This window comes from Pantoea sp. X-Soil-ISGK-275, assembly GCF_059730795.1.
Window position 1 is genome coordinate 1664681 of record NZ_AP035976.1, and the last position, 917726, is coordinate 2582406.

Sequence of the window (917726 nt, forward strand, 5' to 3'; positions counted from 1 at the left end):
CCTTTTTCATATAATCCTCATCCTGATCGAAACGGCAAAACAACGATAGCCTGCCTTAATCAGCGGCACCTGTCACCAGGAGAGGGATGAGAAGCGCCGTGGCGCTTCTCATGGATGAGGATTATGCAGCGATGGAGGAGAGCAGATTGACCTGAGTTTGTTTCGCCATATTATCGCGATAATCGGCAACGCGGCTTGGCCACTCAATACCATTGACCAGCGTTAAGGAGCGCAGCAGCGGGAACAGATGAATATCATCTTCTGAAAGTTCGCCATTGACCGCATTGGGCTTGACGATCAGTTTGTCGAGCTGGCGCAGATCATCGCTGATGTTTTTGATCAAGCCCGGCGCGTGTTTACGCAACTCGCCGAAATCCCCGACGCTGGCCTGCTTCTTCTCGCTAAAGTAGCTGCGCGCTTCCGGCGTAGCGAATTCGGCAAAGGAGGCATCGGCGATGCGCGGCAACAGCAACTTGTTGACGTAGCCATTCACATGGCGCAGCCAGTCGCTAATCGCCGGATTGCTTTTGCCATTCAGCAGCGGTTCGTGATCGTATTTATCCACCAGCCGCACAATATCCATACTTTCCGGCACCGCGCTGCCATCAGCCTTTTGCAGAATCGGCGCCATTTTCTGGCCGATCAGTTTTTTCGGCGTTTGCTCGTCGTCATTCAACATAACGATGAGTTCTAACGGCAGATTTTTTAAGCCGAAAATCATGCGTGCTTTGACGCAGAAAGGGCAGTGATCGTAGATGTAGAGTTTCATCCCGTTTCTCCTGTGGTTCTAAGGGTGACGGAGGTCACCCTTTTTTCGGACGTGCGGGAAGTATGGAAGAGATCTGTGGCAGGGGCAAACTAGCTGCTGAAAATTGCTGGCGCCACCGAACGCGGCTGGAACTGCCACCACAGCGCCAAAAGGGTGATCATCCCGACGCTGCTCAGCAGCATCCACGGCAGTTCCGGCAGCGCCCATTGCTGGCCCATATCGAACATCCAGCCACCACCGGAGTAGCCGATCAAACCGCCAATCGCGAGGCCGAGACGGCTGAAGCCCATGTAGCTACCGCGTGCGCGGGAGCTGGCGAGCGAAGCGCTGAGCGTTTCACGCGCCGGTTCAGCAATGATCGAGCCGAGATAAAAGATGGCGATCAGTATAAACAGCGACGGCAGCGAGTCGGTCATGCCAACCGGCAACAGACTGAACGTCATCAGGAACAAACCGGCCATTAGACGCGTTTCCAGGCGGAAGCGTTTTTCGCTCCAGCGTGCCAGTGGATAAAGCAGGCTTAATGACAGTAGCGCTTCAATGGCGTACATCCACTTCACCGCAGCAGGCGCACCGGCCACCTGATTCACCATCACCGGTAACATCAACATCACCTGCACGGCGAGAATGTAGTAACCGGTTAATGTCAGCACATACAGTCGAAAACGCTTATCCTGCCAGACGCGTTGCATCCCTTCACGCATCGCAATGCGTTCTGTTGAGATACGCCACGCCGGTAACCAAATGGCGTTGAACAGCGCAGCAGCGACGAACACCGCCGCGCCAACCCAGCACACCAGGCGGAAATCCCACGCCAGCAGCCAGCTACCAATCAGCGCCCCCAGCACCGCACCGGCGCTGTCCTGCATCATCAGCAGGGAGAAGAAGCGGCCGCGATCGCGTGCGCGCACCAGTTTCATCACCAGTGCGCTGCGTGGCGGGTCAAACAGCGTGCCGCCAAGACCGGATAGCAAGCAGGCGAACCACAGCAGCCAGGGTTGATGCGCCAGCGCCATGCAGGCAAAACCCGCCGCACGCATCAGCATGCCGGTGACGATCAGCGGACGCGCACCAAAACGGTCGGCAATCGCACCGCCGAAGATGCCGAATCCCTGCTGGACGAATTGCCGCAAGCCAAGCGCAATGCCGACCATCAACGCGGCCCAGCCCAGCTGTTCGACAAAATGGATAGAGATGAGAGGAAATACCACAAAAAATCCCATCACAACCAGCATGTTATCCACTAAAAGAAATGTTTTACCGAGGCGTCGTGCCCGCGCAACCCGAGACATGCTAATTCCTGAGCAAGTGAGAGGAGATAAGAGACCAATTGGTCTATTTTCCGCCTGCTCAAAGGCGAAAAACAGCTTTCTCAGGATGATATTTTTTCATCGAATCCGCAGAAATATTAATCCTCAATCAGGATGAATCCGGAGGAACGCGTTCAAGGGTTTTACCGCAAGCGGGGTGACGGTTATAGTGAGCAGTATCGCCGCTGGCGTACATCTTTCTTAAGTTATGGATTTCAGGAGTCATGATGTTTGGCTATCGTTCTGCTGGCCCACGCGTGCGCCTCACAACCGATCGCTTAGTGGTGCGTTTAGTACATGAACGCGATGCCTGGCGATTAGCGGATTATTACGCTGAAAATCGTGCGTTTCTTAAGCCGTGGGAACCGGTGCGCGACGAGAGCCACTGTTATCCTTCAGGTTGGCAAGCACGCCTCGGGCTGATCGCTGACATGCATAAACAGGGCTCAGCCTACTATTTTGTGTTGATGGACCCGGAAGAGACCGAAGTGCGGGGTGTAGCCAACTACAGCAACGTGCTGCGCGGCTCGTTTCACGCCTGCTATCTCGGCTATTCGCTGGGCGAGAAGTGGCAAGGTCAGGGATTGATGTTTGAAGCGCTCACCACCACCCTTCGCTATATGCAACGTCAGCAACGCATTCACCGCATCATGGCAAACTACATGCCGCACAATCAGCGCAGTGGCGATCTGCTGGCGCGCCTCGGATTTGAAAAAGAGGGCTACGCCAAAGATTATTTATTGATTGATGGACGCTGGCAGGACCATGTCCTGACTGCGCTGACCTACCGGGAGTGGACCCCGGATCGCCGTGGACAATAAAAAAGGATTATCCCCAATGAAAATGGCCTTATCCGCGCAGGCGCTGCGCGTAATTGGATGCCTGCTGGAGAAGCAGGTCACCACGCCAGATCAATATCCGCTCTCCCTTAATGGCGTTGTCACAGCCTGTAATCAGAAATCCAACCGCGAACCGGTGCTGAATCTCAGCGAGATGGAGGTGCAAACGCAGCTCGATGAGCTGGTGAAAAAGCATCTGGTGACCTCCAATAACGGCTTCGGCCAGCGCGTCAGCAAGTATGAACAGCGTTTCTGTAATTCCGCGTTCGGCAACTTGCAACTGAACAGCGCTGAAGTCGCGGTGTTGACACTGTTGTTCCTGCGCGGCGCTCAGACGCCTGGCGAGCTGCGTACCCGTAGCGGTCGTCTGCACGAATTCAGTGATATGAATGAAGTCGAGCAGACGCTTAACGGCTTGACCACGCGCGATGATGGTCCAATGGTGGTGCGTCTGGCGCGCGAACCGGGTAAACGTGAAAGCCGCTATATGCATCTGTTTGGCGGCGAAGTGGCGGAAGACGCGGCCAGCACAGAAACCACGAGCGACAATGACGATTTAATCGCGCGTGTTGCGCAACTTGAAGAAACGGTTGCTCAGTTGCAGTCGCAACTGCAACAGCTGCTGCAAAAGGATCTCTGATATGACGCTGCGTATTGGCATTGTCGGTTTAGGCGGTATCGCGCAGAAAGCGTGGCTGCCGGTGTTATCGCAGGCCAGCGGCTGGCAATTGGCTGGCGCGTTCTCGCCCAATCAGGCCAAGGCGCAACCGATTTGCGATAGCTATCGCATCCCCTATTTTGGTCAGCTGGATGCGCTGGCCGCAGCCAGCGATGCGGTGTTTGTTCACAGCAGCACCGCCAGCCATTACGAAGTGGTCAAAGCGCTGTTGCTGGCGGGCAAAGATGTGTGCGTCGATAAACCGTTAGCCGAAACGCTGCAACAGGCTGAAGCACTGGTTACGCTGGCTGACAAGCATAAGCGCAAGCTGATGGTGGCATTTAATCGCCGTTTTGCGCCGCGCTATCAGCAGCTAAAAAATGACATGCCTCGCGCGGCCTCGCTGCGCATTGAGAAGCATCGCGCGGATAGCGTTGGCCCGCACGATCTGCGATTTACCCTGCTGGATGATTATCTGCACGTAGTGGATACCGCGCTGTGGCTGGCGGGCGGCAGCCTGACGCGCGAGCTGGGGCATATTGAGACCAATGACGATGGCGCGATGCTGTACGCCGAACACCATTTCACCGCCGGTTCGCTGCAAATCACCACCAGCATGCATCGCCGCGCCGGCACGCAACGCGAAGTGGTCAGCGCCATCTGCAACGGTGATTACATCGAAATTAACGAGATGCGCGACTGGCAGCAGGAAAACCGCAGCGGCATCGTGCGTGATGTGCCGCCCGCGTGGCAAAGCCATCTTACCCAGCGCGGTTTCAGCGGCGCAACGCACCATTTCATTCAGTGTGTTGAAAATCAGACGATGCCTGAAACCAGTGGCGAACAGGCGCTGGCGGCGCAGCGTCTGGTGGAAAAGTTGTGGCGCGATGCCGAACGTGAATAATCCCTTGTAACACTCAATGCTGGTCATTTCCCGCCGTGTCAGTAGACTATCGCCGGACATCACGGGATGTCCGCGCTAAGTCGCTCATTTCTCCGACACTTTTCAGGATGCGCCACTCAAAATGAATTTGTTGAAATCGCTGGCTGCGGTCAGTTCGATGACCTTGTTTTCCCGCGTGCTGGGCTTTGCCCGCGATGCCATTGTGGCGCGCGTTTTCGGTGCGGGGATGGCAACCGATGCCTTCTTTGTTGCCTTCAAACTGCCTAACCTGCTGCGCCGCATTTTTGCCGAAGGCGCGTTTTCTCAGGCGTTCGTGCCGATCCTGGCGGAATATAAAAGTAAGCAGGGCGAAGATGCCACGCGCGTGTTTGTGGCCTACGTTTCCGGTTTATTGACGCTGGTGCTGGCGGTGGTGACCGTATTGGGGATGATCGCTGCGCCCTGGGTAATTGTGGTGACGGCGCCAGGTTTTGCCGATACCGCCGATAAATTCGCCTTAACCAGCGCGCTGCTACGCGTCACCTTTCCTTATATTCTGCTGATTTCGCTGGCGTCGCTGGCGGGAGCCATCCTCAATACCTGGAACCGTTTTTCCGTGCCGGCGTTTGCGCCAACGCTGCTGAACATCAGCATGATTGGTTTTGCCGTCTTCGCTGCGCCGCATTTTAATCCTCCGGTGATGGCGCTGGCGTGGGCCGTGGTGGTGGGCGGCGTGTTGCAGCTGTGCTATCAGCTGCCGCATCTGAAGAAAATTGGCATGCTGGTTCTGCCACGCCTGAATCTGCGCGATGCGGGCGTGTGGCGCGTAATGCGTCAAATGGGACCGGCGATTCTTGGCGTGTCGGTCAGTCAAATTTCACTGATCATCAACACCATCTTCGCCTCCTTTTTAGTTTCCGGTTCTGTTTCATGGATGTACTACGCCGATCGTCTGATGGAGTTTCCATCCGGCGTACTGGGCGTGGCGCTGGGCACCATTTTGCTGCCCTCGCTGGCGAAGAGTTTTGCCAGTGGTAATCAGGAAGAGTATTCACGGTTGATGGATTGGGGCCTGCGTCTCTGCTTCCTGCTGGCGTTGCCGAGCGCGGTAGCGCTGGGGATCTTGTCCGGACCGCTGACGGTCGCGCTGTTCCAGTACGGGAAATTCACCGCCTTTGATGCCTTGATGACGCAACGCGCGCTGATTGCCTATTCAGTGGGTTTGATGGGGCTGATTGTGGTGAAAGTGCTGGCACCCGGCTTCTATTCTCGTCAGGACATCAAAACGCCGGTGAAAATTGCCATCGTGACGCTAATGGTGACGCAATTGATGAACCTGGCATTTATTGGCCCGCTCAAACACGCCGGTTTGTCGCTGTCGATCGGTTTAGCCGCTTGCCTGAATGCCGCGCTGTTGTACTGGCAACTGCGTAAGCAGGATATCTTCCAGCCGCAGCCTGGCTGGTTCAGTTTCCTGTCTCGTTTGCTGATTGCGGTATGTGTGATGGCCGCAGCATTGCTGGGCATTCTGCAGGTCATGCCAGCATGGGAAGAGGGGCAGATGTGGTGGCGCCTGATTCGCCTGGCGGCAGTCTGCGCCATCGGCGGCGGCGCATACTTTGTAATGCTCGGTTTGCTCGGCTTCCGCCCGCGCGACTTCGCACGCCGCACTCTGGCGTAAAAAAACAGCGCTCACGCAGACGGAAGTTTGTTTTGGTCCGGCGGTCCTCGCGCCGCTTCGCGGTTCCTTCACTTCTTACGTCAGCCTGACGGACCGGCTCAGACGGGACTTCCTTGTCCCGGCTGAGCCTTTCGCCCGCGTCCTGCGGGCAAATCCTGGCTTCCTTTCTTCGTTCAGCGCTGCGGATGCCTGCCCAAAAAAAGCTCCCATCTGCTGTTTTATCTCTTGTGCGCTATGCTTAAAACCAAAGAAAAAAGGCCGCCATCCCGAAAGATAGCAGCCTCTTCAAACCCACTTTTTACCCTTTACGGCTCAGCGTCGCCTGACCTTTACCCAAACCATCCGGACCGTAAAATGCCTGCGTTTGATGCGGTCGCAATACCGCCAATGCTTCATTGGTGAAGCCAATCTGATGCTGCAACAAAATCCCGTTATGCGTATTGGCATCGCGCAAGCGGCGCGTGTGCTGTTGAATACGCGCCCAGCGGTTTTCGCGATCGCTGTGATCACCATAGGGCGCCTGCGTACCAAGGGATTTCTCGGTGGTGCGGCGCATCTCGTCCAGATAATTCAACGTGGTCAGCAGCGCGCTTTTATCTTCAGAAATACGCTGCAGCATGTTGCCATTAACCTGGCCGGCAGAAAGTTGCTGTTGTTCTTCATCCATTACCACCGCAAGGGATGTCAGCACGTCCTGCATTTTGTCTAAGGTGATCAGCAGATTGTCCATTGGGATTAGTTACCCTCTAAATACGCCTTGGTATCGGCGATCAGCGCGTCGGCGATCTTACCGGTATCCATTTTCAATTCGCCATTACGAATGGCCGTCTTCAGCTGCTCAACGCGCGCTGTGTTAATGTCTTTGCTGCCAGGCTGCATCAGTTGCGCCTGCGCGCTACTCAACTTCACTTCTGCACCGCTTTCGCTGGTGGTGCTGGCTGCTGGCGTGGCGCTCTGACGCACTTTGCTGCTGTTATCGTTGGTATCGCGTGTTTGAACAGTGCTAACCGGATTCGTAGGCTGCGTTCTGTCGATGCTCATGGTAAGGCTCCTGTAAGGTCAGTTGGGGGTCAGCCAACTGAGTCAGCATAGGGTAATGTCTTTGTTGATATCTCTATCGGCAGAAAAACAGGGTTCTTTAACGCTTTATAGCGATATCAGAATATTCCCATCCGCGTCGACGCGACCACTGACAACCTGACCATTTCCCATCCTCACGCGCACCATTTGTGCCGCGCTGGCGTTGTTCAGCGCACGTCCTTCGCTGCTGGCATTAAACCCGTTTCCACTGGCGACTACCATCACATTTTGACCGGCTTTCACGCGCCACGGCTGGCGCACCATGGTGGCAGTCACCGGCTGTCCTGGCGGGATATCGCGCAGCGCGACGGCATCAATGACGCCGCTGCTATCCATCAAGGCGCGTGCCGGCAATTCATCCAGCCGCCCGGTTTCAAGACGCACATCAGATGGGCTGAGATTGCTGCCGCGTGCCACCTGGTGACTCGCCACCAGATATTGTCCGGTGACCTGTACCTGCACCTGCAGGAAACGACGGTTTTGATCGCAGTTAGCGGCGATGCTGATGTTGCCCCACTGACGGCTATTACCCGGCAGCTGCAGTTCAGGGGTTTCGCAGTTTGGCCACTGCGCCTGCGGTGTACGCACCACCACCGTCATGCCTGCGGCATGTTGTGGGTCGCGTGCCTTAAAAAATTGGGTCAACTGCGCGGTAAGGTCCGCGGCAGAACTGGGGAGCGCCAGTGCCAGCAACAGTGTGACTAGCAAGGTGGAATATCTGCGCATAACGCCTCCTGACGAGAAGATGGCAGTGAGTCTACGCCTCGCGCAAAAAAACCAATGTCAAAAATAGCCGTCATTTTTGCTGCTATTCAGACGATCACCCTTGCATTTGTCCCCTTAAGCTGTCAGCTCGAAATTCTCATTCGCGGAGGAAGCATGCTCGACAAACTCGATGCCGCGCTGCGATTTGGTACTGAAGCGTTAAACCTGCGAGCTCAGCGTCAGGAAATTCTGGCGTCAAACATTGCCAACGCCGATACCCCGGGCTACCAGGCGCGGGATATCGACTTTGCCAGCCAACTGAGCAAGGTGATGCAAAACGGTCGCGCCGAAGGCAGCAGTCTGGCGCTGAATGTGACGTCCTCACGCCACATTGAAGCGCAAACTAACTCTCAGCCGTCACTGGATCTGCTGTACCGCATTCCCGATCAACCCGCCGCGGATGGCAACACCGTGGATATGGATCGCGAACGTACACAGTTTGCTGATAACAGCCTGAAATACCAAACCGATCTCACCCTCATCAGTAGCCAGATTAAAGGCATGATGAGCGTTCTGCAGGGGCAATAAGCATGGCATTGCTGAATATCTTTGATATCGCAGGTTCTGCGATGACAGCGCAATCACAGCGCCTCAACGTCAGCGCCAGTAACCTGGCCAACGCCGACAGCGTTACTGGCCCAGATGGCCAGCCTTACGTGGCAAAGCAGGTGATTTTCCAGACCGACGCCGCACAAGGTGCAGCCACCGGCGGCGTTAAGGTCGCAGGCGTGGTGAACGATCCTACTCCGGCAAAACTGGTGTACGACCCGGGTAATCCGCTGGCGGATCAGAAGGGCTACGTCAAGATGCCGAACGTTGATGTTGTGTCCGAAACCGTTAACACCATGTCCGCGTCGCGCAGCTACCAGGCCAACGTTGAAGTGCTGAACACGGTGAAGTCAATGATGATGAAAACTCTCACCATCGGTCAGTAACGGAGAACGAATATGAGCGTAGCAGTAGGCATTAAAGACAGTCTGGACCCAACGGTACTGACCTCCAGCAGCGCCTCGAGCGGTAACTCTTCCGCCGACCTGCAGAATCAGTTCCTTAACATGCTAGTGGCGCAGCTGAAAAACCAGGATCCCACCAATCCTATGGATAACAGCCAGCTCACCACCCAGTTGGCACAGATAAACACCCTTAGCGGTATCGAAAAGCTGAATACCACACTGGGATCCATCTCCGGCCAGATCACGACCAGCCAGTCGCTGCAGAGTTCAACGCTGATTGGTCACGGTGTCATGGTCAAGGGATCTCAGGTACTGGTGGGCAGCGGAACCACGACGCCATTTGGTGTTGAGCTGGCGACCGCGTCGACTGCCACCAGTGTCACCATTAAAGACAGTAATGGCGCCACGGTCCGCACCATCGATCTCGGCAAACTGAGCTCTGGCGTTCACACCTTCTCGTGGGACGGCAAACTGGATGACGGTTCTACTGCCGCGGATGGCAAATATTCTGTCTCACTGGCCGCCAGCAATGGCAGCACGCAACTGGTGGCGCAGCCGCTGAATTATGCCTATGTCAATGGCGTCAGCACCACTGATGGCACCACAAAACTGGATCTCGGCACCATGGGCTCCGCGACCCTCGATGAAATTCGTCAGATTCTCTGATTAACCTTTTTGCAGGAGAGATTACATGTCTTTTTCACAAGCGGTGAGCGGCCTGAATGCTGCTTCCAGCAACCTGGATGTGATTGGTAACAACATCGCCAACTCCGCCACAGCCGGTTTTAAATCCAGCACCATTGCCTTTGCCGATATGTTTGCCGGTTCTAACGTCGGTCTGGGGACTAAAGTTGCCGCCGTTATCCAGAACTTTGGTGATGGCAGTACTACATCAACCAGTCGTGGATTGGACGTCGCGCTGAGCGGCAACGGCTTCTTCCGTATGACCGACGCTAGCGGCGGTGTGTTCTATTCCCGTAACGGCCAGTTCACGCTGGATGCAAACCGTAACCTGGTGAACACCCAAGGACTGAACGTCTCTGGTTATCCGGCCAGTGGCACACCACCCACCATTCAGACCGGTGCGAATCCGGTGGCGCTGAGCATTCCAACCACGCAGATGGGCGCTCGCGCAACGACTACCGCGACTCAGGTTGCGAACCTGAACTCCACCAGCACCACGCCGAGTGTCACCACCTTTGATAAGTCCAATGTAGATAGCTACAACGCAAAAACCACCATGACGGTGTATGACACTCAGGGTAACGATCACCAGTTAGATATGTATTACATCAAAACGGCAGATAACACCTGGACCGTGCATATGGTTGACTCCACCACCGGTAATGAAGTCGGTAACACTGCGGGCGGTGACAGTCTGGGCTACCAGATGCAATTTGATGCTAACGGTAAGCTGACGCAGGTAGGGAAAATCACTGCAACGGGTGTTGCAGATACCAGCGCCTCACTGGCAAACCTGGTTGTAGGTGGCACCAACGGTGCGGATGGCATGAATATCAGCCTGAGCATGTTGGGCAGCCTGCAGCAAAACACCGGTGCGACCACCTTTGGTAACCCAACACAGGACGGTTATCAGCCGGGTGATTTGACCAGCTACACAATTAATGATGACGGCACCATTACCGGCACTTACTCGAACCAGAAAACCCAGTTGTTGGGTCAGATCGTGTTGGCGAGCTTCTCTAACCCGGAAGGTTTGAAATCTGAAGGCGATAACGTCTGGTCAGCAACCAGCTCATCAGGTCAGGCCGCGGTCGGTCTGGCAGGCACCGGTACTTACGGCAACCTGACTTCAGGTGCGCTGGAAGCATCCAACGTCGATATGAGTAAAGAGCTGGTGAATATGATCGTTGCGCAGCGTAACTATCAGGCCAACAGCCAGACCATCAAAACTCAGGACCAGATTCTTAACACCCTGGTTAACTTACGTTAATTCGCTAACGGGATTGCCTTATGGATCACGCAATATATACCGCCATGGGCGCGGCCAGTCAGACGTTGGAGCAGCAGTCGGTAACGGCCAGCAACCTTGCCAACGCCTCAACGCCGGGCTTTCGTGCTCAGCTCAACGCGTTGCGCGCGGTGCCGGTCAGCGGCTGGTCGCTGCCAACACGTACGCTGGTTGCCGCTTCCACGCCGGGCGCCGATATGTCACCGGGCTCGATGGATAACACCGGCCGCACGCTGGATGTAGGTGTCGCGCAGGACGGCTGGTTGGCAGTGCGTGCCGCTGACGGTACCGAAGCTTATACCCGCAACGGCAACATGCAGATCAGCTCGACCGGTATTTTGACCATTCAGGGCAATCCCGTGATGGGCGATGGCGGTCCGATCGCCATCCCGCAAGGTGCTGAATTGACCATCGCGGCGGACGGTACCATCACCTCGCGTAACGCCGGTGATGCGCCGAACGCCACGGTGCAGATTGGTCGCCTGAAGCTGGTGCGCGCCACCGGTAAAGAGATGCAACGCGGTGATGACGGCATGTTTCGCCCTAACCAGCAAACCCAGGCGACGCGCGGCGCGGCGCTGGCGAACGATGCCACCATGACGGTGATGCCTGGCGTGCTGGAGGGCAGTAACGTGAAGCCGGTGGAAACCATGGTCGATATGATTGCCAACGCCCGACGTTTTGAGATGCAGATGAAAGTGATCTCCAACGTCGATGAAAACGAACAGAAAGCTAACAGTTTGCTCAACATGAGCAGCTAAGGCGTAAGGAAAACACCATGATTCGTTCTTTATGGATCGCCAAAACCGGTCTTGACGCTCAGCAAACCAACATGGACGTCATCTCCAACAACCTCGCGAACGTAAGCACCAACGGCTTTAAACGTTCGCGCGCGGTATTCGAAGATTTGATGTACCAAACCCTGCGTCAGCCGGGCACCCAGTCGTCGGAGCAAACCACGCTGCCGTCTGGTTTGCAGATCGGTACCGGTGTGCGTCCTGTCACCACCGAACGTCTGCATCAGCAGGGTAACCTGTCGCAGACCAGCAACTCGAAAGACGTGGCGATTAACGGCCAGGGTTATTTCGAAGTGCAGATGCCGGACGGCACCTCGGCGTATACCCGTGATGGTTCATTCCAGGTTGACCAGAACGGTCAGCTGGTGACCAACGCCGGTTATCCGGTGCAGCCAGGCATCACCATTCCGGCCAACGCCACCAGCATCACTATCTCGCGCGATGGCGTAGTGAGCGTAACGCAGCAGGGCCAGACCAACCCAGCACAGGTCGGTCAGCTGACGCTGAGCACCTTCATGAACGATGCGGGCCTGAATAGCCAGGGTGAAAACCTCTATCAGGAGACGCAGGCATCCGGTGCGGCAACGCAGAGCACGCCAGGCCAGAACGGCGCGGGTCTGCTGTATCAGGGTTATGTCGAAACCTCGAACGTCAACGTGGCGGAAGAGCTGGTGACCATGATTCAGACGCAGCGCGCCTACGAGATCAACAGTAAAGCGATCAGCACCTCCGATCAGATGCTGGCGAAGTTAACCCAGCTGTAATGCTGGTGTCGTTGGGCCAGCCTGGCTGGCCTGATTAAGCAACATGAATAAGGTTAGAACTCCGTGGCGAAGCAAGTGATTCTCAAGCCTGGTCATTGGTTGGTAGCCACGCTGCTACTCACTCTTAACGGTTGTGCGCTGGTTCCGCGCACGCCATTGGTGCAAGGGGCGACAACGGCAGAGCCGACGCCATCCGCACCACCAGTGGTGAACGGTTCCATTTTTCAGGGCGTCGCACCGCTGAACTACGGCTATCAGCCGCTGTTTGAGGATCGCCGTCCACGCAACATTGGCGACACATTGACGATCACCTTGCAGGAAAACGTCAGCGCCAGCAAAAGTTCTTCCGCCAACGCCAGCCGCGATGGCAGCAACAGTTTTGGTGTGACAGGTGTACCAACCGGCCTCAGTGGTCTGGTGGGTGCCGGTGGCGAAAAAGCCACGCTGGATGCCAATGGCAAAAATGACTTCGCCGGCAAAGGTGGCGCGACGGCGAATAACACCTTTACGGGCACCATCACCGTCACCGTCAATCAGGTGTTGTCGAACGGCAACCTGCGCGTGGTGGGTGAGAAACAGATCGAAATTAACCAGGGCACCGAATTCATCCGCTTCTCGGGCGTGGTTAACCCGCGCACCATCAGTGCCAGCAATGCGGTGCTGTCAACGCAGGTGGCCGATGCACGTATTGAGTACGTCGGAAATGGTTATATCAATGAAGCGCAGACGATGGGCTGGTTCCAGCGTTTCTTCCTGAACGTCTCGCCGATGTAAGAGGTAGTAACAATGAATATGACGACTCTGCTCCGCCTGAGCCTCTGCTTACTGCTTGGTTTCAGCGTTCTGGCGCATGCTGATCGCATCCGCGATCTGACCTCCGTACAGGGCGTGCGCGATAACCAGCTGATCGGTTACGGCTTGGTGGTGGGCCTTGACGGTACCGGTGACCAGACCACGCAAACGCCGTTTACCACGCAAACCGTGAGCAACATGCTCTCCCAGCTCGGTATTACCGTGCCAGCGGGCACCAATATGCAGCTGAAAAACGTGGCGGCCGTTATGGTCACCGCCAAGCTGCCGACCTTTGCGCGTCAGGGACAAACCGTTGATGTGGTGGTCTCCTCGCTGGGTAACGCCAAAAGTCTGCGCGGCGGTACGCTACTGATGACACCGATGAAAGGCGTCGATAACCAGGTTTATGCGCTGGCGCAAGGTAACATTCTGGTTGGCGGTGCCGGCGCTTCAGCCGGTGGCAGCAGCGTGCAGGTTAACCAGCTGAACGGTGGCCGCATTACCGGCGGCGCCACGGTAGAGCGTGAACTGCAGAGTAACTTTGGTAGCCAGAACACCATCAACTTGCAGCTGAATAATGAAGACTTCAGCATGGCACAGCGCATCGCCGACGCCATCAACAGCCGTGGTATTGGCTCCGCGCAGCCGCTGGATGCGCGTACCGTGCAGATCCGTGTTTCGCCGAATAACAGTTCTCAGGTGCGCCTGCTGGCCGAAATCCAGAACCTCGACGTTTCAGTGCCGCTGGAAGATGCCAAGGTGATCATCAACTCACGTACCGGTTCGGTGGTGATGAACCGCGAAGTGACGCTGAATACCTGTGCGGTGGCGCAGGGCAACCTGTCGGTTACCGTCAATCAGCAGCAGAACGTCAGTCAGCCTGATACGCCGTTGGCGGGCGGTCAGACCGTGACCACCAACAATACCCAGATCGATCTGCGTCAGAGTGGCGGCGCGCTGCAACGGGTTAACGCCAGCGCCAACCTCAACAACGTGGTACGTGCGCTGAATGCGCTGGGTGCGTCACCGATTGAGCTGATGTCGATTTTGCAATCGATGGAAAGCGCAGGCTGCTTGCGCGCCAAACTGGAAATTATCTGATGAACGATACGCAATCGCTGGTGAATGCGGCGTACGACAGCCGCTCGCTGAACGACCTGAAACGCGAAGCCGCCGCCGACCCAAAAGGGAAGGCGATGCAGGTGGCCAAGCAGGTGGAAGGGATGTTCGTGCAGATGATGATGAAAAGCATGCGCGCTGCGCTGCCGCAGGATGGCTTGCTGAGCAACGATCAGACGCGGCTTTTCACCTCGATGTACGATCAGCAGATTGCGCAGGACATCGGCAAACGGGGTCTCGGCATGGCCGATATCATCGTTAAACAGATGCAGCCCGCTCAGGAGCCGGACGAAACCGCCGGTACGGTGCCGATGAAGCTGGATAACAGCTTCATTTATAGCAATCTGCCGTCGAATCAGCTGGAGCAGATGGTGCGTAAAGCGGTGCCGCGTTTGCCAGTCTCGCCGAGCAGTTTGCCCAGCGACAGTAACGACTTTATCGCCCAGCTGGCGCAACCGGCGCAGGTCGCCAGCCAGCAGAGCGGCATTCCGCATCACCTGATTCTGGCGCAGGCCGCGCTGGAATCCGGCTGGGGCCAGCGACAGATCCTGACGCGCGACGGCAAGCCGAGTTACAACGTGTTTGGTATTAAGGCGAGCGGCGACTGGAAGGGCGCAACTACCGATATCATGACCACCGAATATGAAGGTGGCGTGGCGAAAAAAGTGCGCGCCAGTTTCCGTGTGTATGGCTCCTATATGGAAGCGCTCAGCGACTACGTCAAACTGCTGTCCAATAATCCTCGTTATGCCGCCGTTGCCAACGCACCGAGTGCCGAGCAGGGCGCGCGTGCCTTGCAGGCCGCCGGTTATGCGACCGATCCAAAGTATGCGCAGAAACTGGTGGGAATGATCCAGCAATTCAAAAACATGGGCGAAAAAGTGGTGAAGGCTTACAGCAACGACATCACCGATTTGTTCTGATTTTTGCTCTCAAGTTTCACTTAAGCACGCCGATAACAATCACATGCCACGGGCGTTCACCGCCCGCGCAATCGCACTGATGACTGCCAGCCCGGTTAACGGGAAATTAAGGAACCGAGATGTCCAGCATAATTAACTCAGCGATGAGTGGGCTGAGCGCCGCACAGGCTGCATTAAGCACCACCAGTAATAACATCAGCAATTACACGGTAGCGGGCTATTCGCGTCAGACGGCGATTCTGTCGCAGTCGAACAGCACCCTGCAGGGCAACAGCTATTACGGCAACGGTGTGACGCTCTCCGGCGTGCAGCGTGAGTATGACGAGTTCATCACTGCCCAGCTACGTGGCTCCAGCGCCAACTACAGCGCCGTGAATACGCAGTACAACCAAATTTCTAACATTGATGATCTGCTGTCGACGTCGACCACCAGCTTGTCGACCTCAATCCAAAGCTTCTTCACCAACGTGCAGAACGTGGTGAGTAACGCCAACGATCCGTCGGCGCGTCAGTCAATGCTGAGCTATGCACAAGGTCTGGTGAATCAGTTCCAGACCACGGCGCAATATCTCAATAATATGCAGAACAGCGTTAACACCGATATCGCCTCGAACGTCGACCAAATCAATACCTTCACCAGCCAGATTGCCGACCTGAACAGCCAGATCGCCAAGCTGACCACCGGCGGTGGCGCGGCGCCGAACAATTTGCTGGATCAGCGCGATCAGTTGGTGAATAGCCTGAACAATGTGGTGGGCGTTAACGTATCCCAGCAAGATGGTAGCTATATCGTCTCAATGGGCAGCGTGACCTTGGTGAACGGTAAAAACTCGACCAGTTTGGTGGCGATGCCGTCCAGCAGCGATTCAACACGTACCACTGTCGGCTATGTCGATAAGCAGGCGGGTAACGTTGAGATCCCTGAGAAGACGTTAACCACCGGTTCCCTTGGTGGTTTGCTGGCGTTCCGCACGCAGGATCTGGATACCGCGCAAAATCAGCTCGGCCAGTTAGCTGCGGCGTTCACTACAAGTTTCAATACCGTGCACAGCGAAGGCTATGACAGCAACGGCGATCAGGGCGGTAACTTCTTTAATATCGGTTCGCCAACCGTGGTCAGCAACAGCAAGAATACTTCGGCCGCCACCGTGACGGCGGAGTGGACCGACACCAAAGCGTTGAAAGCCACTAATTACACCGTAAGTTACGATGGCAGTGACTGGTCAGTGACGCGCATGTCTGACAACGTGAAGTTTAACGTCACGCCGGATGCGACCAATGGCACGCTGAGTTTTGATGGCCTGAAGTTGACAGTCAGTACCTCACCTGCGCCCAATGCAAAAGACAGTTTCCTGGTGAAACCGGTACAAAATGTGATTGGTGGCATGTCGGTGGCGATTACTGATGAGTCGCAGATTGCAGCAGCGTCTAGCGCGAACAGTGGTGAAAGTGATAATACAAACGCGCAAAAACTGCTGGCTTTGCAAGATGAAAAGTTAGTGAACGGTAATGCGACGATCTCGCAAGTTTACGCCAGCTTGGTCAGTACAGTGGGTAATAAAACCAGCACCCTTGAAACCGCCAGTACTACGCAGAAGAATGTGGTAACTCAGCTTAGTGACCGTCAGCAGTCAGTGTCCGGCGTGAACCTTGATGAAGAGTATGCCAACCTTACCAAGTACCAGCAGTTTTATATGGCGAATGCGCAGGTTCTGCAAACAGCAAATACTATTTTTAATGCCTTGATGGGCATTCGTGGCTAATTGGAGAAATCATAACCATGAGACTCAGCACGAGTATGATCTTCGACCAGCAGGTGCGCGGCATTAGCGATGCGCAATCTTCTTGGTTAAAAGTTGGGGCACAGCTTTCTACTGGACGTCGTGTTAGCAACCCGTCTGACGATCCGATTGCAGCATCGCGTTCCATCGTGTTGTCACAGTCGCAGACTAAAAGCAGCCAATATGCGACGGCGCGTAGCTTCGCAAATCAAAGTTTGTCGCTGGAAGAGAATTCACTGTCCAGCGTGACGTCAAGCATTACCAAAGCGCAGGAAATTATTGTTGCCGCATCCACCGGCACACTCAGCGATGATGATCGTGCGTCGTATGCCACTCAGTTGCAGGGAATTCGTGACGAGATCCTGAACCAGGCTAACAGTAAAGACGGCTCCGGGCGTTACATTTTTGCTGGTTACAAGACCGATGTTGCGCCGTTCTCTGATACTGCTGGTGGCGTTACGTATGTCGGTGGTACGGAAGCGATTACTCAGAAAGTTGATGAAAGCCGCACTATGTCTGTGAGCGATACGGGAAGCTCGGTGTTTATGGCTATCACCAGCAATGCTAAACCTGAACCGGATGGAAGGCCGAGTGAAAAAAGTCTTTTTGCGATGCTTGATGGTGCGATTGCCGCGCTGAAAGTACCACAAGAGAATGCTGATGCTGCTACTACACAGTCTTTTACCGACGCGATGAATAAAACGAACCGTGGTTTAAGTAACTCGTTAAATAATGTGCTTACGGTGCGTTCTGCAATTGGGACTCAAATGGCTGAGTTGGATACGCTTGATGGTCAAGGCGACGATCGAGATTTGATTCTTAGTTCGCAAATGAGCGACCTGGTTGATGTCGATTACACCGCGGCTATTTCCAGCTACACCATGCAACAGACGGCGCTGCAAGCTTCGTATAAGACCTTTACCGATATGTCGCAGATGTCGCTGTTCCAACTCAATTCTTAATTAGCCTGAACCTTTGAGCGTACTTTAACCGGGTGCGCTTAGTTTCTCCCACCGCCTTTCGGGGCCGTGGGATTTTTTTTGCCTGTTATTCCTGGCGCCATTTATGGCGGTCGCAGGCAATAAAAAACCCCGGACTGGCCGGGGTTTGATGTCGACTGACTTGCTAGAGGTTACGCGCTTTCCGGACGGGTTGCCGGAGCGGTGGCCTGATGCGTCGCGCTGTGACCGCCAGCAGAGCCGCGACCTTCGAAACCAAACGCTGGACGGACCCAGTCGCTATTGCGAACCGGTTCAGGTTCCCACGCCGGTGCCGGTGCTTTGGTCATCGGTGCAGTTGCGTGATGTTTAAAGCGCGTCTCAACCGTGGTCACTGCGGTATCACGTGCCGCAACCGGCGCATGAGGTTCCGTGACCGGTGTGACTTCGGCTTCAGCCGCAACTGGCGCAGCCAGCACGTCTTCAACCTGAGCTTCCACTGCTGGCGAAACATCAGCTGGCGCCTGTTCAACAACCGCAGCCACTTCGCTAACTGCTTCTTCAGGTTTCGCTTCTTCAACAACAACAGCCGGTTCCGCTTCAGCTGCGGTTTCCTGAGCAACCTGTTCATCAGCAGCGGGAATTACGGCTGGCTCTTCGTTAACAGGCGCGGCAATTGGCGAGACGTCATCAGTATTCACCACTGGCACATCGGTATGTGCTTGTGGTTCAGCCTGATGCACCACTTCTTCAGTAGCAACCTGCTCAACGGCCGGTTCAACAGCAGCCGGCTGAGTTTCTGCATCAGCGGCTTGCTGGTAGCCGTAATCCGTCACTTCATGCATCGCATCTTGCGTGCTGTACTCTTCCTGCGCTTGCGCAACCGGGTAAGAGATCCACACTTTGCCTGACGCCATTTCTGGAGAGGCAGCAGCCGATTCCAGCGGCATTGCTGACTGCGTTGGGTAACGCTCGTCACGATAACGACGACGACGCTGGCCACTCACGCGCAGGTGACGCGGTGAACGACGTGAACGGCGCGGCATATTGGCGCTATCACGGTTATCGCTATCATCTTGCTCGTCATTGCTGGCTTCAGGATGTTCCTGGTACTGAGCGCGCGGCGCAGTTTCAATGGCGGCTTCGTGCACCACTGGCGCTTCGGCAGCAATTTCAGTGGTGTCGCTCACACGCACGCGCTGTGACAGCTGACGCTGCTTACGACGCGGCATGACCTGAACGCGTTCTTCTTCCTGCTCGACGTTTTCGTCAGCGACATGCGCCTGAACAACCGGCTCAGCGGCTTTCTGATCCTGCTGCTGAGTGCGCTTCTCTTCCTGACGACGACGCTGGCGATCGGCACGTTGTTCGCGGCGCTGTTGCTGCTGCTCATCACGTTGCTCAAGCGCTTCATCGCTCAGGACCGGACGCGCTTCACGCGGCTCGTTCTGACGCTTGTTGCGACGATTGTCCTGATTATCACGCGGTTCACGGGCTTCACGTGGCTCACGTGCTTCACGCGGTTCGCGCGGTTCACGACCTTCGCGCACCTGACCATTCTCGCCATTACGCGGAGTACGTTCGCGACGGTTGTTGCGGCGATTGTTATTGTTGCGACGTTCGCCACGCTGCTGGGTATTTTCAGATTCAGCAGCAACAACGGCTGGGGATTCTTGTTTAGTTTCAGCAGGAGCCGCAGCTGGTGCATCACCGGCAAACAGTTTCTTCAATCCGCTCAGCAGGCGTGCCACGAAGCCGGTGTTAGTCACCGCTGGTGCTGCAACTGCAGGCTTAGTTTTCACTTCTGCTGCTGGCTGGGACTCTTTCACCACTTCAACCGGCGCAGGCGGCGCATCAGGCATCGCGAAGGCGGCCAGTGCTGGCTGCTCCGGACGACGACGCTCAGCATGCTCTTCTTCAGAAGGCAGCGCCATTTCCGCTTCGTGCAGTTTCGGCAAGTGATAGCTCAGCGTTTGCGTCTCTTCGCCGGTGCGAACACGCAGTACCGAGTAGTGTGGCGTTTCCATCTGATCGTTTGGCACGATGATGGCACGCACGCCGCCCTGGCGTTTTTCGATGGCGCTAACGGCGTCACGCTTTTCGTTCAGCAGGTAAGAGGCGACCTGTACCGGAACAATCGCATGCACTTCTTTGGTGTTGTCTTTCAGCGCTTCTTCTTCAATCAGACGCAGAATAGACAGCGACAGTGATTCGTTATCACGGATGGTGCCGGTACCGCTACAGCGTGGGCAGACGTGATGGCTGGATTCACCCAGTGACGGGCTCAGACGCTGACGCGACATCTCCAGCAAACCGAAGCGTGAAATGTGGCTGATCTGAATACGCGCACGATCCTGGCGCACCGCTTCACGCAGACGGTTTTCCACCGCGCGCTGGTGGCGCACTGGCGTCATGTCGATGAAGTCGATAACGATCAGGCCGCCGAGATCGCGCAGACGCAATTGGCGAGCAATCTCATCGGCCGCTTCCAGGTTGGTGTTATAGGCAGTTTCTTCGATATCACCGCCGCGAGTAGCGCGTGCGGAGTTGATATCAATCGCCGTCAGGGCTTCGGTGCTATCGATAACAATCGATCCGCCTGATGGCAGACGCACTTCACGCTGGAAGGCTGATTCAATCTGCGATTCGATTTGGTAGTGGCTGAACAGCGGAATTTCGCCAGTGTAAAGTTTGATTTTGCTGCTGAAGTCTGGACGACCCAGTGCAGCAATGTGCTGACGAGCCAGTTCCAGGACTTTTGGATTATCGATAAGGATTTCACCGATATCCTGACGCAGATAGTCGCGGAAGGCGCGCACGATAACGTTGCTTTCCTGATGGATCAGGAAAGGCGCCGGGCGGCTGTCTGCGGCTTTCTTAATGGCTTCCCAGTGCTTCATACGGAAGCTGAGATCCCACTGCAGTGATTCGGCAGATTTGCCTACGCCCGCTGTACGGACGATTAATCCCATGCCGTCAGGAAGTTCCAGTGCGGAAAGTGCTTCTTTTAATTCGGTACGATCGTCGCCCTCAATGCGGCGTGAAATACCACCGGCACGTGGGTTGTTCGGCATCAATACCAGATAGCTACCGGCCAGAGAAATAAAGGTAGTGAGTGCTGCACCTTTATTACCGCGTTCCTCTTTATCAATTTGAACGATAACTTCCTGACCTTCACGCAGCACATCTTTGATATTCGGACGACCATGTGCGTTGTAATTGGCGGGGAAGTATTCGCGGGAAATTTCTTTCAGAGGGAGGAAACCGTGACGTTCTGCACCGTAATCAACAAATGCAGCTTCAAGGCTGGGTTCAACGCGGGTGATTTTACCTTTGTATATGTTGGCTTTTTTCTGTTCGTGTCCAGGACTTTCAATATCCAGATCGTACAGACGTTGTCCATCAACCAGGGCAACGCGCAACTCCTCCTGCTGAGTTGCGTTAATTAACATTCTTTTCATCGTGACTTACTCGTTATTCTCACATGAGTGATCTAGCTGCGGGCATCGTTACCCTGGACGAGAATCAACCGATGGCCCCGTGTCTTAATGCACTGACGTCAACCTCACGGTTGTCGGCGGCTAAAGGGGCGCAAATCTTGTCGGTGGCCTGTTTTTCATAAGGAAATCCAGCGCCTGAAGGTGGAAATGTTACAGAGTATTCAAAAATCCACACATCCTGGTCTGTCGTCCAGGCCGCAACCCGCAGCCCGCTAAGTGCCTGATTTAACATTACGTCTTACGCCATTGCTGCGTGTCCGTTCAATCCGGCAAAATGACTTATTTCGCTCTTTATCCTGCCTGAATCTCTCCAGGGCAGAAACCCCTGCATTATTCCATTGCTAACCAACATTAAGCAAGGCGACTTTTGCCAAGCTGAGAAGTTTATTCGTCCATAACCTGTTCATTTGCAGGGCTAATCATCGCATCGCTGAAAATGTCGCCATTTTCACCGTTTCATCACGCGACAAAGAGAGAGTTAAGCACAGAAAAAGGGGTGGCGCTATCCAGGGACACTAATTAGAATCGCCGCCATGAAAACAGAGAATCCCGGCGTACAGTATGTCGCCATCACGGCTGAAAATGCCGGACAACGAATTGATAACTTTTTGCGCACCCAGCTCAAGGGCGTGCCGAAAAGCATGATTTATCGCATTTTGCGTAAAGGTGAAGTGCGGGTGAATAAAAAGCGCGTTAAACCGGAATATAAGCTGGAGGATGGCGACGAGCTGCGTATTCCGCCGGTGCGGGTTGCCGAGCGCGAAGAGAATACGGTTTCACCGAAGCTGGATAAAGTCGCGGCGCTCACCAATGCCATTCTCTATGAAGATGATTACCTGATGGTGCTGAATAAGCCGTCGGGCACGGCGGTGCACGGCGGCAGCGGATTAAGTTTCGGCGTGATTGAAGGGCTGCGTGCGTTGCGTCCGGAAGCGCGATTCCTTGAGTTAGTCCATCGCCTCGATCGTGATACTTCCGGCATCCTGCTGGTGGCGAAGAAGCGTTCTGCGTTGCGCTCTCTGCATGAGCAGCTGCGCGAAAAAGGCATGCAGAAGGATTATCTGGCGCTAGTGCGCGGTGACTGGCCGTCGCATCTGAAAGTCGTGCAGGCACCGCTGCTGAAAAACATTTTGCAGAGCGGCGAGCGTGTGGTGCGCGTGAGTGCGGAAGGCAAGCCTTCTGAGACACGCTTTAAAGTCGAAGAGCGCTTCGGTTTCGCGACCTTGGTGAAAGCCAGTCCGGTGACCGGCCGTACGCATCAGATTCGTGTGCATACGCTGCACGGCGGCCATCCAATCGCCTTTGACGATCGTTACGGTGACCGCGACTTTGATGCGCAATTGGGTTCGACGGGCTTATCGCGTCTGTTCCTGCATGCTGCAGCGTTGACCTTTACCCATCCCAACACCGGAGAAGTGCTGCGGATGGAAGCGCCACTGGATGGCGCACTCAAGAATTGCCTCGCCAAACTGCGTCAGAAAAAAACCTGATTATCCGGGCATCAACACAATGCGTTGATGCCCACCTTTCTTAGCATTTCATCCAGCGCAATCAGCGGTAAGCCAATCAAGGTATTGGGATCGCGACCTTCCAGCCTGTCAAATAAACAAATCCCCAAACCTTCGCTTTTGAAACTGCCAGCGCACTGCAGCGGCTTTTCTTTATCAACGTAGCCCCGAATCTCTTCAGCACTCAATTCGCGGAAATGTACGATAAAGGGTTCGCAAATGACCGATTGTTTGCCGCTCTGCGGTTGCAATAGCGCCAGACCGGTATAAAAGGTGATGGTGTTGCCGCTGGCGGCTGCGAGTTGCTGGCAGGCTTTCTCCACCGTATGCGGTTTACCGGTTATCTCGCCATTCAGCACGCAAACCTGATCGGACCCGATTATCCAGCTGTCTTGGTAACGTGCTGCCAGCGCCTCCGCTTTGGCTAATGCCAGACGCTGCACCAGCTCAGGGGCCGTTTCATTCGGCAGCGGGGATTCGTCGCAATCCGGGGCGGCGGTAATAAAAGGCAGGCCCAGCTTGCTCAGCAACGCCTGACGAAAAGGGGAGGTAGAGGCTAAAACCAAAGGTGTCGTCATTTTTTTTCAGAATAGATAGCGTAAAGATGACAGTCATTTTAAACTATGCGCCGCACTGGATGCGACTAACGGGTGAAAGATGCCGTAAACCGGCCTTTTTCTTTGACTCTATGACGTTACAAAGTTAATATGCGCGCCCTATGCAAAAGGTAAAATTACCCCTGACGCTCGATCCGGTCCGCGCCGCGCAAAAACGCCTTGATTATCATGGTGTTTATGCACCTGAATTGGTGGCGCGCTTGGCCGAAACGGTCGTGAGTGTGGACAGTGAAGTTGAATGCGATATGTCGTTTGCGGTTGATAACCAGCGCCTCGCCGTTCTGCAAGGAACAGCCGAAGTGCAGGTGACTCTGTCATGTCAACGCTGCAACCAGTCGTTTCCACGTCATGTTCACGTAAGCTATTGCTTCAGTCCTGTCTCTTCTGATGAGCAGGCCGAGGCACTGCCGGAAGCCTACGAGCCAGTTGATGTCAATGATTTTGGTGAGATCGACTTGCTGGCAGTGATCGAAGATGAGCTCATCCTCGCGCTGCCCGTGGTTCCGGTGCATGATTCTGAACACTGTGAAGTGTCCGACGCGGACATGGTGTTTGGTCAACTGCCTCCAGAGGCAGAAAAACCAAATCCCTTTGCCGTATTAGCCAGTTTAAAGCGTAAGTAATAGGAGTAAGGTCCATGGCCGTACAACAGAATAAACCAACCCGTTCTAAGCGTGGTATGCGTCGTTCACACGATGCTCTGACCACTGCTGCTCTGTCAGTAGATAAAGTTTCTGGCGAAACTCATCTGCGTCACCATATCACTGCGGATGGTTACTACCGCGGTCGCAAGGTTATCACCAAGTAATCCTCGCGATTACACAAGGCGATACCTTGACACGTTTGACCCTGGCAGTTGATGCCATGGGCGGGGACTTCGGTCCTTGCGTGACAGTGCCTGCAGCCTTGCAGGCACTGGCCTCTCATTCGGAGCTGGTTCTTCTTCTGGTCGGCGATCCCGACATCATCTCGTCATTTCTTGCCAAAGCGGATTCCTCGTTACAGAGGCGTGTGCAGGTTATTCCTGCCGAATCGGTTATTGCAAGTGATGCCAAACCTTCTCAGGCGATTCGTAATAGTCGCGGCAGTTCAATGCGTGTGGCGTTAGAGTTGGTGAAAGAGGGGAAAGCACAAGGCTGTGTCAGTGCGGGAAATACCGGTGCGCTGATGGGGCTGGCGAAAATGTTATTAAAACCGCTGGATGGCATTGAGCGTCCGGCGTTGATGACGGTATTGCCGCATCAGCAGCATGGCAAAACGGTGGTGCTGGATCTCGGCGCTAACGTTGAATCTGACAGCGCTATGCTGGTGCAGTTTGCGATCATGGGCGCTGTAATGGCCGAAGAAGTGCTGGAGATCGCCCAGCCGCGTGTGGCGCTGCTGAATATTGGTCAGGAAGAGACCAAAGGATTAGAAACAATCCGCGCCGCATCTGCAGTGCTGCGAGCGTCACCGCAAATCAACTATATTGGATACCTTGAGGGGAACGATCTCCTCACCGGCAAGACGGATGTGCTGGTTTGTGATGGCTTCGTCGGTAACGTCACGTTGAAGACCATGGAAGGCGTGGTAAGAATGTTCCTCTCTCTGATCAAATCGTCAGAGGAAGGAAAAAAACGGGCCTGGTGGCTAACATTGCTGGGGCGCTGGATTCAAAAGCGTCTGGCAAAGCGTTTCGGCCATCTCAACCCCGACCAGTACAATGGCGCTTGTCTGTTAGGATTGCGCGGGACAGTGATCAAAAGCCACGGTGCGGCGAATCAACGTGCATTTGCCGTGGCGATAGAGCAGGCAGAGCAGACGGTGCGAAAGCAAGTCCCAGAGAGGATTGCGGCGCGCCTTGACACTGTATTAGCCAGGAGTGACAAAGCGTAGATGTTTACCAAAATTATCGGTACGGGCAGCTATTTGCCTGAGCAGATTCGCTCCAATGCGGATCTGGAAAAAATGGTCGAGACGACGGACGAGTGGATTGTCACTCGTACCGGCATCCGTGAGCGCCGTATTGCCGCTCCGGATGAAACCGTTGCTACTATGGGCTTCACCGCAGCACAGCGCGCGCTGGAAATGGCGGGTGTGAATGCGAGCGAAGTTGGCCTGATCATTGTGGCAACCACCTCTTCAAGCCATGCCTTCCCTAGTTCAGCGTGCATGATCCAGCAGATGCTGGAGATCAGCGATTGCGCTGCCTTCGATCTGGCCGCTGCCTGTGCGGGATTCACCTATGCACTGAGCGTTGCCGATCAATACATCAAAAATGGTGTGGTAAAACATGCGCTGGTGATCGGTGCAGACGTGCTAGCACGTACGCTCGATCCTAACGATCGTGGCACTATCATTCTGTTTGGTGATGGCGCGGGCGCGGTGGTACTAAGCCAGAGTGAAGAGCCAGGCATCCTTTCTACCCATCTGCACGCCGACGGCCGTTACAGCAAACTGCTGACGCTGCCGTATCAGGATCGTGCCCATCAGGATGAGCCTGCTTATCTGACGATGGCGGGCAACGAAGTCTTCAAAGTGGCCGTGACTGAACTGGCGCACATTGTTGATGAAACTCTGCAAGCCAACAATCTTGATCGTGAAATGCTCGACTGGCTGGTGCCGCATCAGGCGAACCTGCGCATTATTAGCGCAACCGCCAAAAAGCTCGGCATGGGCATGGATAAAGTTGTCGTCACGCTGGATCGTCACGGTAATACCTCGGCCGCGTCAGTGCCAAGTGCACTTGACGAAGCGGTGCGCGATGGCCGTATCAAACCGGGACAACTAATTTTGCTGGAAGCCTTTGGTGGTGGTTTCACCTGGGGTTCTGCGCTGGTTCGCTTTTGATTGACAGGAACGAAAGATGACGCAATTTGCTTATGTTTTCCCAGGACAGGGTTCGCAGACCGTCGGCATGTTAGCCGAGCTGGCTGCCGAAAACCCGCAGGTTGAAGCCACTTTCCGTGAAGCTTCTGATGCGCTGGGTTATGACTTATGGCAGTTGGTCCAGCAAGGACCTGCTGAAGAATTGAATAAAACCTGGCAGACGCAGCCTGCGTTACTGGCGGCTTCTGTTGCTATCTATCGCGTATTGCAGAGCAAAAATGTGGTGCAGCCAACCATGATGGCCGGCCACAGCCTCGGTGAATACTCGGCGTTGGTTTGTGCCGGTGTGCTGAATTTCGCAGACGCCATTAAACTGGTTGAACTGCGTGGCAAACTGATGCAGGAAGCGGTACCAGAAGGTACTGGCGCCATGCAGGCGATTATCGGTCTGGATGATGCATCCATCCGCAAAGCTTGTGAAGAAAGTGCACAAGGTCAGGTGGTTTCACCGGTTAACTTTAACTCGCCGGGCCAGGTGGTTATCGCTGGCAACAAAGAAGCGGTTGAGCGTGCGGGTGCAGCTTGTAAAGCTGCCGGTGCCAAACGTGCACTGCCGCTGCCAGTCAGCGTGCCATCACACTGTGCGTTGATGAAGCCTGCTGCCGATAAATTGGCGGTGGCGCTCGAAACGATCACCTTCAATGCCCCTGCGGTGCCGGTGGTGAACAACGTCGACGTGAAGTGTGAAACTGAAGCTGCTGCGATTCGAAGCGCATTGGTTCGTCAGCTGTATAGCCCGGTGCGCTGGACCGAATCGGTCGAGTTTATTGCTGCGCAGGGCGTTGAACAGCTGCTGGAAGTCGGTCCAGGTAAAGTCCTGACCGGTCTGACCAAACGTATTGTGGATAGCCTGAGTGCTGCTGCGGTGAACGATTCTGCTTCACTGAGTGCTGCACTTTCACAGGAATAAGAGGAAAAACATGAGCTTTGAAGGTAAAGTAGCGCTGGTTACCGGTGCAAGCCGTGGAATTGGTCGCGCCATTGCGGAAACGCTGGCTGCGCGCGGTGCCAAAGTGGTGGGAACCGCCACCAGTGCAAGCGGTGCGGAAGCAATCAGTGCGTACCTCGGCGACAAGGGCAAAGGCCTGCTGCTGAACGTCACTGATGCCGCCTCAATTGAGAGCGTCCTCGAACAAGTTCGCGCCGAATTTGGCGAAGTGGACATTTTAGTCAATAATGCAGGCATTACGCGTGACAATCTGTTGATGCGCATGAAAGACGATGAGTGGGCGGATATCCTTGATACCAACCTGACATCTGTCTTCCGTCTTTCTAAGGCGGTTATGCGTGCCATGATGAAAAAACGCGTGGGCCGTATCATTACCATCGGTTCTGTAGTTGGGACCATGGGTAACGCGGGTCAGGCAAACTATGCGGCAGCAAAAGCAGGTTTGATTGGCTTTAGCAAATCACTGGCGCGAGAAATTGCGTCACGTGGCATTACTGTAAACGTCGTGGCTCCGGGCTTTATTGAGACGGACATGACGCGTGCACTGAACGAAGATCAACGTTCGGGTATTTTGGCAGAAGTTCCAGCAGGTCGTTTAGGTGACCCGCAGGAGATTGCCAATGCTGTTGCATTCTTAGCCTCTGACGAAGCAGCCTACATCACGGGTGAGACGCTTCATGTCAATGGCGGCATGTACATGGTCTGATAATCACGAAAACATTTGCTTTATCTGCGGTAAACACCGCAGAATAACGCAAAATCGTGGTTCGACCAGCCGGGATTTTGTTGCATCTTTTTCAACATTTTATACACTACGAAAACCATCGCGAAAGCGAGTTTTGATAGGAAATTAAATAGTATGAGCGATATCGAACAACGCGTTAAGAAAATCGTAGCTGAGCAGCTGGGTGTTAAAGAAGACGAAGTGATTAACACTGCTTCTTTCGTTGAAGACCTTGGTGCAGATTCTCTTGACACCGTTGAGCTGGTAATGGCTCTGGAAGAAGAGTTTGATACTGAAATTCCAGACGAAGAAGCTGAGAAAATCACTACCGTTCAGGCAGCGATCGACTACATCAATAGCCACAACGGCTAATGAATATCTTCAGGCGGTCACCTCGACCGCCTGAGTTTTATGTTTGCCCCACATAGCGTTATTTTTTCCCTCCCTGGAGGACGTGCGTGTCTAAGCGTCGTGTAGTTGTGACTGGTCTTGGCATGTTGTCTCCTGTCGGCAATACCGTAGAGTCTACCTGGAGTGCTCTCCTTGCCGGTCAGAGCGGCATTAGCCTGATCGACCATTTTGATACTAGTGCCTATGCAACGCGTTTTGCGGGCTTAGTAAGAGATTTTAATTGCGATGATTTCATCTCGCGCAAAGATCAGCGCAAGATGGATGACTTCATCCAATACGGCATCGTTGCAGGCATTCAGGCTATGGCAGACTCCGGTCTGGTCGTAACCGATGAGAATGCTGGTCGCATTGGTGCGGCAATCGGTTCTGGTATTGGCGGACTGGGTTTAATCGAAGATAACCACAGCTCGCTGGTCAACGGTGGACCGCGCAAAATCAGCCCATTCTTTGTGCCTTCTACCATCGTCAACATGGTTGCAGGTCACCTCACCATCATGTACGGCCTGAAAGGTCCAAGCATCTCGATCGCAACTGCCTGTACGTCTGGTGTGCACAACATTGGTCATGCGGCGCGTATCATTGCGTATAACGATGCTGATGTGATGCTGGCCGGTGGTGCGGAGAAAGCCAGTACGCCATTAGGCGTTGGTGGTTTTGGTGCTGCTCGAGCGCTCTCCACGCGTAATGACAATCCTCAGGCGGCAAGCCGTCCGTGGGATAAAGATCGTGACGGTTTCGTGTTGGGTGACGGTGCTGGCATTATCGTACTGGAAGAGTACGAACACGCGAAGAAACGTGGTGCGAAGATTTATGCTGAGATCATTGGTTTCGGCATGAGCAGCGATGCTTACCACATGACGTCACCTCCGGAAGACGGTTCAGGTGCAGCAGCAGCGATGGTTAACGCGTTGCGTGACGCGCAGCTGAACGCTGAGCAGATTGGTTATGTCAACGCGCACGGCACTTCGACGCCCGCCGGTGACAAAGCGGAAGCGCAGGCGGTGAAATCGGTGTTTGGTGCGGCGGCTCACAGTGTGATGGTCAGCTCAACTAAGTCGATGACTGGCCACCTGTTGGGCGCTGCGGGCGCGGTAGAAGCGATTTATTCGATTCTGGCGCTGCGCGACCAGGCGATTCCACCAACCATCAACCTCGACAATCCTGACGAAGGTTGCGATCTGGACTTCGTGCCGCATACGGCGCGCCAGGTCAGCGGACTGGAGTACGCTTTGTGTAACTCCTTTGGATTTGGCGGCACTAACGGCTCGCTGATCTTCCGCAAAGTTTAATCGCTCCTCAGCCATACAGAGGCCCGCAATGCGGGCCTTTTTTATATATTCTACCGGGGTAATCAAGGCGGCTAACATGTGGATAAACGGCATACCGCAAACCGCGCTTTCAGCACGCGATCGCGCAGTGCAATTTGGTGATGGCTGCTTTACCACTGCTGCAGTGATCAACGGCCATATTGTTATGCTGGATGCGCATCTGCAGCGGCTGAAAGAGGGTTGCGCACGGTTATTGATGGATGCGCCTGATTTAGCTCAACTCGCCGCAGAAATGCATCACGCCGCTGCGCAACAAACGCAGGCAGTGCTCAAGGTGATTTTGACACCGGGCGCAGGTGGACGTGGTTATAGCCGCGCAGGCTGCCAAACACCGACGCGCATTATTTCGCTCTCGCCGTGGCCACAGCATTACGCTACGTTGCAACAGCAGGGCGCCTTGCTGCACACCAGCCCAATACGCCTGGGACGCAATCCATTGCTGGCCGGCGTAAAGCACCTGAATCGCCTTGAGCAGGTGCTGATTCGCCAGCATCTTGACCAGACGGGCGGCGACGAGGCGCTGGTGCTTGACACTAACGGGACGGTGGTGGAATGCTGTGCGGCCAATTTATTCTGGCGCAAAGGCAATATCGTCTTTACGCCGCGGCTTGAGCAGGCTGGCGTGGATGGCATTATGCGTCGTTATCTGATGGCGCAGATGGCCGCGAATGGCCAGACTTGTCAGCTGATTGATGGCAGCAGGGACGATGTGTTGAACGCCGATGAAGTGGTGATGTGCAACGCCCTGATGCCCGTTTTACCCGTGCGACAAATTGACGACGTTTCGTTTAGCGCACGCTCGCTGTATCAGCAACTGCGCGCCAGTTGCCCGACGATGGAAGCATCATGACTCGAATGAAAAAAATTCTCGCAGGCGTTGTGGTAGTCGCAGGACTCGCCGCCGCCTTTAGCTATTGGCAGATTGAACGTTTAGCCGATACGCCCTTAACACTGCAGCAGGAAACCATTTACACCTTGCCCGCTGGCAGCGGTCGCGTGGTACTGGAAGCGCAACTGGAAAGTCAGCACATCATTCCGCAAAGCATCTGGTTTGGCCCGTTACTGAAGCTTGAACCGGAACTGGCGCGTTTCAAAGCCGGTACCTATCGCCTGGAAACCGGCATGACGGTGCGACAGTTGCTGCAATTGCTGGCAAGCGGTAAAGAAGCGCAGTTCCCGGTGCGTTTTATTGAAGGTTCGCGTCTTACCGAGTGGTTAGCCGAGCTACGTAAAGCGCCATACCTGAAACACACGCTGACCGACGATCAATTTGCCACCGTTGCCGCTGCGCTCAAACTCGATGTCAGCCAACTGGAAGGCAGCTTCTACCCTGATACGTATCTCTACACCGCCAATACCAGCGATGTGGCGCTACTGGAACGTGCCCATGCGCGCATGAACAAGCTGGTTGATGAGATTTGGCAGGGACGCATGGAGAATCTGCCTTACAAGAAAGAGCAGGATATGGTCACCATGGCGTCGATCATTGAGAAAGAGACTGGCGTGAGCGAAGAGCGCGCGCGCGTGGCGTCGGTGTTTATCAATCGCCTGCGTACCGGGATGAAACTGCAAACCGATCCCACGGTGATTTACGGTATGGGCGACAGCTACACCGGCACGCTAACCCGTAAAAATCTGGAAACGCCAACCGACTACAACACCTACACCATTAGCGGTTTGCCGCCGGGACCGATCGCGATGCCGGGCCGTGCTTCACTGGAAGCGGCTGCACATCCGGAAAAAACCAATTACCTCTATTTTGTCGCGGATGGCAAAGGTGGACACACCTTTACCACCAATCTGGCCAGCCACAACAAAGCGGTACAGGTTTACCGGCTGGCAATGAAGGAAAAAAATGAAAAGTAAGTTTATCGTCATTGAAGGCCTGGAAGGTGCAGGCAAAACCACTGCGCGTGATGCGCTGGTTGCTGTGCTGCATGAGCACGGCATTCATGATGTCGTCTTCACGCGCGAGCCGGGCGGTACGCCGCTGGCAGAACAATTGCGCGTGCTGGTCAAGCAGGGCATTGATGGCGAGCAGGTGACCGATAAAGCTGAGCTGCTAATGCTGTACGCGGCACGCGTGCAGCTGGTAGAGAACGTGATCAAACCGGCGCTGGCACGCGGTGCCTGGGTAATCGGCGATCGTCACGATCTCTCTTCGCAAGCCTATCAGGGCGGTGGACGCGGTCTGGATGCGCAGCTGATGACCACGCTGCGCGATGCGGTGCTGGGCGATTTCCGTCCCGATCTCACACTCTATCTCGACGTTACGCCAGAAATTGGCCTGCAACGCGCCCGCGCTCGCGGTGAGTTGGATCGTATCGAGCAAGAGTCGTTGCGATTCTTCAAGCGCACGCGTGAACGCTATCTGGCTTTGGCCGCTCAGGATCCCTCCATCCTGACCATTGATGCGACGCAAAATATTGCAGGCGTGACATTGTCACTTCAAGGCGCCTTGCGTAGCTGGTTGGCAGGCCAATCCGCATGAACTGGTATCCGTGGCTGAACCAGCCTTATCGACAAATCATCGCCCGTCATCAAAGCGGCCAGGCGCATCACGCCTTGCTGGTGCAGGCCATTGAGGGCATGGGTGACGATGCGTTGATCTGGGGCGTAAGTCGTTGGTTGATGTGCTTGCAGCCGGAAGGATTAAAAAGCTGCGGCCACTGCCATGGCTGCCAGTTGATGCAGGCGCACACGCACCCGGATTGGTATCGCCTTGAAGCCGAAAAGGGGAAATCCTCACTCGGTATTGATGCGGTGCGCGACGTCACTGAAAAACTGTATCACTTCGCCCAGCAGGGCGGCGCAAAAATCGTTTGGTTGCCCGATGCGGCGCAGCTCACGGAAGCTGCCGCCAACGCCTTACTGAAAACGCTGGAAGAGCCGCCGGCGAATTGCTGGTTTTTCCTCAGCGTGCGCGAACCTTCGCGCCTGCTGGCGACGCTGCGCAGTCGCTGCATGACGTGGCATCTCTCGCCGCCAGAAGAAGCACATAGTCTGCAATGGCTGCAGAAGCAGCAACCGCAGCCGCAAGAGAAGCTGCGCGCCGCCTTACGTTTGAGTAATGGCGCTCCCGCCGCCGCCTTGGCGCTGCTGCAGCCCGAGCGCTGGCAGGCGCGTGAAACGCTGTGCGAAACGCTGATCAAAGCGCTTAACGGCGATGTGCTGCAGCTGTTACCCGCGCTGAACAGCGAAGATGTGGCCGTACGTCTCAGCTGGCTGATTTCGCTGCTGGTGGATGCGATGAAAGTGCAACAGGGCGCCAGTCAGTGGCTGAGCAACGGCGATCGTCCGGATGTGGTCACGCAGTTGGCGCAAAGAATGAATAGCAGTGCGCTCAACAGCAGCGCGCAGCAATGGATGCAGTGCCGCGAACAGCTGTTACATGTCGCCGCACTCAACCGAGAATTAATGTTGACCGATCGTTTACTCGCCTGGGGACGTTTACTGACTCCGGCAACGGTCGGCTAAGCGAAAAGAGAGCTCTATGTTTATTGTCGATTCCCACTGCCATCTTGATGGCCTCGATTATGAAAAACACCATCGCGATCTGGATGATGTCATCGCCAAAGCGGCGGCGCGCGATGTGAAGTTTATGCTGGCGATTGCCACCACCTTGCCGGATTACTACAAAATCAAACAGCTAGTAGGCGATCGTGAAAACGTCGCGCTGGCCTGTGGCGTGCATCCGCTCAATCAGGAAGCGCCTTACGACGTCGAAGAGTTCCGCCGTCTGGCTGCCGAAGATCGCGTAGTGGCGCTGGGCGAAACCGGGTTGGATTACTTCTATCAGCAGGAAACCAAAGCGCAGCAGCAAGCCTCGTTTCGTGAGCACATTCGCACTGGTATCGCACTGAATAAACCGATCATTGTGCACACGCGTGATGCGCGTGAAGACACGTTGGCGATTCTGCGCGAAGAGCAGGTGGAGAAGTGCGGCGGCGTGCTGCACTGTTTTACCGAAGATAAAGAAACCGCAGCGAAACTGCTGGATCTCGGTTTTTATATCTCTTTCTCAGGCATTTTAACCTTCCGCAACGCCGAACAAATTCGCGATGCGGCGCGCTACGTACCACTTGATCGCATGCTGTTAGAAACCGATTCGCCGTATCTGGCGCCGGTACCGCACCGTGGCAAAGAGAATCAGCCAGCGTTTACGCGTGATGTGGCAGATTATATGGCGGTATTAAAAGGCGTGGATATCGAAACCCTCGCCTCTGCCACCACCGAAAACTTCTCCCGCCTGTTCCACATTCCGATGGGTCGTCTCGGCGGCTAACCGCTTTATTTCAAACGCTGTAATTAATCAAAAATCACCCAACTGCACTGCGTCTGACTGGACGCAGGCAGTGATTTATTGCGGTTTATTAGAGCAAGTCAGTAAGAAATGACTGAAAGGAAAGTGTCACACTTAGCGAAATGTGATGGCCGTCAATTTAACAATTAGCGATTTATTTTACTCTTCGTAATAAATCAAAAGACGCTCAGCGTCACCCCGGCGAAGGATCCTCCCCCCAAGCCATGCGCACTGCGCAAAAAATTGCACTCATACTCAGGAGTTTCTATGTTCAAGAACGCATTTGCGAACCTGCAGAAAGTAGGTAAATCGCTGATGTTGCCGGTATCGGTTCTGCCGATTGCCGGTATTTTGTTAGGTGTTGGTTCAGCAAACTTCAGCTGGCTGCCGGAAGTGGTTTCCCACGTCATGGCCGAAGCGGGGGGTTCGGTGTTTGCCAATATGCCGCTGATCTTTGCAATCGGTGTGGCGCTTGGCTTTACCAATAACGATGGCGTGTCTGCGCTGGCGGCTGTGGTTGCTTACGGCATCATGGTGAAAACCATGGCGGTGGTTGCGCCATTGGTACTGCATATGCCTGCCGGAGAAATCGAGGCCAAGCATCTTGCCGATACCGGCGTGCTCGGCGGGATCATCGCCGGTTCTATCGCGGCGTATATGTTTAACCGCTTCTACCGCATCAAACTGCCTGAGTATCTCGGCTTCTTTGCCGGCAAGCGCTTTGTGCCAATCATCTCTGGTCTGGCCGCGATTTTCACCGGTGTGGTGCTGTCATTCATTTGGCCGCCAATCGGTACCGCAATTCAGGACTTCTCACAGTGGGCTGCGTACCAAAACCCCGTCGTCGCCTTTGGCCTTTACGGTCTGATTGAGCGTTCACTGGTGCCGTTTGGTCTGCACCATATCTGGAACGTACCTTTCCAGATGCAGATTGGTGAGTTCACCAATGCCGCAGGTCAGGTTTTCCACGGTGATATTCCACGTTACATGGCGGGCGACCCAACGGCAGGCAAACTGTCAGGCGGCTTCCTGTTCAAAATGTACGGTCTGCCAGCAGCAGCGATTGCGATTTGGCATACCGCCAAACCAGAAAACCGCGCCAAAGTGGGCGGTATTATGATCTCCGCCGCGCTGACCTCGTTCCTGACCGGTATTACCGAGCCAATCGAGTTCGCTTTCATGTTCGTGGCGCCGATTCTGTATGTGATCCACGCGATTTTGGCGGGCCTTGCCTTCCCAATCTGTATCTTGCTGGGTATGCGTGATGGCACCAGCTTCTCACACGGTCTGATCGACTTTATCGTGCTGAGCGGCAACAGCAGCAAAATCTGGCTGTTCCCGATTGTAGGTATCATCTACGGCCTGATTTACTACACCGTATTCCGTTTCCTGATTGTAAAACTGAATCTGAAAACCCCTGGCCGTGAGGACACCGCAATGGAGCAGAGCAGCGCAACCGGCAGCGAAATGGCGGGCAAACTGGTTACCGCGTTTGGTGGTAAAGAGAACATCACTAACCTTGATGCCTGTATCACGCGTCTGCGTGTGAGCGTGGCGGATGTCGGCAAGGTTGATCAGGCTGAACTGAAAAGCCTTGGCGCACGTGGTGTGGTAGTAGCAGGTTCAGGCGTTCAGGCGATCTTCGGCACCAAGTCCGATAACCTGAAAACTGAAATGGATGATTATATCCGCAGCATGTAATGGTGTGTTCTAACAGCACGCACATGCGTTGATAGCAGGAAGAGGCGGCAGAGGAGTAAAGCGTCCCGCGACAAGGATGTCGCGGGCCGAGCCCCAGGGACGGTTTATGGCGACTTTACGATCTGACGCCTCTTCCAGCGTAAGCTCTTAAACCCTCAGACGAGGGTTTTTTGCTATAAATAAACCCGCAAATACTCCGTCAAGCACAGCAGCGCCATCGCCTGACCATACGGCATCGAGGTGAGCGGTATCTGACGGTAATACTCCAGATCGCTGCCCATCGCCGTTCCGAACGACACCTGCTTCAGTTCCCCATCCTCATCGATATTACCGATCACGCCACGCAATGCTTTCTCCGCCAGCGGCAAATACGCGGGCGAGAGGTAGTGTTTGCGCACCGCTTTAAGAATGCCATAGGCGAAACCGGCGGTGGCGGAGGCTTCAGGATAGCTGTTGGGATCGTCGAGCAAGGTGTGCCACAAACCGCTGCTGTGCTGACAGGTGCTCAGCGCCTTCACCTGGCTCTCCAGCACCTGCTGCAGGAAACGCCGCGTGGCATGCTGTTCCGGCCAGTTCATCATCTCGAGGAAATCAGGAATAACGATAGTCAGCCAGCTGTTGCCGCGCGCCCAACGTGCGTTGGCGAAGTTGTGCCGCCCATCAAACGTCCAGCCGTGGAACCACAAACCGGTTTGGCGATCCATTAAATATTGGGTATGAATCAGGAACTGATAGCTGGCTTCTTCGACAAACTCGGGACGATTCAGCAGCTGACCAATCTTCGCCAGCGCCATCACGCTCATCATCAAGGTGTCATCCCACAGCTGCTGGGTGTTTTCGTTGTTGTAGACGATGTGCTGCAGGCCGCCTTGCTCGGTGCGCGGCATCTCATACATCACCCATTCAGCCCAACGCTCCAGCACCGGCCGCCATGCGGCATTTTGCGTCTCTTCATAGCGATACGCCAGCGTCAGGAACGGACAAACAGTATTGACGTTCTTGGTTGGCGTGCCTTCTGCCAGCCGCGTGCTGAACCAGTCATCGATGATCTTCAGCGTCTCTTGATCGCCGGTTTGCTGATAGTAGTGCAGCATGCCGTACAGGCCGATGCCGTGTGTCCATTCCCAACCGGCCCAGCCTTTGGTATCGATCACGCGGCCATCATCGAGGCGCAGCAAAAACTCACCGCTGTGATCGGTAATATTCACCAGATTATGGGTTAGCCGCTGAATCAACTGCACAAGCTCAGTACGTGGCAACAGATATTCAGGCTGGCGCAGTAACGCGCTGTGCTTCACAGGAAATACAGTCATGGTTCATTCCTATCGTTAATCAGGGTAGAGAGAGAAGGTAAAGATCGTGGCTGAGTCGGCAGCGGCGGTGCGGCCGCCTTGTGACGGTTGAGATACCCGACGTTGTTATTGCCCCACAGATTTTCATACGGCATACCCGCCAGCATTTCGACCACTTCACGCGCTTGCGGCGTAATGCGTTCCGGCACCACGCGTCCGGCTTCGCGCATTTTCAATGTCTCTTCGCGCAACACGGTGTGGGTTTGCAGGTTGAGCTTGAAGCGCAGTGAAATAATGAAGCCGCAGGCCAGCACGCAAAGTGTGCCCACGCTGAGGATCGCCAGAATGGTGTGGCCGACGGCAGGGACTTGTGTGGCCTTGCCGGAGGAGAAGCCCGCCAGCTGCAACACGATACCGACGAACATCACCGCACCGGCTTGCGAGGCTTTGCGCGTCAGCGTCATGATGCCGGCAAAAATGCCTTCGCGACGTTGACCGGTAATCACTTCATCAACGTCAGCGATATAGGTGTAAGTATTCCACGGCACATAGTTGATGCCACCGCGACCAAGACCCGCAAGGCCAGAAATCAGTACCAGCAGAGCGAAGTTGTCGTTCATGCCGGTGTACCACAATCCGGCGTAGGAGAGGGCGCTCAGACCAAACAGCACCACCACCATACGATAAGCGGGCGCAGGTCCTAGTCGGATACACAGCGGAATCATCGCCATCACCGCAATAAACTGCATCACCGCCATGGTGCCCATCAGGTTGGAGGCGATCTGCGCGCTTTGCATCAGCACAAACACCACATACCAGGTAAACACCGCGTTAAACACGTCCTGCGCGATATAGCCGCCGAGATACATGCCAAGATGCTGGCGGAAAATACGAATGCGCAGCGTTGAGGCCAGCTCGGTGTAGAGGCGTTTCAGGCTCTGCAGCAAAGTTAACTGTGATTTTTCCTGCTCTGCGCGGCGTGATTCGGCAGAGAAATCGTTGGGATCGCGCTCCCAGGTAAATAGCCACACCAGCGTTAACACCAGCGCACAAATCACCGAGAACACCAGGCTGGCGTAGAAGAAGGAGATCGGATTATCTTTGCCAAACCAGCCAATCAGCACGCCCGGCAGGAACGCCGCCAGAATGGCCGACAGCTGCGCCAACCCAATACGCGCGCCAGAGAAACGGGTTTTCTGTTTGAAATCATCGGTCATCTCCGGCACCAGCGTTTCATAGGGCACCAGAATCATGGTGTAGACCATATCGAACAGCAGATAAGTCAGCAGATACCACCAGAAACTCATGTCGCCAACCCACATCAGGCTGTAGCTGAACACGCAGGGGATGCCGAGCAGAATGAAGAATTTGCGGCGGCCAAAGCGCTTGCCGAGCCAGGTCGAACCAAAGTTGTCGGTCAGGAAACCCATTAGCGGGCTCACCACCGCATCCAGCACGCGGGCGGCAGCAAAAATAAAGGTCGCCTGAATCGGCGAAAGCCCACAAAAGGTGGTGTAAAAGTAGAGCAGCCAGGCGGCGGTTAACGCCGTGGTGCCTGCACCGAGGAAATCCCCGGACCCATAGGCCAGATAATGGCCCAGGCCAATCTTAAGAGAGCGCATGGCAGGTTCTCCTTGAATTAGTCGGTAAACACATCCCTCATCACTCCGTACAACTTGCTCGGATTGGATTGAAAGTAGAGCGGCTTGAGCGTGCAAACCTTCGTGATTTCGCAATGACTTGCAGGCGGATGGCAAAATCACAAAGAAAATGGTGTGATATCTCTAATTTATAAAACAGCGTTTCATTTTTGTAGTTAATGAGATGTTAGAAATGCGAGTTGCAGCACAATGCGTGGCGAAGGGAGAAAACGGCTTAAAGGCAGTCATTTAATACAGGAAATGTGGTCCTGAGGTTGAAAGAAATGGAATTCCTCACGCATACTGCCTGACTGAACTCAGGCTTAAGGAAATGCACCATGGCTGAAGAAACCATTTTCAGTAAAATCATCCGTCGCGAGATCCCCGCCGACGTGGTTTATCAGGACGAACTGGTCACCGCCTTCCGTGATATCGCGCCCAAAGCGCCCACCCATATTCTGATCATCCCCAACGTATTGATTCCCACCGCCAACGATGTGCAGGCCGCACACGAGCAGGCGCTGGGCCGGATGATCACCGTGGCCGCCAAAATTGCCCGTGATGAAGGCATTGCCGAAGATGGCTACCGTCTGATCATGAACTGCAACAGTCATGGCGGTCAGGAGGTTTATCACATCCATATGCATTTGGTCGGCGGTCAGCCGCTGGGCCCAATGTTGGCCATCTAACTCAGGCGGACAAATTGATGCGTCAATGGCTGAGTGGCTTGCTGTTGCTGACCCTTGCAGGTTGCAGCAGCGATAAGCCAATGATTAACACCTCGCAGTCGCTGGTGATGGAATCGTCAGTATTATCCGCGGGCATTATTACCGATGATCCGAAGTTGACTGAACAAGATGGTCAGCAGCGTGCCATGAGCGTGTTGTACAACCAGCGGGAAACGCCGGTGAAAGTGCACTATCGTTTCTATTGGTACGACGACAAAGGATTGGAAATCACGCCGGAAGAGCCGGCGCAGAGCCAAATTGTCCCGGCGCACGGCAGTGTAGAAGTGGCCTCACAAATGGGCAATCCGACCGCCAGTAAGGTGCGTCTCTATCTTTATCTTTGAGGAGTAAGCTGTGATTCGCAGTGTAAAACGTTCGGGCGCGTTGTTATTTGCGCTAATGCTCACCGGTTGTGTGGTGAAACAACAGACGCCAGCGCCGGTAGAACCCACGCAGCCAACTACGCCAACGCAGCCGGTTGAACCGACGCCGCAGCCGGTGCCGCCGCCAGAAACCGTGCCGCAGCCACCGAAGCTGAAAACCATTAACTGGGATGCCAGCGTCCAGCCGTTAGTCGGCAAGATGGTGCAATCTTCAGGCGTGAATCCTGGCAGCGTATTGCTGGTGGACCGCATCAAGAACAGCACCAACGGCGCGTTGCAAACCGATAAAGCTACCGATGCGATTCAGAATGCGCTGGCCAACAACGGCAAGTTCACGCTGATCACCCCAGAACAGCTGGCGCAGGCCAAGCAGACGCTGGGCTTATCGCCGGATGACAGCCTCAACTCGCGCAGTAAAGCGATTGGCCTGGCGCGCAACGTTAACGCGCAGTATGTGCTGTACAGCAATGCGCAGGGCGATGTGAAAGCACCAACGCTGCAAATGCAGCTGATGCTGGTACAAACCGGTGAAATCATCTGGTCAGGAAACGGTGTTGCTCAACCCTGATCCTCAGCTGCAAAACCTGATTCAGCAACAATGGCCGACGGCGCAAGCTGCCGGTCATTTTTTCGCGCTGCCGGGACTGAGCGGGCAAAGCGTGCGCGTGCAGATGCCGCAGGGCGCGTTGCTGGCGCGACGTGCGCCGCCGCAGCCGATCCCGTTTGTCGATCGCCAGCGCGAATACCGCATCCTGCAGCAGTTCAGGCATGCAGAGCTTGGGCCGCAGCCGCTGGCATGGCGCGATCCCTGGCTGCTGCAAAGCTGGTTGCCGGGAGAAGTACTCAGCTCCGCGCAGTTTAACGCGCAGCGGGAGGCGATTGTGGTGCTGCTGCAGCGCCTGCATCAACAGCCGCTCACCGGCTATCGTTTAGGATTAGCGCCGCTGCTGCAGCGCTATTGGCAACTTTGCCAGCAGCGTCACTGGCGCTGGCAGCGTCGTCTGCAACGCTTATTACAGCAGGGCGAACCGCAGCCGCTGCGCCTGGCACCGCTGCATATGGATGTCCACGCCGGTAACCTGATTGCTACGCCTGCCGGTTTGCGCCTGATCGACTGGGAATATGCCGCCGATGGCGACGTGGCGCTGGAGCTGGCGGCGGTGTGTGCGGTTGATGGCGATACGCGTCCAGCGTGGATTGCCGAGTACGCCGCGCGCGCGAAGTTGGATGAGCACGAACTGGCGCGCCAGATACAGCGCTGGCAGCCGTGGCTGCAATTGCTGATGGCCAGCTGGTATCAGCTGCGCGCTGAGCAGAGCCAGGATGACACCTTACAACAGCTGGCGCAGGCCAGTTGGCACGACCTTTAACGTAGGATTTTAATCATGACCATGAACACGCCTGGACCGCTGATGCTCGACGTCGAAAGCTATGAGCTGGACGCCGAAGAACGCGAGATTCTGCAGCATCCGCTGGTAGGCGGACTGATTCTGTTTGCCCGCAACTTCCACGATGTCGACCAACTGGCAGAGCTGGTGCGCCAGATTCGCGCCGCGTCGCGCCATCGTCTGGTGGTCGCGGTGGATCAGGAAGGCGGGCGCGTGCAGCGTTTCCGCGACGGCTTCACGCAGTTGCCGGCCATGCAATCCTTCGCCGCGCTGCACGATCTCAATAGTGCCGGTGAACTGGCGCAGCAGGCGGGCTGGCAGATGGCGTCGGAAATGATCGCCATGGATATCGACATCAGTTTCGCGCCGGTGCTCGACATTGGTCACATCAGCGCGGCAATTGGCGATCGTTCGTTCCATGAAGATCCGGCTATCGCCCTGCAGGTTGCGCGACGTTTTATTAACGGCATGCATGAAGCGGGTATGAAAACCACCGGCAAACACTTCCCCGGTCACGGTGCGGTCAGTGCGGATTCGCATAAAGAGACGCCGCGCGACAACCGCGATGCCGCCACGCTGCGTCAGCATGACATGGCGATCTTTAAGCAGTTGATCGATGAGCAACTGCTCGATGCGGTGATGCCGGCGCACGTTATCTATACTGAGGTGGATCCGTTGCCCGCCAGCGGTTCACCATATTGGCTGCAAACCGTGTTGCGCAAAGAGCTCAGCTTCCACGGCGTAATTTTCTCCGACGATTTGTCGATGGAAGGTGCCGCTGTGATGGGCAGCTACGCCGAACGCGCACAGCAGTCGCTGAATGCCGGTTGCGATATGATCCTGGTGTGCAATCAGCGCGCCGGCGCGGTGAGCGTGCTGGATAACTTGACGCCGATCGGGGCAGAGCGCGTGACGCAGTTATACCATCAAGGGCGTTTTACCCGTCAAAGCCTGCTGGCAAGCGAGCGCTGGCGGCAAAATCAGCGTCAGCTCAGCGCATTGCAAGAGCGCTGGCTGGCGCACAAAGCCTCGGGCAGATAAGCCGCGCTGCCCGGATTTATTCCACGCTGAGGAAAATCATGATCATCTATCTGCACGGTTTTGATTCCAACAGTCCGGGCAACCATGAAAAGGTGCTGCAGCTGCAGTTTATTGACCCGGACGTCAGATTAGTCAGCTACAGCACTCGCCATCCCAAACACGACATGCAATTTCTGCTGAAAGAGTGCGACAAGCTGCTGCAACAGGGCGACGATGCGCATCCGCTGATTTGCGGAGTTGGGCTGGGTGGCTACTGGGCCGAACGCATTGGCTTCCTGTGTGGCATGCGTCAGGTGATCTTTAATCCCAATCTGTTCCCGTTTGAGAACATGGAAGGCAAAATCGATCGCCCGGAAGAGTATCTCGATATTGCTACCAAGTGCGTGAACGATTTCCGCGAGAAGAACCGCGAAAAGTGTCTGGCGATTTTGTCTCGTCAGGATGAAGCGCTGGATAATCAGCGCAGCGCGGCGTATCTGCAGCCGTTCTATGAAATCATCTGGGATGACGCAGCCAGCCACAAATTCAAGAACATCGCGCCACATCTACAACGCATCAAAGCCTTCAAACTCCTCGCCTGACCATTGTTGCGCCGTGTGACGCGGCGCATAAAATGTGTAACATTCTGATAATGCTGCTGAAAGATTGATGTACATCAATTTTCTTATGTGATGTCTTTGACGCCGTGATATTCTGCCCTCAGCTCGCGATTTAACGTCGCCAACCCTATGTTTATTAAGGTTTTTATTAACCATTAATTAACTATTGGTTTACAACTTTGAGGGGGTCTTTGTTGACTACATCTATGGAAAAAATCGTTATCATCGGCGGTGGTGCTGGCGGCTTAGAGCTGGCAACGCAGCTCGGTCACAAGCTGGGACGCAAGAAAAAGGCCGAGATCATTCTGGTCGATCGTAATCACAGCCATCTGTGGAAACCGCTGCTGCATGAAGTGGCAACCGGTTCGATGGACGAAGGGATTGATGCGCTGAGCTATCTGGCGCACGCGCGCAATCACGGCTTCCAGTTCCAGCTGGGATCGTTGACGCAAATCAACCGTGAAAACAAAACCCTTGAGCTGGCCGAAATCCGCGATGCGGAAGGCGCAATGTTAGTGCCGCAGCGTGAGCTGGCCTACGATCGTCTGGTCATCGCACTTGGCAGCACCTCAAATGACTTCGGCACGCCGGGCGTGAAAGATCACTGCATCTTCCTTGATAACCCGCATCAGGCGCGTCGTTTCCACAACGAAATGCTCAACCTGTTCCTGCGTTTCTCGGCCAGCGAAGGCAGCCTGGAAAAAGTAAACATCGCTATTGTCGGCGGCGGTGCTACCGGCGTGGAACTCTCTGCGGAGCTGTATAACGCGGTGAAACAGCTGCACAGCTACGGCTACAAAGGTCTGGATAGCAGCTCGCTGAACGTCACGCTGGTGGAAGCCGGTGAACGCATTCTGCCTGCGCTGCCACCGCGTATCTCGGCGGCGGCGCATCAGGAGCTTACCAAACTTGGCGTGCGCGTGTTGACGCAAACCATGGTCACCAGCGCTACCGAAAACGGTTTGAATACCAAAGGCGGCGAATTCATCGAGGCCGATCTGATGGTGTGGGCGGCCGGTATCAAAGCGCCAGATTTCCTGAAAGAGATTGGCGGACTGGAAACCAACCGCATCAATCAGCTGGTGGTGAAAGAGACGCTGCAAACCACGCTGGATGACGACATCTACGCCATTGGTGATTGCGCCTCCTGCGCGCTGCCGGGTGGCGGATTTGTGCCGCCGCGCGCGCAGTCAGCGCATCAGATGGCATCGCGCGCGCTGGAGAACATCCTTGCACAGCGTAAAGATAAACCATTGAAAGCCTATGTTTATAAAGATCACGGCTCGCTGGTATCGCTGTCGCGCTTCAGCACCGTGGGCAGTTTGATGGGCAACCTGATGCGCGGCTCGATGATGGTGGAAGGGCGCATTGCGCGTTTTGTCTACATCTCTCTATATCGTATGCACCAGATTGCGCTCCACGGATACTTCAAGACCGGTCTGATGATGCTGGTCGGCAGTCTTAACCGCGTACTGCGTCCGCGCCTCAAGCTGCACTGATGATTTTCGGGCGGTGAATGCCGCCCCACGCCACGTCAGCTGCCGTAACCCGCTGAAAACTTCACGTTCAGCTTAAGGTTACGGCACTCTTTCACCCGCTCTCAGAACTCTCCTAAAAGCTGGCCCTGATGGGTTTCCGCTGCGTTTCCTCCATTAATCTGATGTTGCAATTACGGTCCATCTGTAAAACTTATTACCAACAAACACGGCGCGGCGCGCACGCCGGTTATGCCTCGGCTACATCAGGATTTCGTAGCGGCAGGAATGCGCGGTAACAACCTTCAGGAGGACATTCCTGTGAATAAATCAATGTTAGCGGGTATCGGTATCGGCGTAGCAGCAGCGTTAGGCGTTGCCGCAGTCGCCAGCATGGATGTCTTCGATCGCGGCCCGCAGTATGCACAAGTTCTGTCGGCAACGCCGATCAAAGAGAGCATCAAGCAGCCGCGACAGGAGTGTCGCAATGTGACGCTGACCCATCGTCGTGCGGTCCAGGATGAGAATCGCATTGCCGGTTCGGTGCTGGGTGCAGTAGCGGGCGGTGTGTTGGGCCATCAGTTTGGTGGTGGTCGCGGACGCGATGTGGCAACGGTAGCGGGCGCGTTGGCCGGTGGTTACGGTGGTAATCAGGTGCAGGGTGCGCTGCAGGATCGCGACACTTACACCACCAACGAGCAACGTTGCAAAACGGTATACGATAAACAGGAAAAAATGCTGGGTTATGACGTGACCTATAAAATAGGCGACCAGCAGGGCAAAATCCGCATGGAAAATGACCCTGGCACCCGCATTCCGCTGGACCGTAATGGCCAGCTGATCCTGAATTCGAATCAGGCCTAATTGGGCAAAGATGCATCACAGCAGCAGTAACAAAAAAGCGCCGCAAGGCGCTTTTTTCGTATTACATATCATCTCAGCCATAGGGTCGCCATTTATGGCGACCTTCCGAAACACAACATCAAACCCGATTTTTCGCCAGCTCGCTGACAAAATCCTGCACCCATTCCATACGGATTTTCCGGTCCGCCATGTCGCGGGTGAATTTCAGGCGCGTTGGGCCATCCAGTTTCCACTGCTTAGGATCTTTCTGCAGCAGGCCAATCAGCCAGCCCGGATCAACCTGATTCTGCGGCGCAAACTCAAAGAAACCGCCTTTGTCGCTGGCTTCAATCTTACGAATCCCCAACTGGCGCGCCACTAAACGCAGCCCGGCGATATCCAGCAGATTCCGCGCCGCATCCGGCAGTTTGCCGAAGCGGTCAATCATCTCAACCTTCAGCTCCGCCAAATCCTGCTCATCCGCCGCGCTGGCGACGCGCTTGTAGAGCGACAAGCGGGTATTCACGTCCGGGATAAAATCATCCGGCAGCAGGGCAGGCATGCGCAGTTCAATTTCGGTTTGATTGCTGGTGAGATCTTCCAGCGACGGCTCGCGGCCCGCCTTCAGCGCATCGACCGCATTCTCCAGCAGCTCCATATAGAGCGTGAAGCCGATGGTTTCCATCTGGCCGCTCTGATCTTCGCCGAGCAGTTCACCCGCGCCGCGAATCTCCAGATCGTGGGTTGCCAGCGCAAAACCGGCACCAAGATCTTCCAGCGACGCGATAGCTTCCAGACGCTTCTGCGCATCGGTGGTCATCGCTTTTGGATGCGGCGTCAGCAGCCACGCATAGGCCTGATGGTGCGAACGTCCCACACGGCCACGCAGCTGGTGCAGCTGAGCCAGACCAAAGTGGTCGGCGCGTTCAATGATAATGGTGTTGGCGCTGGGAACGTCGATACCGGTTTCGATGATGGTGGTACACACCAGCACGTTAAAGCGCTGATGGTGGAAATCATTCATCACCCGCTCGAGATCGCGTTCGCGCATCTGGCCGTGACCAATGGCAATACGCGCTTCCGGCACCAGATCGGCCAATCGCTGCGCCGCTTTCTCGATGTTTTCGACGTCATTGTAGAGATAGTAAACCTGGCCGCCGCGCAGCACTTCACGCAGGATCGCCTCGCGCACTACCAAGCTGTCGTACTCGCGCACAAAGGTTTTCACCGCCATGCGTCGTGCCGGTGGCGTGGCGATAATCGACAGATCGCGCATGCCGCTCATCGCCATATTCAGGGTACGCGGAATCGGCGTGGCAGTGAGCGTCAGGATATCAACATCGGCACGCATCGCCTTGATGCGCTCTTTGTGGCGCACGCCAAAGCGGTGCTCTTCATCGACAATCAGCAGGCCGAGATCGTGCCATTTCAGGTCGTTCGACAACAGTTTATGCGTGCCAATCAGAATATCGACTTTGCCCTCGCGCGCCTGTTCCAGCACCTGACTCTGCTCTTTGGCGGTGCGGAAGCGCGATAGCATCTCAATGCGCACCGGCCAGTTAGCGAAGCGATCGCGGAAGTTGTCGTAATGCTGCTGCGCCAGCAAGGTGGTCGGCACCAGCACCGCGACCTGTTTGGCATTCTCAACCGCGAGGAACGCGGCGCGCATCGCCACTTCGGTTTTACCAAAGCCGACGTCACCGCACACCAGACGATCCATCGCCAGCGGCTGGCACATGTCGCTCAGCACCGCGTTGATCGCCTGACCTTGATCCGGCGTGGTTTCAAACGGGAAGCCTTCGCAGAACAGCTGATACTGTTCGCGATCGTGCTTAAAGGCGAAGCCGGTTTTGGCCGCGCGCTGAGCGTAGATATCCAGCAGCTCGGCCGCTACGTCGCGCACTTTCTCGGCGGCTTTCTGCCGCGCGCGCGACCAGGCATCGCTGCCGAGTTTATGCAGCGGCGCATTCTCATCGGCGCCGCCGGCATAGCGGCTAATCAGATGCAGCGACGAAACCGGCACATACAGCTTGGCGTCGCCCGCATAGGAGAGCATCAAATATTCAGCCACGATGCCGCCGGCTTCCAGCGTGGTCAGGCCGATATAACGCCCAACGCCGTGCTCCAGATGCACTACCGGCTGGCCGGGATGCAGCTCGGCAAGGTTGCGGATCAGCACATCAGGATTGATGGTGCGGCGATTATCCTGGCGACGGCGACTGACGCGCTCGCCAAGCAGATCGCTTTCGCAGATCAACGCCAGCTGGCGTTGCGTGTCGATAAAGCCGCGCTCGCTGGCGCCAATCATCAGGCTATGCGGCTGGTTGGCGGCCTGATCAAAGTGATCGATGGCCTGTGGGCGCAGTTTGATGCGCGTCAGCAGCTCTTGCAGGCTTTCGCGGCGACCTTCACTCTCCACCGAGAAAATGACCTGACCGCTGAATTGTTCAAGGAACTGACGCAGCAGATCGAGTGGCGCTTTGGCCTGCGCCTGCACGGTTAATTCCGGCAGCGGCTGATACCCCAGATTGGTGTTTGCCGCTTTCTCCGGCAGCGTGTCGCTGCTTAGCTGCATGCGCGGCCAGGCTTTCAGTTCGCTCATTAACGTGTCGGGACGCAGCCACAGCGTAACCGGCTCCAGCAACGGACGCATCGGATCGATTCGGCGATTCTCAAAGCGCGCATTAGCGTCTAGCCAGAAACGCTCGGCGCTGGCCAGCAAATCACCGCTGTTGAGCAGCAGCGTGTTGACGGGCAGATAGCTAAACAGCGTCGGCAATTCCTGCTCAAAGAACAGCGGCTGCCAGTATTCGATACCGGCGGGTAGCGTGCCTTTGCTCACCTGCTGATAAACGTGCTCCGGCTCGCGCCGGACGTCAAAGGTTTCGCGCCAGCGGCTGCGGAACAGCTCGATGGCGGCTTTATCCGTGGGGAATTCATGCGCCGGCAGCAGGTTAATCGCGTTGACCGCTTCCAGCGTACGCTGGGTATCGACATCAAACAGGCGCAGGCTATCGATCTCATCATCAAAGAAGTCGATGCGATAAGGTTGATCGCTGCCCATCGGGAACAGATCGAGCAATGCGCCGCGCGTGGCGTATTCGCCGTGCTCCATCACCTGGTCGACATGACGATAACCGGCCTGCTCCAGCTGATCGCGTAGCGCATCGCGCGACAGCTTTTGCCCTTGCTGCATCACCAGCGCATGGCCGTGCAGGAAGCTGTGCGGACATACGCGCTGCATCAGCGTGTTGACCGGCATAATCAGCATACCGCGCGTTAGGTTGGGCAGCTGATACAGCGTGGAGAGGCGAGCAGAGATAATGTCCTGATGCGGCGAGAAACTGTCGTAGGGCAGGGTTTCCCAGTCAGCGAGGTTAGTGACCGGCAGATCGGTGAACTGGCGTATCTCCTCCTGCAGACGCAAGGCAGATTGCATATCCGGGGTAATCATCAACACCGGACCGCTATGGCGTTCGGTGATGCTGGCACACTCAAGCGCTTGCGCGGCGCCGACGAGCTGGCCGAGCTGGCGATGGTCGCCGGCTTTGACTGGCAGGGTATAACGACTCTGTTCCGACATGGGATCTCGACATTCTCTCCTTGGATTACAGGGCGTCATCATTCCATAATCCGCCCTGAGGATCATCTGTCGTTTCGGAGTTTCTGCCAGGTCTTCATAATGACGACTCTACAAAACCCCCACGAATCACTTACTCGATTGCTGTGTGTAGTGCATACACGGGCGATCGACATTGGCCCATGACAGCTCTTTCTCCAGATGGTAGCTGTGATTGCCGTCGTCCCACTTCACGTAATAGCCGGTTGGCGCATCTCCCTGTTCAAAAACGTTAACGATCTCGCCTCTGATCTCTCCCGATTTATGCTTCACGATACTGTTCTTAGGGAATTTGAACATGGTGTACTCCTCGTCGCCTACGGTAATTCACCTTTAAGTCTACGCCAGCCGATGACGAATAAACGTACAAATAACATCATTAATTTGTCGCAATTTTATGCATAAGCAGTGGCTGGTACGGTTTTTGACACAACTTTGCCGCAGACTCAGAGGGTTAGAGGTTTCATAAAGGGGACGCCTCCTTTATCATCCCACTACTTATTTTCAGGCAACTGCCAAGACGGATCTCATGTATCAACCAGTCGCGTTATTCATCGGTTTGCGCTACATGCGTGGACGTGCCTCAGACCGCTTTGGTCGCTTCGTCTCCTGGCTCTCAACTATCGGCATCACGCTCGGCGTGCTGGCGCTGGTCACCGTGTTATCGGTGATGAACGGCTTCGAGCGCGAGCTGGAAGGCAATATCCTCGGCCTGATGCCGCAGGCGCTGGTCACCAGCGACAAGGGCAGTATCAACCCAAAGGAATTGCCAGCCGAGGACCTCAAGCTGCAAGGTGTTAAGCGCATCGCTCCACTCACCACCGCCGATGTGGTGCTGCAAAGCGCGCGTAACGTTTCGGTCGGCGTGATGCTCGGCATCAATCCCGACGAACAGGATCCCCTGACGCCATTCCTCGTCAACACTCAACAAAGCGTGCTGCAAGCGGGCCAGTACAACGTCATCCTCGGTGAACAGCTGGCTGCACAGCTGGGCGTGAAGCGCGGCGATCAGCTGCGTTTGATGGTGCCGTCGGTCAGCCAGTTCACGCCAGTGGGGCGCTTGCCGAGCCAGCGTATTTTCACCGTGGCTGGCACGTATGCCGCCAACAGCGAAGTGGATGGCTATCAGATTCTGGTCAATCAGCAGGATGCCTCACGCGTGATGCGCTATCCGCTCGGTAACATCACCGGCTGGCGTTTGTGGCTGGATAAGCCATTAAGCGTTGATGCGCTCAGCCAGCAGAAACTGCCGGATGGCCTGGCGTGGAAAGACTGGCGCGAACGCAAAGGTGATCTGTTCCAGGCGGTGCGCATGGAGAAAAACATGATGGGGCTGCTGCTGAGCCTGATCATCGCGGTGGCAGCCTTCAATATCATTACCTCGCTCGGCCTGCTGATCATGGAGAAGCAGGGCGAAGTGGCGATCCTGCAAACATTGGGTTTGACCCGCCGCCAGATTGTCGCGGTATTTATGGTGCAGGGCGCCAGCGCCGGCATTATTGGCGCGCTGCTGGGCACCGTGCTTGGCGTGCTGCTGGCCAGCCAACTGAATAATTTGATGCCGGTAATTGGCCTGTTCCTCGATGGCGCGGCGCTGCCGGTCGACATCAATGTGCTGCAGGTGATCACCATCGCGCTGGTCTCAATGGCCGTTGCGCTGCTCTCTACCCTTTATCCGTCGTGGCGCGCTGCCGCCGTCCAACCCGCTGAGGCTTTACGTTATGAGTAATACTCCTTTGTTGCAGTGTCGTGACCTGTGCAAACGCTATCAGGAAGGCAGCGTGCAGACCGATGTGCTGCGCAATGTGGCTTTCAGCCTGCAGCCGGGTGAACTGACGGCGATTGTCGGCAGCTCCGGTTCGGGTAAAAGTACCTTGCTGCATCTGCTCGGCGGCCTGGATGCGCCTACCTCGGGCGATGTGATTTTTGATGGTAAATCGCTAAACGCGATGTCGTCCGCCGCGAAAGCTGAGCTGCGCAACCGCGAGCTCGGTTTTATCTATCAGTTCCACCATTTGCTGCCGGACTTTAGCGCGCTGGAGAACGTGGCGATGCCGCTGCTGATTGGCAAAATCGGCAAAGCGGAAGCGGAATCACGCGCGCGTGAAATGCTGGCGGCGGTCGGGCTGGAAAAACGTGCTGCGCATCGGCCTTCTGAGCTGTCGGGCGGTGAGCGTCAGCGTGTGGCGATTGCGCGCGCGCTGGTGAATCGTCCGCGTCTGGTGATGGCCGATGAACCCACCGGTAACCTCGATGCGCGCAACGCCGACGCGATTTTTGAACTGCTTGGCGAGTTGAACGTCAAGCAGGGCACCGCTTTTCTGGTGGTGACGCACGATCTGCAGCTGGCGAAACGCCTGAGCCGGCAGATGGAGATGCGCGACGGTGAGCTGAGCGACCAACTGACGCTGGGAGTGATCTGATGGCTTCGTCATTATCCCTGCTGCTCGGGCTGCGTTTTAGCCGCGGTCGGCGGCGTGGTGGCATGGTCTCGCTGATCTCCATCATCTCCACCATCGGCATCGCGCTGGGCGTGGCGGTGCTGATCATCGGCCTGAGCGCCATGAACGGCTTTGAGCGTGAGCTAAACAACCGCATTCTGGCGGTGGTTCCGCACGGTGAAATCGAGCCGGTGAATCAGCCGTTCCGCAACTGGCAACCGATGATCGCGCCGATTGAGCAGGTTGCTGGCATTGCCGCCGCCGCGCCCTACATCAACTTCACCGGGCTGATTGAGAGCGGCGCGAAACTGCAAGCGCTGCAGGTGAAAGGCGTCGATCCGCAGCAGGAAGCGCGTCTTAGCGCCTTGACGAGCTTTGTTGCCGGTGATGCGTGGTCACAGTTCGCGGCGGGCAAACAGCAAATCATTCTGGGTGGCGGCATCGCCAAATCGCTCAACGTGAAACAGGGCGACTGGATCACCATCATGATCCCGAATAATGATGGCGAGAATAAGCTGCTGCAGCCGAAACGCATTCGTCTGCAGGTTAGTGGCGTGCTGCAACTGAGCGGCATGCTCGATCACAGCCTGGCGCTGGTGCCGCTGGCCGATGCGCAGAAGTATCTGAATATGGGCGACAGCGTCAGCGGTATCGCGCTGAAGATGAATGACCCGTTCCAGGCGCAGAAGCTGGTACGAGACGCCGGTGAAGTGACGCACTCTTACGTCTATATCAAGAGCTGGATTGGCACTTACGGCTACATGTACCGTGACATCCAGATGATTCGCGCCATTATGTATTTAGCCATGGTGCTGGTGATTGGCGTGGCTTGCTTCAACATCGTTTCGACGCTGGTGATGGCGGTGAAAGACAAGAGCAGCGACATCGCGGTGCTGCGTACGCTGGGCGCCAAAGATGGTTTGATTCGCGCCATCTTTATTTGGTACGGCTTGCTGGCGGGCCTGCTTGGCAGCGTCAGCGGCGTGGTGGTCGGCGTGCTGGTGGCGCTGAATCTCACGCCAGTGATGCGCGTGTTTGAGCACCTTACCGGGCATCAGCTGCTGGCGGGCGATATCTACTTTATCGATTTCCTGCCGTCCGAACTGCACTGGATTGATGTAATTTCGGTGCTGGGCACCGCGATTGTCCTGAGCCTGATTGCCAGCTGGTATCCGGCCCGACGCGCCAGCCGTATCGATCCGGCCCGCGTGCTTAGCGGTCAGTAAAGATAAAACCCAGCCGCCGTGCGGCTGCTATTATCGGGCAGATTAGCCCGAAAAATACCCGACGCGCGGCGATAAACGCCGCAGATAAGGAGCTTTTATGCGCATACCGCGCCGCCGCCTACGACTCGCCCGCGACAAAAAAAACCGCCGCAAGGTGCATCAACGCTTTCGCCAGCGCATCTTCGAGCGCGATCGCAAAGCTGAACTGGCCGCGCATCCGCAACCGCGCGTGGTGGTGCTGACCGGCGCGGGTATCTCCGCCGAGTCCGGTATTCGCACGTTCCGCGCCGCCGATGGCTTGTGGGAAGAGCACCGCGTGGAAGATGTCGCCACGCCGGAAGGTTTCCAACGCAATCCGGCGCTGGTGCAGGCGTTCTACAATGCGCGCCGTCATCAGCTGCAACAGTCCGAAATTCAGCCCAACGCCGCGCACAAAGCGCTGGCGGAACTGGAGCAGGTGCTGGGCGATAACTTCCTGCTGGTGACGCAGAATATCGATAACCTGCACGAACGCGCCGGCAGCCAGCGCGTGCTGCATATGCACGGTGAACTGTTGAAAGTGCGCTGCGTCAGCAGCGGACAAGTGCTGGACTGGACCGAAGATTTAACTCCGGACGATCGCTGCACCTGCTGCCAGTTCCCGGCGATGCTGCGCCCGCACATCGTGTGGTTTGGTGAAATGCCGCTGGGGATGGAGGAGATTTATCAGGCGATTGAGCAGGCGAATCTGTTTATTGCCATCGGCACCTCGGGCCACGTTTATCCCGCCGCTGGTTTTGTCCACGAGGCAAAACTGCAGGGCGCGCATACCGTGGAGCTGAACCTGGAACCAAGCCAGGTTGGCAATGAGTTTGCTGAGCGTCATTACGGTTTAGCCAGCGAAGTGGTGCCGGAGTTTGTGCATACGTTTTTGCGTGGGTTGTATAAGTAGTTTAGTGCGCGCTTTCCCTCATCCCAACCTTCTCCCAAAGGGAGAAGGGGCGAAATAGAACCCTCTCCCGCTTGCGGGAGAGGGCAGGGTGAGGGGGAAGTCGCAGAGGACTAACGTCCCGCCTTCAGCTTCTGGAACAGCGTCTCATACTGCACGCTGGCTTCACCGACATCGTTCTGCCACTCGCCGTTTTTAATCACATCCTCAGCAGGATAAAGCGAAGGATCGTTGGCCACTTCCTGTGGTAATAGCTTCTTCGCTGCCAGGTTTGGCGTGGGATAACCAATGGTTTCCGCCACTTGCGCCGCCACATCCGGACGCAGCAGGAAGTTAATCAGCTTCAGCGCGCCTTCACGGTTTTTCGCGTTGGCGGGAATCGCCAGGTTATCCATCCAGAAAATCCCGCCTTCCTGCGGCCAGATAATCTGCAGCGGCGTGCCCGCCTGGCGCGCAACGTAGGCGGAACCGTTCCAGATCATGCCAACGTTCACTTCGCCTTCCATAAACGGGTTGCCCGGATTATCGGAGTTAAACGCCAGCACGTTCGGCATCAGCTTTTTCAACTCTTCATAAGCAGCTTCGATCTGTTTAGGATCGCGGGTGTTGCCCGAATAACCCAGCTTGCGCAGCGCCATCTGGAACACTTCACGCGCGTCGTCGGTCAGCAGCAGGCTCTGCTTATACTCCGGCTTCCACAAATCGGCCCAGCGGGTAATGCTTTTGGCATCCACCTCGTCGGTGTTGACGCCAATGGCGGTCGCGCCCCAGATATACGGGATCGAGTAATCGTTATTAGGATCGAACGGCTTGTTCAGCAAGTTAGGATCGAGATTTTTGAAGTTGCTGAGCTGGGATTTATCAATCTTTTGCAGCATGCCTTCATTACGCATCTTGGCGACGAAGTAGGTTGAAGGCACCACCAAATCGTAAGCGCCATCTTTCCAGGTCTTCAGCTTGGCATACATGCTTTCATTGGATTCGTAGGTGGAGTAAATCACCTTGATGCCGGTCTCTTTGGTGAACTGCTCCAGCAGTCCGGGCGGCACGTATTCGGTCCAGTTATAGAAGTAGAGCGTTTTGCCGGCGTCCGCCTGCGCGCTCTGCATGCCCAATGCCAGCGCCCCAGCCGCCAGCCAGTGAGACCACTTTTTCATCGATTATCCTCTATTTGGTTTTATCACGGAGCAACAGCTGACTGAGCGCCACCAACAGCAGCGACAGCAACAGCAAAATTGTCGCCAGCGCGTTCACTTCCGGTGACACGCCAACTTTCACCATCGAATAGATTTTTAACGGCAAAATTTCGAAGCTCGGGCCGGTGACGAACGACGATACCACGACATCGTCCATCGACAGCGTAAAGCTCAGCAGCCAACCCGCTGCGACCGCCGGCAGCGCCAGCGGCAGCAGAATTTTGCGCAAAATGGTGACTTCGCTGGCACCAAGATCTTTGGCGGCTTCCAGCATGCGCACATCAAACCCTTTCAGGCGCGAATAGACGGTGATCACCACAAACGGCAGGCAGAAGGTGATATGCGAGAACAGCAGCGACCAGAAGCCCAGCGAAATGCCCAGCAGCATAAACAGCACCAGCAGCGAAATCGCCATCACGATATCCGGCGACATCATCACCACAAACAGCATGCCGCTGACGAACGGTTTACCACGGAAGCGATAGCGATAGAGCGCGACGGCGGTCAGCGAGCCGATAATCGTGGCGCAGCTGGCAGAGAGCACGCCCATCAGCAATGAATGTTGTGCCGCCTGAATCAGGCTGTCGTTATTCATCAGCAGGCGATACCACTGCGTGCTGAAGCCCTGCCAGTTAATGCCGAAACGCGAGCGGTTGAAGGAGTTGACGATCAGAATGATGATCGGGATATAAAACCAGGCATAAATCACGGCCATGAAGCCGCCACGTAACCAGCGCGCCATCATTGCAGTTCCACCTTGCTGTTCAGCATACGCGCTGCGCGCCAGTAAGCCAGCAGCATCATCCCCATCAGCAGCGTCATCACTATGCTGGTGGCAGCACCGAACGGCCAGTCACGGATATTCAGGAACTGGCTCTTGATCACGTTGCCAATTAACAGGTTTTTCGCGCCGCCCAGCAAATCTGCCACAAAGAACAAGCCCATCGCCGGGATAAACACCAGCAGGCAACCGGCGACAATGCCTGGCATGGTGAGCGGCAGAATGATGCGTAAGAAGGTTTTCACTTTACTGGCGCCGAGATCGCGCGCCGCTTCGAGGCAGGATTTATCCAGCTTTTCCAGGCTGGAGTAGAGCGGCAGCACCATAAACGGCAGCAGAATGTAGATCAGTCCCAGAATCACCGCTTCGGAGGTGTACATGATGCGAAACGGTTTATCGATCACCCCGAGCCACAGCAAAAATTCATTCAGCCAACCGCGTGTGCTGAGGAAGATTTTCAGGCCATAGATGCGGATCAGCGAGTTGGTCCAGAACGGCACAATCAGCAGGAACAGCATCAGCGGGCGCAGGCGCGCCGGCAGTTTCGTCAGACACCAGGCAAACGGATAACCCAGCAGCAGGCAGCACAGCGTGGCGATAAACGCCATATTCAGCGAGTGCAGCAGCACGTCGGCGTAAAGTGGATCCAGCAGTCGCGTGTAGTTATTGAGGGTGAAGGCCATACTGACAAAATGCGCATCGTCGCGCGTCAGGAAGCTGGTGGCGAAGATCATCAGGTTGGGCAGCAGCACAAACAGCGTCAGCCAGCTGACGATCAGCGCGACAATCACTTTCTGCAGGCGGTTACGCATCAACTTCATACGGCAGCACCACCTCCCAGTTTTGCACCCAGCTGACCGCCATTTTCTGGTTCAGTGAGTGATCAAAATCGGGATCGTCTTCGTTGAAGAACTCGCTCACCGTCAGCAGCTTGCCGTTCTCCAGCTCAACGGTGGATTCCAGCGTCATGCCTTTATAGTTGCGCTCGCGCACGTAGCCGATCAGGTTGTCGCTGCGGCTGTCGTGATCGATCTCTTCAACGCGCAGATCTTCCGGGCGCAGCAGCACATGCAGCTTATCGCCCGCACTGACCGGGAAATCACATTGCAGCTCACATTCGCGGCCTTCCACGCGCGCGCGGATAGTGGGCGCATGATCGCTGTTCAATACCTCGGCATCGAACACGTTTATCTCGCCGATAAAGCGCGCCACAAACAGGTTGGCGGGCTCTTCGTAAATCTCGCGCGGCGTGCCGTCCTGTTCGATACGACCATCGCGCATCACCACGATACGATCGGACATAGTCAGCGCTTCTTCCTGATCGTGGGTGACGAAGACAAAGGTGATGCCGAGCTTACGCTGCAGCGCTTTGAGCTCGTTTTGCATCTGGCGACGCAGCTTGTAATCCAGCGCCGACAGCGACTCATCCAGCAGCAACACTTTCGGACGATTGACCACCGCGCGCGCAATCGCCACGCGCTGTTGCTGACCGCCCGAAAGCTGATGCGGACGGCGATCGGCAAAACTCTCCAGCTGCACCATCGCCAGCGCATCGTTAACGCGCGTGGTGATCTCGGCCACCGGGGTTTTCTGCATGCGCAGGCCAAAGGCGACGTTCTCAAACACCGACATGTGTGGGAACAGCGCGTAGCTTTGAAACACGGTGTTGATGTGGCGATGCTCGGCGGGCAGGTCGGTGATGTCATTATCATCAAGAATGATGTGACCGCGATCGGCCTCTTCCAGCCCGGCAATCAGCCGCAATATGGTGGTTTTTCCGCAGCCGGAAGGGCCAAGCAGCGTGATGAACTCGCCGTGACGGATGGTCAGGTCAAAGTCAGAGATGATGGTTTTGCCATCGAAAGCTTTACTGATGCCAGAAAGCGTAACCAGCGCAGGCGCGCGTGTTTGCGTCATTTTAGTCACTCAGTCTGATGGTGAATCAGGTTACAGCATAGCCGCTGGTGGCCGCTTGCTGTGATGAAGGGCGCGATGATACCGCAAAAATGTGTCAATGCCATGTTTTGCCACGGATTTACCTTGAAAACGCTGAAAAATGCCGGAGTATGCATAACGGAAAAGTCGGACAGGTGAGCGTGAGCGAATTTTCAGCGCAATTCACGTTGAGAGAGCTAACCTGAAGGATAATGATTTGACGCAACATGGTGCCATCAGGCCACCATGATAATGACGCAGGTTCTTTAGAGGTATGACAGATGGATCAATTACTTGAGCGTTTTCTCAGTTATGTCGCAGTAGAAACTCAGTCAAAACCTCAGGCACGTCAGGTGCCAAGCAGCGAAGGGCAGTGGACGCTGGCGCGTCAATTACAGGAAGAACTCATTGCGCTGGGCTTTGTTGATGTTTCGCTGAGCGATCATTGCTGTGTGATGGGTACTTTACCGGCTAACGTCGATTGGGCCACACCGGTGATCGGCTTTATTTCGCATATGGATACCTCACCGGATTTCACTGCCAAAAACGTCAATCCGCAGATTATTGAAAACTACCGCGGTGGTGATATCGCGCTGGGTAACGGTGATGAAGTTTTGTCACCGGTGATGTTCCCGATTCTGCATAAGTTGATTGGCCATACGCTGATCACCACCGACGGCAAAACCCTGCTCGGCGCAGATGATAAAGCCGGTATCGCCGAGATCATGACCGCGATGGCGCGTCTGGCAAAAAGTGATACGCCGCACGGCGCTATCCGCGTGGCCTTCACGCCGGATGAAGAGATTGGTCGCGGTGCATCGCACTTCGACGTCGAAGGCTTTGCCGCCGATTGGGCCTATACCGTGGATGGCAGCGATCTCGGCGAGTTTGAGTTCGAGAACTTCAACGCCGCCACCGCGATGGTCAAAATCACCGGCAACAACGTGCATCCGGGCAGCGCCAAAAATGTGATGGTCAATGCGCTGGATCTGGCGATGCGCTTCCACGCGGAATTGCCCGCCAAAGAGAAGCCGCAGTATACCGACGGCTACGAAGGCTTCTTCCATCTGCACACCATCAAAGGCACGGTTGAGCATGCCGAGCTGATGTATCTGATCCGTGATTTTGATGCCGACAGCTATGAACAGCGTAAACAGCTGCTGGAAGAGATTGGCCAGCGCGTCAGCAAAGGGCTGCAAAGCGAGTGTTCGGTGAAAGTTGAAATCAGCGATAGCTATCGCAACATGCGCGAGAAAGTCGAACCGCATCCGCATATTATCGAGCTGGCGCTGCAGGCGATGCGCGACTGTGGCATTGAACCGAACGTCAAACCGATTCGCGGCGGCACTGACGGCTCTGCGTTGTCGTGGAAAGGATTGCCATGCCCGAACCTGTTTACCGGTGGCTACAACTATCACGGCAAGCACGAGTTCGCCTCACTTAATGTGATGGCGCAGTCGGTAGATGTGATTGTGCGTTTGGCTGAGCTGGCGGGGCAGAAGAAGGGGTGATGGTGATTGCATAGTGCGGGTTGTCCCCCATCCCGGCCTTCCCCCATAAATGGGGGAAGGAGACGCTGCCACATGTAGCTTCAGAACGAACATATGGCAGCATCTTCCTCCCCCATTTATGGGGGAGGACCGAGGAGGGGGACAGCCAGCACCCACCGAGCACCCACCGAGCACCGTCCGAGTTTTAGAAACCCCGAGACAGACTGAAACTTACTCGCCGAAGAACCAATATCCGCTATTCACCAACGCCGCCAGCTGCGCCAGCAGTGAAGGGTCGTCCAGCGCATCGCCGAAATCTTCCAGCGTCAGCACGTGATTGTGTGCCAATGCCGCCAGCACATGCGGATGGCTGCTGGTGATCGATTCCCCGTTCACAAACACCACATCTCCGATGGTCAATACACGCAGACCGCCGAGACGCGTCAGCGCATCGCCTTGCTGCAGTGCATCGTAAATCTCATCAGGTTGATACGGCGGCTCCGGCGGCGCGACGTCCAGCTCATGACGTGACTGAGAAATAAACTCGCCAAACCACTGATTAAACTGCTCTGGCTGGTTGATCACATCCATCATCACTTTGCGGATGCCTTCCAGTTCTGATGGCAGGATCTGCGATGGGCATTCACGCGATGGCACATCAGGATCGCTGTAGCGATAGCTGCCCAATTCGTTGGCCAGCATGTGATCGGCAAAACCGCTGATCAGCTCGCGACCGTTCGGTGCGCGGAAGCCGACCGAATAGTTGATGGCGTTTTCCAGCGAATAGCCTTCATGCGGGAATCCAGGCGGAATATAGAGAATATCGCCGGGCTCCATCTCTTCATCGATGATGGCGTCGAACGGCTCAACCTGCAGCAGATCCGGATGCGGGCAGTGCTGTTTCAACGGCACTTTTTCACCCACGCGCCAGCGACGACGGCCAGTGCCCTGAATGATAAACACATCGTACTGATCGAAATGCGGACCCACGCCGCCGCCAGGCACGGCAAAAGAGATCATTAGATCGTCAACGCGCCAGTCGGGCAGGAAACGGAACGGGCGCATCAGCGCGGCAATAGGTTCATGCCAATGGTTAACCGCCTGCACCAGCAGCGACCAGTTGCTCTCACCAAGATGATCGTAGCTTTCAAACGGACCGTGGCTGACTTGCCATTTGCCCTCGTTATGGCTGACAAGGCGGCTATCCACCTCATTTTCCATTGCCAGACCGGCCAGCTCGTCAGGAGAAATAGGATCGACGAAGTTTTTAAATCCACGTTTAAGCACCACCGGGCGTTTCTGCCAGTAGCGCTGAATAAAGTCGGGCCAGTTGATATCGAGCTGATAATCCATATGAGGAGTCCGTTTGCTGCAAAGAATGATGGCAAGTATAACAGCCCGCGTCCCTTTCTACTCGCGGTGATGCTCGACTTCCTGGCGCTGGAAAATCACTTCCATGCGCGCGCCACCGAGCGGGCTGGTGGTGGCAATCACCTGACCGGCGTACTGTTCGAGGATATCGCGCACCACGGCTAAGCCCAATCCCTGGCCGGGGCGCAAGGTGTCGGCGCGCTGACCGCGCACGAAGATCAGATCGCGTTTGCTTTCCGGAATGCCGGGGCCGTCATCATCGATAAACAGATGCAAGGTGTTGTCGGTTTGGCGCGCGGTGACTTCAATAAATTCGAGGCAATATTTGCAGGCATTATCCAGTACGTTGCCCAGCACCTCCATAAAGTCATTTTTATCGCCGATAAAGGTCAGTTCCGGCGAAATATCCAGCGTGATCGCCACGCCTTTACGTTGATAGACCTTATTCAATGCCGAACACAGGCTATCGAGCAGCGCCGACACCGAATGCAAATCGCGCTGCAGAGGATTGTGATCGGCCTGCATACTGGCGCGATGGAGGTAATAACCAATCTGCTGTGAGATGCGGCTGATCTGCTCCAGCATCACCGGTTCGGCCTGCTCAATGGTTAACTCTTTACCATTGCGTAACGATCGCAGCGTACTTTGCAGCACCGCCAGCGGAGTTTTCAAGCTGTGGGTGACATCCGAAAGTGTGGTGCGATAGCGCGTGTAGCGCTGGCGTTCATTGGTCAGCAGCAGGTTAAGATTGCGTACCAGGCTGCGTAGCTCCTGCGGCGGATTGTCATCGAGATTCTCGCGCTGGCCGGTCTCCAGCTCGCGCACTTGCGAAGTGAGATCGCCAATCGGCCGCAGACTCCAGTGCGCCGCCAGCCACAGCAGCGGAATCACCAGTAGCAGATTCGCCGCCAGCACATAGCTGAACCACGACCACACCACATCGGAATGCTGCAACTCTTGCGGAATCGAATCGACCACCACAATGGTTAACGCCGGTAAGTTGGTGGTGGCATCGTAGCGATTGACGGCGACCGAATGGGTAAAGGTGTCATTGCTGTCGCTATCCAGCGCGTGTAGCCGCTCTTTCGCCTGCGAGTTATTGCCCATCGCCGCCATGCTGGTGCGATTGCTGGTGTCGATTTCATAGAAGTCGGGCTTGAGCAGCCATTCACGACGAATCTTTTTGCGGATGTCTGGCACATCGCGCTGTTGCCACAGCAGTTTGCCGTGTTCATCGTAGATAAAGACCAGCGTGGGGAAATTAAGCGTCATGCGCTCGGGCTGGCCGATGGTCAGCTGATTGTCGTGCCACTGCGCCAGCGTGAAGAACAGATTGCTCTCACCGCGCATGACGCGATAGGTATTTTTATCGAAGCTGACGACGTAGCCGACCACGGCGACCATGCCGTAGGAGAGCGACAAAAACAGTACGATCGCGGCCGTCGCCAACAGGAAACGGGCGCGAAGTGAGAAGGGGCGTAAGCGTTGTAACCACGTCATAAATCAGAGATCAAAGCGATAGCCCTGGCCGCGCACGGTGTTGATCACTTCGGTCGGATAGAGTGAGAGAATTTTTTTGCGCAGACGTCCCATCAGCACGTCGATGGTGTGGCTTTCGCGCAGTTCGGCGTCCGGATAGAGCTGCAGCATCAGTGAATCTTTGCTTACCACTTTACCGGCGTTGCGAATCAGGGTTTCGACAATGGTGTACTCGAAGGCGGTGAGTTTTACCGGCTCGTCTTGCACCGTCAGTTCGCGGCGAGAGAGATCGACCTGGAACGGCGGCATAGAGATAATTTGCGACGCGTGCCCGCTGTTGCGACGCATCAGCGCCTGCAAACGTGCAGCCACTTCTTCAATGTGGAATGGCTTGGTCACGTAGTCGTCGGCACCGGCTTCCAGGGCTTCCACTTTGGCCTGCCAGCCTTCGCGAGCGGTTAATACCAGAATCGGTTGGCGAACGGCATCGGTGCGCCAGCGGCGAATCAGCGACATGCCATCTTCGTCCGGCAAACCGAGATCGACCAGCGCGATGTCAGGGACATGTTCTTGCAGGAAATAATCCGCTTCTTTGGCATCTTCTGCGGCATCGACCTGATGGCCCATGTCACGCAGCTGCACGGCGAGGTGATGGCGCAGCAGCGCATTATCTTCCACAACCAGTACACGCATAGTATTTCCTTAGCTTCCAACGTAGTGATGATGGAAAGAGTATATGCGAAGCCAACTAAACCATAGAACAACCAGGCGCGCTAAGCGCGCCTGGTTAATGCATTACTTCAAGTCATCAACCATCTGAATCGCACGGCCGAGGTAGTTGGCTGGCGTCATCTGCTTCAGGCGCACTTTTTCCTCTTCCGGCAGCGCGAGGCTATCGATAAAGGCCTGCATGCCTGCGGCATCAACGCGTTTACCACGCGTCAGCTCTTTCAGCTTCTCGTACGGTTTTTCAATGCCGTAACGACGCATCACGGTTTGGATCGGCTCTGCCAGCACTTCCCAGTTGTGATCCAGTTCGTCCAGCAGACGATCGCGGTTCACTTCCAACTTAGAGATGCCTTTCAGTGTGGCCTGATAGGCGATCAACGCATAACCGATGCCCACGCCAAGATTACGCAGCACGGTGGAGTCGGTCAGGTCGCGCTGCCAGCGTGAAACCGGCAGTTTGCTCGCCAGATGCTGCATCATCGCGTTCGCCAGGCCGAGGTTGCCTTCGGAGTTTTCGAAGTCAATCGGGTTCACTTTGTGCGGCATAGTAGACGAACCGATTTCACCGGCGATGGTTTTCTGCTTGAAGTGATTGAGGGCGACGTAGCCCCAGATATCACGATCAAAGTCGATCAGAATGGTGTTGAAACGCGCGATGCAATCAAACAGTTCAGCGATGTAATCGTGCGGTTCGATCTGCGTGGTATACGGGTTCCAGGTGATGCCCAGCGAGGTGACGAACTGCTCGCTCAGCTGGTGCCAGTCCACTTCCGGATAAGCCGAGATGTGAGCGTTATAGTTGCCGACCGCGCCGTTGATTTTACCCAGCACTTCAATCTTGCTCAGCTGACGCAACTGGCGCTCCAGACGATACGCCACGTTCGCCATCTCTTTACCCATGGTCGACGGCGTTGCTGGCTGGCCGTGGGTGCGCGACAGCAGCGGAATGTCACGGTATTCGTGCGCCAGACCTTTAACGGCATCGATCAGTTTGTTCCAGAACGGCACGATCACATCACGACGTGCGGTTTCCAGCATCAGCGCATGCGACAGGTTGTTGATATCTTCGGAGGTACAGGCGAAGTGGATGAATTCAGACACCGCATGCAGCGCAGGGACATCGGCCACTTTTTCTTTCAGGAAATATTCCACGGCTTTGACGTCGTGGTTGGTGGTGCGCTCGATGGTTTTGATACGCGCCGCGTCTTCTTCGCTGAAATTGGCGACTATGGCATCAAGGAAAGCGTTTGCGTCGGCATCAAATGCAGGAACTTCCTTGATCTCTACAGTCGTAGCCAGTTTTTGTAACCAGCGAACCTCAACCTCAACGCGAAATTTCAGCAAACCGAACTCGCTGAAAATGGCGCGCAGTGGGCTGACTTTATCGCCGTAACGACCATCGACAGGTGAAACGGCGGTCAGAGAGGATAATTCCATCAGTGCAACTCCTGAATCGTTTAACAATTATGCCGGGGCGGCGCTTAATACGCCGGGCCCAGACGGGATAAAATGGTTTTTGCTTCGCTCAGCAAGCGCTGGCGCGAGAACATCAGCTGCAGGCGGCCACCGCCAACCTGCTGCCACAACACCGCAGAGCGAATGCCGGCCAGCAGGGCGGCGCGCACTTTACTCTGCACTTGTGAATTCTGTAATACCTGCGGTGAACCGGTCACCTGAATGCGCGGACCCAGTGGGCTAATCACATCGACATAAATGCCCGCCATCGCGCTGGTGATGGTGTCCGATTCCAGCTCGTAATGCGCCAGTTGACGGTCAAGCTGGCCGATGCGCTGTGCCAGCGTGTTCATCGCCGTTTTATTGCCGTGCAGCTTACGCTCCAGCACCATCATGCTTAAGGTGTAGCGCGTCAGTTCTGCGCTGGCGCCCTGACGATTGCTGCTGTTCAGCACCGCCATTAAAGTCTCTAATCCAACCTTCAAATTGGCTTCGTCGTTGCCAAACACCGCCAGCGTTGAACCGGGATTGAGATCGATCAGGCTGCGCAGCGACACGTTCAGTGCCGCAGTATTGCAATGTCCCTGCTGCGCGAGCTGTTGCACCACATGGGCGGCTTGACATACGCCCGCCAGCGCCAGTGTAATCTCATAATAGTTCTTAGCCACGCTTAACTCCTGTCATCGCGTCGGGCAGCGCCGACCTTAGGCTTCTGCCAGAGGCAGGCGTTGTTCGATAATGCCGCCGCCGAGGCACACTTCACCGAGATAAAACACGGCAGATTGACCTGGCGTGACGGCCGCAACCGGCTCGTCAAAACGGACTTCAATACGGTCGTCGCCGTGCGGAATGATTTCACACGGAATGTCGGTCTGGCGATAGCGGGTTTTCACCGTGCAGCGCAGCGGGGCGGTAATCGGCTGGCGATCGACCCAGTGCAGCTGTTGGGCAATCAAACCTACAGACATCAGGCGCGGATGCTCGCCGCCTTGCGCCACGATCAAGCGATTGCGCGCCACATCTTTGTCGACCACATACCAGGGATCGTCGTTGCTCTCTTTACGACCGCCAATACCGAGGCCTTTACGCTGGCCGAGCGTGTGGTACATCAAGCCCTGATGTTCACCGACGATTTCGCCGTCAACGGTTTCGATTTCACCCGGCTGGGCAGGCAGATAGCGGCCAAGGAAGTCACGGAACTTGCGCTCGCCGATAAAGCAGATACCGGTGGAATCTTTCTTCTTGGCGGTGATCAGATCCAACTGCTCAGCGATGCGGCGCACTTCCGGCTTATCCAGTTCGCCAACCGGGAACAGGCTTTGCGCAATCTGCTGGTGGCTGAGCGTGTAGAGGAAATAGCTTTGATCTTTGTTGCCGTCGAGGCCGCGCAGCAGGCGGCTTTGACCGTCCACATCCTGGCGGCGCACGTAGTGGCCGGTGGCGATGAAATCTGCGCCGAGATCGTCCGCCGCGAACTCAAGGAAGGCTTTGAACTTGATCTCTTTGTTGCACAGGATGTCGGGATTCGGCGTGCGGCCCGCTTTGTACTCTTCCAGAAAGTGCTCGAACACGTTATCCCAGTACTCAGCGGCGAAGTTGATTTTGTGCAGTCTGATGCCGAGTTTGTCACACACGGCTTGTGCGTCAGCCAGATCATCGGCGGCGGTGCAATACTCCTCGCCATCGTCTTCCTCCCAGTTCTTCATGAACAGGCCTTCAACCTGGTAGCCCTGCTGCTGCAGTAACCAGGCGGAAACGGAAGAATCGACGCCGCCGGACATTCCGACGATCACTTTTTTCTGGCTGTTGTCAGACATGACGCACTCTTAAATTACGATAAAAACAGGCGGCGCATTCTATCATGCAGAAGCGGGGCGCGCACCCTCATGAAACGGCCACTGGAACGGCGCGACCAGATGCAGCGGAAAACGTTCGCCTTGTTGCCACAGCCGCACGCTCTCTGCCACTAGCGGTGAACGCAGGCGATTTGCCGTCAGAATCTGCTCTGGCGGCAGCCACCAGCAGCAATCGATGTCGCGATCGTGCGGCGAGGTTTCAACTTTTTCGGCCAGATCGAGGCCAAACAGGAAACGCACAAAAGGTGTATCGTCCGGGGCAATCCACTGTTGCACGCCGAGGAAATATTCGGGATGGGCGTCGATGCCGGTCTCTTCAAACAATTCACGCTGCGCGGCTTCGAGCAGGGTTTCATTGGCCTCAAGATGCCCGGCGGGCTGATTCCAGGTAATACGACCGTGGACGCGCTCTTCCACCACCAGCAAATGTCCCTGTGCCTGCACAATGCAGGCGACCGTTACATGAGGTTTAAACATCCTTCCTCCGAAATTGTTAACTAAAAGTTATTAAATGGCTGCGCTGATATCGCGCCATTCACCCGGCGGCAAATCGCCTAGCTGATGTTCGCCCATCGCAAAGCGAATCAGGCGCAACGTTGGAAAACCGATGTGGGCCGTCATGCGCCGTACCTGGCGATTTCGGCCCTCAAACAGGGTGATTTTCAGCCAGCTGGTGGGAATCGCCTTACGCTCGCGAATCGGCGGCTGGCGCGGCCATAGCCACTCTGGCTCGTCCACTAACTCAATGCCTGCCGGCAACGTTGGGCCATCGTTGAGCGTCACGCCGTTGCGTAACAGGGATAAATCCGATTCCTGCGGCGCACCTTCCACCTGCACGAAATAGACCTTTCCGGTGCGCTTGTCAGGCTGTGTCAGCGCGGCTTGCAGCGCGCCATCGTTGGTCAAAACCATCAATCCTTCGCTGTCACGATCGAGGCGGCCCGCAGCATAAACATCGCCTACCGGCACAAAATCTTTCAGCGTTCGGCGTCCGGCTTCATCACTGAATTGCGGCAAAACATCGAAGGGTTTGTTAAAGAGTATGACGCGTCTTGGGCCTTTCGGACGGGTATCACGGCGCACGGGCTTACGTGCTGGGGCGTTCGCACGCTTATCCTGGTGAATTCGTTGAGAAGTTTTTCGCATGGGCTTTGCAGTCAGAAACATTCGGCGCATTATAGCGCGAAACTACGGTGATTGGCGTAGCGGAAATAATCAAGTAGTATTGACCCGCATCTTACAAATCATTAACAAAAAATCGCTCGAAGGAGAGGTTGATGGAAAGCAAAGTAGTTGTTCCGGCGGAAGGTCAAAAAATCACCCTGGCTCAGGGAAAACTTACAGTTCCGAATAACCCGATTATTCCTTACATTGAAGGTGACGGTATCGGTGTTGATGTTTCCCCGGTAATGTTGAAAGTGGTTGATGCCGCTGTGAAGAAAGCCTACAACGGCGAGCGTAAAATTTCCTGGATGGAAATTTATACTGGTGAAAAATCAGTAGAACTTTACGGCCAGGACGTCTGGCTGCCGCAGGAAACCCTCGATTTAATCAAAGAATATCGCGTTGCCATCAAAGGCCCACTGACTACGCCAGTTGGCGGCGGTATTCGTTCTCTGAACGTTGCACTGCGTCAGGAGCTGGATCTGTACGTGTGTCTGCGTCCGGTTCGCTACTACAAAGGCACCCCAAGCCCGGTTAAACGCCCTGAAGAAACCGACATGGTGATCTTCCGTGAAAACTCAGAAGATATCTATGCCGGTATCGAGTGGAAAGCGGGCACGCCAGAAGCGGATAAAGTGATCAAGTTCCTGCGCGAAGAGATGGGCGTGAAGAAAATTCGCTTCCCTGAGCAGTGCGGTATCGGCGTTAAGCCATGCTCGGAAGAGGGTACCAAACGTCTGGTACGCGCAGCAGTGGAATACACCATCACCAACGATCGTGATTCTCTGACCCTGGTTCACAAAGGCAACATCATGAAGTTCACCGAAGGTTCTTTCAAAGACTGGGGCTACCAGTTGGTGAAAGAAGAGTTCGGCGGCGAGCTGATCGATGGCGGCCCGTGGATGAAGTTCAAGAACCCGAACACCGGTAAAGAGATCATCGTTAAAGACGTGATCGCGGATGCCTTCCTGCAGCAGATCCTGTTGCGTCCAGCTGAATACGACGTGATCGCCTGTATGAACCTGAACGGTGACTACATCTCTGATGCCCTGGCGGCACAGGTTGGCGGTATCGGTATCGCACCAGGCGCAAACATCGGTGACGAATGTGCCCTGTTCGAAGCAACGCACGGTACAGCACCTAAATATGCAGGTCAGGATAAAGTGAACCCTGGTTCAGTAATCCTGTCAGCAGAAATGATGCTGCGTCACCTGGAGTGGTTCGAAGCGGCTGACCTGATCGTTAAAGGTGTTGAAGGCGCTATCGCTAACAAAACCGTGACCTACGATTTCGAACGTCTGATGGACGGCGCTAAACTGCTGAAATGTTCAGAGTTTGGTGACGCGATCATCAACAACATGTAATTTGCCACTCCGGCAGAAAGCATAACGGGAGCCAATGGCTCCCGTTTTTTTGCTCTAAAATTAGCGACTATTACAGCTAAGAATTTATTTCATTGCCAGTACGGATTGAGCATCAATAATAATGCACTTGCCTGCGCAGTTGTCGTTTCCGGTGATCACTGGCGATTCCGTAAGAGTGAAATTCATACCTGCTTCTTTCTTTACGGTGTATGCCATACCCGCAAACGTCCACGGCATGCCTAAAGATAAAGAACCAAACTCATCATATTTCGATGATTTTGCAATTTTTGGCAAATTCTCACTATTCAATCGGTAGTAAAGAGTGCCATCGAAATCTTTTGGCACCACTTTAGTGATTTCGGCCTGTAAAAGTGCATACTCTTTTTGCTGAGGCGAAGAAAACCCCTCTTTAATGTTGCTGGCTGCAAGCCATCCTGCAGCAACAGGAAGCAAAAGATAAATGAATACTGAGTATTTTATTTTATCGATAACAAAGAATAGTCCGATAAGGAAACAAGAAGTGGTAATTAGCGAGAGCGCACTGATAGTACGGTAGGCCGCCCAACTCTCTGTCACCAGCAAGTTTGGTGTCATTGCTGCAATAGCAAAGAGGAAAGATAAAAATACTTTTTCTTTGCCATTCTCACTAATGTTTTTCAATCCGATCAAGATAAAACCTAGCGATATGATGATCGAGAGTGCTTTTCTGCCGGTGTCAAAATTACAGATGGCATTTTTTAATGGTTCTACAAAGAACCATTTAATCTTTCCTATAAGATCAATGGTGATGTTACTTCTTGAAAGTGTCTCGCTGAATAACAGGAGCGGAATGGCTTTAGCTAATACTAATGCCATCAACATACCAAAGAAAATCATTGCGAAAGTACGAATGAGTTTCTTTTTCTCGATTTTTTTGGAAGTTAGGCAAGTATCCAAAAATGCAAAAAAAAGGAAACACATTGCAGTGGGCTGGTAAATAGCGAAGGAGAAGGTGATCAGTAATGCTGATAACATAACCCCTGAAACGCCGCGCAATGTTGTTAGCGCTGAGTAACTCAATCCAGCAAGAATAATCGAGGAGACAAAAGGAAAACACACTGACCACGAGTTGAATACCTGGAAAGAGGGCAGCAAACAGATCGTTAATGAGAATATCACTCTCTGCAAAGTATTTTTGAGGATGTTGCTATCAGAGATAAATTTGTAAAAGTAACAGCATAGTATGATAAGAGAAGAAACGGATAGCAGTCTTAACAGTATTAACGAGTCCACGCTGGATATAAAGAATGAGAGTAAATAGCGCAAACCGCCGTAGGCAGGCCTTCCTGAAAGAACATCCCATTTAAAAATGCTGGCTGGATCAGTCTGAGAGCTGAACAGATAGTACCAATCATCCGAAAAAGCATAGCTCGAGAGAAAAACAGGGCTATAACTGGCGAGCAAGGCCACGGCAAATAAAACATAAATTTTAAAGTTATTGCAGACTATATTAGTCATTTGATTCCTTTTTTATATATCGAGGTCTATGTTTGGTTTCAATATATATCCTGCCAATATATTCACCTAATACACCTATTCCTATCAACTGAATTCCACCTAAAAAGAGTATTGAAACCAATAGTGACGGATATCCGGCAACAGGATTTCCCCATATTATTTTATCAATAATCATCCATGCGCCATAAACGAACGACAAGAACGCGACAAAAAAACCTATATAGGTCCACACTCTGAGCGGAAATGTTGAAAAGCTGGTCAGCCCTTCAAGAGCCAGATTCCAAAGTCGCCATCCATTAAATTTTGCCTCTCCGGCAATACGCGCGGGGCGGCTATATTCAACGATGGCAGAATCACCTTCCACCCAACTTAGAAGACCTTTCATAAACAGATTGCGTTCCTGCAATTGCTTAATGTTTTCGACAGTTGCGCGAGAAAGTAAACGAAAGTCGCCAACATTTTCTTCTAATTTTGGTGAGCTAATTTTATTGTGTAACTTGTAAAACCATGCAGCGGTTTTTCGCTTAAAACGACTATCGCTACGCCTATCATTGCGCTTGGCCAACACAATCGGCCAGCCTTCTTGCCATTTATTTATCAGCAAAGGAATGACTTCAATGGGATCCTGAAGATCAACATCAACCGGAATGACTGCATCACCACTAGCATGTTCAAGTCCAGCGAGCAGCGCGGCTTCTTTACCAAAGTTACGAATAAAATTGATGACTAATACAGATTCGTCATTATTCTGAATCGATTTAATAATCTGCTCTGTGCTATCAGTACTGCCATCATTAATAAAGATGATTTCAAGATTGTAAGAAGAAAGTTTTTCTTTAACGGTCCGGTAAAAAATAGGTATTGCATCTTCTTCGTTGAAGACAGGCACCACCAGAGAAATTTTCATTTTTTCACCTTAAAAACAATAAAGTTTGAATAGATGAAGCCGAATATCAGACTTATTATGGAAAATGAGATAAGCGTAATAATCGGATTAATATGCGTATTATCGGCGAAACTGCCAATGCCTGCGGCCATCATGCCCATAAAAGCGACAAAGATGACATAGCGAAAAGTTGTCGCTTCGGCTTTAAACGTCCAGCGTGCGTTAGCAAAAAATGAAAATGTTACGGCGACAATGAAAGCCAACAGATTAGCCTGCCATTGGCGGGTATTCAGAGAATACAGGGCTGCAAACACCATCCAATGGATCAAGGTGTTAATGATGCCAACTGATAAAAACCGTGAGAATAATTTCAACATAGTGAAATGTTAGCCATGAGGACATCATTATTTTAAAAATAGTGGGGAATTTTACATGGAGGCTCACAACAAATAAAGTTGTAAAATCATCGTTCTCACCAACATGTCATTAGCGAAAGCCATTGGTTTACGAATATTAAAGAAACGGGAACCGCTGGCTCCCGTTTTTTTATTGTATTAATCGACTTGCTGCTCACTGGGTTTTACCAGCTGAGCCCGTTCCTGCGAGAGCCGCCAAAAATCGCTGCCGCCCGGCTGCTGATACATCCGCAGCGAGAAGTGACCGACAATCGCGTAGATATACTCAAAAATGGCTGATTGAGAATCCTCGTAATCCACCCACAGCACTGACGAGGTGAAGCAATAAACTTCCACCGGCAAGCCCTCTGGCGAGGGCTTCATGGCGCGCACCACGATATACATATCTTTCTTGATATCGTCGCGCTGTGACAGCCACGCCGTCAGGTACTTACGAAACACCGTCAGATTGGTGATGCCGTTTTCGGCAAACCAGCGTTCGCCCACTGCATTGCTGTCGCGACCATCCATCAGCGCCGAAAGTTGCTCACTGACACCGCGAATTTGGCTCATCTGCTGCACCATATCGTGATCGAGAAAGCGAATCGACATTTGATCAAGATGGAAACTGCGCATAATGCGTCGCGCGCCGGAGGAGAACATCGCCTGCCAGTTGGTGTAGGTTTCAGTGAGGAAATTTTTGGTTGGGATGCGCGAAAGCGTATTGTCCCAGTTGCGAATGGTGATGGTATGCAGCGCGATATCGATCACTTCGCCGCTGATACCGTTATCCGGCATCTCAATCCAGTCGCCGAGTTGCAACACATCGTTCGATGACACCTGAATATTGGCCACCAGCGACATCAGCGTGTGCTGGAACACCAACATCAACACCGCGGCTACCGCTCCCAAACTCGAGATAATAATCACTGGCGATTTATTCGACATAATCGCCAGAATCATGATCGCCGAAATAATGTGCACCAGAATCTTGCCGACCTGAATATAACCTTTGATCGAGTGATTCTTGCGTTTGGCTTTTTTCGAATAGGAGTTATTAACGATCTCCAGCACTTCGGTAAAAAACAGCGATAAATAGACGAAGAACAGAATACCGCAGATGGTCTTTATCGCGATCAACAGATGTTCTGGTAAATCTGGCATAAATTGCAGCAGATAATAAACCGTGATCACAGGGATAAAGTTAGAGAGCTTCTCCGACAGCCTGACGTCTTTATCCAGCGGCACCTGATTCTTGTGCGTGCTGAAGAACACCTTCCTCACCACCTTTACAATAAAGAATTTACAGATCAGGTGGGCGATCATGCCGGCAAACATCAGTAATACCAGACTAAAAGCGGCCGACAGCACCGTGTTGCTCTCAATAAAACCTTGAATCTTGCTTAAATAATTCATTTCAACCACATGTCGGACAGTGTTGGCGGGAATTCAAACATAAATGCACCAATGGCGATATGCCACGCGTGCGCAATAGTCTACACCATCGCTGGTTTACATTCCCTTTCGCAGAAGTTTGAATCAGTTAACATTAACGTGCTGACGGCGGTGTGCATTAAAGACTAAACCGCTATCTTCAGCGCTTACGATTGAGGAGGTGGTATGAAAGGTGTAATCAAGTTCGTTAAAGGCTGGCTACTGTTTTCCCTGTTGTGGGGCATCTTTATGTGGTTTGTTTCGTGGCAGGCGCAGGGCAAAGAGATCGGTATGGTGATCGTGATGAGCTTGTATGCGGGATTAATTTACCAGGCGCTGATGACCATGGTTGCACGATACAAAGCACGGCGCGCGCAAGTGTAGTTGTATACAACTGACGACAGAGCTTTGCGGCACATTGACGCTCATTTTCATTTACTCGGGCAATCTGAGCCGACATATCTCAGCTAGCTGGAAAAAGAACGATGGGAAAGAAAGTTGTCGCTGCGTGGTTTTTTCTGCTGCTGTCTGTGGTCGCTTGCGCACAGCCTTCAAGCTTAATAACGTTAACCCTGCAGCACGATCGTCATTTGAAGATGGAAAACAGCACCGCAGATGTGGCTGAAACGCCGGATGAACATATCAAAGAAGGATTATATGAAGTGGGTCAGCACCATTAAAATCGGGGCCTTGAGGCCCCGTTTTAACGGATTACTTACGTCCGAGCAGAAAACCGACAATCACACCAATGCTGGCTGCAACTGCCAGGCCGGTCGCGGGATTATCGCGTACCGATTTCACCACACAATCCGCTGCATCCTGAACCGCATAGCTGGCCTGAGCCGGATAACGACGCGCCGCGCCTTTGGCTTCATGACGGCGTGAACCGGTGAATTGACCAAATTTTTCCTGGACGGCACCCGCCGCTTCATTCAATTTTGCTTCCGCTTTGTCGCTCATAATGACTCCCTGATCGTGGTGAATGTCCTGTAAAGCGTAGTCAGAGAAACTGTATGCAGCAAATGACGCAGCGGTAAAGGTTGTAACAGCAGTTTGCAGTGAGCAAAAATTCTGCGCGCAGCAGAAAGGCGGGAACGCAATAGTCTGAACTTAGGGCTTTCCGCGATAAGCCGGATACCAGCTCACAAGGAAGTGACGTAGATGATCAAAACACCATTCGGCATCTTCAGCTTGCTGGCAGTAATAGCGCAAAGTCACTTTTTCATAGCGCATGTGGCGCTGCTGCAGCGGTGACCAACCCCAATCGAGTACGGCACGCGCGTAATTGATCAGTGTGCCGCTCTGCATATTGTGCTGCTTCTCTTGTCGGCTCAAATAGATCTCAAATGCCTGATCCAGACCTTGCGTCTCTTCAGCGTCGAAACCTGTCACTGTCGGGCGGAACGCCACATCAACAAACCCGCACACGCCGTCGTCACGCTGCTGCCAGTCGCAGGCCAGCGTCATAAACAAGCCCTCCTGCAGATTGACCTCTTCCAGCAGACGCCGCATATTTTCGGAATGTTTACCGGCGGTGATCTCATCAATACGATCGGTCTCCAGCGTCAGGTCGAATCCACAAGGATTCACCGAGCCATCCGCATTAGTACTGGCCGGGAAGGGGAAATCGATATAACCGTTGTTATCCAGACTCTTTTCCATCAGGCAGGTCCGCAGCGTGAGATGGTCAGACAATAAACCATCTCGCACTGCGACGCACGGCTTATGGGCACGTCCAGGTGATCATGGTGTTCTGATAGGGATTGATCAGGCGGAACTGTTTATCCGACAACCGCTGCGCGTAGAAGCCTTCAGCGGTGATGGCCGAAGGCACGTACTGAAAGCGATCGGTGGAGTGCAGCGTACCGCTTTGCACTTTTACCCCATCGCGCGAGACGGCGAAGGCGCTCACCAAATCAAAGATGCGCGCCTGCGTATTGCCCATCGATTGTCCATAAATCGTCGACACTTCGCCTGGACAGTCGACACCTTTCGGTGCGGAACTGCAGCCAGCTAAAACTAAAAGGGTGAGTACAACCGTGATTCGCCACATGAGCACCTGCTTCATTCCCTGGTTTGCAATGGCACGCCAATGCGTACTGATAAGTGGATCATAGCAGGTCTGACGCTGCTTCCCATTTGTCATTTGTATAATCGTTAAGCGGAAGGAATGTAAAGGGGTGACTTTACTAGCAGAGAAACGGTATTCTTGCCAGCGTTGCGCACCAGGTAAGCAAAGCAAGGGTAAATTAATGAAAGAAGAAGAAGCGAGTTTAATGATTCTTCAGCACGCGATCGACAAATTAGAAGCCGACAAAAAGAAGCAGGTCATGAACTGCGTAGCGGCCATTCAGGAAGTGATGCAGCGTTTTGAAGCCGAAGAGGCCGGGCTGGCATTGATGTTGGTCGCGGCGCAAGTGGCCGCTGAGTAGTACTTGCTCCTGCGAAATCTCGCCACGTTTGATGTACCAGGCTTTGCTGCTGTTAGATAACGTTCATGGAATGCAGTAGCAAAGCCCATCTCTCCACGTAATCATCATTTAACCTCAGCGGAGAACCTAATGAAGGCGATAGTCATGGCTGTTGGCGTGCTGGCTTGTCAGATTGCCCCCGCCTGGAGCGAAACCGAATACCAAATTACCTGTCCCGGCCGTCCCACCATGACGGTATCGCGTGCCGAGTATGGTTTGAGTACCTTAATGTGGCCAACGCGTCACTTCCAGATCGCTGCCGGGCAGCAGCGCACCAGCCTGAAAGGCGGTGACAAAGTTGCCATCACCCGTTTTCGTAATGGCGATCAGTTAATCGTGAATAAAAAGAACGATGAAACATTCTTCGTCTACGCCAACAGCAACAAGCTGTTGCCCTGCAGCCGTACCGATAAGCGCGATGCACAGATTCTGTCGCTTGAACGCTACGACGACAGCGCGCGCCCAAACTCGTGAGTTAATATCCTGGTTTGATCAGTTGCCGCTGGCGCAAATCCAGCGGTGACTGTTCCGCCTCATCGATGGCTGCCAGCCAGCTCTGCAAATTCACCTTGGCCCACGACAGATGTCCGCGCGTGGTGCTCATCAACACCACATCGGGACGCAATGAGCGATAAAGCTCCAGCGACTGCTGCAGTTCGGTGGGATTGCTGTCTGGCATCAGCACGCTGATCCAGCGGTTATAGTCGCGGGTCAACGTATCGCCGACAAACAGATAAGTCTGGCCGAGCGGCGAGTGATAGAGGTAGCTGCTGCTGCCAGGCGTATGTCCGGGCGTCGGCAACAGGTGAAAATCGCCGAAGTGCGTCTCTTGCTGGGTAAAGGTTTCGTCAGGTTCAATCACTAAACTTACCGGCCCCAGCGAACGACTGTGGCAATAGAGCGCGCTATTAAAGCGCTGCTGAATGGCGATCGCGCCCGGCGCGGCTTCATGCCAGTGGGTCAAATAGTGGCGAATCACGCCGCCGGCATCGTTGAGGAATTCATGATCGAGCGGATGCTCCACGCGACCAATCAATAAATTGCCGCGGGGGTGGCACAGCATAAAGCCATGCATCATTAGATCACTTGCCGTCTCTTCAGCGGGGAATTCTGGCGTGGAGATCCACAAATCGTCATACAGTGGCTTCATTGTCGGTCTCCTGCGGCAACACGTTAGCGCAATGTCGGGTGGCCGGTGAAGGCGAACTGTGCTTCTCCCTTCTCAATCTGCAACGTGGCGCTGGCACCCAGCGGCAGCGTCACGGTATCGGCATCGTGTCCAAAAGCCAGATCGGTGATCACCGGAATCTGAAACTCGTCACGGATGCGCTGCCACACGGTGGCAAAATCAAAACCGTTATCATACGCCGACAGCGAAGTGCTGGTGAAGCTGCCGGTAATAATCGCTTGCTGGCGCGATAAAATGCCACTCTGCTGCAGCTGAATCAGCATGCGCTCGATGCGGAACGGATGTTCGTTCACATCTTCAATTACCAGAATGCCACCTTCGATTTGTGGCATCCACGGCGTACCAATCAGTGAGCAGATCATCGCTAAATTGCCGCCCCATAAGGTGCCTTGCCAGCGGCCATGATCCGGGCTTGTGCTCGGCCAGCTTAGATTGACTGTAGGTGATGTTAGCGTTTGCCAAAAGTGCGACTCGGTAAAATCAGATAATGCCTCTGCACCGAAGTTACCGGCCAGCATCGGGCCGCTGAAGGTAATCAGGCCGATTTGCGCCAGCATTGCCAGCTGCAGCGCGGTGAAATCGCTGTGGCCGCACAGCGCTAACGGTTGATTGAGCAATCGACGTTGCAGACCCACGTAATCGATCTTATCCAACAAGCGTGAAGCGCCATAACCGCCACGCACCGCCAGCACGATATCAGGCAGCGCCTCCAGTGTAGCCAGCGCATTGATATCATTCAGCCGCTGTGCATCCTCACCAGCAAAGCGTTGAAAGCGGCGGGTGATGGCAGAAAGATTCTCAAGATGATGGCCTGCGGCCTGTAAACGATGCACTGCGCGTTGGGCGGCATCCTGATTGTGGCAATAGCCGGAAGGGGCGATAAGACGTAGCGTGCGGGGAGTAACCATAACTTCCATCCTGCTGTAGAGTGGCCTGCCGATGATGACGAAATGCGTTATCGAAGTCACGGTAGCATAAGGTTTTTAACCGATTTAGGATAAACGGTAATTTTGCATCGCGCTGCGCCAGGTATGATAGCTTGCGCCAACCCTATTGCGGAACCAAAAATCAGTGAAAATTCGCCTACTTATGCTTTCTGCACTGCTGCTTGCTGGCTGTTCAAGCGAGCCGGAAAAACCGGCACTGCCCGAGAAGAATACGCCTTTGACCCAGGCACCGCCGTCGAAAGTGAATGATGCATGGTCAATGTTTACCGAAGATGCCGCCAGTCATTATGGCGTTGATGAGAAGTTAATCAGCGCCATTATTAGTGTCGAATCCGGAGGCAATCCCACCGTGGTGAGCCGTTCCAATGCGGTCGGTCTGATGCAAATTAAGGCTTCGACGGCAGGCCGCGAAGTATATCGCACCCAGGGCCGCCATGGTCAGCCATCCTCTTCCGAGCTGCGCGATCCGGCGAAGAACATCGATATCGGCGCCGCCTACCTGAAAATTTTGCAGGACTCCGCATTAGCCGGGATTCGCGATCCGTTGACGCTGCGTTACGCCACCATTGTTTCCTACGCCAACGGTGCCGGTGCCTTGCTGCGTACCTTCTCGCGTGACCGCGATCGTGCGATTGCGATGATCAACGCCATGACGCCGGACGAGTTTTACCAGCACGTACAGAACAAGCATCCGGCGGCGCAGGCCCCGCGTTATTTGTGGAAAGTCACCACCGCCTACCGCACCATCGGTTGATGACGTAGGGTCGCCATTCATGGCGACCTTGCCAATAACCGCACCATCATGGCGACCCTGCCAATACCCCACCAAACTAACCCTCTACCAATAATCTCGCCGTCGGATAATCCACAATCAACACCTGCACATAACCGCCGCGCAACGCCCCGCGAATCGCCTGCGCTTTCTCTTTGCCACCCGCTAACGCCACCACCTGCGGGCAGCGTTTTACCTGCGCCAGCTCCATGCCAATTACCGGATCTTCCTCTGCGCTCAGCACCGGCTGACCATCAGCATCGAAATAGTGCAGGCAGATATCGCCCACTGCGCCGCGCTCGGCCAGCGTTTGCAGCATCTCACCGTCGTAATAGTTGCCGGAGTTGCGCAGCAGGGCGGAAGGCTCGAGATCGCCAATGCCGACAATCGCCAGATCCACCTGATCAAACTTTTCCAGTACCACCGCGACATCGGGATTCACCGACAAACGCTGGCGATCCTGCACTGAATGCTCAATCGACTGCGACGGCAGCAGCCACGCCGGGCAATCCAGCAGCGCCGCCAGATTCTGCGTCAAAATCGTGGCCTGCACGTTGCCGTTGGCGCCCACGCCGCCCAGCAGCTGAATCACCCCTTTGCATGGCGCGCTCAGCGGATGCAGCGCATCCACCATCGCGCGAATCGTGCCGCTCCAGGATGAAATGCCAATCAGCTCATCGGCGCGTACTCGTGTTTCCAGATAGTGCGCGGCGGCGGAACCAATCGCCTGTTTAATCTGCAACGCCGACGCCTGGTCCGGCACATCCACCACAATCACCTGCGGCAGTTGGTACAGCTGCTCAATGGCTTTTTCCAGCTCAGGGAACACATTGGCCGGCGGCACTACGCTGATCTTCACCACACCTTCTTTCACGCTGCGATTGAGGATGCGCGACACAAAGGATTGCGACAGCTTCAGCAGCTGCGCAATGTCGGACTGCTTCCTGCCTTCCACATAATAAAGCGTGGCGATTTTCACCATCAGCCGCTGTTCATCCTGTTTTGCCATGGTTTTTTCTCTCTCTTAACCTGCCTGGTATTGTTAATCAGCCTGTCATAAATAACAACGCAGAACATTTTGTGATCGTTTTCGCTTTTTGAGGATCGGGCAATGGACGTGCTCAGAAAGCCAGCGCATAGTCATTATGCATATAAAATCGCAATTGAATATATATTCAATCGGAGATAACAAATGAAAGCCTCTGTCCTCAAAGTCTCTCTACTTGCTTCAATCATGATGATCTCGGCGGCGTCGCTGGCGGCGGATAAGGGGTTGCTGGCCATCATTACGCCATCGCATGACAACCCGTTCTTTAAGGCGGAAGCCGATGGCGCGCAGGAAAAAGCCAAAGCGCTCGGGTACACCACGCTGGTAGCCTCACACGATGATGACGTGAATAAGCAAAACCAGCTAATCGAAACCGCCATCGCGCGCAAAGCCAAAGCCATCATCCTCGATAACGCCGGTGCGGATGCCACGGTTGGCCCGGTGCAAAAAGCCAAAGATGCCGGCATTCCTACCTTCCTGATTGACCGCGAAATCAACAAAACCGGCATTGCCGTGGCGCAAATTGTCTCCAACAACTACCAAGGCGCACAGCTCGGTGCCGAGAAGTTCGCCAAGCTGCTGAACGGTAAAGGGGATTACGTCGAGCTGCTGGGTAAAGAGTCGGATACCAATGCGGGCGTGCGTTCGCAGGGCTATCACGACGTGCTGGATGATTATCCCGATCTAAAAATGGTGGCGCAGCAGAGTGCCAACTGGAGCCAGACCGAAGCCTTCAGCCGCATGGAAACCATCCTGCAGAAGAACCCGAATATCGTTGGCGTGATCTCCGGTAACGACACCATGGCGCTTGGTGCGGAAGCCGCGCTGAAAGCGGCGGGCAAAACCAATGTGATTGTGGTCGGCTTCGACGGCAGCGATTACACCCGCGACTCCATCCTTAATAAAGGCAACATCAAAGCCACCGTGCTGCAGCCGGGCTGGGATCAGGCGCAGATGGCCGTTGAGCAGGTGGATTACTACCTGAAGAACGGCAAAGCGCAGAAAGAGGAGAAGCAGCTGATGGATTGCGTGCTGATTGACGACAGCAACGCCTCGAAGCTGAAAACCTTCAAGCTGGCGCAATAACATGGAGGTCGGCATGAAGGGGAAAGCGCTGAGCGGCATGCTGGTGGCGCTGCTGACGCTGATGTTAGCCGCCTGCACCGTGGTGGATCTGGATGCCGACGGCAAACCCATCATGCCGAAAGATCCCAACGCCAAACCGGGCTACAGCGATCAAACGCCGCAGCAGATTGCGGAATCAAGCTGGGCCAGCCGCGTGCAGCAACCGGCTGAGAAGCAGGCGCTGAGCTGGGCAGATATGGAAACCAAAAGCCATACCGTCAAAGCCGGCGGCAGCGAAAGCGTGTTTGTGCGCGCTGCGGGCACGGTGACGGCATTTGATAACAGCAACGATCGGGAACGCAGCCTCACCATGACCATCAACGGCAAACCGGTGAAAGTGTCGATTGGTCCGGTGCTGCGCGGCAACGCCATACGCGATGCGGCCGGTTTCCGCTTTGAAGAGTTCACCAATCAGGTGCAATACGCGCAACTCACCAAAGCACTGAATCGCCATGCGGTGAAACAGCTGCCAGCGGTGGATGCCAGCTGGGTGGGCAAACCGGCGCAAGCGCTGCTTGCCGTCAGCATGGGCGCGGGCACAGTGGAAGATGTGGTGGCGGTGCAGCTGCAGCAGGGGAATCCAAAATGAGCGATGAGATCATTCTGCAAGCCAATCAGATGTCGATGCTGTTCCCCGGCACCTTAGCGCTGGATCGTGTGGATTACCGCGTGTGGCGCGGCAAAGTCAACGTCATCATCGGCGAGAACGGCGCGGGGAAATCGACACTGATGAAGATTCTTGCCGGCGTGCAGCAGCCGACCAGCGGTGAGATGTTCCTCAATGGCAACAAAGTGGCGTTTCACAGCACGCGAGACGCTGCGCGCCACGGCATTGGTATGGTGCATCAGGAACTCAATCTGTTTGAGAATCTCAGCGTGGCGGAGAACATTTTCCTCGGCCGCGAAATTCAGAGTGGCATTCGGCCCATCAATGAAGCCGAGCAGAAACGCCGCACCGCCGCCTTGATGCAGCGCCTCGATCAGCCGATTTCACCGGATGAGAAGGTGGGCAGCCTGAAGGTTGGCCAGCAGCAGCTGGTGGAGATCGCCAAAGCGCTGGCGGAGGACGCCGACATTCTGATCCTCGATGAACCGACCTCGGCGCTGAGCAAAACCGAAGTGGAGATCCTGTTTCGGGTGATCCGCGAACTGACGCGTCAGGGCGTTTCTATCATCTATATCTCGCATCGGCTCGAAGAACTGATGGCGATTGGCGATGTGATCACCATTCTGCGCGACGGGCGTTTTCAGGCCGAAGCGCAGGTCAGCGATATCGACGTGCCGTGGATCGTACGCGAAATGCTGGGCAGCGAACCGGTGGGCACCTTTCTGCCGCCGGATCGCCAGTTCGGTGCGCCGGTGCTGGAAGCCGAACACATCACCTGCGTCAGTCCGAACGGCAACACGCTGGTGGATGATGTCAGCTTCCAGGTGCGTTCCGGTGAAATCGTCGGCATTTACGGGTTGATGGGCGCGGGGCGCACCGAGCTGTTTGAGTGTTTGCTCGGCACGCAGCGTAACTATCTCGGCAAGCTGTGGCTCGACAGCAAACCGTTGCCGACGCGTCTGCCGACCGCTGAACGCATTCGCATGGGCATGAGTCTGGTGCCGGAAGATCGCAAACGCTCGGGCATTTTTCCCATCTCATCGGTGGCGAGCAATCTCACCATTGCCAGCCTGTGGCGACGTCTGTCGCATCGCACGGTGATTTCAGAGCAGGCGGAACGCGAAGTGGTGACCAGCACCGTCGGCAATCTGGCGATCAAAATCTCCTCGCCGGATGTTGCCATCAGCGCGCTGAGCGGCGGCAATCAGCAAAAGGTGGTGATTGGTCGTTCGCTGCTGACCAATCCGCGCTTGCTGCTGCTGGATGAACCGAGCCGTGGCATCGATGTCGGCGCCAAAGGCGAAGTGTTCCGCATGATGGTGAAGCTGTCGGAGCAGGGCATTGCGGTGGTGTTTTCCACCTCTGATTTGAAAGAGATCATGGCCGTTGCCGATCGCATCATTGTGATGTCCGGCGGCAAATTGACTGCTGACCTGCCGCGCGCTGAAGCGGAAGAGGCGGCGCTGGTTAAAGCAAGCGCACAAGGGTTCTGATATGAAAAACAACGGCGCGCTCGCGCTCGCATCGCCAGCTAAAGCGTTCAACTCACGCGAAAGCCTGATATTGCTGCTGCTCAAACTGCGCACCTTTATTGCGCTGTTTCTGATTGTTGGCTTCTTTGCTATTACGGTGCCCGATTTCCTCGCGGTGGGCAGTATGGTGATCATGGTAAAACACATCGCCATTAACGCCTTCCTCGCGCTCGGCATCACATTTGTCATCATCACGGCGGGCATCGATCTCTCCATCGGTGCCACGCTCGGCCTGTGCGGCATGATCGCCGGTTGGCTGATCACCAAAGGCATTGTGCTGCCGATGTTTGGTATCGCCATCTTCCCCAGCGTGTGGCTGATCGTACCGATTGTGTTGCTGATTGGCGGCCTGATTGGCGCGGCAAACGGCTGGATCATCACGCGCTATAACGTGGCACCGTTCATCTGCACGCTCGGTACCATGTACATCCTGCGCGGCACGGCAATGCTCACGTCGGGCGGCGAAACCTTCCCCGGTTTGCAGGGCAATGAAATGCTCGGCAATACCGGATTCGACAAGATAGGCGCGGGCTATTTTCTCGGTTTGCCGTGGGCCATCTGGATGATGGTACTGCTGGCGCTGGTGATTGCCTATGTCGCACGCCGTCTGCCGTTCGGTCGTCAGGTCTACGCGATTGGCGATAACGAACGCGCCGCTGAACTTTCGGGCGTGAAAGTGAAGTCGGTGAAAATCTGGGTGTATGCCATCTCCGGTTTCTGCGCGGCGATTGCCGGCATCGTGGTCTCGTCTCAGCTGGTGGCTAGTCATCCGGCGAACGGAACCTCCTTTGAAATGAACGCGATTGCCGCAGTGGTGCTGGGCGGCACTTCGCTGGCCGGCGGACGCGGCACCATTCTCGGCACGCTGATTGGTGCCTTCGTGATCGGCTTTCTCGCCGACGGTTTGATCATGATGGGCGTGAGCGAGTTCTGGCAAATGGTGATCAAAGGCATCGTGATTATCGTGGCGGTGATCATCGACCAAATGCAGAGCCGCATGCAGCAGAAAGCGGCGGTGGTGGCGCAGAAAGCGCTGATTGAGGAGGGCGGTAGCCCGGCAAAAGGTTAATCGGTTGGGTGCAGGCGCTGATTGTCTGCACCTTTTTTTCTCCATCAAGAATAAATATTCATCCATGCTTTAAAATTCAGAGGTGTCTATGAATCCTTTCAAATATTCGGTAGCGGATCTGGCAGCCAAAGCGCGCGCCGTGCGTCGCCGCATCATTCAGCTCAATGCGGGCAGCCCGGCGGGCGGGCATACCGGTGCCGATCTCTCACAGGTTGAGATCCTCACCGCACTCTATTTCCGCATTCTTAACTGCGCGCCGGATCGCACCAACGATCCGCAACGCGACATCTATATCCAGTCGAAAGGCCATGCGGTGGGCGGTTATTACTGCGTGCTGGCAGAAGCCGGTTACTTCCCGACCGAATGGCTACCGACCTATCAGCATTCGGATTCACATCTGCCGGGCCATCCGGTGCGCCAAAAAACGCCAGGCGTTGAGCTGAATACCGGTGCGCTGGGCCACGGTTTACCGGTGGCGGTCGGCATTGCGCTGGCGGCGAAGAAAGATAACAGCGACCGACGTATTTTTGTCGTTACCGGCGACGGTGAGCTGGCAGAAGGCAGCAACTGGGAAGCCGCGCTGGTGGCGGCGCATTACGGTCTCGATAACCTGGTGATCATCAACGATAAGAACAAGCTGCAGCTGGCGGGCCACACGCGCGACATCATGAACACCGATCCGTTGCCGGATAAATGGCGCGCCTTTGGTCTGGCGGTGAGCGAGTGCAACGGCAATGACATGGCGGCGGTGGTGGAAGCCATCGAAAACCTGCCGCGTAACAGCGGCAAGCCACAGGTGATTGTGGCGCACACCGAAAAAGGCTTCGGCATCTCCTTTATTCAGGGCAAACCGGAGTGGCATCACCGCGTGCCGAAAGGGGAAGAGATTGAGTTGGCACTGGAGGAGTTGAAAGATGAGTAATGCAAAACACCTGGCGACGGTAATGGTCGAGGCATTTATTGATGCGGTTAATCGCGGCGTCGATTTAGTGCCGGTGGTGGCCGATTCCACCTCAACCGCCAAAATTGCGCCCTTTATCAAAGCCTTTCCCGACCGGCTGATTAACGTCGGTATCGCCGAACAAACGCTGGTGGGCACCGCCGCCGGCCTGGCGATTGGCGGTAAAGTGGCCGTAACCTGTAACGCTGCGCCGTTCCTGGTTTCCCGCGCCAATGAGCAGGTTAAAGTCGACGTCTGCTACAACAACACTAACGTCAAACTGTTTGGCCTGAATGCCGGTGCCAGCTACGGTCCACTCGCCAGCACCCATCACAGCATCGACGACATTGCGGTGATGCGCGGCTTCGGCAACATCGAAATTTATGCGCCATCCTGCCCGCTGGAGTGTCGTCAGATTATTGAGTATGCGCTGGCGCATGTTGGACCGGTGTATATCCGTCTGGATGGTAAAGATCTGCCGCAGCTGCACGATGAGAACTATCAATTCCGTCCCGGCCAAATCGACGTTTTACGTGAAGGTCATGACATTGTGCTGGTGGCGATGGGCTCGACAGTTCACGAGGTGGTTCACGCCGCCGAGCAACTGCATGAGCAAGGCATTACAGCAGGTGTGATCAGCATTCCATCGATTCGACCTTGTGATACCCAACAGCTGCGCGAGCTGTTAAATCACTATCCAGCGGTCATTACCGTGGAAGAACACAACGTCAACGGCGGCGTCGGCAGCCTGGTGGCAGAAGTGCTGGCGGAAGGCGGCTGTGGCATCCCGCTGCTGCGTTTGGGTATCCCCGATGGCGAATACGCGATTGCGGGCGATCGCGCCTCAACCCGTGCCCGACATAGCATTGATGCCGCCAGCGTAATGAAGAGTGCAGCGCGCATCTGTGCAGGAGCGTAAAGATGGCAGGTTCGGTGATACTGGCAATTGATGAAGGCACCACCAACGCAAAAGCGATTGCGGTCGATCGTGCCGGAAACGTGGTGGCGCGCGGCAGCCAGCCGCTGACGCTGGAACATCCGCAGCCAGGCCTGGCGGAGCAGGATCCACTGGCGATTTGGCAGGCGGTGAAACAAGCGGTGAGCGATTGTCTGGCGCAGTGTGCGGGTGCGCAAGTTGCGGCCGTGGCGATCAGCAACCAGCGCGAATCGGTGCTGATCTGGCAGCGCCATAACGGTCAGCCGCTGACGCCGCTGGTTAGCTGGCAGGATCGCCGCTCGGAGGCGTTTTGCCGCGATTTGCGTGTGGCGGGTAAAGCGCCGCGCATCACCGGGCTTACCGGATTGGCGGTTGATCCGATGTTTCCAGCCGGTAAGCTCACCGGCATGCTGGCCGCGCTACCGAACGGATTTTCTCGCGCGCAAGCCGGTGAACTCTGTATCGGCACCGTGGACAGCTGGCTGAGCTGGCAACTGAGCGGCGGTGAAAGCTTTGTTACCGATCATGCCAATGCGGCGCGCACCCAGCTTTACAACCTGCACAGCGGCGACTGGGATGATGAACTGCTGGCGCTGTTCCATATTCCCCGCGCGGCGCTGCCGCAGATTGTGCCCTCGGCTAGTGCGCAAGGTGTGGTGACACGTAACGATATGCCCGGTTTAGCGCCCGGCACACCGATTTTGTCGCGCATCGGCGATTCGCACGCCGCGCTGCAAGCGCAGCGCAGTGGCAGCGAAGAGGTGGTCAAAGCCACGTACGGCACCGGTTCGTCACTGATGATGTCGATGGCAACGCCGCTACTGACGGAAAATGGCCTTAGCACCACGGTGGCGTGGCACGACGGCACGTTGCGCTATGCCTTTGAAGGCAACATTACCCACACCGGTTCCGGCGCGGCGTGGCTGGGCCGCATGCTGGGCATCAAGGATCCACGAGAACTCACCGCGCTGGCGCAGCGCAGCGAACACAATCAGGGCATCTATTTTGTACCGGCGCTCTCTGGCCTCGGCGCGCCCTGGTGGGATTTAAAAGCGCGCGGCATGGTGTGTGGTTTGACCGATGCGGCAACGCCGGAAGTGCTGGCGCGCGTGGCGCTGGAATCGATCACTTTCCAGATCGCCGACGTGTTTTTCGCCATGGAGCAGGCCAGCGGTGTGCAACTTCCTGCGCTGTGCGTGGATGGCAGTGCCACGGAAAACAGCTGGTTGATGCAGATGCAGGCCGATGTGCTACAGCGGCCACTGAAACGCGTACCGACGGCAGAAGTTTCAGCGCTGGGCGCCGCGCTATTAGCGGGCCGCAGCTTAGGCTGGTGGCAGCAGGGCAGTGAGATGCAGGCGTTACAGGGCGGCAGCGTGATTACGCCGCGTGAAGATCAGGCGAAAAGCATGCAGGAGAATTATCACGGCTGGCTGGATGCGGTGGCGCGTTGCCGTTATCAGCCGCATTGATGGGTGCGGTTTTGTGCAAATCTGGGGGAGTGGTCGCCACGAATGGCGACCCTACGAATGATGGACTTACTGGAAACGGTTGGCCTTATCGCGCGCCAGACGTTCCAGCGCAAAAATCACCTGCTGCAGCTGGCGTTCCTGAATCGGCTCGATGGCGGTAAAGCGGAAGCTGAGGCGCGGAGTGGCGCGGGTTTCATTCTTGCTGGTCACCACGGTGCGTTCACCAATGTGCAGCAGCTGTGCTGTCACCTCGAAGTGACCGTATTCAGCCAAATCCACGCGCAGCTTTTTAAAGGTATCGCCGCGATTAAGGCCTTCTGGCAGCGCTTCGTCCAGCAGCACGCCCACGCCACCCAATGACAGGTCCTGCAGGCGGAAGCGCGCAGTGCTGCCATCCGGCCACTGGCTGTGGCAATAAAAAACCGGCTCCAGCGGCGCATTGACGCGGAAGAACTCACGGCGTTGAATCTGCCACACCAGTTCGGGTAGCGATGCAGCAAAAGCGGGCAAGCCTTCAAATTCGATGCGCTGTAAACCGATTAAGCTACATTCGACTTTGGCACCGTGCGTTTCGGCAAAGATATTCACTTCACCACTTTGTAGCGCTAAATCGTTATCCAGCGCATTGCTGCCAAGGTCAAAGATCACCTGATCTTCATCGGCTGACAGCATGCGGCTGATAAACTGACCGCGCGAAAAATTCACCATCAACGGGGTTTGAGAACGCAACAGATCCTTCATCACGCCCAAAACCGCTAACGTGCCTCGCTTGAGGTATTGTTCTTTATCGGCTTCTCCCACGTCCTGCTCCACTTATCCGATTGTTATTTTCACGACTGACAATGCTGTTCGTCAGTTATCGGCATGGCTGCGCTAACCTTTAGTTAGCTAACGATTATTTACTGCGGCAAGTTGCGAGGCAGATCATAAAATCCCGTCTATACTAGAGGCGGTGAACACATTGATTAATAACGTAAGGAGCAGTACATGGGTATTCTTTCATGGATTATTTTTGGTCTGATTGCCGGGATTATCGCGAAGTGGATTATGCCGGGTAAAGATGGCGGCGGCTTTATCATCACCGTGGTTCTGGGTGTGGTAGGTGCGGTTGTCGGTGGCTGGATCAGTACCCTGTTTGGTTTCGGTAAAGTTGACGGTTTCAACTTCGGTAGCTTCGTGGTGGCCGTGATCGGTGCCATTGTGGTGCTGTGGATTTACCGTAAAGTACGAAGTTAACAGCATAGCGATTTGATGAAATCCGCCATCCCGTAAAAGGATGGCGGATTTTTTTATGCCTGATTAAAAGTCGTAGCCCACCGTAGCCATGACCGTACGCTCGGCACCGCGATAGCAGTAACCGGTGCCATAACAGGCGGCCAGATACTTTTTATCGGTCAGGTTGTTGGCATTCACCTGCAGCCAGGCGCCTTTCAGCTGTGAGTTCCATGCGCCAAGATCGGCGCGAACCGACGCATCAAACAGCGTTACCGATGGCAGACGCGTGGTGTTCTCGTTATCCGCCCACTGTTTGCCGATATAGCGCACACCGGCGCCAGCGCTCAAGCCGTAGTCAAACTGATAATGTCCCCACAACGATGCCATGCTATTCGGCGTGACATATGGCGTATGGCCATCGTTACCGTCCACCGAATCTTTGAAGCGCAGATGATTCAGCGTGTAGCCGGCGATGGTGCTGAAACGTTGCGTCAGCTGATTACGCGCTTCCAACTCGATGCCCTGCGAATGCACTTTGCCCGACGGCGTGTAAGTGCCGTCCAGCACGTTACGGTTGGCGACATCGTCCTGGGTCAAATCGTACACCGCGATTGAGTACATATCGCGCGTGCCCACCGGCTGATATTTTACGCCCGCTTCATATTGCTCTGAGGTGGTCGGTTTCAGCTGATTGCCCTGCGGATCGGTTAACGAGGCTGGCGTTATCGCCTGGCTCCAACTGACGTAAGGCGAGATGCCGTTCTCGAAGGCATACAGCAGCGCGGCGCGGCCGCTGATGTGATCGTCCTGACGACGGCTGGTGCCGTTTTCCGACACAATGCGGTCATAACGTCCCGACAAATCCAGATGCCAGCGATCAAGCTGCAACTCATCCTGCAGATATAAACCGGTTTGATAGTAGCGGCGCGTCTGCGATGTCCAGTCGAAGTCCGGCATGATGCCCACTTCTTCGCCGCTCCACGCATTCAGCGCGCTGGCGGCACCGCTGGCTTTGGTGATGTCATTTTTATAGCGATGGTATTCCGCGCCCAGCGTCACGCGATGCTGCACCGCGCCGGTAGCAAAATCGGCCTGCAAGCGGTTGTCATTCGCCCATGCGCTCAGTGATGAACGCTCGCCGGAGTAGTAGCGGTTCAGCAGGTCAGGATTCGTTGCGTTCCAGCCAATCTGATAAACCTGATCGAGATCGGTATTCGAGTGGCTGTAACTGCCGGTGGAGTACACCGACCAGACTTCGTTGAAGCGATGTGAGAAGTCATAGCTGTAAATCTGCTCGCGACGTTTGAACTGATCGAGCGAACTGTCGCCTTCGTAGAAACTATCGCTCAACTTGCGGCCGTTATGGCTGTAAAGCGTGCCTTCCGCCGGTACCGAACCGTGATAGCCGCCTGAGGGATCTTTCTGCAGGTAGGCGCGCAGCACTAAGTTGGTATCTTCACTTGGCTGCCACATCAGCTGTGGCGAAATCGCATATTTCTCTTCGCGGGTGTGATCGTACTGCGTATCACTGTTGCGCGTGATGCCGGTTAAGCGAAATGCCCACTGATCGTTGATGGCGTTGGAGTAATCAAAGGCAGCGCTGTTGGTGGCGTTGGTGCCGCTCGACAGGCGGAAGTGGCCCTCTTCGGCAAACTGCGGACGCTTGCTCACCATGTTCACTAATCCGCCCGGCACCGTTTGGCCGTAAAGCGCGGAGGAGGGACCTTTGATCACATCAATGCGATCAAGGAACCAGTTGTCCACCTGCAGGATGTTGAAGCTGCCGCCGTCACTCATCACGCGCAGGCCATCGAGGAAGGTGTTGTCGACATCGCCGCCGTGGAAACCACGCAGCGCGATGGTGTCGTAACGCGTGGCGGCCCCGCCGAAGTTGGTGAACACCCCTGGCGTGTAACCCAGCGCCTGGTTGAGATCCTGCGCGCCCTGATCTTCCATCTGCTGACGTGTCACTACCGAGATTGACTGCGGCGTGGTAATCAGCGGTTGATCGCTTTTGCTGGCGCCGCTGCTGCGCGTGGCGAGATAGCCCTGCGTCGGCGAGGTGGCGCTCTCTTGCGGTTGCGCCGTGACGACAAGCGACTCTTCGGCGAAGCTTGCAGCGGGTAAAGCCAGCGCAAGCGTGCACAGAACGCGGCCACGGTTAAGGGTAAACAGCGAGGTCATGAGAGGTTCCTGATATTTAAATGGGAATAGCTATCGATATTAGATTGAGAATTATTATCTTTTGTGGCGGATGTTTCAAGATGTGAGGTTGTTGTAAATGGGGTGTGAGGAAAATACACAGGCAGGGCGGAATTCGATATGAGGCTGTAGGGTGCGCATTAATGCGCACACGGGTTAATGGTCGCCATAAATGGCGTAATGCTCGTCAGTTAAGACTTAATCATGCCGGAACGCATAGCGTTTCGGCTTCTTTTTCACCGCTCGCGGATAATGTCTCGTCCGCCGGGTTGGCAGCACGAAGCTTCCCGCCATCGCCATTATTTCATCTATTATTCTCGGAATTTTTCCCGGCGCTACCGCAGGCAGGAGTCTCAGTTGACCTGTCAGGTACAGTGCCGCCTGCTTAAACCCCAGCTGATAAGGCTCCACGTTTTTCAGGCTATAGGCCATCTGCGCCATCATAAAACGCAGCAGGTTATACGCCAGCGCAACGCCCCATAACTCCTGCTTCACCAGTTCCGGTGTTTTGCTTCTCAGCGTGAGCTCGTTGTTCAACAGATGCTGCTTCATCTCCCGGAAGCCATGTTCTATTTCCCAGCGATGTCCATAAAGATCAACGATATCCCCTCCCGGATATCGCAATGGATCGCACATTGACGTCAGGATTTTCACCACTCTCCCGTTAACCTTTTTGCTTATCAGTCGCGCCGTCAGCGTTTCCGGCACATCTTTCCATTTTTTACGCGCCTGCCACGACAGGTCCAGTTCTATCAGCTCGCTGCCTGAGCCCTGTTTTTGCAGAACACGGTATTTTGCATCGTTGCGCAGAGGTAGCATCCAGTGTCTTTCCACCCCCGAGGTCTGCCAGTAATGCAGGAAGCCGGGCGCATAGAAGCCTTTATCCAGGATCGTTAGCGAGTGATCCGGCGTCTGTCCCACCAGTTGTGCCGCAAGATCAACCTCGCTGGTTTCGGTCACGCTGCCAAAGCTCACGCCCGATAAGAGATGGCTTGTCAGCTCCATCTGGCAGACCATGCGCAGCTGAGGCCAGTCAGACTGACTGTGTGCATTTGCCGTCCGCCCAAAGGCCTTATCGTTTTCCGGCGTATCGGGGGCCCGCCACAGCGTGCCGTCGACCGCCAGCAGTGTCAGGCCGTTCCAGTGTGACAGCGGTGTTTTATCAAACCAGAGCTGGCGTGACTTTTCAAAGACCCGGCGGACCACGTCTTCTCCGAGCCGCTGACGCGCCTGCACAACCGCGCTGGTCGCGACGAATGGGCGCTTGCCCGGCAAAACGATATCCAGATGAGAAACAATCTGGTTCATGGAAAGCGAGCGGAACAGGGCCATGCCGGTAACGGCCCAGACCATCATCTCCATTGGAAGACGGCGTTTTCGCACGGTCACGATACCAGTATCAGCCAGGCATTCGTCGATGAGTTCAGGCGAGAGCAGATCGGAGAGCGCGGAGAACTCTTTGGGCGTAAAGTTAAGAACGGCATCGAGAGCCTGACTGAGTAACATAAAAAAATCCGTAATTCCTGTGAGATTACGGATTTTTGCAGAACTGGAGGATCGTTCAACCGATCATTTCGGGCTTAACTGATCGGCATTACGCCATAAATGGCGACCCTGCGACGGCTACGTATTGACCAGGAAAAACGTTACTTCGCGCTACTCAAAACCGGCATATTCGGGATATCGCCGGCGTTATTACAGGTTTTGTCTTTCGGACAGTAATTATCCAGCAGCTTCAGCGTCACGCCGTTGGTCCAGCCGAAGCCATCCTGCAGCGGATATTCGCCGCCGCCACCGCCACCCAACTGCGCGCCTTCAACCACATATTTCTCGACCAGCTTATGCTCCTTGTCGTAGGTGGCCTGCACGTTCTGCAGGAAGCGCTGACCAATCTGCTGCGCCAGTTTCGGCTGTTTGTAATGCTCAAGACCTTCCACCGCCACCCATTGCAGCGGCGCCCAGCCGTTTGGCGCATCCCATTGCTGGCCGTTATTCACCGTGGTGGTCACCAGACCGCCCGGTTTCAGTAGCTGTTTTTCAACAGCGGAAGCGGTGCGCTCAGCTTGCTTATCGCTCGCCACCTGCATATAGAGCGGGAACAGCGTGGCGGCGGTCAGCTGCGAATGAACCTGCTTCTTCTGGAAATCGTAATCGGCGTACCAGCCTTTTTTGTCATCCCAAAGATAGCGATTGATCGCCGCCTGACGTTTTTCGGCATCCGCCGCGAACTGTTTGGCTTTGTCATCCTGCTTATCCAGTTTGGACGCTTTAGACAATGTCTGTTCGAGGTGGAAAATCAGGCTGTTGAGATCGACCGGCGCCAGTTGCGTGGTACGAATCGACGCCAGATTGTGCGCATCAGTGAACCAGCGCGAACTGAAATCCCAGCCTGATGCCGCGCCTGCACGCAAATCGCGATAAACCTGCTGCTTATTACGCTCCGGCGCTTTATTCGCGGTGTTGACGTCATCAAGCCAGGATTCGGTACGCGGCGCATCACGATCGTCCCAGTAACGGTTAAGCAGCGTACCGTCGCTGAGTTTGATCACGCGTTTGCTGGCCTGGCCGGCTGCCACTTTGTCGCTGTCTGCCATCCAGTAATCGTACTCTTTCTGCAGCTGCGGCAGGTATTGGCGATAGACATCGTCACCTTTGTGCGTTGCCAGCAGGTCAACCATCAGGCTAAAGAACGGCGGCTGCGAGCGGCTAAGATAGTAGCTGCGGTTACCGTTGGGAATATGGCCATATTTATCGAGTTCGGTGGCGAAGTTATCCACCATATCCTGCACGCGATCCCAGTGACCGCTCTCCGCCAGGCCGAGCATGGTGAAGTAGCTGTCCCAGTAATAGACTTCGCGGAACCGGCCGCCCGGCACCACATAAGGTTTTGGCAGCGGCAGCAGCGAATCATACTGGCTGGCACTTTGCGCGGTACGTGTCAGCACCGGCCACAAACCGTTGATGTGCTCGCGCAGGCTTTGCCCGGCGGGCGGCACATATTTGTCTCCCTCTTTTGGCAGCGTAAAATTGCTGTCGACAAAATGCTTGAGATCGAAGTTGCGCTGGTTTTTCTGCATCTGCCAGTCGGCCAGAATCGATGAGGGATTGGATTTCGGCACCGCGTCGGCGAAGGTTTTCTGGTCCGGATAAAATTTCGCCTGCTGCACCGCATTGAAAAGCGGTCCCAGACGCACATCTGGCGGCTGCGGCTGGTTGCTGAGCATGCGGCTTTGGTCATCGGCGTGCGCGGCGCTGGCAGCGGCCAGCAACGCGGCGCTGAGTAAAAAGGTCAGACGCGCGGGCGTGAATACGGCATTTTTTATCATCGGTTTTTCTCCTTGTCCGAAAAGGTGGTGTGCTAACGCATTGACCACTCGAACAACTTTAGTCGCAATCGCACCGCTTAGCCTTGTACAGCGGTGGAAATGTGAAGCGCCCGGAATTAATCACGCGAGAAATTGCATCAAGGCTAAGGTTTTTGCTTGCCCTGTTCGGTTATTTGCCTGAGGCTGAAGCAAAAAAAGGAGAGTCGAATGGAGATTATCTGGTATCACCCGTCGCTGGCACCGCAGGGCTGGCTGGACGGTTTGCGTCAGCGTTTACCTGAGGCACGCGTGCGTTACTGGCAGCCGGGCGACAATGCACCGGCCGATTATGCGGTGGTGCGTTCGCCGCCGGTTGAGATGCTGGCGGGCCGTCAGCTGAAAGGCGTGTTTGCTATGGGCGCGGGCGTGGACGAAATCCTCAAGCAGCTGCGTGACAACCCACAAATGTTGGCTGACAATGTGCCATTATTCCGTCTGGAAGATACCGGCATGGCGCGCCAGATGCAGGAATACGCCAACTGGTGCGTGCTGGGCTGGTTCCGCCGTTTCGCGGAGTATCGTCAACTGCAGCAGCAGGCGAACTGGCAGGAGCTGGATGGTGTCGATCGCGAAAATTTCACCATTGGCGTGCTCGGCGCGGGCGTGTTAGGCCGTAGCGTGCTGGAAAGTTTGCGTCAATGGGGCTTCCCGTTACGCAGCTGGAGCCGTTCGCCGAAGCACATCGACGGCGTGCAAAGCTTCCATGGCCGCGATCAGCTCAATGCCTTCCTTGATGGCACGCAGGTGCTGATCGATCTGCTGCCTACCACGCCGGAAACCACCAACCTCATCGATAGCCAACTGCTCAGCGCGTTGCCGCGCGGTGCCAGCTTCCTTAATCTGGCGCGCGGTGCGCATGTGGTGGAAGCCGATCTGCTGGCAGCGTTGAACAGCGGTCAACTGGCCGCCGCCGCGCTGGATGTGTTCCAGACCGAGCCGCTGCCGCCGCAGCATCCGTTGTGGTCTCATCCGCATGTCACAATCACGCCACATACTGCAGCGATTACCTTGCCAGCCGAGGCGATGGATTACATTGCGGATGCCATACTTGCTCTGGAGCAAGGTCAACAGCCGGGTGGTTTGGTCGATCGCCAGCGCGGTTATTAATTCACATTGGGTCAGGAGATGAAGATGTATCCCGTTGATTTACATATGCATACCGTTGCCAGCACGCATGCTTACAGCACGCTGCATGATTATGTGGCGCAGGCGAAACAGAATGGTTTGAAGCTGTTCGCGATTACCGATCACGGCCCGGACATGGCTGATGCGCCGCACTATTGGCACTTCGTCAACATGCGCATTTGGCCGCGGGTGATTGATGGCGTTGGCGTGCTGCGCGGTATTGAAGCCAACATCAAAAATCAGCAGGGCGAGATCGATTGCAGCGGCCCGATGCTGGATGCGCTGGATCTGATCGTCGCGGGCTTCCACGAACCGGTTTATGCACCGCGTGATAAAAAGCATCACACCGAAGCGATGATTGCGGCGATGGCGGGCGGTTTGGTGCATATCATTTCGCATCCGGGCAACCCGAAATTCCCGGTGGATATCCGCGCAATAGCCGAAGCCGCCGCGCATTATGATGTGGCGCTGGAGATCAACAACTCCTCCTTTACCCATTCGCGCCTCGGCAGCGAACCGAACTGTCGCGCCATTGCCGAAGCGGTGCGCGATGCGGGGGGGAAACTGGCATTTGGCTCCGATTCGCATACGGCGTTTACGCTGGGAAATTTCGAACACTGCCTGCGCATCACCAGCGAAGTGGATTTTCCTGAAGATCGCGTGTTAAATGTCACGCCGCGTCGCCTGCTCGATTTCCTCGAACAGCGCACCGGTAAAACGATTGCCGAATTTGCTGATTTTTAACTTTTTTGCCTCAAGGAATTCTGTTGCATGAATGAGTTTTCCATTCTCTGCCGCGTCATCGGCTCGCTGTTTAATCGCCAGCCGCAGGATCCGCTGCTGGTGCCACTGTTCACTCTGCTGCGTGAAGGCAAACTGCAACAGCAGTGGCCGCTGGAGCAGGATGAACTGTTGACGCGCCTGCAGCAGAATAGCGATCCGCAGGCGCTGGCCGCCGACTACAACGCGCTGTTTGTTGGCAGCGACTGCAGCGTGCCGCCGTACGCATCCCAATGGCCGAACGGGGTTGCTGAAGCAGACGTGCGTGCGTTTCTCAGCGCGCGCGGCATGCCGCTGAGCGAAGCGCCCGCCGATCACTTTGGCGTGTTGCTGCTGGCAGCATCGTGGCTGGAAGATCAGTCAGCGGAAGATGAATCCGCCGCGCAGCTGGCGCTGTTTGACGAGTATCTGCTGCCGTGGTGCGGCGCGTTCCTCGGCAAAGTGGAAGCGCACGCGACCACCGCATTTTATCGCACGCTGGCGGCGCTGAGCCGTGAGGCGATTCAGGCGATGTACGACGAGCTGAACGAAGAGCAGGGCGACGAGGCCTAATCGTCACCAGCTGGCTGCGCTGCGGCCGAGCTTGACGCCCGGCGTCGCGCAGATCATTGGCGTGCCGGGCAAATACGCTGCGGCACGCAATCTCTCGGCAATTCCCCACTGATTAATCTCTATCGCGCTCAACGCGTCATCGTGCTGCGCGTGAATACCGTTTTGCACATTCTCCGGCGCGGCACCGAACTGCTGTAATAGCCGCGCAGTGCGTGCCAGCGAGAGGCGCGCCTGCCAGCCAACGCCATTGATCAACCGCTGACGTAAACCTTCCAGCACCGCCGCAGCCATCAGATAGCCAGTGGCGTGATCGAGCGCCTGCACCGGCAGCGGCGTTGGCTGGTTATTGCCGCTCCAGCGCATGCCTTGTTCGGCGATGCCGCAGCCCATCTGCACCAGGCTGTCGAAGCCGCGCCGGTTGCGCCACGGCCCGCTCCAGCCCCACGCATTGAGGCTGACATCCACTAAGCCCGGCGCGAGTTTGCGGCGCGTCTCAGCATCCAGCCCGAGTTTTTCCAGCGCATCAGCGCGATAACCGTGTACCAGCACATCGCTGTGCTGCAACAGCTGGCGCAGCTGTTCACGCCCCGCGCGGGATTTGATATCAAGCCGCGCACAGCGTTTGCCGCAGGTGATCTCCTCTTCGAGCGTTGGTTCGTGCCAGTCGGGCGGATCGATACGCAGCACTTGCGCGCCGAGGCTGGCGAGAAAACGCGTCGCTACCGGACCGGCGATGATGCGCGTGAGGTCCAACACGCGCACGCCGAGCAGCGGGCGCGCGGGTGATAACGACCAGGCAGGCGCGGGTGCAGCGTCGGTGGCCTGTTGGGCAATCAACGCTTCCTGCTGCACGGCGCTGCCTTGCGGATGTTGCAGCCATTGCGCTTCGCTACGCATCTGCGCGGCGCAGCCGCCAGCATCAATCACCGCCTGTTCCAGCGTCGCGGCGGGCCAGCGTGCCACCGCATCGGCCAGCGCGGCACGATTGGCATGCTGGCCGAGCACGTGCTCCATCGCCGCACGATGATGAGCCGCATTGGTGTGCAGACGAATCCAGCCGTCGGCGCTGGCGTAATCACCGGCAAATTCATCCCATAGCGCGGCAGGCGGTCGATTAAGCGGAATCAGGCTGTGCTGAAACCAGCGCGAGGCGAGACGAACATTGATGCTGACCGGCGCGGCCTGGCCGAGCAGATCGCTCAACGCCTGGCTGGCAAGACCAATGCTGGTGGCCGCCAGTTCACTGACCGCAAAGGCAGAAGAAAAGGTGTCGGGCTGGAGAAAAGTAGGCGAGGGAAGCGGGTCCGCGCCTCGCAATCCCTGCCACATTTGCTGCCACAGTGCGGCAGCACGTTGAGAATCCATGTTGAGTCTCCGGAAAACGCGCGAGACTCAAGCATAGCAGAGCGGATTAACGGCGGCGCAAGCGCGGGAAACGCGCGTGCATCCGCAGGTTGCGCAGGTTGATTACCGCAATGGCGGTGCCCAGCACCACCAATGAGGCGCCGAGAATCTTAAAGCTGTTCATGCTGTCACCTAAGACAAAAACGCCCATCAACACCGCCAGTACCGGTGTCAGCAGCGAATAAGGCATGATCAGGTTGACGTTGTACTTCTTCAGCAGCGCGTACCACAGCGTGTACGCCACAATTGACGAGGCGAGGGCGCTATACAGAATACCAAACCAGCCGCGCCAGCCCGCATGGCTCAATGCGTAAAACTGATTGGATTCGGTCAGCCACGAAGCGGCACCGACAATCGGCACCGCAAGGAAGGAGATCCAGCCGGTCAGCGTCAGCGGTTTTATCGGCGGTGATTTTTTCACAATCATATTGCTGATTGCCCAGCCAAACGCGCTGCACAGCAGAATACACAGCACCCACCAGGCCGGAATAGTCGGGCTGCCCGACAGCACCGCGACGCCGCTCAGCGAAATGGCGATGCCGATCAGTTGCACCAGGCGTAATTTCTCTTTCAAAATCACCATCGCCAGCAGCATGGCAATCGGCGTGCCGAGCTGAACCACGATGGCGCCGGTGCCGGCATCGGTGTAGCGCATGCCGACAAACAGCAGCGAGAAATGCATAAAACCGAAGGTGAATGCCAGCGTTAACAGCCACGGCAATTGTGCGCGCGTGATGCGGCAAAACGGCACCAGCACAACCGCTACCACTACAAAGCGCATCCAGGTGAGAAACAGCGGCGGAAGTTCCAGCAATCCCCACTTCACCGCCACGTTGTTGAAAGCCCAGATGGAAACCACCATCAGAACCATTAAAAAATGCCGCACTGCCACAAGGTCTTCCTTAAGCATCAACAAGGATTATCACCGGCTAATGATGGCATGAAGCCGTCGACTTCGGACATGTCTGACAAAACTTTTTTCGCATAAGCATTAGCTTATGCAGGAAAAAAATAAGACATGTCGTTGATTTACTGTCAAAGTGGATGTCCGAAAGGCGACCATAACGAGGACCGTATTCGGCATGACACACACCCGCGCTTTACCTCTTGCTCTGATTCAACTCGAAGTCCCGCCGCCGCAGGTTGTGGCACAAATTGGTGAACAACCCCGCTGGTTTATCGACGCGCTGCAATTGCAGCCCGATGACTATGTGATTGTGCGTCCGCATCTGGGTGATGATTTACCGGCCTTTGACCGCGTCAGCGGCGCGATCCTCAGTGGTTCGTGGGCGATGGTTACCGATCACGCCGACTGGAGCGAACGCACCGCCGCCTGGATTCGGGGCGCGCTGGAAGCGGATCTGCCGCTGCTTGGCGTCTGTTACGGACATCAATTGATGGCGTATGCGCTGGGTGGCAAAGTGGGCGATAACCCGCATGGCTGGGAGCGTGGACTGAAACCGCTGACGCGCAGCGCGCAGGCGCACAACGATCCGTGGCTGGCTGCGTTACCAGGCGAATTTCAGGCGTGGTTATCGCATCGGCAATCGGTGTTAACACCGCCGCAGCATGCGCAGGTGCTGGCGAGTTCGGCGCAGGATGACTGTCAGATTTTGCGTTATTCGCCGCAGGCGCTGTCTGTGCAGTTCCATCCGGAATTTACCCGCGACATTATGAGCGCCTGTTTACCGGCGGGAGTGTGTGACGATGGTACGCAATTGGTGGGGGAAGATTGGTCGCGCGAACTGTTGCGCCGCTTCTGGCTGCAAACGCAGCCGCAGCCGCGCGCAAAGGCTCAGGGCGCGTAGTTACGCGTGCAGCGATAAACCCACGCGGGTGGCATGTTTTTCAGCACCCGCTGGCGTTCCCAGGTGAAGTAGCGTGACAAATTTGGCTGAGTGAACGAGGTGTATTGAAACTGCACGAATACGCCGCGTGGACCCAGCGCATCATGCACCGCGCTGAGAATGTTGTCGCGCGTGGCGGGCGGCAATGACAGCAGCGGCAAGCCAGAGAAAATTACATCATATTCCCCCGCAAGATATTCCGCCGAGCAGGCGCGCACCTGCATACGCGCATCGGGCAATCCCCGCAGGCTTTTCACCAGTTCCGGGCTGATTTCGAATACATCAAGCTGTGCTTGCGGTGACATACGCGACAGCACGTGGCGTGTGAGCACGCCGTCACCGGCGCCGAGTTCGGCGATACGCAGGCTGTTATCCCAATTCACCGCATCGCACATGGTGCGGCACAGCGCGGCGGAAGAGGGCGTGATGCTGCCCATTTTGCGCGGGTTACGGATGAATTGCTGAACAAAGTTCGCTTTGGCGCGCATTAACGTCAGGGCTGAAGCCAACATCTGTTTCTCCTGGTTAGTATCCTGCTTCATATTGACCACATATTTCGGCCATGTTCCGCTTTTTGCGGCATAACCGGGAAAACTCGGAATTATCTGTAGCGGCTTACGCACGCCACATTTCCTTCGATGCGGTCACAGTTTCCCCTTCTGCGATCTGACAGGCTGGCGTTGATCGCTCAATGTTAATAACAGGTTCATAGTTGTTAATAGCCACTCTGTCCGCAAGGAGAAACACCATGCGTTACGCTGCCCCGGGAGAACAAGGTTCTCTCATTACTTTGCAATCGCGTTATGGCAACTTTATCAACGGCGAATTTGTTGCGCCGGTGAACGGTAATTACTTCGTCAACACCTCACCGATTAATGCTTCCACCATTGGCGAGTTCCCACGCTCGGATCGTGCCGATATCGATAACGCCGTGGCTGCCGCCCAGGCCGCTGCCGATGCGTGGGGCAAAACCTCACCGCAGGCGCGCTCGCTGGTGCTGCTGAAAATTGCCGACCGGCTGGAAGAGAATCTGGAATACATCGCGGTCAACGAAACCTGGGATAACGGCAAGCCGGTGCGTGAAACGCTGGCAGCGGATCTGCCGCTGGCGGTCGATCACTTCCGCTATTTCGCTGGTTGCGTGCGTGCGCAGGAAGGCACCGCTGCTGAAATCGATGAGTTCACCGCTGCCTATCATTTCCACGAACCGCTGGGTGTGGTCGGGCAAATTATTCCGTGGAACTTCCCGCTGCTGATGGCGGCATGGAAATTGGCACCGGCACTGGGCGCAGGCAACTGCGTGGTGCTGAAACCGGCCGAGCAAACGCCGCTGTCGATTACGCTGTTTATGGAAGTGATCAAAGATCTGTTGCCGCCGGGCGTGATTAATGTGGTGCACGGCTACGGTAAAGAGGCGGGCGAAGCGCTGGCGTCACATTCGGGCATCGCCAAAATCGCCTTTACCGGTTCCACCGCCACCGGCGGCCATATTCTGGAGCTGGCGGCGAAAAGTCTGATTCCGTCCACCGTTGAACTGGGCGGTAAATCGCCGAATATCTTCTTTGAAGACATCATGGATGCCGAAGAGAGTTTCATTGAGAAAGCGGCCGAAGGCGTGGTGCTGGGCTTCCTTAATCAGGGTGAAGTTTGTACCTGTCCGTCACGCGCGCTGGTGCAGGAATCAATCTTTGAGCCGTTTATGGCGGCGGTGATGAAGCGTATCAAATCCATCAAACGTGGCGATCCGCTTGATACCGAAACCATGATTGGCGCGCAGGCGTCGCAGCAGCAGTTCGATAAAATTCTCTCCTATCTGGAGATTGCGCAGCAAGAGGGCGCGCAGGTGCTGCACGGCGGCGGCGTCGAGAAAGTGGGCGAGGAGTTGGCCAGCGGCTACTACATCCAGCCAACGCTGTTGAAAGGCGATAACAGCATGCGCGTGTTCCAGGAAGAGATCTTTGGCCCGGTGGTTGGCGTGCTGACCTTCAAAGATGAAGCGGAAGCGCTGGCTATCGCCAATGACTCGATTTACGGGCTTGGCGCCGGCGTCTGGACGCGCGATATCAACCGCGCCTATCGCATGGGCCGCGCGATCAAAGCCGGTCGCGTGTGGACCAACTGTTATCACCTCTATCCGGCACATGCGGCGTTTGGCGGCTATAAGAAATCGGGGATTGGCCGCGAAACCCACAAAATGATGCTCGACCATTATCAGCAGACTAAAAACCTACTGGTGAGCTACAGCACGCAACCGCTTGGTTTCTTCTGACTAATAACGGCAGCGGAACAATACCGCTGCCGATTCATCTCCTCGTCATCTCGTGACTGCAGTATAAGATTACGGCACAAGAATCTTCTGATCGAAGTGGCGTGTTTAAGCCATGTCTTGTGGTGTTTAAAGGGGGCGGTTGGGCAGAATGGTCCACCTATTTTCAAGGAGAACCCATGAACACGTTGTACAACTATCTTGAACAGCAAGACGATCTGCTGGACGCTGTGGAACAAAATATTATTACCGTGAACCTGCCGGGTCGTCAGGCGATCTACGTAATTGGTCAGAACGATGCTGACTTGCTGATCGAAGTTAAAGCACGCGAAGCGGCGGCTGCGCAACGAATGGAAACGCTGCGTCAACTGGAGAGTCAGTTTCGTTTTTAACTGTGTTGCACTACCTTATTCGATGACCAATTCGCCAGAAATATCGCAATAAAAAAGCCGCTATCACACGATAACGGCTTTTTTGTGGCGCGATGCGAGGATTACTTCACGCAGGCGGCACAGTTGTTGTGAATCTGCTGGAAGAAGTCGTTACCTTTGTCATCCACCAGAATGAACGCCGGGAAGTTTTCCACTTCAATTTTCCAGATCGCTTCCATGCCGAGTTCGGCATACTCCACGCATTCCAGACTCTTAATACTCTGCTGTGCCAGCACCGCTGCCGGGCCGCCGATACTGCCCAGGTAGAAGCCGCCGTGTTTATGACACGCATCGGTAACCTGCTTGCTGCGGTTGCCCTTCGCCAGCATCACCATGCTGCCGCCGTTGGCCTGCAGCAGATCAACATAGGAATCCATACGACCTGCAGTAGTTGGGCCGAGTGAACCGGAGGCATAACCTTCTGGTGTCTTCGCCGGACCCGCGTAATAGACCGGATGATCTTTGATGTACTGCGGCAGACCTTCGCCGTTGTCGATACGCTCTTTCAGCTTGGCGTGCGCAATATCACGCGCCACGATGATGGTGCCGTTCAGCGACAAACGCGTTGAAACCGGATAAGCCGACAGCAGCGCCAGAATCTCACCCATCGGCTGGTTCAGATCGACATGCACCACTTCGCCTTCGCCCTGCTGACGCAATTCTTCCGGAATATAGCGGCCTGGATTGTCTTCCATCTTCTCAATCCAGATACCTTCACGGTTGATCTTAGCTTTGATGTTACGGTCCGCAGAGCAAGATACGCCCATACCTACCGGGCAGGATGCGCCATGACGCGGCAGGCGCACCACGCGGATATCGTGCGCAAAGTATTTACCGCCAAACTGCGCGCCGAGGCCCAGCTCCTGCGAGGCTTTCAGCAGTTCTTCTTCCAGCTGAATGTCACGGAAAGCCTGACCGTGTTCATTACCTTCGGTCGGCAGCGAATCGTAATAGTGGGTTGAGGCCAGTTTGACCGTTTTTAGCGTGGCTTCTGCTGAAGTACCGCCAATCACAAACGCGATGTGGTAGGGCGGGCAAGCGGCGGTACCCAGCGACATCATCTTATCGACCAGATAGTTCTTCAGCTTAGCTGGGGTAATCAGCGCTTTGGTTTCCTGATACAGATAGGTTTTATTGGCGGAGCCGCCACCTTTGGCAATGCACAGGAATTTGTATTCGTCGCCATCAACGCTGTACAGGTCGATCTGCGCCGGCAGGTTGGTGCCGGTATTCACCTCTTTATACATATCCAGCGCAGCATTCTGTGAATAGCGCAGGTTATCTTCAATAAAGGTGTTGTAGACGCCTTGCGACAGCGCCGCTTCATCGCCGCCGCCGGTCCAGACGCGCTGGCCTTTTTTGCCCATGATGATAGCGGTACCGGTATCCTGACAGGTTGGCAGCACACCTTTGGCGGCGATTTCAGAGTTGCGCAGGAATTGCAGGGCAACGTATTTGTCGTTCTTGCTGGCTTCGTCGTCGGCAAGAATTGACGCGACCTGCGCCTGATGCGAGGCGCGCAGCATGAAGGAAGCATCGTGGAATGCCTGCTTCGCCAGCAGCGTCAGCGCTTTGGGATCGACTTTCAGGACTTCTTCGCCATCGAAGTTGGCCACCGAGACGTAATCCGTGCTCAGCAGGTAGTATTCGGTATCATCTTTGGCGAGAGGAAAGGGATTCTGATAATAGAAGGGTTTGTTCGACATGTTGGCTCACTTAGCTTCGTGTTACCCGCCAGCATGACGGGCGACAAATTAGGCAGTCTGTTATTCGATTTTCTCTCGCCAGCCCTCCGCAGGGGCTGACTGGCGAGCATCATAACATTTTCACGGTAATGCGCGGCTCCGTTTTTAACATCGAAGCAACATCATCAGAACATCATCACCATCCATGGATAGGCGACAACCATCAGAAGAACCAGGAACAGCGCGCCGAAGATGGTGCCCAGGCGCCAGTAATCTTTGGTTGGCAGATAGCCGCTACCGTAATAAATCGGGCTTGGGCCGGTGCCGTACGGGGTGATAATGCCCATCACACCCAGAGAAACACACATCATTAAGCAGAATACCGGCATGTTGATGCCCGGGATTGAGGCGGCGATAGTCAGCATGGCTGGCAGCAGCGCGGTGGTGTGCGCGGTGGTACTGGCGAACAGGTAATGCAGCAGGTAGAAGGCGATTAACAGCACCACGGCAGAAACCTGAGGATCGTAACCGTGCAGCAGCATCGCGCCTTCTTTACCCAGCCAGGCGATGAAGCCGACGCGCGCTAAACCATCTGCCAGCGCAACCAGCGTGGCGAACCAGGCAAAGGTGTTCCATGCGGCTTTATTGCTGGTGATGTCATTCCAGTTTAGTACACCGGTCCACAGCATAAGCACGATGACTAACAGCGCGGCCATTGCCGGTTCAATCCATGCGGTGGCGAAGATCCACATCATCAGTGCCGCAACCACAAAGCCCAGCAGCAGGATTTCATTACGTTTCAATTTACCGAGTTTTGCCAGCTCAGCAGTGGCCCAGCGCGGCACTTCGTCATTCACCTTCACTTCTGGCGGATAGAGCCAGTAAGCCAGCAGCGGCATGGTGAGAATCAGCAGCACGCCCAGCGGCAGGAAGGCAAGGAACCACATGCCCCATGAGATATCAAAGCCCACCACGCTTTTTACCAGCGCCAGCGCCAGCAGGTTTGGTGCCAGCGCAGAAAGGAACATCGAACTGGTGATACAGGCGGCGGTGATGGCGACCCACATCAGGTAAGAACCAATCTTACGCGCGCTTGGGTCATTGGGTTTTGAACCGTACAGCGGCGGCAGGTTAGCAATGATTGGATAGATGGTACCGCCACTGCGCGCAGTGTTGGATGGCGTAAACGGTGCCAGCAACAGGTCTGCGAAGGTAATGGCGTAACCCAGCGTCAGGCTGCGACGGCCAAGATACTTCACCAGAATCAGCGCCAGGCGACGACCAAACTGAGTTTTATCGTAGCCGGCGGCAAACATAAAGGCACCGAAGATCAGCCAGACCGTGGAGTTGCCGAAGCCGCTTACCGCCCATTTGAACGACTGCGCAGCGGTTTTGAACTTGGGATCCGCCAGTTCTGCCGGGCTAAACAGCACCCACTGGCTGAACAGCGCAATCACCACCACGCCGGTTAAACCGATAACGGCGCCCGGCAGCGGTTCGAAAATCAGTCCCACAATAACCCCGACAAAAATGGCGAAGAAGTGCCATGCGTAAGGTTCCAATCCCGCAGGAGTCGGCACCAGCAGCAACAGCACAGCCACAATAATTGGCAGGCACAACATTATCAGGCGGTTCTTTTTCTTCCCCGGTGCCGCGGGAGGCGCAGTGAGGGATTCACTCTGGGTTGTTTGTGTGTTCATAGTTTTGTCTGCAAGTTATGGAGAATGCGTATATACGCCCCGAACCAAGCTGGTTTTTTTAGTTGCAAAACTCTTTTAACAGATTAGTCGTGACATTTAAAACTGAGTTTTAATAAATCGCTATTAGCAAAATTCGATGCGCGAATTATCTATTGGATGTGCCTATGATGCGATTAATTAAAATATCTATTTTGATCCAGATCAATAAAATTTATTCGTGGTTTTTTTGGTTTAAGCATTCATGCCTTAATAAACGAACCATTAGGTGAAAATTAACTGTGTGAGGTGAATAAAACGGCACAAATCAAGCAAAAAACAGAGAAAGGAGACGATTTATCTTTATGATAAGGCTGGATTTGTTTTAAATGTAAGGAAAAAGTTGATTTTTGTCAAGTCTTGGTTAAAACTTAGCTCAGCGCAACTTTCAGCAATGGGTATCAAATATTATTTCCATGCGTAAAACTTATATAACTAACGAATAAGGTTATGTAAGTAAATAAAATGGTATATTTACGCCATGAAATCGGACCACTCAAATAATTATAAATTTCTCCGAACCGCCAAAGAATTGAATACAAAGTTTCTTAATTCTGGAGTTGCTCATCATGAATACGCTCACCCCGATTCTTAATCCGCTTACGCTACCGAAAGGTGCGGTCCTCAAAAACCGATTGGTTATGGCGCCGATGACCACCTGTACCGGTTATTACGATGGCGGTGTTACCAGTGACCTTGTCGAATATTATCGCGTGCGTGCCGGCAGCATCGGTACCGTCATTGTAGAGTGCTGCTTTATTGATAACCGTGGACCTGCATTCCCAGGTGCGCTCGGTATCGACAGCGACAATAAAATCCCCGGTCTGGCGAAAATTGCCCACGCCATCAAATCGCAAGGCTCCAAAGCGGTTCTGCAGATCTATCACGGCGGCCGCATGGTGGAACCGGCGCTGATCGGCGGTAAAACCCCGGTCGCACCAAGCGCCATCGCCGCACCGCGTGACGGTGCTACCAAACCTCAGGCGCTGACCGCAGAAGAAGTGGATGTGATGATCACCAAGTTTGGTGATGCGGTGAACCGTGCGATCAAAGCCGGCTTTGACGGCGTGGAGATCCACGGCGCCAACACTTATCTGATCCAGCAGTTTTACTCGCCAAACTCCAACCAGCGCGACGACAAATGGGGCGGCAGCCGCGACAATCGCGCGCGTTTCCCACTGGAAGTGCTGGAAATCACCCACAAGATGGCGGACCGCTTTGCTGCGGCAGACTTCATCATCGGTTATCGCTTCTCACCGGAAGAATTGGAAGTGCCGGGCATCCGCTGGGACGACACGCTTTACCTGCTGGAGAAACTGGCGGAACGCGGTCTCGATTACGTGCACTTCTCGGTGGGACAGCTGCTGCGTCCGTCGATTGTCGATACCCAAGACCCAACGCCGCTGATCACCAAATACCTGGCGCAACGCTCTCCTAATCTGGCGAAAGTGCCGGTGATTGGCGTCGGCGGCATCGTCAATAAAGAAGATGCCGAGAACGCGCTGGAGCACGGTTTCGACTTAGTAGCAGTCGGTAAAGCCTGCATCGCTTATCCGGACTGGACCGATCGCGTCATCAAAAATCAGCACATGGAGCTGTATATCGACAGCACCAAGCGCGAAGAGTTGACCATTCCCGAACCGCTGTGGCGCTTCTCGCTGGTGGACGCGATGATCCGTGACACCAGCGATACCGGCCGTAAATACAAAGCGGGCGTCTATCAGGCGAAAGTGGAAGCCGAAGCGCTGAAGCTGAAAATCAACGTCACGCTCGACACAGACCGTATCACCGATATCTCGTTGGTGCCGGATCCAAGCCTCGACGTCGACTTCACCAGCACCTTCGAAAGCCTGCGTGAACGCATTCTGGTGGCGAACAGCCCGCACGTGGATGCCATCACTGGCGCTACTACGCAGAGTGAAGCGCTGAAAAAAGCGGTATCGCGTGCCATGACCACCTCAAGCAAAGAGTATGTGATTGAAGAGGGCGGTAACCCGAACGCACCGGTCAATTATGATGTGGTGGTGGTGGGCACCGGCGGCGCCGGTCTGGCGGCGGCGATTCAGGCGCATGACGATGGCGCACGCGTGGTGATTATCGAGAAGATGCCAACCATCGGCGGTAACACCATCAAAGCCTCGGTCGGCATGAACGCGGCAGAAACCCGTTATCAGAAGCTGAAAGGCATCGAAGACAGCAAAGAGCTGTTCTACGAAGAGACGCTGAAAGGCGGCAAATTCAAAAACAATCCGGTGTTGCTACGCGAGTTTGTTGAGCAGGCGCCCGAAGCGATTGAGTGGCTGGCAGCGAAAGAGATCGAGCTGTGCGATATCACCATCACTGGCGGCATGAGCATCGACCGTACGCACCGTCCGGAAGATCGTTCTGCAGTCGGCGGCTTCCTGATCAGCGGCCTGGTGAAAAACGTTAACCAGCGCAATATCGAAGTGCTGCTGGAAACCTCGGTAGCGGAAATTCTGGTGGAAAACGGCGCGGTCACCGGCGTGAAAGTGGTGGATGAGTACAACGACAGCCGCATTATCAATGCTAAAAGCGTGATTGTGGCGACTGGCGGCTTCAGTGCCAACCGCGAAATGGTGGTGAAATACCGCCCTGAGCTGGACGGTTTTGTTACCACCAACCACAAAGGCGCCACCGGCAGCGGCATCGCCATGCTGCAACACATCGGTGCGGATACCGTGGATATGGGCGAAATCCAGATTCACCCAACGGTTGAGCAAACCACCTCGTACCTGATTTCCGAAGCGATGCGCGGCGGCGGGGCGATTCTGGTGAGCCAGGCGGGCAAGCGTTTCTACAACGAAATGGAAACCCGCGACAAAGTGTCTGCTGAGATCATCGCACTGCCAGAGAAGAGTGCGTGGATCGTGTTTGACGAGCAGGTACGCGCCAACAACAAAGCGGCTGACGAATACATCGCCAAAGGTTTTGTCATCAGCGCGCCAACGCCACACGAGCTGGCGGTGAAACTCAACATGGATCAGGAAGCGCTGCAAACCACGCTGGGTCGTTACAACGAGTTTGTGGCGAAGCAGGATGACGAAGACTTTGGTCGTAAAACCGCGCTGCGTCACCCGCTGAATAAAGGTCCGTACTTTGCGATTCGTATCGCACCGGGCGTGCACCACACCATGGGTGGCGTGACCATCAACACCGATACTGCGGTGCTGGATGCGCAGAAAGCGGTGATTCCTGGCGCATGGGCGGCGGGTGAAGTGGTCGGCGGCATCCACGGCGCCAACCGCATCGGCGGTAACGCGGTGGCCGACATCATCATCTTCGGTATCAAAGCCGGTCATAACGCGGCTAAACTGGCGTTAGGACACTAAGCTGTAAAGATGCCCGCCTTGTGCGGGCATCGTTTTATTTAGAGGCATGCAATGACCGCTGGCGTTTTTTCTTACTCTGCCGTTCTGATGGGTTCACCCATTCTGCTCAAATTGTTCGATGACAATCCCACGCTTGCCCGCCACGTCTTTCAACTGATCAAACAGCAGGAAAATCTGTTCACCGTAAATCGCGCTGAATCCGAAGTGATGTCGATCAACCACGCCGCTGGCCGTCATCCGGTAATCGTTAGCGAGCCCGTGTTTGCCTTGATCAGCGTGGCGCACGCGGTGAGTTTGCTGCCGGAGAGCGCATTCAATTTCACCATCGGCCCGGTGGTGAAGCGCTGGAAAATCGGCTTCCAGGGGCGCGCCGTGCCGCCTGCGCTGGAAATCGCCTCACTGCTGAAACTTACCGATCCGCATCAGGTGCTGCTCAATCCCGCCGATCGCTCAGTGTTTTTGCAACAGCCGGGCATGGAGATCGATCTCGGGGCCATCGCCAAAGGCTACATCGCCGATCGTGTGCAGGCGTTTTTGCGCCAGCAGGGCGTGCAGCAGGCGCTGATCAATCTGGGTGGCAATGTGCAGACGCTGGGATCGCCGCCGCACGAGCCGCAAGGTTGGGGCATTGGCCTGAAAAAGCCCTTTGGACGCGATGATGAGCTGTTAGGCGTGCTGCAGGTGCAGGGAAAATCGGTGGTAACGTCGGGGATTTATGAGCGCTATTTCGAACTGGATGGCCGCTGCTGGCACCATATTTTTGATCCGCAAACTGGCTATCCACTGGATAACGAACTGCTGAGCGTGACGGTGATTTCCGATCGCTCAATTGATGGTGATATCTACACCACGCTGCTCTACGGCATGGGCGTGGAGCAAGGGCTGGCTTATCTCGCTGACCAGCCCGACATCGACGCGGTTTTCGTTACGCGCGATCGGCAGATCATCTGCTCCTCGCCGCATCATTTCCACTTCCAGCAGCTCGATTTCGACTGGCAGCTGCGTTACTGACAGTATTGCTGCAGCAGCGAATGGTATTCCGGCTGCAGGCGATAGCGGTACACCGGACGACCGGTCGCGCCATAGTGAATGCTGGTAAACAGAATATTAATCTGCGCCAGCCAAATCAGGTATTTACGGCAGGATACGCGCGAGATATTCACTTCAGCCGCCAGCTCATCGGTGGAGAATTCGTGCCCTGGATGCGCATCAATCCACTGACACAGTGTTCGCAGTGTTTGCGGCGTTAAGCCTTTTGGCAGGCGCTTGTTGTCGTGCTGCGTCGCCGGGCTGCCGTGAATCAGCAGATCCACATCCGCTTGCTGATAGTAATGCTGATTGTCCATCAGCGACTTCTTCTGCCGCCAGCCGGTCAGCGCCTCTTCAAAACGCGGGAACTGGAATGGTTTGATCAGGTAATCCACCACGCCGTAGTGCAGCGAGGTTTTAATATTCTCCGCATCGGCGGCAGACGAAATGATGATCACTTCTACCGCGCTCTGCGCCGTGCGCAGCTCCGGCAACAGATCGAGGCCATTCTCCTGCTGCATATAGATATCCAGCAGCACCAGATCGACCGCGGTATCGCTGTTGAACAGGATCTCTTTCGCCTGTTTCAAGGTTGAGGCGGTTCCACAACAGTGAAAGCCCTGAATTTGGCCGATATACGCGCGATTAAGCTCGGCGACCATGGCGTCATCATCGACCACTAACACATTGATCATGCGGATTGGTTTCCTCCATCCCAGGGAAGTTGGACTAAAAATTGGGTAAACACGCCGGGTTCTGACTCGACACTCACGCTGCCACCGATATTTTCGGTTTGCTGCTGCAGCAGAAACAGCCCGACACCACGGTTTTCACCTTTAGTGGAGAAGCCTTTTTCGAAAATGGTACTGAGATGATCGGCTTCAATGCCCGGACCATCATCACTCACTTCGCAGGTCAGCCAACCGTTTTGGTAGTGCAGCATCACGTGAATCTCGCCTTCTACCTGCTCGCTCATCGCATCCAGCGCATTCTCAATCAGATTGCCGATCACCGTAATCAGCGCCGCCATCTGCTGCTCATTGCCGCTGTCGGGCAGGAAGCTGGCATCGCTGATGGTCAGGCGATGGCCGCCATCCGATGCGCGATTGATTTTGCTCAGCAAGAAACCGGCAATCACCGGCGACTTAATCTTATCGAGCAGGAAACCGATCTCCGTTTGGTAATTATTGGCGGTTTTGAGAATGTAGCTTTCCACCTGCGTGTAGTTTTTCATGTGCAGCAGGCCGAGAATCACATGCAGCTTGTTCATAAACTCGTGTGAGCGCTCACGCAGCGCATCGACGTAGTTTACCATGCCCGTCAGGCGCTGCATCAGTTGACTGATTTCCGTCTTGTCCCTGAAGGTACAAACCGCGCCGATAATCCGTCCCTGGCTGCGCACCGGCACGGTATTACTCAGCAACACGCGGCCATTCACATTTAACTCTTCATCACGCCGTGCGCGCCCGCTTTGCAGCACATCCTGCAGATGATCGTTGATCACCGAGGCATCGTAGATGCGGTCGCCACTGATGGTGCCCATCGAATCATTCAGCAATGAACGCGCCGCCTGATTGACCAGCGTCATCTGCGCCTGATCGTCCATCGCCACCACGCCTTCTTTCAGCGAGTTGAGAATTGCCTGGCGCTGTTCAAACAGGGTAGAAATTTCGTAGGGTTCAAGGCCGAACAGGATGCGCTTCAGCACGCGTACCAATACAAAGGTGCCGATGGCGCCTGCAAAGGTGCCAATCAGGATAGTCCACAAGATGCTCCAGCGGCTTTGGTTTATCTGATCGGTAACGGCACTGAGTGAAATGCCCACTACCACGACACCAATCTGCTTATGCTGCGCATTATAGACCGGCGTATAGACGCGCATTGCCCGGCCCAGCACGCCTTGATTGACGGAAACATTTTCATGACCGCGTATCGCGGGCTCAATATCTGTGCCAATAAAGTGCTGGCCGATGAGTTCAGGATTCAGATGCGAATAACGGATGGTATCCATGTTGGTCACCACCACAAACAGCAGGTTATTGCTCTCCTGCACGGCTTTAGCAATGGGTTGGATGCTGGTGGCATTTGGCGGCAATATCAGCGCGCGCTGAATTTCAGGAAATTTGGCCAACGTGCGCGCCACCGCCATCGCTTTGTCCTCCAGCTGCGCGCGGGTCGCGGCGCCAATCTGGAAGAAATAGAACATATGCACGCTGAGCAGCACCAGCACAATCACCGCGCTGAGCATCAGAGTGACCAGCGTATTGAGCTTCATCGGCTGCTTGCGCGCCGCGATTCCTTGCTGTGAAGAAGACATGATCGCTCTCGGAGGAGAAGAGGGCGTGTATTATGACGGATAAACCGCAGAAGGTCGCGTATCACGTAGGGTCGCCATTCATGGCGACCCTCTGAACTCACGCGGGAATTAACTCGATTTAACCCGGTTAGCAAAACTCTTACGCAGCTTCTGCAGTTTAGGTGGGATCACCGCCATGCAGTAACCGTTGCGCTGACCTGCGCCTTCCCAATAATCCTGATGATAACCCTCTGCCGCATACCACTCTTTCAGCGGCTCAATGGTGGTCACCACCGGATCGCTCAGACTTTCCTGCGCACGCGCAATCGCGGCAATCGCTTCGGCTTCCTGCTCAGCATTCGCCGGGAAAATCGCCGAACGATATTGCGTGCCCACATCGTTGCCCTGGCGGTTCAGCGTAGTGGGATCGTGGGTGGCGAAGCTGATATCCAGCAGATCGCCATATTTCACCTGCTCCGGATCGAAACCGATGCGAATCGCTTCGGCATGGCCGGTCGCGCCGCTGCACACCTGCTCGTAGGTGGGGTTCGGACGAGCGCCGCCGGTATAACCACTCTCGACTGACTCGACGCCAATCACATCTTTAAACACTGCTTCAGTACACCAGAAACAGCCACCAGCGATCACCGCATATTCGGTTGCCATTATATCTACTCCTGTCAGGGCGAAAGGTTAAAAATGGGGGCAAGCCCATATCAATTCAAGCAGTTAAATTAACATTTCTGGCTTAAAGTCGCTGCGCTTGTCGAGCCGCAAGTTGCTCATCACGCTAAAGCGTCCTTCGCCGGTGTAGTGCAGCGTCGGTGGGAACTCCGGCGTTTCTGCCACATGCGCTTTGACGATCTCAAAGATAAAGAAGTTGTAGTTATCCATCATCGAATCGTCATACAGCTGGCACTCGAAGCTGGCAAAGCACTCGTCAATCAACGGCGCATTGACCACGCTGGCCGGTTCGGGCGTCAGGTTAAAGGCATCAAACTTGTCGAGGCGATCGCCGTGGCTGTTACCGATTGCCACCACGCTATCCACCAGATTGGCCGACGGCACGTTAATTACGCACTGACCGCTTTGGCGAATCAGTTCATGGCTGTAATTGCCGCCGGCAATCATGCAGCCAACCAGCGACGGCGAGAACTCCAAAATGGTGTGCCAGCCGAGCGTCATGATGTCGCGGTGATCCTCAAACTGTGAACTCAGCAGCACCACCGGACCCGGCTCCAGATATTTGCGCGCTTTACTCACCGGAAAGTCGATTTTATGCATCGGGATTCTCCTGTTCTAGGTACAGAGACCTTAAGTGTAGATGCCAGACTTTACCGAGCCGAAAAATCGCGGCATGTTATCGGCTACCTCTTATCAACAGGCCAGTAATATGAACAACCTCCTGTGCAAGTCGCTGAACCTCACTTATCCGATCATTCAGGCGCCGATGGCCGGCGTCTCCACGCCGGAGCTGGCGGCGGCGGTGAGTAACAGCGGCGCGCTGGGATCGATCAGCGTGGGTGCCTCAACGCCGCAGCAGGCGGAGATGATGATCCGTAAAACACTCGCACTGACCTCCGCCCCCATCAACGTCAACGTTTTTTGTCACGCGCCGGTGCAGCGCGATCCGCAGCTAGAACAGGCGTGGATCGCTCGCTTTCAGCCGGTGTTTGCTCGCTATGAAGCGACACCGCCGGATGCGCTGTCGGAGATTTACCAAACGTTTGTCGATAATGACGCGATGCTGGAGGTGTTGCTGGAGCACGCGCCCGCTGCAGTGAGTTTCCACTTTGGTTTGCCGTCCGCCGCTTTCGTGCAGCGGTTGAAAAGTCGTGGCATCATCACGCTGGCGAGCGCCACCAGTATGCGCGAAGCCCAGGCGATTGAAGCCGCTGACATCGATTTTATTGTGGCGCAGGGCATTGAGGCGGGCGGGCATCGCGGGATATTCCAGCCTGCAGGCGACGATCAGCAGCTCAGCACCTTTACGCTGCTGCAGGCGATTCGCCAGATTTCGCGACTACCGGTGATTGCTGCCGGTGGCGTGATGGATGGCGCGGGCATTGCCGCCATGCTCAAGCTGGGCGCAGCGGGTGTGCAGCTGGGCACCGCGTTTATCTTGTGCCCGGAATCCGCTGCCAATGCGGCGTATCGTCAGGCGCTGAAAAGCGAGCAGGCCAACAGCACCGAGATGATCGCCGCCATCTCTGGCCGCTCGGCAAGATGTCTCACCAACGATTTTTGCCATCTGACGCGCGAATTTGCGCAGGAATCCATTCCCCCTTATCCACTCACCTATGCGTTGGGCAAAGCCCTCGCCGCCGCAGCGGCTGCCAAAGGTGCACAGGGTTTTGGCGCGCAGTGGGCCGGACAGGGCGCGGCGCTGGCGCGGGAAATGCCTGCTAGCGAGTTAGTTAATATGCTGGTGGCGGAGTGGCAGGCGGCGTAAATTTCGCCGCCCATTAATCATCAAAGCGGTAGGCTTTCTCCATAATGCTGTTGGCCATCACGGTTTTAATCCATTCAGTGGGTTCCCGTTTACCGCTGCGTTTGTGTGAATAGATTTTCACGGTGAACCTTGGCGCGGGAAACGGCAGCCTGAATGAGGTGACATCGGCAGCGTGTTTGATTTTACTGGCGACGAAGGAGGGGATCGCCATCAGCAATTCACTTTCCGCGATAATAAAGGGCGCGCTCAGCATGGATGGCGTTCTAATGGCAATGCGGCGCTTAAGACCCAGGCGCGCAAGATGGGAATCCAGCAATCCCTGCTTTTCATTCCACGGCGTCACGACCAGATGTCCGGCGGCAAGATAGTCATCAAGATTCAGGCTGCTGCGTCGCGTATTGGCAATCACAATAAACTCATCACTGAATAAATCAGTCTCTTCCAGATCGGGATGATGCATGCCGTCCGGCTCGCTAAAACTCAGCGCCATATCGATTTCACCAGCGAGTAATTCAATCAGCGCCGGATTGTGTGGCAAATGGCAGAGTTCAAAACTCAGGTTGGGTGCCGTATTGGTCAGCGCATTCATCAGGCCCGGAAACACGCAAAAAGCGGTGTAATCCGTTACCGCAATTCGAAAACAGTCATCGCTGGTCAGGGGATCAAATGGCTGCACTGGGCTGAGATGCCGATTTAACCCGCTTAGCGTTTCGGCAATATAGGGCGCCAGTTGGCAGGCGTAGACGCTGGGACACATTTTGTGGCCTTCGCGGTAGAACAGCGGATCTTTAAAAAAATCACGTAGTCGTGACAGCGCGTGGCTAAGTGCCGAGGTACTCAAACTGAGTTCAATCGCCGCCAGCCTGACCGAACGGTGCCTGAAAACTGCGTCGAAAACGGGGAGAAGATTCAAGTCCAGTCGACGCAGCACATGATGCATGAAATTCACCTATCATTGATTTTATTGCACTTATTTCATCGAACAATACCCATTATGCTGAGCAGCATCAATCTGATTAAGAAAGAAAATAATGCATGAAGATGACTATTCGACCAGCCAATCCTGAAGACGCGGACGCTATCTACAGCATGATTGCTGAGTTGTCGGTGTATGAGCATGGATTGCAGCAGTCAGTGACGACTGCAGAAGAGATCAGAGCGATGCTTTTCAATCCCGACAGTAATAGCGAAGCGCTGATGTGCGAGATTGATGGCTCAACCGCCGGTTATGCGGTGATTACGCGTAGCTACTCGGCGTGGCTGGGACGTCGCGGGATGTATATGGAGGATTTGTACTTCTCGCCCAATTTTCGTGGCCTGGGCGCTGGCAAAGCGCTGCTGCAGTATGTCGCGCAGCACGCGGTCAATCACCAGTGTAATCGTATTGAGTGGAGTGCATTAGATTGGGATCAGTCCGCCAGAGAGTTCTATCTCAGTATTGATGCGCTGCCGTTAAATGAGTGGGTGCGTTATCGACTCGACGGGGCGGCATTAGAGAAATTTGCTGCCGCCGCGCCGCAATCGGTGTTAGGGCTGTAATTAATTTCGTAGGGTGCGCATTCATGCGCACCTGGTCACTGTAAGTTTTAAATCCGGTGCGGGCGTTGACACATCTGCTGCGTCACGGGCCGTCCTCGCGCCGCTAACGCGGTGCCTTCGGCTTCCACGTCGTGCCAACGGACCGTTCGCGGATCGGCCGTCCAGGCCGGCCCCGAACTGCTTCACGCATCCATGCGCGAGGCTCCTGGCCCAACGTAAAAGCCTCAGCGCTGCGAATGGCCCTTTTGCCGCAGCAGACGTGTCAGCGCCTCTGTAAAATGTGCCCTTTTCAATAACACGCACTCGCCGTTGGCTTCAATGACAAGCATTGGTCACCATAAATGGCGACCCTACGGAGTTATAGCGATTGCAGGAAGGTCAGCAAATCCGCGTTGAGCTGATCGGTATGCGTCACCGCAAAGCCGTGCGGTGCGTTGTCATACACTTTCAGCTGCGCACCGGCGATCATTTCGGCGGCAACTTTCCCGGTGGTTTCGAACGGAACGACCTGGTCATTGCTGCCGTGAATCACCAGCGTCGGTACGTCGATTTTCGCCATATCAGGACGGAAATCGGTCTCCGAGAAGGCGGTAACACAATCAATCGTGCCTTTCAGCGAGGCCAGCAGGGCAATATTCAACGTCTGCGTCAGCACGCCTTGTGAAACTGTTTGACCGGCATTAATGCCGTAGAACGGGGTCGCAAAATCACTGATGAACTGCGCGCGATCGTGACGTAAGCCCTGACGAATGCCTTCAAACACCGACAAATCGACGCCCGCCGGATAATCATCGGCCTTGCCGAAGATCGGTGTCACCGCGCCCAGCAGCACTAAGCTATCCACGCGGGCTGTGCCGTAATTGTTGATGTAGCGCGTCACATCGCCGCCACCCATCGAGAAACCCACCAGCGTGACGTTTTGCAGATCAAGATGGGTGATCAGGTCGTTGATGTCCGACGCGAAGGTGTCGTAGTTGTAGCCTTCCCACGGTTGGTCGGAACGACCAAAGCCACGGCGATCAAACGCGATAACGCGATAACCTTTCTCCGCCAGGAAATTCAGCTGGCTGTCCCACATATCGCCGTCGAGCGGCCAGCCGTGACTAAACAGCACCGGCTTGCCGGTACCCCAATCTTTGAAATAGATCTGCGTCCCATCCTGAGTGTTGAATGTGCTCATGTTCCAGCCTTATTGATGTCGATAGATGACAGCGCCTTATTCAGGCGCCACGAGGTAACGAACTTCCGGAAGTGCTGTGCCTTGATGGAATCTCAGCACGCGATTCTGAATCTTTTGATCGTTCATGGTGTAACGCTCGCGCTGACGCAAATGCTCCATCCATGAGCCGACGACAAAGGTTTCGACAAACATGTCGGGCTGCAGCATGTCTTCATACAGCGACCAGTTCAGCGCGCCGCCACGCCGTCTAACGCGACGCATATCCTGCATGCACACCGCAAAGGCATGTGCCTCACTGCGGTTGACCTGATAATGATAGCTGACCATCACCGGCCCGCGATCGTGACGAATCTCCAGCTCGGGCAAGGGATCGCTCACCGTACTGAGGTCGAGGTTCAGATCTGGATCCTGATCCAATCGCCAGCGCAGCACCGTCAGACTCGCCAGCAGCATGCCGACGGTGGCGACAGTCAGAGATAATGGGATGCTGAATTTTGATGCCAGCTGTCCCCAGATGGCGCTGCCTAACGTCATCGAGCCAAAAAACACCGTCAAATAGACCGCCAGCGCACGGGCTTTCACCCATTTGGCGGCGCTACGTTGCGCGCCAAGATTGAGGGTGGAAAGCACGGCGATCCATGCAAAGCCGGTAAAGAACTCGAAAGCATTCAGTAGCCAGACGTGACGAATAAACGCCAGCGCCAGCATAGTGATGGCAAATATCAGGCTCGCCAGCACCATCAGCTGATCGGGATTGAAGCGTTTGCGCATACGCGGCAACAGCAGCGCCCCGCAAATCGCACCTACGCCGATGCAACCCAGCATAATGCCGTAGCCGCCGGGTCCAAGACCCAGCTCGCGCCGTGCCACCAGCGGCAGCAATGCCCAGCCGGCGCTGCCAAACACAAAGAAGGCGACAGTGCGCACCAGCACATTACGCAGCACCGGCGCGGCGTGCACATAGCGCACGCCCGCGCGTACCGCCGGGAAGAAGTGTTCCGGCGGTAAACGCTGCACGCTGGGCTGCGCTTTCCAGAGATACAACACCAGAAACACGCCAAGTACCGAAAGCGTATTCAGCAGAAACACCATCCACGGACCGGCAAACGACAGAATCAGGCCGCCGAGCGCCGGGCCAATCGCGCGACTGATGTTGATGCCGAGTGAGTTGAGCGCGATCGCCGGGCCGAGCTCTTCCTTACTGACCAAATCGGGCACGATGGCCTGGAAGGGCGGAGAGCTCATGGCGGCGCCGGTACTCAGCAGGAAGGCGGCGATCAGCAGCACCATCGGCGTCACCAGCCCCGCCCACGACAGCAGTGTCAGGCTCGCAGCGGCAATAAATACCCAGATCTGCGAGAACAGCAGGTATTTACGCCGGTCGACGATATCCGCCATCACGCCGGACGGCAGCGCAAACAGGAACATCGGTAAGCTGCTGGCGGCCTGCACCAGCGCCACCGAGAGCGGATCGGCGCTCAGTGTCAGCATGGTCCAGTTAACGCCCACGTCGTTCATCCATGAACCGACATTGGATACCACGGTGGCGATCCACAGCATGCGGAACACGCGCTGGCGCAGCGGCTGCCACGGTGAAACCGTCTGCGGAACGGGCGGGAGATCCGCCTTCGGAATGTCATGAATGTCATTAACCTGCGCCACGTGCCACCTCCGCAACGCCGCCAAACACGCGCCAGCGACCGGGTCCGGTCAGCGCCAGCGTGGTGAAGATGATTAGCAGCAGCCAGCCAAACTGACCTTCCGCTATGCTCCAGTCGGGATGGACAAACAGCATCGCCACCAGCAGCACGCCGATAATCGGCAGACAGGCGAGACGGGTAAAGACGCCGAGCAGGATAAACAGCGGGCAGACCACTTCAGCCACGATCGCCGCCAGCAGGCTGAAGTAAGCACCAAGACCAAACGGATCCTCGATACGTGTCAGTTCTTCACTGAAGTGGAACACCTTCGGCAAGCCGTGCACATGCAGCAACAGCAGGCAGCCGGTGAGACGCAGGAAGAACAGCCCCGCATCAATGCAAGGCGGCTGTGAGAGTGAATGTTTCATGGTTAGAAAGCGAAGCAGCTACAGCCGAGCGCGCCCCAGAAGGCGTTCTCTTCTGAAACCGGCAGGTTGGCGCCGCGCGCAATCTCATGGGCATGCGTATGCACGCCGCACGGGCCGCTGCAGTGATGCGCTTGCGGCATCATGCCAACGCGCGTGGTGGCGGTCGGCGGCGCACTGCGATAGTGGCCGGGAACCTTGACCACCGGCGACCATTCCGGCAGTACCGGAATCAGCGGCGGCGCTTCCGAACTAAAGGATCCTGCGGCATAGACGATGTTTCCGTCGACCAGGGTCAGCACCGACTCAATGCCTTTGATCTCTTCCTCCGGCACGCTGAAGTAATCTTTGCTCAGCACCACCAGGTCGGCCAGCTGACCGACTTTAATCTGGCCTTTTTTACCTTGCTCGCTGGAGAACCAGGCGCTGCCCTGCGTCCACAGCATCAGCGCCGTATCGCGATCGAGGCGCGCGTTAACGTCGTACATCTGCATGCCGCCCACGGTGCGTCCCGATACCAGCCAGTAGACTGCAGTCCACGGATTGTAACTCGCCACGCGGGTGGCATCGGTTCCCAATCCCACCGGCACGCCGGTTTCCAGCATGCGCGCCACCGGCGGCGTATGACGGGTCGCCTCAATGCCATATCGCTCAGCAAAGTATTCGCCCTGGAAGGCCATGCGATGCTGAACGGCAATGCCGCCGCCCAGCTCTTTGATACGATCAAGGTTACGCTGCGTCACGGTTTCGGCGTGATCGAAGAACCAGTGCAGCCCGTTGAACGGAATGTCGCGGTTCACTTTTTCAAACACATCCAGCATGCGGCTGATCGATTCGTCATAGGTGGCGTGCAGGCGGAACGGCCAGCGGTGTTCCACCAGATGGCGCACCACGCGCTCCAGCTCATCTTCCATGCCGGGCGCCAGATCCGGACGCGGTTCGAGGAAATCTTCAAAATCGGCGGCGGAGAACACCAGCATTTCACCGGCACCATTATGGCTAAAATAGTCGCTGCCCTGGCCCGGCGTCAGCATATCGGTCCACTTTTCGAAATCTTCCAGCTCGTGGCCCGGACGTTGAGTAAACAGGTTGTAGGCGATACGCAGCGTCATCTGCTTCTTCTCGTGCAGCTCCGCAATGACTTCGTAATCTTCGGGATAGTTCTGGAAACCGCCGCCCGCATCAATGGCGCTGGTCAGGCCAAGGCGGTTCAGTTCGCGCATAAACTGGCGGGTGGAATTGACCTGCTGCTCCAGCGGCAGTTTTGGCCCTTTCGCCAGCGTGGCGTAAAGGATCATGGCGTTCGGGCGCGCAATCAGCATGCCAGTTGGGTTGCCATTGCTGTCACGTTGGATCTCGCCGCCCGGCGGATTGGGCGTGTCTTTGGTGTAGCCCACCACCTTCAACGCGGCGCGATTGAGCAGGGCGCGGTCATACAGATGCAGGATGAAAACCGGCGTATCGGGTGCGGCTTCATTGATCTCATCCAGCGTCGGCATGCGACGCTCAGCAAATTGAAACTCGGTCCAGCCGCCCACCACGCGCACCCACTGTGGCGATGGCGTGCGCAGCGCCTGTTCACGCAGCATGCGCAGTGCATCGGCGATGGAGGGCACGCCTTCCCAGCGCAATTCGAGATTGTAATTGAGGCCGCCGCGTATCAAGTGCAGGTGGGAATCATTCAGGCCGGGAATGGCAGTATGACCCTTGAGGTCAATGACTTTGGTGCCTTCGCAGTGATGCTGCATCACGTCGGCCAGACTGCCCACTTCGAGGAATTTGCCATCGCGCATCGCCACGGCCTCGGCAATCGGGTTGCCGCGATCGACGGTATGAAACCGCCCATTGGTCAAAATGATGTCTGCTTTGCCTAACGTAACCATAAAATCTCCTGAATAAGAGGTCCTGCCCATTTCGCAGGTGAAATGCGTGGAGGGATTATGTTCAGGCGGTCTGGAAAGCGTCTAGTTATACAAAAGGATAGGTATACCTTTGTATAGGTATACCAATAGATAATAGTTCGGTTGCTCAAAGGTTCCTACACTGCGTCCAGACATTCACCTCAATGGGCATACAAAAATGACAACCAGTAAATTAGAAGTACTGACGCCGCACAACTGCCAGATCATCTTCATCGACCAGCAGCCGCAGATGGCGTTTGGCGTGCAGTCCATCGACCGTCAGGTATTGAAAAATAACGTGGTGGCGCTGGCAAAAGCGGCGAAGGTCTTCAACATTCCTACTGTGCTGACCACGGTTGAGACCGAGAGCTTCTCAGGTAACACCTTCCCGGAGCTGCTGGATGTGTTCCCAGGCCAGGACATTCTCGAGCGTACCTCAATGAACTCGTGGGATGACCAGAAAGTGCGTGATGCGCTGGCGGCCAACGGTAAGAAGAAAATTGTGGTTTCCGGTCTGTGGACCGAAGTGTGTAACAACACCTTCGCGCTGTGCGCCATGCTGGAAGGCGACTATGAAATCTACATGGTGGCTGACGCATCCGGCGGCACTACCAAAGAAGCCCACGACTACGCCATGCAGCGCATGATTCAGGCGGGCGTGATCCCGGTCACCTGGCAGCAGGTGATGCTGGAGTGGCAGCGCGACTGGGCGCACAAAGAGACCTATAACGCGGTGATGGATATCGCCAAAGAACACTCCGGCGCTTACGGCATCGGCGTGGACTACGCGTACACCATGGTGCACAAAGCGCCGTCACGTCAGAAGAGCGAGCATCGCACGCTGGCGCCGGTTCCTGCCCCCGTTCGCTAAATCGTCACGCAGGCGAGCGCTATCGGGCTCGCCTTTCTTTTGCAAGGAGGACCGGTGAGTCCTTTACTGATCTCTCTGGCTGCGGGCGTGTTTATCGGCCTGATTTACGCCTTACTCAACGTGCGATCGCCGGCACCGCCCGCCGTGGCGCTGGTGGGATTGCTGGGTATGATCGTCGGCAGCTCGCTGGGCGGAAAATTGACGCATCCCATGGTCGCCGCTGCGCCAATTGATAAAACGCAGCACGCGATTGCCGCTGAGAAGCCGCTACACTCCGCCACGCTCACGCCAAAACTGGCGGGATGAACATGCTGAAAACCTATGCGATTTCGCTCTCCGTCGGCATTTTAGTCGGCATCATTTACGCCGTTATCGACGTCAATTCCCCGGCGCCGCCAGTGATTGCGCTACTTGGCCTGTTTGGTATGCTGGTCGGCGAACAGATTATCCCGCTGTGCAAGCGCCTGATTAACCGTCAACCGGTAACGCTGGCCTGGTTTCGTCATGAGTGCGTGCCTAAAATCAGCGGCACGCCGCCGCCCAGTGACAAAACCTCCTGAGGACGCGTCGCAGGCAGTGAATAATAATTAAGGAACACAGCATGCAGCTGTCGCAGCGCATTGTCGTTGTTGATGATGAACGATCTGTTCGCAGTGGTTTATGCAATCTGCTTCAGTCGGAAGGATACGCAACGCAGGCATTTGAGTCGGCTGAAGCGCTATTGGCGGACGAGACGGCGCTGTACGGCGCGGCGCTGTTCATTATTGATGTTGAGCTCAACGGCATGTCGGGCTTTGAGTTGTTCCGTGCGCTGGTAGATCGTCTCGAGAACCCACCCGGAATCATCATCTCCGGCAACGGCGATGAGAATATGCTCTGGTATGCCATCAATCTAGGCGCGATAACCTTTATGCGAAAGCCCATTGATATCGACCTGCTGTTTGAACATATACGCCTGGCGTTTTCCTCCCAGGCGGCGCGCCAATGAGCACGCTTTTCCTGTCGTTAAACATCGCGGATGACGCGGCGCTGGTGCTGGCGGATGACATGGTTTTCACCCCGCTGGCGCAGGAAGGACAGGTTGAGTGGATCGAATGCCGCCACCTGATTTCCGGTGAGTGCTTTGTGCTGGCTACGGCGGCGGCCGAAGAGGCGGTGTTTCAGGTGACGCAACTGCTGAAAAATGAGTTTGCGCTGCGCACTTTATTAGCAGAAAGCTGGGCGCTAAAACCGCTGCGCCACACCTTATATCACGGGCGTTACGCGCTGATTTATCCCGCGTTCCACTATCAAACCCTCACTGGTTATCTGCGCTTGCCCGCCGGAAAAATCCAGAAATTCATCAGCTGCGCCGTATCGCTGTGTGATGCGCTCAGCAAGCTGCATCAGCAAGGTTTAGTGCACGGCGACATCAAACCGGCCAATTTCTTCTTCACTGACCAGGGCGACGTGGTGCTGGGCGGCTTTGGCCTGGCGTTTATGGAAGCGGACTCACAGCAGCCGCTGCGCGCTGCGGTGACCGGCGGAACGCTGGCCTACATGTCGCCCGAACATACCTCGCGCACCGCGCATGCGGTTAGCCGGGTCAGCGATCTCTACAGCCTTGGCATTGTGCTCTACGAATTGCTCACCGGCAGGCTTCCCTACGGCAGCGCCGAAGGGGGGGCGGCCGAATGGGTGCACCATCACATTGCCTCCGAAGCGTTGCCGCCGCACCGGCTGCGCAAAGATGTGCCGCTGGTGCTCTCGTCCATTATTTTACGACTGCTGACCAAATCGCCGGAACAGCGTTATCAAACCGTCGAGGGCGTGCTGGCCGATCTGCGACGCTGCGAATCCAACTTAATGCCTGATGGCCTGGTCGAATCCTTTGCGCTGGGCTTACAGGATGTGCCGACCTCAACGCTATCCTCCGATGTGCTGTACAGCGACCACGCTCAGGCCAGTGAGATGCTGGCGGCGTTTGATGAGGTGAGCAGCAGCGGCAAACACTGCATGGTGGCGATTAGCGGTGCGCCCGGCTCAGGAAAATCGTCGCTAATTGCTTCGGCGCTTAAAATCCTGCGGGAAAAAAATGCGCTGCTGACGGTGACCAAAGCCGATCAGCACTCGCCGATTTTGCCCTATGCGGTCTTTACCTCAGCGTTTCGTTCGTTGACGCTGCATCTGCTCGGGTTGCCCGCCGCAGAGATGGCGCGCTGGAAAACACATATCACACGTCAGCTGGGGCATTATGTCGGGCTGGCGGTCAATCTGGTGCCCGAGCTGGGCATCTTACTCAACCACAAAGCCAGCGTGCAGGCGGATGCGCGCTCGCTGGATGCGCGCAATCGCCTGAATCTGGTGGCCTGCAGCCTGGTGAAAGCCTTTACGGTGCCGGGGCGGCCGCTAATCCTGTTGATTGATGACGTGCACTGGGCCGACCAGGCGACCTTGCAGCTGTTGCAGAATCTGCTGCGTTCCAGCGACGATATCCCCTTGTTGCTGGTGATTTCTCACCGCGATCACGCGTCGTTGCCCTGTCCGACGGTGGTCGCCAGCCTTGATCGGATTCGTGCCGCCGCCACGCGCATTGTGGATGTCACGCCCGAGCCGCTGTCAGTGAAAAATATCGCCAGCTGGCTGGCTGGCATTTTTCACACCCGCAGCGCAGAGACCGCCGAGCTGGCGCAGATTATTCATGAAAAAACAGCCGGGAATCCGCTCGCCACGCGGGAGTTTTACCGTCAGGCGGTGCGCGATCATCACATTACGCACGTCGCGTCGCACAAGTGGACCTACAATCCGCACGCGCTGAAAAACAGCCATTACACCGCGAACGTTGCAGCTGGCGTGCTGCAACAGCTGCAATTACTCGCGCTGCCGGTGCGCCAGCTGCTGGGTCGATTGGCCTGCATCGGCAGTCGCGGCGATTTGCCGGTATTGGCTGCCATTCTCAATACGGCGGTTAGCGCGATTCATGCCACGCTGCGACCCGCGGCCGAGGCGCGATTGATCTCGCTGAGCGATCACAGCTACGCCTTTATGCATGACAGCATGCATGAGGCCGCGCTGAAGTTGCTGTCGTCGGCAGCAAAAGATGATGTTCACTTTGCCGCCGTCCGCTATTACATGCAGGCCGTGCGCGAGAATAATGCGCATGCGCTGTTGTTCAGTGCCGCGCATCACACCATCACGCTGCAAAACCGCGCCCTTTTAATGCCTGAAGCCGCTACGTTCGGTCTGCTGTTACTAAACGCCACCCGACGCGCGAAGATTATGGGCGATTACGCTTCCGCGCTGCGCTTCTTACACACCGCCCGCGCGCTCATCGCAGAATCAGGTGTGGAGGAGGGCGGCGTAATTTTGTTTGAGCAAGCGGAATGTGAGTTTCTCAGCGGCAACTTATCGGGCGCGCTGGCGTTGAGCTCCGAGATTCTCGCCACGCCCGGCGCGGTCACCGATAAAGCTGAGGCCGCGACGCTGATTGCGGAAATCCATATGCGTCAGTCCGACAGTCAGTTGGCGCTGGAAACCGCGCTGGCCTGGCTGGCGGTGTTTGGCATTCATCTAAACCGCTATCCGGATAAAGCCGAATGCGATGCCGCCCGGCAACGGCTGAAAAAGGCTGTCGGCAAAAATCCCTACACGCGTTTCCGTTCCCTGCCGCGATTAACCTGCCATAAAACCGAAGCCGTGATGAACCTGATGGCCAGCGCCAGCACCTTCGCTGCTTTTATCAGCCCACGGCTGCAATTCATCATCCTGTGCAAACTTCTGCACCTGACAATGGAGAAGGGCATCAGCGGTGCTTCTACACTGGCGCTTGCGTGGTACGGCGTGGTGTGTGGCGATCAGTTCAACGAATACAGCCGTGGTTTTGCCAGCGCGCTGCTGGCCCGTGAACTGGTGTATAAACACGATTTTGTCAGCTATAAAGCGCGCACGCTGATGCCGCTGGATCAGGTGAGCGTCTGGACCATGCCGCTCAGTTACGCCATTGAGTGCGCGAAAGCGACCTTTGATGTGGCGGTCGATATCGGCGATCGCACCTCGGCGTGTCTGGCGCTGCGTCATCTCACCATGAACTGCCTGGCGCGTGGTGACCATCTTGATGGCGTGCATACCTCGATCATGCGCGGCATGGTGTATGTGCGCAAAGCGCAATATCGCGATGTGGAAGTGATTCTCGGCATGCAGCTGGACTACGTGATGTTCCTGCGTAAGCCCGCCGGTGAGATCTTGACCGGCGATGATTTTAGGGCACCCACGCTAAACGGAGTGCTCCCGGAACATGCCATTGAACCGCTGTATCTGATGCAGTTTTGGGCGCGGCTGTATAAAGGCATGGCGCATTTCTTTGCCGGTGAGTATGCCGCCGCCCATCGCCAGTTCATTGATGCCGCGCCGCTCACTGACGTGATTCCCGGCCATGTGCATATGCTGGATTTCCATCTCTACAGCGCGCTTTCACTCAGCATACCGCTGCAACCTAATGAGCTTGATGCCACGCAGCGGCAGCAACTGCAGCGCCATCTTGAAAGAATCATCACCTGGGCAACGGAGAATCCCGGCACCTTCGCCGACAAAGAGGCGCTGCTGCGCGCCGAACAGCTCAGGCTGGAGGATAACAGCGGCGCGGCGCTGGAGCAGTTTGAAAAAGCCATTGAGCTGTCGCGCAAAGGGCAGTTTCATCCGATCAACGGTCTGGCATGCGAACTGGCTGCGCGCTGCGCCAGTGCGCGCGGCATGGCGTTCGCCGCCGAGGGCTACATCAAAGGCGCGCTTGCCGCCTGGGATCGCTGGGGCGCGGGCGCCAAGGTGCGTCAGCTTGAAATGCACTATCCGCATCTGGCGGCGCACCCGTTGCAGACCGCGTTAAACACCGTGACCTTTGAGCAAAGCGCGGTGATCAGCGACCTGCAAAGCCTGGTCACGGCGATGCGCGCATTGACCGAAGAGATCAATCTTGATCGGTTGATCCATATTTTGATGATGATGCTGGTAGAACGCGCCGGGGCGCAGCACTGTATTTTGATCCGTCTTATCGACGGCAATGTGCCGGAAATTCAGGCCCGCGCGTCTTCTACGGTGGAAGGCGTCAGAGTCAAAATCGTCAATCAACTGCCGGTGGCGACCGATCTGCCGCTGTCGATTCTCTCGGCGGTGATCCGCACTGGCCAGGAAATCCGTACCGGTCGGCCGGAAGTGTTTAGCCCGTTCAGTCAGGATAACTATCTGGTCGCCTCCGGCGCGGCAGTGATGTGTGTGCCGATGTTCCGCCAGGCGCAAATGGTGGGCGTACTCTACCTGGAAAACCGGCTGATGCCGGATGTTTTCACTGCGGAGCACTCGCGCATTGTCTCGATGTTAGGCGCGCAGGCTGCGGTTTCTCTGGAAACGGCGCGGCTGTATGCCGAACTGGTGGAGGAGAACATCCAGCGGCGGAAAATTGAAAAACAGCTGCGTGCCAGCCAGACATCCCTGATGCTGGGTGAAAAAATCAGTAATACCGGTACCTGGCACTGGCATCTGGGGCCGGATATTCAGCTGATATCGGATGAATACAAACGCATCATGGGGCTGCCCGCCGGGCAGGTGAATACCTCGATGGCGGAGTTTCAGCGGCGGGTACATCCAGACGATATTCAGTGCCTGAAAGCGCTGATTGAATCCAGCGTGGCGCAGGGTGTGAGCATGCAGGCCGAATTCCGCATCATCCGTGATGACGGCGAATGCCGTTATATCAAAGGTATCGGTGAGCCGGTGGAGAACTGGCCGGAGGTCGCCGAATATTTCGGAACGCTGACGGACATCACCGCGCAGCGTCAGTCTGAGGATGCCGCCAGAATCGCCCAGGCAGAGCTGGCTCGCGTGGCGCGCGCCACCACGGTAGGACAGCTCACCTCGTCGATCGCCCATGAAATCAATCAGCCGCTGATGTCGATTGTGGCTAATGCCGGCGCCAGCCTGCGCTGGTTGAAACGCGAACCGGCTCAGCTCGACAAAGCCAGCGAAAGCATTGAGGAGATCATTAACGAAGGGCAGCGTGCCGGCGAAATTATTCGCGGCCTGCAGTCACTGACGCGCAATAATGTCGCGGAGTATGGATCAGCCAGGTTGCATCTGCTGGCGCGCGATATTTTGTCTTTGTCGCGTCTGGAACTTGAGCGCCGTTTTGTGGCGCTGGAACTGGATATCAAAGCGCAGTGGGATGAGGTGTTTTGCGAGCGCGTACAGATTCAGCAGGTGCTGTTGAATCTGGTGATTAATGCCATCGAGGCGATGGCCGATAATACCGGCGCGCGTATCTTGCGGCTCTCATCTTCTAATCCTGACGCTAATCGTATTCGTATTGAGGTTGCCGACAACGGCACCGGCTTATCGGCAGAGGTTATCGGCAAGATCTTCGACTCTTTCTATACCACCAAAGCGGAAGGGATGGGAATGGGGCTGACCATCAGTAACGAAATCATCAAACGTCATGGTGGTGTGTTGAGCGCAGAAAATCGCCCGCAAGGTGGCAGCCTATTCAGTTTTACCCTGCCGTTGAATGCGAATAAATAGTGTATCGTATCCTCCCGCACTATTACGCGGGAGGAGAAGGATGCCGTTACCGCTATAACCTGTGATGTTATTCGTCTTGCAATAAATGCAGTTTCTCTGCGGCTCTGACTAATTCTGAAACCGAACGCACCGCCATTTTCTCCATCACGCGGCGCTTATGCACTTTTGCCGTAATTTCACTGATGCCCATTTCAGCGGCAATCTGCTTATTTAATAAACCGCGAATAACTAATTGCATCAATTCCATTTCGCGGGGCGTTAAAGAGTGATAACGCGCGGTGAGTGCAATTCTTTCCTGTGAGAGTGCCGCGCTTTTTTCGGCCAGCGCCATGGCAGCGGATACCACTTGCATCAGGTCATCCGGCATCACCGGTTTAGTGAGAAACTCAAAGGCGCCCGCCTTCATCGCGCGGACTGTCAGGGGAATGGTACCAAAGCCGGTGAGGAAGATAGTGGGAAGGGTGTAGCCGCGTGCAGTGAGATGGTGCGAAACATCAAAGCCGTCGAGACCCGGCATATTCATATCGACAATTAAACAGCTCGGAGTACGGTAATACGGCTGATTCAAAAATTCAGCAGGGGAAGTAAAGGTCGAAATCAGGTAGCCTTCTGAGCTCAGAAGATTTTGCAGCGCGTTGATGACAGCGGGGTCATCGTCAACAATATAAATCGTTCTATCCATAAAAACTCATTCAGACTCTTACGAATTCTATTCACTACATGCGCGCTAATATACCCACAAAATAGTGCTGAAGGAATGGCGAAAAACGTATATGTGAATGTGATTATCTACTGCGCTGTCAGGCCTAAAAAGGGTGAGGATGAAAAGCCATGCACTCACCCGCTATTCTTAAGGTAATAAATGCGTAACCTTAAGGTTCTTCAATTCGCGATACCCTCAAGGTGGTTTGTTCGCCACGCCCATACACTTTTCCACTCACGCGAACTTTATCACTGGCTGAATAGGTTTTCTCTTTGAAGGCCGGCTTCTCAGCATTAATGATAATCGTGCCGGTATCATCGCGGAATTTGTAGCTATCACCTTTCAGCTTTTCAATAATATGGCCTTCGAGCGTGACATAGCCGCCCTGACGGAAATCACGAATACGTGAAATCGGGGTTTGTGCGGTGTCTTCCGATCCTTTATAACCGGCATCCTGATTCTTCTGCGGCGGTGCTGTTTCACCTGATTGGTATCCGCCTTCCGCTGCGCTCACGCCAACGCTGAACATCATGATTACTGAAGCTAAAACAACCTGTTTCATACGCTCTCCATAGATTTTCCTGCTGACACGGTGTTAAGTCTGGCACAAATATGCGCGACTGCACGACAAACGCAGCGGTAATTGAAAAAAGCACAACTGACTTATTTATGCCAGGGTATGTAGACGCGGTTTTTATTTCTTTGGCTAAGCGCGACGTTAAATTAGCGCCGTGCTTATCTGCTCATTCGAATTAAGAGTGCTAGCCACTCAGGAAAATAAATTATGAAAGCTATCGTCTATAACGGGCCTTTTGATGTCTCGGTTAAAAATGTTCCTGATGCAAAAATTGTGCGTCCTACCGATGCGCTTATTCGTATTACCACCACCAATATTTGCGGTTCCGATTTACATATGTACGAGGGGCGCACCAGCTTTGAACAGGGGCGCATCTTTGGTCATGAAAACCTTGGCGAAGTGGTGGAGGTGGGGAGTGGCGTCGAGCGACTTAAGGTTGGCGATTACGTATGTATGCCGTTCAACGTCGGCTGTGGTTTCTGTGAAAATTGTGAGAGAGGGTTAACCGGTTTCTGTCTGACCGCCAACCCCGGCACCGCAGGTGCGGCCTACGGCTTTGCTGAAATGGGTGAGTGGGAAGGCGGTCAGGCCGAGCTGCTGCGCGTGCCGTTTGCCGATTTTAACTGTTTACTGCTGCCACCGGATGCGGTGGAGAAAGAGGAAGATTATGTGATGCTGTCGGACATTTTCCCCACCGGCTGGCATGCGACCGAACTGGCAGGCCTGCGACCGGGCGATAGCGTCGCCATCTACGGTGCGGGCCCGGTAGGCTTGATGGCCGCGCATTCGGCGATCATCAAAGGCGCGTCGCAGGTGTTTGTGGTGGATACGCACCCCGATCGCCTGGCGCTGGCGGAGCAGATGGGCGCAACGGGCATCAATGCCGTGGGCGACGCAGCGGTGCAGCAAATCCTTGATCTGACGGATGGACGCGGCACGGATTGCGGTTGTGAATGCGTGGGTTATCAATGTTGTAATCAGCATGGACACGAAGATAACAGCGCCACCATGAACAGCCTGGTCGCCTCCACCAAAGCCACCGGCGGCATTGGCGTGGTGGGCGTGTTTATCCCGCAGGATCCCGGCGCGGCCAGCGAGTTAGCCAAAGTGGGTAAAATGCCGTTCGATTTCGGCAGCTTCTGGTTTAAAGGGCAGTCGATCCGTACCGGCCAGGCCAACGTCAAAGCCTATAACCGCCAGCTAGCGCGATTGATTGCCACCGACAAAGCGCATCCGGCGAGCATTATTTCTCATCGACTGTCGCTGGCCGAAGGACCCGAAGCGTACCGCCATTTCGACGATCGTGATGCGGGCTGGACCAAGGTGATTTTGAAACCTTAACGCATTCATAGCGCCTGTTATGACGCATGATATTTTTGGTCGCCATTAATGGCGACCCTGTGGAGGGTGCGAAAATAATTGAAATAAAGCGCAACGGTATTTATCAGGATTAATCTTATTAATAAACCATTAAAGCTACCTTTCGGTTAAAATATCCTCGCTTTACATTCTCCTCATTAATCTCTTTAAACATCATTTCTAAACCAGACGAAATATAAATGTTTTTATGCTCTACAGTTAATAGGGTCTTAACTGGAGGAGCATGTCACATGTCGAAAGATAAAAAAGAACAGAATTTAACCCATACCGCGCCGCATAAAGGGCCAGAAACCTCTGAGCCAGGATTAGGTGATTTAGCACCGCAAGGCGGTGGACATAAACCTGCCGCCGAACCGACGCCGCCGGGCAAGCAGCCTACCGCGCCCGGCAGCCTGAAAGCGCCCGCCACGCAAAACAGCAAACTTGAGCAGCTCGATGAGTACCGCAAAAATGGCGAAAACGCCGACCTGACCACTAATCAGGGCACCCGCATCGCCAACGATCAGAACTCGCTGCGTGCCGGTTCGCGCGGGCCCACGTTGCTTGAAGACTTCATCATGCGTGAAAAAATCACGCATTTTGACCACGAACGCATTCCTGAGCGTATCGTTCATGCGCGCGGTTCGGCGGCGCACGGCTATTTCCAGCCCTACCGCTCGTTGGAAAAACTGACCAAAGCAGGCTTCCTCAGCGATGCCGAAAAAATCACACCCGTCTTCGTGCGTTTCTCCACCGTACAAGGTGGCGCAGGATCGGCTGATACGGTGCGCGATATCCGAGGATTCGCCACCAAGTTCTATACCGATGAGGGCGTTTTTGATTTAGTCGGCAACAACACGCCAGTGTTTTTCATTCAGGATGCGCATAAATTCCCGGACTTCGTGCATGCGGTGAAACCCGAGCCGCACAACGAAATTCCGCAAGGGCAGAGCGCCCATGACACCTTCTGGGATTATGTCTCGCTGCAACCGGAAACGCTGCATAACGTCATCTGGGCGATGTCGGATCGCGGCATTCCGCGCAGCTATCGCACCATGGAAGGTTTCGGTATCCATACGTTCCGCCTGATTAACGCCGAAGGTAAATCCACCTTCGTGCGTTTCCACTGGAAACCGGTGGCAGGCAAAGCGTCGCTGCTGTGGGATGAAGCGCAGAAGCTGACCGGCCGCGATCCTGACTTCCATCGCCGCGATCTGTGGGAAGCGATTGAAGCGGGCGATTTCCCGGAATATGAACTGGGTTTGCAGCTGATCCCGGAAGAGGATGAGTTCAAGTTCGATTTCGACATTCTCGATGCCACCAAACTGATTCCGGAAGAGCTGGTGCCGGTTGAACTGGTCGGCAAAATGGTGCTCAACCGCAATCCGGACAACTTCTTCGCCGAAACCGAACAGGTCGCGTTCCATCCGGGCCACATTGTGCCGGGGCTGGATTTCAGCAACGATCCGCTGCTGCAGGGCCGTTTGTTCTCCTACACCGATACGCAAATCAGCCGCTTGGGTGGGCCGAACTTCCATGAGATTCCGATCAATCGTCCGGTTTGCCCGTACCACAACTTCCAGCGTCAGGGCATGCATCGCACGGAAATTGACACCAATCCAGCCAACTACGAACCGAACTCCATCAACAATAACTGGCCGCGTGAAGTGCCGCCAGCAGCGAAACAGGGCGGATTTGAGAGTTATCAGGAACGCATTGAAGGCAGCAAGGTGCGCGAGCGCAGCCCATCGTTTGGCGAATATTATTCGCAGCCACGGCTGTTTTGGCTGAGCCAGACGGCGGAAGAGCAGCAGCACATTATTGGCGCTTATTCGTTTGAGCTCAGTAAGGTGGCGCGTCCTTATATTCGCGAACGCGTGGTCGATCATCTGCTGCAGATTGATGTCTCGCTGGCGCAGGCTGTCGCCACCAATCTCGGTCTGAAGCTAAGTGATGAACAGCTCAACACCGCGCCGCCGAAGGATGTGAATGGCTTGACGAAGGATGAAAGTCTCAGTCTTTATGCGCAACCGAGCGGCGATATTAAGGGCCGTCAGGTGGCGTTACTGCTGAGTGACGGCGTGAAAGCTGCCGACGTGCTGGCGATTCTGCAGGCGCTAAAAGCGCAGGGCGTGCATGCTAAAATCCTGGCGGCGCATATGGGGCAAGTGCTGGCGGACGACGGCTCGGTGCTGCCGGTTGATGCCACCTTTACCGGTCTTCCTTCGCTGACCTTTGATGCGGTGATTGTGCCGGATGGCAATATTGATGCGTTGCTGCTGAGCGGCGATGCGCGCTATTTCCTGCTGGAAGCGTATAAGCATCTGAAAGCCATTGGTCTGAGCGGTGATGCGCGCCGATTCAAAGCGCAGTTCAACGTGCAGGATAATGAAACCGAAGAAGGGCTGGTGGAAGCGGTGAAAGCCGAAGGCAGCTTTATGGCGGATTTCCTCGCGTTGATGGCATCCCATCGCGTCTGGTCGCGCAGTAAAAAAGCGCTGACCGTCGCGGCATAAAACCCTCAGGGCGGCGCTTTCTGCTCCGTCCTGCTCTCTCTGCCTCTCAAATAAAAAAAGCCCGCATTTCGCGGGCTGGTCGATGTGACTACCGAATGATCTCGTTGTAAACGCGTGCCGTAGTGCAGCCACTGTGTGTGGTGGAGCTATACTACAGTAATATCTCGTTACTGGTCATATGAGTTATCGATGGTCCGAAATATATCCGCCTTATCACGTACTGCACCCATTACATGCTTAACTCTGTTGTAGCTTGAAAACAGAGGACAACATGCCGTTAAAAAGAAAAATGGATCCTAAGGCGACATCTGACGCGGGTTTGCAGCAAAGTATTGTGCTGTCCGGTCTCTTTTTGATTATCACCGTCGTGGGGATGAGCATCTGGACGCTGCGCGAAGACTGGCTCGGCACCGTGCGACAAACGCAGCAAACGGCGATGAACCTGGCGTTGTCGCAGTCGCGTCAGGCGGAAGATACCTTTTTGCAGACGGAGCTGTCGCTGCGGCAGATGCAGCGTGATCTCCAGCTGCAGCTGGCCACACATATTCAGGGCGCCGATCTGAGTAACACCATGCGCGAACTGCAACGTCGTCTGCCACAACTGCATGGACTCTTCTATTACGATGCCGAGGGCAAGTGGATCGCGACCTCTGCTGAACGCGTGCCCAACAATATTAATAACTCCGATCGTGAATATTTCACCTTTCAGCGCAGCAACCATCGTAACAGCGTGCATATTAGCCCGGTGATCACCAGTCGTAGCACCGGCGATTTGGTGATCCCCGTTTCCCTGCGCGTCAGTGATGCCAGTGGTGGATTTAAGGGCGTGTTGCTGGCCACAATCAAGGTGGATTTTTTCCGCCGCTTCTACAGCTACTATGAGATCGGTGCACGCGATGTGCTGGTGTTAATGCTGGCTGATAGCACCGTGCTCTATGCGCGTCCGATGCCAGACAGTTACATCGGTATGAATCTCTCAGCCAGCCCGCTGTTTCAGGAGATGCTGTCTAAGATGGATCGCGGCAGCGGGCAGTGGCGATCGGTGCTGGATGGGCAACCGCGTATCTTTGGTTTTGCCCGTTCCGATCGTTATCCGATTATTGTTGCAGCAGGTTACAACAGCGACGATCTGTTTCACGTGTGGGTCAACGGTCGGGCGCAGGATATTCTGCTCAGCATTATTCTGCTGCTGACCATCATCTTACTCGGCACCTTCCAGCTGCGTCAGGCACGTCGCGTGTTGCGCTACCAGCAGGAGCTGACGCTGCTGCGTGACGAACTGCACAACGCCAACCTGACGCTGAACAAACTCGCGCATGTCGATGGTTTAACCGGACTAGCGAATCGCCGGGAATTTGATCGTTTCCTGCGTGAAGCGTTAACCCATGCGGCGGCCAGCGGTAAACCGCTCTCGCTTATCATGATGGATATCGATTTCTTCAAACACTACAACGATACCTATGGTCACATTGCCGGGGATAAATGCCTGAAAGTGGTTGGCGAGGTGCTGTCGTCTGTCACTGGAAGACGTTCAGACATGGCCGCGCGCTATGGCGGCGAGGAGTTTGCACTGATATTACCGGATACCTCATTTGGTGAAGGGATGACCATTGCCAATCGCGTGGTTGAAGCGGTGAGGGTGATGCAGCTTCCCCATGTTGCTTCGCCCGTTGGCCATGTCACGCTCAGTGCCGGCTGCGCCACCACCGTTACGGCGGCGGCGGTGAGCGCCGTGAAACTGCTGGAATACGCCGATCATGCTTTGTATCAGGCAAAGCGTGAAGGGCGTGATGGGGCGAAAGGCATAAATATCGCCTCGCTGCCAGAAGAGCAGAAATAACCGTGGGTTTATTCCACGGCAGGCAGCTGGTATTTGATATATTGACGTAGCGCTTCGTGCATCTGGCTATTCCTTTCGTCCTCTAAGCCGCGCTCTTCATATTCTTTCGCCAGCTGAATAATCACCTCATCATATTTCCCTTTAAAGGTGATGTTATTAACCGCCACCTGCTTAATCATTAACTCGCGCAAGGCAGCGACTTCAATCTGCAGCTGGTTTACCGTTTCTTCCAGCTCGTTTACGCGTTCTTCATTCGACATAGGTTCTCCAGATGTTATTAAGCTGTGGCCGTGTCAGGGCCTGAATATCGCATTGGCATGCGTGTAATTCAAGCGTGAAGCGCTTACTTCGCCACCGGCAGATCCGCCAGCCGGGTGGTGTACGCCGGTGACAGCATCTCGCGCTTCATCGACCAGGGTTTCTGAATCCCCTGGCCAGCAAACCATAGCGCGCCGCGCTGGTGGGCATTCATCTTATCGATCAGGGCCATCAGTTGGTCACTATTATGACGCGGCTGATATTCCGCAAACAGATCAAGCTGCGCCACGCCATCGCTAAAGAAATCGCCCAACATCACGCCGCCTTTCATATAACGCTTACCGGGAACCCAGATACGATCTAAACAATTAAGCGTGGCCTGAATAATATCGCGACTGTCAGCGGTGGGCGTAATCAAGGTTTGACTGGCCGCATTGGCGTAATAAGGATGATGCGCATCGTGCGGGCTGGTGCGAATAAACGTCCCGATATGACGGCAATATTGCCGCTCGCTGCGCAGCTTCTCTGCGGCGCGCGCGGCGTAATTGGCGATGGCTTCGCGCATATCCTGATATTCGGTAATACGATCGCCAAACGAGCGCGAGCAGAGAATATTTTGTCGGTTGGGAACCACCTCCTCAAACGCCAGACAAGACTCGCCACATAATTCACGTACCGTGCGCTCCAGCACCACGCCGAAGTGTTTCCGGATCAGCGCGGTTGGGGTTTCCGCTAATTCCAGCGCGGTGTTAATCCCCATCAGGTTGAGCTTTTTCGATAAGCGCCGGCCCACGCCCCACACCTCTTCAACCTTGACGAGTTTCATCAACTCGCGCTGACGGTGGGGCAAAGAGAGATCCATCACGTTCTCGGCTTTGGTCCAGCGTTTGGCCGCCCAGTTGGCGAGTTTGGCGAGGGTTTTGGTCGGTGCAATGCCGACACCCACGCGCAGATGGGTGTCCTGATAAATGCGGTCGCGGATATCGCAGCCTAACTGTTCAAACGTCATGCAGGCATTGATGCCGGTAACATCAACGAAGGCTTCGTCGATGGAATACTCATCCACACGCGTGGATATCAGCGCCAGCGTCTCCATCACGCGGCGCGACATATCGCCATACAACGCATAGTTAGACGAGAACACCACCACGTTGTGACGCATCAGCTCTTCGCGATGTTTGAAGTAGGGCGCGCCCATCTTGATGCCCAGCGCCTTGGCTTCTCTGCTCAGGGAAATAATGCAGCCGTCGTTATTCGACAGCACCACAATCGGTTTGCCACGCAGATCCGGGCGAAACACCGTTTCACAGCTGGCGTAAAACGAATTCACATCCACCAGGGCAAACATCAGCGGCCTATGGTTTTAATCACGTGTTTAACGATGCCGAAGACTTCGAACTCATCGGCGTCAGGAATGGCGATAATCGCATGGGTTACGTTCATCGGTTTGAGATGCAGGTAAGGCTGCAGCATCAGCTGTTTCACGGTGAACTCGCCGGAAAGTGACGCCACCACAATGTCACCGTGTTTGGGTTTCAGCGAGCTGTCCACCACCAGCATGTCGCCCTCATTGATCCCGATGTCGATCATCGAGTCACCGCTGACTCTGATGAAGTAGGTTGAACTGGGGTGATCGACTAAAAAGTCGTTGAGGTCGATGCGTTGTTCAACGTAGTCCTGAGCTGGGGACGGAAAGCCGCAGGGCACGCGGCTGATGAACAAGGGTAAGGCGAGAATGGCGCGGATTTCCGCGGGCTGATAAAACTGCATGGCTACGATCTCAAATCATTACTGTATGTGTATACAGTAATGTCGATTGGGCAGTTTGATCAAGCCAGAACCGGCAATGATTTGCAAAACAGTTGGCAACAAAGGATATTTATTTTGTGCCGAATGGCGTGCCGCTGCGCTTAAATCATCATTCCCATGATCTGCAGAGTGCTCTGCTGCGAGGCGGTAACAAACGGAATGTCTTTGATGTGCTGCATGCCAAAGGCTTCATAGAACTTACGTGCACGCACATTATCGCCTAACACTTCCAGCCACAGATAGCCTTCACGCTTGTCGCGCGCTTCATTGATGATGCTCTCGAACATCCAGCGGCCGTAATTTTTGCCGGTTTCTTCCGGATTGAGGTACAGCTTATTCAGCAGCGCGCCGCTCATGCCGGAATCCGGTACCGGCGTGTTCCAGGTGACTTTGGCAAAGCCAATCGGCTTGTCGGTCTCGGCGATCAGCCAGCTCTCGTTGGGGGCCGCGAGGCTGCTATTCAGCTCCGCCAGGCCATATTCCTTGTCGATAAAGGCATCCAGCTCTTCTGCGGAAACCCACATATGTTTAAAATGCGCGCTGTAGGTCATGCGCCCCAGCAGGTGCAGCAGCTCTGCATCCTCTGCCTTGGCTTTGCGTATGGTGAACTCCATGCCAGATTTCCTTGCTTCATTCTTGTTATTAATTCACATCGTCGGTGCGAGCAGAGGCCACCGAAGGGCAGTTACCATAACGTGTTAGTAACAAAAACCCAAGATAACCAGAGCTTTCTGTTAACAAGGTATCACGCTGATGATCTATAGTGAGTAGTGAGAACTAAGCGTAAGCCCATATTCTCAGGAGGTAGAAGATGTCAGATTCGCAACCTAAAATTATCGGCGAAGCCGCCTATGCGTTACTGCTACGTCGTGAGGATGTCAGCGTCTCATCGCTGCTGACAGAGCTCGCGCGCATGGCGAGAAAAGAGCAAAACACGCAACAGCAGCAGCGCATTGCCCAGGCTCAGCAATGGTTGCTCACGCACCGTCAACCGGCGGGCAGCGACAACCGCGTCCATTCCGCGTTGCGCGGGTTGAGTCGTCAGGAAGGCAGCGTCAGAATGCCTTCGGCCGATACCGACGACAGTTGACCAGCCCAATAAGTTCACGCGTCGATGACTTTCGGCGCTGAGCGCACGGATTTGGAAATAAAAGCTTTCCAATTATCCTAATTCACCTTTATTAGCACTTTTTGCAACAAATCCCGCCTGCTAACTTGAGTAAGCTCCTTGTACAGCTTTTTGCTACCTGTACAACTTTACTTAGGTCAAATGATCTAACTTTTTTAATTATTGGGGTCAATTATGCGTCAGAACGGATACACGCCGAGTTCAGTCGAGGCCATTGCCAACTACTTCAGCAAAGCGTCGCTGCCATCGCAGCAGGAAACATTGGGTCAGATCGTGGTTGAAATCTTACGCGAAGGCCGTAATCTCAACCGCAAATCGCTCTGTACCAAGCTGCTGCGCAGACTGGAACTGGCCGCCAACGCCGAAGAAGAGCATCACTATCATCAGCTGATTGGCTTATTATTTGAACGCGAAAGCTGAGAGCCTGTCAGATTTCAAACTTGTACAAGTATTAGAATTTTACTCTGAATACGCTCCCACACTGGTTTCGCCCCGCTCCGGGGCGAAACGGCGATCAGAGATTCGTTATGAATGATTCGTTATGAATAGAAGTGAACAGCAGAAAATAATCGATGAAATTATTGGCGAAGCCGCGCTGGCGTTGCTGCAGCGCCCGGGGCCCGTTAATACTCAGGCGCTGATGGATCAGCTGACGCTGATGAAACAGCAGAGCACCGATGACGAACAGCGTGCAGCGATCACTGCCGCCATCACCGATGTGCGCAACAGCATTTCGGCGGGGAAAAAATTGCGCGAAGAGCAGCCGCAACGAGACAACGTTCTTCAGCTGTTTGGTCATAACCAGCAGTCTGGCAACAATCGTAAACATTGACCGATTGGCTCGCATTGAGGACATAGCAATGCGGGAATATACGCAATCACGGGACTGGAATCATGTCGGAAAATCACAACCTCTATGCTGCACTGCCTGACACTGAGTTGGCAGAGCATTTTCGCAATGCAGACAGTACGCTAAAAAACGAAGCTGCCGTATTGGATAGGGTTATCCGCCACGTGCTGGCCACGGAAGGACGAGTCAGTAATAAATCGATTATTCTTTGTCTGATTATGGCGCTGGAAACCGCAGAAAGTGATGCTGAAGCCGATGTGCTGCGCAAAACGCTGGAAATTGTGGTGGGCTATACGCCTGACGACGCCTGATATTCTTCTCTGTCCCCCATGCGGGGACAATCTCATTACTCCTTTCGTAAGAGAGCCAACCGGCGTTTTGCTTTACCAATGTTAATTCTGTGTAACCAAGTGCGAAACTGTTTTAACTGGATATGTGACGCAATCTCAGTAGAAAGCGTGCAAATATAAAGTTGACTCTGGGTATGGTTATTGGTGCCGGTGGCGTAAATTTCGCTTTTATTATCACGCTGTTGTAATTCAATTCCTGTGAAGTGTAAATCTCCCCACAGCTGCAGAATGGCCTCGAACTTTTTAAAGTCCATCATGATTACCTTATTATTTTGACTTATTATGGAGTATTGCTGGCTCGATACAACATAAACAATTAAGCCAGCATCTTTGATTATTAAATTATGGATAGTCGCGTTTAGGCGCAGACCTCCTCATCCATTTGCGTTTATTACCGCTTTGCTTATCCATGGCTAATGCGCTGGCGCTAGCCGGATCAAACAGCGACAAACTTTCTATTTGATGCACCATAATCACTTTGCGAAACTCAAGGGCATTTTTCGGCGACGAAGAGAAATCAATGTCGTGATTGTGGTACCACAAACTGTAATTATGCTCGATCGCCAGGTTGAGCGTGCGTGAATCGCGATAGCCACTTAGCATCGGGATCAACACAATATTGGCGGTATTCGGATACTCAAACGTTGCTGCATGAATCATACCGATATAAATACGGCGCGATTTCAGCGTAACCCACGCCAGTTCGCCTTCTTCCATGCACTGCAGCAATAACTGTTCAATGCCGTTGGAACGTGAAAGCCGCTGATACAGCTCTTTGCGCCCGCCGGCGTTAAGCCGGGCGCTCACCGCCCAATTGGAGCGATACATGCAGAAGAGGATGGCAAAGGCCAGCATCAATACCACCGGCGCCTGAATGCCTAAAAAACTCCACGTCATGAAGTCGACATTCCAGTGGACATTTTCTGCCGAAGTCAGGGCAAAGGCATTGTTCACACCGGATGCGGCCAGCAGAATCAGCCAGATAATGGCGGTCGCCAACACGCCTTGCAGTACAAATATGCAGCCATACAGTGCAATAAGAAAATAGACATCCCAGCCAAAAGAGCGCTTAATTTTCAAACGGCTCGACATGTCGCGGCTAGTATACCAATAACCGCATACCATCATTACCATAAATATCGCCGTGCCCATCTAAATATCCTTTAATGTGCTGACATGATGGGCAAAATCGCGCTGTACTTCAGGACTCAATGGATTAACCGAAGCGTTGCCGTCTTCATCAATAATAATTCTGTCACCTTCCTCAATCGATTCCTGAATGTCCTGGCGCGTCATGACTTGCACTAATGATTCGGGACTACCAAAAAGAGAGGTTAAAAAGCCAAACATAGCAGGATCCTTTATATTTCATATCAACATGAACTATGGCACATCCTGCAAAGAGAACGCCTCATATCCGAATATTAAGCAAAATTCCAGATTAATCTGCCGATAGAGTTAGCGTAATTGGCGATAAACAGGGAATAACCGATGCGGCTAATAAATGGCAATGCTGTTCATTCAGCATTGCCTGATTGACATTAATCAGAACAGTTCACGATAAAGTGATCTAATCATCTCGACGCTGCACTCACGCGGATTGCCCGGCGTACACACATCAGCGAAGGCGGCGGCGGCGAGCGCATCCACATCCTGCTCCTGCATGCCGATATCACGCAGTCTGAGCGGAATACCGATATCGTGGTTCAGGGTGATCACCGCATCAATCGCCAGCGCACGTGCGTCGGCTAATGAACAGGCATAGGCACCTTCCATGCCGAGTGCATGCGCGATAGCGCGGTATTTCTCGCCGGTATGTTCGGCATTGAACGCCATGATGTGCGGCAGCAGTACCGCATTGGCGATGCCGTGCGGCGTGCCGTAAAACGCGCCCAGCGGGTGCGCCATACCGTGCACCAGACCGAGTCCGACATTCGAGAAGCCCATCCCGGCGATGTACTGACCCAGCGCCATATCGGCAACGCCCGCAGGCACGCCTTTGACCGAGTCACGCAGCGAGCGGCCAATAATTTCAATCGCCTTGAGATGGAACATATCGGTGAGCTCCCACGCACCGCGCGTGATGTAGCCTTCAATGGCGTGCGTCAGCGCATCGACACCGGTGGCCGCTTTCAGGCTGGCGGGCATGCTGGCCATCATGTCGGGATCGATGATGGCAATCGCCGGAATATCGTGCGGGTCGTAGCAGACGAACTTGCGCTTCTTCTCTTCATCGGTGATGACGTAATTGATGGTGACTTCCGCTGCGGTGCCTGAGGTAGTCGGCACCGCAATGATCGGCACAGAAGGATTACGCGTGGCGGCACCGCCTTCCAGCATGCGCACATCGCTGAACTCGGGGTTGGCAATCATCATGCCGATGGCTTTGCAGGTATCCTGCGGCGAGCCGCCGCCCACCGCGATCAGATAATCGGCACCCGAACGGCGAAAAGCATCGACGCCCGCATGCACCACATCAACGGTGGGATTAGGAATCACGTCATCATATATTTCAAAACTGAGGTCGTGCTGCGTCAGCAGATCGGTAATGCGGGTGGCGACAGCAAACTTGATCAAATCTTTGTCGGTAACCACCAACGCTTTAGTAAAACCGCGCTTGTGAATCTCATCGACAATCGAATTAATCGCGCCCGCACCGAAATAAGCGGTCTCATTGAGGATCATTCTGTTAATCATATTAATTACCTTCACGTAGATGCCAGATTTAATTTTTTTCGATTAAATTCATCAAGATAAGAAGATTTAACCGTATCCAGATTTACGGGGTAATTAAGAGGGAGATATTGCGTTACCTCAATAAAAACGCGGTTTCCACTTAATGAAATACCCGACAGAAATTACGAGCCTAAACGCAAGGTCTCGGCACGCTTCGCGGTGTCGTAGACATATTGCAGCATCGGTTCCAGATCGGTGTCGGGCCCGGAGCTGATGATCTTGGCGCGCAGCCACTCAATCTCGCTGGTGATATCCGGCGGGAAAATGGTGTTGTTCTGCGCATTACGCAGCCATTTCAGCAGGAAGTTATTCTTGCCGCGTATACCGCCAGACTTCTTGTTTTTGGCGTTGATTTTCAGGGCGACCAGAATGCAGTAATAGAAATGAACGCGTTGGCTATAGCTCTGCGGGATCATCGTCGTTCCCCCGCCATGACATATGAAAAATGTGATGTCGATCGGTTTTCCATCATCTGGATTCCTGCCTGAATGAATCTAAAAGCCGTGATCTATGCGGTTCAGGGCTCTATTTCCGCGCTGTAGCCGCACGGTAAACGCACCATATGATAATCCGCGCGACGGATGCAAGTCGGCATAATCCGGGAATTGAGGCGGGAGAAGGGCGTAATACTGCCAGAAATAAGCGAAGCGGTTGAAAAACCCGTGAGGCGATTCTTTTGCGGCATAACCCCTAAAACTGCCACTTAACCTATAGCGAAGCCGCATGAATCTGGCAATATCGTGATCTGCGTCTACACTTAAATCTGACGATGTTCGCAGTCAGCCTGGCGAGTGAGTTCAAATGATGTTTGTTTGTGGAGAGTTATCTATCGAAATTCCGTGTTATCTGCAAAACCTCCTCGCGCACACTTCTGCGGTTGTAACCGCCTCGATCGCCCAGCCAGTCTCCGAACATCCTGTGATGGTAAATTCCACAAGACAGGAGAAGAGTCGTGACCCCCGCGGTTAATCAGAACAGCACCTTGCCGTCGTTAAGTGGCGGACTTTATGCCTTCTTTTTTGATGTCGACGGCACGCTGGCAGCGATTCAGTCGCAGCCCGAGTCGGTCTCCATTCCCGCCTCGGTACGCCAGCTCCTGCAACAAATTTCCAATCTCAGCCACGGCGCAGTCGCGTTGGTTTCCGGACGTCCAATTGCGCAACTTGATGCCTTAGTGGCGCCGCTCGAAACGCCAGCCGCTGGCGTGCACGGTGCAGAACGCCGCGATGCGGCGGGACGTGTACATCGCCACAGCTTGCCGGGCGATGTGGCGCAAACGCTGCAAACCGAACTGCAGCAGACGCTGGATCAATGGCCGAATACGCTATTAGAAGTGAAAGGCATGGCGTTTGCGCTGCACTATCGCAATGCGCCGCAGTATGAAAACGCCATCATGCAGCTGGCCGAAGACGCGGCCGCACGCTTTCCCGAGCTGACGCTGCAGCCAGGCAAATGCGTGGTGGAACTGAAGCCGCAAGGCATCGATAAAGGTGCCGCCGTGCGTGAATTTATGCAGGAAGCGCCCTTTGCCGGACGCATTCCGGTATTTGTGGGAGACGACCTGACAGACGAAAAAGGATTCCTCGCGGTCAACGCCATGCAGGGCATTTCTGTCAAAGTCGGTGAAGGGGCCAGCCATGCACGCTATCGCCTCGACAGCGTTGAGGCCGTATGGCACTGGCTTGAACAACTATTATTACAACTAGAACATGACAATGTGGGTAAGGAGTTTAGGTTATGAGTCGTTTAGTCGTCGTATCTAACCGTATCGCGATTCCCGATGGTAGCAAGGCCAGCGCAGGCGGGCTTGCTGTCGGTATTTTGGATGCTCTGCGAGATACCGGAGGATTATGGTTTGGCTGGAACGGAGAGATCAGCGAATTCTCGGGTGAAGAGGAAGATGAAGAACTTTCGCAGATCGAAAAAGACGGCATTACCTATGCCTCACTGCCGCTGAATCAAAACGATTACGATCAATATTATCTCCAGTTCTCCAATACCGTGATTTGGCCGGCTTTCCACTATCGTCTCGATCTGGTGCAGTATCAGCGCGAAGCCTGGGATGGCTATTGCCGCGTCAACACCTTGCTGGCACAGCGCCTTAAACCGCTGCTGAAACCTGACGATATTCTGTGGATCCACGATTACCATCTGTTGCCGTTTGCTGCCGAGCTGCGCAAACAGGGCATTAATAACCGCATTGGATTCTTTCTGCATATCCCGTTCCCAACGCCTGAGATCTTCAACGCGTTGCCGCCGCATCAGGAACTGCTGGAAATGCTGTGCGACTACGACCTGCTGGGTTTCCAGACAGAATCCGACCGCGTTGCCTTCCTTGATAGCCTGAGCCAGCTAACGCAGCTGCAGAATAAAGGAGAGAAGAAGCATCGCGCCTTCGGTAACACCTTTATGACCGAGGTCTATCCGATTGGTATTGAGCCGGACACCATTAAAGAGATGGCGGAAGGGCCGTTGCCACCGAAAATGGCGGCGATGAAACGTGATTTGGGCGATCTGCAGAACATCATCGCCTGCGAGCGTCTGGATTACTCTAAAGGATTGCCGGAGCGTTTCCTCGCCTTTGAAGCCTTGCTGGCGAACTTCCCACAGCATCGCGGCAATGTTCGCTACTCGCAAATTGCGCCCACCTCGCGCGGCGACGTGCAGGCTTATCAGGACATCCGTCATCAGCTGGAAACGGAAGCAGGGCGCATCAACGGTAAATACGGCACGTTAGGCTGGACGCCGCTCTATTACCTCAATCAGCACTTTGATCGCCGCCTGTTAATGAAGATCTTCCGTCTCACCAACGTCGGCTTGATTACACCGCTGCGTGACGGCATGAATCTGGTGGCGAAAGAGTATGTGGCGGCGCAGGACCCGGATAACCCTGGCGTGTTGGTATTGTCACGCTTTGCTGGTGCGGCCAATGAGCTGACCTCGGCGCTAATCGTCAATCCGTACGATCGTGATGAGGTGGCAGCAGCGCTGGACCGCGCGTTGACCATGCCGCGTACCGAACGTATTTCGCGTTATAACGACATGATGGCGGTGTTGCGCAAACAGGATATTTCGCACTGGCGCGAAAGCTTCCTGAAAGATTTAAATACGTTGCCGGTACGCAGTGACGATCACGGCACGGCAAATAAAGTCGCTACCTTTCCGAAATTAGCGTAACACGCACCCAACATGTAGGGTCGCCATTAATGGCGACCTTGTTTCCAAGAACTCCCAGCCATCAATGACAACCTCCTCGCCAAAAAACGACCCGCCATTACGCCACCGATCACAACTTCATTTCTGCTTCACTGCACAGCGTTTTCACGCGCCATTCTAACTTCACGAAATCGATTTCATTTCTTTAAGCGCTAATGCGCTGACTCATCAGCAAAAAGCGCACATGTTGGTTAAAAAGAACGCAATCGAAAGGTAAAAAAAGCTTTTTTTCGTCTCAACCCTAAAGATCTCAGGTGGTACGCCGATAGTAAACGCGTAGCAAACCGAAAAAATGCCGATTCATTCATTTCTCTAATGTAACGCTCTGTTACATCCCCTGCCGCACGCTAAACACTCCCTACAATTCATTGACGGTTCCCAGGCGCTCTACGCCCAGTCTTCACGCTTCGCTAGCGTCTCGCTTTACGCCACAGGGGCAATATTCCCTGTAAGTGATTAATTTAGAAGCGAATAGTTTCGCGATAATTCAGAGTATTATGCTGCATATAATTCTTTATATGGCGCGTTATAGCACCCTAATTGCAACGAGGCAGATATCTGATCGCGTTGTAATGACAATCTTCCGCAGAGCCTAAAATCCGCCTTACTTCAGCAAATTATTAAAGAAATAATCAGAAATCGCGCAAAAAACAGACAACAGAAAAGCGATGCTGAAGGGTTGGCGAAAAAATTTGCCTTAAAAGTGTGACGCAGATCACACTTTATCTAAAATTTCGCGCCACTCACGTTGTATGTCGAAATCAGACGATATAGATTTGCCTTGTTTTCAGATTAGTCTTAAAAAACTGTAAGCAGACGTCACGGAAGATGGTTACTACTCAAGCAAAGAATGGCCTGGAGTTTTGATTACTACTGATCAGTGTCCTGACGGGAAGTGAAACAGTTAGGTACGCGTTGGCTCAAGCCTGATTATTTTTTGCCATCTTTAGATTTACCAACCAGCAGCCCGAACCATAGAACAATTTAATTCTGTGGCCGTATATGTGTCGCGTCTATCAGGATGGAAAAAATGGGTACATCAGAATTACTAAAACATATATATGACATCAATTTGTCATATTTGCTTCTTGCTCAGCGTTTAATTAACCAGGAAAAAGCTTCAGCAATGTTTCGTTTAGGCATCGATGAATCGATGGCTGATGCATTGTCGCAATTAACCTTACCTGAAATGGTAAAATTAGCGGAAACCAATCAACTGGTTTGCCAGTTCCGTTTTACCGATCACAACCATATTAATCGTCTGACTCAAGAGTCACGCGTGGATGACTTGCAGCAAATCCACACCGGTATTTTATTATCCAGCCGCCTGCTGCGGAATGCGTCTAAAGATGACGTCTCCGCGAAGAAGAGGGCCGTTTAATGACCGAAAAAAGTATTGTTCAGGAAGCGCGCGATATTCAGCTGGCAATGGAGCTGATTACGTTGGGCGCACGACTGCAAATGCTGGAGAGTGAAACGCAGCTGAGCCGTGGTCGCCTGATTAAACTGTATAAAGAACTGCGTGGTGCTCCACCACCGAAAGGCATGCTGCCATTCTCTACTGATTGGTTCATGACCTGGGAACAAAACATCCACTCTTCTATGTTCTGTAACGCCTGGCAGTTCCTGCTGAAAACTGGGTTGAACAGCGGCGTTGAAGCGGTAATCAAAGCTTATCGCTTGTATCTTGAGCAGTGTCCGCAATCGGACGAGGGCCCGCTGTTGGCGCTAACGCGTGCATGGACCCTGGTGCGATTCGTTGAAAGCGGCATGCTGGAACTGTCTGACTGTAAGTGCTGTGGTGGAAGCTTTATTAACCACGCGCACCAGCCCGTCGGCAGCTTTGTCTGCAGCCTGTGCCAGCCGCCATCACGTGCCGTAAAAAGACGTAAACTTTCTGCAGATTCTGCCGATACCTTTCCACAACTGCTGGATGAACAGGTTAAACGCGCCGTTTAAGTTTGTTCGCATCGTGGAAAACATCCAGCAGCGGTTAATACCGCTGCTTTTTTTTTGCCTGCGATAAACGAATAACACCTGCGGCTCTCTGGCTTAACTTCCATCAACACGTTACGGACGTAAGGATTTTTTGTGCTGATAATTCTGGGTTATATCGTGGTCGTCGGCTCCGTGTTGGGCGGCTACGCGATGGTCGGCGGACATTTAGGCGCGCTCTATCAACCGGCGGAGCTGATCATTATCGGCGGTGCCGGTATTGGTGCTTTTTTAGTCGGCAATAATGGCAAATCGATTAAGAAAACATTAAAAGCGCTGCCATTGTTAATGCGCGGCTCGAAATATAACAAAGCCGTGTACATGGATTTAATGGCGCTGCTGTATCGCCTGATGGCGAAATCGCGTCAGCAAGGCATGTTGTCATTAGAACGCGACATTGAAGATCCCAGCCAGAGTGAAATTTTCGCTAACTATCCGCGTATTTTGTCCGATAAACAGTTAGTCGATTTTATTACCGATTATTTGCGTTTAATGGTCAGCGGAAATATGAACGCCTTCGAAATCGAAGCGTTGATGGATGAAGAGATCGAGACCTACGAACACGAGTGCGAAGTACCCGCGCAAAGTATATCGGCGGTGGGTGATGGCTTACCGGCTTTCGGTATTGTCGCGGCGGTAATGGGCGTGGTGCACGCACTGGCATCAGCCGACCGTCCGGCGGCCGAACTGGGTGCGTTAGTGGCCCACGCGATGGTCGGTACCTTCCTCGGCATTTTGCTGGCTTACGGCTTTATTTCTCCGCTGGCGTCGGTGCTGCGTCAGAAATGTGCCGAAACCACCAAGATGATGCAGTGCGTGAAGGTGACGTTGCTCTCCAGCCTCAATGGTTACGCGCCGCAAATCGCCGTGGAATTTGGTCGTAAAACGCTGTACTCCGCCGAGCGTCCCTCGTTCTCAGAGTTGGAAGAGCACGTGCGTAACGCCAAGAACCCGGCGAAACAAACTTCGGATGAGAATTCATGAAAGCAGGCAATCGCCCCATTGTGCTGGTTAAAAAGCGCAAACATAAAGGTCACCATGGGAGCCACGGTTCGTGGAAGATTGCCTATGCCGACTTTATGACGGCGATGATGGCGTTCTTTATGGTGATGTGGTTGCTCTCCATCTCCAGCCCCAAAGAGTTGGTCCAGATTGCGGAATACTTTAAAACGCCGTTGAAAGTGGCGTTGACCGGCGGTCAGCGCAGCAGCGACAGCGAAAGTCCGATCCCCGGCGGCGGCGACGATCCGACGCAGCAGAAGGGTGAAGTGAAGAAGATTGTCGATATGGATGCGCAGAAGAAGAAGCTGGAGGAGATCCGCCTGAATCGCCTGCGGGAAAAGCTCGACCAGCTGATTGAAGCCGATCCGCGTCTGAAAGCGCTGCGTCCGCACCTGATTATCAACATGGTGGAAGAGGGATTGCGCATTCAGATTATCGATAGCCAGAACCGCCCGATGTTTAAAACCGGCAGCGCGGACGTGGAGCCTTACATGCGCGACATCCTGCGCACCATCGCGCCGGTACTGAATGATATCCCGAACAAAATCAGCCTCGCGGGTCACACCGATGATTTCCAGTATGCCAACGGCGACCGTGGCTACAGCAACTGGGAACTGTCGGCGGATCGTGCCAATGCCTCACGGCGCGAGCTGGTGATTGGTGGCCTCGACGGCGCCAAAATGCTGCGTGTGGTCGGTATGGCCGACACCATGAAGCTGAAAAACCGTGGTGCTAATGATGCAGTCAACCGCCGCATTAGCCTGCTGGTGTTGAATCACGACACCGAAGCGGCGATTGAAAAAGAGAATGCCGAGAGCGATGCCGTTCAGGTGAGCGACCCGGCGCAAATTATTCCCGACATTACCGCACCCGCTGTACCGGCTGCGTCGACTGCCCCAACAGGTTCTACTGCGACACCGGCTGTGCCGGTTGCTGCAACGGCCCCTGCGGCAGCGGCGACGCCCACGGCGAGCGCGGTGACACCAGACCAACCCTCACAGCCGAGGTGATCCCGTGAGCATGGACATCAGCGATTTTTACCAGACGTTTTTCGATGAAGCCGATGAGCTGTTAGCGGATATGGAGCAACACCTGTTGGGACTTGATCCCCAGGAGCCCGATTCCGAGCAGTTGAATGCCATCTTCCGCGCCGCCCACTCCATCAAGGGCGGAGCCGGTACGTTTGGCTTTACGGTTTTACAGGAAACCACCCACATCCTGGAAAACATTCTGGATGGTGCGCGCCGCGGCGAGATGCAGCTCAGCACCGATATCATCAACCTGTTTTTGGAAACCAAAGATATTATGCAAGAACAGCTCGATGCCTATAAAACGGCGCAGGAGCCGAATGCAGAAAGCTTTAAATACATCTGCGAAGCGCTGCGTCAGCTGGCACTGGAAGCGAAAGGCATTGCGCCTGAAGCGCCCAAAGTCGCCGAAGTGGTTGAAATTGCTGCACCGGCAGCCGCCGCAGGTATGCGCCTGCAACTGGTTGACCTGAAAGAGAAAGAGCCGGAGCTGATGCTGGAAGAGCTCGGCAATCTGGGTACCGTCAGCAACGTGGTGAAAGGCGCCAATTCGCTGGAAGTTACCATTGATGGCGTCGGCAAAGATGACATCGTCGCGGTGCTCTGTTTTGTGCTGGATGAAGCACAGATCCACTTCCCGACAGGCGCAGCGGCCGTTACTGAAGCGCCGGTAGCGGAAGTGGCTGCCGAAGCGGTGCAAACCGCCACCGTGACCGATATTACGCCAGCGGTGAAACGTGAACCTAAGCGTGCCGCCGCACCGGCCAAAGGCAGCGAATCCAGCAGTATCCGCGTGGCCGTGGAGAAAGTGGATCAGCTGATTAACCTGGTTGGCGAGCTGGTGATCACCCAATCGATGCTGGCGCAACGCTCAGGCGCGCTGGATCCGGTGGCGCACGGCGACCTGCTGAACAGCATGGGTCAGCTGGAGCGTAATGCCCGCGATCTGCAGGAATCGGTGATGTCGATTCGTATGATGCCGATGGAGTATGTCTTCAGCCGCTTCCCGCGCCTGGTGCGCGATCTGGCCAGCAAGCTGGGCAAAGAAGTGGAACTGACGCTGCTCGGCAGCTCGACCGAACTGGATAAGAGCCTGATTGAACGCATCATCGATCCGTTAACGCATCTGGTGCGTAACAGCCTCGATCACGGCATCGAAACCCCGGAAAAACGTCTGGCCGCGAATAAAACTGCCGTCGGCAACCTGACGCTCTCTGCGGAACATCAGGGCGGCAACATCTGCATCGAAGTGATCGATGACGGTGCCGGTCTGAACCGCGAACGTATTCTGGCCAAAGCGTTGTCGTCTGGTCTGCCGGTCAGCGACAGCATGAGCGACGAAGAAGTCGGCATGCTGATTTTCGCGCCGGGCTTCTCCACCGCTGAGCAGGTCACCGACGTGTCGGGCCGTGGCGTGGGCATGGACGTGGTGAAACGTAATATTCAGGAGATGGGCGGTCACGTTGAAATCTCCTCGAAGCAGGGCAAAGGCACCACCATTCGCATCCTGCTGCCGCTGACGCTGGCGATCCTTGACGGCATGTCAGTGCGCGTGGCTAACGAAGTGTTCATTCTGCCGCTCAACGCGGTGATGGAATCGCTGCAGCCAACCGCCGAAGAGCTGAAACCGCTGGCCGGTGGCGAGCGCGTGCTGGAAGTGCGTGGCGAATATCTGCCGCTGGTAGAGCTGTGGAATGTGTTTGAGGTGCAGAACGCCAAAACCGACGCCACGCAAGGCATTGTGGTGATTCTGCAAAGCGCAGGCCGTCGCTATGCGCTGCTGGTTGATCAGCTGATTGGTCAGCATCAGGTGGTAGTGAAAAACCTTGAAAGCAACTATCGCAAAGTGCCGGGCATCTCTGCCGCCACCATTTTGGGCGATGGCAGCGTGGCGCTGATTGTGGATGTCTCAGCACTGCAATCGTTGAACCGTGAAAAGCGTGTGGCCGGTGCCGCAGCGTAATAGATAACGAAAGGGTAAAAAAATGACTGACATGGCAACCGTGACCAAAATCGCTGGCGAAACCGTGGGCCAGGAATTCTTAGTTTTCACACTGGGTGACGAAGAGTACGGCATCGACATTCTGAAAGTGCAGGAGATTCGTGGTTACGATCAGGTAACCCGCATCGCAAACACGCCGGAATTCATTAAAGGCGTGACCAACCTGCGCGGCGTGATCGTGCCGATCATCGACCTGCGCGTGAAATTCTCGCAGCCGGATGTGGTGTACAACGAGAACACCGTAGTGATCGTGCTGAATCTTGAGCATCGCGTGGTGGGCATCGTGGTCGATGGTGTTTCTGACGTGCTGTCGCTGACGCAAGAGCAGATTCGCCCTTCACCAGAGTTCGCCGTCACCATGTCTACCGAGTACCTGACCGGTCTGGGTGCGTTGGGTGAACGTATGCTGATTCTGGTCGACATCGAAAAGCTGCTGAGCAGCGAAGAGATGGCGCTGGTGGATAACCTGCGTACCGCATAATCCCCGCAACGGGCCGCGCTGCTGCGGCCCGTTATCATCACGAGCGTGAATTAATTCCTTACAAATCAATAACAAAGCCGCGAAAAACCTCTGCAATATCCCTCAATATTCTCCGCCTTTGGTCGATAACCGATCTGTACCATTTTTTCTTCATTTTCCAGGGCAAACTATGTTTACGAGAATCCGCGTGGTCACCAGCTTATTGCTGGTGTTGTTGGTGTTTGGCTTTTTACAGCTGGCATCCGGCTCACTGTTTTTCAAAGCGTTAAGCGATGACAAAAACAGTTTTAACGTTTCACAACTGGCGAGCAAAAACACTGCCGCCATCAACGATGCCTACATGAGCCTCAATCAGAGCCGTGTGGTGTTAACCCGCATTCAGCTGCGTATCGCAACCAGCAAACTCACCGGCAGCGAAGCGGATATCGCTGGTTTATATGACGACAGCAAAGCCTTCCAGAAAGAGGCCGCCGATAACTATCAGCTATTTAAAGCCACGCCGGACACGCCGGGACAGGATGCCGCGCTGAATAAACGTGTGGATGAAACCTATACCGCCTATGCCAGTGCGCTGGGCCAGTTGCAGGATGCGCTGGTAGCAAAAGATCTCGATCAGGCAGCCAAAGCGCCGGTTGCGCCGAGCCAAAACACCTTCCTGAAAGAGTATCGCCAGTGGCGTGCCGATCAGGATCGCCTGACCGCTGCGGGCGCCGAAGCGAACAGCTCTGCCTACGATCACATGATTTGGCTGTTAGGCGCGGTGCTGGCGATTGTGGTGGCGGTGATTGTGCTGTGCTGGTTCGGCATGCGCAAAATCCTCATCAAGCCGCTTAATGACAACATTCAGCATATTCAGCACATTGCGCAGGGCGATTTGACGCAGAGCATCGCGGTCGAAGGGCGTAACGAAATGAGCCAGCTGGCGGAAAGCCTGCATGAGATGCAACAGTCGCTGGTGCGCACGGTGAGTGATGTGCGTGACGGTTCGGATGCCATCTTTACCGGGGCGAGCGAAATTTCTGCGGGCAACAACGACCTCTCGGCACGTACCGAAGAGCAGGCGGCTTCACTGGAGCAGACCGCCGCCAGCATGGAACAGCTAACCGCCACCGTGAAGCAGAACGCCGAAAACGCGCGTCAGGCGTCGCAGCTGGCGCTGAGCGCCTCTGAAACCGCGCAGAAGGGCGGTGATGTGGTGCAAGGCGTGGTGCGCACCATGAGCGACATCGCCGGCAGTTCGAAGAAGATCGCCGACATCACCAGCGTTATCGATGGCATTGCCTTCCAGACCAATATTCTGGCGTTGAACGCGGCGGTAGAAGCGGCGCGCGCCGGTGAGCAAGGCCGTGGCTTTGCGGTGGTCGCGGGTGAAGTGCGTAACCTGGCGCAGCGCAGCGCGCAGGCGGCGAAAGAGATTAAAGGGTTGATTGAAGACTCCGTCAGCCGCGTGAACAGCGGATCTGAACTGGTGGGCACCGCCGGTGAGACCATGAGCGATATCGTTAATGCGGTAACGCGCGTCACCGACATCATGGGCGAAATTGCCTCGGCATCGGATGAGCAGAGCCGTGGTATCGATCAGGTTGGCCAGGCGGTGACGGAAATGGATCGCGTGACGCAGCAGAACGCCTCGCTGGTGGAAGAGTCTGCGGCGGCGGCGGCCTCGCTGGAAGAGCAGGCCAGTCGCCTGAGCCAGTCGGTGGCGGTGTTCCGCGTACCGCGCGCGGCACACGCGCAGCCGCAGGCCAGAAGCGGCGTGCGTCATCCGCAGATCGCACCACCCACGCTCGGCACACCGCGTAAAGCGCTGACCGCCGCGGCGGGGGAGAGTAACTGGGAGACGTTTTAAGTTTGGAGGGGTTGGTCCCTCACCCTAACCCTCTCCCAAACGTGGGAGAGGGAACTGTCCGAGCCAGCATGTGGCAGCGTCTCCCTCTCCCGCCTGCGGGAGAGGGCCGGGGTGAGGGACAACCCGCACAATACCCAATGCGCCCTCATCGCTCACCCGATAAAAGGCGCTTTTTTTTACTGTTAATTTCTTTAGTTATAAAACACTGCAATCATGCTCAAACGTAGAATTTTAATTCGTAAAGTAGCTTAAGCACCCTGAAATATTCAGATTACCGGTCGATAACTGGGGAAGCTGAAACGCATCCCTGGAGAACCCATGTTAAAACGAATCAATGTTGTGACCAGCCTCATCGCCGTATTGCTGGTGTTTGGCGCTTTACAATTACTGTCGGGTGGCCTGTTCTGGTCCGCCTTACAAAAAGATAAAGAGGCGTTTGCGGTAGCGCAGATCTCTTCCAACAACGTTGGCGCGATGTCAGACGCCTGGATTGAACTGAACCAAACCCGCACCGTGCTCAACCGCGCCATGTTGCGTATGCAGGGCACCATGGCCGCGCAGGCCAATGGCGGCCAACTGGCGGCGTTAATTGCGCAAACGGAAAAGCAGCTCAATGTCGCTGCCGGCCACTATCAACGCTACTACGACTTACCGGCCACGCCGGGCTTGCCGGACGCGCTGCGCGATAAGCTGGAAGCAAACTACGCCGCCTTTAACGACGGTTTGAAAGCGATGCTGGAACGCCTGAAAGCCAACGATCTGCAAGGCATGTTTGCGCAGAACATCGAAGCAAAACAGGTGGCGATGAAAGCCACTTACGAAGAGTGGCGCACTGAGCAAAGCAAATTAGCGGCAGAAGGCGTGGCGCAAAACCAGCGCGCCTTCCAGACCATGATGTGGTTGCTGGCGTCCGTAGCGCTGGTGGTGATTGCGGTGATCGTCGGCTGCTGGTTCGGCCTGCGTAGCGTGCTGATTCAGCCGCTGCATCAGCTGCTGGCGCATATTCGTCATATCGCCGCGGGCGATCTCACGCAACATATCGTGGTGGAAGGGCGCAATGAAATGAGCCAGCTGGCCGGCAGTCTGCACGAGATGCAGCAGTCGCTGGTTAGCACCGTTGGCAATGTGCGTGACGGTTCCGATGCGATTTTCACCGGCGCCAGCGAAATCGCCGCCGGGAATAACGATCTTTCGGCGCGTACCGAAGAGCAGGCCGCCTCACTGGAGCAGACTGCGGCCAGCATGGAGCAGCTCACCGCGACGGTGAAACAGAATGCCGAAAATGCGCGTCAGGCATCGCAGCTGGCACTCAGCGCGTCCGATACCGCACGCAAAGGTGGCGAGGTGGTCGATGGCGTGGTGCGTACCATGCAGGATATCGCCGGCAGTTCGAAGAAGATCGCCGACATTATCAGCGTGATCGATGGCATCGCCTTCCAGACCAATATCCTGGCGCTGAACGCGGCGGTAGAAGCAGCACGCGCCGGTGAACAGGGCCGTGGTTTTGCTGTAGTGGCTGGTGAAGTGCGCAACCTGGCGCAGCGCAGTGCGCAGGCGGCGAAAGAGATCAAAGGCTTGATCGAAGACTCGGTGAACCGCGTCAACAACGGTTCGCAGCTGGTTGGCACTGCCGGAGAGACCATGAATGATATCGTCGGCGCCGTCACGCGCGTCACCGATATTATGGGCGAAATCGCCTCGGCATCGGATGAGCAGAGCCGGGGTATCGATCAGGTAGGACAAGCGGTAACCGAGATGGACCGCGTCACCCAGCAGAATGCCTCGCTGGTGGAAGAGTCCGCCGCCGCTGCTGCGTCACTGGAAGAGCAGGCGAGCCGCCTGAGCCAGGCGGTTTCGGTGTTCCGCATTGCGCGCGCCGCCCAGGCAGTTAAAACAGCGCCTGTCCGACACACCATCAGTACACCGCGTAAAGCGGCTGCCGCGCCGGTGAGTGACGGTAATTGGGAGACGTTTTAAGTTTTGAGTCGTTTGTCCCTCACCCTAACCCTCTCCCACAAGTGGGAGAGGGAACTGTCCGAGCCTGCATATGGCTGCGTCTCCCTCTCCCGCCTGCGGGAGAGGGCCGGGGTGAGGGACAGCTAGCACTAGCCAAGCTGGTCCAACCCCTGCGAACACACATAAAGATCCCTCTTTAAGCGCCGATAACAGAGGCGTTCCGCCAACCAATGAGGTGTTTATGTTTAGTCGTATTCGTGTTGTATCCGGCCTACTGTGCGTGCTGGCGCTGTTTGCCTTACTGCAGCTGTTCTCCGGTGGAGTGTTCTACTCCACGGTCAAAGCCGATAAAGATAATTTTGCCTATAACCAGCGTCTTAGCACGCTGCAGCGGGCGATGGGCACCTCATGGGTATCGCTGGTTCAGGCGCGTAACACGCTGAACCGTGCGGGGATCCGTTACCTGCTGGACAGTCAGCAGGCTGGCTCAGGCGCAACCGTGAAAGATCTGGTGGCGCTGGCGAGTGAGGAGTTGAAGAACGCCGATCAGGGTTTTGCCGAATTTAACGCCAACCTGTCTGAAAAGGGCAAAAAGGCCGAGAACGTGCTGACGCTGCAGGCCAACTACAACGCCTATCGGGGTGCATTGGGTGAGTTGATCGATTTCCTCGGTAGCGGAAATTTCAAAGGATTTGTTGATCAGCCGACGCAGGGATTCCAGGACAAATTTGCCAAAGATTATAACGCGTGGCTGAGCTACAACATTGTGCTCGCCAATCAGGGCATTGAAGCTAATGACGCGGCGTATACCCAATCCATCATGCTGGTGGTCGGCACGCTGCTGGTGACCTTGCTGGTGATTGCGCTGGTGTGGAGCGGCATGCGTGCGGTGCTGATCCGTCCGCTGAAGCAGAGCATCGAGCACATTCGTCACATTGCGCGTGGCGATTTGACGCAGCAGGTCGACATCACGGTGCGCAACGAGATGGGCGAGTTGCTCACCTCGGTGCAAGAGATGCAGCAAGAGTTGGCGCGGACGGTGCGTACCGTGCGTGACGGTTCCGATGCCATCTACACCGGTGCCAGCGAAATCGCCATGGGCAACAACGATCTCTCCTCGCGTACCGAGCAGCAAGCGGCTTCGCTGGAAGAGACCGCTGCCAGCATGGAGCAGTTGACCGCCACTGTGAAGCAGAACGCCGAAAACGCCCGTCAGGCTTCGCAGCTGGCGCTCACCGCCTCGGAAACCGCGCAGCAGGGCGGCAAAGTGGTGGATGGCGTGGTCACTACCATGAAAGAGATTACTGGCAGTTCGAAGAAAATCGCTGACATCATCAGCGTGATCGATGGCATCGCCTTCCAGACCAATATCCTCGCACTGAACGCCGCGGTAGAAGCGGCGCGCGCCGGTGAGCAAGGACGTGGATTTGCTGTGGTAGCGGGCGAGGTGCGCAGTCTGGCACAGCGCAGCGCACAAGCGGCGAAAGAGATTAAAGGATTGATCGAAGATTCGGTTAGCCGCGTCAACACCGGTTCTGTGCTGGTGGAGAGCGCCGGGGAAACCATGACCAACATCGTGAATGCGGTTACGCGCGTCACCGACATCATGGGCGAAATCGCCTCGGCGTCGGACGAGCAGAGCCGTGGTATCGATCAGGTCGGTCTGGCGGTGAACGAGATGGATCGCGTGACGCAGCAGAACGCAGCGCTGGTCGAAGAGTCGGCAACTGCGGCAGCGGCGCTGGAAGATCAGGCCAGCAGACTGAAACAGTCGGTTGCGGTGTTCAATATCGGTAAAGAATTTGTCGTTCAGGCCGTTAACGTATCTACAGCGGCAAAAAATTTGCGTTCCGGCACGCCAAAAGCACTGGCACCGGCAGGCGCACGTAGCACTGACGATAACTGGGAAACCTTTTAATCCTTGTGGCCGCCGCAAGGCGGCCCATAAGAATGGCGCGACTGGCAGCACAGTAGCAACCGCAGTATCACAATTTAAACAGTTTGTTGCCGGGTGACCTGAAATGAAGAAATCGACGTTATTGGATCAAAGTGAAGCGACCACGCTGCTCTCGCAAATGGTGCAGCGCTTACCGCTCTCAGATACGCATTTTCGTCGCATTAGCCAGCTGATCTATCAGCGCGCGGGCATTGTGCTGGCCGACCACAAACGCGAGATGGTTTACAACCGTTTAGTGCGTCGTCTGCGCATGCTGAATATTGATGACTTTGGCCGCTATCTGGCCCTGCTGGAGCAGGACCAAAACAGTGCGGAGTGGCAGGCGTTTATTAACGCGCTGACCACCAACCTGACCTCTTTCTTCCGCGAGGCGCATCACTTCCCGATCCTCGCGGATCATGCGCGTAAGCGCACGGGTAATTACAGCGTCTGGAGCACCGCCGCCTCAACCGGCGAAGAGCCGTACTCCATCGCCATGACGCTGGCGGAAACGCTGGGCACCGGTCCGGGTAAATTCCAGGTCCATGCCAGCGATATCGACACGCAAGTATTAGAGAAAGCCGTGGCGGGCGTGTATCGCCAGGAAGAGCTACGCACGCTATCGCAGTCACAGCTGCAGCGCTTTTTCCTGCGCGGCACCGGTCCGCACGAAGGCATGGTGCGCGTGCGTTCCGACCTCGCCAACATGGTGAACTATACGCAACTGAATTTACTGGCACACGACTGGGCGTTGCCGGGTCCGTTCGACGCAATTTTCTGTCGCAACGTGATGATCTATTTCGATAAAGAGACGCAGGAACAGATTCTGCGCCGTTTCGTGCCCCTGCTGAAACCCGGCGGTCTGCTGTTTGCCGGGCATTCCGAGAACTTTAGTCAGATCAGCAAAGAGTTCTGGCTGCGTGGACAGACAGTCTATGGACTGAGCAAGGAAAGACGATGAGCAAAATCACCGTGATGTGCGTGGATGACTCTGCGCTAATGCGACAGTTGATGACCGAGATCATCAACAGCCATCCCGATATGGAGATGGTCGCGAGTGCGCCAGATCCGCTGGTGGCGCGGGATTTAATCAAACAGTACAACCCGCAGGTGTTGACGCTGGATGTGGAGATGCCGCGCATGGATGGCCTCGATTTCCTCGAAAAGCTGATGCGCCTGCGCCCGATGCCGGTGGTGATGGTCTCCTCGCTGACCGGTAAAGGTTCAGAAGTAACGCTGCGCGCGCTCGAGTTGGGTGCGGTGGATTTCGTCACCAAGCCGCAGCTCGGTATTCGCGAAGGCATGCTGGCATACAGCCAGATGATTGCCGATAAGATCCGCGCCGCCGCACGCGCCAAGCTACATGTGCGTGCCTCCACGCCGATGCCGGTGACGCTGAAAGCGGGCCCGCTGCTGAGCAGTGAAAAGCTGATCGCCATCGGCTCTTCCACCGGCGGCACCGAGGCGATTCGCCATGTGCTGCAGCCGCTGCCGGCGACCAGCCCGGCGCTGCTGATTACTCAGCATATGCCGCCGGGCTTTACCCGCTCGTTTGCCGAGCGTCTGAACAAGCTGTGCCAGATCACCGTGAAAGAAGCGGAAGACGGCGAGCGTATTTTGCCGGGCCACGCCTATATTGCGCCGGGCGCCATGCACATGGAGCTGGGCCGTAGCGGTGCCAACTATGTGGTGAAACTGAATGACGGTCCGCCAGTGAACCGACACAAGCCATCGGTAGATGTGCTGTTCCGTTCGGTGGCGGTGCACGCAGGACGAAATGCGGTGGGTGTAATTCTGACCGGGATGGGTAACGACGGCGCGGCCGGGATGCTGGAAATGCATCGCGCGGGCGCCTGGACCATCGCGCAGGATGAAGCCAGCTGCGTGGTATTTGGTATGCCGCGCGAAGCGATTGCGATGGGCGGCACCAGTGAAGTGGTCGATTTAGGCCACATCAGTCAGCACATGCTGGCGAAAATTAGCGCCGGACAGGCATTGCGAATTTAACGAGCCCGTCCTGCTGGACGAGACAACACGGGAGTAGATATGGCTGATAAAAATATGCGCTTTTTGGTGGTGGATGACTTCAATACGATGCGTCGTATCGTCCGTAACCTGCTGAAAGAGCTTGGATTCAACAACGTCGAAGAAGCAGAAGACGGCGTCGATGCCCTGACCAAACTGCGTGCCGGTGGCTTTGATTTCGTGGTTTCCGACTGGAACATGCCGAACATGGACGGTCTGGAGCTGCTGCAAACCATTCGTGCTGACGCCACGCTGAACAAACTGCCGGTGCTGATGGTGACCGCGGAAGCGAAGAAAGAGAACATCATCGCGGCCGCGCAGGCGGGCGCCAGCGGCTACGTGGTGAAGCCGTTCACGGCGGCCACGCTGGAAGAGAAGTTAGGCAAAATATTCGAAAAACTGGGTATGTAAGGAGATGTGATGAGCGACCTTCCGAAATCAACCGAAGAAGCCTCGGCACACGACATTATTACCCGCATCGGCTCACTGACGCGCATGTTGCGTGACAGTCTGCGTGAGCTGGGGTTAGACCAGGCGATTGCTGAAGCGGCGGAAGCCATTCCTGACGCGCGCGATCGTCTGGATTATGTTGTGCAAATGACGGCGCAAGCGGCAGAACGTGCGTTGAACTGCGTTGATGCAGCGCAGCCACACCAGGACCAAATGGAAGCCGGCGCCAACCAGCTGAAAGGCCGGTGGGATGCGTGGTTTGAAAATCCGATTGAACTGACTGATGCGCGCGAGTTGGTTTCGGATACGCGCCAGTTCCTGACTGACGTTCCGGGACACACGTCGTACACCAATAAGCAGTTGCTCGAAATCATGATGGCGCAGGATTTCCAGGACCTGACCGGTCAGGTGATCAAGCGCATGATGGATGTGATCCAGGAGATCGAGCGTCAGCTGTTGATGGTGCTGCTGGAAAATATGCCAGAAGCCAACGCCGCGGCGCGTAAAGAGGGCAACAGCCTGCTGAACGGTCCGCAGATCCACGCCAATGCACCCGGCGTGGTGGCGAACCAGGATCAGGTTGATGACCTGCTGGATAGCTTAGGGTTTTAAAGACGTTTGCCCTCACCCTAACCCTCTCCCACTCGTGGGAGAGGGAACCGATCGAGCCTGCATATGGCAGCGTCTCTCTCGCCCGCTTGCGGGAGAGGGCCGGGGTGAGGGACAGCGCGTACCGTACCTACACCGCGCGCTTCTGCGCCAACGCCAATTGCGCCACCAACACTTCCACGCCTAACGCCTCAAACGCCGCAACCTGCGCCGGAGAAATGCCGCTGTCGGTAATCAGATAGTGAATATGGCTCCAGTCGCACGGCAGCGCGAACATCGACACCTTATCGATCTTGCTGGAATCCGCCACCACATACACGGTGTTGGCTGAGTTGATCATCGCCATTTTCACCTTGATATCGGTCTCACTGGGAAAGCTCAAACCCAGACGCGGCGAGATACAGGCCGTGGCAAGAAACAACTTTTCCGCCAGCACGTTTTCGAAAAACGAAGCGGCTTTCTCGCCCGAAGTCGAAAGCGTCGGGAACTTGAACGTCCCGCCGGTCAGCAAAATATTAATGCCCGGCTCGCCGCCCAGCTTCAGCGCGATATTCACCGCCGTGGTAATCACCGATAACCGACGAATATGGCTAATCGCCTCGGCAATCGCCGTGGTGGTGGTACCGGAATCGAAAATCACCGTGTCGCCATTCTCTACATGCTGCGCGGCAAGTCGGCCAATCGCCTGTTTTTCTTCAAGATGCGTCTGACGCTCCAGCAGCATCGCGCCGGTATTCTGCTTGCCGGTCATCAAGGTGGCACCGCCGTGATAACGCTGCACGTGACCGTCTTGCTGCAACATGCGCAGGTCGGTGCGAATGGTGGCTTCGGTCAGGCCGAAGGTATCGGTCAACGCTTTAACCGTGACGGTGCCGTCTTCGCGGATCATCTCCAGAATCTTCTCACGGCGCTGCTGCATATCAGCCAGCTGCTCAGTTTTGCTTTTCAATCGAAATGCTCCCTCTTTCCAATCACGGTCTGGTTTCGCCAATAAGGAAACCCGAGCTGATTTTACTCTGCGTTTTGGGCATTTGCGAGGCAGCTTCCAAAATCACTGGTTTTCGAATGAAAATCATCATCTGCTATGCGATTGATTTCGCAGAAAGCCACTAGCAGCGCTCTCCATGTCATAAATTTAGTCATTTACGCAAAGATAATAAAATCATGGGGATAATTTTTCTTGCTGCGATTTGTATGAAATTTGATCTCCTCCACAAACCGTTATTAAACGATAGCTTATATTTTTGTTCGAAAATGATATTTACTAAAACGATAACCCGGCCAGCCGTAAGCAGAGCCGCCGTACACCATTATGGAGAGAGACGATGAGTGGGGAATATGACGTTAACCTGCGCTACGGCGTGAACATTGAGCAGGATTTAACCGGCAAAGTGGCAGTGGTCACCGGCGGGCTGGGCGGGATTGCGATGGCCAGTAACGCCATGCTGCTGGAGAAGGGCGCACGGCTGGCGCTGCTCTATCCGCCCTTCGAAAGCGACAAAGTGGCGGGCGTGCAGGATCAGTTTGCTGCCGATCGTGTGCTGCTGGTGTGCTGCGACGTGACCGATCCCGCCTCGGTTGAAGCGGCATTTGATGATGTCGAACAGCATTACGGCAAGATCGATATCCTGGTGAACTGCGCGGGCTACGTGATGTTGCAACCGGTGTTAGAAACCGATTTTGCCGAGTGGCAAAAGCAGATCGACGTCAATCTTACCGGACCTTTCCTCTGCTCGCAGGCAGCCGGTAAACGCATGGTGCGCGCCGGTAACGGCGGCAAAATCATCAACATCGCCTCGCAGGCCGCGTCCATTGCTATCGATAATCACGTTGCCTATACCTCGGCCAAAGCCGGTCTGCTCGGCATGACCAAAGTGATGGCTAAAGAGTTCGCTCCCTATCGCATAAACGTTAATACCTTATCGCCCACCGTGGTGCTGACGCCGATGGGTGAAAAAGCCTGGCGCGGCGAGAAGGGCGAGCAGATGAAAAAGCTGATCCCCCTCGGACGCTTTGCCTATACCGACGAAATCGCCGCCGCGGTGCTGTTCTTCGCCAGCAACGGCAGCGACATGATCACCGGCGCAGATTTAATGATCGACGGTGGCTTTACCATCTGGTAAGCCGCGCCAACACCAGAACGGCTGACCTGCGTGACCCAATATAACAATGAGAGAACCTCACCATGAAAAAACGTACCCTGCTGTTAACTGCCATTGCCAGTTGCCTGATCTCCCAAGCCAGTTTCGCTGCCGATAAAGGCACCATCATGATTCTGGTGAACTCGCTGGATAACCCGTATTACGCCTCCGAAGCCAAAGGTGCCAACCTCAAAGCGCAGCAGCTGGGCTATAAAACCAGCGTGCTGTCGCATGGCGAAGATGTGAAAAAACAAAGTGAACTGATTGATGCCGCCATCGGCAAAAAGGTGCAGGGCATTGTGCTGGATAACGCTGACTCCACCGCCAGCGTGGCCGCCATCAAAAAAGCCAAAGATGCCGGCATTCCGGTGGTGCTGATCAACCGTGAAATCCCGGTAGACGACGTGGCGCTGGCGCAAATCACCCACAACAACTTCCAGGCCGGATCTGACGTGGCCAACGTGTTTGTTGAGAAGATGGGGGAGAAGGGCAGCTACGCGGAACTCACCTGTAACCTCGCCGACAACAACTGCGTTACGCGTTCTAAATCCTTCCATCAGGTGCTCGACCAATATTCCGACATGAAAAGCGTGGCGCGTCAGGATGCCAAAGGCACGCTGATTGACGGCAAACGCATCATGGACAGCATTCTGCAGGCGCATCCGGATGTGAAAGGGGTGATCTGCGGTAACGGCCCCGTGGCGCTGGGTGCGATTGCGGCTCTGAAAGCGGCGGGCCGTAACGATGTCATCGTGGTTGGCATTGACGGCAGTAATGATGAACGTGACGCGGTGGAAAAAGGCGACCTAAAAGCCACGGTGATGCTGCAGGCGCAAGCCATCGCCGCGCAGGGCGTGACCGACCTCGACAACTTTATTCAGAAAGGCACCAAGCCTGAGAAGCAGCGCGTGATGTTCCGCGGCATTCTCATCACGCCAGACAACGCTAAAGGCGTGCAGGACTTTAACTTCAAGTCGTAATCAATGCGGTGCGCCCGTCTAACGGGCGCCCAGGAGAATGTGATGCACAGACGACTCTGGTTACTGCTTCCTGTCGTGATCCTTAGCGGTTGCCGCATTGTGTCGCAGCAGGAGCTGGCCGACCTGAAAAATCCTCCCAATGCCAAAATGGGCAATATTGCTCAAACATGGCAACAGAAGCTGGTGCCGCAGATTCAACATGATGCGAAGCCGGTGGCTGAGTTGTTGAATGCGCTGAAGTCCGCCAAAGATTTTGATAGCGCCTGCAAAACCTACGGCTATCGCAGTCAGGAAGAGAACCCGTGTGTCTTCAGTGTCAACGTGAGCGGCGAAGTCACCGCCGTCAACACCACGTCGCGCAATGGCCGGATGACGGTGAAGGATGTGTCCGGTGACAACATCACGGTGCAGGTCGGCCCAATTTTTCCCGGTACGATGTTACGCGATGCCTACAAAGGTGCCAGCTATCAGGACTTTAACGATCAGGTGCTGTTCGGCGACTACAGCCGCGCGATCAATCAGCAGGCGGCGAACATGATGAGTGCTTTCAAGCCCAAAGTGGGTGACAAAGTGCAGCTTGCTGGCGTGTTTAGCAGCTTCGATACGCCGGAGCAGGTGCCCAATGTGACACCTGCGGCGATTTCACGTCAGTAAGGAGCGGATATGCAACAGCCTCAACATGACGTGATTATTGAAACCCGCAACGTGTCGCGCATCTATCCCGGCGTCACCGCGCTGGATCAGGTCAATTACCGCGTCTATCGCAACAAAGTGAACGTGCTGATTGGCGAAAACGGCGCGGGCAAATCCACCATGATGAAAATGCTGGCTGGCGTGGAGATCCCCTCATCGGGCGAGATTCTGCTGGACGGCGCAGCCGTGTCGCTGAGTTCCACACATCAGGCGGAAAAACTGGGCATCAGCATTATCTTTCAGGAGCTGAACCTGTTTCCCAACATGAACGTGATGGACAACATCTTCATGGCCAATGAGTTTTTCCAGCGCGGTGTGATTAACGAGAAGTACCAATATTCACTGGCCAAAGCGCTGCTGGAACGGCTGGAACTGGATGTCGATCCTTACGCGCCGCTGGCTGAACTGGGTATCGGCCATCAGCAGCTGGTGGAAATCGCCCGCGCGCTGTCAAAGGACACGCGCGTGTTGATCATGGATGAACCGACCAGCGCGCTCAGCCAGTCAGAAGTGAAAGTGCTGTTCAACGTCATCGACCAGCTTAAACGGCGTGGCGTCACCATTATCTATATCTCACATCGACTGGAAGAGCTGATGGAAATTGGCGATCACATCACCATCTTCCGCGACGGACGCTTTATCAGCGAACGCGAAGTCCGCGACGCCTCGATTCCGTGGATCATCGAGCAGATGGTGGGCGACAAGAAGAAACACTTCGATTACCAACCGGCGACGCAGGGCGAAACGGTACTCAGCGTCAACGGGCTGACCGCGCTGCATCAAAACGGCGGCTACAAGCTCAATGATGTCTCTTTCACGCTGCGCAAAGGCGAAGTGATTGGTATCTACGGCCTGCTGGGCGCGGGACGCACCGAGTTGTTCAAGGGGCTGATTGGCATGATGCACTGTCAGTCGGGCAGTGTCAGTCTGAACGGCGAAGCGCTGGAGAAGCGCAGCTTCCAGCAGCGACTGAAAAAAGGTATCGCGCTGGTGCCGGAAGATCGTCAAACCGAAGGCGTGGTGCAGCTGATGTCGATCACCGCCAACATGACGCTCAGCGATCTCAGTCTGCGCGGCTTCCGCCGCTGCTGGCGCATGCTCAATCCGCACAAAGAAAAGCACCGCGTCGATGAAATGATTGGCCATCTTGCCATCAAAGTCAGCGATGCCGAATTGCCGATCACCTCCCTAAGCGGTGGCAATCAGCAAAAAGTGGTGCTGGGCAAAGCCCTGATGACCGGGCCGCAGGTGGTGCTGCTGGATGAGCCGACGCGCGGCATCGATGTGGGCGCCAAAACCGACGTCTATCACCTGATTGGCAACCTGGCGCAACAGGGATTGGCAGTGATGTTCTCCTCGTCCGAGCTGGATGAAGTGATGGCGCTGGCTGACCGCATTCTGGTGATGGCGGATGGTCGTATTACCGCCGATTTACCGCGCGCGGCGGCCACGCGCGAAGCCCTGATTGGCGCCTCAACGCCGCATGATTGAGCCTGCTGGAGAGTAAAACGATGAATCAAAAATACCTAATCTACATGTACCTGCTTAAGGCGCGCACCTTTATTGCCTTATTAATCGTAGTGAGTTTCTTCAGCTTTATGGTGCCTAACTTCCTGACCACCTCCAACCTGCTGATCATGACGCAGCATGTGGCGATCACCGGCTTGCTGGCGATCGGCATGACGCTGGTGATTTTGACCGGCGGCATCGATCTCTCCGTGGGCGCGGTGGCGGGCATATGCGGCATGGTGGCGGGTGCGCTGCTCACCAACGGCGTTCCGCTGTGGGGCGGTAACGTGCTGTTCTTCAACGTGCCCGAGGTGATTCTGGTGGTGGCGCTGTTCGGCGTGGCGCTGGGATTGATTAATGGTGCGGTGGTCACGCGACTCGGCGTCGCGCCCTTTATCTGTACGCTCGGCATGATGTATGTGGCACGCGGCGCGGCGCTGCTGTTCAACGATGGCAGCACCTACGCCAACCTCGTCGGCACGCCAGCGCTCGGCAATACCGGCTTCGCCTTGCTGGGTTCCGGTTCGGTGCTGGGCGTGTATATCCCTATATGGATGATGCTCGGCTTCCTGCTGCTGGGTTTGTATCTGACACGTAAAACGCCGCTCGGTCGATACATCTACGCCACCGGCGGCAACGAATCGGCGGCGCGCCTGGCGGGTGTGCCGATTATCAAAGTCAAAGTGTTTGTCTATGCCTTTTCCGGTTTGTGCGCCGCGCTGGTCGGTTTGATTGTGGCGTCGCAGCTGCAAACCGCGCACCCGATGACCGGCAACATGTTTGAGATGGACGCCATCGGTGCCACGGTGCTGGGTGGCACGGCGCTGGCGGGCGGCCGCGGGCGGGTCTCGGGCTCGATTATCGGTGCCTTTGTCATCGTGTTCCTTGCCGATGGCATGGTGATGATGGGCGTCAGCGATTTCTGGCAGATGGTGATTAAAGGTCTGGTAATTGTTACTGCGGTGGTGATCGACCAGTTCCAGCAAAAATTACAAAGTAAGGTGGTGCTGCTGCGCAGACATGAAAAAAAGCAGCAATCGGCCGCCCTGCCTGAAGCGACACATGGATAACAGGAGGCAATATGACACGCGATTTTAGTGGCAAAACAGTGGTGATTACCGGCGCATGCCGCGGCATTGGCGCGGGCATTGCCGCGCGCTTTGCCGGCGACGGCGCGCGATTGGTGATGGTGTCGAACTCGGAACGGGTTTTCAGCACTGCGCAGGCCATCGAGCAGCAGTTTGGTAGTGAGATTCTGGCGCTGCAGGTTGATGTTACCGATGAAGCTGAGGTTCAGCAACTCTATCAACAGGCGGCTAAACGCTTTGGCAGCATTGATGTGTCGATTCAAAATGCAGGCGTCATCACCATCGAGCGCTTCGATTCGATGCCAAAAAGCGACTTCGAGAAGATCCTTGCGGTGAACACCACCGGCGTGTGGTTGTGCTGTCGCGAAGCGGCGAAATATATGGTCAAGCAGGGCAGCGGCAGCCTGATCAACACTTCGTCCGGCCAGGGACGTCAGGGCTTCATTTATACTCCGCACTATGCGGCCAGCAAGATGGGCGTAATCGGGATTACCCAAAGCCTGGCGCTGGAGCTGGCGCCGTGGCATATCACGGTGAATGCCTTCTGTCCTGGCATTATTGAGAGCGAAATGTGGGACTACAACGATCGCGTGTGGGGCGAGATCCTCAGCAGCGATAAAAAGCAGTATGGCAAAGGCGAATTAATGGCGGAGTGGGTAGAAAATATCCCGCTTAAGCGCGCGGGACAGCCGGAAGATGTCGCCGGGTTGGTGGCTTTCCTCGCTTCTGACGATGCACGCTATATCACCGGGCAGACCATCAATGTGGATGGCGGTTTAATCTTCTCCTGATAGCTCTCCGTAGCGGCGCCATTTATGGCGACCTAACTTCCAGGCGCCCATTAATGGGCACCCTACAAAACAATTGCCGCATTCGTAGGGGCGCCATTTATGGCGACCTGGCTTCCGGGTGCCCATGAATGGGCACCCTACAAATCCGAAAGTACGCATCATTGTCTTAATCGAAACCAGACATTTCCGGCACTTGCATCAGAATATGCTAGGGTAGACTTATGCACTTTTGTGAGCCACCTCAAATTCTGAACTGGGTCGAACCCTATTTTTAGCTATGTTATCTACTTTGTTATCACTCAAAAGCGTGCGATATCTCTCTGGTTTTTCATTACTTGCTGCATCCGCGCCTGCGCTGGCGTTGATTTCTGACACTAAACTCGCCGATGCGCCGTTTAGCGATCCCACACGTTTCCAGAAAATGGCCGATCAATTGCCCGCGTTGGGCTATCAGGACGAAACCGAAGCGTTTAACAAAAAGCTGGCGACCATTGCCAAAAGCATTGGCGAAGCCAGCCAGAACAGCACCGACGACAATTCCTTAAGCCAACAGGCCGGTCTGTGGGCCTTTAATCATTTCCGCGATGAAGTGGGAAATCGACTGGTCAATGAAGGTCAATCATTGCTGTCGCCGTATGGCAACGCGCAGATCGACTTTAACGTGGACATCGATGGCAACTTTAACGGCAGCGGTGCTTCGCTGCTGACACCGTGGGCGGATAACTATCGCTACCTGACCTTCAGTCAGGTGGGTTTGCATCAAACCGATGATGGGCTGGTGGGCAATGTGGGTCTTGGTCAGCGCTGGATGGCGGGCAAATGGCAGCTGGGCTATAACGGCTTTGTTGACCGTATGTTCAGCAGCGGCCTACAGCGCGCTTCGCTGGGTACCGAAGCGTGGGGCGATTATCTGCGCTTCTCCGCCAACTACTACACGCCGCTCTCAGGCTGGCAGGATCGCAATCCCTTCCAGCAGCAGCGAATGGCACGCGGCTACGATTTCACCACCCAGGGCTATTTGCCGCAGTATCGCCAGCTCGGTGCATCGGTGAGCTGGCAGCAATATCTTGGCGATAACGTCGATCTGTTTAGCTCCGGCAATCGCTACCACAATCCGTCGGCATTGACCTTTGGTGTTACTTATACGCCAGTGCCGCTGGTGACCTTATCCGCCAGCCACAAAACCAGCGACAGCGGTGAGAGCCAGGATCAGCTCGGTTTGCGTCTCAACTACCGCTTTGGCGTGGCGCTCAGCCAGCAGCTGAGTCCGGATAATGTCGCGGCGGCGCACTCGCTGCGCGGCAGTCGTTACGATAACGTGACGCGCAGCTATACGCCGGTGCTGGAATATCGCCAGCGTAAAACGCTGTCGGTATTTCTCGCCACGCCGCCGTGGCAGCTGAATGGCGGAGAAAGTTTGCCGCTGAAACTGCAGATCCGCAGCACTAACCCAATCGCTAAAGTGATGTGGCAGGGCGATACGCAGGCGCTGAGCCTGACGCCGGGTGCCAATCCCAACGATCCGCAGGGCTGGAGCGTAATCATGCCCGCGTGGGATAGCTCGCCGGGCGCGCATAACAGTTATCGCTTGTCGGTGGTGTTAGAAGACAGCAAACAGAACCGCGTCACTTCGAACGAGATCGTCCTGCAATTGCAGCCGCCGTTCTCACTGGATCAGGGCGATGATAATCGCTTTGATTTGATGGCGCCGTAATTGCCACTCGCCAATAAAAAAGGGCAGCTTTCGCTGCCCTTTGCGCCTATTCTGCCGACACTAGCCGAATAGCAATGAGGGTATTGCAACTTAGAACTGGTAAACCAGACCTACAGCGGTGACATCGTCAGTTGGGATGTTCAGCGCATTGTTGTCTTTCAACAGGTTAATTTTGTATTCAGCATACACAGACATGTTTTTGTTGAAGTAGTAAGTACCACCCACAGCAACGTATTTGGTGAGATCGACATCACCAATATTTTCAATCTCTTTGCCTTTCGATGAAACGTAACCGATTGAAGGACGCAGGCCGTTCAGGAATTGATACTGCGCCACAGCTTCAAAGTTAATCGCTTTGTTAGCAAAGCCACCATTGATTGGGGTTGCGTTCAGCGTTTCGCCGTACATGGTTGCCAGATAAATCTGGTTCGCATCGTATTTCAGGCCAGTAGTCCAGTGCTGTGCTTTCTCGCCATCGCCACGTAAGGCCTGGTTCTGCGTATTGGTGCGATCCAGGCTGGCGTAAGCGCCAACCAGGCTCAGACCGAAATCGAAGTCATAGGAAGTGGAGAGTGCGAAGCCATCACCGTTTGAACGGCGAACCGCAATGTCTGCATTGTTACGATCGTTTTTACCTTCGTACTGAGCGGCGACGTTCCAGCCTTTCACCAGACCGAAGAAATCTTTGTTGCGCCAGGTCAGCACACCACCTGAGCGGCTGGACAGGAACCCATCAGAGTAACCTTGATCGCCACCGAAGAAGGGGAGCATATCGGTGTAACCCAGCACATCATAAATCAGACCGTAGTTACGACCGTAATCGATAGAGCCAAACTGACCAAACTTCAAACCAGCAAAGCCCAGACGGGTTCTGTTACCGTTGTTGGCATCGCTGCTGCCTTCAGAGTTGGTCAGGCTGTACTGATACTGCCATTGGCCATAGCCGGTCAGCTGGTCATTGATCTTGGTTTCGCCTTTAAAACCCAGACGGGTATAAGACGAGGTGTCGCCATTTGACGCATCGTTATCAGAGAACAGATGCGAGACGTTAATTTTGCCGGTCAGATCCAGTTTGTTGCCATCTTTGTTATAGATTTCGGCGGCCTGAGCCGAAGAAAGTCCCAGCAGTAAAGGCATCACTGCTGCCAGTAAGGAGCGCTTCATCATTTAATTTTTACCCTGTGATATTTTTTAATTTTGTCCCCTTGTTCGGGGTGAAAAGAAAATGACACAAAAGGTTCAAGATCGACAGTGCAATATATGTAACTAAATATTTCTCGTTAACTTTTTGTGTGATTTTTACTCTTAAATTCCATTATGTGGAATTTTGTATTGGTTAAACTTATCCATAAGACAAAAGGCAGGAAGATGATTTAAATATTTATTTATATGATTTTATTAGTTAATTTTAAATTTAAAGATGCGTAAATAAAGTAAGTAGCTCGTTCATGAAATAGCACAAGCCTATGCATTATTGTTCAATAGCAAATATCTGAATCCAACTAATCATTAGCAGAGTAATTATCGGTTTCATGGCTTTGTGTCCTTTTATTTCTGTTCTGATAATAACCTTGGTCACAAATGTTATTTAGCTTTTCGCTTAACAATGAACTGGCGAAATAATATTCAATCCAGCGAGGCAAATGTTAAAACCTAATTAATTACCCGGATGCTAAATTTGCACCGCGCTAACACTTTCCTGCACCAATCAGGCACATTGCGCCCCAAAAAAGTGCGTTTATCGCATTAATTTGGCGAAATATTTCCTGCCCGATCACAAAAGCAATATTTCATTTTGCCAATGCATAAATCCGCTAAATAAATTGCTGCTATTCAGCCCACATCAGACTGATATTCACTTTTTATGCAATTAATGTGAATAGCATTACTTCTTAAGTTATTGATATTTCGTAGTGGCAAGACGTTTATGCATTTTTGTGGCTGGCTGGCACGCTATCTGCAAGATACAGTAGAGCTGCCACTTAACATTTTTAACAATTTCAAAACAAAGGCTTCACCGGGTGTGGAGCAGGAGAAAGGGCTATGTCACAGCAGGTTTCGCGTCAAAATTTCGATCAATGGATGATGCCAGTTTATGCACCCGCGGCTTTTGTACCGGTTCGTGCTGAAGGTTCTACGCTGTGGGATCAGCAAGGCAAAGAGTATATCGATTTCGCCGGTGGCATTGCCGTTAACGCCCTGGGTCATGCGCATCCCGCGTTGCAGCAGGCGCTGACCGAACAGGCGAGCAAACTGTGGCATACCGGTAACGGCTACACCAATGAACCGATCCTGCGTCTCGCCAAACAATTGATTGATGCCACCTTTGCTGACCGCGTGTTCTTCTGTAACTCCGGCGCCGAAGCGAATGAAGCCGCGTTGAAGCTGGCGCGTAAAACCGCGCACGACCGTTTCGGCGCTGAGAAGAATGGCATCGTTGCCTTTAATAACGCCTTCCACGGTCGCACGCTGTTTACCGTGACAGCGGGCGGACAACCGGCTTATTCCCGTGATTTTGCGCCGCTGCCGCCAGCGGTTGAGCATGCTAATTTCAACGATTTGGCCTCGGCGGCCGCGCTGATCAATGACCAAACCTGCGCGGTGATCGTCGAGCCGATTCAGGGGGAAGGCGGCGTGCTGCCAGCCGATCCGTCTTTCCTGCGCGGACTGCGCGAACTCTGCGATAAGCATCATGCGGTGTTGATTTTTGATGAAGTACAAAGCGGCGTGGGTCGTACCGGTTCGCTGTACGCCTACATGCATTACGGCGTGACGCCGGATGTATTAACCACCGCCAAAGCGCTCGGTGGCGGCTTCCCGATTGGTGCCATGCTGACGCGTGAAGATTTAGCGCAGGTAATGGGCGTCGGCACGCACGGCACCACGTACGGCGGCAACCCGCTGGCGGGCGCCGTAGCGGGCAAAGTGATGGAGTTGATCAACCAGCCAGCCTTTATGGCGGGCGTAACCGAGCGTCATCAATGGTTTGTTACTGCGTTGCAGGAACTTAACCAGCGTCTGCCGGTGTTTAAAGAAGTGCGCGGATTGGGACTGCTGATTGGCGCGGTGCTGAACGACGATTTCGCCGGTAAAGCCAAACAGTTCAACCTCACTGCGGCCGAAGAGGGCGTGATGGTGCTGATTGCCGGTGCCAACGTGGTGCGTTTTGCGCCAGCGCTGAACATCAGCGAGCGTGAAGTAAAAGAAGGCCTGGCGCGCTTCGAACGTGCCTGTGAACGCGTGCTCAAAGGAGCCACATCATGATGGTGATTCGCCCCGTCGAACGTGACGATCTTTCGCAGTTGTTGTCGCTGGCGGGCAAAACCGGGGGCGGCTTAACCTCGCTGCCTGCGGATAGCGATACGCTCAAAGCCCGTATTGAGCGTTCGCTGCTCACCTGGCAAGGTGCGCTGCCGCCTGCCGAACAAGGCTATGTGTTTGTGCTGGCCGACAGCGAAGACAATCGCGCCGTCGGCATTTGCGCCATCGAAGCGGCGGTAGGTTTGCAGGATCCCTGGTACAACTTTCGCGTTGGCACGCAGGTGCACGCCTCGAAAGAGCTGAATGTGTATGCCAGCCTGCCGACGCTGTCGCTGAGCAACGATCACACCGGCAGCAGCGAGCTGTGCACGCTGTTCCTCGATCCCGATTACCGCGATGGCAAAAACGGCCATCTGCTGTCGAAATCGCGTTTTCTGTTTATGGCTAACTTCCGCGACCGCTTTATGAAACACGTGGTGGCGGAGATGCGTGGCGTCAGCGATGAGAATGGCCACTCGCCCTTCTGGGACAGTGTCGGCAGCCGCTTCTTCTCGATGGAGTTCAGCAAAGCCGATTTCCTCAGCGGCACAGGCCAGAAAGCCTTTATCGCCGAGCTGATGCCCAAACATCCGCTCTACATTCATTATCTGTCTGAAGCGGCGCAAAAAGTAATTGGCGAAGTCCATCCGAAAACCGCGCCGGCGCGGGCGGTGCTGGAGGCGGAAGGTTTTCGCTATCTCAACTATGTCGACATCTTCGACGGCGGCCCGACGCTGGAGTGCGAAATCGATCGCATTCGTGCCATTCGCAAGAGTCGCCAGTTAACCGCTGAGAGCGGTGTAGCCGATGAAAGCTGGCCGCTGTGTCTGGTGGCGAATGCCGATTACCAGCATTTTCGCGTGGCGCTGCTGCCGGTGGATATGGCATCCGGCACGGTAAAACTGACTGAAAGCCAGCGCGCGGCGCTGCACTGCAACATTGGCGATCAACTGCGTGTGGTCACGTTGTGTCGCGAGGAGAAAAAAGCATGACGCATTTTATTCAAGGTCAATGGGTGACCGGCGGCGCTGACGCCCTGAGCAAGCACAATCCGGTAACCGGCGAAACGCTGTGGCAGGGCAAAGCAGCATCCGCAGCACAAGTGGCTACGGCCTGCGAAGCGGCGCGCGCGGCGTTCCCGCAGTGGGCGAGAAAACCGTTTGCGGAACGTCAGGCGCTGGTGGAAGGTTTTGCCCGTCTGCTCGAGAGCCATAAAACCGCGCTGGCGGAAACCATCGCCCAGGAAACCGGCAAGCCGCGCTGGGAAACGCTGACCGAAGTGCAGGCGATGATCAACAAAATTGCCATTTCGATTAAGGCCTATCACAGCCGCACCGGCGAACAGGCCGACGGCGAGAGCTCGTTGCGCCATCGTCCGCACGGCGTGCTGGCGGTGTTTGGTCCGTATAATTTTCCCGGTCATCTGCCGAACGGCCATATCGTGCCGGCTCTGCTGGCGGGGAACTGCGTGGTGTTCAAGCCGAGCGAGCTGACGCCGCTGACGGCAGAAAAAACCGTACAGCTGTGGGAACAAGCCGGTTTACCGGCGGGCGTGATGGCGCTGCTACAGGGCGGGCGTGAAACCGGCCAGGCGCTGGCGAATGCAGCGCAAATTGATGGCCTGCTGTTTACCGGTAGCGCCGCCACCGGCTATCACCTGCATCGTCAGTTCGCCGGGCAGCCAGAAAAAATGCTGGCGCTGGAGATGGGCGGCAACAATGCGCTGATTGTCGAAGATCCCTCTGATCTCGATGGTGCGGTACATATCGCTATTCAGTCGGCCTTTATTACCGCCGGACAGCGCTGCACCTGTGCGCGTCGTCTGCTGGTGAAGCGGGGCGCGGCGGGCGATGCCTTCCTGCAGCGTTTGGTTGAGGTCAGCGCGCGCTTGCAGCCTGGCGAGTGGAATGCCGAGCCGCAGCCGTTTATGGGCAGCGTGATTTCACCCGCCGCCGCCGGACATATTTTTGCCGCCTGGCAGCAGCAGGTGGAAAAGGGCGGAAAAGTGTTGCTCGGCATGCACTGGCCGGATCGCGACAGCGCCATCATCACACCGGGCATCATTGATGTGACCGAAGTGAAAGAGTTAGCGGATGAAGAGGTGTTTGGTCCGCTGCTGCAGGTGATTCGCTACGACAGCTTCGAGCAGGCGATTGCCATCGCCAATAACACCCGTTATGGCTTGTCATGCGGCCTGATTTCGCCCCAGCGCGCGCAGTTTGATCAGCTGTTGCTGGAGGCGCGCGCCGGTATTGTTAACTGGAACAAACCGCTGACCGGCGCGGCCAGCACCGCACCTTTTGGTGGCATTGGCGCCTCGGGGAATCATCGTGCCAGCGCATGGTACGCCGCTGATTATTGCGCGTGGCCAATGGCGTCGCTGGAGAGCCCAAGCCTGGCGCTGCCGGGCAGCTTATCGCCGGGCCTCGATTTCTCCGCGCAGGGAGCGAAATAATGAAAGCGTTTGAAGCCAACTTTGATGGGCTGGTCGGCCTGACACATCACTACGCGGGATTGTCGTTTGGTAACGAAGCCTCGACGCGCAATCAGCTGCAACCTTCGAACCCGCGTCTGGCGGCGAAACAGGGCTTGCTGAAGATGAAAGCGCTGGCGGATATGGGCTACGTGCAGGGCGTGATCCCGCCGCACGAACGTCCTAATCTGCCGCTGCTGCGCCAACTTGGTTTTAACGGCAGCGATGAGCAAGTGCTGGCGCAGGCGGCGAAGCACGCGCCGCAGCTGCTGTCGGCGGCCAGCTCCGCTTCAGCCATGTGGGTGGCCAATGCCGCCACGGTGTCGCCGTCGGCGGATAGCGCCGATGGACGCGTGCATTTCACCGTCGCCAATCTGAATAACAAATTCCACCGCGCCATTGAGGCGCCGGAAACTGCCGATCTGCTGCGTGCAATTTTTCGTAACCCGCAGCACTTCAGCGTGCATGATGCGCTGCCGCAGGTGGCGCAATTTGGTGATGAGGGTGCAGCCAATCACAATCGCTTCGGCAGTGATTATGGCGATGCGGGCGTGCAGCTGTTTATTTATGGCCGCGATGGGCAGCAGCAGGGCGCAACACCGGCACGTTATCCGGCGCGCCAAACCCGTGAAGCCAGCGAAGCGGTGGCGCGTTTGCATCAGCTCGATGCGCAGCGCACGCTGTTTGCCCAGCAAAATCCGGCGGTGATCGATCAGGGCGTGTTTCATAACGATGTGATTGCGGTGAGCAATCAGCAGGTGCTGTTCTGCCATCAGAATGCCTTTGTTAATCAGCCTCAATTGCTGAACTACCTCGCCGCGCGCGTCAGCGGTTTCCAGCCGATTGAAGTGCCGCGCGATAAAGTGTCGGTAACCGATGCGGTCAATACCTATCTATTTAACAGCCAGTTATTGCAGCGCGCCGATGGCGGAATGCTGCTGGTGCTGCCCGAAGAGTCGCGCCAGCATGCGGGCGTGTGGCGTTATCTCAGCGAGCTGGTGGAGAGCGGCGGGCCAATTCGTGAACTGAAAGTGTTCGATCTGCGTGAAAGCATGTTTAACGGCGGCGGCCCGGCCTGTTTACGTCTGCGCGTAGTGTTAACCGAAACCGAGCGTCAGGCGCTGAATCCGGCGGTGCTGATGAACGATCGTCTGTTTGCCACGCTCAACGATTGGGTGGATCGCCACTACCGCGATCGCTTAACCCAGGCCGATTTAGCCGACCCGCAACTGCTGCGTGAAGGGCGCACCGCGCTGGATGAGCTGACGAAGCTGCTAGACTTAGGCAGTGTCTACGCGTTTCAGCGTTAACGCCGGGGTGAGAGGTTCGCCCCACGTCGTTATAAAGGAGTGAACATGCAGGATTTTTTACAGCAGACCTTGTCTGGTGAGCCGCCACAGCAAAGAGAGGGCAGCAACGATCATCTGAGTTGGCAATGGCATAACGAGGGACTTCTGTCCCTCACGCCGCACACGCCCACGCAGCAGGCGCTGGTGCTCTCTGCGGGCATTCACGGCAATGAAACCGCGCCGGTGGAGATTCTCAATCTGTTGCTGACGCCATTATTAAAGGGCGAGAAACCGCTGGCGGTGCGTTTGCTGGTGATTTTGGGTAACCCCGCCGCGTTGCGCAGCGGCAAACGCTACCAGCAATACGATATCAACCGCCTGTTTGGTGGCCGCTGGCAGCAGGTGGCCGATGTACCGGAAGCGCAGCGTGTGCTGCAGCTGGAGCAGGAGCTCGAGAGTTTCTGGCGTGCCTGTCTCGATCACGAAGTGCGCTGGCACCTTGATCTGCATACCGCGATTCGCGGCTCGTATCATGCGCGTTTTGGCGTGATGCCGCTGAATCCTAATCCGTGGCCCGAACAGTTTATGCACTGGCTGGCGGCGGCAGAAATGGAGGCGCTGGTGTTCCACCGGTCACCGGGCGGCACCTTCACCCATTACAGCTGTGAGCACCATAATGCGGCGAGCTGCACGCTGGAGCTCGGTAAGGCGTTGCCGTTTGGTGAGAACGATCTGAGTCAGTTTAGCGGCGTGCAGCGGGCGCTGGCGGCGTTGCTGTATGGCGAGACCTTGCCGGAGGTGCGCGAGCAGCCGCGCCATTATCGCGTGGCGCAGCAGCTGACCCGTCACGGTGATAAGTTTGTGTTGCACATGGGGCCAGAGACACTGAACTTCACCGCGTTCCCGCAGGGCACGCTGCTGGCGGAAGAGGGCGACCGGCGTTACTACGTGCAGCAGGCGCGCGAATATGTGCTGTTCCCCAATCCGAATGTTGCGCCGGGATTGCGCGCCGGGCTGATGCTGGTGGAGGAGAATGAACAGACGCAGGCGCTGGCGTTGTAATTTTCCCTCACCCTAACCCTCTCCCGCAGGCGGGAGAGGGAATTGATCGAGCTAACATGTTGCAGCGTTTCCCTCTCCCTGTGGGAGAGGGCCAGGGAGAGGGCATCAAAGTGCAGAGGCGTTAAAACCGCCGACATTTCCCTTCCTGAAAACCAACAATACCGTTACACTCCTCCTTAATTCCTGCGTTTTTTCCCTTGATTGTCATAAACTTTTGCAATTCCTCACGCATTTCTTCTCTTTCTCTCCATGATTGCCTGATCTCTGTCTTTTATGCTTTCAGGGCTTTACTCAGCCTCTGAGTAGTTGACGTTCAGCGTCGTATGCTTGTTTCCGAAGACGCGACACCGGCTGTCGTCATTAAACTGATAAGTAAGGACAATATTATGCGTAAATTAACTTCTGTGTTCCTGGCTACCGCAATGGCTCTTGGTGCTGCAAATATCGTCCATGCAGCGGCAGACAACCTGACTCCGCCGCCAGCAGGCAGCGAAAAACCGATGCACAAGCCGCCGATGCGACATCACGGTATGGAGATGATGTTTAAAGGTCTGAACCTGACCGATGCGCAGAAAGCGCAGATCAAAACTATCCTGCGTGATGGCCACAAAGAGATGAAGCGCCCGTCGCTGGAAGAGCGTCGTGCTGACCATGCCATCATCGCTTCCGATACCTTCGACCGTGCGAAAGCCGAAGCGCAGGCTGAGAAGATGACCGCGAACGCCAAAGATCGTGCGCTGCAGATGATGGAAACCCAGAACAAGATCTACAACGTGCTGACACCAGAGCAGAAGAAACAGTACAACGCGAACTTTGAGAAGCGCTTAACCGAGAAAGGCCCGCACGATGGCAAAATGACGCCACCGCCGGCTGATGCTGAATAAGTTCTTTCGCTAACTGAATAGAGACCGCCGGGGTTGTCCATCGCATCTGATGCTTTGGGCAACCTCGGCGGTTTTGTTTTTAAAGTTCGATCAGCGGGAACACGCCAGAAAGCAGCGGACGACAGAGGATTTTATAACCGTCATGATCGAAACCGTGCGAGGCGCGCTGCAGCTGGCGTGCTTCGGCTTCACTGTTTACCGATCCCAGCCAGAACCAGTGATCGATCACATGGATTTGGGTGAGGTCTGTGCCCGTTTCCACCATGCCAACCGGGCCTTGCCACGGCCAGCACTGAATGCGCATTTGCTCTAACGCCGCATGTAAGCGCTGCTGATGCTCAGCAACCGATTCGTTACCGCAGCAGGCACCGGCGCAGCGTTTCAGGGCGGAGCGAAAACAGCCGCGTCCCGGGCGCAACGATTCCAGCCCCAGCAAGCCGTGACACAAACGCTGCTCATCGGCGATGGCTTTTAGCTTCTCCAGCGCGGCAAAGCGACTGCGAAACAGGCCATAGAGATTGGGCGAGCGCGAGAAGTCGAGATCCTTTGCATATACCACCTGCGGCGCACCGTCACCCAGCTGCAGCGAACAGAGCTGGCGATTCTTACGCAGGCGCTTATTAAATAGCGGCTGTTGCGTTTTGATCATCTGCGCTTCCAGCAGCTGTGCGCCGACGTCGCCAGCGGTGGGAATCCAGGTGACGCGTCGCGCCTGACGCAGCATTTTGGCTTCATCCGGCGTGCGGAAATGCGCCATCACCCGACTGCGCAGGTTGACGCTTTTGCCGATATACAACGGCAGATTTTCGCTTTCACCGTGAAAGGTATAGACGCCCGGCTGGTTGGGTAAACCTTCCAGCCACTGACGTAAATGTTCGGGGTATTGATAGATTGCTGCCGCATCGAAATCGAGGCGGTGGCTGGCTGCACGTCTGACCAAAGCACACTCCATTTACTGGTTGTCTATCCAGTGTATCAAACTGTGCTTTTTCTCGCCACTTTAGGTTCTGATTTGCATTGGTCGCCATGAATGGCGACCCTACGGTGATTTGGCGGGGGCGCATTTATGCGCACTTGCGTAACTTACGGTTTCCAGAAATCGTCGAACACGGTGATCGGCGGGCGACGTTTGTGTTCGGTTTTCAGATACCAGCCTTCGATGGTTTTCGCTGCAGCAGCATCGATGGTTTTACCTTCCAGATAAGCATCGATTTGCTGATAAGTGACGCCAAGCGCCACTTCATCCTGCAAGCCGGGACGATCATCTTCCAAATCGGCGGTCGGATGTTTGAGATAGAGGTGCTCCGGGCAGCCCAGCGTTTTCAGCAGCTGTTTGCCCTGGCCTTTGTGCAGACGGAAGATCGGGTTGATGTCGCTGCCGCCGTCACCGTACTTGGTGAAGAAACCGGTGATCGCTTCTGCCGCATGGTCAGTACCGACCACCACGCCTTTTGTCATGCCGGCGATGCTGTACTGCGCTTTCATGCGCTCACGTGCTTTTTCATTGCCGCGTACGAAATCCGACACTGTGATACCCGCGTCTTTCAACGCACGTTCGCTGGCCAGAATCGCTTCTTTGATGTTCACCACCAGCGTGCGGTCCGGCTGGATAAACGCCAGCGCATCCTGACAATCCTGCTCATCGGCCTGCACGCCATACGGTAAACGTACGGCAATAAAGGTGTAATCGTTATCGCCGCTCTCTTCACGCAGTTCGCGAATCGCGGTTTGCGACAAAATGCCGGTTAGCGTCGAATCCTGGCCGCCGCTGATGCCGAGCACCAGCGTTTTCAAAAAGGGATGGGCTTTCAGGTAAGACTTCAGAAAATCAACGCTGACGCGGATCTCCTGCTGCGGGTCGATAACGGGCTTTACACCAAGGGCTTCAATGATTTCCTGTTGCAGTGACATGAACCTCTCCTCAAGTCAGTAGCCTGACGGCACAATGCGAATCTTCTGCTAAAGCTAACGCCTCTCCCCGCAAACAACAAGCCGCACGGCTGGTTGTTCAGGTTATTTGCTGGCAAATCAGGCGTTTTTTGCCTTCTGCACCAGCAAATTGAACGACACAATCGCCAACATAAAGCAGCCAAAAATGGTACCGGTCATGCTTGCCACCGAGGTGCCGCCCAGGCCGGTGATCGGCACGCTGATGGCACCAAAGGTGAACATGCACACGCCAATCACTGCCGAGGCGCTGCCCGCACGCTGGCCCTGGCTTTGCATCGCCAGCGAAGAAGCGGTAGTGGCGATTACGCCGTTACTGGCAATGGTGAAGAACAGCGCGACCAGTAGAATCGGCAGCGCCGCGCCGGTAAGTCCCGCCAGCAGCAAACAGCTTGAGGCGACAAAAGCCAGCGTCAGGCCGCCTTTCAGCACGCGGTATTCACCCCACAGCGGACAGAGGCGCGCACTGGTTTGTGATGCAATAATCAGGCCGAGACCGTTGGCAGCGAAGCAGAAGCTGAAGGCTTGCGGTGTCAGCCCGTACAGCTGTTGCAGTACAAATGGCGAGGCGCCGATGTAGGCAAACATGCCGGACATCATAAAACCTTGCGTCAGGCAGAAGCCCATAAACTGACGATGCGAGACAACCTGGCCGAGCGCCGCCCAGGTAGAAAAGATCGAGCCCTGACTGCGGCGCTCAGGCGGTAAAGTTTCGTGCAATTTCCAGCGGGCGAGAAAGATCAACACGATGGCGATGCAGCCGAGCACCACGAAAATGCCGCGCCAGTTGAGCACCGTCATCAAGGCTCCGCCCAGCACCGGCGCACCAATTGGCGCTAACCCGTTGACCAGCATCAGCAGGGCAAAGAAACGCGTCAGTTCATGACCGCTGTACATATCACGGGCAATCGCACGCGACAGCACCGCGCCGCCTGCGCCCGCCAATCCTTCAAATAAACGAGCCACTAACAGCGAGTTGATATCTTTTGCCAGCGCACAGCCAATCGAGGCAATAAACAGCAGCACCAGCGATAACAGCAGCGGACGCAGGCGACCAAATTTGTCGCTCATTGGGCCAAACAGCAACTGACCGGCACCCAAACCGAGCAAGCCGGCGGTGAGGCTCAGCTGCGCCGTGGCGGTTTCGGTGTGCAGATCGTGCGCCAGTTCCGGCAGCGCCGGCAGGTAAAGATCGATACAAAGTGGCCCGAGCGCCGCGAGCAGGCCCAGCGTGATGGCATAAACCAGCCGATGAGAAGGTGCAGGTGTCATTAATCCTCTTTCTTTATTCATTGCTATAGGTATTTTTTCGCGGGTGATTATACGAACCGTAGCGCATCAACACAGCATTTTTACCAAATCCTAACGCTTCTGAATTTAGCTAAATTTATCCCATAAAGTTGATAAATCTGGATTTATGTTCCAGGCTAATTTCATACGGACAAAAAACGAGGAACAACAATATGAATAAAGTGATGGGATGTATCGCTGCTGCTATGACGCTGGCAGCCCTGTCAGGTTGTACGACTTATGACAAAGCTGAAAGCTACGTAACCAAGCCTGTGGTGAAGGATGTGAAGAAAGGGATGACGCGCGATCAGGTTCGCCAGATTGCCGGTCCAGCTTCTACTGAAATCACCATGGTTCACGCCCGCGGTACTTGCCAGACCTACGTGATTGGCGAGCGCGACGGCAAACCGCAGACCTATTTCGTTAGCTATAACGATACCGGTCGCGTCATGAACTACGGTTTCCAGAGCTGTAAAGACTACGATACCGATCCGCAAGCGGCTCAGTAATCGCAGCAGAATAAGAAACGGCCCGTCATTGACGGGCCGTTTTTCCTTGTGGCGCTTATAAACCGTAAGGACGCGGCACTTCGATATACTCGCCGCCAATCTCGCGCTGGTAGTAATGACCTTCCTGCACGTAATAACGCTTGCCGTTGAAATCCAGCACGCGCATACCGCCGCCCGGCGGGGCTTCAGGCGGCTGCACCACCACATAGGTGTCGCCCTGACGCTGATAGTAGTTGCCGTTCAGCATGTAATAGGTCAGACCGCCCAGCAACACGGCGGTTGCTGCTTCGGGTAGGAAACGCAGCGGGCCGGGACCACCCCAACGTGGACCTCCACCCCAATGCGGGCCTGGGCCGGGGCCCCAACCGCCGGGATGGGCAAAACTGATGGCTGGTGTTAATAAGGTTAACGCCAGCACCGAGGCGATAACTGTTTTCATCGGTGATTCTCCTGCTGTGATTAACTGCAGAATTGGCCTTCCTGAGCGAAAACTCAAGCGAAAAGCGGCTGATTTTTCCTCTGTTTACCATGCTTAACGTTTTCCTGACGCTAGCGCCATGATTGGGGGGGATTGGGGAGGAAAGAACATAAAAAAACGGCAGACCTTGCGGTCTGCCGTTGTTGGAACGCATCACATTTAGCGGTGTGCCAGTTCGGCGTGCTCGTCGCTCTCCAGCACTTTTTTGTCGGTCAATCCGAGCCAGCGGCTGGTGAGTGAACCGGCGGTCATTGAACCATTGACGTTGAGCGCGGTACGGCCCATATCGATCAGCGGCTCGATGGAGATCAGCAGCGCGACCAACGTCACCGGCAAGCCCATCGCAGGCAGCACAATCAGTGCGGCGAAGGTAGCACCGCCGCCGACGCCGGCCACACCGGCAGAACTCAGCGTTACGATACCTACCAGCGTCGCAATCCACATTGGGTCAAACGGGTTGATACCCACGGTTGGCGCAACCATCACTGCCAGCATGGTCGGATAGAGACCCGCACAACCGTTCTGGCCGATGGTGGCACCGAACGAGGCTGAGAAGCTGGCGATCGATTCCGGCACGCCAAGGCGACGCGTCTGGGTTTCCACGTTCAGGGGAATACTGGCGGCGCTGGAGCGGCTGGTGAAGGCAAAGGTGATCACCGGCCACACTTTACGGAAGAAGCGCATTGGGTTGATGCCGTTAATCGACAGCAGCAGCGCGTGCACGGCAAACATGATTGCCAGACCGAGATAAGAGGCCACCACGAAGCCACCCAGCTTGATGATGTCTTGCAGGTTGGAACCGGCCACCACTTTGGTCATCAGCGCCAGTACGCCGTACGGCGTCAGCTTCATGATCAAACGCACCAGCTTCATCACCCAGGATTGCAGGGTATCGATCGCCACCAGTACGCGCTCGCCTTTTACCTTGTCATCTTTCAGCAGTTGCAGCGCCGCTACACCGAGGAAGGCGGCGAAAATCACTACGCTGATGATCGAGGTTGGATTGGCGCCAGCCAGATCGGCAAACGGGTTTTTCGGAATGAAGGAGAGCAGCAGCTGCGGCGTGCTGAGATCAGCCACTTTGCCTACGTAGTTGCTCTGAATCGCGGTCAGACGCGCGGTTTCCTGCGCACCCTGCACCAAACCTTCAGCGCTCAGGCCAAACAGGCCGGTCACCAGCACACCGACCAGCGCGGAGATGGCGGTGGTAAACAGCAGCACACCAATGGTCAGCACGCTGATTTTACCCAGAGATGAGGCATTGTGCAGACGTGCGACCGCACTCAGGATCGAAGCGAAAACCAGCGGCATCACAATCATCTGCAGCAGTTGCACGTAGCCGTTACCAACGATGTTGAACCAGCCAATCGACGCTTTCACCGTTGGGCTGTTTTCGCCATAGATGGTTTGCAGCGCCAGACCAAATGCCACACCGAGAACCAAACCGGTCAGCACGCGCTTTGACAGGCTCCAGCTTTGGTTGCCAATGCGATTCAGCAGAATCAGCAGCGCGACAAACGCCACGATATTAATAATGAGGGGAAAATCCATGCTCAACTCCAGAGTGTGACGTGCCATCGCCCTGGGATGGCACGTAAAACAGTAAGTCCCCGTTAGGGAATATTTAGAATGTTATCAGTTGAGCGTGGGGCGGGCTTATACCCAAAAAGAATGTTTTATAACTATATCGCTTGATTCGACTGGTTATTGACCGTTTTGACCATTAACCAACCGACCGACGCCATTTTGTAGCGTATTGAACAATTGTTCCGGCCAGCCGTTGGCACCAAAAGAGGGCATGCCAGGTGGGAACCACAACGCATAACCGACCAGCGCCAGGCAAAGTGCGCGCTCCAGCTGGTTCCCTTTCTGGCTCTTCAGGATGGGCAAACGGAAGCGCCAGCGGCAAGGCCACAGTAAAGGCACGCCAGCGGGCGTTAGCATATCGGCGAAAATATGGCTGAGATAGCCGAGCGTCATGCCTTGCAGCACATCGGCGGGAAGAAACCAGTCGGCGGGCACATTGATCTGGAATAGCCACAAGCCCACCGCTACCGCCAGCAAACTGTGGGTAAAACCGCGATGACCAAAGGCGCGGGCGATGGGATGCGATAGCCACTTTAATCGCTGGCCTAACACGGATTTAGGGTGATCGATATCGGGCAGCAGGCAGGTTAACAGCGCAGCAGGCACTAAATGCCACCAATCGGCGCTGGCCAGGACTGGCGTCAGCTCCGCGCGCTTGGCAAAAATGGCGCTGGCAATGGCAAAAATGATATGGCCTTCGGCCGTCATGATGAAACCTGGCTGCATAAAACTGTCGATGCATCCAGTATAGGGATTTATCCAGTGAATGAGAATGGTGACGCTGTAACGAAGCGTTAATATTTTTCACTTTCCCGCGTCACAATGACGCGGGAAAATAACGGGTTAGCTTAGCGCGCTAACCATCCGCCATCGACGGCCAATGTATAACCTTGCACATAATCGGAGGCGCTAGAGGCGAGGAACACAATCGGGCCCATCATGTCATCCGGGATGCCCCAGCGACCCGATGGAATGCGGCCTAAAATTTCCTCGTTGCGTAACTCATCGCTGCGCAGCTGTTCGGTGTTATTGGTGGCCATGTAGCCTGGTGCAATGGCGTTGACGTTGATGCCGTGCTTGGCCCATTCGTTGGCCATCAGACGGGTTAACCCCATCACCGCGCTTTTTGATGCGGTATAAGAAGGCACGCGAATGCCGCCCTGGAACGACAGCATCGAGGCGATATTGATGATCTTGCCACCGTTGCCTTGCGCGATAAACTGACGCGCGACCTGCTGCGACAGGAAGAACAGGCTTTTGCTGTTGATGTTCATTACATCATCCCAATCCTGTTCGCTGAAGTTGAGTGCATCCTCGCGGCGAATGATGCCGGCGTTATTAACCAGAATGTCGATGCGACCGGCCTGCGCCACCGCCTGTTCAACAATGTGCGGCACAACGGACGGTTTGGTCAGATCGGCCTGAATCGACCAAAAACGGCGGCCTAACGCCTCCACTTTGGCCTGCGTGTCATCCGGCCCGGCGCGATTGACACCAATTATGTCACATCCTGCCTGCGCCAGACCCAGCGCCATACCTTGTCCCAAACCGGTATTGCAGCCGGTGACCAGTGCGACTTTGCCTGCAAGATTAAATGCGTTGAGTATCATGATCCGCTCCTTGTTAGCGCAGCGCGCTGATGGCGACGTGGTCCATGTCATCGAATACCTGGTTTTCGCCCACCATGCCCCAGATAAAGGTATAGCGTTGCGTTCCCACGCCCGCGTGAATCGACCAGCTAGGTGAAATTACCGCCTGCTCGTTGTGAACTAAGAGATGACGCGTCTCCTGCGGCTGGCCCATCATGTGGAACACGGCGCTGTCGTCGGCCATATCGAAGTAGAAGTAGACCTCCATGCGACGCTCATGAGTGTGACACGGCATGGTGTTCCACAGGTTGCCGTCATCAAGGCGGGTTAATCCCATGGTTAACTGGCAGGTTGGCAACACGTCGGGCACGATGAATTTATTGATGGTGCGGCGATTCGAGGTGGCGGCATCGCCTAACGTGGCTTTCACTGCCTCGGCGAGGGTGATTTTTTTGTCCGGATAATGAGTGTGTGCCGGCGCGCTGTTGTAGTAAAACTTCGCCGGATGATTAGCATCGCTACTGCGGAAAATCACGCTCTGCGCGCCTTGTCCGACATATAACGCTTCCTGATTCCCAATCTCCCAGGTATTGCCATCCACTTCAATCAGTCCCGGCCCACCGATGTTGATTACGCCGAGCTCGCGGCGCTCGAGGAAGTAACTAACTCCCAGCTGTTTACCCACTTCGTGGCCGATGGTCACGGATTTCTGCACCGGCATTACGCCGCCGATGATGATGCGATCGATATGGCTATAAGTGAGGGTGTAATTGTCGGCGTCGAAAATCTTGTCGATCAGAAACTCACGGCGCAGGCCGTCAGTGTCCAGTGTTTTGGCATGTTCGCTATGAATGCTTTGACGAATGTCCATCTCAGGCCTCTTAAGAGTCAAAGGAAGTGGTCCCGATGCGGGTCTTTGGGCATCTTAAGTAGGATGGGATGTGAATTCAATAAAAATGAAACGATGTTTTATTTATTTGTGTGTGCGATCAAATTGCACAAAAAAGCCCGCGATAAGCGGGCTGCGGTTAACCGTGCAGATGCTCGGGTTTGAGCTGGGTTAAATCATCAATAATCACATTGGCTAACGCCCAACGCGCATCATCACGATGATCGGCCGCTGGCACCACAATCGAGCGCATGCGTGCGGCTTTGGTGGCAATCATGCCGTTGAAGGAATCTTCCAGCGTCACGCAGTTAAGCGGATCGATGCCCAGTTTGGCGGCAGCGTCGAGATAGACCTGCGGGTGCGGTTTGCTGTACGGCAGCGCTTCCGCAGACGCCAGCACATCAAAGTATTTGCGCAGGTCAAACATCTCCAGGACGCGCTCCAGCATATGCAGCGGCGAGGCGGAGGCGAGGCCGATTTTCAAACCTTGCTGCTGGCACAGCTGCAGCGCCTGCTCCACGCCGGGCAGCAGCGGACGCGTCTCTTCCACCAGCGCCAACGCGCGGGCGATGATGCGTTGGGTGACTTCCTGCTGAGCAGGGCCGTTCCACGGCAGCGCTTCAAACCACATGCGCACAGTTTGATCGATACGCAGACCCAGCGTATCGGGCAACTCGTGACGCCGGGTGATATCAACGCCAAGGCTGGCGAAGATATCCAATTCCGCCTGATCCCACAGCGGTTCTGAGTCGATCAACAATCCGTCCATATCAAAGATGGCGGCCAATACAGGACGACGATATGACATACAACTGCTCCCTTGGAAATTTGGCTTACCTTAGCACGAGTGCCGGAGAAAGCCGACTTGCGGCAGGCCACGCATTTTTCAGGAAAAATTGCAGTAGTGCAGGTAGACTTAGGCAAAACTAATATCGGTTCAGGGAGACACCATGACTTACCAACAGGCTGGCCGCATCGCCATCCTTAAGCGAGTGGCTGGCTGGGTGATTTTTATACCAGCACTGTTATCCACCCTTATTTCGCTGCTGGGCTTTATGTTTAAGCACAGTGAAAAGCAGCCAGGCATTGATGCCGTGATGCTCGATTTTGTCCATGTTATGGTCGACATGGTGAAGTTCAATACGCCGTTCCTTGATGTATTTTGGCAGAACTCGCCGGTGCCGGAGTTTAATGGCGGCGCGAATATCGGCTTTTGGCTGATCTACATCCTGATTTTTGTTGGGATTGCGCTGCAGGCTTCGGGTGCACGGATGTGGCGTCAGTCGCGCCATATTAAAGAGGGCATTGAAGATCAGTTGATCATGGAACAGGCTAAAGGCAGTGAAGGGCGTACGCGAGCGCAGCTGGAAGAGAAAATCCATATGCCACGTCACACCATTTTCTTGCAGATTTTTCCGCTCTACATCCTGCCGATCATTATCGCTATCGCTGGCTACTTTGTACTGAAGCTGCTCGGCATGCTGTAACGCGTCAGGCCGGTCTGGCCTGACGTTCTCCCAACACGTCTTCATCCAACAACTGGCCGATAGCGAACTGCGCTTCGCCGGTCCAGTTGCCGCCGAACACATTGGCGCGATTGAGCAGGTAATAGAGCTGATAAACCGGCTGACGCTGCGAAAATCCGTCTTCCAGTGGCCAAACCGCGTGATAGCCATCATAAATCTGGCGCGGTAAATCGGCGTAGTAGCTCAGCATCGCGAGATCGCATTCGCGGTCGCCCCAATAGCAGGCGGGATCGAACAGCCACGGACCGGTTGCGCTGCCAGCGCAGTTGGCGGGCCACAAATCGCCGTGTAATAAAGAGGGTTGCGGATGGTGGTTGGCAAGTGTGTGCTGCACGCAATCGACAATCAGCTCGGTATCGCCATAGTGCACGCCTTTTTCCGCAGCCAGTTGCAGCTGCCAGCCGATGCGCTGCTCAGCAAAGAATACCGACCAGCGGCGTAACCAACTATTCGGCTGCGGTGAAGTGGTGATGTTGTTGTCGTAATCCAGACCAAATTGCGTCTGCTCGCTCCATTGGTGCAGATGGGCTAACTGCTGGCCGAGTTGGAAGGCACTCCGATCGGTAAAAGGTTGAGGTGGAATATATTCCAGCAGCAGGAAGCTGGTATCACGATCGTTACCGACGCCATACACCTTCGGTACGCGAACGGTTTGCGTGCGCGCCAGCAGGTCGAGTTGATCGGCTTCCCAGCTAAACAAGGTGAGCATGTCGCGGGTGTTACATTTGACGAACACATCTAACTCGCCATAGCGGATACGCCAGGCGGGATGGACATCGCCACCGGGAAGTTCCTGACGGTCGGTGATTTCAGCCTCACCGGCGTGCTCGCTTAACAGACGACTAATGGCTGACCACATCGGGTAATCCTCTTTGTTCGCTGCGTGAATTCGATTGTAACGCGCAAAACCTGAGCAAACCTGGCGTCGATGCCGTTTTTTGCACTGCGTCAGGGTTGTTCTTTCAAAAATGCCTCTAGCGTGGTGACGCTGACTTCAGGTTTTTGGCCGAGCGCGACTTGCGCGTATCCCGCGGTTTGCTCCGCCACTTCATGCTCCTCTAACGCGCTGACAATGCCAAAGCTATTGGTGCCCAACTCATGCGGATGACCTTCATCATCACTTAAGGTGGTGCTATATCCGCCATTGATCATGGCGCTATTCACTGACTGCAGGTCGCCAAGTCCATTTTCCTGATACTTTAACGTGACAATGTAACGTTTGACATCATGGTCACTCATTATTCACCTCATTGTTATCGAACAGATTTCAGCGTAGACCAGCGGGCAAGATAGAGCGAATTTTAGGCGATTTATCAGAAGAAATGGCGGGTAAAGCTCTGTCAAAAAAGTTCAGAAAATTCTTCTGGTTTTTGAGCTGCTATTTAAGTAATTGCCCCCTATAATGCGCAGCGAAAATGGGAAAAGTCCCATTAAAAGAGCGGTCCAGCGGCTTTCCAGGCTTTTTTTGCGGGTACATAATTTTTTACAAAACTTACGGTAAATTGCATTGATTGACCGGAGAAACGCTTCAGACTCTTCGTTTTTTAAACTGTCGTACGGGTTACTTTTAATGAAAGCCTTTAACAAGCTGTCCGCTGTTTTATTGCTCTCTGCTGGAGCATTTTGTCACCAGGCATTTGCAGATAACGCCGTTTTCACCTCCATGGATGACCCTTCAACGGCGAAACAACCGTTTGAAGGCAGTGCGTCAGCGGGTTACCTGGCTCAAACCGGTAACACCACCAGCTCTTCGCTGAGTGCGGCTACCAATATGACGTGGTACCAAACCAATACCGCACTGAGCCTGTGGGGTAACGCTTCGAACAACTCCTCTAATGATGAGCGTTCATCTGAGACCTACAACATCGGTGGCCGTAGCCGTTATAACCTCAACAGCGCCGATTACCTGTTTGGTCAGGCGAGCTGGTTGAGCGACCGCTTCAATGGTTATGACTCACGTGATGTACTGACCGCCGGTTACGGTCGTCAGATCCTCAATGGTCCGGTTCACTCACTGCGTGCTGAATTCGGTCCGGGTGTGCGTTACGACGATTTCCATGAAGGCGGCCATGAAACCAAAGCATTGGGTTATGGCGCAGTGAGCTATCAATGGCAGCTGACAGATACCACCAAATTTATCCAGGGTGTTTCTGTGCTGAGCAGCTTCGGTGAAGACACCACGCTGAACTCAGAGACTGCACTGCAGGTGGCCATCAATGCTCACTTCGCGTTGAAACTAGGCTACAACGTGACCTGGAACAACAATCCGCCAGAATCTGCGCCGGATCGTACCGATACCAAAACCACAATCCAGCTCTCATACTCAATGTAAGCGAGACGGATGTGAATCACCGCTGCCAGGCCTGTGCCTCGCAGCGGTTTTTTTTATTTCTCTTTAGCTTAGCGAATTTCCGCACGGGTTTTGATCGGCGGCGAAAGCTGCTATTATCATCGCCGCTTTACATTCCTGGCGTCATTCCGACAACGTGGGTCTGACATCACGCCGGGTTACACACTACAAAACTCATTTTGCATGTAGGCTTTCGTGTGGCTTACCACTGCAATTAAGGATATGAAATGCCAGTAATTACTCTTCCTGATGGCAGCCAGCGCAGCTTTGACCGTCCGGTCAGCGTGATGGATATTGCGTTGGATATTGGACCGGGTTTGGCGAAAGCCTGTATCGCGGGCCGCGTGAATGGCGAGTTGGTTGATGCGGTTGATCCGATCACCGAGGACGCTCAGGTCGCGATTATTACCGCTAAAGACGACGCTGGTTTAGAAATCATTCGTCACTCTTGCGCACACCTGTTAGGGCATGCGATCAAGCAGCTGTGGCCCAACACCAAAATGGCTATCGGCCCGGTGATCGATAATGGTTTCTACTATGACGTCGACCTGGAACACACCTTAACCCAGGAAGATCTTGAGCTGCTGGAAAAGCGTATGCACCAGCTGGCTGAAAGCAACTACGATGTGGTGAAGAAAAAGGTGAGCTGGCAGGAAGCACGTGACGTGTTTGCTGAGCGTGGCGAAAGCTACAAAACCACCATTCTTGACGAGAACATCAGCCACGACGATCGTCCTGGCCTGTATCACCATGAAGAATACATCGACATGTGCCGCGGTCCGCACGTGCCGAATATGCGTTTCTGCCATCACTTCAAACTGCAGAAAATCTCCGGGGCTTACTGGCGCGGCAACAGCGACAACAAAATGCTGCAGCGTATTTACGGTACGGCCTGGGCGGATAAAAAGCAGCTGGCTGCTTATTTGCAGCGTCTGGAAGAAGCGGCGAAGCGCGATCACCGTAAGATCGGTAAGCAGCTTGATCTCTACCACATGCAGGAAGAAGCTCCGGGCATGGTGTTCTGGCACAATGACGGCTGGACCATCTTCCGCGAGCTGGAAGTGTTTGTGCGTACCAAGCTGAAAGAGTACGACTACCAGGAAGTGAAAGGTCCGTTCATGATGGACCGCGTGCTGTGGGAAAAAACCGGGCACTGGGAGAACTATAAAGAAGCAATGTTCACCACCTCTTCAGAGAACCGTGAATATTGCATCAAGCCGATGAACTGCCCAGGCCACGTTCAGATCTTTAATCAGGGTCTGAAATCCTACCGCGACCTGCCGCTGCGTATGGCGGAGTTTGGTAGCTGCCATCGTAACGAGCCATCAGGTGCCTTGCACGGTCTGATGCGCGTACGCGGCTTTACCCAGGATGATGCTCACGTCTTCTGTACCGAAGATCAGGTACGTGATGAAGTGAACAGCTGTATCCGCATGGTCTACGACATGTACAGCACCTTCGGTTTTGAAAAAATCGTGGTGAAATTGTCGACCCGTCCGGAAAAGCGTATCGGTACCGACGAAATGTGGGATCGTGCGGAAGTGGATTTGGCAGAAGCGCTGAAAGAGAATGACATTCCATTCGAATATCAGCCGGGAGAAGGTGCCTTTTACGGCCCTAAAATTGAGTTTACCCTGTACGATTGCCTCGACCGTGCCTGGCAGTGTGGTACCGTTCAGCTAGACTTCTCCCTGCCAAAACGTCTGGACGCGACTTTTGTCGGTGAAAACAACGATCGTCAGACACCGGTGATGATTCACCGCGCAATTCTCGGTTCAATGGAGCGCTTTATCGGCATCCTGACCGAAGAGTTCGCTGGATTCTTCCCGAGTTGGCTGGCACCAGTGCAAGCTGTGGTGATGAATATCACCGACAGTCAGTCAGAATACGTCAGCGAATTGACAAAGAAACTGCAGAATGCAGGTATTCGTGTCAAAGCGGACTTGAGAAACGAGAAGATAGGCTTTAAAATCCGCGAGCACACATTACGTCGCGTCCCTTATATGCTGGTTTGCGGTGACAAAGAGGTGGAAGCAGGCAAAGTTGCCGTGCGCACCCGCCGTGGTAAAGACCTTGGGAGCATGGACGTAGATGTGTTTGTTGAGAAGCTGCAACAAGAGATTCGCAGCCGACATCTTCACCAATTAGAGGAAACAGGTTATTAAAGGCGGAAAACGAGTACAACCAACACGTCCGAACCGTATCAACGGCGAAATCCGAGCTACCGAAGTGCGCTTATCTGGCGTAGACGGCGAGCAACTTGGCATTGTCACCCTGCGTGAAGCCATTGAGAAAGCTGAAGAAGCCGGCGTAGATTTAGTTGAAATCAGCCCGAACGCCGAACCGCCGGTTTGCCGTATCATGGATTACGGCAAGTTCCTTTATGAAAAAAGCAAGTCTTCTAAGGAACAGAAGAAGAAGCAGAAAGTTATCCAGGTTAAGGAAATCAAATTCCGTCCTGGTACCGATGATGGCGACTATCAGGTCAAACTACGCAACCTGATTCGCTTTCTGGAAGAGGGCGATAAAGCCAAAATCACGCTGCGTTTCCGCGGTCGTGAGATGGCGCACCAGCAGATCGGTATGGAAGTGCTTAACCGCGTCCGTAAAGATCTGTGTGAAGACATGGATCTGGCGATTGTCGAATCCTTCCCTTCGAAGATCGAAGGTCGTCAGATGATCATGGTGCTCGCTCCTAAGAAGAAACAGTAGGCCTTCAAGTAATGAAGCCGCGCATCGCTTGCGTTGTGCGGATTTTTATTCGCCTGTCTGATTCATTTTATTAACAATGCGAAGTGGATATTTGTAAAAATGCCAAAGATTAAAACTGTACGTGGCGCCGCTAAGCGCTTCAAGAAGACCGCTTCTGGCGGCTTCAAGCGTAAGCACGCGAACCTGCGTCATATTCTGACTAAAAAGTCTACTAAGCGTAAACGTCACCTGCGTCCGAAAGGCATGGTGTCTAAAGGCGATCTGGGTCTGGTTATTGCCTGCCTGCCGTACGCATAAGTAAGTTTTTTATAAATTTGCCCGAAAACTTTGCGTACTGGCCATTGGCTTGCAAGGAATAGGGCGTCACAGAATATGATATAGGAGAGCTCACATGGCTCGCGTTAAACGTGGTGTAATTGCTCGCGCACGTCACAAGAAAATCTTAAAACAAGCTAAAGGCTACTATGGTGCACGTTCACGTGTATACCGCGTTGCCTTCCAGGCTGTTATCAAAGCTGGTCAGTATGCTTACCGTGACCGTCGTCAACGTAAGCGTCAGTTCCGTCAACTGTGGATCGCGCGTATCAACGCTGCGGCTCGTCAGAACGGTATCTCTTACAGCCGTTTCATCAATGGCCTGAAAAAAGCCTCTATTGAAATCGACCGTAAGATTCTGGCTGACATCGCTGTATTCGACAAAGTGACATTTACTGCACTTGTTGAAAAAGCAAAATCAGCTCTGGCGTAAGTCAGTTGAAAAAGGGAGCTTGCTCCCTTTTTTATTACCCGCAACTCACGCAAAAGATTGACATTTTGGCCGCTGCGCATTTCAATAGTGCGGTTTCTAAATATGACAAGGTAACGCAAGCATGAATGCTGCTATTTTCCGTTTCTTTTTTTACTTTAGCGCCTGAACATCAGGGGCTTTTGCGCATAAGAAAAGAAACGAAAAATCGCGCTAAAAGCCTCCCTCGTGGAGGCTTTTTTGTTTCTGGCGACACTTAATCGGATCAGCTGATCCCAACGAGAACTGACCAGCCCGGCTGGAAGAAGAGGAAATCATGTCCCAACTCGCAGACCTGGTGGCTCGTGCCACGGCCGCCATCGACGAGGCGGCGGATATCGCTGCTCTGGACGCCGTGCGCGTCGAATTTCTGGGTAAGAAAGGGCATCTGACGCTGCAAATGACCACCCTGCGTGAACTGCCAGCAGAAGAGCGCCCGGCAGCGGGTGCGGTCATCAACGATGCTAAACAGCAAGTGCAGGATCGCCTTACCGCGCGCAAAGATACGCTGGAAAACGCCGAGCTGAATGCGCGTCTGGCTGCGGAAACCATCGACGTGTCGCTGCCTGGCCGCCGCGTTGAGAATGGCGGCTTGCATCCGGTGACCCGCACGATCGACCGTATCGAAACCTTCTTCGGCGAACTGGGTTTCGCGGTAGTGACAGGTCCGGAAATTGAAGACGATTACCACAACTTTGATGCGCTAAACATTCCGGGCCATCACCCGGCACGTGCCGATCACGACACCTTCTGGTTCGATGCCACGCGTTTGCTGCGCACCCAAACCTCAGGCGTGCAGATTCGCACCATGAAAAACCAGCAGCCGCCGATCCGCATCATCGCGCCAGGCCGTGTTTATCGTAACGACTACGATCAGACGCACACGCCGATGTTCCATCAGATGGAAGGTTTAATTGTCGATAAGGACATCAGCTTTACCAATCTGAAAGGCACGCTGCACGATTTCCTGAACAACTTCTTCGAAGAGAATCTGCAAATTCGCTTCCGTCCTTCTTACTTCCCGTTCACCGAACCGTCCGCAGAAGTGGATGTGATGGGTAAAAACGGCAAGTGGCTGGAAGTGCTGGGTTGCGGCATGGTGCACCCGAACGTGTTGCGCAATGTTGGCATCGATCCGGAAATTTATTCGGGCTTTGCGTTTGGCATGGGCATGGAGCGTCTCACCATGCTGCGCTACGGTGTGACCGATCTGCGCGCCTTCTTCGAAAATGATTTACGTTTCCTCAAACAATTTAAATAAGGGCAGGTTATCCAATGAAATTCAGTGAACTCTGGTTACGCGAATGGGTAAATCCAGCCCTTGACAGCGCTGCGCTGTCTGAGCAAATCACCATGGCCGGCCTTGAAGTGGACGGCGTAGATCCGGTTGCCGGCGCTTTCAACGGTGTTGTGGTGGGTGAAGTGGTTGAGTGCGGCCAGCATCCGAACGCCGACAAGCTGCGCGTCACCAAAATCAACGTCGGTGGCGATCGTCTGTTGGATATCGTCTGCGGCGCGCCAAACTGCCGTCAGGGCCTGAAAGTCGCAGTGGCGACCGTTGGCGCTGTGCTGCCGGGCGATTTCAAAATCAAAGCGGCAAAACTGCGTGGCGAACCCTCTGAAGGCATGCTGTGCTCCTTCTCTGAGCTGGGTATTTCCGACGATCACAGTGGCATTATCGAGCTGCCAGCCGATGCGCCCATTGGTACCAACATCCGCAGCTATCTGCAGCTGGATGACAACACCATTGAAATCAGCGTCACGCCAAACCGCGCCGATTGCCTGGGCATCATCGGGGTTGCGCGTGATGTAGCGGTACTGAACGGTTTGCCGCTGACGGCGCCTGCCATTGAGCCGGTAAAAGCCACCATCACCGACACTTTCCCGATTCGCGTCGATGCCACCGCCGCGTGCCCGCGCTATCTGGGCCGCGTGGTGAAAGGTATTAACGTCAAAGCCGCTACACCATTGTGGATGCGAGAAAAGCTGCGTCGCTGCGGTATTCGTTCAATCGATCCGGTGGTGGATATCACCAACTTTGTGCTGCTGGAGCTTGGCCAGCCGATGCACGCCTTTGATCTCGACCGTATCGACGGCGGCATCGTGGTGCGTATGGCAGAAGAGGGCGAAGCCCTGACGCTGCTGGATGGTACCGAAGCCAAACTCAGCAGCGACACGCTGGTGATTGCCGATCACCACAAAGCGCTGGCGATGGGCGGCATCTTTGGTGGCGAGCATTCAGGTGTGAATGAAGAGACGCAGAACGTGCTGTTCGAATGCGCCTACTTTGATCCGCTGGCGATTACCGGCCGCGCACGCCGTCAAGGCTTGCATACTGACGCATCACATCGTTATGAGCGTGGCGTCGATCCGGCGCTGCAGCACAAAGCGATTGAACGCGCGACGCAACTGCTGCTCGACATCTGTGGCGGCGAAGCGGGCCCGGTCATCGATCAAACTGACGCGAGCGCGCTGCCGCCACGCGCCACCATCACGCTGCGCCGTGAAAAGCTTGATCGCCTGATTGGTCACGTGATTGCTGACGATCAGGTTACTGACATCCTGACGCGTCTCGGTTGTGAAGTGACGGTCGGTGCAGGCGAGTGGCAAGCCGTGGCGCCAAGCTGGCGTTTCGATATGGCCATCGAAGAAGATCTGGTCGAAGAAGTGGCGCGCGTTTACGGCTACAACAACATTCCTGATGTGCCGGTGAAAGCCAGCCTGATCATGACGCAACATCGTGAAGCCGACCTGTCGCTGAAGCGTGCGAAAAATCTGCTGGTGGATAAGGGCTATCAGGAAGCGATTACGTACAGCTTCGTCGATCCAAAAATGCAGCAGTTGCTGCATCCGGGCGAAGAGGCGCTGATTTTGCCAAGCCCGATCTCCAGCGATATGTCGGCCATGCGCCTGTCGCTCTGGACCGGTTTACTGGGTGCTGTGGTGTACAACCAAAACCGTCAGCAGGGCCGCGTACGCCTGTTTGAGAGCGGTTTGCGCTTTGTTCCTGATACACAGGCCGATCTGGGTATCCGTCAGGATCTTATGCTGGCCGGCGTTTTAAGCGGTAATCGCTATGAAGAGCATTGGGATCTGGCGCGTCAGACGGTTGACTTCTATGATTTGAAAGGCGATTTAGAATCGCTGCTGGATTTGACCGGTAAACTTGATGAGATCTCCTTCCGTGCGGAAGCCAATCCGGCGCTGCATCCAGGACAAAGCGCCGCAATTTATTTACGCGGCGAACGAATCGGATTTATCGGGGTGGTTCATCCAGAGCTGGAACGTAAGCTGGATCTTAACGGGCGCACCTTAGTGTTTGAACTGCTTTGGAATAAGGTCGCAGACCGCGTCCTGCCTGATGCGCGCGAGATTTCCCGCTTCCCGGCAAACCGTCGTGATATCGCCGTTGTGGTGGCTGAAAACGTGCCTGCAGCAGATATCATTGCGGAGTGTAAGAAAGTTGGCGTAAATCAGGTAGTTGGCGTAAACTTGTTTGACGTGTACCGTGGTAAGGGCGTGAACGAGGGTGAAAAGAGCCTTGCGATTAGCCTGATTTTGCAGGATACCAGCCGGACACTCGAAGAAGAGGAGATTGCCGCGACCGTTGCCAAATGCGTTGCGGCATTAAAAGAGCGATTCCAGGCAACCTTGAGGGATTGAACCTATGGCGCTTACAAAAGCTGAAATGTCAGAGTACCTGTTTGAAAAACTCGGGTTGAGCAAACGCGATGCCAAAGAGTTGGTAGAACTTTTTTTTGAAGAGGTTCGCCGCGCGTTGGAAAACGGAGAACAGGTAAAACTGTCCGGATTTGGTAATTTTGATCTGCGTGACAAAAACCAGCGTCCGGGCCGTAACCCGAAGACGGGGGAAGATATTCCTATCACCGCGCGCCGAGTGGTGACATTCCGTCCGGGACAGAAGTTGAAAAGTCGCGTCGAGAACGCGACACCCAAGGATGCTGACTAATTTCAGTACGACAAAAAGGCCGCTTAGCGGCCTTTTTTTTGCCTTAAATTTGGTCGTTCTACACGATTTATCCACGCTGTAAGGATTTCGTAAGCATCCGGAAAATAAGGCGAAAATCGGTCCTCACCGATAGTGACGGCATCAACACTTTTGTTATAACAGCGCCATCACATAGCAAATGGTTTGAATAATGAAAAAGACAGCATTTTTATTAAGCATCCTGTTAGGCATGCCGCTGCTGGCTAGCGCCAATGTTTCCGTCAACATCAACACGCCGGGCGTTTCGGTGCATATCGGCGATCAGGATAAGCGTGGCTACTATTGGGATGGTTACGACTGGCGTGCGCCAACGTGGTGGAAACAGCACCATAACCAGCGCATTGGCACCAAAGGTCCGCACGGTTACTGGAACGGTAACGGCTGGCAGGCGCAGCATCCGGGCAATGGGCCGCATCGGGATGACAAACGTCAGCCACAGCGACAGCCGCAACCGCAGCATCACGACCAGCATGATAATCAGCAGAAGCGTGATAATCACGGTCAGCCGCTTCCCCCGCATCAGTAATGCTTCTCCAGCGGCGCCTCCACAGCGCCGCTTTCTTTTTGCTGTAATCCCACTACAATCAAATCTCTGTTTTCTCAGCCAATCTTATCTATGACTCTGCTGGATCAGCTTGCTTCCCAGGCAAACCGCCGCAGCCAGCGCTGGCTCATCACACTCAGTGCGCTGCTGTTGCTGCTCATTGGGCTTAGCCTGTCGGCCGGTGACAGCTGGATCTCCCCAACACAATGGTTTTCGGCGCAAGGCGATCTGTTCGTCTGGCAGCTGCGCATGCCGCGTACGCTGGCGGTGTTGCTGGTGGGTGCGGCGCTGGCAGTGTGCGGCGTGGTGATGCAGGCACTGTTCAATAATCCGCTGGCGGAACCCGGCTTATTGGGTGTGTCGAATGGGGCAGGAATTGGTCTGGTATTGGGCGTGATGCTTGGCAACGGTTCGTTATGGAGCTTAGCGCTGGCGGCAATGGCCGGTGCACTGCTGATCACCCTGATTCTGCTGCACTTCGCCCACAAACAACTGTCGGTAAGCCGCTTACTGTTGACCGGCGTGGCGCTCGGCATTATCTGTAGCGCCATCATGACGTGGGCGGTGTACTTTAGCACCAGCCTCGATCTGCGCCAGCTGATGTACTGGATGATGGGCGGTTTTAGCGGCATCGACTGGCGCTATGGCTGGATGATGCTGGCGCTGCTGCCGGTTACGCTGCTGCTGATCGCTACCGCGCGCACGCTGAATTTGCTGGCGCTGGGCGAAACCTCGGCGCGTCAGCTCGGATTACCGCTGCTGCTGTGGCGCAACCTGCTGGTGCTGGCGATGGGCTGGCTGGTGGGCGTGAGCGTGGCGATGGCGGGGGCAATCGGCTTTGTCGGTCTGGTGATCCCGCATTTGTTGCGTCTCAGCGGTTTCAGCGATCATCGTTATTTGTTGCCTGCGGCGGCTTTAGCCGGTGCCGCAGTGCTGCTGGGCGCGGATATTATTGCGCGGCTGGTATTAACCTCCGCCGAACTGCCGATTGGCGTGGTAACCGCCACGCTCGGCGCGCCGCTGTTTATCGTGTTATTAGTGAAGTCTTCGCGCTAGCTTTGGCTGGCAACGTGTTATTAACAACAGGAATCGACTATGAGCATTTATCAAACAGAACTGGTGACGCTGGACGGTGAAAAAACCTCGCTGGCCGCCTTTGAAGGCAAGGTGCTGCTGGTGGTGAACGTGGCATCAAAATGCGGCCTGACGGCGCAGTACGAGCAGTTAGAATCGCTGCAGAAAGCCTGGCAGGATAAGAACTTCAGCGTGCTGGGCTTCCCGTGCAATCAGTTCCTCGAGCAAGAGCCGGGCAGCAACGAAGAGATCAAAACCTTCTGCAGCACCACCTACGGCGTGACTTTCCCGATGTTCGATAAAACTGACGTCAACGGCGAGCATCGTCATCCGCTCTATGCGCAGCTGACGGCGGCGCAGCCAGTGGCGCAACGCCCGGAAGGCAGCGGTTTCCTTGAGCGCATGGAGAGCAAAGGCCGCGCGCCGAAAGCGCCAGGCGATATCCTGTGGAACTTCGAGAAGTTCCTCATTAATAAGCAGGGCAAAGTGATTGCGCGCTTCTCACCGGATATGACGCCGGACGATCCCATCATCCTGAAAAGTGTAGAGCAGGCGCTGGCCGAGTAAATGCTATTGCAGTGTCAGGGAGTCAGCGTCGCAGGGCGGCTGGCTCCCGTTGAACTTAGCGTTAACGCCGGTGAGTTAGTACATCTGGTGGGGCCGAACGGTGCGGGCAAAAGTACCTTGCTCAACGTGCTGTCCGGTTTGTTGCCGAGTCAGGGCCGCATTGTGCTGGATGGTGCCCCGCTGTCCACGTTAAACGGTGCGGCATTGGCTCAGTTGCGCGGCTGGCTGCCGCAGCAGCAGATGGCGCCGGGACCAATGCCGGTGTGGCATTACTTACGCATGCATATCTCCGCCCAAACGGCAGAAACGGACCGCGTTTTACTGGATGTGTTCGCGCAGTTAGCTCTGCAGGATAAGCTGACGCGCAGCCTGACGCAGCTTTCTGGCGGTGAATGGCAACGTGTGCGGCTGGCTGCCGTGTTGTTACAGGTACATCCGGCGATCAATCCTCGCGGCAAACTGCTGCTGCTGGATGAGCCGATGAGCGCTCTCGACGTGGCGCAACAGCGCGTAGTTGATAAGTTGCTGGCCGAACTGTGCCGTAGCGGCCTGGCAATTGTTGCCAGCGGGCACGACCTCAATCACAGCCTGCGTCACGCCGATCGCGTGTGGCTAATGCATCAAGGCTCGGTGGTACGTCAGGGCCGCGCCCGCGAGGTGCTGACCGCTGCGCAATTAGCGCCGCTTTACCAAACCCCGTTTGAACAAATCGATACTGCACAAGGCCCGCTACTGTTTATTCCCTGACAGAGGATTGCGTGCCGTGGCGCTTTGCCGCTAAAGTGTCAGCCGGACGAGGGAGAGAGGAAAAGGCTGATGCGGCTGACAATTTTGATTTTGGCACTGTTGCTGGCGGGCTGTAGCCACCATGCGCCGCCGCCTAATGGTCGCCTGTCTGATTCCATCACCGTGATTGCCCAACTTAACGATCAGCTGAGCCGCTGGCGCGGAACGCCGTATCGCTACGGCGGGTTAAGCCGCGGTGGCGTGGACTGTTCCGGCTTCGTCTACCTGACCTTCCGCGATAAATTTGAGATGCAATTGCCGCGCTCGACCATTGACCAAACCGACATTGGTACGCGCATCGACAAAGGCGATCTGCTGCCTGGCGATCTGGTGTTCTTCAAAACCGGCAGTGGAGAAAACGGTTTACACGTGGGTATTTACGATACCGACAACACCTTTATTCACGCCTCGACCAGCCAGGGTGTGATCCGCTCTTCGCTGGATAACGTTTACTGGCGCAAAGTATTTTGGCAGGCGCGTCGCATCTAAATAGTGCTTATATCGCTTAATAAAGACGCGGAAAAAGAAAGGTTATCTCACCCTGAATTAATTCCGAATCGTGCCGATATTTAACTATCATTTAGAATGGCACTTTACCCGCCATCGATTTAATACTATTAATAAAGCTAAATTTATTTAATTGGTATGGATATTAACCCCGGCTTATTTGGCTTAAGTATTATTTGCGGCTTAAATCGGCGTAATAAGACCTAAAACGGCACCTCTTCAAACGTTTGGTCCTATTGCCTGGTGGTATTCGTTGATATACGATGCGCCAATTGCCATTGCTTCTGGCTTGAAAAATGAAAGTCCATTTGTCTGCCGACTATCAGTCGGAAACCTGGTTTTATCCAGTTTACTCTCTGGCGAGCCAGCTGACTGCGGTCGAGCTGGTGACGCAATTTGTCCACGACAGCGCACCTATTACGCTGCCGCAGGATTTGCTATTGCCACAATTGGACGATGCGCAGCAATTACGTTTGCTGCAAAGCCAGCTTTCATTGCTGGAAAAGTACCGCGACTTTTTTGAGGTTAATCAAATTACCGCGTTGGTACGTATCGATGATTCCATGGCCAATACACTTTTGGCCAGCGAATTTCTGTTAAGGAAATTCCGACAAATTCCTTTTATTGTTTTGGATATCAGCGAAACGTTTCCGCAATTATCTTTGGGTAAATCCCATCCTTTGCTCGCCGCATTACAAAGTGAATTTCGTTTATCGCTTTCACAATTTGGTGCAGGAAAAGCACCGGCAACAGCGGTCTACGATAATCTGTTTAGCGTGTTAAAACTGGATAAAGTCTTTATTCAGAACCTGGCAAAACGTGCCTCGTTTACGCCTTTTATTCAGACGGTTATCAATAATTTTTCTGATTTTGCGGAGCAGATCATTATTTGTGGTATTGACGATAACCAAATGATGGAAAAGATGAGCACGTTGAGTGGTGCGCAGCTGCAGGGCAGCCTGTTCCCGGTGGTTAAAGCTGAACGTCTTAGCGATCTCATCTATTCCGATCTGAATTTACACACGCCTTCGCAGCAGTAATCCTTTCGCCTGTCTTCCGCGCCGCGTCGGCGTTACAATCCTGGTTATCTTAAAACTCAATGCGGGTGCCTTAGTTAAGCGCACCTTCCGGAGTGTCGATGCAATTTACCAATAGCTGGCAGCAAGAATTAGCCGGATTCTACACCGCGCTGGACCCAACGCCATTGGCAGGTGGACGGCTGTTTTATCACAATGCGCCGCTGGCACAAGAGATGGGTTTAGACGATGCACTGTTCGCCGGCAACGGGCATGGCGTGTGGTCAGGGCGCGAACTGTTGCCCGGCATGTCGCCGCTGGCGCAGGTGTATAGCGGCCACCAGTTTGGCGTCTGGGCGGGACAACTGGGCGATGGGCGCGGCATTCTGCTGGGTGAACAGCAGCTGACGAATGGGCGTAAGCTCGACTGGCACTTAAAAGGCGCCGGTTTGACCCCGTATTCGCGCATGGGCGACGGTCGCGCGGTGATCCGCTCCAGCGTACGCGAATTCCTCGCGTCCGAAGCGCTGCATCATCTTGGCATTCCCACCACGCGCGCGCTGGCGCTCGCCATCGGCGATGAACCGGTGCTGCGCGAAACCCAGGAACGCGGTGCGATGCTGATGCGCATTGCCGACAGCCATCTGCGTTTCGGCCATTTTGAGCATTTCTATTACGGCGGTGAACAAGACAAAGTGCGCCAGCTGGCGGATTACGCTATTCGCCATCACTGGCCGCAGCTAAAAGAGGAAGCGGACCGTTATCTGCTGTGGTTCACCGATATCGTCAAACGCACCGCCAGCCTGATCGCCCATTGGCAAAGCGTGGGCTTTGCGCACGGCGTGATGAACACCGATAACATGTCGATTCTGGGCTTAACGCTGGATTACGGTCCGTACGGTTTCCTCGACGACTATCAGCCGGATTACATCTGCAATCACAGTGATTATCAGGGCCGCTACGCCTTCGAAAATCAGCCGATGATTGGCCTGTGGAACCTTAATCGCCTGGCGCACGCCTTGTCGGGCTTAATGACCACCGAGCAGCTTAAACAGGCGCTCGGCCACTATGAAAACGAGCTGATGCGCGTCTGGGGCGAGAAAATGCGTGCCAAACTCGGCTTGCTGACGGCGGATGCCAATGACAACACGCTTCTGACCGGCTTGCTTGCGATGATGACGGCGGAACGCAGTGATTACACGCTGACCTTCCGCATGCTAAGCGACACGCAGCAAGATGAAAGCCGTTCGCCGTTGCGGGATGAGTTTATCGATCGTGACGCTTTTGATCGCTGGTACAGCGATTATCGCCAGCGGCTGTTGCAAGACCACGCCAGCGATGCGCAGCGTCAGGCGGTGATGAAGGCGGCCAATCCGGCGCTAGTATTGCGCAACTATCTGGCGCAGCAGGTGATTGAAGAGGTAGAAAACGGCGAGACCACGGCGTTAACTAAACTGCATAGCGCGTTACAGCAGCCGTTTAGCGATGCGGCCGTCAGCGCCGAGTTGCGCCAACGGCCACCAGAGTGGGGCAAAACGCTGGAAGTGAGTTGTTCCAGCTAAGCGTCAGTTAAAAACGGCTGTCGACAGCGGCAGCCAGTTTTGCCAGCACCTCGGCGCTGTCTTCCCAGCCGAGGCAGGGATCGGTGATCGACTGGCCGTAGGTTAGCGCTTCACCGCTCACCACTTTCTGATTCCCTTCCTGCAGGAAACTCTCAATCATCACACCCGCGACCGCGCGCGATCCGGCACGAATTTGCGCCGTCACGTCATCGGCAACATCACGCTGACGACCGTGCTGCTTCAGGCAGTTGCCGTGGCTGAAGTCGATTACCAGCTGCTCCGGCAGATTGAAGTCGCGCAGATTGGCCGCCGCTGCCGCCACATCTTCGGCGTGATAGTTGGGCTGACGACCGCCGCGCAGGATCATGTGACCATGCGGATTGCCGCTGGTTTGATAAATGGTCATCTGACCGTTTTTATCCGGTGACAGGAACATGTGGCTGGCGCGCGCGGCGCGAATCGCATCGACCGCGATCTGCACGTTGCCGTCGGTGCCGTTCTTGAAACCGACCGGGCAGGAGAGCGCCGATGCCATCTCACGGTGGATCTGGCTTTCAGTGGTTCGCGCGCCAATTGCGCCCCAGCTGATCAGGTCGGCAATAAACTGGCCGATCACCATATCGAGGAATTCGGTGGCGGTTGGCATGCCCAGCGCGTTGATATCCAGCAGCAGTTTGCGCGCGATGGCGATGCCGCGATTGACATCATAGCTACCATCCAGATCCGGATCGGAAATCAGGCCTTTCCAGCCAATCACGGTGCGCGGTTTTTCAAAATAGGCGCGCATGACAATTTCCAGACGATCTTTATGGCGCTCGCGCAGCACGTTCAGACGTTCAGCATACTCAATCGCCGCTTTAGGATCGTGCAGCGAGCAAGGGCCAATAATCACTAAAAGACGCGGATCTTCGCCGGTCAGAATGCGCGCGATGCGTTGACGGGAAGCCGTGACGTTGGCGGCAATCTCTGCCGAAATAGGGTGTTCATGCGCGAGCGCAGCCGGCGTTAACAGGCTACCGATGCGCGCGGTACGCAGTTCATCAGTCTTGTTCATTGGGATTCTCAAAAATTTGTTCTTCGCAGCGGTGAAATACCGGGAAGTGATGGTGGTCACAATAAACTAATAGCCTGCGAATTCAACCTGCTAAAAACAAAGGTCTTCAAATTAGACGGAAGCGTGGCTTTACGATTCAAATACAGGTCAGGAATGTAGTAACGAGGTCGCCATAAATGGCGACCCTACGAATGTGTTGTGCGGTTTTTGTAGGGGCGCCATTTATGGCGACCGGCAGCAATACCTAATACATGTTGCGGTTCAGGCCCATGATGTCGAGGATTTTGGTGGCGATCTCCTCCACCGAATAATTGGTGCTGTTGAGATAACGAATCTGATTGGTGCGGAACAGCGCTTCCACTTCGCCCACCTCGAGACGGCATTGGCGCAGCGAGGCGTAACGGGTATTTTCCGCGCGTTCCTGGCGAATCGCCGCCAGACGTTCAGGATCGATGGTCAACCCAAACAGCTTATGCTGATGTGCACGCAGCGCCGGCGGCAGTTTCAGGTTATCCATATCATCGGCAATAAACGGATAGTTAGCGGCGCGCACGCCAAACTGCATCGCTAAATACAAGCTGGTGGGCGTTTTCCCGCAGCGAGAAACGCCGAGCAGAATTACCTGCGCATCTTCCAAACCGCGCAAAGAAATGCCGTCATCATGCGCGAGGGTATAATCGATGGCCGCGATACGCGCGTCATATTTGCCGAGGTTGCTGGCAGTTAAACCGTGTGTGCGGTGCGCCACCGGCATTGACGCCACGCCCAGCTCGCTTTGCAGCGGTGCCACCAGCGCCTGCACGATGTCCTGACAAAAGCCTTCACTCTCGAGAATAATTTCGCGTACATCGGGCGTAACAATAGAGAAGAACACCAGCGGGCGCACGCCGCTCTGCTGATAGAGCGCGTTAATCTGCGCTTTAACCGCTTGAGCGCGTTGCACATTCTCAACAAACGGCAGCGTCACGCTGTGGGCCATCACCGGGAACTGAGATAACACCGCATGGCCCAGTACTTCGGCGGTTATGGCGGTGCCATCAGAAATGTAAAATACGCTGCGTTCAGTGTTCATCGTGCAAATATCCTCTTGCGTATCAATGTCTAAATTATTGATGACAATATTTCATTTTAATTAATAGTAAAATGAAATATCCATATTGTCCGCTATTGTGCTCACAAAGATAAATCAGCGAATAATCAATATTAGATGAAATGCTGTTTTGAAAAGCGTTATTTTCGCGCATTTTCCTTTTCGCGCATGAAATAAAGTGTGAAGCCGTTGCGCAACGAAAATCAATCGCTAACCCTCTGAAAAAGGGAAAAATATCGTTGCAGCAATCAATTGGCGTGAAATAGCCCGGTTGCGCAACTCAATTAATTCTAAGTACTAATCCGATTTTGCCTTTCTTTTCCTGCTTTAACGATTCAACACTTAGTCTTTATTTATCGGTTGTGCCAGGCTGTTTTGGCGAATAGCAAAATGTTCCATGTGTATTCACATCATTTAAAAGGATAATCTCAATGTCCAATCAAGACCAACAGTCGCTAGTGCTCTGGTACAACCAGCTTGGCATGCATGATGTTGATCGGGTGGGAGGCAAGAATGCTTCCCTGGGAGAAATGATTACGAATTTGTCGTCGCTGGGTGTTTCCGTGCCAAACGGTTATGCGACCACATCTTATGCGTTTAATCTGTTCCTCGATCAAAGCGGACTGAACCAGCGTATTTATGATTTGCTGGATAAAACGGATGTTGATGATGTTGCTGAGCTCGCGCAAGCGGGTAAACAGATTCGTCAATGGGTGGTCGATACGCCATTCCAGCCTGAGCTGGAAGCGGCGATTCGTAGCGCCTACGAACAACTCTCTGCTGATGATGCCGACGCCTCCTTTGCGGTGCGATCGTCAGCCACCGCCGAGGATATGCCCGATGCCTCGTTTGCCGGCCAGCAGGAGACTTTCCTTAACGTGCAGGGCTATGACGCGGTGATCATCGCGGTGAAGCACGTGTATGCCTCTTTATTTAACGATCGCGCTATCTCTTACCGTGTGCATCAGGGCTACGACCATCGCGGCGTAGCGCTCTCGGCCGGTATTCAGCGCATGGTGCGATCGGATCTCGCCTCCTCGGGCGTGATGTTTACCATTGATACCGAATCAGGCTTCGATCAGGTGGTGTTTATCACTTCAGCCTTTGGTTTGGGTGAAATGGTGGTGCAGGGCGCGGTTAACCCCGATGAGTTCTACGTGCACAAACCGACGCTGGCAGCCAATCGCCCGGCGATTGTGCGTCGCACCATGGGCTCGAAAAAGCTGCGCATGGTGTACGCCGATTCGCAGGAGCATGGCGAGCAGGTGCGCATTGAAGATGTCGAGCAGGAACAGCGCGATCGCTTCAGCTTAACCGATGATGAAGTGCAGGCGCTGGCGCGTCAGGCGGTGCTGATTGAGCAGCACTACAAACGCCCAATGGACATTGAGTGGGCGAAAGATGGCCACACCGGCAAACTGTTCATCGTGCAGGCGCGTCCGGAAACGGTGCGCTCCAACGGTCAGGTGATGGAACGCTATACGCTGCAGGGTAAAGGCAAAGTGGTGGTCGAGGGCCGCGCCATTGGTCATCGCATCGGTGCCGGTGAAGTTAAAGTGATTCACGACATCAGCGAGATGCACCGCATTGAAAAAGGCGATGTGCTGGTGACCGACATGACCGATCCCGATTGGGAACCGATCATGAAGAAAGCCTCGGCCATCGTCACCAATCGCGGCGGTCGCACCTGCCACGCGGCGATCATCGCGCGTGAACTGGGCATTCCGGCGGTGGTGGGCTGTGGCGATGCCACCGAACACCTGAAAGATGGCCACAAAGTCACGGTTTCCTGTGCCGAAGGCGATACCGGTTATGTCTATAACGAACTGCTGGACTTCGAAGTCACCAGCTCGCAGGTCGATACCATGCCGGAACTGCCGCTGAAGATTATGATGAATATCGGTAACCCGGATCGTGCCTTTGATTTCGCCTGCTTGCCGAATGAAGGTGTTGGCCTGGCGCGTCTGGAATTCATCATTAACCGCATGATTGGCGTGCATCCGAAAGCGCTGCTGGAGTTTGATCAGCAGACGCCAGAACTGCAGCAGCAGATTCGTCAGATGATGAAAGGCTTTGATGATCCGATTGAGTTTTACATCGGCCGTCTGACCGAAGGGATTGCGACCTTGGGTGCGGCGTTTGCGCCGAAACGCGTGATTGTTCGTCTCTCGGATTTCAAAACCAACGAATACGCCAACCTGGTCGGCGGCGAGCGTTACGAGCCGGAAGAAGAAAACCCGATGCTCGGTTTCCGTGGCGCCGGTCGTTACGTTGCTGACAACTTCCGCGATTGCTTCAAGCTGGAGTGCGAAGCGGTGAAGCGCGTGCGTAACGAAATGGGACTGACCAACGTTGAGATCATGATTCCGTTCGTGCGTACCGTCGATCAAGCTGAAGCGGTGGTCGCCGAGCTGGCGAAAAACGGTCTGAAGCGCGGCGAGAACGGCCTGAAAGTGATCATGATGTGTGAGATCCCGTCCAACGCCTTGCTGGCTGAACAGTTCCTCGAGCACTTCGATGGCTTCTCCATCGGCTCAAATGACATGACGCAGCTGGCGCTGGGCCTCGATCGCGACTCTGGCGTGGTGTCCGCGCTGTTTGATGAGCGTAACGATGCGGTGAAAGCACTGTTGTCGATGTCGATCAAAGCAGCGAAAAAGCAGGGCAAATACGTCGGGATTTGTGGTCAGGGCCCGTCGGATCATCAGGACTTTGCGGCATGGTTAATGGAGCAGGGCATTGATAGCCTGTCGCTGAATCCGGATACCGTGGTTGAAACCTGGTTAGGTTTGGCAGAGCTCAACGCTGCGAAACATTAACCAAGCGGCAATTTGATGCTTCAAATGAGAATTTGACGTGTCTTTAAGGTAATTATCAAGGCCAGCGCTGCTGGCCTTGTTGTTTTGCCTGAAAAAAAGCCAAAAAAAAGCCCATCACAGGGGATGGGCAAAGACTACACACAGCAATTCTTTACTTTACTCAGGGGAATAAGGTTGTTTAAAAATCAGTAGCTTGATTCCAAACATAGGAAACATGTTATTGATCAGGCCCGCTGGCGTCTTTAAGAATCCTCTTATTAGTTTAAAGCTGATAACCTTTCGTGGTGATTTTCTTAGTGATCGACCGCTGTTTCAGCTGCAAAAATAATCATTCCGTAAGCAAATCCCACTTAAAGCGCCTAAAACTGCGTTTTTTCTTAAAAATCGCTTATGAAAAAAAATAATTATCAGTAAGGAATGCAAGGTGACGACGTTGAGGCATTAGGCGGGTTAAAGTAAGGCCAGTGTAAAACGGAGAGTTTGCGTATCGTTGTTGGATGGGCATAAAGGTGTATCAGGTCGCCATAAATGGCGACCCTACGAATAACTTAATGTTCTTCTTCGTGATCGGCCAGTGCTTCGATGGCGGTTTGCATATCGTCATCCGGTTCAGGTGCTTCATGCATCCACACCGAAACCAGACGATAAGAGACCGCCAATACCACCGGACCGATAAACAGTCCGATCATACCGAAGGCAATCAATCCGCCAATGACGCCAGAGAGGATCAGGATCATCGGTAAATCGGCGCCCATGCGAATCAATACCGGACGCAACACGCTGTCCAACGTACCGACCACGCAGCTCCATACCAGCAGCACCGTGCCCCATGTGGTATCGCCGCTCCAGTAGAGCCAGATAATCGCTGGCACTAACACCACCAGCGGTCCGAGCTGCACCAGACAAGTGAGGATCATCAGCACGGTTAACAGCGTGGCGTAAGGAATGCCGGAAATGGCTAAACCGATGCCGCCGAGTACGCCCTGCACCAGCGCGGTGACCACCACGCCCAGCGCCACGGCGCGAATCGCCTGACCAGCCAGCAGCACTGCGGCATCACCACGGCGTCCGCTCATGCGATAAGCAAAATGACGAATCCCGTGGCCCACCTGCTCACCGCGCCAGTAGAGCAACACGCTGAACAGCAGCATCACGATGAGGTGCATCATAAAGCGGCCAAAGTGTCCGGCCTGCGCCACGAAGAAACCCGTTGTACGACCAATATAAGGCTGCACCTGATTAAGCATCGCCGCGCCGCCGCCATCCACCAATTTGTGGTAGCTGGAATAGAGTTTTCTGCCGACATAGGGAATCTGTCGCAACCAATCAAAGTCAGGCATCACCAGATGGCGCTGCGTTGCCCAGGCAATTACCGGCGCGCTGTTATCAATCAGGCTGCTGACCAGCAGGGCGATAGGAATAATAAACAGCAGTAATAGCAAAATGGTCATGGCGATGACCGCCAGCGAGCGGCGTCCCCATAACATCTGTTGCAGACGAATCATCAACGGCCAGGTGGCGATCACCACCATGCTGGCCCAGGCGAAGCCGAGAATAAAGGGCTGCACCACCCACAGACTGGCGATGATCATGATCAGAATGAACATCAGTGAAAACAGCATTTGCGGTAAATCCATACCGCGTTGCAGGTCTTTCATCACAACGGTTAACCTCGATTGAATCCTTCAGAGTGGGGCTGAACAGCCCTGATTAATGATGATCTATTTCCTGAAAATTAAACAGGAAAAGCAGCGACGGCGGCGCGCTTTCCTGAAAAAACAGCAGCCAGCAGAAAAGTATGATAAAACCAAGGGCTGAAAAAAATTACGACGCAAACGTTTACAACATCTCGGTCACTCAATAATGATCCCACAGATTTCTCAGGCACCGGGCCTCGTTCAACTGGTGCTGTCATTCCTGCAGTCCTTAAAAGAGCAAGGCTTTACCGGCGATACCGCCACCAGCTATGCCGATCGCCTCTCGCTTTCCACCGACAACAGTATTTATCAGCTGCTGCCTGATGCGGCGCTGTTTCCGCGCTCGACGGCGGATGTAGCCTTGATTGCGCGCCTCGCCGGTGAAACCCGCTTTACCAGCCTGGTGTTTACGCCACGCGGTGGCGGTACCGGCACCAACGGGCAGTCGCTCAATCAGGGCATCGTGGTGGATATGTCGCGCTACATGAACCGCATCCTGGAAATCAACACCGAGCAAGGTTGGGTGCGTGTCGAAGCGGGTGTGGTGAAAGATCAGCTCAATGCGTGGCTCAAGCCGTATGGCTTCTTCTTCTCGCCGGAGCTCTCCACCAGCAACCGCGCCACGCTTGGCGGCATGATCAACACTGATGCATCGGGCCAGGGATCGCTGGTGTATGGCAAAACCTCCGATCACGTTGAAGGACTGCGTGCGGTGCTGCTTGGCGGCGATATCCTCGATACGCGCGCCATGCCGACTGCCCTGGCGGAACAACTGGCGAACACGCCAACGGCGGAAGGGCGCATTTATCAGCAGGTGTTAAGCCGCTGTCGTGAACAGCGCGATCTGATTCTGGAGAAATTTCCCAAGCTCAATCGCTTCCTGACCGGCTACGACCTGCGTCATGTGTTCAGTGATGATTTACAGACATTCGATCTGACGCGTTTGCTGTGCGGCGCGGAAGGTACATTGGCCTTTATTACTGAAGCGCGCCTCGACATCACGCCTATCCCGAAAGTGCGTCGTTTGGTGAACATCAAATACGACTCCTTCGACTCGGCCCTGCGTAACGCCCCTTTTATGGTGGAAGCCAAAGCGCTGTCGGTAGAAACCGTTGACTCAAAAGTACTGAACCTGGCGCGTGAAGATATCGTCTGGCATTCGGTAAATGAATTAATTACCGATGTGCCAGACAAAGAGATGCTCGGCCTCAACATCGTGGAGTTTGCCGGTGATGATGGCGAACTGATTGAGCAGCAAATCAGCACGCTGTGCCAGCGCCTCAATGAGCTGATGCAGCAGCAGATGGGCGGCGTGATCGGCTATCAACTGTGCAACGATTTAGGCGGCATTGATCGCATCTATAATATGCGCAAAAAAGCGGTTGGCCTGTTGGGGAACGCCAAAGGGCGCGCCAAGCCGATTCCGTTTGTGGAAGATACCGCCGTGCCGCCAGAGCAGCTGGCGGATTACATCGTCGATTTTCGCGCATTGCTTGACAGCCACGGCCTGAGTTACGGCATGTTTGGTCACGTGGATGCCGGCGTGCTGCATGTGCGTCCGGCGCTGGATATGTGCGATCCGCAGCAGGAGCTGCTGATGAAGCAGATCTCCGATGAAGTGGTGGCGCTGACCGCACGCTACGGCGGGTTATTGTGGGGTGAACACGGCAAAGGTTTCCGCGCGCAATACAGCCCGGAATTCTTTGGTGAGACGCTGTTCAACGAATTGCGCCGTATCAAAGCCGCCTTCGATCCAGATAACCGCATGAATCCCGGCAAGATCTGTACGCCGCTGGGCAGTGATGAACCGATGATGCAGGTTGATGCGGTGAAACGCGGCACCTACGATCGACAGATTCCGGTCACGGTGCGCAACGAGTGGCGTGGCGCGATGGAGTGTAATGGTAACGGCTTGTGCTTCAACTTTGATGCGCGTAGCCCGATGTGCCCGTCGATGAAAATCACCCGCAACCGCATTCACTCACCGAAAGGGCGCGCCACACTCACGCGTGAATGGTTGCGCTTGCTCTCCGAGCAGGGCGTGGATCCCGTTCAGCTGGAGCAGGCGCTGCCCAAACAGGGCGCCAGCTTGCGTACGTTGATTCAGCGCACGCGCAATACCTGGCATGCGAATCAGGGCGAATATGACTTCTCGCACGAAGTGAAAGAGGCGATGTCGGGCTGTCTGGCGTGTAAAGCCTGTTCGACGCAGTGCCCGATCAAGATCGATGTGCCGAACTTCCGTTCACGCTTCCTGCAGCTTTATCACACGCGCTATCTGCGTCCGATGAGCGATCATCTGGTGGCTAGCGTGGAAAGTTACGCGCCGTTGATGGCTAAAGCGCCCAAGGTGTTCAACTTCTTCCTTAAGCAGCCGTGGATGCGCGAGCTGAGCAAAACGCATATCGGCATGGTGGATTTGCCACTGCTGTCATCGCCAAGCCTCAAGCAGCAGTTAGGCGGTCATCCAGCGATGAACCTGACGCTGGAGCAGTTAGAAGCACTGGATGCGGCGGAACGTGAAAACTGTGTGCTGGTGGTACAAGATCCTTTCACCAGCTATTACGAAGCGCAGCTGGTGACCGATTTCGTCAAGCTGATTGAGAAACTCGGTTATCGTCCGGTGCTGCTGCCGTTTTCACCGAACGGCAAGGCGCAGCATGTGAAAGGCTTCCTGCAACGCTTTGCACGTACCGCCAGCAAAACCGCCGATTTTCTCAACCGCGTGGCGAAACTGGGCATGCCGATGGTCGGCGTCGATCCGGCGACCGTACTTTGCTATCGCGACGAATACAACCAGGTGCTGGGCGATCAGCGCGGCGAGTTTAGCGTGCAACTGGTGCACGAGTGGCTGCAAACCGCCTTGTCTCCTCGCGCGGAACAAACCGCCAGCGGCGAAGCCTGGTATCTGTTTGCGCACTGCACCGAAGTGACCGCGCTGCCCTCCACGCCGAATCAGTGGCAGAGCATTTTTGCACGCTTTGGCGCGAAGCTGGAAAACGTCAACGTCGGTTGTTGCGGCATGGCGGGAACCTATGGCCACGAAAGCGAAAACCTGGAGAATTCACTGGGGATTTATGAGCTTTCCTGGCATCCGCAACTGCAAAAGCTGCCGCGTCAACGCTGTCTCGCAACCGGCTTTTCCTGTCGTAGTCAGGTAAAACGCGCAGAAGGCAATGGCATGCGTCATCCACTGCAAGCGTTACTGGAAATGATGTAAACAAATTGTAGGAGTCGTCACAAAGCTGGATTAGAATATCCAGCCTGCGTGGCGAACAAAATCACTCTGCAGGCGGGTAGCTTGATCCCACTCGCCGCTCAGCGCCAGTTGATGACACAAACGTGTTAATGACAGGCGCGCCAGTTGATAGGCCTGAATCCGAAACAAACGGTCACGATCGGCATTGCCCATCTCCTGCACTAAGCGGTGATGGAGCTTGCCCATGGCATGCAGAAAGCTGTGATCGTCGCCGTTGAGTTCGCAGATTTCTGCCATATCGAGGCAGGTGTCGTTGAAGCGACGCAGTTGGTCTAGAGTGCAATCGGTGCGGTTGAGCTTTGCCTGAGCCATGTAGAAGTCAACGGTGATATCGCGCACCGAAAACTTATATTCGTCGATTTTATGTTGTAACCAGGCTGAGACGGTAAGCGTCATATCGCCACCTTTTTAGGTTAATGATAATCATTATCATATTAAACCGCGTCAGGAATGCAATTCCCGCTGTGAAATTTTATTGATTTCTTCTGCCTGTTACTAAAATCGGCAATAACAATTTCTTTACATTGTAGAAAGGCGTAACCTATCAATCAGGATTAAATCGTAAAATTGATTTTAAAAAATTTGCGGCAATTTAACGGGTTACGCTGGTCAGGCACGCACAGGAATGCCGCCGTCAATCTGCTTTGAAGCGACTATGCTTAATAAAGCAGCAGTGAAAAATAGCACGAGATGATTATCCCTGCAAAACAAGAGGTTGAAGTGATATCTGATATCACTACCATAGGGGGATAGCCTGAAAAGGCCCAGACATACGAGGTAGCACAATGTCATCAGTAAATGCCGACTCCTTTTCACCCGAAGATTTCGTCTGGAAAGGGCTCACGCTGACCGAATCGGCAGCGAAACAGATTCTTAACCTGGTAGAACAAGACCCTGAAGTCAAGGGCTTGAAACTGGGTGTGAAAACGTCCGGCTGTGCCGGCTTTGGGTACGTCATGGATCTGGTAAAGGATCCTGCCGATGACGACCTGCAGTTTGAGCAATTCGGCGCAAAACTGTTTGTGCCACTTCAGGCGATGCCGTTTGTTGACGGTACCGAGCTGGATTATGTCCGCGAAGGTCTTAACCAGATTTTTAAATTCAACAACCCTAAAGCTCAACACGCCTGCGGGTGCGGTGAAAGCTTTGGCGTCGAGTAAGTAAAACATGTCACGACACACCGAAGCATCTGATGATGTACAAATGTGGGAAGGCAAGCTCAATTATAAAGAGGGCTTCTTTACCCAGTTACAAACCGAAGAATTTGCCCACGGCATCAATGAAGATGTGGTGCGTGCGATTTCGGCTAAACGTAACGAACCTGAATGGATGCTTGAATTCCGTCTCAAGGCGTTCCGCGCCTGGGAGCAAATGGAAGAGCCGCACTGGCTGAAAGCGCACTACGAAAAACTGGATTATCAGGATTACAGCTACTACTCTGCGCCGTCCTGCGGCAACTGCGATGACAGCTGTGCTTCTGAACCTGGCGCCACCCAAACCTCCGGCAGCGTCGCGTCCAGCGACTACCTGACGAAGGAAGTGGAAGACGCGTTTAACCAGTTAGGCGTTCCAGTGCGTGAAGGGCGTGAAGTGGCGGTGGATGCGATTTTCGACTCCGTCTCCGTTTCGACCACCTATCGCGGCAAGCTGGCGGAGCAGGGCATTATCTTCTGCTCGTTCGGCGAAGCGATTCACGATCACCCAGAGCTGGTGCAGAAGTATCTCGGGACTGTCGTGCCGCCAAACGATAACTTCTTTGCCGCGCTCAACTCGGCTGTGGCCTCTGATGGTACCTTCGTGTACATCCCGAAAGGCGTACGTTGCCCGATGGAGCTGTCGACCTATTTCCGCATCAACGCGGCAAAAACCGGTCAGTTTGAGCGCACCATCTTGATCGCCGATGAAGACAGCTACGTCAGCTATATCGAAGGTTGCTCTGCGCCGGTGCGTGACACCTATCAGCTGCACGCCGCAGTGGTAGAAGTGATCATCCATAAAAACGCTGAAGTGAAATACTCCACCGTGCAGAACTGGTTCCCAGGCGGTGAAGGCGAGGGCGGTATCCTCAACTTCGTCACCAAGCGTGCCCTGTGCGAAGGCGATCACAGCAAGATGTCCTGGACGCAGTCTGAGACCGGTTCAGCGATTACCTGGAAATATCCAAGTTGCATCCTGCGCGGTGATTACTCGATTGGTGAGTTCTACTCAGTCGCGCTGACTGCGGGACGCCAGCAGGCGGATACCGGTACCAAGATGATTCACATTGGTAAAAACACCAAGTCGACCATCATCTCGAAAGGTATCTCTGCCGGTAAGAGCCAGAACACCTATCGCGGCCTGGTGAAAATCATGCCAACCGCGACCAACGCGCGTAACTTCACCCAGTGTGACTCGATGCTGATTGGTGCCGAGTGCGGTGCGCACACCTTCCCGTATGTGGAAACGCGCAACAACACCGCCCATCTGGAGCACGAAGCCACTACCTCGCGCATCGGTGAAGATCAGATGTTCTACTGCCTGCAGCGTGGCATCAGCGAAGAAGATGCGATCTCAATGATCGTTAACGGCTTCTGCAAAGACGTTTTCTCCGAGCTGCCACTGGAATTCGCCGTGGAAGCGCAAAAATTGTTAGCTATCAGCCTTGAGCACAGTGTGGGCTGATGCCCGTTGCCGGAAGCAATGTGAAGGAAAGAGTATGTTAAGCATTAAAGATTTGCAGGTTAGCGTTGAAGACAAAGAGATTTTGCGCGGTCTGAACCTTGAAGTGAAACCGGGCGAAGTCCACGCCATCATGGGACCAAATGGTTCAGGTAAAAGTACCCTGTCTGCAACGCTGGCTGGTCGTGAAGATTACGAAGTCACTGGCGGTTCTGTCACCTTTAAGGGCAAAGACCTGCTGGAACTTGAGCCAGAAGAGCGTGCCGGTGAAGGCATCTTCATGGCGTTCCAGTATCCGGTAGAAATTCCGGGCGTCAGCAACCAGTTCTTCCTGCAGACCTCGGTCAACGCGGTGCGTAAATACCGTGAGCAGGAGCCGCTGGACCGTTTCGACTTCCAGGACTTTATCGAAGATAAAATCCAGCTGCTGAAGATGCCAGAAGATTTGCTGACCCGTTCAGTAAACGTCGGCTTCTCCGGCGGTGAGAAGAAGCGAAACGACATCCTGCAGATGGCGGCCCTGGAACCTGAGCTGTGCATCCTTGATGAAACCGACTCCGGTCTGGATATCGATGCGCTGAAAATCGTAGCCGAAGGCGTTAACAGCCTGCGCGACGGTAAGCGTTCATTCATCATCGTGACGCACTATCAGCGCATCCTGGATTACATCAAGCCGGATCATGTACACGTGCTGTATCAGGGCAAGATCGTTAAATCTGGCGACTTCTCGCTGGTGAAACAGTTGGAGGAGCAAGGCTATGGCTGGCTTACCGACCAAGAGTGATAACGCCCTGCAGCAGTGGCATCACCTGTTTGAATCGCGCGGTGACGTACGTTCTTTACAGGCGCAGCAGCACTGGCAGCAACTGATGCGTGTCGGCTTGCCCACGCGTAAGCATGAAAACTGGAAATACACGCCGCTTGATGGCCTGCTGGCGCAGCAATTTGTGCTGCCACAGCCGCAGGACGTGAGCGCGGAGCAAGTTGAAGCGCTGGCGCTGCCGGTTGATGCGGTGCGTCTGGTGTTTGTTGATGGTCGCTTTCAGGCCGAATTGAGCAGCCGTGATACCGGCCTGTTTGAAATTCAGCATGCGCAGGCTTCTGAGCGTCGTCCGCTGCCGGCACCGATTCAGCCGGAAGTGTTCCTGCATCTGACCGAAAGTCTGGCGGAAGAAGCGACCACTATTCGTCTGGCGCGTGGCAAATCAGCGGCTAAACCGCTCTATCTGCTGCACATCACCAGCGGTCAGGACGCGGGCACCAACACCGTGCACCATCGCCACCATCTGCAGCTGGAAGCCAGCGCAGAAGCGGAAGTGATTGAGCACTACGTTACGCTGAATGACGTGGCGCACTTTACCGGCGCGCGTTTCACGTTCGACGTGGCCGACAATGCCAAACTGCAGCACATCAAACTGTCATTTGAGAGTGAGAAGGCTTACCACTTCGCGCACAATGACGTGGTGATGGGCCGTGATGCGAATGTGGCCACCACCAGCTTCCTGCTGGGTGCGGGCTTATCGCGTCACAACACCAGCGCGCAGCTGAATGGCGAAAATACCAATCTGGCGATCAACAGCTTGTCGTTGCCGGTGAATCAGGAAGTGTGCGATACCCGCAGCTATCTGGAGCACAACAAAGGCTACTGCACCAGCCGTCAGATGCACAAAGTCATCGCGCGCGATAAAGGTCGTGCGGTGTTCAATGGCATGATCAAAGTGGCACAGCACGCGCTGAAAACCGATGGACAGATGACCAACAACAACCTGTTGCTGGGCCGTCTGGCTGAAGTGGACACCAAGCCGCAGCTGGAAATCTATGCGGATGACGTGAAGTGCAGTCACGGTGCGACCATTGGTCGTATTGATGAAGAGCAGATGTTCTATCTGCGCTCGCGCGGCATCGATGAGACTGCCGCACAGCGTATGATCATCCATGCATTTGCCGCTGAACTCACCGAAACGCTGGAGAATCCGGTACTGCGCCAGGTGGTGCTGCAGCGCATTGCCGCGCGTATTCCGGGAGTTGAGTCATGAGTTTCGATCTCGAACGCATCAGAGCGGAATTTCCGATTCTGAAACGTGAGGTCAACGGACATCCGCTGGCCTACCTTGATAGCGCGGCCAGCGCACAGCGCCCGCTCGCGGTCATCAATGCGGAAAGTTATTTCTACCAGCACGGCTATGCGGCCGTGCACCGCGGTATCCATTCGTTGAGCGCGCAGGCGACCACCGACATGGAAAACGTGCGTCATCAGGCAGCGCGTTTTCTTAATGCCGCTTCGCCTGAAGAGATCATCTTCGTCAAAGGCACCACCGAAGCCATCAATCTGGTGGCTAACAGTTGGGGCGGCAGCCAGCTGCAGCCGGGCGACAACATCATCATCACCGAGATGGAGCATCACGCTAACATCGTACCGTGGCAGATGGTGGCGCAGCGTACCGGCGCAGAAATTCGCGTACTGCCGCTGAATGCGCAGGGCGAACTGGCGCTGGAGCAGCTGAGCGGCTTGATTGATAGTCGCACCCGTTTGCTGGCGGTGACCCACGTTTCAAACGTGCTCGGCACCGTCAATCCGGTGAAAGCCATCGTGGCGCAAGCGAAAGCCGCTGGCGTGATTACGCTGGTGGATGGCGCGCAAGCGGTGATGCATCACGCGGTGGATGTACAGGATATCGACTGCGACTTCTACGCCTTCTCCGGCCATAAAATTTATGGTCCGACCGGCATTGGGGTGTTGTACGCGCGTAAAGCGTTGCAGGAGATCATGCCTCCTTGGGAAGGCGGCGGTTCGATGATTTCTGAAGTGGTGCTGCCAACTGGCACCACCTTTAACAGTACGCCATGGCGTTTCGAAGCGGGCACGCCGAATACCGGCGGCATCATTGGATTAGGTGCGGCGTTAACGTGGATCAGCGAATTGGGCCTGGATGTGATTCATCAGCGCGAATCGATGCTGATGCGTTATGCGCTGGATAAACTGGCTTCGGTGCCGGATCTGGTGATTTACGGTCCGGAAAGTCGCAGCGGCGTGGTGGCTTTTAACCTCGGCAAGCATCACGCGTTTGATGTCGGCAGTTTCCTTGATCAATACGGTATTGCGATCCGCACCGGCCATCACTGCGCAATGCCCTTGATGCGTCATTATGCGGTGCCGGCGATGTGTCGTGCCTCCTTCGCGCTGTATAACACCGAAGAAGAAGCCGATCGCCTGGCCGCAGGTTTGACCCGTATTCATCGTCTGCTGGGCGGTTGAGCAGATTTCAGGAGTGATTCATGGCGAATTTGCCAGATAAAGAGAGACTGGTTCGTAACTTTAATCGTTGCGCTAACTGGGAAGAGAAGTACCTCTACATCATTGAACTCGGTGGGAAATTACCAGAATCCTCCGAAAGCTTACAGCAGCCAGAACACGTGATTTCAGGCTGCCAGAGCCAGGTGTGGATACGCATGACCCCGCAGGCCGATGGCACCATCGCCTTCGAAGGTGACAGTGATGCCGCCATCGTTAAAGGGTTGATTGCAGTGGTATTTAGCCTGTATCAGGGGCTCAAGGCGCCAGAGATTCTCGATCTCGATGTGCGCCACTGGTTCGGCGAATTAGCGCTGACCTCACATCTCACTCCCTCGCGTTCGCAGGGGCTGGAAGCCATGATCCGCGCGATCCGGCATAACGCTCAGACCCTCAGCTAAGTTACACTCTCCAGACCCCGGCTTGACCGGGGTCTGTTCTATCCGACAAAGAGAAAATTGCATGAAACCAGCCTTACGTTTAGCCGGTGCATTGCTGTTGTCCTGTTGCGGACTCTCTGCACCTGCATTTGCTACGGAATATCCCTTACCAGCCGATAACAGCCGTTTAATTGGCGAGAATACCCTGACCACTGTGCCAGATGACAAACGGCCGCTGGAGAGCATTGCCGCGCGTTATAAGATAGGCATGCTCGGCATGCTGGAAGCCAATCCCGGCGTTGACCCCTGGCTGCCAAAGGCCGGCACACAATTAACCGTGCCGCTGCAGATGCTGCTGCCTGATGCGCCACGCGAAGGTATCGTTATTAACCTCGCGGAGCTGCGACTCTATTACTATCCGAAAGGTGAAGATCGTGTGGTGGTCTATCCGATTGGTATCGGTCAACTGGGCGCCATGACGCCAACCATGGTCACCAGCATCAGCCAGAAAATCCCTAATCCTACCTGGACGCCAACCACCAATATCCGCAAGCGCTATGCCAAAGAGGGCATCACCTTGCCGGGCGTGGTGCCCGCTGGGCCAGATAACCCGATGGGGCTGTTTGCCATGCGTCTGGCGCGCGGAACCGGTCAGTATCTGATTCACGGCACTAATGCTGACTTTGGTATTGGTATGCGTGTGAGTTCTGGCTGTATTCGCCTGCGACCGGATGATATTGAAGCGCTGTTCAACAGCGTGCCAAAAGGAACGCGCGTGCAGGTGATCAATCAGCCCATCAAATATGCGATTGAGCCCGACGGTAAGCGCTACGTTGAAGTGCATCAGCCGTTATCGCGCAACGATAAGGATGATCCACAAACCATGCCGATTGCGCAGTCTGCGCAGCTGAAAGCTTTCTCTAAGAATGAGAAGAGTGATACCGCGTTGATTAAAGAAGCGATAGCCCGACGTTCAGGCATGCCGGTGTTAGTGAGCAGTGGTGAGCCAGTAATGGATGAGAGCGCAGCACCGACGACGGAGCAGAGTGCTGAAGCAATAGCGCAGCCCTGAATTCGGACCAGAGAAACGCAGAATCAGGACAAAAAAAATGGTGCCACATGGGCACCATTTTTCAACCAGTACTCTTACTTACGGTAAGAGTGAGCCTGGTTGTCCAGACGCTGGTTAGCGCGAGCTGCGTCATCTTTAGCAGCCTGAACGTCAGAACGGATTGCGTTCACGTCGTTGCTCAGCTGATCAACTTTAGCGTTCAGAGTCTGAACGTCTGAAGACAGTTGGTCGATTTTAGCGTTGCTTGAGCAACCAGCCAGCATAGTTGAAGCCAGGATTACAGCGCCCAGTACCAGTTTAGTGCGATTCATTCTTTATACCCTCTAGATTGAGTTAATCTCCATGTAGCGTTACAAGTATTACACAAAGCTTTTTGAGTTGAGAATAAATTTTTGATGAGAACATGCTTAATTTTGATCGTTCGCTCAAAGAAACAGCATTTCACAGAAGAAGATGAAAATAATTAGCTAAAACAGAGAGATTTAATCGGACTAACCTTAATCATACGAGATTTTGAATAGTTAATTTCGATTGGAAATTTCTGGTTTTTGTATTACATCAGCAATAAAAAAAGCGCCTGTTAAAGGCGCTTTTTAATAAAAATTCAGTTGCTAATCAGATTACATGTACAGAAGCGGTGTTTGTCGTTCCGCTTGGCACTAATGCGCCTGAAACCATGACCACAACATCGCCTTTCTGCGCATATCCGCTTTCCAGCGCCATTTCTTTACCAATGCGATAGAAATCATCAGTTGAGGCAATTTCTGTCACCAGATGGGTTTCGATACCTTTGCTCAGAATCAACTGACGCGCAGTGGTTTCGTTGGTAGTGAGCGCCAGAATGGTGGCATCCGGGAAATACTTACGGATGGCTTTGGCAGATTTACCGCCTTCGGTGGCTACAACAATCAGTGGTGCTTCCAGCTTCTCTGCAGTCTCAACCGCACCGCGGCATACCGCTTCGGTGATGCGCAGCTTGCGTGAGTCTTGCAGCGAATCGATGCGGGATTTCATCACGCGATCGGTACGCTCACAGATGGTCGCCATAATGGTGACCGATTCCAGCGGATAGCGACCTTTGGCACTCTCACCAGACAGCATCACCGCATCGGTACCATCGAGGATGGCGTTAGCCACGTCGCCGGCTTCTGCGCGGGTAGGGCGCGGGTTTTTGATCATTGAATCCAGCATCTGCGTCGCGGTGATCACCACTTTGCGTGCTTTATTACATTTCTTGATCATCATCTTCTGCGCGAAGATCACTTCTTCAACCGGGATTTCAACGCCGAGGTCGCCACGCGCAACCATGATGCCGTCTGACGCTTCAAGGATCTCGTCGAAGTTGTTCAGGCCTTCCTGGTTCTCGATTTTCGAGATGATCTGAATGTGTTCGCCGCCGTGTGCTTTCAGGTGCTCACGGATTTCCAGCACGTCAGAACGCTTACGGATAAACGACGCGGCGACGAAATCAACGTTCTGCTCGCAACCAAAGATCAGGTCGCGCTTATCTTTTTCCGCCAGTGCAGGCAGCTGAATGGAGACACCTGGCAGGTTGACGCCTTTGTTTTCACCCAGATCGCCGTTGTTCAGGACATGACAGATCACTGAGTTCTCAGTGACTTCAGTCACCTGCATACCGATCAAGCCATCGTCGACCAGTACGGTGTTACCAATTTTCAGGTCTTCAGTGAAACCGGCGTAGGTCACTGCAACACGTTCGCTGTTACCAATCACCGTCTGATCGGTAGTGAAGGTGAAGGTCTGGCCCGCTTTCAACGATACATCGTTACCGCCTTCCAGTTTCATGGTACGAATTTCCGGACCTTTGGTGTCCAGCAGAATAGCGGCCTGACGACCGGTTTTTTCCATAACGGCACGCATGTTGGTGATGCGTTGGCCGTGTTCAGCATAATCCCCGTGCGAGAAGTTCAGGCGCATCACGTTCATGCCCGCTTCCAGCAAATGGGTCAGCATCTCTTCAGATTCGGTTTTTGGACCGATAGTACAAACGATTTTGGTCTTTTTCATGTCAGGTTTTCTATAAGTTGTGATGGATGATAAAGGTCGGGATTCGATGCACATGGCACCGAAGTGAGAATATTTATGGTGTTGGAACGGATTTCACAGAAATAAGAATAGGAGACGAAAGCAAAGCGTGCAGAGAAGTTATGCAGTACGCGAGGGAACTGAGTGATCAGTGTTGCGCAAATCATTGGAGTTGTTTGCATAGGCACGTTAGCGCTGAAACCTTTCAGGTGGAACAACGCGGCATAGTATAGTCGCTAAGTATGCGAAAACCAATATAAAAGCGGCGTGATAAAGACGATGCAGATCAAGAAAAAGGTGTTGCGCAAGGAGATAAAACCAGAGTGGTGCGCTCTAATGGACTCGAACCATCGACCCCCACCATGTCAAGGTGGTGCTCTAACCAACTGAGCTAAGAGCGCATGCAGAATATTCAATAATTGGTGCGTCCGAGTGGACTCGAACCACCGACCCCCACCATGTCAAGGTGGTGCTCTAACCAACTGAGCTACGGACGCACTTGGTGCGCTCTAATGGACTCGAACCATCGACCCCCACCATGTCAAGGTGGTGCTCTAACCAACTGAGCTAAGAGCGCAACACGCTGTCAGGGCGACAGCGGGGACGAATATTAACGGCAGGCTGTGATGCTGGCAAGGGGAAAAAGTGTTTTTCCCCTACGACTGACCAGCAACTGTGCTATGCGTCGTTTTTTTCGCCGTTACCAGCCACTTAGCGCGCGGCACGCGCCAAAATCACCTGCGCAGGCAGGCGCTGTAAACGACGGATGCGCCAAATCATCATCACTGCTGCGGAGGTCAGACCGATAATAAAGCCACACCAGAAACCGGCGGGGCCAAGTTTCGGCAAAACCCAATCCGTCATCGCCAATACATAACCCACCGGCAAACCCAGCACCCAATAGGCGATAAAAGTAATGAAGAAGATCGAGCGTGTGTCTTTATAACCGCGCAAGATACCGCTGCCGATCACCTGAATCGAATCTGAGAACTGATAGATCGCCGCCAGCAACATCAGCTGTGCCGCAAGGGTAATGACTTCTGGATTTGCCGTGTACAAGCCGGCGATATCGTGACGGAAAATCACGGTAAACAGCGCGGTGATGGCCGCCATGCTGATGCCGACCCCTTGCCCGGTCCACGCAGCAACGCGCGCCTGTTCGGCGGAACCTTGACCGAGTCGATAGCCAACGCGAATGGTAGTAGCGACGCCGAGCGACAGCGGCAACACGAACATCAGCGAACTGAAGTTGAGCGCAATCTGGTGCCCGGCCACTTTGACGATGCCGAGTGGTGATACTAAAAGCGCCACCACGGCAAACAGCGTCACCTCAAAGAACAGCGCCAATGCCACCGGCAAACCCAGCGTGAACAGGCGTGACAAAATCGCACGTGACGGTGCAGACCAGCGCGTTTTCATACGGATGTCGCGCATGCTTGCCATGCGTTTCACCCAGAAGCGCATCACCAGGAACATCACCCAATAGACCGATGCCGTTGCCACGCCGCAGCCGACGCCGCCTAAGGCAGGCATACCGAAATGCCCATAAATGAAGACATAGTTGAGTGGAATGTTCACCATCAGGCCGAGAAAACCGAGCAGCATCGCCGGTTTGGTTTTCGACAAACCTTCGCATTGGTTGCGCATCACCTGGAACAGCAGATAACCCGGCGCGCCCCACAGCAACGCATGCAGGTATCCTTCGGCTTTGGCGGCCAATTCAGGATCGATGTCATGCATGGTGTTAATCAGATAACCGGCATTCCACAGCACCACCATAATCAGTAGCGCAACGGCCAGTGCCATCCAGTATCCCTGGCGCACTTGTTCCGCGATACGTTCGCGTCGTCCTGAACCGTTGAGTTGCGCAACGGTAGGCGTCAAAGCCAGTAGAAGACCATGACCAAACAGAATGGCGGGAAGCCAGATAGAGGTGCCGACAGCAACGGCGGCCATATCCGTGGCGCTTACCGCACCGGCCATAACAGTATCTACAAATCCCATCGCCGTCTGGGCCACCTGAGCAAGGATGACCGGGATCGCGAGGGCCAGCAATTGACGCGCTTCTGTAAAATACTTCTGCACGTTACACCTGCTTAATTAAAGAAGAGAGCGGGGCGAAATCCCCAAAGAATGCGCGGCATAGTGTAGCGGCAGCGCTGGCTTCCGCCAAACGTTGATCGCATTTTGTTTAGCAATTTGTGTAAAGTTTGAACTCCGCCAAATTAAGCTGCCGCCGACAAGCTGTGATAAACTGACGCAAACTTTGCAGAGGCTGAGATGATGTTTACTGGAATTGTGCAAGGCACGGCAGAAATTGTCGGCATTGAAGAGAAAGATCTGTTTCGTACCCATATTGTGCGCTTACCGGAGGATCTGTTACCGGGCCTGGCGCTGGGCGCATCGGTGGCACACAATGGCTGCTGCCTGACGGTGACCGAGATTAACGGCGATTTGGTCAGCTTCGATCTGATTAAAGAAACATTGCGCATTACCAACCTGGGTGAATTAAAGGTGGGTGATGTGGTGAATATTGAGCGTGCCGCGAAGTTCAGTGATGAAATTGGCGGTCATTTAATGTCTGGCCATATTATGACCACGGCGGAAATCTGTAAAATCATCCAGTCTGAAAACAACCGCGAAATCTGGTTTAAATTACAGGACGCCACCCAGATCAAATATATTCTGCACAAAGGTTTTGTGGGTATCGATGGTATTAGTTTGACCGTTGGCGACGTAACCAAAAGCAAATTCTGTGTGCATTTGATCCCGGAAACGCTGGAGCGCACCACTTTAGGCGCGAAGAAGTTCGGTCAAAAAGTCAATATTGAGATTGATCCGCATACGCAGGCCATTGTGGAAACGGTTGAGCGCGTATTAGCGCAGCGTGAAGCCGCTGCACTGGCGCAGATTGCTAGCGCAGAATAATACCGTTGAAAAAGGCGCCATGCGGCGCCTTGATTCATTTGAAAGCTGATTAACGCGCTACGCGTAAACCGCCATCCTTGCCACGACTGAATACTACCTGCCACAGCTGAATATCACGGGCACGAAACGCACCGGCGCAGGCGTTGAGATAATAGTCGAACATCCGTTTAAAACGTTCGCCATATTTCTCAGCCAGCTGCGGCCACGCCGCCTGAAAACGTTCATACCACGCCATTAACGTCGTATCGTAATCTGCGCCAAAGTTATGCCAGTCTTCCATGACGAAATGCGGCTCACTGGCATCAGCGATTTGACGTACCGACGGCAAACAACCGTTCGGGAAGATATATTTATCAATCCACGGATCGACATTCATATCTGTAGTGAGGGCACCAATGGTGTGCAGCAAAAATATGCCGTCTGGTTTGAGGTTACGGTCAGCAACATCAAAATAAGTGGCATAGTTTTTCGGCCCGACATGTTCAAACATACCCACAGAAACGATGCGATCATATTGATTATTCAGGTCGCGATAGTCCTGCAGTAATATAGTGACATCCAGTCCTTCACAGCGTTGTTGCGCGAGTTTTTGTTGCTCAGCCGAAATAGTCACGCCATGCACCGTGACGCCATAATGGCGTGCGGCATATTCTGCTAATCCGCCCCAGCCACAACCGATATCCAGCAGCGTCATGCCCGGTTCAAGTTGCAACTTGCGGCAAATCATATCCAGTTTGGCTTGCTGCGCGTTTTCCAGGGTATCAGCATCTTTCCAGTAGCCGCAGGAATATTGCATGTAAGGATCAAGCATCAGTGAGAAGAGATCATTACCAAGGTCGTAATGCTCTTTACCCACAATCCAGGCGCGTTTTTTTGATTGCAAATTAGTGAGACGCGCGGCGGCGATGCGCAACGTATCTTTAAAATGCCGAGGTAATTGTTTATCCAGATGGTGTTTTAAAACGCGATGGAAGAACATATCGAGCTGTTCGCACTCCCACCAACCATCCATGTAACTTTCACCTAATCCGAGCGATCCTTCCTCGAGAACGCGTTTAAAAAAATCTGGATGCTTTACCTGAATATCCCAGGGACGAGTGCCATTAACTGCAATATCAGCCCGCTCTAGCAGTTCATTGACGATCCGATACCAATGGTTTTCTTCAAGGCTCACTTCTTCTATAACAGATGAACTCATAGCTTCTCCATCACCTTCAGATCTGAACCTGAGAAAAAGAATAGCCAATTTCCCAAGACCTGTGAGAGAACTCACGGAAAATCCGTGCGCCAGAAATCCGACGTTGTACGACGTAGTACAGAGGTATGAATTTGAGCAGAAAAGTGGGTCGCCGCACCGGATAATGTGCAGACGCCATCCCGCGACAGGGTCGCTAAAGGTATTACATTTATATTATTGATTTAATACAGAATTACTGACCCACTGAGTATATGCTCACGTGGGTCAATATTCAACGGGTTATCGTTAGTTTGCTAACGAAAAGCGCTGGCTTAGAGATTATCTTCGCAGGGACGGGAAGTGTGGGCAATATCACTTTGTGCGTTTACCGTTCGCTGGCAGACAAAGCCCACCCACGCCAGTACCACAGTAGCGACCATCACTAACGTGGTGTTGAACAGCGCCTGTTCAAGGCCGGCGGAGACCAGCAGGCTGGCTACAAAGCACAATCCTAACTGGAATAAGTTCTGTAATCCTGCGGCTTTACCGGTGGCATGCGGGAAGGGCGCTAATGCGCTGGCAACCACAATTGGATAGATCGCGCCATTGGCCAGCGCCATGCCGCAGAAAGGCATCAACAGCACAAACAGCGGCGCTGATGGCATCAGGGCGATGACAAACAAACTCAGGATGCTCAGGCTATACAGCACCAGCAACCACGGCAGCAGTTGCGCGCCCTGATAGCGATTTAACAGCGTGCGGCAGCCAAAGCCACCAATCAGAAACGCAATGGTCTGCGGAATATAGCTCAGGCCAATATCACCCGGCGTCAGGCCAGCAGCGGCGAGAATGAAAGGTGAGCCCGTCAGCCAGGCGAAAAAGCTCGCCGAACAGGCCGAGTAGATCAAGACGTTACCGCTGTAAACGCGAGTACCCAGCAAGGTCAACCAGCCGGGTTGTTTACCTGACGCCACTTTCTCGCGCTTAGGCGAGGTTAACTGCAGCGTACCGATCAGTAGCACCACGGCAACCAGCGTTAGTGTGATAAAGATGCTGCGCCAGTGGAAGTGGCCGATAAGCCAGGCGCCGAGCAGCGGTGCCAGCGCCGGAGACAGCGCAACCAGCGGCATAATCGTGGCAAACACTTTATTGGCTTTGGCTTTTGGATAGTGATCCACCACCAGCGCCTGCCAGCTTACGGCAGCCGCACAGACACCAATTGCCTGCACAAAACGCAGTGCCAGCATCAGGCGCACATCGGTCACCCAAAGCATCCCCAGACAACCAAGGGCGAAGATGGCTAACCCCGCTAGCAAAATCGGTTTACGCCCGTAACGATCCGACAGCGGCCCCCAAAAAACCTGGGCACAGGCGAAACCGCCGAGAAACAGACTCAGGCTGGCGCTGATGGTGCCAGGTGCGCTAGCGAAATCACGCTGCATATCGCCAAAGGCGGGTAAATACATATCCGTGGCAAGAAAGCCGAGCATGCTGAGCACGGCGAGATAAGGCATAAATGCTTTAGACGACAACATGTTGATTCTCTTTTGGGCAGGTTGAACGCCGGGGAGTGTAAAAGGATGCAACGCGCTTTGTGAAACGCTAATATTTGCATAGTGCTGTTAAATTTTTTGAAGGCAAAATTATGTGGTCAGAATATGCGCTTGAAGTGGTAGATGCGGTGGCGCGCACCGGCAGTTTTAGTGCGGCCGCGCAGGAGCTGCATCGCGTGCCTTCTGCCGTCAGCTATACCGTGCGACAGCTGGAAAGCTGGCTGGCGGTGCCGCTTTTTGAGCGTCAGCACCGCGAAGTGGTGATGACACCGGCGGGGGAGCATTTTGTACGTGAAGGACGATCTGTTATCAAAAAAATGCTGGCAACCCGTCGACAGTGTCAGCAACTGGCGAATGGCTGGCGCGGGGAGCTAAGTATCGCGGTTGACTGCATTGTTAAACCGCAGCGCACGCGGCAGTTAGTGAAGGATTTCTATCGCCATTTTCCCGATATGGAGCTGATTATCAGCTACGAAGTGTTCAACGGCGTATGGGATGCGTTGGCTGATGGCCGGGTTGATGTGGCGATTGGCGCGACCCAGGCGATCCCGGTGGGTGGACGTTTTGCCTTTCAGGATATGGGCGCGCTGAACTGGCGCTGTGTGGTGAGTCCCGACCATCCGCTGGTCAACAGCACGGAACTGGATGATGAAACATTACGGGCGTGGCCATCGCTGGTGCTGGAAGATACCTCGCGTGCGTTGCCGCGCCGTATGACGTGGACGCTGGATAATCAGCGGCGGTTGGTGGTGCCGGAGTGGGAAACCGGGATGGATTGTTTGCTGGCAGGATTGTGCGTTGGAATGGTGCCGGGCCATCTGGCGCGTCCGCTGCTGGACAGCCATAAACTGGTGGAACTGGCACTGCCGCAGGCCTTTCCGGACAGTCCGTGCTGCGTCAGCTGGTCAGAACAGCGCGCGTCACCGGCGCTGGAGTGGTTACTGGCTTATCTCGGGGATGCTGAAACGCTGAACCATGAATGGCTCAGCGAAGTGTCGGCTTAGCGACGATAGTCGCGGAATGGACCGTACGCCACCGAACGGCGTTCAATCAGCGTTGGCTGGACTTCGATGGTTTGCGGATCTTCACGCTTGCTGGTGATGCGATCCAGCAGCATTTCCAGCGCTTTTTCACCCAGTTCGGCTTTTGGCTGATGCACGGTGGTCAGCGCTGGAGTGAAATAGCGCGCGTTGCGCACGTTATCGTAGCCAATGACTGAGATATCCTGCGGCACGCGCAAACCCATCTCATCAGCAGCGCAAATCGCGCCCATCGCCATGATATCGCCGCCGCAGAACACCGCAGTTGGACGCTGTTTCTGATTTAAAATCTGCTGCATCGCCTGATAGCCCGATTCAGGTTCAAAGTCGCCCTGAACCACCCATTCCGGACGCACCGTGATGCCCGCTTCGCTCATCGCCTGCAGGAAGCCAGCGTGACGTCCGCCGCCGGTGTTGCGCTCCATCTGGCCGGGAATGGCACCGATATCGCGATGACCACGTTCAATCAGATAACGCCCGGCGAGATAGCCGCCCTGAAACGCATTGTCCTGCACGGTATCGGTGAAATCACCGCGTGACGCGCCCCAATCCATCACCACCATTGGGATATTGCGGTTCTCTTCCAGCATCTGCAGCAAATCGTCTGGATATTCCGAACACATCACCAGCAATCCATCGACGCGCTTTTGCGCCATCATCGACAGGTAAGCGCGCTGCTTTTGCAGATCGTTGTGCGCATTGCCGAGAATCAGCGTATAGCCGCGTTCGAAACACCGGTTCTCCACCGCTTCGATAATTTCAGCGAAGTAGGGCGCTTCGCTGGAGGTCGCCAGCAGACCCAAGGTTTTGGTGTGATTGACTTTGAGACTACGCGCCACGGCACTCGGCGAGTAGTGTAATTCTTTGATCGCTTCCCATACGGCGTTACGCGTCTCTTCCGCAACGAAACGCGTTTTGTTGATGACATGCGAAACCGTGGTGGTTGAGACACCCGCGCGTTTTGCGACATCTTTAATTGTTGCCATGAAAATGGTACTCCTGGGCTTATCGCAACTTACTGATAAGTATATTGTTAAACGTTTGCGTCTGCTAATGCTTTTACAGCCCAAAAAAGCGGGCAAAACGGTGTGTTTTAGCAGGCGAAATCACTTCATCACGCTGTTGATACAGCATGCGCAAAATCTGTTGCGCAACGAAAGGCGGCGATTCTAGCAAGCTGATGCGTATAACACGAGATTTTTGCCCATTGCTGTGCGAAAATCGCTTTAACCCTAATAATTGTGTGACTAAGGAGTTGTGATGAATACCGACCTGAAACTGGCGCTAATGACCACTGTTGGCGCACTTTTGATGATTATCGCCTTCAGCTTTACCGCGATCATGCATTAACAAAAAAGCCGGAGCTGAGAACAGCATCCGGCTTTTTTATGATTGTTGCGCAACAACTAGCGAATAGTTTTTGGCGTCATCATGCGACGCGCGCCCACATAGTGTTTCTGCCAGTAATCCTCACCCAATGCGCTGATCTGAATATCTTTGCCGGTACGCGGCGACTGAATGAATTTCCCGTTGCCGAGATACACGCCCACATGATCGGCAGTGCCGCGATTATTGATGCGGAAGAACACCAAATCGCCTTTCTCGAGCATTTCACGTTTAATCGGTGCCGCATCGCGCAGGTGATACATCTCATTAGCGGTGCGTGGCAGTTTGAATTTCACCAGATCTTTATAGGCGTACCACACTAAGCCGCTGCAGTCGAAACCGGTATGTGGCGAAGCACCGCCCCATTGATAGGGTTTGCCGAGTTGGCCCATCAATTTGGTCATCGCCGTTTCACGCGCCTTTTGATAACGCTGGCGGTGCGCCTTACTCATTTTGATGCCGGTCAGCGCTAACGCTTCATCATCGACGGCGATCTCAGGTGTTTTCTTCGCTAGACGTTGATGACCGTATTTCTTAGCAGAAAGTTTCAGCGGGGATTTTTTGCTGGTGGTCTTGTGCAGCGCGGTTTCTGTTTTGGTCTGTTTTTTGAGTTTGAATTTTTGAACAGCTGTCAGGCGCGATTTTTTGGTGGTGGTTTTCACCGGGCGTCGTTTGCGGCGCTCGTCTTCACGTGCGCTCTTTTTCTCTGCTTTAAGCGAACTGGCATTAACGGGCGCATGCGGAGATGCAGCAGCCACATTAAAAAACAGTTGGGCGAAAGCCAGTATGAAAAGCGTAATTAGTAGACGCATAATCCGGTTACAGGTTAAGCAGGCTGAATGAAAGCAGACTGCGGCAAAGTGAGAGAAATCTGATCAAGTGACCAGCGCCGAAGCAATTCTAATCCACTTTTTTTCCAAAAGGTAAGGCCTTTTTCCATTAATATGTTACCAGATTGATTCTGTAGCAAAAATGAGCGATTTCAGCTGGTTAACGCAGCGAAACTATTGCTAATTATTAATTTATTAATGCCAATTAATGATATGAAAATGTTATTTGTCATGCGTTAACTTAACAAACATGGCGATTCGCCAGTGCAAACGCAAAATCCCGTTTTCAGTCCGGGAGCGAAATCGCTACAATAAACAAACACGAAGTAGAAGATTAAGGAAGGCAATAATGAGTACTGTTGAAAAAATTCAGCGTCAGATCGCAGAAAACCCGATTCTGCTGTACATGAAAGGTTCTCCGAAGCTGCCAAGCTGCGGTTTCTCGGCGCAAGCCGTGCAGGCGCTTTCTGCGTGTGGCGAGCGTTTCGCATACGTGGACATTCTGCAGAACCCGGATATTCGCGCTGAAATGCCAAAATACGCTAACTGGCCAACTTTCCCGCAGCTGTGGGTCGATGGCGAACTGGTCGGCGGCTGCGACATCATCGTTGAGATGTTCCAGCGCGGCGAACTTCAGCCACTGTTGAAAGAGACCGCTGAGAAGTATAAAGAAGCGGAATAATGCAGAAGGCCGACAAATGTCGGCCTTTTCTTTGCTTACTCGGCAGACGCCTCGTCTGCAGATTCTTCACTGAAAGCCAGCGGCCAGCCGCCCAGGCGTTTCCAGCGGTTCACCAACTCACAGAACAGCGTCGCGGTTTGCTCGGTGTCATACAGGGCTGAATGCGCTTGTGTACTATCAAACTCCATTCCCGCCGCTTTACAGGCTTTCGCCAGCACGGTTTGCCCCAGCACTAAGCCGCTTAACGCTGCGGTATCAAAGGTGGCAAAAGGGTGGAACGGGTTGCGCTTCAGGCTGGCGCGCTCTGCGGCCGCCATCACGAAGTTGAGATCGAAAGTGGCATTGTGCGCCACGATAATCGCGCGATTACAGCCGCTATCTTTAGTGCCTTTGCGCACCATTTTAAAAATCGCATGCAGAGCTTCGTATTCACTAACCGCACCGCGCAGCGGATTGGTGGGATCGATGCCGGTAAACGCCAGCGCAGCAGGATTCAGAATGGCGCCTTCAAACGGTTCCACATGGAAGTGCAGCGTTTCATCGCGGTGCAACCAGCCGTCTTCATCCATTTTCAGCGTTGTGGCTGCAATTTCCAGCAGTGCATCGGTTTGTGCATTGAAACCTGCGGTTTCAACATCGATCACAACAGGATAAAAACCGCGGAAGCGTTGGTGGAGAGCGTTTAAAGCGTTCGATTCAGACATCAGGATCTCATGGCAATAAATAGGGCAGCGCGCATTATGGCAAAAATCTCAGGAGGGTGCAGCAGGAGAGGGAAGTCAGCCTGCAATTAGCAGGCTGACCAGCAACCTTAGTTGCCTAAGCCGTGACCGGCATGTTTATTTTCAATCAGTTCGATCTTGTAGCCGTCTGGATCTTCAACAAAGGCAATAATGGTAGAACCGCCTTTTACCGGGCCCGCTTCACGCGTTACGTTGCCGCCCGCGCTGCGAATGCGTTCGCAGGTGTCAGCCACGTTGTCCACGCCCAGCGCGATATGGCCGTAAGCGTTGCCGAGATCGTATTTATCCACGCCCCAGTTGTAAGTCAGCTCAATCACCGCGCCTTCGCTCTCTTCGGTGTAGCCAACGAATGCCAGCGTGTATTTGTACTCGGTGTTTTCGCTCTGACGCAGCACGCGCATGCCGAGCACGCGGGTGTAGAAATCGATAGAACGTTGCAAATCGCCAACGCGTAACATGGTGTGAAGTAAACGCATAACATCCTCTTTTTTAAAACGTCATCAGTGAATGACAAGACAACTAAGTATACACACTGATGAAACAACGCTGCCGCCTATCCGAGGCGGCAGCCATTTTCTTACAGGGTGGGATAATCGGTGTAACCTTCCGCGCCGCCGCCGTAGAAGCTTTCAGGGCGCTGCGGATTGAGTGGCGCATCTTGCTGCAAACGAGCAACCAGATCCGGGTTAGCGATAAAGTCGCGGCCAAACGCCACTGCGTCAATCAGGCCGCGCGCAATCAGATCATCCGCTTTCTCAACGGTGTAGGCACCGGCACCAATAATCACGCCTGGGAACAGCGCACGCACTTTCTCACGGAATGCATCGCTGTATGGCTGTCCGCCCGCCCAGTCTGGCTCAGAAAGGTGCAGATAGGCGATGCCGCGCTTGCCCAACTCGGCGATGTACCACAACGCTGCTTTCTCTTCTTCCGGGCCATTTTCCAGATTCTGGAAGGCACCGATTGGCGAAACGCGGATACCGATACGATCGGCAGACCAGTTAGCAATCGCCGCATCCACCACTTCCAGCGCGAAACGGCCACGTCTCTCAATCGAACCGCCGTACTCATCGCTACGCTGGTTTGAGCCGGGTGCGAGGAACTGATGCATCAGATAACCGTGTGCTGAGTGCAACTCCAGCAGGTCGAAGTCGGCTTCGCGCGCATTGGCAGCGGCCTGACCAAAATCTTTGACGATTTGCTGAATTTCAGCCACTGACAGCTCGCGCGGTGCTGAAGTGTCTTCACGATAGACCGAACCATCCGCAGCGCGCAGAGAAGTGCGCGTACCCGCCGCCAGCGCGGTCGGTGCGACCGGTGCTTTGCCTTCTGGCTGCACGCTGTTATGAGAGATGCGGCCGGTGTGCCACAGCTGCACGGCGCTGTGACCGTTAGCGGCATGAATGCCTTCGTTAATCATTTTCCACGCGGCAATTTGCTGCTGTGTGTGCAGGCCCGGCGCACCGGCATAGCCTTTCGCCTGGAAAGAGATCTGGGTGGCTTCGGTGATGATTAAACCGGCACTGGCGCGCTGCTGATAATATTCAGCCATCAGCGGCGTCGGGATATCGCCCGGCTCAATGCTGCGCAGACGCGTCAACGGGGCCATGAAAATGCGGTTCGGTACGGTAATCGCGCCCACTTTGAGTGGGGAGAATAGCTGCTTACTCGCCATATTGATTGCTCCAGGAAGACCGGTCGTCTAGTAACGACGATTTCTAAAAAAATCAGTGGCTTATCAGCCACTGTTCGATGGTGTCGAGCGCCAGACTAATCGGACCCGGCACTCGGGAAATCTTGCTCTGCAAACTGGCTCCGAGCCACAACAAGTAGCAGCGCTGCGCCAGCTGCTGCGGCGTTTGACTAAATGGCAGCGGCTGCTCAGCGGCGACCTCAGTCAAACAGCGCGTGTAGGCAGCGATGATGGCATTGGCACCCTGTTGCAGGGCATCGCGCATGGGTTCGGAGAGATCGCACACTTCGGCTGACAATTTCACGCCAAGGCAGCCAACAATATGACCTTGCTCGATAAACAGCCTTTCGCCGTAGCGGAAATGCGCTAACAGGCGTTCGCGCGGCGGTAAACCGGGCAGATTCAGCTGCTGATCAATCTGTTGCTGGAAGTGGGCAAAGTAGCGCTCAATCAGCGCCACGCCAAAGGCCTCTTTCGAACCGAAATAGTGGTAGAACGAGCCTTTAGTGACTTCCGCCAGCGCCAGCATCTCGATCAAACCCATGCCGGTAAAGCCGCGCTGTAAACAAACCTGCTCGCCAATAGCAAGCAGGTGTTCACGGGTATCGTTGCGTTGCAGAGTCTTGTTCATGGGGCTCAGGTTATTAGACCAGTCAGTCTAGCGCAACCCTCAGGCGGCGGTTTGGCACGATCTGTTCATATCCAATTGCGATTGATACTGCTGCGTCTGGATGTTGAACATGCCTAAAAGCGTATGGAAAAGATTATCTTGCGACACCTTTGCGTCGGCGGCTTGCTGGCGCAAACAGGCCTCATTGATGTGATTCGCCGCCGCGTATCCCGGTGACATCCACATCAGCAGAGGAATGTGAGTTTGCTGTGAGGGCGCAAACATATAAGGCGCACCGTGCAGATACATCCCGCGCTCGCCAAGCGATTCGCCGTGATCGGAGAGATAAACCAGCGCCACATTGAAGCGATCGCTCAGGCCTTTGAGCTTATCGATGGTGCGGCTCAGCATGGCGTCGGTATACAGCAGCGAGTTGTCGTAGGTATTCACCAATGCCTGATGATCGCAATCCTGAATCTGTTTGCTGTCGCAGGTGGGCGTAAAACGGCGGAACTCAGCCGGATAACGCTGATAATAGGCTGGACCGTGGCTGCCCATTTGATGCAGCACAATAATGCCGTCGTTATGCAGGCTATCAACATAGTTATCAATACGATGCAGCAACACATCATCCTGGCAAAACCCGTCGTGACAATATTGCGGCAGGTTCCACTGCGTCATGTCGGTGTGCGGCACGCGATCACAGGCACCTTTGCAGCCACCATCGTTTTCGCGCCACAGCACGCTCACGCCGGCATGCGCCAGGATATCGAGCACGCCTTCCTGATGATGCGCCAGATTCGCGTCGTAATGCACGCGCGGCATATTGGAGAACATGCAGGGCACCGAAATGGCGGTTTCTGTGCCACAGGAACTGGCGTTGGGATAGTAAATCACCTGCTGTTTTTTCAGTTGCGGATTTGTGTCACGCGCGTAACCACCCAGCGAAAAATTCTCGGCGCGCGCCGTTTCACCCACCACTAACACCACCAGCGTTTTCTTGGTTGCTGCGGAGATTAATGGGCCTTTGTGGGCATCCTCGCCAATTTTTACCAGTTCCTGACTACCTTGCAGATAGCGTTGATCGACATAGTGGCCAGTACCGCTAACCACGTTGGCCGGAGTAATCATCTTGATCAGATTTTTATTGTTGCGAATCAGCGAGGCGTAATCTTTGTAAAACAGCGCCGCCATCAGCAAGATGAGTAATATTGCGCCCAGTGCGCCCGTCAGGCGTTGCAGCAGATTCCACCACCAGCGCGCGCCGCTATTGATGCGCACGCCGCAAATCAGCACCACCGGTACCATTCCCATCAACAGCATCCAGAGTAGATAGCGACTGCTGATCAGCGCGCCGGCTTCCTGCGGATCGGATTCAAAAACGTTTTGAATCATATTGGTGTCGATCACCGTGCCAAAACTGTGCATGAAGTAATTGGCGGCGGCGCTGACTAATACCAGCGCAATCAGCAACGGCTTGCGCAGATAAGGCCAGGCAGCTAGCGAGAAGAGAAAATAGAAAGCCGAGGCGAGCACCAGCGGAATACTGGCGGCGAACAGATAATCGTGGAAGTGATCGTAAGGGATCATTTCCCAGGCGCGCAGCAAGAACAGGGCATTCATGAATAATGCGAAAAACAGGGCGGCAATAAGGTTAAATCCGTTGGTGCCGCACTGAAAGGTGATCGGGAATCTCATGAAAACTCAACGGTAAGAGGTAATGTGACAATCGTATGAAGACAAGATGAGGAAAACCTTAACGAAGATTAAACGTAAGCAATCCAAATCCTTTAAATGCTGGCTTTTTGGTAAACAGGCGTAACGAAATGCCGCGATGGCTTGATTATGCGCAATGCCCGTATACTCTTTGCTCAATGTCATTAAGCTGTTATCAATGTGATTTGAGATGTTAATTGCGGAGTGCATGTGGCCGAGCAACTAGAGTTCTTCCCCGTTCCCAGCCCGTGTCGCGGCATTTGCCAGAGCGACGCGCGTGGCTATTGTCGTGGCTGTTTACGCAGCCGGGAAGAGCGCTTTAACTGGATGAAATTCAGCGATGCGCAAAAGCGCGATGTGCTGCGCTTGTGCCGGCAACGCTTTTTGCGCCTGCAGCGCCAGCAAAAAGTCGATGAAGATCATGATCCACAACAACCGGAACTGTTTTAAGAAAACGACGATCTGCCTTTTCGTTATACTCCCGTTTTCGTTATCTGGAATCGTGTTTAGGGAGTTTAACCATGTTACAACCGCAGGCTATTGCACCGCAGGGACCGTCCTTTTCACCGCTGATTGCCGGTTACTGGCGTTTAATGGAGTGGGGCATGACGCCGCAGCAAGTGGTGCAGTTTATTGAGCACCATTTAGCGCTGGGCATTACCACTGTCGATCACGCCGACATCTACGGCGATTACCAATGTGAAGCCGCCTTTGGTGCAGCACTGCGCCTGGCGCCAGGTTTGCGTGAGAAGCTGCAAATCGTCACTAAATGCGGCATTGCGACGCGCGCTAAACCTGAACACCGTATTGGTCACTACATCACTGAAGCCAGCCACATTCTGCACAGCGCCGAGAATTCGCTGCGCCATTTCAATACCGATTACCTCGATTTGCTGCTGATTCATCGTCCGGATCCGTTGATGGACGCGGATGAAATTGCCGAAGCCTTTACGGCGTTGCATCAGAGCGGCAAAGTGCGCCATTTTGGCGTCTCCAACTTCACCGCGTCTCAGTTCACGCTGCTGCAATCGCGTTTGCCATTCAGTCTGGTCACTAATCAACTGGAAATCTCCCCGCTGGAGCAAACGTCGCTGCTGGATGGCTCGCTTGATCAGTGCCAGCAAAACCGCATCCGCCCAATGGCCTGGTCCTGCCTCGGCGGCGGTCGCGTGTTTAACGATCCGCACTATCAGCCGTTGCGCGATGAGCTGGAGCAGGTGAAGCAGGAGATTGGTGCCAGCAATATTGAGCAAGTGGTGTATGCATGGGTGATGAAGCTGCCAAGCCGTCCGCTGCCAATTATTGGATCAGGCAAAATTGAACGGGTGAAAGAAGCGGTTGGCGCATGCCAGTTAACCCTCGATCGCCAGCAATGGTTCCGCATCCGCAAAGCCGCCATCGGTTACGATGTGCCCTAAAGCGTAAAGCTGCGTCAAATTACGGCAGCCTGGATGAAAGCAGTCCAGGCTTACAGGGAATCTAACCGTAAGGAGACGTTATGAAGAAAATCCTCATTGTTATGCTGGCTCTGGCCTGCGCCGCAGGCGCGCAGGCGGCGTCAGAAGAAGTCACGCTGCATGAAACCACCGCGCAAGGCATCGGGGCGGCAATTGGCAAAGTCACTATCAGCGAAACGCCGTACGGTGTGCAATTTACGCCAGCGTTAAGCGGCCTTAAACCGGGCATTCATGGTTTCCACGTGCATGCTAAAGGCAGCTGTGAACCGGGCGAATCGGACGGTAAAACGGTGGCGGCCGGTGCGGCGGGCGGACATCTCGATCCGCAAAAAACCGGCAAGCATCTTGGTCCGTACGCCGATGGTCACCTTGGCGACTTACCCGCGCTGTTTGTAACCGAAGATGGCAAGGCGAATTATCCGGTGGTTGCGCCACGCATCAAATCCCTGAGTGAAATCAAAGGTAAAGCCTTGATGGTGCATGTGGGCGGCGATAATCATGCCGACCATCCGCAACCGCTCGGCGGCGGGGGGGCGCGTTTTGCCTGCGGCGTAATTTAAACTCCTGGGCGGCAGCTGCTTGTCGCCCTGATTTCCTTCCTTTGAAAAAAATTGACCCATTTTCTGGCTACTCTCAGCGGTTTTTCCGTCCTATGATATTGATTCAGGTATAAAACCTTCAGGGGTGGGAATGAAAGCGCGTGGGATGATGTTGTTATGTTTATTGCTGGTGGGATGCGATCAACCCAATGATACACAATTAAGGTTGGATGCGAGTCGGCAGCTTCAGTGGACAATTGATACCAATCCTCTACGTGCAGATTGTGAAAATATCGCCCGTGGTCGTGAATGGTTAACGCAACGCACTCTTAAGCAGCTGGAAACCAGGGGATGCCAAAATGTGCTTCGCAGTGCAAGTGAAACAAATTTCATCACTACTGCGATCTATCGTCATTCCATGACGATCGTTTGCGGGAGCATTCGCGGTAAAAGTTTTACAGGTACCGAACTAAATCGCCGCTTTGTTTACTCTTCAGAAGAGAAGGCGCTGGTGATTGAACCGATGTCCGATCAGGACAAAACCCGCTTCGAAGGACAGAAATCGCTGCAGCAGTTGCAGGATGATTTTAATCGCCAGACCACGCAATATTGTCAGTAATCAATCTGGCACCGCCTGCGCCAACTGGGCGAGTGAGCAGCGCAGGCGCCACAAAATACCCGCCAGCGTATTGGCTTCGCTCTCCGCTTGCTGCTGCAGCTGGTTAATCATAGTTTCCAGCTCATCCAGCGTGGCCTGCAACGCGGTGTGATGCACGCCGCGCAGGCTCATAATCCGTTGTAGATCCTGCAGGCTGCTGTCGCGCATTTGCCCTAGCGTAGCCGACGTTGGCTGCCATTCGCGCAGCTGCCAGACAATGTGGGAACAGTTGAGTAGCACCACGCCCCAGCGCAGCAGCCACACGCGCGCCTGCTCGTCACGACTGTTACTGAGCTGACTAATATGATGATAAATCTGCGATTCAAAGTGGCTTTCGCTCAGGCGCGGATGACGGCGTAGCTGATCAAGAAACGCATGGCGCAGGGCGCGAATATGCCGACGACTGCGGCGCGCATCGGAACTGGGACGCAGCACCTGAAACGCCAGCCACGCCAGCAGTACGCCGCACACCTTGGCGATATTGTCATTGAGGAAGCTTTGATAATCCCAGTCCGGCGGATTGGTGACGGCGATAAAGGATCCCATAAATACAATGAATTGCCCCCACATTCCCGCGCGTTTCTTCTGCTGCAGTTTGAACAACTGCAAGGTGAGTAACAGCGGGAAAAGCACCAGCAAAAACTGCCACAGCGCACTGATTTGCACCATCAAGCCAAACTGCAGCACAAAACTAAACAGCGACAGCCACAGCAAGGTTTTGAGTAACAGCGAGACGCTGCCGCTGGGCGAAGGCGCGGAAGAGTACAACACGCACGCGATGGCGGTGAGCGTCAGGGCGGCGGCACCGGAATCCCATTGCGTGGTGATCCAAAAGGCGCAGCCCAGCATGATGACACTAAAAGTACGCAGTGCGCTCCAGCCGGCTTCTGCACTGTCGCTTTCGCGCGCCAGCGATGGCGCATACGGCGGTTGAAAACGGGTATCGGCATAGGCGCGTTCAATCAGGCGAATCCAGCGATTGACGTTGAGATAGACCCAGCAAAAATAGCGCAGTCGCTGGACAAAGGCGCGTTGCCGGTAATCACCGGTTGCTGATGGCGTGATGCCGCGCAAAATCAGCGCCAGACGGTATTTGTCGCAGTGCGGCTGCGCCAATTCGTGCAGCAGTTTTGCCATGGCATCGTAAAGTTCGGGTGGCGCATCCGGCCAGTTCAGCAACATGCGGCGCAGACTGGAGAGCACGCTGGTCAGACGCAGCTGCTGGTGCAGCACATAGTTCAGCACGTTGTTCTGGCGGCGGAAGCGATAGTGGCTCCAAAACGCCTGAATGCGCAGCAGGTTCATGGTGAGAATCTGGCTAATGACATTTTCATGGGCGGTGCGCACGTTATCGGTGCTGCCTTGCTGCAGTAATAACACCGCATGATCCAGCAAACGCGCGTGCATCTGACGCAGTGAACTCATCAGCGCGTTGCCATCCGAGGTGCTGGGCAGAATCATCATCATCAATCCGGCGCAAAGAATGCCGGAGATCACTTCGCACACGCGCGCTTGGGCAATATCCCATAGCTGAGTGACATCGGTGATGTTGACGCTGCTAAAGGCAATGATGGCGGCGGTATATCCCGCCAGCGAAAACGCGTAGGCCACATTGTTTTGGTAGTGATTGGCGATCCAGGTGCAGAACGCCAGCCAACCGGCCATGAAAAAGGCAAACAGCCAGGGCTCGTTTAGCGTGTGTCCGGCAATCAGCAGCGCGGCGCTGGCACCGAGCAAACTGCCAACGATGCGGCCCAGACTTTTACTGATGGCACCGCCGACGGTGGGAAAACTCACCACCGCCGCCGATGTCATGGCCCAGTAGGGTTCGTCGAGTTGCAGCGCATAGGCGATGGTCAAGGCGAGACACATCGCAATGCCATTACGCAGCGCGTAGCGCCACTCGGCCCAGCTTGCTTTTATCCACGGCAGATTTTGCCAGGCCAGCCACTGAAAATTCATCACAGCCTCAGTGCGCGATCGAGATGGTGCAGGTGGTGCCCGCCACTAGCGGCACGCTTTCCGGCAACGCATCCAAGCGAATGCGCACAGGCACGCGCTGCGCCAGACGCACCCAGGGCACGTTAGGCTTGATATCCGGCACCAAACCGCCATCGCTGGCGACGCTTTGATCGTAAATGGCGCGTCCGATACTCTCCACTTTGCCCTGCAAACGCGCACCGTTGCTGTACAACACAATCTGCGCCGCAGCGCCGGGTTGAATATGGCGCAGCTTGGTCTCTTCGAAATAGCCCATCACGTAGTAAGAGTGGCTGTCGACCAGCGCAAACAGCGGCGTACCGGCGCTGGCATAGTTGCCGGTGCGTAGCGTCAGGTTGCTGATCCAGCCATCGGTGGGCGCGGTAAGGGTGGTTTGATCGAGGTTCCAGCGCGCCTGATCGAGGCTGGCCTGCGCCGCTTTCGCCGTTGATGCAGCGGCATTGGCGGTTAAGCGCGCGGCGTCCATATCTTCCGCTGAAATGACGTTGCGCGGCAGGCTGGCGCGGCGATTGGCTTCATGCTGCGCTTTTGCCAGGTCGGCCTGCGCTTTGGCTAGCTGCGCTTCGGCGTTGGCCTGCGCAATTTGCCACGGCACCGGATCAAGCTTGAGCAGCACGTCACCTTTATGCACGAACTGATTGTCACGCACCTCCAGAGCGATGATGCGCCCGGACACCTCCGGCGTGATATCCACCAGCTCGGCGCGCACTTTGCCATCCCGCGTCCACGGCGATTGCATGTAGTAATTCCACATCCACCATCCGGCAAGCAGGGCCAGCGCAAAGATCACTACAGTTGAAAAATACTTAAAAGGGTTGAATTTCATAGTGATTTATCCGAGGCTCAGTAACCACAATGCGCCAGCGACGCACAATACAAACAGGGAAAGGTCCATTAAGGTGGGATGCCAGACATCGCCGGAGTAGATCCAGCCGCGTATCAGCGGGTGAATCAACAACCAGAAAAAGAATCCGAGTAACACCGCTTTAAACAGCGGCGGGAAAAACAGCGACGCACCGAACACCAGGTCGGTAAGCGGGGCGCTGGGGGAAAAAGCGGTAAGGGACACGTGTCATCATCCTTTTTGACCGGGAATCATCTTAATAGAGCGTAGACGGCAAGCGTATATGCAGGCCTGGTATTTGTAATTTGCCAGGTAAACTCGCAGAATAGTGTAAAATCTGGCTTAATAGCTAGCAAGCTAATTATAAGGAGATGCAATGGATACGCCCTTGGGAACCGATCTGTCTCGCCTGGTGCGCATTTGGCGCGCGTTAATCGATCAGCGTTTAAAACCGCTTGAGTTGACACAAACACACTGGGTGACGCTACACAATATTCATCAACTCCCGCCAGAGCAGTCTCAGATTCAGCTGGCAAAAGCCATTGGCATTGAGCAGCCTTCACTGGTGCGCACGCTGGATCAGCTGGAAGAGAAGGGATTAATCACCCGCGCGACCTGCGCCAACGATCGCCGTGCCAAGCGCATCAAGCTGACCAAACAGGCTGAGCCGATCATCGAGCAGGTTGAGAATGTGATTGATGCCACGCGCGATGACATTCTTTCCGGCATCAGCCTGGAAGAGATTAATCAGATGGTGACGCTGATTGCGCGGCTGGAAAAAAATATTCTCGAGTTTCACAACCGCGAGAAATAAAAAAACCGACGCCTGGCGTCGGTTTTTTTTATCTACTCGCTTAACGTGGCGAAACGGTAACCTGGCTGCCGTTTGACGCCATCACGACGCGCTGGCCAACCGAGTAACGGGTGGCAGCTTGTTTCTGCACCACCATGATGGTGTTGCCATCATCCTTGCGGATTTCCAGCTCGACACCGTCAGATTTGTTAACCGCACCCTGCACGCCCTGACCGGCTACGCCACCGAGTACCGCACCGCCTGCGGTTGCCAGACTGCGACCGCTGCCGCCGCCAATGGTGTTACCGAGGAAACCACCCAGCACCGCACCACCAATTGCGCCAATCACGTTGTTTTCATCGCCGCCCTGGATTTTCACCGGACGAACCGAAACCAGCGTGCCGTAGGAAACACTTTGTACTTGTTTAGCTTCACTGGCGCTGTAAACGTCACCGGAAAGGGTGCTGTCGTTGGCACAACCTGCCAGAGTTAAGCCGGTCAACGCCACGGCTACAAAACGCTTAATCATCAGAACGCTCCTTAATGCAAATAAACGCCATATTTCTCATCCTGTACTGCACAGAGTATAAGACAGAAAACTGGCAAATGACTCTAAGTCCGTATAATACGCGGCTGGGGCGAAGCATAGACCGTCTCCCATCAACAAAAATTCAATTACTTGCAGAAAATATTTCTGAGCTGGAACAGACTGCGCAGTGACGCTGAAAAGCGGAATTTTATCATAGAATTAGCCCCGGTAATTTGCCAGGCTTAAGCCAGATGATGTTAAGGGAGTGAACCGCTATGAAATCAGGACGCTATATTGGCGTGATGTCCGGCACCAGCCTTGATGGCGTGGACGTGGTACTGGCGGCCATTGATGGGCAAATGGTGGCGCAGCAGGCCAGCTATTGTCATCCCATTCCGCAGGAATTACGCCAGCAGGTGTTGGCCATTTGTCAGGGACAATCCTTGACGCTATCGCAGCTCGGGCAGCTGGACACGCGGCTTGGCAAACTGTTCGCCGAGGCGGTATTGACCTTGATGCACCAGCAGTCGCTGGAAGCCAGCGACATTATGGCGATTGGCTGCCACGGTCAAACGGTGTGGCATGAGCCGCAAAGTGATGCGCCCAATACGCTGCAAATTGGCGATAACAACCAGATCGCAGCGGCCACCGGCGTGACGGTGATCGGTGATTTTCGTCGCCGCGATATGGCGCTCGGCGGGCAGGGCGCGCCCTTGGTGCCGGCCTTCCATCAGGCGCTGTTAATGGACAGCGTCGAGCGCCGCATGGTGCTAAACATCGGCGGCATCGCCAATCTGTCGCTATTAATTCCCGGCCAGCCGGTACGCGGTTTTGATACCGGTCCGGGCAATATGCTGATCGATGCGTGGATTTGGCGCAACAAAGGTTTGCCTTACGATAAAGATGCCGGCTGGGCGCGCAGCGGTCAGGTGGTTCCGGCGCTGTTGGAGTTAATGCTAGGCGATCCTTGGTTTGCGCTGCCGCCGCCAAAAAGCACCGGACGCGAATATTTCAATCTCAGCTGGATTGAGCAGCAGTTGCAGCGTTTCCCGGCGCTGGCACCACAAGATGTGCAAGCCACGTTGACTGAGCTGACGGCGTTGACCATAGCGCAGCAGGTTCAACTCAACGACGGTTGCGATCGTCTGTTGGTGTGTGGCGGAGGCAGCCGAAATCCGCTGCTGATGGCGCGCCTCGCCACGCATCTGTCGGGTACTGAAGTGGGTACCACCGACGAAGCGGGCATCAGCGGGGATGATATGGAAGCGCTGGCCTTTGCCTGGCTGGCGTTTCGTACATTAAATGGCTTACCGGGCAACCTGCCAGCGGTAACCGGTGCGCGGGAGATGAGTGTATTGGGCGCGATTTTTCCGGCCAATCCCCGACCTATTCGTTAAGAGGTGAAGATGAAAAAAACAATTATGGTGCTGAGTAGCGTGGCGATCTTGAGTGGCTGCGGCATGATGCATAAACAGCAAGAGACTCCACAACAGCTGCGCTATCAGTGCGGCACCTTGCCGCTGACGGTCACCCAGGATAATGCGAAGCAGCAGGTGAGTTTTATTCTGGATGGCAAGCCGCTAACGCTGACACAAACGGTCTCGGCCTCTGGCGCGCGCTACAGCGACGGTACTTACGTCTTCTGGTCAAAAGGCAATGGCGCTTTTGTTGAACGTAATAACAAAATCGTGATTAATGATTGTGAATTGCAGAACGCGGATACCTCCGCTCAGTAAACGTCAGAGAAAGAGAAACAGCATGAGCGACAGTGACAGCTTGCAAAATATTGCCCATCTGCGTCGTGAATACACCCGCGGCGGGCTGCGACGTAAAGATCTGCCCGATAATCCCCTGGCGCTGTTTGAGCAGTGGCTGCAGCAAGCCTGCACCGCGCAGTTGCCGGATCCAACGGCGATGACGGTGGCCACCGTTGACAGCAGCGGCCAGCCTTATCAGCGCATCGTGCTGCTCAAGCACTACGACGAGCAAGGCATGGTGTTCTATACCAACCTCGGCAGCCGCAAGGCGCTGCAGCTGGCAGAGAATCCGCGTATTTCGCTACACTTCCCGTGGCATTTCCTGGAGCGTCAGGTGATGGTGCTGGGCGAGGTGGAAAAACTGTCGCCCCTCGAGGTGCTGAAGTACTTCAGCAGTCGCCCGCGTGATAGCCAGATTGGTGCGTGGGTGTCGAAGCAGTCGAGCCGCATTTCTGCGCGCGGCGTGCTGGAAGGCAAGTTCCTCGAGCTTAAGCAGAAATTCCAGCAGGGTGACGTGCCGCTGCCGAGTTTCTGGGGCGGTTACCGCGTCAAATTCCACACCGTGGAGTTCTGGCAGGGCGGCGAACATCGCCTGCACGATCGCTTCCTCTACCAGCGTAATGACAATGGCTGGTCGATTGACCGTTTAGCCCCGTAAAACTGCGTTTTATCCCCTTTCAACGCTGGCGCAGTTGGCGTCAGCGCTTTATGCTATAGCCCTCTTTTTTTTCGTCTCCGCACGTCGGCGGAAAGCTGTGTACCAGCCTAGGTGCAGTCTGATCAATTTGGAGTCAGTGATGACCAGCAGTAACCTGATACAACAATTGCAAGAAAGGGGCTTAGTCGCCCAGGTAACGGATGAAGAAGCGTTAGCAGAGCGACTGGCGCAAGGGCCAATTGCACTCTATTGCGGCTTCGATCCTACCGCTGATAGCTTGCATTTGGGCCATCTGGTGCCGCTGCTCTGCCTGAAGCGTTTTCAGGATGCCGGACACAAGCCGGTTGCGCTGGTGGGTGGTGCCACCGGTCTGATTGGCGATCCCAGCTTTAAAGCAGCAGAACGTAAACTTAACACCGCTGAAACCGTTGGCGAGTGGGTCGATAAGATCCGCAACCAGGTCGCACCTTTCCTGAGCTTCGATTGCGGCGACAACAGCGCGATTGCCGCGAACAACTACGACTGGTTTGGCGGCATGAACGTGCTGACCTTCCTGCGTGACATCGGTAAGCACTTCTCCGTCAATCAGATGATCAACCGCGAAGCGGTGAAGCAGCGTTTGAACCGCGAAGATCAGGGCATCTCCTACACCGAGTTCTCCTACAACCTGCTGCAGGGTTATGACTTTGCAGAGCTGAACAAACGTCACGATGTGGTGCTGCAGATTGGCGGTTCCGATCAGTGGGGCAACATTACCTCCGGTATCGATCTGACGCGTCGCCTGCATCAGCAGCAGGCGTGGGGATTGACCGTACCGCTGATCACCAAATCTGACGGCACCAAATTCGGTAAAACCGAAGGTGGCGCGGTGTGGCTGGATGCGAAGAAAACCAGTCCGTACAAGTTCTACCAGTTCTGGATCAACACGGCGGATGCAGACGTATATCGTTTCCTAAAGTTCTTCACCTTCATGAGCATTGAAGAGATTAATGCGCTGGAAGAAGAAGACAAAAACAGCGGCAAAGCGCCACGCGCGCAGTACGTGCTGGCTGAGCAGGTGACACGTCTGGTGCACGGCGAAAGCGGCTTAACGGCGGCAAAACGCATCACCGAGAGCCTGTTCTCCGGCAGCCTCAGCGCGATGACCGAAGCCGACTTCGAGCAGCTGGCGCAGGACGGCATGCCCACCATCACGCTGACGGCAGAAGACGACTTGCAGCAGGCGCTGGTGGCGGCTGAGCTGGTGCCATCACGCGGCCAGGCGCGCACCATGATCGGTTCTAACGCGGTCTCGCTGAATGGCGAAAAACAGTCAGATGCGGAGTATCGTTTCAGCGACAGCGATAAACTGTTTGGACGTTTCACGTTGTTGCGTCGCGGTAAAAAACATTACTGCCTGATTAACTGGCAGTAAGCGTTCAGGGCCGGCTTCCGGCCCTTTTTTATGGCAAGACAGCAGTACAGGGCAAAATGAAAAATATTCTCGCAATTCAATCTCACGTTGTTTACGGACACGCCGGTAACAGCGCTGCCGAATTCCCGATGCGCCGCATGGGCGCAAACGTTTGGCCGCTGAATACCGTGCAATTTTCTAATCACACCCAATATGGTCACTGGACCGGCACCGTGATGCCCGCCACACATTTGACCGACATCGTTAAAGGCATTGCGGCGGTGGACCGCCTGAAGACCTGTGATGCGGTATTAAGTGGCTATTTGGGATCGGCGGAGCAGGGCGAACAGATTCTGGAGATCGTGCGCCTGGTGAAAGAAGCCAACCCGAACGCATGGTTCTTCTGCGATCCGGTGATGGGCCATCCGGAAAAAGGCTGCATCGTGGCGCCGGGCGTGGCGGAGTTTCACTGCAAAATGGCGTTGCCCGCCAGCGACATCATCGCGCCGAACCTGCTGGAGCTGGAGATGCTCAGCGGGCATGAAGTGGCCAACGTGGAACAAGCGGTGGTGGCGGCACGAGAACTGATTAGCAAAGGCCCGAAAGTGGTGCTGGTAAAACATCTGGCGCGTGCCGGACGCCGCAGCGACCGCTTTGAGATGTTGCTGGTGACCGCCGATGAGTGCTGGCACATCAGCCGTCCGCTGGTGGACTTTGGCGTGCGTCAGCCGGTTGGCGTGGGCGATCTCACCAGCGGCCTGCTGCTGGTCGATCTACTGCACGGTAAGTCGTTAAAGGATGCGCTGGAGCACATCACGGCGGCGGTGTATGAAGTGATGCTGAAAACTCACGAAATGGGCGAGTACGAATTGCAGTTGGTGGCCGCGCAGGATGCAATTGCCAAACCGACGCAGCATTTCGCGGCAGAAAAGCTGTAAATTCCTTGTTAGGTGCGCATGAATGCGCACCTGCAATCCAGGTCGCCATGAATGGCGACCCTACGACAGTATTAAACCAAACCCTCCGCCTTCAACGCCGCCTGCACCGCTGGACGTTCCGCAACCCGGCTAAACCATTCTTCCAGCGCATCCAGTCCCGCTAAATCCAGCTTGATGGCTTTAGCCCAGCGCGTCACTACGAACAGATACACATCGGCAACGGTAAAGCGTAATCCCAGCAGCCACTGCTTATCCTGCAACGCCTCATTCACCTGCTGATATTTCTTCTCCAGCTGCGCGCGCGCAATGGCTTTGTACTCTTCTGGCGTATCAGGACGGAACAGCGGGCTAAAACCCTTGTGCAGTTCGCTGCTGACATAACTTAACCACTCCAGCGTGTGATAGCGCGTCAGGCTGCCGGTCGGGGCCAGCAGGTTGCGATCCGGCTTGAGATCCGCCAGATACTGCACAATCGCCACGCCTTCTGTCAGGATGCTGCCATCATCAAACTGCAGCGCCGGCACTTGTCCTTTCGGGTTAATCTGCCAGTAATCTTCTCCTTGCTCGGTCACTTTCTTCTGCAGGTCCACGTTCACTTGGGTAAAGTCCAGTCCGCATTCCAGCGCGACAATATGCGGTGATAGCGAACAGGCACCGGGCTTACAATAGAGTTTCATCATGGCTTCTCCTTGAGTGTTGTGGTGATCGAAGCAGCATAAGTCTGCCAGGGATTTTTGCCAGTGACAGCGATCAGGAATTGCGGTCACCGTTCAGGTTTATTCAGCAAAGCATGGCAGTAATGGCAGCTTTTCGAGCGCAAAATCCCAAAATTGCCGCACTTTAGGCGTCATATTCTTCACGCGCTGGGTGACTAACTGCACCGGCAACGGGGCCGGCTCCCATTCAGGCAGTAAACGCAGCAATTTTCCGCTGTGGATATCGTCGAGAACCTGATACGACAGCAGCCGTCCAATGCCGTGTGCGCTGCGCAACGCTTCCAGCTGGCTCTCCACATCATTAACCCGCAGACGCGGCGTGATGCGCACGCGCAGATCCTGGACGAAGCGCCACTCGCGCGTATGGCGCAGGCTCGTCACTAACGCATGTTGAGTCAGTTCAGTGGGATGAAGAGGCGTGCCAGCCTGTTGCAAATAGTCGGGGCTGGCAACCAGCGTTGAACGCACCGTGCCAACCTGACGCGCCACCATCGAAGAGTCCTGCAGTTCGCCAATGCGCAGCGCGATATCAAGACCGTTTTCGATCAGGTCCTGATAGGTGTCGCTGAGCACCACTTCAATCTGCATCTCCGCATGCTTTTGCAGAAAGGCATTCACCAAGGGCATGACGTGGCGACGACCAAACTGTACCGGTGCGGTTAAACGCAGCAAGCCATGCAGGCCGCTGTGGTGAGCGCTGTCGATGGCGCGCTGATAATCGCTCAGCACCCGTTGCGCCTGCTCAAACAGCTGCCAGCCGGCTTCGGTAGGTGCCAGCTGGCGGGTGGTGCGTTCAATCAGGGTGGTGGCGAGACGGGCTTCGAGGGTATTAAGAGTGCGCGTGATTACCGGTGGCGATCGCTGTAACAAACGTGCGGCGCCAGCCAAACTGCCTTGCTGGATAACCGCGACAAACACCTCAAGCTCATCAAACCTGTCCATGCTTCTTCCACGCTGATTAACAGTGAGCCGACATCATGAAGTTAAGTGAGCGAAAAGCGAAGTGTGAGCAGCAGAAATCGTTAAAGGAAATGTGAATAGCGGGCAGAAAAAAGCCGGGACAAGCCCGGCTATCTGATTACTGATTGGCGTTAGCGCGTTTCAGTTCAGTTTGACTGTCATCCTGCGTCATGCGGTTCAGCAGTGGCGCGGTAATCAACATCAGCAGGGCAATCACGCCGGTAGCAATACCAATCTGCTGGAACACATGGCTGTAAACTGCCAGCGAAGTATGCGGATCGGTCACATCACTCGGTACTGCCATCAGGTTGGCGACTTTACCTGCAATCATTGCTGCACCGGCGGTGGTCAGGAACCAGGAACCCATGATGAAGCCCATCAGGCGCTGTGGAACCAGCTGTGCCACCATCGCCAGGCCCAGGCCGGAAATCATCAGCTCACCGATGCTCTGCAGCGCATAGCTGAGGATCAGCCAGTTCACCGAGACAATACCGGCTTCGTTGGCAAATTTGGCACCAAACGGCAGCACCAGGAAGGCCGCTGAACACAGCACCATACCGAAGGCGAATTTGTGTGGCATCGGCATTTTATCGCCGAGCTTGTTATACACTGCCGCCAGAATCGGGCTGGCCAGCATAATCCAGAACGGATTCAGCGCCTGGAACTGCTCTGGTTCAAAGGTGATGCCGAGAATCGCATGCTCAACGTTGCGGATAGCGAAGAAGTTGAGTGAGGTTGGCATCTGCATATAGAGCACGAAGAACACAATCGCTTCGACCATCAGCAGGAAGGCCACGATCATCTTACGGCGTGCCGCACCTTTCAACGCGAAAGCTTCTTTGGCGAAGATCACCACGATACCCGCGGCGATGACGCCCAGCGTCATACGCGCGATGCTCTGGTGATGCAGCAGCCAGGCCGCCAGCGCAATCAGCGCTACCACGCCAACCAACGTCATCAGCAGTTTACCCATCTGCAGCGGGGCAAAATCCGGCTTGGAGCCGTAGTTTTTCACCACGCGCTGGAAGAACAGGAAGTTCAGCAGCGTAATGACCAGACCGACAACCGACAGCGAGAACGCCGCGCCCCAGCCATATTTCGCAGCCAGCCACGGCGTCAGCATCATCGAGAACAGCGAACCGATGTTGATCGACATGTAGAACATGGTGAAGGCACCGTCGAGGCGCGCGTCATCTTTCTCATAGCAGGTCGACAGCAGGGAAGACGGGTTGGCTTTAAACAAGCCGCTACCCACCGCGATGGTCGCCATACCGATGTACACCATTGAGGTGTCATGGCCAGAGAAAGCAATTAGTGCATAACCCAGCGCCAGCACCATCACGCCGAGCACGATAACGCGTTTGGTACCCAGCACTTTATCGCCGAGCCAGCCGCCGATGGCGACTAAACCATATACCAGCGCGCTAAAGGAGGTGAACAGCGTAATGGAGTCCGCTTCGGACATGCCCAGCTGTTTAACCAGGTAAACCGCCATGATGGCTTGCAGACCGTAGTAACCAAAACGTTCCCACAGTTCGATGGAGAAGATCAGATAAAACGCTTTCGGTTGCTTGAAAGCGTTGAGGCTTGGCGCCCCGTCAGTGTGTTTGTTTGCAGTTGACACGTATACCTCAGTTTTAACATAGCCTGTTTTACGACAGGAATTAAGTCTGCGTCGGGCTGGGTAATCCCGCGCAACATTGTTATTAGAAAGGAAAAACGGCGACTAATTTGGCTGAATCAGTCCATCAGGGCAAGCATTTTCTGCACGCTGAAATACTTGCAATAGGTAGGGTTAATGCCGTTATACAAAGTTGTAAATCAGTGTTAAATCTCGCTGCGTGGCATTATATCAGGATAAACATGTGAAATGCAGATCTGGAAGATCATTTTCCTGATATAAACTACTCAGAGAGGCTTTATCAGAACATAACACTAAAGTTCATAATTTATACAGAGATTATTATTGCTGTTGTGCATAATATAAGCACAACAGCTTGATTGGTGAGCGTAATAAGCAGTCAAAAGATTCCAGATCGCTAATTAGTTGATCCTGTGCACAAAACCGTGAATTAATTAGCGTGGTAAAAGAAGAAAACGTTTGCGCAGCTGACATCTGGCGAATATTAGCGCGATTGGGTGCATTATTTGCCAGATAAACAGGTCGCCATAAGCGCAATGCGTGGAAACGAAAGGCGTACAAATCGGCGTTTTAGGCGTTTAGACAGCGCATTAACTTTGCTGTAACCTCCTTTTTTCCCTGAAAGGACGTAGTCATGATGAAGTCGATTCGTGTTGCCCTGATTGGCGATTACCGTGCTGATGCCGTTGCGCATCAAGCCATTCCTCCCGCCGTACAACTCGCTGCAAAAACCCTTTCCCTTGATGTTAGCGCCGACTGGATTGCCACCTCCGAGCTCGATCAGCACAACCTCAATGATTACCAGGCGATTTGGCTGGTACCGGGCAGTCCTTATCTCAATGACGCGGGCGTGTTTGCCACGCTTCGCTGGGCGCGGGAAAGCGGTAAGCCATTATTGGGTTCGTGTGGCGGATTCCAGTACGCCATCGTGGAGTACGCGCGCAATGTGCTGGGCTGGGAAGATGCGGCGCATGCGGAAACCGATGCCAGCGGTCGTTGGGTGATTGCGCCGCTGGCCTGTTCACTGGTGGAACAGCGCGGAAGCGTCACCTTCCAGCCGGGTTCACGTATTGCAAAGGCTTACGGCGCATTGCAGAGCGATGAGGGTTACCACTGCAACTTTGGCGTCAACCCTGAGTTCAGCGAAGCGCTGGCGACACAGAATCTGCAGATCACTTCCTGGGATTTGGACGGCGACGTGCGCGGCATTGAATTGACCGATCACCCGTTCTTTGTCGCCACCTTGTTCCAGTCCGAACGTGCAGCGTTACAAAACCGGCTTTCGCCGCTGGTGGTCGCGTGGCTGCAAGCCGCCGCAGGTTAAATACATAGGGTCGCCATTCATGAACTGCACCCCAAATGTTGGACCATAATCTGACATTGATGGAGTGACCCCGAGCCCATAGACAAATCTGCCCTATATTTTGAGCATAGGAGGAGTCTATGGGCACACCACGATTTACCCCTGAGTTTAAAGAAGAAGCAGTCCGCCAGATCACCGAGCGGGGCTATTCCGTCGCCGACGTATCTGAACGCCTGGGCGTCTCGCAACACAGCCTTTATAAATGGATCCGCTCTATAAAACCTGATGCCAGCGGGCACCAGGCGCAGGATCTGCTGGATGCCCGGACGGAGATCCTCCGGTTGAAAGCGCAACTCAAGCGAACTGAGGAGGAGCGGGATATCCTGAAAAAGGCGGCGCGGTACTTTGCAAGGGAGCCCGACTAAAGTACCGCTTCATCAACGATCACCGTCAGGTCTGGTCGATCACACTGATGTGTCGGGTTCTGAAGGTTGCCCGTTCCGGTTTTTACGTCTGGCTCCACTGCCCGGTATCAACTGGAGAGCAGGATAATCAGCGGCTGCTGACGCTTATCCGCGACTCTTATACCCTGAGTGGCGGCGTTTATGGATACCGGCGGGTCCACAGTGACCTGCGAGAAATCGGGGAGGTATGCAGTAAAAACAGGGTAGCGAAAATTATGCGGCAGAACAGAATCAAGGCCGTACATGGCTATAAAATCCCGCGAGGAGCACGGGGACGTCCGTCAGTCATCGCGCCTAACCGGGTACAGCGGGAGTTCACAGTCGTTAAACCGAACCAGGTCTGGGTAACGGATATTACCTACATACGGACCTGGCAGGGCTGGCTGTATCTGGCCGTGGTCATAGACCTGTTTGCCCGCAATGTGGTGGGCTGGTCAATGAAACCCTCACTGTCGCGCGAACTGGCGCTGGATGCTCTTCTGATGGCCGTCTGGCGACGAAGGCCTGAGGAAACCGTTATCGTACACAGCGACCAGGGAAGCCAGTATGGCAGCGATGACTGGCGACGGTTCTGCCAGGCTAATAACCTGTCACCCAGCATGAGCCGGCGCGGCAACTGCTGGGATAATGCAGTGGCAGAATCCTTCTTCAGTTCGCTAAAAAAAGAGCGCATCAGAAAGCGGATCTATAGAACCCGGGACATGGCCCGGGCTGATATCTTTGATTATATCGAAGTGTTCTACAACCGGACCCGACGCCACAGCCACCTGGGAGGCGTCAGTCCAGAGGCCTTCGAAAAGGCCTCGTCGTGAGGACAGCGAATGTCTACGGGAATGGGGTCACTCCATTGAAGGTGCAGCTCTATGACAACAAAATATCCCATCGAATTTAAACTCTCGGCCATTCACTATTTTCTTAGCGGCCATGCCGGTATTGATGGAACGGCTAAGCACTTCAGCATTGCCCCTACTAACCTCCGCCGCTGGGTTGCGCGCTATCAGCATCACGGTGAGCAGGCTTTGCTTCCCCGCGGGCACCGGCGTTATTCTTCTGACTTCAGGGTCCAGGTGGCGCATTATGCTCTGGCTCATACCGGTGAGTCATACGCTGCGGTTGCGGCGCGTTTTAATATCAGCTCACACAAAACGGTTGAATCCTGGGTCCGCCAGTACAGCCTTAAAGGTCACTATGCTTTCCCGCCCGAAAACAGCACGCGGAGAACACCAATGTCAGGCAAAGAAAAATCACCAAAACCAGTCGGGTCAATGACGCCGGAAGAGCTGCTTAAGGAGCTCGAATACCTGCGTGCCGAAAACGACTATCTGAAGGTCATGCAGGAGATTATCCTGGAAAAAAAGCGCCGGGAGCGGGAGAAAAAGCCGCAGCCGTGACGCTGCTGCGCACGCGGCATCGCCTGCCGGTGCTGCTGAGCGTATCGCGGCTGCCAAAAAGCACTTTTTTTTATCAGCTTGCCCGCCAGCAGGCAGCGGATAAGTACGCAGAGGTGAAGGCGCTTATCGTCAGGCTGTCAGAGGAGCATCGCAGTGTTTATGGCTACCGGCGCATGGGCTGCCTGCTCAGGCAGCACGGCTGGGCGCTGAGCGGGAAAACCGTGCTGAAGCTGATGTCGGCGCTGGGTCTGCAGTCGCCGGTAAGAAAGAAGAGATACCGGTCCTGTCGCGGGCCCGAGGGGCGGACAGCCGGCAACGTGCTGCAGCGCAACTTCCGGGCACAGGCACCGAACGAGAAGTGGGTAACGGACGTAACGGAGTTCAGCGTTGCGGGTGAAAAATGCTACCTGTCCCCGGTTCTGGACCTGTATAACGGCGAAATCGTGGGCTGGGAAACGGCGCGTAAGCCGCTGATGCCGATGATAAACGGTATGCTGAGCAGAGCCTTACAGCATCTGACGGGCGAGCAGCGTCCGCTTCTTCACAGCGATCAGGGCTGGCAGTATCAGATGCCGGAGTATCAGCGGCGCCTGGCGGAAAACGGGATAAAACAGAGCATGTCGCGCAGAGGAAACTGCCTGGACAACGCGGTGATGGAAAACTTCTTCGGTCATCTGAAGTCGGAAATGTTTTACCTGAAGAAATACCGTGACGTAGAGGAGCTGGAGAAGGACATCGGAGACTATATCCACTTCTGGAATACTAAGCGGATAAAAATGGGGCTGGGTGGGCTGAGTCCGGTAGCGTACAGGACTCAGCATTACGCAGCGCTTTAACTAAACGGTCCAGGTTATGGGGTTCAGTTCATTCATGGCGACCTCTATCAGCTGATCTGCAACAACGGCTTGCGCTCCCGCCCCGATTGGTGATAGCACTGAATCGCCTCCCGCCAGTGCGCCAGCGGGAAAATTTCTACCTCGCCACATTCACTGGCACGTAACAGCGGCCAGAGCTCACTGAACAACCGTTGCCAATCCTGATGGGCTAAATCCTCCAGCGTATGCCGGACGTGAAACCAGTGCAGCGCCGGACGTGGCGCATTAACCCGCACCGGCTTGCCGCTCAGCACGCCATAAGCAATGAATTCAGCGTCGACAGACAAAGCTTGCCAAATCAACTGGCCGATTTCGCCGCCCACCGCATCAAACACCCGATCGCACTGCTGGGCGGCAGCAGCAATCTCGGCCCGCTGCGTTTCAGCCAGCGCAACGATTCCCAATTGCTGCAAGCGTGCGCCATGCTGCGGCGCTCGATGAATCACAGTGATGCTGCTTGCGCCCATCTGTCGCGCCCACTGCGCAAGTAACAGAGCACAAGCGGAACCGCCTGCGGTGATCAACACGCGCTTACCGGCTGGCGACCACTGCTTGAGCATCAGCAACGCCGCCAGTGGATTGATATAGGCGCGTGCCGCCAGCGTGGTGCTGATAACGGGCGGAACCGGCACCGCACTCAGCGGATCGCAATCGACATAACGCTGCCAGGTGCCGACGCCGCGCAGCGGCAGCACGCGCTGGCCAAGCAAATGGCGAAACGCCGGCGGAGCAGCCACCACCGTGCCGACGCCTTCATAGCCAGCGATGAGCGGCGGCGAGACGCGATGGCGATAGGCGCCGGTAATCGGAATCAGGTCGGAAGCATTGATGGGAGCAAACTGCATCGCCACGCGCAGCAGGCCAGCCGCGCAGGGCGCTAAAGCAGAGGATTCGAGCGTAAGTACGCTGGCAGGATCGCCAAACTGCCGATAAGCGAGGGCGAGATTGCTTATCAGCAGCGATTCAGAGTTCGGTTTTGGCGTCGAATTCACACAAATCTTCGATCAGACAGGATCCGCAGCGCGGCTTACGCGCCACGCAGGTATAGCGACCGTGCAGAATCAGCCAGTGATGGCAGTCGACTTTAAACGCCGCCGGCACCACTTTCAGCAGTTTGTCTTCCACTTCTTCCACGTTCTTACCCGGCGCGAAGCGGGTGCGATTGCTAACACGAAAAATATGCGTATCGACAGCAATCGTCGGCCAGCCAAAAGCGGTATTAAGCACCACGTTGGCGGTTTTGCGCCCGACGCCCGGCAGCGCTTCCAGCGCCGCACGATCTTCCGGCACTTCGCCGCCGTGCTGTTCCAGCAGAATGCGGCAGGTCTTGATGACATTCTCCGCCTTGCTGTTAAACAGGCCGATGGTTTTGATGTACTCCTTCACGCCATCCACGCCGAGCGCCAGAATTGTTGCTGGCGTATTCGCCACCGGATAGAGCTTCGCGGTGGCTTTGTTGACGCTAACGTCGGTGGCTTGCGCGGAGAGTAACACCGCAATCAACAGCTCAAACGGCGAGCTGAAGTTCAGTTCTGTGGTGGGATGCGGATTCTCATCACGCAGGCGCGTCAGGATTTGCGCGCGTTTCTCTTTATTCACACCGCTTTCCCGGTTGCGCCTTGCGGCTCGGCTTCAGGCGCCGCCGCCCGTGTGGCCGCACGCTGTTTCATCTTCTGATCGATCAGGTATTTCGCCGCCAGCAGCATGCCGAGGCCGATAAAGGCGCCCGGTGGCAGCATCGCCAGCAGCATCGGTGAATCAAAGTGCACCACTTCGATGCGCAGCGCTTTGGCCCACGGTCCCAGCAGCTGATCCGCACCGTTAAACAGTGTGCCGCTGCCAATCAGTTCACGAATCGAACCCAGCGTCACCATCGCGCAGGTTGCGCCCATGCCGATGGCAAAACCATCCAGCGCGGAGAGCGGAATGCTGCTCTTCGAGGCGACCGCTTCGGCGCGACCCACCACAATGCAGTTGGTGACGATCAGCGGGATAAAGATGCCGAGCGACTGATACAAACCGTACGCATAGGCGTTGATCAGCATCTGCACGCAGCTCACCACTGAAGCGATGATCATCACGTAAATCGGAATACGGATTTCGGCCGGAACCCAACGACGCGAGGCGGAAATTGCGCTGTTGGTGATGGTCAGCACCAGCGTGGTCGCCAGGCCTAAACCGAGGGCGTTGGTCGCGGTTGAGGTGACCGCCAGCAGCGGACAGAGGCCGAGCAGCTGCACCAGCGCGGAGTTATTTTTCCACAGGCCGCCGACCAGTAAATTCTTGGCTTCACTCATTTGCATCTCCACATTCAGGCAACGAAGATAACTTCGCTGGCAGTGTTTCAATCAGCAGCGCGGTGCGCTTAGTGGCGTTGACCACCGCACGTGGCGTAATGGTAGCGCCGGTAAATTGGTCGAATTCACCGCCGTCTTTTTTCACCGCAAAATTTTTGTCATCAGCGCCGTGGATCACTTTGCCATTAAAGCTGTTGATCCAGTCTGAAATACGCAGTTCGATTTTATCACCAAGGCCCGGCGTTTCATGATGTTCAACCACGCGCACGCCCAGCACTTTGCCGTGGAAATCGGCGCCGACCAACATCTGAATCGCCCCAGAATAGCCGTCTGGCGCGGTGGTCTCAAGCGCGGCGGCCACCGGCTGATCGCCTTTACGCGCTAAATAGAGATGGTGCGGGCGATCATTGCCCAGCGCCAGCGCATCGGTCACCAGATAACACTCTTGCTGGATGTGATTGTCGTACAGATCGGTCGGCACCACCTGATCCAACAGATTTTTCTGTTGCAGCGCGGTCTGATGCTCCACCGTCGGCTTGGTGACATAGTTAACCACCGCCGTCACGCCGGTGGTGATCACTGCAAACGCCGCCAGCGTCACCGCATTTTTACGAATAGCTTCGATCATCTTCCGTCCTTGCGATGGCCGTAAACGCGCGGCTGGGTGTAGTAATCAATCAGCGGCACACAAATATTGGCCAGCAATACCGCGAAGGCGACGCCGTCCGGATAGCCGCCAAAGCTGCGAATCAGCCATACCAGCAAACCAATCAGCGCGCCGTAGATCAGGCGTCCGCGATTGGTGGTGGAGGCGGTCACCGGATCGGTGGCAATAAAAAACGCGCCAAGCATGGTGGCACCCGAGAACAGGTGAATCAGCGGTGAGTTAAGCGACTCCGGCGAGAACAGCCAGCCCAGCGTGGCGCAGAACGCCAGCGAGACGAGGAAACTGACCGGAATGTGCCAGCGGATGGCATTTTTCGCCAGCAGCAGCGCGCCGCCCAGCAGATAACCGAGGTTAATCCACTGCCAGCCGAGACCGGCTAACACGCCGCTGTAAATCGGCTGCGCCAATAACTGATCGGCGCTGTGTCCGGCACGCAGACCGGTTTTAAAGGTATCGAGCGGCGTCGCCTGGCTGACGCCATCAACGCCGAGTTGCAGCTGCTGCATGGTTTCACCGGCCAGCGTGTGGTGGGTGAAGATCATGCTGAGCGAATCCAGCAGGCCAGGTTTGATGGCTTGCAAACTATCGGGTGGCAGCCAGCTGGTCATCTGCACCGGGAAGGAGATCAGCAGCACCACGTATCCCACCATCGCCGGGTTAAACGGGTTTTGCCCCAAACCGCCGTACAGCTGTTTGGCGATGACGATGGCGAAAATGGTACCCAATACCACCAACCACCACGGCGCGAGCGGCGGCAGGCTAATGCCGAGCAATAAGGCGGTGAGCAGGGCGGAGTTATCGGATAACGTCGGCACCACCGGCGTTTTGCGCAGGCGCAGAATCGCCCCTTCGGTGGCCCACGCGGTGGCGATCGCCAGCAAAACCTGAATTAAAAAACCTACGCCAAAGAAATACCATTGTGCGGCCATGCCCGGCAGCGCGGCCAACACCACCAGCAGCATGATATTGCCGGTGCTGCGGCGGTTGTGGGTATAGGGAGAACTTGCGATACGAAAAGCCATTTAATCCTCTGTCGTCGAAGGCTGCTGCTGCGCTTTACGCGCTTTGGCACGGGCGACCGCAGCGGCAATTGCCGCTTTGCGTGGGTCGGCGGAGTCAGGAGAGGCAGCAGCCTCCACTTCAGGAGATGTGGCTTCAGCCTGCTGCGCAGCCGCCGCGGCTTTTTTCGCTTTGGCGCGCGCTATTGCCGCTTCAACGGCGGCTTTGCGCGGATCGACTTCAGCAGCAATTGCGTCAGCTGGCGGTTCAGCAGGTGCCGGTTCAGCAGGTTGTGCGGCAGCGGCGGCTTTTTTGGCTTTCGCGCGCGCAATTGCTGCTTCAACGGCGGCTTTGCGTGGATCGACTTCAGCAGCAGGTGCGTCAGCGGGCGGCTCGGCAGGTGCCGGTTCAGCGGCAGGCGCTACCTCAGCCGCGGGTGCGCTGGCTTTCTTCGCCTTCGCACGCGCAATTGCCGCTTCCACCGCCGCTTTACGCGGATCGCCAGACTGACGACTCAGCGCCTGCGTTTCAGCTTGCTTCTCGGCCTGCTGCGCTAAGGCTTGTGCGTGACGCGCTTCGCGCTCTGCAACATCCTGCTCCGGCGTTTTTTCCTGACGCGCTTTCACACGTGCCACGGCAGCATCCCGTTCACCCTGATCGCTGCGCGCCACGCGCTGTTTGGCGTTTTCATGACGCGCTTCACGCGCCTGTTTTTCGCGCTCCAGGCGTGCCAGACGCGCTTCAAAACGCGCTTTCGCTTCGGCGGTGCGTTTCGCTTCGAGGTCGATGGCGCGCAGTTCCGCTTTCTCCTGACGATAATATTGTACCAGCGGAATGTTACTCGGGCAGACGTAAGCGCAGGCACCGCACTCAATGCAGTCATCAATATTGTGGGCGCGCGCTTTTTCGTGATCGCCGCCCTGGCTGTACCAGAACAACTGCTGCGGCAGCAGCTTGGCCGGACAAGCATCAGCGCAGGCGCTGCAGCGGATACAGGATTGTTCTTCCTGATCGTTGCCCATTTCGCTGGCGGACGGCGCCAGAATGCAGTTAGAGATTTTCACCAGCGGTACGTTCAGCGACGGCAGGGTAAAGCCCATCAGCGGACCGCCCATGATCACCATCTGGCGCGATCCTGGCGTAAAACCGGCATGCTGCAGCAGGTGGCTCACCGGCGTACCGAGACGTCCCCAGACGTTGCGCGGACGCGCCAGCGCTTCGCCGGTCAGCGTCACCACGCGTTCGGTGATCGGTTCGCCGTCAACGATGGCGCGTTTTACCGCCCACGCGGTGCCGACGTTCTGCATCAGCACGCCAATATCGGTGGAGCGTCCGCCGTGTGGCACTTCGAGACCGGTAAGAATCTGCGTCAGCTGCTTCGCGCCGCCAGAAGGATACTTGGTGGGGATGACGCGAATCTGCAATTCACGATCGCCACCCAATGCCTGCTTCAGCGCAGCAATCGCTTCAGGTTTATTATCTTCAACGCCGATCAGCACGCGTTCCGCCTGCAACACCCACGCCAGAATGCGGCAGCCTTCCAGCACTTCGGCGGCGCAATCCTGCATTAAGCGGTCATCGGCGGTGATGTACGGCTCGCACTCGGCGGCGTTGATGATCAGGGTTTTGACGCCGCGCAGGCCGCCGCGCAGTTTGGTGGCGGTCGGGAAGCCCGCGCCGCCCAAACCGGCAATGCCGGCATCGTGAATGCGCTTAACGGCCTCTTCACGCGACAGGGCGCGATAATCGGGCTGCGGATCGAGCGTGGTCCAGCGATCTTCGCCGTCGGCACGCAGGAAAATGCACAGCTCGGAGAGGCCAGAAGGGTGCGCCGTCATGTGTGGCGCAATCTCTTCGATGGTGCCGGAGGTCGGGGCGTGCACCGGCAGCATGCGTCCGCTGCCGAAGGTCAGCGGTTGACCGCGTAACACTTTGTCGCCAGGCGCGACGCAAATCTCGCCTTCATGGCCGATATGCTGTTTTAACGGAATGATAAAGCGCTCAGGCAGCGGTAACTGACTCAGCGGCGTGCCGTTGGACTGTGTTTTCATTTCCGGCGGATGAATGCCGCCCTGAAAATCCCACAGCTTCTCTTTGCGGAACAGGTTAAACAAATTAAGCATGGGTTGTTTCTACCGGGATCACCCGTACAGGAATGGTGTCGAGATTCCACTTCCAGTTGGCCGTGGTGGTGGCAACCGGGCGCATCTCAATGCAGTCGGTCGGACAAGGCGCAACGCAGAGATCGCAGCCGGTGCAGACATCGCTCAGCACGGTGTGCATGGCGCGCGTGGCACCGACGATGGCGTCCACCGGGCAAGCCTGAATACATTTGGTGCAGCCGATGCAGTTCTCTTCATCGATCCACGCTACGGTACGTATTGGCTCCAGCACTTCTGCGCCGCCGTCGAGCGGTTGCGGTTCAACGTTGAGCAGCGCGGCCAATTTGAGCATGGTCTGCTCGCCGCCGGGCGCGCATTTATTGATGGCTTCGCCGTTATTACCTACCGCATCGGCATACGGGCGGCAGCCGGGATAGCCGCACTGCCCACACTGGCTCTGCGGTAAAATCTCATCGATCTGTTCAACAATCGGATCTTCTTCCACCTCGAAGCGACGCGAGGCGTAACCGAGCAGGGCACCGAACACCAGGCCCAATGCAGCAAGTGCGACAATCGCAATCCAAATCGCGGTCATTAGAATTTCACCAGCCCGGTGAAGCCCATAAAGGCCAGCGCCATCAAACCGGCGGTGATCAGCGCAATCGAGTTGCCTTTAAACGGTGCAGGAACATTCGCCAGCACCAGACGCTCGCGCATGCCCGCGAACAGCACCATCACCAGCGAGAAGCCGAGTGACGCGCTGAAGCCATATAGCGCCGCTTGCAGGAAGGTGTGATTCAAGTTAACGCTCAAGAGTGGCACGCCCAGTACCGCGCAGTTGGTGGTGATCAGCGGCAAAAAGATACCCAGCAGGCGATAAAGTGACGGGCTGGTTTTGCGCACCACCATTTCGGTGAACTGCACGACAACAGCAATCACCAGGATGTAGGCGAGGGTACGCAGATAAACCAGATCGAGCGGCACCAGAATCAGGTGGTTCACCAGCCAGGCGCAGATCGCCGCCAGCGTGATCACGAAAGTGGTGGCAAGTCCCATGCCGATGGCCGTTTCCAGTTTTTTTGACACGCCCATAAAGGGACAAAGGCCGAGGAATTTGACCAACACGAAGTTGTTCACCAGCACTGTGCCAATAAAGAGAAGTAAGTAATCGGTCATTTTTTAACCTGGGAAGCCGAAAGGCGTCTATTATCCGGAATTGAGAGGTGCATCTCAACCTTCACCGGGTTTATGTGGTCGTTGAGAGCACTCAGAATTAAATTGCTGACGAAACTCACATCATTATGGCTGGATAAACGTCTGTTTCACGCGTTGAGAGCGTTTGAAATAGGGCACAAACACCGCCGCAGCCAGCAGTGACAGCAGCAACGTCTGAATCGCCTTGCCGTCGGCAACCGGCGTGAAGGCAAAGGTTTTTAACGCCAGCAAAATCGTCATCAACAGCCACAGAATGTAGTGGCGAGGTAAGCGACGCGAACGTTTACAGAAAATCCAGCACACCCACAGGCTGTAAAGCCAAACCACCGCAGCGGTCAGCAGTGAAATCGACCATTGCGTGAGCAATATGCCACCATGTGAGAACAGCGTAGTACGCAATTCGGGATTGAACAGCGGGCTCAAATACATCGCTACCACCAGCGCGCTGGTCAGCATGGTCATGATCAGCCACGCCAGCGGCAGCAATAACCAGCCAGCGATACGTGGCGGGAACACCTGTTCGGTCATCGGGAAGATCCTGTTTGCAGAAAAGAGGGCGATGCAGAGCGTATCATGTCCAAACGGGGCACGCCCGACCTGGACAACGCAAGAGCGCAGATAAAGAGAGGGTAAATCAATTAGATCACGTAACGCCAGACGGTTTTAGGCACGCGGCCCATGTCGAACAGACGTCCGCCAGAGACCAGTTCAGCACGTCGATGGTCGGCAGCGCGATACATATTGATGATCTCATTATCATCAGTCAGCGAATAATTAAGATGGTCGTAGAGTTTTTCCAGACTATCGAGATTATTCACTTTGCGGAATTTCAGCAGGTAATCTAACGCAGTCATGATTGCCATTTAAATATAAAGTACTCGGAAGTGCCCAAGTATAGGGAGCACGCAGCGAGAGTCCATACGCGACTTGTAAAAAAAAACAAAATTCAGACAACATGCGCTAATTCGCTCATGAAACGACACTTTTTTGCCTTTTAATGGTTTTAAACGCGTATTTGAAAAGCGATTTAAGGCAAATTCAGGCCGGTAATTAGGGGGTATGTGAGAAAATCTCAGACTAATTAATCCATACTGGTTAGCCATTATTTATCCGTCTCTATAATAGTTATTTCCGATCGTGCCGCTGACGAATCTGCTAATTATTCGCGACTGGCCGGCAAATTTATGCACACGCCATGAAACCAGCATTCACAATCTGTGCGAGCAGTCACAAAACCAATAATTGATTGTCCGGACAGAGAATAACCATTCTTTACGTACCCGCTGTAATCGTTTTCAGTAGTGAGAAACATAACCGATTCTGTTTATTACATTTATTTAACCACCTGCGCAATAATTAGCAGGCATTTTGTCCATAACGGCACGCTCACTAAAGCCTTGCCAGTTCGCGTAACTCCTTTAATTCACTCTGATTTGTGAAGTAAGTCGCGCTTGTTTACGCGCTTTTCAGCCAGGCTTAATTCGCGTTTTGTACCCCTACAACACACTCCCTTCAGAGGAATGAAATTATGTGGAAACGTTTACTCTTGACCGCCATGGTGAGCTCGGCACTGAGTACGTCGGTGTTGGCTGCTGATATGACGGTGGGCTTCTCACAGGTTGGCTCGGAATCTGGCTGGCGTTCAGCAGAAACCAATGTGGCAAAAAGTGAAGCGCAAAAGCGCGGTATCACATTGAAAATCGCCGATGGCCAACAGAAACAAGAGAACCAAATCAAAGCGGTGCGCTCGTTCATTGCGCAGGGCGTTGATGCCATCTTCATTGCGCCAGTGGTGCAAACGGGATGGGAGCCGGTGCTGGAAGAAGCCAAAGACGCCAAGATTCCGGTGTTCTTACTCGATCGCGCCATCGTGGTGAAAGACAAATCGCTGTATATGGCGGTCGTCACCGCTGACAACGTTCTGGAAGGCAAGTTGATTGGTGACTGGCTGGTGAAAACCGTTGCGGACAAAAAATGTTACGTCGTCGAGCTGCAAGGCACCGTTGGCGCCAGCGTGGCAATTGACCGTAAGAAAGGCTTCGCCGAAGCCATCGCGGGACACGACAACATCAAAGTGATTCGCTCGCAGTCCGGCGACTTTACCCGCAGCAAAGGTAAAGAGGTGATGGAGAGCTTTATCAAGGCGGAAAACAACGGCAAGAACATCTGCATGGTTTACGCGCATAACGATGATATGGCGATCGGTGCCATTCAGGCGATCAAAGAAGCCGGTTTAAAACCAGGCAAAGATATCCTGACCGGTTCGATTGACGGCGTGCCCGATATCTACAAAGCGATGCTGGCCGGTGAAGCCAATGCCAACGTGGAGCTGACGCCAAACATGGCGGGTCCGGCATTCGACGCGCTGGAGAAATTCAAGAAAGACGGTACGATGCCGCCGAAAATCATCAAAACAGAATCGAAACTGTATCTGCCGGACTCCGCGCAGGCACAGCTCGATACCAAAAAAGGCATGGGTTACTGATCCCCGCAACCGCCCTTCGGGGCGGTTTTTGATGACGTAAGGCGAGGGAGAACCCGATGAGCACCTCCGATGAAACCGCACTGCTGACCATCAGCGGCGTCAGCAAAGGCTTTCCCGGCGTGAAGGCGCTGGATAATGTTTCGTTCAGCATCCGCAAGGGCGAGATCATGGCGCTGCTGGGTGAAAATGGCGCGGGCAAATCTACGCTGATTAAAGTCCTGACCGGCGTTTACACCCGCGATGCCGGTACGGTCACCCTGAATGGCAAGGCGATTACGCCGCACAATACCGCCGATGCACAGGAGATGGGCATTGGCACCGTTTATCAGGAAGTGAATCTGCTGCCGAATATGTCGGTAGCAGACAATTTGTACATTGGCCGCGAGCCGCGTCGCTTGGGCATGATCGATCGCAAGCGCATGGTGCGCGATGCCGATGCGCTGATGCGCAACTACGGCTTTGTGCTCGATGTGACGCGACCGCTGGGCCATTACTCGGTGGCGATGCAGCAGATCATTGCGATTTGCCGCGCGGTCGATCTCTCCGCGCAGGTGCTGATCCTCGATGAACCGACCGCCAGCCTCGATGCCAATGAAGTCGAAATGCTGTTTACCCTGATGGCGCAGCTGAAAGCCAAAGGGATGAGCCTGATTTTTGTGACCCACTTTCTCGACCAGGTTTACCGCATTACCGATCGCATCACTGTGCTGCGTAACGGCCAGTTTATTGCCACGCGCGATACCGCCACGCTGCCGCAGATTGAACTGATTAAGCTGATGTTGGGACGCGAGTTGCTGGAAACCGCTTTGCAGCGTCAGGGCAGCACGCTGCGCAGCAATCAGCCGGTGGTGTCGTTTGAAGATTACGGCAAGAAGGGCACCATTGAACCGTTCAACCTGCAGGTGCGACCGGGTGAAGTGGTGGGCCTGGCCGGCTTGCTCGGTTCAGGCCGTACCGAAACCGCCGAAGTGCTGTTTGGCATTCGCCGCGCCGATCGCGGCACTGCGACCATCAAGGGCAAAGTGCAGAGCATTCGCACGCCCGCGAAGGCCTCGCGTCTCGGCATGGGCTTCTGTCCGGAAGATCGTAAAACCGACGGCATCATTGGTGGCGCATCGGTACGCGAAAATATCATTCTGGCGTTGCAGGCGCAGCGCGGCTGGCTGCGACCGATTAAGCGTCGTGAGCAGCAGGAGATCGCCGAGCGCTTTATCAAGAGCCTCGGCATTCGCACGCCGCATGCCGATCAACCGGTTGAGCTGTTGTCCGGCGGCAACCAGCAAAAAGTGCTGCTGTCGCGCTGGCTGGTCACTAAACCGCAATTTCTGATCCTCGACGAGCCAACGCGCGGCATCGATGTGGGCGCGCACGCCGAGATCATTCGCTTAATTGAAACCCTGTGCGCCGACGGATTGGCGCTGCTGGTTATCTCCTCTGAACTCGAAGAACTGGTGGGCTATGCCGATCGCGTGTTGATTATGCGCGATTTGAAGCAGGTGGCCGAAATCCCGCTGGAGCAGCTGTCGGTGGCCGCGATCGTCAACGCCATCGCTGACGGAGGAGCACAACATGCTTGAATCCCCTATGACACATGACAAACCCGAACGGCGTAAGCCGAAGCTGCCGCCTGGCATGCCGCAGATTGTGGCGTTGATTCTGGTGCTGCTGGTGGATAGCCTGGTGGCGAATAACTTTTTTGCCATCCACATTCAGGATGGCCGTTTGTTCGGCAGCCCAATTGATATCCTCAATCGCGCCGCGCCGGTGGCGCTGCTGGCGATTGGCATGACGCTGGTGATTGCCACTGGCGGCATCGATTTATCTGTGGGCGCGGTGATGGCGATTGCCGGTGCGACGGCGGCGACGCTGACCGTGGCGGGGCACAGTTTGCCGTTCATCATTCTGGTGACGCTCGGTACCGGCCTGGCCTGCGGTTTGTGGAATGGCATTTTGGTGGCGTTGCTAAAAATCCAGCCATTTGTCGCCACCTTGATTTTGATGGTGGCGGGACGCGGCGTGGCGCAGCTGATTACGCAGGGGCAGATCGTCACCTTCAACAGCGATAGCCTGGCGTGGTTCGGCAGCGGTTCGTTGTGGCTGCTGCCGGTGCCGGTGTGGATCACGTTGCTGGTGGCGTTGGTGGTGTGGCTGTTGACGCGCAAAACCGCGCTCGGACTGTTTATCGAGGCGGTCGGTATTAACCTGCGTGCAGCGCGCAATGCCGGTGTGAATGGCTGGCTGGTGGTGATGTCGACCTATGTGATTAGCGGCATGTGTGCGGCGGTGGCGGGCATGATCGTTGCCGCGGATATCCGTGGGGCAGATGCCAATAACGCCGGATTGTGGCTGGAGCTGGATGCGATTTTGGCGGTGGTGATTGGCGGTGCCTCGCTGATGGGCGGGCGCTTTAATCTGGTGCTGTCGCTGATTGGCGCGTTAATTATTCAGTCGATGAATACCGGTATTTTGCTGTCCGGCTTCCAGCCTGAACTCAATCAGGTAGTGAAAGCGGTGGTGGTGATGTGCGTGCTGCTGCTGCAGTCGCCACGCTTTATTGCCATGTTGAAACGGAGACGCCCGAAATGATGAAACGTCATCTGCCTTTGATGATCACGCTGCTGGTATTTGTGGCGGGTTATCTGTTTTGCCTGAGCCAATTTCCCGGCTTCGCCTCAACGCGCGTGATCTGCAATATCCTCACCGACAATGCCTTCCTCGGCATTATTGCCGTGGGAATGACGTTCGTGATTTTGTCCGGCGGGATTGATCTGTCGGTGGGCGCGGTGATCGCCTTCAGCGGCGTGTTTCTGGCGCGAGTGATTGGCGATTATCATCTCGATCCCATTCTGGCGTTTACGCTGGTGCTGGCGATGGGCGCACTGTTTGGCGCGATGATGGGCTGGTTGATCGATGCGCTGAAAATTCCGGCATTTATCATTACGCTGGCGGGGATGTTTTTCCTGCGCGGCTGCAGCTATCTGGTGTCGGAGAATTCGATTCCCATCGATCATCCGCTTTACACCACGCTGTCGAGCCTCGCGTGGAAGATCCCCGGCGGCGGCCGCTTGAGTTTGCTGGCGCTAATTATGCTGGTGGTGGTGCTGGGCGGCATTATTCTGGCGCACCGCACGCGTTTTGGTAATCAGGTGTATGCGATTGGCGGCAGCCTGACTTCGGCGCAGCTGATGGGCGTGTCTACGCGTGCGACCACCATTAAGATTTATATGTTGTCGACCACGCTGGCGACGCTGGCGGGCATTGTGTTCTCGATTTATACCTCGGCGGGCTATGCGCTGGCGGGATTGGGCGTGGAACTGGACGCGATTGCCTCGGTGGTGATTGGCGGGACGTTATTGTCCGGCGGCGTCGGCACGGTGTTGGGCACGCTGTTCGGCGTGTTGATTCAGGGATTGATTCAAACCTGGATTAACTTCGACGGTACCTTGAGTTCATGGTGGACCAAGATCGCCATCGGCATTCTGCTGTTCGCCTTTATCGCGCTGCAACGCCTGTTAACGGTTATGTGGGATCGCCAGCAGAACGCCCCTGTCAAAAGATTAACCTCTTAAATTCTTCTCCGCTTTCGTAGGGTGGCCATTTATGGCCACCTGGTTTGCTTAATGGCTACTGGATCGGCGCCACGGCCTTTCCTGACTTGGTGAGAATTTCTTTGTTTGTCAAGCACCCACGTTTCCCTCACCCCAACCCTCTCCCGCAGGCGGGAGAGGGGGCAGATTGATGATTGATGTAGGATAGGAAATCACAGCGTTAACTGAACGGTTCCTTCTCCCGCTTGCGGGAGAAGGTTAGGATGAGGGGAATATCGCAAAGGACTAAATCAACGCGCTAAGCGGTAGTACGCCTCATTCCAGCGCAACGCATCTTTAAATGCCGGTAAGCGCGTCTCCTCATCAATCACCAGCACTTCAATGCCATTCAGCTCGCCGTAAAGATACATATCATCCAAATCCAGCGCCTGGCTGAACACCGTGTGGTGCGCGCCGCCGGCCAGAATCCAGGCTTCGGAGGCCGTTGCCAGCGACGGCTGGGCACGCCACAAAGCACGCGCCACCGGCAGTTTTGGCAGCGGTTTAGGTTGTTCGATGGCATCCACCACATTCACCAGCAAGCGGAAACGATCGCCCATGTCGATCACGCTGGCATTCACCGCGCGTCCGGCTGGCGTGGAGAAGATCATGCGCGCTGGATCGGCTTTGTCACCAATGCCGAGGAACTGCACATCAATCAGCGGTTTCTCCTCTTTGGCGATGGACGGGCACACTTCCAGCATGTGCGAGCCCAGCACCAAATCGTTGCCCGGTGAGAAGTGATAGGTGTAATCCTCCATAAAGGAGGTGCCGCCTGCACGCGTGCCCGCTTGTACCTTGAGGATGTGCAGCAGCGCGGCGGTTTTCCAGTCGCCTTCACCGGCAAAGCCGTAGCCCTGGCCCATCAAGCGTTGCACCGCCAAACCGGGCAGTTGCGTCATGCCGTGCAAGGTCTGGAAGTTGGTGGTGAAGGCTTTGCAACCCTCGGCTTCGAGGAAGCGCTTCAGACCCAGCTCAATGCGCGCCGCATCCAGGACGTTTTGACGCTTTTCACCGTTAACCGCTGCAATATCGGTAAAGCGATATTGGCTTTCGTATTCATCAATCAACGCGTTGACGTCGCCATCGCTGACGCTGTTCACCACGTCGACCAAATCGCCCACGCCCCAGCCATTTACGGAGTAACCAAACTGAATCTGCGCCGCGACTTTATCACCTTCGGTTACCGCCACTTCGCGCATGTTGTCGCCGAAGCGCGCTACTTTCAGTTGCTGGCTGGCCTGTTTTGCTAGCGCGGCATTGATCCAGCGTCCGATGCGCTGCTGGCTGGCTTTATCCTGCCAGTGGCCGGTCACCACGCTGTGCTGCAAGCCCATACGTGCGCCAATAAAACCGAACTCGCGGCCGCCGTGCGCGGTTTGGTTGAGGTTCATAAAGTCCATATCCATGCTGTCCCACGGAATCTCCGCGTTGAACTGGGTATGGAATTGCAGCAGCGGCTTATTGAGGATGCTCAGGCCACCAATCCACATCTTGGCCGGCGAGAAGGTGTGCAGCCAGGTAATGATGCCGACGCACTGATTGTCGTGGTTGGCAGCGCGGCACAGGGCCAGCGCTTCATCCGGCGATTTCACCAGCGGCTTGAGCACCAGCGACACCGGCAGCGTGCTGGCCTGATTCAATCCGTCCATCACCTGGCGAGCGTGCTGTTCCACCTGACGCAAGGTTTCCGCGCCGTAAAGGTGCTGCGTACCAATAACAAACCACACCTGTTGTGCGTTGTGCTGTTCCATTAAATCTCTCCTTTACTGAGCGGATGCGGTGCGCGCGGCATACTGCGGTTCAGCGGCCTGGCACCAGTTTTGATAACGTTGATAAAGTTGCTGATAAACCACCACGCGCTCGGCGTTGGGTTGCAGCGTGACATCAATCGGACTGGCCATCACGTGCTGGGCGGCAGGCACATCGGCATATACGCCCGCAGCGACGGCGGCAAAAATGGCAGCACCGAGCGCGCAGCACTCGTCAGAGGCAACGATATCCAGCGGACGGTTCATCACGTCGCAGCACGCCTGCATGATGGCGGGGGATTTGCGGGCGATGCCGCCGAGCGTCAGGATGCTCTGCACCGGAATCTGCTGCTGTTCGAAGCACTCCATAATGGCGCGCGCGCCAAACGCGGTCGCGGCGATCAGGCCACCAAACAGCGCGGGCGCATCGGTGCCAAGGTTGAGATCGGTGATCACGCCCTTTAAGCGCTGATTAGCATCCGGCGTGCGGCGGCCGTTGAACCAGTCGAGTACTACTGGCAGATGATCGAGCTGCGGATTGGCCGCCCAGGCTTCGGTGAGGTTGCGGATCAGATCTTTTTGCAGCGCGGCTAACTGCGGTTGCAGTTCTGGATGTTGCTGCGCCGCCTGCTGCAATGGCCAGCCGAGCAGGCGGCTGAACCAGGCATAAATATCGCCAAACGCCGACTGACCGGCTTCGCAGCCAATCGCGCCCGGCACCACGCTGCCATCCACCTGGCCGCAGATGCCTTTGATGGCGCGGTCGCCAACGGTGTCGCTGTCGGCAATCAGAATGTCGCAGGTTGAGGTGCCAATCACTTTCACCAGCGTATACGGCTGCGCACCGGCACCGACCGCGCCCATGTGGCAGTCAAACGCGCCGCCCGAAAGTATTACCTTTTCTGATAAACCGAGGCGCTGCGCCCATTCGCTGCTGAGCGTGCCAACCGGCACATCGGCGGTCCAGGTTTCTTCGAACAGGGGAGAATCGAGCTGCTCGACCAGCAGCGGATCGAGCGCGCGGAAGAAGTCAGCCGGCGGCAAGCCTTGCCACTCCGGATGCCATAGTGATTTGTGCCCGGCGGCACAGCGTCCACGACGCAGTTGCGCAGGTGCGGTGGTGCCGCTGAGTAACGCGGGCACCCAATCGCACAGTTCCACCCAAGACACTGCCGCGTCACGTACCGCAGCATCGGCGCGTGACACGTGCAGTATCTTGGCCCAGAACCACTCCGACGAATACACGCCGCCAATATAGCGGGTGTAATCGTTGAAACGACCGCTTCGACACAGCTGATTGATCTCTTCGGCTTCTTCAATCGCGGTGTGATCTTTCCACAGCACAAACATCGCGTTGGGATTGCTGGCGAATTCCGGGCGCAGCGCCAGCACGTTGCCATCACGATCGATGGGCGCGGGCGTCGAGCCGGTGGAATCCACGCCAATCCCGACCACGGCGGCGCGCTGCTCAGGCGTTAAGGCGTTAACCACGGTGACAATCGCCTGTTCTAACGCATCAATATAGTCCTGCGGATGGTGACGAAAACGGTTGGCGTGCGCATCGCAAAATTCACCGTTGGCCCAGCGTGCATAGTTGACCACCGCTTTTTCCAGCTCTTTACCACTGTGACAGTCCACGGCCAGCGCACGCACCGAGTCACTGCCGAAATCCAGCCCAATTGTTATGGTGCCAGCACCCATTGGGATTCTCCTGTGTGAGTTATCTGGCTCTATCCTGGAATGGGGCGGCAGAAGCGGTTAGTCATCAGTCGCTGAGAATATGCACTTTTCTGCCATCGGCGAGGATGTGTGATCCATAGCAAAAGTTAACGACCGGTTAAATTTGCTGAATATATGGAGGATTTTGTCATCGTTTTGGGATGTGATACCGCTCTACATTTTTCCTTTCCATTCCCGCTACAACTAGCCCAGCGTTTGCACAGCCTTTGTACAACCTGTGTGCTAACGCGCTGATTTTTAGCTGTACCCCACAGAATTATTTGATTGGTAGCGTTTACACCGATTGGTTAATAACAGCCTAAAACAACATTGTGCCGGAGAGCATCATGCATAAATTCACTAAAACGCTGGCGGCGGTAGGTCTCGCTGCGGTTATGTCACAATCCGCTATCGCCGAGACCATGAAACTCGGTTTCCTTGTCAAACAACCGGAAGAGCCCTGGTTCCAGACCGAATGGAAATTCGCGGATAAAGCTGGCAAGGATCTCGGTTTCGAAGTGATCAAAATTGCGGTGCCTGACGGCGAGAAAACCCTCAACGCTATCGATAGCCTCGCCGCCAGCGGCGCGAAAGGTTTTGTTATCTGTACGCCGGATCCCAAACTCGGCTCGGCGATTGTTGCTAAAGCGCGCGGTTACGGTCTGAAAGTGATCGCCGTCGATGACCAGTTCGTCACCGCCAAAGGCAAGCCGATGGATACCGTGCCATTAGTGATGATGGCCGCGACCAAGATCGGCGAGCGTCAGGGACAAGAACTGTATAAAGAGATGCAGAAACGCGGCTGGGATGTGAAAGAGACTGGCGTGATGGCCATCACCGCCAACGAGCTCGACACCGCACGCCGTCGCACCAGCGGTTCGATGGACGCGCTGAAAGCCGCCGGTTTCCCGGAGAAGCAGATTTATCAGGTCCCGACCAAATCCAACGATATTCCTGGCGCGTTTGACGCCGGTAACTCGCTGCTGGTGCAGCATCCGGAAGTGAAGCATTGGCTGATTCTTGGCATGAATGACAACACCGTGCTGGGCGGCGTACGCGCCACCGAAGGTCAGGGCTTCAAGGCGCCCGACGTGATCGGTATCGGCATCAACGGTGTCGATGCGGTGAGTGAGCTGTCGAAAGGTTCCGCCACCGGCTTCTACGGTTCGCTGCTGCCAAGCCCGGACGTACACGGTTATAAGAGCAGCCAGATGCTCTACAACTGGGTAACCAAAGATCAGGAGCCGCCGAAGTTCACCGAAGTCACCGATGTGGTGCTGATTACCCGCGATAACTTCAAAGCCGAGCTGGATAAGAAAGGGCTGAAGTAAGGATCAGCGGTTTTGGAAGGTCGCCATAAATGGCGACCCTACGATGCGGTTTTGTAGGGTGCGCATTCATGCGCACCTCAGTCCATGACTTAGGAGTTTCCATGAACACTGATCAAGCCTTTCTGTCGTTTCATGGCATTAGCAAAACCTTTCCTGGCGTGAAAGCGCTGCAGGACATCTCATTCAGCTGCCGTGCCGGAGAAGTGCACGCGCTGATGGGGGAAAACGGTGCCGGTAAATCGACGCTGTTGAAGATCCTCAGCGGCAGCTATCAGCCGAGCGGTGGCGAGATTCGTATTAAAGGCCAGCCGAAGAGTTTCAACACCACCGTGGATGCGCTGGACGCGGGCGTGGCGATCATTTACCAGGAACTGCACTTGGTGCCGGAAATGAGCGTGGCGGAGAATATCTATCTCGGCCAGCTGCCGCACAAGCGTGGCCTGGTTAACCGCAAACTGCTGCGCTACGAAGCCGGTTTGCAGTTGCAAAATCTCGGCATGGACATCGATCCGGATATGCCGCTGAAATATCTGTCGCTCGGCCAGTGGCAGATGGTGGAGATTGCCAAAGCGCTGGCGCGTAACGCGCGCATCATCGCCTTTGATGAACCGACCAGCTCGCTGTCGGCGCGCGAGATTGATCACTTGTTCCGCGTGATCCGCCAGCTGCGCCAGCAGGGCCGTACCGTGCTGTATGTCTCGCACCGCATGGAGGAGATTTTTGCGCTCAGCGACGCTATCACCGTGTTTAAAGATGGTCGTTACGTGCGTACCTTCACCGACATGAAAAACACCCATCACGACGATCTGGTGCAGGCGATGGTGGGACGTAATCTGGGGGATATTTATGGTTACGCGCCGCGTGAACTGGGCCCGGTGCGTCTGCAGCTGGACGCGGTAGAGGCGAAGGGCGTGCGCACGCCGATTTCGCTGACGGTGCGCGCCGGTGAAATCGTGGGCCTGTTTGGCTTAGTGGGCGCAGGACGCAGCGAACTGATGAAAGGGCTGTTTGGGGCTACCAAACTGCGCGGCGGCACCGTGACGCTGGATGGCAACAAGCTCAACATTCGCCAGCCGATCGACGCTATCCGTGCCGGCATCATGCTGTGCCCGGAAGATCGCAAATCGGAGGGCATTATTCCGGTGCATTCGGTACGCGATAACATCAACATCAGCGCGCGTCGCCACAATCTCACCGCTGGTTGCCTGATCAAACCGAGCTGGGAGGCGAAAAACGCCGAAATCCACATTCGTTCACTCAACATCAAAACGCCGGGTCCGCAGCAGTTGATCATGAACCTGTCGGGCGGCAACCAGCAGAAGGCGATTTTGGGCCGCTGGTTGTCGGAAGAGATGAACGTGATTCTGCTCGATGAACCGACGCGCGGCATTGACGTCGGTGCCAAACACGAAATTTACAACCTGATTTATGCCCTGGCGAAAAAAGGCATTGCGGTGCTGTTTGCCTCCAGCGACTTGCCGGAAGTGATGGGATTAGCCGATCGCATTCTGGTGATGCGTGAAGGTGAAATTGCCGGTGAACTGTCCCACGACACGGCCACAGAGCAGCTGACGCTGAGCCTGGCGATGCCGAAAACCACTCAAGCGGCCGCCGTGGCCTGATGTAAAGGAGAGCAATAATGGCTTCATCTACCACTTCCAACACGCCACCGGTGCAGCGCAACGGGCTGCAACTCGGGCGGATTTGGGACAATTTCGGCATGCTGGTGGTGTTCGCACTGCTGTTTATCGTTTGTGCCATTTTCGTGCCGAACTTTGGCTCCATCATCAATATGAAAGGGCTCGGTCTGGCGATGTCGATGTCCGGCATGGTGGCGTGCGGCATGCTGTTCTGCCTCGCCTCCGGCGACTTTGATCTCTCTGTGGCGTCGGTGATCGCCTGCGCCGGTGTGGTTACCGCGGTGGTGATCAACATGACCGAAAGCCTGTGGATTGGCGTCGCGGCCGGTTTATTGCTCGGCATGGCTACGGGCTTCATCAACGGCTTCGTCATCGCGCGGCTGAAAATCAACGCGCTGATCACCACGCTGGCCACCATGCAGATTGTGCGCGGCCTGGCTTATATCTTTTCCGACGGCAAAGCGGTGGGCATTGAAGACGAGCGCTTCTTTACCCTCGGTTACGCTAACTGGCTCGGCGTACCGGCACCCATCTGGCTCACCATCGGCACCATGGTGCTGTTCGGCTTCTTACTAAACAAAACCACCTTTGGCCGCAATACGCTGGCAATTGGCGGCAACGAAGAAGCGGCACGTCTGGCCGGTGTGCCGGTGGTGCGTACGCGCATCATCATCTTCATCTTGTCGGGTTTAGTGTCGGCGGCGGCGGGCATCATTCTGGCGTCGCGCATGACCAGCGGCCAGCCAATGACGTCGCTCGGTTATGAGCTGATTGTGATTTCGGCTTGCGTACTGGGCGGCGTTTCGCTGAAAGGCGGCATCGGCAAAATTTCGTATGTGGTAGCGGGCGTGCTGATCCTCGGCACGGTTGAGAATGCGATGAATTTATTGAATATCTCGCCATTCTCACAGTATGTGGTGCGCGGTTTGATACTGTTAGCGGCGGTGATTTTTGACCGCTACAAACAGAAAAGTAAAGCCGCCTGATAACCAAGGCTGAGCGCGCCGGTTAGCGGGCGCGCTCGCCGCATTTCACGCGATAAGTGAGGCCACTATGTACCATCGTGAACCCCCGAGTGAGCAGCAGAATCCCTTATTGCCGGGCTATGCGTTCAATGCCTGGCTGGTGGCAGGATTGACGCCGATTAACGCCAATGACGCGCTCGATTTCTTTATCGATCGTCCGCACGGCATGAAAGGCTACATCCTTAATCTGACCATTAAAGGTCAGGGCCGCGTGTTTGATGGTGAATCCGCCTTCGACTGCGAGCCGGGCGATCTGCTGCTGTTTCAACCGAAAACCCCGCACTATTATGGCCGCGCGCCCGATAGTCCGTGCTGGTTCCATCGCTGGGTCTATTTCCGTCCGCGCGCGTACTGGACCGATTGGTTGCAGTGGCAGGATGAGAGTCAGGGCGTGGGGCGTTTGCGTCTGTCAGAAGCGCAGCGTGCCGAATTTGACCGCCTGTTCGCCAGCATCGAACAAACTCACAATTCCGGACGTCGCTTCGCCGAAGAGCTGGCGATGAACCTGCTGGAGCGCCTGCTGCTGCGTGCGGTGGAAGAGGACCCGCGCAGCCATCAACAGATTCGCGATCCACGCGTGATTGAAGCTTGCCAGTACGTCACTAATCATCTGGCGGGCGAAGTGAAGATTGAAGAAGTGGCGCGCCATGTTTGCCTGTCGCCGTCACGGCTGGCGCATCTGTTCCGCGAGCAAATGGGCATTAATCTGCTGCGCTGGCGTGAAGATCAGCGCGTTATCCGCGCCAAACTGCTGCTGCAAACCACCCAGGAACCGATCGCTTCTGTTGGCCGCGAAGTGGGCTACGACGACCAGCTCTACTTCTCGCGCGTGTTCCGCAAACGCGTTGGCGTCAGCCCCAGCGACTTCCGCCGCCGCAGCCAGGATGCGCAGGATGCGTTGGTGGCTCACGAAAGCTGGCAATCCGCACGGAGTGCTATTTCCTGAGTTTTCAGGTGATTCCGCCTTGTTCTTATAGACTGATTCGTCTTAAATCAGTCTGGTAACGAACAAGAGGAATGAGAATGAGCGATAAATTACGTGTCGGCCTAATCGGCTACGGTTTTGCCAGCAAAACCTTTCATGCACCCTTGATCGCCGGTACGCCGGATGTTGAGCTGGCGGCGATCTCGAGCAGCGATGCCAGCAAAGTGCATGCTGACTGGCCGTCAGTGCAGGTGGTTTCCGATCCTCAGGCGCTGCTGGACGACCCGACACTGCAACTGATTGTTATTCCGACCCCGAATGACACCCATTTCCCCTTAGCTAAAGCGGCACTCAACGCCGGTAAACACGTGGTGGTCGATAAGCCATTTACCGTGACGTTGTCACAGGCGCGTGAACTGGATGCGCTGGCGAAAGCCAAAGGTCTGCTGCTGTCGGTGTTCCATAACCGTCGCTGGGACAGCGATTTCCTGACGCTGAAATCGCTGCTGAACGACGGCACCTTGGGCGAAGTGCGTTACTTCGAATCCCACTTTGACCGTTTCCGCCCTGAAGTGCGTCAACGCTGGCGTGAAATGAAAGGTGCGGGCAGCGGCATTTGGTTCGATCTTGGACCGCACGTGCTGGACCAGGCGCTGCAGCTGTTTGGCACGCCGGTCGCCATCAATGTCGATATGGCAGAGCTGCGTCCAGGCGCTCAAACCACCGATTACTTCCATGCCGTATTGACCTATCCAACGCGCCGCGTGGTGCTGCACGCCAGCATGTTGGTGGCGGCGGAATCAGCACGCTTTGTGGTGCATGGCACGCGCGGCAGCTACGTGAAGTACGGACTCGATCCGCAGGAAGATCGTCTGAAAGCGGGTGAACGTCCGCCGCAGGAAGATTGGGGCTACGACATGCGCAACGGTACGCTGACGCTGGCGGAAGGCGATGTGATGGTGGAGAAAGAGCTGCTGACCTTGCCAGGCAACTATCCGGCGTACTACGCAGGCATTCGTGATGCGATTACGGGCACAGGTGCAAATCCGGTGCAGGCAGAAGAGGCGATTCAGGTAATGGAGTTGATCGAGCTGGGCTTGCAGTCCGCCGAGAAGCGCCAGACTATGTCGTTGCGTTAATTCGCTTTACTCCCTCTCCCTTTGGGAGAGGGCCGGGGTAAGGGGAAAACACTCCGTGCGCTTTATCCCTCACCCTAACCCTCTCCCGCACGCGGGAGAGGGAATATTTATCCCGCCACGCGTGCGCGCAGCGCGGCTTTCTCTGCATCACTCAGGAACGCGATGGTCACGCCATTATCCTGCGCCTGACGCATCTCTTCCGCCGTCAATCCTGCTTGCGGTGCCGCCACTTCATACTCATGTGCCAGCTCAACGCCCTGAACCGCCGGATCGTCAGTATTTATGGTGGCGAGAATGCCATGCTGCAGGAAGGTTTTCAGCGGATGGCTGCTCAGCGACGACACGGTGCTGGTCTGAATATTCGAGGTCAGGCACGATTCAATACCAATACGCTGCTCGGCAAGGAAATCCATCAGTGCGCGATCTTCAATCGCCTTCACGCCGTGACCAATACGCTCCGCGCCCAGCTCGCGAATCGCTTGCCAGATGCTTTCCGGGCCTGCGGCTTCACCGGCGTGCACCGTAATGCGGAAACCGGCATCACGCGCACGATTAAAGTGGCTGAGGAATTCGCTGCCTGGGAAGCCTAATTCGTCACCGGCCAAATCGACGGCGGTGATGCCATCGCGATGCGCCAGCAAACCTTCCAGCTCGCGCAGGCAAGCTTCTTCACCAAAGGTACGGCTCATAATGCCGGTCAGGCGCACATCGACGCCGTATTGCTGAATACCGGCCCGCACGCCATCAATCACCGCTTCAACCACGCCGGCAATCGGCAGCTTGTGGGTCATCGCCATATAGCCCGGTGAGAAGCGCAGTTCCGCATAGTGAATGCCGGCGCGCGCCGCATCTTCGACGTTTTCCAGCGCGATACGACGGCAGGCATCAAGATCGCCCAGCACTTTCACGCCCCAGTCGAGTTTCTGCAGGAAGCTCACCAGATCCGGTTCATTCGCGGTGACCTGCACATGCGGACGCAATGCATCGAGCGTATCAGCGGGCAGCGCAAGATTATGCTGACGACCTAAATCGAGAATGGTTTGTGCGCGGATATTGCCATCAAGGTGGCGGTGAATGTCGGTGAGGGGGAGTTTTAGATCAATCATGGCGCACTCGCTTAAGTTTCATAAAGTGCAGAGGATTATAAAAACATCTTGCGCAACAGCGCCAGCGATTTGCGCAAACAGGAAAACGGATGCTGAATTAATCAGCATCCGTCGCATTTCAGAACGATTTTAATGCAGCGATGAGACGATCCAGCCCATCATCCAGCTTGCTGCGTGGGCAACCGGCGTTGAGACGCAGATAACCGCGGCTGGCTGCACCGTAAGTCGAACCGGGCATGATTGCCACTTTGTGTTGATGAATCAGACGCTGTTGCAGCGCCTGTTCGTCAATACCAAGCGGATTGAGATCGATCCACGCCAGGTAAGTGGCGGCGGGCGGCTGCCAGTTAAGCTGCGGAAACGCCGTGTTCATCCGTTCTGCAATGTGCTGCATATTGCCACGTAAGTGGGTACGCAGTGCATCCAGCCACGGCGCGCCATCGCGATACGCGGCGATGGTGGCGGCAAGCGCCATGACTGCCGGCGAGGATAAACCATCCTGCTGCTTCAGCGCGTGGAACCATGCCTGACGATCGCGCTCATCTGGAATGATGCCCCACGCGCCGGTCAGCGCCGGAATGTTGAAGCTCTTGGAAGCCGAGGTGAACAGCGCCCAATCGGACTGCGCAACCTGGTTCCACGGCGTATGCCGCGCATCACTTAGCACCATATCCATATGGATTTCATCGCTGATCACCTTCACGCCATACTTTTCACACAGCGCGGCCATCTGGCGCAGCTCCTCTTCGCGCCACACTTTGCCGGTAGGATTGTGCGGACTGCACAGCAGCATCACTTTACAGCGCGGACGCGCCAGCAAAGTTTCCAGCTGCGCCATGTCGCACAGCCATTCACTTCCGTGGCGCTGCAGCGGCTGCTCCAGTACGCGACGCTGATTGCTGTTGATGGTGTGGTAAAACGCATCGTAAGCAGGCGTGTGGATCAGCACTTCATCGTCCGGCTGCGTCCAGTGGCGCAACAGCTGCGCCACCATGTAAATCACCGACGGACCATAAATCAGCGATTCTGCCGCGACGTCAGTAGCGAAACGGCTGCGCATCCAGTGTTGAATGGCAGACAGAAAATCATCATGCTGCCAGCGGCTGTAACCAAATACCCCGTGCGTGAGGCGCTGTTGCAGCGCCTCGATGATGCAAGGCGCGGTGGCGAAATCCATGTCGGAGATAGTGAAGGGCAGCAAGTCCGCCACGCCAAACCGATCGGCCACGAAATCCCACTGCGTACACCAGCTGCCGTGGCGATCCACCACCTGATTGAAATCAAAACCTTGCATCATTACACCGTCGCGCTCATCAGATGTGCCATCTCATCTTTGACCGACTGCACCTGCGGGCCCATTACCACTTGCAGATTGGTGGCATTAACATGCACCACGCCAATCGCACCGTTGGCTTTCAGTGTTGCATCGTCCACCTTGCTCATATCGACCACGGTAATACGCAGACGCGTCAGGCAGTTATCCAGTGAAGCGATGTTTTCCACGCCGCCCAGCGCCGACAGAATCGCTGGCGTGTTGAAGCCGGATTTACCGACAGCCGCGCGATTAACCTGCTGCTCCACGCTGTTGCTTTCCACTTCGCGACCTGGCGTTTTGATATTGAAGTGGCTGATGGCAAAACGGAAGATGACGTAATAAGACACAAACCACACCGCAGCAATCACCGGCACCCAATACCATTTGGTGGAAAGGCCGTGCAGCACGCCGAAGACGAAGAAGTCGATCACGTTGCCGTCGGTATTACCGATAGTTACTCCCAGCATCGCCATCACGGTGAAGCCCAAACCGGTCAGCAGTGCGTGGATCAGATACAGCACCGGTGCGACAAACAGGAACAGGAATTCCAGCGGTTCTGTGGTGCCGCCCACCACACAAGCCACCACGCCGGAAATCAGCAGGCCTTTAATTTTATGACGGTTTTCCGGACGGGCGCAGTGATACATCGCCAATGCTGCACCCGGCAAACCACCGAGGAAGGCCGGCATTTTACCCTGCGACAGGAAGCGCGTGGCGCTCTCGGCAAAGCCGTGTGTATCCGCACAGGCCAGCTGCGCCTGGAAGATGGTTAACGCACCGCTGACACTTTTACCGCACACATCCATGGTGCCGCCCGCATCGGTAAAGCGGATGATCGCCACCAGAATGTGCTGCAAACCAAACGGCAAAAGCAGACGTTCGCCGGTACCAAAAATCATCGGACCAAATTCACCGGCGCTGTTGATCACCCAGCCAAGACCGGTAATCGCACGGGCGAAGAATGGCCAGATATGCGGAACCACCAAGCCCAGCACGCCCATCGCCATCGCGGTGACGATCGGCACAAAGCGCGTGCCACCAAAAAACGCCAGCGCATCCGGCAGGCGAATGTTGTGGAAACGCTCATGCAGCCAGAACACCACGATACCCACAATCACCGCGCCGAGAATACCGGTGTCGATGGACTGAATGCCGAGGATATTTTGTACGTTATTAGCTTTCAGCACCGCCGCATCGGCGGTTGGCAGAATGCCATTGATGTTAAGCCAGAAGTTGATGCTCAGGTTCAGCACCGCATAGCCAACAAAACCGGCAAACGCTGCCACGCCTTTGTTCTCGCGCGCCATACCGAGCGGAATGGCAATGGCAAACATCACCGGCAGATAGCTAAAGGCAAAGGAACCGATCTTCGCCAGCCAGATAAACAGATATTGCAGGAAAGGCTGATCGAGCGCGGGAATGAGCGTGAGCACATCGCGACTGCTGAGCGAACTGCCGATGCCGAGCAGGATACCGCAGAACGAAAGCAGTGCGACAGGCAACATAAAGGTTTTGCCCAGACTTTGGAAAAACTCCCAAAGTGACATTTTGGGACGACTGGCGGACATAGATTCTCCTGGCAATAAAAGTGAAAGGCTTCAATGTGGTCAAGGATGATAAAACGTTTTATCACTTATTTTTGTGGCTATAATCACAAAGAGTGACTAATTGCAGACTTTATTTTTGGTGCAATCAGTGTAACGTTTTACCTCTTTGAATTTGGACGTTGGTAACGGAAGGCTATGTCCCAGCAGAAAACCACTATTCATGATGTGGCGTTGGTCGCCGGGGTGTCGGTCTCTACCGTGTCGTTGGTGCTCTCCGGCAAAGGGCGCATTTCGCCCGCTACGGCCACACGTGTCAATCAGGCGATTGAGCAGCTTGGCTACGTGCGTAATCGTTCGGCCTCAATCTTGCGCGGCGGCGAAAGCGGCGTGATCGGCTTGATCGTGCGCGATCTCAGCCAGCCATTTTATGCCGCGATGACGGCCGGACTCAGCGAAGTGCTGGAGCAGCAGGGCAAAGTGCTGGTGCTGACACAAAGCGGTCAGCACGGCCAACATCTTAAACGCTGCTTTGACACGCTGGTGGCGCAGGGCGCGGAAGGGATTGTGCTCGGCGGCGCGGTGGCGCAGGCGGAAACGCTGGTGCCGCAGGCGCAGGAACAGAACATCGCCTTAGTCTGTGCCTCGCGCGCCAGCAGCCTGGATAACGTTGACTCATTGCGTCCCGATAATAGTCAGGCGGCGCGCATGGCGACGGAGTATCTGATTCGTCAGGGCCATCAGCGCATCGCCTGGATGGGCGGTTTGGGATCGTCTCTGACGCGCGCCGAGCGGATTGGCGGCTACTGCGCCACTTTATTGCAATACGGTTTGCCGTTTCGATCCGACTGGATTATTGAGTGTGACGATCGCCAACAAAGCGTGTCGGCATTAACGCTGCAATTGTTGCGTCAGCATCCGGGTATTACCGCGATTCTGGCGCATAACGGCAGCACCGCGCTCGGTTGCTATTTTGGTGCGTTACGCTGTGGGCGAACCTTTGGTGAAGGCGCAGTCGATAGCTACTACACGCAGCAACTGGCGCTGGTGGGCTTCAATGACGATCCGCAGCGGGAGTTGCACGATCCCACCATGACCTTTGTCAGCAGCGAAGCGCGTGATGTAGGAAGAAGGGCGGCGGAACGGATGTTGCAGCGACTGGCGCAGCCGGAAGCGGAGATTCAAAGTTTGATTGTGCCGCCGCAGCTGATGCGCGGGGAAGTTTAGGGCGGCCAGTTGGCCGCCCCACTAATTACTCTGGCATACCTTCGCTGGTTGGTGCGCCCAGCATATAGCGTGACAGGAACTGTTCCAGCGTCATCTTGTCGCCGTTCATGGTGACCTGACCGTTGCCGTATTGCAGGCTGGTGACGATGTTGTCATCCTGCTGCTGCGTCAGGCGGAACATCTGGCCCATCGCCGCTAAACCTTTCACCTGCTGATCCGCCAGCTTCTGCGCATCATCACCCTGATAACCTTCCGCCAAACCGACATGACGCATGGTTTCTGTCGCCATCGGCATATTGATCGCCAGCTTGCCGTCGAGGGTTTTCAGCACGCGATCCACTGCGGCACCCAAACTCTGCGCTTCGCCGGTGACGGTGGCCGGATCGTTAAAGCCGACGTTCAGATTAAAGGTGCTTTCACCTTTGTCATTTTTCCAGCTCAACGGTGCGATGCTCAGCGTTGGCGAGCCTTTCAGCAGCGTTGGCAGGTTATTACGCAGGATGGTTTGCACGCTGGCCTGATAGCGAATCGGATCCTCCGCCACGCCCGGCTGATTCAAGAGATCCTGCATCTGCGCATTGTAAGTATCCGAGAAGGCTTTCACCGCTTGCGCATCGAACTGGGCAAACTTCATCGCCAGCTTAGCTTCACCAAATGGCTGTTTCTGCAGGGTGATCTTGTCAACGTTGACGTCCAGCTGCCCGCCAATCTTGCCCTCTTTATTGTCGAAGGAAGAGGTGGTTTTCAGCTTCTCCAGTGACAAACCTTCCTGACCGTTGATGCTGGCATCGAGTTTATCCAGGGAGATCGACTGATCGCCAACGCGCACGCCTTCCGGGCTGAGGTGGGTATCGCCGCTCAGCTTCAGGCCATTGAGCGTGAACAGCACTGGCTGTTCCACCTGATTTTTGCTGGTGACCGCGATGCTGGAGAAGTCGCCGTCGAGGCTGACTTTGTCGCCTTTATTGTCGGCGCTGATGTTCAGCGTGCCGCCGTTGGTGGCCAGACGATCGCCGGTCTGCGGATTGTTGTAATCCACCGCCAGCAGGTTGAGATCGGTATCGGTTGCACCGCTGTAACCAACGCGGGTATCAGCATTAACCAACGACTTGCCGTTGGTCAGTTCAAACAGTTTCTTCACCGCATCGGTGTTTTCCAGCTCGGTATGCACTGACGCCATGCTTGGGATCAGGCTGCCGCGCTTCAACTGGGCGAACGGGAAAGGACCGTGATCGATAGTCTCGTTCAGCACGATGCTTTGACCTGGCTTCAACAGCGGGTTGTCATTGGTTTGCGAGCTGGCTTGCACCACCAACTTGGTTTTGCTGCTGAACACACCGCGCTGATAATCCTGATAGCTCAGCGTCAGTCGGCTGTTCGGTGCGTAAGCATTCAGCTGCGCATTGGCATTCTGCAACATCTGATCCATGTGGCTTTCCAGTTGTTTACCGGTAAACCATGCAGCACCAGTCCAAATCACGCCGAGCGCCACAATTACACCTACGGCAACCTGGGTCTTTTTCATCGCTGTGTCGTCCTTATCCTTGCGTCCGCACGCCGCTGGTCGGTGCGCGACGGGTGAAGAAAAACGCCCGCAGGCGTTTTAAATTAATAGTTTGAAAGAATAGCAGTTAATGCTGGCAGCGTCACCGGAACTCAGCTGAGCGTATTAAACACGCGCGCCAGACGACCGGTGCCTGCCACGTTGACTGGCGACTCATTGGCAGCGACAAAGCAGGATTCACCTGGCTTTAGCACCAGCTGTTGACCGGACTTCTCAATCACCGCCTGGCCTTCTATGCAGAACAGCAGGGCAGCGCTGTTTTGTGCCAGCGCTTGCGGTGCAGCGGAAAGCCCATGAATGGCAAAGGCAAAATCTTCTACCGGAATCGGGAAGTTCAGGGTTTCGCCGTCGCGCTGCGGCTGCGTCAGCAGCGTCGCGGCCGGTTTTGCCTGGAACTTCAGGTTAGCCAGCAGTTCCGGGATATCGATAAACTTCGGCGTCAAACCGGCGCGCAGCACGTTATCGGAGTTCGCCATCACTTCCAGCGCCACGCCTTTCAGGTAGGCGTGCGGCGTTTCGGCAAACAGGAACATCGCTTCGCCCGGCTGCAGGGTGATCACATTGAGCAGCAGCGGCGAAAACAGCCCGCTGTCGTCTGGATAATCGCTGGCGATGGATTTGATCGTCTGCCACGGTTCGCCTTCACGCGCGTTGAGCGCCGATTTCAGTACGCCGATGGCGCGCGATTTGGCCTCATCTTGCAGCGACAGCAGCGTGGCGAACAGTTTTGCCAGGTTGGCTTCGTCAGCATTTTCCAGGAAGTGGGCGATTTGCGGATGCGCACCGGCCACCGGTTCCAGCAGCGAAACAATTTCATGCAGCTCGCGGAAACCGTTCATCGCCTGGAATGGCGTCAGCGCATACACTAATTCGGGTTTGTGATTGGCATCTTTATAGTTACGTTCAGCGGCGCTGAGTGGAATGCCAGCAGCATTTTCACGCGCAAAACCCTCTTCAGCAGCGGCTTTGCTCGGGTGTACCTGAATCGACAGCGGCTGATCGGCGCACAGCACTTTAAACAGGAACGGCAGCTCGCCGAAACGTTCCGCCACCGCATTGCCTAGCGTGGCGACCTTGTCGGCATCAATCACTTCGCGCAGCGAACGCGCTTCACCGTTGACCTCAACGGTCGAAGGGCTTTTCGGGTGTGCGCCCATCCACAGCTCCGCCATCGGCAAACCTTGAGGATTTTCGATGCCGTAGAGTTCTGTCAGCGCAGTTTTGCTGCCCCAGGCGTAATTTTGCAGCGAATTGTTCAATTTTTGCATCGTTTACCCTTAATAACCGTAAGTAAATAGGCTTATTAAAGCAGAAAGTGCCATAGAAAATACACGAACAAGTGCAATAAAGGCGATAGGCTCGCATAATGTTAAATTCTTGTATGTGACAATCTTGCTCGCTCAACGGCGTCGCGGGAAGGCGTTTAGAGCGGAAACCTCAAAATCTGAGCTAAGGAGACGTAGTCATGGCAGCCAATCGCATTGAAAAAGACTCAATGGGACCGATCGAAGTACCGGCAGATAAGTTGTGGGGCGCACAAACCCAGCGTTCGCTGGAACATTTCAAAATCTCAACCGAGAAAATGCCAGTGGCATTGGTGCATGCGCTGGCGCTGACCAAGCGTGCGGCGGCGCAGGTGAACCAGGGTCTCGGCTTGCTTCCTGCCGATCGCGCTCAGGCGATTCTTAAAGCCGCCGACGAAGTGCTGGCAGATAAACACAGCGATGAGTTTCCGCTGGCGATCTGGCAGACCGGCTCCGGCACCCAGACCAACATGAACATGAACGAAGTGCTGGCCAACCGCGCCAGTGAAATTCTTGGCGGCGAGCGTGGCATGTCGCGTCTGGTACACCCCAATGACGACGTGAATAAAAGCCAAAGCTCCAACGATGTGTTCCCCACCGCCATGCACGTGGCCGCGGTCATCGCCGTGCGGGAGCAGCTGATTCCGCAGATTCACGTGTTGAAAAAGACGCTGAGTGAGAAGTCCGACGCCTTCAAAGATATCGTCAAGATTGGTCGTACCCACTTGCAGGATGCGACCCCGTTGACGCTCGGCCAGGAGATCTCCGGCTGGGTGGCGATGCTCGAGCACAATCTCAAGCACATCGAAAACAGTATTCCGCACGTGGCGGAGCTGGCGCTGGGCGGCACCGCCGTTGGTACCGGCCTGAATACCCATCCTGAATACGCGGTACGTGTGGCGAAAGCGCTGGCCGATTTGACCAAACAGCCGTTTGTTACCGCGCCGAACAAGTTTGAAGCGCTGGCGACCTGCGATGCGCTGGTCCACGCACACGGAGCGCTGAAAGGTTTGGCAGCTTCGCTGATGAAAATTGCCAACGACGTACGCTGGCTGGCTTCCGGCCCGCGTTGCGGCATCGGCGAACTGGCGATCCCGGAAAACGAACCTGGCAGCTCAATTATGCCGGGCAAAGTGAACCCGACGCAGTGCGAAGCGCTGACCATGCTGTGTTGCCAGGTGATGGGCAATGACGTGGCGGTGAACATTGGCGGCGCGTCCGGCAATTTTGAGCTCAACGTGTTCCGTCCAATGGTGATCCACAACTTCCTGCAATCGGTGCGTCTGCTGGCCGACGGTATGGACAGCTTCAATCACCACTGCGCGATTGGCATTGAGCCGGTACGCGAGCGTATCGATCAGTTGCTGAACGAATCGCTGATGTTGGTCACCGCGCTGAATACCCATATCGGTTACGACAAAGCGGCGGAAATCGCCAAAAAAGCGCATAAAGAGGGCCTGACGCTGAAAGGCTCGGCGCTGAAGCTCGGCTATCTGACCGAAGAGCAGTTCGATGAGTGGGTACGTCCGGAAGAGATGGTTGGCAGCATGAAGCAATAGCGGTTGAAAAAGCTAAGGCCGTTCAAATGAACGGCCTTTTTCGTTTACAACTGCCCGCTATACAGCACTGGACCGGTTGGCTGGCCCGTTGGCGAGCCGCCGCGCGGTTCAAGACTGATAGCGATCACGCCTGAGCGAGAAATCGTGCTATTTAACGCAACATCTGTTGCCTTCTGGTTATCCAATAAACCCAGCGAAATCGGCGCTTTACCCGGCGGAATCAGCCACAGCTGCAAACTGGTGTTATCGGCGATGGCCACCGGATGTAACGGCGTCAGGCTCAGCTGCGCCAGTTTGCTGTCCGCGCTGACCACCCATTGCTGTTGATGCTGAGCATCGTTCAGTACCGTCAACGGCGTTAACGTTGGTGGCTGCAGGAAAAGTGAGGCGAGCAGGGCGATTGCCGCGAAACTGGCGGCCGCCAGCCAGCCCGCATAATGACGTTTGGCTCGAATCGCGCGTTGCTCGGGCAAGCTCAACGTAATCTTCTTCCACACCTTTTCCGGCGGCGTGACCGGCGCAAGCTGATTATCAAGGCCCGCCAGCAGGGTTTGCCAGCGTGCGACGTTAGCCGCGAGTTCAGGCTCGTTACGCAGCCGGCGCTCGAAGCGTAAACGCGCCAGCTCGCTTAAAGTGCCCAGCGCATACTCGGCCGCTAAGGCATCATCGCGTTGTACGTTTTCGTTCATAGGCCCACACACTCCCGCAGATGCTCCAGCGCGCGGCGAATCCAGCTTTTAACCGAGCCAACCGGCTGTTGTAGCCAGGCGGCAATATCACTGTGGGACATCCCCTGATAATAGGCGAGCGTGATGCTTTGCTGCTGTTCGCTGCTCAGATGACCAATGCAGTGTCGCAGGCGATCGGCTTGCGCCGGATCGTGCCAGGTATTCTGTTCGTCTTCCGCCGTTATCTGCAGCAGATCGTCAAACTCTTCTGTATTGAGCGTCATGCGCGCTTGTCCGCTGCGTAACCCGTCAATGCAGCGATTGCGCACAATGTGCGTCATCCATGTCATCGGCGCGCTAAGGGCGGCATCGTAGGCGTTGGCGCGGTTCCAGATAGTGAGATAGCAATCGTGCAGCACCTCTTCCGCCCAGCCTTGCTGGCGTAACATACGCAGGGTGAGGGCGAAAAGATGTGGCGAAGTCAGTCGATAGAGTTGTTCAAACGCGCGGCGATCGCCCTGTGCGATCGCCGGCAATAACGTCACTAATTGTTCTGTTAGCCTATTATCCATCATCTTCCCGGTTGGCTAAAATGCCCAACCCGAGTATAGGCAATTACTTAGGCATTAAGACGGTATCAATCACATCAATCACACCATTTTTCTGATTGACGTCATAAGTACTGATATTCGCCACATTGCCTTGACCATCTTTCAGCTGAATATTGTGCGGGCCATTATTCATAATCCACAACGGTTGGCCATTGACGGTTTTCAGCTCGGCATGACCGCCACCTTGCTTGATTTTCATCTCCAGCGCTTTCATGTCGTATTTGCCCGCCACCACATGATAAGTCAGGATGCTGGTCAACTTCGCTTTGTTCTCCGGTTTCACCAGGCTTTCAACGGTGCCCGCTGGCAATTTGGCGAAGGCCGCATTGGTTGGCGCGAAGACGGTAAACGGACCTTTACCTTCGAGGGTTTCCACCAAGCCCGCCGCTTTGACGGCAGCAACCAGCGTGGTGTGATCTTTGGAGTTCAGCGCGTTTTCAACGATGTTTTTTTGTGGATACATCGCTGCTCCGCCTACCATCACGGAGCCATTATCCATCGCGGCGAATGCGCCTGCGGTGAACAGTAAAGTGCTGGATACGACTGCAATGCCCATTAGCTTTTTCATCATAAATCCTCGTAGTAGGGAGCGAAGAAGTTGCTCACACTCTGATATACGAGGACAGGTGATGAATTGGATGCAGTGATTTTGAAATTTATTTTTAAACCTGCCGATCGCTCCATAAATGCAGGCGCGGAATGATCAGATGCAGCGGCTCGGCCAGCGGTTTGTGGCGATAAGCCACGTGATCGGCGTCGTAGTTCAGCAGCTCACCCAAAATCGGTACCTGGGTGCGATCGCGGCACAGCACCAGCAGCGGAGAAGGGCAGGCAAGTTGCACCTGCTTCTTTTCGCTGGCGCGCCACACGCGGGCAATAGGCTGCACTTTTACCGGACGCTTGATTTTAAGCTTCGCACCCGCCGGTAACGCGAGGATCGCTTCCAGCTCCAATTGCACTTTTTCCGCCCACTGCTCGCGCGTCCACGGCGCCTGAGCGCGATTGGCCTTCAGGCTGCGCTCCAGCTGTTCGACCACCTGATCACGGGTAACGTTCTTGATGATATTTTTATTCGCCCAGCCGAAGCGCAAACTATCCGGTGAGTTAAGCAGCGTCACGCTGCGGTAAGCGTTAAGGGTAATTAACCCGCGCAGATGCTGGTGGACAAACTCAAAACGCGCCTCGCTCGGCAAACCCGATTCCACGGTTATCAGCTGTTCCAGCCGCTGCTTCAGGGTATTTATCTCCGCAACCTGCTGCGTAATCTGTTCATGCACATCGCCGTCGGCTTCGATGCAAATCGCGCCCGGCAAGCGCACGGCGGCTTTGGTGCTGAGTTTTTCCGATTGATGCTGCATAAACAGGCGGCAATAGTGCGCCAGCGCCATATCGCGTGCCGTTTTGCCAAGATGCTGCGTCACCGCGATGCGTTCAATTTCATCATGTTCGCGGCCTTTTTCGATTTCCGGCAGGCTAAACACGCGCGCAATCAGCAGCGGTTGCTGCTCAATCTGATGACGCAACGCGGCTAAACCTGCTTCCAGCGCGTTGACGCAGTCGTGCAGGTCGGCAACCAAATCATAACGAGCCATAAATGGCCTCCATAGTTACAACATACTTTCAGTGTACTGGCTTAGGCGCTGGTCTGCCAGCGCCGCGCAAGGATTTTGTTAAGCAGCCAACGGCGGGATTTTTCCAGCGGGATGAACGTGTTATAACAATACTTTGCCTGCTAATGGATAATTGTTGTGAAGCCTCAGCCAAAGCCACCTGCCGCCGCCATCGTTACGCTTGGATTAGTGCAAATCCTGTCATGGGGCGGATCCTTCTATCTTATGGCGGTGATGGCCAATCCCATCGTGGCGGAAACCGGTTGGTCGCAACAATGGGTGTATGGCGCGCTATCGCTCGGCATGCTGATTTCCGGTTTGCTGGCACCGCTGAGCGGGCGACTGATTTCCCGCACTTATGGCCGAGCATTGCTGGCGGCGAGCGGGGCGGTGATGGCGATCGGTCTGGTGATTATGGGATTGAGTCATAACCTGCCGCTGTTTCTGTTTGCCTGGCTGATTATCGGCATGGGTATGGCGATGGGCCTGTACGATGCGCTGTTTGCCACGCTCGGTACGCTGTACGGCGGCCAGGCGCGCGGTGCGATTACCGGCATCACGCTGATCTCCGGCTTCTGTACCACCTTAGTGTGGCCGGGCACTGCGCTGTTGATTCACTGGCTGGATTGGCGTGGCGCCTGTTTTGCTATCGCCGGATTGTTATGTGTTTCAGTGTTGCCCGCGTATCTTTACGCGCTTCCCGCGCCAGAAGGGAAAATCGCCGCCGCGAAAGCAAAGCCCACCGCGCAGGGCGACGAACTGGCGCCAACGCTGTTTTGGCTGCTGTGCAGCATCTTCACTCTCGCATCGGTGATCATGACGGCCATTTCGGTGCAGCTGATCACCTTGCTGCAGGCCAGCGGGCACACGCTGGCGTCGGCGCTGGCCATCAGCGCGATTCTCGGCCCGTGTCAGGTCGGATCACGCATCGTGGATATCGCCTTTAAGCGCGGTCATCCAATCTGGACCACCTTTTTCTCGGTGGGATTAGTGGCGCTCGGCTTGCTGCTGCTGGCGTGTTATCCGCAGTTTGCGGTGCTCAGCATGGTGCTGTACGGTGCCGGAAATGGTTTGCGCGCCATTGTGCGGGGAACTTTACCGCTGGTGATGGTCAAACCAGAGGCTTACGCGATTGTGGTCGGGCGCATGGCGCGTCCCGCCTTGATCGGTCAGGCATTGACGCCGCTGGTTGGCGGCTATGTGTTTCAGCACCTCGGAGCCAGCGCCACGCTGTGGTTGTTATGCGTTCTGGCGTTGATTAACGTGCTGTTGGTGGTGCTTTTGCAGCAGAAGTTGCCGCAGGCCAGCCCACAGTCGGATAGGGGAGTGATAAACTAAGCAGCCTGTGCGCTTCTGCCCGATTAAATGGGGAATACGTGCCTGGATCACGGACGTTGACTTCTAAAAAGCAACAGTGTTTGTTATATTTATTGCTCATTGATTACTCACTGTCGCGGCATAAAAACAACAAGATAACCGCAACTCAGGATACAGAAATGCTTGATTACCGCTTCCCGACAGCTTTGCAGATGGTTTTGAGCGTAGCGATGGCGGAGCAACTGGGTAAACGCTCGACCAGTGCCATTTTGGCGTATGGTCTTGAAGCGAACCCCAGTTTCATTCGGAAACTTATGGTTCCGCTCACGCGTGACGGCATCATCGTCTCAACGCTTGGCCGCACCGGCTCGATTCATTTGGGTCGCCCGGCCGCTGAGATCACGCTGCGCGACATTTATACGTCTGTGATTGAAGATAAAAAACTCTGGGCATCGCGCCCTGATGTGGCACCGCGCTGTTTGGTCAGCGCCAACCTGTGTTGGTATTTCAAATCGATTGCGGAAGAGGCTGAAGAAGCGTCGCTGAAAGTGCTGGAAACCCGCACCGTCGCGGACGCGCTGGCTGAGCTGAAGCATAACGACACCAGCAACTGCGAAGAGCTGCCCGACCTCGAACTCGCCGACCTGTGTAAGAAAGGTCGCTAAAACCACACCCCGTAAGGTCGCCATTCATGGCGTAATGCTCGTCAGTTAAGACTTAATCATGCCGGAACGCATAGCGTTTCGGCTTCTTTTTCACCGCTCGCGGATAATGTCTCGTCCGCCGGGTTGGCAGCACGAAGCTTCCCGCCATCGCCATTATTTCATCTATTATTCTCGGGATTTTTCCCGGCGCTACCGCAGGCAGGAGTCTCAGTTGACCTGTCAGGTACAGTGCCGCCTGCTTAAACCCCAGCTGATAAGGCTCCACGTTTTTCAGGCTATAGGCCATCTGCGCCATCATAAAACGCAGCAGGTTATACGCCAGCGCAACGCCCCATAACTCCTGCTTCACCAGTTCCGGTGTTTTGCTTCTCAGTGTGAGCTCGTTGTTCAACAGATGCTGCTTCATCTCCCGGAAGCCATGTTCTATTTCCCAGCGATGTCCATAAAGATCAACGATATCCCCTCCCGGATATCGCAATGGATCGCACATTGACGTCAGGATTTTCACCACTCTCCCGTTAACCTTTTTGCTTATCAGTCGCGCCGTCAGCGTTTCCGGCACATCTTTCCATTTTTTACGCGCCTGCCACGACAGGTCCAGTTCTATCAGCTCGCTGCCTGAGCCCTGTTTTTGCAGAACACGGTATTTTGCATCGTTGCGCAGAGGTAGCATCCAGTGTCTTTCCACCCCCGAGGTCTGCCAGTAATGCAGGAAGCCGGGCGCATAGAAGCCTTTATCCAGGATCGTTAGCGAGTGATCCGGCGTCTGTCCCACCAGTTGTGCCGCAAGATCAACCTCGCTGGTTTCGGTCACGCTGCCAAAGCTCACGCCCGATAAGAGATGGCTTGTCAGCTCCATCTGGCAGACCATGCGCAGCTGAGGCCAGTCAGACTGACTGTGTGCATTTGCCGTCCGCCCAAAGGCCTTATCGTTTTCCGGCGTATCGGGGGCCCGCCACAGCGTGCCGTCGACCGCCAGCAGTGTCAGGCCGTTCCAGTGTGACAGCGGTGTTTTATCAAACCAGAGCTGGCGTGACTTTTCAAAGACCCGGCGGACCACGTCTTCTCCGAGCCGCTGACGCGCCTGCACAACCGCGCTGGTCGCGACGAATGGGCGCTTGCCCGGCAAAACGATATCCAGATGAGAAACAATCTGGTTCATGGAAAGCGAGCGGAACAGGGCCATGCCGGTAACGGCCCAGACCATCATCTCCATTGGAAGACGGCGTTTTCGCACGGTCACGATACCAGTATCAGCCAGGCATTCGTCGATGAGTTCAGGCGAGAGCAGATCGGAGAGCGCGGAGAACTCTTTGGGCGTAAAGTTAAGAACGGCATCGAGAGCCTGACTGAGTAACATAAAAAATCCGTAATTCCTGTGAGATTACGGATTTTTGCAGAACTGGAGGATCGTTCAACCGATCATTTCGGGCTTAACTGATCGGCATTACGCCATTCATGGCGACCTTTTTTATTGCCTCGAAATCCAGCCAGTATATTCCGGCCATATTGGCGTAATGAGCTAAATCGGTCGCCATGAATGGCGACCCTACGATTGTATGACGAGGATCCCGTAGGCTGCGCACCCATAAAAAATCCGGGCACTTGGCCCGGATTGTTCATTTCACCTAAAACCCTTACACCATTTGCACTTCACCCTGCGGCTGCTTGCGCGTCACCAGCTTACGCAGCGTCACATAAAACACCGGCGTCAGGAACAAACCAAACAGTGTCACGCCCAGCATGCCGGAGAACACGGTAATTCCGGTAACGCCGCGCACTTCCGCGCCTGCACCTTCGCCAAGAATCAGCGGAATGGTACCGGCGATAAAGGCTATCGAGGTCATAACGATCGGACGCAAACGCAGACGACAGGCTTCCAGCGCCGCATCGACAATGCTCTTGCCCTGCATCTCCAGCTCGCGCGCAAACTCAACGATAAGAATCGCGTTCTTACACGCCAGCCCCATCAGCACCACCAGCCCAACCTGCACAAACACGTTGTTATCGCCACCGGTCAGCCACACGCCGACCAGCGCAGAGAGCATGGTCACCGGCACAATCAGGATTACCGCCAGCGGTAGCGTCCAGCTTTCATACAGCGCCGCCAGCACCAGGAACGCCAGTAAAACGGCGACCGGGAAGACGATCAGCGCGGTATTACCCTGCGTTGATTGCTGATAACTCAGGTCAGTCCATTCAATGTTCATGCCGTTCGGCAGCACCTGCGTCGACATCTCTTCCAGTTTCTGCATTGCCTGCGCCGAAGAGAGCACGCGCGGATCGGCATCACCAATCAGGTCCGCTGCCGGATAACCGTTATAGCGAATCACCGGATCCGGGCCGTAAGTCGTAGTGATATTGACCATGCTGCCAATCGGCACCATTTCACCGCGATCGTTACGGGTACGCAGATTACCGATATCCTGCACGCTATCGCGGAAATCGCCGTCCGCCTGCGCCATCACGCGCCAGGTACGGCCAAACTTATTGAAATCGTTAACATACGACGATCCCAGATAGGTTTGCAGCGTACTGAACAGTTCGGTCAGCGACACGCCTTGCGCTTTGGCTTTATCACGATCCACCTGCACATCCAGCTGCGGCACGTTGGCCTGGTAGGATGAAATCGGGAACATCATACCCGGCGTCTGTAACACCGCACCCGTCATGGTATTGATGGCGGTTTGCAGCGCACCGTAACCGAGGCCCGCGCGATCCTGCACATACAGTGAATAACCCGAACCTTGTCCCAGACCCAAAATCGGCGGCGGCATAATCGAGAAGCCAAAGCCTTGCTGGATTTTGGCGATTTTGGCGTTGATCTCGGCATTGATCTCCGCCGCACTGCGCTTACGCTCGTTGAACGGTTTCAGGCCAAAGAACACCGTGCCGGTATTCGGCGTGTTGGTGAACTGCAACGCATTCAGACCGGGGAAGGCGACGGAATAGGCCACGCCTTCGGTGTTCATGCCGATTTCGCTCATCTTGCGAATCACTTCATCGGTACGCGCCAGCGACGAACCTTCCGGCATCTTCACGCCGCCAATCAGATAGAGCTTATCCTGCGTTGGAATAAAGCCGCCCGGCACGGTATGGAACATAAAGCCCGCACCAGCCAGCAGCAGCACGTACACGCCGAACACCGCGCCACGACGACGCAAGGTTTTACCTACCAACGATTCATAGCCATCCGAACTGCGCTGGAAGAAGCGGTTAAACGGACGGAACAGCCAGCCGAGCAGGCGATCGATGATGCGCGTCGGCATATCCTTCGCGGCATCATGTGGCTTCAGCAGCAGCGCTGCCAGCGCCGGTGACAGCGTCAGCGAGTTGATGGCGGAGATCACCGTTGAAATGGCAATCGTCACCGCAAACTGCTTATAGAACTGACCGGTCACGCCCGACAGGAACGCCATCGGCACGAACACCGCACACAGCACCAGCGCGATGGCGATAATCGGCCCGGACACTTCACGCATCGCCTGATGCGCCGCCGCCGTTGGCGACAAGCCTTGCTCGATATTACGTTCGACGTTCTCCACCACCACGATGGCGTCATCCACCACGATACCGATCGCCAACACCAGCCCGAACAAACTCAGGGTATTGAGCGAGAAGCCGAGCAGATAGAGGATGCTGAAGGTACCGACCACCGAAACCGGCACCGCCAGCAGCGGGATGATCGACGCGCGCCAGGTTTGCAGGAACAGAATCACCACCAGCACCACCAGCACAATCGCTTCGAACAGCGTTTGCACCACGGCACGGATCGAATCACGCACGAATACCGTTGGGTCGTAAGGGGCGGCCCACTGCACATCGTCCGGGAAGCGGGTTGCCAGTTCGGCCATTTTGTCGCGCACCGCATTCGACAGATCGATGGCGTTGGCGCCCGGCGCCTGGAAGATACCGATGCCGACCGCATCTTTGTTGTTCAGCTGCGAACGCAACGCGTAGCTGCCGGAACCCATCTCGATGCGCGCCACGTCACGCAGGCGCACCAGCGTGCCGTCGTCGGCGGTTTTCAGGATGATATTGCCGAACTGCTCTTCGCTCTCCAGACGACCTTGAGTGTTGATCGACAGCAGGAAATCGCTCTGTTTCTTCAGCGGCTCTGCGCCAAGCTGACCGGCAGAAACCTGCACGTTCTGCTCCTGCATCGCGCTGACCACATCGGAGGCGGTCAAGCCACGCGCCGCCACCTTATTGGGATCGAGCCAAACGCGCATCGCGTATTCGCCGGCCCCGAAGATCTGAATCTGACCCACGCCCGGCAGGCGCGCCAGTTCATCTTTTACCTTCAAGGTGGCGTAGTTACGCAGATAGAGCGAATCATACTTGCCGTGCGGCGAGAACATATGCACCACCAGCGTCAGCGTCGGTGACATCTTCTGCGTGGTGAGGCCGAGTTGTCGCACCTCTTCCGGCAGACGCGCTTCGGCCTGCGCCACGCGGTTCTGCACCTGAACCTGTGCCTGATCCGGATCGGTGCCGGGACGGAAGGTCACGGTGGTGACCAGCACGCCATCAGAACCGGCCACGGATTTCATGTACATCATGTTTTCTACCCCGTTGATGGCTTCTTCCAGCGGCGTCGCCACGGAATCTGCAATCACTTTGGGGTTGGCGCCGGGATATTCTGCGCGCACCTGCACGCTTGGCGGCACCACGTTGGGATATTCACTGATCGGCAGCAGCGGAATGGCGATCAATCCGGTGGTAAAGATCAAAATCGACAGCACCGCGGCGAAAATCGGTCGGTCGATAAAAAAGCGGGAGAAATCCATAAAAGGCAGTCTCGAAGGTTATTGAGCGGAGCGCATCGCCACCGGTTGGGCGGTCACCGGCATGCCAGGCATAAAGACTTTCTGCAAGCCGTTAACGATCACCTTGTCGCCGGGCTTCAGGCCTTGCTGCACAATGCGCAAGCCATCGGCTAAATCACCGGCCTGAATATCACGGCGCTGGGCTTTACCCTGGGCATCGACCACGTAAACATATTTACGATCCTGATCGGTGAGCACGGCTTTATCGTCGATGAGCAGCGCGGTGAAGTCGGCGCTGCCCGGCAGGCGCACGCGCGCAAACAGGCCCGGCGTGAACTGACGCTGCTGATTATCCAGCGAGGCGCGCATGCGGATGGTGCCGGTGCTGGCGGTCAGCTGGTTATCGAGGAAATCCACGGTGCCGTGATGCGGAAAACCCTCTTCGCCGGTCAACGCCACTTCCACCGGCAGCGATCCGCGATTTTCGCCTTTACGCGCCATCGCCTGATAATGCAGATAGGTGGCTTCATCGACATCGAAGTAGACGTACATACGATCCTGCGACACCAACGTGGTCAGCACGCTGGCGCTGTCACCGGCGGTCACTAAGTTGCCAGTGGTGATCATCGCGCGGCTGGCGCGACCTTCAATCGGCGCGGTAACGCGGGTGAAATCGAGGTTCAGCTGCGCCATATCCACCGCCGCTTGCGCAGAAAGCACATTGGCCTGCGCCTGATTGGCCGCCGAGCGACGCTGTTCCCACTCTTCACGTGACACCACATTGGTGCCGATCAGTTTATCGGTACGTGCCGATTCACTGCGGGCCAGCTTGGCCTGGCTGCGTGCGTTGGCGAGTTCGGCTTGCGCCTGCTCGAGCGTGGCGCGATAGGTACGATCGTCAATGGTGAACAGCACCTGACCTTTTTTCACCTCGTCGCCTTCGCGATAATTGACCTGATCGATATAGCCGGAAACGCGCGGCCGCAGCTGCACGCTCTGCACCGCTTCGAAACGGCCATTAAAGCTATCCCATTGGCTGACTTTCTGCTCTACCACCTGCGCGACACTTACTTCGGGCGGCGGCGGTGGGGCGTTTTGCGCCACCCCGCGATCGCAACCGGCCAGCAGGCTTCCCAGCAACATCACTCCTGACAGGCTTACCGCCCATTGAACCCTATATGTTTGCAGATGCATTGTTGTTATTCCGCATTGGTGAAAATGAAAGGAGACGTACGAAAAATCTGCAACTTTTATGATTGCATTAAAACGCCACGAGTGTAGGCTTGCTCAAACTGCATCTGCAAGAATATCTGATACACTTTATGTGCGGTTTTGATCATTACGTTGCAGAAGGATCAAAGCCCCTACGCGCAGTGCGGCATTTAATGCAATAATAAAACTTGCATTAACTGGCATAGTCGTTCAACCTTAAAGTGTAATTGCAACTGATACTGATACTGATACTGTTCGCAACGGCGACCGGAGAAAACGAGATGATGACCACCGCATTTATTCACGATTTGATCGACTGGATTGACAACAATATTGAAACGCGTCTGGATCTGGATACCGTAGCGGGGCGCGCCGGTTATTCGAAATGGCACCTGCAACGTATGTTCAAAGAGCACACGGGTTTGCCTCTGGGCGAATACATTCGTGAGAAGAAGCTGAAGAAGTCAGCGGATCGCTTGACGACCAGCAATGAACCGATTCTTAACGTGGCGATTTCACTCGGTTTCGACTCGCAGCAGTCGTTTAACCGCAGCTTCAAACGCCAGTATGGCGTCGCGCCGGGAGCATGGCGTCGTCACGCCGCGCCATCCGCCAGCGCAATGCAGTAAACCCCGCCAGGGCCAGCTTTGCTGGCCCGCGTTTTTCCCTGCCTTAAATCTGTTATTATCGTCGTCCTGTTTTTCAGGATGCCACCATGTCAAAAAAACTCTGGATTGCCTTAATTCTGGTCCTCGCCGCGCTGTGGCTCGGGCTAAAACCGCGTTTGTCCGATAAATGGTCCGCCAGCCATCCCGATATTTCACAGCTCACCGATGCCAACACCGTGGCGCGTTGGCTGCAGCAGCATCACACATTACCCGATCTCTATCTCACCAAAAATGAAGCGCGTCGTCAGGGCTGGAATCCCAGCAAGGGCAACTTGTGTGAAGTACTGCCGGGTCGCGCCATTGGTGGCGATCGCTTTAGCAATCGCGAAAGAAGGTTGCCGATGCAGGCGGGCAGGCAATGGTATGAAGCGGACGTCAACTACGATTGCGGCCACCGCGATGCCGATCGTCTGCTTTACTCATCCGATGGGCTGATTTTCCTCACCACCGATCACTATCGCAGCTTCAAACAGGTGCCTTAACCATGTTGACGCTCCATTTTGACTTTGAAAGCTTGTCGGATCGCCAGGCGTTTTACCGCGCGCTGGTGCAGCAAAGTGCCTGCCCAGTGGATTTCGGTAACAATCTTGATGCGCTGTGGGATTGGCTGACCGGCGGCATGGCGCTGCCGGCGACCTTCTATTTAGCGCATGCCGATGACGCCAGCGAGAGTGCTGAATTCGCGCCGGTGCTGGCGTTACTTGAGGAGGCGCAGCAGCAGTTAGACGGCGAGCTGCGCCTGGTGCGTGGCGAGTAAATTACGCGTGCAGCGGTAGCAGTAAAATCGCCAGCATCTGGCGCGCATTGGCGGGCAAATCGCCGCCGCCGGTATAGCCATTGTTCTCAACGATCACCGAATTCAACCCCACCAGCCAGTCATAGATGTAGTAAGCGGTATGATTGGCGGGTGCGGCCGACAGACGCGTTAAGCGCTGTCCCGGCGAGAAGCTCACGCTTGGCGCGGGCGGACGGGCAAAAATTGTCTGACCGCGATTGACGCGACTTTCAGGACGCTCGCTCTCCGGGCGCTGTAAAAAGCCCAGCCACGCGACAAAATCCCCCAGCACCGTCATGGCACGTGAAACCTGACGATCGGTACGCGCTTCGTGGGCGCTGGCCTGCGCATCCGGCTCATTCAGCGCGTTTTGCAGTTTGTTCAGCACCTTGAGACGGAAGCTGGCGGTAATCAACTCTTCCACCAGCATCTCCAGCGTCGGTTTATCGACGTTGAGCAGCGCCAGCAGGCTGCGGCTCTCCGGCAGCTGACGCAAATGCTCCAGCCACAGCGCAAACACCTGCTGCGGGAATTGCTGATCGCGCTGACCGCCCGAGCTACGCGGCTCAGCGGCGGCGACCGGCTCATCTTTAAACAGATCAAACTCAAAGCCGATGCCAAAATAGCTCTGCTCAGCGGCTGCGGTTTTGGCGCTATGTTGAGTATGAGTGCTGCTGCTCTGGCTGAGCCACAGCTGACGCACCGCTTCGCGCGACGGCTGCAAACGCTCCAGCAATTCGCCGTGCAAACCGGTGCGATGTTGCAAACATTTCAGCAGCGTATCGGAGATCGCCTGCTTGCGTGCCGCCTGTTCTGGCGTGGCGCTGGATTCGGTCCACGGCTGCAAACGTTCCACCAGCTTCTGCTGCAGCGCGCCGAGCTGCAGCGCCAGACGATCGCGACGCGCTTCCGGCTGCATCTCATCCTGCAACCAGCTGCCCATGCGATCGACGCCTGCGCGATCCAGTGCCAGCATCGATCCCCAACTCTGTCCCGGCTGGCCAATCTGCCGTTGTACTGATTCATCAACGTTAATCTGCTGCTGCTGATAGCGCGCATCATGCGGCGTGATCGCCCAAATCAGACGCGGCTTCTCACCGCTGGCGGCGATGGTTTGATGCATGTGCCACTCGCGCAGCGCGCTGGCGGCGACATCGGTATCCTGACGCTGACTGGCAGCGGTACAGATCAGCATCAAATCGATACCCTGACGCGCGGCGTACAGGCCCGGCAGCAGCGCACGTTTCTGTTCCAGCAGCGTGGCGCGCAGCGGATCGCGTTTGCGCAGCTGCGCCAGTTCATCCTGTTGGGCGCGATCGGCTGGCGTGCCCGGCGCGGGCAGCTCGAGCATATCCGCATCATCGTACAGCGCCTGACGCGGCGTGGAGCTGAGTGGCAAGGTGATCTCCAGCGTCAGCAGCGACAGCAATCCCAGCGGCACATGCTGCGCTTTCCCCACACGATTGGCGACGATCGGACACACTTCGATCATCTCCTGCCAGTCGGCATCGTTGCCAATCAGTTTTTCTGCCGGCAGCGCGGCGTCGTCCACCAGCACGTTGAGTGGCGCTAACACGCGCGGCGCATGGCGCAGCTGGTGACGCAAGTGCATCAGGCTACGCAGGCTTTCGTTCAGCGCGTTTTGCCCCGGCCACAGCAGGGCAAACAGCTGCACGCGATCGTCGACGTTGAGCCACGGTGCCAGCGCAATCGCCTGCGGCCAGAAGTGGCGATCGAGAATCTCGGCATGACGATGGTGCCGACGGCTCCACGCCCACAGCGTGATCAGCGCATCGCTGTCGAGGCCCGGCTGCGGTTCATCCTGCCGATGGCGCTGCAAACGCTGCAAGGCGGCATCGATTTGCGCCGTGTCGGGCTGAAGCTCGGTTTTGGCGCAGGCCAGCATCAGACGAATCAGTTCCACTTCGCTCAGCAGCGTCATCTCCAGCGGCCAGGCGTTGGATTGGGTTTCGCGCTGGTGGCTGAAGCGGGTAGCGATAGCGTAATCGAGATTGCCGGGATTGATGTTCTGGAAATAGTTCAGGGTTTTATCGCCGAGACGCGCGATAAGTTGGCCCTGCGCATCGCCGACCATCTCACTCAGCAGCCAGGCTTTGCCCGCCTGCGACTGACCAAACAGCGCCAACGTCACCGGACGCGCCAGCTGGCGCGCCAGGGCATGGCTTTCCACGCGCGCACGGCGCAGCTGCAGCGTCAGGGTTTCGGCTTCCAGCGCCAGACGCGGCGCGTGCGCCTGATGCGTTTCCACCCAGTTCAGCGCGCCATCCAGCGTTTCCTGCATCAGGCTCAGACGTTTCGCGGGCGTAACCGGCGAGGCTTTTTTGGCAGTTCTCATCGTTTGCAGACGCTCCCGCTGTCGATCCAATATTGCGCATTCGCGTTGCCGGTGGCGGAAAGCGTATTCAGTTTCAGACTCAGCTGCTCCAGCGGCACGCGCGTGCCGTCATCCATGCGTGCATCGCTTAACACTAAGCGTTCAGGGCCGAGATTATCCGGGCCCGGCTGCACCGCCAGTTTGATGCGCAGTACACTTTCGCCGGCAACCTGACGCGCCAGCGTCGGGTCGACAATGCTCAGGCTATACAGCGGCGATGCCGGCCAGCGATCGTTCTCCAGCTGGCGGAAACCCAGGCAAACGTTGCCGCGAATGCGGAAGCTGCTTTTGCGATCCAGCGCGAAACTGCTGCTGTCGAGGTCGATCTCGCTGTAGCACAAATTGTCGTCGCTGAGCGCCGAGGTCTCATCCAGCACGCCGAGATAACGAATGGTGGAGTATGGTTCGAAATCACCGGCGCGGAACCAGAAGCTGCTCAGGCGCAGATCGAGCGCCAGCAGGCACAGCATCGCGCCCACCGCGGCGGTGGATTTCGGATTATCAATACGGCCTTGCTTGTTGAACGGATACCAGTCGCTGGTGTGATAGCCTTCCAGCGACAAAATGCGGCTGCCCGGCAACGGTTGCAGATGGCGCACCAGCGCCTGAATGCCGGGGAAGCGTGACGGGCGACCGGTGAGCAGCAGCACATCGCACTGGTACAAAGACACCACTTCGCACATCGCGCGCAGCGCCGGAATAATCGCCATGCGGTGTTGCAGGAACTCGCCGTGCAGCTGCGCCATGCTGACAACCAGCGGCACCTCAAGCAGATCGAAACGGCTATCGCCGCCGAGCGTGCGCTGAATTTCACCGTTCACAAACGCCAGCACGCTGCTGGCCGGTTTTTGTGGCACCAGCTCGCCGAACAGCGCATTGATTTCGCTGTGGCTGTCGAGCGGATCCCAGTTTTCGTACTGCTCCAGCACCGCCTGCGCCAGCGGAATAAACAGCTGCAGCGTCACTTGCTGACGCAGCGTGGCCTGTCCGTCCATGCGGCTGTCGTGACCAAACAGCTTGTTCATCAGCGGTTCGGCCAGTTGCAAACCGGCTTTCTGCAAGCTCTGCTGCAATGCCGGCAGAATCCACAGCTGAATCACATCCAGCAGAATATCGTCCCCAGCAACTTTGAAGCCTTCGCGGAACAGCAAGCGCGGGGTGATTTTGACGTTGTTGCCCTGGCCATCATCGAGGCGATATTGGGTGATGGCTAAATCGGTGGTGCCGCCGCCGATATCAATCGAGGCGATGCGCAGGCTTTTACCCGGCAGCTCGTCGACTTCACGCGGACGATCCGGGCGCGCCATGCTGCTGAAGAAATCTTCTGCGCGACCGGCAAAGTTGACCTGAGTTTCGTTGAACAGCCACACCATTTGACCGCAGGTGGCTTCATCCCACTCCATCTGCACATCCGGCACCGGACGCAGGCTGTTTGCCTGGCTGGCGGCGGTGAACTCTTCTTCAGCTGGATGCCAGCCTTCGGCTTTCCACACCAGCGCGATGGCTTCCTGCATGCGGCGACGGAAAATCTCACGCTCCGGCTTCGGCATCGCCGACGGCAGCGTCAGAATCACATGACGCAGCTGACGCGGCGCCTGGCTTTGCGGCATGCGCTGGCGCTGCGCCACGCTGTTCATCTGCATCATCGCCTGCGCCAGCAGTTCGCACAGCATAAAGGTCATCAGCGAACTGCGGCTGTAGCTGGCGGAGAACACCGGCAGACGATCGTCTTCCGCCAGCGCGTGTAGCGGCTGGCCTTCGTCATTGATCAGTAAGGTGAACGGCAGCGCGGTGGCCTGCGACTCATCGCTGCTGCCGTTGGCGTTGAAGCGCCAGCCTGGCTGATAGCGCGCTTCATCCCACAAATAGCGGCGCGGGCTGGACAAACCGGTGCTGCCTTCGGTGCCGGCACGCAGCAGCGCCAGACGGCTGGCTTCACGGCCCACGCGCGTCAGCGACGGCCACATAAAGGCATTTTCACGGCCGCTCTCCAGCGAGAAGTTGGCCTTGCCGAAACGGGTTTCTGCAAATTCCAGACGGCTGTCGAACAGCTCGTTATAAACCTGATGCGGCTCGGAGAGATCGCGCAGCTGCAGCTCGTAGGTTTGACGCAGGCCGCTGCTCTCTTCGGCGTGATCTTCCACCAGAATGCCGCAGGTATGCGAGTTGCCGACGTCGAGAATGATATCGACGTTGACCGCCGGCGTTTGCAGCGACGTCGCCTGGATATAGATCTCCGCCAGATCGAGCTGTTCGCCCAGCAGTTCCAGCAGGTTGAGATAGTGCGCCTGATATTCGAACTCACGCAGCGCCTGGTTTAGCTCCTGCTCGCGACGCGATTCCAGCGCATGTACCTGCTGGCTAAAGGTTTCACGTAGCCAGCCATCGACCCACGTATGGTCGAGGAATTCGCCCAGCTCGTAGTTGTGCCAGGCAAGGGCGAAACTGACGCCGTTTTGCGCATCGGCTTTGCTTAAACCGTGCTGCTCGCCGCCATCTTGCTCTGACACAATGCGCGTATCAAAGGCGAGGGTGATGCGATGGGTGTTGCCTGCCGCATCGGGTTGCGCCAGCGGCGCCAGATGCAGACGCGCCCAGTTGTCCGGGCCGCCGATAAAACGACGTCCGCTGGTGCAACGCAGCACCGGCAGCGGCAGCCATTGATGAGCCAGCAGCTTCAGCGAGTCGGCCAGCGCGATATCCGTTTCCGGACGCACCACTTCCGCCGCGCCGCCATCTTCCGGATAGAGCAGGAACTTGCCGCTGTTGCCGTCGACGTTGAGGCGCAGCAGCGGGCCGTTGGCGGTTTGACGCACGAACTGGCGGCGAGCCTGCAACGCAGGTAAACGCAAACCGAAATCAAGAAACTGCACACCGCTATCTTCAATCAGCGTGATTTTCTGTTTGTCATCGATGAGGGGAGCCAACATGTTTACTTACTCTCACGCTTAATCGTCAACGGGAAGACCTGATCTGCGCCGTATTGCGCAGTACAGCTGGCGATGCCATCACCGGCTTTACACACCAATTCCGGCATGCGGTAACGCGATTTGTCGCTGCAGGTCGCAGTATAGCGGCTGCGCACTTCCATGCTGCCGGCGCTGGTCATCGCGGCGGTGACATCGGCTTTACAGCGGATGTTGTCGCCCTGGGTAATGGTGGCGGTGCCTTTGCCGTTGCGCATCTGATAGCGCAGGCTTGGCGGTTTGCCGGTCGGCAGATTGGTTTGACGCAAGGTCACGCGCCAGGTGCCATTGATAAATTTCACTGAGCCAACGCGCGCATCTTCTGTGGTCATCACCAAATCATCCGCTTTGGCCGGTTCGGTGTGTTCAGCAACCACCTCAGGCGGCGCGACAGGCGCAGCAACCGGTGCGGGGGCAGCAATGACGGTGGCGGCGGTTTGTGGCAGCGTGGCGGCAAGTTTTTCCGCTTTCACCATCACGGCCGGCGGCTTACTCACCGGCACAGGCACATCTGCAACGCTAATCGCAGCCGGTTGCGGTGCGCTGTGCAGCCAGAAGGCGACACCCGCAGCGACCACCGCCGCAACCGGCAACAGCAGCATCAGCGGACGCACGGTAAAGGCGCGACGTGGTGGCACGACAGGCTCCGGTTCAGGCGCGGGCTCAGGAATGACTTCGGCTGCTGGTTCTTCGACTTCAGGTTTCGGCTCGATCAGCGGTTCGGCAGCGGCAGGCGGCACGTCGATCAGCGGCGCAATTACTGGCGCGACCACCAGCGGAGCGGGTGCTGGCGGTTCCGGCAACAGCGGCGGCAGTTCATCTTCCAGTGAGTCACGCAGGCAGGCCAGCGCGTCATCACGCGAACGCGCCTGCGGATCGACAAAGCCCCAGAAGGTGATCACCGGTTTGCCATCCACCAGATAAACGTACTGCTGATCCGGGAACTGCAACGTCTTGCTCAGCAACGCACCAAACAAGCGCATCGCAGGATTCTCCGCGTCGCGCGCGCGCAGGCTCAGAGCCTGCAAATCCTGCTGGTTCAGCGTCAGCAGCTCCAGCGCTTGGCGGCGCTCGTGATCGCTGGCACCCAGCCAGGATTTTACTTTGCCATTAAACGGGGCGTACCAATCGAGGCGGTCACCGCGCTCGTTGACTTGCGGAATCGCGAGGCAATTGGCCAGCGTGGTTTGGCGGCGCAGGCGCAGGGTTTCACGGATTTGCAGCGCGGACGTCCAGACCGGCTGGCCGTTTTCACCCAGTGCCAGTACCGAATCCAGATTGCCGCTGCGCAGAAAAGTTTTTGCCACTCGTTGGGCCCTTATCGGTGGTTGTCTGAGGCAGAACAGTGTGTGTTTTTGGCGATGATAGTGATCTTAAGCCAAATGTTGCGAAATCAAACGGCTGATAAAGGGGGAAAAACAGGGCGTTTTTCCCGGGTGCGAGGGTGATCTGTTGAAATTTTAAGCGTGGCGTCGTGGGGAAAGAATCAAATAGGTCAGCATACCGCCGAGCAGTCCCCAAAAGGCGGAGCCGATGCCCAACAGTGAAATGCCGCTGGCGGTGATCAGGAATGCCACGATGGCGCTATCGCGCTGATCCGGCTCCGCTAAGGCGCGCTGCAAACTGCCGGACAGCGTAGCGAGTAGCGCCAAACCGGCCAGCGTGGCGATCAATATCGGCGGCAAGGCGCTCAGCATGATGGCGATCAATCCGCCGGTAAAGCCGGTCAGCAGATAGAACACGCCCGCCAATGCCGAGGCCATCCAGCGGCGCGCCGGATTGGGATCGACGTCGTCTCCCATACAAATGGCGGCGGTAATCGCGGCGATACACACGGAAAAACCGCCAAACGGCGACAGTACTAAGGCGATAAATCCGGTCCAGCCGGTCAGCGCCGAAACCGGCGGCTGATAACCGTGCGCCTGCAAGGTGGCGATGCCCGGCGCGTTTTGTGACGCCATGGTGACGAGAAAATAGGGCAAACCCACGCCAATCAGCGCTGCCAGATTAAATTGCGGCATGATGAATTCGGGACGACTGATCGCCAGCGCATGCGGCGGAAAGTGGATCGATTGCTGGCCCAGCGCCACCAGCACGCCGGCGATCAACGCCAGAATAATCGCGTAGCGCGGCAGCCAGCGACGGCTCAACAGCCACACCAGACACATGCTGCCGCACAGCGCGAAATTGCTCTGCAAGCCGCTAAAGGTGCCGATGCCAAACTTCAGCAGAATCCCGGCCAACATCGCCGCCGCCAGCGACTGCGGAATGTGATTCATCAGACGAGCAAACAGGCCGGTGACGCCGCACAACACAATCAGCAGGTTAGTCGCGACAAATACGCCAATCACTTCATTCAGCGTCAAACCCTGCACGCTGGTGGCGAGCAGGGCCGCGCCAGGCGTTGACCAGGCGGCGAGGATTGGCATGCGCGTCCACAGTGATAAGCCGAACGAGGCCAATCCCATACCGACGCCGAGCATCGACAGCCAGCCGCCAATCTGCTCCGGCGAAGCGCCCGCCGCCTGCGCCGCCTGAAAGATCAGCGCCGCCGTGCTGCTGTAGCCCACCAGCACGGCGATAAAACCAGAAATCAGCATCGGGAAAGAGAAAGCACTGCGTGTGGTGGCGGTCGTCATCAGATCACATCCGGTTGTGCGTTATAGCGCACACAGTGGCATGGAGCGTTATAGCGCACAAGTGTTACACTGCGCGCGAGCTTTTCGGGAGAACACATGGAAAATTTGCATCAACATTTGAGTCTGGCGCTGAAACAGCTGCGTCAGGCCAACGGCTGGAGCCTGACGCTGGCAGCGGATCGCACCGGCGTGAGCAAAGCGATGCTCGGCCAGATCGAGCGCGGCGAATCGAGCCCCACGGTGGCGACGCTGTGGAAAATCGCCACCGGCTTTAACGTGCCGTTTTCCTTCTTTGTGCAGGGCAGCGATCAACCGCCGGGCAGCGTGGCGACCTTCAGCCAGCCCAATGCACAGATGCAGGTTAAGCCGCTGCTACCGTACGATGCCAAACTGCGTTTTGATCTGCTGGAAGTGACGCTGGCGGGTGGCGCGCAGAGCGATTCATCGGCGCATGAAAGTGGAGTGATTGAGCAAGTGGTGGTGCTGGACGGCGAACTGCTGTTGGGTGTGGAAGGCACATGGCGGCGCTTGCTTGCGGGCGAAGCCAGTCAGTTTGCTGCCGATACGCCACACAGCTACCGCAATCCTTTCAGCACGCCGTTACGTTTTCACAGCTTGATCCATTATCTGCAGCGCCCCTAGGGTCGCCATTCATGGCGACCCCCTCATAACCCGGCACAATTACAAATTGATACGAAGGTAAACTACCCAGTTTGCCTTCGTATTTATATACTCGCGGCTCATCAGTAAGGAGAAGGTGCCATGAGCGACCTCAACAGCGCGGCGGCGTTACTGCGCAGCATCAATGGCAAACTGGCGCGTCGCCTGCGGGAATCGGCGCCGCCGGGCGATCTCACCTGGCCGCAGGTATCGGTACTCGGCTATCTGGTGCGGGATGGTGCCATGACGGTAACGGAATTGGCTACGCTGGAAGGTGTGCGCACGCAGTCGATGGGCGCCACCGTGGCCAGCTTGCAGACGCTGGGTATGGTGCAGGGCACCGCCGATCCGCTGGATGGCCGCAAAACCCGCTATCAACCCACCGATGCTTGCTTGAAACTGATCGCCGCCAACCGCGCACAACGTGATGACTGGTTGCTAAACAACATTGCGACGCAGTTGAACGCGCACGAACAGCAAACGCTGCTGGCCGCGATTCCCTTACTGCAACGACTTGCCGACCAATAATCCTGAGAGGACTCAACATGGCTTTAACTACCCTTGACGACAACACCGCGCTGATTGTAATTGACCTGCAGAACGGCATCGTTGCGCTGCCGGTCGCTCCGTTAGAGGCGCATGAAGTGATTGAGCGCTCAGCGCGTCTGGCTGATGCTTTCCGTGGGCAAAAGCGCCCGGTGGTGCTGGTCAACGTTGCGGGCGGCGCACCTGGCCGTAATGAGCAGCCGAAACACGGTGGCGATCTGCCTGCCGATTGGGCCACGTTGGTGCCGGACCTGGCGCAGCAGCGCGGTGATATCGCCATCACCAAAAAAACCTGGGGCGCATTCCACAACACCGATCTGCATGAGCAGCTGCAGCAGCGCGGCATCACGCAAGTGGTTATTTGCGGTATCGCCACCAGCATCGGTGTGGAATCCACGGCGCGTCAGGCGTATGAGTTGGGTTACAACGTCACGTTGGCAATCGATGCTATGACCTGCCTGAATGCCGAAACGCATAAAAACAGCGTCGAGCGCATCTTCCCACGCCTGGGCGAAACCGGCACCACCGATGATGTGCTGGCGTTGTTGAAGTAATTTTTCGTAGGGTCGCCATTTATGGTGACCGATATATAAAAAAGCCCCGCAATTTCTAGCAGGGCTTTTTTATTTCATATGATAACCGGGTTATTTACTGAAACGCGTAACTCACCGTCAGGCCCACGCTGTAATTGCGGCCCGGTGCCGGTTCGTAATAGCGGCCGTTGCTTTCATTGACGATCACCGAACCGATGTAGTTGCGGTCGAACAGGTTATCGACGCGGCCAAACAGATCCAGCGTCCAATTCTGGACCAGCCACTTATAACCGCTGTTTACGCCGACCACGGTGTAAGACGGCGCTTTCACATCGTTTTCATCATCCGCCGCGATATCGCTCAGATAGCGCACATCGGTTCCGGCATACCAGCCTTGATCGGGCGCGTAAGCCAATCCGGCGTAAGCCATGTTGCGGGCAATGCCGGGAATACGGTTGCCGTCGCAGCTTTCGGTGCCGCAGGCGTTAGAGCGATAGCGGGCATCCAGCAAGGTCCATGCGGCTTTGAAGCGCCAGCTTTCACCAAACTGCTGGTCGAGGCCGAGCTCCAATCCACGACGGCGGGTTTCACCGGCGTTTTTGTAACTGGTGCGGCCTTCAAAGCTGCTGTCGGAAACGATCTCGTTTTTGGTGTCGGTCTGGAAAATCGCCGCAGTTAACAGGCCATTGCCAATGCGTTTTTTACTGCCCAGTTCAACCGTTTCGCTGGTGGCGGGTTGCAGGTTGAGATTCAGTCCGGCTTGATCGGCGGCGCGATAGGACAACTCATTCAGCGTCGGCGTTTCGAAGCCGCGACCAGCAGAAACATAGGCATTCCAGCTGTTATCAATCGCGTAGTTCAGCGCAGCGGCAGGCAACCAGCGATGGTAGCGACGATTGCCGCTGTCATCCGGATCGGTTGAGGTGACGTAATAGTCATTCGAGTCGAAATTCACCGTACTGAAGCGCACGCCAGCATCCAGGGACAATTTATCGGTCAACTGCCATGCGGTTTGCAGATAAGGATCGAGGTTCCACATCAGGTTGCGTTCGTTACGACGCATCTCGCCCTGCACGCCCAGTTCGTCGCCGCTAAAGTTTTGATAACCTTTGCGCTTCTCGGTCGTGGTTTCATAGTCGAGGCCGCCAGTGAAAGTCACCGGAATGGTGAACAGCGCGTCGCGATGCGTCCAGCGGGTATCGATGCCCTGATAATGTCGGGACAGAGAAATGACGCCGCCGGGATAACCTGGGCGCAGCTGGGTAGCTTTAGGAATCGATTGATACTGCGTGGTTTCACGTTCACCGGCGTACATCATCACGCTCAGGTCGTCGTTTTCACTCATCTGGCGCTGATAATGCAGGCCCGCCTGGGTTTGATCGACAGTTTTACGCGCGTCGTACAAAGTCACGTTACTGGCGACCTGACGCGGATTTTCTTTCCACTGTTCGGCGGTTAAACCGCCCGGATCCTGCGCATCAACGTGAACGCTGTTGAACAGTAGCGTCAGGGTGCTGACATCATCAATGCGCACGCCGAGTTTGGCGTTGCCGAGATTCTTCTGCGCCGAGCTGTGATCGCGGAAGCCGTGCGTGGTAAAGCGTGAGGCGGAAACCGTGTAATTAACGTCGCCGGCTTGCGTACCGTCGCCGGTTGCGCCGCTGGCTTTAACACTGTTGCGCCAGCTGCCGTAACTGCCGTACCAGCTGCTGGCTTCCAGCGTGGTAGGTTGCTGCCCGGTTTCGGTTTCAACGTTAATCACGCCGCCCGACGAGTTGCCATACAGCGCTGAGAACGGGCCACGCAGCACGTCAATATGATCGATTGAGCCGATATCGATGTTAGAGGTTTGTCCCTGGCCGTCGGGCATGGTGGCTGGAATGCCGTCGACATACATGCGAATACCGCGCAGGCCGAAGGTGGAACGCGAACCAAAACCGCGTACCGAAATCTGCAAATCCTGCGCATAGTTCTGCCTATTCTGAATCTGCAAACCCGGCACGCTGCTGAGGTTTTCTGACAAATTGACGCGCGGTGCCGCATGGCGCATATCGTCGCCGGAAACCACGCTAACGGCTGCTGGCGTATCAAGTTCAGAAAGTCCGGATGCGGACGGCGCCGCGCTTACCACCATGGTGTTATTGGTCGCGTTCGCCGCCAGCGCTGAGACCGGCAACATCGCAGGCAGCATCAGCAACGAAGCCTGTCGCAGTAAAGCTATTTTCATTATGAAAGACCGTAAAAAGGGCGTGGAATGTACCGAATGGAACATTAATGGCGCGTATGTTAATCGTTTTATCATTTGTTTGAAAAGCGTTAATAGTATGACGGATTATTAATAATTGCGGTGTTGAAAATGTTTTTCCATCGCATCTCTGGCCTGGCTGCGTCAGGGAAATTCTGTCAGTCTGGCGGTTTTGTCTGAAAGCACAAAAGAGAGGGAATGATGAGTCAACAACCTGTTGTCGCGGTACTGGGATTGGGCGCGATGGGCCATGCGTTTGCCGCTAACCTGTTGAAAAAAGGCTTCACGGTACGCGGCTGGAACCGTACGCGTGCGAAAGGCGAAGATCTGCTGGATGCTGGCATCACGCTGGCCGATAGCGCCGGGCAAGCGGTAGAAGGCGCGGATGTGGTGATCGCCATGCTGGCCGACGGCGATACTACGCGGCAGGCGCTGAACGATGCCCGCTCCGCGCTCAAGCAGGGCGCGACGATTTGTCAGATGGGCACCATCGGCGTGGAAGCCACCGATCAACTGATCGCTGAATTCAAAAGCGCGCGTCCGGATGTAGTGTTTATCGATGCACCGGTTTCCGGCACCAAAGCGCCGGCCGAAAATGCGCAAATTCTGGTGATGGCCAGCGGCGATCAGAGCAAAGCGCAGGCCGCCGAGCAGGTGTTTGCGGCAATCGGTAAAGGCACGCAGTGGCTGGGCGAGGCGGGCGCTAGCTCGCGTATGAAGCTGGTGGTGAATAGCTGGTTGATTGGCCTGATGCAAAGCCTGGCAGAAAGTACCCGTCTGGCGGAAGAGTTTGGTTTCAGCACCGACGATCTGTGGAAAGTGCTGGATGGCGGTCCGCTGGCGGCACCGTACGCCAAAATGAAACTCGGCATGATCGCCAGCGGCGATTTCACGCCGCAGATGCATCTGGTGTGGGCGCTGAAAGACGCCAAACTGGCGCTGGATGCGGCAGGCGACAGCAAACTGCCGGCGCTGGAAAACATCGTGGATGTCTGGCAGCAAGCGGTGGACGCCGGTTACGGCGAGCAGGATCTGGCGGCGGTTTATCAATATCTAAAACGCTAACATGAGTGCGCGGCTCAACTTCGACTTCGCCCATCGTCCGCTGGTGCCCTATGCGCATGATTATGCGCATGGTGACGCGGAGCCGTGGCATCACCACGATTGCGCGCAGCTGATCCACACGCTGAGCGGCGTGGTGAAAGTGGAAACGCCGCACGGCAGCTGGATTGTGCCGCCGAGTCGCGGCGTCTGGCTGCCAGCGGGAACGCGCCACGCGCTGCACATCGTTGGCGCTGTAGCGGCGCGCACGCTGTTTGTTGATCCGCTGGCGCGCGCCGATCTGCCCGCCAGTTGTCAGGTGGTGCAGATTTCGCCGCTGCTGCGCGAGTTGATTGTCAGCGCGCTGCCGCTGCCGGATCAGTACGTTTCCGGCAGCCGCGCCGAGCGGATTTACGAGTTGATCCTCGATGAGATCCGCGTGATGGATGTGCTGCCGTTTGGCCTGCCGCTGCCGGAGAGCGAGCGGCTGCTGAGTTTGTGCCAGCACATCCAGCAAGCACCCGGCGAAAACTGGACGCTGGCCCGCGCGGCTACGCAACTTTGTGTGGCGGAACGCACGCTGGCGCGCCATTTCAGCCGCGAAACCGGTTTGCAGTTCAGCGATTGGGTGCGCCGCGCGCGATTGAGCGTGGCGTTAACCCGCTTAGCGCAAGGCGAAAGCGTGCTGACGGTGGCGCTCGATCTCGGTTACGACAGCCCGAGCGCCTTCAGTGCGATGTTTCGTCGCGTGCTCGGCGTTACGCCAGCGAACTACTTTCCTGCGGCAGAAAAGCGTGCGCTGCGTTGAGCAGCGCCTGCAATGAAGCGCGCGCCACATCGTTATCAATGCCCACGCCCCACGCGCGTTCACCGCGTGCGTTAATACAACTAATGTACGTCACCGAACGGCTGTCGCTGCGTTTGCCCAGCGTGTGTTCGTGATAATCCTCAATGGTGATGACGATGTCGTAGCGCTGACGCAGCGCGCTGACGGCGGCAGAGAGCAAGCCGTTACCTTTGCCTTCCAGCGTCACCGGCTGTGCGCCCTGTTGCAGTCGCGCTTTGAAGCGCGTTTCGCCTTTATCGTCGCTGTGACTTTCCGCTTCCAGTAAACGACGCGCGGGCTGGGTTAAGCCGTAATGCTGACAAAACAGCTGCCAGAGCGCATGGTGCGTCATCTCCTGACCGTGCTGGTCGGTTTGCTGCTGCACCAGGCGGCTGAAATCCTGCTGCAAGCCGCGCGGCAGTTGCAGGCCGTGATTCTGCTCCAGCAGCCACGCGGCGCCACCTTTGCCGGATTGACTGTTAACGCGGATCACCGCTTCGTAACTGCAACCGATATCCAGTGGATCGAGCGGCAGATACGGCATCTGCCACAGGGTTTCTTGACGCTCAGCGCGTTCGGCAAAGCCTTTGCGAATCGCATCCTGATGCGAACCGGAGAAGGCGGTAAACACCAGCTCACCGGCATATGGATGGCGCGGATGCACCGGCAGCTGGTTGCAGCGCGTCACCACTTCCAGCACCTGCTGGATATCGCTGAAGTCAAGTTGCGGCGCCACGCCTTGGGTGTAGAGATTGAGCGCCAGCGTGACGATATCGACGTTGCCGGTGCGCTCGCCGTTGCCGAACAAACAGCCTTCGACGCGATCGGCACCCGCCAGCAGCGCCAGCTCGGCGCAGGCGATGCCGGTACCGCGATCGTTATGCGGATGCACGCTGATCGACACCTGCGATCGCTGGCTGAAGTGGCGACAGAAGTACTCAATCTGATCGGCATAGACGTTCGGCGTATTCACTTCGACGGTTGCGGGCAGGTTAATGATCATCGGACGCGCCGGGCCCGGCTGCCAAATCGCCGCCACCGCTTCGCAAATCTCCAGCGCAAACTCCGGTTCGGTAAAGCAGAAGGTTTCTGGCGAATATTCGAAAGTCCACGCGGTATCCTGTTGCGTTTCGCAGCGGGCGCGAATTTGCCTCGCACCGGCGCAGGCCAGTTCAATAATCTCGGCTTTGCTCTGACGGAACACGCGCTCGCGGAACAGCGGCGCGGTGGCGTTGTACAGGTGAATAATGGCGTTCGGTGCGCCACGCAGCGCCTCAAAGGTACGATCGATCAGGTCGCTGCGCGCCTGGGTCAGCACCTGAATCGCCACATCGTCTGGAATATGGTTTTGATCAATCAGCAAACGGACAAAATCAAAATCGGTCTGCGATGCCGCCGGGAATGCCACCTCAATCTCCCTGAAGCCACAGCGCAGCAGCAGTTGCCAAAACTCCAGCTTGCGCGCGCTGTCCATCGGCGTCGCCAGCGCCTGATTGCCATCGCGTAAATCGGTAGAAAGCCAGCGCGGTGCCTGCGTCAGCTGGCGCGATGGCCACTGACGATCGGGTAAGTCGATGACCTGAAACGGACGGTATTTTGCAGCGGGTTGCATGAGCATAACGATCTCCTTGTGATGTTGTATTCAGTCTCACCCAGCAGCACGCGGTGCGGCTCGCGCATTGCTGACAACCCTACGCGCAAAAGTGACAACCTTTATGCGCCACGCGGCATATCTCATGCGAAATCGGCATCGGTCATTTGGCGCGTACGGGTTAGGCTGGGGTTTTGCGCGAAGGGATAAAACACAATGAAAAGAGCAGCTTTGGCACTATTGATCGTGGCAGCGAGCAGCGCGGCAGCGGCAGAACCCGTGACGCTGCGCATTGCCGATCAGAAGGGAAATATGCACGCGGAAATGGCCGCGGCGCAGCAGTTGAGCAACCTCAATTATAAAATCGAATGGGCCGAATTCCCGGCGGCGGCACCGCTGGCGGAAGCGCTGAATGCCGGTGCGGTAGATGCCGGTATTATCGGTGATGCGCCGCTGCTGTTCTCGCTAGCGGCCGGTTCGCAGGTGAAAGCGGTGGCGGTGAGCAAATCGGTACCCGAAGGTTTGGCGGTGCTGGTTAGCCCGGATTCGCCCATCAAAACCGTTGCCGAGCTGAAGGGCAAAAATATCGCCACCGGACGCGGATCGATTGGCCACTTTGAGGCGCTCAAAGCGCTGGAGCAGGCGGGCGTCAGCGATAAAGACGTCAAATGGCGCTTCTTAACGCCGGCGGATGCGCGCATTGCGCTGGCTAACGGTTCGGTGGATGCCTGGTCAACGTGGGATCCTTATACCGCGCTGGCGGAAGTGACAAATACCGGACGTGTGCTGGTGAACGGCGTTGGCTTGTCCAGCGGCAACAGCTTCCTCGCCGCTACCGACGCCGCGTTGCAAGATAAGGCGAAACGCGCGGCGCTGCAGGATTACGTCAATCGTTTAGCGGCTGCCGATCGTTGGGCCAACAGCCATGTCGATGAGTACTCCACCACACTGGCGAAAATCATCGGCTTCCCGAAAGATGCGGCGGCGAAATCCTTCTCACGGCGCAAATCGCACTGGCAGAGCATTAATGATGCCACCATCGCTCAACAGCAGGAGACCGCCGATTTCTACCAGAAATACGGTTTAATTCAAAAACATCTGGATGTGAAACCAACCTTCTATCACGGCTTAAAGGTTGCGCAGAACTAACCCTTTGTGCGCCCGTATTTGGCGAAACAGCAGCGCGCGCGTAGCATGGCGGCATGTTGTTTCGTCAAGATCCCCCTATGTTGCTAAAAACCTTCGACGGTCATAACGACCTGCTTCTCAATCTGTGGCTGCACCATCGCGATGATCCGGCGCAGGCATTTTTTCACGGCATCGAAAAGGGCCACCTTGATTTTCCGCGCATGCAGCAGGGCGGTTTTGCCGGTGGACTGTTCGCGATGTTCGTGCCGCCACCGCGTTATGTCAAAGAAGTTGCGCCGCAGCGGGCGGAGGAGAATCTCGATCCGCTGGCGATTCTCTGGCAGCAGCTCGACATCCTGAAAGCGCTGGCGGCGCAATCTGACGGGCGCGCGCGTTTATGCCTCAGCGCCTCAGATATTGCCGCCTGTCGCGCGGACGGCATGCTGGCGCTGGTGGCGCACATTGAAGGCGCAGACGGGTTTGATGGTGATGGCGTCGCGCTTGATGCGTTTTACAAAGCGGGCGTGCGCAGCATCGGGCCGTTCTGGAATCTGCCTAATCGCTTTGGCGAAGGCGTCAGTGGATCATTCCCCAGCTCGCCGGACACAGGACCGGGCTTGACCGAACAAGGCGAGCAATTGATCGCCGCAGCCAACCGCCTTCGCATGTTGATCGATATGTCGCACATGAACGAGAAAGCCTTCTGGGACACCGCGCGCCTGTCAACAGCACCGCTGGTGGCAACGCACTCCAATGCGCATGCGCTCTGCGCGCAGCCGCGCAATCTTACTGACGATCAGCTGCGCGCCATTCGCGACAGCGGCGGCGTGGTGGGTGTGAATTTAGGCAATGCGTTCCTGCGCAGCGATGGAAAACGCGATAGCGACACCGCATTGATCGAAATTGTTAAACATGTTGAGCACCTGATCGCGATAATGGGCCGCGATCATGTGGCGCTGGGCTCCGATTTTGATGGCATCAGCGTGCCTGATGCGCTGAAAGATGTCAGCGGATTACCGCATCTTTATGCGTTGTTGCGTTCGTTCGACTACGATCAAACAGCACTTGAGCAGCTCGCATGGGGCAACTGGCAGCGCGTGTTGCAACAAATTTGGCAGGATTAACACAATTCCCTTACCGAATCAGGGTTGATCTGCTCGCTACATTGGCGCAACATCTGCGCGCGTACGGATTGCGATGTGATCCAAGTCACAACCGCAATTCACTTCAGCAGAGATTTCTCTGCGTTTTAGCTTTAAGAGGAAGACCGTTATGTGGAAAAAACCTGCGTTTATTGACCTGCGTCTGGGCCTGGAAGTGACTCTGTACATCTCCAACCGCTAAGACTTCTGCCCGCCGTTCGTGCGGGCATTTTGTTTTCTCTCTCTGGTCAACTTTCATGTTTATTAAAGTCCTCGGTTCAGCGGCGGGCGGCGGTTTCCCGCAGTGGAACTGCAACTGCGCCAATTGCAGCGGCCTGCGTAACGGTACCCTTCAGGCGCAGGCGCGCACGCAATCTTCGATCATTGTCAGCGACAACGGTGAAGATTGGGTGCTGTGTAACGCCTCGCCGGACATCAGCCAGCAAATTGCCCACACGCCAGAACTGATCAAAAAGGGTGTGCTGCGCGGCACGGCGATTGGCAGCATCATTCTGACCGACAGCCAAATCGATCACACCACCGGCTTGCTGAGCCTGCGCGAAGGTTGCCCGCATCAGGTGTGGTGCACGCCGGAAGTGCATGGCGATCTCACCAGCGGTTTCCCGATTTTCACCATGCTGCAACACTGGAATGGCGGCTTGCAGCATCATGCGTTAACGCCGCTGGAACCGTTTCGCGTCGATGTCTGCCACAGTTTGCAGTTCACCGCGATTCCGATTCTCAGCAACGCGCCACCGTATTCGCCGTATCGCGATCGCCCGCTGCCGGGCCACAACGTGGCGCTGTTTATTGAAAACACCGCCAACGGCCAAACGCTGCTGTACGCGCCGGGCCTTGGCGAGCCGGATGCGGTGATCATGCCGTGGCTGCAAAAAGCCGATTGCCTGTTGATTGATGGCACGGTGTGGCAGGACGACGAGCTGCTCGCTACCGGCGTCGGCAAAAATACCGGCAAAGCCATGGGCCACTTAGCGCTGGCCGAAGAACAAGGTTTGATGGCGCTGCTGGCCGCGCTGCCGGCTAAACGCAAGATATTGATTCACATTAACAACACCAATCCCATCCTTAATGAGCAATCGCCGCAGCGCGCCTATCTGACGCAGCAGGGCATTGAAGTGAGTTGGGATGGTATGGCGATTCATCTGCAGGAGTTTGCATCGTGATCATTACTGAAGCGTTATCGCCCGCCGCGTTTGAGCAGGCGCTGCGCGACAAAGGCGCGTTCTACCACATTCATCATCCGTACCACATTGCCATGCACAATGGCGATGCGACGCGCGAGCAGATTCAGGGCTGGGTGGCGAACCGCTTCTATTATCAGACCAATATTCCGCTGAAAGACGCAGCGATCATGGCGAACTGCCCGGATGCGGAAACGCGGCGTAAATGGGTGCAGCGCATCCTCGATCACGACGGCAGCAACGGACACGAAGGCGGCATTGAAGCCTGGCTGCAGTTGGGTGAAGCGGTGGGCCTGGATCGTGAGGTGTTGCTGTCGGAGAAGCTGGTGCTGCCGGGCGTGCGCTTTGCGGTGGATGCCTACGTTAACTTTGCGCGTCGTGCCAACTGGCAGGAAGCGGCCTGCAGCTCGCTCACCGAACTGTTCGCGCCGCAGATTCATCAGTCGCGCCTCGACAGCTGGCCGCAGCACTATCCGTGGATCAAAGAGGAAGGCTATTTCTACTTCCGCAGCCGTCTGAGCCAGGCGAACCGCGATGTAGAGCATGGACTGGCGCTGGCGCTTGAAGTGTTCACCAGTGCCGAACAGCAGAACCGCATGCTGGAAATCCTGCAGTTCAAGCTCGATATTCTCTGGACCATGTTGGATGCCATGACCATGGCGTATGCGCTGCAACGTCCGCCTTATCATACGGTCACCGATCAGGTATCCTGGCACAGCACAAGACTGGTATAACAATATGAAAGATAATGTGATTCCCGCTTTCCGTCGCGGCTACCGCATGCAGTGGGAAGCGGCGCAAGACAGCCATGTGGTGCTCTATCCTGAAGGCATGGCCAAGCTGAACGAAACTGCGGTGGCGATCCTCGAACTGGTGGATGGCAAACAAGATGTGGCGGCGATCGTTGCCACGCTGGATGCGCGTTTCCCGGATGCGGGCGGCGTCGGCAATGACGTTAAAGAGTTCCTGCAATCAGCCATCGAACAAAAATGGATACAGTGTCGTGAACCCGAGTAAAAGCGTGACGCCGCCGCTGTGGCTGCTGGCAGAACTGACCTATCGCTGCCCGCTGCAGTGTCCGTATTGTTCCAATCCGCTGGATTTTTCCCAGCAGGAGAAAGAGCTGACCACCGAACAGTGGATTGAGGTGTTTCGTCAGGCGCGCGCCATGGGCAGCGTGCAGCTCGGTTTTTCCGGCGGCGAACCGCTGACGCGTAAAGACCTGCCGGAACTGATTCGCGCCGCGCGCGATCTCGGTTTCTACACCAACCTGATCACCTCCGGCATTGGCCTGACGGCGAAAAAACTCGACGCCTTTGCTGACGCCGGGCTCGATCATATTCAGATCAGTTTCCAGGCCAGCGATGAAACGCTTAATGCCGCGCTGGCCGGGTCGAAAAAGGCTTTCCAGCAAAAGTTGGAGATGGCGAAAGCGGTGAAAGCACACGGCTATCCGATGGTGCTGAACTTTGTGCTGCATCGCCACAATATCGACCAGATCGACAAAATCATCGATCTCTGTATCGAACTGGAAGCCGACGATGTCGAGCTGGCAACTTGCCAGTTCTACGGCTGGGCGCAGCTCAATCGCGAAGGTTTGCTGCCGACGCGCGAACAGATCGCCAACGCCGAAGCGGTGGTGGCCGATTATCGTCAGCGCATGAGCGCCACCGGTAATCTCACCAATCTGCTGTTCGTGACGCCGGATTACTACGAAGAGCGTCCGAAACCCTGCATGGGCGGTTGGGGATCGATCTTCCTCAGCGTCACGCCAGACGGCACCGCGTTGCCGTGCCACAGCGCGCGTCAGCTGCCGGTCGAGTTCCCGTCGGTGCTGGAACGCACGCTGGACGATATCTGGTACAACTCGTTTGGTTTCAACCGCTATCGCGGCTTTGACTGGATGCCGGAACCCTGTCGCTCCTGCGAGGAGAAAGAGAAAGACTTTGGCGGCTGCCGCTGTCAGGCCTTTATGCTGACCGGCAATGCGGATAACACCGATCCGGTGTGCAGCAAATCGCCGCATCATGGCAAGATCCTCGAAGCACGGCGTGAAGCCAACTGCAGCGACATCAAAATCCAGCAGCTGCAGTTCCGCAATCGCAGCAACTCCGAACTGATCTTCAAGCAGCGCGTTACCTGATGAACACGCGCCAGCTAACGCTTGCCAACGGCCTGCGCTGCCATCTTTATCATCAGCCCGACGCGCGTGAGGCGGCGGCGTTGGTGCGCGTGCAGGCCGGCAGTCTGGATGAAGCCGATCGCTGGCCGGGTTTGGCGCATCTGCTGGAACATCTGCTTTTCTGTGGCAGCGAAAACTTTAACGGCGAGCATCGCCTGATGCCCTGGCTGCAGCAGCAGGGCGGCCAGGTGAATGCCACCACGCAGTTGAGCCGCAGCGCCTATTTCTTTCAGCTCCCAGCTTCAGCATTGTCTGCAGGCGTGCAGCGGCTGTGCGATATGTTGGCGTCCCCGTTGCTGACGACGCGGGCGATTCAGCAGGAAGCAGCGGTGATTGAGGCAGAGTATCAACTGCTGCAAAACCATATCGACACGCTGAGTGAAGCGGCCATCGTAGATAAGCTAAAGGGACGCTTTCAGCGCTTTCGCGTCGGCAGTCGGCGTGCGTTTGGTGACAATGTCACGGAGCTGCAATCCGCATTACATGATTTTCATCGCCGGTTCTATCGCGCTGAAAATATGGAGCTTTGGCTGCAAGGATCACAATCACTTGATGAGTTAGCACAGCTGGCGACGCGCTATGGCGGCAGCTTGCTGGCGGGCGGAGAACGCGCTGCGGCTGTTAAACCTGCGCTGCTGCCCGGCGATCGTTTGCTGCAATTAGGCGGTGAAGAAAATTTCTGGCTGACGTTATTGATCGCGGGCGATGAACAGACGGTACGTGACAATGTCACCTTGCTTAAGGTGTTTTGGCAAGACGAAGCGCCGGGCAGTTTGCTGGCGCAATTGCGGGCTGAGGCGTTATGCGAGACCTTTGATGTGCAATGGTTATGGCAAGATGAACAACATGCCTTACTGGCGCTGCGTTTTAGTGCCGGGCGTATTTCATCGGCACAGGCGCAACAGCTTGAGCAACGCGTTTGGCAGCATCTGGCTGCGTTAATCGAGTGTAACGCGATTCAGCTGCAGCACTACGCGCAACTCGCGCAGCAGGATTTCGCGGCTTTGTCGCCGCTGGAACAGTTGCGCGGCCGCGCGTTCGGCTTCGCGCCTGGCTCAGCGGTTACTGAAAACTTCACGGATTTTGCCGCCGCGTTGCCGCAATGGCCGTGTACGCGTCTGCTCACCCAGCAGCACGTCGACGGCGCACCGCATCAGACGCAGGGCTTTACCCTGCAGCTGGCTGAATGGCTGCCGGCATTGCCGGATGCGGCACAATCCGCAGCGTTTCACTTTTATCCCACCTCAGCCGACTTTCAGCTCCCGCGTCTTCCGCCCGTGGCGCAGCCGTTGCCGCTGATTGCGCCGATAAAACAGGTTGAGACATTGCTGCTGCGTCCGGCGTTTTATCAAACCTTGAGCGATGAAGACGCGCAGGCGCGGCAGCGCCAGTTGCGCCCGCTGTTGGCGGAACTGCGCCATGCGGGCGGCAACGGCAGTTGGCAACCAACGCAGGGAAGCTGGCAGCTGCTGCTCAATCTGCCCGCATCCGAAGAGCGCGCGTTGTTAAGCGTGCATCAGGCATTACGGGCGCTGAACACACCGGTGCTTAAGCAATCCGCAGCGACAACACACTCCATCGTCATTCGTCAGCTGCTCGCCGCTTTGCCTACTCGCTTGATCAAGCCATCGCCCTCGCCGCACTGGCTGGCAGCATGGTGTGGCACCCATAGCGCACTAAGCCAGCGCGTGGCGCATCTGCTCAGCGATTTTACGCCGCAACTGGCGCGCGACACGCCGCCCGCACAACTGCAACGCGGCATCGTGCCCATCGCCCGCGACGGGCGCGATCAGGCGCTGCTGCTGTTTATGCCGTTACCGCAGGCCGACGATGCCAGCCTGGCCGCTTTGCGCGTGCTGGCGCTGATGATGGAAACGCGCTTCTTCCAGCGGTTGCGCGTGGATCAGCAAATTGGATATGTGGTGTCGGCGCGCTATCAGCGGGTGGCGGATGTGGATGGCTTGATGCTGGCGCTGCAATCACCGGATATCACCTGGCGCGCGTTGCTGGGTCACTGCAAACGCTTTATGCGTGAGATGGTTGTGGAGATTGCGTCAATTTCGCCGGAAAAGCTGGCGGCATGGCAGGCAAGCTTAATGACGCAATGCATAAGCAAAGACAACGGCGAAGCCGCTCTCGACACCCTGCGCCAGCAGCACGGCCTGGCGACGCTCAATCGCGCTGCCATTCAGGCTCTGACGCTGCTGCAGCTTCAGCAACTGCACCAGCGTCTGCTGCGCGAACGGCATCGCTGGTTGATTTTGGTGACCAGGTGCGCATAAATGCGCGCCCTACGAAACCCCGATGCTACATCTCCCGCCAAAACTTCTTCTTACTGGTTTTGCCAATCCCCGGGTTACAGCTGTTGGTCGGATCAAGTTGTTTCCAGTGCTCGACATGTTCACACGATGCCTGATAGAGGTGTCCGACATTGTGCTCGGCGGGATACTTCGCGCCGCGCTGCGCCAGATAGCGCTTCACCTTTTCCTTAAACACTTTCGCGTCGTAGCCCGGCTTCAGCACGTAATCCTGATGATTGACGAAGCAGAAGAAGTGCCCGCAACACGAATCAACCTGCACCTGCGCCGCCAGATGATCCGGCAGCGTCAAACGCCACGCGTCATCATTGCGGCGCAGCGCCACGTCAAACGCCACCAGCCGTTCATTAGGGTTGTAGCCCAGCGCATCGCAGTAGGAAATGGTGCAGCCGCCGACGCCGAAACGCACTAAAAATGCATCCGCCGCTTCACGCGCATTGCAGAGGAAAAAGCCGCCTTGCTGCTCAGCAAAGAACTGCTGTAACAAGCTTAGTAATTCAGCGGTTTGCGGCGACTCCACTTTGATCATCAGATGATGTTGATACTCGCTGCGGTAATCCATGATGCGCGGTGCGATAAAGCTCGGCGTCAGCTGGTTGAAGAATTGCAGCACCCGATCAACAAAATTGCGCGGCAGGAATTTCAGGTGGCTGACGCGCACATCCCATTTAGCTTTATTTGCCATCATCTGCGGAATGGCCTGCGGACCCAGTTTGCGTATCGCCAGATACATATGTTTGGCGTAGCGCACGGTTAAATCGAAGGCGTTGCGATGGATATATTCCGCCTGCAGCGGCAGCTCGCTCATCCTGGTTAACAGGAAACGGCGCAGCGCCACCAGCACGCTCTCATCGTTAGTGCCGATGTAGAAAGTATCGCTGCCGGTGCTGGCTTCAAAGGTCGGCAAGCGCACGGCGAACACCACCACTTTACCGGCGCTGCCTGAGCTGTCGTGCAGGTAACGCAAATCGCCATTGAAGCGTGCAGGGGAATCTGCGGCCACATCTCGCAGTCGGTCGGCATAATCATCCGCCCAGATTTTTCCCTGCCAGTCGGGTTGCTCACCGGTTTGATACCGTTGCTGCGTCAGGTTTTCCAGCATCACTTCAGGTGTGTCGCCCAACTCGATGCCGAGATGGTTGACCATCTCTAAACGCCCATCGTTGTGAATGCGGGCGAACAGGGATTTTTCAGTGAAAGCGGGGCCGCGCCGAATCAGCGAGCCACCGGAATTATTGCAGATGCCGCCGACCACCGACGCGCCGATGCAGGACGAGCCAATCACCGAGTGCGGCTCACGACCCAGCGGCTGCAAGGTGTGCTCCAGTTCGGTCAAGGTGGTACCAGGGAAAGCAATCACCTGACGCGCCTGATCAATCACCTGCACGCCTTTGAGCTGGCGGGTACTGATGATCACAATATCGCGGTCATAATCATTGCCGTCGGGCGTTGAGCCGCCGGTAACGCCGGTATTCGACGCCTGCATCAGCACAATGGCATCGTGCGCCACGCAAACCTGCAGCGTCTGCCACAGCTGCAACAGCGTTTGCGGTAACGCCACCGCCAGCGCTTCACCGCGTCCGACGCGGAACCCCTTTATGTACCAGGCTTTATCATCCGCATGGGTTAATACCTGTTTCTCGCCAACCACCTCTGCTAACTGACGCAACATATCCTTCTGCATGCTCACTTTTCTCTTCTTTATTTTTATCTGCCACGGTATTGGACAAGTGCATCGGCATTGAGTCAATCCTTCACTGGACCTGACGCATAAATAACGCACGTAATCATTATCCCTTTATCTGATACGGAATAAGCCTCATGAACCGATAAAAATGCGCGGGAAATCACAAAATAGATCGAAAGAAAAACAGCGAGTAAGGTGTTTATTTAAGCCACCGGTTTTATTACGCAAAATAAATATAAACCTATGATTTTATTTGTTATTAATGATTTAAGGTGAAAAGTGGCGTGTGATTTACATCACAGAATTTAGCCTGAATGGGATGCTGTCAATGATCTCACTCGGGGAATTCATCGCAAAACTGTGACATTCGTTGCAAATAACAATGTCGTTAATCGGAAGAATGAATTCCAGACGCACAGCATAAAGGATGATGACAATGAGAATTGGCATGGTGATCAGTGGTGGCGATGTCACCGGGATTAATAACTTTGTGTATCAAATATCGCGCTTAACCCAGGCGGAAATGGTGTTATTTAACGGTGGCATTCCGGGATTGCTGGAAAACAATCACCAGGAAATATCCCAGCGCGATTTAGTGGATTACGCCATCGCCGCTATTCCGGTAATGCAATCGGGACGAACCAGCAGAAAATTAATTCGTCCGGAATATGAAACCATCGCCAAACACCTTAAGTCGTTGCGTATCGATGTATTAATTATGGCGGGCGGCGATGGCTCATTACAATTCCTGCATACGCTAAGTGAATTTGGCGTCAATTGTTTTGGCGTCGGCATGACCATCGATAACGATGTGTTTGGCAGTGATTACAGCATCGGTTTCTCCACCGCCTGCGAGCAGGTTTTAAAAGAGGTGGCGAAATTACGCAATACCGGCCGCGCCTTAACCGGTCGTGTGTTTATGGTGGAACTGCTGGGCGGTTATTGCGGGGAATTAACCTTGCAGTCGGCGATCAAATCCAATGCGGATTTCGCGCTGATCCCGGAATGCCAGATTGCACCACAAGAGCTGGCCGAGCGCATCACGCAGCGGCTGGCGGCGCAGAACAGCGTCATTATTTTGTGCTCAGAAGGCTACACCCGAGAATATTCGCCGGGCTTTCAGGGCGCTATCGATACGTTAATTAAACAAATTGAACCGTTAATTGGTGTGCGTATTCGTAAAACAATTATCGGTTATGGCCTGCGTAATGGCGATCCTACCTGTGAAGAGATTTATCAGGGCACCATTATGGCCAGTGAAGTCGCGCGTTGTATTCAGTCGGGAATGCGCAACAAAGCGGTGATTATTAATGGCAGTAATCGACCGATTCCGATTGATTTAATAAGCATGAAAAAACGCCTGGTCGATACGGAAGGGCATCATTATAAACTCGCTAAACAACTGCAAATTCTGTGAGGAAATAGCCATGCTGAAAATATTATGTGTCTGTGGATGTGGTTTGGGTTCAAGCTTTGCGATTGAGATGAGCGCCAAGTCAGTATTAAAGAAACTCGAAATTGATGCTGATATCGATCACACCACCATTTCTGAAGCTAACGCCTTTAAATCCGACATGATTTTAACTCAGAAAGCCTTTGCTGATGTGTTAAATGCCGATGCCAGCCCGGAACAGATCAAACGGGTGATTATTCTCAATAAGCTAACCGACAAAGCGGAAATTGAAGAGAAAATCGTGGCGTTTATGAAAGAACGTAACTTAAAGGTTGCTAATCATGAATAGTGTGATCGACTTCCTGGTAAAAGACTTATTGGGGCAGGCATCAATATTGATCGCCTTTATTGCCCTGATTGGTCTGCTACTGCAAAAAAAATCGGCGGGCAAGGTGGTGGAAGGCACCTTTAAAACCCTGCTTGGTTTCTTAATTATGATGGCCGGTATCAACATTATTGTCGGTACGCTGACCTTCCTGAACACCATTTTCACCCACGGTTTTGGCATGCAGGGTTATATCACCGACGTTGCCGCCATTGCCGGGTTAGCAAACCGCGAGCTGGGTTCTGAAGTGGCGCTGACGCTGTTGGTGATCTTTATCGTCAACATCATCATTGCGCGTCTGACACCGTTCAAATACATCTTCCTGACCGGTCAGGCGCTGCTGTGGATGGCGACCATCGGTGCGGTGATTGGCTATAAAGCGGGGCTGACAGGCTTACCTCTGATCCTTACCGGCGGCATCTTTGGCGGCATTATGGCGGTTGTGATGCCTGCGCTGGCACAACCGGTGGTGCGTCGTATCACCGATTCCGACGACGTGGCGCTCGGTCACTTCTGCACCATCGGCTACCTGCTGACGGCGGCGGTGGCGAAGGTGGTGGGCAAAGGTTCGCGCTCCACGGAAGACCTCAAACTGCCCGACAACTTTAAATTCCTGCAGGACACCTATCTGTCGATGGCGGTGGTAATGGTGCCGATGTACCTGATTCCTGCAGTCGCCGCCGGTCCGGAATTTATCGGCCAGTACAGCAACGGCATGAACTATCTGATGTACGCCTTTATGCAGTCGATTCAGTTCGTGTGCGGTGTGTTCGTGCTGTATAGCGGCGTGCGTCTGCTGCTGAACGAACTGGTGCCAGCTTTCCGCGGCATTGCCATGCGTCTGGTGCCGGATGCGAAACCGGCGCTCGACTGCCCGGTGATGTTCCCGTACGCCCCGAACGCGGTGATCGTCGGCTTCCTCGCCACCACGCTGGGTTCGGTGGTGGGCATGCTGGTGTTCCCGATGTTTGGTCTGGCGATGATTCTGCCAGGTCTGCTGACCAACTTCTTTGCCGGTGGCACCGCAGGCGTGTTTGGTAATGCGCTCGGCGGTCGTCGCGGGGCGATGATCGGCGGTTTCGTGCACGGTCTGTTCATCACCTTCCTGCCAGCGATTCTGGTGCCGATGCTGGAAAGCTACGGTTTTATCGGCGTCACCTTCAGTGATTCGGATGTCATCAGTACCGGCCTGGTGCTCGGCCATGCCTTCCAGAATAACTGGCTGTTCGTCGCGCTGTTTATTGCCTTTATTACTCTCATCGCCTGGTTTGTTAACGGAAAATCCACCAAGTCTAAATCCCATGAGGAAAAGCTCCATGAAACTTTATAACTTTACCGATCTGTTACAGGTTGCTAAAGAACGTGAATTTAAAGCGCTCGGTTCCTTTAATTTGCACTGTCTGGAAATGCTGCCCGCCTTTTTTAAAGCAGCGGAGAAAACTAACAGTCCATTAATGATTCAGATCTCAACCGGTACAGCGAAATATCTCGGACATAAATTATTGGTGGATGCCATTCGCTCACTGTCGGAAAGCCGTAATGTGCCGACCTGTTTGCACCTCGATCACTGTTCGGATTTAGACGCGATTCAAACTGCGCTGGATGCAGGCTTCAGTTCAATTATGTATGACGGCTCACATTTGCCGATTGAAGAGAACATCGCCAATACGCGTCGTGTTATTGATATGGCACGCCCGCTGGCGGTATCAGTGGAAGCGGAACTGGGTGCGATTGGCGGCTCGGAAGATGGCAAAGAAGTGGAAATGAATGATGCGGCCTTTACCACCGTCGATGAAGCCAAACGCTTTGTCGATGAAACCGGCGTCGATATGCTGGCCATCTCCATCGGTACCGTGCACGGCTTGTATACCGGCAAAGCGCATATTCAGCATCAGCGCCTGGCGGATATCACCGATGCCACTAAAACGCCGCTGGTGCTGCACGGCGGAACCGGTGTTAGCGATGAAGATATGCGTCTTGCGGTGCGCAGCGGCATTGAGAAGGTCAACGTCGGCACCGAGATGAATGTGCAGTGGGTTGCGAACTGCAAGCAGACGTTTGAAAAGGGCAAGGTCAACGACAGCGTGCGTAATTTCCTTGTGCCGGCCAACGATGCCGTAACCAATGTGCTGGTAGAAAAGATTCAGCTGTTCCGCTAATTCCGACTCACTCATGACGTAATAACCTGAGGTGCCCGGCGCCATTCGGGGCAGGAGACGCTATGTTTGGATTCTTGAAAAAGGGCTCCGATAATAAGAGCCAGGATTTACAGGAAATAGATCTTCAGGCTGAAACCATCAGCGGAAAAATAAGCGAGCTGGAACAACAGTTAGCCAATAATCCGCAGGCGACAGAGACGCAAAAACAATTAATGCTGGAATATAATCGTGCATTAAATATCTTTGCCAAAAGCCGCCGCTTTCGTCAGGAAATTGATCCGCTGTTTGTCAAAATCGATGAACTGCGCAACACCATTCGCAAATCATTTTAAGGAGGCAGTATGAGTATTAAACAGCTGCTGCAGGAGGCAAGTGCGATTCAGGTGGGGATCAGCGCCAGGGATTGGCGCGAGGTGATCGCGCTGGCGGCGCTGCCGCTGGTGAACGGCGGTTACATCAAAGCCAGTTATCCGGAAGCGGTGATCGCCAACACGCTGGAGCATGGCGCTTATTACGTGTTTGAGGAGGGCATCGCCATTCCTCATGCACGGCCGGAAAGCGGCGTGCTTAAAGATTGTTTCAGCATGATCGTACTGGATGAGCCGATTTCGTTCGACGGCAGCGACAAAGCCGACATCGTGATTATGTTCGGTGCGCGTGACAGCAACGCCCACATTGAAGAGGGCATCCGCGCGATTGTCACGCTGCTGGAAGATGGGGAGACGCTGGTGCGCTTGCGCAACGCCAGCAGTGCTGCGGAGGTGATAGAGATCCTATGACAACCGACACTGAAGAGAAGATGGTAGTGCTGGTGAACGGCATTCCGGCTTCCGGCAAAAGCACCCTGACGCGCGCGCTGGCTGAGCAATTCGGCTTTCCGGTGCTGACGCTGGATAGCCTGAAAGAGCCGTTTATGGCCAGCTTTGCGCCGGTGGATCGCCTGCGCAATCGCCAGTTAGGTTGTGCGGCGTATCAGGCGATCTGGCAAGTGGTGGCGCAAGCACCGACGCGCTGCATCTACGTCATTGATGCCTGGTTTGGCTTCCAGCCGAAAGCGGTATTGCAGCAAGGATTGCAACAGGCGGGCGTGACGCGGGTGCTGGAGCTGTGGCTGGCGATCACGCCAGATGAGGCGGTGGCGCGCTATCAGGCACGCTTGACCGATCGTATGCCGGGACATCCGGGCGCGGAGTATCTGCCAGAACTGCGCAAGCTGGCGGAAACCGCCCAGCCGATGGCGCTGGGTCCGGTGTTGCAGCTTAACGCGCGCAACCCGGACCAGGCGGCGGCCTGCGCCTGGTTGCAGCGCCAACTGCGGCTGCCAATCAGCGCTCAACCGGCTTTATCGGCCTCGGGTTGAACCCTGTCGGCAGCAGGCTGAACGCGCATCAGCACTGCGGCCGACACCGCCATCGCATGATTCGTCAATGCATCTTCCTCTGCCTGAACCAGGCTTTGTGATTACGCTCACAGAGGAAAGCATGATGAATATCGATCTACACGGAAAAACAGCCTTAGTTACCGCATCAACCGGCGGCATCGGTTTTGCCATTGCACAAGGTCTGGCGGCCAGCGGGGCGGAAGTGGTGCTCAACGGGCGCAGTGAAGCCTCGGTGAGTCGTGCGCGCGAGAAGCTCAACGGCCTAGTCCAGGGGGCGAAAATTCATACCTTTATCGCCGATCTCGGCAGTGCGCAGGGCGTTAAGCAACTGCTCAACGGTTTGCCGCCGATCGATATTCTGGTGAATAACGCCGGGATTTACGGTCCGCAGGATTTTTATCAAGTGGATGACGACACCTGGGATGCCTATTGGCAAACCAACGTGATGTCCGGCGTGCGCCTGTCGCGGGCTTTGTTGCCGGAGATGGTGAAACGCGGTTGGGGCCGCGTGGTGTTTATCTCCTCAGAGTCAGCACTGAATATTCCCGCTGATATGCTGCATTACGGCGTGAGTAAAACCGCGCAGCTGTCGCTGGCGCGCGGGCTGGCGAAAGTGGTGGCGGGCAGCGGCGTGACGGTGAACAGCGTGTTGCCGGGCCCAACGCTCTCTGATGGTTTTGCCGCCATGATGGAAGACGAAGTGAAGCGCACCGGTAAACCGCTGGAAGAGCTGGCAAAAGAGTTTGTCATGGCCCAGCGTCCGAGTTCGGTGATCCAGCGCGCAGCAACGGTGGAAGAGGTGGCGAATATGGTGGTGTACGTCTGTTCGAAACAGGCATCCGCGACGTCCGGTGCCGCGCTGCGCGTCGATGGCGGCGTGGTGGATGATATTGTTTAGCCGGGTGCGGTAATTGACCAGGTCGCCATGAATGGCGACCCTACGACGCTCGCACCACAAAGACAAAAGTTTACACAGCAAAGCTTGGTGTTTCTGCTGCAGATGCTTAAAATGCCCGCACTTTTTTCTGAGGCTGCGGCATGACGATATCGCTATCACGCGCAAAATGGATTCTGGCACTGGTTTGTCTGGTGCTGGCGTTTTGTCTCGTCCAGCGCAGCTTCAATTTGCCTTCCGCACCTTTAGCGCAGGTCAGCGCGTCCGCGCAAGCCAACAGCAATGACGATGCCAGCGGCAGTGAAAAACCTTGTGCGCTGAGCGCCAAATCGCTGAGTGCCGCCGCACCCATCCTTGATACCGCATTGCCTTTCCTGCTGTTGTTGCTGGCCCTGATCGCCACCTTCACACAAACCACCACGTCCGTCGGCTATCGCCGCGCACAGCTGTTTCCGCCTCTGCGACGGCGGCATCTGACCTTCTGCGTCTTCCGGGAATAACACCTGCGCGTTACATCGCGTAAACCCTGTTATTCACTGGAGAATTCCCATGACTGTATTGATCAGGAGCCTGCTGCTCCTGCTGGCGAGCTGCGCGATCACTGCGCAGGCGGCAGACACCGGCTGGCTGCGCAATGCGCAAAACAACCATGCCGAAGTGCGCCTGCGCAGCGCCAGCCACAACGATAATCAGCAACTGCTGCTGGATATTCGCCTGCAACCTGGCTGGAAAACCTACTGGCGCACGCCAGGCGAAGGCGGTGTTGCGCCGGAAATCCGCTGGCAAACGCCGGATGTAAAGGCGCAGTGGTTCTGGCCTGCGCCCGAACGTTTTGACGTTAGCGGCTTGACCACACAAGGCTACAAAGGCGATATCACGCTGCCGATTGAACTGGCGAAACTGTCGAGCCAGCCGATCGCAGGAACGCTGACGCTCTCGACCTGCAGCGACGTCTGCATCCTCACCGACTTCCCGTTCAGCCTCGATCTGACGCAGCCCGCTGACGCCGATTTTGCCCGCGATTTCGCCGAAGCGATGGGGCGCATCCCGGCGGCCAGCGGCCTAACCGATCAACTCGACGCCAGCTTTGTGAATGGCGAATTGCAGATTCGCGCCCAGCGGCAGGGCCGCTGGCAACAACCTGAACTGTTCTTCGATTATCCGCAGGGCAGCATGCTGGCGGCACCGCAAATCAGTGTGAAAGGCGACACGCTCAGCGCGCGGGTGGCGGTCACCGATGAATGGGGCGAAGCGGCACCGGATCTGCGCGGCAAAACGTTGTCGCTGGTGGTTGCCGATGGTGGGATTGCGCAGCAAAGCGCGATTAATATTGGCGCGGAAGCGTTGGTATCCGGCGATGGCGCGCAAACCTTATGGTCGGTGTTGCTGCTGGCGCTGCTCGGTGGCTTGATCCTCAACCTGATGCCGTGCGTATTGCCGGTGCTGGCGATCAAGCTCAGCAGCATGGTGCAGCAGCAAGGGCAAACGCAGCGTCAGACGCGCCAGCAGTTTCTCGCTTCCAGCGCCGGGATCATTTTCTCCTTCCTGCTATTGGCGCTGCTGATGACCGGGCTGCGGCTCAGCGGCCAGGCGCTTGGCTGGGGGATTCAGTTCCAGAGTAGCGGCTTCCTGCTGGTGATGGTGTTGGTGATGTTCCTGTTCAGCGCCAGCCTGTTTGATCTGCTGCATTTCCGCTTGCCGTCAGGTTTGAATACCAAACTGGCGACGCAGGGCGGCGACGGCTTGCTCGGCCACTTCGGTCAGGGTGCGTTTGCCACCTTGCTGGCTACGCCGTGCAGCGCGCCGTTCCTCGGTACGGCGGTAGCTTATGCGCTGACGGCACCGCTGCCGCAGCTGTGGCTGCTGTTTGTCGCGCTCGGCGTCGGCATGAGTTTGCCGTGGCTGCTGGTGGCGGCGTTGCCGGGCATGGCCCGCTGCCTGCCGCGTCCGGGGCGCTGGATGGTGCATCTGCGCAGCGTGCTCGGCCTGTTTATGCTGCTCGCGACCTTCTGGCTGGTGACATTGCTGGTACCGCATTGGGGCAGCACCTTCGCGCTGGTGCTGGTGGGTATGTTACTCGCGGTACTTTGCGGCTGGCTGGTGAAACGTCGCGCGCTTCAACAGGCGGGCGTGGTGTTTATCACTCTGACGCTGGCTGGTGCGCTATTCCTAATGACGCGCATCACGCCGGAAGAGGAGACGCTGCACTGGCAGCCGCTGACCGAAGCGGCGATCCATCAGGCACTCGAGCAGGATAAACGGGTGTTTGTCGATGTCACCGCCGACTGGTGCATCACCTGCAAAGTGAACAAATCCCGCGTACTGAATCAACCCGATGTGCGTGCTGCGCTGAAAGCCGATGACGTGGTGCTGCTGCGCGGCGACTGGACGCAGCCCGATCCTGCCATCGGTGAATTCCTGCGCCGCCGCGACCGTGTGGCGATCCCTTTTAACCAAATTTATGGCCCGGCACTGCCGCAAGGCCAGATTTTGTCACCGCTGCTGAGTCGTGAAGCGGTGATCTCCACTCTCTCTGAGGCGAAAAAATAATGAAGAAATCCCTGTTACTGCCACTGATGTTCCTTGCCATGCCTGCACTGGCGGCTGCGCCTTTTACTCCTGAGCAGGAAGCGCGCATCAAAGAGCTGATCCGTGAAACCCTGGTGCAAAATCCGTCAATTCTGGCGGAAGCGGCTGATGCGTTTGATAAAGAAGCAGCGCAACAGCAGCAAAATGTGGTGGCGCAAATGGTGAAGAAAAACCATGACGCGCTGTTCAACGACGCTGGTTCACCGCGCATCGGTGCCGAGAAACCGGCGCTGACGCTGGTTTATTTCACCGATTACAATTGCGTGTTCTGCAAGAAGTTTGAAGCCGATATCGAAAAACTGCTGAAAGCCTATCCGCAGGTCGCGGTGGTGATTAAACCGCTGCCGTATCGCTCTGAAACCTCACTCACCTCGGCGCGCCTGGCGCTCACCGTTTGGGAACAGCAGCCGAAAAACTTCCTCAAATTGCATGAACGTTTGATGGCGAAAAAGGGCAATCACGATACCGCCAGCATCGACGCGGCGCTGGAGAAAACCGGCATCAAGTTGAAAGAGCCAAGCAAAGTGAGCCTCGACACCATCAACAGCAACCTGACGCTGGCGCAGCAGCTCGGGGTACAGGGCACGCCAGCGACGCTGGTGGGCGACCAGATGATCAGCGGCGCGGTGCCGTATCAGCAACTGGAAGCGGCAGTGAAAGGCGCGCTGCAGGCGAAGCAATGAGTCGACTAAAGCGCTGGCTGCGTGAGGTGCTGCTCTTGGTGCTGATTGTCGCGGCGGCACTGTGGGGCATGGATTGGCTGCGCGCACCGCAGCTGCCTGCCGACCTGGCGCAACAGCCGCTCACCTCGCTGCAAGGCGAGGTCAATCTGGCGGAGCTCAGTCAGGATCGGCCATTGCTGGTTTACGTCTGGGCAACCTGGTGCGGCGTATGCAAACTCACCACGCCAACTGTGGCGGCGATGAGCCAGCAAGGTTACAAGGTGGCGAGCGTGGCGCTGCGATCCGGTAACGATATGCGCGTAGCAACCTGGCTGGAGAAGAAAGGGCTGCAAGGCGTGGCGATCAATGATAAGAGCGGGGCGATCGGCCAGCGCTGGGATATTCAGGCCACGCCGACCTTTATCGTGCTGCATCAGGGCAAAGTCATCAGCACCAGCAGCGGCTGGACCAGCGCTTGGGGGCTGAAGCTGCGCCTCTGGTGGGCTTCCCGCTAGTCTGTCTGGCGGCACGTTACGGTGCCGCCAGAAAATCCTCGCGCTGCGGCGTAAAGGTATCCAGCAATACGCCCGCTTCCAGACACACGCAGCCGTGCACAATATTCGGCGCTTTATACAGCGTATCGCCAGCGCTCACTTCTTTGGTTACGCCATCAATGGTGAAGGCAAAACGTCCGGATAGCACGTAGGTGAGCTGCTCATGCGGATGGTGATGCAGCGGACCAACAGCATCCTGCTCAAAGGTGACTTCCACCGCCATCATGGTGCCGCCATGCGCCAGAATTCGGCGCGTCACGCCGTTACCTAAATCGTCCAGTTGGGTTGCGCTTTTATAGATAAACATGGTTTCTCCTTGCAGGTTGCATCGTCAATGTGTGACTTAACTCACAGTCAAAAAGGCATTTAAAGGCTGCATTTTAACGATCTTTGATTAAAATGAAACGGTGTTTCAATTTAATCTGAGGATGGATCATGAAAATCGCTTTGATGATGGAAAATAGCCAGGCTGCGAAGAACGCAACGGTGTTAAAAGAGCTTCAGTCTGTGGCGCAACCGCTCGGGCATCAGGTGTTTAACGTCGGTATGAGCGACGAACAGGATCACCATCTTACCTATATTCATCTCGGCATCATGGCCAACGTACTGCTGAACAGCAAAGCGGTGGACTTTGTGGTAGCCGGTTGCGGCACCGGCCAGGGTGCGCTGATGTCGCTGAACCTGCATCCCGGCGTGGTGTGCGGCTACTGCATCGACCCGGCGGATGCCTATCTGTTTGCGCAAATCAACAACGGTAATGCGCTATCGCTGCCGTTCGCCAAAGGCTTTGGCTGGGGCGCGGAACTGAACCTGCGCTTTATTTTCGAAAAAGCCTTCACCGGCGAAAAAGGGCACGGTTATCCGCCTGAGCGCAAAGAGCCACAGGTGCGCAACGCGGGTATCCTAAACGAGGTGAAAGCAGCATTGCTGAAAGAGAATTACCTCGATTCACTGCGCGCCATCGATCCGGAACTGGTGAAGACCGCGGTAAGCGGCCCGCGCCTGCAGCATTGCCTGTTTGAACATGGTCAGAATCAGGAGATCGTGGGTTTTGTACGTGAACTGACGCAGTAATCAAAACGGTTTGAGCGAAGCCAGGGAAACCTGGCTTTGTTGTTTTTCACTTCCAGATTTGAAATATCATTTTCCCCATCACACGATGACCAAAATTGTAATATCCTCGCAGGTCACGCTTAATTTCATCGTTGTAGCCGTCTGGTAAACATCAGCAATCATCAAGGGAGAGACGCATGGCAGGTTATCAGCCGCCTTACACCATCACGCCAACCATCCTGAATCAGGTGATTGAAGTAGGTGAATTACTAGGCCGCTGGGCTGCTCAGGCAGAACAATCTTCACCGCTTTTGCGTAAAGAGAATCGCATTCGTACCATTCAGGCCTCGCTAGCTATAGAGCACAATAGTCTGTCAACTGAACAGGTGACAGCGATCATGGAAGGCAAGCGTGTGTTGGCTCCAGCTAAAGATATTCAGGAAGTGCGTAACGCTATTCTGGCTTATGAAAAGCTCAATGACTGGCAAAGTGCAAAACTAGCCGATTTACTGGCGGCGCATCAGTTGCTCATGATGGGACTGGTTGATGCGCCGGGCCAATTACGTAATGGCAATGTTGGGGTATATCGCGAACAGCAACTTATCCATATGGCACCACCAGCGAACCAGGTTTCACGCCTGATGGGGGATTTGCTCAATTGGCTAAAAAACACAGATATTCATCCGTTAATTGCCAGCTCTATCTTCCATTATGAATTTGAATTCATTCATCCTTTCACCGATGGCAATGGACGCATGGGAAGATTATGGCAAACATTAATTCTCAGCGAATGGCGTCCTGAGTTCGCATGGCTTCCGGTTGAAACGCTGATCCATAATCAGCAGCAGCATTATTATCGCGTTTTAGGCGAATGTGATCGGGCCAGTGATTGCACTCCTTTTATCGCTTTCATGCTGGAAAAGTTGATTGAAGCATTGGTTGAAGGTATTGGTTTGCACTCTTCTTCAACCGACATCTCGACATTGGAAATGTCGGAGAAAGTGTCGGAGAAAATGTCGGAGAAAAAAAATGCTAAACTTCCTGCCACCGCCGTAAAAATATTTGCTGCCCTGAGTAAATCACCTGATATGACCATTGCCGATCTGACTCAGTTGTTGGGCGTGAGTAGCAGAACCATTGAGCGTAATTTAAAACTCCTCCAATCACATCATCGTCTGGAAAGAGTGGGGGCGGCCAGGGGCGGCTATTGGCGAGTTATTTGATAGTTTGCATAAACTCATTCAACTACTGCGTGCGTTTCGGTCACCATAAATGGCGACCCTACAAAGGACTGGCGCGTTTTTCGTAGGGTGCGCATTTAGGTATGACCGGGCTGATGGGTTACAAATCAGACCGGTCATACCTAAATGCGCACCTGGTAAAGCGGTCGCCATAAACGGCGACCCTACGCCAGAACCCCGTTATCCTGCCGGCTTGCATCCACCAGCATCTGCGTATAGGCCACCTGCGCGCGATTGTGAACCAGTGCATCGACATCCAGCGTTTCCAGCACTTTGCCGTGCTGCATCACCGCCACGCGATGGCACAGATGCGCCACCACGCCGAGATCGTGCGTCACCATCAAGTAGGTTAGTTTCTCCTGCTGCTGCAAGTCGCTGAGCAGATTGAGGATCTCCGCTTGTACCGAAACATCCAGCGCTGAGGTCGGTTCATCCAGCAGCAGTACGCGCGGTTCGAGGATCAGCGCGCGGGCAATCGCTACGCGCTGGCGCTGTCCGCCAGACAGCTGATGCGGATAACGGGTTTGCCATGCGCGATTGAGGCCGACCTTCTCCAGCATGGCGATGACTCGCTGCTGGCGCTGACCTATGCCGTGAATCTGCAGCGGCTCCTCAAGAATATCGCCGATGGTATGACGCGGATGCAGCGATCCATACGGATCCTGAAACACCATCTGCACGCTGCGGCAGCGCTCGCGCGCGATACGATGCTCGAGCGGCACGCCATCGATCGCCAGCTCGCCGTGCCAGTGGGTGAAAAGCCCGGCAAGGCATTTGAGTACCGTGGTTTTACCCGATCCCGACTCGCCGACCAGGCCAAAAATTTCACCCTCGCGAATCGACAAGTTGACGTCGAACAACACCTGATTACGCCGTTCTTCCTCACCAAAACTGAGGTTGAGATTACTGACGCGGATCATCTCGTTCATCATTGCTCCTTAGGGTTGCAGCCAGCTGGCCTGACGTTGCAGCACCGGCAGACGGGCGCGACGCTGATCCATATCCGGCAGCGCGGCGAGTAAGCCTTGTGTATAGGGATGTTGCGCCTGGTCGAGCTGGCTGGCAGCCAGCGATTCCACCACACGCCCGGCATACATCACCAATACGCGGTCGCAGAAGCGTCGCACCAGATTGATGTCGTGACTGATAAAGATCAGCCCCAGACCGCGTTGTTTCACCAAATCGTCCAAAAGCGCCAGCACTTGCAAACGCACCGAAACGTCCAGCGCCGAAGTGGGCTCATCAGCGATCAGCAGTTCAGGATCGGTAATCAGCATCATGGCGATCATCACGCGCTGGCCCTGACCGCCGGAAATTTCGTGCGGATAACATTGATAGATGCGGCCCGGATCGCGTACCTGTACCACTTCAAGCATCTCCATCGCTCGCTGCCGCGCAACCTCGCGCTGGCCGGGATGATGACTGCGCCAGGCTTCGGCAATCTGCTCGCCCACGCGTACCACCGGATTCAGCGAGTATTTCGGGTCCTGCATAATCATTGAGATACGCTTGCCGCGAATGGCGCGCATCTGGGCTGGCGTGGCGCGCAGCAGATCCACGTCACCAAACTGCATGCGCTGTGCCGTGACCTGCGCGCTGCGCGGATGCAGTTGCAACAGCGCGCGGCCCACGGTGGATTTGCCGGAACCGGATTCGCCGACAATCGCCAGTTTCTCCTTGCCCAACTGGAAGGAGATGCCGCGCACGGCGGGCGTCACCAGCCGACCATTGACAAAATTGACCTGTAAATCCTGCACGTCGAGCAACGGTGCAGCGCTATTCGCTGCGGGGATCGAGGATGTCACGTAAGCCATCTCCTAAGAAGTTGAACGCTAAGCTGTTGATCAGAATCGCCAGACCTGGCACCGTCACCACCCACCAACATTCCAGCATGTAAGTGCGGCCGCTGGCGATCATCGCACCCCATTCCGGATCCGGTGGCTGCGCGCCCAAACCCAGAAAACCCAGTCCGGCAGCGGTCAGGATGATGCCCGCCATATTCATGGTGATGCGGATGATCACCGACGGCAGGCACAGCGGCACAATGTGCTTCCACAGAATGCGCAGTGAAGAAGCGCCCTGTAAGCGCACCGCGGAGACAAAATCGGCCTGGCGCAGCGACAGCGCTTCGGCGCGTGCCAGGCGTGCAATCGGCGGCCAGGCGGTGAGGGTGATGGCGATCACCACATGCTCCAGTCCCGGACCGAGCGCGGCGACAAACGCCAGCGCCAGCACCAGGCTCGGGAAAGAGATGAAGATGTCGGTGACGCGCATCAATACGCTATCGACTTTGCCGCCGAAGTAACCGGCGGTGACGCCGAGCAGCAAGCCCAGCGGGCCAACGGTGATCGACACCAGCAGCACGATATACAGCGTGATGCGCGCGCCCCACACCAGACGACTGAAGATGTCGCGGCCAAACTCATCGGTGCCAAACCAGTGCTGCGCGTTGGGTGGCGTCAGCGCATTATTAAGATCCTGAATCAGCGGATGGTAGGGCGCGATCCACGGCGCGAACAGCGCCACCACCAGCAGCAGCAAAATGATGCCGCCACCAATTGCGGTTAACGGGTTGCGCGCCATCTGCCAGAGAAAATGGCCGATACGTGCGCCGGTGCGGCGACAGCGCGCCAGCCGTTCGCGCGTCTGGCTGGCTAACGGCGTATCGAGAGAAATCGTCATACTTTGGTCCTCGGATCGAACACCTGATAGAGCAGGTCAGAGAGAAGATTGAGCAGCACGAAAATCAGGCCGACCACCAGTACGCAGCCCATCACCGCATTCATATCGCCGAGCATCAAACTGCCGGTGAGATAGGAACCAAAACCGGGCCACGAGAACACGGTTTCAATCAGTACCGCGCCCTCCAGCAGCGAGCCGTACGCCAGCGCCACCACCGTCAGCAGCTGCACCAGAATATTGCGGAAAGCGTGCTGCCAAATCACCTGCCATTCGCTGAGACCTTTCACCCGCGCGGTCAAAATAAACTCCTGCGACAGCTGCGCCAGCATGAAGCTGCGTGTCATGCGGCTGATGTATGCCAGCGAGTGAAAGCCGAGCAGCGACGCGGGCAGAATCAGGTGGTTAAGCGCATTGCTGAACACCGTGAAGTTGCCCACCAGCAAGGCGTCAATAAGCAGAAAACCGGTGCGACGCGGCACAATGCCATCAAGACTGAAATCGACGCGGCCCGCGCCGCCAACCCAGCCGAGATGGGCATAAAACAGCAGCAGACCAACCATGCCCACCCAGAAGATCGGCGTGGAGTAACCCGCCAGGCTGATGATGCGCACCAGATAGTCAATCACGCTGTTGCGACGCGCGGCGGCCCACACGCCTAGCGGGACGCCGAGGCCGGTACCAATCACAATCGCCAGCGTCGCCAGCTCCACCGTGGCCGGGAAGACGCGCAGGATATCGTTGATCACCGGCTGGCCGGTCAGCAGCGCCAGCCCGAGGTTGCCGTGCAGCAGGCCTTGCAGATAGATACCAAACTGCACCCATAACGGTTTATCGAAGCCGAGTTGGTGATAAACCTGCTGATAGGTATTGTGATCGGCATCCGGCCCGACAATTGCCAGCACCGGATCGAGCGGCATCACGCGACCAATAAAGAAGGTCAGCAGCAGCAGGCCAAACAGCGTGATCGCGACCTGCACGCTGCGGCTACGCAGGCGTCGCCAGTGGCTTTTTGTTAGCTTCATTGCGCACCTCCCGCCAGGCTGTCTGGCGTTTTCCATACGTCACGCAGGAAAGTGGTGGCCGACGGGTGCGGCACGTAATCCTGCACGCGATTATTCACCACTACCGAATCGGTCATTTGCGAGATTGGCATCAGCGCCGGAATCAGCTGGTCGTAACGCTGCTGGATAGCGAAGTAATCCTGCTGCTGCTGTTTAACATCGCGCTCCAGCAACGCTTTATCGATCATGCTGTTCAGCTGCGCGTCATAAAAACCGGTGCGCCAGCCCTGAAAGTTGGTGAGCCGTGCGCTATCGGCATTATTTGGGTTGTACACCAGCGCGCGCAGGCTGGAGTGGGGATGCGGCTCCACGCCGCTGCCGCCACGTCCTACCAGCAGGTTGAACTGGCGTTCGCGCATTGCACCGTAAATCTGGTTGCCGGTGCCGGTGATGATTTTGGCGCGAATCCCGCCCTGCATCAGCGTGGACTGAATCGCGATCGCGACATTGAGGAACGGCTGATCGGCCAGCACGCGCAGCGTGGTATCAAAACCGTTGGGATAACCGGCGGCGGCGAGCAGCGCTTTAGCGCGTGGCACGTCCAGCTTGTAGCCCGGATCGGGCAACGTTGCCGGCATGCCGGATTGAATCGGCCGCTGATGCAGCGTGCCGTAACCGGCCATCAGCGTTTTGTTAATTCCCTGATAATCCACCAGATAGCGCAGTGCTTCACGCACCTGCGGATTGGCGAAGTGATTGTCCTTCATGCTCATCGCCAGGTAATAGATCGTGCCTTTTTGTACCGCGTCGATGGTGAGGTCGGGATCGTGGCGCAGCGCTTTCACATCGGGGATCGCCATGTTGCTGGCGATATCGAGATCACCTTTCTCCATCATCAGGCGCAAGGTTTGCGACTCCTGCAGATGACGGAACACCACGCGCGTCAGCTTTGGCGCACCGCGCCAGTAGTTGGCATCGCGGCTGATGCGCAGCACATCTTTGGCCTGCCATACATCCAGGCGAAACGGTCCGGAACCCGCTTCGTGGGTGGTAAGCCAGCGATTGCCCCAATCGTTATTCACCGCCTGCGCCTGCACGGTTTTACTGTCGAGCACCACCATGCTGCCGAGCGCCGCCAGCGAGTAGAGCACCAGCTTGGGATCGTTAGGCTTGGGCAGGCGAATCACCACCGTGCGCGCGTCCGGCGCGGTGATCATCTGATCCACGTTCTCTTTACTGAAGCCGTATGATTTCCATACCGACGCCTGCGCCAGATTGAGGTGCAGCACGCGGCGCATCGACCAGATCACATCGGCGCTACTCAATGGATTACCGGAGTGGAAGGTGACATTGTCACGCAAATGGAAGGTGAGTTGACGGTTGTCGGGGCTAATTTCCCAGCGCTCCGCCAGCGCGGGGCGCACGTTGGTGAGCTGCTGCGGATCTAACTCAACTAAACCGTCATAGAGATTGACCACAATGCCGACCACTTCGTTGCCGGTCATGGCGGCGGGATCGAGCGTGAGTAAGTTGTTCATGTTCATGCCCACAATTAGCTGGTCGTCTGGCGTGGACGCCAGTAGCGACGGGCTACAGGTGAGCAGCAGCAGCGCGGCGCACCACGCTCTGCAGGGGTTCATCAGGTTCATAAGCAAAGTCCAGCAGGTCAGAGGTTTATAGTTTTTTGCCGTACTGCTTGTGTTGGGCGCTTACCAGCGATTTAGCGTGTGAGTCTCAATCCACGCAAAATTGATGTCCTCCCCAAGTCCAGGGCGCGTTGGCAGATGCACAAAACCGTCGGCATCCATCGGATCAACCAGCGCGTTGAGATAGGCGGGTGGCTGTTCGTAATCAAGGAACGGATGCAGCAGACCGCGTTCGTACCAGCGGCAGTTGCGGATGGCGCCCACTACCGCGATGCTGGCGGCGCCGTTGCCGTGCACTTCGCAATCCATACCAAAGGCTTCGGCCAGGCTGGCGACTTTCATGGTGGCGGAGATGCCGCCAACGCCGTTCGCACCGGCACGCAGAATGTCGCAGGCACCGGCACGCACCCAATCGGCGCGGCTGTGGTGTTTGCCGCCGAGACTTTCCGGGCCGAGCACGTCAATGCTGAGGTTTTCCGCCAGCCAGGCGTACGACGCCATGCTCTCCTCTTCCATCGGCTCTTCGAACCAGGCGAAATTGAGTTTTTCCAGCGCTTTACCGATGGTGAGCGCATCGCTGCGGCTGTACCAGTGATAGCCGTCGAGCATCAGGGCGATGTCTGGACCAACCGCTTCGCGCACCGCAGCGCAAGCTTTGATGTCCATTTGTGGACTTGGCGCGAACGACACCGGCGGCATCCAGGTGTGCAGTTTGATGGCCTGATAACCGCGCGCCACCAGCTTTTCGGCAAACCGCGCATATTCATCGGGCGTGGATAATCCGCCTTCCAGCTCATCGCCACACATGGTGCTGCCGTAAGCAGGAATTTTCTCGCGATAGCCGCCGAGCAACTTATGCACTGGCTGCTTGAGTTTGCGGCCAATCAAATCCCACAGCGCCTGTTCCACCGCCGACAACGCGCGTTCGGTGAGTTGATGGGCGCTACCGCGCTGCCAATGCACCAGATCCTGCCACAGACGTTCGCGATCAAAGGCGTTTTGCCCAATCAGCACTTTGCGGAAGAAGGCGTTCACCACGTGCGGACGAATCACTTCGGCCGGGGCGAAGGCGTAGCCGCAATCGCCATCTTCGCTGGTGAGGGTTAGCAGCGCCATTTGCGCATCGGTCTCTGCGCCGGGATGCGAATGTCCGGCGCTGTCAGAGACGCGGCGCGTAGGGTAGCTAAACAGGGTGACATCAATGGCACTGATCTTCACGGTAACTTCTCCTTCAACTCGGTAGCGTGCCCAGCTGGGCATTAACATAAAAATAAAACGCTGTTTCATTTTGTAATTTAGCGTTCACATTTCGTTTACGCATTAGCCAAAGCGCGGGATAGCGCGGCGATTAATTGGGCATTTGCCCGGTGCGCTGTGAGGGTTTTCACGAATGAAGGGCATTTTGTGAGCGATTGCACAGTGGGAAAAAGCGGAGGGAATGTAAAAAAATGTGTCCTCGGGGCTTTTCATTTGCTGTCAGCCAGGTAATAGTGACGCCGCGAAATTTTAATAATAATCATTATCATTCCGGGTAGATCAAATGAAAAAATGGCTGTTTGCACTGGGGTTACTGGCGGTGGCGAGTCACGCTTCTGCTAAAACGATTACCGATGTGGCTGGACGACAGGTTGAAGTCAAAGAAGAATCCAAACGCATCATTCTCGGCGAAGGGCGCCAGATGTATCTGCTGGCGGCGTTTGATACCGCTGCGCCGTTCCAGCGTGTGGTGGGCTGGCGCGACGATTTCCATAAAGCCGATTACGACGGTTATATGGCGTATGAGAAGAAATATCCGCAGATCAAAAAGCTGCCGACCTTTGGTGGCGCGAAAGATGGCACCTTTAACGTCGAGCAGGCGCTGACGCTGAAGCCGGATTTAGTGCTGATGAACCTCGAATCCAAAGCCGCGACCGATGAAGGCAAGCTGATCGAGAAGTTACAAGCGGTGGGCGTGCCGGTGGTGTTTATCGACTTCCGTGAGAAGCCGATGGAACATGCTGAGCAAAGCATCCGCATTATGGGCGAGCTGGTCAACAATCCGCAGCGCGCCGAAGAGATCGTGGCGTTCCGTCGTGCGCAAATCGCCAGGGTGACCGATCGCCTAAAGAACTTTAACGGCACGCGCCCGAAAGTGATGATTGATCGCGCTGGCGGCTATACCGACGAGTGCTGCATGTCGTTTGGTAACGAAAACTTTGGTCAGATGGTGGAACTGGCGGGCGGCAGCAATATTGCCAAAGATCTGATTCCAGGCACCTTCGGCACCGTCAATCCAGAACAGATCATCGCCAGCCGTCCCGATGTGGTGGTGGTGACGGGCGCGAACTGGAAAAACTACAACACCGTTGGCAAATGGGTCGGCGTGGGTCCCGGTGCAGATGTAAAAGAGGCGACGGCGCGTTTACAGCTGCTGATGATGCGTGATGCCTTCAAAACGCTGCCGGTCGCGCACAACGGTAACGCGCATGCCATCTGGCATCAGTTCTACGACAGCCCATATCAGTTTGTCGCGATTCAGGCGCTGGCGAAGTGGCTGCATCCTGAACTGTTTGCCGATCTCGATCCGGACGCCACCTTCCGTGAGTTCCACGAAAAGTTCCTGCCATTGCCCTATCAGCCGGGTTATTGGGTAAGCCTGCCGGCAGATAAGTCTTAAGTTTGAACGTGTTAGATAAGTGTTAAACGTTACTGTTTATCTTTACTAATATTTCACAGGTGGTGGCACGTTGTTTCAGAAAAGCGAAACGCGTGCGCCATCTGATGTTAATACGGTAAAAGGGAGAGAGTAATGTTTCATACCTCAGGAAGATCGGTGTTCGGTGTGACGTTGTATACGCTGCTGGAACCGTTGCCGCTGGGCTTTTTTGTTGCCGCCTGGTTTTTCGATATCCTCTATTTGCAAACCTTCGTCATCATGTGGACCAAATCGGCCAGCTGGCTGATCACCATTGGTCTGGTGCTGGCTATCCTGCCACGATTAATCAGTTTGGTTTATTTATTCCGTGGCGCGCGGCCGAATGAGAAAACCCATTTCTGGCTGTCGCTGCTGGCAATCGTACTGGCGGTGGTGAATGCCTTTATTCACAGTCGCGATGCGTACGCGGTGGTGCCACTGGGCGTGACGCTGTCGACGTTGGTGGTGGCGCTGCTGCTGATCGCTAACGTGCAGCTGGTGTTGCGCGAACGTCGCACGCAAGGAGGTCGCGTATGAAACACTTACTCAGTGCGGTAGCCATCGCGATGCTGCTCAGCGCCTGTGACGACGGGGCGCTGATCGATCCTCAAAAGCAAATTGGTCCAAATCCTGAACTGCCGCAGGCGCAGAACTTCTTTATGCCGCCGATGCAGGTGCCGGAAGGCACGCCGTGGAAAGCCGGTGAAATGCCGAAAGTGGCGGATGGGTTGAAGATCGAAAAGATCGCCGACAATCTGCAGCATCCGCGTCAGGTGCTGGTGCTGCCGAACAATGACGTGCTGGTGGCGGAATCCAATGGCACACCGAAACCGACCACCGCGCCAAAACAGCTGATTATGGGCATTGTGCAGAAAGCGTCCGGCAAGGGCGGCGAGGGCGGCAATCGCATCACCTTGTTGCGGAACGTTAACGGCAAATGGGAGCAACATCGCTTTATCGACAACCTGACGGCGCCGTTTGGTATGCAGCTGGTGGGCGACACGCTATATGTGGCGAACGCCGATAGCCTGGTGAAATTCCCGTATCAAACCGGGCAAACCGAGATCCGCACGCCGCCGGTAGAAGTGACCGAACTGCCGGGCGGGCCGATTAACCATCACTGGACCAAATCGCTGCTCGCCAGCCCCGACGGCAGCAAGCTGTATGTCGGCGTGGGATCGAACAGTAACGTGACGGAAAACGGTATTGGCGAAGAGTATCGCCGTGCGGCGGTGCTTGAAGTGGATGCGGCCAGCGGCGCCAGCCGGATTTATGCCAGCGGCCTGCGCAATCCAACCGGCTTACAGTGGGAACCGCAGAGCGGCAAGCTGTGGGCTGTCGTCAATGAACGTGATGAAATCGGTTCGGATTTAGTGCCGGATTACCTGACGTCGGTGCAGGACAAAGGCTTCTACGGCTGGCCGTACAGCTATTATGGTCAACATGTCGATGAACGCGCACAGCCGCAAAGGCCAGACCTGGTTGAGAAAGCGATCAAACCGGATTACGCCCTGAGCTCACACGTTGCACCGCTCGGCTTGTTGTTCTACGGCGCGGATAATATGCCGCAGTATCGCGGCGGCGCGTTTATCAGCGAGCACGGCAGCTGGAACCGCACGCCGCTCAACGGCTATCAGGTGGTGTGGGTGAAATTCGAGAACGGTAAACCGGTAGGGCAGCCACAGCCGGTGGTGACCGGTTTCCTGACCGACGATCAAAAGCAGGTGCGCGGTTTGCCGGTGGGTTTAGCCACCGATCAACAGGGCGGCGTGTTGGTTGCCGATGATGCGGGAAATACCATTTGGCGTATCAGTTCCGCCAGATAATTAATCGCGGGTAATAAAAAAGGATTTGGCGTTAAGCCAAATCCTTTTTTTTATGTTCGCTAACCGGCTGGTAACCGCGCCGCGAACGGGGTGCTCAGCACTCCTCACACAGGCGATAATAAAATGTGCGGCGATATATTTCAAGTTTTGCCATAATACTGTATGGTTATACAGGTGTTGAGTGACGAGCGAAGCCTCATTGTTTTTCTGATGACTCCAGGGGCGCGGATAGTCAAATCCCGGCAGGTTTCAGGTGGTGCTGGCCTGTGGCTTTTACAATGAGAGCCGCTCAGCACTCCTCACAATTGTGCTTAGGCGGTCGGCGGGTGGAGTCAAAGCCCCGGCCGCTGAAAGGCGCGCTCCTCTCAGAGGAGAAGGAAAGTGATGGAACTTGTTCGATTGCTGCTGGACATCGTCCGCATCATTCTTCAAATCATCGTTGCCCTTTTGCAACTGACCGGTCAGGCACACTGATCGGAACTTGAGACAAGGCGGAGCTCACCCCTCCGCCTTTTTTCGCGTGGATCAAAGTCCGCTGCGCTAAAAACGCTACTATCCTCATCTCATTCTGTAATGCGAGGAAGTGCATCATGGCAATCACGTTAGGGCCGATTAGCGCGCCAGTGACGTTCAGCGACGTTGAACCGGTTTTTCTCACCGATGACACGCTGCAGGCGCGTAAAAACGCGCTGCTGGCGGGCATGCAGCGCGAGGGTTTTGACTGGTTGGTGATCTATGCCGACAAGGAACACGGCGGCAATTTCGAATATCTCACCGGATTTATCCCGCGTTTCGAAGAAGGATTGCTGCTGCTGAATCACTCCGGAGCTTGCACGCTGGTGCTGGGCAACGAAAACCTCAAAATGGCGCGCTTCTCACGCACCTCTGCTGCACTGGTGCACACGCCATACTTCTCGCTACCCAATCAGCCGATGGACAATGAAGCGCCGCTGGAAAGCCTGTTCAAAGACGCTGGCTTAGCCAACGGCCATAAAGTCGGGCTGGTGGGCTGGAAGATGTTTACGCCTGCTGCGGGTAATAGGCGTGCAATGTTTGATTTGCCGTATTTTATCGTCGACGCCATTCAGCGCACGCTTAGCGATAACGCCATATTAGAAAATGCCATCCACTTATTTATTGGCGATCACGGCGCGCGCACCACCTGCAATGCCAATGAAATCGCGCATTACGAATATGGCGCAAACCTCGCATCAAATTGCATGTTGGACGCGCTGAATGCCATCGAAGTGGGCGTGCGTGAAACCGAGTTGGGCGCGTTACTGCACGCCGAAGGGCAATGCAACACGGTGGTGACCATCGCCGCGACCGGCAGTCGTTTCGACAAGGCGAACCTCTATCCCACTTACAAAAAAGTGCAGCGCGGCGATCCGCTCTCGCTGACCACCGCTTTCAAAGGCGGGCTCTCCAGCCGCAGCGGTTTTGTTATTGCCGAGCAAAGCGAACTGCCGTCAGCTCAGCAAGATTATCTGGATCGCATCGCCAAACCCTATTTCTCGGCGGTGGTAGCGTGGCTGGAAAATATTCGCTGCGGCATGAGCGGCGGGGCATTGTATGCGCTGGTCGAGCAGGTGTTACCAAAAGAGCGCTTCGGCTGGCATCTCAATCCAGGACATCTGGTGGCGGACGAAGAGTGGATGTCTTCGCCGATTTATCACTATTCCAGCGAATTGCTCAAGAGCGGCATGATGCTGCAAATTGATATCATCCCGTCGGTGCCAGGCTACAACGGTGCCAGCGCCGAAGAGTGCGTGCTGCTGGCTGATGCGGCGCTGCAAAGCGACATCCGCAATCAATATCCGGCGCTGTGGCAACGCATCGAAACCCGCCGCCGTTATCTGCGCGAAACCATCGGCATTCAGCTCAGCGATGAAATCTTGCCGCTGTCGAATAGCGTGGCGTATTTAAGGCCGTTCTTTTTAGCCAAAGATCTCGCGTTAAGCGTGGTGAGTTGATGTTATTCGCTGAGGTCGCCATGAATGGCGACCCTACAAAATCGTGCTCAATGTAGGGTCGCCATTTATGGTGACCTAAAGGTTCAATTGACGATCTTTCAGCCCTTATATTTAATGGCTTCGATGAATTTCTCAAATGCAGCGGTGTGCTGTTTGCGGCTTGGATAATAGAGATAATATCCACTAAACGGTTCAGTCCAGTCTTCAAGCAGGCATTGCAGTTCGCCGTTGGCGATATGCTGTTTAACGGTATCCTCGGGGACATGGGCGATACCCATGCCGGCCAGCACCGCATCAATACGCGAAGCCAGATTATTAAATATCAGCTGCCCTTCAACTTTAACGCGAATATCTTTGCCATCTTTGCTGAACTCCCAGCTATATAATCCTCCCAGCGTAGGAAGCCGCATATTAATGCAGTTGTGATTCTGCAATTCGTAGGGCGTGGCGGGAATGCCGTGCTTTTGCAAATAGTCAGGCGATGCAACAGTTACCATTTTCCAGTCCGGGCCGATTCGCACCGCCACCATATCTTTCTCAATGCTTTCACCCAGTCGCACGCCAGCATCGAAACGTCCGCTGACAATATCCGTTAAGGTGTTATCGACAGAGAGCTCAACATTCACTTCCGGATAGGCTTGCAGAAACGGTTTCAGCAGCGGCCATAATGTGGAAGACAACGCATGTTCACCGGCGGTAATACGAATATTCCCCGACGGCTTGCCCTGATTATCGGCTAGTTGCAGCAGGGCCTTCTCGATATCGGCCATCATCGGTGCCACGCTCTGAATCAGGTTTTCACCGGCTTCGGTTGGCGCGACACTGCGTGTGGTGCGCGTTAATAAACGTGTGTTTAATCGCTCTTCAAGACCGCGAATCGAGTGGCTTAATGCCGATTGCGACACGCCTAATTTAGCTGCGGCGCGCGTGAAGCTACATTCGCGCGCCACCATCACTAAATAGATCAGGTCGTTGAAGTTTTCCCGCAGCATGTGGTTGACCTTATTACTGTCGTGGCGTCAAAAGAGGACACGCAAATTAGTTAGGCGGATTGTTGGTGGCGTAAAGCGGCCAGGATTCAAACAGATAGCCGTCGAAATCGATATCATCAACGTCTGAGAACTCCAGCAGCCGTTGCTTCACGTTTTCCAGATGTTGCCACATCGCCAGTTTGGCGGCGCGCGCGTCTTTTTTGATCAGCGTCGCGAGGATCTTTTTGTGATCGTCGAGCCACTGTTTACGGTAATTGTTGTTAACCAGGTGGCGATGCAGTTGGCTCCACATCACGTTATCTTCGCGCCATTGCCAGGATTGCTTGAACAGCTCAACCAGCATGCTGTTGTGCGTGGCTTCGGCAATCGCCAGATGGAAATCACGATCGCCGTTTTCACTTTGGTTGACCGCACCGGAAGCCAGCTCTTTCTCTTCCAGCTCCAGCGCCTGGCGCATCTTCATGATGTCTTCACGCGTGGCTTGCAGCGCGGCAAACTCAGCGATATTGCTCTCCAGCAGCTGGCGCGCCTGCAACATCTCAAAAGGTCCGGCATCGTTGCTGGCCTTGTGAAGCGAAACAGGCTGTTGCGGCGAGTCGTGAATCACGTAGATGCCCGCACCGCGACGCACCTCGATTAATCCTTCGAGCTCCAGCATGATCAGCGCTTCACGCACCAGCGTGCGCGTCACGTCCAGCAGTGCGGCGAGTTCGCGCTCCGGCGGCAGCCGTTCGCCCACCGCATACTGCTTCTGGGTGATCATCTGGCGGAGCATTTCCCCGACTTCCTGATAAGGGCGCTGTGCTGAAGTTTGAGTTTTCATCGTGCTCTTTTCTGTGTGTTAAAGGATTCACAACCTCTGATACAGCCTCACTCAGAGACGCGCACTATAGCATAGCGAATAAGAATCGGCCTGGTCACGACGTGCAGTGTCAGGCCTTCATTACTAAGCGTTTAGAGCGAAATAGCGTTCGGCATTATTGAAGCAGATGTCGCGCAGCATGCTGCCAAGCATCGGCTCATCATGCGGCACAATGCCCTCTTGCACCCACTGCGCCAGCAGATTGCACAGAATACGGCGGAAGTATTCGTGGCGCGTGTAGGAAAGGAAACTGCGCGAATCGGTCAGCATGCCAACAAACTGGCTGAGTAAGCCGATTTGCGACAGCTGCTCCAGCTGACGCAGCATGCCGTCGCGCTGATCGTTGAACCACCAGCCGGAGCCAAACTGCACCTTGCCAGCGATACCCGCGCCCTGGAAGTTGCCTGCCATGGTGGCCAGCACTTCGTTATCGCGCGGATTAAGGCAATAGAGAATGGTTTTCGGCAGCTGATCGTTGAGGTCCATCGCATCCAGCAGGCGCGCCAGCGGCCAGGCGATATTGTTATCGCCAATCGAATCAAACCCGCTGTCTGGCCCAAGCTGGCGGAACATGCGCGTGCTGTTATTACGAATCGCGCCGATGTGCAGCTGCATCACCCAGCCGCGCCGCGCATATTCGCTGCCGAGCCACACCAACACCGCGCTGCTGAACTGGGCGATTTCCACCTCATCCAGCACATCGTCAGAGCGACGTTTCGCCAAAATTTTATCGAGCACGCTGTCGTCAGGCACCGGGGCAAAGCGCAGGGTTTCGATGCCGTGATCCGATGCGCGACAACCGTGAGCGGAGAAGTGGTCAAGGCGACGTAACAGCGCGCGGCGTAACGCATCGAAGCTGTCGATGGCGACATCGGCGGCGGCTTCCAGACGCCCAAGATAGTCGATAAAACCCTCCAGCTCGATCTTAAATACTTTGTCCGGACGCCAGCTCGGCGCAACGTCAATATCAAAGCTGCTGTCTTCGGCGATTTGGCGGTGATAGCGCAGCGAATCAACCGGATCGTCGGTGGTGCCCACCATGCGCACCTTCATCTGGCGCATGATGCCGCGCGCGGAGAATTCCGGCGTCGCCAGTTGTTCCGCGCAGCGCTGCCAGATAGCAGGCGCGGTGTCCGGGCCAAACAGCGTATCAGTGATGCCAAACGGACGACGCAGCTCAAGGTGCGTCCAGTGATAGAGCGGGTTACCCAGGGTTTTTGGCACCGTTTGCGCCCACGCGAGATACTTGTCGTAGTCGCTGGTGTTCTTGCCGGTAATTAACGACTCATCCACACCGGCAGCACGCAGCGCGCGCCATTTGTAGTGATCGCCTTCCAGCCAGATTTGGCCGAGGTTGGCGAAGCGACGATCTTCAGCAATCTCCTGCGGATTGAGGTGACAGTGATAATCGTAGATCGGCATATCCGCAGCGAAGTCATGGTACAAGCGCCGCGCGATGTCGCTCTGCAGCAGAAAATCTTCATCCATAAAGCGCATTATTGGGCTTCCTGAGCAAAATAGGCGCGGTGGATCGCCAGTTCGACGCCGCGAATTTCAGCCAATCCTTTCAGTCGACCAATCGCCGAGTAGCCGGGATTGGTTTTCTTCTTCAGGTCATCCAGCATTTGGTGGCCGTGGTCGGGACGCATTGGAATCAAATCTTCCTCGCCCGCAGCTTTACGGCGCTGTTCCTCTTCGGCAATGGCCTTGATCACCGCAAACATATCCACATCGCCACCCAAATGTGCGGCCTCGTGGAAGCTGTTGGGGTTTTCTTCCCGTTTGGTGGAACGCAGATGCGCGAAGTAGATGCGCGGGCCGAAGCGTTTGACCATGCCGGCTAAATCATTCTCTGCCAGCACGCCGTACGAGCCGGTACACATGGTGAAACCGTTGGCGGGGCTGCTAACGGTATCGATCATCCACTGCAGATCGTCGGCGTTCGAAACAATGCGCGGCAAACCAAGAATCGGACGCGGCGGATCGTCCGGATGCACCGCCATGCGCACGCCCACTTCTTCGGCCACCGCGACAATGGCGCGCAGGAAGGTGGCAAAATTCTCACGCAGTTCGTTTTTACCGATGCCTTCATAACGCGCCAGCTGGGCGCGGAATTGATCCAGCGTGTAACCTTCCTCAGCGCCCGGTAAACCGGCGATGATGTTACGCATCAGGCGGTTACGGTGCTCTTCACTCATCGTCGCAAAGCGTTCAGCGGCCTGGGCGATCTCTTCGGCGCTGTAATCCTGCTCCGCACCGGGACGTTGCAGAATGTGCAGCTCGAACACCGCGAACTCAATCTGATCAAAGCGCAGGGCTTTCGCCCCATCCGGCAGCAGATATTCGAGATCGGTGCGCGTCCAGTCGAGGATCGGCATGAAGTTGTAGCACACGGTTTTGATGCCGCATTGCGCCAGGTTGCGCAGCGACTGCTGATAGTTGCTGATCCAATGCTGGCAGCGGCCGCTGCCGGTTTTGATCTCTTCATGAATCGGCACGCTTTCCACCACCGACCACACCAAACCTGCGGCTTCCACCAGCGCCTTACGCTGCATGATTTCGTCGACTGACCACACTTCGCCGTTGGGGATGTGATGCAGTGCGGTGACGATGCCGGTTGCGCCCGCCTGGCGCGCATCGGCCAGAGAGACAGGATCGTTGGGGCCGTACCAGCGCCAGGTCTGCTTCATGTTGTTACCTCACTCACGATTGGTTGACCAATATTCCTTGCTAGCGTGTTACTTCAAACATTCACCACGCGATTCGCGGTTAAAACTCTGCTCTTTGTACAGTTAAGTCAACCTGGCGAGTGATTTTGGTTAACCAGATCACATTTGCGACATCAAGCTGGCGACCACTTTTCGCAACTGTGGTTCACTCCTGGCGAATGGTCATAGATGATTCACTTAGGGAGAACCCGATGAACCGCAGTTTAAATCCAGGGATAACCGCCGCAGACACCAAACGCACCTTCCGCCATATGCGCTGGTGGGTGCTGGTGCTGTTCTTAGCCGGCGTGACAGTCAATTACATCACGCGTAACTCGTTAGGGCTGCTGGCCCCAGAGCTCAAAGACAGCCTTAACATCACCACCGAGCAATATTCCTACATCGTCGGTGCCTTCCAGCTGGCCTATACGTTCTTCCAACCGATTTGTGGCTGGTTGATTGATGTGATTGGCCTGAAAGTCGGCTTCCTGATCTGTGCCTCGGTGTGGGCCATTGCCTGTTTATTCCATGCTGGAGCGGGCAGTTGGCTGCATCTGGCGATTCTGCGTTTTGTTATGGGCAGCGCAGAAGCCGCTGCCACGCCAGCCAACGCCAAAGTAATTGGTGAATGGTTCCCGAAAAAAGAGCGTCCTATCGCCGCGGGTTGGGCGGGTGTCGGATTCTCCCTCGGCGCTATGCTGGCACCGCCGATTATCTACTTTGCCCATGCGGCGTTTGGCGGCTGGCAGGGCGCATTCCTGTTCACCGGCGCGCTGGCACTGGGTTGGGTGTTGCTGTGGTGGTGGCTGTATCGCGATCCCGATCAGCACCCTAATTTGTCGAAATCCGAACTGGATTTCATCCGCCAGGACAACGAACCACCGGCAGTGAAACTGCCATTCTTTACCGCGTTGAAAAGCGTATCGAAGAACAAGCGTTTCTACGGCATTGCCATTCCGGCATTCATGGCGGAACCGGCGTGGGGCGTACTGAGTTTCTGGGTGCCGCTGTATCTGGCAAAAGAGCTGGGTATGGATCTTAAACAGATCGTTATGTTCGCCTGGCTGCCATTCCTCGCCGCCGATCTTGGTAGCGCTGCCAGCGGCTATCTGACGCGCCTTTACACTAAGATCTTTGGCTTCACCCAAGTCAATTCAGTGGTCGCCAGTTCGGTAACCGGAGCCTTCCTGATGTTGTCACTGGCTGCGGTGGCGGTGACCAAAGACCCGTATGTGGCGATTGCACTGATTTCGATTGGTGGCTTCGGTCATCAGATCATCTCCTGCATGCTGAGCGCGCTGGTGGTGGAGAAGTTTGATAAAGGCCAGATGGCTACCGTCAACGGCATGCGCGGCTCGTTCGCGTGGATCTCCAGCTTCCTGTTCTCACTGCTGATCGGCGTTACCGCCGACACCATTGGATTTAATCCGCTGTTTGTCGCCATGGGCTTCTTCGACCTGATTGGTGCGGTCTTCCTGATTGCTTTTCTTGCTGAACGTCGCGCACAGCGCGCCTGAAAAGAGTAGATAACGATGAAAACGTTAAAAAATTGGTCTTTAGCCGGATCCGATGCGCACCACGTGGCGTTAACCGTCGACGGCAAACACAGGCTGTGTCTGTATGTGCTGGAAACGGGCATGTTCCGCGTGGTGATTAAACGTCAGGGCGCGTATAGCCTTGACCGCACCTGGAGCATCGCGCCTGAAAGCGATGTGCCGTGGGAAGGGCGTCAGCGCGACAGCCTGGCCGGCTTCGCCTTGCCATCGTTCACGCTGGAAGAAGAGGGCGACACGCTGGTGGTCGCCACCGATAAGCTGCGGGTGATCGTCCATCAACCGCTGGCGCTGGAGTGGCAATATTGCGACAGCCACGGCGCATGGCAACTGCTGACCTGCGACCGTCCAACCAGTGCTTATCAAATCAACGCGCACGGTGACGGCGTGGCGCACTATCAGTGCCGCATGAACGACGATCGTTATTACGGCCTCGGCGAGAAAAGCGGTGATTTGCAGCGTAACGGCCAGCGCTATGAGATGCGTAACCTTGATGCGATGGGCTACAACGCGGCCGCGACCGATCCGCTGTATAAGCATGTGCCGTTTACCATCACGCGCCGCACCGACGTCAGCTTTGGTCTCTATTACGATAATCTCAGCAGCAGCTGGTTTGATTTGGGTAATGAGCTCGATAACTATCACAAGCCGTATCGCCGCTGGCAGGCCGAAAGCGGTGATATCGACTATTACCTGTTTGTTGGCGACAAGGTGCTGGATATCACCAAAGCCTTTGTGCGTCTGACCGGTAAAACGCTGTTCGGCCCGAAATGGAGCCTTGGCTACAGCGGTTCAACCATGCATTACACCGATGCGCCGGACGCGCAAAATCAGCTGATGAACTTTATCCGCCTGTGTGAAGAACACGATATTCCGTGCGATTCGTTCCAGCTTTCGTCCGGTTACACCTCGATTAACAACAAGCGCTACGTGTTCAACTGGAACCACGACAAAGTGCCGCAGCCGGAAGTGATGAGCCAGGCGTTTCACGACGCGGGCTTGCGCCTTGCCGCTAATATCAAACCGTGCCTTTTGCAGGATCATCCGCGTTACAACGAAGTGGCGGAACAAGGCCTGTTTATTCGTGACTCTGAAGAGGATGCACCTGAGCGTTCGGTGTTCTGGGATGATGAAGGTTCACACCTCGATTTTACCCATCCGCAAGCCGTTGCCTGGTGGCAGGAAAACGTCACCAAACAGTTGCTGGAAAAGGGCATCGATTCCACCTGGAACGATAACAACGAATATGAAGTGTGGGATGGCGAAGCGCGCTGCCACGGTTTCGGTACGCCAATTGCCATCAAACACATTCGCCCGGTGATGCCGCTGCTGATGATGCGCGCCTCCATGGAAGCGCAGCAGCGTTTCGCGCCGGATAAACGTCCGTTCCTGATTTCCCGTTCGGGCTGCGCCGGGATGCAGCGCTATGTGCAAACCTGGAGCGGCGATAACCGCACCAACTGGACCACGCTGCGTTACAACATCCGCATGGGATTGGGCATGAGCCTGTCCGGGTTGTACAACGTGGGACATGATGTGGGTGGCTTCTCCGGTGATAAACCAGATGCAGAACTGTTTGTGCGCTGGGTACAGAATGGCGTGATGCATCCGCGTTTCACCATCCACTCATGGAATGACGATCACACCGTCAATGAACCCTGGATGTATCCGGCGGCTACGCCTGCGATCCGCGCCGCGATTGAACTGCGTTATCGTCTGCTGCCTTATCTCTATACGCTGCTGTGGCAGGCGCATGCTGACGATGAACCGATGCTGCGTCCGACTTTCCTCGATCATGAACAGGATGCGCAGACGTTCGCCGAGTGCGATGAGTTTATGCTGGGCCGCGATCTGCTGGTGGCCAGCGTGGTCGAGCCCGGTCAGCGCCAACGTCGTTTGTGGCTGCCTGACAACCAAACCGGCTGGTATGACTTTGCCAGCCAGCAATGGTACAGCGGCGGTCAATGGATCACGCTGGCGGCTCCGCTGGAAACCCAGCCGATGCTGGTGCGCGCCGGGGCGGGCTTGCCACTCAGCGAGCGCCTGCGTCATGTTGATGCTAAAACCGACGATCGCCGCACTTTGCAGCTGTTCCCGCTGAAAGGCAAAGGCGTCAGCCATGGTGTGCTGTTTGAGGATGATGGCGAAAGCTGGGGTTATCAGCAGGGCAATGCGCTATGGCTCAACTGGGAAATGCGCAGCGATGCGGAGGCAATCCACCTCAACTTCCAGCGCAAAGGCAGCTTCCAGCCGGCCTGGCAAACGCTGAACGTGATGTTGCCGCCGGGTGAACAGCGCCAGCTGTTCATTGATGGCGTAGCGGTGGATAAGGCGCAGGCAGAAGCAGTGTTAGCGGATATTGCTGCGGCGTAATCTTTGTTATGGGTCGCCCTGAATGGCGGCCCTACATCAATATTGTATTCGTAGGATGCGCATCAATGCGCACCTGGAATAAAGCAGAGAGATCAGTCAATTAACCCTTTCGCCCGCGCCAGCAGAAACGCGGTAACCGTTGTCGCGTCGCTGATCTTTCTTGCCAGAATCAGTTCAAGAAACGCATCGATTTTAATTTTCTTCGCGGTTAGTCCCACCTCTTCCGCATCCAGATTTTGCCCCTGATTCGCCATTCACATTTTCTGAATTAACGTGCCATCGCCTGTTTTAGGGCGTTTAGAAAAACCGTGACGCGCGTTGGCAGATGCCGTGCGGTGGGAAACAGCGCCCAGACGCCGAGCAGCTGCGGTTGCGCATCTCGCAAGCCAATCTCAATCAGTTCACCGGCCGCCAATTCCTGCTGCACATCCCAGGCAGAGAGCTGGGCGATGCCGCTGCCCGCCACACACAAGGTACGTACACCTTCCACATTGCTGCCGCTGAAACGGCCTTCAACGCTGACGCTGGAAATATGATCCTCGACCATAAAACTCCATTGCGGCACGCCGGATAAACGCAGGCAGTTATGCTGATGCAAATCGGCCAGCAGTTGTGGAGTGCCGAAGCGCGCTAAGTAGTCTGGAGAAGCACAGAGCACGCGCGGATTATCCGCCAGCCGCTGCGCCACTAACCGCGAATCCCGCAGCGGGGCGATGCGAATGGCGACATCGTAGCCGAGCCCAACAATATCGGTGACGTTATCGCTGAGTTGAAAATCGATCTTTAGTTCGGGATTCTCCGCCATCAGCGCGGGCAGCAACGGAATAATGGTGCGGCGGCCAAAGCCAGAAGGCGCGGTGATGCGCAGCTGGCCGGTTGCGCCTTGTTTATCCGGCGAGAACAGATTACGCGCGCTCTGTTCGGTTTCCATTAGGGTTTTGGCGTAGGGCAAAAACTCTTCACCTTCATCCGTCAGCGCGATGGCGCGGGTGGTGCGATGCAGCAGGCGCACGCCGAGATCTTCCTCCAGCGAGGCGAGTCGGCGCGATACTGTCATCGGCGTGGTGTTCAGTCGCCGCGCGGCCTGTGTCAGGCTGCGCGTCTGGGTGACCATCAGGAATACTTCAACATCCTTAGAGTTCATTGTAACGATTTCCGTTATACAGACGTATCATCATCGGCCATTTTTGTCCCTGTGGCGACCTAATATACTGCGCTCTGTAGATAATCCGCATTCAGAGAACAATATGAGTGATAAACATCTTTTTCAGAGCGGGACACTGAACCGGCTGGCGCTGAAAAATCGCATCATGGTGGCGCCCATGACACGCATCTCCGCCAGCGTCGACGGCATACCGGGCGAGCGTATGCAGCACTATTATCAGCGCTTCGTGCGCGGCGGCTTTAGCGCCATCATCACCGAAGGCATCTATATCGATGAAGCCTGGTCACAAACCTATGCGTTTCAGGCCGGGCTGATTAACGCTAAACAGAGCGCCGGCTGGCGCGCAATCACCGATCGGGTGCATCAGCATGGCGGCAAAATCATTGCGCAGTTGATGCATGCCGGGGCGATATCGCAGGGCAACATCTATCGACCGGATACGCTCGCGCCCTCAGCCATCCAGCCGCGCGGAGAACAGCTCGGTTTCTATCACGGTCATGGCGCCTATCCGCTGCCGCGAGAAATGGATGAAGAGCAGATCCAGCAGGTGATCGACAGCTTTGCGCATACGGCGGCGCGGGCAATTGGCGAAGCGGGTTTTGATGGCATCGAAATTCATGGCGCAAACGGCTATCTGCTTGACCAGTTCTTCACCGATTACACCAATCAGCGCAGCGATCGCTGGGGCGGCGATATCGTGGCACGTTTATCTCTGACGCTGGCGGTGATCGCCGCAGTGCGCCAGCGCGTAGGGCATGATGTTACGCTGGGAATTCGCCTCTCGCAGGGCAAAGTGAATGATTTCCAGCACAAATGGCGTGAAGGCGAAGCGGGCGCGCGTCAGGTTTTCGCCGCGATCGCTCAGGCCGGCGTGGATTATCTGCATCTGACAGAATATGACGCGCTGCAACCGGCGTTTGCCGATTCGCCGCTGTCGCTTGTACAAATTGCGCGTCAGGCGGCACCGAATTTGCCGATTATCGCCAATGGTGCGTTAAGTGATGCCAGCACGGCGGCGCAGGCGCTGGAGCAGGGCGCGGATTATGTGTCGATTGGCAAAAGCGCACTGGCGAATCCCGACTGGCCGATGCGGATTCGTGATGCTGTGGAGCTGCGCGTCTTTGATAAAAATCTGCTAGCGCCGTCTGCGGATGTGAAAAACTGCGAGTTGGTTTGAGCATAATCGCGTGAATCGGTCGCCATTTATGGCGACCATTCGGTTATTGTGCAAAGGCCCACGTCAATTTGCCGTCATCGGAGACCAGCTTTTCCAGCTTCTTCAAGTTCACTTTCTTGCGTGCGCCTAGTCGATCCGCCGTCAGCGGGCCGCTATCGCTGTGCGCAATCACCGTGTCTTTCGGCACGCTGGTCATCTTCTCAGCGATGGTTTCGATCGCTTTGGCGTAACCACTGCGGTTATTGAGGTCAAAGTTCTTCAGCGGGAGCTGCGTTTCCAGCCATTTGCCCCAATAGAATTCGAGGAACGGCGGCGGGTTCTGCTCTTTATCAAAACCAATGTCGCGCACGAAATAGACCAGCGAGCGATATTCATCATTCTGCATATGCTGGCGGCCCAGTTCTTTCGGCAGCGCATCCGGTTGGATTTTGCCTGATGGCGTGTCCAGCCACACCAGATGTGCCGCTTCCATTTTTTGCCAGAAGGCGGACATGGTTTTCAGTCTGCGGAAGTCATTAGTAATGCGTACCTGCACCGGTGTGTTAAGACCGGCGATATCAGCGAAATTACTGAAAGTATGATGACCATCGGTGAGGTAAAGCACGTTATCCGGTGCAATCACCGCCGTTTTCATCGGGCCAGGTTCGCTGCCGACCGGCGCTTTACAGCGGAAGCTGCTGGGCTGCGAGAGACGTGATTGACTATCAAATTTATCGACGCCTTTCTGCCCCATGCTTTCGCAATAATCATCAAACAGCTTTTTCGGTTCGGCTTCATAACGATGCTGTTTGTAATCCAGCTGACGATAACCAATCGCGGCCTGCGTCGGATGGAGCTGCGCTAACTGCACTTGCACAATATCACCGGCTTTAATGTCGGCGGGCAGCGCGGCGGATGCCTGTCCGGCTGACCACAACAGCGCCAGTATTGACCACGGTGTTCTCATTCCCTTTCCTCCAATCGCCCATAGCAGATGCGCACAATAGCATTTCTGTCATCTTGTCGCTGTAGCGTGATGGCTCGCGGTTGCCCAGTTGCAACCGGTTATCCAGACATCTGACCACACGGAGCTTTGATTATGGCACTCGCTGCTGTGCAACCGGCAAAACTGCAACACACCGTTATCGATCCCAGCGTGCGTATGCGCGAAACCCAGATTGGCGCGCAATGTGAAGTGCTGGCCGAAACCTATATCGAATACAGCGAACTCGGCGATTTCTCCTATCTCGGTGAGCACTGCTGTGTCGCCGATGCGCAGATTGGACGCTTTACCGCCATTGCCAATCATGTGCGGATTGGCGCGCCCAATCATCCGATGGATCGCGCTTCGCAGCACCGTTTCACCTACTGCCCGGAATACTACGATGAGCAGGCGGAACGCGATAATGGCTTCTTTGCCGAGCGACGCGCCGATCGCGTGATTATTGGTAATGACGTGTGGATTGGGCATGGCGTGATCGTGCTGCCGGGCGTCACGGTGGGGGATGGCGCGGTGCTGGCGGCCGGTGCGGTGGTGACGAAAGATGTACCGCCTTACACCATTGTCGGTGGCGTGCCAGCCAAAGTGATCCGTGCGCGTTTCGCTGCGGATATTGCCGCTCAACTGCAGGCAATTGCCTGGTGGAACTGGCCGCTGGAGAAATTGATGGCGAATCTGGCGGATTTCCAATCATCCGATCTCCGCGCCTTCTGCCAGCGACACGGCAGCTAAGCGCGCTGTAAGCACCCTTGTTGACGCAGCTATCGCAAGCAATCTCAAAACACCCTGTTTTGCGAATGCTTGCGATGTGGATTAGACCGGCGGATGCACTACCATTGCCGACAGCACCGCTTCCTGTTGCAGTCCGACATGCAGCAAAATCTGCTGGCGATAATGCTCATCGGCGTCACGCGCATCGTCGCTGAGCAACACGCCCACTTCATTGACGTTCTTGCCAGCCACCTGCACCTTGTCACGCGCGGCACTGCGCATCCATTCGTACTCGATATCAATGTGGCCGGTATCAATACAGCGAACGCCATGCTGGCTGAGATCGTAAGCCAGCACCGTTGCGGTTGGGCCGAGCGACATCAGCACCATATCGTAATCGCGTGCGTGCGCCAGGACGGCGCTGTAGAGATCGTTGTAGACCGAGAAGGCATTGCGATTGAGCGTGGTGATGCGCTTAATCTCCCGCGCGCCATCAAGCAGATCGTTACCGATGCCGAGACGCGTGCCGCTGCCTTCGACAATTAATATCTTTTTGTCGCTGAACAGTTGCCGGAATTTATTAAAAACGCGAGCAGCCTGCTGCTTATCCTTATAGTCATGATAGGGACGCGTAACAGAGGTATTACCGTAGCGATAATCTTTCTTTAATAACGCTTCATAATGGCGGAAATAGAACGCTTTATGAAAAAACCAGAATAGGGCCGAACCAAAACGCATATTTGAGGTGCCGCGAAAGGCATCCGGCATACATAATAAGCAGGGATTCTTCGGCTGGCTTCCGCGACGTAATATCTCTTTAAGGCGAATAGAGAGACGTTCATCGAAAGATTGAAAACCGATATTCTTGAACAAGGTCATTTCCAGTTCGCCATCGCCATAGCGGCTTACGGAGAGCTTGTCGTTGTTGAGCAGCAGGTCAATGGTTTGCTCAGGCGACATCACCGGATATTGCCGGGCACGCGCATTGGCAACGGGAAATTTAAAAGCAGCGTGTGTGAGTTTAAAAGGAAAACGTAATTTACGATAAAAGAAATCTGCGCTAATCATCATAACCTTCTTTTTATGGCGGACTTGCCGCAGAGCATTTATGTGATTTATATCACGCTCAATCGAGGATAACAGGCTGAGGAAACTCTCAAAAATATATTTAGGTATAATCGCTAATCAATTTAAAAATTCTTAAACAAAGACTGCGGAAATGAAAGTGTAATAAAAATGCGCTTATCCGCGCTGCTGCGAAAATCGTTGCCAGGAATAATCGCAGCGGTACTTTTATGATCTATTAAGTTATTTCAATTAATGTCTAACTGTGAAAGCGATTTTCCGGCTTTACTAAGCCTAAACGATCGCGCAGCGTGCCCGCCTGATAGCCGCTGCGGAAGACGCCTGTGTTCTTCTAACGTAGAAGTCACAAAAACGCGCAGCATGACCATATTCCGTTATCAAAAAATGCGAATTTTCCTCACTAATGATTAATTCTCTCAACGAAAATGAAACGTGATTTCAGTCACACATTGAACGAGGCGCTAGCTGGCAGCCATTAGCCAAACTACATTCATTAGCGGAGCTAACGACACACCTCGCAACGGGTTTTTACTAAACGGTAACGTACGTTAAAGTTCTGTTGATTTTATGTGGGGTTATTTTTGAGGTTTTTCGATGAAAATGGTTGAGGGATTAGCATGGTTAACAAACTAACCAGTATCGTGCTCGCGATTCTGGCGATTGCCTTGCTGTACATGGGCGGCAAGCTGTTAATGCTGGGCGGCAGCGCCTTCTATGCGCTGATGGCGGTGGGCTTACTCATTACCGCAATTTTACTGTTCCGCAACCAGCGCAGCGCGCTGGCGCTGTATGCGGTGCTGATGTGGATTACGCTCGCCTGGATTATCTGGGAAGTGGGCTTTGATAAATGGCAGTGGATCCCACGCGGTGACCTGTTCGGTGTGATCGGCCTGTGGCTGGCGATGCCGTGGGTGGTGAAACCGCTGTATCGCGGCGAACGCCGTTTCCACGGCTTCCTCGGCGGCACCGTGATTATCATGATTGTGGTGGTGATTGGTCTGTGCTTCTACGATCCGATTCCGCAGCAAGGCACCATCAGCAATGCCCGCGAACAGAACAGCGAGCAGGGCGCCGCTAACGACTGGACCGCGTACGGTGGTTCGTCTGACGGCCTGCGTTTCTCATCGCTGAATCAGATCAGCAAAGAGAACGTCAAAAACCTCGAAGTTGCCTGGACATATCACACTGGCGATCTGCGTCAGGATGCGGATGCCAGCGAATACACCTTCGAAGCCACGCCGCTGAAAGCCAACGGCATGCTGTACTTCTGTACGCCGCATAATGAAGTGCACGCGCTTGATCCGGAAACCGGCGCGGTGAAGTGGAAATTCACGCCGAACAAAGATCGCTCTTACCTGCAGCAGCATCAGACCTGTCGCGGCGTAAGCTACTACCAAGAAACCCCGGTTGCCGCGCAGGATAGCGCAGCGAATCCGGCTATCTGCCGTAAGCGTATCTTTAACGCCACCACCGATGCGCAGCTGATTGCGCTGGATGCCGATACCGGTAAACCGTGTGCTGATTTCGGTCAGAACGGTGTGGTTGACCTGCACGCCAACATGGGTGAAGTGCGTCCCCATGCGCTGATGCAAACCGCAGCACCGCTGGTCGCGGGCAAGCTGGTGATCGTTGGCGGTTCCGTGATGGATAACGGCTTCAACAGCGGCAACCCGTCAGGCGTGATTCGTGCGTACGACGTGCAAAGCGGTCGTCTGGTGTGGAACTTTGATCCGGCCAACCCGCAAAACACCGCACCCATCGCTGCCGGTCAAAACTACCCGCAGGACACGCCAGTAGCGTGGGGCACGCTGAGTGCTGACCTGAAAAACGGTTTAGTCTATGTGCCGTTTGGTAACGCTTCACCGGATGAAGTGGGCATTGAGCGCGATCCGAACAGCAACACCGAGAAGTTCCGCGATGCGCTGGTGGCGCTGGATTTGCAAACCGGTGCGTTCAAATGGCGCTATCAGAGTTCCAACCACGATCTGTGGGACCGCGATAATCCGTCACAGCCTTCGCTGGTGGACATCGATTATCAGGGCCAGAAGCAGCCTGTGGTGATCCTGCCGACCAAAACCGGCAACCTGTTTGTGCTGAACCGTCTTACCGGCCAGCCGGTGTATCCGGTAAACCAGGTGAAGGTCTCCACTGAAGGTGGCGTCGCGGGTGAGAAATTTGCCGCAACCCAGCCGGTTTCCAGCCTGAACTTCATCCCGCAACCGTTGACTGAGAAGTCAATGTGGGGCATCACGCCGTTTGACCAGATGTCATGCCGCATGGATTTCCGTAGCCTGCGCTATGACGGCAATCCGTGGACGCCAGCGACCGAAAGTGGTTCGCTGATCTTCCCGGGCAACATTGGTGTGTTCAACTGGGGTTCTGTTGCCGTCGATCCGCAGCGTCAAATGCTGATTGCCGCGCCAGTGCGTCTGGCTTACAAATACAACCTGATTAAACGCAGCGAGCAGACCGCTACCGAGCGCCTTTTCACCAAAGATGGCACACCGTACTGGAACGAAAACTTCCACGGTGATTATGCTATTCATATCCAGCAGTTGGCCTCTGGCCTGGGTATTCCGTGCGTTGCGCCACCTTGGGGCCGCATGGTGGGCGTGGATCTGAAGACCGGTAAAACCGAATGGCTGCGTCGCGTGGGTGTGACCAAAAACCTGAAGACCAGCTTCCTGCCTGGCCGCTTCCCAATCGGTTTCCCGATGGGCATGGTGGCGCACGGTGGTCCATTGCTGACCGCAGGTGATTTGGTGTTCCACGGTGCAACGGCGGATAACTTCTTCCGTGCCTACGACAGCACCACCGGCGAACTGCTGTGGCAAACCGAGTTGAGTGCCGGTGCGCAAGCCACGCCGTCGACCTTTATGGGCAAAGACGGTAAGCAGTACGTGGTGATTGCTGCAGGCGGTCACGGTTCACTCGGCACCCAGGCGGGTGATAGCGTGGTGGCATTCCGTTTGAAGTAATCGCAGTTAAATTGAACAAGGCGCCCAATGTGGCGCCTTTTTTGTTTTCATCGGGTTATATTGAGCCTCTGTGCGAGACGCCACTGATAAGGAATTGTATGACCATCGCCTGCCTGCATACCGCCGCCAGCAATATCGCTATTTTCGATGAGGCCGCACAATCATTGGGCATGAGCCACGGCTCACTGAGTCATATTGTGATGCCACATTTGCTGGCGGAAGCCGAGCTGACCGGTGGCATGACTGCGCCGCAGCAGCACAAGCTGGAACAGTTGTTACACAGCCTGACGCCGTGGTTCGACGCGATTCTGATTACCTGCTCGACGCTGGGTCCGGTCGCCGATGATTTTAGCGCTAAAGGGCATGATTGCCCGGTGTACCGCACCGATCGCATGCTGGCCGATGCGGTGCACCGTTTGCCGGGAAAATCGCTGGTGCTGTGTGCGGCAGAATCCACGCTGGCGGCAACGCGCGCGCTGTTTTGCCCAGCGACGCTAGCGGTTGAACAGCATCCTGTTGTGCAGCTGATTCCTGGCGCATGGGCGGCGTTTAAAGCGGGCCAGCAGGAGGCGTATCTGCAAATGATTGCGCAAGCGGTGGCAGACGGGAAACAGCAGGGCGCAGATCATGTGGCGCTGGCCCAGGTTTCCATGGCGGCGGCGTCCAGGCTGTTTAGCGCCGGTAGTCAGCCATTAACCAGCCCGCAGCTGGCGTTAAAGGTGGTACGTGATTTTTCGTAGGGTGCGCATGCATGACCGTGCATCAGGTTAACGTTTACTCTCATGCAAATAATAATCATTTGCATTAGTGGTTATAACTCATTATCGTTAGCAACACTTTGTAACCTATCGCGATTTAACCACTATGAATCCTCAATCAAAGAGGACGCTTTTCTGCTGCCGCTTTTCAGGATCGCTCTTTTCATTTTCCTGACATACGCCCACATCTGCGATTTGGTAGACTTAAATCTGAGAATGAACGTTCACTACAGGATTATTCATGAAGAATTTTCAGCGCACGGCCATCGCCGGGCTGGTGTTATTGCTCGCCGCCTGTGACCAGAACAGCGCCCCGCCAGCGGGCGAGATGACCACCGAAGTCGGCGTGAAAACGCTGCATACCGAGCCGGTGACGCTCGATAGCCAGCTCACCGGACGTGTGGTGGGCAGCATGGTGTCGGAAGTGCGTCCGCAGGTGGACGGCATCATCCAGAAGCGCCTGTTTACCGAAGGCGATGAAGTCAAAGCCGGCCAGGTGCTGTATCAAATCGATGCGGCTAGCTATCAGGCCAGTTACGATCAGGCCGTTGCGCAGTTGAAAAATGCGCAGGCGTTAGTCAAAAGCAGCCAATTAAAATCTGCGCGTTACAGCGCGCTGGTGAAAGAGAATGGCGTGTCGCGTCAGGATGCCGACGATGCGCTGGCAACCTATCAACAGAACGTGGCGTCGGTCGATCAATATCGTGCCGCCGTCGAAAGCGCCCGCATCAACCTCAACTACACGCAAATCAAAGCGCCGATTTCTGGCCGCATCGGCATCTCCTCTGTTACGCCGGGCGCGCTGGTGACGTCCGCGCAAACCACCGCGCTGGCGACCATTCGCGCGCTTGATCCCATCTATGTCGATCTCACCCAATCCAGCGTGCAATTGCTGAAACTAAAGCGTCAGCAGGCTTCTCTCCAGCAGAGCAGCGATGTGGTGCCGGTGACGGTAAAACTGGAAGACGGCAGCAACTATGATCATCCTGGCAAGCTGGAGCTGACCGAAGTGGCAGTTGATGAAGCCACCGGAACCGTTACGCTGCGCGCGATTTTCCCCAATCCGCAGCATGAGTTGTTGCCGGGCATGTATGTGCGTGCCAACGTCACCAACGGGGTTAAAAACGATGCGATTCTGGCCCCGCAGCAGGGCATCACGCGCGATGTCAAAGGCAACGCCACGGCGCTGGTGGTGGATAAAGAGAACAAAGTGCAGAGCCGGGAAGTGGTGACCGATCGGGTTATCGGCAACACCTGGCTGGTGACCAGCGGTTTGAACAGCGGCGACAAGCTGATTGTTGAAGGCACCGCCAAAGTACAGGCCGGAATGACGGTGAAAGCGGTTGAAGTGACGCCGAACACCGCCAGCAGCGGAGGCCAATAATTATGTTGGCTCAGTTCTTTATCCGCCGCCCGGTATTCGCGTGGGTGATCGCCATCTGCATCATGATGTTCGGCGTGCTCAGCATTAAAAGTCTGCCGATTGCGCAGTATCCCGACGTCGCGCCGCCGCAGATCAGTATTCAGGCCACTTACACCGGCGCGTCGGCGGAAACGCTGGAAAGCAGCGTCACGCAGGTGATCGAGCAGCAGCTCACCGGCCTCGACGGCTTGCTCTATTTCGATTCCACCAGCACCGCCTCAACCGGTCAGGTAAAAATCAACGTCACTTTCCAGCAGGGCACCGATCCGGACATTGCGCAGGTGCAGGTGCAGAACAAAGTGCAGCAGGCCGAAAGCCGCTTGCCGACGTCCGTTACCACGCAAGGCGTGACGGTGGAGAAGGCGCAAAGCGACTTCCTGCTGATTCTGGCGCTGTACGATAAAACCAACCAAAGCACCTCGGCCGATGTGGCGGACTACATGGTCAGCAACATGGAAGACTCGCTGGCGCGCGTGCCGGGCGTCGGCAGCGTGCAGGTGTTTGGTGCCGAATACGCCATGCGCATCTGGCTCGATCCCGCCAAACTCGCCTCCTATTCGCTGATGCCATCCGATGTCACAACCGCGCTGGAGAGCCAGAATACCCAGGTTTCATCGGGTCAGTTAGGCGCGCAACCGGCCAGCAAAGAGCAGCAACTGGTGGCGACCGTGCGCTCGCGTTCGCGCCTGCAAACGCCGGAACAGTTCCGCAATATCGTGCTGAAAAGCCAAAGCGATGGCTCGGTGGTGCATTTGAGCGATGTGGCACGCGTAGAAATGGGTGATGAGGATTACAGCGCTAACGTGCTGGCCAACGGTCATCCGGCTTCGGGGATTGCGGTGCAGCTGGCGTCCGGTGCCAATGCGCTGTCAACCGCCGAACAGGTGAAAGCCACCATCGACGAGTTCCGCAGCAGCATGCCGGCGGGCTATGAAGTGGCGTATCCACTCGACAGCACCGACTTCGTGAAAATCTCGATCGAAGAGGTGGTGAAAACCCTGATTGAGGCGGTGATTCTGGTGGTGATCGTGATGTTTGTGTTCCTGCAGAACATCCGCACCACGCTGATTCCGGCGATTGCCGTGCCAGTGGTGTTGCTCGGAACCTTTGGCGTGCTGTCGCTGTTTGGCTACTCGATCAACACCTTAACCATGTTCGGCATGGTGCTCGCCATCGGGCTATTAGTGGACGATGCGATCGTAGTGGTGGAGAACGTCGAGCGCGTGATGCGCGAAGAGGGTTTACCGCCGCGTCAGGCCACCGAGAAATCGATGAAAGAGATCACCGGCGCGTTGATTGGTATCGCGCTGGTGCTGTCGGCGGTGTTCCTGCCGATGACCTTCTTCAGCGGCTCGACCGGCGTTATCTATCGTCAGTTCTCCATCACCATTGTTTCATCGATGGTGCTGTCGGTGATCGTGGCACTCACGCTAACGCCAGCGCTGTGCGCCACGCTGCTCAAACCGCATAACGAAGAAGGCGGCCAAAAGGGCTTTTTCGGCTGGTTTAATCGCAGCTACGAGCGCGTGCAGGCGCGTTATCACAACGGCGTGGGTCATGTGCTGCACCGTTCGGTGCGCTATCTGCTGCTCTACGCGGTGCTGCTGATCGGTTGCGCGGTGCTGTATATGCGTTTGCCGACCGGCTTCCTGCCGACTGAGGATCAGGGCTATATCATGGTGCAATACCAGCTGGCACCGGGCGCGACGGAAAACCGCACCAGCGCGGTTCGTCGTCAGGTGCAGGAATACTTCGCCACCAAAGAAAAAGACAACGTCAACGTCAGCATGCTGGTGAATGGCTTCAGTTTTGCCGGCAGCGGCCAGAACGCCGGGATTGGCTTTATCTCGCTGAAGAACTGGAGCGAGCGTAAAGGTGCTGAAAACAGTGCCGATGCGATTGCCGCGCGTGCCATGGCGAGCCTGGCCAGCATTCGTGATGCGCAGATCTTCGTGCTGTCGCCGCCGTCGGTGTCCGGTTTAGGGCAGTCAGACGGATTCACCTTCGAACTGCAGGCGCGCGGCACCACCGGGCGCGACCAGCTACTGAAGATGCGTAATCAGCTGATTGCTGAAGCTAATCAGGATCCGCTGCTCAGCGCGGTGCGTGCCAACACTTTGCCGGATTTACCGCAGCTGCAGGTCAATATCGACGATGAAAAAGCGCAGTCGCTGGGCCTCACCATCAGCGATATCAATGATACGCTCAGTGCGGCGATTGGCGGCAGCTACATCAATGACTTCACCGATCGTGGCCGAGTGAAAAAGGTTTACATGCAGGGCGATCAGCAGTTCCGCAGCAAGCCGGAAGATATCGATCACTGGTACGTGCGCGGCAGCGATAGCAACAGCAATACACCCATGGTGCCGTTTGCGTCGTTTGCCTCGTCAGAATGGGCGTACGGCCCGGATGTGCTGTCACGTTATAACGGCCTCGCGTCCTATGAAATCGAAGGTTCGGCGGCGGCAGGCAAGAGTTCCGGGGACGCGATCGGCGCGATGGAAAAACTGGCGGCGAAGCTGCCGGCGGGCACCACCTTTGCGTGGAGCGGTTTGTCCTATCAGGAAAAACTCTCCGGCAACCAGGCGATGTCGCTGTATGGCATCTCGCTGATTGTGGTGTTTCTGTGCCTGGCGGCGTTGTATGAAAGTTGGTCGGTGCCGTTCTCGGTGATGATGGTGGTGCCGCTCGGCGTGATCGGTTCGTTGCTGGCGATCAGCCTGCGCGGACTGGAAAACGACGTCTATTTCCAGGTGGCGCTGTTAACCATCATTGGTTTGTCGGCGAAGAACGCGATTCTGATCGTAGAGTTCGCCGAAGACAATTACCGCAAAGGGGAAAACCTGATGAAGGCGGCGACGCACGCGGCATCGATGCGTCTGCGTCCGATCATCATGACCTCGCTGGCGTTTACCGCTGGCGTGCTGCCGCTGGCGATTTCCACCGGCGCAGGCGCCAACAGCCGTATTGCAATTGGTACCGGCATTATAGGCGGCACGCTGACCGCTACCTTGTTGGCGATCTTCTTTGTTCCGCTGTTCTTTGTTCTGGTGCGTCGCGTCTTCCCGGCGATTCCGCATGACGATAATCATCAATCTGTGGCGAAAGCGGGGAAATAACATGTCGGCAAAACTCTTAATGGTGTTAATTCCCGCGCTGCTGTCGGGTTGTGTCTCGCTCGATCCGCACTATGACCGCCCGCAAGGCGCGGTCAGCAACCAGATGCCGAGCGGTGATGCCTATCGTTCACTGCAAGGCACTCAGGCCAGCAACTACCGCGACCTGAGCTGGCAGGATTATGTGCTCGACGCCAAACTGCGTCAGGTGGTGACGATGGCGCTGGATAGCAGCCGCGACTTGCGTGAAGCGGTAGCCAGCGTGAAGTCGGCGCATGCGCAGTATGGCGAAGAGCGCGCCAATCTGTTCCCGACCATTAGCGCGGGCGTGAGCGGCACGCGTTCACGCGCGTTAACCGGCGAAGGCAATCAAACCGCCATCAGTAACAGCTATTCGGCGGAAGGCAGCGTCAGTGCGTTTGAACTCGATCTGTTCGGCAAAAACCAAAGCCTGACGCGCGAGCAGTATGAAACCTACCTCGGCACGCTGCAGGGCGCTCGCAGTACGCGCTTGACGGTGTTGTACAACACGGTGGATTACTGGCTGCAACTCGCTGCCGATCGCAGCAATCTGGCGATTGCCAAAGAGACCGCCGAGAGCGCACGTCAATCGTGGCAGGTGACGCGTAAGCAGATGGAAAACGGCATCGCTTCGATGGTGGATGTCTCGTCTGCGGAAACTACCTACCAATCTGCGCAGGCCGATGTTGCCAGCTACACCACGCTGGTGGCGCAGGATAAAAATGCGCTGGATTTGGTGGTAGGCCGCAGCGTGCCGGATAACCTGCTGCCTGACAGCATTGAGTCGATCGGTAACGCACTGCGTGAGGTGCCAGCGGGTGTCTCATCGGATGCGTTGCTGAATCGCCCTGATGTGTTACAAGCTGAGCACAATCTCAAGTCTGCCAACGCCAGTATTGGCGCGGCGCGTGCCAACTTCTTCCCGAGCATTACGCTGACCGGCAGCGGCGGCGTCGGCAGTGCCGATCTCTCGACGCTGTTTAAAAACGGGGCGGGCATTTGGTCGTTTGCGCCGAGCATTTCGCTGCCGATTTTCCAGGGCGGCTACAATGTTTCTTACCTGAAATACACCAAAGCACAGAAAGAATATTACGTGGCGGCGTATGAGAAAGCGGTGCAAACCGCCTTCCAGGAAGTGGCGGATGCGCTGGCGCGTCGCGGCACCATCAACGATCAGCTCAGTAGTCAGCGGAGTAATGTGGCGGCATCGCAAACCTATTACCATCTGGCGGATCTGCGCTATCGCAACGGCGTTGATACTTATCTCAATGCCTTGACTGCGCAGCGCACGCTGTACAGCGCCCGCACCAGTCTGGTGAGTACGCAGCAAGCTTATTACCTGAATTTAATCACTTTCTATAAAGTGATGGGCGGCGGCACGGCGTTGAAAGAATCTGAAATAATGAGCACGCAATAATTGCGTAATGCTCGTCAGTTAATCGTCTTTCGGTCGCCATAAATGGCGACCCTACAAAGGATTGGCGCGCTTTTCGTAGGGTGCGCATTTATGCGCACCAACCGCAAATATTGGCAACATTGTCATGGTTTCTCACCGGATACGCATCGCGTATGATGACGCGATTAAAACGATAATTTTCTTCGGAGCCAATGTGAGTCACTCTGAACATGACGAATTCTTTTTGCAGCGTCAGCAGCAGATTATTAATGCGGCAAAAGTCTGTTTCAGTCGCTCCGGATTTCATGGCGCCAGCATGGCGGATATTAGCCGTGAATCTGCGTTAGGGGCAGGGCAAATATATCGTTACTTCAGCAGTAAAGAGCTTATTGTCACGGAAACAATCAAAAGCATCGCGCACAACTGGCGCCTGTTTTTAGTACAGCATTTATCCGCACAACAATCGACGCAGGATATTATCAACGCGGATTCGCCATTCTGGCAGCATTGGCCAAGTCAGGACCGGAAATTATTACTGGAAATGTATTCTGAGGCGTCGCGTAATGAGTCGGTGCGTACCGTTCTGGCCCAGCAAGAGCAATTATTACTCGCCGAATTAGAGGTGCGTTATGCCGCACAAACACCTGAAATCAACGCAACGCAACGTGCCAACCGCATTCAATTTTTATTGCTGCTGGTGGATGGCGTCGCCTGTCGCGCCTTTGGCGATAGCGACCTTGATCAACATGAAATGCAGCGCGTGAACGGCATTCTTAGCCAGCATCTATTCGGTTGAGATTAGGCAGCACTGTGCGGGTAGAGGTCATTGACCACCGCATTGAAAAACGGCATAAAGCCTGGTGCGATATCGCGCTGCTTCATGCAGCGGCGAATAATGATGCCGTCAATAATCAGCGACATCACATATAAGCGGGTGTGAATAGCATTGGCGTCTTGTCCAGGATGCAGCGCCTGCTCCTGCGCAATGAAGTTATTTTTAAGTTGATGCCAGGCATCGAACATAATTTGCTGGATGCGATTATTCCGCGTGGCTTCAGACGACACTTCCATCAGCAAAATAATACTGTTTTCCACGGCCGCCGGCACAATATCTTCCGCTTCATGATAATGTCCCTGCATATGCGCGATACGTTCAAAGTCGGCATTCAGCAAGGTGATCATCCGCTGCACCACACTGGTGACTAATGCCTCAATGATCGCCTCTTTGTTTTTATAATATTTATAAATTAAACCGATGCTGACATCGGCCTGAGTAGCAATATTCTGAATCGACGTCTGGTGAAAACCTTTTTGCCGCATACACTGCTCGGCGGCTGCCAGGATCTGTTCGCTTCGGTTCATGATTATTACACTCGCAGAATAAAGCGGCTATTTTACGCAATTAACCTTGCGCTGGCGATGAATAAAAAACATTAACCTGCTCTTATTATTTCGGCACTTTATCGTCGTTCAGTTTTTTTGATTTAAGCGAGCAGTTTTGCCTGCTGTTCATGATTCTCCCGATCTCTATGATGGTGGACAGAGAAAAATCATAGAGGAGTTACACCATGAACATCCTGCGTGCCCAACGCGATCAGCTGTTTGAATACGGTCCGTTTAACATTCGCCGTCAGCGTCCCGGTGAAGCGTTTGGACCGCTGGAAATTATCGATCAAATGACGTTGCAGCTGGATGCCACCATTCCGCTGCATTCGCATCAGGACAGTGAGATTTTCAGCTACGTTTGGCGCGGTTCGCTGCTGCACAGCACCGAGTTGGGAGAAACCCATTCCCTCAATGCTAAACGCGCGCTGCTGCTGAGTGCCGGCAGCGGGATACGCTTTGCCGAGTCTGCGCCTTTTATCGAAACCGAAATGCTGCAGGCCACCATTCGCCCAGCGCAAACCGGCGGTGAACCGCAGGTGAATACTTTTACCCGTGCGGAAGGTGCGCCAGTCAACGCATGGACGTTACTGGCAGGGCCGCACGGCAGCGAGGCGCCGCTGCCGCTCAATCAAACGATATACATTTATGACCTGAAACTGGAACGCGGCCAACAGGTTGATGTGCCACAGCGTACAGGCTTTTCCAGCTGGATTACCGTGCTGGACGGCATTGTGCGGATGGATAATGAACGGTTGCACAAGGGCGATTCAGTGAGCGATACCGCGCCATTACCCGCGTTGACGGGAGAACGGGATGCAACGCTGATCGCGTTTCTGGTGCAGGAAGGCGCACTTAACCCTTCCTCGCCATAACATCGTGTTATCATCTGCGGATACAACTCAGGAGCAGGCTAATCCCATGAAAAAGAAAGAGTTCGTTACCCAGGATTTGCTGAGCAAGATCTATCAGGAAGATACCTCCGCGCCACGTAAATTGCCGCCTGAACGCCAGCTGGCCGAAGAGTACGGCGTATCGCGTTTCACCATCCGGCAAGCACTGGAGAAGCTGGTCAGTATCGGAGCGGTGCGTATCGTGCAGGGATCGGGCATCTGGATTAACGAAACGGTGCGTAATAACCCGCTGGTGTATAATTCGATCACCGAAAAGCGCTTTGACCAAATGCATTACCGCTCAATCGGCCTGCGTAAAAGACGCCCCGACAGTGACGAGCAACAGATATTCGCCATTAACGACGATGCCTTTATCTGGGAGTTTTCCCGCCTGCGCTATGTCGATAATGTGGCGGTACAGATTGAAATATCGCGTATGCCAGCAACCTTATTTAGCGATCTCAACGGTGACATTATTGAGCGATCGATACAGCAATATGTGTTGTCCAAAGGCTATCAAATCTCACATTTACTCACCAGCTACCGCGCGATTAGCGTTAATCGCGAACAGGCGACGCTACTGGGTTGTAAAAAAGGGAGTCCGGCTATGCACATTATTAACCGTGGTATTTTACAAGGCGGGCAGGTGTATGAAATCAGCGACATCGTTGATATTAATTACACCTGCACCTATCTGATTCCGCATAACCCGGATAATCTGCGTTTCCGTCAGCAACAGCGCTAAATTATGGCGTGTGAATGGTGCCGTCAGGCAGGCGACTCTGCGTCCATTCATGCGGACGGTAAACCACCGGATGTTTTTCTGCTAACGCTTGATCAAAGCCGACGCCAATACCCGATGCTTGTGGTGGATAAATATAGCCATTCTTAATCTCCGGCGCGCCAGGGAAAACCGCATCGGTCAGCGTTGAGCGCGGAATAAATTCCTGAATGGCAGCATTGTGCAGATGAATATTCAGATGTGTATTGACTGCTACGCCAATCGGCGTCATATCGCCCGGTCCGTGCCATGCCAGTCGCACGCCAAATGCCTGACACAGCGCCGCCAGTTTCAACGCCGGTGTAATGCCACCAATCTGCGAGACGTGACAACGAATAAAATCGATGCGACGATTCACAATTAACTCGTGCCATTCCGCTGGATTATTAAATAATTCACCTAGCGCTAACGGCACCGCGCTTTGCTGACGCAGTTGCTCTAACCAGCCGGTTTGTGCGGGAGGAAGCACATCTTCAAGAAAATAGGGCATATACGTCTCAAGCTGTTTCACCAGTTGAATTGCCTGCTGCGGGAATAAGCGCTCATGCACGTCATGCAGAATTTCGAATCGATGTCCGTATTTCTCTCTTAACGCACGGAACATCTCTACCGTATTTGCCATGTACTCTTGCTGCGAGTAATAAGCGCCTGAGGTGCTATTTTCCGGTGCGTTGAGTTCTTTGGGCGTTCCGCCGTAAAAACCCAGCTGACAGCGGATATGGCGATAGCCTTTCTTTAAGGCGTTATCGACCGAGGTATAAAGTTCGTCCAGTGTTTCACCGCTGGCATGGGTGTAAGCCGCAATCGCATCGCGTGCCTTGCCGCCCCACAGTTGATAAAGAGGCATATCAGCTAACTGCGCCTTAATATCCCACAACGCCATATCCACGCCCGAAATGGCATTGTTAGTCACCGGCCCGTTACGCCAATAGGCATTAACGTTCATCATCTGCCACAGGTCTTCAATATTGTTGGCATCGCGTCCAGTTAATAGCGGTACCAGATACTCATCCACCATGGTTTTTACTGCTAAAGGACGCTGTTGAAAGGTGGCGCAGCCGTGACCGGTAATCCCTTTATTGGTGGTGACACGTACGGTAATAAGATTATGACGATCGGGGCGGGTAATAAAACACGCAATATTTTCAATAATGGTTGGGGTCACGAGAAATACTCCTGTGGTGCAGTGACTGCACGCAATATCAAGGCATGTTGATAAGCTATTTTTGCCGTATCATTACCGGGTTTTTATTGCGACGCAAACCCTTTTTTGGGCAATAAATATTGGTCAGTAAATCAGAGCGTTTATCGTCATAAAAACAGACCAATTTGTCATTTTAGATGATTAATAGTACTGATGCAGCGGGTTTTGTGATCGCAGTCATGATTTATTGGTTTGTTTTGTTCGGTGTCATTTATTACCATCCAGTGCAGATTTCACCAGGCTGTTTTTCTTCCCTCAGGAGCACGTATGGTAACGCAGGAAGTAATAAAAAATATAATCCACTTAGTGGGTGGGAAGAATAATATCAATAAAGTCTGGCATTGCATGACGCGTTTGCGCTTTGACCTTATTGATGACAATAAAGTTAACCAGAGCGAAATTAAAACCTTGCCCGGTGTGCTGGGCGCGCAAATGCAGAGCGAACAATTCCAGATTATTATTGGGCCCAAAGTTAATAGCTGGTATGAGCAAATCGTTCCGGTATTAAATAACGATAGCGTACAAACTGCGCAACATGAGAAAGGACGCAAAAGCCTGATATCACTGTTTATGGATACCGTCTCGGGGGTATTTGGACCGATTGTTCCCGCCATTGCCGGCGCAGGGATGATCAAAGGCTTACTGGCCGGATTAGTGGCGTTAAAGCTGGTCTCGGCCAAAAGCGATACGGTAATGGTGATTGATTTAATTGCCAGCGGCGTGTTCTATTTCCTGCCGTTCTTTTTAGCGGTCTCCGCCGCCAAAATATTTAAAACCAACGAGTATTTAGCCGCTGCCGTGGCGGCTTGTTTAATGTATCCCTCTTTAATTGATGCGGCAAAAGCGCTGGCGGCGCATCAGGAGGGCGCAGTGAGCGCGTTTTGGCTGATGGGCGTGCTGCCGGTTTCGGTATTTAATTATGCTTCCAGCGTTATTCCGGTCATCTTCTCTATCCTGGCGCTCAGCTATATCCATCGCTGGGTGGATCGCATTATGCCGGAAGTATTAAAAACTGTATTTACGCCTACCTTAACGCTGTTCCTTGCGGCTTTGACCGCGCTGGTGGTGATTGGTCCGATGGGGATTTGGCTTGGCAAAGGTCTGGCGCTGTTTATTGAGGGCTTATTCAGTATTTCAGCAAGCTTTGCTGGCTTGATTGTCGGCGCCATTCGTCCGGTGGCGGTGCTGACCGGCATGCATCACGCGATGACACCGATTGCGCTACAGAACTTTAGCGATCGCGGTTATGACATGTTGATGCCGATGATGTTTATGGCAAATATGTCGATTGCCGGTGCGACATTCGCTATCTGGAAATTAAGTAAAAATCGGCAGGACAAGGTGGTCACGCTTTCAGCCGCGATTTCAGCGTTATTAGGCATCACGGAACCGGCGCTGTTTGGCGTATTAACGCGCTACAAAAAAGCCTTTATCGCGGCAACGGTTTCCAGTGCACTGGCTTCAGCCTTTATCGGTTTCTTTGGCGTGCGTTTATACGGTTACATTCTTTCCAGTATATTCAGTTTGCCGGCCTATATTGGACCGTACTTTATTTGGGCTGTTTCCGGCGTTGCCATTGCGCTTGTTTTGTCGTTTAGTCTGACGTTGATATTGGTGGGCAAGGAACCTGATTTAATTATTCAGGCAGAGAATAAGTAATGTAGGGTCGCCATTTATGGAGTGACCCCATTCCCGTAGACATTCGCTGTCCTCACGACGAGGCCTTTTCGAAGGCCTCTGGACTGACGCCTCCCAGGTGGCTGTGGCGTCGGGTCCGGTTGTAGAACACTTCGATATAATCAAAGATATCAGCCCGGGCCATGTCCCGGGTTCTATAGATCCGCTTTCTGATGCGCTCTTTTTTTAGCGAACTGAAGAAGGATTCTGCCACTGCATTATCCCAGCAGTTGCCGCGCCGGCTCATGCTGGGTGACAGGTTATTAGCCTGGCAGAACCGTCGCCAGTCATCGCTGCCATACTGGCTTCCCTGGTCGCTGTGTACGATAACGGTTTCCTCAGGCCTTCGTCGCCAGACGGCCATCAGAAGAGCATCCAGCGCCAGTTCGCGCGACAGTGAGGGTTTCATTGACCAGCCCACCACATTGCGGGCAAACAGGTCTATGACCACGGCCAGATACAGCCAGCCCTGCCAGGTCCGTATGTAGGTAATATCCGTTACCCAGACCTGGTTCGGTTTAACGACTGTGAACTCCCGCTGTACCCGGTTAGGCGCGATGACTGACGGACGTCCCCGTGCTCCTCGCGGGATTTTATAGCCATGTACGGCCTTGATTCTGTTCTGCCGCATAATTTTCGCTACCCTGTTTTTACTGCATACCTCCCCGATTTCTCGCAGGTCACTGTGGACCCGCCGGTATCCATAAACGCCGCCACTCAGGGTATAAGAGTCGCGGATAAGCGTCAGCAGCCGCTGATTATCCTGCTCTCCAGTTGATACCGGGCAGTGGAGCCAGACGTAAAAACCGGAACGGGCAACCTTCAGAACCCGACACATCAGTGTGATCGACCAGACCTGACGGTGATCGTTGATGAAGCGGTACTTTAGTCGGGCTCCCTTGCAAAGTACCGCGCCGCCTTTTTCAGGATATCCCGCTCCTCCTCAGTTCGCTTGAGTTGCGCTTTCAACCGGAGGATCTCCGTCCGGGCATCCAGCAGATCCTGCGCCTGGTGCCCGCTGGCATCAGGTTTTATAGAGCGGATCCATTTATAAAGGCTGTGTTGCGAGACGCCCAGGCGTTCAGATACGTCGGCGACGGAATAGCCCCGCTCGGTGATCTGGCGGACTGCTTCTTCTTTAAACTCAGGGGTAAATCGTGGTGTGCCCATAGACTCCTCCTATGCTCAAAATATAGGGCAGATTTGTCTATGGGCTCGGGGTCACTCCACAATGTCAGATTATGGTCCAACATTTGGGGTGCAGTTCATTTATGGCGACCGTTTTATACCTAACTCACACTCGCCACCAGCCAGCTTTCCAGCTGGCTCAATTCATTAAGCTGCTCCGGAAATTCCGTTTTCAACAGTGTTAATTGCGCCAACATGGTTTCAGGTCGATAGACCGCGCCCTGCAGACGTAACGCCAGCGTTTCTAATGGCGAAGGGTTCAGGCTGTCGGTGAAAATCTGGCAGCGAGAAATCACGCCGCGCTCCACATCAAAGTGAATCTCTACGCCGCCCCAGACAAAGCGCTCATTCAACTGATGCGAGAAATCCGGCGCGTTACCAAAATTCCATTCCCAGCTACTTAGCCGCGCGAATTGCTCTTCGAAACCGGGCAAATCAGGCAGTGCGGCGGGAGAGATATGTTCCGGTTGGCACTCTTCCTGGTAGTAAGCAAAATAGGCGGCAATCACCTCACGGCAGATCGCGTCAAAACTGATGCCCGGCACCAAATCGGCAATGTTGGCTACACGTGAACGCACCGAGGTAATGCCTTTCGCCTGTAATTTTTTAATGTCTGGATTGAGGTAATCGGCGAGACGCGAAAGGTCGGCATCCATCAAAAATGTGCCGTGATGAAAACCGCGATCGGGCGTTTCACGATAGGCAGATCCGGAAATCTTGCGCACTTCGCCATCCACGTTCACCACGATATCGTTGCGACCTGAGGCCTCAGCTGGAATGCCAAGCTGTTCCAGCGCGCGCAGGATAATCGCCGTGGAGACCGATTTATCATATTCCGGTTTGCCGGCCATATAGGTGAAGCAGCAGTTTCCCAAATCGTGAAACACCGCGCCGCCGCCGCTGCTGCGTCGTGCCAGCTTGATGCCGTCTTCCGCCATCCGCCGCGTATTGCACTCTTTCCACGGATTCTGGGCGCGGCCGATCACCACCGTTTCGGCGTTCTGCCAGAGAAACAGCACGCGCTGCGTTGTTGGCATCTGGCGGAAAATACACTCTTCTACCGCGAGGTTGAACCAGGGATCGTGTGAGTCAGAAATGAGTAAACGTAGGGTGGACATGATTTTTTCGGTTCCGTGAGAAAGGGCAAATCGGGATAGAGTACGCTTAAGCTAGTGGAAAGATAAGAAACAGCGGCGCATTTCATTTCAGTAAAAAAATGATTTAGCCACTAGACGACTGGTCTATTAGCTGTTACTTTGAATTCAAGCGCTAGACGACTGGTCTAGTTTAGATGTTTAAATTCAACAGGCAGGAGATTGATGATGAAGATTCTTATGGTTTTAACCTCACACGACCAATTGGGTGACACCGGACGTAAAACCGGTTTCTGGCTGGAAGAGCTGGCCGCGCCTTACTACGCATTCAAAGATGCTGGCGCAGAAATCACGCTGGCGTCGCCAAAAGGGGGCAACCCGCCGTTAGATCCTAAAAGCAATGAGCCGGATTTCCAGACTGAGCAAACGCATCGTTTTGAAGCGGATGCCGCAGCAACCGCGCAACTCGCCGCCACCGTGCGTCTGGACAGCGTATCACCAGCCGATTTCGATGCGGTGTTTTACCCAGGCGGCCACGGCCCACTGTGGGATTTAGCAGAAGATCAGCACTCCATCGCGCTGATTGAAGGCTTCCTGGCCGCGAATAAGCACGTTGCGCTGGTGTGTCATGCGCCGGGCGTGCTGCGTCACGTCAAAACGCCGGAAGGCAAACCGCTGGTCGAAGGCCGTAACGTCACCGGCTTTACCAACAGCGAAGAGGAAGCGGTTGGCCTGACTCAGGTAGTGCCTTTCCTCGTGGAAGATGAACTGATTGCGAAGGGCGGTCTGTATTCCAAAGGCGCGGACTGGAGCTCTTATGTGGTTAGCGATGGCCTGCTGATTACCGGACAAAACCCAACGTCTTCAGCAGAGACGGCGCAACAATTGATCAAGCAACTGGCGCAATAAACGCATCGGGAGGCGAGCCGCGGTTCGCCTCCTTTGTTTTGCATCGTGAAAAGTGTGGAGAGCAAAATCATGTTTAAAAAATCATTAACCACGTTAGCGTTAGGTGCAGTGCTGTCGGTATATGCGCAGTCGTCACTGGCTGAGCCGGTGAAAAACATCGTGCTGGTTCACGGTGCGTTTGTGGATGGCTCGGGCTGGAATCCAGTGGCGCGCATTCTCGATAAAGACGGTTATAAAGTGTCGATTGTGCAGGAGCCGCAAACATCGCTGGCCGATGACGCGGCGGCCACCCGACGCGTTCTGGCGCTGCAGCAGGGTAAATCGCTGCTGGTCGGACACAGTTATGGCGGCATGATTATCAGCGATGCGGGTAACGATCCGTCGGTTGCTGGCCTGGTGTACATCGCCGCGTTCCAGCCAGAACAAGGGGATTCGCTGTTGAGTCTGGCGAAAAAATATCCGCCCGCCGCGCAATCCATCGCCGAAACGCCTGACCATTATCTCTATTTGAAACCGGAAAAATTCCACGCTGATTTCGCTGCCGATCTGCCCGTTAAAGAGACCGATTTGCTTGCGCGTTCTCAGGTGATGCCTGCCGTTGCGGCCTTTGCTGCACCGGCCGGTGCGCCAGCCTGGAAAACCAAACCCAGCTGGGCGGTGGTGGCAACCGAAGACCGCGCGATCAATCCGCAGCTGGAACGCTTTATGGCGCAACGTGCGCATAGCAGCGTGACGGAGCTAAAGGGAAATCATGCGATTTATGCTTCACAGCCAAAAGAGATTGCGGCGGTGATCGAGAAAGCAGCACGCAGCTTATCGCAGTAGTAAACGCATGTTGAGTGCATAGACGACTGGTCTAGTATTTGGTAATCTACCACTATGACTACTTCATCCCAATTGCATAGTAATGAAATCCGCGATCACATCCTTGCCACTGGCCAACGCATTATGGCCGGCAAGGGTTTTTCGGCTGTCGGATTAAATGAAATCCTCACCGATGCCGGTGTACCCAAAGGCTCGTTCTATCACTACTTCAGCTCGAAAGAGGCTTTTGGGGTGGATATGCTGGCACGCTATTTCGATGATTATCTGGCTGAGCTTGATGCGACATTAAGCCAGCCGGGCCTGACGATGGCGCAGCGGCTGATGAACTATTGGCAGCTGTGGCGTGAATCGCAATCGTTCTCCGATTGTCAGGGCAAGTGTCTGGCGGTGAAGCTGGGCGCGGAAGTTGCCGATTTATCAGATAGTATGCGCGGCACGCTACAAACCGGAACGGCAGGCATCATTGCGCGACTGGCGGACGCATTAGAAGCGGGTGTTGAGGAAGGTTCGTTGTCTATCGATGACCAACCGAGCCGTGTGGCGGAAAGCCTGTATCAGCTGTGGGTGGGCGCCAGCGTGATGGTGAAAATCGTGCGCAATACCAGCCCGTTTGATTCCGCCATGAGCATGACGCAAAAAATTATTCGTATCACCGCATAGTAAAAAGGGCGACTCAACTGAGCCGCCCTTTATTTTGTCGGAGCGCCATTGATGGCGACCTCAAATTACAAAACCGATTTCGCCGTGTTAACCACGTTCTCAACGGTGAAGCCAAACTCTTTGAACAGCTGATCCGCAGGCGCTGACTCACCGAAGGTGGTCATGCCGACGATCGCCCCGTTCAGGCCGGTGTATTTGAACCAGTAATCTGCGATACCCGCTTCAATCGCCACGCGTGCAGCAACCGCTTTCGGCAGCACGGATTCACGGTACGCCGCGTCCTGCTTGTCGAAGGCGTCGGTGGATGGCATAGACACCACGCGCACCTTGCGTCCTTCCGCCGTCAGCTGCTCGTAAGCAGCCACCGCCAGCTCCACTTCTGAACCGGTAGCGATCAGGATCAGCTCTGGTGTGCCTTCACTGTCCTTCAGCACGTAACCACCACGCGCCACGTTCGCCAGCTGCTCAGCGCTGCGATCCTGCTGCGCCAGGTTCTGACGCGAGAAGATCAGCGCCGACGGGCCGTCAACACGTTCAATGGCATATTTCCACGCCACCGCTGACTCAACCTGGTCGCACGGGCGCCACAGGCTCATGTTCGGCGTCACGCGCAGGCTGGCCATCTGCTCAACCGGCTGGTGCGTCGGGCCATCTTCGCCCAGACCAATCGAGTCGTGGGTGTAGACCATGATCTGACGGATTTTCATCAGCGCGGCCATACGTGCGGCGTTGCGCGCGTACTCGACGAACATCAGGAAGGTGGCAGTGTACGGCAGGAAACCGCCGTGCAGCGCGAGGCCGTTGGCGATGGCGGTCATACCGAACTCGCGCACGCCGTAATGGATGTAGTTGCCCGCCGCGTCTTCATTGATTGGCTTAGAACCGGACCACAGGGTGAGGTTGCTTGGCGCCAGGTCAGCAGAGCCGCCCAGGTATTCCGGCAGGATTTTACCGAAGGCTTCGATGGCGTTCTGCGAGGCTTTACGACTGGCGATTTTCGCCGGATTGGCCTGCAGCTGCTCGATAAACTTCTGCGACTCAGTGGCCCAGTTAGCGGGCAGCTCGTTGTTGACGCGGCGTTTGAACTCCGCAGCCAGTTCCGGATGTGCAGCGGCGTAGGCAGCAAACTTCTGGTCCCACGCAGACTCTTTCGCCTGGCCGGCTTCTTTGGCATCCCACTGCGCGTAGATGTCGGAAGGGATTTCAAACGGACCGTGGTTCCAGCCCAGCTGCTTGCGGGTCAGCGCGATTTCATCGGCACCCAGCGGCGCGCCGTGCGAGTCGTGCGTACCGGCTTTGTTCGGCGAACCGAAGCCAATCACGGTTTTGCACATCAGCAGCGAAGGCTTGTCGGAAACCGCTTTGGCCTCTTCAACCGCTTTCTTAATCGCGTCGGCATCATGACCGTCCACGCCGCGCACCACGTGCCAGCCGTAGGCTTCAAAGCGTTTAGCGGTGTCGTCGGTGAACCAGCCGTCAACGTGACCGTCGATGGAGATGCCGTTGTCGTCATAGAAGGCAACCAGTTTGCCCAGCTTCAGGGTACCGGCGATAGAGCAGACTTCGTGTGAGATGCCTTCCATCATGCAGCCGTCGCCCATAAACACGTAGGTGTTATGGTCTACGATGTCATGACCTGGACGGTTGAACTGCGCCGCCAGCGTGCGCTCGGCAATCGCAAACCCCACTGCGTTCGCAATGCCCTGACCCAGCGGGCCGGTGGTGGTTTCAACGCCCGGCGTGTAGCCATATTCCGGATGCCCCGGCGTTTTAGAGTGCAGCTGGCGGAAATTTTTTAATTCGCTGAGCGGCAAATCGTAACCACTCAGGTGCAACAGGCTATAGATCAGCATGGAGCCGTGGCCGTTCGACAAAACGAAGCGGTCGCGGTTAGCCCAGTTGGGATTACGTGGATTGTGCCGTAAAAAGTCGAGCCACAACACTTCAGCGATATCCGCCATGCCCATCGGGGCGCCCGGATGTCCCGAATTGGCTTGTTGTACGCCATCCATACTCAAAACGCGGATGGCGTTGGCTCTTTCCCGGCGTGTAGACATAAGGTTCTCCAGAGGTGCGACGTCGGCGCTTATTTAGCGTGGGATACTTGTTCGTAGTAACCGATCTTCTCCACTTTGGCGGTTGAGCCGCCACCTTCAAACTCCGATGCCAGCCAGGCATTCACGATGTTCTTCGCCAGCTCCGGCCCGATGACGCGCGCGCCCATGGTCATGATCTGCGCATTGTTGCTCTTGCGAGCACGCTCGGCAGAGAAGGTGTCGTGACACTGGGCCGCGCGCACGCCTTCCACCTTGTTGGCGACAATCGCCACACCGATGCCGGTGCCGCACAGCAGAATGCCGCGCTCAAATTCGTTCTTCTGGATGGCGGTGGCCAGCGCAAAGGCCACATCCGGGTACATTGGACGGTCGTTTTGCGCGTCATTGGTGTAATCCGTCACCACATACTCTTTCTCTTCCAGCAGCTTTTTAATCACATTTTTCAATTCGATAGCCGCATCATCGGCGCCAATTGCGATAGTTTTCATCGTCGTTCTCCAGCAGGGTGTGCAATGACGCCTGCACGTTTGTTCAGCAGGCGAGAAGATGTTCATGGTTAGCTTGCCATAAAAACAATCATATGTTCAATCGTTGTTCATATGAATTGCCTTCAGGATCGCGTCAGAATCACTCAAAAACCCTGTTATACCGCCTGCGCCGCGTCGCATGGGCGCACTAATCAGATAAATTGACCAAAATCAAATCTCATGAAGCTGCTCACACTTTCGTGTGTTGCAGTTGAGAGACGCACAATTATCCGTGTAGTGTTCATATGTTCGCATGACTATACCAATGTACAAGAAGACCCATCGAGGACTCGAACATGTGTCATTTACACCGTACCTCTCAGTACTCCTGCAGCCAGCGCCTCTTTGGCGATTGGTCAACACCACATAAAGAAATGATCACTCACGCACGTCGTGGAGGTGCGTTATGAACCAACAAGCAATGACGGCGGTGGAACAATCCACCATTAGAAAAATCTCCTGGCGCTTAGTGCCGTTCGTGGCGCTGATGTTCTTTATCAACTTTCTCGATCGCACCGCGATTTCGTTTGCCGGCCCCAACGGCATGACGCAAGACCTCGGCCTCACCGCGCTGCAGTTTGGCCTGGCGTCGGGCATCTTCTTTATTGGTTACATCCTGCTGGAAGTGCCAAGCAACCTCGCACTGCATAAGTTCGGCGCGCGTCGCTGGCTGGCGCGCATCATGATCAGCTGGGGCATTGTCTCGTTGCTGTTCACCTGGGTGAGCAGTGTGGAAGGCTTGTATACGCTGCGTCTGCTGCTGGGTATCGCCGAAGCCGGCTTCTTCCCAGGCGCGATTCTCTATCTCAGCATGTGGGTGCCGGGACGTCATCGCAGCAAAATCCTGTCGCTGTTCTATCTTGCGCAGCCGCTGACGGTGGTGTTCGGCGCGCCTTTAGCCGCGTCACTGATTCAGCAGCATGGTCTGTTTGGCATGGAAGGCTGGCGCGTGATGTTTATGGGTGTCTCCATTCCCGCGATTCTGATTGGTATCGTCGCGCTGTTCTGGTTGGTGGATTCGCCGCGTCAGGCCAAGTGGCTGACCGCTGAAGAGAAAACCTGGCTGACCACCGAACTGGAAGCCGAGCATCAGCAGAAGCAGGGCCATCAAAAACATAGCCTGCGTTCGGTGATGGGTAATGGCCGCGTCTGGATGCTGTGCCTGATTTATTTCGGCTTTATTTATGGTCTGTATGCGCTGGCGTTCTTCCTGCCGACCATCATCGCCGGCTTCCAGCAGCAGTTCGGCACCACCTTTAACGTGATGCAGAAAGGGCTAATTACCGGCGTGCCGTACCTGATCGCGGCGGTGGTGATGTTCTTCTGGTCGAAAGATGCCACACGTCGCGGCTGCAAAACCTGGCACATCGCCATTCCGGCATTGGCAGGCGGTATCAGCGTCCCGCTGGCGCTGTATATGGATTCGCCGTTCACCACCATCATGGTGATCGCGATTACCGCCAGCTCCATCTTCGCCGCACTGCCGAACTTCTGGACCTTACCGACGCAATTCCTGACCGGCGCATCTGCCGCCGCAGCCATTGCCTTGATCAACACCTTAGGAAACGTAGCGGGCTTCTCTGCGGGCTACATCACCGGCGCACTGCATGACGCCACCAACAGCTACGCCTTGCCGATGTTTGTGGTGGGTGGATTCATGCTGCTGTCAGCGTTCCTCATGCTGTTACTTAATCGCCGTCGCTCGCCGTCTCAGCCGACCTCTTTAGCTCAGGAGCATTAATATGACGTACCTGTTTAACCAACCATCAGCCTTTGCCGCTGAGCTCATCGAAGGCTTTGTCGCCGCCAATGCCGATAAAGTCCGTCAGGTCGCCGGAGGCGTGGTGCGCAGCACCCGCAGCCAGCCGAATACGGTGGCGGTGATCGTGGGCGGCGGGTCCGGTCACTATCCGGCGTTCGCCGGGTTGGTTGGACAAGGTCTGGCGCACGGCGCGGCGATGGGCAACTTATTCGCGTCGCCGTCGGCGCAGCAGATCTACAACGTGGCACGTGCGGCCCATAACGGCGCGGGCGTATTGCTGATGTTCGGTAACTACGCTGGCGATGTGCTGCACTTCGGCCAGGCCTGCGAGCGTCTGCGCGCGGAAGGCATCGCTTGTGACGTGCTGGCGGTGACTGACGATATCTCCAGCGCGAGTAAAGATGAGCTGGAGAAGCGTCGCGGTGTGGCAGGCGATCTCTGCGTGTTCAAAGCCGCCTGCGCCGCAGCTGAAGCGGGTCACGATTTATCACAGGTGTTGCAGCTGGCACAACACGCGAATAACCGCACGCGTACTTTTGGCGTGGCGTTTTCCGGTTGCAGCTTGCCGGGTGCTTCGCATCCGCTGTTCGAAGTGGAAAAAGGTCGCATGGCACTGGGACTCGGCATTCACGGCGAGCCGGGGATCAAAGAGACCGACATGCCGAGCGCGGATGAGCTGGCCGAGATCTTCGTGGAGCGTTTGCTCAAGGAACTGCCAGCCGATATCCCGCAGGCCGAAGGTCAGCGCGTGGCGGTGATCCTTAACGGGCTGGGCTCGGTGAAATATGAAGAGCTGTTTGTCGTCTATCGTCGCGTCGCGCAACTGCTGGAGGCGGCTAAGCTGCAGGTGGTTGAGCCGGACGTCGGTGAGTTTGTCACCAGCTTTAATATGGCCGGTGCGTCACTGACGCTGATGTGGCTGGACGATCAGCTGGAAACCTTGTGGCGCGCACCAACCAACACGCCCGCTTACCGTAAAGGCAGCGTATTGGTGGCCGAGCCGTTAAGCGCCGCAGAGCTGGTTGAAAGCACGGAAGAAGCCTTGCCAGCAGCAACAGCGGAATCGCAAGAGAGCGCGAAACGCGTGCTGCAATTGCTCGAAGCAGTAGCAGAAATGTTACAGCGTAACGCTGAGCGTCTTGGTGATATTGATGCGGTGGCCGGTGACGGCGACCACGGTATCGGCATGGAGCGCGGCGTGCTGGGCGCGGTTGAGAAAGCGCGTGAAGTCGCGGCGCGTGGTGCCGGTGCGGGTAGCTTGCTGTGCCGCGCGGCGGATGCGTGGGCCGATAAAGCCGGTGGCACCTCGGGCGCGTTGTGGGGCGTGGCGCTTACCGCGTTGGGTACCGCGCTTGGCGATCGTCAGACGCCAGATGCGCAGCGCGTGGCCACCGGCGTACGTGAAGCGAAAGAGGGCATCATGCACTTTGGTAAAGCGCGCGTCGGCGATAAAACCATGGTTGATGTGCTGGTGCCGTTTAGCGACAGCCTGAACGAGGCCGTTGAAGCTGGCGCGTCGTTAACCGATGCCTGGCTGCAGGCGGCGCAGGTGGCCGATAAAGCTGCGCAGGACACCGCACAGCTGGTACCAAAAATGGGGCGCGCGCGTCCGCTGGCAGAAAAAAGTGTTGGTACGCCGGATGCGGGAGCGATTTCGCTGGCACTGATCGTCAATACCGTCGGCGATCTGCTAAAAGAACACAGTGCCTCTGAACAAGGAGCTTGAAGCATGTCTCAGCCAAAAATCTGGCTCGGCGTCAGTTTGAAAATGTACTTCGGCTATCAGCAAACTTTGCAATGGTGTCGCGATGTGGCGACGTTAGCCGAACATGCAGCTGTGAAAAACGGCGACGTCGGTCTGTTTGTATTACCGGCTTATCCCGCAATTCCCGCGGTTGCATCGATCTTTGCTAATACACCGGTGCGCTTCGGCGGTCAGGATGTTTGTCAGGCCGAGAACGGTGCCTGGACCGGTGAAGTTAGCGCCAGCATGTTACAGGAGTTGGGCTGCTCGCTGGCCGAAATTGGTCACGCTGAGCGCCGTCGTCATTTCCACGAAGATAAAGTGCAAATTGCCGCCAAAGTGGCGATATCGCTGCGTCACGGCATCACGCCGGTGCTGTGCATCGGTGAAGAAGTGCAGGCAGAACCGCAGCAGGCGATCGCACTGTGCCAGCAGCAGTTGGCCGAAGCGTTGGCCGAGTCGGCGCAGCAGGGATTAAAGGGCGAAGTGTTCTTTGCCTACGAACCGCAGTGGGCGATTGGTGCGCCGCAACCGGCACCGGACAGCTACATCCGCGCGGTGTGCGCCGGTTTGCAGCAGCTCACCACGCCGCCGGGCATCACCCTGAAAATCATTTACGGCGGCAGCGCGGGTCCGGGACTGATTCAGCGCCTTGGCGGGGATGTAAATGGCCTGTTCCTGGGTCGCTTTGCCCACGATCCCAACGCGTTGGCAAAAATTATTGATGAAGCCAGTGAGCTGGCTCAGGAGCTCGGTTGATGAGCCGTATCGGACTCAGTACCTACGCCTTTTTCTGGCGCATGTCGTCGAAAGTTGCAAACCCGCTGACGCTGGAGAAGATGCTGCAACAAACCGCCGATCTCGATGTCTCGGTGTTTCAAATCTGCGACTACCCTGCGATTGAAAGCTGGTCTGACGCACAACTGTTAACGCTGCGTCAGCAGGCCGATGCACTCGGCATCACGCTGGAACTCGGCACGCGCGGCCTTGGTACAGAGCATCTGCGTCGTTATCTGCATATGGCGGAAATCCTCGATGCGCGCGTCATACGTTCGATGTTCTACACCGCCGATCACCGTCCGTCGCTCGACGAAGCTGCCGCGCTGATTGGCGCGGTGTTGCCGGATTTTGCCCGCCAGCAGGTGCGTCTCTGTCTGGAGACATACGAGCAGGTGAACAGCGGCGCGATGATGTCGGTGATCAACAAGTTCCTGTCGCCGTGGCTCGGCGTGTGTCTCGATCCCGCCAACTGTGTCGCTGGACTCGAATTGCCAGAGCAGGTAATTGCCAACACCGCCGCGCGCGTCGGCAATCTGCACATCAAAGACTTTGCCTTCACGCGTCGTGATGGCTGGGTCGGCTTTACCTTTGCTGGCTGCCCGATGGGCGAAGGCTTGCTGGATTACGACCGGATGATCGCCAGCGTGCGCCCGGTGGATAAAGGCATTAACCAAATCGTCGAACATTGGTTGCCGTGGCAGGACGATGCCGCGCTGACCTGCGAGCGAGAAGCCGAATGGACTCGCCGCACCGTTGAATTCTTACGTAGTAAACAAGATCAGGAGTAACAACATGAGCGTGCAACTGAAAACCATCACCGTGATTGGCGCGGGCGGCAAAATGGGTATGCGTATTTCTGCCAACTTCCAGAAAAGCGATTACCAGGTGTTTTACTGTGAGAACTCACCCAAGGCACAAGAGCAGGTGAGCGCGCAGGGGCGCGAACTCTCTGATGCGGCCTCCGTGGTGCCATTGAGCGACGTGGTGATTCTGGCGGTGCCGGATATTGTGCTGGGCAAAGTCTCTGAAGGCGTGGTGCCACAGATGAAACCGGGCGCGATTCTGCTGACGCTGGATCCGGCGGCGGCCTACGCCAATCTGATCGCCCATCGCGATGGCATTGAATACGCGGTGGCGCATCCTTGCCATCCATCGGTATTCCTGGAGCGTTACACCAAGGAAGAACATGCTGATGCCTTCGGCGGTATCGCGGCGGTTCAGCACGTGGCGGCGTCATATGAAACCGGCTCTGATGAGCAGAAAGCCGAGCTGAGCAAGGTGATCAGCGTGATGTACGGGCCGGTGGAGCAAGTGCATTGGGTAACCGTGACGCAGCTGGCGTATCTGGAACCCACGCTGGTGGAAACCGTGGCCTGCATGGTCGGCGCGTTTATGAAAGAAGCGCTGGACGAAACCGTGAAACACAGCGGCGTGCCGGAAGAAGCGGCCAAAGCGATGTTGTACGGCCATATTCAAATCGCGCTGGCCGTGGCGTTCCGCGCCACCAACCCGTTCTCGGATGCCTGCATGATCGCCATGGAATACGGCCGTGAGAAGATTGTGAAACCGGACTGGAAGCAGATCTTCGATCAGAAAGAGCTGGATATCGTGATTGCCCGTATGCTGAAAATCGACGCCATCAAGCGCTAAGCGTGATGCTCGATCGACTCGCGGCGCTGTGGTCTGGCGAAGCGAGTCGTATCAATGATATAACTCCTTCCCAAAGTCAGATCTTGCCCCATTTTGTAGGGTCGCCATTTATGGTGACCAGGTGCGCATGAATGCGCACCCTACATGGAGTGGTCACAACTTCTTCAAATAACACCAAAAAGACAGGTTACGGATGGAAAAAAACACGCTTTCTCAGGACTCCGAGCTGCTGACGGAAATAGCTGTCGCCTATTATCAGGACGAAATCACCCAGGAGGAGATTGCGCGTAAGTTTGGTATTTCCCGTATTAAAGTCGGCCGACTGCTCAAACGCGCACGCGAAGAGGGCATCGTCGAAATCAACGTGCGTTACCATCCCGTCTTCAGCACCCGCCTCGAGCAACAGCTGCAAAATCGCTTCCCACAACTGCAACGTGCGCTGATAGCGCTCGATCAGCCCGATCAGGAAGAGCAGCGACGTCAGGTTGCCGCGCTGGTGTCGTCACATTTAGCGCAGTCGCTGAAAGACGACGCCATTGTCGCCGTTGGGCAAGGGCGCAACGTTGCCGCTGTCGCCGATTATCCAGGCCAGGTGCCGACGCGTAACTGCCTGTTCATTAGCGGCATTGGCGGCACGCATCGTCCAGGCGATGCCATCAATGCTGACCATATCAGCCGTCGTCTGGCCAAGAAGTTTGGCGGCATCAGCGAAACGTTGTATGCGCCTGCCTATGTTGAGAACCGAGCGCTGCGCGACGCTTTTATGCAAAACGGCACCATCAAAGAGACGCTGGACCGCGCGCGCAAAGCGGATGTGGCGCTGGTGGGCATCGGTGACATGAATGAAAACAGCTATATGGTGAAGCTCGGCTGGTTCACGCCGCACGAAATCATCGACGCCAGCGTTAATCAGGGCGTAACGGGCGATGTCGCCGGCTATGACTTCTTCAATTCGCAGGGCCAACACGTAGATACCGTGATGAACGATCGCGTGATTGGGCTGAGCATCGATGAGCTGCGCAAAATCCCCTGTGTGATCGCCATTGCCTCGGAAAATACCAAAGCGATGGCGATCCTCGGCGCACTGCGTACTGGCGCGATCGATATCATTGCCACCACCGCGCAGAACATTCGCACCATATTAAGTTTGTCGCAGGAAAAGGTGTAGTTAAACGGCCAACCCTTTGTAGGGTCGCCATTTATGGTGACCGAAAGACGCTTAACTAACGAGCATTCCGCGATAAAGTTTACCGTTTTACGATTCAACGGCGTTCATCGCCGTTAATACGGAATATTTTAAACTCAATGAACAGCCTTATTACGCAACGCGCAGTGCCATAACCGAACGGTCTTGTTCGTGCTATGTTCAGGATATATCCTGTATTTTTCCTTGTTGAGAATCCCTGCCAGATGACTAATGCGCGCTTGCTCTCGGTTGAAAACCTCTCGCTGCACACTCACGATCAGCGCTTGCTGGTGGATAACGTCTCTTTTGATCTTGATCGCAAGGAAATCCTGGCGTTAGTCGGCGAGTCGGGCTCAGGTAAAACCTTAACGTCGCTGGCGCTGATGAACTTGCTGCCCACGGGCGTGCAGCAGAGTGGTGGCCGCGTGGTGTTTAATGGCGAACCGCTGGATGCGCGCAAAACCCAGCAATTACGCGGCTGCCGCATCGCTACCGTGTTTCAGGAACCAATGACCAGCATGAATCCCACGCTGCGTATTGGTGAGCAGATTGCCGAAGTGCTGGTGCGGCATCGTCAGTTCAGCTGGAAACAGGCGCAGCAGGAAGCGATTGCGCTGCTGGATCGCGTTGGCATCGTCAATCCTGCACAGCGCGCGCGGCAGTATATTCATCAGCTGTCGGGCGGCATGCGGCAACGTGTGATGATCGCCAGCGCCATTAGCGGTCAGCCGGAATTATTGATTGCCGATGAGCCAACTACCGCGCTGGACGTCACCATTCAGGCGCAGATTCTGGCGCTGCTGCAGGAACTGCAACAAGAGATGGGCATGGGGATCTTATTGATCACCCACGATCTCTCGGTGGTGGCGCGCTACGCCGATCGCGTCTGCGTGATGCAGCAAGGGCAATTGGTTGAACAGGGCGCGGTGCTGAGCACGCTCGGCGCGCCAACACATCCTTACACACGCAAATTGATTGCCGCTTCAGCGACGCAAATCCCTGAGGCAATTGCGCCGGTTGATCAGCCGCCGCTGCTGGTGCTGCGTGACATCAGTAAAAGCTATCCGCTGCCGCGCCGCATGCCGCTGTGGCCTGCCAAACGGCAAACCGTTTTGCATCCGGCCAATCTGTCGATTGCGCAGGGCGAGATCGTCGGGCTGATTGGCGAATCTGGCTCCGGCAAAACCACTTTGGGCAGCGCGGCGATTGGCCTGATTACAGCGGATGGCGGCGAGGTGCATTTTCAGGGGCAGCATCTGCAAGGGCGTCAGCTTAATACGTTACGTCGTCACGCGCAGATCATTTTTCAGGACCCTTACGCCAGTTTGAATCCCAAAATTCCAGTCGGTGAGCAGATCGCTGAACCACTTCGCGTCTGGCAGCTGCGCAAAGGCGCGGCGGTGGATGAACGGGTTAAAGAGCTGCTGGCGTTGGTGGGATTGAAGGCCGAGCATGCCGGGCGTCTGCCGGGCGCGTTTTCCGGCGGTCAGCGTCAGCGTATCGCCATTGCGCGCGCGCTGGCGATGGAGCCGAAGTTGCTGGTGGCGGATGAAGCGGTGGCGGCGCTGGATTTATCGGTGCGCGGGCAGATTCTGGCGCTGTTTAATGATTTACGCCACAAGCTGGGATTATCGGTGCTGTTTATCAGCCACGATCTCAGCGCGGTGCGTCAGTTGTGCGATCGCGTGGTGGTGATGTATCACGGCAAGATTGTGGAGTCCGGCGCGACCGCCAGCGTGATTAATCATCCGCAGGACAATTACACGCGCCAACTGCTCGCCGCTGCGCCGGACGTTCAGCAGGCGCTGGCGCTGCGATCAGCTGCCGTGTAACAGCGGCAGTTCGTGATGTTCAGCCCATTCGTGCCAGGAACCGACATACACCGAAACATGGGGATAGCCCGCCAGCTTTAACGCCGCCAACACCGTGGCGGCGCGGGCACCGCGATGGCAATAAACCTGCAACTTCGCGTCTTTACTCAATCCTGCCGCCTCGGCGCGTGCGGCAATCTGCTGCGCTGCTAAGAAATGGCCGTTGGCAATGACATCCTCCCAAAATAGCAGCTGAGAGTGCGGAATCCGTCCGGCGCGGGGGCAGCAGGCATGCGCAAAGCTGCCGTCAAACTCGCTGGGACGACGTGCATCCACGTTGACCACATTCACTCCATCTGCTGCTAATACCTGTTCCCGGCTGCACACCAGCTCGCGATTCCACGCTGGAGCGTGGGCTGCGGGTGGATGCGCCACCGTGCGGCTTAATCCCAATCCCGGACTGAGTTCATTGCCTGCTGCAATCCACGCCTCCACGCCGCCATCCAGAATCAGGGCATCATCACGCTTCAGCAGCCAGGCGAACCAGGCCCCACGCGGCGAACGCATGCCAACCTGCTGTTCGAAAAACACCGGCGTGGCGTTGGGATAGGCGGTAAACATCGGTTGCAGCGCGGTGGCGGCTTCTGCAGCCATCACCGCTAAACCTGCCTCGCTGCAATCCTCAATAAAATAGTCGTAGACGTTACAGTGCTGTGCGCCGGGCAAGGTGGCGCGTTGCCAGTCGGCGAACTCGCGCACGTCGATCAGCAGAAACGCTTCGCCTTTTGCCTGGCGCTGATGCAGAGATAGCACATCAATGATCATGCAGAACTCCTGAAAACAGCGACTGCAACGAACCGAGTTCGTCATGCTCAGCGGCCTGCAACACGCGGGCGGCGAGGGCGATATCAAACACGTTGAGGCCAAACGAGGAGAAATAGACGCTGTCATCGGGCTGTGGGCGCCAGTTATCCAGCAGCAGCGCGGCGAGATCGGCCGCCACATCCTGCTCACGAAACTCACCGGCGCGGAACATCTGGAACAGGCTTTTGGCGCTGCGCTGGGCAAAATCGCCCCATGCATCGACCACCACCTTGCTGCTGGCTTTGATGGCGGCGAAACTGACTTCGTGATAGCCGACCTGCACAATGATCCTGCCAGGCTGGATCGCTTCGGCATCAATAATCGGCTGATCGGCGCTGGTGCAGGTCAGCACCGCGTCATAAGGCTGCGCCAGAGCGAGCTGCAAATCAGTTTCTATCTGCACTTCGCGCAACGCATTGAGTTTAAAAGGCGAGCGATTCCACACGCCAATCTGTTCCAACTGCGGAAACAGCTGCTGCAACATGCGCAGATGCGCCTGAGCATGCAAACCGGCACCAAGCAGCAGCACGCGTTTCACCGGACGCGGCGCGGCCAGTTGAAGCGCCAGCGCGCTCACCGCCGCGGTGCGCGCAGCGGTTAATGCGCCGCTGGCCAGCAAACCACGCGGAATACCGCTTTGCGCATCGTTAATCAGGGTTAAGGCTAAGGCGGCAGGCAACGCATCGGGTCGCTGTGGACGATGCGCCGTCCACTTTACGCCCGCAGCGTTGTAGCTGCCGCCAACGCGCGCCGGTAAGGCATAAGCTTTACCGAGCGGCGTACCGAGGTCGATGTGATTTTCAGCGGGCATCTGCGCCTCGCCGAGACGCATCAGGCGAATCACCGCTTTGACGTCTTCCAGCGCCAGAGCGACATCTCCGCCGCCTAATTGCGCGACGGTGGCTTCATCCAGTACACGCAATAACGCTTCCATTACTGCTCCAGCAGGCGATCGGCAAAGGGATAGAGCGCCGGAGAACCGCCACAATGCACAAAGGTGACGCGCGATCCTTGCGGAATGCGCCCTTGTTCGACCAGCGAGAACAGGCCGTGCATCGCTTTGCCGGTGTAAACCGGATCCAGCAGCACGCCTTCCAACTGGGCGAGTTGGTAGATGGCGGCAATGCCGCCGTCCGATGGTACGCCGTACGCCTGACCGACATAACCATCTTCAATCCAGATATCCTCCGGCTGCCACTGCTGCGGCCATTGCAGCAGATCGGCACAATCCTGCGCCATGCCGGCAATGCGCGGCTGGAACCAGTCGGCTTTGGCGCTAACGCTCACGCCAATCACCCTGGTATCGGGCCAATAGCGGCGCGTACCCACATGCAATCCCGCTAGCGTGCCGCCGGAACCGGTGGGCGCGACGATGAAGTCGGGCGCGGGCGTCTGGCTGGGTGCCAGCTGCGCCGCCATCTCTTCCACGGCCCGCACATAGCCCAATGCGCCGAGTGGCGTTGCGCCACCCAGCGGAATAATCATCGGGGTTTCACCTTGCGCGACAGCCGCATCAGCATGCGCCTGCATCGCCCCTTCAATCTGCGTGAAATAGCCGTCGGGATCGAGGAACTGCACCTCGGCCCCGAACAGCTTGTCCAGCAACAGATTGCCCTGCCAGCTTGCGGGCGGATTGCCCCGCAGCACCAGCACCGGACGCATACCAAACTTGCGTGCGGCGGCGGCCACCATGCGGGCGTGGTTCGACTGATGCCCGCCGGTGGTGATCACCACATTCACACCTGTTTTGCAGGCCTCCGCCATCAGATACTCCAGCTTGCGGACTTTATTGCCGCCGCCGCCGAAGCCACTGTAGTCATCACGTTTGATCGTCAGCGTAATCCCAAGTGCCTCACTGAGCCGCGGCAGCGGCTCGTGAGGCGTGGGGAAGAAGCCGAGCGGAACGCGTTCAAACTCTTCAACTGATTTCATTATGTGTTACCTATATTTTTATGTACTGCGGTGTTTCCCTGGTGTGGCGCGACCCGGCCAATGGCCGAATCATTGAATGCGTTGAGCCATAAGCTCATGGATTGCTGGAAGCGTTCGAGTCCCGCCAGCGTGACAAACTCATTGACGGCGTGGGCGTTGCCGCCGTGGCCTAATCCGCCAATCAGAAAGGCGGGGGCGACGGCCGCGAAAGCGTAGGCGGGTGCACAGCCCGGTGCCCACGGCCAGATTTGCGGTGCCGCGCCCAGCGTTTGATAGCTGGCGATCAAGGCATCGACGCCGCTGGCGCTGCGGCTAAAGCGCACGCCGGGATAGCGATCGAACAGTTGCAGCTCGCTGCCGGCTAAATCGGCTTGCGCCAGGCGCTGCTGCGCGGCTTCAATTATCGCGTCCTGATCGAAACCCGGCGGAATGCGAAACGCCAGTTCCGCGCTGGCTCGGAACGGGATGACGCCGCGTCCGCCCGGCGGATCGCTGTGCAGTTCGGCCAGCGTTAAAACCGCGCTGCCGAGCAGCGTTTGCAGGCAGCTCAGCGTGTCGCCCTCAATCATCAGGCGCTGGCTGCGACGGAACTGCAGTTCATCATTAATGCTGAATTCGGCGGCTAAGGTCGCCAATAACTGATTCGCCTCATCGTCCGTGGCATTACACGCCAGCACGCCGCTGTGTTCGGCTGGCGTGATGGCATTCAGTGCTTGCACTAAGCGCCATGCCGGATTGGCGATCCAACCGGCGTTGCTGGCATGAATCGCGGAGGAAGGTCCGCCCCATGCGCCGCCGCTGACGCTCAGGCGTCCGCTGGCCAGTCCGGTAAAGCCGAGATAGACGCGCGGTGCGCCGCCTCCGTATTCACACAGTGAGGGGAACAGCACCGCTTCAGCGGGCGCGATCGGGCAAGGCTGCTGCGCCAGATAACGTCGCAGTGCGCCGCTGCCGATTTCCTCTTCGCCTTCGAGCAGGATTTCAATATTGAAATCGAGCTGCTGGTTCTGCTGCAGTTCGCGCAGCAGGACCAGCAGGGCGGCGACTGGGCCTTTATTGTTCTCTGCGCCGCGTCCGACAAAGACCGCGCCGAGATCGTCCCAGTGACACACGCCACCGACAAACGGCGGCACATCCCAACCGGCATCATCCGCAGGCATCACGTCATACATGTTGTACAGCACCACGGTTTTGGCGCTGCCGTTATCAATGCGCACATGCACCAGCGGCGGAGAATTGTCGGTTTGCGCCGCCACCGGATAAATCACGCTGGCGTCGAGTTGCTCCACCATCCACTGTTCCAGCCAGGAAGCCAACCCGCGCTGCGAGGATAACTGACCGGCCACGCTCGGCCAGCGCGTCAGTTCACTCAGCAGTTCAAGCGTGGCATCAAGGCGACTCATAAACGAATCCTCGGGTTCAGCACCAGATAGAGCAGGTCGATCAGCAAATTGATCGCCACAAACACCACCGCAGCGAGCAACACAATCGCCTGCACCAGCGGGAAGTCGCGGTTTTGAATCGCCTGAATCGCCAGACGACCAATGCCCGGCCAGGCAAAAATAATCTCTGTTACCAATGCGCCGCCGAGCAGCGAGGCGAAATACATGCCCTGCACGGTGATCACCGGAATCAGTGCGTTACGCAAACCGTGGCGTACCACGATGCGCCAGGCGCTGAGCCCTTTGGCGCGCGCGGTACGGATATAATCCTGTTGCAGCACATCCAGCAGGCTGGCGCGCGTCAAGCGTGCTACGGCGCTCATGTAAAACGCACCAAGGCTGAGTGCGGGCATCACCAACGCGGCGAAAGTGCCGTAACCGCTGGAAGGCAGCCACTGTAACTTCAGGCTAAACAGCAAAATCAGCAGCAGCCCCAGCCAGAACACCGGAATCGCCTGGCCGGAGAAGGCCAGCAGGCGGCACAGCAAATCCCACATGCTGTGCGGTCGCAGGGCGCTGATAATGCCCAGCAGCAGACCAAGCAGCGAACTCCACGCCAGCGCACTCACCGCCAGCAGCGCCGTGGCGGGCAAGCGCTCGGCAATCAGCGCCAACACCGGCTGGCTGTAGCGCAATGATTCACCAAAATCGCCGTGCAGCACACCGCCAAGATAGTGGCTGTATTGCCACAGCAGCGGACGATCAAAGCCCATGCTGTGACGGAACGTATCAATCTCCTGCTGGCTGGAGCCGGGCGGCATCATCAGCGCCGCCGGATCGCCCGTCATGTGCAGGCTGAAGAAAATCAGCAGCGACACGCCAAGCAGCACTAATACCGACTGGCCAAGGCGATTGAGCAGAATGTTCAGCATCTTAATCCAGCCTTGTGTGCGTGCGACGTAACAGCGCATCGCCGAGCAGGTTGCAGCCAATCACCAGTGCCGCAATCACTAATCCGGGATAGAGCACCAGCCATTGCGACAGCAGCATGAAAGAGCGGCCTTCGCCAATTAAGTTGCCCAGCGTCGGCGTGGGCGGCTGAATGCCCATGCCGAGAAAACCCACTGAGGCTTCGAGCACGATCAAGCGTGGGATATCCAGCGTCAGCAGCACCACCAGTGGCGTCAGCAGATTGGGCAGGATATGCCGCAGCAGCACGCGCAGCGGCGAAAAGCCCATGGCGCGCACCGCCTGAATGTATTCCAGTTCACGAATTTCTAAGGTTTTGGCACGCGCCACGCGGGCATAAATCGCCCAACTGGTGCAGCCCATAATCACAATGATGTTGGTGAGTGATGCGCCCATCAGCGCAATCACCAGCAAAATCAATAGAATAAACGGTACCGCCAGCTGGATGTCGATCAGGCGCATGATCAGCGCATCAACCCAACCGCCGGCATAACCGGCAATCATGCCGAGCGCGACGCCAATCACCGCGCCAATCGCCGCCGCCACTAATACCACCAGCAGCGACAAGCGCGTGCCGGAGAGAATACGCGCCAGCAGATCGCGGCCCAGTTGATCGGTACCAAGCCAATGCGTGGTTTGCGCGCCGGGTGAACCCGGCGGCAGAAACATCTCGCTGAGGTTGTTACTTAAGGCATCGGGCAACGGCAGCCATGGAGAGAGCAGCGCTGCGGCAATCACCACGATCAGCAAAAGGCTGCCGATCACCGCATCGCCGTAAATCAGGCGGCGCGGACGGCGCTGCAGCACGGCGCCCGGTGAAATCATTTCAGCCTCAAATCAAACAGCGGGATGCGGGCATCGACGCGGCCTTTGAAGTTGAGCGAGGTGCTGTGCGCATACAAGGTATCTTCACGATACAGCGGCAGCAGCGGCTGTTGTTCAGCGACGCGTTGCTGAATCTGCTCTAACACCTTTTTACGCGCAACCGGATCAACTATCTCGCGGCTTTGGTCGAGCAGCTTATCCAGCTCCGCATCATGCACGGTGGAATAGGGCTCGCCGCTGCGCAGGATGGGGAACAGCGCGGCATCGGCATCCAGCGTTTGGGTTGAGCCCCACGCCAGCATATACATCGGCGCCTGTTTCTGTGATGCGACCTGCTGGGTATACACCGACCATTCCGGTACTTCCAGCTCGGCTTTTACGCCAATTGCGGCTAAATCCTGCACGATGGCTTGTGCTACATCGGCGCTGGCAATGTAGCGGCGCGGTGCCTGGAAGCGCAGGGTAAAGCCGTTAGCGTAACCGGCTTCAGCCAGCAGCGACTTGGCTTTCGCCACATCCTGCGCGGTAGCCGGAACCGCCAGATAACCAAAGTCATTGGCTCCGGCCATGGTGCCGGTTGGTGTGCCGAAACCGTGCAGCAGCTGTTGGGTATACGCTTGGCGATTCAACGCCAGCGAAAGCGCCTGACGTACCCGCACATCACTCAGCGGTTTCTCATCATCTTTAAGGCCGAGGTAAATCGTTAACCCGCCGCCTTTCACCTGTTCCAGCTCGACGTTGGGGCGATTTTTCAATGCGGGCACTAAATCGGCGGGCACACTTTCAATCAGCTGCACTTCGCCGGTCAGCAGCGCGGTAAGGCGCGCGGTGGCTTCGGGAATGGGACGCCAGGTGACGCGATCAATCGCCGGTTTGCCGCGCCAGTAAGTTTCATTGGCGACCATCACCACTTTTTCGTCCGGGATAAAGCTATCCAGCTTGTAAGCGCCGCTGCCCACTGGCTTGCGTGCAAACTCGCTGGCACCGACTTTCTTCACGTATGCGGGTGGCACAATGTAAGCCGGATAGCGACTCATGCGCGTTGGCAGCAGAGGATCCGGGCCGTTGGTGTGGATCTGCACCTGATAATCGTTGATCACCTCCACCGATTTGATGGTGCGGATATAGGAAATCGTCGGCGCGTGATTGGCGGGGTCTAAAATACGATCGATGGAGAATTTTACCGCTTCGGCGTTCACCGGCTCGCCATCGGTAAATTTCACGCCCTGGCGCAGGGTAAATTGCCAGGTGGTTTCGTTAATCGCTTTCCACTCAGTGGCTAAGCCCGGCTGCAATGACATGTCATCGGCGCGGCGCACTAAGGTATCGAAGATGTTATCTACCAGCGTGGCAGATTCTTTAAGAAAGCCGGGATCCATCGCCGTGGCAGACGTGGGTTGGCCAATGGTCAGTTCTGCCGCCTGTACAGCAGGCATCAGAGCAAATAGCAACGCGGTAGTGACAAACTTCACTGCAGGTAGTCTCATAACGTTTTCCAAAAATTGCCAGGGCAAGGTAGTGAAAAGAGTGGCTGCGGCCAGAATCAAGACTGTGCTTATTTGTAATACATGATATATCCTATAATCTGGCCAGTTGGCAATAAAACATTAAAAATAACTTACCATTTGCGGATTTCGGTAAAGGGCCCACAAAAAATGATCGAAATGGATAAAGCGCAGCGCATAAGTTTGACCGCGCAGGTGGAATCGTCACTGCGCAGCGCGCTGATTGTTGGCAAGTTAAAACCTGGCGCACGGCTGGTGACGCGCGATCTGGCGGCACAATTGGGTACCAGCATTACGCCAGTGCGTGAAGCGTTGTTGCGTCTGGTTTCTGCCGGCGCGCTGGATGCCACGCCCGCCGCCGCCTTTTTGGTGCCGGAAATGTCACTGCAGCGCTTCGAGGAAATCACGCTAATCCGTAAGCAGCTTGAAGGTTTAGCGGTGAGGACGGCGACGCCCTTTGTGGGGAAAAAACAGCTTTCCGAGCTGAAAAAACTCTGCGTCAGCTTTATGCAGGCCAAGTTAAGCGGCGATGCAGCCTTGGCGCTCGAAGCCAATCGCGCGTTTCGTTTTACGCTGTATGGCTATGCGCAAATGCCCACGCTCGGAGCGCTGATTGAACAGCTTTGGGTGCAGATCGGTCCGTGCTTTAACTATCTCTATCCGCAGCCGGCCGAGGTGGTGAATGGGCATCACAATTATGATCATCTGCTGGAAGCGTTGCAGGCGGGTGATGGCGTCACCAGTGAGAAGATTTTGATGAAAGCGATTGATGATGGGGCGGCGATTCTGAAGCAGCATTATTTTGATCAGTGATGCGCGTAGGGTCGCCATTTATGGTGACCGCCAATGTCTCCCTTTAACCGCCCGGTCACCGCAGTGACATAAATTCTTCATTTCCTTCCGCTAGCTTACCGCCATTCTGATTTCTGGATTGCGGATGCATGAGCCACCTTTCGCTTCATCACATCACTAAAGCCTGGGGCGAGAAAATCGCCCTGGACGACATCAGCTTCGACGCGGCAGAAGGCGCGTTTGTCGCGCTGCTCGGTCCATCGGGCTGCGGTAAATCGACGCTGCTACGCACTATCGCCGGACTGGAAACGGCCGATCGCGGGGCGATCCACTTTAAACACGCCGACATCACCCATCTGCCGCCGTCGCAGCGCAAGCTATCGATGGTATTTCAGTCCTACGCGCTGTTTCCGCACCTTAACGTGCAAGAAAACCTGCTGTTTGGTTTGAAAGCGCGCGGTGAGGAGAAGCAGACATTTGCTGCACGCCTGGATAACGTCAGTAAGCTGATGGAGCTGGATAAGCTGTTGGATCGTCTGCCGTCGCAGCTCTCTGGCGGACAGCAGCAGCGCGTGGCGCTGGGCCGTGCGGTGATCGCCAATAACACGCTTTGCCTGATGGATGAACCACTGTCGAACCTCGATGCCAAGCTGCGTCAGAGCATGCGACGTGAAATCCGTGCGCTACAGAAAAAACTCGGTCTTACCATGCTGTACGTGACGCACGATCAGACCGAAGCGATGAGCATGGCCGACAGTATTATCCTGCTCAACGAGGGTCACATAGAACAGCACGGCACGCCAGACGATCTCTATAACAATCCCGCCAGCGTCTTTGCCGCGCAGTTCATTGGCGCACCGCCGATGAATATCCTGCCGCTGCAGCGCAACGGCGCACATCACACCTTGATGCACCTCACCGCGCCGGTGGTGGAATACCACTATGCTGCGCTCAGCCTTGGATTGCGTGCCGAAGATATCCAGCTGATTGCCGCAGAACAGGCAGCGCTGACCGCGCGGGTGATCAGCTCCGAATATATGGGGGCAGATACCTTGCTGGTGTGCCAGCTTACCGGCATCAGCGAGCCGCTGACGGTCAAAGTGCCGGGCATGCAGCGCTTCACCGATGGCAGCGAAGTGGGATTGCAGTGGTCCGCCGCGCGGCAATATCTGTTTCATCGCGAGAGCGGCAAACGCTGCGCGCCAGCCGAACAACAAATGTTTGCCTCACAGAAAAAATACGCCGTTTAACCATTGTCATTTGCCCAAGGGAAAATCATGTCTGCGATTCGTTATTCACGTCTTTCTGCATTAGTCCTCGCCGTTACCACCTCAGCTTTTGCGGCTGAACCGGTCAAGCTGCAAATGTATTACCCGATCGCGGTGGGCGGCAAAGTGAGCCACACCGTGGATACGCTGGTGGCGGATTTCCAGAAAGTACATCCGGACGTGAGCATTCAGCCGGTGTATACCGGTGACTACGCCACCACCGTGACCAAAGCGCTGACCGCATTTCGCGGTGGCAACGCGCCGCAGTTGGCGGTGATCGGCGATATCGAAGCCTATTCTCTGATCGATGCCGGTGCGATTGTGGCGGCCAGCGATTTAGCACAGGGCGATGAAGGCAAAAAATGGATCGACGGTTTCTATCCGGCGTTTCTGCGCCACATTGACGGCAAAGTGTGGGGCGTACCGTTCCAGCGCTCAACCGTAGTGATGTACTGGAACAAACAGGCATTTGAGAAAGCCGGTTTGAACGCCGATACGCCACCGGCCAACTGGCAGCAAGTGGTCGAGTTCAGTAAGAAACTCACCATCAAAGATGCCAACGGCGTCAGCCAATGGGGCATCGAGATTCCGTCCACGCCAAACGGCTACTGGAACTTCCAGGGCTTGTCCGCCACCAACGGCGGTCGTCTGGATAACGGCAAAGGCACAGCGGTGCACTTCAACACGCCGGGCAATGTGGAAACGCTGCAGTGGCTGACCGATCTCGGCCAGAAAGAGGAAGTGTCGCCGAAGGGCGCGATTGCATGGGGTACCACGCCGCAGGACTTTATCAGCGGCAAAACCGCCATGATGGTGACCACCACCGGCAACCTGACCAACGTGCGTGATAACGCGAAATTCCCGTTCGGCGTAGCAATGCTGCCGGAGAAAACCCAGCGCGGCAGCCCAACCGGCGGCGGCAACCTGTATGTCTTCAAAAATGCCTCGCCAGAACAGCAGAAAGCGGCGATGGAGTTTATCCGTTGGGTAACCTCACCCGAGCAGGCGGCGCGCTGGAGTATCGCCACCGGTTATGTAGCGACCTCTCCGGCGGCATGGGATACCACGGTGATGAAGGATTACGTTAAAGAGGTTCCTCAGGCATTGGTGGCGCGTGAACAGCTGAAGTATGCGCAGCCAGAACTCTCGACTTACAACAGCGTGCAGATTCAGGATGCGCTCAATCACGCGGTAGAAGCGGCGGTAACGCAGGCGAAAACCCCAGCCGAAGCCCTGGAAGGTGCGCAGAAGCAAGCCGATCGTCTGCTGAAGTCATACCAATAATCATGAGCACGATTCTCGTCGTCGCGCCGGTTCGTCGTCCCCGGTTATGGTCGATGCAGCTGTATGGCTATCTGCTGATTTTGCCAGCACTGAGCTTTTTACTGCTGTTCACCCATTATCCGGCGGTGGCGACAGTGTGGGAAAGCCTGTTCAGCGCGGCGCGTAATGGTCGTCCAGCCCACTTTGTTGGGCTGGATAACTATTTCGCGCTGCTGGATGACGACATCTTCATCCAGTCGCTGTGGAATAATCTGTTGTATGCGCTGATCACCATTCCGCTGGCGGTCACGCTGGCGCTGCTGATGGCACTGGCGGTCAATCGCCATATGCGCGCCAATGCGCTGGTGCGCACCGCGTTCTTTATTCCTTCGCTGCTGCCGATGATCGCCATCGCCAATCTGTGGCTGTTCTTCTACACGCCGCAGTTGGGCTTGCTGAATAAGCTGCTGGCGCTGTTCTCCCTGCCGGCGATTAACTGGCTCGGCGAACCGGGTAGCGCCTTGTACTGCTTGATGGCGGTTTCGGTGTGGCGCGAAGCGGGCTTCTTTATGATCTTTTATCTCGCCGCTTTGCAGCAGATCGATCCGCGCCTCAGTGAAGCCGCGCAGATAGAAGGGGCCTCACGCCGCTATTTTTTCCGTCGCGTGCAGTGGCCGCTGCTGATGCCCACCACGCTGTTTGTGCTGATCAATGCGTCGATGAATGCGTTTCGCATCGTCGATCAGGTGATCGCCATGACCAACGGCGGACCAAATAACAGCAGTAGCTTGCTGCTGTTCTACATCTATCGCACCGCTTTCAGCTTCTGGGATATGCCCGCCGCAGCGGCCATGACGGTGGTGCTGTTGGTGATCCTCGCCGCAATTGCGCTGCTTAAATTCAACCTGCTGGACAAGCGAGCCCATTACCAATGAAGCCGACAATCACGTTTGGTCGCCTGTGCCTGAATACGGCCATTGGGCTTGCCGCGTTGCTGTGGTTTTTACCGATTCTTGTGGCGTTTTGGGTGGCGATTCATCCGGCATCCGATCAGGCGAGCTTTTCGCTGTTTTCACCGCTGACCTTGCAGAACTTCGTTAATGCCTGGCATGCCGCGCCCTTTGGTCGCTACTTCTTCAATACCAGTTTGCTGGTGCTGATGATTGTGGTGGTGCAGCTGATTCTGGCGACCATGGCCGCTTACGCATTAGTGCGCTTCCGCCTGAAATTTTCGGGCGCGATCTTCGCGCTGATTCTGCTGCAGCTGATGATCAGTCCCGACGTGCTGATTCTGAATAACTACAAAACCATCGGCGCGCTGGGTTTTCGCGATACGCTGACCGGCATCGCGCTGCCGTATTTCTCCTCGGCCTTCGCCATCTTTTTGCTGCGTCAGACCTTTAAAAGTATTCCGCTGGTATTGGAAGAGGCGGCGATTGTCGAAGGTGCCAGCCGCTTTTACATTCTGCGCAAGATCTACATCCCGCTGGCGAAGCCGATTTATGTGGCGTTTGCGCTGGTGTCGATCAGCTTCCACTGGAATGATTTCCTCTGGCCGCTGGTAATTACCGATTCCGTCAATGTGCGGCCGCTTACCGTTGGTTTGCAACTGTTTTCGGCGCCAGAGCAGGGCGTGCAATGGGCGCTGATTGGCGCTGCTACGTTGATGACTACCTTGCCGCTGCTGGTGCTGTTCCTGATTTTCCAGCGTCAGTTTATTCAATCGTTTATGCGTGCCGGTATTCGCTAAGGAGTGCTTTTCGTGTCTAATCCACATCCGCTGACAAAATTACAGCGTGAACTGCTGGGCGATGTCGCCGAGCTCTATGCCTTACCCGATGTGCGTTCCGCACCGCGGAGTAGCACGCTGCGTTTTGGTTTGATTGCCGATCCGCAATATGCCGACATTGACGCCGATATGGCGAAAAATCTCTACTATCGTCATGCATTGCGCAAGTTACCGCAGGCGATAGAAGCGTTGAATCAGCAGCCGCTGGATTTTGTCGTCACGCTGGGGGATTTAGTTGATCGGGACTGGCGCAGCTACGCGGCGATATTGCCGATATACGATCGCCTCGAACATCCGCATGCGGTGGTGCTGGGCAATCACGATGCGCAGACCATCGCACAGCATCTCAACGAAGCCGCCGCGCTGCCGAAAAGCTATTACGCCTTTGGGCTGCAGGGCTGGCGTTTTATTGTTTATGACGGCAACGATATTAGCCTCTATTGCAACATGCAGAACGGTGACGATCGCGCGTTGGCCGAGGCGATGCTGGTGGATCTGACCGAGCGCCAACAGCCGCAAGCGAAACCGTGGAACGGCGCGGTAGGCACGCAGCAGCTGGCATGGATTGAGCAGCAGCTGCAACAGGCCCAGCAGCAAGGGGAGAAAGTGGTGGTGTTTGGCCATTATCCGCTGGCGCCGCACAACAGCCACAACTTGCTCAACGGCAGCGTGCTGGCAGATCTGCTTTCTAGTTACAACATACAATGCTGTTTCTCTGGACACGATCACCGCGGCGGCTTTGCGCGCATCGGTCAAACAGGCTTTTATACGCTGAAAGGCATGCTGGATGGGGCAGAGGTGGTGCCGTTTGCGGTGGTTGAGATTGAGAGTGATGAAGTACGCGTCAAAGAATACGGTGTAGGGTCGCCATTCATGGCGTAATGCCGATCAGTTAAGCCCGAAATGATCGGTTGAACGATCCTCCAGTTCTGCAAAAATCCGTAATCTCACAGGAATTACGGATTTTTTTATGTTACTCAGTCAGGCTCTCGATGCCGTTCTTAACTTTACGCCCAAAGAGTTCTCCGCGCTCTCCGATCTGCTCTCGCCTGAACTCATCGACGAATGCCTGGCTGATACTGGTATCGTGACCGTGCGAAAACGCCGTCTTCCAATGGAGATGATGGTCTGGGCCGTTACCGGCATGGCCCTGTTCCGCTCGCTTTCCATGAACCAGATTGTTTCTCATCTGGATATCGTTTTGCCGGGCAAGCGCCCATTCGTCGCGACCAGCGCGGTTGTGCAGGCGCGTCAGCGGCTCGGAGAAGACGTGGTCCGCCGGGTCTTTGAAAAGTCACGCCAGCTCTGGTTTGATAAAACACCGCTGTCACACTGGAACGGCCTGACACTGCTGGCGGTCGACGGCACGCTGTGGCGGGCCCCCGATACGCCGGAAAACGATAAGGCCTTTGGGCGGACGGCAAATGCACACAGTCAGTCTGACTGGCCTCAGCTGCGCATGGTCTGCCAGATGGAGCTGACAAGCCATCTCTTATCGGGCGTGAGCTTTGGCAGCGTGACCGAAACCAGCGAGGTTGATCTTGCGGCACAACTGGTGGGACAGACGCCGGATCACTCGCTAACGATCCTGGATAAAGGCTTCTATGCGCCCGGCTTCCTGCATTACTGGCAGACCTCGGGGGTGGAAAGACACTGGATGCTACCTCTGCGCAACGATGCAAAATACCGTGTTCTGCAAAAACAGGGCTCAGGCAGCGAGCTGATAGAACTGGACCTGTCGTGGCAGGCGCGTAAAAAATGGAAAGATGTGCCGGAAACGCTGACGGCGCGACTGATAAGCAAAAAGGTTAACGGGAGAGTGGTGAAAATCCTGACGTCAATGTGCGATCCATTGCGATATCCGGGAGGGGATATCGTTGATCTTTATGGACATCGCTGGGAAATAGAACATGGCTTCCGGGAGATGAAGCAGCATCTGTTGAACAACGAGCTCACGCTGAGAAGCAAAACACCGGAACTGGTGAAGCAGGAGTTATGGGGCGTTGCGCTGGCGTATAACCTGCTGCGTTTTATGATGGCGCAGATGGCCTATAGCCTGAAAAACGTGGAGCCTTATCAGCTGGGGTTTAAGCAGGCGGCACTGTACCTGACAGGTCAACTGAGACTCCTGCCTGCGGTAGCGCCGGGAAAAATCCCGAGAATAATAGATGAAATAATGGCGATGGCGGGAAGCTTCGTGCTGCCAACCCGGCGGACGAGACATTATCCGCGAGCGGTGAAAAAGAAGCCGAAACGCTATGCGTTCCGGCATGATTAAGTCTTAACTGACGAGCATTACGCCATTCATGGCGACCACTCATGATGATGCCCGCATTTGCCCGCGCTGACGGAGAATCGCAATCTCTTCGGCGCGTTGCAGCAATTGCTGCAAATCATCTTCATCAATATCCAGCACTTCACCGCTTTCCAGCGCCTGATGCAGGTCTTCACGCGTAATCGGTACGTCGATAACCACAGGCGATGCTTTGGTTTCGGTTGCCGCCAGCGGATGCGGATAACGACGTCCGGCGAGATTATTAAACACCAACGCCAGCAACGCCAAACAAACCGAGTTCAACAACACCGGCGTCAAAATAAAGTGATAACCCAGCTGCTGGACGCCGTTACCGCCTAAAATCGCGGTCAGCGCTACCGCGCCACTTGGTGGATGCAGACAGCGCAGTTGAAACATCAGCGCAATCGTCAAACAGGCTGCGATGCCGCACGCCAATGCAGGATGGGGAACAAACAGTGCGGTGGTAACACCGATAACGCCCGCCACCAGATTGCCGCCGACAATTGACCACGGCTGCGCCAGCGGACTGTTCGGCAGACCAAACAGCAACACCGCCGAAGCGCCCATCGGCGCGACAAACCACAGATTTACTTCGCCCAGCAGCCAGTGACTGATCAGGCTGGTCATCATTAAACCCAATCCCGCGCCAATGCTGGCGATGACCATCTGCTTTTTGCCTCCCGGTAACGGATGGGGCCAAAGGCGGGCCAGAAAGGTGCGCACGGAGGTTATCCACGTCACCGATGGCTGATTTGTCATGAGGGAATCACTCTGTTATAAGAAAAAACGATGGGTGCGAAGTGTCGCTGATCGATCCGCTGACAACAACCACATTGTTAGTGTGTTGTTATATCGTGGTAAGAGAAATGCTGATGATTGTCGCGATGCTTAACCAACGCCTAAGGTTGCTGTATAGTCCGTTTTTTTTCGGAGGAACCATGCTGCCTAACTCATCCACACGCCTGAACAAATACATCAGCGAGAGCGGTATCTGCTCACGCCGCGATGCCGATCGTTACATCGAGCAAGGCAACGTTTTCATTAACGGTAAACGCGCTGCCGTCGGTGCGCAGGTGTTTGCCGGGGATGAAGTCAAAGTGAACGGGCAGCTGATTGAGCCGCGTGACGAAGAAGATTTAGTGCTGATTGCGCTGAACAAACCGGTTGGCATCATCACCACCATGGAAGAGGGTGAGCGTGACAACATTGGTGATTTCGTCAATCACAGCAAACGCGTGTTCCCGATTGGTCGTCTGGATAAAGATTCTCAGGGACTGATTTTTCTCACCAACCACGGCGATCTGGTGAATAAAATCCTGCGTGCCGGTAATAACCACGAAAAAGAGTATGTAGTTACCGTTGATAAGCCGATTACCGATGAATTTATTGCCGGAATGGGCGCGGGCGTACCGATGCTCGGCACCGTCACCAAAAAGTGCAAAGTTAAAAAAGAGTCGACCTTTGTCTTCCGCATCATTCTGGTTCAGGGGCTGAATCGTCAGATTCGTCGCATGACCAAGCACTTCGGCTTTGAAGTCACCAAGCTTGAGCGTACGCGCATCATGAACGTCAGTCTGAAAGGGATCCCACTCGGCGAATGGCGTGATTTAACCGATGATGAGCTGATCGACCTGTTCAAACTGATTGAAGACTCGTCGTCCGAAGATCAAAAAACGCAGAAGACGCAGGCGAAGAAGAAACCGGCCAGCGCCGCGAAAAAACCCGTTGCCGTCGCTAAGCCAGGTGAGAAAGTCGGCGCAAAACCGGCTAATCGCCAGCGTTTCGCGCAGCCGGGTCGTAAGAAGAAAGGGCGTTAATTTTTCATTCCCCGCGCAGAGCGCGCGGGGAAACGTAGTTACTTGTCGTTGCCAAATCCTTGCTTCTTCAGCGCGTCCAGCACGTGCGGGAAGTAAATCTTGTGATAATAACCGCTGACGCTTTCGCTCCAGCTCTCGCCATCATCACGTCCAGTATTTTTCCAGTGCTGCACCATCTCCTGATTGTAGGCGGCGATGTGCTGCTCCAGTCCATCACGTTGATAGCGCTCTTCATGACGGAAGGTGGCCAGCGGCAGACGCGGCTTCTGATGCGCAGACTGATCGACATGGCCAATCACCACGCCCGCCACCGGGAAGGTGTATTCCGGCAAATCCAGTAAGCTGATTAATGCCTGCGGATCGCGACGAATACCGCCAATCGGCACAATGCCCAAACCTTCCGCACGCGCCGCCGCCATGATCGAACCCAACGCAATACCGACGTCAGTTGAGCCCGACACAATGCTTTCGATGCTCTGCTGGGCGATCTGCTCGCGGTCGATCGCGTTCATCGCCAGACGCGATTTATGCATATCCAGCACCACAGTAATAAACACCGGCGCTTTGGCAATCCACGGTTGGCCGCCGGCAATTTGTGAGATTTGTGCGCGTTTCTCAGCATCGCGCGTCACCACCAAAGAGACCTGCTGCGAGTTCACCGAGGTTGGCGCGCGATAGGCGGCCGAAATGATGCGATCCAGCACCCCATCCTCAACGGGAAGGTCGGTAAAACTGCGCTCGCTTTTATGACTGGTGAAAATATCGATTAATGAACTCATGGATCCTCCTGATTGGGAGGCGAGAGCGTATCAGAAGAGGGATAGATCGGACTTAACCGTTGTTGCCGTGGCTAACCACTTCTTTTGAATAAGCAAAGTGCGGAATGCGATAAGCGGTGAGACCGGTGCATAAAGCACCGGTTAAGCGACTTTGGCTGCAACGACCGCCGGATGAACGCTGCGATCTGGCCCGCTGAGCATCACCGGTTTACCGGATCGTAATCCGCGCTGGAATTGGGTCATGCGTTCATGGCTGATGCCGGCACCGCACCACAACAGGTGATGATCGTGACGGCTTTCTGAACCGTACAGCATCGGTTGTGAGGTTTGATCGACATCGACGCAGAATCCTTGTCCGGTTAGGCGAATGGCTTCCAGCCACACTTCAGTTTCATCGCCGGCGCTGACCACTTCCAACAACAACGGCATCTGCTGCTGACGGGCTGATGCGCGTTTTACGCAGTCGCTGTGATGAACGATCGCCTCATGAAAGCGCGTTAACCGCCGCGATGCGCCACGACGGGTATCATCACGCAGCCAGCGATTAAGCGGTTTCAACAGCACATTGACGAAATCGTCGCTGCTGTAATCGCCCGCCAGATTACGTACGGTACGGGTCAGTTCACGGTCAGAACCCAGCTCTAGTTGACGTAACAGATCGCCACGGCGTGCCATCCAACCAGACGACGAGTAATCAAGCCCGCAGTGTCTGCCCTGATAGATTTGCCACAACGTGGCGCCACCTGCGGTTAATGCCATCATGGCGAGCACTTCATCAACCTGATGTCGGCTCCAATCCTTATTGACGTGATTCTCAGAAATTAATCCACCGCGCAACCAGCGACGTAGATTGGCGCGGTTGGCACCGGTAATGGCGCAAACGGTTTCAGTCGAATAAAAGTTCATTACGAGCCCTCAGATAGAGGGTGAATGGCCGTGGGTGCTAATCCAGGATGAGCGTCCATCCTGAACCTTATCTGTATGGATTACCAGTATCTTTACTTAACTCGGCATAAACAGGCGAAGATCCCTTTCGCCCTGAAAAGCGTTAACTGACTTTAACCACGGTTTTACCGAAGTTTTTACCTTTTAGCATATCGAAAAACGCCTGCGGCGCGTTTTCCAGCCCGTCGATCATGTGCTCGCGGTAGTGGATTTTCTGCTGTTCCACCAGCGGCGTCATCGCTTTGAGGAATTCAGGGTAACGATCGCCATAATCCTGGAAGATGATAAAGCCCTGCATGCGAATACGACGCTTAAGAATGCCGCCCATGATTTGCGGGGTGCGATCTGGACCCGGCGGTAATTCGCGGCTGCTGTAGCCAGAAACCAGACCACATACCGGCACGCGCGCCGCAGTATTCAACAGTGGAAACACCGCATCGAATACCTTGCCGCCGACGTTCTCGAAGTAGATATCGATGCCGTCCGGGCAGGCCGCCGCCAGCTGTTCTGCAAAGTCTTCACGATGGTGATCGATACAGGCAGAAAATCCGAGTTTCTCAATCGCATAGCGGCACTTCTCTTCGCCGCCCGCAACACCTACCACATGACAACCTTTGAGTTTGCCAAGCTGGCCCACCGTGGCACCGACCGGGCCGGTAGCGGCGGCAACCACTAAGGTTTCCCCCTGTTTTGGCTGACCAATATCCATCAAGCCCATATAGGCGGTGAAGCCCGGCATACCGAGAATGCCCAGCGCCCAGGAAGGATGGGGCAGATCGCCCAGTTTCGCCACGCCATTTCCATCCGAAACCGCATAGCTTTGCCAGCCGCTTTGCGCGAGGACCACATCGCCTTGTTTGAAATCCGCGTGTTGAGATTCCACGACTTCGCTCACTGTGCCGCCGACCATCGGTTGGTCGAGTTCTGCTGGCGCAGCGTAAGATTTGCTGTCATCCATGCGCCCGCGCATATACGGGTCGAGCGATAAATAGAGCGTGCGCAGCAGGATTTGACCGTCCTTTACCTCTGGAATGGGCTGCTCCACCAGGCGGAAGTTCTCTTTTACCGGTTCGCCATGCGGGCGTGAGGCTAATAGCCAAGCTTGATTACGTTGAGTAGATTGCGACATTTTTACCTCTATTAGCATTTTCACGTGAGGCAAGTGTAGACGAGGAAAAGATAATGGGTCGCTAATGCAGAAGTTGAAGTGTTGCTATATAATAACATTTTGGTAAAAATATAGAAATTGTTATTATATAACAACACCGGAGGTTTTATGTTGCCTGGTTTGCAAGCAATAGGAGCCAAATGCCAGGAAAGGCGTAGGGCTAACCGTTGGACTCAAGCCGACGCCGCGACACGTGCAGGTATCCATCGCACGGTTATTTCACAGATTGAAAACGGCGTCTATTCAGGTTCTCTAAAAGCGCTCACTTTGTATCTTAATGCTCTTCAGTTGGTGTTGTCCGTGCAGTCAGCTGGCTTACCACAGATGGATGAATTGGAGACGTTGTTTGATGATGACTGATTTTAATCAACTTGCCAGGCCAATTCGCCATATTGATGTCTACAGCGGTGGGGAATTAAGCGGAAGATTACTGCACGAACACGGCAGCTATAATTTCAGCTATGCGAGTTCTGATGTCCACGCTGCTTCAATGACCATGCAACCCGCAAACCGCCTGAGCTATAATTCCAGCCGCTTATTTAATATTTTTGAGATGAATATTCCGGAAGGCTATGTTCGTTATCATATTGCCGAGCGATTACGTCGTTATGTAGGTAATGTTAGCGACATGCTGTTCTTAGCATTACAACAGGATACCGGTATTGGTGCGTTATCTTACAAGAGTGATATTGACCTACCGTGTCCAGCGCCGGAAAAATTAGATGATTTACTTCATTGGGATCATAAAGAGAGTGCATTTCAATATCTGTTAAATAAATATTTATTGCAGACTTCGATTTCTGGTGTTCAACCGAAAGTTATGATCAGCACAGAAAATCGCGGAACCGTTCTTTATCCAAATCTAATAGCTAAAACAGGTGATGAGGAGTTTCCGCGTCTGGCAGAAAATGAGTTTATCTGTATGTCGTTAGCCAGATCGTGTGGGTTACCCGTTGCTGATTTTTGGCTCTCGGATAACAAAGAGCTGTTTATCATGGAACGTTTTGATATTCAGAATGATAAACGATTAGCGATGGAAGATTTTTGCGTGCTTTCGGGTAAGTCAGCAGATCACAAATATAATGGCTCATATGAAACCGGTGGTAAGATCGTCAGTCTCTTTACTCGCGATCAGTCTCAGGTAGAACTTTACTGGCGTTATGTATTGTTTAGTTGCATGGTGGGAAATGGCGATGCACATTTAAAAAATTTCTCATTATTATATTCTGCAACGGACAGTAGCACCGCAAGATTATCGCCATTATATGATGTGGTGAATACACATATTTATCCAACTACCGATGGTGAGTTGGCCCTAAAGTTGAATAAAAGCAAAAAGTTTCCGGATAGAGACAGTCTGATTAAACTTGCAAGGGAATTGAAAATTATCAAACCAGCCATGGTGATGGAACAGTTTGCCGATGTCATCAATGATGATTTAAATCGGAATGAAATATACGCCGACTTCCCTGAGATGCGAGAGTCCATTGCCCGTTCTTTGACACGCAGTGTGGCGACGAATAATCTTTTTTTGAAAACCGATGTTAAACGTACAAAGAAACGAAAAACGGATTCCTTACTCTGATGTGTAGAGCTAAGAGTTCCCCCGTAGTGAGCCAGCGCACAAACCAAGCGTAAACTTTTCGACGCGAATTAATATAACACCATGAATTTTAACAATCATAGGGCATTTGCCTAAGCGGTCTCGGGCAATGCCACATACACCAGAGCCAACTCTGCTGCGTATACCTATAGCGATGCTTTTCTCCCTACAGGTGACGCATGACACAACAACAATACGCACTCTCGCCCGATCATGACGCGCATATCGCCTCAGCCATCGGCAAGTTCTTCCGCCGCATCATTCCGATGCTGGCGCTGATGTTAATTGTGAACCAGATTGACCGGGCAAACATTGGCTTCGTCAAAGCCGAACTGCAAACGGATGCGGGCATCAGCGCCGCCGCCTTCGGCTTAGGCGCGGGACTGTTCTTTATCGGCTATGCGCTGTTTGAAGTGCCGAGCAACATGATGCTGAAGAAACTCGGCGCACGCGTGTGGCTGACGCGCATCATGATTACGTGGGGCATGGTGGTGGTACTTACCGGTTTTGTCAGCACGCCGCTGCATTTCTATCTGCTGCGTTTCTTACTTGGCGTGGCGGAAGCCGGCTTTTTTCCTGGTGTGCTGTTCTATTTCCGTCAATGGGTGCCGAATGCCTGGCGAGGACGCGCCACCGCGATGGTGTTAAGCGCCACCGCCAGCGCCTTTCTGTTTTCCGGTCCGCTCACCGGCGCCATTCTGATGATGCACGATGTTGGCGGCATCGCGGGCTGGAAATGGGTGATGTTTATGGAAGGCGGCGGATCGATGGTGATCGGTTTGCTGGCCGCCTTTGTGCTGGTATCCAAACCGGAAGGCGCGAAGTGGCTCAGCGACGCGGAGAAGCAGGCGCTGGCGCAGCAGTTAGCACTTGAGGATGCCGCTCGCGAAGAGCACGCGGTGACACACGGCCGCTGGGGCCTGATCACCGATCGCAGCCTTTTGTCTTACTGCCTGATCTTCTTCACCATGACCATGACCGGCTACACGTTAGTGTTCTGGCTTCCGCAGATCATTCAGCGTATTCAGGGCTTCAACAGTTTTGAAACCGGATTGCTGACCGCCGTTCCGTGGCTGTTCGCCATTGTCGCGCTGTTTTTACTGGGCAAAGCCACCGACCGCTATCGCGATAAGCTGGATAGAGGGCTCGGCATCGCCATGCTGATCGCCGCGTGCGGCACCTTTATGGCCACGCTGGGCACGCCGTGGTTTGGTTTTGTGGCGATGATTGTGGCCTGTATTGGCTCCAAAGTCAGCGCGGCCTTCTTCTGGCCGATGCCGCAAAGTGAATTACCCGCCTCGATTGCCGCACCCGGCATTGCGCTGATCAACTCGATTGGCAACCTGGGTGGCTTCTTTGCGCCCACGGTATTCGGCTACCTCGAAATGCACACCGGCAGCACTACCGGCGGACTTTACGCGCTGACCAGCGTGTCCGTGGTTACCGGCCTCTATTTGCTGCTGCGTCGCAAACCTGTTCCACCCGCATTCGGTCACACGGAGAGAAACCATGTTAGACAGTCCAGTCATTAAATCGATGCGCATCGTGCCGGTTGCCGGTTACGACAGCATGTTATTGAACATTGGCGGCGCCCATAACTGCTATTTCACGCGCATCATCGTGATATTGACCGATTCCGCCGGGCATACCGGCGTTGGCGAAACGCCGTGTCATGCATCCACCTTGCAGCTGCTGGAACAGTTTCGTCCGCTGATCGAAGGTAGCTCGCTGCTGCGCCTCAACGCGACGCTGAGCCAGTTATTTCGCAGCGAGGCGCGTCAGCAACAAACCTCGCACACCAATGACATTCATATCCCGCAGATGAATCCGGAGAAGTTCTATAACGCCGCCGCCGCGATTGAAGCGGCGTTGCTGGATCTGCAGGGCAAGCTGTTCAATCTGCCGGTAGCGGATCTACTCGCCAGCGGCAAACAGCGCGACCGCATTCCAGTGCTGGGCTATTTGTTCTACATCGCCGATCGCCAGCGCACCAATATGAACTATCAATCGGGAGAGCATGAGCAAGATGGCTGGTTCCGTCTGCGTCATGAAGCGGCGATGGACAGCGATGCCGTGGTGCGACTTGCCGAAGCTGCGGTTGAGCAATACGGCTTCCGCGATTTTAAGCTGAAAGGCGGCGTGCAGGCAGGCGAAGTGGAAGTGGCAACGGTTGAAGCACTGCTGGCACGCTTCCCTGACGCGCGCGTCACCGTCGATCCCAACGCCAGCTGGTCGCTGGATGAGGCAATTCGCTTTGGTAAGCAGCTGGCCGGAAAGGTACCGTATCTGGAAGATCCTTGCGGTGCTGAACAGGGCTATTCCGGCCGGGAAACGCTGGCCGAGTTTCGCCGCGCGACCGGCGTGCCGGTCGCGACTAATATGATCGCCAATGACTGGCGCCAGCTGCATCATGCGCTGCAGCTGAATGCCATTGATATCCCGCTCGCCGATCCGCACTTCTGGACGATGCGTAACGCCAACGTGGTGGCGCAGTTGTGCAACGAATGGGGGCTGACAACCGGCTGCCACTCCAATAACCATTTTGATATTTCTCTGGCGATGGTCGCGCACCTTGGCGCAGCGGCACCGGGCGATCGTCAAACCGCCTTTGATACGCACTGGATTTGGCAGGATGGTCAGCAGCTTACGCGTCAACCGCCGCAAATTCGCGATGGTTATCTGGAGTTGCCGTCAGGACCGGGATTGGGCATCGAGCTGGATAGGGATCGCGTTGAGCAAGCGCATGCGCTCTACAACGCGCTGCCGGATAAAAATCGCAACGATGCGCTGGGGATGCAGTTTTTGATCGATAACTGGCGCTATGACGCCAAACGTCCGTCATTGGTACGCTAAGGAAGCAGCATGAAGAAGATATTACGCACGGCGATGCTGTTAGCGTCGTTGGCTGCCAGTGCGCCGTTACTGGCGCAAACTTTTGTCTACGTCTCAGAAGCCGATGATGGCACCCTCGCGCGCTACGCGCTGAACGAGCAAACCGGTGCATTACAACTGTTGGGACGCACGCAAGCCGGTGGCAAAGTGATGCCGATGGCGTTGAGCGCCGATCATAAGCATCTGTACGCCGCGATTCGCAGCAAACCGCTGCAACTGGTGAGCTGGAACATCGACAGCAAATCGGGCGATCTCAGCCCATTGAATACCGTCTCCGCTGCGGCCAGTTATCCCTACATCAGCACGGATCCGCAAGGGCGTTTTCTGCTGGGCGCGTCCTACGACGGCGATGTGGTGCACGTTTACCAACTCAATAACGATGGCAAGCTGATGGCACCGCCGGTCGGTAGTTACAAAACCGGACATGCCGCGCACTCGGTGATTGTCGATGCGAGCGGAAAACACGCTTATGTCGGCAATCTCGGTACCGATCGCGTGCTGCAATTGAAGCTAAACGCCGTAGGCGAACTGTCGGGCTTGGGCAACGGTTATGTTAAAACGGCGACAGAGAACGGACCGCGTCATTCGGTGTTGTCGCCAGATAATCGCTATCTCTACAACATCGGTGAAATGGGCGGCATCATTACGCAGTTTCGTCGTGAAGCCAGCGGTGAGCTGGTGAAAGTGGCGGAGACGCCGAATGCCGTCGCTGAGAAATATAAGCTGCAACACGGTAAAGAGCGACCGCCGGGCTACAGCGACACCACGCCGCGCATCTGGGCAGCCGATATTCGTCTCACGCCAGACGGCCGTTTTCTGTATGTTAGCGAGCGGACCAGCAGCACCATCAGCGGATACCGCATCAATAAAGACGACGGCAAACTGACGCTGATTGATAGCTGGCAAGTCGAGAAGCAGCCGCGCGGTATCGCGATTACCGCTGACGGACGTTGGCTGATTGCCAGCGGCGAAAAGAGTGCGCTTACCGGCAGCTATGCCATTGATCAGGAAAGCGGGGCGCTGAAACGCGTTGGCGAGGCGCCAGCCGGCGGAGATGCCAATTGGGTGACGGTAGTAAGTTACAAATAATCCCGTAGGGTCGCCATTCATGGCGACCGCTATCAAAAGGCGCACCTTACAGTTGCTGATATTCCTCGTCAGAAACCGGCTCCAGCCACTCGTTAGAAGCGCCTTCAGCCGGTACTGCGATAGCAATGTGTGCGAACCAGCTATCCGCCGACGCGCCATGCCAATGCTTCAATCCCGCCGGAATGTTTACCACATCGCCCGCCACTAACTGACGCGCCGGCTGATTCCACTCCTGATACCAGCCGGTTCCGCCAGTCACCAGCAAAATCTGCCCGCCGCCATGATGGATATGCCAGTTATTACGGCAGCCGGGTTCAAACACCACGTTGCCGATGTTGACGCCTTCTGTCGTCAGCATGCTCAGATAGCTGGTACCGGTGAAGTATTGCGCAAACGCGTCGTTTTTAGGCCCTTTCGGGAAGATACCATTGCCGTCAAATTGGTCGTTCATCTTTATCTCCATGTCAGTGCAGCATGGTTAAAGTGTAGCGGCGCGATGGCTGAATGATAATGCGCTCAAAGCTGCAAACACTTGTGAGCGCAATTCATTAATGCAGGGTGCGTGACATTGTCACTGATTGGGGTAAACAGAGTGCGCTAACATTCCGCGACGATCGAACTTTCTGGCGGCTAACCACAGCAGCGCGGTGACAAACCAGCCAATAATCCACGATACATCGTTACCGGCAAAAATCCAGGTTAACGATCCGTGATGCAGTGGATTATCAATGAACGGCAACTGCACCAGCACGCCGCAGAAGTAGACAATTATGCCCGCCCAGTTCCAGCGACCGTAACGTCCGTTGGGCTGGGAAAGCGCCGGTACATCGACTTTACCTTTGGTGATCAGGTAGAAGTCGGTCAGGCTGATTGCGCTCCATGGCACAAAAAAAGCCAGTAAAAACAGCAGGAAATGAGTGAAGGATTTCAGGAAAGCGGGTTCGCTAATCAGCGCAATCACACAAGAAATAGTCACCATTAACACCACAAACAAAATGCGGCCGCCACGACTTAATGCGGTTTTCTGACGGAAGCCAGAGACGATGGTGGTGAGCGACATAAAGCTGCCGTAAGCATTCAGCGTGGTGAAAGTGATTTTGCCAAAGCAGATCGCGAAGTAGATCACCATCGCCATCGTGGCGCTGCTGCCTAAACTGACAATATAGCCAACCTCGTTGCCAGAGAAAGCCTTACCGGCAATCGCCGCGACAATTACACCCAACGTCATCGAAGCCTGCGTTCCTAAAACCGTGCCGAAGAAAACGCAGCTGAAAAGTTTTTTGGCTGAGACGTTGGCCGGTAAATAGCGCGAATAGTCAGAGACATACGGACAAAATGCAATCTGCCATGACGACGACAACGAAACCGCAAGCAGGAAGTTAGCGAGCGTGAAATGCTGATTCTGCCACACCGCGGACAGATCATGGGTTGAGAGCAGCGTGATAAACAGGTAAATAAAGGCAAGCACGCCAATCACGCTGGCCACTTTACCGAGCTTGTGAATCACGCGATATCCCAGCACCGCGATGACGACGATAATCGCACTGAACAGGATCATGCCTGACGCATTGCTGGTATTGATCAATTTGGCGAGCGCCTGTCCAGCTAGCACCGTACCGCTGGCAGAGAATCCGACATACATGATGCACACCAACACTAATGGAATCACCGCACCATAAACGCCAAACTGCATGCGGCTGGTAATCATTTGCGGCAATCCGAGACGCGGTCCCTGAATGGCATGCAGTGACATGATCGCCGCGCCCACAACTTGCCCAACCAGCAAGCCGATGATCGACCACACCACATCGCCGCCCAACACCACGGCCAGCGCGCCGGTTACGATGGCGGTGATTTGCAAATTGCCGCCAAACCACAAGGTGAACTGGCTGAAAGGATGTCCGTGGCGTTCGCTCGGAGGAATGTAATCAATGGATCGCGTTTCTGACAGGCGCTGTTTTTCTGCGCCGGCGTGATCTGCTGTAGGTGATTCGGCTGACATAGTTTCCTCGCTAAAACGGCTAAAGATGGGAAATTATTGTTAGTATGATGTGGCTTCTCTTGGTGGTACATGTATATACATGTAGCGATATTGTCATGCAGCATGAAAACTTACAATACGATCGGTCATTGGAAAATGTGATGACGCGGGCAAGGTTGGGAAGTTATGAAGTGACAGAGCGGAGGAAAAATCGGGAAGTTGATATGACGTCGCTACGTGAATTCTGTGAAAGGAGCAGGGCAGAAACTGCCGAGAATTGACGTAGCGATGCCTGTTTTATCCTCAATAACTATATCGTCCAGGGATTTGGCGCGGAATCATCTGCCTTATCCGCAGCAAAATCATCCAGTGAATCCAGATACAGTGCTTCAACCTCAGCGCGTGCCCAAGGTGTGCGGCGTAAAAACTTCAGGCTCGATTTAACGCTCGGATCGCTTTTGAAGCAGTTGATATTGATAAGCTTGCCCAGTTCGGCCCAGCCATAATGGGCGACCAGCGCATTAATTTGCATCTCAAGCGTTACGCCGTGCAAGGGATCTTTGGAGCGATGATCGTTCATAGGAAATCCTTAAAATGTTGACGGCAAAGGTTACAAGAAAGCCTCGCCAGCGGCAATGGTGCGATCTTCATTGCCGGTAAATGCGGTACACTTGTTGCCAGAAAATCACTATTGGACGGTACGCTATGAACGACAAGAAAATGATTTCCATCGATCAATTCAATCTCAATGAACGCGTTGCAGTAGAAGAAGCGTTTAAAGGATTGATGGAAAAGTATCGCCAGCGCACCGGCAAAGAGCCGGATGCGAAGAAAGAGAAAGAGTTCACGGCGGAAGCCCGTCAGCAAATCATGACGATGAAACTGGCCAAAGAGAAAGCGCTGGCTGATAAAGCAAAGAAAACGCCAACGCGCAGGAAGAAACCGGAGTCGCTGAAAGAGAGCGAAGTCAGCGATTTCAACTGGAAGGCGTCGGTGATTAAAGGGCGCAGATAACGACATCGTTAGTTCAACAGTCCGTTGCCAGAATTATCGCTGGTTACGGATTGTTGTTGATTGAGGTGATTAAAGGCAGGTGATGGGCTGATGGTGATTTGAATGCGCGCGCAGAGAGTTCATTTAACATAATATACATTATACGCCCTTTGGATGTGACGGCTAAATTCTGATGTCGTCTCTGAATCAGCTTTAAATCCCCACAAGCTCGGCATCATTCAACCACACTCTGTTAAAGCGTGAAACAGCTCGTTCTCTTGAACGTACCGCTCGTCAGGTGCTGCGGGTTTTCTGGATGATGACCGGAGAGAATCGCCCTACGGTTATTTCCTGATACTGACTAATTCACGAAGTGTTGCTGGCTCGAATTCAGAAAATGCCACAAAGATGTCGTCACCTTTCATGTCATAAATTTGCTGGAAATAAGATTTTGCACCATCTCCCGCACCCAGCGCATAAAGTGCACGCGCGAGCGTCATTCGTGAAAGAATCTGGTTTTGTTGCGCTTCCCATTCAAGGGCTTCTTTTGCTGCCTCAATGGCTTCTTGATAGCGCTGACATTGGATTAATACCGCGCCGTAGCCGCTCATAATCCAATAATAGATATCATTATCTCGCAAATGCGCTTTAGCGACTTCAGCTGCAGCAGCCCATGAACAGGCTGCTGCCTCTTTTTCACCCAACGTATCCAACGAAATACCCTGATTGGCTAAATCGAAGGCTTTTTCTTGCCAGCTTTTATGGTGGAACTCCATGTCATCGCCTCTTTTATCGTAGGAATAAACATAATCTCCTATGTAGCATAAATGCGTTATTAATGAAGTTCCTTATTTAGGCGTGTAAGTATTAATTAACGGCTCACTTCATGTCCAATCAAACCACCAATTGCCGCACCGCCCAGTGTACCGAAGGTGCTGCCACCGGTAAGCACCGCCCCACCTACCGCACCAACACCAGCACCAATCGCGGTATTTCTGCCACGATGCGACATGCCACAAGCGGTAACAGAAAACATAACCAGCACGACAATAGCGATATTACAGCTGCGTTTTAAAAGCATACAAAGCCTCACTGCCATGAATAGATGGCATGCAAAAGTTGTTTATTTGATTGTTGTTAAAATACCCAATCTGTTGTGACTGGCACTGCTCGTCGGCGTGAATTTAAGGTGTTTTACGCTGAGGTGGAAGGTAAAAAATCCTATTTGGTGCTGGTACTAGCGAGGCGGCGAGAAAGTCACCGCCTCATCAGATTAGGAGGCCGTCCGCTTTACGCGCGCCACCGTTCTCACCATCGCCAACGTGGCAACAATCACTAGTAAGCCACCCACCATCGCCATGGCTTTAAAACCAAGATGTTTAAACATCATTAGGCCGATAATCCCGCCAATCAGGAAAGAGAAAATGGTGGTCAGATGCGTCCACAGCTGACGTTTCTGGCCCGAAAGTTGTTTCGACGGATCGCGTCGGAACAGCGCCGCTAATACTGATGCCAGTGAAATCCCGGCATCGGTTAAGGTGCCGGTAATATGGGTTGAGCGCACGCGGCCATTGGATAACTGCGTTGAGGTTGAATTATGTACGCCCATCAGGAAGCCGAGAATAACAATAACTTCCCGGTTATTGGCCGATGAATAAAAGAACATTTCAAACAGCGATAACGCGATTAAGGCCAGTCCTTCAACCCACAATATTTGGCAGAATATAATACGATTGCCATTGGCTAATCCGCTGATCACCACCATTCTCGCCGTGACTGCACCACAAACAAAGGCAAACAGGATGGTGGCTAAAAAGGTGATATCGCGAAAGTTAACGTTCGACACTTCACTGGATAATTGTGAGGTATTACCTGACATGTGTGAGGGGAAAAAGCCAAACGCCCCCAAAGCGATCGCATTGAGCACGCCGGCTGCGGTGGCGAGCCACATTGCCAGATTCCTGTCCTCATCGTGCGTTCGTGTGCGTTTAAGTTTAATCAGCATCAGATACCTCATCATTCTGAACCAGGGCCGAATATTAAACATAGAGCACTACGGCGCGTACATGACCAGGAAATTCCCGAATAAGACGCTGAACATATTAAAGAAAGTAAAAAAATCAACGAGGCGGGAATATATTTAAATTAATGTAAAGATTGGCATACCATATATCTCCAGGTCGCCATTTAGAGTGACCCTCTTTTTACGAATCAACCGAATGATTTATTTTCATTGGGGCGACCACTACATTTACCCCTAAATCCTGCATACGACGCAAAATAGGTACCGGCGTGCCCTGATTGACAATCACCACATCGAATTCACTGAGATGCGCAAAGCGGTGCAGCGCGCGACGTTCAAACTTGGTGTTATCCATCATCAGAATGCGCTTCTGCGCGGCGTCAAACATCGCGCGTTTGGTCTCCACCGTTTCAGCAGATTGATGGAACACCGCATCGTCGATAATCGCAGACATGCTGACGAAGAACACGTCGGCGCGCAGGCTGGCAATTTCATCCCGCGTCATACGGCCCATAAACGCATTGCACCAGTGATAGAACTGTCCGCCTAAGCCCATCAACGTGATATCGCGGCCGTTGCGTAGCTCGTTCATCAAGGTCAGTGAATTGGTGATTACCGTTAGCGGCGCGCGTGCGGAGAGTAACCGCGCCATCTGTAGCACGGTGGTGGAATCATCGAGGAAAATCGCCTGGCCCGGTTCGAGATAGGTGGCGGCGACATCGGCAATCGCCTGCTTCTCTTCCAGTTGACGCGTGGCGCGGTAGATATCGCTGGATTCAACCAGGCTGGTTGGCGTCGCAGAGACCACGCCGCGCGATTTATGCAGCAGTCCGCGTTCGACCATCTCGTCAATATCACGATGCGCGGTCATCAAACTGATGCCGAAGCGATCGGTGATATCTTCGATGCGAATCGCCCCTTCAGCCATCACCGCTTCGGCGATTAACTGGCGACGGGCGAGCTGGCGCGCCTGACGGCTATCGCTGGGTAGGGTTTCGGCCATAAATACGCCAAGGGAAGAGTCCTGCGGGTTGTGGGCCATATTTCATCCGGGAAAGTGAAGCGGAAAGCGGGTTCGGCACTCATTACAGCGTTTAAAATGGGTTTTGGCAAATTGTCCGGATCGTATATTCATGTCGTTATAATCAGGTCGCCATAAATGGCGACCCTACGTGATTTTGGTTATTTACTGCTTCAACACAAACGGTGAAGCAAAGTTACCGGCGTTCTCCTTGGTGATCAGAATGCAGTCAAACAGCTGCTTCTCCGATGCCGCACCGGTTTTCCCGGTTTTCAGGAAGCTATCCGCCTGCTCTACCGCTTTCTGCGCGAACTGCGCCACCGGCTGCATTACGGTGTAAGCCAGCGTACCGGCTTTCACCGCGTCAACCGCATCCGGTGAACCGTCAAAACCGCCAACTTTGATCTGATTCAGCTTGCCGGCTTCTTTCAGGGCAGCGATCGCGCCCAGCGCCATTTCATCATTACCGCTGATCACGCCTTTGATATTGGGATTGGCCTGCAGCAGCGACTGCATTTTGTTGAAGCCTTGAGTGCGATCCCAGTTAGCCACTTCCTGGCCGACTTTCTTCAGCGTAGGGTATTGCGTCAGCACGGTGTCGAAGCCATTGGCGCGGGTGGCGGCGTTATTATCTGACGGCGGGCCAACCAGCTCGACATAGTTCGCGGTATCGCCCACCTGCTTCACCCACTCCATCGCGCCAACCGCCGCGCCCTGCGCGTTGTTGGATACCAGCTGCGCTTTGGCGAGGCCGCTCTGATTCAGTTCGGCGTTGATGATAAACACCGGAATATTGGCGGCGATGGCTTTTTTCACCGAGCCGACCGAGCCATCGGCGTTAGCCGGGTCGAGAATAATCGCTTTCGATTTATTAGTGATCGCCGTATCAATCAGCTGGCTTTCAGTATTGGTATCGCCTTTGTGCGCACTGACTTTGGCGCTGTAGCCCAGCTTTTCAGCGGCTTTCTGCGCCACCTGACCTTCCGTAAGCCAATAAGGGTTGGAAGGATCGTTAACGATGATGGTCATTAACCCGTTATCTGCCCAGGTGGGTGCAGCAAAAGTGGTGATGGCCATAGCCGCGGCCGCGATGAAGAGACGTTTAGTAAACATAGTTGGTGCTCCGTTATTATATGGGGTACAGGTTTTACGGATATCCGCGCGCTGCTGAAACCGCGCGCGTGAGTTAGCGAGCGCGCCGTCCGTATTGCAAAGTGTTGAGCAATACCGCCAGCACGATCACGGCACCAGTGAACACCGTCTGCCAGTAAGCAGAGACGCCGATAATCACCAGGCCATCAGAGAGAAAACCAATCACGAACGCGCCAAGCAGCGTACCGCGCACGTTGCCGCGTCCACCGGTCAGCGCCGCGCCACCGATCACCACCGCCGCAATGGCGGTCAGTTCATAGGTGGTACCGGCGGTTGGGCCCGCCGAGGTGAGCTGTGAGGAGAGCACCAGCCCGGCAAGTGCGGCGCAGACGCCAGACAACACATAGACGCTGATTTTGATGCGCTTCACCGGCACGCCCGACAGATCGGCCGCGCGTTCATTGCCACCCGACGCGTACAGCCAGCGGCCAAACGCCGAGCGGCTGAGCAGGAAACCACACGCCAGCGCCACCACACCCAGCACCAGCACGCCAACCGGGATATTGAAGATGCGATTAAAGCCGAGCCAGTCGAAGCCGGTATTTCCCAGCGCTTCGCTGCCTGAGAGTTTGTTGTAAGTGAGGCCGTTAGTAATCAGCAGCGCAATGCCGCGCGCCACATACATGGTGCCAAGCGTGGCGACGAATGCCGGGACGCGGAACCAGGCGATCAGTACGCCGTTGACTAATCCCACCAGCGCACCGACCACCAGCGTCAAAATCGCCACCGCCCACACCGGCAAATAGAGCACCACGCCGAGCGCTTCGAGGTTGATGCCCTGCATCATAAATCCGGCCATTACCCCGGCGAGACCAAGCGTAGAGCCCACTGATAAATCAATGCCGCCGTTGAGGATCACCAACAGCATACCGATCGCCGGCAAACCGAAAATCGCCACGTGCGACGCCATGGTGAGGAAGTTAGCGCCGGTAAAGTAGTTAGGCGACAACATGGAGAAGGTAGCGATAATCACCAGCAGCGCGATAAACGCGCGCCCTTCCAGCAGCAGGCGCGCCACATTCAGCTGCTTGTCACTTTTTTTCTTGTTCACCACCGGCGGCGTGTCCAGCGTTTGGGTTCTGTCAGTCATACCTTTTGCTCCACTTTTCATGTCATGCCACCAGAGACTCGCCTGAAGCGGCCATAATGCGTTCTTTACTGACGCTTGCGTCGAAGATGGCGGAGATGCGCCCTTTGCTCATCACCACAATGCGATGAGCAATACTCAGGCATTCGCCCACTTCCGAGGTGGTATACACCACCGCCAGCCCCTTTTTGGCGTTCTCCGCCAGCAGGCGAAACACTTCCGCTTTGGCACCGATATCGATGCCACGACTCGGCTCATCCAGCAGAATCACTTTGGGACGGGTGGCGAGCATTTTGCCGATCACCACTTTTTGCTGATTGCCACCGGAGAGCGAGCCAATCGCCGCGTCGCCACCGGCGGTTTTCACCGTCACGTTACGAATGCTGTCGTTGACCAGCTGTTTTTCCCGGCTTCTGGAGAGCACCAGTCCGCGTACAAAGTCGCCGATGCTGGCGAGCGACAGGTTTTCCCCCACCGACATGGTTTGTACCAGGCCATCGCGCTGCCGATCTTCTGGCACCAGCGCCAGCCCAATTTGAATGCGTTGCGAGATGTTCAGCGCGGAGATATCGGTGTCCTGCAACAGAATATGGCCGCTGCTTTGATGCAGACGTCCGGCGATGCACTCCAGCAACTCGGTGCGCCCCGCGCCCATCAGCCCGTAAATGCAGACGATCTCGCCGGCTTGCACCGCCAGCGATAAGTTGTCCACCAGCCGAATGCCGGTTTTGCTTTTCAGCGTCAGATCTTTCACCGTTAGCGCCGGCAGCCCGAAGTCGTAGCCCTGCGGCGGCGATCCCAGATCAAAGTGATCGCCGACCATGTTGCGCACGATCCATTCGAGATCGATCTCATCGCGTTTGGCATAGGCGGTCATCACGCCATCGCGCAGCACCACCGCACGATCGGTAATCTCCAGCGCCTCTTCGAGATGATGCGAGATATAGACAATCGCCACGCCCTGGCTGGTTAAATCACGGATCACCTGGAACAGCACCGCCACTTCTGCTGCGCTGAGTGCCGAGGTGGGTTCATCCATGATCAGAATCTGCGAATTGACCGACAGCGCGCGCGCAATCTCCACAATCTGCTGCTGGCCCAGACGCAGGTTTTCCACTGGCGTTAGCGGATCAATCTCCTCCTCCAGCGCTGCCATCAGGTGCGCCGTCACGCGCGCCTCTTCGGCATAATCGACGCCGCCCGGCTTCATGATTTCGCGCCCCATAAAGATGTTGTCGCGCACGTTCATATTTGGCGCGAGATTCAACTCCTGATGGATAATCGAGATGCCGCAGTCACGCGCTTCGGTGGCGGATCGAAAGGTCTTCTCCTCGCCGTTTAATAAGATTTCCCCGGTTGTTGGCGTAATCACGCCAGACAAAATTTTCATCAGCGTCGATTTACCCGCGCCGTTTTCACCAAACAGCGTGGTCACTTCGCCACGACGAATTTCGAAATTGACGCCCTTCAGCGCGTGTGTGGAGCCGTACACTTTACTCACGTTGCGCGCCTGCAGAATCACTTCGCCTTTCAGCAAGGCGGGATTGAGGTTGAACGGTTTCATTTCACCTCCATGCTGACCGGCGTCACCATCCAGTTTTTCGCGTTGAGTAAGCGGAACACGCCAACCACCTGCACGGTTTTACCCGGCAATGCATCGCGGTCCAGCTTGTCGAGCACCGCGCTTTTCATCGCACGATTGATCGCCGAACCGGCATTTTGATACTCGATTTGGTTAGTGAAATCGCCGAACTGAATCTTACCGTTGGCGTCACGCAGATCGGTGCCGGTAATCGCCGGACCGGTTTGCAGCCGCACCTGCATATCTGCCGGTAATCCGTCGATTTTCAGCGGGAAGATGCCCATCTGCCCCGCTTGCACCACGCCGGAGAATTTAACGGCAAACACCGGCAGCGGCGCGCCAACGCCATACTTCTGTACTGCTTCCTGCTGATTGGTTTGCAGCGCATCGGCTAACGTTTTGGCGTCTACCGCGCGTGATGCAACATCCTGCTGAATGGTCGGGAAGGTTTTCTGGCCGTAACTCTCGGGCGAGAAGCCTTGCTCCTGCGCATCTTCGGCGGAACCCATTTTTACCACCTTGGTGTCGAGCGCCATCGCCGCGATCACCGCGATCACCACCACACCGAGGGTGGCGTAGCGCCGCACGCGCTTACGGGAGATTTGCTGGGCCTGAATTGAGACATCGGACATAACGAGACCTCTCACTGACATCAGCTGCGATAATCGCGCCGACAATGTTATAAATGTGATAACTTGTGTGATGAGAATTGTGCTGGTGTGACTAAATTGTCAACAGGTGGCGCGCAATTTTTTCAGGAGAGCGATCTGGATCGCTTATTTGATGTCGGCCTCGTCACAAAGCGCATTAAACCCCGCCATATAAGCTTTTTTTCCGTGATGTCTCATTTCTTCTTGTGAGGATTTACCACCTAATCCGTGATCTGCTTCGCTATCCGAAATGAAATTTATTAGTTTTATCGAAAAATAATACAGTTTATATGTTATCTCAGTGAGAAGTGGTGTAAGACATTATTTAGCAAATTCATCACAGCCCGTTAACACCTTTCGGTGTTGGCGGCGATGAATTGAACTCTTCTTTCGGAGGTGTATGTGGACAGTGGCGATATCATTCTGGGTCTGGATTCCGGCACCTCGGTGGTTAAAGCGGTGGCGTTTGATCTGGAAGGCACGCAACTGGCATGCGCATCGGTGCGTAACCGTTATTACCGCAGCGAAGGCGGCGCGGCGCAGCAGTCAATGAGCCAAACCTGGCAGGATGCGGTCACCGCGATACGTAAACTGGGCGAGCGCGTCGACAACCTTGCCGCGCGGGTTGTGGCGGTGGCCGTCACCGCCCAGGGCGACGGCAGCTGGCTGGTGGGTGCCCACAATCAGCCGGTCGGCGATGCGTGGATCTGGCTGGATGCGCGCGCGGCACCAACGGTTGAAAAACTCAATCAGCACCCGTTAGCCGCCGCCCGCTTTCGCGCTACCGGCACCGGACTCAACACCTGTCAGCAGGGATCGCAGCTGGCGCACATGGATCACTTCTACCCCGAACTGTTAGCCCACTGCGAAGTGGCGCTGCACTGCAAGGATTGGCTTTACCTCAATCTCACTGGTATTCGCGCCACCGATCCTTCCGAGGCGAGCTTTACCTTTGGCAACTTCCGCCACCAGCGTTATGACGATCAGGTGATTGCCGCGCTGGGGCTGGAACAGCGTCGTCATCTGCTACCGGAAATTATCGAAGGCACGCAAACCACGCATCCGTTAACCGCTGAAGCCGCGCAGGCCACCGGTTTACGGGCCGGCACGCCGATCTGCCTCGGCTATGTCGATATGGCGATGACCGCGCTTGGCGCAGGCGTGCATACCGGGGAAGCCAATACCGCTTGCTCAATTGTTGGATCAACTGGCGTGCATCTGCGCAGCGTCACCATCGATGAGGTGTGGCTGAATCCGGCGCAAACCGGCTACGTGATTCCGCTGCCGTGGCCGGGCTATGTCACCCAGGTGCAAACCAATATGGCATCGACGCTCAATCTCGACTGGCTGCTGAATCTCGCCAGCGATCTGCTCAACAGCTTTGGTTGCGAAATCGATCATGCCCGTTTGGTGGGACATATCGATCGCTGGCTCAACGCGGCCAAACCCGGCAGCCTGCTTTATCACCCTTATATCTCGATTGCCGGTGAGCGCGGACCGTTTGTTAATGCCGAAGCGCGCGCCAGCTTTACCGGCCTGAGTTACACCCACAATTTTGGCGATCTGGTGCGGGCGGTAATCGAAGGCATTGGTTTTGCCGCGCGCGATTGCTATCAGGCGATGGGCAGTTTACCGGGGGAAATCCGGTTAACCGGCGGCGCAGTGCGTTCGCAGCCGTTACGCCAGATTTTGTCGGCCTGCATTGGGGCGCCGGTGCGCATCAGCCAGCGCGACGAAGCCGGTGCGGCCGGTACCGCGATGATGGCGGCGGTAGCGATTGGCGCGTATCCGTCGATGGAGAGCTGCGTCAAAACCTGGGTGATGCCGCTGCTGGATGCGCCCGAAGCACCGGCCAGCGAACTGAGGCAGCGCTACAACCAGCTGTTCCCCACCTATCAGCAGATGCGTAACGATCTTCCTGCCGCCTGGCACGCGCTAAAACAGTTTTAAGGAGTAAATCATGAGTGAACACATGCTGGATCTATTTGTGATTGGCGGCGGTATCAACGGTGCGGGTATCGCGCGTGACGCCGCCGGTCGCGGCTTGTCGGTGATGATGTGTGAGAAAGATGACCTCGCGCAGGGCACCTCATCGCGCTCCGGCAAGCTGGTGCACGGCGGCCTGCGTTATCTGGAGTATTACGAGTTTCGTCTGGTGCGTGAGGCGCTGATCGAGCGCGAAGTACTGCTCAACGCCGCGCCGCATATCATCTGGCCGATGCGCTTTGTGTTGCCGCATAGCCCAACCGATCGTCCGGCGTGGCTGGTGCGCCTCGGCCTGTTTCTCTATGACCACCTTGGCGGCCGTCAGAAACTGCCGGGCACGCGTTCGCTGGATTTACGCCGCGATCCCGAAGGTGCGCCGCTGCTGGACAGCTACAGCAAAGGATTCGAGTACTCCGATTGCTGGGTGGATGATGCGCGGCTGGTGATGCTGAATGCGCTGGATGCCGCCGAGCGTGGCGCTACCATTCTGCCGCGCACCCGCTGCGTGGCGGCAACACGTCACAACGGCAAATGGGAAATCACCCTGCAGGATGTCAGCGGTACCTCGCGCACCGTGTTTGCCAAAGTGCTGGTCAACGCCGCCGGGCCGTGGGTGCTGGATATCGTTAATCAGGTGACGCACACCAAAAGCAGTCGCAACGTGCGGCTGGTCAAAGGCTCGCACATCATCGTGCCGAAATTCTGGGAAGGTCAGCAGGCGTATCTGGTGCAGAACACCGACAAGCGGGTGATTTTTATCAATCCGTATGAGGGCGATAAAGCGCTGATCGGCACCACCGATATTCCGTGGCAGGGCAAAGCGGAAGCGGTCACCGCCGACGACAGCGAGCAGCAATACCTGATCGATGTGGTGAATCGCTACTTCAAGGTGAAACTGCGCGCCAGCGATGTGATCACGCGCTTCTCCGGCGTGCGTCCGCTGTTTGATGACGGCAAAGGCAATCCATCGGCGGTGACGCGTGATTACGTGTTTGACCTCGACGATCAGCAAAACGCCCCGCTGCTGCATGTGTTTGGCGGCAAGATCACCACCTTCCGCAAGCTGGCTGAACACGCCATTCAGAAGCTGGCACCGTTCTTTCCCAACATGGGAGCGGACTGGACGCGGGGCGCCACCTTACCAGGCGGCGATATGCCACACGCCGATTTCGACAGCTTCTTAGAGCAGGTTAAAGCGCGCTGGCCGTGGCTGCCGCAGCCGCTGCGCAAACACTATGCGCGGCTGTATGGCACGCGTATCGATAAGTTGATCGGTTACGCCAATGCGTTGGGCGAACTTGGCCGTCACTTTGGTGGGCAGCTGTATGAAGCTGAAGTGCGTTATCTGGTGGAAAACGAGTGGGCGCAGCAGGCTGAGGATGTGTTGTGGCGTCGCACCAAGCATAAATTGCACCTCGATGAGGCGCAGCAACAGGCTTTTACCCAGTGGTTCAACGCCACCTTTGTTGCTCCCGCGCCGCTGCGTGCGCATGCTGGATAAGAGGTGAATCATGCCGTTAACGCTGTCACTGAATACCAATCCACTGGTGAATCGCTTTGCCGAACCGCAGGATTTGATTCACACCGTGGCGCAGCAGATCCGCATTCGTGATGTGCAGCTCACCCATGAATTCATCAATCCCGGCTGGCCCGCTGCGACCATCACGCGCATGACGCGCCGCATGCAGCAGGCGCTGCGCACCACCGGCGTGCGCGTGACCTCCGGCATGACCGGGCCGTATGGCCGCCTCAACCATTTTGGCCATCCTGATGTTGAAGTGCGCCGCTATTACGTGGACTGGTTTAAAACCTTCGCCGATATCACCGCCGAACTGGGTGGCGATTCGGTGGGATCGCAGTTCGCCATCTTTACTCAGCAGGATTTCAACGATGTTGCGCGCCGCGACGCATTGATCGATATCGCCATTGATTGCTGGGCCGACGTTGCCGAACACGCCAAAGCCGCCGGATTGACATACCTGTTTTGGGAACCGATGAGTGTGGGCCGCGAGTTTGGTGAAACCATTCCGGCCTGTTTAGCGCTGCAGCAGCGTTTGAGCGAAGCCTCGATGGCGCTGCCGATGTGGATGATGGCGGATATCGATCACGGTGATGTTACCTCCGCCGATCCGCGCGATTACGATCCCTATGCGTGGGCCGAAGCGGTGCCGCGTTATTCTCCGATTATCCATATTAAACAGAGCATGCTGGATAAAGGCGGACACAGACCTTTTACATTGCAGTACAATGCCGGCGGCCGCATACAGCCGCAGCCGCTGCTGGACGCGCTGGCGCGCGGCGGCGCGCAGGATAATGAGATCTGCCTTGAACTGAGCTTTAAAGAGCGCGAGCCAACCGACAGCAAGGTGGTAGCCGAGATCGCCGAAAGCGTCGCCTTCTGGGCCGGACATATTGATACCGGCGTGCAGGATCTGCATTTGGCGGAGTGAGGTGCGCATTTCCCCTCACCCTAACCCTCTCCCGCAAGCGGGCGAGGGAACTGTCCGCGCAGGCTGCTCGATCGGCTCCTTCTCCCGCCTGCGGGAGAAGGTTGGGATGAGGGCCAAAGTGCACAATTTAAACCAAAGGACAACTCATGAAACCGGCACCAACCTCGACTGAACGCGACGAATCTCTGGCGCTGCGCGCCGCCTGGCTGCATTACGTCGGTGGTTTGACGCAGGCGGAAGTGGCGAAACGACTCGGGCTGCCATCGGTGAAAACGCACCGCATGATTGCGCGCATGGTGGCGGAAGGCGCGGTGAAGGTGTCTATCGATGGCGATATTGTCGCCTGCGTTGCGTTAGAAGATCGGCTGCGGGCGAAATTCGCGCTTAACTTCTGTCATGTCGCGCCTGACCTTGGTGAAGAAGGTTTGCCGGTACGTGCGCTGGGCATGGCGGGCGCGGATTATCTGCGTAATTTGCTCACCGCGTCGCCTTCTACCACGCTAGGTCTGGGACACGGCCGCACCCTTTCCGCCGCCATCCATCAATTGCCGCGTATTGATGCGCCGCACATGCGCTTTGTCTCGCTGCTCGGCTGTTTAACCCGCAACTACGCGCTCAATCCCCATGACGTCATGCATCGCATCGCCGAGAAAACCGGTGCGCAGGCTTACATGATGCCGGTGCCTTTCTTTGCGAATACTCAGGAAGATCGTGAAGTGTTGCTGGCGCAGCGAGGTGTGAGCGAGGTGTTTGCCATGGCGGCGCAGAGTGAAGTCAAACTGGTGGGCATTGGCACCGTGGAACCCGCCGCTCAACTGGTTGAAGCCGGCATGATTGATGAAGCGGAGATCAATGATATCTCCTCATCCGGAGCGGTCGGCGAACTGCTGGGCCACTTCTTCGATGCCAACGGGCAGATGATTCACACCAACCTGACGGCACGCACCTTGTCGGTGGATCTCGATCTTTCGCATCGCGCAGAGATTGTCGCCCTGGCGGGCGGCGCCAGTAAAGTCGCTGCGATTCGCGCCGTGCTGGCCAGCGGTTTGGTGACCGGTTTGATCACGGATGAATTGACGGCGCAGGAATTGGTGGGTTAAAAAAAGAGTAGTAAGATGTTCTCTATATAGTACCAATGATGCTTATTGGTACTATATAGAGAACATCCACGCCAGCATGCAGCATTGGAAAAAACATACGCTTATGTTTAAAATGTTCCACATAGAGTACATATAACGCTTATTGGTACCATGCATGGAACAGATGATGACCTCTTTCACTTCACCTCCCTCACGTTATGCGCAGGAAGCGATTGCCTTATTGGCTTCCTTGATTCGTGCTGAACGTATCGAGAAGCAAATTCCGGTATCCGAATTGGCTGAAAGAGCTGGCATTTCGCGTGGGACTTTACATCGTATTGAGCAAGGCGATGTGAAATGTCAGATTGGCAGTTATTTTGAGATTGCGGCCATCCTGGGTATTCCCCTGTTTGATACAGAGGTGAGTTTGCCCTCATTGGTCAGTCATCGAAATCGTGTTGAGGAAAAGCTAAAGCTGTTACCTAAACACACCAGCAAAATAAAGAGCAGCAGGAAGGTGAAGGATGACTTCTGAAGCGCGTTTAAGAGACGCTTACATATGGATATGGCTTCCAGGTGAGATATCGCCAGTGGTGGCGGGCAGGATAGAGGCTGAAGACGATACGCTGTTTTTCAACTATGGTCGTAGTTATCTACAGCGAGAAAACCGCATCCCGCTCAATCCCAATGAACTTCCTCTGCAGACTGGCGTTATACCGCCGCTGAATGGGTTAAAGATTGCGGGCTGTATTCGTGATAGCGCGCCTGATGCCTGGGGACGACGTGTCATTATCAACCGTCGAATGGGACGGAAAGGTGCCAACGTCGATACCGGAATACTCGATGAGCTAACGTATCTCATCGAGTCTGGTTCAGATCGCATTGGTGCCCTGGATTTCCAGCACTCGGCAACGGAGTACATTCCGCGATCGGCTGCGAATGTCACCCTTCATGAATTACTGGAGTCTGCTGATCGGGTCGAAAAAGGCGTGCCGTTAACACCTGAATTGGATCAGGCGCTTTTCCATGGGACGTCGATCGGTGGCGCGCGGCCCAAAGCGCTGATCGAGGCTGAGGGAAAAAAATACATTGCTAAATTTTCTGCCAGTGCGGATATCTGGAATGTAGTGAAAGGCGAATTCCTGGCGATGCGATTGGCGCAGTTGGCAGGTTTGCATGTCGCCCCGGTCAAGTTAGTCAAAGCAGCTGGACGCGATGTGATCATGATCGAGCGTTTCGACCGCGAACAAAAAGCTGATGGATGGACACGAAAAGTAATGCTTTCGGCGCTGACCTTGTTTGAACTCGACGATATGCTGGCGCGCTATGCCAGTTACGAAACACTCGCTGAAATTATTCGTCAGCGATTTGCGTCGCCCAAAGAGACTTTGCTGGAACTGTATAAACGGCTTTGCTTCAATATTCTCTGCGGCAATACCGATGACCATGCCCGTAATCATGCTGCATTCTGGGATGGTAAAAGCTTCAGTCTTACGCCTGCTTATGATATTTGCCCGCAGGGCCGCGCTGGCAACGAAGCCTCGCAGGCGATGCTGATAAGCGGCAACAATAATTTAAGTCGCATGAGCAGCTGCCTGGATGCAGCTCACCACTTTGCTTTGAGCCGCACTGACGCGCATACGCATTTCATGATGTTAAAAACGGCTATCGAAACCTATTGGCATCATGTTTGTGATGAAGCCGAATTGAGCCAGGTGGATCGGGAAAGTCTGTGGAACAGGCAATTCATCAATCCTTTTTCACTTGAATAACTGATCGCGTAAATTAAACCAAACTTACTTCCACGCCCATCTCACGCAGCGTTTTTAGATAGCTCGCCTCCAGTTCGGCATCGGTGATCAGTTGTTTAAACGGCTGAAGCGGTGCCAGCGCAAATGGATGAATCTGGCCAAACTTTGAGGAATCCGTCAACGCGATGGTGTGCGTGGGTTTTTCCATGATGGCGTTGACCACGTCACAGCGCAACATATCGCGGCCGGTAAAGCCGGTGACGACATCCCAGCCATCAATGCCGATGAACGCCTTGTGGAAATTGAGGTGCTGAATACACAAACGCGTCAGCGGTCCCACCACCGATTCACTGCTTTTCTGGAACAGGCCGCCGAGGATGATCACATCGCCGCCCTTTTCGCGCAGCAATCCGGCGATGTAATGGCTCACGGTAATGATGGTGATGTCGTTGCGTTCACTCAGTTCACGCGCCAGCAAGGCGTTGGTGCTGCCGCCTTCGATAAACACCGTTTCACCGCTGTTCACCAGCGACGCTGCGTATGCGGCCAATCGCTTTTTCACCGCGAAGCGGGTTTGCATACGCGCGCCGACGTCATCACTTTCTGGTGCCACGGCAGAACCGTGCACGCGGCGCAGAAAGCCGCCTTTCTCGAGGAGATTGAGATCCTGACGCACGGTCACTTCCGAGACGCCGGTGGTGTGCGCCAGCTCATTAACGCTGACGCTGCCGCGCTCGCTAACCAATTGGATAATCTGCTGATGACGTGCGTTCATAACACCCGCTACTGTGAAGTTTTTGTCAAGCTTACCAGAAATTTAGCCCAATCCGAGACTGCGGCGACCGTTGATATTTAACGCATCGAGGGTGAAGCGATCGCGCCACTGCGTTTCGTAATCCTCCTGCGGGAAATCACTCGGCGATGCACCGGTGGCCAGCGCTTGCGCCACTTTGGTCGCGTAGGCGGCATTTTTCTCGCACAGCGGCGCGGCGGGAATGTACATCACATTGCCCCAGCCTTGCTGATCGTCTACTGGCGCAACCGAATGGATCACATCGCAGTGCCACCATACCGAATCGCCAGCCTGCAGCGCAGGAATCGAACACAAGCCGTCAATCAGTTCCGGATGCCACTGCGCCGATACCGGCAACACTTTGCCCGGCGCGACGCCGCACAACTCATCTTCCGGCACATCTTTCAGCAACGGACGCAGCAACAAATAGGCCATCGCTTCCGGCACCGGCACCACATGCAGCAAGCCCTGACCAATCTGCATATCCGACAGCGCAGTCCAGCCCTGAAAAGTCCGGAATACCGAGCACTTGGTGGTGGTGCCCGATTGATACTCATTCACTTCTGTGCGATGCGCCGCATCCCAGGGATCGTATTGATCAAACTGGTTGGTGAATATTTTGCTGAACACCTGCTGATACGCTGGCAATAACCAACGCTCCAGCGCGCCTGAATCGGTGTGCGCGCCGAGACCTTTGGAGGTGGTGCCCGGCAAGCGGCGACGAATGCGATCGGGATATATAATGCTGACGTCAGGTTCAAACCAGCGTGTGCCGCGTGACTCAAAGGTCCACAAGCGATTGAGGAATGATTGCGTTTGGGCCATGGCATCGCTTTGGCGCGCTGACATCTGCGCATCGCTCCAGTAAATCGGGTAGATTTCCGGACGGGACGCATCAAGGTTGCCGAAGAAGTTATCGCCCGGCCCTTTATAGACATTGTCGAAATCGTTGTCATCGAGGTACGTGAGCATCGACTCATCCCACGCCAGCGCCTGTTCGCGCGGGAAAGTTTGCTTCACCACCACACAACCGCGTCGACGGATATGATCCTTCACCTCATCACTGATGCGTCCCGCCGCAATATCCTGCTGGCTGACCTGCGGCCACGCGCTGCCGTTTTGCACCTCTTCCGCACGAGCGGCGGCAATTTCGCTGACGATTTTGCTTCTGACTTGTTCAAACAGGCCTTCGACATCTCCGATCTGCTCTCTCAGCACGCTTTTCATCAGGCGAACGTTTTGTTTGAAATCATCAGGTTGTTGCAATGAAGTGAAAGTATTATTCATGACATGCTCCGATTCGTTAACTTGCGCTTTTCATTCGAAACTAAATTGCGCTTCATTCATAACAAATGCGCAGCAATAAACAATGCCACAACCGTCGAATCCGGAAGTTGATCACATTAAGATTGAAAAATAGCTTTCAGGTGAAAGTGGCCACGAATTGAACGCCACCACTCAACGATCAGGATTTTGACGTTTTCGGTAACGCTTGCAGAATGGCATCCACGCACTGCTGCGCCGAGAGCATTGCGCTATCCAAGTTGCCAGCCCTTAATCTCTCCTTACCGCTTTTCGCCCTGTAATTGGATAACGCCTTCGCTTAATACAGATCCGTCAGTCTTCCAAAGACCAGTTAAGTGACCAGCCTCTCAACTCTTATTCCTTCTATTAACAATTCCTTCACCTTTCGTCCTTCAGCACAGCTCCAGCGACTACGATCTCATCCTGGCGAACTGGATCTGGAGCATCTCATGGATAACATTAAAACCCGCGAACAACGCCTGAGCGCCCTGCGCTTGCGTTCGTCGACACCGGTGTTGATTGTCGGCGGCGGCATCAACGGCATCAGTACGTTTCGCGAGCTGGCGTTGCAGGGCATTCCGGCGATTCTGGTGGAAAAAGGCGACTGGTGCCAGGCGGCCAGCGGCGCGCTGTCGCGCATGATTCATGGCGGTTTGCGGTATCTGGAAACCGGTGAGTTCACGCTGGTCAAAGAGTCGGTCACCGAGCGCGACCGGCTGCTGAAAAATGCCTCGCATTATGTCTTCCCCTTACGCACCACGGTGCCGATCGATAATCTCGCTGGCGGCTTAGTCAATGCCACCCGCCGTTTTCTGCGCCTGAGCGATAAACCGACGCGACGTGGTGCGTTGCTGATTAAAACCGGGCTCAGCCTGTATGACATCTACACCCGCCAATATGGATCGATGCCGAAGCATCAGGTGCGCAATGAAGCCGCCACGCGCGATCGCTGGCCGGGATTCGCGCCTTGGGTGAAATACAGCGCCAGCTATTACGATGCCTGGATCAGCGCGCCTGAACGGCTGGGGTTCGAGTTGATTGATGATGCCGAAAAAGCCTGCCCAGAGGCGCTGGCGCTCAATTATCTGCAGCTGGTCAGCGCCGAGGGCGAAACCGTAATTTTGCAGGATGCGTTAAGCGGCGAGCGTTTTAGCCTGCAACCGCATGTGCTGGTCAATGCCGGTGGCGCATGGATCGACCAGCTTAACCAACGCATCACCGCCAGCCGCGATCTGCCAAGGCTGATTGGCGGCACCAAAGGATCGCACCTGATCCTCGAACACCCCGAATTGCTGCATATGCTGGATGGCGAAATGGTCTATTTCGAGAATCAGGAAGGCCGCGTCTGCATCATGTTCCCGTGGTTCGGCAAGGTGCTGGTGGGTTCCACCGATATCCGCGTGGACGATCCTGACGCGGTGGTGTGCGAAGAGAAGGAAAAGGATTACATCCTTGAGTCACTGCGTTTCGTCTTTCCGCACATCGCGGTGGCGGACTCCGCCATCGTGTATACCTTCTGCGGCGTCCGTCCGCTGCCCGCCAGCGACGCCAAACTTAATGGGCAAATCTCACGTAATCACTCGTTAGTGGTGTTGCCGGCTGACGCGAATCGCGCCTGGAGCACGCTCTGTTTAGTCGGTGGCAAATGGACCACCTTCCGTCAGTTCGGTGAAGAAGCGGCGGATCGCGTGCTGCGTCTGCTCGGCGAAAAACGTCAGGTATCAACCGGTGATGTGCCGATTGGCGGCGGGCGTGACTTCCCCAAACCTTCAGGACAAACCGCGTGGCTGGCGCAACTGGCGCAGCGTTATGGCGTGCCGCTGCCGCGCGTGATGCAGCTCGCCAAACGTTACGGCAGCCGTGCCCTGCCGCTGCTGGCGCTGATCCAGCAGCACGGCGAGCAAATGTTGCAGCATCACGCCGCCTACAGCGATGTCGAATTGCGTTATCTGATTGAGCATGAACAGGTTTGTCAGCTGGAGGATTTGCTGGTACGCCGCACCTCGCTGGCGATTTGCGGTGAACTTAGCGCGCCGCTGGTGCAGGAGATCGCCGAAATCATGGCCGCGACGCTCGGCTGGAGCGATAGTGAACGTGCGCAGCAACTGCAGCGCGGCTGCGCCAATCTGGCGCGTTTGCACGGACTTACCGGCCTGTACCCCACGGTTTTTCAGGAGGAAACACGACATGTTAGTAACCAATAAAGTGCGCATGCAGCGCCTGTTTCAGCACGGCAAATGTCTGGATGTCGCCATCGATCACGGTATCGCCAACGAGCCTGATTTCCTCATCGGTCTGGAGAATATTGCAGATGTGATGGATAACCTGATCGCCGCACAGCCGGATGCGATCCAGGTCAACTACGGTCAGGCCGATCTGCTACAACGTGTGGCGGGACGTAAACCGGCGCTGGTGATGCGCACCGATGTGGGCAATGCCTACAACGCGGCGCGTCACCGGGAAATGTGGGCGGTGCTGCACAATCCTGATGAACCAATCCTTGCCGCGTTGCAGATGGACGCCGCCGCAGTGGTAGTTAATCTCTATCTGATCCCCGATGAACCGGGCATTTTCCGCATGTGCGTTGAAAACATTGGCCGCCTGCGTCAGGCCTGCGATCGCTACGCTATGCCGCTGATGATTGAACCGCTGGTGATGGCTCCCGCCGGGCAAGGCGTAGCTTACGGCTCGCTGGGCGATGTGGAGAAGATTGTGCCGCTGGTACGGCTGGCGCGTGAGTTGGGTGCCGATATTATCAAAGCCGATCCCACGGAGAACGTGGAAGATTTTCATCGCGTGGTGGAAGCGGCGCGCTGTCCCACGCTGGTGCGCGGCGGCGGCAAAGGTGAACTGGCGGGCGTGCTGACCAAAAGCGCCGCGCTGATGGCGCAAGGTGCCAGCGGCATGGTGTATGGCCGCAATGTTTATCAGCACGATAATCCGTCCCGCGTGGTGAAAGCGCTGATGGCGATTATTCATCAGGGCGCCAGCGGCCCGGACGCATTGGAAATCTATCAGCAGGGTTAAGCCTTACCTGCACCGGCGCTTAAGCGGTGCGCCGTCTTCGCCAGTTGCACGGAGTCGGATATGAAGATAGTCGGTATTGATGCCGGAAACACCATGATCAAAGCGGTGCTGTTTGATCTTAGCGGTCGCGTATTGTCGGTGGCCGAGTGCGCGGGAGAAACCCATCGTCCGCAGGAAGGATACGCCGAACGACCGGTGGCGGATATCTGGCATGGCGTCAGCGATGCGGTGAGCCGTTGCCTGCAACAGGCGGGAACGCCAGCCAGCGATGTGATTGCGGTTGGTGCGGCCGGTCACGGTAACGGTTTGTATGCGCTGGATAAGCATCAGCAACCGCTGTTTGGTATTCAGTCTATCGATCATCGCGCTTGTGATACGGTGCACGCGCTGGAAATCAGCGGCGCGGATAAGCGCATCTACCCGATTTCGCTGCAAAAACCCTGGCCAGCGGCAACGCCGGTATTAATCCGCTGGATTAAGCAACATCAACCCGAACGCTGGGCACAAGTCGGCCATTTACTGCTGGCGAAAGACGTTATCGCCCATTTTCTCAGTGGCGCGATCAGCGCAGATTTCTCGGATGCCGCCGGAGCGGGTTTGATTGATTATCGTGCGCGCGGCTACAGCCGTGAATTGATGGCGCTGTACGGCATCGAAGAGGCGCTCGCCCTGCTGCCCGCACTGCGTGAATCCTGCGAGGTGGTTGGCCATGTCACACAACATGCTGCACAGCTCACCGGATTACCGGCGGGCATTCCGGTAGTTGCGGGCATCTTTGATGTAGTGGCCAGCGCCGTCGGTTCTGGCGTGGTGAACACCGGTGAAGCCTCGATTGTCGCCGGGACGTGGAGCATCAATCAGGTGGTAGTGGATAAACCCGATTATCTGCGCCCGGTATTTATGAACTCCATCATTGAGTCCGATCGTTATATGGCGATTGAGGCCAGCGCCACCTCGGCGGCGAATCTTGACTGGTTCCTGCGCGAATTTGACGACGGTCGCGGCGGTCTGGGTGCGGCGCGCAGCAGCGATAGCGTGGCGCACGTGCAACCCAATGCGCAGCTACCGCTCTATCACCCTTACCTCTATTCCGGACGCAAATCAGAACCTGCCAAAGCCGGGTTTTATGGCTTAGGCGGCTGGCATACGCGCGCCGATATGCTGTTCGCGCTGTTTGAAGGCGTGACCTTTGCCCATCGGGCGCATATCGATCGCCTGCGTGCGGCGGGCATTCCTTTTACACAAGCCATTTTGTCGGGCGGCGCGGCGCGCAGTTGCGTCTGGCCGCAGATGTTTGCTGACGTGTTAGACATACCGATTCGCGTTGCGGAGTGCAAAGAAACCGGCGCGCTCGGCGCAGCATTGTGTGCCGGTGTGGGCGTCGGCGCGTGGCGTAATCTCGCCGAGGCCGCGCAGCAGGCGGTGCAGATCAATCCCGGCGAGCTGCTGCCGCGAGCGGATCGCATTGCGTTTCATGATACGCGTTATCGGGTGTTTAAGAAGCTGGAGCTGGCGATGCGCGAGATGTGGCAGGAAGCCGGTTGATTTTACTGGCTTGATCGTACAAAAAATGACAACCTCTGCGCAGTGATGTACAATTGAACTATCAAAATGTTCAAATGAACATTACTCAGGAGGTTGTGATGACAACTGCATCCCCATTCAATCACGGCAACGCCGCACGCGTCTTCGATCCGACGCTGATTCAGCACGCTCAGCAATCTTTTATGGATCAAATGGGCTTGCCGCGTAATCCGCTGAAAGCACATCAGTTGATCACCGAAGGTCTGGACGTTGGCATCGTTGAACGCGCGGCCACGGTGCTAAAAGCAACACCATTGGATGTTGCCCAGATGGTCTCGATCGATCGCAATACCTATCGCCGCCGTGAGAAAGCTGGATCGCAACTCTCGGTGGAGCAAGGTGCGCGGGTGTATCAGGTGTTCGAAATTCTGGATGCCGTATTGCAATTATTTGCCGGTGACGTTGACGCTGCCATGCACTGGATGTATCAACCTGCGTTGGCACTGGACGATGCATTGCCAATGGAGATGCTGAGCACGCCTGCGGGCTGTGATGCGGTGTTAACGCTGATTGGTCGCCTGGAACACGGAGTGATTGTGTAATGACGCAACGGAAGGAACCGGATGCTCCCCATCGATTGTTTTATCGTTTAGTGAAAGAAGAGTATGCCAGCGAGGCGTTTAGCGGCGCTGGCGCTGAAAAATGGGGCGGACGCTGGAATCCGCCCGGTATTAAGACGGTTTACCTCAGTAGCTCAAAGGCGCTCGCCACGCTGGAACTGGTGGTGCATGCCGGTAAAGCGATGCTGGAGAAGAGCCGATTTGTGATTTTTACCCTGCCGATCCCTGAGAGCGAAATCATGGCGCTGGACAGCAGTAAGCTGCCCAGCGATTGGCAAAAGTATCAGCAGCAGGAAGAGACGCAGGCGATCGGCGCCGCGTTCCTCGATTTGCAAGGCGGCTTACCTTTGCTGTTGACGGTACCCAGCATTTTGACCGGCGAAGACAACGCCATCCTCAATCCCGACCATCCCGCCGCCGCCGCCCTCTTTGCACAAGCCACTTCAGCGCCCTTCACGCTTGATCGCCGGATTAAAGCGTGACGAGCGTTTTCGTAGGGTGCGCAGTCATACCGTCATGCGCACCTGGTCACCATAAATGACGACCCTACAAAGTCGGTTTCGCTAAAGCAAACGCCGCCGTTAAATCAACACGTTGCCAGAATGACTGATCCGCTGTATTGCCAGACAGCGGATAACCGTTTGGCAGCGCGCTTTTCACCATCAGGCTACGAATCTGCGCATCAGACAGCTGCGGCAACGCGGTTTTCAGCAGGATCTCCGCGCCCTGCGGAACTTTGACAGGCGTGTTCTGCACATTGGTTTTTGGCAGGTTGTAACTCATGGTGAAACGATAGAACTGCTTCATTGCTGGTGAACGATAAGGATCATCCTTGCCATCGCTGCGCGCACACTCGGCCAGCGACGTGCCGCACTCTTTCTCCAGCGCGGCACGCAGTTGATCGCGCGCTTCACTAAACAGCGCCTGATAGCGCGCATCGTTGAGATAGTTTGCCACGTTGCGTTGCGCCACCATGCGCGAACCCATCACATCCAGCGGGTAATGCACGCCCAATACTAAACGCGAATAACCGTAGCGCGCGCCGCGCGTTACCAAGGCTTCAAAACGTTCTGGCACCATTTCGGCCAGCAACAAGGCATCGGTGTAACCGGTGTTGGTATGGCCGCTCGGGAAAGAACCGCCGTCGGCGGTGTAACGCACGTTGTCTGTTACCACCACATCGTCTGGCACCAGATGAATACTGTTGCCCTCACGCAGGAACGGTCGCGGATAGTTAAAGTGTTTCTTGGCTGCGCTGGTGCTGACTTCACTGGCTTTGATCAACGCCGCCGCTTTGCCGATCTCACCTTTATCGTAAGCCGCGAGGAAGGCTTTGCCGAGACGCGGGCCGAGCGCATCAGAGAGGAAATAGAGATAGCTGATCGCTTCCGCATCGGCCAGTGCCTGATGACGCACATTTTGCGTGGCGTTCAGGTTGATATTGGTAACGGTGGCCTGGCTGGCATCAAGCACGCTGGCGGGCAACGCGCTAAAGCCGGACAGCAGCGCAATTCCGGCCTGCTGGTTCTCTTTAGTTTTGAAATCGTAGCCGCTGTTTTTCAGCCACTGTTTGTCAGCCTGTTTCGCGGTCTGTTTGGCTTTTTCCAGTTGCTCACGCGTCAGCGTGCTGCTGTCTCCTTGCAGCGCCCGACGTTCAGCCTGTAAAGATTGCTGCTCGAGATCGCTATAAGCGGAGGTGGAACCGGTGGAGGTTAAGCCTGCCAGCGCGGCCGCATCGGGCAGTGAAACCGCATGTGCCTGCTGTGCCAGCAGAAAAACCGTTGCAATCAGTGTGAAGCGGGTTTTCATTATTTTCCCCTGTTATCAAAATATTACCTTGCCGGGGAAACACGCTAGCACTCGGTTATGACAGATTTATTTCACTTAACGACACTGACTGGCACAGTTTTGTACGCAAATTTGTGCTAACGAGCCGCAGCCGCCGTTATTGTCGTTTTTGCACTGTGATTGCTGCACATAGCAGTTCTGCTGACAGGCTGAAACATCGCACTTGGCGGCAATCGGCGTCAGTTGGACCACCGGCGCTTTTCGTTCCGGCTGCCATTGGGGTTGTGCCAGCACGCTAATGCTGAACAGCAAGGCTAATGCCATTATCCATTTCATGATTGAGTCCTCGCGGGAAGGGTGTAAAGAGTATGGCTGCTGCGGCGCCAATTACCATGCTGAAACAATCGATTCAACCTTTGTCACAAATTGCCCTTCTACAGTGCATAGATGTGCGCCACTGTAGTGCAGAACAGCAAAGCCAGATGCTGCTGTGCCAATGTAAAATCAAAGAGATAACCGCAAGTCGGCTTCCACGCGAATCTGGTACAAAAGTTGCAGTCCCTTATGCATAGCAAAGGAGACGGATATGAAAGCAATTGTGATTGGCGCGGGCATTGGCGGTATGAGTGCTGCGATTGCGCTGGAGAAAGCGGGTTTTGACACGGCGGTGTTTGAAGCAGTGAAAGAGATGAAGCCGGTGGGTGCGGCGATCTCCATCTGGCCCAACGGCGTAAAATGCCTCAACGCGTTGGGTATGAAAGAGCCGCTGCGCGCGCTGGGTGGCAACATGGCGTTTATGGCCTACAACGATGCGCACAGCGGCAGCACACTCACCCGCTTCAGCATGGAACCGCTGGTGCAACAGGTGGGTGAATATCCTTATCCAGTGGCGCGCGCCGAATTGCAGGCGATGCTCATCGATACCTACGGACGTTCGCGCATTAGCTTTGGCAAACGCGTCACGCAGGTTGAACAAACTGAGCACGGCGTCACCGCCTGGTTTGATGACGGTAGCCAGGCCGAAGGTGATTTCCTGATCGCCGCCGATGGCACGCACTCGGTGATCCGCCACTATGTACTGGGCGAAAGCATCGAACGTCGTTACGCCGGTTACGTCAACTGGAACGGCCTGGTGACGATTGATGAGGCTATTGCGCCCGCCGATCAATGGACCACTTTTGTTGGCGAAGGCAAACGCGTGTCGCTGATGCCGGTCAGCGATAACCGCTTCTACTTCTTCTTTGATGTCCCATTGCCAAAAGGCTTGTCGGAGGATCGCGCCACGCTGAAAAGTGACCTTAAAGGCTACTTCAGCGGCTGGGCCGAACCGGTGCAGCGCCTGATAGAACGTCTTAACCCGGAAACCACCAATCGCGTGGAAATCCACGATATCGAACCCTTTAGCCGTTTTGTTAAAGGTCGCGTGGCGTTGCTGGGCGATGCCGCGCACAGCACTACGCCGGATATCGGGCAAGGCGGTTGTGCGGCGATGGAAGATGCAGTGGTGCTGGCGCAGACGCTGGCGTCACACTCTTTGGGGATTGAGGATGCGCTGTTGCGCTATGAAAGCCGTCGCGTGGAGCGCACCAAAGATTTGGTGTTGAAGGCCCGTAAGCGCTGTGATGTTACCCATGCGAAAGATGCGGAAGTGACGGCGGCATGGTATGCGGATTTGAAAAATGAAACCGGCGAGCGAGTGCTGGCCGGTATGTGCGATACGATTGAAGGCGGTCCGTTCGGTTGAACCAGGTCGCCATCAATGGCGACCCTACGACTCTAATCCACGGTTTTTCAGCATTGGGCCGATTTCCGGCTCTTTGCCGCGCCACGCCAGCCACAGATGCTGCAAATCGGTGCTGTTTCCGCGAGACAGAATATGCTCGCGGAACTGCTGACCGTTTTCTCGCGTTAATCCCCCGCGTTCGACAAAGGCTTGATAGCCGTCATCGGCCAGCATCTGCGTCCAGATATAGGCGTAATAGCCAGCTGCATAACCGCCGCCCCAGATATGACGGAAATAGCTGGAGCGATAGCGTGGTGGAACCGCCGCCAGCGCAATGTTTTCGGCCGCTAATGCCTGTAATTCAAAGTGGCTGACGTCCTGCGGATTGTCGTGCGTGGTCAGTGAATGCCACTGCAAATCCAGCAGCGCGGCGGCGAGCAGCTCGGTCATGTCGTAGCCTTTGTTGAACTTCGCGGCACGCACCATCTTGTCGCGCAGCTCGGCCGGCATCGCCTCACCGGTTTTGTAGTGGCGCGCATAGTTGGCAAACACCGCTTCGTTGCTGGCCCAATGCTCATTAATCTGCGACGGGAATTCGACAAAATCACGTGGAGTGGCGGTGCCCGATAAGCTCGGATAGCGTTGCGACGCGAACAAGCCGTGCAGCGCATGACCAAATTCATGGAACAGCGTGATCACCTCATCCCAGCTCAGCAGCGCCGGCTGACCTGCCTGCGGCTTGGTGTAGTTGCACACGTTGTAGATCACCGGTTTGGTGCCAAGCAGCGTGGTTTGGTCGACGAAATTACTCATCCACGCGCCGCCGCTTTTGTTATCACGTTTGAAGAAGTCGGTGTAGAACAGCGCCAGCGGCGTGTCGTCGGCATCGAAAATCTCGTAAACGTTGACGTCGGGATGATAAACCGGCAGATCGTGGCGTTGGCTAAAGCGGATGCCAAACAATTGGCTGGCCGACCAGAACACGCCCTTCTCCAACACATTATTGAGTTCAAAGTACGGGCGAATTTGGCTCTCATCCAGCGCGTATTGGGCTTTGCGCACCTGCTCAGCGTAGAAATTCCAGTCCCAGACGCGCAGTGGGAAACTGTGATGCGAGGCTTCAATCGCCTGCTGGATATCGGCGGCTTCGCGTTCCGCGCGGGCCCGCGCGGCAGGTACGATATTGCGCATAAAGGCAAAAGCCGCTTCCGGCGTTTTCGCCATCTGATCCTGCATGCTCCATTCGGCATAGGTTTTGAAGCCCAGCAGACTCGCCTGCTGGGCGCGCAGTTGCGCCATACGTAACACGATGTCGCGCGTGTCGTTATCATCGCCCTGCTCGCTGCGCGTTAGCGCCTGCTGGAACAGCGCTTCACGCGTGGCGCGCACTTCAAGGGCTTGCAGCGCCGGTTGCTGCGTGGTGTTTTGCAGCGCAATCAGCCACTCGCCGTGCAAACCACGCGCTTCGGCCGCCGCTTTGGCGTGCGCCAGCTCTTCCTCGCTTAATCCGGCCAAGGCCGCCACATTGCTCACCACATAAGCACCGGCTTTGGTGGCTGCCAGCAACTTGTTGCCGAAACGGGTGCTGAGGCTTGCTAATTCCTGATTGCAGGCACGCAGCTGGGTTTTATCCGCGTCGTTCAGGCTGGCGCCTGCCAATTGGAAATGCTGCCAGGTGACTTCCGCCAGACGCATCGCTTCAGCATCCGGACACTGCGATCCGCGATGCTGGTAAACCGCATCAAGGCGAGCGAACAGCTGGCTGTTCAGGCAGATTTCATCATTGAGCGCGGTCAGCTGCGGGGTAATCAGTTCATCGATTTCCTGCAGGCGATCGCTGGTGTTGGCAGAGGTCATGGCGCCGAACACCAGATTGACGCGCTTCAGCAACTGGCCGCTGCGCTCCAGCGCCTCAAAGGTGTTGGCAAAGGTTGGTGCTTCAGGATTGCTGGCGATCGCCGCCACTTCGCGCCGTTTCTCTTCAATGCCCGCTTCCAGCGCCGGCAGAAAATCCTCTTCCTGAATCTGGTCAAATGGCGGGGTTTGATACGGCAAGGTGCTGGCGGTGAAAAACGGATTAGCTCGTGAATTCATTATCGCTCCTGATAATCAGCAACGCCGCACGGTGGCGGCGGGATGGTTCTATCCTGGCAGTTTCCTCGTCACTCAACAACTTATCGCCTGCTGTTGATAGACGCTGATGATTTCCCCCGCCACCGCCACGGCAATTTCCGCCGGTAACTTGCCCTTCACATCCGCTAAACCAATCGGGCAACGCAAACGCGCAAGGGAATCTGCCGTAATGCCTTTGCCCTCTAAGCGATAACGAAAACGCTGGGCTTTGGTGGCAGAACCAATCACACCGGCATAGCGAAAATCGCCGCGCCGTAAGATCGCTTCACTGAGCGCCAGATCAAGCGGATGATCGTGCGTCATCACCACAAAGTAGCTGTCGGGCGCGGCTTCTTGCACACAGTCGATCGGATCTTCAACCTGGCGCACCGTCACGCCAGGCGGCACGGCGCGAAACTGTGCGGCGCGGCTATCAATCCACGTAATGTGGCACGGCAAGGTGGCGAGCAGATTCACCAGCGCCTGGCCGACGTGGCCTGCGCCGTATACCTGGATTTCCGGCTGCTGCTGCATCAGCGGTTCAAACAGCAAAGTGGCGTGACCGCCACAGCATTGGCCGAGGCGCGCAGCCAGCGCAAACTCTTCACTGCGCGGTTGAGTGCAGCGCTGCTGCAGCATCTCGCGTGCCTGCGCAATGCATTGATACTCAAGATGCCCGCCGCCAATGGTGAGAAAGGTGTCATTGGCGCTGACCACCATTTTGCTGCCGCGATCGCGCGGCACGGAGCCCCGCTCGCTCAGCACGGTGATCAACACGCAGCTTTCACGTTTTTCCCGCAGGCTGTGTAACACGCTGATCCAGTCATGATAAATCATGGTCCGCTCCTGATAAGCGCTGAATCCCCCAGAACACCCGCTCCGGCGTGGCGGGCGCGTCCAGCTGTGGGTGGCGACGATAGTTATCGACGCTGGCAACCGCATCCTGCAACGCGCACCACACAGCGATGCCCAACATAAACGGCGGTTCGCCGACGGCTTTGGAGTGAAACACCGTGTCCTGCGGGTTTTTGCGGTTCTCTACCAGCGTGACGCGCAAATCACTCGGTACATCGCTGATCGCCGGGATTTTGTAACTGGCCGGGCCATCGGTGAGCAATTTGCCCTTGTCGTTCCACACCAGCTCTTCGCAGGTGAGCCAGCCCATGCCCTGCACAAAACCGCCCTCAACCTGGCCGATATCAATCGCCGGATTCAGCGATGCGCCCACGTCATGCAAAATGTCGGCGCGCAGCAAACGGTATTCACCGGTCAGCGTATCCACCAGCACTTCACAGCAGGCCGCGCCGTAGGAGAAGTAATAGAACGGTTTACCGCGTCCGGCAGCGCGATCGTAATGAATGCCTGGCACTTTGTAGAAACCGGTGGCAGAAAGTGGCACCTGATTAAGCCAGGCTTGCTGCGCAACCTGAGCGAAGGTGAAGTGTTTCTCGCCGACGCGCACAATGCCGTTGCTGAAATGCACCGCTTCTGCCGCGCATTGATGTTGCTGACACAGCATCTCGGTTAAGCGATCGCGCAGGATTTGCGCCGCATTCTGCGCCGCTTTGCCGTTAAGATCGGCCCCGCTGGACGCCGCAGTTGGCGAGGTGTTGGGCACTTTGCCGGTATCGGTGGCAGTCACCTGAATCTGGCTGATATCAATCTGCAGCACTTCCGCCACAATCTGCGCCACTTTGGTGTTTAAGCCCTGACCCATTTCGGTACCGCCGTGATTGAGTTGCACCGTGCCATCGGTATAAATCAAAATCAGCGCACCGGCCTGATTGAGGAAGCTGGAGGTAAATGAGATGCCGAATTTTACCGGCGTCAGCGCCAGTCCGCGTTTCATAAAACGGTTGCTGGCGTTAAACGCGCTGATTTCACGACGCCGCGCGGCGTAATCGCTGCTGGTTTCTAGCTGCGCGGTCATCTCATCCAGCAGATTGTCTTCCACCTGCTGATGGTAATGGGTGATGTTGCGATCGGTTTTGCCGTAATAATTGCGTTTGCGCAGTTCGAGCGGATCTAATCCGAGCTCGCGTGCGACGTGATCCATGATCTGCTCAATCGCCACCATGCCTTGCGGTCCGCCGAAGCCACGATAGGCGGTGTTCGAAGCGGTATGCGTGCGGCAGCGATAGCCGGTAATCAACGCATCGCCGAGGTAATAGGCGTTATCTGCGTGGAACATCGCGCGATCGACTATCGATCCGCTGAGATCAAGCGAATAACCGCAGTTGCCGGCCAGATCGATCTTCACGCCACAGAAACGACTATCGTCATCGACGCCAACATCGTAGCGGACAAAAAACGGATGGCGTTTGCCGGTGATCTGCATGTCGTCGCGGCGCGCCAGGCGCATTTTCACCGGTTTACGCAGCTGACGCGCGGCAATGGCACACAAACACGCCACGCCCGCCGCCTGGGTCTCTTTGCCGCCAAAGCCGCCGCCCATGCGCCGCATATCAATGGTGACTTTGTTCATGGTGATGCCCATCACTTCCGCCACCAGCTTCTGCACTTCGGTGGGGTTTTGCGTCGAGGAGAACACCTGCAATGTGTCATCTTCGCCGGGGATCACCAGCGCCGTTTGGGTTTCCAGATAGAAATGTTCCTGACCGCCGATGTGAAATTCACCCTGAATACGGCGCGACGCGCGTGCCAACGCGGCTTCGGCATCACCGCGTTGGTGAATGTGCGGCTGCTGCACAAAGAAGCGCTGTTCCAGCGCTTCACGCACGTCGAGCACCGCGGGCAGCGCTTCATACTCAACAATTGCCGCTGCGGCACCGGCACGCGCCGCTTCCGGAGATTCAGCCGCCACGGCTATCACGATCTGACCGAAATATTCGATTTTGTCCTGCGCCAGCAGCGGATCACCGGGTTCCAGCGGACCCACATCATTGAGGCCCGGCACATCGCGCCACGTCAGTACGCTGACCACGCCAGGCACCGCGTAACACGGCTGCACATCCAGTTTGGTGATGCGCGCATGCGCATGCTCGCTCAGTCGCGGACAGAGATGCAGCAATCCCGGCAGATCGGGCTTGTCGTCGATATACAGCGCTTCACCGGAGACATGTTTGTCGGCACTTTCATGTTTGTTGCTGCGCCCCACGCCGGTTTGCATGCCGGTGGCGAACTGGGTTTTCAGCAGCGTTTCGTTCAGTTCCGGACGGTTATGAGACATAGCGCGACACCTCGGTAATGGTCAGCTCGCCAGACGCTTGTGCGTAATAGCGGCGCAACAGATTGCGCGCCACCTGCAGGCGATAGTCGGCGCTGGCGCGAAAGTCGCTCAGCGGCTGAAAATCCTCGCTCAATGCGGCGCAGGCTTTTTCGATGGCGCTGAGATTCAGCGGCTGGCCCAGCAATTGTGCTTCAGCCGCCAGCGCGCGTTTAGGCGTAGCGGCCATGCCACCAAAAGCCAGTCGCGCTTCCACAATCACACCTTCCTCGACTTGCAGATTGATGGCGGCAAATACGGCGGAAATATCATCATCCAGCCGTTTCGCCACCTTCCACGCTGTAAAGTTGGGTGACACCGTCACTTTAGGAATGGTGATGCTGCGAATGAATTCCCCCGGCAGCAAGACCGTTTGGCGATAGGCAGTAAAGAATTGATCGAGCGGGACTTCTCGCTGCTTATCGCCCTGCTGCAAAACCAGACGCGCATTCAGTGCCAGCAGCATCGGCGCGCAATCACCAATCGGCGATGCGTTGCCAATGTTGCCGCCGAGCGTGCCTTGATTACGAATTTGCAACGATGCAAAACGCTCCAGTATGCTGCTAAACGCCGGAATGTACTGCGCTAAAAACTGATAGCAATGATGCAATGAGGCGGCAGCGCCAAGATAAAGATGTGTTTCATCTTCGTGGCAGACCTTCAACTCATCAACCTGCTCCAGCGCAATCAGCAGCGGCAGGCGCTTATATTGCTGGGTGATTTGCAGCGTCAGATCGGTGCCACCGGCCACCAAACGGGCATCGGGATATTGCTGATAAAGATCGGCGAGCTGCGCGAGCGTTTTTGGCAGATAGCAGCGGCTGCCTGCGGCTTCAATAATCTGGACTTCTGTGTTGCTGAGCGCCTGTAAACGCTGCACTAGCGCGGGTGCATTGGCGCTGAAGGCATCCGCATCAGGTTGTTCGCATGCCTGCTGCGCCGCATCCATGATCGGACGATAGCCGGTACAGCGACACAAATTGCCCGCCAGCGCCTGTTCTGCCTGATGACGATCCCAACCTGCGCTGTTTTTCTGCAGGGTAAACAGCGACATCACGAAACCCGGCGTGCAGTAACCGCATTGCGACCCGTGGCAATCCACCATCGCTTGCTGCACGCTGTGCAGTTCGCGGCCCTGCTTGAGATCTTCCACCGTAATCAGCTGCTTGCCTTGCAGGCTGCTTACCAGCGTCAAACAGCTGTTGACCGCCTGATACTGCATCTTGCCATCCACCACTTTACCGAGCGTGACGGTGCAGGCACCGCAGTCGCCCGAGGCACAACCCTCTTTGGTGCCGCGACGCTGCTGCTGGCCGCGCAGGTAGTTGAGCACGGTGAGATTGGGATCGATCTCGCGTTCGGTAATTAAACGATCGTTAAGTAAGAACTGGATCATGCGATTTGCTCCTCACTTTCGCGCTGCCAAACCGGCTTGCCGCTCACCCAGGTTTGCGCAATGTTGCGGTCGTCGCCGAGTGTCATCATCACAAAAAGCCGCTCCCAGATATCTTTGCTATTAGCGTTACGCAGCTTCTGCAGCGGCGATATGGCCGGATCGAGCACCACAAAATCGGCCTCTTTGCCGGGATTGAAGTTGCCGATAACGTCATCGAGGTCGAGTGCGTGTGCGCCGCCCAAGGTGGCGTGATAGAACGCTTCGCAGGCGCTGAGTTTGTACTGCTGTAGCTGGCCGACTTTGTAGGCTTCGCCCAGCGTTTGCAGCAGATTAAAGGTGGTGCCAGCCCCCACGTCGGTGCCAATGCCCATGCGCACGCCCTGCTGCCAGCAGCGTTTGATGTTGAATAAGCCGCTGCCGAGGAACAGGTTTGACGTTGGACAAAAGGCGATCGATGAATCGGTGTCATGCAGGCATTGCCACTCTTGATCTTCCAGATGCAAACAGTGCGCAAACACGCTGCGTTTGCCGGTGAGTTGGTGGTGATGATAGACATCGAGATAGCCCGCCCGCTCCGGGAATAACGCTTTCACCCAGGCGATCTCCTGCTGGTTTTCACTTAAGTGCGTGTGCATCCAGACATCAGGGAACTCCTCACGCAGTTGGCGCACTTTTTCCAGCAGTTCGGGCGACGAGGTCGGCGCAAAGCGCGGCGTTAGCGCATAGCTCAGGCGACCGCGCTGATGCCAGCGCTCAATCAGTTCACGCGTGTGCTTATAGCTCTCTTCCGGCGTTTCGGTCAGGTATTCCGGTGCGTTGCGATCCATCATCACTTTGCCGGCAATCAGCCGCATATCCAGCTGCTGTGCGGCGCTGAACAGGGAATCAACCGACTGCTTATGCACGGTGCCGAATACCAGCGCGGTGGTGGTACCGTTCGACAACAGCTGATGCAGGAAAAACGCCGACATTTTTGCCGCGTGATCGGGACAGTGATATTGGCTCTCCACCGGGAAAGTGTATTGGTTGAGCCACTCCAGCAGCTGTTCGCCAAAGGCGCCGATCATCTCGGTTTGCGGGTAATGGATATGGGTATCGATAAAACCGGGCACGATCAGTTTGCCGCGCAGATCGGTGACGCGCGTGTGATCGACGCGCCCTTCCGCAATTTGCCAGCTTTCAAGGCTGACCACTTTGCCGTCACGCAGCGTTAATAAGCCATCTTCGAGATAGCGCGCATTGGCAGCGATGTCGTCTGGCTGCGCGGCCAGAGCGGTGAAATCAAAGAAGCTGGCGCGCAGCAGCGTTTCGGGTGCGTAAGGCATAATGGTTCCTTGGTGCTTTTTTATTAATGCAGGTGATTGCCTTAAAGATAGTTTGCAAAGCGCATGCCAATGCAAAGAACAAAAAATACTGTTTACTTTCAATATTATAGGTTGTTTTGACGTGTTTTTATGTCAAGCTTGCCTGGCAAACGTATGCGCAACCGGTTGCCTGTGTTCGCAAACGGTTGCGATTTAACATTGCGCTAAGTTTTACCTGACATGGCGATTTGATCGCCCGCAAACGTGCGCCTTTGTGGTGCGCTGATGCACTCGCGATGTGCAGGAAAAATCCTGCAACACGCTGCCTTTGGTTTTCATGAGCATGGGTTCGAGGTTAATGCTAAGGTGTGGCTGATAACCTGAAATCGTTTAAGGAACAGTGAGATGATTATTTTTGTTACTGGCGCAACCGCTGGTTTTGGTCAAAGTATCACCCGCCGCTTCATTGCTACAGGTCATAAAGTGATCGCCAGCGGACGTCGCGCTGAGCGCTTAAAAGAGTTGAAAGATGAGCTGGGCGATAATCTGTATACCGTTCAGCTGGACGTGCGTAATCGCGCCGCCATCGATGAAGCGATTGCCTCGCTGCCCGCTGAATGGCGCAATATTGATGTGCTGGTGAACAATGCTGGCCTGGCGCTGGGTGTGGAACCGGCGCACAAAGCCAATATCGAAGACTGGGAAAATATGATCGACACCAACAACAAAGGGTTGGTGTACATGACGCGCGCGGTGCTGCCTGCCATGGTGGAGCGCAACGTCGGTCATATCGTGAATATCGGTTCGATTGCGGGCAGCTGGCCTTATCTGGGTGGCAACGTGTATGGCGCGACCAAAGCGTTCGTGCGCCAGTTCAGCCTGAATCTGCGTACCGACCTGCACGGCACCGCGCTGCGCGTGACCGATATCGAGCCAGGTTTGGTGGGCGGCACCGAGTTCTCCAACGTGCGCTTCAAGGGCGATGATGATAAAGCGGGCCAGGTTTACGAAGGCACCACCGCGTTAACAGCGGAAGATGTGACCGAAGCGGTCTATTGGGTGACGACGCTGCCTAAGCACGTCAACATCAATACGCTGGAGATTATGCCGGTGACGCAAACCACTGCAGGATTGAAAGTGCATAAAGGTTAATCGCGGTTATACGCTGTTTGATCGAGATACCCGGGGCGACCATCCCGTGAGGCGCTCCGGCGGCTTTCGCCGCTACGACCTCATCGGGATGTTTCCCCTAATATCCAATGCCTGTGTTGCCGGTTATTACACCCGGCCCCACCCTGTCACGATAATCAACATGCCGCTAAAGGCGACCAGCGCACCGACCCAATCCCATGTACTGAGTTTTACGCCATCCACCACGCGCAGCCAGATCAGCGCGGTTAACACGTATACGCCGCCATAGGCTGCATAGACGCGCCCGCTCGCGGCGGGATGCAGCGTCAACAACCAAACAAACAGCGCCAGACTTGCTGCGGCGGGCACCAGCAGCCAGGCCGTCATGCCCTTCTTCAACCATAGCCACGGCAGGAAACAGCCAACAATTTCCGCTATCGCAGTGATAAAAAACAGCAAGGCGGTTTTTACCAGCATAGAAAATCTCTCACTAAGCTAAACAAAGCGCTCACCGCTGGTGAGCAAAGAAGCAGCGATGATATACTAGCGCCCATGGTTGTTACAGCCGCGATCCCGGCTGTGCTGGTGTTAACTGAAGGAAATGACGATGAAAAAACTGTTATCCGCCCTGTTGGCGACCGTGGTGACGTCGAGCCTGTTAATGGCTGCGCCAATTGCGTTTGCCAAAACCGATCGCCTGATCATTGAAGATGGCAGCAGCGCCTCCAGCAATGAAGCCGCGCGCCAGAGCAAAGAGCAGTGGAACGATACTAAAAATCTGCGTAACAAGGTCAATACCCGCGTTGAGAAAGAGTTTGATAAAGCGGACAAAGCCTTTGATACCCGCGACTCCTGCGAAAAGAGCTACAACGTTAACGCCTATTGGGAACCGAATACGCTGCGCTGCCTCGACCGCCGCACCGGACGTCCAATTGCACCTTAATCGTTTATCACTGCTATAGTTTTGACAGGATTTCTGACCAAAGGAGTGAATGATGAAAAAACGTAATGCAGTTCTGCTGATGGCGATGTTGTCGCTGCCGGTATTGGCGCAGGCGTCTTGTGAAAGCGTCAAAGCGGACATCAGCAAAAAAATCATTAACAACGGCGTCGCCGAATCGGACTTCACGCTGGATATCGTGGCCAATGATCAAGCCGATCAGGTCGGCGGCCAGGTTGTGGGTCATTGTGAGAACGACACACAGAAAATCGTCTACAAGAAAAATGGCCGTGATGGTGACAGCACCGTGCCAGACAGCGCGGGCAGCTCTCAGGATACGCCAGCGCAGTAAACTTTCGGGCGGCTCTCTGGCCGCCCTGCTTTTACTCCACTTCCGGCCTTTGCCGCGGCATTATCCACGCCACCCACAACGTTAGCAGCGCAATTAGCAACGACACTACAAACACCCAATGTAAAGAACTGGCGATTTGTCCGGTCCAGTCATGCAATGTCGCCTCCGACAGCGTCTGACGGCTTTCAGGCGACATGATTTTCTGCATCGGATCGTCGGCCTGCGGCAGACGCAGCGACAAGTTGAGGTTCAGCACCGCGCCCAATAACGCGGTACCAATCGCCGAACCGATCATGCGGCTGAACATGATTGAGGCGGTGCAAATGCCGCGAATGTCGTAATGCGCATGGTTCTGTACCGATACCAGAAACGTGGTGCTGGTCATGCCCATGCCGGTACCAATCACAAAGGCGGTGAATCCGGCCTGCACGATTGAGCTGTCGCTGCGCAGTAGCAGCAGCAACGCGCTGCCAGCAATCAGCAGCAGCGCGCCCAACTGCGCGGTGAAGCGATAGGAGGTGATAAGCATCAACCTACCGCTCAATGTACTGGCCAGCGGCCAGCCAATCGACATCATCGCCAGCGCGCTGCCGGCCTGCAGCGGCGTGCCGCCGGTGATGCCCTGAATCCATGTCGGCAAAAACGCGCTGATGCCCATCATGCTGGCACCGATAATCAGGTTGCCGATGTTGCCAGCAACGATGAGCCGACTGCGCCAGATTTCCAGCGGAAACAGCGATGCATCAGCACGCTGTTCATGATGTTTTAAACGCCAGGCGGCGATGACTGCCAGCAGCAGGAATGGCAGCAGCCAGAAACCGAGCACTTCGGCCTGCAACAGCGCGACTAATAATGCCGTTACGCAGATCATCAGCCAGCAGCTGCCGGTGAGATTGAGCGTGGTAGCCTGATTTTGCTCACGCGATGGAAGGAAGCGCGCCAGCAGCAACATGGCGATCGCGCCAATCGGTACGTTGACCCAGAAAATCACCGACCAGCTAAAGTGCTGTACCAGCCACGCGCCGCTCAGCGGGCCAATAATTGCCGCCACGCCCCAGACGCTGGAGAGCCAGCCTTGTACGTTGGCGCGTTCGCGCGGCGAATAGACGTCAGCCACAATGGTGGAGGTCAGCGGCATAATCGCGCCGGCACCTAAACCCTGAAAAGCGCGAAACAGAATCAGCCACGTCATGCTGTGGGCGAATCCGCACAAAATCGATCCCAGCAGGAACAGCGATACGCCAATAAACAGCAGCCGTTTGCGGCCCCACATGTCTGCTAATCGGCCATAGAGCGGCACGCTGACGGCTTGTGTCAGTAAATAGATGGAAAATACCCAGCCAAACTGCGAAAAGCCGCCAAGATCGGCAATGATGGTCGGCATCGCGGTGGCCACGATGGTGACTTCAATCGCCGCCATAAACATAGCGAGCATGCAGCCGATGAGAATCCAGTGGCGATGTTCCGTGTTCAATTCTGCAGTTTCAGTCATACGTCTCCCTAATTTCTAACAAGGCTAGCTGAAAATTCACCAGACCAGTTTCCTCTGCGTGCGCCCCATCTGTGACGACGTCACTTATTTCGATGAAAATTTTTTATTGTCGTATGATGCCTTATTCCATGCGGGTTAGCTGCGGTTTTTGATTATTTCTATCTGACTGATTTTGCCGCAGAAACTGGCACTTATCGACAAGCATTGCTATAGGTCTAAGCGGTGCTTTCCAGTTATTCACTGAAAAAGCATCTGCTAATAGTCATTTTAACTGCAATTTAACGGGGTGAAGGATTTTCGTATGTGTGCGTTTTTGACACTGCGCCGCCATCCTGGGAATGACATCACCACATCGAACGATTTTTTTGAATCAGGGAGACACTGGCTATGCAAAATGCATCGCTCGCCCGCCGCGCTGGGCTGGCTCTGCTCGCGATTGTTGCGGTGATTGCCCTGCTGGTTTGGGGGCTGGGGCTGAACACGCTGCGCGACCGTCGGGAAGATTTGATCTATCTCGGGCAGCAGCATCTGTTTTTGGTGTTTTGGTCAATGTTCTTTGCGCTGCTGGTGGGCATCCCCAGCGGGATCCTGCTGAGTCGTCCGTTTGCCCGTCGCTGGGCCGAATACGTGATGCAAATCTTCAACGTGGGTAACACGCTGCCACCGCTGGCGGTATTGGCGCTGGCGATGGTGATTGTCGGTATTGGCGATCGTCCCGCGTTGATTGCCCTGTTCCTCGCCTCGCTGCTGCCGATTGTGCGTAATACTTTTGCCGGTTTAAGCGCGGTACCGCCGTCGCTAATCGAAGCCGCCAACGGTATAGGTATGACTAAGTTTCAGCGTTTGCGTCAGGTGGAAATTCCCAATGCGCTGCCGGTGATTCTGGCAGGCGTGCGTATCGCCACGGCGATTAACGTCGGTACCGCGCCATTGGCGTTTCTGATCGGCGCCAGCAGCTTTGGCGAGCTGATCTTCCCTGGTATCTACCTCAACGACTTCCCTACGCTGATCCTCGGCGCTGTGGCCACCGCGCTGGTTGCGCTGGTGCTCGACATGCTGCTTGCGGCATTGGGACGTTATCTCAGCCCGCACTCTGCGGCTTAACACAAGGAGTTTTGTGATGGCCACTGCCAACAAGCTGGCGCGCTGGGTTAAACGTACTGCGCTGGCACTCACTGCGACGCTGGCAATCAGCCAAAGCGCCGCTGCTGCAACACCCATCACCATGGCAACCAAGAGTTTTACCGAGCAGCACATCCTCTCCGCGATGACGGTGATCTGGTTGCAGAAGAAAGGTTTTCAGGTGATCCCCAAGACCAATATCGCCACCACCATTGGTCGTAACGCGATGATCAATAAACAGATTGATATGACGTGGGAATACACCGGTACTTCGCTAATCATCTTTAACCACATCAATAAGCCGATGTCGACGGAAGACGCGTATAAAACGGTAAAACAGCTGGATGCGAAGTTGGGGCTGGTCTGGCTCAATCCTGCACCGATGAACAATACCTATGCGTTTGCTATGCAACGCGATCGCGCGGAGAAAGAAGGCATTAACACCATGTCGCAACTGGTGGCGAAGCTGGAAGAGGTACGCAAGAACGATCCGGAACATAACTGGAAACTGGGTTTGGACCTGGAGTTCTCGGGCCGTTCCGATGGCCTGAAGCCGCTGCAGAAAGCCTACAACATGCCGCTTGATCGTCCGCAGATTCGCCAGATGGATCCCGGCTTAGTCTACAACGCGATTCGCGATGGTTTTGTTGACGCGGGTTTGATCTACACCACCGATGGCCGTGTGAAAGGGTTTGAACTCAAAGTGTTAGAAGATGATAAGCACTTCTTCCCGAGTTACAACGTCACGCCGGTAGTGCGTCAGGATGTGCTAGAGAGTCATCCAGGTCTGGACACGGCGCTTAATCAGCTTTCCGCATTGATTAACGACGAAGCGATCACCGAGATGAACAAGCGTGTCGATATTGATCATCAGTCGCCGCAACAGGTGGCGCGTGATTTCCTTCAATCTAAGAACATGCTGTAAGGAGGCGCTGTGGATACCTTGCATTACATCATGAATAACTGGCACACCTTGATGTCGCTCACCTGGCAACATACCTGGCTGGTGCTGGTCGCGGTAGGTTTCGCCATTATCGTTGGCGTGCCGCTGGGCATTTTGATTGTGCGCTTTAAGTGGCTGGCCACGCCGGTGCTCGGCATCGCCACCATTGTGTTAACCATTCCGACCATTGCGTTGTTTGGTTTGATGATTCCGCTGTTTTCCATGATCGGTCAGGGCATTGGCGCCCTGCCCGCGATTACTGCGGTGTTTCTCTACTCGCTGCTGCCGATTGTGCGTAATACGCATACCGCGCTGGAGAATTTGTCACCCGGACTGCGCGAAGCTGGTCGCGGAATTGGCATGACTTTCTGGCAGCGTTTGCGCTGGGTGGAAATTCCGATGGCGCTGCCGGTGATTTTTGGCGGTATTCGTACGGCGGTGGTGATGAACGTTGGCGTAATGGCGATTGCCGCCGTGATTGGTGCAGGCGGTTTGGGCCTGCAACTGCTCGACGGTATCAGCGGCAGCGATGTGCGCATGCTGATTGCCGGTGCCTTGATGATTTGTTTGCTCGCGATTGTGCTTGATTGGCTGCTGCACCGTTTGCAGTCGGCGCTGACTCCTAAGGGGATTCGATAATGATAAAACTGGAAAACCTGACGAAAACCTTTACGCAAAAGAACGGCACGTCTCTCAATGCCGTGGATAACGTCAGCCTGGAAGTGCCTGCCGGGGAAATGTGTGTGCTGCTCGGCCCATCGGGTTGTGGCAAAACCACCACGCTGAAGATGATTAACCGCCTGATTCCCTCTTCAAGCGGCAGGATTTTGATCAATGGTGAAGACACCAGCGGACAAGATACCGTGACCCTGCGCCGCAATATTGGTTACGTGATCCAGCAGATTGGTCTGTTCCCGAACATGACCATCGAGGAGAACATTACCGTGGTGCCGCGCATGCTGGGCTGGGATAAGAAGCGCTGCCGCGAACGCGCCACGGAATTGATGAGCATGGTGGCGCTCGATCCGACCAAGTTCCTGCATCGCTATCCGCGTGAAATGTCCGGTGGTCAGCAGCAGCGTATCGGCGTGATTCGCGCACTGGCCGCTGATCCACCGGTTTTGCTGATGGATGAACCTTTCGGCGCGGTCGATCCGATCAACCGTGAAGTGATTCAGAACGAGTTCCTGGAAATGCAGCGTCAGTTGAAGAAGACCGTGATGCTGGTTAGCCATGATATTGATGAAGCGCTGAAGCTCGGCGACCGCATTGCCGTGTTTGGTCAGGGCAAAATTGTGCAGTGCGCCAGCCCGGATGAGCTGTTAGCCAAACCGGCGAACGACTTTGTGGGCTCCTTTGTCGGTCAGGACCGTACGCTGAAACGTTTGTTGCTGGTGCAGGCTGGCGATGTCACCGATCAGCAGCCCACCATCACCGTGCAGCGCACAACGCCATTGCAGGACGCTTTCGCTACCATGGACGATAACGATATGCGCTCGGTGACGGTGGTTGATGAAGATGGCAAGCCGCTGGGATTTGTGAAGCGTCGTGAAGCGCGCGGATCCACGGGCCGCTGCGAAGAGATGCTGCATACTTTTAAAGTGACCGGCAAAGCAGAAGAGAACCTGCGCGTGGTGCTGTCGAAGTTGTATGAGCACAACACGGTATGGATGCCGATCGTCGATGAGGAAGGTCGTTATAGCGGTGAGATATCGCAGGATTACATTGCCGATTATCTCAGTTCTGGACGTACGCGCCGTCGTTTGAATCCATAAAACCGTAAGCAGTCGCCGAGGGGCATATGGCAGATCGTAAAGTCGCCATAAATCATCCCTGAGGCTCAGCCCGCGCCTTCCCTGGCGCGGGATGCTTTACTCCTCTGCCATATGCCCCTCGGCTATTTGACTCCGTGCGCTTTGTTAGCGTGATTCCTCAGCCGTTTTTGCCGCTACAGCTTCGCTGCGCTCTGAAGGCAGTACTACATTCAAAATAATCGCCAGCATCCCACCGGTGGTGACCGCGTGACAAAACAGGTTGCTAATCAGCGTGGGAAATTGTTTCAGCACATCAGGCACTGCTTCCACACCCAAACCGATACCAAACGATACGGCAACAATCAGCATCTCGCGACGGCCAAGCGGCGTTTGCGTCATCACGCGAATACCTGCCGCCACCACGCTACCAAACATCACAATGGTCGCGCCGCCCAACACCGGCGGTGGAATCTGCTGCAGCATATAGCCAATTGCCGGGAACATACCGAGCAGCACCAACATCACGCCGATCACCATGCCAACGTAACGGCTGGCGACGCCGGTCATCTGGATGACGCCGTTATTTTGCGCAAAAGTGGTGTTGGGAAAGGCAGAAAATACGGCGGCGAGCAAACAGCTGATGCCATCGGCGAAAATACCGCCCTGCATGCGGCGCTCAAATGCTTCGCCTTCAATCGGCTGCTGCGACAACATGCAGTTCGCCGTAAGATCGCCCACCGCTTCAATTACGGCAATCACCGATACCAGCGCGATGGGAATAAAGATGGTCCAGTCAAAGGCAAAACCAAAACGGAACAGTTCTGGCAACACCAGCCACGGCGTATCGCCCATTGGCTTGAGGGTGAGATGACCGGTTAACGCTGAGGCGATACAGCCCGCTGCAATGCCAGCAACCACGGCAACCAGCCGCGTCCAGCGATTTTGCGAACGGTTAAGGACGATTATCACCAGCAGGGTCAAGGCGCCGAGCGCCAGATTACCCGGTGCGCCAAAATTGCTGGCGTTATGGCCACCAGCCCAATCGGTGATGCTGACTTTGATCAGGCTGATGCCAATCAATGTGATCACGGTACCGGTGACCACCGGCGTCAACACTTTGCGCAATGGCGCGATGCAGCGGCTGATTAGCATCGGAATCATCGCCGCCACCAGGTTGCAGCCAAAGATCATCGCCATGATCTCTTCCGGCGATCCACCGCGCGCTTTGACCATCAATCCGCCCGACAAAATCACGCCCAGAAAGGCAAAACTGGTGCCCTGCAGGCAGATCATGCCGGCGCCAATGCCCATAAAGCGGCGCGCCTGCAGGAATGTACCCAAACCGGAAACCAACAGCGACATGCTGATCAGATAAGGGATCCATGTCTGCAATCCCAAAACGGAACCAATAATCAGCGGCGGCGTAATTATGCCGACGACGCTGGCCAGCACATGTTGCAGTGCGGCACAAAATGCAGGCAATGGACCGATGCGGTCATTCAGCCCATACAACAAACCTTTCTCATCTGATTGCGACATACAGGTGCTCCGGCAAGATATTCATCAGAGCAGCTGATGCATGAATCACGCCAGAGAAGAGTGTTCAATAAAATGCGGGGAGTAAAGGATTGAATAATAGAGGAATTAATTCGTTAAAAAGGATGGCTGAATCTGAATCGTTAGATTCAGCCATTGATCATTTGCGACACTTTGTTTCATCAGGCCGCAGGCTTTGCACTGTTGTCGTGCGTAATATTGTCATCGAGCAGGGAAATATCCAGATAACCGCTCAGTTCCCGCTGCTCTGCACGCGGCAGGTAAGGCAACTCGCCTAATAAAGGTGCACCTAGCTTCTCGCTCAAAACATTAATAATTTCAGCGTAATGCGCCAGGCCGGGATTAATACGGTTTGCTACCCAACCCGCCAGTTGCAATCCATCCTGCGCAATGGCCTCGGCGGTCAGTAAAGCGTGGCTGATGCAACCTTCCTTAATGCCTACAACCAACACAACCGGTAAATGCTCCTGTCGCACCCAATCAGACAACGGCTGCAAGTCGTTCATTAGGCTGCGCCAGCCGCCGGTGCCTTCCACCACCACGCGCGCTGCGTTAGCCTGTAAATCGTTAAGACTGCGAGTGAGTAATGGATAATCAATGCGCTGCGTCGGGCTGGTGCTGATTTCATCCTCTTCCAGGGCGATTGGATTAACGGCGGAATAAGTGAGAGTGAGGCCCGAAGCCTGCTGTAACAGCAGTGCATCTTTATTACGTAAGCCTTCGGGTGTGCGCTGTGCGCTTTTGGCGACAGGTTTAAAACCTGCGGCGCAGAGATTCGCCTTGGCAAAGCACTGTAATAACGCTCGAGATACCACGGTTTTACCCACCGCGGTGTCGGTACCGGTGACAAAAAGCGTTTTCACCATTCTCCTCCTTCATTAAAGCGATGTGTAACGTGCGAAGGAGGCAGTTTAAGGAAATGTTTCCGCGGGCAGATTGCGTTAGGACAAACTTAAGGTGAGCTGTCATTATCCCTGCAACAGTTTTACCAATAAATGGCCGCTATAGAGCGCGTCTTTTATCAGTGCGGCGCCGCCAAAAGTGCCGGGATCGCTGAAAGCCGTTGGTGTGAGCTGGATTTCACTACTATAAGCGGGTAACGCCTGTTGACGAATGGTACTACTCACCGCAGGAAACAGCACATCGGCGGCTTGATTAAGCGGCGAACCAATAAGGATTTGTTGAGGATTAAAGATGTTTACCATCATCGCCAGCATGCGGCCAATGTGATGTCCGACGCCAGCAATCACATCACGCGCCAGACGATCGCCCTGCTGCGCGGCGGCGCATAAGCTCTCAATCGTCAACGGAGTCTGATGCAGCAAACTGTCTGGCTGCGACGGCAAACGCTGGGCGGTGAGAGTAAGCAAGCTTCCGATGCTGGCGACGGTTTCCAGACAGCCATTATTGCCGCAATAACATTGCTGGCCGTAAGGATCGATTTGCGTATGACCAATCTCCACCAGCGTACGGCCATTTTTATGCAGTAGTTGTCCGCCGCTGATCACGCCCGCACCGACGGTTTCATCGATCACAATCTGAATGACATGTTGTGCGCCGCTGGATGCGCCAAACAGTGATTCGGCTAACGTCCAGGCAGAAATATCATGCTGCACGAACACCGGCAAACCGGTGCGCTGCGCCAGCGTTTCTCCCAGTGGCATATCCTGCACGTCGTAACCCGGCATACGATGTACCACGCCAGAAGCCGCGTTGATCAATCCCGGCAAAGTAATGGCGATGGCGGTCAAACGCTCCAGCTTGCTTTGATGACGAATAAAGAAGTCATTTACCAAATTCAGCAAGGTTTGCAGCAGCGGTTTTTCGGCGCTGGCGTGCAGCGGCAAGCGATCTTCCTGCAGCGCGCGGCTGCTGAGATCGCGCAGCGTTAGCGTAATGAATCCGGGCTGAATGCGTACGGCGAGATAGTGCCAGGCGAGCGTATCGAGGATCAAACCAATCGCTGGACGACCGCGACTGCCGGGTTCCTGAAACTCGGTTTCCTGTACCAGATGGGCATCGAGCATTTCACGCACGATTTTGGTAATGCTGGCGGGTGCTAACTGGGCACGTTTAGAAAGCTCAATACGCGAAATCGGGCCGTAAAGGTCAATCAGTCGGTAAACCACACCTGCGTTGGTCTGTTTTATCTGATCAATATGACCAGGTTGACTGTACAGATTCACGCCCTGCTCCCATTATTTTCGCGCTTCTAAATAAACAGCAGCTATGGTGATGCAGATTGACCAGCAGCGTCAAATATTTGATTAGAAATGTGATTTATCGCACATAAAGTTTATGTCCTGCTTCACCCGCTGGTTTAATTCTCCGCATTTTGCAGCATCAGCGACATCATGTTGGTCATTTGCGCCGTCGGTTCTCGAGTAGTTGACCAGACCAGCCAAACCTCAGAAATCGCGTCGTTCTCCTGCAAAGGGATCCACACCACATCGGCCAAACGTGCACGGCGGAACGACGCCGGCAGAATTGACACGCCAAGACCGGTTGCCACCAACCCCAGAATAGTCATCGCCTCGCCCACTTCCTGAGTAATAAACGGTTTGATTTGATAACGATGCAGCAGCGCCAGAATTTCACCGTACAACGCGGTGCCGCCTTGCGGATCGAAAAATACAAATGGCTCGTTAGCTAATGCCTGAATGGAAATCGACTCCGCATCGGCCAGCGGATGCGCCCAATGCACCACCGCGCACAGCGGCTCACGCAGTAACACGCGGTGTTGCAGATCGCTGGGCAACGGCGTATTGCGCATCACACCGAGATCGAGTCGATCGTCATGCAGTGGCGCAAGCTGCTGGCGCGTGTTGTTCTCCTGCATCTGAATGTGCACTTCTGGCCAACGCTGGCGGAATTGATACAGCGCATCTGAAACCAGACCAGTAAACGGCGCTGACGAGGTAAAGCCAATGCGCAACTCGCCTTCCTGACCGGTGTGCACGCGTGCGGCGCGGCGCGCTGCCTGTTCAACCTGCAACAAAATGCCACGCGCATCCTGCAAAAACAGCGCGCCAGCGGGCGTGATCTGCACGCTGCGGTTGGTGCGGGTAAACAGCTGCGCACCAATTTCCTGTTCCAGCTGCTGAATCTGCTGACTCAACGGCGGTTGTGAAATATTCAGGCGCTGCGCGGCACGACCAAAATGCAGCTCTTCGGCGACGGCAATGAAATAGCGTAGATGGCGCAATTCGACATTCATATTTTAAACGTCTCATTTAAGATTATTAATATATTGTACAACCTATTAACCCTTTCCTACAGTAACCCTATGATGATTCTAACGAGGATGTTCCGTGAGTCGCTCTTCCCAGGCAGTGATACTCGATGAAGACGAGTTGTCCGTAAAGCCTGCTTCAACTGCAACCCCTTCAGAGTGGATTGAACGCGGATCGCCGCAGTTTATGCGTGTAACGCTGGCGCTGTTCTCCGCCGGTCTTGCCACTTTCGCTTTACTGTATTGCGTGCAGCCGATTCTGCCGGTGCTATCGCAGCAGTTTGGCGTTTCTCCGGCGCAAAGCAGTATTTCTCTCTCGCTCTCTACCGGCTTAATGGCGTTGGGATTGCTATTTACCGGGCCGCTATCGGATGCCATTGGGCGTAAATCGGTGATGGTTACCGCACTGTTGCTCGCCGCCATCTGCACTTTGATTTCCGCTACCATGAGTAGCTGGCAAGGCATTTTGCTGATGCGCGCGCTGATTGGCTTATCGCTGAGCGGCGTTGCGGCCGTTGGCATGACCTATCTGAGTGAAGAGATTCATCCACGCGTTATCGCCTTTTCCATGGGGCTGTATATCAGCGGTAACTCGATTGGTGGCATGAGTGGAAGATTGTTAACTGGCGTACTGACCGATTTCTTCTCTTGGCGCGTTGCGGTGGGCGTCATTGGGTGCTTCGCGTTGGCGGGTGCGCTGATGTTCTGGAAAATTCTGCCTGCATCCCGACATTTTCGTCCGGCGTCGCTGCGACCGCGCAGTTTATTGATCAACTTCCGTCTGCACTGGCGCGATAAAGGTTTGCCGCTGCTGTTCGCGGAGGGCTTCCTGCTGATGGGCGCGTTCGTCACGCTGTTCAACTACATCGGGTATCGCCTGTTAAGTGCGCCGTGGTCACTGAGTCAGGCGGTGGTTGGATTATTGTCGGTGGTGTATCTGACCGGTTCATGGAGTTCACCAAAAGCGGGCGCGATGACCAGCCGTTTTGGACGCGGTCCTGTGATGATTGGCGCGACTGCAATTATGCTGGCGGGATTGCTGCTGACGGCGTTTAACTCGCTGTGGCTGATTTTGCCCGGCATGATGCTATTCACCGCCGGATTCTTTGCGGCACACTCGGTTGCCAGCGGCTGGATTGGCCCGCGCGCGCGTCGTGCTAAAGGCCAGGCATCGTCACTTTATCTGTTCAGTTATTACGTCGGTTCCAGCGTGGCCGGCACCTTGGGCGGCGTGTTCTGGCACAGCTACGGCTGGATGGGCGTAACGCTATTCATTAGCCTGCTATTATTAATGGCTTTGCTGGTTGGCTGGCGTTTGCAGTGCCGAAAACTGTAATACCTTTCATCTGTTAAACGGGGCGAATACGCCCCGTTCTCATCTCAAGTGGACGCCACACGGCGATCCCACAGTCCCAGATAAAACAAAATGGCTATTCGTCGCTATAATTCATTCCATTCCAACAATAGTTAGACTTTTTTTTATTTCACAGCAATGAGGTCGTTAGATGGGACTCTATTATTACGTCGATAAGCACGCTGGCTATAACGACAACCATGTAGTACATGCAACGGGATGCCCGTTCTTACCCGCCGATGAGGCACGCCGTTTTCTTGGGACTTTCTACACGCCAAATGCCGCCATCCAGCAAGCACGTAAATTTTATGCCAGTGCGCTGGGCTGCGAGCATTGTTGTCCGGTTGGGGTAAAAAAAAACATGACAACTCAAAATAGCGTGGCACTAAAACACATGGTGAGACTCTGATAATCATGATTTGAGCGTGGTAGGGTAACCCCGCTGTTTTGTTAAGCACCGCTGAGGCGTTTCAAAATAACTATAATTTTACATGTAATAATAACTGGACCTTAAGGCGTTCATTAGGGCGTCAGGTCCAGTCGCCTCTTCCCTCATTTCACCATTCCTGATTATTCTCGGCTTGATGCCAGAAAGCGTAATAACCTCAGGCTATTAACCACGCCTCCCACGATAAAAAATAATCAGTAATAAAAGCCGACAAACGGTTTCCCTTCGTTCATTAATGCTCCACAATAGCAGGAATTTGTGACCTCGGTCACTTTCTGGGGTGCCTTTTCGCCCTTTCACTCGCCGTCTGACAGATTTGAACTCCATGCAATCTACTACTGTTTCCCGTAAAACGGCCTGGCTACGCGTTGTATTGCTGGCTATTGCTGCTTTTGTCTTTAACACCACAGAATTCGTGCCTGTCGGTTTGCTGTCAGATATCGCTGCCAGCTATGACATGAAGACTGCCGATGTTGGCATCATGTTGACCATCTATGCGTGGGTCGTCGCACTATTGTCGCTGCCGTTGATGCTGTTAACGCGCAATATTGAGCGTCGTCTGCTGTTAGCCGTGTTGTTCATCGTGTTCGTCGCCAGCCATGTGCTCTCGTCTGTGGCATGGGATTTTACCTCGCTGGTGATCTCGCGCATTGGTATTGCCTTAGCGCACGCGGTGTTCTGGTCAATTACCGCTTCGCTGGCCATTCGCGTGGCGCCTGCGGGTAAGAAAACGCAGGCGTTAAGTATGCTGGCAACCGGTACCGCGCTGGCAATGGTGCTGGGCGTGCCGATTGGGCGCATCGTCGGTCAATATCTTGGCTGGCGCACCACCTTCGGCATGATTGGTTTGTCTGCATTGGTGCTGCTGATTTTGCTGATGCGCATCCTGCCGCGTCTGCCGAGTGAACATACCGGTTCACTGAGCAGCGTGCCGATGCTATTCCGTCGTCCGGCGCTGGTAGCCATGTACATTCTGGTTACCGTGGTGGTGACGGCGCATTACACCGCCTATAGCTACATCGAACCCTTTATGCAGGTGGTCGCTAATGCGGATGACAATTTTACCACCCTGCTTTTACTGCTGTTTGGATCGGCGGGCATTATCGGCAGCGTGCTGTTCAGTACGCTGGGCAATAAATTCCCGTCGGCAATGCTGATCGCTGCTATCGCGATGATCACCTTAAGCATGGGCTTGCTGGTGTTTGCCGCAGTGCGTCCCGCTGCAATCACCGTGCTGTGCATCGTTTGGGGCATGGCAATGATGATGATTGGTCTGGCGATGCAGGTGCGCGTGCTGGCGCTGGCGCCGGATGCTACCGACGTCGCAATGTCGCTGTTCTCTGGTATCTACAACATCGGTATCGGCGCGGGTGCGCTGCTGGGAAATCAGGTCAGTTTGCATATGCAAATGTCGGACGTCGGTAACGTCGGCGGCATTATTGGCCTTGGCGCACTGTTCTGGTGTATCGCTATCTTCCGCCGCTATCCTCAACTGCGTTCTAACGGATAAGAAAAAAGGCTTCAGAAGGATTATCTTCTGAAGCCTTTTATTCACTTCTTACAGAATGCTTCATCGCACTCCGCTCAATTCTCTTAGTTATAAATTACTGCTGTGCCATTTAGCTTGTTGTTGCCAGAGGTCGAAGTGATGCGGAATGACTTTGCTCCAGCAGCATTGGCCTTTTCCGCTAGCTGATTCTCCAGCGATGTCAGGTTGGTGCTACCTGACGCGCTAACCACACCAATTTGTTGTTGATTTAGCGGCGCTTCGTTTACTAAGTCTGCAGCCATGCTACCAAAAGCGATTGAGGACAATGCTACAGCAGCCAGGGTCAGTTTGATGCTTTTCATAATTTTGCTCTCTTAAACAGATGAATTGGGGTCGGTCGCGATTAAGTTAACAACCGTTAATTAAATGCTACTGCCGAAAGGGCGTGCTCGTCAATCATTTTATTAACGGTCATTATTTTAATCGAAAGTGGCGTGATTATGGGCTTCCTAGCCCTTTTCAACTTACCCATTTGGGTGCTTTGACCAGCGAAAAGCACAAACGGGCAAAGACGAACAGGCTCATTCCGGGCTGCGCTTGCATATTTATTTAATGATCGGTAATTTAATTGGGTGTTTCTACGCTTTGAGGTGCCCAATGACTGAAGTTATCGATGTGGTGAACAGGAAAACGCGCGGTCGCCCGAAAGTGTTTGACCGCAATGATGCCCTGGACAAGGCATTGATGTTGTTCTGGGCGCATGGTTATGAAGGCACGTCGTTGTCCGATTTGGTTAACGCTACCGGTGCGAAAGCCCCAACCCTTTATGCTGAATTTGAGAATAAAGAGGGTTTATTCCGTGCGGCGATGCAGCGATACATTGAAACCTTCAGCGCACAACGTAACGCAGTGCTGAACGATGATGCATCAGACGTGAAAACGGCAATTGAAGCCTATTTTCGGGCAACCGCCGCGTGCTTTACTGAATGTGATAAGCCAGCAGGCTGTTTCTTCATTTGTACGTCGAGCGCGCTCTCTTCCGGCTCGGAAGAAGTGGCGCAAATGTTGGCGCAGCAGCATCATGCGCAGGAATCAGCGTTAAAAGCATTCCTTGATACCCGGCAGCAGCGCGGTGAATTACCGCAATGTGCCAATAGTGCAACCCTGGCCAGCTATCTGGCGTGTTTACTGCAGGGAATGTCGGTACGTGCGCGTGAAGGGGCCAATCGAGAGGATCTTGACCAGATTGTGGATACGCAGATGGCAATCTGGCCCGCTCTGGCGGGATATTGTGAGTTGAGCACCAAATAAAATTTCAGACCGACTTCCCTGTCGGCCCGAAATTACTGCCTCTATTCGAGCGGTGAGGCGAGCGAGCGTTAAGGCAGGAAAAACATCGGTTTTAACGCCGCACTCACCGGACTGTTATCCGGATTGGATGGCATTAAATCCTTCATGGATGCCCACCAACGCTGACACACCTCCGTTTTTGCCACGGCTTCCCAGCGCGCTTCAGACTCAATTTCCACGCTGGCAAACAGCAGATTACGTTCAGCATCCAGCCAGATAGCGTAATTGTGCGCGCCATGCGCTTTTAACGTCTCGGCCAGCTCCGGCCAAATTGGCGTGTGACGGCGCAGATACTCATCGTGGCAGTGTGCATGCACCTGCATCACAAAGGCTTTACGCAACATCGCTGCGCTCCGCCTGCAGAGCGGCTTGCCACGGCTTAACGTTGAAGCGCTCACCCAGTGCGATCAGTTGCTCAGTGGTGATGCTTTGACGAATGCCACCCATCGACAGGGCTTTCACCACCACTTCGGAGGATTTCTCCGCAGTGTCGATCAGGCCAAAGGTCTCATCGAGGTTTGGACCGGCGCCAAAGATGCCATGGAACGGCCACATCACAATGCTGTGGTTTGCCATCGCGTCGGCTGTTGCCTGACCAATTCCGTCGGTGCCTGGCACCATCCACGGCAGAATACCGACGCCATCCGGGAACACCACCAGACATTCGGTGCTGCCTTCCCACAGCAGTCGTGTGAAGCGTGCGGAATCCAGATCGACCACATAGCTCAGCGCCATAAAGTTGGTGGCGTGGCAGTGCATGATGACGCGATCAACGCCGTTTGAGACTTGCTTACGCACGCTGTGTGACTGGAAGTGAGCTGCCAGCTCTGACGTTGGCAGGCCGCCATTACTCAAACCCCAGTGGATTTTGTATGATAAGCCTTTGTCATCAACCTGCAACAGCGCCAGACAGTCGGCCGGATCGATCTGTACGTTACGGAAAAACTTACCCGATCCGGTAACCAGGAACCAATCATTGGCCAGCGCTGGAGCAGGCTTGGTCAGCTCAATACAGCGCGGCTCAGCATAGAAATCACCGGCGAAATCTTTAACTTCTTCCGGCAGTAAACGTAAGCTGACGTTGCCGCCGTTACGCTCATCCCAGCCCTTCAACCACATGTCGCTGGTCGCTTTAACCATTCCCTGAACAAAAGCGGAAGAGAGAATATTTTGCATGGTGTGTCCCTTAACGTTGACGCAGTGTTTGTTGTTCATAATGACGGACTTCGCTCAGCCAGCTGGCATCAGCAGGGACATCGTGGCGCAGACACCAGGCTTCCCACACCGCTTGCCACGGCAACGATTTTTGCTCTTCCAGCATTGCCAGGCGACCGGTGTAATCCCCTTCGTTCTCCAGCTTGCGTAACTGATCGGTAGGTTCCAGCAGCGCGCGTAGCAGTGCTTTTTTGGCATTGCGTGTACCAATTACCCACGCCGCGATGCGGTTAATAGACGCATCAAAGAAGTCGAGACCGATATGCACCTTCTCGAACAGCTTGTGGCGCGCGATCTCGGTGGCGATGGCCTGGGTTTCATCATCAAGAATCACCACGTGGTCGCTGTCCCAGCGTACCGGACGGCTTACGTGCAGCAGCAGGCGCGGCACATAAAGCATCGCCGTGGAGATCTTATCTGAAATCACTTCGGTTGGGTGGAAGTGGCCGGCATCCAGCGTTAGTGCGGTCTGGCGGCTGCTGGCATAGCCCAGGCAGAACTCATTGGAGCCCACGGTGTAACTTTCCGCACCGATACCAAACAGTTTGCTCTCTACCGCATCGATGTGATGCGCAGGGTTGAGCTTTTCACTGATTACTTCATCAAGCGCACTTGCCAGGCGTTGACGTGGTGCGAGGCGATCGACGGTGAGGTCTTTCATGCCGTCCGGCACCCAGATGTTCATGACGGATGCGGTACCCAGTTGCTCACCAAAGTGCGCCGAGATGCGACGGCTGGCCTTGCAGTGATCGATCCAGAACTGGCGAATCCCTTTGTCGGCGTGTGACAAGGTAAAGCCATCGGCACTCAGTGGATGGGAGAAGCAGCTTGGATTAAAGTCGAGGCCCAACTTGTGCGTCTTCGCCCATTCCACCCAGTTGCTGAAGTGTTTCGGTTCAATCGCATCACGATCAACCGGCTTATCGCTCTCCAGATAGATCGCATGCAGGTTAAGACGCTTGGCACCTGGAATGAGTGACATCGCTTTTTCAACATCAGAACGCAGCTCATCAGCATTACGCGCGCGGCCCGGATAGTTACCGGTAGCCTGAATACCGCCGGTCAGTTCACCGTTCGGATTTTCGAAGCCGCGCACGTCATCACCTTGCCAGCAGTGCATCGAGACCGGAATGCCATCCAGCTGTGCCATTACCTGTTCCACATCCACACCAATGGCGGCGTAGCGTTGTTTGGCCAGTTCGAAGGCCTGTTCAATCAGCTTAGTCATATGCAAGTTCCTTAGCAGGTTGGCTGAGCGCGGCAAAGCGTGCCTGATGGGCAGCGAAGGCGCTGTTGTTCAACGGTTCATATTTTTCTAACGGGAAGTTTTGGCTAATGCAGCGGCGTAAATCGCTGACGTCACGCAGTTCGCCTAAGGCAATGAGCTGGCAGCCGACGTTACCGAGCGTCGAAGCTTCAATCGGCCCGGCCAATACCGGCAGCTGGCAGGCATCGGCACACAATTGGTTTAACAGCGGATTCTGGCTGCCGCCGCCCACCACATGCAGCTGACGCAGCGGTGCAGCGCGTAATGTGCCGAGTTCACCAATCACCTGGCGATAGAGCAAGGCCAGACTGTCAAAGATGGTGCGGGCCAGCGCGGCAGGCGTCTGCGGAACGGGCATGTTCTGTTCGACGCAGGCGTTCTGAATCTCCTGAACCATGCTGTCTGGATTGATAAAACGACTGTGATTGGGGTTAACCAGCGCACGACAGGCAGATTCTTTTTCAGCGTCTTTGATCAGCGAGCAGAGATCGGTGATGTGCAACTCGGTGCAGACACATTGCAGCAGCCACAAACCCATAATGTTTTTCAGAACACGATAGCCTTCTGCTCCACCTTCATTGGTGATGTTGGCATTGAGCGCCGCCGTGCTGACACAAGGCTGCAAACTCTCAATCCCCATCAGCGACCAGGTTCCTGAGCTGAGATAAGCGGCATCATCCTGCATTAACGGTGTGGCCAAAACCGCACTCGCTGTATCGTGCGTCGCAACCGCGATCACCGGAATGTGGTTGCCGCTGGCGCTGGTCCAGTAACCAACGGTATTGCCTGGCGACGTTGGTTTGCCGAACCATTTAGCCGGCACGCCAGCCCAGGTGAGCAAATCGCTGTCCCATTCGCCGCTGTGAATATTGAGCAGTTGTGTGGTGGTGGCGTTGGTGTATTCCCAGTTCATCTGCCCGGTAAGGCGATAGTGCAAATAGTCTGGAATCATCAGTGCATGCTGCACTTGTTCCTGCCAATCTGGCTGCTGCTGATGCAGTGCGTGCAGTTGATAGAGCGTGTTAAACGGCAAGAACTGAATACCTGTGCGCTGATAGATTGCGCCTTTGCCGAGGTCATTAATGGCCTGAGCCATATGCCCTTCCGTGCGCTTGTCGCGATAGCTTACCGCCTCGCCGACGCGCTCGCCGTTGGCATCCAGCAATACCAAATCAACGCCCCAGGTGTCGATTCCAATGCTGTCCGGCACGATGCCTTCATCATCTAGCTGAGCCAGTCCTAAACGAATCTCCTGCTCCAGTCGCTCCAAATCCCAACAATCATAATCTGCACGGCGCACACGCTGATTGGTGAAGCGACGAACTTCGCGCAGGCTGATTTGCTGATTCGCTGAACTCCATTGTGCGAGCATCACGCGCCCGCTGGATGCGCCTAAATCAATGGCAACAATGTTACGCATACTCATGGCGTGTTCTTCCTGTGATGAGATGACAACAGATTAGAAATCCCTGCTTTTTGCCACCTTCCCCTTACTGCCAGTGCGTAATAGTCACTGGCACGCTAACAAAGAAGTTCGTGAGAAAGCTCACAGAACCACACAAGAAGAGAGATGTGAGCCTTGCCGCATTTCCGTCAATCGCTGGTGAGATCTTGAAAAATTGGCCATTTTCCTGCGTCACTAAGGTGAAAATTCAAGGTAAGGTGCGGGGCGCCTGCGTAGACTCGGCAACAGTTGAGTAAATAAAGAGGCGAATCATGACCGTTTTACATAGCGCAGATTTCTTCCCGGAAGGGAATTACGCCATCGCCATTGAGCCGCGCGTGCCGCAGCAGGCATTTCCGGAGCATCATCATGATTTCCATGAAATTGTGTTGGTGGAACAAGGTTCTGGCATTCATGTGTTTAACGGTCAGCCACAGGCTTTATCCGCAGGGTGCGTATGCTTCGTGCGCGATCACGATCGCCATCTTTATGAGCAAACGGAAAATTTGTGTCTGACCAACGTGCTGTATCGCAGTCCGGCGGCATTCCGTTTTCTCTCGGGTTTGCAGGATCTTCTGCCGCGCGAAGAAGAGGACCACTACGCATCGCACTGGCGCATCAATCACAAAGTGATGGCGCAGGCGCTGCAAATCGTTACGCAGATGAAGCAGCAAGATGCGTGGTCGCTGGAACGGCACGCACGTCAGGAACAACTTTTCCTGCAACTGTTGGTGTTGTTGCGCGAAGCGGCTCACAACGATCAATCACAGGATCAGGAAGCCCGCTTACATCGGTTGCTCGACTGGCTCAATGAGCACTACAGTGAAGAGATTGTGTGGGATGCCTTAGCCGATCGTTTTTCATTGTCGCTGCGTACCCTGCACCGCCAGATGAAGCAGCAAACCGGCAATACACCGCAGCGTTACCTGAATCGGCTTCGCCTGTTACAGGCGCGGCATTTACTGCGTCATAGTGATATGCGCATAACAGACATTGCCTACCAGTGCGGATTTGGTGACAGCAACCACTTCTCCACACTGTTCCGGCGAGAATTTGGCTGCGCGCCCAGAGCGGAGCGCCAGCAGATGTTATAACGGGAGCGTTTCCTCATGTCGCTAATCTTAACGCGCGAAGACTATTTTCCGGCCACCAATCTGCCGATTGCTGTGGCCGAGCGCATGCCGCAGCCCTCCTTCCCTCCGCATCGTCATGAATTCAGTGAAATCGTTATCGTCTGGCGCGGCAACGGCCTGCATGTGTTGAACGATCGTCCATGGTTGATAACCTGCGGCGACGTTTTTTACATTCACGATAACGACTGCCACAGCTACGACAGCGTCAACGACCTGGCGCTGGATAACATTCTTTACTGCCGTGATCGCTTTCGTCTTGGCCTCGACTGGAGTCAGTTGTTGCCGCCGCAAGAAGAAGATTCGCCGGGCTGCTGGCGTTTGACCACGCGCGGGATGGCGTTAGCGCGTGGCGTGATTAGCCAACTTGAGCGCGAGAGCCGCAAAAGTGATTCGCTATCGATTCAACTCTCCGAAGCGCTGTTTTTACAACTCGCGCTGATTTTGCGTCGTCACGGTTATGCTGCCGATCGGCCCTGGGCATTGCCTGAAGGTGAGCAACTGGATCTGCTGATGTCGGCGCTGCAAGGTGCCATCAGCCGTCCATTCGATTTGGCGGTGTTTTGCCAGCAGAATCAGTTAAGCGAGCGCGCGTTAAAACAGCTGTTTCGCCAGCAAACCGGTATGACCGTGGGTCACTATTTGCGGCAGCTCCAACTGTGCCAGGCGAAGTATCTGCTGCGGACGCAGGATTGCTTAATCAGTGAAGTGGCCGCACGTTGCGGTTTCGATGACAGTAACTACTTTTCGGTGGTATTTACGCGGGAAACCGGTTTAACGCCGAGTGCGTGGCGGCAGCGCTTCCTGCCGCATCGTGAACTCTCATCTGAAAAAGTTAAAGCCTGACGCGAGGTGAGCGTCAGGCTTTTTATTAGTTTGCTAACCCTAATCCCACAATGTTGGCAGCAATGATGATCACCACACAACCCAGTGACAGCACGCGCACCGGACGTTGACCCGCTGATTTCCACTCTTTCAGCACCAGACCAACCAAGCCACCGCACAGCACGTAGAGACTCATATGCAGCATCCAGCTGACAAAGTCGTACTGTGCTGGGATTTTAGCGTGGCCCCAGGCGTAGAAGAAGAACTGCAGATACCACATGGTGCCGCCGAGCACGGCAAACGCGATATTGGCCAGCAGCATCGGTTTGGCGACGGAGAAATCACGGCGTACTGAGAGATCGGTTTTTACCGCCAGACGGATGAAGCAATAAGCCAGATTGACTAATGCACCGCCGCCCATGATCACCACATAGCTTGGCAAGGCCACATACAACGGATTGATACCCAGATTGGCTGCGGCTTCATGCATCGGCTTGGCGGCATCCATTGCAAACGACATGCCAGCCGAGAAGATGCCGCACATTACGGCCAGAATCAGCCCTTTCTTGAGGTTGAACTCTTCAGCGTTGATGCCCAGCGCCCGCTCTTTCAACAGGCCGGCACGTGAAACAATCGCCACACCAATCAACGCAACAAACACGCCGAGCAGCGTCATACGTCCACCGGTCGAGTTGAATAGCTCAACAAAGCGTCCCTGCAGCAGCGGCGTCATCAGGGTTCCCACCACTAAAGTGATACCGATAGCAATCCCAATGCCCATCGACATGCCGAGGTAGCGCATGGTCAACCCGTAGTTGATGTTTCCGATGCCCCACATAGCACCAAACAGAAACACCGGCATCAGTTGAGAGAAACTAAAGCTGCCGTAATACGCCCAGAAATTCGGCAGTAATACCGCACTCACCGCCCAGGGAAGAATCAGCCACGACATAATGCCGCCCACCGACCACATCGTTTCCCAGGACCACTTTTTCACCTGCTTAAATGGAGCATAAAAACAGGCGGCACTGGCGGCACCCACCAGATGCCAGAAAATACCTGCAATGATGGCACTGTTCATTGTTATTCCTTCGTAAGGTTGAGGCCAACAGGAAACCGGCGGTCTCCCGATTACCGGCAGTCTACGGTGGGCCGCTTTTCGTCAGCCTTTGGATGGCTGCCGGAAAGCGGATGTTGCTGGCAAAATTCGGTGGGTCGTCAACATAAGGATCACAAAATCGCATTTGCAGGCAGGCAATGAAGTGTTTTTTATAAGTGGCTTATTATTCAGCATATTTTTCTAATATGCTGTGTCGATCAGCACAGTTTTTGATTCACTGCCACTGCAACAGTTAACATGGCAGTCACACAAAGCCGCGCACCAGACTTTCCCCGCAGGCGTTTAATCCGTATAACGTTGGGAAAATCATCAGGACGAAGGATTGAGATGAATACCAAAAGATTGCGGCTACTGCTGTCACAATCGGTGAGCCGCGTGATGCTGGATGACATCCGCGCCATCGTGCCGGCGCAGGCGCTTAACGTCTTTATTAATGGATTAGATGAGACGCACTACGCCACGCTGGATTGCGTGCAGAGCGAAGAGAATTGCGCCCTGCTGGCGTCGGTGATTGTGGTCTGGCGCCAACTGGGTCACATTCATGCGATTCATTATCAGAAAGGTGAGCATCTGCGTCAGGTCGATGACGCCACGCAATTCCAGCTGTTCAGTATGATGAAAACCCATCGCGCGATCGTGCAGATCGCTTAACTCACGGAATGACTATGAAAATCGGACTGCTTTTCCCTATTGCCATCATCATTGCTGGCGTCAGTTTTTTGGCGTGGTTTATTGCCAGCGGCGCGGCGATGCCGGGTTCCTGACATTTATTTAACATAGCTTGAATCGCTTCTAAGCCGCTGAAAGCGCGGCATTTCGCCAGGAATGCTGCGTCTGTCGTGCTGTTCTTCCCTTCTTTGCCATCCCTCAAGTCGCATTGGCAATAACAAAAAGGTGCCACACCGCAATCTGTTTCACTCTGCACTTCACAAATCTTTAACGAAACCGATCGCGGAGAACCTGCACATGACAACACACCATCAACATTACATTAATGGCGCGTTTGTTGCCGATCAGAACGACAAGTGGATAGAAGTGATTAACCCGGCAACCGAGGCGTTACTGTCGCGCGTGCCGGAAGGCAGTAAACACGATGCCGCGCAAGCCATCGACGCTGCTGAAGTGGCGCAGCCGGGTTGGGAAGCGCTTCCCGCGGTTGAACGCGGCAACTGGCTGCGCAAAATTGCCGTTGCGATTCGTCAGCGTGAGCCGGAACTGACCGCCACTATCGTCGCCGAAGGCGGAAAAACCCAGGGACTGGCGCAAACCGAAGTGCTGTTTACCGCCGATTACCTTGAGTACATGGCCGAATGGGCACGCCGTTATGATGGCGAGATCATTAACAGCGATCGTCCCAACGAAAACATCTTCGTGTTCAAGAAAGCGATTGGCGTCACCACCGGCATTCTGCCGTGGAACTTCCCCTTCTTCCTGATTGCACGTAAAGCCGCGCCCGCGCTGGTAACCGGCAATACCATTGTTATCAAGCCCAGTGAGCTGACGCCTAACAATGCGGCGATTTTTGCGCAAATCATTCATGAAATTGGTCTGCCAAAAGGCGTGATCAACTTTGTTTACGGCTATGGCCCGGAGATTGGCCAGGAACTGGCAGGCAACCCGAAAGTCGGTCTGGTCAGTTTGACCGGCAGCGTCAACGCCGGTATCGCCACTATGGAAGCGGCGGCGAAAAACGTCACCAAAGTCTCGCTGGAGCTGGGCGGAAAAGCGCCGGCTATCGTCATGGATGATGCCGATCTCGATCTGGCGGTTAAAGCAATCGTCAGCTCCCGCGTAATCAATACCGGGCAAGTGTGTAACTGCGCAGAGCGCGTTTACGTGCAGGAAGGCATTTACGACCGCTTTATCAGCGCGCTGACTGCCGCCATGCAGCAGGTGAAGTTTGGTAACCCGGCTGAGCAAAATGATATTGATATGGGTCCGTTGATCACCGCGGCCGCGCTGGAGCGCGTTGAGCAGAAAGTGGCAAATGCGGTCGCGGATGGCGGCAAAGTGGTGCTGGGCGGCAAGCGAGCAGGCAGCAAAGGCTTCTATTTTGAACCAACTATCATCACGGGCGTGCGTCAGGATATGGAGATCATGCAGCAGGAGATTTTTGGTCCAGTGCTGCCAGTGATGACCTTTAAAACCCTTGATGAAGCCGTAGCGCTGGCAAATGACTGCGAATACGGTCTGACTTCATCGATTTACACCCAGAACCTCAACACCGCGATGGTGGCCCTGCGTAAGTTGAAGTTTGGCGAAACCTACATCAACCGCGAGAATTTCGAGGCGATGCAAGGTTTCCATGCGGGCTGGCGTAAATCGGGCATTGGCGGTGCTGATGGCCGTCACGGTTTGGAAGAGTTCTTGCAGACGCACGTGGCGTATTTGCAGTTCTCGTAGGATCGCCATTCATGGCGTAATGCTTGTCAATTAAGCCAACGACGAGGGCGCAGGCCGGTGGCACTTTTGGTCCGGCGGTCCTCGCGCCGCTAGCGCGGTACCTTCACTTCGCTCGTCTGCTTGACGGACCGGTGAAGACGGGACGTCCTTGTCCCGGCTCCACCTTTCGCCCGCGTCCTGCGGGCTCTCCTGGCTTCCTCGCTTCGTTCAGCGCTGCGGATTGCCTGCCCAAAAGTGCCCCCGGCCTGCTTTAAAGCTTCAGTGCGTGTTTCTGAAAAGGACAGATGTGTCAGAGCCCGCACCAGATTTAAAGCAAAATGGTTTCTTAACGGACAAGCATTACGCCATAAGTGGCGAACCTGTAACCCTGAAACCTTTATGAAACCCGCTTCTGGCTGCGCAGCAGCGCCAGGCCGCTTAACACCGACATCGCCATCAGATAATAACCAGGCGCCAGACTGGTGCCGGTCACGCTAATCAGCAGTGTACAGATCAGCGGTGCAAAGCCACCAAACACCGTCACCGCCACGTTATAGCTGATCGCCATGCCGCTGGCGCGCGTACCAATCGGGAACAGGTCAGCCATCACCGACGGCACCGTTGAGAAGTAGATCGACTTCAGCAGCGCCATCCAGCACACCAGCAAAATCAGGGTAGTCGGCGTGGTGTGATCAACCACCAGCTTAAATGCCGGATAGATAGTCACGATCAGCAGAATCAACGATCCCCACATCAGCGGCACGCGCCCTACGCGCTCTGCCCATAACCCCATGATTGGCGTGACCACCGTCAGAATCACGCCCGCCAACAAGGTGGCGGTAAACGCTACGCTGCCTGACAAGTGCAGGTTTTTAGTGGCGTAAGTCGGCACGTAGTTGAGCATGTAGTTCACCGCAGTCGAGATCACCATCAGGCCAATTGCCAACAGCATCAACTCCTTCTGGCGGCCAAACAGACTTTTTAGCGGCGCGGCTTCCGGTTTGTGCTCAGCAAAGCTCGCCGGTTCATGTACGTGACGGCGGATATAGATCCCCAGCGGACCTATCAGCAGGCCGAAGGCGAAGGGAATACGCCATCCCCATTCCTGAATCTGGCTTTCGCTGAGAATCTGCGTCAATCCAAGGCCAAACGCCGACGCCATCAATGTACTGGCGCCCTGCGTGGCGAACTGCCAGCTGGCGATAAAGGCTTTACGCTCAGGGAAATGCTCAACCAGGAACGCCGTCGAGCTGCCAAATTCGCCGCCGGCAGAGAACCCCTGCACCAGACGCGCCAGCAAAATCAGCAGCGGTGCCATCAGCCCAATGCTGCTGTAGCTCGGCATAAAGGTGATGACCGCGCCGCCGAGCATCATCAGGTTAATCGATAACAGCAGCGCTTTTTTACGACCGTGACGATCGGCATAGTTGCCCAGCACAATCGCGCCCAGCGGACGAATCAGGAATGACACACCAAAGCTGCCAAAGGTCAGCAACATCGAGACCGACGGATCGCTGGTGGGAAAGAAGGCATGCGCAATATAGCTGGCAAAAAAGCCGTATACAGCGATATCAAACCACTCCAGCGCATTACCAATACAGGTGGCGAACAGCGTTTTGTGCAGATTGGGTTTTGCCGCGCTCAACGGCATCGCCGTATTCAATGTACTCATTGGCCACCTCCAACGTGCGCACGATGCTTCGCCACCAGTTCTGTTCCCTGCTCGCCCAGATCCCACAGCAGACGCGTCATAATCTGCAAACCTTCGCGGGCAATCGATTTCAACATATGCTCGTTAACGCCATGCTGGCCGCAGGCCGGATACGAGTGCGGCACCCACAAGGTTGGCAAGCCGAGAATGTCCGAGAACACTTCATTGGGCAGCGAGCCGCCGAGATTAGGCAGCAGCGCCGGTTTCTTGCCGCTGGTTTCCGCCATGCTGGTCAGCACCCAATTGACCAGCGGATCGGTGGGATCAAGGCGTGTCGCGGGCGATCCGCGCATAAACTCCACGTCCACATAGTCAAAACCGTGCTGATGCAGATGGGCGCGCACATGCTGGGCGAGGTTTTCCCAATCGGTGCCCACCACAAAACGCAGCTGACAAACCGCCGTAGCGCTGCCCGGAATCGCATTCATTGGACGCGCCGGATTGCCGGTGAGGAATGACAACACTTCCAGCGTGTTCCAGCCATACAGACGTTCGGTCGGCGTCAGTCCCGGCTCGCCCCAGTTCAGGTCAATGTCGGGATCGCCCGGCATGCCGCCGACTTCGATATCACCGAGAATATCGCGCACCTGCGGCGTCAAAGAGTTGGGTTTTAGCGCCTCAACCTGCAACACGCCCTGTGCGTTGACCAGCGAGGCGATGGCGTTGGCCAACTGCGTACCCGGATTGCTCAATAAGCCGCCCCAGTTGCCGGAGTGATAGGCGTTGTCTCGCGCGTTGACAGTCAAACGGAAGTTAACCGCGCCGCGTGAGCCCAGGAACAGCGTGGGACGAATCGCGTTGAGGCGCGGACCGTCTGAGGCAATAAACAAATCGGCTTGCAGCAGCTCGCCATGCTGCTGGCACAACTGCGCCAGTCCCGGCGAGCTGATCTCTTCGCCCATCTCGAACAGCATTTTGCAGTTGAAGCCCAGGCTTCCACCGCGCAACTGATACACCTGATCCAGCGCAGCCAGATTGACGCAGTGCTGGCCCTTGTTATCCGCGCTACCGCGCGCATACCAGCGATCGCCCTCTTCAACCATCTGCCACGGCGATAAGCCGTCGCGCCAGTTTTCATCATCACCAAACACCACATCGCCGTGACCATAGCTGAGCAAGGTTGGCAGCATTGGGTCTTCGATGCGTACCGCCACGAGGAACGGTCGATTAGCGGCTTCCGGGTTGTCGATGAAATGCAAGGTAAAGCCCAGTGCAATCAGCTGCGGGCCGATCTCATCCTGCAAATAACGCTGTAGTTCGCTGTCACGATCCTCGCGCTGGCTTTCGGTGCGTTGCGCCACGCGACGCGCCAAAATACGTTGAAATTCCCCGCTGTCAAAATACGCGGTGGCCTGTTGAACCGCCTGTTGTGCTGTCATGTTTGCCCTGTCTTTTATTGTTTTGTCGTTGATTCATCTTTGCGGAAACGCTGCTTTGCCACAATTATCAATTTATCGAGTAAGATTTGCTTTTATGGCAAAGCTAACCTGCCCAATTTCGAGGCATGCACCACCATGAGGCACCCGCATGTTAAGCAGTGAAATCCGCTATTTTCTCGCCGTGGCCAATACCGGCTCGCTCAGCGCCGCCAGCGAACAGCTGTTTGTGGCGGTGTCGGCAATCAGCAGGCAAATTCAGCGGCTGGAGAATAAGGTAGGCGTGCCGCTGTTTGCGCGCCACGCGCGCGGTATGGTGTTGAATGAAGCGGGCGAAATTTTCGCGCATCACGTACGTAAGAACCTGCTCGATATGGAGTACGCGCTGGCGGAGATTAAGGGGCTGAAAGCGGTGCGCCGTACATTGATTCGCGTCGCCTGCACCGATGGGCTGGCGTTTACGCTGCTACCCCGTTTAATCGCGGATTTTCGCAATGATAATCCGGGCGTGCTGTTTGATGTGAAAGTCGCCAGCACCCAAGGCGTGGCGGAAGCGCTGCGCAACGGCGAGTGTGACGTAGCGCTGCAGTTTAGTCTGCACGCGGAACGCGGCGTCGAAGTGATGGGTTCGTGGCCGGCACCGGTATTAATCGTTATGCATCAAACACATCCGCTGGCGACTGCGCCGCAGGTCACGCTCGCCGATCTCAGCCACTATCCGCTGGCCTTGCCGCAGCAAAACACCACCGTGCGGCAACTGTTTGAGCTTGCCAGCCACATGAATGGCAGCCTGGTTGAGCCGGTGATGACTTGCGATACCTTCTCGATGCTGTTTCAGTTTTTGCTGCGTACACCGCAGGCGGTGACGATTTGCAGCGCCTTTACCGTGCTGCAGGAGGCTGAAACGCACGGTTTGATTTTGCGCTCAGTGGGCATCGATCAGCTGAGCCAGCGCACTTTGCAACTGCAGACGCAATCAGGGCGACCTCGCAGTGCCGCCCTGAATGTGTTTCTCTCCTTTTTACTGCAACAGCTGGACGCGTTAGAGGAACCGCTGCGCCAGCGTTGGAAGCCGTAACTCAGTTCTTGATATCCACCGGATAGAAGATGTGTTTACCGAACGGATCGACCTGATAACCGCTCACCGACTTGCGTACCGGCTCAAAGATGGTTGAGTGCGCAATCATCACTGCGGGCATTTGGTCATGCATGATCTGCTGCGCTTGCTGATACAGCACCACGCGTTTGTCGTGATTCTGCTCGGCACGCGCTTCGGTGATAATCTTCTCGAACGGCTGATAACACCATTTCGATGAGTTGGAGCCGCCATTCGCTGAGGTGCAGCTGTAGAGCGGGCCGAAGAAGTTATCCGGATCGCCGGTCGCGGTGGTCCAGCCCATCAGCGCCGCCTGATGCTCGCCGCCTTTCACGCGCTTGAGGTATTCGCCCCACTCATAGCTGACGATATTGGCTTTGATGCCCACTTTGGCCCAATCCGCCTGAATCATCTCCGCCATTCGTCGCGCGTTCGGATTATACGGTCGCTGGACCGGCATCGCCCACAGCGCGATTTCGGTGCCTGGCTTGATGCCCGCTTCCTGCAGCAGTGCTTTGGCTTTCTCCGGATCGTAGTCGTAATCCTTCAGATCTTTATCCGCACTCCACACGTCCGGCGGCAGGATGTTTTTCGCCACCGTGCCGGTGCCTTTAAAGATGGCATCGATAATCGCTTGCTTGTTGATCGCCATCGCCAGCGCCTGACGCACCTTCACGTTATCCAGCGGCGCTTTGGTAGTGTTGAACGACAGGAAACCGGTATTCAGGCCCGATTTCTGTTGCAGCGTTAAATCGGGATTGGTGCGCATCTTCTCCAGATCGGCCGGATTGGGGAACGGCATAATCTGGCATTCGTTTTTTTCCAGCTTGGCGTAACGCACCGAGGCGTCCGGCGTGATGGAGAAGACAATGCGATCGAGCTTCGCCTTGCCCTGCCAGTATTCCGGGAAGGCTTTGTAGAGGATGCGTGAATCTTTTTGATACTGCACCAGCTCAAACGGTCCGGTGCCAATCGGCTCCATATCGACCTTCTCCGGCGTGCCGGCTTTTAACATCTGGTCGGCGTATTCTGCCGAATGAATCGAGGCAAAATACCACGCCAAATCGGCGAGGAATGGCGCTTCAGCGTGAGCTAAGGTGATGCGCACAGTATTGTCATCGACTTTTTCAATGCTGGTGATCAGCTTGGCCAGCTCAAAGCTTTCAAAGTTGGCGTAGTTACCACCAGAGACATTGTGGTACGGGTTTTTGGGGTCCATCTGGCGCATAAACGAGAAGATCACGTCATCGGCATTAAAATCGCGCGATGGCTTAAACAGCTTGTTGCTCTGGAATTTCACCCCTTTGCGTAGATGGAAGGTGTAGACCTTGCCATCCGGGCTGATATCCCAGCTCTCAGCGAGGCTGGGCACCAGTTCGGTGGTGCCGGGCGTAAAGTCCACCAGGCGGTTAAATATCGGCACTGCGCTGGCATCGACGCTGGTTCCCGAGGTGTACAACTGCGGGTTGAAGTTCTCTGGCGATCCTTCAGAACAGTAAACCAACGTTTTTGCCGAAACCCCGCCCGCAACCGCCAAGCCGATTGCCGTGAGAGTGAGATTTGCCATCATTTTTTTCATCATGATCCTCGCTTTTTATTGACTTCCATGAGTCTGCTTCGTTATTTAATGTTCATCTGATTAATAAATAACATGATTTAACCAGCACGCGTACTACAGACGCCGCAATGCTAATAAGGAATTGTGATGACAGACCAACTTGCCAGCCAATTGACCCAGCGTTTCTACCGTTATCTGGCGGTTTCCAGCCAGAGCGATGCCAAATCAACTACGCTGCCGAGTACGCCGTCCCAACATGCGATGGCGGAGTTACTGGCAAAGGAGCTGGGCGAACTGGGATTGCAGCATATTGTGATTGACCAGCACGCTACGGTCACGGCGGTGAAACCCGGCAATCGTCCAGATGCGCCGCGTATCGGTTTTATCACCCATATCGATACCGTGGATGTTGGCCTCTCGCCGGATATCCATCCGCAAACTCTCACGTTCACCGGTGAAGATCTGTGCCTTAACAGCACGCAGGACATCTGGCTGCGCGTGGCGGAACATCCGGAAATTAAACCCTATCTCGGTCAGGAGATTATCTTCAGCGACGGCACCAGCGTGCTGGGCGCCGACAACAAAGCCGCCGTCACGGTGGTGATGACGCTGCTGGAGAACCTGCGTGGCGATCACGGTGATATCGTGGTGGCATTTGTGCCCGATGAGGAGATTGGCCTGCGCGGCGCCAAAGCGCTCGATCTGGAGCAGCGCTTTAACGTCGATTTTGCCTGGACCATCGACTGCTGCGAGCTGGGTGAAGTGGTGTATGAAAACTTCAATGCCGCCGCCGCTGAGCTGGTGTTTACCGGCGTGCCAGCGCATCCGATGTCGGGCAAAGGCGTGTTAGTCAATCCGCTGCTGATGGCGCATGACTTTATCTCCCGTTTTGATCGCTTAAAAACCCCTGAACATACCGAAGGTCGCGAAGGCTATATCTGGTTCAACGATATGAATGCCAACGCCAGCCGCGCGGTGTTAAAAGCCTCGATTCGTGATTTTGATTTGCAGGGCTTTGACGCGAAGAAACAGCAGCTGGTGGAAGTGGCCGACGAAATTGCCGCGCGTTATCCCACCGGCCATGTCGCGCTGACCATTAACGATACTTACAGCAATATCAGTAATGCGATTGGCGAGGATCGTCGCGCGATTGATTTGATTTTTGCCGCGCTGCAGCAGGTGGGCGTGGAGCCGAAAGTGATCCCGATGCGCGGCGGCACTGACGGTGCAGCGCTGTCAGCAAAAGGATTACTGACGCCGAACTTCTTCACCGGCGCACACAATTTCCATTCGCGCTTTGAGTTTTTGCCGGTTCCCTCGTTTGTGAAGTCGTATCAGGTTGCTGAAGCGCTGTGTTATTTAGCCGCGAAATAAAACAAAAAGGTCGTCATAAATGACGACCTTACGGTTGGATTGGGGTCGCCAAACATGGCGACCTTTTTAACGTTATTTGCTGGCTGAAACATCAATCCCAGGGAAGAATTTCGCCGCCAGTTTGGTGACCGTGCCATCGGTCTGCACCTTGGTGATCGCCGCATCCAGCTCTTGTTTCAGTTTGGCATCGCCTTTACGCAGGCCAAAACCAATACCTGTACCGAGAATGGTGTCATCTTCTACCGGCTTGCCGACAAAGGCGAAACCTTTACCCTGCGGCTTTTCAAGGAAGCCCGATTGACCTGCAGCAGACATCACCAACGTGCCGTCAAGACGACCGGCAACCATGTCGTTATAAACCTGGTTCTGATCCTGATATGAAGTCACTGTAACGCCCTGCGCTTCCCAGTGCTTCTTAGCATACGTTTCCTGAATCGAACCCTGCAGCACACCGATGTTTTTGCCTTTCAGTGATTCGGCGGTTGGCAGCAGCTTCTCACCCTCTTTCACGATCAGCATGGTCGGAATGCGGTAGATCGGTTTGGTGAAGTCGATGCTTTTTGCACGCGCTTCAGTGATGTTCATCGCGGAGTTGATAGCATCAAATTTTTTCGCCTGCAGAGCCGGAATCAGGGCATCAAAGCTGCTTTCCACCCATTTACAGTCGAAGTGACCTACCTGGCAAATCGCTTTACCCAGTTCGATATCGAAACCTTCCAGTTCGCCCTGCGCGTTGCGGCTCTCAAATGGCGGATACTGCGATTCCAGACCATAGCGTAAGGTTTCCTGCGCCAGCGCGTGCGCCGAGGTCAGCATGCCCAGAGCGACAAACAGTGCGTTCAATTTTTTCATTATATTTACCCCTAAGTTACCCTTTGACCTGGCAGAGCGCTTCTGCACCGGCCTGAAGTGTTGCGTCGTCTTTTGCGAATGACAGGCGAATTAATTTATTGTCAGTGCCGTCCATATAAAACGCCGACAACGGAATGGTGGCCACACCGTGATCGACGATGAGACGTTTTACCATTTCGCTATCACTTTCGTCACTGAAATGTCCGTAGCTGGCCAACATAAAGAACGAACCGGCGCTCGGTAGCAGCTTAAATGGCGAATCCTGCATCAACGTCAGCAGGCGATCGCGTTTTTCCTGATAGAACGGTGACAGCTGCAGATAGTTTTGTGGGTTTTGCAGATAGTGAGCAAAACCGACCTGCATCGGCGTATCGGCGGCGTACATCATGAACTGATGGACTTTGACGATCTCTTCCATCAGCGCTGCCGGTGCCAGCGCATAACCCACGCGCCAACCGGTTACGTGGAAGGTTTTGCCGAAGGATGAAACCACCACGCTGCGCTGCGCCAGTTCCGGATGCGTTGCCATGCCGCAGTGCTTACGGCCATCAAACAGAATATGTTCGTAGACTTCGTCAGACAGCACCACGATATCGGTGTTGCGCGTCAACGCGGCTAACTGATCCAGATCCGCGGCTGACAGCACCTGCGCGCTAGGGTTGTGCGGCGTATTGATGATGATCATGCGGGTGCGCGGCGTAATGGTGGCACGCAGTTCGTCCCAGTTGATGGCGAAATCAGGTACCTGCAACTTCAGGCCAATTGGCGTAGCGCCTTGCAGACGGACCACCGGCGCGTAGCTGTCAAAAGCCGGTTCGAAGAAAATCACCTCATCACCCGCATGCACCAGTGCGGAAATCGCCATGTAAATGCCCTGGCTGGCACTGCCGGTGATCAGCACTTCGCTACCGGCATCATATTGCTGGCCATAAAGTGTGTGCACTTTCTGCGCCAGCGCTTCTCGCAGTGACGGCAGGCCGGTCATTGAGGCGTATTGGTTATGACCGTCGCGCATCGCCTTACTCACCAGCTCAACCAGGTGCGGATCGCACGGGAAGTTGGGTGCGCCTTGCGACAGATTGATGGCTTTGTGTTGCGCCGACAGTTGGCCGATGACGCTAAAAATCGTCGTGCCGACATCGGGCTGTTTGGAAGAGATGTTAACACTGCTATTCAGGGTCATCGGTGCCTCGTGAGGTTGCATAACCACGTATCGAATGTAGATTTCTATTCAACGGCGTGCGGCTTGAGTCGACAAGCGAATTGTTGTCATAATAGCCATGATTAAAAATCATAGCTTGAGGTTGTTATGTCCCGCTCTGCTCTGCCGCTCAATGCCATTCACGCGTTTCTGGTGACCGCGCGCCATCTCAACCTGACGCGAGCCGCCAGCGAACTGTTCATCACCCAAGGCGCAGTGAGCCGTAAAATCGCCACGCTGGAGAGCTGGCTGGGATTCGCGCTTTTTATCCGTCACGCTCGTGGCCTGCATCTCACCGAACAGGGCGCGGCGCTGTTGCCGGAATTGAAGCAAGGTTTCGCCATGCTGGTGAATGCCACAGAAAAAGCCAGCCGCAGTAACGCCGCCATTCGCCTGAAAGCGCCCACCTGCGCCATGCGCTGGCTGGTGCCGCGTCTGGTGGCGCTGGAACAGCAGCGTCCGGATATTCACGTGGCGTTGACCACCACGCTCGATCATGGCTCGCAGTTGGATAATTTTGACGCGGCGATTGTGTTTGGCCCAACGCCCGCCGGATCGATTTGCCTGTTTGAGGAGCGTTTAACGCCGGTGATGGCCAGCAGCGTCACGCCGCCGAGCCAGATTGGCGAACTGGCGAAGTTTACTTTTTTGCATCCAACGCAGGATTCACGCGACTGGCAGCTTTGGCTGGCCGAATTGGATGCCGCATTACCGATGGCGCGCAATCAGCATTTCGCCACCATGGATCTGGCGATCAGCGCCGCGATTCAGGGATTTGGCGTCACGGTGGCGGATGTCACCTTAGTGCAGAACGATGTGTTGAATGGCCGACTGATTGCGCCGTTTGCCGCCAGTGTGGCCACCGGCGCGAGCTACAGCCTGTTACAGCGGGCAGAAAAAGATGCGCCACCGTTCCTGCCGGAACTGGTGGCGTGGTTATCAGAGGTTTAGAAAGAGACCCATTCGTCAGAGGCCGGTTTCGGCTGCGTAGGAACTGCGCCTGCCAACACCGGACGACGCAGCGCGGTTGGCGAAACCACGGCCTTGTTCACCGGCGCGCTGTCCGACAAGCGGAATTTCGCCACCGAAGCCTGCAGCTCCTGCGTTTGACGCTCCAGCGCGCTGGCGGCGGCAGAAACCTCTTCAACCAGCGAGGCGTTCTGTTGGGTGACGCTGTCCATTTCGGTGACGGCGGTGCCGACCTGCGAAATGCCTTTGCTCTGCTCTTCTGACGCTGCAGCGATGTGCTTCATAATCTCATTCACATCCTGTACCGACTTAAGAATGTCGTGCATGGTGCTGCCCGCGCTGCTCACCAGCTCCGACCCTTTTTCCACGCGCTGCACGGAATCTTCGATCAGTGTGGCGATCTCCTTCGCCGCACCGGCGCTACGCTGTGCCAGATTGCGTACCTCGCTGGCTACCACGGCAAAACCGCGGCCCTGTTCACCGGCGCGTGCGGCTTCCACCGCAGCGTTCAGCGCCAGGATGTTGGTCTGGAAGGCGATGCTATTAATCACGCTGGTGATTTCCGCGATCTTCTTCGAGCTGCCTGAGATGCCTTGCATGGTGGTAACCACCTCACCCACCAACTTGCCGCCCTGCTGCGCGGTGCCGGTGGCAGTTTCTGCCAGCGAACTGGCCTGACGCGCGTTGTCGGCGTTGAACTTCACGGTGGCGGTTAACTGCTCCATGCTGGCCGCCGTTTGCTCCAGTGCGGCCGCCTGCTCTTCGGTGCGCGAAGAGAGATCGTTGTTGCCGGAGGAGATCTCCGCCGCGCCGCGATAGATATTTTCAGTTCCGCTGCGAATCGCGCTTACTGCTTCGCGCAGGCTGTCCTGCATGGCACGCAGCAGCGGCACCAGTTTGCCGACGCAGTTACGGCCAAACTCTTCCACCGGCTGGCTCAGATCGCCCTGCGCAATAATAGAGAAATGGTTGCGGATGCGTTCTAGCGGTTTCACCAGCATCGCCACCAGATAGCGATCGGTAAACAGCAGGATGAACAAGCCAATCACTACCGCCACCAGAATGATCACTTTGGTGATGCTGGTGAGCTTATCAACAATGACGCGCGTCTCATCCAGCTTGCTACCAGCGGCTTTATTGAAGGCTTCAGCGCTGGCACCAAACGCGCGGCTCAGCGGCGGCGTGACGTTATTGGCTTGCGCGCGATAGGCTTCAACCGTGCCCTGCTGCGCCAGCGAAACCTGCGGGGCGATACCTTCATCCAGCAGTTTTTGCCAGTTGGCAATAACGCTATTGGCGGTCTCCGCGTCCATCGGACCCGGCGCCATGGTTTTAAACTGCTCCAGCAGGTTTTTCATATTGTCGAGCGCTTGCTGTACCGGCGCGAATGCATCAGCACTGACTGCATTGCCCGCAGCACGACCTTCCATCACACGCGACAGACGCGTAACCACACGAAAATATTGATCGTTTCCTTTGCTCAAAACCGTCATTTGATTAACCAGCTGGCGGTCAATCTCGTTGCCCTCGCCGAGGGCGTTCAGTGAGTGGACGCTAAACAGCCCAACGGCACACCACAGCAGGCAAAACAGCCCAAGAATGGTGAGCAATACGGCGCGGATGGTGAAATTTTTTAAGATACCCATACATAATCCCGTGGTGTGAAACGCGAAGGAGGCCCGATAAAATCGGGCATATTGCGTTTATCGGCATCGGATGGGGAAAATGTAACGGTTTTGTAAGCTAATTAATTGCTTACTGACGCAGGTGAGGAAAAGGCGCTTTTATGATTAATCAGCAAGATAGGCGAGAATTTGGCTTATAAATTCATTTGCCTGCTTACACCATTAGCAGGCTCATCAAAGCTTAACGTGGCTGCGCATCATTAAACGGAACAAACGCAGCCGTCCACGCATAAACCGCGCCTTTACCACTGCCTGGGCTTTGCCCTGATCGCCTAACGCCAGCGTCAGATCGTTGCCCGGTCGCCAGACTGGCCAATCAACCTCGCCGGGCAAGTGCGCGCTGAACTCGCTGGCTTCCCGCGCGAAGGTGACCCAATAGGCGCTAACTGCGCCGGCGAACGCTTTATCCTGCTCGCTGTAGCTGCGTTCCGCTGACGGCATTAGCGTATCCAGCGTGTTGAAGACATAGGGAATTTCATTGCCGTGCCAGGTACCGTGCGGATAGAGATCGCGCGCATTTTCAGAGACGTAATCGAACCAGTAACGCCATGCGGGCATGCCGATATTGTGCTGCGCCTGAGCGACCATAAACGGTAACACCGTGAACGCCATATCGCGCCCCACCGCGCGTCCCAGCAGCGCATCATCATGAATGTCGTACAGCCACTTCATCAGACGATAACTGACGCGGTTCTTACTGCGCATCTGCCGCAACACCGCCGTGGCATCCACGCCAAAATAGTCCAGCACGCTGGCTTCATCACTGTTGCTGCCGATCATTAACGGGATGCGATGCTGCTTACCGCTCATGAAGGTGGTTAGCATCGGTTTTGGCAACACCGCATCGCCGCTGATGGGCACCGGGCCGAGCGCCAGCGGGCGTTCTAACGGCCAGAATTGTTCGGCGGGTAGCTCGCGCAGCTGCTCGGCGCTGGCATCTTCGGGTAAAGAAAAATGCGCCGCCACCTGCAAACCGATTTGCTGTGCCTGCTTTTGCGGGATGTCGGGCAAGCTGTAGGCGCTTTGTACAATGCCTTTGTGAAACAACGCCTCGGAGAGTGGCGAGCAGCACAGCGATAACACGCTGCGCGCGCCGGAGGATTCACCAAATAGCGTCACGTTATTACGATCGCCGCCAAAGGCAGGAATGTTGCGCTGAATCCATTGCAAGGCGGCAATTTGATCGAGTAAGGCAAAGTTGTTGATCACGCGCCCGGCGGAATATTGCGCATCCAGCGCCGGATGAGAGAAGAAGCCGAAGTGGCCAAGGCGATAGTTGAGCGTTACGACGACGACGCCTTGCGCCGCCAGCGCTTTGCCACGATAGGGATCGAGATGGCCCGCGCCGATGGCAAAACCGCCGCCGTGCAACCAGACCATCACCGGCAACGGCCGCGATGGCTCGACATCCGGTGTCCAGATATTGAGGTAGAGACAATCTTCACTGAAGCGACCGGGATCGCCACCGCCAGCGGCCACGCAATAGTCACGGTTCTGCCAGCTTGCCGCGCCCCATTCAGTTGCATCACGCACATCCTGCCACGGTTGCACCGGCTGCGGCGGTCGCCAGCGTAAAGCGCCTGTGGGTGCGGCTGCGTACGGTATTCCTCTGAAGACAAAAAGATCTTCGTCCATCAGGCCCCTGAGTTCACCTTCTGCGGTCATGATCCTCAGACGTCGTTCATTTTTCATCTCGGGTTCCCTGATAATGCATCGTTCCATTATTTGCAGGCCTTGGACGAATGTCCATGTTCTCAAAGCATTTGCAGATTATGCCGAACCGTGGCGCGATTCTTTGAACAACTCCATCAAATATTTTGGCTAACCCCATTGAGACCAATTGTTTTAAGGTTGCAAGTTAACCTGGCGCGACGGAGAAACACCATGTTGGTTGGCATTAACCAGATGTTCAATCGGATGTGCGATCACCCGGATTTCGGCAAACTGCTGTTACGCCTGACGTTTGGCGGACTGCTACTGTTTCATGGGGCGTTCAAGGTGGTGCATGGCGTGGGCTGGATAGCGCACATGCTCGCCGTCAAAGGGATGCCAGGTTTCATCGCTTACGGTGCTTACATTGGGGAAATAGCGGCACCTGTAATGGTGATCATCGGATTACTGACGCGCCCTGCGGCGTTCATTATTGCGGTGAACATGATTGTTGCGACTCTGCTGGTAAAAATGGGCGCTGTCTGGCATCGCACAGATGTCGGAGCCTGGGCGCTGGAGACAGAAGCTCTTTACCTGCTGGGCGCGCTCGCCATTATGTTTTTGGGTGCCGGGAAGTACACGCTGGTGCGTGACGCGCGCTTGCAATAACCACAAGAAAAGCAGCCGGTCTGCTGAATTTCAGACCGGCTGTAACATTTCTTACGCTACGCCACAGCGCTCAAGACTGCGCTGCTGCATCTGCTGATACAACGCCATCTCATCCTGCACCGCTGTACCAAGCGCGCTTTCAAAATCCGCCCGGCTGGCATTACCTGCGCTGCGCGTTTGCGCCACATCGCCCAGATTTGACTGGAAAATCCCCGCTGCGCTCACCGGCAGGAAATCCTCGTAAACGATCGGTTCGGCGCTCAATCGCCCTTCTGCCAGCAACTGCGTCACGCTTTCGCCCGCGCGTGGCGGCAGATGCTCGCCTTTGTCGGTCAGGCGATAGCGGAACCACGCCAATTGCTGTTCGCGCAAGGTCTCTTCGTCATCGGGGAAGTCACCAAACACCGCGCTGAGATGTTGCTGGTGATGTTGGTTATCGCTGCCGGTACCGGCTTCGGCCAGCAAACGATCGTAAAGTTCGCGCCCTTTCGGCGTGAGCGCTGCGCCGCGCTGTTCAATCTCACCAAAGCGCGCGGTATGCGTGCCCGGCGTGCCATCATTAAAGTGCACCGCTTCTTCCAGGGCTTTGAAGCTGGTCTGGCGCAGTAGAATCGGCACTTTGCGCTGCGGCGGGCCTTCAATCAGGTTTTTGGGATCGATACCGCGTGACGGCATCAGTGATTGCACGCGATCGATATCTAGCGTGCGCGGCGTTAAATGATTGATGTGGCAACCGCGGAAACACACCACATCGGCAATCAGACGATGCTGCTGGCTCAATGCGCGATGGGTGGCGCTGTCTACGGTGGTGTGCGCATGCCAGCGGAAAGTTTCCAGCGCTTCCTGCACGAAAGTCGCCGCATCCGCTGCGTTTAAACCGCCCTGCTGCTGATGCTTAGCGATCAAGGCACGGCAACCCGGCGTAAAGATATCGCGCGCGGCGAGAATCGTAGCGGCCTTCTCACGCAGCGCCGCATCATCAATCAGTTCGAGACGCAGCAGCGAGGTGAACACGCGGAACGGATTGTGGCGCAATGCGCGGTCGCTGACCGGACGAAACGCCGTGGAGTGCACCGGCACACCGGCTTGCGACAGGTCGTAATACCCCACCGCTTCCATGCCCATCACGGCAAACATCTGGCGCAACGTGCTGAGTTCTTCAGCCTTGCCGACGCGAATCGCACCGTGACGCTCGACGCTGAGGCGACTTAGCTCATCGGCAGCCGACAGGCGGTTTTTCAACTCGGGATTGGCTTCCAGCGTACGTTCATTAACGGCGGTGACCAACTGCGTCAGCGTGCCGTATTGCGGCACTTCCTGCTGATACATGGCCGACATTGCCTGCGAGAACAGCGTGCGGATGGCATCGCTGCTGAGAAAGTTTGGCATCATCATCACCTTGGGCTTACGGGTTGATGCTACTGTAGATCAACCCTTTAGCGGCGGGTAACAATTTCGTGGAACTGTGATCGCCTTGTCACTCAGTGAGGTTTGACTGGTCACCAAAGCGACATTTCAGCACCAGCATGAGGGTGGTTAATACCGCAGGAATCGCCAGCAGCAGGAAGATCTGACTGAACGTCCAGCCGAGCGTTAACAACTCAGCTCCGACAAAGGCGCTGATGATGGCGCCGATGCGGCCAACGCCATGCATCCAGCTGGAGCCGGTGGCTCGAGCGTGTGTTGGATAATAACTGGCGGAGAGCGCATTCATGCCGGTGTTGGCACCGTTAAAACAGAAGCCGCTGCAGAAAGCGATGGCGCTCATTAAGCCAACCTGCGCAGGAGAAAAACCCAGCGCCACAATGGCAATGCCGCCGCAGAAATAGATCACCGCCAGCGCCAGATTGGCGTTGATGCGATCCATCAACCAACCGGCAAACAGAGAGCCAATGGTTCCACCGGCCTGATACATCGCCGTGACAATCGCCGCTTCCGTCACCGACATGCCAAGCGTGCTGATCAGCGAAGGCATCCAGCTGCCAATCAGATAAACGAGGAACAGCCCCATAAAGTAGCCGCCCCACAACATCAAACTGCCAAACAGATAGCGGCGCGACAACACGGTTGCCACGGAACCTTTACGCGCGGTGGGCAGCTCAGTGCTTTGGTAATGGCTACCCGGCTGCACGGTGCCGGGCAGCATACGTTCGAGGATGGCGTGAATATGTGCGGCAGGCGCACGACGGCTAATCAGGAAACGTACCGATTCCGGTAAGCCGCGCACTAAAAAAGGCAGCACCAGCAGCGGCAGCACGCCGCCCATCAGCATGACGGAGTGCCAGTCATAGCGCGGCAACAGCCACGAAGCGGCAAAGCCACCGGTTGCGGCTCCAAAGGTAAAGCCACAGAACACCACGGTAATAATGAAGGAGCGACGACGTTCGGGCGCGTATTCGGCCACCAAAGTGCCAACGTTAGGCATGGCGGCGCCAAGCCCTAAACCGGTGAGAAAGCGGAACAGCATCATCTGTTCGATGTTCTGCGCCATCGCCGTGGCCAGCGTCCACAGGCCGAAAAACAGTACGCTGATCAGGATCATCACGCGGCGACCATAACGATCGGCCAGCGGCCCGGCGACCATCGCGCCCAGCGCCAGACCAATCAACGCTGCGCTGATCACCAGGCCGAGTTGATGGTTAGTCACGCCCCAACTGGCTTTCAGCGTCGGCGCGATAAAGCCCATTAGCGCAATGTCCATGCCGTCCAGCGCCACTACCACGAAGCACAGCGCGATTAAGCGCTTCTGCCAGCTGCTAAGCGCACTCTTATTGATAAGCTGGCGAACATCTACTGCTTCAACGCTGGTCACGTAACGACTCCTGCACTTTTAACCGTTTAGGGCATCAGTTTTAGTAAAAAAAACGGCGCTTATCATAGCTCATCGTTAACAATAGCGGGCACTGTTTTTGGATGTAATTGAGAATTATTCAGCTTTTATCGAATTATGTTGTTGATTTTACGTAAGCTGAATATTCGACAAAAAGTGTCATTTGCAGCATTACGCTTAAATTCAGCAGGTTAGGCATAAAGGTTGTGTCGTGGCATTTTTGTTAATATAAATTTGCAGGCAAGTTAACATAATTAACGTTTCCTCATTGCTGCTTCTCGTCATAACTCATTATGTTGGGCGTATGGACAAAAATATCCTTTTCAATCAGCGCATTCGCTTGCGTCATTTACATACCTTTGTGGCGGTAGCGCAGCAAGGCACGCTCGGTCGTGCCGCTGAAACGCTCAATCTGAGCCAGCCTGCTTTGTCGAAAACACTGAATGAGCTGGAAGAGCTGGCAGGCGCGCGGCTGTTTGAGCGCGGACGGCTCGGCGCGCAGCTCACCACGCTGGGCGAACAGTTTCTGATTCATGCGGTGAAAGTGCTGGATGCGCTCAATCATGCGGGTCAGAGCTTTAACGCACAGCAGCCTGGTCGCCCGGTGGTGATTCGCCTCGGTGCGCTGACTACGGCTGCGATGGGCATGCTGCCGCAAATTCTCGATCGCTTCCATGAACAGCAACCCAATACTACGGTGCAGGTCGCGACCTTGCACAATAACGTGCTGTTGGCCGGTTTACGTGCCGGTGAGTTTGATGTTGGCATTGGTCGGATGGCGGATAGCGACATGATGGCCGGACTAACCTATGAATTGCTGTTCCTGGAATCACTTAAACTGGTAGTGCGCCCGGATCATCCGCTATTAAGCGAAAACGTTATGCTGTCGCGCGCGATGCAGTGGCCAGTGGTGATTTCGCCGGAAGGCACCGCACCTCGTCGTATTGCGCAGCATATGCTGAATGAGCAAGGTTGTACCTTGCCAGCAAACTGCGTCGAAACCTCATCGACATCGCTGGCGCGCCAGCTGGCGCTGCGTTACGACTATGTGTGGTTTGTGCCTTCCGGTGCCATCAAAGAAGATTTAAATCACGATGCGTTGTGCGCGCTACCGATTGCCTCGCCGGGGCCAGGCGAACCGGTTGGTATTATAACGCGCAGCGGCAGCCCGCTAAGCCTAAGCGCCGAAGTGCTGATGGCGACCATTCGTAAATTCCACAGTTAACGACTGTGTTTCGCATGACGTTCACGGTTCTCAAGGCGCGCCTGTTCGGTTTTGCGTAAACCGACATAGAGCGCGCCCGCCCCACCATCTTTCGGCTGTGCGGTGCAAAAGGTCTGCACTTCTGCAAACTCCTGCAACCAACGCGCCACATAGCTGCGCACAATATTGGCGTGCGACTCATCGTCACGCCCTTTGCCATGAATGATCAGCAGATTGCGCAATCCATGTTTGTTGGCTTGTTGCATAAAGCTGAACAGCGCCTGACGACAGGTTTCAACCGGTTGACGCAGCAGATTAAGGCTGGCTTCCGGCGGATATTTGCCTAGCCGCAGCTTATCCAGCACGCCTTGCTGTACGCCCTCAACCTTAAATTCCAGCGGTGTTGTCAGTGGAACGATGTCGAGAAAGCCACGCGTAAGGAAATTTTCCTGCTCGTCACTTTCCTGCGGCGCGCGTGGCGCTTTAGGCGAAGGGGCGCGTAGCCATTGGGTGTTAGCGCAGTTTTTTAATGGTGTTACATCACCCATGGCATCGCGGAAAAGGTCTTCATCATCAAGGTTCATGGTGTTTCCTCTCGCCTGGTGTTTACCTGAGCGTCCAAATCGACGCCAAAGCAAAAGAGTAGCAAAGGATTATTGGCAAAACATCTGTCACTTTTTGCGCTGTATTAAGCCATGTCTAACTGTAAACCTGGCAACAAAACGTTCCAGATCAATAAATGCCCTTAGGTCAGACCAGCGCAAACCTTGTAATACCTGACATTTGTGGGGTTTTAAGGACATTTACTGCTCGGATGAGTTCCCTTCGCTTCGAAAAATGTTAAAATTGACCGCAGTCAATAATCATCGAGCGTAACTATATGATCCAGGAAAAACGCAGCATTCGACGTATTCAGTCTGGCGGTTGTGCCATCCATTGTCAGGATTGCAGTATCAGTCAATTGTGTATTCCCTTCACGCTGAACGAGCACGAACTGGATCAGCTGGATAACATCATTGAGCGCAAAAAGCCGATTCAAAAAGGCCAGACGCTGTTCAAAGCCGGTGATGAACTGAAATCGCTCTACGCAATCCGCTCCGGCACCATCAAAAGCTACACCATCACTGAACAAGGCGACGAGCAAATTACTGGTTTCCATCTGGCAGGCGATTTGGTCGGTTTTGACGCCATTGTCGGTGCAAAACATCCAAGCTTTGCGCAAGCGCTGGAAACCGCAATGGTGTGCGAAATCCCGTTTGAAACCCTCGACGATCTCTCCGGTAAAATGCCAGCGCTACGTCAGCAGATGATGCGTTTGATGAGCGGTGAAATCAAAGGCGATCAGGATATGATTCTGCTGCTGTCGAAGAAAAATGCCGAAGAGCGTCTGGCGGCGTTTGTCTGGAATCTGTCGCGCCGTTTCGGCCAGCGCGGTTTCTCACAGCGTGAATTCCGTCTGACCATGACGCGCGGCGATATTGGTAACTATTTGGGACTAACCGTAGAAACCATCAGCCGTTTGCTGGGTCGCTTCCAGAAAAGTGGCATGCTGGCGGTTAAAGGCAAATATATCACCATCGAGAACCACGCTTTGCTGGCAGAATTAGCTGGCCAGACCGAACAAGCCGCGTGATTTTGTGCCGGGTTAATAAAAGTTATTTTATTGATCCGGCAACAACTTTTCCGCTTCTGCCCTGTCCAAACTTAGGCTATCTTTAATCCAACTTGCTTTGGTTTTAGGAGATCGGCCTATGTCCCGGTACCAAAATATTCTGGTGGCTATTGATGCCCAGCAGGACGATCAGCCCGCGCTGCGTCGTGCGGTTTATCTCAATCAACGTATCGGCGGAAAAATCAAAGCTTTCCTGCCTATTTACGACTTCTCATATGAAATGACCACGCTGCTGTCGCCCGATGAGCGCTCCAATATGCGCAAAGGGGTGATCAGCCAACGTACCGAATGGATTCGCCAACAGGCCCAGGCATATATTGAGGCTGGCGTTGAAATTGAAATCAAAGTGGTTTGGCATAACCGTCCGTATGAAGCCATCATTCAGGAAATTATGGCGCATCAGCATGATTTAGTGCTGAAAATGGCACACCAGCACGATCGCCTGGAAGCAGTAATCTTCACCCCGACGGATTGGCACCTGCTGCGTAAATGCCCTTGCCCAGTGTGGATGGTGAAAGATCAGGCGTGGCCTGAGGGCGGCAAAGCGGTGGTGGCGGTCAATCTCGCCAGCGAAGAGCCGCATCACGATGAGCTTAACCAGAAGTTGATTCGTGAAACTACGCTGCTGGCCGAGATGGTGAATCACACCGAAGTGCATTTGGTCGGCGCTTATCCCATCACACCCATCAACATTGCTATCGAACTGCCGGACTTTGATCCTAGCGTCTACAACGACGCGATTCGCGGACAGCATTTAGTGGCGATGAAAGCGCTGCGACAAAAATTCTCAATCGGTGAAGAGTTCACCCATGTGGCGAAAGGTTTGCCTGAGGAAGTGATTCCGGATATCGCTTCGCATCTGGACGCCGGCATTGTGGTGCTCGGCACCATCGGCCGTACCGGTTTGTCAGCAGCGTTTCTGGGTAACACTGCGGAACAAGTGATCGATCATCTGCGCTGCGATTTACTGGCGATCAAGCCAGATGATTTCAAATCGCCGATTGATTACGATGACGAAGAAGATGAAGACGATTGATTAAAAAAGGGCGGCTCGCAATGGCCGCCCTTTCACTATCTACTCAGGGCGGTGAGTCACATCACCGCCCTGCTTTTTTACAGCGCGCGCAGAATGCCTTCCACGCTCGCTTTCGCATCACCAAACAGCATCTGCGTATTGTCTTTAAAGAACAGCGGATTTTGGACGCCTGCATATCCGGTGCTCATCGAGCGTTTAAACACAATCACGTTCTGCGCTTTCCACACTTCCAGCACCGGCATGCCAGCGATTGGACTGCGCGGATCTTCCAGTGCGGCTGGGTTAACGGTGTCATTCGCGCCGATCACCAACACGGTATCGGTATCGCTGAAGTCATCGTTAATTTCGTCCATTTCCAGCACCACATCGTAAGGTACTTTCGCTTCCGCCAGCAGCACGTTCATGTGGCCCGGTAGACGACCGGCAACCGGGTGAATACCAAAGCGAACTTTAATACCGCGTGCGCGCAGCTTTTCGGTAATCTCAGCCACCGGATACTGCGCCTGCGCCACCGCCATGCCATAACCCGGCGTGATCACCACAGAAGATGAGGCTTTCAGCATTTCTGCTGTTTCTTCCGCCGTAATTTCACGGTGCTCGCCGACTTCATCGCTTTCGCCGCCCACGCTTACGTCGGTACCAAAACCACCGGCGATCACGCTGATAAAGGAGCGATTCATCGCTTTACACATGATGTAAGAGAGGATGGCACCGGAAGAACCGACCAGCGCGCCGGTAACAATCAGCAAGTCATTACTCAGCATGAAGCCCGCCGCCGCGGCGGCCCAACCGGAGTAAGAGTTCAGCATCGAAACCACAACCGGCATATCCGCACCGCCGATCGACGCCACCAGATGCCAGCCAAACACCAACGCAATGATGGTCATCAGCAGCAGCGCAAACACCTGCGCGCCAGTGCTATCGGTTTGCACGAACCACAGCATCAGCAGGAAGGAAACCACCAGCGCCGCAAGGTTCATCTTATGACGATGCGGCAGCATCAGCGCTGAAGAGGAGATCTTGCCGCGCAGTTTGCCAAATGCCACCAGTGAACCGGTGAAGGTCACCGCACCGATAAAGATGCCGAGGAACACTTCGGTCAGATGGATATTTTCCATCACCGGCGCGAGGCCTGGCGCGTGGTCGATGTAACTGTTGAAACCCACTAACACCGCCGCCAAACCGACAAAGCTGTGCAGAATGGCAACCAGCTCTGGCATTTCGGTCATTTCGACTTTCTTCGCCAGGCGCAAGCCAATCGCACCACCAATCACCATCGCCACCAAAATCCAGGCAACGTTACCGGTATTCGGGCCAAAAATGGTGGCCAGCAGCGCAATGGCCATGCCGCTCATGCCAAAAATATTACCCTGCTTAGAGGTCTCGTGTTTCGAGAGACCGGCAAGGCTGCAAATAAACAGAATCGCGGCAACAATATATGCTGCAGTAACTAATCCGCCAGACATGTTGCTACCCCTTAATTCTTACGAAACATTTTCAGCATGCGCTGGGTGACGGTGAAACCACCGAAGATATTGATGCTGGCGATCAGCACGGCGATAAACGACAGAATCGTTACCCAACCGCCGTGGCCCATTTGCAGCACCGCACCCACCACAATAATGCCGGAAATGGCGTTGGTGACGGCCATCAACGGCGTGTGCAATGCGTGACTCACGTTCCACACCACGTAATAGCCGACCACGCAAGAGAGCGCGAAGACGGTGAAGTGCGACAGGAAGTCCGCTGGCGCCACGTTCGCCAGGCAGGCAAACAGTACCACTGCCAACGCCAGTAGCAGATATTTGCGCCACGGTGAAACCGGCTTGGCTTCAGCCTTCGGCAGCGGCTGGGCTGCGGGTTGCGCTTTTGGCGCGGCGGAAACCTGAATCGGCGGCGCTGGCCATGTCACTTCGCCATCACGAATTACCGTCACGCCACGCACTACGACGTCTTCGAAATCAACGGTGATTTCGCCGTTTTTCTCTTTGCACAGCAGTTTCAGCAGGTTGACAAGGTTGGTACCGTAAAGCTGTGAGGATTGGGTTGGCAGGCGGCTTGGCAAATCGGTGTAGCCGATAATCTTCACGCCGTTGGGGGTTAAGGTCACCTGATCGGCAACCGTCAATTCGCAGTTACCGCCGGTTTGCGCCGCCAGATCGACGATCACGCTGCCTGGCTTCATGCTGGCAACCATCTCAGCAGTAATCAGCTTCGGTGCCGGACGGCCTGGAATCAGCGCGGTGGTGACAATAATGTCGACGTCTTTTGCCTGCGCGGCAAACAGCTCCATCTCCGCCTTGATAAAGGCTTCAGACATCACTTTGGCATAACCATCGCCACTGCCCGCTTCTTCTTCGAAGTCCAGCTCAAGGAACTCGGCGCCCATACTCTGCACCTGCTCTTTCACTTCCGGACGCGTATCGAAAGCACGCACGATGGCACCTAAACTGCCTGCCGCACCGATGGCTGCTAATCCCGCGACGCCCGCTCCAATCACCATCACTTTGGCTGGCGGTACTTTACCGGCAGCGGTGATTTGACCGGTGAAGAAGCGACCGAACTCGTGCGCGGCTTCAACGATGGCACGATAACCCGCGATATTCGCCATTGAGCTCAACGCATCCAGCGCCTGGGCACGAGAAATACGCGGCACCGAATCCATCGCCATCACGGTGACGCTGCGTGCTGCCAGTTTCTCCAGCAACGCTGGATTCTGTGCAGGCCAGATAAAGCTCACCAGCGTGCTACCGGCGCGCGTCAGTTCGATCTCTTGGTCGTCAGGCGCATTCACTTTTAACACGATGTCAGACTGCCATACATCTTGTGTGTTGCTGATGGTGGCGCCGACGGCGATAAAGCTTTCATCATTAAAGCTGGCGCGAAGTCCTGCGCTCTGTTCAACGGTGACGCTAAATCCCAGCTTGATCAGCTGCTCAACGGTCTTTGGCGTGGCGGCCACGCGCGACTCATTGGCTAACCGTTCTTTGGGTATCCCAATTAACATACTGTTTCCTTTCAACAATTAAAGGATGAGGTTCTGTGAGTGGCAAAAAGCTCAAAAGCCGAAACCGTGTTTCAGCTTTTTATGAGCAAAATGCACAATGTAACAAAGTCTTTATAACCTACTGAAAATATGAAGAGTGATCCACAGCGATAACGCCTGGTTATGACATTCACACAAATATTCAGACGCAAAGATTGAATGCCACGTTTTGCTACTGCATTTGATGTTTATTAAAAAATATTCTGCTGGGCAAAATCGTGTCATGTCGAATTAAGTATTATCAAAAACCTTTATTTAACAATGCGATAACTATTATGGCATTAAGTGTTACCAGAATAAGTGGTTATCTGTGCAAAAAAGAGCCGTAACAGGAGTCAATGACAGGCCGATGAATAAATGGCAGAGATTGTCAATGTTATGCGCTTAAATTGGCTGAGACAGGCCGATTATTACATGCAATAATCAGCGGCTAATCTGTTATACATCAAGAGTCCAGCACGTTTTCGTACTCATTTTGCGTAAGGCGAAGGATCATTTTTATGAAGCTGAAGAACACTATTCTGGCGTCAACCTTGTTATCACTGCTGGCGGCAAATGCGTTTGCTGCTAAAGAGTTAACGCCAGAGCAAGCGGCCGCGTTGAAACCATTCGAACGTATTAATATCAGCGGCCGTTTCAATGCGATTGGCGATGCAACTGATGCCATCTCTAAAGAGGCTGATGCGAAAGGCGCTGACTCTTTCTATGTACAGGGCATCAATGATACCAACGGCAACGGCGGTAACTGGCGCGTAACGGCGGACTTGTATAAAGCCAACGCACCAAAAGCAGATGACTCCACTAAATACCGCACCTTCTCCGGCGTGAAAGAGTTGCCGAAAGCAGAAGCGTATCGCCTTGAGCCGTACGATACCGTATCGGTTAATGGTTTCTTCTCAAGCCAGCCAGATGTTAATGAAGCAATTGCCAAGGCAGCCAAAAATAAAGGCGCGGCATCCTTCTTTATCGTGCGTCAGGTGGATGCCAACAACGGCGGCAACCAGTACGTCACCGCTTACATCTATAAAGCTGATGCACCAGAGCGCAAAGTGCAGAACACTTCTGATTCGATCCCAGCGGATTCTGAAGCCGGTAAAGCAGCACTGGCCGCTGGCGGCGCCGCCGCCACTAAAGTGGCGATTCCTGGCGTGGCCTCTTCCGATACGCCAAGCCGTAACGTTGGTCGTTTCTTCGAAACCCAGAGCTCAACTGGCCAACGTTACACGGTTAAAACCGCCGATGGCCGTAGCGTGCAGGAAGTGAATGCGATTACGGCTGCGCAGATGCAACCGTTTGATACCATCACCTTCTCCGATCACTTCGGTACTCCAACCGAAGTCTCTGAAGCGGTTGGCAAACGTGCCGTAGAAAAAGGCGCTAAGTACTATCACATCACGCGTCAATGGCAGAACCAGAGCGGCGGCAACCTGACCGTCACTGCCGATCTGTTCAAGTAATTCCGATTAAGGGCGGCGTCCGTCGCCCTTTCCAAAATCTCCTTCATACTGACTGCATAATCTGTGCGCAGATTTGCATAGTCTTGCATTGCCTTCCCCCTTTGCACTCCGTAAAATCTGCCGCCTGTTTTTAGGGGATTCCGTTTCAAAATTGGCTAACTGCCACGCGAGACTCCAGCGGAATCGTCACCACCCAGCATACTCTGCTGCTTAGGATGGGCGTTTTGGATAAAAAATTAGGTCTTAGTGCGCTCACCGCGTTGGTGCTCAGCTCAATGCTGGGCGCTGGCGTGTTCAGCCTGCCGCAAAACATGGCGGCGGTTGCCGGCCCGGCGGCGCTGCTGATCGGCTGGCTGATCACCGGCGTTGGCATCATCTTCCTGTCGCTTGCCATGCTGTTACTGACGCGGCTTAAACCCGAGTTGGATGGCGGCATCTTTACCTATGCGCGCGCCGGCTTTGGTGAGCTGATGGGCTTCTGCTCGGCGTGGGGATATTGGCTTTGTGCGGTAATCGCCAACGTCTCTTATCTGGTGATTGTCTTCTCGGCGCTGAGCTTCTTTACCGACACGCCGGATCGCGTGGTGTTTGGCGATGGCAATACGTGGCAGGCGATGCTCGGCGCATCGGTGCTGCTGTGGCTGGTGCATTGCCTGGTGCTGCGCGGCGTGCAAACGGCGGCCAGCATTAATTTGCTGGCAACGCTGGGCAAGCTGGTGCCGCTGCTGCTGTTTGTGGTGCTGGCGCTGCTGGCGTTCAACTACGATCGCTTCCGCTTTGATTTCAGCGGTGTCGAACTCGGTCAGCCGCTGTGGCAGCAGGTGAAGCAAACCATGCTGATCACCTTGTGGGTGTTTATTGGTGTGGAAGGCGCGGTGGTGGTTTCTGCGCGTGCGCGAAATAAGCAAGATGTCGGACGCGCCACGCTGATGGCGGTGCTGGCCGCGCTGCTGGTCTATTTGCTGGTTACGCTGCTGTCGTTAGGCGTGATTCCGCGTGCCGAACTGGCGCAGATGCGCAATCCTTCCATGGCCGGTTTGATGAAGCATCTGCTGGGTCATTGGGGCGATGCGGTGATTGCGGTTGGGTTGATTATTTCGGTGTGCGGCGCCTATCTGAGCTGGACAATTATGGCCGCTGAAGTGCCGTTCCTCGCTGCGCAACAAGGTGCCTTCCCACGCAGCATTGCGCGCCAGAATCGCCACAACTCCCCTTCGGCCTCGTTGTGGCTGACCAACGGCAGCGTACAGGTTTGCCTGATCTTGATCGCCTTGACCGGCGCGGATTACAACACGCTGCTGACCATCGCCTCAGAAATGATTTTGGTGCCCTATCTGCTGGTTGGTCTGTATCTGATTAAGGTGGTGCGCGGGCAAAACAAACCCTGGGCGATGTTTACCGGCATCGGCGCCAGCACGTATGGCATTTGGCTGCTGTATGCGTCCGGTCCCTTGCATCTGCTGCTTTCAGTGGTGCTTTATGCGCCCGGACTGCTGCTGTTCCTGTACGCACGACGCGGCGGCCGTGGTGACAACGTGTTGTCACAGCTGGAGCGCATCGCGATTGTGTTGTTGATGGCGGCGTCACTGCCCGCCATGTGGCAGCTAACGAATTAGTGCGGCTGAACGGGAATGGAAACGCACAGCAGGTCATCCTGCTGTGTCAGATTGAGCGGCTTACGGTATTCCTGATGAATAGCGTCAAGCTGCTCGGCTGACAGCGGATATGGCAGCTGAATATCAAAGCGACTGATGTGCTGTTGCTCGGCCAACGTGATGAGGCGCGCGATATTAATCTCGTCGCTCACCTGGGTTGAAATGATTTGTAATGCTAATTCTTTCAGATGATCGTCGCTGGCCTGAAGGTTATGCGCCGATTTACGCGTCACCATGCCAAAAATAGGCATCACGCCATAAATGGCATCGACAAAACTCCAGCGTTTTTTGCAGGAAGCGGAGAGAAAATCACTGTAATTGAAGCAGATGCGATCACTGTATCCGGCTGAAGCCAGCTCTTTATCAGACACTCTCGCACTCCTCCTGTTTTTCGTTACGGTTCCGAACCTTGCGCTACAACGCGCCGCTAATGATGGCACATTTCACGGTATACATACCAGTAACGCAGGGATATTTCGTGCGGTAACGTAGAGCTCAGGACCAGGAAAAGCTATGCTGCTGGCATTCTCATCCGTCACAGTGAATTATGAACAAAATCGTCTATGTGGAAGATGAGCCAGAAGTAGGCGAATTGATCGCCGCTTACCTTGGCCGCCACGATATTGAAGTTATTGTTGAAACGCGCGGTGACCGCGCCGAAGCCACCATCGCCCTGCACGACCCCGATTTAGTGATGCTGGATATCATGTTACCCGGCAAGGATGGCATGACATTGTGCCGCGATCTGCGTGCCAGCTGGCAAGGTCCGATTGTCTTGCTCACCTCGCTCGACAGCGATATGAACCATATTCTGTCGCTGGAAATGGGCGCTAACGATTACATCCTCAAAACCACGCCGCCAGCGGTGTTGCTGGCGCGCCTGCGTTTGCATCTGCGTCAGGCGCATGTTGGGCAGCCGGAAGTGACGCCCGCTATTCAAAGCTCGCAGCGCGTACTGCGATTCGGTTCACTGACCATCGATTCGCTCAATCGTCAGGTGACGCTGTTTGAGGAGAATATTGTACTGTCCACCGCCGATTTCGATCTGCTGTGGGAGCTGGCGAATCATGCCGGGCAAATCCTTAATCGCGATGCGCTGCTGAAAACCCTGCGCGGCGTCACCTACGATGGCATGGACCGCAGCATTGATGTGGCGATTTCTCGGCTGCGTAAAAAATTGTACGACAGCGCTACCGAGCCGTTTCGCATCAAAACCATCCGCAACAAAGGCTATCTGTTCGCGCCGCAGGCCTGGGATACCCGTTCCGCATGAGAAAGCTCTTTATTCAGTTCTATTTGCTGCTGTTCGTCTGTTTTCTGGTGATGACATTGCTGGTTGGGTTGGTGTACAAATTCACCGCCGAACGCGCCGGACGCCAGTCAATGAACGATTTGATGGCCAGTTCGCTGTTTTTGATGCGCAGCGAACTGCGCGAGATCCCCCCGCGCGACTGGAGCAAAACCATTCGCAGCCTCGATCTCGATCTGTCGTTTGATCTGAATATTGAGCCGATGAGCAAATATCAGCTGGGTGATGCCGACATGAAGCGCCTGCGCGCTGGCGAAATCGTGGCCATTGACGATCAGTACACCTTCTTACAGCACATTCCGCGCAGCCATTACGTGCTTTCCGTCGGCCCAATCCCTTACCTTTTCTATCTGCACCAGATGCGCATTTTGGATATCGCGCTGCTGGCGTTTATTGGTATGTCGCTGGCGCTGCCGGTATTTATCTGGCTGCGTCCACACTGGCAAGAGATGCAGCGGCTGGAGAAAGCCGCCGAACGTTTTGGTCGCGGTGAACTCGACGTGCGCACTCATTTTGAAAGCACCTCCAGCCTGCACAGTCTTGGCGTGGCGTTTAATCAGATGGCGGAGAACATCAACACGCTGGTTGCCAGTAAGAAACAGCTGATTGACGGCATCGCGCACGAGTTGCGCACGCCGCTGGTGCGGCTGCGTTACCGGCTAGAGATGAGCGACAACCTCACCGATGCGGAATCCGCCGCGCTGAACCGCGATGTGGGCCAGCTGGAGAGTTTGATTGAAGAGTTGCTGACGTATGCGCGCCTCGATCGCCCGCGCGTTGACCTCCATCTGCAATCCTTCGATCTGGCGCAATGGCTGCGTGCGCATATTGAAGATGTGCAAACCATGAACCCGCAGACGCAGATTGCGCTGGATATCCCGCAGCTGGAGAACGTCGGCAGCGCCGATACACGCCTGATGGAGCGCGTACTGGATAATTTGGTGAATAACGCCCTGCGCTATGCGCAACAGCGTTTGCGCGTCAGCTTATGGTTTGATGGCGCGCTGGGCTGTTTGCAGGTGGAAGACGACGGTCCGGGCATTCCGCAGGAAGAGCGCGCACGCGTGTTTGAACCTTTTGTCCGCCTCGATCCGAGCCGCGATCGCGCCACCGGCGGCTGTGGTTTGGGTCTGGCTATCGTGCACTCTATTGCGCTGGCGATGCAGGGAAATGTCTCGATTGAGAGCAGCCCGCTCGGCGGCGCCAGCGTTCGCTTTTGCTGGCCGGTTGATCTACCCTTGCGGGACATTGCGCCACGCTTACCGTCATAAGGAGCTTTTTACGTGACATCAGCTTATCAAGAACTTAGCCGCACTTTTCAGCGTCTCTCCCGCTTTGGTCATTTAGGTGCCATTGCTGGTGTCGATATGCAAACCACCATGCCGCCGGGCGGAAGCCAGGCACGCGGTGAAGCGATGGCCGAACTGAGCGTGTTCATGCACGAAGTGCTGACCGATAAACGCCTCGGCGGGCTGTTTGATGCCGCGCAGCAGGAATCTCTGAATGATGTCGAGCAGGTTAACCTGAGCGAGATGCAGCGCGCCTGGCAACAAGCCACGTTGTTGCCAGCGTCACTGGTGGAAGCCAAGTCGCTGGCCGGTTCGCGCTGTGAGCACGCCTGGCGTCAGCAGCGTCCGGCAAATGACTGGCAAGGTTTCTCCGCCAATCTGAAAGAAGTGGTGAAGCTGAGCCGTGAAGAGGCGCAGCTGCGTGCCGATGCGCTCGGCGTTTCGCGTTACGATGCGTTGCTGGATGTATTCGAACCCGGCATGACCAGCGCCCAATTGGACCAAACCTTTGGCGATTTGAAAAGCTGGCTGCCCGATCTGTTGCAAAAAGCCGTGGCGAAGCAGCAGCAAACGCCGATCGCGCAGCCGGTGGGTCCGTTTGCTATCGAATCACAGAAGCAGCTCGGCCTGAGCGTGATGAAAACGCTGGGCTTCGATTTCAATCACGGCCGGTTAGATGTGAGTGCGCATCCATTCTGCGGCGGCGTGCCGGAAGATGTGCGCATTACCACGCGTTACAACGAGAACGACTTCCTCAGCGCCATGATGGGCGTGATTCATGAAACCGGCCATGCGCGTTACGAGCAGAATTTGCCAAAACAGTGGCGCGGTCAGCCGGTGGCGCAGGCGCGTTCTACCGCGATTCATGAATCTCAAAGCCTATTTATGGAGATGCAGCTGGGGCGCAGTAAAGCCTTCCTGCAGCATATACATCCGCAGGTGGTGGCCCTGATGGGCGATCAGCCTGCGCTGGCGTTAAACAACTTCATCCGTCAGACACAGCGCGTGAAGCCGGGCTTTATTCGCGTCGACGCCGATGAGTTGAGCTATCCGGCGCACGTAATTTTACGTTACGAGATCGAGCGCGCGCTGATTGAGGGCGAGATTGAAGTGGATGATATCCCGGCGTTGTGGGACGAGAAGATGCAGCAATCGTTGGGCATTGATACACGCGGTAATTACCGCGACGGCTGCATGCAGGATATTCACTGGACCGACGGCGCGTTTGGCTATTTCCCAACCTACACCTTGGGTGCGATGTACGCGGCCCAGCTGTTCCAGGCGGTTAAGCGTGCGATTCCACAGATCGAAACGCTGATCCAACAAGGCGATTTGCAGCCGGTGTTTGACTGGTTACAGCAGAACATCTGGCAGCACGGTAGCCGTTTCCCGACGCAGCAACTGCTGATCAATGCCACCGGCGAAGCGCTGAATCCGCACTATTTCCGTCAGCACCTTGAACAACGTTATCTGTCTGAGTAAACTGCGCGGCGGCCCATGCGGCCGCCCTTTTCACTTCCTTTTCCCCGCTTTGTACAATCCGTTACACGCCGATACCAATGCCTCACGGAAAGCCTGAATTGTTTTTCATATAGTGTTTTCACCGGCCCCGCAGTGGGCTACACATGAAAAAATAGTTCGAGGATTTTGCAATGAAAAAATTATTTGCACTGGTGATCGCCGCTGCTATGGGTATGTCTTCTGTTGCTTTCGCTGCTGAAACAACTGCTGCTCCAGCCGCTGCTGCAACCACAACTGCTGCGCCAGTTAAACACAAAATGGCTCACCACAAAAAACCAGCTGCTCAGAAAGCGCAGGCTGCTAAGAAACACAAGAAAGTAGAGAAGAAAGCGCCAGCTGCACAGAAAGCTCAGGCCGCTAAAAAGCATCACAAAAAAGCAACCAAGCCAGCTGCACAGAAAGCACAGGCTGCTAAAAAGCACCACAAAAAAGCAACCAAGCCAGCTGCACAGAAAGCCCAGGCTGCTAAAAAGCACCACAAAGCAACCAAGCCAGCTGCACAGAAAGCTCAGGCTGCTAAAAAGCACCACAAAAAAGTAACCAAACCCGCTGCGCAGAAAGCTCAGGCAGCTAAAAAGCATCACAAAGTGAAAAAAGCAGCTAAATAAGATTCGCTTAGCGCCAACACCGTATTGATGATTGAAAACACCCGGTTATGCCGGGTGTTTATTTACTGGAGTAGCGAAAAATGGTGCGTCGCTATCGCTTCGAAATTATTCTGATTGTGATGATCCTCTGTGGCATAGTTGCAGCCAGCTTTTTTATCTAGTCGTTGTAGCGTGCTGATTACTCCAATATTTCTCCCTTTTTCACCGCTCACCGACTATAGTTATCGCTCAAGCGTGATGACAACAACTTCTACTTATTCTCGCCATTGAGAGAACTATGCGCCTGGCTATCCTGTTACTTGTTGGTCTTTTCAGTTTTAACCACACAGCACATGCCGATGATGAAGATGGGCCTAGCCCGGAAGACATCAAAACGTTGTTTTTTGGCAAAGATCATCGCCAGGCGATTAGCGACGTGAGCGCCGCGCCCTGGGATGCCATCGGTCAGTTAGAGACCGAAAGCGGTAACCTCTGCACTGCCACCCTGATTTCTGCTCATCTGGCGTTGACCGCCGGACACTGTTTATTGGCTCCGCCCGGCAAGTTTGATAAGCCAGTGGCGCTGCGTTTTATGGCCAGCGCTAAAGGCTGGCGTTACGAGATTCATGATATTGATGCGCGCGTTGAACCCTCTTTAGCGCGCCGGTTGCAGGCGGACGGCGAAGGCTGGATTGTGCCGCCGGGTGCCGCGCCCTACGATTATGGGCTGGTTATCTTGCATAATCCGCCGTCCGGTATTGTGCCGATTCCGTTGTTTGAGGGGTCGCGTGGCGATTTAACCGCCGCCTTGAAAACCACCCAACGCAAAGTGACGCAAGCCGGATATCCGGCCGATCATCTGGATACGCTCTATTCGCACAGCGATTGTTTAGTGACCGGTTGGGCGCAGCGCGCAGTGCTGTCGCACCAGTGCGATACCTTGCCAGGCGACAGCGGTTCGCCGCTGCTGTTGAAGAACGGTGATGAGTGGCAGCTGATTGCGGTACAGAGTTCGGCGCCCGCGCCGGCCGATCGTTATCGTGCCGATAACCGCGCGATTGCGGTGCCGTCCTTTAAAGATAAGCTGGAAGAGTTAGCGCAATAATCACGTAGGGTCGCCATTCATGGCGACCTCCATCACATCACTCTCTTGATTAACTCAACTGCTCCATCGCCTGCAGAATACGCTTATCCGAAATCGGATAAGGCGTGCCCAGCTGCTGCGCGAAATAGCTAATCCGCAGCTCTTCCAGCATCCAGCGAATCCCCTGTACTTCGGCATCATCCTGACGCTGCGGCGGCAATTTATTCCGCCACGTCTGCCAGGCCTGCTCCACCGCTTGCACTTTCAGCATGCGCGCACGATCGCTGTGTGGATCCACCGGCAGCTTCTCGAGGCGGCGTTCAATACCTTGCAGATAGCGCAGCGTATCACCGAGACGCGACCAGCCGTTGCCGGTGACGAAGCCGCGATACACCAGGCCATTCAGCTGCGCTTTGATATCGCCTAACGCCAACGCCAGCGACATATCTACGCGTCCCTTAAGGAACTTGTTGATATTGAACACGCAGGTCAGAATCTGTTCGACCTGCTTGGCGATGGTGACCACGGTTTCATTCAAATCAGCACGCACTTTGTCGTGCAGCTGTTCGAAGTCCTCCTGTTGCCATGCCGGACCGCCGGCATCCGCCATCAGCTTATCCACGCCGCAGGCGATGCAGTCATCGATCAGTTCCAGCACTTTGCCGTACGGATTGAAGTACAAACCGAGTTTGGCTTTGTTTGGCAGCTTCTCGTGCAGATACTTGGTCGGCGACGGAATATTGAGCAACAGCAGGCGGCGCTGGCCGCGCCACATCATTTTCTGCTGTTCCACTTCGTTATCGAACAGCCGAATCGCTACGCTGTCCTTTTCATCCACCAGCGCCGGCCAGGCTTTGACCTGATAGCTGCCGCGCTTCTGCTCGTAGCTTTGCGGCAAATCGCCAAAGCTCCAGATGTGCAACCCGCTCTGCTCGAGGCCATCGTCTGCCACTTTCGACAACGTTTCCTGCACTTTCCCTTTCAGCAGCAGCCGCAGCTGATGAAGATTTTTGCCTTCCTGCAGCTTACGGTTGTGTTCGTCGACCACGCGGAAAGTCATTTTTAGGTGATCGGGCACCTGATCCCACTGCCAGGCTTCACGGTCAATGGGGACGCCGGTCATGCGGCGGAATTCGCGTTCCAGCGCATCCAGCAACGGCAGTTCCATTGCGGTAACGCGTCCGAGAAACGCTTCGGCGTAGTTCGGCGCGGGCACCAGATTGCGGCGCACCGGCTTGGGCAGTGATTTGATCAGTGCGATAACCAGTTCGCGGCGCACGCCAGGAATTTGCCACTCGAAACCGGTCTCTTCGATTTGATTCAGCAGCGGCAGCGGAATATGCACCGTTACGCCATCGGCATCCGCGCCCGGTTCAAACTGATAGCTCAGCTTGAGTTTCAGGTTGCCCTGATGCCAGAAGTTGGGGTAATCGAGCTGGCTGACTTTGTCCGCGCCATCTTTGATCAGCATCTGCTTATCAAAGCTCAGCAGGTCCGGATTCTCTTTACTGGCCTGCTTCCACCACGCATCGAAATGGCGCGCTGAGACCACATCGCTGCCGATGCGGCGATCGTAGAAAGCGAACAGTGTTTCGTCATCGACCAGAATGTCGCGACGACGCGATTTGTGTTCCAGATCTTCAATTTCGTTACGCAGTTTCAGGTTGTTGCGGAAGAACGCGTGACGCGTCTGCCAATCGCCCTCCACCAGCGCATGACGGATAAACAGCTCGCGGCTCAGCTGAGGATCGATGCGGCTGTAATTGACCTTACGCGCCTGCACAATCGCCAGGCCGTACAGCGTCACTTTTTCCGTCGCCATCACCGCGCCCTGCGCTTTTTCCCAGTGCGGTTCGCTGTAGCTGCGTTTAATCAGATGCTGCGCCAGCGGTTCGATCCATTCCGGATCGATGCGCGCGGCAACGCGGCCCCACAAACGGCTGGTTTCCACCAGCTCCGCCACCATGGTCCACTTCGGCGGCTTCTTAAACAGGCCGGAACCGGGGAAGATGGAGAAGCGCGCGTTGCGAGCGCCGGTAAACTCCTGCTTGTCGTTATCTCTCTGCCCAATGTGCGACAGCAAGCCGGTAAGCAAAGCGCAGTGTACTTCACGATACGGCGCAGGTTCGCTGTTGACCGGCATACCTTGTTCCCGCACCACCTGACGTAACTGGGTGTAGATATCCTGCCATTCACGCACGCGCAGATAGTTAAGAAATTCGGTTTTACACAAGCGGCGGAAGTGATTGCTGGAGAGCGCTTTTTGCTGCTCCTGCAGGTAATTCCACAGATTCACGAAGGCGAGGAAATCGGACTCTTTATCCTCAAAACGACGATGTTTTTCGTCAGATGCCTGCTTTTTATCAGCGGGACGCTCGCGTGGATCCTGAATCGATAGCGCAGCAGTGATGATCATCGCTTCGCGCACGCAGCCAAATTTTTGCGCTTCCAGCACCATGCGCGCCATACGCGGATCGACCGGCAGCTGGGCGAGCTGGCGACCCGAAGGCGTCAGCTTGTAGGTTTCATCTTCACTCAGCGTGATGGCACCAAGCTCTTCCAGCAGGCGCACGCCATCCTGAATATTGCGCTTGTCCGGCGCTTCGACAAACGGGAAGGCAGCAATATCGCCTAGCCCCAGCGCGGTCATCTGCAGAATCACCGAGGCAAGGTTTGTACGCAGAATTTCGGGATCGGTAAATTCCGGGCGGCTGAGGAAATCGTCCTCGGAATAGAGGCGAATACAGATACCTTCCGAAACGCGCCCGCAGCGCCCTTTACGTTGATTGGCGGACGCCTGCGAAATCGGCTCAATCGGCAGGCGCTGCACTTTGGTGCGGAAGCTGTAGCGGCTGATACGCGCGGTGCCGGGATCGATAACGTATTTGATGCCAGGCACGGTCAGCGAGGTTTCTGCTACGTTGGTTGCCAGCACGATGCGGCGTCCGCTGTGCGACTGGAAAACGCGGTTTTGCTCGGCGTTCGACAGGCGCGCATACAGCGGCAGAATCTCGGTGTGCGCAATATCACGCTTCATCAGCGCATCGGCGGTATCGCGGATTTCGCGCTCGCCGCTCATAAAGATCAGAATGTCGCCGCGACTCTCTTGTCCCAGCTCATCGACCGCATCAAAAATCGCCTGCAGCTGATCGCGATCGGTGTCGTCAGCGTCCTCTACCATCGGGCGATAACGCACTTCCACCGGATAAGTACGCCCGGACACTTCAATCACCGGCGCATTGTGGAAATGGCGTGAGAAGCGCTGCGGATCGATGGTGGCTGACGTGATGATGACTTTTAAGTCGGGACGACGGGGCAACAGTTCGCGCAGATAACCAAGCAGGAAATCGATATTCAGGCTACGTTCGTGCGCTTCATCGATAATGATGGTGTCGTACTGCAGCAACAGGCGATCCTGCTGGATTTCCGCCAGCAGGATACCGTCGGTCATCAGCTTAACCTGGGTGGTTTCGCTCACCTGATCGTTGAAGCGCACCTTGTAACCTATGGTGCCGCCAAGCGAGGTTTCCAGCTCATCGGCAATGCGGTTCGCCACGGTGCGCGCCGCCAGACGACGCGGCTGCGTGTGACCAATCAGCCCTTTTACTCCGCGTCCCAGCGCCAGGCAGATTTTCGGCAGCTGCGTGGTTTTACCCGATCCGGTTTCACCCGCGACGATCACCACCTGATGCTGACTGATCGCATCGGCAATGTCCTGCTGCTTCTGACTGACCGGCAGGTTGTCCGGGAAAGTGATGCATGGTGTCGCCGCCGTGCGCTGCGCAAGGCGCTGCTCCGCCGCGACAAATTCCGGCTCCAGTTCAGCCACAATGCCCTGCTGCGCCGCAGGATTTTTCACCTTTGCAGCGCCCAGCAATCGACGTCGCAGACGTTGACTGTCGCGCAGCGTCAGATTATCGAGCCGCGGCCAAAGGGAGGCTAAAGGTGAAGAGTCGGATGATGACATAGCGATGCGTACCTGTTGTTGCAGCGGGCAGAGGGTTTCCCGGCGGATTCAAGCAATTAATGGTCGGCATCATAGCACATTTTGGAACACCTGCCTGAACGGGACGTGCGAGGTTATTCAATTATTTCGAACATAGATCTCGAAATATTGCGCTTTTACCTCGCGGGCTAACTCCGTACAGTGTAAAGCATTGAGCGGTAAGCCAACCGCGTAACGCACAGGAAAATACCATGAGCAAAGTTTTAGTTCTGAAATCAAGCATCCTCGCTGGTTACTCTCAGTCAAATCAACTGGCTGACTTCTACGCTGACGAAGCACGCGCTAAAGGTGATTCGGTTACCGTGCGTGATTTAGCCGCGCAGCCGATTCCGGTGCTGGATGGTGAGCTGGTTGGCGCACTGCGTCCATCCGACGCACCGCTCTCTCCGCGCCAGCAGGAAGCGCTGTCTCTCTCCGATGAGCTGATTGCTGAACTGCAAGCCCATGACACCGTGGTTATCGCCGCGCCAATGTACAACTTCAACATTCCAACTCAGTTGAAAAACTACTTCGACCTGATTGCCCGCGCTGGCGTGACTTTCCGTTACACCGAAGCAGGCCCGGAAGGTCTGGTAACCGGCAAACGTGCGGTGATTCTCTCCAGCCGTGGCGGCATCCACAAAGATACGGCCAGCGATCTGCTGACGCCATACGTGAAACTGTTCCTCGGCTTCATCGGTATCACTGACGTGGACTTCGTGTTCGCGGAAGGCATCGCTTATGGTCCAGAAGTGGCGACCAAAGCGGCGAACGATGCAAAAGACGCCATCAAGCAAATTGTTGCTGCGTAATCATTTTTCACTATGATGCATGCCCGTCAGGCTGATCTGACGGGCATTTTTTTTGCTGTTGTTTTCTAAGCGCTCCCAGCTCCATACTGCACTTCTTTGCCAGCCCCTGAATGGTCGATTTCAGCCCAGTAAAAGGAGATGAAGTGATACACCACAATCAATACGGTCAACCCATCGGTTTTGCGTTACCGGACTGGCAGCCCGCCACCTTCCCGCCCGCCGTCATTCTCACTGGTCGTTTTTGCCATCTTACACCGCTTCAACTCAGCCACGCCCCCGCCCTGTTTGCCGCCTTTTCACTGGCAGCCGACGATCGCGACTGGACCTGGCTCGGCGCATCGCAGCCGCAATCGTTAGCCGAAATGACCGACTGGGTCGCCAACAAAATCGGCGACAGTGGATTAATCAGTTATGCGGTGATCGATCAGGTTAAGCAGCAAGCGGTTGGCGCGGTCTGTCTCGCCAATATCGAGATGCAGAATGGCGCGATTGAGATTGGTCATGTCACCTGGTCGCCGCTGATGCAGCGCAACGTGTTGGGCAGTGAAGCAATATATCTGCTGTTGCAGCAGGCTTTCACGCTTGGTTATCGCCGCGTGGCGTGGCGTTGTGATTCCCTGAATCTGGCTTCACGACGCGCAGCAGAGCGTATCGGATTTACCTTTGAAGGCCGTTTTCGTCAGGCGATGACGCGCAAACAGCGCAATCGCGATACCGATTGGTTATCGATCATTGATAGCGAATGGCCAGCGATTCAGCAGGCGTTACGCCAATGGCTGGCGGCGGAGAACATGGATCAGCACGGGCGCGAAAGGCAAAAGCTGCGCAGCTTTTTCCCGGCGGATTGACGTTGTCTATACTGACTAGCTTTTATCAACAAATTGCAGAGGTACTCATGTCCAACGTATTTATTATCGGCGGCGCAGGCAACATTGGCCGTCGTCTGGCATCACTGCTGGCCGCAAACGGGCACGTCGCGCGCCCACTGTTTCGCAAAGCGGAACAGGAGCAGCCTTTGCGTGAAGTGGGTGCTGAGCCGGTTAATGGCGATTTAGCCGCGCTCGACGCTAAATCCCTCGCCGCGTTGATGACGGGCAGCGATGTGGTGGTGTTTACCGCTGGTGCCGGTGGCAAAGGCGGTGAAGAGATGACGAACGCCATTGATGGCAAAGGATTAACCACCGCCGTTGCTGCCGCGCAACAGGCTGGCATTTCACGCTTCTTGCTGGTCTCGGCGTTTCCCGAAGCGGGCAGAAATAAAAACCTCTCCGCCACCTTTGAAAACTACATGCGCGTGAAGAAAGCAGCCGATGTGGAGCTGGCGCAAAGCGATCTGGATTGGGTGATTTTACGCCCCGGCACGCTGACGGATGAGAAAGGCCATGGCAAGGTGCGTGCTGGTTTGGCCATCCCGTATGGCGATATTCCTCGCGATGACGTGGCGGCGACGCTGGCTGAACTCATCGCACAACCGGCTGTCAGCCGCGTGATCATTGAGTTGACCAGCGGAGAAATGCCGGTGCACGACGCGATTAAACCATTGGCATCACGCTAGCGCCTTCAACTTTCGGCTTCATCCAGTGAGCGCAGGTGGTCTTTTTTATTCAGCGTCATCAGCGCCGGAATACTGATCGCAGCCGTCACCATGATGTACCAGGCGGGGATATCGAGATTCCCCGTTTGCTTAATCAGGGAGGTGATGATCAATCCGGCACACCCCGAAAAAACCGCGTTAGAGAGTGAATAAGCCAGGCCCAGCCCGGTATAGCGAACGCGCGTGGGGAACATTTCAGCTAACATTGCCGGGCCTGGTCCTGCCAGCAACCCGACAATGCCACCCGCAACAAACACCACCAGTGCCTTGACCAGCAGCGTTGAAGAGTCGGCCTGCAACACGTTCAGTAACGGTAATGCCAGCACCAGCAACAAGCATGCCGCGAGAACCATTACGCTGCGGCGTCCAATTTTATCGCTAAGAATGCCAGCTGGGATAATGGTCGCAGCAAACCCTAGGTTGGAAATCACCGCAATCAACAGCGCCTGGTTGAAGCCGGTGTGCAGCGAAGATTGCAGATAGGTTGGCATGATCACCAGATAGGTATAACCCGCCGCTGACCACACCATCACGCGGCTGATCGCCAGCAAAATAATCCTAATCGTTGTGCCAAAACTGGCGCTCACCGCTGCCGGTTGTTGCGCGTTTTGCGTTTGTTGCTGACGCACAAAACTGGGCGTTTCTTCCATGCTGTAGCGCAGCCACAGCGCCACCATCCCCATCGGCAAGGCGAGGAAGAAAGGAACGCGCCAGCCCCAACTGTGCATCTGGTCTGCACTCAGCACCGCCGACAGCAACGCGACAATGCCAGCACCCGCCAGCAGGCCCAATGCCACGGTAAATGACTGCCAGGCACCGTAACGCCCACGCTGCCCTTTGGGGGCAAATTCCGTCATCAGTGACACCGCACCGCCGTATTCACCTCCGGCAAACAAGCCCTGCAAAATGCGCAGCCCGGTGATGATCAGCGGCGCCGCCACGCCAATGCTGGCATAGGTGGGAATAACGCCGATCGCAGTCGTCACCAGCGTCATCATGATCAAGACAAAAATCAGCGTAGGCTTGCGCCCAATACGATCGCCCATGCGGCCAAAAAATATCGCGCCCAGCGGACGGAAGAAAAAGGCGATGGCGAAGGAGGCGTAGGTCAGAATAATGCCGGTGAGCTCGGCTTCACCCTGCAGGCGAAAGAAGTTCTGCGCGATCACCGTCGCGAGGAAGCCATACACCGCAAACTCGTACCATTCAATGAAATTGCCCACTGAACCGGCGATTAAGGCGCGCTTCTGTGCAGCCGTTGTTGTTTGAGGCATTGAAATTCCTCTTAGCTATTTGAAAATTCCGGTCAAAATAGCGCTAAACGCGGAACCCGTTACGAAAGCTTGTTCTGTCTTAATTTCTTCGCTGCGAATATCCGCAAATCGCGCGAGCGCGCATTCCGCATCTGCCGCATCTATTTCTTCAAACTGCTTTTCAAATCCTTGACGGGTAAGTTGCGCAGTGCCGATTTCATCCGAGGTTTCCAGCACGGCAATCTGCTTAGCTTTGGTAAAAAAACTGTAGTTAGGCATTTAAAGCTCCTTATACGTCGATAAAAACTTATTTACGCAGCCACTGTCCATTGATGCCGCGCACATACTCGCCGCTACCCGCGCGGTTCACCAGTTTCTCGCCGGCAATGCGCGCCACTTCACTGGCAGTTAGGTTATTTTGCTGCGCCACGCGCTGATATTGCTGCAGGCGGCCATCGTTGATGCGCTTGACCAGTGCCAGCGTTTCTTCGTCCTGCTGACGCGCCGCCACATAGCCGCTGAGCGTTTCACCTACGCGCCCTTGTTGACGCGCCTCATCCAGCGTGAGCGCCCAGGCAGAAGGCATCAGCAGCAGCGCTGCAAGCAGCGCGATCCCCTTGCGTTTCAAAATGCTTCTCCTCAAAACAGTCCGCTCTGATTCTTCAGCAGCGCTTCCACATCTTTATCCACCTTGATGTGAATCTCATGCTCAATTTTGACGTTCATATTGATGGTGATTGGCTCTTTCGGCGCCGCAACTTCAATGCGCGGCACGCAGCCAATCAGCGGCAGCCAGGCTGCCAGCACCAGTAATGCCCTGAGGCTCATGGTTGGGGATCCTTCTTCGAGGGTAAGGTGGCATTTTGCTCCACCCAGGATTGCAAATTATCGCCAAAGCGCAGACTGCGCCACAGCTGGAACAGATTTTCCTGATGCCGGTAGTTCAGATTGACGGTCTGACGGCGGTTGCTGAACTGGCTGACGCCTTTCACTTCCGACTGCATGATCAGATTGCCGAAGTTATCCAGATCGATAGTGGCCCATGAACGCGAGATCTCCATATAGCGCAGCCAATCCAGTGCTGCTCCGGCCGCAAAGTTATTGCTGACAATGGCATCCGCCATGTCTTTATCCAGCCGGAAGGTCAGCGGGCCGCTATTGGCGATCCAGCCCTTTTCAATCAGCCATTGCGGATTGTTCACCCACAGCGGCAACTCGCCATTAACCTTGCCAGACATGGCAAACTGCTTGGGTTTAATCGCGCTAACCAGCTTGCTGAGATTGATCTCTTTCAGCGAGACGCGCGCCGCTTCATGCTGCGGCATACGCAGCTCGGGCATGCTAACGTGACCGCCTAACAGATCAAGGTTGACGTTGCTGAGCGTTAACGGCTGGCGCTCCTGCCACGGATAGTGACCTTGCAAATCAGCGGTGATGTTTTGCAGCGAGAACTGATTTTTCACTTCGGCGATCCGCAGTGAAACCGGACCGCGCCGTCCAAGCTGCCATTGATGATCCTTCAGGCGGAACGGCAGCGAGAAATCGATACCGTTGATTTCACTGTCCGGCATCCACAGGCTGCCGTTTTTCACCGTCCAGTGACCGCCCGCTTCAAAGCCCTGCTCGCTGGCGGCCGAGAATGCCACCTGCGCGCGCAGTTCACCCGACTGAATACGCATTTTTAAATCGCTGCTGAGCAGCGGCTGGAACACCGTCAACGACTGCGCTGGCCACCATGCTTCGCCACGCAGACGTTCGCCGTCCCAGCGGCCATGTACGCGCACCGGGCCAATATCCTCAGCCGTCAGCTGACCGCGCCAGATAAACTGGCTGGGATCGCGGCCTTTGGCTTCAAAATTAAGCTCTGATGGCGGCAGCCAGCCGCCATAATTGAATTGAGTTTGACCCGACTTCAGCGTGAAGCCGCCGTTAAACGCCGGATGATCCGGATCACGCTGCCAGCGCACCGGCGCGTTGAGCGTCAGGCGCGGTTTAGCCACCTGCACCATGCCGTACGCCAGCTGATCGAAACCGGTATTCAGGGTGTCGAGGCTGATCAAGGTGTCTTGCCAACTGCCGGTGCCCTTCACGTCCCATTTGGCAGAGAGCGGCTCGATCTGACCGTCCCCCCAATAACGCCAGTTCCACACGCCGCTGTCCGGCCAGAAATCGCTGGCGCGTCCATCAAGATGCAACCTGAAACGACCAAAACTGGGATCGTGTGCCTTGAGGATCGCCTGCAGGCGGCCATTGATGCCACGCGACGCCACCGTCACGCCCGCCAACGGCCAGCGCGCTTCGTCTACTTCCAGCGTTGAGAGCAAGCGACCGCGCAAACGCAGCAGCGCACCCTGTTTCAGGCTCAACTGCGGATCGGTCAACACGCCATGCAGCAAGCCGGGCATGCTGCCAAATAGCTGCAGATCGGCGAATTTGCTTTCGCCGGTCAACTGGAACGGCAAGGCGCTGTCAACCATGCTCAGCTTGCCAGGGCCAACGCTTAATACCAGATTGCCTTTGCCGCCGCGCCCTTGCGTCAGCAGGTTGAATCGCCCGCTGACCAGCGTGTTTTCCATTCCTTGCTGCCAGTTTTCCAGCGTCACGGCCATGCCGCCCGATAGCGGCTGATCGGCCTGCGGCCTGCGCCATTGACCTTGCGTAATGCGAATCTGCCGCTCGTCGACCTGCCACGGCAGCTGCAGCAGCGGCTGATCGTCATCCTGCTGTTTCACCGTCAATGTGCCTTGCTGTTGCTGCCAGTTGAGCGTCAGTGCTAACGGCTGCGGCCACTGCACAACATTGAGGTCAGCACTGAGTTCGCCCGCCACTGGCAAGCCATCAGCAAAGGTTGGCAAAGTGACATCGCCATGCAGATTGAGCGGTTTGGGGAGCAGAGGATGACTGAGTTGCAGCTGGGCAATCTGCAGCAACTGGCCTTGCAAACGCGCATCCACATTGAGGTTGTCGCCCTGATAATGCAGCTGCTGCACCTCTTTATCTAAGGTGAAATCGAAACGACCGGCATATTGCTGCCACGGCAGAATGGTGATTTTTTGCAGATGCACATCGGCGCCAGGCAACATCTTCTGCCAGTCGGCCAGACTGCGCGGCGCACCGCTGGCTTCGCTGTGCTGCAGCGATTGCAGACAGTCGCTGTTAAGTTGCACGTCATACGCGCTGAGTTGCCAGCGCTTTTGCTGCCAGCCCAGCGCCGCATCGCTGACTTTTGCCAGTTCACAGTCGCCCGCCAGATAACGCACCGCCGGGAAATGCAGCGCACCTTGCTGCCAGCGCGGCGTGCCGTTGAGTTCCACGCGGGTATTTTCGGGCAACCAGATACCGGCCAGACGCGGCAACCATTGCGTCAGCGTCAGCAGCAATCCCAATAGCAGCAGTATCAGCGCCAGCAGCGCAGCAAGTGTTCGGCGAAGGCCACGCGTCATGGCAGTTAACGTTCCTGTTCTTTACACAATCCTGACGAGGAGCCAAATGATGGCATGTTACGTCCGGCAAATGAAGGTGTTAGCGACATAGTCTGGCTGAAGAACAGCAAAATGACGCGGAAAACGTTATCCTGTTGTGATACCGACGTTGCATTTTTCAGGAGCGAAACAATGAAAGTTGCGGTTTACAGCACCAAGCATTACGACCAGAAATACCTTGAACACGTCAACGGCAGCTACGGATTTGAGCTGCAGTTTTTTGACTTCCTGCTGACACCGGCGACGGCAAAAAACGCTGCGGGCTGTGATGCGGTGTGTATTTTCGTCAACGATGATGCCAGCAAAGAGGTGCTGGAAGAGTTGGCGACGCTGGGCGTGAAGCACATTGCGCTGCGCTGTGCCGGTTTCAATAACGTCGATCTGGCGGCGGCGAAAGCGCTGGGCTTAAACGTAGTGCGCGTCCCGGCGTATTCGCCGGAAGCGGTGGCCGAGCATGCGGTTGGCCTGATGATGACGCTGAATCGTCGCATTCATCGCGCTTATCAACGCACGCGCGATGCCAACTTCTCGCTGGATGGTTTAACCGGCTTCAACATGCACAACAAAACTGCGGGCGTGGTTGGGACCGGCAAGATTGGTATCGCGGCGATGCGAATCCTCAAAGGATTTGGCATGCGCCTGTTGGCATTCGATCCCTATCCAAGCCAGGCGGCGCTGGAGCTGGGTGCGGAATATGTCGATCTCAAAACGCTGTTCGCCGAAGCCGATGTGATTACGCTGCACTGCCCGTTAACGCCGGAAAATCACCATCTGCTTAACGCGCAGGCGTTCAGCCAAATGAAAGATGGCGTGATGATCATCAACACTAGCCGCGGCGGTTTGATTGATTCACAGGCAGCCATTGACGCGCTCAAACAGCAGAAGATTGGTTCGTTGGGGATGGATGTATATGAAAACGAGCGCGATCTGTTCTTTGAAGACAAATCGAATGACGTGATTCAGGATGATGTGTTTCGTCGTCTGTCGGCCTGTCACAACGTGCTGTTCACCGGCCATCAGGCTTTCCTGACCGCTGAAGCGCTCACAGCGATTTCAGAAACCACCCTCAGCAACTTGCAGCAGCTGGAGCGCGGCGAAACCAGCCCGAATCAGGTCACTGCTTAAACCTTCTGCGCCTGCCTTAGCGGGCGCAGCTTCCCCCCATCAGCGCCTGTTCGTCACAACGACGACCATTGGCCAACTGGCACATACCGATGCGTGAGCCGTCTAACTGACGCGAAAACGCCAGCGATCCCCCGGCATTACTACAATTCACTTCAGCCATTGATGACATCATAACGCGCGGTTGTACGTGGGCGGCAGTAGCTTGTTGCGGCGGTTCGTTATCACTGTTGCTGCTGCAGGCAGAAAGTAACAAGGTGGCGCCAGCCAGCAGGAAGAGAGCGGCTTTCATCGATGGGGCTCCGGGGATTGAGCGAAAAAGTCGCACCAGAATATGTCAGGTGCGCTAAGGGATCGATAGGCGACACAGCTTTTTACAAAATTTAATTTCATTGTTTACAAGCAGAATTATCCTGTTTGAGATATTTCCGCCCTTTTCACCCGGCGGATTGTTTGTTTATCAACCACTAAGGAGAGATCGATGTTGACGGATATGCTGATCCGCATCGCGCTGGCCGGGATTCTCGGCGGACTGATCGGCCTGGAAAGGCAATTGCGCGCCAAAGAAGCCGGTTTGCGCACCCATATTTTGGTCGGTATCGGCAGCGCGATGTTTATGCTGGTATCGAAATATGGCTTTGCCGACATGTTAGTCAGCGATCATGTGGCGCTCGATCCCAGCCGTATTGCGGCGCAGGTGGTGAGCGGCATGGGCTTTCTCGGCGCCGGTACCATCATTATTCAGAAGCAAGTGGTGAAAGGTCTCACCACCGCCGCCGGTTTATGGGTTACTGCGGCGATTGGTCTGGTGATCGGTAGTGGCATGTATGAAATCGGCATTTACGGCACCGTGCTGGCGCTGGTGGTGCTGGAGACGTTCCGTCGCATCAGTCACTGGCTGATTGGCCGTCATCATACGTTGCTGGTGCATCTCAAACCGAAAAGCGTCCCGCTGGTGTTACTGGTGCTGCAACGTGAGAATGTGCGCTACGGCCATATCGCCGTGGTGAATCGTGATGAAGAAATTGGCCTGTGCGAGTTAAGCGTAGAGGTGACATTGTCACGACGCACGCCGATGCATAACATCTATGACAAAGTGATGGAAATCAAGGGCGTTCAGTCGCTGGAGATGATGTAAAAATCAGCAATGTTAGATTCCGGTGCGCTGCCATCTCGCAAGCACACAGACGAAAAAGTCGCGTCAAAGCCCTTTGCTAAACTGAACTGATAACCCCCGTAAATTTTACGGGTTTCTCAGCGTAGCAAAGGACGATTTATGATTACCGTCGACGGTAACGGTGCAGTGGCTTCGGTCGCCTTCCGCACCAGCGAAGTGATTGCCATTTATCCCATCACGCCCAGCTCGACCATGGCCGAGCTGGCGGATAGCTGGTCAGGCGAAGGCCGCCGGAATATCTGGGGTGATGTGCCGCGCGTGGTTGAGATGCAATCGGAAGGCGGCGCGATCGCCACCGTGCACGGCGCGCTGCAAACCGGCGCACTCTCGACCACTTTCACCTCGTCGCAGGGATTGCTGTTGATGATCCCCACGCTCTACAAACTGGCTGGCCAGCTGACGCCATTTGTTCTGCACGTCGCGGCGCGTACCGTGGCAACGCACGCGCTGTCTATTTTTGGCGATCACTCCGATGTCATGGCGGTGCGTCAAACCGGCTGTGCGCAACTCTGCGCCTCCAGCGTGCAGGAAGCACAGGATTTTGCCCTGATTGCACAAATCGCCTCGCTGAATAGCCGCATCCCTTTTATCCACTTCTTCGATGGCTTCCGCACCTCGCATGAAATCAACAAGATCGTGCCGATCAGCGATGAAACCTTGCAGACGCTGATGCCCGCCGAGGCGATTAATGCCCATCGTGCCCGCGCGTTAACGCCGGATCGCCCGACGATTCGCGGGACATCCGCCAATCCTGATACCTATTTCCAGTCACGTGAAGCCACTAACCGCTGGTACGACGATTGCACCCAGCATGTAGAAGACGCAATGAACGCGTTTGGCGTAAATACCGGCCGCCATTATCAGCCGTTTGAGTTTTACGGCCATCCACAGGCTGAACGCGTGATTGTGATGATGGGCTCCGGCTGCGGCACCGCCGAAGAGGCGATTGATGTGATGCTGCAGCGCGGCGAGAAAGTCGGGCTGGTGAAAGTGCGCCTTTATCGCCCGTTTTCGGCGGCGCATTTGCTGCAAAAGATCCCCGCTTCCGCCCAACGAATTGCGGTGCTCGATCGCACCAAGGAGCCCGGCGCGCTGGGCGAACCGCTGTTCCTGGATGTGATGACCGCGCTGGCTGAAGCCTACAGCCGTGGCGAGCGCGCAACGCTGCCGAAGGTGATTGGCGGTCGCTATGGTTTGTCGTCGAAAGAGTTCGCACCCGATGCGGTGCTGGTAGTGTTCCGCGCCTTGCAGCGCGATCAACCGCCAGCGCGTTTTACCGTCGGCATTTACGACGACGTCACCCATCTTTCGCTACCGATAGAAACCAATATCGTGCCGAATCGCGCACGGCTCGAAGCGCTGTTTTATGGTTTGGGCAGCGACGGCAGCGTCAGCGCCAGCAAAAACAACCTAAAGATAATCGGCAACGCCACGCCGTGGCACGTGCAGGGTTATTTCGTCTATGACTCAAAGAAAGCTGGCGGCCTGACAGTTTCCCATCTGCGCGTCAGTGAGTATCCGATTCAATCCGCCTATCTGATTCAGCAAGCCGACTTCATTGGTTGCCATCAGCTGCAGTTTATCGATAAATATTCGATGCTCGATCAGCTTAAACCGGGCGGGATTTTTCTGCTCAATACGCCCTACAGCGCTGAGGACGTGTGGTCGCGCCTGCCGCAGGAAGTGCAGAGCCAACTCAACGATAAACAGGCGCGATTCTATGTGATCAACGCGGCGCGTATTGCCCGCGAATGCCAGCTGGGCGCGCGCATCAACACCGTGATGCAGATGGCCTTTTTCCAGCTGACCCAGATTTTGCCGGGCGATAGCGCGTTAACTGAACTGCAAAACGCCATTGCGCGCAGCTATAGCAGCAAAGGTGAAGAGCTGGTGCAGCGTAACTGGCAAGCGCTAGCGATGGCACAACAAGCGCTGCAGCCAGTGCCGCTAAAGCCGGTAGACGATCGCAGCCCACATCGCCCGCCAGTGGTAGCTGATAGCGCACCCGATTTTGTCAAAACCGTCACTGCAGCGATGCTGGCCGGCCTTGGCGATAAATTGCCGGTTTCGGCGCTACCGCCGGATGGAACCTGGCCGGTTGGCACCACTAAGTGGGAAAAACGTAATATCGCTGAAGCCGTGCCGATCTGGCAGCCCGATCTCTGTACCCAGTGCAACCATTGCGTCGCCGCCTGCCCGCACTCCGCGATTCGCGCCAAAGTGGTTGATCCTGCAGCGCTGGCAGATGCGCCAGCTTCGCTCGCTTCACTGGATGTGAAATCGCGCGATATGCGCGGACAGAAATACGTGTTGCAAGTGGCACCGGAAGATTGCACCGGCTGTAATCTGTGCGTCGAAGTGTGCCCGGCCAGCGATCGCCAGCATCCGGAAATCAAAGCCATCAACATGAAATCACGCCTCGAGCATGTTGAGACGGAAAAGGCCAATTACGCTGCTTTCCTCGCGCTGCCTGAGATCACCGCCGAGCAGCTGGAACGTATTGATATCCGCACCTCGCAGCTGATCACGCCGCTGTTTGAATATTCCGGTGCCTGTTCGGGCTGCGGTGAAACGCCCTATATCAAACTGTTAACGCAGCTGTATGGCGATCGTCTGCTGATTGCCAATGCCACCGGCTGCTCCTCCATTTACGGCGGCAATCTGCCTTCCACGCCATACACCACCAATGCCGAAGGTCGCGGTCCGGCGTGGGCGAATTCGCTGTTTGAAGATAACGCCGAATTTGGTTTGGGCTTCCGCTTGAGCGTCGATCAGCAGAAACAGCGCGCGCTCAGATTACTGAATCAATGCGCGGCGCAGTTACCGGCGGAATTGGTTGATGCACTAAAAGGTGACAATGTCACCATATCGCAACGACGCGAGCAAATTGAACAGCTGCGCGCCCTGCTTGCTGCGTCATCGCAGCCGGAAGCCAAAGCCTTACATGATGCAGCCGATGCGCTGGTAGAAAAATCAGTTTGGTTGATAGGTGGTGATGGCTGGGCGTACGACATTGGTTACGGCGGCCTCGATCACGTGATGAGCCTGAGCGAAAACGTCAACGTGCTAGTGCTGGATACGCAGTGCTACTCGAATACCGGCGGACAGGCATCAAAAGCGACGCCGCTCGGCGCGGTGACTAAGTTTGGCGAACAAGGCAAACGCAAGGCGCGTAAAGATCTCGGCATGTCGACGCTGCTGTATGGGCATGTGTATGTGGCGCAGATTTCACTGGGCGCGCAGCTCAATCAAACCGTGAAAGCGATTCAGGAAGCGGAAGCCTGGCCGGGACCGTCGCTGATCATCGCTTACAGCCCGTGTGAAGAACATGGCTATGATCTTGCCTACAGCCACGAGCAGATGCGCCTGCTGACCACCAGCGGTTTCTGGCCGCTGTATCGCTTTGATCCACGACGCGCGGAGCAAGGGAAAGCCGCGCTGGCGCTGGATTCGCGTCCGCCGACCTCCGAACTGGAACAGGCATTAATGAACGAGCAGCGTTTCCGCCAGTTGCAAACCCAGCGGCCTGAAGAAGCGTCACAGTTGTGGCGCGATGCAACGGAAGCCGCCAGTCAGCGTTATCAGCGGCTGGCGGAGTTAGCAGGGAAAACCGAGAAAAGCGAGTAGATGAAAAAGCCCGGTGCCCTGCGCCGGGTGTTACTCTAATCGTGCAATGACGCTATCATCAGAAAAGAGATCACTTCAGGCTAGCATTCGCGCCCGCAATCCGTACCATACGCAGTCATGTTTATAGGGTTTATTGCCGCTGAAGATTGCTTCAGCCGCTAACGGCCCTCGCCTTCACTCTCAAGCGTGAAAATAATGTCAGAAAATCAAGAAGTAACAAAAAAAGAGCAGTACAACCTCAATAAACTGCAGAAGCGTTTGCGTCGCAACGTGGGCGAAGCCATTGCTGACTTCAACATGATTGAAGAAGGCGATCGCATCATGGTTTGTCTGTCTGGTGGTAAAGACAGCTACACCATGCTGGAAATCCTGCGTAATTTGCAGCAGAGCGCGCCGGTGAACTTCTCGCTGGTGGCGGTGAATCTCGACCAGAAACAGCCCGGTTTCCCGGAGCATATTCTGCCGGCCTATCTGGAACAACAGGGCGTTGAGTATCACATCGTTAACGAAGACACCTATTCCATCGTTAAAGATAAAATTCCTGAAGGCAAAACCACCTGCTCGCTCTGTTCACGTCTGCGCCGCGGTATTCTGTATCGCACCGCCACCGAGTTGGGTTGTACTAAGATCGCCTTAGGTCACCATCGCGACGATATCCTGCAGACCATGTTCTTAAACATGTTCTACGGCGGCAAGATGAAAGGCATGCCACCCAAACTGATGAGCGACGACGGTAAACATATCGTGATTCGCCCGCTGGCTTATTGCCGCGAGAAAGACATCATTCGTTTTGCCGAAGCGCGCCAGTTCCCGATCATTCCGTGCAACCTGTGCGGTTCGCAGCCGAATCTGCAACGTCAGGTGGTTGCCGATATGCTGCGCGACTGGGATAAACGTTATCCAGGCCGTATCGAAACCATGTTTACCGCGATGCAGAATGTGGTGCCATCACATATGGCCGACATCAATCTGTTCGATTTCAAAGGCATCAAACACGGTGATGCCGTGGTAGATGGCGGTGATTTGGCGTTTGATCGTGAAAGCTTGCCGGTGCAGCCTGCGGGATGGCAGCCAGAAGAGGACGACGCGCCCAATCTCAGCGTACGTCTTGATGTGCTGGAAATTAAATAACCGGTTTTGCTGTTAAATAAGGCGCGTCGCTTCGACTACGCGCCTTTTTTATTAGCGGTGCGGTGGTGGATCCTGGATCGGCGGAAATTCGGGATCGTACGGAGGTTGTGCGGGTGGTATCGGCTGCGGTTGTGGAATCGGTTCGGGAATCGGTGGTGGATCGGTAGGAATTGGTTCGCTGGCAATGATCGCTTGCATGCCCTTCTCCTTGTCTCTGAATGTCCTTTAAGCATAGGAAAGGATGCGTATTCAAGCCAAGCGGGCAAAAAAAAGCCGGCGGATGGGCCGGCGTCGTACGAATCAAATGTGCTATGCAGTAATTCAAAAAAGGAAGTAAGACAATATGGAGCGCAACGCCCATCGCTTGACGTTGCATTCACCTGCGGGAAAGAGTTTGCCCCGATTGTCCTGGTGGGATATTGATATCGATCAGGTTTAATCCGCTTTTCTGCCTTACAACCATTTCCGCCGTTTCAGCCATATCGCCACACCGCCCACCATCACCAGCAGCAGCACGCAGAAGGCGGTGAAACCCAGCGCCCAATTGCCGCCAGGAATGCCGCCGAGGTTGACGCCGAATAAACCGGTGAGGAAGGTGGCTGGCAGGAAGATCATCGCCATCAACGACATGGTATAAGTGCGACGGTTCATCGATTCCGCAAGGATTGACGCCACTTCATCTGCCAGAATCGAGGTTCGCGCCACGCCCGCATTGAGATCGTCCAGTCCACGGCCCAGACGATCGGCGACCTCTTGCATGCGGCGGCGATCGTCATCGTTCATCCACGCCATCTTCTCGATGGCCAGCCGCGCGTAGACATCGCGCTGCGGTGCCATATAACGACGCATCACAATCAGCTGTTTACGCAGCAGCGCCAAATCGCCGCGCGCAGGTACTTCCTGATTCATTAACGCATCTTCCAGTTCGATAATTTTATCGTGCATCTCTTCGATAAATTCACTGGCGTGATCGGTTAACGCATCGCACACATCCACCAGCCAGCTGCCGCCATCAACCGGACCATTACCGTTTTGCAGATCGGTCAGCACGGCATCAATAGCGTACACTTTGCGACGGCGCGTCGAGACAATCAGCTTATCGTTGATAAACACGCGCATTGCCACCAGCTGATCCGGACGCGAATCAGCATTGTGGTTCACGCTACGCAGCACAATCATGAAGCCGTCGCCAAGGCGCGTGACGCGCGGACGCATGCTGTCGCCCGCCAGCGCGTCACGCACAGAATCGGGGATCAGTGGCGTGTTTTGCAGCCATTCCGCACTTTGCCGTTGGGTGTAATTGAGGTGCAACCAGCAGGGACGTTCGCAGTTGATGACGTCTTTATCTTCGATGGGGATCATGCCGCCTGCGCCGTCCAGCTGACAGGACACAATGGCATCGGATACTTGTAACGCTTTTCCTTCAATGACGTTCACGCACTCGCCTCACTATCAAAATCAATACGATACAGTCTAGCGTGGCGCAGACCAGTTGCAATCATCAGGCTGTGAGCAAAGATGACAGGCGGTCACAATCACCGCCTGCGGATGGGCTGGATTAATGCTTTTCAATCCACAGCTCGCGGCTGTACGCCACGTCTTCAGGATTGGTGATCGGATATCCTTTCACCCACGGCTTGATCAAGCGGCCGTTGGTATATTGATAGATCGGCGCGATGGGGGCCTGATCGGCGATGATCTGCTCGGCTTTGTTGTAATCGGTGTTACGCGCCGCCACGCTGGTTTCGGTGCTGGCTTTATTAATCACCGCATCGTAATCGGCACTGCGGAAACGCGCGATATTGCCGCTGTGCGTCGAGGTCAGCAGACTAAGGAAGGTTGACGGCTCATTATAATCACCGATCCACGAGGCGCGGATCACATCGAAATTGCCGCTGTTACGGCTGTCGATATAGGTTTTCCACTCCTGATTTTGCAACGTGACATCCACGCCGAGATTCTTCTTCCACATTGAAGCCACCGCGATAGCGATTTTTTGATGGCTTTCCGAGGTGTTGTAGAGCAGCGACAAATGCAGCGGTTTACCGGGTCCATAACCCGCCGCCGTCAGTAATGCTTTGGCCTGCGCGTTAAGCTCCTGTTGGCTATGTTGCTGCAGATAGCTTTTCATCGGGGTGAAGCCGGCGGTAACGTCCGGTGTAAAGTGCCAGGCCGGTTTCTCACCGGTGCCCAAAACCTTCTCCGCGATAATGCGACGATCGATGCTCCATGACAGCGCCTTACGCACGCGTACATCGGCGGTTGGCCCTTTCTCGGTATTGAAGGCGTAGTAATAGGTGCCAAGCTGATCCGGCGTGTAAACCTGGCCTGGCAGCTCTTTCTTCAGCAGCGCGTACATGTTTTTCGGGAAGGATTCGGTGATATCGATATCATTGGCGCGATAGCGCTTAGTGGCGCTGGACTCTTCATTAATCGGGATAAAGGTGACTTTGGTCAGCACCGATTTTTTGTCATCCCAATAGTTGGCGTTGCGCACCAGAACGATTTTTTCGTTTACTACGCGATCCTGAAGCTGATAAGCGCCATTGCCGACCAGCTTGCCCGGTGACGTCCAGCTATCACCCTCTTTTTCAATCACTTTCTGCGATACCGGATACATCGCGGCATTAGCAACCATACTCGGGAACCACGGCACAGGGCGTGACAACGTCACCTTAAGATGGTTCGCATCGGTCGCCGTCACCCCGAGATTATCGGCGCTCATCTGTCCTTTGGTGATCGCTTCCGCGTTCTCAATGCCGCTCAGCGCGGCAAACCAGGCAAATGGCGAACTGTTCTTTGGTTCAACTAAACGTTGCCAGCTGTAGACAAAATCCTGCGCGGTAACCGGCTCGCCATTTGACCAGCGCGCATCTTTGCGCAGGGTAAATATCCAGGTTTTGTTGTCGTTGCTGCTCCAGCTTTGCGCCACGCCCGGCACGATCTTTCCGTGGGCATCCTGGTTGGTCAGCCCTTCAAACAGATCGCGCATCACCTGAATTTCCGGCAGGCCAACCGCCTTCATCGGATCGAGTGAAGCGGGTTCATCTTTAATATGGCGAACGATTTCCTGGGTGCTGGCCAGCTGTGCGCCCGACGGCACGTTGGCGGCGAATGCGGGTGAGACTGCACTGGCTACAATTAACGCAGTCAGCGTCTTGCGGAACGTTAGTTTCATCACCACTCCTTTACGCGAAAAAAATGGCGACCGCGAAGAGATTGTGTCGCCAGCAACGTTTGGCACTTTATCGCAAATTGCTGATTGATATATAGCTATTTCCCCGCAGGCTATTTACCGTTATGTTGAGGCTGGATTCCCGGTCACATTTTTTACCTTAAACGCCAGAAGGCTTTTGGCGGTGTTGGAAGCATTTCATAGAGGAACGTTATGTCGTCATACCATCCACGTCCGCTACGCGGCAAGCTGGACGCTGTCTGGCAACAATACGGGCAATCGGTGCTGGGCGCGCCACTGCTGTGGTTTCCGGCACCCGCCGCCGATGCCGAAAGCGGGCTGATTATCGCTGGCACGCACGGCGATGAGAATGCCGCGATTGCCACATTATCCGGTGCGATGCGTACCTTGCCGGAGGCGCTGCGGCGTCATCACGTTGTTCTGGCGGTCAATCCCGATGGTTGTCAGTTGGGGTTGCGCGCCAACGCCAACGGCGTCGATCTCAACCGTAACTTCCCCGCCGCTAACTGGCAGCATGGCGACACGGTATATCGCTGGAACAGTGAAGCGGATGAACGTGATGTGGTGCTTTCAACCGGATCAGGTCCCTCTTCCGAACCGGAAACCCGCGCGCTGTGCCAGCTCATTCATCAGATTAAACCGCGCTGGGTGGTTTCGTGGCATGAACCGCTGGCCTGCATTGACGATCCGCACCACAGCGATTTAGCAAAGTGGCTGGCGCAGCAGACCGCGCTGCCGGTGGTGAGTAGCGTGGGTTATGCCACGCCGGGTTCGTTTGGCAGCTGGTGCGACGATCTCGGCCTGTTGTGTATTACCGCCGAGATGCCGCCGATTTCGGTGGACGAAGCCACCGAAGTCTATCTGGAAGCGATGATCAATCTGCTGCGCTGGCAGCCAGCGGCTTAAGTACGCCGTGAGAGAAGTGCAGCGACGGTTCTACATCGGCCGCAAGCCAGGTTGGACCGTCGAGATCGGCGAACGTCGCGCGCGCCGTCAGCGGTAATGCCGCACGAATCGCCCGTGAGGTGCAGAGCATGCAGCCGAGCATAATGGCGAATCCCTGTTGCTGCGCCGCCTCTGCCAGCGCTAACGCTTCGGTTAATCCACCGGTTTTATCCAGCTTGATATTCACCATCTCATAGCGCCCTTTCAGCTGCGGCAGGCTTTCACGCGTGTGGCAGCTTTCATCGGCGCAGATTGGCAGCGGATGGATAAAGTTGCCCAGCGCGCTGTCTTCTGCGGCCGGCAGCGGCTGTTCCAGCATCGCGACATTGAGATCGGCCAGCAGCTGACAGCGTGCCGCCAGGCCTTCGGCATGCCAGGATTCGTTGGCATCGACAATCAAAGTCGCGTCCGGTACCGCGCTGCGTATCGCCACTAAACGTTCGCTAATTAGGTGATCGTCCATTTTAATCTTCAATAAACGCGCGCCATGTTGCCACAACGCCTGCGCGCTGCTGGCCATCGCATCTGGCGTATCGATGCTGATGGTATGTGCGGTGACAATCTCGTCGGCCAGTTGCACCGCGCACAATTGCACCAGACTTTTGCCCTGCTGCTGTCGTGCCAGATCCCACAGTGCGCAGTCGATGGCGTTACGTGCCGCGCCCGCCGGTAACGCCTGTTGCAGCGCTTCACGTGTCATCCCACTTTGCAACGCACTCAGCTGCGAGGCGATCTGCTTGAGCACCGACGCCTCGCTTTCACCGTAGCGCGCGTACGGCGTCGCTTCCCCGACGCCTTTAACGCCATCCTGCTCGATCTCCACCACCACAACATGCGCCTCGGTGCGACTGCCGCGTGAAATAACAAACGGCGAATGTAACGGCCAGGCTTCCGGATAACTCTTCACTGTTCTCATTATTTCTCCTTAAATCCGTCGCTTAAATGCGAGCCGGCTCGATTATCGCCAGGAAATGCGCTCGTAAACCCTTAAAAATTATGTCATAAACAAGCGCTATACCTGTTCTGACGTTCCAAAAGTCAGATATTTCATCGTTAAAAAAGGAAATCGCATGTCTCAGACTGTTCACTTTCAGGGCAATCCGGTGCCGGTTGCAGGCCAGTTCCCACAAGTTGGCGAGCAAGCTAAACCTTTCAGCCTGGTCGCCAAAGATCTTGCTGATGTATCCCTGGCTAATTATGCAGGCAAACGCAAAGTTCTGAACATTTTCCCAAGCATTGATACTGGCGTGTGTGCGGCATCGGTGCGCAAGTTTAACGAGCGCTCAGGTGAAGCAGACAACACGGTCGTGCTGTGCATCTCTTCCGACCTGCCTTTTGCTCAGTCACGCTTCTGTGGCGCTGAGAACGTCAACAACGTGATCACGCTCTCTTCTCTGCGTGGCGCTGAGTTCAAAGAAAACTATGGCGTGGCGATTGCGGATGGCCCGCTGAAAGGCCTGACCGCGCGTGCCGTGGTGGTGCTGGATGAAAACGATAAAGTGATTTACAGCGAGCTGGTGAATGAAATCACCGAAGAGCCAAACTACGATGCGGCGCTGGCTGCGCTGAAGTAACGTTAGTCCGCTGTTAAGGCGAAACAGAAGCACCGAATGATTAATTCTTCGGTGCTTTTTTATGCCCGCCTTCAACTCAGATCCCTATTCAACCCATTGATTTATCGTGATACGTAGCACTTCGTCCTGCATTGATGCATTTTTACTGTGATTCTTGTTACCCGTATCACATTAATCAAAAAACATAAAACCCGTAACAGATCCCGCAATTGTTCCCGTCCGCTTCGCTACCTATAACTAAGCGTCAATTGCCCTTAAGCGATTCAAAGACAGGCGGGAATCTTTATGCAAGCAAGCTTATCCATTAAAGAAAAGTTCAGTTACGGGCTCGGCGATATGGCCAGCCATATCGCCATTGATAACGTCATCATTTTTCTTACCTTTTACTACACCGATGTGGTGGGCCTGCCCGCGATCTTTGTCGGCACGCTGTTTTTACTGGCGCGCGTCGCCGATGCGGTGATCGATCCGGCGATGGGGATGGTGGCTGACCGAACCCGTTCACGCTGGGGCAAATTCCGTCCCTGGCTATTGATGCTCGCGGTACCGTTCGGCGTCAGTTGTATGCTGATTTATGCGGTGCCGGAAAGCCTGTCGCTCACCGGAAAGATGATTTACGCCGCCGTGACTTACAGCCTGATGATGCTGATGTACACCGCCATCAATATTCCTTACTGCTCGATGGGGGCGATTATCACTGCCGATGATAATCAGCGCATCTCCCTGCAATCATGGCGTTTCTTCCTGGCCACGCTGGGCGGCGCAATGTCCACTTTCCTGATGATCCCCCTCGCCACCTGGCTGGGCGGCGGTAACAAACTGGACGGTTACTTCGCGGCGATGTCGATTATGGCGACGCTGGCAACCTTGCTGTTCTTTATCTGCTTCCTCAACACCCGCGAACGTATCAATGCGCCCGCCAACCACGGCAACTTTCTCGCCGATTTACGCGATTTACTGCGTAACGATCAGTGGCGCGTGGTCGCATTGCTGGTGTTCTGCAATATCTCGTTCGGCGTGGTTAGACTCGGCGCGATGATGTACTACGTCACCTATTTTCTGGGTAATGCCAGCCTCTTCATGTGGCTGCTGGCCGCGCATATCGTCGGCAAGAGCGTTGGTAGCGTGCTGGCAAAACTGCTAACGCGGCGCCTAAACAAGATCACCGCCTTTACCCTCAGCGCCATCACTGCCGGCGTGTTGAGTATCAGTATCGTGTTCCTGCCGGGATCGCTGGCGCTGTTAGTCGGCATGACGTTCATCGTCTCGAGCTTCTATCAGGTCACGACCACGCTGATGTGGGTGATGATGGCTGACGTAGTGGATTACGGTGAATATCGTCAGGGCAAGCGCCTCGATGGCACCGTCTTCTCCACGCTGCTCGCCGTATTGAAAATGGGCATGGCGGTTAGCGGCGCAATTGTCGGCTGGACGCTGGGTCTGAGCGGTTACGTTGCTCAGGCACCGCATCAGCAACCCGCCGCCATGATGGCCATCGTCGCGCTGTTTTCGGTGGTTCCCGGCCTGCTGTCGCTGTTAAGCGCACTGGCGATGCGCGGCTACAAACTTAACGATGTCACCATGCGCACCATCAATCAGAACAAAGTGTCAGCCCAACCGGCTGCAACGGCTTCCACCCTTTTACAACCACAGGAGTTGTCATGAGTGAATTACGCGCCGAATCGCAGCGTATTATCTGGACATTTGACCGTCAGACCCTGGTTATCGAACCCTGGGGCGCGCATAGCCTGCGAGTACGAGCCACCTGTCAGCCTGAACTGATCGACCATGACTGGGCGTTGTTATCGCCTGCGGCTTGCGAGGTGGAGATCAAGCAGGAGCATGAATCCCTCAGCCTGCGCAACGGGAATATCACCGCCACGTTGAATATTCGCGGCCAACTGGCTTTTTACAATCAGTACGGAGAACTGCTGCTGGAAGAGTTCTGGCGTCAGCGCAGCACCGTGGGAATCGGCACCAGCGAAAAGAGTCAGGACAAATACATCAGCGCGCTGAAGCTGGATGCGCGCGCCTTTCGACCAATTCCGGGAGGGAAATATCAGCTCAGCGTGCGCTTTGAAGCGCGAGCGGAGGAGAAAATTTATGGCATGGGCCAGTATCAGCAGGATTGTCTCGATCTGAAAGGCTGCACGCTGGAGCTCGCGCAACGTAACTCGCAGGCCAGCGTGCCGTTTATGGTATCCAATCTCGGCTACGGTTTGCTGTGGCATAACCCGGCCATCGGCGAAGTGACTTTTGGTAAAAACGGCACACGCTGGCAGGCCGAAGTAACAGATCAGATGGATTACTGGATTACCGCAGGCGACACACCGGCTGAGATTGTGCGCCAGTATGGCCGCGCCACCGGCACAGCACCGATGATGCCCAGCTTTGCTACCGGCTTCTGGCAATGCAAACTGCGCTATCGCACTCAGCAGGAAGTATTAGAAGTAGCGCACGAATATCGCCGCCTGCATCTGCCGCTCTCGGTAATTGTCATCGACTTTTTTCACTGGCCAAATCAGGGAACCTGGTGTTTCGATGCGCGGGACTGGCCGGATCCGCGCGCCATGGTGCAGGAACTGAAGGAGATGGGCATCGAAACCATGGTGTCGGTGTGGCCCACGGTGGACAGCCGCAGTGATAACTATCGTCTGATGAAATCCAAAGGCTTGCTGGTCAACAGTGAGCGCGGCGTATCGGTGAATCTCGATTTTATGGGCAACACCACCTTTTTCGACGCCACGCATCCCGCCGCCCGCGAGTTCGTCTGGCAGGAAGTTAAGCGCAACTATTATGACCACGGCATTCGCACCTTCTGGCTCGATGAAGCGGAACCGGAATATCGCGCGTACGATTTTGATAACTACCGCTATCATCTCGGTCCGGTTCAGGAAGTGGGCAATATCTATCCGCAGCTGTTTGCCCGCGGATTTTATGAAGGTCTGCAACAACAAGGCGAGAGCGAGATCGTCAATCTGGTGCGCTGCGCCTGGGCGGGCAGCCAGCGTTACGGCGTGCTTGCCTGGTCGGGCGACGTTCACTCCTCGTTCCATGCCTTACGTAATCAGTTCACAGCCGGGCTAAACATGGCGATGGCGGGAATTCCGTGGTGGACCACCGACATCGGCGGTTTTCAGGGCGGGAACATTCATGATCCGGCGTTTCATGAACTGTTGATCCGTTGGTTCCAGTGGGCGGTATTCTGTCCGGTGATGCGTCTGCATGGTTACCGCGAGCCACAGATTGCACCTGATGAAGCCTGGCGCGACGGTATTGCGCAGTGCAACAGCGGATCACCCAATGAAGTATGGAGTTACGGTGAGGAGAATTACGCACTGATGAAAAGCTGTTTGCTGCAACGTGAACAGATTCGCCCCTATATTGACGGCCTGATGCGCGAAGCGCATGAGCTCGGCGATCCGGTGATGCGCCCGCTGTTCTATCACTACCCGCAGCAGCCAGAGAGCTGGCAAGTGGAGGATCAGTATCTGCTAGGCCGCGACCTGCTGGTGGCGCCGGTGCTGCACGCCGGGCAGCGTGAACGTGAAGTGTGGTTACCTGCTGGCGAGCAATGGATTGCGCGTAATGGCGAGTGCTATCAAGGCGGACAACGCATCAACATCGTCGCGCCATTGAGTGAAATTCCGGTGTTTAAGCGGGAAGGAAGTCAGGTAGATATTCGCGCACCCGGCTAAAACCAGCTAAATAAACGTAGGGTCGCTATTCATGGCGACCAATGACAAAGACATCTGCTTGCCAAGGTTGATGCACTTTTGCGAGCCAGGTCGCCATGAATGGCGACCCTACAGGATGTGCGAGCTTTATTCGCTGTCGTTACGCTTCTGCCCTAACCCATATTCGCGCAGCTTATTGGCAATGGCGGTATGCGAAACACCGAGGCGTTTCGCCAGTTTGCGCGTGCTGGGATAAGAGAGATAAAGACGCGTCAGCACTGAACGTTCGAAGCGGCTGGTGATGTCATCCAAAGAACCTTCCATCGCCTCTTCGCCCAATGACACATCCAGCGCCTGCTCTGGCAACACAATATCTTGTGGTCCAAGCTCATAACCTTCCAGCTGCGTCAGCGCACGGTACAGCGCATTCTTCAGCTGGCGCACGTTACCCGGCCAGTTGTAGCGCGTCAGGAACGGCGTCAGCTGAGATGAAAGACGCGGACGCGGCAAGCCTTGCTCGTCGGCGAAACGAGCGACAAACATTTCGGTCAGCGGCAGAATATCCAGCGGACGTTCACGCAGCGGCGGAAGATTGAGCGTCAGCACATTCAGGCGATAAAACAGATCCTCACGGAACTCACCGCGCTGTACCAGCTCAATCAAATTCTTCTGCGTGGCGCAGATCACACGCACATCAACGTGCACTTCATGCTCTTCACCCACGCGGCGGAACGTGCCGTCGTTGAGGAAGCGCAGCAGTTTGGTCTGCATACGTGGCGACATTTCGCCAATCTCATCCAGCAGTACCGAGCCGCCGTTAGCCTGCTCGAAGAAGCCTTTTTTGCCTTCCAGCGCATTGGGGTAAGCACCGGCAGCGTGACCAAACAGCTCGCTTTCGGCCACATCATCCGGCAGTGAGGCGCAGTTCAGCGCCAGGAACGGTTTTTTGCCGCGTGCGCTGCGTAAATGACAGGCGCGCGCCAGCATATCTTTCCCGGTGCCGGTATCGCCGACAATCAACAGCGGCGCGTCGTGCATGGCCAGCTTGCGCGCCTGATCGATCACCTGACGCATTTTTGGCGTAACCGCCACGATGTGATCAAACTCCGAATCATCGGTGACGGTGAGATTCTGCAGCTGTCGGCCCATTCGCGCCGTCGATTTCAGAGTGATCATCGCGCCAACCGGCAGATCGCTCTGGCCCTCTTCTTCAGCCAGATAAATCGGTCGCGCTTCCATCAGGAAATCGCGCCCCTGAATCACCACATGCTGCGCCTGCGCGTCAACGCGTTCATTCTCCAGCCAGCGCTGGAAATTAAAGCCGGTGATTAAAGTGCCAACGTTTTGGTTGCGCAGCTTCTGTTCATCAAGGGTAAACAGATTTTGTGCCGCCGGATTGGCCAACTCGACCTTGCATTTCAGATCGATGGATAATACCGGTTCCGGCATCGCCACCAGCAGCGCGCTCAATGCACGATGCTCGCGTTCAGAGGGCATAAACGAAACGGTACGCACATCTGTCACGCCAGGTGTACGGCGGATTTCCGCCATCAGATTGCTGAAGGGTTCAAACTCCAGCGCGGTGAAATTGAGATAAATGCGACCGAGTGGCGCAATTTCGATGCCGCGCAGGTCGATATTGCGGGCAACCAGCAGGTCGAGCAACTCGCGCGCCAGACCGATTCGGTCCTGGCAGAAAACTTCCAAACGCATTGCGATGAGCCTTAGTCAGGTTTTGATTTTAGTGATAATACGCTAACTTGCAGCGCCTCAGAAGAGGCCTGTCAGGAAAAGTTGACAGCCAGAGGCTGGTGATAAAGGGAAGTGTAGCGGAGCGACCAACAAAAATCCCGCCGAATATGCGTGGTAGCACAGATAATTTTACCTTTCACGCCTGTTGCAGCGTGAAAGGTAAGCAAGTGCTGATTATTTAGCAGCCTGCCCTGCTTTATCCCCATTTTTTACCAGGGATTCTTTCAGCTGACCGATTAACTCGCGACGGAAATCACCGAGACGCGGCTTATCATCTTCCAGCCACGGTAATGGACGACACAATTCCATCGCTTTAATGCCGAGACGCGCGGTGAGCAAACCGGCACCGATCCCTTGCGCAGCGCGGGTTGACAGGCGCGCGGCAAGATCCTGCGACATCCAATCCATCCCGACTTCACGCACCAGTTCGGAAGCGCCGGCAAACGCCATGTTGAGCAGCACTAAGCGGAACAAGCGGATGCGGCTAAAGTAGCCCAGCTCAATGCCATAAATCGCGGCAATGCGATTCACCAGCCGCAGATTGCGCCAGGCTATAAACGCCATGTCCACCAAAGCCAGCGGGCTGACGGCAATCATCAGCGTCGATTCGGCGGCGTGACGGCTGATTTCACGGCGTGCCTGACGATCCAGTACCGGCTGCACCAGTTGGGCATACAAGGTGACGATTTCACGATCGTTGTGAGTTTCATGCAGCGCCGCATGCCAGCGCTGCAGTGCAGGATGCGCCTGATCGAGCTGAGCCTGCTGCGCCAGCTTTTCACAGAACGCGCGACCTTTTCCCACGCCGTGGCTGTGCAGCATTTCGCGGCCAATATCGCGCTCTTCAGCCCGCTGACGCAGACGATATAAACGCCGCCATTCGCCAATCAGCGCGCCTGCGCCCGCAGCGACAATCAATGTGCCGGCCACGCCAGTGCCGAGGGTAAACCAGTCGCGCACCATCCATGCATCGTGCAGCGTCTGCGCGCCCTGCGCCACCACGCTGACGCCGAAAATAGCCAGGCCAACACCCACCATTTTGCGCCACAGGCTGCGTTTTGGCCGCAGCGCGGCTTCCACCACTTTTTCGCCTTCGCCCTCTTCCAGCGGTTCGGTTTCTGCCGTGGCGAGAAAGGCCTTCTCACTGTCCGCGCTAAAGGTTTGCGCGGCGCGCAGTGGTTTTTCCGCTTCTACCGTCAGCGGACGGGCAAAATCAATGCGTCCTTTTAAAGGTGTTTCGTCGCTCATCGCAATTTATCTCCCAGTAAAAATTCCAGTGCGGCATCCATGCGAATGTGCGGCAGCGGACGATCAACATCCAGCTGCTGCGGCCGGAACTGTTCAAACTGAAATCCCTGCTGTTGCCAGAAATTGTGGCCCGGCAAGCGCGGCGGCACTTCGCCGGGATAGAACGTCAGCGCTTCGTTATCGGCTAAACGATGACCGCGTAACGCCGGTAACTTCTCGCCGCGATGATCCACCAGCCCGCTTTCCGTGGCCTGCACCGAGGCCAAACCGAGGCAATCCATGTTGATGCCTTCAAACGCCGCGTTCTGCCACGCGTCCTGCACCAACTGCTGCAACAGCGACACCATATTGGCATGCTGATCGGAAGTCACATGATCGGCCTTAGTGGCAGCAAACAACAGCTTATCGATGACCGGAGAAAACAGGCGGCGGAACAGCGTGCGCTGACCGTAATGGAAACTCTGCATCAGTTGCGTCAACGCGAGGCGCATATCGTTGAACGCTTGCGGACCGCTGTTCAGTGGTTGCAGACAATCGACCAGCACGATTTGGCGATCGAAGCGCAGGAAATGATTTTTATAGAATCCTTTCACCACGTGCTGGCAGTAATAGTTGAAACGCTGCTGCAGCATGGCGAAGTTGCTGCCCGCTGGCGCTTGCGCCAGCTTGCTAACCTGCATCTCGTCGACCTGTGGCCACGGGAAGAACTGCAGCGCCGGCGCGCCAGCCATATCGCCTGGCAACACAAAGCGGCCCGGCTGGATAAAGTGCAAGCCTTCACTTTTGCATTGGTGCAGGTAATCGGTCCAGGCCGCAGCAATCGCTGCCAGACGATTTTCATCGGCGGGCGCAAAAGGATCGAGATCGGCGCACAAGCTACGCCATTGCGCTGACCACTCGGCGCGATCGCCCTGCAGCAAGCCCACCATCTGACGTGACCAGCTGAGATAATCCTGCGCCAGCATCGGCAGATCCAGCAGCCATTCGCCGGGATAATCGACGATTTCGAGGTAGAGCGTGGCGGTATCTTTGAAATGGCGCAGCAGCGATTCATCCGGACGATAGCGCAGCGCCAGACGCATTTCGCTTACGCCACGCGTCGGCGTCGGCCACATTGGCGGCGTGCCGTACAGCTGCGTCAGACCTTCATCGTAGGTGAAGCGCGGCGTGCCGAGTTCGCGCTGCGGTACGCGTTTAACGCCCAGCAGGCGATCTTCGCGCACCACGGAAAACAGCGGCAAACGGGCGCCGCTGTGGACATTGAGAAGCTGGTTAACCAGCGATGTGATAAACGCGGTTTTGCCGCTGCGGCTCAAACCGGTTACAGCTAGGCGCAGATGGCGGTCAACACCGCGGTTCATCAACGCCACGAATTCATTTTGCAGTCTTTTCATCGTTCTCCCTGATGAATCGTGCCGATAAGCGTTTAAACGCTTTGCTCAGCAACGGTTCCAGGGCGGCCGCCAGCAACAGGCGCAGCGGACGGCGCGCCACCGATTTCACTGCCCAGCCAGCGATACCGCCGGGCCCGTAAGTTACTGCACTAATAATGATAAATTTCCCCGCCGACATCAACGCAGGTGTCGCGCGACGGCGCAGAGCAGTAAAACGTTGAGTTTGCATAGAGCCTCTTATCACAATAGAAGAAGTGGGCCCGAAAGCCCGGGAATTTAGATCTGGCGGAAGCGGCTGCGTACGCTGAACGTTTCTGAAGTGACATAGCGTTCTACTTCACGCACTTTTTGCTCATCGCTTTGCAGCGTTGTTTCCAGCTCGTCGAGCAGTTCACGTGCGCTAGGTTGATGTTCGTTGCTCGCATTAGCGGGTTTTTCATCCAGCACGTAACCTAAAATGAAATAAGCCACAACGGTGAACATAAACAGTCCAAGGAACAGCGACAGCACCACAATCACGCGCAGCAAGCGCACCGGGATATCGAGGTACTCAGCAATACCCGCGCATACGCCGCGCACTTTGCCCTGCTGCGGAATGCGCCACAGTTTACGGCCATTCATCATGGTTGCCTCCAGTTTGGATGTTCGGCATCCAAAATGGCTTCCAGCGCTTCAACACGCTCACGCATGCGGCGCGCATCCTGAGTAATTAGTTGCAAACGCTGCAGGTCACTCGACGATAAATCGGCGCCGCCGTTGCGTTTGTTGCTGTAATGCAGCCATAACCAGATTGGTGCGACAAACAGCACGAAAATCGTTAAGGGTATGGCTAAAAAAAGTGCGCTCATTGACTCTCCTTAATCACTAACACCATTTTTAACTCGGGCCCGCAATCAGGCCCGTGGCGATCACTCAGGGCGATTCATCTTAGCTTTCAGCGCGGCCAGCTGCTGGCTGATTTCATCATCGGCTTTCAGCTCGGCGAACTCCTGATCCAGACCTTTTGGCTGACCAAAACGCTGGCTTTCTGCTTCTGCTTCCATGTGATCGATGCGACGTTCAAAGGATTCGAAACGTGCCATCGCATCATCAATCTTGCCGCTGTCGAGCTGACGACGCACATCACGTGATGACGATGCCGCCTGATGACGCAGCGTTAATGCCTGCTGACGCGCACGGGTTTCAGTGAGTTTTTTCTCCAGCTCACCAATCTCACCTTTCATCCGCTCCAGCGTCTCTTCAACCTGGGTCGATTCCTGCTGCAGCGCAGCAATCAAATCAGTCAGTTTCTGCTTCTCAATTAAAGCAGCACGCGCCAGGTCTTCTTTACCTTTATTGATTGCCAGCTCCGCTTTTTCCTGCCATTCGGCCTGCTGAATTTCAGCCTGCTCGCTACGGCGCAGCAGCTGTTTCTTTTCTGCCAGCGCGCGGGCTGAGGTTGAACGGACTTCTACCAGCGTGTCTTCCATTTCCTGAATCATCAGGCGTACCAGTTTCTGCGGATCTTCGGCGCGCTCCAGCAGAGAGTTGATGTTAGCGTTCACGATGTCGGCGAAACGAGAAAAAATACCCATAATGATGTTCCTCAAATTTTGTATGTAGGTGCGCGAGGCGCTCTTCACTAATACAATTCGCGTGCCAACTTTTAATTTATTGATTTTACGCCATTTGTTTATTTTACATCCGCCAGAACATCCCTTAAGGTAGTGAAATTGATTAATCAGTGGCGAATTTCATCATGGCGAATAGTTCAGACAACCTTTTAGGCGAATCGAATAACTTTCTGGAAGTACTGGAACAGGTTTCGCGCCTGGCGCCGCTGGAAAAACCGGTGCTGGTGATTGGTGAACGCGGTACAGGCAAAGAGCTGATCGCCAGCCGCCTGCATTATCTATCGAACCGCTGGGAAGGCCCGTTTGTTTCACTGAACTGCGCCGCGCTGAATGAAAACCTGCTTGATTCCGAACTGTTCGGCCATGAAGCCGGCGCGTTTACCGGGGCGCAAAAACGCCATCTGGGACGCTTCGAGCGCGCCGATGGCGGCACGCTATTCCTGGATGAACTCGCCACCGCACCGATGCTGGTGCAGGAGAAATTGCTGCGCGTGATTGAATATGGTCAGCTGGAGCGCGTGGGCGGCAATCAATCTTTGCAGGTCAATGTGCGCCTCGTATGCGCCACCAATGAAGATCTGCCCGCGCTGGCCGCCGCCGGAAAATTCCGCGCCGACCTGCTCGATCGCCTCGCCTTTGATGTGGTGCAGCTGCCGCCGCTGCGTGAACGCCGCAGCGACATCCTGGTGATGGCCAACCATTTCGCGATTCAAATGTGCCGCGAGCTAGGCTTGCCGCTGTTCCCCGGCTTCAGCGATCGCGCCCAGTTGGCGCTACTGAATCACAGCTGGCCCGGCAACGTGCGCGAGCTGAAAAACGTGGTTGAGCGTTCGGTCTATCGCCATCACAGCGCCGACGATGAGCTGGATAACATCATCATCAACCCTTTTGCACCGCGTACGCCGCCCGCCAACGTTGTCGCTTCACCCGAAACCTCTGCTTTGCCTTCCCTGCCGCTGGATATACGTCAGTGGCAAAATCAGCAGGAACGCGAACTGGTTGAAGCGAGTTTGCAGCAGGCCAAATACAACCAGCGCCGCGCCGCCGAGTTGTTGCGTGTGACGTATCATCAGTTGCGCGCCATGATGAAGAAGCACGGGATTCAGGCCCGCGACGAGGATTAACCAGGTCGCCATAAATGGCGCCCGTACGTTTTATCGCACAAGTGTGTGGCGCTTTTCCCAAAAGCTTTTGCGCTGATGCAAGGCGGCAAGTGCGATAATCCCCGGGAGCATACATCAGTATGTGACCGGGGTTAGCGTGCGCAGCCAACGCAGCAGCAGCGTAAAAGATGACGGGAAAAACGTCACACAAAAAAAAGCCCGCGAGACGCGGGCAACTAATACTGGAAGCAATGTGAGCAATGTCGTGCTCTTCTTCGGTAGAGCCACCGTCGAAGCGCAGAAGAATAATAATCATTCTTATTATCATCTGTAAACCCATAATTGAGAATTTTTCTCATTTCCACACAGAGATTGTGATTACCCCATCGCCATCTTGGCGAAAAACACAGCAGAAGCGTCGCGAATTTGGGGAGTACGTGACGTTTAAGATACACTCACGCTATTGCCTCAGAATCGTTGAGTTCTATGCCAAAATTATTCCCCTCTCTGCTGCTTGGTCTCAGCATGATGAGCGCGTCAGCGTGGGCCGCGCCAACGGACAACATCCGCAACAGCGGTTTTGTCTATTGCGTTAACGGCACGGTTAATACCTTCAACCCACAAATGGTCAGCAGCGGCTTAGTCGTTGATACGCTGGCGGCGCAGCTGTATGACCGGCTGCTGGACGTGGATCCTTATACTTATCGGTTAATCCCCGACCTCGCTCAGAGCTGGGAGGTGCGGGATAACGGCGCAACCTACCGTTTCCACCTGCGCAAAGATGTCGCCTTCCAGCACACCAACTGGTTTAAACCGACGCGTAAAATGAACGCCGACGATGTGGTGTTCAGCTTTGCGCGCATGTTTGATCGCAAGCATCCGTGGCACAACGTCAACGGCGGCAGCTATCCCTATTTTGATAGCCTGCAGTTTGCCGATTCCGTGCAGAGCGTGAAAAAGCTGGATAGCGATACGGTTGAAATCCGCCTCAACAGCCCGGACGCCTCATTCCTGTGGCACATCGCGACGCATTACGCGCCGATTCTTTCGCAGGAGTACGCCTATAATCTCAGCGCCAAAGGCCAGCAGGAACAGCTGGATCGTGAACCGGTCGGCACCGGCCCGTTCCAGCTGAGCGAATACCGCACCGGACAATATCTGCGCCTGGCGCGCAATCCACAGTACTGGAAAGGCGTGCCGCGTTTGCAGCAGGTGGTGATTGATTTGGGCGTCGGCGGCACCGGACGTTTGTCCAAACTGCTCACCGGCGAATGCGATGTACTGGCCTATCCCGCCGCCAGCCAGCTGAGCATATTGCGCGACGATCCGCGTCTGCGCATGACGCTGCGCCCCGGCATGAACATCGCCTATCTGGCGTTTAACACCCGCAAGCCGCCGCTCGATCGCCCGGAAGTGCGCCACGCGCTGGCGCTGGCGATCAATAACGAACGCCTGATGGAGTCGATCTATTACGGCACCGCCGAAACTGCCGCCTCGATTCTGCCGCGTGCATCCTGGGCTTATGACAACGATGCGCGCGTCACCGAATACAATCCGGCCAGAGCGCGTGAAGAGTTGAAAGCGCTGGGGCTGGAAGATCTGCATTTACGTTTAGTGGTGCCCTCTTCCTCGCAGTCGTGGAATCCCAGCCCGCTGAAAACCGCTGAGCTGTTGCAGGCGGATTTAGCGCAGATTGGCGTGCGCGTCACCATCGCGCCGGTGGAAGGTCGTTTCCAGGAAGCGCAATTGATGGAGATGAATCACGATCTCACGCTTACCGGCTGGGCGACCGACAGTAACGATCCCGACAGTTTCTTCCGTCCGCTGTTAAGCTGCGCGGCGATCCGTTCGCAGACCAATTACGCACATTGGTGCTCGCCCGCATTTGATGAAGCGTTGCAGCACGCGCTGTTGTCCCAGCAGCTGTCGGCACGCATTGATAGCTACGACAAAGCACAGCAGATTTTGGCGCAGGAGTTGCCGGTGCTGCCGCTGGCGTCGTCGCTGCGTTTGCAGGCCTATCGGCATGACATTAAAGGATTGGTGTTAAGCCCGTTTGGTAACGCCTCGTTCGCCGGCGTTTACCGTGATGAGAGCAGCGAGGAGTAGGCATGATTATCTATATTCTGCGTCGCGTGGTGCTGCTGCTGATCACCCTGTTTTTGCTGTCGCTTGTGAGCTTCAGCCTGAGCTACTTCACGCCAAACGCCCCGCTCGAAGGTGCTTCGCTGTTTGATGCGTGGTGGTTCTGGTTTAAGGGCTTGCTGCAGTTTGATTTTGGCGTCTCCAGCACCAACGGCCAGCCGATTGATCTTCAGCTGCGCGAAGTGTTCCCTGCCACGCTGGAGCTGTGCGTGATGGCATTTATTCTGGCGCTGCTGGTGGGCATCCCGCTGGGAATCTGCGCCGGCGTGATGCGCAAAAAATGGCAGGATAAAGCCATCAGCGCGCTGGCGCTGCTCGGCTTCTCAATGCCGGTATTCTGGCTGGCGCTGCTGTTTACGCTGTTCTTCTCATTAACGCTCGGCTGGTTGCCGGTTTCCGGGCGTTTCGACCTGCTCTATCCGGTGCAAAACATTACCGGCTTTGCGCTGATTGATGCCTGGCTAAGCCCATCGCCGTGGCGGCATGAAATGCTGATCAGTGCCTTGACGCACATGATTCTGCCGGTGGTGGTGTTGGCGGTTGCGCCCGCCACCGAGATGATCCGCTTACTGCGCAGCAGCACCAGCGATGTGATGGACAAGAACTACGTTAAAGCCGCCGCCACGCGCGGGCTATCACGCTTCACGGTGATCCGTCGCCACGTGTTACATAACGCGCTGCCGCCGGTGATTCCGCGCCTTGGCCTGCAATTTTCCACCATGCTGACGTTGGCGATGATTACCGAAGTGGTATTCAACTGGCCGGGAATCGGCCGCTGGCTGATTAATGCCATTCGCCAGCAGGATTACGCGGCGATTTCCGCTGGCGTGATGGTGGTTGGCGGACTGGTGATTCTGGTCAGCGTGTTATCCGATATTTTAGGCGCGGCACTTAACCCGCTGAAACATAAGGAATGGTATGCCCTTAGATAATGTCTACGACGAGAAGCGGCTGCCTAGCACGCTGCGTCGCAGCTGGCAGCGTTTATATCGTGATACCAGCGGCATGGTCGGTTTGTACGGCTTTGGCCTGCTGCTGTTCCTGTGCCTGTTTGGCGGCCTGCTGGCGCCGTATGGCATCGATCAGCAATTCCTCGGTTATCAGCTGCTGCCACCGTCGTGGTCGCGCTATGGCGATGTCTCCTTCTTCCTCGGCACCGACGATTTAGGTCGCGATTTGCTGAGCCGCCTGCTGAGCGGCGTAGCGCCGACAGTGGGCTCAGCGATTCTGGTGACGGTGCTGGCGGCGATTTGCGCGCTGGTGCTTGGCGTGTTTGCCGGTATCACGCACGGCGTGCGCTCAGCGGTGATGAATCACGTGCTGGATACCTTGCTGTCGATTCCCTCGCTGCTGCTGGCGATTATCGTGGTGGCGTTTCTCGGCCCGCGCCTCGAACACGCGATGCTGGCGGTGTTTCTCGCACTGATCCCACGTCTGGTGCGCGAGATCTATACTGCGGTGCATGATGAGATGGAAAAAGAGTATGTGGTGGCGCTGCGTCTCGATGGCGCGCGCAACCTGAATATCTTGTGGAATGCGGTGCTGCCCAACGTGCTGCCGCTGCTGGTGAGCGAATTTACCCGCTCGCTGTCGATGGCGATTCTCGACATCGCGGCACTCGGTTTTCTCGATCTTGGCGCGCAGCTGCCGTCACCCGAATGGGGGGCGATGCTCGGTGACGCGTTGGAGCTGATCTACGTTGCGCCGTGGACGGTGATGCTACCGGGCGTAGCGCTGATGGTCAGCGTGTTGATCGTTAACCTGCTGGGCGACGGCATTCGTCGCGCAGTAGAAGCGGGAGTTGAATAATGCCGCTACTGGATATCCGTAACCTGACCATTGAATTTATGACCGCTGACGGTCCGGTCAAAGCGGTCGACCGCATCAACCTGACGCTGACCGAAGGCGAAATTCGCGGTTTAGTGGGTGAATCAGGTTCTGGCAAAAGCCTGATCGCTAAAGCGATTTGCGGCGTCACCAAAGATAACTGGCGCGTCACCGCCGATCGCATGGTGTTTGATGATATCGACCTGCTGCGCTTGTCACCGCGTGAACGCCGTCGGATTGTTGGTCATAACGTGTCGATGATTTTCCAGGAGCCGCAATCCTGTCTTGATCCGTCGGAAAGTATCGGCCGCCAATTGATGCAGGCGATTCCGCGCTGGACGCATAAAGGTCGCTGGTTTAAACGCCTGTGGTTCTGGCGCAAAGTGCGCGCCATTGAGCTGCTGCACCGCGTCGGTATCAAAGATCATAAAGACATCATGCGCAGTTTCCCGTACGAACTCACCGACGGCGAATGCCAGAAAGTGATGATCGCCATCGCGCTGGCCAATCAGCCGCGTTTGCTGATTGCCGATGAACCGACCAATGCGATGGAGCCGACCACGCAGGCGCAGATTTTCCGCCTGCTGAGCCGCCTTAACCAGAATAACAACACCACCATTTTGCTGATCAGCCACGATCTGCGCACCATGAGCCACTGGGCCGACCGCATCAATGTGATGTACTGCGGCCAGACGGTGGAGAGCGCGCAAAGCGAAGAGTTGATGGAGTCACCGCATCATCCTTACACTCAGGCGCTGATCCGTGCGATGCCCGATTTCGGTAGCGCGCTGCCGCACAAAAGCCGCCTGAACACGCTGTCAGGCGCGATTCCTTCGCTGGAACATCTGCCGATTGGCTGTCGTTTGGGTCCGCGCTGTCCGTATGCGCAACGTAAGTGCATCGAAACGCCACGCCTGACCGGCACTAAAGCGCATCTGTTTGCTTGTCACTTCCCGCTGAATATGGAGAGCCAGTAAACATGGAAACGCTGCTGGAAGTGCGCAACCTGAGTAAAACCTACCGCTATCGCACCGGCCTGTTCCGTCGTCAGCACGTTGAGGCGGTGAAAGGCGTCAGTTTTACCCTGCGTGAGAAACAGACGCTGGCGGTGATTGGTGAAAACGGTTCGGGGAAATCGACGCTGGCGAAAATGCTCAGCGGCATGGTCGAGCCGAGCGAAGGCGAAATGCTGATTGACGATCACCCGCTGGAGTACGGCGATTACGGTTATCGTAGCCAGCGCATTCGCATGATTTTTCAGGATCCTTCCACCTCGCTCAATCCGCGTCAGCGCATCAGCCAGATTCTCGATCTCCCACTGCGCCTGAATACCGAGCTGGATGATGAGGCGCGCGAAAAACGCATTATTGCCACGCTGCGTCAGGTCGGTTTGCTGCGCGATCACGCCGGTTACTATCCGCATATGCTGGCGCCCGGCCAAAAGCAGCGTCTGGCGCTGGCGCGTGCGCTGATTCTGCAGCCAAAGGTGATCGTCGCCGATGAAGCCCTCGCCTCGCTGGATATGACCATGCGTTCGCAGCTGGTGAACCTGATGCTGGAACTGCAGGAGAAACACGGCATCGCTTATATTTATGTGACGCAGCATCTCGGCATGATGAAGCACATCAGCGATCAGGTGCTGGTGATGCATCAGGGCGAAGTGGTTGAGCGCGGCGGCACCGCCGATGTCCTGGCCTCGCCGCTGCACGATCTCACCAAACGCCTGATCACCAGCCACTTTGGTGAAGCCTTAACCGCCGAAGCCTGGCGCCGCGAGCGTTAAGGCGCGGAAAACGCGGTGCGATTTACCGCATTTATACAGACGTGCTAGACTTCGCACGAGATTAACGTCGGTCGCCTACTTTTCAACCATCGCGACCGCCAACAACAATGACCAAAAGGATTACAGCTATGGGTTTTCTTTCCGGTAAGCGCATTCTGATTACTGGCGTTGCCAGTAAACTCTCAATCGCCTACGGTATTGCGCAGGCGATGCACAAACAGGGCGCAGAACTGGCTTTCACCTACCAGAACGACAAACTGAAAAGTCGTGTGGAAGAGTTTGCTAAAGATCTGGGTTCAGACATTGTTCTGCCATGCGATGTGGCTGAAGACGAGAGCATCACTGCGCTGTTCACCGAACTGGCAAAAACCTGGCCGAAATTTGACGGTTTCGTTCACTCCATCGGTTTCGCACCTGGCGATCAGCTGGATGGCGACTACGTGAATGCCGTTACCCGTGAAGGCTTCAAAATCGCTCACGACATCAGCGCGTACAGCTTTGTGGCGATGGCGAAAGAGTGCCGTGCGATGCTGAACCCGAATTCTGCCCTGCTGACCTTGTCTTACCTGGGTGCAGAGCGCGCTATCCCGAACTACAACGTGATGGGGCTGGCGAAAGCCTCTCTGGAAGCCAACGTACGCTACATGGCGAACGCAATGGGTCCAGAAGGCACGCGTGTTAACGCCGTTTCTGCTGGTCCAATCCGTACGCTGGCTGCATCAGGCATCAAAGATTTCCGCAAGATGCTGGCACACTGCGAAGCGGTTACCCCGATTCGTCGTACCGTTACCATCGAAGACGTGGGTAACTCAGCGGCATTCCTGTGCTCCGATCTGGCGGGTGGTATCACCGGTGAAGTGGTACACGTTGATGGCGGCTTCAGCATTGCCGCAATGAACGAGCTGGAACTGAAATAAGATTTACCCAGGGTCGCCATTCATGGCGACCTCTTCTGCAAAAAAATCCCCCCTTATACTCGTAAGCTATTAATTATTCCCCATCATTCTTTTGCCGTGGGCAGCCGTTCAGCGACGATAAGCTAGCCCTTTGTTGCATGCCTGCTTTTCAGATTCGCACGCTATGCAGCAAGTCCGTTTTTAGCGCAAGGAATGACCATGGAACAACGCCGTTCTCCCGGCCATGACCACTGGTTTTATGAAAGCCAGACTCGCCCGAATAGCACCGCCACTGCGCCGCTGGTGCCCGAAGCCGCCTATATCGACGATCGTTTCTTACTCGGTTTGCAACAGGAAGCGACGGCGTTACAGCCGCTGCTGTCGCGTTTTCAGCCTGCGTTATTGGCCGCGCGCGATCTCAGCCAGATTCTGTTTCCCGATACGCTTGCTACCAGTTTGACCCACACCTTAACGCTGTACGATCGCCTCAGCACCGCGCTGACGGTAGCGCAAGTCGCCGGCGTGCAGCGCCTGTGCAATCACTACTCCGCCCGGCTCAATCCGTTGCCTGGTCCGGACTCGTCACGCGAAAGTAATAATCGTCTGACGCAAATCACCCAATATGCGCGCCAGCTGGCGATGCAGCCGGAACTGATCACCGCCCACAGCATCAGCGCGCTGGACGCGGTGGGCTTAACCGAGCCGGATATTGTCACGCTCAATCAGCTGGTGGGATATGTCAGCTATCAGTCACGCGTGGTGGCCGCGCTGCAGGCGATGATGGGCTTGCCGGTGCGCTGGATTCCGGGCGTTTCACCGCCGCCGGATGCCAGCGCAGATCTGTTTACCCGCAATGACGGCTGGCAGCACGCGCTAAAACCGGTTGAACTGCGCTACGCCAGCGCCGATCAGCTGGCGGCGGTCACCTTCTGTCAGGGCATTGAGGGATTGGATGATGCCATTTGGCTGCTGGTGCACGATGCGCAAGCGCTGTATGGCTTCGCCACGCTAAAACAGCGGCTGAGTGAACATTTTGCCGAGGATGAAGCGCTGGCGCAGGCGGTCAGCGCACGGGTGCTGGGTTGTCGACGTCAGTTTGATCGTGTTTCTGATGAGTGGCGTGCCGCGCTGGAGCAGGATGTCGAAAGCTCTGGCGCAGCATCGCCGGTGATTTCACTCAGTGCCCAGCTCACTCGCCTGCCCGACCGCTTCAGCGCTGCGCATTTGCAGCCGTTGCTTAACGCGGGCTGGGGCACGGAACGTATCTTCACCTTGTTACAAGCGGTAGCCTTTGCCAACTGGCAGGACCGCGTGCTGATGGCGCTTGGCGAAACCCGTTAATCGGGCAGATGCCGCCGCGCTTCATCAAAGAAATGCTGAGCCAGCGGCGATGCTCTGCCCGGCTCGGCAATCACTAATGCCGCCTGCCGGCCCATCGGCGCCATCTCAATCGGCCGCCGCGCCAGATTCTGCATCAGCTCCGGCAACAGATGTCCGCATGGCGACACCATCACGCCTAAACCAACCTGCGCGCTTTGCAGCAGTTGCATAATCGACGCGCTCTCAACGATCACACGTGGAATCAAGCCGGTTTCCCGCAGCTGCCCATCAAGATAGCGTCGAAAATAGCGCGTGGGTTCTGCCAGACACAGCGGCTGGCAGGCAAGCGTGGCGAGCGAGATGTTCTCTTGTTCCAGCAGCGCCGGAAAGTGCGCCGGATTGAACAGCGCTTCGACGCCAGGATCTTTTAACAGCGCAGTTTGAAAATGCAGCTCGCGCAGTGACGTCAGTTCAAAAAAGCCGATACCGCCATCCACGGTGTGGCTGTTGAGCGCTTCCAGCAGCTGATCGGCGCTCATCGCGGCCACGCGATAATCCAGCTGTGGATAACGCGCTTCAACCGCTTTCAACAACGCAGGCAGCGCCACGCTGCACTGCGGCATCACGCCAAGCCGCAAGGTGCCGTTGACGCCATGTTTGAGCGACTCCACTTCCAGCTTCAATCCCTGATATACCGAGACAATTTCCCGCGCCCAGGTCAGCACGCGCTCGCCTTCCGGCGTAAAACCATCGAAATTGTTACTGCGGTTGATCAGCGACAGCCCTAATTCGCGCTCAAGGTTTTTCAGACGCATCGATAGCGTCGGCTGGCTAACAAAGCTGGCTTCTGCCGCACGGCCAAAGTGGCGTTCGCGTTCCAGATTACACAGATAGATGAGTTGTTTGATGTCCATGGAAAGCAGAATTGGCTGGAAAACGGCAGTGTATCATGGCGGTTGCCGCTGCGCTGAATCCACGCGCAGCGGCCATTGCGTTACGCCACGCCCAAGGCACTTTTTACGTCGTTAGCGATCTTTTCGACCTGCGGGCCGTAAATCACCTGCACATCGTGTTCGCTGACGCGATTAATGCCGTTCGCGCCGGTGGTTAGTAACGTTTGATCAACCACTTCATTCATCTGTTTAACCCGCACGCGCAGCCGCGTGAAGCAGCAATCGACGTCCTCTATATTGGCTTCGCCGCCCAGCCCGCTGATGATCACTTTGGTGCGCTCATCCGCCGCAACTTGTTCCGGTTTGTGCTCCTCATCGGATTCGCGACCCGGCGTTTCAACCCGCATTCGCGTAATGACAAAGCGGAAACCGTAGTAGTAAACCGGCACATAAATCACCCCGAGGACAATCGTCCACCACCAGTGCGTTTTACTGCCGCCGAGAATGCCGAACACCACCAGATCGATTGCGCCGCCCTGCACGTTGCCAATCATCAAATGCAGCATCGACATCAACATAAATGACAGGCCGGTTAACAGCGCATGCAGGATATACAGCACCGGAGAAACGAAGATGAAACAGAACTCCAGCGGTTCGGTGATGCCGGTGGTAAAGGAGGTCAGCGCACCAGCCAGCACCAGCGCTTTGACGCGCTGCTTATGTTCGGGACGCGCGGTGTGATAGATCGCCAGCGCGGCGGCAGGTAAGCCAAACATCATGACCGGAATTTTGCCCTGCGCGAGGAACTGGGTGGCGCCGCGCACCGTATCGTTCGGGATGGCGCCGGGATGCGTCAGTGAGGTGTTGAAGATGTTGAGCGCGCCGACAATACTTTGCCCATCCACCGTTGCCATGCCGCCAATCGGCGTGAAGCGCACGGTTTCGTTGAGAATGTGATGTAAACCGGTGGGAATCAATAAGCGTTCGCTGGTGCCGAGCAGAAAGGCGCCGTATTGCCCGCTTTTACCAATCATCAGGCCAACCCACGCGATGCCTGCGCCGATGGTCGGCCAAATCAACGCCAGCAGCACGCCCACCAGCGGCAGCACCACCACGGTAACGATCGGCACAAAGCGACGTCCGCCAAAGAAACTGATCGCTGTGGGCAGTTGCTGGGTGTAGAAGCGGTTATGCAGCACCACGGTAATCAATCCGGCAATCACGCCGCCCAGCACGCTCATGTTGTAGGTAAAGATGCCGAGCATGTCGATGTATTCGGCGGACGTCATCATTGCTGCAGTTTGGTCCATGCCCGCTTTCTGTAGCGCTTCTGGCGTGGTGGTCGCGGCCGTCAATCCTTTCGAGGCCAGCGTGGAGCTGATACCGACGTTCATGGCGATATAGCCAATCACAGCGGCAAAGGCGGCGGTGGGTTTCTCCGCTTTCGCCAGCCCGATGGCGCTGGCCACCGCAAAGAACAGCGGCAGATTGGCGAACAGCGCGCCCGCCACTTTGCGAATAAATCCGATGATCAGTTGTGGCACTTGTAGGTTGGCGAAGGCATCGCCGGTAATCGCCGGGTTTTGCATTGCGGCGGCCAGGCCAAGAAAGATCCCTGCGGCAGCGATCACCGAGATTGGCATCATTAAGGCTTTACCGAAGGCGTGAATTTGGCTTGCCAGATTCTTCATGCGCGTGCCCTTTTCAGAAAGGAAAGAGCAATTATTAGTCAGTTATCCCAGCAGCACGTAACCGCCGCCCTTTATCAGCCGGGAAAGTTTGACTTAGGTCACGATTTGCGCTCGATTCGCGATAAACGCCGCCTATCGCACCATTAAACCAATCAATTAGACAACTTTTAAGGAGAGTCGCACACTTCCCGCTAACAGAAGACATATTCTGATAACAACTCATAAACAAATAAGCCTGCAACTATGAAATTTAAACGTAAGATTCAACCCTATCGCGCTGCTGCGGGCGGCTGGGGTTCATTAGAAGCCACCACCCGTTTCGTCCTTGATAGTAAAGCAGCCCTGAAAAACATGCGTAACCTGATGCGCATGAACAAAGCGCGCGGTTTCGACTGCCCGGGTTGCGCATGGGGCGATGACAACAAAAGCACCTTTAGCTTCTGTGAAAACGGGGCGAAAGCGGTGACGTGGGAAGCCACGCGTCGTGTGGTTGAGCCGGAATTTTTTGCCCAGCACAGCGTCAGCACCCTTTATCAGCAGAGCGATTACTTCCTTGAGTATCAGGGACGCTTAACCCATCCAATGCGCTACAACAGCGCCACCGACCACTACGAACCAATCAGCTGGGACGATGCGCTCGCCTTGATTGCTCGCCACCTGCAGGCGATGGATCATCCAAATCAAATGGAGCTTTACACCTCCGGGCGCGCCAGCAACGAAGCCTCCTGGCTTTATCAGCTGTTTGGCCGCGTGATGGGCACCAACAACTTCCCTGACTGCTCCAACATGTGCCATGAAGCCAGCGGTACCGGCTTGAAGCGCAGCATCGGCGTCGGTAAAGGCACCATTCGTCTGGACGATTTTGATCATGCCGACGCGATTTTCGTGCTGGGTCAGAATCCGGGCACCAACCATCCGCGCATGCTGCACAGCCTGCGTCACGCCGCCGATCACGGTGCGAAGATTGTCACCTTTAATACGCTACGCGAACGCGGCCTTGAGCGTTTTGCCGATCCGCAAAAGCCGTTAGAAGTGGTCACATCGATGGCGGGCACCATTAGTTCTGCCTATTACCAGCCTAATCTGGGCGGCGATATGGCGGCGGTGCGCGGCATGGTAAAAGCCCTGCTTGAGCTACAGCGTGCACGTTTGGCGGCCGGTGAGAAAGGCATTTTCGATCAGGCGTTTATTGATGCGAATACGCATGGTGTAGAAGACTATCTTGCTGCAGTGGATAACACCCGCTGGGACGATATCGTGCGCCAATCCGGTCTGAGCGAAGTGCAGATCCGTGAAGCGGCGGCGATTTATCAAAGTGCTGAACGCGTGATTGTTACCTGGGCGATGGGCATCACGCAGCATAAACATTCGGTGGATACCGTCCGCGAGATCACCAACCTGCAGCTGCTGTTTGGTCAGTTGGGCAAGAAAGGCGCAGGCCTGTGTCCGGTACGCGGCCACAGTAATGTGCAGGGCAACCGCACCATGGGCATCGATGAGAAACCGGGCAAGCCGTTCCTCGATGCCCTCGGCGCGCACTTTGATTTCGAACCACCGCGCGAGCACGGTCACAACACCGTGGAAGCGCTGAACGCGATGCTGCGTGACGAAGTGAAAGTGCTGATTGCGCTGGGCGGCAACCTTGCGGCGGCCGCACCGGATTCACCGGTCACCGAAGAAGCGTTGCAGCATTGCGGTTTAACCGTGCACATCAGCACTAAACTCAACCGCAGCCATTTGGTGCCGGGCCATGAAGGATTGATTCTGCCAACGCTGGGCCGTACCGAACGCGATCGCCAGGCCAGCGGCAATCAGTACATCACCGTGGAAGACTCGTTCAGCATGGTGCACGCCTCAGAAGGCGTTGGCATTCCCTTAGCGGAAACGCAGCGTTCTGAAACCGCGATTGTCGCCGGCATCGCCCATGCGACGTTAGGCAGCGATAAAATCGACTGGTTGGCGATGGCAGGCAATTACGATCTGATTCGCGATCACATCGCCGCCACCATTCCTGGCTTTGCTGATTTCAACAACAAGTGCGACATTCCGGGTGGTTTCTACCTCGGTAGTGCTGCCGCCGAGCTGCGCTTCAATACGCCAAGTAAACGTGCCGAGTTCAGCGCCGCCGCCCTGCCGACTTCGCTGTTCCCGCAGTTAGGTGATGTCGCGGTGCCGTTTACGCTGCAAACCCTGCGTTCACACGATCAGTACAACACCACGATTTACGGCCTCGATGACCGTTATCGCGGCGTGTACGGTCAGCGTGAAGTGGTGTTTATCCATCCGGATGATATGGCGTCGCTGGGCTTCGCTGAAGGCCAGCTGGTGGATATTGAAACGCTGTGGAATGACGGTTTAACCCGCCGCGTCAGCGGTTTCAAACTGGTGCCGTATAACATTCCGCGCGGTAACCTCGCGGCTTATTATCCGGAAACTAACCCGCTGGTGCCGCTCTCCAGCTTTGGCGACGGCAGCGGCACGCCGACCTCAAAATCGGTGCCGGTGAAGCTGGCATTAACCGCCGCCGTAGCCTCACAACGCATCGCCTGACCAAAGCGTTATCAGAAGGTAAAAAGCCGCGTAAAGCGGCTTTTTAGCCTGTTTTGGCCTTGCCGCGCGGACCCGATTCGCGTAAAACTGTCAGCCGCTCTTAGGCCACGAAACTATATAAATTATGTTCCAGGATAATCCGCTGCTCGCGCAGCTTAAAGAGAAGCTTCACGCGCAGACTCCGCGCGTCGAAGGTGTTGTTAAAGGTACGGAAAAAGGCTTTGGCTTCCTCGAAGTTGATGCCCAGAAAAGCTACTTCATTCCGCCACCGCAGATGAAGAAAGTGATGCACGGCGACCGTATTTCTGCCGTGATCCACACCGATAAAGACCGCGAGAGTGCCGAGCCGGAAACCCTGGTTGAGCCGTTCCTGACCCGCTTTGTCGGCCGCGTGCAGAAGAAAGACGATCGCCTGTCGATTGTGCCGGATCATCCGCTGCTGAAAGATGCGATTCAGTGCCGCGCCGAACGTGGCGTGACCCACGATTTCCAGACCGGCGATTGGGCGGTGGCAGAGATGCGTCGTCACCCGCTGAAAGGCGATCGCGGTTTTTATGCCGAATTGACCGAATTCATTGTCACTGCGGACGATCACCTCGCGCCGTGGTGGGTAACCTTGTCGCGCCACAACCTCGAACGTCAGGCTCCGGACGTCGGTTTTGGTGAGATGCTTGATGAAAATCTGCAGCGTGAAGACTTGACCGCGCAGAACTTCGTCACCATCGACAGCGCCAGCACCCAGGATATGGATGATGCGCTACACGTGGAAGAAGCCGCCGACGGCAATCTGATCCTGACCATCGCCATCGCCGATCCAACCGCTTACGTGGCGGAAGGCAGCGAGCTGGATAAACTGGCATCGAAACGCGCGTTCACCAACTATCTGCCGGGCTTTAACATCCCGATGTTGCCGCGCGAACTCTCTGACGACGTCTGTTCTCTGCGTCCGAACGAACGTCGCCCAGCGCTGGCGTGCCGCGTCACCGTATTGAAAGATGGCAGCCTGGCGGATGACGTGCATTTCTTTGCCGCGTGGATCGAGTCAAAAGCCAAACTGGTTTATGACCAGGTTTCTGATTGGCTGGAAAACAGCGGCAGCTGGCAGCCAGAGAACGACGCCATCGCCCAGCAGATTCGCCTGCTGCACCAGGTTTGCCTGGCGCGCAGCGAGTGGCGTCAAACTCACGCGCTGGTGTTTAAAGATCGTCCGGACTACCGCTTTGTGTTGGGCGAGAAAGGCGAAGTACTGGATATCATCTCTGAGCCACGCCGCATCGCTAACCGTATTGTTGAAGAGTCGATGATTCTGGCAAACGTCTGTGCCGCGAAAGTGCTGCAGGAGAAGCTGGGCTTCGGTATCTACAACCTGCACACCGGTTTCGATCTGGCCAACGCTGAGCAGGCCGCTGGCGTGCTGGCGGGTCATGGCATCACCGTGGATCCGCAGGCGATTACGACGCTGGAAGGCTTCCGCCAGCTGCGTCGTGAACTTGATGCGCAGCCAACCCAGTATCTCGACAGCCGCATTCGTCGCTTCCAGTCGTTTGCCGAAGTCGGCACCGAGCCGGGCCCGCACTTTGGTCTGGGCCTCGACGCCTACGCGACCTGGACTTCGCCGATTCGTAAGTTTGGCGACATGATCAACCATCGCTTGCTGAAAGCGATTGTGCGCGGCGAAAGCACCGCTCGTCCGCAGGATGAGCTGACAACCATCATGAGCGAACGTCGTCGCCTCAACCGCATGGCCGAGCGCGATGTCGGTGACTGGCTGTACGCACGCTTCCTTGCGCCGTTTGCTGGCACCGATCGCAAGTTCAGTGCCGAGATCATCGACGTTTCTCGCGGCGGCATGCGCGTGCGCCTGCTGGAGAATGGCGCGGTGGCCTTTATTCCTGCACCGTTCATCCACGCGGTGCGTGATGAGCTGGTATGCTCGCAGGAAAGCGGCACCGTGCAGGTGAAAGGTGAAGTTGCTTACCGTGTAACGGACATCATCGACGTGACCATCGCCGAAGTACGTATGGAAACCCGCAGCGTGGTGGCTCGTCCGGCCGCCTGAGCATGAAAACTGGCGGGATAACAGCCGTTATCCCGCATTTCTCTCCGCCCGCTTTAGCAAATGCTAAATTTGCATTCCGCTTCACATTTCTAACGCCTCTGCCTGTCGTTAACAATTCATTACATTACTTTTAACTTGTTGTATTCGATCGCCTCTTTTCCCGGTCCCTACAAGGAGTTAACTCATGAACAACGTCAAAACCAGTCTCATCTGGTTAGCGGTGGCGTTAATTGGCGCGGGCGCATTTGCCATGCTGGCCCTCAGCCGTGGCGAACACGTCAATGCGGTCTGGCTGGTGATTGCCTCCGTTGCCTGCTACAGCATTGCCTATCGCTTTTACAGCCTGTTTATCGCTAAGCGCATCTTCGAACTGGACGATCGCCGTCGCACGCCGGCGGAGCGCTTAAGTGACGGCCTTGATTATGTGCCCACCAATAAATGGGTGCTGTTCGGTCACCATTTTGCGGCGATTGCCGGTGCGGGCCCGCTGGTCGGCCCAATCCTCGCGGCGCAAATGGGCTTCCTGCCTGGCACCATCTGGATTCTGGTGGGCGTGATGTTTGCCGGTGCGGTGCAGGATTTCCTGATTCTGTTTATCTCTACGCGCCGTGACGGCCGCTCGCTCGGTGAGATGGCGCGCCAGGAACTCGGTTCATTCGCTGGCGTGGTGACCATGCTCGGCGCGCTGGGCGTGATGATCATCATCCTCTCCGCGCTGGCCTTGGTGGTGGTGAAGGCGCTGGCCAACAGTCCGTGGGGCTTGTTCACCATTGCCGCGACCATTCCGATTGCGCTGTTTATGGGCGTGTATATGCGGTTCCTGCGTCCGGGCAAAATCGCGGAGGTGTCGATCATTGGCTTCGTGCTGATGATGGCGGCGATTATCTACGGCGGCAATGTGGCGGCCGATCCCTATTGGGGGCCGCTGTTCACGCTGAAAGGCACGGAGCTGACGTGGGTGCTGGTGATCTACGGTTTTGTCGCCTCTTCGCTGCCGGTGTGGCTGCTGCTGGCGCCGCGCGATTATCTCTCCACCTTCCTGAAAATCGGTGTGATCATCGGTTTAGCCATCGGCATCGTGTTTGCCATGCCCGAGATGAAGATGCCTGCGGTGACCAAATTTATTGATGGCACCGGACCGGTCTTCTCCGGCGCGCTGTTCCCGTTCCTGTTTATCACTATTGCTTGTGGTGCCATTTCAGGTTTCCATGCGCTGGTGTCGAGCGGCACCACGCCGAAACTGGTGGAGCGCGAAAGTCATATCCGCTTTATCGGCTATGGCGCGATGCTGATGGAATCCTTTGTGGCGATCATGGCGCTGATTTGCGCCTCGGTGCTTGATCCGGGCGTCTACTTTGCCATGAACTCACCCGCCGCGCTGATTGGCACCACGGTGGAAAGTGCGTCGCAGGTGATTAACGGCTGGGGTTTCGTGGTGACGCCAGAGATGCTGAGCGGCATTGCGCGCGACGTCGGTGAAAGCACCATTCTTTCGCGTGCCGGTGGTGCACCGACCTTTGCGGTTGGCATGGCACACATCATCACCGACGTGTTTAACAGCCGCGCCATGATGGCATTCTGGTATCACTTCGCCATCCTGTTTGAAGCGCTGTTTATCCTCACCGCTGTGGATGCCGGTACCCGCGCCTGCCGCTTTATGGTGCAGGATTTGGTAGGCACCGTGGTGCCATCGATGGCGAATAACCGTTCATGGTTGGGCAACATGGCGGGCACCACCGTTGCGGTGGCGGGTTGGGGTTTCTTCGTTTATCAGGGCGTGGTCGATCCGCTCGGCGGCATTAACACGCTGTGGCCGCTGTTTGGTATCGGCAACCAGATGCTGGCGTCGATGGCGCTGATTCTCGGCACTGTGGTGCTGTTCAAAATGAAGAAGCAGCGTTATGCGTGGGTGACGATTGTGCCGACCGCCTGGCTGTTTATTACCTCGATGACCGCGGGCTGGCAGAAGATTTTCCACGAGAAGCCATCGATTGGTTTCCTCGCGCAGGCCAACAAGTTCCGTAAAGGCATTGATGACGGCATCGTCATCGCCCCGGCGAAAACTGTTGCTGATATGCAAACCATCGTCTTCAGCAATCAAATTAACGCGGCCCTGTGTGCCTTCTTCATGCTGGTGGCGGTGACCATGCTGGTTTCAGCCTTCTTCGTGATTCGTCGGGCGCTCAACAGCACCGTGCCGACTACCCATGAATCTGAGATTTCTCTGCGTAAAGAGGTGCGAAATGTCTGAGTCCATTTATCACTGGAGAAAACCTACCGGCGCGTGGCAGATTCAGCAGTGCTTACCAATCGCACCCGCTACGGCTGGGCAAAATCTTACGCGCTGGCAACGCCTCTGGCAGGGATTACAGCAAAGTTTTCGTTTAATGGTCGGCGTTCATGACTATCAAACTTATCTGAAGCATATGCGCGAACATCATCCAACTGTCGCCCCCATGGATGAACGCGCTTTTCACCGTCACTGCCTCGATGCCCGCTTTCCCAGCCAGGCCGGAAAACTGGGTAAGTGCCCTTGCTAACCAGGATCAGCCCCGCTTGTCGGGGCTTTTTCGTGCCATTCTTTAATAAAAACAAAAATATATTTGGATTGCATCTTGTGCTGGCGCAGGAGGTTGAATACTGTTGCTAAAATAATGAGATACCGCCCGCTGAGCATTCCCCCGGAGGAAGTTTCCATGACCGATGAACAAGGGCAAACATTGCTATATACCTTGTTTGGCACCACCAGCCCTCATTGGCGTTTAACTTCAGATAGTGATGCTCTGCATTTTGCCGAAGATGAGAACGCGAACACCAATATGGCGGTTCCGCTGACTCCCGCACAAGCCAGTTTATTACGTGCGATGACGGTCATTACCTCAAGTATTAACCTCACGCTGTCGCTGCATGGCGAACCCGTTCCGATGCATTTTGTCGGTCGTAAAGTCAATCAATCGACCTGGGCAGGCACCTCTTCAGCCTGGGGTGATACCTCGGCTGTCGCGCGTGATTTGACGCTGGGATTATCGTTCGCCGAGCAAGTGGTTTCTGAGGCGAACTCAGTGATCGTGATCCTCGACCAACGCGGCAATATTCAACGTTTCAATCGTTTGAGTGAAGAGTACACAGGCCTGAAAGAGCAGGAAGTGATTGGCCGCAACGTATTCCAGCTGTTTATGACCAAGCAGGAAGCGCAAGCATCACGCCGCAATATCGCCGGATTCTTCCGTGAAGGCAGTTCTTACGAAGTTGAACGCTGGATTAAAACCCGCAAAGGTCAGCGACTGTTTCTGTTTCGTAATAAGTTCGTTCACAGCGGTAGCGGAAAAAATGAAATTTTCCTCATCTGTTCCGGAACCGACATCACTGAAGAGCGCCGCGCTCAGGAACGCCTGCGCGTGCTGGCCAACACCGATACCGTGACCGGCTTGCCCAATCGCAACGCGATTCATCAACAGATTAGTTTGGCACTCGAGCTGGCGAATGGCAGTCAAACCGGTGTGGTTTACCTCGATTTAGACAATTTTAAGAAGGTGAACGACGCTTACGGCCATATGTTTGGCGATCAGCTGCTGCAAGCGGTGTCATTAGCCATCCTCAGTTGCCTTGGCAAAGACCAGACGCTGGCGCGCCTCGGCGGCGATGAGTTTGTGGTGCTGGCGGAACACACCAGCCAGGCGGCGCTGGAAGCGATGGCATCGCGCATTCTTGAGCGGCTACGCCAGCCGTTTCGCATTGGTTTAATTGAAGTCTACAGCGGCTGCTCGATTGGTATCGCCCTCGCCCCGCTGCATGGCGAAGATCGTGAAAGCCTGATTCGTAACGCCGATACCGCGATGTATCACGCCAAAGAGAACGGCCGCGGCAAGTTCTGCGTGTTCGCTAACGAGATGAATCAGCGCGTGTTTGAGTATCTGTGGCTCGATACCAACCTGCGTAAAGCGCTCGAACTGGATCATCTGGTGGTGCATTACCAGCCGAAACTCAATGCCGAAGGCGAGGTGCTGAGCGCCGAGGCGCTGGTGCGCTGGAATTCCCCAGAGCGCGGTTTGGTGCCGCCGGGCGACTTTATTTCGTATGCCGAAGAGTCCGGGTTGATTGTGCCTTTGGGCCGCTGGGTGATGCTGAATGTGTTACAGCAGATCATCAAGTGGCGCAGCGAAGGCATCTATCTGCGCGTCGCAGTGAACGTCTCAGCTAAACAGCTGATTGACCAGAGTATCTATACCGACCTGAAACATGCTTTGAATGAGGCCGGTTTGACCGATTGTCCGATTGATATCGAACTGACGGAAAGCTGCTTGATTGAGAATGAAGCTGGCGCGCTAATGCTGATGAAGCAGTTTCAGGAACTGGGCGCGCAAGTGCATCTTGATGATTTTGGTACCGGTTACTCCTCTCTTTCCCAGTTGGCGCGCGTCCCGATTGACGCCATTAAACTGGACCAGAGTTTTGTGCGTAATATCAATAAGCAACCTGTTGCGCAGTCGCTGGTCCGTGCAATTGTCGCCGTTGCCAAAGCCTTAAAGCTGCAGGTGATTGCTGAAGGCATTGAAACGAAAGCCGAAGAAAAGTTTGTTATGGCCAATGGTGTCGATGGGCGTCAGGGTTATTATTATGCAAAACCAATGCCCGCAGAAGAGCTCGGGCATTGGCTGGCTAAGCATCCTGCCCGCGTCTAACGCTGGTTTGCGAGATTAGCCGGCTTTGCGCAAGGATGCGCTATGACGGTTCTGCAGTTGTACCAGTCTTTCCATGTAAGCAATGTCTTTCGGTTCCAGTGTGAAGGCATAATCAACCCAATCCTCGGTGATATCCATCAGCTCAGCGCGTGATAACTGCAACACGCGCTGACGCGCTTTCAGCATCGCACGCACACCGTTGAGCTTTGGACGCAACGTATCGATAAAGGTCCGCGTGGTGCGATAACCATCGCCCGGCTGGAACACTTTGTCGACCAGACCACGTGTTTCATACCACTCCGCACTGTGTGACTCGCCTTCCATAATCAGCTCTTCAGCCAGCTTCATGCCAGAGCGACGTGCCACTAATGAGTAGCCGCCCATGCCAGGGAACAAGTTGAACGCGATCTCCGGGAAGCCCATGCGCGCGCTGTTCTGCGCCAGAATGAAGTGATGCGCCAGCGCCGCTTCAAAGCCGCCACCGAGCGCACTGCCCTCAATCATCGCCAGCGTGACCGCACCGGTATCGAAACCCCGCGCTGCGGAGTGGATGCAGTCAACACAGGCACGTGCATAAGCGCGCAGTGCTTCACGACGGTTGTTACGAATGCACTCCACGAAGAAACGCAAATCGCCTCCGGCGTTAAACATCTGTGGCACTAACGATCCCGTCACCCAGAAATCAATCGGCAGACCAGAACGCTGAGCGGAATAGCTCAGGTTCATAATCTCCTCAATTAATTCGTGGTTGAAACTCGGACGGGGTTGCGCACGCAGCATCATCCACATGGTACGTCGGCCCTCTTCATAGTAGGCGGCGAGCTGTGTGGTTTGTCCAACTTCGGTGAACAGTCTGCATGTTGGTTGGTTAATTACTGTCATTGTCTCATCCTCTGTTTATGTTTATGTAGTGCGTTAAACGCCACATCAGCGTAATCCAGAGTGAGGCCAGACCAAATGAGAGATTGATTTATAAAGCAAAATCCAGAGATATCCCCGACCAGCGGCCGGGGAAGCATTAGCGGGCTTACTTGATGGCTGCGCGTTGCCCCACGGCAACATGAGAACGCTTAACGCGTCGTGAATAAACCGCCGTAATGATTGGCACAATGACAGACGTGACAATGACAGAAGTGGCGACCAACGCCGTGGCAGCCGGTGCGACCGGTTTAAACTGTGGCAGCATCTCGGCAATCAATACTGGCGTAGCCACCGCAGCGCCAGCGGTGCTGGATGCCGCAATCCCCGCCGTGCCATCGCCACCGCCAATCAAGCGATCGGCAATAATCAGCGGAATGCCGGTCACAATGATCACTGCGACGCCAAGCATGATTCCCAGCAGGCCAGTTTGCGCGATGACGGTCAAATCAATGGTGTTGCCCAATGCGAAAGCAAAGAACGGAATCAGCGTGTGTACCGCTTTGCCAAAGAACTCGCGCAGTTCGGGATCGAGATTACCGAGCGCAAATCCAACGACAAACGGCAGCACTGCGCCCACGAAGACATGCGGCTCGAATGAGGCGATGCCAGCGGTGCCAAGGATCACCATCGTCATCAGCGGCCCCGACTCCAGGGACATCAAGACGAACGCACCGGCTTCTTCTTTCGAACCGTACTGCTGCATGATGGAAGCGTATAAGCCGCCGTTGGTCATATCCATCGCCGCCACTAACGCCAGCGTGGAGAGTCCGGCAAACATGCCCACTTCCACGCCGTTTTCCGGCATCACACGCGATGCAATCGCCGCGACAACCCACGCCACTGCAATTTTGGTGAGCACCAGCGTGCCCGATTTACGTAGCACCGTGCCGGTGGCACTGAGTTTGATGGATGCGCCCATGCAGAAGAACCACACCGCGAGGATCGGTACGGTGCCGGTCATCAACCCATTGGTGAATGAACCAAAGTATTTACCTGCGCCAGGAGAGAACGTATGGCATAACGCGCCCAAAAACAGCGGAATCAACATCATGCCGCCGGGAATTTTATCGATTGCACGTTTGATATGCATAGGGGTGTCACCTTAACTGAGCCAGAGGGAGGTGTTTTTATGAATTGCCAGATGGCATGGCGAGCAAGATAACGATTGGCTGAAAGGAAAAAAGTGATCGCAAATGCATTTATGAAACGCTGTTTTATTTTTATTGACTGATCATTTTGTATTTATGATGCGCATCGCCATACCAGATGATTGATTGCAAAAAGAAAGGCGCCTGCAGGCGCCTATGAATCTGAATCAGCCTTAATTCTGCCCATACCACGCATTTTTACCGTGCTTGCGCAAGTAGTGAAGATCCAGCAAGGTTTGCGAGATCGGCGGTAACTCAGTGCGCAACTGCTCGGTATGCAGCGCCATGTAGGCTACTTCTTCTAATACCACGGCACTGTGTACCGCAGCATGCGCATCTTTGCCCCAGGCAAAGGGGCCGTGGGAATTGACCAGCACGGCGGGAATCGCTGTTGGCTCAATTACGCGCTGCGCAAAAGTTTCAATGATCACCTGCCCGGTGTTCCACTCGTATTCCTGCTCAATCTCTTCACGCTTCATCTGACGTGTACAAGGAATGGTGCCGTAGAAATCATCGGCGTGCGTGGTACCCAACGCGATGATTTCGCGTCCAGCCTGCGCCCAAATGGTGGCATGCCGCGAGTGCGTATGTACGATGCCGCCAATCTCTGGCCAGGCGAGATAGAGCGCGCGATGCGTAGCGGTATCCGATGACGGCCGCATGTTACCTTCAACCACCTCACCGCTGGCGAGATCGACAACCACCATATCGTCACGCTGCATCTGTTCGTACTTCACGCCCGACGGCTTAATCACCAATAAACCGCGATCGCGGTCCACCGCACTGACATTGCCCCAGGTAAAAGTGACCAGGTTGTAATGGGGTAGATCGAGATTGGCTTCCAGCACCTGCTGCTTTAACGCTTCCAGCATCTTTTTTCTCCTGCAAACTGTGATAGCTGAATTGTGCGGAGCGGTGAGGAAAAGCGTTATGGAAGGAATGGCTGTAAAAGCTGCGGAAAGTCGCTAAGGCGTTAAATGTGTGGCGCGGGTTGGTTTTAATGATTAAGGCTTGCAAATTCGCATTTTAGGACCGTTTTACCCTGCCGAGTGCGACGTAACATCTATACTTATACCGTTACCGCAGTGATAACAATCAAGGAGAAGTTAATGACTACAACAATGAAACGTCTTACTGCTGCCGTGCTGGCAACAACTTTAGTTGTCGCGCTGAGCGGCTGTTCAAACTGGTCTAAACGCGACCGTAATACCGCAATCGGTGCGGGCGCCGGTGCCATTGGTGGTTCAGTACTGACCAACGGTAGCGGACTCGGTACCGTTGGCGGCGCAGCTGTCGGCGGCATCATCGGCCACCAGATCAGCAAATAAAATATAATTATCAGGCTACGCAGCGCATCTACTTAACAACGGGCCACCTAATAGGTGGCCCGAACTGTTTCAACCGCCAGCCAGTTTGACTTTCATGCCTTTGGCTTCCAGCAGCGTTTTAATCAGGTCGCGTTTATCGCCCTGAATCTCAATCACGCCCTCTTTAACTGCCCCGCCACAACCACACTTTTTCTTTAGTTCAGCGGCCAGTTTTTCGAGCGCGCCATCATCCAGATCGATGCCGGTGATCAGACACACGCCCTTCCCTTTGCGTCCGCTGGTTTGGCGCTGGATACGCACGATACCATCGCCTTTCGGCCGCGGCGCTTTCTCTTCTTCATGGGTGATTCGTCCGCTGTCGGTCGAATACACCAATCGATTGTCCTGAGCCATTAAGCCTCCTGTAAACTCTGCAGGATTTGCTGCAGCGTGGCGGCTGGGTCGGCGGATTGGGTGATCGGACGCCCGATGACCATATAATCCACACCGGCGAGTTTTGCCTGCTGCGGCGTCATAATACGGCGCTGATCGCCTGCATCGCTGCCAGCCGGACGAATGCCTGGGGTAACCAGCGCGAAATCCTGACCAATCACCTGTTTAAAGTGCACGGCTTCCTGCGCCGAACAAACCACGCCGTGCAGACCGCAATCGCGCGTTAAACGCGCCAGTCGTTCAGCCTGCTCAGCTGGAGACAAGGTAATGCCCAAACCTTTCAGATCGTCCTCATCCATGCTGGTCAACACGGTGACCGCAATCAGCAGCGGTGCATCATTACCAAATGGCACCAGCGCTTCACGTGCCGCATTCATCATGCGTGCGCCACCGCTGGCGTGCACGTTCACCATCCACACCCCAAGATCGGCCGCTGCCGCGACTGCATGTGCGGTGGTGTTTGGGATGTCATGAAACTTGAGATCGAGAAACACGTCAAAACCCCGTCCCTGCAGCGTTTTCACCAGCGATGGACCAAACAGCGTGAACATCTCTTTGCCTACTTTCAGGCGACACTGGCTTGGATCGATGCGGTCAACAAACTGCAGCGCGCTGTTGAGATCATGATAGTCGAGTGCCACCAGAATAGGTGAAGTGGTTACAGGCATAACGTTTCCTCAGTGACAGGCACCCGCAGGCGCGATGGACAAACGGCAAGCATTCTACCTGCGCAGGCCGGTGCCGACAATCACGCTGCCGCCAGAACTTGCCTGTTCGACCGCTTGCTGCACGATGCTGAAGGAGTGTTAGTATTAAACATAACAGTATGTTGTAACTAATTAGCTCTGAATAAGAAAAACATACGGCCATTTATTGGCCGTCGAGTCCCCGAATGGGTTTAACCGAAGACCAGGCGCGACAAGATGGGCAATGCCAGTAAAGTGCATGCGCAGTGAAGCCACACTTTTGGCAACGATAACGCGGCTTAGTGCGGATTTGCTCACCAACCATATCGCGCAGCACCATCAAGCTCTCTTTCGCGCGTCCGTCTTCCGCTTCGTGTAAGTGGTAGTCCATTAAACGATGGAACACGCGCATGGTTGGATGACGTTGTAACTGGCGATTGATATACAGCTGTGCCGCTTCCGGGCCCTGCTGCTGCTCAAGGATATCGGAGAGATAAAGCTCTGCTGCGGCGCCGGTATTTTCATCGACACAGCGTTGTAAGAATTGTGCCCAGTTTTCAGGTTGGTTCAGTCGCTGATAGCAGGTTTCCAGCATCGGTAAGGTTTCACTCACCAGCTCTTTATCCTGCTCGAGTACGCGCTGCAGTCGGCTGGCGGCTTTCGCATACTCGCCCTGCTCCATCAAAATGCGGCCCATCATGATGGAGACGCGCGCACTTTGATGATCGGCTGACTCGCCCTTTTTCAACAAACTCATCGCCCGATCGAGGGCGTCGCTGCTTAATGCCTGCAACGCTAATTCACAGTAGAAATGGGCAATTTCGCCTTTCTGTTTGTCTTTGCCGAGCTTAACCAGCTTTTCCGCCACTTCGATGGCTTTTTGCCAGTCGCTGGTTGCCTGATGAATTAACAACAATTGCTGTAGCGCACCGATGCGGAAATCGGTCTCTTCCACCAGTTGCCCAAACATATCTTCGGCACGATCGTACAATCCCGCCGCCATGTAATCACGGCCGAGTTGCTGAATCGCCAGTAAGCGCTGCTCGTAGCTGAGCGACGCACTTTCCATCAGGGATTGGTGAATGCGAATGGCGCGATCAACTTCACCACGCGAACGGAACAGGTTGCCGAGCGTCAGATGCGCTTCAACCGTGCCGCTGTCCTCTTTCAACATGTCGAGAAAGAGATCAACCGCTTTGTCCTGTTGATTGGAGAGCAGGAAGTTTACCCCGGTCACATAATCGCGCGACAGGCGGTTCGCTTCCTGTTGCTTATCCTGATGTGCACTGCGGCGGCCCATATACCAGCCATACGCCGCAGCAACAGGAAGAAGCAGAAACAGCAATTCAAGCATCGAAAATTAATCCCGACGGCTGGCAGTTGGTGATGGGGTCACTGCGGTTGATTGTTCATTTTGTGCCTGCATACGTTTAAGTTTACGCTGCGCGTTAGCCAGCGAAACCCGTAAGCGTAACCAGAACAGGCCACAAATTGCCCATCCCAGCAGGAATCCAGCGCCAAACAAGCTGGCGAGCAGTGTTGAAATGCGGAATTCGCCCTGCGCTAGCAGATAGTTAAAGGTGATGACTTGGTCGTTATGCGCTCCGAGCGTGACGGAGATGATGAAAATGACCAATACCACGAGAAAAATAAGCAAATATTTCACAATGCGTCCTGTCGAGAGGTTATCCAAAGAAGTATGCCAAAAAACCGCCGTCGATGCTGCTTATCCCCACATCAGTTAGCGCTTTTTTCTGCAAGCACAATCAATCATATGGGGACGAATAGCGTAATTACAATCCATCATCACGCTGCGCGATCTCACGATGCTCTTCTGGCGGGATGGTGAGCGGGCCGCAGAAACGCTGCGCAAGTAAAGTGGCAATGGTGACCAACAACCAGGAAATCAGCGTTGCCATCACTAAATCACGCGGCCAGTGCATGCCTAACGCTAAACGGCTGCCCATCACCGCGGTCGCCCAAACGAATAACACGGCAACCGTGGCGAAATGTCGGCGCGGCCATAATAACCCAATCGCCAATAACGCCCAGCTGGCGGCAAACATGGTGTGCCCGGAAGGAAACGCATAGCCGGTTTCAAACGCCCAGTGGTTCTTCAGCCATTGCGGCAGCTGAGTATCGTTGGCCAGCAAAGTTGAAACCATTTCGCCGCGCTGCTGGCGATGTAGCTGATAAAACTCATCACCGTTAATACCATGACTTTTTTCCAGCCAGATGACGTACGGGCGCGGTTCCTGCACCTGCTCTTTAATTGTTGATTTGGTGTACTGACCGGCAAGAATTGCGCCGTTCATAATGAGGATGAGCAGAATCGCGGGTTTAAGCCGAAAGCGTAAACACCACAACACCCAGGCGCTGAGGATGATACTGGTGAGAATGCCCCACGGATTGGTGACGGTTTCTGTCATCCAAAACAGCACGCGAAGTAGATTGCCACTTTCCCCTGGTTGCCATTGCCAGTTAGATATCCAAACGCCCAACGGCATCAACAACAATAAAAACGCCCCTAAGGTGGTGCGCTGAATGATTTTTAACATTCGCTTCCTTTTAGATCCGCATTGATACGTGCGTTGCACATAACTTTAGCTGAAAAAAGAATAACATACCTATTGCAGCTTGGATAATTGTGCTTTATCACTACAATCACTCTGACCGATTAACGGCAGCCGTTCGGGTTGTGGCACAATAGCGTAAGTTTCATCGGGCCACATGGCCCGTGCGTTATCATGATGATAGCGCATCCTCTGAAGGTTCTGGAGAGTCACATGCAGCTTAAACGGGTAGCAGAAGCCAAACTGCCCACGCCATGGGGAGATTTCCTGATGGTTGGTTTTGAAGAACTGGCAACCGGCCACGACCATGTCGCGCTGGTTTATGGTGATATTAGCGATCACAATCCGGTGCTGGCGCGCGTCCATTCCGAATGTTTAACTGGCGATGCCCTGTTCAGCTTGCGCTGTGACTGCGGCTTCCAGCTGGAAGCGGCGTTAACCGCGATTGCGGAAGAAGGTCGTGGCATCCTGATGTATCACCGTCAGGAAGGACGCAACATCGGTTTGCTGAATAAAATCCGTGCTTATGCGTTGCAGGATAAAGGTTACGACACTGTCGAAGCCAACCATCAGCTCGGTTTCGCCGCTGATGAGCGTGACTTCACGCTGTGTGCGGATATGTTCAAACTGTTAGGCGTCAATGAAGTGCGCTTGCTGACGAACAATCCACGCAAAGTTGAGATCCTGACCGAAGCCGGTATCAATATCGTTGAACGCGTGCCGTTGGTTGTCGGGCGTAACCCGAAAAACGCGCACTATCTCGATACGAAAGCCGAGAAAATGGGTCATTTGCTGCCGAAGTCTTAAGCGGATTGTAAAGCAGATAAAAAAGCCGGGAATTCCCGGCTTTTTCTTTTAGTTCAGCATATTGCGGATCACGTAATGCAAAATGCCGTCGTTCTGATAGTAGGTTAATTCGTTACCCGTATCGATACGGCAACGCGTTTCCAGCGTCTCTTTGCTGCCATCCGCGCGCGTCAGCGTCACATTTACAGTGCCACCCGGTTTAAGCTGTGACAGGTTCGCCACATCAATAAACTCTTCACCGGTTAGCTGCAGCGTTTTGCGCGTCACGCCAGCCGGAAACTCGAGCGGCAGAATCCCCATACCAATCAGATTAGAGCGGTGAATACGCTCAAAGGATTCGGAAATAACCACGCGCACGCCTTGTAAGCGCGGCCCTTTTGCTGCCCAGTCACGACTGGAGCCGGAACCGTACTCTTTACCGGCAATCACCGCTAATGGCACGCCTTCCTGCTGATACTTCATCGCCGCATCGTAAATCGCCAGCTGCTCGTTAGACGGGAAGTGTTTGGTATAACCGCCCTCCACGCCCGGCACCATTTCGTTGCGAATACGGATATTGGCGAAAGTGCCGCGCATCATCACTTCGTGGTTGCCACGACGCGAACCATAGGAGTTGAAATCGGTGCGCTCAACGCCGTGTGAGAGTAAATAGCGTCCGGCTGGACTTTCCGCTTTGATGCTACCCGCCGGAGAAATGTGGTCGGTGGTGACGGAATCACCCAGCATCGCCAGAATGCGCGCGCCTTTGATGTCCTGCACCGGCTTCGGCGTTTTCTCCATGTCATCAAAGAATGGCGACAGGCGAATATAGGTGGAATCGCCATCCCAATCATAAGTTGCCGCTTCGCTGACTTTGATCTGCTGCCACTCCGGCGTGCCGTCAAATACCTCGGCATACTCTTTATGGAACATATCGCTGGTCACTTTCTGCACTGCTTCTGCAATTTCTTCCGGTGAAGGCCAGATGTCCTTAAGGAAAACATCGTTGCCCTGTCGATCCTGACCGATCGGATCAGATTGCAGATTGATCTTCATGTTACCCGCTAAGGCATAAGCCACTACCAGCGGCGGCGAAGCCAGCCAATTGGTTTTAATCAACGGATGAATGCGGCCTTCGAAGTTGCGGTTACCCGAAAGCACGGCGGCAACCGTGAGATCACCCTCTTTAATCGCACTTTCTATCGCATCCGGTAACGGACCGGAGTTGCCGATACAAGTGGTGCAACCGTAACCAACTAAATTAAACCCTAATTCATCCAGATAAGGTGTGAGTTGGGCCACAGCGAGATAGTCAGAAACCACTTTAGAACCGGGCGCCAGTGAGGCTTTGACCCACGGCTTGCGCATCAGGCCGCGTTCCACGGCTTTCTTCGCCAGTAAACCGGCAGCCATCAGCACGCTAGGATTCGAGGTATTAGTACAAGAGGTAATCGCCGAGATCACTACCGCACCGTCATCCAGCTGATAGCTCTCTCCGGTTTCGCTATCGCGATAGCTGACCGTTTTATGCGGTTTTTGCGCCTGATTGACTTCCAGTTCATTGCTGGCATCAAAGGCTGAAGGAACATCGCCCAGCGATACGCGATCCTGTGGGCGTTTTGGTCCGGCAAGGCTGGATTCAACATCACCCATGTCCAGCGCTAAAGAGCTGGTGAACACCGGTTCATCGCCAGCATTGCGCCACATACCTTGTTGCTTGGCATAAGCCTCAACCAGTTCAACCTGCTCCGCATCGCGGCCAGTCAGCGTCATGTAGCTTAAGGTAACGTCATCAACCGGGAAGAAGCCGCAGGTCGCGCCATATTCTGGTGCCATGTTGGCGATGGTGGCGCGATCGGCCAGCGGCAAGTCCGCTAATCCATCACCGTAAAACTCAACGAATTTACCTACCACGCCGTGTTTACGCAGCATCTGCGTGACGGTTAGCACTAAATCCGTTGCGGTAATACCGGGACGCAGTTTACCGGTGAGTTTGAAACCAACTACGTCAGGAATTAGCATCGAGACCGGCTGGCCAAGCATCGCCGCTTCAGCCTCAATTCCGCCGACGCCCCAACCCAATACGCCGAGCGCATTGATCATAGTAGTGTGCGAATCGGTGCCCACCAGCGTATCGGGATAAGCAATCTCTTGCCTATTCAGCATCTCATGCCAGACAGATTTACCGAGATATTCCAGATTAACCTGATGACAAATCCCGGTGCCCGGCGGCACAACGCGGAATCGATTGAAGGCTTTTTGGCCCCAGCGCAGGAAAACGTAGCGTTCATGGTTGCGCTCCATCTCCAGATGCACATTTTCACCAAAGGCTTTGTCATCGCCAAAATGGTCAACGGTGACAGAGTGGTCGATGACCAAATCAACGGGGGATAAAGGATTGACTTTGGCGACATCGCCGCCGAGGCGTTTCACCGCTTCGCGCATGGCGGCCAAATCTACCACCGCCGGCACGCCGGTAAAATCTTGCATTAATACACGCGCTGGGCGATAGGCAATCTCACGATCGGCGTGAGCATCTTTTTGCCAGGCGACCAGCGCTTCAATATCTTCCAGCGTGACAGAATCACCGTCCTGCCAACGCAATAGGTTTTCCAGCAGAACTTTCATCGACTTGGGCAAACGATCAATATTGCCCAATTTCTGAGCTGCTTTGGGCAAGCTGTAGTAATGATATTTTTTTGCCCGAACATCAAGCATGTCCTGACTCTGCTCGCGTAACGTTAACGACATAGCGCCTCCATGTATGTGAATCTCTTTTTAAACCTCAGTGACTGCAAGGTTTAACTTAAAGATAGACCACATTACCGTTAACGTTTTGATAACAACACGAATTGACACATTAAAGCACAATGAAAAATGCCCCGACGTTTATCAGGGCATTTACATAATTCAGTTTAATTTGAGTTAGTGCTTAAATCATCGCCCAAAAGGCGGCAGCCCAAAAAGCCAGGGAAAAGGTATATACGCTCACCCAGGATAATGTCGTTGTATTAATGTTCATCATTCACTCCCTCCCGGATTCCGGGCAAAAAAAGTCCACCGTCTTCAGCGTTGTACTGATGACACCGTTTTTTTAATGCTGAGTGTTAAAGGACGGGCTTATAAATTGCCCACCGGATAATCCGGTAAAAGAGGGACTCAATGTCTAAATATGGAACAGAACGCATACCGCGTTATTTGGACTTCATATCCATGAAGGATTCAATAAAGTTACGCTGATTCTCACTGAGTTCCCACGAAACAGGAATGGTCACTTGTGGTTCAGTGGATACAACGTCTTTCACTTTGCACGCAGGCGTTTGCGGCTGACGCGCTGAAACCGGATGCTTACGACTGAGTGTATTTGCCCACATGGCTTAACCCCACATACGCCAAATCATTAACGCCACCACTACCCAGAACAATGCTGAAGCAGCGAAGACAGTCATCCAAGCTTTGCGACGGGTGTTGCCAGTACGCTCAACTTTGGTGCTTTTAGTCCGGAAGCCCGGCTGTACAGTTATTCTCGTATTCATAGTTTTTGATAATCACTCTCAATAAAACGATTGATGACAACGATTAAGATTTAGGACGAATCCTAAACTTGTTAAGACCGAAAATCCAGTTATTTTTATTGAGCACAACGATTAACGCTATTTATCAAAACACAAAAGATTGATGAGATAAATTTAATTGCCAACATAACTATTAATTAAATCATTACATTGTAAATTTGGGTTAACAGCAAATTAGATCCAATCTTAATTTGAGTTTAATTTACCAGCCCAGTAAAAAAGCCCTTCTCCATCAACTCTTAACTAGAGTATGGGAATATTCCTGGCGAGCTGCAAAGTAGCATCGTAAAAATTGTGTACTGATTCGCATTTAATAGATAACAATGAAAAAACATGTGACCCATGTTTCATTTACATAAAAATAATGATTTTTTTTGAAGTACTCGTGGCGCTAAGCGCTAAGGGATTCCGAAGGTGCCCACTGGACACCTTGGCAAAAGAATGAGTTAGGAATTTACTTGAAGGGTAATTTGATGTCGCGGAACATGGCTTCAATGTCTTCATTGGAGCGCAGTGCGACCGCCGCATCCACCACATCACGCGTGAGGTGCGGTGCAAAACGTTGAATAAAATCATACATATAACTGCGCAGGAAGGTGCTACGTCTAAAGCCAATCTTGGTCGTACTATTCGTAAAGATTTCTGATGCTTCAATACGCACCAAATCGGGGTCTGCAATCGGGTCCACCGCCATGCTGGCAATCACGCCAACGCCCAAGCCTAAACGCACATAGGTCTTAATTACGTCGGCATCTGTCGCAGTAAAGACGATACGTGGTGTTAATCCTGCGCGATTGAAGGCGGTATCCAGCTCTGAACGGCCGGTAAAACCGAAGGTGTAAGTTACTAGTGGGAAATCCGCCAGCTCTTCGATCGTCACATTCGATTTACCTGCCAGCGGATGGTCGGGCGTCACGACGATGGCGCGATTCCAGTGATAGCACGGCAGCATGATTAAATCGTCATACAGATGCAGCGCTTCGGTGGCAATGGCAAAGTCGGCATTCCCCTTTGAAACCGCCTCAGCTATTTGTGTGGGCGATCCCTGATGCATATGTAATGAGACGCGTGGATAACGTTCGATAAAGCCTTTAATCACGCCAGGCAGTGCATAACGCGCTTGCGTGTGCGTGGTGGCTACATATAACGAACCTTTATCTGGCCAGGTATGTTCACCGGCAACCGATTTAATCGCATCAACTTTGGAGAGCACTTCACGCGCAATCCGAATAATCTCTTCGCCTGCAGGCGTTACTTGCGTCAGATGCTTACCACTGCGCGCAAATATCTGCACGCCCAGCTCATCTTCTAACATACGGACTTGCTTACTGATGCCTGGCTGCGAGGTATATAAGCCTTCGGCGGTCGATGAGACATTAAGATTGTGATTAACCACTTCGACGATGTAACGCAACTGCTGCAATTTCATAGTTATATCTTCCTGGTAGCGACAGAGGTGCATTCCCGGCTGGCGTGTTTCCGCCTTGATTGCGGTGAGGGAGGGAAAGCGAGTCAGCGAAACGAAAAGAGTTCTATAACTACTATATCAGTTAAAGGAAGAATGTAGAACGATTAGCTATAAGGATAAGAGAAAGGCCAGCGGATGCTGGCCTTGTGGGGAATTATTTTTTCGCTTCCTGCCATTTGCCGTCAATATAGAACATTGACCAGCCGGTGGCTTTGCCATCCTTTTCGGAAGAGACATATTGCTGTTTCGTTTTGCGACTGAAACGCACCATCGTCTTATTCCCTTCCGGGTCGGCGGCTGGCGCTTCTGACAGATATTTCAGCTTCTCTGGCAGACGGTCGGCAAAACGTTGCAGCTCTTCCACCAGCGGCGCGCGCGTTTCACGTGATTTAGGGAAAGTATTCGCGGCAAGGAACACGCCCGCAGCACCATCACGCAACACAAAGTAGGCATCCGATTTTTCACACTGCAGTTCTGGCAGCGGCACCGGATCTTCTTTTGGCGGTGCGACATCACCGTTACGCAGAATCTTACGGGTATTTTTGCACTCGTCGTTGGTACAGGCCATGTACTTACCGAAACGACCCATTTTCAGGTGCATCTCAGAACCGCATTTCTCGCACTCAACAATCGGACCATCGTAGCCCTTGATACGGAATTCGCCCTGCTCGATCTCGTAGCCGTCGCACTCTGGGTTATTTCCGCAGACGTGCAGCTTGCGCTGGTTATCGATCAAATAGCTGTCCATCGCGGTGCCACACTTCTGGCAACGACGACGGGCGCGCAGCGCGTTGGTTTCAGCATCATCGCCTTCCAGCACGTTGAGCACTTCATTTTCCGGGATCAGGTTGATGGTCTGCTTGCAGCGCTCTTTTGGCGGCAACGCATAACCCGAGCAACCGAGGAATACGCCGGTACTGGCGGTGCGAATTCCCATCGGACGACTACAGGTCGGACAGTCAATCGACGTCAACACCATCTGGTTCGGCTGCATGCCGCCCTCTTCCGGATCTTTCTCAGCATCATCTAACTGCTGGCTGAAATCACTGAAGAAGGAGTCAAGCACCGCTTTCCATTCGGCTTCATTATTCGCCACCTGATCGAGGCTATTTTCCATACGCGCGGTGAAGTCATAGTTCATCAGCTCGCGGAAGTTAGACTCCAGACGATCGGTAACGATTTCACCCATTTTTTCAGCGTAGAAACGGCGGTTCTCAACACGCACGTAACCACGATCCTGAATGGTGGAGATGATCGAGGCGTAAGTTGATGGACGACCAATGCCGCGTTTTTCCAGCTCACGGACCAGTGACGCTTCGCTGAAGCGCGCTGGCGGTTTGGTGAAGTGCTGGCTTGGCATCAGCTCTTTAAGATCCAGCATGTCGCCAACATCCACCGGCGGCAGCGTCAGATCTTCATCATTTTTACGCAGCGCAGGCATCACACGCGTCCAGCCATCGAAACGCAGCGTGCGGCCTTTGGCTTTCAATTTGAATTCAGCCGCGCCCACGGTCAGCGTGGTGGAGTCGTACTGAGCCGGTACCATCTGGCAGGCAACGAACTGGCGCCAAATCAGCTGGTAGAGTTTTTGCGCGTCAGCTTCCATATCTTTCAACTGCTCAGCGACGATATTCACATCAGAAGGACGAATCGCTTCGTGCGCTTCCTGAGAATTCTCTTTGCTGGCATAGGTATTCGGCGTTTCTGGCAGATACTTTTTACCGAAGCTGCTCTCAACATAGCCACGCGCCATTGCCACGGCATCCTGGCTCAGGTTGGTGGAGTCGGTACGCATATAGGTGATGTGGCCCGCTTCATACAAGCGCTGCGCCATCATCATGGTCTTCTTCACGCCGAAGCCCAGACGCGTACTCGCCGCCTGTTGCAGCGTTGAGGTAATAAAAGGTGCAGAAGGCTTGCTGCTGGTCGGTTTGTCTTCACGATCCAGTACTTCGTAACGCGCTTTCTGCAAAATCGCCACCGCCGCGTGAGTTTGCTCACGATTAACCGGGCGGAACACTTTGTCATTCTGATGCGTAACCTGCATAGCCAGATCGGCGCCTTTCGGCGTGGCGAAATCAGCATCGATTTCCCAATACTCTTCTGGTACGAAGGCTTTGATTTCGTGCTCGCGCTCAACTACTAAACGCACAGCAACCGACTGAACGCGACCGGCTGACAGACCACGAGCAATTTTCTTCCACAGCAGTGGCGACACCATGTAACCCACCACGCGATCCATAAAGCGGCGCGCTTGCTGTGCGTTAACACGTTCAATATTGAGCTCGCCCGGCTTGTCAAACGCCTGACGAATAGCATTCTTGGTGATTTCGTTAAACACCACGCGGCTAAAGCGCTTATCGTCCCCACCGATCACTTCCCGCAGGTGCCAGGCAATGGCTTCCCCTTCGCGGTCAAGGTCGGTTGCGAGATAGATGTGGTCTGCATCGGCAGCCAGGTTTTTCAGCTCAGCGACAACTTTCTCTTTGCCCGGCAGAATTTGATAATCCGCTTCCCAACCATGCCAGGGATCCACACCCATGCGGTTTACGAGTGCGGCTTTCTCATCCTTTTTAACCTTTTTTCCAGGTTTCGCTTTTTCCCCGTCGGCACTTTTACGGGCAGTTGAACCGCTGGTCGGCAAATCACGGATATGACCGACACTGGATTTCACCACGTAGTCATTACCGAGGTATTTATTGATTGTTTTGGCCTTTGCCGGGGACTCAACGATTACGAGTGATTTACCCATATGTACCTTTACCTAAATGAAACGTCCTGATAAACGGGAGAGAATTGGAGGTCCCAAAACCCAATGGGTTCAATATTGCTGCCAGCATTTCGCATTTCAAGGCAGCAGGGATAATCTCAGGTCAGATTGCGTCGACTTCTGCAACTTTATGATTAGGAGCGAGTTTTCCATCTGACAGAACCACACATCCGGGTGTGATCTCCCTGAAAGCTGAATCGCCCACACTCTACCTGATAAAATCCGTTACGCAACTTAATTAGCATTCTGCCTAATTTTGCGCCAGTTTTATGACGCCATGCTGATTTGCTGAACGCGATAGCTCGCAAGTAATATAGAAGGAGAAAAATGGCTGTCAAAAAAGAGGTGGAAAATGTCAGTGCCAACAGAATCTATTTCACGCCACGCGTTACTGGAAATAGCTAATCAGATAATCACGCAGCACGACAATTATTTTGTCGGATTAGAAGCCAATGATGTGATTCAGCAAGGTGAGGTTTTGGTGTTTCGCGGGCCCTATTTTCTCGATGATCAAGGCTTGCCCACCGCCAAAACCACCACGGTATTTAATGTGTTTAAACACCTCGCGGTCGAACTCTCCTCTCAATATCATCTTGCATAAAAAAGCCCGGCAATTGCCGGGCTCAGTTACAACAGCGGCTTCTCGCCGCGCTGCCACATTTTCAGAATCAACCGCTCTGCCGCCAGACTGGCGCTGTTAGTGAAGCGATCCATCATTTTACGCTTACGTGCATAATGCACGCCCAGCACGGTGAAGCGATCCATATGCTTGATAATCAATGCATCGCTGGTACCGATTTCATCGATCAGCCCTAAATCCAGCGCCTGGCGGCCATACCAGTGCTCGCCGGTCGCCACTTTATTCAGATCAAGCGACGGACGCATCTGCTGCACGAAATCCTTAAACAGCTGATGCGTTTCATTGAGATCTTCCTGGAATTTCTCGCGCCCTTCGTCGGTGTTTTCACCAAACAGCGTTAAGGTACGTTTGTATTGACCGGCGGTATGCAGCTCAACGTCAATGTCGTTACGCTTTAACAGGCGGTTGAAGTTAGGGATCTGCGCGACCACGCCAATCGAACCAATAATAGAAAACGGAGCGGCGACGATGCGATCCGCCACGCAAGCCATCATGTAACCGCCGCTGGCAGCGACTTTATCCACCACAGCTGTCAATTGCAGGCCGGCATCACGCAGACGTTGCAGTTGCGAAGCCGCCAAACCGTAGCCGTGTACCACGCCGCCAGGGCTTTCCAGACGCAGCAGCACTTCATCGCCCGGCAGCGCTACCGCCAGCACCGCGGAGATCTCTTCGCGCAACGAAGTGACTTCACTCGCGTCCATGCTGCCTTTGAACTCCAGCACATACAGCGTGGGTTTCAGCGTCTCACTCACGCCCGCTTTGGCATTGCGTTTATCGGCTTTCGCCTTTTGCTTCTCTTCTTTCTTATGCTGCTTGAGCCACACTTTTTGCGCCTGTGGTTTCATTTTGGCGAGCTGCAGATCTTCCTTCATCTCACGATAATCATCATCAAGATGCGTCAAACGCAGCTGCCCGCTGCTGTGACGTTTACGCAGCGCGGCATTAAGCACAATCAGAACAATAGCTGCGATCGCCACCACCACGGTGACGGCCTTAGCCAGAAATAATCCGTAACTGGAGAAAAAATCCATTCTGCCGCCTTATTAAACAGTAAATTACAACAGCTTCAAGTTTACCCGCTTTACGCGCTGTCGTCGCCTGAAATGCCCGCAGGCGGCACAGAATGCGAGGCTAAGCGATTGCACCGCGCGGCAAATTCAGGCATAAAGCCAAAAACCTCCTGACCCGAGCAAAGGACATCGCTGTGCATTATCAACCGAAAAGCGATCTGCTGGAAAATCGCATCATTCTCGTCACCGGCGCTTCCGACGGCATTGGCCGTGAAGCGGCGCTGACCTATGCGCGCTACGGCGCGCGCGTCATCCTGTTGGGACGCAACGCCGACACGCTGCAGAAAACTGAGCAAGCCATCAACCAGTTAAACAAGCAGCCTGCATCTTCTTTGTTACTGGATCTGGCTCAAGCCACGCCAGAAAGCTGCCAGCAGTTGGCCGATCAGGTCGCTGCGCTGGTGTCGCGTCTGGATGGCGTGCTGCACAATGCCGGCATTCTGGGCGAAATCGTGCCGCTGGAAGAACTCGATCCGCAGATTTGGCGTGACGTGATGCAGATTAACCTTGATGCCACCTTCTATTTAACCCAGGCATTACTGCCGCTGCTGCTGCAATCGGATGCCGGATCGCTGGTATTTACCACCTCCAGCGTGGGCCGCACCGGACGTGCCGGCTGGGGCGCGTATGCGGTTTCGAAGTTTGCCACTGAAGGCATGATGCAGGTACTGGCAGACGAGTATAAAAACAGTCATCTGCGAGTGAACTGCATCAATCCTGGCGGCACGCGCACCAAAATGCGCGCCAGCGCCTTCCCGGAAGAGGATGCCAATTTACTCAAAACCCCGGCTGATTTGATGCCGCTCTACCTCTATTTAATGGGCGATGACAGTCGTCGTAAAACCGGCACCAGCTTCGATGCGCAGCCGGGACGTAAAGCGGGGCCAGCAACCGCATGAGCGATCGCCATCAGCAACGTCAGCAACGACTAAAAGAGCAAGTCGATGCTCGTATCGCCGCCGCCACCGAAACGCGCGGCATTTTGATGGTGTTCACCGGTAACGGCAAAGGCAAAACTACCGCCGCTTTCGGCACCGCGTTGCGCGCCTGCGGGCACGGTAAAAAAGTGGCGGCGGTTCAGTTTATTAAAGGCGAATGGCCAAACGGTGAACGCAACTTGCTGGAGCAGCACGGCGTCGAATTTCAGGTGATGTCCACGGGATTTACCTGGGATACGCAGAACCGCGAGACCGATACCGCCGCCTGTCAGTTAGTGTGGCAACAGGCGCGTCGCATGTTGGCCGATGACAGCGTCGATCTGGTGATTCTGGATGAAATCACTTACATGGTGAGCATGGATTATCTGGATTTAAATGAGTTGGTCGATGTGCTGAACCAGCGCCCTGCACAGCAAAGCGTTATCATTACCGGTCGCGGCTGTCATCGTACGTTACTGGATTTAGCGGATACCGTGACGGAAATGCGTCCGTTAAAACATGCGTTCGATGCGGGGGTTCAGGCACAGCAAGGAATTGACTGGTAAAACGCTGACGCCGCAGAGCGCGGCGTCAGGCTTCGCATCATGAACCGCGTTTGGTGTTATTACGACGCGGATTGTTGCTCACCACACCGTGACGTTTTACCGCACGACGGATTTGGTTAGCCTTGGTGCGACGACGATCCTTTTCGACGGCCACTTTAGTGACCGTCTCTTCCGGCATACTGACTAACGTACGCAGATAGTTGACCGCCGGTAACTCCATCTCGATCCAGCCGCCGCGTGGCAAGCCTTTCGGCAACTGGATATCACCGTAACGCACACGCATCAGTCGACTAACCTGCACGCCGACCGCTTCCCACAGACGACGCACTTCGCGGTTGCGTCCTTCGGTCAGCGTCACGTTGTACCATTGGTTAATGCCTTCGCCACCGGCAAACTTAATGGTTTTGAACGATGCCGGGCCATCTTCCAGCTGCACGCCTTTGCTCAGCTGACGGATTTTATCGTCATCCACTTCGCCAAACACGCGAACCGCGTATTCACGCTCAACTTCACGGCTTGGGTGCATCAGACGGTTTGCCAGTTCGCCATCGGTGGTGAACAGCATCAAACCACAGGTATTCACATCCAGACGACCAACGGCAATCCAGCGTGAACCACGCAGACGCGGCAGACGATCAAACACGGTTGGACGCCCTTCCGGATCGTTACGCGTGCAGAGCTCACCTTCCGGTTTGTAGTACGCCAGTACGCGGCACACTTCGGTCGCCGACTCAGCGATGGACACCAGATGGCCATCAATACGAATTTTCAGGGATTTATCACTTTCAACACGATCGCCAAGCGTCGCCAGTTTGCCGTCAACGCTGACGCGTCCGGCTGAAATCATGGTTTCGATTTCGCGACGCGAACCGTGACCGGCGCGCGCTAATACTTTCTGTAATTTTTCGCTCATGGAGCCTCGTTGTCGCCTTCCCAGGCGTCGTGGTAAGAAGAGGTACGATACAGGGATTACCAATTCCCATATCAGAATCTGTTACCGCTCTGCATCGCTGATGCAATCTCAGACGGCCCGCGATTTTACACTAACGCAAGTTTTGTTAACACCTTTTCCTTTGCTGCCGATAACAGAGGGTCCGTTAAAAACGGCTTAATAAGCACCACGGCAATAAACATTCAGCTGACTGATAGATCGATCTCATTTTCGTCATCAGCATTTATGCCAAGTGACTGAAATATTGTCACTTACCCCTTACCTCTCACGCCTCAATCAGCCCCCAACTTAAGCCATCTGATACATTAACGCTTCGCAAGACTGTAAGGGCAGTATTGCGCGCCACGCTTACAGATAATCACAAACTTTAAATCTAGTTAAAAATCACAAAACAGCATAAAACACTATTTAATGGCGTTAAGTAAGCCTTTCTACGGTATTAAATATAAATTGATAGTTTATTGGCACTACAGGTTGGATTAAGTCTGTATTTTTGTATTTTTTGATTAATATTAAATTTGCTGAATTGTTCTGAAGAAAAAACTGTGTAAAATTTAAGCCTGAAATCCAGTGAGTCGTCATAATAACATAGCTTTTATTTACTATTTATATTCGTTCAACTAACAATTCATTAACGTTCACTGTGTAATTTCACTGATATTATAAACCGGCGCGCGCGGGATTTGACGCGTTTATTGATTTACGGAATGAAGTTAATTTGCATGTCGAAAGTCTTCACCAGGGATTTTACGGACATGCTTAAATGAAGATCACTGCCATGAAAACCTCTCTGCTTTGGCCTGCGCTTGCTGCGCTGGCACTGAGCGGTTGTTCCGTGGGCCACACTGAGTACAGTCGTACTGCGATGCAACACGTTGATATGAGCGTGACAGGCATCCCGACTGTACTGGGTTTGGGTATCCTCGGCACGACCATTCCTTTGACGCCAGAATACAGCCTGACGGCAGCGCACGTGGCAAAAACCGCCGTGCAACGTGTCAAGGCTTATCATCCCTATTGCGACGTCGCGATTATTTATCATAAGAATAGCCCAGAAACGCTGGCTAAATTCCGCAGCGGTGCGATTGGTGAACCGATTAAAATGTACGGTTACAGCTTTATTTCCGCTATGCCAGTGGAATCGAGCGGCGTTAATTTAGCGCGCACCGCAATTACCAATAAATGGAATAAGAAGCCCTGCATGGCGATGGCATCAAATGCTGGCGTTGTGCAAGGAATGTCAGGTGGGGCGGTATATAATGCTGACCAAACTATTGGCGGCGTGATTGTTGGATACAGCCATGAAATATCTAACGTGCGCAGCAAGAAAGTCATCTTAAAAGATGTCTCGCTGTATATTCCGTACGGAGATTTCAAAAAATGGCTGGAATCCAATATTGGTCAGACGCAGAACGCCACGCCTGACCATGCATAATTATTCGAACGGGCGCGTGTCACCGACGCCTTCGCGCACCACCACTGGCGCATCGCTGGTGAGGTCGATCACCGTGGTTGGCTGCTGTCCCAGCGTACCGCCATCGATGATCAGATCCACCAGCTTGCCAATGCTGTACTGAATCTCCTCCGGATCGGATTCGGTAAAATCGTTGCCCGGCAACATCAGCGAGGTCGACATCATCGGTTCGTTGAGGCGCTCCAGTATTGCCAGCGCTACCGGATTGGACGGCACGCGCAGACCGATGGTTTTACGTTTGTCATTCATCAGACGACGCGGCACTTCTTTCGTCGCCTTCAAAATGAAGGTGTAATTGCCCGGCGTGTTATTTTTCAGGATGCGAAACGCTGAGTTATCCACCTGCGCGTACGTCGACAGCTCCGACAAATCGCGGCACATCAACGTGAAGTTGTGATTGCCATCCAATTGGCGAATACGACAAATGCGCTCCATGGCATTTTTCTCTTCCAGACGACAACCCAGCGCATAGCCAGAATCGGTTGGATAAACAATCACGCTGCCTTTGTTCAGATAATCAACGGCCTGGTTCACCAGGCGCGGCTGCGGATTGTCGGGATGTATGTGAAAATATTGACTCATAAAAACCTCATATCACCTGTCTGCGACAGCAATGCTGGGCGCCAACTCGGGGAAGCGTTCCCAAACCGGCTCCACGCCGCCCGGTAACCATAACTTGCGTCCCAGTTCTATCCACGGACAAGGTTGGTGAAAATCTGATCCCTGCGACCCGGCTAACTGATGGTCACGCGCATAGGTTGCCAGCTGCGTGCGCTCGTTTGGCGCTTGCTGACACTGCGCGACTTCCATGGCATCGCCGCCCACGTCGGCAAAATGCGCAATCAGCCGCTTTAACCATTTAGCCGACAAACCATAACGACCTGGATGCGCCAAAACGGCATAGCCGCCAGAATGATGAATAGCATCAATGGCTTGTTTAATTGTACACCATTGCGGGGGCACGTAGCCGGTTTTCCCGCGCGCCAGATAATTCTTGAACACCTGCGCCATATTATCGGCTTTGCCAATCTCCACCAGATAACGCGCAAAATGGCCACGCGTAATCAAGCCACCTTGCGCCAGACGCTGGGCTCCGGCCAGCGCATCAGGAATACGCGCGCGCTCAAGGCGTTCGGCAATTTGCTGTGCACGATCCACACGTGTCTGATGCTGTTGCGCGAGGAATTCAGTCAGCGCGGGATGCAGGCAATCGACATTCAGCCCCACAATGTGGATTTCGTGGTTTTCCCATAAGGTTGACGCTTCTAAACCGGCCAGTACGCGGATCGGCAGATCCTGTTGCACCACTGCCGCCTGCGCTTCTGCCACGCCCGCCACCGTGTCGTGATCGGTAATCGCTAGCACGCCGACTTTCATCTCAACCGCACGCTGTACCAGCGCAGTCGGCGTTAATAAGCCGTCAGAAGCCAGCGTATGGCTGTGTAAATCATAAAGGGGAAAACGAGCGATGTCCGACAAGATAACTCCAGCAACTACATAAACCGGCAGGCATAATAACGATTTTGTCCCTGGCTGAAAAAGGGTATTGACATTTTTCGCCCGAACCAGTTAACTAGTACACAAGTTCACACGTAACGGGTATTTAATCATGACTATTTTCGGTACGCTTTTAAATGGTTGGTGGCGCGAAGATCCCTTTATCGGGCGACATCGTCGTGCACAACTCGCGTAACCGCAGTGCAGATTGATACCTAAGCCCGCCACCGAGCGGGCTTTTTTTTGAGCGAAATTCAGAGAATCCATTATGGCTATTGCGAAACCTACATTGAAGTTGATAACCGGTACCGCGCCCTACCGCGAAGATCCGGCCGCAGTGTTTCATCAGTTATGCGGCGCACGTCCAGCAACTCTGCTGCTTGAATCCGCTGATATCGACAGCAAACAAAACCTGAAAAGCCTGTTAATCGTCGATAGCGCGCTGCGCGTCAGCGCGCTGGGCAACATCGTCACCATCAAAGCGCTGTCGGAAAATGGTCGCGCCATCTTGCCGCTGCTGGATGAGGCGTTGCCACCTGAAGTGCGCATCGATGTGCGCCCCGATGGACGCGAGCTGCATTTCACCCAGCCGCAAGGTATGCAGGACGAGGATTCGCGCCTGAAGGCCCTTTCTGTGTTTGATGCGCTGCGCCTGATTCCGCAACTGGTGAACAGCCCAGAAGAAGAGCGTGAAGCGATGCTGCTCGGTGGCTTGTTCGCTTATGACTTAGTCGCGGGTTTCGAAGATCTGCCGGAGCTGCGCAACGAACAGCGTTGCCCGGATTATTGCTTCTATCTGGCCGAAACCTTACTGGTGATCGACCATCAGCAGCGCACGGCGCGCCTGCAAGCCAGCTTATTCAGCCCATCGACCAGCGAGTTTCAGCGCCTGCAAGGCCGCATTGAACAACTACGCGGCCAGATGACGCAAGCTGCGCCAGCGTTGCCGGTTCAGCGCGTCGAGCAAATGACGCTGAGCACCAGTCAAAGCGACGAAGAGTATTGCAACGTGGTACGTGAGATGCAGGAAGCGATTCGCATCGGCGAAATCTTCCAGGTTGTCCCTTCACGTCGCTTCTCGCTGCCGTGCCCTTCTCCACTGGCCGCTTATGACACGCTGAAAAACAGCAACCCAAGCCCTTATATGTTCTTTATGCAGGATCAGGATTTCGCGCTGTTTGGCGCCTCGCCAGAAAGCTCACTGAAATATGACGCAACCTCGCGCCAGATTGAGATCTACCCGATTGCTGGAACCCGTCAACGCGGCCGCCATGCTGATGGCTCGCTGGATCGCGATCTCGACAGCCGCATCGAACTGGAAATGCGCACCGACCATAAAGAGATGGCCGAGCACCTGATGCTGGTGGATTTGGCGCGTAACGATTTGGCGCGCATCTGCGTGCCGGGCAGCCGCTACGTGGCTGACCTGACCAAAGTGGACCGCTACTCGTTCGTGATGCATCTGGTGTCACGCGTGGTGGGCACGCTGCGCGCAGACCTCGACGTGCTGCACGCTTACCGCGCCTGCATGAACATGGGCACGCTGAGTGGCGCACCGAAAGTGCGTGCGATGCAGCTGATTGCCGGAAAAGAAGGCACACGTCGCGGCAGCTACGGCGGCGCAGTGGGTTATTTCACCGCTAACGGCGATCTGGATACCTGCATCGTTATCCGTTCCGCGTGGGTCGAAGACGGTGTCGCCACCGTGCAAGCCGGTGCCGGTGTGGTGCTGGATTCACAACCACAGGCAGAAGCGGACGAGAGCCGCAACAAAGCGCGCGCGGTATTGCGTGCCATCGCAACAGCCCATCACTGCAAGGAGATTTTTTGATGGCCGATATCCTGCTGCTCGATAACATCGACTCCTTTACTTACAACCTCGTTGATCAGCTGCGTACTTTCGGCCACAACGTGTTGATTTACCGTAACAACGTGCCCGCTGAAGTGCTGATTGAACGCCTGCAGCAGATGGAGAATCCGATTCTGATGCTGTCGCCGGGTCCTGGCGCGCCGAAAGATGCCGGTTGCATGCCTGATTTGCTGCAAGCGCTGCGCGGTCGCCTGCCGATTATCGGCATTTGCCTCGGTCATCAGGCGATTGTTGAAGCATACGGCGGACATGTCGGCCAGGCTGGCGAGATCCTGCACGGCAAAGCCTCTTCTATTACCCACGATGGCGAAGGCATGTTCGCGGGCCTGAGTAATCCGCTGCCGGTGGCACGTTATCACTCGCTGGTCGGCAGCAATACGCCAGCCGAATTGACCGTTAACGCCAGCTACAACGGCATGGTGATGGCCGTACGCCACGATGCCGACCGTGTGTGTGGCTTCCAGTTCCACCCAGAATCCATTCTCACCACTCAGGGCGCGCGCTTGTTAGAACAGACGTTGGCCTGGGCGCTGGCGAAGTAATAGGGAGATTATGATGCAAACTATTCTGGAAAAACTTTATCAGTCCGAGACGCTGAGCCAGGACGAAAGCCACCAGCTGTTTAGCGCGATTATCACCGGTCAGCTGGAGCCGACGCAGTTAGCCGCCGCGCTGATCGCCATGAAAGTCCGTGGCGAGCGTCCGGAAGAGATCGCCGGTGCCGCTTCCGCGTTGCTGGCCGATGCGAAACCGTTCCCGCGTCCGGATTACACCTTTGCCGATATCGTCGGTACCGGTGGCGACGGCAGCAACAGCATCAACATTTCTACCGCCAGCGCCTTTGTCGCGGCGACCTGTGGCCTGAAAGTGGCGAAGCACGGCAATCGCAGCGTCTCCAGCAAATCTGGATCTTCCGACCTGCTGGCGGCATTTGGCATCAATCTGGATATGCCAGCCGAACAGGCACGCAAGGCGCTGGACGATCTCAACGTCTGCTTCCTGTTTGCCCCGCAGTATCACAGCGGTTTCCGTCACGCGATGCCGGTACGCCAGCAGTTGAAAACCCGAACGATCTTTAACGTGCTGGGGCCGCTGATCAATCCCGCGCGTCCACCGCTGGCGGTGATTGGCGTTTATAGCCCAGAACTGGTGCTGCCGATCGCTCAAACGCTGAAAGTGCTCGGTTATCAACGTGCCGCGGTGGTACACGGCGGCGGCATGGATGAAGTGGCGCTGCACAGCCCAACGCAGGTTGCCGAGCTGCGTGATGGCGAAATCACCGGCTATCAGCTGACGCCAGAAGACTTCGGTTTTGGCTTCCATGATAAAGACGCGTTGGCAGGCGGCACGCCGGAAGAAAACCGTGACATTCTGACCCGTTTACTCCAGGGTAAAGGCCAGCCCGCCCATGAGCAGGCGGTTGCGGTGAACGTCGCAATGTTACTGAAAGTGTTCGGAAATGAAGATTTGCGCGACAACGCACAACGCGCCATCGCTGCCATTCGCAGCGGACAGGCCTACGAGCGCGTTGTCGCTCTGGCAGCGAGAGGATGAGATGAGTATTAAGGGCACTGTTTTAGAGAAAATCGTACAAGATAAAGCCGTCTGGGTTGAAGCGCGCAAAGCACAGCAGCCGCTGGCCACCTTCCAGAACGATTTGCAGCCTGCGGAACGTCATTTTTACGATGCACTGCGTGGCTCACGCACCGTATTCATCCTGGAATGCAAAAAAGCCTCGCCTTCCAAAGGGCTGATTCGCGAGGATTTCGATCCCGCGACTATTGCTGGCGTTTACCGTCACCACGCTTCGGCGGTATCGGTGTTGACCGATGAAAAATACTTCCAGGGCGATTTTGCCTTCCTGCCGATTGTCAGCGCCGCCATCACGCAACCGGTGTTGTGCAAAGACTTCATCATCGATCCGTACCAGATCTATCTGGCGCGCCATTATCAAGCCGATGCCATCCTGCTGATGTTGTCGGTGCTGGATGATGAGCAATATCGTCAGCTCGCCGCTGTGGCGCACAGCCTGAAAATGGGCGTGCTGACCGAAGTAAGTAATGAAGAAGAGATGGAACGTGCCATCGCGCTGGAAGCCAAAGTCGTCGGCATTAATAACCGCGATCTGCGCGACCTCTCCATCGACCTGAACCGCACGCGTCAGTTAGCGCCGCGTCTCGGACATGGCGTCACCGTCATTAGTGAATCCGGCATCCACAATTACGCGCAGGTACGTGAATTAAGCCACTTCGCTAACGGCTTCCTGATTGGATCTGCGCTGATGGAAGAAGCGGATCTCAGCGCTGGCGTGCGTCGCGTGTTGCTCGGCGATAACAAAGTCTGCGGCCTCACCCGCGCTGAAGATGCACGTACAGCGCTGGAAGCTGGCGCCATTTACGGTGGCTTGATCTTCGCCGAAGGCTCGCCGCGTAAGATCAGCAGCGAGCAGGCGCAGGTTGTTCAGGCGGCTGCCGCGCTGAAGTATGTTGGCGTGTTCCGCAACAACGCGGCAAGTGACATTGTCACGCTAGTGAAGACGTTAAAACTTGCCGCAGTACAACTGCACGGCGATGAGGATCAGGCGTTTATCGCACAACTGCGTCAGGCGCTGCCAACAGACACCAAAATCTGGAAAGCGCTGAGCATCAAAGATCACTTACCTGCGCGCGACTGGCCGCACGTTGATCGCTACGTGTTTGATAACGGCCAGGGTGGCACCGGCCAGCGTTTCGATTGGTCACTGCTGCAAGGCCAGGATCTCAGCAACGTATTGCTGGCCGGTGGCTTAAGCGCTGACAACTGCGTTGAAGCCGCGCAGTTCGGCTGTGCCGGCCTCGATTTCAACTCCGGCGTAGAATCTGCGCCAGGCATTAAAGATGCCAGTAAAGTCGCGGCGGTATTCCGCACGCTGCGCGCTTATTAATTTCGCTTGCCCGCCATCGCGCGGGCCGAATAAGGAAAATGAAAAAATGACCACGTTATTAAATCCCTATTTTGGCGAGTTTGGCGGCCAATATGTGCCGCAAATCCTGATGCCAGCTTTGCGCCAGCTGGAAAATGCGTTTGTTGAAGCGCAGCGCGATCCCGAGTTTCAGGCCGAATTTACTGACCTGCTGAAAAACTACGCTGGACGCCCAACGGCGTTGACGCTGTGCAGCAACCTGACCAAAGGTACCAAAACCCGCCTTTATCTGAAGCGTGAAGATTTGCTGCACGGTGGCGCGCATAAAACCAACCAGGTGTTGGGTCAGGCGCTGTTGGCCAAGCGTATGGGCAAAAACGAGATTATCGCGGAAACCGGCGCCGGTCAGCACGGCGTGGCGTCAGCGTTAGCCTGTGCCCTGCTGGGTATGAAGTGCCGCATCTATATGGGCGCGAAAGATGTTGAACGTCAATCACCAAACGTATTCCGTATGCGTTTAATGGGCGCGGAAGTGATTCCAGTGCATAGCGGCTCAGCTACGCTGAAAGATGCCTGTAACGAGGCGCTGCGCGACTGGTCTGGCAGCTATGAAACCGCGCACTACATGCTCGGCACCGCCGCAGGCCCGCACCCGTTCCCGACGATCGTACGCGAATTCCAGCGCATGATTGGCGAAGAGACCAAAGCCCAGATTCTGGAGCGCGAAGGTCGTCTGCCCGATGCGGTGTTAGCCTGCGTGGGCGGTGGTTCGAACGCGATCGGCATGTTCGCTGATTTCATCGAAGAAGAAAGCGTTGGCCTGATCGGCGTTGAACCGGCGGGTCACGGTATCGAAACCGGTGAACACGGTGCGCCGCTCAAGCATGGTCGCGTCGGGATCTACTTCGGCATGAAAGCGCCGATGATGCAGACCGAAGAGGGTCAGATTGAAGAATCCTACTCTATCTCTGCGGGACTGGACTTCCCATCGGTGGGACCTCAGCATGCGCATCTGAACAGTATTGGCCGCGCGGAATATGTGTCAATCACCGATGATGAAGCACTCAGCGCCTTTAAAGAGTTATGTCGTGCTGAAGGGATTATTCCTGCACTCGAGTCCTCACACGCGCTGGCACATGCGCTGAAAATGATCCGCGAGAATCCGGAAAAAGAGCAGCTGCTGGTAGTAAACCTTTCCGGACGCGGCGATAAAGACATCTTCACCGTTCACGATATTTTAAAAGCCAAGGGAGAGATTTGATGGAACGTTATAATCAGCTGTTTCAACGTCTGTCGGCGCAGAAAGAAGGCGCGTTTGTTCCCTTCGTTACCCTTGGCGATCCGTCACCTGAACTGTCGCTGAAAATTATCGATACTTTGGTGGAAGGCGGTGCGGACGCGTTAGAGCTCGGTATTCCGTTCTCGGATCCGCTGGCCGATGGCCCAACCATTCAGGGCGCGACGCTGCGTGCCTTTGCTTCCGGCACCACCGTGGCGCAGTGCTTTGAAATTCTGGCCACCGTGCGTCAGAAATATCCCGACCTGCCGATTGGTTTGCTGATGTATGCCAATCTGGTGTTCAGCAAAGGTATCGATAACTTTTATGCGCAGTGTGAAGCGGTGGGCGTCGATTCCGTGCTGGTAGCTGATGTGCCGCTCGAAGAGTCTGCGCCGTTCCGTCAGGCTGCGATGCGCCATAATGTGGCACCGATCTTTATCTGTCCGCCAAATGCCGACGATGAATTGCTGCGCGAGATTGCTGCGCACGGTCGCGGTTACACTTATCTGCTGTCACGCGCAGGCGTCACCGGTTCAGAAAATCGAGCCAGCCTGCCGCTGAATCACCTGATCGAAAAACTGCGTGAGTTTAACGCTGCGCCACCGCTGCAGGGCTTTGGTATCTCTGAGCCTGGCCAGGTGAAAGAAGCGATCGCTGCGGGTGCGGCGGGCGCCATTTCCGGTTCGGCGATTGTGAAAATCATTGAACGTAACCAGAATGATCCGGCAACGCTGCTCAGCGAGCTGAAAGCCTTTGTGAGCAGCCTGAAAGCGGCCACTCGCTAAAATCCTTCATGGCCTTATTCCCGCGTGGATAAGGCCTTTTTACCGACATAAACCTCCCCCCTGCTCATTTTCTCGGCCACTCTCAGCTTTTCATACCCAACTAAAACTGGGATTGGATCAATAAGTGGCAAAAATTCCCTATTTCTCACTTTTTTGCACCCGCCGATTTGCCGATTTCGCATCGCCAGACCACAATTAACTGCGCCGCCCCATTGCGGCGAAACATCATCTAAGACAGGGAGATAACCAATGAATTTTTTCAAAGTCGTTGCAGGATTTATGATGGCTGCGGTAATGGCGCTGGCTCTTAGCGCGTGTGCACCCACAGCAACCAAAGAAGGCACTGGCGGTTACATCGACGATACCGTTGTGACCACCAAAGTTAAGGCTCAGCTATTGAATGACGAGTCGCTGAAATCGACCGAAATCAATGTTGAAACCTTTAAGGGTAAAGTTCAGCTGAGCGGTTTTGTCAGCTCACCGCAGATGGCAAATCGCGCAGTGGCCGTAACGCGTAGCGTGGCAGGCGTGAAATCTGTGGTTAACAATATGCAGATCAAATAACACAACGGGCGACCTTCGGGTCGCCCGCTTCATTTCTGGTTGCCGATTAGAATCGATATCCAGCACCAAAGAAGAACACCCACGGATCAATACGCGTGTTGATGTTTTGCTGCTCACCGCCAGCTTTGAATTTCACTTCGGTATCAATATCCATGTACCACAGCGATGCGTTCAGCATCCAGTCGCGGTTGATTTGATAATCCAGACCAACTTGTCCGGCCATGCCCCACGAGTCTTTCACGCTCAGGTCGCTTAAGCCGGCATCCTGTCCAGTCTGATTGAATTTAGCATCATAGAAGGTGGTGTAGTTGATACCCACGCCAACGTAGGGACGAACTTTGCTTTTGCTATCAAAGAAATAGTACTGCGCCATTAAGGTTGGCGGCAGCTGGCGCACGGTGGCCAGATTTCCGGTGGCGCCCAGTCCAACCTTATGACGAAACGGTGTGGCGGCCAGCAGCTCAACGCCGATGTTATCCGTCGCCATATAGGTAAAGGTTAAACCCAACTGCGTATCGTTGCTGACGTTAAAGCCGCCCATGCCCAGCACATTGTCAGAGCCTTCGGTCGGACGGACGGTGGCGCTACCCGCGCGCATAAAGAAATCACCGGCTTCATGAGCCAGAGCCAGTTGCGGAATTGCCAGCGCCATCAGCAGTGCGCATTTTGCCAGTTTCATAATCACTCCTTTGCCAAAAAAGATGGGTCTCAATGTTGAATGCGGCACAACATTTACCCCTTTTTTGGTAAAAGATCATCTGCATCAATCCAAATTAATCACTTAAAAAACAATGGATTGATTCAGATCAATTTTGTCCTTACACCGCGTAATAAAAGTCCGCTTGCGAAAATTTCTCGCCGTGATTAATTTACCTTTCCCCTATGTGATTTTGGTTCGATGCCTTGGGAGTGGCGGGCGATCAGATGAGCGATTCACTAAACCCTTGTATGACGTGTGGCGCATGTTGCGCGCACTTTCGTGTCTCTTTTTACTGGGCCGAAGCCGATGATGGCGCCGGTGCCGTTCCCGTTGAATTAACCGAGCCGTTAGGCCTATTTATGCGCAATATGCGCGGCACCAACCAACACCAACCGCATTGTGTTGCGTTACAGGGCGAGGTCGGCGGCTGCGTCTCCTGCGGCATTTATCAGCAGCGTCCTTCGCCCTGCCGGGAGTTTTCGATGTCCGGCGAGAACGGTGAACTGAACGAAGCCTGCGATCGCGCCCGTGCTCGCTATGGTCTTCCTGCGCTTTTTCACCCTTCTTTACCTGTTATGACAGAAAGTTATCCCAATGCGGGTGCCAGCACGCCAGTAGAACATGTACAATCGCCGGGTTAATTAATCCGGTTCTTTCAAGGAGTTTACATGTCTATCACGGCAAGCTCGTTATACCGTGACACAGGAAATTTTTTGCGCCATCAGCTGGTTACTATTTTACTGCTGGCGCTGCTGACCTCGTTCATTACTGTGATCGTCGGCCACGCGTTAACGCCAGGTGAAGACCAGCTCTCGTTGTTGAGCCAGTCCGATGACAGCGCATCGTCGCTGTTTGAGCTGGTACAAAATATGTCTCCGGATCAGCAGCGTATTTTGCTGCGCGCTTCCGCTGCAGGCACGTTTGCTGCATTGATTGGTAATACGCTGCTGCTGGGTGGCATGCTATTCCTGATCCCAATGGTGTCGGGCGGACAACGCGTGAGCGCGCTGCGTGCTATGGGTGCGTCTGCGCCGATCCTGCCAAAGCTGCTGCTGCAGACCTTTCTGATCACCTTGCTGGTACAGCTGGGCTTTATGGTGCTGATGGTACCGGGCGTGATTCTGGCCATCCTGTTTTCGCTGGCGCCGGTGATTCTCGCTAATGAAAAGCTCGGCGTGATTGGCGCAATGCGCGCCAGTATGCGTCTCGCCTGGAAGAATATTAAGGTTATTGCACCGGCCATTGTGCTGTGGTTGCTGGCTAAAATTGTACTGATGTTCTTCTTTTCATCGCTGACCGTGCTGCCTGCCAACATCGCCTCCGTGGTGTTGAACGCGCTGGGTAATCTGGTCTCCGCTGTGCTGATTATCTATCTGTACCGGCTGTATATGCTGTTACGTTAATCGTTATGGCGCTCTTCCGGGCGCCATAGCTGAACGCTCCTGCTCTAATTGGAAACGCTATGAAGCAGTTACTCGATTTTCTTCCCCTGGTGGTTTTCTTCATCTTCTACAAGCTATACGACATCTTTGTCGCCTCCGGCGCGTTGATTGTTGCCACCGGTTTGGCGCTGGTCGTCAGTTGGGTGCTCTATCGCAAGCTGGAAAAGATGACCATTTTCACCTTTGTGTTGGTTGCGGTATTCGGCACGCTAACGCTGGTATTCCATAATGATGAATTCATCAAATGGAAAGTTACGGTTATTTATTCGCTGTTTGCCGTTGCGCTTCTCTACAGCCAGTGGTTTATGAAGCAACCGCTGATCCAAACCATGTTGGGTAAAGAGTTACAACTGCCGTCAGGCGTGTGGCGCAATCTCAACATTGCCTGGGCAATTTTCTTCCTCGCCTGCGGCTTAGCGAATATTTATGTTGCGTTTTGGTTATCGCAGGAATTTTGGGTTAACTTTAAAGTGTTCGGTCTGACCGGCCTGACCCTACTCTTTACCCTGTTAAGCGGCGTGTATATCTGGCGACAGATGCCGCAACAAGAACAAAAATAATGCCACTCCGCCCGACAGCGTCGGGCTTCTCTTCACCTGCAGAAGAACTGAGCAATGGACGAAAAATATAAGTCGCCGCAAGGCGAGATGGTGTTGCGTACCCTGGCCATGCCAGCGGATACCAATGCCAACGGTGATATCTTTGGTGGCTGGTTGATGTCGCAGATGGATATGGGCGGCGCAATCAAGGCGAAAGAGATTGCCGAAGGACGTGTTGTTACCGTGCGCGTGGATGGAATGACGTTCCTTAAACCCGTTGCGGTTGGCGATGTGGTGAGCTGCTACGCACGCTGCATCCGCACCGGCAACAGTTCCATGACCATTAACGTCGAAGTGTGGATCAAGAAAGTATCGTCCGAACCGATTGGACAGACTTACTGCGCAACCGAAGCGGCATTTGTCTACGTTGCCGTCGACAATACCGGGCAATCTCGCCCATTACCGCCCGGCAGAAGCAATTTAAGCGATCTGTAACACGAAAAAAGCGGTCATCTGACCGCTTTCTTTTTGCCTCTCAGCCACGAGTGCTTATTCGATATTGGCGCCACCATTGATGCGGAATACGATGTTCATGGTCAGATTCTTGCCCGGACGACCCGGCTGATAACGCCATTTCTTCATCGCCTGCTTCACTTCGCGCTCGAACATGTTGCGCGGTTCAGCCGACAAGATCTGAACGTTATCCACACGACCATCACTATCAACATCAAATTGCACGCGTACACGCCCCTCAACGCGCAGTGCGAACGCACGCGCCGGATAAGCAGGCTTGCTGACGTTCATCGCTTTCGGGCCATCAGAGATGCTTGGCGTTGTGGTTGGATTGGCTTTCGGCGCGGTGGTTGGACGCGTCTGCGTGGTTGGCGCGTCCTGCTTAAACGGATTTTCCTGCGGCTTCACTTCCTGACGCGGTTTCGGCTCAACCTTCTTTTCCACCTTTGGCTTTGGTTTAGGTTTTGGCTTCGGCTTGGGTTCTGGTTTAGGAATCGGCACCGGCTCAACCTTTGGCGGCTCTGGCGCTACTTCAGGTTCTGGCTCAGGCTCGGGAGGTGGCGGCGTAACCTGGGCAGGTGCAGGTTCGGGTTGCACTTCAGGCGCCACCAGCGAAACGCTGATAGGCTGCGACGCTTTTGGAACTTCAATGACCTGATGAAACGATGCATAGAGAATGCCAGCGATCAACGAACCGTGAAGTACCACGGATAAAATTACAGCAATGGGGGTACGTGCAGGTAAAGGCGTAGTCAACGTGGTCATATCATTCATGTTCATTGAGTGAAGCGCAGATTTTAAATGCAAATAGCAATCAGTTTCAATAAGCGATGTAAATGTGGCTGCAGAAAGGCCTTTTTTAACCCTGATTGCGCTGAATGACAGCGTATTTATCTTTCGTTTGCACTCTGATTAACGATCACTTAACGTGTCACGCAATTTCGGCAAGTCTAACGGGAGTATCCCATCGTGCTTTACGTCATTTATGCGGAAGATACCGCTGATTCACTGGAAAAACGCAACTCGGTACGTCCCGCGCATCTTGCTCGTTTACAGCTGTTGCAAGATGAAGGTCGTCTGATTGCTGCGGGTCCGCTGCCAGCGGTTGACAGCAACGATCCAGGCCCGGCCGGTTTCAGCGGTTCCGTGATCATCGCCGAATTCTCTTCACTGGAAGTCGCTGAATCATGGGCCAAGGACGATCCCTACATTGCCGCAGGCGTGTATGAGAAAGTCGCGGTCAAACCGTTCAAACGCGTTTTCTAATCTATGTGGCAGTCAGTTTTACTGCTAGTGATAGCTTTCGCTCTCATCGGCAGAGCACTTTGGCTATGGCGTCAGCAAGGCTGGCGCAACGCTCGGCAGCACATTGTGATGTTAATTGTGCTGGCAGCGGCAGTAGAGATGGTCAATGTTATTCGGGTGCTACGCGGCGCATAGTGGCCGCGTAAGCCCATCAGACCATTTGCGAGATAAACAGGATGGAGCGGCGATGCTGCTGCGCCACCTGATGACGAATGGTGTGGATGCGTTTATAACGACGCGACTGCCCTTCCAGCCAGCGAGAACGACGACGGTGTACCTGACGTAACATTCTCCAGCGCGCCACTTCATTTTTGCTGCGTCTCATCACATCCTCTCAGACAGGCTAAACTCGGCAGGCATTATAAAGATCTGTTGGGAAATACCAAATCGAAAGCTTCATCGAAACGTCATTCACGATTAAAGGTTTCACTACCTGTGATCAGCACGTAAACTTTGCTCAACAAAGCGCGAACAGGATGTCCACTTAATGACCACATTTTATACCCTCATCAGTTGGTTGCTGCTGTTTGGTTACTGGCTGCTGATTGCGGGTGTCACGCTACGTATTCTGATGAAACGCCGCGCAGTCACCTCCGCAATGGCCTGGCTGCTGATCATCTACATTCTGCCGCTGGTGGGTATAATCGCCTATCTCTCCTTCGGTGAGCTGCATTTAGGTAAACGGCGTGCCGAGCGCGCGCGCACCATGTGGCCTTCTACCGCCAAATGGCTCAACGACCTCAAACAGTGTCGGCATATCTTTGCCACCGAACACAGTGACGTGGCGCGTTCCCTGTTTGATTTGTGCCGCCATCGTCAGGGCATCGCGGGCGTGAAAGGTAATCAGCTGCAGTTGCTGACCAGCTCCGACGACGTGATGCACGCGCTGATTCGCGATATCCAGCTGGCGCGTCACAACATCGAGATGGTGTTCTATATCTGGCATCCCGGCGGGCTGGCAGATGAAGTGGCGGAATCGTTGATGGCCGCGTCGCGTCGCGGTGTGCATTGCCGCTTGATGCTGGATTCAGCGGGCAGCGTGACCTTCTTCCGCAGTCCGTGGGTCAATATGATGCGCAACGCTGGCATTGACGTGGTTGAAGCGTTGCAGGTAAGCCTGCTGCGTGTGTTCCTGCGTCGCATGGACTTACGTCAGCATCGCAAAGTGGTGCTGATCGATAACTACATCGCCTATACAGGCAGCATGAACCTGGTCGATCCACGCTTCTTTAAGCAGGAAGCGGGCGTGGGCCAGTGGATTGATCTCATGGCGCGCATGGAAGGTCCAGTGGCAACCACCATGGGTATTGTGTATGCCTGCGACTGGGAGATTGAAACCGGTAAACGCATTCTGCCACCCGCGCCGGATGGCAACGTGATGCCCTTCGAACAGGAGAGCGGTCATACCATTCAGGTGATCGCTTCTGGTCCCGGTTTTCCGGAAGATATGATCCATCAGGCGTTGCTCACGGCGGTTTACTCCGCGCGTAAGCAACTGATCATGACCACGCCCTACTTTGTGCCGAGCGATGACCTGCTGCACGCCATCTGTACTGCGGCGTTACGCGGGGTGGAAGTGAGCATCATTGTGCCGCGCCATAATGATTCGCTGCTGGTAGGCTGGGCAAGTCGCGCCTTCTTTACCGAGTTGCTGGAAGCGGGCGTAAAGATTTACCAGTTTGAAGATGGCTTGTTGCATACCAAAAGTGTGCTGGTCGACGGACAACTGAGTTTAGTCGGTACCGTTAATCTGGATATGCGCAGCCTGTGGCTTAATTTTGAGATCACATTGGTAGTTGATGATGATGGCTTTGGCAGCGATCTCGCTACCGTGCAGGACGATTACATCGCCCGCTCACGCTTGCTGGATGGCGCTCGCTGGGCTAAACGTGCCTGGTGGCAACGCATCGTTGAACGACTGTTTTACTTCTTTAGTCCTTTACTGTAAAACGAGCGAAAATATTACCGCCTCAGGGCAAGCAGGAATGACCATGGATTTAAATAATCGCCTTACTGAAGATGAAACGCTGGAACAGGCTTACGATATTTTTCTTGAGCTAGCTGGCGACAATCTCGATCCCGCTGACATTATTCTGTTCAATCTGCAGTTTGAAGAGCGCGGTGGCGCAGAACTGTTCGATCCTGCGGAAGACTGGCAGGAACATGTTGATTTCGATCTCAACCCAGACTTCTTCGCAGAAGTGGTGATTGGCTTGGGTGAAGCCGACGGCGAGCCGATCACTGATGTGTTCGCACGCGTCCTGCTTTGCCGCGAGAAAGATCACAAACTCTGCCACATCCTGTGGCGCGAGTAAGCGACAGACAAAAAAACGCCGGGCAATCGCCCGGCGTTTTCATTTACAGCGGATCGACTTTTAAACAAGAAACCGCATGACGGAAGCTGCCTTCCAGCAGCGGCCGGGTTTTCGCGCACTCTGGTCCGGCAATCGGGCAACGGGTACGGAACACGCAACCCGATGGCGGATTGATCGGTGATGGCAGCTCCCCTTCCAGCAGCTGGATTTGCTTGTTCTTCTCCAGATCCGGATCGGGAATCGGCACCGCAGACATCAGCGCTCGGGTATACGGATGCTGCGGATTGTTGTACACCGCATCGTAAGTACCCAGCTCAACCGCATGCCCGAGATACATCACCAGCACGCGATCGGAGATGTGTTTGACCACCGCCAAATCGTGCGCGATAAAGATCAGTGACAACCCCATTTCTCGCTGCAACTTTTGCAACAGATTGACGACCTGCGCCTGAATCGACACGTCGAGCGCCGATACCGGCTCATCACAGATAATCAGCTTCGGCTCAAGGATTAGCGCACGCGCAATGCCAATACGCTGACACTGACCACCTGAGAACTCATGCGGATAGCGGTTGATGAGGTTAGGTAACAACCCGACCTTCATCATCATGCTTTTGACCTTATCCTTCACTTGCTGGCCCGGCATCTTCGGATAATAGGTGCGCAGCGGTTCGGCAATGATATCGCCAATGGTCATGCGCGGGTTAAGCGATGCCAGCGGATCCTGGAAGATCATCTGGATATCGCTGCGCGCCTGACGCCACTGCTCCTGGCTTTGCCCCAGCAGATCGCGTCCTAACCAGGCGACGCGCCCTTCCGTGGCTTTCACCAGGCCAATGATGGCGCGGGCCAGCGTCGATTTACCGCAGCCCGACTCACCAACGACACCCAACGTTTCACCTTCGTACAAACGCAGGCTGACGCCGTCGACCGCTTTCAGCGTGTGCGGTGGCTGCCAAAACCACTGTTTGCCATCCTTAATCTCGAAATGCACCTTAAGATCGGCAATCTCCAGCAGGACTTTTTTCTCTTCGACTACGGTGCTCATACTAATTCCTCCACCGGCTTGAAGCAGGCACGCAAGCGCCCTTCAGCGAAAGGCTCCAGCGGCGGTGCCTTGGCGCAAATGTCCATGGCGTAAGCGCATCGAGGCTGGAACGGACAGCCTTGCGGCAAGCGCAGCAGGTTTGGCGGATTGCCCGGAATAGTGGTCAGCGACTCGCCCTCTTCAGCGTCCAGTCGCGGCACCGCACTCAGCAAGCCAATCGAGTACGGATGTGCAGGATGATAGAACACATCGCGGGCACGGCCATATTCCATAGTGCGACCGGCGTACATCACCAGCACTTTGTCACAGATACCCGCCACCACGCCGAGATCGTGGGTAATCATCACAATCGCGGTATTGAACTCGCGCTTCAACTCATTCAACAGCGTCATGATCTGCGCCTGTACGGTGACGTCGAGGGCTGTGGTCGGCTCATCGGCAATCAGCAGCTTAGGTCGACACAGCAGCGCCATCGCAATCATCACACGCTGGCGCATGCCGCCAGAGAATTCATGTGGGAACATCTTCATGCGCTTACGCGCTTCCGGCATTTTCACGGCGTCCAGCATGCGTACCGACTCTTCAAACGCCTGGGCGCTGTTCATGCCTTTATGCAGCTTCAGCACTTCCATTAACTGCTCGCCGACGCGCATATACGGATTCAGCGACGTCATCGGGTCCTGGAAGATCATCGCGATCTGCTCAGCACGCAGTTTGTTCAGCTTGGTTTCTGGCAGATTGAGAATCTCTGCGCCGTTGAATTTTGCTGAACCGCCAATGCGCCCATTTTTTGCCAGCAGCCCCATCAAGGCAAACGCGGTTTGCGATTTCCCCGAGCCGGACTCGCCAACAATGCCCAGCGTTTCACCTGCATGCAGTGAAAAGTTGAGGTCGTTCACAGCGGTAACATCGCCATCGTGGGTGCTGAAGGTTACGCGCAGATCTTTCACATCCAGCAGCAGGTTATTGTTTCCCGCACGTGCAGCCATGGCTGGCTGAAATTCATGAATGGTCATCGGGAAACTCCTTAACGATCTTTCGGGTCGAGGGCATCACGCAAGCCATCGCCGATAAAGTTAAAACAGAACAGCGTGACCACGAGGAAACCGGCCGGGAACATCAGTAACCACGGCGACACTTCCATCGAGTTGGCGCCATCGCTCAGCAACGCGCCCCAACTGCTCAGGGGTTCCTGTGTGCCGAGGCCAAGGAAGCTAAGGAAGGATTCGAACAGGATCATGCTCGGCACCAGCAAAGAGGCATATACCACCACCACGCCCAACACGTTCGGCACAATGTGGCGCAATACGATTTTGAAGGTGCTGACACCGCCGACCTGCGCCGCTTCGATGAACTCTTTGCGCTTCAGGCCCAGCGTCTGCCCGCGCACGATACGCGCCATATCCAGCCACGACACCATTCCGATCGCCACAAAGATCAACAGAATGTTGCGACCAAAGAAGGTCACCAGCAGGATGACGAAGAACATGAACGGGAAGGAGTTGAGAATCTCCAGAATACGCATCATCACCGAGTCGATTTTACCGCCCAGATAACCCGCCAATGAGCCATACAACGTGCCCACCAGCACCGCGATCAGCGCAGAGGCGATGCCCACCATCAGCGAGATACGGCCACCAATCGCAACGCGCACCAGCAGATCACGGCCCGAGGAATCGGTGCCAAACCAGTGACCGGAAACGGTATCCGGCGCGGCAGACATCATCGCCCAGTCGGTGTCGTCATATTTAAATTGCGACAACATTGGGGCGAACACCACGAACAGCGTGATCACCAGCAGCACCAGCAGGCTGATAAACGCCGCGCGGTTGTGAATAAAGCGGCGACGCGCATCCTGCCAGAGGCTGCGCCCTTCGACTTCCAGTTTTTCACTGAAGGCATCCAGAGCTTCGCTGTTTTTCTTACTTAACATCATGGGCGAGCTCCATAATCAGTAACGGATTTTCGGATCGATTACGGCGTACAGCACATCAACGATCGCGTTAAACAGAATGGTCAGCACGCCAACCAGAATGGTCAGGCTCATCACCAGCGAGTAGTCACGGTTCAATGCTCCGTTGACGAACAACTGGCCGATGCCCGGTAAACCATAGATGGATTCAATCACCATGGAACCGGTAATGATGCCGACAAACGCCGGTCCCATATAGGAAAGCACCGGCAACATAGCAGGCTTCAGCGCGTGACGCAGCACGATACGGCGCAATGGCAGACCTTTGGCGCGCGCGGTACGGATGAAGTTTGAGTGCATCACTTCAATCATCGAACCACGGGTAATACGCGCGATGCTGGCGATATAGGCCAGCGAGAGCGCCACCATCGGCAGCAACATGTAATTCCATTGGCCGCCGTTCCAGCCGCCGCCTGGCAGCCAGCGTAAGGTAATCGCGAATACCAGCACCAGTAACGGTGCTACGACAAAGCTGGGGATCACCACGCCGGTCATCGCGACCCCCATCACGGCATAATCCCACAAACTGTTCTGCTTTAGGGCGGCGATCACGCCGGCCGTTACGCCCAATACCACGGCAAGGAAGAATGCCGCCAGACCAAGTTTGGCTGATACCGGGAAGGCGTGGCCGACCAGATAATTGACCGAGTAATCTTTGTATTTAAACGAGGGACCAAAGTCGCCATGCGCCAACTGCACCAGATAGCTCAGATACTGTTTGCCAATCGGATCGTTGAGATGGTACTTCGCTTCAATATTCGCCATCACTTCTGGCGACAGAACACGTTCGCCGGTAAATGGACTGCCGGGTGCCAGTCGCATCATAAAGAAAGAGATGGTGATGAGGATAAACAGCGTCGGGATGGCTTCAAGGAGCCGACGCAGGATGAATTTTAACATTGCCGTACCTACCAGGCTGTTGCTTCACAAAGTAAAAAGGCGGTGCCGCAGCACCGCCACTATCGATAGCCTGAGTGCTATTAATGTTTAATGATATACAGGTTTTTATCGACGGTTTTATCCAGCGGATCGTTGCCGGTATAACCGCCCACGTAAGGTTTCACCAAACGCGCATTGACGTAGTAGTAAACCGGCACAATGGTGCTGTCTTTATCCAGAATCTGCTCAGCTTTCTGATAATCCGCTACGCGCGCTTTATCGTCTGTGGCTTTAACCGCATCGTGGATAACTTTATCGAAGTCAGCGCTCTTGTAATGCGAGGTGTTACTGCTGCTGTCAGACAGCATGATGTTCAGGAATGAAGTCGGTTCGTTGTAATCCGCACACCATGCCGCACGAGAGACATCAAAGTTGCCCTGATGACGCGTATCCAGGAAGGTTTTCCACTCCTGGTTTTCCAGCTTGATGTTGACGCCGATGTTTTTCTTCCAGATAGAAGAGGCAGCGATAGCCAGTTTCTTGTGCAGATCGGAGGTGTTGTACAGCAGATTGAAGGTCAGCGGTTTATCCGCAGTGTAACCCGCTTCAGCCAACAGCTTTTTCGCTTCTTCGTTACGCTTGTTCTGATCCCACTTGAACCAATCCGGCGGTAGCAGTTCCATGCCATCGGTGGCTGGCGGGGTGAAGCTGTAAGCCGGTTGCTGACCTTGTGCCAGAACCTTGTTCACCATGATGTCGCGATCCAGACCGAGTTTCAGCGCGGTACGGACGCGTGGATCGGTGAATGGCGCTTTCTGGTTGTTAATTTCGTAGTAATAGGTGCACAAATATGGCTTCACCATCAACTCTTTGCCGTTATCACGCTGCAGTTTTTTGAACAGCTCGATTGGCATGTTGTTGTAGGTAATATCGCTGCCGTTCTCAGAGAAGTAACGGTTAACGTCGCTGACTTCAGAGTTGATTGGCAGGAAGGTAACTTTGTTCAGAACGGTGTGCTCGTTGTCCCAATACTGCGTGTTACGCACCAGCGTTACGCGTTCGTTGATCACGTGGGATTCAAGTTTGAATGCGCCGTTACCAACCCAGTTCTGCGGTTGGGTCCACTGATCGCCAAATTTGTCGATAGCAGGCTTATACACCGGAGACATCACGGAGTTGATCAACAGCTTATAGAAGTACGGTACGGGCTCGCTCAGCGTCACTTCCAGCGTGTGATCGTCGATGGCTTTTACACCCAGCTCGGAAGTTGGCTTTTTACCGGCGATGATGTCGTCAACGTTGACGATGTGACCGTATTGCGGATAGCTGGCGTATGGAGATGCGGTTTTCGGATCGACCAGGCGCTGCCAGCTGTAAACGAAATCTTGCGCGGTGACCGGTTCACCGTTGGACCATTTAGCGTTCTTACGCAGGTGGAAAGTCCAGACTTTGAAATCTTTGTTTTCCCAGCTTTCCGCCACGCCCGGAACCGGTTTGCCATCGCTGTCGCTGGTGATCAAACCTTCATACAGGTCACGCGCGATGTTGTCTTCGGGAACACCTTCAATCTTGTGGGGATCCAGCGACTGTACTTCATCGCCGTTACCGCGAACCAGTTCCTGTTTTGCTGCCAATTCAACGCCTGCTGGCACTGTTGCGGCCAGCGCGGCATTCCCTGCCAGCGCGCCGATTGCTGCTAATACACCCGCTGCAATCAGGCTTTTTTTTGTGATGTTGTTCATTATTACGCTCCAGTTTTATTATCTTTACCGGGTCGATTTAACGCCCGGCGTACCCCGTTTCCAGGTGATCTTCGCGTGTCTGAACGAAGACCCTAATCACCCTTCAGGGTTTACCACGGTAAAGTGCCGCCCGACTGTAGCGCCGGATCGGTCCATTACTCAATGTTTCTTTATGTAATAGTATTTCAACGCCAGCATGTCCTGTGGATCTTTACCGGTAAAACCGCCCACCCAAGGTTTGACCAACCGCACGCTAACGCGGTAGTAGACCGGTACGATTGGCGAATCTTTATCAAGTTGCGCTTCAGCTTGCTGATAAAGAGCGGCGCGCTTTGCTTCATCTGAAGTGGTTAATGTTTGCTGCATTAACTGGTCAAACGCCGAACTTTGGTAAAACGCGGTATTATTTGATGAACCGCTCAAAAGCATATTCAGGAAGGTTGAGGGCTCGTTGTAATCTGCGCACCATGTCGCGCGTACCACGTCATACTGCGCCTGGTGACGCGTCTCCAGCAGCGTTTTCCACTCCTGATTCTGTAATGTCACCACCGCACCGAGATTTTTTTGCCACATCGAGGCCGCAGCAATCGCCTGTCGCTTGTTCTGTTCGGAGGTGTTGTACAACAGCGTAAAACGCAGCGGGTTTTGTTGATTAAAGCCGGCATCTGCCAGTAACTGCTTGGCGCTGGCATTACGCTCGGATTGCGTTTGTTGCGCCCAGGCCGGTGGGGAGAGCGTGATACCGTGGGTAAACGGCGGCGTCAATTCGTAGGCAGGAATTTGCCCCTGGCCCATGATCTTCTGCGCGATGATGTCGCGATCAAGGGTTAACTTCAGCGCGGCGCGTACTCGGACATCATCGAATGGCGCTTTTTTGTTGTTGATTTCGTAATAGAAGGTGCACAGCAGCGGACTGATTTTGACCTCATCGCCGAGATCCTGCTGTAACTTTTTAAACAGCTCCGGCGGCACCACACTGTTGGTCATATCGGTGCCACCGCTGCGATAACGGTTGATATCACTGTTCTCTGAAGAGAGCGGCAAGAACACGCCCTCTTCAATCACCGTGTGTGCATTATCCCAATACTGCGGATTGCGTTTCACCACGATTTTTTCATTCACCACCCAGTCCGACAGCGTAAAAGCGCCATTGCCAACATAGTGTTGCGGCTGCGTCCACTGCTCGCCCCACTGGTCTATCGCCGGACGATAGACCGGTTTCATCGCACTGTGGGCCAGCATAGCAACAAAATAGGGAACGGGTTCAGAAAGGGTGACTTGTAGATGACGATCGTCGAGGGCTTTAACCCCGAGTTCAGCCGGCGCAGCTTTACCAGACAGGATGGCATCAACGTTGGCGACATGGGCCGCTTGTAAATAGCTGGCGTAAGGGGAAGCAGTTTTGGGATCGGCCAGGCGCTGCCAACTGTAGACGAAATCCTGGGCGGTAACGGGCTGGCCATTACTCCAGCGCGCATCTTCTCGCAGCGTGAAAGTCCAGATGCGCCCTTCTTCGCTTTGCCACTGCTTAGCGACACCGGGGACAAGCTGACCGTTATTATCGGTTTCAACCAGACCTTCCAGCAAATTACGCATGACATTGGATTCTGGCACGCCCTCCGCTTTCTGCGGATCGAGCGTTGCCACCTCACTGCCATTATTAATCACGATCCGCTGTAATTCTGATAATTGAGTGCCTGCGGGAATTTGTGCTGCCTGGCTTGAGGCCATTGCGCCTGTGAGACATAAGGCAAGCACTGAACGTACGGCCGTTTTCGCTACCATGCATTTCATCAACAAATATCAACCTTAATCATAAGCCTGATAGCCTTTAAGCAAGAAGCGTACACATTTGTCGCTATCAGATAAAAAATTTGTGATGTGCCGAAAATTATCAGAACCGATGCCCGCACGCCAAAGCTAAACTGCAAAAATGTTAGCAGATTCTCTTTTATCACGTTCCGGTAGGGAGGAAAAGTGTTAATTATTAGGATGAAATAACGATTAAAACACTGATTAATATAAATATAATTTCGTTATCGCATATATTTTATTCATTATTGTTATTAAGTTATAATTTTTATGAATATAACTGCAAAACCATCACATTCCAACATAATGATTTCATCATCGAGCTAATGACTTTTCCGTAATGCTAATAAGAAAGAATTTTACAGAGTATTTATCTGTGATAATTATCACAATTTAATGTGAGTTACTGGATGCATTTATCAGGATTAGTAGTAAAAGTGATACGGAGGTTAATGCGTTAAGAAGGATGAATAAAATTACCAAAATGGTGCAATTAAGTCTAACGTTGCACCATTGTGGATCGCATTGCGGGTTAAGATTAAAAATTAAGGGCTACTAATTGAGTAATCCGGGGAAAATTGATTTCATGCCGGTGACAACAAACTCTATGCCCAATGCCATTAACAACAATCCCATGATACGAGTGATAACGTTGATCCCGGTTTGGCCAAGTACTCGCACCATTAATGGTGCAGCGCGAAACAGCAGCCAACAGCAAAACGCGAAAATTGCAATCGCGATACTAAAGCCAATTAGGTTCTGCCAACTGTGATAACGCGTACTCCAGACGATGGTTGAACTTATTGCGCCGGGACCGGCCATCAACGGTAAAGCCAGCGGTACCACACCAATACTTTCACGAATGGCGCTCTCTGACTTCTCCTGCTTGTTCTGCTTATCCTCACCCAGTTTTCCGCTGATCATCGACATCGCGATGGTGACGACCAGAATCCCACCGGCAATACGGAACGAATCTATCGAAATACCAAACAGATGCAGGATGCCATCACCAAGGAAAAGTGACGTCCACAGGATAATGGCGACGGCCAAGTTCGCGGTGAGGTTGGTTTTGTTGCGCTCAACCACACCCTGATAGCTGGTCATACTGATAAAGACCGGGATGATACCTACCGGATTTACCAGGGCAAACAAACCGACAAAAAACTTAATGTAGCCGGATAGATCAAGTAGCACGGGGTTCAAAGTGGGCTCCGGTAAAGTCTGAGTAGAAAAACGCGCTTAATGTAGTGCATAAGCCGGGCGGAAAACCAGAGGCGCCAACAGAAATTTATGCTGCCGGCAAAGCTTTAAGTCAGTTCTTTCAACTACTGTAAACGTTGGGTTATGGCAATGAAGCCAGCAGGGACCGCAGATGTGGCACATCACGGTAACTTTACTTGCAAAAGTTAGTGCTGAAAGGTGTCAGCTTGGATCAGGATTGATCTGTATCAAAATTTACCTACCCCATCAGGGGTAATCTTACCCCGTCGAAACAACTTCCTGACGCTTAAGCATCTTGACCAGGAAACCCTTTTAGTAAGCAAAGGCAAAACAGTCGCCAACCTGACCAAAATATAAGCATAGCGTGACTATACTTCTGGATTCAGGCTTGTTTACTAAAAGAGTTTAACTTCCTTCAGGAGAGCACTATGGCCGTTACTAATGTTGCCGAACTTAATGCACTGGTTGAACGTGTAAAAAAGGCACAGCGTGAGTACGCTAATTTTAGTCAGGAACAAGTTGATGCAATCTTCCGCGCTGCCGCACTTGCTGCTGCAGACGCACGAATTCCTCTCGCCAAGCTGGCCGTTGCCGAATCAGGCATGGGTATTGTTGAAGACAAAGTGATCAAGAACCACTTTGCTTCTGAATACATCTACAACGCTTACAAAGACGAAAAAACCTGCGGTATCCTCGCCACTGATGACACCTTCGGCACCATTACCATTGCTGAACCGATTGGCCTAATCTGCGGTATCGTTCCAACCACCAACCCAACCTCTACCGCTATTTTTAAAGCGCTGATTAGCCTGAAAACCCGCAACGGCATTATCTTCTCTCCGCATCCACGTGCAAAAGATGCAACCAACAAAGCCGCAGATATTGTGCTGCAGGCAGCGATTGCGGCAGGTGCACCAAAAGATATTATCGGCTGGATCGATACCCCTTCTGTCGAGCTTTCTAATCAGTTAATGCATCACCCCGATATCAACCTGATCCTTGCAACCGGTGGTCCGGGCATGGTGAAAGCCGCCTACAGTTCCGGTAAACCGGCAATTGGGGTGGGTGCGGGTAACACGCCTGTCGTGATTGATGAAACTGCTGATATCAAACGCGCTGTGGCGTCTATCCTGATGTCGAAAACCTTCGATAACGGTGTGATTTGTGCTTCTGAACAATCCGTGATTGTGGTTGATTCGGCTTATGACGCTGTACGTGAACGTTTTGCCAGCCACGGCGGCTACCTGCTGCAAGGTAAGGAGCTGAAAGCCATTCAGGATATCATTCTGAAGAATGGCGCGTTAAACGCCGCGATTGTAGGCCAGCCAGCGACCAAGATTGCCGAATTGGCCGGAATTAGCGTGCCTGCAACTACCAAGATTCTGATTGGTGAAGTGAAACTGGTTGATGAATCTGAGCCATTCGCGCATGAAAAACTGTCTCCAACTTTGGCGATGTACCGCGCGAAGGATTACCACGACGCAGTCGATAAAGCTGAGAAACTGGTAACGATGGGCGGTATCGGCCACACCTCATGCCTGTATACCGACCAGGATAACCAGATCGAACGCGTGCACTACTTCGGCGACAAAATGAAGACCGCACGAATTCTGATTAACACGCCCGCATCACAAGGCGGTATCGGTGACCTGTACAACTTCAAGCTTGCTCCGTCACTGACGCTGGGCTGTGGTTCATGGGGCGGTAACTCCATTTCTGAAAACGTGGGACCAAAACATCTCATCAACAAGAAAACCGTGGCCAAGCGAGCTGAGAATATGTTGTGGCATAAACTTCCAAAGTCTATTTACTTCCGTCGTGGCTCACTGCCGATTGCCCTGGAAGAAGTGGCAACTGATGGAGCAAAACGCGCCTTTATCGTTACTGACCGCTTCCTGTTCAATAACGGCTATGCGGATCAGGTGACCTGCGTACTGAAATCACACGGCATCGAAACCGAAGTCTTCTTTGAAGTCGAAGCTGACCCAACGCTGAGCATCGTCCGTAAAGGTGCAGAGCAGATGAACAGCTTTAAACCTGATGTGATTATCGCACTCGGCGGTGGCTCACCGATGGATGCAGCAAAAATCATGTGGGTGATGTACGAGCATCCTGAAACGCATTTCGAAGAGCTGGCACTGCGCTTTATGGACATCCGTAAACGCATCTATAAGTTCCCGAAAATGGGCGTCAAAGCGCGCATGGTTGCCATCACGACCACTTCCGGTACCGGTTCAGAAGTTACACCGTTTGCCGTGGTGACGGACGATGCAACCGGCCAGAAATATCCATTAGCGGATTATGCGCTGACGCCTGACATGGCCATTGTTGACGCCAACCTGGTAATGGATATGCCACGTTCACTCTGCGCCTTCGGTGGTCTGGATGCGGTAACGCACTCACTAGAAGCCTACGTTTCCGTATTAGCGAACGAGTATTCTGACGGCCAGGCTTTGCAAGCACTAAAACTGCTGAAAGAGAATTTGCCTGCCAGCTATCGCGATGGGGGGAAAAATCCGGTGGCTCGCGAACGTGTTCACAATGCAGCAACTATCGCGGGGATTGCGTTCGCTAACGCCTTCCTGGGTGTATGTCACTCAATGGCGCATAAACTGGGTTCTGAGTTCCACATTCCACATGGTCTGGCAAACGCCCTGCTGATTTCAAACGTCATTCGCTACAACGCCAATGACAACCCGACTAAGCAGACGGCTTTCAGCCAGTATGATCGTCCACAAGCACGTCGTCGTTATGCTGAGATCGCCGACCATCTGGGACTTTCCGCTGCTGGCGACCGTACCGCTCAGAAAATTGAAAAACTGCTCGCCTGGCTTGAAGAGATGAAAACGCAGTTGGGCATCCCAACCTCTATCCGCGAAGCGGGTGTGCAAGAGGCAGACTTCCTTGCGAAAGTTGACAAGCTGGCTGAGGATGCATTCGATGACCAATGTACCGGTGCGAACCCACGCTATCCGCTGATTGCTGAGTTAAAACAAATCATGCTGGATACCTTTTACGGCCGTGAATTCTCTGAGTCACTGAATGAGAAAGCTGAAGAAGTTAAAGCCGAAGTAAAAGTTGATAAGAAAATGAAGAAAGCGTAAAGCGCTTTAAACAAAAAACCCGCTACGGCGGGTTTTTTTATGGCTTGCTGATGAGTTAGGCCTGGGGCGATTGTGAGCCATATATCGCCTGAAGGGAACCTTCATCAATCGCCTGCTTATAATGTTTACGGCAGACCGATATATAGCGCTCATTGCCACCAATCACTACCTGCTCGCCTTCGCTAAAAGGCTTACCCTTTGCATCGAGACGAAGGACCATGCTGGCTTTTCTGCCACAATGGCAGATAGTTTTAAGCTCAACCAGCTTATCCGCCCATGCCAGTAAATATTGGCTACCCACAAACAGCTCTCCACGGAAATCCGTGCGCAGGCCATAGCAAAGCACTGGAATATCCAGATTGTCGACAACATCAGATAACGCTTTCACCTGTTCGCGCGTCAGGAACTGGCTTTCATCGACTAACACACAATGCACGGGTTGCTTCGCATGCTCTGCCGCTATTTCTTCATCGAGCCTTGTCTCATCGTTATATAAAAATGCAGGAGACGAAAGACCGATGCGTGAACTGACTTTACCTGCACCAAAGCGGTTATCAATCTCGGCGGTATAAACCAGCGATCGCATCCCGCGCTCGTGGTAATTATAAGAAGATTGCAGCAAAGCCGTTGATTTACCCGCATTCATCGCAGAGTAATAAAAATAAAGTTGAGCCATTAGAAAATCTCATCGTAGCCTATATCTGTTGCGCCGCAGTTTACCATAAAGCTGTATAACTGTAGCGATGCATTATTTTTATCATTTGCTCAAATTAACATCACCATCAAGATGGATATCATAGCGCCTAATAAAGAGAGCACGTTTTGACAAAGTAGCGATTAAGCCGATATTTTATTCGTTTTAATTAAAGCCGAAGCGTCAGGGTTAGCGTGGGCTAAGCGTTCAGCCTACTAAGCCAGTTAAAAAAGATTGCCAGATAAGTAAATATATTCTGAATAGCGTTATAAAATCGCACTACATTTTTATTTTTTACGTTTTGCTTTTAAATCCGGCTATTGCAGTTATTTTTTTGCACCACTATTATGAGTCGGCAGAACAACCTCCATTTATTATATTTTGAGATTAGGACAATGAGCGAAGCACTTAAAATTCTTAATAATATCCGTACATTGCGCGCACAGGCTCGGGAATGCTCTCTGGAAACATTGGAAGAGATGCTGGAAAAACTCGAAGTTGTGGTCAATGAGCGTCGTGAAGATGATACTCATGCACAAGCGGAAAATGCAGAGCGCACACGCAAGCTTGAACAGTATCGCGAAATGCTGATTGCCGATGGTATCGACCCAAATGAGCTATTGCAGGCATTATCTGAAACGAAAGTTCCGGGTAAAACCAAGCGCGCTGCACGCCCCGCTAAATATTCTTATGTTGATGAAAACGGTGAAAACCGTACCTGGACTGGCCAGGGCCGCACGCCTGCTGTGATTAAAAAAGCAATTGAAGAACAAGGTAAACAACTGGACGATTTCCTACTGTAATCATTCCAGCGCTCAGAATTGTAATTAGTTCACTACTAATTCACTTTGACCAGGCAAGAAAAGGAAGCCAATGGCTTCCTTTTTTAATGCTTAATTATTGTTGATAGAAGCGGCGATACCAATCAACAAAATGCTGTACACCCTGCTCAACGCTAGTTTGAGGACGGAAATTGATCGCCTGATACAGAGGTTGTGTATCAGCGCTGGTACCCAGCACGTCGCCGGGTTGCATCGGCAGCATATTTTTCTTCGCTTCAATGCCCAATGCCTTTTCCAGCGACTCAATATAGGTCATTAAGCTGGTCGGCTGGCTATTGCCGATGTTATAAACGCGATAAGGTGCCGAACTGCTTGCAGGCGAACCAGCTTCAACTGTCCAGCTATCATCCGGTTGAGGAATTACATCCTGCAAACGCACGATCGCTTCTGCGATGTCATCTATGTAAGTGAAGTCACGCGTCATTTGTCCGTTGTTATAAACGTCAATTTGCTCTCCCGCTAACATCGCGCGAGTAAACTTGAACAACGCCATATCCGGACGGCCCCACGGACCATAAACGGTGAAAAAGCGTAATCCCGTAGTAGGCAGCTGATAAAGATGTGAATAGGTATGCGACATCAATTCGTTAGCTTTTTTAGTGGCCGCATAGAGTGAAACGGGATGATCAACGGAATCTTCCGTTGAAAAAGGCATTTTGCGATTCAGTCCATAAACTGAACTGGATGAGGCATACAGAAGGTGGCCGATTTTATGATGCCGGCAGCCTTCAAGAATATTGAGATGACCGATTAAATTTGCTTCGGCATAAGCATGGGGATTTTCGATCGAATAACGCACGCCGGCTTGCGCGCCCAAATGTATAACACGTTCAAAAGCATGTTCAGCGAATAAAGAAGAAATGGCCTGGCGATCCGCCAGGTCCATTTTTAAGAAAATGAAATCAGGATATTGCGTGTTCTGGTCTAAACGGGCCTGCTTAAGGCTGACATCATAATAGTCATTCAGGTTATCGATACCGACAACCTGGTGACCAGCCGCCAGCAAGCGCTGACTGACGTGAAATCCAATAAAACCTGCCGCGCCGGTAACCAGAAACTTCATACATCCCTCATTATTCTACGATATTAATTGATGCTCCGCGGCCAATTGCATAGTACGTGAAACCGCGCTTGCTGATACGTTCCGGATCATACAGGTTACGACCATCAAAAATCACGGGTTCTTTTAACGCATTTTTGATGACGTCGAAGTCTGGCGCACGGAAGTTTTGCCATTCAGTACAGATAACTAAGCCATCCGCACCCTGCAGCGCTGCTTCTTTAGTGCCCATCAACTTCAGATCGTTACGATGGCCATAAATGCGTTGCGCTTCATCCATCGCTTCTGGGTCGAAGGCCTGAACCGTTGCACCGGCTTCCCATAGTGTCTCCATCAGCACACGGCTGGAGGCTTCACGCATGTCGTCAGTATTCGGCTTGAACGCCAGTCCCCACAAAGCAAAGGTTTTGCCGCGCAGATCGTCACCAAAGTGACGCTTAATAAAGGTTGGCAGCTTATTCTTCTGCGAATCGTTAACGTCTTCTACCGCCTGCAGCAGACGCGGAGTGTAGCCGATTGACTCAGCAGTACGAATCAGCGCCTGCACGTCTTTCGGGAAACAAGAACCGCCATAGCCGCAGCCTGGATAGATGAAATGATAACCGATACGTGAATCTGAGCCGATACCCTGGCGAACCTTCTCAACGTCGGCTCCCAAACGTTCTGCCAGATTCGAGATCTCGTTCATGAAGCTGATTTTGGTTGCCAGCATGCAGTTAGCCGCATATTTGGTCAGCTCTGCGCTGCGGATATCCATCAAAATCATACGATCATGATTACGGTTGAACGGCTCATATAGCTCGCGTAACAGCTCAACCACTTCATCATTATCGGTACCGACAACGATACGCTCAGGACGCATGCAGTCATTAACTGCTGCACCTTCCTTGAGGAATTCCGGGTTTGAAACTACGTCAAAGGCGATGTTTACATCACGCTTTTGCAAAGTTTCAGTCATCACCGCACGAACGCGATCCGCTGTACCTACAGGTACAGTTGATTTATCGATAACAACTTTGTGATCGTTCATGTGCTGCGCGATGGTGCGCGCAACAGCTGTCACATATTTCAGATCGGCAGAACCGTCTTCATCCGGTGGCGTCCCCACGGCGATAAACTGCATCACGCCATGATTAACGCCCTCTTCCGCATTCGTGCTGAACTTCAGGCGACCCGACTCATAATTAGACATAACGAGTGGCGTTAGGCCCGGTTCAAAGATCGGAATATTGCCTTTCTTTAAGTTCTCGACTTTCTTTTCGTCGACATCAATACAGAGAACGTCATGTCCGACTTCGGCCAACACCGCAGCCTGAACCAGACCGACATAGCCGATACCAAATACAGTGACTTTCATTGAATTATCCTGTGTTTATTGAGTTACTTTTTGTTGCCTACCGCGCCTTCGAGCCACTGAGTGAAATCTTTACCCAGGACTGGATGGCGAACGCCGTACTCAACAAACGCTTGCATGTAACCCAGTTTGTTACCGCAGTCATGGCTAACACCGTTCAGGTGATACGCTTCAACGGTCTCTTTTTCCATCAGCATTGCAATGGAGTCAGTCAGCTGAACTTCACCACCTGCACCTGGAGGCGTTTTCGCCAGCAGTGGCCAGATTTCAGCGGACAGCACGTAACGACCTACAACGGCCAGGTTTGATGGGGCTTCAGAAGCTTTAGGCTTCTCAACCACGCCAACCATTGGCGCGCTCTGACCTGCAGAGAGATCGGCACCCTGGCAGTCAACCACACCGTAAGCGGTTACATCAGCAACCGGCTCAACCATGATCTGGCTGCGGCCGCTCTCTTCGTAGCGCGCCAGCATCTCTGCCAGATTGTCTTTGGTTGGGTCAGATTCGTATTCATCGATGATGACGTCTGGCAGGATTACGGCGAATGGCTCATCGCCAATCAGCGGATGTGCACACATTACTGCGTGGCCCAGGCCTTTCGCGATACCCTGACGAACCTGCATGATGGTGACGTGTGGAGGGCAGATTGACTGGATTTCATCCAGCAGCTGACGCTTAACACGTTTTTCCAGCATAGATTCCAGCTCAAAACTGGTATCAAAGTGGTTTTCGATGGCGTTTTTAGAAGAGTGTGTAACCAGCACAATCTCGTTAATGCCCGCTGCAATGCACTCATTCACGACATACTGGATCAACGGCTTATCGACCAGCGGTAACATCTCTTTTGGAATAGCTTTGGTCGCAGGCAGCATACGCGTGCCGAGGCCTGCAACTGGGATTACCGCTTTTTTAACTTTAGTCTTATAGGCAGACATCAAAAATACCTCTCTTAATAGGCCGTTCAAGTTAATACTTGATATGTCGGTTTAAAAACGAAATGAGTATATCAGTTACTATCAGGTGGATTTATCCTGGAAGAAGTTAATCCACGGAATTTAGGACTATTACCCAAGTGTAAAGCTTGCCCCTGGTCCTGTCTTTAACCCGCAGAAAATTTAAATCCGACGGGTTATTCTTCGGCTGATAGCATCAAACGTAGTCTGCCTCCGGCGCCCCAAATATGGCATTGCCAGGCGTCGGCACGTTGGCTAATTTGATTGAGATGGGTGCTGCCCATAGTACCAAGTGGCACCCCATTACTGAGTTGGATTTGATGAGTATTGATATGCAATGTGGCATTCAGTCCCGCTGAAACCAGGATCAGATTTTTTAACTGGCGATGGTAATAGCCCACCAGCAACGGGAACTGTCCGCTGAGATTGGCTTGCCGTAACAGCATGTTGACCTGCCGTAGTAACCCATTTAATTCAGGCAATCGCTGCTTCTGGCCGGAGAGTTGCTCCTGCAGCAAGCCATTGAACAGGGCACGCAGCAACAGCGCGGCTAACACGCCATTATCGCCAGCGCGTGTCACATCAAGGCAATAGAATGCCAAATCGTTATCTGACAGCGCCGCGATATCCAGCACTAAACCCGGCTGTTCCGCCATGGTGAGCTGGCGGTAATTGATTCGGCAATTGGCGATAGTTTGCTGCACCGGCGGCTGGAGCTGTTTGAGTAATTTAGAGGCCGCCAACGGATCGCTAACCAGCGCATCCCAATCCTGAAAGAGCTGCTCATCCTCCTCCACTTTGGAGGTAAACATTGAAGGATAGAGACACTCGAACACCGCTTCACGGAAACGTTCAAGATTTTTGAGCGGTTTGAGCAGCACATCCTGCACCCCCAAACGCAACACATGGGCGATATCCGCCATATTTTGTGTGGCGGAGATAATCAAAATGGGCACATTGTTGCCGCGCGTACGGAGACGCTCAACGAATGGGATACCGCCCATACGCGGCATTTCAAGATCGCAAATAACCAGATCGACTGACTGCGCCGATAATAACGTTAAGCCATCAACGCCATCACCTGCCTCAAGCGTACTGGCGCCTAAGCTGGTTAATAAGTTGTCTATCATTGAACGGAAAACGACCTCATCTTCGACAATGAGTATCTTTTTGCCGATTAGCGGTTTTTCCATTCTCTCCCCCTGCGTACCAGATAATTCAATAGTGGTTCATAAAATGCAGTTGCGCCTTTCAGAATTGGCTGAAGTAGCAACCCCTGTGAATGAACAACCTGACTATCTGCCACGGACCAGCGGTAATAGTTCATCCATTTTTTTCTCAACGGCGGCCTTGCCAGCCGCAATGGCTTCTTCTGCACGATGAAAGTCCAGTGTGGAAATTTGTGGACAAAACGGCTGAATCAGCACATCCGGCGGATCGCCCGCCATGCGGTTACGTTTCAGGCGATTTTCCAGAACCTGGATGGATGTCGACATAATCTCCATCGCACCCGGCGTTTGATTAGCACGGCGTTGCGTCAGGCCAATCAAGCGTTGACGCAGTTTTTTTCCCCAGCTCAGCGCTTCAACTGCCGCCGCCTCTTCACCGCTTTGCGGCGTAACTGACAATAAATCTTGCTGCATCAGGTGCGCGTCATGCTGTAAATCCACGGCGATAACGATGTCAGCACCTAATGCACGGGTTAATGAGATCGGTACTGGATTTACCACCGCACCATCAACCAACCAATACCCATTGTAAGCAATGGGTGGTAATAAGCCTGGCATACTACAGGACGCACGCACAGCTTGATGCAAATCGCCCTCGGTCAACCACACTTCACGTCCAGTACTCAGATTGGTTGCTACCACGCCAAACGGCTTGGCGCACTCATCGATCAGATCGTTAGGAATCAGCTGACGGATGTGACTAAACACTCGATCGCCACGCAATAAACCACCGCGTTGCCAGGAGAGATCCATCAGTCGGATGACGTCCCAATAGCGGAATGCGCTCACCCATTTTTCCATCACGCCCAGCCGTCCATTCACGTAAGCCGAACCGACCAACGCGCCAACAGAACATCCCGCCACCACATCGATTTCAATGCCCGCACGTTCTAGCGCATTGATCACGCCGATGTGCGACCAACCTTTGGCAGCACCTGAACCTAGTGCCAGCCCGATCCTGACTTTTCTCATCTCACCTCATGATTGGCATGGTACGTAGCATCACGCCTGACAGTCGGCTACCATAGCGCACGCTTTAGTTTACTTTAATCACTTCCAGGAGATGACGTGTCTGAAAAGTGCCCTTGCTGCAGCGGAAAGGAGTATAGCCTATGTTGCCAACCCTTTCTGAATGGCCAAGCGAACCCGTCCAGCGCGGAGCAATTGATGCGCTCACGCTATACCGCCTACGTCGAAAAAGATGCCGCGTGGCTGGCGCAAACCTGGCACTCCAGTAAACGCGTGGCTGACCTTGAGACGCTATTATCCGAAAGTTTTACCGGTACTGAATGGCTGGGCTTGAATGTAACTCGTTGTAATCATGGAAGCCATGAGAATGAAGCCTTCGTGACGTTTTTTGCGCGTTACCTCGAAAAAGGACGCACTTCAGCCATCTATGAATGTTCGCGCTTTCTTCGCGAGGATCAACGCTGGTACTATGTCGACGGAACAACGCCTGAGTTGGGACGTAATGATCGCTGTCCTTGTGGCGCCGATAAAAAATACAAAAAATGTTGTGGTTAATCTGGACAGATACACAACGGCTTTACCATTCATCGCTTTGACAGGACTCTGATCGAGATGCAAGCGCAAACCATCCAACGAAAAGTTTTACGAACCATTTGCCCTGATGCGAAAGGTTTGATCGCCAAGATCACCAACATTTGTTACAAGCACGAACTCAACATTGTGCAGAATAATGAGTTTGTCGATCACCGTACCGGCCGCTTTTTCATGCGCACCGAGCTGGAAGGCATTTTCAACGACAACACTTTGCTGGCCGATCTCGATAGCGCACTCCCAGTCGGTTCTGTGCGTGAACTGCAAAGTGCCGGTCGTCGTCGTGTGGTGATTCTGGTGACCAAAGAGGCGCATTGCCTTGGCGATCTGCTGATGAAAAGCGCATTTGGCGGTCTGGATATGGAAATTGCTGCAGTCATCGGTAACCACGAAACGCTGCGCTCATTGGTGGAACGTTTCGATATTCCGTTTGTGTTGGTGAGCCACGAAGGCCACACGCGTGAAGAGCACGACAACCGCATGGCGGATGAAATTGACCGTTATCAGCCTGATTACGTGGTGTTGGCGAAATACATGCGCGTGTTGACCCCCGCCTTCGTGCAACGTTATCCAAATCAGATCATCAATATTCACCACTCCTTCTTGCCAGCATTCATTGGCGCGCGTCCTTATCATCAGGCTTATGAGCGTGGCGTGAAAATCATCGGCGCCACTGCGCACTACGTGAACGATAACCTCGATGAAGGCCCAATCATCATGCAGGACGTGATTAACGTCGATCACAGCTACACCGCAGAAGAGATGATGCGTGCAGGACGCGACGTTGAGAAGAATGTATTGAGCCGCGCGCTGTATAAAGTGTTAGGCCAGCGCGTGTTCGTTTACGGCAATCGCACGATCATTCTTTAACCACTTCGGCGCTGAACTGCACAACTCTTCAGCGCCACGCGTAAAAAGTGGGCAAACAGTTTTTATTTTCAGTGACGGCGCTTTACAGGCTGAGTGCATTTGTTATGATGCGCCCCGCTTTAAGACGCAATGATTCAGGCCAGTGGTGGGATTCCCGAGCGGCCAAAGGGAGCAGACTGTAAATCTGCCGTCACAGACTTCGAAGGTTCGAATCCTTCTCCCACCACCATCTGAATCGTCTCTGCTTAAAGCCACAATACGTAATATCCCCGGTGGGATTCCCGAGCGGCCAAAGGGAGCAGACTGTAAATCTGCCGTCACAGACTTCGAAGGTTCGAATCCTTCTCCCACCACCATCAATACCATTCTCCTCTTTTTCCCACTTGTTTTAATCGTTGTAACCTCCTGATTCACACCATGACTTTTGCCCAAAAACTCGTTACCATCGCGCCATACTTTTGCGGATAAAAATGGCAGCGAAATGAAATTTGTCTCTTTCAACATCAACGGCTTGCGTGCGCGTCCTCATCAATTAGCCGCGCTTGTTGAACAGCATCAACCTGATGTCATCGGCTTGCAGGAAACCAAAGTGCATGACGATATGTTCCCGCTTGAGGACGTCAGCAAACTGGGTTATCACGTGTTTTATCACGGGCAAAAAGGTCATTACGGCGTCGCGCTGCTGACCAAAGCTGAGCCAGTCAGTGTCTCACGCGGTTTTCCCGGCGATGATGAAGATGCTCAGCGCCGTATAATCATGGCGGAAATCCCGAGTCCAATTGGCGATATCACGGTTATCAACGGTTATTTCCCGCAGGGTGAAAGCCGCGACCATCCCACAAAGTTTCCAGCGAAAGAGAAGTTTTATCGCGATCTGCAAAGCTATCTTGAGCAGCAGTTGGCCGTCGATAAACCGGTGTTGATCATGGGTGACATGAACATCAGTAGTACTGATTTTGACATCGGCATTGGTGAAGATAACCGTAAACGCTGGCTGCGCACCGGCAAGTGCTCGTTCCTGCCTGAAGAGCGTGAGTGGATGGATCGCTTGCTGCAATGGGGTTTGGTTGACACCTGGCGCGATAAGTTCCCGGAAACCAACGATCGTTTCTCATGGTTTGATTACCGCTCGAAAGGCTTTGACGACAATCGTGGTCTGCGCATCGATCTGCTGCTGGCGAGCCAACCTCTGGCCTCGCGCTGTATTGAGAGTGGCATCGATTACGATATCCGCAGCATGGAAAAACCGTCGGATCACGCCCCGGTTTGGTCAACGTTTAAGCTGTAATGAAGCAGCGTGGCGTCATACGCCACGCGCTTTTATTTGATGATTTTCCAGATAAGCGGATTGGTGCCTAATACCTTCTCATCCCTGCCGCACTGCAATAACACGCCTTCTGCTTTAACCACCGCACCTTCAGAATAACTGCGATTCTCATAGGTACAGCACTGCATGCAGTTGCTCTGACGATTATTTTGCCCTTGCGTCCAGACTTCGGGTGGCAGATCCACCACCACATCGGTATTACCCGTACGATTATTTTCCGGCTGGCGGTTGGCCAGCGCCGAGGTGCTGCATAACAATAATCCGCCCAGCAACATCATTGCATAACGCATCACTCTGTCTCCTTGGTTTTGCGACGAGCCGTTTTTTGTTTGGCTCTCTTTTTGGCCCCAGGCGCAGTCAATCCGCGAAAGGCCTGTAACGACGGTCGCTGGCGTGCTTCACCAATCAGCCCAATCAAGGTGCTGACCAGCGGCTGCATAAACTCATCATAGCGACAAGATTTCTCACTGATGCGGGTCAGCGTCGATTCCCATTGCGCCGTCATATCCGGCCGGGCGGCCATTTCTGGCAGCGCATGGATCAACGCCCTACCCGCATCCGTCGAATGAATATAGCGGCCTTTTTTCACCAGAAAAGTGCGGCGGAACAGCAATTCAATAATGCCCGCACGCGTCGCTTCCGTACCTAAACCATCGGTTGCACGCAGCACTTTCTTTAATTCTTTATCCTGCACAAAGCGGGCGATGCCCGTCATCGCAGATAACAGTGTCGCATCGGTAAACGGACGCGGCGGCTGCGTCTGCTTCGCCAGCACTTCGCCGCGCTCGCATAGCAGCTCATCGCCTTTGGCGACCACCGGCAGCGGCGTGCCATCGTTCTCCTCGTCACGCTCTTTGCTGCCGAGCAGTGCACGCCAGCCGGCTTCGGCCAGAAAGCGCGCTTTGGCGATAAATTTACCGCCGCCGATATCGAGGTCAATCACGCATTTGCGGAACACCGCATCCGGGCAAAACTGCATCAGATATTGGCGCGCAATTAGGCCGTAAATATTGGCTTCATTCTCAGTCAGATTGACCTTACTGGCACGCGCGGTAGGAATGATGGCGTGGTGCGCATCAACCTTTTTATCATCCCAACAGCGGTTTTTCTGATCGGGATTGAAATCTGCTGGCGGCGTCAGATTAGGCTGATGCGCCTGAATGGCATTCAACACCGCATGGCGTCCGGCAAAATGTTCATCGGGCAGATAGCGGCTGTCGGAACGCGGATAGGTGATCAACTTGTGGGTTTCGTACAGCCGCTGACAGCAATCGAGTACGTTCTGCGCGCTGAGGCCAAAGCGTTTGCCGGCTTCTATCTGCAAGCCAGAAAGCGAGAATGGCAGCGGCGCGGTATCCGACTCACGTTTGTCGTTATAGCCGGTGACCAGCGCGGGCTTACCGTTGATGCGGTCAAGCACGTGATCCGCCAGCGGACGATGCAGCAATCGCCCCTCTTCATCCTGCCACGGCTCGCAAGCATCGCTTGGTACCCATGTCGCGACAAAACGCTCCTCTTTTGGCGTGACGATGTGCGCTTTAACTTCGAAATAGTCCTTCGGGATAAAGTTTTCGATCTCTTCATCACGACGCACCACCAGACCCAACACCGGCGTCTGCACGCGGCCAACCGACAGCACGCCATCGTACCCAGCGTTGCGCCCCAGCAAGGTAAAAGCGCGCGTCATATTGATGCCATACAGCCAATCAGCGCGCGCACGCGCTAACGCGGATACGCACAGAGGTATGAATTCACGGTTCTCACGCAAACGCCCAACCGCGCGCTCAACTGCCGAGGGATTGAGATCGTTAATCAAACAACGCTGCACCGTTTTGCGTTTCTCTGGCGCGAGCTGCAGGTAATCCAGCACCTCATCCACCAGCAGTTGACCTTCACGATCGGGGTCACCCGCATGCACCACCGCGCTGGCTTGTTGCAGCAGGCCTTCAATCACTTTTAACTGCTTCGCCACGGAGGGACGCGGCTGCAAGCGCCATTTTTCCGGAATAATTGGTAAATCAGCCAGACTCCAGCGCGCATAGCGGCTGTCGTAACTGTCGGGCTGCGCCTGCTCGAGCAGGTGCCCAACACACCAGGTCACAACCTGGTCATTTCCGCAGGCAATATAGCCGTCTCCGCGTCGATGCGGTTTCGGCAACACGTCGGCAATCGCACGCGCTAAGCTGGGTTTTTCGGCAATAAACAAACGCATGGATGGCGTCGTTCCTTAACGTCAGGTAACTACGGTAATCAGTGGACGATCGGCTTCGGCGGCAAACAGTTCGCCAATCGACGTTGCTTGTACGCCAGCTGCAGAGGCACAGCGCTGGAACGCATCAATAGCGCTGGGTTGAACCGCCACCAGCAAGCCACCGGAGGTTTGTGGATCGCACAGCAGCGCGCGGGTGGCGTCATCAAGCGGGGAAACCTGTTCACCATAACTGGCAAAGTTGCGGCGGGTACCGCCAGGCACCGCTCCCGCAGCGATATAGTCATCGACGCCCGCCAGGCGCGGTACCTGCGACGCAATCACTTCGGCACGTAATCCGGAACCGTGGCAGACTTCACTCAAATGGCCGAGTAAGCCAAAACCGGTAACATCGGTCATCGCGCTGACGCCCGCCAGTTTGGCGAATTCTGCTCCGGCATTATTCAGCTGGCACATCACATCGGCGGCCAGCGACTGGTGTTCAGGTCGCAGCAGGCCTTTTTTCTCGGCAGTGGTGAGAATGCCAATGCCTAATGGTTTGGTGAGGAAGAGCTGACAGCCAGCCTGTGCCGCGCTGTTCTTTTTCACTCGCGCTACATCGACGATACCGGTCACGGCCAGACCAAAGATCGGCTCTGGCGCATCAATCGAGTGCCCGCCCGCCAGGGCGATTCCTGCCGCCTGACAAGCAGCACGCCCGCCTTCGACCACTTGCTGCGCCACTTCCGGACTCAGAACATTCACCGGCCAGCCTAAAATAGCGATCGCCATGATCGGTTTCCCGCCCATGGCATAAATATCGCTGATGGCGTTAGTGGCGGCGATACGACCAAAAGTGAAAGGATCGTCGACGATCGGCATGAAGAAATCGGTGGTGCTTACCACCGCAGTACCGTTTCCGAGGTCGTACACTGCGGCGTCATCACGCGTTTCGTTGCCCACCAGCAGTTGCGGATCGTGAAACGGGCTAAGCTCACTGCGCAGAATGGTTTCTAAAACCTGCGGTGAAATTTTGCACCCGCAACCCGCACCGTGGCTGTATTGGGTTAAACGAAGAGGTTCACTCATGGCGACTTCCTTATGCGATGAACAGAAGGCGCTATGTTAGCCTGGCTGTCAGTTGGGAGTAAGTGTTGCACGACCTAACCTCGATCTTTCGCACAGGCTTTGTGCAATCTCTGCAACGGCGCCTAACCTGCCGTAAAAGGCGGCCGTTGTCTGTCAGAAATAACTGACAAACTGCGCGGTGTCCGGTGCCACCACGGTGGTGTTGGCCTTCAACTGCGGCGTGCCGAGATAGAGGAAACCGACAATCGCATCCTGTTCGCGGCAGCCAAAGGCTTCGCGCACGGACGGATGATCGGTCCACGGACCGCTGCGCCAGATGCCGTTGAAACCTTGCGCCACGGCTGCCATTTGCATCGCCATCACCGCACAGCTTGCAGACGCCAGCTGTTCCCAATGCGGCACTTTGGCGTGCTCTTCACAATGCGCCACCACGGTGATGATCATCGGCGCGCGAAAAGGCGCGGAAGCGGCTTTGTCGATCGCCTTCTGCTCAAGGTTGCTGTCGCGCGCAGCTTGTTCCAGCAAGTTAGCAAAACGCTCGCGCCCTTCATTTTCGACAATAATGAAACGCCAGGGCTGTAATGTGCCGTGATCGGGTGCGCGCATCGCGGCGTGTAGAATATTTTGCAACGCTTCCCCCGCCGGAGCCGGTTCTGCCAGACGTGACGCCGAGCGGCGATTAACTAATAAATCCAGTGCATCCATTATTCTTCTCCCGTGAATAAAAAGCGTGGGCTAATCCTGGCACAGCGCGATCTTTTGTAACAGTCTGGCGCGATTTCCTGCTGACTTTTCGCACGCCGCTCTTTAGGATGAACCCGACATCGGGGCAGATCGCGTGCTGGCTGCCCTGCTACGTGAATATGGAGAGTTTATGCGCACTTTGTGGCGAATTATTTCCGGCCTGTTCCGCTGGACCTGGCGGGTACTGAATTTTATTCGGGAATTTATTCTTAATTTATTTCTTATTGTATTGATCCTGGCGGGCGTCGGGATTTGGCTGCAAGTTTCCAGTTCCAATAGCAGTGAACCTGTGCAGCAAGGCGCGCTGAAAATCGATCTGAGCGGTGTGCTGGTCGACAAACCTTCCGTCAGCAACCGTTTGAGTCGTATCAGCCGCCAACTGTTAGGCGCCAACAGCGATCGCCTGCAGGAGAATTCCCTGTTTGACGTCGTTGACGCGATCCGACAAGCCAAAACCGATAAAAACATCACTGGCATCGTGCTGGAACTGCGTGACTTTGCTGGTGGCGATCAACCTTCGCTGCAATATGTGGGTAAAGCGCTGCGCGAATTCCGTGACGCCGGCAAACCTATTTACGCGGTCGGCGACAGCTATAGCCAGGCGCAATACTACATTGCCAGCTATGCCAACAAGGTCTATCTCTCACCGCAGGGCACGGTTGATCTGCACGGCTTCGCCACCAATGGTCTGTACTACAAGTCTTTACTGGATAAGTTGAAAGTGAACTCGCATGTGTTCCGCGTAGGCACTTACAAATCTGCGGTTGAGCCATTCCTGCGTGACGATATGTCACCGGAAGCGCGCGACGCCGACGGACGCTGGATTGGCCAGTTGTGGCAGAATTACCTGAATACCGTGGCGGCCAATCGTCAGATCACCCCAGAACAGCTGTTCCCTGGCGCAGCCGGCATCATTAGCGGTCTGCAAGCGGTACAAGGCGATACGGCGAAATATGCACTGAACAATAAATTAGTGGATGTGCTGGATACGCGTGCGGCCGCCGATCAGGAACTGGTGAAAACCTTTGGCTGGGACAAGGCAAATAACGATTACCGCAGCGTCAGTATCTACGATTACACCGTTAAACAGCCGCCGCAGAGTCAGGATGGCAATATTGCGGTAATCCTCGCCAGCGGTGCGATTATGGACGGTGAAGAGAGCGCCGGAAACGTCGGCGGTGATACCACGGCGTCGCAAATTCGCGATGCGCGTCTGGATCCGAAAATCAAAGCCATTGTGTTACGTGTCAACAGCCCAGGCGGCAGCGTCACTGCGTCGGAAGCGATTCGTGAAGAACTGGCGGCAGCTCACGATGCGGGTAAACCGGTGGTGGTTTCGATGGGCGGCATGGCAGCATCCGGTGGCTACTGGATTTCAACGCCTGCTGATTACATTGTGGCGGCCCCCAGCACGCTGACCGGTTCCATCGGTATCTTTGGCGTGATTAACACCGTTGAAAACAGCCTGAGTTCGGTAGGTGTGCATACCGATGGCGTGGCTACATCGCCGCTGGCGGACGTCGCCACCACCAAAGCGCTGCCAACCGAAGTGCAGCAGCTGATGCAGCTGACCATTGAGAACGGCTATCGTAACTTCGTGGGCCTGGTGGCGACCTCGCGTCACAAAACGCCTGACGAAATCAATGCGATTGCGCAAGGTCACGTCTGGACCGGTAGCGATGCGAAAGCCAATGGTCTGGTCGATGCGTTGGGTGACTTTGACGATGCCGTAGCAAAAGCCGCTGAGTTGGCGAAAGTCGCCAAGCCGGAGTTGAGCTGGTATCAGGATGATCCGGGCATGATCGATCTGCTGCTGAATCAGATGAACGCGTCGGTTCAGGCGGTGTTGCCGGCTGCGCTGAAAGTCTGGCTGCCTGCGCCAATGCTGGACGTGATGAGCGCAATGAAGCAGCAACCAGGCTTGCTGAATAACCTTAACGATCCGCAAAATCGCTACGCTTTCTGCCTGAACTGCGGCAACTTACGCTAATCTTTACAGCCCGGCCGCTGGTCGGGCTGCTTTTCGTTTGCAATCCCCTTATACTGCGCGTTTTACGGCAAGTCTGAGTTCCTTCATGCAAAAGAAAAATATCTACGTAGCCTACACCGGCGGCACCATCGGGATGCAGCGCTCTGCGCAGGGCTACATTCCGGTATCGGGTCATCTGCAGCAGCAGCTGGCAAACATGCCCGAATTCCATCGGCCTGAAATGCCGGCTTTCACTATCCATGAATATCAGCCGCTGATGGATTCCTCGGACATGACGCCGCAGGATTGGCAATCGATTGCGAACGATATTAAGCAAAACTACGATCGCTACGATGGCTTTGTGATTTTGCATGGTACCGACACCATGGCCTTCACCGCTTCGGCGCTCTCCTTTATGCTGGAGAACCTCGCTAAGCCGGTGATTGTTACCGGCTCGCAGATTCCCCTGGCAGAATTGCGTTCTGATGGTCAGCAAAACCTGCTGAACTCGCTGTACGTAGCGGCCAATTATCCGATCAATGAAGTTGCCCTGTTTTTCAACAACACGCTGTTCCGTGGCAACCGCACCACCAAGGCGCATGCGGACGGCTTTAATGCCTTCGCGTCGCCAAACCTGGCGCCATTGCTGGAAGCGGGCATTCATATCCGCCGGTTAAATACGCCGCCCGCACCGCAAGGTCACGGCGAGCTAATTGTGCATCCGATTACGCCGCAGCCGATTGGCGTGGTGACAATCTATCCGGGTATCTCTGCCGACGTGGTGGGTAACTTCCTGCGCCAGCCGGTGAAAGCGTTGATCCTGCGTTCCTACGGTGTGGGCAACGCGCCGCAAAACGCCGAGTTTCTGTCGGAACTGCAACAGGCCAGCGATCGCGGCATTGTGGTGGTGAATCTGACGCAGTGTATGTCCGGCAAAGTGAATATGGGCGGCTATGCCACCGGCAACGCGCTGGAGCATGCGGGCGTAATCAGCGGTTTTGATCTCACGGTTGAGGCGACATTAACCAAACTGCATTTTTTATTAAGTCAGAACCTCACCAGCGCGGAAATTCGTGCCAAAATGCAGCAGAATTTACGCGGCGAACTGACTGAAGATTGATACGGAGCGAACGAATGAAGCGGGCATTGATAATTATCGATATTCAGAATGATTTTTGCCCCGGCGGCCCAATGGCGGTACGTGATGGTGACCAAACGGTTGCTGTTGCCAATCGATTTGCGCGTGAGTTTCACGATCGGGGCGAATGTGTGGTGGCATTGCAAGACTGGCATCCAGCCAATCACGGCAGCTTCGCCTCAATCTCCGGCGAGCCGGTTTACACGCTGGGCGAATTAAACGGTTTAGCGCAAATCTGGTGGCCGGATCATGGTATTGAGAACTCTGTCGGTGCGGATTTCCATCCCGATCTCGATCGTTCTCTGATTGATGCCGTGTTCCACAAAGGTGGCGATGTTGAGGTGGACAGCTACAGCGCCTTTTTCGATAACGGCCATCGCCGCAAAACAGAACTCGACAGCTGGCTGCGCGAGCGCGGCATCAGCGATTTAGTGATGCTGGGTATTGCGACCGATTACTGCGTCAAATACAGCGTACTGGATGCGCTGGAGTTGGGTTACAACGTGGAGGTGGTTAAAGAAGGCTGCCGCGGCGTGAACCTGAATCCGGATGACAGTGAAATTGCGTTCGAGCAGATGGCGGCGCAAGGTGCGGTATTAATCTGAAAATAAGGGGCTGGTGAGAACCAGCCCTTTGGCTTTTTAGTGCAGATTGATGCGTGTGACATCGGGCTCAATGCCGAACTCTTCTTTCAGCTGTTTCTTCGATTTCATCACCATATCGCCACCTTTGCTGATGGTCATATGTTGGGGATCGTCATTGTGGCGCGCCTGCCACAGCATCACCAATTGCAGGCAATTCTCTTTCTGCTCCGGCGTTAGCGCAACGCCATCCGGCCATTTGCCGATTTCAACCGCCGTGGAGAGTCGTTCGTAGACTTCCGGCGTCATCGCCTCCAGCATCGCTTCCAGTTCCTGTTTCATGCTTAGCCCTCTTGCTGATTGCCCTGCTCATCAGTGAAGTTTAGCGAAGCGGAGTTCACGCAATAGCGCTCGCCGCTTGGCTGTGGGCCATCCGGGAACACATGCCCCAAATGCGCATCACAGTTGCCACAACGAATCTCAACCCGATGCATGCCGTGTGAATCATCTTCCAGATAGCGGATAGCTTCGTCACTGAAAGGCTGATAGAAACTTGGCCAGCCACAGCCTGAATCATATTTGGTTTCGGAGAGAAACAGCGGCGAGTTACAAACTAAGCAGTGGTAAATCCCTTCCTGCTTATTGTGCAGCAAGGTGCCCGAGAAAGGGGGCTCCGTTCCACGATGCTGAGTGACATAGCGCTGCATTTCGGAAAGCTGCGCAATTTTTGCGTCGGGTGCGGTGTCTTTAGCCATTTTGAGTTCCGGAGTGTCATTCTGAAAAAATCGACTAGTATTCTAACAAACGTACAACATCTATCGGGTCTTTTTTCGTGCTAACGCATCCGACATCTCTTCCACAGCACGATTTTGTGATGGCGATCACCCTTTGCAAAAGTCATCCCTTTTCAGCCCGCATTCGGCGTAACATAGGCGCGCAATAAGGGTGCTGCGTAAGCGATTGCGCAACGAATTATTCCTGGTGTTGGAATTGACCTGTCGCAACAATTGACACGATTCCGCTTGACGCCTGGTAAGGTTTTTGTAATTTTACAGCCAACCTTTTATTCACTAACAAATAGCTGGTGGAATATATGACTATCAAAGTAGGTATTAACGGTTTTGGCCGTATCGGTCGCATCGTTTTCCGTGCTGCGCAGCAGCGTTCTGACATCGAAATCGTCGCGATCAACGATCTGCTTGACGCCGATTACATGGCATACATGCTGAAGTATGACTCTACTCACGGTCGTTTTGACGGCACTGTAGAAGTGAAAGATGGTGCACTGATTGTTAACGGTAAGAAAATCCGTGTTACCGCTGAGAAAGACCCGGCTAACCTGAAGTGGGACGAAGTGGGTGTTGACGTTGTTGCTGAAGCGACCGGTATCTTCCTGACCGACGAAACTGCACGTAAACACATCACCGCTGGCGCGAAGAAAGTGGTTCTGACGGGTCCTTCTAAAGACAGCACCCCAATGTTCGTACGTGGCGCTAACTTTGACAAATATGCTGGCCAGGACATCGTTTCTAACGCGTCTTGCACCACTAACTGCCTGGCTCCACTGGCTAAAGTTATCAACGACAACTTCGGTATCGTTGAAGGTCTGATGACCACCGTGCACGCAACTACCGCAACCCAGAAAACCGTTGATGGCCCGTCTCATAAAGACTGGCGTGGCGGCCGTGGCGCAGCGCAGAACATCATCCCATCGTCTACCGGTGCAGCTAAAGCAGTTGGCGTTGTTCTGCCAGAGCTGAACGGTAAACTGACCGGTATGGCGTTCCGCGTTCCTACTCCAAACGTGTCTGTGGTTGACCTGACTGTTCGCCTGGAAAAACCAGCGACCTACAAAGAAATTTGTGCAGTGATCAAAGCTGAGTCAGAAGGCAAAATGAAAGGCGTACTGGGCTACATCGAAGACGACGTGGTTTCTACCGATTTCAACGGCGAAACCCTGACTTCAGTGTTCGATGCTAAAGCAGGTATCGCTCTGAACGACAACTTCGTGAAACTGGTTTCCTGGTACGATAACGAAACTGGTTACTCACACAAGGTTCTGGATCTGATTGCACTGGTTGCTTCTAAGTAAGCTAACCGGCTAAACAGACAAGGGGTGACTTCGGTCGCCCCTTTTTTTCGACTGGATGAAGAGAAGGTCTGACCATGCAAGATACGCTTTATACCCTTCCGGTAGTGAATCAAATCACCCCTTATCTGTCACAGCGTCAGCTGGGTGATTTGCCGATTGTGGTGATCAGCCATCCCAAAGTACGTGCGGCGATTGCCCTGCAAGGCGCACATCTGCTCTCGTGGCAGCCGAGCGGCCAGCAACCGGTGATTTGGCTCAGTGAAAAAACCCCGTTTACGACGGGTAAAGCAATTCGTGGCGGCGTGCCTATTTGCTGGCCGTGGTTTGGTCCGGCAGGCGAACCGGCACACGGTTTTGCACGTAACATGCCATGGACGCTGACCGCCCATGACGAAAACGAAGATGCCGTATTGCTGACTTTCACACTGGAAAGCAACGCACAAACTAAAAAGCTGTGGCCACACGATTTCACCCTGCTCGCTCGTTTCCGCATTGCTGAGCATTGTGAAATTGAGCTGGAAGCCTACGGTGATTATGAAGCCACGGCAGCGCTGCATAGCTACTTCCAGATTGCGGATATCGCGCAGGTCGAAGTGAGCGGATTGGGTAAAAGCTTTATCGATAAGGTTAACGATAATGCGGTTGGCGTATCAGACGGCAAGCAGACCTATCCAAACCGCGTGGATCGTATTCATACCGCAGCGGATGACTGCAGCGTGATTCATGATAGAGCCGGCAAACGTCAGATCGAAGTCTATCACCATTATCAGAGTGACGTTGTCACGTGGAATCCGGGTCCGGAATTGTCCTGCAGCATGGGTGATATGCCAAATCAAGGCTACAAAACCATGGTGTGCGTGGAGACTGCGCGCATAAGTAAGCCGTTAAAAAGCGCGGGCGAATCCCCTGCACGTTTGGGCACCACGATTCATATCGTCAACAAGTAATAAGATGCGGCGCAGTTGCGCCGCTAAACCACATCCAATGCGATTTTAGTCAGTGGCGCAGGAAACGCCCGATCGATGATGCTCAGCTCTTCAAGGGTCAGATTGATGCCAAGCGCCGCCGCATTTTGCTGCACATGTGCAACGCTGCTGGCTTTTGGAATGGCTAAAACGCCCGGCTGGCGTATAACCCAGGCCAGCATCACTTGCGCCACGCTGATGCCCTTCTGTTGTGCAATCTGTTGAAGATGCGGATCCTCAAATAACGCCTGTCGCAGTCGCCCAGCCTGAGCCAGCGGGCAATAGGCCATAATGGGCATCTCGCGCTGCTGACATTGCGGCAGTAGATCGTACTCGATTCCGCGCGACGCTAAGTGGTACAGCACCTGATTGGTTAAACAGGCCTTGCCGCCGGGCTCATGCCACAGTTCCAGCATATCGTCGTGGTCAAAGTTAGAGACGCCCCAATGGCGAATTTTGCCCTGCTGCTGCAACAACTCCATCGCGCGGATGGTTTCTTCTAAGGGCACATTGCCCCGCCAGTGCAACAGATAAAGATCGAGGTAATCGGTTTGCAAACGCTTAAGACTGCGCTCGCAGGCCTCGATAGCGTCAACTTCACCGGCATTCCATGGATAGACCTTCGATACCAGCCAGGCTTGATCGCGTCGACCGCGTAGCGCTTCACCAACCACCTGTTCAGCGCCGCCGTCAGCATACATCTCAGCGGTGTCGATAACCTTGAGGCCAAGATCTAAGCCTGCCTGCAGTGCCGCCACTTCCTGGCTGTGCAATGATGGATTCTCGCCCATATACCAGGTTCCCTGGCCGATGGCGGGTAAAGCTAATTCACCGTGAAATTGAATGGTCTTCATTACTCCTCCTGTTGCGCTAAATTGGGGCTCGGGATTGGTGCAATGTAAGAAAAACGCCTCATTATGAGGCGCTCATTTCATCATCAGAAGCTGTAACTGATGCCGGTCCAGAGTGTGTACTGCCCACTCTTATTGACCATCGGGCTATCTTTGATTTCGCTGTCGAAGCGCGTGTAACGGCCTGACAAGCTGGCGTTCCAGCTTTCAGTGATTTGGTAGCTGGCATTCATCTCAACGTACGGTGACCAGCTGTCATCAGGATGATACTCAGCGATGCCGGTACGCGCACTTTCATGCGATGAAACACCGTAGTAATAACGGTTCTGATTGGCGCTGTTCCACAGCGCGCCAATGCCCGGCGTCAGGCTGAAAGCACCGAAATTAAAGCGATATAAATAGGTGAGATCCCACATCATGCCGTTGCTGTTATTGAGCACATCACCCAGCAAAGTGGTGCGCACGATGCCCCAATCAGCGACATGACGATAGTTGGCACCGGCCATCAGCGTCATACGACGCTTATCCAGCGCTTTCATATCACCCAAATCGTTGTCTTTCGGGTCGTACTCCTGCGGCGATCCCAGCACGGTCAGCGACAGCTGATTCTGCGGGTCTTTCCACAGGTAATAGCCGCCTTGCAGGCTGCGGAACCAGAAGTCTTCACCCTCATAATTAATCACCGGAATCGGCAGATAGCGGTCTTGTCCGCCCCGATAAGGTGACTGCGCGTAAATGACAGAAGCGCCAAGAGATAAGGGTTCTGCATGGGTGCCGAACGCCGCAAAATAACAAGGAACAGCCAGAGCAAGCGCTTTAAGTTTGAATTGGTTCACAATTTAATCAGTCCATTAATATAACAATCACACGTAGAGTCTAACCAAATTTTTGCTATCGGTTAACGTTTAATGATGCTCTCTAACCAGCTAAGGGAAATAATCTGAGTGGCTGCGACGCTCTCGCTGCTTAGGTTGAATGCCTCAGTGCTTATGAGACTTTGTTATTGATATATCGCTGAATAAGGAGAAAAGTGGCTGCAGGTTTTCTGAATGCCTTCTACAGTTAAATGTAAGACGAGACTTTTTTGTACGAGCAGAGTAACCATAAGAATTGTGTACCCCGATTAAAAAACGTCAGGTTGGCATAAGGGTTGCTGTACTCAATAAAGAATATCTTCCGGGAGCTGCTACAAACTTTTATTACGCTCCTTTACCTGTGCTAAAAACGAAAGGACGGGCATCGCTATGAATATATTCGATCACTATCGTCAGCGTTATGAAGCTGCCAAGGATGAAGAGTTCTCATTGCAGGAATTCCTCGCCATTTGTAAACAGGATCGCAGTGCCTACGCCAACGCTGCAGAGCGACTATTAATGGCCATCGGTGAGCCGGTGATGGTTGACACTGCGCAAGAGCCACGCCTTTCCCGCATATTCTCCAACCGCGTCATGGGACGCTACCCTGCCTTCGAAGAGTTTTACGGTATGGAGGAAGCGATTGAGCAAATCGTCTCCTATCTGAAACACGCCGCGCAGGGTTTGGAGGAGAAGAAACAGATCCTTTACTTACTGGGCCCAGTGGGCGGCGGTAAATCCTCGCTGGCGGAGCGCCTGAAAGCGCTGATGCAGCGTGTGCCGATTTATGTGCTGAGCGCCGACGGCGAACGCAGCCCGGTAAACGATCATCCACTCTGCCTGTTTAACCCGCAGGAAGATGCCAATATTCTGGAAAAAGAGTATGGCGTACCACGCCGCTACCTTGGCACCATCATGTCGCCCTGGGCGGCAAAGCGTCTGCATGAGTTTGGCGGCGATATTACCCGCTTCAAAGTGGTGAAAGTGTGGCCGTCGATTCTGGAACAGGTGGCGATTGCTAAAACTGAACCGGGTGATGAGAACAACCAGGATATCTCTGCGCTGGTCGGTAAAGTTGATATCCGCAAACTGGAAAATCACGCACAAAACGATCCTGATGCTTACGGCTATTCAGGTGCGTTATGCCGCGCGAACCAGGGTGTGATGGAGTTCGTCGAGATGTTTAAAGCACCGATTAAAGTGCTGCATCCGCTGCTGACCGCCACGCAGGAAGGTAACTACAACGGTACCGAAGGGATCTCTGCCCTGCCGTTCAACGGCATCATCCTGGCACACTCCAACGAATCTGAATGGGTCACCTTCCGAAATAACAAAAACAATGAGGCGTTCCTTGACCGTGTTTACATCGTCAAAGTGCCTTACTGCTTACGCGTTTCCGAAGAGATCAAGATCTACAACAAACTGTTGGATCACAGTGAGTTGACGACTGCGCCATGCGCACCGGGTACGTTAGAAACGCTGGCCCGCTTCTCCATTCTCTCGCGTTTGAAAGAGCCGGAAAACTCTAGCATCTACTCAAAAATGCGCGTTTATGATGGCGAGAGCCTGAAAGATACCGATCCAAAAGCAAAATCCTGGCAGGAGTATCACGATTACGCGGGCGTAGATGAGGGCATGAACGGCCTTTCTACCCGCTTCGCGTTTAAAATCCTGTCGCGCGTGTTCAACTTCGACCATGCCGAAGTGGCCGCCAACCCGGTACACCTGTTCTACGTACTGGAGCAGCAAATTGAGCGCGAGCAGTTCCCGCAGGATCAAGCCGAGAAGTATCTGGAGCATCTGAAAGGTTACCTGATTCCAAAATACGCCGAGTTTATTGGTAAAGAGATTCAGACCGCCTATCTGGAGTCTTACTCTGAATACGGTCAGAACATCTTCGATCGCTACGTCACTTACGCTGATTTTTGGATCCAGGATCAAGAGTACCGCGATCCTGACACCGGACAGCTGTTTGACCGCGAATCGCTGAACGCCGAGCTGGAAAAGATTGAGAAACCTGCCGGGATCAGTAACCCGAAAGATTTCCGTAACGAGATTGTCAACTTTGTGCTGCGTGCCCGCGCGCAGAATAGTGGGCGCAATCCGAACTGGACCAGCTACGAAAAACTACGCACGGTCATCGAGAAGAAAATGTTCTCGAACACCGAAGAGTTGCTGCCGGTGATTTCTTTCAATACCAAAACCTCAACGGACGAGCAGAAAAAACACGATGATTTTGTCGATCGCATGATGGAAAAAGGCTATACCCGCAAGCAAGTACGTCTGCTGTGCGAGTGGTATCTGCGCGTGCGTAAATCTTCATAATCGTTATCTGTAAGCGTCGCGGCGCTTCGGTGCTGCAACAGGAGGCCGGGTTTACCCGGCCTAAGCTTGCAATGCAGTTTGGGGGATTTTTATGGCCTATTTTATCGATCGGCGTCTCAACGGTAAGAACAAAAGCGCCGTCAACCGGCAGCGCTTTCTGCGCCGTTATAAGGCGCAAATCAAGCAATCGATCTCCGAGGCCATCAATAAGCGTTCGGTGACCGATGTCGAGAGCGGCGAATCGGTCTCGATTCCAATTGACGATATCAATGAGCCGAGTTTCCATCAGGGGCGCGGCGGCAGTCGCCATCGCGTTCATCCCGGGAACGACCATTTCGTGCAAAACGATCGCATTGAACGTCCGCAAGGTGGTGGCGGCAGTGGCGGTAGCGGCCAGGGCAACGCCAGCCAGGACGGTGAAGGCCAGGGCAACGCCAGCCAGGACGGTGAAGGCCAGGATGAATTCGTCTTCCAGATTTCCAAAGATGAGTATCTCGATTTGCTGTTCGAAGATTTGGCGCTGCCAAACCTGCGCAAGAATCAGCATCGTCAATTGAACGAGTACAAAACCCATCGCGCCGGTTACACCGCAAATGGTACGCCGGCGAACATCAGCGTGGTGCGTTCTCTGCAGAACTCGCTGGCACGTCGTACGGCGATGACAGCGGGTAAACGCCGCATGCTAAACGAACTGGAAGCCACGTTAACCGAAGTGGAAAACAACGAACCGGCTCAGCTACTGGAAGAGGAGCGTTTACGCAAAGAGATCGCTGAGTTGCGCGCGCGCATCGATCGCGTGCCGTTTATCGATACTTTTGACCTGCGCTACAAAAACTTCGAGAAGCGGCCAGAACCCTCCAGCCAGGCCGTGATGTTCTGTTTGATGGACGTCTCAGGTTCGATGGATCAGGCCACCAAAGATATGGCGAAGCGTTTCTACATTCTGCTGTATCTGTTCCTGAGTCGTACTTATAAGAACGTCGACGTGGTTTACATTCGCCATCACACTCAGGCGAAGGAGGTCGACGAACAGGAGTTCTTCTACTCGCAGGAAACGGGCGGCACCATTGTTTCCAGTGCACTGAAGTTGATGGATGAAGTGGTTAAAGAGCGTTATGACCCATCACAGTGGAACATCTATGCGGCGCAAGCGTCGGATGGTGATAACTGGGCCGATGATTCACCGCTCTGCCACGAGATTTTAGCCAAGCATATTCTGCCGGTTGTGCGCTATTACAGCTACATCGAAATCACGCGCCGCGCGCACCAGACCTTGTGGCGTGAGTATGAGCATCTACAGGCGATGTTTGATAACTTCGCAATCCAGCATATTCGCGAGCCAGAAGACATCTACCCAGTATTTAGAGAACTTTTTCACAAGCAGGCTACAGAAGCCTAAGTCTTTAAGCCGGTCACTGACCGGCTTTTTCTTTGCAGCAGCCCCGCTCACTTCCCGCCATTTCTTGTTGTTTTTTCATACAAATTTAGCTGTATATGGGATACGCCCCCACAGAATGAAAAAATGTGCAATTAAGCGCTGACAAGCTATTGATAAGGCATTATCTTTCCACCTTGTCTGTGTGAATCCCCCGCAGTTTGTCTTTTTTGCCCCGCCGCAGGAGAACGCCGTTGAATACCAGCATGATTTACAGTGTGTTTATTATTGGGTCCGTGCTGGTAGCAGCAAGTATTTTACTCAGTTCCTTTTCCTCGCGCCTTGGCATTCCGATTCTGGTGATCTTTCTCGCACTCGGCATGTTGGCCGGCATTGATGGTATTGGTGGCATCGCGTTTGATAACTATCCGGTTGCCTATCTGGTCTCTAACCTGGCGTTAGCCATCATCTTGCTTGATGGCGGTATGCGCACCAAAGCGACCTCACTAAAAGTGGCGCTCGGCCCGGCGCTATCGCTGGCGACGGTCGGGGTGATGATCACCGCAGGTTTAACCGGCGTTGCCGCAGCCTGGTTGTTTAAACTCGACCTGATGCAGGGCTTCCTGATTGGCGCGATTATCGGTTCCACCGATGCCGCCGCTGTATTTTCGTTGCTGGGTGATAAAGGCCTCAACGAACGTGTCAGCTCCACGCTGGAGATTGAATCTGGTAGCAACGACCCGATGGCGGTGTTTCTCACCATCACTCTGATCGACATGATTCAGCAAGGCCAGTCAGGTTTGAGCTGGATGTTCGTGGTGCATCTGGTGCAGCAGTTTGGTCTCGGCATTGTATTAGGTCTTGGCGGCGGCTGGGCGCTGCAGCAATTGATTAACCGCATCAATCTTGCACAAGGTTTGTATCCCTTGCTGGCGCTAAGCGGCGGCATCATCGTGTTTGCGCTGACCACGGTGATGGAAGGCAGCGGTATTCTGGCGGTGTATCTTTGCGGCTTCCTGCTGGGCAACAGCCCGATTCGCAACCGCCACGGTATTTTGCAAACCTTCGACGGCATGGCATGGCTAAGCCAAATCGGCATGTTTATAGTGCTGGGTTTGCTGGTGACGCCTTCGGATTTGTGGCACATCGCGGTGCCGGCGATGATACTGTCGCTGTGGTTGATTCTGGTAGCGCGCCCGCTGTCAATTCTGGTGGGCCTGTTGCCTTTCAAGGGCTTTACTGGACGCGAACGTATCTTTATCAGTTGGGTGGGCTTACGTGGCGCGGTGCCGATCATCCTCGCCGTCTTCCCGATGATGGCCGGACTGGAAAACGCCAAGCTCTACTTCAATATCGCCTTCTTTGTGGTGCTGGTATCGCTGATGCTGCAAGGTACGTCGCTGGGCTATGCCGCGAAACGCGCCAAAGTAGTGGTGCCGCCAACCGCCTCGCCAATTAGCCGGGTGGGACTGGATATCCATCCGGAGAATCCGTGGGAGCAATTCATTTACCAGTTGGGCGCAGACAAGTGGTGCGTTGGCGCGGCGCTGCGTGATTTGCAGATGCCTCGCGAAACCCGCATCGCCGCCCTGTTCCGTGACAACGTGTTGATGCACCCCAATGGCAACACGCGTCTGAAGGAAGGCGATGTGCTGTGTGTGATTGGCCGGGAACGCGATCTCCCCGCATTGGGTAAAATGTTCAGCCAATCGCCGCCGGTATCGCTCGACCAACGCTTCTTCGGCGACTTTATCCTCGATGCCGAGGCACGTTTGAAAGATGTGGCGCAAATTTACGGGCTGGAGCTGGATGAACAAACCAACGATCAGCAGTCGCTAGGACAGCTGGTGATGAGTTTGCTGGGCAGTACGCCGGTGGTTGGCGATCAGGTGGAATGGAACCAGTTAACCTGGACGGTGGCAGAAAAAGAAGACAATCAAATCGTGAAAATTGGCGTACGCGTAATGGAAGACAAGGAATAATCCGAGGCCATTTTCGCTCGTAAACTTTGTGTGAACGACTATGCTCACTATTCAACCCAGTTAATACGGGAGAATGTAATGGGACACGTGGTGAAGATTGGTCGTTATGAAATTGTTGATGCAGAGTTCAATACTGACAATGGCGACACTGTGAGTATTCCCTGCCATACCAATCCCGGCCTGAGTGACCAACTCGACGGCTGGGATGTGGATACCAGTGTACCGGCATGGATTGATGAAGAGGCTGTCGATCTGCAAATCGGACACTACGACAAGCAGCAGGATCTTTGGGTACTGAAAAAACCTGCCTGACTGGCTGGCGCCGCCATTGATGGCAATGGCGGTCATTCCGAAAAGCCGTCTTAAAATGAAGCGTTATTTCCGCGATTAATTAACTTTTAACATTATTTTTCAAATAGATAGCCAATTATTTCTTGAGTCATTTTTTTCCTTTTCAGACTATTTCCATATTAACTCTGTCAAATAACTCCTGCATACTCTTAAACGTTGCTGCAGCTTTTCGTGACGTGCATCACGTCTCAAACGGTCCTTTCCTTGCAGCGCTTATGGCAGCACAGACTTATAAATCGCTGAAAGAATTATTCTTTCTGCTTTTCAGCGGATCACTCCTGAGCGCGTACTTGATTCTGGTCAGGCCATCTTTTACTTAAGAAAAGAGAGCAGGTTTTATGGCAAGTACTTTGATAATGAATGATGCAACCCGCTCGTGGAGCGGACTGCGCAAAAACCTCATCGCAAAAGTCGCACTTAGTTTCTCCGATTTAATAGCGTTAAATCTGGCATTGTTTTTATCTGCCGCCACCGTTCAAGGTATTTGGGGCGAACTGGATACGTTTATTCCGCCTCAGCAGATTGAATACCGGTTTATTGCCCAATTTAGCCTTTCTATTCTTTGCACCGCCTGGTTCTGGGTGCGTATGCGTCACTACACCTATCGCAAACCGTTTTGGTTTGAATTGAAAGAAGTGATTAAAACCCTGTTCGTTTTTTCTCTGCTTGATCTGGCATTGATTGCCTTTTCAAAATGGGACTTCTCGCGCATGGTTTGGGTGTTCAGCTGGACTTACGCCCTGCTGCTGCTGCCGCTGATGCGTGCCGTGGTAAAACGCGCGATCAACCGTGCAGGTCAGTGGCAGAAGGAAACCATCATTATTGGTTCCGGTAAAAACGCCATGGAAGCCTATGCGGCGCTGCAGAGCGAAGAGATCCTGGGTTACAACGTGCAGGCATTCATTTCACTGGATGATGACCAGCAGCACGAAAAAGTGAATGGTGTGCCGGTGATCACCTGGAAAGACATCAACTGGCAAACCATGGACCGTGACAACACGCAATTTATCGTCGCCACCGAATTTGAGCAGCAAGTGGTGCGCGATAAATGGCTGAAGTTCCTGTCCAAAATGAAGTGCCGTTCGATTTCCGTGATCCCAACGCTGCGCGGCGTACCGCTGTATGGCACCGACATGTCATTCATCTTTAGCCATGAAGTGATGATCCTGCGCGTCAGCAACAATCTGGCAAAACGCTCTTCACGCTTCCTGAAACGCACCTTTGATATTGTGGTGGCATCCATGCTGCTGCTGTTCCTCGGTCCGGTATTTGGTCTGTTGTGTGCGATGGTGAAACGTGACGGCGGCAATGCGATTTATGGTCATGAACGCGTTGGACAGGATGGCGTTAAGTTTAAGTGCCTGAAGTTCCGCTCGATGGTGACCAACTCGCAGGAAGTGTTGCAAAATCTGCTGGCGACCAGCGAGGAAGCGCGCGCTGAATGGGATCGTGATTTCAAACTGAAAAACGATCCGCGCGTGACCAAAATTGGTAACTTCCTGCGCAAAACCAGCCTTGATGAGCTGCCACAGTTGTGGAACGTGATTCGCGGCGAAATGAGTCTGGTCGGTCCGCGTCCGGTGATTGAAGCGGAACTGGAACGTTATGCCGGTGATGTGGATTACTACCTGATGGCGAAACCGGGCATGACCGGCTTGTGGCAGGTCAGCGGCCGTAACGACATCGACTACGATACGCGCGTTTACTTCGATTCCTGGTATGTAAAAAACTGGGCATTGTGGACTGACATTGCGATTCTGTTCAAAACCGCTGGCGTAGTGGTCCGTCGCGACGGCGCTTACTGATACCCTCGAGGCGATGCCTGCGCACTTCGGCAGGCATCGCTTTTTTATCCCTTTCTTTTTCCCCTCAGAGTCATTACCCTTCCGGATTGTTTAACAGGTCGTTCGGTTCGTAATGCAAAAATTCACCTTAATTCTTCTTAGCCTGGTGCTGCTGGCGCCGCTGGGCATTGATCTTTACCTCCCTACATTGCCGCAAATCGCCGAAGGTCTTAACAGCCCGGTGAGCCTTATCCAGATCACGATTCCCCTGTTTTTATTGGTGATGGGCATCGGCCAACTGATTACCGGTCCGCTGGTGGATAACTTTGGTCGCAAGCCGATCGCATTGATTGGACTGGCGCTTTATATCGTTGGCAGCGCGATTGCCGCCACCAGCACGCTGTGGCCGGTGTTCTTCCTTGCGCGCATCATTCAGGGCTGCGCCGTGTGCTGTACAGCGGTGGTGGCATTCAGTGGCGTGCGCGATCGTCTCAGTGGCGAAGATGCCGCACGCGCTTACGGCTTTCTCAATGGTGCGCTGAATATCGTACCTGCGCTGGCACCGCTGCTTGGCGGAATTCTGGCTGAAGCCTACGGCTGGCGTATGCCGTTCTGGTTCCTGTGTGGCTATGCGGTGGTGATCGGCTTGATCGTGATGCTGTGGCTGCCAGAAACGCGCCCAGCAGACACATTGCGCGTGAAAGGTTTACCGCTGGCGCAGTACGCTGCCATCGCCCGTGAACCGCGCTTCCTTGCCTTTGCTTTTGCCAATGCCGGCGCGCTGGGCATGGTGCTGACCTATGTGTCGCTAGCGCCACACGTACTGATGACCGAAGGCGGCCTGACGCCGCTACAATTCTCCTTTGCCTTTGGCGCCAATGGTTTTTGGATCATGCTGGTTAGCGCTTTCGTGAACAAAACCATTCGCAAAGCGGGACGTCCATTCTGTCTGGCGATGGGTTTCGCCACCATGTTGATCGGCGCGATTCTGTTGATGATGGGCACCACGCTATTACCGGCAGCGTGGCAAAACCATTGGTCGCTGTACATGATTCCCGTGGCGGTTTCCGTTGCTGGTCTGGCGTTCACGGTTGGTCCTGCCACCAGCTACGCGCTGGAGCCGTATCAGCAGCAAGCGGGCGTGGCCTCAGCACTGCAGGGATTTATTCAGATGGCGTGTGGTGCGGGTGGCAGCATGGCAATCGTGGCATTACCTGTTGCGGAAAAATCATCACTGGCACTGATGATGCTGCTGGGTGCAGCGCTGGCCATGACCGCCTGGCGCTGCAGCAAGAAGATGCACGGTCGTGTAACCGCGCTTAAATAACTTCAACCGGTACGCGTGGCGCGAGCGCACACATCAGCTCGTAGCCCACCGTCCCGGCGGCTTTTGCCACCTCATCGATCTTCACCTGATTGCCCCACAGCTCAACCTTCGAACCGATGCCGGCCTGCGGGCAAGGTTCCAAATCGATCATCATCATGTCCATGGAGATTGCGCCCAGCGTTTGCGTGCGGATGCCATCTACGCTGACTGGCGTGCCGGTTGGCGCATGTCGCGGATAACCATCGGCGTATCCGCAGGCGACAATACCGATACGCTGCGCGCCACTGGCGTGATAGCGATAACCGTAGCCCACGCCGTCACCGGCATTCAGCTGCTGCACGCCAATGATTTCGCTGTTGAGCGTCATCACCGGTTGCAATCCGGTGCTGGCGATATCCTGCCAGTCGCCGCTCGGTGACGCGCCATAGAGAATGATGCCGGGACGCACCCAGTCAAAATGCGCTTCAGGATGCCACAGCGTAGCCGCTGAGTTAGACAAGGAACGCGGACAACTGAGCCCTTCCGCCGCCCGTTCGACGCATTTCATCGGCTCAACCAGACCTTGCGGATTCTCTGCATCGGCAAAGTGCGCCATCAACGTCATTTCACCGACGTTCGGCAAAGCACGCAGTTTTTGCCACGCCGCATACGCCTGCTCAGGTCGAAAACCAAGTCGGTTCATGCCGCTGTTGATTTTGAGGTAAACATCGACCGGTGCCGACAGCTGCGCTTTTGCCAGCGCCTGAATCTGCCAGTTGCTGTGTACGCTGGTGGTGAGACGATAGCGATCGATCAGCGCTAAATCGTCAGCATGGAAGAAGCCTTCCAGCAGCAGGATCGGCTTTTTCCAGCCCTGCTCGCGCAGCAAGATCGCCTCTTCCATATTCAGCAGCGCAAAGCCGTCGGTTTCGGCCAGACTTTGCCACACGCGGGCCACACCGTGACCATACGCATTGGCTTTCACCACCGACCAGACGCGTGATTGCGGTGCTGCCTGGCGTACGACAGCCAAATTATGACGCAGTGCCTGTTGATTGATGGTGGCACCGGTTGGACGTGACATGCTTTTACTCTCCCTGAGGTCTCAGCGCGCCGCGCTGGCGTTACGCAGCGGCGAAGAATGTGGCTCAAAACCTGGCAGGTAGCGCAGCACTGACAAATCATCTGCGGCAATCGCCGGTTTATGACCGGAAATTAAATCAGCCAAAAGCTGACCGGAACCACAAGCCATGGTCCATCCCAACGTACCGTGCCCGGTATTGAGATAGAGATTGGAGAGCGGCGTGCGCCCGACAATCGGCGTACCGTCTGGCGTCATTGGACGCAATCCGGTCCAGAACGTGGCCTGTTCGACAAATCCGCCTTCAGGATAGAGATCGCGGACCACCATCTCCAGCGTTTCGCGTCGTGCCGGCAACAGTTTGGTGTTAAAACCAACAATTTCTGCCATGCCGCCCACGCGAATGCGATCGTCAAAGCGCGTGACGGCCACTTTGTAGGTTTCGTCGAGGATGGTGGAAACCGGTGCAGCGTCAGCGTTCTTGATCGGGATGGTCAGCGAATAACCCTTCAGCGGATAAACCGGGATGGCGAGAATGTCTTTCAGCAGCGCGGTTGAATAGGAACCGAACGCCACCACGTAAGCATCGGCTTTAATCACCTCATCGCCACACTTCACGCCATAAATGCGATTGCCCTCGCGCAGCAACTGATCAACCGACGTGTTGTAGCGGAAGGTCACGCCCGCCGCCGCAGCCATTTCTGCCAGGTGCTGAGTAAACAGCTGGCAGTCGCCGGTTTCGTCGTTAGGGAGACGTAAACCGCCGGTGAGTTTATGCGCCGTCGCCGCCAGCGCGGGTTCGACATTTTTCAGCTGATGCGCTTCCAGTAACTCATAGGGAACGCCCGCATCGCGCAGCACGGCGATATCTTTGCTGGCGCTTTCGAACTGTTGCTGCGTACGGAACAGCTGCAGCGTGCCGCCCTGACGACCTTCATAGGCGATGCCGGTGCTGGCGCGCAGTGTTTTAAGGCAGTCGCGGCTGTACTCCGCGATACGCACCATGCGGCTTTTATTCTCTTGATAGTGCTGCATGTCGCAGTTACGCAGCATATTCCACATCCATTCCAGCTGGAACTTACTGCCATCGAGACGAACCGCCAGCGGCGCGTGACGCTGGAACATCCATTTGACCGCTTTGAGCGGAACGCCCGGCGCCGCCCAAGGCGCGGCATAGCCCGGTGAGATCTGCCCCGCATTACCGGCGCTGGTTTCCAGCGCGGCGGCAGGTTGACGATCGATGACCGTGACCTCATGTCCGGCCTGCGCCAGATACCAGGCGCTCGCCACACCAACGACACCACTACCAAGAATTACTACGCGCATAAGCCCCTCTTCGCAGCAAAAGAATAATTAACTATTAACCAAGCCAAAGACAGCATAACCCGACCGCCACTCAAATCTTACATTCGACCGACTTATTTCACATGTTTTTTACCTGACTGCACACTGAAATCATGCAACAGAGGCAAAATCAGGATTTTTTATGCCTTAAATCCCTTAATCAGCCATTTATTATGTGGAAGGCAGCGGTTTTGACTTTTTTCAGGAGAAATCGCCGCAGTCATACAATCCACTTATAAACAGAGCATTATTCTAACAAGCAAAATAAAACCAACATTTATAACAAGTATCGACTTAACTACCGCTTTTTGAATGATTTTCTGCCAAAAGAATTCGATTGAGATTCAGTTTCGGATAGGCGACAGTGGACTATCATTGAAGTGTTCGCTCAGTTTTATTGGGCCATCTTTACTCAGGATGAGGCCTTAAACGATCGTGACAGGTAATTCCTGCCGCTTGCAAAACAGAGGTGCGCTATGACGACAATCTTTGACGAGCCAACCCGCAACAGTAAACGACTCAGTGATGGTCCCGACTGGACTTTCGAACTGCTGGATGATTATCTGGCGGAAATTGACCGCGTAGCCAAAAGTTACGGACTGGAAACCTATCCGCACCAAATTGAAGTGATCACCTCAGAGCAAATGATGGATGCCTACTCCAGCGTAGGTATGCCGATCAACTATGCACACTGGTCGTTCGGCAAGAAATTCATCGAAACGGAACAGCGTTACAAGCACGGTCAGCAAGGCCTGGCGTATGAGATCGTCATCAACTCCAATCCGTGTATTGCCTATTTGATGGAAGAGAACACCATGACCATGCAGGCGCTGGTGATGGCGCACGCTTGTTACGGTCACAACTCTTTCTTCAAAAATAACTATCTGTTCCGCAGCTGGACCGATGCCAGTTCTATCGTGGATTACCTGCTGTTTGCGCGAAATTACATTACCGACTGCGAAGAGCGCTACGGCGTGGAGGAAGTTGAGCGGCTGCTCGATTCCTGCCATGCGCTGATGAACTACGGCGTGGATCGCTATAAACGTCCGCAGAAAATTTCGCTGCAGGAAGAGAAAGCGCGCCAGCAGAGCCGTGAAGAGTATTTGCAGAGTCAGGTGAATACGCTGTGGCGTACGCTGCCGCGTAAAGAGAAGGAGTCGGTACACGTTGAGGCATCGCGCTACCCTTCTGAACCGCAGGAAAACCTGCTCTATTTCATGGAAAAAAATGCGCCGCTGCTGGAATCCTGGCAACGTGAAGTGCTGCGCATTGTGCGTAAAGTTAGCCAGTATTTCTATCCGCAGAAACAGACGCAGGTGATGAATGAAGGCTGGGCTACGTTCTGGCACTACACCATCCTCAATCATCTGTATGACGAAGGCAAAGTGTCGGAACGCTTTATGATGGAGTTCCTGCACAGCCACACCAACGTGGTGTATCAGCCGCCGTATAACAGCCAGTGGTATAACGGCATCAACCCGTATGCGCTGGGCTTTGCGATGTTCCAGGACATCAAGCGTATCTGTCAGACGCCAACCGAAGAAGATCGCTACTGGTTCCCGGACATTGCCGGTTCGGACTGGCTGAAAACCCTGCATTTCGCCATGCGCGAGTTTAAGGACGAGAGCTTTATTAGCCAGTTCCTGTCACCAAAAGTGATGCGTGATTTCCGCTTGTTCACGGTAATGGATGATGACCGCAACAATTTCCTCGAAATTGCAGCGATCCACGATGAAGCGGGTTATCGCGCCATTCGTCAGCAGCTGTCGGCGCAGTACAATCTCAGCAATCTGGAACCGAACATTCAGGTCTACAACGTGGATTTACGTGGCGACCGCTCACTGACGTTGCGTTATGTGCCGCAACAGCGTGCGCCGCTCGATAAGAGCCGCAAAGAAGTGTTGAAGCATGTGCATCGTTTGTGGGGTTTTGATGTGATTCTGGAGCAGCAGAATGAAGACGGTAGCGTCGAGTTGCTGGATCGTTCACCCGCGCGCGGCCCAACGCTATAAAGCAAAAAAACCGGACTGATGAGGTCCGGTTTTTCTTTTATCGCTTGCTGGCTAAATCGTCCGGCATGCTTTTCTGCATCTTGTGCCAAATCTCACCGCTGCGACGACCGTATTCACGCACGCTGTCGACAATCTGCTCCTGCGAAGGGTTAGCCACGCATAGATCTGCCAATTGGCGATAGAAGTTACGCGCCAGTTCTCGCGCTTCCAGGCTGGAGAAATAGTGACGACCAACGCGGGTATACAAGCCTTTCAGCCCGTTCAAAATCAGACCATAAATCGGGTTGCCCGAGGCAAACGCCAGTCCGCGGAACACGCGATAATCCAACTCGGTATAGGCTTCGGCTTTATCCTCCTCGATCAGCGCATTCTCAAGCACTTCACGCGCTTTTTCTGGATGATGACGCAGCGCACGGCTGATAAAAATCGACGAGATGTTGGTGCGCACCGACAGCAGATTATCAATCAACTGAGGAACGCTATCGTGATCGAGTCGGGCCAGAGTTTCGAGGATGTTTAAACCGGAGGTTTCCCAGAAATCGTTAACGCGCGTCGGTTTGCCATGTTGAATGGTCAACCAGCCATCACGCGCCAGACGTTGCAACACTTCGCGCAACGTGGTGCGTGTTACGCCAATCAGTTCAGAAAGCTCACGTTCGGCAGGTAGAATGGATCCCGGCGGAAAACGACTGTTCCAGATGCTTTCAATAATATACTCTTCAGCAAATCCCGCGGGGCTCTGCGCCTTAATCACCATAGCATTTATTTCTCGTTGCTTTCTTTAACGTATTGCGACTCATCATACCAGAGCGGCTATAGCGGAAATAGCCTGCCAACCGATTAAAAGCGCGCGCTGGCGCAAAATTCAGCCGTGAATACAGAGGAAACTCTTTGGCCGGGCACACGTTTGCATTGTGCCTGCGGCTTGCATTTATCGAAGGACGCGACTGGCAGGATCTTTTTGGCCTCAACACGACTTAAGTCATTTTTGTACATGATTTTTTCCCGTTACCTGGCTGGCACGGTTGCGCTTTTGGTTTACACTGCGAAACATTAACGGTTACAGGAAAAGCAATATGTTGCGATATTTGAATCAATGCTCGCGTGGACGTGGTGCCTGGCTTCTGCTGGCCCTGACGGCGTTGGCGTTTGAATTGACGGCGTTGTATTTTCAGCACGTGATGGGGCTGCAACCCTGCGTAATGTGTATTTATGAACGTTGCGCGCTGTTTGGCGTGATGGGCGCGGGCATTGTGGGCGCTATTGCGCCGAAAACCCCGCTGCGCTGGGCGGCCATTCTCATCTGGATCTACAGCGCGATTGAAGGCACGCGCCTCTCTTACGATCACACCATGATTCAACTGCATCCCAACCCGTTTGTCACCTGCGACTTTGCCGCGCGTTTCCCAACCTGGTTGCCGCTGGATAAATGGTTGCCTTCTGTATTCGTAGCGAGCGGTGATTGCGCTGAGCGCGGCTGGACCTTCCTGACCTGGAGCATGCCGCAGTGGATGATCGTGATTTTTGCCGCTTATCTGCTGGTGGCGCTGCTGGTGCTGATTGCACAACCGTTCAAACCGAAACGCCGCGATCTGTTTGGACGTTAAGCACAAACAAAACAGGCAGCCTTGGCTGCCTGTTCTATGTTTAACCGTTGCGATCCGGTCGATCGATAATATGCTCTTCCCAATCCCGCACTTCACTCTCCCGCACCGCAATAAAACGCACGGAAATGCGCTGCGCATGCATCGCCTTTTTAGAACCGGCGATCAGCGGATGCCACGCCGGCAAGGTTTTGCCTTCTCCTAACACACGATAGGCGCAGGTGCGCGGCAGCCATTCAAAACTGGTGAGGTTTTCACGCGTCAGCTTGATGCAATTCTCTTCCAACTCAAAACGATGCTCGTAGTTACGACACTGGCAGGTTTTGATATTCAGCTGATTGCAGGCCACGTTGGTGAAGTAAATTTCGTCAGTGTCCGCATCCTGCAACTTATTCAGGCAACATTGGCCGCAGCCGTCGCACAGGGATTCCCACTCTGCGTCGTTCATTTGGTCAAGGCGTTTAGTCTGCCAGAAAGGTTGTTCAGTCATGATGGCGGTCCGGGTTAGCAAAGAGACCGCACCTTATAAAGGTTCAGGTGCGGTGATGCAAGTTTTACAGAACGCGCGTCGAAATACCGTGACCGGCCAGCGTGATTTCCAGCTTATCGCCAGAGCGCATTGGGCCAACGCCCTCTGGCGTCCCGGTCAGCACCACATCGCCCGCGCGCAGCGTGAAATACTGGCTCATATAGGCAATCAGCGGCAGAATTTTGTGGATCATATCAGCGGTCGTGCCGTGCTGACGTACTTCACCGTTAACGACAAGCTTCAGTTCGGTGTTCTGTGGATCGCCGCTAAACTCAGAAACGGGAATAAAACCCGACAGCGGACACGAGTTATCGAAACCTTTGGATTTTTCCCACGGTTGCCCCGCTTTCTTCAAACCGGCCTGCACGTCGCGTAAGGTCAAATCCAGCGCGACGCCATAACCGGCAATCGCCTTCGCCACGTGCTCTTCGCTCGCCTGCTTCAGCGTCGAGCCAATCAGCACAGCCAGCTCCACTTCATGATGCACTTCACCAAAATTTGCCGGAATCGACAGAGGCTGGCGCAGATCGCACACTGCAGTTTCCGGTTTGATAAACACCACCGGTTCGGTTGGCGTGGCACTTCCCATTTCCTTTATGTGCTTCGCATAGTTGCTGCCGACGCAAACCACTTTGCTGACCGGATAATCCAACAGAGCGCCCTGCCAGTTACGATGCTGATACATGCTATTCCCCTGCTTTGGTTGTGTTTGCCGCCAGTGCATCTGGCGATGAAGTCTGGCTCAGTGCCGGAACGCGGCAGGCTGAGGTGAAATATATTAACGGGTTTATGGCGGCTGGCGTGGCGGAAATTGTCAAAAGTCGTTAATCGTATACAACAAAATCAGCTAAACGCTTTGGAAATTGCCCGCAATAAAGGGTTAAAGCGGGCAGTTAATTAACGCAAATAGCACTGATTATTTCTACAGGATATATTTACAGATGAATCTGAATTAATCTTTTTTACCCTGATCGAGATGAATGTTGAGCAGACTTTCAACCGGTGGTGGAATTTGCAAATAATAGCCGTGTTCGCTTAAACCTTGCTTAACTTTATTGATATCCGCGTTAGCCAGCTTGTCACGCTTATCCAGCGATAACACCATTGCCAGCTGGGGTTTGCCGAAGCCACGCAGCAGTTCTTCTGGTACCCGTGAAAAATCGTCTTTTTTTTCAACATACAGATAAGTCTGTTCACGTTGCGGGCTTCTGTAGATCACACAAAACATATTTTTTACTCGAATTAACCGATGGCGTCACTTGCCTGAATATAGCAGTAACTATAACATGCTTGCAGAACTTCGAATATTGACCGTTTGATGTTATTGCCGATTTTATCGGCGTACATTTAAGGGTCGTAAAACAGGACTGAGTCAGCACAGATGTCGCAAACGCCAATCGAATTCAAGGGAAGCAGTTTTACCCTGTCAGTCGTTCATCTGCATCATTCGCAACCCGAGGTGATTCGTCAGGCGCTACAGGACAAAATCGATCAGGCACCTGCCTTTTTGCTGAATGCGCCGGTGGTGCTGAATGTGTCAGCGCTAACCGGCGACATTAACTGGAAACAGATGCAACAAGCGGTGATGGCGACCGGTCTGCGTATCGTCGGTGTCAGCGGTTGCAAAGATGAAGCCCTGAAAAAAATGATTGCCCGCGCGGGTTTGCCGGTACTTTCGGAAGGTAAAGAGAGCCGCAAACAAGCCTCGGCTCCCGTCATTGAAGCCGCGCCGGTTGTTCCAGCGGTGATCGCTGAAGCCGCCAGCAAAACCCGCATCGTTAATACGCCGGTGCGTTCGGGCCAACAGATTTATGCGCGTAATGCCGACCTCATCGTTACTAGCAGCGTCAGCGCCGGTGCCGAGCTGGTCGCCGACGGCAATATTCATATTTACGGCATGATGCGCGGTCGCGCACTGGCGGGCGTCGGTGGACAACGCGACAGCCAGATTTTTTGCACCAACCTCGCCGCAGAGTTGGTCTCTATTGCCGGGGAATATTGGATGATGGATCACATTCCGGCGGAATTCTTTGGTAAAGCGGCGCGTCTGAGTCTCAAAGATGGCGCGCTGACCATTCAGACACTTAATTAAGCCCCTTTTCTTTCGTTAAGGAAATCAACATTTATGGCACGCATTATTGTAGTTACATCGGGTAAAGGGGGCGTTGGCAAGACCACGTCAAGCGCGGCCATCGCCACCGGCTTAGCGCAGAAAGGCAAAAAAACCGTCGTCATCGATTTCGATATCGGCCTGCGTAACCTCGATTTGATCATGGGCTGTGAACGTCGCGTGGTGTATGACTTTGTTAACGTCATTCAGGGTGACGCGACGCTGAATCAGGCGCTGATTCGCGACAAGCGCACAGAGCAACTCTACATTCTCCCAGCTTCTCAGACGCGTGATAAAGATGCGCTGACGCGTGAAGGCGTTGAGAAAGTGCTGAACGACCTGGCGGCGATGGAGTTCGACTTTATCGTCTGCGACTCACCAGCAGGTATCGAAACCGGCGCGCTGATGGCTTTGTACTTCGCCGATGAAGCCATTATCACCACCAACCCGGAAGTCTCTTCAGTACGTGACTCCGACCGTATTCTTGGCATCATCTCTTCGAAATCCCGTCGTGCAGAGAACAGCCAGGATCCGGTGAAAGAGCATCTGCTGCTGACCCGTTACAATCCTGGCCGCGTTACCCGTGGCGATATGCTGAGCATGGAAGATGTGCTGGAAATTCTGCGCATTCCACTGGTTGGCGTCATCCCGGAAGATCAATCTGTCCTGCGCGCCTCAAACCAGGGTGAGCCGGTGATCCTCGACGCAAACGCTGACGCCGGTAAAGCCTATGCTGATACCGTAGATCGCCTGCTTGGCGAAGAACGCCCCTTCCGCTTTATTGAAGAAGAGAAGAAGGGTTTCCTTAAACGCCTGTTCGGGGGATAACCAATGGCATTACTTGATTTCTTTTTATCCCGTAAGAAGAACACAGCCAATATAGCCAAGGAAAGGCTGCAGATTATCGTAGCCGAACGCAGAAGGGGCGACAGTGAGCCCCACTATCTGCCGCAGCTGAAGCGCGATATATTGGAAGTGATCTGTAAATATGTAAAAATTGACCCGGATATGGTGACCGTTCAGCTGGATCAGAAAGGGGATGATATCTCCATCCTCGAGCTCAACGTAACGCTGCCGGAGCCGGAAGACGTTCCTAAATGATTAAAGCGGTTTCCTGATTTTCCCCTGCGGTATTACGCAGGGGAAAATGCTCGCGTCAAAGTGCCTGCAGAATCTCGTCGATACCCGCTTTCAACAAATCACCCCGCCAGCCTGTCTGCAATTCAGGAGTGCGCGTCGCGGTTTTCAATCCCCAATGTACACTCAGCACCTGATTAATCTGGCGACGTGATGCCAGCAGTTCCTGACTGAAACCACTCTCTTCACTCACCTGTTGCACCAGCGCTTTAATGGCTTTGAACGCCTGCTTGTAATGCGGATGATCGATCAGATTGGGCAGCGGCGCTGGCAAAGTCGCTTCATCCTGCGCCTGCGCTTCCGCCACCAGCGCTACCATCGCTTTACCGTGGAAGCGGATTTCATGGCCGTTCAGACCTAAATGATCCAGCTCACCAAGGCTACCTGGCATAAAGCGCGCCACTTTCCACAGATTCTCTTCACGTACCACGAAGTTCACCGCCATATCTTTTTGTCGGGCGATGTTTAAACGCCATGCCGCCAGTCGCTGCAACGCCGCCAACTGACGCGGACGCAGTTGCCACGCATTGGTGATATCGCGCCAGGCTTCTTCCGGCTGCAGCATATCCAGACGACGCTGGCACAGCAAATTGCATTCGCTTAACGCCGCCGCCATGTTGCCGGCTTCCTCGGTTTGCGCCACCATCTGATGGGCAATCGGCAGCAGATAGGCGACATCGGCGGCGGCATATTCACATTGACGCTCGGTCAGCGGACGCGCCAGCCAATCGGTACGCGACTCACTTTTATCCAGCTCGACCTGGTTGAAATGCATCACCATCGAGGCAAAGCCCCACGACAGCGCCTGGCCGCTAAAGGCCGCTAGAATTTGCGTATCAATCATCGGATCGGGCAGGCATTTAAAACGATGCAGGAACACTTCCAGATCTTCGCCACCGGCGTGCAGGAATTTGGTGACCTGCTTGTCCTGCAGCAGCGCCACAAACGGCGTCCAGTCACTGATATTAAGCGGATCGATCAGGATCAATTGGTCGCCATCAAACAGCTGAATCAGGCCGAGCTGCGGATAGTAAGTGCGGGTACGCACGAATTCGGTGTCCAGCGCCACGGCGGCGTGCTGGCGTGCCTTCTCGCACACGGCGGCCAGTTGGTCATTTTGGTCGATCAGGGTGTAATTCACGTTGTCTTTCTCGCTGCGGCAAACTACGCGCAGCGCTCCATGTTAAAAGCAATAAAAACGCCGGTCTGAGCCGGCGTTAACCTGAGGAGAATGGCGCGTTACTGCCCTTCTCGCTTCGCCTCATCACGCAATTCGCGACGCAAAATTTTGCCCACGTTGGTCTTCGGCAACTCGTCACGAAACTCGATAATCTTCGGCACTTTGTAGCCGGTGAGCTGGCGACGGCAGTGATCCAGCACCTCTTCTTTGGTCAGTGAGGGATCTTTCTTCACGATGCACACTTTAACCGCTTCGCCCGACAGATCGCTGGGAACGCCAATCGCCGCAGCTTCACGCACTTTCTCGTGCTGCATCAGCACATCTTCGATCTCGTTAGGATACACGTTAAAGCCTGACACCAGAATCATGTCTTTCTTACGATCAACGATGCGAATAAAGCCTTCGCTATCAACGGTAACAATATCACCGGTATGCAGCCAGCCATTTTTTAGCACTTCATCGGTCGCATCGGCGCGCTGCCAGTAGCCGGTCATCACCTGCGGACCGCGAATACACAACTCGCCCGGTTCGCCTGGCGCTACATCCTTGTCTTCATCATCGACGATGCGCACATCGGTGGACGGCACTGGCAAACCAATGCTGCCAGTGTGACAGGTAATGTCATACGGATTCACCGACACCAGCGGCGAACATTCAGTCAGGCCGTAACCTTCCAGCAAATAGTGTCCGGTGAGTTTTTCCCAGCGCTCGGCGACCGCTTTTTGCACCGCCATGCCGCCGCCCGCTGACAGGCGCAGCGTGGAGAAATCGAGTTTATTGAAGTTGGCATCATTCAGCAGCGCATTGAACAAGGTGTTCACGCCGGTGATGGCGGTAAACGGAAACTTGCTGAGCTCTTTGACAAAGCCGGGAATATCGCGCGGATTGGTAATCAGCAGGTTGGTGCCGCCAAGGTCAAGGAACAGCAGGCCGTTCACCGTCAGCGCAAAGATGTGATAGAGCGGCAGCGCGGTCACCACTTGCTCTTTGCCCGGACGCAGCAGCTTGCCGTAAGTGGCTTTGGTCTGTTCCAGATTGGCCTGCATATTGCGGTGCGTCAGCATCGCGCCTTTGGCCACGCCAGTGGTGCCGCCGGTATATTGCAGGAAGGCGAGATCGTCATTGGTCACGGTTGGGCGTTGATAGGTCATCTGTTCGCCCTGCGACAAGGCGCTGCGGAACGGCACCGCGCCCGGCAGATGGTATTTCGGCACCAGCTTTTTCACGTATTTAACGACGAAGTTCACCAGCGTGGCTTTCACCGGTGCCAGCTGATCGCCCATACGCGTTAACATCACATGCTTGATCGGCGTTTCGGCCACCACTTTTTCCAGCGTGTGGGCAAAGTTCGAGACGATGACAATGGCGCTGGCACCGCTATCAACTAACTGATGCTTGAGTTCACGCGGCGTGTAGAGCGGATTGACGTTCACCACCACCATGCCAGCGCGCAATACGCCAAACAGCGCGACGGGATATTGCAGCAGGTTTGGCATCATCAGCGCCACGCGATCGCCCTGCTTCAAACCTAAACCTTGTTGCAGCCAGGCGGCAAAGGCGCGGCTCTGCTTTTCCAGCTGCCGGTAGGTCATCGGTTGGCCCATATTAATGAAAGCCACCTGATCGGCGTATTGCTCTGCTGCGTGCTCGAAAAGATCGACCAGAGAAGCGTATCGATCCGCATTAATTTCCGCAGGGACATCTGCCGGATAGCGTTTGAGCCAAACCTTATTCAAAGAATCACCCCGATAATCTTGTTGCGTAGCCATCGCCGCCTCGACAATCAATGTTGTTAACAATATTTTAACTGATTGTACCAGTTTGCCTGTTTCGGCATTTTCAGGTTGCGAAGCGCATCACTAAATTTCGCGCATCGGTTGCGCGCCCAATAAAAAGGCCCGTTCGCAAGCACCGCGACCGGGCCGTAAAATAGATTTTAAAACTTTATTCAGTAAGGATAGTTTGCACCTGCGCCGGTTGGCCAAGGTTCATGCCCCAATAGGGATTCGGTCCCCAATATCCCGGACGATGGCGCGTTGGGCCATACCAGATATACGGATCAATCGGCTGCGGCGGCGTCATCACCTGTTGCGTCAGATGCCAGCGCTGATAACCGCGCACATCGATCACCACAAAATTGTAGCTGGCCTTACCAATATCCCCTTTCTCAATGCCTTTGATGTTGCCCAGCACCGTGATGTATTGGTTGTTCAAATCGACCGGATCGACAAAGCCGCGGATGTCGGCAAAGATGCGGCCAACCGAGGCGGCACCCAAACGCGGACGCGCGCTCTCATCCAGCGGTTGCGTCGCAATCTCCACGCGTGTTAAGCCGCTAAGATTGGTGACCTTCACCACTTTCCCGCCGAAGCGTGCTTCCTGGCCGACAAACAGTTGCGGCGCGTTCATCACGCGCAGTAAATCTTGCTGTGGAAGCTCAGAACTTCCTTTAATTGAATCTGGCACCGAAACACAGCCGCTGAGCAGCATTGCGCAGGCTAACAGAGCGCCAGACATCCCTTTACGACTTATTGGCATAGCACTTCTCCTGTTATTTCTCTGATTAGACTGAGCTCGCGAAGATAAGTTGCGCGCGACTTAGCGGCCGGGCAACTTTTTCCATGCCACTTCATTGCGCAGATAAACCGGCTCGGCATTCTCTACCGCGACTGCTTCGTCACGTTGCCAGGCGCTGAGCGCCAGCGGCAGCATATCTTCGGCGGCAGGTAATAACACCTCTGAAGCAATAAGCTGCGCGCCTGGCGAGGTCAACAGATGCGGATAGGCTTGCCAGCCGGTGCCAACGGCAGTCCATTCGCCGCTTAATGCCGCAATACGTTCCTGTGCTACTTCGGGTTTGATCACCGCTTCGGTTTCCGCACCCAGCCATTCGCCGTTTTCGTCACGCTCATATTCAGCCCAATAGAGTTCGCCCATACGCGCGTCAATCGCCGCCAGTACGCGCGTCGCGCCGGTCAAACGCCACGCGCCCTGCGCCATGGTGGCTAATGAGGAGACGCCGATCATCGGCAGATTCGCGCCAAGTGCCAGCCCCTGAGCAATACCAATGCCGATACGCACACCGGTAAAACTGCCCGGACCCCGGCCAAACGCCAGCACGTCAAGCGCGGTCAGCTCCAGCTGCTGCGCCTGCAACAGCTCCTGCACCAGCGGCAGAATACGTTGGGTATGATCGCGCGGGGCGATTTCAAAGCGGGCATCAATCTGCTGCAGGTTTTGCAGCGCGGCAGAACAGGCTTCTGTCGCCGTGTCCAGGGCTAAAATTCGGGCGGACATAACAACCTCAGAGAGTCAAAATGGCGCGCATCTTATCACAGCCTGGCACAAATTAGTGATCCGCAGGCTGACGGACAAATTCGATGGCGCGTGCAATATCGCGGGTGCGCGGCGTGGGCGGCAAACTGTTGAGGAACAGGCCGCCGTAAGGACGTGAAACCAGACGCTGATCGCAAATCACCAGCACACCGCGATCTTCCGTGTCACGAATCAAACGCCCCACGCCCTGTTTCAGGGTGATCACCGCATCGGGCAATTGCACATCATTAAAGGGATCGCCGCCGCGCAGGCGACAATCTTCCATACGTGCTTTGAGCAGCGGATCTTCCGGTGAAGTAAACGGCAGCTTGTCGATGATCACCAGCGACAGCGCATCGCCGCGCACGTCAACACCTTCCCAGAAGCTGCTGGTTGCGACCAGCAGCGCGTTACCGGCTTCGAGGAACTGCTTCAGCAGCTGTCCTTTACTGGTCTCGCCCTGCAGCAGCACCGGCAAGGTCATCGAAGCACGAAACTCGATGGCTAACTCGCGCATCATCTTGTGCGAGGTGCAAAGGAAGAAGCAGCGGCCTTTGTTGGCATCAATCAGCGGCTTCATCATGCGCGCCAGCTGGCGAGCGCCGCCGGGATGATTGGGTTCCGGCATATTGCGCGGCACGCACAGCAGCGCTTGCTGAGTGTAATCGAATGGGCTGTCGAGAATCATGGTAGTGGCGTTATCCACGCCAAGACGGCTGGAGAAATGGCTCATCTGCTCATTCACTGCCAGCGTGGCAGACGTGAAAATCCACGCCGCTTTGCGGTTATCCATCACTTCCCGGAAACGTTCTGCCACCGATAACGGCGTCAGTGCCAGTGTGAAATGGCGGCTGTTGCACTCATACCAATAGCTGAAGCCCGGCTCATCAATGGCGCGCAGACGTTTCAGGCGCGTGCGATACAGCGCCGCGCGCTCAAAGGCGGCGTCCAGCAGCGCGGAACGCCCGAGCGACAGTTTGATCACGTCGTAACAGAGTTCGAGCGCATCATCCAGCAAGGTAAACATGCGCATGATGTTATTGTCGCTCAGCAGATCGCGCAGGTTGCCGCGAAAGCCCGGTTCGCCAAGCGTCAGTCGGAAATCCTGCGCGCACTGCGCCAGGCGATCGGCAGATTTCTGCAGCTGCTGCACATCCCGCACTTCGGTGCGATAGGCAATGATGATGTCTTTGGCGAGGTCCTGCAGTTGGCGGCTCGACAGCTGCTGACCGAAATACTGGCTGGCGATATCGGGCAGCTGATGCGCTTCATCGAAGATCATCACATCGGCCTCTGGGATCAATTCGCCGAAGCCGCCCTCTTTCACCACCAGATCGGCGAGAAACAGATGATGGTTCACCACCACCACATCGGCATCCATGGCTTTTTTGCGCGCTTTGACCACGAAGCAATCTTTGTACAACGGGCAATCGCTGCCGAGGCAGTTATCGTTGGTGCTGGTGACAAAGGGCCAGATCGGACTGTCTTCGGCCACGCCGTTGCAGTTGCTGACGTCGCCATCGGTGGTTTCTGACGACCAGCCGCGCACGCTGATCAAATCGCCCAGCGCCTGAACGCTAAGATCGCCGCCGGTTTGATTCTGCTGCTCAAGACGTTCAAGGCATAAATAGTTGGAGCGCCCTTTCAGCAGCGCGGTTTTGCCGCTGAACTTCAGGGCACGCGCGATGGTGGGCAGATCGCGGTTATAGAGCTGATCCTGCAATGCTTTGGAGCCAGTAGAGACGATGACTTTTTTCTTCGCCCGCAACGCTGGCGCCAGATAGGCATAGGTTTTACCGGTTCCGGTGCCCGCTTCAACCACCAGCTCGCCGCCTGTTTTCACCGCCTCGGTGACCGCTTTGGCCATTTGGCGCTGTGCTTCACGCGGTTTAAAGCCCGGAATTGCCTGCGCCAGTGCGCCGTCAGCTGCAAAATCGTCTGCCACACTTCCTCACATCAAAAATAAAAACCACTGTAATTATGTCAGGATTCCCGGCGGGCAACCACAACAGATGACATACGCCCCTGGGATATGGCAGGCTAGCGCAGCAAAATCAAAGGAGAACAGCATGACCATTACGCGTATTGATCCGGAACACCGCATGTCGGAAGCCGTTGTGCATAACCAAACCGTCTATTACACCAGCGTACCGGAAAATCTGGATGAAGATGCGGAAGCGCAAACTGCCAATGCGTTGGCCGTGATTGACGCCATTCTGACGCGCGTGGGATCAGATAAAAGCAAGATCCTCGACGCCACCATTTTCCTGGTGGAGAAAAGTGATTTCCCGGCGATGAATCGCGCCTGGGATGCGTGGGTTTCGCCGGGCAATGCGCCGGTGCGTTGCACCGTGCAGGCCGGATTGATGAACCCGAAGTATAAAGTCGAAATTAAAATCATCGCCGCGCTGTAAAAATCGTTCGGGCGTTATTCGTTGTCGTCTTCTTCATCCTCGTCGTCTTCGAACATCGCCCGAATCGCTTCACCTTTATAGGTTTGACGAATTTCCTGCGCCACTTGCGCAATCGCCTGTCCGCTCGACATACCGCCCGCCATTAATTCCTGGATGCGTTCAACCGCTTGCTGCTGTTGTTCGTGGGATAACGCTGGAAGACCTGTAAACATGATTCACTCCTGGTACATGGGGGACGCATTATTACCACGTGGAACAAACGGGTGCCAGCAACAAAAAAATATGTCAGGCTAGCGACCTGCTTGCTGAAGTGATTTGTCCCATGATGGTAAAAAGCCTCGTTCTGAAGTATACGCCCGAAACGCTGTTACACCTTTTTGCTCCGCTGGCCCACCAATGCTGGGCGATGTTGCTGACCTCCGGCCAGGCCGATCACGCGGATAACCGCTTTGATATCCTCACCGCCGATCCGCGTACGACGCTGACCACACGCGGTGCCAGCACTGAAATTGCTTGCGGTGATGAGGTCATTCATTCCGCAGCCGATCCACTGCTGCTGGTGCAACAGCAATGTGACGCGCTGGGTGTTAAGCCCACTTTTGATGCCGATTTACCCTTTCAGGGCGGTGCATTGGGTCTGTTTGGTTACGATTTGGGACGGCGCTTTGAAACTCTGCCAGAGCACGCGCAGCAGGATCTCATCACGCCGGATATGGCGGTGGGCATTTATGACTGGGCGCTGATCGCCGATCACCATCTGCAAAAATTGACGCTGGTTTCGCTCACCGATGCCGAGCAGCGTTGGCAATGGCTGCAAGCACAAACCGCGCCGCCAGCCGAGCCCTTCTCCTTAACCAGCGAGTGGCAATCGAATCTCAGTTTTGACGCCTATGCGCAGCGGTTCAACGCGGTGCAAGCCTATATTCAAGCCGGTGACTGCTATCAGGTGAATCTGGCGCAGCGTTTTCAGGCGGGCTATCGCGGCGATGAGTGGCAGGCATTTTTGCGTCTCACGCAGGCGAATCGCGCACCGTTCAGCGCCTTCCTGCGTTTGCCAAACAGCGCGCTGCTGAGTTTATCGCCGGAGCGCTTCCTCGCTTTACAGCAGCAAGAGATTGAAACGCGTCCGATCAAAGGCACCTTGCCGCGCCTTGCAGATGCCCAGGCCGATCGTTTGCAGGCAGAGAAACTTGCTAACTCAGAGAAAGATCGCGCTGAGAATCTGATGATTGTCGATCTGCTGCGCAATGATATTGGCCGCGTCGCCGTGCCCGGCAGCGTCAGCGTGCCGGAACTGTTCGTGGTTGAACCTTTCCCGGCAGTACATCATCTGGTCAGCACCGTGCGTGCACGTTTGCCTGAAACGCTAAGCGCAACCGATCTGCTGCGCGCCTGTTTCCCCGGCGGTTCGATTACCGGCGCACCGAAGATCCGCGCAATGGAGATTATCGAAGAGTTGGAGCCGCATCGCCGCAACGCGTGGTGTGGCAGTATCGGCTACATTAGCCTGTGTGGCCGCATGGATACCAGCATTACCATTCGCACCCTGATTGCGGAGAACCACCAGCTTTATTGCGCTGCCGGTGGCGGATTAGTGGCGGACAGCGACCTCAACGCCGAATATCAGGAAACCTTTCACAAGGTGAATCGTATTCTGCCCAGCCTGCGCGATGAGACCTGAAATGAGTTTAACCCTTGAGCAGTTCCTCAGCCGCTTTGTCCTGCAACCGCCTTTGCACATGCCAAAAAGCGCTATCAGCGGACGCCGTGCGGCGGTGCTGGTACCGGTGATCGCCGGCGCAGAACCTGGCTTGCTGCTCACGCGCCGCTCATCGCACCTGCGTAAACACGCGGGACAAGTGGCATTTCCCGGCGGCATGCAGGATGCCACTGACGCGTCATTGATCCACACCGCGCTGCGTGAAGCACAGGAAGAAGTGGGAATTCAACCGGAGCAGGTGCAGATCATTGGTGTTCTGCCGCCGGTAACCAGCAGCACCGGTTTCGCCGTGACCCCGGTGGTGGGCATTATTCCAGCTGATTTGGCTTTGCAGCTTAATCCGGACGAAGTGGAAAGCGCCTTTGCCATGCCGCTGGCGGAAGCGCTGCGCCTGAGCCGTTACAGCGATCTCACCTTACGGCGCGGTCATCGCCAACATCAGGTTTGGTTGTCATGGTATGAGGATTACTTTATCTGGGGCATGACCGCCGGAATTATTCGTGCGCTCGGTCAACAAATCGCCCTGCCGTAAATCTCCTAATGCTTTTGAGTGGGCTCAGGCAAATGTGCCTTCTTCAACAACGCGCACTGAAGCTGCGGAGCAGGCCGGTGCCGCTTTTGGGCCGGCAATCCGCAGCGCTGAACAAAGCGAGGAAGCCAGGAGAGCCCGCAGGACGCGGGCGAAAGGCGGAGCCGGGACAGGGACGTCCCGTCTCCGCCGGTCCGTCAGGCAAACGAGCGAAGTGAAGGCACCGCGCTAGCGGCGCGAGGACCGCCGGCCCAAAAGCGGCACCGGTCTGCGCACTCATCGTTGGTTTAACTAACCAAAAATGTGCCCCAAAACCCCCCCGCTTTGTTAGCCTTTCGCCGAGAAAACCGATCCGCTTCACAACTGCAGAAACGGATAACTATTTCTGTGGTTTATAATTAGTTTATTTCATGCGAAAAGCTGCTCGTTAACCGGCATGGGCGATTACTATTAGCCGCATAAACGGCTTCTGCCGTGCAGAATAAGATTTGTGAGGAGTGTCACCGGTGATTAGTGTTTTTGACATGTTTAAAGTGGGCATCGGCCCATCCAGTTCACATACCGTCGGCCCGATGAAAGCGGGCAAGCAGTTTGTTGATCTGCTGGCCGAACAAGGCAAATTGCAGGACGTGACGCGCGTGGCGGTCGACGTCTACGGTTCGCTGTCGCTCACTGGCAAAGGTCACCACACCGATATCGCTATTATCATGGGCCTGGCGGGTTTCGAACCGGCCACCGTGGATATCGACGGCATTCCCGCGTTCATCAAAGACGTGGAGCAACGCGAACGTCTGCTGTTAGCCAACGGCGCGCGCGAAGTGGACTTCCCCCGTGAAGGCGGCATGGTGTTCCGCAGCGAAAACCTGTCACTGCATGAGAATGGCATGACGGTGTTCGCTTTCGCTGGCGATCTATTAATTCTGAGCAAAACCTACTATTCCATCGGTGGCGGTTTCATCGTTGATGAAGAGCATTTCGGCCAGCCGGTGCTGAACGAAGTTTCTGTGCCGTGGCCGTTCCACTCTGCTAAAGAGCTGCTCAGCCATTGTCGCGAAAGCGGTCTGTCGCTGTCGGGTTTGGTGATGAAGAACGAACTGGCGCTGCATACTCGCGACGAGATTCACGCCTATTTTGGTCATGTGTGGCAAACCATGCAGGCCTGTATTGATCGCGGTCTCAATACCGAAGGCGTGCTGCCGGGCCCACTGCGCGTACCACGTCGCGCAGCTTCCTTGCGCCGCCTGCTGGTTTCATCTTCTAAGCATTCGAAAGATCCGATGGATGTGATCGACTGGGTGAACATGTTCGCGCTAGCGGTCAATGAAGAGAATGCGGCCGGTGGCCGTGTGGTGACAGCACCCACCAACGGTGCCTGCGGCATCGTGCCGGCGGTGTTGGCCTATTACGATCACTTTATCGAACCCGTTACGCCCGATATCTTTATCCGCTACTTCCTCGCCTCTGGCGCTATTGGCGTGCTGTACAAAATGAACGCCTCTATTTCGGGTGCCGAAGTGGGTTGCCAGGGCGAAGTCGGCGTGGCGTGCTCCATGGCGGCGGCCGGTCTGGCGGAACTGCTCGGCGGCAGCCCGGAGCAAGTGTGTGTCGCGGCGGAAATCGGCATGGAGCACAATCTGGGATTAACCTGCGATCCGGTCGCCGGTCAGGTTCAGGTGCCGTGCATTGAGCGCAACGCCATCGCTTCCGTGAAAGCCATCAACTCCGCGCGCATGGCGCTACGTCGTACCAGTGAACCGCGCGTGTCGCTGGATAAAGTGATTGAGACCATGTACGAAACCGGTAAGGACATGAACGCCAAATACCGTGAAACCTCACGCGGTGGATTGGCGATTAAGGTCCAGTGCGACTAATACTCCGCTGATGATTAAAGCATCAGTTGACTATTTTTCTGCATCTGTTGCTACCTCCAACTGAGTAAACCAGATACATTGATTTTGCGCGCGGCCCTTTGTGGCCGCGCTTTTTTTAGTGCCGTATTTTTTATTCAGCCGCGCTAAACCTGGCCGCCTCAATGCCGATAACCTACACGTTAATTTGGCTTCAATCTTTGTTTTGCAAGGTGGTTACTGATGCTCATTCCCCAGCAATTTGTGGGTCAATTTCGCCGTAAGCGACTGCTTATTGCGTTAGTGATCGCCTCGCTGGTTCTGGTCCTGACGCTAACTTTTCGTTATATCGAAGAGAAATCGCGCATTGAGCAGCAGTCGCTGAATTTCGCCACCCGCGCGATTGAACGCTTTGATCGTATGTTCTCGCCGCTGGATGTTTCCGCAAACAACACGCTCGGTCTGGTTGGCGTACCTTGTGCGCAAGTGCGTTATCCGCTGATTGAGAAAATTGCCGCGCTGCAAACCGTGCGCACCGTGTTGCTGGTTCAGGAAGACACGCTCTACTGCTCCAGCATTTTCGGCCCGCAACACCTCTCCTTCAGCCAAACCTACCCTGAGTTAGCCATCAATAATCAGCGCATGATGTTAGCCACGGATAATGATCTGCTGAAAGGATCGCCGGTGCTGCTGCTGTGGACGCCAAAATCGCTGGATAACCGCGAAGGTCTGCTGCAAGTCATTAATATTGAGTTGATGACCAACTATCTGCTCGAGCCGCAGTTGCCGTGGGTGGAGCGCGCGATCTTTAACGTCGGTGGTCAGAGCCTTGAATACGGCAATCCGCTGATTGAGCAAACCGAACCGTCTGAAGATGAAGTGGCTTACGATCAGGCATCGCTGCGTTATCCGTTCAGCATCACCTTGTACGGCCCTTCACCCGCCTGGCTGGCGCTCAACACGCTGCCTTCTCAGTTGCCGCTGGCGCTGATGCTGAGCCTGCTGATGGGTTACATCGTCTGGCTGGCGACCGCCAACCGTATGAGTCTCAGTTGGCAGATCAGTTATGGCATCACCGCTAACGAATTTATGGTCTATTGCCAGCCGCTGATTAACGCCAAAAGCGGCGAGTGTGACGGCATGGAACTGCTGCTGCGCTGGCATAACCAACGTCAGGGCTGGATTGCGCCGGACGTGTTTATTCCGCTCGCCGAGCGCCAGAACCTGATCGCGCCGTTAACCCGCTTCGTACTGGCGAAAGTGGTGGATGAGCTGCCCAACCTGCCGCAATGTCCGTCGTTCCATATTGCGATTAACGTTGCCGCCAGCCATTTCCGCGATCGCGCCATTGTGGAAGATCTGCAGAATATCTGGTGGCCCGCCAATCCGATGCCGAAACTGGTGGTCGAGCTGACGGAGCGTGATGCCCTGCCGATTATCGATCAATCGGTGGTGTCGCAGCTGCATGAGATTGGTGTGCGTCTGGCAATTGATGATTTCGGTACTGGCCACAGTTCGCTGGCTTACCTGAAAGACCTCAAACCGGACGTGCTTAAAATCGACAAGATTTTTACTGCCGCCATTGGCACCGACGCCATTAACGCGACCGTGACCGATATGGTGATCTCGCTGGCGCAGCGCCTGAATATTTCGCTGGTGGCGGAAGGTGTGGAAACTGCGGAACAGGCGCACTATTTGCGTGAGCGCGGCGTTGACCATCTGCAAGGCTATTTCTACGCGCGTCCCATGCCGATTGAAGATTTCCCGCAGTGGCTGGAGCAGCATCAGGCGCAGTTAAGCGCATAAAAAAACGGCCACTTATGTGGCCGTTTTTACTCGCATCAATCAGCTTACTTACTCGGCGTGTTCTTCGTGATCGAATGGCTTATCTTTGGTCACGCGCACCAGGTCGATACGGTAATCGGTCGCCTCAATCACCTGGAAGTGCAGCGGCGGCAAATCAATCACCTCGCCCGGCAGCGGCAGCTGGCCTTTCTGCGCAATCAACAAACCGGCTAACGAAGCGTGATCTTCATCGGCCTTCACTAACTCGTGATGATCCAGCAGCTGTTGCAGCGAGTGCAGATCGGTACCGCCCTTCACTAACCAACCGTCGCCATCGGCAATGATATCTGGCGTTTCATCTTCATCCGGGAACTCACCGGCAATCGCTTCCAGCACGTCCAGCGGCGTGATTAAGCCCTGTACCACACCAAACTCGTTGGTAACAATCACGAAGCTACCTTTAGCTCGGCGCAACACGCCCAGCAGATTGATTGGGTCCAGCGTTTCCGGTACCACAATCGCCGGGGTATTAGCAGCAAAGGTTGCCACATCCATACCGTGTTCCAGCGCCACCAGCAGCTCTTTAGCACGCACCACGCCAATGATTTCATCCAGCTCACCACGACACACCGGGAACAAACTGTGTGGCGTATCCAGCAGCTGAATACGGATTTCATCCAGCGGGCGCGAAACATCCACCCACGAAATGTTACCGCGCGGCGTCATGATGCTGCGGATTGAGCGTTGCGATAACGTCAATACGCCGTTAATCATGTAGCGTTCTTCGTCTTTAAACGCTTCCTGCGGCATCGCTTCGGTCAACGAGGTTTCTTCCGTGGTCGTCGCTTGCTTACGCTGGCGTCCGCCCATCAAACGCAAGATCGCTTCGGCGGTGCGTTCACGCATCGGGCGATGTTCCTGATGCTTAATAAAGTTACGGCGCGCAATCTGGTTAAACAGCTCGATGATGATCGAGAAGCCAATCGCCGCGTACAGGTAACCTTTAGGAATGTGGAAACCAAAGCCCTCGGCCACCAGCGACAGACCAATCATCAGCAGGAAGCTCAGACACAGCACCACCACCGTTGGGTGTGCGTTAACAAAATTCGTCAGCGGTTTTGAGGCCAGCAGCATCACGCCCATAGCGATTACCACCGCAGTCATCATCACCGGCAGATGGTTCACCATACCCACCGCAGTAATCACCGCATCCAGTGAGAACACCGCATCCAGCACGACGATCTGAATCACCACCGCCCAGAAACTGGCGTAGCTCTTATTGCCCTGATGTTCGAGTCCGCGGTTCTCGAGTCGCTCATGCAGTTCCATGGTTCCCTTGAATAACAGGAACAAACCACCGAACAACAAAATTAAATCTCGTCCGGAAAAGCTGAAATCGCCTACGCTGAATAGGGGTCGCGTCAGCGTCACGATCCAGGAGATGAGTGACAGCAAGCCAAGACGCATAATCAGGGCGAGCGACAAACCAATCAGTCGGGCTTTATCGCGCTGCTTTGGCGGCAATTTATCCGCGAGGATGGCGATAAACACCAGGTTATCAATACCGAGAACGATTTCCAGCACGATCAGCGTGAGCAAACCCGCCCAAATTGAGGGGTCGAAGAGAAATTCCATCAATGACTCCTTACCGAACGTGATGGCGTACGAAATTGCATCTGCACCAGAGGGCGAGACGTGGGATCGTTACAGTTGGTGATAACGCTGAAGAGCGTAAAAGCAGGCGCGGAATAGCGCTGAGAACATGTTGAGCGACGTCGGTGACGGTCCATAAAGGTGAGCTGAAGCCCGGTACTCCTGAATAAAAAACAGAACGCTAATGTATCAGTTACATCAACGACGTCAAAAAAATTTATTACATTTACAAATATCTACGTGAACGCATGAATAACGAACAAAAGTGCACATTAGCGCCGTTACGCTCGAAATAGCTGACAAACATCACATAATTTATTTTTTCGATCACTAAAATAAATCGCGACTTATCGCTGTGCAGCGGATTGTTTCGTTTTATTTATTGATGCTCTTTCTCAATCACATCATTAACGATCCACCTGAAACACTAACGGTAATTTTCAACGATTCCCGGCAATGCCAGAGAATCTCTCACGCGAACGGAGGTAGCAAGTGACCATTGCTATTGTAATTGGTACACATGGCTGGGCGGCAGAACAGTTGCTTAAAACAGCAGAGATGCTGTTGGGTGAGCAGGAAAATGTCGGATGGATTGATTTCGTTCCCGGCGAAAATGCAGAAACGCTAATCGAAAAGTATCAGGCACGGCTGGCAGACCTCGACACGTCAAAGGGCGTGTTGTTCCTGGTCGATACCTGGGGTGGCAGTCCATTTAATGCGGCCAGCCGCATTGTGGTGGACAAGGATGGCTATGATGTCATCGCCGGCGTCAACATTCCGATGCTGGTGGAAACCCTGATGGGACGCGATGACAATCCATCGCTGGAAGAACTGATTCACATCGCGGTAGAAGCCGGTCGTGAAGGTGTTAAAGCCCTCAAGACTGAAACGCCTGCGCAAGCCGCAGCTGCACCGGCTCCGGTTGCAGCGAAAGCGCCCGCTCAGCCGCAAAAACCGATGGCACCTGGCGATCACATGAAAATCGGCCTGGCGCGTATTGATGACCGCTTGATTCACGGGCAAGTGGCCACGCGCTGGACCAAAGAGACCAACGTTAGTCGCATTATCGTAGTGTCTGATGAAGTGGCCAACGATCATGTGCGCAAAACCCTGCTGACGCAGGTGGCCCCGCCGGGCGTCACCGCGCATGTGGTGGATGTCGACAAGATGGTTCGCGTGTGGAACAACCCGAAATATGGCCAGGATAAAGTGATGCTGCTGTTCACCAATCCCACGGATGTAGTGAGGATTGTTGAGCAAGGCGTGGACATTAAGTCGGTCAATATTGGTGGCATGGCGTTCCGTCAGGGCAAAACGCAGGTGAACAACGCGGTATCGGTGGATGAAAAAGATATCACGGCATTCCGCAAACTTAATGAACGCGGTATCGAACTGGAAGTACGTAAAGTCTCCAGCGATCAGCGACTGAAAATGATGGACCTGATCGCCAAGGTCAATCCGTAGTTCGCCCTTTTGCCTGCACATGTGGGCGAATTTTAGAGACCTTGCAGAGGAGAAATGCAATGGAGATAACCACGCTACAAATCATTTTGATATTTATTGTGGCCTGTATCGCCGGGATGGGATCGATTCTTGATGAGTTCCAGTTCCACCGTCCGCTGGTGGCTTGTACCTTAATTGGTGCAGTCCTCGGTGATATGAAAACCGGTATCATCATCGGCGGTACGCTGGAGATGATTGCACTGGGCTGGATGAACATTGGTGCGGCTGTTGCACCAGATGCGGCGCTGGCTTCGATTATCTCAACCATTTTGGTTATCGCTGGTGGTCAAAGCGTCGGTGCTGGTATCGCGCTGGCGATTCCACTGGCCGCAGCCGGTCAGGTTCTGACCATCATCGTGCGTACCATCACTGTCGCCTTCCAGCACGCCGCCGATAAGGCAGCCGAGAAAGGTAACCTTAATGCGATTAGCTGGATCCACGTTTCTGCGCTGGTATTGCAGGCGATGCGTATTGCCATCCCAGCTTTGATCGTGGCGATTTCTGTTGGTACGCACGTGGTTCAGGAACTGCTGAACTCGATTCCTGAAGTGGTCACCAACGGCCTGAACATCGCCGGCGGCATGATCGTGGTAGTCGGTTACGCGATGGTCATCAATATGATGCGCGCGGGCTACCTGATGCCGTTCTTCTACCTTGGCTTCGTTACTGCAGCCTTCACCAACTTCAATCTGGTTGCGCTCGGCGTGATTGGCGTGGTGATGGCGGTGCTGTATATCCAGCTGGCACCGAAATATAACCGCGTTGCAGGTGCTGCAAATGCCGGTCCTGCAAACAATGACCTCGATAACGAACTCGACTAGGAACAGGTGAAATCATGGTTGATACAACTAACACTCCAAAGAAACTCACCCCCGGCGATGTCCGTGGTGTGTTCCTGCGCTCTAACCTGTTTCAGGGTTCGTGGAACTTTGAACGTATGCAGGCGCTGGGTTTTTGCTACTCAATGGTGCCGGTGATTCGTCGCCTCTATCCAGAAAACAACGACGAACGTAAACAGGCGATTAAACGTCACCTGGAGTTCTTCAACACCCACCCTTACGTGGCAGCGCCGGTATTGGGCGTTACCATGGCGATGGAAGAGCAGCGTGCCAACGGTGCGCCGATTGATGATGCGGCGATTAACGGCATCAAAGTGGGTCTGATGGGGCCGCTGGCAGGCGTAGGTGACCCGATCTTCTGGGGTACCGTGCGTCCGGTGTTTGCTGCACTCGGTGCTGGTATCGCCATGAGCGGCAGCTTGTTAGGTCCGTTACTGTTCTTCATCCTGTTTAACGCGGTTCGTCTGTTAACGCGTTACTACGGTGTGGCGTACGGCTACCGTAAAGGTGTGGATATCGTCAGTGATATGGGCGGCGGTTTCCTGCAGAAACTGACGGAGGGCGCGTCGATTCTCGGCCTCTTTGTTATGGGGGCTTTGGTTAACAAGTGGACGCATGTGAATGTGCCGCTGGTGGTGTCGCGCATCACCGACCAGACCGGTAAAACCACGGTTACCACGGTGCAATCGATTCTCGATCAGCTGATGCCTGGCCTGATTCCACTGCTGCTGACCTTTGGCTGTATGTGGCTGCTGCGTCGTAAGGTGAATGCGTTGTGGATTATCGTCGGCTTCTTCGCCCTCGGTATCTTCGGTTACTGGATCGGCCTGCTCGGTCTGTAATCAGCCAGCCGGGAGCCACGCTCCCGGCTATTTTTGAGCGGCATTACCTGAGCGCCCACGTTGAGGTAATTTCGATTGAGGAAGAGTATTTTATGTCACTGACTGACGCGCTGATCGCCCTGCTGATTGCAGGCTTCATTCTTTTCGCTATCTATGATGAAGCGATCCTGCCGCGCCGCAACGGCCCGACCAAACTGCGCGTCGCGCTGCGCCGTCGCCATAAGATCGATAGCGCCATTTTCGTGGTGCTGCTGCTCATTCTTCTGTGGAACAACATTGATAAACATGGCACGCAACTCACCACCAATTTGCTGATGGTGCTGTGCTTTATGGCGATTTGGCTATTCTGGGTGCGTAGCCCGAAGCTGCTGATGAAGGAAAATGGACTGTTTTTTGGCAGCGTGTGGATCGATTACGCTCGCATTCAGAGTATGAACCTGTCGGAAGACGGCATTCTGGTGATGCAACTGGAGCAGCGTCGCCTGCTGATTGCCGTCAAACAGCTTGATGATCTGGAACGTATCTACAATACGCTGGTGGAAGCGCGTTAATCGCGCTGCCACAACGTTAGCATGAAGTCGGCATCACAGGTAAACTCGCTGGATGCCGCAAGGTCCTGCCACACCTCTTCGCGCGCACGCCAGGAAAATGGCGTCATCTGCAATAAGCTCACCGCCTCACTTCCGCTCAACGTCATGCTGTAATTCAGGTTTTGCTGATCGATCTGCTTAAAACCGGCATATACCTTTTCTTCCGCCGCATGCAGCTGTACTTCGCGATAAATCAGCGCCTTGAACTGCTGCAAATGATGCGGTCCCGGCGTCACCGTTAGCAGGTAGCCACCCGCTTTAATCACACGGCTCAGCTCCTCTTCATTACAAGGCGCATAAATGCGCACTACGCCATCCAGAGAAGCATCGGCAAAAGGCAAACGCTGGCTGGAGGCCACGCAGAATTTCACCGTGCGATAGCGTTTAGCGGCCATGCGAATCGCTGCTTTTGCGACATCCAGACCAAAGAGTTGTGCCTGCGGCAACGCATCGGCCAATGCTGCGGTGTAATAGCCTTCTCCGCAGCCGATATCTAATAGCTGCGAATTTTGATTACTCAGGTGCTGCGCAAGGATTTCGGCAACACCCGCGCGCAACGGCTGATAATGTCCAGCATCGAGGAAGGCACGACGTGCCTGCAGCATCTCAGCGCTATCGCCCGGTTCGCGCGAACCTTTGTGCTGCACCGGCAGCAAATTGACGTACCCTTCTTTGGCCTGATCAAATTGATGCCCAGCATCACAGCGGAAGCTATTCGCCTGCTGCAATAAAGGCTGATGACAAAGTGGGCAAATCAAAGACATAGATAACTCCGGGTTAGCAATTCGCGGCGCAGTTTACCCTGATCATCTGGCTACAGAAAGGATAAAAGAAAAAGCCCCGTTCAGTGAACGGGGCTTTAGGATTCGTTTCAGTGGTGCATGGCACCGAGCCTGAGGGCGAAATCAGATTGGGGTAACGTTGACCGCAGCAGGACCTTTCTGGCCGTCCTGGATTTCGAACTCAACGCTTTGGCCTTCGGCCAGAGTTTTAAAACCATTGCCCTGGATTGCAGAGAAGTGTACGAACACATCTTTGCTACCATCAGCAGGAGTAATAAAACCAAAACCTTTAGACTCGTTGAACCACTTAACCTGACCTTTAATCTTTGCCATTTCGCAAATTTCCTTTCAATGATTATATTGCCCGCAGGCAGACTTACAGATAAACCAGAGACATTACTGAATGAGGCACTAATTTAAGGTTCGGCAAGGAAGCGGTATTCAACGTCAACGTCTTTACTCGTAACTTCTTTACTGAAGATGCCATACATAAACAGAACTGTACCTCGTTTGACCCACGATTTGTTATCACATATCCGTAAATTAATGGCAAGCCATTTTTAAACGGTGATCGACGTGACGCACATAATTAGTTAATTGCCGCTGCACTTCATCAATCAACATATTGACACCCAACCCGTAAGGTGCGCAAAAAAGGGTTATCAGTCAGTATAGTTAGCGCCTAATCCTCACTTAGTCAAGCGCAGCGGTAATGTCTAAACAGGTACATTTTAAAGGGGTAAAAAGTACGACATAAATATTGCACTAATATGGCATCAATAAAATATTCCACTAAAAAGTTCGCCAGCCACACAACAACTGCGCGCCGTTCAAATCTTGTACAAATAGTTTTCTCAGGTATAAGTTATTAATTGCTTTGCACCAAAATCAGGAGAAACCAATAATATGCGCCCCATATAAACGCATTAACATTAGGTGGCATTTATCTCAATTTTAACTATCAACCCAACAATTAAATGTTAAAAAAAACATTGATGAGCTTGATTTAACAAAAACTCCTTAGGATTAATCTTAGTTGAAATTCTTTCTGGCAGAGATCATCGCTATTCATACTTGATTCAGGAAGCGAATTCACTAAATGGCATTATCCCGCCACGCACCATTTCAGTGCGCAGCCGGTTGCCCTGTCGGCGATTAATTCACCCCCTTCCAACGCCTTAACGTTCCGGGATCATCCGAATAAAATCGCGTTTTTCATCCGCGTCTTCATCCGCTAGTGGTTTTGCTGTGGATGGCTGTGCGTCAACCAGACGACGCAGCAGCACATTCTGTTTCTTTTGCTCTTCGATAACGGCTTCCAGCAAACGGATCTGCTCACTGGCACGCACGCTAGCCCGGTTAACAAAGAACCAGACAATAAAGGCCACAAGAATGATGATGGCCAGAACGCCATAGTTGAACAGCGGGCTGGTGTTTGCGGCTAATTCGTTCATAACTGCCTCTGTAGTCAAAAATCAAACCTCTACTCCGCCGCTGATTCTACTCGTTGCCGGGGCAAAAGATAATGGGTAGCGACGGAAAGCAGATTATCCCGCAAGACCTCTTTCAGTTATCTCTGATCGATTCGATAGCGAAAGCGAGGCATGCTGCTACAGTAGATTCGCAGCCATGTTGGACGCGCTGCGTTGTGTATCACAAGGAGAAAAGATGAAACTACTTATTCGGACGATTATGCTGGTGGCACTAATTTGGTTGGCGATGCTGCTAACCGGCTATGGCGTACTCACCGGCAGCAATAAGAATGCGGCGGGATTGGGACTGCAATGCAGTTATCTGACCGCACGCGGCATGATTACAGCACAGTATCTGCACACAGACAGCGGTATCGTCGGCGTAACGGATTGCCCACTGCTGAAGAAAAGTGGCGAAGTGGTCGACAATTAAACGTTGAAACGGGCTGGAAACAGCCCGTTTTTCATTTCAGAACGGATAGTCGTGATAGCCCATTTGTTCAGACAGATTGTGCGCCGCACGGTGCAGCATCGCCACATACTCATTTTTGGCTTCTTCTGAAAAACGAATGGTGGGGAACGAGATGCTCAATCCCGCAATCACCACACCAAAGCGGTCAAACACCGGCACCGCGATACAGCGTAAGCCCTCTTCCTGCTCTTCATTATCTTCGCCAAATCCCTGCTCTTTCACCTGATCCAGCACCGCCAGCAGCGCTTCTGCAGTGACAATGGTTTTGGCAGTGCTGCGGCGGAACTCCACTTCGCTGAGGATCTCCTGTACTTCAGCGCGATCGCGCCATGCCAGTAACACTTTACCAATTGCGGTGGTGTGCAATGGATTGCGGCGGCCGATGCGCGAATACATGCGCAGGTTATACAATGAATCGATTTTATGGATATAGACGATGCTGTCTTCTTCCAGCGCACCGAGGTGAATGGTTTCTTTGGTCAGACGTGACAGCTCACGCATCTCAATATCGGCGCTACGAATCAGATCGACGTTCTGTAACGCTTTGGCCCCGAGCTCAAACAGCTTAAGCGTCAGCGAGTATTTCTCACTTTCCCCTTCCTGCGCCACATAACCAAGCGATTTCATGGTCTGTAAAAAGCGATAGACGGTGCTTTTCGACATCATCACGCGTTGGGACAATTCGGTGATTCCGTGATCGCGCTCTTCGCCCAGCGCCTGCAGAATGCCAAACACTTTCATCACCGATGAAACCGAGTCCGGCTGTTTATCGTTATCGCTGCTCGCCATGGCGCGTATCCTTTTTTGACAGTGTTTCAAAAAAAACGGAACAGAAGCGCCAGTATATGCGTTTCAACCTGATGGCGGCAACGATTGACGCTAAGTGACACATCCACACGTAATTTTATGTCAATGAATGCGGTGCTTTTCGGCAGCGAATTGATTAGCATGATGATATTCACTTCCTTTACTTACCTAACTTATGCCTTCTACTGTTGCTCAGGATGGATTGCCCATTCCACAGCGCTATGGCGCGATCATTACCATTGCACTCGGTATCATGATGGCGGTGCTGGATGGGGCTATCGCCAACGTGGCTTTGCCGACCATTGCCCGTGAACTGAATGCCAGTCCAGCCGAATCGATCTGGATTGTTAACGCCTATCAAATCGCTATCGTTATCTCGCTGCTGTCTCTATCGTTTCTTGGCGATATGCTTGGCTACCGCCGCGTCTATCAGGTTGGACTTGCGCTGTTTATCGCCACCTCGCTGTTTTGCGCCCTCTCCTCATCACTGAACACGCTAACCGTGGCCCGCGTGCTGCAAGGCTTTGGTGGCGCAGCGCTGATGAGCGTCAACACGGCTTTAATCCGCATCATCTATCCGCAGCGCTTTCTCGGACGCGGTATGGCGATCAACTCGCTGATCGTTGCGGTGTCGAGTGCGGCTGGCCCCACTGTGGCGGCAGCGATTCTTTCCGTCGCCAGTTGGAAATGGCTGTTCCTGATCAACATTCCACTTGGCATCGTTGCGTTATGGCTGGCGTTGCGTTTCCTGCCGGATAACCCGCAGAAAGCCAAACAACAGAAATTCGACGTGCCCAGCGCCGTAATGAATGCCCTGTTCTTTGGCCTGCTGATTACAGCACTGAGCGGCTTCTCGCAAGGGCAAAACGGCTGGTTGATTGTGGCCGAGTTGGTGGCATTAGTGTTGGTGGGCATCGTGTTTGTCCGTCGCCAACTGGCGATGCCGGTGCCATTGTTGCCGGTGGATTTGCTGCGCATTCCGATCTTTTCGCTGTCGATTGGCACCTCAATTTGCTCATTCTGCGCGCAGATGCTGGCGATGGTGGCGCTGCCGTTCTTCCTGCAAAACGTGTTGGGTCGTGATGAAGTAGCAACCGGTTTGCTGCTCACGCCGTGGCCGCTGGCAACCATGGTGATGGCGCCGATTGCGGGTCGACTGATAGAGAAATTCCATGCCGGATTGTTGGGCGGATTGGGATTAGCGATGTTCGCTGCCGGCCTGTTCATGCTGGCGCTGTTGCCGACTCAGCCAACGGATGGGGATATCATCTGGCGCATGATGCTATGCGGTGCCGGTTTTGGCCTGTTCCAGTCACCTAACAATCACACCATCATCACCGCAGCACCGCGTAATCGCAGCGGTGGCGCCAGCGGCATGCTCGGCACCGCGCGTCTGGTAGGACAAAGCAGCGGCGCGGCGCTGGTGGCGCTGATGTTTAATCTGTTCAACGATAGCGGCACGCACGCGTCACTGCTATTGGCGGGCAGCTTTGCCAGCGTCGCCGCCGTGGTGAGCCTGGCGCGTATGACGCAGACACGGCAGACTGTCGAATCCTGAAAACAACAAGGGCGCCATCTGGCGCCCTTGTTCTTGGTATGTCGACAATGACTACTTCAGGTATTCACCGCTGCGCAGCGCTTCGATACGTTTATCGAGCGGCGGGTGCGACATGAACAGCTCGCTCAACGATTTGTTTTTACCGTTGATACAGAATGCCATCATGCTGCCTGGCTCCTGCGGCTCGTAGCTGGTTTTCAGACGTTGCAGCGCGGCAATCATCTTCTCGCGACCCACCAGTTTCGCGGAACTCGCATCGGCGTGGAATTCACGGTGACGTGAGAACCACATGGTAATGATGCTAGCGAGGAAGCCGAACAGCAGTTCCAACACCATCGAGACGGCAAAATAGACCATCGGATTTCCGTTGCTGCTCTCTTCACCGTCGCGGTTACCCGACAGGAAGCCGGAAGCAATCTGCGCCAAAATACGCGAGATGAAAATAACAAAGGTGTTCACCACACCCTGAATCAGCGTCATGGTGATCATGTCACCGTTAGCTATGTGGGAGATTTCGTGCGCCAGCACCGCTTCCGCTTCATCGCGGCTCATGTTTTGCAACAAGCCAGTGGAAACAGCGACCAGTGACGCGTCACGGCGCGCACCTGTCGCAAAGGCGTTAATGTCGGGCGCGTGATAAATCGCCACCTGCGGCATTGCAATGCCAGCCTGTTGTGCCTGGCGGCCGACGGTTTCCATCAGCCAGCGTTCCGTCTCATTACGCGGTTGTTCAATGACCTCACCGCCAACGGATCGTAACGCCATCCATTTGGACATCAGCAGTGAAACAAACGCACCGCCAAAGCCAAACAGACCTGCCATAATCATCAGACCCTGAACACTGCTTGACTGGATTCCTGTCAGACTCAAAATCAGTCCGAATACCAACATCACCGCCAGGTTGGTGAGCAGGAAAAGAGCAATACGCATCATAAACGTTAATCTTCCTCAGTTGTGCACGCGCATATGCGCGGATATCTATCCTATGGTCATCGCCGCGCATTTCAAGCAACCTTAATCTTTAAGTGCCTAAAAAGACATAACTTTACATTAGGAAGTGAAGTGCGCACTTCAGTGCATCAGCCGCGCTTAATAACGATTTTAGCCTAAAAAAAAGCACCGCCGAAGCGGTGCTGTTTCATAGGCCAGACGGTTATTTCGCGCTTTCGGCTGCAGGCTGAGATTTTTCCAGCTGCGCCATGTCGTTAGCGATTTTCACCGTTTCATCCAGATACGGATCGGGCTCTTTATAGTCTTTCGGTAGATCTTCGATGCTCTTCAGCGGCGCTTTGCCTTCCGCCTGATAGCGTGCGTTGATACGTTCCAGACGCAGTGCATCATCTTCGCGGTTCTCTTTCTCACGCTGAGCAAGATTGAGCGACACGATATTACGCTTGTCTTTCATCGCATCGAAACGCGCAATATCTTTCATGATGTACTGGAACTCGCGATCTTTAGCGATGCGAGCGGCGTGCTCTTTGGTCAGCTGCGGTACCAGCGGCGCGATATCGCCGGTCTTGGTGTAGCTTGCCGCATTCACGCTGTCCCAAGGCAACGCGTTGTCCTCGAACTTCTCTCCGGTTTCTGCCGCTTCGACGCCGGTTGGCATCAGCAGATCCGGCGTTACGCCTTTACGCTGAGTACTTCCGCCGTTGATACGGTAGAACTTCTGAATGGTGTACTGTACGGAACCCAGCGCTGGCCACTCAGGACGCAGCATCTGATCGTAAATGCGGTTCAGAGAACGATACTGCTGCACGGTGCCTTTACCGAAGGTCGGTTCACCGACAATCAGCGCACGACCGTAATCCTGCATCGCCGCAGCGAAGATTTCAGACGCCGAAGCACTGAAGCGATCGACCAGCACCACCAGCGGACCTTTGTAATAGACAATGCCGTCGTTATCGCTGTCTTCGCGCACGCGTCCATTGTTATCACGCACCTGCACCACCGGGCCACTAGGAATAAACAGGCCAGAGAGTGAAACGGCTTCGGTCAGGGCGCCACCGCCGTTGGTACGCAGATCGATCACCACGCTGTCGACGTTCTGCTTCTGCAATTTCTGCAGCTGCACCTTCACATCGTCAGTCAGGCCAACGTAGAAGCCAGGAATGTCGAGCACGCCGACCTTCTCTTTACCAACGTTGTGCACGGTCCCTTTCACGGCGCGATCTTCCAGACGGATTTTTTCACGCGTCAGCGTGACGGTGCGGGTTTTCGTGCCCTTACCGGCTGGCAGGATTTCCAGGCGTACTTTGCTGCCTTTCGGTCCTTTTATTTTTGAAACCACATCATCCAGACGCCAGCCAATCACATCTTCCATTGGCTTGCCCGGCTGAGCGACACCGACAATGCGGTCGCCGACGCTGATCGCTTTACTCTTCGCCGCCGGACCACCTGCGACCATCGAGTTGATCACCGTGTAATCGTCATCCATCTGCAGCACTGCGCCAATACCTTCCAGCGACAGGCTCATTTCGGTATTGAACTGCTCGGTGTTGCGCGGTGAAAGATAGTTAGTGTGCGGATCGATTTCATGCGCGAACGCAGTCATCGCCAGCTGGAACACATCTTCACTGTTGCTTTGCGCCAGACGACGGATGGCAAAGTTGTAACGCTTGGTCAGCGTTTCGCGGATCTCTTTCTCATCTTTACCGGCCAGTTTCAGGCTCAGTTCGTCATATTTAACTTTGGCATCCCACAGCGCGTTGAGCTCATCAACGCTCTTCGGCCATGGCGATTTTGCCCGGTCAATGTCAATGGTGTCATTGCCGGTGAAATTCATTGGGCGGTTCAGCACGCTCAGCGCATATTGATAGCGCTCAAAGCGACGTTTCTGCGCCAGATTGTAGAGATCGTAGAACACATCCAGCTTACCGCTGCGGAACTCATCACCGACGGTGGTTTTCTTATCGGCGAATTGCGCGACATCCGATGCCAGCAGCACGTTGTGGCTGTAGTCGAGCAGATTCAGGTAGCGATCAAAAATTTTCGCGGAAAAATCCTGATTCAAATCGAACTGGCGATAGTGAGAGCGGGTAAAACGCGAGGTAACGCGTTCGCTGACGGTGGGATGCTGTGGATCTTCGTGTAGCTGGGGAATCTGGTCGGCGCGGGTAATATTATCTGCACCAAAGGTGGGGCCTGCTAAAAGCAGGCCCGCGATCATACCGATCTTTAAAATAGTGTTCATGCCAGGGTCAGCCTCCGTTTCAGAACTGCAAATGTTCTGCGCGCACAATCATAGCCATGCCGGAAGCGAGCTGAACCCGAACGCCATCTTTGGTTATTTCCAGAATGGTAGCGTCCATTGCACCTTTGCCTGCGGTCACTTTAATGTTCTGGCCGGGCTGCAACGTTGAGGTATCAGTGACAGGTTTAGCACGCGGTGGCTGCGGCGCTGCGGCACGTTCAGTAGCGGCCGCACGCGGCGCCTGAGGGCGTGGCTTACGCGGTGCATCACCTTCAGCAGCTTTACGCGGAGCAGGCTTGCGCGTACGACGTTCAGCGGTCTCTTCACCGGCTTCACGCTTCTTCGCTTTCTGCTGATCGCGCTGCGCCTGAACGCGTGCTTTAGCTTCTTCCAGTTGCTTGCGCGCATGTTCTACGTGTTGCTCATCCAGTACGCCACAGGCGTTACCATCGAGATCGACACGGATGGCACCTGCTTTGATGCCATAAAGATAACGCCAGCTAGAGGTATAAAGACGTAAGGCAGAACGCAGTTGCGTCTTGCTCAGGCTTAGTTCGCCTTGAACACGCTCGACCAGATCTTGAAAAATGCCGATTTTGAGCGGACGCGCCTCGCCTTCGGCGTTAAAGCATTGCGGAAAACGTTCCGCCAAAAAGGCGATAACTTCTTTACTGCTATTCAACTTAGGTTGATTTTCCATGAAATTTCCTGATTACAACGGATTTGCCGACCAGAGCAGGCATGAACAGGCGACATTATAATGACAACATCGCCAAATGCTATGTGATCCAGTCGATTAGCTGTGCGTCAGCTGAATAAATTTTACGATGTCGCTGCCCGCCAGCACTTCACAAAGCCCGTCGGTAAGGGCCACCAGCCCCGCTTCATCCTCGCTATCGAAGCGAGAATAAACCGTACTATCAATGTCTAAAACACCCACGAGGGTGCCATTTACTTTCAGAGGAATCACGATTTCGGCGTTGCTGGCGGCGTCACAGGCGATGTGACCTGGGAACGCGTGCACGTCTTCCACCAACTGCACTTTGTCCTCGGCTACCGCTGTACCACACACGCCTTTGCCAACCGGAATACGTATGCAGGCGATTTTGCCCTGGAACGGGCCCAGCACCAGCGTGTTCGGTTCCGTCAGTAAATAGAATCCAGCCCAGTTCACGCCTTCCAGACGTTCAAAAAGCAGCGCGCTGCAATTACCGAGCGCGGCCAGGAACGAGGTTTCGCCCGCCAACAGAGCGCGGATATCGCGATTCAAATCCTCGTAAAAAGCTTTTTTGTTCATTGTTCAACCATAACTCGTCACTGTGGTGACCTTGTTGTCACTCAGTTGTTAAAATAAGCACTAATAATCCAGGCGCATAAGGTGAATCATTTTGTTAGTTACTATACCCTTAGCAGTCGGTGGATAAGCGTATTCTGGTACCACCGAATATTGCAGGCAAATTTGCGCTACTCAGCATGCCGGTAAACGTAACGAACGATGGGCACTTGCGTCACCTATGAAAATTCACGCTATCAGCCAGACGTTGCCCCACGCACGTTATCAGCGTTGTCCGCAATGCGATACCCTTTTTTCCTTACCGAATGTGAAATCGCATCAGACAGCCTATTGCCCTCGCTGCCATGCACAAATTCAGAGCGGCCGTGACTGGTCGATGACGCGACTCACCGCTATGGCGGTGGTGATGATCGTGCTGATGCCGTTCGCCTTAAGCTTGCCGTTGGTGGATATTCGCCTGCTTGGCATGCGCATTAACGCCAGCCTGGTGGAGGGCGTGATTCAGATGGCGCAACAAGGCAACATCCTCACCGCTTCGATGGTGGCGTTTTGCACCATTGGCGCGCCGGTTACGCTGGTCGTTGGCATCCTCTATCTTTGGCTGGGCAACGCGCTGGGTATGAACCTGCGCCCGGTCCTGCTGATGATGGATAAACTCAAAGAGTGGGTGATGCTGGATATCTATCTTGTCGGCGTGGCGGTGGCCTCAATCAAGGTGCAAGATTACGCCTCGTTGGAAGTGGGCTACGGTTTAGTGGCTTATATTGCGTTGACGGTGCTCAGCCTGCTGACGCTGATTCACCTCAACGTAGAACAGCTGTGGGAACAGTATTATCCGCAAGCGATGCCCACTTCTCCGCCCGAAGAGTGGCAGGTGTGCCTTAACTGCCATCAAACCGGTGTAGCTGATGAGCGTGGGCGCTGCACGCGTTGCCACACGCCGCTCGACTATCGCCGCCGCCACAGTTTGCAGAAATCCTGGTCAGCGCTGATTGCCTCAATTGTGCTGCTGATACCCGCCAATTTGCTGCCGATTTCGGTGGTGTACGTGAATGGCGCACGCCGTGAAGACACCATTTTCTCCGGCATTCTGGGATTGGCATCGGGCAATATTCCGGTCGCCGCCGTGGTGTTTATCGCCAGTATTCTGGTGCCCTTCACCAAAGTGTTAGTGATGCTGACCTTACTGATCAGCATTCATTTCAAATGCGAACAGGGTTTGAAAACCCGCATTCGCCTGCTGCGCGCCGTCTCCTGGGTGGGCCGCTGGTCGATGCTGGATCTGTTCGTGATTGCTGTAACCATGTCGCTGGTCAATCGTGATCAGCTACTGGCTTTTACCATGGGACCGGCCGCCTTCTATTTTGGTGCCGCCGTTGTTCTGACCATTATGGCTGTAGAGTGGCTTGATAGCCGCCTGATCTGGGATGCACATGCAACAGGAAACGCCGACTACACCGACTAGCGCCAATCTGCGCAACAAGCGCAAGATTTCGCCGTTCTGGTTATTGCCCATCATCGCCCTGCTGATTGCTGGCTGGCTGCTGTGGACCAATTATCAGGAGCGCGGTACGACGATCACCATTAACTTCCAGACCGCCGACGGGATTGTGCCAGGCCGCACGCCTATTCGCTATCAGGGCGTGGAAGTGGGCACGGTGCAAGGCATTGTGCTGAGTGATGACTATCGCAGCATCCAGATTAAGGCCAGCATCAAAAGCGACATGCGCGATGCACTGCGTGAAGACACCCAATTCTGGCTGGTGACGCCGAAAGCCTCGCTGGCGGGCGTCTCCGGGCTTGATGCACTGGTCGGTGGTAACTACATCGGCATGATGCCGGGCAAAGGTAAAGAGAGCGATCACTTCACCGCGCTCGATACTCAGCCGAAATATCGCGTCAATACCGGCGAGCTATTGATCCATCTGCGTGCACCGGATCTCGGCTCGCTTAACACCGGTTCGCTGGTCTACTACCGCAAAATTCCGGTGGGTCGCGTCTACGATTACAGCCTGAACAACAGCACCGATGGCGTCACCATTGATGTGCTGATTGAACGCCGCTTTATCAATCTGGTGAAAAAGCAGAGCCGCTTTTGGAATGTCTCCGGCGTTGATGCGGATGTCAGCCTGAGCGGGGCCAAAGTGAAGCTGGAAAGCCTGGCCGCGTTGGTGAACGGTGCGATTGCCTTCGATTCGCCTAATGACGGTGAGCAAGCGCAGGTGGATGCCAATTACCAGCTCTATCCGGATCTGGCGCGCAGTCAGCGCGGCGTGCAAGTGAAACTGGATTTGCCGAGCGGCGATAACCTGAAAGCCGATAGCACGCCGCTGATGTATCAGGGACTGGAAGTCGGCACCTTAACCAAACTCAACCTGCTGGATGGCGGCAAAGTCACCGGCGAGTTAACGGTCGATCCTTCAGTAACCGGTTTAATGCGCAGCGGTACGCGCATTGAGATGCGTACCCCGAAGATCAGCCTGACCGACACCAATCTCAGCAGCCTGTTAACCGGTAATACCTTTGAGCTGGTGCCAGGCGAAGGCGAGCCGCAGGATCACTTCACCGTGTTGCCGGCTAGCGAAACCCTGCTACAAAAACCGGACGTGCTGACGGTAAAACTCAGCGCGCCGGAAACCTACGGCATCGATGCCGGCCAGCCGGTGATGCTGTATGGCATGAAAATCGGCCAGGTGATTTCACGCACGCTGGATGAAAATGGCATCAGCTTTGTCGCAGCTATCAACCCAGAGCACCGTAATCTGGTGCACGCCGACAGCAAGTTTGTGGTGAATAGCCGCCTCGACGTGAAGTTTGGCCTCGACGGTATGCAGGTGCTGGGCGCCAGCGCACGCGAATGGGTGGATGGCGGCATTCGCCTGATTCCAGGCGCGAAAGGCAATCCATCCAGTCGTTATCCTTTATATGCCGATGCGGAACGTGCCCAGGAAGGCATCGTGGGGGAACAGCCGCCAACTACGCTGAAACTTACCGCCAAAAGCTTGCCGGATGTACAGGCCGGTTCAGTGCTGCTGTACCGCAAATTCCAGGTCGGTGAAGTGGTGGATGTGGTGCCTCGCGCGGATGCGTTTGAAATTTCGATTCACATTCAGCCGCAATATCGCAAGCTGCTCACCAGCGAGAGCGTGTTCTGGGCCGAAGGCGGCGCCAAAGTGCAACTCAACGGCAGCGGCTTGACGGTACAAGCGTCTCCGCTCAACCGTGCGCTAAAAGGTGCCATCAGCTTTGATAATCTGACCGGCGCGCAGGCGGCGAAAGGCGTTAAGCGCGTGCTGTACGCATCCGAAACCGCCGCGCGTGCAGTTGGCAGCCAGATCTCGCTGCACACCTATGATGCCAGCAAACTGGCGGCGGGAATGCCGATTCGCTATCTCGGCATTAATATTGGTCAGGTTGAATCACTGGCGCTGAGTTCGGATAACAACCAGGTTGTCGCTAAAGCGGTGCTTTATCCGGAATACGTGCAGGACTTCGCGCGCATTGGCAGTCGCTTCTCGGTGGTATCGCCGGAGATTTCTGCGGCGGGCGTGAATCATATCGAAACGCTGTTGCAGCCTTATCTCAACGTCGATCCGGGTAAAGGTGCGCCGGCGCGCACCTTCGAACTGCAGGAAAGCACCATCACCGATTCACGCTACCTGAACGGCCTGACGATTTATGTCGATGCCGCTGACGCCGGATCGTTGTCGGTGGGCACGCCAGTGCTGTTCCGTGGCGTAGAAGTGGGCACGGTCACCGGAACGTCGCTGGGCAATATGGCGGATCGCGTGCAGATAGCGCTACGCATCAGTAAGAAGTATCAACATCTGGTGCGTAACAACTCGGTGTTCTGGCTGGCTTCCGGCTATAACTTCGATTTTGGTCTGATTGGCGGCGTGTTGAAAACCGGCACCTTCCAACAGTTCATTCGCGGCGGCGTACAGTTTGCCACGCCGCCGACGGTGCCATTAGCACCGCAGGCCGGCGCCAACAAACACTTCCTGCTACAGGATGAAGCGCCGAAAGCGTGGCGCGACTGGGGCACGGCGATTCCGGACCCTCATCAACCCTAAGCAAATCGGGCAGCCTGGCTGCCCGATTCTTTTTCGCGTGTTACACTTCGCGCTCATTTCGTTTCCCGGTAGATGCCCGTGTCCGATCGCTTTCCCGAAGATTTCCTCGCGCTGATGCGCGCCAGCCTTGCTGACGACGCCGAACTGCAACGCTTTCTCGCTATTAGCCAGCAACCGCTGCGTCGCAGCTTACGCGTTAACACTTTAAAAATTAGCGTGCCAGATTTCCTCGCCCGCACCGCCGATTATGGCTGGCGCTTATCACCCATTCCGTGGTGCGCTGAAGGGTTCTGGATTGAGCGTGACGACGAATCGTTGCCGCTCGGTAGCGTAGCGGAACACCTGAGCGGACTGTTTTATATTCAGGAAGCCAGCTCAATGCTGCCGGTCACCGCGCTGTTTGATGCCGCTCCCGATGCACGTCAGGTGATGGATGTGGCTGCCGCGCCGGGTTCAAAAACCACGCAGATGGCCGCGCTGATGCGCAATGAAGGCGCTATTCTGGCGAACGAATACTCGGCCAGCCGCGTTAAAGTGCTGCATGCAAATATCAGCCGCTGCGGTGTCAGCAATGTGGCGCTGACGCATTTTGATGGCCGCGTGTTTGGTGCCGCGCTGCCGGAACGTTTCGATGCCATTCTGCTCGATGCGCCCTGCTCTGGCGAAGGCGTGGTGCGTAAAGATGCCGACGCGCTGCGTAACTGGACGCTGGCCAGCACCGAAGCGATCGCTGAGACCCAACGCGATTTGCTCGACAGCGCTTTCCATGCCTTGCAGCCCGGCGGCACGCTGATTTACTCCACCTGCACACTGAATCAGATCGAGAATCAGCAGGTGATTCACTGGTTGCAACAGCGTTATCCCGATGCGGTTGACATCGTACCGCTGAACAACCTGTTCGCCGGAGCCGATCGGGCGTTAACCGCCGAAGGTTTCCTGCACGTGTTCCCGCAGATTTTCGATAGCGAAGGTTTCTTCGTCGCGCGTCTGCGTAAAACCGCCAGCATTCCCGCGTTACCCACGCCAACCTATAAAGTCGGCAAACTGCCCTTCTCTCCGGCCAGCCGCAAGCTAAGCGCTGAAGTGCAGCAGGCGGCGGCAAACGTCGGTTTGCAGTGGGATGAGAACCACACGCTGTGGCAGCGCGATAAAGAGCTGTGGCTGTTCCCGGCGGCGCTGGAGAATTGGCTGGGTAAAGTGCGCTTCTCGCGTATCGGCCTTAAGCTGGCAGAAACCTTCCCGAAAGGCTATCGCTGGCAGCACGAAGCGGTGGTGGCGCTGTCGCAGCCAGGTAGCGCACTGGATTTCGAACTCACTGATGCGGAAGCGGAAACCTGGTATCGCGGTCAGGATATTCATCCGGAAAACTTGCCCAACCGGGAAGAAGTGATCGTCACCTACCAGCAGCAGCCGCTGGGATTGGCGAAGAAAGTGGGTAATCGCATTAAAAACAGTTATCCGCGTGAACTGGTGCGTGACGGGCGTCTGTTCCGTTAAGCGTTACTGCAATTGCACCAGAGTGAGATGATTACCGAATACTGCGCCGGTATCGATGTAATGCTGATTCGCCACATTGAGCGGTTGTTCTAACGGCGTGTGGCCAAAGTAGAAATCACTGGCGCCATCGATGTGGGCTGAACTGCCACGTTGATGGCGTCCCAGCCGATCGCGACTCCACACCACTTGTTGCCAGTCAACATCCTGCCCCAATGCATAATGGCTGGCAGGATAATCGGCGTGGGCAATCACTACTACGCGATTACCGAAATCCAGATGCAGGATCAACGGTAACTCAGCGCAGCGTCTTAACGCATGGCGCGCAGCAATTAATTTTGCGCCCTTCAGCTGCCAAAACCACTCGCCGCCGTTCATCATCCACAAGGTTTGGTCGCGACCATCCAGCGCAGCGAGCGCCATCTGTTCGTGGTTGCCGCGCACGCAGCGAAACCAGGGTTCCTGCATCAGCGCTAAACAGCCAGGACTGTCCGGCCCGCGATCGATTAAATCGCCCACCGACAGCAACAAATCCTGCTGCTTATCGAAATCCCGCTTCTGCAGTTGCGCATCGAGCTGGGCGCGGCAACCGTGCAGATCGCCAACCACCCAAATCTTTCGCCACATTTGCGTGTTTACCGTTTGGTAAAGCATGTAATCTTCCCCGGTTGACTGGAAGTTTAGTGAGCCCGGCATAAAGTATAGTCTGGTCAGGTTTAGCCAGCGGAGGGAACAGCATGAGCGGACGGAAGCAATTCATTGGTGTATTGATCGTTATTTTCATTGGTAGCTTGCTGCTACTGGAATCACTCGCTCGTCTGGTACATCTGTTATTTGTGGGATAATTACGCGACTTTACATTCCGCGCTAAACGCCTAAACTCCTTTGCGCATCATATAAAGGAGCCTGTATGAGCCAGAATATTTACGACAATCCTACCTTTTTTGCCGGTTACGCCACTTTGCCACGTTCCGTTAAGGGATTAGACGGCGCGCCAGAATGGCCCGCACTGCGTGCATTACTCCCAGATCTGCAGGATAAACGTGTTCTCGATTTAGGCTGCGGCTACGGCTGGTTTTGCCGATACGCGCAGCAGCAAGGCGCGCGTGACGTGCTGGGACTGGACGTTTCCGAGAAGATGCTGGCGCAGGCCGCGACCATGACGCAGGGAACGCAGATTCGCTATCAGCGCGCCGATTTAGAAACGCTGCAGCTAACCGAATCCTTTGATCTCGCCTACAGCTCGCTGGCGCTGCACTACCTCACCAATATTGACGTACTTTTCGCTACCCTGTTTGAGGCGCTCACGCCGGGCGGCGCGCTGGTGTTTTCCTGTGAACATCCGATTTACACCGCGCCTGCACAACAGCAATGGATAGTGGATGAGCAACAGCAACGCAGCTGGCCGGTCAATCACTATCAGCAGGAAGGCGAACGCATCAGCAATTGGTTTGCCGATGGCGTGAAGAAGCAGCATCGCAAGCTGGCGACCTGGATTAATGCAGTGATCGGCGCAGGATTTGAGATCGTGCATCTCGATGAATGGGGTCCGAGCGAAGAGATGGTTGCGCTGAATCCCGCGCTGGCGGAAGAACGCGATCGTCCGATGATGTTTTTGCTGGCAGCGCGTAAACCGCTGTGACTTTCAATTGAGGCTGCACAATGCAGCCTTTACACATCCCTGCTGCGTTATTTGCGGCGGGCATCGTGCTTAATAGTTCACGGCTAGCGCGTAATTAAAAAAATCGCCAGCAAGAAGAAGGCTAATAAACCGGCGAATGTCAGCATTCCAATACGCGGCGTTTTGGCGCGGCCAACTACCACACCAATAAAGATACAAAGCAGCGTTAAGGTGCCAATCATTACCCAGAGAAGATATTGTGTATTTGCCATGAAGGATCCTTATCCGGCCATTAATCAGATGCGCCAACGTTATACCATTTTTCGCACAGACTGACTGCAGCTATATGACCGCACCTTTTCTGCTGATTATTTCCCGTCCGGTCATCATTAAGTCGCGTTATGCTCGCAACGCATAGCCTTGAGATTTTCCAACTGCTGTAAACGCGCTGCAGCCTTATTGTTCGCACTGGCTTTCGCAATGCCGTTACCAATACCAAAATCCCCGACGAAGCCGAGTATGGTCAGCGCGTCAAACTCGCCAGTTTTATCGATCTGCTGCTTAACACTTTGGCTTTTAGCAATCTCCTGATTTAGTGCTGCACAGTCGTAGGTTGCGCTTCGACATCGCTCACATTTGCAGACTGCGGATATTGTTTCAGCGCGCAACCACTCAGCAGCATGGTGATCAGAATAACAGGCTTGTACATCTTGCAAGATTCTCACTAAAGCGGCGATTTATTTCGAGAAACTGTAGCATCTGGGGGAGATGACGATCGGGGGAATAAGTAACGTTAAGATGGGTATTTAAAAATAAAAAAGCACTGCATCAGCAGTGCTAATAATTCTGATATCAGGCAATTACCTGATAAGCCCTAATAATTATCAGGGCAGAATATCCGTTATTATGCAGTTTTCAACATAATCATTGATGATTTGCAGAAAATGCATTTAGCGCCATGTGGGTTCATTTTAGTAATATCGAACGCGGAGGTGCGATATTGTGAACTCTGGCAATGCGGACATCTTAAACGATGATAAATGCGAATAATTACAGACCTAATACATTTGTTGCAGACGGACCTTTAGGACCATCTTCAACTGAAAACTCAACACGCTGACCTTCATCAAGTGAGCGATAATCAGTGCCCTGAATGGCTGAGAAGTGGACGAAAACGTCCTTGCTGCCATTTTCAGGAGAAATAAAGCCGAAGCCTTTTTCTGAGTTGAACCATTTTACCGTTCCAAGAATTTTATTAGACATAATTTTTACCTTTTAAATGAGCCTATTGGCGTAAGGGCCGAGTTGCAGATACGAATCAGAACTTAGGATAAGACTCAAAGAGAAAGGGCTTGAAGCGGCACTAACTGGGATGAGAAATACAATGGGAACTAACCTTCTAACTGTCTGCTATTCAGACCGACGAAGCATTAACGCATTTATTTGCGCCACTAGCAAGCGAAAAGAACATTTAATTCTCGATGAGTAATAGTGGTTTTTTAATTTAAAACGCAAAAAACAGACAAAAAAAGACCCAATACTAATTAGTCACTTTTAAATCAATAGGTTAAAGATGGCTGTGGCGACAATGTGGCTACAGCCATGCTAGGGTTTATATTAATTGAAAACGCACTTGCGGCCAGAAGGTGATCCAACAACTCGTGACATGCGCTCACAGATGATCACAACTTGTTTTCCCTTCTTAAGACCCATTGCAGTAGCCTTCTCTGAATCCTTCATATCCATACGAGCTGGCATGAATTGGTTATCAGTTTTAAGACTGATAACAATCGAATCCGTGAAGTCTTTGTCGATTGATTGAACGATACCAGTAACCGCAACGAGCTTACCCTTGAGCTGCTCATCAACTGCTACTTCATTTTCATCGTAATCATTAAACAACTTTCGTGCTGTAGTTTGATAAACGGGTTTTTGCGGTGGAGTTGCTTCCGCTGTAGAGGCGTTAGCAACGGATGTAGATTGACTAGCTTGTGTAGAATTTGTTGAAGTATTGCCATCTTCCTTTTTACCCGCGAAGTATCCAATCACCATCAATCCAACAAAAATATAAAATATCCACTTCAAGACTTTTTTCATCATTATATCCTTATATCTAAATATTGTTTTCTAACGTTTTTACCACTACTCCAATTGGAGTTACTTCATCAACATTGCATTCAAAGCTCGACGACTTGCCAACAATGTTAATCTTGTTCCCCGGAACTCTGGTAACATCATAAACATCAAAGTTACCATCAATATTAATAACCCATCTTCCATTGCTAATGTTTTTCTGGCTTAAGTCAATTAGCCAAGATTTCGATGCTGACTCGATTAAAAATGGTTCTAATATCTCTTTAGATAGAAATGAATTATCAAAATAATAGAATCCGTTATCTGCAAGTTTACCAGCAGCCAATTTACTTTTTGCAATTTTTCTAACTTGAGAAAAGTCAGACGCAGGATCAATGCTATTGAGCGATGGCTTATCTTTGCCCGTCGCCAGCCATTCTAATGACACTCGAGTATCAAGAGCACAAGTTACAACTACATCACCAGGGAAATAATTACGACGCACCCACGTACTTACCGTGCCGGATGAAATGTTTAAATGCTCGCAGAGTTGTTTTTGCATTGTGAAGCCATATGCATCGAGGATGCGTCTCAGCACTGGCTTACCACCACTTGCAATAATCTCTTGGTAGAGAGCACTACCTGAGATTCTTTCACCCGAAACACTCGAACTTGCATTTGCAAGTTTACCTGAGACTAACCATTGCAAATCAACACCAGTGTCTAATGCACATTTGATGATTGCATTACCTGGCACACTGTCTCGTTGTGTCCAGCCACTGATGTTATTTGCTGGAATCTCAAGAGCTGCAGCCAAGTCTTTCTGAGTGTTAACGCCATAAGAAGACATCAATCTTTCGAGAATCTGAGCGCTTACGCCCTTCTCTTCAATCATAAAAACACCAATAAGTGATAAATAATCATTTACCAAATCGCTTTTACGATCTAAAGTGCATTCACACCACATGAAACACCGTAGAACAAAACGACCACGAGGAGATACTGCGTTATGCATACTGAAAATGCAAACAGCCAAAACGCATTTGACTTAGTGCAATCTAAAGATTTCATTGCCGATGTCGCTGCAATTTTGATGCCTGTTATTAGCGAAGCGGTTAACGAGGCAGTAAACAAAGCTGTCGCGTTAGCGACTTCACCTACCATGTCGAAGAAAGACTTCGCCGCAGCGAACCGTATTAGTGACTCGGTACTAGAGAAATGGATATCCAATGGTGTTGTCCTGCTCGCTCCTACCCCATCCACCACTTATACCCAGAACCGAACCAACCGCAAAACCGGTGAGGTGGTAGAAACCACCATGACCAAACATGGTAATCCGCTTATCAATGTTGCTGCTTGGCGTGAAAAAAATCGCCAGCACGCAATCAAATGCCGCTACATCAAACCCTAATTTGATTTTGCAAGTTGAGGGCATTTCAATCATGTTTGATTTCAAGGTTTCTACCCATACGCATTACGACGATGCCTGCCGTAAGTTCGCGTTAGCACACAACATGGAAGATGTTGCGCAGCAAGCTGGCATGCGGGCACAAACGCTGCGTAACAAGCTGAATCCCGATCAGCCGCATCAGCTCACCGTGCAAGAAGTGTTAACGCTCACCGATGTCACCGAAGACGCGACGCTCATTGATGGTTTGCTTGCGCAAATCCAGTGTTTACCTTGCGTGCCGGTCAACGAAGTCGCCAAAGACAAGCTGCCGCTGTATGTGATGAAAGCCACCGCTGAGGTTGGTCAACTCGCTGCTGGTGCGATCTCAACTGAGCAATTAAGCGCGAGCTGCAAACGTGGTCTGCTTCAAAACGTCAACAGCGGTATTCGGTGCTTAACGCTGGCCGCAATCGCTGTTCAAGCACGCATACAAGCTAACCCTGCTTTGTCTTCAACAGTCGATGCTATCAGCGGCCTTAGCGCTTCGTTTGGCGTGGTCTGAGGTGAAGTTATGATCTCATTTGCTGCACAGCTCAAAAGGCAAAGTCCGTCAATGTCCTACGGACATGGCTGGATTTTAGGTGACAACGGTAAGCGCTGGCATCCGGTTAAAGAGGTGTCAGGCGCACCACGATCTCAAGCAACGTCCAAGAGAGGCAAATCATGGCTATTGAAGGCGATTCAATGCTTGTCGAACTGAACGCAGGTCAACGTGTCGCGGCACTTAATCACGTTGCATTGTTGCGCTCGCAATTTAAGGGCGGCGACAGTGAAAAGGATTTAACTCGATTCTTTGACTCAATGCGTGATGTAACAGACAGCAACTATCAGGACAATAAGCGCGCTCTGTGTGCCATCTTCTTTTTGGCAAATATTGGCAAAGATCGACACAACGCTGATTTAAACGAATTAAGCACCGATGAAAAAACCGCAGTCATTCGTGCAATGAACCAATTAAAAGCAGTCGTGAGTTTATTTCCTAAGCGAATGACGCTTTCTAACTAAATAACCCAAGCAATTAACTGGCGTAAACCCGCCGGGATTCACTTTGCCCAAAAACAGGAAATTACATGCTGAATAATTCCTCCCAACCTAAACAAACGGCTTCATACATCGATCTCGACATGATGCTGAATGATGCGCGTAAAGAAGAACGTCGCGGTCGTGCTGACCTGATGGTCAACCGTCTGAACATCCTCGCTGCGAAAATCCGGCACGACGAATTATCTCCGATTGAAGCCGCTGAGCTGCTCCATCAGGAAATCGAAAGAATCCAAACACAAATCGCTGAGACGCACTGATGGCTGATTCAATGGATTTTGTGCAGCAGCGCACTGAGGAAATGCTCGAACGTAACATCGCCCTCATCGTTAACCGTGCCCCTGGGTTCAGCGCTTCTTTCTGCGAAGACTGTGACGCCCCAATTCCTGAATTGCGTCGGCGCACCTATCTTGGCGTTACTCGCTGCGTTTCTTGTCAGGAGATTGAAGAGCTGCGCGGAAAACATCTGCAGGCCAAAGCCTGATGATAGAGAATTATGCTTACCCATGGAATGCTCCACGGGAAGCCATTGCCAGTCCCTATCCTACTTATCAGGAATTGCGAAGCCGCGATCAATTGATTGCGGCTTTGGCGCATGCTGAGCAGTTACTCGCTCAGCAGCCAACACTGATTCAGCTCGATGTCAGGCGGCGCGTCGCCGAACTGGAAAAATCACAGGGCATTGTCCGTGCCAATGCGTACTTAACAAAGACCTTCGTTGAGCGCACATTGCCACGCGTCGAATGTGTGAATGCAAAATATCGGCTCGACGAAATGCAGGCCGGCACTTTTAATGTGCTGACAGAAAACGCCACTAAGGATATCGGTGCGGCGAGAGTGTGCGGTGCGCTATGGGAGTTAATGCGTCGTTTTAACCGCTTGCCGGATATGGCTCGCGCCGATGTTGATTTGCTGGCTGGCGACATTGCCAACTTTGCCCTGGCTGAACTGGTGCAGGCGCATGCTCAATCTGACAACGAATCAGATTATAAATACACGCACCGCATTTACATGACAGCCGCAACCATCACTCGCGAGTTTAATCAGACACCGCCATTGTGGGAAAAAGTCACATCACGCCTATTCGATCCGGAAGAAGTCACCCCCGCCATCATGCGCATGCAAACCGAGAAATGGTGGAAAGGCCGTCTGCGTCGTATCGCGGCATCATGGCGTGAACATCTGCAAATCGCTCTCGCTAACGTCAACAAGAAACACACACCCTATGCCAGCAATATGACCGTGTCGGAATGGCGCGAGCAAAAGCGCCGCACGCGTGAGTTTCTTAAAGGGCTTGAGCTGGAGAATGAAGAAACCGGCGAGAGGATCAGCTTAATCGACAAGTTTGATTCCAGCGTGTCGAATCCCGCAATTAAGCGCTGCGAGTTGATGAATCGCATTCGCGGCTTTGAAAATATCTGCAACGATATGGGCTTTGTTGGCGAGTTCTACACCGTCACCGCGCCTTCTCGTTACCACGCCACTATCAAGACCGGTCATCGTAACCGCAAGTGGAATGGTGCCAGCCCGGCAGACACGCAGCGTTATCTGTGCAACGTGTGGCAGAAAATTCGCGCCAAGCTGCATCGCGAAGAGATCCGCATCTTTGGTATCCGTGTTGCCGAACCCCATCACGATGCAACTCCACATTGGCACATGCTGATGTTTATGCTGCCTGAAAATGTTGATCGCGTGCGTGAGGTGATTAGCGACTATGCATGGCGCGAAGATAGCACTGAACTAACCACCGAAAAGGCACGTAGAGCGCGCTTCCATGCGGAAGCTATCGATCCCGATAAAGGCAGCGCCACCGGTTATGTGGCGAAATACATCTCAAAAAATATCGATGGCTATGCGCTCGACGGCGAGCTGGACGACGATAGCGGCAAAGAGCTTAAAGAAACTGCCTTAGCCGTTTCAGCATGGGCGGCGCGTTGGCACATTCGCCAGTTCCAGTTCATTGGCGGCGCACCGGTTACTGTCTATCGCGAGTTACGCCGCATGGCAGACAGCGAAACCGCGCACGGCCTCAGCATCGAGTTCGCTGCTGCACATGACGCAGCAGATGCTGGCGATTGGGCTGGCTACGTTAACGCACAAGGCGGCGCATTTGTTCGTCGTGATGAACTGGCCGTACGTACATGGTATCAACCGAGTGAAGACCTAAATGCCTATGGGGAGGAAACCATGCGCATCAAAGGCGTGTATGCAACAGACGCTGGCACAGATACGCCGATTCTAACCAGATTGACGCAATGGACGATTGTGCCGAAGCGTGCCGTTGATTTGGCCGTTGACGTTAAGGGCGCGTCCGCGTCCTCTTGGAGTTCTGTCAATAACTGTACGGCGTCGCCGCCAGTTGATGTCCCTATCGATTTCTCACAGCCGCCAACGCGAGCAGAAAGGCGGCGTATTTTGCGGCGACTGCACGAAAGCACACCTGTTAAGCAGCGAAAACAGTCACCGCCAGCGCCGAGCGCTCAGCAATTGGAGAAACGGGAACAGCTTAAAGAGATATTCCACGATGTCTCGCGTTTGCACCTGTCCGAAGGTGAGATCACATGGATGATGAGCGGCCGAAAACTGAAAGTGGGTGAGCAAACATTCTGGAGTGGCAGCAGCGGGCATCTGTTCCGCGATCGGCGTAAAGCATCCACCGCCCTTAGCAGGTTTGAGGCATTGGCTAAAAAATGTATGGGAAAACGCAGCGCTCAATAAAACAGCATTTAACTTACAAAAAACCATGCGAATCTTTACGGTTCCTGAATCGCATGATACTGTTCATTCATACAGTATAAAAATTGATTGAGGAGTTAATTAACTGATGGACTTAGACAATCTGAGCGAGACCGTTTCACGCATTCAGTTTATCGCTGACGTTTCGCTTGTCGCACACTGCAAAGAAAATGAACTAAAATTGGCACTGTCGATGATTAGTGAGATGGCCGGAAAGATTGATACGGCGATTTATCAGGATGCCATTTTCCGCCAGGCTAAATGACTTCTTCTCAGTAACTCCCCTGCCCTGAGCCACCATTTCGGTGGCTTTTTTCACGCTGCAGCAAAGCGCATTCTTGTGCATGATTTTGCATGATCCAGATAGGATCGCCGATCGCTACAGCGCCCATAGCTGGCGCGGCTTGACGAGGCGCATGCATCTGCATGAAAAACGGTGCATAAAGCGGGCAGGCGTGGCGGGGATAGCATTGCGCGCAGGAGTAGTCTTATGTAAAGTAAATACTTATCTAACGATCTATTTTATTAGATCATCTTTGGTATTGATTTAGGTAAGGATACATTTAATGATAAAAAATTTCTCAGTTTGTAATTTCAAAGCGCTAAAAAAACTTCATGATTTTTCAATTGATGATCTGAATATAGTTATAGGTAGAAATAGCTGTGGGAAATCATCCATCCTTCAAAGCTTACTTTTACTAAAACAATCTATAGAAAGTGACAATAAAGAAGCTATCACCTTAGAGGGAGACTTTCTTACTTATTCTAACCTGAAAGAATTAGCTAACGGTCTTCCATCAGTCAATACTGCAAGAATTCATTATGAATTTGAGTTGGTGGCGAGCGATCTATCAGGAAAATTGAAATTCGATATAATAAATAAAAAAAACGAGCACACATACAAACCAAAAATAAAAAACTTCACCGTTGAGTATTTCGAAGAGAATAAGATTAAAAAAGTAAACTTTGATCGACTGAAGACAATTATTCAAAAGAAAAAAAATACTAGTGACATATTTGATTTTGATATTGAAATTACAAACATAAATTACTTTAAGTTTCTTCCTTCTTTTTTAGTAGGTAAGCCTATTAAGAAGGAGAATAGCAGTATGCATTTTCCATTAGAGTTAGTATTACCAACTGAAAAGGAACTTTGTAATGAATTATACGACGAGCTATCTCGCATTAGATATCTTGGTCCACTGAGAGCCTCACCAAAGAGAGCTTATGTGCATTTTAGTGAATCTGAGAGTGAGTTACTCTATACTGGAGAAAATTCAGCTCACGTACTTTGGCTAAATCAGAATAAGATAGTCAGTTTGAATGGACAAGACCTTACTTTAGTCGATGCATTAAATGAGTGCATTAATATAGCAGGTCTTAGTCAGCAAATAACTCCATCAAGGGTTGGAGATCTAATTTATAAAATCAACCTTGACCACAAAAGTTGTTCTTCGTCGATTACACTAGCCGATGTTGGATTTGGCTACTCCCAGCTGATACCAATTATTTTACTGTGCCTTCTTGCTCCTAAAAAATCATTAATACTCTTAGAACAACCCGAAATTCATCTTCACCCCTCTAGCGCTGCAAATTTAGCGGATCTATTTTTAATGTTTATTGATAATGGGTTGAGATTTATTATTGAAACTCATAGTGTAGATTTAGTTAATAAGCTCAGATTACGAGTAATTCAAAATACTTCTCTTGCAGAAAGAGTATCAGTTGCCTTCGTTGAAGAGTCTGAAGATAGTGGAACTAGTGTTAATCAGCGGCATATAGATGAGGATGGCATGTTTGACATATGGCCTAAAGGCTTTCTCGATGACTCAGAAACAATTGCATTGAGTATTATGAAGGAAAGAGCAAAAAAACGCGCCATTAAAAAAAATGGAGATTAATATGTCTAAGGCTACCTTTTGCCCTCATTTGATCATTGATATAAAAATGACTACACCCGAAGAAGTTGAGGACAACTACATCCTACCTCTATGCTCATTTCTTAAGTATATAGAAGAAGAAAAAGTACCTTGCCATTTCCCAAGGGCAATATTCATTAACTTTCAGGAAGAATACCCTTGGAATATGACTGAAGATGAAAAATGGAATAAATACCTTAACATTTGGCATATATCATTAACTCAACAACTTAACAAAATAACATTGATAGATGTCACTGCAAATTTACAAAATAACATTGAACTTGTCAGGTGTAATAACGTTAACGGTGAGCACCAAGCTATATTTGAAGAATTTCTTAAAGGCTTTGGCACCAAGTCATTGTCAGGTAAAAAAAATGAAGAGTCCATTTTCAGCCCGGAACCAACGTGCTGCGCATATGATGATTTCATTCAAATAAAATCTGAGGGTGATTATAAAAAATCAGTCTATTCTTGGTACAAATTATATCCAACAACATTGCCTTGCAGAGGGGAAAAATGCTTTAGCCCTCCACCTCATTGGAAGAATTCACCTAAAGTAATACATGGACCTTCTGGTGGTTATTTTGATCAGGATGGCAGGGAATGGGTTTGGGACAAAATGCATAATGACCATTGGGACGTTCAAATGGCAAAACCTGTCAGGGGAAAATATGACAAAGTCACCCCTGAAGGCATCATTATTTAGCTTACAAATATTACAATTTAAAGAACATATTTCTTGAAATCAATAACATCCATTTCAAGGAAAAAATTTATTTCTTTCATTCTCTCTTGCAGCGGCGTCAGCTCATTCCTCACAAACACCTGCGCCGCCTTTACCGCATCTCCGAACCCGCCCGCGCTGTCCGGGATAATCCCCATCATCTGCGGCGGTACGCGGTGCGCACTGAGCAAATCATCGCGGCTGGCTTTCTTGATGTTAAAGAAGTCGTCTTTGGTCGCCACCTCGCTGAGCGGCAAAATCTTGATGCCGTCGGGCTTGCCGTTGGGCGCGTACATAAACAGGTTGCGGAAGTTGCCGATCCCTTTGGTGTCGCGCATTGCCTGCCGCATGCGCTCGATGTCGCTGCTGCTTTGTGCCGCGTCGGTCATATACAGGATGTAACCGGCGTGCGCGCCGTTCTGATAATATTTGCGTCGGAACAGCGTCGCCGCCTCATTCAGCCAGGCAGAATTTAACGCGCTAAGGTATTCAGGCAGGCCGTACAGCTCCTGATTCACGTCCGGCTCAATAAGGTGGAACACCTGATCCGCTTCGAACTGGTGCGCCTCCTTCCACTCATTTACAAACCAGTAAACGCCCTCCTCCACGCCGCGCCGCGTGTACTTGGCCGGTGAGGTTTCGAGGCGCAGCGGTTTACCGAGCGCGTTGCGGCGCAGCTCCGCGAAGGCATTACCAAACACCAGATAGTCGAGCGCAAACTTGCTGAACTCCTGCTGACTGAGCAGCGGGTGCGGGATAAATGTCGAGGCCAGAATGTTGCGCTTCACGTACAGCGGCGAGCTGTGGTGTACCGCCGATCGCAGGCTCTTAGCGAGGCCGTGGAAGCTGACCGGCGGCTCATACCAGCGGCCGTTATGGATGCACTCGGCATAATCCATGATGTCGCGCTTATCCAGTACCGCCGTCGGCTCGCCAAAGGTAAACGCCTCGAACGGCTGCGACGCGTCCTGCGCGGGCTGGGTTGATGCGGTGAATGCCTTGCGGCGGTTGCGTTTGCTCATCAGTAAAATTCCATAAATGAAGGGTTAGCGCCGCCGCTGGCAGCGGTGAGCGGTTCGTTAAGCAGCGCGTGCATGATTGCCCACGCGACGTCGGCGTGGCTGGCTTCCTCGCTGCGGCTGGCTTCATAGGTTGAGCGGTTGCCGCTGGCGGTCATGGTTTTGCGAATTGCCATAAACGACTGCGTGATGTCGGTCTGACCTGCATCGTATTCGAGGCGGCCGCTGCTGATGGTGTCCTTGGCTTTCAGCACCATTGCGGTTTTCACCTCGGGCGAATACTTGATTTCCCGCGCCGCCGGGAAGAACTGGCGTACGAGCTGGAACACACCCTGACCGATGCCGGTGGCGTCCACGCCGATGTATTCCACGGTGTACTTTTCGGTAAGTTCTTTAATCGACTGTGCCTGCGCGGCGAAATCCATGCCGCGCCACTGGTGACGCTCCAGCACGCGGAACTTACCGCCCGCAACCAGCGGCGGCGCGATCACCGCGCATCCGGCGCTGTCGCCGGTGTGTGACGGGTCGTAACCAATCCACACCGGGCGATAGTCGAACGGGCGCAGCGCGTACGGGTTGAAGTCGTCCCACTCTTCCATGCTGTCCACCATGCAGGTCTGCAGCTCGGCAAACGGGAACACGCTGGCTTCGTCATCGACAAATTCACACATCAGCAGGTTCTGATACTCCGCCGGGCTGTATTCGAGCTGCAGCTGATCGATGTCGAACAGGTTGCAGCCGCCGGTCAGCGCATCTTCAACAGTGACAATCTGCCGCCACTGGCCGTCGCCGCACAGCGCGCCTTTTGCCAGATGGGAATGCGAGAGATCCAGCTCGATACGGTCATCGCGGTTGCGCCGCCCCTTGTTGAACAATTCGCCCGACCAGAACGGATAGGCGCTGTGCGACAGGCTCGACGGTGTGGAAAAGTAGGTGGTGCGCCACTTCTTGTGCAGCGACATGCCGCTGGCGACCTTGCGCAGCTCCTGAAACTTCGGGATCCAGAAATATTCATCCAGGTACAGATTGCCGGTGTAGCTCTGCGCGGTGCGCACGTTGGTGCCGAGAAAAATCAGGCGCGCGCCGTTGGGCAGCACAATCGGATCGCCTTTGAGGTCAACGTCAGCCTGTCGGGCAAAGTCGAGAATGTAGTTTTTGAAGACGTGCGCCTGCGCCTTGCTGGCCGACAGGAAAATCTGGTTGCGCCCTGTCGTCAGCGCATCGATCAGCGCCTCGCGGGCAAAATAAAACGTCGCGCCAATCTGTCGCGACTTGAGAATGTTGCGGATGCGGTGCGCCAAACCGGCTTTGTGCCAGTTGAGCTGGTACTCAAAGCAGTTATCCATAAACAGGCCGGTGAGTTTCTCGGTCTGCTCGTCGCTGAACACGTTCTTAATCACCGGCTGGCGCTCGCCTTTGTTGCGGTTGCGCACGTTGGGATTTAAGTCGGCCTCGTTGCCGCTGCTGCGGTAGCGCTCAACGCGCGCCAGCCGCTCAATCTGGCGGCCAAGCGCGTCTATCTCCTTGTAATCCCCATTTCCCTTGACCTCTTTCATGATGAGCTGAATCAACCGCGCTTCCATGCTGGCTTCCACGCGACTGATGGGCGCGATGCTGTCCCACTCGTCGCGCACTTTCCAACTCTGCACGGTCGGTATTTTTTGTCCGATCGCTTCCGCAATCTGGCGCACGGAATATCCCTGCCAGTAAAGCAGCGCAGCCTGACGGCGCGGATCGCTGATGATGGTGCCGGGTGTCATGTTCATGCCGCTAAGGCTACCGATGCCGAAAATGGCGCGCCTGCGCTGGCTGTTTGCTGGTACGTGAGCGGGCTGGCTTTCGTTGAGGGATGAGGTGGCGACGGGGAAACTGGCTCCGAACCGAACCAACCCATTGACCGGAGCCTGTTTAATGGCAACAACCAAAGCAAAGCGTTTTCGCATCGCCGTTGAGGGCGCGACCACTGACGGCCGCGAGATTTCCCGCGAGTGGATTTCGCAGATGGCGAAGAACTACGACCCGAGCGTGTACGGGGCGCGCGTCAACATGGAACACATCAAGGGCTACGCCGCCGACAGCCCGTTCCGCCGCTACGGCGACGTAACGAAAGTTGAAGTGGAAGAAATCACCGAAGGCGCACTGGCGGGCAAGCTTGCGCTTTACGGCTACATCGACCCGACGCCGGAGCTGATCGACCTGACCAAAGCGCGCCAGAAGATCTACACCTCGGTTGAAATCAATACCAAGTTTGCCGACACCGGCGAAGCCTATCTGGTCGGTCTGGCCGTCACCGACGATCCGGCCAGCCTCGGCACCGAGATTCTGAGTTTCAGCGCCACGGCGAAAGCCAACCCGCTGGCGTCGCGCAAGCTGGATAAAGACAACCTGTTTACCGCCGCCGAAGAAACCCTGATTGAGTTTTATGAAGAGGCCGACGCCGCCCCGTCGCTTCTGTCCCGCGTGAAAGACCTGTTTACACGCAAAGAGAAGACCGACGACGAGCGTTTTAACGACGTGAGCGCTGCGGTAACGGTGATTGCCGAGCAGGTGCAGCACAACGGCGAAAGCCACGCGCAGCGGCTGGCGTCGCTGGAGAAAACCTTTACCGATCGCCTTGATGCGCTGGAAGCCGAACACGGCAAAGACCGCGAAGCGCTGAGCACGCTGCAGGACACGCTCACCCGCACCGACGGCAACTTTAACCGCCGTCCGCCTGCCACCGGCGGCGACAACAAATCCAGCGTAATGACCGACTGCTGATAAAACCGAACACTGATAACCAGGAAAGCCAATGCGCAAGCAAACCCGTTTCAAATTTAATGCCTATATGTCCCGCGTCGCCGAGCTGAACGGCGTTGAAGTTGACGACATGAACAAGAAATTCAGCGTCGAGCCGTCCGTGACGCAGAAGCTGATGACCCGCGTGCAGGAGTCGTCTGCGTTTCTGACCCGCATCAACATCGTGCCCGTGCCGGAAATGAAAGGTGAAAAAATCGGCGTCGGCGTATCCGGCTCGATTGCCAGCACCACCGACACCGCAGGGGGCGACGAGCGCGAAACCGCTGACTTTGCATCGCTGGACAGCCAGGGCTACGAGTGCGTGCAGGTCAACTTCGATTTCCACATCCGCTACAACACGCTTGACCTGTGGGCGCGCTATGAAGATTTCCAGACACGTTTGCGCGACGCCATCATTCAGCGTCAGGCGCTTGACCGCATCATGATCGGTTTCAACGGCACGCACCGCGCCAAAACCTCGAACCGCGCGGCGAACCCGATGCTGCAGGACGTGGCCGTGGGCTGGCTGCAGAAGTACCGCAATGAAGCGCCCGCGCGCGTGATGAACAAAATTACCGCCGAAGACGGCACGGTGATTTCCGAGAAAATTCGTGTGGGTGAAGAAGGCGACTTCGCCAACCTTGATGCATTGGTGATGGACGCCACCAACAACCTGATCGAGCCGTGGTATCAGGAAGACCCGGAGCTGGTCGTCATCGTCGGGCGTCAATTGCTGGCCGACAAGTATTTCCCGATCGTTAACCAGAGCCAGGCGAACACCGAGCTATTGGCCGCTGACGTGATTATCAGCCAGAAGCGCATCGGCAACCTGCCCGCCGTGCGCGTGCCGTACTTCCCGGCCAACGCCATGATGATCACCCGTCTCGATAACCTGTCGATTTACTGGCAGGAAGGTACGCAGCGCCGCCACATCGAAGAAGTGCCTAAGCGTGACCGCATCGAGAACTACGAGTCGGCCAACGAAGATTACGTGGTGGAAGACTACGCAGCGGGCTGCGTGATCGAGAACATCGTGCTCGGCGACTTCACACCACCTAAAGAAGCCGAAGCACCGGCGGGAGAGTAACGCATGCTGAGTCCCGCCCGCCGTCACCGGATGCGCGTCCAGGCCGAAACCGAAACGCAGCGGAACGCGAATCCGCTGCGCCACGCCACCGGCTATGAGCAGATGCTCGTGAAACTCAACGAGGACAAGCGCCGCCTGAAAAAAATCCACTCGGTCGAGCGCAAGGCGGAGCTTAAGCGCCAGCTGCTGCCCGACTACCTGCCGTGGATTGCAGGCGTGATGAACAGCGGGCGCGGCGCGCAGGATGCCATCGTGATGACCGTCATGATCTGGCGGCTGGACACCGGCGACGTAAACGGCGCGCTTGAAATCGCCCGTTATGCGTTGCAGCACGGTCTGGTGCCGCCCGACGGTTTTAAACGCGACAGCCTGCCGTATCTGCTGGCCGAAGAAGTGGCCAGCGCCGCGACGCGTGCCTGGACGGCGAAAGAGGCGGTGGATATTAAACCGCTAATTGAAACCATCCGGCTGACCGACGCCGAAGACATGCCCGATCAGGTGCGCGCCAAGCTGCACAAGATTGCCGGGTATGTGTACCGCGACGCGGGCGGGACTCTGGAAGCGATGAACCACCTCAAACGCGCGCTGCAGCTCAACGAGGGCTGCGGCGTGAAAAAAGACATAGAGCGGCTGGCGACTGCCATGAAAAAGCAGACGCAGGCCAGCCGCTGACCGGACGCGACCCCGCGCAGGGCGGCAGGACGGCAACGCACTTTCAGTGTCTGCGCCGTCCTCCACCGCCCACCTATTTCGAGGCCAACTATGAGCACGCTGGTAATTGCAGCACAGCGACCGGCAGAGACTGCCGAGCCGCCGGTTAAGAACACCTTTTTCTGGCCTGACATCGACCTGCAGCAGCTGCGCGACTTGCTGCGCTACGAGGGAACCGTCACCGCGCAGCGCCTGCGGCTGGCGGTGAAAAATGCGATTGCCGAAGTGAACGCCGAGCTGTACGAGTGGCGCGCCGAGCGCATGGCTGCAGGCTTCAAAACGCTGGCTGACGTTCCGGCCGAATCGCTGGACGGCGTGAGCGAGAAAATCACGTACTACCTCGCGGCCGTTGAGGCGATCACCGCCGCCACCATCGCTGAACGCTATCGCGGCTATGACGCCAGCGCCGCAAACAAAGCTAACGCCGTTGAGGCCAGCGCCGACGAATACTGGCGCGACGCGCGGTTCAGTATCAGCCGCGTGGCCGAGCGGCATGGCTGCATCGTGAGCCTGCTGTGAGGCGGGTTTACGCGCTGCAGGGCGATACGGTGGATGACCTCTGCAATCGGTATTACGGCCGCACGCAGCACGTCACGGAGTCCGTGCTGGCCGCGAATCCCGGCCTCGCCGATGCCGGTGCGGTGCTGCCGCATGGCTGGCCGGTAGACCTGCCTGAGCTGCCGGGATCCTCAACGGGCGAAACCGTGAACCTATGGGACTGACTATGAACATCACAATGGAGCGCATCAGCGCCTTTATCACCTACTGCGTGGCGGTGGTGATGGGCTGGCTCGGCAAGTGGGATTTGCAGGACGTGGCAACGCTGCTCGGCATGGTGCTCGGCGTCGGCATGTTTCTCGTGAGCTGGTATTACCGCCGCAAAACCTACCAGCTTTTCCTGAGTGGCCGCATCAGCCGGGGTGACTATGAATCTGCAAATCGTTAAGCGCTGTGCGATCGGCGTGGTGCTGGCAATCGCCACCACGCTGCCGGGCTTTCAGCAGCTGCACACCTCCGTTGAGGGGCTGAAACTGATTGCCGACTATGAAGGCTGTCGTCTGAGTCCGTACAAATGCGACGCGGACAAGTGGACGGACGGCATCGGCAACACCGTCGGCGTCGTGCCGGGGAAAACCATCACCGAGCGGCAGGCGGCGGGCACGTTTATCGCCAACGTGCTGCGCACCGAAAAAGCGCTGGCGCGTTGCCTCTTCGCGGTCGTGCCGCAAAAGGTCTACGACGCCTTTGTGTCGCTCGCCTTCAACGTCGGCACGGGCAACGCCTGCAGCTCAACAATGGTGAAGCTGCTGAATGAGGGGCGCTGGCGCGAAGCCTGCTACCAGTTGCCGCGCTGGGTGTACGTGAAAGGCGTGTTTAATCAGGGGCTGGATAACCGCCGCGTTCGTGAGCTGGCATGGTGTCTTAAGGGGGCAGCGTGATGCGCATTACCGCAACGCTGCTTGCCGTCGTGCTGCTCGCGCTGGCGTTTACCGGCTGGCGCTGGTCAGTCGTCAGTGACGAGCTGGCGGGCGCGCAGCGCATCATCGGCACGCTGTCGGCAGGCATCGAGAGCCGCGACAAAGCGATTAACCGTCTCAACAGTGAAAACCTGCAGGGGCAGAAGCGCGAGGCCGCGCTGAGGCTGATGCAGGGGCGCGCCAGCGCCGGAGCCTTAACCCGCGAAGCACACATACAGAGAGAAACCGATGCGAGTCCGATTTTACGTGAGTGGTCTGCTGCTGCTCTGCCTGACGATGTTATCCGGCTGCACACCCGTCCCGCCTTCGCCAGCGCCAGAGATTATCTGGATTGGCTGTCCTCGCGTGACAAGCTGCCCGGTTCCGGGCAACAGCCTCAAAACGGCGGGCGATCTGGCGGCGGATAACCGCCAGCTTGAGGCGGCGCTCGCGTCATGCGGGCTGCAGATTGAAGTCATCAAAGAGTGCCAGGAGCAACACGATGCTGAAACCGCAACAACTGCGCAAGGCGCTGACCGACAGCGTGCCGCTGCTGCAGCGCAACCCTGACAGCCTTAACGTGTTTATCGACAGCGGGCGCGTTGTGTCCACGCTCGCCACCTCGCTGTCGTTCGAATATCAGTACCGGCTGAACATGGTGATCACCGACTACACCGGCAACATCGACCTGCTAATTGTGCCGATGCTTGAATGGCTGCGGGTGAATGAACCCGACATAATGGCGACGAAGGACAAGCAGCAGAACGACTTCACGTTCAAGGCTGACGTGATCAGCGATACGGCCAGCGACATCAGCATCGACCTGCAGCTCACCGAGCGCGTGATTATCCGGCGCGTCGGCGACGAACTTCACGTCGAACACGTTGGCGAAAATCCGCTGCCGGAAAATGACGTGCGGCCGCTGCAGCTTTATGCAGGCGGCGCACTTGTCAGTGAGTGGCAGTCATGAGTGAGTTGGAGCTGGTTAATGACCGCCTCAATGCGCTGATCGGCAACCTGTCGCCACAGTCACGCAAAGAGATGGCGCGCAACATTGCGAAGAAGCTGCGCGCCAGCCAGCAGCAGAACATCAAGCGTCAGCAGTCACCGGACGGCACGCCTTACAAGCCGCGTAAAGAGCAGCCGATACGCGGCAAGAAAGGCCGGGTAAAGCGCGAGATGTTTGCGAAGCTGCGCACGGCAAAATACATGAAGGCGCGTGCGAACTCTGATGAGGCGGTGGTTGAATTTGTTGGCCGAGTACAGCGCATGGTGCGGGTGCATCAGTATGGGCTTCGGGATCGTCCATCGCGAAACGGCAAAGATACGCGATACGATGCTCGACCGCTTCTTGGTATAAGTGACCGCGATTTACAATTAATTGAAAACGAAATACTAAAGGCTCTTAGGTAAAATAATCCAAAAAATTAAATTGCATTAAGTAATCCTGAACCATTTACTGGCCCTTCCGGGTTCGTCCAGCATTCAAATGCAAAATTAAGATCTTTGATTTTCTCAATTAATAATTCAGGTGGATTAGGGTTTGCAACTATAACAATACTTCCTGCCTTTAGTCGCGCCAATAAGTCATCAATTTCTGGTCTATCTGCAGGTGCGTAAGAATGCCCAATAATTACAAGTATCTCAGCGTTAGAAAGGGATTTGTTATATATTTCAGTTGACGCCCTCAAGGAGTGATAAGAGGAGTATATATTTTTTTCATTCGGGATTATACATAAAGGTGATATCCTTGGCTGTAAGAGCTTGTCATACCTTAATTGTTTCATAGGCCCATCCACTCTGTTGAATATGTTTTTTAAGGGATAACTCAGCCCCTCGATATGAATAGTTTTGTGCGTTTCGTAGTTACACGAACCATGAGGTTTAAATACAGGAATACCTCCAAAACAAGGTTTCGATGCATCGGTAAAATATGACGTGTAAAGTCTATCAAAAACTTGTTCAATAATAAGGTCATAGTTAAATGAGCAAACTCCCAAAAATCTTTTTTTATGTTTCTGTATCCATTTAAACCAAGGCCATTCAGGGCTTAAGGACTTCTTGGTTTCTATGGAGTAGTGAGAGAAAGATAGGCATAGAAAATGCCGACATTCCATAGGAATCATCGTTTCCTCAAAGTGATCCTTATTGAAGGACAGTGGGCCATCTGAATTAAACACCTCAAGCTTTCCAGCGTCATGCTTCTGGAATATTTCAGCAGCCTTCTCGAACACCTCGAAGTCATTCATCCCTTCGTTTTTCTCCTTAAATGATTTCATCCGAGGAAATAAATTAATTAAGGGTTCATGATGATTTGGTAGATTCAAATCCCATGTCATTGGTGATTGATTTTTATCGAATCTTTCAAGGTCATGATAAAAATTAAACCCAACTGACAGGCCATTCCCAATAATCACTGCAATGTTTTTTTTCAAAATGACTCCTTTTTTGTTCAGAAGAAAAGCTATTAGCTCTTTGTTTGTTAGTCAACTGATAAGCAGCGGCTCTTTGAAAATAGCGTTGTGCATCGGCATTCTCGCTTTATGAACGAACAACTCTCCGAAATCCTGCGCCTGCTGCGCAACCTCATCCGCATCGGCACCGTTTCCGCCGTAAAACTGGACAGCGGGTTATGCCGCGTGGATACAGGGAATAATACAACCGGCTGGCTTAACTGGCTTACCGCCCGTGCGGGTAAAACCCGCTCGTGGAATGCGCCGTCGGTGGGCGAGCAGGTGCTCGTGTTATGTCTCGGCGGCGAACTCGATACCGGCTTTGTGCTGCCAGGTATTTTCTCTGATGACAATCCCGCCCCGTCTGCCTCCGCCGATGCGCTGCACTGGTCATTCCCCGATGGCGCGGTGATCGAGTACGAACCGGCAACCGGCGCGCTGACGGCCAGCGGCATTCAGACTGCGACCATCACCGCCGCCGTGCAGGTGCTGCTCGATACGCCGCTGGTTGAATGCACGAAGCTACTCCGCACGGCGCAGCTCGATGTCACCGACGGCGGCACGATGAAAGGCAACATTGAGCACAGCGAAGGCAACCTCAGTTCAAACGGCAAAGTGCTGCACCTGCACAAACATCCGGGCGACAGTGGCGGCCAAACGGGGACACCAATATGACGGCGGCAAAATATACCGGCATGAACCGCGACACCGGCGCTGCACTGACAGACATCGAGCACATCCGGCAGTCGGTGCGCGACATCCTGCTGACGCCGATCGGCTCGCGTGTCATGCGTCGCAACTATGGCTCGCTGCTGTCGGCGCTGATTGACCAGCCGCAGAACGAATCACTGCGCCTGCAGATTATGTCGGCCTGCTACGTGGCGATCCTGCAGTGGGAGCCGCGCGTCAAACTCACCGCTATCAACTTTGATTCGGATTTCAACGGCGGCATGGTGGTCGAGCTGACCGGCACACGCACCGACACCACGCAGCCTTTTTCCTTTACCGTCCCTGTGAGCTGAGAACATGCCAACCATTGACCTGAGCCAGCTACCCGCGCCCGCTGTGGTGGAAACGCTGGACTATGAAACCCTGCTGGCCGAGCGCAAAACCACGCTGATTTCGCTCTATCCCAAAGAGCAGCGCGAGGCGATTGCGCGCACGCTGTCTCTCGAATCGGAACCCATCGTCAAGCTGCTGCAGGAAAACGCCTATCGCGAAGTGCTGCTGCGCCAGCGCATCAACGAGGCGGCAAAAGGCGTCATGGTGGCGTACGCGCTGGATGCTGACCTTGACCAGCTCGGCGCAAACAACGGCGTTGAGCGCCTGACCATCACACCGGCCGACAACACCACCATTCCGCCGACGGCGGCTGTGATGGAAAGCAACGACGATTACCGCGCCCGCATTGCCGCCGCGTTTGAAGGGCTGAGCGTGGCCGGTCCGACCGGCGCATATGAATATCACGCGCGCAGCGCCGACGGCCGCGTGGCGGATGCGTCCGCAATCAGCCCGTCACCTGCCGTTGTCACCGTGACGGTACTTGCCCGCGAGGGTGACGGCACAGCCGCCGCTGACCTGCTGGCCGTGGTCGATAAGGCGCTGAACGATGAGAACGTACGCCCGGTGGCTGACCGCGTGAACGTGCGATCGGCGGACATTGTGAACTATGCGATCGAGGCCGAAATCTTTATTTACCCCGGTCCCGAAGCGGAGCCGGTGCTGGCAGCGTCAGAGGCGAAGCTTGCCGCGTATGTCACCGCGCAAAAGCGGCTCGGGCGCGACATCCGCCTGTCGGCGCTGTATGCGGCCATTCACGTTGAAGGCGTGCAGCGCGTCAACCTGATCCAGCCCGCCGCCGACGTGGTGCTTGATAAAACGCAGGCCGCGTACTGCACCGGCTACACGCTGAGCGTCGGGGGTTCCGATGAGTGATCGCCTGCTGCCCACCGGTTCGTCTGTGCTGGAAGTGGCCGCCGCTGAGGCGCTGGCAAATATCAGCACGATGAACGTGCCGCTGCGCCAGCTGTGGAACCCGCAAACCTGCCCGCTGGCGCTGCTGCCTTATCTGGCGTGGGCGTGGTCGGTTGATCGCTGGGATTCGGGCTGGAGTGAGTCCACAAAGCGCGACGTGGTAGCGGCCGCGCGCTACGTGCACCGGCACAAAGGCACGATTGGCGCGATCCGGCGCGTGGTGGAGCCGCTGGGCTATCTGATCCGCGTGCTGGAGTGGTGGAAGACGAACGAAGCGCCTGGCACGTTTCGCCTTGATGTTGGCGTGCTCGATACCGGCATTACAGAGGAAATGTACAACGAGCTTGAGCGGCTTATCGCCGATGCCAGGCCGTGCAGCCGTCACCTCATCGGGCTGTCAATCAATCTCGATGCAAACGGCGCAATCCCGGTGGCGGTTGCCAGCTACAGCGGCGACGAGCTGACCGTTTATCCCTACACACCAGACATTATCAGCACAGGCGGCGCGGCTTATTCCGACGCGGCGGTGCATCTAATCGACCTGACGGAAGTGAGCGTATAACGATGAAATATTTTGCCCTGCTGACCAATCAGGGCGCGGCTATTCTGGCAAACGCCGCCGCGCTCGGAACCAAAGTGAACATTACCGCAATGGCGGTCGGCGACGGTGGCGGCACGCTGCCCACGCCTGACGCCGCGCAGACCAGGCTTATCGGCGAGAAGCGCCGCGCACATCTCAACTCGCTGACCATTGACACCGCTAACAGCAGCCAGATTATTGCCGAGCAGGTGATCCCCGAAGGCGAAGGCGGTTTCTGGATCCGTGAGATTGGCCTGTTTGACGCCGACGGCGTGATGATTGCCGTGGCAAACTGTGCCGAAACCTACAAGCCGATGCTTGCCGAAGGCAGCGGCCGCACGCAGACCGTGCGCATGATTATCATCGTGAACAGCACCAGCTCGGTGACGCTGAAAATCGACCCGGCCGTGGTGCTGGCGACGCGTAAGTATGTTGATGATGCGGTGATCGAGGTGAAAGCCTACGCCGACAGCCTGATGGCCGCACACCTCAAAGCCACCGACCCGCACACGCAGTACGCGCCGAAAGAAAGCCCGACGCTCACCGGCGCGCCGAAAGCCCCGACGGCAGCGGCGGGAACAAACACCACGCAAATTGCCAGCACCGCTTTTGTGCAGGCCGTCGCAACCGGCATTAATAACGCGCTGGCGCTGAAAGCACCGCTCGCCAGCCCCGCGCTAACCGGCACGCCAACCGCACCGACGGCGGCGCAGACGGTGAACAACACGCAGCTGGCGACCACGGCTTTTGTGAAAGCGGCAATTGCGGCGCTGGTTGCCTCATCACCGGCGGCACTGGACACGCTCAAAGAGCTGGCTGACGCGCTGGGCAACGATCCGAACTTTGCCGCTACGATGACGAACGCGCTGGCCGGTAAAATGGACATTGCGAAGAACGGCAGCGATATCGCGAGCGTGCCGCAGTTCCTGGTCAATCTCGGCCTGAGCGACCTGTCGAAAATGGCGCGCTATCTGGTAAGGACGGGATCGAACGCTAACGGCTGGTATGAGATTTACAGCGACGGCCTGATCCGTCAGGGGTACAAGTTTACCAGCACCAACCCGCTTAGCATTCCGGTGCCTTCGCAGGGGGTGGCGGTGAATTTCCCTGTGTCGTTTAACTCGACCATCAATAACATCAGCGTGATCTGTAACGCCGGGGTAAGTAACTATCTGGAGTTTTCGACCTATACCTCGGAAACGCTGAGCAATATGCGCATTATCGGTCAGTACGCCACCCTGAGCACCACGCAGGCGGCAACGGGCTATCTGGATAAATTCATCGGTTATTACGTAGTGGAGGGATATTAATGTGGTACTGGAACCCGCAGACGAACACGGAGGCCATTCCCGGCATGCACGATTTAACCGGCTGCCTTGAGATTGCCGACGACAGCCACTCGTTCAAAACGCAGCCGCTGGACGGTGCAAAGAGCTGGACGAGCGATGCGGACGGCATGCCCATCTGTGTTAAATCCGCTTCACTGGAAGAGAACACCGACGATCAGCAAGTGACCATCTGACCGTGATAAGCCCCGCCCGCGCGGGGCTTTGTCTTCCTGTCCGTTCATTCCTGAGCAAACCGCAAGCGCATGCACCCCGCCGCCTGACCTGCCACCCTGAGCACACCTTTTACCAGGAGTGCAACGAATGGCCGATTATCATCACGGTGTCCGCGTCGTCGAAGTCAACGACGGCGCGCGCACCATTTCCACCGTATCAACCGCTATTGTCGGCATGGTCTGCACCGCCGACGATGCGGACGCGGCAACCTTCCCGCTCAATACCCCGGTGCTCATCACCAACGTACAGGGTGCGGTCGGCAAAGCAGGCGTAAAAGGCACGCTCGCCGCCGCGCTGCAGGCAATCGCCGATCAGTCAAAGCCCGTCACCGTCGTGGTGCGCGTGGCCGAAGGCGACGACGAAGCCGAAACCATTTCCAACATCATCGGCGGCACTGACCTCAACGGCCAGTACACCGGCATGAAAGCGCTGCTCGCCGCGCAGACGCAGCTCGACGTGAAGCCGCGCATTCTCGGCGTGCCGGGACTCGACTCGCTGGAAGTGGCGACAGCGCTTGGCAGCATCGCGCAGCAGCTGCGCGCCTTCGCCTACGTATCGGCGTGGGAGTGCAGCACCATTTCAGACGCCCGCCTGTACCGCCAGAATTTCAGCCAGCGCGAAATCATGGTGATCTGGCCGGATTTCCTTGCGTGGAACACCACCACCAATAAATCGGACGTGGCCTACGCCACCGCGCGCGCGCTCGGCCTGCGCGCCAAAATCGACAACGACACCGGCTGGCATAAAACCCTGTCTAACGTCGGCGTCAATGGCGTCACCGGGATTTCCGCGTCGGTGTTCTGGGACTTGCAGCAGGTTGGCACCGATGCCGACCTACTCAACGAGGCGGACGTGACCACGCTTATCCGCAAGGACGGCTTCCGCTTCTGGGGTAACCGCACCTGCAGCGACGACCCGCTGTTCCAGTTTGAGAACTACACCCGCACCGCGCAGGTGCTGGCGGACACTATTGCCGAGGCGCATATGTGGGCGGTCGATAAGCCGCTGACGCCGGTACTGGTGAAAGAGATTATCGCGGGCATTAACGCCAAATTCCGCGAGCTGGTCAGCGCCGGTTATCTGCTGGGCGCATCCGCCTGGTATGACGAAAGCGCCAACGATAAAGACACCCTGAAAGCGGGCAAGCTCTTTATCGACTACGACTACACGCCGGTTCCGCCGCTGGAAGATTTGACCTTTCGCCAGCGCATTACCGACAGCTATCTGGCGACCTTCGCCGCATCCGTAAACAGCTAAGGAGCCGGATAAATGGCACTGCCACGCAAATTAAAAGGCATGAACCTGTTCAACGACGCCAACAGCTATCAGGGTGTTGTCACCGCCGTGACGCTGCCGAAGCTGGCGCGCAAGCTCGACGCGTACCGCGCAGGCGGCATGAGCGGCGCAGCCTTCATCGACAACGGGCTGGAAGATGATGCGCTTGATATGGAATGGACTATCGGCGGCATTGATGAGCTGGTGCTCTCGCAGTGGGGCGCGTCCGCTGTCCCGATGCGCTTCACCGGCTCTTATCAGCGCGACGACACCGGCGAGGAAATCGCGGTCGAGGTCGAGGTGCGCGGCAAGCACCAGAGCTTTGACTTTGGCGAAGCCAAACAGGGCGAAGACACCGAAACCAAAATCACCAGCAAGAATACCTATTTCAAGCTGACGTGGAACGGCAAGGAGCTGATCGAGATCGATACCGTGAACATGGTGGAAAAGGTTAACGGCGTTGATCGCCTTGAGGCGCGCCGCAAAAACCTCGGCATCTTATAAACCCGACGCCAGCGCCATTCCGGTGCTGGCTTTACCTGACGACAGAAATGGAAATGAACATGGAAAAGAATGACTGCATCGTGGTACTGGAATATCCCATCAAACGCGGTGAGACCGAAATCAAAGACGTTGAACTGATTAAGCCGACCGCCGGTTCCCTGCGTGGTGTGCGCCTGGCGGATTTGTGTCAGTCAGATGTTGACTCGATGTTGACCGTGCTACCGCGCATCACCTCACCTTCGCTGACCAAAGCAGAATGCAACAACCTCGATCCGGCTGACCTGATTTCACTCAGCGGCAAGGTGATTGGTTTTTTGCAGTCGAAGTCGGACGAATAGCGTGGCCGGTCGGCCTGACGGTGAATGACCTGATGGCCGACGTTGCTACGATATTCCACTGGCCGCCCTCCGAGATGTACGCCATGCCGCTGGCCGAGCTGCTGGAGTGGCGGCACAAAGCCTTGATCCGCAGCGGAGCAGACCCGGATGAGCAATAACCTCAAGGTGCAGGTGCTGCTGAACGCGGTAGACCGTGCATCACGCCCTTTCAAAGCCGTGCAGAATGCCACCAAAGGTCTGGCAACCGACATCCGCCAGTCGCAGGACAGCATTCGTGATCTGGATGTGCAGTCGGGCAAAATCGACGGTTTCCGCCAGACCAGCGCGCAGCTCGCCGTCACGCAGCAGAAGCTCAAAAACGCCAAAGCCGAAGCCGAAGCGCTGGCCGTGGCGTTTCGCAACACCGCCCGCCCCACCGCACAGCAGGCGCGCGAGCTGGAAAAAGCCAAACAGGCGGCCGCCGCGCTGCAGACCAAATCCAACTCGCTGCGCCTGTCGGTGCAGCAGCAGCGCGACGCGCTGGCGGCGGCGGGCATTTCCACGCGCAACCTGAGCAGTGAGCAGCGGCGACTGAAAGAGGCCGCCGCGCAGGCCACGCAGAATCTCAACCGGCAAAAGCTGGAGCTGCAGCGCCTCAACGCGCAGCAGGAACGGCTTAACCGCGTCAGCGAGCGCTACCGGCGCGGGCAGGAGTTATCCGCGAAGGTGCGCAACGGCGGTGCAGCCGCGTTTGCCGGGGGCACAGCCGCGCTTTATGCCGGTAGCCGGTTAATGGCGCCAGAAATCCAGACGCAGCACAGCGGCGCACTGATTGCCGCCCGCCAGGGCGAAAGCGCGGCAAAAGGTGGCGAGTACACCGCTGCCATTCAGCGCATCAACGCGTCGGGCGTGAGCGGCGATATTGAGCAAATCACCGAGGCGGTATCGGCGGTGCGCAGCACGCTCGGTACGCTGGGCAACGTGGGTGAAGCCGAGTTAGACCGTATCACCCGTAAAGCGCTGGATATGCAGTCCACCTTCGGCACTGATACCGCCGAGAGCATCCAGATTGCCGCGATCATGATGAAAAACAAGCTGGCGGCAAACAGCGACGAGGCGCTGGATTTGATTGTTTCCGGCATGCAGCGCGTGTCGGCAGGTATGCGCGGCGAGATGCCCGAAATTCTGCATGAGTATTCAACGCACTTTCGCAATATGGGATTCACCGGCGCAGAAGCCATGTCGCTGCTGGTTGATATGTCGAAGCAGGGCAAGTTCGCGCTCGACAAGACCGGCGACGCGATTAAGGAGTTCAGCATTCGCGGCTCGGACATGTCGAAAAACAGCGTCGCCGCCTATCAGGAAATCGGTCTCAACGCCGGGAAGATGTCGCGCGACATCGCCAGCGGCGGTGACAAAGCCCGAGCGGCCATGCAGAAAACCGCGAAAGGGCTGCTTGCTATTAAAGACCCGGCCGCGCGGGCAAACGCGGCGATTTCCCTTTTCGGTACGCCGGTTGAGGATTTATCCGTTGACCAGATACCGGCGTTTCTCGGCGCGCTGGCTGGCGTGAAAAACCAGCTCGGCGACGTCACCGGCGCGGCCGCACGCATGGGTGACACGCTTCGCGATAACCTGTCGGGCGACGTGGCGAAGCTCAAAGGATCGTTTGAAGGGCTGCGCTTTAACGTCTTTAAGGGGATGGATAACCATCTTCGCGTGATGACCAAAAGCGCGACGAAATGGATTGAAAAGCTCGATGCTTGGGTGACGAAAAATCCCACCCTGACGGCCAATCTGGTGATGGTGACCGGCGCAATTGCCGGAGTGGCGGCGGTGCTCGGCGGCGTCGGGCTGGTTATCTGGCCGGTGATGATGGGCATCAACGCGCTTATCGCAGGCGCGGGCATGCTGAGCGTTGGATTCAGCATCGCCGGTGGCGCGATTGTCACGGCGCTCGGCGCAATCACGCTGCCGGTGCTGGCGATCGGCGCGGCTATCGTCGCCGGAGCGCTGCTGGTGCGTAAATACTGGGAGCCAATCAGCGCCTTTATGTCAGGCGTCGCCGCAGGATTCACCGCCGCGATGGGTCCGATTGGTGAGTCGTTTGGCTCGCTCAAGCCGCCGTTTGAATGGCTGGGCGGCAAGGTGAAAGAGCTGTGGGAATGGTTCGGCCGCCTGCTGGAGCCGGTGAAGTCCACGCAGTCAGAGCTGGCCACGGCCGGTGAGATGGGCAGGAAGTTTGGCAACATGCTGGCTGAGGCGTTGAAAATTCCGGGCGAAGCGCTTGACCAGCTGCGCGGCGGCATCGACTGGGTGCTGGAAAAGCTCGGTATCATCGACACCAAATCCAGCGATATCAGGGACAAAGTGCCGTCACCCGATCCGCTGGCGACCGGCGGCGCGGGCGTGGAAACCGGCAGGCTGCAGTACAGTCTGGCAACCGGCGGCGCGCCGTATCGCCCGGTGTCCGCGCCGTCTGGCGGTGGCAGCTTTACCGACCGCAGTCAGAATACCTATCAGTATGAAATTAAGATGCACGAAGGCATGACCAAAGACGACGCGCTGGCGCTCATGGCGCAGCATCAGGCGAAAGAGCAGCGCAACCGGCAGGCGCAGAACCGCAGCAAAATGGGCTGGGAGGATTAACCGATGATGATGATTTACGGCATGATGCCGTTCATGCGCCAGACGCTGCCGTATGGCGAGCTGCAGCAGAATATCGATTACCGCTGGCCGACAAACAGCCGCATCGGGCAGCGACCGGCGGCGCAGTTTATCGGCGTGGGTGACGAGAAAATCACGCTGTCCGGTGAGCTGCGCCCGGAAATCACCGGCGGCGCGGTTTCACTGATGACGGTGCGCCTGCTGGCCGATCAGGGTATGGCGTGGCCGCTGATTGGCGGCAGCGGGATGATTTACGGCATGTACGTGATCGAGAGCATTTCGAGCGCGCACAGCGAGTTTTTCCCCAACGGCGCGGCCAGTAAAATCATGTTTACCCTGAACCTCAAACGCGTGGATGAGTCGCTGACCTCAATGTTTGGCGACCTGAAAAAGCAGGCTGACGGGCTTATCGGTGGCGTGAGCAATCTGCCAGGGCAAATCACCTCGGCGGTCGACAGCGCCAAGTCAGCGGCTGGCAGTCTGATTTCACAGGCGGGAGGGCTGTTCGGATGACCGGCATCAGTGGATTACCGGTGCAGGCTGGCGCGCGCCTGACGCCGGATTTTTTACTCAAGGTGAACTCTAAGGACGTCACGAACAATCTGCGCGACCGGCTGCTCTCGCTGACGCTCACCGATAATCGCGGCTTTGAGGCTGACCAGCTAGACATCGAGCTGGACGACGCCGACGGCAAACTGGCAATGCCGGTGCGCGGCGCTGAGCTGTCGCTGTTTCTTGGCTGGAAGGGACAGGCGCTGGTCGGTAAAGGTACGTTTACTGTGGATGAGGTGGAGCACCACGGCGCGCCGGACACGATGACCATTCGCGCCCGCAGCGCCGACTTTCGCGGCTCGCTCAATTCCCGCCGCGAGGTGTCTTACCATGACACCACGCTCGGCGCGATCGTTGAGCAGATTGCCGGGCGCAATAATCTGAAAGCCATGCTGGCCGACGGCTTTGCCACCATCGCGGTGGCGCACATCGACCAGACGCAGGAAACCGACGCGAAGTTTTTAACCCGACTCGCCACGCTTTATGGTGCAGTGGCGGCAATCAAAGCCGGGCGGCTGCTGTTTATCCGGCCGGGGAACGGCGTCACGCTGAGCGGCAAGCCCATCCCGCAAATGACCATCACGCGCAAAGACGGCGACCGGCACAGTTTCAGCATTGCCGATCGCGGCGCGTACACCGGCGTGTCGGCGAGCTGGCTGCACACCAAAGACCCGAAACCGAAGAAAGTGAAGCTGCAGCGCAAGCCCAAAGCGCAACAGCAAAGCACCGTGGCACACCCGGACGCGAAGAAGACCAGCGCGAAGACGGATAAGCCGCAGGAGGCAAAAGAGGGTAATTACCTTGAGGGCAGCGAAGATAACGTGTTCACGCTGACGACGGTATTTTCCAGCCAGAAAACCGCGATGAGTGCGGCAAAGGCCAAGTGGGAAAAGCTGCAGCGTGGCGTGGCGGAGTTCTCGCTCACGCTGGCAATGGGGCGTGCTGATCTTTACCCGGAAACGCCGGTTAAAGTCAGTGGCTTTAAGTCAGTGATCGATGCGCAGCCGTGGCTTATCAGCAAGGTGACGCATAACCTGAGCAGCGGCGGTTACACCACGCAGTTGGAGTTTGAGGTGCTGCTGTCGGATGTTGAATATCAGTCAGTGCAAGAGGGTGAAACGGAAACCGGCTAATTAGGCTGTAATTTGCAAACTGCGATTTGCTTATTCAAAATTAGTCTTCGTCGCCCTACTCAGCCCGTAAGGATTTCAACATGATGCATTGCCCGCTATGCCAAACAGCTGCGCACGCCAAGAGCAGCCGTTATGTTTCCAAAGAAACCAAAGAACGTTATCACCAGTGTCAAAACATCAATTGCAGCTGCACTTTTAAAACACTTGAATCAGTCGCAGGAATTATTGTTTCGCCCGGCCAGGTTAACAAAGTTCCGCTCTACTCCAATCAACAGCATCAGCCTTCCCTACTTCACTAATCTAGCCCGCGATGCGGGCTTTTTCATGTTTACTTTCTGAGAATCAAACATTGAATACTGTATTTACATACAGTATTTTAGCCTGCATTTTAATATGGAGGCAGGTTATGGCGATCAGGAAGCTCAGCACGGGTAAATGGCTTTGCGAGTGCTATCTCAATGGCAGAGAGGGTAAACGTGTCAGAAGGCAGTTCAAAACCCGCGCCGAAGCCATTGCCTTCGAGCATTACACGTTAGACGAAAGCAAAGCCAAACCTTGGCTGGCAGAGAAGGAAGATAACCGCCGCTTAAGCGAGTTGATTGACCTATGGTATAACTTGCACGGCCGCTCACTCAGCGATCGCAAAGGACGCTTGGGTAAACTCAACATCATCTGCAATGGCCTGGACAATCCTATTGCTGCCAACATCACGGCAAAAGATTGGGCGCACTATCGTAATAGCCGGTTAGAAGGGAAAATCGAGAACGGTTATAAAACCAGTGCTAAATCTTTGAAGGTGTCACCGGGCACGGTCAATTGCGAGCACGCCTTTTTACGTGCTCTATTTAATGAGCTGGAACGTCTCGGCGAAATTGCCTACCCCAACCCACTCAAAAATATTCGCTTATTCGAGCAGCCCGAAAAAGAGATGGCGTGGCTGACGGAGGCGCAAATTAAAAAACTGTTTGCGGCTTGTGAAGTGCATGGCAATCCGCAACTGACATTGATTATTAAGATATGCCTCTCAACCGGTTGTCGCTGGAATGAGGCTGCAGCACTTAAAGCGTCGCAAATATCTCCGCTCAAAATCACGTTCATCAATACCAAAGGCAAGCGCAATCGCACCGTCCCGATTAGCAAAGAGCTGCATGACGAATTGAAGGATAAAGAAGGCAAGTTTTTCGAAGAGTGTTATCGCCAGTTCTATCGGGTGATCCGTCTCGCCGGAATCGAACTGCCAGAGGGTCAAATGAGTCACGTTCTGCGCCACAGCTTTGCCAGCCACTTCATGATGGCCGGTGGCAACATCTTGGTGCTGCAGCGCATACTTGGACACTCAGATATACGCGTAACCATGCGTTATGCCCACTTCGCGCCTGATCATCTCGAAGATGCTATTCACTGCAATCCATTGGCGATTATGGCCGGGAAAAGTGGCGGCAAAATGGCGGCGGAGGTTCTCACAGGGTAGAACACGGTGTAACAGGATGGGTAATAACTCATTGATAAATAGATAAGTTATTGATGCTGAACGGTAAACAAAAAAAGACCCAATACGATTCCTGTATCGGGTCCAGGGAAATGGCTCTTTGAGAGCCGTGCGCTAAAAGTTGGCATTTTTGCAGGCGAGGACGCCTTGCCATTTAAAGGTAGACCAGGATTGAGGGTTTTCCAGCCAATCCACAGGTTTGATACGCAAAGGTGACAACTCTGTGATCGGAGTGACAGAACGAGAAAGCAAGCGTAGCGGCAGAAATGTGCGCTACGCCTGAAAAATGAGGGGATTACTTATCGCACAGTTGCTGAGCGCGATCGATGATCGGCTGCAGACTCATTTTCTGATCGGGATGGGCTTTATCAACGGCGACGATGGTGTCGATCGATTGCAGCGTGCCCTGCCCGGCAGTTTTGCGCGCTAAGGCTTTATCGTTGAGCGGATACTGCAGCAACGTACCCGGATTAATCGCGAACAGTGCACCGTCTTTCTCGCAGGTCAACATCACCTCTTCGCGGGTGAAGGGCCATTTGTCTTTTCCAATCTCAAAACGGCTGACGGTAATAATCTGTGCCGCCATCGCCTGGCTGCACAGCGCCATCAATACGCAAGCTGGAATCAGTTTCTTCAGCAAAATATCGACCTCATTTCATCTTCTTTAATGGCACATTCAGGTCGGTGACAGTGTGGCAAACACGCTCACCAACCCAATAACAATAACGGCCAGCAGCAGCTCAAGCTGCGTCAGGCGAATAAACAGATGCGCTGCATTGCTGGCCGCCAGGCGAAAGCGCGGCACCAGCAGATATCGATTAGTTAACGCGATAGCGATCATCAGCATGACCAGCAGCACTTTCACCACCAGCAGCTCGCTCCACAGCGTAACTTGCCAATCTAGCGGTGAACCGGCAATCAGCAAGCTATTGATCGTGCCCGTCAGCAGCGCTAACGCTACCGCGAGATGTCCGTAACGCGAGAAGCGCATCATGCAGCGGATCGCATCGGTGCGAAAAGCAATCTGCCGCGCTTCACGCATCAGCACTAACAGTGGCAATAATCCGCCCGTCCAGAATGCAGCCGCAATTAAATGCAGCGCGTGATTGCCTTGTTGCAGTAATCCGGGCCAGCCATCGCGCATCGCCGCATGCCCAACGCCGGCTAAAGCCATCAGCTGCAAGAGGCCGCTGCATAGCAGCAGATTTTGCCGCAGTGTGCCACATAGCAGCAGCGCTAACGTGCTCAGCAGTGCGAAGGCAATTTCCCAGCGCCAAACCTGACCGAAGCGCGTGCTGAGCACCGCTTGCCAGGTTACCCTGTCACTGACATTTCGCCAGTCGCCGCTCATCAAGCCGGTTTGCGTTGCCAGCATCAGCACCGCGCTGAACAAACTCAGCAGCGCGCTGGTACGTAAAATTAAACCTAAACGTTGTGATAGCAGCGGACGATAGCGGCGCGGTGCCAGCAGCGCGGTATAGAAGGCGCTACCAGCGAGCAGCAGCACCGACAAAAAATGCAGCGCTCGCAAGCCAACCCACAACGTGCTCAAACTCATCAATCACTTCACGCTGAAGCTGTAGCTGCCTGTGGTTTTATGCCCATCAACGGACAGCACGTGCCAGTTAACCTGATAATTGCCCGATGGCAGCGGCTGGCTGATCGGCACAATCAACTGATCATGGTGTTTATCGTTGAGTGTGGCTTTCCCGACCGCCACCGGCTGATGTTGAGCATTGAGCACATCTACGCCACTGAATGCCGCTTCAACATCTTCGGTAAAGGTCAGCGTTAAATTCTGCGGGGAGGTTTCCACCACCGCTTTATCGGCGGGGACCGGTGTTTTCAGGTGAGCATGCGCAATGGCAAACTGGCTGAAGGCCAGCGTTGATGACGCCAGAAGTAGCGCGACGATCGAGTTGAACGCAGTTTTCTTCATGACTTCTTCCCTTTTAAATACGGCAAACCACCGTAAACGTGGCAGCAGGATACGCCGCCGACCCAAAGCTGTCGAGACTTGCGGTGCGATCCAATTCCCTTGATCCCAGGGTCCGAAACCATTACTTTTGCCCCTGTTTATCAGGAGAAAAGCATGAGCCAAAACCTTGCCCTGCTCTCGCAGGAAGAGAAAGACAAAGTGAATGTCGATCTGGCCGCCGCAGGCGTTGCATTTAAAGAGCGTTACAATATGCCGGTGATTGCCGAAATGGTGGAACGCGAGCAACCCGAAGCGCTGCGTGACTGGTTTCGTCAGCGCTTAATGAACTATCGCCAGGCCTCGCTTAGCCTGTCGCGCCTGCCTTACGAACCTAAGCAGAAGTAATTTATGTTACGTGTTATTGATACCGAAACCTGCGGCCTGCAGGGCGGCGTGGTGGAAGTGGCGTCGGTAGATGTCATTGATGGTCAGATCGTTAATCCAATGAGCGACTTAATCTGCCCGGATCGCCCCATCAGCCGTCAGGCGATGGCGGTACATCGTATTACCGAAGCGATGGTGGTGGGCAAACCCACCATTGAAGAAGCGATTGGCCGCTACCACGGCAGTCCGCATTACGTGGCGCACAACGCCAGCTTTGATCGCCGCATGTTGCCCACCATGCCCGGCGAATGGATCTGCACCATGACGCTGGCGCGTCAGTTGTGGCCTGGCATTAAATACGGCAATCAGGCGCTGCGTCATAGCCTGAAGCTGGATGTCACGCCACCGGCCGAACTGCATGCGCACCGCGCATTGTATGACTGCTACGTCACCGCTGCGCTGCTGATCCGCATTATGGAAACCTCAGGCTGGAACGCCGAGCAAATGGCGAATTTATGCCAGCCCGCGCCGGTGAGCGGCGATGTGTTCCCGTTCGGCAAATATCGCGGTCAGAGCATTGGCAGCATCGCGCGTAAAGATCCCGGCTATCTGCGTTGGGTGCTGGAAAATGTGCGCGATTTGCGCCCACCGTTGCGGCAGGCGCTGCGCAAGTATGTGAAGAGCGATCAGTAATCGACGCGGTCTGGCAAGCTGCCCTGCGCCAGGCCGATCAGGAAAGTGAACTCCTGTGCCACACCTTCATACGCTTTGAAACGACCCGATTTGCCGCCGTGACCAGAATCCATCTCAGTACAGAGTAACAGCAGCGAATCGTTGGTTTTCAGCTCGCGCAGTTTCGCCACCCACTTAGCCGGTTCCCAATACTGCACCTGTGAATCGTGCAGGCCAGTGGTAACCAGCAGATGCGGATAGGCTTTGGCCTCGATGTTGTCATACGGGCTGTATTGGCGGATGAGGTGATAGAACTCCGCCTGTTCAGGATTGCCCCACTCATCGTATTCGCCGGTGGTCAGCGGAATCGTTGGATCGAGCATGGTAGTGACCACATCCACAAATGGTACCTGCGCCACCACGCCGTGGAACAGATCTGGTGCCATGTTCACCACGCCGCCCATCAGTAATCCTCCGGCGCTGCCGCCCATCGCGTAGAGCTGCTGACGATTGCCATACCCTTTCGCCACCAGCGCTTCGGTGACATCAATAAAATCAGTGAAGCTGTTGATTTTATTCTTCAGGCGGCCACCGTCATACCATTGCTGGCCGAGTTCGCCGCCGCCGCGCACATGAATAATGGCGTAGACGAAGCCGCGCTCGAGCAAGCTGATGCGGCTGGTGCCAAAGCTGGCATCCATGCTGCTGCCGTAAGCACCGTAACCGTACACCAGCAACGGATTGTTGCCGCGCTGGAAATGCTTGCGGTGATAGACCAGCGAAACCGGTACTTCCGTTCCATCGCGCACCGTAATCCACAGATGCTCGCTTTTATAGTCCTCAGATTTAAATCCCGGCACCGGCGTGCGCTTTAGCACACGGCGATCGCCGGTCTCCATGTTCAGTTCGAACAGGGTGGTTGGCATGGTCATTGAAGAGTAGCCATAGCGCAAGGTGTCGCTTTCCGGCGAAGGATTGTAGGCAAGCCAGGTGACATAGGCCGGGTCGTCAAAGGCGATACCGAAGCTTTCGCCGCTCTCCCAGTTAATCTGCCGCAAGGTATTTACGCCGTGCTGCCGCTCTTCCACCACCAACCAATGGCGGAACAGCTGGAAATCTTCCAGCACCACGTTGTCACGCGCCGGGATCAGCGATTGCCAACGCGCTTCCGCCAGCCACGCGCTGCGATAGAGGCCGAAGTTTTTGCCGTCGCGATTCGAGCGGATGTAGAACTGATGATTGTAGTGATCGATGCTGTATTCGTGATCACGCCGACGTGGGCAAAATGTTTGCGGCTGCGCATCCGGATATTCAGCATCGATCAGCAGAATTTCGCTGGTGTTGGTGCTATATAGCGCAATCAGAATGAAGTGCTCGGAGGTGGTTTTGTGCACGCTCACGTGGAAGGAATCATCCTTCTCTTCATACACTAGCTGATCGTCAGATTGCGGATGTCCCAGCTCATGGCGCCAAACCTGATACGCCAGCAGCGTTTTCGGATGCTTACGCACGTAATAGAGCGTACGGGAATCGTTGGCCCAGGCAACGCTGGAGGATGCATTGGTCAGCAGTTCCGGATACCAGCTGCCGCTCTGCAGATTACGGAAGCGAATGCCATATTGACGGCGCGACAGGAAATCTTCCGCTAACGCCATCACCTGATTGTCTGGCGTAATCGCCAGCGCGCCCATGGTGTAAAAATCACTGTGCGCGGCGCGTTGGTTACCATCGAGCAGCAGCTGCCACGGCTCCTCAGCCGGCGCGTCTAGCGGCTGGCGGAAATAGGCGGGATATTCGTTGCCCACTTCATAACGGCTTTGATAGCGATAACCATTTTTCACATAGGGCACCGAGTGATCCTGCGGCGGAATACGGTCGACGATCTCTTTCAGCACCCGTTCCTGCAGCGGGTTCTGCGACGCCATCATGGCGCGGCCATAATCATTTTCGGCATGCAGATGGGCCAGCACTTCTGGATTCTCGCGGTCGTCATCACGCAACCAGTGATAATTGTCGATGCGCGTTTCACCGTGCAGATTCATGGCATGGGGAATTTTTTTCGCGTGTGGCTGATTCATTAGGCTCTTCTCACTGAAGGACAACATTCAGCAAGCGTGGCACTAATCGCGCGTGATGCCAAGCTGCACGCAGCATCACTTTGCGCAGGGCAAACCAGACAGGGAAAACGAAGGCTGCAGATGCAACCTTCGTAGGGGATTACGCGGCTTTTTCCGCGTCGATATCACGCTGAATACCGTCGCGCACATCCTGGGGAATTTTCAGCGCATCGCCGAGCGCGGAGAGATAGCTGCGCTCCATAAAGTGGTCGACATCAATGGCGGCACAGCTGAGGAAATAGAGCTCCAGCGCCTCTTCTTCGTTTTTAACATCAGCGGCCAGCCAGTTGGGATCGAGCGGGCGATTCATTGCCTGCTGAATCAACGCTTCGGCTTGCGCGCCGTAGCCCGCCTGCTGAATGTTTTGCTCAATCGCGGCGCGCTCCTGATCGTCAATATGACCGTCACTTTTCGCCGCGAACACCAGCGCCGTGACTAATCGCTCTGCACGTTGATCCATCGGCGTTTGCAGCTGACCAAAGCCCGCATCGTCCTGATGGGTTTCACGTATGCGCTGTTTGTACTTATTCCACAGCAGCGCGCCCGCCGCCGCGCCGCCGCCCAACAACAAGGCTTTGCCGCCATATTTGGTCAGCAGCTTACGCGTGGATTTACTGCCCACCAGCAATCCCGCCAGCCCGCCCAATGCGCCGGGTGCCAGCATGTCACTTAAGCCGCCCGATTTTCCGTCACCGCCCTTCTTCGCCAGCACCGATTGAATTTGCTGTAGCCAATTACTCATCGTTTAACTCCCGTTTAATTTTCCGTTCTCCATGCTGCCGCAGGCTATGTCAGTTAACGTCAGAGCGGGAAAAGTATGGCAAACCTGATCGTGGCGAAAGCGTGAGTACGCAAACGTTTTCGTTTATACTGCGCGCGCATTTTGACTGCTAAGGTGAAATTATGACGACTCTCGGAACCGCGCTGCGCCCTGCCGCTACGCGTGTCATGCTGTTAGGTTCAGGCGAATTAGGCAAAGAAGTGGCACTAGAGTGCCAGCGTCTGGGTGTGGAAGTGATTGCGGTGGATCGTTACGCCGATGCCCCAGCGATGCACATGGCGCATCGCAGCTATGTGATCAACATGCTGGACGGTGACGCGCTGGCCGCATTGATTGCCCAGGAAAAGCCGCACTTCGTGGTGCCTGAAATTGAAGCCATCGCCACCGAAAAACTGCTGGAGCTGGAAGCGCAAGGTCAGAAAGTGGTGCCAACCGCACGCGCCGCACGTCTGACCATGAACCGCGAAGGCATTCGTCGTCTGGCAGCGGAAGAGTTGTCGTTACCGACCTCGACTTACCAGTTTGCTGACAGCAAAGAGAATTTTGTGGCCGCCGCTGAAGCGATTGGATTCCCGTGCATCGTTAAGCCGGTGATGAGCTCATCCGGTAAAGGCCAGAGCTTTATCCGCGAAGCCAGCCAACTGGACAAAGCCTGGGATTATGCGCAGCAAGGCGGACGTGCCGGTGCGGGACGCGTGATCGTTGAAGGCGTGGTGAAGTTTGATTTCGAGATCACTTTGCTGACCATCAGCGCGGTGGATGGCATCCACTTCTGCGCGCCGATTGGTCATCGTCAGGAAGATGGCGATTATCGTGAATCATGGCAGCCGCAGCAGATGAGTGAACTGGCGCTGCAACGCGCGCAGGATATCGCCGCCAATGTGGTGAAAGCGCTGGGCGGATACGGCCTGTTTGGCGTGGAGCTGTTCGTCTGTGGTGATGACGTGGTGCTCAGCGAAGTGTCACCGCGTCCGCACGATACCGGTATGGTTACGCTGATTTCGCAGGATCTGTCCGAGTTCGCATTGCATGTGCGCGCCTTCCTCGGTCTGCCAATTGGCGGCATTCGTCAATACGGCCCTGCGGCGTCGGCAGTGATTCTGCCTGAGCTGAACAGCCAGAACGTGCAATTCGGGAATATCGAAGCGGCGCTGGGTGTCGGGTTGCAGCTGCGCCTGTTTGGTAAGCCGGAGATTGCCGGTCAGCGCCGTTTGGGTGTGGCGTTGGCGACCGGTGAAAACACCGATGACGCTATCGCGCGCGCCGTTGCCAGTGCGGCAGCGGTGAAAGTGGAAGGTTAAGTGTAAGTTGAAAGGTCGCCATGAATGGCGACCCTACCAATTTATGCACGCGCCCCTTCAACCGCTTCACGCGCCAGACGCGTAATACGATCCCAGTCACCGCTTTCCAGCGCATCATTCGGTACCAGCCACGAACCGCCGATACACAGCACGCTTTTCAGCGCCAGATAATCACGATAGTTCGCTGGCGAGATGCCACCGGTTGGGCAGAAACGCACCTGCGGGAACGGACCACCAATCGCAGATAATGCTTTCACGCCACCATTGGCTTCTGCCGGGAAGAATTTGAACTCACGCAGGCCGTAATCCATACCGGTCATCAGTTCTGAAACCGTGCTGATACCTGGTATCAATGGCACCGGGCCTTCAACCGCCGCTTTCAGCAGCGATTCCGTCAATCCTGGGCTGATAACAAACTGCGCACCGGCATCAGTGACTTCTTTCAGTTGCTGCGTGTTGATCACCGTGCCCGCACCAACAATCGCTTCCGGTACTTCTTTAATCATGGCGCGCAGTGCGTCCATCGCCACCGGGGTACGCAGCGTAACTTCCAGCACGCGCACTCCGCCCGCAACCAGCGCTTTCGCCATCGGCACGGCGTGTTCCAACTTGTTCACCACGATGACCGGCACGACCGGGCCAGTTTTCAGGATCTGTTCAGCACTTGTTTTCCAGTTCTTCATCACGTTTCCTTAGTTGCATCAGCCCGGCGTTTAGCCACGCTGTCAATAATTGGGGTCTACCATACAAGATCGGCTGGAGCGGCGTCCATCGGATATCAAAATTTTTTGAAACTCAGGTTCACTTTTAAGAAAAATGAATTTTGGCCGAAAAAAAGCCCGCACATTGGCGGGCTCAGCATTAGGTCTTTATTCAAACTCGTTCCAGGAACGGCCATCGCGGGTAATCATCGCGACTGAGGCAACCGGTCCCCACGTTCCCGCCTGATACGGCTTCGGCGCTTCGGCATCGGCATTCCAGGCATCGATGATCGAATCCACCCAACCCCACGCCGCTTCCACTTCATCACGACGCACAAACAGCGCCTGAATACCGCGCATGGTTTCCAGCAGCAGACGCTCGTAAGCATCAGCCAGATGTGACTGGTTAAAGGTTTCGGAGTAACTCAGATCCAGCTTAGTGGTCTGCAGTTTATGCTTGTGGTCGAGTCCCGGCACTTTGTTGAGGATTTCGATATCCACACCTTCGTCCGGCTGCAGACGAATGGTCAACTTGTTCTGCGGCAGTTCAGCGTACGAATCTTTGAATAGGTTCATCTCAGGATTCTTGAAGTACACCACCACTTCAGAGCATTTGGTTGGCAAGCGCTTGCCGGTGCGAAGATAGAACGGCACGCCAGCCCAACGCCAGTTGTCGATATCCACGCGGATAGCCACGAAGCTTTCAGTGGCGCTTTGCTTGTTCGCGCCCTCTTCTTCCAGATAGCCTGGCACTTTCTTGCCCTGCACAAAGCCGGCGGTGTACTGACCACGCACGGTTTTCTCGCGCACGTTGGTTTGATCAATACGACGCAGTGAGCGCAGCACTTTTACTTTTTCATCACGAATCGCATCCGCGCTCAAATCAGACGGCGGCGACATGGCAATCATGGTAAGGATCTGCAACAGGTGGTTCTGGATCATGTCACGCATCTGGCCGGCTTTGTCGAAGTAACCCCAACGGCCTTCAATGCCCACCTCTTCCGCCACGGTAATCTGCACGTGATCGATGGTGCGATTGTCCCAGTTGTTGACGAAGATGGAGTTGGCAAAACGCAGCGCCAGCAGGTTGAGCACCGTCTCTTTACCCAGATAGTGGTCAATTCGGAACACCTGACCTTCTTCGAAGTATTTGCCAACGCTGTCATTGATCTCTTGCGAGGTTTCCAATGAGGTGCCGAGCGGCTTTTCCATCACCACGCGCGCCGGTTTGGCGTTCAGCTTGGCGGCGCCCAAACCGTCACAGATCGCGCCAAAGGTGCTTGGCGGCATGGCGAAGTAGTTGATGGTGACGCGGTTTTTCTGGTCAAGCATTTTGCCCAGTTTGGTGAAATGCGAGGTGTCATTTACGTCGAGGTTACAGAAGTCGAGACGGCTGCTGAGTGTGTCCCACAGCGCTTCATCGATCTTCTCTTTCATGAAGGTTTCCAGCGCTTCACGTACCACTTTGGTGTACGCGGCTTTGTCCCAATCCGCGCGACCCACGCCAATAATGCGAGTGGTTTCATGAATCTGACCGGCTTTTTCCAACTGATACAGTGATGGCAACAGTTTACGGCGCGCTAAATCGCCTTTGGCACCGAAAATCACCAGATCGCATGCCTGGGCTGTTTGTGTAACCGCCATTTTCCTCTCCTCGTTGCAGGATATACCCGGCTTGAGCGTTCTCATCACGCCGGGTCCTTATTGTAATTTTCTTACAGCACAATGTACGTTTTTCGCCGGTTCAGGACAACCCGAACACCGCGTTTTGCTGGCGTTAACTGTGAACGTAATAAAGGTGTTAAGTGTGTTGTAGCGTGCCATTTGAGCACATTTTCTGTTTCGATATTTGTCGTGGCAAAACACGTCAGCGATCAAAGTATCGCAAAAAATTCGCGTTTACATTTGTCCTCCGCTGCGTGCGAGGGGCTATTACACGGTATATTCTTGGGAATTGGCAGCGATTTCATTGATTGATGAACGCGGAAAAGTGATTGACGCTCATTAGGTTAAACCATGCTGGAACAAATTCAGGCGCAACTCGATGCGTTAAGTAAATCAGAACGTAAAGTCGCAGAACAAATTCTCGCTGCGCCGCAGCAGGCGATGCACTCCAGCATCGCCACGCTGGCACGCGCCGCTGACGTCAGCGAACCGACGGTGAATCGCTTCTGCCATCGTATGGGGTCGCGCGGCTTTCCTGACTTCAAATTGCAGCTCGCACAGAGCCTGGTGAAAAGCCCGAACTGGGTGAGCCGCGATGTGGAAGAAAATGACAGTGTGGAAAGTTATAGCCACAAAATTTTTGATTCCGCATTAGCGGGCCTCAGCCGCGTTCGCCAGCAGCTCGATTCTCAGGTCACTCGCCAGGCCGTTCAGGCTTTATCAAACGCCCATAAAATTGCCTTCTTTGGTCTTGGCGCCTCCGCCGTCGTCGCGCATGACGCCACCAATAAATTTTTGCGTTTTAATCTGCCGGTCATCTGGTCAGAGGATATTGTGATCCAGCGCATGAGTTGCATAAATAGTGGTCCAAATGATGTGTTTGTTCTCATCTCGCATACTGGTCGCACCAAAAATATGGTAGAACTGGCTCGCCTGGCGCGTGTAAACGCTTCCACTGTGCTGGCTATCACTTCTCCGGGTTCCCCGCTGGCGGCAGAAGCCACACTGGCTTTGACGCTCGACGTGCCCGAAGATACCGATATCTACCTGCCAATGGTTTCCCGCCTCGCGCAATTAACCGTGATTGATGTTCTGGCGACAGGGTTTACCCTTGAGCGCGGCGCCGCTTTCCGTGAAAACTTGAAACGGGTCAAAGAAGCGCTGAAAGATTCACGCCTGAAGAAACAGGCGCAGGAAAATAATTAACATCACATTCACAATGTGAGTCGAATCACAGCCCATCGATCATATAGAATAGATGAACACTACGTGTCACTTGAGAGCGACACGATACTTTGCTAACGGAGTCCTTCATGTCCAGACGTCTCAGAAGAACCAAGATCGTTACAACCCTCGGTCCAGCCACCGATCGCGACAACAACCTCGAAAAAATCATCGCGGCGGGTGCTAACGTTGTACGACTCAACTTCTCCCACGGCACACCGGAAGATCATCAGCAGCGCGCCAATAAAGTCCGTGAAATCGCGGCGAAACTGGGCCGTCATGTGGCGATCCTTGGCGACCTGCAAGGTCCAAAAATTCGCGTCTCCACCTTCAAAGAAGGCAAAGTGTTCCTTAACGTCGGCGATCGTTTCCTGCTGGATGCCGACTTAAGTAAAGGCGAAGGCGACAAAGAAAAAGTCGGTATCGATTACAAAGGCTTGCCAGAAGATGTGGTGCCAGGCGACATACTGCTGCTGGACGACGGTCGCGTACAGCTGAAAGTGTTGGAAGTTCAGGGCGTAAAAGTGTTCACCGAAGTTACCGTCGGCGGCCCGCTCTCCAACAATAAAGGTATCAACAAACTCGGTGGCGGCCTCTCTGCCGACGCGCTGACCGAAAAAGACAAGGTTGATATCGTTACCGCTGCGAAAATCGGCGTGGATTATCTGGCCGTCTCCTTCCCGCGTAACGGCGAAGATATGAATTACGCTCGTCGTCTGGCGCGCGATGCGGGTTGCGATGCCAAACTGGTGGCGAAAGTGGAACGTGCTGAAGCCGTTGCCTCACAGGAAGCGATGGATGACATCATCCTCGCCTCTGACGTGGTGATGGTTGCGCGCGGCGATTTGGGTGTAGAGATTGGCGATCCTGAACTGGTGGGTATTCAGAAAGCGTTGATCCGTCGCGCGCGCCAGCTGAACCGCACCATCATCACTGCCACGCAGATGATGGAATCGATGATCACCAATCCAATGCCAACGCGTGCCGAAGTGATGGACGTGGCGAACGCCGTGCTGGATGGTACCGATGCGGTGATGCTGTCGGCGGAAACCGCTGCAGGCCAGTATCCGGCTGAAACCGTATCAGCGATGGCGAAAGTGTGCCTCGGCGCAGAGAAAATCCCGAGCGTTAACGTTTCTAAGCACCGTCTGGAAGTGCAGTTCGATAACGTTGAAGAAGCGATTGCCATGTCGGCGATGTATGCTGCCAACCATCTGCAAGGGGTTTCAGCCATCATCACCATGACTGAATCGGGCCGTACCGCGCTGATGACTTCACGTATCACTTCCGGTTTGCCGATCTTCGCCATGTCACGTCATGAACGTACGCTGAACCTGACCGCGCTGTATCGTGGCGTTACGCCTGTGTTCTTCGACAGCAATAATGATGGTGTTGCCGCCGCACACGATGCAGTAAACCTGCTGCGCGAAAAAGGTTTCCTGGTTTCAGGCGACCTGGTGATTGTTACCCAGGGCGATGTGATGTCGACCACGGGCACCACCAATACCAGCCGTGTACTGCGCGTAGATTAATACGCACCACCCACAGCGGCTGTAACAACATGGACAAACGCGACTGCCTGGCAGTCGCGTTTTTATTTTTTTGACAAGGAGGCCAGATGGCCCGCTATCAACCTATTACTCAACTCACCGGGCGCGTGCTGCTGTTTCCACTCGCGCTGGTATTGTTTGAGTTCGCCACTTATATCGCGCATGACATGATTCAGCCCGGCATGCTGCTGGTAACGTCGGAATTCAGCGTCGGCCCGGAATGGGTATCTACCTCGCTAACCGCGTATCTGATGGGTGGCGTGGTGCTGCAATGGCTGCTTGGTCCGCTCTCGGACAAATATGGCCGCCGTCCAGTATTGCTGTTTGGCATTCTGTTCTTTGCCGCCGCCTGTATTCTGACGACGTGGGTCAGCAGTATTGAAGAGTTTGTCGCGCTGCGTTTTGTGCAGGGCATTAGCCTGTGCTTTATTGGCGCAGTCAGCTATGCGGCGGTGCAGGAAGCCTTTGACGAAGCGCTGGCGGTGCGCATGATGGCGCTGATGGCCAACGTCGCGCTACTGGCACCGTTAGCCGGCCCGCTGGCCGGTGCGGCATGGCTTACCGTAGGCGAATGGCGCAGCATGTTCTGGCTGTTTGCGATTTGCAGCGTGATTGCGTTTGCCCTGCTGTGGCGCGTAATGCCGGAAACGGCAGGCGATCGCAGTCACTCTATCGCCCTGCCAACGCTGGCGCGCGGCTATGCCCGTTTGGCGCGCGATCGTCAGGTGATGTACGGATCCTTTGCGATTGGTTTGGTGTTTATCCCGATCCTGACATGGGTGGCGCTGTCGCCCGTGATTCTGATGCACGATGAAGGCTTGTCGCGCATGCAATATGCGCTGCTGCAGTTGCCGGTATTTCTGGCGATGATTGCCGGCAATATCACGCTCGGAAAACTGGCGGGACGCGTGCCGATTGAGCAGCCAGTGAAATTTGCTGCGTGGCCAATCCTGATTGGTTTAAGCATTTCGCTGCTGGCGAACTTGCTTAATAGTCACACCTATCTGCTGCTGACTGCCGGTTTAAGTCTGTACGCTTTCGGCGCGGGCATGGTGAATGCCGGTCTGTACCGTCTGACGCTTTATTCTAGCAACGAAGGCAAAGGCAGCGTGGCGGCGATGCTCGGCATGATCAGCATTCTGACCTTAGCAGTCGGGATTGAGCTGGCGAAAAGCGGTTACTTCAGCGGCGGCACACCATGGTTTAGCGGAATTAACTTCGTGGCTGGCGTATTGTGGTTTGGGCTGGTGACGCTGTTCCTGCGCGAACGTAAGCGTCGTAGTCATGTGGCAGCAGTGTAATGTAAGGTGCGCAGTGATGCGCACCTGGTCGCCATAAATGGCGACCCTACATTTACTTTCTGGGATAAAGATCTTTGCGCGCGTAAGGTTCAATGTCACCTTCCTTACGCGTCTTCAGCAGCTTTAAAATCCAGGTGTACTGTTCTGGATGTGGGCGCACAAACACCTCTACTTCTTCATTCATGCGGCGCGCCAACGTATTGTCATCGGCATCCAGTAAGTCATCCATAGGCGGACGCACATAGATTTCCAGACGATGGGTTTCGCTGTTATACACCGGGAACAGCGGCACCACCCGTGCACGGCACACTTTCATCAAGCGGCCGACTGCCGGCAACGTTGCTTTATAAGTGGCAAAGAAATCCACAAACTCGCTGTGCTCCGGGCCGTGATCCTGGTCCGGCAGATAATAGCCGTAATAACCCTGACGCACCGATGCGATAAACGGCTTAATGCCGTCATTACGCGCATGCATGCGGCCGCCAAAACGGCGTCGCACGGTATTCCACAAATAATCCATTAACGGATCACTTTGATTGTGGAACATCGCCGCCATCATCTGGCCTTCAGACGCCAGCAGCATCGCCGGAATATCCACGCCCCAACCATGCGGCACAAGGAAAATAACGTTCTCTTTGTTTGCCCGCAGTTGCTCGATGATTTCCCGGCCGTGCCAGTCAACGCGCTTACGCACATGTTCGGGATTGCGTAATCCGAGTTCAACCATCATCGCCATCGCCTGCGGTGCGGTGGCAAACATACGATCAGCAATCTCTTCGCGCTGCGCTTCGCTCAATTCCGGCAGGCAATAATAGAGATTGATCAACGCACGGCGGCGCGCACTTTTCGCCAGTTTACCGGCGAACTTGCCCAATCCGCCCAGAATCGGATCGCGCACTTTGGCCGGAAGTAATGCCATGCCGGCCAGCGCACCAATCGCCAACCAACTTCCCCAGTATTTAGGCATTAAAAAAGAACGTTGAAAAACGGGAATAAACTCACTGTTATTTTTCTTTCGGGTTTCCATGCACTCGCCTCTGACAATGACCGGTCAATAATAGTGACGATGGTTAATTTTGCAATCTTCATGCGCCAGATAGCAAAAAACCGACGAAGAATCCGTCGGTTTTTTAGTGTTACGCGCAATAATGCGTTATTTCAACGTCAACTGCGGCAACCAGGTTTTGACTTGCGCCATGTAAGTGCTGCGATCTTTACCCGTCAGCCCTTCCATGCGCGGCAGTTTTGCCGTCAATGGATTCACTGCCTGATTGTTGATCCATACTTCATAGTGCAGATGCGGGCCGGTTGAACGTCCGGTGTTACCCGAAAGCGCAATACGATCGCCGCGTTTCACTTTTTGTCCTGGTTTCACCAGCGCTTTACTCAAGTGCATATAACGCGTCATGTACTGACGACCGTGACGAATTGCCACGTAATTTCCGGCAGCACCGCCGTTTTTCGCCATCACCACTTCACCATCACCCACGGCTAACACGGGCGTACCAATCGGCAGCGCGAAGTCGACACCTTTATGCGGTGCAATGCGTCCGGTTACTGGGTTAAGGCGACGCGGATTGAAGTTAGAAGAAACACGATACTGCTTAACCGTCGGGAAACGCATAAAGCCACGCGCTAACCCAGACGCGTTGCGATCGTAGAACTTGCCGTCTTCCGCGCGGAAGGCGTAATAATCTTTGCCGCCGGTGCGTAAACGCACGCCCAGAAGTTGGCTTTGAGCACTTTTGCCATCGAGCATTTCACGTGACATCAATACACTGAAATCATCACCGGCCCGCAGTTTGCGGAAGTCCATTTGCCACTGCATCGCTTTAATGACGTTGCTGGTTTCTGCGCTGGTCAAACCCGCACGTTGCGCGCTGGCGGCAAAGCTACCGCGTACTTCACCTTTCAAGACGCTGTTACGCCATTCACCCTTTTGCAGCTCCTGCTGCATCTTAAAGCTGCCGTTATCGGCGCGCTGATAAGTACGGGTTTCACGACGATCGATTTCCCAGCTGAAGGTTTGCAGTTGACCATCGGCATCCAGCGTCCAGCTCAGTTGCTGGCCGACGCGCATGTTGCGCAAATCTTTATCGCTGCTGACCAGTGCATTGATGTCGCCCATCTCAATGCCGTACTGATTTAACGCGCTGCTCAGCGTATCGCCTGAAGAGACGGTGTAATCATGTACGTTGGGATTGTCCGGAACGTCTTTATCGATATCGTCAGCAGGAATATCGTCGGCTGGCTCTTCCGTCGTCTGGTCAATCGGCTCGCTGGCTTCGGGCAACAGCGTACGCAGTTCGTCTTTATCCAACGCGATGGTTTTCACGATGGGCGCAACATCACGCGGATGGTAAACGTAAGGCCGCCATACGGCGACGGCCAACGTAACAACGGTTAATGAACCCAGCATAACGCGGTGGGGGCGCGGCAAATTATTAAATGCGAGGGCGACAGAGCGGGCTATCTGCTGCACTTTTACCTATTCCTCATGCTCCATTCAGGCAGCTCGCATACTGGCTCGACAACTGTGAAAGGAATTTCACGTAGCTGTCTTTAGATAAGCTGATGTCCATTCCCAATGGATCTAACGTGCCTTTACGCACGGAAGTTCCACGGGACACGGCATCGATGACGGCCGGTCTGAATTGTGGTTCAGCGAAAACGCAAACGGCTTTCTGCTCAACCAACTGTGTTCGTATTTGATGTAAACGCTGGGCGCCCGGCTGAATCTCAGGATTGACGGTAAAATGACCTAAAGGCGACAAACCGTAATGTTTTTCAAAGTAGCTGTAAGCGTCGTGAAAAACGAAATAACCCTTGTTCCGCACAGGCGCGAGTTGCGCGCCGATGTGTTTGTCTGCATCGGCTAATTCTGCCTTAAATTCCTGCAGATTAGCGTCAAGTTTGGCTTTGCTTTGCGGCATAAGTTCCAATAATTTTCCATGGATTGCAACCGCAGTTTGTAAGGCCATGTCAGGAGACATCCACAGGTGCATATTAAACTGTCCGTGGTGATGATGCGCATGAGACACGTCCTGGTGTTCGGAGTTTTCTGAGTCATGATCGTGATCGTGACCGTGCTCATGTTCATCATCGTCATCGTCGCCGCTAATCAAAAGCGGTTTTATACCCGGCAAAGCGGCAATTTCGAGGTTTTTATTGGCGGGTAATTCGGCCGCGGACTTCGTTAGAAAGGCTTCCATTTCTGGCCCGGTCCATACAACTAAGTCTGCGTTTTTAATACGTTTTACATCGGAAGGACGTAAGGCATAATCATGCTCTGATGCGCCATCAGGCAGCAATACTTCAACCGGCGTAATGCCATCTGCGATAGCCGCTGCGATAAATCCGAGAGGTTTGATTGAAGCGACAACTGCAGAGTGCGCGGGTAACGCGCTTGTGGCGGCAATTGCCGCAGCAGTAAGGGTGAAAATAAGGCGCTTTTTATTGTGTAACATAATACGTCATTCCATCGTGACCCGTTGATGGAATGTGATATTATAACATTCGAAATTCAATGCAACCCGTAAATAACATGCCGCCACTTGTTACCCTTGAAAACATTTCTGTGAAATTCTCCCAGCGTCCAGTGCTTGCAGGCATTAGCCTTACACTTGAGCCGGGAAAAATTCTCACGCTGCTCGGCCCGAATGGCGCCGGCAAATCCACGCTGGTGCGCGCGGTGCTGGGGCTGCTCAAACCCACCAGCGGCAGCGTCAAGCGTGCCACTGATTTGCGTATCGGTTATGTGCCGCAAAAATTGCACATTGACCCGACATTACCGATCACCGTAGAACGCTTTATGCGTTTGTCCCGTGGCACCAAACGCGATGCCATTTTGCCGGCGCTGAAGCGCGTTCAGGCTGGACATCTGCTGCACGCGACGCTGCAAAAACTCTCCGGCGGTGAAACCCAGCGAGTGCTGCTGGCGCGCGCATTGCTTAATGAGCCGCAGTTGCTAGTACTCGATGAACCAACTCAAGGCGTTGACGTCAACGGCCAGGTTGCGCTTTACGATTTGATCGATCAATTGCGCCGTGAATTAAATTGCGGTGTGCTGATGGTTTCACACGACCTGCATCTGGTGATGGCGAAAACCGACGAAGTGTTGTGTCTCAACCATCACATCTGCTGTTCCGGCACGCCAGAAGCGGTGTCACAACATCCCGAATTTATTGCGATGTTTGGCCCACGCGGCGCGCAGCAGTTGGCGATTTATCGTCATCATCATAATCACCGTCACGATTTACAGGGACGCATTGTTCTGCGCAAAGGAAATGGCCCGTCATGATTGAACTGTTATTACCTGGCTGGCTTGGCGGCGTTTTGCTGGCGCTGGCAGCCGGTCCACTTGGCTCGTTTGTGGTTTGGCGCCGTATGTCCTACTTTGGCGATACGCTTGCGCATGCATCCTTGCTGGGTGTGGCGTTTGGTTTGCTGCTTAACGTGAATCCCTACTATGCGGTGATTTTGGTGACCGTGTGTCTGGCATTGGGATTGGTGTGGCTGGAGCGTCGCCCGCATCTGGCCATCGACACTCTGCTCGGTATTATGGCGCACAGCGCGCTGTCGTTGGGTCTAGTGGTTGTCAGTCTGATGCAAGGCGTGCGTGTTGACCTGATGGCTTATCTGTTTGGCGATCTGCTGGCGGTGACGCCCGATGACTTATGGATGATGGGCGGCGGCGTGGCGATTGTACTGGCGGTGATGGCGTGGCAGTGGAATTCACTGTTGTCGATGACCATCAGCCCGGAGCTGGCGCAGGTCGATGGCGTCAACATTCAGCGCACGCGTTTGATGCTGATGCTGGTGACGGCATTAACCATCGGCGTGGCAATGAAGTTTGTGGGTGCCTTGATCATTACATCGCTGCTGATTATCCCGGCGGCGACGGCACGTCGCTTCTCGCGCTCACCGGAACAGATGGCCGGTTTTGCGGTGATTGCCGGTATTATCGCGGTGACCGGCGGACTCACCTTCTCCGCCACCTATGATACGCCAGCCGGTCCTTCGGTAGTGTTATGCGCCGCGGTGTTGTTCATCATCAGCATGGCAAAAAAACCGGCGGCATAACGCCGGTTACTCTTCGCGACTGATGCTAAAGTGTTTATAAGCATGCTGCGTTGCCATTCGGCCGCGTGGCGTGCGTTGAATGAATCCTTGCTGGATCAGGAAGGGTTCAATCACATCTTCGATAGTTTCACGCTCTTCGCCGATTGCCGCAGCCAGATTATCTAAGCCAACCGGACCACCCGAGAACTTATCGATAATCGCCAGCAGCAATTTGCGATCCATATAATCAAAACCCTGGCTGTCGACGTTAAGCATATCCAGCGCGCTGGCTGACACTTCGCCGCTCAGATTGCCGTTGGCACGCACTTCCGCAAAGTCACGCACGCGGCGCAGCAGGCGGTTTGCGATACGCGGCGTACCGCGCGCACGACGTGCAATCTCTAACGCGCCCTCTTCACTCAACGCCAGGCCAAGACAGGCCGCGCTACGGCCAACGATGTGCTGCAGATCGGGGACGTTGTAGAACTCAAGGCGCTGCACGATGCCGAAGCGGTCACGCAGTGGCGAGGTTAAAGAACCGGCGCGCGTGGTGGCGCCAATCAGGGTAAACGGCGGCAGATCGAGCTTAATCGAACGCGCCGCGGGACCTTCACCGATCATGATATCCAATTGATAATCTTCCATCGCCGGATACAGCACTTCTTCAACCACCGGCGACAGGCGATGGATCTCATCGATAAACAGCACATCATGCGGCTCAAGATTGGTAAGCATCGCCGCCAGATCGCCGGCTTTTTCCAGCACCGGTCCGGAGGTCGTGCGCAGATTGACGCCCATTTCGTTGGCGACAATATTAGCCAGCGTGGTTTTACCCAATCCCGGCGGGCCGAAAATCAGCAGATGATCGAGGGCATCGCCACGCAGTTTCGCCGCCTGGATGAAAATCTCCATCTGCTCGCGTACCTGCGGCTGACCAACATATTCAGTCAGCAGCTTGGGACGAATGGCACGATCGAGCGTTTCTTCTTCGTTAAAGGAACTGCCCGAGACCAGGCGATCGGCTTCAATCATGCTTTACCTCAAATAGCTGCGCGCAGGGCTTCACGAATCAGGGTTTCGCAATCTGCATCCGGTTTACCGACTTTGCTGATCATCCGGCTGGCTTCCTGCGGTTTATAGCCGAGAGCCACCAGCGCTGAAACCGCTTCGGCTTCAGCATCGTTATTGTCTTGTGCGGCGGAAGGCGTGGTCAACGTAAAGGTTGAATCACCACCAAACAGATCGCCGTGCATGCCGATAAAGCGATCTTTCATCTCCACAATCAAACGCTCAGCGGTTTTTTTACCCACGCCCGGCAGTTTGATCAGAGAGGCAATCTCTTGTCGCTCAACGGCAGTCACAAATTGCTGCGCTGACATGCCCGACAAAATCGCCAGCGCCAGTTTAGGCCCAACGCCATTCACCTTGACCAGCTCGCGGAACAGCGTGCGTTCCTGCTTGTTGTTAAAACCGAACAGCAGCTGCGCATCTTCACGCACCACGAACTGGGTGAAGATGATCGCTTCCTGATTGATCTCCGGCAGCTCGTAAAAGCAGGTCATTGGCATGTGCACTTCATAACCGACACCATGCGCCTCAATCAACACCAGCGGCGGCTGTTTTTCCAGAATGTTGCCTCGTAAACGACCAATCACCTGAGCAGTTCCTTAATCTGTAAGTAAGCCTGAGTTTATAGCATAAAAAAGGCTGGATGAATATCCAGCCTTGGCGTTTGCTAACCCGATCGCATGCGCCCGCGCGTCATCACCAATTTGGTGTCACTCATACGCACCGCATTTTGGCTCATATGGCAATGCGTGATGGCGATGGCCAGCGCATCGGCGGCATCCGCTTGCGGATTGGCTGGCAGTTTCAGCAAGGTTCGCACCATATGCTGTACCTGACTTTTCTCTGCGCCGCCGGTGCCGGTGACGGTTTGCTTCACCTGACGCGCCGCATATTCAAACACCGGCAAATCATGATTCACCGCCGCGACAATCGCTGCACCGCGCGCCTGGCCCAGCTTGAGCGCTGAGTCCGCATTCTTCGCCATAAACACCTGCTCGATGGCGAAATAGTCGGGTGAGAACTGCGTGATGATTTCGCTAACGCCTGCGTAGATCAGTTTGAGGCGCGTCGGCAAATCGGTGACGCTGGTGCGGATACAGCCGCTGCCCAGATAGGTAAGCTGGCGGCCGGTTTGGCGGATAACACCGTAACCGGTGACGCGCGAGCCGGGATCGATCCCGAGAATTATCGCCACAGCGCGTCTCCGGTGAGTGGGGTTTTAAGCAACGCCATTACAGCGTTTCTGCGATCTCATCAGAGATTTCACCGTTATGGTAAACTTCCTGCACGTCGTCACAGTCTTCCAGCATGTCGATCAGGCGCAGCAGTTTCGGCGCAGTTTCGGCATCCATTTCGGCTTTGGTGGAAGGGATCATCGAGACTTCAGCCGAGTCAGCTTTCAGACCGCCCGCTTCCAGCGCATCACGCACTGCACCCATCTCTTCCCATGCGGTGAAGACATCAATCGCGCCGTCGTCATAGGCCACAACGTCTTCTGCACCGGCTTCCAGCGCCGCTTCCATTACTGCATCTTCGTCCTGACCTGGCGCGAAGGAGATAACACCCTTTTTGCTGAACAGGTAAGCAACAGAACCGTCAGTACCGAGGTTGCCACCGGTTTTGGTGAAGGCATGGCGCACTTCGCCCACGGTACGGTTACGGTTGTCGCTCAGGCACTCAATCATTACTGCTGAGCCGCCCGGACCGTAACCTTCATAAATGATGGTTTCCATGTTGGAATCATCTTCACCGCCCACGCCGCGTGCGATAGCACGGTTCATGGTGTCGCGCGTCATGTTGTTAGACAGCGCTTTGTCCATCGCTGCGCGCAGACGTGGGTTAGAACCCGCATCGCCACCGCCCAGCTTCGCGGCGGTGACCAGCTCGCGAATGATTTTGGTGAAGATTTTACCGCGCTTAGCGTCCTGAGCAGCCTTGCGGTGCTTGGTGTTCGCCCATTTACTGTGTCCAGCCATCTTACATTATCTCCGATCTTTTACTGGGTGCAGGCTATCTTACTTGCGATCTTGTCCCCCGGCAGTGCTCGCAATCCTCACGTACAAAAGTACGCTCCGGTTGCTGTGCGCTGGCGGTGAACAACCTCGCGGCGCCGATTACGCCTGACTGTTCGATATTGTTCGGTGCGTTGGTATCAAACACACCAGATTCATAAAACTTAATGCATTCGCCACGGGAAAAACGCGCGGCGGCGAGCATTCAGATAAATTCTTCAATTGCCTGGCGGTTACTCCAGGACTTGGTGAGGGCTGCGGCAGCGGCGGGGTCGAGCCAGCGCGCGGCGAGATGCTCGGTGAGCAGCAGGTCGCGCTCTGCGGGTATCGCCAATCTGAACCAGTGTTCGCGATTGTGCGTGGTGCCCGGTGCGTAACGATGGCGATAGTGCGGGAAGATCTCAAACTCGATTTGCTTGTGGCAATCGTCCAGCACTAACTTTTCGTGCGCAATATCGATGGCAAGTTCTTCTAACACTTCGCGCTGAGCCGCCTGGCGCGGGGTTTCGCCCGCTTCCAGGCTGCCAGTGACCGATTGCCAGAAGCTGTCGTCATCACGTCGCTGCAGCATTAACACCCGGCCGGTATCGCGGGCAAAAATCACCACCAGCACCGAAACCGGATGTTTAAAGCCCATTACTTGTTCTCTGTCTTTTCTTTCTTCGGCGCCACCAGAATGCCGAGGTCCAGCAACGCAGCTGGATTGGCTTCGCTTGGGGCTTCGGTCATCATGCATGCGGCGGCAGTGGTTTTCGGGAACGCGATCACATCACGGATGTTATCGGTGCCGGTCAACAGCATGGTCAGACGATCCAGACCGAACGCCAGGCCCGCGTGCGGCGGCGTACCGTATTTCAGTGCGTCGAGCAGGAAGCCAAACTTCTCACGCTGCTCTTCTTCGGTGATACCGAGAATACTGAATACCGTCTGCTGCATTTTTCCGCTGTGGATACGTACGGAACCGCCGCCCACTTCGTAGCCGTTAATCACCATATCGTAGGCATTGGCCACCGCTTGTACCGGATCGGTTGCCAGCTCTTCTGCGCTCAGGTCTTTCGGCGACGTGAACGGATGGTGCATCGCTGCCAGGCCGCCCTCTTCATCTTCCTCAAACATGGGGAAGTCGATTACCCACAATGGCGCCCAGGCTTTGTCATCAGTGATCTGCAGATCGCGGCCCACCTTCAGACGCAGCGCGCCCAGCGCATCTGCTACCACTTTAGCGCGGTCCGCCCCGAAGAAGATCAGATCGCCATCTTGTGCGCCCGTGCGGTCGAGAATGTCTTCAACGATTTCTGCGCTGAGGAACTTGGCAACCGGGCTTTGAACGCCTTCGAAGCCTTTGGCGCGTTCGTTGATCTTCATCCACGCCAGACCCTTGGCGCCGTAGATTTTGACAAATTCGCCGTACTCATCGATTTGCTTACGCGTCAGCGCAGCGCCGCCCGGTACGCGCAGGGCCGCCACGCGGCCTTTGGCATCGTTGGCCGGACCGGCAAACACCTGGAACTCCACGTTTTTCAGCAGATCGGCAACGTCCACCAGCTCCATCGGGTTACGCAGGTCTGGCTTATCGGAACCGTAACGGTTCATCGCTTCCGCAAAGGTCATCTGCGGGAAGTCACCGAGATCCACGCCTTTGATGTTGATCCACAGTTCACGAATCAGACGTTCCATCTTTTCACGCACCTGCTCGGCGGTCATGAAAGAGGTTTCCACGTCGATCTGGGTGAATTCTGGCTGACGATCGGCACGCAGATCCTCGTCACGGAAACACTTAACGATCTGATAGTAGCGGTCAAAACCCGACATCATCAGCAGCTGTTTGAACAGCTGTGGCGACTGCGGCAGCGCGTAGAATTTGCCTTTATGCACACGGCTTGGCACCAGATAGTCACGCGCGCCTTCAGGCGTAGCTTTGGTCAGCATTGGCGTTTCGATATCGAGGAAGCCCTGGTCGTCCATAAAGCGACGCACGAAGCTGGTAATTTTAGCGCGGGTTTTCAAACGCTGCGCCATTTCCGGACGACGCAGGTCCAGATAGCGATAGGTCAGGCGCGCTTCTTCGCTGTTCACCTGGTTAGAGTCCAGCGGCAGCGGTTCAGCACGGTTGATGATGTTGAGCTCATGAGCAAACACTTCGACTTCGCCGGTTGCCATGTCGCTGTTTTTATTCTTTTCGTCACGTGCACGCACGGTGCCGGTGATCTGGATACAGAATTCGTTACGCAGCTCAGATGCCAGCTGGAAAGCGTCCTGACGATCGGCATCGAAGAACACCTGTGCGATACCTTCACGGTCACGCATATCGATAAAAATCAGGCTACCCAGATCGCGACGGCGATTTACCCAGCCGCAGAGAGTGACTTGCTGACCCACGTGAGACAGATTGAGCTGTCCGCAATATTCTGTACGCATAACGTATCCTTTTAACTTCGCCGCTGCTGCCAGACAACATCAGGCCGCGTAACCTTCTGAGATGCTGTCGCAAAAAAGGCGGCTATTATAATGGAAAAACCCAGGCAGGATAAGTGGAGCCCGATCAAAGCGGACAAAACATTATGCTTTATCGCGCTGTTTTTCCTGCCGACATCAAAACAGGGTACATTAAGCCGCCCTTTCCCGCCCCTAAAGGATTCAGGAGTTCGCGTTGACACTTCGCATAGGATTACCGCAATGGCAGCACGCGCAATGGAAACAGTTCGGCATTGAGACCTTAGCCGACTACGCGCAGCTGTTTGGTTGTGTCGAAGGCAATACCACGCTGTATGCGTTGCCAAAGCCGGAAGTGGTGCTGCGCTGGCGCGATATGACGCACGACGATTTTCGTTTCTGCTTTAAGTTTCCCGATAGCATCAGCCATAAAGCGGCGCTGCGCGATTGCGATGAGTTGCTGACGGAGTTTTTCCGCCTGCTCGATCCGCTGAGCACACGCATTGGTCAATATTGGCTACAGCTACCCGCCGCGTTTTCACCGGCACAGCTGGTTGATTTATGGTCCTTTCTCGACAGTTTGCCACGCAATTTCCGCTATGGCGTTGAGGTGCGGCATCAGGCGTTTTTTGCCAAAGGTGAAGCCGAACGCGCGCTGAATCGCGGTTTACTGGATCGTGGCGTTAATCGGGTAATTTTAGATAGCCGTCCGGTGCATGCTTCAACCTCACAAACCGCCGCCGCCGTGGATGCGCGATCGAAAAAGCCGCGCGTGCCACCGCATGCGGTGCGCACCGGTTCGCAACCGATGGTGCGTTTCATTGGTAGCGATAGCGCGGCGGAGAGCGTGCCGCTGTTCCAGCCGTGGCACAGCAAGCTGCAAGCGTGGCAGCTGGATAGCGATCCTATGCTGTTTATTCACACGCCGGATATGGGCGAGGTGTTTCCGCTGATTCAGGCGTTGTGGCCACAGTTGCAGCAGCTGGAGCCATCGTTACGCGATCTGCCCGACTGGCCGCAGCAATCAAGCCTGTTTTAGACGCAACGCAAAGGGTGCAGCCTGGCCGCGTTTCTGCCAAAATAGCGCCCTTTCCGTTTTCTCTCCGGACCTTTCATTATGTCTGATCGCGATACGCTATTTTCCGCGCCCATCGATAAGCTGGGCGACTGGACCTTTGACGAGCGCGTAGCTGAAGTTTTTCCCGATATGATTCAGCGCTCGGTGCCGGGTTATTCCAACATCATTTCGATGATTGGCATGCTGGCAGAACGCTTCGTTCAGCCGAATAGCCAGGTTTACGATCTTGGCTGTTCGCTGGGTGCCGCCACATTGTCGGTGCGCCGCAATATACATGTGCCTGGCTGCCAGATTATTGCTGTAGATAATTCGCCGGCGATGGTTGAGCGTTGCCGTCGCCACATCGATGCTTTCCGCGCGGATACGCCGGTACAGGTGATCGAAGCGGATATTCAGGATATCCACATTGAGAACGCCTCGTTGGTGGTGCTGAACTTTACCCTGCAATTCCTTGAGCCGCCGGCCCGCCTCGAGCTGCTGAAGAAGATCGTTAATGGATTGAATCCGGGCGGCGCGCTGGTGCTGTCGGAGAAGTTCAGCTTTGAAGATGCCGATGTCGGTGAGTTGCTGTTTAACATGCATCACGATTTCAAACGCGCTAACGGTTACAGCGAGCTGGAGATCAGCCAGAAACGCAGCATGCTCGAGAACGTGATGCTGACCGATAGCGTCGAAGCGCATAAGGCGCGACTGAAAACCGCCGGTTTCAAACATGCGGAGTTGTGGTTCCAGTGCTTTAATTTTGGTTCGTTGGTGGCGTTGAAATGATTGAGTTTGGCCGTTTTTATCAGCAGATTGCCACCGGCCCGCTGGCCAGTTGGTTGGAAGTGTTACCGGCGCAAGTTGCCGCATGGCAGCGTGAGAATTTGCACGGTAAGTTTCGCGACTGGGAGAAGTCCGTTGATTATCTGCCGCTGCTGACGCCGCAGAAGCTGGATTTGTTGCACAGCGTGAGTGCGGATGTTGAGGATCTGACCGATCGTCAGCGTCTGGGCATTGAGAATCTGCTGCGCAATTTGATGCCGTGGCGCAAAGGTCCCTATTCGCTGTACGGCACCGAGATCGATACCGAATGGCGTTCCGACTGGAAATGGGATCGCGTGTTGCCGCACATTTCGCCGTTGCAGCATCGCACGGTTTTGGATGTCGGCTGCGGCAGCGGTTATCACATGTGGCGCATGATTGGCGCGGGCGCGAAGTTGGTGGTCGGCATCGATCCGATGCAGCTGTTTTTGTGCCAGTTTGAAGCGGTGCGTAAGCTGTTGGGCGACGATCGTCGGGCGCATTTGCTGCCGCTCGGCATTGAGCAACTGCCGGCGTTACAAGCGTTTGATACCGTGTTTTCAATGGGCGTGCTTTATCACCGCCGTTCGCCGCTTGATCACCTGATGCAGCTGAAAAATCAGTTAGTCAGCGACGGTGAGTTGGTGCTGGAGACGCTGGTGATTGAAGGCGATGAGAACGCGGTGTTGGTGCCGGGTGAGCGTTATGCGCAGATGCGTAATGTGTACTTTATCCCTTCAGCGGCGGCGCTGAAGAGCTGGCTGGAGAAGTGCGGATTTGTCGATGTGCGCATCGCGGATTATGCGGTGACGTCCGTGGAAGAGCAGCGTCGCACCAGCTGGATGACCAGCGAGTCGCTGGCCGAGTTCCTTGATCCGAATGACAGCAGTAAGACCGTTGAAGGTTATCCCGCCCCGTTGCGTGCTGTGTTAGTGGCGCGCAAGCCGTAATGCTTAACGCCGCGATAGCGCCAGCTTCGCGGCAAAGCCAATAAAGACGCAGCCCGTCAGGCGATCCATCACTTTCAGCACCGCCGGACGGCGTAAATGCGTCGCAAAGTACTGGCTGCTGCCGATTAGCACCGCATTCCACACCAAACCAATCACCATGTGTGTGAGCGCCATCAGCGTACACCACAGCGGCACCGATGCGCCCGCCGGGATGAACTGCGGCAGGAAGGTGACGTAGAAGACGCCGACTTTAGGGTTTAACAAGTTGCCAAATAGCCCGCGTGTGAAGCAGGCAACATAGCTTTGCTCTTTATTCTGCGCATGCTGACCTTCTTCCGCTTGGGTACGTGGGTTAATGAGTAATTTGACGCCGAGATAGAGCAGATAGGCCGCACCGATCCATTTCAGCATGTTATACGCCATTTCCGAAGCCAGCAGCAACGCGCCCAATCCCAGCCCCACCGCAACTCCCCACACCAGGCAACCCAGCGTGACGCCAAACGCCGTTGCCGATGCACGTTTCCAGCCTTGCGCGGCGGCGGAACGCAGCACTAGTACAGTATCGAAACCGGGCGTGAGCGTGAGAATGGTGATGGCGAAGAGGAAAGATAGAATAAGTGTCATGCGATGATCTCTATTGCTCCGGTGCGTTTCAGGCTGAAAACAAGGGCCGCTGCGTAAAGGCGTCGTGGACACATCCCTGTGGACTCTGCCGCCGCATCCATGCGGCGGAAGCTTTACTTCGCGGCCCTTGTTTCCAGCCTTTATGTGGGTTTTGTGTGCTTTGCTTTAATCTTGTGCGGCTGTTTCGCTGGGTGCGTTCCAGTATTGGTATTTATAAGCGGAGCTGAGATGGCGTTCAATGGTGCCTTTGGCGAATACTTCGGTTTCATGCAGATAACTGAGCGTACAGTTGCCCACTTCATCCCACAGTTGGCACTCATCCACCGAGCGTAGCGTACTGACTGGCGTGGTCGATGTGCCGTTCAGGCGCAGTTCCCGCCACTGGTTATCGTAGCTGTAAGTATCTTTGCTACGCGCGCTGCTGGATGAAGTCACCAATCCTTGTGGATTCCAGCGCCAGCTGCTTTCGCCGTTGGTCATGCTGTCGCTGCCGCGCGCCACGCTTTTTTCCACTCTGAACTGTTTGTCATAGCGGTAAGTGGTATCGGTAAAGCCATCTTTGCCCATGCTGGTGAATTTATCGGATGAGCTGACGATGTTGCCGTGCTGGCCGATTTGCCAGCTGATGGTGCCCTGACGGTTATCGACCACTTCCTCCTGCCCCGCTTTGATCACTTTGACCATGTAGGCATATTCCGCCACCCAGCCGCGCTGGACGCGGGCGATATGCTGTTCCATCGTCAGCAAGACGTTGCCTTCATTTTTGTCGTAGGAGATATCGGCCACCATCAAATCGCCACATTGATCAAACTGGCCGAGTACGCGCTTTTGCGAGTCCACGTCTTTGCCAAATTCGCCCGCCACCACCTGACGCACCGCGCCTTTAGCATCGCCACCCAGCATGATCCAGTTGTTGCTGCTGGTGATGTTTTTGCTCATCGGTGGACACGCCGTGCTGACCGCCAGCGCGACACCGCAGTAAGGGAGAATCAGCAGTAAAACTGTATAAGGGATGGATTTCATGAAGGTTATCCGTACGAGACCATAGAGTAATCAAAGCATCATTTACACGATCACGCTATCTCTGCAGGAATGGCAGATAAAAAGAACCCCAGTTAGAAGAACTGGGGTTGGTACTTGCAAACATCACGTCATTTGAGCTGGCGTGCTGCGCGGCAAAATCGGGGAGAATTCAGGCTACCCGGACGGCGCTCATCTGCGTCATGCTTTTCATAGCTTCAACCACATCACCATCAACGCAATAGCGACTGAATTCATCGGTTTCCGCTTCGGAGCACATTGAAACACCGGCTTTACGGTAGCGCATCGGCGAAGGGACTAAACGGCTGGCGGAGCTGTGAACTTCCTGCAATCCACTGTCGATGAACTTCTGGATGTTGCTCAAACGGACGCCCGCACCGGCCATAATAATCGGACCTGTGCTGTGTTCATTTAGTTCCCGTAATAATGCAATTCCTGCTTCGGCGCTCTGTTGCTGGCCAGACGTCAGGATGCGCGCGATGCCTAAATCAGCCAGCACCTCAAGCGAGCGTTTTGGACTGTGGCATAAATCAAAGGCGCGATGGAAGGTGACGTCCATGCCGTCACACAGCGTCATAATCTGCTTCATACGAGCGATATCGACATGCGCATCTTCATCCAGCATGCCAATCACTAAGCCGGGGAAACCGAGTTCACGCATGAGCGCCACGTCCGATTTCATCGACTCAAACTCATAGTTGGTGTAGCAAAAATCGCCGCCACGCGGACGGACGATAGGATGTACCGGGATCGAAATTTCACGACGTGCCGCTTCCAGCACGCCGGCTGAAGGCGTCAACCCACCTTCGCGCGGTGCGCTGCACAGCTCCACGCGATCGGCACCGGACAGCTGCGCAGTCATTGCGCAGTCGATGCCGTAGCAACAAATTTCCAGTTTCGTCATACCATGCTCCTTCTCATGACTTCTGGCTCGGGATGAATGCTTCAGTTAGTCTACTTAATTGGACAGTTTACGTGGAACTCGCACTATGGCATTCGATTTTAATCAATGGATAGACCGTCGTCACAGCGATAGTTTGAAATGGCACAAATATGGTGATCGCGATGTGCTGCCGCTCTGGGTCGCGGACAGCGATTTCCGTTCGCCGCCGAGTGTGATTGAGGCCATTAAACAGCGTGCTGAGCACGGCGTTTTTGGCTATGGCGCAACGCCAACCGGATTGATTGATATCACCCTTTCCCGTTTAGCGCAGCGCTACAACTGGCAGATTGAGCCGGACTGGATTGTGTTGTTGCCTGGCGTGGTGTGCGGTTTGAATCTTTCGGTCCGCGCATTCACGGAATCGGGCGAATCCACGGTTTCCCCAACGCCGATTTATCCGCCGTTTCGCGGTGCAGCAAGACTGGCCGATCGCGCGCAGGTGCATTCACCGCTGCGTTTACAGGACGATCGCTGGGTGATGGATCTCGATGCCAGCGCCATGCAGGGCAATGAGCGCCTGCTGATGCTGTGTAATCCGCAGAATCCAGGCGGCACGGTTTATCGTCGTGACGAGCTGGAAGCCCAGCTGGCGTTTGCGCAGCAGCATGATTTGATCGTCTGCTCGGATGAAATCCACTGCGATCTGTTGCTGTCACCCGGCGCGCAACACATTCCGTTTGCAGCATTAAGTGAAGATGCCGCACAGCGCAGCATCACGCTGATCTCGCCATCGAAAACCTTCAATATTGCCGGATTGGGCGCCTCGATGGCGATCATTCCCAATCCAGAGTTGCGCGCGCGCTTCAAACGCGTGCGCGAAGGCATTGTGCCTGGCGTGGATATTCTGGCGCTGGTGGCGGCCGAAGCGGCGTGGCGCGATGGCGATGAGTGGCTGGCGGCGCAGCTGGATTATCTGCGCGCTAATCGCGACTGGCTGGTGGCGCAGGTCAATGCGCTGCCAGAACTGCAGATGGCCGCGCCGGAAGCGACTTATCTCGGTTGGATCGACGCCAGCAAACTGGATGTCGCAAGCCCAATGGACTACTTCGAACAGCACGGCCTCGGTTTTTCACCGGGTCACGATTTTGGCGACGATAATTTCGTGCGCTTCAACTTTGGCTGTACGCGCGCCACGCTGAAACAGGCGGTGGCGCGTTTGCAGCAGGCGGTAGCAGCGCGCCGTTAAGCCTGCTCGCTGGCGACAATCTCTTCCAGTCGCCACGGATGAAACTTGATGGTGGTTTGCCCATCCGTCACCGCCAGTGTCGGATTGGGCAAACGCTCATTCTTACCTTTAGGCGCGCTGGTTTTGAACGAGATGCCCGGCTGCGTCAGCGCATCATCCGAGAGCAGCGCCATCGCGCGCACACCCAGCGTTTCCGGTTCACCGCGCAGCACAATCTCCACGTGTTCCCACCCTTCATGGCGATACAGTTTCTCACCCGGCCACGGCAGTTCAATCACATCGATTTGCCAGCCCGCGAGGTTCAATGGCTGATGCAGTTTGAACAGGCAGATCGGGCGACCATTGATCATGGCCTCAGAAAACTGCGTGCCGATTTGCAGCAGTCCGGTTTTCCAGCGTTCTGCCGTCGCATACTGGTGGCAGCGCACCGCGACGTGATCGGCTTCATGTTCAGCCAGGTTAATGCCTAAACGTTTAGCAAACAGCGCCAAAGAGTGCTCAAAACGAGCCAGGTCTTGTGTTAAATCATCCAATTCCATAGGAAAGTTGGTCCGCATCACGTTTTACCTCTAATTCAGTTCAGGTTTACTAATCAATATGAAATTTGCTAGCCGTTGATTCCGCTTGACAAAATTGTCGGATTCATCCGATTTAGGCGTCAAAAAGGCTGAAAACCGCATAAATAGACCATTCATTTCGGATTTATCGTCAAAACAGGTCCAGCAGTTACTTTATGAAAGTAGCTTAACCTTCTGTTATTATTCAGGATAGTTAATACAATGAGATAACTCTTATTTAAGTTGCAAACAATTGCAGCCTGATACCCTTTCTTATAAATTTGTGTTTCACAACTACAAGGAACGGCCTTATGTCTATGCTCATTGTTGTCGCGGTCCTGATTGCATTAATGGGATTTGCAATTTCCCGCCATTGGAAGGTGCGTGAAGACAAAAGCGTTAAAAATCCTCGTCGTCACCCACGGCGCCGTTAATCGGCGCTGAGGGTCCGATGTACGTCTCACTCAATACCGAATAGCTGACTCACTTTAACATTTCACGTATACTTCCCCTCTTATTTTTCCGTCCCGCCGCGCAGTTGCGGGATGACGACATCGGCTCGCCGCCTACAGGCGGGCCTTTTCAGCATATGAAGGTAACGCGGTGAATATTCAGGCTCTTCTTTCCGACAAAGTCAGTCAGGCAATGATTGCGGCGGGTGCGCCTGCCGATTGCGAACCTCAGGTTCGTCAGTCTGCGAAGGTACAGTTCGGTGATTACCAGGCAAACGGTATGATGGCCGTGGCGAAAAAGCTCGGTCAGGCACCGCGACAACTGGCTGAGCAGGTAATTCAGCATCTGGATCTTAACGGCATCGCCAGCAAAGTCGAAATCGCCGGTCCCGGCTTTATCAATATCTTCCTCGATCGTGCATGGCTGGCGGCGCAAACCGCACAGGCGCTGCAGCTGCCGCGCCTCGGTGTGAGCAGTGTCGCGCCGCAAACTATCGTGGTGGATTACTCCGCGCCCAACGTGGCGAAGCAGATGCATGTCGGTCACGTTCGCTCCACCATCATTGGTGATGCCGCGGTGCGTACGCTGGAGTTCCTCGGCCACAAAGTCATCCGCGCCAACCACGTCGGCGACTGGGGCACGCAGTTCGGTATGCTGATTGCCTATCTGGAAAAGCAGCAGAACGAACACCATGAAGAGATTGCGCTGGCTGACCTGGAAGCCTTCTACCGCGAAGCCAAAGTGACCTACGATGCCGACGAAGCTTTCGCTGAACGCGCACGTAACTACGTGGTGAAACTGCAAGGTGGCGATGAATATTGCCGCAGCATGTGGAAGAAACTGGTCGATATCACCATGAGCCAGAACCAGCTGGTCTATGACCGCCTGAACGTGACGCTGACGCGCAACGATGTGATGGGTGAAAGCCTGTACAACGACATGCTGCCGGGCATCGTCGCCGACCTGCGTGAAAAAGGGTTGGCGGTGACCAGCGAAGGCGCCACGGTAGTTTTCCTTGATGAGTTCAAAAACAAGGAAGGCGAACCGATGGGCGTGATCATTCAGAAGAAAGATGGCGGCTATCTCTACACCACCACCGACATCGCCTGCGCCAAATACCGCTTCGAAACCCTGCATGCCGATCGTGTGCTCTATTACATCGATTCCCGTCAGCATCAGCATCTGCAGCAGGCGTGGACCATCGTGCGTAAAGCCGGTTACGTGCCGGAATCGGTACCGCTTGAGCATCACGCGTTCGGCATGATGCTGGGCAAAGATGGTCGTCCATTCAAAACCCGCAGCGGCGGCACGATTCGCCTCGCCGATTTGCTGGATGAAGCCGTCGAACGCGCGCATGCGTTGGTCAGCGAGAAGAATCCAGAGATGTCAGCGCAAGAGCTGAAAGATCTGTCGGAAGTGGTGGGTATCGGCGCAGTAAAATACGCTGACCTGTCAAAAAGCCGCACCACCGATTACATCTTCGACTGGGACAACATGCTGGCCTTCGAAGGTAACACCGCGCCTTACATGCAATACGCCTACACGCGCGTGCTGTCGGTGTTCCGCAAAGCCGGTATTGATGCCGATAGCCTGAGCGGTGACATCGTGCTGACCGAAGAGCGTGAAGCGCAGCTGGCTACGCGTCTGCTGCAGTTCGAAGAAGTGATTACGCAGGTCGCTCGCGACGGTACGCCACACGTGATGTGTGCTTACCTGTACGATCTGGCCGGCCAGTTCTCCGGCTTCTACGAACATTGCCCAATTCTCTCCGCCGAGGACGAGAACATCCGTCAGAGCCGTCTGCAGCTGGCCGCGTTAACCGCGAAAACGCTGAAGCAAGGTCTGGACACGCTGGGCATCAAAACCGTCGAGCGCATGTAATATCCATAGCGGAGAGCGCCGCAAACGGCTCTCCGCTGCTTTCCATCTTCCTTCCTGTTAAACATCCCCCTTAATCTGCTCTGAACTTGGCTTTTCTCCAGCCCAATATCTGCAATTTCTCTCGCTTCATACGCTTTCTCAATTTTCCGACACAGCTCACCAAATAAACAAAACTCATACCTTCATAACCATTTTATGGCAGACAAAGTCGCATGCCATCCCTAATTTGGTAATGGAAGCAAGACAGTTGAAACATGCAACAAGCTGTTTTAAAAGCTAAAAACTATAAAACTTACCCCTGCAATCGGGTTAAAGTGATGCCCCCGGCCCATGTCAGGGCGGAATAAAATCTCAACCCGATAACGTCATTAATAAAAAAATCAGAGCGTATCCTATGAGCAATCACGACATTATCGATGTAAAAGGCTGGATCGACGCCCGCCCGATCACCGGATACCAGTGGCTGACCCTCAGCCTGTGTTTCATCATCATCATGTTTGATGGCTACGACGCGGCAGCGATGGGTTTCATTGCGCCCGCGCTAATTGAAGACTGGGGAATCAGCCACGCGGAAATGGGGCCGATTCTCGGCGCTGCGATGTTCGGCGTGGCGATTGGCGCGCTGATCGCCGGTCCGTGGTCCGACAAATTCGGCCGCAAGCGCGTGCTGCTGTTGTCGATCGCCGTCTTCGCCTGCTTCAGCCTGATGAGCGCCTTCGCCCGTACGCCGCTGGAAATGGGCGCGTTACGTTTTCTCACCGGCCTTGGTCTCGGCGCGGTGATGCCCAACTGCGTCACGCTGGTGTCGGAATACATGCCGGAACGCCGCCGCAGCCTGATGATCACCGTGATGTACAGCGGGTTTAATATCGGTTCCGGATTGGGCGGATTCATCGCCGCCGGCATGCTGCCGCACTTTGGCTGGCAAGCGGTGCTGGGTTTGGGTGGCCTGTTGCCGTTGCTGATGTTGCCACTGCTGCTGTGGCTGCTGCCGGAATCGGCGATGTACATGGTGGTGCGCAAAGTCAGTCGCGACAAGATTGCAGCCGTGCTCAAACGTCTCGGCGGCGAATTCTCCGCCGGTACCGCCTTTGTGCTCAATGCGCCGATTATCCCGAAAAAAGCCCAGGTGCTGCAGCTGTTCAGCCGCGGCTATGCGGGCGGCACGGTGGTGTTGTGGCTCACCTACTTCATGGGTCTGTTCGTCATCTACCTGCTGAACGGCTGGCTGCCAACCATCCTGCGTTCTGGCGGCGTAACGCTGGAGCGCGCGGCGATTGTCGCGGGCTTGTTCCAGCTCGGTGGCACCTTTGGCGGCCTGATGGTCGGCGGATTGATGGACCGTTTCAAAGCGAAATACGTTATCGCCCTGTTCTATCTGCTGGGCAGCTTCTGCCTGGTGTCGCAGGGCATCTGGAGCTTTGGCCCGAATGTGCTGGCGCTGCTGGTGTTCCTCGCTGGCGTCTGTATCAACGGGGCGCAAACCGGATTGCAGGCATTTTCTCCGGCCTTTTATCCCACTGAAATGCGTGCCACCGGCGTGTGCTGGATGCACGGCATTGGTCGCAGCGGCGCTATTATCAGCTCTTCACTGGGCGGCGTGCTGCTCGGCGTGTTCCCTGGGCAAACAGCCATTTTTATCGTTTTGTCGCTCCCGGCAGTTTTAGCGGCACTTTCCATCACCCGACATCACCCTGCACAGGTGGCCCGTCAGGTTAAAGGCATCGACCTTAATGACCTGCCGTCCCTGTCGCGTACCCTCAATAATCGATGAAGTAGAGGTCAAAAAATTATGGCTAAAATCATAGGCGGTTTAGCGGTTTCTCATACCCCCACCATTGGCTTTGCGGTTGATCACAACAAGCAGCAGGAAGGCGCATGGGCTCCGATTTTCGATGGTTTTGCGCCGATGCAGCGCTGGCTGGAGGAGAAAAAACCGGACGTGCTGCTGTACGTGTTTAACGATCACGTCACCTCCTTCTTTTTCGATCACTATTCGGCCTTTGTGCTGGGCATTGATGACGAATATGCCGTGGCGGACGAAGGCGGCGGCCCGCGCGATCTGCCACCGGTAAAAGGCCATGCGGCGCTGTCACAGCACATTGGTGCCAGCCTGATGGCAGATGAGTTCGATATGTCATTCTTCCAGGACAAAGCGCTGGATCACGGCCTGTTTTCGCCGCTGTCGGCGCTGGCACCGTGGCAAGGCGGCTGGCCGATGCAGGTGGTTCCGCTGGCGGTCGGCGTTTTGCAGTTTCCGATTCCGACGGCGCGTCGCTGCTATAAACTCGGCCAGGCACTGAAGCGCGCGGTGGAGAGTTTCCCGGAAGATCTGAAAGTCGCGGTGGTGGCGACCGGCGGCGTTTCACATCAGGTTCACGGTGAGCGCTGCGGCTTTAACAATCCCGAATGGGACGCGCAGTTTATCGATCTGCTGATCAACGATCCCGAACGTCTGACTGAAATCACTCTGGCGGAATACGCTACGCTCGGCGGCCTGGAAGGCGCGGAAGTGATTATGTGGTTGATCATGCGCGGCGCGCTGTCGGCCAACGTCGAGAAACTGCATCAGGATTACTATCTGCCTTCGATGACCGGTATCGCCACGTTGATCCTCGAAAACCAGTCTCGTGAAGCGCCAGTTGATGTGCATCAGCGTCAGCGTGACAAGATCAACCTGCAAATGAGCGGCGTGGAAAAACTGCCCGGCACCTATCCGTTCACCCAGGCGCGCAGCCTGAAAGCGCTGCGCATCAACCGCTTCCTGCACCGCATGATTCAGCCAGAGTGGCGTAAGCGTTTCCGCGAAGCTCCGCAGGCGCTGTATCAGGAAGCCGGGCTGAGCGCTGAAGAGCAAACGCTGATTACCCAGCTCGACTGGCGCGGCATGATCCATTACGGCGTCAGCTTCTTTCTGCTGGAAAAACTGGGTGCGGTGGTGGGCGTGTCTAACCTGCATATCTACTCGGCGATGCGCGGCGAAACGCTGGAACAATTCCAGCAGACGCGCAATCAGCAGGTGCTCTACTCGGTAGCGGGGAAAAAAGAGTGATGTTCGCGCAACCGGTTATCGACTGCCATCACCACGTTTTTGATCCAGTAAACTTTCCCTGGGCGCCCGAAAGTGCCTACAACCCGGACGGACACGAGCTGGCGACGCCGGATTACTATCGCGCCGTGATGCAGGCCTACAACATTCGCCACTCGCTGATTGTCGGCCCGACGTCGGGCTATAACACCGACAATCGCTGCCTACTGGATACCATCAAGCGCGGCGAAGGACGCTTCAAGGGCATTGCCGTCACGCCGCGAGACGTGGATAGCGACACGCTCGCCAGCCTAAAAGATCAGGGCATCGTCGGCATTGCGCTGAACGTGGCGATGCTCGGCACCGAGCCGTTTCTCCAGCTTGATGCTCTGATGGGCAGGCTGGCGGAGCTGGATCTCTTTGCTCAGATTCAGGTGCAGAACGATCAGTTAATGGCGCTGATGCCGCTGCTGTCACGCACCCGCACGCGCCTGCTGATCGATCACTCCGGCCGACCAGACGTCAGCGCAGGCTTAGCACAGCCGGCCTTTCAGGCGCTGCTGTCGCTGGCCGGTCAGCAGCGCACCAGCGTGAAACTTTCCGGGCTGGCGAAATTCTCCCGCCAGCCGTATCCCTTCAGCGATGGACATCCCTATCTGCTGGCCTTGCTGGACGCTTTCGGCGCGGAAAATTGCATGTGGGGATCGGACTGGCCTTTCCTGCGCGCCACTGAACGCATGGATATGGGCACGCAACTGCTGCTGATCGAACAGCTGATCCCCGATGAAAACAGTCGCCGTCAGGTGCTTTGGCACACACCACAACGGCTGTTTGGTTTTACTGATTTACAGGAGTCACGATGAGAACCATCTATGTATTGAACGGCCCGAACCTCAATCTGCTGGGCACCCGTGAGCCAGCAACCTACGGCTCCGACACGCTGCAAAGCGTGGAAGCGCTGTGCCGCGCAACGGCGGAAGAGCTGGGCGTGGCGATTGAGTTTCGCCAGACCAACCACGAAGGTGAAATGATTGAGTGGATTCAGCAGGCGCGTTTCGAGGCGCAGGCGCTGGTGATCAATCCGGCGGCGTGGACGCACACCTCAGTAGCGATTCGCGATGCGGTGACCGGCGTGGCGTTGCCGCTGTGGGAAGTACATATTACCAACGTGCACAAGCGTGAGCCCTTCCGTCACCACTCCTATCTCTCCGATGTCGCGCAGGGCGTGATCTGCGGTTACGGCATTCGCGGTTACCGCTATGCGTTGATGGAAGCGGCGCGCACCGGCTGATTATTGGTCCTGCCCGCACACTTCACGCAGGCAGCGGATCAGCGCATCCGCTGCCGGTGAGTGCAGACAGCCCGCCCGCACCGTCAGCCCGATGGCGCGATCGGTATCCGGTAACGGAACCGGTAGCGCCACCAGCGCGCCGGACGCCAGTTCCACTTCCAGCTGGTGCGCGGAGACCGCCGCCAGCATATCCGACTGCATCAGCAAGCCGCGCACCAACGCCAAATCGCCGGTTTCCACCACCGGATCGGGTGCCGGAATGCCCATCGCCTGAAAACTGTTATTCAGCAGATATCGCGCTGGCGTGGCCGAACGCGGTAGCACCCAACGCGCAGCGCGCAGATCTTCGGTAGAAAGCTCACGCCCGACTAATGGATGATCGTGACGCGCCAGCAGCACCATGCGTTCCGAGAACAGCGTCTCGCGCGTGACGTCCAGCGCATCTTCATCGCGGCGCAGCGCGCCAAAGATAAAATCGATATCGCCGGAGCGCATCTCCGAGGCCAGCACGCCAAAGGCGCTTTCACTGGTTACCACACGCACGCCCGGATAACGCGCCGTCAGCATCACGATCGCCTGCGGCAGGATGCGCGTGCGTCCCAGCGGCAATGCGCCCACGCGCACCGTTCCCTCAAGTATCCCGCTGCGCGCGGCGATATCGGCCGGAATGTGGCGCAATTCATTCAGCGCACGCCGCACGTTGGCTTCAATTTCACGTCCGGCCAGCGACGGCATCATGCCGTGCGGCGTGCGCTCCAGCAGCGCGATGCCCGCGCCGTTTTCCAGCACGCGCAGCGCGGCGCTCACCGCTGGCTGGCTCAGTCCGAGACGTGCCGCCACCGTCTGCATATGCCGCGTCTGACACAGGGTGATAAAAATTTGCAGCCGACGTACGTTAAACAACCACAGCGGTTCCGCATCGCTGCGCTGTGCGCCGCGTCCCTGCAATTTTGCCAGCCGCTGCGGCACCTGATGCAGCTCCTCAATCGCCCGCAACGCGCGCGGCAGCACGCATTTACCGAAGTCAGTCAGCATCATGCCACCGGCATGACGTTCAAACAGCGTCACGCCTAAGGTGAGCTCCAGGTCGCGAATGGCGCGGGTAATGGCCGACTGGGTGCGAAATAATTCATCTGCCGCCCGCGAGACACTGCCTTGTGCCACCACCTGACTAAATGCCCTGATTTGCATCAGGTTTGTCAGCTCCTGCGTGCCCTTTTCTGCCATCTTTCCCTGCCCCTTTTCGCCACCGATCGATGTCGCAATATAAATAAAACGCATACCTGCTGCAATTAAATGAATTATCGCCGCCAGGTTGGCAGTGACAGCATGGAAAAAAACAGCGGAGGAGTATGCCATGACTAACAACACCCCCAAAAAAACCGCGCTGGTGGTCAGCGCTCACTCAGCGGATTTCGTCTGGCGCGCCGGCGGTGCCATCGCGCTGCACCATGCGCAGGGCTATGACGTTCACGTTGTCTGCCTCTCGTTTGGCGAGCGCGGCGAGTCGGCCAAGCTGTGGCGAAAAGGAGAGATGAGCGAGGCGAAAGTCAAAGCCGCCCGCCGCAGCGAGGCGCAGGCCGCCGCCGAGATTCTCGGTGCCAGCATTGAATTTTTTGACCTCGGCGATTATCCGCTGCGTGCCGATAAAGAAACCCTGTTCCGCCTTGCCGACGTCTATCGCCGGGTGCTGCCGCATTTTGTTCTGACCCATTCGTTGCAGGATCCCTACAACTACGATCACCCAATGGCCACGCATCTGGCGCAGGAAGCGCGCATTATCGCCCAGGCCGAAGGCTACCGTCCGGGCGAAAAAATTGTCGGTGCGCCGCCGGTTTACTGCTTCGAACCGCACCAGCCTGAGCAGTGCAACTGGAAGCCGGATGTGCTGCTGGATATCACCTCGGTGTGGGACAAAAAATATCAGGCGATTCAGTGCATGGCCGGGCAGGAACATCTTTGGGAATACTACACGCGCGTGGCACAGCAGCGCGGCGTGCAGGCCAAGCGCAACGTCGGGATTACCACCAGCCGCGACATCATTTATGGCGAAGGCTATCAGAGCATCTTCCCGCGCGTAACCGAGGATCTGGCATGAGCATCATCGCGAAAAAAGGCGTCGCGGTGCGCCACATTCCCCGCACGGCAACCGCGGATATCGACGCGCTGGCGCGCTTTGGCGTCGCTACCGTGCACGAAGCGCAGGGCCGCAAAGGCTTGCTTGATCCCGCTATTCGTCCGATTCAACAGGATTGCGCCATCGCGGGCAGCGCGGTCACCGTGCTCGTGGCACCAGGCGATAACTGGATGTTCCACGTCGCGGTGGAACTCTGTCAGCCGGGCGATGTGCTGGTGGTTGCGCCAACCTCGCCGTGCAGCGACGGCTTCTTCGGCGACCTGCTGGCGACCTCGCTACAAGCGCGCGGTGTGCGTGGACTGGTGGCGGATGTCGGTGTGCGTGATAGCCGCACGCTGCGCGAGATGGGCTTTGCCGTCTGGTCGCGCGCGGTGTATGCGCAAGGCACCGTCAAAGAGACGCTCGGTTCGGTGAACGTGCCGCTGGTATGTGCCGGGCAGCTGATCTGGCCGGGTGATGTGATCGTCGCCGATGACGACGGCGTGGTGGTGGTGGCACGCGATGAAGCCGCCAGCGTGGCAGCCAACGCGCGTCAGCGTGAAGAACTGGAAGAGAGCAAACGCCTGCGTTTAGCGGCCGGTGAGCTGGGGCTGGATATTTATCAGATGCGCCCGCGCCTGGCGGAAAAAGGACTGCGCTATCTCGACACGCTCGATCAACTGGAGGAGTAAAGCATGCGCCAGCGTCGCATTCCCTGCTTACTGATGCGCGGCGGCACCTCCAAAGCCGCCTGCTTTCTGGCCCAGGATCTGCCCGCAGATCCTGGGGCCCGCGATCGGGTGCTGCTGGCGGTGATGGGATCGCCCGATATCCGCCAGATTGACGGCCTCGGCGGGGCCGATCCGCTCACCAGCAAAGTGGCGATCGTCAGCGTTTCGCGTCGGGACGATGCCGATGTCGATTACCTGTTTGCCCAGGTCAACGTCGATCAACCCCGCGTTGATTACGGGCAAAACTGCGGCAATATCCTCGCCGCCGTCGGGCCTTTCGCCGTGGAACGCGGGCTGGTAAAGGCAGGCAATCAGCGCACCCGCGTGCGCATTTTCATGCAGAACACCGGGCAGATCGCCGAAGCAGCATTCGCCACGCCCGACGGTGAAGTCGACTATGACGGTGATCTGCGCATTGATGGCGTACCCGGCAGCGCAGGCGAGATCGCCCTCACCTTCAAAGACATTGCCGGATCAAGCTGTGGCGCGCTGCTGCCGACCGGTCAGCCGCGCGATCGTTTTGATGGCATTGATGTCACCTGCATCGACAACGGCATGCCGGTGATTTTAATCCGTGCGGCAGATGTCAATCGCAGCGGCTATGAAAGCCGCGACGCGTTAGACAGCGATAGCGAGCTCAAGCAGAGGCTGGAGTCGATTCGCCTACAGGCCGGGCCGCGGATGAACTTAGGGGATGTCAGCCAGCGTACGGTGCCCAAAGTCACGCTGCTGGCCGAAGCGCGTCACGGCGGCGCGATCAGCTCACGCACCTTTATTCCGCATCGCTGCCACGCCTCGATTGGTGTACTTGGCGCGGTGAGCGTTGCCAGCGCCTGCCTGATCCCCGGCAGCGTCGCCGACGGACTGGCGCGCACCAGCCAGCAACCTCAGCAGCGTCTGAGCGTGGAACATCCCAGCGGCGAATTCAGCGTATTGCTGCAGCGCGAAGGCGATAACCCGCTGGCGGGCTGTGGTCTGCTGCGCACCGCGCGCGCCATTTTTGCCGGTGACGTCATGATTCCGGCGGCGGTCTGGCCCTTCAGCAAGGAGTAAATAATGAACATCACCTTCATCGGTTTTGGCGAAGCGGGCGGCATTCTCGCCCAGGACTTACAGGCGCAGGGCAACACGGTGACGGCGTGGGACCGCAAAGCCCTCGCGGCAGAAACCCTGCCCGCGCTGCAGCAAAAAGCGCAACAAGGCGGCGTGCGATTGGCCGCTTCACTGGCGGACGCGCTGCAGGATGCCACGCTGGTGTTCTCCACCGTTACCGCGTCGCAGGCCCTCAACGTGGCGCAGCAGGCGGCCGCGCTGTTACAGGCTGGGCAGCATTTTCTCGATCTCAACTCGGTAGCACCGCACACCAAACGCGCCGCAGCTGAAGTGATTAACGCCGCAGGTGCCAGCTATATCGACGTGGCGGTAATGGCACCGGTGCCACCCAAGCGGCTGGCGACGCCGCTGCTGATTGGCGGTGCGCAGGCTGAACAGGTGCAGCCGCTGCTGCAACAGTTGGGCCTCAATAGCCGTTTGCTGGGTGGCGAAGTGGGTGAAGCCTCGGCGATTAAAATGTGCCGCAGCGTGATGATCAAAGGCCTCGAAGCGCTAACCACCGAATGCCTGAGCGCGGCGCGCCAGTACGGCGTAGAGCAAGCGGTGCTCGATTCGCTACACGCCAGTTTCCCGTCGCTGGGCTGGAACGATCAGCTGCCACACTACCTGATCAGCCGCGTGGCGGAGCACGGCCAGCGACGCGCTGAAGAGATGCAGGAAGTGGTGAAAACGCTGCAGGACGTCAAGGTATCGGCCGCCATGAGCGCAGCGATTGTTACCACCCAGCAAGGGCTGGTGGATGCGTTAAACGCCCGTGCCCTGCGTTATCAACAACTGACACCGTTCGTTTGGCAAGAGACGCTGGATAAGATCTATCCACCTCAATGAGTTATACGTCTAAAGGTATGCGTTTTGTTTATCGGCAATTGTTTACATTTTTGCAACGGCGTAGCGTAAGCGAGACGAGAAGCAGGTTTCAAAACAATAAATATCGGAAGCAAAACATGAAGATTAGAGCATCTGTCGCCCTTTCCCTGCTACTGGCAGCGGGTATTGGCCAGGCCAGCGCAGCCGCGCTGGACGCCAGCCACACCAACCAGGTTATCACCAGTGTCAAAAACAGCATCAGCGCCCAGCACAGCACCGGCTGCGTGGCGGTGGTTGATGCCAGCGGCACGCTGCTGGCCTTCCAGCGCCTTGACGGCGCGTCGCCGGGCTGTGTCGATGCCGCGATTGGCAAAGCGCGCACCTCGGCGCTGTATCACGCTCCTTCCCTGAAATTTATGCAGCGTCTGCAGAGCGGCGAAACCACCGTGCTTGCCATCCCGCACGCTGTAGCGCTCGGCGGCGGTTTCCCGCTCACGCTGCAAAATGAAGTGGTCGGCGCGGTCGGCGTCAGCACCCCTAAACAGGATCTGGATAACCAGGCTTCAGAGGCTGCCGCTCAGGCGCTGAAATAACGTTCGGGAATTTCCATGATGACTCTTTCACGCCGCCGGTTGCTGACCGGCACGGCGAGCCTGCTGGTGGCTGGCGTCCTGACGCAGGCGCTTCCCGGCAGCCAGGCTCTCGCCTCGCCGCCGCTGGCCGCCGCAGTCGCGCCTTCTGCCAGTTTCACTGCGATTTCTGCCCGATTAACCGGACTGGACCAGCCGGATGCCCTGCTGGCGCAGCGCCTCTACAGCTGGCTGCACGACCACTTCCCGCAGCTGGATAGGCAGCTCGATACGTTCAACGCGCTGCTGCAACAGCAACCCGCCGCCAACGGCAGCAGCCTGCTGGCGCTGCTGAATACGCAGCCTAAAACCCTTAACGATCTTTATCAGGCGCTGGTTTCCGGCTGGTATCTCGGCGTTGTTGGCCCGCTGCCGCGCCCGCAATGCATCGCTTTTGAGAATATCGTCAGCTATCAGCTGCTGCGCGATTCCCTGTTACCGCCGAGCTACGCGCCGGGGCAACCTAACTTCTGGACGCAGCCGCCTGCAAGGAGAGCACATGTCTGATTCATTAAGCGCCGATGTGGTGGTGATTGGCGCCGGGATTGCCGGTTCACTGGCGGCGTTAAAGATGGCCAAAGCCGGCGCATCGGTATTGATGCTGGAGTCCGGCCCGGAGATTAAACGCGATCAGGCGGTGGAGTATTTCCGCAACTCGCCGTTCAAGGGCGATTTCACCGAACCTTATCCGCCGCAGCCGTGGGCGCCGCAGCCGAAATTTATCCCCAGCGATAACAATTACCTGATTCAGAAAGGCCCGGATCCCTATCGCGCCCAATATCTGCGCGGCACCGGCGGCACCACATGGCACTGGGCTGGACAAGCGTTCCGCCTGCTGCCAAACGATATGCGCATTCAGTCGCTGTACGGCATTGGCCGCGACTGGCCGATCAGCTATGACGAGCTGGAACCCTATTACTGCGATGCCGAATATCAGATGGGCGTTTCCGGCGACAGCGATCTGGCTTCGCCGCGTTCACGCCCTTATCCGCTGCCGGGCATTCCGCTGCCGTACGGCTTCGATCGTCTGAAGCAGCGACTCGGTCCGCTGGGTTATGAGGTCGGCATTGGCCCGCAGGCGCGCAACAGCATCGCCTACGACGGTCGCCCGGCCTGCTGCGGCAACAATAACTGCATGCCGGTTTGCCCGATTGACGCGCAGTATCACGGCGGTATCGCCGCACGTAAAGCGCTGGATGCCGGCGTAAAAATCGTTACCAACGCGGTAGTGTTTCGCATTGAGGCCGACGACAAAGGCACCATTCAGGCGGTGCACTATCTCGATCAGAACAAAGCGCGCCATCGCGTGACCGGTAAACAGTTTGTCCTCACCGCCAACGGCATCGAAAGCCCGAAAATCCTGCTGCTCTCCACCAGCGATCGCTACCCGAACGGCATCGCCAACAGTTCCGGCATGGTGGGCCGCAACCTGATGGATCATCCAGGATCGTCAGTGGAGTTCTACGCCGATGAGCCGGTGTGGTTTGGCCGTGGGCCAATGCGTCCCGGCAGCATCAACAACATGCGCGACGGCGATTTCCGTGGTGAGCGCTCGGCGCTGCGTATCGACCTCGCCAACACCTCGCCGGTGCGTTATCTCACCGAACGTCTGGTGCGTCAGGGCTATTACGGCAAGGCGCTTAACGACAAACTGGCCTTCCAGGCCGAGCGTTTTGTTCAGCTCAAGTGTCTGCTGGAGATGCTGCCGGAGCCGCAGAACCGCGTCACGCTGAGCAAAACCGAGAAGGATGCCTGGGGCATTCCCCGCCTTGAGGTTTACTACAGCTTCCCGGAATACGTGCATCGCGGCTATGACCAGTCGATGATCGACTTTCAGCGCATGGTGAAAGAGATGGGCGGAACGGAAGCGGTTTACAGCAAGCGCGGCGTTTACGACAACAACCAGCACATCACCGGCACCATGATCATGGGCAGCAATCCGCAGGATTCGGTGGTGGACGATCACTGCCGTACTCACGATCACCCGAACCTGTTTATCGCCGGTACCGGCATTATGCCGTCGGCCTCGACGGTTAACTCAACGCTGACCGGCACCGCGCTGGCGCTGCGTATGGCCGACAGCGTTCTGGCAAGCTTGTAAGGAGCACCCGATGAAACCTGTATTTATTCAGGCCGCTATCGCGGTGGTCCTGATGCAGTGCGCCATGGCGCAGGCGGCGGACAATGCCGCCCAGATTAAGCGCGGCGAGTATCTGGCGCGCGCCGGTGACTGTACCGCCTGTCACACCGCTACCAACGGCCCGCTGTTTGGCGGCGGCTTTGCGGTCAGTACGCCTTTTGGCCAGATCTGGGGCAGCAATATCTCCTCCGATAAGCAGTACGGTATTGGCAGCTGGAGCGACGATCAGTTCGTGGCCGCAGTGCGCGACGGCATTGGCAAAAACGGCGAGCAGCTCTATCCGGCAATGCCGTATGACTCCTTCACCAAAATGAAGCGCGACGATGTGCTGGCCATCAAAGCCTATCTGCTGTCGATGCCGCCGGTGCATCAGGCTTCACCGCAAACCGACCTGCCGTTCCCGTTCAACCAGCGCTGGGGCATGCGCTTCTGGAAGTGGTTTAACTTTGATAAAGGCGAATTACAGAACGATTCACAGCAGAGCGCGCAGTGGAATAACGGCCGCTATCTGGTTGAAGCGCTGGCGCACTGTGGCACCTGTCATACGCCGCGTAATCTGACCATGGGCATGGACAACGATAAAGCACTGGCGGGCGGCGATCTCGGCGGCTGGATGGCGTACAACATCACGCCGGATAAGCAGGCAGGCATCGGTGACTGGAGCCAGCAGCAGCTGGTGACCTACCTGAAAACCGGGTTTGTTGCCAATAAAGCCAGCGCCTCCGGCCCAATGGCCGAAGCGATTGAACACAGCCTGCAATATCTGCCGGAGAGTGATCTGCAGGACATCGCCACCTATCTGCGCAGCGTCAAGCCGCAGCCGGACGCGCAGCAAACCCGTGCGCGCGACAGTTGGGGACAACCTTCCACCGCGCTGATTGCACTGCGCGGTGCCGATGATGCGACCCGCAACGCCCAGCCCGGCGCGGTCGTGTTTGCCGGTAACTGTGCCAGCTGTCACGGCGCGGAAGGTGCGGGATCGGGCAGCGATTTCCATGCCTATCCGTCACTGTTCCATCACACCAGCACCGGCGCGGCAGATGCGCTGAACGTGGTATCGGTGATCCTCAACGGCGTACATCGCCACATGACCGAGGGCGAAGTGTTTATGCCGCCTTTTGCCCCTGAACTGAGTGACCAGCAGGTGGCGGATGTCAGTAACTTTGTGACCCAGCAGTTTGGTAATCCGACGGCGGCCAAGGTGGATGCGAAGCAGGTTAAGGAATTAAGAGAGGATGCAAAACTGGCTTCACCTCCGATTTACGGTCAGGGAGATAAGCCTTAATTAACGCACTCGGCGGCGCAGGATGCGCCGCCGATGTAGCACGCGTTACTGATAATTTACGGTCACTTCACTGCTCACCACGCGCAAGCCCGGCGGCAATGCGCCCTTCCCCTGAAAGCCAAACGCCAGATGCAGCGTCTCTTCCGCCGCCACGTTGGCTAAGCCACGCGTACTGCCGCTAGCACCTTCAATCTCGACACAACGATCGCCCGCGCACAAACGTACCAGCAACCCCGAAGGCGCAGGACGGCTGAGCTGATAACGCCAGTTCACCAGTGAGATGTTGCCCGGCGCGCTGGAGGGCGCGCGCAGCGCTGGCGTCATCAGCCAGTTACCGCGTACGCCCATGCTCGGGCCGCTGGCGCTGGCGCTCCAGGCACCGCTGGCCGCATCGACAGCGAGCGGCAGCGCCATCATCGGCAACATCATCAATGCCCAGCACCAGCGACGCATTACTTGCCTCCAATGGTGGCGGTCATACGGATTTGACGGTTGTCGGTCAGCTCCATATTCGACAGCACAATCAGCTGCGGCAGGTTGCGGCGCAGGAAACGCGCCAGCAGCGCACGCAGCGGATGATTGACCAGCAGCACCGGCGGCGCGCCCGCCATCTCTTGCTGCTGCAGTGCACCTTGCGCCTGCACCAGTAAGCGATCCGCCAGACCCGGCTCAAGGCCGCCGCCACCCTGCAGCGCCTGCAGCAGCAGACGTTCCAGCGTAGCGTCGAGGCCAATCACCTGCACTTCGCCGTTGCCAGGGAACCACTGTTGGGTAATCGCCCGTCCCAGCGCCACACGTACCACGCTGGTCAGCTCTTGCGGATCGTTCTGCACCGGCGCATGTTCCGCCAGGGTTTCAATAATGGTGCGCATATCGCGAATCGAGACGCGCTCGGTCAGCAGGTTTTGCAGCACTTTGTGCAGCGTGGTCAGGGTAATGACGCCTGGCACCAGATCTTCGGTCAGCTTCGGCATCTCCTGCGTGACGCGATCCAACAGCTGCTGCGCTTCCTGACGGCCAAACAGCTCGCTGGCGTATTGCCCAATCAGGTGATTGAGGTGCGTCGCCACCACGGTACTGGCTTCAACCACGGTAAAGCCCTGAATCTGCGCCTGCTCTTTCAGGGCGCTGTCGATCCAGATCGCCGCCAGACCAAAGGCCGGATCGACGGTCGGCTCGCCCGGCAGCGAACCGGCGGCGGTGCCCGGGTTGATCGCCATCCAGCGGCCAGGATAGGCATCGCCGCTGCCAATTTCCACGCCTTTCATCAGGATGCGATAACGCGCGGGCGGCAGCTCCATGTTGTCACGGATATGCACCACCGGCGGCAGGAAGCCGACCTCCTGCGCCACCTTCTTACGAATACTGCGGATACGCCCCAGCAGTTCGCCGTTTTGCAGGTGATCGACCATCGGAATCAGGCGATAACCCACTTCCATGCCGAGTGAATCTTCCAGCTGCACATCGGTCCACGACGCTTCCACGGTGGCCGGCGTTTCCTGGGTTTTCACCAGGCTTGAGGCTTCGGTTGGTTTCTTCGGCTGCATTTCGCGTCCGCGTAACCACCAGGCCAAACCCAGCAGCGCAGCGGTAAACAGCAGGAACACCAGGTTTGGCATACCCGGCACCAGGCCGAGCAAACCAATCACGCCGCCACTCAGCATCAGCACGCGCGGGTTCTTGAACAGCTGGGTCACCATCTGCTCGCCGACATCCTGATCGGTGCCCACGCGGGTGACGATGACACCCGCCGCGGTGGAGATCACCAGCGCCGGGATCTGCGCCACCAGGCCGTCACCAATGGTTAACAGCGTGTAGGTTTCGCCCGCATGGCCGAGATCCATGCCGTGCTGCACCACGCCGACCAACAAGCCGCCGATGATGTTGATCACCATGATCAGGATACCGGCGATGGCGTCACCACGAACAAACTTACTCGCACCGTCCATCGAGCCGTAGAAATCGGCTTCCTGCGTCACTTCCGTACGGCGCTGTTTGGCTTCCTGTTCGCCAATTAAACCGGCGTTGAGGTCGGCATCGATCGCCATCTGTTTACCTGGCATGCCATCCAGCACAAAACGCGCGCCGACTTCAGCGATACGTCCCGCACCCTTGGTGATGACCATGAAGTTGATGATAACGAGGATGATGAACACCACGATACCAATGGCGAAGTTACCGCCAACGAGGAAGTGACCAAAGGCTTCCACCACGCGTCCGGCGGCATCGGCACCGGTATGGCCTTCCAGCAAAATGATACGCGTTGAGGCGACGTTCAGCGCCAGACGCAGCAGCGTCGAGAACAGCAGAATGGTCGGGAATGCGGCGAACTCCAGCGTGCGCTGGGTGAACATCGCCACCAGCAGCACCATGATTGACAGCGCAATGTTGAAGGTGAACAGCAGGTCAAGAATGAATGCGGGTAACGGCAGCACCATCATCGACAGGATCAACATGATCAGTACCGGTCCAGCCAGCACCTGCCATTGCGTGTCTTTAAAGTTGCCCGGTAAACGCAGCTTCTCGGCTAAATTAGCCATCGTTAGTGTTCTCTCCTGCAAAGTCCATGTCTGCCGGAACCGGCAGGTTTTTTGGTTTGTTTGGAATCAGGCCGCCTTCGCGCTTCCAGCGTCGCAGCTGCCAAACCCAGGCCAGCACTTCTGCCACCGCGCCATACAGCGCGCCGGGGATGAACTGACCAATTTCTGTGTGTCGATACAACGCACGCGCCAGCGGCGGTGCTTCGAGAATCGGGATACGGTGCTCTTTGGCGAGCTCACGAATCTTCAGTGCGATATCGCCGGCGCCTTTGGCAATCACTTTCGGCGCACTCATCTTGCCTTCCTGATACTTCAGCGCCACCGAGTAGTGCGTTGGGTTAGTGACGATGACATCGGCTTTCGGCACATCAGCCATCATGCGACGACGGGCGGCGGCGCGCATCGCCTGACGAATGCGCCCTTTGACGTGCGGATCGCCTTCGTTCTGTTTGTGTTCGTCACGAATTTCCTGGCGCGTCATCTTCAGCTTTTTGAAGTAGCTATAAAGCTGCCAGAACACGTCAAAGCCGACCATCGGGAACAGGCCGAGCATGATCAGCCCGCAGCAGGCGGCGATCATTGATAAACCATGATGCAGCGCGTTGATCGGCGATTCGCTCATCAAACGCAGCATCTCTTGCCAGTGGCTCCAGATGTACCAACCGGCGACGATGCCCACCAACACCGCTTTCATAATCGACTTCACCAGCTCAGCGGCAGTTTGACCGGAGAACATGCGGCCGATTCCGGTCAGCGGGTTAAGCTTTTTGAGATCGAACTTGATGGATTTACCGCTGAAGTTAAGGCCGCCCAGCGCCATCGGTCCAGCAATCGCCACCACCACTAAGCCGCCCATCAGCGGTAGCAGCGCGATCACCGCCTGCTTAATCAGGCTGCCGATGTGGCCGATGATGACTTTGTCATCGCTGACCATGCCATGGTCAAAACGAAAACCGGTGGCGACCATGCTCGCCAGACGCTCCGCCATGCTGTTGCCGCCAATCCACAGGATCAGCAATCCAATCAACAGCATCATCACTGAAGTCAGCTCGCGCGAACGCGGAATCTGCCCCTCCTCACGCGCTTTTTCAAGTCGGTGGGGCGTGGGCGATTCTGTTTTGTCCTCGTTGCTCTCTTCAGCCACGACATACCTCAGCTGGCAGGAATTCTGAGCATAGAATGCCAAAACCCCGTCAGGCTAAAGCGCGGATTAAAGGGGGGAAATGTGAGCTTATTTAGCCATAAGTGAAATTGTGGGCTGATGGGTCGCCATAAATGACGAAACGCCGCTCAGTTAAGCATTAGTTTGCATATGTATGCAGGTGCGCATGAATGCACACCCTACGAAAAGCGCGCTAATCCTTTGTAGGGTCGCCATTTATGGTGACCGAAAGATGCTTAACTGACGTGCATTACGCCATAAATGGCGCCGCGACCTTACTCGAATGTGCGTTAATGCTGACCGGATGGCGATAAAAGCGCACCACGTCACCAATCAACAATAACGCCGGTGATTGTGCTTGTTGCACCTCAACGGTATGTGCCAGCTCAGCCAGTGTAGTGATCATCACCCGCTGATCGGCGCGCGTGCCGTTCTCAATAATGGCTACCGGCGTCTGCGCGCTGCGGCCCTGCGCCTGCAGCTGTGCGCTGATGCTGGCACTCCATTTCAGCCCCATATAAAACACCAGCGTCTGGTTGTCGGCGGCGAGGCTAGCATCATCCAGCTGCGGTTCACCGCTTTTGCCGTGACCGGTAATGAACCGCAGCGACTGTGCGCAATCACGGTGCGTGAGCGGAATGCCGCTGGCTGCCGCGCATCCGGCGGCGGCGGTAATACCCGGCACGATCTGGCAAATGATTCCCGCCTGTTGTAGATAGAGCATCTCTTCACCGCCGCGCCCGAAAATAAAGGGATCGCCACCTTTGAGCCGCACCACTTGCCGCCCGCTGCGGGCTAAATCCACCAGCAGCTGATTAATTTGCGCCTGATTCAAACCGTGGCTGCCGGGCTTCTTGCCGACATCAATCGCCAGCGTCTCCGGCGGCACTTCCGCCATGATCGCCTCGCTCACCAACCGGTCATACACCACCACATCGGCGCTGTTGATCAGCCGCCATGCTTTTAAGGTGAGCAGTTCTACGTCCCCCGGCCCGGCCCCAACCAGCCAGACGCCACCTTGCGCTTGTTCGCCGTCACGCGGATTAAACAGCTTGTCGAGGGATTCACTGGCTTGCGTCATGATGTTTTCCGTTACTGCGCCACGCGCAGAGATGAGAGCAGTTGTTTGAGCTCCGGAATACAGGAGCCGCAGTTGGTGCCGCATTTCAACACCGCGCCAAGCGCCGCCGGGGAATCACAGCCCTCGGCGATAGCCCGGCGAATCGCCACTTCTCCGACGCCAAAGCAGCTGCAAAGGGTTCGTCCGTGGCTGCCACCCTGCGTTGGTCGTCCACCTAACAGCGCATGTCGCTGCTGCGGCGAATCGGGCGGCTGGCTGAAGGCCTGCGCGATAAAGGGGTGATCGATTTCTGGCAGCCAGGGCGCGGCATAAAAGGCACATGCCAACTTGTCCTCGCGCCAGCCAAGCCAGTGCAATTGCTGTCCTGCCTGCGCCTGCTGCCATTGCAATGCGGACATGCCGGGCAGTTGCATCAGCCATTCGCCAGCATGAGCGTTGCCCGCCAGCACATAGCGCTGTACGCCGGGCTGCGGCGCACGCGACCAGTAGAGTAACGCAGGCGGCGTGATGATGTCCGGCAGCCACAGCCAGCCTTGCCACGTCGGACGCAGGGGTTGCAAACGCACCACTGTTTGTTTCAACGCTGGCTGAGCGGAATCGGGACAACAGGTGGCCGCGACTAATCCATCGACGTTGGCCTGCCCGCTGAACTGCCTTGTCCAGTGCATCGGCACAAAGAGTTGCCCGCGCTGCAGGCCGCTGTCGAGGGTCACGCGTCCGCTGTACCAGCCCAGCACCGACTGCACGCGCGTCACATCGCCGTGGCTCAAGCCGTGGGCCGCCGCATCCAGCGGGTTTAGCGCGACAAAGGGTTCATCGTAATGCTGCATCAGGCGCGACACGTTGCCGGTGCGCGTCATGGTGTGCCACTGATCGCGGATGCGGCCGGTGTTCATCAGCAGCGGATAATCATTGGTCGTGAGGGTTTTAATCGGCATCGCGGGCGGCAGCAGACGCGCTTTGCCATCGGCATGGTAAAAGCGGCGATCGGCAAACAGCCGCGCGGTGCCGTTGGGTGACGCGGCAGTGATCGGCCACTGCACCGGCGCTAACTGGTCATATTGCTCACGAGTGATGGTTGCCAGCGCGCTGATATCAAAGGCGCGCGTGCCGTGATTCTCAAAACCGGACAGCGCGGCATGCTCGGCGAAAATCTCGCATGGATGCTGCCAGGCAAAGGCCGCGCCAAAACCGAGCCGCTGCGCCACCTGCGCCAGCAGCCACCAATCTGCTTTGGCCTCACCGGCTGGCGCGGTAAAACTGCGCTGACGTGAGATACGCCGCTCCGAGTTAGTCACGGTGCCGTTTTTCTCACCCCACGCCTGCGCCGGAAGTAGCACGTCAGCAAACTGTGCCGTGTCGCTGTGGGCGCTGACTTCCGACACCACCACCAGCTCGCAATTCGCCAGCGCCTGCGCCACGCGGTTACCTTCCGGCATCGAAACGGCGGGATTGGTACCCATGATCCACACCGCCTTGACGTCGCCGCGTTCGATGGCGTTGAACAGATTTACCGCCGTCAGTCCCGGCTGCTGCGCAACACGATCGCTCCCCCAAAAGCGCGCAACACGATCAACCTCTGCTGCGCTAAAGCCCATGTGCGCCGCCAGTTGATTGGCTAAGCCGCCCACTTCACGGCCGCCCATGGCGTTGGGCTGTCCGGTAAGCGAAAACGGTCCGCAGCCCGCACGGCCGATTTTGCCGCTCAGCAGATGCGCATTGAGGATGGCGTTGTTGTTATCGCTGCCGGTTTGTGACTGATTGATGCCCATGCACCACAGCGTCAGCACGCGCGGTTGCGCGGCGAACAGCTGCCAGAACCCCACAATCTCATGCTCACTCAGCTGGCAAGCAGCGGCGACCGCCGCCACATCCCACGCCTCACAGGCCGCTAAGGTCGCCTCCACATTGGCCAGATGTGGCAACATGCTGGTATCAATACCCGCATTGCGCGCCAGCCAGTTCAGCAGCCCGGCAAACAGCGCGCTATCGGATCCCGGTTGCAGCGCCAGATGCAGGTCAGCAAGGTCACCGCTGGCCGTACGACGCGGATCGATCACCACCAGCTGCATCTCTGGGCGTTCGGCTTTGGCTTGCACCAGCCGCTGCCACGCCACCGGATGCGCCCATGCTGCATTGGAGCCGACCAACACCACGACATCAGCCTGTTCAAGATCGTCATAGCAGCACGGCACCGCATCGGCACCGAAAGCGCGTTTGTAACCCACCACCGCCGACGCCATACACAGCCGTGAATTGGTATCGATGTTGGCAGCGCCGATAAAGCCCTTCATCAGCTTATTGGCGGTGTAATAATCCTCCGTCAGCAGTTGACCGGAGCCGTAAAAGGCCACCGCCTGCGGGCCATGTTGATCGATGATGCGCCGGAAACCCGCTGCCACATGGTCCAATGCGGCATCGATACTGACGCGCTGACCATCAATCTGCGGCCAGAGCAAACGACCGTCATGCGTCAGGGTCTCGCCCAGCGCCGAACCCTTAACGCATAGCCGACCGAAATTAGCCGGATGCTGGCGGTCGCCGCTTACCGGCACATACAGGGCTTTCACCTCCACGCCACAGCCAACGCCGCAGTACGGACAGGTGGTTTTCATGAGGCCGCCGCCAGCGCAATAATCGGCTGAGGGCCGAGCCACACTTTGCCGCCCTCCACGCGCACCGGCCAGCAGCGCAGTTGATGGTCTGCGTTATCGAGGCTTTGTCCGTCGCGCAGCCGCACGCGCTGCTTGTAGAGCGGTGATATCACCACCGGCTCGCCCGCTACATCGCCGAGAATACCACGCGACAGCACGCTGGCTTGCGTGCCGGGCTCAATATCTTCCAGCGCATAAATCGCCTCGCCCAAGCGGAACAAGGCCACACGCTGGCCGCCCAGCCGCGCACCCATACCCGCAGACGGCGGGATAGCGTCGACAGGGCAAATGGCACTCCAGGGTTCTGCCGGCAACGTGGTGACCGGAATGCTGTCTGCTGTCGCTGGCTGACGCTGACCGCGCACCTGCACATAGTTGAGCGTCTCGTCGGGCTGCGCGCTGTTCACGGTGGCGGTAAACAAGGCGCGACGCGAAGGATCCTGCAGCGTGCTGTGCCATTCGCACTGATAGCGATCCACTACGCGCTGCATCTCCTGCTCCAGTTGCGCGGCCATGCCAAGTGAATCCTCGATCACCACCTGACGCAGATAGTCGAGTCCACCTTCCATGTTATCCATCCACACGCTGGTGCGCTGCAGACGATCGGCGGTGCGGACATAGAACATCAAAATACGGTCAACGTAGCGCAGCAGGGTTTCATCATCAAGATCGCTGGCAAACAGATCGGCATGACGCGGTTTCATCCCGCCGTTGCCGCAGACATACAGGTTCCAGCCTTTTTCCGTGGCGATTACGCCAATGTCCTTGCTCTGCGCTTCGGCGCATTCACGCGTGCAGCCGGAAACCGCCATTTTAATTTTGTGCGGTGCGCGCAGCCCTTTGTAGCGATTCTCTAATGCGATGGCAAATGCGGTGGAATCCTGCACGCCGTAGCGGCACCAGGTTGAACCAACGCAGGATTTTACCGTGCGCAGCGATTTGCCATAAGCGTGACCGGTTTCGAAACCCGCCGCGATTAAGTGTTCCCAGATATCCGGTAGCTGATCGAGCCGCGCACCGAACAGATCGATGCGCTGACCCCCGGTGATTTTGGTGTAGAGATCGTAACGGGCGGCTACTTCACCAATCGCAATTAACCCTTGCGGCGTAATTTCACCGGCTGGCACACGCGGTACCACCGAATAGGTGCCATCTTTCTGGATGTTGGCGAAGTAGCGATCGTTGGTATCCTGCAGCGGCAGATGTTCGGGCTTCAGTAAGTAGTCATTCCAGCATGATGCCAGCAATGATCCCACCAGCGGCTTGCACACTTCACAGCCCTGTCCACGCCCGTTGAGCTGCAATAGCTGCTCGAAGGTGGTGATGTTGCCGACGCGGATCAGGTGATACAGCTCCTGACGTGAGTAGGCAAAGTGCTCGCAGATATCCTTCTTCACTTCCACGCCCTGGCTGGCGAGCTGGAACTCCATCACCTGTTTGACTAATGCGCTACACCCACCGCAGCCGGTCGCCGCTTTGGTGCAGCTTTTGATCGCCGCCATGTCACCGCAGCCGCCCTGCACCGCGCCGCAAATGTCCGCCTTGCTGACGTTATGGCACGAGCAGATTTGCGCGCTGTCTGGCAACGCGGCGACGCCCGGCGCTTTAGCCGGCGCTCCCGCTAACTGAGGCAATATGAGGCTCTCTGGCTCTTCCGGTAGCGGTAACTGATTTAGCATCATCTGCAGCAGGCTGGCGTAATCTGCGCTATCGCCCACCAGCACGCCGCCAAGCAGCGTTTTGCGATTTTTGCACACCACCAGTTTTTTGTAGATGCCCTTTGGATTATCGATCCACTGATAGCTTTGGCTGTCAGCGGTACGCCCGTGCGCATCGCCAAAAGAGGCCACTTCCACGCCGAGCAACTTCAGTTTCGTGCTCATGTCGGCACCGCTGAACGCCAGCTCTTCCTGCGCCAGCTGCGCCGCCAGTACGCGCGCCATTTGATACCCCGGCGCAACCAAACCGAAAATTTGCCCTTGCCACAGCGCGCATTCGCCAATCGCATAGACATCTGCGGCGCTGGTGGCGCAAGCGTCGTTGATCAGAATGCCACCGCGTTCGCCCAGTTGCAGTCCAGCGGCGCGCGCCAGTGCATCGCGCGGACGGATGCCGGCTGAAAATACCAGCAGGTCCGTTGCCAGCAGGCTGCCATCGGCAAAACGTAGTTGCAGGCTGCCATCCGGCAGGCTTTCAATCGCTTCAGTTTGCTTGCTGGTATGAACTTGTACGCCCAGTGCGCTGATTTTGCCGCGCAGCATATGCGCGCCGCCGTCATCCAACTGCACCGCCATCAGACGCGGCGCGAACTCCACCACATGGGTTTCCAGACCGAGCTGTTTCAATGCGTTGGCGGCTTCCAGTCCGAGCAGCCCGCCTCCAATCACCACTCCGCGCGTCGCCTTTCGGGCACAGTCAGCAATCGCATCCAGATCGGCCAGTGTGCGGTATACAAAACAACGCGCATGATCGTGGCCAGGAACCGGCGGTACAAACGGCACCGAGCCGGTCGCCAGCACCAGTTTATCCCAGCTCAATTCCGCGCCGCTGGTATCACGCAGGCTGCGTTTTGCACTGTCAATTGCCAGCACTTCACAACCGCTGCGCAGTTCGATGCCGTGTTGCTGGAAGAAGTTATCGCTGACCAGTGACAAATCGCCCGCACTTTTGCCGTTGAAGTATTCGGTAAGGTGCACGCGATCGTAGGCCATCTGCGGCTCATCGCCGTATACCACGATGTGATAGTGCTGATGCAGTTCACGACTCACCAGCTGTTCGAGAAAATGGTGGCTGACCATGCCGTGTCCAACCACGGCGAGAAGAGGTTTGCTCATCATCTGGCTTCCTGCAGCGCTTGGCTGCGTTGTGTTGTCGTCAAGACCGAACAGCGCGTTAATGCCCACCTGCGCGGCCTGTTGAAGTTGCGGTAGCAGCGTGCCTGCCGCCTGGCTGTCGCCAAACATCAGCACGCCGCGCAGTGCGCCATCGCGCAAAAACAGACGGCGATAGTGCTGGTGCAGCGGGTCAAAGCTGCTGATGGCGTCGCCTTCGCGGATATCGCCCGCACTGAACATCTCTATGCCGCTGACTTTCAGCCGCGTACCGTTTTCCTGGTAGTGAAAGTCGGCCACGGGTTCACCCGCCAGTTGTGCTGCCAGTACGGCGGCCTGCGCCAGGCAAGGCGCAATCAAGCCAAAGGTTTCGCCGCTGATTTCGCAGCACTCGCCGAACGCATACACATGCGGTAGCGCGGTCTGCAGTTGACGGTTAACCAGAATGCCGCGCTGGCAAGGCACGCCCGCCGCCTGCGCCAACGCGATCTCCGGCTGCACGCCGATGGCGATCACCACCTGTTCCGCCGCGATAATCGCGCCGTCGCTGAGCGTGACGCTTTCCGCGTCAATGGCCTGCAAAGAGACGCCGAGCCGACAGCGAATACCGCGCTGTGTCAGATGCTGCTGCAAAAGCGCACCCGCTTTGGCATCCAGCTGGCGATCAAGCAGCCACGGGCGATGATGCAGCAGCGTGACGTCACGTCCACGCTGACGCAGCGCTGCTGCGGCTTCCACACCAATAAATCCTCCGCCCAGCACCACCACCGGACCTTGCTGCGTTAGCATGGTTTCCACGTCTCGCACCGTGCGAAAACCCTGCACCTGTGGGCGATGGATGCCGGGCATTTCCGGCATGCGCGGCCTCGAACCGCAGGCGAACACCAGCTTGTCCCAGTGCAGTCTGCGCTGGTCGGTTTGTACTGTGCGCGCAGGGATATCCACCTGCAGCGCCTCTTCACCCATCAGCAGTTGCACTTGATGTGCCGCATACCATTCGGGCGCGTGGAGCACCGTGTCAGCAAAGGCTTTTTCGCCCGCCAGCACCGGCGACAGCAGCACCCGGTTGTAATTGCCGTGCGGCTCACGGCCAATCACCGTGATGGCGTAGCGACCCGGCGCACGTTGCAGCAAGGTTTCCACCATGCGCATCGCCGCCATGCCGTTACCGATCACTACCAGTCGCTGCACCATGGTTGTCCCCTTACGCCACAGCCGTTTGCTTTTCATACAGGAAATGCAGAATCCGTTGGCGCAGCTGGTGATAACGCGGCTCGTCGGCCAGCGCTACCCGTGAACGTGGACGCGGCAGGTCGATGTTGAGGATGTCACCGACCTGCGCGGCGGGGCCGTTGGTCATCATCAGCACGCGATCTGACAGCAACACCGCCTCATCGACATCGTGCGTAATCAGCACGATGGTGGTGTTGAGCTCCTGCTGGATGCGCATCACGCTGTCTTGCAGATGAGCGCGCGTCAGTGCATCCAGCGCGCCGAACGGTTCATCCAGCAGCAGCACACGCGGCTGCATGGCCAGCGCCCGCGCAATACCGACACGCTGCTTCATGCCGCCGGAGATCTCCGACGGACGCTTATGCAGCGCGTGACTCATCTGCACGCGATTGAGGTTGTGTTCGATCCACTCGCTCATCTCACTTTTGCTCATCTTTCCTTTGAACACTTGCTGCACCGCCAGCTCCACGTTTTGGTAGGCGGTCAGCCACGGCAACAACGAATGGTTCTGGAACACCACCGCACGCTCTGGACCGGGACCGCTGATTTCGCGGTTGTCACACAGCAACACGCCGCTACTCGGCTGTGTTAGCCCGGCGATCAGATTGAGAAGCGTGGACTTTCCGCAGCCGGAGTGACCAATCAGGCTGAGGGTTTCACCTTCATGGATATCAAAACTGACGTTATCGAGGGCGAGGAACTCGCCGCCTGCGGTATTGAAGCGCTGGCTGACCTGCTGTACGCGAATAATTGGGTTCATCATCGGCTCCTTATTTATCCCAGCTAAAGCGGCGTGCCAGTAGCATCAGCGCCTGTTCGAGCAGTAACCCGACCACGCCGATCACCACGATGGCGATCAGGATGTTTTCCACATTGAGGTTGTTCCACTCGTTCCAGATCCAGAAACCGATACCGAGCCCACCAGTGAGCATTTCCGCAGCGACAATCACCAACCACGCGATGCCCATCGACAAACGCATGCCGGTTAACACCGCGGGCAGCACCGCCGGGAACAGAATGCGGCGCATCACTGTCCACTCATTGAGCCGCAGCACGCGCGCCACATTGAGATAATCCTGCGGAATTCGCTGTACGCCTTCGGCGGTGTTGATCACCATCGGCCAGATGGAGCAGATGAAAATGGTCCAGCTTGAGGCCGGTTCAGCGCGCTGGAACAGCAGCAGGCCAATCGGTAACCAGGCAAGCGGACTGACCGGACGCAGCAACGCGATGATCGGGTTGAGCATGTGCGCGATAAAGGTAAAACGGCCAATCAGGAATCCGGCGGGAACGCCCACCAGTGCCGCCAGACTAAAGCCGATTGCCACCCGCTGCAGCGAAGCGACCACGTTCCAGCCGATGCCCTGATCGTTAGGCCCGTTGTTGTAAAACGGATCGGCAAACAGCGTGACGGCGGCTTGCCAGGTGGCGTACGGCGTGGGGAAGCCTTTGCTCGACATTGAGGCCAGTTGCCAGATAAACAGCAGCAAAATCAGGCCACAACTGGCGGGGATTAGCCGCTGCAGCAGAGGACGGAGCCAGCGTTGACTTCGACGCGGTGCGGGCGTCACCTTGAGCGCAATCACCTGCGCGGGTTGCGCGGCGATCGGCGCGGCATCTAGCGTGCGTGCTTCAGATTTCATCATGACCTCACTTAACTGCGTTTAAGGGCAAAACTGTCGGCATAAGCGGCGGGATTGCTGCCGTCCCACACCTTGCCGTCGAACAGCGTGCTGCTGCGCATCTCGCCGGCTGGGACGCTGATGCCGCCCACCGCGCTGGCGGCCTGTTTGTAGATATCAATTCGGTTGATCTGACGTGCCACTGCTGCGTAATCAGGCGCGGTTTGCACCATGCCCCAGCGCTTCATCTGCGTCAGGAACCACATGCCGTCAGAAATCCACGGGAAGCTCACTTCACCGTCGCGGAAAAAGCGCATACCGTGCGCGTCCTGCCAGCGCTGACCGAGCCCGTTTTCGTACTGACCGAGCATGCGCCCTTCCAGCGTTTCCACTTTGGTGTTGATCCACGCGCGCCCGGCCAGCACCTGCGCGGTCTCTTTGCGGTTAACGTCGGAGGCATCGATCCAGCGCGCGGCGTCCAGCACGGCGGCGGTCAGCGCGCGGGCGGTATTCGGGTTCTCTTGCACCCAGGCGGCGCGCGTGGCGAGAATTTTTTCCGGATGATCCGGCCAGATTTGCTGCGTGGTCGCGGCGGTAAAACCGATGTTGTCGCTGATGGCGCGCTGATTCCACGGCTCGCCAACGCAGAAGCCACTCATGTTGCCCATCTTCATGTTCATCACCATTTGCGGTGGCGGGACCACCACGGTGCGCACATCCTCAAACGGGTCGATTCCAGCGTTGGCCAGCCAGTAATAGAGCCACATGGCGTGCGTACTGGTTGGGAAGGTATGCGCGAAGGTCAAGCTGCCTTTCGCTTGACTGGCGATTAACTTTTGCAGGCCGGCCGCATCGGTGACTTTCTGATCTTTAAGCTGATTCGCCAGTGTGATGGCCTGCCCGTTGTTGTTGAGCGTCATCAGGTTAGCCATCTCATGCTGAGGCCCGGCAATGCCCAAATGCAGACCATAAATCATGCCGTACAACGCGTGCGCGGCGTCCAACTCACCAGCGGTGAGTTTGTCGCGCACTGCCGCCCAGCTGGCTTCTTTACTCGGTTGCAGCGTCAGGCCATATTTTTTATCGAAGCCTTTTACTGAGGCCATCACCACAGGCGCGCAGTCGGTGAGCGGAATAAAGCCGACGCGAATGTTGCTCTTTTCGGGCGCATCGGAACCGGCAGCCCACACCGCATTGCGTAATCCCGGCAGTAAATAGCTGCCACCGACCACCGCGCTGCCCAGGAGAAATTGACGTCGTGACACCGTGAACCGCGTTTTGCTCATCATGCGCATCCCTAAAAAAAGAATAAAAAAAGGCGTCCTCCCGCATGTCGCAAAAACATGGGGCCGGACGCCTTTATCCAAAGCACTCGCTTCACCGCCGTTGGCGAAACAAATGCGCAATGTCTGTAAGGTAATGCAAAGCCTGTGCCAAAAATATCAGGCCGTTTTATCAAGCCTGGCGCTACAAATGCGCGGAGGGTGCGTCATTTTTGCACTGCGCTGACGCACCCTACGCACAGGGTTTGTGCAGCTACCTCCTTCGGGTTATGCCCTGAGCGTGGCGGCAACCGCCAGCACTGCCTGGGCAATTTCCAGCACCCGTTTGTTCTGGTTCATGGCGCTTTTACGCAGCGCCTGCCACGCATCCTGCTCGCTGAAACCGTGCTGCTGCATCAACCAGCTTTTCGCCTGATCGATAATTTTGCGTTCATCCAGTGAAGCGCGCATTGAGGCGAGTTCATCAGCCTGCGTCTGCAGACGCTGCGACTGCTCACGGATCAACGCCAGCACCGAACGCCCGAGTTGGGGCGCAAGGCCATTGCTGTCCAGCGTGGTTTCAGCGCCTGACAACCAGCTGGCACCCGCGACATAGAGCGAAAAACTGGCCTCTTCTCCGATGGCAATCGGCGGATGTTCGCTGTGCTGGGCAGCCGCAATCGCACACTGACAGCGGTGCATCAGCGTCGCGCACAGCGTATCTTCGATCTGTTTCATCTGATCGAGACGCGAGCTGAGCAGACTAAACCACTGCAACACGCCATTTTCACCGCACTGTGCGCCGGTGCAGGCGATGCGTCTTAGCCGCTCAATCTGGCTGCCGGCATCGGCTATCGCCTGCCAGCGTTGCAGATTTTCCGCATCACAAAATTGGCTGAAGGTCGCAAAGCTTTGCTCCTGCGCAGCGATTAGCACTTGGATGCGCTGCCGTTGCGTCTCGGTAAATGCACCGGCAGCGAAGCCCGCCGATCCGGTGGCGCGCTCCTGTCCGGCCAGCTCTTTGCCTTGCATAAAGCTAAATAGCGCGATTAATGCACGCGAGATGTCCGGCTCACTGGCGGTGTCCGCCGCTTCAAAGACCAGATTCAGTAAGGTGCAGATGATGTGATTAAACGCCTCCATCGCCTGCGCCTGCGTCACGGTGCGGCTGTGTACTTGCTGACGCAGCGCCGGTAGTCCGTCCAGCGCCTGAAGCGCAGTCGCGATCAACATGCAAAATCGGCTATAGCCGGGTTGCGCCTCTGCTTCTGGCAGCACCGCCATCGCACTCTGCTCACGCAATTCAACCTCGGCCGCGCGCTGTGCCAACTCTTCGCCAAACAATTGACCAGCTGAGCACAGCCAGATATTGCTGGCTCCACGTTCACGCTGCAGCACATGGATCAATTCACTGATGGCGGTAATCTGTTCGCCGGTTCGCAACAGCCGTTGCAAACTGGCTATTTCGCTGGCACGGCTGGCACGCAGATAGTTCAAAGCCCGATTCATTGTTTTCTCCAGCGGTTTAGCGGAGTAAACCGAGAATTAAGCAAAAGCCATGCCGTGCTGCGTTTAAAAATGGCAGAATTGAGCCCGGAAATTCCGAAATTACGAAAATTGTTTCGTTGGGCAATCTTTTTTACTTATCATAAATAGATTAATCTTATTTACCATTTTCGTTTGGCACTAACAGTGACCAAATGTCGTTGCGCATCCGCGCATCGCTAACTGCGACAAATAAATTAACTAAGCTTATCTATCACCGTGACTATGTGTTTTATATCATCGGCCTGCGCTGCTTTTTCGCCCGCTAGCATGGGATTTCTCATGGTGCAATGGTTTGAATTCTCAAAAGTCTTAGGTAGACTTAGTTCAGCACTATCTTTCTGTAATCTGTCTGTTTTTTTGATGGCTTTCTCGCTGCCTAATCTGCCTGCCTTAAAGGCTCGTGCCGCAGATTACTCTGCAGCTAATCTGATGAAATTTGAGGATCATGGTGAATAAGAGTCTCGTGCTTGTGTTGCTGGCGGTGTTAAGTTTGGCTGCGTGTAAAGCGCCACCGCCACCCGTCACTGATGACACGCTGGTAACCAGTGAAGTGAATGGCGTCCAACTGGTTCATCGTCATGCGGTGGCAGCACCTGGCGAATTCACGCCGGTCAATGAGAGTTATCGCGCGCTCTATGCGGCATCCGTGATGACCACGCCTGATTTTGGTGGCAAGGTAGTGCGCTATCTTGATAACGCCAAACCGTTTGAAGTGCTGGGCCGCGTTGAACACAGCTGGCTGGCGGTGGCCGATGAGCCTAACGGCCAGTTAATTGGCTATATTCCGCCGAAAGCGGGCGTAGAGAGTAGCCGTTATGACGCGACCATTCGCAGCGATCGCCCGCGTCCTCGCCGCAACAGCAAACAGGTCTGTGTGGCCGTTGGGGGCGCCAGTAAAGCTTGTCGCACTAACGATACCGCGACCTGGATTTTAGATTGATAATGCAATTCGGCGCACAATGCCCGCAGCAGCTTTCGCCGTGCGGGCTGTGATTTTCGCCCTTGCCTGGATAACCAAGATTTAATGACTCAGGATTCCCTTGCTCGCGATGGCATTGTCGCGGGCAATGATAACCTTTTGCTTAATGCCGCAGCACCTATCCTGAATGCCGTGGTACGTATACGGCAGGCCGCTACGCATGACGATCCTGCCGGATTGCGCCAATTACTGATCGAAGAGATCCGCCAATTCGAACAGCGCTGCAAACAAGCGGGCTTACCTTTTGAGATGATCATTGGTGCGCGCTACTGCCTGTGCAGCGTGCTGGACGAAGCGGCGGCACAAACGCCGTGGGGCACGCGCGGCGTGTGGTCCGGTAACGGCATGCTGGTCACTTTTCATAATGAAAGCTGGGGCGGCGAGAAAGTGTTCCAGCTGTTATCGCGCGTTTCACAGAGCCCGCAGCAGCATTTGTGGTTGCTGGAACTGATCCACTATTGCCTGTTGCTCGGCTATGAAGGTCGCTATCGCGGCAGTGACAGCGGTCGCGCGCAATGTGAAGCGATCCGCAAACGCCTGGCGCAACTGATTAATGAGCATCGCCCGTCGAGCGCCAATCCCGCTGCACCGCTGGTGGAAGTGCATCCGCTGGTTAGCACCCTGACGCGTCCAATGGTGCCGCTCTGGGCATGCGTTACCTTAGCCACGCTGGTGGCGAGCTTGATTTACAGTGGCCTGAACTGGCGACTCGGCAACGCCGCCGAACCATTGTTGCGCACCATCTATCAAACCCCGCTGCCACAAATCACGCCAGGCCGTCGTCCTACTTCCCCTCAAGCGCTGCTCGATCTGCATCAACGTCTCAATGATGTGATTGCCGCCGGACAGCTGGAAGTGAGCGATGGCGCGTTCGGCAGCAAAGTGATTATCCCCGCTGACAAACTGTTCTCCAACGACGGCACGGTGGTGAATCAGGTCGGTCGTGCGCTGCTGGCGCATGTGGCCAGTGCGATGAAAACCGTGAAAGGCACGGTTTTGGTGTCGGTGTATACCGACAACAGCCCGGTCGATGGCCGTTTCGCCTCCAGCTACGAATTCTCCTCTGCCCGCGCACGTGCCATCACGCAGTTGCTCAATCCGCAACTCGCCGAAGGTCACAGTGTGAAAGCGGAAGGTCGCGGCGACAGCAATCCGCTGCTGCCGAATGACAGCAATGAAAACCGCGCCCGCAACCGTCGGGTGGAAATCACCCTGTTTGTGACACCGGAAACCCTCGGCAATCATCAGGGAGGCCAATGATGCGCGCATCACTGCAACATCTGTTAACCCATCGCCTGCTGTGGAGCCTGATTGGCGTTACGGCACTGAGCTGCGTGCTGTGGATGCTCGGACCGCTGTGGAGCTGGGGCGATACGCGCCCGCTCGAGCCAGTGTTGCCGCGCCAGTTAGCGGTCGGTCTGCTTTATCTGCTCTGGCTGCTGTTCCAGTTTATCCCTGCACTGTGGCGCGGCTGGTTTAACAGCAAGCTGCTCAACCGTTTGCAGCAGATGAGTCAGGAAGAGTTATCCGATCGTCAGGCCACCGAAACCCTGCTGGCGCAGCGCTTCAGTGAAGCGGCGCTGCGTTTAAAGCGTACCCAGTTTGGTCGTCGCCATCAGCAGAGCTGGCTGGCACGTTTTCAAAGTCATTACCTTTATCAACTGCCGTGGTACGTGATGATTGGCGCGCCGGGCGCCGGTAAAACCACTGCGTTACTCAATGCAGGCCTGGAATTCCCGCTCACCGACAGCCTCGGTAAAGCAGCGATTCGCGGCGTGGGCGGCACGCGCCATTGCGACTGGTGGTTTACCGATAGCGCGGTACTGATCGATACCGCCGGGCGTTACGCCCTGCAGGAGAGCCAGCGCGCGCGCGACGGCGCGGAGTGGCAGAGTTTTATCAATCTGCTGAAGCGCTATCGTACCCGCCAGCCGATTAACGGCGTGATCATGACCATCAGCGTCTCCGATCTGCTCACCGATTCAGCCGAAGCGCGTCATGCGCAGGCCAGCGCGCTGCGTGAGCGCATGGCGGAGCTGCATCAGCACACCGGCATTCACTTCCCGGTTTACGTGATGGTGACCAAAACCGACCTGCTGAAAGGATTTATGAGTTTCTACGGCAGCCAAAGCAAGCCGCAGCGCGATGCGATTTGGGGCTTTACCTTCCCGTGGGAACCGGGCAAACCGCACAAAGATGACTGGCATCGTAGCTTCAGCCAGCAATATCAGCACTTAGAGCAGCGTTTACAGCAGCAGTTGGCCGAGGTGATGGCAGGTGAACGCGATCTCACCCAGCGCGCCGACAGCTTCCTGTTCCCGCAAGAGTTCAGCTCGCTGCGTCCGCTGCTGAATGAGTATCTTGATGTGGTGTTCTCCAGCCATCAGGAGCCGATCGCCTGGTCGGCGCGCGGTCTGTTCTTCACCAGCGGCACGCAGGAAGGTTTACCGTTTGACCGCATCATGGGCGAGCTGAACCGCAAACTTCAGCTGCCGCACACCGGCGAAAGCAGCCTCGCGGCCTGGGATAGCGTTAATCGCAGCAGCCCCATTCCCGGCAATAAAGGACAGAGTTTCTTTATCCGCGATTTGTTGAGCGATTTGGTATTCCGCGAAAGCGGTCTGGCGGGCAGCAATCGCCATTGGGAATACCGCAACCGCCTGTTCCATTGGATTGGTTATGGCGTGCTGACCGGCGCGCTGCTGCTGCTCTCCTGTTTGTGGCTCACCAGCTATATTCAAAATCAGCGTTATCTCGATCAGGTTGCAGAGCGCATTGGCCCAATCGCCACGCAAAGTCAGCAAGTGATCCATCAGCCCGCCGATAATATTTTTGATCTGCTACCCTTCTTAAACAACCTGGTGAAACTGCCGCTCTCCGAGCGTTTTTCTCTCGACAATCCACCGCTTACCATGCGCGTTGGGCTGTATCGCGGCAACCAGGTCAGCGATGCGGCGTGGGCGCTTTATCAAAATGCGCTTAAGTCTTTACTGTTGCCGCGCGTGGCACAGCAGATCACGAATTTGCTGCGTGACGATCCGGGTACCGATAACGAATACAGTCGCAATGCGCTGCGCGCTTATCAAATGCTGTATCAGCCGCGCAATTATGACGGCGAGTTCCTGCGTGGCTGGCTGATGCAAAACCTGCAGCGCACGCTACCGGATGATGTTAGCGCGCGTGATTTGCAGCAGCTCGACTGGCATCTGAGCCAGCTGCTGGATCAACAAATTCAGTCTTCGCCCTATGCGCGTGACAACGCGTTGATGATGCGCAAGCTTGCGGAGAATCTGAAAAATGCCGGTGACAGCAGCAACACGCTGGCGATTGCGCCGCACGTCGTTTCGCAGCGATTGACCAGACACAGTGAGTAATGGTGAGGTAATCATGCCGACACACACTGCGCCGGGCTGGTACGGCAAGTTACCGGCTACCGGCGATTTTTTGCGCCAGCGTCTGAGCGAAAATACCGTGACGCCGTGGAGCCACTGGTTTCAACAGGGATTGACGCACTGGCATCAGCAACCGGATGCCAGTCCAGCACAGTTTTTACGTGCGCCGGTGTGGAATTTTGTGTTACCGCTTTCGCCGCTGCGTCAGCAGGTGCAGATGGGCTGCCTGCTGCCCTCGTACGATCGCGTGGGCCGCAGCTGGCCACTGTTGGCGCTGCGCAGCTTCCCGCTGAGCCGCTGGCACAGCGCGCAGCTGGCAATGTCCGGCGACTGGTTTCAGGAGCTGGGCGCGCTGCTGCTGCACGCGGTGCGCGATCGGCTCAATCCCGATGCGCTGGAGCAGCAGATGCAGCGTCTGTCGCCGCTGCTGGTGCCGGATACGCAGCGCAGCGACATCATGGATGTGATTGGTTTTGATGATTTGCCCTGCACGCTGAGCTGGCGTGAAGTGGCTGACAGGTTCGATCCGCAGCAGCACATGAGCTACTGGTGGAGTAATCGCAGTGACGGTTTTAGCCATGCCACGCATAAACACAGCGGCCCGCTGACTGCGCAACTTTTTTCATTATTGTTTAACCCGGCGTCTGGTGCACAGCCGGGCCGCAACGGCCTCTATCCACCGATGTTTGAATAGGCCGTGGCGTTTGCCTTGTTAACGGGATGACTCATGCAATTTACCATTGTGCAGTGCAATACGGATGTGCCCGCCAAGACGGTAGCCTTCAAACCGCCCGGCGGCACCATCGGCCGCAGTCAGGATAACGATCTGGTGCTGCCTGACGAATCGCGCGCCATATCGCGCTTGCAGGCGCTGGTGCACCTTTCGCCAGAGGGTGAGTGTCGCCTGACCAATCAGGGTAGCGTCACGTCGGTGGTATTGAACGGCGTCGCGCTGCAACGCGGCTCGCAAGTGGCGCTGCAGGATGGCGACACGCTGCAAATTGGTGAGTACGGGCTCGAAGTGCGCGATCCCAACAATCTCAAAACCCGCCAGGACGATCCGCTGGCGTTCTTTGCCGACAGCAGCGATGACCCGCTCGGCATGATGCAGGAGCCCGAGGTGATTCCCGAGCCGGTGGCGCGTCAGGAACGTCGCAACGATCCGCGTCTCGCCATCGATCCGCAAAGCGATGCGCCGACGCTGCCCGCCACCTTGCCAGGCGTCTCTCAGGACAAACTGATTGCCGCGTTGCTGGAAGGCATGGGACTGAACAATGGCCACCAAACCACCATCACCGAAGATCAGATGCGTGTCACTGGCCGCATGCTGAGCCTGTTTTCGCAAGGCACCGTCGCCCTGCTCTCCTCGCGCTCGATTCTCAAGCGCGGCGTGAAAGCCGACATGACGATGATCCTCAATGAGGCCAATAACCCGTTTAAAATTCTGCCGTCCGGTAAAACCGTGTTGATGCAGATGTATCAGAGCCAGATGCCGGGCTTTATGCCGCCGGAACCGGCGGTGCGTGATGCGCTGGTGGATTTGCAGGCGCATCAGCTGGGGATGATTGCCGGCATCCGCGCGATTATCGCCGCCATGCTGCAATCGTTTAACCCGCAGCGCTTAGAAGAAGAAGCGCGCAAAGATGGCGTGCTGCCCAAAATGGCGTTTAGCACCGGACGGAAAGCGGCGCTGTGGGATTACTTCTCTCGCCACTATCAGCGCACCGCTGGTGAAATTGAAGATGACTTCCACACGTTGTTCGGCGAAGCCTTCCTGCATGCCTATGATATGGAAGTGAATCAATACAAAGATTCTCAAACGCGGACCGAAGACGCATGAAGATGATGTTTGCCAGCCGCTGCCAGCAAGGCATGCGTGACGAAAATCAGGATCGTACCGGCGCCGAGCTAGACGACCAAAAAGCCTGTTTTCTGGTGTGCGACGGCGTGGCCGGTTTGCCTGGCGGTGATATGGCAGCGCAGCTGGTGCGCGATACGCTGCTAACGCAGTTACAGCACCACGACACTTTCACTCCTGAAAGCACCCGCGCCGCCATCGAACATTGCCAGCAGGTGCTGATTGAGGCACAGGGAAACAATCCGAATTTTTCCCAGATGAGTACCACGCTCGCTGCGCTGTTTATCGACCGTGAAAAACAGCTCGCATGGTGGGCGCACGCAGGCGACAGCCGGGTTTATCACTTCCGTCATGGGGTGCTAAATCAGGTGACGCGTGATCACAGTTTGGCCCAGCAGTTACGCGAGGCGGGCTATGAAAATACCGGCATTAACAGTAATTTACTCTATAATGCGCTCGGTGTTGATCCGGCCCGTCCGGCCACCTTTAGCGAGGTGATTACGCTGGCCGATGGCGATGCGTTTTTAGTTTGCAGCGATGGATTCTGGCTCAATCTCACCACCCACGAAATGGAACTGGCCCTGCGCATGGTGAATGCCTGCGAAGAGTGGCTGACTTTGATGGAACAAGCCGTTAACCGCAGTGTAAAAAGCGACAATCTCAGCGCTCTGGCAGTCTGGATTGGCGAACCGCAGGAAGCGACGCTGCTTTATTCCCAGGCTGATGCGGCACGTTTTCTGCCGTCACGTTATTGATCCAAGGATTCTTATGAAAGTGTGGTTGACGGGCTTCGCAACCCTGTTGCTGGCCGGAAATGCGCAGGCAGAAGATTATCGCGTGGTCTATTCACCGAGCCTGTCATTGGAAGTCTACATTGATGACGTGGCGAGCAAAGCGCCCAACGACTGGTGCAAAGAGACGCTGCCGCTGCGCATTGTTTCGGGCAAAAGCACCGACTCCAGCGTCCTGACCAGCTTCCTGCCACGCGTTGGTACGCTGCTGGCCAATCAGTGTGGCTTGCTGGATGAGCTGCCATGGCAGATGACCAATAAAGAGGGCAGCGTGCTGGCTAACGGCAGCGCGGCCAAATTACAGAACTGGCGTCCCATCGTTATAAACGATGCCACGGCCAGCGCAACGGCCAGGAATGCCGCGCCGCTCGATCTCTCGCGCCCGGCGGATAGCACGCCGCTGCAGCATTTTGCCTTGCCGGGCGGCTGCCATTTCCGTACCTGGTGGGATGATAAAGGTGAATCGCTGTTTATCCCGGATAACCCGAGTCAGCACTGCTCAACCGAAGGCTGGCTGGAAGGCCCGAGCGAAATGACGCTGATGATCGACGGTAAAACGCGCAATACGGCACTGAATTTCTATCAGGGCTACCCGATTGCAGATTTGAAACTCGGCGGCCCGCCGTTGGAAGTGGTCTCGGTGAATAACCAGCGCATGATCGTTACGCGTCCGGATGCCGATGATAGCTGGTTAGTGCTGCCGTTTGATGCACAACAGCATGTGTGGCGCTTCAGCGGCACACTTCTGGTGAAGATGGACAAAACCGCCGAACAGGACAGCGATGTGCTGAAGAAGCGGGTTGAGACGTTACGCGGCGTTTGGTCGCCGCAATTTATGCCACAGCAAAAAGTGACTGTGTTACTGATTGACACCCTGCATGCGGATCTCGCCGATCCGGCGATTGGTGCCTGGCGTAACATTAATTAATTAGCGGTCGTTGCCCGCCGTCATCGTGATGACGGGGCGCTACAGGACGTGTTCAGAGAGTTCACTATGTCGGCAAACGAAAACCATACACCTAATGCCCTGCCTGCGGGCTACCGGTTTAATGAATTTGAAATCAAGGAAGTGATTGGCGGCGGCGGCTTCGGCATTGTTTATCGTGCCTGGGATCATCAGCTGGAACGCACCATCGCCATCAAAGAGTACATGCCCGTCTCGCTGGCGGTGCGTGCGGCGGATATGTCGCTGGAACTGCGCGGAGAGCGTTTCCATAAGCTGTTTACCGCCGGTCGCAATAGCTTTATTCAGGAGGCGCGCCTGCTGGCACGCTTTAATCATCCCGGTTTGCTGCACGTCTTGCGTTTCTGGGAAGAGAACGGCACCGCCTACATGGGCACGCTCTATTACAGCGGCATGACGCTAAAAGAGTGGCAGATTACCAGTCCGGACAGCATTGATGAGGGCTGGATCCGTCGTCTGCTGCCGCCGCTGTTTGGTGCCATCGATACCATTCACGCCGCCGGTTATCTGCATCGCGATATCTCGCTGGATAACATCCAGATTCAGGAAAATCAGCTGCCGGTGCTGCTCGATTTTGGCTCGGCGCGCAAAGAGATCGGCAACCTCTCCGATGAAACCGAGATCATGCTGAAGCCCGGCTTTGCGCCGATTGAGCAATACAGCGAAGAAGGCGAGATAGAGCAAGGTCCGTGGACCGATATTTATGCGCTGGGCGCGGTGCTGCACAACTTGATCACCGGCCATGCGCCGCCGGTGAGCGTGGTGCGCTGCATTGAGGATAACTATCAGCCGTTGGTGGAGCGCAAGCCGGAAGGCTATTCGCTGCCGCTGTTGCACGCCATTGACTGCGCGTTGGCGATGAAGCCGGAAGATCGTCCGCAAAGCATTGATGCCTTTGCCAGCTTGATCGATCTGCCGGTGAGTGATGTCGAAGCGCTCTCCACCACCATTCCTGTCGTAGCTGAACAGGTTGTACCGGCGGAGCCGATGGTGGCAACGCCGGAACCGCAGGTGTTGGCGGTCAATCATACCGCTGCCGCGGTTGAACCCTTGACGCCGCGCAACGTGCGTCGTTTGTCGCCAGGTTTAGTGGTGGCCGCCGCGATTGCGGTGTTGGCGGTTGTGGTGGTGGTGTGGAAAGCGAATCGTCACAGCGAAGTACCGCCGGTGGCCGCGAGCACCACGCCAACTGCACCTGCCGCGCCAGCCAATACTGTGGCGAGCAGCGCACCGACGGTGGCGACGGTTTATCTGCGTTTGCAGGCGGGTGAGAATGTGATGCTGAATGGCGAAGCCCGGGATGTGAAGCCCTCGAGCAGCGGGTTTGCTTCACTGAATCTGGCGGCGGGGAGCTATCGCATTGAAGTGCGTAATGGCAACCAGGTGCATACCCAATCGCTGACCATCGATAAGCCGGGAACCTGGCTGATTAATCCAGCGCAGTAATGCACATTAGCGCGCTGCTGAATGACTCTGCAGCGCTCTGACCTCTGCCGCCAGGCGCGTCAACGCCGCTTCCTGCATCCCACGTTTGCCCAGCTCTTGCTCCAGCGCATAAAGATATTGTGCGTTGGTGCCGAGCGGCCCGCTGGCCTGGGCAATCAGCGGCGCGATGGTGCTGCGGCATGAGTCGGTTTCATACAGCGGATGACGCGGATCCATAATGAACACCAGCGCGGTGACGTTGCGTCCATCCTCCAGCTCCAGCTCACACCAGGTTGGCAGATAGCAACCGGTGATCATTTCACGCTTCCACAGCAGCTCCAGCTCATCATGCAGACGCGATTCCGGCAAGCGGAATGCCAATCCGCTGGTGGAACCACCCTCTTTCAGCGCCAGCATGCGGCCAGGCGCGGTGACGGTGCCGCGACCGGCGATCAGACGCAGACAAAACGCACGGTGCCAGCCCTCTAATCGGCCTGGCGCCACTTCGGCTGCTTCAAAAATCGGATTCCACATCAGCGAGCCGTAGCCAAAAATCCACACCGGGCTTTGATCAGGACGACAGGCCAGCGTCGCGGACAGCGATGCCGCACGCTTTTCACAGCTCCAGAACAGCGCTTCATCAATATCGCCAAACGATGTTTTACAATCTGCTTTTAATAAAAATTCCCGCGTTAACACTGTGGTCTCCTCTACTTCGCTGACATCTTGCCGGTGTGGTTCCTTAAAACTGATGTCTACAGGCGACGCGCATTGCATCGTCTTAAGAGAAGACATTAATTCATTTTTAACAAAACATTCAAGATTGACCCCGATCACAAAAGGGAAATTCTGTGTAAAGAGCATCGGCTGCCTGGCGAGGAACTTCAATACTGGAAGGAAAAGTGCGAGGCGGGCCAAAAAAATCCGCATAAAGTGCCACTTTTACTGGAGGAATGGATTTAAGAGAGTTAAACCTCCATAAGCCGCATTAAACAGGGCAATTATCCAGACCAATCTCATCTTTAATTTAGTGTATGACTGATGCAACATAATGAATACAGGCGTTAATCCAGCGATAACAGGCTCTTTTGCCGTGTTATATATAATAATCGCTTTTGGTAAAATCGCGTAAAGTCACAGCAGCACAGTTGTTGAAAAGTTACACTGCGTTGCGTCAGAAAACTCATTATATTTCTCAGGCAATGATTGCCTGCTTTGTACTTTTTCCGGAGAGGATGGTAAATGCCTGGACATGAGAAAACCCGCCATACCGAGTACTCACTGATTTTCCCCGTTGCTGCGCTGGCGGTACTGAGCTTCTTCGGTAACCAGACAGCGCTTCTGCCGGTTATCGGCATCAATCTGCTGGCATTAGTTGCCATTCTGTTTAGCGCGTTCAGCGTGGTACGTCACGCTGACGTTCTGGCACACCGTTTGGGCGAACCTTACGGCTCGCTGATTCTCAGTCTTTCCGTCGTCATTCTCGAAGTGAGCCTGATCTCAGCGCTGATGGCCACCGGCGACGCCGCGCCCGCGCTGATGCGCGACACGCTCTACTCGATCATCATGATTGTGACCGCCGGTTTAGTGGGCTTTGCCCTGCTGCTGGGCGGGCGCAAGTTTGCCACGCAGTACGTTAATCTGGCGGGCGTTAAGCAATATATGATCGCCATTTTCCCGCTGGCGATTCTGGTGCTGGTGTTTCCCAACGCGTTACCCGGCGGCAACTTCACTACCACCCAGGCGCTGATTATCGCAGCGATTTCCGCCGCGATGTACGGCGTGTTCCTGCTGATTCAAACCAAAACGCACCAAAGCCTGTTCGTTTATGAGCATGAAGATGATGGCGACGATCCGCATCATGGCAAGCCTTCTGCGCACAGTTCAGTGTGGCACACCGTATGGCTGATCGTGCATCTGATTGCGGTTATCGCCGTGACCAAGATGAACGCCAATCCGCTGGAGAGCCTGCTGACGGAACTGAACGCCCCAGCGCAGTTCACCGGCTTCCTGGTCGCACTGTTGATCCTGTCACCGGAAGGATTGGGTGCGATTAGAGCGGTGCTGATGAATCAGGTGCAGCGCGCAATGAATCTGTTCTTCGGTTCAGTGCTGGCGACCATTTCACTGACGGTGCCTGCGGTGACTATTATCGCTACCCTGACCGACCAGCAGTTGGTGTTTGGTCTTGAGCCGCCGCAAATGGTGATGATGAGCGCCGTGCTGATTCTGTGCCACATTTCGTTCTCAACCGGCCGCACCAACGTGTTGAACGGTGCCGCGCATCTGGCGCTATTTGCCGGGTATTTGTTGACGATTATGCTGTGAGTGCCAGGCCGCCATGAATGGCGAGCCTACGTACATCAACAAGAAAAAAGGCGCCATCGGCGCCTTTTTCACATCTGAAAACAATCAGTTGCTGGTGTCCAGCGCTGGGAAGCTCTTCACCAGATCGTCAATCGCTTTCATCTGCACCAGGAATGGCTCCAGCTTATCCAGCGGCAGCGCCGATGGACCATCGCATTTCGCGCTGTTTGGTTCTGGATGTGCTTCGATGAACAAGCCAGCAATGCCCACCGCCATACCGGCACGCGCCAGCTCAGCCACCTGGGCACGACGGCCGCCAGACGCAGCGCCGAACGGATCGCGCGTTTGCAGCGCGTGGGTAACGTCGAAGATCACCGGGCTATTTTGGGTAACATTCTTCATCACGTTGAAGCCAAGCATATCAACAACCAGGTTGTCATAGCCGAAGTTGCTGCCACGATCGCACAGGATGACCTGATCGTTACCGCCTTCAACAAACTTATCATAGATGTTGCCCATCTGGCCTGGGCTCACAAACTGTGGCTTCTTCACGTTGATGACCGCGCCGGTTTTCGCCATCGCCTCCACCAGATCGGTCTGACGGGCGAGGAAGGCCGGCAGCTGAATCACATCAACCACGTCAGCCACCGGCTGCGCCTGCGATGCTTCGTGCACGTCGGTGATGATTTTCACGCCGAAAGCCTGCTTCAGCTCCTGGAAAATCTTCATGCCCTCTTCCAGGCCTGGACCACGATAGGATTTGATTGAAGAGCGGTTGGCTTTATCAAAAGAGGCTTTGAATACGTAAGGGATGCCGAGTTTGTCGGTGACCTTAACGTAGTGTTCGCAGATGCGCATGGCGAGATCGCGCGATTCCAGCACGTTCATGCCGCCGAAGAGAACGAATGGCAAATCGTTTGCGACCTTGATATCGCCGATTTTCACTACTTTCTGTGTCATGCCCTTTCCTTTCCTTTTATCGGGTAACGCTTAGTGCAGCGTTACCTGTTTCTGTTCAATTGCGTGAATCTGCACTTTAATCATCTCGCTGACCGGATCTTCAGGACACTGTTCAACGAAATAGGTCAAATCAGTCAGCGCGATGTGTTCACACTCTAATTGCGCGTAAATCAAACCACGGTCGCGAATCTCGTAAGGATCATCCGGATCGATCTGCAGCAGCACTTTGCTGACGTTCAGCGCCAGCTCCATCTGTTTCTCTTCCATCAGCGCGGATTTCAAGGTGTCGAGCATCTTGCGCATCACGTTGATGGTTTTGGCTTCGTCGAGATCATCGTTATACAGCCTGGCGGTTGGGCTGATATTGCCTTTGAGCCACACTTCTAACGTGTGCGTATCCAGCGTTTCGCCGTTGAACGGGTTGATCAGCCACATTTCGCCATCTAACCAGTCGGCACGCAGAATCAGCTGCGTTGGGAAGATCACTGGCATCAGCGGTAATTCCAGCTCATCGGCGATGTGCAGCAGAATCACGCCCAGCGACACCGCGGTGCCCTGACGGCTCTTCAATACTTTGTCGATCCACAGCGCGTCAGAGAGATTGTAGACGCCGCTGGCGCCGCCAAATCCCCACTGACGATAGAACAGCTCCAGCAACTTACCCAGCTGCAAATCGGCGTCCTGCTCGCTGCTGATGAACTCACGGGCTTCATCGACCATTGCCGCCAACTGTTGTTGCACAGAAGGCGCAGAAAAATCATTGCGTATGGCGCATGTGGCGCCAATCACCGCTTCACTCAACGGTGTTTCACTGTAATCGAGTTGCTCTGGCGAGGTCATACAATCCCCAATAACGGCATTTTGGTCATCGCCAGCTTAATCACAAACAGCAAAGCTACGATTGCAATCAGGAAGGCGATCCAACGTGTCCCCATTTTACGTGGGCGACGGCTCAATGCCACGGAACCTAAGGCGATGTAGATAATAACCGCTAACAGCTTCTCCGTCAGCCAGCTTCCTTGCGGGGTGAACGGATAAAAGTGCGTAATCATCACCAGCAGCGCACCGCTTAACAGCAAAAAGGTGTCGTTGATGTGCGGCGCAATGCGCACCCAGCGGCGTTGCAGCATCGCCGAGCCGGTGGTTTGCCAGTAAAAGCGCAGCAAAAACAGACAAATCGTCAGCGCGACGGTCAGCAAGTGAAAATGTTTAATGAGGGGATACCAGCTCGCCATCGTTATTCCTTATTAAAAAATTGTCCTAGTGTGACGCGCGGATGACCGCCGTAATCGTCAACGGTGCTCACCGCCTGATAACCGTGCTGCGTCATGATGGCACGCACGGCTTCGCCTTGCTGCCAGCCATGTTCCAGCAGCAGCCAGCCACCCGCGTGCAGCCAGTGCGGTGCGGTGCGAATGATGAAACGTAAATCAGCCAAACCCTGATCGTCTGCCACCAGCGCGCTGAGCGGCTCAAAGCGCACATCGCCCTGCTGCAGATGTTCATCGGCGGCATCGATATAGGGCGGATTGCTGACAATCAGATCAAAACGTTGGGCGGGAAGATCGCTGAACCAGTTGCTGAGGATAAAACGGGCGTTATCGATGTGCAGACGTTGCGCGTTGTCCTGCGCCAGTTCCACTGCTGCGGCAATACGATCGCAGCCGAGAACCTGGCAGGTTGGCCGTTCGCTGGCCATCGCCAGCGCAATCGCGCCGGTGCCGGTGCCCAGATCAAGCAGTGAGGTTGCTGTGGCCGGCAGATGCGCCAGCGCCTGTTCCACCAGCACTTCGGTGTCCGGGCGCGGAATCAGCGTGGCATCGCTGACGCGCAACGGCAGCGACCAGAATTCACGCTCGCCAACCAGATGCGCAATCGGCTCACCGTTGACGCGGCGCGCCAGCAGCGCATTCAGCTGTTCTTGCTGCTGCGCGTCCAGTTCGGCATCGTCAAAGGCGATCAGCCAACTGCGCGGTTTGCCCGTCACGAAACCCAGCAATATTTCCGCATCGCGCTTCGGGCTGTCGCCGCCACAGAGCGCGACTACAGCCTGCTGTAGCCAGCGACGGATGATCATTAGTCCTGTCCAGCCAGCGCGGCCAGCTGATCGGCTTGATACTCCTGCACAATCGGCTCAATCAGTGCATCCAGCTTGCCTTCCATCACCTCGTCGAGACGATAAACCGTCAGGTTGATGCGGTGATCGGTGACGCGGCCCTGCGGGAAGTTGTAGGTGCGGTTACGATCCGAACGGTCGCCGCTGCCGAGCAGGTTACGACGCGTTGAGGCTTCTGCGGCATTACGCTTCGCCGTTTCCGCTGCGTGAATACGCGCGCCCAACACCGCCAACGCTTTGGCTTTGTTTTTGTGCTGTGAACGTTCGTCCTGACACTCCACCACAATGCCGGTTGGCAAGTGGGTGATACGAATCGCGGAATCGGTGGTGTTAACGTGCTGACCACCGGCACCGGAAGAACGGAAGGTGTCGATTTTCAAATCGCCGGCGTTGATTTCCGGCATTTCCGCTTCTGGCAGCTCCGGCATCACCGCAACGGTACAAGCTGAAGTGTGAATACGGCCCTGCGATTCGGTTTCCGGCACGCGCTGGACGCGGTGACCGCCCGATTCAAACTTAAAACGGCCATACGCACCATCGCCGATGATGCGCGCGATCACTTCTTTATAGCCGCCGTGCTCACCTTCATTGGCGCTGATGATTTCCACCTGCCAGCGACGTGCTTCAGCATAACGGCTGTACATACGGAACAGATCGCCGGCAAAGATCGCCGCTTCATCACCGCCGGTACCGGCGCGCACTTCGACAAAGCACGGACGTTCATCGTCGGGATCTTTCGGCAGCAGCAGCACTTGCAGCTGTTGTTCCAGCTCTTCACGCTTCTCGCGTGACAGCTTCAATTCCTCCTGCGCCATCTCGCGCATTTCCGGGTCTTCCAGCAGCATTTCGGCAGTTTCAACATCTTCCTGCACCTGCTGCCATTCGCGGAAACAACGGGTGACGTCGCTAAGCTGGGCATATTCGCGTGATAACGCACGGAAACGATCCTGATCGGCAATCACGCCGGCATCGCCCAGCAACGCTTCCACTTCCTCGTGGCGTTCCTGGAGCGCTTCCAGCTTGGCAACAATAGAGCTCTTCATGTAATAGCGGGTATCCCAGTGATAGGTCGTGACTGACCAGATTACTCTAAACCGAGGCTGTCACGTAAGATCTGCAGGCGTTCGCTGTCGCCGTCGCGCGCGGCCTGCTGCAGTGATTTGGTTGGTGCATGAATTAAACGGTTGGTCAGCTTGTGCGCCAACTCTTGCAGCACTTTTTCGGCGTCAGCGCCCTGCTGCAGCGCGGCCAGCGCGCGTTCCTGTAACTCGGCGCGCACCTGATCGGCCTGAGAGCGGTATTCGCGGATGGTCTCAACCGCGCTTTGCGCGCGCAGCCAGGCCATAAATTCGCCGCTCTCCTGCACCACAATGCTTTCGGCCTGCACGGCGGCGGCTTTACGCTGCGCCATATTCTGCTCGATGATCGCTTGTAGATCATCAACGCTATAAAGATAGGCGTTCGCCAGCTTGCCCACTTCCGGCTCGACATCGCGCGGTACGGCGATATCCACCAGCAGCATCGGCTGATTGCGACGCGCTTTCAGCGCACGCTCTACCATCCCTTTACCTATAATCGGCAGCGGGCTGGCGGTGGACGAGATAATGATGTCGGCATCGGCCAAACGCGTTTCGATATCGCCGAGGCCAATCACTTCTGCCCCAACTTCATCAGCCAGCAGCTGCGCGCGTTCGCGTGTGCGGTTGGCAATCATCAGCTTCTTGACGGAGTGTTCGCGCAGATGACGCGCCACTAACTCGATGGTTTCACCGGCACCGACCAGCAGCACGTTAACGGTGCTGAGCGATTCAAAGATTTGACGCGCCAGGGAACAGGCGGCGAAGGCGACCGAAACGGCGCTGGCACCAATCTCGGTTTCAGTGCGTACACGCTTGGCCACCGAGAAGGTTTTCTGGAACATGCGCTCCAGTTCACTGCTCAGCGCATGATCGCGTGACGAATCAACAAAGGCTTTTTTAACCTGACCTAAAATCTGTGGTTCACCCAACACCAATGAATCCAACCCGCTTGCTACACGCATCAGATGGCTGACCGCCGCGTTATCCTGATGCCAGTAGAGGCTGTTGCGCACATCCTCTTCCCGCAGATCGTGATAGTCACACAGCCAACGCACCAGCTTCTCCTGCAGGTCGGCTTGCTGCTCTACACTGAGGTAGAGTTCCGTACGGTTGCAGGTCGAGAGGACCACGCCGCTCTGCACCATCGGCTGGGACAGCAGGCTATTCAGCGCCAGTTCCAGCGTGTCTGGTGTAAACGCCACGCGTTCGCGTAGCGCAACAGGTGCAGTTTTGTGGTTGATTCCGAGTGCAAGCAGCGTCATGTGATTCGGGTAGGGATATCCCAATAGTTGTCAGGGTTTTGTGCAGCGCATTCTACAAGATGCCACAGGTCAAGAAAAGCCATACAAAGCCTATGACTGTAATAAGATTAAACTGATCGTGCGCAATTATTGCCATAACAGCATTGACGGCTTACATGCGGATGGTTAGCGTTACCGGTTACGAAGTAAAAACGTGTCTGAGGAGATGACCACGTGATGCATTTGCCCCCGCGCAAGTTACTGCGCCTTTTACCCCTTGCCAGCGTGTTACTGGCTGCATGTACCATTAACAAACCACAAGGTCCGGGCCCAAGCACCACGTCACCGCAATGGCAGCAGCATCAACAAGCCGTGGCGAAAATCAGCCAGTATCAGACGCGCGGCGCGTTCGCGTACCTGTCGGATAAGCAAAAAGTCTATGCACGCTTTAACTGGCAGCAAACCTCTGCCGATCGCTATCGTCTGCTGTTAACCAATCCGCTCGGCAGCACCGAATTGCAGCTGGATGCGCAAGGTTCCGTGGTGCAGATCGTTGATAACAAAGGCAAGCGCTACGTCAGCAACGATGCAGAGAAGATGATTTCACAGCTTACCGGCATGGATATCCCACTCGCTAATCTGCGTCAGTGGATGATGGGCTTGCCAGGCGATGCCAGCGATTATCAGCTGAACAACAATTACCAGCTGCAAAGCCTGAACTACAGCCGCAACGGTCAGCAGTGGAAAGTGAACATTTCTGATTACGACAGCAAAGTTAATCCACCGCTGCCGGCGAATCTGGAGCTGTCTGAAGGCGGCCAGCGCATCAAATTACGCATGGATAGCTGGACCACCCAATGATCACCACGTGGCCCGCGCCAGCAAAACTGAATCTGTTTTTGTATATCACTGGCCGTCGTCCTGACGGCTACCACAACCTGCAAACGCTGTTTCAATTTCTCGATTACGGTGACACGCTGGAAATCATTCCAGACAGCAGCGGCAAGATTACCTTGCTGACGCCGTTGGATGGCGTGCCGGATGACGAGAATCTGATTGTGCGTGCCGCGCAGGCGTTAAAAACCTTCGCCGCCGCGCGAGGCACCTTGCCCACGCAAGCCGGTGCGACCATCGCGCTGGAGAAGGTTTTGCCGATGGGCGGCGGTCTCGGCGGCGGTTCTTCGGATGCAGCAACGGTGTTGGTGGCGCTGAATCATCTGTGGCAAACCGGTTTAAGCGTTGCTGAACTGGCAGCGATTGGCATCAAGCTGGGCGCGGACGTGCCGGTGTTTATTGGTGGCCACGCGGCCTTTGCTGAAGGCGTGGGCGAACTGTTGCAGCCGGCTGAACCGGTAGAAAAATGGTATCTGGTGGCGCATCCGGGCGTGAGTATCGCGACGCCGGATCTGTTCCGCGATCCCGATCTGACGCGCGATTCACCAATCCGCACATTAGATGAACTGTTACAGCGTCCTTTTCACAATGATTGTGAGGCTGTGGCAAGAAAACGTTTTCGTAAGGTTGATGAGCTGCTTTCCTGGCTGCTAGAATACGCGCCGTCGCGCCTGACTGGGACCGGAGCTTGTGTGTTTGCTGAATTTGACACCGAATCCGACGCACGTCAGGTGCTGGAGCTTGCCCCGAAATGGATTTGCGGATTTGTGGCGCGCGGGCTTAACCTCTCGCCGTTGCAGCGCACACTTTCTGGGCTAAAAGCGTCTACGTGACAGTGTCACCCGTTCCTGACACTGCACGTTGCGCATTAACACACCCGTATGAACATGCTCTTTGGTATTCGCCGGTTACTCTAGAGCCGTTCATTCTCTGGACGCCAAGCCTGAGGTTCTTCTCGTGCCTGATATGAAGCTATTTGCTGGTAACGCCACCCCGGAACTAGCACAACGTATTGCCAACCGCCTTTACACTAGCCTCGGAGACGCCGCTGTTGGCCGTTTCAGTGATGGTGAAGTAAGTGTACAGATCAACGAAAATGTACGCGGTGGTGATATTTTCATCATCCAGTCCACCTGTGCCCCCACCAACGATAATCTGATGGAGCTGGTTGTGATGGTCGACGCCTTGCGTCGGGCTTCTGCTGGTCGTATTACTGCTGTTATTCCTTACTTTGGCTATGCGCGTCAGGATCGCCGTGTGCGTTCTGCTCGTGTACCGATCACCGCCAAAGTGGTTGCCGATTTCCTTTCCAGCGTGGGCGTTGACCGTGTTCTCACCGTTGACCTGCATGCTGAACAGATTCAGGGCTTCTTTGATGTCCCGGTGGATAACGTCTTCGGCAGCCCAATCCTGCTGGAAGATATGCTGCAAATTGGCCTGGAAAATCCAATTGTGGTTTCCCCAGACATCGGTGGCGTGGTGCGTGCCCGCGCCATCGCCAAACTGCTCAACGATACCGATATGGCTATCATCGACAAACGCCGCCCGCGCGCGAACGTTTCTCAGGTGATGCACATTATTGGTGACGTTGCGGGTCGTGACTGTGTACTGGTCGACGATATGATCGACACCGGCGGTACGCTGTGCAAAGCGGCAGAAGCGTTGAAAGAGCGCGGCGCGAAACGTGTCTTCGCTTACGCCACTCACCCAATCTTCTCTGGCAACGCGGTGGAAAACCTGCGTAAGTCGGTGATTGACCAGGTGATTGTCTGCGATACCATTCCGCTGTCTGAAGAGATGAAATCTCTGCCAAACGTGCGTACTTTGACGCTGTCTGGCATGTTGGCCGAAGCGATTCGTCGTATCAGCAACGAAGAATCAATCTCCGCGATGTTTGAACATTAATTCATCGCGTGAAACCGGGCCCTGTGCCCGGTTTTTCTTTGTTCGCTGCCCTAAACCTGACTCACCGATTAAGCCACTTTCGCCGCTGATATTTGCGCGATAAATTTCGTTAAATCCCGCTATTCTCGCTGCCATCCACTCTTTTCCCGCAACTCGCATTGCCGCCCTTTAGCGCTCCAATAATTAATGGTATTTTCTCCCCCACTTTTGCCAAGAGCTCCGACCACTATGACTCTCGACATCTACACACTGTTTGTTTGCGAGCTCTATGTGCTGGGGTTTTTAAGTATCATTTTGGTTTTTGCCTGGATTGGCGCGCAGTACGATCGCGTATTGGGTTGCACCACGCTGGCGCTGGTTTTAACGTTGGCCGCGGTATTCCTTAGCAGCTTACGCAGCGCGGGGTTCCAGTTTTTACCGGTGGCGGTCGGCAACATCATGCTGCTGCTGGCTTATGGCAATCTGCTTAATGCCTTCCGCATCTTCTGCGGTAAAACCATTGGGCTCAGCTGGTTAGGCGGCGGTTTATTGTGGGCTATTCTTTGTCTTTTCCCCGAGTTTTATCACAGCCAGCCGAAGCGCGTGCTGGTGGTTTGCCTGCTGTGCATCATCTATACCGGCGCGCTGATCTGCTTGCTGTGGCGCGTGCGCGCTTCGTTAACCGTCACCTTCTGGCCGGCGCAAATCCTGCTGTGGATCCATCTGCTGTTTCACGTGGCGCGCATCTTTCTTGATGATGCGGTGGCAACGCCGGTGCGCGGTGCAATTGGCGGCTCCAGCTTCTCGGTTTATGTGATTCTCGAATCGATTCTGTTTGTCATTGGCCTGAGCTTTACCATTCTGGCGATGGTGAATGAGCGCACGCAAATCGCCCACAAACTGGCATCAATGCTTGATCCGCTCACCAGCGTGTGGAATCGTCGTGCGCTGTTTGAGCAGGCAGATAAAATGGTGCTGCGCAGCGCGCGACAATCACAGCAATTTGTTTACAGCGCGGTGCTGTTCGATCTGGACCATTTCAAAAGCATCAATGACCGTTTTGGCCATCAGCAAGGGGATCAGGTATTAATCGATTTTTGTCAGGTGGTGCAGGCGTTGTTACCGGAGAGTGGACATTTTGCCCGCCTGGGCGGCGAAGAGTTTGCGGCGATCATTCCCGGCGATGCCGAGCAGGCACAGCGCGTGTGTGAACGCATCCGTTTAGCGACACAGCTGTCGCAACCCAACGACGTACGCTATACCGTCAGTATCGGCTTTGCCACCGCGCTGCAGCCTGGCGAGCCTTTCCCGCCGTTGCTGGCGCTGGCCGATGAAGCTATGTATCGTGCAAAAGCCAGCGGCCGTAACCGCATCGAATGTTATCTCGCGCAGTTACAGCCGCTGCAGCAAACCATACTCACTTAATGCGATGAGTGATTGCGACGGCAGCGCTTATCGCCGTAATGACGCAACCAGTAATAGCGATCTTCTACGCGCTCACGTCCGCTGACGCGCGCACCGACCAGCCACAGCAAAGCGCCAACGAAGATGCTGAACATGGCACCGTGCGCGAGAAATTGTGGCAGGTTGAGCGAAGGAAGCTGATTGATAATGGAATAGCCAACGCCTAGAACCATCGTCAGTAAACCCAAACACATCAAACCGTTACCTACAAAGCGGCAATTTTGACGTTTCATGATCCACCTCCATCCTTATAAAAGCAAAACAGCACGTATGGTTAACTAGCCATAAGCTTAGGCAATAGTTGCCGCTTAAGTTGCGTACAGGATCACATATCCTTCACAACCTTTGACAAATCTTTACCGCCAGAGCCTTGATTTCGATAGAAAATGATTAGTCACGCAGAGACATTATCTGCTGCTTGCGGCCTTTGTCATCCGTGCCGCCAGGCAGTAAACTATCGCCCTTTCCGCAGCAAGACAGGATAAACATCGTGAGCAGCATTAAACTGATTGTGGGGCTGGCCAATCCCGGCGCTGAATACGCCGCAACGCGCCATAACGCGGGCGCCTGGTATGTCGATTTACTGGCGAGCCGCAACAATCAGTCGTTAAAAGACGAGCCAAAATTTTACGGCTACACCGCGCGCCTGTCGCTGGCGGGAGAAGATGTGCGCCTGCTGGTGCCCACCACGTTTATGAACCTCAGCGGGAAAGCGGTGGCGGCGATGGCGACCTTCTATCGCATTGCGCCAGAAGAGATTTTAGTGGCGCACGATGAGCTGGATTTACCGCCAGGCGTAGCAAAATTTAAGCAAGGTGGCGGCCACGGTGGCCATAACGGTCTGAAAGACATCATCAGCAAGCTGGGCAACAACAATAATTTTCACCGTTTACGCGTCGGTATTGGCCATCCAGGCGATCGCAATAAAGTCACCGGTTTCGTGCTGGGCAAGCCGCCAGCTAGCGAACAAAAGCTGATTGACGATGCCGTAGACGAAGCGGTGCGCTGCACCGAGTTGTGGCTGAAAGAAGATAAGATCAAGGCGATGAACCGCCTGCACGCGTTCAAGGCGGGCTAAGGCCAATTCCCGCGCCGCAGAAGGCAATTCTGTGTATAATGCGCGAAATTTTTTGAATCTGTCGGCGCTGTTTAACGGCGACGCACACTCAGTGAGAAAGGTAATCAGACCATGGGATTTAAATGCGGTATTGTGGGCCTGCCGAACGTCGGTAAATCCACCCTGTTCAACGCGCTGACCAAAGCGGGTATCGAAGCAGCCAACTTTCCGTTCTGCACCATCGAGCCAAACACCGGTGTGGTGCCAATGCCCGATCTGCGCCTCGATCAGCTGAGCGAGATTGTTAAGCCACAGCGCGTAGTGCCAACCACCATGGAATTCGTTGATATCGCCGGTCTGGTGAAAGGCGCGTCCAAAGGTGAAGGCCTCGGCAACCAGTTCCTGACCAACATCCGTGAAACCGAAGCCATCGGCCACGTAGTGCGCTGCTTCGAAAACGACAACATCATCCACGTAGCGGGTAAAGTTAACCCAGCGGAAGATATTGACGTGATCAACACCGAGCTGGCGCTGTCGGATCTCGACACCTGCGAACGCGCGATTCAGCGTTGCCAGAAGAAAGCCAAAGGCGGCGACAAAGATGCTAAAGCCGAACTGGCTGCGCTGGAGAAGTGCCTGCCGCACCTGTCAGAAGCGGGCATGCTGCGCGCACTGAATCTGGATGCTGACGAGAAAGCGGCAATCCGCTACCTCAGCTTCCTGACGCTGAAGCCAACCATGTACATCGCTAACGTCAATGAAGACGGTTTTGAAAACAATCCGTACCTCGATCAGGTGCGTGCGATTGCCGAAGCTGAAGGTTCAGTCGTGGTGCCGGTGTGTGCAGCGGTTGAATCTGATATCGCTGAGCTGGAAGATGATGAGCGCGATGAGTTCATGGCTGAACTGGGTCTGGAAGAGCCGGGCCTGAACCGCGTGATCCGCGCCGGTTATGCGCTGCTGAACCTGCAAACCTACTTCACCGCCGGCGTGAAAGAAGTGCGTGCGTGGACCATTCCTGTGGGTGCCACTGCGCCACAGGCGGCGGGTAAAATCCATACCGACTTCGAGAAAGGCTTCATCCGTGCTCAGACCATCGCGTTTGATGATTTCGTTGCGTTCAAAGGTGAACAAGGCGCGAAAGAAGCCGGCAAAATGCGCTCAGAAGGTAAAGAGTACATCGTGAAAGATGGCGACGTGATGAACTTCCTGTTCAACGTCTAAAGCTATTAATTCCAATAAAAAGCCCAGTTTATTAACTGGGCTTTTTTTATAACCAAAATCTCACGTCTGTCAGGCGGCTTTATCCGTCATCGCTACCCGCGCATCCAGTTCTTCAGGCGTTTTGAGGAATGGCGTCAGTACGCCGCTCAGCACATAAAGCCCGGCATAAATCCCCAGCACCCCGCCCGCACCCAGTGATGAATAGAACAGCGCAGTGATGGCAGGTGCGATAAATGCGCCCAGACCTGCGCCCAGATTCAGCACCGACATCGCCGCGCCCTTGCTGTCCGGGGCCAGTAACGGGAACAACGCCGACAGTGGCACATAGCCCGCCATGGTAATGCCGCACAGGCACAGCACGAACGCCATCGCATAGAAGTTATGGCCCAGCACCTGCGGCACCGCCCAAACCAGAATCAGCACCGCGGCATAGCCAAAGCCGCCGACCCACATAATGGTGGTACGCCAGCCAAACTTATCGCCGAAGAAGCCAAAGAACAGGTTGGCGAAAATCGCCACCAGGAACACCGCCGACCACATATGCAGCCATTCAGTTTTGCTGTAACCGAAACTGATCAGATACAGCGGCAGGAAGGTGGCTAAACCATATTGCGCGATGCCGTTGACCGATTTCACCACCAATCCCATGGCAATAACCGGGCGCTGCAAAATGGTGATGCCTTTAATTAACTCCGCCGCACTGAAGGGATGAATTTCAGATGCCGGCACCACGTCACGGTTCACCCAAATGCCTAACACTGAGCCCACAACCACAAACACCATGCCGATCCACAGCACATGAATTTCGCCCATCACCGGCAATGCCAGCGAGGAGAAGAACGGACCGATGACGCTTAAACCCAGCGAGAAGGTAAACCAGAACCAACCCACTGCGGTAGAACGGCGCTCCACCGGCGTGCTGTAGTTAATCCAGATGAGAAACGAGTAGGCAAACAGCGGATAACCGATGCCGCGAATGGCATAAAACGGCAGCATCCAGGCCATGTGCATGGTCTTGAGGCCAATGCCGATAAACCCGATGCTACCGATGACGAAGGTGATCAGCCCATACACCATCACTTTGCGCGGGCCGAGGGTTTGCACCAGCACGCCGGTAACCCAGGCCGCCAGCGTCACCGTGACACCGTATGCGGTGATCAGATAAGAGGCCTGCGCGACAGACAGCCCTTTATCCACCAGCCAGATGGCAATCCACGCTTGTTCTACACCATCGCCGATCATAAATATCGCGAGGCCGATATAGCCCCAAAGCAAGTTTTTAGGCAAACCTATTTTATCGAACATAGTTTCCCCCAGTGTCAGACACTGACTGGTCGTAGTGAATAGAGGTAAGTTTTGATTTTGTTTTTATTCAGCGATGATTTTCATCAGCATGCCCTGAACTTTCAGCGCATCCTGGCTTTTAATCAGCTGATCGATCTCATCAATGCTCAGTCGGTCGATAAAGCTGGAGAGCGCTTTATACATGCGAATATTTTGCGCGCATTCGGCAACCGGATCTTCACGGCTTGGGAAGGTATCGAAATAGATCAGGCCGCTGAAGTTAACGCGTTTTGCGTAATAGATGTATTCCAGCGTCTGCATCAGATGCACGGAACCCAGCATCAACCCATCATCAAAGTGGCCATAACCATCATTCAAGTGGAAACCCACCAGACGATTTTTGCGTGCCGACTGGAACAGCGAGAAAGCGGGATTCTCTTTCTTCATGATCATGTGGCAGAAATCGAGGGTAATACCGAGATTATCGGAGCCCACGTCATCAATCAGCATCAGCGTTGAAGAGACATCGCCAATAAAGGAGAAGGTGCGCGGCTCATACGGCTTGTATTCAAAGCTGAATTGCATATCCGCGTGGGCCTGCGTCACGGTCCGTAGTGCGCTGACCAGCCACTCATAGGCGCGGAAATAATCCTGCTGGAACGGATAATCGTAACCATCGTAGCCAAACCACAGCGTGACGGTATTGCCGCCAAGGTATTTGCACATCTCTGCGGCTTCAAGGGTAATGTCAATCGCTTTTTTACGCAGTGCGGCATCCGGATTGGTGAATTCACCGTCAATGAACTCTTTGTTATAACGCAATGCGATGCCACCGACCTGCAAATTGTTATCGGCGATGGTCTGCTTGATCAGCGCTTTATCCTGACCAATAAAATGTTCCGGATAATTCAGCTCAATATGCGTCAAGCCCGAAACGGTACCCATACGCGTAATAAGATCGCAAGTATCCATTTTGTTCTTCGCCGCAAACAGATCGGCTCTGGAGCGAAATGAATTTATACGTGATGAGAATTTCATTTTTAAATTACCTTTAATGGGATTTCCACTTTCTTATAAATGAGAATAGTCATCAGGTAAATGCGGATAGATAAATACTACCGCTAATAAAATAAAAGAGTGATTTACAATAGTGAAAATTTTACTGCGAGTAAAACCATTAAAATACAATAAGTTAAATGCTCGTTTTCCTGCTAGGAAAATAACAGAGGCAATTACACTACTTTTATTTTACTGCTAGTAAAATGCATCAGTAAAACGTTTTACAGCATGTGATCCAGTTAACACTTTTCCCCTAATCACCATGCTAGCTTAGCGACAACGTTTTTATTGAGCGCTCAACATGCATAACCGACTTAAAGGCAATGAGATATTCCTGCTGGCTCGCACCCTCGCACCTGAACTGGGAAAAAAGGAACGTTCTATTGCGCGTTTTATTGACGACAATCCGCAGTCATTATCTAAAATGTGCATCACTGATATTGCGAATTATCTGAATGTCAGCGTATCGAGCATTACTAAAGTCTCGAAGAAACTCGGCTTTACCGGTTTTCACGATCTGAAAATCAATATCGCCCGGCAAGTTAGCTCGCAGGAAGAGATTATCGATATTCCGGTGATCCCGGATTCAGAAAAATATGTTGAACAGGTGATTGAAAGCACCTTTTTAAATTCAGTGCTGGCGCTGCAGGATTCCCTGAGCGTGATTAACAGTGCCGTGATCAAAGCGGTGGCCTATCTGTTTATTAATAAGCCAGAAAGCGCGCGCATTTTTATTGCTGGATGCGGTGGTTCAGGCTCAATCTGTGATGACTTCAATCATAAGCTGCTGAAAATCGGCATCTTCTCGTCGGTTTTCAGTGACAGCCACAAGCAATTGATGACTGCCTCATTGATGCAACCCGGCGATATCTTGTTGGCGATTTCCCACTCCGGCCAAACCACAGACATTATCCAGATGGTAAAAGCGGCGAATGAGAACGGCGCAGAAACCATCTGCCTGACCAATTATCCCAACAGCCCACTGAGTTTAATTGCCAGGCACTCGATTATCTCCTCGGTGAAAAACAATCCGATTACCGGAGAAAACGCTACCACGCGCATTGTGCATCTGAATATTCTCGATGCCATTTTTACCATTATCGCCAGCAAGACCAGCGAAAAAAGTCAGACCAGTTTACACAACACCAGAAATGCGGTTGCGTCCAAACGCACCGCCAATTAAGGGCCGAAATGATGAAACATAATATTGTTGTTATTGGCAGTCTTAACTACGACATTCTTGTCCAGCAGGATCGCCTGCCGGAGATTGGGGAGACGTTTACCGGCAACGAGTTAATGCTAATGCCGGGCGGAAAAGGAGCAAACCAGGCGGTTCAGTGCGCCAAGCTGGGCTTGAATGTGAATATGGTGGGCTGCGTGGGCAATGATATTTATGGCAGTGAGCTCATAAAATCGCTGAATGAAAACGAGGTATCGGTAGATAACATTAGCCAACGCGGAAAAACCTCCGGTATTGGCATCGTGCAGATTCTGGAATCCGGTGATTACTGCAGCACCATTATTAAGGGCGCAAACTACCTGATAACCGAATCTGATATTCACGATGGGTTATTCAGCGATCGGCCACTGTTAATCCTGCAGTCGGAGATTCCCGACCATGTGGTTGAACGTGCCATCAGCGTAGCGCGCAGTCACGATTGCCAGATTTTGCTTAACAACGCGCCAGCACGCGAAATCTCTGCGCAGGCGCTGAGCCAGGTTGATTTTCTGGTGGTGAATGAGACCGAAGCCAGCTTTATGAGCAAAACTTCCGTCACGTCGGTCAAGGAAGCGATGGCCTGTGCGGCAGCGTTACAGCAGAAGGTGAATGGCCGGGTGATTATTACGCTGGGCGAGAAAGGCGCGGTGTTATCCGGTGATGCCGGTGCCAGACATTATCCCGCTGTGTTCTGCCCGGATGTGGTGGATACCACCGGCGCAGGCGATTCCTTTATTGGCGGCATCGCCTATTGCCTGGTGAATAACATCGCTCTGGAAGAAGCGATTCCTTTCGCTGCTGAAATCAGCTCCTGCTCAATCCAGAAATATGGCGGCCAGAGTTCTTTCCCGATGCTGCCTGATGTGGCACACGCGCTGACGCAAAACCGCCAGCGGCTGTTTGGGTAAACTGGAAATCCGTGAAGCATTAGTACGTCTCTATCGCCCTCTTAGGCTGTATTAAATCCTTCCGCAAGCAACCGCTCAAGTACTGGCACGCACCACAAAGTGCCAGTCCATCATAATGCGTTGAGCCGGCGAATCAGGTTGGTCGATCTTATTCAGCAGCAAATCGAACGCTTCGCGCCCCATATCGCGCGACGGCTGCGCCAGCGTGCTCAGTGGCGGCGTGACCATTTCGGCTAGGTCGGTGCCATCAAATCCGGTCACCGCAATATCCTGCGGTACGCGCAGTCCGGCGGCGTGAATCGCTGAGAGCGCGCCCGCCGCTAAGGTATCCGACACCGCGAACACGGCATCGGGACGCTCGGGCGCTGCCAGCAAGGTTTCCATCGCCTGTTTACCGGCATTAAAACTCAGATCGGTGGCGTAAGAGATGGCCTGCCAGCTGCGCGCTTCCTGCCTAAGCTGCTGCTGATATCCCGCCTGCCGCAGCTGCGCATACTTATAGCTGAGATCGTGGTTGATTAGCGCAATACGCTGTCGTCCCCTGCCCGCCAGATACGCCACTACGTGTTTTGATGCCTGCACATCATCAATGCCGACGCAGGAGACATCCCCGGCATCAGCGTATTCCGCGCATTGCACCCACGGCGTTTCGCCAATCAGCTGCGCCAGTTCTGGCAACTTACTGAACGCATCCATGGTGATAATGCCATCCACCATTTTACCGGCCAGCAATTGCAAACTGGAGCGGGAGCGCTCAATGTCTGAGCCAGAATTACACAACAGAATGCGATAGCGGTTCTTCTCCGCCTGCTCCTCAATGCCTTTTACCAACTCGGCGCAGAAGGGATTGGAGATATCCGACACCATGACGAGAATCATTGAGCTACGTGCAGTGCGCAACTGACGCGCTAACAAGTTTGGCTGGTAATTACTCGCTTTAATGGCTTGCAGGACTTTCTCACGATTCTGCGCTTTTACCGTGTCGCTGTTATTCAGCACCCGTGAAACTGTCGCCACAGAAACGCCCGCTAAGCGGGCGATTTTTTGGATGGACATGCTTGAACTCTTGCTCAGTCAGATACTACGCAGGCTACCATAAATCTGCGCCCACCTTAATCATGCGACTCTGCCGCACTCAGCCCCAGCTGCGCGCGGATGCTGGCCGCTTGCTGCGGTTGTGCGGCGAAGTCATCGAATGCTCGATCGGCCACCGGAATGATGTGGCGACGAATAAACTCGGCACCCTCGCGCGCGCCAGTTTCCGCCTCTTTCAAACAACATTCCCACTCCAGCACCGCCCAGCCGTCATAATCGTACTGCGCCAGCTTGCTGAAAATGGCCGGGAAATCGATCTGTCCGTCACCGGGTGAGCGAAAACGACCGGCACGATCTCTCCAGCGCTGATAACCGCCATACACGCCGCTGCGTCCGTTCGGCAGATACTCGGCATCTTTAACGTGAAACGCCTTGATGCGCTGATGGTAGATATCGATGAACTGCAGATAGTCGATATGCTGCAAGTGCAAGTGGCTGGGATCGAACAAGATGTTGCAGCGCGGATGATGGTTCACCAGCGCCAGGAAGCGTTCAAACGTCACGCCATCATGCAGATCCTCACCGGGATGAATCTCGTAACACACATCAATGCCGTAGCGGTCAAACTCGTCGAGCACCGGCAACCAGCGCCGCGCCAGCTCTGAGAAGGCTTCACTCAGTAGCTGAGGATTGTGCGGCGGCCACGGATAGAGATACGGCCAGGCCAGCGAACCGGAGAAGGTGGCGTGGGCCTGCAATCCCAGGTTGGCTGAGGCGGCCGCTGCCAGCTTCACCGTCTGAATCGCCCATGCGGTGCGCTTTTCCTTGTCACCGCGCAAGGCGGCGGGGGCGAAGCCATCGAAGGCGCTATCGTGCGCCGGATGGACAGCAATCAGCTGGCCTTCAAGATGCGTCGATAATTCACTGATCTGCAAGCCGTAGTTCGCCAGTAAACCTGTCACTTCGTCGCAATAGGTTTGACTGGTTGCGGCGCGCGGCAGATCAAAAATTATAGGGTGATTACAAGGCATTTGTAGCGCTTTATAACCGAGCGCAGAAGCCCATTGCGCCAGCCCTTCCAGCGAATTAAACGGTGGCTGCGGGCCAATAAACTGCGCGAGAAAAATTCCAGGTCCTTTTACCGTTTTCACGTACACCTCCAGTCAATCAAACCTCTTCATCCCGATATTTAAAGGTGAAGAGGAAAAGAACGGCGATCGCTGCCGCCGCAATCGCGGGGATCCACCAGAATGTTGCCCAGTTTTGCGCCGTGCCCTGTCCGGCAATCAGGCGGTTGTAGAGCGCGCCGGAAATCTGCGAGCCCAGCAGCATGCCGATACCGTAGGTGAACATCACCACCATGCTTTGCGCCTGCCCTTTCACTTTTTGCCCCGCGATACGGTCGGTGTAGATAAAGCCCACCACGAAAAAGAAGTCGTAACAGACACCGTGCAGCAGAATGCCCATGTAGATCAGTGCGCGGCTTTCATCGTTCATGCCCATGGCGAACAGCGCGTAACGCACAAACCACGCCACCATGCCGACCAGCAACATGTATTTGACGCCGAGGCGGCGGAACAGCAGCGGGATCACCAGCATGAAGAAGATTTCCGACATCTGACCAAAAGACATCGCGGTACTGACGTTACTCACGCCCGCATCCGCCAGCCAGGACGCGGTGTAGGCGTAATAGGTGCCGAGCGGGATGGAGATCAAGGTGGCGCAGAGCGCAAAGACGAAGAAGTGGCGAATTTTCAGCAGCGAGAAGGCATCCGCGCAGAACAGATCGCGCACTTTTAACGGCATGCCTTTCGCCGGTGCTGGCGTATGCGGCAGCGTCAGGCTGTAGATCGCTAACGCCACGGAACAAATCGCGGCCAGAGTGAAAATCCCGGTGCTAGATGCGATGCCGGTGACACCAATAAAGATGCCCGCCACAATCCAGCCAATGGTGCCAAACACCCGTACTACCGGAAAACTTTTGTCACTGCTGGCCAGGCTGTGAAAGGCGATGTTGTTGGAGAGCGCCAGCGTCGGCATAAAACAGAGCGTATAGCCAAACAGCAATCCGATCAGCAGCGCACCGTTTTCGGCCACCAGCGCGGCCGGGACAAACCATAAGATCACCGCGCCCGCCAGGTTCATCACCGCCATCACCTTCTGCGAAGGAAAGAAGCGGTCAACCAACATGCCCAATACAAACGGCGACAGAATTGAGGCGATCGGCCCCGCCGAAAAGGCGTCACCAATCAGTAATGACATGTTGTGTTGCGTCATCACCAGCCCGAGCGTAACGGACCAACTTCCCCAAATGAAAAACTGCATGAACATCATTAACGACAAGCGGGGAATCAGCAGACGCTGCTGTCTCACCGCGATCTCAGAACCTGTAGTTGTCGAAACCATGCTGACCTCACGCCAAAAGAAATCGATTACATTCCACAGAGAAGCTTAAAGTAATCGATTACTTTAAGCAGATCTTGATGTCCGATCACAATTCTTTTACAGGCGTCTCGGCCTTGATCGATCGAATTGTATTGGAAGTGAGCGTGCGCGCAGCCTTGCAGATTTGCACTATCCTGTGCGGGAGAGATTTTAATGACTATTCAGGGGAATAAGATGAAAGGTGCCGATAACGAGCATGAAAACAGTGCGGAAACGCTGCTGCAAAGCGGGCAAGCATGGAACGGCCAGCATATTGAATACTATCCCGCCGGTAAGCCCGAGATCACCGTGATGAAGATGACGATTCCTGCGCATTCCGAGCTGCCATGGCATACGCATCCGATGCCGAATACCGCGTATATTTTATCGGGTTCGCTCACCATCGAGGACAAAGCCAGCGGCGAGACTAAAACCTTCAACACAGGCGAAGCCTTTAATGAATCCATCGACATTGCCCATCGCGGCTTCACCACGGATAAGCCTGCCGAGCTGATCATTTTCTATGCCGGGGTTGCAGGCATGGATCTTTCCATTCCGCTGCCTGGCGAAGAAGCGGAGTATTAATTATTCAGCAGCGCCTGCTTAAACGAATAGATATGCACCCGCGCCGCCTCCTCCGCCTGTTCGGCATTTCCCTGCTCCAGCGCGGCAATGATCGCTTCGTGTTCGGCGATCACTTCGTTCATGTGCGCAGCGCTGGAAAGCGTAGTCGCCCAAAAGCGCTGCGCCTGCGCATGGATAATGCTGAGAATATCGGCCAGACGACCATTGGCGGCGATATCCGCCAGCACCTGATGAAATTCACGGTCCAGCAGCATCATCTGTTCGCGATCGCGTGAAGCGCTGGCATGAGCAATGCGCTGATTCATCTCCCGCAAATAGGCGATCTGCGCCGCATTGACCCGCTGCGAGGCCAGCCGCAAGCACAGCGCCTCATTCACCAAACGCACCTCGATTAACTCCAGCGCATCGTCAATCGATAGCGGCGATACCATCACGCCCTTGCGCGGGATGATCTGCAACAGCCCTTCCGTCTCCAGCCGATGCACCGCCTGATTCACCGGCGTTCTGCCCATCTCAAGGTCATCCATCACCTGCGCGATATTGAGATAGTCGCCCGGTTTGTAGCGCAGCGTGATCAGCCGGTGTTTGAACGCCAGATAGGCGCGCTCATTAAGCGAAATGCTCTTCGGTGTCGTCGGCGAGCTCACATTTTCAGCCATCACATTACTCATCGCGCAAATCCTTATTAGGTAACTGAGACATATTACACAAAAACCTGGCATGAAAATGGCTAGATTGAAATCACAGTGAAATTTCACACGCATTTCTCAACTGGAGATCTATCCCATGCAATTACGGTTTACGACAGATTACGCCGATGCGGCACTGCTGGATGTTGAGGTTAATCAACTTGTTATCGCGGGCTGGGTTGGACGCGATCAGGAAGCGGTGCTGCACCATATCAGGGAACTCGAAGCGCTCGGCGTGCCCGCTCCTGGTGCAGTGCCGCTGTTTTACCGCGTCGCGACCAATCAATTAAGTCAGCAAACGCAGCTGGAAGTGGTCGGCGATCAAACATCTGGTGAAGCCGAACCCTTTGTGTTTTTCCATCGCGGCGAATATTGGGTTTCGCTGATTTCCGATCACACCGATCGTCATCTGGAAACCTTCAGCGTGGCGCTATCGAAACAGGCGTGCATTAAACCGGTTGCCGGTCACGCGTGGCGCATGTCCGAAGTCAAAGCGCACTGGGATCAACTGGAGCTGCGTGCCTGGATCAACGTCAACGGAGACTGGGTAACTTATCAGCAAGGCGCCCTCGCCTCTTTGCTGACACCACTTGATCTGCTAAGCCGCTATTTTTCCACGGGCCAGGTCGAGGAAGGTTTTGCCATGTCGTGCGGCACGCTCAGCGCCATCGGCGGGATTCGTCCTGCGAGTGAATTCCGCATGGCGCTGCACGATCCGGTGCTGAACCGCACGCTAGAACACACCTATATCACTGGCTCGCTGCCGGTTATCGCCTGAGGTTTCCTATGACAACGTTATGGCAAGCGAGCCAGCAGCTGCTCGCCGGGCAAATCAGCCCTGAAACCCTGACCCAGGATGCGCTGCGTGCCATCGCAGCGGAAAGCGGAGAAGGCAAGCGCGTCTTCACTAAGGTGTATTCCGATGCTGCACGTCAGCAAGCGGCACAAGCCAGCGCGCGCTGGCAGCAGCAACAGCCGCGCAGCGCGATTGATGGTCTGCCTGTCAGCATTAAAGATCTGTTCGATGTCGCCGGAGAAGTGACCACCGCCGGTTCCCGCTTGCTGAGCAACGCCAGTGTAGCCAAGGCGAATGCCAGCATAGTGGATCGCTTAAAGCAGGCCGGTGCCGCCATCGTTGGCAAAACCAATATGAGCGAGTTCGCCTTCACCGGCCTCGGCGTTAATCCGCATTACGGTACGCCCGTCAATCCGTGGCAGCGCGCGCAGCAGCGCATTCCTGGCGGTTCCTCTTCCGGTGCGGTGGTGGCGGTGAGCGATGGCATGTGCCTGGCAGCGGTCGGCACCGATACCGGCGGCTCGGTGCGCATTCCAGCGGCGCTGTGCGGCTTAACCGGTTTTAAACCCAGCGCCAGCCGCATCGCTCAACGCGGAACACTGCCGCTGGCGGCGTCGCTCGACAGCATCGGCGTGATCGCCCACGACGTGCGCAGCTGCTGGCTGCTCGATAGCGTGATCGCCGATCAACCGCTGCAGATTGATGAGCGGAATCTGTCGGAGGCACATTTCGTCATCCCGCAGACGCGGGTGCTGGCTGGCCTTGACGAACACGTCAGCGCCGCCTGGCTGCATGCGCTTGATTTGCTACGCGCGCAGGGCGTGAAAATCACCGAGCTGCCGCTGCAAGAGCTGGCGGAACTCGACACCATCAACGCGCGCGGCGGCATTACCGCGTGGGAAGCCTGGCAATGGCATCAGCATTACGCTCAATCCCAGCCGGAAGCTTACGATCCGCAGGTTCTGACGCGCATTCAACGCGGCAGTTTGCTGAATGGAGAGGATGCCGCCGAACTTTACCAGCTGCGCGCCAACTGGAAACAGCGCGTCGAGCAGGCGGTTGCGCGCTTCGACGGCATATTGATGCCAACGGTGCCGCTGATTGCGCCGACGCTGGCCGAGCTCGAGGATCCCGCGCGTTATATGCAGGTCAATCTGCTGATGCTGCGCAACACCAGCGTGATCAACATGCTGGATGGCTGTTCAATTTCTCTGCCTTGTCATCAGCCCGGCGCTGCGCCGGTTGGCCTGATGCTCTCTTCCACCCATGGCAACGATGCTGCATTACTCAGCTGGGCTGCCGCGATTGAAACCACCCTGAAACGGAGTAGCTGATCATGACTCAACCCCACGGCATGCTGTTTGTCGCCACCAATATCGATGCTGCAGATGAAGCGGATTTCAACCAATGGTACGACCACGAACACGTTGAAGAGCGCGTGGCGATCAGCGGCTTTCTTAGCGGTACGCGTTATCAGGCGGTGAATGCCGAACGCAAATACCTCGGCCTGTACGAAACCACATCACTGGAAGCCTTTACCAGCGCGGATTATCACGCCGCCTTCACGCGCCAGACCGCATGGTCGGTGAAGAATCTCAACAAGATGGTCAATCCGATGCGCCGCGTGTGCGCCATCTCCCATCAGCATGGACAAGGCACTGGCAGCCATCTGGCGGTGCTAACGCTGAAAGCAGGTACAGATGTTGCATCGCTGGGTAACTGGCAAAGCAGCGTGCAGCACACGCCGGGCTACATCGCCTCACGTTTGATGACGCCTGACACCACGCTGAGCTCGCCGCTGCCACGTGAAAACAGCGCAACGCGACCGATGCATCCGATGCTGCTGCTGATATGCCGAGACGCGCAGGTGTGTAAAACCCTCGCCGCCGACGCCGCGCAGGCGCTTAACGCGGATGTACAACTCTACTCCCTCAGCTGGCAGTTAACCAAACAGGAGATGGCTCATGGCTAATACCGATTCAACGTTGCCGCACGCTTCAGGCGCGCGCGCCAGCCACAGCAAAACCGGTCGCCTTGCGGCGGCCAGCTCCATTGGAACCGCGCTGGAGTGGTATGACTTCACGGTCTACAACATCATGGCGGCGCTGGTGTTTAACCACGTGTTTTTCCCCAGCTTCGATCCGCTGGTCGGGACCATTCTGGCGTTTTCCACCTATGCGGTCGGCTACATCTCCCGTCCGGTGGGCGGCTTTATCTTTGGTCATCTCGGTGATGTTGCCGGGCGTAAAGCGGTATTGATCACCACATTAGTGATTATGGGCGTCACCACCGCGCTGATGGGCCTGCTGCCCGGCTATGCGGTGTGGGGCATCTGGAGTCCGGTGCTGTTGGTGGCCTTGCGCTTTATTCAGGGCATTGCATTAGGCGGCGAATGGGCCGGTGCGGTGTTGCTGTCGATGGAGCATGGCGATGCCAACAAGCGTGGCCGTAACGCCTCGTTTGCGCAGGTGGGTCCATCGTGCGGGACCTTGATTGGCACCGGATTTATCACGCTGGTGACGGTGGCCTTGAGCGGCGAGCAGTTTCAGGAGTGGGGATGGCGCATTCCGTTCCTGCTGAGTCTGCTGCTGGTGATGTTTGGTTTATGGCTGCGGCGCGGCGTGGAAGAGACACCGACCTTTGTCGCGATGCAGCAGGCGGAGAAAACCACCCATACGCCGCTGAAAGAGGTGTTTGTGCGCTATCCGCGCGAGCTGCTGATCGCGGGCGGTTCACGCATTGGCTCTGACGTGCTGTATGCGCTGGTGGTGGTATTCACTCTCACTTACGTCACCACTGTGCTGCAGCTGCCGCGTCCGCTGGCGTTGATGGCCACCATGCTCGGTGCGATCGGCAATGCGATCACGGTACCGATGTTTGGCGCGCTCTCCGACAAACTCGGCCGTCGCCCGGTTTACATTGCCGGTGCGCTGCTGGCCATTGTCTGGTCGTTTGTATTCTTTGTGCTGCTGGATAGCTCACAGCCGGTGCTGATCGTGCTGGCGGTGATTGGCGGCTTGCTGATTCACGCGGTGATGTATGGACCGCAGGCGGCGTTTGTCACCGAACAGTTCCCCAGCCACGTACGCTACGCCGGATCGTCACTGGCTTACACGCTGGCGGGCATCATCGGCGGCGGCTTTGCGCCCTTGATCATTACAACCTTGTACAAAGAGATGGGCAGCACGCTGTGGGTATCGCTGTATGTCAGCCTGGCGTTGCTGATCACGCTGTTTGCGCTGTGGAAGGCGAAAGAGACCGCGCATCGCCCGCTTTAATTATTAAATGGCTGTTTGGCGAGGGATTGCCAGACTTCAGCAGAGGGGAACAACAAGGCGCGGCACGCGCGACCTTATTAGTGCAGTTTTTTCGCCAGGATACGAATGGCTTTCTCGCAGGCAACTTTGGTTTTGCTATCAGTGGAACGCAAACTCAGGCGATACAACGCGCCAATAAGTTCCTGAACGGTAAGCGCTTCATCAGGACGAAGGATACGTGTCACCACCCTTCCCACCAATGCGCGAATCTCTTCCGTAATATCTGAATCTTCGTCTTTCACTTGCCCTCCGGCTTTACGCTTCGCTTATTTAGGAAGTATCCGCCTCCTAATTAGACAAATTTTAGTCCAGCAGCTTCATTACTAACTTGATGGTCTCAGGTTCATCTTTTACATCCGTGATCTTGCCCACAACGCGCATGCCAAAGGCGATACAGAGGATCAATCCGGCGGCGGTATCGACATCCAGATTGGGCGTTACCGATCCATCTTCCTGGCCCTGCTTAAGTAACGAGGCAAGGAAGTTTTTATTGCGTATGACCGCTTCACTCACCAGTTGCGAGAGATCGTCATCCAGCACCTGTAGCTCCACCGCGCTGCCCACCACTAAACAGCCGGTGCGACCTTCCACCGCCCGCGCGGAATCGAGGTAAAACTGCAGCAGCTCGCTGAGCTTCTCGCGGCCCGTGGTGAACTGCGCCAGACGCTGACGCAGATCGGCATTGCGCACCGAAAGGTAGCGTTCAAACACCAGCAGAAACAGGCTGCGCTTATCTTTGAAAGCCTTATAAATGCTGCCCGCTGTCAGCCCCATCGCCTCGCCCAAATCATTCAGTGAAGCGGCATGAAAACCCTTTTGACGAAAAACGATCATGGCTTTGTCCAGAGCCTGTTCGATATCGAACTCTCTAGGGCGGCCACGCTCTCTGCTTTTCGTGTCGATGGTTGGCGTTTTGCTCATAGCGGATGGCATTGGGTAATGCGGGTTTCCAAAAGTTGACGGAAATGTCTTATCGGCGGTTACTATATCGCAACAAACCATTGCCTGTATAGCCAGGTAAACATAACGCCTTATAGAGCAATGAGTTAGCTTGTAAAGCCTGACTTTATCACCGCTCCACCTCACGCAATTTCAAATCTTCGAGTTAGCTCACAGCCCTGCCAGGCAAATCGCAAATCCTGTGCCAGGATTAATTCACCCGCTGGCATCAGGCCAGCAAAGGGGAGCACACAGTAACCACTAACCAGGGAGTTCGACATGAACGAAGATCGTATTAGCGGCAACTGGAAGCAGTTCAAAGGGAAAGTGAAGGAAAAATGGGGCGACCTGACTGATGATGATATGACCGTGGTCGAGGGAAAACGCGATCAGCTGGTCGGTAAAATCCAGGAACGCTACGGTTATGAAAAAGACCGTGCGGAGAAAGAAGTCAAAGAGTGGGAAGATTCGAATAAGTTCCACTGGTAAATCCTGACGTTATGCCGGACAACCCGTGTCCGGCATGCAACCATCAGTGCTTGGTGGAGTCATCCGCCGCGACGATTTTAGCCCTAAAGCTCATCACGTTTTCTTCAGATTTCTCAGCGTTGTCGGCTGTGCTGCTGCTCTTGACCAACTCTAAAGCCAGTCGGGCAACCCGCACATCTTCCGCCGTATCACCGGCATGAATCATCTTCTCTAATTGCGCGAGTAGCGTGGTGCGCGAGACCGGTGCATCCTGATTAAATAATTCAAGCACGGCATCACCAATCGCAATGTCGCATAGCTGTTTATCATTACTGTTTTTCATGGGCTCTCTGTAACCGTCTAAACCAATCCTGGCCGGAGGATCCTGACGTGGCTGAGCATACCCATTGAGAAAAAAACGTCAAATATAAAAAATGTCGATGCAATCGAAAATGCATCGACATGAAGCGCCAGGCATTAAACGTCGAGTTTGCGGCCTGTCAGCCACTCCACCATCGCGGGATCGCGGTGCGAGAAGAAGGCGATGAGATCCGCCAGACGATCCGGCTGGAAGTTGCTGACACCAATCGCTTTGATCTTACCCGCCTGCTGCAACTCTTCCATCGCCCGCCACGCGCCGTGCACATCGCCGTACGGCTGGTGAATCAGATAGAGATCGACATAATCCATCTGCAAGCGATTGAGTGAGCGCTCAAACTGCGCCTTGGCACCTTCATAATTCGTGTCCTGCAGCCATAATTTGGTAGTGACGAACAGCTCATCGCGCGCGATGCCGCTCTGCTTAAGGGCATTGCCGACCTGAGTTTCGTTTTGGTAGGAGGCGGCGGTATCGATCAGGCGATAACCAGTTTCAATGGCGTCGATCACCGCACGCTCGCACTCGGCGGCATCGGTCATCTGAAACACACCAAAGCCCAGCAGAGGCATATCGAGGCCGTTATTGAGTTTTACAGTGTGCATGGCGTTATCCTTTTGAGAGTTTCCAAAAGCATAACGCCCCAGCATTGATTTGGTCAGACCCGGTAATCAGCTAGGGTTTATTAGTTGTATTCATCAATCCATAAACCCTGCCGTTGAGCTATTGCAGATGCTTCTGCTGCAAAAAATGGCTGACCTGATCGGCGATCTGTACGTTATTCAGGTCGGAGAACGGGAAATGAGTGTTGCCTTTAATGCCGATTTCCGGCGGGTGAATCACCTGCACATCGCCACCGTGTTTATTCACCACATCTCGCCACTGGCGCGCCATTGCCAGCCTTACGCGCCAGCTGTCCTGCGAATGGGTAAACAGAATAGCGGGACCGCTTTTATCGACCACGGCGGAGAGCGCATCCGAAATCACATTGACGTCAAACGACCCGGTATTGGGCGTCATCTGGCGGAAGTATTGGTTCAGCGCCTCTTTGTCCTGTGAGAACTGCACGCCTTTGAAGAAGGTGGGCCACACGCCTAGACGGAACTGATTGAACCACAGCTGCTCATCCGGTTTCGGTGTTAGCGTGCTCTCCACCGTGCTGCGACCGGCGCTACCGCGACGCGGCTGATCAACCAGATAGGTGGCAAATCCGCGCCGTAGAAAGAGGTTCTGGAACCCTTCGCGCCCATCCGGCGTGCTTTCCCAGGTGCGGGAAAACTGCCCGGCGCCGTGCAGCATCACGATGGGATATTTATGCGCATGTGGCGGAATTTGATAAAACACCGCCGCGTGATCGCCATGATAGGTCTGGCCTGCAGGATCCAGCGGCTTTTTGGCATCAAATTGTCCCGGCGCGGTGATTACCGTGCCGCCCGCCGCAAAACTACCTTGTTCCTGAATCACTAAAGGTTCCGCCTGTGCGGCGGCGATAAAGCTGGTCGCCAGCAGACAGATGCTCCAGATTTTAAGCGTATTTTTCAACAATCTTTCCCCTCTAATCAACAGCTAACCTAGATTGCCAGCAATGCGCATTCCGCGCGTTCCGCCGCCGCAATTTCCCCATTGGCACGCAACAGGTTCGCCAGCTGCTGCAACTGGCCGCGCGTGATGCCTACGCGCAAGCTGGCGCGCGTATGTGACAGCAGCTGCGATTCTGCGCCCGGTGTGGCGGCCAATGCGCCAACTGTCGCCAGCTCGCGGCTTTGCCAGTCAAGATTGTCACGAGCAAAAATATCGCCAAACAGATGGGTTTGCAGGAACTGGTTGATCACCGGTGCGAAGTCGAAAAGTGGTCCTTGCACCGGCGCGCCAGAAATTTTGGTCTGGTTATCTGTGCCCAGCTGACGCAGCGCATCGCCCACCGGCACCGGCTGCACCGGCTCTTTGCCCACTTCATCCCTGATACCGCGCTGCTTGCGCGCTTCCGTGACTTTCATCAGCGCGCTCAGCGCATTGAGACTACGCGGGAAACCGGTATAGGCATACAACTGCACCAGGATCTCTTTGGCTTCGTTTACCGTTAATCCGGCGTCCAGCCCCTGATTAAGTGCGCCATCCAGTTTTTCCATATTGCTGGTTGCCATAAACGCCGCCATCAGCGGAATGGCTTGTTGACGTGCCGAGAGCGTCTCGGGCTGCATTGTTGATGTATTCATATGAAGGTTTTCCTCGTTTCAGTGGTGCGACTTTGCCGTGGCGGCGGTGATCGCCATGACCGCACTCGCCACGGTAAACAGCGCGATAATCCAGCCCATGGTCCACGGCGTGCCGTCGCTTAACAGCGCCAGCAGCAACGATGAGATGATGCCGCTGCCGTATTGCAGCGAGCCAATCAGCGCCGAGGCGGAACCCGCCATATTCGGCACCGTATCCATCGCTGCCGCAGTTGAAGTGGCGGCGATGATGCCGTTCATCGAGAAGAATACGAACACCGAGAGAATGATCATCACGATGCCGCCGAACTGCAGTTTGCTGCAGAGCGCGAGGATCAGCGCCGCCACGGTGGCGGTTAACACCGCACACTTCAGCAGCGACTCAAGCGGATAGCGATGCACTAAACATCGGTTGACCATGCTCACCGCCATCAAACCCACCACGTTGACCGCAAACAGCCAGCCATAGTGCTGCGCATCAATGCCGAAGTAAGAGATGTAGACAAAAGGCGAGCCGGTAATAAAGGCATAGGCCGCAACGTAATAGCACGCCACGCACAGGGTAAACCGCATGAAATGGCGATTTTTCAGCAGTGCGAAATAGTTGCGAAACGCGCCTGGCAGCGAGGCTTTCACCCGTTTCTCCGGCGGCAAGGTTTCCGGCAACCAGCAGATCAACATCAGCATCACGCCGCCGATAGCCGCTAAAAGCCAGAAGATGGCATGCCAGGATGTCACGCGGATCATCTGCCCGCCCAACAGCGGCCCGGCAATTGGCGCAATCGCCATAATTACCATCAGCGTCGAGAGCATCTGCGCAGCACGCGAGCGAGCAAACAGATCGCGAATCATGGCGCGCGCCAGCATCGGTCCGGTACAAGCGCCTAAAGCCTGGAACACACGCCAGAACACGATGTGGGTGATGTCAGTGGAGAGCGCACAACCCACTGAGCCGATGACAAACAGTGTCAGGCCAATAAACAGCGGCGTTTTACGGCCGAAGTGATCGCTCAACGGCCCCCAAATCAGCTGGGCAATACAGAAGCCAATGAGAAATCCGGTGATGGTGAGTTCCGCATCGCCGTGCAGCTCGCGCGCCATGATCGGCATGGCGGGCAGATAGATATCCGTGGATAGCGAGGTGATCGCCATCAACGCACTCAGAATGAGAATAAACGGCAAACCGCTCGACTTGACGGTGAAGGATTGCGTACGCGTTGAGGCGTGACCCATGTTGAATTCCAGAGAGATCGAATTCCTCCATGTTAGCGGATGGTATTGTGAAGATAATGGCCTGAAATAGTATTGGGTCTATGAGGTTGATTCATTAATACGAGGTCGTCATAAATGGTGATCGGTTGTACATGGCGTTAATCCCTGCCTTATGAGACACTTGGCCTATTCCGTAAAAAAATCCATTTCACGCCATGAAAACCTTTCTGATTATTGTGCCCGACGGCGGCATGCTGTTTGAAGCGGCGGGTATCGCCGACATCCTGATGCGCGCCAATCAGCACCTTCCGGTTGGCGTTGATCAGCAACGCTATCGCGTCAGCCTCGCCACCACTCAATCGCATCAGGTGATCCACGGCCAATCCGGCCTCAATCTATTAGCCGACCTCAAACTGGCCGATCTCGATCCGCGCAGCGCGTGGGACACCATTATGATCACCGGACGCGGCGACAGCGCAGAAGAAGGCAACATGGTGGTGGATTTCATTAAGCTGGCGGCTCCGCAGGCGCGCCGCGTGGTTTCGGTGTGTGGCGGCGCGATGCTCTTAGCGGAATCCGGTTTGCTGGCGGGTCGCCGTGCCACCACGCACTGGCGCTTGCTCGATACTTTGCAGTCGCGTTATCCAGAGATTCAGGTGGAAGGCGGTCCGCTGTTTATTCAGGACGGACCGATCTGGACCTCCGGCGGCGTCAGCTCGGGCTTTGACCTAACACTGGCGCTGGTGGAAGAGGATTTCGGCTTTAGCGTGGCGCGCGACATTGCGCAGGATATGGTGATGTATTTGCGTCGTCCCGGCGGACAGATGCAGTTCAGCCGTTTTCATCTGCAAACCCCGAGCGCCATTGGCCCGATTGGTGAATTGCAGCGCTGGATCCGCGCCAACCTCGCTGACGATCTGTCGGTGGAGAAGCTGGCGGAGCGCGTTGCCATGAGCCCGCGCAACTTCACCCGCGTGTTTACCCGAGAAATCGGTGCGCCGCCCGCGCGCTATGTGGCCGAGGCGCGCCTCGCCGCCGCGCGTGAAAAGCTGGAGCAAAGCAACGACACGCTGGATCGCATCGCACAACATACCGGCTTTGGCAGCAGCATCAATTTACGTCGCAGTTTTGAGCGCCAACTGCATCTCACGCCGGGCGAATATCGCCAACGCTTTCACTGCAGAAAATTGGCGTAAAGTGATCCTTTTTTGGCGTTTACGCCATCACACCATCGGCTTAGAGTGACTCCAGCATCCTCGGAAAAGGAGTCAATCATGACTAAGATCGGCATCAACGGCTTTGGCCGTATCGGACGTAACGTTTTTCGCGCAGCGCTGGGCAGCGATGATATTGAAATCGTCGCCATCAACGACCTCACCGACAGTAAAACCCTCGCGCATCTGTTGAAACACGATTCCCTGCTCGGCAGGCTGCCGGCAGAAGTGGAAGCAGGCGAAGGCGAATTGCGCATTGATGGCAAAGCAGTGCGCGTGTTCAGCGAGCGCGATCCGGCGAATATTCGCTGGCGCGATGTCGGCGTGGATATCGTGATTGAAGCCACCGGCTTCTTCACCGAACGTGACAAAGCCGCCGTGCACATCACCAGCGGTGGCGCGAAACGCGTGATTATCTCCGCGCCGGGCAAGAACGATGACCTGACAATTGTGTTGGGCGTCAACGATCAGCGTTACGATCCGCAGCAGCACTTTGTGGTGAGTAACGGCAGCTGCACCACCAACGGCTTAGCGCCAGCGGCGGCGGTGCTGCATCAGGCGTTTGGTATTGAGCACGGTTTAATGAACACCACGCATGCTTATACCAACAGCCAGGTACTGCACGACCAGCCAGAGAAAGATCTGCGTGGTGCGCGGGCGGCAGCGCTGTCGATTGTTCCTTACTCAAGCGGCGCGGCGAAGGCGCTCGGTCGGGTGATTCCGGAGCTGGATGGTCGATTGACCGGCTATTCCCTGCGCGTGCCGGTGCCGGTGGTTTCGATTGTGGATTTAACCGTGACGCTGAAACGCGATGTGACAGCAGAAGAGGTGAACGACGCCTTTAAAGCGGCGGCGGCAGACGGTCCGCTGAAGGGGATTCTCGGATACAGCGACGAGCCGCTGGTATCGAGCGATTATCAGGGCGATGCCCGTTCATCGATTATAGATGGGCTTTCTACACTGGTGATTGGCGGCAATCTGGTGAAAATCCTTGCCTGGTATGATAACGAATGGGGCTTCTCTAATCGTCTGGTGGATTTAGCGCGGTTGATGGCAAAACGTGGATTGTAAGCCAGGGTCGCCATTTATGGCGACCCTTCCAACAAAAACTCCGTTACTTCAACCCCATCGCATCCTTCAGGGTAAAGAACAGATCGGTCTGGTCGGTCAAGCCGACCACGTTGGCCGCATGCGGGCCGTACGCCGCAATACGCACCTGCGTGCCGGTGTGCTCCTGCGAATCCTCTTCTGAATTGCCGTAGCTGATGGTCATCACCGCACCATCTTTGGTATTCACCGCCTGCGTCAGGCCCGGCGCTTTGGTGCCGTTTTCCACGATCTGGCTGCTGTGCGCATGATCGGCGGTCACCACCACCAACGTGTCGCCGTGCTCGCGCGCAAACGCCAGCGCCTGCTGCACCGCTTCATCCAGATCAACTGTTTCGCCAATCTGACCGCATGGATTAGCCGCATGGTCCTGCTTATCAATCGACGCGCCTTCCACCTGCAGGAAGAAGCCTTTTTCATTGGTGCTCAACAGATCGATGGCCTTTTTGGTCATCTGCGCCAGCGTTGGTACCGAAGCTGGACGCTCTTTATTCACTTCGCAGGTCACTACCGGCTTATCAATGTTGCCATGATAGCTGGCTTTCGGTCCCTGCCAGCGCACCGGCATATTGCCGTCGGCGAACAGGCCAAGCACCGGTTTATTCTGATCTGCCTGCTGAATGGCGTTCATGCCATCCAGATTATCAATCCACTGATAGCCCAGCGCTTGAGCCTGTTCGCGCAGGGTTTTGCCCTGATACTCGCCGGCTTTGGCGGTTTCGCCGAAGGATTTCGCGCCGCCGCCTAACGTAACGTCCGCACGGGTTTTCAGCATCTGCTCGGTAATCGATCCTTTACCGCCCTGCTCCAGCGCATTGGTTGGGCACAGCTCGCTGGTTTTCTCCGGGCCGTAGCATTTGCGCGAGGTGACGTGGGCGATTAACGCTGCTGGCGTGGCGTCCTGCAATTCAGCAGTGGAGACGTTGCCGGTGGCTTTACCGGCGGCTTTCGCCAGCTCAAGAATCGTTACCTGATCTTTGCCGTTCACGTCGACGCCAATCGCGCCGTTATAGGATTTGGTGCCGGTGGCCCACGCGGTGGCAGAGGCGGCGGAATCCGTCACGTAATTTGGCTTGTGGGTTTTCTTGTCTAATGAATAGTGCGTGTATTGACCGGTAAGCGGCAACGCATCAAGACCGGGAAAGAAACCGCCCGCACCACGCGCCTGATTACGCGCGGCGGTGATTTCCGAATCTCCCATGCCATCACCAATCAGCAGAATCACGTTTTTCGCGGTGCTATTGCTTAATGAAGCTTTCAGCGCTTCGGTCTGGTCGCCGGTGAGACGACGCGCGCCGCCGTGCTCAGTGAAATCGCCAGAAGCGGCGCGGGAATATTGCGCATCTTCTGCCACTGCTGATGTCGCGATCAGCGAAGCCAGCAGCGTAACCGTAAAGAGAGGTATCTGTTTCATTTATAAGCATCCTTATCCATAGATATAACCAAATGTTTCCGCGGACAAGTCTGCGACAGTGCGGTGACATTTTTGTGACAGAAAGGGAATGATTTGATGACAGAATCACCATGATGAGCAGGCTAACGGCAATACGCTCAGAGCTTAAGCGAATAGAACAAAAGGAGAAAATAGCACTTGACCCTTTTCAGCGATCTCCCTATAGTAGCGCCCCGTTGACCCAGCGCGGTTGACAAAAAAATGTGGTGAGGTGTCCGAGTGGCTGAAGGAGCACGCCTGGAAAGTGTGTATACGGCAACGTATCGGGGGTTCGAATCCCCCTCTCACCGCCATATTTTGAAAGAGAGTCTGAACTAACGTTCAGACTTTTTTTTGCCTGTTTTCTGTAGACCGCAGATTTTGCTTAATCCTATTCTCTTGCTGATGTGACTAACTCTTGATACCTGGCGATAAGCTGCTTCAAGTGCGTTTCCGCTTGTGCTAATTGATGGGGTTGAGCTTCACCACCTGATTGCTGCAACACCCGCAGCTCCTCTTCCAGTGGTACCGTCCCGTTGAACGCCTGCGTCATATCATAGACTGCCGTTTTCAGTTCGCTCACCGTCAGATACTTTCCGCGCTTCTCATCCAGTCCGTTCAGGCGCTGTGACAACATTTTGAGCTGCTCCATGCCCTGTTGCCATCCCTGCATCTTCTCAGCAGGCAGCGCTGCCGCTTTAAGTTGCTTGTGCCAGCGTGCACTCATCGTTTTAACCGCATCCGAATCAGGCAACAACAGATTGGCCTGCACCACCAGTGCATTACCGTGCTGCAAATTCCAGTCTGGCGATACGCCCAGCAGCCAGCTCAGTTGCTGCTGCGTTTGCTCCAGCCATGCTCCGTCGTTCAGCCATTCAGGTGGATTAGCCTGTAGTTTGGCAATCCTTTCCGGTGTAAGCGGCGCAGGGATTGGAGATATAGAAGTCAGCAATGCCTGCTGCAACGGTGATTCCTGCTCAGTATTTTGCTTAACGAAATAGCAAGCGGCGGTGATAAGCGACACGCTTAGTAGCGTAGCGCCCACACCACTGATAAACGCGCGACGGCGCAGGTGCCTCACATCCGGTGCGGGCGTACCGTGAGCCGGCACATACACCCAGCCGCTGGCTTCTGCATCCGCCAGCGCCAGCACGGGCTTCTCAAACGAAACCACTTCAGGCAGCGCTGAAACGGCGTCAGACGTTGAGATATCGCAGCGCTCCAGCATCACCACCGCATTGCGAATGCGGTCCAGTAGCGGATCAATCTGGCTAAGCTGACGCAGTTCAAGACGTTGCAGATGATCGCCGGCTTTGCCGAGCAAGCGCGCCGCCTGGCTGAGCGCCGTTAAGTCAGATTCGGTTATCGTTTGAGTACGCAGGAACTGCTGCAACCGACGGCTCAGTCCAGACAACAGTTCCATACGTGAATGCGTCGGCAGCGGCCATAGCGTCGACCATTCACGGGTGACCAATGCTACCAGCACCGCTAGGCCTTCGGCCATCCCTGCCGTTCCTGCCACGTGAGAGCGAGAAAGTGTATACCAAACTGCACTTTGCAATTCGACGCCGTTTTGTTCGAACAGCGTCAGACTGAGCGCAGAGACGTGCGGCCAATCCACATCCGGACGCGCCGGATGCGTGAGTTTCTGCATTTCCTGACGCAGCGCGGCATATTCCGCTAACGCACGCGGATCGCCACCGGTTTTGACATAGCGAGGTTGAGATGAAGTCATTGCTGTGTTCCAAAAAGCCCTAATCAGGCTAAAAAGTTAAACAGATGCCCTGGCATCAAGGTATTGCTGTTGCTTCATGTGGCGGATCATCACGCGCCCTTCCGGCATAAATTCGGTGCCGAAGCGCACCAATCCGCCCTCTTTGAGTTCGGCATCAATGGCATACCGCAGCTCGCCGGGCATGCTCTGTTCCAGTAACACCACATCAATGCGCTTCAGGCGTGGCTCATATTTCAGCAGCACGCCGGAAAGTGTGTGCATCAACTGGTGTGCGGTGCCGGGCATGCCTTGCAGGATACGCGTCATATCGGGCAGGCCGTAATCCGGCAAATGTGCCAAAGCCCCGGCACGGCTGTTGAGAATGCGCTGCATATTGTCCAGCACAGATAAAATGACCTGATTCTCTTCACTGACGGCGTCGAGTTCGAGGTCACCTTCAAAGTTGCCATATAGAATGTCATAGAGTGAAGGCGTCATGATTACTCCTTCTTCACGGCCAGCAAGGTCAACGTTCCGTCGCCCAGCTCAATAATGCGCGCCTTGTCGGGATCGAGGTCGTCGCGCGTCATCACCAGTCGCCATTTTTCATTCTGCTGGTCCGGCGACAGGAACATGCCCGCAATCGCCACAAACTGGGCGCTCTCTTCCATCGGCACATCGATACTCACTGACTCGCCGGGACGCACGCTCACCGATTTCTCCGCCACTAAATCGGCCTTAAGCGCCTGGCTGTCGGCAGCGAGCAGAGACGGATAATCGGAGGTATCAAACGCCTTACGGTCTTTAATTTGCCAGACGCGCACCACGGTGGTCAGTGCCGCGCCCTGCGCGTTGCGGTTAACACCTTCGCGTGCGACAAAGTCGAGATGCAGCGTTTTAATCTGCTTATAGAAAATGGCTTTGGTCATCGAAACAGTGCCGTCCGTCACTTTCTGCGTCAGCCCGCAGCCGCTGACGGCCAGCGCGAATATTATGGGGAGCAGGGTTTTACCAGCGGTAATCGCCTTCTTCATCGGTCTCAATCCTTGATGTGTTTAACCGGACTCGCTCATAGCGGCCGAGCTGAATAGTAATGACGTCTTTTATTTTTACACTCTGCTCCGCTAACTGCGGCAGCACGGCGGTGCGCCCCAGCTGCACAGCGCTGGCACTTTTGCAGCTTAGCTGCGCATCCGGCAGCAGCTGGCGCTCCACGCACAGCTCCAGCCGCGCATCTAGCTTCGCCCCGAGATAAACGTGCAGCATCGCCATAAAATCGCCGTGCAGTTGTCCGCCTGGCAGCCAGCCGCTCACTTCGTCGGGATTGCGCGTGAACAACCGTATCAGTACCTGACCGTTAACGTCGGTGGCGTGCGTGCCCATCACCGGCCGATTTTTCATGCTCACCGGCTGACGTACGCTCATCGCCAGTACGTTACGCTGCTCAATGCGTCGCGGCTCCCAGTGCATGACCTCCGCTCGCGTATCCGGTGCCAGCAGACTCACTAGCGAACTCACGCCCTCGCCGGTACGCCCCGGCAGCAGCATCACCGGTAGCAGCGCCAGAAACCGCGACACCGGCGTTGCCACATTTTCGGCGCACCCATTAATGCCCAGTCCGGCCAGCCCCAGCAGATACTGCGAGGTATTATCGCGGCCACCTTCTGCGAAGGTTGCCGGATAGGAATACTTGCGCCAGATGCGGTAGAACTGCGTGGTCAGACGGTGATTGAAGATGTCGAGGAAATCCTGCATCGCCTCGTGGCCATCGCGACGCTGGGCAATGTCATCGATATAACGCGTTGGCAGCGGCGATTCGGTGCCATATAACCCCATAAAATTGACGCGCACCGTCGGCGGCAAACCGGGACGGGCAGGATTTTCATAGCCGCGGATTTCGCCCGCCGGGAAGCCCATGCCCGGATGAGGACGGAAGCGCACCGGCTCATGGCGTACCTGCCAGCCGCTGCCGGGCACCGGTGCATCGGGTTCGCTCTGCTCAAGCAGCTGGCAGAAACGGTAAAAGTTCATGTACGGCAGCCGGTCACCTAGCTGCGTGATTAACCTGGCAGGCGCTGGCTGTGGTTCTCTTTCCACCGGATGCATTTTCCTTCTGGCCGGATGACAAGGGAGAGCTGGATGAACTGGTTCATGTCGGCGTAAAGCGACAGGAAGCGGTTGAGCATCTCGCCAAACAGGTTGATGTCGCCGTCACCGGTGAAACCGTTGCTGTCCAGCGTGATTTCCACCTCAAGACCACGCAGCAGATAACCGTTTTCAAAGCGCTGCAGGCGGTGATGCTGCACGTCAAGAATGGCGTCGAGCTTGCGGTTACACAGCTCGTCATCCTGCCAGTTGTAGAGCGCCAGCGTGCCGCGTAGCACTTCTGCACTGCTCATAATATTGATGAAGCCAGAGCCGAGATGGCTCAGCACGCGCCAGTGAAAGCGATCTTCTGCCGGTGGATAAGCGGGCAGCGTTGGACGACACAGGTTGCGCACCGTTACCGGTGTCTGTAATACCTGTTCGCAGCGATCCAGCAGCGTGCTCTGCAGCGCCCGGCGCGGTAGCTGACCGTTAGTACCGGTGATGCGCAGCGACAGCGTGTCTTTGGCCAGCTCCTGCCCCGCTTCCCATTGCTGGCCGCCGAGAATGAGCCAGGTATCGCGTAGCCCGCTAACTCCTTTGCGCACACGGGTATGGAAGTAGCGCTCAGGCGCCTGACGACGCATCATGCCGCCCTTGTGGCGGAAACTGGAGAACGGCACATAATCCGCGCTGCCGCCAATGCCCGAACCGTTAACCGCATCCACCGCATAGATTTCAGTATGGCCGTCCTGCAGTCGCTTCGGACGCAGCAGGTATTCGCTCTCCAGTCCGCTGATCGTTAACGGATCGGCCTCCAGCGTGAACAGGTTAATCACCGGCACGCAGTGCAGGCGCAGCGACTCGTCCGTCACCGGCAGATCACTCTGCCACTGCGCGCTGAACACCACCTCAATATCGAAATACGCAAGGCCCGGCGGCAGCGTGATATTCTCCAGCCCGTTGAGATGAACAAAGCGGAATTTCTCCGGGAAGGTGAAGTATTCGAGCAGCAGTTGATAGCCACTGAAAGCGCTATCGCCCTTGGGCCACAGCCGATCCTCCTCGCCAAATCCGCCGGGGCTGAACCAGCCGTCGAGCCGCGCACGCTCTCCCTGACCCGCGAGGCGGATGTACAACGCCGCCTGACGACGCGTCAGCATCTGGTGCAGCGCATTGCCAACCGGCACGTCTTCGCCCAGCCAGAAGCGCAGGCGGCTCAAATCGGTCTGATTCCAGTCGGCCTGACCGCTGCTGTTGATGCGGATACGCAGCAGCGACCGCCCGTCCGGCTCGGTTGCCATTGTCACGCCAGCGACTTCCAGCGGATTCAGCGTCAGCGCCTGCGTGGTGCGGTAGCGGCATACGGTATTTTTCGGGCCAACCGGACGCGAATAGACCTCCAGTCCTGCTGGCGCCACCTCCGCCATTTTCATTTTTGGCAGGTCTGGTGTCAGCGCCACCACCGACAGCGACGGAATGGTGCGCAAGTAGTGCGGCCACAGCATGCTGACCAGCCCTTCAGTCAGTTCCGGCAGATCGTCATCAATTTTCTGACGCAGGCGACCGACGGAAAAGGCAAAGCCCTCCAGCAGACGTTCAACAAAAGGGTCTGGCGCGCCAGCCCGGTCAAGGTTAAGCATCGCAGCGCGATCGGGATGCGTGGCGGCGAATTCTTTTGCGGCATCACGCAGGTAGCGCATTTCGGTATCGTAATAACGCAGGGTGAGATCTTTCATTACGTAGCTCTGATTTTATTTTTATTGCGTTAATGTGGAAGCGGTGATGGCTCTACTGAAGGTTTGCAGCACAGATATGTCAGGTAAAAAATAACGCTCAAATTCAATACCAGGCTTGCCCAAATCGATATAGAGAGTGCGATATCCCATGAAAAGCGATTTGCAATACTGTTGACCAGAACACCAAGGAATACAGGAATAATAAAAATATTGCTAAGTAGCAGGCTACTAAACCACCAGCCACTCCGACCAATATCATGCATTCTTCTTACTCCCAAAGACATATCAGGGATGATCAGAATGCATATAAATAACAGTTGAAGAGAAAAACCCATTGAAAGGAACAACAAGACATCAACTATGCCACTGCCGGTCAGAGTCAGCATTCCTGTTATTGCTAAATATAAATTCAAAGCTAATAAGTTTACCAGAATGAAAACCCAAAACTCTTTCCGACTTGCGCATCCTTTATGATTAAATATGCTTCGCCACCCACCGATGTAACATCTGATGATGCATCTAATCATCTCACCCTCTTATTAGATTGATGAATATCCCTATCCTATTACTACTTTGCAGTGAGTAGATATAGCGGAATAAAAACAACATCCCCAATTAACGTGACAGGTGTCAATGCAAGTTTTAAGGCTACCGAGCCACTGTCGAACTTATCGTAACGATATGATGAATAAAATCGCACCTGATAGCTTTCATCGAGTGATGTTGTCTGAGGGAAAGATGAACCTAACCTCATTTTATTGATAATGATGCCCTCAACGCTCACTGAACGCTGTAAATAACCGTCCACTGATGAAAACCGCTTATCCTCAAGCGCTTTCTTTTGTGATTGAGTTAATGCAGTTACAGGTTTTCGAGTTCTAACGCTCATTGTTTGTTGGAATTCTGCATTAGTGTTCTTACTGTAGTAGCCTTTGAGATTCATATCGATAAATTTATCATCATTGTTCATTCTTAATGGCACTTTCTTCATCAAATCGTTCAATGCCAATAATTCATTAACGTTAACCGTCACAAAATAGATATTGTCGTCCCCAACGAATCCTACGCCTTCATCTGGAAGTCTGATAATGTCTTTTCCAGTGCCATTATCTCCTTCAGTCAGATGTACATTTTTATACTCAAACATCCCGCTAATTCGATCAGAGAAATTCATTTCTCGCACAGTTGTTGAGCGGGTGTCACTTAAGCTCCATAAGTAATAAGTACAGCCTGTTAATGAAAAAACCATCATTACAATAATCGAGCGTAAAATCAGCATAATAAATCCCTTTTGTTTTAACCCAGTAACACCACAGCGCGTGCCGCATCGATATGAACCAGCCCAGCTAACAGTTGTTCCATTTCCGGCTGCACTCGCGCTTTATCCGCTTCACTACGCCCGGCGCGAGTGCGTAGGAGTTTTAACCGCCTCGATTTCACTTCAAACAGCAGCGACGGTTCCCACCGGCCGAGCGTCATGATATCTGCGCTGTTATCCAGCCCGCTAAGCAGGTGCAGCGCCATTTCCTGACGGCCAAATTGCTCAGCGACGCGCGCCATCAGCAGACGCAGCAGCCACTGCTGTCGCGGTAAAGCAGTTCCTGGCCGATGCTGCAACCATGTCAGCGCCGTTTCGATACCTTCGCGATCGGCCAGCTCTACGGCTTCGCTTTCCAGTTGCAGGATGTCATCCTCATTGCTGGCACCAGCTGACGCTGCCGCACCCTCGCCCCAGCCGGGTTCGGTATTCATCACCTGCTGCTGTATCCAGCCGAGCGTCACCTCATCGGCAAACGGCGTACCGTCGCTGAACGCCAGCGTTTCCAGCCCGCTCAGGCGCGACAACAGTCCTTTAAGATCGTCCTGCACGATGGCGGCAAGCGTGGTGTTGCCGGCGCGCGTCAGCGCCTGATGGATGTACCACTGCAGGTCAAGCCAGAAATGGTTACCACCACGCGAAAACAGGCTGTCGGCCTGCTCGGTCAGTTCCTGCCAGCTCTGCTGCAGCCAAAGACGTTTAAGCTGAGCGCGCTGGTCTGCCTTAGGCGGTTCGATACGGCTTTTGCCGTCGCCGGAAAGCGGCGGCAGTTGCAGCAGCGTATCGTGGCGCAGGGATTTCATTAGACGGTGCGCAGCAAGCCAGCCGCCGGGTTGATCACGCAGGTATTTCGACAGCGTGCGCGCCTGATCCAGCAACTCTCGCCCGGAGGCAATCGCCCCCATCTGTGGCGCAGCCGGACCGCTGGTTTGATGCTTATCCCCTTCACCCGCGGCCTGTGGCACCACCGCATCGGGACCACCCGCTTTGAGCAGACGATTTTCCAGTGCTGCATACAAACTGCCCAGACCGGCACCGCCGTGCTCCAGGCTCGCGTCTTCAATCAGCAGCAACGCGCCTGCGGTTCGCAACGCATCCTGCTTAGTGACTTCAGGATAGAGTGAAAGCGTGTCGAGCATGCGCGAACCGGCGGGCCAGCGCAGCGCCGCTTCACGGCTGCGCGCGCGTTGTGGATGCAGGCTGCTGCCAAACTGCGTCAGCAGCCCGGCCATTAATGACAAGCCATCAGCCAGCCCGGCTTCGCCATCAAGCTGCAGGCGTGCCCAGCTGTACCAGGCCGCCACGCGGATGTCTTTGGTAGTGGTGGTGAGCAGATTTTCCGCCAGTTCGCAGATAAGTATGGTGTCCGCCCCGGAAAGGCGGTTCACCTCCTCCTGAATCTGCTGAAAACCGTCATGATAGGTCGGGTCCTCACCGGCGGGATAGTCCGCCGATACCGGCTGCAGCCAGTTATTCCACAGTACGATTTGCTGTTTTGCCTGGGCGCGAAGCGTCTCAGCGTCTTCACCACAGGCGCTGATAAGAGATTTAAGCGGCATTATTCGTCCTCCGTGACGTTAAGGTCTTCCGGCGCGACAGTTGTGGCGCGCTGAAGAAATATGTCTGATGGCAGCGTGAAATTGCGCAGCCGCAGTAGCGCCAGCGGGCCATCACCGGCTTCGGTGCGCAGAATGTAATTCAGCGTGCGGCCGTCGGGCGCAGCCCAGCTCAATTGCCAACTGCTGCTAATACCCGGATTGGCGGTGACCTGCGCTTTGTCCAGCAAACGAATCAAGCCCCAGCCCCCCGGCATGTCGCCATACAGGCGGGTGCCTGCCTCGGTGCTGACCCAGCTCAGCGTTGCGCCCGGCGCTTCGGTATCCGCCGGCCAGGTGAAACGCTTCCAGGCCGGCATCTGGTTCACATATTCCAGCTTCTGGCTGTCGATGGTCAGCGTCGTCTGCGATACGCCTGCCGCCGTGCCGGGACGCAGCTCAAAGTGCAGTCCCGCTTCACCGGTGGTGAACACCACGTCGGAAATCTGGCTAAGTTGGTTAATCGCTTTGAGGAATGCCGGGTTGAAGGTCAGCCCCTGCGCGTTGATGCTGTCCGGCACCCAGCGTGTGCCTTCGCGGTGCAGCACGCCGTTAAGTCGCGTTTGCAGGAAGCGGGTGATGCGGCCGGTATCGCTGTTGAGATACTTCGCCAGTAGCGGCAGAGAAACTTCGCTGCTGACGTTTTTGAACGGATAGCGACCGCCAAAGGCACTGTTCCACTCGCTCACTACCGCCTGTTGCCACTGGGCGTTGAGACTTTCAGCCGCCGGACTTAATACCTGCTGCCAGGCCTGCTCCATCGGCCGCACAAATACCGTCTGCCCGAAGCCGCTCCACTCCTGTCCCAGACCAGCAGCAATCAGACTGCCGTAGTCGCGGGTTTCAGTCAGATCGACAGTTTTGCCCTGGAACACCGTCTGCGCCAGCGTCTGCGTCATCGCCTGCGGATCGGCAGCGTTGGTGACCTGCTGCAGACGCAGGCGCACCTGTGTGACGCGGGTCAGGAAGGTACGCAGATTCATTGACGACGTGCTGCCCTGCGCGTCGGTCAGCGACAGCAGCGGACCGAAGGTCGCATCCAGCGGACCGCTCGGCCCGGCATCCTGGTCAATCGCCGGTCGCTTCTCTTTGCTGAACAGGTTCTGCGCCGACTTCACCAGCGAGTCGGCCAGCGCCCCGCCGGTCTGGCCGGTACGCCCCTGCACGTTCAGCGTGTTCATCAACGCCACCAGCGGCGACTGACGCACGTCGGCCATCAGCGTCAGCTGGTCAATGGCATCCGACAGCGTCGGCGCGGGCTGCAGGCGCAGACTATTAAGAAAGTTCAGCCAGGCTGCGCTGTAGTCGGCAAAGTAGCGACTGGTAAGCTGTGCTTCCAGTGCATCAGGCGAGGAGGATTTCCCGGTCGTCGGCGGATTATCGCCCAGCACCCAGTCCATCTCCTCGCGGCGGGCATTGGCCACTTTATCAATCGCGGGTTTCACGCCGTCGTCCCACGCCTGGCGGGTGAACATGCCTGGCACTACTTCATCGGTGCTGAACAGCTGCGCCGCATCGGTATCGCCGGTCATGTCAGTTAATCGCATATCGGCGTAGTTGCGCGACATCTGCGCCAGCACCTGCTGATAAAGGCGTGATTCGCTGTTGCTGACGCCGAGCTGACGAACCAGCAGCGCGCGCACCTGGCCGGTCAGCTCCGGGTCAGCCTTCAGCTTCCATTCAGGATGCGCAACCAGACCAGCGCCGTAAAACACCATCATTCCTGGAGCTGCGCCCTGCCAGTAGCCAGTACTGACATCCGTGCGCTGCGCCCAGTCCTGCATCAGCGCCTGGCTGAACCATGCTGCATCCATACGCTCTGGGCGCGCCAGCATCAGCCATAGCTTGAGCTGGGCGTAAGCCGGTTTGGCGAGCGTGTCACGCAGCGGGCTGTCTGGCGGCAGATTGGCGACCGTCTGCAGCTCCTTACGCAGATGCGCGGCTGCCGCATCGCGCAGTAACGGTAGCGCCGCCTGCGCGTAACGCGGCCAGAGCGCCGCCAGCAGCGCGTCGTTTTGATTCAGTCCAAGACGGCTGTACCACGGCGCACCGTGCTCCGCACGATGTTGCAGGCGCTGCATGGTTTTCTGCAGATCAGAAAGCGCCACCAGGCGCTGCTGCAGCGGTTGTCCAGTATCGGCCGCCTGCATCGCCTGCGTGTGGGAGTTGCTGATAACGCTGCTGTTGGTGGTGAATGACATCAGCAGACCCGCGCCCCAGGCAATCACCGCCAGGCACGCCACGGATGCCAGTAGCCGCAACCAGGAAAAGCCGCGACGCTGCGGACGCAGGTGCGCCGGCAGCGAAGTGAAGGAAGACGGCAGCGCATCCCAGCGGTTATCGCGGCCCCAGTGATTGGGCACCGCACGTTCTGCACCTTCAGAGGGCGGGCTGAATACCAGCCCCGCCAGCGGTAGCGGTCGATACGGATTCTGCAGTGGTGTAATAAGCGCGTTGAGTGTTTCAGGCTCACGCGTCAGCTGGTCTGCCAGGCTCAACAGGAAACGATGCTGCGGCGAACCAGCCGCCTGCTGAATGCCCTGGGTGGTGAGCTGCGCTGCCAACTCCGCCAGCAACTTGTCTATTTTGCCTGTGGTAAGCGTCTGAACGCCCACCGCCTGAGTTATGCGGCCCTGCTGCTTTTCGGCGCGCGGATGCAGCGACCAGACATAAAGCGGCAACCGCCAGCCCAGCTTCTCATAGCGTGCCGATAACGCGTGGGCGGTGGCATCCATCGCGGCGGCAGAAGGTAATGCTGTGGCAGGTACGCCTGAAGTGTCGGCAAGATGATCAACGGCGGAGGTAACCCAGATCATCGCATCAGCCGGACGACGACGCAGACGTTTTAGGGCGGTCAGCCAACTTTCATCTGGTGAGGATGCAGGATCGCCGCCCCACAGTAATAATGTGCCGCGATCTTCCTGCCAGAGCTGAGCCGTAAGACCTGGAGTCAGTTGCTCCACTTCAGCGGCAGTACCGGTTATCAGCAGGATGCGTGTTTTACGTCCCCAGGGCCGACCGTAGAGGTTACGCATGGCGTTACGGATGGTATCAACGGTGACATTGTGGGGCGGAGTCTGCCTGACGCGGCCTTCATCAGCGGGTAGCACATTTTTACGTTTTGCCTGTAACCGTGACCACTGTAATTTCATTGCGAGGCCGATTGTTTTGCCATGAAAAACGATCAGAAGCAGGAGCAGCGCTACAGCAATTCCTAACAGCTTTGGTCCAATGCTGTAAAGCCCGATCGTCCCGCCCTTTGTCCAGATGACCAGCGCTATTGCCGCAGCAATCAACACAGTAAGGCTAAGGCGACCCCAGTTGCCACGCCACACTGAACTATCCTTCGCCATTCATCATATTTCCTATAGTTACGGTATTTATAAAACGTTTCTCACTATCCCTTGAAAGCATCAGGCAGTTCTCTTTCGTCAGCGCAGCAATATCGCCGGCGACAGCTGCCAGAATCCAAGGTGAAAAAGGGCCACTAAGTCCAGCGTACTTTTCCAGCCAGTGGCATTGCTCTGGCCTCCAGGAGCCTTCATATTTGTTGGCGCAGGCCAAGAGAGTAGAAAAGTCATCGCCCCACTTCATGCTGTCACCCACAATTGCAGCCGTAGTGATCGCCTGTGACTGAATGGAAAAAAAGGTATCGAGTTCTGCCTTCAATGTTATGCCCTTATCAAGCGACATAGGCCGAAGCAAGCGCGCATGATGGCTAAGCCTGTATTTTGTAGCCACATCATCAGAGGTCAGTAGGAGGGCTGCCAGCGCGTCACTGTATTTATCCCTGCCCTGAGTCTGATGAACCAGAATCAGATCCACATCCAGGGTCGGCGATTTAAGCCGCTCTTCGAGAGAGAGAAAAGACTTTGATTTCAAAATATTCACCACAGGAACCGGGCGAACAGAAGACATATTTTTCTGCCAGGCTTCAGAGCAGTTTTTCCGCAGCAATAGATCTTCACTATGTGAATCAGTTAACAGTGTGACATTAAGGGGTAAATCAGTTGGAAGTTTTTCTAACGCATCGCGAACGCTGCAAATTAATAAAGAAAGCCCATTTGTATTTTCCTGAAAATTGATGCGAATGGCTTGCTTAATAAATTGCTCGACATCCGGAAATGCCTGAAGCAGAGTTCCCGATGTCAGGTAGCGGGGGAGAATGGCACCGTGGTGCAACACTGCGATATGACGGTTCGCCCACGTAGACCATTGTTGCTGGGCATAATTGGCTTCATCTAATTCAAATTGATACTTATCAAGAACATTATTATAACGCCAACCGCGTATACAAATGAGGACAAACCAGACAAATAAAGGACCTGCAGTAACTAACCACAGATTATACTTTTGGATTTCCCCTAACATCTGGTTAGCATGAAGCACAAATAACAGCACTCCAGTGACTAGAGCAGCAACACCAACAATAAGCCACATGATAAGTGAAGGTTCTTTGGGTAAACCTGCAACATTAGATTTCTGACGTTCCCAGCCCATCACTTATCCTATTGCGCAATCCGGCGCACTGGAAATAACCTGGCAACCACATTCACAAAGGCAGCCGTCCACAACAATCGCTTTGCCATCAGATAACCACTCCGTAGAGCCTTCAATAATCTGATTAGTACCGTGACCCTTTACCGGACAACTTATGTCATCTCCAATGAGAGCTACTTTTTTACCATTGACGATCATGGTTGATGATGCCGATATAACCTGACCTCCATGTGTTGTTTTATCGCCGAGCAAAACAAATCCCTTAGACATATATCTCCTTATCATAAAATTTACAGTTTATTACTTAGCGAGCTTTAGTTTCACAAAATCATATTTTGTTTTTTCTGAATTAGGAAAGTGATGGTCTACGATTTTTTCACCATTTGGATAGATGAGAGTAAAACCCTCTCCTTTTTTTGCAGGAGGAATAGCCGTCACAAGCATATCTGGATGGAAAGTAGGCTTAAAAACAATGCTATTCGCATCATAAACACGGTAAGTCAACATTGGTTGACCTTTTATAGTTAGTGTTAATGTATCTTCAGCAGAGTTCTTCCTAATTAGAGGGAAGTAGTTTTTTTCAATTTCTACGGCACCATAGACATTGTCATAATTTCCATCCCCTCGAGGAGGTGCATTTTTATCAAAAACAAAAACAATATCTGCTGGTATATTATTCTTAACACTTCCGCCAAAATTTTTCATGTTATGATATTGAAAATCAAATTTTATATTGCTCAACTTCCATTCACACCTACCTCCACCATCTATGGCAATACTACTACTTACCCTGTAGCTTCCCGTTTCTTTATAAAAAGGAACAGTCAAAAGGTGATAACCTGCCCGGGTCGTTATCCCCCCCGAAGAAGTGAATATTTTATCTCTGCATTTTTCAGAGCGGTAAATGATATCCATTGGTAAAATATCTACATCTACTGGTTTAACTACCGATATTTTAATCGTCTTACCATTTGTTGGTGGGGATAGTTCCTCGCCTCGCGAACAGCCGCTCAGGATTAAGAGCGGCATCAGGCATAGTATGTTTAATATTTTCATTACTCATATTCCTTACTTTCGCACGGAAACGTTCCAGGGCAGCTCTTCCATCAGGCATTTGCTCTGTTACTCTCAGGTGTCCCACGACTAAGCCGTGCAACGTACAAAACAGCCGGTTAATTTATTTTTAGAATAATGTAATGGAACGAGTGGCGGGTGATTTTTCGACATTTATAAATTTAATTCATTAAATTTATTTTCTTAAAATTAATCGGGTCAGGTCCATTGGCATTGGTCGTTTGAGTTCCATCAGGATAAGTCGTAATCGAGTCCTCACCAAATTTCTCTGGCCCTAAAACATTAATAATCTTTTTAGAATGAACCTTGGGTTTGAAAACAATAAGTTCAGAATTACTAACTCTGTAAGTTAACATATCTTCATTTATTAACCTGAGGATTTTAGCATGGTCTATCATGCGGTCATTTCTGATGAGTGGGTAATAATCATCTTTTATTTCAACGTTGCCAGACACGTTCATGTAGTGCCCATCTCCCCGAGGGGGTGGATTATTATCAAAAACAAAAACGATGTCATTGGAAATATTACTTTTAATATCAACCCCAAACTTCTTCACATCACTAAATTTAAACTGAAATCGTATATTACTGAGTTTCCATTCACACCTACCACCACCATTAACGAAGACATTGCCACTCACTAAATCATCAACGAACTGTTGTTTAAAAGGGACTGTCAGTAGGCGATAACCAGCACGGTTAGTTATTGAACCTGCAGAGGTGAAAACTTTATCTCTGCATTTTTCTGAGCGGTAAATAGCATCCATCGGTAAAATATCCACGTCGGCAGGTTTAACTACCGATACTTTTACAGTCTTACCTCCAAATGGAGGAGATAAATCTTCGCTAAACACACAACCGCTTAGTAATAATAATGATGGTAAGAGTAATACATTTATCATATTCATTCGTTTAATTCCTTTTTTGTCTTGCCGAAACGATCCAGAATAGCATCTGACTCTGGCATCCGCTCTGTTACTCTGATGGTTTCTGCTACTAAACCCTGTAATGCAGAGAACATCCGATTTCTTTCCTTTTCATCATCAGGAATACCAGAATCTGACATCTGTTTCTCAAATGCGATCCTGCTTTCTTTTCGTTTCAGAGTGATATCATAAGACACCAACTCCACCAGTTGATTGTTAATATATGGCAGATAGGCTGAAGACATAGAGTGATTTCTAGGGTCGGTAAGTATAGAATCCAGATCCGGATTGGTATTTTTAGGGAAAAACTTCTTCATACTTTCAATATTTAATGATCGAATAAATTGCAAGTTGTGATTTCTTGCCGAAATACTTTTATCTTCAGCCAGCGAAGGAATTAAATAATATTTTGTTTTTTTAGGTAATCTATACTTTATTCTGCGACATCTGGGAGCACTCATAGAGCCTTCGCATTGCAGGCTTTCCACCACCTGTGTGGTGTAATAGAACAGCACAATATCACCATGATGCCAAAAGCTGTCGCCGACGGTTACACCAGAGATTTTCTGCGAAAGCAACTCAGCTACAGACCATGTAAAACCCAACATGGTGCCAACTGGGCCATAAATCTCATAAAACCAGTTATACAGGTTCACATCCATCGGAACGCTAGTAATGCTATCTGAGTCATTAACGTGTCGGTAGTGAGTAACTTCCGAAAGCTGTAAGGTGGCATCAGCAGTGAAAACCCTCGGCATTCCATAGGTGTATAATAGTGGTTTTGTCGATTTTAACTCAGCAGCATGAATTAATGCTAATGCTCCACCTAAACTATGTCCGCAAAGAAAGTGCTCTTTATCATCAATTAAAGAATCTAATTCTTCAAAATTTGCCTTGCCCTTATTTTTAGCATATTCAAAAGCATCTAAAAATCCTTTGTGGATTTTACCCATCGGGGCAAGATAGGACGGGCACTTTTGTGGGCTAAATGTGATGTCAGTTAACCAGTCTCTCAACTCTTGAGTACCACGCCAAGCTACAACGACATGTTCATCATTTGAGACATAAAATAACTGAGTATCATGCTGAATGATATTCCCGGCAGTGGTAACGAAGCGTGGGTTGATGTATCGCTGACTGAAGGGGACGTCTTTAACCACGGCATAATAGTCGTTTTTATCACTTAATTTTGGGGCCGTGGATAGATCAATATATGCCTGTTTGAAATACTGAATGATCTTTTCTTCTGTTGAATAAGAAAGATCGGCCATTATCCCTAGATTATAAGCATTAACTATCGAGTAATCTGTTTGATGGTGCAGTATCAGTGACCAGGCCCGGAATGGACACACTTCAAAAACGTAACGACAGTTTAGCTTTTTTATCGTTTGACCGGAAAAGCGCAAATCTGGAAAGTGATATTTCGGTGGGTTCTCTTTATCTTTCCATTCCGGCATCATATCAGGAAGGCTATCGCATAGATGACCTATTTTTAGATAACGATATTCGTATCCTTCCACAACCGCTTTGGGTTTTACGGTTGAATCATCCTCAGCACGTCCAAAGGGACGCAATGCCCTTTTTTCCATCTCGTCTGCAAGCGACTTTGCTTCAATATGTAAAATCAGCTCTAGCGGATGTAAACCCTCGATTCGAATGATGCCACTGACGTCGCTTTTACCGATATATGAAGCGCACTGACTACGTGTAGCGGCATTTTCGGCCACATACGGCATATTAGGGATGGGTTCTTCACGTTCATCCAGAAGCTGAATCTCAACCCAGTATTTTTTTTGTTTACCTGTCCAGGCATCTGGATATTTGCATTCCAGAGACGTAGTTGCTGTGCTCATTATTTTTCTTCCTTGATATCGGTCATTTCTTCATCCGGGAACTCAATTTTCAATGCTGATGGCATAGCTGTGAATATCCGCATTGTTTTTCCATGTTCATCAGAAACGCCTTCATACACCTCACCTTCTCCGGTGATGACCCTGTAAAATGTAAAGGGTTGGATTTCACCACTTTCTGAATCTTTTAATGTAAAACCTTCACCGTATCCTTTAGGGAAGGTATGTTGTGGAGAGTCTAGCGTGGCTGGTCCCATTTTCTGCGCATTGGCGCATTTCAGAAGAATATTTCCAGGCGCACCCATCTCAATATTGCCACCTCTGAGTTTTATATAGGCTCCGCCACAAGTGATAGTCAGTTCCTGACCAGCGCTTACAGTGACTTTCCCTTCGGCGCTGCTTATCGTGATGTCTTGTTGTGCTGCTGCGTTAAGCTCGCCTTCCTGAGCCTGGATATCCAATTTCCCTGCGCCAGCAATCAACTGCATTCCCTCTCCCTGCGCAAACACGCTGACAGTTTTAGTAGCCGCTAGCGTGATTGACTCTCCAGCACTGATGTCCGTATTTTTCCCCGACATCAGACCAACGCTTGCTCCACCTGAAGCCATACGTACTGATTTGGGGCTGACAATTCCAATGCCTTCAGGAGCATGAGCCAAAATCCCTGCTTGCTTCAAATCTTCCAGCGCATTATTAAGTTCTTCATGAGAATCTGAGTCACCTTGGGTTGCTTCAGCTTTTTGAGCAATTTCGTTTAAGCTTTTTGCTAGCGATAGCGCGTTTTTAAGTTGCCGTATTGCCTCTTCCATATCCATCATGCGCCCTTGTGCACTTTGTTGTGCATCAGCCGAGATGAATACACCTTTGCCACCGCGAACGGCAACCCAGTCATCTGTTCGCAATTCCGCGCCTTCTCCCCGGAGCAGCCTGTCATCGTCGACGTTGTGGCCTAAATTAAGCTGCGTCTTGCCACCGTACTCCGTGCTGAGCTTGACGTGCTCTTCGCCGCGCTTGTCCTCCATCCGAAGCTTGTTCAGCCCAGCGGTGCGAATGACGTTGCGGGTGCTGTTTTTCTCTGTGACGTGATCGACATGTCGCGAGTCGTGCAACGCGTGAGCAATGTAGGGCTGGTCAGGATCGCCTTCACGGAAGGCAATCGCCACCTCCGTTCCCTGTATCAGCGGGAAGTGGAAACCATACATATCACCGCCATAAGGTTTGGCGAGGCGCACCGGCATGCTTTCCTGACCGCGATCTTTGCTCTCTTCATCCGCATCAAATACCACGCGGTACAAACCGGAGGCATCCTGCCAGGCGTAGATATCATTGTCTTTTGCGCTGGTGACACGCGCTGTCATGGTGCCGCTGACTTTTGGCCGTGGTAACAACCTTGGACGCCAGCACAACGTTTCGCTGTAAGGCACACCGTTGAGGTTAATCTGTAACGCCGACTTACGGCTGGCACTGAGGTGGATGCGGGTGACGACGACCGGACTCTGAAGCTGTTCCGGCAGCGTTGGCAAAACACCATCAATAATGGTCAGCACCTTGCCTGGAGCCAGCGATGCGTCATTGCTGATGCCAGTAATCAGCGTCTGACCGCACAAAAAACGTTCGTGATCGAGGCGCGCGTAATAGTTCGCAGTCTCCGGCGCGGGCACATATTTATCGCCTCCGTCCGGATGGCGCGGACGGTAGTGATAGACCTGCCCGTAGTTGATCTCATCGCCATCGCCGCGCGACATGTCTGCCTGGACCGAACGTAAAATACGTTGCGCCTCGCGATGGTTGTAATCTTTCGCGACTACCCCCGCTTCTACCACTTTGTGGGTGATATTCAGTCCCCAGATCGATTCCTGCCCGTTGTCCTCCAGGCCGGAAGGACTGTTAAGAGGCAACGGTTTGCCCTGAATAAGCGCAGACTGTGCATCACCAAACCGGACGACTTCAGTCTGGGTGTCTGGCTGGAGCGTGAACATGTAAAAGATGCCGACTTCCGACAGCAAGCGGCGAATAAACTGAAGGTCGCTTTCCTGATACTGATTGATTTGCTCGCGTTTGGGATATTCATGCTTCAGGCTGAATTCATATTCCCAGCCCTGAAAACCGTGTTCATCCAGTATCTGGCTTACTACTTCCGGAACCGATTTATTCACAAAGAAACGGTGGGAGCGATATTGCTTATCCAGCAATGCAAGGCGTGGCTCAATAACTATTAGATAAGTCACCTGATCGGCCGAACCCGTCAGACGGTGAAAATCAGTGATGTAACCATGCACCATCTTCTGTCCCGACAGCACCATCAACTCACCCGTGCCCATGGTCAGCGTTGCTGGTTTACGCAACATCTGTGCGGCCGTGATGTCTTTATCCGGGCTGGTGAACAGCACATCGTAGTGATAGTTCTCACTCAATGCTTCTGTGCCGTTAAAGTTCTCGACGTCAATACTGGACGAGCATGAGAGGATAGAAAGCTTGTAACGGTTCAACGTCCCGTTTATTAACGAGGATGCACCTTGCAGTAAATCAGTTATGTTCATGTCATTCACTCCTTGATGACAGCCGGCCACAACGTCTCTATCACTGGTGGGGACGTTGAAGACTTTCTCTAGGCTTTATTAGCGTTTTTTTGACAGCGGCTGGATAGATTGTCGTGGATGCTATTACGAGACCGCATTTCACGAATAGTTAACTTTGATTTAGAAATTATTCCCGAGGTAATGCGTAATTTCATTTTCCTGCAGTGGGATGTTTTTAACCTGCTGCCCATTAATTTGGATGGCATTTGAAAACACCCTCGAATCTTGATGCTTTTTAATCGGCTTCAAACTGAATCTCACGACATATTCTCCATCACTAAACCTGTCAATTACTGACTTGCAAAGACAGATAAACCGCCCGTCCTTTAAGTTAGTATTATTGGACATTAAAGATTGTCTATCATCTTCATGCCCCCTTCTGAATATACTCATGGATTTTAGCGTGTAGTCGCTGGCTCCTTGCACTTCAAAGCATGCTGCATTTTCTCTTTGAGTGATATTCGCCGTTTCTGAAAACGTCACCTTATCGCCAAGGCAGCTAGTGAGAAAGACGGAACTCATTATCAGAGTGAAGGAAAACCCTGTTTTATAAAACAGATGACATTTCATCATGATTATCTTAGCGTCATATTTAGTATTTGCCTTACCATTAAAACACTTATCTTGGTGGTTATTTTAGGCGCCAGCTACACACCGATTAAATTATTGATAGCTTCGCGCCATTTCAATATTATGTAACTGAAAGCTACCCACGTTTCCATTAACCACTTTAACAGCAACGACAAAGCTTCTAATCGAATCAAAACCCCCGCCGTTTTTAAGAATAAATTTAACTATATATTCTTTTCCTTCAACAGGCGAAAACTCATCCGGGGAAAGACATAGCATGCCATTTGAGATTTCAACGTCCCTGACAATCCTGTTTTTTTGCTCTGTTCGCGGAGTATATCTCAGATTAACTGACAGATAAGTTGGGATATATCCTTCTGCATTTTTTATGGGAAAGCAAACCTCATTTCCTTTATGTACTGCTTTCGTTGTTTCATCGCACCATCCTCTGTCCCCCGAGCCCGGACATCCGCTAAGAAATACAGAACTTATGATCAAAGTAGAAATGACTATATTTCTATTATAAAAACCACGATCAATCATTTTAACTCACTGAGCGATAAAATTCTTAATCCTTAGATAACTCAAAAACAGATCATTCAGAAATAAAAGAGGGAAGATAATCGGAGTTATATAACTTTAAATTTAAAACCCTCCCATCTATAACCATTATGGATGCGACTTTTCTAAAGGCAGGGAGTTTCGTTGAGGTTGAAAGCAAAGTGTAATGAATGGTATATGCAGTATTTTCTACCATAGGCCACTGTGATGATGAAAGACAACGCTTAGTATTCACTGCTAACAACTCACTTCCCGCGTACGTTTTCCTTAATCCTGAACCATCCTTGTTTTTTATAGAAATGATGCTCAAATAATACGAATCATTTTGGGGAGTGCTAATACAAAGCATATCCTTAACCAGAATAATATTTGTATCACGCTTAAACCCAACCTGTTCTTCTCCCAAAGTACATCCGATCAGAAATAAGCATGTGAGTAAGCTAATAAAATAGTTTTGTAAATGCTTCACCATGGAAACCCTCTAAGAGCTACTTTATATGCTGCACTGGCTTCAGTCTCACTCATAGCCTTGATTAATTTAACGTAATTATACATTCTAAATTGATTCCAGCGGTCAAATCCCCATTCGGAGAGAATGTAGTTATCAGCAATAATCTGAGCTTGCTGTTCCATCGGGTATTCACTCAATAACCGACCATCAAGGTCATAGGTGTAATCAGCCATAAAACTGACCACTCCCCGGCAGATGACACACATGCCTCTTTCACGTTGCCAGACATGACTGAGTTCATGAATAAATACATGCATGTCAGCGATATCACTCTGTAATAGGTCAGAGAAATCAGCCCTGTATAGCGCGGTTCTGTAATATATTTCACCATTTGGTGTCATGGCGACGCGCTCATGCTGTAGGCCAAAAGGCAAATAACTGTCATGATGGATCCAGACCTTGCCGTAAGAGATCTTCTCGCCAAACACCTTTTTGGCAAGTTGTATTTCACCTGCGGTCATCAAGCGCAGGCTCCCCTCTTTAATAGCCGCTTTTCTAGCTTTATCTGTCATGCTTACTCACCCAAAATCATTACACCGCCCTCTTGGCGTCAACGTTCTCCCGCCACAGCGACGGCAGCGGGAGAGTTCGGAAATATCAGGCCTGAGGTTCGTGCGGCGTTTCATCAGCGCTGTCAGACACGCTGTGCATGCTGTCACGGGTGTTTTTCTGTACCGCTACAGCACCGAATAACGCCATGAAAAATGACACGCCGTAAAAGCCTTTTTCGCTCGGCATCAGCGTTGCATTCCACAGCCCAGCAACCAGCAACACCACGGCAATAGTGAAGGCCAATAGGCAAACCATGTGATAAAGGTGTGTAGTCGGAATACCTTCCAAACGGTCGCGTACGGTTTTTTGCAGCGAAACCGCCGCGAACAGTCCGAGGATCAGCACCGCGAAGTAATAGCCTTTTTCATTCAGCTCCATCTCCGCGCGCCACAGGCCCGCCAGATAAACCAGCGTGCAGCCAAGCATGGCAATCCAGGAAATCGCGATAAAGGCAGGTGAAACGGGGATATTTTGAGTTTTCATACACACTCCTTGTTATTAAAAACGTCACGTGTTCAGAAGATAAAGCTCACTTCACCCTCTTCATTGGTATCCAGCGTCAGGCTATTGCCTAAGGTGCCGCTGGCGCGGTGCTGCAAAATCATCTGGCTCAGCACCGGCAGAATCTGCTGATTGAGCAGGCTGTCGACGTTGCGCGCGCCGGTGTCCGGCAGCAGGCAGGCGTTGGTGAGCATCTCGTGCAGACCTTCGCCAATGCTGGTGCGGATGCCGTAATGACGCTGCAGACGTTTGCTGACCTGGCTGAGCTTCATTTCCACGATGATGCGCATCGCGTCGCGCGCCAGCGGGCGGTAAATCACCGTCTGGAAGCGCGCCAGCAGCGCGGGCTGGAAGTGGTCGCGCAGGATCGGGCGCAGGCACTCCTGCAGTTCGGATTCGCTCGCGTCCGGGGTTTCGTCCAGCAGCTGCATCAGCGCGTCGCTGCCGAGATTCGAGGTCATCAGGATCACGGTGTTACGGAAGTCGATTTCGCGCCCTTCGCCGTCGCGCATAAATCCACGGTCAATCACCTGATAAAACAGGTTAATCACGTCGCGGTGCGCCTTTTCCACCTCGTCGAGCAGCACCACGCTGTACGGGCGCTTGCGCACCGCTTCGGTGAGGATGCCGCCCTGGCCGTAGCCGACGTAGCCCGGCGGCGAGCCTTTGAGCTGGGAAACGGTGTGCGCTTCCTGATATTCGCTGAGGTTGATGGTAATCCGCGACTTATCGCCGCCGTACAGCAAATCCGCCAGCGCCAGCGCGGTTTCGGTTTTGCCGGTGCCGCTGGTGCCGACCAGCAGGAACACGCCCTGCGGGCCATTTTCCGAGGTGAGTCCGGTTTTCGAGGCGCGCAGGCGCTGGGCGATGGCGTTAAGCGCCGCGTCCTGCCCGACCACGCGGGTGGCGAGCTGGTTTTCCAGCGTCAGAAGTTCGGCCTGCTCGTCCTTCATCAGCGACGACAGCGGCACGCCGGTCCAGTCGGCAATCACGCCCGCCACGATGCGCGCGTCCACGTCGGCGGTGAGCAGAGGCTCGCCGGGCTGCAGCGCGTCGAGGTCAGTCTGGAGCTGTGCGATGGCGCTGCGCTGGCTGGCATCTTTGCGATCTTCCAGCATCTGTTGCATCAGCGACTGCACGATGCCGTAGCGCTGCTCCAGCGCCTCCAGCTCTTCATCGGTTACCGCAATCAGGCCGGCGATTTCGGCCAGTCGTTCCTGCGAGATAGCGCCACCTAGCGCCTCATCATCAAGGATGGCGCGCTGCTCAATGTTCAACGCGTCCAGCTTCGCTCTTAAACGGGTAATCGCTTCCGGCGTGGTGTCCTGGCTCATGCGCACGCGCGCGGCCGCGGTGTCGAGCAGGTCAACCGCCTTGTCCGGCAACTGGCGGCCGGTAAGGTAGCGGCGCGACAGCGTGACGGCGGCGCGCACCGCCGCGTCGGTGATGTGCACGCCGTGATGCTCCGCGTAGCGTGATTTCAGGCCGCGCAGCATCAGGCAGGCGGTGTCGTCGTCCGGCTCGTCGACCTTCACCATCTGGAAGCGGCGCTCCAGCGCGGCGTCTTTCTCAAAATACTGTTTGTATTCGCTCCACGTGGTCGCCGCGATGGTGCGCAGTTCGCCGCGCGCCAGCGCCGGCTTCAGCAAGTTGGCCGCATCCGCGCCGCCCGCTACGTTGCCCGCGCCGATGATAGTGTGCGCCTCGTCGATAAACAGCAGCACCGGATGCGGCGCGTTCTGCACCTCGGTGATGATGTTCTTCAGGCGCTGCTCGAACTCGCCCTTCACGCCCGCGCCCGCCTGCAGCATACCGAGGTCGAGCGTGCGCACGCTCACCGGCTTGAGGCTGTCCGGCACGTTGCCTTCGGCGATACGCAGCGCCAGCCCTTCGACCAGCGCGGTTTTGCCGACGCCCGGCTCGCCGACCAGAATCGGGTTGTTCTTGCGGCGGCGCGACAGGATATCGACCATCTGGCGGATTTCGTTGTCGCGGCCAAACACCGGGTCGATTTTTCCGCTACGCGCGTCACTAGTGACGTCGCGGGTGAAACGAGTTAGAGCTTCGGTTGATGCAGCTTCGCCTGCGGGAGCTTTCTCGATAGTGCTGATCGGCATCTCCGGCGGCTCCGCTTCCGCACGCTCGTCGGACTGTGCTTCGAGCATCGGCTGTAAACGCCCCAACTGGCTCATGCGCAAACTCAGCAGCGGCCACAGACCTTCGCACTGCGCAAGTTTTGGCTGCTCAGACAGCGCCATAAGCAGGTGGATACTGCGAATTTGCGGGGAATTATCAGATGCTGACGCCATCAGCCACGCCTGTTTTAACAGCGCTTCTAATGAAGAGGAAAGCTGCGGACGTACTCGCACTGCGCGCGGCTGGCGGTCGAGAAACGCCAGCAAATCCTGCCAGATAGCATCCATATCCCACTCGTAGCGGCGCGCAATTACGGTGATATCGCACTCGCCCTGCTCCAGTAGCTTGAGCAGCCAGTGTTCCGGCTGGATTTCAGCGTGGGCACGGGTCTGGCACAGCGACGCGGCGGCTTCCAGCGCCTGCGCGCAGAACGGGTTGAGGCGACGCAGTAAAGCGGCTGACTGACTGTCCATAGCAAAATCTCCTGATTGTGGGCACGCTACCGCCCGTCGCCGTATACCGAAGCGCATAAGGCAGGTAGGTTGAAAGGTGGAAAATGACTTGTGATTTCACCCAACGAGGATGGAATCACTAGGCATCTGCCGTGGTGTGTTTTCGGTCACCATAAATGGCGACCCTACGAAAAGCGTGCCGGACTGAAAGAACAGCCCGGCTGGCGATTACGCTAAATATTTCGTGTCGCAGGAAGGCGGCAAGCGAGTGCAGCCCCGGGAGCTTACATAAGTAAGTGACCGGGGTGCGCAAGCGCAGCCAACGCACCTGCGGCGCGAAATATGACGCGTAATCAGGCTGTGGCGCGTTCGTTCCAGGAATCGGAATGAATGATGTTGCCGTCTTTATATGTCCAGGTGATTTTTTCGTAGCGCAGCTCGATCTGCTCCAGATGGTTGTGCTTCTCTTTGGACGGATCTTTGACGTCGTGCATGACTGGGTTGACCTTCACCACCTTCACGTTCTCCAGTTTGGTGTTGAAGTACTCCACTTCCTGGCCGGCGTCGCTGATGCGATACCACTTGAACTCGGCAGACTTCAGCGTCTGGCCGGTGGTGACCGCCTTGTAGAGGTACGGGCTGGACGAGTCGATCTCCTTGGTGAACAGGAACGGCGTGTGAATGCGTGTGCCGGTCAGCTTGCCGGTGTTGTTGTCGGTCGGGATGTACAGGTTGTGTTCCTGCGCCACCACTTCGATGCTGCCTTCACGGTCCTGCACGTCCACCGAGCCCTTGATGTCCGCACCGCCGTCGTCCTTCAGCCACAGATAAACCGGAATTGCCATGTTGTTACTCCTTTTCTTCATGATTGCCGTCACCATCCTGTGATGACGGAGGGATTGCGTCCGCTGCCTGGCAGGCGTCGGCCTGCGGCACCAGACTGATTTCAACGCGCCGGTTGGCCGCGCGGCCTTCCGGCGTGTCGTTGCTCATAATCGGGCGGCTCTGACCGAAGCCCTGCACCGCGAAGCAGCTTTCGTCTACGTCGCCGGTGTCGCGCATCCAGTCGCGCACGGATTCGGCGCGCTTCAGCGAGAGGCGCTGGTTCAGCGCCGGATTGCCGCTATCGTCGGTATAACCCGCAACCACAATCAGCCAGCCCGGCTTCGCCTTGATGCCGACCAGCGCGTTGACCAGCACTTTGGTGGAGCCGGTTTTCAGGTCAGATTTACCGGAGTCAAAAAGCGACAGGCTGTCGAGGCGCACGGTCTTCGGCCCTTCAACAATCTGCTGGATAACCGGCGGCGGAGGCGGCGGAGGCGCCCAGCTGTTGATGGCGGCGTCGACCGACGCGAACAGGCGCATGCCCTGATACAGTCCCAGGCCAAGGCGAAGCGGTTCACCGCCGCGCTGCCAGCCATCAAGCAGTGTGCGATCGGCGATTAACTGCGCGCGCGCGTGAACCTTCGGCTCTGCCGGTTCACCAGACAGGTGTGCCCACAGCGTCAGATGGTCACCAATAGTGCGGATTAGCCGCTGGTTGTTAAGGAACGATGCCAGCAGCGCCAGCGCCAGAAACACCGCCACAATCATGCCCGCCGCGCGCGCCAGCCTCAGGCATCGGCTGACGCCCTGCCTGCGCGGCAAGCCAGCCAGCAGCGCATCCGGCAATGGCAGCGCGACATCGGTGCCTGCGGGTGCATAAGGCAGCGTGGTCAGCCCAGTAAGATGCTGCTCCCACAGGTTGTCCGCCAGCGCCGTTACCGGCGTCAGGCAAATCCCGGCGCGGCATGGCTTCATCTGCGTCAGTGGCGTAAGGTGCTTTTCCTGCCACATCAGCAGACTGTCCAGCCACTGCATTTGCACCAGGCGCGACGGCTGCTCCCGGAACCATTCAGTCAGCGGCATCGTATCGTTGCCGGCGATGCACGCCTGCAGCGCCCCCTGGCCCGGCGTGATGCTGAACCATTCTGCTTCGTGGTTCGGGTGTGATACCCAGCATGCAGTCCACAGCGGTGGCGCGCACTTCAGCACGCGACGGCACTGCAGCAGCGCACGCTGCCAGCCGTGAAAGTGGGAAGTAAAGTCTTCAGCAGACGTGTGCTGCTCCGGCACCACTGTCAGCAACAGCGAGACCTGTGGCAGCAGAGCCGGACGCTGAGTGGTGATGTAGTCGGCCATCGCAGTCAACTGTTCTGGCGCATCAACCGGCAGATACCAGCCCTGCACGGTTTCACGCGGCTGATTGCCGGAGAACAGCGATGCACTGTCGCCACACACCAGCACTACCGCACCGCGAAAATCTTCAGGCGGCAGACGATCATCGGCCACAGCGATTTCCACATAACGCTGGCGTGCCTGCCGCCATAGCATCAGCCCGGCGACCAGCAACACCAGCAGGCACAGCGCCGCCGCAGTAATGCCCGAAAGCGGCCAGAAGCCGAGGATCAGCCACAATGTAAGCAACGCGGCCAGCACGATCAGGGCGAAGTTGCCGATCCCGCTTCTCACTTGTTCATCCCCGCAATGCCGGACACCATCTGAGCCAGCCAGCCGTCGAGGACGAACCACAGGCCGCCAAGCAGCACGGCGACGACCACCCAGCTCATCCAGTAAAAACGGCGACCTGTGCGCATGCCTGCCGGACGCACCACCAGCGGCGCATCCTGCGCCAGGGCAAACGGTGGCACACGCGTCGCCAACTCGCGCACCACGTCCTCGCGGCGTTCATCATCCTGCTCGCGGTAATGACCAACAAAACCCAGTTGTAACGTGCGATACAGACAGGTCAGCACCGTCTCGTCCGCAGCGGGTTCGCGCAGCAATTCGCGAATACGTTCCCACAACGCCTCGCCACCGTTAAGCGAGTTAAAGAAACGCACCTGCAGCGGGTCACGGCTCCAGCGCAGCCAGCCGTCATCCTGCTGACCGCGGTTCAGCACCGCTTCGTCCAGCAACACACAAAAGGCGTACAGCATGTGGTCGCGATTGGCTTCGCTAAAACCCGCCTCCGTCAGCGCCTGGCGGGCATCGTTCACCCAGCCGGTAGCGCGACGATAGATCGCATCGCCATTGTCAATCTGCTGACCGCAGCGTAGCTGGCTGACCATTAGCCAGCCGGCAAAGAAAAGGCGCTCGGTCAGCGCGTTATTGCTGTTCATGAGCGCAGTACCGCATAGAGTTCAAGTTTCAATTCGCCCAGCGATTCCGGGGTGTAGAAGGTGCAGCCACCGGAATCGAGCATGGCGCGCGCTGCCGCTGTTGACAGGTCTAGCGCAAAGTACTGATTTTCCAGACGCAGCGGGATGGCGGCAGGCACATGCGGCAGCGGGCGGATGGTCATGCCGCTGAGCGCGATGTTGACCACCTCCGACACGTCGTCATGGCTGCCTGCTTTACACAGCAGCGGGAAGCGGCTCTGCAGCTCGTGGTTTGGCAGCGTGGAGCGCACCGACAGATAAAAATCTGCCCCTTCGCGCAGCCGCGCGTCGTGGAATCGCCCCTTCCACAGCACGCCTTCACGGCTTAGGTCGATGGAGATGACGCGCGATGGCAGGCTGGCTTCCAGCAAAGAATCCAGCAGCGAAAACAGCGGCGGAAACACCTGCTCCGGCGCGTCGTGCCGATAAGCCGGGATATTTCCGGCATCGTGTTCGAGAGAGAAAGTCAGCAGACCGCCAGCCAGGCGCGCCAGCTCGCGGTACAGCAGTTCCGGATGACGGGTTGGTGACTGGAACAACTCCAGCAGCACCGGCTCGGCGCTGTTCAGTGCGTTGAGCAGCCAGAACAGCGAGACGTCGGCGACAGCAAAATCGGCCATGCGCTCGTTGCTCTCGCGCCGCAGCGCCATCAGTCGCTGACGGCGGGCACTCAGACGATGTAGCAGGTCACCCAGCGCTGTCAGCACCGCCGGACTGGCCGACAGCGACAACATTGGTGGAATAAATGACGCATCGCGTGTCCACTGTCCCTGCGCGTTACGCACAAGGCGCGCCACCGGACAGGTGAGATACGCGCCGTTTTCCTGATTCGCAAGACGCAGACGCAGAGCAAAACGCTGCACGGCAATGCCGGTGCGCTCCTGCCCCGCCAGCTCCTGCACCTCTTCACGACCGGCCACCCAGCGGCGCGGACGTTCGCTGTCGCTGCCGTCGTCGAGATTACCTCCATTAGCGCTCAGCAACGGCAAAGCCAGCACCACTTCAACCTGTTCCTGGCCGGCTGCAACGGACAGGTCGCAGGCCGGTGGCAGGTTGTCGGAGAGCGCGGTGTCCGTCAGCGTTCCGTCGGGAAAGCGCACCGTCAGGCGGGTGGCGTTGAGACGTGACAGCGCCAGCGCGCCATCGTCAAATTCCGCATGGACCACGCCCCACGGATGCGCCAGGCCCATACGCGCCACTGTGTCGGCGACGTGAGCGTCCCACAGCGACTGCTGCTGAAACTGCTGCGGCGTCAGAAACGCCCCGTCTTCCCATAACGGTCGGTAGATTTTCATCGCGCCTCCTGCGCCTTAAGCCTTGGCCTTCGGCATCTGAGATACCAGCGACAGGTTCACGTCCATGCCTTCCACCTGGAAGTGCGGGATGGCGAACAGCTTGACGCGGAAGAAGCCCGGGTTGTCTTCGATGTCTTCCACCAGCACTTTCGCATCGCGCAGAGGGTGCGAGGATTGCAGCTCGTCGCCCGGATCGGTCATCTCGGTCACCAGCGTGCGCACCCAGGTGTTGAGTTCCAGCTCCAGCAGGCGGCGGTCTTTGGTGGTGCCGATGTTTTCGCGCTGGATCAGCTTCAGGTAGTGCGCGATACGCGACAGCAGGAAGATGTACGGCAGACGCGCGTTGATGCGGCTGTTGGCCGTCGCATCAGCGGTGTCGTATAGCGCCGGTTTCTGCGTTGAGTTAGCCGAGAAGAAGCAGGCGTAATCGCGGTTCTTGTAGTACGAAAGCGGGATGAAGCCGAGGTTAGCGAACTCAAACTCGCGGGTTTCCGGGATCATCACTTCAGACGGGATTTTCACCTGATTGCCGGTGCCCAAATCGTACAGGTGAATTGGCAGATCCTGCACCGCACCACCGGCCTGCGGGCCACGAATTTGTACGCACCAGCCGTTGCTGATAAAGCTCTGCACCATGTTGGCGGCGAAGGCGAACGAGGCGTTGGTCCACAGATATTTGTCGTGATCCGGGCCTTTCACCTCTTCGATGTAGTTGAAGCTGCGCACCGGCACGGTATCCGGGCCATACGGCAAACGACCGAGCACACGCGGCATAGTCAGGCCGATGTAGCGTGAGTCATCGGTGTCACGGAATGACTTCCACTTGATGTATTCGGCGCGGTCAAAGTAGTTGCCGATGTCTTTAATTGCCGCCACTTCTTCCATTGAGTCTTTGAGGAAAAACTGTGGGCCGACCGAACCGATAAACGGCATGTGTGCAGAAGCAGCCACTTTCGACAGGTTGCGCAGCAGCGCCACGTCCTGCGCCGAGGCATCAAATTCGTAAGCCGAAATCACCGCGCCAATCGGCTCGCCGCCCGGCGTGTCGTATTCGGCCACGTAAGTTTGCAGATAGAGGCCGCTCTGGATGATTTCCGGCGCGTCTTCAAAATCCTGACGCAGGTCATCTTTCGACACGTCCAGCACTTCGATTTTCACGTTCTGGCGGAAGTCGGTTTTATCCACCAGCGACTTCAGGCCGCGCCATGCGGATTCCACTTTTTGGAACTCGTCGTGATGCATTACCGCGTCCAGCTGGCGGCTGATCTGGCGATCCAGCTCGGCGATGTGATGATCCAGCAGGTTTTTATCCAGCTTTTCCACTTTCGCGCCGCTGATTTTCAGACGCGTCAGGAATACCTGCATCGCAGCGGTGACGCGCTCGTCGGCGGTGGCATCAGACATCGCCTGATTGTCCTGCCAGACGTTGAGATCACTCAGCTCTGACACCGGGTTGAGGTTGATTTTTTCAAACAGCGACGCGTAGACGCCGCCCGCAGCGGGGCGATCCAGCACGGTGGTTTCACCGGCGGTACGGCTTTCATTATGAACTGACATCAGCATTCTCTCTCTATAGGCCGTTACGGGGATGATCAGGCTTGATCGGTGGCTAACGCAGACAGCTCGCTGCGCAGTTCGTCGCTGAGTGCCGGGTCTTTCAGGATGGCTTCCAGCTCTTTGCGGAAGGTGACGTTATCCAGCAGGTTGGATTTGAGGTCGCGCAGCAGATTGCGCATCGCCAGCATGGCGCGCAGCTGAGGGATTTGGCGGGCAACCTGCTCCGGTTCGAAGTCTTTCATGTCGCGGAAGTTCAGCGCCACGTTCTCTTCGCTGCCGTCGCCGGCGAGGGTGTTTGGCACGGAGAATTTCACTTCAGGCGCGATATCGGCCAGCACGCTGTTGAAATTGTTTTTGTTAACGTTGATTTTTTCGCGTTCAGACAGCGGGCGGTCTTCCGCGCCGTTGCTGAAATCGCCGGTCACCAGCAGTTTGAGTGGCAGCTCGGTCTTCTTCGCCGCCCCACCTGTGTGCAGGTCGAGTTTTAGATTGATACGGGCTTTGGGGATTTCATTCTGGTAAGAGTTGCTCATGTTTACTCCTTGTAAAAATGGCGCGGAAAGCACGCGTAGGCACACTTTCCCTGTGTGTTACCTCGCGAATATATAGCTGGAGATTTTGGAAGGCAATAAAGCGAGGTGATCTTTGCGACCTGATTTATATAGGAAATTTCTTAAGATTTGAGTTAAGGTATTGATGAGCACTGAAAAACCAGCCAGGAATATTCCCAAAATTATTTTTTAGGTTATCGGGATATTTTTTCACCTGACACTTTTTCAAGGATAAACAATAAAGCGATGTTAATCGTTGTCGTAACGTAAAATTTTGGAGGGCTGGGGCAGGCGATAATGTGAAAAAAACGCCCAATGGTATGCCGCCATCATCCCGCACATAAAAAACCCGGCTCACGCCGGGTTTTGCTTAGCTACATTCTCAATCAAACGGTTAACAGTAAGCGTGCAGCGTGCGTTGGCAAAGCGCTGAACGGACGCAATCCTCTTTGCCGAAACGCACTACACCAATCATTTCATCCTCTTCAAAGCGCGCTAACGCATCGGCGAGGCCAGATTTGGCATGGGACGGCAGGTCGCACTGGGTGATATCGCCGTTGACGATAACCGTCACGTTTTCCCCCAGGCGAGTCAGGAACATCTTCATCTGTGCGGCGGTGACGTTTTGTGCCTCATCAAGGATCACCACAGCATTTTCAAAGGTACGTCCACGCATGTAGGCGAAGGGCGCGATCTCTACCTTGGCAATTTCGGGCCGCAGGCAGTATTGCATAAAGGAAGCGCCGAGACGTTTAACCAGAACGTCGTATACCGGTCGGAAATAAGGCGCGAATTTCTCGGAAATGTCTCCGGGGAGGAAACCGAGATCTTCATCCGCCTGCAGAACCGGGCGCGTAACGATAATCCTTTCGATATCCTTATTGATCAGGGCCTCAGCCGCTTTGGCTGCGCTAATCCAGGTTTTTCCGCAGCCGGCTTCACCGGTGGCGAAAATAAGCTGTTTCGTTTCTATGGCATGGAGATAGTGTGCCTGAGCTTCATTTCTGGCTTCAATCGGCCCGCGGTCACGTGCATCACGTGCCATACCAATCGAATCCAACCCACCCATTTGCACCAGCGAAGTGACCGATTCTTCTTCACGCTGACGGTGACTGCGAGAGTCGCTACGAATAACGCGTCTTGCTTCACGACGTGCTTTGATCACTGCTTTCTGTCTTCCCATAGTGGCACCTTACAGTTGGTTTCATTTATCGCGGCGGATCACCCGCGGCGATGACTTGAACGCTTTAGAGGTTTAGTTGGCTTCCTTGTAAGCCGTGTCGAGCCAGTGAGAATGGTACGCATCAGCGCCGAGACGCAGGCGCGCACCGGTAAAGAAAATGAGATTGAACGAGAATGACGTTTGAAAAGTAGAGAGGTTATTTAGCAGGGAAGAAATGCCCCGCAGTGTACTGCGTGTGTTGAAACTATTTAACTGTCCCAGAGAGAGACGAATCATGCGCGAACTCCAGTGGCTTAGCCACACAACTGACAACGCTTATGAATAAAGTGCATCATATTTACGGTGGTTTGCAACATTAATTTTACGTCCCGATAAAGAAAAAAAGATAAGCGAAGCCTGAGGTCTTTTACCTTAAATTAAATTATGTAGATTTATCAAATGGATATTTTATTGGCGGGTGGTAGAACTTTTTAGGAACATTCGGAAGCGGCTGCATCCAGCGTAAAGTTTAAGGAATGTTTAACAAACGCGCCTGCGTATCGCTAGCCTACGCAGGCGCTGCTCATTTATTAATCAGGCCTGCAGTAAAGATTGCCCGAGATAATGGTTTTTATCCGCCACGCCCGGCAGCGCGAAAAAGTATCCGCCGCCAATCGGGCGAATATATTCTTCCAGCGCTTCGCCATTGAGGCGCTGCTGCACGGTAATAAAGCCTTTGGCTAAATCATGCTGGTAACAAACAAACAATAAACCCATATCCAGCTGACCCGATCCGGTAATACCGCTGGAATAGCTGTAACCGCGCCGCAGCATCAAGCTGCTATCGGTCTCCGGCGTACGTGGGTTGGCGAGACGAATATGGGCATCCAGCGCAATCAAATCACCATCGGGATCTTTGCTGTAATCCGGTACGTCATGCTCGTTTTTCATGCCGAGCGGCGCACCCGATAACTTCTCACGGCCAAAGATGGTTTGCTGCTCACCGAGCGGCGTGCGGTCCCACATTTCGACATGAAAACGGATGATGCGCACCGCCTGATAGCTGCCGCCACGCGTCCATGCCGGTTCCTGCTGCTCGTCGGTAACCCACAACAGCTGGTTCATCAACGCTGGATTATGCGTATCAGGATTGGCGGTGCCATCTTTGAATCCCAACAGGTTGATTGGCGTTTCTTTGCCGTTGCTGCGCGCCGCATGGTCGGCAATAAAGCCGTCGCGACGCCAGCGCACCGCCAGCAGATCCGGCGTACGTTTGATGATATCGCGCAGCGCGTGAATCACCGTGTCCTGCGTGTTGGCGCAAATCTGTAGCAGCAGGTCGCCGTGGCACTGTTCAGCATCCAGCGAATCGTTGGGAAAACGCGTCATGGTTTGCAGTTGCGCCGGCTTATGCTTGCTCAGACCGAAGCGCTCATCAAACAGCGAGGTGCCCACCGACAAGGTCATGGTGAGATTATCGGGCGCGATATCGGCACCGAGAATTCCCGAATCCATTGGCGGCAACTGCGGATTGGTGACTGCAGGCGCCGGTCCACCTTGCGTGAGAAACGCGAAGCGCTCGGTCAGTAAGCGTAACAGGCGTTCAAGCTCGGCTTTATCGCTGGCCAGCACGTCAAACGCCACCAGCATCATCGAGGCCTGCTGCGGCGTCACGATCCCGGCTTGATGATCGCCGTAAAAAGGTTGCGCCTGCTGGCGCGAATTGGGTGCAACCGTGCCGGGAGAGAAGCTGTCGGCGGCTGCCGTGTGGAACGGACAACCGCCGCCGAGGGCGGCCGCGCCGCCCAACATGCCTAATCCCTGCAATAATCGACGACGCGACGGCTGCGCCGCGTCATTTTTATCACTCATGATCAGTCGAGACCCAAGGTTCCACGCAGCAGAGAGAGATCTTCCGCCAGCGTGGTAATCGGGCCTTTCAGCGCGTTACGGTCAGCGGTGGTCAGTTTTTCGTACGACTCAAAGCCGTCTTTGGTGCGATATTTGCTGAGGATCCCGTCCACTTTCCTGAAGTTGGCATCCACTTTCGCCAGCAGCTGCGGATTGTTTTTCTGCAGCAGCGGACGCAGCAGATCAACAATTTTCTGCGCGCCATCAATGTTGGCCTGGAAGTCAGAAAGATCGGTACGGCTGTAACGGTCTTCTTCACCCGAGATTTTGCTGGAGGCCACTTCTTCAATCAGACCGGCCGCGCCGCCGACCACTTTCGCCGGTGGGAACGCCAGTTCGCTGATGCGGGTTTGCAGATCCAGCACATCCTGATTCAGCTTAGTGGCGAACTCTTCGGCACCTTTGGTGGTGTTATCGGCGAACAGGATTTTTTCCAGGCGATGGAAACCAGTGAATTTCGGATCTTCGTTTTTCTTCTCGAAGTCATCTTCACGGGCATCAATGCTGCCATCGAGGTCAGAGAACAACTCCGCGATCGGTTCGATACGCTCGTAATGCACGCGCGTTGGCGCATACAAGGCTTTGGCTTTCTCGACATCACCGGCTTTCACCGCATCAGTAAACGCCTGGGTGCCCGCCACCAGCGCTTTCACTTCGTTCATCACGTAGACTTTGTAGTCGGCGATAGGGCCAACCAGTTCCAGCACATCCGGTTTGCCGGATGCCGCTTTCTTCGCGTCACCGCTGACGACCAACTTGCCTTTCGGGTTGCTCAGCAGGCCGCAGGTCATGTCATATTCGCCCGCTTCCAGATTGGCGGTCAGTTTCTGGCTGAAGCCTGGCGCGATGTTTTCACGCTCTTCCACCACCATCACTCCTTTCAAAATCTCCCACTCCAGCGCTTTCTGGCTGTTGTTTTTGATGATGAACTGGGTTTTACCGGCCTGCACGTTGAGCGACATCGGCTCACATTGTTTGTCGGTCACAGTAACCGTGACTTGCGGGACGGCAGCAGCAGAAGCGGCACCGGAAAGCGCCAGCATAGCAACCAACAGCGCCTTACGGCGGAAGCGAATCGTCATAGTGATATCCCTGTTACATGGAAGAACAGGCGCGCAATCGCGCCTGATTTAATTTCAGCGAGTGGTACGCGCCGCGTTGATCGAAGGTCGCGCCGGGAAGAAGAACAGCAGTAGCGCTGGAATAATATAGATGAGCCACATCGCCACTTCGCTGACGCTTGGCGCTTCCTGATAGCCCAAAATCCCTTCCAGCAGCGTGCCGAATACCGAGTGCGTTGAGAGCGTGTTGCTCATATCAAACGCCACAGCCTGGAAGTGATTCCACAACCCAGCTTCATGGAAGGCGCGAATGGCACCGGCGGCCAATCCGGCAGCAACAAACAAAATGAACAAGCTGGTCCAGCGGAAAAAGTGCGCGAGGTTGAGGCGAATACCGCCGTAATAGAGCAAAAAGCCCAGCGCTACAGCGGTTGCCAGGCCGAGCACCGCGCCGAGCGGCGGCGCATACCCGACATCCTGAGTGAAGGCGGCCAGCAGGAAGAATACTGATTCCAGCCCTTCACGCGCCACCGCCAGAAACACCATCAGCACCAGCGGAAAGCCGCTGCTACCCTGCTTCTGCAGCGCCTGATCAACCGACTTTTCCAGCGTGGCTTTGATATTGCGCGAGACTTTGCGCATCCAGAACACCATCGAGGTCAGGATCACCACGGCAATCACCGCGACAATGCCTTCGAACAGCTCCTGCTGTTTTTGCGGGAACTCACCGGTGGTTTCATTGATGAAGATGCCCAACGCTAAGCAGAGTGCGGCAGCAATAAATACGCCAGCCCACATGGCGGGAAACCATTGGGTGCGCTGGGTACGTTTGAGATAGCTAGCAATCAGGCTGACGATGAGCGCTGCTTCCAGACCTTCGCGCAGCATGATGAGAAAGGGAACGAACATCACCAACCTCTTGAATTTTAAGAAGAGTAAAGCTTGGGTAAAAAAACGTAAAGTGCGAACGATATCGATTATCATTATCGCAAGAAGAAATACAAGTCACAGCGGGAAATTAATTTTGATTTTGCGGGTTGGTGAAGGGGTTTTGTAAGGTGCGCATTGATGCGCACCTGGGTTTTTAGCGATGTCGGAATGAGGTCGCCATGAATGGCGACCCTACGGGTTATTTGCTCTGATATTCGGCTTCGGCTGCGGCAAAACGCTGCTGCGCGGCTTCAGATGGGCCACGACCCAGCAGGCTGAACACCACAATTGCGATACTGGCAAAGGCGAAGCCAGGAATGATTTCGTACAAATCGGTGTAGCCGTAGGATTTCCACAGCAACACGGTCAGCGCACCCACCACCATACCGGCCAGCGCACCGTTGCGCGTCATACGCTTCCAGCACACGCCGAACAACACCACCGGACCGAATGCGGCACCGAAGCCCGCCCACGCATAGCTGACTAAGCCGAGTACGCGGTTTTCCGGATTGGCCGCCAGCGCGATAGCGATCAACGCAATCAGCAGCACCATTAAGCGCCCTACCCACACCAGCTCTTTTTGGCTGGCATTTTTGCGCAGGAAGCCTTTATACAAGTCTTCGGTCAGGGCACTGGAGCACACCAGCAGCTGACAGCTCAGCGTAGACATCACCGCCGCCAGAATCGCAGAGAGTAAGATTCCGGCAATCCACGGGTTGAACAGAATACGCGCCAGCTCAATAAACACGCGCTCCCCGTTCTGGCTTACGTTAGCCGCCTGCTCTGGATGGTTCTGGAAATAAGCGATACCAAAAAAGCCGACGGCCACCGCACCCGCCAGACACAGGATCATCCAGATCATGCCGATGCGACGCGCAGTGCGGATGGTGTGATGCGAATCGGCTGCCATAAAGCGCGCCAGAATATGCGGCTGGCCAAAGTAGCCGAGGCCCCAACCGAGCAGCGAAATCACCGCGACAAAGTTCAGCCCTTTCAGCATGTCGAGATTCTCAAGGCTTTTCGCCTCAATCACCGCCATCGATTCATCCAGGCCACCGACCGCGACAATGACAATCACCGGCGTCAGAATCAGCGCGAAAATCATCAGGCTGGCTTGCACGGTATCGGTCCAGCTCACCGCGAGGAAACCGCCCACCAGCGTATACAGAATGGTGGCTGCGGCACCGGCCCACAGCGCGGTCTGGTAATCCATGCCAAAGGTGCTTTCAAACAGACGCGCACCGGCGACCACGCCAGAAGCGCAATAGATAGTGAAGAAGATCAGAATCACCACCGCCGAGATAACGCGCAGCAGTTTGCTGTTGTCCTCGAAACGGCTGGAGAAGAAGTCTGGCAGGGTTAACGCATTGTCGTGATGCTCGGTCTGGACACGCAGACGTCCCGCAACGATGCGCCAGTTCAGCCATGCGCCAATAATCAGGCCAATGGCGATCCAGCTTTCTGAAATACCGGAGAGGAAAATCGCGCCCGGCAGGCCCATTAATAACCAGCCGCTCATATCGGACGCACCGGCAGACAACGCGGTGACCACGCTACCTAAACTGCGTCCACCGAGAATATAGTCGTCAAAACTTTTGGTTGAACGGTAAGCAATGAAACCAATTAACACCATCCCAAGGATATAAACGATAAAGGTCACCAACATCGGTGTACTTATACTCATCTGACTCTCCACTTATTATTTGATCCACTAAGAGAAATCTTCTAATCATTGCTGCCGGAACGGGGCAACGGCATGATTTGACCGCATCCAGAGAAAGCGATTTCTCTTAAGGCGCGGTATCCTGCCGCAAAGGTGCGGCGCGCACAATGCATTTAACACAGCTGTCACATTGGTTTCACCTCACTTCGTATTTCATCTGTCATAAGGTTGCACGCGCTCACACTTTGGGTTGCACCTTAAACCCTACAAAAACTGTTTTGTTCATCTCAGTTGCAACCTTGGCGAGTTTCTTGCAGCAAGTTCCATGCCGCTTTTACAGCATTAACATTTAAGGCGGTTAAAAACGTGCAACCTGAGTCACATTTAACACGGTTGCACAAAGTTGCAACATAGGTGATATTGCTGCCACGCAAGCGATGAATCACTTTTTCGAGGACGAGGACATCATGGGAACCACTACCATGGGGGTGAAGCTGGATGAAGCCACCCGCGATCGCATTAAACTGGCAGCACAGAAACTGGACCGCACATCACATTGGCTGATCAAGCAGGCGATTTTTAACTATCTGGAGCAGCTGGAAGCCGGTGAATCCGTGCCGGAAATCCCGCAACAGGTAATCGATGCGCTGGGTGATGAAGGCGTGCCAGAAGAGTCACTGCAGCCTTTCCTCGACTTCGCAGAACATATTTTGCCGCAGTCGGTCACGCGTTCAGCGATCACTGCCGCATGGCGTCGTCCTGAGACCGACGCCGTACCGATGCTGCTGGAGCAAGCGCGTCTCCCTGCCCCGCTGGCAGAGAAAACCCATCAGCTGGCTTACAGCCTCGCCGACAAGTTGCGGCACCAGAAAGGTGCAACCGGCCGCGCGGGCATGGTGCAAAGCTTGCTGCAGGAGTTCTCGCTCTCCTCACAGGAAGGTGTGGCGCTAATGTGTCTGGCGGAGGCGTTGCTGCGTATTCCGGATAAGCCAACGCGTGATGCGCTGATCCGCGACAAGATCAGCAACGGCAACTGGCAGTCGCATCTCGGCCGCAGCCCATCGATGTTTGTCAACGCCGCCACCTGGGGCTTGCTGTTTACCGGCCGTCTGGTCTCCACCCACAACGAAGCTAACCTGTCACGTTCGCTCAATCGCATTATCGGCAAGAGCGGCGAACCGCTGATCCGTAAAGGCGTGGATATGGCGATGCGCCTGATGGGCGAACAGTTTGTTACCGGTGAAACCATCGCTGAAGCGCTGGCGAATGCGCGCAAACTGGAAGAGAAAGGTTTCCGTTACTCTTACGACATGCTGGGCGAAGCGGCGCTGACCGCCAGCGATGCCAAAGCCTATTTGGTGTCCTACCAGCAGGCGATTCACGCCATCGGCAAGGCGTCGAATGGTCGCGGTATTTATGAAGGTCCGGGCATCTCGATTAAACTGTCGGCGCTGCATCCGCGCTACAGCCGCGCGCAGTATGAACGCGTGATGGACGAGCTTTATCCCATTCTCAAATCCCTGACGCTGCTGGCGCGCTCGTATGACATCGGTATCAACATTGATGCGGAAGAAGCCGACCGCCTTGAGCTGTCGCTCGATCTGCTGGAAAAACTCTGCTTCGAGCCGGAGCTGGAAGGCTGGAACGGCATTGGCTTTGTGATTCAGGCGTATCAAAAGCGCTGTCCGTTTGTGATTGATTCGCTCATCGACCTGGCGCAGCGCAGCCGTCGCCGCCTGATGATCCGCCTGGTGAAAGGCGCGTATTGGGACAGCGAAATCAAGCGCGCGCAGATTGATGGCCTGGAGGGCTATCCGGTTTACACCCGCAAGGTGTACACCGACATCTCCTATCTGGCCTGCGCACGCAAACTGCTGGCGGTGCCGAACCTGATCTATCCGCAGTTTGCTACCCACAACGCGCACACGCTGGCAGCGATCTATCAGTTGGCGGGCAACAACTACTATCCCGGCCAGTACGAATTCCAGTGCCTGCACGGCATGGGTGAACCGCTGTACGAGCAAGTAGTGGGCAAAGTTGCCGATGGCAAACTGAATCGTCCGTGCCGTATTTATGCGCCGGTCGGCACCCACGAAACGCTGCTGGCGTATCTGGTGCGTCGTCTGCTGGAGAACGGTGCCAATACCTCGTTCGTTAACCGCATCGCCGATAACACCTTGCCGCTGGATGAGCTGGTCGCCGATCCAGTGGCTGCCGTGGAGAAGATGGGCGTCGCGGAAGGTGCGGTGGGCTTACCGCATCCGAAAATTCCGCTGCCGCGCGATCTGTATGGTGCCAAGCGCGCCAACTCTGCTGGTCTGGATATGGCCAACGAACATCGTCTGGCGTCACTCTCCAGCGCCCTGCTTAACAGCGCCAGCCAGCCGTGGATTGCTCAGCCGCTGGTGGAAGGTAAATTAGGTGAAGGCGTCAGCCGTCCAGTGCTCAACCCTGCCGCGCCAGCGGATGTGGTGGGCAGCGTGCGTGAAGCCACCGAAGCCGAAGTGTCAGATGCGCTGGATGCGGCGGTGAATGCCGGTCCAATCTGGTTCGCCACACCGCCGCAGGAACGCGCCGCGATTCTGGAACGTGCTGCCGAAGCGATGGAAGGCCAGATGCAGCAGCTGATTGGCTTGCTGGTGCGTGAAGCCGGTAAAACCTACAACAACGCCATCGCCGAAGTGCGTGAAGCGGTCGATTTCCTTTACTACTACGCGGGCATGGTACGCGACGATTTCGATAACGAAACCCATCGCCCGCTGGGTCCGGTGGTGTGCATTAGCCCGTGGAACTTCCCGCTGGCAATCTTTGCCGGACAAGTTGCCGCTGCGCTGGCAGCCGGTAACAGCGTACTGGCGAAACCGGCGGAGCAAACTCCGCTAATCGCTGCGCAAGCGGTGCAAATTCTGCTGGATGCTGGCGTACCGAAGGGTGTGCTGCAACTGTTGCCGGGCCAGGGCGAAACCGTGGGCGCGCAACTGACTGGCGACGAACGCGTGCGCGGTGTGATGTTTACCGGTTCAACGGCGGTAGCAACGCTGCTGCAGCGCAATCTGGCCGGTCGTCTTGATCCTCAGGGTCGTCCAACGCCGCTGATCGCCGAAACCGGCGGCATGAACGCGATGATCGTGGATTCCTCGGCGCTCACCGAACAGGTGGTTGTCGATATCGTTGCCTCAGCGTTTGATAGCGCCGGTCAACGCTGCTCGGCGCTGCGTCTGCTGTGCATCCAGGATGATGTGGCCGATCACACCTTGAAAATGCTGCGTGGCGCGATGGCGGAGTGCCGCATGGGCAACCCGGAACGTCTCTCGACTGACATAGGCCCAGTGATTGATGACGAAGCCAAAGCCAATATCGAGCGTCATATTCAGGCGCTGCGTAATAAGGGCTTCAAGGTGTATCAGGCGGCGCAGGAGAATCCGCAGGACACCAAAGAGTGGAACAGCGGCACCTTCATTAAGCCAACGCTGATTGAGCTGGATCAGGTCAGCGATCTCGATAAAGAGGTGTTTGGTCCGGTGCTGCACGTAGTGCGTTTCTCGCGTAACAACTTGCCGCAGCTGGTTGAGCAGATTAACGCGTCGGGTTATGGCCTGACGCTCGGCGTGCATACGCGTATCGATGAAACTATCGCGCAGGTTACGGCGACCGCTAAAGTCGGCAACCTGTACGTGAACCGCAATATGGTGGGTGCGGTGGTTGGCGTGCAGCCGTTCGGCGGCGAAGGTTTGTCGGGTACCGGTCCGAAAGCCGGTGGCCCGCTCTATCTTTATCGCCTGCTGGCCAATCGTCCCGATGGCGCGCTGCGTATTACCTTTGATCGTCAGGATGCCGAGCGTCCGGTTGACAGCACGGTGCGTGCCGAGTTGATGCGTGCGCATCAGGCCTTGCAGCAATGGGCGCAGGATAAGCCCGAGCTGCTGGCGCTGTGTCAACGTTACGACGAACTGGCGCAGGCCGGTACGGTGCGTCTGTTGCCGGGCCCAACCGGCGAGCGCAACACCTTCACCCTGCTGCCGCGCGAACATGTTCTGTGCATCGCCGATAACGCGGAAGATGCGCTGACGCAGTTGGCGGCGGTAACCAGCGTCGGCAGCCAGGCCCTCTGGCAGGATGATGAGTTGCATCGTGCGCTGCGTAAATCTTTACCGGCGGAAGTGCAAGCGCACGTCAAGCTGGTGAAGGATGCACTGGCGGCGGAGTTTGATGCAGTGATTTATCACGGTGATGCCGATCAGCTGCGCAGTTTGTGTGAGCAGGTGGCGGCACGCGATGGCGCGATTGTTTCGGTGCAGGGCTTTGCGCGCGGCGAAACCAATCTGCTGCTGGAACGTTTGCTGATTGAGCGTTCACTGAGCGTCAATACCGCCGCAGCGGGCGGTAATGCGAGTTTGATGACCATCGGTTAACAGTAACAACGTAGGGTCGCCATTCATGGCGACCTTTTTTCACGCCGCAGACTTACCCCGCTTCAACCCAATCAACGTTGGAAACACAAACAGCGACTGCCCCAATCCACGATTGGTCACTTGCCACACCGCAACCGAACACAGCGAACAGATCCCGACAATCGCCAGCGGATAGAAGCAGGCCCACAGTATCGAGAACCACGCTTGCTCAAACAAGTGATGACGCTGGGCGAACAGAATCGCTGACATACCGAAGAACTCAATGAAGATGCGGTGTATCACGTAGATTTGCAGCGTGTTACGCCCAACCCAGTTAAGATAACTCATCTTGAAGTGTGCATTGAGCCAGCGACACGCCGCCACGCTGAACAGCACCGCAAGGATGCACAGGAACAAACTCTTATCCAACCCAAAGATGACGTGCAGGCCAGATACCGCGGCCAGGATCGCCCAGGGCACAATGTTGTCGCGACGGCATTCACTGAGACGCAGCATCATTGGGCTCCAGAAAGCCCCCAGCAGGAAGAACAGGAAATACTGCGCCACGCTCTGTGGTCCCCAATACGGAATGATCTTCTCCACCGCCAGATAGTTCAACGCAATTGCCACCACCAGTAACGCCACTTTCTGCTGTTTAAAGATCTTGGCGCACAGGAAATAGAGCGCTAAGCCGTAGAGATACCACGAGGTGCTCATGGCGAGGAACGTGAGCTTTAAGAACTCCAGCAGCGAACCGGCATACGCCGCATTGAGGTTCTGCGAAATACGCTGTCCGGTGATCTCGGTTGAGATGCCAACAATCGACCACCATTGAATAAAGCCCCACAGAATATAGAGATAAAACAGGTTGGTGATGCGGCTGGTAAACACCTGTTTCCACGGCCGATTTAAAATACCGTTGGTAGCTAATAAACCCGATACAAAGAAAAACGCTGGCATACGCAGCGGCGACAATACGGTATTAAACTGCACCCATATTTCTGCGGGGATCCAACCCGCCGTTAATAATTTAACCGTACCTTCGAATCCAGGTAATACGGTGTGATACAACACCACCAGTAATATGCAGGCTCCCTTGAGGGTATTTATCCATGCGATATCTTCTTTCCTGGCGTTATTCATATGATGACTCCCGCTGCTGTTGCTGTGTAGGTCTTAAAGGAGAAGGTTGAGGAAATAAGCATTGAAGCATTTATGATTATTCAACGATTATTAAACAGCGGGCGAAGGCATGATGTAGCGAAAGTCCTAAATGTTTTTTTGTGGTCCTGATATAACAATACTTTACACATCCAGACAAAAATAGAACCCTGAGCAGGCTAAGGAAATTTGCCTTAATTAGAGTCACTAAAAGGTTATTAAGTAAAATAAGTGTGAGCGGTGTCGCGCAGGGAAATTAAGAACAATCCACCCTTTCTTATGCCAGATTAAATTCAAATCCTAAATAAAGAATTATTTAATGTGGCAAATGGATAAGCGTGAATATTAGCGTTGTGGTAACGCGGAAGTTGTAGGGTCGCCATTAATGGCGACCGAATAACAAACAAAATCAGGACCAAAAAAACTGGCCCGATTAAATTATTGCTGCGGCGCGCTTTTGCTTTCGAGCGCAGATTTACGCAACAGGCGCGGATAGAGAAATAGCATGCGGCCCGGCCCCCGGTTGAGCAGCGTCCACACCAGCAGAGAAATACTGGTACACAACGCAACGCCGGTAATTGGCATCAACAGCGCCCATACCCAGCTAAAGGCGGTATTGTCAAACCAGCCATATTGCACCGCCAGCACGATCGCACTCAGCCCCAGCAGCTCAATAAAGATGCGGTGCAGCACGTAGATTTGCAGCGTGTTGCGGCCAATCCAGTTGAGCCACGCCATATTGAATCGTTCATTGAGGAAGCGGCACAGCACAATGCCAAACACGATGGTCAGCAGGCTGTAGAACGGATTTTTGTAGATGCCACCGACATGATGCAGCAGACCGATCAGCGCAATGCCGCCCAGCATCAACCAGTGCTGACGCTTCAGCTCACTCAACTCAATCAACGCCTGGCTGAAGAACACGCCGAGCAGGAAGTAGAGATAGTTCTGCGCCACGCTGGCAGGTCCCCAGCCGGGAATCAGGCTGAATTGTGCCGCGTAGGTGGCGACAATCGCCAGCGCCATTAAGGCCAGCTTCTGTTTGTGGAACAGCTTGGTGAACAGGAAGAATCCGGCCAGCGCGTAGAGATACCACAGGCTGGTCATTGAGGTCATCAGCAGCTTCACGAACTCAAACGGCGTGTCGGCATAGGCGGCGTTTTTGGTGCTAGAGAGCCGTTCACCCAGATGCGTGGAGATGTAGTGAATACTTAACCACTGAATCACGCCCCACAGCAGGTAGAGGTAGACGATGTTGCTGAACTTCTTGGTAAACACCTCTTTCCAGCTTTTTTTGGTGATGGAACTGGCGGCCAGCAAACCGGAGACAAAGAAGAAGGCCGGCATGCGCAGCGGTGACAGATAGGTGTTAAACGCCACCCACCAGTGTGCGGGCAGCAGTCCAGCGGTGAGATGATGCAGCGAAGGCGCGAACGTGGTGATGATGGAGTGATGTAACACCACCATTAAAATACAGCCCCCTTTGAGCGTGTTGATCCAGAGGACCTCTTTCCTGGCAGTCGTCATTACTATGTCCTAATTGCGCCATGAATTTGTAAAGAATTATTTATATTTACAAAGATGTCTCAATCAGGACTTTCCTAATAAGGAAAATCTCGGAAGCACTAGGGCGAGATAAAGTTAATTTATCATTAAATTCAATGCGTTATATTTAATTCTGAAATTAACTTTAGGATAAAACCGAGAGATAAAGACCAGCAGATAATGAGTAAAAACCGGTTATTTCTTTAATGTACGTCTTGCAATTGAGTAGAAATATCGATGAGCGGTTAAGCGGTGCGCATGAATGCGCACCCTACGATGTAGCGTGCAGGATGCGCATGGTCTTCGTAGGGTCGCCATTTATGGTGACCTGCTGTTTAAATCACTGGTTCAAAAACTTGTCGAGAAATTGCCGGGTACGCGCCTGCTGCGGATTACTGAATAGCTCTTTTGCCGCGCCCTGCTCCACGATGCGTCCCTGATCCATAAAGATGGCGCGATCCGCGACGTCACGCGCAAAGCTCATCTCATGGGTGACGATCACCATGGTGCGTTTCTCCTGCGCCAGTGCACGAATGGTGTTGAGCACCTCGCCCACCAGCTCAGGATCAAGCGCCGACGTCGGCTCATCGAACAGAATCACTTCCGGACGCATCGCCAGCGCGCGGGCAATCGCCACACGCTGCTGCTGTCCGCCGGAAAGACGACGCGGAAAACTCTCTTCCTTGCCGTGCAATCCCACTTTCTCCAGCAAACTGCGCGCCCGCGCGATGGCTTCCGCCTTCGGTTCGCCCTTGACGATCACCGGCCCTTCAATGATGTTCTCCAGCACCGAGCGGTGCGGAAACAGATTGAAGTTCTGGAATACAAAGCCAACCTGCTGACGCAACTGGCGCACCAGCTGCTTCTGCTTATTGAGGCCGAGCGCCGCATCAATGGCGATATCACCGACTTTAATACGTCCGCTTTCCGGCACTTCCAGCAAGTTGATACTGCGCAATAGCGTGGTTTTACCGGAACCGCTCGGGCCGATAATGGCTACCACTTCGCCAGGTGCCACGTCGAGATCGATGCCGTGCAGCACCGTCTGGCCGTGAAACTGTTTCACCAGCTGACGGACTTCAATTGCACTCATTTGCCCTCCCGATCCTGTCGATTCACATGCGCTTCCAGGCGATTTTGCAACGCCGATAGCACGGTCGCCATCACCCAGTAAATCAGCGAGGCCGCAAGATACATGGTGAACACTTCCAGCGTACGTGAGGTGATTAACTGCGCCTGACGGAACAGCTCCGGCACCTGAATGGTGGCGGCCAGCGAGGTATCTTTCACCAGGCTGATAAAGCTGTTGCCCAGCGGCGGCAGCGCGGTGCGCGCGGCCTGCGGCAGGATTACGCGGCGTAGCGTTTGCCACGGCGTCATGCCAATGCTGGCAGCGGCTTCCCACTGCCCGCGTTCAATCGAGGCAATCGCGCCACGCAGTGATTCAGAAGCGTAAGCAGCGGTATTCAGCGACAGACCAATCATCGCCGACGGAATCGGATCCAGCTCGATACCAAACTGTGGCAGACCGTAATAGATCATAAACAGTTGAGCGATGAGCGGCGTGCCACGGAAAATCGACACGTAGATGCGTGCCAGCCAGTTGATCGGCCAGAAGTGTGACAGGCGCATCAGCGCCAGCACGAAGCCAAGTATCAGGCCGAAGAACATCCCGCCGATACTCAGCTGCAGCGTGAACAGCGCGCCTTTCAGTAAAAATGGTGCTGAATCCAGCACCAGTTGTAAGCTTTCCTGCATTATTTAGTGACGTCCGCGCCGAACCATTTCTCAGACAGTTTGCTCAGCGAGCCATCTTTCTGCATGTCCGCGATGGCGGAGTCGATGGCTTTCAGCAGATCGTCGTTGCCTTTACGCAGCGCCACGCCCGATTCCAGACGGGAGAAGGCCGGGCCCGCTACCGCCATGGTGTCGCCGGTTTTCTTCACCAGATCCAGCGCCGCCAGGCGGTCAACCAGAATAGCGTCTAAACGGCCTGAACGCAGGTCCTGATACTTGGTTGGGTCATCATCATAGGTACGCACATCGGCTTTCGGCACGTTATCCTTCAGCCACTGCTCGTAGTTGGAGCCGAGACCGACGCCGACTTTCTTGCCGGCCAGATCGTCTGGCTTGGTGACGGTTGCTGCGTTTTTCTTCAGCGTCAGCGCCTGCACGCCAGAAATGGTGTACGGCGTAGAGAAGTCATACTTTTTCTTACGCTCTGGCGAGATGGTGACCTGATTGATCACCACGTCGATGCGTTTGGAATCCAGCGACGCCAGCATGCCGTCCCATTTGGTCGGACGCAGATCGGCTTTCACGCCAAGGTGTTGAGCCAGCGCCTGCGCGAACTCCACTTCGAAGCCGGTCAGCTGGCCTTTTTCATCCTGAAAACTGAACGGCGGATAAGTGCCTTCCAGACCGACGCGCAGCTCGCCTTTACTCTTTACTTTTGCCAGCAAATCTTCTGCGGCGAAGGATTTAACGTTAACGCCCGCAACCAGCGCGACCGCCATCATGCCCATCACCATTTGGCGACGAATAGGAGAGAAAATCATGTTTACCCCATTTATTGTGATGTGTTGTTGTGTGCTTTGTAGGGTCGCCATGCATGGCGACCTCTTCTGAATAACCGCCGGATTATAAACCGTTTTTACGTTATGTCTCAGATCGAAGGGTGATAAGCAAATAACGCCGGCGATCCACCGGTATGCACGAACAGCAGCGGACCTTCGCGACGGAAGCGATTTTGCGCAATACCATCGATTAATCCCGCCATCGCTTTGCCGGTGTACACCGGATCGAGCATGATGCCTTCCAGGCGCGCCAGCAGTTTCACCGCCGCCATGCCCTCTTCGTTGGGTTCGCCGTAACGCGGCGCGAAGTAATCATCCCACAAGGTGATCGGTGCTTTGGCCTGCACTTCCAGCTGCTCGGCTAACGCGCTACGAATGCGTTCCACCACCGGCAACTGCGCCTCAACTTTGCGCGATACGGTGACGCCAACCAGCTCGGTTTCTGGCAGCAATTGCTCCAGACCAATCGCCAAACCAGCGTGCGTGCCGGCGCTGCCGGAAGCCACCACCACTGCGGCAAAATCCACCACGCCTTCGCTTTGATGGGCAATCTCCTGCGCGCACTCAACGTAACCGAGCGCACCGAGCGCATTGGAACCGCCGACCGGTACAATATACGGGCGGAATCCCTGCGCTTCGAGGTGTTCGGCCTGAGCGGCCAGCTGTTCAGTGGGATTGTGCAGCGCATCAACCATGACGATTTCCACATCCATCAAATCGAGCAGCAAGCGGTTGCCGTTGCTGAGATAGTTTTCTGCTGTGGTGTCAATCGGGTTTTCCAGCAGCGCCACGCACTTCAGGCCGAGCTTCGCCGCCACGGCGGCGGTTTGACGCACATGGTTAGATTGAATGGCGCCCGCCGTCAGCAGCACATCCGCGCCTTCGCGCAGCGCATCCGCAGCAAGGAATTCGAGTTTACGCAGTTTGTTACCGCCGAGGGCAACCGGCGTGAAGTCATCGCGCTTAATAAAGATATCGCGACCCAGATAGTCAGAAAGCCGTGGCAAATGCTCAAGCGGCGTAGGTGCACCGAGTAATTCAAGACGTGGGAACTGGTGCAGAAGATGTAAGGACAATGCAGCCTCCATTCGGGCGATGTGCAGTTATCCATACAGTGTTGCAGAAGATGAGAAAAGTCGCACCCGGAATTCACCGCGTGCTGCCCTTGTTGCTGTCATGCTCGACAACAACAAGGGTGGATTCACCATCAGCCCTGCTGCCAGCCTAAAAACTGGTCATATTTGCGCAGTGCGATGCGGTAATTGTTATTACCCGCATCAGGCAGATCGTTCTCCAGACACTCATGCCAGCTATTGCCCCGTAAACGATCGGCCGGGAAATTTTTCGCCTTCAGCATGTCATCAAGCCGACGCAAACGTACTACATACTCACGTATGGTACTGTGGCTCATCTCCGTCTGCTCAAACAGGTATTGCTTAAACGCCATAATGTCGAAGTAATTCGGATGGGTATTACAGAAAATATCGCTGCAGAAACGACACAAGGCGGTCAATTCTGGCTGGAGTTTCATCCACACCTGATCGTCAATCATTTGGTCCATGCGTGCGATGGCCTCTTTATTGATGATCTGGCCGCGAAAGACTAACGCCATACGATCTAAAACTTTGCCACAGTGTGAACAATTGCTTTGGCTGTGCTTATAGTCTTTAAGATAGCGACTTAACGGTCTGGCTTTAACTTTGGCTCCCATTGCTGAGTCCCCGGTTTTATTGTTTTTTTCGATCGCCAGGAACTGAGACTGTTAGCGCGCCCCCGATAATCGGGCACGCAGGCGTTTGATCGCCTGACTGTGCAGTTGGCTGACGCGGGATTCCCCCACTTCCAGCACCGCGCCAATCTCCTTCAGGTTCAGTTCTTCCTGGTAGTACAGTGTGAGCACGAGTTTTTCACGTTCAGGCAACGCCTCAATCGCTTCAATTACGCGGTCACGTAGGTTTCCTTCCAACAACTGATGAAGCGGGTTGGCTTCCTCATGCCCCTCCGTCACCAGCTCCGCACTGTCGCCGTGTTCTTCCCGATACTCGTCGTAGGAGAAGAGTTGGCTGTTGTTGGTATCGAGCAGAATCTGCCGATACTCCTCCAGCGAAACATTCAGTCGCTCAGCCACTTCCTGCTCAGTAGCCGAGCGCCCCAACGCTTGTTCTACCTGATGCATGGCACCTGCGACTTCGCGCGCATTTCTGCGTACGCTGCGTGGTGCCCAGTCGCGACTGCGCAGTTCATCCAGCATTGCTCCCCGGATACGCTGCACGGCGTAGGTGGTAAAGGCGGTGCCCTGTAACGCGTCGTAGCGCTCCACGGCATTCAATAAGCCAATGCCACCGGCCTGCAGCAGATCGTCAAGCTCAACGCTGGCTGGCAAACGTACCTGCAGGCGCAGCGCTTCATGCCGCACCAGAGGAACGTAGCGCTGCCAGAGCGAATGTTTATCCATCACGCCATCGGCGGTATAGAGATCGTTCACGTTGACTACCCTGCGTTAGTAAAGTTATCGGCATGATTATCCAATTCTGTAGGGGTTTTGATTGGCAGAATAGGCGGGCAAAAGCGAGGTTATTTCAAATTTGTTATGGATGACGGTGGATCGCACCGCCATCCGCGCGGACGTTAGCGCAAATTACGCAGTCTTTCCCGCGTGCCAGGCGGCACCGCGTCCCACAATGCGCAAACTTTGCCCTCAAGTGCCTGATAAAAAGGGGTAATCAACGCTTCAGTTTCCAGCGCAGGATTAAACAACACCTGACCGGTTTCCGCGTTGATGCTTATCATTTTGTTGATAAACAGCCGCTGCAGATCGCTGCGCAGGAATAAGCCGTTATCGGCGCTGTTATCCGCCAGAAAACCCTCTTCATTCTCTTGCGTGTCGATGTAACAGGCTTCCACCCACGGCCAGCTGTGACGATCGGTCAGCTGCGTGCCGGTGATAATGCAGGCGCCGTAGCGCGCTTTTACCGCCGAGGTAAACTCCGCCTGGCTGGAGCGCTGCAGCACTTTGGCTTTCACACGGCGTCCGACTTCGGTGCCGGGCATCACGCCGCTCGGCACTTTGTATTGCGGCGTGCTCAACACCACCAGAAACTGGATTTTACGCGACAGCGGGAAGCACGGATGCGCCTGCGCATCGAACAGCTGCCAATACTCATCCTCTTCGGTCTGCCGCATCAGCACCAGCTTAAAGCCCCGGCTGTTAAGCAGATTCTGCGCCGCTGCCGAATTGGGATCGAGCATGGCAAACACCTGGGTTTCGCCGACCACTTTCCAGCGCCCCTCTTTACGCGCTTCATCGTCGCGCCGAAAGTAGAGAAACGCCTGCTGGTTTTTCAGGTAGTGCTCGAAGCGGCGCAAATAGTTTTTGCGCTCGTTGTCGTCCGAGACAAACAGCAAATCTTCAATCGGGCTGTTGATCTCCTCCTGCGCGAACAGCGCGCGGATCACCAAATTGCGAAAACTGGTCGACGGGCTCAGCAACCCGCGTGCGGTAAGCTCTTTCTCGTCGGGATGCTGCTGCGTGTAGCGCAGGGCAATCTCTTCGAAGGTCAGTAGCTCACCCGGTAACAAGTCATAATTGAAGCGCATAGACACCCCAGAAACGGAAAAATGTGGTTCAAAAATTGGAATGATTCTGAGGGGAGTTATCGGCAAGTTTGGTGTGGACTGTAACAGTCCTGTTACTTTTTCGGGGTTATAGGGTGGTGAGGGAAATTAGAGATTAACCGATCACCCGATTTGCATTACGGCAGCAGAAAAATCTCATTCTTTTGCTGAGAGCTTATCATGTGACTTATTTTAGCAGTGACTGGTTGTCTGATTAAAACGCCCTTTAAACCCTAAAGGGCGTTTGATAAATCATCTAGTTTACGAAATTAACGCTGCTTCTCAAACAAATACGTTGCAGTAGCGTTGAAACGCTTCGTTGCCAAATAACCAAATTTGGAAAGGAATAAAGATATGGCCTCAAATTCTGGCGGCGTACCTGCTTCGGCATAAATTACAGGGCTATGCCGCTCTAATGTTTGGACCGCACCGCCCAGCACTTCCATTTCCATTCCTTCAACATCGATCTTTATGACAGAAATAGAATTTTCCGGTTCATCCTTCACCATTGAATCTAACGTCGCGATTCTGATGCCACCACTCTCACTCACTTGCAGTTTTGTCATGCCTATGTTCTTGGCATCCACCGCACCCAGTTTGGCTGTCGTTTCATAACTGCCTAAGCCCATTTGGAACGCTGTAACCTTGTGATTCAAATGATTTAGCGCGATATTTGTCGACAGCGTGTTATAAACCTCATTTTGAGGTTCAAATGACATGACCTTTTTCGCACCGCAGAACAGGCCAAAATAGACAGAATGATTTCCAATGTTCGCACCAATATCGAGAATCGTTGAACCCAGTTTAGTTCTCGCCGCAATATCCGCCAGCATTTCAGGTTCATAGAAACGCCGATTAGACTTAATGACGTTTTGGATAAAATCTTGCTGATTAGGCAAGTTCATATGAACTAATTTTTTGTCGTGAGCGAAAGTGAATGTATTAATCATTACAGGCAATTCATCATTAAGCTGATGCGCATCCTCACTGATGAATCCATAGTGTGAAATCATCTTAGCGATGTTTTTATCATTCTGACCATTCGATAGATTGCTGTGCCAAAGTGCATCATCCGAAGTACCTTTCCATTCGCGGACATCCATTTCACCACCTACAACCTTAAATTTAGCGCCATTCAATCGACACATCCAATAAAGCCATATATCGTCTGTTTGAGGTGCCAATTTTTCAAAAAGCTTCTCATCTGTTACATCATGGTGGAAACAGTGAGGCGGGTACAATGTACCAAATCCAGTCGTCGGGAATATCAGCCCAGAACGAACGGAACTGTCAGAATATTGCCATTCCCAATTTTTATAATCTACTGGCATTCCAGCACTGTCAATGCGCGCTTTGTGAGCACGATAGGCAACGACTGTTTTATAATCACCGTCCCAAGCCGAGACAATTTTCTCTAACCAGTCAGACTGATATGCCAAATCATCATCCGCTGTGACAATGAATGCATTAGCATCTTCAACCAACATAGGGACAATTTTTTTATACGACTTAATATCATCGCAATACCTGATTTCGATTCCTTTATGACTAAAAACCGTAATCTTATTAGGCAACAATGCTCGTTCAGACTCAGCAATCCAAAGGATAATTCTGTCAGCCTTTAAGGATTGCTTTAATAAACAATCTAACGTCAAGTGCAGTGTGGAAAAACGTTTTTTATATGAAGTTAGGCTCACAACCAACTTATTTGGGAGTCCATGTTTTTTGCTGTTCACACTATTTAAATGTAACAAACTGCTATTTGAAGACACTTCATTAAGATAAATTTTTGCACGTTGGGGGGAAATCGCCAACAAAATTCGCGCTGCTTCATCATGTAAGCGATAGCCCGCATGTAGAATGAAAGCTAATTTTTCACGTTGTTCATTGTTCAATGAGACCTGGCGGTCTCTAGTAGGAATAAAAAGTAATTGCGCAGAAACCATTTTTGAAGATGGTAATGGTTCGTGACCTTCAATAATAACATCTTCTGCATAATTTATTTCATTAAATGAATGGAACATAAAATCATGAAGATAGAGAGCGTTACAAATTTCATCAAAACTCATTTGGTCTTGATGTGTTGCTTCAAATCGAAACTGTATCGCTAAAAGCAATGTGCTTTTTAATATACGTGCACCATGCTCAAATATCTTGCGCAAATTAAGACGATTATCAAGATTGAACCACTCTAAACGATCAAGGCCATGTATGGCATCAAGTTTTGAGGATGGAATTTCAAGCTGAGTAATGACTTTATATGCAGCCCATTCGCTTTGGTTAGAATCTTGAGCCAGAGTCTTAAGATCGCTACTATAACGTCCGTCAAGACACATATACACTGATGTATCCTCACCATCACCTAACACATGAAGTTTGATATGTTGCAATGATTTTTTATTCAAAGGAAGATGGTTTTCCTCAACCTCTCCTAGAGCATCCATAACAATACTGTATATTGCATCAGTTGCGCTAAGGTTAATAAACTTATCACTACGGCTAAGAACAGCACCGTAATCCATCATGACAATCTTGCCATTTAGTTGAAATTCAAATCCATCATTCTTGATAACTTGTTCGGAATTAGTATTTTCAGTTGGGTGGATTAGCGCTACAGATGATAAATCATCTGTAAATTTTGGTGGCTCGTTTGCACTTAAGGATAAAGCTCCGGGTGCTTTACCTTCACAGTGACGCTGCCAAATTGCACGCATTGAATCAGAGAATCCTTGTGCGAATCGCTTACCGTCACAAACCGGTGAGGTTAATAGAATGTCTCGCATATGTTGCCGAATGAAACTAAGACTATTAATATCGTTTGTTAATCCGACCGCAATATCAATATATTGCTGCGCATTCTCCGCCACCAACTCAGCCATTCCTGCATGAACTAAGTGAGAAGCCGAATGCCGACCAGCAAAAGTTGGTCCCGGCAAAGAAACAACCGGTACACCCATCGCCATGGATTCACATGTAGTGAGACCGCCTGAGTAAGGCCACGGATCAAGTGCAATATCAACTTTGTTGTAACTTTCAAGCAATTCTCGATGTGGTGATGCGCCCTCTAAAATAATTCTATCACGTGAAATACCATAAGATTGGAATGTCGTTAGAATACGCTCACTCAATGATTCATTGATAAAGTTAAAGCTTTTTAGGAAAAGTCTCGAGTTATCAACCTGATTCAACAAATGAGCCCAAAGCTCAAGCAATGAATTATTGATTTTGGAAGCATTATTAAAACATCCAAATGTAATATAACCATTCTTTGTTACAGGAGGAGAACTTAGTGCAGGTAAGTAGTAAGGAGGATCATAGCAAATATAATCACATGGCATTCTGATTAACTTTTCAGTATAAAGATGATCTACACCTTCAGGTGTTTCAACATGATCGCTTAGCAAATAATCCATATTTTTGATACCTGTACTGCTAATTAGTCCGCCAACCCATTTTATCTGGATTGGTGCTACACCTTTTTGGAAAATTTGCATGCGACTGTTAGCATTATAGCCGCAAAGATCAAAGAGGATATCAATTCCATCTTCTTTGATAATTTTTTCGACAGTGCTATCTGACAGACCATCAATAATCTGCCACTTTTTACAAAGTCGCTGAATTTTATCAGTTACATGATCTTGCGTGAAATTCGTGCTGTATGCATAAAAATCGATATGTTCAGGTGGGACATGTGACAAACCTAAAGTAATCATGTTTCCAACCGGATGAGACCTGAATCCGTCTGAAATCATCCCTATTCTTAAAGTCTTATTTGACATTAGATCTTTAGAGATTGTACGGATTGATTCTTCGGGGAGTTCAAATTTTTCTTGCCAACTAACGCAAAGTTGCAAGATATCTTCAGCTGATTTTGAAGGGTTATAATGAGAACCTACGATGTGGTTAAAATACGTGATAGGGTTAGATGTGGTCAGTTCACAACTGCGTTGATACGCTTCTTCCATACGTTCAAAGTCTGACAGATCTTGGAAAATCATACCCATATTATTCCAGTAAAGCCAATTAGTAGGGTCTTCCTTGGCTAAACTTTCAAATGCACTTAATGCAGGCTCATATTTTTTTAATTTTTGTTGTATCGTGGCTAATAATGAGCGCAGTGGACGAGAGGTTTCATTGTCAAGTTTAGAGATTGCATTAATTAAAAAGACCTCAGCTTCATCAAGACGATCCTGCCGATAATACAGATTTCCTTTAGCGAACAATGCTTCATCATAATTGGCATTTATGCTTAGAGCTTTGTTCAAACTCTCATCAGCATTGAAAAAGTCCCCTACTTTTTCCTGCGCACGGCCGCATACCACCCAAAGTAGAGGATTTTGGTCGTCTCGGCTTAATAATTCTGTAGTTAGCGCCAATGCCTCAGCTGGTTGCTGCGCTAATAAATCAACAGCTCGTTGAATTTTTATCTTATCTTCTGGAAGGGTGTTATTCCGATTTAAAGAAACTTGATGAGAAGAGGTCTTTTTCATATGCGCACTTTATCGTTAATGAGTTCCGCAGTAAGTCAGAGACCCGCCTCCGACATACCATACCTGGTTCTCAGTTTATAAAATGCAAAAAAAAATAACGGGTGTAATACCCGTTATTTTTAGTGCTAATTAAGCGGATTACTGTTTTATACTTACTGCAGAAGAGACAGCACGCCTTGTGGAACCTGGTTAGCTTTAGACAACACTGAAGTACCAGCCTGTTGCAGGATCTGCGCACGGCTCATGTTAGAAACTTCAGTTGCGTAGTCAGCATCTTCGATGCGGCTCTTAGCAGCAGTGATGTTAGTAACAGTGCTGTTCAGGTTGTTAACGGTTGATTCGAAGCGGTTCTGGCTAGCACCTAATGAAGAACGCAGTGAGTCAACATCAGAGATTGCTTTATCGATTGAAGCCAACAGACCAGAGCTAACTGTAGCTGTTGCTGAACCTGAAGTCGTTGCTGCGCTGTAAGCAGACAGAATACCACCCGTTGCCGCGCCAGTAGAAGTTTCGCTAATGCCACTCAGGCCAGAAACACCAGAGAACAGAGTAGAAGAGTCGATTTTCTTCAGGCCAATTCCGATAGTTTCGTTATCGTTAGAACCAACTTGGATGTTCAGAGTCTGGCCAGTTGTCAGAACTTTGATGCCGTTGAAGCTGGTCTGAGAAGAAACACGGTTGATTTCTTTAACACGGTCAACGATTTCGTTGTTAATTGACACCAGGTCATCAGCAGAGTTGGTACCGTTGTTAGCCTGTACGGTCAGCTCACGAATACGCTGTAAGTTGGTGTTGATCTCGTTCAGTGCGCCTTCAGTGGTCTGCGCCAGAGAGATACCGTCGTTGGCGTTACGTGAAGCCTGAGTCAGACCTTTAACCTGAGAAGACATACGGTTAGCGATTGCCTGACCTGCAGCATCGTCTTTCGCACTGTTGATACGCAGACCAGAAGACAGACGCTCAATAGCAGTGCCCAACTGGGACTGAGATTTGTTCAGGTTGTTCTGAGTGGTCAGTGACAGAATGTTGGTATTGATAACGCCCATGATATAAGTCCTTAATGAAGTTTAGGTTTCTTGAAACACGCTGTGGCGTATCTCGCAGTCAAAAAGGGTATCGGCACACTTTTGAAAGGCTTTAGAAAAAAACTCAAAATAATATAAAATAGCATTCAATCAATAAGTTACCTTTATTTCAATTCACTTTTCATTGTCATGCCAGTGCCATTTTGGCCCTCAGTGCCGCATTGTTTCTCCTCTTCATGGTTCTCTGTTTTTCACTTGTGGAACAATTTGGTATGGTTTCTGGAGTGACCCCATTCCCGTAGACATTCGCTGTCCTCACGACGAGGCCTTTTCGAAGGCCTCTGGACTGACGCCTCCCAGGTGGCTGTGGCGTCGGGTCCGGTTGTAGAACACTTCGATATAATCAAAGATATCAGCCCGGGCCATGTCCCGGGTTCTATAGATCCGCTTTCTGATGCGCTCTTTTTTTAGCGAACTGAAGAAGGATTCTGCCACTGCATTATCCCAGCAGTTGCCGCGCCGGCTCATGCTGGGTGACAGGTTATTAGCCTGGCAGAACCGTCGCCAGTCATCGCTGCCATACTGGCTTCCCTGGTCGCTGTGTACGATAACGGTTTCCTCAGGCCTTCGTCGCCAGACGGCCATCAGAAGAGCATCCAGCGCCAGTTCGCGCGACAGTGAGGGTTTCATTGACCAGCCCACCACATTGCGGGCAAACAGGTCTATGACCACGGCCAGATACAGCCAGCCCTGCCAGGTCCGTATGTAGGTAATATCCGTTACCCAGACCTGGTTCGGTTTAACGACTGTGAACTCCCGCTGTACCCGGTTAGGCGCGATGACTGACGGACGTCCCCGTGCTCCTCGCGGGATTTTATAGCCATGTACGGCCTTGATTCTGTTCTGCCGCATAATTTTCGCTACCCTGTTTTTACTGCATACCTCCCCGATTTCTCGCAGGTCACTGTGGACCCGCCGGTATCCATAAACGCCGCCACTCAGGGTATAAGAGTCGCGGATAAGCGTCAGCAGCCGCTGATTATCCTGCTCTCCAGTTGATACCGGGCAGTGGAGCCAGACGTAAAAACCGGAACGGGCAACCTTCAGACCCCGACACATCAGTGTGATCGACCAGACCTGACGGTGATCGTTGATGAAGCGGTACTTTAGTCGGGCTCCCTTGCAAAGTACCGCGCCGCCTTTTTCAGGATATCCCGCTCCTCCTCAGTTCGCTTGAGTTGCGCTTTCAACCGGAGGATCTCCGTCCGGGCATCCAGCAGATCCTGCGCCTGGTGCCCGCTGGCATCAGGTTTTATAGAGCGGATCCATTTATAAAGGCTGTGTTGCGAGACGCCCAGGCGTTCAGATACGTCGGCGACGGAATAGCCCCGCTCGGTGATCTGGCGGACTGCTTCTTCTTTAAACTCAGGGGTAAATCGTGGTGTGCCCATAGACTCCTCCTATGCTCAAAATATAGGGCAGATTTGTCTATGGGCTCGGGGTCACTCCACTATGCTCAAAATATAGGGCAGATTTGTCTATGGGCTCGGGGTCACTCCATTCACGCAATATTAGTGTCGTAGTTTATTGCGCATTCTTTGAACACCACTTCACCACATGAACCTTTAACAACATTCACTGCTCATTTGTTAAATGATGCGCAATAAATTGCACAACTTCGGGATTTTTTCCTTTGTAGTAATCCGCGTTTATCGCTGACCGTTCGCGCTATCGTCAGAAACGAGAATAAATCTCGCTTCAACTCTACCAATTAGGAAAAATAAACAAGAGTAAACTTCTGCTCCAACTTGCCGATAAAACCAGAACATTTAATCGTTCGAGGAACGTGTCATGGCTTCGATTAGCAATCTGGGTGTGGGTTCAGGTCTGAACCTCAGTGATTTGTATGACAGTTTAGAAACGGCTGAAAACTCAAAACTTACAACAATCACGACGCAACAAACCAAGTATCAAAGCAAGATTACCGCGATTGGTCAGCTACAAAGCGCATTGGCTTCACTGCAAACTGCGACGGATAAATTAAAAAGCGTTGATACTTTCAACGCGACCGCCGTCACCAGCAGCAATACCGCTTTCAGCGCAACGACAGCAAGCAGTGCGGTCGCCGGTAGCTATAGCATTAATGTTAGCCAGATTGCCGTAGCGCAGACGCTGATTTCACAGCCGATTACCGATGCTTCTAAGCTGGGCAGCACAATCGGCACATCACGCACTATCACGATTTCACAAGGTAGCGGTGATCCGGTCAACATTACATTGTCAGACAGCGAAACCTCGCTTAGCAGCGTGGTGAAGGCCATTAACAACAGCGGTGCTAACGTCTCTGCCACTACCATTAAAGGCAGTGACGGTAACTATCGTCTACTGCTGAATTCAAAAGAAACCGGCACGGATAATGACATTACGTTGACGGTCACTGGCGACGATACTTTGCAAGCGGCGATTGGCTATGACAGCACGGCCAGCAGCAATGCGATGTCAGTGCAAACCGCCTCGCAAAATGCCAAGTTAACAGTCAATGGCATTGATGTTGAAAGTGACAGTAACACAATCTCCGATGCGCTCGAAGGCGTAACGCTGACGTTGAAAGCGAAATCCACCAGCGATGAGTCATTAGTCGTTGATAAATCGGTTGATTCGGTGAAAACCGCAATTACAAACTTTGTGACCGCTTACAACAAAGTGCGTTCGGTGATTGGTAGTGTGACCAAGTACACCGCCGTTGATGCCGGTGCCGATCAATCGACCTCGAATGGTGCATTGCTCGGTGATAACACAGTGCGCACGGTGGCGAACCGTTTGAGCAGCCTGTTGACCGAAGCACAGAGCGGCGGCAGCTTTGCCATTCTGGCGCAGATGGGCATTACCATCGATCCCTCTGTATCCGCATCAGGTGTCACCGGTAATTTGGTGATTGATGACACTAAATTGACAAATGCATTGACCAGCAACGCCCAATCTGTTTCTCAATTCTTTGTGGGTGATGGTGAAAAGACCGGCCTTGGTACACAACTGAGCAGTACTTTGAGCACCATGCTGAGCACTAGCGTTGGCAAAGAAGGTATTATTAAAACCGCCACCGACGGTTTCAACACTCAAATAGATGAGTTGGCCGATCGCTACACCAAGATGCAAGCTACCATTGAAGCCACAATGGCACGTTATAAAACACAATTTACTCAACTCGATACGTTGATGTCGCAGCTGAATGCCACATCATCTTATCTGACGCAGCAGTTTGCCTCGACAAGCAGCAGCAGTAGCAGCAGTAGTTAAGGAGCAACGTAATGTACAGCCAGTCAGGTGCCAGCACCTACGCGCGTTTGGGCGTCGAAAGCGCTGTAATGAGCGCCAGCCAAAACCAACTCGTGGTGATGCTTTTCGACGGTGCGCTGAGCGCTATTGTTCGCGCGCGCTTGTTTATGCAAGAAGGTAACATTGAAGGCCGCGGAATATCCCTATCCAAAGCGATCAATATTATCGATGGCGGTTTGAAACAAGGGTTAGTGGAAAATGCTGGTGACGAGTTAGCCGATAACCTGCTTTCTCTGTATGACTACATGATCCGTCGCTTGGTAAGTGCCAATCTGCACAATGATGTGGGCGCAGTGGAGGAAGTTGAAGGTCTTCTGCGCAATATCGCTGATGCCTGGAAAGAAGTCGTACAACCTAAACACCTTCAGGACGCCGTTTAATGAATATTGCACCGTCACTTGTCACCGTTTACCAACAGTTACTCGACCTCAGCCACGGAATGCTGCGTTTGGCAGCAGACGGCGAATGGGATGATTTGATTACCAAGGAAGTGGACTATGTCAGTGCGGTGCAAAGACTGGCGCAAACAACCGAAGCCGCCGCACCGTCGCGCCAGCTGCAAGAGCAGCTGCGTCCGGTGTTACGCCATATTCTCGATAATGAGAGCGAAGTGAAACGTCTGTTGCAGTTACGTATGGACGAATTGACGCAGCTGGTGGGCCAGTCATCGATGCAGAAATCGGTGATGAGCGTGTATGGCAAGCAAGGAAGCGTGTATTTGCCGCAGGGTTAAATTTAGGACTCTGCGCGCTGATGCCCTCACCCCGACCCTCTCCCACAGGGAGAGGGAGATGCTGCAATATGCCAGATGGGCTCGATCGGTTCCCTCTCCCTGTGGGAGAGGGTTAGGGTGAGGGAAAACTACTTCTGCGTCGCCGTCGAAACCGGGCGCATAATCTCTGGCTCGATATCCTGAATCACCGCGTCGTTCGGACGCTTCGCCACTTCTTCCAGCGCTTGCTGGCACTCAACGGTTGGACGATCCACTTTACGCAGTCTCAACCCATCGTAACGCAGCTCACCGTTCTCCAGCACCAGCGGCATCACGCGCAACTGGCGCGTCACGTTGACCCAATCATCGCCCAGACGGGTTAATTTGCCCGGTTTGGCAATCACGCGCTGCCACTGACGGCAATCCAGCGTGTCGCCTTCGGCACCTATAATCAGGCTGCCCATCGCTTGCTTGCTGATCAGCTTGCTTTGCGGGCCCACGGTTTGCCAGTTGCCTTGCAGCTCCAGCGGCGCCGGGGTTTTCACCGCCTGGTCATAATTGCTGATCTGCGCACAGCCACTCAGCGCCAGCGCGGCCACTATCATCCACTTTTTCATTCTCGGTCCCTACACTCGCATCAATGGCGGCTACGTTATAATTTTTCCCGCAGGTTGCGCAAGGTATCTGCTGCGCGCCACATGATTTTCCTCAAGCTGCTCACTTCTGCGCCGATAACTCTTCTGGAGTTAAAAGTGCCTGTAAAAACAATAATGACCGATTACACACTCACCTTCGTTACGGAGAATCCCGTTATGCGATTGACCCTTCGCGCGCGTCTGACATCGATTGTTGGCCTGCTGTGCATTTTACTGATTGTTGCCGCCATCTGGGGAATTATTGGCCTGCGCGCCGCCGACCAACGGGCGCAAAACGCCTACCAGAATGAGCTGTTACCGCTGCAATATTCATCCCGCCTGTACCGCATGGTGCAGGAACAGTCCGCGACCCTGTTCGATGCCCTGCGCTACTGGACCGACAGCAGCGAAGTGGAGAAACGTCTGGCGCGCATCGCGCATTACGGCGAGCAGATTGCGAAAGACCGTCAAACCTGGCAGCAGCTGGCGTTTGATGCACAAACCAAACCACTCAGCCAGCAATTCATCACCCATCTCGACGGCTGGCAAAGCGCGCTGAAAGATGCCGGAGAACTGCTGAAGGGCGGCAACCCATCCGGCGCGCTGGTGGTGATTGAAACCCGCCTGCGCAGCGGCAGTCAGCTGCTGCAACAGGACATCGATCAGCTTGATGCGTTAATGCGCCAGCATGCAGAACTCACCTATCGGCAGAGCAACAGCGATTACCAGCTGGCGCGTAACAGCCTGATTATCATTTTGCTGGTCGGGCTGAGCGTGGCGCTGGTGTTCGGCTGGCTGCTGATCCGCTCGATCAACCGCTCGATTGCTCAGGCACGCGAGCTGGCCGAATCGATTGCGGCTGGTGAACTGAACCACGATATTGGCAGCGTTTCACGCGATGAGATGGGCGAACTGATGCAGTCGCTGCTGCGCATGGATGTGCGTCTGGCGGAGATCGTGCGCGACGTGGGCGAAAGCGCCACTGCGCTGAGTGATGCGGCGCGTCAGATGGCCGACGGCAATGACGATCTCTCTGAACGCACCCATTCGCAGGCCAGCTCGCTGGAACAGACCGCCGCCAGCATGGAGCAGATGACCGCCACGGTGAAACACAACGCCGATAATGCCGCGCAGGCCAACGAACTGGCCACCGATGTGCGTCATCAGGCCGAACGCGGCAGCAGCGTATTGCGTGATGCGGTCAGCGCGATGGAGGAGATCGAATCTTCCAGCAAACGCATCGCCGATATCAACCGGGTGATCGATGAGATCGCCTTCCAGACTAACCTGCTGGCGCTGAATGCGGCAGTCGAAGCGGCACGCGCAGGCGAACAGGGACGCGGCTTTGCCGTGGTGGCATCCGAAGTGCGTCAGCTGGCACAGCGATCCGCCGGAGCCGCGCACGAGATCAAAGCGTTGATTGATGCCAGCGTCGGCAAAGTGGAAGCCGGTAGCGCGCTGGTGCAGCGTTCTGGCGCGATGCTCAATGACATCAATTTGGGCGTGGCGCGCGTGGTGGATATTGTCGGGGAAATCGCCGTGGCCAGCCGCCAGCAATCCAGCGGCATCGAACAGGTCAACACCGCTGTGATTCAGATGGATGGTGCGACGCAGCAAAACGCCTCGCTGGTGCAGGAAGCCAGCGCCGCCAGCCAGACTGTTAGCGAACATGCCGGATTGCTGGTGGAGAAGATGGCCTTCTTCCGCCTGCAGCCGCGCTAAGGAGCGACATGATGCGTAAATTTCTCGCGATATTACTCGCCACGCCGCTGCTGAGCCACGCGGCGACCACACTGAATATCGCCACCATCGCCAACGGCAATATGACCATCATGCAGCAGCTCGCCACGCGCTACGAACAGGAGCATCCGGACGTCAAACTGCAATGGCATGTGATGGACGATGGCGCATTGCGTCAGGCGGTGCTGTCGGCGATGAACAGCGGCCAGGCGCAGTTCGATGTCATCACCGTCGGCACCTATGAAGCGCCGCTGTGGGGCGAAAAAGGCTGGCTGGCGCCGCTGAATAAGCTGCCCGCCGATTACGACAGCGATGATCTCATCACGCCGGTGCGCAAAGCGCTGTCGTTCAAGCAAACGCTCTACGCCCTGCCGTTCTACGGGGAAAGCAGCATGACCTACTACCGCAAGGATCTGTTTGCGCAGAAAGGGTTAACCATGCCGGACAATCCCGACTGGACCGATATCAAGAACTTCGCCGCCAAACTCACCGACGCGCAAAAAGGCATTTACGGCCTGTGCCTGCGCGGCCAGCCTGGCTGGGGCGATAACGTGGCATTCATGACCACCATGGCGAATGCCTATGGCGCGCAGTGGTTCGATGATAACTGGCAGCCCACGCTCAATTCGCCGGAGTGGCGCGAAGCGCTGAGTGATTATCTGCAGGTGGTAAAGCAGGATGGACCGCCGGATACGGTGAAAAACAGTTTCGGCCAGATTTTGCGTCTGACCGCGCAAGGCAAATGCGCGATGTGGATCGACAGCACGGTAGCAGCCGGTTTGCTGGTTAATCCGCAGATCTCATTAGTCGCCGACAAGCTGGCCTTTGCGCCTGCGCCGGGCGGCATCACACGTAATGGTTCGAACTGGTTATGGTCGTGGGCGCTGGCGGTACCGGCTAACACGCCGAATCGCGAGGCGGCGATAGCCTTTATTAGCTGGGCGACATCCAAACAGTACATTCAGCAAGTGGCCGATACCGTCGGCTGGGGCGCGGTGCCGCCCGGCAGCCGCAATTCCACTTATCAGCAGGCGAGCTATCAGCGTCTGGCGCCGTATGCCGCGCAGGTACGTGCGGCGATTGATTCGGCGACCGTCGAGCAGCCCACGCTCAACCCTGTGCCTTATCAGGGCGTGCAGTATGTGAGCATTCCCGGATTTGACCAGATGGGGAACGCCGTCGGGCAGAATCTGGCGGATATGCTGAGCGGCAAACTGACGCTGGATGAGACACTGGCGAAGAATCAGCAGGACGTTACGCAAATTTATCAGCAGTTACATTGATGTTGTGGTCACCATAAATGGCGACCCTACGGGATTTGTAGCGAGTCTGGTTTTGTAAGGTGCGCATTAATGCGCACCTGGTTGCCACGAATATCGATCCGGCAGCGGAATCCTGACAACGCAGCTTGCGCGCGTTACACTAGCGCGCAAGTTGATATGCAGGAACACCGAATGAAAACCCCAGAAGAGTATTACGCTCAGGCACGCACGATGTTTTTCACCGCCCACCCCGATTTCCAGTCCGCCCTGGATGAACTCACCGAAAGCGATGCACGCCAGGCGAATTTGTCATTAGCGCAATTACGTGATTGGCATGCAGAGCGCATTTATGCAGCATTTTTGCGTCAGAAGAAGCTGGACGGCATGCTTTTTTCCATTCAATTGGCGGAACCCGATAAAGCCGTCGCTGCGGATGCCATTGAAAAGTATCTGAAATCTCACGCGGAAGCATTAGGCATGACGTGGGAAGAGTTCTGCATCAAAAACGAGTTGTAATCGGCCACGTACTGTAACGGCATCAAAGATACATCGCCAACCACACAAAATGTTCAGGAAAAAGTTGTACAAGTTGAGAAAACTTGTATAACTTACTCATCACGACGTCAGTCGTAGATTGTCCTTGAACGAATGGTGCTGTTGCACCGCCTCTGGAAGTGTTGCTGGATTTCCACTTCCAGAGGTCATATTTTTCTACCCTTCCCGCTCGATCCCTTTGACTTCGATATAACTCGCCACCGCCAGTAGACGATTGACGTGGGTTAGCAGCAGATCCACATCCGACTGTAAAAACTCCTGCGACGCGCGCGATGCGGTGACGATCGCCTCCTGCACCGTGTCGGAAATGGTCAATGAGTTATTCTCTTTTGCCTGAATCAGTAGCGCCGCGATCAATAACGACTGCGCCTCAACCTGCGCCACCAGCTCTTTTGCTTCCACATCCATTTTTGCCATTTTCAATAAGATATCGATAACCAGTTGGCGCATATTTACCCCTGTTTTTATTTACAGTACTATATCGCACCCGATCCAATGAATGGAACGACCCTGATGTTTGTGGAGTTGATTTACGATAAGCGTAACGTGGCTGGATTACCGGGCGCACGTGAGATGATTTTGCAGGAGTTGGAAAAGCGTGTACAGCGCGTCTTTCCCGATATTGAGGTACGCGTCAAACCAATGGAACGTAACGCCATAGATACCGATTTGAGCAAGAACGATAAAGCGACGGTTGCGCGGATTGTCGAAGAAATGTTCGATGAGGCAGAAATGTGGCTGGTGGCCGATTAGGCCACCAGTGCGTCAGAGGCTTAGCTCTCCTGCTCAGCATTGTTGATGGCGATTTCCAGATCCTGAATCGCCTCATCAATGTCATCCAGCAGTTTACCTTGTTTGTTTAGCAAGGTGTCGAAGCGACCCGCGTATTCGGTGTCTTTATATTCACCCGCGTCAAACGCCAGCCAGTGGGCAGACAGCGTCTCAGTGTTAGTCTGCGCGTAGTGGCGCATCTCTTTAAGCTGGGAGGTGACATCACGCAGGTAGTCAATTTTGGTTTTTACAATTTCTGTATCACTCATGCTATCTTCCTTTTCGCTTAATAAGACGATTTAAATAACGCTTGAAGGGTTAATGATAGTGCAAAATATCGAAGCTGCCTTAGGAATAATCGGAAGTGACTAAAACCCGTGAGTAAACAGGGGACATCCGGGTCCCCGATAATGCAACCTCAGGCATTACAAATATTTCCTCGCCAGCTCAATCAGCTCATCCTTCGCGGCATCACCCAGTTTTATTACGCCCTGCTCGACAAAGCTAAACGCGCGGCCGAAATCCTTCACGCCTTCTGAGAACGCCTGACTGGCGTCATGGCTCTGCGTCGCTGCGGCGGCTGGCGGCGCGTCGGCTGCAACGGGAGCAGCAGCTTCCGGTGCGCTGGGCGGCGCTGCCTCAGCTGCAGCAACAGGCGCAGCCTCCACAGGTGCCGCAGCGGGCGTAGCCACTTCGTTGGCGAAATCTTCCGCAGGTGACGATGAGAGGGTGCTGGTTGGATTGATAACAGTTTGATCGCTCATAATGCTCTCCTTCTTACTGAATAAAGATCGCAGTCGGATAACAGCGGCTGCAATCCACGTGGTGATAAGCATGATGCCCTCTTTAACGCTTGGGTTGAGGTGGCAATTTATCTCCTTCAGCCGGTTTCCCCTTATCCGCAGGATTGCTGATTGGGTGCTTCGCTATCCCATCGAGTTTGTTTTGCAGCGCAACCAGCTGGCTGGTGAGCTCCGCCACGCGTGCTTCGCGCCGTTCTGAAATCGTTCGATATTGCTGTCGAATCTCCTCAACGCGCTGATTGGCGCTGTTGCTAACGAACAGGAACAACACCGTCATCGCCACGCACATCAGCGACAGCATCAGCAGAAAGCCGCCGAAGAACAGTTGGCGTCGATGGTTTTTCACTACGTACTCACTGTTTATCTGCATCATCACGACTCTCCTCCAGAGTGGTAATCAGTTGATTCACCTGGCTGCGAAACTTGTCGCTATGCTCGGTTTCGGTGGTCGCCAGTAAAATACTCAGGGCGTTTTTGATCAGCCGCAGATCGGTTTCCAGCGAAGAGATTCGCCGCAGGTTTTTGTCATGTCGGACGCGCAACTCATCGTTTTCCTGACGCATCAAGGCGTGACCCTCTTTGAGCAGCATCACCTGTTCTTTGTAGCTGGTGATGATCTCTCCGCCGGCACGATTGCTGGTGACGATAGCGGCGATCCCCGCCATTAACGGTTTCCAGAACACAGCTGCTGCGCCGCCGCCGAGAAGCAACGCACCTACGCTGGTGACTAAACTACTTTCCATGCTTCACCTCTCACCCCTGGCAAGGGTTGTGCCCCATAAGCACGCTGACCACCCTTGCCAGCTTCGCGGTCAACGCCTCAATTTAAGTTTACTTTAACTCATGAATTTAAGTATACTTAAGTCGTTCCTTCAGGAGATGTCAAGACGATGAAAAAAGAATCTTCCGGTGAGCGCATCCGGGCACGACGTAAAGCACTACAGTTAACGCAGCAGGCGCTGGCCAAAAGCATCGGTGTATCGCATGTGGCTGTATCACAATGGGAAAAAGAGGAAACCGTACCGCGTGGCGAGAATTTGCTGCGGCTGGCGGAGTGGCTGCAATGCACTGCAGCGTGGATTATTGATGGGGATGGCGAAGTGTTTGCCACCCACGCTAAAGCCGCGCCGGTCACGGCGGTGCCATTAATTAGCCTCGCGCAAGCGTCAGCGTGGTTAGGCGAGCAGCGTTTATTGTTGAAACAGCAAGCAACGCGCTTTCTCTACAGTGAAAGTCAATTAGGCGATGGCGCACTGGCGGTCACGGTGGAAGACCACGCAATGCAGCCGGATTACCGGCCCGGTGACAGTGTGATCTTTGATCCAGATGTTCAACCGCAGCCGGGCGATGTGGTTTTGGCGCTGGTCGATGGCGTGGCGCTGATGCGGATTTATCGTCTGCAAACGCAGCAGCAGGCTGAGCAAATCTTCACATTGCGCGCGTTGAATAATGACTTTCCGCAGCTGCATTCGGCGGAATCGGCGCTAGAAATTATCGGCACGCTGATGGAGTTGCGACGTTACCGAAGCGGCTAGCCGCTTCGCTTAAGCTGTTATAATAAAAAAAGTTTAGCCTGATCGCGGTAAGCTATGGACAGACCCCGCAGTAAGGCTGCTAATCTAGTCGCAAAATAATAAATTATCCGGACAATCTCGATGCTCACCACAATTATTTACCGCAGCCATCTGCACGATCACGTGCCAATCAAAACGCTCGAAGATATGGTTGCTAAAGCCAATAGCAAAAACAAAAACTTCGACGTTACTGGCATCCTGCTGTTCGACGGCCTGCACTTCTTCCAGCTGCTGGAAGGACCGCGTGAGTCCGTTCAGGGCATATACAAGCGTATTTGTCAGGACGCACGCCACCATAATCTGGTGGAGTTAATGCACGACTTCGCGCCCGAACGCCGTTTTGGCAAAGTCGGCATGGAGCTGTTCGATCTGCGCGAGCATGACAAAGACACTGTGCTGCAAGCAGTGCTGGATAAAGGCACCTCGCGTTATCAGCTCACCTACAAAGATCGCGCGCTGCAGTTTTTGCGTACCTTCGTGGTGGCGCGCGACAAAGAGAACTACTTCGAGATCCCGCCAGCCAATACCTGGGAATTTGTTCCGGATAATGAATGGCAGAACGATCTGGATGGTATCGATCAGAGCCTGCAGGATTGCCGCTTTGCTTTTCAACCTATCATCGATCCCTTCGCGCGCCGCGTCACTTCGTTTGAAGCGCTGATCCGCACGCCAAACGGTGGCTCACCCGATGAGTATTTCTCCGCGTTTGGCGGCGAAGCGATTTATCACGCGGATATTCAGTCGAAACGTCTGGCGTTTAACGTGGCGAGCAAACTGGGGATTGGCGAGCATCGTCTGTCGATCAATCTGCTGCCGATGTCACTGGTGACGGTGCCAAACGCGGTGGAATTCCTGCTTACCGAGATCAACGCCAGCGGGCTGGTGCCGCAACAGGTGATCGTCGAAGTGACCGAAAATGAGATCATTTCGCGCTCGGATGAATTTGCTGCCGAAGTGAGAAAGTTGAAAGCGGCGGGGATCAGCCTGGCGCTGGACGATTTTGGTGCCGGTTTTGCTGGCTTGTCGCTGTTATCGAAATTCCAGCCGGACAAAATCAAAATCGATCGCGAGATTATCCGCGATGTGCATAAAAGCGGCCCGAAGCAGGCGATCATGCACGCCATCATTAAGTGCTGCGCATCGCTGGAAATCGCGGTGATTGCCGAAGGTGTCGAACAAGCCGAAGAGTGGATGTGGCTGGAAGCGGCGGGTATCAGTCAGTTCCAGGGTTTCCTGTTTGCGCATCCGCTGTTGAATGGATTCCCGGCAGTGGCGTGGCCTGAGATTAAATAGTGTGGTGGTCGCCATCAATGGCGACCCTAAAACTAATAATATGTCGCCTCGATATTGCCATACTGCTTATCCACCACCTCGCCTACTGCGTCGGTGGTAATAATGTCGCAATAATAGGGAACATCGTTTTTATATTTGCAGACATTGCTGACGGTTTTAATCTGGTTATTACGCTTCACCGTGGTGACCACGTCGGAAATCTTTTTCTTATCTTCTGCACGCACTGCAGTAGCACGGGACACTTCCGTTCCGGCCTGAGTAATACTCAATACCGCCATTTCACCCGCGCTGTTATAGGCGAGATGAAACGCTGCATCTGAAGCGGGCGATGAGATTTGTTCCACCAAGCCCTGTTTGTTATAGGCAATATCCACGGTCATGCTCGGCGTGACTTTCTTCACCATGGCGCAGTTTTTATCCAGCGTCACCACTACGTCCTGACCATTCTCGCTGCCTTTTAATGTGTTGCCGTCGCGCGCAACCTCAATCACTTCGCCCTCTTTGCCCACCGATTTAACATGCGTTGGACAGCCGTTATGATCGAAATCGACATTCACTTCAAAGATTTGCTGGCCGTCGGCGGTGAACAGCGTTTGATGGGTATTTTTGACTTTTCCGGGTAGCGCTTCGAATTGATAAAGATAGGCAAAGTTTTTCATTTGCGGATAATAGGTCGCGTCATCCTTGTCACATCCTGCAAGCAGAATGATGGCGACTAAAAACAGCAGGGTTTTCTTCACGTGAGAATCCTCTTCTCATAATAAGGCAGCGCGTTGGGCGGTGTATTCACTGTGATGCAGCGACCGTTCCGCCTGAGATAAAACCATCACCGCGCTGAACTATACTTGAAAGAAACCCGAAAAAACTACACCTGCATACTCATAATATCGGTGTAAGCCGACACCAGTTTGTTTCGCACCTGCACACCCATCTGCATGGAAATAGAGGATTTTTGCAGATCGACCATCACATCGTTTAACTGGATGCCCGGTTTACCCATTTCAAAATCCTGCGCCTGAGCGCGCGCCGTTGTCTGAGTTTCGCTGATCTTGTCGAGTGCTGCTTTCATGGTGGCACTAAAATCGACCTGATTGGTGGATTCCGCCTGCTTACCGCTGGCCTGCAGAGACGTCATCTGCAGCTGCTGCAGCACACCCTCAATCGCCTGAATTGACATTGCCTGACCCCTAATGAAGACGTGATTAAATTTTCACGATGAGAAAGTTAACACACTGTCAATAGGACAAAGGCGCTAAATGACCGCAAAAAACCCGGCTTATCCACCCATCGATGAGACCCGAATCATCAAATAATGCCTGCCAATAAGTGGAATTTAATTTTTCTCCTCTCCCGGTTTTAGGGGAGAAGTCTTCAGGGAGTACGTTTTGTCACCACAACACCTCACCCGATCAATAATGTCAGGCAGGAATCGGTCATGAATGCGAGTGCAGCCGCTACACAGGATACAGCTAAGAAAGGCTTCAATGACCTTCTCGCCCGCCTGCGCGCCAATCCGCGTATTCCCTTAATTATCGCCGCTGCTGCGGTTATCGCAGTGGTGTTTGCGTTGGTGCTGTGGGCAAAGGCGCCAGATTATCGCGTGCTTTATAACAATCTCTCCGATGAGGATGGTGGCGCGATTGTCACGCAGCTGACGCAAATGAACATCCCTTACCAGTTCGCCGATAACGGTGGAGCACTGATGGTGCCCGCCGATAAAGTGCATGAGCTGCGTCTGCGTCTGGCGCAACAAGGTCTGCCGAAAGGCGGCAACGTTGGCTTCGAACTGATGGACAAAGAGAAGTTCGGTATCAGCCAGTTCAGCGAGCAGATTAACTATCAGCGTGCGCTGGAAGGTGAACTGTCGCGCACTATCGAAACGCTCGGTCCAGTGAAGAGCGTACGTGTGCATCTGGCGATGCCAAAACCAACCTTGTTCGTGCGTGAGCAGAAAGCCCCTTCTGCCTCAGTGACGCTGAACCTGCAGCCAGGCCGCGCTTTAGATGAAGGCCAGATTCAGGCCATTCAGCATATGGTTTCCAGCAGCGTGGCCGGTTTACCGCCGGGCAACGTGACCGTTGTCGATCAGGCCGGTCGTCTGTTGACCCGCTCTGACAGCGAAGGTCGCGACCTGAATGACGCGCAACTGAAATATGCGTCTGAAGTGGAAGCGCGCTTCCAGCAGCGTATCGAAGCGATCCTCAATCCGATTGTCGGTCAGGGCAATGTGCATGCGCAGGTGACGGCGCAAATCAACTTCGACCGCAGCGAGCAGACCGACGAGAAATACCAGCCGAACGCCAATCCTAACAACAGCGCGGTGCGTTCACGCCAGACCAGCAACTCCGAACAGAATGGCAGCCCGTATCCAGGCGGCGTGCCGGGTGCATTGTCGAATCAGCCTGCGCCAGCCAATACCGCGCCGGTGACCAATCCGCCAACAAATAACAACAATAATGCCAACGGCCAAAACGCCAACGCGCAAACCGCCAATGCGCAGAATAACGGCAGCACCACCAGCACCGCACAGCCTTCTGGCCCGAGCAGCTCAACGCGCAACGACACGGTGAACTATGAGCTGGACCGCACCATTCGTCATACCAAGCTGAACGTCGGCGATGTGCAGCGCCTGTCGGTTGCCGTGGTGGTGAACTACCGCGACGACGGTAAAGGCAAAGCGGTGGCGCTTAACGAGCAGCAGATCAAGCAGATTGAAGATTTAACCCGTGAAGCGATGGGCTATTCACAAACCCGTGGCGACAGCGTCAACGTGGTGAACTCACAGTTCAACATGACCGAGCCAAGCGGTGGCGACCTGCCATTCTGGCAGCAGCAATCATTCTTCGATCAGTTGATGACTGCCGGTCGCTGGCTGCTGGTGGCGTTGGTTGGCTTCATCCTCTATCGCAAGCTGGTTCGTCCACAGCTGATGCGTAAGAAAGAGCAGGAGAAGGCTGCGGCTGAAGCGCTGGCGGCACGCTCTGCGGCCATGGAAGAAGAAGAAGCCTTTAACGTTCAGCTCAGCAAAGACGAGCTGGATCAGGAGCGTAAATCTACTAACCGCATGAGCGCCGAGGTGATGAGCCAGCGTATCCGCGACATGTCTGAAAACGATCCGCGCGTCGTCGCGCTGGTTATCCGCGAATGGATGAGTAAAGAACTATGAGTCTGACCGGTACAGAAAAAAGCGCCATCCTGATGATGACCATTGGCGAAGAGCGCGCGGCGGAGGTGTTCAAACATCTCAATCAGCGTGAAGTTCAGCACCTGAGTGGCGCCATGGCCAACATGCGCCAGGTATCTCATAAGCAGCTGACTGAAGTGCTGCGCGAGTTCGAAGCCGATGCCGAACAGTTTGCGGCGCTGAGCCTCAACTCCAACGATTATCTGCGTTCGGTGCTGATCAAAGCGTTGGGCGAGGAGCGAGCTTCAAGCCTGCTGGAAGATATTCTCGAGAAAAACGAGACCACCAGCGGTATGGAAACGCTCAACTTCATGGAGCCACAGGCGGCCGCCGACCTTATTCGCGACGAGCATCCGCAGATTATCGCCACCATCCTTGTCCACCTCAAACGTGGCCAGGCGGCGGATATTCTGGCGCTGTTCGACGAGCGTCTGCGTCACGATGTGATGCTGCGTATCGCCACCTTCGGCGGTGTCCAGCCGGCGGCGCTGGCGGAACTGACCGAAGTACTGAATGGCCTGCTCGACGGCACCAACCTCAAGCGCGCGAAGATGGGCGGCGTGAGAACGGCAGCAGAAATTATCAACCTGATGAAAACCCAGCAGGAAGAAGCGGTTATCGAAGCAGTACGCGACTTCGATGGCGAGCTGGCACAGAAGATCATCGACGAGATGTTCCTGTTCGAAAACCTGGTGGAAGTGGACGACCGCAGCATCCAGCGCCTGTTGCAGGAAGTGGAATCCGAGCAGTTGCTGGTGGCATTGAAAGGTGCCGAGCAGCCGCTGCGCGAGAAGTTCCTCAAAAACATGTCCGCCCGTGCAGCCGATATCCTGCGCGACGATCTGGCCAACCGGGGTCCGGTCCGTATGTCGGCGGTGGAGAACGAACAGAAGGCGATTCTTCTGGTGGTGCGCCGCTTAGCAGAATCCGGCGAGATGGTCATTGGTGGTGGCGAGGAAACCTATGTCTGATGCCTTTTCCGCCCGCGCGTGGCAGCGCTGGCAGCCTGATGATTTAGGCAGCCCGTTCGGCGCCGAACCGGAGCCTCAGCTTGAGGAGCCCGAGATCGATGTTGAACTGAGCGCCGAAGCGGAACAGCAGCAGCAGCTGGAACGCATGCAGCAGCAGATGCGTAAAGATGCGCAGACGCAAGGCTACAGCGAAGGCTATCAGAAAGGTTTCGCCGAAGCGCAACAGAACGGTTATGACGCCGGTTTCCAGCAAGGCTTAGCCGATGCGCAGCAGCAGCAAGCGCCGCTGCAGGCACGCATGCAGCAGCTGGTGACCGAGTTCCATCACACGCTGGAAGCGCTCGACAGCGTGATCGCTTCTCGTTTGATGCAGCTGGCACTGGAAGCTGCACGCACGGTGATTGGCCAGGCCACGCAGGTGGACGGCACCGCCCTGCTGCGTCAAATCCAGCAGTTGATTCAGCAGGAACCGATGTTCAGCGGCAAACCGCAGCTGCGCGTCCATCCTGACGATTTACAGCGCATCGAGCAGACGCTCGGTCCTACGCTGGATCTTCACGGCTGGCGCTTGCTGGCCGACAGCACGCTGCATCCTGGCGGCTGTAAGCTTAGCGCCGAAGATGGCGACCTTGATGCGAGCGTGGCAACACGCTGGCAGGAATTGTGCCGCCTGGCCGCTCCGGGGACACTGTAATGACCTCCTCACGCCTTTCACGCTGGCTCGGCGCGCTTGACGCCTTCGAAGAGCGTATTTCACAGGTGCAAACCGTGCGTCGCTACGGCCGCCTGACGCGCGCCACCGGTTTGGTGCTGGAGGCCACCGGCCTGCAACTGCCGCTCGGCGCAACCTGCATTATTGAACGTACCGATGGCAGCAAGATCACTGAAGTGGAGAGTGAAGTGGTCGGCTTCAACGGCCAGAAACTGTTAATGATGCCGCTGGAAGAAGTGGACGGCATTTTGCCAGGCGCACGCGTTTATGCGCGCGTCAGTGGCGACAGCGGGCACAGTGGCAAGCAGATGCTGCTGGGCCCGGAACTATTGGGTCGCGTCCTCGACGGCAGTGGCAAACCGCTGGATGGTTTGCCGGCGCCGGAAACCGGCTATCGCGCCCCGCTGATCACCGCACCGTTTAACCCGCTGCAACGTACGCCGATTGAAGATGTGCTGGATACCGGCGTGCGCGCCATCAACGCCCTGCTCACCGTGGGTCGCGGTCAACGTATGGGCCTGTTCGCGGGTTCCGGCGTCGGTAAAAGCGTGCTGCTCGGCATGATGGCGCGTTACACCAAAGCCGATGTGATCGTGGTGGGTTTAATTGGTGAACGTGGTCGTGAAGTTAAAGAGTTCATTGAAAACATTCTCGGTGCCGAAGGCCGCGCGCGTTCGGTAGTGATCGCCGCACCCGCAGACGTCTCGCCGCTATTACGTATGCAGGGTGCTGCGTATGCCACGCGTATCGCCGAAGATTTCCGCGATCGCGGCCAGCACGTGCTGCTGATTATGGATTCCCTCACCCGCTACGCCATGGCGCAACGTGAAATCGCGCTGGCCATCGGTGAGCCGCCAGCGACCAAAGGTTATCCGCCTTCGGTGTTCGCCAAACTGCCCGCGCTGGTGGAACGTGCCGGTAATGGTACGCACGGCGGCGGTTCGATCACCGCGTTTTATACCGTGTTGACGGAAGGCGACGATCAGCAAGACCCGATTGCCGACTCGGCGCGTGCGATTCTGGACGGCCACATTGTGCTGTCGCGTCGTCTGGCAGAAGCCGGTCACTATCCGGCGATTGATATTGAAGCGTCGATCAGCCGCGCCATGACCTCATTAATTGATGAGACGCACTATGCGCGCGTGCGCCAGTTCAAACAGTTGCTCTCCAGCTTCCAGCGTAACCGCGATCTGGTGAGTGTGGGTGCGTATGCCGCAGGCAGCGATCCGATGCTGGACCGCGCCATCAAGCTCTATCCCGAGATGGAAGCTTTCCTGCATCAGGGCATTTTCGAACGCAGCGACTACGACGATGCCTGTTTGCATCTGCAGGCGATGTTCGGTTAACGCCAAACGAGGTTAAGTCATGAAAACGGCCAGTGCGATCAACAAGCTGCGCGATATGGCGGAGCAGGAATTGGAGAGTGCGGTGATTCACCTCGGCGATATGCGTCGTGGTGTGCAGCAGGCCGACGAACAACTCAGCATGCTGCTGGATTATCAGGATGAGTACCGCAACAAGCTCAATCAGGATATGTCCGGCGGCATCGCCAGCACGCGCTGGACCAATTATCACCAGTTTATTCAGACGCTGGAAAAAGCCATCGAACAGCATCGCCAACAGCTTTCCCAGTGGAATCAGCGCCTTGATACCGCGCTGAGCAACTGGCGTGAAAAGCATAAGCGACTCAATGCTTATCAAACGCTGATTACGCGCGCTGAGGAAAACGCATTACGACAAGAAAACCGTCTCGATCAGAAACGGATGGATGAATTTGCCCAACGGGCCGCATTGAGGAAAGGCGAATGATTACGCTGCCAACAGTTGCTACGCAAACCTCGGTTTTGGGAGACGCTGACAGTTCAGTTTCCTCCGATCTTTTGCAGGGCACAGATAACCTGCCACAGGGATTTATTACTGAACTCGGCAACCGCTTGCTGACGCTGGTAAAGCAACAAGCTGTTAACACGCAATCGACTGATCTGACAGCAGAAGTTGATGAAAAAGACGTCAGTAAAGCCTCGTTAAGCGCGTTATTACAGGCGCTAGAGAAACCAGATGCGTTAAACGCACTTTTACAGCCGGAAAACACTAAAGCCACGCTGAAATCAGCCGATGATAAAGACAAGAGTGAGGCAAGTTCGTTAACTGCCAGCGACTTACAGAATGTGCAGGCGTTATTCGCCATGTTGCCGGTAGCGGTTGAGAACCGCACCAGCACAGCCATGGTAAGCAGCACGGGCGAAGGCAAAACTGACACTCGCGCTTCGCTTAATGCAGCATTGTTAAGCGGTTCGCTGGCCGGTGCAGTAAAAGAAGAGCAAGCGCAGCCGGATGGTGCACAGAATAAATCCAGCGATGCTGGAACGCGCTTAACGCAAACGGCTGCCAACACGCAGATCAGCAGCAGCGTCAACACCACCGCCAGTACCAGCAGCGGCTTGACGCTGGATGAGAGTTTTAAGCAGGTGCTGAATGCGCTGAGTAAGCCGGAAGAGCGCACCGCCGCACAGAACAGTGATGACCCGGTGGCGCCATTCACCAGCGCCCCCCTGAGCGCCACCAGTTCGCTGGTGAGCAGCACTGCCTCGACCAGCACCACGCCGTCGACGCCCATGCTGAATGCGCAGCTCGGCAGCAGTGAGTGGCAGCAGGCGCTGAGTCAGCAGATTGTGATGTTTAGCCGCAACGGGCAGCAGAACGCCGAATTGCGTTTACATCCACAGGATCTGGGCGCTATCCAGATTAGCCTGACCCTTGACAAGGATCAGGCACAATTAAGTATGGTTTCCAGCCACAGCCAAGTGAGGGCCGCGCTGGAAGCGGCTCTCCCTCAGCTGCGTACAGCGCTGGCGGAGAGCGGAATAAACCTGGGACAGAGTAACGTCAGCAGCGACGCCTTCGCACAGGGCCAGAGTTATCAGGGCCAGCAGGAAGGACGTCGTGACGGACAGCACGGCAGCTTTACCCTCTCCCAGGACAGTGACAACGAGATAACGCCTATTGCCGTCCCGGCAGCCCTTCAAGCGCGCGCGGCCGGTAACGGCGCTGTCGATATCTTTGCCTGACAGCCGCTAAACGCTGAAGGTAAGCGTAAAACCCGCGTCTTTTCTTCCCATTGTTTGACTTAAGACGCGGGATAATCTGTCCAGGTAAGCCGAGAGGCTTGCCCATAATTCACAGGAAGTAACTGCAAGATGTCTGATAACGCGAAAGCTAAAGGCCGCAAACGTTCACTACTACTACCGGTGTTACTGATTGTAACGCTGGCCGCTTGCAGCGTGGCAGGCTATGCAGTCTGGCGAATGATGAATAAACACGAAGGCAGCCAACCGGACGCGGCGAAAGTCGAGCCACCGGCTGCTCCCGTATTTTTTGCAATGGATACGTTTACAGTAAACCTGGTCAATCCTGACAACGATCCCGACCGTGTGCTGTACGTGGGTTTCACCCTGCGTCTGCCCGATGAGGATACCCGTCGTCGGTTGAACGATTACCTGCCGGAAGTGCGCAGCCGTCTGCTGTTACTGCTTTCACGTCAAAGCGCGACGGCACTGGCAACAGAGCAAGGCAAACAGGCCCTGGTTGAGCAGATCAAACAGGCACTGGCGCCGCCGCTGGTAAAAGGTCAACCGGCTCAGGTTGTCAATGACGTGCTGTTTACCGCCTTCATTTTGAGGTGATTTAATGGGCGATAGCATTCTCTCCCAGGCTGAGATTGACGCGCTGCTTAATGGCGACAGTGACAGCGCGGAAGTAGAGAACAGTTCCAAAGGGACCGATGGCGACATCCGTCCCTATGATCCCAATACTCAGCGCCGCGTCGTACGTGAGCGTCTGCAGGCGCTGGAGATCATCAACGAGCGCTTTGCCCGTCATTTCCGTATGGCGCTGTTTAACCTGCTGCGCCGTAGCCCCGATATTAGTGTGGGTGCGATCAAAATTCAGCCGTACCACGAGTTCGCCCGCAACCTGCCGGTGCCAACCAACCTGAACCTGATCCACCTGAAGCCGCTGCGCGGCACGGCGCTGGTGGTGTTTTCACCGAGCCTGGTATTTATTGCTGTCGATAACCTGTTTGGCGGCGACGGTCGTTTTCCGACCAAAGTTGAAGGCCGTGAATTTACCCATACCGAACAGCGCGTAATTCGCCGCATGTTGAAGCTGGCGCTGGATGGTTATAGCGACGCATGGAAAGCGATTTATCCGCTGGAAGTCGAGTATGTGCGTTCTGAGATGCAGGTGAAATTCACCAACATCACCACTTCACCGAACGACATCGTGGTTAACACGCCGTTCCAGGTGGAGATTGGTAACCTGGTCGGTGAATTCAATATCTGTATTCCGTTTTCAATGATTGAGCCGCTGCGCGAGCTGCTGGTCAATCCGCCACTGGAAAACTCACGTCGTGAAGATAATCACTGGCGCGACAATCTGGTGAAACAGGTGCAGCACTCGGAGCTGGAGCTGATTGCCCACTTCGCCGAAACATCGCTGCGCCTGTCACGTATTTTGCAGCTAAAACCTGGTGACGTCCTGCCCATTGAGAAGCCGGACCGCATCATTGCTCACGTCGATGGCGTGCCGGTGCTGACTAGCCAATACGGCACCATCAATGGCCAGTATGCCCTGCGTGTAGAACATTTGATTAACCCGATTTTGAATTCGCTGAACGAGGAACAGCCCGATGAGTGACAGCAAGAAACCGTCCGACGACGACATCTCCGCGGACGATCTGTGGGCTGCAGCTATGAACGAACAAACCACCACCAGCGCGCCAGATCCGACTGAAAATGTCTTCAAATCGCTGGAGAATCCTGGCATCAGCGGTTCGCTGCAGGATATCGATCTGATCATGGATATTCCGGTCAAACTGACCGTGGAACTGGGTCGCACCAAAATGACCATCAAAGAGCTGCTGCGCTTGACGCAGGGTTCAGTGGTGGCGCTGGATGGCCTGGCCGGTGAACCGCTGGATATTCTGATTAATGGCTATCTGATCGCACAGGGTGAAGTGGTGGTGGTGAACGACAAATATGGCGTGCGCATCACCGACATCATTACCCCGTCTGAACGTATGCGTCGTCTGAGCCGTTAAGCATGTTAAAGCACACGCAAGCGGAACAACCGGTAGCGAGCCAGCCGGTGGTCTCTACCGGTTCGGTGATTGGCCAGGTCAGCAGCGTGCTGGCGGTGATTGTTCTGCTGATTCTCGGCTGCGGCTGGCTGGCGAAACGTCTCGGCTTTGCGCCGAAAACGGTGACCGGCCAGGCGCTGAAAGTCAGCGCCACCGTGCAGGTGGGTCAGCGCGAGCGTGTGGTGATTGTCGATACCGCCGATGCGCGTCTGGTGTTGGGCGTCACCGCCCAACAGATTACGCATTTGCACTCGTTACCGCCGCTGCCGCCGGAAGAACTGGCGAATAGCAGCGCTACCCCGCAGGATTTTCGCCAGCTGTTCCAGAATCTGGTTAAACGTCCCGGAAAACCCCAATGATGCGTCGATTCCTTGCTCTTCTACCGCTGCTGTTGCTGGCACCGGTTGC

The 917726-nt window shown here is 54.9% G+C and carries 869 protein-coding genes, 6 tRNA genes, 1 other RNA gene, 4 pseudogenes and 2 other annotated features (2 of these 882 running past the window's edge); of the genes and pseudogenes, 469 read left to right on the forward strand and 411 right to left on the reverse strand.

The annotated features are described in order from the left end of the window. The 3 genes from AC6I8A_RS07720 to mdtH form a co-directional block, all read right to left on the reverse strand. Positions 1-10 carry the beginning of a lipoprotein gene (locus AC6I8A_RS07720; RefSeq protein ID WP_008103112.1) on the reverse strand. Its footprint begins 554 nt before the window's first position, so only the first 10 of its 564 coding nucleotides appear in the window; its start codon is at positions 8-10; its stop codon lies beyond the left edge, outside the window. A gap of 111 nt (positions 11-121) precedes the next feature. Continuing rightward, positions 122-769, reverse strand: a complete 648-nt coding sequence (gene grxB, locus AC6I8A_RS07725) for a glutaredoxin 2 (protein ID WP_256696178.1) — start codon at positions 767-769, stop codon at positions 122-124. Positions 770-858: 89 nt separating this feature from the next. Continuing rightward, the gene (gene mdtH / locus AC6I8A_RS07730; RefSeq protein WP_256696179.1) at positions 859-2061 is read right to left on the reverse strand and encodes a multidrug efflux MFS transporter MdtH; all 1203 of its coding nucleotides are present in this window, start codon (positions 2059-2061) and stop codon (positions 859-861) included. A 245-nt stretch (positions 2062-2306) separates the two neighbouring features. Between mdtH and rimJ the strand changes: the two genes are divergently transcribed. The 4 genes from rimJ to murJ all read left to right on the forward strand — a co-directional run bounded on the left by rimJ (position 2307) and on the right by murJ (position 6140). Beyond that, the gene (gene rimJ / locus AC6I8A_RS07735; protein ID WP_008103106.1) at positions 2307-2900 is read left to right on the forward strand and encodes a ribosomal protein S5-alanine N-acetyltransferase; all 594 of its coding nucleotides are present in this window, start codon (positions 2307-2309) and stop codon (positions 2898-2900) included. Positions 2901-2916: 16 nt separating this feature from the next. Then, positions 2917-3558, forward strand: a complete 642-nt coding sequence (locus AC6I8A_RS07740) for a DUF480 domain-containing protein (protein ID WP_256696180.1) — start codon at positions 2917-2919, stop codon at positions 3556-3558. Between the two features lies 1 nt (position 3559). Next, a complete protein-coding gene (locus AC6I8A_RS07745) occupies positions 3560-4480 on the forward strand; it encodes a Gfo/Idh/MocA family protein (RefSeq protein ID WP_436332245.1) in 921 nt (306 codons plus the stop codon). Between the two features lie 121 nt (positions 4481-4601). Then, the gene (gene murJ / locus AC6I8A_RS07750; RefSeq protein WP_436332244.1) at positions 4602-6140 is read left to right on the forward strand and encodes a murein biosynthesis integral membrane protein MurJ; all 1539 of its coding nucleotides are present in this window, start codon (positions 4602-4604) and stop codon (positions 6138-6140) included. Between the two features lie 298 nt (positions 6141-6438). On the opposite strand, the gene flgN is transcribed toward murJ, so the two are convergent. The 3 genes from flgN to flgA form a co-directional block, all read right to left on the reverse strand. Further along, complete coding sequence (gene flgN, locus AC6I8A_RS07755; RefSeq protein ID WP_256696183.1) at positions 6439-6870, reverse strand: flagellar export chaperone FlgN; 432 nt, start codon at positions 6868-6870, stop codon at positions 6439-6441. Positions 6871-6875: 5 nt separating this feature from the next. Then, positions 6876-7181, reverse strand: a complete 306-nt coding sequence (gene flgM / locus AC6I8A_RS07760; protein WP_256696184.1) for a flagellar biosynthesis anti-sigma factor FlgM — start codon at positions 7179-7181, stop codon at positions 6876-6878. A 105-nt stretch (positions 7182-7286) separates the two neighbouring features. Continuing rightward, positions 7287-7946: a flagellar basal body P-ring formation chaperone FlgA gene (gene flgA / locus AC6I8A_RS07765; protein WP_497818265.1), complete on the reverse strand. Its 660-nt coding sequence runs from the start codon at positions 7944-7946 to the stop codon at positions 7287-7289. Between the two features lie 153 nt (positions 7947-8099). On the opposite strand from flgA, the gene flgB reads away from it, so the two are divergent. The 11 genes from flgB (at position 8100) to flgL (ending at position 18048) form a co-directional block, all read left to right on the forward strand. Then, entirely contained in the window at positions 8100-8513 is a 414-nt protein-coding gene (gene flgB, locus AC6I8A_RS07770; protein ID WP_008103091.1) for a flagellar basal body rod protein FlgB, read from the forward strand. Between the two features lie 2 nt (positions 8514-8515). Further along, complete coding sequence (flgC, locus tag AC6I8A_RS07775) at positions 8516-8920, forward strand: flagellar basal body rod protein FlgC (RefSeq protein ID WP_064740862.1); 405 nt, start codon at positions 8516-8518, stop codon at positions 8918-8920. Between the two features lie 12 nt (positions 8921-8932). Then, positions 8933-9604, forward strand: coding sequence for a flagellar hook assembly protein FlgD (gene flgD / locus AC6I8A_RS07780; RefSeq protein ID WP_256696187.1), 672 nt, complete (start codon positions 8933-8935; stop codon positions 9602-9604). A 25-nt stretch (positions 9605-9629) separates the two neighbouring features. Continuing rightward, positions 9630-10892, forward strand: a complete 1263-nt coding sequence (flgE, locus tag AC6I8A_RS07785) for a flagellar hook protein FlgE (protein WP_265297094.1) — start codon at positions 9630-9632, stop codon at positions 10890-10892. A gap of 20 nt (positions 10893-10912) precedes the next feature. Next, positions 10913-11671 (forward strand): flagellar basal body rod protein FlgF, encoded by a 759-nt coding sequence (locus AC6I8A_RS07790; protein ID WP_008103084.1) that lies wholly within the window; start codon positions 10913-10915, stop codon positions 11669-11671. Between the two features lie 17 nt (positions 11672-11688). Next, on the forward strand, positions 11689-12471 hold the full coding sequence (gene flgG, locus AC6I8A_RS07795) for a flagellar basal-body rod protein FlgG (RefSeq protein WP_007885801.1): 783 nt from the start codon (positions 11689-11691) through the stop codon (positions 12469-12471). Positions 12472-12534: 63 nt separating this feature from the next. After that, positions 12535-13245, forward strand: a complete 711-nt coding sequence (locus AC6I8A_RS07800; protein ID WP_256696189.1) for a flagellar basal body L-ring protein FlgH — start codon at positions 12535-12537, stop codon at positions 13243-13245. Positions 13246-13257: 12 nt separating this feature from the next. Further along, the gene (locus AC6I8A_RS07805) at positions 13258-14364 is read left to right on the forward strand and encodes a flagellar basal body P-ring protein FlgI (RefSeq protein ID WP_293796128.1); all 1107 of its coding nucleotides are present in this window, start codon (positions 13258-13260) and stop codon (positions 14362-14364) included. Then, entirely contained in the window at positions 14364-15305 is a 942-nt protein-coding gene (gene flgJ / locus AC6I8A_RS07810) for a flagellar assembly peptidoglycan hydrolase FlgJ (RefSeq protein ID WP_154152714.1), read from the forward strand. Before AC6I8A_RS07805 ends, flgJ begins: the two co-directional genes overlap by 1 nt. 119 nt (positions 15306-15424) lie before the next feature. Beyond that, the gene (gene flgK / locus AC6I8A_RS07815) at positions 15425-17068 is read left to right on the forward strand and encodes a flagellar hook-associated protein FlgK (protein WP_497818266.1); all 1644 of its coding nucleotides are present in this window, start codon (positions 15425-15427) and stop codon (positions 17066-17068) included. Between the two features lie 17 nt (positions 17069-17085). Beyond that, a complete protein-coding gene (flgL, locus tag AC6I8A_RS07820; RefSeq protein ID WP_497818267.1) occupies positions 17086-18048 on the forward strand; it encodes a flagellar hook-associated protein FlgL in 963 nt (320 codons plus the stop codon). 170 nt (positions 18049-18218) lie between these two features. Here flgL and rne read toward each other — a convergent pair whose 3' ends face one another. Beyond that, positions 18219-21485, reverse strand: a complete 3267-nt coding sequence (rne, locus tag AC6I8A_RS07825; RefSeq protein WP_497818268.1) for a ribonuclease E — start codon at positions 21483-21485, stop codon at positions 18219-18221. Between the two features lie 64 nt (positions 21486-21549). Beyond that, positions 21550-21756: a hypothetical protein gene (locus AC6I8A_RS07830; RefSeq protein ID WP_101760841.1), complete on the reverse strand. Its 207-nt coding sequence runs from the start codon at positions 21754-21756 to the stop codon at positions 21550-21552. 301 nt (positions 21757-22057) lie between these two features. On the opposite strand from AC6I8A_RS07830, the gene rluC reads away from it, so the two are divergent. After that, complete coding sequence (gene rluC, locus AC6I8A_RS07835) at positions 22058-23014, forward strand: 23S rRNA pseudouridine(955/2504/2580) synthase RluC (RefSeq protein ID WP_497818269.1); 957 nt, start codon at positions 22058-22060, stop codon at positions 23012-23014. Positions 23015-23025: 11 nt separating this feature from the next. Here rluC and AC6I8A_RS07840 read toward each other — a convergent pair whose 3' ends face one another. Continuing rightward, positions 23026-23610 carry a Maf family protein gene (locus tag AC6I8A_RS07840; RefSeq protein WP_436332241.1) on the reverse strand — a complete coding sequence of 195 codons (585 nt, stop codon included), beginning with the start codon at positions 23608-23610 and terminating at the stop codon, positions 23026-23028. Between the two features lie 140 nt (positions 23611-23750). Here AC6I8A_RS07840 and yceD point away from each other — a divergent pair, with 140 nt between their 5' ends. The 14 genes from yceD (at position 23751) to ptsG (ending at position 35933) form a co-directional block, all read left to right on the forward strand. Next, positions 23751-24272 (forward strand): 23S rRNA accumulation protein YceD, encoded by a 522-nt coding sequence (gene yceD, locus AC6I8A_RS07845; protein WP_007885785.1) that lies wholly within the window; start codon positions 23751-23753, stop codon positions 24270-24272. Between the two features lie 14 nt (positions 24273-24286). Then, entirely contained in the window at positions 24287-24457 is a 171-nt protein-coding gene (gene rpmF / locus AC6I8A_RS07850; protein ID WP_007885783.1) for a 50S ribosomal protein L32, read from the forward strand. A 26-nt stretch (positions 24458-24483) separates the two neighbouring features. Next, positions 24484-25524, forward strand: a complete 1041-nt coding sequence (gene plsX / locus AC6I8A_RS07855; RefSeq protein WP_256696197.1) for a phosphate acyltransferase PlsX — start codon at positions 24484-24486, stop codon at positions 25522-25524. Then, positions 25525-26478 carry a beta-ketoacyl-ACP synthase III gene (locus AC6I8A_RS07860; RefSeq protein ID WP_497818270.1) on the forward strand — a complete coding sequence of 318 codons (954 nt, stop codon included), beginning with the start codon at positions 25525-25527 and terminating at the stop codon, positions 26476-26478. Positions 26479-26494: 16 nt separating this feature from the next. After that, positions 26495-27427: an ACP S-malonyltransferase gene (gene fabD / locus AC6I8A_RS07865; RefSeq protein ID WP_497818271.1), complete on the forward strand. Its 933-nt coding sequence runs from the start codon at positions 26495-26497 to the stop codon at positions 27425-27427. A gap of 10 nt (positions 27428-27437) precedes the next feature. Then, positions 27438-28172: a 3-oxoacyl-ACP reductase FabG gene (gene fabG, locus AC6I8A_RS07870; protein ID WP_007885776.1), complete on the forward strand. Its 735-nt coding sequence runs from the start codon at positions 27438-27440 to the stop codon at positions 28170-28172. Between the two features lie 153 nt (positions 28173-28325). Continuing rightward, positions 28326-28562 carry an acyl carrier protein gene (acpP, locus tag AC6I8A_RS07875; RefSeq protein ID WP_256696199.1) on the forward strand — a complete coding sequence of 79 codons (237 nt, stop codon included), beginning with the start codon at positions 28326-28328 and terminating at the stop codon, positions 28560-28562. 86 nt (positions 28563-28648) lie between these two features. Next, entirely contained in the window at positions 28649-29890 is a 1242-nt protein-coding gene (gene fabF, locus AC6I8A_RS07880) for a beta-ketoacyl-ACP synthase II (RefSeq protein ID WP_497818272.1), read from the forward strand. A 76-nt stretch (positions 29891-29966) separates the two neighbouring features. Continuing rightward, positions 29967-30779: an aminodeoxychorismate lyase gene (gene pabC, locus AC6I8A_RS07885; protein WP_497818273.1), complete on the forward strand. Its 813-nt coding sequence runs from the start codon at positions 29967-29969 to the stop codon at positions 30777-30779. Continuing rightward, the gene (gene mltG / locus AC6I8A_RS07890) at positions 30776-31795 is read left to right on the forward strand and encodes an endolytic transglycosylase MltG (RefSeq protein ID WP_265297082.1); all 1020 of its coding nucleotides are present in this window, start codon (positions 30776-30778) and stop codon (positions 31793-31795) included. The genes pabC and mltG overlap by 4 nt, the downstream gene beginning before the upstream one ends. Then, positions 31785-32420 carry a dTMP kinase gene (gene tmk, locus AC6I8A_RS07895; protein ID WP_497818274.1) on the forward strand — a complete coding sequence of 212 codons (636 nt, stop codon included), beginning with the start codon at positions 31785-31787 and terminating at the stop codon, positions 32418-32420. Before mltG ends, tmk begins: the two co-directional genes overlap by 11 nt. Further along, positions 32417-33406: a DNA polymerase III subunit delta' gene (holB, locus tag AC6I8A_RS07900; RefSeq protein WP_497818275.1), complete on the forward strand. Its 990-nt coding sequence runs from the start codon at positions 32417-32419 to the stop codon at positions 33404-33406. Before tmk ends, holB begins: the two co-directional genes overlap by 4 nt. A 16-nt stretch (positions 33407-33422) precedes the next feature. Beyond that, positions 33423-34214 carry a metal-dependent hydrolase gene (locus AC6I8A_RS07905; RefSeq protein ID WP_497818276.1) on the forward strand — a complete coding sequence of 264 codons (792 nt, stop codon included), beginning with the start codon at positions 33423-33425 and terminating at the stop codon, positions 34212-34214. Between the two features lie 285 nt (positions 34215-34499). Further along, a complete protein-coding gene (ptsG, locus tag AC6I8A_RS07910) occupies positions 34500-35933 on the forward strand; it encodes a PTS glucose transporter subunit IIBC (RefSeq protein WP_008103049.1) in 1434 nt (477 codons plus the stop codon). Positions 35934-36106: 173 nt separating this feature from the next. Here ptsG and bglB read toward each other — a convergent pair whose 3' ends face one another. Together bglB and AC6I8A_RS07920 are read right to left on the reverse strand one after the other, a co-directional pair. Next, positions 36107-37246, reverse strand: coding sequence for a beta-galactosidase BglB (gene bglB / locus AC6I8A_RS07915; RefSeq protein ID WP_293795438.1), 1140 nt, complete (start codon positions 37244-37246; stop codon positions 36107-36109). Continuing rightward, the gene (locus tag AC6I8A_RS07920) at positions 37243-38847 is read right to left on the reverse strand and encodes an MFS transporter (protein ID WP_497818277.1); all 1605 of its coding nucleotides are present in this window, start codon (positions 38845-38847) and stop codon (positions 37243-37245) included. The genes bglB and AC6I8A_RS07920 overlap by 4 nt, the downstream gene beginning before the upstream one ends. 356 nt (positions 38848-39203) lie before the next feature. On the opposite strand from AC6I8A_RS07920, the gene hinT reads away from it, so the two are divergent. From hinT to AC6I8A_RS07960, 8 genes are all read left to right on the forward strand, one after another. Continuing rightward, a complete protein-coding gene (hinT, locus tag AC6I8A_RS07925; RefSeq protein WP_007885755.1) occupies positions 39204-39554 on the forward strand; it encodes a purine nucleoside phosphoramidase in 351 nt (116 codons plus the stop codon). Between the two features lie 17 nt (positions 39555-39571). Beyond that, positions 39572-39937 carry a YcfL family putative periplasmic lipoprotein gene (locus AC6I8A_RS07930; protein ID WP_008103043.1) on the forward strand — a complete coding sequence of 122 codons (366 nt, stop codon included), beginning with the start codon at positions 39572-39574 and terminating at the stop codon, positions 39935-39937. 10 nt (positions 39938-39947) lie between these two features. After that, a complete protein-coding gene (lpoB, locus tag AC6I8A_RS07935) occupies positions 39948-40544 on the forward strand; it encodes a penicillin-binding protein activator LpoB (protein WP_008103041.1) in 597 nt (198 codons plus the stop codon). Next, a complete protein-coding gene (gene thiK, locus AC6I8A_RS07940; protein WP_497818278.1) occupies positions 40504-41346 on the forward strand; it encodes a thiamine kinase in 843 nt (280 codons plus the stop codon). The genes lpoB and thiK overlap by 41 nt, the downstream gene beginning before the upstream one ends. A 15-nt stretch (positions 41347-41361) precedes the next feature. Then, entirely contained in the window at positions 41362-42405 is a 1044-nt protein-coding gene (gene nagZ, locus AC6I8A_RS07945) for a beta-N-acetylhexosaminidase (RefSeq protein ID WP_265297076.1), read from the forward strand. 38 nt (positions 42406-42443) lie between these two features. Next, entirely contained in the window at positions 42444-42986 is a 543-nt protein-coding gene (gene ycfP, locus AC6I8A_RS07950) for an alpha/beta hydrolase YcfP (RefSeq protein ID WP_256696210.1), read from the forward strand. A gap of 212 nt (positions 42987-43198) precedes the next feature. Further along, positions 43199-44503, forward strand: a complete 1305-nt coding sequence (locus AC6I8A_RS07955) for an NAD(P)/FAD-dependent oxidoreductase (protein ID WP_293795446.1) — start codon at positions 43199-43201, stop codon at positions 44501-44503. Positions 44504-44800: 297 nt separating this feature from the next. After that, positions 44801-45343 carry a glycine zipper 2TM domain-containing protein gene (locus AC6I8A_RS07960; protein WP_097097555.1) on the forward strand — a complete coding sequence of 181 codons (543 nt, stop codon included), beginning with the start codon at positions 44801-44803 and terminating at the stop codon, positions 45341-45343. A 118-nt stretch (positions 45344-45461) separates the two neighbouring features. Here AC6I8A_RS07960 and mfd read toward each other — a convergent pair whose 3' ends face one another. Beyond that, the gene (gene mfd / locus AC6I8A_RS07965; protein WP_479489842.1) at positions 45462-48905 is read right to left on the reverse strand and encodes a transcription-repair coupling factor; all 3444 of its coding nucleotides are present in this window, start codon (positions 48903-48905) and stop codon (positions 45462-45464) included. A gap of 126 nt (positions 48906-49031) precedes the next feature. Continuing rightward, positions 49032-49241: a hypothetical protein gene (locus AC6I8A_RS07970; protein WP_497818279.1), complete on the reverse strand. Its 210-nt coding sequence runs from the start codon at positions 49239-49241 to the stop codon at positions 49032-49034. Between the two features lie 229 nt (positions 49242-49470). Here AC6I8A_RS07970 and lolC point away from each other — a divergent pair, with 229 nt between their 5' ends. The 4 genes from lolC (at position 49471) to cobB (ending at position 53539) form a co-directional block, all read left to right on the forward strand. Beyond that, positions 49471-50670 carry a lipoprotein-releasing ABC transporter permease subunit LolC gene (gene lolC / locus AC6I8A_RS07975; protein ID WP_256696212.1) on the forward strand — a complete coding sequence of 400 codons (1200 nt, stop codon included), beginning with the start codon at positions 49471-49473 and terminating at the stop codon, positions 50668-50670. Then, positions 50663-51364, forward strand: coding sequence for a lipoprotein-releasing ABC transporter ATP-binding protein LolD (lolD, locus tag AC6I8A_RS07980; RefSeq protein ID WP_008103026.1), 702 nt, complete (start codon positions 50663-50665; stop codon positions 51362-51364). Before lolC ends, lolD begins: the two co-directional genes overlap by 8 nt. Then, positions 51364-52608: a lipoprotein-releasing ABC transporter permease subunit LolE gene (gene lolE, locus AC6I8A_RS07985; RefSeq protein ID WP_497818280.1), complete on the forward strand. Its 1245-nt coding sequence runs from the start codon at positions 51364-51366 to the stop codon at positions 52606-52608. Before lolD ends, lolE begins: the two co-directional genes overlap by 1 nt. Before the next feature lie 97 nt (positions 52609-52705). Further along, the gene (gene cobB / locus AC6I8A_RS07990) at positions 52706-53539 is read left to right on the forward strand and encodes a Sir2 family NAD+-dependent deacetylase (RefSeq protein ID WP_497818281.1); all 834 of its coding nucleotides are present in this window, start codon (positions 52706-52708) and stop codon (positions 53537-53539) included. A 110-nt stretch (positions 53540-53649) separates the two neighbouring features. On the opposite strand, the gene potD is transcribed toward cobB, so the two are convergent. Genes potD through potA form a run of 4 tightly spaced genes read right to left on the reverse strand, consistent with a single transcriptional unit; the run spans position 53650 to position 57430 of the window. Further along, positions 53650-54693 carry a spermidine/putrescine ABC transporter substrate-binding protein PotD gene (gene potD / locus AC6I8A_RS07995; protein ID WP_256696213.1) on the reverse strand — a complete coding sequence of 348 codons (1044 nt, stop codon included), beginning with the start codon at positions 54691-54693 and terminating at the stop codon, positions 53650-53652. Between the two features lie 10 nt (positions 54694-54703). Next, entirely contained in the window at positions 54704-55477 is a 774-nt protein-coding gene (gene potC / locus AC6I8A_RS08000; RefSeq protein ID WP_061716930.1) for a spermidine/putrescine ABC transporter permease PotC, read from the reverse strand. After that, complete coding sequence (gene potB, locus AC6I8A_RS08005; RefSeq protein WP_497818282.1) at positions 55474-56334, reverse strand: spermidine/putrescine ABC transporter permease PotB; 861 nt, start codon at positions 56332-56334, stop codon at positions 55474-55476. Before potB ends, potC begins: the two co-directional genes overlap by 4 nt. Further along, on the reverse strand, positions 56318-57430 hold the full coding sequence (gene potA, locus AC6I8A_RS08010) for a spermidine/putrescine ABC transporter ATP-binding protein PotA (RefSeq protein WP_497818283.1): 1113 nt from the start codon (positions 57428-57430) through the stop codon (positions 56318-56320). Before potA ends, potB begins: the two co-directional genes overlap by 17 nt. A gap of 299 nt (positions 57431-57729) precedes the next feature. Here potA and pepT (AC6I8A_RS08015) point away from each other — a divergent pair, with 299 nt between their 5' ends. Next, complete coding sequence (gene pepT / locus AC6I8A_RS08015) at positions 57730-58959, forward strand: peptidase T (protein ID WP_497818284.1); 1230 nt, start codon at positions 57730-57732, stop codon at positions 58957-58959. A 210-nt stretch (positions 58960-59169) separates the two neighbouring features. On the opposite strand, the gene AC6I8A_RS08020 is transcribed toward pepT (AC6I8A_RS08015), so the two are convergent. From AC6I8A_RS08020 to rluE, 8 genes are all read right to left on the reverse strand, one after another. Then, positions 59170-60291, reverse strand: coding sequence for a ribosomal protein uL16 3-hydroxylase (locus tag AC6I8A_RS08020; RefSeq protein ID WP_497818285.1), 1122 nt, complete (start codon positions 60289-60291; stop codon positions 59170-59172). Between the two features lie 57 nt (positions 60292-60348). Next, positions 60349-61809 carry a two-component system sensor histidine kinase PhoQ gene (gene phoQ / locus AC6I8A_RS08025; protein ID WP_256696217.1) on the reverse strand — a complete coding sequence of 487 codons (1461 nt, stop codon included), beginning with the start codon at positions 61807-61809 and terminating at the stop codon, positions 60349-60351. Between the two features lie 3 nt (positions 61810-61812). Further along, positions 61813-62481 carry a two-component system response regulator PhoP gene (gene phoP / locus AC6I8A_RS08030; RefSeq protein ID WP_256696218.1) on the reverse strand — a complete coding sequence of 223 codons (669 nt, stop codon included), beginning with the start codon at positions 62479-62481 and terminating at the stop codon, positions 61813-61815. A 102-nt stretch (positions 62482-62583) separates the two neighbouring features. Then, complete coding sequence (purB, locus tag AC6I8A_RS08035; protein WP_479486923.1) at positions 62584-63954, reverse strand: adenylosuccinate lyase; 1371 nt, start codon at positions 63952-63954, stop codon at positions 62584-62586. A 44-nt stretch (positions 63955-63998) separates the two neighbouring features. After that, positions 63999-64640 carry a high frequency lysogenization protein HflD gene (hflD, locus tag AC6I8A_RS08040; protein ID WP_312183095.1) on the reverse strand — a complete coding sequence of 214 codons (642 nt, stop codon included), beginning with the start codon at positions 64638-64640 and terminating at the stop codon, positions 63999-64001. A 36-nt stretch (positions 64641-64676) separates the two neighbouring features. Next, positions 64677-65789, reverse strand: a complete 1113-nt coding sequence (mnmA, locus tag AC6I8A_RS08045) for a tRNA 2-thiouridine(34) synthase MnmA (RefSeq protein ID WP_497818286.1) — start codon at positions 65787-65789, stop codon at positions 64677-64679. A 42-nt stretch (positions 65790-65831) separates the two neighbouring features. Next, positions 65832-66305, reverse strand: coding sequence for an NUDIX domain-containing protein (locus AC6I8A_RS08050; protein ID WP_256696220.1), 474 nt, complete (start codon positions 66303-66305; stop codon positions 65832-65834). Between the two features lie 30 nt (positions 66306-66335). Then, the gene (gene rluE / locus AC6I8A_RS08055) at positions 66336-67004 is read right to left on the reverse strand and encodes a 23S rRNA pseudouridine(2457) synthase RluE (protein ID WP_497818287.1); all 669 of its coding nucleotides are present in this window, start codon (positions 67002-67004) and stop codon (positions 66336-66338) included. A 101-nt stretch (positions 67005-67105) separates the two neighbouring features. On the opposite strand from rluE, the gene icd reads away from it, so the two are divergent. Continuing rightward, the gene (gene icd, locus AC6I8A_RS08060; protein ID WP_008108175.1) at positions 67106-68356 is read left to right on the forward strand and encodes an NADP-dependent isocitrate dehydrogenase; all 1251 of its coding nucleotides are present in this window, start codon (positions 67106-67108) and stop codon (positions 68354-68356) included. 84 nt (positions 68357-68440) lie between these two features. Here icd and AC6I8A_RS08065 read toward each other — a convergent pair whose 3' ends face one another. From AC6I8A_RS08065 to AC6I8A_RS08080, 4 genes are all read right to left on the reverse strand, one after another. Continuing rightward, positions 68441-69853 (reverse strand): hypothetical protein, encoded by a 1413-nt coding sequence (locus AC6I8A_RS08065; protein ID WP_479486926.1) that lies wholly within the window; start codon positions 69851-69853, stop codon positions 68441-68443. Further along, complete coding sequence (locus AC6I8A_RS08070) at positions 69846-70760, reverse strand: glycosyltransferase family 2 protein (RefSeq protein ID WP_497818288.1); 915 nt, start codon at positions 70758-70760, stop codon at positions 69846-69848. The genes AC6I8A_RS08065 and AC6I8A_RS08070 overlap by 8 nt, the downstream gene beginning before the upstream one ends. Beyond that, positions 70757-71116, reverse strand: coding sequence for a GtrA family protein (locus AC6I8A_RS08075; RefSeq protein WP_479486928.1), 360 nt, complete (start codon positions 71114-71116; stop codon positions 70757-70759). The genes AC6I8A_RS08070 and AC6I8A_RS08075 overlap by 4 nt, the downstream gene beginning before the upstream one ends. Before the next feature lie 177 nt (positions 71117-71293). Then, positions 71294-72550: a mechanosensitive ion channel family protein gene (locus AC6I8A_RS08080; protein WP_256696223.1), complete on the reverse strand. Its 1257-nt coding sequence runs from the start codon at positions 72548-72550 to the stop codon at positions 71294-71296. Positions 72551-72754: 204 nt separating this feature from the next. On the opposite strand from AC6I8A_RS08080, the gene AC6I8A_RS08085 reads away from it, so the two are divergent. Together AC6I8A_RS08085 and AC6I8A_RS08090 are read left to right on the forward strand one after the other, a co-directional pair. Further along, positions 72755-72952 (forward strand): DUF6404 family protein, encoded by a 198-nt coding sequence (locus AC6I8A_RS08085; protein ID WP_256696224.1) that lies wholly within the window; start codon positions 72755-72757, stop codon positions 72950-72952. A gap of 101 nt (positions 72953-73053) precedes the next feature. Beyond that, on the forward strand, positions 73054-73248 hold the full coding sequence (locus AC6I8A_RS08090; RefSeq protein ID WP_497818289.1) for a hypothetical protein: 195 nt from the start codon (positions 73054-73056) through the stop codon (positions 73246-73248). A 31-nt stretch (positions 73249-73279) separates the two neighbouring features. Here AC6I8A_RS08090 and AC6I8A_RS08095 read toward each other — a convergent pair whose 3' ends face one another. From AC6I8A_RS08095 to AC6I8A_RS08105, 3 genes are all read right to left on the reverse strand, one after another. Further along, a complete protein-coding gene (locus AC6I8A_RS08095; protein WP_101760797.1) occupies positions 73280-73528 on the reverse strand; it encodes a DUF883 family protein in 249 nt (82 codons plus the stop codon). Between the two features lie 150 nt (positions 73529-73678). Then, positions 73679-74230 (reverse strand): hypothetical protein, encoded by a 552-nt coding sequence (locus AC6I8A_RS08100; protein ID WP_256696226.1) that lies wholly within the window; start codon positions 74228-74230, stop codon positions 73679-73681. A 61-nt stretch (positions 74231-74291) separates the two neighbouring features. Next, positions 74292-74621: a hypothetical protein gene (locus AC6I8A_RS08105; RefSeq protein ID WP_061717565.1), complete on the reverse strand. Its 330-nt coding sequence runs from the start codon at positions 74619-74621 to the stop codon at positions 74292-74294. A 199-nt stretch (positions 74622-74820) separates the two neighbouring features. Between AC6I8A_RS08105 and AC6I8A_RS08110 the strand changes: the two genes are divergently transcribed. Both AC6I8A_RS08110 and AC6I8A_RS08115 read left to right on the forward strand, forming a co-directional pair. Then, complete coding sequence (locus tag AC6I8A_RS08110; RefSeq protein ID WP_008108187.1) at positions 74821-75000, forward strand: hypothetical protein; 180 nt, start codon at positions 74821-74823, stop codon at positions 74998-75000. 129 nt (positions 75001-75129) lie between these two features. Then, positions 75130-75513, forward strand: a complete 384-nt coding sequence (locus tag AC6I8A_RS08115) for a hypothetical protein (RefSeq protein WP_479489832.1) — start codon at positions 75130-75132, stop codon at positions 75511-75513. A 1-nt stretch (position 75514) separates the two neighbouring features. Here the strand turns inward: AC6I8A_RS08115 and AC6I8A_RS08120 are convergent, their stop codons facing one another. Together AC6I8A_RS08120 and ldcA are read right to left on the reverse strand one after the other, a co-directional pair. Continuing rightward, positions 75515-76189 carry an MBL fold metallo-hydrolase gene (locus AC6I8A_RS08120; protein ID WP_256696229.1) on the reverse strand — a complete coding sequence of 225 codons (675 nt, stop codon included), beginning with the start codon at positions 76187-76189 and terminating at the stop codon, positions 75515-75517. Positions 76190-76212: 23 nt separating this feature from the next. Continuing rightward, a complete protein-coding gene (gene ldcA / locus AC6I8A_RS08125; RefSeq protein WP_256696231.1) occupies positions 76213-77136 on the reverse strand; it encodes a muramoyltetrapeptide carboxypeptidase in 924 nt (307 codons plus the stop codon). Positions 77137-77299: 163 nt separating this feature from the next. On the opposite strand from ldcA, the gene emtA reads away from it, so the two are divergent. Further along, positions 77300-77929, forward strand: a complete 630-nt coding sequence (emtA, locus tag AC6I8A_RS08130; RefSeq protein WP_265297057.1) for a membrane-bound lytic murein transglycosylase EmtA — start codon at positions 77300-77302, stop codon at positions 77927-77929. 76 nt (positions 77930-78005) lie between these two features. Here the strand turns inward: emtA and AC6I8A_RS08135 are convergent, their stop codons facing one another. Next, positions 78006-78956, reverse strand: a complete 951-nt coding sequence (locus AC6I8A_RS08135; protein WP_061716794.1) for a sugar-binding transcriptional regulator — start codon at positions 78954-78956, stop codon at positions 78006-78008. A gap of 183 nt (positions 78957-79139) precedes the next feature. On the opposite strand from AC6I8A_RS08135, the gene AC6I8A_RS08140 reads away from it, so the two are divergent. The 7 genes from AC6I8A_RS08140 (at position 79140) to AC6I8A_RS08170 (ending at position 86677) form a co-directional block, all read left to right on the forward strand. After that, a complete protein-coding gene (locus AC6I8A_RS08140) occupies positions 79140-80081 on the forward strand; it encodes a D-ribose ABC transporter substrate-binding protein (RefSeq protein ID WP_008108193.1) in 942 nt (313 codons plus the stop codon). 13 nt (positions 80082-80094) lie between these two features. Beyond that, on the forward strand, positions 80095-80709 hold the full coding sequence (locus AC6I8A_RS08145) for a DUF2291 family protein (protein ID WP_256696233.1): 615 nt from the start codon (positions 80095-80097) through the stop codon (positions 80707-80709). Beyond that, positions 80706-82220, forward strand: a complete 1515-nt coding sequence (locus AC6I8A_RS08150; protein WP_110865954.1) for a sugar ABC transporter ATP-binding protein — start codon at positions 80706-80708, stop codon at positions 82218-82220. Before AC6I8A_RS08145 ends, AC6I8A_RS08150 begins: the two co-directional genes overlap by 4 nt. Position 82221: 1 nt before the next feature. Then, a complete protein-coding gene (locus tag AC6I8A_RS08155; protein ID WP_008108196.1) occupies positions 82222-83328 on the forward strand; it encodes an ABC transporter permease in 1107 nt (368 codons plus the stop codon). Positions 83329-83416: 88 nt separating this feature from the next. After that, positions 83417-84250 carry a transketolase gene (locus AC6I8A_RS08160; protein ID WP_256696236.1) on the forward strand — a complete coding sequence of 278 codons (834 nt, stop codon included), beginning with the start codon at positions 83417-83419 and terminating at the stop codon, positions 84248-84250. Further along, a complete protein-coding gene (locus AC6I8A_RS08165) occupies positions 84243-85187 on the forward strand; it encodes a transketolase family protein (RefSeq protein ID WP_497818290.1) in 945 nt (314 codons plus the stop codon). The genes AC6I8A_RS08160 and AC6I8A_RS08165 overlap by 8 nt, the downstream gene beginning before the upstream one ends. 2 nt (positions 85188-85189) lie before the next feature. Continuing rightward, complete coding sequence (locus AC6I8A_RS08170; RefSeq protein WP_497818291.1) at positions 85190-86677, forward strand: FGGY family carbohydrate kinase; 1488 nt, start codon at positions 85190-85192, stop codon at positions 86675-86677. Between the two features lie 66 nt (positions 86678-86743). On the opposite strand, the gene AC6I8A_RS08175 is transcribed toward AC6I8A_RS08170, so the two are convergent. Then, positions 86744-87478, reverse strand: coding sequence for a flagellar brake protein (locus AC6I8A_RS08175; protein WP_256696238.1), 735 nt, complete (start codon positions 87476-87478; stop codon positions 86744-86746). A 186-nt stretch (positions 87479-87664) separates the two neighbouring features. Between AC6I8A_RS08175 and AC6I8A_RS08180 the strand changes: the two genes are divergently transcribed. After that, positions 87665-87913 (forward strand): GlsB/YeaQ/YmgE family stress response membrane protein, encoded by a 249-nt coding sequence (locus AC6I8A_RS08180; RefSeq protein WP_008102737.1) that lies wholly within the window; start codon positions 87665-87667, stop codon positions 87911-87913. Positions 87914-87976: 63 nt separating this feature from the next. On the opposite strand, the gene AC6I8A_RS08185 is transcribed toward AC6I8A_RS08180, so the two are convergent. The 3 genes from AC6I8A_RS08185 to treA form a co-directional block, all read right to left on the reverse strand. Continuing rightward, on the reverse strand, positions 87977-90076 hold the full coding sequence (locus AC6I8A_RS08185; RefSeq protein ID WP_265297053.1) for a TonB-dependent siderophore receptor: 2100 nt from the start codon (positions 90074-90076) through the stop codon (positions 87977-87979). 216 nt (positions 90077-90292) lie between these two features. Further along, positions 90293-91600 (reverse strand): IS4 family transposase, encoded by a 1308-nt coding sequence (locus tag AC6I8A_RS08190; RefSeq protein ID WP_265303508.1) that lies wholly within the window; start codon positions 91598-91600, stop codon positions 90293-90295. A 140-nt stretch (positions 91601-91740) separates the two neighbouring features. Continuing rightward, positions 91741-93420 (reverse strand): alpha,alpha-trehalase TreA, encoded by a 1680-nt coding sequence (gene treA, locus AC6I8A_RS08195; RefSeq protein ID WP_497818292.1) that lies wholly within the window; start codon positions 93418-93420, stop codon positions 91741-91743. Between the two features lie 207 nt (positions 93421-93627). On the opposite strand from treA, the gene ghrA reads away from it, so the two are divergent. From ghrA to AC6I8A_RS08210, 3 genes are read left to right on the forward strand one after another with little or no spacing between them, the layout of a single operon-like run. Further along, positions 93628-94566 (forward strand): glyoxylate/hydroxypyruvate reductase GhrA, encoded by a 939-nt coding sequence (gene ghrA, locus AC6I8A_RS08200; protein ID WP_497818293.1) that lies wholly within the window; start codon positions 93628-93630, stop codon positions 94564-94566. A 24-nt stretch (positions 94567-94590) separates the two neighbouring features. Next, entirely contained in the window at positions 94591-95328 is a 738-nt protein-coding gene (locus tag AC6I8A_RS08205; protein ID WP_256696244.1) for a phosphatase, read from the forward strand. 27 nt (positions 95329-95355) lie between these two features. Next, positions 95356-95916 (forward strand): TorD/DmsD family molecular chaperone, encoded by a 561-nt coding sequence (locus tag AC6I8A_RS08210; protein WP_008102748.1) that lies wholly within the window; start codon positions 95356-95358, stop codon positions 95914-95916. A gap of 3 nt (positions 95917-95919) precedes the next feature. Here the strand turns inward: AC6I8A_RS08210 and AC6I8A_RS08215 are convergent, their stop codons facing one another. Beyond that, positions 95920-97281 carry a CoA transferase gene (locus AC6I8A_RS08215; protein ID WP_293798179.1) on the reverse strand — a complete coding sequence of 454 codons (1362 nt, stop codon included), beginning with the start codon at positions 97279-97281 and terminating at the stop codon, positions 95920-95922. Between the two features lie 46 nt (positions 97282-97327). Next, positions 97328-98212, reverse strand: coding sequence for a DMT family transporter (locus AC6I8A_RS08220; RefSeq protein WP_256696247.1), 885 nt, complete (start codon positions 98210-98212; stop codon positions 97328-97330). 190 nt (positions 98213-98402) lie between these two features. Between AC6I8A_RS08220 and AC6I8A_RS08225 the strand changes: the two genes are divergently transcribed. Then, on the forward strand, positions 98403-99128 hold the full coding sequence (locus AC6I8A_RS08225) for a glutamine amidotransferase (RefSeq protein ID WP_497818294.1): 726 nt from the start codon (positions 98403-98405) through the stop codon (positions 99126-99128). On the opposite strand, the gene AC6I8A_RS08230 is transcribed toward AC6I8A_RS08225, so the two are convergent. Beyond that, positions 99116-99679, reverse strand: coding sequence for a class I SAM-dependent methyltransferase (locus tag AC6I8A_RS08230; protein ID WP_061716776.1), 564 nt, complete (start codon positions 99677-99679; stop codon positions 99116-99118). The two genes, AC6I8A_RS08225 and AC6I8A_RS08230, sit on opposite strands and share 13 nt — an antisense overlap. A 236-nt stretch (positions 99680-99915) precedes the next feature. Here AC6I8A_RS08230 and exaC point away from each other — a divergent pair, with 236 nt between their 5' ends. Together exaC and AC6I8A_RS08240 are read left to right on the forward strand one after the other, a co-directional pair. Next, positions 99916-101436 carry an acetaldehyde dehydrogenase ExaC gene (gene exaC, locus AC6I8A_RS08235; RefSeq protein WP_256696249.1) on the forward strand — a complete coding sequence of 507 codons (1521 nt, stop codon included), beginning with the start codon at positions 99916-99918 and terminating at the stop codon, positions 101434-101436. Positions 101437-101612: 176 nt separating this feature from the next. Continuing rightward, a complete protein-coding gene (locus AC6I8A_RS08240; RefSeq protein WP_265297047.1) occupies positions 101613-101825 on the forward strand; it encodes a hypothetical protein in 213 nt (70 codons plus the stop codon). A gap of 101 nt (positions 101826-101926) precedes the next feature. Here AC6I8A_RS08240 and fumA read toward each other — a convergent pair whose 3' ends face one another. Beyond that, positions 101927-103570, reverse strand: a complete 1644-nt coding sequence (fumA, locus tag AC6I8A_RS08245; protein WP_497818295.1) for a class I fumarate hydratase FumA — start codon at positions 103568-103570, stop codon at positions 101927-101929. Positions 103571-103734: 164 nt separating this feature from the next. Continuing rightward, on the reverse strand, positions 103735-105249 hold the full coding sequence (locus tag AC6I8A_RS08250) for an anion permease (RefSeq protein ID WP_176970251.1): 1515 nt from the start codon (positions 105247-105249) through the stop codon (positions 103735-103737). A 605-nt stretch (positions 105250-105854) separates the two neighbouring features. Between AC6I8A_RS08250 and AC6I8A_RS08255 the strand changes: the two genes are divergently transcribed. Together AC6I8A_RS08255 and AC6I8A_RS08260 are read left to right on the forward strand one after the other, a co-directional pair. Beyond that, positions 105855-108635: a flavocytochrome c gene (locus AC6I8A_RS08255; protein WP_265297046.1), complete on the forward strand. Its 2781-nt coding sequence runs from the start codon at positions 105855-105857 to the stop codon at positions 108633-108635. A gap of 51 nt (positions 108636-108686) precedes the next feature. Continuing rightward, entirely contained in the window at positions 108687-109646 is a 960-nt protein-coding gene (locus AC6I8A_RS08260; RefSeq protein ID WP_265297045.1) for an FAD:protein FMN transferase, read from the forward strand. Here the strand turns inward: AC6I8A_RS08260 and dcuR are convergent. The 4 genes from dcuR to AC6I8A_RS08280 form a co-directional block, all read right to left on the reverse strand. Beyond that, on the reverse strand, positions 109640-110359 hold the full coding sequence (gene dcuR, locus AC6I8A_RS08265; protein WP_008102769.1) for a two-component system response regulator DcuR: 720 nt from the start codon (positions 110357-110359) through the stop codon (positions 109640-109642). The genes AC6I8A_RS08260 and dcuR overlap by 7 nt on opposite strands. Further along, the gene (locus AC6I8A_RS08270) at positions 110356-111981 is read right to left on the reverse strand and encodes a sensor histidine kinase (protein ID WP_293798167.1); all 1626 of its coding nucleotides are present in this window, start codon (positions 111979-111981) and stop codon (positions 110356-110358) included. Before AC6I8A_RS08270 ends, dcuR begins: the two co-directional genes overlap by 4 nt. Before the next feature lie 108 nt (positions 111982-112089). Further along, entirely contained in the window at positions 112090-112626 is a 537-nt protein-coding gene (gene msrA / locus AC6I8A_RS08275; RefSeq protein WP_256696254.1) for a peptide-methionine (S)-S-oxide reductase MsrA, read from the reverse strand. Between the two features lie 63 nt (positions 112627-112689). Then, a complete protein-coding gene (locus tag AC6I8A_RS08280; protein ID WP_497818296.1) occupies positions 112690-113244 on the reverse strand; it encodes a flavin reductase family protein in 555 nt (184 codons plus the stop codon). 109 nt (positions 113245-113353) lie between these two features. On the opposite strand from AC6I8A_RS08280, the gene AC6I8A_RS08285 reads away from it, so the two are divergent. Then, positions 113354-114412 (forward strand): NAD(P)H-dependent flavin oxidoreductase, encoded by a 1059-nt coding sequence (locus AC6I8A_RS08285; protein WP_497818297.1) that lies wholly within the window; start codon positions 113354-113356, stop codon positions 114410-114412. 13 nt (positions 114413-114425) lie between these two features. Here the strand turns inward: AC6I8A_RS08285 and AC6I8A_RS08290 are convergent, their stop codons facing one another. Then, positions 114426-115352, reverse strand: coding sequence for a LysR family transcriptional regulator (locus tag AC6I8A_RS08290; protein ID WP_497818298.1), 927 nt, complete (start codon positions 115350-115352; stop codon positions 114426-114428). Between the two features lie 95 nt (positions 115353-115447). Between AC6I8A_RS08290 and AC6I8A_RS08295 the strand changes: the two genes are divergently transcribed. Beyond that, a complete protein-coding gene (locus tag AC6I8A_RS08295) occupies positions 115448-115951 on the forward strand; it encodes a GNAT family N-acetyltransferase (RefSeq protein ID WP_256696258.1) in 504 nt (167 codons plus the stop codon). Positions 115952-116309: 358 nt separating this feature from the next. Here the strand turns inward: AC6I8A_RS08295 and AC6I8A_RS08300 are convergent, their stop codons facing one another. From AC6I8A_RS08300 to AC6I8A_RS08315, 4 genes are read right to left on the reverse strand one after another with little or no spacing between them, the layout of a single operon-like run. Then, positions 116310-117131 (reverse strand): alpha/beta fold hydrolase, encoded by an 822-nt coding sequence (locus AC6I8A_RS08300; protein WP_436332968.1) that lies wholly within the window; start codon positions 117129-117131, stop codon positions 116310-116312. A gap of 36 nt (positions 117132-117167) precedes the next feature. After that, positions 117168-118793, reverse strand: a complete 1626-nt coding sequence (locus AC6I8A_RS08305) for an MFS transporter (protein ID WP_479489818.1) — start codon at positions 118791-118793, stop codon at positions 117168-117170. Continuing rightward, a complete protein-coding gene (locus AC6I8A_RS08310; protein WP_497818299.1) occupies positions 118780-119199 on the reverse strand; it encodes a DoxX family protein in 420 nt (139 codons plus the stop codon). The genes AC6I8A_RS08305 and AC6I8A_RS08310 overlap by 14 nt, the downstream gene beginning before the upstream one ends. A 2-nt stretch (positions 119200-119201) precedes the next feature. After that, positions 119202-121079: an amidohydrolase gene (locus tag AC6I8A_RS08315; RefSeq protein WP_497818300.1), complete on the reverse strand. Its 1878-nt coding sequence runs from the start codon at positions 121077-121079 to the stop codon at positions 119202-119204. Between the two features lie 196 nt (positions 121080-121275). Here AC6I8A_RS08315 and AC6I8A_RS08320 point away from each other — a divergent pair, with 196 nt between their 5' ends. From AC6I8A_RS08320 to AC6I8A_RS08340, 5 genes are read left to right on the forward strand one after another with little or no spacing between them, the layout of a single operon-like run. After that, positions 121276-121968 carry a hydrolase gene (locus tag AC6I8A_RS08320; RefSeq protein WP_256696263.1) on the forward strand — a complete coding sequence of 231 codons (693 nt, stop codon included), beginning with the start codon at positions 121276-121278 and terminating at the stop codon, positions 121966-121968. 54 nt (positions 121969-122022) lie between these two features. Then, positions 122023-122274 (forward strand): DUF1427 family protein, encoded by a 252-nt coding sequence (locus tag AC6I8A_RS08325; protein ID WP_497818301.1) that lies wholly within the window; start codon positions 122023-122025, stop codon positions 122272-122274. Between the two features lie 2 nt (positions 122275-122276). Continuing rightward, positions 122277-122528 carry a XapX domain-containing protein gene (locus AC6I8A_RS08330; RefSeq protein WP_008102799.1) on the forward strand — a complete coding sequence of 84 codons (252 nt, stop codon included), beginning with the start codon at positions 122277-122279 and terminating at the stop codon, positions 122526-122528. Between the two features lie 41 nt (positions 122529-122569). Then, positions 122570-122956 (forward strand): response regulator, encoded by a 387-nt coding sequence (locus AC6I8A_RS08335; protein WP_265297004.1) that lies wholly within the window; start codon positions 122570-122572, stop codon positions 122954-122956. Continuing rightward, positions 122953-128514, forward strand: coding sequence for an AAA family ATPase (locus AC6I8A_RS08340; RefSeq protein WP_497818302.1), 5562 nt, complete (start codon positions 122953-122955; stop codon positions 128512-128514). The genes AC6I8A_RS08335 and AC6I8A_RS08340 overlap by 4 nt, the downstream gene beginning before the upstream one ends. A gap of 67 nt (positions 128515-128581) precedes the next feature. On the opposite strand, the gene AC6I8A_RS08345 is transcribed toward AC6I8A_RS08340, so the two are convergent. Both AC6I8A_RS08345 and AC6I8A_RS08350 read right to left on the reverse strand, forming a co-directional pair. Continuing rightward, positions 128582-129196, reverse strand: a complete 615-nt coding sequence (locus AC6I8A_RS08345) for a response regulator transcription factor (protein ID WP_479489815.1) — start codon at positions 129194-129196, stop codon at positions 128582-128584. Between the two features lie 190 nt (positions 129197-129386). Next, positions 129387-129779, reverse strand: a complete 393-nt coding sequence (locus AC6I8A_RS08350; RefSeq protein ID WP_101760753.1) for a YgiW/YdeI family stress tolerance OB fold protein — start codon at positions 129777-129779, stop codon at positions 129387-129389. A gap of 222 nt (positions 129780-130001) precedes the next feature. On the opposite strand from AC6I8A_RS08350, the gene AC6I8A_RS08355 reads away from it, so the two are divergent. The 3 genes from AC6I8A_RS08355 (at position 130002) to AC6I8A_RS08365 (ending at position 135509) form a co-directional block, all read left to right on the forward strand. Beyond that, positions 130002-131135 carry a glutathione-independent formaldehyde dehydrogenase gene (locus AC6I8A_RS08355; RefSeq protein ID WP_101760752.1) on the forward strand — a complete coding sequence of 378 codons (1134 nt, stop codon included), beginning with the start codon at positions 130002-130004 and terminating at the stop codon, positions 131133-131135. Between the two features lie 269 nt (positions 131136-131404). Next, the gene (katE, locus tag AC6I8A_RS08360) at positions 131405-133669 is read left to right on the forward strand and encodes a catalase HPII (RefSeq protein WP_479489814.1); all 2265 of its coding nucleotides are present in this window, start codon (positions 131405-131407) and stop codon (positions 133667-133669) included. Positions 133670-133940: 271 nt separating this feature from the next. Beyond that, positions 133941-135509 carry a sensor domain-containing diguanylate cyclase gene (locus tag AC6I8A_RS08365; protein ID WP_497818303.1) on the forward strand — a complete coding sequence of 523 codons (1569 nt, stop codon included), beginning with the start codon at positions 133941-133943 and terminating at the stop codon, positions 135507-135509. An 8-nt stretch (positions 135510-135517) separates the two neighbouring features. On the opposite strand, the gene AC6I8A_RS08370 is transcribed toward AC6I8A_RS08365, so the two are convergent. From AC6I8A_RS08370 to AC6I8A_RS08385, 4 genes are all read right to left on the reverse strand, one after another. Further along, on the reverse strand, positions 135518-135769 hold the full coding sequence (locus AC6I8A_RS08370) for a hypothetical protein (protein ID WP_008102814.1): 252 nt from the start codon (positions 135767-135769) through the stop codon (positions 135518-135520). An 83-nt stretch (positions 135770-135852) separates the two neighbouring features. Then, positions 135853-137115, reverse strand: a complete 1263-nt coding sequence (umuC, locus tag AC6I8A_RS08375; RefSeq protein ID WP_497818304.1) for a translesion error-prone DNA polymerase V subunit UmuC — start codon at positions 137113-137115, stop codon at positions 135853-135855. Continuing rightward, complete coding sequence (gene umuD / locus AC6I8A_RS08380; RefSeq protein WP_265296997.1) at positions 137115-137537, reverse strand: translesion error-prone DNA polymerase V autoproteolytic subunit; 423 nt, start codon at positions 137535-137537, stop codon at positions 137115-137117. Before umuD ends, umuC begins: the two co-directional genes overlap by 1 nt. A 140-nt stretch (positions 137538-137677) precedes the next feature. Beyond that, entirely contained in the window at positions 137678-138190 is a 513-nt protein-coding gene (locus AC6I8A_RS08385; RefSeq protein WP_008102825.1) for a GNAT family N-acetyltransferase, read from the reverse strand. Between the two features lie 197 nt (positions 138191-138387). On the opposite strand from AC6I8A_RS08385, the gene AC6I8A_RS08390 reads away from it, so the two are divergent. The 4 genes from AC6I8A_RS08390 (at position 138388) to AC6I8A_RS08405 (ending at position 139866) form a co-directional block, all read left to right on the forward strand. Beyond that, positions 138388-138666, forward strand: coding sequence for a hypothetical protein (locus tag AC6I8A_RS08390; protein WP_256696277.1), 279 nt, complete (start codon positions 138388-138390; stop codon positions 138664-138666). A 213-nt stretch (positions 138667-138879) separates the two neighbouring features. Beyond that, positions 138880-139125 carry a regulatory protein YcgZ gene (gene ycgZ / locus AC6I8A_RS08395; protein ID WP_007891089.1) on the forward strand — a complete coding sequence of 82 codons (246 nt, stop codon included), beginning with the start codon at positions 138880-138882 and terminating at the stop codon, positions 139123-139125. Positions 139126-139246: 121 nt separating this feature from the next. After that, positions 139247-139537, forward strand: coding sequence for a hypothetical protein (locus AC6I8A_RS08400; RefSeq protein ID WP_256696278.1), 291 nt, complete (start codon positions 139247-139249; stop codon positions 139535-139537). A gap of 62 nt (positions 139538-139599) precedes the next feature. Further along, complete coding sequence (locus AC6I8A_RS08405) at positions 139600-139866, forward strand: biofilm development regulator YmgB/AriR family protein (protein ID WP_256696279.1); 267 nt, start codon at positions 139600-139602, stop codon at positions 139864-139866. A 35-nt stretch (positions 139867-139901) separates the two neighbouring features. On the opposite strand, the gene AC6I8A_RS08410 is transcribed toward AC6I8A_RS08405, so the two are convergent. The 5 genes from AC6I8A_RS08410 to AC6I8A_RS08430 all read right to left on the reverse strand — a co-directional run bounded on the left by AC6I8A_RS08410 (position 139902) and on the right by AC6I8A_RS08430 (position 143057). Next, positions 139902-140162, reverse strand: coding sequence for a hypothetical protein (locus AC6I8A_RS08410; RefSeq protein ID WP_256696280.1), 261 nt, complete (start codon positions 140160-140162; stop codon positions 139902-139904). Positions 140163-140247: 85 nt separating this feature from the next. Next, positions 140248-141057, reverse strand: a complete 810-nt coding sequence (locus AC6I8A_RS08415; protein WP_256696281.1) for a hypothetical protein — start codon at positions 141055-141057, stop codon at positions 140248-140250. Beyond that, positions 141058-141255: a hypothetical protein gene (locus AC6I8A_RS08420; protein ID WP_008102837.1), complete on the reverse strand. Its 198-nt coding sequence runs from the start codon at positions 141253-141255 to the stop codon at positions 141058-141060. Between the two features lie 195 nt (positions 141256-141450). Continuing rightward, positions 141451-142602, reverse strand: coding sequence for a lactaldehyde reductase (gene fucO / locus AC6I8A_RS08425; RefSeq protein WP_497818305.1), 1152 nt, complete (start codon positions 142600-142602; stop codon positions 141451-141453). Positions 142603-142763: 161 nt separating this feature from the next. Beyond that, positions 142764-143057 carry a hypothetical protein gene (locus tag AC6I8A_RS08430; RefSeq protein WP_436332959.1) on the reverse strand — a complete coding sequence of 98 codons (294 nt, stop codon included), beginning with the start codon at positions 143055-143057 and terminating at the stop codon, positions 142764-142766. Positions 143058-143593: 536 nt separating this feature from the next. Between AC6I8A_RS08430 and otsB the strand changes: the two genes are divergently transcribed. The 15 genes from otsB (at position 143594) to cheZ (ending at position 161193) form a co-directional block, all read left to right on the forward strand. After that, positions 143594-144382 carry a trehalose-phosphatase gene (otsB, locus tag AC6I8A_RS08435; RefSeq protein ID WP_256696284.1) on the forward strand — a complete coding sequence of 263 codons (789 nt, stop codon included), beginning with the start codon at positions 143594-143596 and terminating at the stop codon, positions 144380-144382. Next, a complete protein-coding gene (otsA, locus tag AC6I8A_RS08440; protein ID WP_008102848.1) occupies positions 144379-145818 on the forward strand; it encodes an alpha,alpha-trehalose-phosphate synthase in 1440 nt (479 codons plus the stop codon). The genes otsB and otsA overlap by 4 nt, the downstream gene beginning before the upstream one ends. Positions 145819-146887: 1069 nt before the next feature. Further along, a complete protein-coding gene (gene flhD, locus AC6I8A_RS08445; protein WP_008102850.1) occupies positions 146888-147238 on the forward strand; it encodes a flagellar transcriptional regulator FlhD in 351 nt (116 codons plus the stop codon). Next, complete coding sequence (gene flhC, locus AC6I8A_RS08450) at positions 147238-147816, forward strand: flagellar transcriptional regulator FlhC (RefSeq protein WP_008102852.1); 579 nt, start codon at positions 147238-147240, stop codon at positions 147814-147816. The genes flhD and flhC overlap by 1 nt, the downstream gene beginning before the upstream one ends. 132 nt (positions 147817-147948) lie before the next feature. Beyond that, positions 147949-148836: a flagellar motor stator protein MotA gene (gene motA / locus AC6I8A_RS08455; protein WP_007891047.1), complete on the forward strand. Its 888-nt coding sequence runs from the start codon at positions 147949-147951 to the stop codon at positions 148834-148836. Beyond that, positions 148833-149864, forward strand: coding sequence for a flagellar motor protein MotB (gene motB, locus AC6I8A_RS08460; RefSeq protein WP_479486950.1), 1032 nt, complete (start codon positions 148833-148835; stop codon positions 149862-149864). The genes motA and motB overlap by 4 nt, the downstream gene beginning before the upstream one ends. Before the next feature lie 10 nt (positions 149865-149874). Further along, complete coding sequence (cheA, locus tag AC6I8A_RS08465) at positions 149875-151845, forward strand: chemotaxis protein CheA (RefSeq protein WP_497818938.1); 1971 nt, start codon at positions 149875-149877, stop codon at positions 151843-151845. Between the two features lie 22 nt (positions 151846-151867). Next, positions 151868-152365, forward strand: a complete 498-nt coding sequence (cheW, locus tag AC6I8A_RS08470) for a chemotaxis protein CheW (RefSeq protein ID WP_008102858.1) — start codon at positions 151868-151870, stop codon at positions 152363-152365. A gap of 169 nt (positions 152366-152534) precedes the next feature. Then, entirely contained in the window at positions 152535-154214 is a 1680-nt protein-coding gene (locus tag AC6I8A_RS08475) for a methyl-accepting chemotaxis protein (RefSeq protein ID WP_497818306.1), read from the forward strand. Between the two features lie 318 nt (positions 154215-154532). Next, complete coding sequence (locus tag AC6I8A_RS08480) at positions 154533-156191, forward strand: methyl-accepting chemotaxis protein (RefSeq protein ID WP_256696289.1); 1659 nt, start codon at positions 154533-154535, stop codon at positions 156189-156191. A gap of 220 nt (positions 156192-156411) precedes the next feature. Further along, the gene (locus AC6I8A_RS08485; protein WP_479486953.1) at positions 156412-158088 is read left to right on the forward strand and encodes a methyl-accepting chemotaxis protein; all 1677 of its coding nucleotides are present in this window, start codon (positions 156412-156414) and stop codon (positions 158086-158088) included. Between the two features lie 103 nt (positions 158089-158191). Next, positions 158192-159067, forward strand: a complete 876-nt coding sequence (gene cheR / locus AC6I8A_RS08490; protein ID WP_101764604.1) for a protein-glutamate O-methyltransferase CheR — start codon at positions 158192-158194, stop codon at positions 159065-159067. Continuing rightward, positions 159064-160113 (forward strand): protein-glutamate methylesterase/protein-glutamine glutaminase, encoded by a 1050-nt coding sequence (locus AC6I8A_RS08495; protein WP_008102868.1) that lies wholly within the window; start codon positions 159064-159066, stop codon positions 160111-160113. The genes cheR and AC6I8A_RS08495 overlap by 4 nt, the downstream gene beginning before the upstream one ends. A gap of 39 nt (positions 160114-160152) precedes the next feature. Next, the gene (gene cheY / locus AC6I8A_RS08500) at positions 160153-160542 is read left to right on the forward strand and encodes a chemotaxis response regulator CheY (protein ID WP_008102871.1); all 390 of its coding nucleotides are present in this window, start codon (positions 160153-160155) and stop codon (positions 160540-160542) included. 9 nt (positions 160543-160551) lie between these two features. Beyond that, a complete protein-coding gene (cheZ, locus tag AC6I8A_RS08505) occupies positions 160552-161193 on the forward strand; it encodes a protein phosphatase CheZ (RefSeq protein ID WP_008102872.1) in 642 nt (213 codons plus the stop codon). Positions 161194-161320: 127 nt separating this feature from the next. Here cheZ and AC6I8A_RS08510 read toward each other — a convergent pair whose 3' ends face one another. Next, the gene (locus AC6I8A_RS08510; protein WP_497818307.1) at positions 161321-162139 is read right to left on the reverse strand and encodes a DeoR/GlpR family DNA-binding transcription regulator; all 819 of its coding nucleotides are present in this window, start codon (positions 162137-162139) and stop codon (positions 161321-161323) included. Between the two features lie 376 nt (positions 162140-162515). Here AC6I8A_RS08510 and AC6I8A_RS08515 point away from each other — a divergent pair, with 376 nt between their 5' ends. The 7 genes from AC6I8A_RS08515 (at position 162516) to AC6I8A_RS08545 (ending at position 170106) form a co-directional block, all read left to right on the forward strand. Further along, positions 162516-163313 (forward strand): GolD/DthD family dehydrogenase, encoded by a 798-nt coding sequence (locus tag AC6I8A_RS08515; RefSeq protein ID WP_312182870.1) that lies wholly within the window; start codon positions 162516-162518, stop codon positions 163311-163313. Positions 163314-163375: 62 nt separating this feature from the next. Continuing rightward, complete coding sequence (locus AC6I8A_RS08520; RefSeq protein ID WP_265296970.1) at positions 163376-164311, forward strand: D-ribose ABC transporter substrate-binding protein; 936 nt, start codon at positions 163376-163378, stop codon at positions 164309-164311. Positions 164312-164353: 42 nt separating this feature from the next. After that, a complete protein-coding gene (locus tag AC6I8A_RS08525; protein WP_497818308.1) occupies positions 164354-164965 on the forward strand; it encodes a DUF2291 family protein in 612 nt (203 codons plus the stop codon). Between the two features lie 9 nt (positions 164966-164974). Further along, complete coding sequence (locus tag AC6I8A_RS08530) at positions 164975-166495, forward strand: sugar ABC transporter ATP-binding protein (protein ID WP_497818309.1); 1521 nt, start codon at positions 164975-164977, stop codon at positions 166493-166495. Positions 166496-166515: 20 nt separating this feature from the next. Further along, positions 166516-167583, forward strand: a complete 1068-nt coding sequence (locus tag AC6I8A_RS08535) for an ABC transporter permease (protein ID WP_154194790.1) — start codon at positions 166516-166518, stop codon at positions 167581-167583. Positions 167584-167594: 11 nt separating this feature from the next. Then, positions 167595-168392, forward strand: a complete 798-nt coding sequence (locus AC6I8A_RS08540) for a glucose 1-dehydrogenase (protein WP_497818310.1) — start codon at positions 167595-167597, stop codon at positions 168390-168392. 277 nt (positions 168393-168669) lie between these two features. Further along, positions 168670-170106 carry a YchO/YchP family invasin gene (locus tag AC6I8A_RS08545; protein WP_497818311.1) on the forward strand — a complete coding sequence of 479 codons (1437 nt, stop codon included), beginning with the start codon at positions 168670-168672 and terminating at the stop codon, positions 170104-170106. Positions 170107-170196: 90 nt separating this feature from the next. Here the strand turns inward: AC6I8A_RS08545 and AC6I8A_RS08550 are convergent, their stop codons facing one another. Next, positions 170197-171273, reverse strand: coding sequence for a porin (locus tag AC6I8A_RS08550; RefSeq protein WP_312182882.1), 1077 nt, complete (start codon positions 171271-171273; stop codon positions 170197-170199). An 876-nt stretch (positions 171274-172149) separates the two neighbouring features. Here AC6I8A_RS08550 and AC6I8A_RS08555 point away from each other — a divergent pair. The 6 genes from AC6I8A_RS08555 (at position 172150) to spy (ending at position 179114) form a co-directional block, all read left to right on the forward strand. Beyond that, positions 172150-173370, forward strand: coding sequence for an aspartate aminotransferase family protein (locus AC6I8A_RS08555; RefSeq protein WP_154183270.1), 1221 nt, complete (start codon positions 172150-172152; stop codon positions 173368-173370). Continuing rightward, a complete protein-coding gene (gene astA, locus AC6I8A_RS08560; RefSeq protein ID WP_497818312.1) occupies positions 173367-174398 on the forward strand; it encodes an arginine N-succinyltransferase in 1032 nt (343 codons plus the stop codon). Before AC6I8A_RS08555 ends, astA begins: the two co-directional genes overlap by 4 nt. Beyond that, a complete protein-coding gene (gene astD, locus AC6I8A_RS08565) occupies positions 174395-175861 on the forward strand; it encodes a succinylglutamate-semialdehyde dehydrogenase (protein ID WP_497818313.1) in 1467 nt (488 codons plus the stop codon). Before astA ends, astD begins: the two co-directional genes overlap by 4 nt. Then, positions 175861-177189: an N-succinylarginine dihydrolase gene (astB, locus tag AC6I8A_RS08570; RefSeq protein ID WP_497818314.1), complete on the forward strand. Its 1329-nt coding sequence runs from the start codon at positions 175861-175863 to the stop codon at positions 177187-177189. Before astD ends, astB begins: the two co-directional genes overlap by 1 nt. A 45-nt stretch (positions 177190-177234) precedes the next feature. Then, on the forward strand, positions 177235-178230 hold the full coding sequence (gene astE / locus AC6I8A_RS08575; protein WP_154152517.1) for a succinylglutamate desuccinylase: 996 nt from the start codon (positions 177235-177237) through the stop codon (positions 178228-178230). A 386-nt stretch (positions 178231-178616) separates the two neighbouring features. Continuing rightward, positions 178617-179114 (forward strand): ATP-independent periplasmic protein-refolding chaperone Spy, encoded by a 498-nt coding sequence (gene spy, locus AC6I8A_RS08580; protein WP_265296961.1) that lies wholly within the window; start codon positions 178617-178619, stop codon positions 179112-179114. A gap of 79 nt (positions 179115-179193) precedes the next feature. Here the strand turns inward: spy and cho are convergent, their stop codons facing one another. The 3 genes from cho to AC6I8A_RS08595 form a co-directional block, all read right to left on the reverse strand. Next, positions 179194-180054 carry an excinuclease Cho gene (gene cho, locus AC6I8A_RS08585; protein ID WP_479486965.1) on the reverse strand — a complete coding sequence of 287 codons (861 nt, stop codon included), beginning with the start codon at positions 180052-180054 and terminating at the stop codon, positions 179194-179196. A 143-nt stretch (positions 180055-180197) separates the two neighbouring features. Next, positions 180198-181025 carry an NAD(+) synthase gene (gene nadE / locus AC6I8A_RS08590; protein WP_008102906.1) on the reverse strand — a complete coding sequence of 276 codons (828 nt, stop codon included), beginning with the start codon at positions 181023-181025 and terminating at the stop codon, positions 180198-180200. A gap of 117 nt (positions 181026-181142) precedes the next feature. Continuing rightward, the gene (locus tag AC6I8A_RS08595; protein WP_256696304.1) at positions 181143-182333 is read right to left on the reverse strand and encodes a multidrug effflux MFS transporter; all 1191 of its coding nucleotides are present in this window, start codon (positions 182331-182333) and stop codon (positions 181143-181145) included. A 191-nt stretch (positions 182334-182524) separates the two neighbouring features. On the opposite strand from AC6I8A_RS08595, the gene osmE reads away from it, so the two are divergent. Continuing rightward, positions 182525-182860: an osmotically-inducible lipoprotein OsmE gene (osmE, locus tag AC6I8A_RS08600; protein WP_007892614.1), complete on the forward strand. Its 336-nt coding sequence runs from the start codon at positions 182525-182527 to the stop codon at positions 182858-182860. Between the two features lie 55 nt (positions 182861-182915). On the opposite strand, the gene AC6I8A_RS08605 is transcribed toward osmE, so the two are convergent. The 6 genes from AC6I8A_RS08605 to hxpB all read right to left on the reverse strand — a co-directional run bounded on the left by AC6I8A_RS08605 (position 182916) and on the right by hxpB (position 188211). Beyond that, positions 182916-183299 (reverse strand): DUF6515 family protein, encoded by a 384-nt coding sequence (locus AC6I8A_RS08605; protein ID WP_101764583.1) that lies wholly within the window; start codon positions 183297-183299, stop codon positions 182916-182918. Between the two features lie 198 nt (positions 183300-183497). Next, entirely contained in the window at positions 183498-184889 is a 1392-nt protein-coding gene (locus AC6I8A_RS08610; protein ID WP_256696305.1) for an L-cystine transporter, read from the reverse strand. A gap of 153 nt (positions 184890-185042) precedes the next feature. Continuing rightward, positions 185043-185633 carry a metal-dependent hydrolase gene (locus tag AC6I8A_RS08615; RefSeq protein WP_497818315.1) on the reverse strand — a complete coding sequence of 197 codons (591 nt, stop codon included), beginning with the start codon at positions 185631-185633 and terminating at the stop codon, positions 185043-185045. Positions 185634-185773: 140 nt separating this feature from the next. Beyond that, a complete protein-coding gene (gene kduD / locus AC6I8A_RS08620; RefSeq protein ID WP_256696307.1) occupies positions 185774-186535 on the reverse strand; it encodes a 2-dehydro-3-deoxy-D-gluconate 5-dehydrogenase KduD in 762 nt (253 codons plus the stop codon). Between the two features lie 13 nt (positions 186536-186548). Next, the gene (gene kduI, locus AC6I8A_RS08625; RefSeq protein ID WP_154152503.1) at positions 186549-187385 is read right to left on the reverse strand and encodes a 5-dehydro-4-deoxy-D-glucuronate isomerase; all 837 of its coding nucleotides are present in this window, start codon (positions 187383-187385) and stop codon (positions 186549-186551) included. Positions 187386-187542: 157 nt separating this feature from the next. Then, on the reverse strand, positions 187543-188211 hold the full coding sequence (hxpB, locus tag AC6I8A_RS08630) for a hexitol phosphatase HxpB (RefSeq protein ID WP_497818316.1): 669 nt from the start codon (positions 188209-188211) through the stop codon (positions 187543-187545). Between the two features lie 142 nt (positions 188212-188353). Here hxpB and AC6I8A_RS08635 point away from each other — a divergent pair, with 142 nt between their 5' ends. After that, positions 188354-188890 carry a YniB family protein gene (locus AC6I8A_RS08635; RefSeq protein ID WP_256696310.1) on the forward strand — a complete coding sequence of 179 codons (537 nt, stop codon included), beginning with the start codon at positions 188354-188356 and terminating at the stop codon, positions 188888-188890. Between the two features lie 4 nt (positions 188891-188894). Here the strand turns inward: AC6I8A_RS08635 and AC6I8A_RS08640 are convergent, their stop codons facing one another. Then, positions 188895-189788, reverse strand: a complete 894-nt coding sequence (locus tag AC6I8A_RS08640; protein WP_497818317.1) for a fructosamine kinase family protein — start codon at positions 189786-189788, stop codon at positions 188895-188897. 89 nt (positions 189789-189877) lie between these two features. Next, the gene (gene ghoS, locus AC6I8A_RS08645) at positions 189878-190168 is read right to left on the reverse strand and encodes a type V toxin-antitoxin system endoribonuclease antitoxin GhoS (protein ID WP_497818318.1); all 291 of its coding nucleotides are present in this window, start codon (positions 190166-190168) and stop codon (positions 189878-189880) included. Between the two features lie 331 nt (positions 190169-190499). Here ghoS and AC6I8A_RS08650 point away from each other — a divergent pair, with 331 nt between their 5' ends. From AC6I8A_RS08650 to AC6I8A_RS08725, 16 genes are all read left to right on the forward strand, one after another. Further along, the gene (locus tag AC6I8A_RS08650) at positions 190500-191261 is read left to right on the forward strand and encodes a DUF481 domain-containing protein (protein ID WP_256696313.1); all 762 of its coding nucleotides are present in this window, start codon (positions 190500-190502) and stop codon (positions 191259-191261) included. 245 nt (positions 191262-191506) lie between these two features. After that, complete coding sequence (gene thrS / locus AC6I8A_RS08655) at positions 191507-193444, forward strand: threonine--tRNA ligase (RefSeq protein WP_007892653.1); 1938 nt, start codon at positions 191507-191509, stop codon at positions 193442-193444. Beyond that, positions 193440-193991 (forward strand): translation initiation factor IF-3, encoded by a 552-nt coding sequence (infC, locus tag AC6I8A_RS08660; protein WP_036647992.1) that lies wholly within the window; start codon positions 193440-193442, stop codon positions 193989-193991. The genes thrS and infC overlap by 5 nt, the downstream gene beginning before the upstream one ends. Positions 193992-194090: 99 nt before the next feature. Continuing rightward, positions 194091-194288: a 50S ribosomal protein L35 gene (gene rpmI / locus AC6I8A_RS08665; protein WP_004157374.1), complete on the forward strand. Its 198-nt coding sequence runs from the start codon at positions 194091-194093 to the stop codon at positions 194286-194288. Positions 194289-194382: 94 nt separating this feature from the next. After that, positions 194383-194739, forward strand: a complete 357-nt coding sequence (gene rplT / locus AC6I8A_RS08670) for a 50S ribosomal protein L20 (RefSeq protein ID WP_007892678.1) — start codon at positions 194383-194385, stop codon at positions 194737-194739. A 116-nt stretch (positions 194740-194855) separates the two neighbouring features. After that, positions 194856-194981: a sequence feature (Phe leader region), on the forward strand. After that, on the forward strand, positions 194861-194905 hold the full coding sequence (gene pheM, locus AC6I8A_RS08675; RefSeq protein ID WP_106120997.1) for a pheST operon leader peptide PheM: 45 nt from the start codon (positions 194861-194863) through the stop codon (positions 194903-194905). (Overlaps the previous feature by 45 nt.) A gap of 71 nt (positions 194982-195052) precedes the next feature. After that, positions 195053-196036, forward strand: coding sequence for a phenylalanine--tRNA ligase subunit alpha (gene pheS, locus AC6I8A_RS08680; protein ID WP_256696314.1), 984 nt, complete (start codon positions 195053-195055; stop codon positions 196034-196036). 14 nt (positions 196037-196050) lie between these two features. Beyond that, a complete protein-coding gene (gene pheT / locus AC6I8A_RS08685) occupies positions 196051-198438 on the forward strand; it encodes a phenylalanine--tRNA ligase subunit beta (protein ID WP_497818319.1) in 2388 nt (795 codons plus the stop codon). A 4-nt stretch (positions 198439-198442) separates the two neighbouring features. Continuing rightward, positions 198443-198745, forward strand: coding sequence for an integration host factor subunit alpha (gene ihfA / locus AC6I8A_RS08690; RefSeq protein WP_007892687.1), 303 nt, complete (start codon positions 198443-198445; stop codon positions 198743-198745). 190 nt (positions 198746-198935) lie between these two features. Then, the gene (locus tag AC6I8A_RS08695; protein WP_265296935.1) at positions 198936-199310 is read left to right on the forward strand and encodes a DUF2502 domain-containing protein; all 375 of its coding nucleotides are present in this window, start codon (positions 198936-198938) and stop codon (positions 199308-199310) included. 90 nt (positions 199311-199400) lie between these two features. Continuing rightward, positions 199401-200384, forward strand: a complete 984-nt coding sequence (gene btuC / locus AC6I8A_RS08700) for a vitamin B12 ABC transporter permease BtuC (protein WP_256696317.1) — start codon at positions 199401-199403, stop codon at positions 200382-200384. 39 nt (positions 200385-200423) lie between these two features. Further along, positions 200424-200969, forward strand: coding sequence for a glutathione peroxidase (locus AC6I8A_RS08705; RefSeq protein ID WP_256696318.1), 546 nt, complete (start codon positions 200424-200426; stop codon positions 200967-200969). Then, complete coding sequence (btuD, locus tag AC6I8A_RS08710; protein WP_497818320.1) at positions 200970-201716, forward strand: vitamin B12 ABC transporter ATP-binding protein BtuD; 747 nt, start codon at positions 200970-200972, stop codon at positions 201714-201716. Between the two features lie 69 nt (positions 201717-201785). Beyond that, positions 201786-202244 (forward strand): NlpC/P60 family protein, encoded by a 459-nt coding sequence (locus AC6I8A_RS08715; protein WP_008102952.1) that lies wholly within the window; start codon positions 201786-201788, stop codon positions 202242-202244. A gap of 314 nt (positions 202245-202558) precedes the next feature. Further along, a complete protein-coding gene (locus AC6I8A_RS08720) occupies positions 202559-203302 on the forward strand; it encodes an EAL domain-containing protein (protein WP_497818321.1) in 744 nt (247 codons plus the stop codon). A 98-nt stretch (positions 203303-203400) separates the two neighbouring features. Next, positions 203401-204840, forward strand: a complete 1440-nt coding sequence (locus tag AC6I8A_RS08725; RefSeq protein WP_497818322.1) for a protein adenylyltransferase SelO — start codon at positions 203401-203403, stop codon at positions 204838-204840. A gap of 7 nt (positions 204841-204847) precedes the next feature. Here the strand turns inward: AC6I8A_RS08725 and AC6I8A_RS08730 are convergent, their stop codons facing one another. Continuing rightward, positions 204848-205894: a 3-deoxy-7-phosphoheptulonate synthase gene (locus AC6I8A_RS08730; RefSeq protein WP_312180416.1), complete on the reverse strand. Its 1047-nt coding sequence runs from the start codon at positions 205892-205894 to the stop codon at positions 204848-204850. 244 nt (positions 205895-206138) lie between these two features. Beyond that, the gene (ppsR, locus tag AC6I8A_RS08735; RefSeq protein WP_008102960.1) at positions 206139-206966 is read right to left on the reverse strand and encodes a posphoenolpyruvate synthetase regulatory kinase/phosphorylase PpsR; all 828 of its coding nucleotides are present in this window, start codon (positions 206964-206966) and stop codon (positions 206139-206141) included. A gap of 449 nt (positions 206967-207415) precedes the next feature. Between ppsR and ppsA the strand changes: the two genes are divergently transcribed. Next, positions 207416-209803, forward strand: a complete 2388-nt coding sequence (gene ppsA / locus AC6I8A_RS08740) for a phosphoenolpyruvate synthase (protein WP_256696323.1) — start codon at positions 207416-207418, stop codon at positions 209801-209803. Between the two features lie 99 nt (positions 209804-209902). Here the strand turns inward: ppsA and rprA are convergent. Beyond that, an RNA gene (rprA, locus tag AC6I8A_RS08745) (antisense sRNA RprA) lies at positions 209903-210010 on the reverse strand. A gap of 341 nt (positions 210011-210351) precedes the next feature. Continuing rightward, positions 210352-211461 carry an AI-2E family transporter YdiK gene (ydiK, locus tag AC6I8A_RS08750; protein ID WP_265296922.1) on the reverse strand — a complete coding sequence of 370 codons (1110 nt, stop codon included), beginning with the start codon at positions 211459-211461 and terminating at the stop codon, positions 210352-210354. Between the two features lie 205 nt (positions 211462-211666). Between ydiK and ydiJ the strand changes: the two genes are divergently transcribed. Then, positions 211667-214720, forward strand: a complete 3054-nt coding sequence (ydiJ, locus tag AC6I8A_RS08755) for a D-2-hydroxyglutarate dehydrogenase YdiJ (protein WP_497818323.1) — start codon at positions 211667-211669, stop codon at positions 214718-214720. A gap of 30 nt (positions 214721-214750) precedes the next feature. On the opposite strand, the gene AC6I8A_RS08760 is transcribed toward ydiJ, so the two are convergent. Further along, the gene (locus AC6I8A_RS08760; RefSeq protein WP_008102969.1) at positions 214751-215155 is read right to left on the reverse strand and encodes a hypothetical protein; all 405 of its coding nucleotides are present in this window, start codon (positions 215153-215155) and stop codon (positions 214751-214753) included. A 389-nt stretch (positions 215156-215544) separates the two neighbouring features. Between AC6I8A_RS08760 and sufA the strand changes: the two genes are divergently transcribed. From sufA to AC6I8A_RS08795, 7 genes are all read left to right on the forward strand, one after another. Beyond that, positions 215545-215919: a Fe-S cluster assembly scaffold SufA gene (sufA, locus tag AC6I8A_RS08765; protein WP_007892717.1), complete on the forward strand. Its 375-nt coding sequence runs from the start codon at positions 215545-215547 to the stop codon at positions 215917-215919. A gap of 7 nt (positions 215920-215926) precedes the next feature. Beyond that, positions 215927-217420: a Fe-S cluster assembly protein SufB gene (sufB, locus tag AC6I8A_RS08770; protein ID WP_008102971.1), complete on the forward strand. Its 1494-nt coding sequence runs from the start codon at positions 215927-215929 to the stop codon at positions 217418-217420. 34 nt (positions 217421-217454) lie between these two features. Continuing rightward, positions 217455-218201, forward strand: coding sequence for a Fe-S cluster assembly ATPase SufC (sufC, locus tag AC6I8A_RS08775; RefSeq protein ID WP_008102973.1), 747 nt, complete (start codon positions 217455-217457; stop codon positions 218199-218201). Beyond that, entirely contained in the window at positions 218176-219453 is a 1278-nt protein-coding gene (gene sufD / locus AC6I8A_RS08780; protein ID WP_256696326.1) for a Fe-S cluster assembly protein SufD, read from the forward strand. Before sufC ends, sufD begins: the two co-directional genes overlap by 26 nt. Beyond that, positions 219450-220673, forward strand: coding sequence for a cysteine desulfurase SufS (gene sufS / locus AC6I8A_RS08785; protein WP_091003179.1), 1224 nt, complete (start codon positions 219450-219452; stop codon positions 220671-220673). Before sufD ends, sufS begins: the two co-directional genes overlap by 4 nt. Positions 220674-220693: 20 nt before the next feature. Then, positions 220694-221110 (forward strand): cysteine desulfuration protein SufE, encoded by a 417-nt coding sequence (sufE, locus tag AC6I8A_RS08790; protein ID WP_008102979.1) that lies wholly within the window; start codon positions 220694-220696, stop codon positions 221108-221110. 61 nt (positions 221111-221171) lie between these two features. Next, entirely contained in the window at positions 221172-222161 is a 990-nt protein-coding gene (locus AC6I8A_RS08795; protein WP_265296914.1) for a L,D-transpeptidase family protein, read from the forward strand. Positions 222162-222235: 74 nt separating this feature from the next. Here AC6I8A_RS08795 and AC6I8A_RS08800 read toward each other — a convergent pair whose 3' ends face one another. The 6 genes from AC6I8A_RS08800 to AC6I8A_RS08825 form a co-directional block, all read right to left on the reverse strand. Continuing rightward, the gene (locus AC6I8A_RS08800; protein ID WP_007892735.1) at positions 222236-222472 is read right to left on the reverse strand and encodes a major outer membrane lipoprotein; all 237 of its coding nucleotides are present in this window, start codon (positions 222470-222472) and stop codon (positions 222236-222238) included. Between the two features lie 304 nt (positions 222473-222776). Beyond that, positions 222777-224189, reverse strand: a complete 1413-nt coding sequence (gene pykF / locus AC6I8A_RS08805; protein WP_265296912.1) for a pyruvate kinase PykF — start codon at positions 224187-224189, stop codon at positions 222777-222779. A gap of 342 nt (positions 224190-224531) precedes the next feature. Continuing rightward, positions 224532-224608 (reverse strand) — tRNA-Val (locus AC6I8A_RS08810). A 19-nt stretch (positions 224609-224627) separates the two neighbouring features. Then, positions 224628-224704, reverse strand: a tRNA-Val gene (locus AC6I8A_RS08815). Between the two features lie 3 nt (positions 224705-224707). Further along, positions 224708-224784 (reverse strand) — tRNA-Val (locus AC6I8A_RS08820). Between the two features lie 134 nt (positions 224785-224918). Then, positions 224919-226292, reverse strand: a complete 1374-nt coding sequence (locus AC6I8A_RS08825) for an MATE family efflux transporter (protein WP_256696329.1) — start codon at positions 226290-226292, stop codon at positions 224919-224921. Between the two features lie 198 nt (positions 226293-226490). Here AC6I8A_RS08825 and AC6I8A_RS08830 point away from each other — a divergent pair, with 198 nt between their 5' ends. Beyond that, positions 226491-227135 carry a riboflavin synthase subunit alpha gene (locus AC6I8A_RS08830; RefSeq protein WP_256698400.1) on the forward strand — a complete coding sequence of 215 codons (645 nt, stop codon included), beginning with the start codon at positions 226491-226493 and terminating at the stop codon, positions 227133-227135. 49 nt (positions 227136-227184) lie between these two features. On the opposite strand, the gene cfa is transcribed toward AC6I8A_RS08830, so the two are convergent. Further along, entirely contained in the window at positions 227185-228333 is a 1149-nt protein-coding gene (cfa, locus tag AC6I8A_RS08835; protein ID WP_008110314.1) for a cyclopropane fatty acyl phospholipid synthase, read from the reverse strand. Positions 228334-228644: 311 nt separating this feature from the next. Beyond that, positions 228645-229847, reverse strand: coding sequence for a purine nucleoside transporter PunC (gene punC, locus AC6I8A_RS08840; RefSeq protein WP_265296909.1), 1203 nt, complete (start codon positions 229845-229847; stop codon positions 228645-228647). A gap of 110 nt (positions 229848-229957) precedes the next feature. Between punC and punR the strand changes: the two genes are divergently transcribed. Then, positions 229958-230869 (forward strand): DNA-binding transcriptional activator PunR, encoded by a 912-nt coding sequence (punR, locus tag AC6I8A_RS08845; RefSeq protein WP_497818324.1) that lies wholly within the window; start codon positions 229958-229960, stop codon positions 230867-230869. On the opposite strand, the gene purR is transcribed toward punR, so the two are convergent. Beyond that, positions 230866-231891, reverse strand: a complete 1026-nt coding sequence (gene purR / locus AC6I8A_RS08850; protein ID WP_256696332.1) for an HTH-type transcriptional repressor PurR — start codon at positions 231889-231891, stop codon at positions 230866-230868. The genes punR and purR overlap by 4 nt on opposite strands. A 274-nt stretch (positions 231892-232165) precedes the next feature. Here purR and cydH point away from each other — a divergent pair, with 274 nt between their 5' ends. After that, a complete protein-coding gene (gene cydH, locus AC6I8A_RS08855) occupies positions 232166-232255 on the forward strand; it encodes a cytochrome bd-I oxidase subunit CydH (protein WP_007892756.1) in 90 nt (29 codons plus the stop codon). Between the two features lie 56 nt (positions 232256-232311). Here the strand turns inward: cydH and AC6I8A_RS08860 are convergent, their stop codons facing one another. Then, on the reverse strand, positions 232312-233103 hold the full coding sequence (locus tag AC6I8A_RS08860) for a C40 family peptidase (protein WP_256696333.1): 792 nt from the start codon (positions 233101-233103) through the stop codon (positions 232312-232314). A 364-nt stretch (positions 233104-233467) separates the two neighbouring features. On the opposite strand from AC6I8A_RS08860, the gene AC6I8A_RS08865 reads away from it, so the two are divergent. Beyond that, the gene (locus tag AC6I8A_RS08865; RefSeq protein ID WP_175501675.1) at positions 233468-233803 is read left to right on the forward strand and encodes a Grx4 family monothiol glutaredoxin; all 336 of its coding nucleotides are present in this window, start codon (positions 233468-233470) and stop codon (positions 233801-233803) included. Positions 233804-233838: 35 nt separating this feature from the next. Here the strand turns inward: AC6I8A_RS08865 and rnt are convergent, their stop codons facing one another. The 5 genes from rnt to eptA form a co-directional block, all read right to left on the reverse strand. Beyond that, positions 233839-234507: a ribonuclease T gene (gene rnt, locus AC6I8A_RS08870; protein WP_101764547.1), complete on the reverse strand. Its 669-nt coding sequence runs from the start codon at positions 234505-234507 to the stop codon at positions 233839-233841. Between the two features lie 107 nt (positions 234508-234614). Next, positions 234615-235022 carry a lactoylglutathione lyase gene (gene gloA / locus AC6I8A_RS08875; protein ID WP_007892766.1) on the reverse strand — a complete coding sequence of 136 codons (408 nt, stop codon included), beginning with the start codon at positions 235020-235022 and terminating at the stop codon, positions 234615-234617. A 101-nt stretch (positions 235023-235123) separates the two neighbouring features. Continuing rightward, complete coding sequence (locus tag AC6I8A_RS08880) at positions 235124-236221, reverse strand: alkene reductase (RefSeq protein ID WP_256696334.1); 1098 nt, start codon at positions 236219-236221, stop codon at positions 235124-235126. 52 nt (positions 236222-236273) lie between these two features. After that, positions 236274-236870 (reverse strand): TetR/AcrR family transcriptional regulator, encoded by a 597-nt coding sequence (locus tag AC6I8A_RS08885; RefSeq protein WP_256696335.1) that lies wholly within the window; start codon positions 236868-236870, stop codon positions 236274-236276. Between the two features lie 39 nt (positions 236871-236909). After that, positions 236910-238547, reverse strand: coding sequence for a phosphoethanolamine transferase EptA (gene eptA, locus AC6I8A_RS08890; protein WP_497818325.1), 1638 nt, complete (start codon positions 238545-238547; stop codon positions 236910-236912). A gap of 228 nt (positions 238548-238775) precedes the next feature. Here eptA and AC6I8A_RS08895 point away from each other — a divergent pair, with 228 nt between their 5' ends. From AC6I8A_RS08895 to AC6I8A_RS08910, 4 genes are all read left to right on the forward strand, one after another. Beyond that, complete coding sequence (locus AC6I8A_RS08895; RefSeq protein ID WP_008110296.1) at positions 238776-239015, forward strand: DUF1289 domain-containing protein; 240 nt, start codon at positions 238776-238778, stop codon at positions 239013-239015. A gap of 71 nt (positions 239016-239086) precedes the next feature. Next, complete coding sequence (locus AC6I8A_RS08900) at positions 239087-239983, forward strand: aldo/keto reductase (protein WP_008110294.1); 897 nt, start codon at positions 239087-239089, stop codon at positions 239981-239983. An 80-nt stretch (positions 239984-240063) separates the two neighbouring features. Beyond that, positions 240064-240582 carry a superoxide dismutase [Cu-Zn] SodC gene (sodC, locus tag AC6I8A_RS08905; RefSeq protein WP_256696338.1) on the forward strand — a complete coding sequence of 173 codons (519 nt, stop codon included), beginning with the start codon at positions 240064-240066 and terminating at the stop codon, positions 240580-240582. A 130-nt stretch (positions 240583-240712) separates the two neighbouring features. Next, a complete protein-coding gene (locus AC6I8A_RS08910; protein ID WP_256696339.1) occupies positions 240713-241180 on the forward strand; it encodes a hypothetical protein in 468 nt (155 codons plus the stop codon). On the opposite strand, the gene AC6I8A_RS08915 is transcribed toward AC6I8A_RS08910, so the two are convergent. Genes AC6I8A_RS08915 through AC6I8A_RS08925 form a run of 3 tightly spaced genes read right to left on the reverse strand, consistent with a single transcriptional unit; the run spans position 241181 to position 244289 of the window. Then, positions 241181-243181: an FUSC family protein gene (locus tag AC6I8A_RS08915; protein WP_497818326.1), complete on the reverse strand. Its 2001-nt coding sequence runs from the start codon at positions 243179-243181 to the stop codon at positions 241181-241183. A 7-nt stretch (positions 243182-243188) separates the two neighbouring features. Beyond that, positions 243189-244046 (reverse strand): efflux RND transporter periplasmic adaptor subunit, encoded by an 858-nt coding sequence (locus AC6I8A_RS08920; protein WP_293794549.1) that lies wholly within the window; start codon positions 244044-244046, stop codon positions 243189-243191. A gap of 6 nt (positions 244047-244052) precedes the next feature. Next, positions 244053-244289 carry a DUF1656 domain-containing protein gene (locus AC6I8A_RS08925; RefSeq protein WP_008110284.1) on the reverse strand — a complete coding sequence of 79 codons (237 nt, stop codon included), beginning with the start codon at positions 244287-244289 and terminating at the stop codon, positions 244053-244055. 151 nt (positions 244290-244440) lie between these two features. On the opposite strand from AC6I8A_RS08925, the gene slyA reads away from it, so the two are divergent. Next, positions 244441-244878 carry a transcriptional regulator SlyA gene (gene slyA / locus AC6I8A_RS08930; RefSeq protein WP_007892783.1) on the forward strand — a complete coding sequence of 146 codons (438 nt, stop codon included), beginning with the start codon at positions 244441-244443 and terminating at the stop codon, positions 244876-244878. A gap of 40 nt (positions 244879-244918) precedes the next feature. Here the strand turns inward: slyA and slyB are convergent, their stop codons facing one another. Further along, complete coding sequence (slyB, locus tag AC6I8A_RS08935; protein ID WP_008110282.1) at positions 244919-245386, reverse strand: outer membrane lipoprotein SlyB; 468 nt, start codon at positions 245384-245386, stop codon at positions 244919-244921. A gap of 275 nt (positions 245387-245661) precedes the next feature. Here slyB and anmK point away from each other — a divergent pair, with 275 nt between their 5' ends. From anmK to pdxY, 5 genes are all read left to right on the forward strand, one after another. After that, positions 245662-246783, forward strand: a complete 1122-nt coding sequence (gene anmK, locus AC6I8A_RS08940) for an anhydro-N-acetylmuramic acid kinase (RefSeq protein ID WP_497818327.1) — start codon at positions 245662-245664, stop codon at positions 246781-246783. 9 nt (positions 246784-246792) lie between these two features. Next, positions 246793-247122: an MliC family protein gene (locus AC6I8A_RS08945; RefSeq protein WP_256696344.1), complete on the forward strand. Its 330-nt coding sequence runs from the start codon at positions 246793-246795 to the stop codon at positions 247120-247122. A gap of 22 nt (positions 247123-247144) precedes the next feature. After that, on the forward strand, positions 247145-247801 hold the full coding sequence (gene pdxH, locus AC6I8A_RS08950; RefSeq protein ID WP_176971533.1) for a pyridoxamine 5'-phosphate oxidase: 657 nt from the start codon (positions 247145-247147) through the stop codon (positions 247799-247801). A gap of 139 nt (positions 247802-247940) precedes the next feature. Continuing rightward, positions 247941-249215, forward strand: a complete 1275-nt coding sequence (gene tyrS / locus AC6I8A_RS08955) for a tyrosine--tRNA ligase (RefSeq protein WP_154194163.1) — start codon at positions 247941-247943, stop codon at positions 249213-249215. A 56-nt stretch (positions 249216-249271) separates the two neighbouring features. Further along, positions 249272-250132 carry a pyridoxal kinase PdxY gene (gene pdxY, locus AC6I8A_RS08960; RefSeq protein ID WP_256696345.1) on the forward strand — a complete coding sequence of 287 codons (861 nt, stop codon included), beginning with the start codon at positions 249272-249274 and terminating at the stop codon, positions 250130-250132. A 71-nt stretch (positions 250133-250203) separates the two neighbouring features. Here pdxY and gstA read toward each other — a convergent pair whose 3' ends face one another. From gstA to dtpA, 3 genes are all read right to left on the reverse strand, one after another. Next, the gene (gene gstA / locus AC6I8A_RS08965; RefSeq protein WP_265297405.1) at positions 250204-250809 is read right to left on the reverse strand and encodes a glutathione transferase GstA; all 606 of its coding nucleotides are present in this window, start codon (positions 250807-250809) and stop codon (positions 250204-250206) included. A 99-nt stretch (positions 250810-250908) separates the two neighbouring features. Continuing rightward, complete coding sequence (locus AC6I8A_RS08970) at positions 250909-251790, reverse strand: LysR family transcriptional regulator (protein WP_497818328.1); 882 nt, start codon at positions 251788-251790, stop codon at positions 250909-250911. Positions 251791-251926: 136 nt separating this feature from the next. Beyond that, entirely contained in the window at positions 251927-253432 is a 1506-nt protein-coding gene (gene dtpA / locus AC6I8A_RS08975) for a dipeptide/tripeptide permease DtpA (protein ID WP_256696347.1), read from the reverse strand. A gap of 652 nt (positions 253433-254084) precedes the next feature. Here dtpA and AC6I8A_RS08980 point away from each other — a divergent pair. The 3 genes from AC6I8A_RS08980 to AC6I8A_RS08990 all read left to right on the forward strand — a co-directional run bounded on the left by AC6I8A_RS08980 (position 254085) and on the right by AC6I8A_RS08990 (position 257444). After that, complete coding sequence (locus AC6I8A_RS08980; RefSeq protein WP_265296883.1) at positions 254085-254774, forward strand: CTP synthase C-terminal region-related (seleno)protein; 690 nt, start codon at positions 254085-254087, stop codon at positions 254772-254774. A gap of 119 nt (positions 254775-254893) precedes the next feature. Further along, a protein-coding gene (locus tag AC6I8A_RS08985; RefSeq protein WP_256698600.1) for an IS3 family transposase occupies positions 254894-256029 on the forward strand; the annotation gives its coding sequence in 2 pieces (ribosomal slippage) (positions 254894-255149 and positions 255149-256029; 1137 coding nt in all). A 51-nt stretch (positions 256030-256080) separates the two neighbouring features. Further along, positions 256081-257444, forward strand: a protein-coding gene (locus tag AC6I8A_RS08990; RefSeq protein ID WP_497817907.1) for an IS3 family transposase whose coding sequence is annotated in 2 segments (ribosomal slippage) — positions 256081-256576 and positions 256576-257444 — 1365 coding nt in all. Because the reading frame shifts where the segments join, the coding sequence is not laid out codon by codon here. 47 nt (positions 257445-257491) lie between these two features. On the opposite strand, the gene AC6I8A_RS08995 is transcribed toward AC6I8A_RS08990, so the two are convergent. From AC6I8A_RS08995 to ydgT, 10 genes are all read right to left on the reverse strand, one after another. Next, positions 257492-258436, reverse strand: a complete 945-nt coding sequence (locus AC6I8A_RS08995) for a zinc-dependent alcohol dehydrogenase family protein (protein WP_497818939.1) — start codon at positions 258434-258436, stop codon at positions 257492-257494. Positions 258437-258446: 10 nt separating this feature from the next. Next, positions 258447-259082, reverse strand: coding sequence for an endonuclease III (gene nth, locus AC6I8A_RS09000; RefSeq protein ID WP_008110262.1), 636 nt, complete (start codon positions 259080-259082; stop codon positions 258447-258449). Beyond that, positions 259079-259780 carry an electron transport complex subunit E gene (locus AC6I8A_RS09005; RefSeq protein WP_008110261.1) on the reverse strand — a complete coding sequence of 234 codons (702 nt, stop codon included), beginning with the start codon at positions 259778-259780 and terminating at the stop codon, positions 259079-259081. The genes nth and AC6I8A_RS09005 overlap by 4 nt, the downstream gene beginning before the upstream one ends. After that, a complete protein-coding gene (gene rsxG, locus AC6I8A_RS09010; protein WP_497818329.1) occupies positions 259773-260408 on the reverse strand; it encodes an electron transport complex subunit RsxG in 636 nt (211 codons plus the stop codon). The genes AC6I8A_RS09005 and rsxG overlap by 8 nt, the downstream gene beginning before the upstream one ends. Next, positions 260405-261469 (reverse strand): electron transport complex subunit RsxD, encoded by a 1065-nt coding sequence (rsxD, locus tag AC6I8A_RS09015; protein WP_497818330.1) that lies wholly within the window; start codon positions 261467-261469, stop codon positions 260405-260407. Before rsxD ends, rsxG begins: the two co-directional genes overlap by 4 nt. Then, on the reverse strand, positions 261470-263569 hold the full coding sequence (rsxC, locus tag AC6I8A_RS09020; protein WP_497818331.1) for an electron transport complex subunit RsxC: 2100 nt from the start codon (positions 263567-263569) through the stop codon (positions 261470-261472). Then, positions 263562-264143: an electron transport complex subunit RsxB gene (gene rsxB, locus AC6I8A_RS09025; RefSeq protein ID WP_008110257.1), complete on the reverse strand. Its 582-nt coding sequence runs from the start codon at positions 264141-264143 to the stop codon at positions 263562-263564. The genes rsxC and rsxB overlap by 8 nt, the downstream gene beginning before the upstream one ends. Further along, on the reverse strand, positions 264143-264724 hold the full coding sequence (rsxA, locus tag AC6I8A_RS09030; protein WP_008110256.1) for an electron transport complex subunit RsxA: 582 nt from the start codon (positions 264722-264724) through the stop codon (positions 264143-264145). The genes rsxB and rsxA overlap by 1 nt, the downstream gene beginning before the upstream one ends. Before the next feature lie 123 nt (positions 264725-264847). Beyond that, on the reverse strand, positions 264848-265291 hold the full coding sequence (locus tag AC6I8A_RS09035) for a DUF2569 domain-containing protein (RefSeq protein ID WP_256696352.1): 444 nt from the start codon (positions 265289-265291) through the stop codon (positions 264848-264850). Between the two features lie 110 nt (positions 265292-265401). Beyond that, positions 265402-265617 (reverse strand): transcription modulator YdgT, encoded by a 216-nt coding sequence (gene ydgT / locus AC6I8A_RS09040; protein ID WP_036650139.1) that lies wholly within the window; start codon positions 265615-265617, stop codon positions 265402-265404. A gap of 674 nt (positions 265618-266291) precedes the next feature. Here ydgT and ytfQ point away from each other — a divergent pair. The 4 genes from ytfQ to yjfF are packed head-to-tail and all read left to right on the forward strand — an operon-like array spanning position 266292 to position 270817. After that, positions 266292-267248: a galactofuranose ABC transporter, galactofuranose-binding protein YtfQ gene (gene ytfQ, locus AC6I8A_RS09045; RefSeq protein WP_497818332.1), complete on the forward strand. Its 957-nt coding sequence runs from the start codon at positions 266292-266294 to the stop codon at positions 267246-267248. Between the two features lie 56 nt (positions 267249-267304). After that, complete coding sequence (locus AC6I8A_RS09050; protein WP_256696353.1) at positions 267305-268825, forward strand: sugar ABC transporter ATP-binding protein; 1521 nt, start codon at positions 267305-267307, stop codon at positions 268823-268825. Then, positions 268818-269834 (forward strand): galactofuranose ABC transporter, ATP-binding protein YtfT, encoded by a 1017-nt coding sequence (gene ytfT, locus AC6I8A_RS09055; protein WP_008110246.1) that lies wholly within the window; start codon positions 268818-268820, stop codon positions 269832-269834. The genes AC6I8A_RS09050 and ytfT overlap by 8 nt, the downstream gene beginning before the upstream one ends. After that, positions 269831-270817 (forward strand): galactofuranose ABC transporter, permease protein YjfF, encoded by a 987-nt coding sequence (gene yjfF / locus AC6I8A_RS09060; protein ID WP_256696354.1) that lies wholly within the window; start codon positions 269831-269833, stop codon positions 270815-270817. Before ytfT ends, yjfF begins: the two co-directional genes overlap by 4 nt. Before the next feature lie 269 nt (positions 270818-271086). On the opposite strand, the gene araA is transcribed toward yjfF, so the two are convergent. Then, positions 271087-272589 carry an L-arabinose isomerase gene (gene araA, locus AC6I8A_RS09065; RefSeq protein WP_497818333.1) on the reverse strand — a complete coding sequence of 501 codons (1503 nt, stop codon included), beginning with the start codon at positions 272587-272589 and terminating at the stop codon, positions 271087-271089. 12 nt (positions 272590-272601) lie between these two features. Beyond that, positions 272602-274287, reverse strand: coding sequence for a ribulokinase (locus tag AC6I8A_RS09070; RefSeq protein WP_479486986.1), 1686 nt, complete (start codon positions 274285-274287; stop codon positions 272602-272604). 365 nt (positions 274288-274652) lie between these two features. On the opposite strand from AC6I8A_RS09070, the gene AC6I8A_RS09075 reads away from it, so the two are divergent. The 5 genes from AC6I8A_RS09075 to AC6I8A_RS09095 all read left to right on the forward strand — a co-directional run bounded on the left by AC6I8A_RS09075 (position 274653) and on the right by AC6I8A_RS09095 (position 280365). Further along, positions 274653-275636, forward strand: coding sequence for an arabinose ABC transporter substrate-binding protein (locus AC6I8A_RS09075; RefSeq protein WP_061720153.1), 984 nt, complete (start codon positions 274653-274655; stop codon positions 275634-275636). Between the two features lie 101 nt (positions 275637-275737). Next, positions 275738-277258, forward strand: a complete 1521-nt coding sequence (araG, locus tag AC6I8A_RS09080; protein WP_479489796.1) for an L-arabinose ABC transporter ATP-binding protein AraG — start codon at positions 275738-275740, stop codon at positions 277256-277258. 17 nt (positions 277259-277275) lie between these two features. Beyond that, complete coding sequence (araH, locus tag AC6I8A_RS09085; protein WP_479489795.1) at positions 277276-278262, forward strand: L-arabinose ABC transporter permease AraH; 987 nt, start codon at positions 277276-277278, stop codon at positions 278260-278262. A 67-nt stretch (positions 278263-278329) separates the two neighbouring features. Beyond that, a complete protein-coding gene (gene araC, locus AC6I8A_RS09090) occupies positions 278330-279247 on the forward strand; it encodes an arabinose operon transcriptional regulator AraC (protein WP_008110234.1) in 918 nt (305 codons plus the stop codon). Positions 279248-279324: 77 nt separating this feature from the next. Further along, a complete protein-coding gene (locus tag AC6I8A_RS09095) occupies positions 279325-280365 on the forward strand; it encodes an oxidoreductase (RefSeq protein ID WP_256696358.1) in 1041 nt (346 codons plus the stop codon). A gap of 107 nt (positions 280366-280472) precedes the next feature. On the opposite strand, the gene add is transcribed toward AC6I8A_RS09095, so the two are convergent. The 3 genes from add to malX form a co-directional block, all read right to left on the reverse strand. After that, complete coding sequence (gene add / locus AC6I8A_RS09100; RefSeq protein ID WP_176971865.1) at positions 280473-281471, reverse strand: adenosine deaminase; 999 nt, start codon at positions 281469-281471, stop codon at positions 280473-280475. A 118-nt stretch (positions 281472-281589) separates the two neighbouring features. Next, positions 281590-282768 carry a MalY/PatB family protein gene (locus AC6I8A_RS09105; protein WP_479486987.1) on the reverse strand — a complete coding sequence of 393 codons (1179 nt, stop codon included), beginning with the start codon at positions 282766-282768 and terminating at the stop codon, positions 281590-281592. Further along, on the reverse strand, positions 282768-284354 hold the full coding sequence (gene malX / locus AC6I8A_RS09110) for a maltose/glucose-specific PTS transporter subunit IIBC (protein ID WP_497818334.1): 1587 nt from the start codon (positions 284352-284354) through the stop codon (positions 282768-282770). The genes AC6I8A_RS09105 and malX overlap by 1 nt, the downstream gene beginning before the upstream one ends. Before the next feature lie 174 nt (positions 284355-284528). Between malX and malI the strand changes: the two genes are divergently transcribed. Then, positions 284529-285557, forward strand: coding sequence for a Mal regulon transcriptional regulator MalI (gene malI / locus AC6I8A_RS09115; RefSeq protein ID WP_061720146.1), 1029 nt, complete (start codon positions 284529-284531; stop codon positions 285555-285557). Positions 285558-285582: 25 nt separating this feature from the next. Here malI and AC6I8A_RS09120 read toward each other — a convergent pair whose 3' ends face one another. Both AC6I8A_RS09120 and manA read right to left on the reverse strand, forming a co-directional pair. Then, positions 285583-287082 (reverse strand): YdgA family protein, encoded by a 1500-nt coding sequence (locus tag AC6I8A_RS09120; protein WP_497818335.1) that lies wholly within the window; start codon positions 287080-287082, stop codon positions 285583-285585. 131 nt (positions 287083-287213) lie between these two features. Next, positions 287214-288389, reverse strand: a complete 1176-nt coding sequence (manA, locus tag AC6I8A_RS09125) for a mannose-6-phosphate isomerase (RefSeq protein WP_497818336.1) — start codon at positions 288387-288389, stop codon at positions 287214-287216. Between the two features lie 197 nt (positions 288390-288586). On the opposite strand from manA, the gene fumC reads away from it, so the two are divergent. Then, positions 288587-289984, forward strand: coding sequence for a class II fumarate hydratase (gene fumC, locus AC6I8A_RS09130; protein WP_497818337.1), 1398 nt, complete (start codon positions 288587-288589; stop codon positions 289982-289984). 44 nt (positions 289985-290028) lie between these two features. Here fumC and AC6I8A_RS09135 read toward each other — a convergent pair whose 3' ends face one another. The 4 genes from AC6I8A_RS09135 to tus all read right to left on the reverse strand — a co-directional run bounded on the left by AC6I8A_RS09135 (position 290029) and on the right by tus (position 292855). Then, the gene (locus tag AC6I8A_RS09135) at positions 290029-290673 is read right to left on the reverse strand and encodes an anti-sigma factor (RefSeq protein ID WP_479486990.1); all 645 of its coding nucleotides are present in this window, start codon (positions 290671-290673) and stop codon (positions 290029-290031) included. Beyond that, positions 290670-291224: a sigma-70 family RNA polymerase sigma factor gene (locus AC6I8A_RS09140; RefSeq protein WP_008110146.1), complete on the reverse strand. Its 555-nt coding sequence runs from the start codon at positions 291222-291224 to the stop codon at positions 290670-290672. Before AC6I8A_RS09140 ends, AC6I8A_RS09135 begins: the two co-directional genes overlap by 4 nt. A gap of 43 nt (positions 291225-291267) precedes the next feature. Next, positions 291268-291831 (reverse strand): fasciclin domain-containing protein, encoded by a 564-nt coding sequence (locus AC6I8A_RS09145; RefSeq protein WP_222210489.1) that lies wholly within the window; start codon positions 291829-291831, stop codon positions 291268-291270. A 94-nt stretch (positions 291832-291925) separates the two neighbouring features. Beyond that, positions 291926-292855, reverse strand: a complete 930-nt coding sequence (gene tus / locus AC6I8A_RS09150) for a DNA replication terminus site-binding protein (RefSeq protein ID WP_497818338.1) — start codon at positions 292853-292855, stop codon at positions 291926-291928. 156 nt (positions 292856-293011) lie between these two features. Between tus and AC6I8A_RS09155 the strand changes: the two genes are divergently transcribed. Together AC6I8A_RS09155 and AC6I8A_RS09160 are read left to right on the forward strand one after the other, a co-directional pair. Next, entirely contained in the window at positions 293012-294211 is a 1200-nt protein-coding gene (locus AC6I8A_RS09155) for an MFS transporter (RefSeq protein WP_497818339.1), read from the forward strand. A gap of 158 nt (positions 294212-294369) precedes the next feature. Beyond that, complete coding sequence (locus AC6I8A_RS09160; RefSeq protein WP_008110154.1) at positions 294370-294855, forward strand: RrF2 family transcriptional regulator; 486 nt, start codon at positions 294370-294372, stop codon at positions 294853-294855. Between the two features lie 52 nt (positions 294856-294907). On the opposite strand, the gene AC6I8A_RS09165 is transcribed toward AC6I8A_RS09160, so the two are convergent. From AC6I8A_RS09165 to AC6I8A_RS09175, 3 genes are all read right to left on the reverse strand, one after another. Next, complete coding sequence (locus tag AC6I8A_RS09165; RefSeq protein WP_265303508.1) at positions 294908-296215, reverse strand: IS4 family transposase; 1308 nt, start codon at positions 296213-296215, stop codon at positions 294908-294910. Between the two features lie 277 nt (positions 296216-296492). Further along, complete coding sequence (gene oqxB / locus AC6I8A_RS09170; protein ID WP_436333043.1) at positions 296493-299645, reverse strand: multidrug efflux RND transporter permease subunit OqxB; 3153 nt, start codon at positions 299643-299645, stop codon at positions 296493-296495. 18 nt (positions 299646-299663) lie between these two features. Then, positions 299664-300818: an efflux RND transporter periplasmic adaptor subunit gene (locus AC6I8A_RS09175; protein ID WP_497818340.1), complete on the reverse strand. Its 1155-nt coding sequence runs from the start codon at positions 300816-300818 to the stop codon at positions 299664-299666. 299 nt (positions 300819-301117) lie between these two features. Here AC6I8A_RS09175 and AC6I8A_RS09180 point away from each other — a divergent pair, with 299 nt between their 5' ends. From AC6I8A_RS09180 to AC6I8A_RS09190, 3 genes are all read left to right on the forward strand, one after another. After that, on the forward strand, positions 301118-301465 hold the full coding sequence (locus AC6I8A_RS09180; protein WP_008110158.1) for a helix-turn-helix domain-containing protein: 348 nt from the start codon (positions 301118-301120) through the stop codon (positions 301463-301465). Positions 301466-301551: 86 nt separating this feature from the next. Next, positions 301552-301986: a ribonuclease domain-containing protein gene (locus tag AC6I8A_RS09185; protein ID WP_256696369.1), complete on the forward strand. Its 435-nt coding sequence runs from the start codon at positions 301552-301554 to the stop codon at positions 301984-301986. A 2-nt stretch (positions 301987-301988) separates the two neighbouring features. Next, on the forward strand, positions 301989-302261 hold the full coding sequence (locus tag AC6I8A_RS09190) for a barstar family protein (protein ID WP_265296859.1): 273 nt from the start codon (positions 301989-301991) through the stop codon (positions 302259-302261). A gap of 1 nt (position 302262) precedes the next feature. Here the strand turns inward: AC6I8A_RS09190 and AC6I8A_RS09195 are convergent, their stop codons facing one another. The 4 genes from AC6I8A_RS09195 to AC6I8A_RS09210 all read right to left on the reverse strand — a co-directional run bounded on the left by AC6I8A_RS09195 (position 302263) and on the right by AC6I8A_RS09210 (position 310279). Next, entirely contained in the window at positions 302263-304635 is a 2373-nt protein-coding gene (locus AC6I8A_RS09195; protein ID WP_497818341.1) for a virulence factor SrfC family protein, read from the reverse strand. Further along, a complete protein-coding gene (locus AC6I8A_RS09200; protein WP_497818342.1) occupies positions 304632-307604 on the reverse strand; it encodes a virulence factor SrfB in 2973 nt (990 codons plus the stop codon). Before AC6I8A_RS09200 ends, AC6I8A_RS09195 begins: the two co-directional genes overlap by 4 nt. Positions 307605-307606: 2 nt before the next feature. Further along, positions 307607-308947 carry an SrfA family protein gene (locus AC6I8A_RS09205; protein ID WP_497818343.1) on the reverse strand — a complete coding sequence of 447 codons (1341 nt, stop codon included), beginning with the start codon at positions 308945-308947 and terminating at the stop codon, positions 307607-307609. Positions 308948-309100: 153 nt separating this feature from the next. Next, positions 309101-310279 (reverse strand): benzoate/H(+) symporter BenE family transporter, encoded by a 1179-nt coding sequence (locus AC6I8A_RS09210; RefSeq protein WP_497818344.1) that lies wholly within the window; start codon positions 310277-310279, stop codon positions 309101-309103. Positions 310280-310375: 96 nt separating this feature from the next. Here AC6I8A_RS09210 and AC6I8A_RS09215 point away from each other — a divergent pair, with 96 nt between their 5' ends. The 3 genes from AC6I8A_RS09215 to AC6I8A_RS09225 all read left to right on the forward strand — a co-directional run bounded on the left by AC6I8A_RS09215 (position 310376) and on the right by AC6I8A_RS09225 (position 312039). Continuing rightward, on the forward strand, positions 310376-310921 hold the full coding sequence (locus AC6I8A_RS09215) for a helix-turn-helix domain-containing protein (RefSeq protein ID WP_497818345.1): 546 nt from the start codon (positions 310376-310378) through the stop codon (positions 310919-310921). A gap of 120 nt (positions 310922-311041) precedes the next feature. Then, positions 311042-311467: a MarR family winged helix-turn-helix transcriptional regulator gene (locus AC6I8A_RS09220; RefSeq protein WP_497818346.1), complete on the forward strand. Its 426-nt coding sequence runs from the start codon at positions 311042-311044 to the stop codon at positions 311465-311467. A 17-nt stretch (positions 311468-311484) separates the two neighbouring features. Next, complete coding sequence (locus AC6I8A_RS09225; RefSeq protein ID WP_479487000.1) at positions 311485-312039, forward strand: isochorismatase family protein; 555 nt, start codon at positions 311485-311487, stop codon at positions 312037-312039. Positions 312040-312133: 94 nt separating this feature from the next. Here the strand turns inward: AC6I8A_RS09225 and pqqU are convergent, their stop codons facing one another. Continuing rightward, positions 312134-314245, reverse strand: coding sequence for a TonB-dependent receptor PqqU (gene pqqU / locus AC6I8A_RS09230; RefSeq protein WP_497818347.1), 2112 nt, complete (start codon positions 314243-314245; stop codon positions 312134-312136). Between the two features lie 219 nt (positions 314246-314464). Between pqqU and AC6I8A_RS09235 the strand changes: the two genes are divergently transcribed. Beyond that, positions 314465-315328, forward strand: a complete 864-nt coding sequence (locus AC6I8A_RS09235) for an NAD(P)-dependent oxidoreductase (RefSeq protein ID WP_256698404.1) — start codon at positions 314465-314467, stop codon at positions 315326-315328. A 1-nt stretch (position 315329) separates the two neighbouring features. Beyond that, positions 315330-316112 (forward strand): AraC family transcriptional regulator, encoded by a 783-nt coding sequence (locus tag AC6I8A_RS09240; RefSeq protein ID WP_293794586.1) that lies wholly within the window; start codon positions 315330-315332, stop codon positions 316110-316112. On the opposite strand, the gene leuA is transcribed toward AC6I8A_RS09240, so the two are convergent. Beyond that, positions 316063-317748 (reverse strand): 2-isopropylmalate synthase, encoded by a 1686-nt coding sequence (leuA, locus tag AC6I8A_RS09245; protein ID WP_497818348.1) that lies wholly within the window; start codon positions 317746-317748, stop codon positions 316063-316065. The genes AC6I8A_RS09240 and leuA overlap by 50 nt on opposite strands. A gap of 189 nt (positions 317749-317937) precedes the next feature. Here leuA and AC6I8A_RS09250 point away from each other — a divergent pair, with 189 nt between their 5' ends. The 8 genes from AC6I8A_RS09250 (at position 317938) to pqqF (ending at position 325657) form a co-directional block, all read left to right on the forward strand. Beyond that, positions 317938-318870, forward strand: coding sequence for an ABC transporter substrate-binding protein (locus AC6I8A_RS09250; RefSeq protein WP_497818349.1), 933 nt, complete (start codon positions 317938-317940; stop codon positions 318868-318870). 77 nt (positions 318871-318947) lie between these two features. Next, entirely contained in the window at positions 318948-319973 is a 1026-nt protein-coding gene (locus tag AC6I8A_RS09255) for a dipeptidase (protein WP_497818350.1), read from the forward strand. A gap of 148 nt (positions 319974-320121) precedes the next feature. After that, positions 320122-320193: a pyrroloquinoline quinone precursor peptide PqqA gene (pqqA, locus tag AC6I8A_RS09260; RefSeq protein ID WP_002905689.1), complete on the forward strand. Its 72-nt coding sequence runs from the start codon at positions 320122-320124 to the stop codon at positions 320191-320193. Positions 320194-320248: 55 nt separating this feature from the next. Then, a complete protein-coding gene (gene pqqB / locus AC6I8A_RS09265) occupies positions 320249-321175 on the forward strand; it encodes a pyrroloquinoline quinone biosynthesis protein PqqB (RefSeq protein WP_222181949.1) in 927 nt (308 codons plus the stop codon). Further along, the gene (gene pqqC / locus AC6I8A_RS09270) at positions 321172-321927 is read left to right on the forward strand and encodes a pyrroloquinoline-quinone synthase PqqC (protein ID WP_497818351.1); all 756 of its coding nucleotides are present in this window, start codon (positions 321172-321174) and stop codon (positions 321925-321927) included. Before pqqB ends, pqqC begins: the two co-directional genes overlap by 4 nt. A gap of 4 nt (positions 321928-321931) precedes the next feature. Beyond that, positions 321932-322210, forward strand: coding sequence for a pyrroloquinoline quinone biosynthesis peptide chaperone PqqD (pqqD, locus tag AC6I8A_RS09275; protein WP_497818352.1), 279 nt, complete (start codon positions 321932-321934; stop codon positions 322208-322210). Further along, positions 322197-323336, forward strand: a complete 1140-nt coding sequence (gene pqqE / locus AC6I8A_RS09280; RefSeq protein ID WP_265296851.1) for a pyrroloquinoline quinone biosynthesis protein PqqE — start codon at positions 322197-322199, stop codon at positions 323334-323336. Before pqqD ends, pqqE begins: the two co-directional genes overlap by 14 nt. Beyond that, a complete protein-coding gene (pqqF, locus tag AC6I8A_RS09285; RefSeq protein ID WP_497818353.1) occupies positions 323336-325657 on the forward strand; it encodes a pyrroloquinoline quinone biosynthesis protein PqqF in 2322 nt (773 codons plus the stop codon). The genes pqqE and pqqF overlap by 1 nt, the downstream gene beginning before the upstream one ends. A 25-nt stretch (positions 325658-325682) precedes the next feature. On the opposite strand, the gene dld is transcribed toward pqqF, so the two are convergent. Then, positions 325683-327377 (reverse strand): D-lactate dehydrogenase, encoded by a 1695-nt coding sequence (gene dld / locus AC6I8A_RS09290; protein WP_497818940.1) that lies wholly within the window; start codon positions 327375-327377, stop codon positions 325683-325685. Positions 327378-327816: 439 nt separating this feature from the next. Here dld and AC6I8A_RS09295 point away from each other — a divergent pair, with 439 nt between their 5' ends. The 12 genes from AC6I8A_RS09295 (at position 327817) to AC6I8A_RS09350 (ending at position 337359) form a co-directional block, all read left to right on the forward strand. Then, positions 327817-328797: a 6-phosphofructokinase gene (locus AC6I8A_RS09295; RefSeq protein WP_256696386.1), complete on the forward strand. Its 981-nt coding sequence runs from the start codon at positions 327817-327819 to the stop codon at positions 328795-328797. A gap of 10 nt (positions 328798-328807) precedes the next feature. After that, positions 328808-329122 (forward strand): PTS sugar transporter subunit IIB, encoded by a 315-nt coding sequence (locus AC6I8A_RS09300; RefSeq protein ID WP_008110086.1) that lies wholly within the window; start codon positions 328808-328810, stop codon positions 329120-329122. Beyond that, positions 329115-330488, forward strand: a complete 1374-nt coding sequence (locus AC6I8A_RS09305) for a PTS sugar transporter subunit IIC (RefSeq protein ID WP_497818354.1) — start codon at positions 329115-329117, stop codon at positions 330486-330488. Before AC6I8A_RS09300 ends, AC6I8A_RS09305 begins: the two co-directional genes overlap by 8 nt. Then, complete coding sequence (locus tag AC6I8A_RS09310) at positions 330475-331317, forward strand: class II fructose-bisphosphate aldolase (protein WP_008110083.1); 843 nt, start codon at positions 330475-330477, stop codon at positions 331315-331317. Before AC6I8A_RS09305 ends, AC6I8A_RS09310 begins: the two co-directional genes overlap by 14 nt. A gap of 62 nt (positions 331318-331379) precedes the next feature. Then, on the forward strand, positions 331380-331649 hold the full coding sequence (locus tag AC6I8A_RS09315) for a hypothetical protein (protein ID WP_312182962.1): 270 nt from the start codon (positions 331380-331382) through the stop codon (positions 331647-331649). A gap of 9 nt (positions 331650-331658) precedes the next feature. After that, positions 331659-332096: a PTS sugar transporter subunit IIA gene (locus AC6I8A_RS09320; protein ID WP_497818355.1), complete on the forward strand. Its 438-nt coding sequence runs from the start codon at positions 331659-331661 to the stop codon at positions 332094-332096. Next, positions 332093-332677 carry a P-loop nucleotide/nucleoside kinase family protein gene (locus AC6I8A_RS09325; protein WP_497818356.1) on the forward strand — a complete coding sequence of 195 codons (585 nt, stop codon included), beginning with the start codon at positions 332093-332095 and terminating at the stop codon, positions 332675-332677. The genes AC6I8A_RS09320 and AC6I8A_RS09325 overlap by 4 nt, the downstream gene beginning before the upstream one ends. Before the next feature lie 124 nt (positions 332678-332801). Beyond that, entirely contained in the window at positions 332802-333596 is a 795-nt protein-coding gene (locus AC6I8A_RS09330; protein WP_479490414.1) for an SDR family NAD(P)-dependent oxidoreductase, read from the forward strand. Positions 333597-333736: 140 nt separating this feature from the next. Next, positions 333737-334093: a hypothetical protein gene (locus tag AC6I8A_RS09335; protein ID WP_497818357.1), complete on the forward strand. Its 357-nt coding sequence runs from the start codon at positions 333737-333739 to the stop codon at positions 334091-334093. A 49-nt stretch (positions 334094-334142) separates the two neighbouring features. Then, positions 334143-336143, forward strand: a complete 2001-nt coding sequence (locus AC6I8A_RS09340) for a protein-disulfide reductase DsbD family protein (RefSeq protein ID WP_497818358.1) — start codon at positions 334143-334145, stop codon at positions 336141-336143. After that, complete coding sequence (locus AC6I8A_RS09345) at positions 336143-336865, forward strand: DsbA family protein (RefSeq protein WP_256696389.1); 723 nt, start codon at positions 336143-336145, stop codon at positions 336863-336865. The genes AC6I8A_RS09340 and AC6I8A_RS09345 overlap by 1 nt, the downstream gene beginning before the upstream one ends. Further along, a complete protein-coding gene (locus AC6I8A_RS09350; protein ID WP_497818359.1) occupies positions 336862-337359 on the forward strand; it encodes a protein disulfide oxidoreductase in 498 nt (165 codons plus the stop codon). Before AC6I8A_RS09345 ends, AC6I8A_RS09350 begins: the two co-directional genes overlap by 4 nt. A gap of 16 nt (positions 337360-337375) precedes the next feature. On the opposite strand, the gene AC6I8A_RS09355 is transcribed toward AC6I8A_RS09350, so the two are convergent. Continuing rightward, positions 337376-337705, reverse strand: a complete 330-nt coding sequence (locus AC6I8A_RS09355) for a cupin domain-containing protein (protein WP_008110063.1) — start codon at positions 337703-337705, stop codon at positions 337376-337378. A gap of 128 nt (positions 337706-337833) precedes the next feature. On the opposite strand from AC6I8A_RS09355, the gene AC6I8A_RS09360 reads away from it, so the two are divergent. Further along, on the forward strand, positions 337834-338472 hold the full coding sequence (locus AC6I8A_RS09360; RefSeq protein ID WP_008110061.1) for an RpiB/LacA/LacB family sugar-phosphate isomerase: 639 nt from the start codon (positions 337834-337836) through the stop codon (positions 338470-338472). Between the two features lie 176 nt (positions 338473-338648). Beyond that, entirely contained in the window at positions 338649-339674 is a 1026-nt protein-coding gene (locus AC6I8A_RS09365; protein WP_436333280.1) for a Fic family protein, read from the forward strand. A gap of 182 nt (positions 339675-339856) precedes the next feature. Here the strand turns inward: AC6I8A_RS09365 and AC6I8A_RS09370 are convergent, their stop codons facing one another. The 6 genes from AC6I8A_RS09370 to AC6I8A_RS09395 are packed head-to-tail and all read right to left on the reverse strand — an operon-like array spanning position 339857 to position 346239. Continuing rightward, a complete protein-coding gene (locus AC6I8A_RS09370) occupies positions 339857-340612 on the reverse strand; it encodes an ABC transporter ATP-binding protein (protein ID WP_061720157.1) in 756 nt (251 codons plus the stop codon). A gap of 18 nt (positions 340613-340630) precedes the next feature. Then, entirely contained in the window at positions 340631-341497 is an 867-nt protein-coding gene (locus AC6I8A_RS09375) for an ABC transporter ATP-binding protein (RefSeq protein WP_265296837.1), read from the reverse strand. Further along, positions 341469-342374 (reverse strand): ABC transporter permease, encoded by a 906-nt coding sequence (locus AC6I8A_RS09380; RefSeq protein WP_176972282.1) that lies wholly within the window; start codon positions 342372-342374, stop codon positions 341469-341471. The genes AC6I8A_RS09375 and AC6I8A_RS09380 overlap by 29 nt, the downstream gene beginning before the upstream one ends. Beyond that, positions 342371-343396, reverse strand: a complete 1026-nt coding sequence (locus AC6I8A_RS09385) for an ABC transporter permease (RefSeq protein ID WP_008110051.1) — start codon at positions 343394-343396, stop codon at positions 342371-342373. Before AC6I8A_RS09385 ends, AC6I8A_RS09380 begins: the two co-directional genes overlap by 4 nt. Further along, entirely contained in the window at positions 343393-345024 is a 1632-nt protein-coding gene (locus AC6I8A_RS09390) for an ABC transporter substrate-binding protein (RefSeq protein ID WP_497818360.1), read from the reverse strand. Before AC6I8A_RS09390 ends, AC6I8A_RS09385 begins: the two co-directional genes overlap by 4 nt. 60 nt (positions 345025-345084) lie before the next feature. After that, a complete protein-coding gene (locus AC6I8A_RS09395; protein ID WP_256696395.1) occupies positions 345085-346239 on the reverse strand; it encodes a mandelate racemase family protein in 1155 nt (384 codons plus the stop codon). A 322-nt stretch (positions 346240-346561) separates the two neighbouring features. On the opposite strand from AC6I8A_RS09395, the gene AC6I8A_RS09400 reads away from it, so the two are divergent. The 4 genes from AC6I8A_RS09400 to AC6I8A_RS09415 all read left to right on the forward strand — a co-directional run bounded on the left by AC6I8A_RS09400 (position 346562) and on the right by AC6I8A_RS09415 (position 351494). Then, positions 346562-347677, forward strand: coding sequence for an ABC transporter substrate-binding protein (locus AC6I8A_RS09400; protein ID WP_497818361.1), 1116 nt, complete (start codon positions 346562-346564; stop codon positions 347675-347677). A 132-nt stretch (positions 347678-347809) separates the two neighbouring features. After that, positions 347810-348232 (forward strand): DUF2231 domain-containing protein, encoded by a 423-nt coding sequence (locus AC6I8A_RS09405; protein WP_008110043.1) that lies wholly within the window; start codon positions 347810-347812, stop codon positions 348230-348232. Then, positions 348229-349521: a PQQ-dependent sugar dehydrogenase gene (locus AC6I8A_RS09410; protein ID WP_497818362.1), complete on the forward strand. Its 1293-nt coding sequence runs from the start codon at positions 348229-348231 to the stop codon at positions 349519-349521. Before AC6I8A_RS09405 ends, AC6I8A_RS09410 begins: the two co-directional genes overlap by 4 nt. Positions 349522-350111: 590 nt before the next feature. Continuing rightward, entirely contained in the window at positions 350112-351494 is a 1383-nt protein-coding gene (locus AC6I8A_RS09415; protein ID WP_497818363.1) for a M24 family metallopeptidase, read from the forward strand. Between the two features lie 98 nt (positions 351495-351592). Here AC6I8A_RS09415 and AC6I8A_RS09420 read toward each other — a convergent pair whose 3' ends face one another. From AC6I8A_RS09420 to uxuA, 4 genes are all read right to left on the reverse strand, one after another. Next, the gene (locus tag AC6I8A_RS09420) at positions 351593-352486 is read right to left on the reverse strand and encodes a LysR family transcriptional regulator (protein WP_497818364.1); all 894 of its coding nucleotides are present in this window, start codon (positions 352484-352486) and stop codon (positions 351593-351595) included. A gap of 46 nt (positions 352487-352532) precedes the next feature. Continuing rightward, positions 352533-353309 carry a Uxu operon transcriptional regulator gene (uxuR, locus tag AC6I8A_RS09425; RefSeq protein ID WP_256696401.1) on the reverse strand — a complete coding sequence of 259 codons (777 nt, stop codon included), beginning with the start codon at positions 353307-353309 and terminating at the stop codon, positions 352533-352535. 123 nt (positions 353310-353432) lie between these two features. Next, entirely contained in the window at positions 353433-354848 is a 1416-nt protein-coding gene (gene uxaC, locus AC6I8A_RS09430; RefSeq protein WP_497818941.1) for a glucuronate isomerase, read from the reverse strand. After that, entirely contained in the window at positions 354845-356038 is a 1194-nt protein-coding gene (gene uxuA, locus AC6I8A_RS09435) for a mannonate dehydratase (RefSeq protein ID WP_256696402.1), read from the reverse strand. Before uxuA ends, uxaC begins: the two co-directional genes overlap by 4 nt. Positions 356039-356268: 230 nt before the next feature. Here uxuA and AC6I8A_RS09440 point away from each other — a divergent pair, with 230 nt between their 5' ends. Together AC6I8A_RS09440 and AC6I8A_RS09445 are read left to right on the forward strand one after the other, a co-directional pair. Further along, a complete protein-coding gene (locus AC6I8A_RS09440) occupies positions 356269-357573 on the forward strand; it encodes an MFS transporter (RefSeq protein ID WP_497818365.1) in 1305 nt (434 codons plus the stop codon). A 15-nt stretch (positions 357574-357588) separates the two neighbouring features. After that, the gene (locus tag AC6I8A_RS09445) at positions 357589-359982 is read left to right on the forward strand and encodes a glycoside hydrolase family 31 protein (RefSeq protein WP_497818366.1); all 2394 of its coding nucleotides are present in this window, start codon (positions 357589-357591) and stop codon (positions 359980-359982) included. A gap of 92 nt (positions 359983-360074) precedes the next feature. Here the strand turns inward: AC6I8A_RS09445 and AC6I8A_RS09450 are convergent, their stop codons facing one another. Further along, entirely contained in the window at positions 360075-360236 is a 162-nt protein-coding gene (locus tag AC6I8A_RS09450; protein WP_265296830.1) for an NUDIX hydrolase, read from the reverse strand. Positions 360237-360250: 14 nt separating this feature from the next. Further along, a complete protein-coding gene (locus AC6I8A_RS09455; protein WP_265296829.1) occupies positions 360251-361126 on the reverse strand; it encodes a LysR family transcriptional regulator in 876 nt (291 codons plus the stop codon). Between the two features lie 103 nt (positions 361127-361229). Between AC6I8A_RS09455 and AC6I8A_RS09460 the strand changes: the two genes are divergently transcribed. Beyond that, positions 361230-362324 carry an oxidoreductase gene (locus AC6I8A_RS09460; protein ID WP_497818367.1) on the forward strand — a complete coding sequence of 365 codons (1095 nt, stop codon included), beginning with the start codon at positions 361230-361232 and terminating at the stop codon, positions 362322-362324. A 43-nt stretch (positions 362325-362367) separates the two neighbouring features. Here AC6I8A_RS09460 and AC6I8A_RS09465 read toward each other — a convergent pair whose 3' ends face one another. Further along, the gene (locus AC6I8A_RS09465) at positions 362368-363270 is read right to left on the reverse strand and encodes a ParB/Srx family N-terminal domain-containing protein (protein WP_256696408.1); all 903 of its coding nucleotides are present in this window, start codon (positions 363268-363270) and stop codon (positions 362368-362370) included. A gap of 132 nt (positions 363271-363402) precedes the next feature. Here AC6I8A_RS09465 and AC6I8A_RS09470 point away from each other — a divergent pair, with 132 nt between their 5' ends. Continuing rightward, the gene (locus AC6I8A_RS09470) at positions 363403-364035 is read left to right on the forward strand and encodes a DapH/DapD/GlmU-related protein (RefSeq protein WP_497818368.1); all 633 of its coding nucleotides are present in this window, start codon (positions 363403-363405) and stop codon (positions 364033-364035) included. Between the two features lie 81 nt (positions 364036-364116). Here the strand turns inward: AC6I8A_RS09470 and AC6I8A_RS09475 are convergent, their stop codons facing one another. After that, positions 364117-365082 carry a GT-D fold domain-containing glycosyltransferase gene (locus tag AC6I8A_RS09475; protein WP_497818942.1) on the reverse strand — a complete coding sequence of 322 codons (966 nt, stop codon included), beginning with the start codon at positions 365080-365082 and terminating at the stop codon, positions 364117-364119. 635 nt (positions 365083-365717) lie between these two features. Here AC6I8A_RS09475 and AC6I8A_RS09480 point away from each other — a divergent pair. The 6 genes from AC6I8A_RS09480 to AC6I8A_RS09505 all read left to right on the forward strand — a co-directional run bounded on the left by AC6I8A_RS09480 (position 365718) and on the right by AC6I8A_RS09505 (position 375588). Next, positions 365718-368078, forward strand: a complete 2361-nt coding sequence (locus AC6I8A_RS09480; protein WP_497818369.1) for a membrane-bound PQQ-dependent dehydrogenase, glucose/quinate/shikimate family — start codon at positions 365718-365720, stop codon at positions 368076-368078. Positions 368079-368176: 98 nt separating this feature from the next. Continuing rightward, complete coding sequence (locus tag AC6I8A_RS09485) at positions 368177-368818, forward strand: aspartate/glutamate racemase family protein (RefSeq protein WP_497818370.1); 642 nt, start codon at positions 368177-368179, stop codon at positions 368816-368818. 259 nt (positions 368819-369077) lie between these two features. Continuing rightward, entirely contained in the window at positions 369078-370220 is a 1143-nt protein-coding gene (locus tag AC6I8A_RS09490) for an efflux RND transporter periplasmic adaptor subunit (RefSeq protein WP_293794610.1), read from the forward strand. Between the two features lie 2 nt (positions 370221-370222). Beyond that, a complete protein-coding gene (locus AC6I8A_RS09495; RefSeq protein WP_497818371.1) occupies positions 370223-373378 on the forward strand; it encodes an efflux RND transporter permease subunit in 3156 nt (1051 codons plus the stop codon). Between the two features lies 1 nt (position 373379). Then, positions 373380-374813, forward strand: a complete 1434-nt coding sequence (locus AC6I8A_RS09500; protein ID WP_497818372.1) for an efflux transporter outer membrane subunit — start codon at positions 373380-373382, stop codon at positions 374811-374813. Positions 374814-374937: 124 nt separating this feature from the next. Further along, positions 374938-375588 carry a TetR/AcrR family transcriptional regulator gene (locus AC6I8A_RS09505; RefSeq protein ID WP_256696415.1) on the forward strand — a complete coding sequence of 217 codons (651 nt, stop codon included), beginning with the start codon at positions 374938-374940 and terminating at the stop codon, positions 375586-375588. A gap of 2 nt (positions 375589-375590) precedes the next feature. Here AC6I8A_RS09505 and AC6I8A_RS09510 read toward each other — a convergent pair whose 3' ends face one another. Further along, entirely contained in the window at positions 375591-376154 is a 564-nt protein-coding gene (locus AC6I8A_RS09510; RefSeq protein WP_497818373.1) for a TetR/AcrR family transcriptional regulator, read from the reverse strand. Positions 376155-376360: 206 nt separating this feature from the next. Between AC6I8A_RS09510 and AC6I8A_RS09515 the strand changes: the two genes are divergently transcribed. Together AC6I8A_RS09515 and AC6I8A_RS09520 are read left to right on the forward strand one after the other, a co-directional pair. After that, positions 376361-377050, forward strand: a complete 690-nt coding sequence (locus AC6I8A_RS09515) for a pirin family protein (protein ID WP_497818374.1) — start codon at positions 376361-376363, stop codon at positions 377048-377050. Positions 377051-377096: 46 nt separating this feature from the next. After that, positions 377097-377813 (forward strand): GntR family transcriptional regulator, encoded by a 717-nt coding sequence (locus tag AC6I8A_RS09520; protein WP_265296817.1) that lies wholly within the window; start codon positions 377097-377099, stop codon positions 377811-377813. 1 nt (position 377814) lies between these two features. Here AC6I8A_RS09520 and AC6I8A_RS09525 read toward each other — a convergent pair whose 3' ends face one another. Further along, entirely contained in the window at positions 377815-379014 is a 1200-nt protein-coding gene (locus AC6I8A_RS09525) for an enolase C-terminal domain-like protein (RefSeq protein WP_497818375.1), read from the reverse strand. Positions 379015-379320: 306 nt separating this feature from the next. Between AC6I8A_RS09525 and AC6I8A_RS09530 the strand changes: the two genes are divergently transcribed. Further along, entirely contained in the window at positions 379321-380712 is a 1392-nt protein-coding gene (locus AC6I8A_RS09530; RefSeq protein ID WP_497818376.1) for a PTS transporter subunit EIIC, read from the forward strand. Between the two features lie 52 nt (positions 380713-380764). Here the strand turns inward: AC6I8A_RS09530 and AC6I8A_RS09535 are convergent. Further along, a protein-coding gene (locus AC6I8A_RS09535; RefSeq protein ID WP_256698600.1) for an IS3 family transposase occupies positions 380765-381900 on the reverse strand; the annotation gives its coding sequence in 2 pieces (ribosomal slippage) (positions 380765-381645 and positions 381645-381900; 1137 coding nt in all). 119 nt (positions 381901-382019) lie between these two features. Next, the gene (gene lplA / locus AC6I8A_RS09540) at positions 382020-383036 is read right to left on the reverse strand and encodes a lipoate--protein ligase (RefSeq protein WP_497818377.1); all 1017 of its coding nucleotides are present in this window, start codon (positions 383034-383036) and stop codon (positions 382020-382022) included. A gap of 204 nt (positions 383037-383240) precedes the next feature. On the opposite strand from lplA, the gene AC6I8A_RS09545 reads away from it, so the two are divergent. The 3 genes from AC6I8A_RS09545 to AC6I8A_RS09555 all read left to right on the forward strand — a co-directional run bounded on the left by AC6I8A_RS09545 (position 383241) and on the right by AC6I8A_RS09555 (position 385406). Further along, positions 383241-383921, forward strand: coding sequence for a type 1 glutamine amidotransferase domain-containing protein (locus AC6I8A_RS09545; RefSeq protein WP_256698408.1), 681 nt, complete (start codon positions 383241-383243; stop codon positions 383919-383921). Positions 383922-383990: 69 nt separating this feature from the next. Beyond that, entirely contained in the window at positions 383991-384746 is a 756-nt protein-coding gene (locus tag AC6I8A_RS09550) for an alpha/beta fold hydrolase (protein ID WP_497818378.1), read from the forward strand. Positions 384747-384800: 54 nt separating this feature from the next. Then, positions 384801-385406 carry a TetR/AcrR family transcriptional regulator gene (locus AC6I8A_RS09555; protein WP_436333555.1) on the forward strand — a complete coding sequence of 202 codons (606 nt, stop codon included), beginning with the start codon at positions 384801-384803 and terminating at the stop codon, positions 385404-385406. 65 nt (positions 385407-385471) lie between these two features. Here AC6I8A_RS09555 and tkt read toward each other — a convergent pair whose 3' ends face one another. Beyond that, on the reverse strand, positions 385472-387463 hold the full coding sequence (tkt, locus tag AC6I8A_RS09560) for a transketolase (protein WP_497818379.1): 1992 nt from the start codon (positions 387461-387463) through the stop codon (positions 385472-385474). A 29-nt stretch (positions 387464-387492) separates the two neighbouring features. After that, positions 387493-387951, reverse strand: a complete 459-nt coding sequence (locus tag AC6I8A_RS09565; protein WP_008104031.1) for an RpiB/LacA/LacB family sugar-phosphate isomerase — start codon at positions 387949-387951, stop codon at positions 387493-387495. 445 nt (positions 387952-388396) lie between these two features. Between AC6I8A_RS09565 and AC6I8A_RS09570 the strand changes: the two genes are divergently transcribed. From AC6I8A_RS09570 to AC6I8A_RS09600, 7 genes are all read left to right on the forward strand, one after another. Then, positions 388397-389731, forward strand: coding sequence for an MFS transporter (locus AC6I8A_RS09570; RefSeq protein ID WP_256696427.1), 1335 nt, complete (start codon positions 388397-388399; stop codon positions 389729-389731). A gap of 1 nt (position 389732) precedes the next feature. Continuing rightward, positions 389733-391478, forward strand: a complete 1746-nt coding sequence (locus tag AC6I8A_RS09575) for a dihydroxyacetone kinase family protein (protein WP_497818380.1) — start codon at positions 389733-389735, stop codon at positions 391476-391478. 3 nt (positions 391479-391481) lie between these two features. Then, positions 391482-392255: a triose-phosphate isomerase family protein gene (locus AC6I8A_RS09580; protein WP_497818381.1), complete on the forward strand. Its 774-nt coding sequence runs from the start codon at positions 391482-391484 to the stop codon at positions 392253-392255. Next, the gene (locus AC6I8A_RS09585; RefSeq protein ID WP_497818382.1) at positions 392255-393064 is read left to right on the forward strand and encodes a sugar phosphate isomerase/epimerase family protein; all 810 of its coding nucleotides are present in this window, start codon (positions 392255-392257) and stop codon (positions 393062-393064) included. The genes AC6I8A_RS09580 and AC6I8A_RS09585 overlap by 1 nt, the downstream gene beginning before the upstream one ends. A 4-nt stretch (positions 393065-393068) precedes the next feature. Further along, positions 393069-393926 carry a phosphogluconate dehydrogenase C-terminal domain-containing protein gene (locus AC6I8A_RS09590; protein WP_265296762.1) on the forward strand — a complete coding sequence of 286 codons (858 nt, stop codon included), beginning with the start codon at positions 393069-393071 and terminating at the stop codon, positions 393924-393926. A 193-nt stretch (positions 393927-394119) separates the two neighbouring features. Continuing rightward, positions 394120-395094 (forward strand): sugar-binding transcriptional regulator, encoded by a 975-nt coding sequence (locus AC6I8A_RS09595; RefSeq protein ID WP_293796850.1) that lies wholly within the window; start codon positions 394120-394122, stop codon positions 395092-395094. Positions 395095-395336: 242 nt separating this feature from the next. Continuing rightward, positions 395337-396944 (forward strand): dipeptide ABC transporter ATP-binding protein, encoded by a 1608-nt coding sequence (locus AC6I8A_RS09600; RefSeq protein WP_479487034.1) that lies wholly within the window; start codon positions 395337-395339, stop codon positions 396942-396944. On the opposite strand, the gene AC6I8A_RS09605 is transcribed toward AC6I8A_RS09600, so the two are convergent. Genes AC6I8A_RS09605 through AC6I8A_RS09635 form a run of 7 tightly spaced genes read right to left on the reverse strand, consistent with a single transcriptional unit; the run spans position 396930 to position 404382 of the window. Continuing rightward, positions 396930-397748, reverse strand: coding sequence for a sulfurtransferase (locus tag AC6I8A_RS09605; protein ID WP_497818383.1), 819 nt, complete (start codon positions 397746-397748; stop codon positions 396930-396932). The genes AC6I8A_RS09600 and AC6I8A_RS09605 overlap by 15 nt on opposite strands. Beyond that, the gene (locus AC6I8A_RS09610) at positions 397738-398721 is read right to left on the reverse strand and encodes an ornithine cyclodeaminase (RefSeq protein ID WP_436332852.1); all 984 of its coding nucleotides are present in this window, start codon (positions 398719-398721) and stop codon (positions 397738-397740) included. The genes AC6I8A_RS09605 and AC6I8A_RS09610 overlap by 11 nt, the downstream gene beginning before the upstream one ends. Then, positions 398721-399719 (reverse strand): 1-aminocyclopropane-1-carboxylate deaminase/D-cysteine desulfhydrase, encoded by a 999-nt coding sequence (locus tag AC6I8A_RS09615; RefSeq protein WP_258145093.1) that lies wholly within the window; start codon positions 399717-399719, stop codon positions 398721-398723. The genes AC6I8A_RS09610 and AC6I8A_RS09615 overlap by 1 nt, the downstream gene beginning before the upstream one ends. Then, entirely contained in the window at positions 399719-401122 is a 1404-nt protein-coding gene (locus tag AC6I8A_RS09620; protein ID WP_497818384.1) for a M20 family metallopeptidase, read from the reverse strand. The genes AC6I8A_RS09615 and AC6I8A_RS09620 overlap by 1 nt, the downstream gene beginning before the upstream one ends. Beyond that, entirely contained in the window at positions 401119-402033 is a 915-nt protein-coding gene (locus AC6I8A_RS09625) for an ABC transporter permease (RefSeq protein WP_154193355.1), read from the reverse strand. Before AC6I8A_RS09625 ends, AC6I8A_RS09620 begins: the two co-directional genes overlap by 4 nt. 1 nt (position 402034) lies before the next feature. Further along, positions 402035-402895, reverse strand: coding sequence for an ABC transporter permease (locus AC6I8A_RS09630; protein ID WP_497818385.1), 861 nt, complete (start codon positions 402893-402895; stop codon positions 402035-402037). Then, positions 402892-404382, reverse strand: coding sequence for an ABC transporter substrate-binding protein (locus tag AC6I8A_RS09635; protein ID WP_436332855.1), 1491 nt, complete (start codon positions 404380-404382; stop codon positions 402892-402894). The genes AC6I8A_RS09630 and AC6I8A_RS09635 overlap by 4 nt, the downstream gene beginning before the upstream one ends. Positions 404383-404550: 168 nt before the next feature. Between AC6I8A_RS09635 and AC6I8A_RS09640 the strand changes: the two genes are divergently transcribed. The 7 genes from AC6I8A_RS09640 to AC6I8A_RS09670 all read left to right on the forward strand — a co-directional run bounded on the left by AC6I8A_RS09640 (position 404551) and on the right by AC6I8A_RS09670 (position 411790). After that, positions 404551-405213 carry a GntR family transcriptional regulator gene (locus tag AC6I8A_RS09640; protein ID WP_497818386.1) on the forward strand — a complete coding sequence of 221 codons (663 nt, stop codon included), beginning with the start codon at positions 404551-404553 and terminating at the stop codon, positions 405211-405213. A 128-nt stretch (positions 405214-405341) separates the two neighbouring features. Beyond that, on the forward strand, positions 405342-406442 hold the full coding sequence (locus AC6I8A_RS09645) for an ABC transporter ATP-binding protein (RefSeq protein ID WP_497818387.1): 1101 nt from the start codon (positions 405342-405344) through the stop codon (positions 406440-406442). Positions 406443-406469: 27 nt separating this feature from the next. Continuing rightward, positions 406470-407744 (forward strand): ABC transporter substrate-binding protein, encoded by a 1275-nt coding sequence (locus AC6I8A_RS09650; protein ID WP_265296752.1) that lies wholly within the window; start codon positions 406470-406472, stop codon positions 407742-407744. A 2-nt stretch (positions 407745-407746) separates the two neighbouring features. After that, positions 407747-408658, forward strand: coding sequence for a carbohydrate ABC transporter permease (locus AC6I8A_RS09655; protein ID WP_265296751.1), 912 nt, complete (start codon positions 407747-407749; stop codon positions 408656-408658). Further along, positions 408655-409473 (forward strand): carbohydrate ABC transporter permease, encoded by an 819-nt coding sequence (locus tag AC6I8A_RS09660; RefSeq protein ID WP_256696444.1) that lies wholly within the window; start codon positions 408655-408657, stop codon positions 409471-409473. Before AC6I8A_RS09655 ends, AC6I8A_RS09660 begins: the two co-directional genes overlap by 4 nt. A 12-nt stretch (positions 409474-409485) precedes the next feature. Further along, positions 409486-410394: a metallophosphoesterase gene (locus AC6I8A_RS09665; RefSeq protein ID WP_497818388.1), complete on the forward strand. Its 909-nt coding sequence runs from the start codon at positions 409486-409488 to the stop codon at positions 410392-410394. 88 nt (positions 410395-410482) lie between these two features. Further along, a complete protein-coding gene (locus tag AC6I8A_RS09670; protein WP_265303508.1) occupies positions 410483-411790 on the forward strand; it encodes an IS4 family transposase in 1308 nt (435 codons plus the stop codon). 39 nt (positions 411791-411829) lie between these two features. Here AC6I8A_RS09670 and AC6I8A_RS09675 read toward each other — a convergent pair whose 3' ends face one another. Then, positions 411830-412567 (reverse strand): HPP family protein, encoded by a 738-nt coding sequence (locus AC6I8A_RS09675; protein ID WP_256696446.1) that lies wholly within the window; start codon positions 412565-412567, stop codon positions 411830-411832. Between the two features lie 179 nt (positions 412568-412746). On the opposite strand from AC6I8A_RS09675, the gene rluF reads away from it, so the two are divergent. Then, positions 412747-413625, forward strand: coding sequence for a 23S rRNA pseudouridine(2604) synthase RluF (rluF, locus tag AC6I8A_RS09680; protein ID WP_256696447.1), 879 nt, complete (start codon positions 412747-412749; stop codon positions 413623-413625). A 38-nt stretch (positions 413626-413663) separates the two neighbouring features. Here the strand turns inward: rluF and AC6I8A_RS09685 are convergent, their stop codons facing one another. From AC6I8A_RS09685 to curA, 3 genes are all read right to left on the reverse strand, one after another. Next, the gene (locus AC6I8A_RS09685; RefSeq protein WP_497818389.1) at positions 413664-414404 is read right to left on the reverse strand and encodes an NADPH-dependent oxidoreductase; all 741 of its coding nucleotides are present in this window, start codon (positions 414402-414404) and stop codon (positions 413664-413666) included. Positions 414405-414545: 141 nt separating this feature from the next. After that, a complete protein-coding gene (locus tag AC6I8A_RS09690) occupies positions 414546-415310 on the reverse strand; it encodes a hypothetical protein (RefSeq protein WP_265296746.1) in 765 nt (254 codons plus the stop codon). A 142-nt stretch (positions 415311-415452) separates the two neighbouring features. Further along, entirely contained in the window at positions 415453-416478 is a 1026-nt protein-coding gene (gene curA, locus AC6I8A_RS09695) for an NADPH-dependent curcumin/dihydrocurcumin reductase (RefSeq protein WP_293796882.1), read from the reverse strand. Positions 416479-416625: 147 nt separating this feature from the next. On the opposite strand from curA, the gene AC6I8A_RS09700 reads away from it, so the two are divergent. From AC6I8A_RS09700 to AC6I8A_RS09720, 5 genes are all read left to right on the forward strand, one after another. Next, the gene (locus AC6I8A_RS09700; RefSeq protein WP_256696451.1) at positions 416626-416877 is read left to right on the forward strand and encodes a helix-turn-helix domain-containing protein; all 252 of its coding nucleotides are present in this window, start codon (positions 416626-416628) and stop codon (positions 416875-416877) included. Further along, positions 416867-418102 carry a type II toxin-antitoxin system HipA family toxin gene (locus AC6I8A_RS09705; protein ID WP_265296742.1) on the forward strand — a complete coding sequence of 412 codons (1236 nt, stop codon included), beginning with the start codon at positions 416867-416869 and terminating at the stop codon, positions 418100-418102. Before AC6I8A_RS09700 ends, AC6I8A_RS09705 begins: the two co-directional genes overlap by 11 nt. 197 nt (positions 418103-418299) lie before the next feature. Beyond that, on the forward strand, positions 418300-419652 hold the full coding sequence (locus AC6I8A_RS09710; protein ID WP_256696453.1) for an MFS transporter: 1353 nt from the start codon (positions 418300-418302) through the stop codon (positions 419650-419652). Then, entirely contained in the window at positions 419630-420973 is a 1344-nt protein-coding gene (locus AC6I8A_RS09715; RefSeq protein WP_497818390.1) for an enolase C-terminal domain-like protein, read from the forward strand. The genes AC6I8A_RS09710 and AC6I8A_RS09715 overlap by 23 nt, the downstream gene beginning before the upstream one ends. Positions 420974-420982: 9 nt before the next feature. After that, positions 420983-422101 carry a lactonase family protein gene (locus tag AC6I8A_RS09720; protein ID WP_497818391.1) on the forward strand — a complete coding sequence of 373 codons (1119 nt, stop codon included), beginning with the start codon at positions 420983-420985 and terminating at the stop codon, positions 422099-422101. Positions 422102-422147: 46 nt separating this feature from the next. On the opposite strand, the gene AC6I8A_RS09725 is transcribed toward AC6I8A_RS09720, so the two are convergent. From AC6I8A_RS09725 to AC6I8A_RS09735, 3 genes are all read right to left on the reverse strand, one after another. After that, positions 422148-422552, reverse strand: coding sequence for a cupin domain-containing protein (locus AC6I8A_RS09725; protein ID WP_154156110.1), 405 nt, complete (start codon positions 422550-422552; stop codon positions 422148-422150). A gap of 120 nt (positions 422553-422672) precedes the next feature. Next, positions 422673-424103, reverse strand: coding sequence for a purine-cytosine permease family protein (locus AC6I8A_RS09730; protein WP_497818392.1), 1431 nt, complete (start codon positions 424101-424103; stop codon positions 422673-422675). Between the two features lie 289 nt (positions 424104-424392). Then, the gene (locus AC6I8A_RS09735) at positions 424393-424662 is read right to left on the reverse strand and encodes a VF530 family protein (protein ID WP_497818393.1); all 270 of its coding nucleotides are present in this window, start codon (positions 424660-424662) and stop codon (positions 424393-424395) included. 125 nt (positions 424663-424787) lie between these two features. Between AC6I8A_RS09735 and AC6I8A_RS09740 the strand changes: the two genes are divergently transcribed. Then, a complete protein-coding gene (locus tag AC6I8A_RS09740; protein WP_256696458.1) occupies positions 424788-425096 on the forward strand; it encodes a hypothetical protein in 309 nt (102 codons plus the stop codon). 323 nt (positions 425097-425419) lie between these two features. Here the strand turns inward: AC6I8A_RS09740 and AC6I8A_RS09745 are convergent, their stop codons facing one another. From AC6I8A_RS09745 to AC6I8A_RS09780, 8 genes are all read right to left on the reverse strand, one after another. Beyond that, positions 425420-425851: a tetratricopeptide repeat protein gene (locus AC6I8A_RS09745; protein WP_497818394.1), complete on the reverse strand. Its 432-nt coding sequence runs from the start codon at positions 425849-425851 to the stop codon at positions 425420-425422. 95 nt (positions 425852-425946) lie between these two features. Beyond that, complete coding sequence (locus AC6I8A_RS09750; RefSeq protein ID WP_061718879.1) at positions 425947-426156, reverse strand: YMGG-like glycine zipper-containing protein; 210 nt, start codon at positions 426154-426156, stop codon at positions 425947-425949. 192 nt (positions 426157-426348) lie between these two features. Further along, positions 426349-427080 (reverse strand): YoaK family protein, encoded by a 732-nt coding sequence (locus AC6I8A_RS09755; RefSeq protein WP_256696460.1) that lies wholly within the window; start codon positions 427078-427080, stop codon positions 426349-426351. 199 nt (positions 427081-427279) lie between these two features. Next, complete coding sequence (locus AC6I8A_RS09760; protein WP_256696461.1) at positions 427280-428140, reverse strand: DeoR/GlpR family DNA-binding transcription regulator; 861 nt, start codon at positions 428138-428140, stop codon at positions 427280-427282. A 144-nt stretch (positions 428141-428284) separates the two neighbouring features. Next, positions 428285-429232, reverse strand: a complete 948-nt coding sequence (locus AC6I8A_RS09765; RefSeq protein ID WP_007888383.1) for a D-ribose ABC transporter substrate-binding protein — start codon at positions 429230-429232, stop codon at positions 428285-428287. 73 nt (positions 429233-429305) lie between these two features. Next, on the reverse strand, positions 429306-430361 hold the full coding sequence (locus tag AC6I8A_RS09770) for an ABC transporter permease (protein ID WP_008104141.1): 1056 nt from the start codon (positions 430359-430361) through the stop codon (positions 429306-429308). A 22-nt stretch (positions 430362-430383) separates the two neighbouring features. After that, positions 430384-431922, reverse strand: coding sequence for a sugar ABC transporter ATP-binding protein (locus AC6I8A_RS09775; protein ID WP_497818395.1), 1539 nt, complete (start codon positions 431920-431922; stop codon positions 430384-430386). Further along, positions 431919-432572: a DUF2291 domain-containing protein gene (locus AC6I8A_RS09780; protein ID WP_265298287.1), complete on the reverse strand. Its 654-nt coding sequence runs from the start codon at positions 432570-432572 to the stop codon at positions 431919-431921. The genes AC6I8A_RS09775 and AC6I8A_RS09780 overlap by 4 nt, the downstream gene beginning before the upstream one ends. Positions 432573-432992: 420 nt before the next feature. Here AC6I8A_RS09780 and AC6I8A_RS09785 point away from each other — a divergent pair, with 420 nt between their 5' ends. The 6 genes from AC6I8A_RS09785 to AC6I8A_RS09810 all read left to right on the forward strand — a co-directional run bounded on the left by AC6I8A_RS09785 (position 432993) and on the right by AC6I8A_RS09810 (position 439877). Beyond that, on the forward strand, positions 432993-434540 hold the full coding sequence (locus tag AC6I8A_RS09785; protein ID WP_497818396.1) for an FGGY-family carbohydrate kinase: 1548 nt from the start codon (positions 432993-432995) through the stop codon (positions 434538-434540). Between the two features lie 10 nt (positions 434541-434550). Continuing rightward, a complete protein-coding gene (locus tag AC6I8A_RS09790) occupies positions 434551-436077 on the forward strand; it encodes a glycerol-3-phosphate dehydrogenase (RefSeq protein WP_497818397.1) in 1527 nt (508 codons plus the stop codon). A 10-nt stretch (positions 436078-436087) separates the two neighbouring features. Further along, positions 436088-437026 carry a sugar phosphate isomerase/epimerase family protein gene (locus AC6I8A_RS09795; protein WP_293796893.1) on the forward strand — a complete coding sequence of 313 codons (939 nt, stop codon included), beginning with the start codon at positions 436088-436090 and terminating at the stop codon, positions 437024-437026. Between the two features lie 146 nt (positions 437027-437172). Then, positions 437173-438126 carry a sugar-binding transcriptional regulator gene (locus AC6I8A_RS09800; protein WP_256696468.1) on the forward strand — a complete coding sequence of 318 codons (954 nt, stop codon included), beginning with the start codon at positions 437173-437175 and terminating at the stop codon, positions 438124-438126. Positions 438127-438280: 154 nt separating this feature from the next. Next, the gene (locus AC6I8A_RS09805) at positions 438281-438640 is read left to right on the forward strand and encodes a helix-turn-helix domain-containing protein (RefSeq protein WP_293796894.1); all 360 of its coding nucleotides are present in this window, start codon (positions 438281-438283) and stop codon (positions 438638-438640) included. Next, positions 438630-439877, forward strand: a complete 1248-nt coding sequence (locus tag AC6I8A_RS09810; RefSeq protein WP_293796895.1) for a type II toxin-antitoxin system HipA family toxin — start codon at positions 438630-438632, stop codon at positions 439875-439877. The genes AC6I8A_RS09805 and AC6I8A_RS09810 overlap by 11 nt, the downstream gene beginning before the upstream one ends. A 13-nt stretch (positions 439878-439890) precedes the next feature. Here the strand turns inward: AC6I8A_RS09810 and AC6I8A_RS09815 are convergent, their stop codons facing one another. Both AC6I8A_RS09815 and AC6I8A_RS09820 read right to left on the reverse strand, forming a co-directional pair. Continuing rightward, a complete protein-coding gene (locus AC6I8A_RS09815; protein ID WP_497818398.1) occupies positions 439891-440631 on the reverse strand; it encodes a DeoR family transcriptional regulator in 741 nt (246 codons plus the stop codon). Positions 440632-440673: 42 nt separating this feature from the next. Then, on the reverse strand, positions 440674-441936 hold the full coding sequence (locus AC6I8A_RS09820; protein WP_497818399.1) for a DUF1479 domain-containing protein: 1263 nt from the start codon (positions 441934-441936) through the stop codon (positions 440674-440676). A 467-nt stretch (positions 441937-442403) separates the two neighbouring features. Between AC6I8A_RS09820 and AC6I8A_RS09825 the strand changes: the two genes are divergently transcribed. The 5 genes from AC6I8A_RS09825 (at position 442404) to AC6I8A_RS09845 (ending at position 447607) form a co-directional block, all read left to right on the forward strand. After that, positions 442404-444158, forward strand: a complete 1755-nt coding sequence (locus AC6I8A_RS09825; protein ID WP_497818400.1) for a glycerol-3-phosphate dehydrogenase/oxidase — start codon at positions 442404-442406, stop codon at positions 444156-444158. Then, entirely contained in the window at positions 444142-444981 is an 840-nt protein-coding gene (locus tag AC6I8A_RS09830) for a class I fructose-bisphosphate aldolase (RefSeq protein WP_265298242.1), read from the forward strand. Before AC6I8A_RS09825 ends, AC6I8A_RS09830 begins: the two co-directional genes overlap by 17 nt. Before the next feature lie 60 nt (positions 444982-445041). Beyond that, positions 445042-446526: an FGGY-family carbohydrate kinase gene (locus AC6I8A_RS09835; RefSeq protein WP_497818401.1), complete on the forward strand. Its 1485-nt coding sequence runs from the start codon at positions 445042-445044 to the stop codon at positions 446524-446526. 98 nt (positions 446527-446624) lie between these two features. Beyond that, a complete protein-coding gene (locus AC6I8A_RS09840; protein ID WP_154193487.1) occupies positions 446625-447107 on the forward strand; it encodes an Xre family toxin-antitoxin system antitoxin in 483 nt (160 codons plus the stop codon). Further along, the gene (locus AC6I8A_RS09845) at positions 447107-447607 is read left to right on the forward strand and encodes an RES family NAD+ phosphorylase (RefSeq protein WP_256696477.1); all 501 of its coding nucleotides are present in this window, start codon (positions 447107-447109) and stop codon (positions 447605-447607) included. Before AC6I8A_RS09840 ends, AC6I8A_RS09845 begins: the two co-directional genes overlap by 1 nt. 64 nt (positions 447608-447671) lie before the next feature. Here AC6I8A_RS09845 and AC6I8A_RS09850 read toward each other — a convergent pair whose 3' ends face one another. Together AC6I8A_RS09850 and AC6I8A_RS09855 are read right to left on the reverse strand one after the other, a co-directional pair. Next, positions 447672-448934 (reverse strand): acid phosphatase, encoded by a 1263-nt coding sequence (locus tag AC6I8A_RS09850; RefSeq protein ID WP_497818402.1) that lies wholly within the window; start codon positions 448932-448934, stop codon positions 447672-447674. A gap of 75 nt (positions 448935-449009) precedes the next feature. After that, positions 449010-449249: a hypothetical protein gene (locus tag AC6I8A_RS09855; protein WP_008104180.1), complete on the reverse strand. Its 240-nt coding sequence runs from the start codon at positions 449247-449249 to the stop codon at positions 449010-449012. 250 nt (positions 449250-449499) lie between these two features. Between AC6I8A_RS09855 and hpxO the strand changes: the two genes are divergently transcribed. After that, the gene (hpxO, locus tag AC6I8A_RS09860) at positions 449500-450657 is read left to right on the forward strand and encodes an FAD-dependent urate hydroxylase HpxO (protein ID WP_479487061.1); all 1158 of its coding nucleotides are present in this window, start codon (positions 449500-449502) and stop codon (positions 450655-450657) included. 24 nt (positions 450658-450681) lie between these two features. On the opposite strand, the gene dcp is transcribed toward hpxO, so the two are convergent. From dcp to guaD, 5 genes are all read right to left on the reverse strand, one after another. Further along, positions 450682-452730, reverse strand: a complete 2049-nt coding sequence (dcp, locus tag AC6I8A_RS09865; RefSeq protein ID WP_265298227.1) for a peptidyl-dipeptidase Dcp — start codon at positions 452728-452730, stop codon at positions 450682-450684. Positions 452731-452802: 72 nt separating this feature from the next. Beyond that, positions 452803-453585, reverse strand: a complete 783-nt coding sequence (gene xdhC, locus AC6I8A_RS09870) for a xanthine dehydrogenase accessory protein XdhC (protein WP_265298225.1) — start codon at positions 453583-453585, stop codon at positions 452803-452805. Then, a complete protein-coding gene (xdhB, locus tag AC6I8A_RS09875; protein WP_497818403.1) occupies positions 453572-455938 on the reverse strand; it encodes a xanthine dehydrogenase molybdopterin binding subunit in 2367 nt (788 codons plus the stop codon). Before xdhB ends, xdhC begins: the two co-directional genes overlap by 14 nt. Beyond that, a complete protein-coding gene (xdhA, locus tag AC6I8A_RS09880) occupies positions 455928-457370 on the reverse strand; it encodes a xanthine dehydrogenase small subunit (protein ID WP_497818404.1) in 1443 nt (480 codons plus the stop codon). The genes xdhB and xdhA overlap by 11 nt, the downstream gene beginning before the upstream one ends. Further along, positions 457367-458695 (reverse strand): guanine deaminase, encoded by a 1329-nt coding sequence (guaD, locus tag AC6I8A_RS09885; RefSeq protein ID WP_497818405.1) that lies wholly within the window; start codon positions 458693-458695, stop codon positions 457367-457369. Before guaD ends, xdhA begins: the two co-directional genes overlap by 4 nt. A gap of 384 nt (positions 458696-459079) precedes the next feature. On the opposite strand from guaD, the gene ydfG reads away from it, so the two are divergent. After that, positions 459080-459826: a bifunctional NADP-dependent 3-hydroxy acid dehydrogenase/3-hydroxypropionate dehydrogenase YdfG gene (ydfG, locus tag AC6I8A_RS09890; RefSeq protein ID WP_101764358.1), complete on the forward strand. Its 747-nt coding sequence runs from the start codon at positions 459080-459082 to the stop codon at positions 459824-459826. Between the two features lie 126 nt (positions 459827-459952). Here the strand turns inward: ydfG and AC6I8A_RS09895 are convergent, their stop codons facing one another. Then, positions 459953-460279 (reverse strand): YnfA family protein, encoded by a 327-nt coding sequence (locus AC6I8A_RS09895; RefSeq protein WP_256698409.1) that lies wholly within the window; start codon positions 460277-460279, stop codon positions 459953-459955. 133 nt (positions 460280-460412) lie between these two features. Here AC6I8A_RS09895 and AC6I8A_RS09900 point away from each other — a divergent pair, with 133 nt between their 5' ends. Continuing rightward, on the forward strand, positions 460413-460748 hold the full coding sequence (locus AC6I8A_RS09900; RefSeq protein WP_497818406.1) for a DUF1283 family protein: 336 nt from the start codon (positions 460413-460415) through the stop codon (positions 460746-460748). Between the two features lie 52 nt (positions 460749-460800). Further along, complete coding sequence (locus tag AC6I8A_RS09905; RefSeq protein ID WP_110866185.1) at positions 460801-461097, forward strand: DUF1161 domain-containing protein; 297 nt, start codon at positions 460801-460803, stop codon at positions 461095-461097. Positions 461098-461128: 31 nt separating this feature from the next. Here AC6I8A_RS09905 and AC6I8A_RS09910 read toward each other — a convergent pair whose 3' ends face one another. After that, positions 461129-462589, reverse strand: coding sequence for an MDR family MFS transporter (locus tag AC6I8A_RS09910; RefSeq protein WP_497818407.1), 1461 nt, complete (start codon positions 462587-462589; stop codon positions 461129-461131). Positions 462590-462976: 387 nt separating this feature from the next. On the opposite strand from AC6I8A_RS09910, the gene AC6I8A_RS09915 reads away from it, so the two are divergent. From AC6I8A_RS09915 to osmV, 4 genes are read left to right on the forward strand one after another with little or no spacing between them, the layout of a single operon-like run. Then, positions 462977-463693, forward strand: a complete 717-nt coding sequence (locus tag AC6I8A_RS09915; protein ID WP_008108907.1) for an ABC transporter permease — start codon at positions 462977-462979, stop codon at positions 463691-463693. Positions 463694-463709: 16 nt separating this feature from the next. Further along, positions 463710-464636, forward strand: coding sequence for a glycine betaine ABC transporter substrate-binding protein (locus tag AC6I8A_RS09920; protein WP_497818408.1), 927 nt, complete (start codon positions 463710-463712; stop codon positions 464634-464636). 9 nt (positions 464637-464645) lie between these two features. Beyond that, the gene (gene osmW, locus AC6I8A_RS09925; RefSeq protein ID WP_008108902.1) at positions 464646-465293 is read left to right on the forward strand and encodes an osmoprotectant ABC transporter permease OsmW; all 648 of its coding nucleotides are present in this window, start codon (positions 464646-464648) and stop codon (positions 465291-465293) included. Next, a complete protein-coding gene (gene osmV, locus AC6I8A_RS09930) occupies positions 465293-466429 on the forward strand; it encodes an osmoprotectant ABC transporter ATP-binding protein OsmV (protein WP_265298199.1) in 1137 nt (378 codons plus the stop codon). Before osmW ends, osmV begins: the two co-directional genes overlap by 1 nt. A gap of 144 nt (positions 466430-466573) precedes the next feature. On the opposite strand, the gene AC6I8A_RS09935 is transcribed toward osmV, so the two are convergent. From AC6I8A_RS09935 to AC6I8A_RS09950, 4 genes are all read right to left on the reverse strand, one after another. Beyond that, on the reverse strand, positions 466574-467947 hold the full coding sequence (locus AC6I8A_RS09935) for a nucleobase:cation symporter-2 family protein (protein WP_497818409.1): 1374 nt from the start codon (positions 467945-467947) through the stop codon (positions 466574-466576). Positions 467948-468126: 179 nt separating this feature from the next. Continuing rightward, entirely contained in the window at positions 468127-468828 is a 702-nt protein-coding gene (gene bioD, locus AC6I8A_RS09940; protein WP_265298563.1) for a dethiobiotin synthase, read from the reverse strand. A gap of 105 nt (positions 468829-468933) precedes the next feature. Then, positions 468934-470151, reverse strand: a complete 1218-nt coding sequence (gene mlc / locus AC6I8A_RS09945; RefSeq protein ID WP_497818410.1) for a sugar metabolism global transcriptional regulator Mlc — start codon at positions 470149-470151, stop codon at positions 468934-468936. A gap of 134 nt (positions 470152-470285) precedes the next feature. Continuing rightward, positions 470286-471182, reverse strand: a complete 897-nt coding sequence (locus AC6I8A_RS09950) for a LysR family transcriptional regulator (RefSeq protein ID WP_265298195.1) — start codon at positions 471180-471182, stop codon at positions 470286-470288. Between the two features lie 94 nt (positions 471183-471276). Between AC6I8A_RS09950 and ynfM the strand changes: the two genes are divergently transcribed. From ynfM to AC6I8A_RS09965, 3 genes are all read left to right on the forward strand, one after another. Beyond that, a complete protein-coding gene (gene ynfM / locus AC6I8A_RS09955; protein ID WP_256696493.1) occupies positions 471277-472533 on the forward strand; it encodes a multidrug efflux MFS transporter YnfM/SxtP(Kp) in 1257 nt (418 codons plus the stop codon). A 169-nt stretch (positions 472534-472702) separates the two neighbouring features. Beyond that, entirely contained in the window at positions 472703-472960 is a 258-nt protein-coding gene (locus tag AC6I8A_RS09960) for a hypothetical protein (RefSeq protein WP_154156201.1), read from the forward strand. Between the two features lie 364 nt (positions 472961-473324). After that, positions 473325-474509: a sugar transporter gene (locus tag AC6I8A_RS09965; protein WP_256696494.1), complete on the forward strand. Its 1185-nt coding sequence runs from the start codon at positions 473325-473327 to the stop codon at positions 474507-474509. An 83-nt stretch (positions 474510-474592) separates the two neighbouring features. Here the strand turns inward: AC6I8A_RS09965 and bhsA are convergent, their stop codons facing one another. Beyond that, entirely contained in the window at positions 474593-474850 is a 258-nt protein-coding gene (gene bhsA, locus AC6I8A_RS09970; RefSeq protein ID WP_256696495.1) for a multiple stress resistance protein BhsA, read from the reverse strand. 295 nt (positions 474851-475145) lie between these two features. Between bhsA and AC6I8A_RS09975 the strand changes: the two genes are divergently transcribed. Continuing rightward, a complete protein-coding gene (locus tag AC6I8A_RS09975; RefSeq protein WP_256696496.1) occupies positions 475146-475799 on the forward strand; it encodes a TetR/AcrR family transcriptional regulator in 654 nt (217 codons plus the stop codon). Between the two features lie 68 nt (positions 475800-475867). On the opposite strand, the gene rhaM is transcribed toward AC6I8A_RS09975, so the two are convergent. The 4 genes from rhaM to rhaB are packed head-to-tail and all read right to left on the reverse strand — an operon-like array spanning position 475868 to position 479746. Next, the gene (rhaM, locus tag AC6I8A_RS09980; protein WP_008108878.1) at positions 475868-476182 is read right to left on the reverse strand and encodes an L-rhamnose mutarotase; all 315 of its coding nucleotides are present in this window, start codon (positions 476180-476182) and stop codon (positions 475868-475870) included. After that, on the reverse strand, positions 476172-477014 hold the full coding sequence (rhaD, locus tag AC6I8A_RS09985; protein ID WP_154193504.1) for a rhamnulose-1-phosphate aldolase: 843 nt from the start codon (positions 477012-477014) through the stop codon (positions 476172-476174). The genes rhaM and rhaD overlap by 11 nt, the downstream gene beginning before the upstream one ends. A 10-nt stretch (positions 477015-477024) precedes the next feature. Beyond that, entirely contained in the window at positions 477025-478281 is a 1257-nt protein-coding gene (locus AC6I8A_RS09990) for an L-rhamnose isomerase (RefSeq protein ID WP_497818411.1), read from the reverse strand. Further along, complete coding sequence (gene rhaB / locus AC6I8A_RS09995) at positions 478274-479746, reverse strand: rhamnulokinase (protein ID WP_497818412.1); 1473 nt, start codon at positions 479744-479746, stop codon at positions 478274-478276. Before rhaB ends, AC6I8A_RS09990 begins: the two co-directional genes overlap by 8 nt. 290 nt (positions 479747-480036) lie before the next feature. On the opposite strand from rhaB, the gene rhaS reads away from it, so the two are divergent. After that, positions 480037-480858 carry an HTH-type transcriptional activator RhaS gene (rhaS, locus tag AC6I8A_RS10000; protein ID WP_265298182.1) on the forward strand — a complete coding sequence of 274 codons (822 nt, stop codon included), beginning with the start codon at positions 480037-480039 and terminating at the stop codon, positions 480856-480858. A gap of 15 nt (positions 480859-480873) precedes the next feature. Then, on the forward strand, positions 480874-481740 hold the full coding sequence (gene rhaR, locus AC6I8A_RS10005) for an HTH-type transcriptional activator RhaR (RefSeq protein WP_008108868.1): 867 nt from the start codon (positions 480874-480876) through the stop codon (positions 481738-481740). A gap of 25 nt (positions 481741-481765) precedes the next feature. Here rhaR and rhaT read toward each other — a convergent pair whose 3' ends face one another. Next, complete coding sequence (gene rhaT, locus AC6I8A_RS10010; protein ID WP_008108866.1) at positions 481766-482800, reverse strand: L-rhamnose/proton symporter RhaT; 1035 nt, start codon at positions 482798-482800, stop codon at positions 481766-481768. Between the two features lie 366 nt (positions 482801-483166). Here rhaT and AC6I8A_RS10015 point away from each other — a divergent pair, with 366 nt between their 5' ends. From AC6I8A_RS10015 to aldA, 3 genes are all read left to right on the forward strand, one after another. Beyond that, complete coding sequence (locus AC6I8A_RS10015; RefSeq protein ID WP_008108864.1) at positions 483167-483490, forward strand: hypothetical protein; 324 nt, start codon at positions 483167-483169, stop codon at positions 483488-483490. A 14-nt stretch (positions 483491-483504) separates the two neighbouring features. Continuing rightward, entirely contained in the window at positions 483505-483603 is a 99-nt protein-coding gene (locus AC6I8A_RS10020) for a YoaK family small membrane protein (RefSeq protein WP_008108862.1), read from the forward strand. A 202-nt stretch (positions 483604-483805) separates the two neighbouring features. Continuing rightward, a complete protein-coding gene (aldA, locus tag AC6I8A_RS10025; RefSeq protein ID WP_265298178.1) occupies positions 483806-485242 on the forward strand; it encodes an aldehyde dehydrogenase in 1437 nt (478 codons plus the stop codon). Between the two features lie 376 nt (positions 485243-485618). Here the strand turns inward: aldA and AC6I8A_RS10030 are convergent, their stop codons facing one another. Beyond that, positions 485619-486893, reverse strand: a complete 1275-nt coding sequence (locus AC6I8A_RS10030) for an MFS transporter (RefSeq protein ID WP_293796938.1) — start codon at positions 486891-486893, stop codon at positions 485619-485621. Continuing rightward, positions 486890-488311, reverse strand: a complete 1422-nt coding sequence (locus AC6I8A_RS10035) for a M20 family metallopeptidase (protein WP_497818413.1) — start codon at positions 488309-488311, stop codon at positions 486890-486892. Before AC6I8A_RS10035 ends, AC6I8A_RS10030 begins: the two co-directional genes overlap by 4 nt. 148 nt (positions 488312-488459) lie before the next feature. Here AC6I8A_RS10035 and AC6I8A_RS10040 point away from each other — a divergent pair, with 148 nt between their 5' ends. After that, positions 488460-489386: a LysR family transcriptional regulator gene (locus tag AC6I8A_RS10040; RefSeq protein ID WP_479489632.1), complete on the forward strand. Its 927-nt coding sequence runs from the start codon at positions 488460-488462 to the stop codon at positions 489384-489386. Between the two features lies 1 nt (position 489387). On the opposite strand, the gene AC6I8A_RS10045 is transcribed toward AC6I8A_RS10040, so the two are convergent. Further along, entirely contained in the window at positions 489388-490983 is a 1596-nt protein-coding gene (locus AC6I8A_RS10045) for an ABC transporter substrate-binding protein (protein ID WP_497818943.1), read from the reverse strand. Between the two features lie 126 nt (positions 490984-491109). Between AC6I8A_RS10045 and pepT (AC6I8A_RS10050) the strand changes: the two genes are divergently transcribed. Next, on the forward strand, positions 491110-492336 hold the full coding sequence (gene pepT / locus AC6I8A_RS10050; RefSeq protein WP_497818414.1) for a peptidase T: 1227 nt from the start codon (positions 491110-491112) through the stop codon (positions 492334-492336). A gap of 72 nt (positions 492337-492408) precedes the next feature. Here pepT (AC6I8A_RS10050) and AC6I8A_RS10055 read toward each other — a convergent pair whose 3' ends face one another. Next, complete coding sequence (locus AC6I8A_RS10055) at positions 492409-493188, reverse strand: transporter substrate-binding domain-containing protein (RefSeq protein ID WP_008106371.1); 780 nt, start codon at positions 493186-493188, stop codon at positions 492409-492411. 16 nt (positions 493189-493204) lie between these two features. Further along, complete coding sequence (locus tag AC6I8A_RS10060; RefSeq protein WP_479487076.1) at positions 493205-494371, reverse strand: methionine aminotransferase; 1167 nt, start codon at positions 494369-494371, stop codon at positions 493205-493207. A gap of 126 nt (positions 494372-494497) precedes the next feature. Here AC6I8A_RS10060 and AC6I8A_RS10065 point away from each other — a divergent pair, with 126 nt between their 5' ends. Then, complete coding sequence (locus tag AC6I8A_RS10065) at positions 494498-495340, forward strand: LysR substrate-binding domain-containing protein (protein ID WP_497818415.1); 843 nt, start codon at positions 494498-494500, stop codon at positions 495338-495340. Here AC6I8A_RS10065 and AC6I8A_RS10070 read toward each other — a convergent pair. Beyond that, positions 495337-497004: a methyl-accepting chemotaxis protein gene (locus tag AC6I8A_RS10070; RefSeq protein WP_497818416.1), complete on the reverse strand. Its 1668-nt coding sequence runs from the start codon at positions 497002-497004 to the stop codon at positions 495337-495339. The genes AC6I8A_RS10065 and AC6I8A_RS10070 overlap by 4 nt on opposite strands. 213 nt (positions 497005-497217) lie before the next feature. Continuing rightward, positions 497218-498735 carry a carboxylesterase/lipase family protein gene (locus AC6I8A_RS10075; protein WP_497818417.1) on the reverse strand — a complete coding sequence of 506 codons (1518 nt, stop codon included), beginning with the start codon at positions 498733-498735 and terminating at the stop codon, positions 497218-497220. Between the two features lie 192 nt (positions 498736-498927). Between AC6I8A_RS10075 and AC6I8A_RS10080 the strand changes: the two genes are divergently transcribed. Then, positions 498928-499362 carry a DoxX family protein gene (locus tag AC6I8A_RS10080; RefSeq protein WP_265298160.1) on the forward strand — a complete coding sequence of 145 codons (435 nt, stop codon included), beginning with the start codon at positions 498928-498930 and terminating at the stop codon, positions 499360-499362. Between the two features lie 51 nt (positions 499363-499413). Here AC6I8A_RS10080 and hglS read toward each other — a convergent pair whose 3' ends face one another. Beyond that, on the reverse strand, positions 499414-500751 hold the full coding sequence (gene hglS, locus AC6I8A_RS10085) for a 2-oxoadipate dioxygenase/decarboxylase HglS (protein WP_497818418.1): 1338 nt from the start codon (positions 500749-500751) through the stop codon (positions 499414-499416). Positions 500752-500839: 88 nt separating this feature from the next. Beyond that, positions 500840-502174: an MFS transporter gene (locus AC6I8A_RS10090; protein WP_256696511.1), complete on the reverse strand. Its 1335-nt coding sequence runs from the start codon at positions 502172-502174 to the stop codon at positions 500840-500842. Positions 502175-502496: 322 nt separating this feature from the next. On the opposite strand from AC6I8A_RS10090, the gene AC6I8A_RS10095 reads away from it, so the two are divergent. Further along, positions 502497-503417, forward strand: a complete 921-nt coding sequence (locus tag AC6I8A_RS10095) for a LysR substrate-binding domain-containing protein (RefSeq protein ID WP_008106387.1) — start codon at positions 502497-502499, stop codon at positions 503415-503417. On the opposite strand, the gene smrA is transcribed toward AC6I8A_RS10095, so the two are convergent. After that, entirely contained in the window at positions 503414-503980 is a 567-nt protein-coding gene (smrA, locus tag AC6I8A_RS10100; RefSeq protein ID WP_154156237.1) for a DNA endonuclease SmrA, read from the reverse strand. The genes AC6I8A_RS10095 and smrA overlap by 4 nt on opposite strands. Before the next feature lie 296 nt (positions 503981-504276). Between smrA and fnr the strand changes: the two genes are divergently transcribed. Both fnr and uspE read left to right on the forward strand, forming a co-directional pair. Next, the gene (gene fnr, locus AC6I8A_RS10105; protein WP_008106391.1) at positions 504277-505029 is read left to right on the forward strand and encodes a fumarate/nitrate reduction transcriptional regulator Fnr; all 753 of its coding nucleotides are present in this window, start codon (positions 504277-504279) and stop codon (positions 505027-505029) included. A 118-nt stretch (positions 505030-505147) separates the two neighbouring features. Then, the gene (gene uspE, locus AC6I8A_RS10110) at positions 505148-506104 is read left to right on the forward strand and encodes a universal stress protein UspE (protein ID WP_008106394.1); all 957 of its coding nucleotides are present in this window, start codon (positions 505148-505150) and stop codon (positions 506102-506104) included. Between the two features lie 77 nt (positions 506105-506181). Here uspE and pntB read toward each other — a convergent pair whose 3' ends face one another. Next, complete coding sequence (gene pntB / locus AC6I8A_RS10115) at positions 506182-507570, reverse strand: Re/Si-specific NAD(P)(+) transhydrogenase subunit beta (RefSeq protein WP_008106395.1); 1389 nt, start codon at positions 507568-507570, stop codon at positions 506182-506184. Between the two features lie 11 nt (positions 507571-507581). Then, positions 507582-509111: a Re/Si-specific NAD(P)(+) transhydrogenase subunit alpha gene (pntA, locus tag AC6I8A_RS10120; protein ID WP_497818419.1), complete on the reverse strand. Its 1530-nt coding sequence runs from the start codon at positions 509109-509111 to the stop codon at positions 507582-507584. 539 nt (positions 509112-509650) lie between these two features. Here pntA and ydgH point away from each other — a divergent pair. Both ydgH and AC6I8A_RS10130 read left to right on the forward strand, forming a co-directional pair. After that, positions 509651-510607, forward strand: a complete 957-nt coding sequence (gene ydgH, locus AC6I8A_RS10125) for a DUF1471 family protein YdgH (RefSeq protein WP_256696514.1) — start codon at positions 509651-509653, stop codon at positions 510605-510607. Between the two features lie 224 nt (positions 510608-510831). Further along, entirely contained in the window at positions 510832-512223 is a 1392-nt protein-coding gene (locus tag AC6I8A_RS10130) for an amino acid permease (protein WP_497818420.1), read from the forward strand. Here AC6I8A_RS10130 and AC6I8A_RS10135 read toward each other — a convergent pair. After that, positions 512220-512633: a hypothetical protein gene (locus AC6I8A_RS10135; RefSeq protein ID WP_008106403.1), complete on the reverse strand. Its 414-nt coding sequence runs from the start codon at positions 512631-512633 to the stop codon at positions 512220-512222. The two genes, AC6I8A_RS10130 and AC6I8A_RS10135, sit on opposite strands and share 4 nt — an antisense overlap. Positions 512634-512809: 176 nt before the next feature. On the opposite strand from AC6I8A_RS10135, the gene rstA reads away from it, so the two are divergent. From rstA to AC6I8A_RS10165, 6 genes are all read left to right on the forward strand, one after another. Then, positions 512810-513535, forward strand: a complete 726-nt coding sequence (gene rstA, locus AC6I8A_RS10140) for a two-component system response regulator RstA (protein WP_008106404.1) — start codon at positions 512810-512812, stop codon at positions 513533-513535. Next, positions 513532-514842: a two-component system sensor histidine kinase RstB gene (rstB, locus tag AC6I8A_RS10145; RefSeq protein WP_293796956.1), complete on the forward strand. Its 1311-nt coding sequence runs from the start codon at positions 513532-513534 to the stop codon at positions 514840-514842. Before rstA ends, rstB begins: the two co-directional genes overlap by 4 nt. Before the next feature lie 12 nt (positions 514843-514854). Then, entirely contained in the window at positions 514855-516342 is a 1488-nt protein-coding gene (locus AC6I8A_RS10150; protein WP_497818421.1) for a carboxypeptidase M32, read from the forward strand. A 170-nt stretch (positions 516343-516512) separates the two neighbouring features. Beyond that, a complete protein-coding gene (gene asr / locus AC6I8A_RS10155) occupies positions 516513-516989 on the forward strand; it encodes an acid resistance repetitive basic protein Asr (protein WP_008106410.1) in 477 nt (158 codons plus the stop codon). Positions 516990-517069: 80 nt separating this feature from the next. Beyond that, positions 517070-517150 carry a small membrane protein YdgU gene (gene ydgU / locus AC6I8A_RS10160; protein WP_455843913.1) on the forward strand — a complete coding sequence of 27 codons (81 nt, stop codon included), beginning with the start codon at positions 517070-517072 and terminating at the stop codon, positions 517148-517150. Between the two features lie 116 nt (positions 517151-517266). Continuing rightward, positions 517267-518073: a trypsin-like serine peptidase gene (locus tag AC6I8A_RS10165; protein ID WP_154193524.1), complete on the forward strand. Its 807-nt coding sequence runs from the start codon at positions 517267-517269 to the stop codon at positions 518071-518073. A 49-nt stretch (positions 518074-518122) separates the two neighbouring features. On the opposite strand, the gene hrpA is transcribed toward AC6I8A_RS10165, so the two are convergent. Then, positions 518123-522019, reverse strand: a complete 3897-nt coding sequence (hrpA, locus tag AC6I8A_RS10170; RefSeq protein ID WP_497818422.1) for an ATP-dependent RNA helicase HrpA — start codon at positions 522017-522019, stop codon at positions 518123-518125. 230 nt (positions 522020-522249) lie between these two features. On the opposite strand from hrpA, the gene AC6I8A_RS10175 reads away from it, so the two are divergent. The 3 genes from AC6I8A_RS10175 to AC6I8A_RS10185 all read left to right on the forward strand — a co-directional run bounded on the left by AC6I8A_RS10175 (position 522250) and on the right by AC6I8A_RS10185 (position 524404). Then, positions 522250-522849 carry an FMN-dependent NADH-azoreductase gene (locus tag AC6I8A_RS10175; RefSeq protein WP_222182197.1) on the forward strand — a complete coding sequence of 200 codons (600 nt, stop codon included), beginning with the start codon at positions 522250-522252 and terminating at the stop codon, positions 522847-522849. Positions 522850-522959: 110 nt separating this feature from the next. Next, positions 522960-523697: a GNAT family N-acetyltransferase gene (locus tag AC6I8A_RS10180; RefSeq protein WP_497818423.1), complete on the forward strand. Its 738-nt coding sequence runs from the start codon at positions 522960-522962 to the stop codon at positions 523695-523697. A gap of 47 nt (positions 523698-523744) precedes the next feature. Next, positions 523745-524404 carry an SDR family oxidoreductase gene (locus AC6I8A_RS10185; RefSeq protein WP_256696519.1) on the forward strand — a complete coding sequence of 220 codons (660 nt, stop codon included), beginning with the start codon at positions 523745-523747 and terminating at the stop codon, positions 524402-524404. A gap of 5 nt (positions 524405-524409) precedes the next feature. Here the strand turns inward: AC6I8A_RS10185 and AC6I8A_RS10190 are convergent, their stop codons facing one another. From AC6I8A_RS10190 to AC6I8A_RS10210, 5 genes are read right to left on the reverse strand one after another with little or no spacing between them, the layout of a single operon-like run. Then, positions 524410-525717 (reverse strand): MFS transporter, encoded by a 1308-nt coding sequence (locus tag AC6I8A_RS10190; protein ID WP_497818424.1) that lies wholly within the window; start codon positions 525715-525717, stop codon positions 524410-524412. A gap of 15 nt (positions 525718-525732) precedes the next feature. Continuing rightward, a complete protein-coding gene (locus AC6I8A_RS10195; RefSeq protein WP_497818425.1) occupies positions 525733-525975 on the reverse strand; it encodes a hypothetical protein in 243 nt (80 codons plus the stop codon). A 28-nt stretch (positions 525976-526003) separates the two neighbouring features. Next, positions 526004-526324 carry a YdbL family probable chaperone protein gene (locus AC6I8A_RS10200; protein WP_101764307.1) on the reverse strand — a complete coding sequence of 107 codons (321 nt, stop codon included), beginning with the start codon at positions 526322-526324 and terminating at the stop codon, positions 526004-526006. A gap of 11 nt (positions 526325-526335) precedes the next feature. After that, the gene (locus tag AC6I8A_RS10205) at positions 526336-526524 is read right to left on the reverse strand and encodes a YnbE family lipoprotein (protein WP_008106429.1); all 189 of its coding nucleotides are present in this window, start codon (positions 526522-526524) and stop codon (positions 526336-526338) included. Then, on the reverse strand, positions 526521-529139 hold the full coding sequence (locus AC6I8A_RS10210) for a YdbH family protein (protein ID WP_497818426.1): 2619 nt from the start codon (positions 529137-529139) through the stop codon (positions 526521-526523). The genes AC6I8A_RS10205 and AC6I8A_RS10210 overlap by 4 nt, the downstream gene beginning before the upstream one ends. A 171-nt stretch (positions 529140-529310) precedes the next feature. On the opposite strand from AC6I8A_RS10210, the gene AC6I8A_RS10215 reads away from it, so the two are divergent. Continuing rightward, the gene (locus AC6I8A_RS10215) at positions 529311-530303 is read left to right on the forward strand and encodes a 2-hydroxyacid dehydrogenase (protein WP_256696522.1); all 993 of its coding nucleotides are present in this window, start codon (positions 529311-529313) and stop codon (positions 530301-530303) included. Positions 530304-530319: 16 nt separating this feature from the next. On the opposite strand, the gene AC6I8A_RS10220 is transcribed toward AC6I8A_RS10215, so the two are convergent. Further along, positions 530320-530592, reverse strand: coding sequence for a putative hemolysin (locus tag AC6I8A_RS10220; RefSeq protein WP_064738768.1), 273 nt, complete (start codon positions 530590-530592; stop codon positions 530320-530322). Between the two features lie 189 nt (positions 530593-530781). Here AC6I8A_RS10220 and AC6I8A_RS10225 point away from each other — a divergent pair, with 189 nt between their 5' ends. The 3 genes from AC6I8A_RS10225 (at position 530782) to ttcA (ending at position 536235) form a co-directional block, all read left to right on the forward strand. After that, entirely contained in the window at positions 530782-531438 is a 657-nt protein-coding gene (locus AC6I8A_RS10225) for an MgtC/SapB family protein (protein WP_008106437.1), read from the forward strand. A 138-nt stretch (positions 531439-531576) separates the two neighbouring features. Next, positions 531577-535104 (forward strand): pyruvate:ferredoxin (flavodoxin) oxidoreductase, encoded by a 3528-nt coding sequence (gene nifJ / locus AC6I8A_RS10230; RefSeq protein ID WP_497818427.1) that lies wholly within the window; start codon positions 531577-531579, stop codon positions 535102-535104. A gap of 195 nt (positions 535105-535299) precedes the next feature. Beyond that, positions 535300-536235: a tRNA 2-thiocytidine(32) synthetase TtcA gene (ttcA, locus tag AC6I8A_RS10235; protein WP_008106443.1), complete on the forward strand. Its 936-nt coding sequence runs from the start codon at positions 535300-535302 to the stop codon at positions 536233-536235. Positions 536236-536286: 51 nt separating this feature from the next. On the opposite strand, the gene AC6I8A_RS10240 is transcribed toward ttcA, so the two are convergent. From AC6I8A_RS10240 to AC6I8A_RS10250, 3 genes are all read right to left on the reverse strand, one after another. Further along, positions 536287-536433, reverse strand: a complete 147-nt coding sequence (locus tag AC6I8A_RS10240; protein WP_008106445.1) for a hypothetical protein — start codon at positions 536431-536433, stop codon at positions 536287-536289. Positions 536434-536688: 255 nt separating this feature from the next. Then, entirely contained in the window at positions 536689-537672 is a 984-nt protein-coding gene (zntB, locus tag AC6I8A_RS10245) for a zinc transporter ZntB (RefSeq protein ID WP_256696524.1), read from the reverse strand. Between the two features lie 121 nt (positions 537673-537793). Next, positions 537794-539413 (reverse strand): peptide ABC transporter substrate-binding protein, encoded by a 1620-nt coding sequence (locus AC6I8A_RS10250; RefSeq protein WP_497818428.1) that lies wholly within the window; start codon positions 539411-539413, stop codon positions 537794-537796. Positions 539414-539623: 210 nt separating this feature from the next. Between AC6I8A_RS10250 and mpaA the strand changes: the two genes are divergently transcribed. Continuing rightward, positions 539624-540337, forward strand: a complete 714-nt coding sequence (gene mpaA, locus AC6I8A_RS10255; RefSeq protein WP_265298118.1) for a murein tripeptide amidase MpaA — start codon at positions 539624-539626, stop codon at positions 540335-540337. Here the strand turns inward: mpaA and ycjG are convergent. Next, complete coding sequence (gene ycjG / locus AC6I8A_RS10260) at positions 540306-541292, reverse strand: L-Ala-D/L-Glu epimerase (RefSeq protein WP_265298116.1); 987 nt, start codon at positions 541290-541292, stop codon at positions 540306-540308. The two genes, mpaA and ycjG, sit on opposite strands and share 32 nt — an antisense overlap. Before the next feature lie 154 nt (positions 541293-541446). On the opposite strand from ycjG, the gene tpx reads away from it, so the two are divergent. From tpx to AC6I8A_RS10275, 3 genes are all read left to right on the forward strand, one after another. Then, entirely contained in the window at positions 541447-541950 is a 504-nt protein-coding gene (gene tpx, locus AC6I8A_RS10265; RefSeq protein WP_265298114.1) for a thiol peroxidase, read from the forward strand. Between the two features lie 285 nt (positions 541951-542235). After that, on the forward strand, positions 542236-543615 hold the full coding sequence (locus AC6I8A_RS10270) for a glycoside-pentoside-hexuronide (GPH):cation symporter (RefSeq protein WP_265298112.1): 1380 nt from the start codon (positions 542236-542238) through the stop codon (positions 543613-543615). Then, positions 543612-545648, forward strand: a complete 2037-nt coding sequence (locus tag AC6I8A_RS10275; protein WP_265298110.1) for a glycoside hydrolase family 31 protein — start codon at positions 543612-543614, stop codon at positions 545646-545648. The genes AC6I8A_RS10270 and AC6I8A_RS10275 overlap by 4 nt, the downstream gene beginning before the upstream one ends. Before the next feature lie 126 nt (positions 545649-545774). On the opposite strand, the gene tyrR is transcribed toward AC6I8A_RS10275, so the two are convergent. The 7 genes from tyrR to pspA form a co-directional block, all read right to left on the reverse strand. Continuing rightward, complete coding sequence (gene tyrR / locus AC6I8A_RS10280) at positions 545775-547340, reverse strand: transcriptional regulator TyrR (RefSeq protein ID WP_265298108.1); 1566 nt, start codon at positions 547338-547340, stop codon at positions 545775-545777. Between the two features lie 213 nt (positions 547341-547553). After that, a complete protein-coding gene (locus AC6I8A_RS10285; RefSeq protein ID WP_497818429.1) occupies positions 547554-548627 on the reverse strand; it encodes a TIGR01620 family protein in 1074 nt (357 codons plus the stop codon). Beyond that, positions 548624-550021 (reverse strand): YcjX family GTP-binding protein, encoded by a 1398-nt coding sequence (locus tag AC6I8A_RS10290; RefSeq protein ID WP_265298104.1) that lies wholly within the window; start codon positions 550019-550021, stop codon positions 548624-548626. The genes AC6I8A_RS10285 and AC6I8A_RS10290 overlap by 4 nt, the downstream gene beginning before the upstream one ends. Next, complete coding sequence (pspD, locus tag AC6I8A_RS10295) at positions 550002-550250, reverse strand: phage shock protein PspD (protein ID WP_007888070.1); 249 nt, start codon at positions 550248-550250, stop codon at positions 550002-550004. The genes AC6I8A_RS10290 and pspD overlap by 20 nt, the downstream gene beginning before the upstream one ends. Positions 550251-550297: 47 nt before the next feature. After that, the gene (pspC, locus tag AC6I8A_RS10300) at positions 550298-550645 is read right to left on the reverse strand and encodes an envelope stress response membrane protein PspC (protein ID WP_256696534.1); all 348 of its coding nucleotides are present in this window, start codon (positions 550643-550645) and stop codon (positions 550298-550300) included. Continuing rightward, positions 550642-550869, reverse strand: coding sequence for an envelope stress response membrane protein PspB (pspB, locus tag AC6I8A_RS10305; protein ID WP_256696535.1), 228 nt, complete (start codon positions 550867-550869; stop codon positions 550642-550644). The genes pspC and pspB overlap by 4 nt, the downstream gene beginning before the upstream one ends. A gap of 60 nt (positions 550870-550929) precedes the next feature. Then, the gene (gene pspA / locus AC6I8A_RS10310; RefSeq protein ID WP_497818430.1) at positions 550930-551595 is read right to left on the reverse strand and encodes a phage shock protein PspA; all 666 of its coding nucleotides are present in this window, start codon (positions 551593-551595) and stop codon (positions 550930-550932) included. A gap of 164 nt (positions 551596-551759) precedes the next feature. On the opposite strand from pspA, the gene pspF reads away from it, so the two are divergent. From pspF to AC6I8A_RS10355, 9 genes are all read left to right on the forward strand, one after another. Continuing rightward, positions 551760-552758 carry a phage shock protein operon transcriptional activator gene (gene pspF, locus AC6I8A_RS10315; RefSeq protein ID WP_293797009.1) on the forward strand — a complete coding sequence of 333 codons (999 nt, stop codon included), beginning with the start codon at positions 551760-551762 and terminating at the stop codon, positions 552756-552758. A gap of 136 nt (positions 552759-552894) precedes the next feature. Next, a complete protein-coding gene (locus AC6I8A_RS10320) occupies positions 552895-553071 on the forward strand; it encodes a hypothetical protein (RefSeq protein ID WP_436332993.1) in 177 nt (58 codons plus the stop codon). Between the two features lie 152 nt (positions 553072-553223). Then, positions 553224-554846, forward strand: a complete 1623-nt coding sequence (sapA, locus tag AC6I8A_RS10325; RefSeq protein WP_497818431.1) for an ABC transporter substrate-binding protein SapA — start codon at positions 553224-553226, stop codon at positions 554844-554846. A gap of 2 nt (positions 554847-554848) precedes the next feature. Then, entirely contained in the window at positions 554849-555814 is a 966-nt protein-coding gene (gene sapB, locus AC6I8A_RS10330) for a putrescine export ABC transporter permease SapB (protein ID WP_256696539.1), read from the forward strand. Continuing rightward, on the forward strand, positions 555801-556691 hold the full coding sequence (sapC, locus tag AC6I8A_RS10335; protein ID WP_256696540.1) for a putrescine export ABC transporter permease SapC: 891 nt from the start codon (positions 555801-555803) through the stop codon (positions 556689-556691). Before sapB ends, sapC begins: the two co-directional genes overlap by 14 nt. Further along, on the forward strand, positions 556691-557686 hold the full coding sequence (gene sapD, locus AC6I8A_RS10340) for a putrescine export ABC transporter ATP-binding protein SapD (protein ID WP_256696541.1): 996 nt from the start codon (positions 556691-556693) through the stop codon (positions 557684-557686). Before sapC ends, sapD begins: the two co-directional genes overlap by 1 nt. Positions 557687-557688: 2 nt before the next feature. Beyond that, complete coding sequence (gene sapF, locus AC6I8A_RS10345) at positions 557689-558492, forward strand: putrescine export ABC transporter ATP-binding protein SapF (protein ID WP_436332995.1); 804 nt, start codon at positions 557689-557691, stop codon at positions 558490-558492. Positions 558493-558620: 128 nt separating this feature from the next. Then, entirely contained in the window at positions 558621-559409 is a 789-nt protein-coding gene (gene fabI / locus AC6I8A_RS10350) for an enoyl-ACP reductase FabI (protein ID WP_007892455.1), read from the forward strand. 198 nt (positions 559410-559607) lie between these two features. Next, complete coding sequence (locus AC6I8A_RS10355) at positions 559608-560729, forward strand: CMD domain-containing protein (RefSeq protein ID WP_497818432.1); 1122 nt, start codon at positions 559608-559610, stop codon at positions 560727-560729. Here AC6I8A_RS10355 and AC6I8A_RS10360 read toward each other — a convergent pair. Both AC6I8A_RS10360 and AC6I8A_RS10365 read right to left on the reverse strand, forming a co-directional pair. Then, positions 560726-561622 (reverse strand): LysR family transcriptional regulator, encoded by an 897-nt coding sequence (locus AC6I8A_RS10360; RefSeq protein WP_497818433.1) that lies wholly within the window; start codon positions 561620-561622, stop codon positions 560726-560728. The genes AC6I8A_RS10355 and AC6I8A_RS10360 overlap by 4 nt on opposite strands. A gap of 80 nt (positions 561623-561702) precedes the next feature. Next, positions 561703-563292, reverse strand: coding sequence for a PTS transporter subunit EIIC (locus AC6I8A_RS10365; protein WP_256696544.1), 1590 nt, complete (start codon positions 563290-563292; stop codon positions 561703-561705). A gap of 243 nt (positions 563293-563535) precedes the next feature. Here AC6I8A_RS10365 and AC6I8A_RS10370 point away from each other — a divergent pair, with 243 nt between their 5' ends. From AC6I8A_RS10370 to pdeR, 5 genes are all read left to right on the forward strand, one after another. After that, positions 563536-565842, forward strand: a complete 2307-nt coding sequence (locus AC6I8A_RS10370) for an FdhF/YdeP family oxidoreductase (RefSeq protein WP_256696545.1) — start codon at positions 563536-563538, stop codon at positions 565840-565842. A 124-nt stretch (positions 565843-565966) separates the two neighbouring features. Then, positions 565967-567901: an exoribonuclease II gene (locus tag AC6I8A_RS10375; RefSeq protein ID WP_497818434.1), complete on the forward strand. Its 1935-nt coding sequence runs from the start codon at positions 565967-565969 to the stop codon at positions 567899-567901. 184 nt (positions 567902-568085) lie between these two features. Continuing rightward, positions 568086-570152 (forward strand): carbon starvation CstA family protein, encoded by a 2067-nt coding sequence (locus AC6I8A_RS10380; protein ID WP_256696547.1) that lies wholly within the window; start codon positions 568086-568088, stop codon positions 570150-570152. Next, complete coding sequence (locus AC6I8A_RS10385) at positions 570145-570441, forward strand: YbdD/YjiX family protein (RefSeq protein ID WP_256696548.1); 297 nt, start codon at positions 570145-570147, stop codon at positions 570439-570441. Before AC6I8A_RS10380 ends, AC6I8A_RS10385 begins: the two co-directional genes overlap by 8 nt. 156 nt (positions 570442-570597) lie before the next feature. Further along, positions 570598-572583 carry a cyclic di-GMP phosphodiesterase gene (gene pdeR / locus AC6I8A_RS10390; protein ID WP_256696549.1) on the forward strand — a complete coding sequence of 662 codons (1986 nt, stop codon included), beginning with the start codon at positions 570598-570600 and terminating at the stop codon, positions 572581-572583. A gap of 15 nt (positions 572584-572598) precedes the next feature. On the opposite strand, the gene AC6I8A_RS10395 is transcribed toward pdeR, so the two are convergent. The 3 genes from AC6I8A_RS10395 to araD all read right to left on the reverse strand — a co-directional run bounded on the left by AC6I8A_RS10395 (position 572599) and on the right by araD (position 575524). Beyond that, positions 572599-573465 carry a crotonase/enoyl-CoA hydratase family protein gene (locus tag AC6I8A_RS10395; RefSeq protein WP_007892438.1) on the reverse strand — a complete coding sequence of 289 codons (867 nt, stop codon included), beginning with the start codon at positions 573463-573465 and terminating at the stop codon, positions 572599-572601. Positions 573466-573610: 145 nt separating this feature from the next. Beyond that, positions 573611-574594 carry a 2-keto-3-deoxygluconate transporter gene (kdgT, locus tag AC6I8A_RS10400; RefSeq protein ID WP_256696550.1) on the reverse strand — a complete coding sequence of 328 codons (984 nt, stop codon included), beginning with the start codon at positions 574592-574594 and terminating at the stop codon, positions 573611-573613. A 231-nt stretch (positions 574595-574825) separates the two neighbouring features. Then, positions 574826-575524 (reverse strand): L-ribulose-5-phosphate 4-epimerase, encoded by a 699-nt coding sequence (araD, locus tag AC6I8A_RS10405; RefSeq protein ID WP_265298066.1) that lies wholly within the window; start codon positions 575522-575524, stop codon positions 574826-574828. Between the two features lie 237 nt (positions 575525-575761). Between araD and osmB the strand changes: the two genes are divergently transcribed. After that, a complete protein-coding gene (osmB, locus tag AC6I8A_RS10410; protein WP_008106509.1) occupies positions 575762-575980 on the forward strand; it encodes an osmotically-inducible lipoprotein OsmB in 219 nt (72 codons plus the stop codon). 69 nt (positions 575981-576049) lie between these two features. Here osmB and yciH read toward each other — a convergent pair whose 3' ends face one another. The 5 genes from yciH to pgpB form a co-directional block, all read right to left on the reverse strand. After that, positions 576050-576373: a stress response translation initiation inhibitor YciH gene (gene yciH, locus AC6I8A_RS10415; protein ID WP_256696552.1), complete on the reverse strand. Its 324-nt coding sequence runs from the start codon at positions 576371-576373 to the stop codon at positions 576050-576052. Next, a complete protein-coding gene (gene pyrF, locus AC6I8A_RS10420) occupies positions 576373-577080 on the reverse strand; it encodes an orotidine-5'-phosphate decarboxylase (RefSeq protein WP_256696553.1) in 708 nt (235 codons plus the stop codon). Before pyrF ends, yciH begins: the two co-directional genes overlap by 1 nt. A gap of 202 nt (positions 577081-577282) precedes the next feature. Beyond that, a complete protein-coding gene (gene lapB, locus AC6I8A_RS10425) occupies positions 577283-578452 on the reverse strand; it encodes a lipopolysaccharide assembly protein LapB (RefSeq protein WP_256696554.1) in 1170 nt (389 codons plus the stop codon). 6 nt (positions 578453-578458) lie between these two features. Continuing rightward, a complete protein-coding gene (locus tag AC6I8A_RS10430; protein WP_256696555.1) occupies positions 578459-578764 on the reverse strand; it encodes a LapA family protein in 306 nt (101 codons plus the stop codon). Between the two features lie 127 nt (positions 578765-578891). Next, positions 578892-579656, reverse strand: a complete 765-nt coding sequence (gene pgpB / locus AC6I8A_RS10435; RefSeq protein ID WP_256696556.1) for a phosphatidylglycerophosphatase B — start codon at positions 579654-579656, stop codon at positions 578892-578894. A 228-nt stretch (positions 579657-579884) separates the two neighbouring features. Between pgpB and ribA the strand changes: the two genes are divergently transcribed. Next, complete coding sequence (ribA, locus tag AC6I8A_RS10440; protein ID WP_008106521.1) at positions 579885-580478, forward strand: GTP cyclohydrolase II; 594 nt, start codon at positions 579885-579887, stop codon at positions 580476-580478. Positions 580479-580526: 48 nt separating this feature from the next. Here the strand turns inward: ribA and acnA are convergent, their stop codons facing one another. The 5 genes from acnA to topA form a co-directional block, all read right to left on the reverse strand. Further along, positions 580527-583208: an aconitate hydratase AcnA gene (acnA, locus tag AC6I8A_RS10445; protein ID WP_497818435.1), complete on the reverse strand. Its 2682-nt coding sequence runs from the start codon at positions 583206-583208 to the stop codon at positions 580527-580529. A 443-nt stretch (positions 583209-583651) separates the two neighbouring features. Continuing rightward, positions 583652-583831: a YciX family protein gene (locus AC6I8A_RS10450; protein ID WP_036648922.1), complete on the reverse strand. Its 180-nt coding sequence runs from the start codon at positions 583829-583831 to the stop codon at positions 583652-583654. 3 nt (positions 583832-583834) lie between these two features. After that, on the reverse strand, positions 583835-583993 hold the full coding sequence (locus tag AC6I8A_RS10455) for a YmiA family putative membrane protein (protein WP_071531660.1): 159 nt from the start codon (positions 583991-583993) through the stop codon (positions 583835-583837). A 493-nt stretch (positions 583994-584486) separates the two neighbouring features. After that, positions 584487-585461: an HTH-type transcriptional regulator CysB gene (cysB, locus tag AC6I8A_RS10460; RefSeq protein WP_007892425.1), complete on the reverse strand. Its 975-nt coding sequence runs from the start codon at positions 585459-585461 to the stop codon at positions 584487-584489. Between the two features lie 193 nt (positions 585462-585654). Then, the gene (gene topA / locus AC6I8A_RS10465) at positions 585655-588252 is read right to left on the reverse strand and encodes a type I DNA topoisomerase (protein WP_497818436.1); all 2598 of its coding nucleotides are present in this window, start codon (positions 588250-588252) and stop codon (positions 585655-585657) included. 370 nt (positions 588253-588622) lie between these two features. Here topA and AC6I8A_RS10470 point away from each other — a divergent pair, with 370 nt between their 5' ends. Continuing rightward, on the forward strand, positions 588623-588871 hold the full coding sequence (locus tag AC6I8A_RS10470; RefSeq protein ID WP_256698412.1) for a DUF2498 family protein: 249 nt from the start codon (positions 588623-588625) through the stop codon (positions 588869-588871). A 26-nt stretch (positions 588872-588897) separates the two neighbouring features. Here AC6I8A_RS10470 and sohB read toward each other — a convergent pair whose 3' ends face one another. Next, positions 588898-589944, reverse strand: a complete 1047-nt coding sequence (sohB, locus tag AC6I8A_RS10475; RefSeq protein WP_293797153.1) for a protease SohB — start codon at positions 589942-589944, stop codon at positions 588898-588900. Positions 589945-590117: 173 nt separating this feature from the next. Between sohB and AC6I8A_RS10480 the strand changes: the two genes are divergently transcribed. Together AC6I8A_RS10480 and cobO are read left to right on the forward strand one after the other, a co-directional pair. Next, on the forward strand, positions 590118-590882 hold the full coding sequence (locus AC6I8A_RS10480; RefSeq protein ID WP_497818437.1) for a YciK family oxidoreductase: 765 nt from the start codon (positions 590118-590120) through the stop codon (positions 590880-590882). Next, entirely contained in the window at positions 590879-591466 is a 588-nt protein-coding gene (gene cobO / locus AC6I8A_RS10485; RefSeq protein ID WP_497818438.1) for a cob(I)yrinic acid a,c-diamide adenosyltransferase, read from the forward strand. Before AC6I8A_RS10480 ends, cobO begins: the two co-directional genes overlap by 4 nt. Before the next feature lie 37 nt (positions 591467-591503). Here cobO and rluB read toward each other — a convergent pair whose 3' ends face one another. After that, positions 591504-592379 carry a 23S rRNA pseudouridine(2605) synthase RluB gene (gene rluB, locus AC6I8A_RS10490; protein WP_008106535.1) on the reverse strand — a complete coding sequence of 292 codons (876 nt, stop codon included), beginning with the start codon at positions 592377-592379 and terminating at the stop codon, positions 591504-591506. Between the two features lie 802 nt (positions 592380-593181). Here rluB and AC6I8A_RS10495 point away from each other — a divergent pair. After that, entirely contained in the window at positions 593182-593853 is a 672-nt protein-coding gene (locus AC6I8A_RS10495; protein WP_256696561.1) for a serine protease, read from the forward strand. On the opposite strand, the gene AC6I8A_RS10500 is transcribed toward AC6I8A_RS10495, so the two are convergent. Together AC6I8A_RS10500 and rnm are read right to left on the reverse strand one after the other, a co-directional pair. Continuing rightward, on the reverse strand, positions 593854-594474 hold the full coding sequence (locus tag AC6I8A_RS10500) for an L-threonylcarbamoyladenylate synthase (protein ID WP_008106539.1): 621 nt from the start codon (positions 594472-594474) through the stop codon (positions 593854-593856). Positions 594475-594486: 12 nt separating this feature from the next. Continuing rightward, positions 594487-595371 (reverse strand): RNase RNM, encoded by an 885-nt coding sequence (gene rnm, locus AC6I8A_RS10505; RefSeq protein ID WP_256696562.1) that lies wholly within the window; start codon positions 595369-595371, stop codon positions 594487-594489. A gap of 154 nt (positions 595372-595525) precedes the next feature. Continuing rightward, positions 595526-595634: a sequence feature (Trp leader region), on the forward strand. 23 nt (positions 595635-595657) lie between these two features. On the opposite strand from rnm, the gene AC6I8A_RS10510 reads away from it, so the two are divergent. The 6 genes and pseudogenes from AC6I8A_RS10510 (at position 595658) to AC6I8A_RS10535 (ending at position 602789) form a co-directional block, all read left to right on the forward strand. Further along, complete coding sequence (locus tag AC6I8A_RS10510) at positions 595658-597220, forward strand: anthranilate synthase component 1 (RefSeq protein WP_497818439.1); 1563 nt, start codon at positions 595658-595660, stop codon at positions 597218-597220. Beyond that, positions 597220-598813: pseudogene (trpD, locus tag AC6I8A_RS10515) on the forward strand (bifunctional anthranilate synthase glutamate amidotransferase component TrpG/anthranilate phosphoribosyltransferase TrpD). The gene AC6I8A_RS10510 and the pseudogene trpD overlap by 1 nt, the downstream one beginning before the upstream one ends. 1 nt (position 598814) lies before the next feature. After that, entirely contained in the window at positions 598815-600182 is a 1368-nt protein-coding gene (gene trpCF / locus AC6I8A_RS10520; RefSeq protein WP_497818440.1) for a bifunctional indole-3-glycerol-phosphate synthase TrpC/phosphoribosylanthranilate isomerase TrpF, read from the forward strand. Between the two features lie 46 nt (positions 600183-600228). Then, complete coding sequence (trpB, locus tag AC6I8A_RS10525; RefSeq protein ID WP_007892408.1) at positions 600229-601422, forward strand: tryptophan synthase subunit beta; 1194 nt, start codon at positions 600229-600231, stop codon at positions 601420-601422. Further along, a complete protein-coding gene (gene trpA, locus AC6I8A_RS10530; RefSeq protein WP_497818441.1) occupies positions 601422-602225 on the forward strand; it encodes a tryptophan synthase subunit alpha in 804 nt (267 codons plus the stop codon). The genes trpB and trpA overlap by 1 nt, the downstream gene beginning before the upstream one ends. 249 nt (positions 602226-602474) lie before the next feature. Beyond that, positions 602475-602789, forward strand: a complete 315-nt coding sequence (locus AC6I8A_RS10535) for a BON domain-containing protein (RefSeq protein WP_008106555.1) — start codon at positions 602475-602477, stop codon at positions 602787-602789. Positions 602790-602835: 46 nt separating this feature from the next. On the opposite strand, the gene ompW is transcribed toward AC6I8A_RS10535, so the two are convergent. Continuing rightward, positions 602836-603468, reverse strand: coding sequence for an outer membrane protein OmpW (ompW, locus tag AC6I8A_RS10540; protein WP_008106557.1), 633 nt, complete (start codon positions 603466-603468; stop codon positions 602836-602838). Positions 603469-603713: 245 nt separating this feature from the next. Between ompW and AC6I8A_RS10545 the strand changes: the two genes are divergently transcribed. The 4 genes from AC6I8A_RS10545 to yciA are packed head-to-tail and all read left to right on the forward strand — an operon-like array spanning position 603714 to position 605965. Next, entirely contained in the window at positions 603714-604130 is a 417-nt protein-coding gene (locus tag AC6I8A_RS10545; RefSeq protein WP_256696566.1) for a YkgJ family cysteine cluster protein, read from the forward strand. Positions 604131-604157: 27 nt separating this feature from the next. Continuing rightward, the gene (locus AC6I8A_RS10550) at positions 604158-604892 is read left to right on the forward strand and encodes a YciC family protein (RefSeq protein WP_256696567.1); all 735 of its coding nucleotides are present in this window, start codon (positions 604158-604160) and stop codon (positions 604890-604892) included. A gap of 59 nt (positions 604893-604951) precedes the next feature. Beyond that, a complete protein-coding gene (locus tag AC6I8A_RS10555) occupies positions 604952-605491 on the forward strand; it encodes a septation protein A (protein WP_008106564.1) in 540 nt (179 codons plus the stop codon). 54 nt (positions 605492-605545) lie between these two features. Further along, complete coding sequence (gene yciA / locus AC6I8A_RS10560; protein ID WP_497818442.1) at positions 605546-605965, forward strand: acyl-CoA thioester hydrolase YciA; 420 nt, start codon at positions 605546-605548, stop codon at positions 605963-605965. Between the two features lie 54 nt (positions 605966-606019). Here yciA and tonB read toward each other — a convergent pair whose 3' ends face one another. Then, positions 606020-606748 (reverse strand): TonB system transport protein TonB, encoded by a 729-nt coding sequence (tonB, locus tag AC6I8A_RS10565; protein ID WP_256696569.1) that lies wholly within the window; start codon positions 606746-606748, stop codon positions 606020-606022. 204 nt (positions 606749-606952) lie between these two features. On the opposite strand from tonB, the gene AC6I8A_RS10570 reads away from it, so the two are divergent. Next, the gene (locus AC6I8A_RS10570; RefSeq protein WP_008106569.1) at positions 606953-607249 is read left to right on the forward strand and encodes a YciI family protein; all 297 of its coding nucleotides are present in this window, start codon (positions 606953-606955) and stop codon (positions 607247-607249) included. Positions 607250-607439: 190 nt separating this feature from the next. On the opposite strand, the gene AC6I8A_RS10575 is transcribed toward AC6I8A_RS10570, so the two are convergent. Further along, a complete protein-coding gene (locus tag AC6I8A_RS10575; RefSeq protein WP_007892390.1) occupies positions 607440-607613 on the reverse strand; it encodes a YciY family protein in 174 nt (57 codons plus the stop codon). A gap of 162 nt (positions 607614-607775) precedes the next feature. Between AC6I8A_RS10575 and cls the strand changes: the two genes are divergently transcribed. Continuing rightward, positions 607776-609236, forward strand: a complete 1461-nt coding sequence (gene cls / locus AC6I8A_RS10580) for a cardiolipin synthase (RefSeq protein WP_256696570.1) — start codon at positions 607776-607778, stop codon at positions 609234-609236. Positions 609237-609273: 37 nt separating this feature from the next. Continuing rightward, complete coding sequence (locus tag AC6I8A_RS10585; protein WP_196761379.1) at positions 609274-609603, forward strand: HI1450 family dsDNA-mimic protein; 330 nt, start codon at positions 609274-609276, stop codon at positions 609601-609603. A gap of 43 nt (positions 609604-609646) precedes the next feature. Here the strand turns inward: AC6I8A_RS10585 and oppF are convergent, their stop codons facing one another. From oppF to AC6I8A_RS10620, 7 genes are all read right to left on the reverse strand, one after another. Further along, complete coding sequence (gene oppF / locus AC6I8A_RS10590; protein WP_256696571.1) at positions 609647-610651, reverse strand: murein tripeptide/oligopeptide ABC transporter ATP binding protein OppF; 1005 nt, start codon at positions 610649-610651, stop codon at positions 609647-609649. Then, complete coding sequence (locus AC6I8A_RS10595) at positions 610648-611667, reverse strand: ABC transporter ATP-binding protein (RefSeq protein WP_497818443.1); 1020 nt, start codon at positions 611665-611667, stop codon at positions 610648-610650. The genes oppF and AC6I8A_RS10595 overlap by 4 nt, the downstream gene beginning before the upstream one ends. A gap of 11 nt (positions 611668-611678) precedes the next feature. After that, positions 611679-612587: an oligopeptide ABC transporter permease OppC gene (oppC, locus tag AC6I8A_RS10600; protein WP_008106577.1), complete on the reverse strand. Its 909-nt coding sequence runs from the start codon at positions 612585-612587 to the stop codon at positions 611679-611681. Positions 612588-612602: 15 nt separating this feature from the next. Continuing rightward, positions 612603-613523, reverse strand: coding sequence for an oligopeptide ABC transporter permease OppB (gene oppB, locus AC6I8A_RS10605; protein WP_007892378.1), 921 nt, complete (start codon positions 613521-613523; stop codon positions 612603-612605). A gap of 80 nt (positions 613524-613603) precedes the next feature. After that, on the reverse strand, positions 613604-615244 hold the full coding sequence (gene oppA / locus AC6I8A_RS10610) for an oligopeptide ABC transporter substrate-binding protein OppA (protein ID WP_008106580.1): 1641 nt from the start codon (positions 615242-615244) through the stop codon (positions 613604-613606). A gap of 159 nt (positions 615245-615403) precedes the next feature. Then, entirely contained in the window at positions 615404-617038 is a 1635-nt protein-coding gene (locus AC6I8A_RS10615; RefSeq protein WP_265298004.1) for an ABC transporter substrate-binding protein, read from the reverse strand. A 573-nt stretch (positions 617039-617611) separates the two neighbouring features. Continuing rightward, positions 617612-618259, reverse strand: a complete 648-nt coding sequence (locus tag AC6I8A_RS10620) for a YchE family NAAT transporter (RefSeq protein WP_256696574.1) — start codon at positions 618257-618259, stop codon at positions 617612-617614. Positions 618260-618705: 446 nt separating this feature from the next. Between AC6I8A_RS10620 and adhE the strand changes: the two genes are divergently transcribed. Then, positions 618706-621381, forward strand: coding sequence for a bifunctional acetaldehyde-CoA/alcohol dehydrogenase (adhE, locus tag AC6I8A_RS10625; protein ID WP_497818444.1), 2676 nt, complete (start codon positions 618706-618708; stop codon positions 621379-621381). A gap of 55 nt (positions 621382-621436) precedes the next feature. On the opposite strand, the gene tdk is transcribed toward adhE, so the two are convergent. Then, on the reverse strand, positions 621437-622057 hold the full coding sequence (gene tdk / locus AC6I8A_RS10630) for a thymidine kinase (RefSeq protein ID WP_154156329.1): 621 nt from the start codon (positions 622055-622057) through the stop codon (positions 621437-621439). A 413-nt stretch (positions 622058-622470) separates the two neighbouring features. Here tdk and hns point away from each other — a divergent pair, with 413 nt between their 5' ends. Beyond that, positions 622471-622878, forward strand: coding sequence for a histone-like nucleoid-structuring protein H-NS (hns, locus tag AC6I8A_RS10635; RefSeq protein ID WP_256696576.1), 408 nt, complete (start codon positions 622471-622473; stop codon positions 622876-622878). Between the two features lie 94 nt (positions 622879-622972). On the opposite strand, the gene AC6I8A_RS10640 is transcribed toward hns, so the two are convergent. The 5 genes from AC6I8A_RS10640 to rssA form a co-directional block, all read right to left on the reverse strand. Next, positions 622973-623980: an NAD-dependent epimerase gene (locus AC6I8A_RS10640; RefSeq protein ID WP_256696577.1), complete on the reverse strand. Its 1008-nt coding sequence runs from the start codon at positions 623978-623980 to the stop codon at positions 622973-622975. A 10-nt stretch (positions 623981-623990) separates the two neighbouring features. Then, a complete protein-coding gene (locus AC6I8A_RS10645; RefSeq protein ID WP_497818445.1) occupies positions 623991-625334 on the reverse strand; it encodes a UDP-glucose dehydrogenase family protein in 1344 nt (447 codons plus the stop codon). A 23-nt stretch (positions 625335-625357) separates the two neighbouring features. Next, positions 625358-626266, reverse strand: a complete 909-nt coding sequence (galU, locus tag AC6I8A_RS10650) for a UTP--glucose-1-phosphate uridylyltransferase GalU (protein ID WP_008106595.1) — start codon at positions 626264-626266, stop codon at positions 625358-625360. A gap of 194 nt (positions 626267-626460) precedes the next feature. Then, positions 626461-627477, reverse strand: a complete 1017-nt coding sequence (gene rssB / locus AC6I8A_RS10655) for a two-component system response regulator RssB (protein WP_256696579.1) — start codon at positions 627475-627477, stop codon at positions 626461-626463. Positions 627478-627579: 102 nt separating this feature from the next. Beyond that, on the reverse strand, positions 627580-628485 hold the full coding sequence (gene rssA / locus AC6I8A_RS10660) for a patatin-like phospholipase RssA (RefSeq protein ID WP_256696580.1): 906 nt from the start codon (positions 628483-628485) through the stop codon (positions 627580-627582). A gap of 96 nt (positions 628486-628581) precedes the next feature. Between rssA and AC6I8A_RS10665 the strand changes: the two genes are divergently transcribed. The 5 genes from AC6I8A_RS10665 (at position 628582) to xthA (ending at position 631231) form a co-directional block, all read left to right on the forward strand. Beyond that, positions 628582-629037 (forward strand): YchJ family metal-binding protein, encoded by a 456-nt coding sequence (locus tag AC6I8A_RS10665; protein WP_497818446.1) that lies wholly within the window; start codon positions 628582-628584, stop codon positions 629035-629037. Between the two features lie 57 nt (positions 629038-629094). Next, positions 629095-629943, forward strand: coding sequence for a formyltetrahydrofolate deformylase (purU, locus tag AC6I8A_RS10670; RefSeq protein ID WP_036648946.1), 849 nt, complete (start codon positions 629095-629097; stop codon positions 629941-629943). 144 nt (positions 629944-630087) lie between these two features. Beyond that, a tRNA-Tyr gene (locus tag AC6I8A_RS10675) sits at positions 630088-630172 on the forward strand. Positions 630173-630214: 42 nt separating this feature from the next. Further along, positions 630215-630299 (forward strand) — tRNA-Tyr (locus AC6I8A_RS10680). A 125-nt stretch (positions 630300-630424) separates the two neighbouring features. Further along, positions 630425-631231, forward strand: coding sequence for an exodeoxyribonuclease III (gene xthA, locus AC6I8A_RS10685; RefSeq protein ID WP_256696582.1), 807 nt, complete (start codon positions 630425-630427; stop codon positions 631229-631231). Between the two features lie 32 nt (positions 631232-631263). Here the strand turns inward: xthA and AC6I8A_RS10690 are convergent, their stop codons facing one another. From AC6I8A_RS10690 to AC6I8A_RS10705, 4 genes are all read right to left on the reverse strand, one after another. Further along, on the reverse strand, positions 631264-631560 hold the full coding sequence (locus AC6I8A_RS10690) for a YnjH family protein (protein ID WP_008110345.1): 297 nt from the start codon (positions 631558-631560) through the stop codon (positions 631264-631266). Continuing rightward, a complete protein-coding gene (locus AC6I8A_RS10695; RefSeq protein ID WP_265297988.1) occupies positions 631560-633482 on the reverse strand; it encodes a DNA topoisomerase III in 1923 nt (640 codons plus the stop codon). The genes AC6I8A_RS10690 and AC6I8A_RS10695 overlap by 1 nt, the downstream gene beginning before the upstream one ends. A 21-nt stretch (positions 633483-633503) precedes the next feature. Beyond that, positions 633504-634547: a selenide, water dikinase SelD gene (gene selD, locus AC6I8A_RS10700; RefSeq protein WP_265297986.1), complete on the reverse strand. Its 1044-nt coding sequence runs from the start codon at positions 634545-634547 to the stop codon at positions 633504-633506. Between the two features lie 153 nt (positions 634548-634700). Continuing rightward, a complete protein-coding gene (locus AC6I8A_RS10705) occupies positions 634701-635252 on the reverse strand; it encodes an NAD(P)H nitroreductase (protein WP_265297984.1) in 552 nt (183 codons plus the stop codon). A 169-nt stretch (positions 635253-635421) separates the two neighbouring features. Between AC6I8A_RS10705 and sppA the strand changes: the two genes are divergently transcribed. The 3 genes from sppA to pncA all read left to right on the forward strand — a co-directional run bounded on the left by sppA (position 635422) and on the right by pncA (position 639003). Then, positions 635422-637281: a signal peptide peptidase SppA gene (gene sppA, locus AC6I8A_RS10710; RefSeq protein WP_497818447.1), complete on the forward strand. Its 1860-nt coding sequence runs from the start codon at positions 635422-635424 to the stop codon at positions 637279-637281. Between the two features lie 85 nt (positions 637282-637366). Further along, positions 637367-638380, forward strand: coding sequence for an asparaginase (ansA, locus tag AC6I8A_RS10715; protein ID WP_008110353.1), 1014 nt, complete (start codon positions 637367-637369; stop codon positions 638378-638380). 14 nt (positions 638381-638394) lie between these two features. Then, complete coding sequence (gene pncA, locus AC6I8A_RS10720; RefSeq protein WP_154156339.1) at positions 638395-639003, forward strand: bifunctional nicotinamidase/pyrazinamidase; 609 nt, start codon at positions 638395-638397, stop codon at positions 639001-639003. A gap of 36 nt (positions 639004-639039) precedes the next feature. Here the strand turns inward: pncA and AC6I8A_RS10725 are convergent, their stop codons facing one another. Both AC6I8A_RS10725 and msrB read right to left on the reverse strand, forming a co-directional pair. Then, on the reverse strand, positions 639040-639321 hold the full coding sequence (locus tag AC6I8A_RS10725; RefSeq protein WP_101764217.1) for a YeaC family protein: 282 nt from the start codon (positions 639319-639321) through the stop codon (positions 639040-639042). 2 nt (positions 639322-639323) lie between these two features. Continuing rightward, positions 639324-639734, reverse strand: a complete 411-nt coding sequence (gene msrB / locus AC6I8A_RS10730; RefSeq protein ID WP_497818448.1) for a peptide-methionine (R)-S-oxide reductase MsrB — start codon at positions 639732-639734, stop codon at positions 639324-639326. 338 nt (positions 639735-640072) lie between these two features. Between msrB and gapA the strand changes: the two genes are divergently transcribed. Together gapA and AC6I8A_RS10740 are read left to right on the forward strand one after the other, a co-directional pair. Next, positions 640073-641071, forward strand: a complete 999-nt coding sequence (gene gapA, locus AC6I8A_RS10735) for a glyceraldehyde-3-phosphate dehydrogenase (protein ID WP_007889697.1) — start codon at positions 640073-640075, stop codon at positions 641069-641071. Positions 641072-641145: 74 nt separating this feature from the next. Then, complete coding sequence (locus AC6I8A_RS10740) at positions 641146-642018, forward strand: D-hexose-6-phosphate mutarotase (protein WP_497818449.1); 873 nt, start codon at positions 641146-641148, stop codon at positions 642016-642018. Positions 642019-642041: 23 nt separating this feature from the next. Here AC6I8A_RS10740 and AC6I8A_RS10745 read toward each other — a convergent pair whose 3' ends face one another. Continuing rightward, entirely contained in the window at positions 642042-642890 is an 849-nt protein-coding gene (locus AC6I8A_RS10745; protein WP_497818450.1) for an aldo/keto reductase, read from the reverse strand. A gap of 83 nt (positions 642891-642973) precedes the next feature. Then, entirely contained in the window at positions 642974-643723 is a 750-nt protein-coding gene (locus AC6I8A_RS10750) for a MipA/OmpV family protein (protein WP_293797352.1), read from the reverse strand. Positions 643724-644131: 408 nt separating this feature from the next. Between AC6I8A_RS10750 and yeaG the strand changes: the two genes are divergently transcribed. From yeaG to AC6I8A_RS10780, 6 genes are all read left to right on the forward strand, one after another. Continuing rightward, positions 644132-646066: a protein kinase YeaG gene (yeaG, locus tag AC6I8A_RS10755; protein WP_008110364.1), complete on the forward strand. Its 1935-nt coding sequence runs from the start codon at positions 644132-644134 to the stop codon at positions 646064-646066. Between the two features lie 91 nt (positions 646067-646157). Next, a complete protein-coding gene (locus AC6I8A_RS10760) occupies positions 646158-647465 on the forward strand; it encodes a YeaH/YhbH family protein (protein WP_497818451.1) in 1308 nt (435 codons plus the stop codon). Between the two features lie 230 nt (positions 647466-647695). Further along, entirely contained in the window at positions 647696-649423 is a 1728-nt protein-coding gene (locus AC6I8A_RS10765) for a potassium/proton antiporter (protein WP_256696590.1), read from the forward strand. A 78-nt stretch (positions 649424-649501) separates the two neighbouring features. Then, the gene (locus AC6I8A_RS10770) at positions 649502-649735 is read left to right on the forward strand and encodes a DUF1480 family protein (RefSeq protein WP_008110367.1); all 234 of its coding nucleotides are present in this window, start codon (positions 649502-649504) and stop codon (positions 649733-649735) included. A 377-nt stretch (positions 649736-650112) separates the two neighbouring features. Further along, positions 650113-651579: an undecaprenyl-phosphate galactose phosphotransferase WbaP gene (wbaP, locus tag AC6I8A_RS10775; RefSeq protein WP_008110368.1), complete on the forward strand. Its 1467-nt coding sequence runs from the start codon at positions 650113-650115 to the stop codon at positions 651577-651579. A gap of 112 nt (positions 651580-651691) precedes the next feature. Further along, positions 651692-652885, forward strand: coding sequence for a multidrug effflux MFS transporter (locus AC6I8A_RS10780; protein WP_008110369.1), 1194 nt, complete (start codon positions 651692-651694; stop codon positions 652883-652885). Here AC6I8A_RS10780 and dadX read toward each other — a convergent pair. Beyond that, positions 652878-653948 (reverse strand): catabolic alanine racemase DadX, encoded by a 1071-nt coding sequence (gene dadX, locus AC6I8A_RS10785; RefSeq protein WP_479487121.1) that lies wholly within the window; start codon positions 653946-653948, stop codon positions 652878-652880. The two genes, AC6I8A_RS10780 and dadX, sit on opposite strands and share 8 nt — an antisense overlap. Before the next feature lie 21 nt (positions 653949-653969). Then, positions 653970-655271, reverse strand: a complete 1302-nt coding sequence (locus AC6I8A_RS10790; protein ID WP_497818452.1) for a D-amino acid dehydrogenase — start codon at positions 655269-655271, stop codon at positions 653970-653972. Between the two features lie 494 nt (positions 655272-655765). On the opposite strand from AC6I8A_RS10790, the gene AC6I8A_RS10795 reads away from it, so the two are divergent. Continuing rightward, positions 655766-657301: a SpoVR family protein gene (locus tag AC6I8A_RS10795; RefSeq protein WP_265297954.1), complete on the forward strand. Its 1536-nt coding sequence runs from the start codon at positions 655766-655768 to the stop codon at positions 657299-657301. A 37-nt stretch (positions 657302-657338) separates the two neighbouring features. Here AC6I8A_RS10795 and fadR read toward each other — a convergent pair whose 3' ends face one another. After that, a complete protein-coding gene (gene fadR / locus AC6I8A_RS10800) occupies positions 657339-658058 on the reverse strand; it encodes a fatty acid metabolism transcriptional regulator FadR (protein ID WP_008110376.1) in 720 nt (239 codons plus the stop codon). A 319-nt stretch (positions 658059-658377) separates the two neighbouring features. On the opposite strand from fadR, the gene dsbB reads away from it, so the two are divergent. Continuing rightward, positions 658378-658908, forward strand: coding sequence for a disulfide bond formation protein DsbB (gene dsbB, locus AC6I8A_RS10805; RefSeq protein ID WP_154156351.1), 531 nt, complete (start codon positions 658378-658380; stop codon positions 658906-658908). A gap of 40 nt (positions 658909-658948) precedes the next feature. On the opposite strand, the gene ycgN is transcribed toward dsbB, so the two are convergent. From ycgN to AC6I8A_RS10820, 3 genes are all read right to left on the reverse strand, one after another. Continuing rightward, positions 658949-659395, reverse strand: a complete 447-nt coding sequence (gene ycgN, locus AC6I8A_RS10810) for a cysteine cluster protein YcgN (protein ID WP_008110381.1) — start codon at positions 659393-659395, stop codon at positions 658949-658951. Positions 659396-659459: 64 nt separating this feature from the next. Next, positions 659460-660119: a fumarylacetoacetate hydrolase family protein gene (locus AC6I8A_RS10815; protein WP_061718737.1), complete on the reverse strand. Its 660-nt coding sequence runs from the start codon at positions 660117-660119 to the stop codon at positions 659460-659462. 267 nt (positions 660120-660386) lie between these two features. Beyond that, on the reverse strand, positions 660387-660662 hold the full coding sequence (locus tag AC6I8A_RS10820; protein WP_007889664.1) for a YcgL domain-containing protein: 276 nt from the start codon (positions 660660-660662) through the stop codon (positions 660387-660389). Positions 660663-660815: 153 nt separating this feature from the next. Between AC6I8A_RS10820 and minC the strand changes: the two genes are divergently transcribed. Genes minC through minE form a run of 3 tightly spaced genes read left to right on the forward strand, consistent with a single transcriptional unit; the run spans position 660816 to position 662645 of the window. After that, positions 660816-661526, forward strand: a complete 711-nt coding sequence (minC, locus tag AC6I8A_RS10825; protein ID WP_256696593.1) for a septum site-determining protein MinC — start codon at positions 660816-660818, stop codon at positions 661524-661526. Between the two features lie 33 nt (positions 661527-661559). Next, the gene (gene minD, locus AC6I8A_RS10830) at positions 661560-662372 is read left to right on the forward strand and encodes a septum site-determining protein MinD (RefSeq protein WP_007889662.1); all 813 of its coding nucleotides are present in this window, start codon (positions 661560-661562) and stop codon (positions 662370-662372) included. A 3-nt stretch (positions 662373-662375) separates the two neighbouring features. Continuing rightward, a complete protein-coding gene (gene minE, locus AC6I8A_RS10835; RefSeq protein ID WP_007889661.1) occupies positions 662376-662645 on the forward strand; it encodes a cell division topological specificity factor MinE in 270 nt (89 codons plus the stop codon). Between the two features lie 55 nt (positions 662646-662700). Here the strand turns inward: minE and rnd are convergent, their stop codons facing one another. The 5 genes from rnd to yoaA all read right to left on the reverse strand — a co-directional run bounded on the left by rnd (position 662701) and on the right by yoaA (position 669121). Beyond that, positions 662701-663822, reverse strand: a complete 1122-nt coding sequence (gene rnd, locus AC6I8A_RS10840; protein ID WP_479489593.1) for a ribonuclease D — start codon at positions 663820-663822, stop codon at positions 662701-662703. A gap of 98 nt (positions 663823-663920) precedes the next feature. After that, complete coding sequence (gene fadD, locus AC6I8A_RS10845; RefSeq protein WP_179450650.1) at positions 663921-665597, reverse strand: long-chain-fatty-acid--CoA ligase FadD; 1677 nt, start codon at positions 665595-665597, stop codon at positions 663921-663923. 208 nt (positions 665598-665805) lie between these two features. Then, positions 665806-666399 (reverse strand): Slp family lipoprotein, encoded by a 594-nt coding sequence (locus tag AC6I8A_RS10850; protein WP_265297934.1) that lies wholly within the window; start codon positions 666397-666399, stop codon positions 665806-665808. Positions 666400-666459: 60 nt separating this feature from the next. Continuing rightward, the gene (gene tsaB / locus AC6I8A_RS10855; protein ID WP_497818453.1) at positions 666460-667158 is read right to left on the reverse strand and encodes a tRNA (adenosine(37)-N6)-threonylcarbamoyltransferase complex dimerization subunit type 1 TsaB; all 699 of its coding nucleotides are present in this window, start codon (positions 667156-667158) and stop codon (positions 666460-666462) included. 52 nt (positions 667159-667210) lie between these two features. After that, positions 667211-669121: a DNA repair helicase YoaA gene (gene yoaA, locus AC6I8A_RS10860; RefSeq protein ID WP_256696597.1), complete on the reverse strand. Its 1911-nt coding sequence runs from the start codon at positions 669119-669121 to the stop codon at positions 667211-667213. A 124-nt stretch (positions 669122-669245) separates the two neighbouring features. Here yoaA and AC6I8A_RS10865 point away from each other — a divergent pair, with 124 nt between their 5' ends. Then, positions 669246-669590, forward strand: a complete 345-nt coding sequence (locus tag AC6I8A_RS10865; RefSeq protein WP_061718729.1) for a RidA family protein — start codon at positions 669246-669248, stop codon at positions 669588-669590. A gap of 14 nt (positions 669591-669604) precedes the next feature. On the opposite strand, the gene AC6I8A_RS10870 is transcribed toward AC6I8A_RS10865, so the two are convergent. After that, positions 669605-669802 carry a YoaH family protein gene (locus AC6I8A_RS10870; protein ID WP_008110398.1) on the reverse strand — a complete coding sequence of 66 codons (198 nt, stop codon included), beginning with the start codon at positions 669800-669802 and terminating at the stop codon, positions 669605-669607. 110 nt (positions 669803-669912) lie between these two features. On the opposite strand from AC6I8A_RS10870, the gene pabB reads away from it, so the two are divergent. The 4 genes from pabB (at position 669913) to pdeD (ending at position 675492) form a co-directional block, all read left to right on the forward strand. Beyond that, complete coding sequence (gene pabB, locus AC6I8A_RS10875; protein ID WP_497818454.1) at positions 669913-671271, forward strand: aminodeoxychorismate synthase component 1; 1359 nt, start codon at positions 669913-669915, stop codon at positions 671269-671271. Between the two features lies 1 nt (position 671272). Then, positions 671273-671842 carry a CoA pyrophosphatase gene (locus AC6I8A_RS10880; RefSeq protein WP_497818455.1) on the forward strand — a complete coding sequence of 190 codons (570 nt, stop codon included), beginning with the start codon at positions 671273-671275 and terminating at the stop codon, positions 671840-671842. 503 nt (positions 671843-672345) lie between these two features. Further along, positions 672346-673710, forward strand: a complete 1365-nt coding sequence (locus tag AC6I8A_RS10885) for an L-serine ammonia-lyase (RefSeq protein WP_497818456.1) — start codon at positions 672346-672348, stop codon at positions 673708-673710. Positions 673711-673929: 219 nt separating this feature from the next. Then, complete coding sequence (gene pdeD / locus AC6I8A_RS10890) at positions 673930-675492, forward strand: cyclic di-3',5'-guanosine monophosphate phosphodiesterase PdeD (RefSeq protein WP_293797378.1); 1563 nt, start codon at positions 673930-673932, stop codon at positions 675490-675492. 48 nt (positions 675493-675540) lie between these two features. Here the strand turns inward: pdeD and AC6I8A_RS10895 are convergent, their stop codons facing one another. Beyond that, positions 675541-677106 carry a TerC family protein gene (locus tag AC6I8A_RS10895; RefSeq protein ID WP_008110408.1) on the reverse strand — a complete coding sequence of 522 codons (1566 nt, stop codon included), beginning with the start codon at positions 677104-677106 and terminating at the stop codon, positions 675541-675543. Between the two features lie 510 nt (positions 677107-677616). Between AC6I8A_RS10895 and manX the strand changes: the two genes are divergently transcribed. From manX to AC6I8A_RS10915, 4 genes are all read left to right on the forward strand, one after another. Next, positions 677617-678588 carry a PTS mannose transporter subunit IIAB gene (gene manX, locus AC6I8A_RS10900; RefSeq protein WP_008110409.1) on the forward strand — a complete coding sequence of 324 codons (972 nt, stop codon included), beginning with the start codon at positions 677617-677619 and terminating at the stop codon, positions 678586-678588. A gap of 59 nt (positions 678589-678647) precedes the next feature. After that, positions 678648-679448, forward strand: a complete 801-nt coding sequence (locus AC6I8A_RS10905; protein WP_008110410.1) for a PTS mannose/fructose/sorbose transporter subunit IIC — start codon at positions 678648-678650, stop codon at positions 679446-679448. Positions 679449-679462: 14 nt separating this feature from the next. Beyond that, positions 679463-680308 carry a PTS mannose transporter subunit IID gene (locus tag AC6I8A_RS10910; RefSeq protein WP_008110411.1) on the forward strand — a complete coding sequence of 282 codons (846 nt, stop codon included), beginning with the start codon at positions 679463-679465 and terminating at the stop codon, positions 680306-680308. Between the two features lie 92 nt (positions 680309-680400). Next, positions 680401-680859, forward strand: a complete 459-nt coding sequence (locus AC6I8A_RS10915) for a DUF986 family protein (RefSeq protein ID WP_061718723.1) — start codon at positions 680401-680403, stop codon at positions 680857-680859. Here AC6I8A_RS10915 and rlmA read toward each other — a convergent pair. From rlmA to AC6I8A_RS10935, 4 genes are all read right to left on the reverse strand, one after another. Beyond that, positions 680856-681662: a 23S rRNA (guanine(745)-N(1))-methyltransferase gene (gene rlmA, locus AC6I8A_RS10920; protein ID WP_479489590.1), complete on the reverse strand. Its 807-nt coding sequence runs from the start codon at positions 681660-681662 to the stop codon at positions 680856-680858. The two genes, AC6I8A_RS10915 and rlmA, sit on opposite strands and share 4 nt — an antisense overlap. A gap of 141 nt (positions 681663-681803) precedes the next feature. Continuing rightward, on the reverse strand, positions 681804-682013 hold the full coding sequence (gene cspE / locus AC6I8A_RS10925; protein WP_008110414.1) for a transcription antiterminator/RNA stability regulator CspE: 210 nt from the start codon (positions 682011-682013) through the stop codon (positions 681804-681806). Positions 682014-682096: 83 nt separating this feature from the next. Beyond that, entirely contained in the window at positions 682097-682171 is a 75-nt protein-coding gene (locus AC6I8A_RS10930) for a DUF2627 domain-containing protein (protein ID WP_110866451.1), read from the reverse strand. Between the two features lie 687 nt (positions 682172-682858). After that, a complete protein-coding gene (locus tag AC6I8A_RS10935) occupies positions 682859-683134 on the reverse strand; it encodes a YebO family protein (RefSeq protein WP_256696604.1) in 276 nt (91 codons plus the stop codon). 214 nt (positions 683135-683348) lie between these two features. Here AC6I8A_RS10935 and AC6I8A_RS10940 point away from each other — a divergent pair, with 214 nt between their 5' ends. After that, on the forward strand, positions 683349-683585 hold the full coding sequence (locus AC6I8A_RS10940) for a YobH family protein (RefSeq protein WP_008110416.1): 237 nt from the start codon (positions 683349-683351) through the stop codon (positions 683583-683585). A 36-nt stretch (positions 683586-683621) separates the two neighbouring features. Here AC6I8A_RS10940 and kdgR read toward each other — a convergent pair whose 3' ends face one another. Continuing rightward, complete coding sequence (kdgR, locus tag AC6I8A_RS10945) at positions 683622-684413, reverse strand: DNA-binding transcriptional regulator KdgR (protein WP_497818457.1); 792 nt, start codon at positions 684411-684413, stop codon at positions 683622-683624. Between the two features lie 193 nt (positions 684414-684606). Here kdgR and AC6I8A_RS10950 point away from each other — a divergent pair, with 193 nt between their 5' ends. Next, positions 684607-685989: an MFS transporter gene (locus tag AC6I8A_RS10950; protein WP_497818458.1), complete on the forward strand. Its 1383-nt coding sequence runs from the start codon at positions 684607-684609 to the stop codon at positions 685987-685989. A gap of 51 nt (positions 685990-686040) precedes the next feature. Here the strand turns inward: AC6I8A_RS10950 and htpX are convergent, their stop codons facing one another. From htpX to AC6I8A_RS10970, 4 genes are all read right to left on the reverse strand, one after another. Beyond that, positions 686041-686922, reverse strand: a complete 882-nt coding sequence (gene htpX / locus AC6I8A_RS10955) for a protease HtpX (protein ID WP_497818459.1) — start codon at positions 686920-686922, stop codon at positions 686041-686043. 220 nt (positions 686923-687142) lie between these two features. Next, positions 687143-689182 carry a carboxy terminal-processing peptidase gene (gene prc, locus AC6I8A_RS10960; RefSeq protein WP_265297897.1) on the reverse strand — a complete coding sequence of 680 codons (2040 nt, stop codon included), beginning with the start codon at positions 689180-689182 and terminating at the stop codon, positions 687143-687145. A gap of 19 nt (positions 689183-689201) precedes the next feature. Next, the gene (gene proQ / locus AC6I8A_RS10965; protein WP_497818460.1) at positions 689202-689882 is read right to left on the reverse strand and encodes an RNA chaperone ProQ; all 681 of its coding nucleotides are present in this window, start codon (positions 689880-689882) and stop codon (positions 689202-689204) included. A 96-nt stretch (positions 689883-689978) separates the two neighbouring features. Then, positions 689979-690479, reverse strand: a complete 501-nt coding sequence (locus tag AC6I8A_RS10970; protein ID WP_497818461.1) for a GAF domain-containing protein — start codon at positions 690477-690479, stop codon at positions 689979-689981. A gap of 217 nt (positions 690480-690696) precedes the next feature. Here AC6I8A_RS10970 and yebS point away from each other — a divergent pair, with 217 nt between their 5' ends. The 3 genes from yebS (at position 690697) to rsmF (ending at position 696046) form a co-directional block, all read left to right on the forward strand. Further along, the gene (yebS, locus tag AC6I8A_RS10975; RefSeq protein ID WP_497818462.1) at positions 690697-691941 is read left to right on the forward strand and encodes a membrane integrity lipid transport subunit YebS; all 1245 of its coding nucleotides are present in this window, start codon (positions 690697-690699) and stop codon (positions 691939-691941) included. Next, positions 691910-694549 (forward strand): PqiB family protein, encoded by a 2640-nt coding sequence (locus tag AC6I8A_RS10980; protein WP_497818463.1) that lies wholly within the window; start codon positions 691910-691912, stop codon positions 694547-694549. Before yebS ends, AC6I8A_RS10980 begins: the two co-directional genes overlap by 32 nt. Before the next feature lie 72 nt (positions 694550-694621). Beyond that, complete coding sequence (rsmF, locus tag AC6I8A_RS10985) at positions 694622-696046, forward strand: 16S rRNA (cytosine(1407)-C(5))-methyltransferase RsmF (protein WP_497818464.1); 1425 nt, start codon at positions 694622-694624, stop codon at positions 696044-696046. Between the two features lie 3 nt (positions 696047-696049). On the opposite strand, the gene AC6I8A_RS10990 is transcribed toward rsmF, so the two are convergent. Next, on the reverse strand, positions 696050-696697 hold the full coding sequence (locus AC6I8A_RS10990) for a metallophosphoesterase (protein WP_256696613.1): 648 nt from the start codon (positions 696695-696697) through the stop codon (positions 696050-696052). Positions 696698-696953: 256 nt separating this feature from the next. Between AC6I8A_RS10990 and AC6I8A_RS10995 the strand changes: the two genes are divergently transcribed. After that, complete coding sequence (locus AC6I8A_RS10995; RefSeq protein WP_497818465.1) at positions 696954-697685, forward strand: class I SAM-dependent methyltransferase; 732 nt, start codon at positions 696954-696956, stop codon at positions 697683-697685. An 83-nt stretch (positions 697686-697768) separates the two neighbouring features. Here AC6I8A_RS10995 and AC6I8A_RS11000 read toward each other — a convergent pair whose 3' ends face one another. The 6 genes and pseudogenes from AC6I8A_RS11000 to AC6I8A_RS11025 form a co-directional block, all read right to left on the reverse strand. Beyond that, complete coding sequence (locus AC6I8A_RS11000) at positions 697769-697936, reverse strand: hypothetical protein (protein ID WP_497818466.1); 168 nt, start codon at positions 697934-697936, stop codon at positions 697769-697771. 117 nt (positions 697937-698053) lie between these two features. Next, positions 698054-698373: pseudogene (locus AC6I8A_RS11005) on the reverse strand (hypothetical protein). A gap of 195 nt (positions 698374-698568) precedes the next feature. After that, positions 698569-698712 (reverse strand): cold shock small protein YmcF, encoded by a 144-nt coding sequence (ymcF, locus tag AC6I8A_RS11010; protein ID WP_085982370.1) that lies wholly within the window; start codon positions 698710-698712, stop codon positions 698569-698571. 2 nt (positions 698713-698714) lie between these two features. Continuing rightward, positions 698715-698927 carry a transcription antiterminator/RNA stability regulator CspE gene (gene cspE / locus AC6I8A_RS11015; RefSeq protein ID WP_007889586.1) on the reverse strand — a complete coding sequence of 71 codons (213 nt, stop codon included), beginning with the start codon at positions 698925-698927 and terminating at the stop codon, positions 698715-698717. Positions 698928-699281: 354 nt separating this feature from the next. Beyond that, the gene (locus AC6I8A_RS11020) at positions 699282-699764 is read right to left on the reverse strand and encodes an OB-fold protein (protein WP_497818467.1); all 483 of its coding nucleotides are present in this window, start codon (positions 699762-699764) and stop codon (positions 699282-699284) included. Between the two features lie 13 nt (positions 699765-699777). Then, positions 699778-700632, reverse strand: a complete 855-nt coding sequence (locus tag AC6I8A_RS11025) for a phage repressor protein CI (RefSeq protein ID WP_497818468.1) — start codon at positions 700630-700632, stop codon at positions 699778-699780. 114 nt (positions 700633-700746) lie between these two features. Between AC6I8A_RS11025 and AC6I8A_RS11030 the strand changes: the two genes are divergently transcribed. The 10 genes from AC6I8A_RS11030 to AC6I8A_RS11075 all read left to right on the forward strand — a co-directional run bounded on the left by AC6I8A_RS11030 (position 700747) and on the right by AC6I8A_RS11075 (position 707592). Further along, positions 700747-701148 carry a hypothetical protein gene (locus AC6I8A_RS11030; protein WP_497818469.1) on the forward strand — a complete coding sequence of 134 codons (402 nt, stop codon included), beginning with the start codon at positions 700747-700749 and terminating at the stop codon, positions 701146-701148. A 31-nt stretch (positions 701149-701179) separates the two neighbouring features. Beyond that, complete coding sequence (locus AC6I8A_RS11035; protein WP_497818944.1) at positions 701180-701689, forward strand: phage regulatory CII family protein; 510 nt, start codon at positions 701180-701182, stop codon at positions 701687-701689. 9 nt (positions 701690-701698) lie between these two features. Further along, the gene (locus tag AC6I8A_RS11040) at positions 701699-701887 is read left to right on the forward strand and encodes a phage filamentation protein Fil family protein (protein ID WP_497818470.1); all 189 of its coding nucleotides are present in this window, start codon (positions 701699-701701) and stop codon (positions 701885-701887) included. Continuing rightward, entirely contained in the window at positions 701851-702192 is a 342-nt protein-coding gene (locus AC6I8A_RS11045; RefSeq protein ID WP_497818471.1) for a DUF5347 family protein, read from the forward strand. The genes AC6I8A_RS11040 and AC6I8A_RS11045 overlap by 37 nt, the downstream gene beginning before the upstream one ends. Before the next feature lie 65 nt (positions 702193-702257). After that, a complete protein-coding gene (locus tag AC6I8A_RS11050; RefSeq protein WP_497818472.1) occupies positions 702258-702488 on the forward strand; it encodes a DUF2732 family protein in 231 nt (76 codons plus the stop codon). After that, positions 702488-702712, forward strand: a complete 225-nt coding sequence (locus AC6I8A_RS11055; RefSeq protein WP_497818473.1) for a TraR/DksA family transcriptional regulator — start codon at positions 702488-702490, stop codon at positions 702710-702712. The genes AC6I8A_RS11050 and AC6I8A_RS11055 overlap by 1 nt, the downstream gene beginning before the upstream one ends. Continuing rightward, positions 702712-704946: a replication endonuclease gene (locus AC6I8A_RS11060; RefSeq protein WP_497818474.1), complete on the forward strand. Its 2235-nt coding sequence runs from the start codon at positions 702712-702714 to the stop codon at positions 704944-704946. Before AC6I8A_RS11055 ends, AC6I8A_RS11060 begins: the two co-directional genes overlap by 1 nt. Before the next feature lie 106 nt (positions 704947-705052). After that, on the forward strand, positions 705053-705229 hold the full coding sequence (locus AC6I8A_RS11065; protein ID WP_497818475.1) for a hypothetical protein: 177 nt from the start codon (positions 705053-705055) through the stop codon (positions 705227-705229). Positions 705230-705530: 301 nt separating this feature from the next. Beyond that, on the forward strand, positions 705531-706865 hold the full coding sequence (locus tag AC6I8A_RS11070; RefSeq protein WP_497818476.1) for a DUF3696 domain-containing protein: 1335 nt from the start codon (positions 705531-705533) through the stop codon (positions 706863-706865). Between the two features lies 1 nt (position 706866). Beyond that, the gene (locus tag AC6I8A_RS11075; protein ID WP_497818477.1) at positions 706867-707592 is read left to right on the forward strand and encodes a hypothetical protein; all 726 of its coding nucleotides are present in this window, start codon (positions 706867-706869) and stop codon (positions 707590-707592) included. A 17-nt stretch (positions 707593-707609) separates the two neighbouring features. On the opposite strand, the gene AC6I8A_RS11080 is transcribed toward AC6I8A_RS11075, so the two are convergent. Both AC6I8A_RS11080 and AC6I8A_RS11085 read right to left on the reverse strand, forming a co-directional pair. Continuing rightward, complete coding sequence (locus tag AC6I8A_RS11080; protein ID WP_497818478.1) at positions 707610-708632, reverse strand: phage portal protein; 1023 nt, start codon at positions 708630-708632, stop codon at positions 707610-707612. After that, positions 708632-710395 carry a terminase ATPase subunit family protein gene (locus tag AC6I8A_RS11085; RefSeq protein WP_497818945.1) on the reverse strand — a complete coding sequence of 588 codons (1764 nt, stop codon included), beginning with the start codon at positions 710393-710395 and terminating at the stop codon, positions 708632-708634. Before AC6I8A_RS11085 ends, AC6I8A_RS11080 begins: the two co-directional genes overlap by 1 nt. Positions 710396-710540: 145 nt before the next feature. Here AC6I8A_RS11085 and AC6I8A_RS11090 point away from each other — a divergent pair, with 145 nt between their 5' ends. From AC6I8A_RS11090 to AC6I8A_RS11140, 11 genes and pseudogenes are all read left to right on the forward strand, one after another. Further along, positions 710541-711389 (forward strand): GPO family capsid scaffolding protein, encoded by an 849-nt coding sequence (locus AC6I8A_RS11090; RefSeq protein ID WP_497818479.1) that lies wholly within the window; start codon positions 710541-710543, stop codon positions 711387-711389. A 31-nt stretch (positions 711390-711420) separates the two neighbouring features. Continuing rightward, entirely contained in the window at positions 711421-712494 is a 1074-nt protein-coding gene (locus AC6I8A_RS11095) for a phage major capsid protein, P2 family (protein ID WP_497818480.1), read from the forward strand. A gap of 3 nt (positions 712495-712497) precedes the next feature. Further along, positions 712498-713166 carry a phage terminase small subunit gene (locus AC6I8A_RS11100; protein ID WP_497818481.1) on the forward strand — a complete coding sequence of 223 codons (669 nt, stop codon included), beginning with the start codon at positions 712498-712500 and terminating at the stop codon, positions 713164-713166. Positions 713167-713256: 90 nt separating this feature from the next. Beyond that, entirely contained in the window at positions 713257-713724 is a 468-nt protein-coding gene (locus AC6I8A_RS11105) for a head completion/stabilization protein (RefSeq protein WP_497818482.1), read from the forward strand. After that, positions 713721-713927 (forward strand): tail protein X, encoded by a 207-nt coding sequence (locus tag AC6I8A_RS11110; RefSeq protein WP_497818483.1) that lies wholly within the window; start codon positions 713721-713723, stop codon positions 713925-713927. Before AC6I8A_RS11105 ends, AC6I8A_RS11110 begins: the two co-directional genes overlap by 4 nt. A gap of 8 nt (positions 713928-713935) precedes the next feature. Continuing rightward, positions 713936-714151 (forward strand): HP1 family phage holin, encoded by a 216-nt coding sequence (locus tag AC6I8A_RS11115; protein WP_497818946.1) that lies wholly within the window; start codon positions 713936-713938, stop codon positions 714149-714151. After that, positions 714132-714644, forward strand: a complete 513-nt coding sequence (locus tag AC6I8A_RS11120; protein WP_497818484.1) for a lysozyme — start codon at positions 714132-714134, stop codon at positions 714642-714644. Before AC6I8A_RS11115 ends, AC6I8A_RS11120 begins: the two co-directional genes overlap by 20 nt. Beyond that, a pseudogene (locus AC6I8A_RS11125) lies at positions 714644-714988 on the forward strand (Rz-like lysis system protein LysB); the annotation flags it as partial. The gene AC6I8A_RS11120 and the pseudogene AC6I8A_RS11125, both read left to right, overlap by 1 nt. After that, positions 714912-715232 carry an Rz1-like lysis system protein LysC gene (gene lysC / locus AC6I8A_RS11130; protein WP_497818485.1) on the forward strand — a complete coding sequence of 107 codons (321 nt, stop codon included), beginning with the start codon at positions 714912-714914 and terminating at the stop codon, positions 715230-715232. The pseudogene AC6I8A_RS11125 and the gene lysC, both read left to right, overlap by 77 nt. Then, complete coding sequence (locus tag AC6I8A_RS11135; protein WP_497818486.1) at positions 715165-715632, forward strand: phage tail protein; 468 nt, start codon at positions 715165-715167, stop codon at positions 715630-715632. The genes lysC and AC6I8A_RS11135 overlap by 68 nt, the downstream gene beginning before the upstream one ends. Next, the gene (locus AC6I8A_RS11140) at positions 715629-716075 is read left to right on the forward strand and encodes a phage virion morphogenesis protein (protein WP_497818487.1); all 447 of its coding nucleotides are present in this window, start codon (positions 715629-715631) and stop codon (positions 716073-716075) included. Before AC6I8A_RS11135 ends, AC6I8A_RS11140 begins: the two co-directional genes overlap by 4 nt. Before the next feature lie 14 nt (positions 716076-716089). Here the strand turns inward: AC6I8A_RS11140 and AC6I8A_RS11145 are convergent, their stop codons facing one another. Continuing rightward, positions 716090-717097 (reverse strand): hypothetical protein, encoded by a 1008-nt coding sequence (locus AC6I8A_RS11145; RefSeq protein ID WP_497818488.1) that lies wholly within the window; start codon positions 717095-717097, stop codon positions 716090-716092. 108 nt (positions 717098-717205) lie between these two features. Here AC6I8A_RS11145 and AC6I8A_RS11150 point away from each other — a divergent pair, with 108 nt between their 5' ends. The 15 genes from AC6I8A_RS11150 (at position 717206) to AC6I8A_RS11220 (ending at position 729150) form a co-directional block, all read left to right on the forward strand. After that, complete coding sequence (locus AC6I8A_RS11150) at positions 717206-717790, forward strand: phage baseplate assembly protein V (protein ID WP_497818489.1); 585 nt, start codon at positions 717206-717208, stop codon at positions 717788-717790. Beyond that, positions 717787-718137 carry a GPW/gp25 family protein gene (locus AC6I8A_RS11155; protein ID WP_497818490.1) on the forward strand — a complete coding sequence of 117 codons (351 nt, stop codon included), beginning with the start codon at positions 717787-717789 and terminating at the stop codon, positions 718135-718137. The genes AC6I8A_RS11150 and AC6I8A_RS11155 overlap by 4 nt, the downstream gene beginning before the upstream one ends. A 4-nt stretch (positions 718138-718141) precedes the next feature. Continuing rightward, positions 718142-719050, forward strand: coding sequence for a baseplate assembly protein (locus AC6I8A_RS11160; protein WP_497818491.1), 909 nt, complete (start codon positions 718142-718144; stop codon positions 719048-719050). Next, positions 719043-719651, forward strand: a complete 609-nt coding sequence (locus AC6I8A_RS11165) for a phage tail protein I (protein ID WP_497818492.1) — start codon at positions 719043-719045, stop codon at positions 719649-719651. The genes AC6I8A_RS11160 and AC6I8A_RS11165 overlap by 8 nt, the downstream gene beginning before the upstream one ends. Further along, positions 719648-720979, forward strand: a complete 1332-nt coding sequence (locus tag AC6I8A_RS11170) for a phage tail protein (RefSeq protein WP_497818947.1) — start codon at positions 719648-719650, stop codon at positions 720977-720979. The genes AC6I8A_RS11165 and AC6I8A_RS11170 overlap by 4 nt, the downstream gene beginning before the upstream one ends. Then, complete coding sequence (locus tag AC6I8A_RS11175) at positions 720979-721191, forward strand: hypothetical protein (RefSeq protein WP_497818493.1); 213 nt, start codon at positions 720979-720981, stop codon at positions 721189-721191. Before AC6I8A_RS11170 ends, AC6I8A_RS11175 begins: the two co-directional genes overlap by 1 nt. Before the next feature lie 127 nt (positions 721192-721318). Next, positions 721319-722488: a phage tail sheath protein gene (locus tag AC6I8A_RS11180; RefSeq protein ID WP_497818494.1), complete on the forward strand. Its 1170-nt coding sequence runs from the start codon at positions 721319-721321 to the stop codon at positions 722486-722488. Between the two features lie 12 nt (positions 722489-722500). Then, positions 722501-723010, forward strand: a complete 510-nt coding sequence (locus AC6I8A_RS11185; RefSeq protein ID WP_497818495.1) for a phage major tail tube protein — start codon at positions 722501-722503, stop codon at positions 723008-723010. Between the two features lie 59 nt (positions 723011-723069). Continuing rightward, complete coding sequence (locus tag AC6I8A_RS11190) at positions 723070-723348, forward strand: phage tail assembly protein (RefSeq protein WP_497818496.1); 279 nt, start codon at positions 723070-723072, stop codon at positions 723346-723348. Positions 723349-723380: 32 nt separating this feature from the next. Next, the gene (locus tag AC6I8A_RS11195; RefSeq protein WP_497818497.1) at positions 723381-723506 is read left to right on the forward strand and encodes a GpE family phage tail protein; all 126 of its coding nucleotides are present in this window, start codon (positions 723381-723383) and stop codon (positions 723504-723506) included. Then, positions 723496-725976: a phage tail tape measure protein gene (locus AC6I8A_RS11200; RefSeq protein ID WP_497818498.1), complete on the forward strand. Its 2481-nt coding sequence runs from the start codon at positions 723496-723498 to the stop codon at positions 725974-725976. Before AC6I8A_RS11195 ends, AC6I8A_RS11200 begins: the two co-directional genes overlap by 11 nt. A gap of 3 nt (positions 725977-725979) precedes the next feature. Beyond that, complete coding sequence (locus AC6I8A_RS11205; protein ID WP_497818499.1) at positions 725980-726507, forward strand: phage tail protein; 528 nt, start codon at positions 725980-725982, stop codon at positions 726505-726507. Next, on the forward strand, positions 726504-727679 hold the full coding sequence (locus AC6I8A_RS11210) for a phage late control D family protein (RefSeq protein WP_497818500.1): 1176 nt from the start codon (positions 726504-726506) through the stop codon (positions 727677-727679). The genes AC6I8A_RS11205 and AC6I8A_RS11210 overlap by 4 nt, the downstream gene beginning before the upstream one ends. An 80-nt stretch (positions 727680-727759) precedes the next feature. Then, positions 727760-727978 (forward strand): ogr/Delta-like zinc finger family protein, encoded by a 219-nt coding sequence (locus tag AC6I8A_RS11215; RefSeq protein ID WP_154193718.1) that lies wholly within the window; start codon positions 727760-727762, stop codon positions 727976-727978. Between the two features lie 107 nt (positions 727979-728085). After that, on the forward strand, positions 728086-729150 hold the full coding sequence (locus tag AC6I8A_RS11220; RefSeq protein WP_497818501.1) for a phage integrase: 1065 nt from the start codon (positions 728086-728088) through the stop codon (positions 729148-729150). Between the two features lie 313 nt (positions 729151-729463). Here the strand turns inward: AC6I8A_RS11220 and AC6I8A_RS11225 are convergent, their stop codons facing one another. The 3 genes from AC6I8A_RS11225 to copC are packed head-to-tail and all read right to left on the reverse strand — an operon-like array spanning position 729464 to position 731107. Next, the gene (locus AC6I8A_RS11225) at positions 729464-729811 is read right to left on the reverse strand and encodes a YebY family protein (RefSeq protein ID WP_179450897.1); all 348 of its coding nucleotides are present in this window, start codon (positions 729809-729811) and stop codon (positions 729464-729466) included. 33 nt (positions 729812-729844) lie between these two features. Then, a complete protein-coding gene (gene copD / locus AC6I8A_RS11230) occupies positions 729845-730726 on the reverse strand; it encodes a copper homeostasis membrane protein CopD (protein ID WP_497818502.1) in 882 nt (293 codons plus the stop codon). A 3-nt stretch (positions 730727-730729) separates the two neighbouring features. Beyond that, positions 730730-731107: a copper homeostasis periplasmic binding protein CopC gene (copC, locus tag AC6I8A_RS11235; RefSeq protein WP_479489585.1), complete on the reverse strand. Its 378-nt coding sequence runs from the start codon at positions 731105-731107 to the stop codon at positions 730730-730732. A gap of 153 nt (positions 731108-731260) precedes the next feature. On the opposite strand from copC, the gene AC6I8A_RS11240 reads away from it, so the two are divergent. Together AC6I8A_RS11240 and exoX are read left to right on the forward strand one after the other, a co-directional pair. Further along, positions 731261-731491: a DNA polymerase III subunit theta gene (locus AC6I8A_RS11240; protein ID WP_008110458.1), complete on the forward strand. Its 231-nt coding sequence runs from the start codon at positions 731261-731263 to the stop codon at positions 731489-731491. A 3-nt stretch (positions 731492-731494) separates the two neighbouring features. After that, a complete protein-coding gene (gene exoX, locus AC6I8A_RS11245) occupies positions 731495-732163 on the forward strand; it encodes an exodeoxyribonuclease X (RefSeq protein ID WP_008110459.1) in 669 nt (222 codons plus the stop codon). Here the strand turns inward: exoX and AC6I8A_RS11250 are convergent. Together AC6I8A_RS11250 and AC6I8A_RS11255 are read right to left on the reverse strand one after the other, a co-directional pair. Beyond that, complete coding sequence (locus AC6I8A_RS11250) at positions 732157-734220, reverse strand: prolyl oligopeptidase family serine peptidase (protein WP_256696617.1); 2064 nt, start codon at positions 734218-734220, stop codon at positions 732157-732159. The genes exoX and AC6I8A_RS11250 overlap by 7 nt on opposite strands. Positions 734221-734359: 139 nt before the next feature. Then, a complete protein-coding gene (locus AC6I8A_RS11255; protein ID WP_137385935.1) occupies positions 734360-735001 on the reverse strand; it encodes a tellurite resistance TerB family protein in 642 nt (213 codons plus the stop codon). A 161-nt stretch (positions 735002-735162) separates the two neighbouring features. On the opposite strand from AC6I8A_RS11255, the gene purT reads away from it, so the two are divergent. Then, positions 735163-736341 carry a formate-dependent phosphoribosylglycinamide formyltransferase gene (gene purT / locus AC6I8A_RS11260; RefSeq protein ID WP_497818503.1) on the forward strand — a complete coding sequence of 393 codons (1179 nt, stop codon included), beginning with the start codon at positions 735163-735165 and terminating at the stop codon, positions 736339-736341. Positions 736342-736382: 41 nt separating this feature from the next. Here the strand turns inward: purT and AC6I8A_RS11265 are convergent, their stop codons facing one another. Together AC6I8A_RS11265 and zwf are read right to left on the reverse strand one after the other, a co-directional pair. Then, complete coding sequence (locus AC6I8A_RS11265) at positions 736383-737024, reverse strand: bifunctional 4-hydroxy-2-oxoglutarate aldolase/2-dehydro-3-deoxy-phosphogluconate aldolase (RefSeq protein WP_008110463.1); 642 nt, start codon at positions 737022-737024, stop codon at positions 736383-736385. 186 nt (positions 737025-737210) lie between these two features. Next, on the reverse strand, positions 737211-738686 hold the full coding sequence (zwf, locus tag AC6I8A_RS11270; RefSeq protein ID WP_036650196.1) for a glucose-6-phosphate dehydrogenase: 1476 nt from the start codon (positions 738684-738686) through the stop codon (positions 737211-737213). A gap of 372 nt (positions 738687-739058) precedes the next feature. Here zwf and AC6I8A_RS11275 point away from each other — a divergent pair, with 372 nt between their 5' ends. The 3 genes from AC6I8A_RS11275 to AC6I8A_RS11285 all read left to right on the forward strand — a co-directional run bounded on the left by AC6I8A_RS11275 (position 739059) and on the right by AC6I8A_RS11285 (position 742782). After that, positions 739059-739913, forward strand: coding sequence for a MurR/RpiR family transcriptional regulator (locus tag AC6I8A_RS11275; protein WP_497818504.1), 855 nt, complete (start codon positions 739059-739061; stop codon positions 739911-739913). Between the two features lie 107 nt (positions 739914-740020). Then, positions 740021-741463, forward strand: a complete 1443-nt coding sequence (pyk, locus tag AC6I8A_RS11280; protein WP_008110470.1) for a pyruvate kinase — start codon at positions 740021-740023, stop codon at positions 741461-741463. A gap of 86 nt (positions 741464-741549) precedes the next feature. After that, a complete protein-coding gene (locus AC6I8A_RS11285; protein WP_497818505.1) occupies positions 741550-742782 on the forward strand; it encodes an MFS transporter in 1233 nt (410 codons plus the stop codon). A gap of 52 nt (positions 742783-742834) precedes the next feature. Here the strand turns inward: AC6I8A_RS11285 and lpxM are convergent, their stop codons facing one another. The 3 genes from lpxM to znuA form a co-directional block, all read right to left on the reverse strand. Then, positions 742835-743809: a lauroyl-Kdo(2)-lipid IV(A) myristoyltransferase gene (gene lpxM / locus AC6I8A_RS11290; protein WP_497818506.1), complete on the reverse strand. Its 975-nt coding sequence runs from the start codon at positions 743807-743809 to the stop codon at positions 742835-742837. A gap of 126 nt (positions 743810-743935) precedes the next feature. After that, positions 743936-745264: a murein DD-endopeptidase MepM gene (mepM, locus tag AC6I8A_RS11295; RefSeq protein WP_265297855.1), complete on the reverse strand. Its 1329-nt coding sequence runs from the start codon at positions 745262-745264 to the stop codon at positions 743936-743938. A 13-nt stretch (positions 745265-745277) separates the two neighbouring features. Then, positions 745278-746249, reverse strand: coding sequence for a zinc ABC transporter substrate-binding protein ZnuA (znuA, locus tag AC6I8A_RS11300; RefSeq protein ID WP_256696623.1), 972 nt, complete (start codon positions 746247-746249; stop codon positions 745278-745280). A gap of 77 nt (positions 746250-746326) precedes the next feature. Here znuA and znuC point away from each other — a divergent pair, with 77 nt between their 5' ends. Both znuC and znuB read left to right on the forward strand, forming a co-directional pair. Next, positions 746327-747082: a zinc ABC transporter ATP-binding protein ZnuC gene (gene znuC / locus AC6I8A_RS11305; protein ID WP_036650204.1), complete on the forward strand. Its 756-nt coding sequence runs from the start codon at positions 746327-746329 to the stop codon at positions 747080-747082. Further along, positions 747079-747864, forward strand: a complete 786-nt coding sequence (gene znuB / locus AC6I8A_RS11310; RefSeq protein WP_061718584.1) for a zinc ABC transporter permease subunit ZnuB — start codon at positions 747079-747081, stop codon at positions 747862-747864. Before znuC ends, znuB begins: the two co-directional genes overlap by 4 nt. A 6-nt stretch (positions 747865-747870) precedes the next feature. On the opposite strand, the gene ruvB is transcribed toward znuB, so the two are convergent. From ruvB to aspS, 6 genes are all read right to left on the reverse strand, one after another. Continuing rightward, a complete protein-coding gene (ruvB, locus tag AC6I8A_RS11315; protein ID WP_256696624.1) occupies positions 747871-748875 on the reverse strand; it encodes a Holliday junction branch migration DNA helicase RuvB in 1005 nt (334 codons plus the stop codon). A gap of 8 nt (positions 748876-748883) precedes the next feature. Further along, a complete protein-coding gene (ruvA, locus tag AC6I8A_RS11320) occupies positions 748884-749498 on the reverse strand; it encodes a Holliday junction branch migration protein RuvA (RefSeq protein ID WP_007889559.1) in 615 nt (204 codons plus the stop codon). 80 nt (positions 749499-749578) lie between these two features. Then, the gene (gene ruvC / locus AC6I8A_RS11325) at positions 749579-750106 is read right to left on the reverse strand and encodes a crossover junction endodeoxyribonuclease RuvC (protein WP_256696625.1); all 528 of its coding nucleotides are present in this window, start codon (positions 750104-750106) and stop codon (positions 749579-749581) included. 37 nt (positions 750107-750143) lie between these two features. After that, positions 750144-750887 carry a YebC/PmpR family DNA-binding transcriptional regulator gene (locus AC6I8A_RS11330; RefSeq protein WP_008110488.1) on the reverse strand — a complete coding sequence of 248 codons (744 nt, stop codon included), beginning with the start codon at positions 750885-750887 and terminating at the stop codon, positions 750144-750146. A 241-nt stretch (positions 750888-751128) separates the two neighbouring features. Further along, positions 751129-751560: a dihydroneopterin triphosphate diphosphatase gene (gene nudB / locus AC6I8A_RS11335; RefSeq protein WP_436332009.1), complete on the reverse strand. Its 432-nt coding sequence runs from the start codon at positions 751558-751560 to the stop codon at positions 751129-751131. Then, positions 751560-753341 carry an aspartate--tRNA ligase gene (gene aspS, locus AC6I8A_RS11340; RefSeq protein ID WP_436332008.1) on the reverse strand — a complete coding sequence of 594 codons (1782 nt, stop codon included), beginning with the start codon at positions 753339-753341 and terminating at the stop codon, positions 751560-751562. Before aspS ends, nudB begins: the two co-directional genes overlap by 1 nt. A gap of 232 nt (positions 753342-753573) precedes the next feature. Between aspS and AC6I8A_RS11345 the strand changes: the two genes are divergently transcribed. From AC6I8A_RS11345 to cmoB, 3 genes are all read left to right on the forward strand, one after another. Next, the gene (locus AC6I8A_RS11345; protein ID WP_256696627.1) at positions 753574-754395 is read left to right on the forward strand and encodes a DUF72 domain-containing protein; all 822 of its coding nucleotides are present in this window, start codon (positions 753574-753576) and stop codon (positions 754393-754395) included. 78 nt (positions 754396-754473) lie between these two features. Then, on the forward strand, positions 754474-755202 hold the full coding sequence (gene cmoA, locus AC6I8A_RS11350) for a carboxy-S-adenosyl-L-methionine synthase CmoA (protein ID WP_097097065.1): 729 nt from the start codon (positions 754474-754476) through the stop codon (positions 755200-755202). Beyond that, complete coding sequence (gene cmoB, locus AC6I8A_RS11355) at positions 755199-756167, forward strand: tRNA 5-methoxyuridine(34)/uridine 5-oxyacetic acid(34) synthase CmoB (RefSeq protein ID WP_008110498.1); 969 nt, start codon at positions 755199-755201, stop codon at positions 756165-756167. The genes cmoA and cmoB overlap by 4 nt, the downstream gene beginning before the upstream one ends. A 3-nt stretch (positions 756168-756170) precedes the next feature. Here the strand turns inward: cmoB and AC6I8A_RS11360 are convergent, their stop codons facing one another. The 3 genes from AC6I8A_RS11360 to cutC all read right to left on the reverse strand — a co-directional run bounded on the left by AC6I8A_RS11360 (position 756171) and on the right by cutC (position 758736). Beyond that, positions 756171-756791 (reverse strand): LysE family translocator, encoded by a 621-nt coding sequence (locus AC6I8A_RS11360; protein ID WP_265297830.1) that lies wholly within the window; start codon positions 756789-756791, stop codon positions 756171-756173. A gap of 165 nt (positions 756792-756956) precedes the next feature. Next, a complete protein-coding gene (locus tag AC6I8A_RS11365; protein WP_497818507.1) occupies positions 756957-757814 on the reverse strand; it encodes a hypothetical protein in 858 nt (285 codons plus the stop codon). A gap of 169 nt (positions 757815-757983) precedes the next feature. Beyond that, the gene (gene cutC, locus AC6I8A_RS11370) at positions 757984-758736 is read right to left on the reverse strand and encodes a copper homeostasis protein CutC (protein ID WP_497818508.1); all 753 of its coding nucleotides are present in this window, start codon (positions 758734-758736) and stop codon (positions 757984-757986) included. Positions 758737-758821: 85 nt separating this feature from the next. On the opposite strand from cutC, the gene AC6I8A_RS11375 reads away from it, so the two are divergent. Next, positions 758822-759961 carry a MalY/PatB family protein gene (locus tag AC6I8A_RS11375; RefSeq protein WP_497818509.1) on the forward strand — a complete coding sequence of 380 codons (1140 nt, stop codon included), beginning with the start codon at positions 758822-758824 and terminating at the stop codon, positions 759959-759961. Here the strand turns inward: AC6I8A_RS11375 and AC6I8A_RS11380 are convergent. Then, positions 759958-760518 carry a VOC family protein gene (locus AC6I8A_RS11380; RefSeq protein ID WP_497818510.1) on the reverse strand — a complete coding sequence of 187 codons (561 nt, stop codon included), beginning with the start codon at positions 760516-760518 and terminating at the stop codon, positions 759958-759960. The genes AC6I8A_RS11375 and AC6I8A_RS11380 overlap by 4 nt on opposite strands. Before the next feature lie 311 nt (positions 760519-760829). Between AC6I8A_RS11380 and AC6I8A_RS11385 the strand changes: the two genes are divergently transcribed. The 6 genes from AC6I8A_RS11385 to aroQ all read left to right on the forward strand — a co-directional run bounded on the left by AC6I8A_RS11385 (position 760830) and on the right by aroQ (position 767171). Then, a complete protein-coding gene (locus AC6I8A_RS11385) occupies positions 760830-760952 on the forward strand; it encodes a hypothetical protein (RefSeq protein ID WP_007889544.1) in 123 nt (40 codons plus the stop codon). A 169-nt stretch (positions 760953-761121) separates the two neighbouring features. Further along, the gene (argS, locus tag AC6I8A_RS11390) at positions 761122-762852 is read left to right on the forward strand and encodes an arginine--tRNA ligase (protein WP_256696633.1); all 1731 of its coding nucleotides are present in this window, start codon (positions 761122-761124) and stop codon (positions 762850-762852) included. A gap of 394 nt (positions 762853-763246) precedes the next feature. Beyond that, a complete protein-coding gene (locus AC6I8A_RS11395) occupies positions 763247-764626 on the forward strand; it encodes an MFS transporter (protein WP_061718574.1) in 1380 nt (459 codons plus the stop codon). Between the two features lie 18 nt (positions 764627-764644). Continuing rightward, positions 764645-765904 carry a gallate dioxygenase gene (locus AC6I8A_RS11400; protein WP_256696634.1) on the forward strand — a complete coding sequence of 420 codons (1260 nt, stop codon included), beginning with the start codon at positions 764645-764647 and terminating at the stop codon, positions 765902-765904. Next, a complete protein-coding gene (locus AC6I8A_RS11405) occupies positions 765904-766743 on the forward strand; it encodes an amidohydrolase family protein (RefSeq protein ID WP_497818948.1) in 840 nt (279 codons plus the stop codon). The genes AC6I8A_RS11400 and AC6I8A_RS11405 overlap by 1 nt, the downstream gene beginning before the upstream one ends. Then, positions 766740-767171, forward strand: coding sequence for a type II 3-dehydroquinate dehydratase (gene aroQ / locus AC6I8A_RS11410; RefSeq protein ID WP_256696636.1), 432 nt, complete (start codon positions 766740-766742; stop codon positions 767169-767171). Before AC6I8A_RS11405 ends, aroQ begins: the two co-directional genes overlap by 4 nt. Here the strand turns inward: aroQ and AC6I8A_RS11415 are convergent, their stop codons facing one another. Beyond that, the gene (locus AC6I8A_RS11415; RefSeq protein ID WP_192234128.1) at positions 767172-768398 is read right to left on the reverse strand and encodes a LysR family transcriptional regulator; all 1227 of its coding nucleotides are present in this window, start codon (positions 768396-768398) and stop codon (positions 767172-767174) included. A gap of 130 nt (positions 768399-768528) precedes the next feature. On the opposite strand from AC6I8A_RS11415, the gene galB reads away from it, so the two are divergent. The 8 genes from galB to AC6I8A_RS11455 all read left to right on the forward strand — a co-directional run bounded on the left by galB (position 768529) and on the right by AC6I8A_RS11455 (position 775992). Then, positions 768529-769269 (forward strand): 4-oxalmesaconate hydratase, encoded by a 741-nt coding sequence (gene galB, locus AC6I8A_RS11420; protein WP_061718569.1) that lies wholly within the window; start codon positions 768529-768531, stop codon positions 769267-769269. Next, positions 769266-769979: a 4-carboxy-4-hydroxy-2-oxoadipate aldolase/oxaloacetate decarboxylase gene (locus tag AC6I8A_RS11425; RefSeq protein WP_497818511.1), complete on the forward strand. Its 714-nt coding sequence runs from the start codon at positions 769266-769268 to the stop codon at positions 769977-769979. Before galB ends, AC6I8A_RS11425 begins: the two co-directional genes overlap by 4 nt. A 3-nt stretch (positions 769980-769982) precedes the next feature. Next, positions 769983-771071, forward strand: a complete 1089-nt coding sequence (locus AC6I8A_RS11430; protein ID WP_436331998.1) for a 4-oxalomesaconate tautomerase — start codon at positions 769983-769985, stop codon at positions 771069-771071. 3 nt (positions 771072-771074) lie between these two features. Next, positions 771075-771959: an NAD(P)-dependent oxidoreductase gene (locus AC6I8A_RS11435; protein ID WP_436331997.1), complete on the forward strand. Its 885-nt coding sequence runs from the start codon at positions 771075-771077 to the stop codon at positions 771957-771959. Positions 771960-772075: 116 nt separating this feature from the next. Then, positions 772076-772531 carry a GlcG/HbpS family heme-binding protein gene (locus tag AC6I8A_RS11440; RefSeq protein ID WP_061718565.1) on the forward strand — a complete coding sequence of 152 codons (456 nt, stop codon included), beginning with the start codon at positions 772076-772078 and terminating at the stop codon, positions 772529-772531. Positions 772532-772546: 15 nt separating this feature from the next. Continuing rightward, positions 772547-773074: a sugar dehydrogenase complex small subunit gene (locus tag AC6I8A_RS11445; protein WP_497818512.1), complete on the forward strand. Its 528-nt coding sequence runs from the start codon at positions 772547-772549 to the stop codon at positions 773072-773074. Then, positions 773067-774668, forward strand: coding sequence for a GMC family oxidoreductase (locus AC6I8A_RS11450; protein ID WP_497818513.1), 1602 nt, complete (start codon positions 773067-773069; stop codon positions 774666-774668). Before AC6I8A_RS11445 ends, AC6I8A_RS11450 begins: the two co-directional genes overlap by 8 nt. A 10-nt stretch (positions 774669-774678) precedes the next feature. Then, positions 774679-775992: a c-type cytochrome gene (locus tag AC6I8A_RS11455; protein ID WP_293793395.1), complete on the forward strand. Its 1314-nt coding sequence runs from the start codon at positions 774679-774681 to the stop codon at positions 775990-775992. Positions 775993-776037: 45 nt separating this feature from the next. Here AC6I8A_RS11455 and flhE read toward each other — a convergent pair whose 3' ends face one another. The 10 genes from flhE to AC6I8A_RS11505 all read right to left on the reverse strand — a co-directional run bounded on the left by flhE (position 776038) and on the right by AC6I8A_RS11505 (position 791886). Beyond that, positions 776038-776445: a flagellar protein FlhE gene (flhE, locus tag AC6I8A_RS11460; RefSeq protein ID WP_497818514.1), complete on the reverse strand. Its 408-nt coding sequence runs from the start codon at positions 776443-776445 to the stop codon at positions 776038-776040. Beyond that, positions 776445-778532 carry a flagellar biosynthesis protein FlhA gene (gene flhA / locus AC6I8A_RS11465; RefSeq protein WP_008110540.1) on the reverse strand — a complete coding sequence of 696 codons (2088 nt, stop codon included), beginning with the start codon at positions 778530-778532 and terminating at the stop codon, positions 776445-776447. Before flhA ends, flhE begins: the two co-directional genes overlap by 1 nt. After that, positions 778525-779676 (reverse strand): flagellar biosynthesis protein FlhB, encoded by a 1152-nt coding sequence (gene flhB, locus AC6I8A_RS11470; RefSeq protein ID WP_256696644.1) that lies wholly within the window; start codon positions 779674-779676, stop codon positions 778525-778527. The genes flhA and flhB overlap by 8 nt, the downstream gene beginning before the upstream one ends. A 268-nt stretch (positions 779677-779944) precedes the next feature. Beyond that, complete coding sequence (gene cobA / locus AC6I8A_RS11475) at positions 779945-780775, reverse strand: uroporphyrinogen-III C-methyltransferase (protein ID WP_497818515.1); 831 nt, start codon at positions 780773-780775, stop codon at positions 779945-779947. Positions 780776-780786: 11 nt separating this feature from the next. Continuing rightward, positions 780787-783390: a nitrate reductase gene (locus AC6I8A_RS11480; protein WP_497818516.1), complete on the reverse strand. Its 2604-nt coding sequence runs from the start codon at positions 783388-783390 to the stop codon at positions 780787-780789. Further along, positions 783387-787454, reverse strand: a complete 4068-nt coding sequence (nirB, locus tag AC6I8A_RS11485) for a nitrite reductase large subunit NirB (RefSeq protein ID WP_497818517.1) — start codon at positions 787452-787454, stop codon at positions 783387-783389. The genes AC6I8A_RS11480 and nirB overlap by 4 nt, the downstream gene beginning before the upstream one ends. Before the next feature lie 10 nt (positions 787455-787464). Further along, a complete protein-coding gene (locus tag AC6I8A_RS11490; RefSeq protein ID WP_217547516.1) occupies positions 787465-788253 on the reverse strand; it encodes an ABC transporter ATP-binding protein in 789 nt (262 codons plus the stop codon). A gap of 10 nt (positions 788254-788263) precedes the next feature. Further along, on the reverse strand, positions 788264-789136 hold the full coding sequence (ntrB, locus tag AC6I8A_RS11495; protein ID WP_265297772.1) for a nitrate ABC transporter permease: 873 nt from the start codon (positions 789134-789136) through the stop codon (positions 788264-788266). Between the two features lie 11 nt (positions 789137-789147). After that, positions 789148-790404 (reverse strand): CmpA/NrtA family ABC transporter substrate-binding protein, encoded by a 1257-nt coding sequence (locus AC6I8A_RS11500; RefSeq protein WP_497818518.1) that lies wholly within the window; start codon positions 790402-790404, stop codon positions 789148-789150. 261 nt (positions 790405-790665) lie between these two features. After that, on the reverse strand, positions 790666-791886 hold the full coding sequence (locus tag AC6I8A_RS11505) for a nitrate- and nitrite sensing domain-containing protein (protein WP_312182590.1): 1221 nt from the start codon (positions 791884-791886) through the stop codon (positions 790666-790668). A gap of 484 nt (positions 791887-792370) precedes the next feature. Here AC6I8A_RS11505 and AC6I8A_RS11510 point away from each other — a divergent pair, with 484 nt between their 5' ends. The 8 genes from AC6I8A_RS11510 to AC6I8A_RS11545 all read left to right on the forward strand — a co-directional run bounded on the left by AC6I8A_RS11510 (position 792371) and on the right by AC6I8A_RS11545 (position 801355). Continuing rightward, complete coding sequence (locus tag AC6I8A_RS11510) at positions 792371-792865, forward strand: SH3 domain-containing protein (RefSeq protein WP_154156458.1); 495 nt, start codon at positions 792371-792373, stop codon at positions 792863-792865. A gap of 84 nt (positions 792866-792949) precedes the next feature. Next, the gene (gene icmH, locus AC6I8A_RS11515) at positions 792950-794164 is read left to right on the forward strand and encodes a type IVB secretion system protein IcmH/DotU (protein WP_256696650.1); all 1215 of its coding nucleotides are present in this window, start codon (positions 792950-792952) and stop codon (positions 794162-794164) included. Next, entirely contained in the window at positions 794164-796278 is a 2115-nt protein-coding gene (tssM, locus tag AC6I8A_RS11520; RefSeq protein WP_497818949.1) for a type VI secretion system membrane subunit TssM, read from the forward strand. The genes icmH and tssM overlap by 1 nt, the downstream gene beginning before the upstream one ends. A gap of 13 nt (positions 796279-796291) precedes the next feature. Next, the gene (tagF, locus tag AC6I8A_RS11525; RefSeq protein WP_497818519.1) at positions 796292-796990 is read left to right on the forward strand and encodes a type VI secretion system-associated protein TagF; all 699 of its coding nucleotides are present in this window, start codon (positions 796292-796294) and stop codon (positions 796988-796990) included. Between the two features lie 33 nt (positions 796991-797023). Further along, positions 797024-798136 (forward strand): type VI secretion system-associated FHA domain protein TagH, encoded by a 1113-nt coding sequence (gene tagH / locus AC6I8A_RS11530; protein WP_497818520.1) that lies wholly within the window; start codon positions 797024-797026, stop codon positions 798134-798136. Continuing rightward, positions 798133-798909: a PP2C family protein-serine/threonine phosphatase gene (locus AC6I8A_RS11535; protein WP_479487143.1), complete on the forward strand. Its 777-nt coding sequence runs from the start codon at positions 798133-798135 to the stop codon at positions 798907-798909. The genes tagH and AC6I8A_RS11535 overlap by 4 nt, the downstream gene beginning before the upstream one ends. Before the next feature lie 13 nt (positions 798910-798922). After that, positions 798923-799873 carry a hypothetical protein gene (locus tag AC6I8A_RS11540; RefSeq protein ID WP_479487144.1) on the forward strand — a complete coding sequence of 317 codons (951 nt, stop codon included), beginning with the start codon at positions 798923-798925 and terminating at the stop codon, positions 799871-799873. A gap of 66 nt (positions 799874-799939) precedes the next feature. After that, positions 799940-801355, forward strand: a complete 1416-nt coding sequence (locus AC6I8A_RS11545) for a serine/threonine protein kinase (protein WP_497818521.1) — start codon at positions 799940-799942, stop codon at positions 801353-801355. A gap of 6 nt (positions 801356-801361) precedes the next feature. Here the strand turns inward: AC6I8A_RS11545 and AC6I8A_RS11550 are convergent, their stop codons facing one another. Further along, positions 801362-802033 carry a gamma-glutamylcyclotransferase gene (locus AC6I8A_RS11550; RefSeq protein WP_176971707.1) on the reverse strand — a complete coding sequence of 224 codons (672 nt, stop codon included), beginning with the start codon at positions 802031-802033 and terminating at the stop codon, positions 801362-801364. Positions 802034-802576: 543 nt separating this feature from the next. Between AC6I8A_RS11550 and chaA the strand changes: the two genes are divergently transcribed. Beyond that, on the forward strand, positions 802577-803662 hold the full coding sequence (gene chaA, locus AC6I8A_RS11555; protein ID WP_256696655.1) for a sodium-potassium/proton antiporter ChaA: 1086 nt from the start codon (positions 802577-802579) through the stop codon (positions 803660-803662). Positions 803663-803746: 84 nt separating this feature from the next. On the opposite strand, the gene kdsA is transcribed toward chaA, so the two are convergent. From kdsA to hemA, 6 genes are read right to left on the reverse strand one after another with little or no spacing between them, the layout of a single operon-like run. Beyond that, entirely contained in the window at positions 803747-804601 is an 855-nt protein-coding gene (gene kdsA / locus AC6I8A_RS11560; RefSeq protein ID WP_256696656.1) for a 3-deoxy-8-phosphooctulonate synthase, read from the reverse strand. Positions 804602-804631: 30 nt separating this feature from the next. Beyond that, positions 804632-805441, reverse strand: a complete 810-nt coding sequence (gene sirB1 / locus AC6I8A_RS11565; RefSeq protein ID WP_256696657.1) for an invasion regulator SirB1 — start codon at positions 805439-805441, stop codon at positions 804632-804634. Continuing rightward, positions 805438-805836, reverse strand: a complete 399-nt coding sequence (locus AC6I8A_RS11570; protein WP_008107663.1) for a SirB2 family protein — start codon at positions 805834-805836, stop codon at positions 805438-805440. Before AC6I8A_RS11570 ends, sirB1 begins: the two co-directional genes overlap by 4 nt. 2 nt (positions 805837-805838) lie before the next feature. Continuing rightward, positions 805839-806678, reverse strand: a complete 840-nt coding sequence (prmC, locus tag AC6I8A_RS11575) for a peptide chain release factor N(5)-glutamine methyltransferase (RefSeq protein WP_497818522.1) — start codon at positions 806676-806678, stop codon at positions 805839-805841. Next, on the reverse strand, positions 806678-807760 hold the full coding sequence (gene prfA / locus AC6I8A_RS11580) for a peptide chain release factor 1 (protein WP_265297748.1): 1083 nt from the start codon (positions 807758-807760) through the stop codon (positions 806678-806680). The genes prmC and prfA overlap by 1 nt, the downstream gene beginning before the upstream one ends. A gap of 41 nt (positions 807761-807801) precedes the next feature. Beyond that, positions 807802-809058 carry a glutamyl-tRNA reductase gene (hemA, locus tag AC6I8A_RS11585; protein WP_061718543.1) on the reverse strand — a complete coding sequence of 419 codons (1257 nt, stop codon included), beginning with the start codon at positions 809056-809058 and terminating at the stop codon, positions 807802-807804. A 216-nt stretch (positions 809059-809274) separates the two neighbouring features. On the opposite strand from hemA, the gene lolB reads away from it, so the two are divergent. From lolB to AC6I8A_RS11605, 4 genes are all read left to right on the forward strand, one after another. Further along, complete coding sequence (gene lolB, locus AC6I8A_RS11590) at positions 809275-809898, forward strand: lipoprotein insertase outer membrane protein LolB (protein WP_436332085.1); 624 nt, start codon at positions 809275-809277, stop codon at positions 809896-809898. Then, the gene (gene ispE, locus AC6I8A_RS11595; RefSeq protein WP_497818523.1) at positions 809895-810764 is read left to right on the forward strand and encodes a 4-(cytidine 5'-diphospho)-2-C-methyl-D-erythritol kinase; all 870 of its coding nucleotides are present in this window, start codon (positions 809895-809897) and stop codon (positions 810762-810764) included. Before lolB ends, ispE begins: the two co-directional genes overlap by 4 nt. Before the next feature lie 124 nt (positions 810765-810888). Next, positions 810889-811836 (forward strand): ribose-phosphate diphosphokinase, encoded by a 948-nt coding sequence (gene prs / locus AC6I8A_RS11600; RefSeq protein WP_006118899.1) that lies wholly within the window; start codon positions 810889-810891, stop codon positions 811834-811836. 228 nt (positions 811837-812064) lie between these two features. Beyond that, entirely contained in the window at positions 812065-813240 is a 1176-nt protein-coding gene (locus AC6I8A_RS11605) for a GGDEF domain-containing protein (protein ID WP_497818524.1), read from the forward strand. Here AC6I8A_RS11605 and ychH read toward each other — a convergent pair. Next, positions 813237-813512 carry a stress-induced protein YchH gene (gene ychH / locus AC6I8A_RS11610; protein WP_061723496.1) on the reverse strand — a complete coding sequence of 92 codons (276 nt, stop codon included), beginning with the start codon at positions 813510-813512 and terminating at the stop codon, positions 813237-813239. The genes AC6I8A_RS11605 and ychH overlap by 4 nt on opposite strands. 257 nt (positions 813513-813769) lie before the next feature. Here ychH and pth point away from each other — a divergent pair, with 257 nt between their 5' ends. Then, a complete protein-coding gene (pth, locus tag AC6I8A_RS11615) occupies positions 813770-814357 on the forward strand; it encodes an aminoacyl-tRNA hydrolase (protein WP_008107639.1) in 588 nt (195 codons plus the stop codon). 111 nt (positions 814358-814468) lie between these two features. After that, on the forward strand, positions 814469-815560 hold the full coding sequence (gene ychF, locus AC6I8A_RS11620) for a redox-regulated ATPase YchF (RefSeq protein ID WP_061718538.1): 1092 nt from the start codon (positions 814469-814471) through the stop codon (positions 815558-815560). A gap of 69 nt (positions 815561-815629) precedes the next feature. On the opposite strand, the gene AC6I8A_RS11625 is transcribed toward ychF, so the two are convergent. Beyond that, positions 815630-816865: an MFS transporter gene (locus AC6I8A_RS11625; RefSeq protein WP_497818525.1), complete on the reverse strand. Its 1236-nt coding sequence runs from the start codon at positions 816863-816865 to the stop codon at positions 815630-815632. A 63-nt stretch (positions 816866-816928) separates the two neighbouring features. Then, the gene (locus AC6I8A_RS11630) at positions 816929-817882 is read right to left on the reverse strand and encodes a sugar phosphate isomerase/epimerase family protein (RefSeq protein WP_497818526.1); all 954 of its coding nucleotides are present in this window, start codon (positions 817880-817882) and stop codon (positions 816929-816931) included. A gap of 322 nt (positions 817883-818204) precedes the next feature. Here AC6I8A_RS11630 and AC6I8A_RS11635 point away from each other — a divergent pair, with 322 nt between their 5' ends. Both AC6I8A_RS11635 and AC6I8A_RS11640 read left to right on the forward strand, forming a co-directional pair. After that, entirely contained in the window at positions 818205-819086 is an 882-nt protein-coding gene (locus AC6I8A_RS11635) for an SIS domain-containing protein (protein WP_154193782.1), read from the forward strand. An 11-nt stretch (positions 819087-819097) separates the two neighbouring features. Beyond that, the gene (locus tag AC6I8A_RS11640) at positions 819098-820030 is read left to right on the forward strand and encodes a ribokinase (protein WP_497818950.1); all 933 of its coding nucleotides are present in this window, start codon (positions 819098-819100) and stop codon (positions 820028-820030) included. 75 nt (positions 820031-820105) lie between these two features. Here AC6I8A_RS11640 and AC6I8A_RS11645 read toward each other — a convergent pair whose 3' ends face one another. The 3 genes from AC6I8A_RS11645 to AC6I8A_RS11655 are packed head-to-tail and all read right to left on the reverse strand — an operon-like array spanning position 820106 to position 823471. After that, entirely contained in the window at positions 820106-821086 is a 981-nt protein-coding gene (locus tag AC6I8A_RS11645) for a LacI family DNA-binding transcriptional regulator (protein WP_497818527.1), read from the reverse strand. Positions 821087-821142: 56 nt separating this feature from the next. Further along, positions 821143-822216, reverse strand: coding sequence for a sugar phosphate isomerase/epimerase family protein (locus tag AC6I8A_RS11650; protein WP_497818528.1), 1074 nt, complete (start codon positions 822214-822216; stop codon positions 821143-821145). 16 nt (positions 822217-822232) lie between these two features. After that, positions 822233-823471 carry an MFS transporter gene (locus AC6I8A_RS11655; protein WP_497818529.1) on the reverse strand — a complete coding sequence of 413 codons (1239 nt, stop codon included), beginning with the start codon at positions 823469-823471 and terminating at the stop codon, positions 822233-822235. 213 nt (positions 823472-823684) lie between these two features. On the opposite strand from AC6I8A_RS11655, the gene AC6I8A_RS11660 reads away from it, so the two are divergent. Further along, on the forward strand, positions 823685-824074 hold the full coding sequence (locus tag AC6I8A_RS11660; protein ID WP_497818951.1) for a cupin domain-containing protein: 390 nt from the start codon (positions 823685-823687) through the stop codon (positions 824072-824074). On the opposite strand, the gene AC6I8A_RS11665 is transcribed toward AC6I8A_RS11660, so the two are convergent. Next, positions 824071-824745 (reverse strand): GntR family transcriptional regulator, encoded by a 675-nt coding sequence (locus tag AC6I8A_RS11665; protein WP_008107597.1) that lies wholly within the window; start codon positions 824743-824745, stop codon positions 824071-824073. The two genes, AC6I8A_RS11660 and AC6I8A_RS11665, sit on opposite strands and share 4 nt — an antisense overlap. A 115-nt stretch (positions 824746-824860) precedes the next feature. On the opposite strand from AC6I8A_RS11665, the gene AC6I8A_RS11670 reads away from it, so the two are divergent. The 4 genes from AC6I8A_RS11670 to AC6I8A_RS11685 are packed head-to-tail and all read left to right on the forward strand — an operon-like array spanning position 824861 to position 828837. Further along, positions 824861-825541 carry a DUF2848 domain-containing protein gene (locus tag AC6I8A_RS11670; RefSeq protein ID WP_479487151.1) on the forward strand — a complete coding sequence of 227 codons (681 nt, stop codon included), beginning with the start codon at positions 824861-824863 and terminating at the stop codon, positions 825539-825541. An 8-nt stretch (positions 825542-825549) separates the two neighbouring features. Then, positions 825550-826893 carry an amidase gene (locus AC6I8A_RS11675; protein ID WP_497818530.1) on the forward strand — a complete coding sequence of 448 codons (1344 nt, stop codon included), beginning with the start codon at positions 825550-825552 and terminating at the stop codon, positions 826891-826893. 2 nt (positions 826894-826895) lie between these two features. Beyond that, positions 826896-827531: a hypothetical protein gene (locus AC6I8A_RS11680; protein WP_497818531.1), complete on the forward strand. Its 636-nt coding sequence runs from the start codon at positions 826896-826898 to the stop codon at positions 827529-827531. Further along, the gene (locus AC6I8A_RS11685) at positions 827524-828837 is read left to right on the forward strand and encodes an MFS transporter (protein ID WP_222233300.1); all 1314 of its coding nucleotides are present in this window, start codon (positions 827524-827526) and stop codon (positions 828835-828837) included. The genes AC6I8A_RS11680 and AC6I8A_RS11685 overlap by 8 nt, the downstream gene beginning before the upstream one ends. A 77-nt stretch (positions 828838-828914) precedes the next feature. On the opposite strand, the gene AC6I8A_RS11690 is transcribed toward AC6I8A_RS11685, so the two are convergent. Next, on the reverse strand, positions 828915-829118 hold the full coding sequence (locus AC6I8A_RS11690; protein WP_101764092.1) for a hypothetical protein: 204 nt from the start codon (positions 829116-829118) through the stop codon (positions 828915-828917). 61 nt (positions 829119-829179) lie between these two features. Next, a complete protein-coding gene (locus AC6I8A_RS11695; protein ID WP_372340033.1) occupies positions 829180-829797 on the reverse strand; it encodes a TetR/AcrR family transcriptional regulator in 618 nt (205 codons plus the stop codon). A 297-nt stretch (positions 829798-830094) separates the two neighbouring features. On the opposite strand from AC6I8A_RS11695, the gene AC6I8A_RS11700 reads away from it, so the two are divergent. Continuing rightward, the gene (locus tag AC6I8A_RS11700; RefSeq protein ID WP_008107582.1) at positions 830095-830304 is read left to right on the forward strand and encodes a CsbD family protein; all 210 of its coding nucleotides are present in this window, start codon (positions 830095-830097) and stop codon (positions 830302-830304) included. Positions 830305-830347: 43 nt separating this feature from the next. Here AC6I8A_RS11700 and AC6I8A_RS11705 read toward each other — a convergent pair whose 3' ends face one another. The 5 genes and pseudogenes from AC6I8A_RS11705 to AC6I8A_RS11725 all read right to left on the reverse strand — a co-directional run bounded on the left by AC6I8A_RS11705 (position 830348) and on the right by AC6I8A_RS11725 (position 834105). Further along, on the reverse strand, positions 830348-830626 hold the full coding sequence (locus AC6I8A_RS11705; RefSeq protein ID WP_265297703.1) for a hypothetical protein: 279 nt from the start codon (positions 830624-830626) through the stop codon (positions 830348-830350). A 194-nt stretch (positions 830627-830820) separates the two neighbouring features. Then, a pseudogene (locus AC6I8A_RS11710) lies at positions 830821-831264 on the reverse strand (aldo/keto reductase); the annotation flags it as partial. A 118-nt stretch (positions 831265-831382) separates the two neighbouring features. Further along, positions 831383-832201, reverse strand: coding sequence for an alpha/beta hydrolase (locus AC6I8A_RS11715; RefSeq protein WP_497818532.1), 819 nt, complete (start codon positions 832199-832201; stop codon positions 831383-831385). Between the two features lie 29 nt (positions 832202-832230). Continuing rightward, the gene (locus tag AC6I8A_RS11720) at positions 832231-832875 is read right to left on the reverse strand and encodes a carboxymuconolactone decarboxylase family protein (RefSeq protein WP_479487154.1); all 645 of its coding nucleotides are present in this window, start codon (positions 832873-832875) and stop codon (positions 832231-832233) included. An 18-nt stretch (positions 832876-832893) separates the two neighbouring features. After that, on the reverse strand, positions 832894-834105 hold the full coding sequence (locus AC6I8A_RS11725; protein WP_497818533.1) for a multidrug effflux MFS transporter: 1212 nt from the start codon (positions 834103-834105) through the stop codon (positions 832894-832896). A gap of 194 nt (positions 834106-834299) precedes the next feature. Here AC6I8A_RS11725 and AC6I8A_RS11730 point away from each other — a divergent pair, with 194 nt between their 5' ends. Both AC6I8A_RS11730 and gap read left to right on the forward strand, forming a co-directional pair. Next, a complete protein-coding gene (locus tag AC6I8A_RS11730; protein WP_497818534.1) occupies positions 834300-835280 on the forward strand; it encodes a GlxA family transcriptional regulator in 981 nt (326 codons plus the stop codon). A gap of 78 nt (positions 835281-835358) precedes the next feature. Next, positions 835359-836369 (forward strand): type I glyceraldehyde-3-phosphate dehydrogenase, encoded by a 1011-nt coding sequence (gap, locus tag AC6I8A_RS11735; protein WP_436331976.1) that lies wholly within the window; start codon positions 835359-835361, stop codon positions 836367-836369. A gap of 43 nt (positions 836370-836412) precedes the next feature. On the opposite strand, the gene phoA is transcribed toward gap, so the two are convergent. Continuing rightward, entirely contained in the window at positions 836413-837819 is a 1407-nt protein-coding gene (gene phoA / locus AC6I8A_RS11740) for an alkaline phosphatase (RefSeq protein WP_497818535.1), read from the reverse strand. A gap of 244 nt (positions 837820-838063) precedes the next feature. On the opposite strand from phoA, the gene AC6I8A_RS11745 reads away from it, so the two are divergent. Next, positions 838064-838151 (forward strand) — tRNA-Ser (locus AC6I8A_RS11745). A 77-nt stretch (positions 838152-838228) separates the two neighbouring features. On the opposite strand, the gene AC6I8A_RS11750 is transcribed toward AC6I8A_RS11745, so the two are convergent. The 33 genes from AC6I8A_RS11750 to putP form a co-directional block, all read right to left on the reverse strand. After that, entirely contained in the window at positions 838229-839572 is a 1344-nt protein-coding gene (locus AC6I8A_RS11750; RefSeq protein ID WP_497818536.1) for a VasL domain-containing protein, read from the reverse strand. A 36-nt stretch (positions 839573-839608) separates the two neighbouring features. Next, entirely contained in the window at positions 839609-840049 is a 441-nt protein-coding gene (gene tssE, locus AC6I8A_RS11755; protein WP_061718496.1) for a type VI secretion system baseplate subunit TssE, read from the reverse strand. A 2-nt stretch (positions 840050-840051) separates the two neighbouring features. After that, positions 840052-840585, reverse strand: coding sequence for a type VI secretion system lipoprotein TssJ (gene tssJ, locus AC6I8A_RS11760; protein ID WP_265297685.1), 534 nt, complete (start codon positions 840583-840585; stop codon positions 840052-840054). Next, entirely contained in the window at positions 840560-841657 is a 1098-nt protein-coding gene (tssG, locus tag AC6I8A_RS11765) for a type VI secretion system baseplate subunit TssG (protein WP_497818537.1), read from the reverse strand. The genes tssJ and tssG overlap by 26 nt, the downstream gene beginning before the upstream one ends. Continuing rightward, positions 841612-843375 (reverse strand): type VI secretion system baseplate subunit TssF, encoded by a 1764-nt coding sequence (gene tssF / locus AC6I8A_RS11770; RefSeq protein WP_497818538.1) that lies wholly within the window; start codon positions 843373-843375, stop codon positions 841612-841614. Before tssF ends, tssG begins: the two co-directional genes overlap by 46 nt. Before the next feature lie 29 nt (positions 843376-843404). Next, a complete protein-coding gene (locus tag AC6I8A_RS11775; protein ID WP_497818539.1) occupies positions 843405-843902 on the reverse strand; it encodes a DUF805 domain-containing protein in 498 nt (165 codons plus the stop codon). A gap of 41 nt (positions 843903-843943) precedes the next feature. Then, a complete protein-coding gene (locus AC6I8A_RS11780; RefSeq protein WP_293793352.1) occupies positions 843944-844654 on the reverse strand; it encodes a YidX family protein in 711 nt (236 codons plus the stop codon). A gap of 17 nt (positions 844655-844671) precedes the next feature. Then, entirely contained in the window at positions 844672-846255 is a 1584-nt protein-coding gene (gene tssA, locus AC6I8A_RS11785) for a type VI secretion system protein TssA (RefSeq protein WP_497818952.1), read from the reverse strand. Further along, positions 846252-849641: an ImcF-related family protein gene (locus tag AC6I8A_RS11790; RefSeq protein ID WP_497818540.1), complete on the reverse strand. Its 3390-nt coding sequence runs from the start codon at positions 849639-849641 to the stop codon at positions 846252-846254. Before AC6I8A_RS11790 ends, tssA begins: the two co-directional genes overlap by 4 nt. Further along, positions 849628-850788, reverse strand: a complete 1161-nt coding sequence (locus AC6I8A_RS11795; protein WP_497818541.1) for a KPHS_23130 family T6SS system protein — start codon at positions 850786-850788, stop codon at positions 849628-849630. The genes AC6I8A_RS11790 and AC6I8A_RS11795 overlap by 14 nt, the downstream gene beginning before the upstream one ends. Before the next feature lie 3 nt (positions 850789-850791). Then, positions 850792-851058, reverse strand: a complete 267-nt coding sequence (locus tag AC6I8A_RS11800; RefSeq protein WP_265297669.1) for a PAAR domain-containing protein — start codon at positions 851056-851058, stop codon at positions 850792-850794. A gap of 30 nt (positions 851059-851088) precedes the next feature. Then, positions 851089-851844 carry a hypothetical protein gene (locus AC6I8A_RS11805; RefSeq protein ID WP_436331899.1) on the reverse strand — a complete coding sequence of 252 codons (756 nt, stop codon included), beginning with the start codon at positions 851842-851844 and terminating at the stop codon, positions 851089-851091. Positions 851845-852023: 179 nt separating this feature from the next. Continuing rightward, complete coding sequence (locus AC6I8A_RS11810; RefSeq protein WP_497818542.1) at positions 852024-852770, reverse strand: hypothetical protein; 747 nt, start codon at positions 852768-852770, stop codon at positions 852024-852026. Then, positions 852767-854641: a lipase family protein gene (locus AC6I8A_RS11815; RefSeq protein ID WP_497818543.1), complete on the reverse strand. Its 1875-nt coding sequence runs from the start codon at positions 854639-854641 to the stop codon at positions 852767-852769. Before AC6I8A_RS11815 ends, AC6I8A_RS11810 begins: the two co-directional genes overlap by 4 nt. Beyond that, entirely contained in the window at positions 854641-857178 is a 2538-nt protein-coding gene (locus AC6I8A_RS11820) for a type VI secretion system Vgr family protein (RefSeq protein ID WP_497818544.1), read from the reverse strand. Before AC6I8A_RS11820 ends, AC6I8A_RS11815 begins: the two co-directional genes overlap by 1 nt. Before the next feature lie 159 nt (positions 857179-857337). Further along, positions 857338-857790 (reverse strand): putative T6SS immunity periplasmic lipoprotein, encoded by a 453-nt coding sequence (locus AC6I8A_RS11825; protein WP_497818545.1) that lies wholly within the window; start codon positions 857788-857790, stop codon positions 857338-857340. 90 nt (positions 857791-857880) lie between these two features. Next, the gene (locus AC6I8A_RS11830) at positions 857881-858330 is read right to left on the reverse strand and encodes a putative T6SS immunity periplasmic lipoprotein (protein ID WP_497818546.1); all 450 of its coding nucleotides are present in this window, start codon (positions 858328-858330) and stop codon (positions 857881-857883) included. A gap of 52 nt (positions 858331-858382) precedes the next feature. Further along, positions 858383-858820: a putative T6SS immunity periplasmic lipoprotein gene (locus AC6I8A_RS11835; RefSeq protein ID WP_367117912.1), complete on the reverse strand. Its 438-nt coding sequence runs from the start codon at positions 858818-858820 to the stop codon at positions 858383-858385. Beyond that, on the reverse strand, positions 858814-859371 hold the full coding sequence (locus AC6I8A_RS11840; protein WP_265297652.1) for a type IV secretion protein Rhs: 558 nt from the start codon (positions 859369-859371) through the stop codon (positions 858814-858816). The genes AC6I8A_RS11835 and AC6I8A_RS11840 overlap by 7 nt, the downstream gene beginning before the upstream one ends. A gap of 85 nt (positions 859372-859456) precedes the next feature. Continuing rightward, positions 859457-859894, reverse strand: coding sequence for an inner membrane protein YiaA (gene yiaA / locus AC6I8A_RS11845; RefSeq protein WP_497818547.1), 438 nt, complete (start codon positions 859892-859894; stop codon positions 859457-859459). Positions 859895-859926: 32 nt separating this feature from the next. Next, entirely contained in the window at positions 859927-862521 is a 2595-nt protein-coding gene (gene tssH, locus AC6I8A_RS11850; RefSeq protein ID WP_497818548.1) for a type VI secretion system ATPase TssH, read from the reverse strand. Between the two features lie 332 nt (positions 862522-862853). Next, the gene (gene hcp, locus AC6I8A_RS11855; RefSeq protein WP_008105313.1) at positions 862854-863345 is read right to left on the reverse strand and encodes a type VI secretion system effector Hcp; all 492 of its coding nucleotides are present in this window, start codon (positions 863343-863345) and stop codon (positions 862854-862856) included. Between the two features lie 4 nt (positions 863346-863349). Continuing rightward, complete coding sequence (locus AC6I8A_RS11860) at positions 863350-864873, reverse strand: OmpA family protein (protein ID WP_497818953.1); 1524 nt, start codon at positions 864871-864873, stop codon at positions 863350-863352. Positions 864874-865007: 134 nt separating this feature from the next. Next, complete coding sequence (tssL, locus tag AC6I8A_RS11865) at positions 865008-865661, reverse strand: type VI secretion system protein TssL, short form (RefSeq protein WP_256696720.1); 654 nt, start codon at positions 865659-865661, stop codon at positions 865008-865010. Continuing rightward, complete coding sequence (gene tssK, locus AC6I8A_RS11870; RefSeq protein WP_256696721.1) at positions 865658-866995, reverse strand: type VI secretion system baseplate subunit TssK; 1338 nt, start codon at positions 866993-866995, stop codon at positions 865658-865660. The genes tssL and tssK overlap by 4 nt, the downstream gene beginning before the upstream one ends. A gap of 15 nt (positions 866996-867010) precedes the next feature. Further along, positions 867011-868558 carry a type VI secretion system contractile sheath large subunit gene (gene tssC / locus AC6I8A_RS11875; RefSeq protein WP_479489497.1) on the reverse strand — a complete coding sequence of 516 codons (1548 nt, stop codon included), beginning with the start codon at positions 868556-868558 and terminating at the stop codon, positions 867011-867013. 29 nt (positions 868559-868587) lie between these two features. After that, the gene (gene tssB / locus AC6I8A_RS11880; RefSeq protein ID WP_479404169.1) at positions 868588-869085 is read right to left on the reverse strand and encodes a type VI secretion system contractile sheath small subunit; all 498 of its coding nucleotides are present in this window, start codon (positions 869083-869085) and stop codon (positions 868588-868590) included. A gap of 412 nt (positions 869086-869497) precedes the next feature. Beyond that, positions 869498-870286 carry a phosphate starvation-inducible protein PhoH gene (gene phoH / locus AC6I8A_RS11885; protein ID WP_497818549.1) on the reverse strand — a complete coding sequence of 263 codons (789 nt, stop codon included), beginning with the start codon at positions 870284-870286 and terminating at the stop codon, positions 869498-869500. 72 nt (positions 870287-870358) lie between these two features. Next, positions 870359-870562 carry a hypothetical protein gene (locus AC6I8A_RS11890; RefSeq protein WP_061718478.1) on the reverse strand — a complete coding sequence of 68 codons (204 nt, stop codon included), beginning with the start codon at positions 870560-870562 and terminating at the stop codon, positions 870359-870361. Between the two features lie 297 nt (positions 870563-870859). After that, the gene (efeB, locus tag AC6I8A_RS11895) at positions 870860-872137 is read right to left on the reverse strand and encodes an iron uptake transporter deferrochelatase/peroxidase subunit (protein WP_256696723.1); all 1278 of its coding nucleotides are present in this window, start codon (positions 872135-872137) and stop codon (positions 870860-870862) included. 2 nt (positions 872138-872139) lie between these two features. Continuing rightward, the gene (efeO, locus tag AC6I8A_RS11900) at positions 872140-873258 is read right to left on the reverse strand and encodes an iron uptake system protein EfeO (protein WP_256696724.1); all 1119 of its coding nucleotides are present in this window, start codon (positions 873256-873258) and stop codon (positions 872140-872142) included. A 54-nt stretch (positions 873259-873312) separates the two neighbouring features. Further along, positions 873313-874146 carry an iron uptake transporter permease EfeU gene (efeU, locus tag AC6I8A_RS11905; RefSeq protein WP_256696725.1) on the reverse strand — a complete coding sequence of 278 codons (834 nt, stop codon included), beginning with the start codon at positions 874144-874146 and terminating at the stop codon, positions 873313-873315. Positions 874147-874366: 220 nt separating this feature from the next. Next, positions 874367-875851, reverse strand: a complete 1485-nt coding sequence (gene putP, locus AC6I8A_RS11910) for a sodium/proline symporter PutP (protein ID WP_256696726.1) — start codon at positions 875849-875851, stop codon at positions 874367-874369. A gap of 446 nt (positions 875852-876297) precedes the next feature. Here putP and putA point away from each other — a divergent pair, with 446 nt between their 5' ends. Next, positions 876298-880242, forward strand: coding sequence for a trifunctional transcriptional regulator/proline dehydrogenase/L-glutamate gamma-semialdehyde dehydrogenase (gene putA / locus AC6I8A_RS11915; protein WP_497818550.1), 3945 nt, complete (start codon positions 876298-876300; stop codon positions 880240-880242). A gap of 39 nt (positions 880243-880281) precedes the next feature. Here putA and AC6I8A_RS11920 read toward each other — a convergent pair whose 3' ends face one another. From AC6I8A_RS11920 to AC6I8A_RS11975, 12 genes are all read right to left on the reverse strand, one after another. Further along, a complete protein-coding gene (locus AC6I8A_RS11920) occupies positions 880282-881364 on the reverse strand; it encodes an acyltransferase family protein (RefSeq protein WP_497818551.1) in 1083 nt (360 codons plus the stop codon). 456 nt (positions 881365-881820) lie between these two features. Further along, the gene (locus AC6I8A_RS11925; RefSeq protein WP_479489491.1) at positions 881821-882909 is read right to left on the reverse strand and encodes an acyltransferase family protein; all 1089 of its coding nucleotides are present in this window, start codon (positions 882907-882909) and stop codon (positions 881821-881823) included. Positions 882910-883267: 358 nt separating this feature from the next. Beyond that, on the reverse strand, positions 883268-884020 hold the full coding sequence (gene tcyN / locus AC6I8A_RS11930; protein WP_008105333.1) for an L-cystine ABC transporter ATP-binding protein TcyN: 753 nt from the start codon (positions 884018-884020) through the stop codon (positions 883268-883270). Beyond that, positions 884017-884685 carry a cystine ABC transporter permease gene (tcyL, locus tag AC6I8A_RS11935; protein ID WP_008105335.1) on the reverse strand — a complete coding sequence of 223 codons (669 nt, stop codon included), beginning with the start codon at positions 884683-884685 and terminating at the stop codon, positions 884017-884019. Before tcyL ends, tcyN begins: the two co-directional genes overlap by 4 nt. Next, on the reverse strand, positions 884685-885485 hold the full coding sequence (tcyJ, locus tag AC6I8A_RS11940; RefSeq protein WP_256696731.1) for a cystine ABC transporter substrate-binding protein: 801 nt from the start codon (positions 885483-885485) through the stop codon (positions 884685-884687). The genes tcyL and tcyJ overlap by 1 nt, the downstream gene beginning before the upstream one ends. 107 nt (positions 885486-885592) lie before the next feature. Next, the gene (locus AC6I8A_RS11945; protein ID WP_265297609.1) at positions 885593-886579 is read right to left on the reverse strand and encodes a D-cysteine desulfhydrase; all 987 of its coding nucleotides are present in this window, start codon (positions 886577-886579) and stop codon (positions 885593-885595) included. Between the two features lie 131 nt (positions 886580-886710). After that, positions 886711-887214, reverse strand: a complete 504-nt coding sequence (gene fliZ, locus AC6I8A_RS11950; protein WP_007891377.1) for a flagella biosynthesis regulatory protein FliZ — start codon at positions 887212-887214, stop codon at positions 886711-886713. A gap of 51 nt (positions 887215-887265) precedes the next feature. Continuing rightward, positions 887266-887988: an RNA polymerase sigma factor FliA gene (locus AC6I8A_RS11955; protein WP_007891379.1), complete on the reverse strand. Its 723-nt coding sequence runs from the start codon at positions 887986-887988 to the stop codon at positions 887266-887268. Between the two features lie 143 nt (positions 887989-888131). Further along, a complete protein-coding gene (locus AC6I8A_RS11960; protein WP_497818552.1) occupies positions 888132-889100 on the reverse strand; it encodes an HNH endonuclease signature motif containing protein in 969 nt (322 codons plus the stop codon). A gap of 287 nt (positions 889101-889387) precedes the next feature. Then, positions 889388-893608 carry an FkbM family methyltransferase gene (locus AC6I8A_RS11965; protein WP_497818553.1) on the reverse strand — a complete coding sequence of 1407 codons (4221 nt, stop codon included), beginning with the start codon at positions 893606-893608 and terminating at the stop codon, positions 889388-889390. A gap of 152 nt (positions 893609-893760) precedes the next feature. Then, the gene (locus tag AC6I8A_RS11970; protein ID WP_497818554.1) at positions 893761-894654 is read right to left on the reverse strand and encodes a flagellin N-terminal helical domain-containing protein; all 894 of its coding nucleotides are present in this window, start codon (positions 894652-894654) and stop codon (positions 893761-893763) included. A gap of 294 nt (positions 894655-894948) precedes the next feature. Beyond that, positions 894949-896084, reverse strand: a protein-coding gene (locus AC6I8A_RS11975; protein WP_497818555.1) for an IS3 family transposase whose coding sequence is annotated in 2 segments (ribosomal slippage) — positions 894949-895829 and positions 895829-896084 — 1137 coding nt in all. Because the reading frame shifts where the segments join, the coding sequence is not laid out codon by codon here. Between the two features lie 400 nt (positions 896085-896484). On the opposite strand from AC6I8A_RS11975, the gene fliD reads away from it, so the two are divergent. From fliD to fliT, 3 genes are read left to right on the forward strand one after another with little or no spacing between them, the layout of a single operon-like run. Beyond that, a complete protein-coding gene (gene fliD, locus AC6I8A_RS11980; RefSeq protein ID WP_497818556.1) occupies positions 896485-897930 on the forward strand; it encodes a flagellar filament capping protein FliD in 1446 nt (481 codons plus the stop codon). A gap of 11 nt (positions 897931-897941) precedes the next feature. After that, positions 897942-898349 (forward strand): flagellar export chaperone FliS, encoded by a 408-nt coding sequence (gene fliS, locus AC6I8A_RS11985; protein ID WP_497818557.1) that lies wholly within the window; start codon positions 897942-897944, stop codon positions 898347-898349. Further along, positions 898349-898702, forward strand: coding sequence for a flagella biosynthesis regulatory protein FliT (fliT, locus tag AC6I8A_RS11990; protein WP_497818558.1), 354 nt, complete (start codon positions 898349-898351; stop codon positions 898700-898702). Before fliS ends, fliT begins: the two co-directional genes overlap by 1 nt. Positions 898703-898830: 128 nt before the next feature. On the opposite strand, the gene yedD is transcribed toward fliT, so the two are convergent. Beyond that, a complete protein-coding gene (gene yedD / locus AC6I8A_RS11995; protein ID WP_497818559.1) occupies positions 898831-899298 on the reverse strand; it encodes a lipoprotein YedD in 468 nt (155 codons plus the stop codon). A gap of 195 nt (positions 899299-899493) precedes the next feature. On the opposite strand from yedD, the gene AC6I8A_RS12000 reads away from it, so the two are divergent. The 3 genes from AC6I8A_RS12000 (at position 899494) to AC6I8A_RS12010 (ending at position 902834) form a co-directional block, all read left to right on the forward strand. Further along, complete coding sequence (locus AC6I8A_RS12000; RefSeq protein ID WP_497818560.1) at positions 899494-901038, forward strand: methyl-accepting chemotaxis protein; 1545 nt, start codon at positions 899494-899496, stop codon at positions 901036-901038. Positions 901039-901046: 8 nt separating this feature from the next. Then, positions 901047-902339 (forward strand): ABC transporter substrate-binding protein, encoded by a 1293-nt coding sequence (locus AC6I8A_RS12005; protein ID WP_497818561.1) that lies wholly within the window; start codon positions 901047-901049, stop codon positions 902337-902339. 171 nt (positions 902340-902510) lie between these two features. Beyond that, on the forward strand, positions 902511-902834 hold the full coding sequence (locus AC6I8A_RS12010) for a DUF6388 family protein (protein WP_265297582.1): 324 nt from the start codon (positions 902511-902513) through the stop codon (positions 902832-902834). Between the two features lie 195 nt (positions 902835-903029). On the opposite strand, the gene iraP is transcribed toward AC6I8A_RS12010, so the two are convergent. Further along, positions 903030-903323: an anti-adapter protein IraP gene (gene iraP, locus AC6I8A_RS12015; protein ID WP_061717593.1), complete on the reverse strand. Its 294-nt coding sequence runs from the start codon at positions 903321-903323 to the stop codon at positions 903030-903032. A gap of 63 nt (positions 903324-903386) precedes the next feature. On the opposite strand from iraP, the gene AC6I8A_RS12020 reads away from it, so the two are divergent. Beyond that, entirely contained in the window at positions 903387-903626 is a 240-nt protein-coding gene (locus tag AC6I8A_RS12020) for a DinI-like family protein (protein WP_008105373.1), read from the forward strand. Positions 903627-903646: 20 nt separating this feature from the next. Here AC6I8A_RS12020 and AC6I8A_RS12025 read toward each other — a convergent pair whose 3' ends face one another. The 4 genes from AC6I8A_RS12025 to AC6I8A_RS12040 all read right to left on the reverse strand — a co-directional run bounded on the left by AC6I8A_RS12025 (position 903647) and on the right by AC6I8A_RS12040 (position 905190). Further along, on the reverse strand, positions 903647-903913 hold the full coding sequence (locus AC6I8A_RS12025; protein WP_256696743.1) for a hypothetical protein: 267 nt from the start codon (positions 903911-903913) through the stop codon (positions 903647-903649). Positions 903914-904069: 156 nt separating this feature from the next. Beyond that, complete coding sequence (locus AC6I8A_RS12030) at positions 904070-904408, reverse strand: hypothetical protein (protein WP_497818562.1); 339 nt, start codon at positions 904406-904408, stop codon at positions 904070-904072. An 82-nt stretch (positions 904409-904490) separates the two neighbouring features. Next, positions 904491-904820, reverse strand: coding sequence for a hypothetical protein (locus tag AC6I8A_RS12035; protein WP_497818563.1), 330 nt, complete (start codon positions 904818-904820; stop codon positions 904491-904493). Then, on the reverse strand, positions 904801-905190 hold the full coding sequence (locus AC6I8A_RS12040) for a hypothetical protein (RefSeq protein ID WP_008105381.1): 390 nt from the start codon (positions 905188-905190) through the stop codon (positions 904801-904803). Before AC6I8A_RS12040 ends, AC6I8A_RS12035 begins: the two co-directional genes overlap by 20 nt. Before the next feature lie 147 nt (positions 905191-905337). Here AC6I8A_RS12040 and AC6I8A_RS12045 point away from each other — a divergent pair, with 147 nt between their 5' ends. Beyond that, positions 905338-905982, forward strand: coding sequence for a helix-turn-helix domain-containing protein (locus AC6I8A_RS12045; protein WP_265297570.1), 645 nt, complete (start codon positions 905338-905340; stop codon positions 905980-905982). Between the two features lie 120 nt (positions 905983-906102). Continuing rightward, entirely contained in the window at positions 906103-907314 is a 1212-nt protein-coding gene (locus AC6I8A_RS12050; protein WP_265297567.1) for a diguanylate phosphodiesterase, read from the forward strand. Positions 907315-907346: 32 nt separating this feature from the next. On the opposite strand, the gene AC6I8A_RS12055 is transcribed toward AC6I8A_RS12050, so the two are convergent. Next, positions 907347-908054 (reverse strand): YnfC family lipoprotein, encoded by a 708-nt coding sequence (locus AC6I8A_RS12055; protein ID WP_293793272.1) that lies wholly within the window; start codon positions 908052-908054, stop codon positions 907347-907349. A 125-nt stretch (positions 908055-908179) separates the two neighbouring features. Next, positions 908180-908491: a flagellar hook-basal body complex protein FliE gene (fliE, locus tag AC6I8A_RS12060; RefSeq protein ID WP_008105389.1), complete on the reverse strand. Its 312-nt coding sequence runs from the start codon at positions 908489-908491 to the stop codon at positions 908180-908182. A gap of 258 nt (positions 908492-908749) precedes the next feature. Here fliE and fliF point away from each other — a divergent pair, with 258 nt between their 5' ends. The 11 genes from fliF to fliP form a co-directional block, all read left to right on the forward strand. Next, complete coding sequence (fliF, locus tag AC6I8A_RS12065; RefSeq protein WP_192411595.1) at positions 908750-910480, forward strand: flagellar basal-body MS-ring/collar protein FliF; 1731 nt, start codon at positions 908750-908752, stop codon at positions 910478-910480. Then, positions 910477-911469: a flagellar motor switch protein FliG gene (gene fliG / locus AC6I8A_RS12070; RefSeq protein WP_101763955.1), complete on the forward strand. Its 993-nt coding sequence runs from the start codon at positions 910477-910479 to the stop codon at positions 911467-911469. The genes fliF and fliG overlap by 4 nt, the downstream gene beginning before the upstream one ends. Further along, positions 911462-912163: a flagellar assembly protein FliH gene (fliH, locus tag AC6I8A_RS12075; protein WP_137386041.1), complete on the forward strand. Its 702-nt coding sequence runs from the start codon at positions 911462-911464 to the stop codon at positions 912161-912163. The genes fliG and fliH overlap by 8 nt, the downstream gene beginning before the upstream one ends. Continuing rightward, the gene (fliI, locus tag AC6I8A_RS12080; RefSeq protein ID WP_008105395.1) at positions 912163-913527 is read left to right on the forward strand and encodes a flagellar protein export ATPase FliI; all 1365 of its coding nucleotides are present in this window, start codon (positions 912163-912165) and stop codon (positions 913525-913527) included. Before fliH ends, fliI begins: the two co-directional genes overlap by 1 nt. 19 nt (positions 913528-913546) lie before the next feature. Next, on the forward strand, positions 913547-913990 hold the full coding sequence (gene fliJ / locus AC6I8A_RS12085; RefSeq protein WP_008105396.1) for a flagellar export protein FliJ: 444 nt from the start codon (positions 913547-913549) through the stop codon (positions 913988-913990). After that, entirely contained in the window at positions 913987-915249 is a 1263-nt protein-coding gene (locus AC6I8A_RS12090; protein ID WP_497818564.1) for a flagellar hook-length control protein FliK, read from the forward strand. The genes fliJ and AC6I8A_RS12090 overlap by 4 nt, the downstream gene beginning before the upstream one ends. Positions 915250-915378: 129 nt before the next feature. Next, a complete protein-coding gene (gene fliL / locus AC6I8A_RS12095) occupies positions 915379-915864 on the forward strand; it encodes a flagellar basal body-associated protein FliL (RefSeq protein WP_176970358.1) in 486 nt (161 codons plus the stop codon). A gap of 4 nt (positions 915865-915868) precedes the next feature. Then, complete coding sequence (gene fliM / locus AC6I8A_RS12100; protein WP_008105401.1) at positions 915869-916876, forward strand: flagellar motor switch protein FliM; 1008 nt, start codon at positions 915869-915871, stop codon at positions 916874-916876. Further along, the gene (gene fliN / locus AC6I8A_RS12105) at positions 916869-917279 is read left to right on the forward strand and encodes a flagellar motor switch protein FliN (protein ID WP_008105402.1); all 411 of its coding nucleotides are present in this window, start codon (positions 916869-916871) and stop codon (positions 917277-917279) included. Before fliM ends, fliN begins: the two co-directional genes overlap by 8 nt. Before the next feature lie 2 nt (positions 917280-917281). Further along, the gene (fliO, locus tag AC6I8A_RS12110) at positions 917282-917677 is read left to right on the forward strand and encodes a flagellar biosynthetic protein FliO (protein ID WP_256696750.1); all 396 of its coding nucleotides are present in this window, start codon (positions 917282-917284) and stop codon (positions 917675-917677) included. Beyond that, a protein-coding gene (fliP, locus tag AC6I8A_RS12115) for a flagellar type III secretion system pore protein FliP (RefSeq protein WP_154190575.1) crosses the window boundary here: on the forward strand, positions 917677-917726 show its start. Its footprint extends 682 nt past the window's final position; 50 of the gene's 732 nt are visible here — the first part of the coding sequence; its start codon is at positions 917677-917679; its stop codon lies beyond the right edge, outside the window. The genes fliO and fliP overlap by 1 nt, the downstream gene beginning before the upstream one ends.

Excerpts from the sequence above, each read along its gene's own strand:
- grxB (WP_256696178.1), bottom strand. The coding sequence starts at position 769 with ATGAAACTCTACATCTACGATCACTGCCCTTTCTGCGTCAAAGCACGC.
- mdtH (WP_256696179.1), bottom strand. The coding sequence starts at position 2,061 with ATGTCTCGGGTTGCGCGGGCACGACGCCTCGGTAAAACATTTCTTTTA.
- rimJ (WP_008103106.1), top strand. The coding sequence starts at position 2,307 with ATGTTTGGCTATCGTTCTGCTGGCCCACGCGTGCGCCTCACAACCGAT.
- AC6I8A_RS07740 (WP_256696180.1), top strand. The coding sequence starts at position 2,917 with ATGAAAATGGCCTTATCCGCGCAGGCGCTGCGCGTAATTGGATGCCTG.
- AC6I8A_RS07745 (WP_436332245.1), top strand. The coding sequence starts at position 3,560 with ATGACGCTGCGTATTGGCATTGTCGGTTTAGGCGGTATCGCGCAGAAA.
- murJ (WP_436332244.1), top strand. The coding sequence starts at position 4,602 with ATGAATTTGTTGAAATCGCTGGCTGCGGTCAGTTCGATGACCTTGTTT.
- flgN (WP_256696183.1), bottom strand. The coding sequence starts at position 6,870 with ATGGACAATCTGCTGATCACCTTAGACAAAATGCAGGACGTGCTGACA.
- flgM (WP_256696184.1), bottom strand. The coding sequence starts at position 7,181 with ATGAGCATCGACAGAACGCAGCCTACGAATCCGGTTAGCACTGTTCAA.
- flgA (WP_497818265.1), bottom strand. The coding sequence starts at position 7,946 with ATGCGCAGATATTCCACCTTGCTAGTCACACTGTTGCTGGCACTGGCG.
- flgB (WP_008103091.1), top strand. The coding sequence starts at position 8,100 with ATGCTCGACAAACTCGATGCCGCGCTGCGATTTGGTACTGAAGCGTTA.
- flgC (WP_064740862.1), top strand. The coding sequence starts at position 8,516 with ATGGCATTGCTGAATATCTTTGATATCGCAGGTTCTGCGATGACAGCG.
- flgD (WP_256696187.1), top strand. The coding sequence starts at position 8,933 with ATGAGCGTAGCAGTAGGCATTAAAGACAGTCTGGACCCAACGGTACTG.
- flgE (WP_265297094.1), top strand. The coding sequence starts at position 9,630 with ATGTCTTTTTCACAAGCGGTGAGCGGCCTGAATGCTGCTTCCAGCAAC.
- AC6I8A_RS07790 (WP_008103084.1), top strand. The coding sequence starts at position 10,913 with ATGGATCACGCAATATATACCGCCATGGGCGCGGCCAGTCAGACGTTG.
- flgG (WP_007885801.1), top strand. The coding sequence starts at position 11,689 with ATGATTCGTTCTTTATGGATCGCCAAAACCGGTCTTGACGCTCAGCAA.
- AC6I8A_RS07805 (WP_293796128.1), top strand. The coding sequence starts at position 13,258 with ATGAATATGACGACTCTGCTCCGCCTGAGCCTCTGCTTACTGCTTGGT.
- flgJ (WP_154152714.1), top strand. The coding sequence starts at position 14,364 with ATGAACGATACGCAATCGCTGGTGAATGCGGCGTACGACAGCCGCTCG.
- flgK (WP_497818266.1), top strand. The coding sequence starts at position 15,425 with ATGTCCAGCATAATTAACTCAGCGATGAGTGGGCTGAGCGCCGCACAG.
- flgL (WP_497818267.1), top strand. The coding sequence starts at position 17,086 with ATGAGACTCAGCACGAGTATGATCTTCGACCAGCAGGTGCGCGGCATT.
- rne (WP_497818268.1), bottom strand. The coding sequence starts at position 21,485 with ATGAAAAGAATGTTAATTAACGCAACTCAGCAGGAGGAGTTGCGCGTT.
- AC6I8A_RS07830 (WP_101760841.1), bottom strand. The coding sequence starts at position 21,756 with ATGTTAAATCAGGCACTTAGCGGGCTGCGGGTTGCGGCCTGGACGACA.
- rluC (WP_497818269.1), top strand. The coding sequence starts at position 22,058 with ATGAAAACAGAGAATCCCGGCGTACAGTATGTCGCCATCACGGCTGAA.
- AC6I8A_RS07840 (WP_436332241.1), bottom strand. The coding sequence starts at position 23,610 with ATGACGACACCTTTGGTTTTAGCCTCTACCTCCCCTTTTCGTCAGGCG.
- yceD (WP_007885785.1), top strand. The coding sequence starts at position 23,751 with ATGCAAAAGGTAAAATTACCCCTGACGCTCGATCCGGTCCGCGCCGCG.
- rpmF (WP_007885783.1), top strand. The coding sequence starts at position 24,287 with ATGGCCGTACAACAGAATAAACCAACCCGTTCTAAGCGTGGTATGCGT.
- AC6I8A_RS07860 (WP_497818270.1), top strand. The coding sequence starts at position 25,525 with ATGTTTACCAAAATTATCGGTACGGGCAGCTATTTGCCTGAGCAGATT.
- fabD (WP_497818271.1), top strand. The coding sequence starts at position 26,495 with ATGACGCAATTTGCTTATGTTTTCCCAGGACAGGGTTCGCAGACCGTC.
- fabG (WP_007885776.1), top strand. The coding sequence starts at position 27,438 with ATGAGCTTTGAAGGTAAAGTAGCGCTGGTTACCGGTGCAAGCCGTGGA.
- acpP (WP_256696199.1), top strand. The coding sequence starts at position 28,326 with ATGAGCGATATCGAACAACGCGTTAAGAAAATCGTAGCTGAGCAGCTG.
- pabC (WP_497818273.1), top strand. The coding sequence starts at position 29,967 with ATGTGGATAAACGGCATACCGCAAACCGCGCTTTCAGCACGCGATCGC.
- mltG (WP_265297082.1), top strand. The coding sequence starts at position 30,776 with ATGACTCGAATGAAAAAAATTCTCGCAGGCGTTGTGGTAGTCGCAGGA.
- tmk (WP_497818274.1), top strand. The coding sequence starts at position 31,785 with ATGAAAAGTAAGTTTATCGTCATTGAAGGCCTGGAAGGTGCAGGCAAA.
- holB (WP_497818275.1), top strand. The coding sequence starts at position 32,417 with ATGAACTGGTATCCGTGGCTGAACCAGCCTTATCGACAAATCATCGCC.
- AC6I8A_RS07905 (WP_497818276.1), top strand. The coding sequence starts at position 33,423 with ATGTTTATTGTCGATTCCCACTGCCATCTTGATGGCCTCGATTATGAA.
- ptsG (WP_008103049.1), top strand. The coding sequence starts at position 34,500 with ATGTTCAAGAACGCATTTGCGAACCTGCAGAAAGTAGGTAAATCGCTG.
- bglB (WP_293795438.1), bottom strand. The coding sequence starts at position 37,246 with ATGACTGTATTTCCTGTGAAGCACAGCGCGTTACTGCGCCAGCCTGAA.
- AC6I8A_RS07920 (WP_497818277.1), bottom strand. The coding sequence starts at position 38,847 with ATGCGCTCTCTTAAGATTGGCCTGGGCCATTATCTGGCCTATGGGTCC.
- hinT (WP_007885755.1), top strand. The coding sequence starts at position 39,204 with ATGGCTGAAGAAACCATTTTCAGTAAAATCATCCGTCGCGAGATCCCC.
- AC6I8A_RS07930 (WP_008103043.1), top strand. The coding sequence starts at position 39,572 with ATGCGTCAATGGCTGAGTGGCTTGCTGTTGCTGACCCTTGCAGGTTGC.
- nagZ (WP_265297076.1), top strand. The coding sequence starts at position 41,362 with ATGACCATGAACACGCCTGGACCGCTGATGCTCGACGTCGAAAGCTAT.
- ycfP (WP_256696210.1), top strand. The coding sequence starts at position 42,444 with ATGATCATCTATCTGCACGGTTTTGATTCCAACAGTCCGGGCAACCAT.
- mfd (WP_479489842.1), bottom strand. The coding sequence starts at position 48,905 with ATGTCGGAACAGAGTCGTTATACCCTGCCAGTCAAAGCCGGCGACCAT.
- AC6I8A_RS07970 (WP_497818279.1), bottom strand. The coding sequence starts at position 49,241 with ATGTTCAAATTCCCTAAGAACAGTATCGTGAAGCATAAATCGGGAGAG.
- lolC (WP_256696212.1), top strand. The coding sequence starts at position 49,471 with ATGTATCAACCAGTCGCGTTATTCATCGGTTTGCGCTACATGCGTGGA.
- lolD (WP_008103026.1), top strand. The coding sequence starts at position 50,663 with ATGAGTAATACTCCTTTGTTGCAGTGTCGTGACCTGTGCAAACGCTAT.
- lolE (WP_497818280.1), top strand. The coding sequence starts at position 51,364 with ATGGCTTCGTCATTATCCCTGCTGCTCGGGCTGCGTTTTAGCCGCGGT.
- cobB (WP_497818281.1), top strand. The coding sequence starts at position 52,706 with ATGCGCATACCGCGCCGCCGCCTACGACTCGCCCGCGACAAAAAAAAC.
- potD (WP_256696213.1), bottom strand. The coding sequence starts at position 54,693 with ATGAAAAAGTGGTCTCACTGGCTGGCGGCTGGGGCGCTGGCATTGGGC.
- potC (WP_061716930.1), bottom strand. The coding sequence starts at position 55,477 with ATGATGGCGCGCTGGTTACGTGGCGGCTTCATGGCCGTGATTTATGCC.
- potB (WP_497818282.1), bottom strand. The coding sequence starts at position 56,334 with ATGAAGTTGATGCGTAACCGCCTGCAGAAAGTGATTGTCGCGCTGATC.
- potA (WP_497818283.1), bottom strand. The coding sequence starts at position 57,430 with ATGACGCAAACACGCGCGCCTGCGCTGGTTACGCTTTCTGGCATCAGT.
- pepT (WP_497818284.1), top strand. The coding sequence starts at position 57,730 with ATGGATCAATTACTTGAGCGTTTTCTCAGTTATGTCGCAGTAGAAACT.
- AC6I8A_RS08020 (WP_497818285.1), bottom strand. The coding sequence starts at position 60,291 with ATGGATTATCAGCTCGATATCAACTGGCCCGACTTTATTCAGCGCTAC.
- phoQ (WP_256696217.1), bottom strand. The coding sequence starts at position 61,809 with ATGACGTGGTTACAACGCTTACGCCCCTTCTCACTTCGCGCCCGTTTC.
- phoP (WP_256696218.1), bottom strand. The coding sequence starts at position 62,481 with ATGCGTGTACTGGTTGTGGAAGATAATGCGCTGCTGCGCCATCACCTC.
- purB (WP_479486923.1), bottom strand. The coding sequence starts at position 63,954 with ATGGAATTATCCTCTCTGACCGCCGTTTCACCTGTCGATGGTCGTTAC.
- mnmA (WP_497818286.1), bottom strand. The coding sequence starts at position 65,789 with ATGTCTGACAACAGCCAGAAAAAAGTGATCGTCGGAATGTCCGGCGGC.
- AC6I8A_RS08050 (WP_256696220.1), bottom strand. The coding sequence starts at position 66,305 with ATGTTTAAACCTCATGTAACGGTCGCCTGCATTGTGCAGGCACAGGGA.
- rluE (WP_497818287.1), bottom strand. The coding sequence starts at position 67,004 with ATGCGCCGAATGTTTCTGACTGCAAAGCCCATGCGAAAAACTTCTCAA.
- icd (WP_008108175.1), top strand. The coding sequence starts at position 67,106 with ATGGAAAGCAAAGTAGTTGTTCCGGCGGAAGGTCAAAAAATCACCCTG.
- AC6I8A_RS08065 (WP_479486926.1), bottom strand. The coding sequence starts at position 69,853 with ATGACTAATATAGTCTGCAATAACTTTAAAATTTATGTTTTATTTGCC.
- AC6I8A_RS08070 (WP_497818288.1), bottom strand. The coding sequence starts at position 70,760 with ATGAAAATTTCTCTGGTGGTGCCTGTCTTCAACGAAGAAGATGCAATA.
- AC6I8A_RS08075 (WP_479486928.1), bottom strand. The coding sequence starts at position 71,116 with ATGTTGAAATTATTCTCACGGTTTTTATCAGTTGGCATCATTAACACC.
- AC6I8A_RS08080 (WP_256696223.1), bottom strand. The coding sequence starts at position 72,550 with ATGAATTATTTAAGCAAGATTCAAGGTTTTATTGAGAGCAACACGGTG.
- AC6I8A_RS08085 (WP_256696224.1), top strand. The coding sequence starts at position 72,755 with ATGAAAGGTGTAATCAAGTTCGTTAAAGGCTGGCTACTGTTTTCCCTG.
- AC6I8A_RS08090 (WP_497818289.1), top strand. The coding sequence starts at position 73,054 with ATGGGAAAGAAAGTTGTCGCTGCGTGGTTTTTTCTGCTGCTGTCTGTG.
- AC6I8A_RS08095 (WP_101760797.1), bottom strand. The coding sequence starts at position 73,528 with ATGAGCGACAAAGCGGAAGCAAAATTGAATGAAGCGGCGGGTGCCGTC.
- AC6I8A_RS08100 (WP_256696226.1), bottom strand. The coding sequence starts at position 74,230 with ATGGAAAAGAGTCTGGATAACAACGGTTATATCGATTTCCCCTTCCCG.
- AC6I8A_RS08105 (WP_061717565.1), bottom strand. The coding sequence starts at position 74,621 with ATGTGGCGAATCACGGTTGTACTCACCCTTTTAGTTTTAGCTGGCTGC.
- AC6I8A_RS08110 (WP_008108187.1), top strand. The coding sequence starts at position 74,821 with ATGAAAGAAGAAGAAGCGAGTTTAATGATTCTTCAGCACGCGATCGAC.
- AC6I8A_RS08115 (WP_479489832.1), top strand. The coding sequence starts at position 75,130 with ATGAAGGCGATAGTCATGGCTGTTGGCGTGCTGGCTTGTCAGATTGCC.
- AC6I8A_RS08120 (WP_256696229.1), bottom strand. The coding sequence starts at position 76,189 with ATGAAGCCACTGTATGACGATTTGTGGATCTCCACGCCAGAATTCCCC.
- ldcA (WP_256696231.1), bottom strand. The coding sequence starts at position 77,136 with ATGGTTACTCCCCGCACGCTACGTCTTATCGCCCCTTCCGGCTATTGC.
- AC6I8A_RS08135 (WP_061716794.1), bottom strand. The coding sequence starts at position 78,956 with ATGGCAAAACAGGATGAACAGCGGCTGATGGTGAAAATCGCCACGCTT.
- AC6I8A_RS08140 (WP_008108193.1), top strand. The coding sequence starts at position 79,140 with ATGAAAGCCTCTGTCCTCAAAGTCTCTCTACTTGCTTCAATCATGATG.
- AC6I8A_RS08145 (WP_256696233.1), top strand. The coding sequence starts at position 80,095 with ATGAAGGGGAAAGCGCTGAGCGGCATGCTGGTGGCGCTGCTGACGCTG.
- AC6I8A_RS08150 (WP_110865954.1), top strand. The coding sequence starts at position 80,706 with ATGAGCGATGAGATCATTCTGCAAGCCAATCAGATGTCGATGCTGTTC.
- AC6I8A_RS08155 (WP_008108196.1), top strand. The coding sequence starts at position 82,222 with ATGAAAAACAACGGCGCGCTCGCGCTCGCATCGCCAGCTAAAGCGTTC.
- AC6I8A_RS08160 (WP_256696236.1), top strand. The coding sequence starts at position 83,417 with ATGAATCCTTTCAAATATTCGGTAGCGGATCTGGCAGCCAAAGCGCGC.
- AC6I8A_RS08165 (WP_497818290.1), top strand. The coding sequence starts at position 84,243 with ATGAGTAATGCAAAACACCTGGCGACGGTAATGGTCGAGGCATTTATT.
- AC6I8A_RS08170 (WP_497818291.1), top strand. The coding sequence starts at position 85,190 with ATGGCAGGTTCGGTGATACTGGCAATTGATGAAGGCACCACCAACGCA.
- AC6I8A_RS08180 (WP_008102737.1), top strand. The coding sequence starts at position 87,665 with ATGGGTATTCTTTCATGGATTATTTTTGGTCTGATTGCCGGGATTATC.
- AC6I8A_RS08185 (WP_265297053.1), bottom strand. The coding sequence starts at position 90,076 with ATGACCTCGCTGTTTACCCTTAACCGTGGCCGCGTTCTGTGCACGCTT.
- AC6I8A_RS08190 (WP_265303508.1), bottom strand. The coding sequence starts at position 91,600 with ATGTTACTCAGTCAGGCTCTCGATGCCGTTCTTAACTTTACGCCCAAA.
- treA (WP_497818292.1), bottom strand. The coding sequence starts at position 93,420 with ATGATAAAAAATGCCGTATTCACGCCCGCGCGTCTGACCTTTTTACTC.
- ghrA (WP_497818293.1), top strand. The coding sequence starts at position 93,628 with ATGGAGATTATCTGGTATCACCCGTCGCTGGCACCGCAGGGCTGGCTG.
- AC6I8A_RS08205 (WP_256696244.1), top strand. The coding sequence starts at position 94,591 with ATGTATCCCGTTGATTTACATATGCATACCGTTGCCAGCACGCATGCT.
- AC6I8A_RS08210 (WP_008102748.1), top strand. The coding sequence starts at position 95,356 with ATGAATGAGTTTTCCATTCTCTGCCGCGTCATCGGCTCGCTGTTTAAT.
- AC6I8A_RS08215 (WP_293798179.1), bottom strand. The coding sequence starts at position 97,281 with ATGGATTCTCAACGTGCTGCCGCACTGTGGCAGCAAATGTGGCAGGGA.
- AC6I8A_RS08225 (WP_497818294.1), top strand. The coding sequence starts at position 98,403 with ATGACACACACCCGCGCTTTACCTCTTGCTCTGATTCAACTCGAAGTC.
- AC6I8A_RS08230 (WP_061716776.1), bottom strand. The coding sequence starts at position 99,679 with ATGTTGGCTTCAGCCCTGACGTTAATGCGCGCCAAAGCGAACTTTGTT.
- exaC (WP_256696249.1), top strand. The coding sequence starts at position 99,916 with ATGCGTTACGCTGCCCCGGGAGAACAAGGTTCTCTCATTACTTTGCAA.
- AC6I8A_RS08240 (WP_265297047.1), top strand. The coding sequence starts at position 101,613 with ATGAACACGTTGTACAACTATCTTGAACAGCAAGACGATCTGCTGGAC.
- fumA (WP_497818295.1), bottom strand. The coding sequence starts at position 103,570 with ATGTCGAACAAACCCTTCTATTATCAGAATCCCTTTCCTCTCGCCAAA.
- AC6I8A_RS08250 (WP_176970251.1), bottom strand. The coding sequence starts at position 105,249 with ATGAACACACAAACAACCCAGAGTGAATCCCTCACTGCGCCTCCCGCG.
- AC6I8A_RS08255 (WP_265297046.1), top strand. The coding sequence starts at position 105,855 with ATGAATACGCTCACCCCGATTCTTAATCCGCTTACGCTACCGAAAGGT.
- AC6I8A_RS08260 (WP_265297045.1), top strand. The coding sequence starts at position 108,687 with ATGACCGCTGGCGTTTTTTCTTACTCTGCCGTTCTGATGGGTTCACCC.
- dcuR (WP_008102769.1), bottom strand. The coding sequence starts at position 110,359 with ATGATCAATGTGTTAGTGGTCGATGATGACGCCATGGTCGCCGAGCTT.
- AC6I8A_RS08270 (WP_293798167.1), bottom strand. The coding sequence starts at position 111,981 with ATGTCTTCTTCACAGCAAGGAATCGCGGCGCGCAAGCAGCCGATGAAG.
- msrA (WP_256696254.1), bottom strand. The coding sequence starts at position 112,626 with ATGGCAACCGAATATGCGGTGATCGCTGGTGGCTGTTTCTGGTGTACT.
- AC6I8A_RS08280 (WP_497818296.1), bottom strand. The coding sequence starts at position 113,244 with ATGCATAAAATCGACTTTCCGGTGAGTAAAGCGCGCAAATATCTGGAG.
- AC6I8A_RS08285 (WP_497818297.1), top strand. The coding sequence starts at position 113,354 with ATGAACAACCTCCTGTGCAAGTCGCTGAACCTCACTTATCCGATCATT.
- AC6I8A_RS08290 (WP_497818298.1), bottom strand. The coding sequence starts at position 115,352 with ATGCATCATGTGCTGCGTCGACTGGACTTGAATCTTCTCCCCGTTTTC.
- AC6I8A_RS08295 (WP_256696258.1), top strand. The coding sequence starts at position 115,448 with ATGAAGATGACTATTCGACCAGCCAATCCTGAAGACGCGGACGCTATC.
- AC6I8A_RS08300 (WP_436332968.1), bottom strand. The coding sequence starts at position 117,131 with ATGAGCACATTCAACACTCAGGATGGGACGCAGATCTATTTCAAAGAT.
- AC6I8A_RS08310 (WP_497818299.1), bottom strand. The coding sequence starts at position 119,199 with ATGAAACATTCACTCTCACAGCCGCCTTGCATTGATGCGGGGCTGTTC.
- AC6I8A_RS08315 (WP_497818300.1), bottom strand. The coding sequence starts at position 121,079 with ATGGTTACGTTAGGCAAAGCAGACATCATTTTGACCAATGGGCGGTTT.
- AC6I8A_RS08320 (WP_256696263.1), top strand. The coding sequence starts at position 121,276 with ATGACAACCAGTAAATTAGAAGTACTGACGCCGCACAACTGCCAGATC.
- AC6I8A_RS08330 (WP_008102799.1), top strand. The coding sequence starts at position 122,277 with ATGCTGAAAACCTATGCGATTTCGCTCTCCGTCGGCATTTTAGTCGGC.
- AC6I8A_RS08335 (WP_265297004.1), top strand. The coding sequence starts at position 122,570 with ATGCAGCTGTCGCAGCGCATTGTCGTTGTTGATGATGAACGATCTGTT.
- AC6I8A_RS08340 (WP_497818302.1), top strand. The coding sequence starts at position 122,953 with ATGAGCACGCTTTTCCTGTCGTTAAACATCGCGGATGACGCGGCGCTG.
- AC6I8A_RS08345 (WP_479489815.1), bottom strand. The coding sequence starts at position 129,196 with ATGGATAGAACGATTTATATTGTTGACGATGACCCCGCTGTCATCAAC.
- AC6I8A_RS08350 (WP_101760753.1), bottom strand. The coding sequence starts at position 129,779 with ATGAAACAGGTTGTTTTAGCTTCAGTAATCATGATGTTCAGCGTTGGC.
- AC6I8A_RS08355 (WP_101760752.1), top strand. The coding sequence starts at position 130,002 with ATGAAAGCTATCGTCTATAACGGGCCTTTTGATGTCTCGGTTAAAAAT.
- katE (WP_479489814.1), top strand. The coding sequence starts at position 131,405 with ATGTCGAAAGATAAAAAAGAACAGAATTTAACCCATACCGCGCCGCAT.
- AC6I8A_RS08365 (WP_497818303.1), top strand. The coding sequence starts at position 133,941 with ATGCCGTTAAAAAGAAAAATGGATCCTAAGGCGACATCTGACGCGGGT.
- AC6I8A_RS08370 (WP_008102814.1), bottom strand. The coding sequence starts at position 135,769 with ATGTCGAATGAAGAACGCGTAAACGAGCTGGAAGAAACGGTAAACCAG.
- umuC (WP_497818304.1), bottom strand. The coding sequence starts at position 137,115 with ATGTTTGCCCTGGTGGATGTGAATTCGTTTTACGCCAGCTGTGAAACG.
- umuD (WP_265296997.1), bottom strand. The coding sequence starts at position 137,537 with ATGCAGTTTTATCAGCCCGCGGAAATCCGCGCCATTCTCGCCTTACCC.
- AC6I8A_RS08385 (WP_008102825.1), bottom strand. The coding sequence starts at position 138,190 with ATGGAGTTCACCATACGCAAAGCCAAGGCAGAGGATGCAGAGCTGCTG.
- AC6I8A_RS08390 (WP_256696277.1), top strand. The coding sequence starts at position 138,388 with ATGTCAGATTCGCAACCTAAAATTATCGGCGAAGCCGCCTATGCGTTA.
- ycgZ (WP_007891089.1), top strand. The coding sequence starts at position 138,880 with ATGCGTCAGAACGGATACACGCCGAGTTCAGTCGAGGCCATTGCCAAC.
- AC6I8A_RS08400 (WP_256696278.1), top strand. The coding sequence starts at position 139,247 with ATGAATAGAAGTGAACAGCAGAAAATAATCGATGAAATTATTGGCGAA.
- AC6I8A_RS08405 (WP_256696279.1), top strand. The coding sequence starts at position 139,600 with ATGTCGGAAAATCACAACCTCTATGCTGCACTGCCTGACACTGAGTTG.
- AC6I8A_RS08410 (WP_256696280.1), bottom strand. The coding sequence starts at position 140,162 with ATGATGGACTTTAAAAAGTTCGAGGCCATTCTGCAGCTGTGGGGAGAT.
- AC6I8A_RS08415 (WP_256696281.1), bottom strand. The coding sequence starts at position 141,057 with ATGGGCACGGCGATATTTATGGTAATGATGGTATGCGGTTATTGGTAT.
- AC6I8A_RS08420 (WP_008102837.1), bottom strand. The coding sequence starts at position 141,255 with ATGTTTGGCTTTTTAACCTCTCTTTTTGGTAGTCCCGAATCATTAGTG.
- fucO (WP_497818305.1), bottom strand. The coding sequence starts at position 142,602 with ATGATTAACAGAATGATCCTCAATGAGACCGCTTATTTCGGTGCGGGC.
- AC6I8A_RS08430 (WP_436332959.1), bottom strand. The coding sequence starts at position 143,057 with ATGATCCCGCAGAGCTATAGCCAACGCGTTCATTTCTATTACTGCATT.
- otsA (WP_008102848.1), top strand. The coding sequence starts at position 144,379 with ATGAGTCGTTTAGTCGTCGTATCTAACCGTATCGCGATTCCCGATGGT.
- flhD (WP_008102850.1), top strand. The coding sequence starts at position 146,888 with ATGGGTACATCAGAATTACTAAAACATATATATGACATCAATTTGTCA.
- flhC (WP_008102852.1), top strand. The coding sequence starts at position 147,238 with ATGACCGAAAAAAGTATTGTTCAGGAAGCGCGCGATATTCAGCTGGCA.
- motB (WP_479486950.1), top strand. The coding sequence starts at position 148,833 with ATGAAAGCAGGCAATCGCCCCATTGTGCTGGTTAAAAAGCGCAAACAT.
- cheA (WP_497818938.1), top strand. The coding sequence starts at position 149,875 with ATGGACATCAGCGATTTTTACCAGACGTTTTTCGATGAAGCCGATGAG.
- cheW (WP_008102858.1), top strand. The coding sequence starts at position 151,868 with ATGACTGACATGGCAACCGTGACCAAAATCGCTGGCGAAACCGTGGGC.
- AC6I8A_RS08475 (WP_497818306.1), top strand. The coding sequence starts at position 152,535 with ATGTTTACGAGAATCCGCGTGGTCACCAGCTTATTGCTGGTGTTGTTG.
- AC6I8A_RS08480 (WP_256696289.1), top strand. The coding sequence starts at position 154,533 with ATGTTAAAACGAATCAATGTTGTGACCAGCCTCATCGCCGTATTGCTG.
- AC6I8A_RS08485 (WP_479486953.1), top strand. The coding sequence starts at position 156,412 with ATGTTTAGTCGTATTCGTGTTGTATCCGGCCTACTGTGCGTGCTGGCG.
- cheR (WP_101764604.1), top strand. The coding sequence starts at position 158,192 with ATGAAGAAATCGACGTTATTGGATCAAAGTGAAGCGACCACGCTGCTC.
- AC6I8A_RS08495 (WP_008102868.1), top strand. The coding sequence starts at position 159,064 with ATGAGCAAAATCACCGTGATGTGCGTGGATGACTCTGCGCTAATGCGA.
- cheY (WP_008102871.1), top strand. The coding sequence starts at position 160,153 with ATGGCTGATAAAAATATGCGCTTTTTGGTGGTGGATGACTTCAATACG.
- cheZ (WP_008102872.1), top strand. The coding sequence starts at position 160,552 with ATGAGCGACCTTCCGAAATCAACCGAAGAAGCCTCGGCACACGACATT.
- AC6I8A_RS08515 (WP_312182870.1), top strand. The coding sequence starts at position 162,516 with ATGAGTGGGGAATATGACGTTAACCTGCGCTACGGCGTGAACATTGAG.
- AC6I8A_RS08520 (WP_265296970.1), top strand. The coding sequence starts at position 163,376 with ATGAAAAAACGTACCCTGCTGTTAACTGCCATTGCCAGTTGCCTGATC.
- AC6I8A_RS08525 (WP_497818308.1), top strand. The coding sequence starts at position 164,354 with ATGCACAGACGACTCTGGTTACTGCTTCCTGTCGTGATCCTTAGCGGT.
- AC6I8A_RS08530 (WP_497818309.1), top strand. The coding sequence starts at position 164,975 with ATGCAACAGCCTCAACATGACGTGATTATTGAAACCCGCAACGTGTCG.
- AC6I8A_RS08535 (WP_154194790.1), top strand. The coding sequence starts at position 166,516 with ATGAATCAAAAATACCTAATCTACATGTACCTGCTTAAGGCGCGCACC.
- AC6I8A_RS08540 (WP_497818310.1), top strand. The coding sequence starts at position 167,595 with ATGACACGCGATTTTAGTGGCAAAACAGTGGTGATTACCGGCGCATGC.
- AC6I8A_RS08545 (WP_497818311.1), top strand. The coding sequence starts at position 168,670 with ATGTTATCTACTTTGTTATCACTCAAAAGCGTGCGATATCTCTCTGGT.
- AC6I8A_RS08550 (WP_312182882.1), bottom strand. The coding sequence starts at position 171,273 with ATGATGAAGCGCTCCTTACTGGCAGCAGTGATGCCTTTACTGCTGGGA.
- AC6I8A_RS08555 (WP_154183270.1), top strand. The coding sequence starts at position 172,150 with ATGTCACAGCAGGTTTCGCGTCAAAATTTCGATCAATGGATGATGCCA.
- astA (WP_497818312.1), top strand. The coding sequence starts at position 173,367 with ATGATGGTGATTCGCCCCGTCGAACGTGACGATCTTTCGCAGTTGTTG.
- astD (WP_497818313.1), top strand. The coding sequence starts at position 174,395 with ATGACGCATTTTATTCAAGGTCAATGGGTGACCGGCGGCGCTGACGCC.
- astB (WP_497818314.1), top strand. The coding sequence starts at position 175,861 with ATGAAAGCGTTTGAAGCCAACTTTGATGGGCTGGTCGGCCTGACACAT.
- astE (WP_154152517.1), top strand. The coding sequence starts at position 177,235 with ATGCAGGATTTTTTACAGCAGACCTTGTCTGGTGAGCCGCCACAGCAA.
- spy (WP_265296961.1), top strand. The coding sequence starts at position 178,617 with ATGCGTAAATTAACTTCTGTGTTCCTGGCTACCGCAATGGCTCTTGGT.
- nadE (WP_008102906.1), bottom strand. The coding sequence starts at position 181,025 with ATGTCACTGCAACAGGAAATCATTGAAGCCCTTGGTGTAAAGCCCGTT.
- AC6I8A_RS08595 (WP_256696304.1), bottom strand. The coding sequence starts at position 182,333 with ATGACACCTGCACCTTCTCATCGGCTGGTTTATGCCATCACGCTGGGC.
- osmE (WP_007892614.1), top strand. The coding sequence starts at position 182,525 with ATGAATAAAGTGATGGGATGTATCGCTGCTGCTATGACGCTGGCAGCC.
- AC6I8A_RS08605 (WP_101764583.1), bottom strand. The coding sequence starts at position 183,299 with ATGAAAACAGTTATCGCCTCGGTGCTGGCGTTAACCTTATTAACACCA.
- AC6I8A_RS08610 (WP_256696305.1), bottom strand. The coding sequence starts at position 184,889 with ATGGATTTTCCCCTCATTATTAATATCGTGGCGTTTGTCGCGCTGCTG.
- AC6I8A_RS08615 (WP_497818315.1), bottom strand. The coding sequence starts at position 185,633 with ATGACGGCCGAAGGCCATATCATTTTTGCCATTGCCAGCGCCATTTTT.
- kduD (WP_256696307.1), bottom strand. The coding sequence starts at position 186,535 with ATGATACTCAACGCATTTAATCTTGCAGGCAAAGTCGCACTGGTCACC.
- kduI (WP_154152503.1), bottom strand. The coding sequence starts at position 187,385 with ATGGACATTCGTCAAAGCATTCATAGCGAACATGCCAAAACACTGGAC.
- hxpB (WP_497818316.1), bottom strand. The coding sequence starts at position 188,211 with ATGTCATATCGTCGTCCTGTATTGGCCGCCATCTTTGATATGGACGGA.
- AC6I8A_RS08635 (WP_256696310.1), top strand. The coding sequence starts at position 188,354 with ATGACTTACCAACAGGCTGGCCGCATCGCCATCCTTAAGCGAGTGGCT.
- AC6I8A_RS08640 (WP_497818317.1), bottom strand. The coding sequence starts at position 189,788 with ATGTGGTCAGCCATTAGTCGTCTGTTAAGCGAGCACGCCGGTGAGGCT.
- ghoS (WP_497818318.1), bottom strand. The coding sequence starts at position 190,168 with ATGAGTGACCATGATGTCAAACGTTACATTGTCACGTTAAAGTATCAG.
- AC6I8A_RS08650 (WP_256696313.1), top strand. The coding sequence starts at position 190,500 with ATGAAAGCCTTTAACAAGCTGTCCGCTGTTTTATTGCTCTCTGCTGGA.
- thrS (WP_007892653.1), top strand. The coding sequence starts at position 191,507 with ATGCCAGTAATTACTCTTCCTGATGGCAGCCAGCGCAGCTTTGACCGT.
- rpmI (WP_004157374.1), top strand. The coding sequence starts at position 194,091 with ATGCCAAAGATTAAAACTGTACGTGGCGCCGCTAAGCGCTTCAAGAAG.
- rplT (WP_007892678.1), top strand. The coding sequence starts at position 194,383 with ATGGCTCGCGTTAAACGTGGTGTAATTGCTCGCGCACGTCACAAGAAA.
- pheS (WP_256696314.1), top strand. The coding sequence starts at position 195,053 with ATGTCCCAACTCGCAGACCTGGTGGCTCGTGCCACGGCCGCCATCGAC.
- pheT (WP_497818319.1), top strand. The coding sequence starts at position 196,051 with ATGAAATTCAGTGAACTCTGGTTACGCGAATGGGTAAATCCAGCCCTT.
- ihfA (WP_007892687.1), top strand. The coding sequence starts at position 198,443 with ATGGCGCTTACAAAAGCTGAAATGTCAGAGTACCTGTTTGAAAAACTC.
- AC6I8A_RS08695 (WP_265296935.1), top strand. The coding sequence starts at position 198,936 with ATGAAAAAGACAGCATTTTTATTAAGCATCCTGTTAGGCATGCCGCTG.
- btuC (WP_256696317.1), top strand. The coding sequence starts at position 199,401 with ATGACTCTGCTGGATCAGCTTGCTTCCCAGGCAAACCGCCGCAGCCAG.
- AC6I8A_RS08705 (WP_256696318.1), top strand. The coding sequence starts at position 200,424 with ATGAGCATTTATCAAACAGAACTGGTGACGCTGGACGGTGAAAAAACC.
- btuD (WP_497818320.1), top strand. The coding sequence starts at position 200,970 with ATGCTATTGCAGTGTCAGGGAGTCAGCGTCGCAGGGCGGCTGGCTCCC.
- AC6I8A_RS08715 (WP_008102952.1), top strand. The coding sequence starts at position 201,786 with ATGCGGCTGACAATTTTGATTTTGGCACTGTTGCTGGCGGGCTGTAGC.
- AC6I8A_RS08720 (WP_497818321.1), top strand. The coding sequence starts at position 202,559 with ATGAAAGTCCATTTGTCTGCCGACTATCAGTCGGAAACCTGGTTTTAT.
- AC6I8A_RS08725 (WP_497818322.1), top strand. The coding sequence starts at position 203,401 with ATGCAATTTACCAATAGCTGGCAGCAAGAATTAGCCGGATTCTACACC.
- AC6I8A_RS08730 (WP_312180416.1), bottom strand. The coding sequence starts at position 205,894 with ATGAACAAGACTGATGAACTGCGTACCGCGCGCATCGGTAGCCTGTTA.
- ppsR (WP_008102960.1), bottom strand. The coding sequence starts at position 206,966 with ATGAACACTGAACGCAGCGTATTTTACATTTCTGATGGCACCGCCATA.
- ppsA (WP_256696323.1), top strand. The coding sequence starts at position 207,416 with ATGTCCAATCAAGACCAACAGTCGCTAGTGCTCTGGTACAACCAGCTT.
- ydiK (WP_265296922.1), bottom strand. The coding sequence starts at position 211,461 with ATGAAAGACCTGCAACGCGGTATGGATTTACCGCAAATGCTGTTTTCA.
- ydiJ (WP_497818323.1), top strand. The coding sequence starts at position 211,667 with ATGATCCCACAGATTTCTCAGGCACCGGGCCTCGTTCAACTGGTGCTG.
- AC6I8A_RS08760 (WP_008102969.1), bottom strand. The coding sequence starts at position 215,155 with ATGACGCTTACCGTCTCAGCCTGGTTACAACATAAAATCGACGAATAT.
- sufA (WP_007892717.1), top strand. The coding sequence starts at position 215,545 with ATGTCATCAGTAAATGCCGACTCCTTTTCACCCGAAGATTTCGTCTGG.
- sufB (WP_008102971.1), top strand. The coding sequence starts at position 215,927 with ATGTCACGACACACCGAAGCATCTGATGATGTACAAATGTGGGAAGGC.
- sufC (WP_008102973.1), top strand. The coding sequence starts at position 217,455 with ATGTTAAGCATTAAAGATTTGCAGGTTAGCGTTGAAGACAAAGAGATT.
- sufD (WP_256696326.1), top strand. The coding sequence starts at position 218,176 with ATGGCTGGCTTACCGACCAAGAGTGATAACGCCCTGCAGCAGTGGCAT.
- sufS (WP_091003179.1), top strand. The coding sequence starts at position 219,450 with ATGAGTTTCGATCTCGAACGCATCAGAGCGGAATTTCCGATTCTGAAA.
- sufE (WP_008102979.1), top strand. The coding sequence starts at position 220,694 with ATGGCGAATTTGCCAGATAAAGAGAGACTGGTTCGTAACTTTAATCGT.
- AC6I8A_RS08795 (WP_265296914.1), top strand. The coding sequence starts at position 221,172 with ATGAAACCAGCCTTACGTTTAGCCGGTGCATTGCTGTTGTCCTGTTGC.
- AC6I8A_RS08800 (WP_007892735.1), bottom strand. The coding sequence starts at position 222,472 with ATGAATCGCACTAAACTGGTACTGGGCGCTGTAATCCTGGCTTCAACT.
- pykF (WP_265296912.1), bottom strand. The coding sequence starts at position 224,189 with ATGAAAAAGACCAAAATCGTTTGTACTATCGGTCCAAAAACCGAATCT.
- AC6I8A_RS08830 (WP_256698400.1), top strand. The coding sequence starts at position 226,491 with ATGTTTACTGGAATTGTGCAAGGCACGGCAGAAATTGTCGGCATTGAA.
- cfa (WP_008110314.1), bottom strand. The coding sequence starts at position 228,333 with ATGAGTTCATCTGTTATAGAAGAAGTGAGCCTTGAAGAAAACCATTGG.
- punC (WP_265296909.1), bottom strand. The coding sequence starts at position 229,847 with ATGTTGTCGTCTAAAGCATTTATGCCTTATCTCGCCGTGCTCAGCATG.
- punR (WP_497818324.1), top strand. The coding sequence starts at position 229,958 with ATGTGGTCAGAATATGCGCTTGAAGTGGTAGATGCGGTGGCGCGCACC.
- purR (WP_256696332.1), bottom strand. The coding sequence starts at position 231,891 with ATGGCAACAATTAAAGATGTCGCAAAACGCGCGGGTGTCTCAACCACC.
- cydH (WP_007892756.1), top strand. The coding sequence starts at position 232,166 with ATGAATACCGACCTGAAACTGGCGCTAATGACCACTGTTGGCGCACTT.
- AC6I8A_RS08860 (WP_256696333.1), bottom strand. The coding sequence starts at position 233,103 with ATGCGTCTACTAATTACGCTTTTCATACTGGCTTTCGCCCAACTGTTT.
- rnt (WP_101764547.1), bottom strand. The coding sequence starts at position 234,507 with ATGTCTGAATCGAACGCTTTAAACGCTCTCCACCAACGCTTCCGCGGT.
- gloA (WP_007892766.1), bottom strand. The coding sequence starts at position 235,022 with ATGCGTTTACTTCACACCATGTTACGCGTTGGCGATTTGCAACGTTCT.
- AC6I8A_RS08880 (WP_256696334.1), bottom strand. The coding sequence starts at position 236,221 with ATGGCGAGTAAGCAGCTATTCTCCCCACTCAAAGTGGGCGCGATTACC.
- AC6I8A_RS08885 (WP_256696335.1), bottom strand. The coding sequence starts at position 236,870 with ATGAACAAGACTCTGCAACGCAACGATACCCGTGAACACCTGCTTGCT.
- eptA (WP_497818325.1), bottom strand. The coding sequence starts at position 238,547 with ATGAGATTCCCGATCACCTTTCAGTGCGGCACCAACGGATTTAACCTT.
- AC6I8A_RS08900 (WP_008110294.1), top strand. The coding sequence starts at position 239,087 with ATGTTACAACCGCAGGCTATTGCACCGCAGGGACCGTCCTTTTCACCG.
- sodC (WP_256696338.1), top strand. The coding sequence starts at position 240,064 with ATGAAGAAAATCCTCATTGTTATGCTGGCTCTGGCCTGCGCCGCAGGC.
- AC6I8A_RS08910 (WP_256696339.1), top strand. The coding sequence starts at position 240,713 with ATGAAAGCGCGTGGGATGATGTTGTTATGTTTATTGCTGGTGGGATGC.
- AC6I8A_RS08915 (WP_497818326.1), bottom strand. The coding sequence starts at position 243,181 with ATGAATTTTCAGTGGCTGGCCTGGCAAAATCTGCCGTGGATAAAAGCA.
- AC6I8A_RS08920 (WP_293794549.1), bottom strand. The coding sequence starts at position 244,046 with ATGAAATTCAACCCTTTTAAGTATTTTTCAACTGTAGTGATCTTTGCG.
- slyA (WP_007892783.1), top strand. The coding sequence starts at position 244,441 with ATGGATACGCCCTTGGGAACCGATCTGTCTCGCCTGGTGCGCATTTGG.
- slyB (WP_008110282.1), bottom strand. The coding sequence starts at position 245,386 with ATGATTAAGCGTTTTGTAGCCGTGGCGTTGACCGGCTTAACTCTGGCA.
- anmK (WP_497818327.1), top strand. The coding sequence starts at position 245,662 with ATGAAATCAGGACGCTATATTGGCGTGATGTCCGGCACCAGCCTTGAT.
- AC6I8A_RS08945 (WP_256696344.1), top strand. The coding sequence starts at position 246,793 with ATGAAAAAAACAATTATGGTGCTGAGTAGCGTGGCGATCTTGAGTGGC.
- pdxH (WP_176971533.1), top strand. The coding sequence starts at position 247,145 with ATGAGCGACAGTGACAGCTTGCAAAATATTGCCCATCTGCGTCGTGAA.
- tyrS (WP_154194163.1), top strand. The coding sequence starts at position 247,941 with ATGACCAGCAGTAACCTGATACAACAATTGCAAGAAAGGGGCTTAGTC.
- pdxY (WP_256696345.1), top strand. The coding sequence starts at position 249,272 with ATGAAAAATATTCTCGCAATTCAATCTCACGTTGTTTACGGACACGCC.
- gstA (WP_265297405.1), bottom strand. The coding sequence starts at position 250,809 with ATGAAACTCTATTGTAAGCCCGGTGCCTGTTCGCTATCACCGCATATT.
- AC6I8A_RS08970 (WP_497818328.1), bottom strand. The coding sequence starts at position 251,790 with ATGGACAGGTTTGATGAGCTTGAGGTGTTTGTCGCGGTTATCCAGCAA.
- AC6I8A_RS08980 (WP_265296883.1), top strand. The coding sequence starts at position 254,085 with ATGATGAAGTCGATTCGTGTTGCCCTGATTGGCGATTACCGTGCTGAT.
- AC6I8A_RS09005 (WP_008110261.1), bottom strand. The coding sequence starts at position 259,780 with ATGAGTGAAGCCAAGAATTTACTGGTCGGCGGCCTGTGGAAAAATAAC.
- rsxG (WP_497818329.1), bottom strand. The coding sequence starts at position 260,408 with ATGATCGAAGCTATTCGTAAAAATGCGGTGACGCTGGCGGCGTTTGCA.
- rsxD (WP_497818330.1), bottom strand. The coding sequence starts at position 261,469 with ATGGCTTTTCGTATCGCAAGTTCTCCCTATACCCACAACCGCCGCAGC.
- rsxC (WP_497818331.1), bottom strand. The coding sequence starts at position 263,569 with ATGCTTAATTTGTTTAACCTGTTCCGCAAAGAGAAGCTGTGGGATTTT.
- rsxB (WP_008110257.1), bottom strand. The coding sequence starts at position 264,143 with ATGACCGCGATTTGGATTGCGATTGTCGCACTTGCTGCATTGGGCCTG.
- rsxA (WP_008110256.1), bottom strand. The coding sequence starts at position 264,724 with ATGACCGATTACTTACTTCTCTTTATTGGCACAGTGCTGGTGAACAAC.
- AC6I8A_RS09035 (WP_256696352.1), bottom strand. The coding sequence starts at position 265,291 with ATGACCGAACAGGTGTTCCCGCCACGTATCGCTGGCTGGTTATTGCTG.
- ydgT (WP_036650139.1), bottom strand. The coding sequence starts at position 265,617 with ATGACTGCGTTAGATTACCTGCTGAAATTCCGCAAAGTGAATAATCTC.
- ytfQ (WP_497818332.1), top strand. The coding sequence starts at position 266,292 with ATGTGGAAACGTTTACTCTTGACCGCCATGGTGAGCTCGGCACTGAGT.
- AC6I8A_RS09050 (WP_256696353.1), top strand. The coding sequence starts at position 267,305 with ATGAGCACCTCCGATGAAACCGCACTGCTGACCATCAGCGGCGTCAGC.
- ytfT (WP_008110246.1), top strand. The coding sequence starts at position 268,818 with ATGCTTGAATCCCCTATGACACATGACAAACCCGAACGGCGTAAGCCG.
- yjfF (WP_256696354.1), top strand. The coding sequence starts at position 269,831 with ATGATGAAACGTCATCTGCCTTTGATGATCACGCTGCTGGTATTTGTG.
- araA (WP_497818333.1), bottom strand. The coding sequence starts at position 272,589 with ATGGAACAGCACAACGCACAACAGGTGTGGTTTGTTATTGGTACGCAG.
- AC6I8A_RS09070 (WP_479486986.1), bottom strand. The coding sequence starts at position 274,287 with ATGGGTGCTGGCACCATAACAATTGGGCTGGATTTCGGCAGTGACTCG.
- AC6I8A_RS09075 (WP_061720153.1), top strand. The coding sequence starts at position 274,653 with ATGCATAAATTCACTAAAACGCTGGCGGCGGTAGGTCTCGCTGCGGTT.
- araG (WP_479489796.1), top strand. The coding sequence starts at position 275,738 with ATGAACACTGATCAAGCCTTTCTGTCGTTTCATGGCATTAGCAAAACC.
- araH (WP_479489795.1), top strand. The coding sequence starts at position 277,276 with ATGGCTTCATCTACCACTTCCAACACGCCACCGGTGCAGCGCAACGGG.
- araC (WP_008110234.1), top strand. The coding sequence starts at position 278,330 with ATGTACCATCGTGAACCCCCGAGTGAGCAGCAGAATCCCTTATTGCCG.
- AC6I8A_RS09095 (WP_256696358.1), top strand. The coding sequence starts at position 279,325 with ATGAGCGATAAATTACGTGTCGGCCTAATCGGCTACGGTTTTGCCAGC.
- add (WP_176971865.1), bottom strand. The coding sequence starts at position 281,471 with ATGATTGATCTAAAACTCCCCCTCACCGACATTCACCGCCACCTTGAT.
- AC6I8A_RS09105 (WP_479486987.1), bottom strand. The coding sequence starts at position 282,768 with ATGATGCAAGGTTTTGATTTCAATCAGGTGGTGGATCGCCACGGCAGC.
- malX (WP_497818334.1), bottom strand. The coding sequence starts at position 284,354 with ATGTCCGCCAGTCGTCCCAAAATGTCACTTTGGGAGTTTTTCCAAAGT.
- malI (WP_061720146.1), top strand. The coding sequence starts at position 284,529 with ATGTCCCAGCAGAAAACCACTATTCATGATGTGGCGTTGGTCGCCGGG.
- AC6I8A_RS09120 (WP_497818335.1), bottom strand. The coding sequence starts at position 287,082 with ATGAAAAAGACCCAGGTTGCCGTAGGTGTAATTGTGGCGCTCGGCGTG.
- manA (WP_497818336.1), bottom strand. The coding sequence starts at position 288,389 with ATGCAAAAATTGAACAATTCGCTGCAAAATTACGCCTGGGGCAGCAAA.
- fumC (WP_497818337.1), top strand. The coding sequence starts at position 288,587 with ATGGCAGCCAATCGCATTGAAAAAGACTCAATGGGACCGATCGAAGTA.
- AC6I8A_RS09135 (WP_479486990.1), bottom strand. The coding sequence starts at position 290,673 with ATGAACGAAAACGTACAACGCGATGATGCCTTAGCGGCCGAGTATGCG.
- AC6I8A_RS09140 (WP_008110146.1), bottom strand. The coding sequence starts at position 291,224 with ATGGATAATAGGCTAACAGAACAATTAGTGACGTTATTGCCGGCGATC.
- AC6I8A_RS09145 (WP_222210489.1), bottom strand. The coding sequence starts at position 291,831 with ATGAAAAAGCTAATGGGCATTGCAGTCGTATCCAGCACTTTACTGTTC.
- tus (WP_497818338.1), bottom strand. The coding sequence starts at position 292,855 with ATGGCTCGTTATGATTTGGTTGCCGACCTGCACGACTGCGTCAACGCG.
- AC6I8A_RS09160 (WP_008110154.1), top strand. The coding sequence starts at position 294,370 with ATGCTTGATTACCGCTTCCCGACAGCTTTGCAGATGGTTTTGAGCGTA.
- AC6I8A_RS09165 (WP_265303508.1), bottom strand. The coding sequence starts at position 296,215 with ATGTTACTCAGTCAGGCTCTCGATGCCGTTCTTAACTTTACGCCCAAA.
- oqxB (WP_436333043.1), bottom strand. The coding sequence starts at position 299,645 with ATGGATTTCTCCCGCTTTTTTATCGACCGACCGATTTTCGCCGCGGTG.
- AC6I8A_RS09175 (WP_497818340.1), bottom strand. The coding sequence starts at position 300,818 with ATGCATCTGCAAACATATAGGGTTCAATGGGCGGTAAGCCTGTCAGGA.
- AC6I8A_RS09180 (WP_008110158.1), top strand. The coding sequence starts at position 301,118 with ATGATGACCACCGCATTTATTCACGATTTGATCGACTGGATTGACAAC.
- AC6I8A_RS09185 (WP_256696369.1), top strand. The coding sequence starts at position 301,552 with ATGTCAAAAAAACTCTGGATTGCCTTAATTCTGGTCCTCGCCGCGCTG.
- AC6I8A_RS09190 (WP_265296859.1), top strand. The coding sequence starts at position 301,989 with ATGTTGACGCTCCATTTTGACTTTGAAAGCTTGTCGGATCGCCAGGCG.
- AC6I8A_RS09195 (WP_497818341.1), bottom strand. The coding sequence starts at position 304,635 with ATGAGAACTGCCAAAAAAGCCTCGCCGGTTACGCCCGCGAAACGTCTG.
- AC6I8A_RS09200 (WP_497818342.1), bottom strand. The coding sequence starts at position 307,604 with ATGTTGGCTCCCCTCATCGATGACAAACAGAAAATCACGCTGATTGAA.
- AC6I8A_RS09210 (WP_497818344.1), bottom strand. The coding sequence starts at position 310,279 with ATGACGACCGCCACCACACGCAGTGCTTTCTCTTTCCCGATGCTGATT.
- AC6I8A_RS09215 (WP_497818345.1), top strand. The coding sequence starts at position 310,376 with ATGGAAAATTTGCATCAACATTTGAGTCTGGCGCTGAAACAGCTGCGT.
- AC6I8A_RS09220 (WP_497818346.1), top strand. The coding sequence starts at position 311,042 with ATGAGCGACCTCAACAGCGCGGCGGCGTTACTGCGCAGCATCAATGGC.
- AC6I8A_RS09225 (WP_479487000.1), top strand. The coding sequence starts at position 311,485 with ATGGCTTTAACTACCCTTGACGACAACACCGCGCTGATTGTAATTGAC.
- pqqU (WP_497818347.1), bottom strand. The coding sequence starts at position 314,245 with ATGAAAATAGCTTTACTGCGACAGGCTTCGTTGCTGATGCTGCCTGCG.
- AC6I8A_RS09235 (WP_256698404.1), top strand. The coding sequence starts at position 314,465 with ATGAGTCAACAACCTGTTGTCGCGGTACTGGGATTGGGCGCGATGGGC.
- AC6I8A_RS09240 (WP_293794586.1), top strand. The coding sequence starts at position 315,330 with ATGAGTGCGCGGCTCAACTTCGACTTCGCCCATCGTCCGCTGGTGCCC.
- leuA (WP_497818348.1), bottom strand. The coding sequence starts at position 317,748 with ATGCTCATGCAACCCGCTGCAAAATACCGTCCGTTTCAGGTCATCGAC.
- AC6I8A_RS09250 (WP_497818349.1), top strand. The coding sequence starts at position 317,938 with ATGAAAAGAGCAGCTTTGGCACTATTGATCGTGGCAGCGAGCAGCGCG.
- AC6I8A_RS09255 (WP_497818350.1), top strand. The coding sequence starts at position 318,948 with ATGTTGCTAAAAACCTTCGACGGTCATAACGACCTGCTTCTCAATCTG.
- pqqB (WP_222181949.1), top strand. The coding sequence starts at position 320,249 with ATGTTTATTAAAGTCCTCGGTTCAGCGGCGGGCGGCGGTTTCCCGCAG.
- pqqD (WP_497818352.1), top strand. The coding sequence starts at position 321,932 with ATGAAAGATAATGTGATTCCCGCTTTCCGTCGCGGCTACCGCATGCAG.
- pqqF (WP_497818353.1), top strand. The coding sequence starts at position 323,336 with ATGAACACGCGCCAGCTAACGCTTGCCAACGGCCTGCGCTGCCATCTT.
- dld (WP_497818940.1), bottom strand. The coding sequence starts at position 327,377 with ATGCAGAAGGATATGTTGCGTCAGTTAGCAGAGGTGGTTGGCGAGAAA.
- AC6I8A_RS09295 (WP_256696386.1), top strand. The coding sequence starts at position 327,817 with ATGAGAATTGGCATGGTGATCAGTGGTGGCGATGTCACCGGGATTAAT.
- AC6I8A_RS09300 (WP_008110086.1), top strand. The coding sequence starts at position 328,808 with ATGCTGAAAATATTATGTGTCTGTGGATGTGGTTTGGGTTCAAGCTTT.
- AC6I8A_RS09305 (WP_497818354.1), top strand. The coding sequence starts at position 329,115 with ATGAATAGTGTGATCGACTTCCTGGTAAAAGACTTATTGGGGCAGGCA.
- AC6I8A_RS09310 (WP_008110083.1), top strand. The coding sequence starts at position 330,475 with ATGAAACTTTATAACTTTACCGATCTGTTACAGGTTGCTAAAGAACGT.
- AC6I8A_RS09315 (WP_312182962.1), top strand. The coding sequence starts at position 331,380 with ATGTTTGGATTCTTGAAAAAGGGCTCCGATAATAAGAGCCAGGATTTA.
- AC6I8A_RS09320 (WP_497818355.1), top strand. The coding sequence starts at position 331,659 with ATGAGTATTAAACAGCTGCTGCAGGAGGCAAGTGCGATTCAGGTGGGG.
- AC6I8A_RS09325 (WP_497818356.1), top strand. The coding sequence starts at position 332,093 with ATGACAACCGACACTGAAGAGAAGATGGTAGTGCTGGTGAACGGCATT.
- AC6I8A_RS09330 (WP_479490414.1), top strand. The coding sequence starts at position 332,802 with ATGAATATCGATCTACACGGAAAAACAGCCTTAGTTACCGCATCAACC.
- AC6I8A_RS09335 (WP_497818357.1), top strand. The coding sequence starts at position 333,737 with ATGACGATATCGCTATCACGCGCAAAATGGATTCTGGCACTGGTTTGT.
- AC6I8A_RS09340 (WP_497818358.1), top strand. The coding sequence starts at position 334,143 with ATGACTGTATTGATCAGGAGCCTGCTGCTCCTGCTGGCGAGCTGCGCG.
- AC6I8A_RS09345 (WP_256696389.1), top strand. The coding sequence starts at position 336,143 with ATGAAGAAATCCCTGTTACTGCCACTGATGTTCCTTGCCATGCCTGCA.
- AC6I8A_RS09350 (WP_497818359.1), top strand. The coding sequence starts at position 336,862 with ATGAGTCGACTAAAGCGCTGGCTGCGTGAGGTGCTGCTCTTGGTGCTG.
- AC6I8A_RS09355 (WP_008110063.1), bottom strand. The coding sequence starts at position 337,705 with ATGTTTATCTATAAAAGCGCAACCCAACTGGACGATTTAGGTAACGGC.
- AC6I8A_RS09360 (WP_008110061.1), top strand. The coding sequence starts at position 337,834 with ATGAAAATCGCTTTGATGATGGAAAATAGCCAGGCTGCGAAGAACGCA.
- AC6I8A_RS09365 (WP_436333280.1), top strand. The coding sequence starts at position 338,649 with ATGGCAGGTTATCAGCCGCCTTACACCATCACGCCAACCATCCTGAAT.
- AC6I8A_RS09370 (WP_061720157.1), bottom strand. The coding sequence starts at position 340,612 with ATGATCCGCGTCAGTAATCTCAACCTCAGTTTTGGTGAGGAAGAACGG.
- AC6I8A_RS09380 (WP_176972282.1), bottom strand. The coding sequence starts at position 342,374 with ATGACGATTTCTCTCGATACGCCGTTAGCCAGCCAGACGCGCGAACGG.
- AC6I8A_RS09385 (WP_008110051.1), bottom strand. The coding sequence starts at position 343,396 with ATGAAGCTAACAAAAAGCCACTGGCGACGCCTGCGTAGCCGCAGCGTG.
- AC6I8A_RS09390 (WP_497818360.1), bottom strand. The coding sequence starts at position 345,024 with ATGAACCTGATGAACCCCTGCAGAGCGTGGTGCGCCGCGCTGCTGCTG.
- AC6I8A_RS09400 (WP_497818361.1), top strand. The coding sequence starts at position 346,562 with ATGAAAAAATGGCTGTTTGCACTGGGGTTACTGGCGGTGGCGAGTCAC.
- AC6I8A_RS09405 (WP_008110043.1), top strand. The coding sequence starts at position 347,810 with ATGTTTCATACCTCAGGAAGATCGGTGTTCGGTGTGACGTTGTATACG.
- AC6I8A_RS09410 (WP_497818362.1), top strand. The coding sequence starts at position 348,229 with ATGAAACACTTACTCAGTGCGGTAGCCATCGCGATGCTGCTCAGCGCC.
- AC6I8A_RS09415 (WP_497818363.1), top strand. The coding sequence starts at position 350,112 with ATGGCAATCACGTTAGGGCCGATTAGCGCGCCAGTGACGTTCAGCGAC.
- AC6I8A_RS09420 (WP_497818364.1), bottom strand. The coding sequence starts at position 352,486 with ATGCTGCGGGAAAACTTCAACGACCTGATCTATTTAGTGATGGTGGCG.
- uxuR (WP_256696401.1), bottom strand. The coding sequence starts at position 353,309 with ATGAAAACTCAAACTTCAGCACAGCGCCCTTATCAGGAAGTCGGGGAA.
- uxuA (WP_256696402.1), bottom strand. The coding sequence starts at position 356,038 with ATGAAGCAGACCTGGCGCTGGTACGGCCCCAACGATCCTGTCTCTCTG.
- AC6I8A_RS09440 (WP_497818365.1), top strand. The coding sequence starts at position 356,269 with ATGAACCGCAGTTTAAATCCAGGGATAACCGCCGCAGACACCAAACGC.
- AC6I8A_RS09445 (WP_497818366.1), top strand. The coding sequence starts at position 357,589 with ATGAAAACGTTAAAAAATTGGTCTTTAGCCGGATCCGATGCGCACCAC.
- AC6I8A_RS09450 (WP_265296830.1), bottom strand. The coding sequence starts at position 360,236 with ATGGCGAATCAGGGGCAAAATCTGGATGCGGAAGAGGTGGGACTAACC.
- AC6I8A_RS09455 (WP_265296829.1), bottom strand. The coding sequence starts at position 361,126 with ATGAACTCTAAGGATGTTGAAGTATTCCTGATGGTCACCCAGACGCGC.
- AC6I8A_RS09460 (WP_497818367.1), top strand. The coding sequence starts at position 361,230 with ATGAGTGATAAACATCTTTTTCAGAGCGGGACACTGAACCGGCTGGCG.
- AC6I8A_RS09465 (WP_256696408.1), bottom strand. The coding sequence starts at position 363,270 with ATGAGAACACCGTGGTCAATACTGGCGCTGTTGTGGTCAGCCGGACAG.
- AC6I8A_RS09470 (WP_497818368.1), top strand. The coding sequence starts at position 363,403 with ATGGCACTCGCTGCTGTGCAACCGGCAAAACTGCAACACACCGTTATC.
- AC6I8A_RS09475 (WP_497818942.1), bottom strand. The coding sequence starts at position 365,082 with ATGATTAGCGCAGATTTCTTTTATCGTAAATTACGTTTTCCTTTTAAA.
- AC6I8A_RS09480 (WP_497818369.1), top strand. The coding sequence starts at position 365,718 with ATGGTTAACAAACTAACCAGTATCGTGCTCGCGATTCTGGCGATTGCC.
- AC6I8A_RS09485 (WP_497818370.1), top strand. The coding sequence starts at position 368,177 with ATGACCATCGCCTGCCTGCATACCGCCGCCAGCAATATCGCTATTTTC.
- AC6I8A_RS09490 (WP_293794610.1), top strand. The coding sequence starts at position 369,078 with ATGAAGAATTTTCAGCGCACGGCCATCGCCGGGCTGGTGTTATTGCTC.
- AC6I8A_RS09495 (WP_497818371.1), top strand. The coding sequence starts at position 370,223 with ATGTTGGCTCAGTTCTTTATCCGCCGCCCGGTATTCGCGTGGGTGATC.
- AC6I8A_RS09500 (WP_497818372.1), top strand. The coding sequence starts at position 373,380 with ATGTCGGCAAAACTCTTAATGGTGTTAATTCCCGCGCTGCTGTCGGGT.
- AC6I8A_RS09505 (WP_256696415.1), top strand. The coding sequence starts at position 374,938 with ATGGTTTCTCACCGGATACGCATCGCGTATGATGACGCGATTAAAACG.
- AC6I8A_RS09510 (WP_497818373.1), bottom strand. The coding sequence starts at position 376,154 with ATGAACCGAAGCGAACAGATCCTGGCAGCCGCCGAGCAGTGTATGCGG.
- AC6I8A_RS09515 (WP_497818374.1), top strand. The coding sequence starts at position 376,361 with ATGAACATCCTGCGTGCCCAACGCGATCAGCTGTTTGAATACGGTCCG.
- AC6I8A_RS09520 (WP_265296817.1), top strand. The coding sequence starts at position 377,097 with ATGAAAAAGAAAGAGTTCGTTACCCAGGATTTGCTGAGCAAGATCTAT.
- AC6I8A_RS09530 (WP_497818376.1), top strand. The coding sequence starts at position 379,321 with ATGGTAACGCAGGAAGTAATAAAAAATATAATCCACTTAGTGGGTGGG.
- lplA (WP_497818377.1), bottom strand. The coding sequence starts at position 383,036 with ATGTCCACCCTACGTTTACTCATTTCTGACTCACACGATCCCTGGTTC.
- AC6I8A_RS09545 (WP_256698408.1), top strand. The coding sequence starts at position 383,241 with ATGAAGATTCTTATGGTTTTAACCTCACACGACCAATTGGGTGACACC.
- AC6I8A_RS09550 (WP_497818378.1), top strand. The coding sequence starts at position 383,991 with ATGTTTAAAAAATCATTAACCACGTTAGCGTTAGGTGCAGTGCTGTCG.
- AC6I8A_RS09555 (WP_436333555.1), top strand. The coding sequence starts at position 384,801 with ATGACTACTTCATCCCAATTGCATAGTAATGAAATCCGCGATCACATC.
- tkt (WP_497818379.1), bottom strand. The coding sequence starts at position 387,463 with ATGTCTACACGCCGGGAAAGAGCCAACGCCATCCGCGTTTTGAGTATG.
- AC6I8A_RS09565 (WP_008104031.1), bottom strand. The coding sequence starts at position 387,951 with ATGAAAACTATCGCAATTGGCGCCGATGATGCGGCTATCGAATTGAAA.
- AC6I8A_RS09570 (WP_256696427.1), top strand. The coding sequence starts at position 388,397 with ATGAACCAACAAGCAATGACGGCGGTGGAACAATCCACCATTAGAAAA.
- AC6I8A_RS09575 (WP_497818380.1), top strand. The coding sequence starts at position 389,733 with ATGACGTACCTGTTTAACCAACCATCAGCCTTTGCCGCTGAGCTCATC.
- AC6I8A_RS09580 (WP_497818381.1), top strand. The coding sequence starts at position 391,482 with ATGTCTCAGCCAAAAATCTGGCTCGGCGTCAGTTTGAAAATGTACTTC.
- AC6I8A_RS09585 (WP_497818382.1), top strand. The coding sequence starts at position 392,255 with ATGAGCCGTATCGGACTCAGTACCTACGCCTTTTTCTGGCGCATGTCG.
- AC6I8A_RS09590 (WP_265296762.1), top strand. The coding sequence starts at position 393,069 with ATGAGCGTGCAACTGAAAACCATCACCGTGATTGGCGCGGGCGGCAAA.
- AC6I8A_RS09595 (WP_293796850.1), top strand. The coding sequence starts at position 394,120 with ATGGAAAAAAACACGCTTTCTCAGGACTCCGAGCTGCTGACGGAAATA.
- AC6I8A_RS09600 (WP_479487034.1), top strand. The coding sequence starts at position 395,337 with ATGACTAATGCGCGCTTGCTCTCGGTTGAAAACCTCTCGCTGCACACT.
- AC6I8A_RS09605 (WP_497818383.1), bottom strand. The coding sequence starts at position 397,748 with ATGATCATTGATGTGCTATCTCTGCATCAGCGCCAGGCAAAAGGCGAA.
- AC6I8A_RS09610 (WP_436332852.1), bottom strand. The coding sequence starts at position 398,721 with ATGGAAGCGTTATTGCGTGTACTGGATGAAGCCACCGTCGCGCAATTA.
- AC6I8A_RS09615 (WP_258145093.1), bottom strand. The coding sequence starts at position 399,719 with ATGAAATCAGTTGAAGAGTTTGAACGCGTTCCGCTCGGCTTCTTCCCC.
- AC6I8A_RS09620 (WP_497818384.1), bottom strand. The coding sequence starts at position 401,122 with ATGAGTCGCCTTGATGCCACGCTTGAACTGCTGAGTGAACTGACGCGC.
- AC6I8A_RS09625 (WP_154193355.1), bottom strand. The coding sequence starts at position 402,033 with ATGCTGAACATTCTGCTCAATCGCCTTGGCCAGTCGGTATTAGTGCTG.
- AC6I8A_RS09630 (WP_497818385.1), bottom strand. The coding sequence starts at position 402,895 with ATGATTTCACCGGGCGCCGTGCTGCAGCGCCGTCCGCGCCGCCTGATT.
- AC6I8A_RS09635 (WP_436332855.1), bottom strand. The coding sequence starts at position 404,382 with ATGAGACTACCTGCAGTGAAGTTTGTCACTACCGCGTTGCTATTTGCT.
- AC6I8A_RS09640 (WP_497818386.1), top strand. The coding sequence starts at position 404,551 with ATGATCGAAATGGATAAAGCGCAGCGCATAAGTTTGACCGCGCAGGTG.
- AC6I8A_RS09645 (WP_497818387.1), top strand. The coding sequence starts at position 405,342 with ATGAGCCACCTTTCGCTTCATCACATCACTAAAGCCTGGGGCGAGAAA.
- AC6I8A_RS09650 (WP_265296752.1), top strand. The coding sequence starts at position 406,470 with ATGTCTGCGATTCGTTATTCACGTCTTTCTGCATTAGTCCTCGCCGTT.
- AC6I8A_RS09655 (WP_265296751.1), top strand. The coding sequence starts at position 407,747 with ATGAGCACGATTCTCGTCGTCGCGCCGGTTCGTCGTCCCCGGTTATGG.
- AC6I8A_RS09660 (WP_256696444.1), top strand. The coding sequence starts at position 408,655 with ATGAAGCCGACAATCACGTTTGGTCGCCTGTGCCTGAATACGGCCATT.
- AC6I8A_RS09670 (WP_265303508.1), top strand. The coding sequence starts at position 410,483 with ATGTTACTCAGTCAGGCTCTCGATGCCGTTCTTAACTTTACGCCCAAA.
- AC6I8A_RS09675 (WP_256696446.1), bottom strand. The coding sequence starts at position 412,567 with ATGACAAATCAGCCATCGGTGACGTGGATAACCTCCGTGCGCACCTTT.
- rluF (WP_256696447.1), top strand. The coding sequence starts at position 412,747 with ATGCTGCCTAACTCATCCACACGCCTGAACAAATACATCAGCGAGAGC.
- AC6I8A_RS09685 (WP_497818389.1), bottom strand. The coding sequence starts at position 414,404 with ATGAGTTCATTAATCGATATTTTCACCAGTCATAAAAGCGAGCGCAGT.
- AC6I8A_RS09690 (WP_265296746.1), bottom strand. The coding sequence starts at position 415,310 with ATGAACTTTTATTCGACTGAAACCGTTTGCGCCATTACCGGTGCCAAC.
- curA (WP_293796882.1), bottom strand. The coding sequence starts at position 416,478 with ATGTCGCAATCTACTCAACGTAATCAAGCTTGGCTATTAGCCTCACGC.
- AC6I8A_RS09700 (WP_256696451.1), top strand. The coding sequence starts at position 416,626 with ATGTTGCCTGGTTTGCAAGCAATAGGAGCCAAATGCCAGGAAAGGCGT.
- AC6I8A_RS09705 (WP_265296742.1), top strand. The coding sequence starts at position 416,867 with ATGATGACTGATTTTAATCAACTTGCCAGGCCAATTCGCCATATTGAT.
- AC6I8A_RS09710 (WP_256696453.1), top strand. The coding sequence starts at position 418,300 with ATGACACAACAACAATACGCACTCTCGCCCGATCATGACGCGCATATC.
- AC6I8A_RS09715 (WP_497818390.1), top strand. The coding sequence starts at position 419,630 with ATGTTAGACAGTCCAGTCATTAAATCGATGCGCATCGTGCCGGTTGCC.
- AC6I8A_RS09720 (WP_497818391.1), top strand. The coding sequence starts at position 420,983 with ATGAAGAAGATATTACGCACGGCGATGCTGTTAGCGTCGTTGGCTGCC.
- AC6I8A_RS09725 (WP_154156110.1), bottom strand. The coding sequence starts at position 422,552 with ATGAACGACCAATTTGACGGCAATGGTATCTTCCCGAAAGGGCCTAAA.
- AC6I8A_RS09730 (WP_497818392.1), bottom strand. The coding sequence starts at position 424,103 with ATGTCAGCCGAATCACCTACAGCAGATCACGCCGGCGCAGAAAAACAG.
- AC6I8A_RS09735 (WP_497818393.1), bottom strand. The coding sequence starts at position 424,662 with ATGAACGATCATCGCTCCAAAGATCCCTTGCACGGCGTAACGCTTGAG.
- AC6I8A_RS09740 (WP_256696458.1), top strand. The coding sequence starts at position 424,788 with ATGAACGACAAGAAAATGATTTCCATCGATCAATTCAATCTCAATGAA.
- AC6I8A_RS09745 (WP_497818394.1), bottom strand. The coding sequence starts at position 425,851 with ATGGAGTTCCACCATAAAAGCTGGCAAGAAAAAGCCTTCGATTTAGCC.
- AC6I8A_RS09750 (WP_061718879.1), bottom strand. The coding sequence starts at position 426,156 with ATGCTTTTAAAACGCAGCTGTAATATCGCTATTGTCGTGCTGGTTATG.
- AC6I8A_RS09755 (WP_256696460.1), bottom strand. The coding sequence starts at position 427,080 with ATGCTGATTAAACTTAAACGCACACGAACGCACGATGAGGACAGGAAT.
- AC6I8A_RS09760 (WP_256696461.1), bottom strand. The coding sequence starts at position 428,140 with ATGGCCCACAACCCGCAGGACTCTTCCCTTGGCGTATTTATGGCCGAA.
- AC6I8A_RS09765 (WP_007888383.1), bottom strand. The coding sequence starts at position 429,232 with ATGTTTACTAAACGTCTCTTCATCGCGGCCGCGGCTATGGCCATCACC.
- AC6I8A_RS09770 (WP_008104141.1), bottom strand. The coding sequence starts at position 430,361 with ATGACTGACAGAACCCAAACGCTGGACACGCCGCCGGTGGTGAACAAG.
- AC6I8A_RS09775 (WP_497818395.1), bottom strand. The coding sequence starts at position 431,922 with ATGAAACCGTTCAACCTCAATCCCGCCTTGCTGAAAGGCGAAGTGATT.
- AC6I8A_RS09780 (WP_265298287.1), bottom strand. The coding sequence starts at position 432,572 with ATGTCCGATGTCTCAATTCAGGCCCAGCAAATCTCCCGTAAGCGCGTG.
- AC6I8A_RS09790 (WP_497818397.1), top strand. The coding sequence starts at position 434,551 with ATGAGTGAACACATGCTGGATCTATTTGTGATTGGCGGCGGTATCAAC.
- AC6I8A_RS09795 (WP_293796893.1), top strand. The coding sequence starts at position 436,088 with ATGCCGTTAACGCTGTCACTGAATACCAATCCACTGGTGAATCGCTTT.
- AC6I8A_RS09800 (WP_256696468.1), top strand. The coding sequence starts at position 437,173 with ATGAAACCGGCACCAACCTCGACTGAACGCGACGAATCTCTGGCGCTG.
- AC6I8A_RS09805 (WP_293796894.1), top strand. The coding sequence starts at position 438,281 with ATGGAACAGATGATGACCTCTTTCACTTCACCTCCCTCACGTTATGCG.
- AC6I8A_RS09810 (WP_293796895.1), top strand. The coding sequence starts at position 438,630 with ATGACTTCTGAAGCGCGTTTAAGAGACGCTTACATATGGATATGGCTT.
- AC6I8A_RS09815 (WP_497818398.1), bottom strand. The coding sequence starts at position 440,631 with ATGAACGCACGTCATCAGCAGATTATCCAATTGGTTAGCGAGCGCGGC.
- AC6I8A_RS09820 (WP_497818399.1), bottom strand. The coding sequence starts at position 441,936 with ATGAATAATACTTTCACTTCATTGCAACAACCTGATGATTTCAAACAA.
- AC6I8A_RS09825 (WP_497818400.1), top strand. The coding sequence starts at position 442,404 with ATGGATAACATTAAAACCCGCGAACAACGCCTGAGCGCCCTGCGCTTG.
- AC6I8A_RS09830 (WP_265298242.1), top strand. The coding sequence starts at position 444,142 with ATGTTAGTAACCAATAAAGTGCGCATGCAGCGCCTGTTTCAGCACGGC.
- AC6I8A_RS09835 (WP_497818401.1), top strand. The coding sequence starts at position 445,042 with ATGAAGATAGTCGGTATTGATGCCGGAAACACCATGATCAAAGCGGTG.
- AC6I8A_RS09840 (WP_154193487.1), top strand. The coding sequence starts at position 446,625 with ATGACAACTGCATCCCCATTCAATCACGGCAACGCCGCACGCGTCTTC.
- AC6I8A_RS09845 (WP_256696477.1), top strand. The coding sequence starts at position 447,107 with ATGACGCAACGGAAGGAACCGGATGCTCCCCATCGATTGTTTTATCGT.
- AC6I8A_RS09850 (WP_497818402.1), bottom strand. The coding sequence starts at position 448,934 with ATGAAAACCCGCTTCACACTGATTGCAACGGTTTTTCTGCTGGCACAG.
- AC6I8A_RS09855 (WP_008104180.1), bottom strand. The coding sequence starts at position 449,249 with ATGAAATGGATAATGGCATTAGCCTTGCTGTTCAGCATTAGCGTGCTG.
- hpxO (WP_479487061.1), top strand. The coding sequence starts at position 449,500 with ATGAAAGCAATTGTGATTGGCGCGGGCATTGGCGGTATGAGTGCTGCG.
- dcp (WP_265298227.1), bottom strand. The coding sequence starts at position 452,730 with ATGAATTCACGAGCTAATCCGTTTTTCACCGCCAGCACCTTGCCGTAT.
- xdhC (WP_265298225.1), bottom strand. The coding sequence starts at position 453,585 with ATGATTTATCATGACTGGATCAGCGTGTTACACAGCCTGCGGGAAAAA.
- xdhB (WP_497818403.1), bottom strand. The coding sequence starts at position 455,938 with ATGTCTCATAACCGTCCGGAACTGAACGAAACGCTGCTGAAAACCCAG.
- xdhA (WP_497818404.1), bottom strand. The coding sequence starts at position 457,370 with ATGATCCAGTTCTTACTTAACGATCGTTTAATTACCGAACGCGAGATC.
- guaD (WP_497818405.1), bottom strand. The coding sequence starts at position 458,695 with ATGCCTTACGCACCCGAAACGCTGCTGCGCGCCAGCTTCTTTGATTTC.
- ydfG (WP_101764358.1), top strand. The coding sequence starts at position 459,080 with ATGATTATTTTTGTTACTGGCGCAACCGCTGGTTTTGGTCAAAGTATC.
- AC6I8A_RS09900 (WP_497818406.1), top strand. The coding sequence starts at position 460,413 with ATGAAAAAACTGTTATCCGCCCTGTTGGCGACCGTGGTGACGTCGAGC.
- AC6I8A_RS09905 (WP_110866185.1), top strand. The coding sequence starts at position 460,801 with ATGAAAAAACGTAATGCAGTTCTGCTGATGGCGATGTTGTCGCTGCCG.
- AC6I8A_RS09910 (WP_497818407.1), bottom strand. The coding sequence starts at position 462,589 with ATGACTGAAACTGCAGAATTGAACACGGAACATCGCCACTGGATTCTC.
- AC6I8A_RS09915 (WP_008108907.1), top strand. The coding sequence starts at position 462,977 with ATGCAAAATGCATCGCTCGCCCGCCGCGCTGGGCTGGCTCTGCTCGCG.
- AC6I8A_RS09920 (WP_497818408.1), top strand. The coding sequence starts at position 463,710 with ATGGCCACTGCCAACAAGCTGGCGCGCTGGGTTAAACGTACTGCGCTG.
- osmV (WP_265298199.1), top strand. The coding sequence starts at position 465,293 with ATGATAAAACTGGAAAACCTGACGAAAACCTTTACGCAAAAGAACGGC.
- AC6I8A_RS09935 (WP_497818409.1), bottom strand. The coding sequence starts at position 467,947 with ATGTCGCAATCAGATGAGAAAGGTTTGTTGTATGGGCTGAATGACCGC.
- AC6I8A_RS09950 (WP_265298195.1), bottom strand. The coding sequence starts at position 471,182 with ATGAATGTCGAATTGCGCCATCTACGCTATTTCATTGCCGTCGCCGAA.
- AC6I8A_RS09960 (WP_154156201.1), top strand. The coding sequence starts at position 472,703 with ATGGGACTCTATTATTACGTCGATAAGCACGCTGGCTATAACGACAAC.
- AC6I8A_RS09965 (WP_256696494.1), top strand. The coding sequence starts at position 473,325 with ATGCAATCTACTACTGTTTCCCGTAAAACGGCCTGGCTACGCGTTGTA.
- bhsA (WP_256696495.1), bottom strand. The coding sequence starts at position 474,850 with ATGAAAAGCATCAAACTGACCCTGGCTGCTGTAGCATTGTCCTCAATC.
- AC6I8A_RS09975 (WP_256696496.1), top strand. The coding sequence starts at position 475,146 with ATGACTGAAGTTATCGATGTGGTGAACAGGAAAACGCGCGGTCGCCCG.
- rhaM (WP_008108878.1), bottom strand. The coding sequence starts at position 476,182 with ATGTTGCGTAAAGCCTTTGTGATGCAGGTGCATGCACACTGCCACGAT.
- rhaD (WP_154193504.1), bottom strand. The coding sequence starts at position 477,014 with ATGCAAAATATTCTCTCTTCCGCTTTTGTTCAGGGAATGGTTAAAGCG.
- AC6I8A_RS09990 (WP_497818411.1), bottom strand. The coding sequence starts at position 478,281 with ATGACTAAGCTGATTGAACAGGCCTTCGAACTGGCCAAACAACGCTAC.
- rhaB (WP_497818412.1), bottom strand. The coding sequence starts at position 479,746 with ATGAGTATGCGTAACATTGTTGCCATTGATTTAGGCGCATCCAGCGGG.
- rhaS (WP_265298182.1), top strand. The coding sequence starts at position 480,037 with ATGACCGTTTTACATAGCGCAGATTTCTTCCCGGAAGGGAATTACGCC.
- rhaR (WP_008108868.1), top strand. The coding sequence starts at position 480,874 with ATGTCGCTAATCTTAACGCGCGAAGACTATTTTCCGGCCACCAATCTG.
- rhaT (WP_008108866.1), bottom strand. The coding sequence starts at position 482,800 with ATGAACAGTGCCATCATTGCAGGTATTTTCTGGCATCTGGTGGGTGCC.
- AC6I8A_RS10015 (WP_008108864.1), top strand. The coding sequence starts at position 483,167 with ATGAATACCAAAAGATTGCGGCTACTGCTGTCACAATCGGTGAGCCGC.
- AC6I8A_RS10020 (WP_008108862.1), top strand. The coding sequence starts at position 483,505 with ATGAAAATCGGACTGCTTTTCCCTATTGCCATCATCATTGCTGGCGTC.
- aldA (WP_265298178.1), top strand. The coding sequence starts at position 483,806 with ATGACAACACACCATCAACATTACATTAATGGCGCGTTTGTTGCCGAT.
- AC6I8A_RS10030 (WP_293796938.1), bottom strand. The coding sequence starts at position 486,893 with ATGAGTACATTGAATACGGCGATGCCGTTGAGCGCGGCAAAACCCAAT.
- AC6I8A_RS10035 (WP_497818413.1), bottom strand. The coding sequence starts at position 488,311 with ATGACAGCACAACAGGCGGTTCAACAGGCCACCGCGTATTTTGACAGC.
- AC6I8A_RS10040 (WP_479489632.1), top strand. The coding sequence starts at position 488,460 with ATGTTAAGCAGTGAAATCCGCTATTTTCTCGCCGTGGCCAATACCGGC.
- AC6I8A_RS10045 (WP_497818943.1), bottom strand. The coding sequence starts at position 490,983 with ATGAAAAAAATGATGGCAAATCTCACTCTCACGGCAATCGGCTTGGCG.
- pepT (WP_497818414.1), top strand. The coding sequence starts at position 491,110 with ATGACAGACCAACTTGCCAGCCAATTGACCCAGCGTTTCTACCGTTAT.
- AC6I8A_RS10055 (WP_008106371.1), bottom strand. The coding sequence starts at position 493,188 with ATGAAAAAATTGAACGCACTGTTTGTCGCTCTGGGCATGCTGACCTCG.
- AC6I8A_RS10060 (WP_479487076.1), bottom strand. The coding sequence starts at position 494,371 with ATGACCCTGAATAGCAGTGTTAACATCTCTTCCAAACAGCCCGATGTC.
- AC6I8A_RS10065 (WP_497818415.1), top strand. The coding sequence starts at position 494,498 with ATGTCCCGCTCTGCTCTGCCGCTCAATGCCATTCACGCGTTTCTGGTG.
- AC6I8A_RS10070 (WP_497818416.1), bottom strand. The coding sequence starts at position 497,004 with ATGGGTATCTTAAAAAATTTCACCATCCGCGCCGTATTGCTCACCATT.
- AC6I8A_RS10075 (WP_497818417.1), bottom strand. The coding sequence starts at position 498,735 with ATGAAAAATGAACGACGTCTGAGGATCATGACCGCAGAAGGTGAACTC.
- AC6I8A_RS10080 (WP_265298160.1), top strand. The coding sequence starts at position 498,928 with ATGTTGGTTGGCATTAACCAGATGTTCAATCGGATGTGCGATCACCCG.
- hglS (WP_497818418.1), bottom strand. The coding sequence starts at position 500,751 with ATGCCAAACTTTCTCAGCAGCGATGCCATCCGCACGCTGTTCTCGCAG.
- AC6I8A_RS10095 (WP_008106387.1), top strand. The coding sequence starts at position 502,497 with ATGGACAAAAATATCCTTTTCAATCAGCGCATTCGCTTGCGTCATTTA.
- smrA (WP_154156237.1), bottom strand. The coding sequence starts at position 503,980 with ATGAACCTTGATGATGAAGACCTTTTCCGCGATGCCATGGGTGATGTA.
- fnr (WP_008106391.1), top strand. The coding sequence starts at position 504,277 with ATGATCCAGGAAAAACGCAGCATTCGACGTATTCAGTCTGGCGGTTGT.
- uspE (WP_008106394.1), top strand. The coding sequence starts at position 505,148 with ATGTCCCGGTACCAAAATATTCTGGTGGCTATTGATGCCCAGCAGGAC.
- pntB (WP_008106395.1), bottom strand. The coding sequence starts at position 507,570 with ATGTCTGGCGGATTAGTTACTGCAGCATATATTGTTGCCGCGATTCTG.
- pntA (WP_497818419.1), bottom strand. The coding sequence starts at position 509,111 with ATGTTAATTGGGATACCCAAAGAACGGTTAGCCAATGAGTCGCGCGTG.
- ydgH (WP_256696514.1), top strand. The coding sequence starts at position 509,651 with ATGAAGCTGAAGAACACTATTCTGGCGTCAACCTTGTTATCACTGCTG.
- rstA (WP_008106404.1), top strand. The coding sequence starts at position 512,810 with ATGAACAAAATCGTCTATGTGGAAGATGAGCCAGAAGTAGGCGAATTG.
- rstB (WP_293796956.1), top strand. The coding sequence starts at position 513,532 with ATGAGAAAGCTCTTTATTCAGTTCTATTTGCTGCTGTTCGTCTGTTTT.
- asr (WP_008106410.1), top strand. The coding sequence starts at position 516,513 with ATGAAAAAATTATTTGCACTGGTGATCGCCGCTGCTATGGGTATGTCT.
- ydgU (WP_455843913.1), top strand. The coding sequence starts at position 517,070 with ATGGTGCGTCGCTATCGCTTCGAAATTATTCTGATTGTGATGATCCTC.
- AC6I8A_RS10165 (WP_154193524.1), top strand. The coding sequence starts at position 517,267 with ATGCGCCTGGCTATCCTGTTACTTGTTGGTCTTTTCAGTTTTAACCAC.
- hrpA (WP_497818422.1), bottom strand. The coding sequence starts at position 522,019 with ATGTCATCATCCGACTCTTCACCTTTAGCCTCCCTTTGGCCGCGGCTC.
- AC6I8A_RS10175 (WP_222182197.1), top strand. The coding sequence starts at position 522,250 with ATGAGCAAAGTTTTAGTTCTGAAATCAAGCATCCTCGCTGGTTACTCT.
- AC6I8A_RS10180 (WP_497818423.1), top strand. The coding sequence starts at position 522,960 with ATGGTCGATTTCAGCCCAGTAAAAGGAGATGAAGTGATACACCACAAT.
- AC6I8A_RS10185 (WP_256696519.1), top strand. The coding sequence starts at position 523,745 with ATGTCCAACGTATTTATTATCGGCGGCGCAGGCAACATTGGCCGTCGT.
- AC6I8A_RS10190 (WP_497818424.1), bottom strand. The coding sequence starts at position 525,717 with ATGCCTCAAACAACAACGGCTGCACAGAAGCGCGCCTTAATCGCCGGT.
- AC6I8A_RS10195 (WP_497818425.1), bottom strand. The coding sequence starts at position 525,975 with ATGCCTAACTACAGTTTTTTTACCAAAGCTAAGCAGATTGCCGTGCTG.
- AC6I8A_RS10205 (WP_008106429.1), bottom strand. The coding sequence starts at position 526,524 with ATGAGCCTCAGGGCATTACTGGTGCTGGCAGCCTGGCTGCCGCTGATT.
- AC6I8A_RS10210 (WP_497818426.1), bottom strand. The coding sequence starts at position 529,139 with ATGACGCGTGGCCTTCGCCGAACACTTGCTGCGCTGCTGGCGCTGATA.
- AC6I8A_RS10215 (WP_256696522.1), top strand. The coding sequence starts at position 529,311 with ATGAAAGTTGCGGTTTACAGCACCAAGCATTACGACCAGAAATACCTT.
- AC6I8A_RS10220 (WP_064738768.1), bottom strand. The coding sequence starts at position 530,592 with ATGAAAGCCGCTCTCTTCCTGCTGGCTGGCGCCACCTTGTTACTTTCT.
- AC6I8A_RS10225 (WP_008106437.1), top strand. The coding sequence starts at position 530,782 with ATGTTGACGGATATGCTGATCCGCATCGCGCTGGCCGGGATTCTCGGC.
- nifJ (WP_497818427.1), top strand. The coding sequence starts at position 531,577 with ATGATTACCGTCGACGGTAACGGTGCAGTGGCTTCGGTCGCCTTCCGC.
- ttcA (WP_008106443.1), top strand. The coding sequence starts at position 535,300 with ATGTCAGAAAATCAAGAAGTAACAAAAAAAGAGCAGTACAACCTCAAT.
- AC6I8A_RS10240 (WP_008106445.1), bottom strand. The coding sequence starts at position 536,433 with ATGCAAGCGATCATTGCCAGCGAACCAATTCCTACCGATCCACCACCG.
- AC6I8A_RS10250 (WP_497818428.1), bottom strand. The coding sequence starts at position 539,413 with ATGAAACTAACGTTCCGCAAGACGCTGACTGCGTTAATTGTAGCCAGT.
- mpaA (WP_265298118.1), top strand. The coding sequence starts at position 539,624 with ATGTCGTCATACCATCCACGTCCGCTACGCGGCAAGCTGGACGCTGTC.
- ycjG (WP_265298116.1), bottom strand. The coding sequence starts at position 541,292 with ATGAGAACAGTGAAGAGTTATCCGGAAGCCTGGCCGTTACATTCGCCG.
- tpx (WP_265298114.1), top strand. The coding sequence starts at position 541,447 with ATGTCTCAGACTGTTCACTTTCAGGGCAATCCGGTGCCGGTTGCAGGC.
- AC6I8A_RS10270 (WP_265298112.1), top strand. The coding sequence starts at position 542,236 with ATGCAAGCAAGCTTATCCATTAAAGAAAAGTTCAGTTACGGGCTCGGC.
- AC6I8A_RS10275 (WP_265298110.1), top strand. The coding sequence starts at position 543,612 with ATGAGTGAATTACGCGCCGAATCGCAGCGTATTATCTGGACATTTGAC.
- tyrR (WP_265298108.1), bottom strand. The coding sequence starts at position 547,340 with ATGCGTTTGGAAGTTTTCTGCCAGGACCGAATCGGTCTGGCGCGCGAG.
- AC6I8A_RS10285 (WP_497818429.1), bottom strand. The coding sequence starts at position 548,627 with ATGAGCGACGAAACACCTTTAAAAGGACGCATTGATTTTGCCCGTCCG.
- AC6I8A_RS10290 (WP_265298104.1), bottom strand. The coding sequence starts at position 550,021 with ATGAAAAGACTGCAAAATGAATTCGTGGCGTTGATGAACCGCGGTGTT.
- pspD (WP_007888070.1), bottom strand. The coding sequence starts at position 550,250 with ATGCAAACTCAACGTTTTACTGCTCTGCGCCGTCGCGCGACACCTGCG.
- pspC (WP_256696534.1), bottom strand. The coding sequence starts at position 550,645 with ATGATGAATGGCCGTAAACTGTGGCGCATTCCGCAGCAGGGCAAAGTG.
- pspB (WP_256696535.1), bottom strand. The coding sequence starts at position 550,869 with ATGAGCGCACTTTTTTTAGCCATACCCTTAACGATTTTCGTGCTGTTT.
- pspA (WP_497818430.1), bottom strand. The coding sequence starts at position 551,595 with ATGGGTATTTTTTCTCGTTTCGCCGACATCGTGAACGCTAACATCAAC.
- pspF (WP_293797009.1), top strand. The coding sequence starts at position 551,760 with ATGGCGAATAGTTCAGACAACCTTTTAGGCGAATCGAATAACTTTCTG.
- sapA (WP_497818431.1), top strand. The coding sequence starts at position 553,224 with ATGCCAAAATTATTCCCCTCTCTGCTGCTTGGTCTCAGCATGATGAGC.
- sapB (WP_256696539.1), top strand. The coding sequence starts at position 554,849 with ATGATTATCTATATTCTGCGTCGCGTGGTGCTGCTGCTGATCACCCTG.
- sapC (WP_256696540.1), top strand. The coding sequence starts at position 555,801 with ATGCCCTTAGATAATGTCTACGACGAGAAGCGGCTGCCTAGCACGCTG.
- sapD (WP_256696541.1), top strand. The coding sequence starts at position 556,691 with ATGCCGCTACTGGATATCCGTAACCTGACCATTGAATTTATGACCGCT.
- sapF (WP_436332995.1), top strand. The coding sequence starts at position 557,689 with ATGGAAACGCTGCTGGAAGTGCGCAACCTGAGTAAAACCTACCGCTAT.
- fabI (WP_007892455.1), top strand. The coding sequence starts at position 558,621 with ATGGGTTTTCTTTCCGGTAAGCGCATTCTGATTACTGGCGTTGCCAGT.
- AC6I8A_RS10355 (WP_497818432.1), top strand. The coding sequence starts at position 559,608 with ATGGAACAACGCCGTTCTCCCGGCCATGACCACTGGTTTTATGAAAGC.
- AC6I8A_RS10360 (WP_497818433.1), bottom strand. The coding sequence starts at position 561,622 with ATGGACATCAAACAACTCATCTATCTGTGTAATCTGGAACGCGAACGC.
- AC6I8A_RS10365 (WP_256696544.1), bottom strand. The coding sequence starts at position 563,292 with ATGAAGAATCTGGCAAGCCAAATTCACGCCTTCGGTAAAGCCTTAATG.
- AC6I8A_RS10370 (WP_256696545.1), top strand. The coding sequence starts at position 563,536 with ATGAAATTTAAACGTAAGATTCAACCCTATCGCGCTGCTGCGGGCGGC.
- AC6I8A_RS10375 (WP_497818434.1), top strand. The coding sequence starts at position 565,967 with ATGTTCCAGGATAATCCGCTGCTCGCGCAGCTTAAAGAGAAGCTTCAC.
- AC6I8A_RS10380 (WP_256696547.1), top strand. The coding sequence starts at position 568,086 with ATGAACAACGTCAAAACCAGTCTCATCTGGTTAGCGGTGGCGTTAATT.
- AC6I8A_RS10385 (WP_256696548.1), top strand. The coding sequence starts at position 570,145 with ATGTCTGAGTCCATTTATCACTGGAGAAAACCTACCGGCGCGTGGCAG.
- pdeR (WP_256696549.1), top strand. The coding sequence starts at position 570,598 with ATGACCGATGAACAAGGGCAAACATTGCTATATACCTTGTTTGGCACC.
- AC6I8A_RS10395 (WP_007892438.1), bottom strand. The coding sequence starts at position 573,465 with ATGACAGTAATTAACCAACCAACATGCAGACTGTTCACCGAAGTTGGA.
- kdgT (WP_256696550.1), bottom strand. The coding sequence starts at position 574,594 with ATGCATATCAAACGTGCAATCGATAAAATTCCCGGCGGCATGATGTTG.
- araD (WP_265298066.1), bottom strand. The coding sequence starts at position 575,524 with ATGCTGGAAGCGTTAAAGCAGCAGGTGCTGGAAGCCAATCTCGATCTA.
- osmB (WP_008106509.1), top strand. The coding sequence starts at position 575,762 with ATGACTACAACAATGAAACGTCTTACTGCTGCCGTGCTGGCAACAACT.
- yciH (WP_256696552.1), bottom strand. The coding sequence starts at position 576,373 with ATGGCTCAGGACAATCGATTGGTGTATTCGACCGACAGCGGACGAATC.
- pyrF (WP_256696553.1), bottom strand. The coding sequence starts at position 577,080 with ATGCCTGTAACCACTTCACCTATTCTGGTGGCACTCGACTATCATGAT.
- lapB (WP_256696554.1), bottom strand. The coding sequence starts at position 578,452 with ATGCTTGAATTGCTGTTTCTGCTTCTTCCTGTTGCTGCGGCGTATGGC.
- pgpB (WP_256696556.1), bottom strand. The coding sequence starts at position 579,656 with ATGTTAAAAATCATTCAGCGCACCACCTTAGGGGCGTTTTTATTGTTG.
- ribA (WP_008106521.1), top strand. The coding sequence starts at position 579,885 with ATGCAGCTTAAACGGGTAGCAGAAGCCAAACTGCCCACGCCATGGGGA.
- acnA (WP_497818435.1), bottom strand. The coding sequence starts at position 583,208 with ATGTCGTTAACGTTACGCGAGCAGAGTCAGGACATGCTTGATGTTCGG.
- AC6I8A_RS10450 (WP_036648922.1), bottom strand. The coding sequence starts at position 583,831 with ATGTGGGCAAATACACTCAGTCGTAAGCATCCGGTTTCAGCGCGTCAG.
- AC6I8A_RS10455 (WP_071531660.1), bottom strand. The coding sequence starts at position 583,993 with ATGAATACGAGAATAACTGTACAGCCGGGCTTCCGGACTAAAAGCACC.
- cysB (WP_007892425.1), bottom strand. The coding sequence starts at position 585,461 with ATGAAATTGCAGCAGTTGCGTTACATCGTCGAAGTGGTTAATCACAAT.
- topA (WP_497818436.1), bottom strand. The coding sequence starts at position 588,252 with ATGGGTAAATCACTCGTAATCGTTGAGTCCCCGGCAAAGGCCAAAACA.
- AC6I8A_RS10470 (WP_256698412.1), top strand. The coding sequence starts at position 588,623 with ATGTCAGTGCCAACAGAATCTATTTCACGCCACGCGTTACTGGAAATA.
- sohB (WP_293797153.1), bottom strand. The coding sequence starts at position 589,944 with ATGGATTTTTTCTCCAGTTACGGATTATTTCTGGCTAAGGCCGTCACC.
- cobO (WP_497818438.1), top strand. The coding sequence starts at position 590,879 with ATGAGCGATCGCCATCAGCAACGTCAGCAACGACTAAAAGAGCAAGTC.
- rluB (WP_008106535.1), bottom strand. The coding sequence starts at position 592,379 with ATGAGCGAAAAATTACAGAAAGTATTAGCGCGCGCCGGTCACGGTTCG.
- AC6I8A_RS10495 (WP_256696561.1), top strand. The coding sequence starts at position 593,182 with ATGAAGATCACTGCCATGAAAACCTCTCTGCTTTGGCCTGCGCTTGCT.
- AC6I8A_RS10500 (WP_008106539.1), bottom strand. The coding sequence starts at position 594,474 with ATGAGTCAATATTTTCACATACATCCCGACAATCCGCAGCCGCGCCTG.
- AC6I8A_RS10510 (WP_497818439.1), top strand. The coding sequence starts at position 595,658 with ATGGCTATTGCGAAACCTACATTGAAGTTGATAACCGGTACCGCGCCC.
- trpCF (WP_497818440.1), top strand. The coding sequence starts at position 598,815 with ATGAGTATTAAGGGCACTGTTTTAGAGAAAATCGTACAAGATAAAGCC.
- trpB (WP_007892408.1), top strand. The coding sequence starts at position 600,229 with ATGACCACGTTATTAAATCCCTATTTTGGCGAGTTTGGCGGCCAATAT.
- trpA (WP_497818441.1), top strand. The coding sequence starts at position 601,422 with ATGGAACGTTATAATCAGCTGTTTCAACGTCTGTCGGCGCAGAAAGAA.
- AC6I8A_RS10535 (WP_008106555.1), top strand. The coding sequence starts at position 602,475 with ATGAATTTTTTCAAAGTCGTTGCAGGATTTATGATGGCTGCGGTAATG.
- ompW (WP_008106557.1), bottom strand. The coding sequence starts at position 603,468 with ATGAAACTGGCAAAATGCGCACTGCTGATGGCGCTGGCAATTCCGCAA.
- AC6I8A_RS10545 (WP_256696566.1), top strand. The coding sequence starts at position 603,714 with ATGAGCGATTCACTAAACCCTTGTATGACGTGTGGCGCATGTTGCGCG.
- AC6I8A_RS10550 (WP_256696567.1), top strand. The coding sequence starts at position 604,158 with ATGTCTATCACGGCAAGCTCGTTATACCGTGACACAGGAAATTTTTTG.
- AC6I8A_RS10555 (WP_008106564.1), top strand. The coding sequence starts at position 604,952 with ATGAAGCAGTTACTCGATTTTCTTCCCCTGGTGGTTTTCTTCATCTTC.
- yciA (WP_497818442.1), top strand. The coding sequence starts at position 605,546 with ATGGACGAAAAATATAAGTCGCCGCAAGGCGAGATGGTGTTGCGTACC.
- tonB (WP_256696569.1), bottom strand. The coding sequence starts at position 606,748 with ATGACCACGTTGACTACGCCTTTACCTGCACGTACCCCCATTGCTGTA.
- AC6I8A_RS10575 (WP_007892390.1), bottom strand. The coding sequence starts at position 607,613 with ATGAGACGCAGCAAAAATGAAGTGGCGCGCTGGAGAATGTTACGTCAG.
- cls (WP_256696570.1), top strand. The coding sequence starts at position 607,776 with ATGACCACATTTTATACCCTCATCAGTTGGTTGCTGCTGTTTGGTTAC.
- AC6I8A_RS10585 (WP_196761379.1), top strand. The coding sequence starts at position 609,274 with ATGACCATGGATTTAAATAATCGCCTTACTGAAGATGAAACGCTGGAA.
- oppF (WP_256696571.1), bottom strand. The coding sequence starts at position 610,651 with ATGAGCACCGTAGTCGAAGAGAAAAAAGTCCTGCTGGAGATTGCCGAT.
- AC6I8A_RS10595 (WP_497818443.1), bottom strand. The coding sequence starts at position 611,667 with ATGACCATTCATGAATTTCAGCCAGCCATGGCTGCACGTGCGGGAAAC.
- oppC (WP_008106577.1), bottom strand. The coding sequence starts at position 612,587 with ATGATGTTAAGTAAGAAAAACAGCGAAGCTCTGGATGCCTTCAGTGAA.
- oppB (WP_007892378.1), bottom strand. The coding sequence starts at position 613,523 with ATGTTAAAATTCATCCTGCGTCGGCTCCTTGAAGCCATCCCGACGCTG.
- oppA (WP_008106580.1), bottom strand. The coding sequence starts at position 615,244 with ATGAACAACATCACAAAAAAAAGCCTGATTGCAGCGGGTGTATTAGCA.
- AC6I8A_RS10615 (WP_265298004.1), bottom strand. The coding sequence starts at position 617,038 with ATGAAATGCATGGTAGCGAAAACGGCCGTACGTTCAGTGCTTGCCTTA.
- adhE (WP_497818444.1), top strand. The coding sequence starts at position 618,706 with ATGGCCGTTACTAATGTTGCCGAACTTAATGCACTGGTTGAACGTGTA.
- tdk (WP_154156329.1), bottom strand. The coding sequence starts at position 622,057 with ATGGCTCAACTTTATTTTTATTACTCTGCGATGAATGCGGGTAAATCA.
- hns (WP_256696576.1), top strand. The coding sequence starts at position 622,471 with ATGAGCGAAGCACTTAAAATTCTTAATAATATCCGTACATTGCGCGCA.
- AC6I8A_RS10640 (WP_256696577.1), bottom strand. The coding sequence starts at position 623,980 with ATGAAGTTTCTGGTTACCGGCGCGGCAGGTTTTATTGGATTTCACGTC.
- AC6I8A_RS10645 (WP_497818445.1), bottom strand. The coding sequence starts at position 625,334 with ATGAAAGTCACTGTATTTGGTATCGGCTATGTCGGTCTGGTTCAGGCT.
- galU (WP_008106595.1), bottom strand. The coding sequence starts at position 626,266 with ATGTCTGCCTATAAGACTAAAGTTAAAAAAGCGGTAATCCCAGTTGCA.
- rssB (WP_256696579.1), bottom strand. The coding sequence starts at position 627,477 with ATGGAAAAACCGCTAATCGGCAAAAAGATACTCATTGTCGAAGATGAG.
- rssA (WP_256696580.1), bottom strand. The coding sequence starts at position 628,485 with ATGAGAAAAGTCAGGATCGGGCTGGCACTAGGTTCAGGTGCTGCCAAA.
- purU (WP_036648946.1), top strand. The coding sequence starts at position 629,095 with ATGCAAGCGCAAACCATCCAACGAAAAGTTTTACGAACCATTTGCCCT.
- xthA (WP_256696582.1), top strand. The coding sequence starts at position 630,425 with ATGAAATTTGTCTCTTTCAACATCAACGGCTTGCGTGCGCGTCCTCAT.
- AC6I8A_RS10690 (WP_008110345.1), bottom strand. The coding sequence starts at position 631,560 with ATGCGTTATGCAATGATGTTGCTGGGCGGATTATTGTTATGCAGCACC.
- AC6I8A_RS10695 (WP_265297988.1), bottom strand. The coding sequence starts at position 633,482 with ATGCGTTTGTTTATTGCCGAAAAACCCAGCTTAGCGCGTGCGATTGCC.
- selD (WP_265297986.1), bottom strand. The coding sequence starts at position 634,547 with ATGAGTGAACCTCTTCGTTTAACCCAATACAGCCACGGTGCGGGTTGC.
- AC6I8A_RS10705 (WP_265297984.1), bottom strand. The coding sequence starts at position 635,252 with ATGGATGCACTGGATTTATTAGTTAATCGCCGCTCGGCGTCACGTCTG.
- sppA (WP_497818447.1), top strand. The coding sequence starts at position 635,422 with ATGCGCACTTTGTGGCGAATTATTTCCGGCCTGTTCCGCTGGACCTGG.
- ansA (WP_008110353.1), top strand. The coding sequence starts at position 637,367 with ATGCAAAAGAAAAATATCTACGTAGCCTACACCGGCGGCACCATCGGG.
- pncA (WP_154156339.1), top strand. The coding sequence starts at position 638,395 with ATGAAGCGGGCATTGATAATTATCGATATTCAGAATGATTTTTGCCCC.
- AC6I8A_RS10725 (WP_101764217.1), bottom strand. The coding sequence starts at position 639,321 with ATGAAACAGGAACTGGAAGCGATGCTGGAGGCGATGACGCCGGAAGTC.
- msrB (WP_497818448.1), bottom strand. The coding sequence starts at position 639,734 with ATGGCTAAAGACACCGCACCCGACGCAAAAATTGCGCAGCTTTCCGAA.
- gapA (WP_007889697.1), top strand. The coding sequence starts at position 640,073 with ATGACTATCAAAGTAGGTATTAACGGTTTTGGCCGTATCGGTCGCATC.
- AC6I8A_RS10740 (WP_497818449.1), top strand. The coding sequence starts at position 641,146 with ATGCAAGATACGCTTTATACCCTTCCGGTAGTGAATCAAATCACCCCT.
- AC6I8A_RS10745 (WP_497818450.1), bottom strand. The coding sequence starts at position 642,890 with ATGAAGACCATTCAATTTCACGGTGAATTAGCTTTACCCGCCATCGGC.
- yeaG (WP_008110364.1), top strand. The coding sequence starts at position 644,132 with ATGAATATATTCGATCACTATCGTCAGCGTTATGAAGCTGCCAAGGAT.
- AC6I8A_RS10760 (WP_497818451.1), top strand. The coding sequence starts at position 646,158 with ATGGCCTATTTTATCGATCGGCGTCTCAACGGTAAGAACAAAAGCGCC.
- AC6I8A_RS10770 (WP_008110367.1), top strand. The coding sequence starts at position 649,502 with ATGGGACACGTGGTGAAGATTGGTCGTTATGAAATTGTTGATGCAGAG.
- wbaP (WP_008110368.1), top strand. The coding sequence starts at position 650,113 with ATGGCAAGTACTTTGATAATGAATGATGCAACCCGCTCGTGGAGCGGA.
- AC6I8A_RS10780 (WP_008110369.1), top strand. The coding sequence starts at position 651,692 with ATGCAAAAATTCACCTTAATTCTTCTTAGCCTGGTGCTGCTGGCGCCG.
- dadX (WP_479487121.1), bottom strand. The coding sequence starts at position 653,948 with ATGTCACGTCCAACCGGTGCCACCATCAATCAACAGGCACTGCGTCAT.
- AC6I8A_RS10790 (WP_497818452.1), bottom strand. The coding sequence starts at position 655,271 with ATGCGCGTAGTAATTCTTGGTAGTGGTGTCGTTGGTGTGGCGAGCGCC.
- AC6I8A_RS10795 (WP_265297954.1), top strand. The coding sequence starts at position 655,766 with ATGACGACAATCTTTGACGAGCCAACCCGCAACAGTAAACGACTCAGT.
- fadR (WP_008110376.1), bottom strand. The coding sequence starts at position 658,058 with ATGGTGATTAAGGCGCAGAGCCCCGCGGGATTTGCTGAAGAGTATATT.
- dsbB (WP_154156351.1), top strand. The coding sequence starts at position 658,378 with ATGTTGCGATATTTGAATCAATGCTCGCGTGGACGTGGTGCCTGGCTT.
- ycgN (WP_008110381.1), bottom strand. The coding sequence starts at position 659,395 with ATGACTGAACAACCTTTCTGGCAGACTAAACGCCTTGACCAAATGAAC.
- AC6I8A_RS10815 (WP_061718737.1), bottom strand. The coding sequence starts at position 660,119 with ATGTATCAGCATCGTAACTGGCAGGGCGCTCTGTTGGATTATCCGGTC.
- AC6I8A_RS10820 (WP_007889664.1), bottom strand. The coding sequence starts at position 660,662 with ATGTTTTGTGTGATCTACAGAAGCCCGCAACGTGAACAGACTTATCTG.
- minC (WP_256696593.1), top strand. The coding sequence starts at position 660,816 with ATGTCGCAAACGCCAATCGAATTCAAGGGAAGCAGTTTTACCCTGTCA.
- minD (WP_007889662.1), top strand. The coding sequence starts at position 661,560 with ATGGCACGCATTATTGTAGTTACATCGGGTAAAGGGGGCGTTGGCAAG.
- minE (WP_007889661.1), top strand. The coding sequence starts at position 662,376 with ATGGCATTACTTGATTTCTTTTTATCCCGTAAGAAGAACACAGCCAAT.
- AC6I8A_RS10850 (WP_265297934.1), bottom strand. The coding sequence starts at position 666,399 with ATGCCAATAAGTCGTAAAGGGATGTCTGGCGCTCTGTTAGCCTGCGCA.
- tsaB (WP_497818453.1), bottom strand. The coding sequence starts at position 667,158 with ATGTCCGCCCGAATTTTAGCCCTGGACACGGCGACAGAAGCCTGTTCT.
- AC6I8A_RS10865 (WP_061718729.1), top strand. The coding sequence starts at position 669,246 with ATGACCATTACGCGTATTGATCCGGAACACCGCATGTCGGAAGCCGTT.
- AC6I8A_RS10870 (WP_008110398.1), bottom strand. The coding sequence starts at position 669,802 with ATGTTTACAGGTCTTCCAGCGTTATCCCACGAACAACAGCAGCAAGCG.
- pabB (WP_497818454.1), top strand. The coding sequence starts at position 669,913 with ATGATGGTAAAAAGCCTCGTTCTGAAGTATACGCCCGAAACGCTGTTA.
- AC6I8A_RS10880 (WP_497818455.1), top strand. The coding sequence starts at position 671,273 with ATGAGTTTAACCCTTGAGCAGTTCCTCAGCCGCTTTGTCCTGCAACCG.
- pdeD (WP_293797378.1), top strand. The coding sequence starts at position 673,930 with ATGCTCATTCCCCAGCAATTTGTGGGTCAATTTCGCCGTAAGCGACTG.
- AC6I8A_RS10895 (WP_008110408.1), bottom strand. The coding sequence starts at position 677,106 with ATGGAATTTCTCTTCGACCCCTCAATTTGGGCGGGTTTGCTCACGCTG.
- AC6I8A_RS10905 (WP_008110410.1), top strand. The coding sequence starts at position 678,648 with ATGGAGATAACCACGCTACAAATCATTTTGATATTTATTGTGGCCTGT.
- AC6I8A_RS10910 (WP_008110411.1), top strand. The coding sequence starts at position 679,463 with ATGGTTGATACAACTAACACTCCAAAGAAACTCACCCCCGGCGATGTC.
- AC6I8A_RS10915 (WP_061718723.1), top strand. The coding sequence starts at position 680,401 with ATGTCACTGACTGACGCGCTGATCGCCCTGCTGATTGCAGGCTTCATT.
- rlmA (WP_479489590.1), bottom strand. The coding sequence starts at position 681,662 with ATGTCTTTGATTTGCCCACTTTGTCATCAGCCTTTATTGCAGCAGGCG.
- cspE (WP_008110414.1), bottom strand. The coding sequence starts at position 682,013 with ATGGCAAAGATTAAAGGTCAGGTTAAGTGGTTCAACGAGTCTAAAGGT.
- AC6I8A_RS10935 (WP_256696604.1), bottom strand. The coding sequence starts at position 683,134 with ATGAACGAATTAGCCGCAAACACCAGCCCGCTGTTCAACTATGGCGTT.
- AC6I8A_RS10940 (WP_008110416.1), top strand. The coding sequence starts at position 683,349 with ATGAAACTACTTATTCGGACGATTATGCTGGTGGCACTAATTTGGTTG.
- kdgR (WP_497818457.1), bottom strand. The coding sequence starts at position 684,413 with ATGGCGAGCAGCGATAACGATAAACAGCCGGACTCGGTTTCATCGGTG.
- AC6I8A_RS10950 (WP_497818458.1), top strand. The coding sequence starts at position 684,607 with ATGCCTTCTACTGTTGCTCAGGATGGATTGCCCATTCCACAGCGCTAT.
- htpX (WP_497818459.1), bottom strand. The coding sequence starts at position 686,922 with ATGATGCGTATTGCTCTTTTCCTGCTCACCAACCTGGCGGTGATGTTG.
- prc (WP_265297897.1), bottom strand. The coding sequence starts at position 689,182 with ATGAACACTATTTTAAAGATCGGTATGATCGCGGGCCTGCTTTTAGCA.
- proQ (WP_497818460.1), bottom strand. The coding sequence starts at position 689,882 with ATGGAAAATCAACCTAAGTTGAATAGCAGTAAAGAAGTTATCGCCTTT.
- AC6I8A_RS10970 (WP_497818461.1), bottom strand. The coding sequence starts at position 690,479 with ATGAACAAAAAAGCTTTTTACGAGGATTTGAATCGCGATATCCGCGCT.
- yebS (WP_497818462.1), top strand. The coding sequence starts at position 690,697 with ATGAAAATTCACGCTATCAGCCAGACGTTGCCCCACGCACGTTATCAG.
- AC6I8A_RS10980 (WP_497818463.1), top strand. The coding sequence starts at position 691,910 with ATGCAACAGGAAACGCCGACTACACCGACTAGCGCCAATCTGCGCAAC.
- rsmF (WP_497818464.1), top strand. The coding sequence starts at position 694,622 with ATGCCCGTGTCCGATCGCTTTCCCGAAGATTTCCTCGCGCTGATGCGC.
- AC6I8A_RS10990 (WP_256696613.1), bottom strand. The coding sequence starts at position 696,697 with ATGCTTTACCAAACGGTAAACACGCAAATGTGGCGAAAGATTTGGGTG.
- AC6I8A_RS10995 (WP_497818465.1), top strand. The coding sequence starts at position 696,954 with ATGAGCCAGAATATTTACGACAATCCTACCTTTTTTGCCGGTTACGCC.
- AC6I8A_RS11000 (WP_497818466.1), bottom strand. The coding sequence starts at position 697,936 with ATGGCAAATACACAATATCTTCTCTGGGTAATGATTGGCACCTTAACG.
- cspE (WP_007889586.1), bottom strand. The coding sequence starts at position 698,927 with ATGTCTAATAAAATTCTTGGAACGGTAAAATGGTTCAACTCAGAAAAA.
- AC6I8A_RS11020 (WP_497818467.1), bottom strand. The coding sequence starts at position 699,764 with ATGATGAAAAAAGTCTTGAAGTGGATATTTTATATTTTTGTTGGATTG.
- AC6I8A_RS11025 (WP_497818468.1), bottom strand. The coding sequence starts at position 700,632 with ATGATTGAAGAGAAGGGCGTAAGCGCTCAGATTCTCGAAAGATTGATG.
- AC6I8A_RS11030 (WP_497818469.1), top strand. The coding sequence starts at position 700,747 with ATGCATACTGAAAATGCAAACAGCCAAAACGCATTTGACTTAGTGCAA.
- AC6I8A_RS11035 (WP_497818944.1), top strand. The coding sequence starts at position 701,180 with ATGTTTGATTTCAAGGTTTCTACCCATACGCATTACGACGATGCCTGC.
- AC6I8A_RS11040 (WP_497818470.1), top strand. The coding sequence starts at position 701,699 with ATGATCTCATTTGCTGCACAGCTCAAAAGGCAAAGTCCGTCAATGTCC.
- AC6I8A_RS11045 (WP_497818471.1), top strand. The coding sequence starts at position 701,851 with ATGGCTATTGAAGGCGATTCAATGCTTGTCGAACTGAACGCAGGTCAA.
- AC6I8A_RS11050 (WP_497818472.1), top strand. The coding sequence starts at position 702,258 with ATGCTGAATAATTCCTCCCAACCTAAACAAACGGCTTCATACATCGAT.
- AC6I8A_RS11055 (WP_497818473.1), top strand. The coding sequence starts at position 702,488 with ATGGCTGATTCAATGGATTTTGTGCAGCAGCGCACTGAGGAAATGCTC.
- AC6I8A_RS11060 (WP_497818474.1), top strand. The coding sequence starts at position 702,712 with ATGATAGAGAATTATGCTTACCCATGGAATGCTCCACGGGAAGCCATT.
- AC6I8A_RS11065 (WP_497818475.1), top strand. The coding sequence starts at position 705,053 with ATGGACTTAGACAATCTGAGCGAGACCGTTTCACGCATTCAGTTTATC.
- AC6I8A_RS11070 (WP_497818476.1), top strand. The coding sequence starts at position 705,531 with ATGATAAAAAATTTCTCAGTTTGTAATTTCAAAGCGCTAAAAAAACTT.
- AC6I8A_RS11075 (WP_497818477.1), top strand. The coding sequence starts at position 706,867 with ATGTCTAAGGCTACCTTTTGCCCTCATTTGATCATTGATATAAAAATG.
- AC6I8A_RS11080 (WP_497818478.1), bottom strand. The coding sequence starts at position 708,632 with ATGAGCAAACGCAACCGCCGCAAGGCATTCACCGCATCAACCCAGCCC.
- AC6I8A_RS11085 (WP_497818945.1), bottom strand. The coding sequence starts at position 710,395 with ATGAACATGACACCCGGCACCATCATCAGCGATCCGCGCCGTCAGGCT.
- AC6I8A_RS11090 (WP_497818479.1), top strand. The coding sequence starts at position 710,541 with ATGGCAACAACCAAAGCAAAGCGTTTTCGCATCGCCGTTGAGGGCGCG.
- AC6I8A_RS11095 (WP_497818480.1), top strand. The coding sequence starts at position 711,421 with ATGCGCAAGCAAACCCGTTTCAAATTTAATGCCTATATGTCCCGCGTC.
- AC6I8A_RS11100 (WP_497818481.1), top strand. The coding sequence starts at position 712,498 with ATGCTGAGTCCCGCCCGCCGTCACCGGATGCGCGTCCAGGCCGAAACC.
- AC6I8A_RS11105 (WP_497818482.1), top strand. The coding sequence starts at position 713,257 with ATGAGCACGCTGGTAATTGCAGCACAGCGACCGGCAGAGACTGCCGAG.
- AC6I8A_RS11120 (WP_497818484.1), top strand. The coding sequence starts at position 714,132 with ATGAATCTGCAAATCGTTAAGCGCTGTGCGATCGGCGTGGTGCTGGCA.
- lysC (WP_497818485.1), top strand. The coding sequence starts at position 714,912 with ATGCGAGTCCGATTTTACGTGAGTGGTCTGCTGCTGCTCTGCCTGACG.
- AC6I8A_RS11135 (WP_497818486.1), top strand. The coding sequence starts at position 715,165 with ATGCTGAAACCGCAACAACTGCGCAAGGCGCTGACCGACAGCGTGCCG.
- AC6I8A_RS11140 (WP_497818487.1), top strand. The coding sequence starts at position 715,629 with ATGAGTGAGTTGGAGCTGGTTAATGACCGCCTCAATGCGCTGATCGGC.
- AC6I8A_RS11150 (WP_497818489.1), top strand. The coding sequence starts at position 717,206 with ATGAACGAACAACTCTCCGAAATCCTGCGCCTGCTGCGCAACCTCATC.
- AC6I8A_RS11155 (WP_497818490.1), top strand. The coding sequence starts at position 717,787 with ATGACGGCGGCAAAATATACCGGCATGAACCGCGACACCGGCGCTGCA.
- AC6I8A_RS11160 (WP_497818491.1), top strand. The coding sequence starts at position 718,142 with ATGCCAACCATTGACCTGAGCCAGCTACCCGCGCCCGCTGTGGTGGAA.
- AC6I8A_RS11165 (WP_497818492.1), top strand. The coding sequence starts at position 719,043 with ATGAGTGATCGCCTGCTGCCCACCGGTTCGTCTGTGCTGGAAGTGGCC.
- AC6I8A_RS11175 (WP_497818493.1), top strand. The coding sequence starts at position 720,979 with ATGTGGTACTGGAACCCGCAGACGAACACGGAGGCCATTCCCGGCATG.
- AC6I8A_RS11180 (WP_497818494.1), top strand. The coding sequence starts at position 721,319 with ATGGCCGATTATCATCACGGTGTCCGCGTCGTCGAAGTCAACGACGGC.
- AC6I8A_RS11185 (WP_497818495.1), top strand. The coding sequence starts at position 722,501 with ATGGCACTGCCACGCAAATTAAAAGGCATGAACCTGTTCAACGACGCC.
- AC6I8A_RS11190 (WP_497818496.1), top strand. The coding sequence starts at position 723,070 with ATGGAAAAGAATGACTGCATCGTGGTACTGGAATATCCCATCAAACGC.
- AC6I8A_RS11195 (WP_497818497.1), top strand. The coding sequence starts at position 723,381 with ATGGCCGACGTTGCTACGATATTCCACTGGCCGCCCTCCGAGATGTAC.
- AC6I8A_RS11200 (WP_497818498.1), top strand. The coding sequence starts at position 723,496 with ATGAGCAATAACCTCAAGGTGCAGGTGCTGCTGAACGCGGTAGACCGT.
- AC6I8A_RS11205 (WP_497818499.1), top strand. The coding sequence starts at position 725,980 with ATGATGATGATTTACGGCATGATGCCGTTCATGCGCCAGACGCTGCCG.
- AC6I8A_RS11210 (WP_497818500.1), top strand. The coding sequence starts at position 726,504 with ATGACCGGCATCAGTGGATTACCGGTGCAGGCTGGCGCGCGCCTGACG.
- AC6I8A_RS11215 (WP_154193718.1), top strand. The coding sequence starts at position 727,760 with ATGATGCATTGCCCGCTATGCCAAACAGCTGCGCACGCCAAGAGCAGC.
- AC6I8A_RS11220 (WP_497818501.1), top strand. The coding sequence starts at position 728,086 with ATGGCGATCAGGAAGCTCAGCACGGGTAAATGGCTTTGCGAGTGCTAT.
- copD (WP_497818502.1), bottom strand. The coding sequence starts at position 730,726 with ATGAGTTTGAGCACGTTGTGGGTTGGCTTGCGAGCGCTGCATTTTTTG.
- copC (WP_479489585.1), bottom strand. The coding sequence starts at position 731,107 with ATGAAGAAAACTGCGTTCAACTCGATCGTCGCGCTACTTCTGGCGTCA.
- AC6I8A_RS11240 (WP_008110458.1), top strand. The coding sequence starts at position 731,261 with ATGAGCCAAAACCTTGCCCTGCTCTCGCAGGAAGAGAAAGACAAAGTG.
- exoX (WP_008110459.1), top strand. The coding sequence starts at position 731,495 with ATGTTACGTGTTATTGATACCGAAACCTGCGGCCTGCAGGGCGGCGTG.
- AC6I8A_RS11250 (WP_256696617.1), bottom strand. The coding sequence starts at position 734,220 with ATGAATCAGCCACACGCGAAAAAAATTCCCCATGCCATGAATCTGCAC.
- AC6I8A_RS11255 (WP_137385935.1), bottom strand. The coding sequence starts at position 735,001 with ATGAGTAATTGGCTACAGCAAATTCAATCGGTGCTGGCGAAGAAGGGC.
- purT (WP_497818503.1), top strand. The coding sequence starts at position 735,163 with ATGACGACTCTCGGAACCGCGCTGCGCCCTGCCGCTACGCGTGTCATG.
- AC6I8A_RS11265 (WP_008110463.1), bottom strand. The coding sequence starts at position 737,024 with ATGAAGAACTGGAAAACAAGTGCTGAACAGATCCTGAAAACTGGCCCG.
- zwf (WP_036650196.1), bottom strand. The coding sequence starts at position 738,686 with ATGGCGGTTACACAAACAGCCCAGGCATGCGATCTGGTGATTTTCGGT.
- AC6I8A_RS11275 (WP_497818504.1), top strand. The coding sequence starts at position 739,059 with ATGCTGGAACAAATTCAGGCGCAACTCGATGCGTTAAGTAAATCAGAA.
- pyk (WP_008110470.1), top strand. The coding sequence starts at position 740,021 with ATGTCCAGACGTCTCAGAAGAACCAAGATCGTTACAACCCTCGGTCCA.
- AC6I8A_RS11285 (WP_497818505.1), top strand. The coding sequence starts at position 741,550 with ATGGCCCGCTATCAACCTATTACTCAACTCACCGGGCGCGTGCTGCTG.
- lpxM (WP_497818506.1), bottom strand. The coding sequence starts at position 743,809 with ATGGAAACCCGAAAGAAAAATAACAGTGAGTTTATTCCCGTTTTTCAA.
- znuA (WP_256696623.1), bottom strand. The coding sequence starts at position 746,249 with ATGTTACACAATAAAAAGCGCCTTATTTTCACCCTTACTGCTGCGGCA.
- znuC (WP_036650204.1), top strand. The coding sequence starts at position 746,327 with ATGCCGCCACTTGTTACCCTTGAAAACATTTCTGTGAAATTCTCCCAG.
- znuB (WP_061718584.1), top strand. The coding sequence starts at position 747,079 with ATGATTGAACTGTTATTACCTGGCTGGCTTGGCGGCGTTTTGCTGGCG.
- ruvB (WP_256696624.1), bottom strand. The coding sequence starts at position 748,875 with ATGATTGAAGCCGATCGCCTGGTCTCGGGCAGTTCCTTTAACGAAGAA.
- AC6I8A_RS11330 (WP_008110488.1), bottom strand. The coding sequence starts at position 750,887 with ATGGCTGGACACAGTAAATGGGCGAACACCAAGCACCGCAAGGCTGCT.
- nudB (WP_436332009.1), bottom strand. The coding sequence starts at position 751,560 with ATGGGCTTTAAACATCCGGTTTCGGTGCTGGTGGTGATTTTTGCCCGC.
- aspS (WP_436332008.1), bottom strand. The coding sequence starts at position 753,341 with ATGCGTACAGAATATTGCGGACAGCTCAATCTGTCTCACGTGGGTCAG.
- cmoA (WP_097097065.1), top strand. The coding sequence starts at position 754,474 with ATGTCTGATCGCGATACGCTATTTTCCGCGCCCATCGATAAGCTGGGC.
- cmoB (WP_008110498.1), top strand. The coding sequence starts at position 755,199 with ATGATTGAGTTTGGCCGTTTTTATCAGCAGATTGCCACCGGCCCGCTG.
- AC6I8A_RS11360 (WP_265297830.1), bottom strand. The coding sequence starts at position 756,791 with ATGACACTTATTCTATCTTTCCTCTTCGCCATCACCATTCTCACGCTC.
- AC6I8A_RS11365 (WP_497818507.1), bottom strand. The coding sequence starts at position 757,814 with ATGAAATCCATCCCTTATACAGTTTTACTGCTGATTCTCCCTTACTGC.
- cutC (WP_497818508.1), bottom strand. The coding sequence starts at position 758,736 with ATGACGAAACTGGAAATTTGTTGCTACGGCATCGACTGCGCAATGACT.
- AC6I8A_RS11375 (WP_497818509.1), top strand. The coding sequence starts at position 758,822 with ATGGCATTCGATTTTAATCAATGGATAGACCGTCGTCACAGCGATAGT.
- AC6I8A_RS11380 (WP_497818510.1), bottom strand. The coding sequence starts at position 760,518 with ATGCGGACCAACTTTCCTATGGAATTGGATGATTTAACACAAGACCTG.
- AC6I8A_RS11385 (WP_007889544.1), top strand. The coding sequence starts at position 760,830 with ATGTCTATGCTCATTGTTGTCGCGGTCCTGATTGCATTAATGGGATTT.
- AC6I8A_RS11395 (WP_061718574.1), top strand. The coding sequence starts at position 763,247 with ATGAGCAATCACGACATTATCGATGTAAAAGGCTGGATCGACGCCCGC.
- AC6I8A_RS11400 (WP_256696634.1), top strand. The coding sequence starts at position 764,645 with ATGGCTAAAATCATAGGCGGTTTAGCGGTTTCTCATACCCCCACCATT.
- AC6I8A_RS11405 (WP_497818948.1), top strand. The coding sequence starts at position 765,904 with ATGTTCGCGCAACCGGTTATCGACTGCCATCACCACGTTTTTGATCCA.
- aroQ (WP_256696636.1), top strand. The coding sequence starts at position 766,740 with ATGAGAACCATCTATGTATTGAACGGCCCGAACCTCAATCTGCTGGGC.
- AC6I8A_RS11415 (WP_192234128.1), bottom strand. The coding sequence starts at position 768,398 with ATGGCAGAAAAGGGCACGCAGGAGCTGACAAACCTGATGCAAATCAGG.
- galB (WP_061718569.1), top strand. The coding sequence starts at position 768,529 with ATGACTAACAACACCCCCAAAAAAACCGCGCTGGTGGTCAGCGCTCAC.
- AC6I8A_RS11425 (WP_497818511.1), top strand. The coding sequence starts at position 769,266 with ATGAGCATCATCGCGAAAAAAGGCGTCGCGGTGCGCCACATTCCCCGC.
- AC6I8A_RS11430 (WP_436331998.1), top strand. The coding sequence starts at position 769,983 with ATGCGCCAGCGTCGCATTCCCTGCTTACTGATGCGCGGCGGCACCTCC.
- AC6I8A_RS11435 (WP_436331997.1), top strand. The coding sequence starts at position 771,075 with ATGAACATCACCTTCATCGGTTTTGGCGAAGCGGGCGGCATTCTCGCC.
- AC6I8A_RS11440 (WP_061718565.1), top strand. The coding sequence starts at position 772,076 with ATGAAGATTAGAGCATCTGTCGCCCTTTCCCTGCTACTGGCAGCGGGT.
- AC6I8A_RS11445 (WP_497818512.1), top strand. The coding sequence starts at position 772,547 with ATGATGACTCTTTCACGCCGCCGGTTGCTGACCGGCACGGCGAGCCTG.
- AC6I8A_RS11450 (WP_497818513.1), top strand. The coding sequence starts at position 773,067 with ATGTCTGATTCATTAAGCGCCGATGTGGTGGTGATTGGCGCCGGGATT.
- AC6I8A_RS11455 (WP_293793395.1), top strand. The coding sequence starts at position 774,679 with ATGAAACCTGTATTTATTCAGGCCGCTATCGCGGTGGTCCTGATGCAG.
- flhE (WP_497818514.1), bottom strand. The coding sequence starts at position 776,445 with ATGCGTCGCTGGTGCTGGGCATTGATGATGTTGCCGATGATGGCGCTG.
- flhA (WP_008110540.1), bottom strand. The coding sequence starts at position 778,532 with ATGGCTAATTTAGCCGAGAAGCTGCGTTTACCGGGCAACTTTAAAGAC.
- cobA (WP_497818515.1), bottom strand. The coding sequence starts at position 780,775 with ATGACGCAAGCCAGTGAATCCCTCGACAAGCTGTTTAATCCGCGTGAC.
- AC6I8A_RS11480 (WP_497818516.1), bottom strand. The coding sequence starts at position 783,390 with ATGAAAACCACCTGTCCGTACTGCGGCGTTGGCTGTGGCGTGGAGGTG.
- nirB (WP_497818517.1), bottom strand. The coding sequence starts at position 787,454 with ATGGTGCAGCGACTGGTAGTGATCGGTAACGGCATGGCGGCGATGCGC.
- AC6I8A_RS11490 (WP_217547516.1), bottom strand. The coding sequence starts at position 788,253 with ATGAACCCAATTATTCGCGTACAGCAGGTCAGCCAGCGCTTCAATACC.
- ntrB (WP_265297772.1), bottom strand. The coding sequence starts at position 789,136 with ATGAAATCTGAAGCACGCACGCTAGATGCCGCGCCGATCGCCGCGCAA.
- AC6I8A_RS11500 (WP_497818518.1), bottom strand. The coding sequence starts at position 790,404 with ATGATGAGCAAAACGCGGTTCACGGTGTCACGACGTCAATTTCTCCTG.
- AC6I8A_RS11505 (WP_312182590.1), bottom strand. The coding sequence starts at position 791,886 with ATGAATCGGGCTTTGAACTATCTGCGTGCCAGCCGTGCCAGCGAAATA.
- AC6I8A_RS11510 (WP_154156458.1), top strand. The coding sequence starts at position 792,371 with ATGGTGAATAAGAGTCTCGTGCTTGTGTTGCTGGCGGTGTTAAGTTTG.
- icmH (WP_256696650.1), top strand. The coding sequence starts at position 792,950 with ATGACTCAGGATTCCCTTGCTCGCGATGGCATTGTCGCGGGCAATGAT.
- tssM (WP_497818949.1), top strand. The coding sequence starts at position 794,164 with ATGCGCGCATCACTGCAACATCTGTTAACCCATCGCCTGCTGTGGAGC.
- tagF (WP_497818519.1), top strand. The coding sequence starts at position 796,292 with ATGCCGACACACACTGCGCCGGGCTGGTACGGCAAGTTACCGGCTACC.
- tagH (WP_497818520.1), top strand. The coding sequence starts at position 797,024 with ATGCAATTTACCATTGTGCAGTGCAATACGGATGTGCCCGCCAAGACG.
- AC6I8A_RS11535 (WP_479487143.1), top strand. The coding sequence starts at position 798,133 with ATGAAGATGATGTTTGCCAGCCGCTGCCAGCAAGGCATGCGTGACGAA.
- AC6I8A_RS11540 (WP_479487144.1), top strand. The coding sequence starts at position 798,923 with ATGAAAGTGTGGTTGACGGGCTTCGCAACCCTGTTGCTGGCCGGAAAT.
- AC6I8A_RS11545 (WP_497818521.1), top strand. The coding sequence starts at position 799,940 with ATGTCGGCAAACGAAAACCATACACCTAATGCCCTGCCTGCGGGCTAC.
- chaA (WP_256696655.1), top strand. The coding sequence starts at position 802,577 with ATGCCTGGACATGAGAAAACCCGCCATACCGAGTACTCACTGATTTTC.
- kdsA (WP_256696656.1), bottom strand. The coding sequence starts at position 804,601 with ATGACACAGAAAGTAGTGAAAATCGGCGATATCAAGGTCGCAAACGAT.
- sirB1 (WP_256696657.1), bottom strand. The coding sequence starts at position 805,441 with ATGACCTCGCCAGAGCAACTCGATTACAGTGAAACACCGTTGAGTGAA.
- AC6I8A_RS11570 (WP_008107663.1), bottom strand. The coding sequence starts at position 805,836 with ATGGCGAGCTGGTATCCCCTCATTAAACATTTTCACTTGCTGACCGTC.
- prmC (WP_497818522.1), bottom strand. The coding sequence starts at position 806,678 with ATGATCATCCGTCGCTGGCTACAGCAGGCTGTAGTCGCGCTCTGTGGC.
- prfA (WP_265297748.1), bottom strand. The coding sequence starts at position 807,760 with ATGAAGAGCTCTATTGTTGCCAAGCTGGAAGCGCTCCAGGAACGCCAC.
- hemA (WP_061718543.1), bottom strand. The coding sequence starts at position 809,058 with ATGACGCTGCTTGCACTCGGAATCAACCACAAAACTGCACCTGTTGCG.
- lolB (WP_436332085.1), top strand. The coding sequence starts at position 809,275 with ATGCATTTGCCCCCGCGCAAGTTACTGCGCCTTTTACCCCTTGCCAGC.
- ispE (WP_497818523.1), top strand. The coding sequence starts at position 809,895 with ATGATCACCACGTGGCCCGCGCCAGCAAAACTGAATCTGTTTTTGTAT.
- AC6I8A_RS11605 (WP_497818524.1), top strand. The coding sequence starts at position 812,065 with ATGACTCTCGACATCTACACACTGTTTGTTTGCGAGCTCTATGTGCTG.
- ychH (WP_061723496.1), bottom strand. The coding sequence starts at position 813,512 with ATGAAACGTCAAAATTGCCGCTTTGTAGGTAACGGTTTGATGTGTTTG.
- ychF (WP_061718538.1), top strand. The coding sequence starts at position 814,469 with ATGGGATTTAAATGCGGTATTGTGGGCCTGCCGAACGTCGGTAAATCC.
- AC6I8A_RS11625 (WP_497818525.1), bottom strand. The coding sequence starts at position 816,865 with ATGTTCGATAAAATAGGTTTGCCTAAAAACTTGCTTTGGGGCTATATC.
- AC6I8A_RS11630 (WP_497818526.1), bottom strand. The coding sequence starts at position 817,882 with ATGAAATTCTCATCACGTATAAATTCATTTCGCTCCAGAGCCGATCTG.
- AC6I8A_RS11635 (WP_154193782.1), top strand. The coding sequence starts at position 818,205 with ATGCATAACCGACTTAAAGGCAATGAGATATTCCTGCTGGCTCGCACC.
- AC6I8A_RS11640 (WP_497818950.1), top strand. The coding sequence starts at position 819,098 with ATGAAACATAATATTGTTGTTATTGGCAGTCTTAACTACGACATTCTT.
- AC6I8A_RS11645 (WP_497818527.1), bottom strand. The coding sequence starts at position 821,086 with ATGTCCATCCAAAAAATCGCCCGCTTAGCGGGCGTTTCTGTGGCGACA.
- AC6I8A_RS11655 (WP_497818529.1), bottom strand. The coding sequence starts at position 823,471 with ATGGTTTCGACAACTACAGGTTCTGAGATCGCGGTGAGACAGCAGCGT.
- AC6I8A_RS11660 (WP_497818951.1), top strand. The coding sequence starts at position 823,685 with ATGAAAGGTGCCGATAACGAGCATGAAAACAGTGCGGAAACGCTGCTG.
- AC6I8A_RS11665 (WP_008107597.1), bottom strand. The coding sequence starts at position 824,745 with ATGAGTAATGTGATGGCTGAAAATGTGAGCTCGCCGACGACACCGAAG.
- AC6I8A_RS11670 (WP_479487151.1), top strand. The coding sequence starts at position 824,861 with ATGCAATTACGGTTTACGACAGATTACGCCGATGCGGCACTGCTGGAT.
- AC6I8A_RS11675 (WP_497818530.1), top strand. The coding sequence starts at position 825,550 with ATGACAACGTTATGGCAAGCGAGCCAGCAGCTGCTCGCCGGGCAAATC.
- AC6I8A_RS11680 (WP_497818531.1), top strand. The coding sequence starts at position 826,896 with ATGACTCAACCCCACGGCATGCTGTTTGTCGCCACCAATATCGATGCT.
- AC6I8A_RS11685 (WP_222233300.1), top strand. The coding sequence starts at position 827,524 with ATGGCTAATACCGATTCAACGTTGCCGCACGCTTCAGGCGCGCGCGCC.
- AC6I8A_RS11695 (WP_372340033.1), bottom strand. The coding sequence starts at position 829,797 with ATGAGCAAAACGCCAACCATCGACACGAAAAGCAGAGAGCGTGGCCGC.
- AC6I8A_RS11700 (WP_008107582.1), top strand. The coding sequence starts at position 830,095 with ATGAACGAAGATCGTATTAGCGGCAACTGGAAGCAGTTCAAAGGGAAA.
- AC6I8A_RS11705 (WP_265297703.1), bottom strand. The coding sequence starts at position 830,626 with ATGAAAAACAGTAATGATAAACAGCTATGCGACATTGCGATTGGTGAT.
- AC6I8A_RS11720 (WP_479487154.1), bottom strand. The coding sequence starts at position 832,875 with ATGAATACATCAACAATGCAGCCCGAGACGCTCTCGGCACGTCAACAA.
- AC6I8A_RS11725 (WP_497818533.1), bottom strand. The coding sequence starts at position 834,105 with ATGGGTCACGCCTCAACGCGTACGCAATCCTTCACCGTCAAGTCGAGC.
- AC6I8A_RS11730 (WP_497818534.1), top strand. The coding sequence starts at position 834,300 with ATGAAAACCTTTCTGATTATTGTGCCCGACGGCGGCATGCTGTTTGAA.
- gap (WP_436331976.1), top strand. The coding sequence starts at position 835,359 with ATGACTAAGATCGGCATCAACGGCTTTGGCCGTATCGGACGTAACGTT.
- phoA (WP_497818535.1), bottom strand. The coding sequence starts at position 837,819 with ATGAAACAGATACCTCTCTTTACGGTTACGCTGCTGGCTTCGCTGATC.
- AC6I8A_RS11750 (WP_497818536.1), bottom strand. The coding sequence starts at position 839,572 with ATGACTTCATCTCAACCTCGCTATGTCAAAACCGGTGGCGATCCGCGT.
- tssE (WP_061718496.1), bottom strand. The coding sequence starts at position 840,049 with ATGACGCCTTCACTCTATGACATTCTATATGGCAACTTTGAAGGTGAC.
- tssJ (WP_265297685.1), bottom strand. The coding sequence starts at position 840,585 with ATGAAGAAGGCGATTACCGCTGGTAAAACCCTGCTCCCCATAATATTC.
- tssG (WP_497818537.1), bottom strand. The coding sequence starts at position 841,657 with ATGCATCCGGTGGAAAGAGAACCACAGCCAGCGCCTGCCAGGTTAATC.
- tssF (WP_497818538.1), bottom strand. The coding sequence starts at position 843,375 with ATGAAAGATCTCACCCTGCGTTATTACGATACCGAAATGCGCTACCTG.
- AC6I8A_RS11775 (WP_497818539.1), bottom strand. The coding sequence starts at position 843,902 with ATGATTAGATGCATCATCAGATGTTACATCGGTGGGTGGCGAAGCATA.
- AC6I8A_RS11780 (WP_293793352.1), bottom strand. The coding sequence starts at position 844,654 with ATGCTGATTTTACGCTCGATTATTGTAATGATGGTTTTTTCATTAACA.
- AC6I8A_RS11790 (WP_497818540.1), bottom strand. The coding sequence starts at position 849,641 with ATGGCGAAGGATAGTTCAGTGTGGCGTGGCAACTGGGGTCGCCTTAGC.
- AC6I8A_RS11795 (WP_497818541.1), bottom strand. The coding sequence starts at position 850,788 with ATGGGCTGGGAACGTCAGAAATCTAATGTTGCAGGTTTACCCAAAGAA.
- AC6I8A_RS11800 (WP_265297669.1), bottom strand. The coding sequence starts at position 851,058 with ATGTCTAAGGGATTTGTTTTGCTCGGCGATAAAACAACACATGGAGGT.
- AC6I8A_RS11805 (WP_436331899.1), bottom strand. The coding sequence starts at position 851,844 with ATGAAAATATTAAACATACTATGCCTGATGCCGCTCTTAATCCTGAGC.
- AC6I8A_RS11810 (WP_497818542.1), bottom strand. The coding sequence starts at position 852,770 with ATGAATATGATAAATGTATTACTCTTACCATCATTATTATTACTAAGC.
- AC6I8A_RS11815 (WP_497818543.1), bottom strand. The coding sequence starts at position 854,641 with ATGAGCACAGCAACTACGTCTCTGGAATGCAAATATCCAGATGCCTGG.
- AC6I8A_RS11820 (WP_497818544.1), bottom strand. The coding sequence starts at position 857,178 with ATGAACATAACTGATTTACTGCAAGGTGCATCCTCGTTAATAAACGGG.
- AC6I8A_RS11825 (WP_497818545.1), bottom strand. The coding sequence starts at position 857,790 with ATGATGAAATGTCATCTGTTTTATAAAACAGGGTTTTCCTTCACTCTG.
- AC6I8A_RS11830 (WP_497818546.1), bottom strand. The coding sequence starts at position 858,330 with ATGATTGATCGTGGTTTTTATAATAGAAATATAGTCATTTCTACTTTG.
- AC6I8A_RS11835 (WP_367117912.1), bottom strand. The coding sequence starts at position 858,820 with ATGGTGAAGCATTTACAAAACTATTTTATTAGCTTACTCACATGCTTA.
- AC6I8A_RS11840 (WP_265297652.1), bottom strand. The coding sequence starts at position 859,371 with ATGACAGATAAAGCTAGAAAAGCGGCTATTAAAGAGGGGAGCCTGCGC.
- yiaA (WP_497818547.1), bottom strand. The coding sequence starts at position 859,894 with ATGAAAACTCAAAATATCCCCGTTTCACCTGCCTTTATCGCGATTTCC.
- tssH (WP_497818548.1), bottom strand. The coding sequence starts at position 862,521 with ATGGACAGTCAGTCAGCCGCTTTACTGCGTCGCCTCAACCCGTTCTGC.
- hcp (WP_008105313.1), bottom strand. The coding sequence starts at position 863,345 with ATGGCAATTCCGGTTTATCTGTGGCTGAAGGACGACGGCGGTGCGGAC.
- AC6I8A_RS11860 (WP_497818953.1), bottom strand. The coding sequence starts at position 864,873 with ATGCTATGGCGGCAGGCACGCCAGCGTTATGTGGAAATCGCTGTGGCC.
- tssL (WP_256696720.1), bottom strand. The coding sequence starts at position 865,661 with ATGAACAGCAATAACGCGCTGACCGAGCGCCTTTTCTTTGCCGGCTGG.
- tssK (WP_256696721.1), bottom strand. The coding sequence starts at position 866,995 with ATGAAAATCTACCGACCGTTATGGGAAGACGGGGCGTTTCTGACGCCG.
- tssC (WP_479489497.1), bottom strand. The coding sequence starts at position 868,558 with ATGCTGATGTCAGTTCATAATGAAAGCCGTACCGCCGGTGAAACCACC.
- tssB (WP_479404169.1), bottom strand. The coding sequence starts at position 869,085 with ATGAGCAACTCTTACCAGAATGAAATCCCCAAAGCCCGTATCAATCTA.
- phoH (WP_497818549.1), bottom strand. The coding sequence starts at position 870,286 with ATGGGAAGACAGAAAGCAGTGATCAAAGCACGTCGTGAAGCAAGACGC.
- AC6I8A_RS11890 (WP_061718478.1), bottom strand. The coding sequence starts at position 870,562 with ATGATTCGTCTCTCTCTGGGACAGTTAAATAGTTTCAACACACGCAGT.
- efeB (WP_256696723.1), bottom strand. The coding sequence starts at position 872,137 with ATGAGTGATAAAAATGACGCGGCGCAGCCGTCGCGTCGTCGATTATTG.
- efeO (WP_256696724.1), bottom strand. The coding sequence starts at position 873,258 with ATGACGATTCGCTTCCGCCGTAAGGCGCTGTTGGTTGCTATGCTGGCG.
- efeU (WP_256696725.1), bottom strand. The coding sequence starts at position 874,146 with ATGTTCGTTCCCTTTCTCATCATGCTGCGCGAAGGTCTGGAAGCAGCG.
- putP (WP_256696726.1), bottom strand. The coding sequence starts at position 875,851 with ATGAGTATAAGTACACCGATGTTGGTGACCTTTATCGTTTATATCCTT.
- putA (WP_497818550.1), top strand. The coding sequence starts at position 876,298 with ATGGGAACCACTACCATGGGGGTGAAGCTGGATGAAGCCACCCGCGAT.
- AC6I8A_RS11920 (WP_497818551.1), bottom strand. The coding sequence starts at position 881,364 with ATGAATAACGCCAGGAAAGAAGATATCGCATGGATAAATACCCTCAAG.
- AC6I8A_RS11925 (WP_479489491.1), bottom strand. The coding sequence starts at position 882,909 with ATGACGACTGCCAGGAAAGAGGTCCTCTGGATCAACACGCTCAAAGGG.
- tcyN (WP_008105333.1), bottom strand. The coding sequence starts at position 884,020 with ATGAGTGCAATTGAAGTCCGTCAGCTGGTGAAACAGTTTCACGGCCAG.
- tcyL (WP_008105335.1), bottom strand. The coding sequence starts at position 884,685 with ATGCAGGAAAGCTTACAACTGGTGCTGGATTCAGCACCATTTTTACTG.
- tcyJ (WP_256696731.1), bottom strand. The coding sequence starts at position 885,485 with ATGATTTTCTCTCCTATTCGTCGCCAAATGGTGATGGGCATGATGGCG.
- fliZ (WP_007891377.1), bottom strand. The coding sequence starts at position 887,214 with ATGGGAGCCAAAGTTAAAGCCAGACCGTTAAGTCGCTATCTTAAAGAC.
- AC6I8A_RS11960 (WP_497818552.1), bottom strand. The coding sequence starts at position 889,100 with ATGCGCTTCAATTATGACTTGTTACCGGGTGAGCTACTGACCTTCGAA.
- AC6I8A_RS11965 (WP_497818553.1), bottom strand. The coding sequence starts at position 893,608 with ATGAAAAAGACCTCTTCTCATCAAGTTTCTTTAAATCGGAATAACACC.
- AC6I8A_RS11970 (WP_497818554.1), bottom strand. The coding sequence starts at position 894,654 with ATGGGCGTTATCAATACCAACATTCTGTCACTGACCACTCAGAACAAC.
- fliD (WP_497818556.1), top strand. The coding sequence starts at position 896,485 with ATGGCTTCGATTAGCAATCTGGGTGTGGGTTCAGGTCTGAACCTCAGT.
- fliS (WP_497818557.1), top strand. The coding sequence starts at position 897,942 with ATGTACAGCCAGTCAGGTGCCAGCACCTACGCGCGTTTGGGCGTCGAA.
- fliT (WP_497818558.1), top strand. The coding sequence starts at position 898,349 with ATGAATATTGCACCGTCACTTGTCACCGTTTACCAACAGTTACTCGAC.
- yedD (WP_497818559.1), bottom strand. The coding sequence starts at position 899,298 with ATGAAAAAGTGGATGATAGTGGCCGCGCTGGCGCTGAGTGGCTGTGCG.
- AC6I8A_RS12000 (WP_497818560.1), top strand. The coding sequence starts at position 899,494 with ATGCGATTGACCCTTCGCGCGCGTCTGACATCGATTGTTGGCCTGCTG.
- AC6I8A_RS12005 (WP_497818561.1), top strand. The coding sequence starts at position 901,047 with ATGATGCGTAAATTTCTCGCGATATTACTCGCCACGCCGCTGCTGAGC.
- AC6I8A_RS12010 (WP_265297582.1), top strand. The coding sequence starts at position 902,511 with ATGAAAACCCCAGAAGAGTATTACGCTCAGGCACGCACGATGTTTTTC.
- iraP (WP_061717593.1), bottom strand. The coding sequence starts at position 903,323 with ATGCGCCAACTGGTTATCGATATCTTATTGAAAATGGCAAAAATGGAT.
- AC6I8A_RS12020 (WP_008105373.1), top strand. The coding sequence starts at position 903,387 with ATGTTTGTGGAGTTGATTTACGATAAGCGTAACGTGGCTGGATTACCG.
- AC6I8A_RS12025 (WP_256696743.1), bottom strand. The coding sequence starts at position 903,913 with ATGAGTGATACAGAAATTGTAAAAACCAAAATTGACTACCTGCGTGAT.
- AC6I8A_RS12030 (WP_497818562.1), bottom strand. The coding sequence starts at position 904,408 with ATGAGCGATCAAACTGTTATCAATCCAACCAGCACCCTCTCATCGTCA.
- AC6I8A_RS12035 (WP_497818563.1), bottom strand. The coding sequence starts at position 904,820 with ATGATGCAGATAAACAGTGAGTACGTAGTGAAAAACCATCGACGCCAA.
- AC6I8A_RS12040 (WP_008105381.1), bottom strand. The coding sequence starts at position 905,190 with ATGGAAAGTAGTTTAGTCACCAGCGTAGGTGCGTTGCTTCTCGGCGGC.
- AC6I8A_RS12045 (WP_265297570.1), top strand. The coding sequence starts at position 905,338 with ATGAAAAAAGAATCTTCCGGTGAGCGCATCCGGGCACGACGTAAAGCA.
- AC6I8A_RS12050 (WP_265297567.1), top strand. The coding sequence starts at position 906,103 with ATGCTCACCACAATTATTTACCGCAGCCATCTGCACGATCACGTGCCA.
- fliE (WP_008105389.1), bottom strand. The coding sequence starts at position 908,491 with ATGTCAATTCAGGCGATTGAGGGTGTGCTGCAGCAGCTGCAGATGACG.
- fliF (WP_192411595.1), top strand. The coding sequence starts at position 908,750 with ATGAATGCGAGTGCAGCCGCTACACAGGATACAGCTAAGAAAGGCTTC.
- fliG (WP_101763955.1), top strand. The coding sequence starts at position 910,477 with ATGAGTCTGACCGGTACAGAAAAAAGCGCCATCCTGATGATGACCATT.
- fliH (WP_137386041.1), top strand. The coding sequence starts at position 911,462 with ATGTCTGATGCCTTTTCCGCCCGCGCGTGGCAGCGCTGGCAGCCTGAT.
- fliI (WP_008105395.1), top strand. The coding sequence starts at position 912,163 with ATGACCTCCTCACGCCTTTCACGCTGGCTCGGCGCGCTTGACGCCTTC.
- fliJ (WP_008105396.1), top strand. The coding sequence starts at position 913,547 with ATGAAAACGGCCAGTGCGATCAACAAGCTGCGCGATATGGCGGAGCAG.
- AC6I8A_RS12090 (WP_497818564.1), top strand. The coding sequence starts at position 913,987 with ATGATTACGCTGCCAACAGTTGCTACGCAAACCTCGGTTTTGGGAGAC.
- fliL (WP_176970358.1), top strand. The coding sequence starts at position 915,379 with ATGTCTGATAACGCGAAAGCTAAAGGCCGCAAACGTTCACTACTACTA.
- fliM (WP_008105401.1), top strand. The coding sequence starts at position 915,869 with ATGGGCGATAGCATTCTCTCCCAGGCTGAGATTGACGCGCTGCTTAAT.
- fliN (WP_008105402.1), top strand. The coding sequence starts at position 916,869 with ATGAGTGACAGCAAGAAACCGTCCGACGACGACATCTCCGCGGACGAT.
- fliO (WP_256696750.1), top strand. The coding sequence starts at position 917,282 with ATGTTAAAGCACACGCAAGCGGAACAACCGGTAGCGAGCCAGCCGGTG.